A 922,746-nucleotide genomic window follows, 5' to 3' on the forward strand; every position below is an offset into this window, starting at 1 on the left:
CGCGACATGAGACGCCGCAGCGTCGTGACGGCGGCCGGAGAGGATCAGGCCGCGAGTTTACCGGTTTTGGAACCGAGACCGATGCCGTGGGGACCGGCAACGGCCGGGCGTTAGCTTGCGGATTGATGGCCACGTCATGGTTGCTGGAAACTGCCTGCTATCGGCCGCTGCCTGCCGCTGGCCACTGCCAACTGCCTGCCACTGACCAGTGCCGCTACTGTCCAGTGCCGCTACTGGCGACTTCCGCTACTGGCCACTTCCGCTACTGGCCACTTCCGCTACTGGCCACTGCCTGCGGCTAGCCACTGGCCTGCCGCTGCCACCTGCCTGGTAGCAACCGCACCGTCGTCCTACTTGCGATCCTTGTCCACCGGCGGCACCGTAAACGGAAAGGCCGTGAACATCGACTTGGTCTGGTTCTGCATCTGATCCTGCATCTGCACGAACAGATTCTTGCTCTGATCGATGTAGTTGCTCATCATGCTTTTGATCATCGGCGTCTGGACATTCATGAACTGCGCCCAGGCTTCGGGACCGAACTGGTTGCCGTACAGGCCCTTGGACTGCTCGCTGACCTTGTTCTGGATTTCCATGAAAGCTTGGATATTCTGTTCCAGGTACGAGCCCATGATGCCCTGCATCGCGTGGCCATAGAAGCGGATGATCTGCGACAGCATGGTCGCCGTGAACATCGGCGCGCCGGCCGTCTCTTCTTCAAGAATGATCTGCAGCAGGATGCTGCGGGTCAGGTCGTCGTTCGACTTGGCGTCGATCACCTGGAATTCGGCGTTCTCGAGCACCAGTTGCTTCACATCGGCCAGCGTGATGTAGGTACTGGTCTGCGTGTCGTACAGTCGGCGATTCGGATACTTCTTGATCATCCGCAACGCCTTGCCAGTTCCTGCTTGCTGGTTCGCCATCTTGTCCCCACGCTCGTGCTGTTATGAAGGCCGGTGCGGCGTGCTGCGCCGCACCGTCAACCCGGAGTGTAGTGCACCACCGATACTCACCGGCGGTGCATGCCTTGGGGCTTACCCCATGTGCAGGCCGCCATTGAGCGAGAAGTCCGCGCCGGTGGCGAAACCGGCGTCTTCGGACGCGAGCCAGGCGATGATGGAGCCGATCTCATCGGCCGTGCCCAGGCGCTTGACCGGGATCGTCTCGACGATCTTTTCCAATACCTCGGGCCGGATCGCCCGGACCATGTCGGTCCCGATATAGCCCGGCGATACGGTGTTCACCGTGACGCCCTTGGACGCGACTTCTTGCGCAAGCGCCATGGTGAAACCGTGGATGCCCGCCTTGGCCGTCGAGTAGTTGGTCTGCCCGAACTGCCCCTTCTGGCCATTGACGGAACTGATGTTGATGATGCGCCCGAACTTGCGTTCGACCATGTCTTCGATGACCTGTTTGGTCACGTTGAACAGGCTGTTCAGGTTGGTGTCGATGACCGCGCGCCAGTCGTCCAGCGACATTTTGCGGAACAGCCCGTCACGCGTGATGCCCGCGTTATTGACCAGCACATCGATGGGCCCGATCTCTTGTTTGACCTTGGCGAAGGCTTCTCGCGTCGAATCCCAGTCCGCGACGTTGCCGACGGACGCGTGGAAGGTGTAGCCAAGCGCAGCCTGTTCGTCGATCCACTGCTGAAAATTCCGGCTGGGGCCGCAACCCGCCACCACAGTGAAGCCCGACTTGGCAAGGCGCTGGCAGATCACCGTACCGATTCCGCCCATGCCGCCAGTGACATATGCCACTCTGTTTTCCATACGGTGCTCCTCTCGATTGGCAAGGGGGCCATCCCCCTGCGCTTTTAGGTATGCGTCATCCACTTACATTGCACGGGCCAGCACGTAGCGGCCTGGCGCGGCTTCGATCACCGGATGCTGCTTGTTGCCCAGCGCGGTCTTTGCCTTCACCTCCGCGCCGGAATGCGATTTGAGCCAGGCTGCCCAGTCGGGCCACCAGCTGCCGGCCACCGACCGCGCCGTATCGATCCACACCTGGGGATCGGCGCCCGTGGCAGGCGCGACGCCGTTGGCAACGACGTCGTTGACCCAGTAATTGCGTCGATTCTTGACCGGCGAGTTGATGACGCCGGCAATGTGGCCCGACGCGCCGAGCACGAAGCGGGTCGGCCCCTGCAGCAGGTGGGTCGATGCGAACGCCGACGTCCATGGCACGATGTGATCGTCGCGCGAACCGTACAGGTAGGTGGGCACCGACAGCGTCGTCAGGTCGAGCGGCTGACCACACACCGTGGTCTTGCCAGGAATCTTCAGGTTGTTTTCAAGATAGGTATTGCGCAGATACCAGGCGTAGAACGGACCGGGCAGATTGGTGCCGTCGGCGTTCCAGAACAGCAGGTCGAAGGCTGAAGGCGCCTCGCCCTTCAGGTAGTTGTTGACGACGTTGTTCCATACCAGGTCGTTCGGGCGCAGGAACGCAAAGGTGTTGCCGAGTTCGCGCGCGGCCAGCAGCCCGCCCTGGGCGAACTGGACTTCACGCAGCTTGGCCTGCGCTTCGTTCACGAAGACCTTCAGCACGCCGGTGTCGTGGAAGTCGAGCAGCGTGGTCAGCAAGGTCATGGATGCCGCGGGAGATTCACCGCGCGCTTCCAGCACGGCCAGCGCGGTCGCAAGCAGGGTGCCGCCCACACAGAAGCCCAGGGTGTTGACCTGATCCTGGCCAGACACTTCCTGCGCCACCGTCAGCGCCTTGATGACGCCGTGGTCGATGTAGTCGTCCCACGTCGCTTGCTGGATGCCATCGGTATCCGTGGTCAGCGGATTGCGCCACGACACCAGGAACACGCTGATGCCCTGCTCCAGCGCATATCGCACGAACGAGTTGTTGGCCTGCAGATCCAGGATATAGAACTTGTTGATGCACGGCGGCACGATCACCAGCGGGCGCGCATGGACCCGGGGCGTGCGCGGGGTGTACTGGATCAATTGGAACAAGGCGTTTTCGAACACCACGGCGCCTTCGGTCGTGGCGATCGACTTGCCGATCTCGAACGAGGTTTCGTCGGTGTTGGAAATGCGGCCCTTCTGCAGGTCATTCAACAGATTGACGATGCCCTGCTGCAGGCTTTCGCCGCCTGACGAAATGAACTTTTGCTGTGCATCGGGATTGAGAGCAAGGAAGTTGGACGGCGCCATGGCGTCGATCCACTGCATCATCGCAAACCGGATCTGCTCGCGCGCCGCGTCAGGCACGTCGACGTTGTCGGCCATTTGCAGCAGCGTGCGGGCGGACAGCAGGTAGGCATGCGCCATGAACGCATGCGCCGGACTGTTGGCCCAGGCCTGGCCGGCAAAACGGGGGTCCGCCACCGGGGCCAGCGCGCCGCGCGTGGCTTCACCACACAGCGCGGCCCACTGCTGCGAGAACTGGTTCTGGATCTCAAGCATTTTTTCAGGCGCAACGGCAACGCCCGCGGGCGGAGCAAAGCCGGGAATGCCTGCCGGGCCGGCGGCTTGCGCGGGTGACGCCTGGGCGGTGGACGACTGCGGGGCAGAGGCCTGTGGAGTCAGGGCCTGCTGCCAGGCTTGAAGCCAAGCCAGGGGATTCATGACATCTATCGGGGGCTGGCTCAAAACGTACACCTTGTTGTATCGATCGCGTCTACGACTGCATAGTGCATAGCGTACCGGAGCGTGTCAAATAGGAGTTGCCTCCTCGTCCTGAACGGGATGAGGGTATGTACTCAGTGAATGCGCCCTGCCGAAACTCGCGTAGATTAGCGGTCCGTGCAACGAGGGTTACCGTCATGTATTTTGCTGGCCTGGTCGCCATCGGCTGGATGTATGTCACGCTGATGATGGCCATCACGCAACCCACCGTCATGGCCGGGATTGCCACCTTCTTTTTCTATGGGCTGTTGCCCGTGACGATCATCGTCTACGTGATGCTCGCGCCCGAGCGCGGACGCCGCCGCAAGGCACGCGAGGCGGCGGAACGCGAGGCGATGCTGGCCGCCGACATGGCGCGGAAGAACGGGGATAAGGCGCAAGATGCGCCACGACATCGCTAGCGTGTCAGCGATCGCGCGGCCGCAGCGGCAGCCGTGCGTCAGTGGGTCCGTTCAGCCAGGCCAGCGTCGCAAAACGGCCGGTCTGGCCGTCGCGGCGATAGGAAAAGAAATGTTCGCTATCCGTGACCGTGCAGTGGCCGCTCAGGGTGACATCCTGAACGCCCGCGCGGCGCAGTCTGCGGCGGGCCAGCCCGGGCAGATCGGCCATCCATTTGTGCACTGCGGCACCGGGCTGGAAGCAGCTTGCCGCGCCCGGGTCGTCCGCCAGAAACGCCGTTCGTACTTCGCTTCCGACTTCGAATGCGGTCGGACCGATGGCAGGGCCGATCCAGGCGCGTAAGGGCATACGTTTCCCGTGACTGCCCATGGCCTCGACGGTGCGTTCCAGCACCCCTGCGGCCAGGCCACGCCAGCCGGCATGGGCCATGGCAAGCACGCTGCCATCGCAGGCTGCGAGCACCACGGGCAGGCAGTCGGCCGTCATGATCGCCAGGACCTTGCCGGGCGTGCGGGTCATGGCCGCATCACCGCAGGGCGCTTGCCCAGCAGCAGCGTCCAGGCCAGTATCGGCGACATTGGCGTTCACATCGGCATCTGCACCTGCATCGGCGTCGACCACGTCCGTGCCATGCACCTGCTGCAGCCACAGCGGCGCAGCGGGCAGCAAGACAGCAAGACGCTGCCTGTTCTCGGCCACACGGGCCGGATCATCACCAACGTGATCCCCCAGATTCCAGGACGTAAAAGGAGCGCTGCTGACGCCGCCCAGCCGGGTAGTCACGAAGATGCTGACACCGGGCCAGGCGGGACCAGGCAAGGTGAACGGCAATGACGCGGATGCCGCTGTGACGCCCTGGGATGCGTGATTTTCGGAAGCGAAACGGGACATGACGGAGTTCCTTCTTGACATCGACGGCCGGATGATGGTGTGGATATGCTGCGGTGCGATCCGGCCGCCTGGCTGCATGACACGCGGGTCACAAGGCCGTGTCCCTACCCGGATACCGAAGCAATATTCCTGGGCCTGACAGTGGCCGTTACAGGCGCGGCAGTTCCGGCCGCGTCGGAACCGGATTCCAGTCGATCGCATCTATGACCGCCTGCATGTCGCTTGCGATGGGCGAACTGAACTGGACGGGCTTGCCGCTGACCGGGTCTTCAAATTGCAGTTCGCGGGCATGCAGCATCTGGCGCGCGGCGGGCGGCACCACTTTTCCGCCGTACAGCGCGTCAGCCAGCAGGGGCAGGCCCAGGCTGGCCATATGCACCCGGATCTGATGCGTGCGGCCCGTCTCCAGCTTGCAGATCACCTGCGACACCACCGTTTTGTCGCCCAGCAGCCCCTGGCGCATGGCCTGGTAATGGGTAATGGCGGGCTTGGGGGCGATAGGCCGGTCCACGCTCATGCGCACGGGCACGCGCACGTCGCGGCCGATCGGTTTATCGACCGTCCCGCCCGCTGGTGCGGCGCCGACTGCCAGCGCGACATAACGCCGTCCGACAGTGCGCGCCTGGAGCTGGCGCACCAATGCCGTCTGCGCCGTTTCATTGCGGGCCACCACCATCAGGCCGGACGTGTCCTTGTCCAGCCGGTGTACGATGCCCGCACGGGGCACCCGCGCCAATTCAGGGTAGCGGTGGAGCAAGCCGTTGAGCAGGGTCCCTTGCCAATTGCCGGCGCCGGGATGCACCACCAGGCCTACCGGTTTATCGACTACGATCCAGTCCGGGCTTTCGGCGATCACCGGAAATTCGATGGGTTCCGGGCTGAACGCACGGGCTTCAGGCGCGGCTTCTTCCCAGACGGTCAGTTCATCCCCGGGACCGACCAGTTGCCGCACAGTTGCGGCCTTGCCGTTGACCAGCACGCCACCGCGTTCGATCCAGCCCTGCAAACGGCTGCGCGAATGTTGCGGGATCAGCTGGGCAAGAACCTTGTCGAGCCGGTCGGCTCTAATCGAGGCCGGCACGTCAAGCTGCCGCGGTTCCGCTTCCTGGACTTCGGTCTGCGCATCCGGAACGGGTGAGTCGCGGTCGGGTTGTGACAAAGAATGTGGCATCTGGGCGCGGCCTGGATGCCAGGCCGAATATAATCAGGAATAGTCAATCTGAGGAACACCTCCATGCAGTTGAACACAATCGCGGCAGACGCCGGCATGTCCGTCGGCGTGAACCGCAACGCCCCCAGCTGGAAGCAGCTGGCCTCGCGTCTGGGGAGCATGCTGGCGTGCGTCCTGATGATCATGACGATCGCCGGGTGTTCCGGTCTGGGCAAGGAAATCGACCCGACCGTCGGCTGGACGGCGGAAAGATTGTACAAGGAGGCCAAGGAAGAGATCAGCGTCGGGAACTGGACGCAGGCCAGCAAGCTGCTCGAAAAGCTCGAGTCGCGCTACCCCTTTGGCGTGTACGCGCAGCAGGCCCAGGTCGACATCGCGTATGTGTACTGGAAAGACGGCAACAATGCGCAGGCCCTGGCCGCCATCGACCGCTTCCAGCGCCTGCACCCGAACCACCCCAGCCTGGACTACATGCTCTATCTGAAGGGCCTGATCAATTTCTATCAGGAAAGCGCCCTGCTTTCGAGCCTGACCAAACAGGACCCAAGCGAGCGTGACCCGAAAGGCGCGCGTGAATCGTTCGACGCGTTCAAGGACCTGCTGACACGGTTCCCGAACAGCAGCTACGCGCCCGACGCGCAACTGCGCCTGAACTACCTGATCAACTCGATCGCCCTGAACGAAGTGCACGTTGCGCGCCTGTACTACCAGCGCGGCGCCTACGTGGCAGCCGTCAACCGCGCGCAAACGGCGGTACGCGACTTCCAGGGCGCGCCGGCGGTCGAAGAAGCGCTGTATATCATGGTGCTGTCGTATGAAAAGCTGGGCATGACCGATCTTCGTGCCGATACGGCCCGGGTGTTGGCGGCCAACTACCCCGACAGCCAGTTCGTCCGCAACGGCTTCGTGGAAAATCGCGGCCCGTGGTGGAAGATCTGGTAAGACCGGAAGTCTGGAGCCCTGCAACGGGCTCCACCCAAGGCGCCAGAAACAACCGCATCCCAGGGGATGCGGTTTTTTTCGTCAGCCTACCGTCGCGGCATTCGCAGGCGCATTGGCCCCGTCGGCGTCATCCTTCGTGCTGTCCGCCGCACCGTCTTTTGCCAACGCGCGTTCGTCAAAGAACGCGACGACGTCGTCCAGGCTTCGTGTGCGGGTAAACGGCGGCAGCCCCCGCCACAGCCGCTTGCCATACGGCTTTTCGACCAGGCGGCGATCGCCCACCATCAACACCCCCAGTCGGATTCCGTACGGATCAGCCGCCCCGCCCCCTGTTTGAGCGCAATCGCCGCTTCGGGCAACTGGTACTCGAAGAAGGCGTTGCCGCCGCGTTCCTTGCAGGCTTTGATGCGGGCATCGAGCACCGGATCATCGGGCGGCGCAAAGGGGAGTTTGTCGATGGCGACTAGGGTCAGCGCATCGCCCGGCACGTCGATGCCTTCCCAGAAGCTGGCGCTGCCTACGAGCACCGCATGCTTGCTGACGCGGAAGCGGTCCAGCAATTCACGCCGCGACCGGTCGCCCTGCTTGAACAGAGGCCAGTCCCAGCCGCGGGCGCGGAATTCCTTGTCCAGCATCTCGGCGACCTTGTCCACCGCGCGCAGCGTCGTGCACAGCACGAGCGCCGAGCCCTTGCTGGCGGCCAGGACGGGGATCAGTGCTTCGACAAAGCCCTCGGTATATCTGGGATCCTGGGGCGCCGGGATGCCGTGCGGCACGAACAGCCGGCCGTGGTTCGCGTAGTCGAACGGGGATTCCCACAGGCCAGTGGTGACGTTGCGCAGGCCCAGCTGGCGGATGAAATGCGAAAAATCGCCATGTACCGACAGCGTCGCCGACGTCAGGATCCAGGTCTGGCCACCGGGGCGATACTGCGAAAAGGCCTCCGCTACCGACAGCGGCGCGGTGTGCAGACGAATATGGTTGTTGTTGGTTTCGATCCACCGGACCCAGCCGTCGCCCTTGCGCGCCTCGGCGGCCTTGGCCGCTTCGTCGGCGGCCGGTTCTTCCCATGCCGATGCCGGACCGTCGGACAGCCTGACCTGCCGGTCGTCCACCGGCGCGGCAGGTGCCTGCCCTTCGCGCCACCGGCCCAGCAGCGAAATCAGTTCGGGCCCGCGCTTGCCAGCCATGTCCAGATCGGGATGGCGCACCCCCACCGCCATCAGACATTGGCCGAGCTGGTGCACGGCATCGATCACTTCCTTGAGCGCGGCGTTGAACGCATCGATCGACGGCAGCGCGTCGAACGTGCTGCGCTGCCCGGGCATCTTTTCGATGGCCGCGCACGACAGGCGCAGCTCGCGCGTGGCCTGTTCGACGGCGGACGCCATCATGGGCCAGTCGGCGCTTTCGCGCGCGTGCGACAGGCCGGCCACCGTGGCGTCCCGGGCAAAGTCCAGCAACTGATGCGATGACACCGACTCGCCCAGGAACCGCGTGGCCGCGGCCGGCAATTGGTGCGCTTCGTCGAACACCACGGTGTCGGCGGCGGGCAGCAGGTCGGTAATGCCTTCGTCTTTCAGCGCCAGGTCAGCCAGGAACAAGGCATGGTTGACCACCACGATGTCTGCTTCGGCCGCGGTCTTGCGGGCCTGCATGACGAAGCAGTCGCGATAGGACGGGCACTCGGATCCCAGGCAGTTGTCGCGGGTGGACGTGACCTTGTTCCAGATCTCGGCGTTTTCGGGCACGTCGGCCAGTTCGGCCTTGTCGCCTGACCGCGTCTGCTTGGCGAAGACTTCGATCTTGCGCAACTGCGCGACTTCGAAGCGCGAGGCCAGCCGGCCGTCGTGCACCGTGCGTTCCAGATGGTAATGGCACAGATAATTGGATCGGCCCTTGAGCAGGGCCGCGGTCACTGGCAAGGCCAGCGCCGTGCGCACCGCCGGGAGGTCACGGGCGAACAGCTGATCCTGCAATGTCTTGGTGCCGGTCGAGATCAGCACCTTGCCGCCATGCACGAGCACCGGCACGAGGTAGGCAAAGGTCTTGCCCGTGCCGGTGCCAGCTTCGGCGATCAGGGTCCCCTGGTCGGCGATGGTCTGGGCAATGGTGTTGGCCAGCTCGGTCTGTTGCGTGCGGGGCCGGTAGCCCTTCAGCTTCTTGGCGAGCGGACCGTCGGCAGCGAACAGGGCGCTGACGTCATGGGTGTCAGTCAAGCTGGAATATCCGGTACGAGTTGCATCTGCAGGGCCACGATGTGGTCCTTGATGTGCAGCTTGCGTTTCTTCAGGCGGCGCAACAGGATCTCGTCGATCGACAGGTCGGCCGCCAGCCGTTCGATGGCGGCGTCGAGGTCACGATGTTCCGTCTGCAGCTCGATAATGCGGCTGGCGACGGCTTGAGCGTCGAGATTCATTACTTGCCCTGGGTGGGAGGGGTTGCCGGAGTCGCGGCAGGTGTATTGAATTTTGCCGCATCGGCTTCGCGGGCGGCACGGCGGCGCTCGCGTTTGTCCTCGTTCTCTTTGCGTTCCTCGGCGCGTTTTTCGGCATAGGCCTTGGCCTCGGCCTGTTTCTTTTCAAACGCGGCGCGATTGTCGGCCTGTTCGGCCGGGCTGATCGACGCGCCGCCTGGCGCGGCGCGGGACGCCGGGCCGGTGGAGGCGGCGGCCGGCGCGCGGGCAGGCCCGCTGGCCGCCGGTGCGTTAAACGGGGATGCCGATGCCGCGGGGGACCTGCCGCCTGCGGAAGGCGCCATCGCGCCTGCCGGCGGCGCGGCGCCCGCGTCCGCGCCAGGCCGCCGCTGGGACGCCGCCGCCGGACCCACGTTCCCTGGAGCCGGCCGCTGGGCGGCTTCCGCCTGCCGCGCCGCCGCCGCCTCGGCATCGCGGGCATCGCGGCGGGCGTTTTCCGCCGCCAGCGATTCGCGGTGCACACGCGCCTTTTCCTGGCGCACGAACAGCTCGGCCTGCTGCCGCGTCACGTCGGCACGCTCGGTAATCGTGTTGCGCTCCTCGCGCGCCTTGTCGGCGCAGCGGGTGGCAAAGAAGGTGTGCATGCAGTCGCGCACCCGCGCCGTGTAGGCATCGACGGCGGCAGCGCGTTCGGCCTTCGCGGCGTCGGCAATGGCCTGGGCGGCTTCGGCCGACGCATAGGTAGGAGCCGGCGCTGCCACCTTGGCTTCGACCGGCGGCGGGGCCATGACGGAGTCCACCGCGGCGCAGCCCGGCAGCCCTATGAATACGACCGTGGCCAGCAGCGCAGCGGCCCAGCCGCCTTGCCGGCCCGGACGCGGGCGTGCCAGGCCTGCGGGAAAGGACGCATGGGCCTGGACGGAAATGTCACATGGCGCAAAGGCAGAGCGGGGGAGATTCGGGGCATAGGGATAGGTTGTGGCAAAATCCGCGGCTTCATTGTTGCAAGGTAGGACAGACTCGATGTCGATGGTCACCGACCGGGGCGGCGTGCTCGATGCGCAAGCCCAATCCCGCATTATCGCCCAGCTGACGGAAGAACTTGGCGCGCGCGCCACACAAATCAGCGCGGCGATCGAACTGATGGACAGCGGCGCGACCGTTCCTTTCATCGCGCGGTACCGCAAAGAGGTCACCGGCGGCCTGGACGATACCGTCCTGCGCAACCTGGAGATCCGGCTGGAATACCTGCGCGACATGGAAACCCGCCGCGCGGCCATCCTGTCGTCCATTGATTCCCAGGGCAAGCTGACCCCCGAACTGCAGCAGGCGATTTCGACCGCCGACACCAAGCAACGCCTGGAAGACCTGTACGCGCCCTACAAGCCCAAACGCCGCACCCGGGCCCAGATCGCCCGTGAAGCCGGCCTGGAGCCGCTAGCGGACGCCCTGCTGGCCGATGCGTCGGCCGACCCGGCCACCCTGGCGGTCGGCTATGTCACCGCCGAGGTTGCAGACGTCAAGGCTGCGCTGGACGGCGCGCGCGACATCCTGACCGAACGGTTCGCCGAAGACGCCGACCTGCTCGAGAACCTGCGGACCTTCTTGTGGAACACCGGCCTGGTCTACTCCAAGGTCGCCGATGGCAAGGAAACCGAAGGCGCCAACTTCCGCGACTGGTTCGACTTCAACGAACCGCTGCGCACCCTGCCCTCGCACCGCGTGCTTGCCCTGATGCGCGGCCGCCAGCAAGGCGTGCTTGAACTGCGCCTGGGTCTGGACCCGGAATTGGATACGCAAGTTCCCCACCCTTGCGTGGCCCGCATCGCCGCCCTGCTCAAGCTGAAGGGCCTCTTCGGGCTGGATGCCAGCCCGCGCGACAAGTGGCTGGGCGAAGTGTGCCGCTGGACGTGGCGCGTCAAGCTGTTGCCGGGCTTCGAGACGGAATTGTTTTCGCGCCTGCGCGACGAAGCCGAAGCCGAGGCGATCCGCGTGTTCGCCATGAACCTGAAAGATCTGCTGCTGGCCGCGCCCGCCGGCCCGAAGTCGGTGCTGGGCCTGGATCCCGGCATCCGCACGGGCGTCAAGGTGGCGGCGATCGACCGGACCGGCAAGCTGCTGGACACGTCGACCGTCTACCCGCATGAACCCCGCCGCGACTGGGAGGGCTCGCTGGAAACACTGGCGCGCATCGTGCGCAAGCACCAGATCGAACTGATCGCCATCGGCAACGGCACGGCATCGCGCGAGACCGAAAAGCTGGCGGCCGACCTCATGAAGCGGTATCCGGAATTCAAGCTGACCAAGATCGTGGTGTCGGAAGCCGGCGCGTCGGTGTATTCCGCATCGGAACTGGCCGCCAATGAATTCCCTGACCTGGACGTAAGCCTGCGCGGCGCGGTGTCGATCGCCCGCCGCCTGCAGGACCCGCTGGCCGAACTGGTCAAGATCGACCCGAAATCCATCGGCGTCGGCCAGTACCAGCACGACCTGAATCAGCGCGAACTGGCCAAGATGCTGGACAGCATCGTCGAAGACTGCGTGAACGCGGTCGGCGTGGACGTGAACACGGCGTCGGCGCCCTTGCTGGCACGGGTGTCCGGCCTGAACGCCACGCTCGCCAAGAACATCGTCACCTGGCGCGATGTGAACGGCGCATTCCGCTCCCGCGCCAAGCTCAAGGACGTGCCCCGCTTTGGCGACAAGGCGTTCGAGCAGGCCGCGGGCTTTTTGCGCGTGGCCAATGGCGATAACCCGCTCGATTGTTCGTCAGTGCACCCGGAAGCCTATCCCGTGGTGGAACGCATTCTGGCGCGCATCCAGGCCGACATCCAGTCGGTCATCGGCAACAAGGACGCGCTCAAGGGCGTGTCCCCCACGCAGTTCACCGATGATCGCTTCGGCCTGCCAACCGTCAAGGATATCTTCAGCGAACTGGAAAAGCCCGGCCGCGATCCCCGCCCCGAGTTCAAGACCGCCACCTTCATGGACGGCGTGGAAACCCTGAAGGATCTAACCGTGGGCATGGTGCTGGAAGGGGTCGTGACCAACGTGGCGAACTTTGGCGCGTTCGTGGATATCGGTGTCCACCAGGACGGGCTGGTGCACATTTCGGCCCTGGCCGAAAAGTTCGTCAAGGACCCGCGCGACGTGGTTCGCGTCGGCCAGACGGTGACCGTCAAGGTTCAGGAAGTCGACCTGCAGCGTCAGCGCGTGGCGCTGACCATGCGGCTGAACGACGATGCGCCGGTCGCCCGGCGCAGTGGCGACGACGCGGGCGCAAGCCGCTCGGGCGGTGGTGGCGGCCGCGGACGCGATCGCAACGCGGGTGGCGGATCATCGCCTGCGCCCGCCGGCGGCGCAATGGCGGCCGCATTCGCCAAGCTGAAGCGGTAAACGGAACCGGCAGCCACGGGCTGCGCCAGGCAGCGGGCAGCAACTGGCGCGCCGGCAGTCGGCAAATCAGTCGGGAATGAGAAATCAGCAGCCCGCCAAGGCGGCACTTCGGTGCCGCCATTTTTTTGCCTGCCATGTGCCGTTTCGCATATCGGAATTGCTCCGCGGCGCATTCACGCGGTGGGATGGCGGCCTGTATTCTGAGTCGACGCCGCCTTGCCCGCACCAGGCAAGGACGAGCGTGACCACGACAATAACGGAGACACGCATGGCCCCCCTTCCCGCATCCCGGCGCCTGCTCGCCCTTGCCTTTGCCACGATCTGCGCGGCGCCCGTTGCACCAGCCATGGCGCAAGGCGCGGCGGATGGCTACCCGAACCATCCGATCACGCTGGTCAATCCCTACGCAGCGGGCGGCCCGGCCGACATCCTGGCGCGCGCACTGGCGCGGCAGCTCGAGACCCGCCTGAAGCAGACCGTCGTGGTCGAAAACAAGCCGGGCGGGGGCCACGGTGGGCGGTAGCGTCGTGGCGCGCGCCAAGCCCGATGGCTACACGCTGCTGTTGGGTACGTCCGCCACCCACGTGGTGACACCGCTGATGGAAAAAATCGCGTACGACGGCATTGCCGACTTCACCTTCGTCAGCGTAGTCGCGAACCAGCCCATCATCATGGTCGCCAGCCCGGCACTGCCCGCAAACACCCTGAAAGAAGTCATCGCCGCGGCCAAGGCCTCGCCAGGCAAGCTGAACTTCGGATCGGCCGGCGCGGGCGGCGCGACCCACCTTGCCGGCGAACTGCTCAAGCAGCGCGCGGGTATCAACATGACCCATATCCCCTACCCCGGCGCCGTCCCGGCATTGAAGGACGTGATCGGCGGGCAGGTGCAACTGGCCATGCTGAATCTGTCGGCGACCCAGGCCTTCCTCAAGGAAGGCCGGATCAAGGCGATTGCCTACGCCGCCGCGCAGCGTTCCCCGCTGTTTCCGGACGTGCCGACCTTTGCCGAAGCTGGCGTGACGGGGGCCGAATCGTCCACCTGGTACACCCTGGCCGCGCCAAAAGGCACGCCGCCCGCGATCATCGACACCCTGAACAAAGCGGTGGCGGCAGTGAACGCGGACCCTGAATACCAAAAATTCATGGCGACGCAGGGAGTTGAACTGATGACCAAGACGCCTGCCGAGACGCTGACCTTTGTGCAGCATGATCTGGACACCATGAAGCCACTGCTGAAATCCCTGAATCTGACGGCACCGTGAACCCCGCATGACTGCACACAACGACGATCGCTCGAAACCCGACGCACTCGGGGGCGCAGCAGGTGGCGCGGACCCATCGCGGACCGGCTCGCCGGCGGATGATTTCATCTTGGTCGACGGCGAAGGCCTCGACACCGCCCAGGCCTACCGGCTGCTGATCGGGTGCACCGCGCCGCGGCCGATCGCCTGGATCACCTCGCTCGGGCCCGACGGCCGCGTCAATGCGGCCCCGTTCAGCTCGTACAACTACGTCGCGACCAGCCCGCCCATGCTGGCGATCAACATCGCCGCGCGCGAAGGCGAGATCAAGGACACCGCCCGCAACATTCGCGAGACCGGCGAATTCGTGGTGAACGTGGCCACCGAAAGCACGATGGAGACGATGCATGCCAGCGCGGCAAACTACCCGCCCGAGGTCAGCGAATGCGAAGCCTTGGGGATTGCCTTGCTTCCCAGTCGCCGCATCAAGGTGCCGCGCATCGCCATGACGCCGGTGCAAATGGAATGCAAGCTGGATCAGGTCATCGTGCTGGGTCGAGGCGTGAACACGCTGTTCATCGGCGAAGTGGTGGCCTTTCATCTTTCGCCCGACATCTACGACGGCAGCCGGGTCGACAGTGTGAAGATGCGGCCGATCGCGCGCCTGGGCGGGCCGTACTATGCGGGCCTTGGAGAAATCTTCCATCGGCCGATGTTGCAGCGGCCGCCGGGCGGCGAAGGATGGGTGGGAGACGAGCCCGCGTCGTAGCAGCCAGGCCGGCTGCGGCGCCCCCGGGCGTCACTCGCCGTGCACCACTTCCTGCATGGCGCGCTGGGCAGCGTTGACCTGCTCGCTGTCGGCAGTCAATTGCTCGAGCAAGGCGCCCAATTCCTTCTTGGTCGCCGGATCCGCCACTCGCAACGTCGTGCCGTCCACGTCGATCAGATTGCGGTGCGTCTGCACGTAATCCGACACCTTCAGGGAACTGCCGAACATCTTGTCGATGGCGGGAAACACGGCACGGTAGGCCTCGGCCGGGACCGTCACAAGCTTGGCGTACGCCGCGTCGAACACCGGTTTCACATCCTCGGGATGCTTCAGCTTTTCATGCACCGCGTCGGCCTTGCGTTGCTCGGCGTCCAGGGCGGCGCTCAATTTGGCCATCTGCGCCTTGGCATCGGCAATCTGCTTGCGTTGCTCAACGATCTCGCCCACAGTACGCAGCGCCGAAATCTTGGCAAGCTCGTTGTTCGGCCGGGTCACGTTGGCGTTCATCCCGGCATGGAACTGCGTGATGATCGCGTAATCATTGGCGTAAGGCCCGAACCTGGCCTTCTCTTCGGGCGTCAGTTCAGGCACACGGGTGCCGGTCACGTCCAGTACGCGCGTTTGCAGGAAGGCGATAAAGGCCTGCCGCTGCGAGGGCTCCTTGCCGCCACACGCGGCCACCACCAGCAATACGATTGCCGAGGCCAATGCCGCTCGCACCCATACCTGGAACAATGCCGTGTCTTCCTTTATCAAAATTCACTTCAGGGGCCACAGACTACTTGCTATCCATGATTCAAGGATTGGGAAGTCTGTGCCATCCGGCAAATTCAGTAAGCACCCGTGGCAGACCGGGGGACAAAGTCAGACGCCTGCAACCGCTATAGCGCGACCGTAGCGCGGCGTTCGGATTCCAGGTATTCCCGCGACTGCATTTCCAGCAGGCGAGACACCGTACGGTGGAATTCATTGGCCAGGGCGCCTTCGGTGTACAGCGCTTCAGGCTCGCAGGCGGCTGAGATGATCAGCTTGACCTTGTGGTCGTACAGCACGTCGATCAGCCAGGTGAACCGGCGTGCTTCCGACGACTGGCGCGGCCCCATTTGCGGCACGCCCGACAGGATAACGGTGTGGAACTGGCTGGCCAATTCCAGGTAATCGTTCTGCGACCTGGGTCCGCCGCACAACGTGGCGAAGTCGAACCACACGACACCCCCGCGCGCATCTTGGCGTGCACCTCGCGGTGTTCGATCCGCAGCACCGGCGTGTCCAGCGACGTTTCGGCAATGTCGGAAAACGCCTTCCGCAAGGCGGCGTCCGCGGCAGCGTCCAGCGGCGTGTGATACAGACTGACCTGTTCAAGAATGCGGCGACGGTAGTCAGTACCCGAATCGACATTCAAGACGTCCATCTTTTCCTGGATCAATTTGATCGCCGGAAAAATGCGGTCGCGGTGCAGGCCGTCGGGATACAGGGTGCTGGGCTCGTAGTTCGACGTCATGACGAACGACGTGCCATTGGCAAACAGCCCCACCAGGAGCCGATACAGGATCATGGCGTCCGCCACGTCCGACACGTGGAACTCGTCGAAACAGATCAGGCGATAGCGACGCGAAATCCGCTTGGCCACTTCATCCAGAGGATCGGACATGCCCTTCACGTCGTCGAGCTGCCGATGCACGCTGCGCATGAATTCGTGGAAGTGCACGCGCGTTTTACGTTTGACGGGCACCGTGGCATAGAACGCGTCCATCAGGAAGCTCTTGCCGCGACCCACGCCGCCCCACATATAGACACCACGCGGAACACCAGGGCGTTTCAGCAGCCGTTTCAGGGCGGTCGACCGCAGCGCCTTGAAACTGACCCAATCATCGTAATACCGCTGCAAACGCTCAATGGCTTTGCGCTGGGCCGGGTCTTCGGCAAAACCGCGCTCGGCAAGCGCGTGCTCATAATATTCGCGGACATTCATGCTGTGATTGTACCCGGCCAGGCGCTGCGCGCCTCCCCCAGGGGCGGTAGGTGTAGCCCCCTTGGCGCTTTGCGCCTCCCCCAGGGGCAACACCAGCGGACCGGAGACTAGGCCCCCCTTGGCGCTTTGCGCATCCCCCAAGGGGCAACACCAGCGGACCGGAGACTAGGCCCCCCCTTGGCGCTTTGCGCCTCCCCAAGGGGCAACACCAGCGGACCGGCGAAGCCGGATCCGCGGTGTCCTGGATCTGGCGGCTCTGAAGTGTCAGCACCGCAAGGCACCATCCGCCGGTCGGTTGCCACAGCCCATGTGGGGCACAGCGGATCCGGCTTTGCCGGTCCGCCAGTGCCGCCCCTGGGGGTGGCGCGAAGCGCCAAGGGGGGCCTTATCCCGCCGGTCCGCCAGTGCCGCCCCGGGGGTGGCGCGCAGCGCCAAGGGGGGCTCCCTACAGGGCTTATTTCCTATAGACCTCTTCTTCGCCGTGGGCGTGCAGCAGGCCCAGCAGCATTTTGCGCATCAGCAGGCCGGGCTTGTCGGACTCCATGTGCTGTTCGACGCGGCGGCTGGTGTCGACGCAGGCGTCGTAGTCGGTGGCTTCCAGGATGTCGCGGTCTTCGTCGACGATGGCTTGATCCCAGGCGATCAGTTCCTGCGTGGAGCAATCCTCTTCGGAGTCATTCCGGTACAGCCACTGCACCAGCACCATCGTGCCGTCATCGATCGGCGTGGCGCAGTTGTAGATGATGTGATGGCGGCCGGTCTGGGCGTAGATGCAGCCAAAGCGCCGCACCGACGGCATGTGCCATCGGTTGTACAGGTGGCGCTCCGTAAAAGGCTCGCTGCTGCCCGTCACACGAAAGCCGTTTTCCGGATTGCGGATCGGCACGATGGTGTGCGCTTCAAAGCCCCACTCCGATTCCTTGATCTCGAATACCTGCGGCTTGGGCTGCTCGTAGATGCCGAAGTTGGCGCGATGCACGTAGCTGAAGTGCGCCGCGTCAAAAGAATTTTCCATGAAGCGCAGCGGACTGGATTTCCAGGTCTCGTAGAACTGGAAGATGCGGCGATAGGCCGGGTCCGCATCTTCCGGAAAGTCGGGAATGGGCTGCAGCGGATCGTCCAGCGCAACCCACACGTAGCCGTATTTTCCTTGGCAGCGGAAAGACTTCACCTGGCAGCTTTTGGGGATCGGCCGATCGGCGACTTGCGGGATGCGCACACAGGCGCCGGCTTCGTTGAAGGTCCAGCCGTGATAGCCGCACACGATCCTGCCTTCTTCGACAAATCCCTTGGACAGCTTGGCGGTGCGATGGCAGCAGCGGTCTTCCAGCGCGACGGGATCGCCTTCAGCGTTCTTCCACAAGACGAGGGGCTGGCCCAGCAGGGTGAACGGCTTCGGACCGTCATCCAGATCGGTCAGCGGGACCAGGGCATACCAGAAACGGCGCAATACGGGTTGTTGGGTAACGAGCATGGGATTCCATCCAAATGAAAGCTGGGCGCTGAACGCTGATCAACGCTACGCGGCACCGGCATGTCGGCCCGCGAGCGCTCCCCGCTGGCGGATGGATGGATAGCGGGAAGGTGGATGCGGCAGGAATCGGGGACGCGGTCTGCTGACCGGGAGACATCACGAAGCCCTGTTGCACACGATCGCTATCGCACACAACCGCCATGGCGGCGCACGGCGCGCGTTGGGGGTCCAACCTGTGCCGTGAGAGCAATGTCCCGGACAAGCCGTAGGCGGGGCGGTGCCCGTGGTGGCTCGTGCTAACTGCTTCTACTCTGGTGAAACGCTAAGCAAACCCTATGCCACGCGCGCTGGCCGTAGGGGACGACCGTTGTCATACCAGTGGCCACCCATTCGTTCAGTAAACGCCGCACCGGATCGGGGCCGGGAGAGCACCAAAGCCGTGCGGCGCGCCGGTCAGTTCGCCGCTTGAAGTTGCGTCAGTACGACCTGGCCGTTGTCGTTCGCGGCCATGAACCGCACCTTGTCGCCGACCTTAAGGCTGTCGAGCGCAACGCCCTCCTGGACACGAAACACCATCGTCATGCCGGGCATGTCGAGGTTGCGGATCTCGCCGTGGCGCAGCGTGAGCTTGCGCGCGTCGGCGTCAATGCGGCGGACTTCGCCTTCGACCCAGCTGGGCGCTTCGGCCGGAACATGGTTCATCGCCAGTTGTTCGGGCGTCATGCGCGGTTGCTGCGCAAAGGTGGATGCGGCGGCGGTGGCAAGCACGGCCCCAAGCACGCACTGCACGAGACGTCGTTGTTGGAACATGGTGGTCTTCATCCTTCAAAAGCCAAAAATAGTGGGTAGTTCGGAAACACGTCAGTACACGCCGCGTACGCATGCGGCACAGCGCGCTTGTTATTGGTGAGCAAAACCTGTCATTGGTGGGGCAAAGCCATATCGCGCTCAATGTCGATGCGAGGGCTTGCCTTCCTGCGCGGCGGCCGGGGAGATACGCGTGCCTTTCGCAGCGGCATTGCCCGCTACCGCTACCTGCCCTGCCATCCCGGCATCGAAATGCCCAGGTTGAAGGCACGCGAAGTCTACCGTTCCTGCCTCGGTAAATTTCCACACAATCTCACCGATTTGCCCTGGCGCAACACTCACCATCGACAGGAGTAAAGATCGACATCGCCAAAGCCAATCTGGCGGCGACATGTGAAAAGTGGGACATGGAAGGGTTTCCTTGGTCAGTGGCCATGATGGCCTTGAGGTTTGCGTATCGAGATGTCGATGCTCGCAGCGCCGTCCGCGCCGCCAGAGAGGCCAGTGCTGGCACCCGCAACACCGGCATGGGCGCGCCCAGTCGATGGCGCAGCACCCGGCGGCGTACCGGACCCCGCGCGAGTCGGCTCGGGAACCACACCCGTATATTCGTAAGCCACCGTGCCGGCAGGATGCTTGAACCAGCCCGGATCCCCATAGTCATTGCGCGGCTGATCGCGCCGGACCTTCAGCACGCTGAACATACCGCCCATCTCGAGTGACCCGAACGGCCCCACGCCCGACATCATCGGCAAGGTGTTGTCGGGCAGCGGCATTTCCATTTCCGCCATGTCCGCCATGCCGCGTTCGCCCATCACCATGTAGTCGGGGATCAGGCTTGTGATCTGCCGCGCCACGTCGCGATGGTCGACCCCGATCATCGTGGGCACGTCATGCCCCATTGCGTTCATGGTGTGATGGCTCTTGTGGCAATGCAGCGCCCAGTCGCCCTCCTCGTCGGCGACGAATTCCATTTGCCGCATCTGGCCCACGGCAATGTCGACGCTGACCTCCGGCCAGCGGCCTGCCCGCGGCGTCGGTCCGCCATCGGTTCCCGTCACCACGAATTCATGGCCATGCACATGAATCGGGTGATCCGTCATGGTCAGGTTGCCCACCCGAATCCGCACCTTGTCGTGCTGCCGCACGTTCAATGAATCGATGCCGGGAAACACACGGCTGTTCCAGGTCCACAGATTGAAATCCAGCATGGTCATGATCCTGGGGGTGTAGGAACCGGGATCGATGTCGTAGGCATTGAGCAGAAAGACGAAGTCGCGATCCACGTCGTCGATCAGCGGATGGGTTACCTTGGGATGCGTGATCCACGTCCCCATCATGCCCATCGCCATCTGCACCATTTCGTCCGCATGGGGGTGGTACATGAAGGTGCCGGGCCGGCGGGCGACGAACTCGTACACAAAGGTCTTGCCCGATGGAATGCTGGGCTGCGTCAGCCCCGACACGCCGTCCATGCCGTTGGGCAGCCGTTGACCATGCCAGTGCACGCTGGTGTGTTCGGGCAGACGATTGGTCACGAAGATACGGACACGGTCGCCTTCGACCACCTCGATCGTCGGTCCCGGCGATTGGCCGTTGTAGCCCCACAGGTGCGCTTTCATGCCGGGCGCCATCTCGCGCACCACGGGTTCCGCGACCAGATGGAATTCCTTGACGCCGCCATTCATCCGCCACGGCAGGCTCCACCCATTCAGGGTCACCACCGGACGGTAAGGCCGGCCGGTGTCTGGCACCAACGGCGCGGCGGTCGCGGCGGACGTCTGCGTGACCAGCTCGGGCAGGCCTGCGAGCGCCACCCGGTTCACACCACCCGCCGCGACCGCGCCGCCCGCCAGGCCTGCGGATTTCAAAAAGCTCTGCGGGTGGTCATGACGCCGCCCTCCTGGATAGATTGATGGAAAACGGTGCCGTGCCTGGGTGATCAATGTCCGGCATCGCCGCCTCCTTGTGCCGCCAACATGGCGCCGCCTGCCGAGGAGGCCGGGTTCGCCGCCACCGGCGCCCCCACAATGGCCGCCTGTAGCGCCGCATCGGCCAGCCAATAGTTGCGTTCCGCATCGATCGCGGCGATCACACTGTTGACCTGCGCGCGGGTGTCCGCCAGCAGTTCGAACACGCTGATGAACATGCCGTTGTAGCGAAGCACGTTTTCCTCGGCGATCAATTTGCGCAGCGGCACGACCTCGTCGCGATAGTGGCGCGAGATGTCGTAGGCCGTTCGGTAAGCGCCATACGACTCGCGCAGCTGACTGCCCGCCGCGCGCAGCGTGGCTTCGAGCTGATGCGTCAGCGCCAGCGTTTGCGCACCGATCGCATCACGGCGCAGGCTGCCATCGTCGAACAGCGGCAGCCGCACGCTGACCTCATAGCCGTTGCGGCGGGTCGACCCGCCCTCCCCGCGGTCGAACATCGTGTCGTGCCGCACACCCAGTTCGATGTCGGTCAGGCTAGTGATGCGCGTCAGCCCCTGTGCGCGGGCCGCGGCTTCATACGAGGCCTGAGCCAGCCGCACGTCCAGCCGCGCCGCACTGGCCGTGCGGGCGGCGCGATCGGGCGGTGTTGGCGACGCCGGCAGATCCGGCAGCCGCGCCGGCAGTTGCAGCCTGCCGGCTTGCGCCTCGGTCAGGCCCAGCAATCGTTCCAGCTGCGCGCGCGTGGCCGTGGCCGCCTGCCGGGCCGACGCCCACTGCGTGGCGGCATCCGCATAGAAGGCCTGCTGCCGCGCCCGCTCCAGCCGGCTGAAGTTGCCCGCCGCCTGCATCCGGCGCGCCAGTTCGGCGCTGGCTTGCGCGGCGTCATTGACCTGCCTGGCATAGGCCACCGACTGTTCCGCCGCGACCGCCCGAACCCAGGCCTGGCGCACCTGCGTCACGTGCGCCACCACGTCGCGCGTCAGTCTGAGGTTGACCTGTGCCGTCCGCCGCTGGGCAGTGCCAACGCGCTGCGGCAAGGTGATCAGGTCGAGCAAACCAAAGGCCAGCAGCCGGCCAAACTCCAGCTCGTCTACCGTTCGCATGCGCTCGAAGTCCAAGACCGGGTTGGGCAGCCGGCCGATCTGCGCCCCATTGGCCGCATCTGCCCATGCCTGAGCCAGCATGGCCTGCAGCTGCGGACTGTTCTGCAGGGCCAGCTGGACGGCAGCGTTCTGGCTCAGCGGCTGGTCCAGCAAGGCATCGGCCGCGGACTCGCGATCGCGCTGCTGTTCGGACGTCCGAGCCAGTTGCAGATTGCCTTGTGTGAAGCCGGCGGCGTCTTCATTGGTGGTGGTGACGGCGCGGTCGATGTCGACCGACGCGCATCCCGCCATCGCCGCAGCCAGGGCAAGCACCAGCGCGGTTTGCGGGAACCGGCGTACCGGGTTGGCAAAGCGTGTCTGTGTCGTCATGGCCGGTCACCTGCGACAGCCCGGGGGCGGCTGCTGGTTTGGGTCGAGGCGTCATGCCCCGAGTGGCCGGATGGCGCAGCCGGCTCCCGCTTTTCGGTGTGATCCACGTGGCCAGTGTGGCCCGTGTTGCTCGCGTGGCCCGTGTGGCCTGTGTGGCCTGTGTGGCCGGCATGACCAGCCTGACCAGCACCCGAAGGTGCACGGGCCGCCTTGGCATAGGCTCGCCAGCCTCCATAGTCGGCGGCATCGCGATTAGCGGACGCCCACCCGCCTATGGGTACATCAATGAAGCCGCGATAGTCCTGGAACGTCGACGCGTAGCCAGGTGCGGCAGGCACCTGGCCTTGGGCTCCCGCCGGACTTGCCGCGACGGAAGCAAAGGCAAGGGCAAGGGCAAGCGCCATCGACGACGCGCGCGCCGATGGAAAGATGGAATGAAACATGAAGTCCTCACGGAACGTCGTGGGAACCCGTCAGTGACATCGACGGGAACGAACGTAACGAACGCGGAAAGACCGACAATCCGTGCACGGAACGCGAGGCGTCGCGTGCCGCGGGAAAGCTGTCAGTCCGCTACGCGAGGAAGGCTTGGGGAGGACGCTCGGGGTGCGCCAGATCGGGCGACGCGGGCGCAACAAGAAGTGGGGGGACGACCCGGACGGAAACGAGAGTCGTCACGGCAGGATCGATGCACGTCAGCGTGGCGGCTGGACTGCACGGTGTGCAGCTGGTGCAGACGGCGCCATGGGCAGTGTGCCCACCGTTCTTGGCTATACCCTGGGTGTCGTGTCCCTGGGTGTCGTGTCCCTGCATGCTGCTATGCCCGCCGGTGTCGTGGTGAGCAGCGTCATGTTGCAGACCGTCATGGGACAACACATCGCGCACCATCGCCCGCACTCCATCTTCGGCCAACGCACCCGCCAGCGCGGCATCGCACGACGCCATGCGCGCGGCCGCGTACCCTTGCATCGGCAGGGTCAGCAGCAACGACAGGATAAGAAGAAAACGCCAGAGTGAACGGTGCATGGTCACGGCTAGTTTATCTCAATAGCGGCATGCGAATACCAGGGCGCACGCTCGCCGCAATTCATCCAGTTTCCGGTTGCGGCTGAGAAGTGGGGGTCGGTGCGATGACGCCAACGTCAGGCCTGCATCACTGCAGGAACAGCTCGGCCACCACCTTACGCAGCCACTGATTGGCGGGATCGTGGTGGCTGCGTTCATGCCAGAACTGCTTGACCTCGAATCGCGGGACATCGATTGGCAGCGGCAGGGTTTTCAGCCCGGGCATGGGCTTCATGTAGGCCATGACATAACTCGGCACGATGGCGAGCAGGTCGGTCTGCTGGACGATGCTGGGCACCACCATGAAGTGCGGCACGCGCAAGGCGATGCGGCGCTTCATGTTCTTGCTGGCCAGGTAGCGTTCGATGAGCGACGTCGTGGAATGCTGCGCGCTGGCGTGGCTGTAGCGCGACCCGGCGGGCTCGATCAGGACGTGGGATTCGGCGGCGAACTGCTTGAGGCTCAGCCGCTTGCCTACGCGCGGGTGATCGCTGCGCGCAAGGCACACATATGAATCATCGAACAGCCGCTGCTGGTAGAAGCCTGCTTGAAGGCTGGGCAGAAAGCCCATTGCAAGATCGGCGTTACCGGCGATGAAGGCGTCTCGGTAGGACTCGCGCGGCAGTTGCAGCACACGCAGGTTGGCGCCCGGCGCGATCTGCGACAGGCGCACGATCAGCTGCGGCAGGTACACCAGTTCGCCGATGTCACTGAGCAGCAACTGGAAAGTGCGATCGGTGGTGGCGGGTTCGAAGTGCGTGACGCGGTTCAGGCCGGCCTGCATCAGCGCAAGCCCTTCGCGTATCGGCGTGTCGATCTGCAGCGCATAGGCGGTGGGTTCCATGCCGCCGGGCAGCCGCACGAACAGGGGGTCGCCGGTCAGTTTGCGCAGCCGGGTCAAGGCATGGCTCATGGAGGACTGCGACAGCCCAAGCCGCAGGCCCGCACGGGTCACGTTCCGGTCCTGCATCAGGGCCTGGAAGGCGGTGAGCAGGTTCAGATCCATATCGGTCACATCGATTTTGGTCATAGTGTGTATGAAGCGCTTCGATTGTTGAGCGTGCTCAGCGAATGGTACCTTGCGGAAAAATAAAGCAGGGCCACCGAGGAGACATGATGCAACGAGGCGCCCCCCCATGCGTTCGGCCATGGGCCGCAGCACGGCAACCACGATTACGGTGCAGGGCCTGGACCTGTGTGACGACGTGCTGGGCACGCTGAACCTGGGCGATTTCGCGTTCCTGGAAATCACGGGCAAACGTCCCGACGCGCACCAGTCTGTCGTGTTCAATGCCATGCTGGCAACGCTGGTGGAGCACGGGATGACGCCGATGGTGATGGCGGCGCGGCTGACCTACCTGGGGGCGCCGGAATCACTGCAGGCGGCCGTGGCGGCCGGGCTGTGCGGCATCGGGAGCACGTTTGCCGGGACGGCGGAAGGCGCGGCGAAACTGCTGCAGGCGGCATATGGAACTGCGGGTGACGCCACCCACGTCCTGGCCGCGCGCATCGTGGCCGAACATCGCGCCGCGCGCCGCCCCATTCCCGGCCTGGGCCACAACCTGCACAAGCCGGTCGATCCGCGCACGACGCGCCTGTTCGAACTCGCCGGGGAACACGGTCTGCACGGGCGGTATGTCGCGTTGATGAACGCGATTTCCGTGGAAGCCGAACGTGCCGCCAACAAACCAGGCCAGTTGCCCGTCAACGCCACCGGCGCGCTGGGCGCCTTGTGCTGCGAACTGGCCATCCCGTGGCAGCTGTGCCGAGGGCTGGCGGTGATCGGGCGGTCGGTCGGCATCGTCGGCCATCTGGCCGAGGAGCTGCGCAATCCCATTGCGCGGACACTGTGGGAACGCACCGAGGCCGAGACCTCGGGCGTCGATGAGGCACCCGGAGGAGACCAACCATGAATCCCCTGTTCACCCAGCGGCGGTGCGCGTTGCGCGCGGCCGCGATCGGACCTTTGTGGAGGCTGGCGGCGGTGGTGTCCACCCTGTCGGCAGCGCTGTCGTCGCCGGCGTCGGCGGCTGACGCATCAGCGGGCAGTTCCGCCAGCACGGCGGCCGCAGGTGCGTCCAGGAACGCCGCCGATCAAGCGGGTGGCGCCCCAGCCGACAAGGCGACCTCGCGGATCGCGGCTTGGCCTGTGCGGCCCGTGCGCGTGATCGTGCCGTTCGCCCCGGCAGGCACGGTGGACATGCTGGCCCGTTACGTCGGCAACCAGATGCAGAAGCAGACGGGTCAGGCCTTCGTGATCGAGAATCGCCCGGGCGCGGGCGGCAATGTGGGGACCGAGCAGGCCGTGCAGGCGCCCGCCGACGGCTACACCTTGCTGGTAAGCGGGCTGCCGACGCACATCTTCAACCCCTTCCTATATGCGAAGCTGCCGTTCGACCCGATGCGCGACCTGACGCATATCGCGATGCTGGCGTCAGCGCCCAATCTGCTGATCGTCAACCCCGGCCTGGACATCAAGACCGTGAGCGAGCTGGTGGAGCGGGCCCGCTCGCAACCCGGCAGGATCAGCTTTTCGTCCGCCGGCAACGGGACCAGCGGGCATCTGGCTGGCGAACTGCTGCGCGGGCAAACCGGCGTGGCTGTCCAGCACGTGCCCTACAAAGGGCAATCGGATGCGATCTCGGCGGTGGTGCGGGGTGACGTGGCCTTTGCCTTCGTCACGATTCCCGGCACGCTGGCCCTGGTCAATGACGGGAGGCTGCGCGCCATTGCGGTCACCAGCAAGGCACGAAGCAAGCTGGTGCCCGACGTGCCCACGGTCGCGCAGGCGGGCTACCCGGATTTCGAAGTACTGGCCTGGTATTCGATGGCCGCGCCTGCCCGCACGCCATTGGATGTCGTCGACACCCTGGCCGCGTCATTGACCCGCAATCTGGGCACCGCCGAATCGCGCGACTGGCTGGCCGCGCAGGGTCTGGAGCCCAACGTGCTGACCAAGGACGCCTTTCTGACGTACATGCATGCCGAAACCGCCAAGTGGGGGCCGATCATCCGCGCGTCGGGCGCGGTCGCGAACTGAGGGGTAGCCATGCGTATCGTCGGCCACACGCTCTACCGCTATCGCCTGCCGTATGCGCGCGCCGTCGCGTGGTCGGACACCATCGAGGACGGCGCGGATTTTCTGTTGTTGCGGCTCACCGCGGATACGGGGCAAGAAGGCATCGCCGAAACCGTGCTCAAACCGACCTGGAACGGGGCGAGCGCCCGCACCATCGCGGCCGCCCTGGAAGACGTGCGGCTGCCGTGGCTGGACGGCCAGGACGTGTCGGACCCGGCAACCGTTGCGGCCCGGTGCGCCATGATCCCGGGTCAGCAGGCCGCTTGCACGCTGTTGGATAACGCGCTGTGGGACCTGCGTGCGGCGGCGGCCGGCAAACCGTTATGGCAACTCTGGGGCGGGCGGGACGCGGTGGACCTGTCCTGGGTGCTGACACGCCAGGCGCCCAGGTTGATGGTGCGGGAAGCGGTCGATGTGATCGCCCGTTACGGCTTTCGCGCGCTGAAGATCAAGGGTGGCCAGGGACTGGACATTGACGTGCAGGCCGTTGGCGAAATCCGTGCGGCGGTAGGAAGCGATATCGCTTTGTTTGTTGACGCCAATGGCGCCTATCCGCGGGACGCCGCCAAAGCCTACGTCGAGGCCATGACCAGTGCCGGCGCAGCCTTGGTCGAAGACCCGAGCCCGCTTGCCCCGGATGCGGCGTTCCAGGTCTTGCAGGAATCGCTGGCCTCTCCGGTGCTGGTCGACTTCGGCAACACCTGCGTACGCGACGCGGCGCTGTTTCTTGCACAAGGCGCGCGGGCGCTCAGCCTCAAACCCGGGCGCTTCGGATTGACGGCGACCCGCCAGATGGCGGAACTGGCCGCTGCGCACCATGCCCAGACCGTGGTCGGCATGTTTGGCGAAAGCGCGCTGGGCACCCTGACGGCACTGGCGCAAGCCGCCTGTCTGCCCGCGACGGCACTTCCGGCCGAGACAACCTGGTACCTGGCGATGACAGCCCAGATCACCGACCTTCCCGCGATCCGTGACGGGCGGCTGCGCCTGCCCGCGACGGCCGGGTTGGCGCAGCAGGTGGACTGGGACCGCGTGACGTCTTTCACACGATCTTGAGGATATTTGCACATGCAGCAGTTCGGGCTCAATGAGGACCAACGTCTGATCAGCGACGCTGTACGCACGCTGGCCAGAGAACAATTTGCGCAAGGTGCGGCGCACGCCGACCGCCAGTACCGGCCGCCGGTGGAGAACGTGCGGGTGCTGGCCGAGCATGGCTACACCGGCCTGTTCCTGCCGGAAGCCTACGGCGGCGCCGGTTTGGGATTGATGGAAACGGTGCTGGTGATCGAACAGCTGGCGCGTTCTTGCGCCAATACCGCCATCCTGTTCTCGTGCACCGACGGCGCGACGCCGCGCGCCCTGCTCCATCTGGGTAGCGAAGCGCAAAAGGAAAAATATTTGCATCGCATCGCCAAGGGCGAGCTGCTGACCGCCTGGAGCATGTCGGAGGCCAACGCGGGATCGGACGTTGGCAATGTACAGACCAGGGCGGTGCCCGACGGCGACCATCTGGTCTTGAACGGCAGCAAGCTGTGGTGCACGGCCGCGCAGGTGGCGGACCTGTTCCTGGTGCTGGTCAGGCTGAGCTCCGCCCCCGGACTGGCCGGCGTCGGCGCGGTGCTGATCGACAGGGACACTCAAGGATTTACGGTAAGCAAGCATCTGGACCTGCTGGGCCTGCGCGGCACGGGCATGGCCGAACTGGTGTTCCAGGACTGCCGCATTCCGGCGAGCAACCTGCTGCTGCCCGCCGGGGGCATGCGCCAGCTGTTCCAGGTCCTGGATGCCGACCGCATCGCCGGCAATCCGCCCATCTGCCTGGGCGTGGCCGAGGCCGCGCTTGAGCACATCACGGCCCACCTGCAGGAGCGCACGCAGTTCGGCAAGCCGTTGGCCGAGCAGCAAGGCTTGCAGTGGAAGCTGGCCGACATGGCGATCGATGTCGAAGCGGCGCGCGCCCTGCTCTACCGCGCCGCTGCCCGGGTCGATGCCGGGGAACCCAGCATCGTCGACACGTCCATCACCAAGACCTATGTCAATCAGATGGCGGTGCGGGTCACGAACGAGGCGATGCAACTGGCCGGCGCCTACGGTTTGTCCGAGGAGTACCCGTACGAACGGCATTTCCGTGACGTGCGTGGCATGTCCATCGGCTACGGCACGACCGAAATCCACCGCAGTTCGATCGCCCGCGAACTGCTCAAAGGCAATTACGCATTCTGAGGATGCCCATGACTTCGCAATCCATGACTGCCGCATCGACGCCCGCTGAATCGACGCCCGCTGAATCGACGCCCGCTGCATCGACGTCTGCTGCATCGACGCCCGCCGCATCGATGCCCGCCGCATCGACGTCTGCTGCCTCCGGCACCGGCGCTGTGTCCACGGTAACCCTGTCCGCCGGCGACGAACATTCGTTCCAGGCCTACGTCAGCCGCCCGGCCCGTCCGAATGGCCGCGCCATCGTCATCCTTCAGGAAATCTTTGGTGTGACTCACGCCATCCGGGACGTGGCCGACCGCTATGCGGCCGAGGGTTATCTGGCCCTGGCGCCGGACCTGTTCTGGCGCATTCGCCCGGGCATCGAGCTGTCGCATTCGAAAGAAGACATTGCCCTGGCCTTCGAGGCCCTGAAGCAGTTCGATGAATCCCTGGCCGTCCAGGATATCGCGCGCGTGGTGGATTACGCGCACCAGGAAGTGGGGCCCGACGCGCCGGTCGCCGTACTGGGCATGTGCCTGGGCGGCAAGCTGGCCTACCTGTGTGCGACACGCATCGACGTCGATGCGGCCGTGTCGTTCTACGGCGTGGGCATTGAAAAGAACCTGGACGAGGCGGATCGGGTGGCATGCCCGCTGCTTTTGCATATCGGTGCGAGAGACACCTATATCGACGCCACGGCGCGCGAGCAGATTGCACACACGCTGGCCACGCGGCCCGATGTTACCTTGCACGTGTACGAAGAGGCAGGCCACGGCTTTTACACGCGCGAGACATCGACCTCGCGCGAGACGGCGCACACACGCACTACCGCCTTTCTGGACGCCAGCCTGGGCGGCGCGCCATGACCGGTATGCACACCTTCGACACCCTGGAAGTCGGCATGACCTGGCGGGGCCCGGCCCGCACGCTGACCGAAGCCGAGCTGGCATGGTCATGCATGACCAGCGGCGACTGGCATCCCATCCATGCCGATGCATCGTTCGCGGCCACGACCGCGGCGGGCCAACGCATGTTCCAGGGCAGCTACGGCATCCACCTGGCCCTCGGCATGGCGACGCACTTGCCCGAACTGGGCGACGCGGTCATCGCGGCGCTGGGACTGAACGAATGGAACTTTCGTGCGCCCCTGTTCGTGAATGACACGGTCCATGCCGAGGTCGAACTGACAGGAAAGCGCGAGACACGCGACGGTGCACGCGCCGTGATCGAGCGCCGCGTACGCCTGGTCAAGTCGGGCGGCGGCATCGCGCATGAAGGACAGATCTCCACGCTTATCCACCGACGGAGCACCGCGACATGAATATGGGAGACGTGTTCATCCGGAACGCGCAGTGTTTCGGCGATCATCCGGCCGTGCGGTTCGAGGGGCGAACCGTCACGCACCGCCAGTTGTTCGCCCGCATTCGCCACTTATTGAGCGCGCTCGAAAAGCGGGGTGTGAAGCGGCAGGACCGTATCGCCATCCTGTCGCGCAACTGCGTCGAGTATCTTGAAATCTACGGGGCCGCTGCCGTGGGCGGGCTGATCGGTGTCGGTGTCAACTATCGGCTGTCCTTGCCTGAACAGACCGTGATCCTGCAGGACGCCGATCCGGCGGTGGTGTTTTTCGAAGACTGCTACACCGACCGAGTGGAAGGCTTGCGTGCCAGCCTGAATCCGTCGGTGATGTATGTCTGCATCAACGGATTGGCGGCTTCCGTAGCCGAGAACACGGCGGTCGACAGCGCGGGGGTTCAGGACGGCGCCGCAAGCGCAGCAGGCGGCGGCGTCGAAGCCGCAGCAGGTGACGGCGCCGAAGCCGCGGCAGTTGACGGCGCCGCAAGCGCGGCCATGCCGGTTCCTTCGTGGGCCATGTCGTACGAAGCGCTGTTGGCCACCGGCGCAGCGGCTTCGCCCACCCTGCGTGCGCAGGACGACGATACCTTTCTGTTGATCTACACCAGTGGCACCACGGGCTTGCCCAAGGGCGTCATGCTGGGTAGCGCCGGGCAACTGGAGCAGACACGATCACAGGCCATTTCGCACCTGGCCAGCCAGACCGATCGCATGCTGATCGTGATGCCGTTCTATCACATAGGCGGGCCGACCGAACTCTTCACCTACCTGATCGCGGGCGGCACCATCGTGCTGCACCGGACCTTCGATGCCGTGCGGGTCCTGGACAGCATCGCCGCTGAACGTGTGACCGTCGCGCATCTGGCGCCCACCATGATCCAGATGCTGCTGGAGGCGTTGGCGCAGCATGCGTGCGATCTGTCATCGCTGCATACCATCGTCTACGCATCGGCCCCGATGTCCGTCGCGCTGTCGCGGCGCGCACGCGCGGCCTTCGGCCCGATCTTCATGCAGATCTATGGCATGACCGAAGTGGGCCTGGGCAGTGTGCTTCAGAAACACCAGCACGTGCTGGAAGGACCCGCCGACCAGGTCAAGCGGCTGGCATCGGCAGGGCAACCCTACTTCGACACCGACATGCGCATCATGCGCGATGACTTCACGGAATGCGGCGTGGGCGAAGTCGGGGACATCTGGGTCCGCTCACCCGCTTTGATGCAGGGCTACTGGCGACGCCCCGATGCCACCGCGGCCGCCTTCCACGACGGCTACCTGAAAACCGGCGACATGGGCTACTGGGACAACGACCACTTTCTGTTCATCGTGGACCGGCGCAAGGACATGATCGTATCGGGCGGCGAGAACATCTATTCGAGGGAAGTGGAAGAAGCCCTGCTGGCGCACCCGGCGGTGGCCGAGGCCGCCGTGATTGGCGTGCCCGATCCGCAGTGGGGGAATCCGTCATGGCCGTGGTGGTTCTGCGGCCAGGGGCCGAGCTGTCGCTGGACGACGCCGTCACGCACTGCCGGGCACTGATCGCCAGCTACAAGAAACCCAAGATCCTGCAGATCGTGGACACCATGCCACGCGTTGTCAGCACCAACAAGATCGACAAGAAAGCCCTGCGAGAGCCGTATTGGCGCGACCAGAACCGACAGATCGCCTGAAGGCGACGACTTCCAAGGAGACATTGATGCGTACCCTGCTTCGCAGCCTGGCAGCTGCGGTGGTGTTCCCCGCCTGCCTAACGCAGCCTGCCCAGGCCCAGAGCCAGGTCCCGGCACAGGCCGAGATCCAGGGCCGGACCCGGACCCAGGCTCAGACCCAAGCCCAGACCATGCCGCCGACCCAGGCCGCGCCCTCGTCCACGGCTGCCTGGCCGACCCGGCCCGTCCGGGTGATCGTGCCCTTCACCGCCGGCGGGCTGACCGATGTGCTGATGCGCGGCATTGGTCAGGAACTTGGCCAGCAATGGGGCCAGGCCGTGATCGTGGAAAACCGGCCGGGCGCCAATACCATCATCGGAGCGGAAGCGGCAGCCAAGGCTGCGCCGGATGGCTACACCTTCTTGATGGCCAACGACCCGACGCTATCGGCCAACCAGCAGTTGTACAAGAAGCTGCCGTATGACCCCGTCAACGACTTCGTCCCGGTCATCAATCTGGTGGCGACGGAAGGTCTGCTGGTGGTGCGCGAGGACTTTCCGGGCAAGACCGCGCAAGACCTGATCGAACAGGCCAAGGCGCGCCCTGGCCAGGTGACGTACGGCACTTTCGGCCTGGGCAGCAAAGCGCATCTGGACGCCGAGGCCCTGGCCCGCGCTGCCGGCGTCAAGTTCAACCACATTCCGTACAAGGGCGTGACCGAGGTGATGGCGGCGCTGTCAGGCGGACAGATCGACTTCACGATTGCAGGCCCGCCATCCGCCATCCCGCTGGTCAAGGGCGGCAAGATCCGCGCGTTGGCCGTGGCCGCCGCGCAAAGACACCCGCTGTTTCCCGACGTGCCGACCTTTGCGGAGTCAGGTGTGGCCGGCATGGCGTCCAGTTCGTGGTTCGGACTGGTGGCGCCCCGGGGCACGCCCGCACCCATCGTCAGCCGCGTGGCAGCGGACGTCTCCCGCATCATTAGGCGGCCCGAGTTCCAGCAACGGTATATCACCGGTGTCGGGCTGACCGTGCTCGACATGGACCCGGCGGCGTATGCGACGTTTCTGGATGGGGATCGGCGCAGGTACGCCGAGCAGATCAAGGCTGCAGGTGTATCGCTGGATTGAACTGGCCAGCACCGAGACGATGACCCTCAATGAAAAAGGCCTGCCAGGTTTCCCCGGCAGGCCTTTTTTATTGCTGCCTTCATTTACCGCAAGGCATCGTCTTCTTCATCAATCCTGGCGGACGCAGCGCGCCCACCAAGCCGACTTAGAAGTTCAGCGCGCGCTTGTCCACCGCCAGAGCGGCTTCCTTGACGGCTTCGGACAGCGACGGATGCGCATGGCAGATCCGGGCGATGTCTTCGGACGCGGCACGGAATTCCATCGCGACCACGCACTCCGAGATCAGCTCGGACGCTTGCGGGCCGACGATGTGCACGCCGAGGATTTCGTCGGTCGTGGCATCGGCCAGGATCTTGACCAGACCGGTCGTGTCACCCAATGCACGTGCGCGGCCGTTGGCCAGGAACGGGAAGGTACCGGCCTTGTAGGCGCGGCCTTCGTTCTTGAGCGACTGTTCGGTCTGACCCACCCACGAAATTTCGGGGTTGGTGTAGATGACCCAAGGCACGGTGTTGAAGTTGACGTGCCCATGCTGGCCAGCGATACGCTCGGCCACGGCAACGCCTTCTTCTTCGGCCTTGTGCGCCAGCATCGGGCCACGAACCACGTCGCCGATGGCCCAGACATTGGGCAGGCCGGTCTTGCAGTCGCCGTCGACTTCGATGAAACCCCGCTCGTCCAGCTTCAGGCCCACGCCTTCGGCATTCAGACCCGTGGTGTGCGGCGCGCGGCCGATCGACACGATCAGCTTGTCGACCACCAGCGTTTGGGCGGCGCCAGCGGCGTCGGTGTAGTTGACCGTGATGGTGTCGCCCGACTGGATTTCGCCAATCTTCACGCCCATCGTGATCTTCAGACCCTGCTTGGTCAGCGCCTTGAAGGCTTCCTTGGCAACCTGTTCGTCGGCGGCGCCGAGGAAGGTTGGCATGGCTTCAAGAATCGTGACCTCGGCACCCAGGCGGCGCCACACGCTGCCCATTTCCAGACCGATCACGCCCGCGCCGATCACGCCCAGACGCTGGGGCACTTCGGGGATCGTCAGTGCGCCTTCGTTGGACAGGATCTGCTTTTCGTCGAACGGCATGCCCGGGAAGGCGCGCGGGCTGGAGCCCGTTGCGACGACCACGTGCTTGCCGACCAGGTCTTCGGACGCATTGCCGGTGACCTTGATGGCCCAGCCGCCTTCGACCTGACCGGCAAAGGCTGCCGTGCCATGGAAGAAGGTGACCTTGTTCTTCTTGAACAGGTACAGGATGCCGTCGTTGTTCTGCTTGACGACGTTATCCTTGCGGCCCAGCAGCTTGGCCAGGTCGAGACCCAGACCTTCCACCTTGATGCCGTGATCGGCAAAGTGGTGGCCGGCCTGTTCGAAATGCTCGGACGATTGCAGCAGCGCCTTGGACGGAATGCAGCCCACGTTGGTGCAGGTCCCGCCTGGAGCAGGGCCGCCCTTGGCGTTGGACCATGCGTCGATGCACGCGACCGACATGCCCAGCTGGGCTGCGCGGATCGCGGCGATGTAGCCGCCAGGGCCCGCGCCGATGACGACGACGTCGAATTGTTTAGCCATTGTTCAGTGACTCCTTAGATGTCCAGCAGCAGACGCTGCGGATCTTCCAGGGCGTCCTTGATGGCGACCAGGGCCAGGACGGCTTCACGGCCGTCAATGATGCGGTGGTCATACGACAGCGCGAAGTAGTTCATCGGACGGATGACGATCTGGCCCTTTTCGACCACGGCGCGTTCCTTGGTGGCGTGCACGCCCAGGATGGCCGATTGCGGCGGGTTGATGATCGGGGTCGACAGCATCGAACCGAACGTACCGCCGTTCGAGATCGAGAACGTGCCGCCGGTCAGGTCGTCCATGCCCAGCTTGCCGTCCTTGGCCTTCTGGCCGAATTCGGCGATCTTCTTTTCGATCTCGGCCAGGCTCAGCTGGTCGGCATTGCGCAGGATCGGCACGACCAGGCCGCGCGGGCTGCCCACGGCGATACCGATGTCGAAGTAACCGTGGTAGACGATGTCCTTGCCGTCCACCGACGCGTTGACGACCGGATAGCGCTTCAGTGCGGCAACCACGGCCTTCACGAAGAAGGACATGAAGCCCAGCTTGACGCCGTGGTCCTTCTCGAACTTCTCTTTGTACTTGTTGCGCAAGTCGATCACGGCTTGCATGTTGATTTCGTTGAACGTGGTCAGAATCGCGTTTTCGGCTTGCGATTGCAGCAGACGTTCGGCAACACGGGCACGCAGGCGGCTCATGGGCACCCGCTGTTCCGGACGGCCGTTGACCAGCGTCGTGGCGTCGGCAACCGGGGCCTTCGGCGCGGCAGGCGCGGCCTGGCCAGCGGCAGGCGCGGAGGCGTTCAGGGCATCGCCCTTGGTGATGCGGCCACCGCGGCCCGAACCGTCGACCGATTCAGGGGCAATGCCCTTTTCGGCCAGCAGCTTGGCGGCGGCAGGCGACGGGATCGCTGCGGCAGGCGCAGATGCGGCGGCGGGTGCGGCGGCCGGAGCAGCGGCGGCAGGCGCCGCGGCCGGGGCGGCAGCAGGAGCCGGTGCGGCAGCGGCCGGGGCGGCGCCCGCGGCGGCAGCCGTGTCGATCTTGGCAAGCAGTTCGCCCGAAGCGACGGTGCTGCCGTCGGCCTTCAGGATTTCGGTCAGCACGCCAGCCGACGGAGCCGGCACTTCGAGCACGACCTTGTCGGTTTCGATTTCGATCAGGATCTCGTCGACGGCGACGGCTTCACCTGGCTTCTTCTTCCAGTTGAGCAGCGTGCCTTCGGACACGGATTCGGAGAATTGGGGGACTACAACGTCATGAACAGCCATTTCAGTATCTTCCGCAAAAAGTATTCTGGTTTGCAATCAAGGCGGGGGTGCCTGCGGGACCCACGTTCGGGCGAGTCCCGGTATTTCCTTACTTGGTGAGGAACACCCCTTTCATCTTGCCGAACGCCTGGTCCAGCAAAGCCTTGAGCTGCTCCTGGTGCTTGGCGTAGTAACCCACTGCCGGCGATGCCGACGCGGCACGCCCAGCGTAACCGAGCTTCTGACCGGTGGTCATGTTCTCGTACAGATGGTGCTGCACGTAGAACCAGGGACCCTGGTTTTGCGGCTCGTCCTGGCACCAGATGACTTCGGTCAGGCCGGGATACTTCTTCATTTCGGCAGCGACCATCTTGTGCGGGAACGGATACAGCTGTTCGACACGCGCGATCGCCACGTCGGTGGCGGCGCGTTCGGTGCGCGAGGCAACCAGGTCGTAGTAGACCTTGCCCGAGCACAGCACGAGGCGCTTGACCTTCGAGGCGTCGAGCGTCTCGTCGGTTTCACCGATCAGGGTCTGGAAGCCACCCGAGGTCAGGTCGGACAACGGCGACGAGGCAGCCTTGTTACGCAGCAGCGCCTTCGGCGTCATGATGATCAGCGGCTTGCGGAACGGGCGGATCATCTGGCGACGCAGCACATGGAAGATCTGCGATGCCGTGGTCGGCTGCACGACTTGCATGTTGTTGTCGGCACACAGCTGCAGGAAGCGTTCGATGCGGCCCGACGAGTGTTCAGGACCCTGGCCTTCGTAGCCGTGCGGCAGCATCAGCACGAGACCCGACTGACGGCCCCACTTGGCTTCGCCGGAGCTGATGAACTGGTCGATCACGACCTGGGCGCCGTTGGCGAAGTCGCCGAACTGGCCTTCCCAGCACACGAGCGTGTTCGGCTCGGCGGCGGAATAACCGTATTCGAAGCCCATCACGGCTTCTTCGGACAGCAGCGAGTCGATCACGCGGAACGGCGCCTGGGCTTCGGACACGTTCTGCAGCGGCACGTAGACGCCTGCGTCCCAGCGCTCGCGCTTCTGGTCGTGCAGGACGGCGTGACGGTGCGTAAAGGTGCCGCGGCCCGAATCCTGACCGGTCAGGCGCACCGGGTAGCCCGACGACACCAGGCTGGCAAACGCCAGGTGCTCGCCCATGCCCCAGTCCAGGTTCAGTTCGCCGCGCGCCATGGCGCGACGGTCGTTCAGGACCTTTTCGACGATCGGGTGGACCTTGAAGTCGTCCGGCACGGTCGTGATGCGTTCGCCCAGGCGCTTGAGTTCCGCCAGCGGCATCGCGGTGTCACCCACGTCGGTCCACTTCTTGTTCAGGAACGGCGACCAGTCGACGGCGTACTTGTTCTTGTAGTTCGTCAGGACGGGGTCGACCGTATGACGGCCTTCGTCCATGGCGGCGCGGAAGTTCTTGACGAATTCGTCCCCCTCGCCTTCGGCCAGCACGCCTTGCGTGGCCAGCTTGTCGGCGTACAGCTTGCGTGTACCAGGATGCTGGCCGATGCGCTTGTACATCAGCGGCTGCGTCAGGGCAGGCGTGTCCTGCTCGTTGTGGCCCAGCTTGCGGAAGCAGATGATGTCGACCACGACGTCCTTGCCGAATTCGGCGCGGAAGTCCATGGCCATCTGCGTGGCGAACACCACGGCTTCAGGATCGTCGCCGTTCACGTGGAACACGGGGGCTTCGATCATCTTGACGACGTCGGTGCAATACAGGGTCGAACGGGTGTCGCGGGGGTCGGACGTGGTGAAACCGATCTGGTTGTTGATGACCAGGTGAACCGTGCCGCCCGTGCCGTAGCCGCGGGTCTGTGCCAGGTTCAGGGTTTCCATCACGACGCCCTGGCCGATGAAGGCCGCGTCGCCGTGCACCAGCACGGGCAGCACTTCCTTGCCGCCTTCCATGCCGCGGCGTTCCTGGCGCGCGCGGGCGCTGCCTTCCACGACAGGGTTGACGATTTCCAGGTGGGACGGGTTGAACGCAAGCGACAGGTGGACCGGGCCACCGCGCGTGGTGACGTCGCTCGAGAAGCCCTTGTGGTACTTCACGTCGCCGGCCGCCAGGCTGTCGTCGTTGTGCTTGCCTTCGAATTCGGCGAACAGGTCCTTGGGCATCTTGCCCAGCGTGTTGACCAGGACGTTCAGACGCCCGCGGTGCGCCATGCCGATCACGATTTCCTGGATGCCGCGCGTGCCGGCATGCTGGATCAGTTCGTCCATCGACGCGATGAAGCTTTCGCCCCCTTCAAGGGAGAAACGCTTCTGGCCGACGTACTTGGTGTGGAGATAGCGCTCCAGGCCTTCGGCAGCGGTCAGGCGTTCCAGGATGTGCTTTTTCTGGTCGACCGTGAACGACGGCGTGGCCTGCGTGCTTTCCAGGCGTTGCTGGATCCAGCGCTTGATGACCGGATCGGTGATGTGCATGAATTCGACACCGATGCTGCGGCAATACGTGTCGCGCAGCGCCTTCACGATCTGGCGAAGCGTCATGTGCTCGGCGGTCGTGAAGTAGGTGTTGGTGGCCGAATAGACCTTGTCCATGTCCGCTTCGGTCAGGCCGTAGAAGCTGGGCTCCAGTTCGGGAATGGCCGGACGTTCGGTGCGCTGCAGCGGGTCGAGATCGGCCCAGCGCGCGCCCAGGAAACGGTACGCGGCGATGATCGACTGGACATGCACCTGCTTGGACGCGACGGCAAGGTCGGTATCGGCAGCGCGCGGCAGGAAGCCATTGCTTCGAGCGCGTTGGGCGAACGATTCGACGACAGGGGCGTGAGCCTGGTCGCGCGTGGATTCGTTGCCGTCGACCGCTGGCATGTGCTGCAGCTGGTCGAAATACGTACGCCAGTTATCGGGGACCGATCCTGGGTTGTCGAGGTAGGCCTCGTAGAGCTCTTCTACGTAAGGCGCATTACCCCCAAACAGATACGAGGTACTGGATTCTTGTAGGCTGGACATGATGTGCGCTTCACCTTGCCGGGTGTTTCACCCGTTCGATGCAGGACGTACCTTCCGCGACACGGCTTTGCCGTTCAGCGGATAGCGAGTGCGGGCAGAAGGTGGTGGATGGGAAACCGTGGCCGTTCGCAACCAGACTGTGTCGCTAACATGACGATTCTTTGTGGTCTTCGTAAACCGATCAAGAATAGCATTTCGTATTTGAAACCGCACCTGCATACGCATCAAAAAACACCACTCTTGATAGAAAAAAGGGTTGCCGAAGCAACCCTTTCAACTTACACCAAACTTACCGTGCGTTCAAATCGGCGACGTCACGAGCCGTTTCACCGGTGTACAACTGGCGAGGACGGCCGATCTTGTAGTCGGGATCCGAGATCATTTCGTTCCACTGGGCCACCCAGCCGACGGTGCGGGCCAGCGCGAAGATCGCGGTGAACAGCGAGGTCGGGATGCCGATGGCGCGCTGAACGATACCCGAGTAGAAGTCGACGTTCGGGTACAGCTTACGCGACACGAAGTATTCGTCTTCCAGGGCGACCTTTTCCAGGGCCATGGCGAGCTTGAACAGCGGATCGTCCTGCAGACCGAGCGATTCCAGCACTTCGCGGCAGGTCTCTTGCATGAGCTTGGCGCGCGGATCGTAGTTCTTGTAGACGCGGTGACCGAAGCCCATCAGCTTGACGCCCGACGACTTGTCCTTCACCTTCGCCACGAATTCCGGCAGCTTGTCGACACCGCCCTGCGCCAGCAGGTCTTCCAGCATCTGCAGCGCGGCTTCGTTGGCGCCACCGTGCGCGGGGCCCCACAGGCACGCCACGCCGGCTGCGATGGCAGCGAACGGGTTGGTGCCCGACGAACCGCACAGACGGACGGTCGACGTCGATGCATTCTGCTCGTGTTCCGCGTGCAGGATGAAGATGCGATCCAGCGCGCGCTCGACGACTTCGTTCACCACATACTCTTCGCACGGATTGCCGAACATCATGCGCAGGAAGTTGGCCGTGTACGACAGGTCATTCTTCGGGTAGATGAACGGCTGGCCGACGGAGTACTTGTAGGCCATCGCGATCAGCGTCGGCATCTTGGCGATCAGACGGATCGCGGAGATGTCGCGGTGTTCCTTCTTGGTGATGTCGAGCGAGTCGTGATAGAACGCCGACAGCGCGCCGACCAGACCCGTCAGCACGGCCATCGGGTGGGCATCACGGCGGAAACCGCGCATGAACTGCTGCAGCTGCTCGTTCACCATCGTGTGATGGGTCACGAGGTAGTCGAAGTCAGCCTTTTCCTTCTCGTTGGGCAGTTCGCCCTTCATGACCAGGTGGCAGACTTCCAGGAAGTCGCACTTGACGGCCAATTGTTCGATCGGGTAGCCGCGATACAGCAGCTCGCCCTTGTCGCCGTCGATATACGTAATGCTGGACGAGCACGAGGCGGTCGACATAAAACCGGGGTCAAACGTAAACATCCCGGTTTGTGCATACAACTTGCGAATGTCGACGACGTCCGGACCCACCGTACCTTGATAAACCGGAAATTCGGCGCCCTGGCTCCCATCGGAGAAGGTCAGGGTCGCTTTTTTATCGGAGAGTTTCATCGGTAGTTCCTCGTCTTTGTCAGTGTTCAATTGTTCGGAAAGCTGCGGCTCAGACCTCGCGCAACCGCTTGATCAAGTCCAGCATGGCCGGTGTGGCCAGATCGCCTTCGGGCTCTTTTCGGCCCAGGAGGTAGTCCATCAACTCGTTATCGGTAGCCTCGAGCAACTCGGTCAGCAGCGCGACGTCGACGTCGGTCAGCGTGTCTTCGTGGGCATCGAGGAACCGGGTAAGAATCAAATCATTTTCCAGCAGGCCGCGCCGGGCCCGCCAGCGCAGCCTTGCCCTGTCATGCGGAGACAGTTGAATGGCCACGTCGTTACACCGCGCGCCGAACCAGCAGGTCCTTGATCTTGCCGATCGCCCGGGTCGGGTTCAGGCCCTTGGGACAGACGTCGACGCAGTTCATGATGGTGTGGCAGCGGAACAGACGATATGGATCTTCCAGATTGTCCAAACGTTCCCCGGTCGCTTCGTCGCGCGTGTCGGCCAGGAAGCGGTAGGCCTGGAGCAGACCCGCCGGACCCACGAACTTGTCGGGGTTCCACCAGAACGACGGGCAGGACGTCGAGCAGCACGCGCACAGAATGCACTCGTAGAGGCCGTCCAGCTCTTCACGCGCTTCAGGCGACTGCAGGCGTTCCTTTTCAGGGGCCGGCGACGTGTTGATCAGGTACGGCTTGACCGAGTGGTACTGGTTGAAGAAGTGCGTCATGTCCACGATCAGGTCGCGGATCACCGGCAGACCTGGCAGCGGCTTCAGCACGATAGGCTGCTTGAGCTCGCGCAGGTTGGTCGTGCAGGCCAGGCCGTTTTTGCCGTTGATGTTCATGGCGTCGGAACCGCACACGCCTTCGCGGCATGAACGGCGGAACGACAGGCTGTCATCGCCGTCGTTCTTGATGCGCACCAGCGCATCCAGCAACATCTTGTCGGTCGGCTCGAGTTCGACTTCGAGCTTTTGCATGTAAGGACGCTCGTCCTTGTCCGGATCGTACCGGTAGATTTCAAACTTGACGATTCGCTTGGCACTCATGTGATGCTCCTGCTTGCTGCAGACCGGCGCCGGCCGTTGAGCCGGCCGCCGGGGGTGATACTGTCTGGTGAAGGCGGACCGGCCGCCCTCGTCGCTTTAGAACGTCCGGGCCTTGGGCGGGAAGCTTTCCACCGTCATGGGCTTCAGGTTGACTGGCTTGTAGTCCAGGCGGTTGCCTTCGGAATAGAACATCGTATGGCGCAGCCAATCCTGGTCGTTGCGCTCCGGGAAGTCGCTGTGCGCATGGGCGCCGCGGCTTTCGTTGCGCGCAGCGGCCGACACGATGGTCGCCTTGGCCACTTCGATCAGGTTGTCCAGTTCCAGGGCTTCGACACGCGCCGTGTTGAACACCTTCGAACGATCCTGAAGCGCGACCGACTTGACGCGTTCGGCGATCTGATTGATCTGCGAGACACCTTCGTCCAGCAACGTTTGCGTGCGGAACACGCCGCAATGACGCTGCATGGTGTTGCGGATGTCGTTGGCCACGTGCTGCACGCGCTCGCCCGATTGGCGGCTTTCGATGGCCGACACGCGCGACATCGTGAAGTCCGTACCGTCGGCCGGCAGCGGCTTGTGGCTGCGGCTCTTCAGGTTCTGCGAGACGATGTGGTTGCCCGACGCGCGGCCGAACACCACCAGGTCAAGCAGCGAATTCGTGCCCAGGCGGTTCGCGCCGTGCACCGACACGCAGGCGCATTCGCCGATCGCGTACAGACCGTTGACGATGGTGTTCGGATTGCCGTCCTTCGGCACGACGACCTGGCCGAACACGTTCGTCGGGATACCGCCCATCTGGTAGTGGATGGTCGGGACCACGGGAATCGGTTCCTTGGTCGGGTCGACGTTCGCGAACTTGAGCGCGATTTCGGCGATCGATGGCAGGCGCTTGTGGATCACGTCGGCGCCCAGGTGGTCGAGCTTGAGCAGCACGTAGCTGCCGTCCGGACCGGCGCCGCGGCCTTCCTTGATTTCCTGGTCCATCGAACGCGACACGAAGTCGCGCGGCGCCAGGTCTTTCAGCGTCGGTGCATAGCGTTCCATGAAACGCTCACCGTCCTTGTTCAGCAGGATACCGCCCTCGCCCCGCACGCCTTCGGTGATCAGCACGCCCGCGCCGGCCACGCCGGTGGGGTGGAATTGCCAGAATTCCATGTCTTCGAGCGGCAGGCCCGCACGGGCAGCCATGCCCAGGCCGTCGCCGGTGTTGATGAACGCGTTGGTCGAAGCGGCCCAGATCCGGCCCGCGCCGCCCGTGGCGAACACGGTCGTCTTGGCTTCGAATACGTAGATTTCGCCCGTTTCCATTTCAAGCGCGGTAATGCCCACCACGTCGCCTTCGGAATCGCGGATCAGGTCCAGCGCCATCCATTCGACGAAGAACTGGGTGCGCGCGGCAACGTTGCGCTGATACAGCGTGTGGAGCAGCGCATGGCCGGTACGGTCGGCCGCGGCACAGGCACGCTGCACCGGCTTTTCGCCGAAGTTGGCGGTGTGGCCGCCAAACGGGCGCTGATAGATCGTGCCGTCGGCGTTGCGGTCGAACGGCATGCCGAAGTGCTCGAGTTCGTACACGGCATTCGGGGCTTCGCGGCACATGAACTCGATCGCGTCCTGGTCGCCGAGCCAGTCGGAGCCCTTGACGGTGTCGAACATGTGCCAGAACCAGTTGTCTTCGCTCATGTTGCCGAGCGAGGCGCCGATACCGCCCTGGGCCGCTACCGTGTGGGAGCGAGTCGGGAATACTTTGGAGAACACGGCCACGCTAAGGCCAGCCTGCGCCAGTTGCAGGGAGCAACGCATGCCGGACCCACCGGCTCCGACGACCACCACATCGAACTGGCGGCGCGGAAGGGTTGAATTGACAGCGACCACGACTCAGATTCTCCAGAGAATTTGTGCTGCGTAGACGGCAGAGCCGACCAGCCACAGTACGGTAAATGCCTGCAAGGTCAGACGCAGGCCGGCGTGACGCACATAGTCCATCCAGATGTCCCGCATGCCGATCCAGACATGGTAGAACAGCGACAGGAAGGTCAGCATGGCGAGCACTTTGCCCAGCGGGAAATGCAAGACTTCGAAATTGAACAGGTGCACCCAGTTTTCGTAGGTGAACTCCGGCATGATCAGGGTGCCGATTCCCAGCACGAGCGTATAGATGACCAGCACACAGGCGGTGACGCGCTGGATGATCCAGTCCTTCACGCCATAGTGCGCGCCGACGACAAGGCGTTTGCGACCGATATTTTCCGAGGCAGCCATCAGAACACTCCGAACAATTTGAGACCGAACACAGCGGTCAGCACCAGGCTGACGGCGAAAACGATGGCGGCGCTACGCGCGGCGGATGCCTTCTCCAGACCGACGTGCACGTCGAGCAGCAGGTACCGGATGCCGGCACAGAAGTGATGCAGGTAGGCCCAGATCAGGACCAGCAGCACGACCTTGACGATCGGGTTCGTCGCGAATTCGGCAAAGTCGGCAAAACCGATTTCGGAGATCAGGCTGCGTTCAAAGAACGGCAGCAGGATCAGCGGCAGCGCCAGAAACAGGAGAAAGCCCGTAATGCGGTGCAGGATGGACAGCTTGCCTGCCAGGGGCAGACGATAGGAGGCCAGCTGGCCGAACGTTAGATTGCGGAACTGCGGGCGGGGTTTTGCTGCAGAGTCGGACATCACGACCTCGGGGAAAGTAACCAAACCATGGAAAGAAACCTGTCTTCTTGAACGCGGGCCGGTCGGCAAGCCACTGCTGGCTTGATCCGCCCTGCCCCGCGGATATTCTTTTGTGCGCTCTTCGTGCTCCTTCTTTCTCCCGACTGTACCTTTGCGAGCAAGCTCGTTCAGTCCTAGAACAAACGTTCGGCCTTAGAACAGACCCAGCGATGTCCATACCGGATGAAATCCGAGAAACACGCTATTTTCCCACTTTCCGGGGGTCGTATCAAATCACGTCGATAAGGCGTTCAACTCAGGCTGTTTCTGTAGTGATAATGCGTAGTTAAATACAGGCCGCGACGCATCTCGACCGGCCGGTCTTCATAGGTAAACGACACCCGTTCGATCTGCAGCAGCGGCGCGCCGGCCGCCACTTTCAGAAGCGCGGCGTCGCTGTCCGCGGCAGCCACCGCGCGGATCTTTTCGTCGGCGCGAATCATGCGCACACCGAATTCGGTTTCGAACAGCCCATACATGGGGCCGGTGTACTCGGCCAGGCGTTCGGCGGTCAGCCCGCGAAACTGCGCGCCCGGCAGGAAAATTTCTTCGATCACGGCCGGGACGCCGTCGAACGACAGGACGCGCCGGATCTGGATCACGCTGTCGCCGCCGCGCAAGTCGAGCGTGCGCGCCACCTCGGACGGCGCGCGCATACGGCGGCATTCCAGGAAGCGGCTGTCGGACTGGACGGGTTCGCCGTCATCGGGAGTCATCCGCAAAAAGCGGAAGCGCACGCGGTCTTCGTGATGGGTGGCGACGAAGGTGCCCTTGCCTTGCCGGCGCAGCAGCAGGTTTTCGGCGGCGAGCTCGTCGATGGCCTTGCGCACCGTGCCCTGGCTGACCTTGAAGCGCGAGGCAAGATCGAGTTCGCTCGGGATGGCTTCGCCCGGCTTCCATTCGCCGCGATCCAGGCTTTGTACGATGAGTCCCTTGATCTGCCGGTAAAGCGGGCTGAACGCCGCGCTGACGACGGACGCGCCGGCGGCGGATGCCACGGCGGGCGCGGCGGGCGGCGCCGCGGACGCTGGCTCGGGGGCCGGACGCGAAGCGGGCGTGGCAGGGGTTATCGACATAGGCCGAATTGTGTCATGTCGCCGGGTGGAGTGTCCAACCGGAATACGGATTTACATCTTATGTCTTATATAAAACATAAGATATTTTATTGCTGGCATGTTTTCGAGTCCGTAAACTCGATGTCCATGTCCGATTCTGATGCCCTGCTCCCGGTACGAACGCCGCCAGCACCGCCTTTGCTACGGTTGGTATCGACGCGGGCGTCCCGGCACCCCCGATGCGGAGTTACACTTCGCGTCGCGTCATTCCCACTTATCTTCCGCTTCGGAGACATACATGACTAAGCCCGCAATGCGCGTTGCCGTGACCGGCGCCGCCGGACAAATCGGCTACGCCCTCCTGTTCCGCATCGCTTCCGGCGAAATGCTCGGCAAGGACCAGCCCGTTATCCTGCAATTGCTCGAGATCCCTGACGAAAAAGCACAGAAGGCGCTGAAGGGCGTCATCATGGAACTCGAAGACTGCGCGTTCCCGCTGCTCGAAGGCGTGACGGCGCACAGCGACCCGATGACCGCGTTCAAGGACGCCGACGTCGCACTGCTGGTGGGCGCTCGCCCACGTGGCCCGGGAATGGAACGCAAGGATCTGCTGACCGTGAACGCACAGATCTTCACGGCGCAAGGCAAGGCACTGAACGCTGTCGCCAGCCGCAACGTCAAGGTGCTGGTCGTGGGCAACCCCGCGAACACCAACGCCTACATCGCCATGAAGTCCGCGCCGGATCTGCCCGCGCGCAACTTCACCGCCATGCTGCGCCTGGACCACAACCGCGCCCTGTCGCAACTGGCTGCCCGCACCAACGTGGCCGTTGGCGATATCGAAAAGCTGATCGTCTGGGGCAACCACTCGCCCACGATGTACCCCGACTACCGTTTCGCCACCCTGGCCGGCAAGCCCGCCCTGTCGGTGCTGAACGACGACGCCTGGAACCGCGACACCTTCATCCCGACCGTCGGCAAGCGCGGCGCGGCGATCATCGACGCGCGCGGCCTGTCGTCGGCAGCGTCGGCCGCCAACGCCGCCATCGACCACGTGCGTGACTGGGTGCTCGGCAGCAACGGCAAGTGGGTCACGATGGGCGTGCCGTCGGACGGTTCGTATGGCGTGCCCGAAGGCGTGATCTTCGGCGTGCCGGTCATCACCAAAAACGGCGAATACTCGGTCGTGAAAGACCTGGAAATCGACGCCTTCTCGCGCGAACGCATCGAGTTCACGCTGAAGGAACTGATGGAAGAGCGCGACGGCGTCAAGCACCTGCTCGGTTAATCAGGACTACAGCCCCATGACGCATCCCTCACAGGTGCTGCATGAATCCGGCCGGCAGCCTGTCGTGCTGCCGGTCTGCGATCACTATGCAGGCTCCGAAAAACTGATGACCAAAAGCCTCGCGCTGCAAGCCGAGGCCGGACCGGTCTTCGATGTCACCCTCGACTGTGAGGATGGGGCTGCCGTCGGGCGGGAAGCCGAGCATGCCGAGATGGCTGCCCGGCTTGCCGCCAGCGACGCGAACCGGCACGGCCGTGTCGGCGCCCGCGTGCACGACGTGCATCACAAGGCATTCATCAACGATCTCGAGACCTTGATCGGGATCGCCGGCCACAAGCTGGCCTACATCACAGTCCCTAAGCTCAATTCCGCCCACGACGCCGCCAACGCCGTCGAGGCCATCGAACGCATCTCGAACGAAGCGGGCCTGACCCGGCCGCTGTCGGTCCATGTGCTGATCGAAACGCATGGCGCGCTGCGCGAAGTGTTCCGCATCGCGGCGCATCCGCGTATCGAATGCGTGTCGTTCGGGCTGATGGATTTCGTGTCGTCGCATCGCGGCGCGATCCCGGCCGACGCACTGACGGCGCAAGGCCAGTTCGACCACCCGCTGATCGCGCGGGCCAAGCTGGAAATCAGCGCGGCATGTCATGCGTATGGCAAGGTGCCGTCGCACAATGTCGTGACCGAACTCGATTCGCCCGATGTGCTGTCGCGCGCCGCGACCCGGGCCAGCCGCGAATTCGCCTACACGCGCATGTGGAGCATCCACCCTGCGCAGATCGATCCGATCGTGGCTGCGCTGTCCCCAAGCGCGGAGGACATCCGGAATGCCGAACGCATCCTGATGGCCGCGCAGGACGCCGACTGGGGTCCGATCCGCGACGACGACGGATCGGGCAAGGGCCGGCTGCACGACCGCGCCAGCTATCGCTATTACTGGGACGTGCTTCGGCGCGCCCACGCCACCGGGGCGAGTCTGTCGCCCGCGGCGACGCAACGGTTCTTTTCCTGAGTCCCGGCGCGCGCTGAACGGCGCGCCGCGCCAGGCTTTCGGGTCTGGCAGGAGCAAGACATGCGAACACGATTATCCGGTGCGCCAACGCGCCGATCGAACCCTCGCAGCGCGATCCTCGCGCCGCTCATCCACACCACGCTACCGGAAGAAACACCGGTGATCGAGTATGTCGATCACCGCGCGTAGTCACGCCCGCAGCGAATTTTGCGCACGGGCCATGTTCCAATAGCCGCAAGCAACAGGTTCTTTTCCAACTGGGGTTACGGTCTTTCCATGGAGGCATTCATGCCGCACAACACATTCGATACGCTCAAAGACTTCAAGATCGGCAAGAAAACCGGTCAGTACTATTCGCTGCCTGCTCTGGGCCAGGCGCTCGGTATTGCCGTCGAACGCCTGCCGGTGTCGATCCGGATCGTGCTTGAAGCCGTGCTGCGCAATTGTGATGGCAAGAAAGTCACGGAGGACCACATCCGTGAACTGGCCGCCTGGAAGCCGAACGCCCCGCGCGAGGAAGAGATCCCGTTCGTGGTCGCCCGCGTCGTGCTGCAGGACTTTACCGGCGTGCCGCTTCTGGCCGATCTGGCTGCGATGCGCACCGTTGCCGCCAAGCAGGGCAAGAACGCCAAGTCCATCGAACCGCTGGTGCCGGTGGATCTGGTGGTCGACCACTCGGTCATGATCGACGAGTTCGGCAAGCCCAAGGCGCTGGACCTGAACATGAAGATCGAATTCACCCGCAACCAGGAACGCTACAAGTTCCTGAAGTGGGGCATGCAGGCCTTCGATACCTTTGGCGTCGTGCCTCCGGGCTTCGGCATCGTCCACCAGGTGAATCTGGAATACCTGGCGCGCGGCGTGTTCCAGCGCGACAAGGTGTACTACCCCGACTCGCTGGTCGGGACCGACAGCCACACCACCATGATCAACGGCATCGGCGTCGTTGGCTGGGGCGTGGGCGGTATCGAGGCCGAAGCCGGCATGCTGGGCCAGCCTGTGTACATCCTGACCCCCGACGTGGTGGGCGTGGAGCTGAAGGGCCAGTTGCGCGAGGGCGTGACCGCGACCGACCTGGTGCTCACCATTACCGAACTGCTGCGCAAGGAAAAAGTGGTCGGCAAGTTCGTTGAATTCTGTGGCGAAGGCACGACCAGCCTGAGCGTGACCGACCGCGCCACCATCGGCAACATGGCGCCCGAATATGGCGCAACCATGGGCTTCTTCCCGGTCGACGATCGCACCATCGAATTCTTCGAAGGCACCGGTCGCACCAAGGAGGAAGTCGAGGCCCTGGAAGCCTATTTCCGCGCGCAGAACATGTACGGCGTGCCTGCCGCCGCCGACATCGATTTCACCAAGCTGATCACGCTGGACCTGTCGACCGTGACCCCGTCGCTCGCCGGCCCGAAGCGCCCGCAGGACCGTATCGAGCTGGGCAACGTCAAGAATACGTTTGCGGATCTGTTCAGCAAACCGGCGGCGGAAAACGGTTTTTCGCAGCCGCCGGAAAAGCTCGATCAGGTCTTCAAGGCCGACAACGGCGTCGAATTGCAGAACGGCGACATCTTGATTGCGGCCATTACCTCGTGCACCAACACGTCCAACCCCAGCGTGATGCTGGCGGCCGGCCTGCTTGCGAAGAAGGCGGTGGAACGGGGCATGACGGTGCGCAAGCACATCAAGACGTCGCTGGCGCCCGGATCGCGCGTGGTGACCGAATACCTGCAAAGGGCCGGGCTGCTGCCCTACCTGGAAAAACTGGGCTTCAGCGTGGCGGCGTATGGCTGCACGACGTGTATCGGCAATGCCGGCGACATTGCCCAGGAATTCAACGAACTGATCTATCTGAACAACCTGGTGTGCGCGGCCGTGCTGTCGGGCAACCGGAACTTTGAAGCGCGGATCCATCCGAACATCAAGGCCAACTTCCTGGCGTCGCCACCCCTGGTGCTGGCATATGCCCTGGCCGGCACGATGAAGCGCGATCTGATGACCGAACCCGTGGGCAAGGGCACGAACGGCGATGTGTGGCTGGGCGATATCTGGCCGTCGTCGGACGAGGTCAACGCGGTCATGAAGTACGCCATGGACCCGGACGTCTTCCGCGCCAACTACGCGCAGGTCAAGGAGAACCCGGGCAAGCTGTGGGAGAAGATCAAAGGCGGCGAAGGCGACGTCTACGCATGGCCGGATTCGACCTATATCGCCGAGCCGCCCTTCTTCGACAACTTCGAGATGGAACCGGCCCCGATGCCGGCCGTGAAGAACGCCCGTGCGCTGGGCGTGTTCGGCGACTCCATCACGACCGACCACATCTCGCCGGCCGGATCGATCAAGGACACGTCGCCCGCGGGCAAGTACCTGATCGCCAACGGCGTGCTCAAGCCTGACTTCAACAGCTACGGCGCCCGCCGCGGCAACCACGAAGTCATGATGCGCGGCACGTTTGCGAACGTGCGGATCAAGAACCTGATGATCCCGCCAAACGACGACGGCAGCCGGGTCGAAGGCGGCATTACGCGCTTCCAGCCGGGCGGCGAAGAAATGTCGATCTACGACGCCGCGATGAAATACATTTCGGAAGGCACGCAAACCGTGATCTTCGGCGGCGAAGAGTACGGCACGGGGTCGTCGCGCGACTGGGCGGCCAAGGGTACGCAATTGCTGGGCGTCAAGGCCGTGATCGTGCGCAGCTTCGAACGCATCCACCGCAGCAACCTGGTCGGCATGGGCGTGCTGCCGCTGCAGTTCAAGGGCGAGGACTCGGTGCAGTCGCTGGGCATCACCGGCGAGGAAACGTACGACATCTCGGGGCTGGAGAACGGCATCCGTCCGCAGATGGACGTCACGCTGACCGTCCGCTGGGCCGATGGCCGGACGCGCGACGTGCCGCTGCTGTTGCGCATCGACACGCCCATCGAGGTCGACTACTACAATCACGGCGGCATTCTGCCGTTCGTGCTGCGTCAGTTGATGGCTGCCTGATGCCGATGACCGCGTAGCGTGCGTTGAATGAATGTTTCGCGCTTCGATCTCGTCACGCTGGCCTTGTTCGTGGCGGTGGCCCGCCACGGCAGCATCTCGGCGGGCGCGCGCCAGGTGCATCTGGCAGTCGGCGCGGCCAGCCGGCGTATTGCCGACCTGGAAGCCGCCGTCAACGCGCCGCTGCTGTATCGCCGTGCGTCGGGCATCGAACTGACCGAACCCGGGCAGGCTTGCCTGACGCATGCGCTGCGCATCCTGAAGGATGTGGAGCAGATGGCCGGCGTGATGTCGGATTATTCGTCGGGCGCGCGCGGCACGGTGCGGATCTGGGCGAACACGTCATCGATCACGCAGTTCCTGCCCGATGACCTGTCATCCTTCATGGTGGCGCACCCCGCCATCCGCATCGAACTGGAAGAGCAGAACAGCAGCACCATTGTCGAGGCGGTGCTTGAGAACCGGGCCGACATTGGCATCTTTGCCGACCGGACGCAGGCGCAGGGCCTGGTGACCCTCCCTACCGGGATGATGAACTGGTGCTGATCGTGCCGCGCGGCCATGCGCTGGCCCGCAAGGCGTCGGTGCGGTTCGTCGAAACGCTGGACAGCGATTTTGTCAGTCTGCCCGAAGCAACATCGTTGGCCAATCGCTTGCTGGAGGAAAGCAGCCGGATCGAAAAACCGCTGCGCCTGCGCATCCAGGTGCGCAGCTTCGACGCGGTGTGCCGGATGGTGGCCGCGGGCATGGGCGTGGGGATTTTGCCGCGGCTGGCGGTCGAACCCCACGTGCGATCCATGCGGTTGAAGCTGGTGCCGCTGGAAGATGCCTGGGCGCATCGCAGCCTGCTGTTGGGGGTTCGGGATCCAGACGCGTTGACGGTATCGGCGCGGCTGCTGCTGGGGCATCTGGAAGCGGCGTGATGGCGTCTTGGGGCCAGCTCAGGCAACGGTGGCAAGGGACCTCCATCATTGCTTCAAATAAGTCCGATACACTCACTGCAGATGTGGCGCGGCTGTCCAGTGGGACCTTCCCGCAGCCGGCCGTGCTTCTTAGGAAACCGTATTCATGCGTTGGACGCCTTGCTTTTTCACCGGCTTGTCGATGGTGCTGATTGGCAGCGTGCTGGCGGGTTGCGCCGCCCGGAAAACCGCGACGTACGACAACGAGGGCTTCAATGAGTCGTCAACGTACAGTCGGTCCTATTCGGCCACGGCCGTCGACGCATGCGAGTCGGCGCGCCGCGCCCTGCTGAGCCAGGGCTACGTCATCACGAAGGTGCAGCCCGATGTCGTGGACGGCCGCAAGAAATTCCAGCAGGCATCCGAAGCGCATGCGGAAATCGAATTCCATATCGTCTGCGCGCCCGACAGCACCGATGGCACGTCGTCCACGGTGTTCGTCAATGCCGTGCAGGACCGCTATACCCTGAAAAAAACGGCCAGTTCGGCCAGCCTGGGCGTGAGTCTGTTGGGATCGGTGTCGATGCCCTTCGGCGCCAGCGACGATTCGATGGTGAAGGTGGGCAGCGAGACGATCGCGGCTCCGCGGTTCTACAGCGGGTTCTTTGGCTTGCTCGAGCAATATCTGGCGCCACTGCAGGCCCGGGCAGCCGCGGCAGCGGCACAGGCCGCCCAGGCGCAAGCTGCCCAAGCGCAAGCTGCGGCTCAGGCGCAAGCCGCGGCGCTTGCCCAGGCCGCCCAGGCGCAGGCGATCGCGTCCGAACAAGCCGCCAAGGCGCAAGCTCTGGCGGCAGCCCACGCACAGGCTGCCGCGGCGGCTCAGGCCCAGGCTGCGGCGACGGCACAGGCACAGGCACAGGCGGCGGCTGCCGCCCAAGCACAAGTGCAGGCTGCCGCAGCTTCGCAGGCGCAGGACGCGGCAGGCGGGGCGATCGGTGCGAAGCCGGCCGATATCAAACCCGCCGACCCCGCAGTGGCTGACGCCAAGGCTGCGGAATTCAGGGTGGCCGAGTCCAAGGCGGCAAGCTCCGTGCCGTCAAAGTCCAGGACGGCGGATCCGGCCGACGCCCCTGCGTCCAGTACCCCTGCTTCCAGTACGCCTGCGTCCAGTACTCCTGCATCCGACGTCCCTGCCGGCAATGGCCTCCCCGCCAACTGACGCCGGGGCGGCCCAGGCTGCCCACGCCGCCAACATGGTCCGCATCGAGCCGATGGACTGGACCTTCGAGGCACTGCCCACCGAGTCGCTGTTCGAGGCCGCGCGGCGGGCGGGGATACGCCTGCCGACCTCGTGCCGCAATGGGACCTGCCGCGCGTGTATCAGTGTGCTGGTGGAAGGGTCGATCCGGTATCGCGTGGAATGGCCTGGGCTGAGTTCCAGCGAGAAAGAGGAAGGCTACCTGCTGCCCTGCGTGGCCGTCGCCCAGTCACCATTGGTGATCGACGTACCCGAAGCGGAACGGATCGAGCTGAGCTGATCGGGCGCGGGCGGCTGCCCGGTTGACGGTCGGCCTGCGTTAGCGGTATGCCATGGCGCTGCGATGGGTCAGCCATCCTTGCATCGCAGATGGCCGGCGTGCTACCGGCCCCAAGGCGCCTCTCAATGCTGCGCGGCAAAGGCTGTCGGCAGGCCGTACGCAAACGCGGGCAGCGCCACGGTTGCCGTGGACTTCGCCCGGGAACATCCGAAAGCGGCTGCCGACACGGTCGGGAGCGACGGCATTGAGCCGCGCCGACAGATCCCGGTCGCTGTCCACCGACCGGCGACGGGCCGCACGCGCGGCGCGTTCGGCCGCATCGGGCGCGCGCAATTGCTCGGGGGACAGCGCCTGTTCATATTCCCCTACCGTCACCACCGTAGCAATCCGATGGGTTCCGCCCTGGACCCGGGCGTTGAAGCCAGGTTCTTCGGTCAGCACATACCGCCCATTCCACCCCAGCGACGGGCTGGACAGCAGATAGGTCTGGAACATGTCGGGCCGGGTGAACAGCGCATGCACCGCCAGCAGGCCGCCATACGAATGGCCGTACAAGGATTGGCGCTGCGGATCGATCGGGTAGGCCGCCTGGATCAGCGGCTTCAGTTCCTGGTCCAGAAAGTCCAGGAAGCCGTCCGCGCCACCGTAGACGTCGTCGATGATCGGGCGGCCGTCGGGGCGCCGCTCGATATCGGCCGAAATCGGCGAAGCAGGCAGGTAGTCGTAGGATCGGCGCGAATCGCCGGGATAGCCCACGCCCACGATGACGCCGGGCGTCATCGACCCGTTTGAAGTCCGGACCAGGTGGTCGGCCAGCTTGACGCCCGGATCGAAGTAATCGTCGCCGTCCAGCACGTAGACCACCGGATAGCCGTCGGCAGGCGGCGGGGTGGTCGGCACGGCGACGCGGATCCGATAGTCGCCCATGGCGCGCGATTTGACGACGCGGTCGCTGGTCGGCGCCGCGGTGTAAATGGCCTGGCGGGACGGTGCCGGTTTGGCAATGGCCGCGGCGGCGCTGGCTGACGTAAAGACGGCAAATCTGTCAGCCGGACGTTGATCGGACGGCGCTGCGCTTGCGGCGGATGAGGGGACGGCCATCGTGGTGGACGACGCCGATGCGGGTGTGGCACCCGACGCGGCCACCGGACTTGCAACCGGCGGCGTCACGCGCTGCGCCGATTCGGCCGCCGAGGCGGCGGTGGGCATACTGGCCAACAGCACGGCGCCGCACGCAGCCAGGGCCAGCGCCGCAGCGGGCCGGGCGGACAGGAAAACGGACATCATGGGAAAGTCTCCAACAGGCGGGGCGGCAGGCCGGCGCGCGCCGTCGCCTGCGGATCAGCCGACAGCCTAGCCGGGATCCGCGCAAACGACTAGTCCGGCCGTGCGAGCAGATGTCAGGCGGGCGTATCCCCGTCTTCGCGAATCGGGAAAGCCCGTTTGCCGAATCGGCGCTTCCGCCAGGCGCGGGCGGTCAGGCACACTGCGGACTCTGATAACAACAACGCCGCGGCACGCCCCCGGAACGACAACGGCACGACGCCGGCCGCCCGGCCTTGCCGACCGGCGTCTTGACCGGCCCGCCCGAAAACGGAAGACACCATGACCCGCCAAATCCTCGATGGCATCAAGATCATCGAACTCGGCCAGCTGATTGCCGGACCCTTCGCCGCCAAGACCCTTGCCGACTTCGGCGCGCAGGTCATCAAGATCGAACCGCCCGGCCAGGGCGACCCCTTGCGCAAGTGGCGTCTGCTGCATGAAGGCACGTCGGTCTGGTGGGAAGCGCAGTCGCGCAGCAAGCAGTCGGTATGTATTGACCTGCGCCAGGAAGATGGCCAGGAATTGGTGCGCACATTGGCCGCCAGCGCCGACATCCTGATCGAGAACTTCCGGCCGGGCACCATGGAAAAATGGGGCATGTCGTGGGAAGCCCTGCATGCCATCAACCCGCGCCTGATCATGCTGCGGGTGTCGGGTTATGGCCAGACCGGGCCCAAGCGCGATGAACCCGGCTTTGCGGCGATCGGCGAAGCCATGGCGGGCCTGCGATATCTGACAGGGGAACCCGGCCGTCCGCCGGTGCGGGCCGGGCTGTCGCTGGGGGACACGATCGCTGGCTTGCACGGTGCGCTGGGCCTGCTGCTGGCCCTGTACGAACGCGACGCGCGCGGTGGTGAAGGACAGGTGATCGACGCCGCCTTGTACGAAGGCCTGTTCAACCTGAGCGAAAGCCTGTTGCCCGAGTATTCGGTGTTTGGCGCGGTGCGTCAGCCGGCGGGCGGCGCCCTGCCCGGCATTGCGCCGTCCAACGCGTACCGCTGCGGCGACGGCGAGTACATCCTGATCGCCGCCAACGGCGACGGAATCTTCACCCGCCTGATGCGCAAGATGGACCGCCCCGATCTGGCCGACGATCCCGACCTGGCCCGGAACGACGGCCGCGCGCTGCGCTCGGTGGAACTGGACACCGCGATCGAAGCCTGGACCTCGCGTCACGACAGCGGCACCATCCTGGAGGCGCTGCGCGACGCCCAGGTGCCGTCGGGGCGCATCTATACCGCACGCGATATTGCCGAAGATCCGCACTACCGGGCGCGCGACATGATCGCCAAGATCACCGCAGCCAGCGGCATCGAGTTGGAAATGCCCGGCATCGTGCCGCGGCTGTCGGCCCATCCGGGCGCCATCCGCCACCGCGCCCCCACCTTGGGGGAACACACCGACCAGATCCTGCACGACGCAGGCCTGACGAACGACCAGATCGCGCTGCTGCGCAGCAAGGGAGTGATTGCATGAACCAAGGACCGACCCGCATCGAAATGAACGAAGTGGCGCCGCGCGACGGGCTGCAGATCGAAAAACGCCAGGTGCCGACCGACGAAAAGATCGCGTTCATTGACGCCCTGTCGGCCTGCGGTTTCAAACGCATCGAAGTGACCAGCTTCACGTCGGCCAAGGCCATTCCGGCGCTGGCCGATGCCGAAGCCGTCATGCAACGCATCACGCGCCGCCCGGGCACCATCTACACCTGCCTGGTGCCAAACCTGCGGGGGCTGGAACGGGCGCTGTCCAGCCAGGCCGACGAACTGAACCTGGTGATGTCGGTCAGCGAAACACATAACCGCGCCAACTTGCGCATGACACGGGAACAGTCGACCGCGCAACTGCTGGCGATGCTGGGCGAAGCGGGCAAGGCAGGCGTGGCCTGCACGGTGTCTCTCTCGTGCACGTTCGGCTGCCCGTTCGAAGGCGACGTCGACCCCGCCGAAGTGCTGCGTCTGGCCCGGATCTTTGCCGACGCGGGCGCAACCGGCATTTCGCTGTGCGACACCACCGGCATGGCTTTCCCGACCCAGGTGGCGGCGATCTGCGACCAGGTGTCGCGCGCCCTGCCCCATCTGGCGATCACCGCCCATTTGCACAACACGCGCGGCATGGCCCTGGCCAATGCGCTGGCAGCCTGGCAGGTCGGCGTCATGCGTTTCGACGCGGCGGCCGGCGGCCTGGGCGGCTGTCCTTATGCGCCCGGCGCAAGCGGCAACGTGAACACCGAAGAACTGGTGCATATGTTCGAGACCATGGGCGTCGACACGGGCGTCACGCTCACGCCCCTGCTCGACGTGGTGGCCGGCCTGCCGCAGCTGGTGGAACGGCCGCTGTCCAACCAGTTGCTGTCGGCCGGACCCCGCTTGCGCACGCACCCCGCGCCGGCCTGGCTGCAGGAGCACTTCGGCGCGGCGTGAGACCGCCAAGCGGCCGCATCCTGCATCGCATGGCGCTTGAAGCATGGCGCTCGATGCATGGCGCTCGATGCATGGCGCTCGAAGCATCCCGCATCCCGCATCACACATCAACCTTCCCGCATCACCCATAACAATATCGGAGACTCTCCATGCTACGCACCCTGACCCCGCTCGCCCTTGCCGTTTCCTTTGCCCTGGCTCCCGCGATCCTGGCCCCCATGGCCCACGCGGCCGATGCCGCCTTCCCGCAGCGGCCGATTACCCTGATCGCGTCGGCCGCCGCCGGGGGCACCACTGACCTGGCGGCGCGGCTGATCGCGGAACCGCTGTCCAAGGCGCTGGGCCAGCCCGTCGTGGTCGAAAACCGCCCGGGCGCATCGGGGGGCATCGCCGCCCAGGCCGTGGCGCGCGCCAAACCGGACGGCTACACCATGCTGCTGCAGTATTCCGGCTACCAGGTAATCACGCCGGCCGTGGTCAAGAACCTGAACTGGGATCCGATCAAGGACTTCGCCCCCGTCGCCAACGTGCTGTCCGCGCCGCAGGTGATCGTGGTCAACGCCAACCTCCCGATCAAGAGCCTGAAAGACCTGGTCAGCTATGCCAAGGCCAACCCGAACAAGCTCAACTATGCGTCGTCGGGCAATGGCTCGCTGCAACAGGTGGCCACCGAACTGCTCAAGATGCAGGCAGGCGTGGACATCACCCACGTTCCCTACAAGGGCACCGGCCCAGCGCTGACCGACCTGTTGAGCGGCGCAGTCGACCTGACCATTACCACCCCGCCGCCGTTGATGGGGCACATCCAGTCGGGCAAGTTGCGCGCGCTGGCCGTCACCGACACCAAACGCATCGACAGCCTGAAGGACGTGCCGTCGGCGCCCGAAGCCGGTTTTCCCGACCTGGAAGTCTCGTCGTGGTTCGCCATGTACGCGCCGACCGGCACCCCGCAACCGGTGATCGACAAGGTGGCCGGCGAGATCGGCAAGATCATGGCGACCGACGCGTTCCGCAAGAAAGCCGCCGAACTGGGCGCCGAAGCCCGCTTCATGGGCCCCAAGGAACTGGGCGCCTACACGCAAAGCGAGCTGACCCGTTGGGCGGCCGTGGTCAAAGCGGCGAACATCCAGGAATAGTCCAGTCATTCGGACGAGCCGCGGGGAACGGGTCCGGGACGGAGATACACTAGCGGGTTGTTATCCCCGCAAGCGATTCAGATCCTCCATGGCCCGACCCCGCAACAAGACCAACGCCCGCTACACCCGTGACGCCGAACGGCTCGTCGCACTGTCGTTAGCCCTCAATGGCTCCGGCAGCCGTGTGGAAGACCGTTACTGGGAACGCGAGATCGAAACCCTGTTGGGCAAGCTGCTGCATGCCGGGCAGGACGGCGCGGTCGAAGCGGCGCTGGACGCGTTGCTGGAAACCGATGCGGGCGGCTATGAAATCCTGGTGGAGCAGGCCGAAACGCTGTCCGAGTCCACCTTCATGGAAAAGGACGGCGAGCCTTACGACGTGCTGCTGGTGGTTGCGCCCGTGGTAGCCTGGACGCGGTTCACCATCCCGTCCGGCCGCATTCGCCAGGACTCGCTGGACGCCCTCAGCGCGCACCTGCATGGCCATATCCTGGCCGCCGACGTCCGCCTGGCGCTGGCGTCCGAACTCTACAGCGTGGATCAGATGCCCCGGTCGTTCAGCGCCACGCTGCAATGGCTGACGCGCCTGGGCGCGCGCGCCCTGGAACTGCCAGTGCCGCGTTCGACCCTGGCCGCGTCCGACGTGCCGAATCTGCTGGCCGACACCCGTTATGTGGTGGGTGCCGTTGCCGTGCCGCGCGGCAGGCCCGTGTTCCGCTGGCAGGAAGGCGTGGGCGCCACCGGCGCGAACGCCGCCGTGACGGGCCGAGATGAATGCCTGGACGCCTGGGTGGCCCAGGCCACGCCGGTCTTTGCCGACCTGCTGCCTGGCTGCGGCTTTGAATGCCTGTTGCCCGACGCCTATTACGTCAATAATCGCGAAGCCGACCGGCGGGTGCGCCCGTTGTCGATGCAGGCTGCGGTCAGCTGGATCGAGACGGCGCTGAACATGCCGCCGGCGCAACTGCGCGCGGTCATTGCCGGCTGTGGCGAGACCGACATCGAGGAATACCGCGTCGGTTTCACGGCCCGCAACCGCAACGACGTCATCTATGGCGCGACCTGGCCGGTGTTCGGCCGGGACGACGATACCGAAGAGTCGCCCACCATCGAACAGATCGCCAGCATCCTGAAAGAGCTGGGCGTGGATGACATCCGCCGCCTGCCGGGCCTGATGCCGCTGGAGTTCTGCGAAGATTGCGGCGCGCCCTATTTCCCGAATCCGCTTGGCGAGATGGTTCACGCCGAGCCGCCCGAAGAAGCCGACACGTCGCCAACGCACTTCCACTGATCGACCGGTACCCAACCCAAGGTGGAAAAAGTCCGCATCGGCTTGCGCCGTGCGGACTTTTTCGTTGCCGGTCAGGCAGACGGCGTGAGTCAGGCGGCCGGCTTGGCCTTGGGGGCCTCGACCTCCAGAGGCGTTTCCACGCGCGACGCATAGCGGCGCGCCAGCACCGCGCACACCATCAGCTGCATCTGGTGGAACAGCATCATGGGCAGCACGATGGCGCCCACGGCGCCGCTCGAAAACAGCACCTTGGCCATCGGAATGCCCGAGGCCAGGCTCTTTTCGATCCGCAGAACACGATGGTGATCTCGTCTTCTTTCGAAAAACCCAGCGCGCGGCTGATGAACGTCGTGAACAGCAAGGCGATGAACAGGATGACGGCGCATACGGCCAGCAGACCTGCCAGCACCGTACCCGACACCTGGCTCCACAGCCCGCCCACGACGGCTTCACTGAAAGCGGTGTACACGACTAGCAGGATGGACCCCTGGTCCACATACTTGAGCATGGCGCGGTGCTTGGTCACCCAGCCGCCAATCCAGCGGCGGGCGATCTGGCCCAGCACGAAAGGCAGCAGCAGTTGCAGCAGGATCTTGCCGACCGCGTCGAACGACAAGGCATGCGTGCCGCTGGTCGTCAGGATCACGCTGACCAGCAGCGGCGTCAGGAAGATGCCCAGCAGACTGGATGCCGATGCGCTGCAGATCGCGGCGGGAATGTTGCCCCGCGCGATGGACGTCAGCGCAATGGCCGACTGGACGGTAGCCGGCAAGGCGCACAGGAACAGGATGCCGGTGTACAGCTCGGACGTGATCATGGGCGAGAGCAGCGGCTTGAGCGCCACCCCCAGCACCGGGAACATGGCGAAGGTGCACAGGAAAATCAGGATGTGCAGACGCCAGTGCGTAATGCCCGCCACGATGGCCTCGCGCGACAACTTGGCGCCATGGAGGAAGAACAGCAGGCCGATCGCGATATCGGTGATCCACTCGAACACGACCGCGGTCTGGCCGGAACAGGGAAGAAAACTGGCGATGAGCACGGTCGCCAGCAGACTGAGGGTGAAGTTGTCGGGAAGAAAGCGGGGACGGGTCATGGGAAGGTTCGGGAACGGGACAAGCGCGCGCGGCGAAGAGCCCGCTATTATCCCCCGATCGCGCCTATACCGGAAACGTGGTTACCAAGAAAGCCCGGTGAACCCCGGGGTTATTGGTGCAAAACCGCAAACGATTCCCTGATAATCGGCGTTTGACATCCTGCGCAGTCTCTTAGCGCACGCCTCTCGACGGAGTAGTGAATGACGACACCCCGCGCCCAGCCGGCCCAGCAGCAACCCATCGAGGTCCATACCTGGGCGACGCCCAATGGCCACAAAGTGCACATCATGCTCGAAGAGTGCAAGCTGCCTTACACGGTCACGGCGGTCAACATTGGCGCAGGGGATCAGTTCAAGGAAGAATTCCTGGCGATCAGTCCGAACAACAAGATCCCGGCGATCATCGATCCTGAAGGGCCGGACGGCAAGCCGATCTCCCTGTTCGAGTCGGGCGCGATCCTACTCTATCTGGCGGGCAAGACGGGCAAATTCCTGGGCAAGACCGACCGCGAACGCTACAACACGCTGCAGTGGCTGATGTTCCAGATGGGCGGATTGGGTCCGATGCTGGGGCAAGCGCACCACTTCCGGATGTACTCACCCGAAAAGATCGACTATGCCATCAACCGCTACACCAATGAGTCGCGCCGCCTGTACGGGGTGATGGACAAGCAGTTGTCGCAGCACGCCTTCCTGGCGGGCCGCAACTACACGATCGCCGACATGGCCTGCTGGCCCTGGACCCGGTCGCACGCCAACCAAGGCGTGGACCTGGCGGACTTTCCGAATGTGAAGCGCTGGTACGACGACATCCAGGGCCGCCCGGCCGTCCAGCGCGGCGTGGCCGTCCTGGCCGACCAGCGCAAGCCGCATGACGCGACGTCGTTCGAAAACATGTTCGGCAGCAAGCAGTACGAAAAGCGCTGAAGACCGGCGGAACCCCAGCTGGCGGCCCGGCCCGATGGCTGCATGTCGCCATGGGCGGCATCCGGCGCGCGACAGCCCGGATTGCCGCCAGCCCTTATTTGCCCGCGATGGCCGCGGGCGCCGCATACGCCTTGGCGGCATCGCGCGCGAAGGACTGCACGGCCTGCACATAGGCCGGGCCGCTGCGGCTGGCGTTGGAATGCGACGCGCCTTCCACCTTGAGCAAACGGCGCAGGTCGGGCGGTGCCGCCGTGGCCGCCGCCAGCAGCTGGTCGCTCATGGTGTGCGGTATCACTGAGTCGTTGGTACCGTGGATGATCAGCACGGGCGTCTTCACCCGCGACATCTTCTTTCTGGAATTGAAGTCCTGCGTCACCAGGATGGGCAGGCCGGGAATCCAGCCGTACTTGGTCGTCTGCACCATTTCGCCAATGCTGGTAAAGCTCGATTCGACGATCAGCCCCGCGAACGGTGCAGCAGGCGTGCCCTGCGACGCCAGCTCGACCGCCACCGCGCCCCCAGGCTATGGCCGTACACAAACCGTCTGGATGGATCCGGCTGACGCCTGGCCAGTTCAAGCAAGGCGGCGGTAGCGTCTTCGTACGCCGTGGATTCGGAAGGCAGGATTTCGGTGGACTTGCCAAAGCCCCGATAGTCGATCGCCAGAACCGAAAAGCCCATGTCCGCCCAGCGTTCGATACGGAAGGCGCTGCCGTTCAAGTTCCAGCGCGATCCATGCAGGTACAGCACAGCGGGCGCTTTCGGGTCGGGGTTCTGCCAATACCAGGCGTGGACCTTGTCGCCGCCGGACAGCGTCAGGTCGAACTGGTCGGTGCCTTCAAGGGGTTCGCGATACCAGCTGCCGTCGGTACGGGCCGGCGCAAAGATCTTCTCGCGTTGCCACGTGTCCCAGCTGGAGCAGCCGGTCACGGCCGCGACAAGGCTGCCAAGCGCGGCCAGGCTGCGCCAGAGAGGAAAGGATCGAGTCATGGACCGTCAGACCTGCGAACGCGGCCCGGGGTTCCGGGCCTATACGAACAAACGCGACAACAGCGGCAACAAAGCGACCATCAGCAGTCCGCTGAAGATCATGAGCAGGCTGGCCATCACGCCGGTCTGCTCGGAATGTTCACGCGCCTTGACCGTGCCGAGCGCATGCGCCGTGGCGCCGTAACTGGCCCCGCGCGACAGCGATGACTTCCGTGGCAGTAGGGCCAGGATCAGTTCGCCGGTGATGATGCCGGCCAGGCCCGTAAACACCACGAACATGGCCGTCATGTCGGCGCGGCCACCCATCTGCGTGGCCATCTCGAGCGCGAACGGCGTGGACACGGACCGCAACAGCAGGCTGTGCGCCACGTCGGGCGGCAATGCGAACACCTGGCCCAGACCCCACGACGTCGACACCGCCACGGTCACGCCAATGACCGTGCCGGCCGCCAGCGCCATCCAATGATCGCGGATCAAGGTGCGGTGCTGATAGATCGGCACCGCGAACGCCACCGTGGCGGGGCCTAGAAACCACAGCAGCCAGTGGGTGTCGGTCAGGTAGGTGTCGAACGGAATGCCGATCACCACCAGCGCCGCCACGATAAGCGCAGGCGTCAGGATCACCGGGCTGAACAGCAGCCGTGGAAACCGCCGGTACAACTGCTTGTTGGCGAAGTACAGCGCCACCGTCAGCAGCACACAGAAGGCCGCGAGCATCATGCCGGCTGCTCCCGCGCGGCGACGGGCAGGCCACGATCCGGACCGCCGCGCCGCACGATGGCCTCGACCGCAAAGGCCGTCAGGAACATCACGCAGGCATTGCCAATCACGATCAACGCCATCAACTTGACGCCGCTTTGCACCAGCAGGTCCTGATACCGCACGATGGCGACGACGGCCGGAATGAAAAACAGAATCATCTCGGTCAGCAGCAACTGGGCGCCCACCTTGACGCGGTCCACCCGCAGCACCCCCGAGAACAACAGCGCCAGCACGACGCCCAATCCCAGCACACCGCCTGACAGCGGCAGACGCAGCAGGTGCACGACGGCGTCGCACGCCCACCAGATGGCGATCAGCAGGCCTACCTGAACGATCATGTGCGCAAAACGGGTAAAAACGGAACGGTTCATGCTGTGGCTCAGGCGATGCGGTCTAGGGTTTTCCCTCAATACCGTCATTCTAGACAGTGGTGATGCATTATCAAAATGAATAATATGCATGCAAAACATTCTTTGGCGGCATGAATGGATCTGCGCGAGCTGAGGTACTTCCTTGAGGTGGTCAACCGGCAGAGCTACACGGCGGCGGCCGAAGCCCTGTTTGTGACCCAGCCCAATGTCAGCAAATTGATCAAGCAAATGGAAGCCGATCTGGGCGCCCCGCTGCTTGTCAAGGAAGGCCGTCGGATTTCACTGACCGATGCGGGCCGCGTCATCTACCGGCGCGGGCAGGAACTGCTGGCCATGCATGCGCAGATGCTGGCCGAGGTGGCCGACCTGGATCAATTGACCCACGGCGAGCTGGTCATGGGCATCCCGCCCCTGTCCAACGGCCTGCTGGCTCCCTTGATCGCCAGCTTTCACCGCCAATACCCGGGCATTGAACTCAAGCTGTTCGAAAAGGGGTCGCGCACCGTGGAAGACGAATTGCGCGCGGGCACGCTGGAAATCGGCGCCATGCTGCTGCCCGTGGACGACGAATTCGATACGCTCCCAATCTGCCGCTATCCCTTGCAGTTGATCGCTCCGGCCGATTCGCCCTGGGCGGGCCGGACGTCGGTGCGGCTGGCCGACCTGGCGCAGGAACCCTTCATTTTTTATGGCGAAGGCTTCGTGCTGAACGAAGTCGTGCATGCGGCTTGCGTGCGAGCCGGCTTTACACCCAGGATTGCCGGGCGCAGCAGCCAGTGGGACTTCGTTGCGTCTATGGTCGAAGCCGGGGTCGGGATCGCACTGCTGCCCGAGCTGTTCGGCATGCAACTGAACCGCTCGCGCTTCGTGGTGCTGCCGATCGACGCGCCGCAGATCTGGTGGAACATGGTGCTGGCCTGGCGCAAGAACAAATACCTGTCGTTCGCCGCGCGGGCCTGGCTGGAACTGGCGCGGGAAGCACTCGTCTGACAAGCCAAGGAGAAAACCAATTGCGCGTGGATGTGTTCTGTCGAGTCGTCGACAATTTCGGGGATATCGGCGTCTGCTGGCGGCTGGCGCGGCAATTGACCGCCCAGGAGTGGCCAGTGCGGCTGTGGGTGGATGACCTGGCGTCGTTCGCCCGGCTGGAGCGCCGCGTGTCGGTCCGGCTGCCGATACAGTCGATCGACGGCGTGGAGATCCTGCACTGGACCTTGCCCGCCCTTGACGCGGTGCCACACGAAATCGTGATCGAAGCCTTTGCCTGCGATCCGCCGCCCGCCTTTGTCGACCGGATGCAGGACCTGGTGCAGCGGCCGATCTGGATCAACCTGGAATACCTGTCGGCCGAATCGTGGATCGACAGCTGCCACGGCCTGCCGTCGCCGCAGTCCAACGGCATCGTCAAGACCTTCTTTTTCCGGGCTTTACCGAGACCAGCGGCGGCTTGCTCCGGGAACCCGGCCTGCTGGAAGCACGCGATGCCCTGCAGGCCGACCCGCGGGCCCAGAAGGACTTTCTGACACGCATCGGCCTGCCCGCCCGTCTGCCAGGCGAACGCCTGGTCACGCTGTTCTGCTACCCGGACGCGCCGGCGTCCGTGCTGGCGCGGGAACTGGCCGACGGCGACCAGCCCAGCCTGCTAGTGATTCCCGAGGGCGTGGCCCCCTACCTTGGCGAGGGGCAGCGCGGGGCCCTGCGCATCGTCCGCCTACCTTTCCTGGCCCCGGCGGACTACGACTGCCTGCTGTGGTGCGCCGACCTGAACTTTGTGCGCGGCGAAGATTCCTTTATCCGGGCGCACTGGGCCGGCCGGCCCATGGTCTGGCACATCTACCCGCAGGACGACGCCGCGCATGTCGACAAACTGGCGGCCTGGCTGGACCGCTGCGCCCTGCCCTCGCATGCCCACGACATCCACCTGGGCTGGAACGGAGAAACCACCCTGGAAGGATTTGCCGAGCAACTGCGCTATGCCCTGCAACCGGAACCATGGACGGCCTGGACGCGCCGCGCCCGGGAGTGGAGCGACGCCCTGGCAGGCCAGCAGGATCTGGTGGCGCGGCTGCGACGCCTGTGCGCGTCCCGTCGCCGGTGAAGCTGGCGGCCACCCGGCACTCCGGGCTATACTTGTTGGCTTTTCGTGATTCCAAGCCGCTCCTTGACTGACTACCTTGCGACGCTGGCTTGATACCAAATTCGACTTGGTCGACGGCTCCCCCGCAGTCACTTTGCCCGGTCCTTGCGCACCGTGCTACGTACCCGGTACGTGGCGCGATGCAACCCAGCGCGCACGTTGTTGCTGGCCGAGGCCGGAGAGCCCCGGGGCAGATCGTCAGAACCAGTCTCTCGCTAAGGTTGATCCAAGTATGAAAACCGCTCAGGAACTGCGCGTCGGCAACGTGATCATGGTCGGCCAGGAACCCCTGGTCGTGCAAAAGGCCGAATACAGCCGCTCGGGCCGCAACGGCGCGGTCGTCAAGTTCAAGCTCAAGAACCTGCTGTCCGCATCGGCGTCGGAAACCGTCTTCAAGGCCGACGAAAAATTCGACGTCCTGGTGCTCGAGCGCAAGGAATGCACGTACTCGTATTTCGGTGATCCCATGTACGTCTTCATGGACGCCGAATACAACCAGTACGAAATCGAAGCCGACAGCATGGGCGACGCCCTGAACTACCTCGAAGAAGGCATGCCTGCCGAAGTGGTGTTCTACGAAGGCCGCGCCATTACCGTCGACCTGCCGAACATGCTCGTTCGTGAAATCATCTATACCGAACCGGCTGTCCGTGGCGACACGTCGGGCAAGGTCATGAAGCCCGCCAAGCTTGCAACCGGCTTCGAACTGCCCGTGCCGCTGTTCTGCGCCATCGGCGACAAGATCGAAATCGACACCCGCACCGCCGAATACCGCAGCCGTGTGAAGTGATCGTTGGCGGGGGTCATCCCGCCATCAAGAAAGGCCAGTGCGATCTGTTCGCCCTGGCTTTTTTCGTCTGCATTCCAGGCGGCGGGACACGCGCCGCGGTTCATCCCACTTCGCGTTGCAGATACGCGCGCAGCGCGTCGGGCGGCATCGGCCGCGAAAACAGATAGCCCTGTCCCTTGTCACAGCCGCCCTGCGCCAGGCGCTCGGCCTGCCATTCGGATTCGACGCCTTCGGCCAGCACCTCGCGGTCAGCCGCATGGCACAGCTCGATGATGGCGTTGAGCACCTGCCACATCCGTTCGTCGCCGTCTTTGGGCAGCAGACTCTGGTCGATCTTGATCTTGTCCACTTCCAGCCGGGTCAGGTAGCTGAGCGATGAATAGCCGGTGCCAAAATCATCGATCGCGGTGCGCACGCCAATGTTGCGCATGTTGCGGATCGCTTCGATCGCCAGGGTCAGCTCGCTCATGGCGGCTGTCTCGGTAATTTCCAATTCCAGCCGTGAAGGCTTGAGCTTGGACGCATGCAGGGCGGCGTCGATGGCATCCAGCAGGCTTGGATCACGGAACTGCACGGTGGATACGTTGACGCTCATGCGCATGCACGCGGGCAGGTGCTCGGCCGCGAAACGTGTGGTCTCGGCGATCACCCAGGCGCCGATCGGCACGATCAGGCCGTTCTGCTCGGCCATCGGAATGAACAGGTCAGGCGGCACGGGCGGGCGGCCCGACGGATGCCATCGCAGCAAGGCTTCGACCCCCGACGGCCGGCGCGACGGCAGCAGCACCTTGGGCTGGTAGACCAGCGAAAACTCGTTGCGCTCCAGCGCACCCATCAGCGCCGTTTCGATTACCAGCAGGTCTTGCGCGCGCCGCGCCATGTCAGGGTTGTAGACCCCGACCCAGCTTTCGCCGCCCGACGCGCGGCGGGCCTGGCGCAGCGCCAGGTCGGCGGCGTGCATCAGCCCTTCGGCTTCGCGGATCTCGCCAGCGGCCCAGGCCACGCCTGCCATGGCGCGCGGCAGGATACGGCGATCGCCCAATACCACTTCCTTGCCCGTGATGGCCCACAACAGTGCTTCGGCCTGGCTCATGGCGTGCCGCGCCGACCGCACCCCGGTGAGCGCCACCGCAAACCGCGCGCCGCCGATCCGGGCGATCTGCGTCGACTCGCCTGCGGCTGCCCGCAAGCGCCCTGCGATTTCATGCAGCACCAGGTCGCCAAACGCATGTCCCAACGCTTCGTTGATGGTGGCGAAGTCAGCCAGGTTGATGACCACCAGCGCCAGTTCGGCGTCTTCGCCGCGCGAGATCAGGCCATCCAGATAGGAAAAGAAAAAGCGGTCGGTGGACAGCCCCGTCAGTTCGTCGCGGGCGGCCTGTTCCTCCAGCAATTGCATGGCATTGGCCAATTGCGACATATTGGTGACGACCACCACGAAGCCGCGAAAATCGCTGGCATCGACCCGGCTGATGTTGGCGAGCACCGAAAACTCGATGCCATTGGGCCGTTTGGCGCGAAGGGAGTGCGTGCGTCCACTGACCGCGGGTTCGAGCGCGGCGACATCCTGGCGCGCGTGACTTGCCGCACGGCGCAACGCGCCCGGCAATACGTCGTTCAGACACAGCGCCACCAGGCTGTCCTTGTTCCGCCCGAACAAGGCGCACGCGGCGGGATTCACGGCACAGATGCGGCCCGCATCATTGACGGCAAGAAGGCCTTCGCCAATGGCGTCCAGAAACGTGACTGCGATCTTTTCCAGCATCGTATCTGGGCGTCCGTGGGTGTCGGAACATCCCTGGCGGAGCGAAGGGCTGGAGCGAGTCAAGATGTGAGGTTCACGGCAGAAACGATGGGCGGCAAGCCATCGGCCGCGCCCGGCGCCGCCAGGCGGCGTCGCCGAGGTTCCTTACCCTAACGGCACATGCCCAGCAGACTTGAGGGCGGCGCCATCACTCAGAGAGCATTATGTGAGATTTAGGCGGCGGACCGTGCGGCCAGCATGCACCACGACTCCATGGTCATGGCCATCTCGCCGTGCTGGTTCACGGCCGTCACCCTGGTCAGGATCGACCCCTGACCCGGCTTGCTGCGCGACGGCCGCGTTTCCAGGATCTCGACCTGCACCGTCAGCGTATCGCCCGCGCGCACCGGTTTCTTCCAGCGAATGTCTTCCACGCCAGGCGAACCGATGCTGGCGCTGTCCAGCAGGTAGGCATCGCACATCAGGCGCATGATGACCGCGCAGGTATGCCAGCCGCTGGCGATCAGGCCCCCGAACGGAGACGACGCCGCGGCCTTTTCGTCCACGTGGAAAGACTGCGGGTCATAACGGGTCGCGAATTCGATGATGGCGGCGCTGTCCAGGGTTACCTGGCCGAGCGGCAGGATCTGGCCGACGGAAAAGTCTTCGAAGTAGAAACGGGGCATAGGTCGCTTATTGGAGGCGGTCGTCATCGAACATCGCCGGGATGGGAGCCACGGCAATCCCCTCGTCGGTCAGGGACTGGCGTTCGTCGGGGGTCGCGACGCCGCGTATCGGGCGTTCCGGCGCATCACCATGATGGATGCGGCGGGCTTCGTCGGCAAACTGGGTGCCGACGTTTTCGGTATTGCGGATCACCTGCCGCAGATGCTGCAGCATCTGGGTCTGCATGGCGGCGGACGGCGGCGCGCCCCTGCCGACGCCGATGCGCTTGCGTCGGCAGGCACCTGCGACGGCGAGGCCATCGGCGGCTTGCCTTCCCGCAGGCCCGACACGTTCAGGCGCGGCGCCGACAACTTCTTTTCGATCACGCCGTTGCCGCACAGCGGGCAGGTGATCAGGCCCCGCGAATGCTGCGAGTCGAAATCTGCATGCGAGCCAAACCAGCCCTCGAACACGTGGCCTTGCGCGCACTGCAAATCGAAAACCTTGAGAGACATGAGAACTGTTGCGGGAAGTGTTGCGGCGAAAGCGCCATGGTAACGCAAGGCCGGCGCGGCGTTCTGCGGCATGCGCAACGCCGCCAGGGAAGCCGCCAAGGTCCATTCGCGTCCAATCAGAACGCGGCCGTCTCGGGAAGTGCCTGCCCTTCAAAGTGACAGCTGCGGTTGCGGCCCGCATGCTTGGCGGCATACAGGGCGGCGTCCGCGCGCTTGACCAGATCGGCAGCGGACTGCCCATCGGCCGGCGACATGCTGTACACGCCAATGCTGACGGTCATGACGCCTTCGGTTCCCTTCACGTGGGGGATGCGCGCCTCGTACACGGCGTGGCGGATCTTTTCGGCGATGATCAACGCGCCATCGGTCGACGTCCGGGGCAGCAGCACGGCAAATTCTTCGCCGCCGTATCGGGCCGCCATGTCGCCCGGCCGCCGGATGCATTCCTGGATGATGCCCGCGATCGATTTCAGGTACACGTCGCCCTGCAGGTGCCCGTAATAGTCGTTCAACGCCTTGAAGTGATCCGCGTCGATCAGCAGCAAGGCCAGCTCGGTGACGTCACGGATCGACCGCCGCCACTCGCGGTCCAGCGTTTCGTCAAAGCGCCGGCGGTTGGCCAGGTTGGTCAACGCGTCGGTGGCCGCCATGGCCTGCAGCCGGGCGTTGGCGGCTTCCAGCGCCTGCTCGGCCTTCTTGCGTCCCGACACGTCACGCACGTTCGAAATGTAGCTTGCGCCGTCGATGTCACCCGACAGCCGGCGCACGCGCGCTTCCAGCCATATCCATTCGCCATCGCGGTGCCGCGCCGGAAAGGTCAGCGTGGCGGGCGCGCTGTCGTCCGTGTCCTGATCGTCCAGCACCATCAGGTGGTCCTTGTGCACGAACTCGCTGATGCGCTTGCCTTCGATGTCGGCAGGCGTCCACCCCAGCACGTCCACGATGGCGGGCGAAATGTAGCTGACCCGCCCGTCCGCCCCGCTCATCACGATGGTATCGACCGAATTCTCGGCCAGCAGCCGATAGCGACGTTCGTTGCGGCTGGCCGCCCGCTCGGCCGCCATGCGCCGCTGCAGCTCGCTTCGAAGCAACCACACCAATACTACGGTGGCGATCAGGGACGCGGCCATGATCAGGCCGATGATCAAGGCCTTGACGTGCCACGCGGCGTAGATGTCCGACTGCGCCAGCCCGACCACGACCACCAGCGGCAAGGCGCCGACCGCGTGATAGGCATACAGGCGCGGCACGCCCGTCAGCCGACCGGGGCCGTCGAAGTGGCCAGTGGACCTGGCCGGATACTGATTGAACAACGCAACGTTCTGCAGCCGCACACCGAGCTGACTGCTCGCTTCGGGAAAGCGGGCCATGATCGTTCCGTCCGAGCGCAGCAGCTTGAGCGATCCCGCGCTGCCGAGTTCCAGCTGCGCGAACAGCCGTTCCATGTGCGCGACTTGCATGGACCCGACCACCAGGCCGCCAAAGCTGCCGTCTTCCTGGGTGATGCGGCGCGCCACCGGAATCACCCACAGCCCTGTCAGTTCGGATCGGATAGGCGGCGCAATGTAGAGTGCGTGCGATGGCGCATTGCGCAGCGCCTGGAAGTAGTCGCGCTGCGCCAGGTTCAACGCGGGGCCCCGCGGCGTGGAGGAGTTGTGGAGGATGTTTCCCTTGGCATCCAGCACCAGCACCGCCCCGAGCCCGCGGGTGTAATCGATGCGGTCGAACAGCACCAGGTGACGCAGTTCGTCACTCAAGCCCTGGATGTCGGGCCGACGCAGATTGTCGATCACGGCCTGCAGCGAGATGTCGATGCGTTCCACATCCCGCTCGATGTTGGTGGCGACCATCAGGGACAGATTGGCCGACGCGTCGCGCGCAGCCTGCCCTGCATCCTGGCGCGTGCCATACAGCGCCGACGCGCAGATCGCCGCGAAACACACGGCCAAGACCGTGCCCCACAGTGCTAACCAGCGCATGGACTGACGGTGCTGCTGCTTGGAGTGCAAGGGGGCAACGTCCTTAGCGGGTGCGATACCCTTGGGTGAGGCGGGAAGATCGGCCCGGAGACGGGCCTGGACGGATCAGACGGTTTCGAGCGACGCGGGCGTTTCGACGGTTTCGGACACGCCGCGGATGGGCCGCAGGAAGCGGTCCAGCAAACCGCAGATATGCGGAGGGTCGTCGAACGACGAAGTCACCCAGCTTGGCGCCAGCCGTCCGCTGCGGTCCACCATCTTGAGCGGCCGGCTGGCCCGCTCGAACGCCCACCGGCCGGTCTCGGCGCCCAAAGGCTCGACGACGGTCACGAATGTGCCGATATTGCATTCCGAGCCAGGATGGCTGGAGACGATGACGGCCAGATCGCCAGGCTTGCAGTTCACCGGTACACCTTTCGCTGAAGCGGTTGAATTAGGGGATTTGGTAACCAGATAATTTTATCTCATCCCGATGGATTAGGCTTCCTCCAACGCGAACAATGGCGTTTCAGGGGGAAAGCGCGTGTATCGACGCCACAAAAGGATGAGTTCGAAAGGCTGATCGTTGCTAGCGGACAACGGTGCATGGGCTACGACTGGTCACAACCCTGTCAGCTTAGGTGGTCGCCGCGCAAGATGGACTCGGCAAGGCCGCCCGGTGTGTCCCGCCACACAGCCATCGCTGGGATGTAGAAACGCCACGGGATAGCGCATGCAGGCACATGCGCGCACCGACGGCTGCGCTGGATGACGTGCGGCCATGGGTGGGGCCAGCTAATGGAAAGCAAGTGGGGTGTTGGCCGGCGCTGGACCGCAAAAGGCGGATGGCCGGGGCGCGCGGGCACGGGCTGAATGCGCCTTGCCGCTGAAGAAGAGGTGGTGCGCCTGACCGGAGTCGAACCGGTACGCCTTGCGGCGGCGGATTTTCTTACCTGCTACAGCTCGCGCTGCCGGCGCCGCGCAATTCGCGCAAACGCCGTTTGGGGTCTGGACTTTGTCTTGACCATCGCCTGGCGCATCCGATGGAACTCGGTCACGCGCGACATTAGGTCCTCGCCGTCAAGTCTCTACACACGCCCAGCCATTCAAGAACGGCCTGCTTGGCTCGGCGTTCCCGTGCCAGGGGTTCACCGAATTTGACGAGTTCTACTCCCGGCCTTTCGCCCGGGGCACTCCGCATTGCTGGAAGTCCGCTACGTCTACCTGTTTCGTCACAGGCGCACGGCGCGTATTGTCGCACAGCCGCGCGCTGCGTCCAGCATGACGCCGGCATGCCGGATCAAAGTCCGTAGGTGTCGCGCAGGACGTTCTTCTGCACCTTGCCCATGGTGTTGCGGGGCAGCTCTTTGACGACGTGCAGGCGTTTGGGCACCTTGAAGTTGGCAATGCGGGTCTTCAGGACCGCCAGCATGTCGGCCTCGATCAGGTCCGCGCCCGGCTTGGGCACCACCACAGCCACCACCGCCTCGCCAAAGTCCTTGTGCGGCACGCCGATGACCGCGCTTTCCAGCACGCCAGGCATGTCGTCGATGAGCGTCTCGATTTCTTTCGGGTAGACATTGAAGCCGCCTGAAATGATCAGGTCCTTGCTGCGGCCGACGATGGCCAGATAGGTGTCAGGCACCGCCGCCCCTGCCCCATCGCCACCCCACCGGCCCACGTCGCCCGTCTTGAACCAGCCGTCCGCCGTGAATTCCTGAGCCGTTTTTTCCGGCATGCGCCAATAGCCCTTGAACACGTTCGGACCCTTGACCTGGATGTTGCCGATCTCGCCCGGCGCGCATTCCTGATCGGCATCGTTCACGACGCGGACCGATACACCGGGCAGTGGCATGCCGACCGTGCCGCCGATACGGTCCCCCAATGACGCATCGTACGGATTCGAAACCAGCATGGCCGTTTCGCTCATGCCGTAGCGTTCCAGGATTGTGTGGCCGCTGCGCTCGCGAAAATCGTTGAATGTCTCCATCAACAAGGGAGCCGACCCCGACACGAACAGCCGCATGTTGCGGCATACCTCGCGAGTAAAGCCGGGCTCGTCCAGCAGGCGCACGTAGTAGGTGGGCACGCCCATCATGACCGTGCAGCGCGGCAGTTCGCGCAGCGTGCGCGCGACATCCAGTTTGGGTAGCCAGATCATCTTGGCGCCCGCCAGCAATGCGCCATGCGCCGCCACGAACAGGCCATGTACGTGAAAGATCGGCAGCATGTGCAGCAGCACGTCATCGCTGCGCCAGCCCCAGTATTCATGCAGCACCTTGGCGTTGGACGCCAGGTTGTCGTGCGTCAGCATCGCGCCCTTGCTGCGGCCGGTCGTGCCCGACGTGTACAGGATGGCGGCAAGGTCGTCATCGGTCACCGCAACGGTGTCGAAGCTGTCGGCATGCGATCGGGCGGCGTCGAGCAGCGACCCGGTATGGTCGTCATCCAGCGTGAAGACGTGGCCCGTCCCGGCCTTGGCGGCCGACGCGCCGACCCATGGCAGGTTCTTGCTGCTGCACACGACCACCGACGGCTCGGCATCGCCCAGGAAGTAGTCGACTTCGCTGGACTGATAGGCGGTATTCAACGGCAGGTACGTGTAGCCGGCACGAAGCGTCGCCAAATAGAGCATCAGCGCTTCGGGGGATTTTTCGACCTGGGCAGCCACGCGCGCGCCCCTGGGCAGGTCAAGCGCGGCAAGCAGGTTCGCGATGCGCCCGGTCATGGCATCGACATCCTGCCAGGTGAAGTTCACTCCGTCGTGGGCTTCGATGCACAGGCTGAGCCGGTCGGCGGGAAAGCCCGAGGACAGCAGGGTATAAAGGTTGCCGTTCATGGAAACGTCGCTTTGAAAAGAGTCGGTAAAAGGATCATCAGGTAACTGGAAGCCGCGACTGCCGATGCGCCGGATGGCCATGCATCGGACGCGGCTTTCGGACATGCGGATGCGAATGGGGATGAACAATCGGTTGATACAGATCGGTGCCCACGATCATTGCCCCGTGAACACCGGCTTGCGCCCGGCCAGGAACGCGGACACGCCCTCAAGGTGGTCGGATGAATTCCAGTAAGCAAAACATGCGCGCCGTTCGGCGTCGGTCAGTGGCGCGACTTCCGGGCTCAGGCGCCGCACCATGTCCTTGTTGATGCGCGCGGCCAAAGGGGCGCCGGCGGTGATGCGATCCACGCAGCGCTGGACCTCGGCCAACCACGCATGGTCATCGACCACGCGTGTCAACAGCCCTTTCGCATACGCTTCGTCGGCACCCAGCAGCCGCCCTTCGAGCAGCAGTTCCAGCGTGACCGCGCGGCCCGCCAACGCGAGCACGCCCTGCATCTCGCCAGGCGCCATGGGAAAGCCCAGGCGATGGATCGGCACGCCCAGCTTCGATGAGTGTGCAGCGATGCGCAGGTCGCAGTGCGCTGCGATTTCAAGGCCACCGCCGACGCACACGCCCTGGATCGCGGCCACGGTCGGATGTTTGCACTGAGCCACGGCCTGCAGAGCCGGGGCCAGAATGGCGTCGTGGTAGTGCAGCAGGCTGTCCAGATCGCCGCGCTGCTCAGGAAATTCCGAGATGTCGGCTCCCGCGGCAAAGTTACCGTCCGCGCCACGCAGCAGCACGCAGCGCAGCGTGTCGTCGTCCGACAGGTCGTCCAGCACGCGCCGCAAGGTCAGCCACATGGCAACATTGAGCGCGTTCAATTTTCCAGGGTGGGACAAGGTAATGGTGGCGACCACCCCGTCGCGCGACAGCAGCACATTGCCATGGGCGGGCGCGTCGGCCGCGGGCGCCTTGGCCGCAGTGTCAGCCCCCTGCCCTTGCCCACGCGAGGACGTCGTCGTCATGCGTCAATCCGCCTTGACGCCAGCGTCTTGCGACACCTTGCGCCAGCGCTGCACTTCGCTCTGCAGATAGCTGGCGAACTCGGCCTGGGTATAACGCGGCGTGTCGGACCCGTTGGCCAGCCAGGTCTTCTTCAGTTCCGGGGTATCGAGCGCCTTGCGCAGTTCGGCGCCCATGCGGTCAACGGCTTCTTTCGGCGTGCCCTTGGGCGCGAAGATGCCGTACCAGGTCGACACCTCGTAACCTGGCAAGCCAGCTTCGGTCGCCGTAGGAATGTCCGGGAAAGCGGTCGAGCGCTGGGGCGCGGCGACGGCAATCGCCTTGATCTTGCCGCTGCGGATGTGCTGCGCGCTGGAACCCAGACCGTCAAACGCGACATTGACCTGATCGCCCATCAGCGCAAGCAGCATCGGGCCGGCGCCGGTGTACGGCACATGGGCCATGTCGGTCCTGGATTGCAGCTTGAACAATTCGCCCGCCAGATGGTGGGTCGTGCCATTGCCGGCCGACCCGAAGTTCAGCTTGCCCGGATTGCTGCGCGCATAGGCCACCATGCCGTTCAGATCCTTGAATGACGAGGCGGGACTGGCCACGATCACCTGCGGAGGCTGCGCCACGACCGTGACCGGAATGAAGTCCCTTTCGATGTCATAGCTCAGTCCTTTGTAGAACGACGGCGCGATCGCGTGATGCGCGCTGCCCATGAAAAACGTGTAGCCGTCGGGCGCCGCGCGCGCAGCGATCGCCGCGCCCACCGTACCCCCTGCCCCCCACGGTTGTCGACCACGACGGTGTGGCCCAGCTGCGTGGACAACTGCTGCGCCAGCGGCCGCGCAAAGGTGTCGGTGCCGCCACCGGCTGGAAAAGGAACGATCAACACCACCGGCTTGGAAGGCCAGGCGTCGGCAGCAAAAGCCGGCCCCGCGCAGGCCAGACCGGCCAGTACCGCAACTACCGTAAAGCGTCGTGCCATGAGTGTCTCCTCGATGTCATCGGGTGGATGTCGGGCTGGCTTTACCGCCAGTTTCCCGGTTGTCGTGCTGCGTGCGTGAAGCGTAGGCCGCGGCAGGATCTCTGTGTCTCCTTGCCGCGGAAGGTGTGCAGCCGCGTCTGCGTTTACAGCAGGCGGGCGATCGCCCGGCTTATTTCCGGTTTACCGTAACCGAGTTTGCTGAGGTTTGCATCCAGTTCGTCCAGGTCGTACAGGTAGTTGACCATCATGGAGCAGGACTGGGCCTTGCCCTTCTTGGACAGATCGGCGCCCCATACCAGCCGTTCGATGCGGGCGCCGTTGCCGAGGTGGAACCGCGCGACCGGATCGACCGGCTGGCCGCCCGGATTGCCATGCACCAGGTAGTGCGCGGCAAGCTTCAGGGCAAGACCTTGCGTGTCGGCATCGTCGTTCTGTTGCAGCCGGGCCAGCACCTGCGGTCCGGTCAGCGCGCCAAGCTCTTCTTCGACGTCGGACGACTTGCGGCGCTTTTCGGCCAGTTCGACCAGGCGGGGCGTGGGCAGCTTCTTGAGCCAGTCCGCAAAGCCGGGAATGGGCGACAGCGTCGCAAATTTCTTGACCTTGGGCAGGTCACGGTTTAACTCGTCAATCACCCGCTTGAGCAGGAAATTGCCGAAGCTGACCCCGCGCAAGCCTGCCTGCGTATTGGAAATCGAATAGAAGATCGCCCAACGCGCCTTGTCCAGATCCTCCAGCGGCGCGGACTCGTCCAGGATGCTTTGGACGCTGTCGGCCATCTCGGCGCAGAACGCCACTTCAACAAAAATCAGGGGTTCATTGGGGATCTGCGGATGGAAGAAGGCGTAGCAGCGGCGATCGGAATCGAGCCGATTACGCAGGTCGGTCCACGACGAAATCTCGTGCACCGCTTCGTAGATCATCAGCTTTTCGAGCAGAGACGCGGGTGAATCCCACGTCATGCGCTGCAGTTCAAGCAGGCCCACATCGAACCAGTGCGACAGCAGTTCCTGCAGGTCGGCATCCAGCGGGGCGATGCCGGGCAAGGCCTTGCGCCAATGCAGCAGGTCCGCCCGCAGGCCCAGCAGGAAACGCAGGCCGTCAGGCAAGGCATTGAGCCGCTTGAAAAAGCGGGTGCGGCCTTCGCTCAACAGTTTGTCCAGCGCCGCGCCTTCGGGCGCCGGGCCCGGCGCGGCGGGCGGCGTATTGGCAACCTCCGTCAGCACCTCGATCATGGCGCGCCGATGCACGGCGTCGGCAGCCTGATATTGCTCCTGCCATGCCAAGGCCGAACGGTTGGCCGCAACATCCGTCAGGCGCGCCTGGAAACATGGACGCAGCAGATTGCGCCACCGCGTCAGGTGACGCGCGGCCACCGTGGGTGGAGCGGCAACGTCCGCCTTCGCGGCGCCGTCGGTCTTTGCGCTGTCTTTCTTGCCCCACCATTTGCCCCAGCGCGCCAGGATGGATTGCGGCGAGGGATCCGGCCCCGGCAGGTTGGCCGAAGGACGGCTGTCGGTGTCGCCGGCGGCGTCACGCACGGCATCGCGAACGTTCTCGCTGTCGCGGGACATGTCCAGGGATTCGTTGGCACTCATGTCAGGCTTCCTTGGATGAGAGTTGAAAGGAGCGAGGGGGCGTCGTCATGCGCTGCGTGGCAGCGAAGCCATCAGGTCGGCAAAGCGCTGGCCCTGGACAACGACATGCGCGCGGGCCCGCTCCGCGCTGGTCTCGGCATCGCCGGCCAGCAGTGCCTCGACCAGTCCGCCGTGTTCGTCATACGACGTTGCGATTCGGTCGCGCACCCGCAGTTGCAGGCGGCGATACGGGGCCAGCCGACGGTGCAGCTTGATGGCCTCTTCCGCCAGGAAATCGTTGTGGCTGCCCAGATAGACAGCGCGATGAAAGGCTTCGTTGAGGTAGTAGTAGGCGTCGGTATCGCCCGCGTCGCGCGACGCCTTGCAGGCTTCGTGCGCGGACCGCAGCGCTGCCTGTTCCGGTGCGCTCATGCGGCGCGCCGCCAGCCGGGCGCACATCGCTTCCATTTCCGCCATGACTTCGAACATTTCGACCAGGCGATGCGGCCCGATCTGCGCCACCAGGGCGCTGCGCCGCGGCCGCATATCGACCAGGCCCGCCGACGCCAGCTGGATCAGCGCTTCGCGGATAGGCGTGCGCGATACGCCGAAGCGCTGCGCCAGGACAGTCTCGTCCAGCGCGTCGCCCGGCGACAGTTCGCCGACGGCAATCAGTTCTTCGATCGTCTCGCGCAGACTTGCCGCGCGATTCTTTTCGATCAGCATGGGGCACCACGGCGTCTATCCATGCCCCAGATATTTTCACAAAGCGATCGTGTATACAAGAACTTTCTTGTCGTACACACAATCACGCGCAGGGCAGCGCTGCAGGAATGACCCGGCAGTGACCAAGCGCTGCAACGGACATCCGAAGTGACGCCTGGTCTGCCGCAACGGATGCAGCACTCCCAGACCAATCAGGCCGGTTGATTCCGCTGCAGCGTCTGCAGCAGCACGCGCGTCTCGGTCGGGATGGCGGTGGGCGTCTGCGTGGCGCGTTCGACGTACACATGGACGTAATGGCCCTGGGCTGATGCCTGCACGTCGTCGTTCCGGAACACGCCCAGTTCGTACCGCACGCTGCTGTTGCCCAGATGCGCCACGCGCAAGCCGATGGTGACGCGGTCCGGATAGCTGATGGACCGGTAATACTGGCATTGGGTCTCGACCACCAGGCCAACGACCGGTGATGTGGCGATATCGAGCACGCCCGCGTCGACCATGTGCCGATTCACCGCGGTATCAAAAAACGCGTAGTAGACGACGTTGTTCACATGGCCATAACCATCGTTGTCGCTCCAGCGCGTTTCCATCTCGAGGAAATGCACATAGTCGTCGCGTTGGGTGGGCGTGGCTTTCATGGGGCACCTTGAAGGCGGCACGGCGAGCATCGCCGCGCCGGGTTGGACACCCCGTCACTCTATCGGGCCGCGCGCCGCTGCGTCCAGAGCGTGACCGTAAGCATCAGCGACGTCGTCACCAGGACGGTCACCACGCTCATGGCCATGCCCTGCCCCACCGACCCTTGCTCGAACTGGCGCCAGATGAACAAGGAGACCGTCTGCACGCCAGTGGGCGCAAGCAGCAGGGACGCCACGAGTTCACGCGACGCGACCGCGAACACCAGCAACATGGCCGCGAGCAACGACGGCGCCAGCAAGGGCAACAGGATGCGGACCAGCGCCGTTACCGTGCCCGCGCCATGGACCCGTGCGGCGGCTTCCAGGCTGTCGCCGATCTGTTGCAAGGCAGCCTGCGCGTACCGGACCGGATAGGGCAACAGCAGGCAGCCATAGGCCAGCAACAGAATGCCCCACGTGTTGTATGGCGTAACGGGCCACCAAGTCTGGTTCCATGCCAGGATCAGGCCGACCGCGACCACGATGCCCGGCAGGGTGTTGGGCAGCATGGCCAGTGCGTCCAGCACCACGCGTCCGCATGTGCGGGTCTTGACGACGCAATAGGCCACCAGCAGTCCCAGCAGCCCGGTCAGCAACGCCGCGCCCAGCCCTAGCGCCAGGCTGGTGCCGAGCGCCTGCATGGCATCGCTGCCCGTCTGCGCGATGGCGCGGAAATGCACCCACGACAGATTCGACACCGCCAGGCCGCCTGACAAGGTGCGGCTGAAAGCGGTGGCAACGATGGCGCACAGCGGCGCGACGGTGGCGACCAGGGCAACGAGGGCGAACAGCGCCGCGACGGGCAGACGCCAAGCCCCTAAAGGGCGCAACTCGACGTCGATGGGCTTGCCGGTGGCGGTTTCAAAGGCGCGCCCACGCATCAGGCGGCGCTGGAACAGGAAGGCCATCATCGCCAGCGCGACCAGGATCAAGGACAGCGTCGATGCACCCGGCAGGTCGATGGGCCATTCGGAAAAGCGCCGTTCGATACCCGTGACCAGCACGAAAAAACCCGCGTTGGCCGCCAGCGCGGCGGGCGTGCCGTACTCTTCGATCGCCATGGCGAACACCAGCAGCAGGCTGGCCGCGATACCCGGCGTGGCCAGCGGCAGGCTGATGCGCCAGAAGCAGCGCCAGGGGCCGCCGCCGCACACCCGGCCCACGTCCGCCAGTCGCGAGCCCGATGCCGCCATGCCCCGCGACACCGCGAAATACACCACCGGCAGCACGTTCAGCGTCATGACGAAGACCACGCCGCCAAACGAAAACAGCAGCGGACCCGCATGTACGCCCGCCAGCTGCTGTACATAGCCGCGTGGCTGCAGCAGCATGATCCAGCCGAGCGCCGCGATGTAGGGCGGGATCATGAAGGGGACCAGCAGCACCACGTCCCACACGCGTGCAAACGGCACGTTGAACAGACCGCGCAAGGTGCCGAGCGGAATGCCGATCAATGCAGCCAACGCCACGACACACGCGCCAAGTTTGAGCGTGTTCAATGTCAGTTCGAGCAAGGCCGGATCGCCAAGCGTGCGGCCAAGATGGCCGAAGGGCTCGTTCAAGCGCCCCTGCGCCAGCACAGGAAAGATGGCCTGCAGGAAAACGAAGGCAAGCGGCAAGGCCACCAGCACCGCCAGCGCGGCGGTGGTCGCGCCCGTCAGGGCGATGCTTGCGCGGGTGGCGGTGGTCCGGGTGGCGGTGGTCCGGGTGGCGGTGGTCATTACTTGCGTTGATAGAGCGTCGAGAAACGTTCGAGCAGCGCCTGGCGGCCCGCGCGATCAGTCTCGTTTTCCGCCGGCAGCGCCTTGATGTCCTTGACGCCCGCGCGACGCGACGGCACGTCGGTGCGCGCCGGAATCAGGAAGGTGGCGGCCACGCGCGCCTGGCCTTCGTTCGACAGCACGAAATCGATGAAGCGCTTGGCGTCGGCCGCCGATTGACTGGACTTCAGGATCATCATCGGCCGGGCGGCGATCACCGTGCCGCTGCTTGGGAAGATGACCTCGATGGCCTCACCCGATGCCTGGCTGCCCAGCGCCACGTAGTCCACCGCGCCGAACACGGCAGCCTTGGCGCCCTGCAGCACCGGGTTCATCGCCTGCGCGTTCGGGCCGGCGATCGCCATGCCGTTGGCTTTCAGTGCACTGAAGAGTTTCCAGGCGGTGTCGTTTTGCGCGGCCTGCAGGCCCGACAGCAATTCGAGCGCAGTGCCCGATTGCGCCGGATCGGGCATGTTGACCTTGTCCTTGAACGCGGGCAGTGTCAGGTCGCTCCAGTCTTTCGGACGCGGCGTGCCGCTTTGCGTGTTCCAGACAATGGCCAGCGCCGACAGGCCCTGCGCGACATAGCTCGGTCCCTTGTACGCCGCGGGCACGGTCGCCGCGTTCGGGCTCACGTAGGGCAGCAGCCAGCCGCGCTTGTCCAGGTCCAGCGCACTGTCCCACGACGCCGAGATCACGATGTCCGCGCGCGGGTTGCCGGCTTCGGCTTCCAGCCGCGCCATGACCTTGCCGGTGTCGGCCTGGAACACGTCCACGGTAATGCCGGTGGACTTCTTGAAGTCGTCCGCCAATTGCTTGGCCAGTCCGGCCGGACCGGCGGTGTAAACGGTCAGCGCGCTTGCGGCGGGGCTGAGGAAGACGGCGCCCAGGGTCAGGCACAGGCCGAGCATGGAGTTGCGGGGTGTCATGGATTTTACACATGAAAGGAACAAAGGAACAGAACTGTCGGGCTCGTTCAGGCCGCCAGCGGGAACCACCGCAGGCGCGTCCAGTCGAGTTCGAGCCCGATCGGCGTGTGCAGCGGCAAGCGGGCGTGCGTCAGCATGGCGAGTTCGATGCCGCCGGTCTCGGGGCCGACACGTACGGTGGTGGCGTAGTGACCGCTGCGGTAACGCTGCGAGATCACGGTGCCCCGCAACGGCGCCGCATCGGCGGGCCGCAGAGCGGAATGGGGTATGAAGAGATGGCCTGGACCGGGGGCGTGGACGTGGGAAGGCACTGCCGCGTGCGGGAGAGCAGAGCCGGCCGCGGCTGCCGCCGCGTGTTCGCGCCAGCCTGTGCCCGGCGGCGACGTCAGCGCAATGCCCGGGCCCAGGCGCCATCCGTCGTGGGTGCGTTCGCCCGCCGCGACGGCGCCAAGCTTGAGGAACTCGGCCACGGCCAGCGATGCCGGGTCATTCATCAAGGCGTCGGGCGACGCCATCTGCTGAATGCGCCCACCGCGCATCACCGCCACGGTATCGGCCAGGGTAAAGGCCTCCTCGTGGTCATGCGTGACGTAAACGGCGGTGGTACCCAGCTCGCGCAACAACGCGCCGATCTCGCCGCACAAGGACTCGCGCAGATCGCGATCCAGATTGGAGAGCGGTTCGTCGAACAGCAGCAATTGCGGACGCGCGACGATGGCACGGGCCAGGGCCACACGCTGCTGCTGACCGCCCGACAGGCTGCCGGGTTGCCGCGCGTCATAACCCCCAGGCCAACCAGGTCCAGCGCCTGGGCCACACGGGTAGCGGCTTCGCGGCGGCGGACGCCGCGCATCTCCAGCGGGAACGCCACGTTTCGCCCCACGGTCAGGTGCGGCCACAAAGCGTAATCCTGGAACACCATGCCCAGGCCCCGCTTTTCCGGTGGCAGGAAATGGTTGTCATCGACCACGGTTCGGCCAGCGATGGCGATGCGGCCTTCGGTAGGCCGCATCAGTCCCGCCAGCAGTTTCAACAGGGTCGTCTTGCCGCATCCCGACGGCCCAAGCAAAGCGAGCACGTGCCCTGCCGGCACATCGAGGTCGACCCGATCAAGAACCGTATGGGTGGCGAAACGCTGCACCAGGCCGGCGATCGACACGGCGGCGCCAGTGGAAGTGGGAACGGACATTGGGGCAGCGGTCAGTCGATCGGTCACGGGGCGAAGTCATCGGCAAAGGGAAGCCCCCGGGCGCGTGTGCATCGCGGCAGTCGTTGATAATGACAACGACGCCACGCGGCGGCCTGATGAGCAGGCGCAGAGTCTAAGACAACGAGATGACGGTTCGATGACGGTCGGCGATGATGCCGACTGTCGACACAGCAGCGCGTGCGGCCCGTGTGGCGCGTGCGGCCCGTGCGCCGCGTGCGGCCCGTGCGGCCCGTGCGGCAAACGGTGTTGGACCGGCAGTGCTATTGGGCTGTTGGGCTGTCGGGCTGTCGGGTTGCCGGACCCGTCATGCCGAGACGTTCAGCCCCGGGCCTGTCAGCGCTTCAATTTCGAATCGGCATCCCGAAACGCGTCCCGCACGCCTTCTTCGATCACCGGGTGATAGACCGGCATCTGCAGAATGGTTGCTACCGTCAACTTCTGCTGCACGGCCCAAGCCAGCAGATGCGCAACGTGTTCGGCTGCGGGGCACAATCCCTCGGCGCCCAGAAAGCGCCCTGTCTTGCGGTCCGCGTACACGCGCAGCAGGCCTTCATTTTTGAGCATGATGCGGCTGCGGCCCTGGTCCTTGAACGAGATCTCGCCAATCACGACGGCGTCCTGGTCCAGATCCGACAAGCGCTCACCGACCATCAACAGCGCCGGGTCGCTGAACACGATGGCCAGCGGCGCCCGGCGCAAGCCCGGCTTGACGGCGGGAAAGCGCGCGGCATTGACGCCAGCGATACGGCCTTCGTCGATCGCCTCGTGCAACACCGGCGGATCCGAATCGTTGTCACCCGCAACGAATAGGGGAAGCTTGCCGACCTGCATCGTGCGGCGGTTATAGGACGGAATGCCTTTGTCATCCAGCTTGGCCGACGTCATTTCCAGGCCGAGCTGCCTGACGTTCTGCGACCGCCCGATAGCGACCAGCACGAAGTCGAAATTTTCGGTCGCCTTTCTGCCGCTCGGCTTTCTGAACGTGATGTCCACCGAATCCCCTTGCGGGTCTTGTCCAGCACCTTGGCATCGGCATCCAGCGCAAACGACTGACCGAATATCGAACATGCTTCGGCAGTGACGGCATCGTCCGTCAGCGGCCCGATCTTTCCGCCTTCCCCGAACATACGCACGCGCACGCCCAGCCGATGCAAGGCCTGGCCCAGCTCCAGGCCGATCACCCCCGTGCCGAAGACAGCCACGCTGCCCGGCAGATCCGTCCAGTCGAACACATCATCATTCGTCACTGCCCGATCGCCCAGTGCCTTGAAGTCGTCAGGAATGATCGAGGACGACCCGGTCGCCAGCACGACAGCCCGAGCCTGGATCTCGGTATGACCATCGATGCTCAACGTGTCGTGGGACACGAAGCGGGCATGGCCGTGGACCTTGCGCGATGCCGGGATCTTGTCGACCTCTTCCACCGCCAGCGCCACGAACCGATCACGTTCCTTGCGCACCCGATTCATCACCGCGACGCCATCGACCTTGACCTTTCCTGTCCGGACGCCAAACGCATCCGCACGATGCGCGGCATCCGCAGCGTCGGCCGCGGCGATCAACAGTTTGGAAGGCATGCAGCCCACACGCGCGCACGTCGTGCCGTAAGGCCCGCTTTCGACCAGGATGACATTGGCGCCCTCTTCCCGGGCGGCCCGGAACGCAGACATGCCAGCCGTTCCCGCACCGACCACCACCACATCCGCTTTCCTTCGTTTCATGCCTGGCCTTGAATTCGTTGTCATTGATCGCAGTGTCCGGGAGACCCGCCACTGCGTCCAACGCAAGGTGCAAGCAATTTTCTCTAAGCGTGAGAGTGCTCGCAGGGGATAGTGAGTGTTGGCAAATCATCGTCATGCGTTTGACACGCATATTTTCGATTTGCTATAGTCTTGTTCTCGCAACGACGCGCACAAAACCGCAGCGCAAGCAGCAGTGAATGGAAGCGGTTGTTGAAGCAGTGTGTGTATTGAAAATGCGGTGAAGTTTGCGGTATTGCGTTACGCAAGTTTGCAGTAACCCAAGCGTGTAGTACCCAAGCGGGAGTAGCTCAGTTGGTAGAGCGCAACCTTGCCAAGGTTGAGGTCGCGAGTTCGAGCCTCGTCTCCCGCTCCATCATTTCAGTCGCAGTTGGACTGCTTGAAGTCAGCAGCACCGTAGTAAGCATCAGGTCAGTAGTCAATCAAAGGCGTGGCAGCCCTTGTTGATCTGCATGCAGGCAGTATGATCGTCTTGAACGCTAGTTCAGCGATACGCGGGAGTAGCTCAGTTGGTAGAGCGCAACCTTGCCAAGGTTGAGGTCGCGAGTTCGAGCCTCGTCTCCCGCTCCACATTCAGTAAGAAAAGGGAAGCTGTCCGCAGCTTCCCTTTTTTCGTCCATGCCAACCGCGCGCCGCGCCGCCAGACAGGGCCGCCACATAAAGTCCATGCCGTTGAACGTGTCGGGTGCCAGCGCAGGCTGGATTAGCGCAGAGTCAGCCTTACCGTGCAAATCTGCAATAAACGTCCGGCGCCATCTCCTTCACCGGCTGGGCCATTCTCACGCATGAGCCGGTAAGCCGCGACGGGGCTGCGCCGTGCCAATGAGCGGCGCCGCCGCATCGACCCGGCGCAGATATTGCTCACGTTGTCCGCACTAGCCAACGACGGACGATAATGACCCCTTCCCCACGATGCATTGTCATCGGCGCGTCTGCCGGCGGCGTGGATGCCTTTCTGAAAATCGCTTCGCAGCTGGCGCCGGATTTCCCGATGCCGATTTTGTGTGTCCAACACATCGGCGCCCACCGCAGCCGCCTGGCGCAACTGATCGACGCCAAGGGCCAGAACCGTGCGGTACCGGCGGTCGACGGCATGGTGCCGCTTCCTGGCACGATTTACGTCGCGCCACCCGACCGGCACCTGATCCTGGATCAAGAAGGCATCATCCGATTGTCCGCAGCAGCAAAGGAACATCATGCTCGCCCCGCGATCGACCCCCTCTTCCGTTCCGCCGCCCTGGTCTATGGTCCGCGCGTGATTGGGGTGGTGCTTACCGGCCTGCTCGACGACGCGACCTCAGGCCTGCGCGCGATCAAGCAACTCGGCGGCACGGCCGTGGTCCAGGATCCGTACGACGCCTACGCGCCCAGCATGCCTGAAAGCGCGATCGCCAATGTCGACGTCGACCATATCGTTCCTCTCGACGCCATGGCCGACCTGTTGCACCGGCTTGCCCGGCAGCCGGTACCCGATGTCGCACCTGAGACCTTCAGGGAGGCGCGGCGGCGAATCGAGTATGAGCATTCGATAGGTATGGAGCCGCCGACCTTGGAAAAACTCAAAGCCATAGGCTCTCCATCCACGTTTACCTGCCCGGACTGTGGCGGCGTCCTGTTCGAGCTGCATGACAAGCAGCCCGTCCGCTATCGCTGTCACACCGGCCATGCCTTCAGCCTGCGATCGCTGGCCTATACGCAGGAAGAGGTCACCGATCAGGCGCTGTGGACCGGCCTGCGTGCGCTCCAGGAAAAGGAATCGATCCTGCGGCGCCTGGCCGAGGCGGAGGACGTCCCGGGAAGCAAGACGGCGCAAGATGCGTTGCGGGAAGCGGACGAACTGGCGGTAGCAGCGTCTACCCTGCGCCGTCTCGTGCAGGCCACCCCCGGCCGCAAAGTTTTGACGAGCTCACCGGGCAGGCCGTGGCAGGGGCGGACGACGCGGATCACGATGCCGAAGCAAGCAGCAAGGACTGACGGGGCAGGCTATCCCTCGAAGGCACCCGAGGCTTGCCAGGTAGCGGCGGCTGAAAAAACAATGGGTTAGCCATACACCACTCGGCCCAGAGCACTAGGGATCACGGTCGCGCCGGAATAGTTGAACTCAGGCAAGGTGCTATCTGGGACTAGCACGTTCAAAGCACGTCGCCATTCACTAATTCCAGGCCAGCAACATCCGAGAGTGTGGAAAAAAGCACTTCCATGAACACATGTACGGCCGGGGCAAGTTCCTTATGTCTTGGCCATGTGGCAACAACACTGCGGCGTATAAGTGGTTGAATAAGTTGCACGCTCTTGAGTCGATTTCCAAAAGACTCAGGCAAGACCGTTGTTGAAGGGACAATGGACAACCAGCCAGGGCGAAGTGCCAACTGCAACAGGCTTTGCAGCGAGTCGATTTCCATGCAAGGTTGTAGAGTAAGGCCGTGAAGGCCAAACTGCGAGTCTATGAGATTTCTAAGTGATTTGTGACGTGATGGCAAAATCAGCTTGAATGCTGAAAGCTCGTTACCCTTCAGCACATCACGCGCCCCAAGTGTCTCGCAATGACCTACCACGACTAGATCCTCACGCGAAACCATCCTTGTATGCATGTTTAGCAGATCCTGCGTCGTGCTTAATAATGCAAAATCCAATTCTCCTTGAATTAGCCATTCAATGAGATCACTGCGATATCCATCGCGGGCGAGTATCGCAACGTCGGGGCATAGCTGGTGAAAGGTAGCGAGCGTCTGCCCCATCACGTACTGATTGAACGATGCCTGGCTGCCCACAACCAATTTTCCGCCAAGATGACTCGATCCCTGACTGAGGACTGCCCTTGCCTGCTCCAATTCAGTGAGCACACCGATGCAATGATGATAAAACCGATGTGCCAGTGCGTTAGGGGTTACACCATGCGGATCCCGCTCGAACAACTGGACATCCGCATTGGCCTCCAGGCGTTTGATCTGCTGGCTGATCGCAGGCTGCACGACATGCATACGCTTAGCAGCTTTTGTGATACTGCCCTCTTCGTACAGGGCCACAAAATATTGGATCTGACGTATGTCCACGGCAGCACCTTGTCAAAGATTGCGTATGACCGATGCTACGCTGATCATCAGGCGCCCGGAACCACGCCAGGAGGAAGCGCGGTGACATGCTCCGCAATTGCCTGAGGTGTCGTCAACCAAATTCGATCGCGCTGCTGGCTGATGTGTTCCAGGATTCGGCGCAGCTGGCGAATACGATGAGGCTGACCTGTCAAGAAAGTATGCAAGGACAGGCAATAAACTTGCGGGTAATTTTCGGACTCGGCCAATTGTTCGTCGAAAGCATCAATCGCCATACGAGTAAACTCTTCGTCACTAGCCCCTCGATTGACATACGCAGGCAGGTCATTCAGTTCCATTGAAGGATAAGGCACCGCTAGAATTGGACCGTTGTCTGTTCTGAACCACATAGGCTGGTCGTCAAACCACCAATCCAACATGTATTTAAAGCCCTGTGCTTTCAACAATTCGGGCGTGCGTGAACTTTGCGAAATGAACGGTCCGAGCCATCCAGCCGGCGGCTTTCCTTCATATTTTTGAATCAATGCGCAAACGTCCTGAAGCATTGATCGTTCGGACTCCTCGCTCATATCCGCCTGCTTTTCGGAATTAGTCCTCCCATGACCAACGATTTCGTCTCCACGCTTTCGAAACGCGTCAAGCACCTCGGGGCATACGTCATAGACTGAGCCATTAGCAAGCACTGCCAATGGCATTCCAAATTGTTCGAACAGAGCATGAATGCGCCACACGCCAACGCGGTTGCCATAGTCCCGGTAAGCGTACCCGCGATGGTAAGGCGCCGACGGCATAGAAGTGAAGTCGTTACCCGGATTCCGCCCGAATTCAAAACCTTCGATATTTAGTGCGAAGTAGACGGCCAAACGTTTGCCATCTGGCCAATCGTACACCGGACGCGTAGTGATCGCGCTGTAGTCGTACCGATCATTGCCATTCTCGAATTTTTTCATCGTAGCTCCAAATCATCGATCGGCGAGCTGCGCCAGCGCGCACAGCGTTGCTTCGGTCGTCATGACGTCTGCATATTTTTCGGACATGTCGTACAGGTTCACAACATGTGACGCATGATTTCGGTCGTAAACCGCATCCTCGGGCACTGTGACCCGATAGTTATAAGAGAACGCGTCGACCACACTCCCGCGTACGCAGCCCGACGTGGCGCATCCAGTGACGATCAGCGTGTCAGCTCCGCTGTTAATCAGATAGCTCGCCAACGCCGTGCCAAAAAAAGCGCTTGGGTGCTTTTTGGGTATCAATACATCGCCTGCCCGAGGTGCGATTGATTCGACGAACTCGTAGCCTGCGGGCGCTATGTCCATCAACGTTGGCACTTTTTCAGTCAATCTGCCAGTGTCGAATGCAAACTTTTGCGCCACATGCGGATATAGCACCGGCCAGCCTTGTTGGCGAAAGACCGTCAAGAGTTTCTCGATGTTGCCGATCGCATCCCAGGCAACTTGGCCACATGCAGTAGGAAACTCCTTCATTGCTTCTACTAGCGGCAAAGGCTTCGTCCCTGCTGTGCGGTATTGAACATCAATGATCAGTAGTGCTGGCCTGCTTCCCATCCCTGAAGAGCGGCCAAAACCTGCGCGATGGGAAGCAATGCGGTCTGCTTCAGGAACCAGCTCATCCCAGATTCTTGGACTCATCTCGTTTCCTCCTTATGAAGATCCGCTCCGCGGACGATGTCTAGAATGCGCCCTGCGTCAGTAATGTCGGCACCGCGCCAAGCCACATGGCCGTCCGGTCTGACAAGCACCATTGGTGAACCGTACAGCTCAGCAACTTCAGGTTTGTCGATTTGAGTAACCGCCAACGGGACTTCCCGATCCTGAGCAGCAGACAATAGGCAGTCAATTGCCTTATTACGTCGATGGTCAAAAACCAGCAGTGCAAAGCCGTGGCCGAACAGGTCGAGCGTGGATAGGCCATCAGCAAGCCAAGCATGAGGTGCACGCGATCCCGGCCTTGCTGTCGGGACGTAAGTCGAATAATCATCTGGTGTCGGAGGCGTTCCATCGGAAACGCAAATTGAACTGCCTTCGTACCGATAACCCACTTGCAGACCCCAAGATTGCCATTCAGCTTGGGTCGCTTTCTTTAAATCCATTCCGACGGTGCGCCTTGCTTCAATCGCGCGATCGGAATCTTCAAGCAAGAAATCGCACGGAGCTGGGGAAGTCCATGTCTTGAAATTGTGCGTTGAATAGGCGGCGTTGCGTATTGCTATGGGCTTGCGCTCTTCTTCGTATGACGCAATCAGACGATTTCCACCCCACCCCTTAATGACTGCCTCCAACTTCCATGCGAGGTCTGTCGCGTCACACAATCCCGTGTTCATGCCCATGCCGCCCGTCGGGGACATTGTGTGTGCGGCATCGCCAGCTAACAGAATGCGATCGGTGCCGTAGCTTGAGGCGATCAGCTCAGTTCGTTTCCAAGGCAATACTGATAGCACAGTGAAATCGATCTGCTCAGTACCAAGTGCGCGGCGTATCCATTCTTCGGCGTTGAAATTTTCCATGTCGAACTTCGTGGCACTGCCATACACGGTCAGGCGCCACACAGCACGGCCGTCAATTACCGTCAAGTTGCCCCAGGTACCCTCTGGACCAATAAATAGAAAACGCTCTGCAGTCGCTTTCCCGCAGCGCTCCAGCAGGTTAGGACTCTCAAACAAAATACCCATCGAATAATTAAGATGGGCATTTCCCTCCATGGAAATACCCAGCAGTGTGCGTACAGTACTGGTACCACCATCGCAACCGACCACATACTTTGCGTGCACAGTAAGTGGAGCGCCTGTTTCGGTGTTAACCGCCAACACGGTGACACCGTCAGCCGACTCTTCTAGGCCATGTACAGACGCATTCAGCTCTAGGCTTGCCTCAGGAAACTCGGCCAGCCTGCGTTTTAGGATTGGGTCGAGCCAATGCTGAGGACACCGTTGCTTTTTTCTGGCGTCCACGTAGGTGTTTCCATATCCCGAATGCTTGGATAATCGTCGCGTTCCAGGAGGTGGCCCGTCATGCTCGTGCAGAATTCGATGGAAAGGTCAAAATCGTCCGGAAATCCGCAGTGGCGGACGTCGGAGGTCAATCCCCAGCGCCGGAAGAACTCCATTGTCCGCACGGCAATCAGTCCAAGTCGTGGATGGTCGACTTTGCCATCGCTTTTTTCGAGCAGCACGACGTCGACACCACGCCATGCAAGATCAATGGCAAGACTCAAGCCTATCGGGCCGGCACCGACAATAGCAACCGAGGTGTTGATGGTGGTGGACATGTAGTGTCTCCTGCTTTTGTTTATTCGACGTGGACTTTGGCTTGGGTTACGACCTCGCGCCATTTGGCACCCTCGGTACGAATAGCCTGAGAGAACTCTTCTGGTGACTCATCGACCGCAAGATATCCCAGCTTTGCAATGCTTTGCCGTAGCTCAGGACGCTTGCTAGCGTGGCGGAATGCGAGGTTCAACTTGTTCAAGGCTTCAGGAGGAATACCTGTGGGAGCAACCAATCCAAACCACTCCATGGACTCAAAACCGGGAAAGGCTTCTGCTACTGTCGGCAGATCGGGCACGAGTGGATTACGCTCGACGCTGGTGATCGCAATGGGTCGTATCGCACCGTCTTGCATATGGGGCAGCATGTGCCCAAGAGCGACGAAGGCCAGTTGCAAAGTTCCGCCAGAAAGGTCGGTCATAACTTGACCGTTCCCTTTGTAAGGAACGTGAACGATGTCGATTTCCGCCTTGAAGCGAAGCATCTCGCCTGTCAAATGAATAATGGATCCGACCCCTGCCGAACCGTAGTTGAGTTTGCCTGGGTTTTCACGAGCGACTTTTACGAGATCGGCCATCGTGTTTATGGGAAGCTTCGCATTAACCACTAATACGAGTGGGCCGCGAACTGCTCGACTTACGGGCTGGAACGATTTCAATGGGTCATAAGGAAGCTTCGCAAACAGGGAAGGAGCGACGGCTAAGGTGCTTGTCCCACCCCAAAGCAGGGTGTGTCCATCCCGTGTTGCTCTGGCCGCTGCACCGCCGCCTGTCATGCCGCCCGCACCTGGTCGGTTATCTACTATGACCGGTTGATCCAATTCGGTTGAGATTTCCTTGGCAAATAGCCGGGCTGTGGTGTCAGTTGGGCCACCTGCGGCAAACGGTACGATCAAGGTAATTGGTTTAACCGGATAGTCGGCCGCGTTGCTGCACATCGGGGCGATCAGTGCCGCCAAGACAAGCGTCACAGTGAAATGGACGTGACGGGGCAACGCGAACTTTTTGAGTGCGTTCATGCTGAGCTCCAGGAAAGGCTAATCAGTGCCGCTTAAGGCGGCGTCAAACGGGGATGCGGGTCGACCAACCACCGAACAGTGGCTCCCCTGGACCAGGAGGGGTTAAGTAATCTTCCCCACCGCAGGCCTTAACCAATGCCCATGCCAAACAAAGATTAGATGACAAAACCGGTTTTCCGGTCAGCTCGCTGACCTCGGCGATAGCTCGCAGCGTTGGCATGCCAGTACCAGTAAACACGATTGCGTCGGCGTCTTGCCAACGGAGCGCTTGGAACGACTGCAATGCCATTGCGGTAGTTATTGAATAAATATCGCGTGTGTCAGTGGTGTCAAACGCGATCGACGCGCACGATGTGATGTCCATGCCGCGCTCCACCCAATATGTTTTGCTAAGCTCGACCATCCAAGGCGGGTATGGAGCAAATACCGCGATGCGGCGCGCACTTAGGTGTTCAAGTGCGGCCAGGATCGCCTGCGCCGAGGAAATGATTGGATAGCCGAATTTCTCGGCCGCGTCGGAAAGCGCGCGATTTTCCGCTTCCGCGCCGACGACATAAGAGCTACCAGTGCAGGCGTATCCCACAGCGTCTGGCTTTGCAGTGTCATATGCATCCAAACTCATTGGGAGATTGGTCAGATAATCGACCATGCGTTGCCGGGAATCCGTGCGACTACCGCTAAGTCTCGTTACCATCATAGAAAACCCTGCAGGTAGCAACGCTGCAAATTCGGGTTCAACAACAGGATTGGCCTGAGGAACGGCAATTCCGAGGATTGCACCGTTCCCATATTCACGCGTCGCATGAGACTCGTGGAATTGACCAATTCCTTTCCCGTGATAGTCGTTTTTCACCTTGGGCCTCAGCGGTTAATGGCAGAGGCTTGATTATTATCAGGGTGCACCAATCCATCAATTAACTAAATTTGATAGGGGGTATCACAGCGAGGTAGACGGATTCAGTCGGCGCGGCTTGGTAATGGCAGGGCGGCAGTTTGGTGGATAAAGAGGCGTTGCGCCGAATGCGTACTGCGTTTGGTCACGCCGGCTGACGTCGAGCCCGGAACAGGCGTCACGGGCAGCAGCTTGTCGCGTGCCGTGACTTTGAAGCGCTTTCCGTTTGGCGTGGGGCGGATGGTCGGCACCTGGGTTCCTCGGCAGGTCGACTACCGATACTGGAACTCACCTACACGGCAAACTGCGCAGTACACGCGTGACTGGATCACTCGTTCGAGTGATTTCCAGCGTGTTGGAGGGGTGTCTGAGGGGTGTCTCAACGGGTTTTCGATGTGTCGGGGATTCATTGCGAACCGCCAACCCGTTGATTTGTATGGAGACATTTGGAGACGCGAGCCGGAGTCGAACCGACCTACACGGATTTGCAATCCGGAAATCTACCTAAGAATCAATGTGTTACAATAAATTCGCACGCTCTGTAGCAGATCTTCGACCGATTACGTTGTCCAGAAGAAAAAACGGCATGTGCAAAAGCAACTATGAAAGCAGGTTGCAAGATCTCGACGGCGATCCGATGCCACTCCAGTCATCCCCAGGGGCACCAGCTTCGTTGATTTGTGCACAACGCCGACACCCATCCTTGCTTGGCTTATCTAAGACACGTAACCAGTATTGCCCTACACTGTAATTTTGTACAGTGAACGTCAGTAAAGCCTTTACTTTTGGCGAGACGCACCAACATGTGATGTTGAACCGTACACTCCATCAATACCTTCAAGCACACACAATTATGGCTTACACAGCGCTTGCGGTCGCGAACTCATTTATTACGCTTAGCTTAGATGGCGAGTGTGATCGGATCACGCCGATGAAGCTGCAAAAGTTGCTTTATTACGCGCACGGATGGTGTTTAGCACTTCAAAACGAGCCTTTACTCGTCGACAAGTTCGAAAAGTGGACTTATGGTCCAGTCGTCCCGAGCATCTATTATGAGTTCCGAGACTACGGCGCTAGGCCAATCAGCGCGATTGGCACTCGACCGGAAAACGGGACCTTGCCTGCTCGGCCCATTGTCAAACGCAGCGATGTTTGGACTTGGGATTTGATCCGGAAAATCTGTGAGGAATATGGCCGCCTTGACGGGATACAGCTATCCATCATGAGCCACAGCGAGAACGGCGCTTGGGCAAAAACTAAAGGCAACAATGCTGAGATCGATGACGATCTAATTAAGACGGAGATTGAGGAAAATCATCTTGTTTAACCCCGATCTTAGCCGTATCACAGCCCCTGCCAGCGTCAAGGATGAGGGCGCTTTAGCACCGAGCGAAGAGAAACTAAAAGCTGCGGAAGGGGAAAAAAATTTTTATGCGTCGCCTGTGCAGACACGTGCAGAAGATGAAGATATAGATAGGGTCGAGCGTCAACACATACTCGATTTGCGTTCAGCATACGCTGAACGGGCTTACAGATTCGTAGGGTGGTCCGTGGTTGGATTATTCGCCGTAATCTGTCTCGACCTCCTACTGCGGGCGAACTTACACCTAATTGGCTTATTATTTAGTACGTTTTCATCCAAAGCACTGGTGCCATTTCAAGGACTTGATAAAACAGTTGTAATTGCACTGATATCAGGCGTAACTGTCAATGTGGTTACTGTATTTCTAGTCGTTGTACGAAACCTCTTTCCCACCCATAAAAAGCAAGACAGTCTCGGTGAAGGAAAGAAAGCCTCGACGCCTTCCAAGCGGACTACTCGACCTCGCTCATCTACAACGCCCGAAAGTACGCCGGCGGCTGTCGCTAGTTCGGCCCCTGAGCCATCGAGCTAAGAGCCAAATATTGACATCGAGATATTTCGCAAGCTGTTAAGTTCGTTGTCTACGATGCTGCTCATTCTCGACAGAGCGATGTTCGACATCAACTAGGGACAGCGCTGGATTACATGCCGCTGAAGAAGACAGTAGACGAGCATTTCGCGATTTGTCTGGCCCCGGTTCAAAGCCCTGGGATTGCAGCGCTAGTCCCACAAGGAAGCTGGCTGGAGAAACCGCTTATGTATGTATTCGACGCTGACGGCACACTCCAGTGGAGACGCGATGTATATGCGAACCCAGACGTCATGAAAGGGTATCTTGAAGCAATCATTCGCGGTGAAAAAGTGTTGAGACACCGCACGGTGCCGTCGCTTCTTAGGACACAAAATCCTTAAAATCTGTAAACGTTCGCCTCCAAAAAGAATGCAAATGGCGAGAGGTCTGATCCAACTCGACGTGCCACAACGTCTTGCGGGATATGCATTTTAAAAATAGACCGCTCGGCAGCTCACCTCAAAGCATGATCGCTTAGCCGGAGGAAATTGCCCTAACGAATTGCAGTGCTCGCTTGCCTCCGAACTCGAGCATAACGTGTGAAGTTCGGGTATCCCGGATTTAAGTCTGCTTCGAATTTGATCCACCAGATCCGGGAATTTGCAGAACATGCAAATCATGCCGCTTTCTGCGTTTGGGGGCACAAGGGATCTCTATAAGCGGCGCCACGACAGATCCACCTTTTTCATTGACTTCAAGCCCTTCGTTGCTATCGACGCTAAACAGTTGATAATTATAATACTTGGCTCATCTGGATGACTTGCGCCTAGACTTGGATCACGGATAGACGCAACTGGGAACATCCAAGATGAATAATAAGACAATTTTCTCGGCCGTTTCTTTGAGCTTTATTGCCGGCTGCAGCACGCCCCGAACCCCTTATCAGCCGATTGGAGAAATCTGGGGCGAACGACTATTTCCGTCAACAAGTATGTCATCGCTTTATCCACCGCGCGGAGGTTTCTTTCCAGGTGACATTTACGCTTTATGTAGGGAAGACATGGTTGCTGGCTTGGTAGACTTGCCGAGAGAGCAAACGAATGAATTACTAGGCCAAGGACAAGATAACTCAACCGAGAGCGGTGCTATCTCTGCAAGACGTTTTAAGGGCCTTCTCCTCGACCGGTTCGAGTCGTTTTATCCACGCTTGCTAGATGACTCTAAATCTAGACCTCAATTCAGATTGAGGTCCGAGACCAACTCTGACAGGATGGTGGTCGAGCTTCCTAACGGCGGCTCGTTGCCCTTACCTGTCGTGGCGTTCCCAAGCTCCTCGTTCGTAGCGTCGTCTCGGAACGATGTCTCAATGTCAGGCTTGTTCGGTGTTGTGAAAGCTGCAGTCGGCGCAAGTCGGACGCACGAAGACTATTACAACCTCGCCATCCCACAAGCCGCTTACACGGCGATTCCCTATATCTCAGCGGTGGCTGCCATCGACGAAGGTCTTGCAGCGGGAAAGGAAGCCCCCTCCAAAATGCTCTGGCATCGCTGCGTGAGTTCGAAACACCGGACTGCACGATTGGGGTGTTTGTATCTTGGAAGGTTTATTACACCACCGAGATATCATATTCGTGGGGGGAAACTTTAGCTCAAGCTCTTACAGTACAAGCACAAGTATTAGGCAAGCCACAGATAGGTGAAGGATCTGATAAGGCAGTTGGAGGTGCCGCGAATGCTATCCCTGCAAGCCCTGCGGCAGCAGCTGTCTTAAACCAACCCACACCACCGTCTGGTGGTAACACTGTCGGAGCCTCAGTCGGCAAAGCAGCCGATTTGATTCCGTCCGAGGAAGCAGCCCGCGGTAAGCTAAAAAGCGCTGCAGACTCGAGCGTATCGACAGCAGCTATTGGTGCCAAGATGGCCGGTGAGGGGGCTTCTTTGGGCTCGTCAAACGGAATTGCGTCGGCTGTTGCCTTCAAATATAGGTATTCAGATCCTGTTGCGATATCAGTCGCGTTTCTTCAATTGGATATGAAAACGGATAAGCCTCGAAGAGTATTGCCGATTATGCCGGACCCAGTAGGTAGGTCAGTTCCGCTTCAAAAGAAAGGCCTGAAGTGGGATGTCAACATTAAGTAGTAAGAACGACGCGCGCGATTAACCAGATGACTATTAAGAGCGCGCTCGGTGCGGGCGCGGGTAACTGAACGCCAGGGCTCGCTCGGATTCATTCTAGGGCGGCTCGAGAGCAGCTGCTCTATGCTAGCACCTCTAATGCCAAGAGAAACCAACGAACGAGGCTATCTCCGCGACGTCGCTATCCAGGCTCGCCAATGGCCAGTCGTTGCTCAGATCGTCAAAGCGGTGTTTCGCAAGCCAGAAAACCAAAACACATATTGGCTTCGAAAAGAGTTCTAGGTCCTGACGTTCAGCGATCTTTGTCCTGTAGGCCATTGCCTCGAACATCCGAGTGACCTCAGCTAACGAAACGGTTCTTAGCAATTCTCTAAACCGCTCCAAGATAATTAACGTATGCTCGTCGAGGCTCGAGTAAAACCCTATGCCAGTGATTTCTTTAAATTTGGTGTCAAGACAAGCGTACCAAAACCTCTGACTGCGATTGACGTCGTCCAACTCTCTAGCAACAGAGCAGAACATTTCATCGGTGGCCTCCATGAGCGCCATACTGCGAGCCACCAACCGCTTCGTCGACTGAGGAACATACTGATCGGCTTTGTAGATATTGTCGTGGACAAGCTCCGCATAGGCGTGCTGCAATAGACTGCGGAGCTGAACCTCGCAGGTAGTGCCTTCAGGGATTATCGTCCCCCCATGAGTAAATTCTTGGAAGCAGATCGCCAGATAGTGAACAGACTGGTAATCAAACTCGCCCGGTTTCGCCGCAACCTCATCAGCATAATGCCGCTCTCGAGTCACGGTCCAGCCGGAAAATCCGATCAACGCTCTCTCGACGATTTCAATGTCAGAACTAACTAGGGTCACGAATCGACATCCAACGATATCGGTCATTTGCTTCGACGGATCCATATAATTCTTCTTATTTGGCGATATATCGATTAACCAGATTGATTCCGCTGGAATGGTAATCATCACGCCGCTATCAAAAACGACTTTCCGTCGACGGCGAAATTTGCTTTTCACGTACTCAACGTCCTTAGTAATCGCATGTGTAGGAAAATTTAGTCGCGTCATAAAAGCTATATAGTCTTTTTGATCCGCGTTCGGTAAGTGTCTTCGCGAAGGTTGCCACTGATACCGTCTGGGCATTACTTCTTAACTCAGTACGCAATGCTTCACCATGGGCAATGCGGTTCGCCGGGAAATAAGCTTTTTCGTCTAAAAATCGAAGGGTTTTCTCGAAAAAATCTTGAATTAACCGCTTGTCTGAAGCGGCGACATCAGCTCCCAAAAAACCGTTGTAGAAATAAAAAGCCGCGCTTCGGCTTTCTGTTCCAGTGCAGGCGCGGGCTGCACCGCGGCAGCGCCGGCCGACCATCGACCAACCGACGTGATCTGCTTGACGTTTGCGACGCCGATCTCGTTGTTGTGGCCAATCATGAATCTGATGATTGGCACGAGCCGCGCCGGCATCACCGTCTCGGGGAAATTCGCCAGCTTGTTTATCTCCTGCAGATCAATCATCTTGCTGAATGCTGCCACCACAAGGTTGACGTAGATCCCGATCCTGCTTGTCAGGAAGTAGCCCTCTTTCGGGTATGCCACCAGATCGGTTGGATAAGGTTTGGTCTTGCTTTGCCATAGCTGGTAAGCGCTGACGGCATTCGGGGCCAGCATCTGCAGATAGGTTCGGAGAAAGTGGAGCCCGCGCCCTTGCGCGTCAGCCGACTTCCATGCGGGTTATAGGTATCGAGTCGACGCTTCTTCCCGATGGTCCTTCAGCAGCGCAAGGCCGTCAGCGTTCACCGCTTTGCCGACAAGCTCGAAGGAGCCCAGATGCGCGGCACCCAAGACGTTCGCGTCAAAATCTTTGGCAGCTAGGTGCGATCGAAACAAGTCCAGGAATAGGCCTTTCAATGCCTCCTCCACCTCGTTCTCGACAAAGCTTCTTTCAAGCGGGCGAAGCCGAGGGAGCTCCGCACTAGAAAAGTCCAACGACATGACCGCTACCCGCCCCACGATGGAAGGGCCACCGCAGCTGATTCAACGTTGACCGTCAGAGTTTCAGGAGCCACGTAGCGCCATGTCTCGGGACGAACCTGATGAGCCTGCGGCTCGGAGATTTGAACCATCAGGTCGGCCTGCCCGGCGGACAGCGCGGGCACTTTTTCACGCAACAGGGCATATACCCGCTGGTAAAGCGGTCTGTTCCTGCCCCGCCGTGAACCAGCGGCTGTCTCGCCAAACTCATGCAAAAGTGCTTCGGTAATCTGGCTCCGAACGTCAGAAGCGACGTAGGATGTGGCCACCCTCGCATTTACGGTCATTAGGATCTCTCACCGAACAGGCGTAACAAAGCTGACGCGGTAGCTGTCGTCCGCCGATAGCAGCGTCGCCTGGATCGCCAGCTGGGTGCTCGATAAGGAATCCGCCGCCACTTTCAAGGGAGCAACCGGCGCTTCCGGAGACGCCTCGTCTAGGACTTGCTCCCCGCCCTCGGCAGAGAGACACGCAACAAATAGGGTGTTGATGTTGTCCAAGCTCGGGCCGCGCGCCCTCTCCTCCTCCGCCTCATTCGAGACTGACAGGAACCGCAAGGTTGGAAAGGTGCGGCGCACCAGTAAGTCGAACTCACCGAGAAACACCGCATTCCCGTCATATACCGACGGGTATCTTGCGAGATCTCTGAGGACTGACATGGACGGGGGAGCTTGGCCGGCCTGCACAATCGCGTGCATGACCAACTCCAAACTGGCTTTAAGCGGGGAGCTCAGGTATTCGAAAGAAAACGGATTGCCGAACTCCGGATGAATATCGCCGGCGGTGTAGGAAACGAGCAGTTTGATGACTGCTCCGTCCTTGGGCTGCACGCCGACAATGCCTTTAAAACCGAATCGCACATACACGCGCTGGCGGTCGTCAGCTTCGACGTAGAAAACGCGATCGTTCGGAAAGGTGTTTGTGTACCGATCGCTATAGGAGTACTCACCATCGCCATCGGATACCGCTACGCCGCAGAGTTACAAGTCGTCGTCAGGCGGCGGAACCTCGATCGCATAGAACGGCTCACTTCCGGTCACGGTATGAGGAACCAGAACCGATCGCAGCTGAGCCGCTTCGATCAACGCTTCCTTGCCTGCATCCACAGTGGCGGGCGTTTCAACGCGGTCCGACCGGCCGGACGAGTCCAGCAGAGTCCTCTCTGAGTCAATCGTGAACGCTGATGCACCTTTGTTGACGGCTCGAATGCGCACCTTGGCGGGCGTGGCCTTGCGGACGATGCCCCGCATCGCCGCATCGGCAAGAACAGTCGCGTCCCACGTCTTTTCGAACTGCTCGGACATGGCGGTCTCCAGCTGCGCCGAATACATAGCCAGCATCGTTGCCATTGCTTCGACGTGCTGCATCACGCGCGGATCTTCGACCTGGTACAACGGCGCGATGGCAGAATAGCTGGAGACAGAATCGCCTCTCTGGTGCTAAGTGGCCCAAAGATCGGTCCAGAGCGGCTCAAAGATTGACGACCGGCGGCGCCCTTGTCTCAGTCAATTGTCGTCATGCACAAACCGAACAATCGCGTCGATCTCGGCTACGGTGGTATCGAACCACTCCTTACCCGGAACATTCTCCCGCCATTTACCTCGCGACTTGAGCACATTGTGAATCGCCGACTCCATCGCGCGAACTTTGCGGGCAGGCCATTGACCGAGTAGAACGGGGTTGTCGAAGGAGGATGAGTAACGGCATTGATCATCGACTCGCTTTTGTGCATCCCCCGTTGCCATTCCAACCTTGATTGGGAATGCTCCCTCATGCTTGACTAGGATAGGGAAACTAAACGCGTAGACAGTGCCATCAAAATCGAAAACTTGACCGGTTTCGTCAGCTTCAAAGGCTGCCCCTTCAATCGTCGCTTCTTCTATTTCCTCTTCGCTGACGTCCTCAGGCGCGGGCAACCTGAATTGCCCTTTTCCCAGACTATGTAAATACCCAGCGTCTTTGGCGACGTAAGAAACGAAAAATCGGATGTCTGCCCCGACCGTCGTCGTCTTGTCGGACTTGGCCCGTTTTATGACAGTCTGCTGCTGCTCCAGCGTCAGATACTTATCAATTGTCTTACGAGCATATTCAATAAGCCGAAACTGCTCGCCGCTTGCGACCACAGGTTCCGTGAGGATCTCAGGAAGTGCTTTGTACCGGGCAAAGCGATAGCAGAATGAGGACGTTGGCTCAAAAGGAATGTCCACGATATCCCTGTCAAATGTTGTACGCGTTGGTATTGGATAGCGGCAGCCATCCATTGCGAATTCTCTCACGGCGACGAGTGCTTCGCTGCCTCCCATTATTTCGCTGGCGTGATTTGCCCGGTGAGCCCACTTCATAGATCGTGCGTGCTAGTTGGCCTCGCGCTAATCACCCGCAGCCGTTCAAAATCAGGTAACGGCGCCTTGGGCTGTTCGGGCATCGGTGTATTGTGGTTCGGCTATGGCTAAGCAACGTTGGCCCAAAGTCGCGCTGTCATGTCCTCGGCCCGGAACGATACGTATCGTTCCGCCATAGACGAACCAGGCACCCACCCCATTATTTTTGAGATCTCTTCCTGATAGAACATCCACGATCCGTCAGGCGATCTCAACTCAAACCACCAGCAAGTTGCTTCATGGCGCAGGTCGTGTTCGGCAAGGTCAACGCAGCATTCGTACTCCAAAAGCGTTTTAAAGCGCTTGGACAATCTGTTGGTGACGTCCGACAGCGTCGCCTCATCACCGTCCCAGAACGGAAATATGAGGTCGTTCGCACTCCAGAACGGACGACTGGACATGTGTTCGGTCAGCAGTTGATGAATCTCTCGGGTCATTGGCGCGTCCCGGAATTTGACGCGGCCCCGCCATTGCTTTGTCGACCGTACCCGATAGCGTCTGCTGGCCAAATCAATTTGGCTGGCTCGCGTTGTGTACGCTTCCCGAAGCCGTACGCCAGTTCCAATGATCAATTGGAACAGCGCCCGCAACATAGGAAGGTCATCCGAAACAAGCGGTCGCTCCCGATCAGGTCGCTTTTTCCCAGCAAGTGCTGCGAGGATTTGGCGCTCTTCGCCCACGGCAAGGCGCCGCTCGCGCTGGACGTCGACCCTAAGCTCCCTTCCGGCCGAGCGCGCGACTTCGGCATCGACCTCGTTGTAGGTCGAATAGCCCCTCGGAAGTGACGTCAGCGGATTTGGCAGTCCCAGGTTAGGTAATGTCCGAATTTCCCAGGCCAGCATCTCAGACAAAGCGCCAACTCGCTTGCGAATCGTGCCCGGCGCCAAGTTGCGAATGCGCTTCATGCCGCGCACCCACTCGTCCGCCCAGCGATAGCTCAGCTGGGAGCGTTCCAACTTTCCCAACTCATCGAAAAGTAGATCGAGGATGGCGACGTCTGACTTGGATGGCTCACCCGTGTTGATCCACGCCCGAATGGTTGGACCAACGAGCTTTCGGGCCTTCGTCGGCTCCGCAACCATAGCCGTGGGCACAATGCCGGCGGCCAGCCACTTTTCGCACGGTTCAGCGTACGCTTCTGCGCTTATCAGATCGTCGAATGTGTCGTCCAGCGGCTTGGGCAGCAGCTTGTCGCGTATCGTGACTTTGAAGCGCTTTCCGTTTGGCGTGAGGCGGATGGTTGGCACGTGGGTTCCTCGGCAGGTCGACTACCGATACTAGAACCTACCTACACGGCAAACTGCGCAGTACACGCGTGACAGGATCACTCGTTCGAGTGATTTCCAGCGTGTTTGAGGGGTGTTCGAGGGGTGTTTCAACGGGTTTTCGATGTGTCGGGGATTCATTGCGAACCGCCAACCCGTTGAGTTGCATGCAGAAATCTGGAGGCGCGAGCCGGAGTCGAACCGACCTACACGGATTTGCAATCCGGTGCATAACCGCTTTGCTATCGCGCCATTGCCGAAGCAGCCTGCGATTCTAGTATTTCCAGACGAAGAGTGCAACTCGTCTGCCAAGTTTTTTTGCCAAGTGGGCGGATGGCGTGATCCGGAGCGCTGGCGAGCGCTCGCTTCCCCGCACCCTGGCAGCCTATTGACCTGCCGTAGACGGGTCATCGTCCGTCTTGCGCGCCAGCGGGTCTAGCGGAGGCTTTACAAACACGCCTCGAGCACCGCAATGCGCTTGGCCATACCCTCATCATCACCCGATGCCATCCGGTACAGGCTGACTTCGGTGTTGACCGGGCCGGGCCGCAGTTCCAGGCGTTCGCGCTGGCCTTCAGACAGGATCTGTTGGCCGTTGTCGTTCGACGCCAATATGGCGGCGGCGGGGCTGTTCTCGGCCTGGTGGCGCCAGCCCCAGGCGATGCACTCCGCCAGTCCTTCCATGGGCTTGCGGGACACGAAAAAGGCGTCCGGCTTGGCCGTGGTCGCCGCAGGAACGATCCCCCCGTTGGCATCGACCATGCTCGACGGTTTCCACGCCCCCCAGGTCCATGGCCGCTGCATGCGGCAAGCGCCAACGCAGCCAATGCGGTCAGGCTTGCTGCGCCGAGATGTCCACCCACATACCGTCCCATACTTCCCCCCGGGAAAAATGCGTTGGTCGATCATAACCCGGGGTAATGGGGCAGGATCAACCGCAACAGGACGACGACGCCACGCGGTGTTGTATCACATGATATCCAGGGATTCCGGCCATTCACGTACTCGCTGGACCGACGTGCTGCCCATGACCAGATACACGGCCATCAGGCCGGCTTTGTTCCGGACGAGCACGTAGCGGTGGCCATCGGCCTCGCGGATTACCGAATCCTTGCCGGGTTGGTCGGGAGACCCGCTGCGCAGGTATGCCTTGATCGCGCGCTTGATCAGCGCGGCGTCACTTCCTTGTTCCATTGCACTCTCGGTGTGGGAAAAACTACATCTTGCACGGCATGGCGCGGCACGCTGGACGGCCATGGTTGACGAAAGAACCGCACTCGCTCCTGGGGATGACAGGCCGATGACCGTTCATCGGAGGGGTTTCGCTGCACGGCACAAAAATTGCTGAAAGCGGGTATCACGGAGATTGACATGTCCACCGCTCTACCCGCCTTCGACATCTACTATCGCGCCATGCTGCTTGCGGCAGAGATGGCTTTGCCTTATCACGGTGTGCCGGATCCCGACGAAACGGATTCGGAGCAACCTGTGGAGCCGGATTCACCGGAACCATCGCCAAACAGTCCCGTCCTAGGCTGAATGCGGGCCCGTCAGGCCACCAGAGCTTCCAGCGCCACGCTACAGGACTGCTGAACCTTCAGCGTCAACAAATCGTCGGCGCGGGTCTGCCCCAGGTTGACGGCACAAATCGGGATACCCAGCCGCGCTGCCATTTGCGCGTAGCGGTAGCCCGAGTGCACCATCAACGACGATCCTACCACCAGCATGCCATCCGCGCTTTCCAGCGCACTGATGGCTTGTTCGATCCGTTCGCGCGGAACCGTCTCGCCAAAGAACACCACATCCGGCTTCAGAATCCCGCCGCATGCTTCGCACCGCGGCTCACGGAACTGCGAAAAATCCTGATGATCCAGGTCTGCGTCGCCGTCCGGCGCGTCGCTGGCAGCCAGGTGCACCCACTCGGAATTGGCGCTTTCCAGCATGACCTGGACGTCTGGCCGGGGAATGACACGTTCGCAACTCATGCACCGGACCCGGTCCAGCCGCCCATGCAAGTCCAGCACACGGGTGCTGCCGGCGGCTTGATGCAGCCCGTCCACGTTCTGGGTGACCAGGAGGGCGATGTGCCCCTGTTGCTCCAGCCGCGCAAGCGCTGCGTGTGCGGCGTTGTAGCGGGCGCGGCCAAAGCTGCGCCAGCCGATCATGCTGCGCGCCCAGTAGCGAGCCCGGGCCACCGGGTCTCCCATGAAGACCTGATACGTCATGGGCGGGCTGCGTTTCCAGCCGCCCGTCGCATCGCGATAGTCGGGAATGCCTGAATCGGTGCTGCACCCTGCCCCGGTCAACACAAAGAGCCTGGGGTGGCGGGCGATGAAATCCTGGAGTGCGGTGTCGTTCACGGTCATGGGAGACCTTCACCTCGTGTTTGAGCTAGGGATTCTAGTGGCTTTTGCACAGCATTCCGGCCTTGCGTTTTGGACGACGTAAGCGAGTGTGCGCTACCATGGCCCGCGTCCCGGAGAGCCTAGTCATGAAGAAAATTTTCCAGTACACCCGTCGCGCTGCCCAACGCCGGTTGTATGCGTTCGAAATGTCCGCGCGTCATCACGCCGCGACCCTCCAGTCCGAGCTGGATCTGGGTGAGCCGTCTTTCGACAAGGCACCCAATCCGACACTGGTCGAGGGCCCGGTGCTGCGCCGAAAGATCACGGATACCGAATACGACGGTCATGTGGGCTGATGCCGGGCCAACGCCCTGACAGATTTGGTTACGCTCAGACCATTTTTGCTCCACATTGCAGGCCGAGAATGGTTTCATCCGCAAACACCGCGGACCTGGAGATCACTATGAAACGCGTCGCAACCGGACTTTTGCTCGTAGCCACCCTGACCATGGCAGGCCAGGCATCCGCCTGGGGCGGTGGCCGGGGGCATGGCGGCCACGGCGGCCATCGTGGCGGCGGCAATGTGGCAGGCGCCCTGATCGGTGGCGCCGTGATTGGTGCGCTGCTTGGCTCGGCCGCGACCCGGTATTACGAACCGCCCGTCGTGTATTCCGCGCCGCAGCCCGTGTACGTGCCGCCGCCCCAGGTGGTGTACGAGGCGCCGCCGCCGGTGGTCTATGCCCGCCCGCGTGAACGCTGCTTCGATACCTACCTGCAGGAATATGTGCCGTGTTACGCGCCACGGCCCCGTCATCGCGACTATCCGCCCGCGGACTATTACTACGGCCGGTAATTCAAAGGCCTTCCGCGGCAAAGCGTAGATGGCGCCGGATCAGGAAAAACAAAGGGACCGAAAGGTCCCTTTGTTGCATGCGCCAGGCCCGCCAGCCGTCCTCACACTAACTGATGTAGGGCGGACAACGGCTCACTTCTTCTTTTTCTTCTTTTTCTTTGCCCCGGTGCTGTCCGACGCGTCGTCGGACACATCGGTCGGCACTTCCATCGCCGGCTCGAATTCGATATCGATCTCGTCGTCCAGCGTCTGTTCGTAGACGGCGCCGCAGAATTCGCCCCACAGCGCCACGGCCGCCTTGCGCGCGGCGCTCAGGCTTTGACCCGAAATTTCTGGCGTGCCGAGCGGGTCCAGGACCTGATGGGTCGTCGTGCCGTCGATGACGATTTCGATGATTGCCGCCGCGCCGCTGTCATACCAGCCAACGATTCGCGCAATCGGCGCCGGGGTCGTACCGGTCCGCGATGTGTCCGCCATGTGCTGCTCCACCTAAGATGAGCCGTGACTGTAGCGCGTCCGGGTTGCAGCCACCACCTTGCACGCCATCTGGTTACGACGTCACGCCGGCGCTGCGGTCACGCGCCGTGGACGCGAAGTCGCCGTCGGCCAGCAGCACCATGCCGTTACTGGGGACTTTGACCGTGGCAGCCTGGTGGATTTGAGCCTGGTGCTTGACGTAGGCGTCCAGCAGATCGTCGGGTGCGTCGCTGCGGGCCTGAAATATGCGACGCAAGGTGCTGCAGGCGATTTCGACGACGACGGGTCCGCGGGTGTCATGGAACAGAGTGAAGCGCACGCCGGTTCCATCAACGACAGGGGTGTTGCCAGCGGCGGTCTGATTGGTCATGGGAGGTGTCCTTTGTCATGCATGGAAAGTCTGTCAGTGGTTGATGGCGCTGATGCCTATCCTGGCCGGCTTGGCGCACGTGGCATCGACGCATTTGCCGGTAAACCACACCTGCCCCGACCCGATCATGAGTCCGTTGCTGTTCGAAAACAGCGTCTCGTAAGTTTGCGCCGCGATGGCCGCCCTCACCTTGGGCGTCATGATGTCGTCATACCGGGCCAGGAACGCCTTGGGGGTTTTCAGCACCTTGCGGCGGGCCGCCAGCATCGTCGAAAAAGGATAGTGGACCAGGTTGGCGACGGCCGGTCTGTCGTCCGCCGCGACCGCTTTTTGCAAGGCAGCCAGGAAGTCAGCATAAGGCTGGTGGGCGCCGTAAAGGCGGTCCAGTCGGGCGTCGACGACGGCCTTGCTTGGCAGCGGGGCGGCCGTGGCGGCGCTTGTTTCCGCGACGCTTTGCGCGTTCGCTTGCCACGCCAGACATATCAAGGGCAGCGCCCACCATCGCACGTTCATGTGTCCCCGCATCAAGAGTCATCGCGCCCGCCGGCTCAGTGGGCGCGTCTGCGTAACGCTAGCACTGAAAGTTCATCCGGCTCCGGCCATCTCTTGCCAAGGACGTAACCTAATGAATCCCGACCACACCCCTCGGATCGACGGCAGTACTGACTCGGGCGCCCGCGCCGCGGCGCAGCAGGCACCCCTACCGCAGCACGGTCCCGCGCCGCAACAGCAGCCGGGGCCATTCAGCCCCAACCCCGTGATGGATCAAGGCGACCTGGTGCTCTACCACGCGCCCAATACCCGATCGGCGGGCGCTCGCATCCTGCTGGAAGAACTAGGTGTGCCCTATCGGCTGCATGTGCTCAACATGAAGGCCAATGAACAGCGATCTCCGGCTTTCCTTGCGGTAAATCCCATGGGCAAGGTGCCGGCGCTGGTCCATCAGGGTGTGCTGGTTACCGAACAGGCTGCCGTCTACCTCTACCTGGCCGATATGTTTCCTGAGGCGGGCCTTGCCCCCGCGGTCAATGACGTGATGCGTGGCGCCTATCTGCGCTGGATGGTGTTCTATGGATCGTGCTTCGAGCCGGCGCTGATCGACCGAGCCATGAACCGGGAGCCGGGCCCGCCGTCGGCCACACCGTATGGTGATGCCGAGACGACGATCGCCGCCATTTCGAACCATCTGGAAAAGGGTCCCTACATCTTGGGCGACCGCATGACGGCAGCGGATATCCTTTGGGGGACGTCGCTGCAGTGGGTCACACGCTTCAAGCTGATCACACCGACACCGGCTGTGCAGGCCTATATCGATCGAATGGCGGCGCGACCGTCATTCGCGAAGATCCGCGAGGAAGACGCGGCGTTGTCAGCACAGCATGCCTCGGAAGTGGACCCGCAGAACGGGGCGGCGCCCGCATCGAGCTGAGCGGTCATCGGCGCCGGCCACGCGCCGCGGGATCGGTCAAACAACAACGGCTGCCTCTCAGAGGCAGCCGTTGCATATCTTCCCGACGCAGCGCGGTTCACGCCCCGCGTCAAGCGTCCCTCAAACCAGCGTCGCGTCCAGCTGGCGCGAGAACAGACGCGTCGCCAACAGACCCGGCTCGGTGTGGTGCAAGGCGGGCGACATCCACGCGATAAGATGCGCACGCGCTTCGGCCGGGGTTCGTGCCGACGCCAACTGGTCTTCGAATTCGCGCAATTCTTCGGATGCGCCCTCGGCGCCCGGCTTGCCACCGAAACCTTTGCCACCATCCACCGACGCCTTGCCGACCGCTTCATCGTCATGCACGGCCAGCGTGTTGAACAAACGCTGGCGCGCGCGGAACGACAATTGGCGGGGCGGGAAGGTCGGCGCGGGCTGGCCTTCCACGCGCGGCGCCGGATGCGTCAGTGCTTCCCCCGCAATCCAGTCGTGAATGACCTGACGCTCGTAGCCGTCGAACACGCCGAACATCTCGGCGCGTTCCCCCTGCAGCAGCTTCCAGAACCGGCTGTTCTGGGGATCCTGATTGCGCTTGATCCAGCCGTGCTTTTCCATAGCGGCAAGAAAGCCAGGAATCTGATCCGGCTCGGCCAGCCAGTCGGTCACGCTTCGGCCACCTACCCGGCAGTAGTCGGAATGCACCAGCTTGCCCACGTCGGCCTTGCGCACCATGACGTCCAGCATCTCGGCGTCCAGGCTGTAGTTTTTGATGACGGACTCGGTGCTGGCGCCCAGGGAATTGAGCATGTAGCCGTTCACGACACGCTGGTAGTAGGCGTCGCGGTCGCCCATCTTGGGAGCGGCGGCCAGCATGCCCTGCACCGCGCGGTGCGCATGGCCGGTGCTGCCGTTGTCGATCGTCACGTGCAGGGTAAAGTAATAGGGATCGATGCCCAGTTCATTCAATTCGTACGATGTGATCAACAGATGCAAAGGCAGCTGCTCGTACCCCAGGTTGAACCCAATGATCTCGGGCAGAAATTCTTCCGCGTGACTGGCAAGGGCCAGCTGAATGGCGCCCTGGACAAAGTGATCGTCACTCAAGGTCTGCCAGGTGTTGCAGTCGTTCGAATCGAGCAAGGCGTTGTAGAGCACCACGTGATTCTTGCCCGGTACGCCGTCACCCAATTCTTCAAGGTAGGTTTTGACCAGCGGCGTGTAGCGCGCATCACCACTACGGTTGAGCAATCCATACAGCCAGGCGCCGTCCACCAGCTTGGTCGGCGCCACACCGCGAATGAAATGCAGTGCATGCGCACGCGTCGTGAAGTAGCGGCGTGGGGCGCCCGCCTTGCGCTCGGCCAGGTAGTCCCGGTACTGCATTCCCACCTTGTCCGCCTGGTCGGCCAGGGCGTCCGCCACGTCGTGCATGTCGGCTGGTAGCTCGGGGGCCAGATCGCGCGCCAACGCAAGTTGATCCTTCAGGTAATCCCGCGCCGCGTCGGCCTGACGCGCGGAAAAGCTGGCCTGCGACAGCGCATCGTAAATCCGCCGTGCAGGACCCGCCCGCAGGGGTCGTCGTGACGTAACAACTGGCAAACTTTCCTGAACGTCGTTAAGCATGATCCATTTCCTGTGCCGCATGCCTGCGTCGGGTGCCGACACGGCTGCTGTTTTGTCGATGAACAAGGCATCGCAAAGACCGTTCCCGCCCCGCCCTGCCCCTGCAAATCGCGACCATCCCCTACGGTTGAGCAGGTCGCCGTGTATGCTTTGCGTCCCCGACGGCACAGGCGCACACCATGGTTGACCACCCCACGATCCCGGAAGATGACGAACTGCGCATGGACGCGTTGATCGCCCTGACCTCCTATTTGAAGGACGGCGGCTATCGGTTCATCACGCCGAGTCCGGCAACCCATGCACGGGTGAACAACCGCCCGACCAATGCCCTGGCGAATCGACTGGAAGACGTATTCGGCTGGAGCCGCCCTTTCGAAGAAGGTCTGCTGCCCGACGTGGTGTTCGCCATGATGGATCATGCAGGCGTCGCGCTACGGGATGGTGACGATTGGCGCAGCGCGATCCGTGTGTCGACCGTGGACGGCCTGTGCTTGATGCATTCGGCCTACCCGACCACCGAAGCCGATTCCGTGTTTCTGGGGCCGGACACCTACCGGTTTGCCACGGCCTTGCGGCAGGTGATGGATGCGCGGCGCGCCCCCGTGCGCCGCGCGGTGGATATCGGCACCGGCAGTGGATGCGCGGCATTGATGATCGCGCGCCAATGGCCCGACGCCGAGGTCTGGGCGGCCGACATCAACGCCGCCGCGCTGGAAGCCACCCAGGTCAACGCGTCGGTCAACGGCACGGCCAACGTCATCCCATGCGACAGCAATCTATTGCAGGGCGTCGAGGGAGAGTTCGACCTGATCGTCGCCAATCCGCCGTATCTGGTGGATGCCAGTGAACGGGCCTATCGCCATGGCGGCGGTCCGCTGGGCGCGGGGCTGTCGCTGGCGATCGTGGAAGCAGCCGTCACGCGGCTGGCCCCCGGGGGCACGCTGGTGCTCTACACCGGCGTCGCCATCGTTCACGGTGAGGACCCATTCCTGGACGCCGCCACGCCGATGCTCAAGCGGGACGACATCACGTGGTCATACCGCGAAATGGATCCCGACATCTTTGGCGAAGAGCTGTTGTCGGCGTGTTACGCCGAAACGGACCGGATCGCGGCGGTGGTGCTGATCGCAACGCGGCGGGGGTCATAGGCCGCGTCGGTCACGCGCACCCTTCAGGGCAAAATTCAGGGCAAAAAAACCGGCGCACAGGATGCGCCGGTTTGTCATTGCACTTCGCCTATCGAGGCATGATCACTGCAAGGTGCGCGTGAAGACGAATCCGTCGTCGTGCCAATCGACGGGCACGACGTCGTTCGGACCGAACTTGCCCTCCAGGATCAGCTTGGCGACCGGGTTTTCGATCTCCTGCTGAATCGCACGCTTCAAGGGACGCGCGCCAAACACCGGATCGAAGCCCGACCGTGCGATCTGAGCCACGGCGTCGTCCGACACTTCCAGACGCATCTCCATCTTGGCCAGACGGTCGGCCAGCCGTTGCAATTGCACTCGGGCAATCGACTGGATGTGTTCGGCATCCAAAGCGTGGAACACGACGACTTCGTCAATCCGGTTCAGGAATTCAGGCCGGAAGTGGTTCTTGATCTCGTCCCACACCACGGCCTTGATCTCACCATACGGCTGACCCGCCATCGCCTGGATCTGATGCGACGCCAGGTTCGACGTCATCACGACCACCGTGTTCCGGAAGTCCACGGTGCGACCCTGCCCGTCCGTCAGCCGGCCGTCGTCGAGCACTTGCAGCAGGACGTTGAACACGTCCGGATGCGCCTTTTCGACTTCGTCGAGCAGGATCACGCTATAGGGTTTGCGCCGCACGGCTTCGGTGAGGTAACCGCCTTCTTCGTAGCCCACGTACCCCGGGGGCGCGCCGATCAGACGCGCCACCGAATGCTTTTCCATGAACTCGCTCATGTCGATCCGGATCAGGTGTTCTTCGGAATCGAACAGGAAACCCGCCAGTGCTTTCGTCAGCTCGGTCTTGCCCACGCCCGTCGGGCCGAGGAACAGGAACGATCCATACGGGCGCTGCGGATCGGACAACCCCGCACGCGAACGGCGGATGGCGTCGGACACCAGCCGCACGGCTTCGTCCTGGCCGATCACCCGCTGATGCAGCCGGTCCTCCATGGCAAGCAACTTGGCGCGTTCGCCCTGCATCATCTTCGACACCGGAATACCGGTGGCGCGCGACACGACTTCGGCGATTTCTTCGGCGCCCACTTGCGTGCGCAGCAGACGGGGCTTGTCGGAGGGCGCGGCGCCTTCTTCATTGCCCACTTCGGCCGACTTCAGACGCGCTTCGAGTTCCGGCAGCTTGCCGTATTGCAGCTCCGCCAGCTTGTCGAACTGGCCCTTGCGCTGCAATTCGGCCATGTCGGCGCGCACCTTCTCGATCTCTTCCTTGATCGATTGCGTTCCCTGCACCGCGGCCTTTTCCGACTTCCAGACCTCTTCGTAGTCGTTGTACTCGCGGCTGAGCTTGCCCAATTCTTCTTCGAGCAGCTGCAGACGGCGGCGCGACGAGTCGTCGGTTTCGCGCTTGATGGCTTCCCGCTCGATCTTGAGCTGGATCATCCGGCGTTCCAGGCGGTCCATCACTTCCGGCTTCGAGTCGATTTCCATGCGGATGCGGGCTGCCGCTTCGTCGATCAGGTCGATCGCCTTGTCGGGAAGGAAGCGGTCCGTGATGTAGCGGTTCGACAGTTCGGCCGCGGCGACGATGGCGGGGTCGGTAATGTCGACGCCATGGTGCAGTTCATACCGTTCCTGCAAGCCGCGCAGGATGGCAATGGTCGCTTCCACGGTCGGCTCGCCAACCAGCACCTTCTGGAAGCGGCGCTCCAGCGCGGCATCTTTCTCGATGTACTTGCGGTATTCGTCCAGCGTGGTCGCGCCGATGCAATGCAGTTCGCCGCGCGCCAGCGCAGGCTTGAGCATGTTCCCGGCATCCATCGCGCCTTCGGCCTTGCCGGCGCCGACCATGGTGTGCAGTTCGTCGATGAAGACGATGTTGCTGCCGGCGTCTTGCGACAATTCCTTCAGGACGGCCTTGAGGCGTTCTTCGAATTCCCCGCGGAACTTGGCGCCGGCCAGCAGGGCCGCCATGTCGAGCGACAGCACACGTTTGCCCTTCAGGGACTCGGGCACTTCGTCATTGACGATGCGCTGCGCCAGGCCTTCCACGATCGCGGTCTTGCCCACGCCAGGCTCGCCAATCAGCACCGGATTGTTCTTGGTGCGGCGTTGTAGGATCTGGATCGCGCGGCGGATTTCGTCGTCGCGGCCGATGACGGGGTCGAGCTTGCCCTGGCGCGCGCGCTCGGTCAGGTCCATCGTGTACTTCTTGAGGGACTCGCGGTTGCTTTCGCCTTCCTGAGAGTCGACGGACGCGCCGCCACGGACGGCGTCGATGGCGGCCTCGAGCGCCTTGCGCTGCAGGCCGGCGTCGCGCAGCAGACGGCCGATTTCGCCTTTGTCGTCGGCAGCGGCGAGCAGGAAGAGTTCGCTGGCGATGAAGTCGTCACCGCGCTTGTGCGCTTCCTTGTCGGTCTTGGTCAGCAGCGCCTGCAGTTCGCGGCTGGGCTGCAGGGTGCTGTCGCTGCCCTGCACTTGCGGCAGGCGCGAGACGGCGTTGGCCAGATCCGGCGTCAGCTTGCTGACCGCCACGCCGGCGCGCGCCAGCAGGCTGCCGGCACCGCTTTCCGTATCGGACAACAGCGCCGACAGCAGGTGGACGGGCTCGATATAAGGGTGATCGTTACGGGCAGCCAAGCTCTGGGCGTCGGCCAGAGCCTGCTGGAACTTGGTGGTCAGTCGATCGAATCGCATGATGGGTCACATTAGGTTGGTGAGGCCTATCGGCCTGATAGTCAGCACGTATGGGCATACGGAATGAATTCAAGCGCTTGTGATCCGCGTACGACGTTTGGCGGGTGCGACGGATGGACACGCCTGTCAGGCGCCTGGGCTGGGCCAGAACAGGAGCCCGGCCGGCCCGGACCTGGTCCTGCGCAGCTACACCCCGCGCAGCTTGTCCAGCGCGGCGTCCAGCCGGTCCACCGCCCAGATTTCCAAGCCTTCGATCGGCTGGCGCGGGGCGTTGGCCTTCGGGATGAGCGCGATGCTGAAGCCCAGCTTGGCGGCTTCGCGCAGGCGTTCCTGGCCGCGCGGCGCGGGACGGATCTCGCCCGCGAGCCCGACTTCGCCAAAGGTGATCAAGCCCTTGGGCAAGGCACGATTGCGCATGGACGACGTGATGGCCAGCAGCACCGGCAGGTCGGCAGCGGGTTCCGTGATCTTGACACCGCCCACCGCGTTCACGAACACGTCCTGATCGAACGCCGCCACGCCGGCATGCCGGTGCAGCACCGCCAGCAACATGGCCAGACGATTGCCTTCCAGACCCACCGACAGGCGGCGCGGATTGGGCACGTGCGCCGTGTCGACCAGGGCCTGGATCTCGACCAGCAAGGGCCGTGAGCCTTCCTGGGTCACCATCACGCACGAGCCTGGCACCTGCTGGTCGTGCTGCGACAGGAACAGCGCGGACGGGTTGGGCACGCCGCGCAAACCCCGGTCCGTCATGGCAAACACGCCTAGTTCGTTGACCGCGCCGAAGCGGTTCTTGAACGCCCGGATCAGGCGGAATGAGGAATGGGTGTCGCCTTCGAAATACAGCACGGTGTCGACGATATGTTCGAGCACGCGCGGGCCGGCCAGCGCGCCCTCTTTGGTCACATGACCGATCAGGACGATGGTGATGCCGCGCTGCTTGGCGAAACGCGTCAATTGCGCGGCGCACTCACGCACCTGGGCCACCGAACCGGGCGCGGAGGTCAGCTGTTCCGAATACACCGTCTGGATCGAGTCGATCACCGCGACTTCCGGCGCAACGTCGGTCAACGCAGCCTGAATGGCTTCCAGCCGGATTTCGGCCAGCAGGTCGACATTGCCGGTTTCGAGGCCGAGCCGGGTGGCGCGCAGAGCCACCTGGTCTCCGGACTCTTCGCCCGACACATACAGCACGCGGCGCGACGCCGACAAGGACGCCAGCGCCTGCAGCAGCAAGGTGGATTTGCCGATGCCCGGATCACCACCGATGAGGATCACCCCGCCAGCTACCATGCCGCCGCCCAGCACCCGATCGAATTCGTCGATGCCAGTGGGAAAGCGCGGCGTTTCGCGCGCTTCGATCTCGGACAGCTTGCGGACCGGCGACGACGCCGCCAGCGGCGCATAACGGTGAGCGGCGCCCGTGGGCGAAGCCGTAGGCGCCGTCGTTTCATCCAGGGTGTTCCAGGCGCCGCAATGCGGGCATTTACCGGCCCATTTGGGGCTGGTGCCGCCGCATTCGGAACACACGAACATCGATTTCAGTTTGGCCATGGGGTCTTGTGTTGCTTATGCCTCGGATCGGATCGCTACGCGCGGCGCAACCGCGCACAACAGTTCATAGCCGATGGTGCCGGCGGCCTGTGCCACCTCGTCCACCGACAGCCCATCGGCGCCCCAGAGCGTGACAGGCGTTCCCACCCGGGCGCCCGGCACCGGGGTCAGGTCAACGGCCAGCATGTCCATCGAAACGCGGCCCACCAGGCGGGTACGCACGCCCCCCACGACGACGGGCGTGCCCGTGCCCGCATGGCGCGGATAGCCGTCGGCATAGCCGCAGGCCACGACGCCAATGCGCATGGCCGTTGTCGCGCGGAAGGCGGCGCCGTAGCCGACCGACCCACCCGCGGGCACGTCTTGCGTGCCGATCAGCGTGGATCGCAGCGCCATGGCCGGCTTCAGTCCGTAGGATTCGGCGGAACGATCGTCGAAGGGCGTCGAACCATACAGCGCGATGCCCGGCCGCACCCAGTCGGCCGCCACTTCCGGGAACCGCAGGCTGGCGGCGGAATTGCACAGGCTGACCGGGCCGCGAAGGCCGGACGTCACGTCGCGAAACACCGCCAACTGGTTGGCGATGCCGGCCGGGCCATCGGCGGTAGAAAAATGCGTCATGTGACCGACCGTCCCGATCTTGCCGCGTTGGGCGAAATCCGACAGCCGCTGGAACGCGGCGCGATAGGCGGACGGCACGAAACCCAGGCGGTTCATGCCGCTGTTCAGCTTCAGGAAGACGTCGACCGGCCGGGCGAAACGCGCATGCTCGATCATGTCCAGATGTTCATCGGTGGTGACCGCGATGGTCAGATGGTAGCGGCCCACGATATCAAGGTCGGCTGGCTCGAACACCCCTTCCAGCAGCAGAATGGGGCCGACCCATCCGGCCTCGCGGCACCGTACGGCTTCGGCCAGGTCCAGCATGGCCAGGCCATCGGCGTTGGAAAAGCCGGCCATGGCGCGCTCAATCCCGTGGCCGTAGGCGTTGGCCTTGATGACGGCCCAGATACGAGGAGGCGCCAAGGTCGATGCCCCTGCACCTGTACTTGCACCTGCTGCTGCCCCTGCTGCTGCACCTGCTCCGCCGCCGGCCGCCCCCGCGGCAACCGCCGGCACCCTAGCCAGGTGCTGGCGGACGGTGGCGAGGTTATGCGCAAGGGCGGAACGGGAAACGGTGGCGTAAATGGGACGGGGCATATCGGTATGACTGTGGGGCTGAAGACATCGGATTCAAGCTTGAACGCAATCAAGCCTGGCGCGGCGCATCGGGGCGCCTGACCCGGAAGCAGGCCGCGTAAAGAGCCGGCAAGAATAGCAGGGTGAGAAACGTGGCGACGATCAGGCCGCCCATGATGGCGACGGCCATCGGCCCCCAGAACGTACTACGCGACAGCGGGATCATGGCCAGCACGGCGGCCGCGGCGGTAAGCATGATCGGCCGCGAGCGCCGCACCGCGGACTCGACGATGGCGGTCCACACCGCCTCCCCTTCTTTCACGTGCTGCTCGATCTGGTCGATCAGGATCACCGAATTGCGGATGATCATGCCCAGCAAGGCGATCACACCCAGTTGCGCGACGAACCCGAACGGCGCCTTGAACAGCAGCAGCGCCAGCGCCGCCCCGATGATGCCCAGCGGACCGGTCAGGTACACCAGGATCGCCCGCGACAGACTGTGCAGCTGCACCATGAGCAGCGTCATGACCAGCACCAGCATCAGCGGGACATTGGCCACGATCGAAGATTGCGCCGTACCGGATTCTTCGGTGGCGCCGGCCACGGCAATCTCATAGCCTGCCGGCAGATTGCGGCGAAGTTCGGCCAGCTTGGGGTCGATCTGCGCCGTGACCGTCGGGCCCTGGATGCCATTGCGCACGTCGGCGTTGACGGTGATCGCGTAGTCCCGGTTCTGGCGCCAGATCACGCCGGGCTCCCAGGTCAGATGCGGCGTCGCGATCTGCGACAAGGGTACGTAGCGGCCCGATGTCGTCGGTACGCTGGCCTCGGCCAGGCGGGTCATGGCCGCGCGTTCATCGGCAGGCTGGCGCACCACGATATCGATGAGCTTGTTTTCCTCTCGGAAGGTGCCGATAGGCGCGCCCGTCAGCAGCAGTTGCGCGGTGCGCTGCAGGTTCTGCGACGTCACGCCCAAGGCCCGGGCCTTGTCCTGGTCGATCTCCAGACGCAACACCTTGACGTTCTCGTTCCAGTTGTCATTCACGCCCACCGTATTGGGGTTGGCTCGTACGATTTCCTTGACCTGGTCGGCAATGCGCCGGACCACCGCGATATCGGTCCCCTGCACGCGGAACTGGACGTCGTACGGCACTGGCGGACCGCTGGACAGCAACTTCACGCGCCCACGCACGTTCGGAAAATCATTGTCGAACAGGGTCTGCAGCCGCGCACGCAGCGCATTGCGGTCCGCCAGGCCGCGCGACGTCACCACCACCTGCGCCAGGTTGACCTGGTTCAACTGCAGGTCCAGCGGCAGGTAGAAGCGGGGGCTGCCGACGCCGATGTAGGTTAGGTGGCTCGACACTTCGGGCTGGGCCGACAACCATTTTTCGAGCTTGAGCGCTTCGGCCTCGGTCGCCTGGAAGCTCGCGCCTTCGGGCAGCCACAGGTCCACGGTCAGTTCCGGGCGATTGGATTCCGGGAAGAACTGCTGCTCGATCACGCTGAAGCTTGCCGCGCCCAGCACCAGCATCGCCGCCGTGATGCCAATGACGATCCAGCGAAACCGCAGGCAGGCATCGACCAGACGCCGCAGGCCGCGATAGAACCGGGTGTCGAACACGTCGTGTTCGCTAGCCGGGCCGGGGTGCCCCGGATCGTCGGGATTGCCGTTGGCGGATTGATGCGGCTTGATCCGCAACAGCAGGAAACCGATGTACGGTGTGAAGATGACCGCCGCGATCCAGGACAGGATCAGCGCAATCGCCGTGACGGCAAAGATCGAGAACGTGTATTCGCCGGCCGACGACTTGGCCATCGCGATCGGCAGGAAACCCGCCACGGTGATCAGGGTGCCGGTCAGCATCGGAAACGCAGTGGACTGGTAGGCAAAGGTCGCGGCATCCAGCCGGTCCATGCCCTCTTCCATTTTGCGCACCATCATTTCGACGGCGATGATGGCGTCGTCCACCAGCAGGCCCAGCGCGATGATCAGCGCACCCAGCGAAATCTTGTGCAGGTTGATGTTGAAAATATGCATGCACAGGAAGGTCGCGGCCAGCACCAGGGGGATGGTCAGCGCCACGACCAGTCCCGGCCGCACGTCAAGCCGCAACGGCCGCGTGTGCAGCCCCAGCGCCAGGAAACTGACGGCCAGCACGATCACCACGGCTTCGATCAGCACGTGCACGAACTCGCCGACCGACTCCTTGACCGCGCTGGGCTGGTCGGCTGTCTTGACCATCTCGATGCCCACCGGCAGGCTTGCGTTGATCCGGCGTTCGACCTCGGTCAGGCGCTTGCCCAGCCCGACGATGTCGCCGCCCTTGACCATCGACACGCCCAGACTGATCACTTCCTGGCTGCCCGCCGCCGTGCCATGACGCATCTTGCTGGTAGGCGGATCCACATAGCCGCGTTCGACCGTGGCGATGTCCCCGAGGCGGACCGTCCCGCCCGCCGACACCCCCGCCGCGTTTTGCGCACTGGCCGCGACCCGGATGGGGAGATTGCGCAGCCCTTCCACGTCCTTGATCTGGCCCGTTACGCGCACCCACAGGCGTTCGTCGGGCAGCACCAGCACGCCGGACGGTTCAATGGCGTTCTGGCCAGTCAGCTGGCTCGACACGTTTTCCAGAGAAATTCCGTACTGCGCCAGCTTGCGCTGCGGGACCTCGATATAGACCTTTTCATCCTGAACGCCGAACAGCTCGACCTTGGCCACGTCCTGCACGCGCAACAGTTGCTGGCGCACGTCTTCGACGTACTTCTTGAGTTCAGCGTAGTTGAAGCCGTCGGCCGAGAACGAAAAGATGACGCCAAACGTGTCGCCGAATTCATCGTTGAAGAAGGGCCCGACCGTACCGGCGGGAAAGGTGCTTTGGATATCGGACACCTTCTTGCGCACCTGATACCAACTGTCCGCCACCGCCGATACCGGCGCACCCTCTTCCAGCTGCAAAATGGTGAGCGTCTCGCCAGGCTTGGCGTAACTGCGGATCTTGTCGGCATACGGCACCGTTTGCAGCGCGCGTTCGATGCGGTCCGTCACCTGCTCGATCGTCTGTTCCGCCGACGCGCCTGGCCAGTAAGCCCGCACCACCATGGCACGGAAGGTGAACGGCGGGTCTTCGTCCTGACCCAGCTGCATGTAGGAGAACACCCCGCCGAGCAGCAGCACGGCGATCAGGTATCGGACGATGGGCTGATGTTCCAGCGCCCAGCGGGACAGGTTGAAACGGTGCTGTTGGGACCCCGACATCAGCGTGGTGCTCCGCTGGCGGAAGCCGCATTGGCGCCACTGCCAGGCGCGGGGGCGCCACCCGGCATGACCGACGCCGCGCCGTTGGATGCCGCGGCCGTGGAGGACGCCGATGACGAGCGGGTGCCGGGCGCGGCTGCCGTCTCCAGCCGCTTCACCCGCTGGCCTTCGCGCAACAGGTGCACGCCGGCCGTGACGATCTCTGCCCGCGCGGGCAAGGTGCTTTCCAGCAGCGCTTCGGTATCGGTGACGGTGGCCAGGCGGACCGGCGTGCGGGTGACCACGCCCGTATCGGGCGTAAATACCCAGACCCAGGTCTGATCATCCTGCCGCAGCAAGGCGCTGAGCGGCACGCGCACCAGGGGTTGTTCACTGCGGCCGGCGAACCGCACCGTGGCCGTCATGCCGAACCGCACACTGGGCGGGGGATCGATCAGTCGCAGGCGCGCGGCAAAGCCCCGGGTCGACGGGTCCGCCGATGCACTGATCTCGCGGATGACACCCTTTATGGGCGGCCCACCGGACCACAGCGTCACGTCGGCCGTGTTCAAGCCACGGACCTGATCGACGCGGTTTTCGGGGATCTGGAAAGCGGCTTCCTTGTCGGCCGACCCGGCCACGTGCATGACGGACTGCCCTGCCGCCACCACCTGCCCGACCTCCGCGTCCACACTGGTGACGACACCGTCCGCGGGCGCCGTCAGCACGGCGTAATCGGCCTGGTTGGTCTGCACCGACAGGCCGGCGCGGGCCTGCTCGTACTGCGCCTGGGACGCCTCCGCCGCCGTGCGGCGCGCTTCGAACTCGGCGGCGCTGATGAAGCCCTTGCGGCGCAATTCGTCGTAGCGCGCCAGATCGGCCTGCTTCTGCTTGCGGTCCACGTCGGCCGCGGCCAGCTGCGCACGCGACGCGCTTTCGTTCAGGCGCAGGTCGGACGCGTCGATCCGCGCCAGCACCTGGCCCCGCCTGACTTCCTGGCCGGCCTGCACCCGCCGTTCCAGGATCTTGCCCGCCACCCGGAACCCCAGCGCCGAGTCGACCCGGGGGCGGATCTCGGCGGGAAATTCGCCCACCAGGTTGACGTCGCCCGCTTCAAGGACGAGCGTACGGACAGGCCGCAGCACCTCGGCTTCGGCCGGCGCCTTGTCCTTGCATGCCGTCAGCCCGGCCGTGGCAGCCAGACCCAGCAACAGGACCCCGGCCGTCCGCAGCATCCGCCTGGCCGACCCTGGAACAGGTCGCTGGCGGGGTGGGCGCGCGGTACGGGCATCGGACATGGCAACACTCAAGAGTCGTGGGTGCCTCATTATCGGCCACCTGAAGGCAAATCACTAACCGTCAACCTGGACAGGTTCATCCTGGTGAAAACCTCTGGTCCATCTGTCGGTATGATGCCTGCCTGCCCTTCCGAGCCCCCATGCCTGTCGATCACTACGAAAACTTTCCTGTCGCGTCCTTCCTGCTGCCGCCCGCCTTGCGCGGATCGGTCACCGATTTGTACCGTTTTGCCCGCAGCGCCGACGATATCGCCGACGAAGGCGATGCCACCGATGCCGAACGCCTTGCCGGATTGACGCGGTATCAGGTGATGCTGGACCGGATCGGCGTTGCACGAGGCGTTCAGGACGATCAGGATACGCACGGCAAACCATCTTTGGCGCATTCGGTGGCTGCCTCTACCTTCGACCCCGATCTTGCCTCGATCTTCGTGCCGCTGGCGTCGACCATCGACCGGCACAACCTGCCCCTTGCGCCCTTTCGTCGCCTGCTATCGGCCTTTGCCCAGGACGTGACGGTCAAGCGCTATGCGGACTATTCCTCATTGCTGGACTACTGCCAACGCTCCGCCGACCCGGTCGGGGAGCTGATGCTGCGGCTCTACGGCGCCGCGACGGCCCGGCACCTGGCCTGGTCCAACGCCATTTGCTCGGGATTGCAGCTGACCAACTTCTGGCAGGACGTGGGGGTCGATTGGGACAAGGGCCGGATCTATGTGCCGCTGGACGACCGCACCCGCTTCGGGGTGACCGAGGAGGCCATCGCCGCGCACCGCGCCGATGGGCCTTTCCGCGAACTCATGGCCTTCGAGGTCGATCGCGCACGGGCGCTGCTACACTTCGGGGCACCCTTGGCCCTGGCGCTTCCAGGCCGGATCGGATGGGAATTGCGCCTTGTCGTGCTGGGCGGACTGCGCATCCTTGAACGGATCGAGGCGGTCGGCTTCGACGTGTTCCGCCACCGGCCCGTGCTCGGCAAGTCCGACTGGCTCCTGCTGGCCTGGCGAGCGTGCCGCCTGCCGCACACCCTGCCCGCAACCTCCTCTTCACTATGACGCCTGATCAGTACTGCCAGGAAAAGACCGCGCAGAGCGGTTCCAGCTTCTACTACAGCTTCCTGTTCCTGCCCCCGGAGCGCCGACTGGCGATCACCGCGCTATATGCCCTGTGCCGGCAACTGGACGACGCGGTCGACGAAGCCAGCGACGCTTCCGTGGCCCGCATCAAGCTGGCCTGGTGGCGCACCGAAATCCAGAAGCTGTTCGACGGCAAACCCGATCATCCGGTCACCAAGGCGCTGCAACCTCACCTGGCAAGCTGTGGAATCACCCAGGCCCGGCTGGTGGCGATCGTGGACGGCATGGAAATGGACTTGGATCAGACGCGGTACCTGGACTACGCGGGACTGCGTAAGTACTGTTGGCATGTCGCGGGTGTGGTCGGTGAGCTGTCGGCCGGCATCTTCGGCTACAGCGACCCCGCCACCCTGGTCTATGCCGACAAGCTTGGCCTGGCCTTCCAACTGACCAATATCATCCGCGACGTGGGCGACGACGCGCGCAAGGGCCGCATCTATCTGCCGGTGAACGAACTGCAGCAATTCGACGTCAAGGCATCCGAAATCCTGAACGGCAAGTATTCGGACCGGTTCACCGCGCTGATGCAATTCCAATGCGACCGGGCCCGCGCCGCGTACCGCGACGCCCTGGCCGCGCTGCCGGAACAGGACCGCCGGCCCCAGCGCCCCGGGCTGATGATGGCCGCCATCTACTACGCCTTGCTCGACGAGATCGAAGCCTCGCAATTCCAGGTGCTTCATCAGCGCATCTCGCTCACGCCCGTGCGCAAGCTGTGGCTGGCGTGGCGCACGTACGTCAGTGGCGGCAGGTTCGTGCAGCGCCGCATCGGCGCCTGAGTTGGTGACGCCTAGACGGCCATGGGTCGCAGTGGTCGGCGCCGGCTGGGCCGGGCTGGCCGCGGCGGCGCGCCTGACGCAGCGCGGTTGCGATGTCACCGTGTTTGAAAGCGCTCACGAGCCCGGCGGGCGGGCGCGGCGTGTGCCGATGCGCTCGAAAGCGTTCACGGCCGAGCCGGACAGCGGACGGATTCGTGGAGCGATAGGGAGGCGTCACGGCGCGGAAGGTGCAGGTGATTGGGGTGCTGGAAGCGAGGGCCTTGCGAGGCACGGGGTCGCGAGCCAAGGTGCAGCAAGCCATGACGCCGCAGGCGGGGGCTTCGCTGCCAACCTGGACAATGGCCAGCACCTGCTGCTGGGCGCCTACACCGACACGCTGGCCCTGATGCGCAGCCTTGGAATGGAACCCGACGCGGCGCTGCAGCGATCGCCGCTGCGACTGGTCAGCGCCGATGGCCAGTTCGAGTTGAAAGCGCCAGCATGGCTGCCCGCTCCCCTGCATGTCGCCGTCGCGCTGCTGACCGCGCGGGGCCTGACATGGAGCGACAAACGCGCGGCCATCCGTCTGCTCAGTGCATTGAAAGCCTGCCGCTTCCAGCCGGCGCAGCCTACGGTCCGTGACCTGCTGACGGCCACCGGCCAAACGGATCGTGTCATCGAAACGCTGTGGCGGCCGCTGTGCCTGGCGGCCTTGAATACGCCTCTGGACCAGGCGTGCGCAAGGCTGTTCGCCGTGGTGCTGCGGGACAGCCTGGCCACGACGCGCGCCGACAGCGACCTGCTGATTCCGAGAGTGGACCTGTCCGCCCTGTGGCCGCAAGCCGCCGCCGCGCGGTGCACGATGCGGTATGGGCATGCGGTCCGCTCGATCGGGCTGGTCGCGGGGGTGGGACCGAGGCGGGTGCGGCTTCGGCGGGTGCCGGTGCGGGTGCGGGTGCGGGTGCGGGTGCGGGTGCGGGTGCGAGTGCGGGTGCGGGTGCGGGTGCGGGTGCGAGTGCGGGTGCGGGTGCGGCAGCAGCTCACGGTACAGGGACGAATTTCGGTGGGGGCGCGCGTGCGTACGATGACGTTGGCGGGGCCGCTGTCGAATTGGGCAGAGATTGTGTCTCGGTAGACGGCCTCCTGTTCGACCAGGTCGTACTTGCCGTCCCACCCGTCGTCGCTGCCCGGCTGCTCTCAGGGCTCGAGAACTCGGCCCCGCTATGCGACACACTGCGGGCGTTTACGTATCTGCCCATTGCCACGCTGACCGTGCGTCTGGCGGGTCCCTATCGACTGCCTTCCCCGATGATGATGCTATTCGATGACCCCGCCACCGGCCATGATGGCCAGTGGGTCTTCGACCGCGGCGCCTTGCTTGGACTGCCTTCCGAGCATGCGGAACTGACCGTGGTGATCAGCGAAGCCAGTGCCCTGGCAGACCGACCCCGCGATGCGGCCATCGCCCTGCTCGTCCAGCAATTGCGCGATCACCTGGCCGCCCATCCAGACCGCCTGCCGCCACTTCCTGCCGTGACGGACACGTCATTGATCATCGAAAAGCGCGCCACCTTTGCAGCCATACCCGGCCTGGTGCGCCCCGCCAATCGCACGCCATGGACGACGGTGACGCTGGCGGGCGACTATACGGACACCGGCTATCCGGCAACGCTGGAAGGCGCCGTGCGCAGCGGGCTGGCAGCCGCGGACCGGGTGTACAGGCAGATCGAACGGGTCAGGCAGGCAGCCGATAACGCGGCAAGGTGATGTTCCAGGGCCTCACAGGGAAGGCGGCCTGAGACGTGTGAGCTGTGGCCAATGAATTGGGACTTGTGACTAGGGACTTGTGACTTGTGACCTGGAACCTGTGACCTATGACCTGGGACCTATGACCTGGGACCTGGGACCTATGACCTGGGACCTGGGACTTGTGACCTGGGACTTGTGACCTGGGACTTGTGACCTGGGACTTGTGACCTGGGACCTGGGACTCGTGACCTGGGACTTGTGACTTGTGACCTGTGACCTGTGACTTATGACTCGAGATCCGAGACTTTGGACCAGTGAGCAGTGACCTAGGACTTGTGACCCAGACCCGGACCCGACCCGGTCATGTCAACGGAGACGCAGTTTGTCAGCTGGAGCCCGCGCGCAAATCCGCACACAGCTCCCCAATCAGCCTCTCAGCCCTGCTCCGGTAAGCCCCAGCGCCGAGCCGCATCGTGATCGCTGTCGCGCGCATCCACCCACCGCGCACCATCCGCCGTCACTTCCTTTTTCCAGAACGGCGCCTGCGTCTTCAGGTAATCCATGATGAATTCGCACGCCTGGAAGGCATCGCCCCGATGCCGGCAGGCGACGGCCACCAGCACGATCTGGTCAGTGGGCCGCAACTCCCCCACCCGGTGGATCACCCGGACGCCATTCAACGCCCACCGCGCGCGAGCCTGCTCGACGATCTCGGTCAGGGCCTTTTCCGTCATGCCGGGGTAATGCTCCAGCGTCATCGAGGCGACGCCCTCGCCCGCGTTGATGTCGCGCACCGTGCCGATGAAGCTGGCGATGGCACCCACGGAAGGGTCCTGCTGCAACGCCTTCAGTTCGGCGCCGGCGTCGAAGTCGTCATGCTGCACGCTCACGGACATGATCAGCCCCCGGTCACCGGTGGAAAAAACGCCACTTCGGCGCCGTCATGCAAAGGCGCGTCCGCTGTCACCATGGTCTGGTCAACCGCTGCGCGCACGGGGCGCGCACCGCCCAGCGCGGCCTCCCAGTCGTCTCCGCGCGCGACGAGCCAGGCGCGCAGATCGCCTACGGTCTGCACGTCGGGGGGCAGCGTCGCGCGTTCGCGATCCTTGCCCAGCGATTCGCGCAGCGATGCAAAAAGCGCAGTTCAATGTTCATGTCAGAAGATCCGCGAAGCTGATGAACTGGACCATATCGCCCTGGGCGATGGTCTGGCCAGGCGGGTTGTCGATCACGCCATCCCCCCAGACGGTGGACGTTAGCACGTTGGACAACTGGTTCGGAAACAGGTCGAGGCCGCCCTGAAGGTTGCGCCGCACCCGCAGGAATTCCCGGCGGCGGTCGCCCTTGGGCCACACGAAATCGGCGCGCATCGGCACGCGCACCGGCGTGACGTCGGCCACGCCTGCCAGGCGCAATAACAAAGGCCGCACGAAAAAGGCGAACGTCACAAGACTGGACACCGGATTGCCCGGCAGCCCGATGAAGGCGGCTTCGGACGCGTCGCCCCGACGCACGCCGCCAAAGGCCAGGGGCTTGCCAGGCTTGATCGCCAGGTTCCAGAGATCCAAATGGCCTTCGGCTTCCACCGCGGGCTTGACGTGGTCTTCTTCACCGACCGACACGCCCCCGGTGGTAATGACGAGGTCGTTGTCCGCCGCCGCGCGGCGCAGCGTATCGCGTGTCGCTTCCAGCGTGTCGGGAACGATGCCCAGATCGGTGTGTTCCACCGGCAAGGCCTGCAATAGGCCACGCAGCAGATAGCGGTTCGAGTTGTAGATCTTGCCCGGCGCCAGGGGTTCGCCCGGCATGGCAAGTTCGTCGCCGGTAAAAAAGGTAGCCACCCGCAGGCGCGGCCGCACGGCCAAGGTCGCCACACCGACCGAGGCGGCCAGCGCGACATCTTGCGGACGCAGGCGCATGCCCGCCGTCAGGATGCGGGAGCCTGCCTCGATATCACAGCCTATCGTGCGCACCCACTCGCCCGCTGCTGGAGCGACCGTGAAGCGCACACGATCGCCATCCACGACCGCCTGTTCCTGCATGATGATCGCGTCGGCGCCAGCGGGCACTTCCGCGCCGGTAAAGATCCGGGCGACGCTGTTGGGGGCCAGCGGGGTCGGCACCGATCCCGCGGGAATGCGTTGCGATACCGGCAGTCCGTCGGCCAGCGCGGCGCCGTCGGCGGTCCTGACGGCATACCCATCCATCGACGAATTGTCGACAGACGGCACGTTGATGGACGAGGTGATGTCGGTCGCCAGCACGCGACCCGTGGCATCCATCAGATCGACGTCCTGGGTCGCGCCGGTCGGCGGCGTTGCGCGTGCCAACAGGCGCTCCAGCGCCTCGTCCATGGTCAGCAAGGGGGGGCAACGGGTTTCACAACGTCTCCTTCGTGCCGCTAGCGCGCGGCAGGCAATCGGTTCAGGGTGTCGAGCAGCCACAGCGCAACGTGCGCCGGCTGGTCGAGGTCCAGCACATCCCGTTCCCCCGGGTCGGGGATCGTGTCTGGACGGTCGGTCGCAATGGCGACCACCGACGGGTCGTCGGGATACATGGGCGGCTTGCCCGTCTCGGCGCGCCATACTTCCAGCTTCGGCAATGGCCAGCGCTTGTACCCTTCCACCAGCACCACGTCGCAGGGCGAAAGTACCGCCAACTGCGCGTCCATGCCGGGCTCGGCTTCGTCACGGGACTCGTGCATCAGCACCCATCGATGCGCCGAGGTCAGCAGGACCTCGCTGGCGCCGGCTTCCCGATGCCGGTAGGAATCCTTGCCCGGCCGGTCGATGTCGAAGCGGTCATGCGCATGCTTGATCAACGATACCTTCAGCCCGTGCCGGACGAGGATGGGAATGACGCGTTCGATCAGCGTGGTCTTGCCCGCCCCACTGTGGCCGGCAATCCCGAAAACTTTCATTGGCCGATCAGGCAGCGCCATGCTTGACGATGTAATCCTTGATCGTCTGCACGTCGGCGTCGAGAATCTGGACACGCTGGGGCAGCGCTTCGATGCCCTCGAATGCGGCAGGACGCGGTGCAAGTTCGCCCAGGGCTTCCTCGATCGTTTCGCCAAACTTGATCGGCAAAGCGGTTTCCAGCACCAGCATGGGAATACCGGTTTCGACAAAAGGCCGCGCGACCTTGACGCCGTCCGCCGTGTGCGGATCGATGACCACACCCGTTTCGGCCTTGACCTGGCGGATGGTGGCCAGACGGTCGGCGTGGGTGCTCGCGCCGGACACGAAACCAAAGCGCGTTTCGAATTCGGGCTTGTACAACGACAGATCGAAGCTGCCTTCGGTGGCCAGTTGATCCCACAAGGCCTTGACCTTGGCGGCATCGCGATCCATCAGGTCGTACACGAATCGCTCGAAATTCGAGGCCTTGGAAATGTCCATGGATGGGCTGGACGTCTGGTGCGTTTCAGCCGACGCGCGCGGACGGTAGATGCCCGTGCGGAAGAATTCTTCGAGCACGTTGTTTTCGTTGGTGGCCAGCACCAGGCGGCGGATCGGCAGACCCATGCTGCGAGCGAAGTGCCCCGCAAGGATGTTGCCGAAGTTGCCCGAGGGCACGGCGAACGACACCTGCGGCAGCTCGCCACCGTTGGACGGCTGCGTGGCCATGCGCCAGCCATGGAAGTAGTACACCACCTGCGCGGCGATACGCGCCCAGTTGATCGAATTGACCGCGCCAATGCGATGTTCGATCTTGAAGGACAGGTCTCCACTGACCGCCTTGACGATATCCTGGCAGTCGTCGAACACCCCCTGCACCGCGATGTTGTGGATGTTCTCGTCCTGCAGCGAATACATCTGCGCGCGCTGGAACGCGCTCATGCGGCCTTGCGGCGACAGCATGAACACCGACACGCCTTTCTTGCCCCGCATGGCGTACTCGGCGGCCGAGCCGGTGTCGCCCGAGGTCGCGCCAAGGATATTGAGCGTGGAGTGGCGGCGGCTAAGCGTGTATTCGAACAGGTGGCCCAGCAACTGCATGGCCATGTCCTTGAACGCCAGCGTCGGGCCTTCGGACAGCCCGAGCAGCGACATGCCCCCTGCGAGAGGCTTGAGCGGTACGATCACGTCGCTGCCGAAGACCTCGGGCCGGTAGGCGGCGTGGGTCAACGCGCGCAGGTCGTCGGCCGGAATGTCGGTCAGGAAGTGCTGCAGGACTTCGAATGCCAGGTCGGCATACGACAGGTCGCGCCAGGACTCAAGCTGCTGCGCCGAGATCTGGGGGATGCTTTCGGGCACGGCCAGGCCACCATCGGGCGCGAGCCCTTCGAGCAGCACGTCGGTGAAGGGTTGCGGCGCCATGCCGCCACGGGTTGAAAGATATCGCATTCGGGTCTCAGGCCAGGTTTTCGAGTCGCAGGCGGGTCACCTTGGACTGGACGGTGGTCAACGCCTCGATGCGTGCAATGGCGGCATTCACATTGCGTTCGATGGCTTCGTGCGTAAGGAAGATGATGTCGGCCTGGGTCGACCCTTCACGCGGCTTCTGGATCATGGAACCGATCGAGATCGACGCGTCCGCAAGGATGCGGGTGATGTCGGCCAGCACGCCGGGCACGTCATTGACGGTCAGGCGCAGGTAATACGAGGTGGTGACCGCGTCGATCGGCAAGATGGGCTTGTCGGACATCGATTGCGGCTGGAACGCCAGGTGCGGCACGCGATGTTCCGGATCGGCCGTATGCAGGCGGGTAACGTCCACCAGGTCGGCGACGACGGCGGACGCGGTAGGCTCTTCGCCAGCGCCCTTGCCGTAATACAGGGTGGCGCCCACGGCGTCGCCCTGCACCAGCACCGCGTTCATGGCGCCTTCGACATTGGCCAGCAGACGCTTGGCCGGGATCAGAGTGGGATGCACGCGCAGTTCGATGCCATCGGGCCGCGCCTTGGTCACGCCCAGCAGCTTGATCCGGTAGCCCAGTTCTTCGGCATACGAAATGTCCGTTTGCGACAGCGACGAAATGCCTTCGACGTACGCCTTGTCGAACTGCACCGGCACGCCGAACGCGATGGCGGACAGCAAGGTCAGTTTGTGTGCGGCGTCGACGCCTTCGACGTCGAAGGTCGGATCGGCTTCGGCATAGCCGAGCTGTTGCGCTTCGGCCAGCACGTCTGCGAACGGCAGGCCCCTGGCGCGCATTTCGGACAGGATGAAGTTGGTCGTGCCGTTGATGATGCCGGCGACCCATTCGATCTGGTTGGCGGTCAGGCCTTCGCGAATGGCCTTGATGATCGGGATGCCGCCGGCGACGGCCGCTTCGAACATCACCATGACGCCCTTCTCGCTGGCCAGCGCGAAGATTTCATTGCCGTGCTTGGCGAGCAACGCTTTGTTGGCGGTGACCACATGCTTGCCGTGGGCGATGGCCTCGAGCACCAGTTCACGCGCCAGGCCGTCGCCACCAATCAGTTCCACGACGATGTCGATGGACGGATCGCGCACGATCTCGAACGGGTCGGCCACGACCTGCGCGGCGTCGCCGACACGGCTCTTGGCTTTGACGAGATCGCGTGCGGACACCTTCGTCACGACGATATGGCGCCCGGCACGGCGGGCGATTTCTTCGGCGTTGCGCGCCAGCACATTGAATGTGCCGCCGCCAACCACGCCTAGGCCCAGGAGGCCTACTCGGATGGGTTCCATGCTGCTTCCGGGGGAATTGCTGAAAAGAGATCGCGGGGTTTACGCGACAATGACGCCAGTTTAACGGACGCCGGGGCCTGCCCGGCGTCCATCAGGACAAATCAGGCCATCCGGATCATGCCGGACGCTGCACCAGCCCGTCCTTGCGGAACATGTCCTTGATCCCGCGCACGGCCTGGCGGGTGCGCTGTTCGTTCTCGATCAGCGCAAAACGGACGTGATCGTCGCCATACTCGCCAAAACCGATGCCTGGCGACACCGCCACATGCGCGTCCGCCAGCAGGCGCTTGGCAAATTCCAACGAGCCCAGATTTGCGTAAGGCTCGGGTATCTTGGCCCAGATGTACATCGAGGCCTTGGGGTTCTCGACCATCCAGCCGGCTTCGTGCAGCCCCTTGACTCAGCACGTCGCGGCGGCGGCGATACTGTTCGACCACCTCGGCAACGCATTCCTGCGGCCCTTCCAGCGCGGCGATCGACGCCACCTGGATGGGCGTGAACGTGCCATAGTCGTGGTAACTCTTGATCCTGGCCAGCGCGTTGACCAGTTCCTTGTTGCCCACCATGTAGCCGACACGCCAGCCGGCCATGTTGTAGCTCTTGCTCATGGTAAAGAATTCGACCGCCACGTCGCGCGCACCGGGCACCTGCATGATCGACGGCGCGACGTAGCCATCGAAGGTGATGTCGGCGTAAGCCAGGTCGTGCACGACCAGAATGTTGTGCTCGCGGGCCAGCGCCACGACACGCTCGAAGAACGACAGGTCCACGCACTGGGCCGTCGGGTTGCTTGGAAAGCCCAGAATGATCATCTTGGGCTTGGGAATGGATTCCTTGATCGCGCGTTCCAGCTCGACAAAAAGTCGGTGCCCGGCGTCATGCGGACCGACCGGATGTCGGCCCCGGCAATTACCGCGCCATAGATGTGGATCGGGTAGCTGGGATTGGGCACCAGCACGGTGTCGCCACGGTCCAGCGTGGCCAGCATCAGGTGCGCCAGGCCTTCTTTCGACCCGATGGTGACGATCGCTTCGGTTTCGGGATCGATGTCCACGCCGTATCGCCGGCCATACCAGTCGGCAATGGCCTTGCGCAGCCGGGGGATCCCCTTCGAGACCGAATAGCCATGCGTGCCCGGGCGCTTGGTGGCTTCGACCAGCTTGTCGACGATATGGGCGGGCGTGTCGCCATCAGGATTGCCCATCGACATGTCGATGATGTCTTCGCCTCGTCGGCGCGCCGCCATCTTCAGCTCCGCCGTGATGTTGAACACGTAGGGCGGCAAACGCTGAATGCGCGAAAACTCGCGCGATGGGGTCGACATGGTGATTCCTTAAAGGTGACAAGAAAGCGGTCAGAAAGCGGCAACGGGGTGGGCAAAACCGTCCGACCCGGGGCTGTATCGCACCGCGTAAACCTATAATCTAGCTAAACGGGCTGCCCCTAGCAAATCGCTGGCGGCCTCTTCCCTGGCGGCCGTCCGCATACCCGTGGGTCGTCGTGACCGGGCGCCACGTGGACCCTGCGGCCCGCCCCTCCATTTCCGGAGCAGAACGTGAAATTGCATTCCGACCCGAATACGTCCCTGAACACCGTTACCGGCTACGGCGACGGCTACATCGAAGTCAACAAGACCGAGTATGCCCATGCCGTCGTTTTTGGTCCGGAAGGCGACGTCGCGCGATGGTCCCCCGAATCGGTCGAGCAGATCGACGCTGCGGCAATGGCCCAGCTGGTCGACCTCGACTCCCGGCCCCTGCCCGAAGTGCTGCTGATCGGCACCGGCAACAAGCAACGTTTTCTTGCGCCCGCGCTGCTGCGGCCGTTGCTCAAGGCGGGGGTGGGCGTCGAAATGATGGATAGCCAGGCAGCTTCACGCACGTACAACATTCTGATGTCCGAAGACCGCCGTGTGGTGGTCGCGCTGCTGCCGGGCTGACCTGAAGGGCGCACCGGGCGCGCCCGGTCGCCCAGCGCTCCAGATCTGCCCTGCCGCGGCTCACGCTTTTCGCCGTACTGCTATCCGGGTGTCTTGCCCGTGACGTTCTTTCAAGGACCCTATGACCATTGCCATCGACAGCCCCGCACCAACCTTTACCGCCCCCAGCACCGACGGCGATTTTTCGCTTGAAGCCATGAAGGGCCAGATCGTGGTGTTGTATTTCTATCCGAAAGACAACACCCCAGGGTGCACGACGCAAGGGCAGAATTTCAGGGACCTGCATGCCGAATTCGAGGCCGCCGGCGCGCGGATCTTTGGCGTGTCGCGCGACACCCTGTCGTCGCACCTCAAGTTCCGCGACAAGCAGGAATTTCCGTTCGCGCTGATTGCCGACCCCAACGAGACCGTGTGCGAAATGTACGGTGTCATGAAGCTGAAAAACATGTACGGCAAGCAGGTGCGCGGCATCGAACGCAGCACGTTTCTGATTGACGCGGACGGCGTGCTGCGCAAGGAATGGCGCGGGTTGAAGGTGCCCGGTCACGTCGACGCCGTGCTTGCGGCCGTGCGCGAACTGGGCTGAGGCAGCGGGCCGCGGGCAAGCGGCGCGGACGGTCACATCTTTAATCCACTCGTCGGGACGATACGGCAACCGAAGTGCAGTATCGTTAGGATTCCCATACGAGGAGATACGCGCTCATGCCGCTTCCAAAGATGCCCACCCGGCCCGCAGCCATTTTGTCTTTTCCTACGGGTGAACCCGCGCGACCCGCCGCACGAACCAAGAAGTCGGATACCGCCGCGCCCCAGGCGTCTTCTTCCCTCCCGCTTGAAGTCCAACCCGAACTGTCCGGCATTCAGGCCGCGCCCGCCAAGACGTCGCGGACGCGCGCCGGCAAGTCGGCGTCGGTCAAGACAGCGGCGGCCGCGCCCGTTGGCGTGCTTCTGACGCCCGACGCACCGTCCGCGCCGCAGCCGGTTGCCGCGGCATCGGCGCCCGCGTCGCTGGCCGCGGTCCCGGCCGCCGAGCCGTCGGACGCGCCTCGCGCGCCGCAGGCACGCAGCACGCCCGCCCCGGCCGAGCCTGTCGGCAAGGCCACGGCGGCGGGCAGGAAAACGCCGGCCGCCAAGCAAGGCGGCGCCACTGCGCGCACCAAAGCCAAGGGCTCGCAAAAGACCAAGATGTTCGTGCTCGACACGAACGTGTTGCTGCACGACCCGAGTTCGCTCTTCCGGTTCGAGGAACACGACGTGTTCCTGCCGATGATGACGCTCGAAGAACTCGACAACCAGAAAAAGGGCATGTCGGAAGTGGCGCGCAATGCGCGTCAGGTCAGCCGTTCGCTGGACATGCTGGTCAGCGATGTCGACGACATCGAAAACGGCATTGCGCTGAACAAGCTGGGCAGCCGGGAAGCGCTTGGCCGCCTGCGATTGCAGACGACCCTGGTTGAAACCGTACTGCCGGCAAGCCTGCCTATCGGCAAGGCCGACAACCAGATCCTGGGCGTCGTCCGTTCCTTGCAAGACCAATACCCCGACCATGACGTGGTGCTGGTGTCCAAGGACATCAACATGCGCGTCAAGGCGCGCGCGCTCAGCCTGCAGGCCGAAGACTATTTCAACGATCAGGTGCTGGAAGATTCCGACCTGCTCTATACCGGCATCCTGCAATTGCCCAACGATTTCTGGGACAAGCACGGCAAGGGCATCGAATCCTGGCAACAGGGCGGCAGCACGTTCTACCGCATTACCGGACCGCTCTGCACCCAGTTCGCGATCAACCAGTTCGTGTACTTCGAAGGCAGCATGCCGCTGTACGCGCAGGTCAAGGAAGTCATCGGCAAGACGGCGGTACTGCAGACCTTGCGCGATCACACCCATTCGAAAAACAACGTGTGGGGCATTACGGCGCGCAACCGCGAGCAGAACTTCGCGCTGAACCTGTTGATGAATCCGGACTGCGATTTCGTGTCGCTGCTCGGCCAGGCAGGCACCGGCAAGACGCTGTTGGCGTTGGCGGCCGGCCTGACCCAGGTGCTTGAAACCAAGCGCTACACCGAGATCATCATGACGCGGGTCACGGTGCCGGTCGGCGAAGACATCGGTTTCCTGCCGGGCTCGGAAGAAGAAAAGATGCTGCCGTGGATGGGCGCGCTCGAAGACAACCTTGACGTGCTGAACATGGGCGAATCCGACTCGGGCAATCATGGTGGCGACTGGGGCCGCGCGGCCACGATGGACCTGATCCGATCGCGCGTAAAGGTCAAGTCGCTGAACTTCATGCGCGGCCGTACCTTCCTGAACAAGTTCCTCATCATCGACGAAGCGCAGAACCTGACGCCCAAGCAGATGAAGACGCTGGTCACGCGGGCAGGCCCCGGCACCAAGGTGATCTGCCTGGGCAACATCGCGCAGATCGATACGCCGTACCTAACCGAAGGCAGTTCGGGCCTGACGTACGTGGTCGACCGTTTCAAGGGATGGGCGCACTCGGGCCACGTCACCCTTCAACGCGGCGAGCGCTCGCGTCTGGCGGACCACGCGGCAGAAATCCTGTAGTCGTCTGGAGACCCCGCGAACCCGGCTACGTCATGTTGCGTAGCCGGGTTTTTTACGCCCGCTGCCAACAGGGACATGTCAGCGCCGCCACGGACGTTTCACTGCCCTGGCAAACGTTTCCCGCGCCCTTGCGCTAATCGAAGCGCCTGCCCTCCGACGCCAGCCGCACCAGCAGCGGCGAAGGCACCCAGTCGTGCGTTTCGATGGGAGACGACTCGCCGTGTTCCAGCAGACTCGCCACCATGCAATCCAAACCGCGTTCATGCGCATAGCAGAGCGGGCCGCCCGTGTGCGCCGGGAAGCCATAGCCTTTCAGGCAGACCAGGTCGATATCCGACGCGCGTTGCGCAATGCCTTCGTCCAGCAAATGCGAGGCCTCATTGACCAGGCCGCACATCAGATACTCCACAATCTTGGCGTCATCGATGCCGCTGGTATCGGGTGCGACGGCCTCGGGCGCCATGTCGGGCAACAACGGCGGCGGGTCGAAACCGAAGGCGCCCAGCGCGTGGATGATGCGCGCCAGCGGCACGCCGCGATCCTGCAGTGATTCGACATGGCGGCCATAGCGGCGGCGCATGCGTTCGCCTATCAGTCCGTTCAACCCCACACAGACGACAGCGGGCAGTTCCACGCGCTTTGCGAACGCCAGCGCGGTGGCGACCGTTCTGTCATCGGTATGTTTGCCACGGCCGACCTCGAGCACGCCAACCCCCAGCGACGACCGGCAGCCGTGCAAGGCCACGACCTTGTCGGGGCGCTGCGTAAAGGACGCCAGCGCATCGATGTCCGTGGTGGCCGCGTCGGCCGCCAGGATGGCATGGGGCTTCATCAGTTCGTCCAGGTCTTCGAACAAGGGCAGATCGGGGTCCATGCCGGGCTGCGAGGTCACGATCACGAGGTCGGCGTCGGCAAGTGCGGCAAGGTCCGCCACCTGCGTCAGGCTGTCCAGGGTGTCAGGCGCATCGTCGGCCGCCGTACCCGGAGCACCCGCGTTCGCCGAATCGGCTGCGGCAGCCGCCGCCGCGGCCACGGTCACCGCGCCGTCGGCCGTGTTGAACCACAACACGGTATACCCTGCGCGCGCGGCGACTTGCGCCAGGTCGAGGCCGTGTCCGGCCTCCCCCACGACGGCGATCACGTCCAGTGGCGCGGGGGTGACGTCGGCAGGCAGGCCGTCGACCTTGCCCGCCTCCCGTTCGCTCGTCAAACCATGCCGCAAGGCACGTGCTTGCGGCGATTCCAGCAGGGTCAGGAAGGACTCGCGCTCACGGCGCATGCCTTGTTCGAACGGGTCCGTCGTCGCCGCCTCGATGGCATCGATGCAGTGAGCGGGGGCAAGCAGTTGGGGGGACGTATGCGCAATTCCCGCCCGGGCCTGTTCAATGGCCAGGGCCACGCCGTCGGTCTCGACGCCCAGATCACGCAAGCGCGGCATGCGTCCTTCCGCCGCGGCCGGAATGGCCACCCGGCGCGCGAAGTCGCAGGCGCCGTCGACGAGATCCCCTTCGATCAGGGCCTGGATCAAGGCAGTATCGGCAAAATCGGCCGACGGAAAGGAATCGCCCGACAAGATCATGGCCAGCGCACGCGGCACGCCGATGGCGCGTGGCAACCGCTGCGTGCCGCCCGCGCCTGGCATCAGCCCAAGCCGCACTTCTGGCAGCGCCAGCCGAGCGTCGGGCGTGGCGACGCGGTAGTGGCAACCCATGGCCAACTCAAGCCCCACGCCCAAGGCCACGCCGTGGATCGCGGCGATCACGGGTTTGCTGGACGCTTCGACCTGATTGATCGTCGAGAGCACAATGGGTTCCTGCAAGGCTTTGGGGGTGTTGAACTCCTGGGTGTCCGTCCCGCCAGAAAACGCCTTGCCCGCCCCGGTCACGACAATGGCCCGGATGGCGTCGTCCTCACCGGCGCGCTGTACGCCTTCGACCAGGTCGCGGCGCGTGTCGAATCCCAGGCCGTTGACCGGCGGATTGTCGAGGGTAATGACGGCGATGTCCTCTCGGACCTCGTAGGCGGCAGCCATGCTTGTCCTTGTCGTGGTGTCTGCTACAGCTCGATCCAGTCGCGGCGCACCGCGCCATTCAGGCGCAGTGTGTCGGGCGTCCCTTCGAACACGATCTTGCCATGTCCAAGCACATACAGACGACTGGAAATTTGCAAGGCAATGTCCAGACGCTGTTCGATCAGCAACACGGATCGTCCACGGTCCCTGACGGCCTCAAGGCAGCGCGCGACCTGCTCCACCAGCATCGGCGCCAGGCCCTCGGTAGGCTCGTCAACGATGATGAGCGCAGGATCGCCCATCAGCGTGCGGCTCAGCGACAGCATCTGCTGCTCGCCGCCCGACAGGGCATGCGCCGGGGTGTGCGCGCGTCGCTCCAGCTGGGGAAAGCGCTTCCAGGTATCGGCCAGCGTCCACCCCGACGGCGCGCCGCCGCGCCGCACGCCCAGCGCCAGGTTTTGAAGCACGGTCAACGTGGGAAACACGTCGCGGCTTTCCGGCACGTAACCGATGCCGGCGCGCGCGATGTCAACGGTGCGGCGTCCCAGCCATTGCTCGCCCTGCCACAGCATGTGCCCGCGCGCCTGCACCATCCCCATCAACGCGCGCGCCGTGGTGGACCGGCCCGCGCCATTGCGGCCGAGCAGGGCCACGATCTCGCCAGGCTGCACGTTCAGGTCCACGCCCTGCAATACGTGACTTGCGCCATACCAGGCGTGCAGGCCCTGTACCTGCAACGGGGACACCCCGGGGTCAGGACGTCGCATGGTGCCGCCCGGTCATGATGCCTGCCCTTTTCCGTGCAAGGATGAGGCCGTCCCGTTTTCGTCGACCCGTGTCTGTCCCAGATACGCTGCGCGTACCGCCGGATCGTTGCGCACGGCATCGGGCGCGCCGGACGCAATCACCTCGCCCTGCACCAGCACCGACAGCCGATCGGCCAGCGCAAACACGACTTCCATATCGTGCTCGATGATCAACAGTGATCGCCCCGCCGCGGCGCCGCGCACCAGTTCGACCATGCGCGCGGCTTCGGCGCGGTTCATGCCCGCCGTGGGTTCGTCGAGCAACAGCACCCGCGCGTCGGTGGCAAGGGTCATGCCCAGTTCCAATGCGCGCTGCTGCGCATAAGCCAGTTCACCGGCCAGACGCCATCGGTCGGCGTGCAGGCCCAGACGGTCCGCCAGATGATCGGCACGCTCGTTGATCGGACGCTGCGCCGATGCGCGCCGCCAGAACGCATATCCGGCGCCAAGCGACCAGGACGCCGCGCACCGCAGATTGTCGATTACCGTCATCCGTGGAAATACATTCGTGACCTGGAAGCTGCGTGACAGCCCTCGCCGGTTGATGACGTGCGGCGCCAGCCCACCGATGTCGCGACCTTCCAGCTGGATGCGGCCGCTCGTAGGGGATGTCAGACCCGAGATCACATGAAAGAGGGTCGACTTGCCAGCGCCATTGGGACCGATGACGGCGTGGCGTTCACCCGCGGCGACCGACAGCGAGACCGATCGCAGCACGTCGACCTTGCCCCACCGCTTGGAAACATCGGTCAGCTGCAGGGCGGCGGTGCCGGACAGGGGGATGATGACGCACCGCTGACCATCGCAGTCTCGGCAGCCGCCGGCTGCGCGCGCGGTTTGATCGGCCTGGACATCAAGCCGCCCCTGTCCGGGGCCTGGCAGCGTCCTGGCCCAGGCCGCCCTCTGCCCGCGCCCGGCGCCGACGAGCCAGGATCAGCATGCCGATGCCTGACGCCACGGCCCCCACGGCCATCCACCAGGGCATGCCGCCTCCGATCTCCCACCATCCGGTAGAAACGCCTGCGGCGTCTTGCACCGGCGCCGCTTGCCCCAGACGCAAACGTTCGCGGTACAGCGGCTCGACCAGTTCGACCGTGCCGAACACACCTAGCAGCAGCCCCGACGCCGCCAGAACATATCGGGCCGAGATCATGCGCCAGCCGCGTTCCCGCCATTGCCGGCAATGGTCCGCTACAAACCCCGCGATGCCGCCCGGCGCGAACATCACGGTCGCGGCAAACGCAAGGCCGAGATATAGCTGCCATGCCGGGGTGTGGCGCGACAAGGCCATCGCCATCAGCGTGACCGAGATGGCGCCGAGCACGGGGCCGATGAAGTACGCCGATCCGCCAATCACCACCGCCAGCAACACCATGCCTGATCGCATCGAGCCCAGGCTTTCCGCGCTGACCACTTCCACGTTCAACGCCGTCAACGCGCCCGACATGCCGGCAAAGAACGCGGCAGCCACAAGCATCGTGCAGCGGACCCGCGTCGCGTCGTAGCCGACAAAGCCGACGCGTTCGGCGTTATCGCGCACTGCCGTGGCAATCCTGCCTAGCGGCGTACGGGTCAGCCCGTACATGGCCAGGGCAGCGGCCAAGGTCCATGCCGCCGTCAGGTAATAGATTTCGATGTCCGGGCCGAACGTAATCCCGAATACCGGATCGCCCACGACGCGATTGGTGGCAAGGCCCGCCTCGCCGCCGAACCAGGACGGGAACATCGCCGCCACCGCGTACATCAGCTCGCCAATACCCAGCGAGATCATCGCGAACGGCGTTCCGCCGCGGCGCGTGGTCAGCACCCCGAACAGCAGACCGAAGGCCGCGCCCCCAGTCCGCCGGCCAGCGGAACCAGCGACACCGGCAAGGGCAGTCCTTCGCCCGCCAGGTTCAGTACGCGCACCGCCACCCAGCCGCCCATGCCGGCGTAGACCGCGTGGCCGAAGGACAGCAGGCCTGTCTGACCCAGCAACAGGTTGTAGGACAGCGCAAACACCGTCATCGCGCACATGTGGGACAGCAGCGTCACGCCATAGGCATTGCCGGACACGCCGCCCATCACCCACGGCGCCAGCAACAGGACGAGCGCCACGACGAACCATGTCCGTGTCACGACTCGCGCCTTCCGAGCAAGCCGAACGGCCGCCAGATCAACACGCCTACCAGCACCAGATAAGGCAGGACCGGCGCGATCCGCGACAGGGGCAAGCCCAGCAAGGGCGCCAGAAAGGTGACGACGCCGTCCGCCGGGCCTGCCGCCACCCCGATCAGATCACCCACTGGCGTATCGAGGCCGACCGCGAACGTCTGCAGCACACCGATCAACAGACTGGCCACGAACGCCCCGGTCAGCGACCCCAGGCCGCCCACTACCGTCACGACGAACACGATCGGCCCCACCGCCAGCGCCATGCCCGGATCGGTCACGAACACGCTGCCTCCAACCGCGCCGGCCAGCCCCGCCAGCAGGCACCCGCTAGCGAATACCGCCATCAGCACCCGCGGCACGTCGTGACCCAGGGCTTCGACCATGGACGGATGCGTCATGGCGGCCTGGATGACCAGCCCGACCCGCGTGCGGTGCAGCAGGATCCACAGAGCCAGCAGCATCCCTCCGGCGACGGCCATCATCCCCGCTCGATAGGCCGGAAACTGCGTACCGTCGACCACGAACAGCGGCTGCTGCAACGATTCAGGCAGCCGGTACGGCACGGCGGAGCGTCCCCAGATCAGCTGAACGACCTCACCGATCACATAGGCCAGCGCAAAGGTAAACAGCAGTTCGGCCACGTGCCCCTGGCCGCGCACCCGCCGCAGGCCATATCGTTCCACCAGCGCACCCAGCACGCCGACGCTCAGCGGCGCCAGCACCAGCGCCGCCCAGAAGCCCGCCCCGGCCCACGCGGACGAGGCGTCGATATGGGTCGTAATGGCGTAGGCGGCATATGCCCCCAACATATAGAAACTGGCATGGGCGAAATTGATCACACCCATCATGCTGAAGATAAGCGTCAGCCCCGCCGACAGCATGAACAGCAACAGCCCATAGCTGATGCCATTGAGCAGCGCAACGATCCCGCCTTCCAACCCGCACTCTCCCGAACGCCCGCAAGGGACAAAAAAAGGCCCCGCCATCGGCTGCCGGAACGCTCGACATGCCCGGCAACACCTTGCGACGAACCCCGCCGTCGCAGTGGAACAAATAGGTTAACCTTCTTTTATCGAGTTCCCCGCACCCGCCCTGGCCATGACGACCCCTCTTGCTCCTACGCTCGACGCCCTGAAGGTCGTCAATTCGTTCGCCGACGCATCGCCCGACTTCTACACCCGCGTGACGGCGCAACCCCTGACCGACCCGTGGCTGGTGCATGCCAATGCCGACGCCGCAGCGCTGGTTGGCCTGTCGCCCGACGTTTTCACGACCCCTGCGTTCCTGCGCGTATTTTCCGGCGCCGAGCCCTTGCCGGGCGGAGTGTCGCTGGCGGCGGTCTACAGCGGGCATCAATTCGGCGTGTGGGCCGGTCAACTGGGTGACGGGCGGGCATTGCTGCTGGGCGAGGTCGATACGCCCGCCGGCCCGTGGGAACTGCAATTGAAGGGATCCGGGCGCACGCCGTATTCCCGGATGGGCGACGGCAAGGCAGTGCTGCGTTCATCGGTACGGGAATATCTGGCGTCCGAGGCGATGGCCGGCCTGGGGATCCCCACCACCCGTGCGCTGGCGCTGGTCGCGTCCGATGATCCGGTGCGCCGCGAAACCATGGAAACGGCCGCCGTCGTGACCCGCATGTCGCCGTCGTTCGTGCGCTTCGGATCTTTCGAACACTGGGCGAGCCGGCAGCAGATCGAACCGCTGCGCGTCCTGGCGGACTACGTGATCGATCACTTCTACCCCGCGTGCCGCACGGCGCCGGACGGCGCTGCCGATGTGGCGGGCGGTCCATACCTCCGGTTGCTGGCCGAAGTCACCCGGCGGACGGCGGCGCTGATGGCGCAGTGGCAAGTGGTTGGCTTCTGCCATGGCGTCATGAATACGGACAATATGTCGATCCTGGGCCTGACGCTGGACTACGGCCCCTACGGGTTCATGGATGCTTTCGATGCTCACCACATCTGCAACCACACCGACAGCGCGGGCCGCTATGCCTGGGACGCGCAACCCGCCGTGGGCCATTGGAATCTGTACAAGCTGGCTGGCGCGCTGTTCCCCCTGATCGAAGACGAAGACGCCATTCGCGCGTCGCTGGATGGTTACGAAGCCACGTTCCTGGACACTTTCCATGGCCTGATGGCCCGCAAGCTGGGGCTGGTCGCCTGGCGCGACACGGATGCCGACCTGGTCAACGCTCTGTGGGCGGTCATGCACCGGAACGGCGCTGACTTCACGCTCAGCTTCCGCCGCCTGGCCCAGGTCCACAAGGATGCGACCACGGAATCGGCGGCATCGGCCGGCCGGGAAACGTTCGTCGACCTGTTTGCCGATCGCCCGGCAGCGGAAGCCTGGCTCGATACCTACCGGGCTCGCCTGCGCCTGGACGATCTGGACGATGCAGCGCGGGCCGACGCGATGAATCGCATCAATCCGCTGTATGTGTTGCGTAATCATTTGGCCGAGACGGCGATCCGCGCCGCCGCGCAGCGCGACACATCGGAAATCCAGACCCTGGTGATGCTGCTGAAGGATCCGTATACCGAAAAACCGGGATTCGACGTGTACTGCCGTATCCCGCCGGACTGGGCGAGCCATCTGGAAGTCAGTTGTTCTTCGTGAGGACCCCCGCATGACAGCTCCAAAGAAAGTGAACAAATCCGACGCCGAATGGCGCACCCTGCTGACCCCGATGCAGTACGCGGTCGCCCGGGAAAAGGCGACAGAGCGCGCCTTTACCGGCGAATACTGGGACCACCACGAGCCGGGGATCTACCGCTGCGTCGCCTGCAACACGCCCCTGTTCGCCTCGGACACCAAATTCGACTCGTCCTGCGGCTGGCCCAGCTACTTCAAGGCGCTCGACCCTGACAACGTGCGTGAAGAGCAGGACACCACCCACGGCATGGTCCGTACGGAAGTGCTGTGCAACGTGTGCGACGCCCATCTCGGCCACGTCTTTCCCGATGGCCCGCCGCCCACTGGCGTGCGCTATTGCATCAACTCCGTGTCGCTGAAGTTCGAACCGTTCAGCCCGGCCGAAGCCGCACCGCGCTGAGGGTGACAGGGGTCGCGGTCTGCCGACAGGCCGCGACATCCGGATCCTCGGCACACGACACGCTGCATCGTCCCCCCGTTGGCCCCCCTGCGAAGCAGCCTACCGAAGCAGCCTGCCGAAGCAGCCCGCCGACGCACCTTGCCGACGAGCCCTGCCGACCCGCTCGGGCCCGATGCGCCCTGACCTGACGCGCAGGCGGCGCTGGCGCCGGGCGCTTCACTGGATTTTCGCCCCTCTCTCTCTCTATATATATAGAGCACCCCAAGATAGCGATAGCACCTAGATAAATAGCGTTTTACCAACAACAGCGTTCCTGGACACGCCGTATGAACCGGCCGCCGCCGTTTCCCTGCCCGCGCCGATCCGCGATAAGCTCCCTTCCCTTGCCGCCGTGCGCCGCGTACCGCCCGCCGTCGACAAGATCCGTTTCCTGACTATCGAGCCCAAATGAAACTTCTGTTCGATCTATTTCCCCTTCTGCTCTTTTTTGGCGCCTACAAATTTGCCGACCTGTACGTCGCGACCGGCGTCGCCATGGCGGCCAGCGTGCTGCAGATCCTGTGGCTGGTTGCCCGGCGCAAGAAAATCGAGCCCATGCACTGGATCAACCTGACCATCATCGTCGTCTTCGGCGGGGCGACGTTGTTCCTGCATAACGAATTGTTCATCAAGTGGAAGCCCACGGTGCTGTACTGGTTGTTCGCCGTTGTCCTGCTGGGCGGACAGCTCGTCGCCAAAAAGAACCTGATGCGCAGCATGCTCGGCGCCCAGATCCAGCTGCCCGACGCCATCTGGAATCGCCTGAATACCGCCTGGGCGCTTTTTTCGCCGCGGTCGGCTGCGTCAATCTGTACGTGGCCTACAACTGGCCCACCGAAACCTGGGTGACGTTCAAAGTGTTCGGAATTTTTGGCCTGCTGATTGCCTTCGTGATCCTTCAGTCGATCTACCTGGGGCGTCACATGAAGACACCGGCTAAAGAAGGCGCGGCTGAAGTGATCAAGGCGGAAACCGACGCCGGGGCGGAACGGTCATGACCGCCGCCCGCGTCGCCACCATTCGCAGCCTGCTTGGCGGACTCGACCCGCAGGCGCTTGACGTCACCGACGAATCCCACCTGCATGCCGGCCATGCCGGCGCGGCAGGCGGAGCGGGACACTTCCGGGTACGCATCGTTTCGGACCGTTTCACGGGCTTGTCAAGGGTGAGCCGACATCGCCTGGTGTATGATCGATTGAAGGATCTGATGCCTGACGAGGTGCATGCGCTTGCCATCACGGCGCTCACTTCCCAAGAAAATTCCGACAAGACCTAACAAATCAGGCTGGCTTCCGGCCGATCTATTCATAGTAAGGATTTCCCTGATGAAGCGTGTTTTGATGTTGACGGCTGCGCTGGCCGTGGCAGTTCCCGCCTTTGCCCAGAACGCAGCCGTCGTGAACGGCAAGGCCATTCCGTCTTCGCGCGTTGACCAGTTCGTCAACCTGCTGACCAAGCAAGGCCAGCCCGACTCGCCGCAACTGCGCGAGCAGATCCGCGAAGAACTCATCAACCGTGAAGTCTTCCTGCAAGAAGCCGACAAGCGCGGCATCGCCAAGCAGCCGGAAGTCCAGGCCGAAATCGACCTGACGCGCCAAAGTGTGCTGATTCGCGGCCTGTTCAACGACTACCTCGCCAAGAACGCGATCACGCCGCAACAGGTCCAGGCCGAATACGACCGCGTCAAGAGCGCCCAGGGCGACAAGGAATTCCGCGCCCGCCACATCCTGGTCGAAACCGAAGCCCAGGCCAAGGACATCATTGCCCAGCTGAACAAGGGTGCAAAGTTCGAAGAGCTGGCCAAGCAGTCGAAAGACCCTGGATCCGCCGCCAATGGTGGGGATCTGGATTGGGCGCCGGCAAGCACCTACGTCAAGCCGTTCTCCGATGCGCTGGCTGGCCTGTCCAAGGGTCAGACCACCGCCAACCCGGTGCAGACGCAGTTCGGCTGGCACGTCATCCGTCTTGAAGATGTGCGGGACAGCCAGTTCCCGCCGCTCGATCAGCTGCGTCCGCAGATCGAAGAGTCCTTGCGCCAGGCCAAATTGCGCGACTTCCAGGCCAGCCTGCGCCAGAAGGCAAAAATCAACTGATGGCAAACGTTGGTTTGAACCAACACTAAAACTAATCCTGGCAGCTTAATTTTCCGCTATCAGGGTTTGCCTTAGTTGTAGAAAACGCCCCACTGAGCATCGACGTCATGTTACTGCAACGTGGGGCGTTTTTACTGAAACGTGTTTGGGGGCATGGCGCAGTTTTCCATCCCTATTCCAAGCTTCGGTTGCAAGGATGTCACAGCGTTTAGGGCAAATCGCAACACATCATTGTTGCAGCGGAATTAAGAGTTGGCACGCCTTCGGCTTTTCTGGTGAAATTCATTCCAGATTTCTCGCAGCCAGCACCATCGCTCACTGAAATCGAGAGCAAGGCCGCCGCGGCACATAGACAAAGGTTCGGCCCTAGCCGAGCGCTTGTGTATGACGCTGTTGGCTTATCGTGTTATTCACTCCGTTGGAGACCTAATTAAATGAAGAAGACCCTTCTCGCCGCCGCTCTGTTGGCTGGCTTTGCCGGTGCAGCTAACGCCCAAAGCAACGTGACGTTGTACGGTATCGCTGACGTTGGTTTCTTGAATGACAAGACTGAAGGTTCGAAGGCCCGCAACGGCATCGACAGCGGCCTGGGCGCTCAATCGCGCTGGGGTATCCGTGGTTCGGAAGACATCGGCAACGGCCTGAAGGCAATTTTCCAACTGGAAAGCGGCTTCAACATCGATGACGGTACGTCGACCCAAGGTCGTCTGTTCGGCCGTTACGCATTCGTCGGTCTGGAAAGCGCCCGCGCTGGCCGCCTGACCCTGGGCCGTACGACCAACCTGGGCTTCATGTGGGCTGCTGGTATCGTCAACCCGTTCGGTCTGTCGTACTCGCGTTCGACCATCGGCACCACCTTCGGCTACAACCAAGGTGACTTCGGCGCCGGTTCGCGTGTCAACAACTCGGCTTACTACTACTCGCCCGTCATCGCCGGCTTCCAAGGCGCGATCGGCTACAGCTTCCAGTCGGGTACCGCTGGTGTTGAGCAAGAAGTCGTCGGCAACGGCAACAACAACCGCATGGTTGACGTTGGCCTGAAGTACGAAAACGGCCCTCTGAAGGCTGTTGCTACGTACGCCTACTCGAACCTGTCGGACGCCAACCAGGCTCTGAACGGCGGCGAAAAGCCCCAGAACCTGATCGTCGGCGCATCGTATGACTTCGGCGTGGTTGCTGCTTACGCTGGCTGGTCGCACATCAAGAACCCGCTGAACAACGTTGGCGGCGCACTGGTTTCGCCTACCGGCGCTAACTACGCGAACAACTTCGCTGCTCTGCACAGCAACGACAACGCCTACACCGTCGGCCTGAGCGCACCTCTGGGCGCCGGTAAGGTGATGGCTGCCTACCAAAAGACGACTGCCTCGGAAATCGACGGCTACGCTGTTGGTTACGTGTATGACCTGTCGAAGCGCACCAACGTGTACGCTTTCTTCAACGACTACGAACAGCGTCAGTTCCAGACCCGTTCGACTTACACGGACGTGAGCCGTCGCCAGCTGGCCTTCGGCCTGCAGCACAAGTTCTAAGCATCTGATTCAGGCGCAAGCCTGATTCTAGGAACGTCGCAAGGCGTTCCATGCTTACCGTGTTGAACAAAACCCCCGGGCTTGCCTGGGGGTTTTGTTTTGTGTGGGCCGCTTGTTGTATGGGCCGCTTGTTTGTGAGCCGCCTGTTTGTGGGCCGCCTGTTTTATGGCCCGCCTCGCTTCCCGGTCCAGCCAAAAAATGGCCTGGTCGTCTTCCCGACGAACAGGCCATTTTTTCAAGCAGCCCCGGCGACCAGGAACTGCCAAGCTGGTGCAGCGGGGTTTAGCCCACCCACACCCGCGCGTTACGGAACATACGCATCCACGGCGAGAATTCGCCGCCGCTGTCCTGCTCGCCCCAGGTCTTGGGCGCCCACGACATTTGCACGTTGCGGAAGACACGTTCAGCGTGCGGCATCAGGGCCGTGAAGCGGCCATCAGGAGTCGTCACGCCCGTCAGGCCACCCGCGCTGCCGTTCGGGTTGTACGGATAGGTTTCCGTGGCCTGACCGCGGTTGTCCACGTAGCGCAGCGCGCCCAGCACCCTGCCCGCATCGCCCTGCTGCGTGAAGTTGGCGTAGCCTTCACCATGCGACACGGCAATCGGCACCTGGGATCCGGCCATGCCTTGCAGGAAAATGGACGGCGAGTCCATGACTTCCACCATGGCGAAGCGCGCTTCGAACTTTTCGGACTGGTTGCGCGTGAACCGAGGCCAGTGCTCCGCACCCGGGATCATCGACGCCAGAGCCGCCAGCATCTGGCAGCCATTGCACACGCCCAGCGCGAACGTTTCCTGACGGCCGAAGTAGGCCGAGAACATATCCGCCAGCATGGCGTTGAACTGGATGGTCTTGGCCCAGCCTTCCCCCGCCCCCAGCACGTCGCCGTAGCTGAAGCCGCCCACAGCCACCAGCCCGTGGTATTCGTTCAGGTCGACCCGGCCCGCCAACAGGTCGGTCATGTGCACGTCGTGCGACGCAAAGCCTGCCTTGTCAAAGCCGTAGGCCATTTCGACGTGGCTGTTGCAGCCCTGCTCACGCAGGATGGCGACGCGCGGGCGCTTGCCGGTGGCGATCATCGGGGCCGCGACGTCGGCCTGAGGGTCGAACGTCACCCGAGGCGACAGTCCCGGGTTGTCCTTGTCTGCCCAGATGTCGAATTCGGCCTTGGCGCTGGCAGGGTTGTCGCGCAGGGCCATGATGCGGTGGCTCACTTCGCTCCAGGCCTGCGCCAATTCGACACGCGGCTTGGACCAGACCTTCTTGGCGTCGCGGTAGATGTCGATCGTGTCGGTCGTGTTCAGGCTGCCGATCACGTGCGAGTGCTTGGACAGCCCGGCGCCGCGCAGCACTTCCATGACTGCGTTGCGGCTGGCGGTCGGAACCTGGATCACGGCGCCTGCCTCTTCCGAGAACAAGGCCTTGAAGGTCAGTTCGGCGCGCTGCACGGCCACCTGATCGGCACGGATCTTGAAGTCGCCCCAGTCCGCGGCATGCGGGTCGAGCGTCAGCATGTCGATGTTCAGCGTGACACCCACGCGGCCGGCAAAGGCCATTTCGCACACCGTGGCAAACACGCCGCCATCGGAACGGTCGTGATAGGCGAGGATGACACCGCTTTCGGCCAAGGTGCGGACCGCGGCAAAGAAGGCGACGAGCTGGTCGGCCGACTCGATGTCGGGCACGCTGTCGCCCACCTGGTTGATCACCTGCGACAGGACCGAGCCGCCCAGGCGGTTCCGGCCTTGGCCCAGGTCGATCAGGATCAGCGACGTGTCGCCTTCGTCGGTACGCAGCTGCGGGGTCAGCGAAGGACGGACGTCTTCGATCGAGGCAAAGGCCGTCACCACCAGCGACACTGGCGAAACCACCTTGCGGTCTTCGCCATCCACCTGCCAGCCGGTGCGCATCGACAGCGAGTCCTTGCCAACGGGAATGGACAGGCCGACCTGCTGGCACAGCTGACTGACGGCGTGGACCGTGTCATACAGGGCGGCGTCCTGGCCTGGCTCGCCGCAGGCTGCCATCCAGTTTGCCGACAGCTTGATGTCTTCCAGGCGCGCCACCGGCGCCGCCACGATGTTGGTGATGGCTTCGGCCACCGCCATGCGTCCGGACGCCGCCGCGTCGATCACAGCCAGCGGGCTGCGTTCGCCCATGGCCATGGCCTCGCCGCGGAAGCCGCGATAATCGGCCAGCGTCACGGCGCAGTCGGCCACGGGCACTTGCCAGGGGCCCACCATCTGGTCGCGGGACGACATGCCGCCCACCGTCCGGTCACCAATGGTGATCAGGAAAGTCTTGTTGGCAACGGTTGGGTGACGCATCACGCGCAGCGCAATGTCGTCCAGTTCCATACCGACCACGTCGATCGGTTCACGCACGCCAGGCAGGCGCGCCACGTCGCGCACCATGCGGGGCGTCTTGCCCAGAATCACCTCGATCGGCACGTCGACCGGACGGGACGTGCGCGCCCAATCTTCCGCTGAGGTGTCGGCGGCATCGAAACCTTCGCCGTTCACCACGCGCAGCTGACGCTGCTCGGTCGCGACACCCACGACGCCATACGGGCACCGTTCACGGCGCGCCAGTGCGTCGAAGCGTTCCAGGTCCTTGGGCGTGATCGCCAGGACGTACCGTTCCTGCGATTCGTTGCACCAGATTTCGGCGGGCGACAGGCCGGACTCTTCCAGCGGCACTTGCGTCAGGTCGAACGTGGCGCCGCGATTGGCGCCGTCCACCACTTCAGGAAAGGCATTCGACAGGCCACCCGCCCCCACGTCGTGGATCGACAGGATGGGGTTATCGGCGCCCAATTGCCAGCAGCGATCGATCACTTCTTGCGCTCGCCGCTCGATTTCGGGGTTGCCCCGCTGCACCGAATCGAAGTCCAGGTCAGCCGTGTTGCTGCCGACGCCCATGCTCGACGCGGCGCCGCCCCCCATGCCAATACGCATGCCCGGGCCGCCCAGCTGGATCAGCAACGACCCCGGAGGCAGGTCCAGCTTGTGGGTATAGCCGTCGTCAATACTGCCCAGACCGCCGGCGATCATGATGGGCTTGTGATAGCCCCAACGCGTGCCGCCGGCTGTCTGTTCGTAGCTGCGGAAGTAGCCGACCAGGTTTGGACGGCCGAATTCGTTGTTGAACGCGGCGCCGCCAATCGGACCTTCCAGCATGATGGACAGCGGCGACGCAATGCGATCCGGCAGGCCGTGCGAGTCGGTTTCCCAGGGCTCGGGCGCGTTCGGAAAGCGCAGGTTGGACACGGTAAAGCCGGTCAGGCCTGCCTTGGGTTTGGACCCGCGGCCAGTCGCGCCTTCGTCGCGGATTTCGCCGCCCGCGCCGGTCGATGCGCCCGCAAAGGGCGAAATGGCCGTGGGGTGATTGTGCGTTTCCACTTTCATCAAGGTGTGGACGATAGCGTCGCGCTTGCCGTAGGCCAGGGTTGCGTCACCCGCCTGCACGTGGAAGCGTTCGGCCGGACCGCCCTGCATCACCGCCGCGTTGTCGGAATACGCAACCACGGTGCCCAGGGGCTGCGCCGCGTGGGTGGCGCGGATCATGCCGAACAGCGTATTGGGCTGATCGGCGCTGTCGATGCGCCACTGCGCGTTGAAGATCTTGTGACGGCAGTGTTCGCTGTTGGCCTGCGCGAACATCATCAGTTCGACGTCGGTCGGGTTGCGGCCCAGCGTCGTGAACGACTTGACCAGGTACTCGATTTCGTCATCGGACAGCGCCAGGCCCATGGTCAGGTTGGCGGTCGCCAGCGCGGCGATGCCCTGCTCCAGCACGGGCACGGTCTGCATGGGCTTGCCAGGCAACGTTGCAAACAGCGGCGCGCCATCGAATTCGCCGTCGACCACGGTTTCGGTCATCCGGTCGTGCAGCACCGAGGCCACGGCCGCCAGGTCTTCCGGACTCAGCGTCTTGGCGCCGGTGAACCCGCTCAGCAGGCCACGCTTGGGCGACAACGTGTACAGCACCCCGCGTTCGATCCGGCGCACGCCGTCCAGGCCGCAATTGCGCGCAATGTCGGTGGCCTTGCTGGCCCACGGCGACAGCGTGCCCAGGCGCGGAATGACGAGCAGCGACTGGCCCGCCGGCCCGGCCACGAAAGGCTCGCCATAGTGCAGGAGCTTGTCGAGGCGCTCGGCATCGGCATCCGACAGCGGTCCGTCGGTGTGCACGAAATGCACGTAGCGCGCCGTGACATCGGCAATCGCGCCGGGCAGCGACTGCAGGCGTTCGAGCAGGCGTTCGCGACGGAAAGAGGAAAGGGCGAGGGGTCCGGGCAGGCGCAAAATGGAGGCCACAATAGAAGACGACACTAGAATCGAGGGAGGGGAAACGCGGTTTCGCCCGTCATTTTACTTCGATGCGGGCAATCAAGGGAAAACGCGCAGAGCAAGGATGATTTCGCTCGCGTCGCCCTCGGGACACAGCCGGTTCGGGCCCACCTGGAACCGCGTACAATCCGGTGCCCGCCGGCGCCCGACCGTCCGATGCGTCCGGCTTGCGGGCAACCGAATTCATATACCTCCTCCCGGCCGCCGGGCCACCCCGCAACGTTCAAGAGTCAATCAGGTTTTTATGCATGTGATAGTGGTGGGTGCAGGGATCGTGGGGGTGTGCACCGCCTATTTCCTGAGCCAGGAAGGCATGCGGGTCACCGTCATCGACCGTCGCAGCGGCGTGGCGCAAGAGGCAAGCTTTGGCAATGCCGGCTTCGTCGCGCCAGGCTACACCTCGCCCTGGGCGGCGCCGGCGCTGCGCGCGGGTCTTCTCACCGGGCTGTTCAAGCCTGAAGCGCCCGTACTGCTGCGCCCCTCGCTGGACCCCGCCGTATGGCGATGGGTGCGTCAGTGGCTCGGCCAGTGCCGCGCCGACCGGTCCATGGCCAATCACGAGATCATGCAGCGGCTGGCGCGGTACAGCGGCGATCAGTTGCGCGGGCTGCGCACGGCCCATGCGCTGGAATATGAGCAGCGCACCGGCCTGCTGCAATTGCTGCGCAGCGATCACGATGTGGCCGCGTCACTGCATACGCGCCGTGTGCTCGAAGCCACTGGCGTCGTGCACACCGTGCTGTCGCGCGACGACACGGCACAGCTCGAGCCCAGCCTGGCGCGCGCGATCGAAATCGGTACGCCGCTGGCTGGCGCCATCCACTTCCCCAACGACGAGTCCGGCAACTGTCCGCTGTTTGCGCGGCAGCTTTCCAACCTGGCTGAAGCGGCCGGCGCGACCTTTCTTTTCAACGCTACCGTCCGCCAACTGACGGCGCAGGCCGGCGCCGTGCAAGGCGTGCGTCTGACCGATGGACGCACGCTGTCGGCCGACGCGGTCGTAATGTGCGCGGGGGCAGACTCGGCGCGGTTGATGCGGCCCATGGGCGTGCGCCTGCCGGTGCTGGGAGTCAAGACCTATTCGGCAAACGTCGCCTTGCGTCCGGACACCATCGGTCCGCGCCAGACAGTCATGGACGAAGCCTACAAGACGAGCATCACGCCCTTTGGACAGCGCCTGCGCATCGCCGGCACAGCCGAAATCGGGTCGCGCGACGCGACTTTGCGAAACAAGGCGTTGCGGACCCTGTCACGGGTCGGCATGGATTGGCTGCCCGGACGGCTCGACATGTCGCGCACGGCGTGGTGGTCTGGCGTGCGGCCCATGACTCCCGATGGCCCTCCCGTGCTAGGCCCCACGGGCATGCCACGGCTTTTCATCAACTCGGGGCATGGGTCTCATGGCTGGACATTCGCAGCCGGGGCCGGTCGGGTCGTGGCGGACCTGGTGGCGGGCAAGGCGCCGGCCATCGACCTGACTGGATTGGACATCGGGCGATACACGCGCAAGAATTAAACGCTCGACGACCTCTCCGGAGTCCTGCGTATGCCCGCTTCCCCTCTTCTGCTGACTTCGACGGCCTTGCGCCGCATTGAAACGGACGCGGCCGCCACCCTGCCTCCCGGTTCCCTTATGGACCGCGCCGCCCGCAGCGCCGCGGCGCGCATCGCGACCTCATGGCCCAGTGGCGCCGTGGTCGTTCTGTGCGGACCCGGCAACAACGGGGGCGATGGGCTGGTCCTGGCCCGGATGCTGCACGAGGCTGGCCGCCAGGTAAAGGTATGGGCCCTGCCCGCCGCCGAGGCTGGCCGGCCGGCCGATGCGCAGCGCGCGTGGGACGCCTTGCCCGCGGGGTTGCTGCAGACGGGGGAACCGGCGTGGCCGGTGGGAAGTGCGGCGGCGCATGCGGCGGATGCAGCGGACGGGTTGGAAGGTTCCGCGGTGGGCGATGACGGGCTTGGGGCAGAAGAACAGAGGGGTGGCCTGGCTGCGGCCACGGTCGATGCTGACGCAGGCGATGCGGTCGATGCCACGGCAGGTGACGTTACGCCGACTGAGGTCACGCCGGCTGATGTAACGGCCGAGGACGTGACGGGTGAAGCCGTGACGGCTCAAGACGTGACGCGAGAAGACGTGACGGCTGAGGACATCCCAGCTGAGAACGTGGCGGCGACCTACTTAACGGCTGAGGACCTGTCAGCCGAAGACGTGACGGGTGGAATCCTGTCGGCCGCCGACCTGTCGGATGACGACCTGTCGGAAGAACCGCTGTCTACGGGCGCCTTGTTCGATGCGCCACTGCTGGATCAAGGCCGCATCACCGACGGGCTTCTGCTGGACGGCGATGCGCCGCGGGGCGTGATCGTGGACGCCCTTTTGGCATCGGCCTGACGCGCCCCTTGGACGCCCAGGCGCAGGCATGGGTTGCGTGGGCCAACGCGCAGCCCGTGGCGCGTCTAGCCATGGATGTGCCGAGCGGCCTTGACGCCGACACGGGGGCTGCGCAAGACGTTTGTGTGCAGGCGACCCACACCCTGACCTTCATTGCCGACAAGCCCGGCCTGCACACCCGCACGGGCAGCGACGTCGCCGGCACGATCGAAGTGGACGATCTGCAGTTGTCGGTGTTCGTCGATGCCACCGCGGACGCCAGTGCGAATACCCGTGCCGCCCCGGGGCGTCTGATCCGGAAAGCCGACTGCGCGTCCCTGTTCCAGACACGCAAACACGACACGCACAAAGGCAGCTACGGCACGCTGGCCGTGTTGGCCGGCGCACCCGGCATGACCGGCGCGGCCCTGCTTGCCAGCCGCGCGGCATTGCTTACTGGCGCCGGCAAGGTCTTCGTGGCGCTGGCGGACAGGCCACCGCTCAGCCTGCCGTGCGACCCGGTGCATCCGGAACTGATGGTCCGCGACGCGACCGGGGTGCTCGATGCTGCCGATGCATTGGGCATTGGCACGTGGGTGGCAGGCTGCGGCCTGGCGACCGATGACGCTGCCAGGGGCTGGCTGACCCGCGTGCTTCGGGAACGTCCGGACGCCAACGTGGTGCTCGATGCCGACGCGTTGACCTTGCTGGCGGCCGACCCCGGCCTGCAGACGCTTTTCCGCCAGCGCCAGGGCGTCAAGGTGCTGACGCCGCATCCCCTGGAAGCCGCCCGGCTGCTTGGCGGCGACACGCACGCCGTGCAGGCAGATCGTATCGGCGCGGCATGCGCCATCGCATCCCGGTTCGGCGCCTGGGTGGTGTTGAAGGGCGCCGGCACGGTGGTCAGCAGTCCGGCAGGCGCCTGGCGTGTCAACACCAGCGGCAATCCGGGGCTCGCGACGGCGGGTACCGGCGATGTCCTGTCCGGGATGCTGGGCGCGCTAGTTGCGCAAGGCCTGCCACCCGAAGATGCCGTTGCCGGGGGCGTCTGGCTGCATGGCGCCGCCGCCGACCGCCTGGTGGAACAGGGAATCGGACCCATCGGACTGACCGCCAGTGACGTGGCAGATGCTGCGCGATGGATCCGCAATCACGGCTAAGTCAATGACAGCAGTCTGGGCGGATAACATGGCTGGCCAGTGTCCCTCAGACGGCTTCCACCGCTGAATCGCGCACCAGCCGCCCTCCGGCGATCACCAGCTGGCGGCCGCAGCGCTGGGCCAGTTTCAGGTCATGCGTGACCATCAGCAAGGTCGTGCCGTTTTCGCGATGCAGGTCGAACATCAGGTTGATGACGGCTTCACCGGTTGCAGAATCCAGGCTGCCCGTGGGTTCGTCCGCAAACAGCAGATCGGGCTGCACGACAAACGCCCGGGCCAGCGACACGCGTTGCTGTTCGCCGCCGCTCAGCGTCTTGGGATAATGGCGCAGGCGCTCGCCCAGCCCGACGCGTTCCAGCATTTCCCGCGCCGGATCATGCGCGGGCAGCCCGGCCAGTTCCAGCGGCAGCATGACGTTCTCCCACGCCGTCAGGTGGGGCAGCAACTGGAAGGACTGGAAGACGAAACCGACATGCCGCGCCCGCAGCCGGGCCCGATCGTCTTCGTTCAAGGCATACAGGTCATTGCCAGCCAGTTCGACCCGGCCTGCCGAAGGCACATCCAGGCCGGCCAACAATCCCAGCAGAGTGGACTTGCCCGATCCCGAACTCCCGGTGATCGCAACGGTCTCTCCCTTGGCCACCGTAAAATCGACGGCATCCAGGATGGCCAGCCGACCGGTCGTATCGGTCACATGTTTGGCCAAGCCCTGCACGGCGATGGCAGGCGTCGCGCCGACCGCGGCCGCGCCCGTTCTGCCGGCCCCGCCAGGCCCGACGACTCTCCCGGCCTGACCACCGTGGTCGTGCCGGGAAGCGTGCCGACGTGAGCCGGTGCGTGGTGCTGCAAAGCATCGTCACCCCGGGTGTCGTTACCCAGGGGCGCGCGGGTCTGTCCCGTCATAGTGGATCGCCCATTAAAAGGAAACTCATGATAAAGCCTTGTCCCCTGCCCTTTGCCGAAAGATCGGCCGGACCCACGCGATCCGCGCCGAGGCTGCATGGGCAGCCGATCGCTGCGGCGCGGTCCTCTGCTTCCGGGCAGTCGATGGCCCGCCTGCGGTTCACCACCTTGTTACGGCAAGGCCTGGGACGCGTGCTGACACTCTGCTGCCTGGCCTTGCCGGCGTCGATGCCGGCAACAAGCGCCTTTGCACAGACCGCTGGCGCCGCCGGGGTTCCGCACCGGTGCTGATGGTGCTGGGTGACAGCCTGTCGGCAGAATACGGCATTGTGCGTGGCACGGGCTGGGTGCCTTTGCTCGAACAGCGCCTGAAAGAACGCAAGATCGACTACCGGGTGGTCAATGCCAGCATCAGCGGCGATACGACCAGCGGCGGGCGCAGCCGTCTGCCTGCTTTGCTCAAACAGCATCAGCCCAGGCTGGTCATCGTTGAACTGGGCGCCAACGACGCCCTGCGCGGCCTCGCGTTGAACATGACCGAAGACAACCTGAACGAAATCGTTTCGTCATCGAAGCGCGCGGGCGCCCAGGTGGTCTTGGTGGGCATGCAGATTCCCCCAACTATGGCCGCGACTACACGCAACGCTTCAAGGATCTGTTCGGCAAGGTTGCCGACAGGCAGAAGGTGCCCCTGGTGCCCTTCCTGCTGGAAGGTGTGGCGCAGCAGCCCGAGATGTTCCAGGCGGACCGCCTGCATCCGCTGTCGGCTGCGCAGCCCAGGATTCTTGAGAACGTGTGGCCAACGATCGCGCCGCTTCTGACGAAGAAATAAGGCGGCTTGCTCAAAAAAGCGCCCCAACCCGGGGCGCTCTTTTTTACGATTGTCTTTGTGTGTCGAAATGCCGGGACGGCTGACTTGGCCCCCCGGCGCGCCACCAGCATCACGGCTGCGCGGTCGTCACCGTTGTCAGCGCGGTGCCGTCAGCCGTCAGCTTGACGCCGTACTTGTCGCGCAACGCCTGCAACACCGCCAGTTGTTCGGCTTGCGCATAACGACGGTCCAGCGTGGATTTTTCGTTCTCGACCACGTTCGCGGCGGGACGCGGTGCGGCTTCCACCTTCGATACGCGCGCGATCACGTAGGCGTCACCCGTCGACACACCCACGAAGGCCGGCAGCTTGTCGGTGGGCGCGCGCATGACGGCGCCCAGCACGGACGACGGCATGCCCTGTGGCGCATTGCGAGCCACCGTGACAGCCGGCGCAAAGCCCGTCTGCGAGTCGGCGGCCTGCAAGGCCTTCAGCCGCGTTTCACCCGCGGCGCGGGCCATGTCGGCCGCCTTCTGCTGCTTGAGCTGGTTGGTGATCTGGGTCGACACTTCGGCCAGCGGGCGCACCGTGGCGGCCTGGTACCTGGCGGCGCGCACTGCCACCAGGGTGTTGGGCGCCAGTTCGATCACGCCCGAGTTGCGCTTTTCCCGCAGCACTTCTTCGGAAAACAAGGCTTGCAGCACCTTGGGATTGCTGCGGATGTCGGCAGCGGCATTGGGCGCCTGCGGCGGCGCGGTGCGCGTGACGCCTTCGGCGGTCTGCAGCTTCAGGCCGAACTTGCTGGCGGCGGGTTCCAGCGTGTCGCTTTGTTCATAGACCAGATTGGTGAACTGTTCGGCTGCGGCCGCGAACTGACGCGCGGCCTGCTGCTGACGCACTTCGGTCTGGATCTGCGCCTTGACCTCGGCCAGCGGCTTGACCACCGCCGGGCGCACGCCCGTCAGCTTGATGATGTGGAAGCCATAATCCGTCGGCACCACACCCGAGATCTCGCCATTCTTGAGACCGAACGCCGCGTCTTCGAACGCCTTGACCATCTGGCCCTTGCCGAACCAGTCCAGATCACCGCCGTTGGCAGCGGATCCCGGGTCTTGCGAGTTGGCACGCGCCAGCTTGGCAAAGTCAGCGCCCGGCGCCTTGACCTGGGCGGCCAGATCGTCGGCCTTCTTGCGGGCGGCCTCGCGATCGGCGGCCGATGCGCCGCTGTCCACCGTAATCAGGATGTGGCTGGCGCGGCGCTGTTCTTCCTGACGGAAACGGGCCTGGTTCTGATCGTAGAAGCTTTGCACGTCGGCGTCTGATACCGAAATCTTGGACGTGACGGCATTCTGGTCCAGCACCACGTACTGCGCGTCCACCCGCTCGGGCAGTTCGAACGCACGGCGGTTGGCGTCGTAGAAGGTCTTGACGTCCGCATCCGTGATCTTGACCTGCGGCAGGTAGGTCGATGTGCTGAGGGACAGCGTCTGCACCTGGCGGCGTTCGGTCGCGATCGCGATCAGGCGGTCCAGCACGCTGGACGGCATGATGACCGATTCGGCGACCGGGGCAAGGACTTGCTGCAGCGACAGGTCGCGGCGCAGCTGGCTTTCGAACATGACCGGGGTCATGCCTTGGGCGGCCAGGGCTTCGCGGTAACGCGTATTGCTGAAACGCCCATCTTCCTGCACGGCGGGGATGGCCTGGATCGTGTCACGCAGGCGTTCGTCGGATGCCGAAAAATGCGCCTTGGACGCTTCGGTCGCGATCAGGCGCGTGTTGATCAGTTCGTCGAGCACGGCCTTGCGCATCACCGGCGTATCGAACGCGGCCGGATCGAATTGCGGACCCATCATCGAGCGCAACTGGTCCAGGCGGCTGCGCACGGCGGCGTCGTATTCCTGCTGCGAGACGGCTTCGCCGTCGACCTTGGCCAGCGACTTGTCGTTGTTCATGAAGCTGGAATAGCCCTGGACACCGACAAACACGAAAGAAGGCAGAATCAAGAGCAGCAGGACGAACTGCATCCAGCGGCGATGATTTCGGATAGTTTCAAACATTCACGCGTACTCCGATCGATTGCTGACAGCAAGGCGGGGCAACAAACAAAGTGCCCATAGGCAGCACGCCGATGGGCACTCTTGGACTGGCCAGATTCTAGCATGCGCCGCCCTGCGCGCCGGACCGCTGACATGTCGGCGCACCAAGGGAAAACGCCGGTGCGGCGGGGGCCGGCGGCGGCCTCAGGACCGATCCGCGAACACCATGCAGACCGGACTCCCGCACGCCACGGATTGCCCGGTGTCCGCCAGCCGCCCCGACGCGCCGTCCACCGCAAAGGTCACGATCCGGTCCGTGTCTTCATTCAGGACGTACATGTGCCGGCCGCCGGGCGCCAATGCAAAAAGCGCGGCGTGCGGCCACCCGAGGGCGTGGCTTCCAGGAAAGTCAGCCTGCCATTGACGGCGTCGATGCGAAACACGGCAATGCTGTCGTGCGCCCGGTTCGATGCGTACAGGGTGCGCCCGGCCGCATCGATCGCAATGCCCGATGCGCGGCTGTCTTGCGTCCACGTGTCCGGCAACGCGGACAGGACCTGGAAGGCTTCCAGCCTGCCGGTGCTGGCCGCATAGTGATACGCGGTCACCGTCGAATCCAGCTCATTGATCACGTACGCGTATGGCGCCGACGGGTGGAAAGCCAGGTGCCGGGGCCCGGCCGTCTCGCGCGTCTCTACCCAGGGCGTTGGTGCCGGGGTCAGCGTACCTTCGTCGAACCGGAATACGAAGACCCGGTTCACGCCCTTGTCAGGCACAAGCACATGGCGCCCCGGCGGATCGAAGGGATTGAAGTGCGGCTTGGCGAACGGCTGCTCCACCCGGTGCGGTCCGGGCGCACCCGGCAGGCTGACGATCTGGGCAGGCCCCGACAATTCACCTGTGGCCGCCACCGGCAACACCGCCAGGTTGCTGCTCAGATGATTGGACACGACCAGGAAGCGCTCGGACGGATCCAGGGCAAGATGCACCGGATTCCGGCCGCCGCATGGCACGGTGCCCAGCAAGGACAGATTGCCATCGGCAAGCACCGTGAAGGCGCTGGCTTCCTCGCTGTCGCCGTGGACGGCATACAGGCGATCGGCGGCGCGATTCAAGGCAAGATACGACGGATTCTTCAAGCCGCCCACGACATGCAGCAAGGTCAGCGCGCCTGTGCTTGCATCAACCCGGAACACGCTGATGCCCTCCCCGCGCGCATTGCGCTCGCGCGTCGTACGCGAACCCACATAGGCGAGTGTCATGCGGCCTCCGGCATGCCCAGGGTCTCGTGCAGGATCGCGGGAATCACGCCGCCTTCGCGCAGCAGGCGCACCTCCAGTTGCGTCTCCACGGCGGCTTGCGCGTGGAACACGTCGACGCCGCCCGCGGCCCGCAGCACGCGCACGGGCACCGCGATACGCGGCGCAAGGGTGTCGAACGGCGCGTCGATCTCGATACGGTCCTCTGGCAACAACGCCAGGGTCGCCGGATTCACGCCGTCAGGCATGCGCAACGGCAGAATGCCCATCCCGATCAGGTTGGACCGGTGGATACGTTCGAAGCTGACCGCCAGCACCGCGCGGATGCCCAGCAGCCGCTGACCCTTGGCCGCCCAATCGCGCGAGGATCCCGTGCCATACCGCGCCCCCGCGACCAGCACCACCGACTGCCCGGCGTCGCGGTACCGCTGCGCCACGTCCCAGATCGGCTGAACGGTGTTGCTGGGCACGTGCAAGGTGTGCGCGACAGGCATGCCGGGCTTGAGCAGATTGACCAGCGTCTTTGAATGAAAGGCGGCCCGCATCATCACTTCCCAATTGCCGCGCCGGGACGCAAACACATTCAGATCATTGCGATCGTCGCCGCGCGCCACCAGAAAGTCCGCCACCAGGCTATCGGGCGGAATCGCGCTGGCGGGCGAAATATGATCCGTCGTGATGTCATCGCCCACCACCATCAGCGGGTAGGCGACATAACGTCCCAGTTGACTGCCTTCCGTCGCCGACGCAAACGGCGGCCGGCGCAAGGCGGTGGATGCGGGGTCCCACGGATACAACGGCGTGTCCGGCGCAGCCAGGGCGTACCACAACGGATTCCGGCTGGCGATGTCGAAGTCGCGGCGGTAGTCCGCCGGATCCTGCGCATCCTGCAAGTGAGCGGCCACCTCTTCGCGGGTCGGCCACAGGTCGGACAGCATGACCGGGCGGCCATCGGCCGTGACCTGGACGGGGTCGGTGCGCAGATCCCGCTCCGCATCGCCCGCCAGGCCAAAGGCGATGACCAGCGGCGGCGACATGATGAAACCCAGCTCCAGGTCCGGATGCACGCGCCCCGGGAAGTTGCGGTTGCCCGACAGGGCCGCCACCGGCAGCGCGCTGCCCGCAGCGATCGCTTCGCGGATCGGCGGCGTCAGGGGCCCGGAATTGCCGATACAGGTCGTGCAGCCATAGCCCACGATGCCGAAACCCACGGCGTCCAGGTCATCGAGCAGGCCGGAACGCGCCAGGTAGGACGCCGCTGCCGGCGAGCCCGGCCCCAGCGACGTCTTGACCCACGGCGGCACGCGCAGGCCCAGCGCACGCGCCTTGCGGGCCAGCACGCCGGCCGCGATCAGCAGCGCGGGGTCGGTGGTGTTCGTGCAGCTGGTGATCGCGGCAATGGCCACCGGGTGGCGGGGCAGTGCAGCCACTTCTGCTTCCCTACCCGCCGGCACAAAACCGATGGCCGCCAGCACCTCTTTCGTCTGCCCCACTTCCAGCAGATCCTGCGGCCGCTTCGGCCCGGCCACGTGGCAACCAATGCTGTCCAGGTCGATATGGATGGCGCGGGTGTACCGGGGCTCGGCATCTGGATCGAACCAGATGCCCAGATGCCTGCTGAACGCCTCGACCCGCGCCACGTGTTCGGCGGTCCGCCCGGTTCCGCGCAGGTAGGCCAGCGTGGCCGCATCGATCGGGAAATAGCCGGTGGTCGCGCCGTACTCGGGTGCCATGTTGGCGACGACCGCGCGATCACCGGCCGTCAGGGTGCTCACCCCGGGACCATAGAACTCGATGAACTCCCCCGATACCGACAGGGCCCGCAGGCGCTGCGTGACCGTCAGCGCCAGGTCGGTCGCCAGCACGCCAGGCTGCAAGGCGCCGGTCAGCTTCACGCCAATCACATCGGGAATCCGCAACAAGGTCGGCATGCCGAACATCACAGTCTGGGCTTCCAGCCCGCCCACGCCCCACCCCAACACGCCAATGCCATTGATCATCGGCGTGTGACTGTCGGTGCCGATCATCATGTCGGGCACCAGCCAGGTCGCGCCGTTGCGTACTTCCGTCGTCACGACGGTGGCCAGCTGCTCGAGATTGATGGTGTGCATGATCCCCGTGCCGGGCGGATGGATGCGCACGCCGCGCATGGACTTGGACGCCCATCGCAGGAAGCGGTAGCGCTCGGCATTGCGGCGGATTTCATGCTGCAGATTGGTGGTCGCGGCGCCGGCTTCGGCAAAGGCTTCGACCGCCAGCGAATGGTCCACGGACACGTCAACCGGCAGCATCGGATTGAGCAGCGACGGATCAGCGCCCGCCTCGGCCAGCACATTGCGCATGGCGGCAATGTCGATCAGGGCGGGAGTACTCGTCGTGTCGTGCATCAGCACACGGCCTGGCTGGAAGGCCAGCTCGGCTTCGCTCGTGCCGGTGTCCAGCCACGCAAACACTGCCGCCACCGCGTCGCGGCGCTCGACGCCGCCCATGTTGCGCAAGGCGTTTTCCATCAGCAGCCGCAGGACGACCGGCAGGCGATCGAGGTTCGATCCGCACACGCCGCGCAGGTCCGTGCACGCGTAAGTCTGCCCGTCAAACGTGAAGGATGCGGGCGAAAAGTCGTCGGTGTTTTCCATAGGATGGATTTTGCATATTTAGTCAATAAAATGCAATTCCGTGCAAACCCTAGAACTGCTGTTCACCCCAGAATCCGCACTCGGAGACACCGTCATGCCGCTGCTCTACCCCTTTACCCGTGCTACCTGCGCCCTGGCAGGTGCTGTTGCCCTGGGCACGCTGGGCGCCCTCGCTAGCCTGCCTGCCCATGCCCAGGCGTCCTACCCTTCCCGCCCCATCACCATTGTCGTGCCCTTCTCGGCTGGCGGTGGCGTTGACGCCGTGGCGCGTCTGCTCGGCGACCGGATGCGGGCCGTGCTCAAGCAGTCCGTCGTCGTGGAAAACAAGGGCGGCGCCAGCGGCATGCTTGGCGCGGCCGCGGTATCGAAAGCGGCGCCTGACGGCTACACGCTGCTGATGGGGTCAGCTGGCGAAACGGCGATCAACCCGCTGATCTACAAGCAGATGCAATACGCGCCCGACAAAGACCTGGCGCCTATTTCGCTGGTCACGCGCGTGCCGAACGTCCTGCTCGCCAGCCCCACCCTTCCCGTCAAGAACGTGGAAGAACTGGTGACCTATGCCAAGGCCCATCCGGGAGTGACCTACGGAACCAGTGGAGTCGGCAATCCGCAGCACCTGAACGGCGAACTGCTGGCGTCTTTGGCCGGCGTCAAGCTGAGCCATGTACCGTACAAAGGGGCGTCGGCGCAGCTGGTCGACGTGGCATCCGGCAATGTCAACCTGACCTTCGTCAGCATGGCGGGCGCCCTCCCTTCATCAAAGGCGGCCGTGTCAAACCGCTGGCCGTCACGTCGGCCAAACGGGCCAGCTTCGCACCCGACATTCCGGCCATTGCCGAATACGCGCCGCTGTCTGCCTACACGCTGGAGAACTGGTTTGGCCTGTTCGCGCCAGCCGGTACCCCCGCGGACATCCAGGCCAAGCTCAACACGACGGTCAACCAGGTGCTGCGGGATCCGGAAGTGATCCGCCTGCTGCAGGAACAAGGTGGAGAAGCCACGCCCATGACGCAAGACGCCTTCCGCGACTTCATCAAGACCCAGACCGCGCAATACGCGCGTATCGTGAAAAGCGCCAATATCACGGCGGAGTGATCTCCGGGTCAGGGCGGAGTGCCCGGCAAGTCACGGCGAAGTGATCGCCGGGTCACGGCAGTGTGACCGCCGGGTATAGCCCGTGGCAAGGCGGGCTGTATGGCTTCAGCCCGACCCGTGATGCGACGGACCCCGGCGTTTCAGGAAGCGAGCAGCCCTGCGATCCGCTCCAGGTTGCGCAGGGTGCTGGACAGATGCGTGCGCAATGCGTCCGATGCCGCCTTGAGCTTGCCCGCCTCGATCAGAGCCAGGATTTCGAGGTGCTGGTGGCAATGCTCCACATACCGGTCCCTGTCCTTCATTGACCGGTACGACAGCAGGCGGCGCACGCGATTGACCCGCTTGATGGTGTCGATGAAAAAAGGGTTGCCTGACGCTTCCACCAGCGATTCATGGAAGCGCACGCCCCGCTCATGGATCTGGGCGGCCGAATCGGTCTCGATGCCTCCGTCCAGCAGATGTTCTTCGGCCGCCCGGCAGCGCGCAAGCACCGCCGGGTCCAGCCGGAAACCTGGCTCCAGCAAGGCGGCCGGCTCCAGCGCCAGGCGCAGGCGGTAAGACTGCAGCAGGCTGTCTGGCGTGCGCAGCATGGACGAAAAGGTCCAGCCATACCCGGGCTTGCGCGACACCCAACCTTCCTGGGCAATGCGGTTAAGCACCTGGGTCATTTGCGCGCCCGTCAGACCATACTTGGCCCGCAGCGTCGTCTCGGTCACGTCGACCGGCAAGCGGTCCTGCAGCACGTCTTCGGCGATCCGAAAATAGGTATCGTCCAGCGCGTTGCCGTCATCGAGCTGGAGGCTTTGGGCTTGGGCCGACCCCTCGTCCGCCAAGGCCCCCGCCACGAAATATCCCCGGTTGGGCACCCGCTGCACCACCCCGCGGTCATGCAGCAGCTGCAGCGCCTGGTTCACCGGCGAACGCGATACCCGCAAGCGGTCGGCAAGCATCTGGGCGGGCAGATGGCTTCCTTCGGCAAGATTCTCGTTTCGCACAAACTCGAAGATCTGCGCGGCAATGGCATGAGTGGAAGGCATAGGACGCGATTGTCGCATCGGCCGCGCGGCCCGATCAACCGCGGCCGGTGGCGCCCCGCCCGCCGCGCTCTGCTTGAGCAGACACGGCATGGCAGCGGTGTCATGCCCCGCGCCAGCATGCTAGGCTTTCGATCCAGGTTTCCATCCTTCAGGAGTCAGCATGTACCAGGATCTCGCGCTCTATATCGACGGCGAATTCATCAAAGGCGGCGACCGTCGCGAGCAGGACATCATCAATCCGGCCACGCAGGAGGTGCTCGGCAAACTGCCGCACGCCACGCCGGCCGATCTGGACCGCGCCCTGGCGGCCGCGCAGCGCGCCTTCGAGACCTGGAAGAAAACGTCGCCGCTCGAACGCTCGCGCATTCTGCGCAAGGTGGCCGAACTGACCCGCGAGCGTGCGCAGGAAATCGGCCGCAACATCACGCTGGACCAGGGCAAGCCACTGGCCGAAGCGGTGGCCGAAATCATGGTCTGCGCCGAACACGCCGAATGGCATGCGGAAGAGGCTCGCCGCATCTACGGCCGCGTGATTCCGCCCCGAAATGCCGACGTGCGCCAGATTGTCGTGCGCGAACCGGTCGGCGTCTGCGCCGCGTTCTCGCCCTGGAACTTCCCGTTCAACCAGGCCATTCGCAAAACCGCCGCGGCGCTTGGCGCCGGTTGCACGCTGATCCTGAAAGGCCCCGAAGATTCGCCCAGCGCCGTGGTCGCCATTGCCCAGCTGTTCCACGACGCCGGCCTGCCCCCGGGCGTGCTCAATATCGTATGGGGCGTGCCCAGCGAAGTGTCCACCCACCTGATCACGTCGCCCATTGTCCGCAAGATCTCGTTCACGGGCTCGGTGCCCGTTGGCAAACAACTGGCCGCCCTGGCTGGCCAGCACATGAAACGCATCACCATGGAACTGGGTGGCCATTCCCCCGTGCTGGTGTTCGACGACGCCGACATCGAACCCGCCGCCGAGATGCTGGCACGGTCCAAGATCCGCAACGCCGGCCAGGTCTGCGTGTCGCCTACCCGCTTCTATGTTCAAGAAAAGGCATACGACAAGTTCCTGGCCAAATTCACCGACGTGATTGCTTCGATCAAGGTCGGTGACGGGCTGGCTTCCGACACACAGATGGGACCGCTGGCCCACGAACGCCGCGTGCTGTCGATGGAATCCTTCCTGGACGACGCCAACCAGCGCGGCGGCACGGTCGTCACCGGCGGGTCGCGCCTGGGCGACAAAGGCTACTTCTTTTCGCCTGCGGTCATTACCGACCTGCCCGACGACGCCCGCCTCATGACCGAAGAACCCTTTGGTCCCGTCGCCCCGGTGGTCCGTTTCAAGACCACCGACGAAGTCCTGCGCCGCGCGAACAGCCTGCCTTTCGGCCTGGCATCGTATGTCTTCACGAATTCGCTGAAGACGGCGCATCAGGCATCGAATGGGCTTGAAGCAGGCATGGTCAACATCAACCACTTTGGCATGGCGCTGTCCGAAACGCCGTTTGGTGGCATCAAGGATTCCGGTATCGGCAGCGAAGGCGGTACCGAATCGTTCGACGGGTATCTCGTGACCAAATTCATCACGCAGATCTGAGCCGGGGTCAGCGCACGGGTGGGTCTTTTCGCAGGGCGTCGACCAGAATGTTGGCCGGCCCTTCGATATGGGATTTGGCCAGGGCCAGTGCCAGCTCAACGTTGCGCGCTAGGGCGGCGTCCATGACGGCGCGATGGTCATCGTCTGGATCGGCCACCAGCACGCGCCTTGCGTAATAGCGATACCGTTCGGCATGGACGAACAGCTGGTCGGCCAGCATGATCATGCGTTGCGATCCGCATGCACTGATCAATGCCGTGTGAAATGCCCGGTGCGGCTCGTCGTAGTCGAGGTTTCCGGTTGGCGGGTGCAGGCTTTCGTAGCGCGGCACCTTTTTCAGCCGGTGATAGCTCAATACGACACGTTCTTCCCAGGCATCGTCGCCCTGCTCAATCGATGCACGCAGCGCCGAATCCGACATCAGGACGCGCGCGCGGCAGATGTCCAGCGCGTCGCTGACGCTGACCATTGCCGCCGAAAACCCGCGCTGTTCGGAATAAGACACCAGTCCGTCGGACGCCAGCCGATTCAGCGCCTCCCGGATCGGTATGACGCCGCAGCCGTACCGCTCGCTCAGGTCCTGAATGCGAAGCCGTTCGCCTGGCGCAAGCAGCGCACGGACCAGGTCCGTGCGCAGGGCCTGGTACACCAGGCTCACGCTTGTCGTGCGTCCCTTCTTGGGAACGGAACGAACGTCATCTGCCGGCAACGCTGCGGCAAGTTCAGGCAGGTGATCCAAGACAGGCTCTTGTGCGGAGGGGAACGGAAGTATACGGCTCAGCCTGCCGGGATAACCGGCAGCAGCAGATATGAGGCCGACTCACCCCCACTGAAAAGCGAGGTCACCCCCGGAAATCGTCGTGCCCCCGATCATCGGGGTGGTTGTGCAGAAGTCTGCCCGGCTTGCCCTCGAACTCGAAATCCCTGCCTTGCAGCGTCAGCACCAATCGATAGCCCACGGGAATGACGATGGAGGTCGGCCAGATCTCGACCTCGAGCAGGTACCGTTTGCCCGGTTCCAGCTTTTGCACTTCGTCGTGTGAATGAAATACGCGATAGGGCAGCGTTCGTGTTTCGTCGATCTTCCGATGCGATGCTCGCAGCCACCCCCGGGTTACCGGCGTGGGCTCGTGCGCACCATCGAACACGACCTCTTTGCCATCGGCATCCATCAGCCGCAGGATGGCAAAAAGATCGAGGTCCGGCTTGGATGAGGCCACCCAGACCTTCAAGGTCACGAAGCCGGTCAGTTCCGTCTCGCGTTCGAATGGCGCCGTGGTGAAATCGACGGACTCGGTCATGGCGTCGAAGTCGAACTGGGAAGACGTTGCAGGCTGGCCTGCTGCCAGGGACCGGCTCGCGGCATCCAGGTAGAACGGCGTCCATACGGTGCGTGCCAACGGAAATTCGCGCTCGTTACGGTGGGTCGCGCCGTCTACCTGCCGGATCGCAAGCTTGACGGGTGCCTCGTCTTCCCACCCGTTGGCTTCGCCCTTCAGGTAGCAATCGAAAAAGCGCTTCTGCATCGCCACGTACTGGGGCAGGTAAAAACTTTCGTAGTGCGTGCCGATATGCATGGACAGCCACTTCCTGCTCGACCCCGCACGCAGATAGCCTTCAATGTTGCCGCGCAGATGATTGCCCGGGCCGCCCCAGTTCCCCGCCGATAGCACAGGCACCTCGATGCGCTCGAGTGCTGGCGACCGTTCCCGGTGCCAGGCATCACACAAAGGGTGACTTGCCATCTGTGCCGGGTAGTCGCTACGGTTGCCGTTCAGCATCGGAAGGTCAAGCGGTGCTCCGGTCGTTGGCAGGCCAGTATCACGATCGCGATACGGTGTTGAGCCACTGCCATGCTGGTTGGACAGCACTTGCTTGGGCCACCACGCTTGCAGGAAACCGTTGCTCATGATGCCGCCATGGAAGCCGTAGTCACGATAGTGATCGGACCGGCCTTCCCAGGGCACGATGGCGGCAAGATGCGGAGGGCGAAGCGCTGCGACCCGCCATTGTGTCGCGGCGTAATACGAGATCCCGATCAACCCGACCTTGCCGTTGCTCCATTCTTGCGTACCTGCCCACTCGATCGACTCAACGTAGTCCTCGATCTCCCGTGCCGACATGGGATCAAGGAATCCTGGGGACTTGCCGCTACCGCGCGAATCGACATGAATCACCACATACCCATCCGGCACCCAGCGCTCGGGATCCACCGTTTCCCACCGCAGATACTTGCCCGTCGACCCGTTGCTGCACAAGTCCGGATAGAGCTTCAACAACTTCTCCCACTGCGGTCTCCAGCCGTCGGCGAAGTGGACGTCCTTGCCATAGACGCCCTGCGCCATCACGACAGGAAATCTGCCGGGCGAGCCGGGACGAAACACATTCGCGCGCAGAATCGCGCCGTCGTTCATGGTGATGGGTACGTCTTTATCAAACAGCATGGAATGCGATCGCGCAGCGGCTTGGCTCATGGAAGGGCGTCCTCGTAAACGGCGGGAATCAGAGAGGGAAGGCGTAGCGAAACAGTCCAGGAGGACTATTCCTTCTGGATCTTTGCTGCTTCGGCGATCTGCGCGTAAATGGCAGTCTCCTTCTGCAAATGCACGGCCATGTCCTGTGGCGTGCCACCAGCGACATCCAGGCCCATCGACGCAAAGCGCTGGGTCATTTCGGGTGCCTTCAGGATGTCATCCAGGGTCCGGTTCAATTTACCGACGACATCGGACGGCGTCCCCGCCGGCGCAAAGAATCCTTGCCATCCGCCTTCGACCTCGAACCCGGCTACACCGGCTTCCTTTACGGTAGGCACGTCGGGCAACTGAGGGATGCGTGTGCTGCCGGTCACTGCCAGGGCTTTCAGTTTTCCAAGTTTGACCTGCTCGATGGCGGACACCGGATTCAGGAAGGCCAGTTGGACTTCTCCGGCGATCACCGCGTTCATGGCGGGCGCGGCCCCTTTGTACGGAATGTGGACCAGGTGCGTGCCCGCCTTGCTATTGAAGTACTCGGCGACCATGTGCATGGTATTGCCTACTCCTGCCGAACCATATGTGATGTTTGACTGCGCGGGCCGGGCCAAGGCGACAAGTTCCTTTACGTTCGCCGCAGCAAGACGCGGATTGGCCACGAGCACCTGTCCGCGCGTCACGCCTACCAGAGAAACCGGCAGGAAGTCCTTGGCGGTGTCGTAGGGCAATTTTTTATACAGCAGCGGGTTGATCACGTGGGACCCGGTGGTATAGAGCAAGGTGTACCCATCGGCAGATGCGTTGGCCACGGCTTCCGTCGCGATGATCCCGTTCGCGCCCGCACGGTTGTCGATGACCACCGTCTGCCCCAGTTTCTTGGTGAGTTCCTGAGCAAGGATCCGAGCGACCGTGTCGGGATTTCCTCCAGGCGAGAATGGCAGAAGTACCTTGATCGGGCGATCGGGATAGGTTTGAGCCTGGGCTTGAGCCGAGACCCCAGTGACCGTGCAGGTCGCAAGAAGGATGGCAGGTAGCCTGCCAAGAAGGTGGCGGAACATGTGTCGTCTCCATATGTATATCCAAGGCGGACTGACGCCGCCCTACTGTCGACAAGCAATAAAGCCGACAGGTCAAGTGGATAATATATGATCTGACAGATTCCGCTAGATCCTATATCAAAGGGTTTTCGCCTAAGTACGGGTGCCGGACAAAGATGCGGTGTGTCGACCGCGAAGAGATGTCCCTGCTGATGCGCACACGATCGCGGGCACTCGTGATTGGCCGCATGCAGCAGGCAACAAAAAAGCCCGACAGTTTCCTGACGGGCTTCTGGCAAGACGTTTCTTGCTGCGTTCTTATGCAACGGATACTGCACACCGAATCTGGAACACCACCAAAAACTTGGTGGGCGCTGAGGGGTTCGAACCCCCGACCTACGCCTTGTAAGGGCGCCGCTCTACCAGCTGAGCTAAGCGCCCGAGGGCGTTCGTTCAGTGCGAAAAAGATTATATCGGAACCGGAAAACTTTTGCAGGGCCGACGGGGCAAAACGCGCGCCGCCCGCACCGTTGCGGCGGATCAGTTGACGGCGTCTTTCAGTGCCTTGCCCGGACGGAACTTTGGCACCTTGGCCTTCTTGATCTTGATGGCTTCGCCGGTGCGCGGGTTGCGGCCCGTGCGAGCGGCGCGCGCGGTGACTGCAAACGTGCCGAAACCGACCAGCGTCACCGTGCCACCCTTCTTGAGGGTGGTTTTAACCGCTCCGACCAAGGCGTCCAAGGAACGGCCTGCTGCTGCCTTGGAAATATCGGCATGCTTGGCGATATGGTCGATAAGCTCGGTCTTGTTCATTAGGCCCCTCTCAAGGTCTGTCTATGGATAATGGAACGGACATCTCGACGCCGGTAAGGGGTCGAGTTCCAGGCGCATCGATACCGGCAAAACGTCGGTTTGCCGGGGATAGGCAAAGGACTATTTAAGCCTTGCGTGGAAATACGTGTCAAGGGAAAACCGGCCGTCTTCCCAGGGGAAATGGGTGTTTGAGACAGGGGTCGAAAAAAGGGAGTGCTTGCGCACTCCCTCTATTGACGAGCAGGCCAGAGCCTGATTAGACCGTCGGTTGAATCCCCGTATTAATGCTTCAATCCGGGATCCGCCACGCCGGCCGCGGCAGGCGCCGCTGTCACATGGCCTTCGACCTTTTCGCCTTCCTTCACCGCCGGTGTGGCCTCTTCCTCGGGCAACGCGTCGGGGAAACGTTCCAGCGCCAGCTCCAGCACACGATCGATCCAGCGAACCGGAATGATCTCGAGGTGGTTCTTGACCGAATCCGGAATGTCGGCCAAGTCCTTGGCGTTTTCTTCAGGAATCAGGACCATCCGGATGCCACCGCGGTGAGCCGCCAGCAGCTTCTCCTTCAGACCGCCGATAGGCAGCACTTCGCCACGCAGCGTGATTTCGCCGGTCATGGCCACGTCGGCTCGCACGGGAATACCTGTCAGGGCGGACACGATCGCAGTCGTGATGGCAGCGCCGGCAGACGGACCGTCTTTAGGCGTCGCGCCGTCCGGCACGTGCACGTGGATGTCGCGCTTTTCCAGGATCGACTGCTGGATGCCCAGGCGACGGGCACGCGCCCGCACCACGGACCGTGCCGCTTCGACCGATTCCTTCATGACGTCACCCAGCGAACCTGTACGCTGAACGGCCCCCTTGCCAGGCATGACCGCCACTTCGATCGCCAGCAGGTCGCCACCGACTTCGGTCCACGCCAGGCCGGTCACCTGCCCGATCTGGTTTTCCTTCTCGGCCACGCCGAACGAATACCGGCGAACGCCCAGATAGTCGTTCAGATTGTCGGACGCTACCGTCACACGTTCCTTGCCGCCCTTGAGCAGCAGGTGCTTGACGACCTTGCGGCAGATCTTGCTGACTTCGCGTTCCAGCGCCCGCACACCGGCTTCACGTGTGTAGTAGCGGACGATGTCGCGCAGCGCCGATTCTTCGATCAGCAGTTCTTCGGGCTTGAGGCCGTTGTTCTTCATCTGCTTCGGCAGCAAGTGCTGCGAGGCGATGTGCACCTTTTCGTCTTCCGTATAACCGGACAGGCGGATCACTTCCATCCGGTCGAGCAGCGCCGGCGGAATGTTGAGCGTGTTGCTGGTCGCCACGAACATCACGTCGGACAGGTCGAAGTCGACCTCGACATAATGGTCCTGGAAGGTGTGGTTCTGTTCAGGATCCAGCACTTCGAGCAACGCCGAGGCCGGATCGCCGCGGAAGTCCATGCCCATCTTGTCGACTTCGTCCAGCAGGAACAGCGGATTGCGCGTTCCGGTCTTGGACAGGTTCTGCAGGATCTTGCCAGGCATCGAACCGATATAGGTCCGGCGATGCCCGCGGATCTCGGACTCGTCACGCACGCCGCCGAGCGCCATCCGCACGAACTTGCGGTTGGTGGCCTTGGCGATGGACTGCCCGAGCGAAGTCTTGCCGACCCCTGGAGGTCCGACCAGGCACAGGATAGGCGCCTTGACCTTGTCCACGCGCTGCTGGACTGCCAGATATTCCAGGATGCGTTCCTTGACCTTGTCCAGACCGTAGTGGTCGTCGTCGAGCACGCTTTCGGCGTGCGACAGCGAGTTGTTGACCTTGCTCTTTTTCTTCCAGGGCAGGCCGATCAGGGTGTCGATGTAGTTGCGCACCACCGTGGCTTCGGCCGACATCGGTGACATCAGCTTGAGCTTCTTGAGTTCGCCGTCGGCCTTCTTCTTGGCTTCCTTGGGCATGTGCGCGGCGATGATCTTCTTTTCGAGTTCCTCGAAATCCGCGCCGTCTTCGCCTTCGCCCAGTTCCTTCTGGATGGCCTTGACCTGTTCGTTCAGGTAGTACTCGCGCTGGCTCTTTTCCATCTGCTTCTTGACGCGGCCACGAATGCGCTTTTCGACCTGAAGGATGTCGATTTCGGCTTCGAGCTGGGTCAGAAGCGATTCGAGGCGTTCGGACGTGGAAAAGACTTCCAGCATCTTCTGCTTCTGTTCGAGCTTGAGCGGCAGGTGCGCGGCGATGGTGTCGGCCAGGCGGCCGGGTTCATCAATACCGGCCAGCGAGGTCAGGATTTCGGGCGGGATCTTCTTGTTCAGCTTTACGTACTGATCGAACTGCGACACGATCGCGCGGCGCAGGGCTTCGGTTTCGGAGCCCTGGCCACGGTCGGGATCGATCGGCACCAGTTCGCATGCGAAGTGGGCGCCGACGTCGTCGATACGGGTGATGCGGGCGCGCTGCGCGCCTTCGACCAGCACCTTGACGGTACCGTCGGGCAGCTTGAGCATCTGGAGGATGCTGGCAACGCAACCGATTTCATAGATGTCATCAGCGGACGGTTCGTCCTTGGCCGCGGATTTTTGCGCGACTAGCATGATGCTCTTGCCGGCTTCCATGGCGGATTCCAGCGCTTTGATGGACTTAGGGCGTCCCACAAATAACGGGATGACCATATGCGGGAACACGACCACGTCGCGCAGCGGAAGCAGCGGCAACTCGATCGGTTCTGAAGGCAGTATCAGGCTCGCAGACATGGTTCGTCCTCGGATTCGAATGCTTACAGGATGAGGGCGGATCCGTGCAATTCAAGCCATCGAGGCGGATGTTTCGGTCTGCGAGGCAACGATGCGCAGAAAGTGCATCCCCAGGGCCAGGATTGCTGATTGCACGCCGTTAAAACCACTGTAGCACGACAGGAAGATCCTGCCGTGCTACAGCGTTACTGCATTGGAGCGAAGGTTCAACCGGGTGTTACACCGGCGCAGCTATCAGTGGCGTAAGCCTTAGTGCTTGGCGGCGGATGCCGCCTTAGCCGTGGCTTCGCCGTAAATCAACAGCGGCGGGCCTTCGCCATTGATGGCGTTCTCATCCAATACGACCTTGGTGACGTTGCCCTGGCTGGGCAGGTCGTACATCGTATCGAGCAAGGCGGCTTCAATGATGGACCGCAGACCCCGTGCGCCCGTCTTGCGCTTGAGTGCGCGCTTGGCGATCGCATGGAGCGCCTGCGGACGCACGTCGAGTTCGGCCCCTTCCATGGACAGAAGCTTCTGGAACTGCTTGATCAGCGCGTTCTTGGGCTCGACCAGGATCTGGATCAGCGCTTCTTCGTCCAGTTCGGCCAGCGTGGCGATCACCGGCAGACGACCGACCAGTTCGGGGATCAGCCCGAACTTGACCAAGTCTTCTGGCTCGGCATCACCGAACAGCTCGCTGGTCGACCGTTCGGATTGGGCCTTGACCGACGCACCGAAGCCGATGCCCGACTTTTCGGTACGGCCGCGAATGACCTTTTCCAGACCGTCGAATGCGCCACCGCAGATGAACAGGATGTTGGTCGTGTCGATCTGGACGAAATCCTGGTTGGGGTGCTTGCGCCCCCTTGCGGCGGCACGGAGGCGACCGTGCCTTCGATCAGCTTCAGCAAAGCCTGCTGCACGCCTTCACCCGACACGTCGCGGGTGATGGACGGGTTGTCGGCCTTGCGCGAGATCTTGTCGATTTCATCGATGTAGACGATGCCGCGCTGCGCCTTTTCGACGTCATAGTTGCAGTTCTGCAGCAGCTTCTGGATGATGTTCTCGACGTCCTCGCCCACGTAACCGGCTTCGGTCAGCGTGGTCGCGTCGGCGATCACGAAGGGAACGTTCAACAGCCGCGCCAGCGTCTGCGCCAGCAGCGTCTTGCCCGAACCCGTCGGTCCGATCAGCAGGATGTTGCTCTTGGACAGTTCGACCTCATCGGTCTTGCCGCCGGTCTGGCGAATGCGCTTGTAGTGGTTGTAGACCGCAACCGACAGGATGCGCTTGGCGCGCGTCTGGCCGATCACGTATTGGTCGAGGATCTCTTTGATCTCGGCCGGCGTGGGCAACTCCGACTTGGCGCCGGTTTTCACATCCGCGGCGACTTCGTCGCGGATGATGTCGTTGCACAGGTCGATGCATTCATCGCAGATGAACACCGAAGGACCGGCGATCAGCTTGCGAACTTCGTGCTGGCTCTTGCCGCAAAACGAGCAATAGAGCAGCTTTTCGTTCGACCCTTTTTTTCCGACATGCTCAACCCTGTTCAGTTCGGCTCGTGAACACTTTATCGATCAAACCATACCCGAGCGCGTCGGCTGCCGACATGAAGTTGTCGCGTTCGGTGTCGAGCGCGATGCGTTCAATCGGCTGGCCGGTTTGGTCCGCCAGGATACGGTTCAGGCGCTCGCGCAGATAAAGGATTTCCCGTGCGTGGATTTCGATATCGGTGGCTTGGCCCTGCGCACCGCCCGAAGGCTGGTGAATCATGATGCGCGAGTTCGGCAGCGAGAAACGCTTGCCCTTCTGGCCGGCGGCAAGCAGGAACGCGCCCATGCTGGCTGCCAGGCCCGTGCACAAGGTCGAGACCTCTGGTTTCACGAACTGCATCGTGTCGAAGATTGCCATGCCCGCGTAGATCGAACCCCCGGGGGAGTTGATGTACAGCGAGATGTCCTTGTCGGGGTTTTCCGATTCAAGGAACAGCAACTGGGCCACGATCAGGTTGGCCATCTGGTCTGCGACCGGGCCAACCAGGAAGATCACCCGCTCTTTCAGCAGACGCGAGTAGATATCGTACGATCGTTCCCCCGACCAGACTGCTCGACAACCATCGGAATATAGCCGAGAGCTTTCGGGCCGAGCGACTCGGACCCGTACATCGATGCGTAGAAATCTACAAAGCGCTGCATTATTGGGCGGTTCCCATCAAGTCGTCGAAGGATACTTGCTCTTCAGCCACCTTGGCCTTGGCAAGGACATGCTGGACTACGTTGTCTTCCAGAACGATGGATTCGACTTCGGCAATACGCGCCTTGTCGGAGATGTAGTAACGCACCACTTCTTCCGGACGCTCGTAGCTCTGGGCGAATTCTTCGATCTTTGCGCGGATCTGTTCCGGCTTGACCTTCAGGCCTTCGGCCTGGATCAGTTCGTTGATCAGCAGGCCCAGGCGCACGCGGCGCTCGGATTCGGCGGTGAACGCGTCTGCCGGGATCGGCATGGTGTCGGCGTTCGGCACACCGCGCTGCTTGAGGTCTTCCCGGGCGGCGGCAATGCGCTTTTCGGCGTCTTCGTTCACCAGCGCCTTGGGCACGTCGAACGACACGGCCTTGGCCAGGGCTTCCATCACGCTGGCCTTGGTGCGAGCCAGGGTACGGCTGCTGACTTCACGTTCCAGATTGCCGCGGATGTCGGCACGCAGCTTTTCCACGTCGCCTTCGGCCTGGCCGAGCTGCTTCGCGAATTCGCTGTCGAATTCCGGCAGCACGCCTTCTTCGACCTTCTTGATCGTGATCGTGAACTGCGCGGTCTTGCCGGCGACGTCGGCCGAGCCGTAGTCAGCCGGAAAGGCCAGCGGGAAGGTCTTGGTTTCGCCAGCCTTCAGGCCGCGAGCCGCTTCTTCGAATTCAGGAAGCATGCGGCCTTGGCCCAGCACGAACGCGAAGTCCTCGGCGGTGCCGCCGTCGAACGCGACGTCGTCGATCTTGCCGGCGAAGTCGAGCGTGACCTGATCGTTGTCTTCGGCGGCGCGGCCTTCACGCTCGACGAACGTGACACGCTGCTTGCGCAGGATGTCGATGGTGCGCTGGATTTCGGCGTCGCCCACATCGCTCTTGGCCTTCGACACTTCAAGCGTCGACAGGTCGGGCAGTTCGACGTCGGGATACACCTCGAACGTGGCGGTGAACGCGACGACGCTGTCATCGTTGCCTTCGGTCTTGGGCGCCACGTTGGGCGAGCCAGCCAGGCGCAGCTTGGATTCGCTCACGGTTTTTTCCAGTGCGTCGCCGATCTTGGCGTTCAGCACTTCCATGCGCAGCTCGGGGCCATACGACCGCGACAGCATGGACATAGGAACCTTGCCTGGACGGAATCCAGGCATTTTGGCGGTGCGAGCCATACGCTTGAGACGCGAATCGACTTCTTTTTCGATGTCGGCTACCGGCACGGAAAGATCCACGCGACGCTCAAGACCCGACAGGGTTTCAACCACAGGCTGCATGCAAAAACCTATATGAGTGTTATGTAGTAATCAATGGGACGGACCCCGGACAAGCCCGGGAAGGCGCTTGATGCGGGACAGGATTCGTCCGGGCATCCTTGAATTGTGCCACAGCGCGCGATGGAAGCCCTTGCGCGGCGCACCATGGCAGTGTGCGCTACCGGCCAAGCTGGGAAGATGAGGCTGACGCCGTCAATAACAAGTCACTACGCAAGCACGCGCGGCGCACAGGGTACGGCCCAGGTCGTGCGGCGCGTGCGGCACGGCGCGCGGGGTGGCGTGGCACCACCCCTGCCCAATCACCTGGTGCGACCGAGAGGAATCGAACCTCCACAGGATTTCTCCCGACAGGACCTAAACCTGTTGCGTCTACCAATTTCGCCACGGTCGCGTCAGCCGGCATTCTAACCTGAACTTGAAACGTTTCCAGGGCAGCCGGGACGCGAGCCCGGCGCGAATCGCACGGATGCGTGGCGCAACAGGCCACACCCGCCGCGACGCGGCGGCACAGCAAGGTTACAATGCCGCCCCATGAACCCACGCCTTGGCGCTCTGCAGCCCTATCCCTTCGAAAAACTCCGTGCGCTGCACGCCGGGGTCGTCCTTCCCGCCGATCGGCGGCCGATCAACCTGTCGATCGGCGAGCCCAAGCATCCCACGCCCGCGTTTATCGAAGACGCCGTCCGCAACAATCTGTCGGGCTTGTCGGGCTACCCGCTGACGCGCGGCACCGACGCCTTGCGGTCGGCCATTGCAAACTGGCTGATGCGCCGTTACGACCTGCCTTCGATCGACCCGGCCACCCAGGTGCTGCCGGTGCTGGGGTCGCGTGAAGCGTTGTTCGCCTTCGCCCAGACCGTGCTGGACCCCGATGCCAACGCCCGGGTGCTGTGTCCGAACCCCTTCTATCAGATCTACGAAGGCTCGGCCCTGCTCGCGGGCGCCCGTCCCACCTTCATCAATGCCGACGCCAGCCGCGACTTTGCCGCCGACTGGGACAGCGTGTCGGACGACGTCTGGTCCGAGACCCAGCTGATCTATGTGTGCTCGCCGGGAAATCCCGCCGGCAACGTCATGACACTGGACGAATGGCGCATGCTGTTCGACCGGGCCGATCGCCACGGTTTCGTGATCGCGGCCGACGAGTGCTATTCGGAAATCTATTTCGACGAAGCCCACGCCCCGCTGGGCGCGCTTGAAGCGGCGCACCGCCTGGGACGCACCGACTTCCATAACCTGATCTGTTTTTCGAGCCTGTCGAAGCGGTCGAACGTGCCCGGCATGCGTTCAGGCTTCGTGGCGGGCGACGCCAAGCTGATCAAGCAGTTCCTGCTGTACCGGACCTACCACGGCAGCGCGATGAGCGACGTGGTGGCCGCCGCCAGTGTCGCGGCCTGGAACGACGAAGCGCACGTAATCGACAACCGCCGCATGTACACGGAAAAGTTCGACGCCGTGCTGCCTATCCTCCAGCCAGTGCTGGACGTGACGCGGCCGCAGGCGGCCTTCTATCTGTGGCCGCGCACGCCGGGGTCGGACACCGACTTTGCGCGCGCGCTGCTGGAACAGGAAGCGGTCACCGTGCTGCCCGGCAGTTTCCTGGCCCGCGACGCCTCGGCCGATGGCCGCGGCGGCAATCCGGGAACGGGCCGTATCCGGATCGCGCTGGTCGCCCCGCTGGACGAATGCGTGGCGGCGGCTCACCGCATTGCGCGTTTCGCGAAGGCCTACGCGACGCGCTGAACCTGCATGCGCCCGGCCGATACGTGCCTGGCGCAAGGCCGGATCTCGCGATCCGGCCCCTGACTGTTTACCGCGCGGCGCCTGTTGCCGCCGCGCCGCTCACCTCATCGAACTACCGGAATCCAACATGACGCAAGCCTTGCAGAACACCATCGAACAAGCCTGGGAAGACCGTGCCTCGCTGTCGCCGACCGGCGCCCCGAAGGACGTCATCGACGCCGTCGAACACGTGATTGAATCGCTGGACAAGGGCCGCCTGCGCGTCGCCGAAAAGATCAACGGCGACTGGGCCGTGCATCAGTGGATCAAGAAGGCAGTGCTGCTGTCGTTCCGTCTGAATGACAATGGCGTGCAAAGCTCGGGCGGCCCGCTGCAGTTCTACGACAAGGTCGAAAGCAAGTTTGCCAGCTACACCGAAGAAGATTTCAAGCAAGGCGGGTTTCGGGTGGTGCCGCCGGCCGTGGCGCGCCGCGGTTCGTTCATTGCAAAGAACGTCGTGCTGATGCCGTCGTACACCAACATTGGCGCGTATGTCGATGAAGGCACGATGGTCGACACCTGGGCCACCGTCGGGTCCTGCGCCCAGATCGGCAAGAACGTGCACCTGTCGGGTGGCGTGGGCATCGGCGGCGTGCTGGAGCCTTTGCAGGCCAACCCGACCATCATCGAAGACAACTGTTTCATTGGCGCGCGTTCGGAAGTGGTCGAAGGCGTCGTGGTCGAAGAAAACTCGGTGCTGTCGATGGGCGTGTTCATCAGCCAGAGCACCAAGATCTACAACCGTGAAACCGGCGAAATCACGTTTGGCCGCGTGCCGTCGGGGTCGGTCGTGGTGCCGGGATCGCTGCCGTCGGCCGATGGCAAGTACAGCATGTATGCCGCGATCATCGTCAAGCGCGTCGACGCGCAGACGCGCGCCAAGACCAGCATCAACGATCTGCTGCGCGCCTGATGGCTCGCGGCGACTGAACGGACACCGGGCTGCCGACGCCGCCTCGTGTACGTGACCCGCCAGGCCGCCGACGGCCTGGCGCGGAATGACCCGGCAGGCCGCCCTCGCGATCCGCCAGCCGGTGCAAGACACTTTTGCGCTTCCCTGCCCTGCCCATGCGACCCTGCACTGGCAGGCGCCCGGGCCCGACACGATGGGCCGCCCGACCTTCCGATTTTCCTCGATAGTCGCAACCGATTCCTAGAACATGACCTCGCCTGCCTCGCCCGTGCTGTCCCTGGTGGAAGACCTGATCCGCCGTCCGTCCGTGACGCCTGAAGATGAAGGATGCCAGGCCGTCCTGGTCGCGCGGCTGTCGGCTGCCGGCTTCGTGTGCGAAACGATCGCGAGCGGCGGCGTCGTCAATCTGTGGGCACGCCGTGGCACGACCGCGCCCCTGGCCATTTTCGCGGGCCATACCGACGTCGTGCCGCCGGGACCGCGCGATCAGTGGCGCACCGACCCCTTCGTGCCGACGATCACCGACGGCAAGCTGTTTGGCCGCGGCGCCGCCGACATGAAAAGTTCGATCGCGGCGTTCGTGGTGGCGGCGGAAGAATTCGTGGCGGCGCATCCGGACCATACCGGGTCGATCGGCCTGCTGATCACGTCCGATGAAGAAGGCCCGGCCACCGACGGCACGGTCAAGGTGTGCGAACTGCTGGTGGCGCGTGATCAGAAGCCCGACTTCTGCATCGTAGGCGAGCCGACGTCGGCCGTGACGTTTGGCGACACCATCAAGAATGGCCGCCGCGGTTCGCTGTCGGGCAAGTTGACGGTCAAGGGCAAGCAAGGGCATGTGGCCTACCCGGAAAAGGCGCGCAACCCGATACACCTCGTGGCGCCGGCGCTGGCCGAGCTGGCAGCGACGGTCTGGGACACCGGCAACGAGTACTTCCCGCCCACGACCTTCCAGGTGTCGAATTTCCACAGCGGCACCGGCGCCACCAACGTCGTTCCCGGCGACGCCGTGATTGACTTCAACTTCCGGTTTTCAACCGAAAGCACGGCCGATGGCCTGAAGGCGCGCGTGCAGGACGTGCTGGATCGCCATGGCCTCGACACCCATATTGCGTGGAACCTGAGCGGCCTGCCCTTCCTGACGCCCAAGGGCACCCTGTGCGCCGCGCTGACCGACGCCATCGCTGCCGAAACCGGTGTGGCCGCGGAATTGTCGACCACCGGCGGCACGTCGGACGGCCGCTTCATTGCGCAGATCTGCCCCCAGGTGGTCGAATTCGGGCCCATCAACGCAACCATTCACCAGATCAACGAATGCATAGCGATCGCCGATCTGGATCCGCTCAAGAATATCTATCGCCGCACGTTGCAGACGCTGCTGGCCGCCCAACCCTGAACGGAACGACACGAACATGACCTTCCTGGCTCCTGTTGCCGAGACCGCCGCGCTGCGCACCGTGCGCGATCTGCTCCGTTACGCCGTATCGCGGATGAACGCGGGGGCGTGGTGTTCGGGCATGGCACGCTCGATGCATACGACGAAGCGGCCTACATCGTGCTGCATACCCTGCATCTGCCGATCGACCGGCTCGAACCGTTCCTGGACGCGGCGGTGCTGGACAGCGAACGCACGCAGGTGCTGAACCTGCTGCAGCGGCGCATTGACGAACGCCTGCCCGCGCCCTATCTGACCAACGAAGCCTGGCTGCATGGCCGCCGTTTCTATGTCGATCAACGCGTGATCGTGCCGCGTTCGTTCATCGCGGAATTGATGAACGACGCGCTGTCGCCGTGGGTGGAAGATCCCTATCAGGTCGAATGGGTCCTCGACATGTGCACCGGCTCGGGCTGCCTGGCGATCGTCGCGGCCGAGACCTTCCCGCATGCGCAGGTCGATGCGGTCGACCTGTCGCCGGATGCCCTGGCGGTTGCGCGCCGCAACGTCGATGACTATGGCCTGCAAGACCGCGTGATGCTGCATGAATCGAATCTGTTCGAAACCCTGCCGCCCGCGCGTTACGACGTGATCCTGTGCAATCCGCCTTATGTGAATGCGTCGTCCATGGCCGCGCTGCCCCCGGAATATCTGCACGAGCCCGACATGGCGCTTGCCGGCGGCACCGATGGCATGGACCTGATCCGCGTGCTGCTCGATCAGGCTGCGGCCTACCTGCAGCCGCACGGCATCCTGATCCTGGAGATCGGACATGAACGTGCGTTCTTCGAGCAGGCCTTCCCGGATCTGGAACCGGTGTGGCTCAGCACGTCGGCCGGCGACGACCAGGTGCTGATGCTGCGCCAGGATCAGTTGCTGTAAACAACCCCTTGCCATTCCATCAGGCATCTTTTGAAAGCAGTCCGTTGACGTGATACGAGCATCTGGCATTACCCTCAGGCGCGGCACCAAGGTGCTGCTGGAGAACGCGGAATTTGTCGTGCATCCAGGCGAGCGCGTCGGCATCGTTGGCGCCAACGGCGCCGGCAAGTCGACCTTGTTCGCCCTGCTCAACGGGCACCTGGACACGGATGCCGGACAGGTGGTGATTCCCGCCACCTGGCAGATCGCATCGATCGCGCAAGAGATCGACGACACCGATCGCCTGGCCATCGACTTCGTCATGGACGGCGACACGCGGCTGCGCCGCCTGCAGCACGAACGGGCCACGGTCGATGCCGAACACGATGGGCTGCGGCTGGCCGAACTGGAAGCGGAATTGTTCGATGCGGGTGCGTTTTCGGCGCAATCGCGGGCCGAACAGTTACTGGTCGGGCTGGGCTTTGCGCTTGACGAATTCACGCAGCCGGTCGCCAGCTTTTCGGGAGGCTGGCGGATGCGCCTGAACCTGGCGCGCGCCCTGATGGCCCCGTCCGACCTGTTGCTGCTGGACGAGCCGACCAACCACCTGGACCTTGACGCCATGCTGTGGCTCGAGCGCTGGCTGGCCAGTTATGCCGGCACGGTCATGGTGATCTCGCACGATACCGAGTTCCTGGACTCGGTCGCCAAAACCATTCTGCATTTCGACGATGGCAAGCTGATCCGCTACAAGGGCGGCTACGAAGACTTCCTGGAGCAACGCGCCGAACGGTTGCGCCAGACGCAGATCGCCTTCGACCGCCAGTCGCGCGAAGCCGCGCATCTGCAGAAGTTCATCGACCGCTTCAAGGCCAAGGCAAGCAAGGCCAAGCAGGCGCAAAGCCGCGTCAAAGCGCTGGCGCGGATGCAGTTGCTGGCGCCGGTGCGGGCCGCTTCGGGAATCCACATCACGATCCCGTCGCCCACGCAGATGCCGGACCCGCTGCTGTCCCTGGACACCGTCAGCGCGGGATACGGCGACGCGCCGATCTTTCGCGACGTGAAGCTGTCGGTGCGCGCCGGCGCCCGCGTCGGCATCCTGGGCGCCAACGGCGCGGGCAAGAGCACGCTGGTCAAGACGCTGGCCGGCGAACTCGCGCCCCTGAGCGGCCAGAGCAAGGAAGCACGCGGGCTGGAGGTCGGGTATTTCGCGCAGCATCAGCTCGACATTCTCGATCCGGACGCGACCCCCTTGCAGCATCTGGCGCGCATCGCATCCGACACGCGCGAACAGGAACTGCGCAACTACCTGGGCGGCTTCGGCTTTTCAGGCGACTTTGCAACGGCCAAGGTCAAGCCCATGTCAGGCGGCGAAAAAGCGCGCCTTGCCTTGGCGCTGGTGGTCTGGAAAAAGCCTAACCTGCTGCTGCTGGACGAGCCGAGCAACCACCTGGACGTCGACACCCGTGAAGCCCTGACCGAGGCGCTGGCCGAGTTCGAAGGCACGATGTTGCTGGTATCCCATGACCGCCACCTGCTGCGCACCACGGTCGACAGCTTCTGGATCGTTGCGGATGGCAACGTCCAGGAATTCGATGGCGACTTGGAAGACTATCGCGACTGGCTGGCCACGCGGCGGTCCGAAGCGCCCGCTCCTGCGAAGCCGACGGGCACGGGTGACGACGCGTCGCCAGAGTTGGATCGCAAGGCCCAGCGCCGCGCCGATGCCGAAAGCCGTCAACGCCTGTCGGTGCTGAAAAAGCCCCTGGAAGCCCGGCTGAAAAAGGTGGAGAGTTCCATGGCGACGTTCGAGGCCCGGAAAAAGAATTGGATACGCTGATCGCGGATCCTACGCTGTATGACGAGGCTCGCAAGGAAGAACGGCGCAAGGTGCTGCTGGAGCACGGCGAAGCCGGCAAGCAGCTGGAACAGCTGGAAGAAGAATGGCTGACCCTGCAGGGGGAACTGGAAGCGATCGACGGTTGAACTTCGGGCACGGGCTGAGCCGTCCTCGCTCCGCGCTTTACGCCTTGCCCGGCGCGGCAGTGGAGCCGCGCACGATCAGTTCCGGGCGCAGCACGATGCTGACGCCATCGGAAGCGGGTTCGGCGATGCGTTGCAGGATCAGGCGGCCGGCGTGGGCGCCCATCTCGCGCAGCGGGATCCGGATGGTGGTCAGCGCGGGGTACAGGGCGTCGACGAAGGGCATGTCGTTGTGGCCGACAACGGATATGTCTTCGGGACACCGCAGTCCTTTGTCGCGCAGCACGTCGTAGCATCCGAGCGCGACCAGGTCGTTGCTGGCCGCGATCGCGGTCAGCCCGGGCAATTTGTCGAGCAAGGCCGCGCAGGCCGCTTGCCCGGCCTCGCGGGTGTAGGCAGTGCTGGCGATGCTGACCCACTGCGCTCTTTTCAGTCCATTGGCCTTGACCGCGTCGGCAAACCCCTCCTTGCGCAGAAAGCCGGTGGACAAGGTGTGGGGGCCGCTGATCTGGCCGATCTTGCGATGGCCGAGGCCGACCAGGTGATCGACCGTGAGCCGCATGGCCAGGCGGTTGTCGCTGACCACGCAGGATACGCGGCCGATGTCTTCGCCTCGGTTGACAATCACAACCGGAATGCCTTCCTTGACGCAGTGATCGAGAATGGCGTCGTCGCGTTCGGCGGTGGCCAGGATGAGGCCGTCAACCTGGCGTCCGACCATCTGATCGATGATGAAGCGTTGGCGCCGGGTGTCGGCGCCGACGTTGACGACGATGGGCACGTAGCCCTGCTCGGCCAGTACCTGTTCCAGCCCCCACAGGATGGAAGGGAAGATGGGGTTGCCGATGTCGGGCAGGACCACGCCCACCAGGCGCGAGCGGCCCGTGCGCAGACCGGCGGCGATGCGATTGGGCCGAAAGCCCAGGTCATCGGCTGCCTGCATGACGCGCATGGCCACATCGGCCGCCACCATGTGCCGCGTGGCCGGATTCATGACGCGCGAAACGGTCGAGTAATGCACGCCCAGCTGGTGGGCCAGGTCCTTCAGGGTCAACCGCTTGCGTTGCATAGATACCGAGCGTCTCCCGCCGCTGTGCCGTTACGGGGATCGTCCCCGACCGACATTCTAATGCGGCGGGCGGGCCGGCATCCCGGCGGCGCGCGCGGGACCGTGGAAGGCAGGCCCGCTGCCGACGCGCCAACGGAACGCGGCGGCATGCCGGTCCGCAAGGCCCGGTGCCCCGTCGACTTCAGTTCGACGCCGACGCGCCCGACTGGCGCACCACGGGCGCGAGCTTGGCGACTTCCGCCGCGATGAAGGTGTCGAAGGCTTCGGGGTCGACGGCGTGGCCTCGGCGCCCAGGGTCAGCAGCTTTTCCTTGACGTCGGGCAACGCCAGGGCTTTGGCCACTTCGGTGTTGAGCCGCTTGATGACATCGCGCGGCGTGCCGGCGGGAGCGAGGATGCCGAACCACGAATCGAAGGCGTAGTTGGGCACGCCCGCCTCTGCCAGCGTCGGTACGTTGGGCAGCGCGGCGGCGCGCTTTTCGGTGGTGACGCCCAGGACGCGCAGGCGGCCCTGTTCCACGAACGGCACGGCTGACACGGTGGGCGCGAGCATCAGTTGCACGCGGCCGGCCATGACGTCGGTCAGCGCTTCGCCGGTGCCTTTGTACGGAACGTGGACGATGTCCACTTTCCCCAGGCTCTTGAGCAGTTCGCCGCTCAGGTGGGTGGAACTGCCGGTGCCGGCCGACGCGAAGTTGATGGTGCCGGGCTTGGCGTTGGCGGCGGCCAGCAGGTCTTTCACGCTTTTATAGGGACTGGCCGCATCGACCACCAGCACGTTCGGGATCGACGCGACCAGCGAGACGGCTGAAAAATCCTTGACCGTGTCATAGGGCAGCTTGGGATAGAGCGTCGCGTTGATGGCGTGGCCAGCCGATACGAGCGCCAGTGTGTAGCCATCGGCCGGCGCCTTGGCGAGCACGCCAGTGCCGATCGAGCCGCCCGCGCCCGGACGGTTTTCCACCACCAGCTGCACGCCGGCGTCGCCCATTTTCTGGCTGAGAATACGCGCAAGGATGTCAGTGGCGCTGCCCGTTCCGAAGGGAACGATCATGCGGATCGGGTGGTTGGGATAGGCATCGGCGGCGTGGACGGTGCCGGTGGCGGCAGCGCCCAGGGACGCCAGGACCACCAGGGCGGCGGCGCGTGTCGATGTGACGACGAAGGGCATACGGTAGGTCATTGTCTCTCTCCAGGCTAGGGGACGGCCGCATCTGCGCGCGGGCCTGCCCCCTTCATGATGGTCCGGCGGCGGGATCCGCCGGGGTGGACTACAAAGCCATCTGCAGATCTACAAACGTTTGCAAGTCAGCGCGACGAAGGCGTCAGCACGATGCGGTCGGGCGCACCGGCCAACACCGCGCGATAGGCGTCCGTGGCCTTGTCCAGACCGAACACGCCATGCGGGAACACTTCAAACGGACGCAGTGCGCCGCTGTCGAACAGGGGAGCCAGTTCGTCCAGGATCAAGGCGCCGGCGGCGCTGTCGAGCGCCAGCGTGTCGATGCCGACATAGGTGTGCTGGCCACGGTAGAACGAAAAGATGTCGAAGGGGACGGCGCGATCGAACGTCGAGATGAAGATCTGCCGCGCGCCGATACCCATGGCCCGATTGGCTTCGGCAAAATATGGGCTGCCCACGGTGTTGTAGACAATGTCCGCGCCCTTCCCGCCCGTGGCGTCGAGCACGGCATCGGCAATGCCGCCGCCGCTGGCGTCGAGCATCGTGACGTCGCCGCTGGCATGCCCACGATAGGGCTGCGCCGTGCGTTCGACGCCAAAGACGCGCGCGCCTCGCGCGGTGGCGATCTGCGCGGTGGCCTGACCGACCTTGCCGTTGCCGCCAAGGACCAGCACCACCTCGCCTTCCTTGGGCAGGCCGGCGCGGCGCAGGCCTTCGTAGGCGGTGATGAACGGCACGCCGATCGCGCCTGCTTCGAGCAGCGACACGTTGGCCGGCTTGACGCGCAGCGATCTGGCGTCGAGCACGAGGTAGCCTGCGTGCGTGCCGTCGCGGCGGATGCCGAGTTCGCCGCCGCTACCCCACACTTCCTTGCCGACCATGTCCGATGGGCCATCCACCACCACACCCGCGAAATCGCGGCCTGGCGTGCGGGGCCACACGGCATGGGGCATGGCGCCCAGGGTCGCTTTCACGTCGCTGGGATTGACGCCGGCGCTGTGCACTTCGATCAGGCATTGGCCCGCCGCCAGGACGGGACGCGGCGCATCCTGCGCAGGCAACTGCAGCGCGTCGATGTCCGCGGCTTTCTGGGTGACTCTCAAGGCTTTCATGAACGACTTCCTGTAATGGGTAGGGCCAGTTGATAAAGGTCAGGCGCTGCGCCGGGGCAACTGCAGCAGATCGCGCGCTTCGCCCGGCGTGGCCAGTTCTCCGCCCAGCGCTTCCAGAATGCCGCGCGCCTTGGCGACCAGCGACGCGTTGTCCGGAGCCAGCACGCCCTTGGACAAATAGATGTTGTCCTCCAGACCGACCCGCACGTGTCCGCCCGCGAGCCAGGCCTGCGCAACGATCGGGAATTCGGCGCGGCCAATGCCGAAGGCGGCCCATCGGGCGCCTGCCGGGAGAAGGTTGCGGGCGTACATCAGGGCCTCGGGCGTTGCGGCAAATCCGTACTTCACCCCCAGCACGAAGGTCCACAACCCCGGGCCTTCCAGCGTGCCGTCCTGGATCAGGTCGAGCGCCAGCGCGATGTCTCCGCTGTCGAAGATTTCGAGTTCGGGCATCACGCCCGCTTCGCGGATGACGTGGGCCATCTTGCGCACGTTCTTGGGGGTGTTGATGACGACGTCACCCCCGAGTTCATGGTGTTCAGGTCGAGAGAACAGATGTCCGGACGCAGTTCCGCAATGTGCTCGACGCGCAGTTCGGGCCGCAGCAAGGTCGAGCCCGGCGCCGCGACACGCGGATCATCATCGCTGGGAATGAAGCGGCCGCCCGGGCCAGTCGTCAGGTTGATGATGAGGTCGGGGTTGTCGGCGCGGATCAGCGTAATGACTTCGCGGTACAGCGCGACGTCCATCGACGGCTTGCCGGTGGCCGGATCGCGCACGTGGATGTGGGCGACCGCGGCGCCTTCCCGGGCGGCGCCCAGTGCGGCGTCGGCAATCTGGCGCGGCGTGACGGGCAGGCCCGGGTGCTGCGCGACGGTGGTCAGATTGCCGGTGACGGCGCAAGTCAATATGGTTTTGCGTGGATGCATGAAGGACCTCAACCGAGACGGCGGCCGCCGTCGACGACGAGCGTGGTGCCGGTGCTGAATCGCAGGGACACCGCGCAGGCCAGGACGGCGTCGGCGATGTCATCGGGTTGCCCGACGCGCTTGAGCGGCGTCGTGGCAGCGGTCTTGTCGTTGAAGGCCTGATCGCGGCCCGCGACGAAATCGGTCTGGACCACACCGGGCGAGACATTCAGGACACGGATGGCCGGCGCCAGCGCGCGGCCCAGGGACATGGCCATCACATCCAGGCCCGCCTTGGCGGCGCAGTAAGCGATATTGCTGCCCGTGCCGGTGGACCCGGCGATCGACGAGATGTTGACGACCAGGCCATCGTTGTTGGCGCGCAGCAGCGGCGCGAACGTGCGGATCGCCGCGAACTGGCCACGCCAGTTCACTTCGAACATGCGGTCGATGAAATCATCGGTCAGCGCGTCAAGATTGTTGTGCGCAATGGGCTGCGTGAACCCCGCCGTGTTGACCAGGATATCGGCACGGCCATACCTGGCTTCGACCGCCTTGGCCAACGCCACCAGCGATGCCGTGTCTTCGACCGCCGCCAGCATGCCGGCATGACCGGCGGCATTCGAGATGGCGGGCAATGCGGCGGCCAGCGACGTGGCCTCGTCCAGCTTGCCGCGGCTGGTCAGCACGACCGCGGCGCCATGTTCGGCCAGGCGGCGCGCGGTGGCCTGACCGATGCCGCCCGTGCCGCCAAGAATGACGGCAACCTTGCCGTCGAGTGAGAGAGGAATGCTCATGATGACCCTATGCGATGGGGGAGTGGGATAGGTTGGCGTGCCGGCGGCCAACGTGAAGTCGAAGTCGAGGGTGTAGTGCGGCCCGGCCCCGTCGCCCCAGGGGAAGGCGCCGTCTTCATGCCATTCGAAGTGGCCCACCAATCCGCGCTGCACGCCAAAGACCACATCGGTTTCCAGGTACTCGGAATCATCGGCAAAGACCTGGGCCACCAGCGTGTCATGATCCGCCGCCGACACGATGAAATGCACGTGCGCGGGACGGTAGGGATGGCGATGCTGCATCTTCAGCAGCGTGCCGATCGGACCATGCACCGGCACCGGATAGCCGGCCGGACGGACACTGCGGATCTGGTAGCGGCCAAGTGAATCGGTGCGAAACTGGCCGCGCAGGTTCTTGTCGGGCTGCGCCGGATCCTGGTTGTCATACAGGCCGACCGGGGACGCCTGCCATACGTCGAGCAGCGCGTTAGCCAGCGGCTTGCCGGTGGTATCCCGCACCACGCCCTGCATGAACAGCGGGACGCCGGGCGTGCCGTCGCGGGCAATGTCGGCGCCGCATTCGCATTCGGGCGCATTGCCGCGATAGAACGGGCCGAGCAAGGCACCCGGGGTGCGGTCGCCCTGCCCGGCCGTGTTCAACACCGTCACCAGGGTCGAGATGCCCAGCACGTCGGCGGCCAGCACGACTTCATTGTGCGATTCGGTGTTGGCCTGGCCGACGGCTGCAATGAACTGCAGGCCCTTCTCGAATTCCTGGTCGGTCAGCTTGACCTCGCGCAGGAAGGCATGCGCGTGTTCCACAAAGGCGTCGACGATCTGCTTGAGGCGGGGGTCGTCATTCAAGGCCATTGCCGCCTTGACGATAGGGGTGACCGACACTGCGTCGTCGATCAGCCGCAAGCCCTCCCCCGGTTTTCTGTGAGCGTGGTGTTCATAATGTGGCTACCGTCTCCTTTGCAAACGTTTGCATTATGCGAGCTTTTTGCTTAGAGTCAAGCATCGTTTTCACGATTCTTTCGGGCGCAGACGCCCATCCCTGTAGCCACATCAAGGAGCCATGCCATGCACGTGACCCGCTTTTCCCAAGCGCCCGCCTACCACCCTCCCCGCCATGACAACATGGCCTGCGTGCGCCTGCAGGGGCACGAGGCGGGACCGTCCGAATCCCTGTGGATGGGCGTATCGCACGTGTTGCCCGGCGGGCAGACGGACCTGGCCGCCTCGCCCGTGGAAAAGATGTATGTGGTGCTGGAGGGATCCGTGTCGATCGGCAACGGCAGTGAGGAAGTCGAACTGCATCTGTACGATTCGGTGCGCCTGGGGCCAGGCGAAGCGCGGCAGGTGATCAACCGCGGCGCGCGAACGGCCATGGTGCTATTGGTGATGCCGTATCCCAAGGCGTAATGCAGGCGAGCAGCGCGGACAGCGGATGAACGCGTCGTTGACTATGACAACGACCGTGCGGGCTGGGAGGGATCGTTGCCGTGTTCAACGAACGCAAGGGTTGCGCACGATCGTTGTGGCATTCAACGATCGTGCAAGGACCATCCCAGCAGCTGCGCGGCCACCGCCACCGCAATGACTTCGGGCCGCTTGCCCGGCAGGTCGGCAATGCCTATCGGGCACACCATGGAGGCGATGCGGTCGTCGGCAATGCCGCGCGCGGCCAGACGTCGTTCGAACGTGGTGCGTTTGGTAGCCGAACCGATCAGCCCGCAGTAGCCGGCGTCACCGCGCGCCAGCACGGCCTGCACGATGTCGAAGTCGATGGCATGGCTGTGCGTCATGACCAGGTGGCAGGCGCCGGCCGGCGCGTCCCTGGCTTCAGCGGCGGCGTCTTCGGTCGGATGCAGCACGACGTGCGGCGGAAAGGGGCCATCGGGCAGCATGTCATCGCGCGTTTCGACCCAGTGGATCTCGAAGGGCAGCGGCAGCAAGGCATAGACGATCGCACGGGCGACGTGCCCTGCGCCGTATAACCAGACCGACCGGCGTGGCGGCTCAAGGGCAGCCAGCGCGGTCAAGTCGTCGTCGGTCAAGGGCGAAAAGCGCAGTTCGACCGCGCCGCCGCAGCACTGGCCCAGCGACGGCCCCAAGGGATAACGGCGTTCGTCCACCGGAAAATCCGCCAGGCCGGCCAGCTTCGCTTGCGCCAGGCGGATGGCTTCAAGTTCCAGATGACCACCGCCTATCGTGCCGCCAAAGCCTCGCGCATCCACCACCAGCGACGCGTCGGTGGCGCGTGGCACGCTGCCATGCACGGCCGTGATCCGCACGACACAGGCCGGGCGTGAGGCCTTGCGGCAAGCCGTTGCATACGCGTGCGCGGAGACGGGCAACAGCGAATCGTCACGCATCGCTCGAGATAGCACGCAATACGGCTTCCGGCGTGGCCGGCGCGGACAGGGGCACCCGCGCATTGCGCGGTGTGGCGTTCGGTGGGGCGGCCGGTCCGGATGCGGTCCCGGCGCGCGCTGCCGCCACCGCGTCCCGGATCGCAAAGAACGCGGCAAAGCCCAGCATGAACGGTGGCTCGCCCACGGCCTTGGATCCGAACACGTTGTCTTCGCGATTGGCCTCATGCCACAGGGTCACGGCAAGCTGTTCGGGCACGTCGGCCGCCGTCGGGATCTTGTAGGTGGACGGTGCATGCGTGGCCAGCAGGCCGTCGGCCTTCCAGACCAGTTCTTCGGAGGTGAGCCAGCCCACGCCCTGCACGAATCCGCCTTCGATCTGACCGATATCGATGGCCGGATTGATGGAGCGGCCGACGTCATGCAGGATGTCGGCACGCAGCAGGCGAGTCTCGCCCGTCAGCGTGTCGATGGCGACTTCGCACGCCGCCGCGCCATAGGCGAAGTAATAGAAGGGGCGGCCGCGCATGGTCACGCGGTCGTAGTGGATCTTGGGGGTCGCATAAAAGCCATCCGACCACAGCGACACGCGTGCGGCATAGGCCTGCTGCACCACCTGCACGAAGGGCAAGGTCTTGCCAGGCAACAGGACGTCGTTCCCGCTCAGGCGGATGTCTTCCAACGCCACGCCATGCGCCTGGGCCACGTAACGACGCAGCCGTTCGCGGATTTCAATGGCGGCGAATTCAGCTGCGCGGCCGTTCAGATCCGTGCCGCTGGATGCGGCCGTGGCGGATGCGTTGGGCACGCGGCCGGTGTCGGTTGCGGTGATCCTGACCTTATCGAGGCTGACGCCCAACGTATCCGCCACGATCTGGCAGACCTTGGTGTGCAAGCCCTGCCCCATCTCCGTTCCGCCATGGTTGACGGTGACGGAACCGTCCGTATAGACGTTCACCAAGGCGCCGGCCTGGTTGAACATGGTGGCCGTGAACGAGATGCCGAACTTGACCGGCGTGATCGCAATGCCGCGCTTGATGACCGGGTGCGTGGCGTTCCAGGCCGCGATGGCGGCGCGGCGTTCCGCGTACCGACAATCGGCGGCCAGGCGCGGCAGCAGGTCGGGCAGGATATTGTCTTCGACCTCCATGCCGTAGTGCGTGCGGTTGCGCGGTGCATCGCCATACAGATTGGCGGTGCGCACCGCCAGCGGATCCAGATCCAGGTGCCGCGCAATGTCGTCCATGATGGCTTCGATCATCGCCACGCCCTGCGGCCCGCCAAAGCCACGGAACGCGGTGTTCGATTGCGTATGCGTCTTGCAGCGATAGCTGTGGATGGCGATCGCGGGCAGGAAATAGGCATTGTCGGTATGGAAGATCGCGCGGTCGGCGATCGGGCCCGACAGGTCGGCGGAAAAACCGCAACGCGCCGCCTGCAGCATGTCGATGCCGCGCACCTTGCCGTCGTCATCGAAGCCGACCGTCCAACGGCCGATGAAGTCATGCCGCTTGCCGGTGATCAGGAAGTCGTCGTCGCGATCCAGCCGCATCTTGCAAGGCGCCTGGGTCAGCCAGGCAGCCACCGCAGCCCAGACCGCGATCTGGCCGGCCTGCGTTTCCTTGCCGCCAAAGCCGCCGCCCATCCGCCGGCATTCGACCTGCACCGAATGCGTGGGCACGTGCAAGGCATGCGCGACCCAGTGCTGGACTTCGCCGGGGTGCTGGGTCGACGACAGCACTTTCATCGTGCGATCTTCGCCCGGCAAGGCCAGTGCGATCTGGCCTTCAAGGTAGAACTGTTCCTGGCCGCCAACGGCGAATTCGCCTTTCAACACGTAGGCCGACGCGGCCAGCGCCGACTGCACATCGCCTTCGACCAGGTGTACCGGCGGCAGCACGTAGGCTTCGGCTTCCAGGGCGGCATCGATGCTGAGGATGGGCACGAGCGGTTCGATATCGGCGACCACGGCGCGCGCCGCCACCCGCGCCGCCTTCGCACTGCGTGCGACCACCAGCGCGATGGGCTGGCCGACATACTCGACGATTTCGGCCGGCAGCACCGGTTCGTCTTGCGCCGACCCCAGCAGATTGGTGCCGGGCAGATCCGCCGCGACAATGATGCGCACCACGCCGGGCAAGGCCTGCGCGTCGGCGGTTGCCATGCCACGCAAGCGGCCATGCGCGACCTTGGACAGGACGGGCGCGACGAACAGCGTGCCTTGCGGCTCGGCCACATCGTCGACATACAGGGCACGGCCACTGACATGCAGGTGCGCCGCTTCATGGGCGGGCGACGTGCCGCAACTGCGTGCATCGACCGGCAAAGCAAGGACACCGGGGCGATCAGGTGCGTTCATGGCGTGATCTCCAGAATGGGCGACAGGTCGGCAAGGGTGTGGGTGGAACGCGGGGAGGAGGCGAGACTCGATGCGGTCGATGGCGAGGTGCCCGACGCAGCGGATGGCGCAGCGCCGGATGCGGCGGATGGCACAGCGTCAGACGCAGCGCCGGACGCAGCGGACGGCATGGCGCCGGACGCAGCCGGTGAACCACCGCTGGTTGCAGCGGATGGCGCAGCGCCGAACCCAGCCGATGGCACAGCGTCGGGCTCAGCCGATGGTGTCGCGTCCCACAGCGCAAGCCACGATCGAAGCAGCAGGTTGGCAGCCACCTGGCGACGGTAGGCCGCGCTGGCGCGCAGGTCATCGAGGGGTGAAAACTCGTTGCGCAGCGCCTCCAGCGCGGCGCGGAGCGGTTCCGGCAACTGCGACTGCGACTGCAACTGCGACGACGCTGCCGGGATCGCCTGACTCGCATCCAGCCCCAGCAGCGCCGCTTCGGTGTTTGGGGCGCGGCTAGGCACCGCCGCCATGCCACCCACGCCGATACGCACAGCCGCGACCTTGCCATCGGTCAGCCGAAACGCGGTGGCCACCGCGACGGCGCTGATGTCCTGTTCGAGCCGCTTCGAGACTTTCCAGGCATGAACAACCACGCCAGCCGGCAGCGGCACGCGGACCGCGCGAACGAATTCGCCGGCTTGCAGGCAGTTCTTCTGGTAACCCAGATAAAAGTCGTCGAGCGGCACGACGCGTTCCGAGCCCGCCCGATGCAGCACCAGGCTCGCACCAAGCGCCAACATGAGCGGCGGGCAATCGCCAATCGGCGAGCCGTTCGCCAGATTGCCGACCAGGGTGCCGGCATTGCGGATGGGGGTGGAGGCGAAGCGGTCGAAGTAGGTTGCGCAGTGGGGAAGATGCGGCAACAAGGCGTCAAGCGCATCCGTCAGGCTCACCGCCGCGCCGACTTCAAGCACGGGCGTGCCGTCGCCCCACACACCTGCTGCGATCGCGTCGCCTTCCTGCTGGTGCATGCCCCGCAGTTCCCGCACCGCGCCCAGCCACACCACGTCGCCAACGGCGCGGTGCTGTTTGGTGACCCACAGGCCGACATCGGTCGACCCGGCCACGATGCGCGCCCGCGGCCGTTCGGCCAGCGCCGCGTTCAATGCCGATACGGTGCGCGGCGCATAAAAGCGGCCGGCCGTGTGACCGGGCCACTGCGTGGCGACGTCGGCGCCGGACGTGAACACTGCGCTGGCGTCTGCTGTGGTTCCTTCGACCGCACGTCCGTCCCCCGCAACGGCGGCCAGACGTGTCTTCCACACCTCCCTGTCCGGCCCCTGCCAGGGCGCGGCGCACATGGCGCGGGTTGCGTCGACGATCGGGCGATAGCCGGTGCAGCGGCACAGATTTCCCGACAGGGCGCGCAAGGCGTCGTCGCGGGTGACGTCGGGGTTGGCGGCGGCGCGGCGGGTTTCGTACAAGGCGAACATCGACATCACGAAGCCCGGCGTACAGAAACCGCACTGTGAGCCATGGCAGTCCACCATGGCCTGCTGCACGGGGTGCAAGGCGTCGGCAGCCGCAATGTGCTGGGCGCTTTGCACGGCCTTGCCATCCAGCGTGCCCAGGAACTGGATGCAGGCGTTGACCGCGCGGACCTGCGGTTCGCCGTTGGCATCCAGGTCGGTGACGGCCACGGTGCATGCGCCGCAGTCCCCTTCCGCACAGCCTTCCTTGACCGACGCGCAGCCGCCGCGTTCGCGCATCCATTCAAGCAAGGTCAACGTGGGCGGCGCATGGTCGACGCTGACCTGGCGATCTCCCAGCCAGAAGCGGATGGGACGCTCGGACGCGGCGGCGCACGGCGACGACGACAGCGGCACGGCCGGAGACAGAGACGGCGACGCAGCGTTGGCGGAAGAATGGGACGAGGCAGCGTTCATGGCGGGCACCGGAGGTCCGCCAGGATCGGCGGCTAGCTGGAAGAAGGACGTGCAGTCCTACACCATACGCGGCCAACACGGCAGTATCATCCTTGTTTTACGATAATGCTCATCATTCTTCCATGATGAAACACCAGCGCGACATCGATCACTGCACCGGCCACCACATCGTCCACGACATCGACCACCCACCGTACCCGGAATCACCTCATCCATCGTTGGCACGTCGGGCAGATCGGGCAGCCGCTTTGCTTCGCTGACGGCCAGGATCCGCACCTTGCCCGATTTGGCCTGCGCCGCCGCTACATCGCCCACTACATCGCCCACCACACCTGCCACCACACCGCTTCCACCCCAGCCACCACACCGGCCACCACCCGAAGCACAGGCCACCACCGATAAATCACCGGCCCCCTCCCGATCTCGTAGACCCTAAGCCTATTCAAGCCCGCACCACCCACCACACCTCAGACCTGTCATGCCAACGCCCGCGACCTCACCCACCACCCCTCGCAGCGACCTGTCGCGGCTCAGCCTGGCCGACGTCCAGGCCTTCCTGACCTTGCTGGACACCTTGCACGTGTCGCGGGCGGCGATCCGGCTGGGGGTCGGGCAGCCCCAGCTGTCCGCGCGGCTGGCCCGGCTTCGGCAACTGACCGGCGATACCTTGTTCGTGCGTGCCGCTGGCGGGGTCGTGCCGACCGCGACCGCGCTCTCGCTCGAAGCGCCCGCCCGCGAACTGCTGCTGCAGGCCGACCACTTCCTGGCCCCGCCACCGCGCTTCGATCCGCAGCGGGCCGAAGGCGAGTTGCACCTGGCCGCGCCGGACTACCTGGACCCGATGCTGCTGCCACGCCTGGCGGGGCGCCTGCGCCAGCTCGCGCCCGATGTCCGATTGACCGTACATCCGCTGACGGACGACCAGGACTATGCGGAGAAGCTGGCGGACGGACGGCTGGATCTGGTGATCGCCAACTGGCCGGACCCGCCGGCGCAGTTGCACCGCCTGCCGATCATGGACGACGAACTGGTGGTCATGATGGGCAGCCATCATCCGCTGGCGGATCGGCCCCTGACCGCCGCCGCCTACTTCCAGGCGCGGCACGCCGCGCCGACCGCCATGCGGCCGGGCTTGTGCAGCACGGTGGACACCTTGCTGGCACGCGCGGGCCATACCCGGCGCATCGCCCTGGAATTTCCGGTCTTCAGCGTGATTCCGTATGTGCTGACGCAGACCGATCTGCTGCTGACGACAGGTCAGCGCTTCACGCAGTTCTTTGCGAGCTCGCTGCCGGTCAAGGTCCAGCACTTGCCCGTCGCCCTGCCCCCGCTGCAGTACTGCCTGCTGTGGCATGCGCGGGCGCGTCGGGAAGCGCCGGTGCGCTGGCTGCGCGAACAGATCGTGGCGTGCATGGGGCCCGCCATCACGTCAAACCGGGGACCGGCAGGCTGAACGCCAGGCGACCTGTCGACTGCAGGCGCCCCGTGGACTGGTGCAGGCGACCCGGCGGGACCCACCTGATTACCCGGACTTCAGCTTCCGCGATACGTGCTCCAGCTCCACGGGCTGACCAGCAGCGGCACGTGAAAGTGCTGCCCCGCATCCGCAATGCCGAAGTCGAGCGCCACGCGATCCACGAAGCGCGGTTCGGGCAGGTCGATGCCGCGCGCGGCGAAGTACGCGCCGGCCGCGAACACCAGTCGATATGCCGCCGGGACCAGGTCGGCGCCGTCCAGCAAGGGACCATCGACGCGGCCATCGGCGTTCGTCACGACCTGCTTCAGCAGCACGGCGGACGCTGGGTCCGCGACGTCAGTCAGGCGATACAGATCGATGGCCAGCCCGGCGGCGGGACAGCCGTGCGCGGTGTCGAGAACGTGGGTGGTCAATTTGCCCATGGGATTCCTGAGTAGATACAACGGAGTGAGTGCAACCACGCGAACGCAACCACGCGGATGCAATGAAGTCGGGGCCACGACGCCGAAGCCGGTTCGGCGCCAGGCAAAAAGTGTATATAGTTTCAGGTCGCTCAGCACCCCGCTTCGTCCATGACATCCTATCCCCGCGATCTCGTCGGCTACGGCCGCACTCCCCCGACGCCCGTTGGCCCGGCGGCGCCCGCGTCGCCGTGCAGTTCGTCCTGAACTATGAAGAAGGCGCCGAAAATTCGGTGCTGCATGGTGATCCGGCGTCGGAACAGTTCCTGTCCGAAATCGTCGGCGCCGCAGCCTATCCCGACCGCCACATGAGCATGGAGTCGATCTACGAATACGGCTCGCGGGTGGGCGTATGGCGCATCCTGAAAGAGTTCGAGAAGCGCGGCCTGCCATTGACCGTGTTCGGCGCGGCCATGGCGCTGGAACGCCACCCGGAAGTCACGCAGGCCTTCGTGGACCTGGGGCATGAGATCGCCTGCCACGGCTGGCGTTGGATCCACTACCAGGGCATGGACGAGGCCACCGAGCGCGAGCATATGCGTATCGGCACCGAGATCGTGCACCGGCTGACCCAAGGCCAGTGGCCGCTGGGTTGGTACACGGGCCGCGACAGTCCCAATACCCGCAAGCTGGTGGTGGAACACGGCGGCTATGTCTACGACAGCGATTACTACGGCGACGACCTGCCCTTCTGGACGCAGGTGGACGCGGCGCAGGGCGGCACGGTGCCGCATCTGGTGGTGCCCTACACGCTGGATACCAATGACATGCGGTTCGCCACGCCGCAGGGGTTTAACACGGGCGACCACTTTTTCGACTACCTGCGTGACAGCTTCGACGTGCTGTACGAAGAAGGCGCCGAGACACCGCGCATGCTGTCGATCGGCATGCACTGCCGCCTGCTCGGCCGCCCGGGACGTTTCCGCGGCCTGCAGCGATTCCTGGATCATCTGGAAAAGCACGCCGACGTGTGGGTGTGCCGCCGTATCGATATCGCCCGCCACTGGCAGCAGCACCACCCCTACGCTTCTACCGCCCTCTGATGACCACGCCTTCCGCTCCGACCCCATCGTCCATCGCTTCCGTCCCGGCCCCGCTCACCCTGGACGTCCTGAACGCGGCCAGTGTCGGCGACTTTACGCATCGCCTGGACGGCCTGTACGAACACAGCCCGTGGGTGATGGAACGCGCCGCCGCCCGGCGTCCCTTTGCGTCCGCCGCCGCGCTCAAGCTGGCGATGGCGACGGTGGTGCGCGAAGCCAGCCGTGATGAACAGCTTGCCCTGATTCGCGCGCACCCGGAACTGGCGGGCCGTGCCGCCATCGCGGGGGAACTGACGGCCGACTCGGCGGGTGAACAGGCGCGCGCCGGCTTGAACGCCTGCACGCCAGACGAATTCGCGACCCTGCAGACCCTGAACGCCGATTACCGTGCGCGGTTCGGTTTTCCTTTCATCATCGCGGTACGGGGGCCGACGGGCGCCGGCCTGACCCGCGCGCAGATCATTGCGGCCTGGCAGCGGCGGCTGCGGCATGCGCCCGATCAGGAATTCAACGAGGCGCTACGCCAGATCAACCGGATTGCCGAAATCCGCCTGGCCGATCGCCTGCCGCAACCGCGCGCCTTTGGCGAGCAGATCATGCAGTGGGCCGAGGCGCTCGCCAGCCATTCCGATTCGCCGGATGACCTGACCTGCACCTATCTGACGCCGGCGCACCGTGCGGCGGCGGCGCAGATCGCGGCATGGATGCAGGCCGCCGGCTTCGACAGCGTGCGCCACGACGCTATCGGCAATGTGGTGGGACGGTACCGCGCCGACCCGGCCCAACCCGCGCCCGCGCTGGTGGCGACGGGGAGCCATTACGACACGGTACGCAACGGCGGCAAGTATGACGGCCGGCTGGGTGTGCTTCTGCCTATCGTGCTGGTCGACCACCTGCACCGCGCGGGCCGCCGCCTGCCCTACGACCTGGACGTGGTGGCGTTTGCCGAAGAAGAAGGCGTGCGGTATGGCAGCACCTTCCTGGGATCCTCGGCCTATGCGGGCCGCTTCGACCCCGCCGTACTGGACGCGGTCGATGCGCAAGGCATTGCCATGCGCGACGCATTGCGGGCGGCGGGCCTGGACCCCGATGCGATCGACGCCGCCGCTGGAGACGTGGCGCGGCTCAAGCATTATTTCGAGGTCCACATCGAACAGGGGCCGGTCCTGTTCGAACGCAACCTGCCGGTCGGGGTGGTGACGTCGATTGCGGGTAGCGTGCGGCGCATGCTGACGCTGCGCGGCGTGGCCAGCCATGCCGGGACCACGCCCATGGACATGCGTCGGGACGCGGCATGCGCGGCCGCGGAAATCGTGCTGGCGGTCGAAAGGCGCTGCGGCAACACGCCGTCCCTGGTGGGCACGGTAGGCGTGCTGACGGTGCCCAACGGGTCGGTCAATGTGATTCCGGGGGCGTGTACCGTCTCGCTGGACATCCGCGCGGCCGACAACGCCGTCCGGGATGCGGCCGTTGCCGATCTGGAAACCGAGATCGCGGCGATCTGCGCGCGTCGTCAGATCACTGTGGTGACAGAAGAACTGATGCGGGCCGCCGCTGCACCGTGCGCGCCGCACGAGATGGCGTACTGGTCGGACGCCATTGCCGCGCGGGGCCTGCCTGCCCATGCCCTTCCGTCTGGCGCCGGCCACGACGCCATGAAACTGGCAGAGGTCGCGCCCATCACCATGCTGTTCACGCGCTGCGGCAACGGCGGCATCAGCCACAACCCGCTGGAGATCATGACGGCGGATGATGCGCAGCTGGCGGCGGAACTGACGCTGGATTTCCTGGAACGGCTGGCGTCGGATACGTGAGCGCACCATAACGATGCGTCCACCAGGCTAATGCATCAAGCTGGTGCGCCGTCCACGAATACCTTCAACTCGCCCGACGCGAACGGCAGCCAGGTTTCATTGGCCGTCAAAGGCTCCGTCACGATCACGGCCACCCGGTCGTTCGGCGTCGTGACGTCGGCAAAATTCACGGTGACTTCGTCGTCGGACAGGCTGGCCATGGCGAAGGGATGCTGGCGCACCAGGTAATGCAGGCGCGTGGAGCAATGGGCGTACAGCTCGGTGCCGTCCGACAACATCATATTGAACGTACCGTGCGTGGCGATCTCGGCGCATAGCCCACGCAGCGCATCGGCCAGCACGTCTCGCGACGGGCGTGACGCGAACCGGGCGCGCAAGGATTGCAGGATCCAGCAGAACGCCCGCTCGCTGTCGGTGGACCCGACAGGCTGGTAGGGACCATCCAGCGCGGGATCGTAGGCCTTCAGGTCGCCGTTGTGTGCAAAGACCCAATAACGGCCCCACATCTCGCGAATGAAGGGATGGCAATTCTCGAGGATGACCGGGCCAACCGTGGCTTTGCGGATGTGCGCGATGACATTGGTCGACTTGATCGGATAGCGCCGGATCAGGTCCGCAATCGGCGAGACCAGCGCGGCCTGGTGATCCACGAAATGGCGCACCGCACGTCCCTCAAAGAACGCGATGCCCCATCCATCGACGTGCTCACCGGTGCGTCCGGCCCGGTGCGCAAAGCCCGTGAAGCTGAAGACGATGTCGGTCGGGGTGTTGCAGTTCATGCCGAGAAGCTGGCACATGGTCGGTGATCCTGGAAGGCTGAGCCGCAACGATACCGCACCCGCCGCATGGGCGAAGCTGGTGCGCGCCGCGTGAATCACAGATGGGCACGGTTCCTGCTTTTAACACCTTGCAATACTCCCTGGCACCAGCCTGGTGACTGCGATGCACCAGGAAAGGGATCGCTCCTGGGGTGCCAGGGGGTCATCACCCATTCAGAAAATCTGACAGCCGGGGCAACGTCCATCCGGCATGACTCGAGGAACGACCATCATGAAGCAATTCTCCCGCACCCAGGGCCGTCGTGCCGTGCTCGCCAGCCTGGTCGTCGCGATGGCCGGCGCGTGGGCGGCGCCCGCCGCGGCGCAGGACACCAAGATCCGCTTCCAGCTCGACTGGCGTTTCGAAGGCCCCAGCGCCATCTTCCTGGTGGCCGCCAAGAAGGGCTACTTCAAGCAGGAGAAGCTGGACGTCACGATCGACGCGGGCAACGGCTCGGGCGGCGCGGTCAACCGCGTGGCGTCGGGCGCCTATGAAATGGGGTTTGCCGACCTGGCCGCGCTGATGGAGTTCCAGGGCAACAACCCGACCGCCCCGAACCAGCCGACGGGCGTGATGATGGTCTACAACAACACGCCCGCCGCGGTGTTCTCGCTCAAGAAAGCGGCAATCAAGACCCCCAAGGACCTGGAGGGCAAGAAGATCGGCGCGCCGTCGTTCGACGGCGGCCGCCGTTCCTTCCCGATCTTTGCGCAGGCCAACAAGATCGACGACAAGAAGGTCAACTGGGTAAGCATGGAACCGGCCTTGCGCGAAACGATGCTCGCGCGCGGCGATGTCGACGCCATTACCGGCTTCTACTTCACGTCGCTGCTGAACCTGAACGCCCGCGGCGTGAAGGACAGCGACATCGACATCCTGCTGTTCCCGGAATACGGCGTGAAGCTGTACGGCAACGCCATCATTGCCGACCGTGCGTTCGCCAAGAACAATCCGGAAGCGGTCAAGGGCTTCCTGCGCGCCATTACCAAGGCCACGCGTGACGTGATCGCCGACCCGGCGGCGTCGGTCAAGACCGTGAAGGAACGCGACGGCATCATCGACGAAGCCCTGGAGCTGAAGCGTCTGCGCCTGGCGATCCAGACGGCGATCGACACCCCGGATGCGCGCGCCGAGGGCTTTGGCGACATCAATCCGGGCCGCATGGCGCTCATGGCGTCGCAAGTGGCCAGCACCTATGCGACCAAGACGCCGGTCAACCCCGACCTGGCGTTCGACCGCTCCTTCCTGCCCGCCAAGGACCTGACCGCCAGCGTCCTGCGCGCCAAGAAGTAAGCGTTCCAACCCGTCGCCGCCCGCCCCGCCGTCATGGCGGGGCTCCTTTGCGTAGCTTTCCATGACTCCTTTTGTCGATTTCCAGCACGTTTCGCTGGCCTATACCGACGCGCTGGCGCGCGCCGGCGAATATGCCGTCGAGGACGTGACGCTGTCCATCAAACAGGGCGAATTCGTCGCCATTGTCGGCCCGTCGGGCTGTGGCAAGTCCACGTTCATGAAGCTGACGACCGGCCTGAAGATGGCCACGCGCGGCTCCGTCAAGGTCGAAGGCCAGCCCGTGACCGGCCCGCTCAAGATTGCCGGCATGGCGTTCCAGGCGCCCACGCTGCTGCCCTGGCGCACCACCATCGACAACATCCTGCTGCCGCTCGAGATCGTCGAGCCGCATCGCTCCACCTTCCGCGCCAAGCGCGACGAACACGTGGCGCGCGCCCGCAAACTGCTCGCAACCGTGGGATTGTCTGGCTATGAAGACAAATTTCCATGGGAACTGTCGGGCGGGATGCAGCAGCGTGCGTCGCTGTGCCGCGCGCTGATCCACGAACCGAAAATGCTGTTGCTGGACGAGCCCTTTGGTGCGCTGGATGCCTTCACGCGCGAAGAGTTGTGGTGCGTGCTGCGCGACCTGTGGACCGAGCAGCAGTTCAACGTGATCCTGGTCACGCACGATCTGCGCGAAGCCGTGTTCCTTGCCGACACCGTGTATGTCATGAGCAAGCGTCCCGGCCGCATCCTGTCGCGCCGCGAGATCGAGCTGCCGCGTCCGCGCGAACTCGAAACCACCTACACCGACGAATTCAACCGCATCGTGCTTGAACTGCGGACCCAGATCGGCCACGTCCGTTCGACCTGAGAGCCATTCCATGACCCGTTTCGCCGAACGTACCGCGCCTATCGCCCTGCTGGTGGCCGTGATCGCCTTGTGGGAGATCATCTGCCGCGTCTTCAATGTTTCCGAATTCATCTTTCCCAGTCCGTCGCAGATCCTGCAAGCCACGATCGACTATGCACCGGTGATTGCCGGCCACGCCTGGCGCACCTTCTGGGTGACCATGACGGGCTTTGGCATTTCGATCGTGGTCGGCGTGCTGCTGGGCTTCCTGATCGGCAGCTCGCGCATGGCCTATACCGCCGTGTACCCGCTGATGACCGCCTTCAATGCCTTGCCCAAGGCGGCCTTCGTGCCCGTGCTGGTGGTGTGGTTCGGCATCGGCATCGGTCCGGCCATGCTGACCGCCTTCCTGATTTCGTTCTTTCCGATCATGGTCAACATCGCCACGGGCCTGGCCACGCTGGAACCCGAGCTGGAAGACGTGCTGCGGGTGTTGGGCGCCAAACGGATGGACGTGCTGATGAAAGTCGGCCTGCCCCGTTCCATGCCCTACTTCTTTGCGTCGCTGAAGGTCGCCATCACCTTGGCCTTTGTGGGATCGACCGTATCCGAGATGAACGCGTCGAATGAAGGCATCGGCTATCTGCTGGTGTCGGCCGGATCGTCCATGAAAATGCCGCTGGCCTTTTCCGGACTGATGGTGATCGGTGTGATGGCCATGGCCATGTACGAGCTCTTCGCCGTCATTGAAAAGCGCACGACCGCCTGGGCCCATCGCGGCCAGCGTTGAGCTGGACACGCCCGCCTGTCAACAAACGAAGAACCTCACCAAATCCTTTCAAAGACGTAACAAGAGACACAATTTTTCGCGTCAAAACGTGTCGAAATCGCCAAGGCCGCTGGAGCGCATAAGGGATATTTCTTATCATTAGCGCCTCTCCAAGGCCTTGGCGAATTTCTTTGTGACCCAGACCCGTCGAACACTCAGTACGGTCGAACTGGACAACTGCGCAAACGAACCCATCCGGATCCCCGGCAGCGTGCAACCGCACGGTTTTCTGCTGGTGCTGGATCGTGTGTCGTTGGCGGTCGTCCAGACCAGCACGTCGATCGAGACCCATCTTGGCATGAAGGCCGAGGCGGTCATCGGCCGGTCGCTGGCCGAGCTGATGCAGCGCGATACCACGACGCTGGCCGTCGAACTCGAACAGCTGACGGCGGGCAGCCCGACGCCGCACCACCTGAGCACGTCGCTGCGCCACGCCGACGGCGCCCTGTACGAGTTCGACATGGTGGTCCATGCCATCGACCATTTGCTCATGGCCGAGTTCGAACCGGCGGCGGTGCGCACGCTGGGGGCCGCGGCCATGTACCCGTCGCTGATTGCCTTCGTGACCCAGTTGCAGCAGGCGCGCACGACCGACGCCGTCTGTGAGCTGGCCGTGGCCGAGGTCAAGCGTTTGACGGGCTTTGGCCGCGTCACGGCCTATGCCTTTGACGAAGAAGGCCACGGCCGGGTCAATGCCGAGCGCGTGGATCGCGGCTACGACGCCTTCCTTGGCCTGCAGTTTCCTGCGTCCGACATTCCGGCACAGGCGCGCGATCTGTATGTGTTGAACCGGATCCGCGTGATCCCCGACGCCATGTACACCCCGTCGCGCCTGGTGCCACCCGAGTGGCCCGCGGGCGGGCCGACCGACCTGAGCAACGTGGCACTGCGCAGCGTGTCGCCGGTGCACCTGGAATACATGCGCAACATGGGCACGATGGCGTCCATGTCCATTTCGATCGTCGTCGAGGGCCGCCTGTGGGGCATGATTTCCTGCCACAACACCGACCCGCTGACCGTGCCGGTGCAGACCCGCGTGGCCTGCGATCTGCTCGGCAAGATGGTGTCGCTGCAGGTGGAAGCCCGGGAAGCCCATGCCGATACCGAGCGCCGGCTGGAATTGCGGCAGCTGCTGGTCCGCATGCTGTCGTCGATGGCCGACCACGACAGCGTGGCGCGGGGGCTGTATCACATGCCCGAGACCTTTCTGAACTTTGCGCAAGCCAGCGGCGCCGCCATTGTGTCGGGCGACGAATGCCTGACGTTTGGCGAGACGCCCGATCGCATGACGATCAAGGCGCTTTGCACCTATATCGCGACACTGCCCGAACGCGACGTGTTCCACACCGACCGCATGAGCCAGCTCGATCCGGACTTCGAGCCGGTGATCGAACAGGCCAGCGGCGTGCTGGCCGTCTCGATTTCGGAATTGCACGCGAACTTCATCCTCTGGTTCCGGCCGCAGCAATTGCGCACCATCGAATGGGCCGGCGCGCCGACCAAGAAGGACGTCAAGGAAGAGAACGGCACGCTGCGACTGCATCCGCGCAAGAGCTTCCAGTCCTGGCAGCAGGAAGTGCGCGGCCAATCGCGCCGCTGGGATCGTGCCGTGGTGGATGCCGCGGCCGAGCTGCGCGCGGCGGTGCTGGGGATCGTGCTGCGCAAGGCCGAAGAGCTGGCCGACATGGCGAACGAGCTCGATCGGACGAACAAGGAACTTGAAGCGTTTTCGTACAGCGTGTCGCATGACCTGCGCGCGCCGCTGCGGCATATTGCCGGGTATGCCGAGTTGCTGGACGAATACGAAGGCGGCAAGCTGTCCGAAAAGGGCGTGCGCTTTCTGAGCAATATCGGCGATTCGGCCCGATTCGCCGGCAACCTGGTGGACTCGTTGCTGACGTTCTCGCAGATGGGCCGCAACGCCCTGCGGCCGTCCAACGTCGATCTGACGCCGGTGATCGACCAGATCGTCCGCGAATTCCAGCCCGACACCCAGCACCGCAACATCCAGTGGGTCATCCACCCGTTGCCGCGCACCTATGGCGACGCGGCCTACCTGCATCTGGCGCTGCGCAACCTGATTTCCAACGCCATCAAGTACACCCGCAAGCGCGATGAGGCGCGTGTCGAAATCGGCGCCATGCAGGGCGACGGCGAGACGGTGTTCTATGTCAAAGACAACGGCGTCGGGTTCGACATGAAATACACACCGAAACTTTTCGGGGTTTTCCAGCGTCTGCATCGTATGGAGGACTTTGAAGGGACTGGCATTGGTCTTGCGAACGTGCGCCGCATTGTCGAGCGTCACGGTGGACGTGTGTGGGCCGAAGCGGAAATAGACAAGGGTGCGACATTCTTCGTCGCACTGCCGGATCCGGGCGCGGCGCAGGCCGGCGCGCGGAACCAGAAACGAGGTTGAACATGCTCAAACCGATCCTGCTGGTCGAAGACAACCCGCATGACCTGGAACTGACGCTGATTGCGCTTGAAAAGAGCCAGTTGGCCAATGATGTCGTCATCACGCGCGATGGCGCCGACGCGCTCGACTACCTGCAACGCCGCGGCGACCATGCGGGACGCGACGAGGGCAATCCTGCCGTCGTCCTGCTCGATCTGAAGCTGCCCAAGGTCGATGGTCTGGAAGTGTTGAAGGCCATTCGCGGTGAGGCGTCGCTCAAGGCCACGCCGGTCGTGATGCTGACCTCGTCGAATGAAGAAAGCGATCTGGTGCGCGCGTACGATCTGGGCGTCAATGCCTACGTGGTCAAGCCGGTCATCTTCCAGGACTTCGTGCGTGCGATCGGCGATCTCGGCGTGTTCTGGGCCGTGCTGAATGAGCCGCCACCCGGCTCGCGCCGCCGTCCACGTGGCGCCGGGAACGAATAATCCGGTGATCTCGACTTTTGCCGATCTGAACCCTGACGTCGTCCGCATTCTGATGGTGGAGGACGACCCGCGTGATGCCGATCTTGCGCTGCAGCGGCTCGAACTGGCGGGACTGGATGTGCGTGTGACGGTCGTCGACACGGCGGACGCGTTCCTTGCCGAGCTGGATCGCAGCGAGTTCGACATCGTCCTGTCCGACTTCCAGTTGCCCACCTTCTCTGGCCCGGAAGCGCTGCGCCTGTCGCAGGCCCGCCCGCAGCCGCTCCCTTTCGTGTTCGTATCGGGCGTGCTGGGCGAAGAAAACGCGGTCGACATGCTCAGGGAAGGCGCGACCGATTACGTGCTGAAGCAGCGCCTGGAGCGTCTGCCCATCGTGGTGCGCCGGGCGCTGGCCGAGGCCACGGAAAAGCGGTCACGGCAGGACGCCGAGCGCAAGTTGCGCGAACGCGAAACCTATTTCGGTCAGTTGATCGATGCGTTGCGCGATTACTCGGTCATCGCCCTGTCGACCACGGGGGTAATCGAAAGCTGGAACCAGGCGTCGGAATGGATCTTTGGCTATGGCGCCGACGAAGTGCTGGGCAAGACCTACGACATGTTCTTCGTGCCCGACGACGCGTTGCGCGGTACGCCGCAGGCCATGGCGCAGGCGCTGACCCAGGAACTGGCGCTGATTGGCGCCATGCGCAGCATGTCGGAAGAACGCTGGCTGCGCCGAAAGAACGGCACATCGTTCTATGCGTCGGTCGTGACCACCGCGATTTTTGGAGATGACGGCGAGGTACGCGGATTTTCGCGCATCGTGCGGGACATGACCGATACCCGCGTGGCCGCCGACCTGCTGCAGGCCGCGAAGGAACAGGCCGAAAACGCCAACCGCGCGAAAGACCACTTTCTGGCGGTGCTTTCGCACGAGCTGCGCACGCCGCTGGGTCCCATTTACGCCGCGGCCCAGGCGCTGGACATGCAGACCGACCTGCCGCCCAAGGCGCGCCGCAGCGTCGAATTGATCAAGCGCAACGTCGAGATCGAAGCAAGGCTCATCGACGATCTGCTCGACATCTCCAAGATCGTCAACGACAAGCTGACGCTGCACTTCGAGCCGACCGACCTGGTGGCGTTGCTGGGGGGCATGGCGGACGTCTTCCGCGATGAAGCGGCTGCGCAGGGCATCGAATTGCTTTACACCCCGCTGGCGACGCCGGTGATCGTGCAGGCCGACCCGGCGCGTCTGCAACAGGTGTTGTGGAACCTGCTGAAGAACGCGATCAAGTTCACGCAGAAGGCCGGCACGATCCGCCTTGCCCTGCTGCCGCCCCGGCATGGCAAGGTCACGGTCGAAGTGTCCGATACGGGCATCGGCATTCAGCAGGAAGCGCTCAAGCGCATCTTCAATGCCTTCGACCAGGGTGACAACGAGCCCGGCGAAATGCGGGGTGGACTGGGCCTGGGGCTGGCGATCGCCAGTTCGCTGGCGCAGCGTCATGGCGGCACGCTGAATGTGCACAGCGATGGCGTGGGCCGGGGCGCGACCTTTACGCTGACCCTGAATTATGCAGGGGACGCCAGCGAGCGCGCATCCGGCGTGGTGACGCCTGTGCCTGCCGGCTCGCGGCGGGCGCCGGTCCGGCTCCTGCTGGTCGAAGACAACGCCGATACGGCCGAGGCCATGCAGTTCCTGTTAAGCGAACTGGGTTACATGGTCAAGGTGGCCGTGTCGGTGGCGGATGCCCGCAGCACGCTGGCCGCGCATACCTTCGATGCATTGGTCAGCGACATGGGACTGCCCGACGGCGACGGCATCGACGTGCTGCGCATGTTCGATCGCACCGGCGGCAAGCTGGCGATCGCCTTGACGGGTTACGGCATGGAAGCCGACGTGCAGCGTTGCCTGGCGGCCGGCTTCGACGAACACCTGACCAAGCCGCTGGACATCGACAGACTGACGGCGCTGCTCGGCGGCGAAGCGACCTAGTTACACTGGGCCGCATGGACCGCTTCAAACAGATCGAAACTTTCGTGGCCGCCGTGTTGCGCGGCAGCCTGTCGGCGGCCGCCCGGCTTGAAGGCGTGGCCCCCGCCGTCATCGGACGGCGCATCGACGCGCTGGAAGCCCGCCTGGGCGTCAAGCTGCTGCAGCGGACCACGCGCCGCATTTCACTGACCGCCGAAGGCGGCGCCTTCTTCGACGAATGCCAGCGCATCCTGGCCGCCATGGAAGGCGCTGAAAACGCCGTGTCGGCCGGCGGCGGCACGCCCAGCGGTCCGCTGCGCGTCACCGCGCCGGCGGGCTTCGGACGGCGGCACATCGCGCCGCTGCTGCCGCGTCTGATCGACGAGTACCCGGGCATTACCGTGACCCTGGATCTGAGCGACCGGCTGGTGGACCTGATCAGCGACAACTTCGACTGCGCGATCCGCATCGGCGATCTGGAAGATTCCAGCCTGGTCAGTGTGCGCCTGGCCGACAATCGACGGATGGTGGTGGCTGCACCCGCCTATCTTGCGCGGCACGGCACGCCGGAACACCCGGACGACCTGGCGCGGCACAACTGCCTGTCGTTCGGGACCGGAGGCAACCAGGCGCGAGGCTGGCTGTTCCGAATCGATGACAAAGTCGTGGCGCACCGCGTGTCGGGCAATATGGAATGCACCGATGGTGCGGTGCTGCACGCCTGGACGCTCGCGGGCCGCGGGCTGGCGTGGCGGTCGATGTGGGAAGTGGAAACCGATCTGGCGCGGGGCCGTCTGGTGACGGTGCTGGACGCCTACGCCGCCCCGCCCAACGGCATTCATGCGGTGTTCGCGCAGCGCAAGCACCTGCCGCAGCGCGTGCGGGTATTCATCGACCTGCTGCGCGCCACCCTCGGGGATCCTGATTACCGCTGGACGGGGTCCGCCGCGGACTGAAGCCGCGGAGCGACGGCGCCGGGTGACGGCGCACGCTGACGGCGCTGGGCAACGCTGCAAGCCGACGGCGCTGGGCAACGCCGCAAGCTGACAGCGCAGCGCCGCGCGCGTGCATCGTTTCGCGTACAAACTTGTACACAACTGGTACGCGCCTTGCTTGTCAGGGTTACCTTTGGAACGAGAACATCATGTCCGCCTGGATCCGCCATTTCGCCGCCCCGATACAAACCCTGACCACCGGTCCCCTTGCCAACCGCCGGGTTGCGATCAAGGACAACATCGACGTTGCCGGCATCCCGACGACTTGCGGGGCGCCGGAGTTTGCCTACACGCCCCACAAAAGCGCCGATGTGGTGCAGAAACTGCTCGATGCCGGTGCGGCCATCGTGGGCAAGACCAATCTGGATCAGTTCGCCTGCGGCCTGAACGGCACGCGGTCGCCGTTTGGCGCGGTGCCCAATGCGCTGCGGCCGGAATATGTCAGCGGCGGGTCGAGCAGCGGGTCGGCCTGGGCCGTCGCCACCGGCGCGGCAGACATTGCCCTGGGCACCGATACGGCCGGATCGGGCCGCGTGCCGGCGGGCTTCAACAACATTGTGGGCCTCAAGCCTTCGCTTGGCCTGCTTAGCAATGCCGGCGTCTATCCCGCATCGCGCAGTTTCGATACGGCAAGCATTTTTGCGCGTACCGTGGCCGACGCGGTCGATGCGCTCAACGTCATGGCGGCGGGCACCGCCCTGCCCTACGACCTGACGTCCATGCCCGCCAGCTTCCGGTTCGGCGTCCCGGCGGAGCCCGACTTTGACAGCGATGCGCTGTCGGAGTCCGCCTTTGCCGCCGCCTGCGCCAGACTGGTCGACCTGGGCGGTACGGCTGTCGCCATCGACGATGCCCCGCTGAACGAGGTGGCGCTGTGGCTGTACGAAAGCGCGCTGGTGGCGGAACGCTACCAGGCCATCCAGGCCTTTTTCGACGCGCAGCCCGACGCCGTGATCGAGCCGGTCCGCACGATCATTGGCGGCGGCACCCGCTATACCGCGGCCGACGTGCTGGAAATGCAGATCAAGCTCGAAGAAGCGCGCTTGCGCCTGGCCCCGATCTGGCAGGACATCGATGTGCTGGTGGTGCCGACCGCGCCGACCCATCCGACCATGGCCGAGATGCTAGCCGACCCTATCCAAGCCAACCGCCGCCTGGGCCGATACACGAACTTCGTCAATCTGCTGCAGTGGGCCGCGCTGGCCGTGCCCGCGTCGATGCGGCCCGACGGTCTGCCCTTCGGCATCACCCTCATCGGCAAGAGCGGTTCCGACTGGCGGCTGGCGCAATTGGGTCAGCGTTTCCACCATTCGACCGGCCTGACGGTCGGCGCGACGGGCGAACCGCTGCCTGAACCGCGTGCGATTGTTCCACCGATGCCGCTCAGCCTGCCGCTGACGGTCGTCGGTGCGCATCTGACGGGCATGCCGCTGAATTGGCAGCTGACTGACCTGGGTGCGCAGCTTGTCGAGGCAACGACGACCGCGCCGACCTATCGCCTCTACGCATTGCCGAATACGGTCCCGCCCAAGCCTGGCCTGGTCAGGGTGGCCGAAGGGGGCGTGGCGATTGCGGTGGAGGTCTGGCAACTGCCGTTGACGCAGGTGGGCGCCTTCTTGAAGCAGGTGCTGTCGCCGCTCGGCCTGGGAAGCTTGACCCTGGCGGATGGCAGCCAGACCCACGGCTTCATTTGCGAACCGTGGGCGATAGCTGGCGCAGAAGATGTGTCCTCGTTTGGCGGATGGCGCGCTTACGTGGCAAGTCTGAACAAGTAAGGCGCAGCCCTGCTTGGGCCAGGAATCGTGGCCGGCCTGGCGAGCGTTTTTGCTTGCCAGGCCGGCCTTGCACTTGGCGGCGGCATATCGGATGCCAATTCTCACCAACAAACAGTGCAGCAACGATGCAGGATGTCTGTAGGTTTAGTTCTTACGGATGATGTGACGCCATCTAACATTGTGTTGTGCTCATGATGAAATGTAAAAATTTCCCCGAGAAACCGCCCAAATCGCCGCGGCACTAAGAGCGACCGCGAAATGGCGCGACACAGCCAGTTACCCAATTGAAATTTTTTACCAAGGGTATTCCCTTACGTTCTGTATGTAACTTTAAGTACGAAGTCTCACGTATTCCCAAGCCTGTCGGATTAACCTTCGAACGCATCCTCACCTAACGCCCACGCGGCAGGAGCTGTTTTGAAGGTCCAGAAAATCGCCGGTTCGGCACTGCTTTGCATTTCCACGTCCGCCCTTGCTCAAGCGGTTCCCGATGCCGGTACGCTTTTGCGAGGCATCGAACAGCAGCAGCCACGGACCACGGCGCCAGCTCCGGATGCCGCCGTCGATCGCCCCACCCCATCCACCAGCCCCACGGGTACGTCCTTCCTGCTGCAGCGTGTCGTCCTGCAAGGCGTGACGTTGATGGATGAATCGGTCCTGATGAACACGCTGTCGGGCCTGATCGGCCAGCAGGTGACCCTGGTCGACCTGGAGAAAGCGACCCAGGCCATCATGGAAAGCTACCGCGCGTCCGGCTACCTGGCCCGCGCCTTCCTGCCACCGCAAAAGATCGCCGACGGCACGGTCATCATCCAGGTTGTCGAAGGCCGCTTTTCGTCGGTCCGTGTGGAAGCCGGCGACCCGCCCGCGCGCTTCGATAGCGATCGCGCCGCACGGTATCTGACGTCGCGCCAGCAGCCCGGCCAACCCTTCCGCAGCGATGCCGTCGAGCGCGCCATGCTGCTGCTCAACGACCTGCCGGGCGTGCAGGCCAGCGCCACCCTGGATGCGGGCAAGCAACTGGGCGACACCGACCTGATCCTGCGTCTGGCCGACGGCCCGCGCGTAGATGGCTTCGTGGATGCGGGCAACAACGGCGCGCGCAGCACCGGCGAATTCCAGGCATCGGCCGCCCTCAACCTGAACAATCCGCTGGGTTTCGGCGATCAGGCCAGCGTGCGCGTGCTGGCCAGCGAAGGGCTCAAGTACGGCCGCGTGGCCTACGTGGCGCCCGTGGGCGTGGAAGGCTTGAAGCTGGGAGTGAATGCATCGCGGCTCGACTATGAACTGAAGGGCGACTTTTCGCGCCTGAATGCGGAAGGCGATTCGACCACGGCAGGCTTGACCGCCAGCTACCCGCTGCTGCGCGGCCGCCTGCACAACCTGAACCTGGTTGGCGCGGTCGATCAGCGCGATTACGACAACGAGGCCCAGGGCCTGACTGTCAGCGACAAGCGCACCCGCAGCGCAAGCGGCGGCGTGACCGGCAGCCGTTACGACAGCTTCCAGGGCGGCGGGCTGACGGCCTACTCGGCCATCGTCACCGCCGGACGCCTGCGCCTGAATGACTTCGGCAGCTCGCAGGCCGACGCGATCGGTCCGCGCGCGGCAGGCAGCTACCAGAAGCTGTACTGGAACGTAACCCGCCAGCAGACCCTGACCCCGCGCCTTGCATTGACCGCGGCGCTGACCGGCCAGTTCGCCAGCGACAACTTGGACTCATCCGAAAAGTTCTACCTGGGCGGTCCTGCCGGCGTGCGCGCCTATCCGGTCAACGAAGCCGGAGGCGACGAAGGCTGGCTGTTGAATGTCGACCTCAACTATCGCGTGACGCCGGAGTTCCGTCTGACTGCCTTTGCCGATACCGGGTCGGTCCGCACCGCGCGCAACAGCTACGCCACCTTTACCGGCCCGCGCCGCGTCCAGCTGTCGGGCGCGGGCGTGGGCGCCGGCGCCAGCATGGGCGGCTGGAATGCCCGCCTGAGCATCGCCTGGCGCATCGGCGACAACGAACTGGCGAACGCGGCCACCGGCAAGGACACCGACGGCACCCGCCACGTGCCCCGCATCTGGCTGCAGGTCGCCAAGGCTTTCTGAGCCCGCGCCCCGTCCACCACCGACTTCCCACCAGACATCACGAATCAAACCGGCCTCCTGCAGCGAGGCCGTACCGCCCCCGGGCAGGACTGCGATCATGAGCAAGCAAGACACCCAAGCCAAACCCCGCGTCGTTCACATCCGCATTGGCGGCCGCAAGGCGACGCTGACCTGGCGCCCCCGCAAGCGGCTGTCCGGCCTGCTGCTGCGCATGATGTCGCGTGCTCGCGAGGCCCTGGTGGCCGCGATCCTGGCAGGCGCCACCGGTTCGGTGTTTGCCGCGCCGCCCGCCGTCAACGCGCTGCCGACCGGCGGCCAGGTGGTGGCGGGCCAGGCCACCATCACGCAGGCCGGCAACGGCATGACCGTGGTGCAAGGCACCGACAAGGCCATCCTGAACTGGGGGTCCTTCAACATTGGCAGCCAGGCATCGGTGGACTTCAAGCAGCCCGGCATGGGCTCGGTCGCGCTGAACCGCGTCGTCGGCAATGACGCCAGCCAGATCTTCGGCAGCCTGACCGCCAACGGCAGCGTGTTCCTGGTCAATCCGAACGGCGTCATGTTCGGCGCTGGCGCGCGCGTGGATGTGGGCGGCCTGGTTGCCAGCACACTGAACATCAAGGACGACGACTTCCTGAAGGGCAACTACCGCTTCGCGCGCGACGGCGCGACCGGCTCGGTCGTGAACCAGGGCGAGTTGCATGCGGCCGACGGCGGTTATGTCGCCCTGCTGGCGCCCGAAGTCCTGAACGAAGGCGTGGTGTCCGCCAAGCTGGGTACCGTCGCGATGGCGGCTGGCGAAACCATCACGCTCGACATGGCCGGTGACGGCCTGGTCGGCGTCAAGGTCGACCCGGCCACGGTACGCGCGCTGGTGGAAAACCGGCACCTGGTGCAAGCCGATGGCGGCCGCGTGATCATGGCCGCATCGGCCGCCAACGCCCTGCTGGGCGCGTCCGTCAACGTGCAAGGCACGGTCCAGGCGCAAGGCCTGGTCGAGCGCAATGGCGAGATCTATCTGGATGCCGGCATGAACGGCGACGCCGTGGTCGCGGGCAAGCTGGATGTGTCGAGCGCCACCGGCAAGGGCGGCGCAGTGCAGGTGACCGGCCAGCGTGTGGGACTGTTTGATGGTACGGACATTGATGCAAAGGGCGCGACCGGCGGCGGCACGGTGCTGGCCGGCGGCGACTGGCAAGGCAGCAACGCAGCGGTCGCGAACGCACAGAAGACGGTGGTGGGACACCACGTCTCGATCGACGCGTCGGCCACCGCGCAAGGCGATGGCGGCAAGGTCGTCGTGTGGGCCGATGGCGATACGGTGTTTGGCGGTGACATCACCGCGCGCGGGGCGCGCAAGGCGGCGACGGCGGCAAGGTCGAAGTGTCCGGCAAGGCCCAGCTGGCCTTCGCGGGCACGGTGGACGCGGGCGCGACGCAAGGCCAATCCGGCACGCTGCTGCTCGATCCGAAGAACCTGACCGTGGTCAGCGGCGGGACCGCGGTCCTGGCCGGCAATCCCGCGACGCTGGACTTCGGCAGCACGCCCAGCGCCGACGCCACGGTCGACACCGCGGCGATCACCAGCGTGACCAACACCGGCACGGCGGTCGTGCTGCAGGCCAATAACGACCTGACGGTCAACAGCATCATCACCACGTCGCCCAACGGCGGCGTGCCCAAAGGCGGCGCGCTGACCTTCCAGGCCGGCCGCTCGATCGTCGTGAATTCGGCCATCTACAGCGCCGACGGCGACGTGACGTTCAAGTTCAATGACACCGCTGCGCAATCGGCCAACCGCGATGCGGGCAGCGCTGTCTTCAACAACACCGGCAGCGTGGACGCCGGCAGCGGCAAGGTGACGATCACGAACGGCGGACTGGATGCGTCGTCGACCCTGTCCACGGGCAAGATCAGCTCGGCGCAGCTGGACGTGACGCATGTGGGTACCGCGACGGGCGGCGTGGATCTGGGCGAGCTGTTCGTAACGGGCGCCCTGAATGTCACGTCCAATGGCCGCGACATCACAGGCAACACCCGTTCGATCGTGAACCGCAACGTCGCCACCTTCAATGCGGGCAGCGGCAACATCACGCTGAACAATTCGAACTCCGACTACAGCGTCGTCAGTGCCATCGGCAACAACGTGTCCGTGCGCGATCAGAACGCGGTACAGCTGGGCGTGTCAACCGTGGCCGGCAACCTGTCGGTCGCGACCAGTGGCGCAGTGGGCTCGACCGGCATCGTTACCGTCGCCGGGACAACCACGATCAATGCGGCCAGCGGCGGGTTTGGCGCGGCCCCGTCCGACGTTACCCTCACGAACAACAACAACTTCCAGGGGACGCTGAACGTTGCCACGGACAACGGATCGGTGAACGTCCGTGACGTCAACGCCCTGGCCCTGGGTTCGATCACCGGTGCAAACGTCACACTCGCCGCGGGCGGCAACATCACGCAAAGCGGCGTATACACCGCCACCGGCTACAGCAACATCACGACGACCAACGGGGGCACAGTCGTGCTGGACAACGCCGGCAACGACTTCGGCAGCTACCTGCAGGTCAACACGGCAGGTTCCGCGACCTTCGTCGACAAGAACGACCTGATGTTCGGGACGGGTGCGAGCACGGTTGCCGGCAACCTGTCCGTCACGGCAGCAGGCAACATCAGCCAGTACAACAACGAGTACAACAGCGCCCCCTGACCGTGACCGGGGACGCCAGCTTCACCGTCACTGCCGCAAACAAGAACCTCTTCCTGGGTTCGTCCAACCTGCAGGACGGCGGCATCCCTGGCGCGTCGAACAGCATCGGCGGCACGGTCACACTTGCCACGGCAGGCGCAGGCTCATTCCAGGATATCCAGCTGCGCAACACGAACGCCAATGCCGCGGTCATCAACGGCCTGACCTCCGTCGGCCAGCTGCGCAACGTCAAGCTGCGCTACGACAACGCGCCCAGCGTCTCGCTGCCCGGCATGACGTTGACCGGCAACCTGCAGGTTTACGCCAACAACGGGGGCATCACGCAGTCCGGCGCAATCGTCGTCAACGGCACGGGGGCGAACGGATACTCGACCTTCCTCGCCGGTGGCGCGCGAGACATCGTCCTGACGGATACCGGCAACAACTTCAACCACATCACGATTGCAGGCGGCGGGACGGCGTCGATCTACGACAGCGGCGCCATCGACCTGTCGTCGACGAACGGCAACTTCAACGTCGGCACGCTGTCGGTCACGACCAACAATGGCGCGATCACGCAGAGCAGCAACTGGAACACGGTGGTGTCCACCGCGACCAACCTGAATGCCGGGACCGCCGATATCACGTTGAACACCTCATATGGCAACACATGGACGCGGCTTGCGATTGCCGCCGCCCGAAACGCCACGGTGCGCAATACGTCCGGCACACTGACCCTGGGCGATATTGCCCTGTCTGGCAATCTGAACCTGTCGTCGTTTGACAATGGCACGTTGAATCAGGCTGCAAACACGTCGGTCCAGGTAGGCAGCAGCACGACGACGACCTTCTCGTCCTTCACGAATATTGCGCTGAACAATGCGAGCAATGTGCTCGGCAACATCGCCATTTCCAATGGATCGACGATCTCCTTGCGCGAGAACGACGCCATTACGCAAAGCGGCGCCTGGTATGCGCCGGGTTCCGTATCGGTGACGACCACCAATGACCAGGCAATCATCCTGAACCAGACAGGCAATCAGTTTGGCGGTTTGACGGTGACCCAGGAAAACACAGGCGCCACGTCGGCCGGTGCGGTCACCATTGTCGAGGCGGACAATATTGGGCAGAACCAGGCCTGGACCACGCACGGCAACACCACCCTGAATGCACAGGGTAACAACGTGTCGCTGACCAACACCAACAACGTGCTGGGCGCCCTGCAAGTGCTGGGTGGCGGCACGACGACCATTGCCGCCAAGGACACGACCGGCAAGGACGCGATCACTGACTTTGCGGCCTGGAACACCGGCTTGACCACCCTCAACGCCTACAACAGCGCGGGCGTCGTCAACGGTGGCGGCAATATTTCGCTGACGCAGGCAGGCAACGTGATGGGCGACATCACGCTGCGTGGCAACACCGTGAGCATCACGGAAAACAGCAGCATTACGGACAACGGTCCGTGGGTGACGACGGGCACGACGACCCTGAAAGCGACCAACGGCGCCATTGCGCTCGACAATCTGTCGAACGTGCTGGGCAATATCGCCATCGAGGGCACGCCAACGTCCGTGCTCATCACGGAGAACGACGCGATCACGCAGGCTGCGGCCTGGAAAATCGGGACTGCCCCGGTGACGCTGAATGCACGCGCCAACGCTATCGACCTGTCCACGTCGGGTAACGTGCTTGGCGCGATCGACATCGTCACGACCTCGGGCGTGCCGACCTCGGTCAAGATCACCGAAGACGACGCGATCACGCAGGGCAGCGCCTGGGCACTGACCGGCCGGTCGGTCGATCTGATTGCGGAAAACAACAAGGCCATCGCGCTGACCAACGTCGCCAACCAGATGGGCAACCTGACGGTCACGGGCGGCGCGGTGGCGATCACCGAGAACGACGCCATCACGCAAGGCGGCGCGTGGACGACCACGGGCACGACGACGCTGACGACGACGGCGGCCAACGCCGGCGTCACGTTGACCAACGCAGCCAACGTGCTGGGCAACCTGGCGATCTCCGGCGCAGCGAGCGTGGCGATCACCGAGAACGACGATATCACCCAGGCCAGCGCATGGAACCTGGGCACGGCCGCGGTCGCATTGAATGCCGGCACGCATGATGTCGCCTTCACCCAAGCACTGAACAAGGTCGGCGACCTGGTGGTGACGGCCGCCAATGCAGCAGTCACTGAAAACGACGTCATCTCCGACGGCGGCGCATGGAACGTCAGCGGGCTGACCACGCTCACGGCGGGCACCAATGCCATCGTGCTCGACGCCAATCCGCGCAGCCAGTTCGGCACGGTCAAGATCGTGTCGGCCAGTTCGGCCGACATCCTTGCGCGCAATGCCATCGAGTTCGACACGTCGACCGTCACGGGCGGCCTGACCGTCAATGCCAGCGGCCCCATCACGCAGATCGGCGCCATCCGGGCGGACTCGCTGCTGCTGAGCGGGACAGGCCCGGCCACGCTGACCAACGCAGGCAACCACGTCAACAAGCTGGCCGCCGGCCTGACCGGCGCGCTGAGCTACGCCGACAACGGCACCTTCGACATCGCCAACATCAACAGCACCACGGGCATCAACGTGGGCGCCAATACCGTCACGCTCAGCGCCGCCGGTACGGTCACTGGTCTGACGAGCATCAACTCGGCCAGCAGCGGTCTGTCGGTCACCACGGGTGGCGCGCTCAGCCTGCCCGCGATGAATATTGCCGGTCCGCAGTCTTATTCGTCGGCCACGGGCATCACGCTCAATGCCAACATCAGCAGCACGGCGGCCGGCGCCATCAGCTTTACCGGTCCGACCACCCTGGCAAATGATCTGACGGTGCAGTCCGTCAATTCGGCCATCACCTTCAACAACGCGGTGGCCGGCGCCAACAAGCAGCTGATCATCAATGCAGGCACGGGCACCGTGGGCTTTGGCGGGGCGGTGTCGAACATCGGCAGCGCGGCCAGCGCCAGCACCGTGCTGCAAGTAACGGCCGGTTCCACGACCTTCGACAACACGCTGCAAACGAACAATGGCGTGTCGATCACCGGCCCGGTCACCTTCAAGAACGACGTGACGCTGGGTTCGCCCGCGAGCGCGACCGGCAGCCTGTTTACCGGCGATGTGACGCTGGCCAAGGCAACGGCGCAGACGCTGTCCGGCTTCAATGGGCTGACGTTCCGCAACGGCATGCTGTTGCAGAACGCCGCGGCCACCATCAATTCGAACAACAGCGCCCTTGCCTTCACCACCGCGGGCTCGATCCGCGGCAATCAGGGCCTGACGCTGAACGCTGGCATGGGCGCGCTGACCGGGCTGGACCGGATCGCCGCCGGACTGACCTCGCTCGACGTGACGGGCAGCGGCCTGACCCTGCCGAACGGCGCGATCAACGTTTCTGGCGCGCAGACCTATACGGCGACTGGCAGCACCGCCATCGCCCTGAATGGCACCGTCGTCAGCTCGGCACCGGGCGCCATTACCTTCAACGGCCCCGTCGCGCTGAACAACACCGCGATGGTCATCAGCACCGGCTCGGCCGTCACCTTCAATGGAACGGTCAACGGCGCCCGAAACATGGTGGTCTCGACCGGCACCGGCGCCAAGACGTTCAACGGCGCGGTCGGCAACACCACCGCGATCGGCGACGGCACCGGCATGGCGCTGACGCTGGCCGGCACGGGGGCCACGACGTTCACCGACACCGTGAATGCCGCCAGCGGCATGGTGGCCGATGGCGCCGTGACGTTCGCCAAGGCCGTGGCGCTTGCCAATGGCACGACGGGCTCCAGCTTCACTGGCGCCGTCACGCTGGGCGGCAGCTTCAGTGGCTACGACAACCTGAGCTTCAACGGCGGCCTGAACCTGACGGGCGCGACCACGATCACGTCCAACGGCAGCACGATCTCGATGGGCAACGCCGTAACCGGCGCGCAGAACCTGACGCTGAACGCGCTCAATGGCGGCTTTGGCAACATCATCGGCCTGGAGAACATCTCGCCGCTGCTGACCGGTCTGTCGGTCACGGCCCAGACATTGAACCTTCCGTCCGGCCTGGCCGTCGCGGGCGCAATGAACTTCACCGCGCCCGGGGCCATTGTCGTCAATGGCGCGCTCGGCAGTGCTGCGAATGGCGGCGCGATCACCTTCAACAACGGGGTCGTGCTCGGTAGCGACGCGACCATCGCGACGTCCAATGCCGCGGTAACGTTCGGCGCCGTCCTCGATGGCGGCGGCCGCAATCTGGTCGTGAACTCGGGCACGGGCACCAAGACCTTCAGTGGCGCCGTCAGCGGCCTCGGCACCGGCACGGGCGCGGCGCTGACACTGCAAGGTGCGGGCGCCAACGTGTTCAACAGCACGGTAGGCGCCAATTCGGGCCTGCTGGTACAGAACGGCTCGGCAACCACCTTCGCGAACAACGTGACCCTGGGCGACGGCTCGGTGGGCACCAACCTGGGTACCGGCAAGGTCACGATCGGCCGCAGCGGCGCGACCACGACGTTCACGGGGTATGACGGCATTACCGCGCAATCGGTGGAACTGGCCGGCGACACGTCGATCACCTCGAACGGCAGTGCGCTGACCGTCAACGGCACGGTCGATGGCGCGTCCAACCTGACCGTCAATGCCGGCACGGCCACCACGACGTTCAACGGCGTCATCGGCGGCACGACGCTGCTGGGCACCGGCACCGGCGCGGCGCTGACCCTGGCAGGCACGGGTTCCACCGTCTTCGGCAACGTCCTCAACACGCGCGGCAATCTGGTGTCGGCGGGCAATGTCACCTTCAACAATGCCGGCAACATCGGCGGTCCGGACGCAAGCACCATCGCAGGCGGCCTGACCTTTGGCGGCGCATCGAACCTGCTGGCCAATGGCGGCCTGACGGTCACCGGCGGCACGACACTGGGCACGGGCGCCGTCACGGTGCGTTCGACCAGTCGCAACATTTCCTTGAACGGCGGCATCGACGGCGCGCAGGCGCTGACGGTCAATGCCGGCACGGCTGCGGTGCAATTGAGCGCGGCGGGCGCGAACACGCCGTTGAGCGCGCTCAACGTCACTGGCGGCACGATCGCCGCGGGTGATGTGCGGACCACGGGCGCGCAAAGCTACACGGGCGCCACCACCGCCACCGGCACGCTGCAGGGCACCGGCATCACCGTCAATGGCGCATTGACGACGGGCGCAGCAACGGTGCTGAACGCCGGCACGGGCACGCTCGCCTTGAATGGCACGACCAGTGCGGGCGCGAATGCCCTGACCCTGATTGGCGATGAAATCGACCTGAATGGCGCCGTGTCCGGCACGGGCGCTTTGTCGATCAGCACCGCGACGAGCAACCGCGCCATGGTGCTCGGTGGCGGAGCCAACACCGCCGGCTCGCTCAGCCTGACCGCGACCGACCTGGCGCGCCTGCCGGCCAATCTGGCCAGCCTGGCGCTGGGCAACGTCGCGACGGGCAGCATCACGCTGGCCGGCAATGTCGCGCTCGGCACGACCGCGCTGTCGCTGACCAGCGCCGGCCCCATCATCCAGACCGGCGGTGGACTGACATCCGGTGCGCTCGCGCTTGGAACACCGGCCTTTGTCGCCCTCGGCAGCGCGACCAACGCCTTCGGCACCGTCACGCTGAATGCCGCCCCCGCTTCGCTGTCCCTGACCAACACGCGGGATATCGTGCAGGGCAATGCGTGGCTGCTCGGCACCGCCGACCTGACACTCAACGCCGGCACCAACGACATCCAGCTGGACCAGACGGGCAACACGTTCGGCAACGTGCGGTTGACCGGCCGCAACGCGGTCGTCAAGGAAAACGCCGCCCTTGCCCTGTACAACACGAGCCTAAGCGGCACGCTGGCCGCCACCTCGACCAGTGGCATCAGCCTCAATGCCGCCACGTCGGTCGGCGGCACGGCCTCCTTGACCGCCAACGGCGCGATCACCCAGGCCAATACGGCCAAGCTGACGGTCGGCGGTGATCTGTCGCTGACCACGACGCACAACGCGGGCGACGTGGCCATCGACAACCGCGGCGCGGCGGCCACCCTGCTGGGCGAGACGCTCATCGGCGGCAACTACGACCTCGTTGCTACAGGTCAGACCATCAATCAGGCTTCCGGCACGGCGGTCAAGGTCGCGGGCGCTTTCACGCCTTCCGGCGCGTCCGTCAACCTGGGCAATACGGGCAACCTGTTCGGCACGCTGTCGATTTCGGGTGCAACCGGCACCACGGTCCTGAAGCAGAACGGCGTCGTCACGCTTGCCGACCGTATCGAGACCGGCAACCTGACCGTCATCAGCGAAGCCAGCAGCGCCGCCTTCGGCAGCGCGCCCATCGCGGGCACTGCCGTGCAATTGACCGGCGCGCAGAACGCGATCGCCGGCCGCATTTCGGTCAATACCACCGCGCCTGCCATTGTCAGCGGTGGCGCGGACGTGCAGACGGGCATCGTGCAGGCTGCAGGCACCGTTGTGAAAGTGACGGGCGACGCCAGCTTCACGGCCACGGCGTCGACCGCCGGCACGCTGGGCATCGACCTGAGCAATGCCGGCAATGAGTTCGGCAGCCTGACCCTGAGCGGCGACACCATCAAGGTGGCCAGCAGCAATGCCTCCGTCATCAAGGGCGCAACCGCGCTCAATGGCGTGGACATCGCCAGTGCGGGCAACGTCACGGTCAACGGCGCCGTTGCCACGGCCGCGGGCGAAGCGCGCGTAACGTCGGGCGCGGATCTGACGATCGGCGCCGCCGGCAGTGTGAAGGCGCTGAACGGCAACGCCGTGCTCGCCACCGGCGCCACCGGCCACTTCATCAACAATGCGGGCGCGACCGCCGTATCGACCGACGCGGGCCATCGCTGGCTGATCTATGTCGGCGACAAGGCCGGCAACACCTTCGGCAACCTGGACAGCCAGAACACGGCCGTCTGGAACGCCACGCTGGCGGGCCTGGCTCCCGGCTCGGTCGCGCAGACCGGCAACCGCTATCTGTTCAACGCCACCCCCGTGCTGACGTTCGCCGGCAATGCGGTCAGCAAGACGTACGGTGATGCGCTGGACGTCTCGAACGCCTTTACCATGACCGGCCTGGAAGCCGGCGTGGCCAACGCCTATCGGGGCGACACGCTGAGCACCGTGCTGACGGGCTCGCCCGTCGTGACGTCCGACGGCGCGGCGGCCACCGCCAACGTGACGGCGACTCCCTACACGCTCAAGCTGGACGGCGCGTCGCTGGCCACGGCCAACGGCTATACGCTCGGCACTGTCACCGACGGCACCTTGACGGTCAACCAGCGCGACCTGACGGTGACCGCCACCGGCTCCAAGGTGTACGACGCGGGCCTGGGCCTGACCGGCGCAACCTTCACGCTGGGCAATACCGTCAACAGCGACGACGTTTCGGCGTCCGGCACCACGGCCTTCCTGACCAAGGATGCCGGCAGCAACAAGACGCTTGCGCTGTCGGGCATGCAACTGAGCGGCGCGGCCGCCGGCAACTACCGCATCGGCACGGCCTCGGGCACGGGCACGGTGACCCAGGCCACGCTGACCATCGGCGCGACCGGCATCGACCGCACCTATGACACGACCACCCAAGCCACCGTCACGCTGAACGACAACCGCCTGGGCAATGATGTGCTGACCTTGGGGTATGGCGGCGCGAGCTTTGCCGACAAGAACGCGGGCGAAAACAAGGCGGTCAGCGTGTCGGGCCTGACCCTGACGGGCACCGACGCCGGCAACTACACCTTCAACACGACCACCGCAACGACGGCGACTATCGCCAAGGCCGCGCTGACCGTCAGCGCAACTGGCGTGAACCGGACATACGACGCGTCGACGAACGCCACGGTGTCGCTGTCGGACAACCGCCTGGGCAACGACCAGGTGTCCCTGGCCTATCTTGGCGCAGCCTTCGGCGACAAGAACGCCGGCAACAACAAGACGGTCGCCGTATCGGGCATCGATGTCAGCGGCACCGACGCGGGCAACTACACGTTCAACACCAGCGCCACGACCACGGCCAATATTGCCAAGGCCAATCTGACCATCCAGGTCGACGGCGCCGACAAGACGTACGACGCGACCCGCAATGCCGCGGTCAGCTTTACCGACAGCCGCATCGCGAACGATCAGCTGACGATCACCGGCACCGCGACCTATGCCGACAAGAACGCCGGCAACGGCAAGGCGATCACCGTGACCGGCATCACGGTGGGCGGCGTGGATGCAGGCAACTACACGACCACCACCACCAGCGCGCTGACCAGCGGCAATGTCAACAAGGCCACGCTGGCCGTCGGCGCCACCGGTGTCAACAAGACCTACGACGCCACCACCAGCGCCACGGTCACCCTCAACGACAACCGCCTGGGCAGCGACGTGCTGACCCTGTCGTACGGCCAGGCCGCGCTGGCGGACAAGAACGTCGGCGACAACAAGGTCGTCAACGTGTCCGGCATCCAGGTCACGGGCGCCGACGCGCAGAACTACGTCGCCAACTCCACGGCCTCGACGACCACGAATGTGGCGCGGGCGAGCCTGAGCGTTGGCGCGACGGGCGTCGACAAAGTCTACGACGGCACGACGAATGCGGCCGTCAACTACACGGACACCCGCTTTGCAGGCGACCAGCTGACGCTGTCCGGCAACGCCGCCTTTGCCGACAAGAACGCCGGTGCGGGCAAGGCGATCGCCATCTCCGGCATCACCGCTGGCGGCACGGACATGGGCAACTATGTGCTGGCCAACACGACGGCGTCGGCGACCGCGTCGATCTCGAAAGCGCAACTGGTCGCGACCGCGACTGGCGCCGACAAGGTCTATGACGGCACGACCGTGGCCAACGCCACGCTGGCCGACAACCGCATGGGCAATGACCAGATCACGCTGGGCTATGCCTCGGCCAACTTCCTTGACAAGAATGTCGGCACCGGCAAGCTGATCAATGTGACGGGCGTCACGTTGACCGGCGCGGACGCTGGCAACTACACGGTCGGGTCGACCGCCATCGGGTCTGGCGCGATCAGCAAGGCGACGCTCGCGGTGGTCCTGACCGGCAATGACAAGGTGTACGACGCGACAACCAACGCAACCGTGGCCCTGACGGATAACCGCAAGGCCAACGATGCGCTGACCGTCAGCTACACGACGGCCGCCTTTGCCGACAAGAACGCCGGCCAGAACAAGGCGATCACCGTGACCGGGCTGCAGATCGCCGGCGTGGATGCCGACAACTACGCGATCGACACGTCTGGTGTGACCAACGCCACCGCCAACATCGCAAAGGCCAGCCTGATTGCCACCGCGACCGGTGTCGACAAGGTGTACGACGCGACCACGGCCGCGACCGCCACCCTGGCGGACAACCGCCTGGGCGCCGACCAGCTGACGCTGGGCTACACGTCGGCAGCCTTCGCGGACAAGAACGCGGGCACGGGCAAAGCCGTGACGGTGTCGGGCATCTCGCTGTCGGGCGCGGACGCCGGCAACTACACGGTCAACACCACGGCCGCGACCACGGCCAACATCGGCAAGGCCCAGCTGACGGTCAGCGCGACCGGCATCGACAAGGTGTACGACGCCACGACCGCCGCCACGGTCAACCTGACCGACAATCGCCTGGCCAACGACGCACTGACCGTGTCGTACGGCGGCGCCGCGTTTGCCGACAAGAACGCGGGCAATGGCAAGACGGTCACGGTTTCGGGCCTGACGATCGGCGGGGCCGATGCAGGCAACTATGTGATCGATACCTCCGCCGCAACGGCCACCACGGCCAACATCGGCAAGGCGCAACTGACGGTAGGCGCGGCCGCCACCGACAAGGTGTACGACGCCACGACCCGTGCCACCGTTACGCTGAACGACAACCGTCTGGGCACCGACCAGTTGACGCTGGGCTATGCCAACGCTGCCTTTGCCGACAAGAATGCCGGCAATGGCAAGACGGTGTCGGTGGACGGCATCACGCTCGCGGGAGCCGATGCGGGCAACTATGCCGTGAACACCGGCACGAGCACCACGGCCAACATCGCCAAGGCGCAGCTGACGGTGGGCGCGACCGGCATCGACAAGGTGTACGACACGACCACGGTCGCCACGGTGGCGCTGAACGACAACCGCCTGGGCGCCGACCAGCTCACGCTGGCCTATGGCAACGCCGCCTACGCCGACAAGAACGCCGGTAACGGCAAGACCGTGTCGGTCGGCGGGATCACCGTAACGGGCGCGGATGCGGGCAACTATGTCGCCAACACCACGGCCGCCACCACCGCCGATATCGCGAAGGCGCAACTGACGGTCGGCGCCACTGGCGTCGACAAGGTGTACGACACCACGACTGTTGCGACCGTCAACCTGAACGACAACCGCCTTGGCACCGATCAGCTTACGCTCGGCTACGCCAACGCCGCGTTTGCCGACAAGAATGCCGGCAGCGGCAAGACCGTCGCGGTGAACGGCATCACGATCGGCGGCGCCGATGCGGGCAACTATGTCGTCAACACTGGCGCCAGCACCACGGCCAACATCGCCAAGGCGCAACTGACGGTCGGCGCCACCGGTATCGACAAGGTGTATGACGCAACCACCGGCGCCACCGTGGCGCTGAACGACAACCGCCTGGGCACCGACCAGTTGACGCTGGGCTATGCCAACGCTGCCTTTGCCGACAAAAATGCCGGCAGCGGAAAGGCAGTCACGGTGGACGGCATCACGATCGCGGGCGCCGATGCGGGCAACTATGCCGTGAACACCGGCACGAGCACCACGGCCAACATCGGCAAGGCGCAGTTGACGGTAGGCGCGACCGGCATCGACAAGGTGTATGACACCACGACCGTTGCAACCGTCAACCTGAACGACAACCGCCTGGGCGCCGACCAGCTCACGCTGGCCTACGGCAACGCCGCCTTCGCCGACAAGAACGCGGGCAACGGCAAGGCCGTGTCGGTGGCGGGCATTACCGTGACGGGCGTGGATGCAGGCAACTATGTCGCCAACACCGCGACCGCTACGACCGCCAACATCGGCAAGGCGCAACTGACGGTGGGTGCCACCGGCATCGACAAGGTGTACGACACCACAACTGTTGCAAACGTCAACCTGAACGACAACCGTCTGGGCACCGACCAGCTGACGGTGGCTTACGCCAACGCTGCCTTCGCCGACAAGAACGCCGGCAACGGCAAGACGGTCACGGTCAATGGCATCACGATCGCTGGCGCCGATGCGGGCAACTACGCCGTCAACACGGGCGCCAGCACCACGGCCAGCATTGCCAAGGCGCAATTGACGGTCGGCGCGGCCGGCATGGACAAGGTGTACGACGCAACCACCGGCGCCGCCGTGGCGCTGAACGACAACCGTCTGGGCACCGACCAGCTTACGCTGGGCTATGCCAACGCCGCCTTTGCCGACAAGAATGCCGGCAACGGCAAGACCATCTCGGTCAACGGCATCACCCTTGGTGGCGCCGACGCAGGCAACTACGTCGCCAACACCTCGGCATCCACCACGGCCAACATTGCCAAGGCGCAACTGACGGTCGGCGCCACCGGCATCGGCAAGGTGTACGACACCACCACCGCCGCCAACGTCGCCCTGACCGACAACCGCCTGGGCAATGACAGCCTGACGCTGTCCTACGCCAATGCGGCCTATGCGGACAAGAACGCGGGTGCCAACAAGCTGGTCAATGTGGCGGGTATTACGGTTGCGGGCGCGGACGCGGCGAACTATGTCGCCAACACGACAGCCACCACCACCGCCAGCGTGGCCAAGGCCACGCTGACCGCCACGGCCACCGGCATCGACAAGACGTACGACGCGTCCACGGCGGTATCGGTGGCGCTTGCGGACAACCGTCTGGGCAACGACAGCCTGACGCTGTCCTACGCCAACGCGTCCGTCGCGAACAAGAACGCCGGCACGGACAAGCAGGTGCTGGTGTCCGGCATCAGCGTGTCGGGTGCGGATGCCGCCAACTACACCGTCAATGGCACGGCGTCGACCACGGTGGATATCGCCAAGGCCACGCTGAGCGTCACCGGCACGGGCCTGCCCAAGGTCTATGACGGGTCGACCGTGGGGGTCGTGCGGTTCAACGACAACCGCGTTGCCGGCGACGACGTGACGATCGTGAATCCGATCGCTGCCTTCCTGGATGCCGAAGTCGGCACCGGCAAGACGATGAACGTATCGGGCTTCTCGCTCGGAGGCGCGGATGCTGGCAACTACCTGCTGGCGTCCAACAGCTTCACGATCACCGGGGACATCATTGCCGCGTCGGCCCTGCCGCCGGTGCTGCCGCCAGCCGTTCCCGCGCCTGCCGTTGCTACGCAAACCCAGGCGGTGCTGACTCCGCCGCCAGCGGCTACCGAAACGTTGCCCGTCGTGACCGGCCTTGCCGCCACTTCCAGCGGCAGCAGCAACGGCATCGTGATCGCCGCCGCCACCGTGCCGGCAACGGCCACGACCGGTACGGCAGCGAACGTCGTGGGCGCCACGGCGGACGGCCGGGCCGTGACCGGTACACTGACGCTCGTGCCGCGTGGCGAAACATCCACGATGGACTTCGCGGTGCAGACCGGCAACAGCACGAGCTGGTCGTTCAAGGTGCCCGCCGAGGCCGTCAAGGCAGTGCTGCCAGCCAATGCGGTGGCGGTCGATGCCGTGCTCGACAACGGCCAGGCGTTGCCGGCCTGGCTGCAGTTCGATGCCAAGACGCTGACGTTCCAGGCGGTCGATGCACCGGCCGGCGCCCTGCCCCTCAAGGCCGCGGTACGCTTCAACTCTACGAGCCAGGTGATCGACGTCCTGGTCACCCCCTGATTCAAGCAAGGATTTCAATCATGACAACCGATAAGGTCGAAACCGCCGAAGCCGCCGCCGTGCAGCTGTTCCAGCAGGCGGCCCCGCTCGACCCCGCGCGCCATCAGGACCTGAAGCTCGACCGGTCGGTCGGCTTCGCCTTCGCGCGCAATCAGACCGCGGTCCCGATCGTGGCCACGGAATTTGCGATGGCCGCGCGTGACCTGCCCATCGTGTTCGCGGGCGAAGGCCGCCTGCCGATGGCCGTGCTGGGCATCCGCTCGGGTGAAAACCTGCTGGTGGGCGACGACGGCGCCTGGGTGGCCGGCCGCTATGTGCCCGCCCACCTGCGCCGCTACCCCTTCATCCTGCAGGAAGACGAGGCGCAGCAGCGCTTTGCGCTGTGCATCGACGAGGCCGCGCCGCACTTCCAGTCGCCGGACAAGGGCGAGCCCCTGTTCAACGACGCGGGCGCCACGCCCCTGGTGACCGAAATGCTGCAGTTCCTTGGCGAGATCCAGGGCGGCTTCGCGCAGACCCAGGCCTACGCGGCGGCGCTGGTGGCGGCGGACCTGCTGATCGAACGTTCGGCCGTGGTCGAACTCAAGAGCGGCGAACGCGTGACGCTGGAAGGCTTCTTCGTGGTGGACGAAGAGAAATTCTCGCGCCTGCCGGTGGAGACGCTGACCGAATGGGCGCAAAAGGGCTGGCTGCCCCTGACCTACTTCCATCTTCAGTCGCGGTTGAACTGGACCCACCTGGTGGATCTGGCGGTCTGACGGCGGGCAGGAACCGGATCGGTTCCGGCAATAGCAGTATCCGAACACGGCAAGCTGGCTTGCCGTGTTTTTTTATGGATCGTTCGATGGGATCGGACGAAGGAGAAAGTCGGCGGGAGCCAGGATCTCGATGCCATGAAACGGGTGAAGAACGAGCAGATCTTGATCGCCTGTCACAATCAGGCTTGCATCGCCACTGGCCGCCACATCCAGAAACTTGTCGTCTTTCGGGTCGCGGCAGGCACGGATAGTCTGCGTGACGGTCACGATGCGAACCACGCCGCCAAGCCGCTGCAGGAATCCCTGCCGGTCATCGCGCGAGACATAGCGGTCAAATTTTGGACGCGCCAGGACATCGGCAAGCTCAGCCAAGGTGGCTTCGCTCATCAGCGGGACGCCCCAGGCAAGCGCATGATCCACTGCGCGGGCCGCGGCGCCATTCGGCATAAGCAGACGGCTGACCCAAAGGTTGGTATCGACCACCAGCCTTTGGTCAGCCCTCATCGTTCAGCAGCTCTTGAAGCAGGTCTTCCGTCAGGCCGGCGTCTTTCGCCTTGGCCGCAACGCTATCACTGAAGCGCTGAAACTCCGCGACATTCAGATGAACAAGCCGTTGATATTCGTCCATGGACATAACCACGGCCACATCGCGCTTCTGGCGTTGGATGACCACGGGCTCCTTGCGCGCGGCTTCAAGAACATCGGCGAAGCCTTGGCGGGCCTTGCTTGCGGTAAGAGTCAGCATGGCCTACTCCGTTGTACGTTTTGTACAAATTATACGCTACACCGTGATCAGCTCCCTCACCCGGTTCTGCTGCATGTCCCTTCCCTTGCCATTCGCCACGATTTCCCCCCGGCTCATCACCCAATAGTTGTCGGCGATTTCCTCGGCAAAATCGTAGAACTGCTCGACCAGCAGCACGGTCATGCCCGACTCTTCCACCAGCCTGCGCAGGGTCCGGCCGATGTCCTTGATGATGGAGGGCTGGATCCCTTCTGTCGGCTCGTCCAGGATCAGCAGGGCCGGTTCGCTCATCAATGCGCGGCCAATCGCCAATTGCTGCTGCTGGCCCCCTGACAGGTCGCCGCCGCGCCGGTGTTTCATGGAGTGCAGTACCGGAAACAGTTCATAGATCCGATCGGGCACGCCTCGGGGCGCGGCCTTGCTGGCGGCGCCGACCAGCAGGTTTTCTTCCACGGTCAACCGCGAGAATATGTCGCGCCCCTGCGGCACGTAGCCGAACCCGCCGGCCACGCGCGCGGGGGTGGGCAGGCCGTCGAAAGCCTTGCCCTGCCAGGCGATGCGGCCCGAGCGCGCGCGTACGACGCCCATCAGGCATTTCAGCAGCGTGCTTTTGCCGACGCCGTTGCGGCCCAGCAGCACGGTCAGTTCGCCCGCTGGCGCCGTCATCGAGACGTCGCGCAGGATGTGGCTGCCGCCATAGTATTGGTTGAGCGTGTCGACCTCGAGCATGCGCTCATCTCCCCAGATAGGATTCGATCACGGTGTCGTTGGCGCGCACCGTGTCCAGTGTGCCTTCGGCCAATACACTGCCTTCGGCCATGACGGTCACCTTGCCGGTATCGCCCGCCAGCCCGCCCACGAAGTCCATGTCGTGCTCGACCACCATCATCGAGCAGGACCCGCGCAGGCCGTTCAGCAGCGCCGCCAGCTCCATGGTTTCTTCATCTGTAATACCCGCGGCGGGTTCATCCAGCAACAACAGGCGCGGCTGCTGGATCAGCAGCATGCCGATCTCCAGCCGCTGCTTCTGCCCGTGCGACAGGTCTCCGGCCAGCCGGAAGGCGTCCTGCTCAAGGTTGAGCAGGCTCAGGATTTCTTCGACGCGGGCCTGCGCGGGGCGGGTAAAACGCGAGCGCAAGGACGGCCACCAGCCCTTGTCGGTCTTCATGGCCAGTTCCAGGTTTTCCCAGACCGGATGGCTGGCGAACACCGTGGGCTTCTGGAACTTGCGGCCAATGCCGATGCGCGCGATCGACGGCTCGTCCATGCGCCGCAGGTCGATGGTCTGCCCCAGGAACACCTTGCCTGTCTGACACCGGGTCTTGCCGGTGATCACGTCCATCATCGTGGTCTTGCCCGCGCCGTTCGGTCCGATGATGCAGCGCAGTTCGCCTTCGTCGATCGACAGCGACAGCTTGTTCAATGCCTTGAAGCCATCGAAGCTGACCGTCACATCCTCCAGATACAGGATGGGTCCGTGCGAGACATCGATCTCGCCAGGCCGCAGGACGTGGCCCAGGCCCGTGGTGCTGCCGCTGGCGTTGGTGCCCTCGTCACTGTCCTTGTCGCGGGTCAGGTAGGGATTCATCGCGCGGCCCCCTTGCGGAACAGCCCCACGATGCCATGGGGCAGCAACAGAGGCACCAGCACAAAGATCGCACCCAGGAAGAACAGCCAGTATTCGGCAAAGAAGGTGGTGAAAAAGCTCTTGGCGCCATTGACCGCAAAGGCTCCGATGATCGGCCCGATCAACGTGCCGCGTCCGCCCACCGCCACCCAGATCGCCATTTCGATCGAGTTGACCGGCGACATTTCATTGGGGTTGATGATGCCCACCTGCGGCACATACAAGGCCCCCGCGATGCCGCACAGCACGGCCGATACGGTCCAGATGAAAAGCTTGTAGCCAAGCGGGCTGTAGCCCAGGAACATCAGCCGGGATTCGGCATCGCGCACGCCGGTCACGACCCGGCCCAGCTTGGACGTGACGATGGCGCGCGCCGCCAGGAAGGCCAGCACCAGCACCCCGAACGTGACCAGGAACAGCACCGTGCGGGTGCCCGGCTGGGTAATGCCATAACCCAGGATCCGCTTGAAGTCGGTAAAGCCGTTGTTGCCGCCAAAGCCTGTTTCGTTCCGGTAGAACAGCAGCATGGCCGCAAAGGTCATGGCCTGCGTGATGATGGACAGGTACACGCCCTTGACCCGCGACCGGAAGGTAAAGAAGCCGAATACCCAGGCCAATGCGGCCGGCACGAGCACCACCAGCAACAGGGCATACGCGAAGTGGTCGGTACCCTGCCAGAACCACGGCAGTTCCTTCCAGTCCAGGAAGACCATGAAGTCCGGCAGGTCGCTCTGGTAGGAGCCGTCGCGGCCGATCGCCCGCATCAGGTACATGCCGATGGCGTAGCCGCCCAGCGCGAAAAAAAGCCCATGCCCCAGGCTCAGGATGCCGCAATAGCCCCACACCAGATCCAGCGCGAGCGCGGCGATGGCATAGCACATGAGCTTGCCGGCCAGCGTCATGCCATAGGCCGACAGGTGCAGCGGATGGTCGGCGGGCAGCCACAGCGCGCACAGCGGCACCGCCACCCCCACCACCAGGATCAACACCAGCAAGGCGATCCACGCGGGCCGGCTGAGCAAGGCGGGGCGCGGTGGTAAAGCGAGCGCAAAGGGGACGGCCCCGTTCACGGTGGTCGTCATATCAAGCCTCCGCGCTGCGGCCCTTGAGGGCGAACATGCCCTGGGGACGCTTTTGAATGAACAGGACGATCAGCACCAGCACCGCAATCTTCGCGAGCACGGCGCCCCAGAACGGTTCGATGAGCTTGCTCAATATTCCCAGGCCCATTGCCCCGACCACGGTACCCGCCAGTTGCCCCACCCCGCCCAGCACCACCACCATGAACGAATCAATGATGTAGCTCTGGCCCAGGTCGGGGCCGACATTGCCGATCTGCGACAGCGCGCAGCCGCCCAGTCCGGCAATGCCCGCACCGAAGGCGAAGGCATAGCTGTCGACTTTGTGCGTCTGCACGCCCACGCAGGCCGCCATGGTCCGGTTCTGGGTAACGGCCCGCACGAACAGGCCAAGCCGCGTGCGATTGAGCACCGACCAGGCGATCGCCAGCACCACGAACGAGAACACCAGGATCACGACCCGGTTGTACGGCAGCACCAGATTGGGCAGGACCGAGAACCCGCCGCTCATCCAGCCCGGGTTGGTCACCTGCACGTTCTGCGCGCCAAACAGCATGCGTGTCGCCTGGATCAGCAGCAGGCTGATCCCGAAGGTGGTCAGCAGCGTTTCCAGCGGCCGCCCATACAGATGCCGCAGCACCAGGCGTTCAAGAATGAAGCCCGCCAGCGCAGCCGCGGCAAACGCGACCGGCACGGCCGCAAGGGGATACCAGTCGAAGCCGCCCGGCAGGTAGGCGCGGAACAGGTTCTGCACCGAGAACGTCGCGTACGCGCCTATCATCAGGAATTCGCCGTGCGCCATGTTGATGACGCCGATCAGGCCATAGGTGATCGCCAGTCCCAGCGCAGCCAGCAACAACACGCTGCCCAGGCTCAGTCCCGCGAACGCCGTGCCGGCCAGGTCGCCCCAGCGCTGCCGGCTGTCCAAGGTGTCGATCCCCGCCTGCGCGGCCTTGCGCACCTGTTCGTCGGGCTCGGCATAGGTGCCGTCGGCATTGCGCCCCACCAGCGGCAGCAGCAGTTCGCGCATTTGCAGATCGTTGCGGGCGGCAACCAGTCGCACGGCTTCATACCTCAGGGCCGCATCGGGATCCTGCAAGGAGGCCATCGCCCACAAGGTGTCCAGGCGTTCTTTGATCGACGCATCTTTTTCACGATCGCGCGCCGCGTCGATCTGCTTCTTGAAGGCGGGGTCCGGACTTTGCAGCAACGAGTCGACCGCGGCCTGCCGGACCGCCAGGTCGGGCGACGCAAGCCGGGCCGCCGCCAGCCCGCCAGACACCAGTCCGCGCAGCCGGTTGTTCAGACTGACAGGATCCGCTTCTGAACCCACCGAGTCGGGCACCTGCCGGCCCGTGACGGCATCGGTGAACCGGTCGCCCGATTGCAGCAGGATCTGGCCCGACGACGTCGCCACCACGGTGTCGTCATCAAGCCCCTGCAGCACGGCCAGCGCGGGCGCATCGCCGGCATCGACCAGCCGCTGGATCGCCGCTTCCTTGTCGGCGTAATCGTCCTGCGCAAGCGGAGCCACATCGGCGGCGGTCATCGCGACCGCCCCGACATGCCACACCAGCGCCAGACTTGCCGCGAACGCAAGCCAGCGCGTCGTCATCAGGCCGTCCGGCGCAGCGACGACTCGAGTTCCTGCAGGCGCGCCGCGGCAACGGTGTCCGGCTTGCCCTTGTTGCCTTCGATGAACGGGCTCCACGGCTGCGCGCGGATCGGCCCCTTGGTCTGCCACACCACGTTGAACTGGCCATTGGCGCGTACCTCGCCGATCATGACCGGCTTGTGCAGATGGTGATTGCCATCCATCTCCAGCGTGAAGCCAGACGGTGCTGCGACCTTCTGGCCAACCACGGCCGGGCGCACCTTGTCGACGTCCGTGCTCTTGGCCTTTTCCACCGCCTGCTTCCACATCTTGATGCCGACGTAGGTAGCTTCCATCGGGTCATTGGTGACCGACTTGTCGGCGCCCGGCAGCTTCTGCGCCTTGGCCCACGCCGCCCACTGTTTCTTGAACGCGTCATTGGTCGGGTTCTTGACCGACATGAAGTAGTTCCACGCGGCCAGGTGGCCCACCAGCGGCTTGGTGTCGATGCCGCGCAGTTCTTCTTCGCCCACCGAAAACGCCACGACCGGCACGTCCTTGGCCTTCAGGCCCTGGTTGCCCAGTTCCTTGTAGAACGGCACGTTCGAATCGCCGTTGATGGTCGACACGACCGCGGTCTTGCCGCCCTGCGAAAAACGCTTGATGTTCGCAACGATCGTCTGATAGTCGCTGTGGCCGAATGGCGTGTATACCTCTTCGATGTCGCTGTCCTTGATACCCTTGGTCAGCAGGAAGGCGCGCAGGATCTTGTTGGTGGTGCGCGGGTACACATAGTCGGTGCCCAGCAGGAAGATGCGTTTGGCCGCGCCGCCCTCTTTGCTCAGCAGATATTCGACAGCAGGAATCGCTTGCTGATTCGGCGCCGCGCCGGTGTAGAACACGTTGCGCGACATTTCCTCGCCTTCATACTGCACCGGGTAGAACAGCAGGCCGTTCAGTTCTTCGAACACCGGCAGTACCGATTTGCGCGATACCGACGTCCAGCATCCGAACACCGCGGCAACCTTGTCCTGCGTCAACAGCGCGCGGGCCCGTTCCGCGAACAGCGGCCAGTTCGACGCCGGGTCGACCACCACCGGCTGGATCTGGCGGCCCATGACGCCGCCGCTTTTGTTGATTTCGTCAATCGTCATCAGGGCCACGTCTTTCAACGACGTTTCCGAGATGGCCATCGTCCCCGACAGGGAATGAAGAATCCCCACCTTGATCGGCGACTTGTCCTGCGCCCACAGCACCGACGGCGCACCAGCCATCGACAGGGCGCCGGCGATCGAACCCATTTTCAGCAACTCGCGTCTGTTCATCTTCATTCCTTGGGGTGTGGGTGGGGAAACGGTGGGTCAGGCCGCCGCGTCGAGCGAGATCAGCGGGTCGCCCGCGCTGACGAGCATGCCGGGCTGGCAGTAAATCGATCGCACCACGCCGTCATGCGGCGCGACGATCTGGAACTCCATCTTCATGGCCTCGAGAATCAATAGCGGCTCACCCGCCTTGACGCTTGCGCCGGCCTGGGCGATCAGCTTCCACACATTGCCGCTGATGTCGGCGGTGATGGCGTCGCTGTCCACGGCGCCCGGATCGGCCACCGGCGCGCGCGACGCCGCTTCGACCTGCGCGTTTTCGTCCTCGGTCTTCCAGTGCGCGACTTCCGTGTCGAAGGCGGCCTTCTGCCGGGTACGGAAGGTTTGCAGTTCGGGCTCGATCGACGTCAGGAATGCGTTGTAGGCCGCAAGGTCAAAGATTTCCTCGGTAATGGTGATGCTCTGGCGGCCGGCGCGGAAGTCGGCGCGCAGGGTATCCAGTTCGGCTTCCGTGACCGGGTAGAAACGCACCTGGTCGAAGAACTTGAGCAGCCAGGGCTGCTGGTTCACGAATACCGGATTCTTCAGGAACTTGTTCCAGATCGGCAGCGTGCGGCCCACCAGCTGATAGCCGCCTGGAGAATCCATGCCATAGATGCACATGTAGACGCCGCCGATGCCCACCGTGCCTTCGGCCGTGTAGGTGCGCGCGGGGTTGTACTTGGACGTGAGCAAACGATGGCGCGGATCGATCGGCACGGCGCACGGCGCGCCCAGATAGACGTCGCCCAGGCCAAGCACCATGTAGCTGGCGTCGTACAGGATCTGGCGGACCTGCTCGACCGAATCCAGTCCGTTGATGCGCCGCATGAACTCGGTATTGCTTGGCAGCCACGGCGCCTTGTCGCGCACCGACTGCCGGTATCTGGCCACGGCGTCCAGCGTCGCTGAATCTTCGAATGCCAGCGGCAGATGCACGACGCGGCTCGGCACCTTCATGTTCTCGACGGGTGGCAACGTGGCTTCGAGCGCCAGCAACCCTTCAAGCAACGCACGTTGCGACACGATTCGGCTGTCATACCGGATCTGCAATGACCGCACACCCGGCGACATTTCCTGCACGCCATCGATCGGCGTGGCCCGCAGGGCTTCCATCAGCGCATGCACGCGAAAGCGCAGGTTCAGATCCAGGACGTTGTCGCCGTACTCGATCAGCACGTACTTGTCGCCCGCCTGCCGGTACACGGCCTTGGGGACGCTGCCGGCCGCCTCGGTCTCCGCAAGGATCGTGGGCGAGACCGGCCGGCCCACGACCGGCACGGGGGCCTGCAGGGTGGCGGTCAATACGGGCAATGCCTCGTCGGCCAGCGTGTCGGCGATCCGGTCCTGCGCCAGTTCGAGCGCCAGGGCCTGCTCGAAGGTGATGGGCACGAAACGGATGGTGTCACCCGGCTTGACCTGCCCCACCTTCCACAACTCGGCCTTGGCAATGGTGGCCGCGCAGACAAAGCCCCCAGGCTGGGACCATCCCGCGTCAGGATCACCGGCATATCGCCCGTGAAGTTGATGCTGCCGATGGCGTATTCGCAGTCGTGCACATTGGACGGATGCAGGCCTGCTTCGCCGCCATCGGTCCGGGTCCAGGAGGGCTTGGGCCCGCTCAGCCGGATGCCGAGCCGGTTCGAGTTGTAGTGCACCTCCCACGGCGACGCAAAGAAGGTGGCGATCGATTCGTCCGTGAAAAAATCGGGCGCGCCATGCGGCCCGTAAAGCGCGCCGATTTCCCAGGTGGTGCCGTAGGTCGGGATCAGCGATGAAGGCAGCGCGGCGGGCGCCGCCACCGGCGCGGGCGTGCCGCTGCCGATCAGATCGGGATTGTTGATGGTCAGCATGTCCGACGGGCGCAGCGGCCGGCCGGCATGGCCGCCGAACTGGCCCAGCGCGAACGTGGACTTGCTGCCCAGGTAGTCCGGCACGTCGATGCCGTTGCGGATCGCGACATAGCTGCGGCAGCCGCTGGCGACTCGGCCCACGGTCAACAGCTGGCCGGCCTTGACCATGACGGGCGCCCAGAACGGAACAGGCTCGGCATCCAGCGTGGCGGCGGTGGGGGCGCCGGTCAGCGCGATCACGCAGTCGGAATGAAAACGCAGCGTCGGCCCGATCACCGTGCATTCCAGACCGGCCGCGCTGGCGTGGTTGCCGACGATACGGTTGGCCAGCCGGAAGGCCCAATCATCCATCGGGCCCGACGGCGGCACGCCGATGTCCCAGTACCCCACCCGGCCGGGATAATCCTGCACCGTGGTGTAGGTGCCGGCCTCGACCACTTCCACCGTGGGCGCAACAAAATGAAAGGTGTCCAGGAAGCGGGTCGACAATCCGGCCTGATGAAAGGCGGGGCTGGCCACGATCTGCCGCAGGTATTCCAGATTGGTGGAGATGCCCGCCAGACGCGTGGCCGACAGCGCCGCCTGCAGCTTGGCGATCGCGTCACCACGGTCCGCGCCATGCACGATCAGCTTGGCCAGCATCGGATCGTAATAGGGCGACACTTCAGTGCCCTGCTCCACCCACCCGTCGATCCGGGCATCGTCCGGAAACACCACTTCCGTCAGTACGCCGGGCGACGGCTGGAAGGCCTTGAGCGGATCTTCGGCATACAGACGGACTTCGATCGACGCGCCGTGGGGCACGGGCGCCGCGTCCAGCGCGGGCGCATCGCCCGCGGCCGTGCGGATCATCCATTCCACCAGGTCAACGCCGCTTACGGCCTCGGTGATGGCGTGTTCGACCTGCAGGCGGGTGTTGACCTCAAGGAAATAGAACGCGTCTTTCGCGCCGTCGTAGATGAATTCGACCGTGCCCGCGGAACGGTAGGACACCGTCTCGCCCAGACGCCGCGCCGCGTCCAGCAACGCGGTGCGCGTGGCCGCCGGCAGGCCTGGCGCCGGAGTTTCTTCCACCACTTTCTGATTGCGGCGCTGGATCGAGCAGTCGCGTTCGCCCAGGGCCAGGACTTTGCCCTGGCCATCGCCAAAGATCTGCACTTCGACATGGCGCGCATGGTCCACGAAGCGTTCGACAAAGACGCCGCCATCGCTGAAGAAGCTTGTGCCCAGACGCTGCACCGACTCGAAGGCCGCCGCCAGCGCGGGTTCGTCATTGCAGCGGGTCAGGCCGATGCCGCCCCCGCCCGCCGTACTTTTGAGCATGACCGGATAGCCGATGCGGTCCGCCCACTCGCGCGCATCATCCAGGTCCTTGAGCAGGCCGGATCCGGGCGTCAGCGGCACGCCGGCCTTCTCGGCCAGTTCACGCGCGGCATGCTTCAGGCCGAAGTCACGCATCTGCTGCGCCGTCGGTCCGACGAACGCAATGCCCGCGTCTTCGCAGGCCTGCGCGAACGCCGCGTTTTCAGACAGGAAACCGTAGCCGGGAATGATGGCCTGCGCGCCGGTATCGCGCGCGGCCTGAATGATCGCGTCGCCACGCAGATAGCTTTCGGCGGGCGCCGCCTTCCCGATGGCCACCGCCACGTCGGCCTGGCGCACGTGCGCGGCATCGCGGTCGGCATCCGAATACACCGCGACGCTCTTGATACCCATGCGCCGAAGCGTGCGAATAATGCGGACCGCGATTTCGCCGCGATTGGCGATCAGAACTGTATGGAACATAAATCCTTCCGGCTTCGTGAGAAGACTGCCCGGGAGCCAGGCGCATGGAAGGATTTAGCAATAGCTGTGCCATGATGGCAGGCCGATTCGGCACCACCTTAGCGCCGTTTGCGGGGCCCCGGCACCAAGGTGGCGCACCAGTCCATGCACTTGATGGTGCACCGACTGGTATACAAGTTGGGGGTTCAGTGCCCCCCGGCGTCGGCCGTGGCGGCGTCCAGCAAGGCGCGCGCGCGGCGCACTTCGGGCAGCTCTTCGCCACCCCGCATGTCGGCCAGCGCGTTCTCGAGCAGGGCCAGCGCATCGGGCGTGCCGCCGTCCGCCGAATACCGGATCAGGCTCAACACGGCCCGCAGCATCAAGGGCGGCGACCCGCAGGCCTGCGCCGTGGTCACCGCGCGGCGCAGCCACGGCAACACGACCGATGCCGGCTGTCCTTGGGCGAACAGGAACTTGCCCTTGTAGCGCTGGAACTCGGACAGGTAGTGGACGTCCTTGCTGTCGGTGGCCGCGCCCAAACCGCGTGCCGCGACCTGCATGCCGGTCTGAACGTCGCCCACCAGATCGCAGGCTTCCACCCAGCGGGTGATGGCGAAAGGCACAAGCCCGCGCGCGATGGTGCTGACCTTGTGCACGCCCAGCGCCAGTTCGGCCACGGCCGACACGTCGCCCCGCGCCGCGTTGGCCCAGGCTTCGCTGCCGGTCAGGATCTCGGACCACAGCGGCGCCGGCATGTCCTGCGCCAGCGCCAGCCCTTCACTGGTCAGGCGGGTGACGGCGTCCGGATCGCCGCACAGCCGCTGCAGTTCCGACGCGATGGCCAGGGTCTGCAACAACGAATACCGGTGATTGAGCTTGCGGGCCCGCACGATACTGGCCTCGCTTGCCCTCTGCGCGGAATCGTACTGGCCCAGGTACCAGAGCGAGATCGACATGGCCGCATGCGCGACCGACGTCAGGTCTTCGCCCAACGTCAGGTCGGGCTTGGACGGATCGCAGGCGGCGATTGCCTTGCGGTACTGGTCGACCGCGGCGTCATGATCGCCAAAGAAGAAATACGAGTAGCCGCGCGCATACATGGCGTGCGCTATCAGATTGCCGTCGCCCGATGCCTGCGCCAGCCGCAGCAGGGTTTCGGACAGTTCGTAGGTCATGTCGAAATCCGACCACGAACTGGCGCTTTGCCAAAGCCCCCAATACACCGGGAACAGCCGTGGGTTGTCGCCCAAAGGCTTGGCCAGGCGCAAGGCGGTCTGGAAGCACTCCACGACCTCGGGCGCGCCCGGGCCATGCAGCATGCCAAGCTGGATGCCGAGTTCCATCAGGATCTCGAGCTGCAACATGTCGGCATCGCCAGGGTCGCCGACTTCCGTCACCTTGCCCACGTTGCCGACGAGTTCCAGCGCCGTGCGGTAGTGTCCGACGGCTTCATTCGACGCGGCCTTGGCGGCAGCCTTGCGCGCCGCGATCAGGGCATACCGCAGCGCCAGGCGGTCGTCACCGGCGCGGCTATAGTGCCAGGCCAGCGCTTCGGGTGACCTCAGCGTGGTGGTGGTGTCGGCCGCCAGCACGTCGGCCAGGCGCCGATGCGCGTCGACCCGAGCGGCACGTGCCTGCGATTGATAGGCAGCCTCGCGCAACAAGGCGTGGCGAAAGGCAAAGCGCCCATCGTCCAGCTTCACGATCAGGTTCTGCCGCAGCAGCGTCGCGATCGCTTCCATCAGATTCGACTTGGGTTCCTGCATGGCGGCGGCCAGCAGTTCCAGCGTGAATTCACTGCCCGCCGCCGCCGCGAACTGCGCGATCGGCTTGATGCGCCCCACGCTGTCGATGCGCGACATCAGCAGATCGTGCAAGGTGCGAGGCACGCGTTCGGACAGGTTGTGCGCATCGCTGTCCCCTGCTTCCAGGACGGCCGCGTTGCGGTCGCTGACCAGTTCGCGGGTCAGTTCTTCGGCATAGAGCGGCACGCCTTCGGACAGCGACAGGATCTGGCGCATGAGCGGCTGCGGCAGATTCACCTGCCCCGCCACCGAATGCACGAGTTCGGTCATGGCCGTCGAATCGAGCGGCGTCAGTTCCAGCGTTTCGACCGACGTGGTATTGCGCCACGGCGCCAGGAATTCATTGCGCGCCGTGAACACCTGCAGGCGCTGCGCCAGCGGCTTTTCGGCAAGCAGCGCGATCAGGTCGCGGGTGGATGGATCGGCCCACTGCACGTCGTCGAAGTGCACGATGCCGCCCCGCGGCACGTACATGCCGATCAGCCGGCACAGCCGTCGCGGCAGCAGTTCCTTGGCTGACGGCAGTCCCAGGCGTTCGGCGCTGGATTTGCCCGGCGATGCGTGCAGCAGGTCGGTTACCGACCTGATCAGTTCCATCCGTTCGACATCGACGGACGCTTGCGGCTCACCTGTCAGCGCCGCCTCGGCGCGCAGGCCTTCCACCCAGCGAACCAACGGATGAAACGGCATCTGGCGCAATTCGGACGAGCATTTGAAGGTTACCCCGGGGATGGCGTTCACCGCACGGAAACGGTCCACCAGAAAGGATTTGCCGATGCCGGCTTCGCCAAGCATCAGGACCGTGCGTTCCGGGTCGGTTTCCCACAGATGCGTCAGGTGTTGCAGTTCGCCTTCGCGGCCACAGAAGGTGTTTTCCAGGCGGTGCGGAGACGGCGCGGGTGCGCGGCTGTTGTCGACGACGCGGAAGGTGTCGATCTGGCGGATCTGCGACCGGTCGTACATCCGCCCCGCGAATTCAATGGCGAACGCGCCACCCAGCAATCGGCGCGATTCGTCGCTGATGATGACTTCGCCCGTTACGCCCTGGCCACCCAGCTGGGCGGCCAGGCGCGACACCACGCCGCCCGCATCGGGCACGCCGTCGCGCACGGAACTGATCACGACGCCGGTATGGACGCCCAGGCAGACTTCCACATACAACCGGTCGTCGGTGGCGGCGCTCCCGTCGCGCGCCTGGCCGATGCGGCTGCACGACAGCGCCGCGCTGATCGCGCGCTTGAGCGAGCCTTCCTGCGCGGCGGGGTACCCGAAATACGCCAGCAGGCCGCCGCTGGGGGTACGCACGGTATGGCCCGACGCTTCGCGCAGCAGTGCTTCGCATTGGGCGACCGGGCCGCGCATCGCTTCCACCACTTCTTCCGGTTCGCCCAGCACCACGAATTCACAGGACACCACGGTCAGCTGCCGGCGGTCCGGATGGCCGGCGGCCGGCTCGGGCAGATCGGGCACCGCGGCCGTTGGCGCGTTGACCAGGGCGGTCAGGGCGGGCGACGGTTCCGTGCCCAGCTCCATTTCCAGGATGCCGCGATATCGTTCCAATTCCTGGTGCGCCAGTTCGCGCTGGCCCGAACGCACCAGCAGGCGCAGCAGGTTGTGCCAGGCCGCGTCATCCAGCGGCGCCGCCTGGGTCCATTGCCGAACGCGCTCGATGGCGCCATGCACATCGCCGTCGCGCTCATAGCCTTCGGCCAGCAGACGCACGGCCTGCAGGTAGCGCAACCGGCACTGTTCGCGCCGCACGTCCACCCAGTTCGCAAAGTCCGGTGCGTCGTCGAGCTCAAGGCCTTGCAGGAATTCGCCGCGGTACAGGGCGATGGCGTGCGAGAGGCGGTCCAGGTCGGCGGATGCGCCCACCGAGAACGTGCGCTGCGCCACATCGACCGCGGCATTGAAGTTGGCGAAATCGGTCCACAGGCCTGCTTCGGCCCGCAGCCGGATCACATCACGGTTGCCTTCGAGCAGGCCCGCACCCAGGGCTTCTTTCAGCTCGAAAAGCATGCGCTTGAGCTTTTCGCGGCCTTGCTGCAGCGTGGCCTCGGGCCATAGCAGGAAGGCCAGCGACTCGCGAGTATGGAAACCGCTTTCGAGCGCCAGATAGGCGAGCAGCGCTCGCGCCTTGTTATATCGGAGGGACAGGGTCTTCGCGCACGTTTCGATTGCGAGGGGACCCAGCAGGTACAAGGATAGTGAGGGTGCCATAGAACCAGGGACGCTCCGACTGATGCGTGGGATCGCAGCGCCCAAACAGATATTGCTGAGGTGATTCTCTCAAAAATATCACTTGAGCATCGGCATTCCCATCGACAAAAGCGAAAACTGGCAATTCAGGTGCGATTTACCAGTGGGCTGTCTCATCTCGTATACGTAAAGGACATAGCAGCTATCCTACTATTGACATAAACCCGTTCGGCTACGCATTTACCCTAGTTCTTGTAAGCGTATGCGAGGATTAATCCCATCGCACAAAATACCCTCGGAATTTTCATGCTTTTGATGTAGGTAAAAACCCGTCATGCACGGCGGCGAGCATGGCGCGCGATCCATGCGGCCAATCCGGCTGCAACCAAAAAGGCCAGCAACGCGCCGAAGTACGGGGCCTGACGCAGCCCCGCATCGAACAACGCACCGAAGGCAAGCGGCGCCAGCGCCGATCCAGTGTCCATGCCGGAGTACACCAACCCGTAAACCGAACCCGTCGCCCCCTTGGGCGCCACCTTGCGCACCAGCATGTCCCGGGACGGGCCCGCGACCCCGGCGCACGCGCCCGCCAGGACCACCAGCGGGACGGCATAGGCAGCCGGGACAATCTGCATCGCAATCAGCGCCAGAAGACCACCCGCGGCCAAGAAGGACGCCGCAACGATCTTTTCGCTGTGCGGCCCGGCGGATACCAGGAAGCCCCCGGCAATCATGCCGACCGCTCCGCCCACCATATAGCCCGACAGCGCGGTACTGGCGGCTACCGTCGTGATCCCGTACAGACTGCCCAGCAGCGGCACCGTGTAGTTCTGCACGGCGGACAGCGCGGCGGACGTACACAGGAAAAGAAGAACGCGCCCCACAGCACGGGGCTGCTGATCAAGGCTTTGAGGGAACCGCCGCCAGTGGGCAAGGGCGCGGCGGGCCTGGGGCTGGCCGTGCTGGCGGGGGCGTGGCTGTCACTGACGCTCGCCGCCGCTGCAATGGCCGAATCGTTGGTCACTACCGGCCGGACCACGTCCACGGTCAGCAGCCGCCGGCCAATGACGGTCATGGCCAGCACCGCCGCGAGCAGCAAGGCCGCGCCAAACGCCGCCACCCGCCAGTTGAAGAAATAGGTCAGCGTGGCGATGAACACCGGGGTGGCCGCCCACCCCAGATTGCCGGTGATCCCGTGCGCACTGAACGCGTGTCCAAGCCGCGGCGCACTCACCCGCCGGTTCAGGATCGAAAAATCAACCGGATGGAATACGGCATTGCCCAATCCCGCGATGGCCGCCGCGGCCAGCAGCCACGCATAGCCTTGCGCAGCGCCCAGCACGGCGCCCGCCAGCACGAAGTTGCCAAGGCCGAACCACAGCATCGGCTTGGCGCCATACCGGTCCACGGCAAAGCCCGAGGCGGCCTGCCCCAGTCCCGACAGCGCATAGAACACGGCCACGACCGCGCCCAGTTCGGCAAAGCTCAAGCCGAACTCGAGCGACAACGGCACATAGAGCGAAGGAATGACGAGCTGGAAGAAGTGCGACGAGGCGTGGGCGATACCCACGAGGGTGATGACTTTCCAATCGAAATGACGACGGGCATACCGGTGGCCGGGTGCCCTCAGGACTTGCTGCACGATGTCTCCATGGCGGCACGCCAATAGGCGTGTGGGGGCGCGCCGCGCTTTTTATCGGCTGGGTGGGATCAGGCCGACTTCTTGATGATGGGCCAGGCGCGGCGCAGGTAATACATCATCGACCAGACCGTCAGCACCGCCGCGACCTCGATCAGGCGCGAGCCCCACCAGTGCGTATCGATCACGCCGAACAGGCGGCGGTCGTACAGCAGGCAGGGAATCGCGACCATTTGCGCGATCGTCTTGAACTTGCCCAGGCGGTGCACCGCCACGCTGGCGCGCGCGCCAATCTGCGCCATCCATTCCCGCAAGGCCGAGATCGTGATCTCGCGGCCGATGATCACCAGCGCGATCATGGCATCGACCCGGCCCAGGTTCAGCAGCACCAGCAAGGCCGCGCTGACCATCAGCTTGTCGGCCACCGGGTCCAGGAACGCGCCGAACGACGAGGTCTGGTTCCAGAGCCGCGCCAGCCAGCCGTCGAGCCAGTCGGTCAACGCCGCGAACACGAAAATCGCCGTGGCCAGGATATCGCGCAGGTGCAGGCCCAGCAGGCTTTCCGGCACATAATAAAGACCCACTACCAGCGGGATCATGACGATCCGCACCCAGGTCAGGACAATCGGCAGATTAAGAGGCATGGTGAATGCTAACAGGCGGGTCGCCAGGTAAAGAGTGGGTCATGCTCAATGCAACTGACGGTAGATACGTTCGGCCAGATCGAGCGAGATGCCATCGATCGTCGCCAGGTCTTCGACGCTCGCCGCCAACACCCCGCGCAGCCCTCCAAATCGCGCCAGCAGGCGCTGCCGGCGCTTGGCGCCGATCCCCTCAACTTCTTCCAGCCGTGACACGTTCCGGGTCTTGGCGCGCCGCGCGCGCATGCCGGTGATCGCGAACCGGTGGGCCTCATCCCGGATCTGCGCGACCAGCATCAGCGCCGCCGATTCACCGCCCAGCACCAGCGGCGGCCGGCCGTCCGGAAAGACCAGCGTTTCCAGTCCGACCTTGCGGCCTTCCCCCTTGGCGACGCCCACCAGCAGTCCGATGTCCAGGCCCAGTTCTTCGAAGACCTGGCGCGCCGAACTGATCTGCCCCTTCCCGCCGTCGATCAGGACTATATCCGGCATGACCCCTTCGCCGTGAGAGTTTTTTTCGTAACGGCGCGTCAGGACCTGGCGCATCGCCGCGTAGTCGTCACCGCCCACGATGTCGTCAATGTTGTAGCGCCGATATTCCTTCGGCTGCGTGGCGTGGTGATGGTAAACGACGCAGGATGCCTGCGTGGCCTCTCCCGCCGTATGGCTGATGTCAAAGCATTCGATGCGCAGGTTTTCCAGCGCGGCTTCATCCGTATCCATCCCCAGCACCTGCGCGAGGGCCAGCGTGCGCGCCTGCTGCGAACCGGCTTCGGCCAGCACCCGCGCCAGCGCCAGCTCGGCGTTCTTGCGCGCCTGTTCCAGCCAGCTTTTGCGCACGCCTTGCGGCTGCTTGAGCACGGTCAACTTCGTGCCCGCCTGCTCGGCCAGCATGTCGGCCACTTCGGGATCGGGCAACGCGTGCGAAACCACGACTACGGGCGGTAGCGCCCGTTCGATGTAGTGCTGAGACATGAACGCTTCCAGCACGTCGCCGGGCGAATCCCCATCCGTATGGGTGGGAAAGAAAGGCTTGTCGCCAAGATGGCGTCCACCGCGCACCATGGCCAGGTTCACACAGGCCCGCCCGCCTTGCAGGGCGATGGCGATGATGTCCGCGTCCTGGTCGCCGATGCCTTCCATGGTCTGCTGGCGCAGCACGCTGGAAAGCGCCGACATCTGATTGCGCAACACGGCCGCTTCTTCGAAGCGCATGTCGGTCGACGCCTGGAACATGCGGGTCTCGATGTCGGTCAGCACCGCCTGCGTGTGTCCGCGCAGGAACTGCGTCGCGCGGTGCACGTCGGCGGCATAGTCCTCGGGCGTGATCAGGTCCACGCATGGGCCTGAGCAGCGCTGGATCTGATGCAGCAGGCAGGGTCGGGACCGGTTCGAAAAGACGGTGTCTTCACAGGTGCGCAGCCGAAAGACCTTCTGCAATACCTGGATGCTTTCGCGCACGGCCCAGGCGCTGGGGAACGGGCCGAAATACTGGTTGCGCCGGTCGGTCGACCCCCGGTAGTAGGCGATGCGCGGGAATTCGTGGCCCGTCACCTTCAGATAGGGGTAGGACTTGTCGTCGCGGAACAGGATGTTGTAGCGCGGCGAAAGCGATTTGATGAGGTTGTTTTCGAGCAGCAGCGCTTCCGCTTCGGATCGCGTGACGGTCACGTCCACCTTGGTGACGCGCGCAACCATGTGGGCGATGCGGGGGCTGGACGGCTGCTTCTGGAAGTAGGACGACACGCGCTTTTTCAGGTCGCGCGCCTTGCCGACGTACATGACCTCGCCTTCGGCATTGATGTGGCGGTAGACGCCCGGCAAGGTGCGGCAGCTGGGCCATCAGGCGCTTGGCGTCGAAGGGTTCGGCGGCGCGGGGGTGGGCGCGGCACGGGTGCCTGGCGTCAGAGGGGCATCGGCATCGGCAGCGGCATCGGCATCGGCATCGGCGGCGGCAGCGGCGGCGGCAGCGGCGGCGGCATCCATATCGGCGGCAGCACCGCTATCGTCCAGCTCGTCCGCGACCTCGGCCACCTTGCCATCCACCCGATGCTCCGGAAGCGGCGGCTGGGTGCCGGCGGGCAGATCGTTGCCCTCCTCCACCAAGTCAGGCGCACGTGGCGCGGCGTCGGCGTGCGACGCGGTGGAGTCCGCGGTCAAGGGCGAGGCGACAGGGTCGGCGCCAGGTACGGGCGTGGGCGCCTCGGGCGTCGAAGAAGTCGGGTCCGGCTCGGTACCGGCGCCGGGTAGAGGTTTGCTCCGGCTCATGGTCGGGTCTCGGGTTGCGCGAATGAAGGAAGCGCCGCCGCGCGATGACATCCAGTGGCGACATCACCGCATCGGGCGGCGGCCGATCGGCGGGCGCGCCGCCGGCGGTGTGCCGATCGACGCCGATCGAGGCGAATCAGGCTGGATTGTACCGAGGCAAGGCCAGGATACGGTCGCGCGCCCGGGTATAGACCGAATCGGTTACCAACCCATCCCAGTCGGGCGCGTCAAAGCGGGGCATCAGCCGGGCCACCCGGGCCGCGGATTCGGGGCTCATCCGGCCGGGCAGGCTGCCGACGCGGGCATGCTCGGCGGCCGCACCGGTGCCTGCGACCGCGTCCGCCGGGTTGCCCTCGCCTGCGTCCAGCCGCGCCAGCAGGTCATCCGCCAGATCCGGCCGATTGCACACCAGCACCATGTCGCACCCTGCGCCCAGGGCCGCCGTCGCCCGGCCCAGGATGTCACCCGCAACCGTCGCGCCTTCCATCGTCAGGTCATCCGAGAACACCACGCCCTGGTAGCCCAATCGTCCACGCAGAATGTCCTCTACCCACACCCGCGAAAAGCCCGCCGGGTGGGCGTCCACCTTGGGGTAGATCACATGCGCCGGCATGACGGCCTGCAGCACGCTGTCGCCCAGCCATGCATACGGCATGGCGTCTTCACCGAGCACGGCATCCAGGTCGCGGTCATCCACGGGGATGTCGATGTGCGAATCGGCCTGAACGAAGCCGTGCCCCGGAAAGTGCTTGCCGCAATTGCTCATGCCCCGTTGCGCCAGGCCTTGCACCAGGGCGCGCGCCAGCAGCGTGACTGCCTTGGGATCGCGGTGAAAAGACCGGTCGCGGATCACGCGGCTGTCGCCATAATCCAGGTCCAGCACAGGGGTAAAGCTCAGGTCCACGCCCGACGCGCGCAGTTCCGCGGCCAGCACCACACCGACGTCGGTGGCCAGGCGCATCGCCTTCATCGGGTCGTCGTTCCAGGCTTCCCCAAGCGCGCGCATGGCCGGCAGATGCGTAAAGCCGTCGGTGCGAAACCGCTGCACCCGCCCGCCCTCATGGTCCACCGAGATCATCAGCGGGCCGCTGCGCGCCGCGTGGATGCTGGCTGTCAGCGCACACAGCTGTGCACGACTGTGAAAGTTCCGCGCGAACAGGATCACGCCGCCGACAAGCGGATGCTGCAGGCGAGCCATTTCCGCGGCGGTAAGTTCAAACCCGGCCACGTCGACGATGACCGGACCGGGGGCAGCGCGCCGCGCTCGATAGGGAAAGACACGCTCATGGCATCAGAAGAAAGTCAGTTGATTCGAAAAAGGAGGCGGGCCGCGACGTGACCGGCCGCCAGGCTGGCTGTCACAGCGACCGAGGAATGACGGCGCCCGCCCCATCGCCCGCTGCCGTGTTGCTGGCCGGCTCGGCCGGCAACATCTCGACCACGACGTACGCCGCCGCCATGTCGGATTCGTCGGTGATCGAGACATGCGCCGCGCCAAAGCGCGCGTCATACCAGCTGCGCAGGGGCTCGGCCAGCACCACCATGGGCTTGCCACTGGGTGCGTTCAACGTCTGCATGCGGGTCCACACCATGGGCATGCGCATGCCCAGGCCGATCGCTTTGGAGAAGGCTTCCTTGGCGGCAAAGCGCGTGGCCAGGAAACGGATGCCGCGTTGCGGATCGCGGGCGCGGCGCGCGGCGAACTTGGCAAGTTCCTGCGGACCAAGAATCTTGCTGGCGAAGCGGTCGCCCCGTCGCGCCAATGCCCGTTCGATCCGGTCGATACGCAGCAGGTCGATGCCGACGCCGGCGATCGCGGCCGGACGCGCCTGCGGCGGGCCGTCCGAGGCCCCGCGGGGCTTGCCCGGGTCGCCAGCCGGCAGGCCAGCAGCAACGTCAGTCACCGCGCCCTTCAATGCGCGGGCCGCAGCAGCACGCCGCGCTGGGCATGCTGGCGCGCGGTCACCATCAGCGCCTTCATATCGCGCACGGCCGCCGTCCAGCCGCTGAACACGGCCTGGGCCACGATGGCATGCCCGATGTTCAGCTCGGCGATGCCCTCCAGTTCGGCCACGGCCTGCACGTTTTCATAGTGCAGCCCATGCCCGGCATTAACGCGAAGGCCATGGCGCACGCCCGCGGCAATGCCTTCGCGGATGCGGGCCAGCTCGGCGGCCGCCGCCGCGCCTTCCTGCTCGGCGTAGGCGCCGGTATGCAGTTCGATCACGGTAGCGCCCGCCCGCTGCGAGGCTTCGATCTGCGCCGCATCGGGATCGATGAACAGCGACACGCGTATGCCGGCGTCCTGCAATTGCGCCACCGCGGCGCGCACGGTGTCGAAGTGGCCCAGGACATCCAGCCCGCCTTCGGTCGTCAGTTCCTGGCGCTTTTCGGGCACCAGGCAGACGTCGTGCGGCTTCACGCGGCAGGCAATCGCCAGCATTTCCGGCGTGATCGCGCATTCCAGGTTCATGCGGGTGCGCAACTGGCCACGAATGGCGTCCACATCGGCATCCTGGATGTGCCGCCGGTCTTCGCGCAGATGCAGGGTGATCAGGTCGGCGCCCGCATCTTCCGCCATCAGCGCCGCGCGCACCGGGTCGGGATAGGAGACGTGGCGCTGCTGGCGCAGCGTCGCAACGTGGTCGATGTTCACACCCAGATCTATCATGTCTATCACTGCTCTGTGGTCTATCCGGCGCGTCGGTCCGGACGCGTCAGGGAAGGTAATCCTGCAAATCGCGCAGCACCTGCCGTGTGGTCAGGGGGCGCCCGCTCATATGATAGTCGAGCCGTTCCCGCAGCAGACGCCGCAGCTCAGGTTCCACCAGTGCATCATCGAAGCGGTGCTCGGTCAACGCCTGTAACACCCGGCCACTGACCGCCATGGCGGACCGCGACGCCCAGTTCTCGTCCATGGCGTCGTCGATGCGCGACGGCCCCGCTTCCAGGGGCAGGCGGTAGCGCTGCTCGGGGTCGATGGGCTCGCCCGCATCGGTCATGGACGGATCGAAGGCATAGCCGATCTCGCGCAGCAGCACCCATTCGAATTCCCGCAGCCCGGCGGACAGCCGCGGCTGCTCGGCCAGCCGCGTAATGGCGTCCACATAGGCGTCGTACAGGGCTTCGTGCGGATCGTCGCGCGTCAACAGGCGCAGCAGCAGCTCGTTCAGATACCAGGCCGACATGGCGGACGACCCCTGCAGCCGCAGCGGCGCACCCGACCATTCGGCACGGATCAGCGTCTTGATGTCCCCTGCCCCGCTCCACGACAGATTGAGCCGTTGGAAGGACACGAGCACCGACCGCAGGGCCGAGTGGGGCCGCTTGGCGCCCTTGGCCACCAACGCGACCCGCCCGTGCGACCGCGTGAACACGTCCAGGATCAGCGACGTTTCGCGGTAGGGGTAGCTGTGCAGCAGGAAGGCGGGCCGGTCTTCGACCCGGTTGGTCACGCGCGGCGCGCGCCGGGCCGTTTTCCTGGGCGAGCCGACGGCGTCGGCGCCGTCGGCCGGCGCCAGCCCTACCGGAGAGGCGTCGAACGGAACCGAAAAGATCGGCTCATCATTCATAACCCAGATCGCGCAATTGGCTTTCGCGGTCCGCCCAGCCCTTTCTGACCTTGATGTAGATCTCGAGGTGGACCGACGAGTCGATCAGCTTGGCAATGTCCTGCCGCGCTTCGGTGGCGATCCGCTTCATGCGCTCGCCGTTGGTGCCCAGCAGGATGGGCTTGTGGCTGTCACGTTCCACGATCACGCACGCGGCAATGCGCGTCAGCTTGGGCGTTTCTTCCCACTGTTCGATCACCACGGTCGACCCGTAGGGCAGTTCATCGCCCACCAGACGGAAGATCTTTTCGCGGATCAGTTCGCCGGCAATGAACCGCACCGGACGGTCGGTCAGGGTATCGGCCTCGAACATGGGCTCGTTCTCGGGCAGGCCAGCGGCGATTTCATTCAGCAGGTCGTCCAGCTGGCGCGACTTCGCGGCGCTGACCGGCACGACCGCATCGTACGCATGCTTGGCCATGACCTTGCTCACGAACGGGAACATCGCTTCGCGGTCCTTGAGCAGGTCGGTCTTGTTGATCGCAAGCACCGTGCGCGCCTGGGACTTCATCAGCGGCAGCAGATTGGCATCGCCATCCGACCACTTGCCCGCTTCGATCACGTGCACCACCACGTCCACGTCGGACAAAGTCTGCGTGACGACGCGGTTCATCATCTTGTTCATGGTGCCGCCGTGGCGCGTCTGGAAGCCGGGCGTGTCGACGAACACGAACTGATCGTGGTCACGGGTCAGGACGCCGTGGATGCGGTGACGCGTTGTCTGCGCCTTGCGCGACACGATGCTGACCTTGGCGCCGATCAGCGCGTTCAGCAACGTGGACTTGCCCACGTTGGGCCGCCCGACGATAGCCACGAAACCACAACGAAAGGCGGGGGAGGAATCTTCGGACATGCTCATTTCTTGGTCAGCGTAAGGGAAGCCTGGCGGTCATCGGCCGGGCCATCGTCGCGGGGGCCGTCGGCCTGGCGGTCGCCGGTGTGCGCCAACGTTGCCGCCTGCGGGTCCGCCATCGAAGCCCCGGGTGTATCGTCGGACGCGGCCTGGGCCACGGCCACCGGCAGCGACAGCTGCGCCGTCTTGCGGGCGCGCGGTGTGCGTTTCGCGGGCGCTGGGGCGGCCGTCAAGGCCACTTCCAGCGCCTGCTTGGCAGCCGACTGTTCGGCCGCGCGGCGGCTTCCGCCGATGCCGACCACCTGCACGTCCAGCTTGGGGATCGCACATTCGACTTCGAATTCCTGGCTGTGGGCCGCGCCGTGCGTGGCCACCACCGTGTACACCGGCAAGGCGATCTTGCGCCCCTGCAGGTATTCCTGCAGCAGCGTTTTGGCGTCCTTGCCCAGGGTCTTGGGATCCACGGTTTCCAGCACCGGCTTGTACAGCCGGGCGATCGCCTTGCTGGCGACGTCGAACCCCGCGTCCATGTAGATGGCGCCAAAAATGGCTTCGAGCGTGTCGGCCAGGATGGAAGGGCGGCGGAAACCGCCGCTTTTCAGCTCCCCTTCCCCTAACCGCAGGAAACGGGACAATTCGAGCCGCTGGGCAATGTCGGCCAGCGAGGCTTGCTTGACGAGATTGGCCCGCAGCCGCGACAGGTCACCCTCGTCGATGCGGCTGAAACGGTCGTACAGCAAGGAAGCGATGGCGCAATTGAGCACGCTGTCGCCCAGGAATTCCAGCCGTTCGTTATGTTTGCTGCTGTGGCTGCGGTGCGTCAAAGCCTGCTCAAGCAGGCTTTTGTTCCTGAAGCTGTAGTCGATACATTTTTCGAGCGTACTCAAGCTCATTCATGGGCCTTAGCGCCCGCCGCCGGCACGGAACCGGCGGGGGTGGTGATGAAGGAGATCAATGGAAGCGGCCTATCCGTTTGAGGTCGCCGAAATTCATCCAGACGAAGAACGCCTTGCCGACGATATTGCCCTCGGGCACGAACCCCCAGTAGCGGCTGTCGGCACTGTTGTCCCGATTATCGCCCATCATGAAGTAGCTGCCCGCCGGCACCTTGCAGCGTACCCCTTCCCGCGAGTAGGTGCACTGGTCCTTGTTCGGAAAGCTGGGAAACGGTTCGATCTCGGCCGGGCGCCGTTCCTCAATCAGGATCTCGTGCGGCACGCCGCCCAGGGTCTCGCCGAACAGGCCGGCGTACGACACGCGGTCGGGGTCGAAATACTCGCCCTTGGACACGGTCGGAACCGCCTGGCCGTTGATCGTCAGCCGCTTGTTCAGGTAGGCCACCTCGTCGCCCGGCACGCCCACGACGCGCTTGATGTAGTCGACCTGGGGGTCGGCCGGATAGCGAAACACCATGACGTCGCCGCGCTGGGGATCCGATACCGGAATGATCTTCTTGTCGATGATGGGCAGGCGGATGCCGTACGAAAACTTGTTCACCAGGATCAGGTCGCCGATCTGCAGGGTGGGCATCATGGAACCCGACGGAATGCGGAAGGGTTCGACCACGAAGGACCGCAGCGCGAACACGAACAGGATCACCGGAAAGAAGCTGACGGAATATTCCACCCACCACGGCATCTTGGCGGCGCGGTCCACCACTTCCTGGCGCCGGCGCGCGGCTTCGGCCTGGCCGCTGGATGCGCGGATGGCGTCGCCGTGCTGCCGGTCGAAATCGGCGGCGGCGGCGTTCATGCGGGCCTGGCGGGCAGGCCGCAAGGACCAGCGGTCCAGCGACCAGACGATGCCGGTCACGATCAACAGCACGAACAGGATCAACGCAAAATTCAGGCTCATGCCGCCGCTCCGGCCAAACTTGAGACAAAGCCGGCGCCAGCAACCCTGACGCCAATGCCAATGAAGGTCACACCACGCATCACTTGTCCTCGACCTGCAGAATGGCCAGAAAGGCTTCCTGGGGGATCTCGACGCTGCCGACCTGCTTCATGCGCTTCTTGCCGGCCTTTTGTTTCTCGAGCAGCTTCTTCTTGCGCGAAATGTCGCCGCCGTAGCACTTGGCCAGCACGTTCTTGCGCAGCGCCTTGACGTTTTCACGCGCGATCACTTCGGCGCCGATCGCCGCCTGGATCGCCACGTCATACATCTGGCGCGGAATCAGTTCGCGCATGCGCGCCGTGACATCGCGGCCACGGTAACGGGCATTGGCCCGGTGCACGATCAAGGACAGCGCATCGACCCGGTCGCCGTTGATCAGCAGGTCCACGCGCACCACGTCGGCGCTGCGGTATTCCTTGAACTCGTAGTCCATGGACGCGTAGCCACGCGACACGGATTTGAGCTTGTCGAAGAAATCGAGGACGATTTCGGCCAGCGGGATTTCGTACGTCAGGTGAACCTGGCGGCCGTGATAGGCCATGTTCAGTTGCGTGCCGCGCTTGGCGGTGCACAGCGTCATGACCGGGCCCACGTATTCCTGCGGCATGAACAGGACCACCGTCACGATAGGCTCGCGAATGTCGTCCAGCTTGCCGACCTCGGGCATCTTGGACGGACTGTCGACCATCACGATGCTGCCGTCGCGCTGCACGACTTCGTACACCACCGACGGCGCGGTGGTGATCAGGTCCATATTGAATTCGCGTTCCAGGCGTTCCTGCACGATTTCCATGTGCAGCAGCCCCAGGAAGCCGCAGCGGAAACCAAAGCCCAGGGCCTGCGACACCTCGGGTTCATACATCAAGGCCGCGTCGTTCAGCTTCAGCTTTTCGAGCGAATCGCGCAGCTGATCGTATTCGCTGGACTCCACCGGGTACAGCCCGGCGAACACCTGCGGTTTGACTTCCTTGAAGCCCGGCAGCATGGCGTCCGCCGGCTTGCCCGCATGGGTGACCGTATCGCCCACCTTGGCGTTCTTCAATTCCTTGATGCCGGCGATGATGAAGCCCACTTCCCCGCCGACAGCTGCTGGCGCGGCTGCGACTTGGGCGTGAACACGCCCAGGTGTTCGCACAGGTGGGTCGCGCCCGACGCCATCAGCTGGATCTTTTCCTTGGGCTTGAGGACGCCGTTGATCACGCGCACCAGCATCACGACGCCCACGTAGTTGTCGAACCACGAGTCGACAATGAGCGCCTGCAACTTGCCGTCGGGATCGCCCTTGGGCGCCGGGATGCGTTCGATCACCGCTTCCAGGATGTCATCGATGCCCATGCCGGTCTTGGCGCTGGCGGGGATCGCGTCTTCGGCGTTGATGCCGATCACTTCTTCGATTTCGCGCTTGGCGCCATCGGGATCGGCCTGCGGCAGGTCCATCTTGTTCAGGACCGGCACCACTTCGACGCCCAGCTCGATGGCGGTGTAGCAATTGGCCACGGTCTGCGCTTCGACGCCCTGCGAGGCGTCGACCACCAGCAGCGCGCCTTCGCAGGCTGACAGCGACCGGCTGACTTCGTACGAAAAGTCGACGTGCCCCGGGGTGTCGATCAGGTTGAGGTTATAGACCTTGCCGTCGCGCGCCTTGTAGCTCAGCGACGCGGTCTGCGCCTTGATCGTGATGCCCCGCTCACGCTCGATATCCATCGAATCGAGCACCTGGGCTTCCATCTCGCGGTCGGACAATCCGCCACAGCGCTGGATCAGGCGGTCGGCGAGCGTCGACTTGCCGTGGTCAATGTGGGCGATGATGGAGAAATTGCGAATGTGCTGCATGCGATCCGTTATGAATGAGGTAGCGGGCGGCGAAAAAGGGGCGCTACGCGCCCCGCCTGCGTGGTGTCGACCGGAAAGCCGGTGGACACCCGCCATTTTCCTGCCGCGACACGGCATTTTAGCCTTGCGCGGCCATGTGTGCCGGTTTTGCCGGCCCCGGCGCCCTTGCCCCTAGCGCGCCGGGCGCAGTGGCACCCACTGCGTCAGCTCGTCGCGGCGTACCAGCACGCCGTGCACCTTGCCCTTTTCGAGCTTGGAGACGATGCCGTTGAACTGCGACACGCCCGTGATTTCCGTATTGTCGAGCGCCAGCAGTATATCGCCTGCCTTGATCCCGGCACGGGCGGCCGCCCCGTCCACGGCGTCAACCTGCACGCCGCCGCGTATCCGCAGTTCCTTCTTGCGGGCGGCCGGCACTTCGGATACCACCACGCCCAGGGCGTTGGTCTTCTGCGCCGGCGCCGGCTCCTTGTCGTCGCCACGACCCGCGGCCGATGCGGTCTTGTCTTCCAGTTCCGCCACGGTAATGGTCAGGTCCTTGGTCGCGCCACGGCGCCACACCTGGATGGTCGCCTTCGATCCGGGCTTGGTTTCACCCACGGCACGCGGCAGGTCCGACGAACGGTCGATCGTCTTGTTGTTGAATTTCAGGACCACGTCGCCCGGTTCGATACCCGCCTTTTCGGCCGGGCTGCCCGGTTCGACCATGCCAACCGATGCGCCAGCCGTGCGGCCCAGGCCGATCGCATCCGCGACTTCCTTGGTGACTTCGCTGATCTGCACACCGATACGGCCGCGCGTGACGCGGCCCGTGGCGCGCAACTGCTCAACCACACGCATGGCGTCATCGATAGGGATCGACAGCGAAATGCCCATGAAGCCGCCGCTGCGCGAAATGATCTGCGAGTTGATGCCGACCACTTCCCCGCGCATGTTGAGCAACGGGCCACCGGAGTTGCCAGGGTTGACGGCCACGTCGGTCTGGATGAACGGCAGGTAATCGCCGGTATCCCGGCCCTTGGCGCTGACGATGCCGGCAGTCACGGTGGAATCCAGGCCGAACGGCGATCCGATGGCCACGACCCATTCGCCCTTGCGCAGCACGCTGGGGTCGCCGATCTTGAGCGGCGTCAGCCCGGTCGCGTCGATCTTGATCAGCGCCACGTCGGTACGTTCGTCGGACCCGATGACCTTGGCCTTGAATTCGCGGCGGTCGGTCAAGGTCACATAGATGTCGTCGGCGTCTTTGACCACGTGGTGATTCGTCAGCGCATAGCCATCGGCCGAGATGAAGAAACCCGATCCCACGCCACGCGGGACTTCCTGGCCTTCGCCGCTGTCGGGAACCTGGCCGCGCGGCGTGCGCGGGCCCTGGCCGCCGCCTCCTGGCGGATTGAAGTCGGGGCCGAAGAACCAGCGAAAGAGTTCATACGGGTCCTGCCCGCCCGGCGCGCCGGGAACGCCCGACGGGCCGCGCGCCACGGCCTTGGACGTGGTGCGGATGTTCACGACCGCCGGATCGGCCCGGTCCACCAGATCGGTAAAGTCGGGCAGCCCGCGCGCCTGCGCGTGCACCGTGGGGGCGACACCGACGAACAGGGTCAATGACGTTACGACGGCCAACAATGCCTTGCGCATATCGAGACGCGCCATCGGCAAGGACAACTCGAGCATGAAACACTCCGGCGAAGAAGAGAAAGCGAATACGGGTCAGCTGGACAGCAGGCGCACTGCGCCCGCCGGTTCAGGGGCGACGCGAAACAGGGTGATAGTCGACGGACGCGGCAACGCGCTGAATGGTTCCCAGCGGTGCCTCGCCGAGCACCGTGATCCAGTAATCGCCCAGCCTGCGGCCCACCACGTGGATGGCGCCTCGGGAACTCGACCCGACCTGTTGCGGATGCGCGTTGCTGAAGGGCTCGATGAAGATGGAGATGGCGGCGAGCCCGTCGGACAGCATGATCTGCTTGACGTTCTGCTTGCCGCCCATCGAGCGCTGCAACTGCGTGACGGTATGAAAACCGGCGGTTTCCGCCACCGACCAGCCATTGGCGGCCAGATCGGTCGGCGTCAACTGCGCACGGATGACTTTCCAGTCCTTGGTCGACCACTTGGGCTTGAGCTGGGCGGCGTCCACGTCGGCCCCCACCTGCAGCGTCATGAAAGCCACCTGCTCGACGACACCGACATCGCTCGACAGCGTTTGCGCACGAAGCAGCAGGCCGGAGCGGGTGTCCGCACAGAGGCGGTAGCCGTAGCGGTCGTTATCCTTGGGATGGACGTTGATGACCTGACAATCCCGGTCGGCAACGCGTTCGGACTGCGGGTCCACCGTGACGTGGTAGTTGGCGGCCAGTTGATCGGCCTTGCCCAGCATCAGCCCCGGAAAGCGATCGCGTGTGGTGCGCTTTTCGACCAGAATCGCCTTCTTGGCGGGAATCAGGCACTGGATGTCGTCGTTTTCACGCAGGAATTCGAGCGGCTGCCCATCGAGGATCTCGAGGCGCTCATGCTCGCCCTTGCCATCGGCAATGTGCGTCACGCGCGACGACTGCATCGACGCGCCCTGCTGATAGGTGAAGACACCCGTGTAATTCAGCTGTTGCGCCGAATTCTGGATGCGTTGAAGCAGCGACACGTTGGCCGCCGCGGCGGCATCGCCCTGCCCCTGCCCTGCGATCCCCTGTGCATGGACCGCCACCGCCAGCGCGCAGGTCAGCACCGCCACGAAGGGGCGTGCCGACAGCAGCACCGGCTGAACCCTGCCAATCCGGCTCGCCGCACTCGATATCAACGCTGTCCTGCCTCGGTATCGTAAGAGGTGGTGGAAACTTCGCGGATCGCGCTTTTGCCCGAGACTTGACGGTGCGCGTCGAGGTACTCGGCCAGCGATAGATCCGCGCCGGTCGACGCGTCGGCAGGCAGGATGCCGCCGTTCGGGGCCGCAGCGGGCGCGACCGGCGCCGACACTTGCGACACCATGCCCTGGCCAGGGATGAACGACGATGCGGTAAATTCGGCGGTGCCCGGCGCGGTGGGCTGCGAGCCAAAGTACGGCTGCGCCATCCAGGTAACGGACGCCACGGCGGCAGCCGCCGCCAGGCCCGGCAGACCGTAGCGCGTCATGAAGCGGCGCTGGGGCGCGCGGCGCGGCGCCGCGATGATCGGGGCTTCCTGGTCGAGCGCTTCAAGGAAACGGGCGTGGAAAGCGGCGGACACGGGCTGGGCCAGGTCGGGCGTGCGAAGAACGTCGCCGATCAGGTGGTAGGCGTCCCAGCGGGCCAGGCCGTCAGGCGTCGACAACGATGCCGGCAATTGGTCGCCGTCGAGGTCGGCTTCGGCGTCGAGGTACGCGGACAGCCATTCTGCCGACGACGAGGGATCTGACGAAGACAAATACGGCGCTGCCGTTGCGCCTTCAGCGTGGGTCGGACGTTGTTCCCGACGCGGTGTTACCTGCATTTGTTTACCCTCCGCCACCGGCGCCAACCGATGTGCTTGTTGCCAGTACGACTTGCCTGCACCCTCGTGACCTCAGCCGGCCTACCACCGCTTGTCGTCCTTGGTGCCCAATAATGGCCTGAGCCGGGTTGCTATCGCTTCACGCGCCCGGAAGATCCGGGACCGCACGGTGCCGATGGGGCAGCCCATCGACTGAGCGATATCTTCATAGCTCATGCCCTCGATTTCACGCAGGACGATCGCGGTTCTCAATTCCTCGGGCAAAGCCTCGATGGCAGAGTTGACGGTTTCCGCGATTTCCCGCGAGGCCATCATCGATTCCGGCGTGTTGATATCACTTAGGTTGTCGGTTTCGTCGAAAGTTTCACCGTCTTCGTTTTCATATTCAGATGGCGAGCTTGGACGACGCCCTGACGCCACGAGATGGTTCTTCGCGGTGTTGATGGCGATACGGTACAACCAGGTGTAGAACGCGCTTTCGCCGCGAAATTGCGGCAGGGCGCGATAGGCTTTGATGAATGCTTCCTGGGCCACGTCTTCGACCTCGCCCGGATCCCGGACGAAACGTGACAGCAGGCGCAGGATCTTGCGCTGATACTTCAGCATCAGCAGTTCGAACGCTTTTTGTCCCCGCGCTGGACGCGGGCGACCAGTTCGGCGTCGATTTCGCGTTCCGTCATGACGTTCCCAGCAGGCGGGGGTCGACGGCGGACGCAGGCACCACAAGGCCGTCGGGGCGCTGGGCCAGCCAGCCCGCCGCGACGCGCAGACGGCGCCACACCGGCGCGGGCACACTGTCTGACCAGATCGCCAGGCGAACGCGTTCCTGCCGGACGTCGCCGTCGAGGGACATCCAGCCCAAGGGCGAGACGGAAATGGAATGGGGGACGAAATGCAACCAGCCGCCGGCGGACTGTAGATGCCAATGGCCTCCGGCGTCGATGGCCAGCGCGGAAAAGCGCATCGGCAACGCACGGGAAGACCCGCTGGCCGCCACCATGCTGGCGGCGGCCGCGGCCAGGGCCACGATCCAGGCAATGGCCTGGCCGGAGCCCGCGGCCAGCAGCACCCAATACAGGCTGACCGCCCCCGCCGCCGATGCCGCGACGGTGGCGAGCCGGCCCAACGTCTCTGCACGCAGAGACGGTACTAACGACGTATGAACCTGCAAGCCGGCAAACGCCGCGGAATCGTTCAAATCAGACCTTGCGCACGATCATGGTGCCGTTGGTGCCACCGAAACCGAACGAATTCGAGATCGCCACGTCGATGTTCAACTTCCGGGCTTCGTTCGCGCAGTAGTCGAGATCGCACTCGGGGTCCTGGTTGAAGATGTTGATCGTCGGGGGCGAGATCTGATGATGCACGGCCAGCGCCGTGAACACCGCTTCGATGCCGCCCGCGGCGCCCAGCAAATGGCCCGTCATCGACTTGGTGGAGTTGATCACGAGTTTCTTGGCATGGTCGCCAAACGCCAGCTTGATCGCTTCGGTTTCGTTACGGTCGCCCAACGGCGTCGACGTGCCGTGCGCGTTCACATACTGCACTTCGTCGGCATTGAAGCCGCCGTTACGCAGCGCGTTCTGGATGCCGCGGCGTGGGCCGTCGCGATCGGGCGAGGTGATGTGATAGGCGTCGGCGCTCATGCCGTAGCCTGCCAGCTCGCCGTAGATCTTGGCGCCACGCGCCTTGGCGTGTTCGTATTCTTCGAGCACCAGCACGCCGGCGCCTTCGCCCAGCACGAAGCCGTCACGATCCTTGTCCCAGGGACGCGACGCCGTGGTGGGATCGTCGTTGCGGGTCGACAGCGCGCGGGCAGAGGCGAAACCGCCGATACCCAACGGCGACACGGTCGATTCCGCGCCACCCGCCAGCATGATGTCGGCGTCGCCGTATTCGATCAGGCGGCCGGCATCACCGATGCAATGCAGGCCGGTCGTGCAGGCGGACACGATCGAATAGTTCGGACCCTTCATCCCGTAGCGGATGGAGATCTGCCCCGAGATCATGTTGATGATCGACGCGGGCACGAAAAACGGAGAAATCTTGCGAGGACCACGATCCACGAATTCCTGGTGGGTCTCTTCGATACGGGGCAAGCCGCCGATGCCGGAGCCGACGACCACACCGATACGATCGGCGTTTTCTTCGGTGACGGTCAGGCCGCTGTCTTCCCATGCCTGCACGCCCGCCGCCACGCCGTAGTGGATGAACGTATCCATCTGACGGGCTTCTTTGGTGGACAGGTACTTGGTCAGGTCGAAATTCTTCACTTCACCCGCGATATGGCAGTTGAAGTCGGTGCTGTCGAAACGGGTGATACGGTCGATGCCGGACCGGCCGTTGACGATGTTGTCCCATGCAGTAGCGATGTCGTTGCCCACTGGGGAAACGATACCGAGGCCGGTGATGACGACGCGTCGCTTCACTGAAGACTCCTCAAGTGCGCGGAGAAAAAAGCGCGTTCGGCAACAGCCCAAACCGCCAGAGACGGGTATGAGGCCGCGCGCGGCCGAGCCGCAATAAAAAGATGAAGGCGGCCAACGGGCCGCCCCCTGTCATGTGAATGACGGATGCTTACTTCTTGATGTTCGAGCTGACGTAGTCGATCGCCTGTTGAACAGTCGTGATCTTCTCGGCTTCTTCGTCTGGAATCTCGGTTTCGAATTCGTCTTCGAGGGCCATCACGAGCTCAACCATATCGAGCGAATCGGCACCGAGGTCGTCGACAAAAGAAGATTCGTTCTTGATCTCGGCTTCGTTGACGCCGAGCTGCTCAGCGACGATCTTCTTGACGCGCTGTTCGATGCTATCCATGGAGATCCTCCAAAAGGGTCTATTTATCTGACTGATTATAGCCAAGCTCGCTTGGGATCAAGCGGACCGGCCGGGACAAATACATATCGCGGATGCAATATGCGGTAACTTAGTTCATGTACATGCCGCCGTTCACATGCAGCTCGGTGCCGGTCACATACCCCGCCGCCGGAGACGCCAGATAGGCGACGGCGTGGGCGATATCTTCGGGACGGCCAAGGCGGCCGAGCGGAATCTGGCCCAGCAACGCGCTGGTCTGGGTGTCGCCCAGCGACTTGGTCATGTCGGTGTCGATAAAGCCGGGCGCCACGCAGTTTACGGTAATGTTCCGGCTGCCGAGTTCGCGCGCCAGCGCGCGTGTCAGTCCCGCCACACCCGCCTTGGCCGCCGCGTAGTTTGCCTGTCCGGCGTTGCCGCTGGCCCCGACCACCGACGTGACGTTGACGATGCGGCCCCATTTGGCTTTCATCATCCCCCGCATGACCGCACGGGACAAGCGGAAAACGGCGCTCAGGTTGGTATCGATCACGGCCGTCCAGTCGTCGTCCTTCATCCGCATCGCAAGCGTGTCGCGAGTAATGCCGGCATTGTTGACGAGGATGTGCGGACCACCCGACTCCTTGCCCAGCGCGTCGATCAGTGCATCGACGGCGGCAGCGTCATTGACTTCCAGCACCACACCGCGGCTGCCGTTCTGGCCAGCCAGCGCTTCGGTGATGCCCTGCGCGCCAGCTTCGCTGGTGGCCGTGCCGATCACGCACGCGCCGCGCGCGGCCAGTTCCGCCGCGATTGCCTTGCCGATTCCCCGCGACGCGCCGGTGACCAGCGCAACCTTACCCTGCAAATCCATGTTCTTTTCCTTGTAATCGCGTTCAGGCGGCCGCGTCGGGCGTGTTCACCGCGGCCAGCGCCGCAGCCAGTGAGGCTTCGTCGGTGATCGCCAGGCCGACCATGCTGCTGTCGATACGCTTGACCAGGCCCGCAAGCACCTTGCCCGGACCGCATTCGACGATATGGGTCACGCCAGCTTCCTTCATGGCCTGGATCGTCTCGACCCAGCGCACCGGATGCCAGGCCTGGCGCGTCAGCGCATCGACGATCGCGGCCGGTTCGTCAGGCGTGGCCACGTCGACATTGTTCAGGACCGGGATCATCGGGCGCTTGACCTCGATGCCGGCCAGGGCCTTGGCCAGGACGTCGGCCGCGGGCTGCATCAGACTCGAATGGAACGGCGCCGACACCGGCAGCGGCAAGGCGCGCTTGGCGCCGGCCGCCTTGGCGGCTTCGCAGGCACGTTCCACGGCGGCCTTGTGGCCGGCAATCACGACCTGGGCCGGGGCATTGAAGTTGACCGCTTCGACGATCTCGTCGTCGGCAGCCGCGCTGCAGGCCAGACGCACGGTGTCGTCATCCAGGCCAAGAATGGCGGCCATGCCGCCCGTGCCCACCGGCACGGCCGACTGCATGGCATCGGCGCGCACGCGCACCAGGCGCACGGCATCTTCCAGGGTCAGACTGCCGGCAGCGACCAGCGCGGCGTACTCCCCCAGGCTGTGGCCAGCCACCAGGGCAGGCACCGGGCCGCCCGCGGCGCGCCAGGCGGCATAGAACGCCACACCGGCCGTCAGCATGACAGGCTGGGTAAAGGTGGTCAGGTTGAGCTGATCGGCCGGGCCTTCGGCCATCAGCTTGCCCAGATCGTCGCCCAGCGCGGCGCTGGCGCGGGTCACGACATCCTGGACGGCCTCATTGCCGGCAAATCCGTTGAGCATGCCGACGGCTTGCGAGCCCTGTCCGGGAAATACAAAAGCGATTTTCATGAAATGACGATTCCGTGTCGTTCTGGTTCTACATGCGGGCCAGGACGGCGCCCCAGGTGAAGCCGCCGCCCACGCCTTGCAGCATGACGAGCTGGCCCGGCTGGATGCGCCCATCGCGGCGCGCGACATCCAGCGCCAGCGGGACGCTGGCGGCCGACGTGTTGGCGTGGCTGTCGACGGTCACGACCACGCGTTCGGCCGGGATACCCAGCTTGCGCGCGGTGGAATTCAGGATGCGGACGTTGGCCTGGTGGGGGATCAGCCAGTCGACGCTGTCCAGGCTGACATTGGCTTCGTCGCAGACTTCGCGCGCCACTTTGTCCAGGACCGTAACGGCCTGCTTGAACACGGCCTGCCCTTCCATCCGCAGGAAAGGGTCGCCCGTGACTTCGCCATAGGCGACATTGCCGGCGGCGCACAGGATCTTCATCTGGCTGCCGTCGGAATGCAGCTTGGCCGACAGCACGCCCGGTTCGTTCGAGGCGCGCAGGACGACAGCGCCGGCGCCGTCGCCAAACAGCACACAGGTGCCGCGATCGTTCCAGTCAAGGATGCGCGAGAAGACTTCGGTTCCGATCACCAGCGCGCACTTGGCGCGGCCCGCCTGGATGAAGCTGTCGGCGGTGGCAAGCGCGTACACGAAACCACTGCACACCGCCTGGACGTCGAAGGCCGCGGCGTTCGATGCGCCAAGCTTTGCCTGGATCAGGCACGCGGTGCTGGGGAAGACGAAATCGGGGGTGGAGGTCGCGACGATGATGAGGTCGACCTCGGCTGCGTCGACGCCCGCGTCGGACAGCGCGCGCACGCACGCCTCGAAACCCAGCTGACTGGACGTGACGCCCTTGTCGGCCAGGTGCCGCTGGCGAATGCCGGTTCGTTCAACGATCCACTGGTCGGACGTCTCGACGCCACGTTCGGCAAGTTCCTGGCCAGCTCGTCGTTCGACACGACGCGCTCGGGCAGGAAGCTGCCGGTGCCAACGATCTTCGACCAACGCGCAGGCGCGGCGGCCCGGGCAAAGTCGGACGCGGGTGCACTCATGCATTATCTCCGTGCGTGGAAGTCTCCAGCGTTGCCGCCGGGGTCGCTGCTGAGGGGCCGATACCGGGGCCGCCGACGATACGGGCGGCGATGCGGCGGCGGTCGCGGACGTTACAGGCGCCGCAGCGGCCGGGACATCCGTCAGGCGGGTCAACTGCTGCACGGCCTGCGTCGTCTTGGCCAGCAGGCCGGTCGACACCGCGTCGTACGCATCGCGCAGCGCCCACTCGAACGAATGGGCGTCGGCCGAACCGTGGCTTTTGATGACCACGCCCCGCAGGCCCAGCAGCGACGCGCCGTTGTAGCGGCGAGGGTCGACCCGGGCGCGGAAGCGATTGAGCACCGGACGGACCACCGAGGCCATCAGGAGCGAGAAGAAGGAACGCGTGAATTCTTCTTTCAGGAAGCCGCCCAGCAGCCGGGCCATTCCTTCGGAAGCCTTGAGCACGACGTTGCCGACGAAGCCGTCGCAGACGACCACGTCGACCGTGCCCTTGTAGATGTCATTGCCTTCGACATTGCCGTGGAAATTCAGGGAACTGGCGCGCAGCAGTTCGGATGCCTGCTTGACGACTTCGTTGCCCTTGATGACTTCTTCGCCAATATTGAGCAGGCCCACGCTCGGCCGGTCGATGTGCCCGACGGCGGACATCATGGCGGACCCGAGAATGGCGAACTGCAGCAGATGTTCGGCGGTGCAATCGACGTTGGCGCCCAGATCGAGCACCACCGTCTTGCGGCCTGCCTGGTTCGGGATCGCCTTGGCGATGGCCGGGCGATCGATGCCGTCCAACGTCTTGAGGACGAATCGCGAGATGGCCATCCAGGCGCCGGTGTTGCCTGCGGAAACGCACGCGTCGGCCAGGCCATCACGCACCTGGGCCGCGGCCACCCGCATGGATGAATCCTTCTTGCGACGCAGGGCCACTTCGACCTTGTCGTCCATCGTCACCACTTCGGACGCGGGAACGACCGTCAGCCGCTCGCGTTGCGCCGCGGTTGCGCCGCATTCCGCCAGCCGTGCTTCGATTTGGTCGGGGAGACCGGTCAGGAGCAAGCGCACGTCGGGTTGACGGTCGCAAAACGCCAGCGCGGCCGGAATTGTCACGGGGAGGCCGAAATCGCCCCCCATGCAATCGATCGCGATTCGGATCATAGCCATAGACACAGAAAAGCCTGCCTCCGGCCACTATAGCCGACCGAGCAGACAAACCCTGAAAAAAGGATTCGCAAGTGCCCAGGGGTGAAATGCCGATGCATGTGTCTTGCGACGATCCGCAATCCACCCCTGAGTAACGGCCCTGTCGGGACTAGTCTCATAACAAGGACTTGCCCCCTGGGGCCGTCAATCATCACTCGTCGTTCTTGGTCTTGAAGATCTTGCGACCACGGTAGAAACCGTTAGGGCTGATGTGATGACGCAGGTGCGTCTCGCCCGTCGTCGCTTCGGTAGCGGTCGGCGGGTTGGTCAGGAAATCGTGTGCACGGTGCATGCCACGCTTGGAAGGCGACTTCTTGTTTTGCTGAACGGCCATGTTAGATGACTCCTTGGAACGGCGCGCGCATTGTAAGCCATATCGGCTCAGGTCATGCCGTCGCGAGTTCTGATACCTGCTTTCAATGAAGATAACGGTGGCCTGCGCAGGCTTGCCCGACACACCGTTCTTTGGACCCAACGTCAACTACATACTGCAACTGCACTGCATCGACCCGCACCGCCATGCATCGCAGGTGTGTCACCTGCGGCGCCGCGCCACGGACAAATTCTGGACTTCGGCCAGGGGATGGTGCCCCCGATCCGCCAGGGGATCGTGCCCCGTTCCGCCGGGGATCTGCCCCGGCGTGGCAAGCTGCCTGGCTCAACTGGCCAGGTCGGGCTTGCCTTTCAATTTCGCCAACGCCGCAAAGGGCGATGGTTCACGTTCCTCGTCGCTGTCGGCGTCGCTCGCGCCCAGGCCAGGAGGCAATGCGCCTTCCGGACACACGTCATGCTTGGGCACGTACGGCACGCACAGGATCAGTTCGTCTTCGACCTGTTCGAACAGGTCGAACTTATGGGTGCCAAGCACCTTGTCGAACGCTTCGCCCGCCTCGAAGGCGTCAAGTTCCGACACATCGAAACTATCGGGATCGTCAAGCTCCGCTTCGGTTTCGACCAGTTGCAGCGGCACTTCGGATGACAGATGCACCGGCATCGGCCCCAGGCAGCGCTCGCATTGTACGGTCAGAACGGTATCGACCCCAAGCACGATCAACGGCTCGCCCAGCGGGCCTTGTCGGCGTGGGCCGACCACGACACCATCGCACCCGGTTCCTGCTCGGGCATATCTTCCACCAGCCGGTCGAACCAGGTAATGGGAACGCTGCCCTGGGCAGACTTGCCAAGCCGGACAAATTCGAAGGCGTCGATATAGCGGCCGGGCGCCGCGGCAGCCGCCAACTGTTCTGGCGTGGGCGCGTTGCCGGAATCGCTGTGGTTGTCTTGCTTGCTCATGGCTGCTTGTTACGTCGCATCAACGTCGGTCGCGTAGGGCGGTGGCAATGTGGCCTGCCCGCAGTTCGCGCGCTGCAATCGATCGATGCGTAGTATGAAAATCTCGTAGTGTGGATCGGTGACGGGGCCGGCGGCCCAGGGACCAAGCCGCGACACCGGCCGGGATCAGGCGCTGCATCGAGACAGCGTCGCAGCGCCAATCGTTGTCAGCCCTGCGTTGTCAGCCATACCCTTCGTCAGCCCTGGCCATTGCGGACCGCCAGGCATCACGAATGTTTCCGGGCGCAAAAGCCTGCCGGGAAAACGTTGGATAATAGCGTGGAAAATCCAAGCGAGTCAAACACTTACCTGGGCAAAACCCTGATTCATGGCCACTCCAGCTTCCCTGCCCCGCCCGCTCATCCTGGCATCCACGTCCATCTACCGGCGTGAACTGCTCGAGCGCCTGCGGCTGCCCTTCTCCGTCGTCTCGCCAGGCGTGGACGAAACACCACACCCGGGCGAACCGCCCGTCGACCTGTCGCTGCGCCTGGCCTGTGCCAAGGCGCGCGCCGTGGCCGTCCAGCACCCCGGCAGCGTGGTCATCGGGTCCGACCAGGTGGCGACCATCGATGGCAGCCCCATCGGCAAACCCGGCAACTTCGACGCCGCCCTGGCCCAACTGCAGGCCATGCAAGGCAAGGACGTCACCTTCCACACGGCGCTGGCCATCGACGACGGCGTGACCGTCAGGACCGCCGTGGTGGATACCCGTTGCCGTCTGCGTACCCTGACCGCGCGGGCGCTGACCGCCTACCTGCATGCCGAAACACCCTACGACACCGCCGGCAGCGCCAAGGCCGAAGCCCTGGGCATTGCCCTGATGGACCGGATAGATAGCGACGACCCGACGGCGCTGATCGGCCTGCCGTTGATCGCCACGACCCGGCTGCTTGCGCAGTTCGGCCTGGATCCCCTGGACCACCTTATTTCTGGAGACGCCCTGTGAGCGGCATCCTGCACCTGATTCCGGTATCGCTGGGCAACGCGCCCCCGAACGCTGGCTGCCGTCCGAGGTTCGCAGCCTGGCTGGCCGGCTGGATACCTATATTGCCGAGAATGCCAAGACGGCGCGGGCATTCCTGAAAGCCATCGGCACGATGCGCCCGCTGCAGGAAATCACGATCCACACGCTGGACCAGAAAGCACGGGCTGACGACATCCGCGCGTGGCTGGCGCCCATCGCCAAGGGCGGCGAGATCGGGCTGGTGTCCGAAGCGGGCTGCCCGGCGGTGGCCGACCCGGGCGCGACAGTAGCGCGCGCGGCGCATGCCATGGGCATCCAGGTGCGGCCGTGGGTGGGGCCGTCGTCCATCCTGCTGGGCCTGATGGCGAGCGGACTGGACGGGCAGCGCTTTGCCTTTCACGGCTACGCACCGGTCGACGCGGCCGAGCGCCTGAAGCAGCTCAAGGAATGGGAAACGCTGTCGGCGCGCCACGACCAGACACAAATGCTGATCGAAACGCCCTATCGCAACGGCGCCATGTTCCAGACGCTGATCGGCGGGCTGCGCGGCGACACGCTGTTGTGCGTGGCGCGTTCGCTGACCACGGACGAGGAATGGGTGCAAACGCACCCGGTGTCGGCATGGAAGAGCCGGCCGGCACCGTCATTAGACAAGCAGCCGACCCTGTTCCTGTATCTGGCGCAGGGCAAGGGGAAGTAGGCAGCTGTCTGCCTGCGGTGCCGCATCGGTCAGAGGCCGCACCACCCTAAGCCGCATTGCGGCGCCCCACGCGCACCGTGCCGACACCGCTGCTTCTTACCGCCAGCTGTACCCGCGCTGCGTTGCACCCAGGCTGGCGTTGACCGCGCCGGCGCCAAACGACATGCCAACGCGCTTGGCCACCCGTTCAGCCAGGTTCTCCTTGACCGTGTAATCGACCACCGTCTCGGCCTTGACGACGTCGCGCGCCACGCTTTCCACGGTGCCCAGACCGTCCGTCAGGCCCAGTTCCACGCTCTTGGCGCCGGTCCAGATCAGTCCGGTGAACATGTCGGGCGTCTCCTTCAATCGATCGCCCCGGCCGGTTTTTACTGCGGTCACGAACTGCTGATAGATCTCGCCCACCAGTTGCGACGCGTATTGCTGCTGCGCCGGATTCGGCGGCGAAAACGGATCGAGCAGCGCCTTGTTCTCGCCGGAGACGACCAGGCGGCGATCCACGCCGACCTTGTCCATCAGGCCGGTAAAGCCGAAGCCTTCCATGATCACGCCGATGGAGCCGACGATACTGGCCCGGTTGACGTAAATCCTGTCGGCAGCCGCCGCGACGTAATACCCGCCCGACGCGCAGATTTCTTCGACCACCACGTACAGCGGCTTGTCGGCATGCAGCTCGCGCAGCCGGCGGATCTCGTCGTAGATGATGCCGGATTGCACCGGACTGCCGCCCGGGCTGTTGATGCGCAGGATCACGCCCCGCGTACCCGCGTCTTCATAGGCCGCCTGCAGCGCGCCCACCACCTTCTCGGCGCTGGCTTCGCCTTCGGCATCGATGACGCCGTCCAGCGTCACCAGGGCCGTATGGGCTTCCGGAACGCTGGCCGAGGAACCGCGGCTGAACAGGTCGGTCATGGAAAACAGGATGAACAGCACGATCGCAATGAACAACAGGCGAAAGAAGATCGTCCAGCGGCGCTTGGCGCGCTGTTCCTTCAGGGACGCGAAAACGAGCTTTTCAAGCACTTCCCGCTCCCAGGGCTCGGCCAGGACCGGCCGCGCGGCGTCCGGATAGGCCGCGGCGGACGACGATGAGGGCGGATAGACATCCTGGGACATGAACAATGCTCGCTATGACGGGACAGACACAAAGGACATTAGGATAGGCGATTCCACCTGACGGCAATACCATGCGGCCGATGGAGATGCGTGACCTGTGGCATAAAGGCCATGAAGGCCGGCGGCTGCCGGGCGGGCGGTGCAATCCCCTGCCCTGCCCGGCAGCGCCATGAGATCACGCTGCGCCGGCCGGCGTACCGGTGATTGGACCACCGATGACATGTCCGACCAGCCAGGCATGCAGTTCAGGCACGGAATGAACGACTGCTTCGGGCCGGCAGGGCAGCAATTCGCTGATGGGATGCGCACCGTAGGCCACGCCCAACCCGGCCACGCCCGCATTGCACGCCATGTTCAAGTCATGCGACGTATCGCCGATCATGATGACTTCTTCGGGAATCACGCCTGTTTCTTCCATCAATTCCAGCAGCATGCCTGGATGCGGCTTGGAAAAGGTTTCGTCGGCACAGCGCGTTGCCGTGAAATAAGGCCTCAGTCCGGTGGTTTCCAGCATGCGTTCAAGCCCCAGCCGGCTTTTGCCGGTGGCCACGGCCATCCTGACGCCCAGGGTGCGCAATTGGTCCAGCAGTTCCTGAATCCCCGGGAACAGGCGCAGTTCCGGATCCTTGGTCAGGTAATGGAAGCGGTAGCGTTCGAGCAGCTTGGGAACCTGATCCGGCTGCAGCGTGGGGATGGCCGTTGCCAGCGCTTCGGTCAAGCCCAGGCCGATCACCCAGCTTGCCGCGGCGTCGGGCGGCACGGGCAGGCCCAGGTCGCGGCAGGACGCCTGGATTGCGTTGACGATGGTGGGCGTCGAGTCCATCAGGGTGCCGTCCCAGTCGAACACAACCAGGGAATAGGTAGGGCGGGCGGCGGAAACCGGTGCCGGATGGAGCGCGTTCATGGCTTGGCAAGTTCCTCGAGGAAGGCAACACAGTCGGCGGGCAGCGGCGCCTGCAGGTCGAGCCGCTCTCCGGTCAGGGGGTGCAGCAGGCTCAGCGTGTGGGCATGCAGGAACATGCGCTTGAAGCCGCTGCTGGCCACGCGGGCGTTCACATCTTCATCGCCATATTTGTCATCCCCGACGATGGGAAAACCGCTGCTGGCAAGGTGGACCCGGATCTGGTGGGTCCGCCCGGTCTTGAGTTCGGCGTCGAGCAGGCTGAAGGCGCCGTAGCGTTGCCGAAGCGAAAAGATGGTGTGAGCAACCTGGCCGTCGGCGTCCACGCGCACGCGCCGTTCACCCGACCTGGTGGTCCATTTGGTCAGCGGCAGCCGGACATGCTGGCGGTCGTTGACCCAGTCGCCCGACACGACCGTCAGGTAGTGCTTGCTCCAGCCGCCGTCACGCAAGGACTGATGCAAACCCACCAGCGCGCTGCGTTTCTTGCCGATCATGAGCAGGCCGGACGTATCGCGGTCCAGCCGATGGACGAGTTCCAGGAACTTGGCCTGCGGCCGCGACTTGCGCAGTTGTTCGATCACCCCGAAGTCGACGCCGCTGCCGCCATGGACCGCCACGCCGGCGGGCTTGTCGATGACGAGCATGGCGTCGTCTTCGAACACTACGGGAAACTCCCCGGGTGGCACGAAATGGACTTTCTGTTCGGGCAGGCGCAGGGGCGGCACACGCACGACGTCGCCCACCGCCAGCCGATGGTCGACGCCGACCCGGCCCTTGTTGACCCGCACTTCGCCACCCCGGATCGCCTTATAGATATGGCTTTTGGGTACGCCCTTGCACAGGCGCATCAGGAAGTTGTCGAGCCGCTGGCCGTCGTGGTCGTCGTCCACCTCGACCTGCCGCACGACCAGAGGGGCCGGCGCGGGGGCGTCGGCCGGGCTGGCGCAGGCTTGCGGGCCGGGGTTGGAGCGGAGGATTTTGCTTTGCGCAATAGGGGTACCGACATATAATCCAAAAGCCTGATCGAGTCAGGTGGGTTGCAGCACCGGGGTGCAGCACGTATGCGTCGAGACGCGCTTTTTCGCGGCGTCTCCGCCTTGTGTGCCACAGGTGTTTGCGAAGTGTGCCGGAATTGTACCCGCCCCTCCCACTTGATTCTTCCGGGCCGTCACGGTCGCCTGTCGGCCGCGCCGCCAGCATCCGCACCTAACGGGTCTTGCCGCGCTGTCCACAGAAGTACGCTTCCGCAGACGCCTGTAGAGGAAACCGTCGTATACGCAATAACGGCGCGCTTAGACAAGCGCGCTGGTCTGGCTCGCAAAATCCGTGAACACAAACTATTCGATCCCACGCCATTTCACGTCTCCCACCGCCGACTGCGGTGCCGGGGCGTCGGCTGCGGCATTCACGGTGCAAGCGCTCTTCCTTGACCCTGCGCATTCCACGCCCGGCTGGCCACATTGACCTGACCCGTGGGGTGCGCCCTGTCGCGCACCGGCTTTCTTTCTGCTCGCCCTGCGTGATGCATTCTTCCTGATGGCCCGAGGCTGCGCGCCGATTCCGGCGCGATATGACCACGGAGAACTTCATACATGAAGCGCATGCTGTTTAACGCAACGCACCAGGAAGAACTGCGCGTTGCCATTGTCGATGGGCAAAAGCTCATCGACCTCGACATCGAAACCGCCGGCCGCGAACAGCGCAAAGGCAATATCTACAAAGGCATCGTCACCCGGGTCGAACCCAGTCTGGAAGCGTGTTTCGTCAACTACGGCGAAGAACGCCACGGTTTCCTGCCTTTCAAGGAAATCGCCCGCGCCTACTTCAAGGAAGGCGTCGACGTCCGCACCGCCCGCATCCAGGACGTGCTGCGTGAAGGCCAGGAACTCATCGTCCAGGTCGAAAAGGAAGAGCGCGGCAACAAGGGCGCCGCCCTCACCACCTTCATTTCGCTGGCCGGCCGCTATCTGGTCCTGATGCCCAACAATCCTCGCGGCGGTGGCGTATCGCGCCGCGTGGAAGGCGAAGACCGCCAGGAACTGCGTGAAACCATGGAGCAACTGTCGGTCCCGACCGGCATGAGCATCATCGCCAGAACCGCCGGTATCGGCCGCAATGTGGAAGAACTGCAGTGGGACCTGTCCTATCTGCTGCAACTGTGGACCGCGATCGACGGCGCCGCCCGTGACAACACCGGCCCGATCCTGATCTACCTCGAATCCAGTCTGGTGATCCGCGCGATCCGTGACTACTTTTCGCCTGATATCGGCGAAATCCTGATCGACACCGACGACATCGCCGACCAGGCCTGCGCCTTCATGAGCGTGGTCATGCCCGACAACGTCAGCCGCGTGAAGCGCTACCAGGACGACGTCCCCCTCTTTTCGCGCTTCCAGATCGAACACCAGATCGAAACCGCCTATGCGCGGACCGTGCCGCTGCCTTCGGGCGGGGCAGTGGTGATCGACCATACCGAAGCCCTGGTGGCCGTGGACGTGAACTCCGCGCGTTCGACCAAGGGCAGCGACATCGAGGAAACCGCGCTGCGGACCAACCTCGAAGCCGCCGACGAAGTCGCCCGCCAACTGCGCCTGCGCGACCTGGGCGGTCTGATCGTGATCGACTTCATCGACATGGAAGACAGCAAGAACCAGCGCGCGGTGGAACAGCGCCTGCGCGAGGCCCTGCACTTCGACCGCGCCCGCGTCCAGATGGGCAAGATTTCGCGTTTCGGCCTGATGGAACTGTCGCGTCAGCGCCTGCGTCCGGCCCTGAACGAAGGGTCGCACATCACCTGCCCGCGCTGTAACGGCACGGGCGTGATCCGGGATACGGAATCGAGCGCCCTGCAGGTGCTGCGCCTGATCGAAGAAGAGTCCATGAAGGAGAACACGGCGGCCGTGCACGCCCAGGTTCCCGTCGAAGTCGCGACTTTCCTGCTGAACGAAAAGCGCACCGACATCGCCAAGATGGAAGCCCGGCTCAAGGTCAACCTGATCCTGATCCCGAACAAGCATCTGGACACCCCGCATCACACGCTCGAGCGTCTGCGTCACGACGACCCGCGCCTCGAGAACGCGAAAGCCAGCTTCGAACTGGCCGAAGCGCCCGAAACCAACCTGGCCTATTCGCTGCAGGAATCCGAAGTCAAGGCCAAGCCCGAAGCGCTGGTCAAGGGCATCACCCCGTCGCAACCGGCGCCAGTGTCGTCGACGCCGTCGACCGTGGACGAGGCCGGCAACGTCACGCCGCTGCGTCCGCGCCGTGGCGCCGCGGCGGCCGCGCCCGCTCCGACGCCTGCGCCCGCGCCGGTGGTCGAGCCGGCGGCCGGCCTGTTGTCGCGCGTGATGGGCTGGTTCCGCAGCACCTTCGCCGATCCGGCCCCGGCCGCACCGGCGCCGGTCGCGCGTCCCGTGGCCACGCCCGACACCGCCGCCCGCGATGCCAACCGCAATCGCAACCGCCGCACGGGCGGCAATGGCGGCGGCAACAACCGCGGCCGCAGCGAAGGCCGTGACAACCGCGAATCGCGTGGCGAAGCGCGTGCATCCGACGACGTGACCCGCATCGACGGCGACCTGGACGCCCGCAAGGACGGCCGTGGCCGCCGCGATGGCCGCCGTGACGAACGCGCTCCGCGTGCCGATACCGCGCGTCAGCGTCCGGAAGAGGTGCGCCATGCCGCCCTGTCGACCGCGCCCTATGCCGCCGATGACGCCGATACCCTCGATGCGCGCGGTCCGCGCAGCCGCCGCGGCCGCCGCGGTGGCCGCCGTGACGACGTGCAGATCGATGACGCCGCACTGACGACCGCTGCCGTCGTGACGCAGGTCGCGATCGCCGAGCCCGCACTTGCACCGGCGCCGGCTCCGAAACCGGTCATCGTGCCGCATCCCGACGATATGACGCGTCCGCTGGCCGATGCCATCAACGCGCCGCAGGAAATGGGTCAAGCCGTCGATGCAGGCACCCCGACGCTGGACGCCGAAGGACTGGCGCCGGGTGAAACCGAGGAAGGGGTCGAAGGCGAACCGGAGCGCAAGCGCCGCCGTCGTCGTGGCCGCCGCGGCCGCCGCACCAACGAGGCCGGCCAGCCCATGCAGGAAGATGGCATGAGCGACCTGGATGATGACGAAGCCAGCGCCGACGACCGGGACGTGACCTTGCTGTCGCCCGCGGTCACCGAAGCGGCAGTCGTCGAAAACGCCGTGTCGCCTGCAACGCCCGTTGCGCCGATCGCCGCCGAAGCCGTGACCGACGCCAAGGCGTCGTCGCCCGTGGATCTGGGTATGCCGGTACCGGTCGCCGCGCCAGTTGCACCGGCTGCCGCGCCCGCCGCGACGGCCGAGCCCGTGGCGCGCCAGGATCTGCCGCCTGCCGCCGATGTGCCGGTGACCCCGGCCACGTCGATTGCCGATCCGTTCCGCACCCCCAGCGCACCCAAGGCGCCGGTGGACCCGTTTGCAACGTCCGCCCCGGCTGACGCTGCGGCGCCTGAGCAACCGGTAGCGGCTGCGCCGTTCGTGGCGCCCGCTCCCGTGGCACCGGCGGCTCCGGCCGTGTCGCCTGCCTCGGCATCGGCACCCGCTGCCACGGCCGACGCCGTGAACGCCTCGCCGGCCCCGGCCGCCGCGCCTGCCGCACTGCCGGCCGAGACCGAAGACCGCCTGGTCAAGGTCGAAGTCGCGAAGAATGAGGCCGCCGGTGCAGCCGTGAAAAATGAGGCCGCGGGTGCAGCCGCGGACGACGCGCGGGAACCCAAGGCGCCGGCGCAGGCATCGGCCCAGACCGCTGCTCCGGCATCGGTCTCGGCCGCTACGCCGGCTCCGGTCGCTGAACCCGCGGCCGAGCCGGAACCTGTTGCCGTGTCGCCAGCGTTCATCGCCGACGTGCCGGTCACGGCCGTGGCTGAAGCCCCTGCCGCACCGGCCGAGGCGCCCGCCACGGTCACACCTGCCGCAGCGCCTGCGCCGGTGGCAGCCACTGCGCCTGCGGCGGCCCCGGCAGCCGCGCCCTCGACGTCGGCCACGCCCGCCAAGGCCGACCTGGTCCAGGTGGTCGAACAGGCCGGCATGCAGTGGGTCGAGACGGACCGCAGCAAGCTGGTGGCCGCGCAGGAAAAAATGGCGTCCACCCCGCCGGTCAAGCTCGGCCGTGAACCGAAGGTTCGCCCGGCCGTGGCCGACGAGCCGCTGGTGCAGGTCGAAACCCGCGGTTAAGGCGTAAGCCGATACCCCGGGCAAGGCGCCCGCCAGAGCCCTTGGCGTTCGCGCCAGGCCAGGTCAACCCCTGTCCTGGCGTTCGCGCCAGGCGGGGCCACCGATCCGGCAGGCCCGGCGCCTTGAAGACAATGCCGCACTTTCGAGTGCGGCATTGTCGTTTTAGGTCCTATGATCACACCACAACACATCACAACGACAAGACGACACGAGACCTTCCATGACAACCACTCCCCGCCATGATGCTTCCCTGCGCACCCTGACGGCCGGCCTGCTGCTGGCGTCAGCCACCTTCGCCTTGCCAGTAACCGCATCGGCCCAGGCCGCCTTTCCCAACAAACCCGTGCGCCTGATCGTCCCTACTGCTCCGGGCGGCGGCACGGACTTCATGGCACGCGTGCTGGCACAGAAACTGACGGACAAGCTGGGCGTAAGCGTCGTGGTCGAGAACAAAGGAGGCGCCGGCGGCACCATCGGGTCGGACTACGTCGCCAAGGCGCCCGCCGACGGCTACACCCTTCTGATGGGCTATATCGGGACCCATGGCACCAACCCGGCGCTGGAAAAGCTGCCGTACGACGCCGTCAAGGATTTCGCGCCGATCACGCAAGCCGCGGTGGCCCAGACCGGACTGCTGGTCAACCCGGGCGTCAAGGCACAGTCGGTCAAGGAACTGATTGCGCTCCTGAAAGCCGAACCCGGCAAGTTGAACTACGCCTCGTCGGGCAAGGGTTCGATGCCGCACATCGCCGGCGCGCTGTTCGCCCAGCTGACCGGCACGGAAATGACCCCGATCCACTATCGCGGCGCCGCACCGGCGTTGGCCGATACCGTGGCGGGCCGCACGCAACTCATGTTCGGCACGCTGGTCAGCGGGTCGGGCCAGATCAAGAATGGCACCGTGCGCGCGCTGGCCATCACGGGCAAGAAGCGTTCGCCGCTGTTCCCGGACGTCCCCACCTTTGCCGAAGCTGGCCTGGCCGACTTTGAAGTGCCGCAGTGGTATGGGGTGTTCGCGCCGGCCGGCACACCCAAGGATGTCGTCGCCAAGCTGTACCAGGCGTCGCTCGAAGCCTTGAAGGACCCGGAACTGCAGAAGCGGTTCGCCGAGCAAGGCGCCGATGTGGTGACCAGTTCGCCAGACGCATTTGCCGCGCTGGTGCAATCGGAAATTGCGAAGTGGACGAAAGTGATACGCGCTGCTCAGATTACCGCTGAGTAATCCATCGGACTACTGCAGACAGGCCCGCGCCGGGTTAAGGTAGCGCGGTCCTTTCCTCGCGCCCTCGTCCGGCGCCCGTCCGATTCATGAAACTCCACCAAACCTGGCTTGGCGACGTCTCGTTGCTGGTCAAAGTCTCGCTCGTCGTCGGCCTGCTCATCGGTCTGTTCGCCCTGTCATCCGTGGGCACGGCTCTGGTCGAACAAGAGCAAGAGGAGATCCAGCAGGCCACGCGCGACACCACCCAGTTGCTGCGCGAAGTGAATCGGGCGACACGCTTCCTGTTCGAGCGTCAGTACGAAATGCGGCAGATCCTGTTTTCGGGACTGACGCCCGACACCACCCTGTACGACGCGGCTGATCAGGGCTTCCACGACGTGCTGCACAGGGTCATCGAAGCGACGCGCGGCGACGCCCTGCAGGCCAGCCGGCTGGACCGGGTGGTGGAGGTGGACCGCCGCTGGATCGACACCGTGTCGACGCCCATCATCACGGCGGTCAAAGCCGCCTGGAAGCAGGACGGCAGCCTGTCGGTGAACGAGCGCGAGCGGATCTTCCAGACCGCGTCGGCCAATTCCACGACCCGCACGCCCGACATCGTCCAGCTGATGGACCAGGTGGCGCAGGTCGCGCGCGGCGGGCTCGAAGAACGTGAACGCCGGCTTGACGACACGGAAGCCCAGCGCCGGTGGCTGAGCTACGGATCGCTGGTGCTCGCCTTGCTCGCCGGGGCCGCGGCGCTGTGGCTGTCGGTGTCGTTGATCACGCGGCCGCTGCGCCAGCTGGCCGACCTGATGACCCGGCTGGCTCGCCACGACCATGACATCGACATTCCGGCAGTGGACCGCCGCGACGAAGTGGGCGTGATTGCCCGGGCGCTGGAAGCCTTCAAGGCCATGGCGATCGAAACCGCCGACCAGAACTGGATCAAGTCCGGCATTGCGTCGGTATCGACCCGGCTGCAACGCGTCGACACGCACCGCGACTATGCCAATACGCTGCTGGCGGAAATCGCGCCCCTGCTCAATGCCGGCGCCGGCCTGCTGTTCCTGTATGACACGACCGAAGAGCGCCTGCTGCGCACGGGCAGCTACGGCTATCGCGTGCAAGGCGACCGGCCCGATCAGTACGCCATCGGCGAAGGGCTGGTGGGGCAGTGCGCCGCCGAGCGCAAGCCGCTGGCCATCGCCGACGTGCCGCCTGGCTATCTGGACATCCATTCGGGCAGCGGGCAGGCATCGCCCCGCCACGTGTTGCTGCTGCCGGTGGTGTCGCGCGAGCGCCTGCTGGCGGTCATCGAGCTGGCCAGCTTCTCACATCCCACGTCGCGGCAGCAGCGGCTGCTGGACGCATTGGGTCCGCTGGTCGCGCTGTCGCTCGACAACATCACGCGCGCCGTTCGTACCCGCGAATTGCTCGAACAGACACAGGCCCAGGCGGGCGAGCTGCGTGCGTCCGAAGAAGAATTGCGCACCCAGCAGGAAGAGCTGCAGGCGTCCAATGAAGAACTGCGGCAGAAGTCCGACACGCTCAATCAGCAGAAAAGCATTCTGGAAGCCTTGCAGCAGGAAACGCAAAGCAAGGCCGAGGCGCTGACCCGCGCGAACCAATACAAGTCGGAATTTCTGGCGAATATGTCGCACGAGTTGCGCACGCCTTTGAACAGCCTGTTGATCCTGTCGAATGACCTGGCCGAAAACGGCGATGGCAATTTATCGGGCGATCAGGTGGAGTCGGCGCGCATCATTCATGAAAGCGGCTCGAACCTGCTGCGCCTGATCAACGATATTCTGGATCTGTCCAAGATCGAAGCCGGCAAGATGGACCTGCTGCTTGAACCAGTGGACCTGACGCGCTTCGCGTCCACCCTGAAGCGCAACTTCAACCGCATCGCCAAGGACAAGCAGGTCGACTTCACGGTGTTGGTCGATGACGGCATGCCGCCGTCGGTCGTGGCCGATGGCGGCAAGCTCGAACAGGTCGCCAGCAACCTGCTCAGCAACGCCTTCAAGTTCACCCGGCAAGGCACGGTGCACATGCGTATCGGCCGCCCCTTCCAGGACTATCCGGGCTTCGATAGCCGCAGCACCATCGCGATCGAAGTCACCGATACCGGCATCGGCATTCCCGACGACAAGCTGGGCCGCGTGTTCGGCGCGTTCGAACAGGTGGACGCCAGCACCAGCCGGCAGTACGGCGGCACCGGCCTGGGCCTGGCCATCTCACGGCAATTGATGAAGCTGCATCATGGCGACATCGTGCTGCACAGTGAACTTGGCCAGGGCAGCACCTTCACGATGCTGCTGCCCGACACGCAGCCCGCGACACCGCCGGTCAGCCCGCCCAGCCCCGCCGGCCAGGGCGGTCAGTCCGGCGATGCCGACAGGCCGCTTCGCGGCCATGCGCGTTCGGAAGGCGCGCGCTTTCGTCCGATGGCCGCCGCGCCGTTGCCGACGTCGTCCGCCACGCCGGTCACGGGCATCGTGGTCGAAGACGACCGGTTATCCGTCAGCCCGGGCGATAGCGTGATCCTGGTCATCGAGGATGACCCGGCGTTTGCCCGCATCCTGACCGATCTGATCCGCCGCAAGGGTCTGAAGCGCTGGCCGCGGGCGATGGCGAAGCGGGCCTGCATCTGGCGCGCACCTATCGTCCCACCGGCATCCTGCTCGATGTCATGCTCCCCAGCATGGACGGCTGGAGCGTGATCGAACACCTGAAGGCCGACCCGGCCGTGCGGCATATTCCCGTGCATTTCATTTCGGCCCTGGACGAGAGCGCGCGCGGCCGCGAACTGGGCGCGGTGGGCTTCCTGACCAAGCCGGTCACCTCGGAAGCGCTGACCGGCGCGTTCGAGCGCCTGCTGCATTTCAAGGCGGACAACACGCGCCGACTGCTGGTCGTGGACGATGATCCGATTTCGCGGGCAGCCGTGCGCAAACTGGTGGCCTCGCCCACCGTGGAAGTGGTCGAGTCCGCGTCGGCCGAAGACGCGTTGACCAAGCTGAACGTGTCGCCCTACGACTGCATCGTGCTCGACCTGGGGCTGCCGGGCATGTCGGGCTTCGACTTCCTGGAGCGGATGCGCAGCGAAGCCGGCCAGACGCCGGTGGTGGTGTATTCGGCGCGGGAACTGACCCGCGAAGAAAGCCTGCGGATTCGTGAGCACACTGACAGTATCGTGATCAAGGGGGCGCGGTCGCCGGAACGCCTGATCGATGAAGTCAGCCTGTTCCTGCACAGCATCAACCAGCAAGGCGGCGCGGCGCGCGACGACACCGGCGAAGAGCTGGCGGGCCGCAAAGTGCTGGTGGTGGACGACGACATGCGCAACATCTTTGCGTTGTCGAAAGTGCTGCGCGCCAAGGGGCTGGAAGTCAGCCTGGCGCAGGATGGGCAAAAGGCGCTGAAGGTGCTGAACGAATCCCCCGACATCGAACTCGTATTGATGGACGTCATGATGCCGATCATGGATGGCTACGAGACCATCCAGGAGATCCGCAAGGATCCGCGCTTTGGAAAGCTGCCCATTATTTCGCTGACCGCGAAAGCCATGCGCGGCGATCGCGAAAAAGCCTGGCCGCCGGCGCCAACGACTACCTGTCCAAGCCGATCGACATTCCCAAGCTGCTGTCGATGATGCGGGTGTGGCTGCCATGACCGCGCCGCACAACGCCCGGCCGCCCGTCAGCCCCGACATCCAGGACCTGGAAGTCGACCTGTTCGTGCAGGCGCTGCAGCGCCGCCACGGGTACGATCTGACGGATTACGCCAGGGCGTCGCTCAAACGCCGCGTGGTCCATCTGGCCGACCAGCAGGGCGCGGCCAGCGTGAGCGACCTCATTCCGCGCGTGCTTCACGACCCGGATTTCCTGCCCTTGGCGATAGCGGGCCTGTCGGTGCCCGTGTCGGAACTGTTTCGGGACCCGCAGGTATTTGCCGCCTTGCGCGAGCACGTCTTTCCGCTGCTGGCGTCCTATCCGCAGATCAATATCTGGCAGGCTGGGTGCGCCTTTGGCGAAGAGACCTATTCGCTGGCCATCCTGCTCGAAGAAGCCGGCCTGTACGACCGCTGCCATATCTACGCCACCGACATTTCCGATGCCGCGCTGGCGCGTGCACGCGAAGGCATCTTTCCGGTACGCGACGCGCGCGCGGCAGCGGCGCGCTACCTGATGGCCGGCGGGTCACGGTCCTTGTCGGACTACTTCCACGCACGCTACGAACTGGTCAAATTCGATGCCGCCCTGCGCCGCAACGTCACCTTTGCCAACCACAACCTGGCGGGCGATGGCGTGTTCTGCGAGGCTCACCTGATCGTGTGCCGCAATGTGTTGATCTACTTCAACGACGCCTTGCAGAACCGCACGCTCGGCCTGTTCGCGGCCAGCCTCGTGCGGGGCGGCTTTCTGTGCCTGGGCACGAAAGAAAATATCTCGTTCGCGCCGGCGGCTGGGGACTTCGTCGGGGTCGATGTGCCCTCGCGTATCTTCCGGCTGGCGCGGCCGGCCTAGCGATCGGGGGAAAGCACCGCATGCCGCCTTTGCCCGGACTGATCGTGATCGGCTGCTCGGCCGGCGGACTGCATGCCATGCAGATCGTGCTGAGCGGCCTGGACCCGCGCTTGCCGGCGCCCGTCGTGATCGTCACGCACACCGCATCGAACGAAGTCGATCTGATCTGCGACCTGCTGCGCCGGCATACCGCCCTGCCCGTGACCGAGGCGACCGAGCGCTGCGTGCCTGCGGCGGGCGTCGTCCACATCGCGCCTTCGGGCTATCATCTGCTCATCAGTAACGACGGCCGCTTCGAATTGTCGGTGGATGCCAAGGTCTGCTTCGTGCGCCCCAGCATCGACGTGCTCTTTTCTTCCGCGGCATCTGCATCCAACGGGCAGCTCATCGGTGTAGTGATGACGGGCGCCAATCAGGATGGCGCCGACGGCCTGCTTGCGGTGCGTCGCGCCGGCGGCCTTGCCATCGTGCAGGACCCCGCCGAAGCGGAAGTGCCGGTCATGCCGCAGGCGTGCCTGGACCTTTCGGGCGCCGACCATTGCCTGCGCCTTGCCGACATTGCCCCGTTGATCAACCGGATATTTCACCTTTGAACGCGCCTGCCTTACGACCGAAGATCCTGGTCGTCGACGACACCCCCGCCAACCTGTTCGCCATGCGCCGGCTGCTTGCGCAGGTCGATGCCGACGTCATCGAGTGCGCGTCCGGCAACGAGGCATTGTCCTTGTGCCTGGACCACCAGTTCGCGCTGGTGCTGCTGGATGTCAACATGCCCGACATGGATGGCTTCGAAGTCGCCGACATCATGAGCGAGGAACTGCGCCTGGAAGAAACGCCGGTCATCTTCGTGACGGCTGCCTATGCCGACGACCTGAGCCGCCTGAAGGGCTACCGGTCGGGCGCGGTCGACTACATCGCCAAGCCGGTGAACGATGCGATCCTGTTATCCAAGGTCAAGGTATTCCTGGAACTGTATGGCAGCAAGGCGCGGTTGACCGAGGCGTTGGCGTCGCTGGAGCAACGCAACGAACAGCTGCGGCTCGAGATCGCCGAGCGCCGGCGGATCGAAGCGCAGATGCGCCACCAGGCCACCCATGACCTGCTGACCGGCCTGCCCAACCGGGCGCTGTTCATCGAGACGCTGGACCAGGCGCTGAGCCGCGCACAGCGCCACGACCAGAAGTTCGGCCTGCTGTACATCGACATCGACGGCTTCAAGGCCGTGAACGACAGCTTCGGTCATCAGGCGGGCGACATGCTGCTGGTCGAAATCGCGCAGCGCCTGCGCGCTGTCTTGCGGGCGGAAGACACCGTGGCGCGGCTGGGGGCGACGAGTTTGCGGTCGTGGTGGATCACGCCGGCGACCCCGATGCGCTGCTGCGCAAGTGTACGGAGATCTGCGCGACGCTGGGCCGACCCTACCGGCTGGCGGCCAATGGGGAAGCCTTTGAAGCGCGCGTGGGCGCCAGCATCGGCGCGGCCATCTACCCGCAGCACGGCGCCACGCGCGACAGCCTGATCCAGGCGGCGGACGACGCCATGTACGCGGCCAAGCGGGCAGGCAAGAACAGTGCGCAGCTGGCGGTCACGCAGCGGCGGTGACCCTGGCGCCGGCCGATGGCCACGTGCCTGGACGGCAGCGTAAGCCCTAGATCCTGGCCGTGCGCAGAAAGGCCGTCGCGTCGGCCAGCGGCATCGGCCGCGAACACAGGAAGCCCTGCCACGCATCGCAGCCCATGTCGCGCAGGATGTCGTACTGCGCCTGCGTCTCCACGCCTTCCGCGATGGTTGCAATGTTGACCTTGCGGCCAAAGTCGATCACCGCACGGATCATTTCCATGTCGTAGGGATCGGTCATCATGTTGGCCACGAACTGGCGTTCGATCTTGACCGCCTGGAACGGCGCGGCCTTCAGACGCACGAAACTGGAATAGCCGGTGCCGAAGTCGTCCAGGCTGAAACTGATGCCCATCTCCGCCAGTTGCCCCGTGATGGCCAGGGCTTCTTCGGGGTGCGCGATTTCGGTCGATTCGGTCAGCTCGATTTCCAGCTGGTTGGCCTGGGTCTGATATTCCGCGAGCATGTGCCAGACAATGTCGACCAGGTCGCCCTGCAACTGCGCGGCGCTCAGGTTCACCGCCACGCGCGGGCAATGCAGCCCCTCGGCCCGCCAGGCGGAAATCTGCTGGCAGGCCTTGCGCAGCACCCACGACCCCAGGGCGGCGCTCAAGCCGGCGGCTTCGATCGCGGGAATGAAGTCGCCGGGCGGCACGATGGTGTCGCCGCGCCGCCAGCGGATCAGCGCTTCCATGCCGCGCAGGCGGCCGCTGCCCATCTCGAGCTGCGGCTGGTAATACAGTTCGAATTCGTCGCGCTCCAGGCCCAGGATCACTTCGGTGGCCAGGGTGTCTTCCCGTGTCAGCACGACACTGTCGACGTCATCGGGGCCATTGCTCCAGCAGACCCAGCGGGCATGCGTGCGGCTGGCGTAGCGCGCGGCCTGTTCGGCCCGCTGCACCACGTGATCGGGCTGCGACAGGTCGCTGGGCAGCATGACGATCCCGAACGATACGAACGCGTCGTCGGCCGATACCCCGATCGACTGCAGCAGGGCGCAGCGCTGAAACAGCCGCTGCGCCGCGCCGATGGCGCTCGCCTTGTCACCCAGATCGCGCAGCACCACGATCAGATTGCCGTCTTCAAGCAGGCACATCAGATCATCCAGCCGGACGTACGGCCGGATGCGGCGGACGATGTCGTCCCGTGTCGGCGCGTCGGTCTGCTGGGGAATGTTGACGGCCAGGACGGCCGCGCGCCGCCGCTCATCAATGAGGACGGATAGCTCACGCAGCAAGGCCCGTCGTTCGGTGACGGCGCCAAGCTGCTGGGCAAAACTCGAGATGCTTGAGGGTTGAAGCATTGAGTCGAACATGGAAGGCGGCATCGGAAGGGATTCATCCGCGCGAGCGCAGAATTGTCACCCCCGACTTTGGACGAATGATCGCATATCCGGGCATGGAAGGACCCAGATGTGCCGTCAAATGTGCGAAATTCATCTTCAAAAGCGAATTCTGCGGGTCTAATTCGGTGCTAAGCCTAACAGATAGTGAGCATCCACCTTTAGCGTACATAAATACGACACTTTTGTCCTAATCACCATTGGAAGGTGATTAATTGTTTCTGGTACGCTTGGCGGTCAACTGATGGGCCCAACAAAGGATCTCCGGGTGGATCAAACGATCGTCGACTATCTGATCGACAGCCGCTGCTCGCGGCAGTGGAAAACCTTCCTTGGCGTCATGGCCGACGAATTTTCGTCCCAACTGCCCCCCGACGATTTGCGCGCACTCATGCAGCGCATCGGCGGGCGGTTTGCCGACGCCGTCCCGCTCGCCCCGTGCGCCACGCTGGACGACCTGCAATTGGCCATGGGCAAGGTGTGGGTCGGCATGGACTGGGGCTGGGTCACGATCGAAGAAGAACCCGGCGCCCTGGCGATCCGGCACAACTGTGCGCCGCTGAACGCCGCGTTCGGCCATCAGGCCAGCGGCTGGACCCCTGCCTTTCTCGAGGGCGTCTACCAGCGCTGGTTCGCCCAGGTCGGATCCGGCGGCGAACTGGTCGTGTCCCAGGCGTCGGACATCGACGCGCTGGGATGCATCGACTTTCGCCTCAGCCGATAGACGCCCGCGTCCGTAGAGAAGCCAAGCATGACTGATTCCGACGACATCGCGAACCTCTTCAAACATTTTGGCGGCCAGCCCGACCAGTACCGGGAAATCGCGCGCAGCAACGACGCAAAGATGTCCCGTGCGCGGTGGCCGCTGCTGACGGCGGTCGAGGCCACCCAGGCGTCGGATGCGCCACCGGTGCAGCCGCTGCGCGGCGCGGCCCAGCCCGACGTGGCGTCGGCCCCCCACCGGCGCCCGCCCAGGCCGCGTTGCCGGTGGCGCCCCAGGCGCCCGCGCGCCAGGAACCGGTATTGCGTAGCGTGGAACCGGCGGCAGCCTCCGGGCCCGGCGCGGAATTCATTCCGCCGCGCCCGCGCGCGCCGGCCCGTTTCGAACCCCGGCCGCCTGCCGACGTGGCCATGCCTTTCGGCCGCATGGTGCCCGAAGCGCCCGCGGCGGCGCCCCAGCCGGCCGCACCGGCGCCCGGCTTCCATGCGGCGGCTGCCGCGGCGTCAGCGCCAGCGGCTCCTGCCGCCACAACGGCGCCCGCTGCCCAGCCAGCCGCCCCATCGCCGCTTCCGGCCACGGCGCCGCCCGCCCCAGCCGGCCTGCCTGCGCAGTCGGCGCTGGCCGCCGCGCCCGCAACCGAACTGCAGACCGTGTTCGCCCGGCTGGCGCAGCCGCTGCCCGACACGCCGCCTCCCCCGACAAGAACGCCAGTCTTCTTCAACGTCTGCGCCGATTGTGAAAATAGTCGCTGTTGTGTCAGCCAAGGGGGCGTCGGGAAGACCACCGTCACCGCCAACCTGAGTACGGCGCTGAAGTACGGCGGCCACCGGGTGCTGACCGTCGACCTGGATCCTCAGAACGCGCTGCGCTTTCATCTGGGTCTCGATCCCAATGCCATCGCGGGCACGTCGCGCGCGACGCTGGCGGGGCAGCCCTGGTCCGACATCGTCACGGCAACGGCATCGGGCGTCTTCACCCTGCCCTACGGCATGGTCAATGAAGCCGACCGGCAGTCGTTCGAACAACACCTTGAAGCCCATCCGGATTGGCTCGTGCACAACCTGAGCAGCCTCGGACTGGCCGAGAACGACCTGGTGGTGCTCGATACGCCGCCGGGTCCCTCCATCTACATGCGCCAGGCGCTGTCCTCCGCCCATCTGGTGATCATTGTCACCCTGCCCGATGCGGCGTCGTACGCGACCATGCCCATGATGGAAAACCTGGTGCAGACCTACTGCGTGGGGCGCCCGGGGTTCATCGATTACACGTACGTCATCAATCAGCTGGACAGCGCCAAGCAGCTCGCCAAGGACGTAACGCAGGTCATGCGCGTCAACTTCAAGGAACGCATCGTGGGGCTGGTGCACCAGGACGAATCCGTCAGCGAAGCCCTGGCCTACGACAAGAGCGTGCTGGACTACGACAGCCAATGCCAGGCCACGCAGGACTTCGTGGCCTGTGCCCATGTGATCTCCGAACGACTCCAGGCAGGAAGCACGCCGTGACGCCCTCCCCGTCCCCCACCGGCCAGGCCCGGTCCGCCAGCGCATCCGGGCCGGCTGCGGCGAATGCCAGCGCATCGGAATCCACGGCGTCGGGCTCCACCGCATCCGGCCTGACCGGCCTGGCGTTGCGGGTGCTGGAATCGCCGCTGTGGGACCACGCCGTCGTCCGCATCCTGACCTTGCTGATGGCCACGGCCCTGGTGCTGCTGGTCATTACCGTGCCGCTGACGCTGACGCAGCAACTGCTGTTCGCAGTGGCGAGTTTTGCGGTTGCCATGCTTCTTAGCAAGACCGAAGGCCGGCTGCCCACGCTGATCATGATCGTGTTGTCGGTGTCGGCATCGATGCGCTACATGTACTGGCGGGTGACCGACACGCTGGGCTTCGAAACACTGGTCGATACCTTTTTCGGTTTCGGTCTGCTGGCCGCCGAACTGTACGCGCTGATCGTGCTGCTGCTGGGATACTTCCAGACCGCGTGGCCGCTGCAGCGCAAGCCGGTGCCCATGTCGACCCCGCCCGAAGAATGGCCCGAAGTCGACGTCTTCATCCCGACGTACAACGAACCGCTGGACGTCGTGAAGCAGACCGTGTTCACCGCGATGGGTCTGGACTGGCCGGCCGAAAAGCTCAAGGTCTATGTACTGGACGACGGGCGCCGGCCGGAATTTCGCGCCTTTTGCGAAGACGTGGGCATCGGCTACGTCACACGCGACAACAACCGTCACGCCAAGGCCGGCAACATCAATGAAGCGCTCAAGGTCACCCGCGCCGAATACGTCGCCATTTTCGATTGCGATCACGTGCCGACGCGGTCTTTCATGCAGATCTGCATGGGCTGGTTCCTGAAGGATCCCAAGCTGGCGATGCTGCAGACGCCGCACTTTTTCTTTTCGCCCGACCCCTTTGAAAAGAACCTGGACACCTTCCGCCACATCCCCAACGAAGGCGAGCTGTTCTACGGCCTGGTGCAGGACGGCAATGATCTCTGGAACGCCACCTTCTTTTGCGGATCCTGCGCACTGATCCGGCGCAAGCCACTTGAAGAAGTCGGTGGCATCGCGATCGAAACCGTAACCGAAGACGCGCATACCGCGCTCAAGCTGAACCGGCTCGGCTACAACACGGCCTACTTGGCGATTCCGCAGGCCGCGGGGCTGGCGACCGAAAGCCTGTCGGGCCACATTGGCCAGCGGATCCGCTGGGCGCGTGGCATGGCGCAGATCTGCCGCCTGGACAACCCCCTGTTCGGACCGGGCCTGAAGCTGGGCCAGCGCCTGTGCTACCTGAACGCCATGCTGCACTTCTTCTATGGACTGCCGCGGCTGATCTTCCTGACCGCGCCGCTGGCCTACCTGATCTTCGGCGCGCATGTGTTCGAGTCGTCGGCGCTGATGATTGCGGTATACGCCATGCCGCACCTGATGCACGCAAGCGTGACCAACTCCCGCATGCAAGGGCGCTTTCGCCATTCCTTCTGGAACGAGGTGTATGAGTCGGTGCTGGCCTGGTACATCTTGCGGCCGGTGCTGGTGGCGTTCATCAACCCCAAGCTGGGCAAGTTCAACGTGACGGCCAAGGGCGGCGTGATCGACGAAGCCTACTTCGACTGGACCATCGCCCGCCCCTACATCATCCTGATGCTCGCCAACCTGATCGGCTTCGTGGTCGGCATCGGCATGCTGATCTTCGGCACGAACGACGAAGCCATCACGGTCCTGATCAACCTGTTCTGGACTGTCTACAACGTCGGCATCACCAGCGCCGCGATCGCGGTCGCCAGCGAAACGCGCCAGGTGCGCGCCAGCCCCCGCGTGGCCGCCAACCTGCGCGCCGGCCTGCGCTTCACCAATGGCAAGACGCTGTCGTGCGAGACCGAAGACTTTTCGCAAACCGGCCTGGGCCTGCGCATTCCGGCCGATGTCGACGTGCCCATCGGCCAGCAGGTGCTGGTGTCCATCTTCCGCAATAACGACGAAGGCGTGTTTCCGGCGACCGTGGCGTTTCGCAATGGCGAGCACCTGGGTGTGCGCTTTCACGAACTGAATACGCAGCAGCAGGTGGAACTGGCGCAACTGACCTTCGCACGCGCCGACAACTGGGCCAGCGGCTGGGGCCAGGGCGATCGCGACACGCCGCTGACCGCGCTGCGGGGCGTGATGCGCGTGGGCGTGCGCGGCTTCGGCATGTTCTTCAAACACCTATACAGCATGGCCAAGACGCCGCGTTCGGCGCGCAAGGCGGCGCAACCCAAACTCGACACGGGGGATTGATGATTCAGCGGCCTGTACGACCTGGCGGCCCTTGGCCTGCCCGCCCACGGACCCTGCCCGGCCTGATCGGCGGCCTGTTGCTGCTGGCAGCGCCCGCCACCTTGCCGTCAGCCCTGGCGGCCACTGCCGGCCGCACCTTGCCACCCCTCCCCGCGCCCACGACCGGCTATACCGGGCCGACCTCCGGCGCGTCCGCATTCGGAGCGGCCACCCCCGGCGAATCGGCCGGCGGCACGGTGTCATCCACCACGGCGTCTTTGCCTGGCGGGTCGCGCACCTACAGCCTGTCGCTCAAGCAACTGGGCGCGCTCTACCCGCTGCAGTTGCGCGGCGTGGAAGGCAGCAGCGGCGTGCCTTTCAGCATCCGCGCCGACGAGATCGTGACGGGCGCCAAGCTGAAGCTGAACTACGCCTATTCGCCCGCGCTGATCAGCGAGCTGTCGCACATCAAGGTCCTGGTCAACGACGAAGTCGCCGCGACGATTCCAGTGCCCAAAGACCAGGGCGGCGCCGCGCAGATGCGCGAGATCGCCATCCCGCCGCGCCTGATCACCGAATTCAACCGGCTCAATCTGCAGCTGGTCGGCCACTACACGATGGAGTGCGAAGACCCTGCGCATTCCAGCCTGTGGGCCAATGTCAGCAACAACAGCACGCTGGAATTGACGGTCTCGCCGATCAGTCTGGAAAACGATCTGTCGCTGTTGCCGCAGCCCTTCTTTGACCGGCGCGACGTGCGCCGGCTGGACCTGCCATTTGTGTTTGCATCGGCGCCCGACACCGGCACGCTCGAAGCCGCCGGCATTCTGTCGTCGTGGTTCGGCGCGCTGGCGGGGTACCGCGGCGCCACCTTCCCGACCACGGTCGGCCAGATCCCGGCACGCGGCAATGCCGTGGTGGTGATGACCGGCGGCACGCGCCTGCCGGGCGTGGCGCTGCCGCAACCGGGCGGCCCGACGCTGTCCATCGTGCCGAATCCCAACGACCCGTCGGGCAAGCTGCTGCTGGTCAGCGGCCGCGACGTCAAGGAACTGAAGACGGCGGCCACCACGTTATCGGTGGGCGCGCCGACCCTGTCCGGCCCGACGGCCTTGATCAGCGAGCTGACCAACCTGAAGCCGCGCGAGCCGTACGATGCGCCCAACTGGCTGCCGAACCATCGCGCGGTCAGCTTTGGTGAACTGGCCGCGGCCCAGACCTTGAACGTGTCGGGCTACACCCCCGACCTGATCCGCATCAACTTTCGCATGCCGCCCGATCTGTTCGCGTGGCGCGAGAAAGACATCGCGGTCAAATTGAAATACCGCTACACGCCGCGCCCGACCATCGACAAGTCGACCTTGAACGTCAACGTGAACGAACAGTTCCTGACGTCGCTGCCCCTGCTCGCGGCGGATCGCAACGGTGGCAAGATCGATCAGTTGCTGACGCGCGTGCTGCCGGATGGCCAGGCCCCCGCCGAGGCCACGCTCAACATCCCCTTGTTCAAGCTGCCTTCGCAAACGCAGCTGCAATTCCATTACTACTACGACTACCAGAAGCAAGGCGCCTGCAAGGACGTCATTCTGGACAACGTAAAGGGGTCTATCGAGCCGGATTCGACCATCGATATCTCGGGCTTTTCGCATTTCATCGCCATGCCTGACCTGGCTGCATTCAGCAATGCCGGTTTCCCGTTCACGCGTATGGCCGACCTGTCGCAGACGGCCGTCGTGCTGCCTGACAATCCCGGTCCCGTCGACTATGGCCTGTACCTGGCGCTGCTGGGACGCATGGGCGATTCGACAGGCTATCCGGCCACGGGGGTTACGGTGACGCAGGCGCAGCAGGTCAACAGCGTGGCCGACAAGGACCTGCTGGTGCTGGGCGCGACCGGCAGCCAGCCGCTGGTTGCGCAATGGGCCGAAGACATGCCCGTGGCGCTGAACGGCGACACCAAGCGCTTCCAGGTGTCCGACCTGATGTCCAAGATGCTGACCTGGTGGGATTCCATGCAGGGCAATGCCAGCCGCCCCGCGCGCGGACAGGTCGGCTTCAGCAGTGCCGGGACCGACGCCATGATCACGGGCTTCGAATCCCCGCTGGCAGGCGGGCGCAGCGTGGTCGTGATTTCCAGCAATCGGCCGGCCGGCATGACCAACGCGCTGGATGCGCTGCAGGACCCGGATGCCGTCAAGAAGATCCAGGGCAGCCTGGCCGTGATCCGCGGCAAGCAGGTCGACAGCCTGGTGTCGGAACCCTCGTACTACGCCGGCCGCCTGAACCCGGTCACCTACGCGCAGTGGTTCCTGTCGCGCCATCCGCTTCTGCTGATGCTGTTGGGCGTGGGCAGCGCGTTGCTGTTTGCCATCGTGCTGTACCTGTCGCTGCGGGCCCGGGCGCGCCGCCGGTTGACGCTGTGATCATGCGGCACCTTCTGTCCCGTGCCGCGCTGGCGGCCACCGCGTTGGGCCTGTCATGGCACGCCCAGGTTGCTGGCGCGCCTGCGCCGGCGTCCGCCGCGCCGGGCGCGGGCAGTTCGCCAGCGGCGTCCTGCACGACGCCGTGGCCCATGTACCAGACCTTCCTGGACCGCTTCCTGCAGGCCGATGGCCGCGTGATCGACCCCAGCGTACCCCAGATGCACACCACGTCCGAAGGCCAGTCCTACGGCATGATGTTCGCGCTGGTGGCCAACGACCCGGCTACCTTCGATCGCCTGTGGCGCTGGAGCGTGGCCAACCTGGCTGGTGGAGACATCGCCAGCCGGCTGCCCGCGTGGCAGTGGGGGCTCAAGCCCGATGGGACATGGGGCGTGCTGGATCCGAATGCCGCATCGGACGCCGACCTTTGGTATGCCTATGCCTTGCTCGAAGCGGGCCGGGTCTGGAAACGTGACGATTACCTGCGTGATGCCCGGACGCTGATGACGCGTGTGGCGCGCGAAGAAGTGGCCGACCTGCCCGGTCTGGGGAAGATGTTGCTGCCCGGCCCGATGGGCTTCCAGCGGGGCGGACCGAGTGCAAGCGCCGTTGCTGGCAGTGCCCCCCATGGCGGAGCACCGAACGGCGCGGCAGCGAATGGTGGTGCGGCGAATGGTGCTGCGGCACATGGCGCTGGCCCGAACGGCAGCGGCACGGCCGGCGGGGCGGCGTTGACACCCATTCTATGGCGCCTGAATCCGAGCTACATGCCAGTCCCGGTGCTGCGTCGGCTTGCGGCCGAAGACCGTCAGGGTCCGTGGGCGGCGATTGCATCGGCGACCGCCAAACTGGTGATGCAGTCGTCCCCCAAAGGCTACGTGCCCGACTGGGTGGGCTATGCCGTCACCCCCGACACGCCTGTCGGCGCCGTCGTGGTCGATCCTGACAAGGGTGACATTGGCAGCTACGATGCCATCCGCACCTATCTCTGGGCAGGCATGACACCGCCTGCCGATCCCCTGGCTGGCCCCCTGCTGCGCGCCCTGGCGGGCATGACCGCCGGCACCCAGCCGTCGGGCGTTCCGCCGGAATCCGCCCGCGCGCTGACGGGCGCCGTGCAAGGCGCCGGCCCGGTCGGCTTTTCCGCCGCGCTGCTGCCCTACTTCACGGCCAACGGTCAGCCGCGGCTGCTGGCCGCGCAACGCGACCGCGTCCAGGCGCAATTCTTCAATCCCGCGCTGCCGCCCCAGGCGATGCCGCGCTACTACGACTATGTTCTGGGTCTGTTCGGAACGGGCTGGGCGGAACAACGCTACCGCTTCCTGACCACCGGGAAAATCCAATTACGCTGGGAGAACGCATGTCCACGCGCCATCACACGCTAGCGGTCGGACTGCTGGCCGCCCTGCTCCATCAGGCGGTCTGGGCTCAGGACGACCCCATCAAGGTATTGATCGAGCAAGGCCAGTACTGGCAGGCGCGCGGCAACGGCGTGCGAGCGCAGGAAGCCTGGCAAAAGCTGCTGCGCCTGAACCCGAATCAGCCCGACGCCCTGTCGGGCATGGCGCAGATCGAACTGGACGGCGGCCGCACCGACGCAGCGCGGCGCTATCTGGACCAGCTGAAACGCGTGGCGCCGGCCAGCCCGCTGGTGGCGCGCCTGGAACAAAGCATCAACCTGGGATCGAATGCCACGCAACTGCGCGATGCGCGCCAGCAGGCCCGGGCCGGTCAGTCCGCCGAAGCCGTCGCCAGCTACCAGGCCGCCCTGGGTGGCAAGACGCCCGAAGGCCCCCTGGCGCTCGAGTACTACCAGACGCTGGGCGGCACGCCGCAAGGCTGGGACGAGGCCCGCCGCGGCCTGGAACGCCTGGCGCGCGAGAACCCCGGCGACAGCCGCATCGCGCTGGCGCTGGCGCAGCACCTGACCTATCGCGAAGCCACGCGCCGCGACGGCATTACCCAGCTGGCGCGCCTGGCTGCGCAGCCCGCGACCCGGGCCGAAGCGACTGACAGCTGGCGGAAGGCGCTGGCCTGGATCGGCACCCGTCCGGCCGACGTGCCGTTGTACGAATCGTATCTGGCGGCCAATCCCGACGACAGCGCCATCAAGGGCCGTCTGGAAGACATCCGCAAGCAGCAACAGGAATCGCGGCAGGCGGCGGTCGTGACCACCGACCCGCTACGAGCGCGCAGCACGTCAGGCTTCAAGGCTCTGGAAGCCGGCGATCTGGCGGCGGCCGAGGCCGACTTCCAGGCCGTGCTGGCCTCGCGGCCCGGCGACGCCGATGCCCTGGGCGGCATGGGTGTCCTGCGGCTGCGGCAGGAAAACTTTGCCGACGCGCGATCGCTGCTGGAACGCGCGTCGCGTGGCGGATCGCCTGCCCGGTGGCGCAGCGCCCTGAACAGCGCGACCTACTGGACCCTGGTCGAACAGGCGGCCGCGGCGCGCAGCGCCGGCAATCGCGACGGTGCGCGCCAGTTGCTGGAACAGGCCGTCAAGCTGGACCCGAAAGAACCGACTGCGGAAAACGCCCTGGCCGAAGTGCTGGCCGAAAGCGGACAGTTCGACGCCGCCGAGGCCGCCTACCGCCGCGTGCTGGCCCTGCAGAACGACAATCCCGATGCGATCCGTGGGCTGGTCGGCGTCATGGCGCAGAACAACAAGCCGGATCAGGCCCTGCAGTTGATCGAGCGGCTCAGCCCGACGCAGCAGGCGCAGATCGGCGAACTGGGCCGCTTGCGTGCGGCGCAAGCGGTAGGCGTGTCCAAGTCGGCCATGCAGCGCGGCGATGACAACACGGCGCGCCTTGCGCTGGAAGACGCCTTGCTCAACGATCCGAACAGCCCGTGGATCCGGCTGGACCTGGCCCGGCTGTACATGAAGCTGGGCGCATTGAACGAAGCCCGCGGCGTCATGGACGGCTTGCTGATTTCCAATCCGAACATGCCGGAAGGGCTGTATGCCAGCGCGCTGCTGGCCTCGGAAATGAAGGACTGGCGCGGCGCGCTCGCCACCCTGGACAGCATCCCGCCGCAGAACCGCACGCGCGACATTGCCGCGCTGCAGAAGCGGGTATGGGTGCATGCGCAGGCGGGCATGGCCTCGGCGCTGGCGCAGCAAGGCCGCGCGCCGGAAGCCCTGGCCACCCTGGCCCAGGTCGAACCCTTTGCCGGCCAGGATCCGGAACTGCTGGGCGCGGTAGCGTCGGCCTATACCGATGCCGGCGATTCGACCCGCGCACTGGGGATGATCCGGCAGGTCATGGCGCGCACCACGCGGCCCGACACCGGCCTGCGCCTGCAATACGCCGCCATCCTGCTCAAGACACAGCAGGACATCGAACTGGCCGGCATCCTGCGGCAGTTGCAGCCCGCGCAAATGACTTCCTCGGATCGCGCGTCGTTCGAATCCCTGCGGCTTGCGTACATCGTGCGGCAGGCCGACAGCCTGCGCGAACGGGGCGATCTGGTCAGCGCCTACGACACGCTTGCGCCCGTGCTGGCCGAGCGCCCCGATGATCCGCAGGTCATCGGCTCGCTGGCGCGCATGTACGCCGCCGCGGGCGACCACGCCCAGGCGATGGGCCTGTACGACCGTCTGCTGCAGAAACGTCCGGACGACGTTGACACCCTCGTGGCCGCCGCGGCCACGGCCACGCAGGCCAAGGACTATGCGTACGCCGAGCGGGCGATCGACATCGCCGTTGCGCGGGCGCCCAACAATCCCGAAGTATTGGCCACCGCAGGACGCCTGTACCGGGCGCAAGGCAAGACCACCAAGGCGACGCAGTATCTGAGCGCCGCCGTCAGTGTGCAGAATCTGGCGGCCGCGCCGGTGGGCTATGGCCGTCAGGCCGCGCCGGCGGCGGCAACGGGCCGGCCGTCCAATGGCAATCCTTTTGCGGGCCGCAGCGGCCAGCGGGCGGCGCCAGGTCTGCCGCAGTCGACGGGATATGGCGCGGGATCCGCATCAGGGCAACCGGCCGGATACGGCCCCGCGCCGGGGTATGCGTCGCTACCCGGGTATGGGGCGCAACCTGTGAATGGGGCGCAACCCGTGTATGGTGCGCAACCCGTGTATGGTCCCCAACCCGGCTATGGCGGACAGTCGGCGTCCGCATCGCAGCCCGTGTATGGCGCGTCGCAGCCCACTTCGGCGGAGCCCTACGTTGGCGTGCAGCAGCAGGCCGGAGCACAGCAACAGGCCGGTTCTCGGCTCGCCTACGGCGCGCAGGCGTATCGTGCCATGGCGGTGCCCGGACAGGGCGCGCGCGCCATGCCGGTGCAGGCCGCCTATGGCGCGCCAGGCCAGGGCGGTCAGCCGGGATACCCGCAGTACTCGCCAGCCCAAGGCGGACAGGCTTACCCGCATCAGAACGCGCAGGGCTACGGCGCACCGCAAGGCGGCCAGCCCTACATCCCGCCGCCCGCCGGCGCCCCGTCAGGCTACCTGTCCTACGGCGGACAGCCGCAGGGTTACGGCGCACCGCAGGGCTATCCGCAGCAAGCGTATCCGCAACAAGCTTACCCGCAGCCGGGTTACCCCCAGCAAGGCTATCCCCAGCAAGGTTACCCGCAGCAGCCTCTACCCCCGCAAGGTTACGCACCGCCCGGCTACACGCCCTACGGCGCGCCGCAATACGCGCCGCCTAACCCCGCGGGCTATTACAACGACGCAAACACACCGCAGTCCACAGGGGGTGGCTACGATCCGTCTGGCACGGCGGCTCCGGCTCGCACACCCGCCACACGCCAGCCGGCCGCTCGAGGCACCACCTCGGCCGCCAACACCGGTAACGGACGGACTGCGGCGGGCAATGCGGCACCGCGCAGTGCGTCGTCCGGCGCGACCCGCTCCGCCAACGCCTCGGCGTCCAATACCACCCGTTCCGCCAACAACGCGGCGTCGCAAAACCCCGCGCCGGTATACGGCACCCCCGCCGCGCCCGCACCGATGTACGCGCAGCCTGGCCAAGGCGGCTATGGTGTTCCGCCGGGCGGCTATGGTGTTCCGCCGGGCGGCTACGGCGCCCCGCCGGCCTACGTCCCGCCGCCTGCGGCTGCGCCGGGTCAGAACTATGCGCAGGCGGGTGGCTACCCGCAGGTCGCATCCCCCAACGCGCCCTACCCGAACGCCTATGGTTCGGCCCCTGGCGGCGCGCCGCAGTACGGCGCCAATCCGGCCGCCTACGCCGCCGCGGTGTCCCTGCCCTGGAATGCGAGTGACGGCGCCTTGGGCGCGGCAGACCGCCCACGCACCCTGCAAGACGAACTGAACGAGCTGCGCCAGGACCGCACGCCGACGGTCTCCGTAGGCGTCGTGGGCCGTTCGCGTCAGGGCGAAGCCGGCCTGAGCCAGCTGAGCGACGTGCAGGCGCCGATCGAATACCGGATGCCCGCCGGCGATGGCAAGATCGCGCTTCGCGTGACGCCTGTCACGCTGGATGCGGGCAACGTCTCGAGCAACTACAACACCAACAGCCGCTTTGGTGGTGGCCCGGCGGCGGCGCTGGCCACCGCCGCGGGCGGCTCGTCCAACATCGGCTCGCAGAACCAGTCCGGCCTGGGACTGGGCATTGCCTATGAAAGCGCCCGCCTGCAGGCGGATCTGGGCACGACACCGCTGGGCTTTCGCTACACCGACATCAACGGGGGCGTGAAGGTCAAGGGTCCGATCACCAATGAAGTGTCCTACACGGCCGACCTGTCGCGCCGCGCGGTGACCGACAGTGTGCTGTCGTTTGCCGGCGCCCGCGACGATCGCACCGGCCAGACCTGGGGTGGCGTGTCGGCCACCGGCGGCCGGCTCGAAGTCGGTTGGGACGACGGGGTGTATGGCGTCTACGGTTACGGATCCTTCCATGCCGTGACCGGCAACAACGTGGTCTCGAACAGCCGGCTGGAAGGCGGCGGCGGCCTGTACTGGCGCCTGGCCAAAACGGCGGGTTCCGACCTGACCACGGGGGTCAACATCACCGGCCTGGGCTACGACAAGAACCTGCGTTACTTCACCTATGGCCATGGCGGCTACTTCAGCCCGCAGGAATTCCTGTCGGTGAGCGTGCCGGTGTCATGGTCGCAGCGCACGGGCAAGCTGTCGTACCAGGTCAAGGGTTCGCTGGGCATCCAGTCATTCAAGGAAGACGCCGCCGATTACTACCCCGGCGACGCATCGTTGCAGTCGGCCGCGCAGCAGGCCGCCAACGACGCTGCCGCTTTCGGCCTGAGCAGCAACACCAGCGCTACCTATGCCGGCCAGACCAAGACCGGCCTGGGCTACAACGTGGCGGCCGCAATGGAGTATCAGCTGTCCCGGCAGCTGTTCCTGGGCGGCAACCTGGCTATGAACAATGCCAGTGACTACCGCCAGTTGATGGGCGGCCTGTACCTGCGCTACGCGTTGCAACCCATGACCGGACCGGTCGCCTACCCGGTCAGTCCGTACCAGTCGCCGTTCATGTACTGACACCGACACCCGTACCGTCCGTCAGCCCACGAAAACCAAAGGCCGCATGAGGTGACTCATGCGGCCTTCGTACAAACTCAGACGGCGGGAAGGGCAGCGTCCGGAGCGGACTTCCTGGCCCCGGCGCTGCCCACCCAAAGGTTCAGGGCGTGGTTGTCACCGGGGCGGTCACCGGTGTCGTCGTGCCGGGTCCGCTGATGAACACGGTCGTGTAGCGCGCCTGGTTCGCCTCGCTATACCCGGCGGTCAGGATGCGCAGGCCGCCGTTCGCTTCGGCGATCGCGACGCCCCCTCACGCGGTCGATTGACGCCTGTGCAGGTCGCGCCGCCATAGATCAGGGTGACGGTGTAGAGATTGGCCGTTGAGGGCGTCGTGTACGGCGCGATCGTGCCGCCAACAGTGCAGTTGTCGCTGTTGCTGCCCGTGATCGTACCGGCCGCATCGATGGCGATTTCCATCGACCGTCCGCTGAAGTTGCCGTTCTGCCGGTACGTCTTGCCTGCCAGCGTGGCGACGTCGGCGGCGCGTGCATCGAACAGCGTCGAGTAGGTCGTGGTGATCTGCGCGGCCGCATTGCCAGCCGTGGGGTCGGCAAAGCTGCCGGACAAGGCGCCGCGGGTGCGTACGTCGCCGGTAAACACCACGCCGCCGGTGTACGTGCCCGTGGCGGACGCGTAATAGATGCCATTGCTGGACGAAAACACGCTGGACGCGGGGGCCACGCTCAAGGACCCATACAGCACGTCATAACTGCTGCCCTTGCTGCGGTAGAAAAAGTATTGATTGTCGGGCAGCACCACACCGTTGAAGCCATCGGACGTGGCGCCCGACGCCACCGTTCCGGTGAACAGACCGGTGGCCACCTGGGGCGTCGTGGCGGGCGGCGGGGTCAGCGGTTCGGGATCGGGCACCGCGTTGATCACGAAGGTGTTGCGGGTCGAGGTGGCCGGCGCCGTCGTGAAAATCCACAGTGCCTGCTTGGCGCCCGCTGCGTCATAGGCGATGACGGCAATGCCTGACTCGGTGCTGCCGGTACGCGGGCAATTGGCCGCGGTGCCGCCCAGGGTCAACGCCACGTTGTAGATGCCGCGCTGCGGGTTGGGCGTGCGCGCCGTGCCCGTGAAGGTGCAGCCGACGTTGGACCCGGTGACATTGCCTAGCGCATCCACCGTCACCACGGCCGCGTTTGATCCGAACGCGCCTCCGCTGCGATAGGTGCCTTTGAGCAAGGCCAGGCTGGACGGATGTTCGGTCAGGGCCGCGCTGTAGTTGAGCGTGAACGGAACGACCTGCGTGCTGGTGGCGGCCACGGTGCCCGCCGGATTGGCGTAGCTGCCCACGATGCGGGCGTTGGTCTTGGCGTCCGTTGCCGCGCCCGACACGGTGCCGGTCACCAGAATGGGCGACGTCGCGAACTTGCTGTCGAGCGTGGAAAAGTAGGTGGAATTGGGCGCGCGCAACGCAGTGCCGGTGACCGTCAGGCTGCCATATAGACCGTCGTAACCCTGGCCGCCCGAATCCTTCGCGAAGTAATACAGGCCGCCCGTGCCGGTCGTCCCGCCGTCGATATAGCCAATGAATTCGCGCTGGGCGGACAAGGGGCCCGCCAGGCCGGTGTAGACGCCCGCGGGATACTGCTGAACGGAAGACGGCGCGTTCCCGGCCCCACCGTCGTCACCGCCCCCGCCGCCGCAACCGGCTAGAACGGCGCACAGCGCCGCGGAAGATGCCATATAGGCGGTGGATTTGCGATGTTGACCAGATTGCACGTCGTCTTCCTCTCTAGCCCGTCCGGGCGATAGCGTCGTCACAGAAATCGGCGTAACGGCGCGGCCATTGTAGCGTGGGCCACCCCTTGTCCCGCGGCGTAAAACCCACATCTAAGCCGGTAGTGGGCGGACACTTGCATACCGTTCGGAACAGGTGCAACCGTGCCTGCTCCCCAGGTGCCCTGCGGTTTTCCGCTAGTATGGAAGCTTGGTGAACCCTGATCGAAGAAGCCGTCGTCGTGACCGATAACGTTGTGCCCCTGACCGATTTCCGCGTGCGCGATGCCGTGCCGCGAATGCCCGGCGTGCTGGTTGCGCCCACGGGCCGCCTGCTCGACGCCCGGTCGCGTCCGCTGCACGACCTGCGCATCTCGGTCACCGACCGCTGTAACTTCCGGTGCGTGTATTGCATGCCCAAAGAGGTTTTCACCAAGGACTACCCGTACCTGCCGCATGCGTCCTTGCTGTCCTTTGAGGAAATCTGCCGCCTGGCCGCCCTCTTCCTGGCCCATGGCACCGAAAAGATCCGGCTGACCGGCGGTGAACCGCTGTTGCGCAAGAACCTGGAATCGCTGGTGGCGCAACTGGCCGACCTGCGCACGCCGTCGGGCCGGGCCCCCGACCTGACCCTGACGACCAACGCGTCATTGCTCGCACGCAAGGCCAAAGCGCTGGCCGACGCCGGCCTGACGCGCGTCACGGTCAGTCTGGACGCCCTGGACGACGCGACCTTTCGCCGCATGAACGACGTCGACTTTCCCGTTTCCGACGTCCTGCGCGGCATCGACGCCGCCGCCGAAGCGGGCCTCGGTCCGGTCAAGGTGAACATGGTCGTGAAGCGAGGCGTCAACGACGATCAGGTCGTCCCGATGGCGCGGTACTTCCGCAACTCCGGCCACATCCTGCGTTTCATCGAATACATGGACGTCGGGGCATCCAATGGCTGGAAGATGGACGAAGTCGTTCCGTCGGCCGACGTGCTCGCACGTATCCATCGAGAATGGCCGCTGGAATCCCTTGAACCGCATTACAGCGGTGAAGTCGCGCAGCGCTGGCGCTATGCCGACGGGGGTGGCGAGGTGGGCGTCATTTCCAGTGTGACGCAGGCGTTTTGCGGCACCTGTAGCCGCGCGCGCCTGTCGACCGAAGGCAAACTGTATCTATGCCTGTTTGCGCAGCGAGGCCACGATCTGCGCGCGCTGCTGCGGGGTGGCGCGAGCGATGCGGAGCTGTCCACCGTCATTGGCCAGATCTGGGCGGGCCGCAATGACAACTACTCTGAAGTGCGCACGGCCGACACCCTACGCGAACAAAAAATCGAGATGAGCTATATCGGCGGCTGATCAAATTCCCGCCGCGCAAAACAAAACGCCGGAAGATCGTCAGACCTTCCGGCGTTTTGTTTGGCACACGGCGATGGGGCGCCGCCGGCAAGGGGCCCGCTGGCCCCGGCGCGACGATCAGAACGTCGTCGCGATATTGATGGCGACGTTGTTGATCCCCGGATTCGGGCGCTTGATGCTCAGGTTCGAGAAATGCGACACACGCAAACCGATACGGGTATTGCGCGTCAGCTGATAGCCGGCGCCGATATGGTCGCCGAATTGGAAGGACGTGCTGATGTTCTTGTCATGGAAGCGCGTATCGCTGAAGAAAGTCGCGCCCACGCCAGCTTCCACGTAGATCTGCTGCGTTGGCCAATAGCGGAACATCGGGATCGCGTTGGCTTGCCACACGCTTTTCTTCGCGCCTGGGTCCACGTCCTGCGTGGTCCACCAGTACGACAGACCCAGTTCGCCCACCAACTCGATACGGCTTGAACTGAAATTGTGCGTCCACAGGGGGCCGTTTCGCGGTTGATGGTCAGGCGCTGGTTGCCCTCTCCCGTTCCGAACTGGACGCTCCAGGCGCCGCCATCAAACGGGTTGCCTGAGTCGCCCGGACCCGCCGCCATCACCTGGCCGCACACCAGCAGGGCAGCCACCGCACCAAGGATCTTTTTCATGTTCGCGCTCGTCGTGAATCGTTGATATGCAGAGGCCATCGATTGCCCCGCAAAAGTAGCGACTCACTATAAATGCATCACGGCCGGAAATCCGGCCGTGAGAGAACGCAAGAGACAACCGAAATGGATCCTTACAACATTAACACCTTGTCATTCAACGTGCTGTCAGCGGACAACACGATGCATAGATAAAGCCCCGGATTTCACCCGGATATCAGGTAGTCACCACCACATCGGCGGATTGATTCGTCAACAGCGCCAACAGTTGCGCCACTTCTTCGCGCAGTTTGCGGCGGTCAACGATCATGTCGATCGCGCCCTTTTCCAGCAGGAACTCAGCGCGCTGGAACCCTTCGGGCAGCTTTTCACGCACGGTCTGCTCGATCACGCGCGGACCGGCAAAACCCACCAGCGCCTTGGGTTCGACGATGACAACGTCTCCCATGAACGCAAAGCTGGCCGACACGCCGCCCATGGTGGGGTCCGACAAGATGCTGATGAACGGCAGGCCCTTGGCCGACAGCTGCGTCAGTCCAGCCGTGGTCTTGGCCATTTGCATCAAAGACAGCAGACCTTCCTGCATCCGCGCGCCGCCCGAGGCCGCCACGCAAATAAAGGGCACTTTCTGTTCGATGGCGGCGAGCACGCCGCGAGCAAAACGCTCGCCCACCACCGAACCCATCGACCCACCCATGAATTCGAATTCAAACGCGGCCAGCACCACCGGCACGGTATGGATCGCGCCACCCATCACCACCAATGCATCGGTTTCGCCGGTCTGCGTCATCGCATCCTGCAGGCGGTCGGTGTACTTCTTGGAGTCCTTGAACTTCAGGCTATCCACCGGCAACGTGCCGATACCGATTTCGTAACGGCCTTCGGCATCGAGCAGCGAGTCGATGCGCTGGCGCGCACCGATCCGCATGTGATGGTCGCACTTCGGGCAGACATTCAGGTTCTTGTCGAGGTCGTCCCGATACAGCACCGCTTCGCACGATGGACACTTGACCCACAGCCCTTCCGGGACGCGACGCGACGCGCCATCGGTGGTTTTGATGCGGGGTGGGAGCAGCTTTTCGATCCAGCTCATGCGGATATCCTTGTTTCAGTAATCACGGCTCGCGGGGGCAATTCGTCGAGCGCGTGCCGGATTGTACGCAACCAGTCGCCTGCTGCGCGAGCGGCAACGTCCGCCAGCTGTTCGGCCTGCACCCCGGCCACCGCCGCTTCGATTTCCTGGATCAGCTTGCTGCCGATCACGACGGCATCGGCCACCGCGCCCAACGCCGCCGCACTGGCCGCATCGCGGATGCCGAAGCCCACGCCCACCGGCACCAGCACATGCTTGCGGATGGTCGTGATGCGCTCGGACACTTCCTGCACGTCGATATTGCCCGCGCCCGTCACGCCCTTGAGCGACACGTAATAGACATAGCCCTTCGCGATCGACGCGATGGCCTGGATGCGTTCGGTCGTGGACGTCGGCGCCAGCAGAAAGATCGGGTCGATGTGATGCTGCGCGAGCAGCGCCGCGAATTCGACGGTTTCTTCGGGCGGATAGTCCACCACCAGCACGCCGTCCACACCCACTTCCTGCGCGGCGGCAGCAAACGTGGCCTGGCCCATGCGCTCGATGGGATTGGCGTAGCCCATCAACACGACAGGCGTCGTGGTGTCGGTCTGACGGAATTCGCGGACCATGGCCAGCACATGGCGCAGGCCGACGCCTAGCGCAAGTGCGCGTTCGCTCGCGCGCTGGATGACCGGGCCGTCGGCCATCGGATCGGAAAACGGCACGCCGAGCTCAAGGATGTCGGCGCCCGCGGCCACCAGCGCATGCATGACTGGCACCGTCACGGTAGGCGACGGATCGCCCGCCGTGACATAGGGAATCAATGCCGGCCGGCCCTTGGGCAAGTGCGCACGGCGTGCAAAGGCGGCAGCGATACGGGACGTGGACGTCGATGCGATCGCGGGGGTCGAGGGCGAGTCGGGGGTCTGGATGGCAGTCATGGCGGGCTCAGAACGTGATGCCGGAACGGTCGGCTACGGTATGCATGTCCTTGTCGCCACGGCCCGACAGGTTGACCAGCAGGATCTTGTCCTTTGGCAGCGTCGGCGCCAGGCGCACCGCGTGGGCGATGGCATGGGCGGATTCGAGGGCCGGGATGATGCCTTCCAGGCGGCAGCACTGGTGAAAGGCGGACAGCGCTTCCTCGTCCGTGATGCCGACATAGGTCGCGCGCTTGGAATCCATCAGCCACGCGTGTTCCGGTCCCACGCCGGGATAGTCCAGCCCGGCCGACACCGAGTGCGTCTCGGTGACCTGACCGTTTTCGTCTTGCAGCACGTAGGTGCGATTGCCATGCAGCACACCCGGCATGCCGGCAGCCAGCGACGCCGAATGACGGCCGGTGTCCATGCCGTCGCCCGCCGCTTCGACGCCCACCAGGGCGACGTCCTCATAAGGCAGATAAGGATGGAAGATGCCCATGGCGTTCGATCCGCCACCGACCGCGGCAATCACCACGTCGGGCTGGCGTCCGGCCATTTCGGGCATCTGCACCAGACATTCATTGCCGATCACGCGCTGGAAGTCGCGCACCATCATCGGGTAAGGATGCGGGCCCGCCACGGTACCGATGATGTAGAACGTGGAGTCGATGTTGGCGACCCAGTCGCGCATCGCTTCGTTCAAGGCGTCTTTCAGGGTCTTGGAACCCGATTCGACCGGAATGACCGTCGCGCCCAGCAGCTTCATGCGGTACACGTTGGCCGCCTGGCGGCGCACGTCTTCACTTCCCATGTAGACGATGCATTCCATGCCATAACGCGCCGCCACGGTCGCGGTGGCCACGCCATGCTGGCCAGCGCCTGTCTCGGCGATCACACGCTTCTTGCCCATGCGCCGGGCCAGCAAGGCCTGCCCGATGCAGTTGTTCACCTTGTGGGCGCCGGTGTGATTCAGGTCTTCGCGCTTCAGGTAGATCTGCGCGCCGCCCAGTTCGTCGGACCAGCGCTTGGCGTGATAGATCGGGCTGGGACGGCCAACGAAGTGCTTGAGTTCGTAGTGGTATTCGGCGACGAACTCCGGGTCGTCCTGGTATTTTGCGTAGGCGTCGCGCAATTCGTCGAGCGCGTGCATGAGCGTCTCGGCAACGAACACGCCGCCATAGGGGCCGAAATGCCCGCGGGCATCTGGAAATTCGTAGGTTTTCACTGGATGGTCTCGATCTGCTTGCGGGGCCGGAAGCCGGCCCGGCGTGGGATGCTGAAGGCGCGGGGCCGGAGGATCAGCCCGCGTCGGCCTGTCGTACCGCGGCAATGAATCGGGTGATCTTTTCCGCCGATTTGATGCCGGGCGCCTGTTCTACGCCGCTGCTGACGTCAACGGCAAACGGACGCAGGGTCGCCACGGCGGCTGCCACATTTTCGGCATGCAACCCACCAGACAAAACGACCGGACGCGCGTTTGCGCTTTGCACCAGAGACCAATCGAACGTTCTCCCGCTGCCGCCGTATCCATCAGAGTGACTATCGAAGAGCCACCCGGCGGCAGAACTGTATTCGAGACACGATTTTAGCAAACCTTCGGGCGTATCCAAGCCTGGGGCGCCGACCCGCAGCGCGCGCAGGTAGCGGCGGCCATGGCGTTCGCAGTCGGCCGGCGTCTCATCGCCGTGGAATTGCAGCAGCTCGGGCTGCACCGCATCGACCACGTTACGGACCTCTTGCGGCGTCGCGTTGACGAACAAGGCGACCACATCCACGAAGGGCGGCACGCGGGCGCGAAGTTCGGCGGCGCGCTCGGGCGTCAAGGCACGGGCGCTGCGCGCATAGAACACCAGGCCGATGGCGTCGGCGCCCGCCGCAACAGCAGCGTCGACGTCTTCTTCGCGGGTCAGGCCGCAGATCTTGATACGGGTACGAGGCATCCCGCCATGATAGCCCGGAGTGACGGGGCGATGCTGCGGCCGGGGGCGCTGGTTGCGGGTACGGGCCGGTTGCGAGTGCAAGCGGGTTGCGGTACCCGGGCCGGACGGCCATCCCGGGCGGGATAGTGCGCGCCCACGACGTGGCGGCCGTGTGCTAAAGGGGACTGTCTACCGCGCCAGCTGGACCTCGTCGCTGCTATCCGTGCACGGCAGTTCCGGCACGTCCGGATAGCCGACCGCCGTCAGGTACAAACCGTCGGGCGAGAACGTGGGCGCGGCCTTGCGGCGGTCCCGTTCCACGAGCAATTGCGCGATCCACTCTGGCGGGTGCCGCCCCTGCCCCACGTACACCAGCGCACCAATGATATTGCGCACCATGTGATGCAGAAACGCGTTGGCGCGCAAGGTGAACACAAAGAAGCGGCCGCGCCGCGTGATCTCGAGCGAAGTCATCGTTCGCACCGGCGATGCGGCCTGGCATTGCGACGACCGGAAGCTGCTGTAATCGTGTTCGCCAACCAGATGCCTGGCGCCTTCACGCATTGCGTCCAGGTCCAGCGGCCGAAAGGTCCAGCCCGCCTTGCCGACCCAGGCGGGTGGACACACGGCGTCTTCGATCAGCAAATACACGTAGGCGCGCGAACGCGCGGAAAACCGGGCGTGGAACGTGGACGGAACCTGCGCCGACCACCGCACGGCAATGCTGGACGGCAGGTGCGCGTTCACGCCGCGTATCCAGGCCTGCAGCGACCGTTCGACCGGCGGGTCGAGGTGCACGACCTGCTGCACCGCGTGCACGCCGGTATCGGTGCGCCCGGCGCACACGGTGGGTACCGGCTGGCCGACGAACGTGGCCAGCGCCTGTTCCAGCGTGTCCTGCACCGTGCGGCGATGCGGCTGGGTCTGCCAGCCTTGCCATGGCGCGCCGTCGTAGGACAGCCCCAGCGCAATCCGGGACGGTGCGCTCACAGCGTGGCCAGCATGTCGCGCGCGCGGTGCTTCTGGCTCGTGTCACCTGTCTTGACGATTTCGTTCAGCAACTGCCGCGCCGCCGTGCGGTCGCCCAGGTCGATGTAGGCCTTGGCCAGATCGAACTTGGACGTGGTGCTCGCCGACTGGGGGTCGGTGTCGAACGACAGCACGGTCTTGGGCGGCGTCGGCACGGGCTTGTCGGGCGCGGGGGCCGGCGCGGCAGGTGCAGCAAGTGCAGCAGGCGCAGTGGCTGGCGCCACAGGCGCAGGTGCAGGCGCCGCAGGTGCAGGAGCTGGCGCCATAGGTGCAGGTGCAGGCGCGGCGGCGGGTCTTGCCGGTTCCGGCGCGGGCGGCGGCTCGGGCAGCAAGCCCGGTGTTGCAGGCGGCGTCACGACCGGCATCACCGGCGTGCCTGGCGCGGCCTTGTCCGGCGTGATCGGGGGCTGCAGCGGCGCATCGCCGTCTGGAATGACCGGAGACACCGCCGGGGTCGTGACGGACGACGGTGCTGCGGCCAGCTTCGTCGGAGCTGAAGTTCCAGCAGGCGTCGTGGCGCCCGGAATCACAGCGGCAGTCGCGGCATCCGCGGCAGGCGTGCGTGGCAGTGCCGATGCAGGTGCCGGCGCAGCCGTCGTTGCCGTTGCTGCCGTTGCCGGTGCCGCCGTCGCCGTTGCGGATGCTGGTGCAGCCGTCGTTGCCGTTGCTTCCGTTGCAGGTGCCGCCGTCGCCGCGGCATTCGCCGCGAGCGCAGCTTGCAACGCGGCGGCCGACTTTGCGACTGGCGCATCCGGGGCGGTGGACGCTGCCCGTGTATGCGGCTTTGGCGCCGTGCTGGACGCACTGCCGCCTGCATCGCGCGGCGACGCATCGGACCCGGACGACGGAGCCGTCGATGCAAGCGCAGCGCGATCGGCGGACGGTGCCGACGCCAGTGGCGCGGCGGAAGGCTCGGGCGACCCGGCCGCCTTGTCGTAGATGTCGGACGTGCTGGAAGAAGCCGTGCCGGCCGACCCGGCGCCCTGCACCACACCCGGCTTCGCGGCTTCCAGTTCAGACGCAAAGGCCGATGCGGCCGCGGCATCCCCTTGACCGGACGCCCCAACGGCCTTGACGGGTGCTGCCACGGGCGTGGCCGCCGCGGCACCGGCGGCCGCCGCGGCGCCTGCCAAGGGCACCGCCGCCGCAACTGCAAAGCCTTCGGCAAGCGCTTCCCGCGTCGAGCCCTCTGGAACCGGCGCCGTCGCCGCGGCCTGGCTGACATGGGGATCGAAAGCACCCTGCCCCACGCTGCCCGCCCCGCCCAGGTCGGCGCTCAGCGGCGTGACGTGAAAACCGGCAGCGTCGTTCGATGGCGTGGGGCCAGTTGCGTAGACCATGTCGGTCAAGGGCAGAACGGCCAGCGGCTCGGCGGGCATGCCGCTGTCGACCGGCTTGTCCAGGTCCAGATCGAACCCGAAATCGATGGGCGGGATCGGTGCCACGTGCGCCGGTGTCGGACCGTCGTCTTCCAGCGGACCATACTCATCGTCGTCGCTGGTCGATGCCACATAGGCAGCCGCCGCGGCGGCGGCAGCGGCGGCGCCTGCCCCTGCCGCGCCCACCGTGGGTCCACCCACGGCGCCCCCGCAGCGGCTGCGGCGGGCGACGAGGCTGGCAGGGCCGAGTCGGCGGGCAATACGGGCAGCCCCGCCATATTGGGCTCACGCGCCGAGTCCGTCAGGTCGAATCGCGTGCTGGGCCGAGCGCGACGGCGCAGCGTGATCACGGCCAGCCCAACGGCCAGCACCGCAAGCAGCCCGCCAAACAGCGCGATCACTTTTTCATTGGCCCAGGTCGGCGTTGGCGTGTCTTCACCCAGCGGCGTCGCGGCCGCGGCCGGGTCTGGCGAGGCCTCCGCGGCAGCAGGGGTATCGCCCGCCGGCGCATCCGACGCGGCAGGATCCGCTGCCGGGTCCGCAGATGCCGCTGCCGGGTCCGCAGATGCCGCGGCCGGGTCTCCGGATGCCGCGGCAGGGTCGGCCGCCGCGGGATCCACCGCCGCGGCATCCGCCCCTGGCGCAGCAGCGCCCGGCGTCGCCGAGGCAGCCGCATCCGCCGCGGAGTCCGCATTCGCGCGCTGCTCCATCCCCGCCAATGCCGAGTTCTGCGATTCCAGCAGGCCGCGCATGGCGTTGATGTTGGCCGTCAATTCCCTCACGCGCGATTCGGACTCGTCGATGGCGCGCTGCGTTGCCGCGCGTTCTTCTTCCAGCCGATCACGCACGGCCTGCGGGTTGGTGGCGTCTGTCGCTGCGGTGCCCTGCGCGGACAGCTTGAGTGCATCGCCCTGGCTGTCGGCCGGGGCCGGTTCCGAAGGCGCCGGCGCAATCGCGCCCGCACTCGAATTGGCGGGGGCGTGGCCTCGATCGGCGTGGCGACCGCGGCGGCCTGCGCCACGCGTTCGCGATATAGCGCAAACGATTCGTTCTGCGTGCGCAGGGTCTGCCTTGCCTGACTATCGCTTTCGGCCAGCACCTGCGACGCGGGTGGCACCTGCAGCGTCGTTCCGGCGCGCAACAGATTCATGTTGCCGTCGATGAACGACTGGGGGTTGGCATGGAACAGCGCCAGCAAAGTCTGGAACACCGTGGCGCCTTCGGGCCGCAAGCGCGTCGCCAGGTCAAACAACGTGTCCCCCGGCTGTACGAGCGTTGGCGGCACGGCGGCCGACGACACGACAGGCGCGCGCGACTCGGCGGGCGGCGACTTCAGTACGAAAGAATATTGGCGAATGTAGCGGCCCTGATGCCACGTGACTTCGACGAGCAGGTCCAGCACGTGAGCATCGACCGGACCCGCCGAGACGACCTCGACCACCTTGCGGCCATTGGGCCGGTCGGCCACCTTGAGCGTCAGGCTCGACAACCCTTCGGGATAGGCCACCTTGGCTTCGCGATAGATGTCCGCCGATGCGAGATTGACCTGCAGCGTGGTCGCCTCTTCTGGCGTGAAGGCGCTGATTTCGATCTCGGCGCGTAGCGGATCGCCCGATGCGGACAGCACGCGCAGCGGGCCCAGATCGGCAGCGCCGCTGGCGCTGGTAAAGACTAGGGACAGACTCAGCAACCACGCCGGTCGAAGCACGGGCCGAAGCACCGGGTGGAGCGCCGGTCCAAGCATGGGTCTAAGCAAGAAAGGCAGCGACGCGCGCAGACGCATCCGCTGGGGCCCCGCGGTCGAGCGGTCGATTCCGGAAACTGCAGGCGACGGCGCGCGATGGTGGTTGGGCAACAAGCTACTCTATCCCCGATTTTTTGAGCGTTGACCATACCATCTGACACGGGACGCGGCAAGCTACGTGCCTGGCGGACACGTGGGCAAAAAGGGCCACTCTATGCCCTGCCAACGCCCCGGCACGACATGAGCGGCCCAAAGCAAAGGGGCGAACGCCCTGCAGCGTCCGCCCCTTCCATTGCGTACGACCGCGTCCCGGGCAGGACGCCGTCAGGCAGCCTCTTACAGTTCGCCCAGCACGATCCGAAGCATGCGGCGCAGCGGTTCGGCGGCGCCCCACAACAGCTGGTCGCCGACCGTGAACGCGCTCAGGTAGTCCGGCCCCATTGCCAGCTTGCGCATGCGGCCCACCGGGATCGTCAACGTGCCCGTCACAGCCACTGGCGTAAGCGAGCGCATCGAATCTTCACGCGTGTTCGGCACGACACTGGCCCACGGATTGGCCGAGCGCAGGATGTCGTCGATCTCGTCCAGCGGCACGTCTTTCTTGAGCTTGATCGTCAATGCCTGGCTGTGGCAGCGCATGGCGCCGATCCGCACGCACAGACCGTCGATCGGCACTTCCTTGCTACCGCCAAAACCCGCGCCCAGGCCCAGGATCTTGTTGGTCTCGGCGCCGCCCTTCCATTCTTCCTTGGACATGCCGTTGCCCAGATCCTTGTCGATCCAAGGGATCAGGTTGCCGGCCAGGGGCACGCCAAACTGCGCCTGCGGCAGCGATGGATCTTTCTGCAGCGCCAGCACATTACGGTCGATGTCCAGGATGGCCGATGCCGGGTCATCCAGCAGGCCCTTGACCTGGCCGTTCAGCAGCCCGAATTGCGTCAGCAGTTCGCGCATGTGCTGCGCGCCGCCGCCCGAAGCCGCCTGATAGGTCATGCTGGTCATCCACTCGACCAGGTCATGCTTGAACAGTCCGCCCAGGCCGATCAGCATGCAGCTGACCGTGCAATTGCCGCCGATGAAGTCGCGCACGCCCTTGGCCAGCGCGGCGTCGATCACGTGACGGTTGACCGGGTCCAGCACGATGATCGCGTCGTCTTTCATGCGCAGCGTGCTGGCCGCATCGATCCACGTGCCGGTCCAGCCCGCCGCGCGCAGCTTCGGGTAGACCTCGGACGTGTAGTCGCCGCCCTGCGCGGTCACGATGATCGGCAGCTTTTTCAGCGCGTCGATGTCGTACGCGTTCTGCAAGGGGCCCGCGCCCTCCGCCCATGCTGGCGCCTTGCCACCCTGATTGCTGGTGGAAAAGAACACCGGTTCGATCAACGCAAAGTCGTTTTCGTCGCGCATGCGCTGCATCAGTACGGAACCGACCATACCGCGCCAGCCGACCAGACCCACTGCTTTCATTGTTCACTCCCGTTCTGGGTTGGTTACCCGGGCGTATCACACCCGGGGGCGCGACACGCGTTGCGTTTACTTCAGTGCTTTGATGACGGCGTTGCCCATCTCGGTGGTACCCACCTTGGTGGTGCCGGCTTCGAAAATGTCGGCCGTGCGCAGACCTTGGCCCAGCACGGTCTTGACGGCGGCTTCGATACGGTCGGCCTGGGCCGCCTTGTCGAGCGAATAGCGCAGCATCATGGCTGCCGACAGGATGGTCGCCAAGGGGTTGGCGATGTCCTGGTTGGCGATGTCCGGCGCCGAACCGTGGCTGGGCTCGTACAGGCCCTTGCCCGACTCGTTCAGCGAGGCCGACGGCAGCATGCCGATCGAACCCGTCAGCATCGATGCCTGGTCAGACAGAATGTCGCCGAACAGGTTTCCGGTCACGATCACGTCGAACTGCTTGGGCGCGCGCACCAGTTGCATGGCCGCGTTGTCGACATACATGTGGCTCAGTTCGACGTCGGGGTATTCCTTGCCGACTTCCGTCACGATGTCGCGCCAGAACTGGAAGGTTTCCAGCACATTGGACTTGTCGACGCTGCACAGCTTGCGGTTGCGCTTTTGCGCGGTCTTGAAGCCGACGTGGGCGATGCGGCGGATCTCGGACTCGGCATACCGCATCGTGTCGAAGCCTTCGCGCTCGCCCGCGAACTGGCCGTCGGGCGCCGTGCGCATGCCGCGCGGCGAACCGAAGTAGATGTCGCCCGTCAGTTCACGGATGATGATGATGTCGAGACCCGCCACCACTTCCGGCTTGAGCGACGACGCATTGGCCAGTTCCGGATACAGGATGGCGGGACGCAGGTTGGCGAACAGACCCAACTGCTTGCGCAGGCCCAGAATGGCCTGCTCGGGGCGCAGCGAACGCTCGAGCGAATCGTACTTCCAGTCGCCGACCGACCCGAACAGCACCGCATCGGCGCGCTTGGCCAGGTCCAGCGTGGCGGGCGGCAAGGGATGGCCCGACGCGGCATAGGCCGCACCGCCCACCGGCTGTTCTTCGATACGGAAGTCTTCGCCCAGCGACGTCAATACGCGCACGGCCTGTTCGATGATTTCCGGTCCGATGCCGTCGCCCGGCAGCACTGCAATGTGTTGGGTCATGTCGTTCTGTTCTGGTTAGTGGGAGGCGCGCAGCGCCGGCGATTCGAGCCAGGGCTGTTTGGCCAGTCGGTCCGCTTCGTACGCACGAATCTTGTCGGCATTGCGCAGCGTCAGGCCGATTTCGTCCAGGCCATTGAGCATGCAGTACTTGCGGAATTCGTCGATCTTGAAGGGCATTTCTTCGCCCGACGGCGTCACCACGACCTGGCGTTCCAGGTCGATGCGCAGGCGGTAGCCTTCGGTCGCTTCCGTCTCGTCGAACAAGCGCGCCACCTGGTCTTCGGGCAGCACGATCGGCAAAAAGCCGTTCTTGAAGCTGTTGTTGAAGAAGATGTCGGCAAACGACGGCGCGATCACGCAGCGAAAGCCATACTGGTCCAGCGCCCAGGGCGCGTGTTCCCGGCTCGAACCGCAGCCGAAGTTCTTGCGGGCCAGCAGCACCGACGCGCCCTGGTAGCGCGGCTGGTTCAGCACGAAGTCGGGGTTCAGCGGCCGCTTGGAATTGTCCATGCCGGGCTGGCCTTCATCCAGGTAACGCCAGGCGTCGAACAAATGCGGGCCAAAGCCCGAACGCGTGATGGCCTTCAGGAATTGCTTGGGGATGATCTGGTCGGTATCGACATTGGCGCGGTCCATCGGCGCCACCAGCCCTTCATGTACGGTAAATGCTTGCATGATGTTTTCCTGACTCTTTACGCGTTGCGCACGTCGACGAAATGCCCTGCCACCGCAGCCGCTGCCGCCATCGCGGGGCTGACCAGGTGGGTACGGCCGCCCTGGCCCTGACGGCCTTCGAAGTTGCGGTTGGAGGTGGACGCGCAACGTTCGCCAGGCCCCAGCTTGTCGTCGTTCATGGCCAGGCACATCGAGCAGCCCGGGTCACGCCATTCGAAGCCGGCGTCCAGGAACACCTTGTCCAGGCCTTCCTTTTCGGCCTGTGACTTGACCAGGCCCGAACCCGGCACGGCCAGCGCGAGCTGAATGTTGGAAGCGATCCGCTTGCCGCGCAGCACGTCGGCCGCGGCGCGCAGGTCTTCGATACGCGAATTGGTGCACGAACCGATGAAGACCTTGTCGATCCTGATGTCGGTGATCGGCATGTTGGCGGTCAGGCCCATGTACGCCAGTGCGCGTTCGATGCCTTCGCGGCGGACCTCATCGCCTTCCTTGGCGGGATCGGGAACGATGGCGTTGACCGGCAGCACCATTTCAGGCGACGTGCCCCAGGTGACCTGCGGCTGGATATCGGCGGCGTTGATCTCGACCACGCGGTCGAAATGCGCGCCCTCGTCGGAGTGCAGCGTCTTCCAGTATTCGACGGCGGCGTCCCACTGGTCTTCCTTGGGGGCGTACGTGCGGCCCTTGAAGTAGTCGATGGTTTTCTGGTCCACGGCCACCAGGCCCGACCGCGCACCGGCTTCGATCGCCATGTTGCACATCGTCATGCGGCCTTCGACCGACAGGTCGCGCACGGTGCTGCCCGCGAATTCGATCGCGTGCCCCGTGCCGCCGGCCGTGCCGATCACACCGATCACATGCAGGATCACGTCCTTGGCCGTGCACCCGGCAGGCAGCGCGCCTTCGATGCGGACCAGCATGTTCTTGTTCTTTTTCATGTTCAGCGTCTGCGTCGCCATGGTGTGCTCGACTTCGGACGTGCCGATGCCGAACGCCAGGGCCGCAACCGCGCCGTGCGTGCTGGTGTGCGAGTCGCCGCAGACGACCGTCATGCCGGGCAGGGTCGCGCCCTGTTCCGGGCCGATGACGTGCACGATGCCCTGGCGATGGTCGTTCATGCTGAATTCGACGATGCCGTGTTCTTCGCAGTTGGCGTCGAGCGTGTCGACCTGCAGCCTGGAGACGGGATCGGCGATGCCGCTTGCGCGGTTGTGCGTGGGAACGTTGTGGTCAGCCACCGCAAGATTGGAACTGATGCGCCAGATGGGGCGATTCGCGATCTTGAGCCCTTCGAACGCCTGGGGGCTCGTCACTTCGTGCACGAGGTGGCGATCGATGTAGATCAGACAGGTTCCGTCTTCATCCTGGTGGACGACGTGTGCGTCCCACAACTTGTCATAAAGCGTACGAGCCATATTCGCCATGATTCCGGTCAAAAATTGAACGGGCTCAATTTAGCTGGCGGCACAGTTGGCGCGGGACACGCGCCTGGTCGTCACTAAGGACCCGCTCGGGTGAAGGTAGCGTTAGATTATGCCACAGGCCGCGCCCTGGCTTGCTGCGCGGCCTGCTCCGACCCTGCGGGTGTTCGCTGGATTGACCGACGCAGGACTTACTTGCGCGCCTGGTACAGCGGCAGCACCTTTTCGGACGCAACCTTCAGGTCGGCAATGCGGGATTCGGCCGACGGGTGGGTCGACAGCAGTTCCGGCTGGGCGGACCCGCCGCTGAGCGCGCCCATCTTGGTCCACAGCGTGACGGCGGCGCGCGGATCGTAGCCGGCGCGGGCAGCCAGTTCGACGCCCATGCGGTCGGCTTCGGTTTCGTGCAGACGGCTGTTGGGCAGGCCGAACATGACGTTGGCCAGGGTGCCGCCCAGGTCCGACGTGGCCTGATTGCCCGTCACCACCGACAGCACGCTTAGGCCGACGCTGGTCGCCATCTGCTGCGACGCGCGTTCACGGGCATGTTCACGCAAGGCATGCGCGATTTCGTGGCCGATCACGGCGGCCAGTTCGTCGTCGGTCGGCTTCACGGAATTGATCAGGCCGGTGTAGACGGCGATCTTGCCACCGGGCATGCACCAGGCGTTCACTTCCTTGCTGTCGATGACGTTGACTTCCCACTTCCACGACGTGGCGTCGGGGCGGAAGGTGCCGACCTGCGCGATCAGCCGCTGCGAGATCGTGCGGACCCGCTGGGCCTGCGCGGCGTTCGAATTGAGTTGCCCCTTGGCCTTGGCGTCGTTCAGGGTCTGCGCATACAGCTTGACGGCTTCCTGATCCAGTTGCGCTTCGGGCACCAGGCTGGACATGCGCTGCTGGCGGTCGATGCCGATCGCACCGCCCTGCGTGGTGTTGACGCTCTGGCAACCGGCCATGGCCGTGAACGCCAGAATGGCGGCGGTACGCATCACGGTGCGCTTGAATGTCGGCGTGATCAAAGTGCTCATGTGGCTCCCCCGGTTAGTGAACTGCCGTGATTCTGCCCGAATAGAACGTAACTGTGCGTTAGGGAAGCACGACAGGCCAAGAGCCTTACCGATGGGCTGGAATCGCTGGCGTTTCCACATGCACGTCGGCGTTCTGCGCGCGATGGCGCAGCGCCTGGTCCATCAGCACGATCGCCAGCAGCCCTTCGGCCACCGGCGTGGCGCGGATGCCCACGCACGGGTCGTGGCGGCCATGCGTTTCGACGACCGTGGGTGCGCCGGCCTTGTCGATCGACTGGCGCGGCGTGCGGATGCTGGACGTCGGCTTGATCGCGATGGACACGCGGATGTGCTGCCCGGTGGTGATGCCGCCCAGCACGCCACCCGCATGATTGGTCCCGAAGCCGGCCGGGTCGAGTTCATCGCCATGCTCGCTGCCGCGCTGCGCCACGCTGGCGAAACCCGCGCCGATTTCCACGCCCTTGACAGCGTTCAACCCCATCATGGCGTGTGCGATATCGGCATCCAGGCGGCCATAGATCGGTTCCCCCAGCCCACGGGCACGCCTTCGGCCACCACATCGATACGTGCGCCCACCGAATCGCCATCCTTGCGCAGCTGGTCCATGTAGGCCTCCAGCTCGTCGATCTGCGTCGCGTTCGCGGCAAAGAAAGGATTGGCGTGGACATGGTCCCACGACTGGAATTCGATCGGGATCGGACCCAGCTGGCTCATGAAACCACGGACCCGGATATTGAATCGCTGCTTGAGCCACAGCTTGGCCACGGCGCCCGCTGCCACGGTCGGCGCGGTCAGCCGGGCCGACGACCGCCCGCCGCCCCGTGGATCGCGCACCCCGAACTTGTGCCAGTAGGTGTAGTCGGCGTGGCCCGGGCGAAAGGTCTCGGCAATGTTCGAATAGTCTTTGCTGCGCGCGTCCTGATTGCGGATCAGCAGCGCGATCGGCGTCCCGCTGGTCACCCCCTGGTAGACCCCGGACAGGATTTCGACCTGATCGGGTTCCTGTCGTTGCGTCACGTGGCGCGAGGTGCCCGGGCGGCGGCGATCCAGTTCCAGCTGGATGTCGGCCTCCGTCAGCGCCAGTCCCGGCGGACAGCCGTCGATCACGCAGCCGATTGCAGGACCGTGGGATTCACCAAAGTTGGTGACGCGAAACAGTTCTCCGAGCGTATTGCCAGCCATAGGATCGTGCCCGGGGACGCCGGGTGTAGTGAGCGGAAAGCGCGATTATCGCACTGGCGGGCGATCGGGGTAAGCCGGACGCCAGCGCCCGGCTTGCGTGGCCCGCCTGGCCAGCCTGGCCAGCCCGACCTGCGTCAGGCCATGCCTTCTTCGGCTTCGCGCTGCTCGCCCGGCCAGTCGCGGATGTAGGCCTTGAGCATGCGGTTTTCGAAACCTTGCGCTTCGAGCACAGCCTTGGCCACGTCGTAGAACGAGATCACGCCCAGCAGCATGCGGCCGTCCATGACCGGAATGTACCGTGCGTGCTTGTCGAGCATCAGGCGCCGCACTTCGTTGACTTCGGTGTTGGGGGACACCGTGACCGGCGCATCGTCCATGATCGAACGGATGGTGGACGTGCCCAACGATCCGGCATTCTTTTGCAGATGGCGGATGATTTCGCGGAAGGTCAGCATGCCGACGAGTTCGCCGAATTCCATGACCACCAGCGAACCGATGTCGTGAACCGACATGGTGTCGACCACTTGAGTGACCGGCGTATCCGGGCTGACGGTATAGAGCGCATCGCCCTTCACACGCAAAATTTCGCTGACTTTGATCATGGTTGTCTCCTCGGACTTGGCTCCATCCTAGCGCGCAACGCTACGCGCTTCAACTGCAATGCCTCGGGCAGCGACGATCTCGCGGGCTTCCAGCCGCAGCACATCCATCAGCCGGACCATGGCGGGCGACGGCGCATCGCCCCACAACATGCCCACGTCCTGCGGCACATCGTCCAGCCATAGCGGCAGCCGGCACAGCAGCCCTTCCCGCTCGAAACTGGCGATCGCATCTTCCGAGGCCACGAACAGACAATCCGCGCGCTGCGCGACGGCGCGATTGGTCAGCAACGCGGCGGACTCCATCATGGCCTGCGGCAGCGGCAACCCGGCGCGCGAGAACGCCAGGTCCAGGCTGATGCGCATGGGGGTGTTCCACGGCGGGACGATCCAGGGGAAGGACGCCACGTCCTTCCAGGTCACGCGCCGCCGGGCGGCCAATGGATGCCCTGCCCTGCCCGCCACGCACACGGGCTCTTTGTACAGCACCTCGCTTTGCAGGCCGAGGTTGAGCGCATCGCCTTCCAGGCGGCCGATCACCAGATCCAGTTCGCGCCGTTGCAGCAGGGGCAGCAGGCGGTCGAGCGTGCCTTCGTGCACCTGCACCTGCGCTTCGACGCGCGGCCGGTGCAAGCGGGCCAGGGCGCCCGGCAGCAGGATAGGCGCGGCCGCCGGCAAGGCGCCCACCACGATCCGGCCGGCCGTTCCGAGCTGGGCGGCGTCGATCTCGCTGCGCGTGCGTTCCATGTCGCCCAGCACCCGTTCCGCATGCCGCAGCACGATGCGCCCGTACTCCGTCAGCACCACGCGCCGCGTGGTGCGTTCGAACAGCGACACGCCCAGCGACGTTTCCAGCCCCTTGAGCCATTTGGACAGCGCGGGCTGCGACAGCGCCATCAGGTCGGCCGTGCGGCTCATGCTGCCGGTGCGGCCGATCGACACCAGGATTTCCAGGTGACGCAGCTTGAGGCGATGTATCCAGTCTTGGGTGGAGCGAACCATGGGGCCTCCTTGCCGACGCTGCGTTATTCATGACCTTTACAGCATAGATCATCGCGGATTATTCATTTGAAATGAATGGCTGCGTCCCCTATGCTTTGCGTCGGATCACCCCGCGCCCGGGACTGCCCGGCGCGATGCGCCTCCTGCGCACCACGGGACACCGGCGGGGCCTCCGCCATCACAGGAAATCAAGACATGAGCAAAATCTGGGAGACACCCCCCACCATCGAATTCGACCGGGCCGCGCCGGGCTACACCAGTACCGTGCTGCGGGCGCCCCGTCAGCCGCTGCTGCGCGTGCCCGAAGGTCCGCTCGAGCTTGCCGCGCCGCGGTTCGACAAGTCGGTCCTGTTCTCCAACCACGATGACCTGACGCGTCAGTGCGCCGGCGAAGCGATTGGCGAACGCATCATCGTCGAAGGCTGTCTGCGCGACCGCGAAGGCGAGCCCGTCCGCAACGCCTTCATCGAAATCTGGCAGTGCAACGCCACCGGCCGCTACGCCCACGACCGCGACCAGCACGACGCGCCGCTCGACCCGAACTTCACCGGCAACGGCCGCGTGTTCACCGACGACAACGGCGACTACAAGTTCACGACGATCAAGCCGGGCGCCTACCCCTGGCGCAACCACGAAAACGCCTGGCGGCCGGCGCACATCCACTTCTCGGTGTTCGGCAACAACGTGCTGCAGCGCCTGGTCACGCAGATGTATTTCCCGAACGACCCGCTGCTGGGCTACGACACCATTTTCGGCGCCCTGCCGTCCGACAAGGTGCGCGACCGCCTCGTGTCGAGCTTCGACCTTTCCCTGACCCAGCCCGAGTGGGCCCTGGGCTACCGCTTCGACATCGTGCTCGACGGTCCCGACGCCACGCCCGCCCAACCTGACTGAGCGAACCATGTCCAATCTGATCCCCACCCCTTCGCAAACCGTCGGCCCCTTTTTCAAGCACGGCCTGAAATGGGATTCCGCCGGCCAGGTATTGAGCCAGGTCCAGAGCGGCCGCGTGCGTGTCACCGGCATCGTCACCGACGGCGCCGACGAACCGATTCCGGATTGCTTCCTGGAAGTCTGGCAAGCCGACGCCAGCGGCAAGATGTCGCAGTCGCCGGTGCATGAAGACGGCACCGCCGCCTTCGCCCGTGCATCCACCGACGCCGAAGGCCGCTTCGTGATCGACACCGTCATGCCCGGCCGCATCGCGATGGCCGACGGCAGCCTGCAGGCGCCCTACCTGCACATCACCATCTTTGCCCGCGGCCTGCTGCGCCACCTGTTCACGCGCTGCTACTTCGAAGGCAGCAACGGCATCGACCAGGACCCGGTCCTGTCGTCGCTGGGCGCCCGCGCCAAAACGCTCGTGGCCCGCAAAACGGGCGATTCGACCTACGAGTGGGACGTCGCCATGCAAGGCAGCGAAAGTGTCGAAACGGTGTTCTTCGACATCTGATGGTCTGAAAGCCATGCCGCGGTCCTGAATGCCGCGGTCATGCAAAAGCGCTCCGCGGTGGTTGACGCGGGGCGCTTTTTTTGGCCGGCGAGCGCACAAGCGTGATGGCGCCGGGTGCTGGAACGGGTCGCGGGACTACTCCGCTTTCTGTTCCGCTGGCAACACCTTGGGATCCACCGTGGTCAGCGGATCGTGCAGCAGGGCGTGTTCGTCGGGCAGGTCGTCCACCTGCTCCAGGGCCTGGGTCAGCGTGACCTTCGGGTTCGCCCAGGCCGCATTGGCCGCGGTCAGCAAGGGAGCGGCGCCTTCCTTGATGAACTGGTGGCGGTCCAGCAGCAGACGGTCGAACACCGGTTCGAGCGTAGCCGTGTCCGGGTCGCACACCAGCGCCCAGCGTTCGCGCGACGTGCCGGCGTCGCCCACGCGCACGATGTAGCCGACGTCGGACAGGGTGTCCAGCACGGTCATCAGCTCTTCGTGATGCAACTGCAGCCGGTTGCGCAGGCTGCGGGTGCTCAGGCCCACTTTCTTGGCGGCGCGAGCCGCGATCAGGGCGCGCAGGATAGCCATGGCGTCGATGAACGGGGCACCGGAGTGGCGTTCGTCGGCCCACCGTCCCATCCGGATCAGCGGCAGGCTGGCGGCCAGAATGGCGCCGAACAGCGTCACCAGCCAGGACAGATACACCCACAACAGGAAGATGGGCAGCGTCGCGAACGCGCCGTAAATCATGGTGTACGACGGGAAGCGCGTCAGGTAATAGGCAAAGCAGGCCTTCATGATTTCCAGCACGACCGCCGCCGCAAAGCCGCCGGTCAGGGCATCGCGCGCTTCGACCTGGCGATTGGGCACGACGATGAACAGCGCGGCGAAGGCCAGGCCGGTCAGTACCATGGGGAGGAAGGACAGCAGCACTTCCAGCGGGGCAAGCGTATTGCCGACCAGGCCCATGGATTCGCGGGCAAGAAAGGACGTGGCCCACAGGCTGGCGCCCATCAGCACGGGGCCCAGCGTCAGCGTGGCCCAGTAGATCAGCACCCGCTGCGGCAAGGCGCGCGCCTTGCGCACGTGCCAGATCTCATTCAATGCATGGTCGATCGTCAGCATCAGGGACAGCGCGGTGAACACCAGGAAGACACCGCCGATCGCGGTCAGGCGCGACGCCTTCTGCGCGAAGTCGTTCAGGTAGCCCATGATGTTCTGGGCGACCGACGGCGGCATCAGGTTGGTGACCAGATATTCCTCCAGGGCGCCCTGGAACTGGTTAAACAGCGGGAAAGCCGTAAACAGGGCCAGGGCCACGGCCAGCAAGGGCACCATCGACAGCACCGACGTAAACGTCAGGCTGGATGCGACCTGGGTGATGCGCTCTTCGTCGGCGCGCTTGGCGGCGAACCGCAAAACGCGTCCAATACGGCTCATCATCGATTCCTTGGCCGTCCACCGGGCGCGCAGCGCGGCGCGGCGGGCGGCGATGCCCCTGGGCGTTTCCGATGGCGTGACAGGCGGGGCGGCGGAATTTCCGGCGGCGGGGCTCTCGGTGGGTATGCGCTCAGTCATGACGAGAGATAATACAGGCCTATGAATATTCTCATCTTGTACTACAGCCGTCAGGGCGCCACGCGCCAGCTGGCCGAACAGATCGCGTTGGGGGTCGAACGGGTGCCGGGCGTCACGGCTCGCCTGCGGACCGTGCCCCCGTGTCAGCCGTTTGCGAAGCCACGGCGCCGGCCATCCCCGACGACGGTCCGCCCTATGTCGAGCAGAACGACCTGGACGACTGCATCGGCCTGGCGCTGGGCTCGCCCACGCGATACGGCAACATGGCGGCGCCGCTGAAACACTTCATCGACAGCACCACTTCGGCCTGGCTGAGTGGCGCGCTGGCGGGCAAGCCCGGGGCGGTGTTCACGTCCACCGGGTCCATGCATGGCGGTCAGGAAGCCACCTTGCTGTCGATGATGATCCCGCTGCTGCACCATGGCATGGTCATGGTAGGCCTGCCCTATTCCGAACCGGCGCTGATGGGCACGCGTACAGGCGGCACGCCGTACGGCGCGTCGCACGTGGCGGGCGTGGATAACACCCTGCCCATCAGCGCCGACGAAAAACACCTGGCGCAGGTGCTCGGAACACGCCTGGCGCAAACCGCACGGGCGCTGCACCTCGGCCGGCAACGCGGCGACGCATGAACGACGATCGCGTGAATGACGAACCCATGGGCCATGAACGCGTGAACGAACCACGCGTGACCACCGGGATGCCAGCCGGCGCCCCGGAAGGGCTGCCGCCCCGTTCGCCCGCCCGGTTGAATCCTGGCCTGCGGCTGGGCGCCTCGGTGTCGCTGATCGCATTGATCGTGCTGTGCGTGCTGTGGGAAACCGTGCTGGCGCCGGTGCGCCCGGGCGGCACGTTGCTGGCGCTCAAGGCGCTGCCCCTGCTGCTGCCCCTGCGGGGCGTGCTGCGCGGCAACCTGTATACCTACCAATGGGCGTCGATGCTGATGCTGCTGTACTTCATGGAAGGCATCGTGCGCGCCACCAGCGATCCGGGTTTTTCGGCCAATGTGGCGTGGATCGAGGTGCTGCTGTCCACCGTGTTCTTCTGGTGCGCGGTGCTGTATGTCCGCCCGGCCAAACGCGCGCACAAGCAGGCGAAAAACGTGGCGGAACGCGCTGCGAAGGCGGCTGCCGCTGCGTCAACGCCCGGGTCGGTACCGCCCCCTGCCCCGGCCCCGGCTGCACCCGCATCGGCGTCGCCGCGTGTTCCGGCATCCCGGGCCGAATCGGACTGACCCGCCGATGACCATGCGATCCCCCGCCTGCCCCGCCGAGCCACCCTTCATTCGGGCTACCTTGTCATGACCTTTTCGACCTCTTTGCTGCAGGCCCTGGCCGACCGCATCGGCGCGGATCACGTGTTGACTGGCGACGCCGCCGCGCCTTACCTGACCGACTGGCGCAAGCGCTATACAGGCGCCGCGCAGGCCGTCTTGCGGCCGGGTTCGACCCAGGAAGTCGCTGCCGTGATGACGTACTGCGCCCACCACGGCGTGCCGGTGGTCCCGCAAGGGGGCAATACCGGTCTTGCCGGCGCGGCCACGCCCGATGCCTCGGGCCGCGCGGTGGTCATCTCGTTGCAGCGCCTGCAGCAGATCCGCGCCATCGATACCGACAACGACACCATCACCGTCGAAGCCGGCTGCATCCTGCAGAACGTGCAGCAGGCCGCGCGCGACGCCGGCCGCCTCTTTCCGCTCAGCCTGGCCTCCGAAGGCAGCTGTACGGTCGGCGGCAACCTGGCGACCAACGCCGGTGGCACGCAGGTGCTGCGGTATGGCAACACACGTGAACTGGCACTGGGCCTGGAAGTCGTCACGCCCGACGGCGAAATCTGGGATGGCCTGCGCGGACTGCGCAAAGACAACACTGGCTACGACCTGCGCGACCTGTACATCGGCAGCGAAGGCACGCTGGGCATCATCACCGCGGCCACGCTGCGCCTCTATCCGTTGCCGGTCGCGGTCTGCACCGCGCTCGTCGCCTTGCGGTCCATGGACGACGCCGTGGCATTGCTGGCGCGGTCGCGCGCGGGGTTTGGCGCGTCGCTGACCGGCTTCGAGGTCATGTCGGGCGTGAGCCTGGATCTGGTCGTCCGCATGTTCCCGCAGCAGTCGCTGCCTCTGCCTGCGTCACCCTGGTTTGCGTTGCTCGAAGTGTCCGACAGCGAAAGCGAAGCCCACGGCCGCGAGCGGTTCGAAACCGTCCTTGAAGCCGCGCTGGAAGCGGACCTCGTCCAGGACGTGGTCGTGGCCGCCAATATCGCTCAGGGCCGCGCGCTATGGCATCTGCGCGAGAGCATCTCGCTTGCGCAATCGGCCGAAGGCAAGAACATCAAGCATGACATTTCGGTGCCGATCTCCAGGATCGCGGCCTATGTCCGCACCACCGATGCCTTGCTGCAGAACCTGATTCCCGGGGCCCGCAACATCACCTTCGGCCACTTGGGCGATGGGAACCTGCACTACAACCTGACGCGCCCCGACACGATGACCGAGCCCGACTTCCTGGCCCGGCAGTACGACGTCTACCGCGTGGTGCATGACAGCGTGCACGCGCACCAGGGATCGATTAGCGCCGAACATGGCATCGGGCAACTCAAGCGCGACGAACTGCTGCGCTACAAAAGTCCGCTGGAAATGGCCCTGATGCGGCGGATCAAGGACGCACTGGATCCCAAGGGCCTGATGAACCCGGGCAAGGTGCTGGTCGGGACGGGGGATGGGGACAGCGCGGTAACGGGCGACTGACCGCCGGGATCACGCGCTGCGGCGCGCCGCCGATAGCGCCGGATCGGCCGCAAGCTGTGTGGCCTTGGACGACGCGGACTTGGCCTTGGCCGTCGCAGGCGCCGCGCCGGCCACCGCGCCTCCCACCGGCACCGAGTCATCCGGCAGGCTTTCGAAATCCACCCCCAGCAACTCGAACACCTGCATGGCCAGGATCCGACAGGCGCTGTTCAAGGCTGCCGGCAACCGCGTCGGCACCTCGTCCTGCAGCAGCAGCTTGGTCGAAGACAGCGCCGGAATCGGATCCAGGATCCGGTTCTGGTAGTGTCCCATGAACATCTCGACCGACTTGTTGGCCGCATCGCGCGACCAGGCATTGGTGGGCCATTGGAACGGCAGCGCCCAGGCCCGCGGCAGCCATTCCAGGTCGCGCAGCACCGTGCGGATATCCTCGTGCGAATCCCGGAACGGCAGAATGACCAGATCCGCCAGGGACGCCAGGTGGCTGTCCATGTCAGACCGGTTACCCCCGCCGTCGATCACGCCGAACCACTCATCGACATGATTCAACGTGGTAATGACTTCCCCCAGCACTTCCGGTTCGCGCGCGTCGAAAGGCAAGTATTTGCGGCCTTCTTTCGACAGGCGTTCGCGTTCGATGTCGGTCAGCACGCAAACGACACGTTTGCCCAGCAGCCCCATGCCATGCGCGATCATGTGCGACAGCGTCGTCTTGCCGGTGCCCCCCTTGTTGCCGAGCACGCAAACGATCTGAGCCATGAAGTGTCCTTGTACGGGGAAGTAGCCGGCCTGATGGCCGATGAGTCCGGCAGTATCGCCGACCTGCCCCGGTCTTCAAGTCCGAAAAAGCCGGGACATTACGTACGACTTTTTCCGATCACACGACAGGACACCGCCCCAGCGTCAACCGCCCGACGACGTTGCTGCGGACTGGGTGGCGGCCAGCAGATACTCCCGCTTTTCCGCCGCCCTATCGCGACCTGCCGCCACCACCGTATCAAAGGCCTGCCGAATCAGCCGGGCGTCATTGCGGTTCAGCAGCCGGTTATCCGACAGCATCTGCCGCCAGCGCCGGGCGCCGTCCTGTCCATTCACCAGGTTCAGGATATGCCGCGTCACGCACCGCAGCGGTTCCCCCGCCGCAATACGGGCCGCCGTGTAAGCCGTCATCGCATCCACGACCTCTTCATCGGACGGTAACGGCACATCAGGCCACAGGCGCGCCGACATCTCCGACAAGGACCGCGGACGCTGATAGGCCTCGCGCCCGATCATCACGCCATCCAGCGTCACGCCTTCATGCGGCGCCAGTTCTTCCACGATCTGATCGGCCGTACGCAAGCCGCCGTTCAACACGAACACCGCATCCGGAAAATCCCGCTTCAGGCGGCGCGCGACGTCATACCGCAGCGGCGGGATCTCGCGATTTTCCTTGGGCGACAGGCCTTTCAGGATGGCATTGCGCGCATGCACGATAAACACCCGGCAGCCGGCGTCGAACGACGCACCCACGAAATCCCGCACGAACTCGTAGGACTCGTTCTTATCCAGTCCGATCCGGTGCTTGAGCGTGACCGGGATATCCACCGCATCGCGCATCGCCTTGTAGCAGTCCGCCACCAGCATCGGGTCCGCCATCAGGCAGGCGCCGAACGATCCCTTCAAGACCCGTTCCGACGGGCAGCCGCAGTTCAGGTTGATCTCGTCATACCCCCACCGCTCCCCATCCTGGCGGACGTTGCCAGCGCATCCAGTTCGCTGCCGCCCAGTTGCAGGGCGACCGGATGTTCGGATGCGTCGAAGTCGAGGTGACGTTCCGGATCGCTGTACGCCAGCGCGCCGGTGGTGATCATTTCGGTGTACAGGCGTGCGCGGGGCGCAAGCAGTCGATGGAAGAAGCGGCAATGCCGGTCAGTCCAGTCGATCATGGGTGCGACGCACAGGCGCCAATCCCGCCCGTCGAGCGGAGGGTGTGAAAGTGTCAAAGCATTCTGCCAGGTCAAGCGCGGACAACCCGCAAGTTTACCGTGCGCGTGGGCACTCCCATAAGCGCTGTTGCGCCACGCCCCTCAACGCACCTTGCACGCCCCCTTGCGCGCGTCCCCTGGCGGGCAGAAGTTGCTGTCGCGATCGGGCGCGCAGCTGCCGCTGGATTGGCCAAACGGGCATGCCGGAGCGGGGGTGGGCGAGCCGCCGGCGGGCACGGAAATGCAGCCCGCGCACCCCACCAACACCGCCATCAATACGCAGATTGTCTTGATCATCGAGCGATCCCGGTTCTATGTGCCAAGCCGCATTGTGCTACAGGGCCTCGACCCGATCGCGCCCCAGGGTCTTGGCGCAGTACATCGCCTTGTCCGCCTGGCGCAACGCGTCGGCAACGGGCGTGCCGCTGGTCCATACCGTCACCCCCGCGCTGACCGTGACGCGGCCAGCCACCGGATGGGCCGACGCAAAGATCACGGCGCGTATGCGTTCGGCCAGTTCCACAGTGCCGTCATAGTCCACACCCACCGACACCACCAGCAATTCTTCTCCGCCCCACCGGCCCAGCACGTCGGTGGCGCTCAGTTGATCGCTGATATGGCGAACGATATAGATCAACAGCTCGTCGCCGACCAGATGCCCATAGATATCATTGACGCGTTTGAAATGGTCCACGTCGACCAGGATCAGGCCGACCGTCACACCAGGTTTTTTCGACAGCCCCGTGAACACCTGGTCCAGGCCACGGCGGTTGGCCACCCCGGTCAATCCATCCGTCAGGGCCGCCGTTTCCATGCTGCGCGCCAGCAGGGCCGCGCGTTCGTATTCACGGTCCAGCACCGCGACCAGCGACAGCGCAATCAGGATCAGGACGTGGGCCGTGTAGGCGTTGATCAGCAGGCCGGCCACCGTCATGTCCCAGTAGGCCGGACCGTACAGGCCCAGGATGATCACGCTGGGCAGCATCGCAAGCACGAATATGCTGACCGACATGAGGATGGCGACGCGATGGCGGAACAGCACGAACGCCGCCACGTACATGATGGGCATCCATTGCAGTGTGTTGGCGACCGTGTAGATGCGATTGTCGGCCTGGATGACCGTGAACGAAAACAGCGCGCCAATGAAGTACATGGACGCGCCCGTATAGACGATGACTTCGGCAAGGCCGCGATAGCGCGGCGCTGCGACGATGGTGACCATGCCCCCCACGAACAGGGCGAGCAGGAAAGGATAGCCGTACCGATCGAAGGGCGAGATCAGTCCCGCACTCGTTTCGAACATCCACAGCAATCCTACGACCACCCCGGCACATGCACACATCGCGCTGATGATCCGGCGACGGCGGCGGCCCAACAATCCGTTCATTAACCGGTTTCTCGACGACGCGCAGCCGACATACTAGCCGCTAATACGTAGGTCTTGAAAGACAGCACAAGCGATAAATCCGCATATAGCTGTCAGTTCGGTTCGAGGGTGAGAATCGCGTTAATTTCTTACGTCATGCGTCGCAATATCGCCGGCACGCAGGCCTGGAATCCGGCACGATCGCGATCGCGTTCCGCATACAGCTCGCGCAGCGTAAAAGGCAGGCCGACCGACGCGGCGATTTCGAGCAGGCGGCCGGGCGCATCGGCCGCGTCAGGAATATCGTGCACCCGCTCGGCCAGATGCGGGTCGTCGTGAAGCAGCCGGAAAAAATCCTGGACGTGTTGCTGTGACATGGTCGCGCTCCGGGGCATGAATGCCGGATTGTAGGAGCGCAACCCCACTGGCGTCAGCACCGCGCGTAAACGGTGTCCATAAACGGCGAGCCGTCCGGAAAATTCACGGTCATGCGGATGGCGCCGCCCGCATCGATGAAGGGCCGCGATGCTGGTGCGCACGCACTTTGGCGTCCTGCCTGGATCATGTCTTCGCGGGCCTGATCCAGCGTCTTGCCCGACGACGCAAAGCCCTGGGCCATGGCAACGGGGTCCGACGCAAGCTGGCCGACCAGCACCACCTGGTTGCTTTGCGCATAGACGCGTGTGTACCGCATGGCTTGCGTGGCGCCCGGCGGTGTGGCGGGGGGCGTTGCAGGCGTCAGCTGCGCCGCCGTCTTGCTCGCGACATCCCGCGCAACGTCGCAAATGCTGATGCCGTTCAGCGTTTTCTGGCAGACCTGATCGACGGGTTGTGCGTAGGCCGGAGCGCCTGCAACGACAGCGACGGCGGCAGCAAGGCCGGTCACCATTTGGCGTGCGCATGGAATGACACGAGAGACTTGAGACATGGGACACCCTTAAGGGAACACTCCAGTCTGCATTCTATGGGGGCCATCGTTTCTGCATGGCAAGCGCTTGTGTGGGACTGCAACTTGCTCAGACAAACTCAAGGTCTAGGTCGGCCGATACCTCTCTTTGATCCGCGCAACGGGAGCGCAATGAGAGTATCTGTGAGAATAATAACCGCCGGTTATGCACCAACGCGGGGAAGGCTTGGTGTAAGCCCTTAATCCTGTGGTGGCAGTTTGCCGTCACCCTGTAACAACTACAGGGAAGTCCCGAGCATCATCCAAGGGCGCACAGGTCTATATTGGAATCGCACCATCACAAAAAATATGAGGAGCGAGACATGCATGCATCAACATTCTTGGTCATAGCGCTCATTGCAGTTTCTTTTCCAGCAATGGCACTTCTCTTGGCCCTGGGCCTCTGTAAAGCGGCAAAGACCGCGGACATTCAAGAACGCAACGCATCGGATGCGCTGATGCGGATGCCCCTGGGTAGCTGATCGCCCTTTTGACGGGCCGGGACCTTCCCGGCGGCATCCACCGCGCGGAACTTGGCAAGGAATGTCAGCGGGTGGATGTCAGCGCCGCCATGTCATTGACGATTACCTTGTCGCGCAGCTGCAGGAAGATGATCGTTTGCGTGTCCAGCCGCGCGATACAGCGGGCGGACTGCGGTGCACGGGTGTTGTCGCCCTGCAGGAAGTAGAAGCTGCCATCCGGCCATTCAAAGGTGATGCGCCCTTCGCTGCGCGCACCTACCGCGGGACCCGGCCGGTCCGAATCGCCGAAGCGCGCCAGACTGCGGATCGCGTTTTGGCATTGGCGCAAGATTGCAGCGTCGACCCGCCCGGCGTGTTTTTCGGGCGTGTCCGCCAGCAGCACACTGGCAATCCAGCCGACCACCGCCAGCCCGCCAACCGCCACGATCCCCTTGATCACCCGCCCCATATGCCTCCATTCTGCAACCTGCTGATGCGGTTTTCTGCTCATCCGTGACCCGTGCCGACAGTGGCTGTGCCGCGTGTCAGCGAGAGATCGGCCCGCAAAACAAAACGGCCCTGATGCGTAAGCACCAAGGCCGTTCTGACGATCTGGTTGCGGGGACAGGATTTGAACCTGTGACCTTCGGGTTATGAGCCCGACGAGCTGCCAGACTGCTCCACCCCGCGTCTGAGAAATGAATATTACACTAGTTTTGCATCGGCTGCTTGGACAGGGCGACCGCCCTGCCCATGGCCCATACAAAAACGATCAGGTTGCCATGGCCGCCTGCATCAGTTCTTCCTTGCGGGCCTTCATCTGTTCGCCAAGTTCTTTCAGGTCTACTTTCTTGCTGACCACCTTGGTAAACATCTCTTCCTCTTCTTCTTCGACGTGGTGATTCACGTATTCGCCCAGAACGGTCACCTTGGCGTCGTACAGGTCGTCGCCGGGATGCATGCCTTCGACCTGGGCAATCAGGTCCTTGGCGCTGGCGTGCTCCACTTCAGCTTCGTCCAGCATGTCGGCAAACACGTCATCGGCCTTGCGCAGCGCAGGATAGAAGAGTTCCTCTTCCAGCTGCGTGTGCACGGTCAGCTCCATACAGACTTCGCGTGCAATGCTTTCCTTTTCGGAGTCGTCCTTGGCGTCCTCGAACGCCTTGAACAGCTTCTTGGCCTTGCGGTGATCGTCAAGCAACAAGCTGAGGGCGACCTTCTGACCTGCGGGGATGGAAGACTTGTTCATGGAATGCTCCTGAGTAGGTTTCGACACGGATGAACTAGCAATCGGCGTGCCCGCCCCCTGCCTCGCAGCGTTCGCAACATTGCGACATCGGCTCAAATTTTCTTTTTCTTTTCAATGCCTTAGTCCTATGATGGGAGACCGGCTCGTAGCAGCCCGGCCATCTTCTCCTTCCCCGCCATCACAAGGTACTGAATGACGACGATTCGCCGTATTGCCCTGACGTGCACGCTTTCCGCCGTGTTCGGACTTGCCGGATTTCCTCTTGCCCATGCCCAGACCGTTGTCGCGGTCAATGCACCGCCCGCCAGCCGGCCCGCGGTCGATACCCGCTGGGACGCCAGCTTTGCGGCCTTTGCCGCTGAAGACAGACTGCATGCGCCCAAGCCGGGCGGTGTGCTGTTCGTCGGAAGCTCGTCCATCCGTATGTGGAACGACCTGGAAACCGACTTCAAGTCGCTGCCCGTGGTCCTCAAGCGGGGCTTTGGCGGCTCGCGCATGCTGGACTGTGCAACCCACCTGCAGAAGCTGGTCACGCCGTACAAACCCAAGGTCGTGCTGGTCTATGCGGGTGACAACGATCTGGCCGAAGGCCTGACTCCGCAGGACGTGCTGAAAAGCTTTTCGAATTTCGTCGAAGGCGTGCGGGATTCGCTTCCCGACACACGCATTGTGTATATCTCGATCAAGCCCAGCCCGTCGCGTACGCAGCTGCTGCCGCAGATTCGCGAAACCAACGCCATGATCCAGTCGTATACGCAGTCGGTCGCAAACGCCGACTACATCGATATCTTCACGCCGATGATGAACGCATCAGGGCAGCCGCGCGGCGAACTCTTCCGCGAAGACGACCTGCATTTGAATGCGTCAGGCTATGCCCTGTGGCGCAACATCATCTCGGCGCATCTGGATTCGCCGGTGGCGCCGGCGGCGCAGCAGGCGGCACGCTAGCCCGCGGGGCGGCGCCGGCTTCCACGGCCTGCCCCCGCCCGTCCGCGCCTCCTGCAACAGCCGGCTCCAAGCCGGCTTTTTTCGGGGCGCGCGGGACTCGAATGCCAGAACGACACGGGCCACGCCGTACAGCAGGATAATGCAAACCACGAACATGACCGGGTCGATCCACAGCGGCCGGTCGGGGTTTGTCTCGCCCAACAGCGCCAGTGCCAGCAACACCAGCACCAGGTGCGCGCAGAACACCGGCAAGGACGCGGCGCCCATGGTCTCCAGCCATTTCAGCCTGGGCGCATGGGATTTCAGCCACGATTCGAAGTGGATCACCAGGATCATCAGCGCGAAGAAGTCGATCAGCCGCATCGGGCCCAGGTGCCACTTGTCGAAGACGAAGTTGATTGGATGGCCCATCGGAAACGGTTCCTGGCCGGTCAGGTGACGCCAGATGAAGAACACCACGGCGACCACGATGGACGCATTGACCAGCCAGCGCGGAAATTCGCCGCGCGCCTCGGCAGGCGTCTGTGCGTGCCGGGCCCCCATCCACAGGCCAAAAATCCACAGGGCCTGCCACGCGAAGGTCTCGAACGACCCCGTTTCGCGAAACGGCACTGACAGACCCGTCAGGGCGACCAGCCAGTCATACAGCACCCTGGACAGCCCGAACTGCGTCGCCACCCACAAGGCGCCGCTCAATGCCGCAATGGCCCGCCAGCCGTGCTGCAGGCCATAGGCCAGCACCCACGGGCTCAGCAGCATGAACATCACGTAGATCGGGAGGATATCGAGCAGCGGCGGGTTGTAGATGAGCAGCAAGGAGGCCCACAGCCCGGTGCCCGGATGGGCCAGGTAGAACGAAATCAGGTTGCGCGCGGCCGCCTGATCGAAGGTCATGCCCAGCCAGGCGATCACGGTAAACAGGAACAGCAACGACGCCGCCTGGCACAGGTAGACGACCATGGCGCGGCGCAGGAAGGCCTTGCGCATCGCGGGGATGCCTTCCTTCATGGATCGTTGCGTGTAGACCAGTCCGGCCATATAGGCCGACAGCATCACGAAACCTTCCGCCGCGGACACGAATCCGAAGGGCTGGCCCAGGGGCAAGGCAAAGAAGGTCGGCAGGTGCGTCGACAGCATCAGCACCAGCATCAGCCCCCGCAGCGCATCGAGTTCCCAGCGGCGTGACCGCCCCGCCGTGGGCGGCACGGCCATGCCGACCGACGCAACGGCAGAAGAATGGGAGGGGGTTGCGGAAATCGGCATGGTCACGGGCAAAGGTCTTTTCGGTCAAATCGCAGGCGGCAGGCATCAGCCCGCCTGCTTCATCTTCTTGGCGCGGGCTTCGGTTATCCCGTAGGCCACCGTTCCGATCACCAGAGGAATGAGATAGTAAATCGCCCGGTAGGCCAGCAAGGCGGCCAACAGGGCAGAGGCCGGCATCCGGTCGCCCAGCATGGCGATAAACACCGCTTCGAGCACGCCCAGGCCCGCGGGCACGTGGGTCAGCACGCCGGCCACCGCGCTCATGAGCAGCACCGTCAGCACGGCGGTGAATTCGATCTTCTGCTGCAACAGCAAGTAGATGATGCTGGCCATCACGGACCAGTTCACCACCGAAATCACGCACTGCGTTGCCGCCAGCCGGAAGCTGGGCAGCGTCAGCTCCTGCTTGCGGATCGTATAGGTGCGCTTCTTGGCAAACGCACACAGACAAAAATACACCATGGCGATCGCCAGCAGCGCGGCGCCCAAGACCTGCAGTGCCGTCGACCCGACCTTCCATCCGTCGGGGACATCGATCGGCGCGAACAGGAACGCGGCGCCGCCCAGTACGAAGTAGCCCAGCCAATTGGTGATCACGCTCAGCGCATACACCCGCGTGATGACGCCCTTGTCCAGGCCCAGCCGCGTGTACAGGCGATACCTGAAGCCCACGCCGCCCACCAGCGCACCCAGGTTCAAGGTGAACACATAGCTGATGGACGCAACCAGCAGCACTTTGAGCTTGCTCAATCCATGTCGGGTATAGAGGCGGCCCAGCAGGTCGAAGGAACTGAACAGCAAGTGGCTGGCCGCGGCCAGCAGCACCGCGAGCGCCAGCGTTGACGTCTTGTACGCCGTGATGGATTCGCGCACCTCTCCCCATTCCACGGACCTGGCCTGCGTCACCAGCAACCAGATCACCAGGATGAAGAAGACCCCTGTCAGTAGCCGTTTGGCCCAGGGCCACCAGGGGTTTTTGGCGCCCTGCCCGGCTTGCGGATGCACCGCTTCGGTCATGGCTGACGCCCTGCGATCACGATTCGCATGTGGCCCCCCGCTCGGTATCGGCCTTTTCGGCCAGCGCCTGCGGAGGCGGCGTCACGCGCGCCAGACGTGGCGTGTGGGCCGGCAACCAGCCTATCCACGCCGGGAAACGGCGCAGCACGTGGAACACCAGGAACCCCAGCGTCAGGCGCCAGATGGAACGGCGGCGGCCGGGTTCCGGCTCGATCTTCTTGCAGTGGTGGGCCACCAGATACTGCAACCGTTCGCGCAGCACGGCGTTGAACGGCTTGTCACGAATGATCAGATTGGCCTCAAGGTTCAACGAGAGGCTGAGCGGGTCCAGATTGCTCGATCCCACCGTCGACCATTCATCGTCCGCGTAAGCCACCTTGCCGTGCAGGGGCCGTTCGCAATATTCGTAGATGGTCACGCCCGCCGACAGCAGGTAGTCGTGCAGCAGGTGCGCGGCTACCTTCACGATCGGCATGTCGGGCTCCCCCTGCAGGATCAGGGTGACCTTCACCCCCGCCTGGCCGCCTTGGCCAGGTCCCGCAGCAGCCGGTATCCGGGAAAGAAATACGCATTGGCAATCGTGATCTCCTGCCGCGCGGCGCGGATCGCGATGCGGTAATGCTGTTCGATGTCGGTGCGATGGCGATCGTTGTCGCGCGTCACGAACAGCGTCTGGGCGTCGCCCGCCGTCTCGCGGTTCTGCGCGACCGGCGGGGTATCGGCACGGCCCCGCCAGCGCCGGCGGCGGTCGGGTTGCGTCAGCACCGCACGCGCAAACCGGTGGATGGTGTCAACGATCGGGCCTTCGACTTCGACCGCATAGTCCTGCTTGGCCTGCGGGCCGAAATCGCCCAGGTGCTCGGCGGAATAGTTGATGCCGCCAATGAACGCGATCTCGCCATCGACCACGACGATCTTGCGATGCATGCGCCGGAACACGTTGGTCCGCATCCCCAGCACCTTGGGGCGGGGGTCGAACTGATGGAAGCGCACGCCTGCCGTCGTCAATGACGCCAGGTACTCGGGCGTCAGTTCACTGGATCCATAGCCGTCTACCGTCACCAGTACTTCGACACCGCGGCGGGCCGCTGCGATAAGCACATCGCGCAGTTCGTACCCCACCTTGTCTTCAAACAGAATGAAGGTCTCGAGCAGCACTTCCTTCTTGGCGTTCGCAATCGTTTCGAACACACGTGGAAAGAATGCCTCGCCGTTTTCCAGCAGGCGGATCCGGTTGCCCGGCACCCATTCCCATTTCATAGCGTCAACTCCGCGGCCAGCGGCGCATGGTCCGACAAATGGGACCACGGGCGCATGCTCAGCGCCACCGGCTGGTGAATGCGCACGTTGCGCACATAGATGCGATCGAGCGCGAGCAAGGGAAAGCGCGCCGGAAAGGTCTTGCGCTCGCGCCCATGGGCTTCGACAAACACCTCTTCCAGGCCGGCACCTTGCTTCAGGATCTGCCCGGCGCGCATGCGCCAATCGTTGAAGTCGCCGGCGATGATCAGCGGCGCGTTGTCTGGCACTTCGGCGCGGATCAGTTCGCACAGCATCTCCAGCTGCTGCCGGCGGTGCCCTTCCTGCAGTCCCAGGTGAACGCAGATGGCGTGGATCTCGATATCGTTCGGCCCTTTCAGCACACAGTGCAACAGGCCGCGGCGCTCCGGTCCGCTGATCGATGCATCGCGGTTCTCGTAACGCAGGATAGGAAACTTCGACAGCAAGGCATTACCGTGATGGCCCGCCGGATAGACGGCATTGCGGCCATAGGCGAAATCCGTCCAGATGGTGTCGGCCAGGAATTCGTACTGCGAGACCTCGGGCCAGTTGGTGTAGCGGTTCGAGTGTTTGTCATGCGTGCCGAGCACTTCCTGCAAGAACACCACGTCGGCTGACACATTGCGCACGGCATCGCGCAGCTCATGCAAAATGAACCGCCGATTGAAAAAAGTGAACCCCTTGTGCGTGTTGACCGTCAGGATGCGGATGGTCAAGGGCTGGGTAGTCTCCGACATAAGCCTCGCTCGGTAAAAGTGGCACGACGGGGCTGCGCAAAAAACATTCCTGCTCAGCAATAAGGGAGTGTCCAGCCAAGGCTCAGGACGCGCGGCGATCACCCTGCAGGCCGCCGGCCAGGATTTGCGCCTTGATCAGTTCCATCGTGCCCTGCGCAAGCCGAGTCAGGGGCCGCTGCGCCGACGAAGCGATCACCAGACGGCTGACGAGATTCGGCGCGACGATATGCGCGGCGCGAAGGTTGGGTCGCTGCGCACGGCCAAAGATGGCATTACGGGACAGGATCGCGTAGCCCATGCCCCGGTCGACCAGGTCCAGCAGGGACTCAATGGAATCGACTTCGAGCGTGATGTTCAGTCTGACGCCCAGCCGCGCGCATTCCACTTCGGCCAGATTCCGCAGCGCGTTTGGCTGGCTTGGGACGATGACGGGCCACGCGGGCAGGTCGGCCATGGGCACTTGAGCGGGCATGGGACGATGGGGCACGTCGGCGCCGATCAGATACAGGTCTTCATCCCACACGTGTTCGGTGATGACCTGCTGGCTGATCGGCGGGTTGTACAACAGCGCAAAGTCTAGGCGGCCAAGCAGCAGCCATTCATGCATCGACACCGTCAGCGCCTCGATCACGCCCAACGACGCCTTGGGGTAATGCTCGCGAAACTGCGTCACCAGATTCACGGTCATGGCCTTGCCCACACTGGGCGGCATGCCCACCACCACTTTGCCGCTGGGCGACGCGCGCCGCTCTTCGACTTCCTGTTTGGCCAGCTCGACCTGGTGCAGGATGCCCCTGCCGCGTTCCAGCAGGCGCTTGCCCGCATCGGTAGGCGCAACCCCCGGCCATTGCGCGACAACAGATGTTCCTTCAGTTCGACTTCGAGCTGCCTGACGTGGCGGCTGACCACGGGTTGCGACAGATTCAGGGTGATGGCTGCCCGGGTGACGCTGCCCAGTTCGACGACGCGGACAAAGCATTCCAGCTGCCGCAGATCCATGGTGTGCTCCAATGATGACCCTTCGAGAGAGGATCATTCGTTTTAAACATAACAGATAGTAGAGGATTGTCTATTATGAAGGATGATATGGGTCCACAATCGAGGTATTGACGACACCTTTGTCGACGACAATTCAATTCGAGAAGGTCGGCAGGACCGTGCTCCGCACCAGATCCGCGCCGGCGTCCATCAAAAGAGGAAGACATGAAACGCTCTATGCTCGCCCGCCTGTGCGCAGGCCTTGCCCTGGGAATGATCGCTACGACTGGCGCCATTGCCCAGGACTACCCCACCAAACCCCTGCGCATCGTCGTGCCTTTCGGCCCGGGCGGCGTGGCGGATGTGACCGCGCGCGTGGTGGCGCAAGGCCTGGCGGAAAAGCTGGGCAAGGCCGTCGTGGTTGAGAACTATCCCGGCGCGGGCGGCATCAGCGGCGCGCAGAACCTGCTGCGCGGCGACGCCGATGGCTACAGCCTGTTCCTGGTCAGCAACCAGAGCGCCGTCAGCCCGTCGATGTTCCGTTCGCTGCCGTACGACCCCGTCAAGCAATTCCAGATGGTGTCGCTGATCGGTTCGTTCGACATCGTGGCTGCAGTGGATGGCAAGAGCCCGGTCAAGACCATTGCCGACGCCATGGCCAGCGCCCGCAAGAACCCCGATGGCTTCAACATCGGCACGATCGGTGTCGGCAGTACGCAACAACTGTCGGCTGAACTGTTCCGCACCACGTCGGGCCTGAGCGTGCCGGTTGTCCCCTTCAAGTCCAGCGGCGAAGTGCTGTCTGCGGTTCGCGGCAACAACGTCCAGGTCATGTTCGAAACGGTGCCGGCCATCATCGGCAACATCAAGAGCGGCGACCTGCGTGTGATCGGCATTGGTTCGGCCAAGCGCAACCCCATGTTCCCGGACGTTCCGACCATCGCCGAATCGGGCGTGCCCAATTACGTCGCGACCTCGTGGAACGGCATTGCCGTCAAGACGGGCACGCCGCCCGCCATCGTCGCGACCCTGAACAAGGCCGTGCGTGAAGTGGTGGCCGATCCCGCTACCAACAAAAAGCTGACCGAACTGGGCCTGACGCCGCAAACGACCACGCCGGAAGAGTTCTCGAAGTACCTCGTCACCGAAATCGACAAGTGGCGCAAGGTGATCGACACGGCCAAGATCGAAAAGCTCATGTAATGCGTGATGCCTCGCGTCCGGGCAGACCGGGCGCGGGCATCGTGTTTCCCGTATTGGTTTACCCGCCCGCGGGGTGATGCCGCGCTTTCCCTCGCGCCCTGTCCCCGGGTGGTGCAGTCCGCTTTGCCCCCATTCAATTCGCCGCCGGCACCTCTCCGGCGCGCGCCATTCCACCATTCTCAGTGACCTCGGAGTTGCCATGATCGGAGTCGCAGTCAAGAACAAACCCGCCCTGCCCGAAGGCGCCGCCGCCAAGCTGGCCAAGCTGGGCTCGGCAACGGTGCACGAAGCCATGGGCCGCGTCGGCCTGCTCAAGCCCTACATGCGGCCGATCTACCCGGGCGCATCGATCGCTGGCGGCGCTGTGACGGTACTTGCCCAGCCGGGCGACAACTGGATGCTGCACGTGGCGGTCGAGCTGTGCTCGCCGGGCGACGTGCTCGTCGTGGCCTGCACCACCGACAACAGCGACGGCATGTTCGGCGACCTGCTGGCAACGTCCCTGCAGTCGCGGGGCGTGGTTGGCCTGATCATCGATGCGGGCGTGCGCGACATCGCGACCCTGCAGGACATGAACTTCCCGGTCTGGTCCAAGGCCGTCAACCCGCGCGGCACGGTCAAGGCCACGCTGGGTTCGGTCAACATTCCCGTCGTCTGCGCCGGCGGCCTCGTCACCCCGGGTGATGCGGTCGTTGCGGATGACGACGGCGTGGTGATCGTGCCGAACAGCCAGATCGCCGCCGTGCTGGCCAAGGCCGAAAAGCGCGCCTCCGAAGAGGAAGGCAAGCGTGCGCGCCTGGCGTCCGGCGAGCTTGGCCTGGACATCTACAAGATGCGCCCCAAGCTGGAAGAAGCCGGGCTCAAGTACTACGACTCGCTGGACGACCTGCCCAAGTAATCGCCCGGTGGACGGCAGGCGCCAGCCGCCTGCAGCCTGCCCTGTCGGCGGTCACGGTCGTCCGGTTCGTTCTCAGGACGGCTAGCAGCACGCCGCGGAGCAGACCGCCTGGTCCACATGCCTTGTGTCGCCCGCCGTGTCGCTTCAAGGCTGGCTTGATCCGCCTGCCTTCGCTCCTCCATCCCCTTCCGTCATTTCAGTCATTTCAGGACCTCGTCATGAAAACCTGCGCTGCTCCCGATCCCAATCCCGTCAAGCCACGCGAAGCCCTGCCCGCGGGCGCCTGCGACGCCCACTGCCACGTGTTCGGCCCGGCCGCCGTGTTCCCGTACGCCGACGACCGCAGCTATACGCCGCCGGACGCTCCGTTCGAACAATTGATGGCCCTGCATGACCACCTGGGTCTGTCGCGCGCCGTGATCGTGCAGGCCAGCTGCCACGGCACCGACAACACCGCCATGCTCGACGCCATTGCGCGCAGCGGCGGCCGCTATCGCGGCGTGGCCATCGTCGATGGCGACACCACCGACGAAGAACTGCAAGCCCTGCATGACGGCGGCGTGCGCGCCGTGCGCTTCAACTTCGTGCAGCACCTGGGCGGCGCCCCGGACCTGGACGTCTTCGACAAGATCGTCGGCAAGCTCAAGCCCCTGGGCTGGCACGTCGTGCTGCACCTGGACGCGCAGGACATCCTGACCTACAGCGACCGCATCAATCAGATCAACGTGCCCTTCGTGATCGACCACATGGGCCGCGTGCAGGCCGCCAAGGGCCTGGACCAGGCGCCGTTCAAGAGCCTGCTCGAGCTGATGAAGAATCCGCTGGCGTGGGTCAAGGTGTGTGGCGGCGAACGCGTGTCGGTGGGCAAGCGCCCGTTTGCCGATGCCGCGCCGTTTGCGCGCGCACTGATCGAAGCCGCGCCCGACCGCGTGCTGTGGGGCACCGATTGGCCGCATCCAAACATCTCGAAAGACATGCCGAATGATGGTGAACTGGTCGACCTGATGCTGGACTTCTGCGACACGCCGGAACTGCGTCAAAAGCTGCTGGTGGACAATCCGCAGCGCCTGTACGGATTCGACCCGCTGTAAGGCTCTGGGGTGGCGCGCCCCGGTGCGCTGCCTGACGTGCCGACCGTGCTGCCTGTCTTGCGCAGTTGGCAGCACCTGCTTTTCCAGACGCCCGCCCGGTGTAATGCCGCGGTGGGCGTCGTCGTTTCAGATGTCGTTGGTTGCGATGGCGTTGGTTGCGATGTCGTCGTTCGAGGTGGGGTACTCGAGATGTCTTTGCCTAGGGTCTGATTGTTCCAGGCGTCGTCGGTAACGGGCCCGCCTAGCGCATGACCAGTCCGCCATCCACGAACAACACCTGCCCCGTCATGAACCGGCTCCAGTCCGACGCCAGGAACAGCACGGGTCCGGTCACGTCTTCGGGCGTGGCGATGCGCCGCAAGGGCGTCTGGCTTGCGATCTGTTCGCGGATCGATTCGCGCGTGCCGGCGCTGGCATCCGTGGGCCATACCAGGCCAGGCGCCACACAATTGACCCGGATGTTCGACGGCCCCAAGTCCGCGGCCAAGTGCCGGCTGAAGCCCGTCAACGCGGCCTTGGCCGTGGCGTAGTCGTGATAAGGCACGACCGGTTGTTCGATCAGATCACTGGCAATATTGATGATGCTGCCGTTTGCCCGCTCGCGCATGTGCGGCAACACGGCCAGGCACACATTGCATGCACCCTGCACCGCGCCATCGAACTGTTCGCGATAGGCGGTCCAGTCCAGCTCCGCAAAGCGGCGGCGCGTGTCCGGATCGAAGCGATAGGGGCGGAACGCATTGTTGACGACGACATCTATCTTGCCGGCTTCGAGCACCACCTCGTCCACCATCGTCTGCACAGCCTTGGCATCAGTCACATCGGCTTTGACGGCCCACGCGTCACCGCCCGCGGCAATGCACCGGTCCACCGTCGCACCCGCCGCCGCGTCGTTCTGCAGATAGTTGACGGCAACAACGGCCCCTTCTCTCGCAAAGGCCGTGGCGATGGCCGCGCCAATGCCGCGGCTTGCGCCGGTCACCAGTACGACCTTGTTCTTGAAGTCCATCAGCTGGCCTTTGTGTGGAAAGAATCGAGGTTGTGTTCAGTACTTCAGAATGGCTGCCTGCAATGGCGGCGAGTGCCAGGCCGCGCGTGGCTGGTCATTGATGCATGCGTTTTGCTCGCGCTTGGCACGGGCCGCCGCGTAGGGTGTTCACGGCTTCGCGTACGTTCACCTTGGCGACAACAGGTCCGTGCCGATCACATCCCGAATGCGAATGTCGCGCTCGATCAGCCCCAGCTTGCGATACGCGTCGGCGGCAGCTTGCAAACTCTTCTCGTCCAGGGTGCCCAGCCCGCGTTCCTTCGTCAGCGTCGACACGGCCGATCGGTTGCGGATATCAATTATCTCGCGATTCAACGCGGGATCCTGCCCGTCAATGGCCCGCTTCACGGCCAGTTGCGCGGCTTCGGCCGGCTGATCGATCATCCACTGCGCACTGCGGCGAAAGCCCGCCAGAAAACGGCGCAGCATATCCTTGTTCTGCTGGTACGTCGACTCGCGCACCACGAGAATGTCGCTGGAATAGTTCAGGTAGTCACCCACTTCGATCACCTGCGGGTCACGCACGCCGCGGCGGCGCGCCAGGGCCAGGCCCGTATCGGTCGCGGCGGTGGCGTCCACCTGCCCCTGAATCAGCGGCGCAAAGTTCAACAGCCCGGTCACCACCACGGTCACGTCGTCCTTCTTCAAACCCGCCTGCTGCAGCAGAATCTGCAGGTTCTGCAGCGTGCCGCTCGACAGGCTGTAGACCCCGACTCGTTTGCCCTTCAGGTCGCCGGGCTTGCGGATATTGCTGGCAGGTAGCGACACGACGTTGAACACGTTTTGCGGGTAGATGTCGTACACCGCCCGCAGCTTCTCGCCCTTGTCCAACGCCGCGAAAAACGAACCCGGATCGGTAAACGCGATGTCTGCCTGACGACTGAGCAGATTGCGCAGGGCATCGCCACCGCCCGCGCCGGGAAGGTAGTTCAGCGCCAGCCCTTCGCTACGGAAAAAGCCTTTCTCTTCTTCGACGAGCAGGTGCGTGATTTCGGTGATTGGCTTGCTCCACCCGGCCAGCGTGAAGGGTCGCAGTGCGGTGGGCTTGGCCGGCGCGGCCGGCGCAGCCTGCGCGTGCGCGGCTGTCGTCGGCATCAGCGCCAGCGTCAGCGCGTTCATCGACGTCAATGCGGCAGCTGCCGCCAACGCGCCGGTGCGGCGCAGGAATGTTCTTCTCATCGTTCAAAGTCCTTAGGTTCAGCTTCCTGGCGTCAACGGGCCGACATAGCGGCGCAGCAGGAACTGCTGCAGCCCGACCACGGCGTGATACAGCAGCAATCCTTGCACGGTGATCAGTGCCAGTACGGCAAACATCAACGGCGTATCCATTGATCCCTGCGCGGCAATGATCAGGGCGCCCAGGCCCACGCTGCCGCCAATGAACTCACCCACCACCGCACCCACCAGCGCCAGCACCACCGCCATGCGCAGCCCCGCCAGAATGCCGGGCAGCCCCGTCGGCACCTTCAGCCGCCACAACGTTTTCCAGCGCGAGGCGCCCAGCATGCGGAACAGTTCCAGCCGCGCCGGGTCCGCCTGGCCGATCCCCGTCAGCGTGCTTTCCAGCAACGGAAAAAAGCACACCAGCGCCGTAATCACGACCATGGGCAAGGTGCCAAAGCCCAGCCACACCGTCAGCAGCGGCGCGAGCGCCAGCTTGGGCATGACCTGACTCGCAACGACATAGGGCATGACCACGCGGCGCACGAACGCCGACTCGCCCAAGGCAAGTCCGCAGGCGAAACCAATCGCCCCGCCCAGCGCCAGGCCCAGCAACACTTCCATCGTGGTCTGCCAGATATGCGGCAAGAAGTAGCCTGTAGAAAAACCGCGGTACAGCGACGCGGCCACGACACCCGGGGATGGCAGGACAAGCTGCGACCAATCGAACACCGTGACTGCCCCCTGCCACAGCAAAAGGGCAGCAAGCAGGAGCCCAATCGACCACAGGCCGGGGAGCGGAAGACCGCATGCGCGCCCGATGTTGCGTCGCGCTTCGATTGTCCGGTCATCCGACCATCCTTACGATCGCAGCGCGCTCACCCGCTTCCATCACCTCGCGCAGTTGCATGCAGACCGCATTAAAATCGGCGCGATGCCGCACACCAGACATTCGCGGCCGGCCCACCGTGACAGGAACATCGCATTGCAGCCTGCCCTGCTCCACCACCATGACACGATCACCGAGATACACCGCCTCGGCAATGTCATGCGTCACGAACAGCACCGTCACGCCCTGCGTGGCGCATACCGCCAGCAAGGCATCCTGCAAGGCCTCGCGCGTCAACGCGTCGAGCGCAGCGAACGGCTCGTCCATCAACAGCAGGCGCGGCCTGCGCAGCAGGGCCCGGGCAATAGCGACGCGACTCTGTTGCCCGCCGGATAGTTGATGAGGAAAACGATGCAGCAGCTCTGCCAGGCCCAGTTGCGCGAGCAAGGCCCTGGCATCGGCAATGTCGGCGTCGGCGGGCTTGCGATGCAAGGACACGGGCAACAGCACGTTGTCGAGCACATCCAGCCAGGCAAGCAAGGTGGGCGACTGAAACACAAAACCCGTGGCCAGATCGGGCTCGCCTACGGTGTTGCCGTCGACGGTGACCGACCCGGCGTCCGGATGCAGCAATCCGGCGGCAAGCTTGAGCAAGGTCGACTTCCCGCAACCACTGCGGCCCAGCAGGCAGTGGATCGCGCCGGTAGGCACGTGCATGTCGATGTGGTCGACGACCGGGTGCAACGACCCCGCGTACGCGAAGCGGACGTCGTTCATGCGCAGGAACGCGTCGGCACTATCATGCGCTGCGTCGGCCTGGGTAAGCGGCGCGTCATCGCGTTTCATGTCGCCCGTCATCGCTTCAATCACGATACGAGGCATGTGCCTCGGCCAGCGTCTCGGCCGACGCTTCGATGTCGACCATCCGCACCAGATCCAACAGACTGAACCGCCCATCGTGATGCCAGCCCACCTCGGGCGTGGCCATCGATCCCAGGCCGCAGATCCGGGTTGCACCCGCCGCCGCCAGTTGCGGCGCGAGCTGGAACAGACGTTCCGGGCTGGCCGCGACGCCCACGGTCTGCAGATGCGCGCGATGATGCGCGAGCAGCGCCGCCACGTCATCCAGGCGATCGACCGCGACCACGCACGCGCTGCGGTTCAGCGCACTGGGTGGCGGGGGCTGCGGCAGGTCCAGGAAAGCCAGGCTCCACGGCGCGTCCGCCGGGCCGATGATCGACACACGATCATCCTGCATGGCCTGGAAATCGAGCCGCTGACGCCACGCCGCCATGCTGGCCGTCTCTTCCAACGAGAGCGCCCGGCGGCCAAACCGATAGTGCTGCGCCGCCAGCTCGCCCGCCACCAGGTGCGCGAACGCACGCGGCGTCACTTGCGCGCCGCGCTCGACATAGAACACCTGCGGTGAATAGCAACCCTGCTGATCCCACCGCACCATATCGAGCGCCGCCAGCCGCGCGGTGGTCTGCGACTGCCGCGCATCCAGCGCCGATACGGCAACCAGGCCTGCGCTGATCTTGTGCCCATGTGGCAGGAAACGCACGCCGGGCGGCACATGCTGCTGCCACGCGGCCAAAGCCGGATTGCCCCCGTACACCATCAGCACATCGACTTTGCCGCACAGCGCCTGCGCCATTGCCGTATCGCTGCCCGGCCACCATAGCACCGCCAGCGCGTCGGCCAGGCCCGGCTCGACCTCGGCCAGCACACGCGCGAACACGCCGGCAAACAGGGGTTCGTCACTCGACACCTTGCCGATGTTCCCACCCTTGACGAGCAGACCTGCAACCATGCTCCATAAGGGCAAGGCCGGCACATTGCCTGCCCAGACATGGCCCAGCAGACGCGGGCCGTACGCTTTGGTCCAGCCGCCCTTCACGCGTGGGCGAAAGTCATCGAGCAGACCGGGATCGCCAAAGTCTTCGACCAGGAAGCGCAACAATTGCGGCCGGCGGAATGACTTCAATGCGGCGTTCAGGCCAGACCGGACCATTTCGCGATCGAAGCCGGTGATGATGGGCAGCAGTCGTTCCAGCAGTTGGCGGTCGGGGTTATCCACGTCGAGCAGGCGTGCAACGGCACGGTCGATGGCATCCACAACATCCATCACCGGCAGGGTGGCGATCACGTCCTGTGACGACGCGGCCACACGGTCCGCCACGTCAGCGAGTTGCTCGGGTGTCAGCCGTGGCACGGAGAGCTCGACCCGCTCGCCATGTGCTTCGAAGGACAAGATCTCCCACCCCATGGCGTTCGCGGCAAGACCGGGGACGTGGCACGCAACAGCGGTCAAGGGTGGACGCAGCGTGGACGAAGCCGATTTGGATCGGCGACCAAAACGTGCGAGTCCGCCACTTGCACCGTCCACCCTGCCGGCAACCGCATTGTTGCGCTGCTCAACCATCGACACCGAAGGCGCGCCCGCATCCTGCGACACGTTGGCCCCCGCGTTGCCGGCCTTGCTCATGCCCGCGCCGCCTGCAGAAACGCATCTACCGCCATCGAGCATCCCTTGGCCTGCGCGCCTTCCGCCCGGCCCAGCAGCAGAAACCCGCCATCCACCGTGATGCCCACGTCTTCCGTCAGGATCGAGGTAACCGAATTGAAGTTGGCCAGATCGCAATGCGTCAACACACCCCGCTCGCCCTTCGGCACATCCAGCCCCGTCAATGGGTCCACCGTACGCGACCGTATCCAGTGCGGCCCGGACTTCACCGCCGGCAACGTGGCATTGCCATCGTCATAGAACTGCGTGCTCAGTTCCGTCATGCCGTACATATTGATGCACCACTCGGCCGGCACCCCGAACATCTCGGTCAACTGATTGTAGAAATCATCCATCGCCAATTCGCGCGACTGGCCCTTGAACCCGCCCGTATCGAACAACCGGCTGCCCGGCGGCAGCTTGACCTTGACGCCCTGCTCCCGCAGCGCATCCATGGCATGCACCAGGCTGTAGCTGGCGCCCAGCAACGCATAAGGCTCGCCCTTCTGCGCGACGTCCAGCAAGGTCTCGCGCAACGCGTCGGCATCCAGCCCATCCGGCCCCACAAAGTAGGCGCTGTCCTCCGTCCCGAAATGCGTCCTGGCCAGCTCAAGATAGTGAGCCAGCGACGAATTCGGCATCATCGCTTCAGTCGGAAACACGATACCCATCCGCATGCGAGGCGCGCCGCGCATCACGCGCTCGGCAAAGTGCCGTCGCATCGACAGGTCGTACACCCGCAGGTGGGGATGGTAATGACGGCCCTTCACATCGCCGCGCGTGGTGCCGCTGGTCATGAACACGCGCTCGCACTGATCAGGCGGCACGCAGCTCAGCGTCAGGTCTTTGAAGGCGTTGATCGGCACGGCGGGAATGTCGCGCCAGTGGCGCACCGTGCGCGCCGTCTTGCCCTGCTGCTGGCAGTAGCGGCGAAAGGCGGCGTTGTGCTGGAACTGATGGCCGAACAGGCGCAGCGCCAGCGCGTTGAAGGCAGCGTCGGCGGCGGCGTCGGCCGCATCGTCGACCTTGGCGTCAGCCGCCTGCGGTGTATCGATGAATGCGAGGAGATCCACGAGCAGGTCGGGCGATATGCCCGGTGCGGCGGGGTCGGCGTGTGTCACAGGGTGCCTCGTTGGAGCCTTGGCGTTCTTGGCCGGTCGAAACCGGAACCTTGCTCCGAAAGCGTGGCAGACACTCGCCATTCGCTGCCGATCCTGCCTGTGGCCTTTCCCTTTCGAAAGCGATCAGGAAAGTCGTGCAGGGTGCAGCCCTAGGGCCGCGGTTCGGCAGACAGCTCTTCTTACGTCGGTATGAACCGAGTCAAGTTCGCGGGTTCGGTAGGTCATCTCAGCGTCCGCTCAACATCGCGCGGACACACCCCGGAGCAGCAGGCAGTATACCCCTGCCCCGCCAACGCCGTCTTTTCAGGCGGAAAGGTGGGCGGCCCGGACGGATTTTGAACTGACGGGCCGAAGGTCAACGCGCCATTCCGTAGGCCCGCCGCGCCGACTTGACCCGCCCCGCGCTTTACACCTGCACGACGTTCGGAATCTGCACGTCCGGATTCACGTCGGCGTTGTAATCCACGCCGTCGATCTCGAAACCAAACAGACGCAAGAAATCCTTTTTGTAGCCCGCAAAATCCGTCTGGGTATAGATGGTCTCGGTCGTGACCTCGTCCCACAGCTTCTGCACTTCTTCCTGCACCGCCGGATCCAGTTCCTTGTAATCCGCACGCAAACGGCCTTCGTCGTCCAGATGCGGCGCGTTGCCGTACAGGCTGTCCTTGTACAGACCATACACCTGCTCGATGCAACCTTCGTGCGTGCCCTTGGCCTTCATCACCTTGAACAGCAACGACAGATACAGCGGCATGACCGGGATGGCCGAACTGGCCTGCGTCACCACCGCCTTCAGCACCGACACCCGCGCGTCGCCGCCTGTGGCAGCCAGCTTCTCGCGGATGCTCAACACCTTCTGGTCCAGATCCTTCTTGGCTGCGCCAATCGAACCGTTCCAGTAAATGTCATGCGTGACCTTCTCGCCCAGGTAGGTGAAGGCCGTCGTTTTCGCGCCGTCAGCCAGCACACCGGCTTCCTGCAACGCATCGATCCACATCTGCCAGTCCTCGCCGCCCATCACGGCCACCGTGTCGGCGATCTCCTTGTCGTTTGCGGGCTCCAGCGTCACGTCCTTGACCACTTCCTTGTCGGTATCGATACCGCGCACCGTGATGGCCTTGCCCACGGGCTTCAAGGTCGAATTGAAGACCTCACCCGTCTTGGGATGCGTGCGGCGCGGCGACGCCAGGCTATACACCACCAGGTCCACCTGGCCCAGGTCTTCCTTGATCACGTCTATCGTGCGCTGCTTCACGGCGTCCGAAAACGCGTCGCCATTGATGCCGCGTGCATACAAGCCCTTGGCCGTCGCAAACTTTTCGAACGCCGCCGTGTTGTACCAACCCGCCGTGGCCGGCTTCGATTCCGTGCCGGCGCGTTCAAAGAACACGCTCAACGTGGCTGCGTCCGACCCGAAAGCCGCCGAAATCCGCGCCGCCAGGCCATACCCCGTCGACCCGCCAATCACCAGCACGCGCTTCGGCCCATTGGCGATCGGACCCTGAGCAGTCACGTAATCGATCTGTTCCTTGACGTTGGCTTCGCAGCCAACCGGATGGGTAGTCACGCAGATGAATCCACGCACGCGCGGTTTGATGATCATGGGAAGGCCCTTTTTATCTGGAATGCCGGGCTCGCCGTGGTGGCGAGACATGCGGGGCATTGTAAATGACGAGGGCGGCTCGTAAGCCGCCCTTGATTTGCGCCGGGAAGGGCGCGATGGATGGGTGTGCCTCAGGGGCACAGAGCGAGCCGACTGAATCCGACGACCGCCGACCTGCGCACGCTAACCGCGCTGTTTAACCCCCGTGCTTACTTCGGCGCCGGCGCCCCAGCCAGGAACCACCGGCCCAACAAGGCACGCTCCTCATCCGTCATGCCGGTCGCATTCGCCATCGGCATCGTCTTCTGCACCACCGCCTGCTGATACACCGCCTGCGCATGCGACGTCAGCGTAGCCGGCGTATCCAGCTGGATACCCTTGTTCTGCACCACCGCGTTATGACACATCGCGCAGCGCTGACCGATAATCTGCTGCACCTGGGCCGTATCCGCTTCCGTGAATGCCGTCTTGGCCGGCGCAGGCGCTGTGACGGAAGCCGGCGCAATCCACACCGCAATCGCAATAATCAGCGCCACGCCCGCAATCGGGTATCCAACCTGATTCACACCCTTGTGCCGCAGCACAAAATACTGCCGAATCAGCGCGCCTGACAGCATCAACACGACAAGCACGAGCCAGTTATGCTTGGCCGAATACACCATGCTGTAGTGGTTCGACAGCATCGCGAAAATGACCGGCAGCGTGAAATACGTGTTGTGAACGCTTCGCTGCTTGCCCAGCTTGCCGTAGATCGGATTGACCGGCTGCCCCGCCCGCATCGCCGCCACCACCTTGCGCTGCCCCGGAATGATCACCATCAACACGTTTGCGCTCATGATCGTCGCGATCATCGCGCCCGTCAGCAGAAACGCCGCCCGGCCCGAAAACAACTGACAGGCCACCCACGACGCCAGCACGATAAACAAGCTGACCGCGATCCCCACCTTCAAATCGGACCCTTCTTCGGTCCCGGCGATCGTACAGATGACGTGATAGACCACCCAGCCCACCACCAGCATCGCCAACGCCGCACTGACCGCCGCGACGGGGCTCCAGTCGAACACGTTCTTGTCGATCAGGTAGGTCTGCGCATTGAACAGGTACAGGGCAATGAAGAGCGCAAAGCCCGACATCCACGTGAAGTAGCTTTCCCAATAGAACCAGTGCAGGTGCTCGGGTAGCTGCTTGGGCGCGATCATGTACTTCTGGGGATTGTAGAAACCCCCGCCGTGGACGGCCCACAGCTCACCCGACACGCCCTTGTTGAGCAGCGCCGGGTCCTGCGGCTTGAGGAGGCTGTTGTCCAGCCAGACGAAGTAGAAGGAAGAGCCTATCCAGGCGATGGCCACAATGATGTGGAGCCAGCGCAGCAGAAGATTGGCCCAGTCAAGAACATAGGCTTCCATGCCGATCCTGTCTGAGAGTCAATCGCTCACCACTGCGGGCGCTGTGAGCTGGATAGGTCGCGCCGAAGGTTGAAGCGCCGCGGCGACCGGGTACACGCAACTGCAATCAATGATCACTTGCGCTTCATTCGAGGTCGGCTCAGATCATGACGTGAGGTTGTGCCGGTGTCAATGTCGCGCCGGGCTAAGGCCATATTACTGTGGGACGCCGTCGACATAGGCTTGAAGCACGAACACTCAACAGATGAACCCTTAACAATAAAGGTCAAGGGGGCGATAGGTCGGGGCGCTCTCTACAACTCTTGAACTGCATTGCTACAGAGGCCCTTTCCGAGCCCAAGCGGCTCGATGAAGCTGCAAAGATCTATAAACCGCCAATCTACGCTTTTGCAATGCCGCTCAAAATGAAAGTGACATGGGGCTGGCGCTTGATCTAATCACAAAGATCCACCCACGCCTGTCATTGCAGCGGCGGTTGGCGGCAAATATCTAAGCCCAGTCCATCTGTACGTCTCACAAATGTATTGTGTGCGATTCCTTAATCAGCCTGAACGAAAACCTGTCACTGAACTGGTAATTTCAGCCCAAGCTTCTCTGCGGTCAAAGGGCCGACGATTCCGTCAGACACCAAGTCTACTGAAGCTTGGAAAGCGCCAACTGCAGCTAACGTCATTAACCCAAACTCGCCGTCAACTAGGCCAGGATCAAAGCCTTTAGATTTGAGGGCGCGTTGAAGCTGCAGCACCAGATCACCCTTCGTCGTCGGTGACTGAAAACTAAGCATAAAAGGCAATTGAACGAACGGAGCTTCGAAGCCAGTCGATTCATAAGAAAGCTCAGGTATTTTAACCACGTAATGCCATAGTCTTCCGCGGACAGTACCCTGCCGCACATTCAAACCTTTGCCTGCTGCCTCGATGGTCTTGCCGAAACCATCCGAAACGGCCACGTGCCCCATCTTTCCCAAGGTCGGAGGCCTCCGGACCAGAACAATGCCTGCGGTATGAGAGGCCTCATCTTCCGTACTAACTTTTAGAAGACCCCTGTCAATATCTCGCACCCAAGCTCCCGAGTATGCCTCGGCAATGGAAGGGTTAGCTTTATTATCGACACAACCGTAAATCTTTCCGACTGTCTGATATGCCAACCAAGATGCAAACTCAGCGCAGTCCCACGGCCCGTGCCATCCAGAGTTATCCTTAGGCACCAGAATATTTAGGTACTGCTCACCGATCCTGGTCTTAGCAAGGGCAGCAAGCTGCGCTCCAGTAGGCATTTCGCTCTCCTAAATCTCTAATTTGGTTGATCATTGGATGATGAACGCAATTCTTTGGAGCGTGTGGACTTAGGAATAGATTTATTGCACAAACTGAAACGTTCAATGAACTTTATGACAATGAGGTGAGATTGTCACCTCATCCATCTGGCGTAACTTCTTTCACGAACGCGCCAAGCTACAGCAAGATGCATGTCGCAAGCTCACCACAGACATCCATCCCATTCTCGAATCGGTGCATTGCACTAACAAACGGCGCGGGATACGGCTTGGGGAGAGTCGATCCCGGCCCATGCGTTGTCCAACCAAAGACCGTACTGCCATCAATCAAAGTAATTATCATCCATCCGTTTGATAGGCAGCACTCCAAAGTTCTGAGAATGTGCGCCAAATAACTCGGTCTCAACTCGGAGTCAAAATGGACATTCACCACGACCACGTAGTCCACTCCAGAAATGGTGTACTAGGCGACGGTGTAACCAGTCTGATCGACGCCGAGAGAATAGCTGAGCAGGCCTATCGCACAACTTTAGCTGGCGGAATTGTTTGGCACACGCACGGTGGTTTAGTGGATCGACAGACTGCTACCGCTATCGCGACTAGGCTTAGCGACACATATGAAAGTGCGGGGACATATCCAATCTTTTCGGTATGGGAAAGCGGCTTCTACGAAACGATTAGAAATAATCTCCAAGATGTACTACAGGATAAGGTTTTCCGTGAATTATTCAAAAAGGTCAGTGAGTGGGTGTTGAAGAAAGGCTCTAGCTCCATTGCTACAAAGGGGTTTGGGGGAAGTGTTGCAGAGCGTCAATTAAGGAGCGACCTCGACGATTGGTTCGATGGCAAGTCTTCTATAAACCCGTTTATTAACGAATCGCCCCCTGCAGACACAGTCCCCAGAGATTTAGGCTTCGACCAAATAGAATTGTCGTCAGCTATAGCTTCCGAACTAGAAATGGACGATTCCTTCCAAGCAACAATAGCAGGGTTGGCCATTACTACTAATCGCGTGACTTTAGACAAGGCGCGCAGTCTGGGTGTAGAGCCTGTAGCTGTAAATTGCAAGATCGATAAGCAAGCTCTTGACGACTTGCTCGCCGAAAATCCCCAATCAACGAGAGGTGGAATCTCCTGGCTTTCTGTGGCAACGTTTATCGCGAAAGTAGTCATAGCTGTTCTAAGACGGTACCAACAAGATAAAGATCACGGAGCGTACACGACTATAGTTGAGGAAGTTCTAAGAGCAGCTTACCTAGACCGCGCAGGGATCTTTATCTGGAACCAAATGAAACGCGACGCATCTATCGACTCGTTTAATAATCCAGGAGGCGCTGGGGAGCATATTCTACAGACGTGGAGAAAACTAGCAGATTCGGGCGAAATTCCGCCGAAGATTACGCTAGTTGCGCATAGCACCGGGGCAATCTTTGTCAACGCATTGATTGCGCGTTCAGCGGAGCTCCTGCCACATTTAACCTACGACGTCATTATGCTTGCGCCTGCGTGTACAAGTTTCGACTTTGCTACGATGTACACCGCACACTCTAGCAAAATAAATCGCTTTCGAATTTTCGGTATGAGCGATGAACTTGAGCGGAAGGATCAATTAATTCCTATTATATATCCACGCTCACTATTATATTTTGTCTGTGGTGTTGTCGAGTCGGAAGTAGATATTCCTCTATTGGGAATGCAACGTCACTTGAGTATTTCACTAAACGACAACGCGCCGTATCTAACCAACATCCGGGAGATACTATCTGATCAGGGAAATGCTGTTTGGTCCGTGAGCGAGACCAACGATGGTCACAGAAGTGGCTCAGTTTCTCACGGAGATTTCGACAATGACGCAACTACGCTCGCAAGTGTCGTCCATATAATTTCGTCGGGATTTTAATTATGGATGAAGACTACGCAATTCTTGTTGGCATTAGCTGGTACCCCGCCGGAAACTTTGCTGAGTTAAGCGGTCCACTTAACGACGTCGCCCTGGTCGAGAAATGGCTTGGCGAATCCGGATTGCTTCCATGTAACATAATAAAAATTACTACTCCGCGTGAAATTCCAGCAGATTTCGACAAATATGCAGCGCCACCGATCGCTGATGATTTTGACCATGTTTTTAGGGCTATGCTGGATCGACGCATGGCTATGCCTGATCGCGTTAAGGGTCGGTTGTATCTCTATTTCTCGGGACACGGATTTAGCAGCAAAACTCAAGATCGAGACGCAGAAGGCGCGCTTTATTGCGCCAATGCCACACGTATTGCATACGAACACATTTTCGGTACGCATTACGCGAGAATCGCAAAGGCTTGGGCTCTTTTCGCCCAAGTCGTTCTCATAATGGACTGTTGCCGCGACTCCGAATTTATAAGAACTCCAACGCCTAGACCTTACAGGGACACGCCTGACGACGCGTTATCCGCCGACGTTCCTCTGCTATCAATCTATGCAGCCCCTAAGAGCGGGAAAGCTCAAGAGCGACCAATTGAAGAAAGAGGCAATAAAGTGCACGGTTTGTTAACACATGCACTGTTCAAGTTACTTGAGGAACTCCCTGCTTCAAGTCAACGGGGTATAGACGCGACAGAGTTGAAGGCCAGGTTACTTGAAAGCTGGACCGAGATTTCAGGCAGTAATGCAGCACCGCGTCCAGAGATCTATTTGCCTGCAAACGGAACAATCTATTTTTCGACAAAGAATAAAGGAAGCGCGGTGACATTTGTGTGGGCGGAAAACGCGGCACCAAGCAACCTTCAATTAATCGATAGTGGAGCGAAAATTATTGGAGTATTTGCACTTGACGACTCTGGGACTTTCTCGACGACTCAGAACGGCCCTGTGCTTAGTTACACTCGAGAAGCCAATGCATGGACTCTCAGACTGACGCCAGGCTTATACGAATACAAACATTCCGATAAAGAAGCGATCTCTTTCCGCGTCGCTGGAGGGAACCGCCGTGTCGAACTATGAAAGGGAAATTGTTGTTCAAACGAACAATCCTCAGGCAGAACTTCTAATTCTCGATAGCAACTTCAGAATAGTTGGAAGAGGTATTTCACCCCTAGGTCTCACTTTGCCCCTAGGGTTGTACGCGGCGAAGTCTAAGGTAGGAGTTGACGAGTCCGAAACGCTTGTACGAGTTGGCCAGGGAGCGGGCCCATATACGATAGATGTCCCCTCGCCGTTGTTCGACAGCCCAGTTCCGCTGTCTGCGACGTCGACAGCACACGACAATCATGTAGAGGCTGTGAACAACCTACTCAAGCATGAAAATGCAACTCTGAGACTAGGCACTGGGAGTGAAATCGCAATTTGCCTTCGGGATCCACAACGTCGTAACTTCGAACGCAATTGCGACGATTTCGAATATGCTTCGTACAGATCAAGCTTCGAAGGCTTTCAAATTTTTAACTCGCATGGCGACATGATTGCAGATCTCAGCCGTGATGGAACCTTTGATATTTTACAGGGCTTGCTTACATTAACGCTTTTCGTCGATGAAGGCGCATATGTGCTACGTCATACTCGACAGGGCCATTCACTGTGTTTGTCGATACCTGCTTCGAGGGGCTGGACCCTACAGTGTTATATCAATTTAATTGTTGACCCGGCTGAAATGAAGCTAGTGCCTGACTTAACTGACGTGTCGATTTCATACGGAATGATGGGTAATGGATTTGACCCTAATGCCAGTGCCCCTGCACACCTGGAAACACTTCGGAAAGAAATGCTTGAGGGTCGCCCTCAAATATCGACATTTCATACAGAGCACATTTTCAGCAGTGAATTTGAAAACCCGATGTTTGGTTTGTATGTATTACAACTTCTGTTTGCCCAGTCGAGTTCGGATCGACGGCTAATAACACGGGTTCTAGAGAAGATTGCACGCCTGCTGGGTCCAATGCATCCCGACGTGGTTGCAATGTCACTCCACTATATGATTATTTATGGATCGTCGTACAACCCAGAGAGATCGACAAGCTTACATGAAGAGTTAGGTTTATTACGCGGCCCCCCTATCCTGATGGCTAGTTGGGACATCCTATTGCGCGCTGCCGCGCTCAATCCTGAGGCCTTAGATTCAGATTCAATATTTGCCTCCCCTAAAGAAATAATCTCCTCGGGTTTGTTTTTAAAGTGGGTAATTTTTCATGACGACTCAAGTTGGAACCATATTGTTCGCGAAAGCCTCGATCTCCTGCTGGAGTCATTTGATTCAGATATTTCGGATAACGCGGCCGTCAAAGACGTTAGGCGAACCTTTAAGCGACTTTTTATTCTCGCTACAGATACGGCTGCATCAGCTGTCGAAGTCGTTAGGTATGCTCGGAGCAAAGATCCGTCACTCGACTCGAACGGCAACCTCATAGCGCCGATTGCCACAGATAGGATATATAACGCCTCGGACATGGCGTTTGCGCTTCGCTGTGTTGCTGGGCTATACGAATGGGCCGAAATCGTTCCGACATTCCGGGGACGTGCAGGTTGGTTGCGGCGATACAGTGGCTTAGAAGGAGACTTACTTTTCCTCTTTAGAGACCTTGCTGCTGAAGCTAGTGCAATCGAATTACTGGATAGTCGTTACGTCGATAGATTGCTCGCAGCGCGTCGGGTGCCAATGCTGGTCTTGGCTGCAGCGATCTCCAATCTTGATCTATGCGGATGGCTTGCGAGCAAGATTATGAAACGACTGAGGCAAACGCCGGTTTAACGCTATCAGGTCAAGCGGTATCGTTGTGAATGCGAGTATAAATCTAGGTAAGAAAGTTATAATTCTGCATTAGTGGCGTGAAACACCGTATGCCAATGTGATTGGCACTTGGACCCGCAGTAGATCTAAGGAAGTTGATTCTTTTTCAGCACCTTAGCCCGCCGCTTCTTCGCCCAAATCACAATCCCCGTCACCGACAGCATCGCGACGATCAACCCCATCAGCGACATCATGATCCGCCCAGGCATCCCAAGTATCCGCCCGGAATGCAGCGGAAACTGCAACTGCACGAACACATCGGCCACCGTTCCCTTCCACGGCTGGTTCTCGCTCAGCACCGCGCCGCTGTTCGCATCCAGATAAAGATTCGACAGGCCCATCCCGCCTTGGTCATGATCGCCACCGGGATGAAAGAACGACACGTTATAGAACCCATACCGCCCCTCGTAATACACCCCGCCCGGCGGCGTGGCGAAGCCGCGTTCCTTGGCGGCCACTGCGGCCATGGGTACCACCTGCGCGAAACTCAGCTTGGGTTCGATAAACGTCCCTAGCGGCGCCATCGTGCGTGTCTCATACGGCCCAGGGGTAGTTTTCGAAACCAGCGACAGGACCGGATAGAACACCTCCCGGTACAGATTCAGCGAGAACGAAGTAAAGGCCACCACGATGATGATCCCCCACACCCAGAGCCCGCCTGCCCGGTGCAGGTCGAAGTTCAGCTTGTAGCCCCCTGCCCGCCACCGCACCATCCACGCCGGTTTCCAGCGTTGCCACCACGTCGCGGCATCACGCCGATGGGGAATTGACGGCAACCGCAGTTTGCGGGGCGTGGTCAGGTAGAAGCCGACGAAACTGTCGATCAGCCAGATCAGCGCCACCGTCCCCATAATCCAGTAGCCAATGCGGTCGGTGCCCCACATCGTGGGGATGTGAAGGCTGTAGTGCACGGTCCGCAGGAACGGCATGAGGTTTTCGCGGGACAGGGACACGGCGGTGGTGTCGCGCTGGCCGGCGATTTTGCCGGTGACGGGATCGACGAAAACGGCGTTGTAGCCGAGGGTGTAGGGGGCGCCGGTGGCGGGGTCGACGCGCGGTTCGACGAAATAGCCGGCGGTGTGGCCTTCTTCGAAATTGAGGGCCACGTAGGTGACGCGGGCGCGGGGGTCGGCGGTTTCGATGGCGGCGGCGAGTTCAAGGGGGTCCTTGAATTCGCCGCGGCTTTCGGTTTTATAGAGGTCCTCGTTCAACCATTCGTCGAGTTCGTGGTCCCAGGAAGTAATGGCACCGGTCAGCCCGGCGACGATGAGGAATAGCGCAACCGTCAGGCCCGCCCATCGATGAATAAGGGTCAAGGCCCTGCGCATGCGTCAAATTTCCTTTAGAAGTCGATCGTGCCGGTCAGCATGAAGGTACGCGGAGCGCCCAGCACGAGATATCCAGAGCCAGGATACCCGCCAACCGAGGCCCAGTAATTCTTGTCGAACAGGTTGTCGACGCGGGCGCGCATGGTCAAGGTGCGGTTGTTGCCGATATCAATCAAATACCGCGCGCCCAGATCAAAGCGGGTCCAGGATGGGACGCTTTGGGTGTTGGCGGCGTCGGCATATTGTTTGGACGTGTATACCATGCGCGCGTTGACGGCCAGGTTGTTCACGCCGGGAATGTCCCATTCCGCGCCCAGGTTGAACTGGCGTTTGGCGACGCCGATGGCGTCTTTGCCATTGGTGATGCCGTCTTGCGTCTTGGTTTGTTCGGCGTCGAGCAGGGTCAGGCCGCCCAGCACACGGACGCCGCGCACGGGCTGGCCGAATACGGAGAGTTCCAGGCCGCGGTTGCGCTGTTCTCCATAGGGTCCATAGACGGCAAAGGCGCCGGTGCGTTCGAATGCGGTGATGGGTTTGTCAGTCTGGAAGAACGCCAGGTTGCCGCCTATACGGCCGCCATCGTATTTGACGCCGATTTCTTTTTGCTTCGACTTGTAGGGCGAGAAGATCTGCCCGCCGTTGGTGACGGCCAGGCCGCCCGGCGTGGTGGTCGGTGCGACGTCGCCGCGGACCAGGCCTTCGATGTAGTTGCCGTACAAGGACGTGGCCGGTGTGAGCTTGAAGACGATGCCGGCGATGGGCGACGTCTTGGATTTGTCGTAGCTGCTTTCCTGGAAGCCCGTGTTGACGTTGTAGGCGTTCTGCTCGATCGTCTGGCGGCGGGCGCCGACGGTCAGCAGGGCGCGGTCATCGAAGAACGACAGCGTGTCGGCGATGGCCACGCTGCGGGTTTCGACCTTGTTGGTCTGGACCGGATCGCTCAGCAATCCGCCCACAAGCGCGTTGGCGACCGGTGCGGCTACATTGATCGGCGAGTACAGGTTGCTGGCGAAGCCGCCAAAGTCGGAGAACGCATACGCATTGCGTTCACGGCCGTTGTAGGTGGCGACCGATGCAACCAGTGTGTGGCCGACGCTGCCGGTGCGCAGTTTGGCGCGCAGGCCGATTTCGCCGGTGCTGATGCGGTCTTCGCGGTGGTTGTCGAAGCGGTAGGCCGTGGTGTCGCCTGCCGCGCTGGTGACGGTGGGGTTGGCAAGCGAGTTGGTTTCGCTGCCACGACGCACGCCGCCCGCGGCCCAGGCCGTGACGGTGTCGGTAATGTCGTACTCGCCCCGCACGGTGGCGAACAGGTTGCGTTCCTTGGAATAGGTCCAGGGTTGCGCGAAGTTGGACGATGCATCCGGCGCGCGCGGAATCGGCAAGTTTGCGCCCGGCGTGACGCTGGGGCGGCCGTTACGCAGATCGTTGTTCTGGTAGCCCACGTCGGCCGACAGACGCGCCCGGCTGCTGCGCCAATCCAGACCGACGCCCATGGCGGACAGTTCGCGGTCTTCGCCGCGCACGCCGGTGCCGCCGTCGCGGCGTGTGCCGTACAGCCGGATGCCCATGCTGTCGTCAGGACCAAAACGCCGCGCAAAGTCGAACTGCACCGATTTCTGGCCCCCGGTCTGGATGCCGAAGCCGACCCGGTTCAAAGGTTCGTTGGGCGCACGTTTGGGCAGCAGATTGATCGCGCCGCCAATGCCGGACCCTCCCGGGGCCGCGCCGTTCAGGAAGGTGTTCGCGCCGCGGAACACTTCCACACGTTCGAAGAATTCGGACGAGATGTACTGGCGCGGCAACATGCCGTACAGGCCGTTGTAGGCCACGTCGTCGGAATAGACCGGGAAGCCGCGCACCACATACAGTTCCTGGAAGTTGCCGAATCCCCTTGCGGTGCGCACCGACGGATCATTGAGCAGGACATCGGCGACGCTTTGCGCCTGCTGGTCCTGGATCAGTTCGCTGGTGTAGTTGGTGCTGGAGAACGGCGTGCCCATGTAGTCCTGGTTGCCCAGGATGCCGACACGGCCGCCGCGCGCGACCTGGCCGCCGGCGTAGGCTTCGGGCAAGCCTTCGGCCGACGCATCGGCGCTGGCATTGACGTTGACGGTGGAGAGTGTCGTGGCGGAAGCCGCCGGGTCGGCCGGGGAGCCGCCAGCGGTCTGGGCGTACGCGCCCATGGATTGCAGTGCGAGCAGAGTGGCCAGCACGTGCGGGCGGTAGGCAAAGCGGCGTTGAGGCATGACACGGTCCACAGGGAACGAAAATGAGAACCGTTATTGTTGCTGAAAACCCGCCCGCAAGTAAGTAGTGTCGCGTAGGTGAAACGTGTAGATCGAAAGGCTTACGAGTGGCGCAAGTCAGGCCTGCAGCGCCCGCGACCAACTGGCCGCGGTTGACTCGGCATGTCTGGCTCGGCATGTCTGGCTCGGCATGTCCTGGCTCGGCATTTCTGACTCGGCATGTCTGGCTCGGTGCGACTGGCCGGCAGCTGGTGCTGAAAGCTGGTGACAGAGCGTCTGCAAGACAAGACGCTCCCGCAGCCCAATCAGAAATCGATCGTGCCCGTCACATAAAACGTACGCGGCGCGCCAAGCACCAGATAATTCGACCCCGGCGAGCCACCCGCCGAGGCCCAGTAGTTGCGGTCGAACAGGTTGTCGATCCGGGCGCGAAGGGTCAGCGTACGGTTGTTGCCGATGTCGATCAGGTAACGCGCGCCCAGGTCGAAGCGGGTCCATGACGGTACGGTTTGCGTGTTGGCGGCGTTGGCGAACTGCTTGGACGTGTAGACCGCGCGGGCGTTGACGGCCAGGTTGCGCACGCCGGGGATATCCCATTCCGCGCCGATGTTCAGCTGGCGTTCCGGGACGCCGATCGCGTCCTTGCCGTCGGTAGCGCCGTTTTGCGTCTTGGACTGTTCCGCGTCGAGCAGGGTCAGGCCGCCCAGCACGCGCACGCCGCGCACGGGTTCGCCATAGACCGAGAATTCCAGCCCGCGATTGCGCTGCTCGCCGTACGGACCGAAGTTGACGGCCGTGCTGCCGGCGATACGTTCGTACCCCGAGATCGGCTGCGTCGTTTCGAACACCGCAACACTGCCGCCAACTCGGCCGGCGTCAAACTTCAGGCCAGCTTCTTTCTGCTTTGCGACATAGGGCGACAGGATGGCGCCCACGTTCGCGACGGCCAGGCCGCCCGTGGTGGCCGGGGCAATGGGACCGCGGACCAGGCCTTCGATGTAGTTGCCGTAGACCGACATCCAGTCCGTGGCCTTGAACACGATGCCGGCAACGGGCGTCGTCTTGGTCTTGTCCGAACTCGGCGCGGCCGCCTGCGTGTTGTAGGCGTAGCTGGTCTGCTCCAGGGTCTGACGCCGCAGGCCCAGGGTCAGCAGCACGCGGTCGTCGTAGAACGACAGCGTGTCGGCCAACGCAACGCTGCTGGTTTCGACCTTGTTGGTCAACGACGGGTTCGTCATGTCGTTGGACGGCGTGCCCAGCGCGGTCGCGACCCGGTCAATCGGCGAATAGATGTTGCTGAGCGTGGCGGCGGTGCCGCGAACGAACGCATTGGCGGACCGCGAGTTGTAGGTCGTTGCGGATGCAACGATCGTGTGCCCGACGCTGCCGGTGCGCACCTTGGCGCGCAAGCCGATCTCGCCGGTGCTGATGCGGTCCTCCCGCGCGTTGTCGAAGCGCGTGGCTGTCGTATCGCCAGCCGCATTGGTGATCGTGGGATTGGCCAGCGAATTGAACTCGCTGCCGCGCCGCACCCCGCCCGCCGCCCATGCCGTCACCTGGTCGGTAATGTCGTACTCCCCACGCAAGGTGGCGAAGGTGTCGCGTTCCTTGGCGACCGTCCACGACTGCGCGAAGTTGACCGACGCGTCCGGCGCGCGGGGGATAGGCGCGCCGGCCAGGGGTGTCACGCTGGGCCGGCCCGCATTCAATGTGCTGTTCTGGTAGCCCACGTCGGCCGACAGGCGCGCCCGCGAGCCACGCCAGTCCAGGCCAATGCCCAGGGCCGAGACTTCGCGTTCTTCGCGATCCACGCCGGTGCCGCCGTCGCGGCGGGCGCCGATCAGGCGCAGGCCGACGCTGTCGTCCGGACCAAAGCGCCGGGCAAAGTCGAAGTTGACGGACTTCTGCCCGCCGGTCTGCAGGCCAAAGCCGACGCGGTTCAGAGGTTCATTGGGCGCGCGTTTGGGCAGCAGGTTGATGGCGCCGCCGATACCACTGCCCGCCGGGGCCGCGCCGTTCAGGAAGGTGTTGGCGCCGCGCAGCACTTCCACGCGTTCAAAGAATTCGGAGGCGATGTATTGGCGGGGCAGCATGCCGTATAGGCCGTTGTACGAGATGTCGTCGGAATACACCGGAAAGCCGCGCACCACATACAGTTCCTGGAAATTGCCGAAACCCCGTGCGCTGCGGACTGACGGATCGTTGAGCAGCACGTCGGCAACGCTCTGCGCCTGCTGGTCCTGGATCAGTTCGTTGGTGTAGCTGGTGCTGGTAAACGGCGTGCTCATGGTGTCGAGGTTACCGAGGATGCCGACACGGCCGCCGCGAGCCACCTGCCCGCCGGCGTAGGCTTCGGGCACACCTTCGGCCGACGCGTCGGCGCTGGCGTTCACGTTGACGGTCGACAGCGTGGTGGCTTCGGCTGCCGGCGGTGCGGTGGACGGCGCGGGCGACTGCGCCTGGGCGCCAAGCGTTTGAATGGCGAGCAGGATCGCGATCACAGAGGGGCGAAGGATAAAGCGGCAAGCGAGCATGAACGCGGTCCGGTTGAATGGCAATGAGAACCGTTATTGTTCACGAATTCGCCGTCCTGCGCGCGCCAAATTCTCACTAGTCACTGTGCTCATCCCAGGTGCGTTGCCATCAAGCAACGACGCGCGTCAGCTAGAATCGGAGCCCTTCGCTCACTCGAACCCGATCATGTCCGCCCTTCCCGCCCAGCACGTCCGCGCCGCCACCCCCTCCGATGTGGGTCCGATCACTGACCTGATGCGCGGCCTGGCCGAGTACGAAAAGCTGACGCACCTGTTCATTGCCACCGACGAACTGCTGCATGACGCGCTGTTTGGCCCGCATCCGGCAGCCGAATGTCTGGCGGCCGAGGTGGACGGCGCCGTCATCGGCTACGCCCTGTTCTTCCACAATTACTCAACTTTCCTGGGCCGCAAGGGCCTGTATCTGGAAGATCTGTATGTGCACCCCGACCATCGCGGCAAGGGACTGGGCAAGGCGATGTTGACGCGGCTCGCGGCACTGGCGGTGGAACGCGGCTGCGCCCGTTTCGAATGGAGCGTGCTGGACTGGAATCAGCCCGCCATTGATTTCTATGAGGCGATGGGGGCCGTGGTGATGCCGGAATGGCGCATCGTGCGCATGACGGGCGATGCGCTGGAATCGCTGGCAAAGAAGGACTGAAGGACGGTCATTCGCAAGATTGGCCGCCCGGCCTGCGCTGCAAGATCCACCGTAACCAACACCGGCCACGCAGCTCCGGACGCATCGCCAAGACAAAAAAGCCGACTCCCTGGAGTCGGCTTTTTCGTCATCCGTTCAACGCCATCACACCTTGAATGTGCCCACCAGACGATCCAGGCGTTCCGCCATGTCGCGCATTTCCTGCGCCGACCGGGCGGTTTCGCCCATCGCAGCGGTCGTCTCTTCCACCATCTGCGCAATGCTTTCCACTTGCTGCGCGATCGATGTGCTGGCGGCCGATTGTTCCTTGGTGGCGTTGGCCACTTCGCGCACACGTTCCAGCGACGCGTCCGCGCTCAATCGGATTTCGCGCAGCGGCACAGCCACCTGATCGGCCAGTTGCGTGCCTTCCGTCACCATTGGCAGGATGTGCTCCATGGTCTCGGTCGATTCCGAGGTTTCGCGCTGCACGGCGCTGACCATCTCTTCGATCTCGACCGTGGCGGACGACGTCCGCTCGGCCAGCTTGCGCACTTCGTCGGCCACGACGCTGAAGCCACGGCCCTGCTCACCGGCACGCGCCGCTTCGATCGCGGCGTTCAGCGCCAGCAGATTGGTCTGCCCGGCGATCTCTTTGATCGATGCGGCAATCGAATTGATCTGCAGCGCGCGCGCTTCCAGACCCCGGATCTTTTCAGAGGCTTCACCCACGGCCGTTGCGATGCGCTTCATGCCATCGGCGGCGCCGGTCACCTGCACTTCGCCGTCGCGGCACTTCTGGGCCACGCCTTCCGAATTGCGCTGCGTTTCGATCGCGGCGTCGGAAATGTGGGCCACCGACACCGTCAGCTCTTCTACCGCCGCCGCCATCGACGACGTGGCGTCGCTTTGCGCCGACGAGGCCGCTGTCACTTGCGCCACGGATTCGGCGATGCGCTGCGAGTCCCGCTTCATTTCGACGGCTTCGTCGCGAACCTTGGAGATCAGGCCGCGAACCGCACCCGACATGGTCGAGAAGCCGTGCAGCACACTGCCCGCCTTGGCATCAGGCAGGGGACGCGACAGGTCGCCCTGCGCCGCGTGATTCATCACTGCAATGACACTGCTCGGCTCGCCACCGATCTGCGACAGCACCTTGCGCGAGATCACCCAGCCACCGGCCAGCAGGATCAGCGTCAGGATCACGGCCAGGATGGCGCCGTGGATGATGCGTTCACGCACCATTTCCTGCAGATCGTCCATGAAGACACCGGTGCCGATGGCCCAGCCCCAGGGCTCGTGCAGCTTGTAGATGTTCAGCTTGGGTGACGGCTCGGTGCCGCCGGGGCGCACGAACTGAATGGGGATGTAGCTTTGGCCGCCTCCGGCACGCATGGCGGCGATACGTTCCGCCATGACGGCGGTGGGGTCGCGCTTGTCGCCGCTGCGGGTGATCGCGTTCGAACCCGCAAAGGAAGGATTGCCACCGTTCATGACGATGATGCCGTTCGACGCCGTCACGAAAATGTATTCGGACTTGCCGTCAACGCCACCGTAACGCATGCCCATCATCGCCTGGATGGCCGCGGCCTGAGCGGACTCCTGCGACAGCTTGCCCGCCTGCTGCTGCAGGTAGAAGTAATTGGCGATGCCCCAGGCCGTCTGCGCGACCGATGTGATTTCGGTGCGCTTGGTTTCCATCATCAACTGGCGTTCGCTGTAGATCGACCATGCCTGGACACCCACCAGCAGCAGAACCGCCAGGGCGACCATCGAAAACAGCTTGGTGCGCAAGGTGGATCCACCCATGCGTGGCGCCTTGGCCGCGCGCGGCTCCGCGGCCATGGAAATTCCCGAATCGTGCAGTACTGCGCTCATGCCATCCCCTGTTGCCTGCCCGGACACCTCCACCAGGGCGGTGGAGAATGTTCGTGCTATTACGTATTCATGTACGGGTTTAACGGCAGCAGGCCTTGGATCTGTAGCGGGAATCGTGATTAATGTGAGGAATCCGTGAGCGGGCCCCTGCTTGCGCAAGGTCCCGCTCAACCGTGGGCCAGGTATTCCGTTACGCGACCTTGACCTGTTCCCCGATCGCGGCGCCGCCCATGGCCGGGTCGGACACCGAATCCTTGCCGGTTTCCAGGCGACCCGCAAAGCGGCGGCTGTAGCCGGCCACCCCTGGCATCGTGACCGTGAAGTCGTACCAGCCGCCGCTGTCGGCCAGCGTCCAGCTCTGGACGCCCTCGCCTTGCGGCGCGACTGACAGCGTCCACGGGCCGTCGGTGCGATAGGCGTTGGCCTTGATCGATACCGTGGCTGCCGCGGTCCCGGTGTTGTGCACCTTGACCCACACCTGGTTGTCGGCCGGCGCGTAGCAGACCTGCACCTCCGGATTGGCGCCCGACGCCGCCACGGTGCCCGTGAAGTGGCGATGGAAACCATTGGGCCCAAGCACCCACAGATCGTACGCCCCCTTGTCGGCGGCGACCTCCCACGACCCCGTCAGCTGCTTGCCGGCTTCCACCGTATACCGGCGCGGCACGGCATCCAGATGTTTGCGGTCGTACACATGGAAAACCGCCGCGACCGCGCCGCTGTTGGCAAAGATCAGATCGACCTTGCCCGCGCCCGGGGCCGCCACGCTGCTGGTGTGCAGTTCATACGGCAAGGCGCGCGACTTGCGGGTCCCCGTGGCCTGCACCGGAAGCACGACCTGGGCCGAAGGAGCCGGTGTCGTGGTCTTGCCCAATGCGCGGCTGGCGGCATCGCGGGTCGCGGTTTCCGGGAAGGTCTTGACCACGTCGTCGTCATTCGGGTTGACGAAGTTGAAGCAGGACGTCAGGTCTCCGACGACCGCACGGCGCCAGGGGCTGATGTTGGGTTCCTTCACACCAAAACGGGCTTCGACGAAGCGGATGGTCGATGTCTGGTCGAATACCTGCGAGTTGACCCAGCCGCCCTTGCTCCAGGGCGAGATCACGTATAGCGGGACGCGCGGGCCAAGACCATAGGGACGATGCTTGTAGTTCTCAACGGCTTTGATGCCGCCGGTGTCTTCACCCAGGTATTCGTCGGCCGCGTCCACCGTGGTGGCGCCGGCCATTTTTGCCACGGCGGGACTGGCGTCGTACTGCAGATACGACGGCGGCGCGGGCGGCGGCATGTGATCGAACAGGCCGTCGTTTTCGTCGAAGTTCAGGATCAGGACGGTCTTGCTCCAGACGTCGGGATTGGCGGTCAGCGCGTCCAGCACTTGCGCGGTGTAGGCCGCGCCTTGAGCGGGACTCGACGCACTGGGATGTTCCGAACCCGATGACGTGGCGCAGACCCAGCTGACCTTGGGCAGCTTGCCGGCGATCACGTCGGCCTTGAGCAGGTCCAGGTCACGCGTCTTGATGCCTTTCTCGTACAGGGCCTGCTGGCGCGGCGTGCGGGCCGGCGACACGGCCGGCGTGCTGGCCGCGTTGGCGTCGCGAAAGGTCTTGAAGCCGAACAGCGAGTTCAAGGCATAGAACTCTTTCTCGTTGTTCTGGTAGACCTGCCAGCTCACGCCCGCGTCTTCCAGGCGTTCGGCATAGGTCATCCAGGTGTAGCCGGCGCTGATCGTGCCGTTCTTGAGCGTGTTGTACGAGTTGTCCACGGCCGGGCCGTTGTAGACGCCGGGTTTGGTCGGATCGTCCTTGCCGTGGTTGGTGCCGGTGTACAGAAAGCAGCGGTTCGGGTTGGTGCCGCCACTGAAGGACGAGTGGTTCGCGTCCCCCACGGTAAAGGCATTGGCCAGCGCGAACTGGAAGGGAATGTCCGCTTCCTTGTAGTACACCATCGACGCCGGGCGCTTGTAGTCGGGCCAGTTCGTCATCTTGCCGTCGTCCCAGGCGTCTTGCGCGTCGGGGAACAGATGCGGCGTGCCGGCCGTGCGGATCAACGCAAAGTTCTGCGTGGTGTCGTTGTGCTGCGGCGCCAGCACGCGCGGGGCGCCGGTTGCGGCGGTTTCATAACGCTGGTACCAGACGGTCTTGTTGCTGAAGTCGGGCGAGTCGGCCACCGGAATCGGGAAGCGATCCGCAAAGCCGCGCACGCCTTGCATCGTGCCGAAGTAGTGGTCGAACGACCGGTTTTCCTGCATGAAGATAACGATATGCTCGACGTCCTGGATGGTGCCGGTGCGGTTGTTCGCCGCAACGGCCAAGGCCTTGCGGATGGATGGCGGGAACATCGAAAACGCCATGGTGGCGCCTGCGGCGGTGGCGGTGTTGCGCAGGAAGCGGCGGCGTGAAAGCGAGTCGGTCATGGTGTCGTGGGATCAGGGCAGCGCCCCAGGGGGCGCGGGTATCAGGAACGGGCAGTCGAAAGTCGACGGGTGACGTCAGCAGTTGCGATGCGGCAGGCACGGGTTGCCGCGCTTGCCGTTGCGCTCAGCGTTAGCGGGCGGGCATTGGCGCCGGTCCACGGCGCCGGTCCATTACGGCGCGCACTTCATCTGCGGCGCCGGACCGGTTGCGGGCGTGCCGCCATTCGATCCTGCATCATCGTCCCCTCCACAGGCAGACAGCGTAAGGCAAAGTGGCAGCACACACGCCAACAGAACGCGTTTGAAGGCGTCGGCGCGCGGAAGCGGCTGGGTGGAATCAAGGGGGCAAGGCGTGGACATGACGTACGGTCTCCGGGACGGGTCGTGTTGTGTGAACAACAAGGCTCGCAGCGTAGACATCCACTGTTGCACAAAAATGAACATGCTCATTAATGAGCGATGACGATTCACTGACGCCGCGCTGAATACTACCCCAGCGCTGAGCCGCAAAGCGCCGTGCATCGCCACGGGCGCATGACGGCCGCCTGGCCCTGCGACTGACATAGGCGTATCCAGCAGACGAAAAAAGAGGCCGAAGCCTCTTTTTTCACTACCGAATGCCAGGATCAGTTCGCTTCGCGGCTGGCGCGCTTGCGATCGTGTTCCTTCAGATGACGCTTGCGCAGACGGATGTTCTTTGGCGTGATCTCCACCAGCTCGTCGTCGGCAATGAATTCCACCGCGTATTCGAGCGACATCTGGATCGTCGGCACCAGGCGCACGGCTTCGTCGGTGCCCGACGCGCGCACGTTGGTCAGCTGCTTGCCCTTGATCGGGTTCACGACCAGGTCGTTGTCGCGGCTGTGGATACCGATGATCATGCCTTCGTACAGCGCGTCGCCCGGCTTGACGAACATGCGGCCGCGATCCTGCAGCTTCCACAGTGCGTAGGCCACGGCATCGCCGTCGTCCTGGCTGATCAGCACGCCGTTGTGACGATCGCCCACGCCGCCTTCACGGACCGGTGCGTATTCGTCGAACACGTGGCTGGCCAGGCCAGTACCGCGCGTCAGCGTCATGAACTCGCCCTGGAAGCCGATCAGGCCCCGTGCCGGCACGCGGTATTCCAGACGCGTGCGGCCCTTGCCGTCGGACGCCATGTCGAGCAGTTCGCCCTTGCGGCGGCCCAGCTCTTCCATCACGCCGCCCTGGTGGGCGTCTTCCAGATCGATGGTCAGCAGTTCGAACGGCTCGTGCTTCACGCCGTCGATTTCCTTGAACACCACGCGAGGACGCGACACGGCCAGCTCGTACCCTTCGCGGCGCATGTTTTCCAGCAGGATGGTCAGGTGCAGTTCGCCGCGGCCCGACACTTCAAAGATCGTATCGTCGCCGGTGTCACGCACGCGCAGGGCCACGTTGGCCTTGAGCTCGCGGTCCAGACGTTCACGCAACTGGCGGCTGGTAACGAACTTGCCTTCACGGCCGGCAAGCGGCGACGTGTTCACGCAGAAGTTCATCGTCAGGGTCGGCTCGTCGACCTTCAGCATCGGCAGCGCGTCTTGCGCTTCCGGCGCGCACACCGTGCAGCCGATGCCCAGTTCTTCGATACCGTTGATCAGCACGATGTCGCCCGCTTGCGCTTCGTCGACGATCTCGCGTTCCAGACCACGGAACTTCAGCACCTGGTTGACGCGGCCCTTGATGGGCGCGCTGTCGGGACCGAACTTCACCACGACGTCCTGCAGGGCCTTGACCTTGCCGCGCGAAATGCGGCCCACGCCGATCTTGCCGACGTAGCTCGAGTATTCCAGCGAAATGATCTGGAGCTGCAGCGGACCGTCCAAATCGTCGTCACGCACCGGCACCTTGTCGAGAATGGTCTCGAACAGCGGCTTCATGTCGCCCGAGCGCACGTCTTCGGTCAGGCCGGCAAAGCCGTTCAGACCCGATGCATAGATGATCGGGAAGTCGAGTTGTTCTTCGGTGGCGCCCAGCTTGTCGAACAGGTCGAAGGTCTGGTTGATCACCCAATCCGGACGCGCGCCCGGACGGTCGATCTTGTTCACGACGACGATGGGCTTGAGGCCCAGGGCCAGCGCCTTGCGCGTCACGAAACGCGTCTGGGGCATCGGGCCTTCCACGGCATCGACCAGCAGCAGCACGCCGTCGACCATCGACATCACGCGCTCGACTTCACCGCCAAAGTCCGCGTGTCCCGGAGTGTCGACGATGTTGATGTGCGTGCCTTCGTATTCCACGGCACAGTTCTTGGCCAGAATCGTGATCCCGCGCTCTTTTTCGAGATCGTTCGAGTCCATGATCCGCTCGCCCATCTGCTGGTTCTCGCGGAAGGTGCCGGATTGGCGAAGCAGCTGGTCCACCAGCGTGGTCTTGCCGTGGTCGACGTGAGCGATGATCGCTACGTTGCGCAGTGCGCGTGTCATGTCGTTTCCTTGAAAGAAATCAATCTGTCGGGCTGCAGCCAACCGCCTATGCAGCGTGCCGTTCCCAGAAATTTGCTGTCAGGGCCGTGTACACGCGCCCTTGTCAAAATCGTTTCCGCATCCGGTTGGGTGATCGCGTTGGCGTCGCCTGCCGTCTGCCCTTCTGTCTCGATCTGTAGTTTTTGACCCTGCATGAACTTCGCTGCCCTGGCCTGATCGATGGTGACCACCGGCAGGGGCGCGAGCAGGGCTTCGATGGGCATCAGCGCCGTCGCCGCCACCGGCAAAGCTTCCAGATCTTCCAGCGTCACTGCCTGGCCGATATCGAAGCCCGCCGTGCGGGTTCTGCGCAGCGCGCCAAGATGCGCGCCGCATCCCAGCGTGCGACCGATATCCTGCGCCAACGTGCGGATATAGGTGCCCTTGCTGCAACTGACTTCCATCGAAAAACCGGATTCGGTGCAAGACAGCAATTCAATCGAAAAAATGGTGACGCGCCGCGTTTCGCGTTCCAGCTCGATGCCCTGCCGCGCGTATTCGTACAGCGGCTTGCCATCGCGCTTGAGCGCCGAGTACATCGGCGGCAACTGGTCGATGCTACCGACGAAGCGTGACAGGACGGCGCGGATCGTTGCCTCGTCCACCGGGGCGTCGACTGCCTGACCGTCGTAGGTCACCGGCAGACCGGTACGGTCGCCCGTATCGGTTTCTTCCCGCAGCACCACGTCGGCCACATACGTCTTGTCGGCATGGAACATGTCGGCGGAAAACTTGGTGGCCTCGCCAAAACACAGGACCATCAGCCCGGTGGCAAACGGATCCAGGGTTCCGGTATGCCCCGCCTTGCGCGCATCCAGGATGCGCCTTGCCCGTTGCAATGCGTGGTTGCTCGACAGGCCTTCTGGCTTGTCCAGCAACAACACACCGTCGAGCGCACACCCGCGTCGGGAAGCCATCGGAATCGTCGAGAAAAATGGACGCAGCGACGGCTTAGCCGCGCTGGTCGTCAGGGACGTGAGGTTCCGCCGGAGAAATCTCCAGACGCGCATCGTCGGCGGTCGAATCCATCGGGCTGGCAGGCTGGATCTCGTCAGCCAGCACGCCGGGCGTGTTGGCCTGATTGATGAGATGCGCCATGACCATGCCGCGCGACCGTTGTTCGTCGTAATGGAAATGCAGGGTCGGCACCGTGTGGATGTGCAGACGCTTGAACAGCAGCGAATGCAGGTAACCGGCCTTTTCGTTCAGTGCCGCCACAGCGACGTCGGGTCCGGCGCCCATTACCGTGAAGTACACCTGGGCGTGGGCATAGTCGGCCGACAGCTCGACTTCGCTGAGCGTGATCAGTCCTGCACGCGAGATCGGGATCTCGCGCTGAATCATTTCGGCCAGATCCTTCTGAATCTGGTCGGCAAGCCGCAACAGGCGGCCGCCGGGGATCTTCTTCTGTTGCTTGTGACGACTCATCTTGATGGACGGAACGCTTCTTACAGCGTACGCGCCACTTCCTTGACTTCAAACACTTCGAGCTGGTCACCCACCGCGATGTCGTTGTTGTTACGCAGCGTGATACCGCAATCGAAGCCGGACTTGACCTCGCGCACGTCATCCTTGAAGCGACGGAGCGATTCGATTTCGCCAGTCCACTGCACCACGTTGTTGCGCAGCAGGCGAACCTGCGAGCTGCGGCGCACGAGGCCATCGAGGACCATACAACCCGCGACGTTGCCGATACGGGACACCGCATACACTTCGCGGATCTCGACCAGGCCGATGATCTCTTCGCGCTTTTCCGGCGCCAGCATGCCCGACATGGCGGTCTTCACTTCGTCGACCGCGTCGTAGATGATGCTGTAGTAACGCAGGTCGACGCCGTTGTTCTCGGCCAGCTTCTTCGAGCCGGCGTCGGCACGCACGTTGAAGCCGATCACCACGGCCTTCGAAGCGATGGCCAGGTTGACGTCGCTTTCCGAGATGCCGCCCACGGCCGCATGCACGACCTGCACGCGGACTTCGTCGGTCGACAGCTTGGTCAGTGCCTGCACCAGTGCTTCCTGCGAACCCTGAACGTCGGTCTTCACGATCAACGCCAGCGTCTGCACGCCTTCGCCGATGTTGTCGAACAGCGTTTCCAGCTTGGCAGCCTGCTGGCGAGCCAGCTTGACGTCGCGGAACTTGCCCTGACGGAACATGGCGATTTCACGCGCCTTGCGCTCGTCGCTCAGCACGATCAGTTCGTCGCCCGCGGCTGGTACGTCGGTCAGGCCCTGGATCTCCACAGGGATCGATGGGCCCGCTTCGGTAATCGGCTTGCCGATTTCGTCCAGCATGGCGCGGACACGGCCGAAGCTTGCGCCGGCCAGCACCACGTCGCCGCGCTTGAGCGTACCGCTCTGCACCAGGATCGTGGCGACCGGGCCGCGGCCCTTGTCCAGCTTGGCTTCGATGACCAGGCCCTTGGCGGCGGTTTCGACCGGCGCTTTCAGTTCCAGCACTTCGGCTTGCAGCAGCAGCTGTTCGAGCAGATCGTCGATACCGGCGCCGGTCTTGGCCGACACGCCCACGAAGGGCGCATCGCCACCGTACTCTTCCGGCACCACTTCTTCGGCAACCAGTTCCTGCTTGACGCGTTCGAGGTTGGCGTCGGGCTTGTCGATCTTGTTGATCGCCACCACGATCGGCACCCCTGCGGCCTTGGCGTGGTGGATGGCTTCCTTCGTTTGCGGCATCACGCCGTCGTCGGCCGCCACGACCAGGATCACGATGTCCGTCGCCTTGGCGCCGCGAGCACGCATGGCCGTGAAGGCCTCGTGACCCGGGGTGTCCAGGAACGTGACCATGCCGCGTTCGGTCTGCACGTGGTACGCGCCGATGTGCTGCGTGATCCCGCCGGCTTCGCCCGACGCGACCTTGGCGCGGCGGATGTAGTCCAGCAGCGAGGTCTTGCCGTGGTCGACGTGGCCCATGACGGTGACGACCGGCGCACGGGGCAGTTCGACCACTTCCGACGACGCGGGCGTTTCGTCCAGGAATGCTTCAGGATCGTCCAGCTTCGCGGCGATGGCGGTGTGGCCGAGTTCTTCGACCACGATCATGCCGGTTTCCTGATCGAGCACCTGGTTGATGGTGACCATCTGGCCCATTTTCATCAGAACCTTGATCACCTCGGCGGCCTTCACGGCCATCTTGTGAGCCAGATCCGAGACGGAAATGGTTTCCGGCACGTGCACTTCGCGCACGATGCTTTCGGCAACCGGCGCCGAACGGGTGTCCTGCTGATGACGGCTCTTGCCGCGGCCACCCCCACGCCAGCCGTCACGGCTGGTGCCCGAGGATGCGTCGCCGCGTGTCTTGAGCGCCTTCTTGCGCGCGGCGTCTTCCGACCAGGTCGAGGCCACGGCGCCGGTCTTGATGACCTTCTTGCCAGGCGCTGCGGGCTTGTCGTCTTTCTTGACGGCTTCCTTGGTTTCCTGGCCCGGCTTGCCGGCAGGTTTGTGCAAGGTGCCGGCGATCGGCGCGGCAGGCGCGGCGGGCGCAGCCGGCGGCGTCGGCGCAGGGGCGTGCAGCACCTTGTTGCGTGGACGGCTCAGCATCTGGCGCAACGCGGCGGCTTCGGCTTCCGCGGCCTGGCGGGCGTTGGCGCGCACTTCCTGCGCCTTGGCGTCCGCCTTGCGGATTTCGTCGGCGTTCTTGCGGGCCTCGTCGGCCTTGATCCGCGCGGCTTCCGCACTGGAAACCGCCTTGTTCACTACGACATCGCTCACTGCGGCCCCTCCCTCGGGCGTGGCAGGCTGGGTGGAATTGACCGGGGCCACCGGGGCGGCCTGGGCCTGTTCGCGGGCGGCAGCGGCCGCAGCGGCGGCTTCGGCTTCCTTGGCGGCGCGTTCGGCGGCTTCGGCTGCGACACGGGCCTGTTCTTCCGCTTCGCGCAGCCGGGCTTCGGCTTCTTGCCGTTCCCTGGCTTCGGCTTCGGCGCGCGCCTTGGCTTCGGCTTCTTCCTTGGCCTGGCGTTCCGCCTCGCGCGCCAGCAGCGCGCTATCGTCTTCTTCCGGCGCGGCGGCAACGTCGTCGTCGCGCAAGGCGGCGGCGTCCAGTTCCGTACCGTCAGGATTGTCGCGCTTGATGAACACGCGCTTCTTGCGAACTTCCACCTGGATCGTGCGCGCCTTGCCCGTGGCGTCCGACTGCTTGATCTCGGACGTTTGCTTGCGAGTCACCGTGATCTTCTTGCCTTCGGTGGCGCCGTGGGCACGGCGCAACGATTCGAGCAGTTGTGCCTTGTCGCTTTCGGTGACGGTATCGTCGACCGACTTGATGCTTACACCAGCGGCGCGCAATTGATCCAACAGCACGTTTGCAGGCAGTTTCAGCTCGGTGGCGAACTGGGCGACAGTGTTACTCGACATTCGTTTCTCTTCCCCGGTGTGGCTGATCGACGCTATAGACAAATTCAAGCCTGTTCGAACCAGTGCGCGCGCGCACGAACGATCAATTGCTTGGCTTCTTCTGCATCGATGCCGGTCAATTCGGTCAGCTCATCGACGGACAGATCCGCCAGGTCGTCTCGGGTGAACACCTGACCCGCAGCCAGACTGGCCGCCAGTTCGGGAGTCACACCTTCGAGCGTGAGCAAATCCTGCGCCGTCTCGACCCGCTCTTCCTGAGCAATGGCTTCAGTGAGCAGTGCATTGCGAGCGCGATTGCGCAATTCGTTGATGGTGTCCTCATCGAAGGCCTCGATTTCGAGGAGCTCCTGGATGGGCACATAAGCAATTTCTTCCAGACCCGTGAAACCTTCGGAGATCAGGATGTCGGCGACTTCTTCGTCGACGTCCAGCTTGCTCATGAAAGTATCGCGCAGCGCGGTCTGTTCCTGCTGCTGCTTGGCCTGGCTTTCGTCTGGCGTCATGATGTTGATCTGCCAGCCGGTCAGCTCGGACGCCAGGCGCACGTTCTGGCCGCTGCGGCCGATCGCGATCGCAAGGTTGTCCTCGTCCACCACGACGTCCATCGCATGGCGGTCTTCGTCGACCACGATCGATTGCACGTTGGCGGGCGCAAGCGCACCGATCACGAACTGGGCCGGATCTTCCGACCACAGCACGATATCGACCTGCTCGCCGCCCAACTCGTTCCGCACGGCCTGCACACGCGAACCGCGCATGCCGACACACGTGCCGATCGGATCGATGCGCCGGTCATGGGCCACCACGGCGATCTTGGCGCGCACGCCCGGATCCCGCGCGGCGCCCTTCAGTTCCAGCAGACCCTGTTCGATTTCCGGCACTTCGTTTTCGAACAGCTGACGGATGAAGTCAGGCGCCGAACGCGACAGGATCACTTGCTGGCCACGGGCCTGGCGGTCGATGCGGGCCAGGTAGGCGCGCACGCGGTCGCCGATTCGCAGGTTTTCCTTGGGGATCATTTCGGAACGCGGCAGGCGGGCTTCCACCTTGCCGATTTCGATGATGGCGTCGCCCTTGTCCATACGCTTGATCGAACCCGAGACGATGGACTCGCCACGCTCAAGGAAGTCGTTCAGGAGCTGTTCACGTTCCGCGTCACGAATCCGCTGCAGGATGACCTGCTTGGCGGCCTGCGCGCCGATCCGGCCGAATTCGATGGGCTCGAGCGCTTCTTCGATGAATTCCTCGAGTTCGATCTCGGGCTCGACGTCCCGGGCTTCCGACAGCAGGATCTGCTGGTCGGGCAGTTGCAGACCGGCCTCGTCGGGCACGACCTGCCAGCGACGGAACGCTTCGTGGTCACCCGAGTCGCGATCGATCGCCACGCGGATGTCCACTTCTTCTTTGTAGAGCTTCTTCATGGCGGAAGCCAGCGCGCTTTCCAGCGCGCCGAACACCACGTCACGCGTGACGTTCTTTTCGCGCGCCAGCGCGTCCACCAACAACAGAATCTCGCGGCTCATTGTTTTTTGCCCCTGAAATTCAGAACCGGATCCAGTTTTGCACGCTCGAGTTCATCGATCGTGAAATTCAACACCTGGATGTCGCCTTCCTTTGCTTCGAATTCGATGCCGAATACCTCGGCTCCTTGTACTTCTTTATTCGGTTCGGCCGCATCGGCCGTGTCGCCGGTGGCCGGCTCCGGCGCGACGAGCGTGCCGGTGAATACCTTGCGTCCGTTGAACGGGAGGCGCAGCTTGATTTCCGCGCGCTCTCCGGCGAACCGGATGAAATCCTTGGCGCGGCGCAGCGGCCGGTCGGTACCGGGCGAGCCGACTTCCAGGCGCGAGTAGTCGATGTTTTCCACCTCGAACACGCGCGACAGCTGCCTGGAGACTGCTTCGCAGTCTTCAATGCGAACCCCTTCGTCGCGGTCGATCGTCACGCGCAGCAGACCACCGCCGGCGCGTTCCACGTCGACCAGTTCGACCCCCAGTCCTGCCAGGGATTGTTCGGTAAGCTCGAAAATATCTGCCATGCCTTATCGTGCGATCTAGTGGTGCGACTTGCATCGCAAACCTGAAAACCAAAAAAATGGGCTGTACTGTCCAGCCCATTTTGCGACCTTGCCTAAGCTCGATACGCCGCAATCGGCAGCCCGACTTCCGGACCCCGTTGCGCGTGTGACCCGCCCACCCCTGACAGGCTGCCAGCACGTCGCCATACCCTGGCCGCACGTCTGTCAGCAACCCGGGTCGATGCACGTCGCGGTCATTCACGCGCCGCACGATCCGGATACTGTCGCAAGGTTCTGTCCGTATTCTGGGGAATATCGGGGCAGCTCCACCACTCCGCAACTGTGTTTATTTACAACACTGGAGTCAGCGCGAAGCGGGAACTGCCAGAACGCCGGGCCAACGGAGATGGCCGCGAGGGCAGATGCTGCTGCCCGGACCTTCTCCAGATCGGTGCACCGGAAAGCTTGATCGCTCGATGCCAACCGGGCAGAGCGACTTTCCTGAACCACGACCCAGCCCGTGACGCTTGAGTCCGGAAAGAGATCCAAAGAAGGCATTCCTTGCAGGAAACGCATTCTTCCAGATCCAAACCCCGGAAGTGCCGACGGCTTCGCCAGCCCCTTTTCTTCCTTGTCCTGCCTTACCCTGCCTTGACCGACTGATTGCCAGATCAACGTGGGTGTTTAGGAAGCGGGTGCTTAGCTTGTAGATCATAAGCCATTTGGGGCTGTTTTTCAAGTTGCGCGTGCGGTCGATCCAGAGGTTCGCCAGGGCATGACAGCATTCACCGCCCTGCCATTCCGGGCCATACGACGCCGGTCAGCCGCGGCCCCGCCGAGCACGCGGCGCACCGGCAAACGCCAGTTGCGACTCGTGCGCCGCGGCGCCGCGGGGCTGGGCCTCGTCACCGCCTGAACGCCCGCCCCCTCCGCGTGGACCGCGACCGGCGCTTTTGCCTGGCGCACGGTTGCCGCGCGGCGCGCCAGCCGCCGAACGCGGCGCCGACGGGCCGTTGCCGCCCGCACCGGCAGTCCGGCCGCGCGGTGCCCGGCCTTCGCCTGGCGCGGCATTGCCACCGTCGGCGCGTGGTTTGGCCGCACGTTTGCGTGCCCCCTTGACCGGTTCGGCATAGGGATGGTTTGCCGGCACGGCGGCGCCCTGCCCCCGCCCGACATGAGCGCCCGGCCCGCGCTTGGGTCCGCGGCGGGCGGGCGCACCCGGTGCGTCACGGCCCGAACGCGCATTGCCGACATGCGGATGGCCATTGGCCAGACCGCCAGCAAAGCTCACCCCGGTACCGTAAGGATCCGACGGGAACACCTGACCTGCCAGCGGACTGATCGCCGAGCGCGCGCCGCCCCGCGCACCGCCCTGCACCTGGCCACGCCGGCCCACACGCGCGCCATGCATGCCATTCTGTTCCAACGTGCCAAAGCCCGGCGGCAAGGCGCCTTCGTGCGACAGCGGTTGCGCGCTGCGGCCGTTGCGGCGGCCGCCCGCTTCGTCGTCGTCACCGCGGATCAGGCCCAGCTGGACCTGCATGGCGGTGACCATGGTGGCGTCCAGCTCTTCCCAGCGGCCACGGCGCAGCGCGCGAGGCAGCGTCACGTCGCCAAAGCGGGTGCGCAGCAGACGGCTGACGATTACGCCCAGCGATTCGAACATGCGGCGCACTTCGCGGTTGCGGCCTTCCTGCAGGGTGACGCGATACCACCGGTTGCTGCCTTCGCCGCCCAGGTAGTCCAGGGCGCCGAATGCGGCCATGCCGTCTTCGAGCTGGATGCCGGTCAGCAGCGATTCACGCTGTTCTTCGGTCATTTCGCCCAGCACCCGGACCGCGTATTCGCGTTCCATGCCATAGCGGGGATGCAACATGCGGTTGGCCAGGTCACCCGACGTGGTGAAGATCAACAGCCCTTCGGTGTTCAGGTCGAGGCGGCCCACCGAAATCCACTTGCCGCTCTTGATCTTGGGCAGGCGCGAAAACACCGTGGCGCGGCCTTCGGGATCGTCCTGGGTGACGATTTCGCCCGCCGGCTTGTGATACAGCACCACGCGCGGCGGACGCGCCAGATTGCGGCGCACCACCAGCTTGCCGTTCACACGCACGTTGTCGCTTGGGGAAACGCGCTGACCGATGTGGGCCGGCTCGCCGTTGACGGACACCCGGCCCGCCACGATCAACTCTTCCATTTCGCGGCGCGAACCGATGCCGGCATCGGCCAGCACCTTGTGAAGCTTGGGCACCACGGCGTCGCTGGACAGGTACTTGCCCAGGCGCCGTTTCAGGTCGGGCGCCTTGTCGAGGAAGGACAGAGCCTGTTCGGCTTCCTTCTCGGCGGCGCGCAATTCGTCGGGCGACAGATCCGGACCCGCCACATCCAGGTCTTCGCCACCGGTCACGGGCACCCCGGCCGGCGCGGCGCGGCCCCGGGTCTTGGCGGGTGCGCGGCGGCCGTTGCGGGCCGGGGCTGCGGCGTCTTTCTGTTCCTTGTGTTCCTTCTGCGCGGCAGCGGCACGGGGGCCACGCGGCTTGCGGCGGTTCTGCGCCGGTGCGGGGGCGGCGTCGCCCGTCGCGGCCGGTGCGGCAGCGGCCGGCTCGGCGCCTTCCGCGGCAGCGCCGGCAGCAGCTTCGTCGGCGGGCCGGCGGCGGCGGAACGGCGTGCGCAGATTGCGCCGGCCGCGAGCCTTTTCAGGCGCGCCGGCGTTCCGGCCCTCGCCAGTGGCGTCGGGCGCGCTCGTGGCGTCGCTCTTGTGACCTTCAGGGGTGTCGTTCATGTGTCAGGACTTATCGTTCTTGCCAGTCTGGCGTAAAGAGGGATCGTCGTCCCCGGTCTCGGGCGCCACAGCGGGCGCCTCGGCACGAGGCTCGACGACATCGGACTCCGGCCCGTCCTGCGGGGCGCCTGCTGGTTCGGGCGACTTGGTCGCATCCATGGCAGGGGCCTCGTCAGGCATCGTAGGTCCGGAGACCGAAGTGACAGGTATGGCGTCACCGGCAGCATCGCCAGTGACGTCCGGGGATTCAAAGTCGGCGCCCGGGGCGTCGACCGTCATGGGTTCAGTCGTGCGTGTCGCAACGTCGGCGTCCGCGCCAACGTCTTCATCCAGGCCCGCGTCCCGGAGTGACTCGGGCGCCGGGTTTTCCAGCGCCAGGCCTTCGACCTGATTCGCTTCGGCATCCATCCCGGCATCGGCAGGGGCGTTCCCATCGCCACCGGCATCCATGTCGGCAGGGGCCTCGACAGTGCCGGCTATCGCTGCGGCAGCGTCTGCTGCCACCGTGTCCGCGTCGTCGGCGGCTGGCCCGAAGGCAAGCCCTTCCGGCTCGCCCAGCCCGCTCAGCGCGGCCACGGCTTCGGTCGTTTCAAGCGGCGGCAATTCGTCCAGCGCCTTCAGGCCCAGGTCATCCAGGAAGTGCCGGGTCGTGCCGAACAGGGCAGGCCGGCCCGGCGCGTCGCGGTGACCGATCACTTCGATCCAGTCGCGGTCTTCCAGCGCCTTGATCACCTGCGTCGACACCGTCACGCCGCGGATCTCTTCGATATCGCCCCGCGTGACCGGCTGGCGATATGCCACGATGGCCAGCGTTTCCATGACCGCACGCGAATACCGCGGCGGCTTTTCCGGACTCAGGCGCTCCAGGTAAGGCCGCATCGACAGGCGGCTCTGGAAGCGCCACCCGCTCGACAGCGCGACCAGTTCGATCCCGCGGTCCTGCCAGGCGATGCGAATATCGTCGAGCAGGCCACGCAAGGTGTCGTTGCCCACCTCGTCGGCGAAGAGCTTGCGCAATTCGTACAGCTGGAGCGGTTCCTGCGCGCATAACAGCGCGGTTTCCAGAACGAGACGTGCCTCGCTGGTGTTCATGTGCGTTTGATCAAACGAGCGTCATCCGTACAGGGTGAAATACGGTTCGAATAGCATTCAGCCATTGATGCGCCGGGGCCTTGCGTTCCCTGACGCCCAGCCTGCGAGCAAGCCGCGGGTGCAGGCCTGTCTCGCATGGCGAGTCGCATGCTGAACAAGATGTCGTTGGGTGCGTGTGCCGTAGCAGCCGCTGGATACCGGACTGAGCCTGGACGTCGGGCTGAGTCAAAACTTTCTGGGGACCACCTGGGGATCACGTTCGGGAGCGCGATCAGGCGAGGTGCCTGGGCCGGGCCAGTGTAGATTGCCCCGGTGCCGGTAGAAGCCTTGCCCGGGCGATCCGGATCGGACCCGGCCACAGGAAAGGCGCAACACCTCGTACAGCGAATCCTAGTGTAGCCTCAGCGACGCAATGTCACAAGCATTGTCCCGCCATTCGTTGCGTTCATCCGTTGCGCCCAACAGGAGTCCCATGCTTGCGCTGACCACTACCACCGCCCTTTTCGCGCTGACGGCGCTTGCCGAGATCGTTGGCTGCTACCTGCCATGGCTGGTGCTGAAACAGGGCAGATCCCTGTGGCTGCTGCTGCCCGCTGCCGCATCGCTGGCCCTGTTTGCCTGGCTGCTGACCTTGCACCCGACGGCCGCCGGACGCACGTATGCCGCCTATGGCGGCGTATACATCGTGGTGGCGCTGCTATGGTTATGGCGGGTGGACGGCATGGCGCCGACTCGATGGGACGTCACAGGCGGCGTGGTTGCCCTGGCCGGAATGGCCATCATCATGCTGCAACCCGACGCCCGCTGACCGATGGCGACGGCTATTCGGTGAAATCGCCCGTGCCGAGGGGCACGATGCCTGTGGTGGGCGTACTGCTGGCCTCACCGGCGGCCTTCAGGATTTCTTCGCGGCCGTGACGGAACGCTGCAAGCAGGTCGTCATCGCCGCGGCTGGCCGCGCCAAAGTGTTCTTCGAGCACGTCGCCCGAAATCTCGAATTCCTGGCTCTTGCGGCCTTCGAATCTTGCGGTGAATCGCACGGCCCCATCCACCACGGTGGGCTGAACCTCTTTTGCCAGTTCTGTCGTCATTGTTGTCACTCCATTAAGACGGGGCCTCGCGATGCCCCGTGGCCTGCAGAATCTCCACTCTAGGCTCCAGGCCGGTGACAGTCCATGCGCTTGCTGTAAAGCCCCGTGTCAGGTGCAACCGGTAAATACCCGCCCAGGCCTGCCTGCGGGACTACACCAAGGCTTGCGCCCGGCACAAGCCCACGTGCCGATTCCCCTGCTGCAGCGTCTTATTTGCGCCATGAGCCAGGCGAGTGTTTGCTAGGGCAACCAGCCCCCTGCACAATTGCCGAGGGTGTAAGCAGGTATCAAGAAAAGGAATGAGATGGCCATGTTGGGTCTGCGCGGCAAATCGCTGGTCGCGCTGTTGTTGAGTTGTGCACTAGCCCTGATTCCAGCGGCGTTCATCGCCTGGCAGGGGGTCGAAACGGTACGGAACCACTTTGGCCTGGCCTACGCCCGCAATCACACCCTTCTCCATCGCGAACAGATCTTCGCCCCCGTGTCGCGCGAACTGGCGCTGGCCACCCGCCTGGCCAATTCGGTGGTCACCCGCCGCTGGCTGTCCAATCTGGACGATGCCGCCGCGCGGGACGTCTTCTTTGAAGAAGCCGAAGGCTACCGCAGCGACCTGCGCGACCATTCCTACTTCGTGGCCGACAGCCAGGGCCACTACTACTACAACGACAGCAAGGCGCCGGTGTCCACCACGCCGCGTTACACGACGGCGCCCGACAAGGTCAGCGACAACTGGTACTACGCCTCGATGCGCAGTCCCGACCTCTACAACATCAACGTCGAACTCAGCCCCCAGCTCAAGATCACCAATGTGTGGTTCAACGTGGCCGTTCAGGACGGGCAGCGCCGCCTGGGCATCGTCGGCACCGGCTTGAACCTCAGCAATTTCCTGAACGATTTCCTGTCCACCAAGGAAAGCGGCGTCACCCCGATCATCATCAACCGGGACGGCGCGATCCAGGCCCATCCGGACACCGGCCGCATCGCCTATGGATCGGTATCCGAAAAGCCTAGCGAACGGCAGACCGCCTTCGGCCTGCTTGCGTCGGATGCCGAACGCGCGTCCTTGCGCAAGGCTATGGCTGCCGCCGAAGCCCAGCCGGCCCAGCCGGTCGACCTGTGGGCGACGGTGGACGGCAAACGCCAATTGCTGGTGCTGGCCTACATTCCCGACCTGCGCTGGCACGTGCTGTCAGTGGTGGACCTGCGCGCCGCCCAGGTGATCGACCCCGGCTGGGCCACCCAGGCGCTGATCGCCTTCGTCCTGCTGCTGGCCGCCTTGCTGATCGTCTTTGGTTATGCGGTCGAGCGCCTGGTGCTCAAGCCGCTGCGCCGCCTGCAGCAATCCGCCCAGGCCATCAGCGCCGGACGCTACGACACCGCCCTGCCCGACGACACCGACGACGAGATCGGCGAATTGAGCCGCGCTTTTGGCGCCATGGCCGCCAAGGTGCAGACGCACACGGCCGAGCTGGAAGAGCGCGTGCGGGAACGAACCAAGGAACTGCAAGCCGCCAATTCGAGCATGGCGGCCGCTCACAAGCAGATCGACGATTCGATCGACTACGCCAGCCTGATCCAGCGCGCCATCCTGCCCGACCGGCAAATGGTGCAGTCGCTGGGCGCCCACCACTTCGTGATGTGGCACCCGCGGGACGTGGTGGGTGGCGACTTCTATGTGTTCCTGCCCGATGGCGACAACTGCCTGCTGGGTGTCGTGGACTGCGCGGGGCACGGCGTGGCGGGTGCGCTCATGACCATGCTGGCCCGCGCCGCCATCGACCACGCGATCAAGGAAGTGGGCGCGCGCGACCCGGCCGCCATCCTTGCCCGGACCGACGCCGCCATGCGCGCCATGCTGCGGGACACCGAAATGCCGCGTTCGCTGGCCACCAACATGGACGCGGGCCTGGTGTATGTGGACCGGGCGTCAGGCTTGGCCCACTTTGCCGGCGCCAAGATGTCGCTGTATGCCAGCGATGGCGTCACCACTCAGGAATTCCCGGGCGGACGCCGCGCGCTGGGCGAGCGCCGCGTGGGCGAGTACACCAACACCGTTACCGAATTGTCGGGCCGCACGTTCTACCTGATCACCGACGGCGTGCTGGACCAGGCCGGGGGCGAGCATGGCTATGGCTTCGGCAACCGGCGTTTTGCCGAACTGCTGCAATCAATCGCCGGCGAGTCGCTGCAGCACCAGGCTGCTGCGGTTGAGCAGGCCTTGGTAAACTACCGGGGAGATCTCCCGCAGCGCGACGACATCACCATTCTGTCCTTCCGATTTGAATGAGCCCTTTTTTCCAAACAGACCGGAGCTTTCATGGATTCGACTGACCTGTTCGCCATGCGCGAGATGTTCAATCGCCAGCACATCATGTTGTGCTTCAACGGCCCGATCTCGCGCAGCCTGATCGAAGAGATCGGCAACGCCCTCAAGAACTATCTGCAGGCGGAACACGCGCAACCGTCGGCCGCCATGGACGTCTTTGGCACCTACATCGAAATGACGCAGAACATCCGTCATTACGCCACCCAGAACGGCTACCAGGAGCACGAAGCGGCCGCCACGGTCGTGGTCGCCCGCGATGATGGCGACCACTACGTGGTGTCAGCGGGCAACCTGGTGGAACGGGAAGACGGGCGCGCCCTGCTCCAGCGCGTCGAATCCCTGGCGGGACTCGACAAGGTCCAGCTCAAGGCCAGCTACAAGGAACAGTTGCGCAAGCCGCGCGATGCGGGCGCCAGCAGCGGCGCCGGGCTTGGCCTGATCGACATGGCGCGCAAGTCCAGCGCGCCCCTGACGGCAAGCCTGCGTGACACCCCCGACGGCCGCGCGTTTTTCAGCCTGCGCGCGATCATCTGACCCCTTCAAAAGCGAACAGCATGAGTAACCTGACCATTCCTGGCAGCCAGTCGACACCGGAAATCACGGCCGACTGGGACGCGGGCCAGCTAAGCATGCAAGGCGATTCCTATCCAGAAAATTCGTTCGACCTGTTCGGACCGATCATCGACTGGGTGGAACGTTTCCTTGCCGATACCGACAAGCCGCTGCGGCTCGAACTGCGCCTGCTGTACCTGAACACCAGCAGCATCCGCGCCGTCATGGATATCTTCGACACGCTGGAAGAAGCCCATCAACGCGGACGCGACGTGGCGGTGAACTGGCATTACGATCACCGTAACGAACGGGTGGCCGAACTCGCCGAAGAGTTCAAGGAAGACTGCAGCTTCCCGTTTTCCATCGTTTCCTACTCTTAAGGTCAGCCTGGTCCGCCATGCCCCGCGACAACTCGGCTTTTGACGAACGCATCGAGCAATTGCTGGCGGACCCTGCCCACAGCGGCCACCCCCTGCGCAGCGCGCTGGGCGAGCTATGGCAAGTGCACCTTGAAGAGCGTTATCGGCTGGAGCGCGTCACTCACCTGTCCGACGCCTACCAGCAGCTGGCGCGGCAGCGCGAAACCCACCTGGGCGAACGGTTCAACAAGCAGCTGCGCCAACTCGAAAAGCTGGCGCGGATTTCCGACCGCTATCAGCAGATGATGCGCGACCTCAACCTTGCGCTCAACGAAGCCTCCAACCGCGACGTGCTGACTGGCCTGGGGAATCGCCGGCTGCTGATGGACCGGTTGAAAGAAGAGTCCGAACGGGTCACCCGGCGCGGCCAGGGTTATACGCTCGCCATGCTGGACGTGGACCAGTTCAAGCAGGTCAATGACACGCATGGTCATGAAACGGGCGATCGCGTGCTTATCGCCATCGCCACCACCCTGCAGGCCGGACTGCGCGAATACGACGTGTGCGGACGCTGGGGGGTGAAGAATTCCTGGTGGTGCTTCCTGATACCACGGCGGCCGAAGGCTTGATCGTGATGGAAAGGGTGCGCCAGAACATCGCGGAACTGGCGGTGCGTACCGATCACGACGCGATCCAGGTCACGGCCAGCATCGGACTCAGCGCGCACGTTCCAGGCGAAACGTTTTCCATGACGATCAAGCGGGCTGACGCCGCCTTGCTCGACGCCAAACGGGCTGGCCGCAACCGCGCCGTCGTCGCTGCGGTGTCGGACTGATGACCGGCGCTCCGACCGGCGCCGCGCACCCAGACGCTCGCGACGCTGAGGCGGTCGACAGCGAGACGCGGTTCCAGAACATGGCGGATTTCGCGCCTGTCATGCTGTGGGTGACCGACGCCGACGGCGCGTGCACCTACTTGAACCAGCGATGGTATGAATTCACGGGTCAGACGCCGACCGACGCCGGCGGCCTGGGCTGGTTGGCCGCCACGCATCCGGACGACCGCCCGCGGACCGCGCGGATCTTCATGAAAGCCAACGCCGCCCGCACGCCATTCCGCCTGGAATATCGGCTGCGGCATGCCGACGGGTCCTATCATTGGGCGATCGATGCGGCCCTGCCGCGGTTTGGCGCCGATGGCACCTTCCTTGGGTACATCGGCTCGGTCATCGACATCCAGGACCGGCGCCACGCCGAAGAGCAGTTGCAGGCCAGCGAAGCGCGGTACCGCACGCTTTTCGAGTCCATCGAATCGGGCTTCTGCGTGGTCGAAGTGGACCTGTCCGGGAAACAGGTGGATTACCGGGTGATCGAGGCCAACCCGGCGTTCTTCCAGCAGACCGGATTTCCGCAGGCCATCGTCGATCAATGGCTGCGCAAGGCGCTTCCCGATCTGGAAGAGCATTGGTACGACGTGTATGGACGCGTCGCCCGCAGTGGCCAAGCCATGCGGTTCGAACAGGGCTCGGCCGCGCTGGGGCGCTGGTTCGACGTGTTTGCGTTCCGGACCGGCACCCCGAGCGAAGGCCGTGTCGCCATCCTGTTCAATGACATCTCGGCACGCCGCAAGGCCGAGGAAGCCCTGCAGCAGTTGAACGAAACCCTGGAACAGCAGGTGGCCGAACGAACAGCCGAGCGGGACCGGATGTGGGTCACGTCCCCGGACCTGATGCTGGTCATCGATTTCAGCGGCGTGTTACGTCAGGTCAATCCCGCCTGGACCACGATGCTGGGATATGACGCTGCCGAACTGGTGGGCCGTCACGTCAACGAATTCGTCGTGCCCGACGACCATGAAGGCACGACAGGCGCCTACCTGGCTGCGGCGGCCGGGCAACGCCCTGCCATCGTCAACCGTTATTACCACAAGGACGGGTCCACCCGTTGGATTTCCTGGGTAGCCGCCCCCGCGGGCGACGTGACGTACGCCACCGGCCGCGACATTACCGCGGAACGTGAACAGGCGCTGGCGCTGGCGCAGACCGAAGAACAACTGCGGCAAGCCCAGAAGATGGAAGCCGTGGGTCAGCTGACCGGTGGCATCGCGCACGACTTCAACAATCTGCTGACGGGCGTCATCGGGTCGCTGGACCTGCTGCAGCGCCAGTTGGCGCGCGGCCAGACGGACAAGCTTGCGCGGTACGCCACCGCCGCCACCACCTCGGCCAATCGCGCGGCCGCGCTCACCCATCGCCTGCTTGCATTTTCCCGGCGGCAGCCGCTGGACCCGAAGGCGGTCAACGCCAACCGCCTGGTCAGCGGAATGGAAGATCTGCTCCGGCGTACGATAGGCGAAAACATCGCGCTGGAAATCGTCACGGCTGGCGGCCTGTGGCAGTGCTTGTGCGATCCGCACCAGCTCGAAAGCGCCGTGCTGAATCTGGTGATCAACGGGCGCGACGCAATGCCCGACGGCGGCACACTGACGATCGAAACGTGCAATGCGCACATTGATCTTGCCTACGCGACGCGTCTGGGCAATGTCCGCCCGGGCCAGTACGTGTGCGTATGCGTGACCGATACCGGCACGGGCATGACCAAGGACACCATTGCCCGCGCCTTCGAACCGTTCTTCACGACCAAACCCATCGGCCAGGGGACGGGGCTCGGACTATCGATGATTTACGGGTTTGCGCGTCAGTCCGAAGGGTATGCAAAGATCTATTCGGAAGTCGGGCAAGGCACGACCGTCAAGCTCTATCTGCCCCGCTTCTATGGCGAGTCGGACGGCAATGGAGACGAGCAGCACGGCCTGGGCAGCGCGGACCGGGCCGGATCGGGCGAAGTCGTGCTGGTGATCGAAGACGAGACCGTGGTGCGCGACCTGGTCGTTGAAGTCCTGCAGGACCTGGGATACCAGACGATCGAGGCCGCCGACGGCCCGTCCGGGCTGAAGCTTCTGCAGTCCGCGGCGCGCATCGACCTGCTGATTACCGATATCGGCTTGCCCGGCCTGAACGGCCGGCAGGTCGTGGACGCTGCCCGCGCGCAGCGGCCCGCGCTCAAGGTGCTGTTCATGACCGGCTACGCCGAGAACGCCACCATTGCGAACGGCTTCCTGGAACCCGGCATGCAGATGATCACCAAGCCGTTCGCCATCGATGCGCTGACGTCGCGCATCAGGGACATGATCACGGAGTGATATCCGTGGCGCGTATGCTCTCCCCGGGTCGGGACATGACCACTGAGACATGACCATGGAATGACCCATGAAAAAAGCCGTCCCAAGGCTGAGCACCTTGAGACGGCTTTTTGTCGAGCATTTGGTTGCGGGGACAGGATTTGAACCTGTGACCTTCGGGTTATGAGCCCGACGAGCTGCCAGACTGCTCCACCCCGCGTCTGAGAAAAGAAGTATATACCAACCGGCCGCCCGGGACAAGCCGCCGGGCAGACTGCCGACGACGGGCTGCTGGCAAGACCCAATGTACCTGACTCCGGCGCCGGGCATCCCACCGCAATGGGAAGCCTGCCTTATATAATGCCGCCGGGCCGTCGCCACGCCGTGGTTCCGCCTTCACAGGAGTCCTGCGCATGACGACCGCCATCTTTGCCACGGTGGCTTTTCTGGTGCTCGCCACATCTTTCATGTCCGGTATTTTCGGCATGGCGGGCGGCATGGTGTTGATGGGCGCCCTGTTGCTGATGCTGCCCGTGGCGTCGGCCATGGTGCTGCAAAGCGCCATGCAGCTGACGTCCAACGGGTGGCGCGCCATTTTGTGGCGCGGGCATACCGAATGGCGCATCGTCGGCAGGTTCGCGATCGGCGCCACCTTGGCCTTTTGCGCCTTTCTGGCCGTGCAGCTGGTGCCGAGCCGGGGCGTCGTGCTGTTGATCCTGGGCATCAGCCCGTTCGTCGCACTGTTCGTGCCGCCGCGCTTTGCGCCGCAAGCCGAAGCGAAGTGGGGCGCCGAGATCTGCGGGTTCGTCTGCCAGACACTGCAGTTCCTGAGCGGCGTGACCGGCCCGATCCTGGACATCTTTTTTGTGCGGTCGACCACCATGGACCGGCGCAAGGTGGTCGCGACCAAGGCCACCTGCCAGGTGCTGGGACATGGATCGCGGCTGATTTACTTCGGCGGCATCATGAACCAGCAGACCGTCACGCTGCACTGGCTGCAATGGGCGATACTGTTGGGATGCGCGGTGGGCGGCACCAGCCTGAGCCGGATCGTGCTCGAGCGCATGAGCGACCAGCAGTTCCGCAAATGGACGCGCGGCATTGTCCTGGGCGTGGCGTCGGTTTATCTTGTGCAAGGCATCGCCAGCTTTTTTGAACACCCGTTGGCCGGATACCGCGGTTGCCTTACCCGCGGCCATCGGCCAACGCTCACAGGGAACTTGCCATCCGGGCAACCGCCCGCTTGGATATGACATGACTGCTCCCCTTCGTACGGTCACCTACTTTCCCGCGCCGCGGGCCCAGCGCTTCTGCTCGCAGTGCGGCAGCGTGCTTGCGCGCCGCATTCCCGACGACGACAACCGCGTTCGCGACCTGTGCGACAACTGCGGCGCGATCCACTACCAGAACCCTCGCATGGTGCTGGGCACCGTGCCGGTCTGGGGTGATCAGATCCTGCTGTGCCGCCGCGCGATCGAACCGCGCCACGGCTACTGGACCCTTCCGGCCGGCTTCATGGAACTGGGCGAAACGACCGAAGAAGGCGCCGCGCGGGAGACCCGCGAAGAAGCAGGGGCAACCTTCACCATGGGCGCCCTGTTCAGCATGATCGACATTCCGCATGTCGACCAGGTGCATATCTTCTACCTGGCCAACCTGACGCACGATCGTTTCGATCCGGGTCCGGAAAGCCTGGAGGCCAGGCTGTTTACCGAAGCCGAGATTCCTTGGGATGACCTGGCCTTCCGGTCGATTTCGACGACGTTGCGGCTGTTCTTTGCCGATCGGGCCGCCGGCCGCTTCGGCGTGCACAGCCAGGCGCTAAGCCACGGCATGATCCCGACGCCCGAAGAACCTGCATGAGCGCATCGTGAGTCAGGCTACCCTGCGCCAACGGATGCCCGCGCTGCTCGGGCCCGATACGCCGTTTCCGCCGCTGAATCGGGCATTGGCGTCACCGGCCGGCCTCCTGGCGGTGGGCGCCGACTTGTCCGTGGCGCGGCTGCGCGATGCCTATTCGCACGGCATCTTTCCATGGTTCCTGGAAGGCGAGCCCATCCTGTGGTGGAGCCCGGATCCCCGCATGGTGCTGTTTACCGATCGCTTCGCGCCGTCGCATTCGCTGCGCAAGAAATTGCGGCAGGTGGATCGGGACGCTCGCTATGAAATCCGGGTCGACACCGCCTGCGCCGAGGTCATGCGCGCCTGTGCCGCCCCGCGCGATGGCATGCAGCCCGCCACGTGGATCTCTCCTGCCATGCAGGCGGCCTACCTGGCCTGGCACCAGGACGGCGGCGTGCATTCCATCGAAACCTGGATCGACGGGGAACTGGCCGGCGGGCTGTATGGCGTCAGCATCGGCCAGGCTTTCTTTGGCGAGTCGATGTTCACCCGCGTTCCCGATGCGTCCAAGATCGCACTGGCCTATCTGGTGCGCTTTCTGTCCCTGCATGGCGTGCGCATGATCGACTGCCAGCAGGACACCCGGCACCTGACATCGCTGGGCGGCGGCACAATTTCCCGCAGCGAATTCGAGTCCAAGCTTGTAGAATCGATAGGGATGCCGGGCGTGCCCTGGCATCCGGGCAGGATACTCGCCGATGGCCGGCTGATACCCCTGTCTTGCGCGGCGCCGGCCCAGGCCGGAAATGCCGCAGCGAATGCAGCCGCTCCCGCCGCGGCTTCCTACGGGGTTGACCAGTGACCTACCTCCGAGACCTGCCCTTCTCCGCTTTGCAGTTTTATGCGACGGCGCCGTATCCGTGCAGCTATCTCAGCGACCGCCTGGCGCGCTCGCAGGTCGCCACTCCCAGCCATCTGATCAACGCCGACGTGTATGCCGAACTGGTGCGCGTGGGGTTTCGCCGCAGCGGGGTGTTCACCTACCGCCCGCATTGCGATGGATGCCGTGCCTGTGTCCCCGTACGCATACCGGTGCACACCTTCACGCCGCGCCGCACGCAGCGCCGCACCTGGCGCAAGCACGCCGACCTGCAGGTATTCGTGGCCGAACTGGCCTATTCGGCCGAACATTACGCGCTGTACCTGCGGTATCAGTCCACCCGCCACAAAGGCGGCGGCATGGACCAGGACAGCCGCGACCAATACGCGCAGTTCCTGCTGCAAAGCCGCGTCAACACCCGCCTGGTCGAATTTCGCGACGCCAACGGCAAGCTGCTGATGGTGTCGATCATGGACGTGCTGGCCGATGGCCTGTCGTCCGTCTACACCTTTACGATCCCGACCTGCATGGCAGCCTGGGAACGTGGAATATCCTTTGGCAGATCGAGCAATGCAAGCTGCTCGATCTGCCCTATCTGTACCTGGGCTACTGGATCGCCGAAAGTCCAAAGATGGCGTACAAAACGGCCTTCCAGCCCATTCAGGTGCTGGTCAATGGCGAATGGCAGACCTACGAGCCCGACTTCGCCCCACCCCCGCCCACGCCCGCGTCACCTTCCGTGGTGACCATTCCCGTCTCGCACGTCGTCCATCCGCCTCGTGGCGGTCCGGGCGACGACGGCAACCTTTCCTGATCGAACCCTTTCCTGATGTCCTTGCTTTTCCAAGCCTATCCGCTGGTCCGTCCCGCGCTGTTCTCTCTCGAGCCTGAAACCGCGCATCGCGTCACCATGACGTCGCTGCACACGGCGCACGATCTGGGTCTGACCCGCCTGTTCGGCGGCGCGCCCCACCAGCCCCGCCAATTGATGGGCCTGACCCTGAAGAACCCGGTCGGCCTGGCCGCCGGCCTCGACAAGAACGGCGACCACATCGACGCGCTGGGCAGCCTGGGCTTCGGCTTCATGGAGATCGGCACGGTCACCCCGCGCTCGCAGCCCGGCAATCCCCTGCCCCGCATGTTCCGCCTGCCTGCCGCGCACGCGGTCATCAATCGCATGGGGTTCAACAATGACGGGCTCGACACCTTTCTGGCCAACGTGCAGCGCAGCCGCTATCGCGCGCAGGGTGGCATCCTGGGCCTGAATATCGGCAAGAATCTGACGACCCCGATCGAAAATGCGGTGGACGATTACCTGACCTGCCTGGCCGGCTGCTATGACCATGCCGACTATGTGTCGATCAACGTGTCGTCGCCCAATACCAAGAACCTGCGCGCGCTGCAGGGCGCCGACGAACTCTCTTCCTTGCTCCAGCGCGTGCATGAAGCGCGCGAACGCCTGGCCGACCAGCATGGCCGCCGGGTGCCGCTGGTCGTCAAGATCGCCCCCGATCTGGACGACGGCCAGATCGACGCCATTGCCGATCTGCTGCCGCGTTATGGCATCGATGGCGTGGTGTCCACGAACACGACCCTGGGCCGCGATGCGGTCAAGGGCCTGGAACACGCGGCCGAAGCCGGCGGCCTGTCGGGCGCGCCGGTGCGCGACCTGTCGCTGCGGGTGATCTCCCGGCTGCGGGCGCAGGCCGGCAAGGGCCTGGCCATCATTGGCGTGGGCGGCATTTTGACCGGCAGCGATGCGGCGGACAAGATCGCCGCCGGCGCCGATGCCGTCCAGATCTACACCGGCCTGATCTATCGCGGCCCGGCGCTGGTGCGCGAGAGCGCCAACGCGATCGCGCTGCTTTCGGCCGACCACTGACCACCCGCAATCCGAGGGACATCATGCAGACCACCCGGCTTGGCACTACCGACATCACCGTTTCGCGCATCTGTCTGGGCACCATGACCTTTGGCCAGCAGAACACCGAGGCCGACGCCCACGCGCAACTGGACTACGCCGTGGCCCAAGGCGTGAACTTCATCGACACGGCCGAGATGTATCCGGTGCGCCCCAGTGCCGAGACCTACACGCTGACCGAGCAGTACATCGGCCGGTGGATCGCACGGCAGCCGCGCGACAGTGTGGTGCTGGCCAGCAAGGTGGCGGGTCCGTCGCGCGGCATGCCCTGGGTGCGCAATGGCAAGCTCGACGCCGACAATATCCGTCAGGCCATCGACGCCAGCCTGAAACGCCTCCAGACCGATTACCTGGACCTCTATCAGATCCATTGGCCCGCCCGCAACGTGCCGAACTTCGGCCAGACGTCTTTCAACCCCGACAATGAACGAGAAGCCGAAAGCATCGAAACGCAATTGCGGGTGATGGACGAACTCGTGCGGGCGGGCAAGATTCGGCACTTTGGCGTCTCGAACGAAAGTGCCTATGGCGTGATGGAGTTCCTGCATCTGGCCGACAAGCATGGTCTGCCCGTGGTCGCCACCATTCAGAACCCCTACAGCCTCGTCAATCGCAGCTTTGAAGAAGCCCTGGACGAGGTGTGCTTTCGCACCGGCGTCGGCCTGCTGGCCTACAGCCCCCTGGGGTTCGGCCAGCTGACCGGCAAGTACATCGATGACGACAACGCGCACGGCCGCCTGAACGTGTTCGGCAAGGACTGGAGCCCGCGCTACCTGCGCGAGAAAACCCTGGCCGCCACGCGCCGCTACATCGACATCGCGCGCCGCCATGGGCTGACGCCCACGCAACTGGCGCTGGGATGGTGCTATTCACGGTGGTTCGTGAACAGCACCATCATTGGCGCAACCACGCTGGCCCAATTGAAGGAAAACATCGACGCGCAGAACGTGGTGCTGAGCGATGACATCATTGCCGAGGTCAACGCCGTCCACGAACAGATCCGGAATCCGGCGCAGTAGGCTGGCGGTTCCGGCCGCAAGCCGGGCGTTCGGATGGCGCCTGGCTGGCTTGTCCTTCGCGCGGCTGGCCACGGCGCCGCGCCACCCGAAGCCTTATCCTGTTTCACGATATGGGATAGAATTTGCGATTATTCGTGCAAAGACTTAGAGACACATGGCTGGACACTCTCCTATGACATCGGAAGGTCCTGCCGCGCCCGCGGCGGAGACCCGACCTCCGATCACCATCCAGGTCCTGGAGCGCACCATGCTGCTGCTGGATGCCCTGGCCGATCAGCCTGATCCGGTCAGCCTGAAGGAACTGGCGCTGACCACGGGCCTGCATCCTTCCACCGCCCACCGTATCCTGAACGATCTGGTGGCTGGCCGTTATGTCGACCGCGTGGACAGCGGCATGTACTGTCTGGGCATGCGGCTGCTGGAACTGGGCCACCTGGTCAAGGGCCGCCTGAACATCCGTGACGCCGCCCTGGCGCCCATGCGCACCCTGCACCGCCTGACTGGCCAGACAGTCAACCTGTCGGTCCGGCAGGGCGACGAAATCGTCTACATCGACCGCGCCTACAGCGAACGATCCGGCATGCAGGTGGTGCGTGCCATTGGCGGCCGCGCGCCGCTGCACCTCACGTCGACCGGCAAGCTGTTCCTGTCGGCGGACGACACTCGGTCCATCCAGGCCTATGCGTCCCGTACCGGGCTGGTCGCGCATACCGACAACAGCGTCAAAGACCTGGGCATGCTTGAAGAAGAACTGGGACAGGTCCGCGACCACGGCTACGCGCGCGACAACGAAGAACTGGAGCTGGGCGTGCGCTGCATCGCCGCGGGCATCCACGACGACTCGGGCAAGCTGATTGCGGGCCTGTCGATCTCGGCCCCTGCCGATCGCCTGCAGGACGCGTGGATCGACGCCTTGGTGGAAACGGCCAACCGGATTTCGGACGCGCTGGGCTACGAGCCGTCCACGCACGGCTGATCCTGCTTCCCGCCCCAATGGCAAAAAGCCCCGCCGGTGTGATGCCGCGGGGCTTTTTGCTGGTCGATCGGATCGTGACGATCAGAGCGTGTTGTGCGCCACTTCGCGCTGCAGCCACTGACGCACACGGACGGCGTCGGCGGTGCGGGTGAAGGAGCCTGCGGAATCCAGCAGCACGATGGCCAGCTGACGGCCTTCGATGTTGGCCAGCATGACCAGGCAACGGCCTGCTTCGTTGATGAAGCCGGTCTTGGAAACGGTAATACCCCAGTCGGGTTTGCTGACCAGCTGGTTGGTGTTGCGGAAGGTTTGCGTGCGGCCGCGCACGTCGACCGAATAGCTGGTGCTGGTGGTGTATTCGTGGATCAGCGGACGCAGCGCGGCGGTCTGCATCAGGCGGACCAGGTCACGCGCGCTGGACACATTGCTGCTGGACAGGCCCGTGGGTTCGACATAACGCGTGTCATGCATGCCCAGCAGGCTGGCCTTGGCGTTCATGGCCTGCACGAACGCAGGCAGACCGCCCGGATAGTTGCGGCCCAGGGCGCTGGCAGCGCGGTTTTCGGAGGACATCAGCGCCAGGTGGAGCATGTCGGTACGCGACAGGCGCGTGCCGATGGCCAGGCGCGAGCCGGTGTTCTTGTACGTGTCGATGTCTTCGGTCGTGATCTCGAGCATTTCTTCAAGGTCGAGATTGGCATCGACAACCACCAGCGCCGTCATCAGCTTGGTAATCGAAGCGATCGGCACGATGGCGGCGTCGTTCTTGGCGAACAGGACGTCGGAGGAGTTCAGGTCTTGAACGAAGGCGGTGCTGGAACGCAGCGACAGCTGGCCGCTGGAAACCGATTCATCATGGTCCAGCGAGGACATCGGGCCGAAGGATGCGCGGCGAACCGAAGCCACCACCGCCGCCTGACTGGCGCCCTTGGCGGACGCCACGGCGCGGGACGACTTCTTGACCACAACGGCCGTCTTGCTGGCCGCCTTGGGCGCGGTTTTCTTGGCGACGACCTTGGCCTTGCTGGACGCAGGCGCTGCGGTGGCCTTGGCCTTGGACTTCTTTGCCGTTGCCTGGGAAGACGACGTGGCAGCGGTGGACACGGCCGGCAAGCCGGCCGCAATACTCGACGCGCAAAGCAATGCGATTGCGAAAGCCCGATTCAAACTGCGCGCCATGTGTCCTCCGGTAACGATTCTGTCCAGGCGACGCAGCTTATCAGATTTCGAACCGGAATTGTCTGTGAAATGAACGACTTACAACGCTATTTTTATAACTTGCTTGATCCGGCGCGCGCCCAAAAAATGGCGGAACCGGTCAAAACCGGTCCGCCATCCTTCAAACCTCAATCAAATCAACAGGATCAGTCGGCGTAGACGCCGGCTTTCTTGATGATCGCGCCCCACTTGGCCGTCTCGCTCTTGACGTGCTTGTCGAGCGCCGCCGGGCTGGCCTGGTCGGCCAGAACGATCGCGCCGAGTTCGGTCATGCGGTTCTTGAAGGCCGGGTCGGCCAGGCCTGCCTTGAGCGCGGCCTGGACCTTGTCGACGACGGGTTGCGGCGTGCCCTTGGGCGCCCACAGGCCGTGCCAGATACCCACTTCAAATCCCTTCAGACCGGATTCATCCATGGTCGGCAGATCAGGCAGGCTGGGCACGCGGGCCTTGCTGGTCACGGCGTAGGCCTTGACCTTGTTGGCCTTGATCTGGCCCGTGGTGTTGGTCGTCTGGTCGCACATGAAGTCCACCTGCTTGCCCAGGATGTCGTTCATGGCAGGCGCCGTGCCCTTGTACGGGATGGTCTGGAGATCCACGCCAACCGTGCTGGTGAAGATCAGGCCGCACAGGTGCGAGGCCGAGCCGATACCGGCGTTGGCCATCGACAGCTTGGCGTTATTGGCCTTCACGTAGGCCAGGAACTCGGCAAAGTTGTTGGCAGGGAAATTGTCGCGCGCGATCATCGTCATCGGCACGTCGACCGTCAGGCCGACCGGCGCGAAGTCGTTCGCGGCGTCGTAGCTCAGCTTGCGATACAGCGCCGGCGCCGTCGAGAAACCAATGTGCATCAACAACAGGGTGTAGCCGTCGTTCTGGGCCTTGGCGACGCGCGCCGTGCCGATCGTGCCGCCCGCGCCGGCGACGTTTTCGACCACAATGGTCTGGCCCAGGGTCTTGCGCATGGATTCGGCCAGCGAACGCGCCACGACGTCGGTCGGACCGCCTGCGGCAAATGGCACGATCATCGTGACCGGCTTGGACGGATAGTTCTGGGCCATTGCCAGTCCTGGCGCCAATGCCGCCACACCCGCCGCCATGACCGAAGCAACCGCTACGGACATCATCTTTCTACGCAATGTCATCCCACTTCTCCGCTTATCGAATTTATTGACTGGAGCACGTAGTGCCTACAGCCTTGCGTGGGAGTTTACGGGAAGCGGGCGCGGTTGACGGCGAGCTGAACCCTATCGTTTCCCCTGAGCCCACGCCACCCCGACGGCCGACACCACCAGCCCTAGGATCATCACGAGGGTCAATGCCTCTCGAAACAGCAGCCAGGCCATGACCGCCGTCACGCCAGGAGTCAGATACATCAGGCTGGCGACACGTGTGGCGGCGCCGCGACGAATCAGCAAAAAGAGCAGCGACACGCTGCCGATGGACAGCGCCAGCACCGACCAGGCCAGCGCGCCGATGAATTGTGGCGTCCACATGACGTCGCGGGTTTCGAACAGGAAGGCAAACGGCAGGGTCACGACCAGGGCCGCGCCGAACTGAAGCGCACTGCCCACCCGCAGGTCGATCGCCGGGCAGAAGCGGCGCTGGTAGAGGGTGCCGGCCGTAATCGACAGCAGTCCCAGGATCGCCCATGACAGGCTGGCCGGCGTCAGTTCGTTGCCCAACCGGTTGCCGACCACCATCCCGACGCCGACCAGGCCCAACGCCAGGCCGGCCCACTGACGAACATTGGGGCGATCGCCCAGCCACTGCCCCAACACCGCGGTCAGCACCGGCTGCATGCCGACGATCAACGCGGCCAGCCCCGCGCCCATGCCAAGCTTGATGGCGGCCCACACACCGCCCAGGTAGCCTGCCTGCAGCAGGATGCCGGCCACCGCCATGTGCAACCCCTGGCGACGCGACGGCCACGCGCCGCGCGCCAGCAGCGCCAGCGGCGCCATGACGATCAGCACGCCGATGAAGCGCAGGGCCAGGAACGTGGCGGGTTCGGCATAAGGCAGGCCGAATCGCGCCACGACGAAGCCGGTGCTCCAGGTCAGCACAAAAAAGGGAGAAACCAGGCGGGACAGCAGCGTATCGGCCACGGCGGACCTCAGGCGAGAGGAAGCCGGAAGTGTAACGGGGCGCGCGGCGGGCTGCTCGGCCAGGCTGAACAGCAGCTGAACAGGGCGAGTTCTCGCGTCGCAACATAAAATCCGTGTGCTGTGAAAAATTTTTTTGCACTTCGGATTTTCTTTCCGGGCCAGGTCTTCCCAGGGACAGCGCGCCGACCGGGCGTCGCCAACCTTGTAGCTATTGCCGGGAGCGTTGAAAGCTGCCCTTGACATGGTGGATCGCATCCCTAAAATAGGCATTGTGCATTGCAACATCACAGGTCTTGACCAGGGTGAAGCAGGCAACGCGGTCACCGAGAGCGTGACCATCAATAGGTAGATCGGGGATTTTCGGGACGACCGGATGCTCTCATGACCGATCTCTGAAATCCACGACCGACTCAGGAGTCAACATGTCCGCAACCCCAGAACGCGCCCTCGCCAACCAGAAAGCCCTTTTCGACGCTTTCCTGGTCGCCAACAACACCGCCTTTGCCGGCTTCGAAAAGCTGGTTGACCTGCACGTGAAGGTTGCCAAGGCAACGCTCGACGAACTGTCGATCAAGGCACAGGAAGCGTTCGAACTGAAGGATGGCCAGGAAGCCATGGCCTTCACCGCCTCGCTGGCCCAGCCGAACGCCGAAAAGGCCCTGGCCTACAGCAAGCATGTCTATGACATCATGGCTGGCGTGCAAAGCGAATTCGCCAAGCTGAGCGAAGCTCAGGTGGCCGCCCAGCAACAACAGATGATCGACGTCGTCGACCAGATGTCCAAGTCGGCCCCGGCCGGTTCGGAAAGCGCCATCGCCATGATCAAGTCGTCGCTGGCGACCGCCACGTCGGCCTACGATTCGGTCAGCAAGGCCGCCAAACAGGCCGCCGAAGTCGCCGAGTCGAACATGACTGCCGCGACCAACGCCACGTTCAAGGCTGCCAGCGATACCGCTGCCCGCACGTCGCGTGTCCGCAAGGCCGCTACCGCCGCAGCGTAATTGCCACGGCAGGGTCCGTGCACCGTGGATGGTTGACACCGGTGCACCGACCCATCAAAAAATCCCGCTTCGGCGGGATTTTTTCGTTTGCGTGGGGATTGTTGATGCAACGATCAAGCCGCCCCGAACGTCCCGCCCAGCCGTTTGGCTTCGTCCTTCAGGAACGTCAGCGCCACGGCGGCCTGTTCGGGCTCGCCCTTCACGCCCAGCTCGATGTGGTTGCGCCCGGCGCCGCCCATGCTGGGCAGGCTGAACGCTTTGATGGCGGGCCAGCGCGTTTCCAGCGCTTCCATGACGGGCGTGATGGTGGATTCCGCCAGGTCGTACACCAGGAACGAATGTTCGACGTGCGGCACCTTGTGGTGCAGGTCTGCGTAGCGGTTGTCCAGCGTCCACTCGATCATCGGCCAGGCCATGACCGGAAAGCCCGGCACGAAAGTATGGTCGTGAATGAAGAAGCCTGGAATCTTGTTGTACGGGTTTGGCACAATCTCGGCGCCTTGGGGAAATTCGCCCATGCGCAGCCGCTGACGGTTTTCCGGCGTCGTCATGTCGGCGCTGCCCTTGCCCTGCGCGGCCGACTCGGCCATCCGCTGGCCGATCAGGTCGGCAGCTTCGGGATGCAGCACGGTCTCGACCCCCAAGGCAGCGGCGACTGCCTGTCGCGTGTGGTCGTCGGGGGTGGCGCCAATGCCACCGCACGAAAAGACGATATCGTCGCTCGCCAGACTGCGGCGATAGGCGTCGATCAGCTTCTCGCGATCGTCGCCGATGAACTGCGCCCATGACAGCTGCAGCCCGCGGGCACTCAAAAGTTCGACGACCTTGGCGAAGTGCCGGTCCTGGCGACGACCCGACAGGATTTCGTCACCGATGATGAAGAGCCCGATCTGACGCTGAACAGGCGTGGATGTGTGTGTCATGGTTGTGTTTCGCTGCGCAGACGACGCAGCGCCTCGAGGCCAAAGTGCGAAAACATGAGTGCCGACAGGACCGGCAGCAGGAACCACGCGGGCGGGAGCAGGTTGATCAGCGCGCAAATCGTGCCGAGCGCCCAGAACCCCTTGTTATGTCGCGCCTGCAGAATCTTACGCTCTTGCGGCGATGCATGATCGGCCAGCGCATCGAGCCGCAGCATGCGGGTAAAAGCAAAGGCCCACCAGAAGATCGGCAGCACCACGGCCAGCGGCGGCAACAGCCACAGCGGCAGCGTGAAGAACCAGCCCAGCACGAACACCACCGTCACCCACAGGGCGTTCCAGACGCCGGCCACGAGCGCATTGCCGCCCTCGCGGCGCACGTCCGGGTAGTCGCGCTCGCTCAGGTGGCGCAGCACCAGCGGCATGATGAATACCGCCGCCGTCACCAGGCCCAGGATGCCTGACAGCGGAAGCAGGATCAGCGTAGCCGCGACCGGTATCAGCCACAGCTTGAGCGACGCGATCCCCAGGGCCATCAACGCGGTGTCCATCTGGTTCACGACCGACCATTGGAACAGCGTGATCTGCAGCCATTCGCTGAGCGGCGTCCAGAACAGCCAGATCAGCACGATCGCGCCGATCAACGCCACCGCGAACGGCAGCAGCAAGGCCATCAACATGGGGCCGCGAAATTGGGAGACCACGGCACGGCCAAGGGCGCGCCCGACGCCGTCGAAGCCGGCCGACCTTGTGACCACGGGCAACGCGTTGGGGGAGTGCTCATAGGGCGACGATCCGTACGGGTCAAGGGAACGCCAGTATGCCGCACTGCACAGGCATAATAGGTGCAGAAACGTAGCCTTCCGTTACCTTGCCGATGCCTGCTTCCGCGCCTGTTTACCTGCCCGATACCGATGCCGATCTGATTGCCGACGCCCTGGCTGGCGAAGCGTCTCTGCTCGTTGCGTGCCTGTGCGCGGAATGGTGCGGAACCTGCCGGGAATACCTGCCGCGGTTTACGGATCTGGCGGCGTCGCTGCCGCACCATGTGTTCGTGTGGGTGGATGTCGAGACCCATCCCGAGTTGCTGGATGACGAGGACATCGAAGATTTCCCGACGCTGTTGATCCAGGACGCGACCCGCACACGGTTCTACGGGCCCATGCTGCCGCACATCGGCCATCTTGAGCGGATGATCCAGGCGATCGTGGCGGACCCAGAAGGTGGGGACGTAGCTTTGGCTGCGCCAAAGCTACGTGAGCATTTAAGCCCCCCTAGGCGAAGGTGTTGCCCCCCTAGGCGCTTTGCGCCTCCCCCAGGGGCGGCACTGGCGGACTGGCGGGTGTTGCCCCCCTAGGCGCAGCGCGCCTCCCCAGGGGCGGCACCAGGAGACTGGCGGAGCCAGATCCCCGGTGCCCTGGATAGGGCGCCGAGGCTTGTTGGAGACGGCCTTTGAAGCCAGAGCAGCTGTGCTCTCGCCCTGGGTGCGCTGCACTTCGCAACTATCGCTGGATCGCTTCCCAGGCCTTCTGCAGGCGTTTGACCGAGACGGGCATGGGGGTGCGTAGTTCCTGGGCGAACAGGGCCACGCGCAGTTCTTCGATCATCCAGCGGAACTCGTCCAGGCGCGCGTCGTCGACGCCTTTGCGCGCGGCCTTGGCGCGTTGGTAGGGGGTCAGCAGTTGGCCCAGCTCGCTTAGCAGCTTTGCATCGCGGGCCGGGTCGGCGCGCAGTTTGTCGACGCGCGCCTGCGCGGCCTTCATGTAGCGCGGGTAGTGCACCAGTTGCGCGTACGGCGTTTCGCGCACGAACCACTTGGGCATCAGCGCGCGCATCTGCTGTTCGATATCGGCATGCGACGCCGCGTGCCCGCGGGCTTGCGGCAGCTTGCGCAGGACGGCCGCCCATTCGGTCAGGATCGTCGACACCAGCCGCGCGATTTCCTGCGCAAGCAGGCCCAGCCGGCCCTTGCCTTCGTTGCGGCGAGCCGTGAAGGACGCAGCATCGACCGGCCACGGGTCGCCCAGGCAGGCCTGCGCCAGCGCCGTGTCGATGATCTGGTCGCGCAGTTCTTCCTGGGTGCCGAGCGGCAGGTACAGCATGCTCATTTGCGTGAGCCCGTTCAGGTTCTTTTCCAGGAACTTGACCTGTTCTTTCAGCTGCAGCCGGAACAGGCGCAGCAAACCCGCGCGGTGATGGCGCAGCGCTTCGGCCGGATCGTCGAAGACATCCAGGTCGCACGATGTGCCCTTGTCCACCAATGCCGGATAGCCGATCACTGACAGGCCGCCGCGCTTGATCTCCAGCAGTTCCGGCAAGGGGCCGAAGGTCCAGTCGGTCAGGCCTTCGTGAGCCAGGGCCTGCGCCACCTGTTTGTCGCGCGACGCCACCTGCTGGAAGGTGGCCTGCGCCTCGCGTCCCAGTTCGCCTTTCAGCTGCGCCAGGTTCCGGCTCATGGACAGCATGCGGCCGTTCTCGTCCAGCACGCGGAAATTCATGAACAAGTGGGCCGGCAGGGTTTCCAGCTTGAAGTCCGGCGGCGCGAGCTGGATCGTTTTCTGCTCGCGCACGTCGGCAATCAGGGTCTCGATCAGGCCGCGGTCCGGCTTGACGGCGACATCGAACCAGCGGTCGAAGAAGCCTGCCGCGTATTCGGGCAAGGGCACGCAATGGCGGCGCAGTTTCTGCGGCAGGGATTTCAGGAGCAGATGCACCTTTTCCTTCACCATGCCCGGCACCAGCCATTCGCACCGGGTCGCGTCCAATTGATTGAGCGCGAACAGCGGCACCGACAGGGTCACGCCATCGCGCGGCGACCCAGGCTCGAAGTGATAGTCGAGCGCCATGTCGATGCCATGCAGAGACAGCATCTTGGGAAACACGTCCGTTGTAACGCCCGCGGCTTCATGGCGCATCAGCTCGTCGCGCGACAGGAACAGCAGACGGGACTTGTCCCGCTCGGGCGTCGCGGTCTGGTCGCGATACCATTTTTCGAGCGTCGCCAACTGATGCACATCGGCCGGAATCTGCCGGTCATAAAACGCGTAGATCAGTTCGTCGTCGACCAGGATGTCGGGACGGCGCGACTTATGCTCCAGCTTTTCGATTTCGGCGAACAGTTTGCGGTTGTGCGCAATGAAGGGCAGCCTGGTGTCGATGTCGCCGGTGACCAGCGCCTGACGAATGAACAGTTCGCGCGCATGCGACGGATTGATGCGCCCATAGTTCACACGGCGGCCGGAGTAAATGGTCAGGCCATACAGCGTCGCCCGTTCGTTTGCGACGACCTGGCCTTCTTTCTTTTCCCACCGCGGATCGGACCAATTCTTGTGCAGCAGGTGCTTGCCGGCCCGTTCGATCCATACCGGGTCGATCTTGGCAATGGTGCGCGCAAACAGGCGAGACGTCTCGACCAGTTCGCCTGCGACCACCCAGCGGCCTGCCTTGCGCGCCAGCCGCGAACCTGGATGGATGTAGAAGCGGATGCCGCGCGCGCCCAGGTATTGCGCGTCTTCTTCGGCCTTGTAGCCCAGGTTGCCCAGCAGTCCGGCCAGCAAGGCCTGATGGACCTGTTCCAGCGTGGCGGGGGCCTCGTTCAGGCGCCAGCCCTGCTCGCCGACCACCGACGCCAACTGCGCATGGATGTCATGCCATTCGCGCATGCGCACCGGCGACAGGAAACTTTGACGCAAGGTGTCCACCAGCTTGCGCTGCGACTGCTTGTGCGCGACGGCCTCGTTGTACCAATGCCATAACTTCAGGAAGGCCATGAACTCGGAACGTTCGTCGGCAAACTTGGCATGCGCCTGGTCGGCGGCTTCCTGCGCCTCTTGCGGCCGATCGCGCGGATCCTGCACCGACAGGGCCGACGCGATGATCAGCATCTCGGCCAGGCAGGCGTTGTCCCGCGCGGCCAGGATCATACGGCCGATGCGCGGGTCCACCGGCAGGCGCGCCAGTTCGCGGCCTACCGGCGTCAGCGTGTTGCTGTCATCAATGGCGCCCAGTTCCTGCAGCAGGTGATAGCCGTCGGCAATCGCCCGGCCCGGCGGCGCTTCAACGAATGGAAAGTCCTCGATGTCATCGAGCTTGAGCGCCTTCATCCGCAGAATGACGCTGGCCAGCGAGGCGCGCAGGATTTCGGGGTCCGTGAACGGCGCCCGCAGGGCAAAGTCGTCCTCTTCATACAGCCGGATACAGACGCCCGGACCAAGACGGCCGCATCGGCCGGCCCGCTGATTGGCGGAGGCCTGACTGACCGGCTCGATATGCAGTTGTTCGACCTTGTTGCGCCACGAATAGCGCTTCATGCGCACCAGGCCCGTGTCCACCACGAAGCGGATGCCCGGCACTGTCAGCGACGTTTCGGCTACGTTGGTCGCGAGCACCACGCGCCGGCCGCTGCCCTTCGGATGGAACACCTTTTCCTGGTCGGCCTGCGACAGGCGCGCGAACAGTTGCAGCACTTCGGTGCCGGGGGATGGTGCTTGCGCAGCGCCTCGGCCGCTTCGCGGATTTCACGTTCGCCCGGCAGAAAGACCAGGACGTCGCCCGGGCCGTGACGCGCGCACTCATCCACGGCATCGACGATTGCGTCGATCATGTCCTTTTCTTCGTCGCGCGACAGGTTTTCCTTCTCGCGTTTCTCCTTGCGGGGCGCGGTGTCGGGATTGCCGGCGGCGTTCGGGTCCTGCCCACGCGGCGTGTCGATGCCGCGATAGCGAACCTCGACTGGATACAGGCGGCCCGACACTTCGATCACCGGCGCGCGGTCGTGCCCTGGCGACGCAAAGTGGGTTGCGAAGCGGTCCGCATCGATCGTGGCCGACGTGATGATCAGCTTGAGGTCCGGGCGGCGCGGCAGCAACTGCTTCAGGTAGCCGAGCAGGAAGTCGATGTTCAGGCTGCGTTCATGCGCCTCATCGATAATGATCGTGTCGTAGGCCCGCAGCCAGGGATCGCGTTGCGACTCCGCCAGCAAGATGCCGTCCGTCATCAGTTTGATGGACGCACCGGCTTCCGTGCGGTCGTTGAAGCGCACCTGATAGCCCACCACCTGCCCGAGCGGGGTGTTCAGTTCCTGCGCGATACGGCGGGCGACCGACGTCGCCGCCAGCCGGCGCGGCTGGGTGTGGCCGATCATGCCGGCGCTGCCCCGGCCCAGCTCCAGGCAGATCTTGGGCAGCTGGGTGGTCTTGCCCGACCCCGTCTCGCCCGACACGATGATGACCTGATGCGCCGCCAGCGCCTTCGCGATGTCTTCACGGCGGGCGCTGACCGGCAGCTCTTCGGGATAGGTGATCGTCGGGACGGGATTGCGGGTGCGCGGTGCGCGCGGGGCGTTACGATCGCCGCGGTCGCGGCGGGCTTCACGCGGCGCGTTCGGGTCGCGTGGCGGGCGGGCTTCACGCGGCGCGTTCGGGTCGCGCGGCGGGCGGGCTTCGCGCGGCGCGTTCGGGTCGCGCGCAGACCGGAGCTGGCCCTCGGGCCGGCCGGCCCGTGCCGGGCGCCCGGGGCGCTCCGCGCCGGGCGAGACGACGCCGCCTGCGGCTGCCGTGCCTGCCGTGGCGGAAGCATTGCCCGCTGTGGTGGCGGGCGCCGTGCGCGCTGTGCCGGCCGCGCCCCGATTGCGTGAAGATGTGTCCTGCTTGCCTGAGTGTTCTGCCATAACCGCTACTTTTGATAACCCCCCATTATAAATTCCCCGGGCGCCCCGTCTCACCGACATGCCGGTGCCCCGCATCATATAATTCCGCGATGACCGCCCCTGCCCTGACTCCGCCCCTGATTCCCGCCGACCCCGACGTGCACGCCCAGTTCGTGCAATGGTTCCGAGAGGTCGCGCCCTATGTGCACGCCTTTCGCGGCAAGACCTTCGTGGTGGCGTTCGGCGGGGAACTGGTCCAGGCCGGCGCGCTCAGCGTACTGATCCAGGACCTGTCGCTGCTCAGCGCCCTGGGCGTCCGCCTGGTGCTGGTGCACGGCTCGCGTCCCCAGGTCAACGAACAGCTGCGGCTCAAGGGCATCGACTTCCAGTTCGACCGGGGCTTGCACATCACCGACGCCGCGGCGCTCGAATGCGCCAAGGAAGCCGCCGGCGAAATCCGTCTCGACATCGAAGCGGCGTTCAGCCAGGGCCTGCCCAACACCCCCATGTCGCACGCGCACATCCGTGTCGTGTCGGGCAACTTCATTACCGCGCGGCCGGTCGGCGTGATCGACGGCATCGACTATCGCCATACCGGCCTGGTTCGCAAGGTCGACGCCGAAGCCCTGCAATTCGTCATCAATCACGGGTCCATCGCCCTGCTGTCGCCGCTGGGCTTTTCGCCCACCGGCGAAGCCTTCAACCTGGCGATGGAAGAACTGGCCACCAGCGTCGCCGTCGCCCTGCGCGCCGAAAAGCTGATCTTCCTGACCGACGCGCCGTCCATCCTGGATCCCGAAGGCAATGTCGACACCGAACTGGCGCGCGACGATGCCGATGCCCTTGTCGCCAAAGGCGATATCGATGCCGGCACCACCGTCGTGCTGCGCCATGCGTCGCGTGCGGTCAAACTCGGCGTCGCGCGCGCGCACCTGATCCCGTTCGACATGGACGGCGGGGTGCTGCTCGAAATCTTTACCCATGACGGTGTGGGCACCATGGTGGTCGAAGACCTGCTCGACGACCTGCGCCCCGCCACCATCGACGACGTCGGCGCCATCGTGCAGCTGATCGAACCGCTGGAAACCGACGGCACCCTGGTTCGCCGGGGCCGCGGCAGCATCGAACGCGACGTCGAAAAGTTCTCGGTCGCCGAGCACGACGGCGTGATCTTCGGCTGTGTGGCGCTGTACCCCTACCCGGCCGAAAAGATGGCCGAGATGGCCTGCCTGACCGTCAACTCGCAATGGCAAGGCACCGGCGAAGGCGACAAGCTGCTGCGCCACGTCGAATCCCGCGCCCGCGCGGTGGGCATTACCCGGCTGTTCGTCCTTACCACTCGTACCGCGCACTGGTTCATCAAGCGCGGCTTCGTTCCTGCAAGTGTGTCCGATCTGCCAAAAGACAAGCAGTCGCACTACGATCGCAACCGTAACAGCCAGGTATTCATCAAACGGCTGAGTTGAACCGGCCCCGGCCGGTGGTCTTGCGCTTGCCTCGCGCCAGCCGGTGCGGCTTGACGAAATCGCAGGTCTGGCGCACCGCGCCGAACAGTGCCCGGGCCACGCCGCTGGTTTCGTCGGGCCGATGCACCAGGTAGTAGTCGAGCCAGGGCACCTTGCGCGTCGTGCGCAACTGGCACAGATCGCCGCGATCCCGTAGCGGCGAAAAGTGCGCGACGGGCAGAAAGCCGATGCCCAGGCCCGCGACGACCATATCGGCAATGGCCGCCAGGCTGTTGCTGGCCAGCGTGCGATGGATCGACAGGCCGTTGCTATGCGACCAGGCATCGAAGATCGGCGTCAGCCCCGAGCCCGCGCTTTGCACCAGGACGGGATGGGTCGCCAGCAAGGCAGGCGTAAGCAACGCACGTTCCCCCACCAGTTCGGGTGCGGCCATCCACGCGAATTCCACTTTGCTGAGCGGCTCGCTGACCAGGCTGCGGTCGGGCGACCGCATGGGCATGACCGCAAAGTCGATGGCGCCTGCAAGCAGTTTTTCGTGCAGGCCCATCGACACGTCCACGTCGGGTTCGAGCACGACCCCCGGATGCTGCTGGCGCAGCGACGCGACCAGTTCGGGCAGCCAGGTCATGGCAACCAGCTCGGTAATGCCGAACCGGCAGTCCCCCACCAGTTCCGCCTGCGCGCCATCCATTTCCCGGATCTCGGTCTGCAACGCCAGCATGCGGCGCGCCTTGTCCAGCAGGCTGCGCCCTTGCGCGGTGACCTGTGGCCGGTAACCGTCACGGTCGAACAGCCGCATGCCCAGCACGCTTTCCAGTTCGGCCACGCGTTTGGACAAGGCCGATTGCGTCATGTGCAGCTTGATCGCCGCAGCGGAAAAGTTGCCCAGCACGGCCGACCAGTAGAAGGCTTCAAGTTGCCTGAGCGTCATGAAAGTCTTCCTTTTTTCTTAGTGTAGTCCGACTTTTAATCGCTTTTTTTATTGGCGCGGGCTGACCTATAGTGGCCGGCATTCTTATAAACCTTGCATGGAGACACCGTGTCCAACGGCTTTCGCGTCCTCCCCCGCGTCCCTGGCGACCCTGCCCTGGTTGAACTCTTTCGGGACCTGCCCGTCGCCAACATCAGCGACAGCCTGCATCGCATGTCGGGCGCCGTGGGCCTTGAGCCGCGGCACCGCGGCGGCTACCTGCTTGGCACGGCGCTGACGGTCAAGGTCCGCCCTGGCGACAACCTGATGATCCACCGCGCGCTGCAGTTGGGTCAGCCTGGCGACGTGCTGGTGGTCGATGGCGGCGGCGTGATCGAGCGCGCGCTGATCGGCGAGATCATGAAGCGCGTCGCGCAGGCCCGAGGCTTTGCGGGAATCATCATCGACGGCGCCATCCGCGACGCGCAGGCTTTTGCCGATGACGACTTCCCCTGCTATGCGCGCGGCATCACCCATCGCGGCCCCTACAAGGATGGCCCGGGTGAAATCAATGTGCCGGTCAGCATTGGCGGTGCGGTGGCGCATCCCGGCGACATCGTCGCGGGCGATCGTGACGGCATCGTGTTCATTTCGCCGGCCGATGCGCGCGAGGTGGCCGCGGCCACCCGCAAGAAGGGCAGCGACGAGGTCGCGACCATGGCCAGCATTGCCGACGGCACGTATGACGATGCCTGGGTGCAGGAATTCCTGGCGGCCAAAGGGCTGCGCTGATCTGCCCCACGAACAATAATTGACGGAGACCCCATGACATTGCGTTGCGCCCCCTGCTTTCCCCGACCCTGCGGCTGAACCTGACACGCGCCGCCCTGGCGCTGGCCCTGCCACTGGCAGCCGCGCTGCCTTCCGTGTCGCATGCCCAGACCTACCCGAACCAGCCGATCCGCCTGGTCGTGCCATGGCCCCCGGGCGGCGCGACCGACGCCATCGCCCGCTTCATTGCGCAGCCCTTGTCGCAGCGCCTGGGCCAGACCGTTGTCGTCGACAACAAACCGGGCGCGGGCGGGAACATCGGCACCGAACAATTCGTCCGCTCACGCAACGATGGCTACACGTTGCTGATGGCAACCAGTTCGACCAATGCGGCCAACCCGAGCCTGTACTCGCGCCTGGGCTTCGATCCGGTTGCGGACTTTGCGCCTATCGTTTACGTGGCAACCGTGCCCAATATCCTGGAAGTGCCGGAAGTTTCGCCGCACAAGACGGCCAAGGACCTGATCGCCTACGCCAAAAAGCACCCGGGCGAATTGACCTATGCGTCGGGCGGCGTGGGTTCGTCGCAGCATCTGGCCGGTTCCATGCTCAAGAACGCAGCCAAGATCGACATCCTTCACGTGCCCTACAAAGGCAGCGCCCCGGCCGTGGCCGACCTGATGGGCGGACAGACATCGATGATGCTGGACACTGGTTCACTCGGACAGGTGCGTGCCGGCAAGCTCAGGGCGCTGGCGGTCGCGTCCAAGACGCGCCTGCCCATGCTGCCCGACGTTCCCACCTTCGACGAAATCGGCGTTCCGGGCATGATTGCCGGCGCCTGGTATGGCTTCATGGCGCCGGCGGGCACCCCCGCGCCGATCATTGAGCGGCTCAACACCGAAATCAATGCGATCCTGAAGACGCCCGACACCCGCAAGCAGTTGCTGGAACTGGGCGCCGAAATCGGCGGTGGCACGGCGCAGGAATTCGGTGCGTTCTCGAAGGCCGAGATCAAGCGCTACGCCGACATCGTGAAGCAGTCGGGCGCCAAGCTGGAATGACAGGTCGGCCGCAAGCCGGCCGGTGCGCTTGCGGCGACCGGTGGCCTGCCCGGTAACTCGACGTCGCCGCCGACCTCACCCTTGCCACGCCGTCCCGGGGCTCAGACCCCGGGCCGCAGTGTCTTGGCAATGTCCTGGATGGCCGTTCGAAACCAGATGTGCCCGGGATCGCGGTGACTCAGTTCGTGCCAGTACATGCTGATGTCCGGGTTGGCCAGTTTGAGGGGTGGCCTGACGATGCGGATGGCCAGCGAACTGGCGGCTTCATTGGCAATGCGCAGGGGCAGGGTTGCGATCATGTCGGTGGCGGCCACCACGGCCGGCACGATCAGGATGTTGGGCACACGCATGGTGCTGGGCAGGTGATGGTGCCCGGTCGCCAATGCCTGATTCACCGACCCTTCCATGGACCGGTACGACACCGTGTCAGCGCCCCAGAGCACATGGGGGTACTTCAGGAATTGCTTGATCGTCATGCGCGCGCGAATTTCCGGATGCGTCGCGCTGACGATGCAACATGCGCGCTGCGGATAGACCAGGGTTTTGCGCAGGTCGGGCGGCGCATGAAGGATGTTGCTGATGGTCACGTCGCATTCCTGATCGCGCAACGCTTCGACCGTGTGACGCATGTCGGCCGGCTGCACCAGCAACCGCACGCCCGGCGCGTGCTTGCGCAGGAAGGCGGCAATGGGCGGCGTGAATAGCAGCGCCAGGCCCTCGGTCGCCAGGATGCGGAACTGGCGCGTGGACGTGGCGGGGTCGAAGTCCTGGCTGCGCAGGCGATTCGGTTCAAGCAACTCAAGCGCCTGATGCGCGCGTTTGGCCAGCTCCAGCGCCTTGGGCGTGGGCACCATTCCCTTTGCCGTGCGCACCAGCAAGGGATCATCGAACAGGATGCGCAATCGGGCCAGCGCGGCGCTCATGGTGGACTGCCCCACCCCCATGCGTTCCGCCGCGCGGCTGACATGGCGTTCCTGCACCAGAGCTTCGAACTGCGCCAGCAACTGCAGGTTGATGGGGGTGACTGCGGACGATCGAACCATGGCCACGCTCCAGACAAGGAATCGCGTTATCGATTGGCGTCGATATTACTATTGACGCGGCCCTATCGATTCGGGAGCCCGCGCTTGCTTAAATCCGGTCCATGGCCCCTCGGGGCCCCAATTACCGGAAAGCTGCCGTGGCCCGTATCCCCTACGTCGATGAAACGACCCATCCCGAACTGGCGCCCGCCATCGGGCGGATCCGCGCCGAACGCCGCGGCAAACTGATTCCTGTGTACGGACTGCTGCTGCACAGCCCGGCGATCGCCGAAGAATGGCTGGCCTTCATCAATGCGGTGCGCTGGAAGACGCAACTGGGCGCCCGCTTGCGCGAAATCGTGATCCTGCGGGTCGCCGTGCTCAATCATGCCGGCTATGTGGTCGACGTGCACCGCCAGCACTTTACCGGCCAGGATGGACTGGACGACGCCGCCTGCGACGCGCTGCTTGCCGACACGGTCGTCAGCGACGCATTCAGCCCGACCGAACTCGCCGTCATTGCCTATGTCGATGCGCTGACGCGCGAGGCGCAGGTGCCCGACGCCGTGTTTGCCCGGCTGCGTCCCAAGTTCGAAGTGCGCCAGATCGTTGAACTGTCGGTCCTGATCGGCGCCTACAACATGCACACGCGCGTGCTCAATGCCCTGCAGATCGATCCGGAATGACCCGGCGTCCAACCCTAGCTGAACTGGAATGACCTTGACCTCACGCCCGCATCTCGTTGTCGAGCAGGACGTCTTCACCCGCGTGATCGATGTGGTTCTCAACGATCAGTGCACGGCGGATCGCCGCGCCGCCTTTGCCGATTTCTTTGCGCACGACGTGCCGGATTTCGAGGGTTGGCGGCAGGCCTTGCGGGATCGCGTCCCCCGCGTCGCGCCATCACGCGTCACGTTTGTCGAGACGGCCGAAGAACTGCATCGGGCCTTGCCGGACGCCGACGCGGTCGTGGTGGAATCGCTGGCTATCGGCGCCGACGAACTGGCGCTGGCGCCCCGTTTGCGCGCGGTGCAGAAGTTCGGCTTCATTACCCGCAACATCGACCTGCAGGCCTGCGAAGCGCGTGGCGTACCCGTCCTGACGCTGCGCCGCCGCGCCAATGTGGCCTGCGCGGAACAGGCCTTGATGATGATGCTGGCCCTGGCCAAGCGCCTGCCGGAAGTCAACGGCAAGACCAGCGTGGCGCTGCTGAAGGCCGCGGGTTTTGCCCCCGCGCCCTTCGATCGGCGGCACACGCCCAGTTCGAATTGGGCGCGCATTCCGGATATCGCCATGCTGCAGGGCGCAACGTTGGGCATCATCGGGTTTGGCGAGATCGGCCGCGAAGTCGCGCTGCGCGCGCACGCCTTCGGCATGAAGATCGTCTACACGCAGCGCACGCAACTGGACGCGGACACCGAGCGGACCTGGCACGCGGAGTACCGTGACATGGACACGCTGCTCGGCATGTCGGACTGGTTGCTGGCGCAACTGCCTGCGACGCCGTCCACCGAAAACCTGCTGGATGCCGCGGCGTTCAAGAAGATGAAGCGCGGCGTGCGCCTGGTCAACGTGTCGCGCGCGCAGGTAATGTCGCGCGACGCCGTCCTGGACGCTCTGCGCGATGGCACACTGGGCGGCATGGGCCTGGACACCCTGTGGACGGAACCTGGCGACGATGACGACGAACTGCTGCAATATCCGCAGGTGGTGCTGACGCCGCATCTGGCGGGCAGCCCGCGGTTGAACGCGACCGGCGATTTCGAAGAACTGATTACCGGACTGGACCAGGCGCTGCGGTCCTGAGCGGCGGCACGCGGCGTCTGACTGCAGCGTCTGCATGCGGCGTCACGATCCGAGGCGGGGTGCCTTTGGCCACGACGACACCGACAACGACAACGACAACACAGCCGCGGTCGATCGCGGCAGGGAGATTTTCATGCACGCCTTGACTGCCCACCTTCCCCGGCTTGCCTGCGCGGGCCTGATCGGCCTCGTGCCGGCCCTGGCGCCGCACGCGTCCTTCGCCCAGGACGCCTATCCCAATCGTTCCATCCGGCTGATCGTGCCCTTCCAGGCCGGCAGCGCAACCGATGCGGCCGCGCGGGTGGTCGGGCAGAAAATGTCGGCCAGCCTGGGCCAGACGGTCATCATCGACAACCGTGTGGGCGCCAGCGGATTCATTGGCGCCGAAGCCGTGGTGCGCGCGGCGCCCGATGGCTACACGATCCTGTTGGGCACCGTCAGCACCCAGGCCATCGGCCCCAGCCTGAACAGCAATCTGTCATTCGATCCGGAAAAGGACCTGACGCCGATCGGACTGATCGGCTCGTCGCCCTATGTGCTGGTGACCGCGTCCAAGATGCCCTACGCGGACCTGCCCGCTTTCATCGCCCAGGCCAAGGCCCAGCCCGGCAAATTGACGTACGCATCGGCCGGCAGCACCAGCATGGCGAATCTGTCCGCGCAATTGCTGTCGACGCTCGCCAAGATCCAGTTGACGCATGTGCCTTACAAAAGCTCGGCGCAGTCGGTCACGGACACGCTGAACGGCACCATCGACATTCAGTTCGGATCGGTCATGCCGGTGCTGCCGCACGTAAAAACCGGCGCGCTGAAGGCGTTGGCGGTCACGGGTGCGCAGCGCATGCCGCTGTTGCCCGACGTACCGACCGTGGCCGAAACGGGCCTGAAGGGCTATGAAACCGGGCTGTGGATGGGATTGTTCGCACCCAGGAACACGCCCGCCCCGGCGCTCGATCGGCTGTCGGCGTCGCTGACGGCCGCACTGGCGGATCCGGAAGTCGACAAGGCCCTGCTCGGTCAGGGCATCCAGGCCATGCGCGTCAACCGCGGCGAACTGGCGGGCTTCGTGCGTAGCGAAACAGAAAAATGGAGCAAGGTGGTCAAGGCGGCCGGGATCACGGCCGAATGATCGACCGCAAGCGCCGGCCTGCACCGAAGCGCGGCAGCGATCAATCCGGCGCCGTGTCCGTGACCAGGCCGGCCCGCACTTCGCGCACCCGTTCGTCCACGTAATACCCGCCGTATTCGGTGTAGCGCAGGAACAGGCGGCTGCAGGTCAGGCAGCGCCACACATCGCACCGGTTGTACGGGAACCAGCCGGGGGCGATGGGGGCGTCGGCCGACCAGCCGTGGGTGCCGTCAGGGTGGTATTCCCCGACCGTGGGTGTGTCGTCCTGGGATGGCCGCAAGGTCGCTACCGGTTCCAGCCGGTTCTGGTCGAAGTACACCGGCAGCGATTCCCAGCCCGGGCAGACCAGGGTCTGACAGGAAGGGCAAGGTGGCGTGGCGTGCGCGGCCTGCCGAAGCTCGGCGGCGGTCCAGCGTGGAAGAGATGCAGAGTCCATGCGGCATTGTAGGCGGTCGACTTCGCTACAATCGACAGATCGCAACCCTCTATTGCAGGTGCCACATGGCTCGAATGATTCAATGCGTCAAACTCAAGCGCGAAGCCGAAGGGCTGGACTACGCCCCCTACCCTGGTGAACTGGGCGCGCGCATCTACCAGAACGTGTCCAAGGAAGCGTGGGCCGACTGGGTCCAGAACCAGACGCGCTTGGTCAACGAAAACCGCCTGAACCTGGCCGACAGCCGCGCCCGCAAGTACCTGGCGCAGCAGATGGAAAAGTTTTTGTTCGAAGACGGCACGGTCGACGTGCAAGGGTACGTGCCCCCGACGGCCTGACCGCGGTTGACACGGCTGGCAGGGCAGGCCAGGAGCCCAGGCGCCGGCCTGCTCCACGAAAAAACCGATGCGCGAAGGCAGCATCGGTTTTTTTGGGCCTCGGCATCCGGCACCTGTGCGGCACGTCCGCCCATCACCCCCGCGCTCTGCGCGTCAAACAACCGCTCAGTTGGCGGCGGCTTCGCGTTCCACGTTGTCGACGCCCGTGTGGCGCACGTCACGGCCCTTGACCATGTAGACCACCAGTTCGCACATGTTCTTGGCGTGGTCGCCAATCCGCTCCAGCGCCTTGGCGATGAACAGCAATTCGATCGAACGTGAAATGGTGCGCGGATCTTCGATCATGTAAGTAACCAGCTGGCGAATCACGCCCTGCCATTCGGCGTCGACCACCTTGTCCTGGCGCACGACCTGGGCGGCGGCTTGCGCGTCCAGCCGGGCAAAGGCGTCCAGCGCCTTGCGCAGCATGGTCACGACGCTATTGGCCATGTGCCAGAGTTCGACGGCGGGCATGTTCATGCGGCCTGCTTCATGGATCAGCTTGGCCATGCGCGCGATCTTTTCGGCTTCGTCGCCGGCGCGTTCCATGTCGGTAATCATTTTGATGACCGTGATGATCATGCGCAGATCGCCGGCGGTGGGCTGACGGCGCGCCAGGATGTGGCTGCACGCTTCATCCAGCTCGACTTCGAAACGGTTGACCTCGGCGTCGCGCTGCACGACCGCGTCCAACGCCACCAGGTCGCCGTTGGCCAGGCCATCGATTGCGCCGGTAATCTGGGACTCGACCAGGCCGCCCATCTGCAGGAAGCGCGAACGCACCTCTTCAAGTTCAGCGTCGTATTGTTTATTGGTATGTTCAGTCATGCCGGCTCCTTACGAGACAGTGGCAGAGTAGCGGGGGCGAAATCCAGCTCGCAGTTTATGAACATCATGTGACCGGAATATGTCGCCACGCAAGGCGTCGCTTCCGGACCACAGGCGCCGCAGCGCCCGTGGCGGGCCGATGATGATCAGGCGTGACGGGGCTTGTCGAGCCGGCGCACGCCGGATTGCGTCGCCAGCAGCGCCACGTCGGCGCCCCGCAGCGCGAACAGGCCGTTGGTCACGACACCAGGGATGTCGTTGAGCACCTTTTCGAGCCCCTGGGGTTCGGTGATGCGCATGCCCTTGACGTCAAGGATGACGTTGCCATTGTCGGTCGTGAATCCGGCACGCAGGTCGGGGGTGCCGCCCAGCAGCCGCACGATGCGCGCCACCGCTTCGCGCGCCATCGGAATGACTTCGATCGGCAGCGGGAACGTACCCATGTGCTCGACCAGCTTGGATTCGTCGGCAATGCAGATGAATTTTTCGGCAACCGATGCCACGATTTTTTCGCGGGTCAACGCGCCGCCGCCCCCTTGATCATGTGCAGATGGTCGTCGATCTCGTCGGCGCCATCGACATAGATAGGCATCCATGCCACGTCGTTCAGGTCGAACACCTCGATGCCGTGCGAAGCCAGCCGCGCCGCGCTGCGTTCGGAGCTGGCCACCGCGCCGCGGATGCGGCCCTGGTAGGCGGCAAGACCATCGATGAACAGGTCGGCGGTCGAACCGGTGCCGACCCCGATCACGACGTCGGGTGCGGCAACCTCGTCGACGAATTGCAGGGCCGCATCGGCCGCCTGCTGCTTGAGTTCCTGTTGAGAAAGCATGGCATCTGACTAGAAAGTGCGGGCGCGGGGCGCCCGGATTGGACTGGACCGGACACTTTAGCAGAGGTGCCTGTGGCCTTAGAGCAAAGCTGCGCCAATCGAGTCGGACACCAGATGAGGTCGGGGTATTCCGCCCGATCGTCAGGCCGGATATCCAGGGCCGCGATTCAGCCGGCAAATTCAGCGGCTCGGCTGGGCCGCACATACCAGCCGAACCCTCAGGCGGGATCCTCGGTTGTGCGTGGTTCGGGGGCGGCAGCAGCTGCTGCCGCAGGTGGCCATGCGCGCGCCAGAATGGGATCGACCAGCGCTTCGGGTACCGCCCCATCCCCCGCCAGCCAGCTCGACCCGCCCAGCCGAGCGGCAATGAAGGCCTGCGATACGGCCAACGGCGCATGCCGCATCAGGATCGCGCTCTGCAGCAACAGCGCCAGCAGACTTGCCACGCGGCGAGCCTGATAGGGCGACGCTTCGGCACACAGCACGAGGCATTCGTCCAGCGCCCGGTCATAAGCCGAATGAATGCCGACGCCATTACGCAGTTCGGCCACCAGCACCGCGAAGGACTCCGGCTCGCGGGCGATCGCGCGTTGTACGTCCAGGCACATGACGTTGCCCGACCCTTCCCAGATGGCATTGACCGGCGCTTCGCGGAACAGTCGCGGCATCGGTCCCGTTTCGACATAGCCATTGCCGCCCCAGGTCTCCAGGCATTCGCCGATCGCGGCCACCGCCCGCTTGGTCACCCAATATTTGGCGGCGGGCGTGACGATGCGGCGGATGGCGCGTTCCAGCGGATCGTCGGGCCGATCGAACGCGCCGGCCAGCCGCAGGGCCAACGCAGTGGCCGCTTCGCTTTCGAGCGCCAGGTCGGCCAGCACATGCCGCATCAGCGGCTGGTCCAGCAGCCGTGCGCCAAATGCCTGGCGTCCGGCGGTGTGGTGCATGGCTTGCACGACCGCCTGCCGCAGCAGTGCGGCGCTGCCGGCGACACAGTCGAGCCGCGTCAGCGTGGCCATCTTCATAAGCAAGGGCAATCCCCGGCCGGGCTCGCCGACCATCACGCCCCAGGCATCGCAAAACTCCACCTCGGCACTGGGATTGCTGCGGTTGCCGAGCTTGTCTTTCAGCCGCTGGATATGCACTGCATTACGCGTGCCATCGGGTCGCCAACGCGGGACGAAGAAGCAGCTCAGACCACTGTCGGCCTGCGCCAGCACCAGGTGCGCGTCGGACTGCGGCACCGAATAAAACCACTTGTGGCCGACCAGCCGATAGGCCTGGCCGCGGCCCTGCGTATTGGATGCACCCGACAGGTTCAGTGGCGCCGCCCGGGTGCGGGTGTCGCGCAAGTCGGACCCGCCCTGCTTTTCGGTCAACCCCATGCCGATCAGCGCCGATCGTTTATGCGTGATGGGTTGGTCGGACGGATCGAAGTCGGTCGATCGCATCAGGGGCAACCAGTCGCGCGCAAGGTCGATCTCGCCGGCGGGTTCGTCCTCGAGTACGGCGCGAGCCGCGAACGTCATGGTTGTCGGGCACAAGGTGCCCGCTTCGACCTGGCCCTGCATCAGATAGCCAGCGATCCGCGCCACGTGCGATCCGGCCGTGGACGCGCCGTGCATGTGTTGCCCGGCTGTTGCGAGGGAGCCGCTCGGGCCGGTATGCAGACCTTGCGCCCAGATGCCTGAAAGCAGCGTGGTCCATGCCGGATGGCACTCGATGCGATCGACCCGTCTCCCCACCTCATCGAACGCAATCAGTTCGGGCGGATATCGATTGGCCAACCGGCCGGCGTTGCGGGTCGAGGCCAGGCCCAGCCAGGCGCCATGCGCTTCCAGGGCCGGCACCGACGCCGCGGCGCCTTCGCGAAGCACGCCTTCGCGCAAGGCGTCATCAGTCGTGAACAAGGAATAATCAGGAAGGGGATCGACCTGATTGTCGATCTCGTGGGTGCTGAAGCGATCCATGCTGCCTCCTTGCCGTCATGCACGGCATGTACGGATAAGGCAGCGATGCGATCATCGCAACGATGACGTCAACCCGGGCTGGCCGCAGCGTCGTCCGCGTCTTCGCTTGCCATATCTTCGGGCCGCGTGCCGAGCAGACGCTGTGCTTCGGTCTCCGGCAGGGCCTCCACGCTTTTCAAGTTGCGAAGCATGGCACGAGTCCGGGTTTCCGTCTGGCCGATCTTGTTGCTGGCGGTTTCGAGCGTTTTCTTCACGCTGGCCAGCGCTTCGCCAAACTTTCCGAACTCGGACTTGACCGCGCCCAGCACATTCCAGACTTCGGACGATCGCTGCTCGATGGCCAGCGTGCGGAATCCCATCTGCAGGCTGTTGAGCAGGGCCGACAGGTTGCTCGGGCCGGCCACGTTGATGCGCAGGGCCTGCAGTCGGTCCATCAAGGCCGTGCGCCGAAGCACCTCGGCATACAGGCCTTCCGTCGGAAGAAACATGATGGCAAAGTCGGTGGTGTGCGGCGGCGCGACATACTTGGTGCCGATGCGCCGGGCTTCGAGCTCCACCCCTTTTTCAAACGCGGTTCCGGCGGATCGCACTGCGTCCACATCGGCGCGGTCCTGCGCATCGACCAGGCGTTCATATTCTTCTTTCGGAAACTTGGCATCGATCGGCAACCATACGGGCACGCCGCCATCGCCCCGCCCGGGCAGGCGGATCGCGAACTCCACCAGCTCGTCGCTGCCCGGCACGGGCTTGACGTTGCGGCCATATTGGGCCGGCGTCATGGTCTGTTCGATCAGCATGCCCAGCTGCACTTCGCCCCAGGTGCCGCGCGATTTCACATTCGTCAGGACCCGCTTGAGATCGCCGACGCCCGCTGCCAGCGTCTGCATCTCGCCCAGCCCCTTGTGCACGGATTCCAGCCGGTCCGACACCAGCTTGAAGGATTCACCCAGCCGCTGTTCGAGCGTGGCGTGCAGTTTTTCGTCGACGGTGCGGCGCATTTCTTCCAGCTTGACGCCGTTGTCGGTCTGCATGTCCTTCAGGCGTGTTTCGACCACGTTGCGCACATCGGTCATGCGGCGCTCGTTCGCTTCCGTCAACACACGCAGCTGTTGCTCGAAACGATCGGCAAAGCCCTGCAAGGATGCGGCGCCCTCTTCCCGCGCCGCCACGGCATCACGTGCCAGCGACGTGCGCAGGTGATCGAACCGTTCCTGCAAATGCGCGGTGAGCGTGCTCAAATTTTGCGAGAACGCGTCGAGTTGTTGATGCAGAAGTTGCGCCTGCCGCGCCTGCTGGCCGCCCAGCGCCTGCTGGTTCTGCGACAGACTATGCGTCAGTTCCGTGCGCAGGCCGCGCATGGATTCCGCGATTTCGGTGCGCAGGGCACGTTGCGTGTCCTGCAAGTCGGCGCGCAGCTGGCGTTCCAGATTGTCCTGCCGATCCAGCATCGCTTCGACGGCGTCGGCCTCCGTGCCTTGCGGCCGCCGCAGCACCGCCACCCAGGCGCCAAGCGCTGCCAGCACGGCGGCAGCTGCCGTCACCCACCCTACGATTTCGGTCAAACCAGGCCCCTTCCAAAGACGGCATTCTAAAGGAAGCGGCAGGCTCCATCGCGGCCGCGCCGGCCGTCAGGCGTTGCGATTGCGCATCCAGTCGGCCGTGTTGAAGAACGAGGCCAGCAGCCGTTCCGCCAGCCCCGCTTCGACACCCACGTCCTGCATCGCGCGCCCCATGCACAGCACCCACTGGTCGCGTTCCTTGCTGCCGATGGCAAACGGCATGTGGCGCATGCGCAAGCGCGGATGCCCGAACTGGCTGACGTAATAGTCAGGGCCGCCCATCCAGCCGCACAGAAACCAGAACAGGCGATTGCGGGCGTTCTCCAGAGACGGGCCGTGCGCGGCACGTAGTTCTTTCAGATCGTTGTCGAGGTCCATCAAATCGTAGAACCTGTCCACCAACTCCTTGACGCGCGCCTCGCCGCCGATCAGCTCATACACCGTGCGGGTGTGGTCCACCGGGGTCATCGGGTCCGTGGCCGGAATGGTGCTTGTCGTGTCGTTCATATCCTCTAGTCCGTACAGGGTCTTCAAGCGTCACGCAGGGTGGCGAGCGGAGGTTGACGCAGCACACCGCGCAGTCCCATCCAGCCGCCGATCACCGCGCAGCCGATGCCGATGCCCAGCCCGGCAAAGCCGACCCACACATTGGGCGACAGCGCGAAGTTGAACACAAAACGCGCCAGCGCCCAGGCCACCGCGGTCGCGCCCACCGACGCCAGCAATCCGGCCAGCGCACCAATGGCCGACAGTTCAAGCCACTGCGCCATCGACAACTGCCGCCGGGTGGCGCCGAGCGCCCGGAGCAGGCCGGCTTCGCGGACGCGTTCATCCCGCGTCGAGGCCAGTGCCGCATACAGCACCAGGCAACCCGCCGCCAGCGTGAACAGGAACAGGAACTGCACGGCGGCAATGACCTGGTCCAGTACGGACTGCACCTGACGCAGGATCGCGCCGGTATCGAAAATGGTCAGATTGGGGAATTCCTTGATCAGCGCGTTGGTAAAACCCGCCTTGGATTCGGGAAGGTGGATCGACGTGATCCAGCTTTGCGGCATGGGCTCGAGCACCTGCGGCGACATGATCGCAAAGAAATTGACCTTCATGGAATCCCAGTCGAGCGCGCGCAGGCTGGTCACTTTGACGTCCACGATATTGCCCGCAATGTCGTACTTGAGCCGATCGCCCAGCTTCAGGTTCAGGGTCTTGGCGATCCCGGTTTCCATCGACACTTCGGCCTGCCCGGGCGCCAGCCACTGGCCGGCCTCGACCCGGTTGTGGCCCGGCAGGTCCCGCATGTACGAAAGATTGAATTCGCGGTCCACCAGGCGCTTGGCCCGTTCGTCTTCGAATTGGTCGGGGCCGATGGGCGTGCCGTTCACCTCGATCAGGCGGCCGCGCACCATGGGGTACAGATCGACTTGCGGCAGGCCGGCTTCCTTCAGACGTTGTGCAATAAGGTCCCGCTGTTCCGGCTGAATGTTGATCACGAAACGGTTCGGTGCGTCGGCGGGCGCCGACCGCCGCCATCCTTCCACCAGGTCGGTGCGGGTAATGGACAACAGCAACAAAGCCATGAGGCCGATCGCCAAGGCGCACACCTGCGCCACCGTGGCGCCGCGGCGCCGCACGACGCCGGCCAGCGCAAAGCGCAGCGCCACCGATCCGTGCCGCCAGTGCCGCACGGGTTCCAGCAGCCGCACGCCAAACCACGCCACGCCCGCGAACACGGCAAAGCCGCCCAGGAAGCCGCCGGCAATCATGAGTCCCAGGCGCAGGTCGCGCGCGAACCAGACCAGCAGCAGACAAAAGCCCAGCGCGCCCAACGCGTAGCCCAGGGCCGTGCGAGCTTGCGGGACCCCGGTGTCCCGCCGCAGCACCCGCACAGGCGGGACATGACGCAACTGCGCCAGCGGCGGCAGCGCGAAACCGAGCAACAGCCAGACGCCCGCCAGGAAGCCCTGGAAGGCGGGCAGCGGCGATGCCGGCGGAAGGTCGGCCGTGATCAGGCCGCCCAACGCAAGGATCAACCCTTCATGCGCGGCATAACCGATCACGCTGCCGACTGCCGCGGCGACGACCGCGACGATAAAGAACTCGACAGCGAACAGCCGCGTCAGGTGCGACTGGGTCGCGCCCAGGCAACGCATGACCGCCACGCTTTCGATATGCCGCAGCGTGAATCGGCGTGCCGACAGGGCCACCGCGACCGCGGCCAGCAAGGCCGCCAGCAGCGCCACCAGGGACAGGAACTGCTGCGCGCGATCGATCGTCTGCCGCATTTCCGGGCGGCCCGATTCAATCGAATCGACCCGCTGGCCGCGGCTCAAATGGTCATTCAGCCAGCTGGAAAAACCGCGAACGTCGCCAGGCTGACCGGCGATCAGGGTGCGATAGGTCACGCGGCTACCAAACGCAATCAAACCGGTCGCGGCAACGTCATCGGTGCGGATCATGACGCGAGGCGCGACATTGATGAAGTTCATGCCCTTGTCGGGTTCGATCACGATCACACGATCGATCTGGAAGGACTTGTCGCCCAGGACGATGGAATCTCCCATCTTGACGTCGAGCAGCGCCAGCAACTGGCCGTCGACCCAGACCTTGCCGGGCGGGGGCACGTCACGGGTGACCTGATCCGCGCCGTCGGGCGCCTGCGCGACACGCAGGTTGCCGCGTAGCGGATAGCCCGGGGCCACGGCCTTCAGCGACGCAAGCTGCGAGCGCTGCGCATCGCCCTGCCCCGCGCTGGCCATGGACGGAAATTGCAGCGTGTCGGCGACGGTCAGGCCGGCGGCCCGCGCCCGTTCCCGCAGTTCCTGCGACACCGGCGCATCGGCGTTGATCACCAGATCGGCGCCCAGCAATTGACCGGCATCCCGTTCCAGCGCGAGCCGGATCCGGTCCGCGAGAAAGCCCACACTGGTGACCGATGCCACGGCGATCACCAACGCAAGGCCCAGCAATTTGAGTTCACCAGCGCGCCAGTCGCGGGTGGTCATGCGCCACGCCTGCAAGAAGACGGCAAAGCGGGAACGGCGCGCGCGAGAGGCAGTGTTCATGGACAGGTGAGACCCGGGAGGAAATGCAGACTGGGATGGAGGGCGATGCAACCCTCATCGTATCGGACCATGCACCGTGTACAGGGTTCATCGCGGCCCGAGACTGTAACTCCCGTTACTGTCGCGCTGTAGCCGCATGCTATGCGGGAATCAGCGGCGATAATGACTACCTATCGACATCATCGGAACTATTCATTTTACGGTCGCACGCGGCATCGATATCGTTGAGCCCTGACAGCACACCGTATCCATGGAGAACCCGAGAATGACCAAGCTCACTACCGCCACCGGCGCCCCTGTCGCCGACAATCAGAATTCCCGCACTGCCGGCGCCCGCGGTCCTGTGCTGCTCGAAGATTTCCACCTGCTTGAAAAGCTGCAGCACTTCAACCGTGAACGCATTCCCGAGCGCGTCGTGCATGCCAAGGGCTCGGGTGCCTATGGCGTGTTCGAAGTGACCAAGGACATAAGCCAGTACACCTGTGCCGATGTCTTGTCGGGCATTGGCAAGAAAACCGACGTCCTGTTCCGTTTTTCGACCGTGGGCGGCGAGAAAGGGTCGGCCGACACCGATCGCGACCCGCGCGGCTTTGCAATGAAGTTCTATACGAACGAGGGCAACTGGGACCTGGTCGGCAACAACACCCCGGTATTCTTTATTCGCGATGGCATCAAGTTTCCTGACTTCATCCACACGCAAAAGCGCGATCCGCTGACCAACCTGAAAAGCCCGACCATGAAGTGGGACTTCTGGTCCTTGTCGCCTGAATCGCTGCACCAGGTGACCATCCTGTTTTCGGACCGCGGCACGCCGGACGGATATCGCCACATGCATGGCTTCGGCAGCCACACGTTCAGCCTGATCAATGCCGAGGGCCAGCGCGTGTGGTGCAAATTCCACTTCCTGACGCTGCAAGGCATCAAGAATCTGGACCCGGCCGAAGCCACGCGACTGGCCGGCACGGACCCCGACTATGCGCAGCGCGACCTGTTCGAGTCGATCGAAGCCGGCAACTTCCCGCGGTGGAGCGTCAATATCCAGGTGATGACCGAAGCGCAGGCCATGAGCACGCCCTTCGACCCGTTCGACCTGACCAAGGTGTGGCCGCACGCCGACTTCCCGCTGATCGAAGTGGGCATCGTCACGCTGAACCGCAACCCTGAAAACTATTTTGCCGAGATCGAACAAGCCGCGTTTTCGCCGTCGGCTGTCGTGCGCGGGATTGGCTTCAGCCCCGACAAGATGCTGCAGGCGCGCCTGTTCGCCTATCACGATGCGCACTTGTATCGCGTCGGCACCAACTACCAGGCCTTGCCAGCCAACCGCTCGAAGGTTGAGGTCCGCAACTATCAGCGCGATGGCGCCATGCGCTTCGACGGCAACAGCGGCCGCGCCCCGAACTACGAGCCGAACAGCCACGCCGATGCGCCCAAGGAAGATCCGACCTATCGTGAAACGCCGCTGGCGCTGGATGGCCCGGCCGACCGGTACAACCACCGGGTGGGTAACGACGACTACACGCAGGCCGGCGATCTGTATCGCCTGATGAGCCCGGAGCAGAAGGCGCAGCTGATTTCGAACATCGTCGGTGACATGATGACCGTGCCACGCGACATCCAGATCCGCCAGATCGCCCACTTCACGAAGGCGGACCCCGCCTACGGCGCAGGGGTTGCGCAGGGGCTTGGCATCGACCGTTGAGCTTGGCAACGATCCGGCGGTTCACGGTATAAGGTGGGCCGCCACGCAGGGAAGCCTCTCCGGCATGCGCCGGAGAGGCTTTTTCATGCTGCGAATCTCCTTGCACCTGCCACGCAGCCCACGGCGCACAAGGTCACGACCAGCATCATTCCACTGACGGCTTCGTGCAACAGCAAGGCGGCAAGCGTCAGGCCGAAGAAGGGCTGCAACAGCTGCAATTGCCCAATGCCTGCAATGCCACCCAGCGCCAACCCGCGATACCAGAAGATGAAACCGATCAGCATGCTGAAGACTGACACATAACCAAGGCACCACCAGGCCGGCGCGGTGACGTGATCGAAGGAAGGCGGCAAGGTCCACAGGGCCACCAGCACCATGACCGGCAAGGACAGCACCAGGGCCCAACTGATCACCTGCCAGCCCCCCAACCGCCGTGACAACCGCGCGCCTTCGGCATAACCCATGCCGCACACGACGATGGCGGCCAGCATCAGCAGGCCACCCCATACCGCGTTGCCATTGCCCGTGGCCGGCAGGGTGCCTGACACGGCAAAGCCGACAACGCAGGCACTGCCAGCCAGCGAAAACGCCCAGAACGGCGCGCGAGGCCGCTCGCCGCCGCGCAGCACAGCGAACAAGGCAGTGCAGATCGGCAGCAGGCCAATAAAAACGATGGAGTGCGCCGACGACACGTGCTGCAGGGCGAGCGCCGTCAGCAGCGGAAACCCGAGCACGCAGCCCAGCGCGACGACGGCAAGCGGCGCCAGGTCCTTGAGTGCCGGCCGTCGCTGACGCAGCACGATCAGCAGCAATCCGCCAAGCGCGGCGGCGATCATCGCGCGAGCGCTGGTCAGAAACAGTGGATCGAACGCGGTGACCGCCACGCGGGTCGCTGGCAAGGACCCTGCAAAAATGACCACGCCGATCAAGCCGTTCACCCATGCGCCGGTGGTTCTGTCCATCGTCTGCTCCCTGTTGTCGATGCACGCAGTAGAGCATCGGACCAGGGCCGTTTCCAGATACACTCCAGTACAATCGGCAGGAACTGTTATGGTCTACGGTCCCGCACAGCTGCATCGAATCCCACGCCAGCTCTGGCACGCGCCGCAACCGTCCGCCGTTGCCGCCTGCCCTTGCGCCCGCCGCTCCCCATTCTCCATTCCCGGCCATCGTCCCCCAGCCCATGCCTCACCCACCCCTCGCCGCCACCCGCATTGACACCGTCATGGCGGCCGTCCGCGCCCGCATTGCTTCGCGCGCCTGCCTGCCCGGCACCCGGCTGCCGTCGGTGAGGGCGCAGGCCAAGGCCATGGGCGTGTCCGTTTCGACAGTCGTCGAAGCGTATGACCGCCTGGTCGCCGAAGGCAGCATTGCGTCCCGCCCGGGATCCGGCTTCTTCGTGGCCGGGCCAGTCGCTCCCCTAGCGCTGGCGCAACTTGGCCCGCCCCGCGAGCGCGACGTCGATCCCCTGTGGGTGTCCCGGCAGTCGCTCGAAGCCGACCCGGCAGTGCTCAGGCCGGGCTGCGGATGGTTGCCGGCATCCTGGATGTACGAGGCCGGCATGCGCAAGGCACTGCGGGCGGCTGCCCGTGCCGATGTCGCCACGCTGGCCGATTACGCGACGCCACTGGGCCATCCGGCGTTACGGCAGTTGCTGGCCCGGCGCCTGGCGCAGCAAGGCATCGAGGCGCCAGCCGGCCAGATCATGCTGGCCGAGTCCGGCACGCAAGCCGTTGATCTGATCTGCCGGTTCCTGCTGCAGCCGGGCGATACGGTGCTGGTGGACGACCCGTGCTATTTCAACTTTCACGCGCTGCTGAAGGCTCACCGCGTGACGGCGGTGGGCGTGCCCTATACCCCGACCGGCCCGGACCTGGAGGCGTTCGCTGCCGCGCTGCAGACCCATGCGCCGCGGCTGTATATCACCAACGCCGGCATCCACAACCCGACCGGCGCGACCCTGTCGCCCGTCACGGCGCATCGGCTGCTGAAGCTGGCCGAGGCGTCCGACCTGGTGATCGTGGAAGACGACATTTTTGCGGACTTCGAAGACACCGCCGCACCCCGGTTGGCGGCGTACGACGGCCTGGCGCGCGTTATCCAGATCGGCAGCTTCTCCAAGACCATTTCAGCGTCCTTGCGCTGCGGCTACATCGCGGCCCGGGGCGACTGGATCGACGGCCTGGCCGATCTGAAGCTGGCCACCAGCTTTGGCGGCGGGCGCCTGGCCGCCGACATCCTGTATACGGCGCTGACCGACAGCGGCTATCGCAAGCACATGGAATCGGTGCGCCGCCGCCTGGCCCAGGCGCGCGGCGCCACCCTGTCGCGGCTCGAAGCGATCGGCATCACGCCCTGGCTGGTGCCGCAGGCCGGCATGTTCCTGTGGTGCGCCCTGCCCGAGGGTAACGACGCGGCGACCCTGGCCCGAGCGTGCCTGGCGGCCGGCGTGGTGCTGGCGCCGGGCAACGCCTTCAGCCTGTCGTTGCGGGCGGGCGGCTTCCTGCGCTTCAACGCGGCGCAGGCGGGCGATCCGCGCGTGACCGAGGTGCTGGCGCAAGCGATGCGGGCGTGACCGCGGCGCTGGCGAGGGCGATGCCAGAGCGATGCGGGCGTGATGCAGGGGTCATGCGCTTGTGCCGCGCGATGCGCCACCGAGGCGTCACTGCCGCCTACTTTGCTGCTACGAGTTATGTCCCGCAGCGCGCGCCGCCCGGCCCATGGTCTACAGTAGTCGTCAGCCCAGACCGGACAGGTTCCGACGAGACGCCTCATGCACATTCCCCTCTTCCCCCTAGGCAATCCCTTGTTCCCCGACGGGATCATGCATCTGCAGATCTTCGAGGTGCGCTACCTCGACATGGTCAAGAAGAGCATTGCCAACGAGACGCCGTTTGGCGTCGTGCCGCTGCTGAGCGGCCGTGAAGTCCGCACGCCCGAAAGCGGCGAGGTGCTGGCGTCGGCTGGCACGCTGGCGCGCATCGACGAATGGGCGGCGCCCATGGCGGGACTGATGCAGCTGCGGTGTTCCGGCACCCAGCGCTTCCGGCTGACGTCCACCGAGCAGGGCAAGTTCGGACTTTGGATGGGCGAAGCCGAACTGATTGAGCCCGAGGAAATCGTCGCCACCCTCCCCGGTTCGCTGATGCCGACGGTCAATGCCCTGGGCAAGCTGATCGCCGACATGCAGCAGCGCGGCGTGCCGGTCAGCCAGATGCCCATCGGCACGCCCTACCGGCTTGATGAAGCCGGCTGGGTCGCCAACCGCTGGTGCGAACTGCTGCCCCTGCCCGTGCCGGAAAGCCAGGCGCTGCTGCTGGAACCGGACCCCCTGGTCCGCCTGCAGAAGGTGCAGGATTTCATGAACGAGCGCGGTCTGCTGTCATGAGCGGCACGGCCGTGGTGGTCATGGGCGTGTCGGGCTGCGGCAAGTCCACCGTGGGGAAGGCCTGCGCCGAGGCACTGGGCTGGGACTTCGTCGACGGCGATGACTTTCATTCCGAGGCCAGCATTGCCAAGATGCGCGCCGGTGAACCCCTGACCGACAGCGACCGCGCGGAATGGCTGCGCCGCCTGTCCGAATTGCTGGCAGACGCGCATGCGAATGACCGGCGCCTGTTCCTGCCCTGCTCCGCCCTGCGCCTCGCGTATCGCGAGCAATTGCGCAGCGCCCATCCCGGCCTGCGGTTTGTCTTCCTGTCCTTGACCCAGGACGATGCGCTGGCCCGCGTCAGCCAGCGTCACGGCCACTTTTTTGCGCCCGCCCTGGTCGCCAGCCAGTTCGCCACGCTCGAATCTCCGGTCAATGAAGATGGCGTCCTGACCGTTGACGCCATGGTTCCCGTGCAGACGTTGGTCGATCAAGTGAGCACCTGGCTCATTAACGCGTAAGACGTGCACTGACCGCGCGTCCACGCCCGACAACGGTGCGGCACAACGTTCGTGTAGCGTTCCCCGAACCAAGGCACACTGACGAACCGCTGAAAAAAAGTGTGAATTTGAGACATAGGGCACACATTTTGAGACGTCGGGCAAAGTGCCTGCCGGGGTGATCTTCTAAGCTGTAAGACCGCCTGATCACCGGGATGACGGATCGCGTCTTCAGACAGACGCGTCGCCGTTGCTTGCGCGCCGTCCATGTGGGCCGCAAGGTGTGATCCGTGTGACCGAGAGGAGCCATGACCAAACTCGTTGATGAACTTGCGCTGTTGAGCCGCAACCGCAAGGCGCCCGCACGTCCTCCCTGGTACCGCGGTCGAGAACAAGGTCTGGAACGCCTGCGCAACTGCCTGCGCATGCGCGCCCACGCATCGCTGTGCAACGCCACGTTCGGATTCGTTGCGGGCGCGGATCAGGCCGACTTTGCCTGCGCCATGCTGGGCGCCGAGGGCCTGCGCTGCCGCCTGGTCGAAGAAGGCACCACCGCGCTGCTGGTGGTCGAATGGCTGGATGCCCCGCCGCCCGCGCTACCCTTGAAGGCGCAATACGTGGTGGACGTGTTCTGGAACGTGACGGTGGTGCGCAATGACGACATGCCATCGGTGTCCGCCCTGGGATAACTTCAACGGGGTCACGCTGGCAGGACGAAAAAAGCGGGGACAGCATCATGCAGTCCCCGCTTCTTTTGCCACGCCCGACGGATCAGACGCTGCCGGGCCACCGTGGTGACCCGGCCTGCCCCGGCTTACTGCTGGGGCGCGGGCTCGGCGGCTTCGGCCGCCACGGCGATCGCCTTGATCGACAGGCGCAGACGGCCCTTGTCGTCGGCTTCGATGACCTTCACGCGGACCTGCTGGCCCACCTTCAGGACGTCGTTGATGTTGGCGATGCGATGGTTCGCGATTTCCGAGATGTGCAGCAGACCGTCACGGCCTGGCAGCACCTGGACGATCGCGCCGAAGTCCAGCAGACGCAGCACGCTGCCGTCGTAGACCTGGCCCACTTCCACGTCGGCCGTCAGGTCGGCGATGCGGCGCTGGGCTTCCTTGGCGCGGTCCAGATCCACGCTCGAGATGACGATGGTGCCGTCATCCGAAATGTCGATCTGCGTGCCGGTTTCTTCGGTCAGCGCGCGAATGGTGGCGCCGCCCTTGCCGATCACGTCGCGGATCTTTTCCGGATTGATCTTCATGGACAGCATGCGCGGCGCGAAGGCTGACAGTTCGCCACGCGACGAATCGATGGCTTCGCGCATCTTTTCGAGGATGTGCAGACGGCCTTCGCGGGCCTGCGCCAGCGCGACCTGCATGATTTCCTTGGTGATGCCCTGGATCTTGATGTCCATCTGCAGCGCGGTCACGCCATTGACGGTACCAGCCACCTTGAAGTCCATGTCGCCCAAGTGATCTTCGTCACCCAGGATGTCGGTCAGCACGGCAAATTTGCCGCCGTCCTTGATCAGACCCATGGCCACGCCGGCCACGTGATCCTTGACCGGCACGCCCGCGTCCATCATGGCGAGCGAACCGCCGCAGACCGATGCCATCGACGACGAACCGTTGGATTCAGTGATTTCCGACACGACGCGGATGGTGTACTGGAAGTCTTGCGGTGCGGGCAGCAGCGGCGTCAGCGCGCGCTTGGCCAGCTTGCCGTGACCGACTTCACGACGCTTCGGCACGCCGATGCGACCGGTTTCGCCGGTGGCGAACGGAGGCATGTTGTAGTGGAGCATGAAGCGGTCGCGGTACTCGCCCATCAGGGCGTCGATGATCTGCTCGTCTTGCTTGGTGCCCAGCGTGGCGATCACCAGCGCCTGGGTTTCACCGCGGGTGAACAACGCACTGCCGTGGGCGCGAGGCAGCACACCCAGGCGGACGCTGATCGGACGGACGGTGCGCGTGTCGCGGCCGTCGATACGCGGCTCGCCGCTCAGGATCTGGCTGCGGACGATCTGCGATTCGAATTCGAACAGGATGTTGTCGACGTCCACCGAGCTGTACTCGGCGATCGCGCCCGACGCAGCCTGTTCGGCCAAGGCCGTCTTGACCTGGGCCGACACGTCGCGCAGCTTGGTGGTGCGGGCCTGCTTGTCGCGGGTCTGGTAGGCGGCTTCCAGCGCGGCGTAGCCGGCGTTGCGCACAGCGGCGATCAACGGCTCGTTGCGAGCCGGCGGCTGCCAGTCCCACTCGGGCTTGCCGGCTTCGCGGACCAGTTCGTCGATCGTGTTGATCACGACCTGCATCTGTTCGTGGCCGAACACCACGCCGCCGAGCATGACTTCTTCGGACAGCTGCTGGGCTTCGGATTCGACCATCAGCACGGCGTCGCGCGTGCCGGCGACCACCAGGTCGAGGGCCGAGGTCTTGAGCTGGCTGGCGGTAGGATTCAACACGTATTGGTCGTTGATCCAGCCCACGCGCGCACCACCGATCGGGCCGGCGAACGGCAGACCGGAGATGGCCATGGCGGCCGATGCGCCGATCATCGCAGCGATGTCGGGATCGATCTCGGGATTGACCGACAGCGTGTGGATCACCACATGCACGTCGTTGTAGAAGCCTTCAGGGAACAGCGGGCGCAGCGGACGATCGATCAGACGCGAGGTCAGCGTTTCCTTTTCGGATGGCTTGCCTTCGCGCTTGAAGAACCCACCCGGAATACGGCCGGCAGCGTAGGTCTTTTCGATGTAGTCGACGGTCAGCGGGAAGAAGTCCTGGCCCGGCTTGATGCGCTTGGAGCCGACGACCGTCGCGAGCACCACCGTGTCTTCGATGGACACGACGACGGCACCCGACGCCTGGCGAGCGAGTTCGCCGGTTTCGAGGGTGACGGTATGCTGGCCATACTGGAATGTTTTTGTGACTTTATTGAACATGACAGGCATCCTTTACGGTTGCCCCTCCGGAAACGAAAATGCCTGTGACAGGTGTTCCTGACACAGGCACTCTCCAATTCAGGAGGGAGTAGTTTTGGTGCCAGTCCCGCGCGCCGCGCAGGACTGGAAACTCACGGAAAAGCCGGCCAACGCCGGGCGGGAAACCACCGCAGCGCGGGACAACCTTCCGTGCCCCCCGACAATCACTTGCGCAGACCGAGTTTCTCGATCAGACCGCGGTATGCATCGGCGTTGCGGCTCTTCAGGTAGTCGAGCAGCTTGCGGCGACGGCTCACCATGCGCAGCAGGCCGCGGCGCGAGTGATGGTCTTTGGTGTGGGCTTTGAAGTGACCGGTAAGTTCGTTGATACGAGCGGTCAAGAGCGCAACTTGCACTTCGGGCGAACCGGTGTCGCCTTGAGCACGTTGGAATTCGGTAACGATGGTGGCTTTATTGATGTCAGCGACGGACATGATTTCCTCTCCAGACAGGCGGCGAAACCGAGGCGCTTCGCCGTGAATGTTTGATTGCGATGGTATGAGTGCTTGGGTTCGACCACTGAATGTTCAGGACCCGGTAACGAGGACTGATGGCTTCAGTGCTGCTCCAAATAAACTCGGGGCAGCCCAAGAGTATACCCCAATCAGGGCAGTTTCGGCATGACGCAGCGCGTCGGCAACGCCAGGTCCTGCGCGCCGACCTTCAGGGCGGTTTCGAATCCGTAGCCGCTGCCTTCCACGTCCAGCCGCGCCGTGCCAACGCCCTGCTTCTGCATGGTGAACACGTACAGCGGCTTGATCGCCTGGTGATCGGCCGGACGCATCCACAACTCGGCGCCTTCCTGGGTCCAGCGCATGCCCGACAGCTGCCGCGCGACGGTCACCGCATCCGCCGAACCGCCCTTCTCCAGCGCCGCGGCCAGCATGTCCACCATGTGCAGCATGCGAGCGTTCAGGTAGTCGTCGGCCGGCCGCGGGAACTGCTTGCGATAGGCAGCGTAGGCCGCATCCATGCCGGGCTCGCCCGCGTTGTAGTGCCACTCCGCGACGGCGCGGACCTTGCCCACCCCGGCATCGCCGATCGCCGCCGGCGCCCCCAGCGCATTGGCATAGAACGTATAGAAATTGGCGTTGACGCCGGCTTCGCGCGCGGCCTTGATCAGCAGCGTCAGGTCATTGCCCCAGTTGCCGGTAATGACGGTATCGGCCCCGCTGGCCACGATCTTGGCGGCATAAGGCGCAAAATCCTTGACCTTGCCGATGGCATGGAACTCGTCCGCCACGATCTGCACATCGGGCCGCTTGCTGGCCAGCGCGCTGCGCGCCGCCTGCGACACCTGCTGGCCAAAGCTGTAGTCCTGGTTGATCAGATAGACCTTGCGCACGCTTTGATCGCGCTTCATCACTTCAGTCAGCGCGGCCATGCGCATGTCGGAATTGGCGTCGAACCGGAAATGCCACGGGCTGCACTTCTCGTTGGTCAATGCGGGGTCGACCGCTGAATAGTTCAGGAACACCATGCGTTTGGTGGGGTTGCGCTGGTTGTGCCGGTTGATGCCCTCCAGCAATCCGGCGGCCACCGCCGAACTGTTGCCTTGCAGGATCAGGGTCATGCCCTGGTCGCTCGCCGCGCGCAGCAGCAACAGCGCTTCGTCCACCTGATTCTTGCTGTCGAAGCTGACCAGCTCCAGCGGATGCCTGCCATCCGCCAGCGTCACGCCGCCCCTGGCGTTGACGCGGTCCACCGCGAACCGCAGATTGCGCATGATCGCGTCCCCCGTGTTGGCGAACGGGCCGGACATGGCTTCGATCACGGCCAGCCTGACCGGCGGCAACATCGGGGCCGACACCTGGGCCGTCACTGGCGCGGCGGCCGAGGGGGCCATGGCCAGTCCGCCAGACGGCGCCACAGCGGCCGCCACGGCCAACGCACTTACAATCGGGGATAGGAACCCGAAGCTGCGACGAGCGGTCACATGCTTCTCCACCAAATGAAAAGAGGGGATTGTATGGGTATCAGTCAAGGTATGCGCCGCGGCCTGCCCCACGCGCTGGCCGCCGCCGCGCTGGCGGCGCTGCTGGGCGCCTGTGCAAGTCCGGCCACCATCCAGCCCGGCGAGACCCAGGCCGCCACCATGGCGCGCCTGGGCAAGCCAGCGGTCGAACGGCCGTTGCCGAACGGCGGCACGCGGCTCATCTACACGTCGCAGCCCATGGGCCAGTACACATGGATCACCGACTACGACGCCAACCACGTGGCCGTGTCCACCGTGCAGGCGCTGACCAGCAACCGCTTCCAGATGATCAATGACGGGCTGGAAGAAGGTAAGTGGAACCGGGACCGCATGATTTTCGAGTTCGGCCCGCCCGCCGAGATCCGCCGCGTGGCCTACCCTGCCGACCAGGCGGTATGGGGTTACCGCTTCCGCCAGGATGGCGTCTGGAATTCGCTAATGTACGTGTATGTGCGCGACAGCGACGGCGTGGTGACACGTTTCCACCCGGGTCCTGACCCGCTGGCGGATCCACGCGAAGGGTTTGGAAGGTAAGCGGCGACGCCCATCGTCATTCCTGCCGGGTAGGCGCAGGCATGAATAAGCGGGGGCTGCGCCGTTGACGCCCTGACAGGCAGACAAGGCCGTGCCGAAAGGCGCGGCCTTGTCGTTTGCGGAGCCGGCGCGGCGCTTGGCGGCGGCGCGCCAGCGTCCAGCCGGCCAGTCGCAATGCCGGTACGCGGGACCCACCATTGGGCCATGGGCCGGATTGCCATAGAATGATACGCATTCTCATGGAGAGGACCATGCCTGGCGCGCGCGCCCTCGGACCCGATCAGATCACTACGCTCTACCGACACCATCACGCCTGGCTGTGCGGATGGCTGCACGCCCGCCTGCGCTCGCGCCAGGATGCTGACGAGATTGCGCAGGACACCTTCGTGCGCATCATTGAAAAACGGGATGCGCTGTATGTGGACGAGGCCAGGGCCCTGCTCACCACGATCGCCAAAGGGCTGCTGATCGACCACTTCCGGCGTGCCGCGCTGGCCCGCGCGTACCTGGCGGCATTGGAAGCGCTGCCGCCCGCGCATGCGCCGTCGCCGGAAGCCCAGGCGCTGGTGCTGGAAACGCTGGTGGCAGTGGACCGGCTGCTGCGGCGCCTGCCTGTCAAGGTCCGGCAGGTGTTCCTGATGGCACAGCTGGATGGGCTGGCCTATGCCGATATTGCCGCGCAGATGGGAATATCGGCACGGACCGTACAGCACTACATGACGACGGCGTGGCGGCTTTGCTACGACGCGGCATGAGTGACAGTCTTCGCGACACCGCGATCGCCTGGAAAGTGCGCCTGCAATCCGGCGCCGCCTCTGCCGCCGAATTCAAAGCCTTCGCACGCTGGCGCGACGCCGATCCGGCGCACGCCCGGGCATGGGACCGGTTGCAGCACATCGGCAATCTGCTCACCGTGATGCCGCCTTGCACCTTGCGCAGCACCTTGGCGCGCGCCGACGCCGACCGTGCGCGCAGCGGGCGGCGGGCCGTGCTGAAGTCTTTGTGGGTAGTGGGCGGCACTGCAATCGGCGCAGGTGCAAGCTGGTCCGGCTACCGGTGGCTGCCCTGGCAGGATCTGGTCGCCGATTACCACACCGCCGTGGGCGAGCAGGCCGAGGTGACGCTGGACGATGCCAGCCGCGTCACGCTCAACACCAACACCGCCATCTCGGTGCACATGGACGCTGGACAGCGCGGCATTGAGCTGCTGCGCGGCGAAATCCTGCTGCGGGTGGGCGGCCATGGCCGGCGGCAGATGCTGGACGTGCGCGATCCGGCCGGCGGCGTCAGCGCCACGGAGGGCCGGTTTGCCGTCAGGCGAACACCGGTCGGCACACGGGTCGCGGTCTATGACGGCCAGGTCCGGATCGCCTGCGCGCAAGGCGCCAGTGCCGTGTTGCAGGCAGGCAGTGTGGCTTGTTTCACGTCCAGCGGGGTCGGTCCGCCAGCGCCCCTGAGCGACGGCGACGGTGCCTGGACAGACGGCGTCATCGTGGCGCAGGGCATGCGGCTGGGTGATCTCGTCGCAGAGCTGTCGCGGTACCGCGTCGGTCTCGTGCACTGCACGGACGACGTTGCCGGCCAACGCATTTCGGGCGTCTATCCCGTCGGGAACACCGATCATGCGCTGGACGCCATCACCCGCGTGCTGCCGGTGGCCGTGCACCGGCGCACCCGGTATTGGATCACGGTGACGGCGGCGTGACGGCATGGCGGCGGGTCAGTCATGGCGCAGTCGCGGCCAGTCCTGGATCCGTGACAGTCCCGCAGTGCCTGGGCGGCCGGCGCACGCTGCCGTTACACTTTCGTTTGCGTGTTTGGCGGTCTCGTTCGGTATCCAGGCATCCGCATGACAACCCCAAGGACGCCCATGATTTGCCCCACCGCACGCTACCTCGCGGCCGCCGCCGCACCGGTCGCACTCGCCGTTCTGGCATCCCTTGCCGCCCCTGCAGCCTGCGCGCAAGACGCAACTTACCAGCTGGACATCCCCGCCGGCGATCTTGGCGCGACGCTGAACCGCTACGCGCGCAGCACCGGCGTGCTGCTGTCCTTCGACCCAAACATGGTCGCAGGCAAGACCGCGCCTGCGCTGCGGGGTACCTATACCGTCGGCCAGGGCTTCGCCCTATTGCTTACCAATGCGGGCCTGGCTGCGGTGCCCGACGGCCGCGGCGGCTATGCCTTGACCACGCGGACCGGCGCACCGGCAGCGCCTGCCGGCAACGGCGCGGCTGCGACGACGCTCGGTACGATCGCCGTATCGGCCCCTGCCCTGGGCAGTGACATTGCGCCCCGCGGCTTCGTGGCCAGACAGGCCGAATCCGCCACCAAGACAGGCACGCCGATCAATGAGACACCGCGTTCGATCGCCGTGATCACGCGCGACGAACTCGATGTGCGTAGCGCGCAAAGCCTGCCCGAGGCGGTGCGCTACACCGCAGGCGTCGTCACCGGCGCCTACGGCTACGACCCGCGCTTCGACCAGATCAGCATCCGAGGCTTTCCGGTCAATACCTACGGCGACTATCGTGACGGCTTGCGCCAGGGCCAAGGGTCCTACGCCTACTTCAAGTCCGAGCCCTATGGCCTGGAACGTATCGACGTGGTCAAGGGACCGGCATCGGTCCTGTATGGTCAAAGCACCCCGGGCGGCCTGATCGACCGCATCAGCAAGCAGCCCACCGCCACGCCACTGCGCGAACTGGAGGTGCAGGCGGGCAACCATGACCGCAAGCAGATGGGGGGCGATTTTGGCGGCGCGCTCGATGCCGATGGCAAGGTGCTGTGGCGCGTGACCGGCATTGCCCGCGATGCCGATACGGACGCCAAGGCCGCCAACAACCGCTATTACCTGGCCCCGTCGCTGACCTGGAAGGCGGGCGACAAGACCAAGGTCACTGTCCTGGCCCACGCGCTGAAAGACGAGACCGACAGCAGTGTCGGCGTCTATCAGGAAAACGGCCGCGCTTCCCGGAACCGGGTCAGCGACTACGGCTATGACCAGCAGAAGCAGGAGCAATTCCAGTTGGGCTATCGCCTGGACCACGCCTTCAACGACAACCTGTCCTTCACGCAAAAGGCCCGGTATGGCGTCATCAACGTCCACGCGCGGTACCTGAGCGGCGCCGGACTGGTGCCCGGCACGCGGCTGCTCCGGCGCACCGCCTACGCCATTGAAAACAAGGCAGACACGTTCGTGATCGACAACCAGGTCCATGCCAGGACAAGCACCGGGCCGGTGGATCACCGGCTGCTGTTCGGAATCGACTACCAAAAGGTGGCATCCACCTTCGGCCTTGGCGTCGGCAACGCCGCAGACTACCCGGTGTTGAATCTGGACAACCCGGTCTACGGCAATGTGATTGCCCCGACGCCCGCGCTGGCGCCGCGCACAGGCACCTTCGTCGACCAGTTGGGTGTGTACGCCGCCGACCAGATGTCGTGGAACCGCTGGCGCTTCAATGTGGGCGTGCGGCGCGACGGGGTCGAGCATGAAGCGCGCAACCTGGGCACGGCCGCCGTCACCACCCACAAACGCAGCCACGCCATCACTACGCAGGCCGGGGTGCTCTATGCCTTCGACAATGGCATGTCGCCTTACGCGAGCTACGCCACGTCGTTTCAGCCGAACACCTCGCTGTCGCTGAGCGGATCGCCGCTCGATCCAACCAAAGCGCGCCAGTTCGAAGTGGGCGTGAAGTTTCAGCCCAAGAATGAAGACGCTTTCCTGACCGCGTCGCTGTTCGACCTGACCGAGCAGAACGCCGTGCGCAGCATTCCGGGCACGGCCTTTTCCGAGCTGACCGGCCAGGTCGGCTCGCGCGGGCTCGAACTGCAGGGCAAAGCCAGTCTGGCCCGCGACGTGAATCTGACCGCGTCATACACCTACAACCAGACCGAGGTGACGCGGTCCACCGACCCGGCGGAGATCGGCAAGGAATTGCCGGTCACGCCGCGGCACACCGCATCGTTGTGGGCGGATGCGATCTTGCGCACCACACCGCTGGCCGGGCTGGGCCTGGGCGCGGGCATGCGCTTCGTCGGCGCCAACAAGACCGACAAGATCAACGCATCCACCAATCCCAGCGCGACCCTGGTGGACCTGGCCGTCTATTACGACCTGGCTCGCCTCGACGCCAGCATGAAAGGCTGGCGCGGCGCGGTAAACGTGCAGAACCTGTTGGACAAGGAGATGGAGGTATGCAACTCCGGCTTCTGCTATCGCGGCCAACGGCGCACGGTCGTTGCGTCCCTCCGCTATCGCTGGTGAACGAATGAGCAATCGAGACCTTATGTTGACATCGGCCGTGTACGCCCGGACCCTACCGTGGAAGCGTGATGGCGCTGCGCGGCACAGTGGCGACGCGTTGCAGCACAGGCCCTTGCGGCGCCACGCCTTCGCGGGCAGCTTTATGGCATCGGCGCGAAGGCTCACGCTCCTGGCCGCGCTGATCGCATCCGGCACCGCCATGGGCGCCGCGCCCGCACCGACGACGTCCGGTACGCCCGCGGCGCGCGCATTGCCCGCATCGCCGCCCGATGCCGCGGATCCCGCACTCGGCATGGCTCCGCCAGTCGCGCTGCCTGGCACCCGCCATCTGGCCATGCAAAGCACCAAGGGCCGCGACTACCGCATCATGATCACCGAAGCCAAGGACCCGGCACCGGCCAATGGCTACCAGGTGCTGTATGTGCTGGACGGCAATTCCGTGTTCGGCGCCTTCAGCGACACCTTGCGTCTGCAGCGCGCCAAGTTCGACAAGGCCATGGTGGTCGCCATCGGCTACCCGACCGAGCAGCCCTATGACTTCCACGGCCGGTCCTTCGATTATTCGCCGCCGGCGCCGCCTGGCCGCGAACGGCAACCTAACATGCCGGCGCTGGGGGCCAGGACGACATGCTGGACTTCATCGAACACCAGCTGCAACCCGAACTGGCCCGCCGATACAAGCTGGACCGCACCCAACAGAGTCTGTTCGGCCATTCATTCGGCGGGATGTTCACGCTGCATGCGTTCTACACGCGGCCCTGGCTGTTCAATCACTACATCGCGGCCAGCCCGTCGATCTGGTGGCAGGACCGCTACCTGTTGCCGGAAGAACGCGCCTTTACGCAGCGGGCGCATGCCGGGCAGCTGAACCTGACGCAGACCTCGCTGACGCTGTTCGCCGGCGGCCGCGAATCACCAATGATGCTGCGTGACGCACAAGCCTTGCACGCGCGCATGCAGGCCTTGTCAGGTCTCGGCCTGACGACATCGTACGAAACCCTCGCAGACGAAAGCCACGCCACGGTGCCCATCGCGGCAGTGACACGCGTGATGCGGCATGTGTTCACGGCTCGCACGCGATGATGCGTTGCGCCTCAGGCCCGGCACAGGGAATCGGACCCAAGACCCACCGACGGTCCGTATGACAAACGGCCCGCCATCGCGGGCCGTTCGTCATTCCCCGATCGGAACGATCAGTACTTGCCCGAAAGCAGCGAACCGCAGTTCGGCACGCGCGTTTCCAGGTTCAGCACCTTGAGCATCCGATATACGGTCGCCACCGCGGCCGAGATCACCGGCTTGCCCAGACGGTCTTCCACCATCTGGATCGAATCGAGCGACGGCATCTGCACGCAGGCCGACAGCACAACCACGTCGACGCCGCTGGTGTCCAGGCGCTTGACGTGCTCGGCCGGGGCCAGCGAGGGCTGACGGCCGACTTCGAGGTTGTCCGAGATTTCCAGCGACACGCTGTCCTGCACTTCGAAGCCTTCGTGCTCGATGTAGTCGACGACCATGCCCGTCAGCGGCTTCATGTACGGCGTCAGCACCGACACCTTCTTGGCGCCCATGGCCTGCAGGCCTTCGATCAGGGCGCCTGCGCTCGACACCACGGGCGCGGCGGCGTTGTTGCCCACCGTGACCTGGTGCAGGCGTTCCTGCGATTCACGGTGGTAGCCGCGGCCCATGCTCATGATGGCGACCAGGCAGGCGTAGCCCAGCACGTCCACGCGGGCGTCCGACAATTCCAGCGCGCAGCGGTCCGATTCCTTGTCCATCAGCACCAGTTCTTCCTTGGTCACCTTCTTCATGCGCATGCGGCTCGAATGGAAGGTGAAGCGCTCGGGCAGGATGGTCTGGCGGCGCAGCAGCATGGCCGGGATTTCCGTTTCCATCGTGGTGTTCGAGCTGGGGACGATCTGACCGATACGGTAGACGCGCGATTCGTTGCTTTCCATGAACTTCTCCAGGTGGGACACGGTCGCGGGCAACACCCGGCGGATCCGCGCAAATCGTTAATCATCAGTGCACTGACAGTTATGGCCCGACGTATCGGGAAATGCTGACCTGCCCCGCCGGGTGACCATCGGCCGCCCGGCTGTCCGGCGCTTACTCGGGCGTAATGCCTGCGGCCTTGACCGTCTTGGCCCAGTACGCCAGGTCGGTGCGCACGCGCTGCGCCAGCGCTTCCGGACCTTCAAACTTCACTTCGATCCCGGCGCCTTCGGCCCGCTTCACGCTTTCTGGCGTCGCCAGCGCTTTCTGCACGTTGGCGGCCAGCGTCGCGATGACCGGCTTGGGCGTGCCGGCCGGGGCAAACAGCGCCACCCAGGACTCCAGCTGGAAGGCCGGCAGGCCGGCTTCGGCGCTGGTCGGCACGTTCGGCAGCATCGGATGACGCTTCTGGCTGGTCACGGCCAGGGCCTTCAGTTTGCCGGTCTGCACGTGTCCCATCACCGAAGGGGGCGTGGTGATGAAGAGCTGCACGTTGCCGGCCAGCACGTCCTGAATGGCCGGACCCGACCCGCGATACGGCACGTGCGTGATTTGCGTGCCGGTCTGCTGCTTGAAGATCTCGGTGCCGATGTGCGACATCGATCCGATCCCCTGCGACGCATAGTTGTACTTGCCCGGCGCCTGCTTGAAGTACGCCGACAGTTCCTGCAGGTTGTTGGCCGGCACGCTTGGCGGCACCGTCACGACATTGGTTGCCACCGTCAACAAGGCGACCGGTTCGAAGTCCTTGAGCGGGTCCCACGGCAGCTTGGCGGTAATCGCCGGATTGCCCACGTGATAGGCCGAGTACGAAATCAGCAGCGTGTAGCCGTCGGGCTTGGCGCGCGCCACATACTGGTACGCAATGTTGCCGCTGCCGCCGTCCTTGTTTTCGACCACGGCCGTCTTGCCGATCACCCGGCTCAGCGGTTCGCTCAACACCCGCGCCGACGTGTCGACCAGGCCACCTGGCGGGTTGGGCACGATCAGCGTGATCGGCCGGGTAGGGAAGTCGTCCGCCGCCAGGGCCATCAGGGGGTTGCCAGCAAAGCCGCGGCCGCAGCCGCTTTCAATCGGGTCATGAAAAGTCTCAAGGTTTGTCGTTATGTGAAGCGTATTCTTCACGGTATATTCGATATACGCCAATATCGTTTTCGTCTAGATCGATATGGCGCGCGTATGGATGATACCTGGACCCGTACGCTGGGGCGCCCTGCCGCGCGCCGTCCGCTGCCCGTCCTCTTTCCGGAGCCTTGCCGTGGAACTTCGCCAACTCCGCTATTTTTCCGTTCTGGCCGAAGAGCTCAATTTCACGCGCGCCGCTGCCCGCCTCCACATCTCGCAACCGCCGCTCAGCATGCAAATTGCCCAGCTGGAAACGGAACTGGGCGCCGCGCTGTTTCGTCGCACCAGCCGACGGGTCGAACTGACCGAAGCCGGGGTCTGCTTCCTGCACGACGTGCGCGCCGTGCTGGCCCGGCTGAAGGATGCCGGCGTGCGGGTACGGGCAGTCGACCAGGGCCTGGCGGGCCGGGTCGAGGTGGGCCTGTCGGGTTCGCACTTTCTGGGCCCCCTGCCCGACCTGATCGCGCGGTACGCCACCACGCACCCGGACGTGTCGGTGATCCTGAACGAGATGAAACCCAGCGACCAGATCGATGCGCTGCGCGAACACCGGATCGACGTCAGCTTCACGCGCGCGTGCATCAACGACCCGCTGCTGGACTGCGTGCCGCTCTGGTCCGATCCCGTGCTGGCCGTCCTGCCCGCCGGGCACCCCTGGCCGCCAAACGTCAACTCCGCCTGGCGGAACTGGCCGACGAACACTTCGTGGTTTTGCGCCGCGATACGTCCGCGTTCGCGCAGCACATTTTTGACTGCTGCGCCAAGGCGGGCTTTACACCGCACGCGTCACAGGCCGTGTCCGAAGTGCCGGCGCAGCTGAATCTGGTCGAAGCCGGCCTGGGCGTGGCCCTGGTGCCCGCGTCGACCTGCCAGCGCCTCAAGCCCGGCGTGGTCACCTGCACCCTGACCGACCCGACGCCGCAAGCCAATGTGTTCGCCATCGTGCGCAAGGACAGCCCGACCAAGGCGCGCGAGACCTTCCTTGAGTCGATCGCCGCGCCGCTGGAAGGGTAAATCAATCCATGCCGTTGCGCCGGCGCCGCTGCTGCAGCTTGCGCGCCTTCTGCCAGCGCCACGCCCACATGACGTAGCCCGACAGCCCGTAGATCACGAACAGGCCGAACAACACGATGGGCGGATCGCTCGAAATGAACACGAACGCCGCGACCACCACAAGGATCATCCAGAACGGCACGCTGCGACCCAGCGCGAACGACTTGCCGCTGAAGAACAACGCGTTCGACACCATGCTGACGCCCGCATAGATCGTCAGGCCGAATGCGACCCACGGCATCCACAATTCGCGGATCGGCAGCTTGTTGTCGATCGCCAGCCAGACGAAGCCCGCCACCAGCGCGGCCGATGCCGGGCTGGGCAGCCCCTGGAAGAAGCGCTTGTCGACCACGCCGATATTGGTGTTGAAGCGCGCCAGCCGCAGCGCCGCGCCGGCCACATAGACGAAGGCCGCCAGCCAGCCCCACCGGCCGAGCGGACTCAGGATCCACTCATACATCACCAGCGCCGGCGCCACGCCGAACGAACACATATCCGACAGCGAGTCGTACTGCTCTCCAAATGCCGATTGGGTATTGGTCAGGCGTGCCACCCGGCCGTCCATGCCGTCGAGCACCATGGCCACGAAAATCGCAATGGCCGCCATCTCGAACTGGTCGTTCATGGCCTGCACGATGGCATAAAAACCGGCGAACAGCGCCGCCGTGGTGAATGCATTGGGCAGCAGGTAGATGCCGCGGTGACGAGGTTCTTGTGTGTTCATGATCGAAGGTTAACCGATGAACACGAGGCCGCCAATCGAGGGGGAATCGGCGATACCGTCCAGCTCGCCATTACCACCGGTAGCGCAGATTCGCGACAGCGGTGCGTTCCGTACCCCAGTAGCAGGCCGACGCGGCCAGGCAATTGACCACGTATTTCCTGTCGAACAGATTCGAAAAGTTCACGCTCAGATCCGCGCCCTTCAGCGTCTCGTCCAACCGGCCCAGGTCGTAGCGCAAGGCCGCGTCCACCAGAGTCACCCCGCCGACTTCCTGGGCGTTCGCCAGATCGCCAAAGACGCTGCCTCGATACCGCACACCGGCGCCCATGCCCAGGCCGGCCAGCGGGCCCGTCTGCACCGTGTAGTCCGCCCACACCGAAGCCTGGTGACGCGGAACGAAATTGAGGCGATTGCCGGCACGTCCTGCCGATGCCGCCGTGGAACTTGCCCGCGTGATTTCGGTGTCCATGTAGGTGTAGGCCAGCGTCAGATTCAACGCTTTCGTCACGCTGCCCTTCGCTTCGAGTTCAATGCCGCGCGACGTAACCTGCCCCACCTGGATGCTGTAGTTGCTGTTGGCGGGATCGGTCGCGCTGACATCAGCCTGCCTGATGTCGAACACTGCCGCGGTCAACAGCGCATTGCGGCTGGCGGGCTGGAACTTGACGCCCGCCTCGGTCTGCTTGCCGGTCGACGGCTTCAGATTCGTGCCGTCGGACCGGATGCCGGCCAGCGGCTGGAACGACGTCGAATAACTCACGTAAGGCGTCACGCCGTTGTCCAAGGCATAGGCCAGCGCGGCGCGGCCGGTGAAACGATTCGCATCGATGTCGGTGCGGCGGAACGCGGCAGCGCCGGACGCCGCGATGTTCGTCGTATTGGTATCCGTGTTGGTCCAGTCCTGGCGGCCCGCCAATGTCAGGCGCCACTTGTCGAACGACACCTGGTCCTGCAGGTAGACCCCAAGCTGCTCGCGCGTCTGATGGATGCGCAGGGCATCCGGCGGCACGGCTACGGCACGATTACCGTACACGGGATTGTAGAGATCGAACAATTCCGGTGTCGTCGTGCCCGGCCGGTAGAAAATGCCCAGCTGACTTTCGGTGTAGTCGGCACGGTCGCGTAGATAGTCGACGCCCGCCGTGATCCGGTGCCGTGTCGCCCCCAATCCAGTTCCGCGCTCAACTGGTTGTCGATCTGGATCGTCGTTGCCTTTTCGGGAAAGGACCACGCATACCGCGCCGCCTGCGTGTCGCCGAACACCGCGCCGACCTGCACGCGCCGCGAGTTCGTATCGACCTGGGTCACACGCGCCGTCTGCTTGAAACCCAGCCGGTCGTTCACCTGATGTTCCAGCGTATAGCCCAGCATCTTCTGTTCGTTGGTGAACAGGTCGTAGTTGGGGTCGCCCACAAATCTGCCGCGATCGATCGTGCCCAGCGCGCTTGGCACCACGGTGCCCACCCGCGGCAGCACTGGCGCCCCACCGCCGCCCGGCGACCGGATCTTCTGGTATTGCGCCATGAGGTTCAGTCGTGTCGCGTCGGACAGGTTGAACGTCAACCCGCCTTGCAGGTAGACCTTGTTGTCCTTCACATAGTCGTACTGGGTCCCGCTGTCCTTGACCAGCCCCGTCAGCCGATACAGCACGGCGCGGTTCTCGTCGATCGGCCCACCCAGGTCGAAGGCGGCCTGTTTGCGGTCGAAGCTGCCGTATTGCAGGTCGACTTCGCGCAGCCGTTCTTCAGTCGGCTTCTTGCTGACCATGTTGACCAGGCCGCCCGGAGCGGTCTGCCCAAACAGCCCCGACGACGGCCCTTTCAGCACCTCGACACGCTCCAGCCCGAACACTTCCACCCGCGGCTGCGCGTAGCCCCGCACCCCAAAAGGCAGCACCAGGCCGTCCAGATAGCGCGCCGGCGTAAATCCGCGTACCGTCAACCAGTCATAACGCACGTCGTTATCGCCGTACTGTCCCACCACCCCCGGCGTGTACCGCAACGCCTGCGCCACCGACACCGACCCCTGCTGTTCCATCTCCGTGCGCGTCACCACGTTCACGGCCTGCGGCGTTTCCAGCAGCGACGTGTTCGACTTCATCGCGGAGCGCACGCGGGTGGCGGCGTAGCCGGTGTCCATCGGATCGGCCAGCGGCGACCCGGCCGCCTCCACCTGAATGGCGGGCAGCCGGGCCGGCTCACCCGCAGAGTCGGACTGCGCAATACCGGTCAGCGGGAAAGCCACCGCCAACGAGGCGGCGACAGCGGTAAATCGATGGTGGAACATGCATACCCTCCAGGCGCCAAAGCCTGTAAAATCGAACGAGAACGATTATCAATTGTGAAACAGAGCGAGTATCGCGGGATTCGGCCATCGTCGTTGACGGTTTTTCGGCGCGGATTGACGGACTTGCGGCTGCGCCACACTTCCCCGTATCCAAACGCATGTTGGACGCCGCCCACCCTGCCCTGATGCAAGATCGCGCCCGGCTCCCGCACGAATGGTGGCGCGAGACCCTGCCCACCGTGCCGGCGACGCCGGACTGGGAAAAACGATCGCGTTCGTGACGCGGGTGGATGAAGGCATCAGCCTGGCCGTGCTGCGCGGCCGGCCAGACGCCGAACTCACCGTGCCGGCCCCGGGCACGCAGGTGTTCGCCATTCAGGTGCTGCTGACCGGCACGCCGCGATTCGAATCGGATCGTGGCACTGTGTGCCGGCCCCGCGCCGGTTCGCTGGTGCTGTCGCAATATTCCGACGTGCTGGGCGCCCAGGTGCACCTGCCGGCCCGGCGCGACGTGCACATCGTCGACCTGCGGCTGTCTGCCGACGCGTTGCGCCGGCTCACCTCCTTTCCCGTGACGGATCGCCTCATGGCACGGTTTGGCTCCGATGCGCCATCGCACCCGCATGCCGCTCTTGTCGTGTCCTGCCAGGCCAGTCATGCGATGCTGCAACTGGCCTATTCCCTGTCGTCCACCCCGCTTGCCGACCCCGATGCGCTGGCCTTGTGGCGGCGCGCCCGCGCGTACGAACTGCTGGCGCACGTGATCGATCTGCTGGCCACGCCGGTGTTTTCCCCGGCGCTTACCGCAATCGAGAACGAGCGTCTGCTGCGCGCATTTGCCGTGTTGGAAGAACGCTTCAACGAAGCCTGGCCCGCCCTGCGGCTGGCCAGGGCCGTGGGCCTGCCCGAAAAGAAATTGCAGTCGGGCTTTCGGGCCCGCGTCGGCACGTCCGTGCACGCGCACCTGCGGGCCCTGCGCCTGCGTCACGCCGCGCAGCGGCTGGCCAGTGGCGCCAGCGTGACCGACGTGGCGTTCGACGTGGGTTATGACAACCTCAGCCACTTCGGCAAGGCGTTTCGCGCGCATTTCGGCGTGTTGCCCAGCGACTACCGCAGCCAGCGCGGTGCTCCGCACTGACCATCGCCCACCCGGCGGCGCCCGCACAGCCTGAAAAACAAAAGCCCCGCCGCGCGTTGCCGCGGGCGGGGCTTTTGATCCATCGGCCAGATCCGGTCATCAACGCTCCCCGACCGGGAAGCGTCAACGCCATCAGCACGGCATGATCAGTTCTTGGACTGGTCGACCATCTTGTTCTTGCTGATCCAGGGCATCATGGCGCGCAGCTTGCCACCCACTTCCTCGATCTGGTGTTCGGCCGTCAGGCGGCGGCGCGAGATCAGGGTCGGGGCGCCGGCCTGGTTTTCCACCAGGAAGCTCTTGGCGTATTCGCCGGTCTGGATGTCCTTCAGGACCTGCTTCATGGCCTTCTTGGTCTCGTCGGTCACGATGCGCGGGCCCGTGACGTACTCGCCGTATTCGGCGTTGTTCGAGATCGAGTAGTTCATGTTGGCGATGCCGCCTTCATAGATCAGGTCGACGATCAGCTTCAGTTCGTGCAGGCATTCGAAGTACGCCATTTCAGGGGCGTAGCCGGCTTCCACCAGCGTTTCGAAACCGGCCTTGATCAGTTCGACGGTACCACCGCACAGCACGGCCTGTTCGCCGAACAGATCGGTTTCGGTCTCTTCACGGAAGTTGGTTTCGATGATGCCGGCACGGCCGCCGCCGTTGGCCATCGCGTACGACAGCGCAACGTCGCGCGCCGAACCCGACTTGTCCTGGTACACCGCGACCAGGTGGGGCACGCCGCCGCCCTGGGTGTAGGTCGCGCGCACGGTGTGGCCCGGTGCCTTCGGCGCGATCATGATGACGTCGATGTCTTCGCGCGGAACGACTGCGCCGTAGTGCACGTTGAAGCCGTGCGCGAAAGCCAGCACGCCGCCCTTCTTCAGGTTAGGCGCCACGTTTTCCTTGTAGACCTTGGCGATGTTTTCGTCAGGCAGCAGGATCATGACCACGTCGGCGCCCTTCACGGCGTCGTTGACTTCGGCAACCTTCAGGCCGGCGTTCTTGGCCTTGTCCCACGACGGACCGTCCTTGCGGACGCCGACCGTCACGTTGACGCCCGACTCGTTCAGGTTCTGGGCATGGGCATGGCCTTGCGAACCGTAGCCGATGATCGCAACGTTCTTGCCCTTGATGAGGGACAGGTCGCAGTCTTTGTCGTAGAAAACTTTCATGGGTAGCTCCGAATCTTATCTATGTAGGCAATGTTCAAATCTTGAGTACGCGCTCGCCACGGCCAATGCCGCAGCTGCCCGTACGCACGGTTTCCAGAATGGCGGTGCGATCCAGCGCGTCGATGAAGGCATCGAGCTTGCTTTTGTCGCCGGTCAGTTCGACCGTGTAGCTCTTGTCCGAGACGTCGACGATGTGGCCGCGGAAGATGTCGGCCATCCGCTTCATCTCTTCGCGCTCCTTGCCGACCGCACGCACCTTGATCAGCATGAGCTCGCGCTCGATGTGCGGGGCTTCGGTCAGGTCGACCACCTTGACCACTTCCACCAGGCGGTTCAGGTGCTTGGTGATCTGTTCGATCACGTCATCGGACCCCGACGTGACGATCGTCATCCGCGACAGCGTGGCGTCTTCGGTTGGCGCAACCGTCAGGGTTTCGATGTTGTAGCCGCGGGCGGAAAACAGTCCCACCACGCGCGACAGCGCGCCGGCTTCGTTCTCGAGAAGCACAGATATGGCGTGTCTCATGCGTGCTCCTTAGAGATCTTCCGAACCGAGCAACATCTCGGTCAGGCCTTTGCCCGCCTTCACCATCGGCCAGACGTTCTCGGTCTGATCGGTAATGAAGTCCATGAACACCAGGCGGTCCTTCAGCTTGAAGGATTCGCGCAGCGCGCCCTCGACGTCGCCTGGCTTTTCGATCCGCATGCCGACGTGGCCATAGGCCTCGACCAGCTTCACGAAATCCGGCAGCGAGTCCATATAGGACTCGGCATAGCGGCCGCCGTAGTCGATCTGCTGCCACTGCCGGACCATGCCCAGGTAGCGGTTGTTCAGGCAGAGCACCTTGGGAGACAGGTGGTACTGCTTGCAGGTCGACAGTTCCTGGATGTTCATCTGGATCGAGCCTTCGCCCGTGATCACCGCGACATCGGCGCCAGGGTTGGCCATCTGCACGCCCATGGCATACGGCAGGCCCACGCCCATGGTGCCCAGGCCACCGGAATTGACCCAGCGGCGCGGCTTGTTGAAGCGGTAATACTGGGCGGCCCACATCTGGTGCTGGCCCACGTCGGACGTCACGAAGGCTTCGCCGCCCGTGACTTCACACAGCTTTTCGACCACGAATTGCGGCTTGATCAGCGTGTCGGACGTGCCGTACTTCAGGCAGTCCTTGGCGCGCCAGGCGTCCACCTGCTTCCACCACGGCTTGATCCGCTCGGGATCGGGCCGGTGTTCGCGGATGGCATGTTCGTACTGGGCGATCAGGTCGTGCAGCACGTCCTTCACGTCACCCACGATCGGCACGTCGACCTTCACCCGCTTCGAAATCGACGACGGGTCGATATCGATATGGATGATCTTGCGTGCGTTCTGCGCAAAGTGCTTGGGGTTGCCGATCACACGGTCATCGAAGCGCGCACCCACCGCCAGCAGCACGTCGCAGTGCTGCATGGCCATGTTGGCTTCATACGTGCCGTGCATGCCCAGCCAGCCCACGTAGCGCGGGTCGGTCGCGGGCAGTCCGCCCAGACCCATCAGCGTCAGCGTGGCCGGGGCGTCGACCATCTGCACCAGCTTGGTCAGTTCCTCGTTGGCGTCGGACAGGATCACGCCGCCACCCGCATAGATCATGGGGCGTTCGGCCTGCAGCAGCAGTTGCACGGCTTTCTTGATCTGTCCCTGGTGGCCCTTGACGACGGGCGAATAGGAACGCATCTTGATTTCGCCGGGCGGCTGGTACTTGCAGCGCGCGACCGTGATGTCTTTGGGAATGTCGACCAGCACCGGACCCGGACGGCCCGTGCGCGCGATGTAGAACGCCTTGTGCATCACATCGGCCAGGTCTTTCACGTCCTTGACCAGGAAGTTGTGCTTCACGCAAGGGCGCGTGATACCGACGGTGTCGGCTTCCTGGAAGGCGTCCTGCCCGATCGCGGTCGTCGGCACCTGGCCGGAGATCACCACCATCGGGATCGAATCCATGTAGGCCGTCGCGATCCCGGTCACGGCGTTGGTCACACCCGGACCGCTGGTGACCAGCGCCACACCTACCTTGTTCGACGAGCGCGAATAGGCGTCTGCCGCGTGAACGGCCGCTTGTTCGTGCCGCACGAGGACGTGCTTGAATTTGTCTTGATTGAAGATCGCGTCGTAGATGTACAGCACCGAGCCACCGGGGTAGCCGAACACATGTTCGACACCTTCGTCAGCAAGGGCGCGCACGACGATCTCTGCGCCACTGAGTTCCATTGGATTTTCGTCCATTCAAAGTCCGCGCGTTCATCCCGGGTGGTGCTGCCCATGAATCCAAAGGCAGGAAAACCTGATGTGCACCGGTATCGGCAACATGCGGCGACGCTTTGCGGTTCACGGAACCGTTCCGCTCGGGCACCCTGACGACCTCGGTACGCGTTCACCGGAACGTGCACTGAAGGTTGAAACGGAAGGCCAAGACCGGACTGATCCCGCGGTTGACGGGCCAGGCACTGCGCTTGTGGCGCGGACTTGGGCTAGGTTGTTGTCGTGTCACGGTGCACCAAGGTAGGGTGCGGCCCGCAAAGACGGTTACCCATCCACATTTGTATCGTTTTTGGGTAGCCCGCAAGGCTAGCGCGTTGCTGCAGCGCGGTCAAGTCGCCGCAGCCCGTCAACGGTGGCGGGCAAGGGTTCCTGTGGTTCCATGCGCACCCTGCTCTCGGGTATCGTACGGCCCATGTCTGAAGCCCCCCGCTCCAAAGCCACTGGCAAGGCACCGCCCGCCACGACCCGATCCGCCGCCAGCGAATCCGCCGCCCACGCGCCCGGCGCCGTGGCGATGTCTCCCGCCACGCGCCAGGCCGCCTATGCTGCGGCGCCCACGCCCGGCAAATGGACCCGTTTTGCCTGCATGATGTATGAAGCCATCCTGCTGTTCGGCGTGGTCTTCGTGGCGGACTATCTGTTCGACACCCTGACGCAGAGCAAGCACGCGCTGGCCTTGCGTCACGAACGTCAGGCCTGGCTTTTCGTGGCGATCGGCGCCTACTTCATTTTGTGCTGGCGCATGGGAGGTCAGACGCTGCCCATGAAGACGTGGGATATCCGGCTGGTGGATGGCAACGGCGGCCGCATCCCGCTATGGAAGGCAGTGGTCCGGTACGTCCTGTCGTGGCCGGTCACATTCAGCGGGATCGGGTACGTATGGGCCTGCTTCGACAAAGACCGCCAGTTTCTGCATGACCGGCTGGTCGGCACCCGGTTGATCGTGAGCAAGGCGGTCAAGCGCCCACGCAGTAAAGGTTGAGGCCCTGGCAAAAGCGACAGCGTATTTCGCCGGCGACGGAAAGTCGCCTGGAATGACAACGGCACCTGCAGGGTGCCGTTGTCATTTGCGCAGGCGCATGGACTTCCTCCTGGAACGCGGTGCTCATCGCCTGCCAACCCGCGTGTTGCAGAAACGCCAAATCCAGATACGTTCAGCATGACGTCAGTATGTACGTACTAGGCTTCGTGCACGAATAAGAATCGTTCTTCATCTCGTTGCGAATACGCGCAAGAAATCCTGGCCGAGTCGCCTCTGGCCGGATCAGCTTTCCGACCCTGGATGAAGACGACGCGCCCGCACGTCCGTGCACCACAGCAAACAGGAGAAGTACGGTGAATCATCCGGATCCGGCCCGGCCCAAGTCCTTGACCGTCCCTTTGGCCGTTCCCCTTGCCGCCGCCCTTGGCAGCGTGCTGGCCGTCGGCGGCGTGGCCCGCGCCCAGACCACACCGGAAGCGCCCCGCCAACCGGCGCAACTGACCCCGATCGCGGTCGAAGGCCAGGCTGACGCGCCGTACAAGGTCGAGCAATCGTCCAACAGCAAATTCACCGCCCCATTGGTCGACACCCCCAAGTCGGTCACCATCATTCCGCAGGAACTGATCAACAGCACCGCGTCCAGCACGCTGGTCGACGCGCTGCGCACGACGCCAGGCATTACCTTCGGCGCCGGTGAAGGGGGCAACCCGCTGGGCGACCGCCCATTCATTCGCGGCTACGACGCCCAGGCCAGTACCTTCATCGACGGCCTGCGCGACATTGGCGCGACGTCGCGGGAAGTGTTCAACCTGGAACAGATCGAAGTCACCAAGGGGCCGGACGGCGCGTATGGCGGCCGGGGCGGCGCGGGGGGCAGCCTCAACCTGATCAGCAAGACAGCCAAGGCCGAAAACTTCGTCTCGGGCAGCCTGGGACTGGGCACCGACAACTACAAGCGCGGAACGGTGGATGGCAACTGGCGCCTGGGCGATAACGCCGCCTTTCGCCTGAATGCCATGGCCCACGACGCCGATGTGCCGGGCCGCGACGCCGTGGACGTGTCGCGCTGGGGCATCGCCCCGACACTGACGCTGGGCCTGAACTCGCCCACCCGCGTGATCCTGAGCTATTACCACATGCAGACGGACGACCTGCCCGATTCGGGCATCCCGTTCCGCTACGGCACCGCGGCCAGCATCCCCGCGGGCGTGACCGAGATCAGCCCGGTCAGCGTCAACCGCCACAACTTCTACGGCCTGGCCAACAGCGACTTTCGCAAGACGCGGTCCGACATCGCCACCGCCCGCATCGAACACGACTTCGACAACGGCCTGCACATCCGCAACACCACGCGCTATACCGACGCCACCCAGCGTTATGTCTACACCCAGCCGGACGACAGCCAGGGCAACGTCAACCGTGGCCTGGTCTGGCGCCGCGCCAACACCCGGAACAGCGATACCGACAGCATCGCCAACCAGACCGAGATCTACGGCAAGAAGGAACTGTTCGGCGTCGAACACAGCTTCACCACCGGCGTGGAGTTCTCGCGTGAAGAAAGCCACGTCGGCAGCTACATCATCAACACCCGCGGCGCAGGCAGCGGCGCGGCCAATGCATGTGCGGTGGGATCGGGCGCGGTGTCGGGCTACAACTGCGCCAGCCTGTACAACCCGAATCCCAACGATCCCTGGACCGGCACGATCACCCCTGGGGACAAGACCGTGACGGCGCGGGTGACCTCCGCGTCGATCTACGGCTTCGACACCATCAAGTGGTCGGACCAGTGGTTGACCAACATCGGTCTGCGCGTTGACGACTACCGTACCCGCTACAACAACACGGCAGGCACGACACCGCAGGGCACCAACGCCCGCCGGGACGATACCCTGTTCAATTACCAGCTGGGCCTGATCTACAAGCCCGCGCCCAATGGCAGCGTATACGCCTCGTACGCGACGTCGTCCACGCCGGTCGGGTCCAACCTGACCGAAGGCGCTGGCGACAACGGCATCACGCCGGGCCGAGGCAACGTGGGCCTGAACGCGGCCGACCTGGCGCCGGAAAAGAACAAGTCGCTGGAATTCGGCACCAAGTGGAATCTGCTGAACAACAACCTGGCCGTCAACGCCGCGGTGTTCCGCATAGAGACCACCAACGCCCGGGTCACCAACCCCGACAACACGTATTCCATGAGCGGCGGCCGATCCATCAACGGCTTCGAACTGGGGGCGTCGGGCAACATCACCAACAAGTGGCAGGTGTTCGGCGGCTATACCTTCCTGAAAAGCAAGATCACCGACAACGGTCCTGTGCTTGCCAACCAGGGGGCGGTCGGCCAGGAATTCCCGAATACGCCGGAACACAGCTTCAGCCTGTGGTCGACCTATAACGTCCTGCCCGATCTGTCGATCGGCGGCGGCGCGTTCTACACCGGCAAACAATACGGCTCGGCGGCCGCCGTGCGCCGCTACATTCCAGGCGCCCTGCGCTTCGATGCCGTGGCCACCTACCGCATCAACCGCAACCTGACCGCGCAGTTGAACGTGCTGAACCTGACCAACAAGTTCTACTACACGTCTACCTACAGCACGCATTACGCGTCGGTAGGCAACGGCCGAGCTGCGATTGCCAGCTTGAATTTCAGGTATTGACTGCGGGGGCGGTGCCGGCAATCGGCGCCGCCCTTGGTCAACTTCAGGTATTGATGGCACAGGGGGCGGTCGCTGGGGGTTGGCGCCGCCCTTGGGGGTGGCGCTTCGATGCCGCGCTTTGATGCCGCGCTTTGATGCCGCGCTTCGATGCTGCGCTTCAATGCTGCCCTTCGAGGAAGGGGCGGACCGGGCGGCCTTGGCACGGGCACGCAGCACGGGAACTTCGGCACTCCGGTACTTCGGCACTGCGGTACTGTCCGCTTGCGTGTCACCGCAAGAAGTCGTCACGTGGTTTATCCTGTACCGGCGACGAGCCGGTTTTTTCCGCCAGGTTTTTGTTCGCCGGATCCTTTTTCTTCGGATCTTTTCCGCCATACATTCCGACATTTTCAGCCATACACTGCATGCCCCCGGTCACCCCCAAAGACATCAACGCCGTCACCCCCGAAGAATTGGCCGCCATTCTGGCCGGCCCGCCCGAACCGCGCCGCCGCCTGGCTCCATGCTGCCGCGGAAGGCGGGATCGCGCAGGCCCAGGTCGTGTACGGCCAGATGCTGCTGGACGGCCGGGGCGTGGAACGGGACCCGGAACAAGCCGTTTTCTGGTTCAAGCGCGCCGCCCGCAAGGATGACCCCATGGCCATGAATCTGCTGGGCCAGTGCTACCAGCACGGCCGGGGCGTCGCGCCCAATGACGTCATGGCCGCCTACTGGCACCGCCTGGCGGCCCAGGCTGGCCTGGACTGGGGCATGTACAACTATGCAACTGCCCTGGCCCTGGGCGCCGGTGTGGATGCGGATCGCAAGGAAGCGTTTGAGTGGCTCGGCAAAGCCGCGGCGCTTGGCCATGCCAAGTCGATGAACATCGTGGGCGGTTTCTACGAAGACGGCTGGGAAGTCGAGGTCGACATCGACATCGCACTCGACTATTACCTGCGCGCGGCCGACGGCGGCGACTTCCGCGGCCAGTTCAACGCCGCCCGCCTGCTTGCCGACCGCGGCCGCATGGACGAGGCCGTCCGTTGGTTGCGCCGCGTGCCCGACACGGCCACCGTTGCCTTCCTGGAAAAGACCCGCGACTTCCTGCAGCAATCGCCACATCCTGAATTCCAGGCCCTGAGCAGCTGGTTTGAATCGCGCATGCTGCGGGCGGCGGCCATGTCTGGCGCGGGAGATGCAGATTCCTCCGCAGGGTCGTCCGCGGTCGCTGCCAAGTCTTCCGCATCTTCCTCCGCCAGTAACGCCGGCACGCGGACCCCGGCCGCGCCCGACGCCTGAAGCTGCTTAGACCCGCCATGCTGCTGCATCTTCCGCAGGTCTTGACTTCCAACCAGGTTGCCACGTATCGGCAGGCCATCGACGCCGCCGAATGGATAGACGGCAACGCCACGTCCGGCGTCCAGTCCGCGCAGGCCAAACGCAATGAACAGCTGCCCGAAGGGTCGCCCGTTGCCCGACAGGTCGGCGACGCCATCCTGGACGCCCTGGGCGCCAACCCCCTCTTCATCGCCGCCGCCCTGCCGCTCAAAGTCTTCCCGCCGCTCTTCAACCGTTATGCCGGCGGCCACGAATTCCGCAATCACATCGACAACGGCGTGCGCACCCTGCGCGGCAGCAACTTCCGCATCCGCAGCGACCTGTCGGCAACACTTTTCCTGTCAGCGCCAGAAGACTACGACGGCGGCGAACTGACTATCGAAGACACTTTCGGCAGCCAGCGCGTCAAACTCGCGGCCGGCGACATGGTGCTTTATCCCGCCAGCAGCCTGCACCACGTCACCCCCGTCACGCGCGGCGTGCGGGTCAGTTCCTTTTTCTGGATCCAGAGCATGATCCGGTCCGACGCCGACCGCGGCACGCTCTTTCAGCTCGACCAGACCATCCAGCAACTCGCCACCGAAAAAGGCCAGAGCGACCCGGCGGTCATCCAGTTGACCGGCATCTATCACAACCTGCTGCGGCGATGGGCCGAGCTGTGATGAGCCGGCCCTGCACGCTGCATCGCTCAGCGGCTGTTGCACACCGGCCGGGCGTCGTGTTGCTTGACGGGTCCAGTGTGCCCCCGGGCAACCGGTCTGCATCCGCGGTTCAAGATGGTGCCGGCATGACGATGGCAAGCGGCCTGCATCCGCGTCTCATGACGGTGCCAGCATGACGATGGCAATCGGCCAGCATCCGCTGTTCATGACGGTGCCAGCATGACGATGGCAATCGGTCTGCATCCGCGTCTCATGACGGTGCCAGCATGACGATGGCAATCGGCCAGCATCCGCTGTTCATGACGGTGCCAGCATGACGATGGCAATCGGTCTGCATCCGCGTCTCATGACGGTGCCAGCATGACGATGGCCACCGGACTGCGCTATTTTCTGATCGGCGTGCTCGTGCTGGGCGCATTGGTCGCGACGGCATTGATGGAAGGCCTCGGCCTGTCCCTCCTTGCAGCCATCGTTGCCAGCGTACTGATAGCAGTCCTCATACACGCCGTCATCGTCGGTGCGGGATTTCTATTGGCTTGGCGCCTCAGCCATCGGCAAGGCGGCGCCGTGCCCCGTGGCTTTTTGCGCGCGTGGCCTGGCGAAGTCGTGATCTCCCTGCGCAACATGTACCTCGACATTCCGTGGCGCGGCGGTTGGCGCGCGGTGGTACCCGCTCGATCGCGCGGCGCGATTCTTCTGGTTCACGGCTACGGCTGCAATCGCGGTGTGTGGCGGGGCTTTTTCGGGTGGCTGGGTTCGTTGGGCTATACCGTCGACGCCATCGACCTGTCGCCCCCACAAGCCAGCATCGACGACTTCGGCAAGCAGGTCCTGGCCGGCGCCCGCGACCTGTGTCATCGCGCCTCGGTCGATGACGTCATCATCATCGCGCACAGCATGGGCGGCCTGGCCGCCAGAGCCGCCCTGCGCCACGATCCGCACGCGCCCATCAGACACGTCATCACGATCGCGACCCCGCATCGAGGCACCTACCACGCCCGCATGGGCCGCGGCATTTGCGCGACCGAAATGGTGCCCGACGGCCCGTGGCTGACGCAGTTGAACGCCGCCCTGCCGGTTCACCATCCCGGCCTGTTTTCCTGTGTCGCATCCCGCCACGACAACATCGTGTCGCCCCTCGACCAGGCGCTGCTTCCAGGCGCGCACACCTTCGTCTGCGAACGGGTCGGACACATGCGGCTGATGTACCATCCGGCCGCCCGCAGCTACATCGCGGCGCGGCTTGACGCCCTTGCCCCCGCCTCGGGCGGCACGGCTTCGGCGGGCTAGCGCTCCGGCTGTCACGGTACGGACATCCTCTGGTCACAATGCGGTCACCGCGTCGTGGTCCCATGCTAGTCATGGAAAGGGGGACTGTCAGGTGACTCATACGATGCCGACCCACTGGCGGGCAATCTGGATCTCGGATCTGCATCTGGGCACGGCCGGCTGCAATGCCGCGCACCTGCTCGACTTCCTCAAGCACAACGACGCTGACACCATTTATCTGGTCGGCGACATCATCGACGGCTGGCAACTGCGCAAGAACTGGGTTTGGCCGCGCACGCACAACGACGTGGTGCAAAAGATCCTTCGCAAGGCCCGCAAAGGCTCCCGCGTCGTCTTCATCCCAGGCAACCACGACGAATTCGCCCGGCAGTTCGTGGGCTACGCTTTCGGCGACATCGAAGTCCAGGAAGACGCCGTCCACGTCACCGCGGACGGCCGACGGCTTTGGGTCACGCATGGCGATCAGTTCGATGGCGTCATCCAACACAGCAAATGGCTCGCGCATCTGGGCGACACGCTGTATACCTTCACGCTCTGGCTGAACCTGCACTTCAACCGCGTGCGCCGCCGCATGGGCCTCCACTACTGGTCGCTGTCGCAGTACCTGAAGCACCGCGTCAAGAATGCAGTGTCGTTCATCACTGACTTCGAAGAGGTGCTAGTCAGTGAAGCGCGCCGCCAGGGCTATGACGGCGTAGTGTGCGGCCACATCCACAAAGCCGAGATGCGCGAGATCGACGGCCTGTTGTACTGCAATGACGGGGATTGGGTAGAGAGCTTGTCCGCCCTGGTGGAAGACCAGGATGGCAAGCTGCAGTTGCTGTTCTGGACCGATGCCCTGCAGCAGGAGGCGGCGCCAGCAAAATCCCGCCGGCAGCGCGCCTTGGAACTGCCCGCCTTACCTTCCGCGGTTCATGCCTGCGGCGCAAGCCAGGGTGACGAGGATGACGCGGATCACCTCAACCCGGCGCTTCCCGCTGTTTCAGCACACCCGGTCCAGCCAGCCAAATCGGTCCTGCCCGCACACCCAGCATCGCCCGTAAACCCGGTGCTGCCTGTTAGCGCGGTCCTGCCTTTAGACCCGGTCCTGCCTGTTAGCGCGGTCCTGCCTTTAGACCCGGTCCTTTCCGCACACTGCAGCCGCGAAACGGCGGACGCCTGATCTACCGGTATCGCCCGCCTCCAACGCGTCAGCACGTTTCCGGCGCACGTCCCAGCGCTTCGGCATAGCGCCCGTTCAGGTAATGCAGCACTTGCGTGGCACGGCTCAGCGGCCAGTGGCACAGCGTGTCCCAAGAGTCTGACACCGACATGCCGAAGTCCCGCTTGAACGCCGACAACGTGGCGGCGTACGCATCTTGTCCCAGCCAACCTTCGCGCTGCGCGACCACCCGGCTGAAGGCCGCCTCGATCGCCGCCAACACATCAGGCGCATCCCCAATGCGACGCGCAACGACCCGGTCGCGCTGAGCTTGCCTGGCCAGGGTGGCGGCTGCATCGATAGTGCAGGGGTTGAAGAGACGGGTCGAAGGCGAAGTGTGGATCTGGGTTCTCATGGACAGCTCCTGGTGTGCAGGCAAGGCGCCGGGTCGGGCGGCTTGGAAGCGCAACAACGGGTGATCGGATGAGACGCAGAATATCAACGTGCTGACAATACTCGCTGACCTGGGATGTCAGCGTTCTATCAGCGAAAGGGGGAAGACGTCGACCACGGGACGTCCGCAATGAGGCGTCTGCGATGAGTTGTCTGCAATGGACGTCTGCAATGAGACGTCCGCTATGAGACGTCCGCTATGAGACGTCCGCTATGAGACGTCCGCTATGAGGCGCCTGCGATGAGATGTCTGCGATGAGGCGCCTGCGATGAGACATCAGCATCGAAACCTCGGCATCGAAACGCCCGTCGGAAGGCATTCGTCGCGATCCGTCCGCCAAAAGCAAAACCCCCGCAGCATTCGCTACGAGGGGTTCTGGGTATAACTAGCCTGACAATGACCTACTTTCACAGACGTCCGTCCACTATCATCGGCGCAAAAGCGTTTCACTGTCCTGTTCGAGATGGGAAGGAGTGGTACCACTTTGCTATGGTCGTCAGGCATTAACTTGTTGGCTCGCTGGCAAGCGGGTCACGGTGCGGTCGCACGGTGAGGCTTGAGGCCAGGTCGCCCAATTTGGAAAGAAGCACAACAGATTCGAGTGTGTGGGTCCTCAGACGCGCTTGGGAGCGTCTGAGGTGCACGACGCGCTGGCGTCGTGACTTTGTGATTGCGTGCACTGAACACTACAACCGCCAGGGTTATAGGATCAAGCCGCACGGGCAATTAGTATCAGTTAGCTTAACGCATTACTGCGCTTCCACACCTGACCTATCAACGTCCTGGTCTCGAACGGCCCTTCAGGGGTCAAGCCCCCGGGAAATCTTATCTTTAGACGAGTTTCCCGCTTAGATGCCTTCAGCGGTTATCTCTTCCGTACATAGCTACCCGGCAATGCCATTGGCATGACAACCGGTACACCAGAGGTACGTCCATTCCGGTCCTCTCGTACTAGGAACAGGCTCCATCAAATTTCCAGCGCCCACGGCAGATAGGGACCAAACTGTCTCACGACGTTTTAAACCCAGCTCACGTACCTCTTTAAATGGCGAACAGCCATACCCTTGGGACCGGCTACAGCCCCAGGATGAGATGAGCCGACATCGAGGTGCCAAACACCGCCGTCGATATGAACTCTTGGGCGGTATCAGCCTGTTATCCCCAGAGTACCTTTTATCCGTTGAGCGATGGCCCTTCCATTCAGAACCACCGGATCACTATGTCCTGCTTTCGCACCTGTTCGACTTGTCAGTCTCACAGTTAAGCACGCTTATGCCATTGCACTATCAGCACGATTTCCGACCGTACCTAGCGTACCTTCGAACTCCTCCGTTACCCTTTAGGAGGAGACCGCCCCAGTCAAACTGCCCACCATGCACTGTCCCCGATCCGGATAACGGACCAAGGTTAGAACCGCAAATAAATCAGGGTGGTATTTCAAGGTTGGCTCCACGAGATCTGGCGACCTCGCTTCAGCGCCTCCCACCTATCCTACACAGACCGATTCACAATCCAATGCAAAGCTACAGTAAAGGTTCATGGGGTCTTTCCGTCTAGCCGCGGGTAGATTGCATCATCACAAACATTTCAACTTCGCTGAGTCTCAGGAGGAGACAGTGTGGCCATCGTTACGCCATTCGTGCAGGTCGGAACTTACCCGACAAGGAATTTCGCTACCTTAGGACCGTTATAGTTACGGCCGCCGTTTACCGGGGCTTCGATCAAGAGCTTGCACCCCATCACTTAACCTTCCGGCACCGGGCAGGCGTCACACCCTATACGTCCACTTTCGTGTTTGCAGAGTGCTGTGTTTTTATTAAACAGTCGCAGCCACCGATTATCTGCGACCCTTTCACGCTTTGCGCGCAGGCGCATCACGCTACCAGGGCATACCTTCTCCCGAAGTTACGGTATCAATTTGCCGAGTTCCTTCTCCTGAGTTCTCTCAAGCGCCTTAGAATACTCATCCCGTCCACCTGTGTCGGTTTGCGGTACGGTCTTGTTTAACTGAAGCTTAGAGGCTTTTCTTGGAACCACTTCCGATCACTTCGCGAACAAGTTCGCTCGTTCCACACCCTTGAATTACGCGCCCGGATTTGCCTAAGCGCCTTCTATGATGCAGCAACAGGGACTTCCAACACCCTGATGACCTTCCGCGATCCGTCCCCCCATCGCATTAAACAATGGTGCAGGAATATTAACCTGCTTCCCATCAGCTACGCATCTCTGCCTCGCCTTAGGGGCCGACTCACCCTACGCCGATGAACGTTGCGTAGGAAACCTTGGACTTACGGCGAGAGGGCCTTTCACCCTCTTTATCGCTACTCATGTCAGCATTCGCACTTCTGATACCTCCAGCATCCTTTACAAGACACCTTCGCAGGCTTACAGAACGCTCCCCTACCACGCATGGATATGATCCACGCATCCGCAGCTTCGGTATATTGCTTAGCCCCGTTACATCTTCCGCGCAGGACGACTCGATCAGTGAGCTATTACGCTTTCTTTAAAGGATGGCTGCTTCTAAGCCAACTTCCTGACTGTCTATGCCTTCCCACTTCGTTTCCCACTTAGCAATATTTGGGGACCTTAGCTGGCGGTCTGGGTTGTTTCCCTCTTGAGTCCGGACGTTAGCACCCGGTGCTCTGTCTCCCAAGCTGTACTTCCAGGTATTCGGAGTTTGCAATGGTTTGGTAAGTCGCCATGACCCCCTAGCCATAACAGTGCTCTACCCCCTGGAGTAATACTTGAGGCACTACCTAAATAGTTTTCGGGGAGAACCAGCTATTTCCAGACTTGTTTAGCCTTTCACCCCTATCCACAGCTCATCCCCTAATTTTTCAACATTAGTGGGTTCGGTCCTCCAGCACGTGTTACCGTGCCTTCAACCTGGCCATGGATAGATCGTCTGGTTTCGGGTCTACACCCAGCGACTAGTCGCCCTATTCGGACTCGCTTTCGCTACGCCTTCCCTATTCGGTTAAGCTTGCCACTGAATGTAAGTCGCTGACCCATTATACAAAAGGTACGCAGTCACGGAACAAGTCCGCTCCTACTGTTTGTATGCATGCGGTTTCAGGATCTATTTCACTCCCCTTCCGGGGTTCTTTTCGCCTTTCCCTCACGGTACTGGTTCACTATCGGTCGATTACGAGTATTTAGCCTTGGAGGATGGTCCCCCCATATTCAGACAGGATTACACGTGTCCCGCCCTACTTGTCTTGCGCCTAGTTCCACATCAGAAATTTCGGGTACAGGACTATCACCTGCTATGGCCAGACTTTCCAGACTGTTCCCCTATCACTGAAGCTAAATCGCAAAGGCTGATCCAATTTCGCTCGCCGCTACTTTCGGAATCTCGGTTGATTTCTTTTCCTCGAGCTACTGAGATGTTTCAGTTCACCCGGTTCGCCTCGCATACCTATGTATTCAGTATGCGATACAGCCGAAGCTGTGGGTTTCCCCATTCGGAAATCTACGGATCAAAGCTTGTTTGCCAGCTCCCCGTAGCTTATCGCAGGCTACTACGTCCTTCATCGCCTGTAATCGCCAAGGCATCCACCACATGCACTTAGTCGCTTGATCCTATAACCGTAGCGGCTATAGTCTCTAGTAATTCTAGCGTTTGTGCGTTTTAAAGCATGAGAACTCTTTAAAACTTAATAATGCAATCACAACCCGTTTGCTCAGCAAATACTCCACAGGCTCTTAACCTGCGTGCTGAGCACACTTTATTGTTGTGCTTCTTCCAAATTGTTAAAGAACAAAACAGCCAAATTCGGTACATCAAACTACTGAGCCAAAGCTCAGCTTTAAGCATCGACTCGCGACACTTAAAATTGAGTTTTGAGATAAGTCGCTTTCTTTGGCATCCCGCGAAAGGATGTTGGTGGAGACGCACGGGATCGAACCGTGGACCCCCTGCTTGCAAAGCAGGTGCTCTCCCAGCTGAGCTACGCCCCCAGGGACTTGCGCTAACCGTAAAACTGTTTTGTATGCCTACAGTGCCGTTCTGGTCTTGCCAGAAGATCTGGTGGGTCTGGTTGGACTCGAACCAACGACCCCCGCCTTATCAAGACGGTGCTCTAACCAGCTGAGCTACAGACCCAACACTGCAACAACCGATAAGCGTGGACACTTTGAAGACCAGAGCGCTATTCGCTCTGAAAGGAGGTGATCCAGCCGCACCTTCCGATACGGCTACCTTGTTACGACTTCACCCCAGTCATGAACCCTACCGTGGTAATCGCCCTCCTTGCGGTTAGGCTAACTACTTCTGGTAGAACCCACTCCCATGGTGTGACGGGCGGTGTGTACAAGACCCGGGAACGTATTCACCGCGGCATGCTGATCCGCGATTACTAGCGATTCCGACTTCATGCAGTCGAGTTGCAGACTGCAATCCGGACTACGATCGGGTTTCTGGGATTGGCTCCCCCTCGCGGGTTGGCTGCCCTCTGTCCCGACCATTGTATGACGTGTGAAGCCCTACCCATAAGGGCCATGAGGACCTGACGTCATCCCCACCTTCCTCCGGTTTGTCACCGGCAGTCTCATTAGAGTGCCCTTTCGTAGCAACTAATGACAAGGGTTGCGCTCGTTGCGGGACTTAACCCAACATCTCACGACACGAGCTGACGACGGCCATGCAGCACCTGTGTTCCGGTTCTCTTTCGAGCACTCCCAAATCTCTTCGGGATTCCAGACATGTCAAGGGTAGGTAAGGTTTTTCGCGTTGCATCGAATTAATCCACATCATCCACCGCTTGTGCGGGTCCCCGTCAATTCCTTTGAGTTTTAATCTTGCGACCGTACTCCCCAGGCGGTCAACTTCACGCGTTAGCTGCGCTACCAAAGTCCGAAGACCCCGACAGCTAGTTGACATCGTTTAGGGCGTGGACTACCAGGGTATCTAATCCTGTTTGCTCCCCACGCTTTCGTGCATGAGCGTCAGTATTATCCCAGGGGGCTGCCTTCGCCATCGGTGTTCCTCCACATATCTACGCATTTCACTGCTACACGTGGAATTCCACCCCCTCTGACATACTCTAGTTCGGGAGTTAAAAATGCAGTTCCAAGGTTGAGCCCTGGGATTTCACATCTTTCTTTCCGAACCGCCTGCGCACGCTTTACGCCCAGTAATTCCGATTAACGCTTGCACCCTACGTATTACCGCGGCTGCTGGCACGTAGTTAGCCGGTGCTTATTCTGCGGGTACCGTCAGTAGCGCCAGGTATTATCCGGCACCGTTTCGTTCCCGCCAAAAGTGCTTTACAACCCGAAGGCCTTCTTCGCACACGCGGCATTGCTGGATCAGGGTTGCCCCCATTGTCCAAAATTCCCCACTGCTGCCTCCCGTAGGAGTCTGGGCCGTGTCTCAGTCCCAGTGTGGCTGGTCGTCCTCTCAAACCAGCTACGGATCGAAGCCTTGGTGAGCCTTTACCTCACCAACTAGCTAATCCGATATCGGCCGCTCCAATAGTGAGAGGTCTTGCGATCCCCCCTTTCCCCCGTAGGGCGTATGCGGTATTAGCTACGCTTTCGCGTAGTTATCCCCCGCTACTGGGCACGTTCCGATACATTACTCACCCGTTCGCCACTCGCCACCAGGTTGCCCCGTGCTGCCGTTCGACTTGCATGTGTAAGGCATGCCGCTAGCGTTCAATCTGAGCCAGGATCAAACTCTTCAGTTTAATCTCTAACTATTTGTGTACTACGACTTCAGATCCGAAGACCCTACGTCGCGGCACGTTCGCTGCGTACTCTCAAAGAACTTGAAGGTTGGATATGATCCTTCCTACAAATTTACTTCTATGAGCACTTGATTTCATTGGGCTAGTCGCTTGCACAATCCGAAGATCGCGCCGCGTGACACGCGCACTGGCTTCAAGTGCCCACACTTATCGGCTGTTTAATTTTTAAAGAACGGGTACTGCCAATTACGGTACTGCTAAATTCTGTACTGCTGAACCGCTAACTTTGCTGCGTCGCTGACTTAACTTTCGTTTCGTCGTTTGCTGCAGCAAGCCTGCTATTCTAAACCATCTTTTCGCGTCGTGCAAGTCGCCTTGCTTTACTGCTTTTGTCGCGTGCGCTGCGTGTTTCGCTGCGCCTGGTCGTTTACTGCTACTGCTTTCTTGCCGACAACTTCATCAGCACAGAAGCGAGATTATGAAGGAGTTTTTTACGCTTGTCAAACCGCTGAAACATCTAGCTGCTGACTTCTTCGTACTGCATTCTTCATACCGCCACTGCTCTTCAGAACCCGCTGCACCGCTACTGCCTGGGCAGATCGCGTTGCGTTTTGCGTTTGTTCCGTCGAGCCTTGAACTATAGCACGGGTATTTTCCGGCTTGCAAGTCGGCGCTGGCGTTTTTTAATCGCCGACCGTCGCTCGCAGCACTTTGCCATCAAAGCGCGCCTCCAGTTGCAGTCCGCCGGCGGCAATATCGAACGGCATGGCGCACGCCCCTGTCGTGATTATCTGCCCTGCCCTCAAGGTATACCCTCGCTCACTGGCGTGACGAACCAATGCCCGGAATGATTCCCAGGGCAAGGTCACATCATCGCCCTTTGCAACACGAGCGCGTTCGACGCCATTTGCCAGTACCACCATACTCTGAGCGATCTCATCGATTCCATGCGTATCGACTTCAGGACCGACGACCAAGGCGCCAAAGCCCACCCCGTCAGCCGCGAAGCTGGGCCAGCCGACCGCTCGCCGGTTCTGGAAACGCGACAGCACCAGCTCGAACGTCACGCGGGTGGCAGCCACGGTGTCGGAAAGGCGCCCTGGTTCCTTTCCTGGTTCGATATCCTGCCCCAGCACGAATGCGATCTCGCATTCCACGGTGAGCGGGCGGCCGGTCGGCAGTGACACCACACTATCGGAGGCGTACACCAACTTCTCATACACCCGGCCGACCAACGGTCTGGTCAGACCGCCTTGCTTCAGAGCGCCGATGCTGCCGACGCCCAATTTCCACCCCGCCACCGCGTCTTTTCGCAACGCCGCCACGGCATCCTGGACGTCATAACCTTCGTCCAATGTGCGGGGTCGGATGGCCTCGGGCAAGGCCTGCAACGCACCGTGATCACGCCATGTGCTCAACAACAGCGCTGCGGCTGGTGTCGGGTCGAAGGCGCCGGTCGTCGGCGGCGTCGTGCTCGTCATCATGCTGGATATCCCTCATGGAATTTTGCTGGCGCGCCCGCGCTCGCAGGCGTGATCGACAGATACGATAGGCGCGTGATGCATCGACACGTGCTGGTGCTCACTATATAGAGGGGGTGTGATGCGATTACAAGTTCTGGCGCCCGCCATGCCAGCACGGGTCGCTGCTGGCCCCAGTGCGTGGCCCGTGCCGCGCGCATCTGGGCTCGCGCCGCCGTCGCGGCAAGTCCCCGCCCTCCCCTGTTGCCACCCGATCAGGAGCACACGTTCATGAGCCGTCACTCCAGCCTGCCTGTCATAGAACTCATAGGTGCGCCGACCGATGTCGGCGCGGGCGTCCGAGGGACTTCGATGGGGCCGGCGGCGCTACGCGTCGCCGATCTTGATACGGCGCTACGACTGTTGGGATTTCACGTCGTCGATTGCGGCGATCTTGTCGGGCCATTGAATCCCCGGCAGCCCGCCGCCAATGGCTATCGGCACCTTGGCGAAGTCCACGCGTGGAACACAAGCGTGTTCAACGCCGTGCTAGGCAGCCTGTCCCGGGACGCACTTCCTATCGTTCTGGGCGGCGACCACTCGCTTGCCATTGGATCGATCAGTGCGGTGGGCCAGGATTGCCGGCGCCGTGGCAAGCGGCTGCGGGTGCTCTGGCTCGACGCCCACACCGACTTCAATACCTCGGCTATGACGCCAAGCGGCAACATCCACGGCATGCCAGTCGCGTGCCTGTGCGGACACGGCCCGATGGAATTGATTTCGCTGTCGGATCGGCAGCCCGCCATTCGAGCGACCGACGTGCGGCAGGTGGGCATCCGTAGCGTTGACGAAGGCGAGAAACAGTTCGTCAAGCAGACTGGCCTGACCGTGTACGACATGCGGTACATCGACGAAGTCGGCATGCGTGCGACCGTGGAACGCGCATTGCAAGGACTGGATGACGACACACACCTGCACGTCAGCTTCGATGTCGATTTTCTGGACCCCGACATTGCGCCAGGCGTAGGCACACCCGTGCTTGGCGGCGTAACGTATCGCGAGGCTCAGCTATGCATGGAAATGATTGCCGATTGCGGCCGGCTGGGATCGGTCGATGTGGTCGAGATCAATCCCGCACGGGACATGCAGAACCGCACGGCCATGCTGGCGGTCGATCTGTTGAGCAGCTTGTTTGGTAAATCGACGCTTGTACGCCCTACGCTTTAAGGTTCCGGATGGCGCGGATGCCATGGGGTCCGCTTGGACAGCAGCAACGGAATTCGGTAGGGTGAAGGCGTCCCCCACCTCTGACAGGAACCACCATGACTGATCTGACGACACGATTCAACGACGCGGTTGCCGCAAGCAAGACCTTGTCGGAGCGGCCCGACAACATGACACTGCTGAAGATGTACTCGCTCTATAAGCAGGGCAGTCAGGGCGATGTGACGGGCGAACGCCCCGGCATGACGGATTTCGTTGCTCGCGCCAAATGGGATGCCTGGCAGACGCAAGCTGGCAAGAGCCGCGAGCAGGCGATGGAGGAATACGTCGCCTTGTATGACTCGTTGAAGGATTGACGAAGCAAGACGTTGGGGCGCGGTGACGAGCCGGTCTGTAGAACCCCGGTCTGCCGAACCCTATTCCGTACGGCCTGCCCCACCGCTGGGCAAGCCGTACGAGACCACCTGGTCAAACCGGCAGCACCTCCTTGTTCACCAGCGTGCGGGGCGGTTTGCCGTCCAGCCAGTCGGTCACATTGGCCACCGCCAGATCGCACATGGCGCGGCGCGTGCGGAATGTGGCGCTGCCGATATGCGGCGTGAGCACCGCATTGGGCGCGGCCAGCAGGTCGGGGTGAATGCGGGGTTCGTTTTCGAACACGTCGAGGCCGGCCGATGCAATCTGGCCGGATGTCAGCGCCTGGGCCAGGGCCACGTCGTCGACAAGGCCGCCCCGCCCGATGTTGACCAATACGGCAGTGCGTTTCATGGCGGCCAGTTCGGCCGCGCCGATGATGTGATGCGTTTCAGCCGAATACGGAACGACCAGGATGACATGGTCGGCCGTTGACAGCAGTTCGGCCTTGTCGACCCAGCGCGCGCCTTCGTCCTCGCCGGCGGGCAAGGCACGGCGGTTGTGATAGATCACCGTCATACCGAAACCCTTGGCGCGGCGGGCAATGGCCCGGCCGATGCGACCCATGCCGACAATGCCGAGCGTGGTGCCATGCAGGTCCGCGCCCAGCCAGAGGTCGATGGCCCAGCGGTTCCATTGGCCGTCGCGCAACCAGCGTTCCGAATCGCCGATGCGGCGGCCGGCCGCCAGCAGCAGCGCCCAGGCCATGTCAGCCGTGGATTCGGTCAGCACGTCCGGCGTGTTGGTCACCATGATGCCGCGGCGGGTGGCGGCGGCCACGTCGATATTGTTGTACCCCACCCCCACATTCGCGATCAGGCGCAGTTCCGGCAACTGGTCGATCACCGATGCGTTGAACGGGCAGCCCGTGGTGGCGACGGCTGCGCCGCAGCCGGCAACGTGGCGCACGATCCCGGCGGCATCGAGCGCCTCGTCGGCGGGGCTGAGCCGCAGCTCTGCACGATCGGCCAGCGGCTCGGCGGTGTCGGGAAAGTACTGACGGGTAAAAGCGACCACGGGACGCGACATCGGAACTCCTTGTATGCGACTGTAGGAAGGCAGACGAATGATGCATGATCCCGCCGCGCCTTGCACGAATGGCCCGCGGCAAGCTTACCGAAGCGTCCTGGCCACCCTTGCCGACGTGACTGAAATCCCGCTGCGACGCCATTCCAGGCGATCCGTTTGCCTGTCACGCCCCGAACGCCGAAAACTTTTATAATTAACAATCATTTTCATTAAAGGAACAGGTGCGCCCATGACCATTCGTCTCTCCGACCTGCCGTACGGCCAACAGGCGGCCGTGACCACGGTGGAGGACGCGGGGCTGCCGGATCCCATCGCCACACGCTTGCGCGACCTTGGATTTGTCGCCGGCGAGCCCGTGCGCATCGTTGCCCGAGGCCCGATTGGCGCTGACCCGCTGTTGATCCAGGTCGGGTTCACACGTTTTGCCTTGCGCCGCGCCGAAGCGGCGCGCGTTCTGGTCGAACCTCTTGCTGCAGGCTGATTTCCACCCATGACGACTCAAGTCCTGTCCGCCCAGCGTATCGCGCTGGTCGGCAATCCCAACTGCGGCAAGACCGCCCTTTTCAACCTGCTGACGGGTAGCCGCCAGAAGGTCGCCAACTACGCCGGCGTCACGGTCGAACGCAAGGAAGGCCGCCTCACGACGCCGTCGGGCCACACATTAAGCATCCTGGACCTGCCAGGCGCCTACAGCCTTCATGCGGTCAGCCCGGATGAGGCGGTCACACGCGACATCTGTATGGGTCTGCGCGCGGGCGAAGCCCGTCCGGACATGCTGGTGGCGGTGGTGGACGCGACCAACCTGCGCCTGCATTTGCGCTTCGTGCTGGAACTGCAGCGGCTGGGCCTGCCGATGGTCATGGCGCTGAACATGAGTGATGCCGCCGCCCGCCGCGGCATCGTGATCGACCGCGCCAAGCTGCAGGAACAGCTGGGCATGCCGATCGTGGAAACGATCGCGGTGAAGCATGATGGCGCCGCAGACCTGCTGTCGCGCATCGACCAAGGCCTGCCGGCCATTCCACCCGCGCTGCCCGAAGGCGCCGACCTGCATGCCGAGGTCAATCGCCTCCTGAAGGCGGCCGTGACCGTGCCCCGCCGCACGGCCGCCATCGACGATGCCGTGGACCGATGGGTGCTGCATCCGGTGCTGGGCCTGGTGATCCTGGCTGCCGTCATGTTCCTGATGTTCCAGGCCGTGTTTTCGTGGGCCGAACCCATCATGGGCGGGATCGAATCCGGCATAGGCTGGCTGGGTGAGCAGGTCGGCAACCTGATGCCCGAAGGGCTGCTGCACAGTCTGATCGTGGACGGACTGATCGCCGGGGTGGGAAGCGTGCTGGTTTTCCTGCCGCAGATCCTGATCCTTTTCTTCTTTATCCTGATCCTTGAAGAGTCGGGCTACCTGCCGCGGGCAGCCTTCCTGCTCGACCGCATGATGATCGGCGCCGGGTTGACGGGCCGGTCGTTCATCCCGCTGCTGTCCAGTTTTGCATGCGCCATTCCGGGCATCATGGCCACACGCAGCATTCAGGACACCCGCGAACGCCTGGCCACCATCATGGTGGCGCCACTGATGACGTGTTCGGCCCGCCTGCCGGTCTACGCACTGCTCATCGGCGCCTTCGTGCCGGCGGATACGGTGCTCGGCATCTTCAACCTGCAGGGCGTGACCCTGTTCGTTCTGTATGTGGCCGGGATCGTCAGCGCATTGGTGGTGGCGTGGGTCATGAAGCTGTTCCGCCGAGATACGCGTGAGCACTCGCTGTTGCTGGAGCTGCCGTCGTACCGGGTGCCGCATGCCCGTGACCTGTTCGTGGGCCTGATGGAACGCGCTCGTATCTTCCTGACCCGCGTCGGAGGCGTGATCCTGACGCTGACCGTGCTGATCTGGTTCCTGTCGACCTTCCCGTCGCCGCCAGAAGGCGCCGTGGGCCCGGCAATCGAATACAGCTTTGCCGGCCGCATCGGCAATGCGCTGCAGACGATCTTCGAGCCGATCGGCTTCAACTGGCAGATTTCGATTGCCCTGGTGCCCGGTCTGGCGGCGCGCGAAGTGGCGGTGGGCGCACTGGCCACCGTGTACGCCTTGTCGGGCGCGGCCGAAGATGCCGCCACCACCTTGACGCCGCTGATCGCCGCCCAATGGGAACTTGCAACGGCGTTCTCGCTGCTCGCCTGGTTCATCTTCGCGCCGCAGTGCCTGTCGACGCTGGCGGTGATCCGCCGCGAAACGGCGTCATGGAAGTGGGTCGGCATTGCGACGGTGTACCTGTTCGCACTGGCCTACATCGCTTCCTTCATTACCTATCACGTCACAAGGATGCTGACATGACTGCGTATTCGGCCTTCGAAAGCCTGGTGGTCGGCCTGGTCGTGCTGGCATGCGCCCTGGGCGCATTCCGGCGGATGATGCCCAAGACCCATGCGCGGCTGAAATTGAGCGCAGGCAACTGGCTGACGAAGCGCGGACATCCCGCGTGGATGCAGTCACTTGGCCAGAAATGGTCGGCACGGAAGGTCGACGCAGGCGGCTGCGGCAGCGGGTGCGGGACATGTGACAGCTGCGGAACGCCTTCGTCAGAGGTCTCGCCGCCAAAGGCTGATGACGGCGCGCCGGTGCGGCCCGTCAAGCTGGTGAAACGCGAATCCATATAAGGTCCGGGCAACGGACCGCCACACCAGTAAAAAAGCCAGGCGTCCATTTCGGACGGCCTGGCTTTTCTTATTCCGCCGGGATCTCGAAGACCTGCCGCAAATAGGCCAGATAGGCCTTATCGTCGCACATGGTTTTTTCGGGTGTGTCGGACACCTTGGCTACCGGCTGACCGTTGCACCGGACCATCTTCATGACGACCTGCAGCGGCTGATAGCTCAGGTCATTGGTCAGATTGGTCCCGATCCCGAATGCCGTGATGCAGCGTCCGGCAAAACGTTTCGCCAGTTCGATCGCCAGCGGAAACGTCAGACCGTCGGAGAACACCAGGGTCTTGGTACGCGGGTCGACACGGTTCTGCCGATAGTGGGCGATCAGGCGTTCGCCCCATTGGAAAGGGTCTCCCGAATCGTGCCGCGCGCCGTCGAACAGCTTGCAGAAATACATATCGAAGTCGCGCAGGAAGGCGCTCATGCCGTACACGTCGGACAGGGCGATGCCAAGGTCGCCTCGATATTCACGCGCCCAGACTTCGAAGCCATAGGTTTGCGAGTCACGCAGCCGCGGCCCGAGCGCCTGGCAGGCCTGCAGGTATTCATGCGCCATGGTGCCCAGCGGCGTCAGGTTGTGCTTCATGGCGAAGTACACATTGCTGGTGCCGGCAAAGTTTTCCTTGAGCGTGTCCCGCAACGTGACCATGACTTCTTCGTGCCAGCGCTTGGAAAAGCGGCGGCGGGTGCCGTAATCGGCCACCCGGAATTCCTTCAGGTCGGGATCGTTGCGGACCAGCTGCACCTTGCTTTGCAGGCGGGCACGCCCTTCTTCATAGGCCGGGGCAAGCTGGGTATTACGGAAGTACACCTCATTGACGATGGACAGGACCGGGATCTCGAACAGGATGGTGTGCAGCCACGGGCCTTCGACCATGATGTCGAGCTCGCCGGGACTTGCCGATTTTTCGATCGAGATGCAGCGTTCGGGCAGGTGGAAAAGCCGCAGGAAGTCGACGAAATCGCTCTTGATGAAGCGCATGCTGCCGAGGTAATCGAGTTCTTCGTCGGTGAAGCGCAGCGCGCAGAGCTGGCGGACTTCGTCCCGAATCTCGTCCACGTAAGGCTGCAGGTCGACGCCCTGGGTGCGGCACTTGTACTTGTACTGGACTTGCGCGGCGGGAAAGTGATGCAGCACGACCTGCATCATCGTGAACTTGTAGAGATCGGTATCGAGCAGGGACGTGATGATCATGGTGCCGCTCCAGGCGTTGACGCTTCGGACGTGGCGGCGCTGCCATACAAGCCGGCGACGGACCCGGAAGCCGAGCCATAGACGTGCTCGGCACCAGGAAAGACACCACTTTCGACTTCCTGCGCGTAGCGCCGAGCCGCCTGCAACACGGCGTCGCCCCCTCCGGAGACGTCGACCATGTAGTTCTTGACGAACTTGGCGGGGCTGCGAGTCAGGCCCAGCATGTCGTGCAGCACCAGCACCTGACCATCGCACGCGGCGCTGGCCCCTATGCCGATGGTGATCAGCGCGGTGTCGTTGCACACCCGGCGCGCAACGGCGTCGGGCACGGCTTCGATGACCAGCATGGCGGCGCCTGCCGCTTCCACGGCCTGCGCGTCGGCCACGATGCGATCGGCGTCGGCCGTTTCCTTGCCTTGCACCCGGAAGCCACCCAGCGCATGGACGTGGGACGGCATCAGGCCGATGTGCCCGCATACCGGGATGCCGCTGCGCGTGAGCAATTCGATGGTGGGAGCGATCTCGGCGCCGCCTTCGAGCTTGACCATCTGTGCGCCGGCCTGCATCAGGATGACGGCATTGTGCAAAGCCTGGGCGGGGCTTTCCTGGTAGCTGCCAAACGGCATGTCGGCCAGCACGAACGCATTGGCCGCGCCGCGCACGACGCAGGCCGTGTGATACGCGATGTCCTGGACCGTGACGGGCAACGTGGAATCGCGGCCTTGGACGACCATGCCCAGGGAATCTCCGATCAACAGGGTGTCAATGCCGGCTTCGTCGAAGACCCGGGCAAAACCCGCGTCGTAACACGTCAACATTGAAAGTTTGCGGCCATTGGCGAGCTTCTTGCGCAGCGCGCTCAAAGAGGTTCGCATCGTGCAGTCTCCGGATAATCAAGCTGAGGATGTCAGCCGGTCTACTTGGTAATGCATGTCAGCCGGTGAACATAGCACAGCACGCGCCGCGTTTCCCGCCCGTACGGACAGTTCCGACCGGCCAGTCGCCCTAAGGAAGCACACGATTACGGCTGAATCGCCTGTTTACCGGTCCGGCTGGTCGATCCGGCGTGGCGTGATGTGCACGCCTAGACCGGACGCACCAAGGGGTTATGCAGGCGAAACCGCTCGAGTCCGGTAAAATCACCGGCTAACCCAATTTTTTCAACGGCACGCCGCGTGCCGCGGAGCTTCGAATGACCCACGTCGTCACTGAAAACTGCATCAAGTGCAAATACACCGATTGCGTGGATGTGTGCCCTGTCGATTGCTTTCGCGAGGGTCCCAACTTTCTGATCATCGATCCGGACGAGTGCATCGATTGCGCTGTCTGTATCCCGGAATGCCCGGCCAACGCCATTCTTGCCGAAGAAGACCTGCCGCAAGACCAATTGCACTTCATCGAGATCAATGCCGAGCTGTCCAAGAGCTGGCCCAGCATCACCCGCACCAAGAAGCCGCTGGATGATGCGGATGAATGGAAGGACAAGCCGAACAAGCTGCCGCTGCTGGAGCGCTAAGCCGTCTGCATGAGCGCCGACAAGTACACTTCCGAGACCGTCACCTGGGTCAAGACCTGGGTGCCCGGAAAACTGTTTTCGTTTCGAACCACGCGCGACCAGGGCTTTCGTTTCGTGCCTGGCCAGTTTGCGCGGCTGGGCGTGGCCAAGCCGGATCCCACGGCGGCCGACGGATCTGGCGCCCGGATCGTCTGGCGTGCCTACTCCATCGTGTCGGCGCCTTACGACGAGCACCTCGAGTTCTTTTCGATCGTGGTGGACGGTGGCGAATTTACCAGTGAGCTGGAAAAGCTGGGTGAAGGCGACACGATCTATGTGGACAAGACTGCCTTCGGCTTCCTGACGACGGCAGCCTTCCCAACCGGCAGGGATCTGTGGATGCTGAGCTCGGGCACAGGGCTTGCGCCATTCCTGTCGGTTCTGATGGATTTGCAGGTTTGGGACGACTACGAGCATCTGATCGTGGTGCACAGTGTGCGTACTGCCGAAGAGCTTGCGTATCGCGACACCATTGAAGGATTGGCAGCCCACCCTTACTTTGGTGAGATCGTGGCCGCCAACCCCGGCAAGCTCATTTACCTGCCTTCCATCACTCGCGAGATCGTGCCGGGCGCACTGAATGGGCGCATTACGGCCCTGATCGAAACGGGAGAACTGGAACGCCGCGCCGGCGTGCGTTTGGACCCGGAGCGCGGCCGGGTAATGTTGTGCGGAAATCCCGACATGGTGTCCGGTTTACGTCACTTGCTGGCCTTCCGGGGGTTTGCCGCCTCGCGCCGGGGAAAGCCCGGCAACCTGGCCGTCGAGAACTATTGGTAGTTGCCCCGCTGTCGCGCGTTGTGCATTGCACGATCCCTATGGCAGAGCAATAATCGTCAGTCACATTGCAGTCCCGGAGCACTCATGCTGTATCAACTCCACGAAATGCAGCGCGCGCTGTTGACCCCGTTTGCAAGCTTTGCCGACGCCAGCGCACAACTTTTTTCCAATCCGTTCAGCCCGCTCGCCTACACCCCGGTGTCGCGCCGCATTGCTGCCGGGTATGAGCTGCTGTATCGGCTCGGCAAGGATTACGAAAAGCCGGCCTGGGACTTGCCCACTACCGTAATCGATGGCGTCGAGGTCCCGGTGACCGAGTCGAACGCCATGCAGAAGCCGTTCTGTAACCTGGTCCATTTTGAGCGTGGCGTGGTGCATCGCAGCGTGGGCAAGGGCGCCGGCGCCGCACGCAAGGACCCGAAGGTCCTGCTGGTTGCGCCCCTGTCGGGCCACCACGCCACCTTGCTGCGCGACACCGTTCGCGCGCTGCTGCCCGCGCACGACGTCTATGTTACGGACTGGGTCGACGCGCGGATGGTGCCGGTCTCCGCCGGCCCGTTCCACCTGGACGATTATGTTTTGTACGTGCGCGATTTCATTCGCGAACTGGGCCCCGACGTCCACGTCATTTCGGTGTGCCAGCCGACCGTGCCCGTGCTGGCGGCCATTTCGCTGATGTCGACGGACAACGATCCCGCCCTGCCCCGCACCATGATCATGATGGGCGGCCCGATCGATCCCCGAAAGTCGCCGACCCAGGTCAATACCCTGGCCACGACCAAGCCGTATTCGTGGTTCGAAAACCAGCTGATCCACCGCGTGCCGCCGCGCTTCCCGGGCGCTGGCCGCAAGGTGTACCCCGGCTTTCTGCAGCACGCCGGGTTCGTGGCCATGAATACCGATCGGCATGCCAAGTCGCACTATGACTTCTACCTGGATCTGATCAAGGGCGACGACGAGGACGCGGAATTGCATCGCAAATTCTACGACGAATACAACGCCGTGCTGGACATGCCGGCCGAATACTACTTGGACACGATCAAGACGGTGTTCCAGGAAGCTCGCCTGCCCCAGGGCACGTGGGACGTGGCTGGACAGCGTGTCACCCCAGGGGACATCACTTCGGTGGCACTGCTGACCATCGAAGGCGAGCTGGACGACATTTCCGGTTCGGGCCAGACGGAGGCTGCTCAGGATCTGTGCTCGGGCATTCCCGCGGCGAACAAGGAACATTTCACCGCCAAGGATTGTGGCCACTACGGCATTTTTCGGGCCGCCGCTGGCGCACCATCATCGAACCGAAGATTGCCGCGTTCATTCGCCAGCACGAACGCGCTTCGGCCTGACGCTTTTTTCCGTGCAAGACCTCGCTGACCGCATCGACGCCCGCCTCCCCCAGACCCAATGCACAAAATGCGGGTTCAACGGTTGCAGGCCGTATGCGGAAGCGATCGCGGCGGGCGTAGCGGACATTGACCGCTGCCCGCCGGGCGGCGCAACGGGCGTTGCCACGTTGGCAGCGCTGCTGAACCGCCCTGTCATTCCGCTGGATCTGTCTCGGGGACTGCCGGGGCCCTTGCGGGTGGCCCGGATCGATGAGCAGCATTGCATAGGCTGTACCTTGTGCATCCAGGCCTGTCCGGTGGATGCGATTGTCGGCGCCAACAAACGGATGCATACGATCTTGCCGTCGGCCTGTACGGGCTGCGATCTGTGCGTCGCGCCTTGTCCGGTGGACTGCATCCATATGGAGCCGGTCGTGCCCGCTCGTGCATGGACAGAATCCGACGCGGCCGACGCGCGGCGGCGGTATATGCAGCGGCAGGACCGTTTGAATCGGGCACCCGAACACGGACGCGGCGCGGCGCACTTGGCATCGGCCCCGCCGCCTGCGAGCGACGGGTATCCGGACACCACTGCGGCACCCGGGCGTGGCGACACAACCGCCGACTTACCGTCCCACATTCCTGCCGTGCCGCCGCCCAATACCACGGCTGGAGCGTTCCTAGCCAGCGGCCAAGCGCACGCATCGTCCCCCGGCGCTTCCATGCCATCGTCGTCTTCCAGCATTGCTACGGCGTCATCCGCCGAGAGTGCCGCGGAGCGCAAGCAGGCCATTTTGGCTGCGGCGTTGGCGCGCGCCCGCGCACGCCGCGCCGGGTGATCGACACGGGCCGGCCTGCGCCCGGACCGCATGCCGCCCCGCTGCTTCTCGCGCCCCCTATCTTCCATTCCTTATGCCATGAACAACGCCAAGCGCCTAGAGATCTTCCGCCGCCTGAGCGCGGCCAATCCCACGCCGCAGACGGAACTTGAATACACCACGCCCTTCCAGTTACTGATCGCAGTGATCCTGTCCGCACAGGCGACCGATAAGTCGGTGGACATCGCCACGCGCCGCTTCTTTCCAGAGCATGGCACCCCCCAGGGCATTCTTGCACTGGGCGAAGACACGCTTGGCGAGTACGTACGCACTATCAACCTGTGGAAGACCAAGACGAAGAATGTGCTTGCGACCTGTCAGCAGTTGATCGATCGTCATGGCGGCGAGGTGCCGGCGGATCGGACGTCATTGGAGGCCCTGCCTGGGGTGGGCCGCAAGACCGCCAACGTCGTGCTCAATACGGCATTCCGGCAGGTGGCGATGGCCGTCGATACCCACATTTTCCGGGTCAGCAATCGGACCGGGCTGGCGCCGGGCAAAAACGTCGTGGAAGTCGAGGCCAAGCTGCTGAAGTTCGTTCCCCGCGAGTACCTGATGGATGCGCACCATTGGCTGATCCTGCATGGGCGGTACGTCTGTGTCGCAAGGACGCCCAAGTGCCCGGAGTGCGGCATTGTTGACCTGTGCGACTACCGCAGCAAGACCAAGCCTGCCTGAACAGGCGCGAAGGACTCGACGGATTCGGCGCTTTATACACAACAGGCATAACCATTCGCTTTTTTACATCGGATGCTCACACGCTTTACAACACAGGCGGGCAAACGGCGCTGTATCAAGGCCTGGCAACATGGCACGGCCCTTGCAAGCATAGGAGTACACCGGAAGTGATCGTTGTCACCCGATGTACCCGTCTATTCAAGCTAGGAGAGCCTTATGAAAATCATAAAAAACACCCTGTCCATCGCCCTGCTGTCCTGCGCTGCTTTCTCCGTTGGCGCCCACGCGGCTGACGACGCATACAAGATGCGCGACAAGCAGATCGAAGCCGAGTACAAGTCCGCGATGGAACTGTGCAAGCCCATGAAGGGCAACAACCAGGACGTGTGCGAGAAGGAAGCCAAGGCCAAGCGCACGAAGGCTGAAGCCGACAACAAGGCTGCTTCCAAGACTGGCGAGGCCCGTGCCGATGCCAACAAGGAAAAACGCGAAGCCGATTACAAGGTCGCCAAGGAAAAATGCGATGCCATGTCGGGCGATGCCAAGGACATGTGCCAGAAGCAGGCCAAGACGACCTACAACATGTAATTGCTTGAACGTCTGATTCCGAAAGGGATCAGACCATAACGACAAGAACGATCGCATTCCATCCGGGCCGCTCATAGCGGCCTTTTTTCTCAGGAGTCGAACATGGCGAACAGCACCCTACTGAACGATGGCGAAGAAGCAATGGGTTTCCCGCCGGGCCACACCAACGCCGACCTGGGACCGAGCGACAGCTCGGATACCGGCAGCGATCGCGCCGGCCTGCCTCAAGGCGACAGCGACTCCGACTCGGGCGGCGCAGGCGACCGTCCATCGGTGGATATCTCGATCGAAGAAGAAGGCGATGACCTGCTGCCGGACTCGATCGAACCGATTCCGGGCGAAGGCGTGGACGAACAGGAAATCAGTCAAGGCAACGTAGGCGATCGGATCGGCGACGCGATTCCGGACGATGACGAAAACGATAACGTCTGACGTGAAAAAGGCGCCTTGAACAAGGCGCCTTTTTTAACATCCGGACCATGTGGAAAACGAAGCCACCTGGACCGGTGGACGGAACCTTCACCAACGAAGGTGCTTGCTTCTGAATGGTTATTCGGTCGCCCGGGCCGGCACCTTGTCGCTGAGTACCGGCGTGTTCGCCGCATCGAAGTCGACCCAGTCACCGTTCTTCCACTGCCCTCCGGCACGTTCGATATCCTTGCCGCCGGCCTGCAGAAGAATCTGCGATGCCAACGCTTCGGTATCCGGCACCACGCGTACCGAGGTCAGCACCCCTGCGCGGCGCATGCCAATGTCCTGGCCGGGCCGAGCGGGACGCTTGCTATTTTGCTTGGTTGCGACCATGGCCCCGCCCAGCGACCCGATGTAGGCCCCTACCGCCACGAAGATGATCAGCGCCCACAGCGGGATACCCGACACCATCCAGACCGCCGCGCCCAATACCGCGCCCAGCACGGCAATGGTGGCCGCGCCAATCATCGCCCCCTTGTGCGCATCCTTGGCGCCCTCGCTGGCGGCGTGGTCGCCCCCTACGGCGTGACGGGCATGTTGGCCGGCAGGGTTCACGAAGAAGATCGAGACATCGTCTTCCTTGAAGCCTTTCTGGAACAGCAGGCGGCCTGCGGCTTCGGCCTCGGGGAAGGAGTCGAATCGAGCGGCGACGATCAGGGACATGGTGTTTTCCTTATTAGCGTTGTGGCCGCTGTCCAGCACGAAACGTGCCGTTCAGCGGGCGCTGGTCAGGAAGGAAGGACGTTACGCCTCAACCCTGCGGCGGAATGGGCGCGGGAGGAATTTGCGGGGGTTCCGCTGGCTCGGGATTGTTCGGTGGCGGATCGCCTACCGGGCCACCTGGAGGATCGCCGATCGGATCGACCGGGGGATCATTGACGGGGGAATCGGGGGGTGGTGTGCATGTGCAGATCCTGCATGTTGGCTCCTTATCGTTGTCGGCCGCCTGCCCCCCACACGCCTATTCGTCGAGCGCGTCGGAAGCTGAATATTCTTCGAGGCGGTTGTACAGCGTCTTCAGGCTGATGCCCAAGACCTCAGCCGCATGCTTCTTGACGCCGGAACACTGTTCCAGCGTCGCGAAGATCAGCTGACGATCTGCTTCCGCAAGAGACATTCCCACGGGAATGGTGATGATGGTCTCTGCCGGCGCCTTGGACGTCGCCAGTTGCATGGGCGCGGCGAACGGACTGATCAGCCCTTCGTCGGCCATGATGAAAGCCCGCTGCACATAGTTCTTCAGTTCGCGGACATTGCCCGGCCACGAATGCGCCGACAGGTTCGCAAGCATTTCGGGCGCAAACGTCTTGTTCGTGCCGTGCTGGGTATTCAGGTCGTCCAGGAAGCTTTGTGCAAGCAGTTCCGAGTCCTTGCCGCGTTCGCGCAGCGGCGGAAGCTGCAGTGGAAACACGTTGAGCCGGTGGTACAAGTCCTCGCGCAGCTTGCCTTCGGCGACGGCTTCCATCGGGTTGCGGTTGGTCGCCGCAACGATGCGCACGTCGCTTTCAATTTCCTGGTTCGTACCGACACGCATGAACAGGCCGGTTTCCAGCACGCGCAGCAGTTTGACCTGCAGCTCGATCGGCATTTCGGTGATTTCGTCCAGGAACAGCGTGCCGCCGTTCGACCGCTCGAAGTAACCCTTGTGCTGACGTTCGGCGCCCGTAAAACTGCCGCGTTCATGGCCGAACATTTCGCTTTCGATCAGGTTGGGCGAAATGGCGCCGCAGTTGACCGCCAGGAACGGGCGCTTGCGGCGCAGGCTCAGTTCATGCACCGTTTGCGCGGCCAGTTCCTTGCCGGTGCCGCTTTCCCCGATCAGCAGCACGGTGGCCTCGGTAGGCGCCACCTTGTTGATCTGGTCGTAGAACTGCTGCATGGCGGCCGAGTTGCCGAGCATGCGGCCGAAGCGGCCGAAGCGGCGCAGCTCGCCGCGCAGTGATCCGATTTCGGCCTTGAGATCGCCCGAGCGGGGAATGCGATCCAGGATCGCCTTCAGGCGCTGCATGTTGATCGGCTTGACCAGGTAGTCGGCTGCGCCCAGACGCAATGCGTCCACGGCGCTTTCCACGCTGGCATGACCCGTGATCAGGATCACTTCCACCGGAATGCCCGGCTCCAGTTCCTTGAACAGGTCCATGCCGGTGCCGTCGGGCAGCTTCAAGTCCGTCAGCACCACATCTGGGGCTTGCCGCACGATCTGGATCCGGGCTTCGCGCAGATCGCCGGCGACGGCGGTGGTGAATCCCTCGTCAGCGATGATTTCGGCGAGCGCGGCCCGCGTGTTCGGTTCATCATCAACGATCAATACGTGCGGCATGCGAGCAAACTCCGATAACCTGTAAAAACGCGCGCTGGGGACCCTGGCTACCCTTATAACAGGGTCCGATCCGCCATGCGCGCGTACCACCTACTTCCCATTCGTGCACTAGAAACGATAGCAAGAAATCGGGTCTCCAACGGTTCCCGGGCCGCACCCGCCACTCGGCCCGGCATCTTGCCGAACCGAGCAGACCGGCGACGGCCCGCTTGATGCACGGACTGCATGCGACGCATGCAGATCCGTATTATGCCCAGTGCGGCTTATCGACGCAGCGCCACCAGGCTGACCAGAACGCCGACCGCGGCGGCGATGCCGACAGCGCGCCAGGGATTTTCACGCACGTAGGCGTCGGTCGTTTCCGACACTTCCTTGTATGAGTCGATTGCCGACGCTTCCAGGTCGCTGTACAGGCCCTTGGCGCGGCTCAGTTGCGCGTTGAGCTTGCTGCGGGCGCTGTCGACTTCGGTACCGGTCGCCGCTGCGGTGGAGCGCAGCAGGTCTTCGGCGCCTTCAACCAGGCCGCGAAAGTTGCTGGCGATCTTTTCTTTCTTGGAAGACACATCAATTGCATTGGCACCCATGACTTTCTCCTTGTGTACGACGGAGGCTCGACTTGAACCGGACAGTCCGGGAAGTCGTGCGACTACCACCGTTAATGACAATAAAATCCCCGCCGCCAATGCCTTGTGAGGCTTGCCGGAAGCTATTCCGGCTTGACCGCGCAAGGCCCCGCGAGCACCGGCTCGGTGCTGCAGTTACCTCGGTTATGCATCTTCCGTGCCAATGGCCAACGCGGCGGGCCACCGACGCTACTGCCCGGCAGAAACTGCGGGTCCACCCGGCGCCGCCACGCTGACTCCCAGGCGCCTAACGTAAAATTTACACGCTTTCGTATAATTTCTCCCTAGCGAGCAAGGCTTGCACGGATTGGTTACCAACACGGGCGGACCGTAACCGGGAGCGCGTTTGAGGCATTGGGCAAACGGGGTACGATCAATCCATAAAACCATATTCACCAAGCAGGGACCCGATGCAATCAGGCGATGTTTCCAACCCAACCGTGAATCTTCCGGCTGATGCTGCGCCAGCGTCGGTTAAGCCGCGAAGTGGGACAGCGCGCGCAGCGCAGGCAGGGGCCAATGCCATTCCTCAGCCCTACGGGTTGCTGTACGGCAATTCGCCGGTCATGCAGAACCTGTACCGGCAGATCGACAAGGTCGCCAAGACCGCCCTGTCGGTGCTGATCGTCGGGGACAGCGGCACCGGCAAGGAACTGATCGCCAAGACCGTCCACGACAAGAGCCAGCGCAACGCCAAGGCCTTCATTCCCGTCAATTGCGGCGCCATCCCGGCGTCCCTGATCGAAGGCGAATTGTTTGGCCACGAAAAGGGCAGCTTTACCGGCGCGGTTCACCAGCACATCGGCTACTTCGAACATGCCAGCGGCGGCACGATCTTCCTGGACGAGATCACCGAGATGGCGCCCGACATGCAGATCAAGCTGCTTCGGGTGCTCGAGACCGGAACGTTTCATCGCGTTGGCGGCACCGAACAGATCGAAGTCGACGTGCGGGTGATCGCGGCGACCAACCGGGACCCGCAGGTGGCCGTCAAGGACGGGCGCTTCCGTGAAGACTTGCTTTACCGTCTGGCCGTATTCCCGATCCGTGTCCCGCCCTTGCGTGAACGCCAAGGCGACATCGAGCTGCTGGCGCAACGCTTCCTGGACCAGTTCAATACCGCCGAAAAAACCAGCAAGGTGTTTTCCAAACGCGCACTGGAAGCCCTGGGGCAGCACTCCTGGAACGGGAACGTTCGCGAACTGAAGAACACCGTGCACCGCGCATTTATCATGGCGGACAAGGTGGTGGAACTGCCGGGCCCGACGCAGCCGCCGCGTAACAAGCGGGCCGTGCGCCGCGAAGGCTTCCTGGACGTATGGATCGGTACGCCGCTGCTCGATGCCCAGCGCGAGATCATCCTGGCCACGCTCGCGCATTTTGACGGGGACAAGCGCCAGGCTGCCAGCACGCTGGGCATCAGCCTGAAGACGCTGTATAACCGCCTGGAAAGCTACAAGCCCGACGGATCGGGCGGCGGATCGGCCGACTGAGCCTCGATCCCGTTAGCAGCAGCCAAAACGAAGCCCGCCATCGAAGCGGGCTTTTGTTTATCTGGGCAGCACCGCCCCATGGCGCGTTAGAGCCAGCGTTCGCCGAAGCGCGAGATAAACTCCATGAAGCGGTATTTGACCGGCCGCTTGTGCCACTGCGACAGCGTGACTTCCTTGGACAGCGCCACGTCATTGTCGAACAGCGCATCCATCTGGGCGCCGAAATCCGCCCCAAGGACGACGGCATTGATCTCATGGTTCAACGTAAAGCTTCGCCAGTCGAAGTTGCTCGAGCCAGCCGTCGACCAGACGCCGTCCACCACCGCGGTCTTGGCGTGCAATAAGGCGTCATCCCGTTCGTACACACGCACGCCCGCCTGGAGCATGTCTTCGTAGTGGGACCGGCCGGCATGGAACACGATGGACGAGTCGCTGAAGCCGGGCAGGATCAACGCCACGTCCACGCCGCGGCGCGCGGCGTCGCAAAGCGCCGTCAGGAAGGCTGGATCTGGCACGAAGTAGGCCATCGTGATGTGGATGGACTTTTGCGCGCTGTTGATCGCGGACAGCAGGGTCAGGTAGATCGCGTGATTGTCTTCGGCGCCAGGTTTGTTGACGACGATACGGACGATCTGCGGCCCTTCGTTGCGGGGCGGCGGGAAGAATTCGCGTGCCTCCAGCGGCGGTGCTTTCTGACTGTTCCACCCATCGATGAACACCCGTTCGATCTCGGCGACGGCGGGACCGCGGATTTCCAAATGCGTGTCGCGCCAGGGCGCAGTGGACGCCGTGGGCTTGCCGGTACGCCGGGCTTCCTCATCGCGGGCTTTCTGCTCGGACGATTTGCCGCTGCCGAACCGCGGGAAAGAGCCGGAGGCCGACCCCGAACCCGACCCGCTCGGGCTGGACGAGTACACGCTGCTGACGTTGATTCCGCCGACGAAGCCGACCCGGCCATCCACGACCAGCACTTTGCGGTGGCTGCGTTCGTTGATGGTAAAGGGCTTGGCGCTTTCCAGCGGATTGACCGGGTTAAAGACGGCAACCTGCACACCGCCCGCCCGCATGCGGTCGAACAGCGTCTTGGGGACGTTCATGGTGCCGACGTCATCGACCATCACCGCAGCCGCCACGCCCTGGCTGACCTTCTCGATCAGCAGATCGGCCAACCGGTTGCCGATGTCATCGTCTTCAAAGATGTAGCTTTCCATGTGCACGTACTGGGTCGCAGCCTTGATGGCCTCGCCCATGGCCTTGTACGTGCTGGGTCCGTCGGAAAACAGCGTGATGTGATTGCCGGTGGACAGCGGCGCATCGGCAACCGCTTCTTCGACCTGGATGTGCCGTGCGAGGAAGTCGGTACTGCCGCCACGCGCGGCTACCTTCTTGATCAGTTTCTGGCTGGCCTCATAGGTGAGCCAACCAGCTTTGGACGAAATGCGGACTGCTTGCGTGCGCTGCGTCGCGGCCTCTGGGTCAGGCAAGGTCGCGCAATGCGACAAGCCGAACACACAGGCAGCGGCAATCACGACTCGGCCTATCAGTGTCATTGTTATGGCGGACGAACCGGCGGATATGGATGAGCATGCAGCATGCAAACGTCATGCCAAGGTCTCTTGCGACTGCGATCCGCAAAGCGACGCCGTCAGCAGGCGGCCGCCCGGCAGCAAGCCCCGTTCCTCATTACATTCCGCGTAAAACTTACCGGCGAATTTCCTGGCGAATGCGGACCGGTTGGGCCGGAGAGCGCCTGTTCATGCGGATCCGCAAAGTGGCACGAAGCTTGCAAACAAGAAGCCAGTAGTCTGCTATCGCCCGTTTGGGCATCGTTATTCTGGGAGATCCACGTGGTACAAGCCACTTACGATATGCGTGCGCGACAACAGCTGTCGCTTACGCCGCGGCTGCAGCAATCGGTCAAGCTTTTGCAGATGTCCGCGCTCGAATTCACACAGGAACTACAACAGGCATTGGCCTCGAATCCGTTCTTGGAGGAAGACGACGAAGTCGCCCTCGAGACCGATTCGGAAGGCATGCCGGTATCGCAGGACCACAGCCTGACCGAGGTGCCCGCGTCGAGCGCACCCGAGGCTGACGAGGCCCCCTACTCCGCCACCAATGATACGTCGATCGAATCCGACCTGGGCAGCTACGGATCGGAATATGCCGGCGAACGGGGGTCGAGCAACGATGACGAAGCGCATGACATTGGCGAATGGACGAATGCCACGCTGGACCTGCGCGATCACCTGCGCCGCGAACTGTGCGGCTATCGCCTGAACGATCGCGATCGCGCGCTGGCCGAGATCGTGATTGAAGCGTTGGATGACGACGGCTATCTGCGCCAGGAGTTTTCCGAGCTATCGGACGTGATGGACTTTGATCCGGAGCCCACTGAAGAAGAATGGATGGTGGCGCTGACGCTGGTCCAGCAACTGGATGGCCCTGGCATTGGCGCGCGCAATCTGGGCGAGTGCCTGAAGCTGCAGATCGATGCGCTGGATGATGAGACCCCGGGGCGCGATCTGGCCCGCCGCATTGTCACGCAGCACCTCGATCTGCTGGCCCGCCGCGAGACGGCGGAAATGAAGCGCCGCCTGGGCTGCGACGAAACGGAATTGACGGCGGCCACCAAGCTGATCCGCAGCCTGGACCCCAAGCCCGGCACGCGCTATTCGCGCCAGACCACCGATCATGTCATTCCGGATGTGATCGTGCGCAAGGTCAAGGGCCGCTGGGTCATCGCAACCAACCCGGCGGTGATGCCCCGTGCCCGCCTGCATCACGCTTATGCCAACCTGTTCCGCCGCGCCCGCTGCGGAGACCGCGCGCCCATGGCGCAGGAACTGCAGGAAGCGCGCTGGCTGATGAAGAACGTCGAACAGCGATTCACGACCATCCAGCGCGTGGCCGAAGCCATCGTGGCGCACCAGAAGACGTTTTTCGACTACGGTGAGATCGCCATGCGTCCGCTGGTGCTGCGCAAGGTGGCCGAAGAACTGAATCTGCACGAGTCGACCGTGTCCCGCGCCACCGGCAACAAGTACATGGCAACGCCCCGCGGTGTGTTCGAATTCAAGCACTTCTTTTCGCGCGAGTTGGCAACGGATACCGGCGGAAAATGTTCCGCGGCGGCGGTCAGAGCGTTGTTAAAAGACATGATTGCGAGCGAGAACCGCGAAGATCCGCTTTCCGACGTTTCTTTGACTAAAATGCTGGCGGACCAGGGAGTGGTGGTCGCCCGCCGCACGGTTACCAAATACCGTGGCCTCATGAAAGTGCCTCCCGCGGAGCTACGCAAGCAGCTCTGAGCTTCATCAACGCGGAAGCCCCGCAACGGACGGCAATGGATGTGGGTTAAAAAAGCAGTTGCGACAGTCGTCGCCGTTCCCGTGGTCATTGTCGGCATTGCGATGGCCATCGATTGGCGGTTTCTGCGGTATCCGATCGAACGTTACGCGAGCGAGCAACTGGGAAGGCCGGTCACCCTGACCGGCTTTCACATGGCCTTGCGCCCCTTCACTACCCGGCTTCAGTTCGAAGGCCTGCGGATCGGCAACGTGCCCGATTCCCGTCAGCCGCAAATGGTCGCGCTCGATATAGCCGAAGTGCATCTTTCGACGTGGCGCGCTTTGCACAAACAGATCCTGATCGAACAACTTGCGCTGCGCGGCGGTGAAGTCTATCTGGCGCGCGCCCGAAATGGCGCCAACAACTGGACGCTGCCAGGACGCGAGCGCAACGACATGGATGTCGAAGCGCTGGTGCTCGATAACGCGCTGATCGACTACGACGACCGCCAGCTTGACCTGACGGCGGACATCCGGACGACCACGCTGCGCAAGCCGGATGCCAAGGGGCACACGGTGCAAGCCGAATTCAACGGCTACTACGGCACCGCCCGCTACCAAGGCAAGTTTGCCACCGGCCCGGTGATTTCCTTGCGGAACGCCGAAACTCCCTTCCCTTTCCGCATCGATGGCCGCGTGGGCGCGACCCGGCTCAAGGCCGAAGGCACGATGCAGAACATGCTGGGCGATATCGGCCTGGATGCCACGGTCGATCTGTCCGGGCCAACTCTGGCCAACCTGGCGCCTTTCGTCGGCATTGCGTTCCCTAACACCCCGCCGTTTGCCTACCGCGGCCGGCTGGCCCGGACCAATGGCAAATGGGACGCCACGCAGTTCGCAGCGTCGCTGGGCCGCAGCGACCTGACGGGTGACCTGGCGTGGGACCCGCGCGGCGGCGATCGCCCCAAGTTGACGGGCGACATCCACAGCCGCGTGTTCGACATCCAGGATATCGCACCGTTGTTCGGATGGATCCCCGATGCGCCGCCGGTGATGGATCGGCCTCGTACGACAGCGTCCCGGAATGCGGCGTCTGGCACCACTTCCGCTTCCCGCGCGGCCTCTTCGCGAGCGGCGTCGTCCAGCAGCGCTTCGGGCGGCGGCGCCTCGGGTGCGGCGGCCAGGGGCGGCCCGGCCCGCAGCGCAAGCCTGCCCCGTGGCAAACCGGAACCCAAGCGCCGTGTGCTGCCCGACTGGCAATTCGATGTCACGCGACTGCGTGCCAATGACGCGGACCTGAAGGTGGACATGGCCGTACTGCGGTCCGGCACGGCATGGTCATTCGAAAGCGTGGCCGGACGCGCCCTGCTGGATCAGGGACAACTTACCCTGTCGCCCTTTACCGTAGGCTACGCGGGCGGCCAGTTCTCCGCGAAAGTGACCTTCGATGCCCGAAGCACACCGGGCCAGGCCGCCCTGACGGGAACCCTGCAGAAAGCCCGTTATGGCCGCATGTTCGTGGACGCGAGCAGCCTGCGGCGCAGTGAAGGCATGCTGGGCGCCGACATCCGCCTGACCGGGTCGGGCGACACGTTCCGGGACGTGCTGGGCAGCGCCAGCGGTGCGTTTGGCGTGATCCTGGCAGGCGGCAATCTGTCCACCCTGGTGATGGACGGGCTGGCGGTGGATACAGGCCCGGCCCTGTCGCACCTGATCGGCCCCGACAAGCGCACCGTGTTGCGGTGTGCGGTGGCGGCGTTCGATGTGCAAAAGGGCGTCGCCCGGACCCAGACGCTGTTGCTCGATACGCCCGACGCGCGGTTGGCTGGCCAGGGGACGGTCGCTTTTGCCGACGAACGCCTGGACCTGCGGTTGGTGCCGGTCGTGAAAGACGCGCAGAAAGAGCCGGTACGTGAAGGCGGCAAGGAACCGGTCAAGGAAATTGCCGCTGCCGTGGCGCGCTCCCCCATTGCGATCACGGGCACCTTGGCCTTTCCGGATGTCCGGGCCGACCGCGCTGGCGGTGTCGGGGTGACAAGTGCGGGCATGGCGCCACCTGCCGGTGCTACCCCTGGGTCGTCAGGGGTATCGATGGCCACGGCCCTGGTGCCGCTGGTTGACACCGGCTATGGCCGCGACGCCAACTGCGGCGTGGTGTTGGGACAGGACGGGGAGTCAACGACGGGCCGGCGCGCCCGCTCGCGTTAGCCGATGACCGCCTGACCCCACATTTCATCTTGGCATCAGTCCTTGCTCGCTTCGTTGGGCGGGACCGTGTCGCGGCGCTGACCGCGCGAACCGTGCAGGTCGGTGTCTTCCTGTCCTGACTGCACATCGTCGTAGGCCTGTTTCATGATCCCGCGCGGATCGCTGTGCTGGCTGTGATCCGATTCGTCGTGCTCATGCGGCAACTTTGGGCGGGCGTCGCCCTTGTAGTCTTGCGTGACGGTATTGCCGGGCTGCGCTTTCGTGTTGGGTTTGTCGTCAGTCATGTGATTCGCCTCGCGGTGTTGAACGGAAAACCTGGCTGCACGCCATGCGTGCAACAGTCGGTACCCACACTGCGTTGCAAGCTCCGTACCAGCTCAGCCCGCCGCGGGGGCGTTGCGCGCATCCCGATGCCGGGCCGCCTCGGCAATCACCGCTTTGAGCTGGTCGGGTCCGACCGGCTTGACCAGGTGCCGCGCATAGCCGCATTGCGCCGTGCGTTCCCGTTCGGCGTCGCCGCTGAACCCGGACAACGCGGCCATGTAGGGCAACGGAAAGTCCGGGTGGGCCGCCACGTGCGCCTGCACGCGCTTGCCGGCCTCATACCCATCGACCACCGGCAAGGACAGGTCCATCAATACCAGATCGGGTTCCCAGGCGACGATGGTTTCCATCGCTTGCTGTCCATCGAAACTGGTCTTGACGTCGTGTCCGAAGACTTCGAGCAAAATACCCAGCGCCTCGGCCGCGTCCATATGGTCGTCGACCACCAGGACCCGCAGACCGGTTGCGGAATCAGTAGAGGCAGGCGTAAGGGACATCAGTCAGCATTCCAAAAAATCAGGGGGATAAACGGGGCGGTTCGCCAGCGCACGCGTGCGCGGAACCGCTCGGCATCAACGCGCCAGACGCAGTCCGGAGAACTGCCAGCGCGCGCCGGTAGGAAAGAAATTGCGGTAGGTGTCGCGAATGTGGGTACGCGGCGTTGCGCACGAACCACCCCGCAGAACCATCTGGTTGATCATGAACTTGCCGTTGTACTCGCCAACGGCGCCGTCGGCAATCCGGAAGCCCGGATACGGGAGATACGCGCTTTGCGTCCATTCCCACACGCCGCCAAACAGCCCCTGAAAGCCCGTGGAGGGATCGGCGTCGGCCGCGGACAGTGCGGTCGGGTGGAAATGATTATCTTCGGCAAAGTCACCCTTGGCGGTTGCCGGGTCCACCCGTGCCGCGGCAGCTTCCCATTCCTGCTCGGTTGGCAGCCGCGCCCTGCCCAGCGGGCGTAGGCGTCCGCCTCGAAATAGCTCAGGTGGCACACCGGCGCATTGCCGTCGATCGCCAACAGACCCTGCGCGGTGAATGCCAGCCACTCGCCATGCTGTTCGACCCAATACAGGGGCGCTTCCCAGCGTTCGCGTTGGCACACATCCCAGCCTTCGGACAACCAGAATTCCGGTGCACGGTAGCCGCCAGCCTGAATGAAAGCCAGGTAGTCGGCGTTGCTGACTGGCCGATCCGCCAGGGCGTAGGGCTGCAGCCAGTAGGGATGACGTGGCCGCTCGTTATCGAAGGTAAATCCGCCGCCATGATGGCCGATAGCCACCAACCCACCGGGCTGGTCGATGAAGCGTAGGGGGCGGAAGGGGCGCTGGCGATGCCAATCACAGCGTGCCGCGCACTGCCCTGCACAGGCCGGTAGGCGGGATAGGCGGGATTGCGCGAAAAATGATGCTTCAGGTCCGTCACCATCAGCTCCTGATGCTGCTGCTGATGATGCATCCCAAGTTCGATCAGATCCAGCGCCTCAGTGGAAAGCTCGGTCGTTTCCATCCAGTCGAACAATTCCTGGTGCACGGCATGCTGGTACGCCAGCACCCGGTCCAGCGGTGGCCGGGACAGCATGCCGCGTTCCGCACGCGGATGCCGGGCGCCCACGCCCACATAGTAGGAATTGAACAGTTCCCGAAAGGCCGGATCGAAAGGAACGAATTCGGCGCGGCCGGTTTCGAGCAGGAAGGTTTCGAAGAACCAGGTGACGTGACCCACATGCCACTTGAGCGGACTGGCGTCCTGCATGGACTGCAGCATGCAATCTTCCGGACTCAGTCCGTCCAGCAAACGCAGCGTGGCCGCGCTGACCTCGCGCACCCGCGCCAGCAGGCTTGCCTGGCGTTCACCCATCCGCAGTGGCTGGGGCAATGCGCTCATGCGCTCGCCAGGAAAACGCCGAACCACGATTGGGGATCGGTCCACATCTTGTGGCGGGTAAAACCCGCGCGCTGCAAGACGGTCACGAACTGCTCGGGGGTGTACTTGTACGAATGTTCGGTCACGATGGGCTCGCCTTCTTCGAACGTCCGGATCTCGCCCCCCATGCGTACGAACTGCTTGCTGTTGGCCACCAGGCGCATCTCGATGCAGCCGCGCACTTCGTCAAAGCGGGCCTGATGCGAAAAGTTTTCGGTCCGGAAATCGCTGCCCAACACCTTGTTGGCGACGCGCAGCACGTTCTTGTTGAACGCGGCCGTCACCCCCAGGCCGTCGGCGTACGCCCGTTTCATGATCGCCGGGTCTTTGCGCAGATCGACGCAGACCAGCAGGCCGCCCCGGCTGCCCAGATGATTTCGCACCGATTCGAGCATCGTGACGGCCGAGTCGGGCGCAAAGTTGCCGATGGACGATCCCGGGTAGAAGAACAGCGGTGGCCGGCTTTCGACGTCGCCCAGCAAGGCGTGCATGTCAAAGCCTCGCGTGAAGTCGGCGCCCTGCGCCAGGCATTCGATATCAGGAAAGCGTTGGCCTACCGCGGCTACGGCTTGCTCGATCCATTCGGCGGCAATGTCCACCCCAATGAATCGGCTGGCGTCCACGTGTTCGAGCCAGGTACGCGATTTACCGCAGTCGCCGCAGCCCAGATCGATCCACTGCGCCGCCTTGGGCACGTGCGACGCGATGTCGGACCGGTACGTCTCGAAAATGGCGCGTTCGGTCCGTGTCGGGTAGTACTCGTCCAGCTCGCAGATGGCGTTGAACAGCACGCAGCCTTGGGTGTCGTAAAGGAACTTGGGGTCAATCGTTGCCGACCGTTTGAGCAGCCCGGCCCGCAGCTCCGCGGCGCGCATGGCGTCGGCGGACATTTCGGGCAGAGCTGGCGACACCTGAGGCGCCGTCGTCCGGTCCGCCACCCGGGTCCGCGACAGGGACACCGCCGGTCCCGTATCACCGCCCGCAGCAGAGCGCGCCGACGCTTCTAGCGTTGTAAACATGTAGGTATTCCTTGGACACAGCCCACGGCCGTTTCATGCTTTAGCAAAACCAATGCCTGCGTAGCGCATGACGGGCACCTATCTTGCGTTGATGAGCTTCCCCTCAATCGGAAAAGGCAGGATTCCCTATGAAAATGATCATTCTGTGGTTGCTTGGCGTGCCGTTCGGATTGTTGATCCTGCTCAAGATCTTCGGGATCCTGTAAGGCGGCAACAACGCGGCATGCATAAGAATATACATGCGTGCATGTAATTTTTACGCATGCCCGTAGCCTGGTGCGTGATAGCTAATGCTCGGCCTGCGGCAGACCGGCTACCTATGGGCCAGTGCCTGACGAAAGTCATACGGCGCGTTTACAGCCTGTTACCGACGAAAGTCCAGCCACTGCGGAGCTAATTGGCTGCATCGACCGTCCAAGCCCTATCCCTTGATGCGAGGTAGGGTCATGAAATCCGTCCTGTCGCTGGCCTTGGCTGGCGTTGCGCTGGCGACCGCCCTGTCGGGCTGTGTGGTGGCGCCTTACGAACCACGCGCCGTGTATGTGCGCCCCGCGCCGGTCATTGTCGCGCCCGCACCGCCGGTCTACTACTACGGCTATGGCCGTGGTTATCACCGCGGGTATTACCGCTGACGGGTGCCCGCTGATGCTGGAGTGCTGAGGTGCCCGCGAGCCCTGGCGGGCCTACATCCGCTCGATCATCGACGCGCCGAATCCTGAGCACGAGACCTGGGTCGCGCCTTCCATCTGGCGCGCGAAGTCGTAGGTGACCCGTTTGTCCAGGATGCAGCGTTCCATGGACCGGATGATCAGGTCGGCGGCTTCAGACCATCCAAGATGACGCAGCATCATTTCGGCCGACAGGATTTCCGATCCGGGGTTGACGTAGTCCTTGCCCGCGTACTTTGCCGATGTTCCGTGCGTCGCCTCGAACACCGCCACGGAATCGCTCATATTCGCGCCCGGTGCGATGTTGGCGCCTCCTACTTGCGCCGCCAGCGCGGACGACAGGTAGTCACCGTTCAGGTTGAGTGTGGCAATGACATCGAATTCAACCGGCCGCGTGACCATCAGCTGCGAAAAGCTGTCCATCAGGCAATCCTTGACGATCAGGTCGCGGCCCGTTCGAGGATTGCGGATACGGCAGAACGGACCGCTGTCGATCACCTCGGCGCCGAATTCCGCCTTGGCCAGGGCATAGCCCCAGTCCCGGAACGCACCTTCGGTAAAACGCATGATGTTGCCCTTGTGCACCAGCGTGACCGACCGGCGGTCGTGGTCCAGTGCGTACTGGATGGCACGGCGTACCAGGCGTTCGGTGCCCTGGCGCGACACGGGTTTGATGCCGACGCCCGACGTTTCCGGGAAACGGATGTTGCTGGCGCCCAGCCGGGTCTGCAGGTATTCGATCAGCGCCTGGGCGTCGGGCGTGTCGGCGGCGTATTCGATACCTGCATAGGTGTCTTCGGAGTTTTCGCGGAAGATGACCATATTGGTCTTTTCCGGACGGGTAAGCGGCGACGGCACACCCCGCAGATAGCGGACGGGCCGCAGGCATACGTACAGGTCCAGCTTCTGGCGCAGCGCCACGTTCAGCGACCGGTAAGCGCCGGTAGGCGGCGTGCCGAGCGGGCCCTTGATGGCGACGGCAACGTCACGCAATGCGTCGACGGTTTCGTCGGGAAGCCAGACACCTTCGCCGTACAGCGCGGTTGCCTTGCGGCCGGCATAGATTTCCATCCAGTGGATGCTGCGAGCACCCCCATAGGCTTTGGCCACCGCAGCGTCCACCACCTTGATCATGACCGGCGTGATGTCGACGCCCGTGCCATCGCCTTCGATGTACGCGATGATGGGCTGGTCCGGCACGGTCAGGGTGCGGTCCGCATTGACGGTGATTTTCTGGCCTTCGGCCGGGACGTGGATGTGCTGATAGGACATGCGTTTGTCTTTCCGAGCGGACATTTGAAGCACTGTCGGCGAAGGCCGGCGGCGCGCAGGCCAGGATTATCGCGTATTCATGGCGCCAGCGCCACGTTGGCCCCGTGCTTGCGAGGGAGCCAGCCCGCCGCGCACGCCTTGTGAACCCTGCAACCAGTACAATATATCGATCATGTTCAATCCCTCTCGCGATCAGGTTCGGCAGTTTTTCGTGGACGCGTGGCGCAAGCAACGCGCCAATGAAATCCTCACGCCGCTAGAAGCCCAGGCGCTCGACTGGATCCTCGAGCACCCTGAGTATCACGGTGACCTCGACAATGTCGACGCGCTGACCGCCGACTACAGTGTCGACGCCGGCCGAACCAACCCTTTCCTGCACTTGTCCATGCATCTGGCGATTGCCGAGCAATTGTCGATCGACCATCCTCCCGGAATTCGTGCCGCCTATCAGTCGCTGGCGCAACGCACCGACGCCCACCAGGCTGCCCATCAAATCATGGAATGCCTGGGCCAGGTGGTGTGGGAATCCCAGCGGCTGGGCACGCCGCTCGACACCGAAGCCTATATCGATCTCATCAAGCAACGCGCCAGCCGCTGACCGCCGTGCGCACCAGGACACCCGCCCCCATGCTTCCGACGATCCGACGTTTCCTGCTGCTGGCCTGTGGCTCGATGCTGGCGCTGCAGGTGCACGCCGCCCCCGCCGACGACGTGCCTTATACGGTGCCGCGTTCGATGGTCGAGACGGTCGTGACCAAGTCCTCGCAGCACTACAAGATCATGGTGTCGTGGCCCGAAGGCCGAGCGCCGGCATCGGGCTGGCCTGTCATGTACGTGCTGGACGGCAGCCATTACTTTGCGATGGCGACCGACATGCTGCGCAACCAGGTGTGTGCCTATCCCTGCCCGCTTGAAGCAGGCGTGGTGGTGGCGATTGGCTACCCGGACCGCAGCCGCCGTGAATATGACTTCACGCCCAAGGCCCCGCCGGGCCCGCCCGAAATGCGTCTGGATGGCACGCCCTACCCGGTCGTGGAATACGGCGGCGCGGACGCGTTCCTGGACTTTATTGAATCGGACCTGAAACCGCGTATCGAAAGCCGCTTCCGGATCGACCGGACCCGGCAGACCCTGTTCGGCCATTCCTATGGTGGCCTGTTCGTGCTGCACACGCTGTACACACGTCCGCAGGCGTTTTCGACCTATGTCGCGTCCAGCCCGTCGATCTGGTGGAACAACCGTTATATCGAGAAGGAAGAGCAGGCCTTTACCCGCAAGGTGAATGCGACCGCCCTTCCCCGCGAGACCCGCCTGCTGATCGGCGTCGGGGAAGGCGAGCAGACCCTGTTGCAACGCGAATTGCGCGGGTCACCCACCGAAACCGGCAATCTGGAATGGCGCCGTGGCCGCCGTCGTATGGTCGACAGCACCCGGGAACTGGCTGAACGGCTCGAAGACCTTTCGTCGCGCAATCTGGTGGCCATGCATCGCACATTCGACAATGAGAGCCATGTATCCGTGCCGTCCGTGGCGCTGGCCACGGCGGTGTCGATGGCATTCGGCATCCGTCCGGCCGACGTTAAATAGGGTCGGGTTCCAGCGCTTTGATGCGAAAAAGTCCCCGCCAGGCTGATGCTGGCGGGGACTTTTTCATGGGACTGCAAGGACGGCTACGGCCGCCTTATTCGTCCATCGAGCTGCGATTGCCGCGGTTGATGTCCTTGAAGGGCGAACCGGCATGTGGCAGGGTCGCGTCTTCTTCGATGTTCGGGTCGCCTGGCTCGGCGCTGGCATGTGTCCTGGGGTGATTTTGCGCGCCCGTTACTGGCGTGGTGCCCACAGGCGTCGTGCCAGTGACTGGCGTGGTGGACACGGTCGTACCCGCGGTCTGGCCTTTCAGGTCGCGATTGGCGATTGCGGATTCTTCCGGGGTCAGGGCAGTGGTTTTCTGGGTCATGGTGTTCTCCTGTTTTACGGTCCTGCCTACCGGGCCGCAAGGACCATTCCCGGCTCGACCGTGACGGCACCTGCGCCGCAGCGGGCCGTCACGTCAGGCACCTCGCTCGCCGGCCAAAAAAGGAGCCCGAAAGCTCCTTTTTACCGATACCGCGCAAGGCTTCCTGACCGGGTCGTGCTACTTGCGCACCGCCAGGTTGCCCGGGAGGCTGGCCAGGTAGGCCGATACGTCTTCGATATCCTTGTCCGACAACTGGACCGCAAACGCGCCCATGATGGCGTTCTTGCGGACGTTGGCGCTGGGCGCCGCATTGCTCTGGCCGCGCTGGTAGGCCTTCAGCGCGTGCTTGAGGTAGTCGGGATGCTGGCCGGCCAGCTGCGGATAGCTGGGGTCGATCGACGTCTTGGCGTCGGCGCCATGGCAGGACGCACAGTTCACGCGTTCGAACACGGCCTTGCCAGCCGCCACGCTGCCCGCGGCCTGCGCACCCGTCGACAGGATGGCCAGGGCGGCGCCCGCCGCGCCCAGGGACAGCGACTTGATGAAGGGGGCCTTGATGAACGAAGTCAGGAAAGTCATGATGCCGGGTCTCATTTCAGGGTCGAGTAATAGGCCGCCACGTCGGCGATGTCCTGATCGGACAGGCTTTTGGCAATGCCCACCATCGACGGATGCGTGCGCGCGCCCGACGCGTATTCCTTCAGGGCGGCTTCGATGTACTTGGCGTTCTGCCCGGCAATCATCGGAACGCTGTAGACCTCGGGAAAGCTGGCGCGATAGCCCTTGATGCCGTGGCAGCCAATGCACATCGACACCTTTTGGCGGGCGGCGTCGGCATTGCCGGTCACGGGCGCGGCAGGCGCCTGCGCCGCGGCCGGACCCACCATCGCACAGGCAGCCATCGCCAGCACGACAGGCATTGCCCGTCGCGCCACGGCGGACCATCCGCGCCCACATTGCAGCGGCGACCGCCCTGCTCCCAACACGCTCGTTATGCTGAACTTCATTCGACGGCTCTATCAGAATCGATGTAAATCCCGCTAACGGCCTTGGCTGGACAACGCTGACGGCTACGGGGCGCTGGGATGTCGGCAATGCCTGTGGCCGGGAGCGGCAGGCTGAAAATCCTGCAAGCCGGCGCCGGGCCTTGACCCGGCCGACACGCTGGTGTCGTTGCCGGCTGTCTCGTTCTATGGCGGCGCCCAGGTATCCCCCCAAGGTGCCCGCGGCATCCGACCATGCCGCTGTCGCGTCGTGGCTCGGAAGCTGCTTATGCCTTTCTACTTTATAACGCCGGATGATACATCACTCCACTGCTTTATCCGCCACCTTGCCCGGCCCGGAGCGCCCCGGCGCGCCGATCCGCTATGCTCATGTCTGCTCCGCACGGCACGCCGTGCCCTGCCATCCCCTCGCCCACGGACGGATTCCATGCCTGACCAGACGCCGCAGACCGCCGACACCCCCTCTTCCCGTTTTGCCGGTACCGACAGTTATGTCGCCACGCAGGATCTCACCCTGGCGGTCAATGCGGCGCTGACACTGCAGCGGCCGCTGCTGATCAAGGGCGAGCCCGGCACCGGCAAGACCATGCTGGCCGAGGAAGTGGCGCGTGCGCTGGACCGGCCGCTGTTGCAGTGGCACATCAAGTCGACCACCAAGGCGCACCAGGGCCTGTACGAATACGACGCCGTGTCGCGGCTGCGCGACTCGCAGCTGGGTGACGAGCGGGTTCGCGTGATCGACAACTACATCGTGCGCGGCGTGCTGTGGCAGGCATTCACGGCCGACCAACCCGTTGTGCTGCTGATCGACGAGATCGACAAGGCCGACATCGAATTCCCGAACGATCTGCTGCGTGAATTGGACCGCATGGAATTCTTTGTGTACGAGACGCAGCAAATGGTGCGCGCCGTGCATCGCCCGCTCGTGATCATTACCTCGAACAATGAAAAAGACCTGCCCGACGCCTTTCTGCGGCGCTGCTTCTTCCACTACATCCGGTTTCCTGACGAAGCCACGATGCAGGCCATCGTCGACGTGCACTTCCCGGTTCTGAAAAAGTCGCTGCTCGAGGCCGCGCTCGCCACGTTCTACCAATTGCGCGACGTGCCCGGCCTGAAGAAAAAGCCGTCCACGTCCGAACTGCTGGACTGGCTGAAGTTGCTGTTGGCCGAGGACATCCCTCCCGAGGCGCTGCGTAGCCAGGACCGCGACGCGATCGTCCCGCCGCTGCATGGCGCGCTGCTGAAGAACGAGCAGGACGTGCATCTGTTCGAACGGCTGGTTGCGATGGCGCGATCGGGCCGGCGCGGCTGACCCTGCACACGCCGGCTTCGGAGGGATGACATGCTGATCGACTTTTTCTACCACCTGCGCAAGCACCAGTTGCCGGTGTCGATACGTGAATTCCTTGGCCTGCTGGAAGCGCTCAAAGCCCAGGTGATTCCGCCGTCGCTCGACGAGTTCTACCTGCTTGCGCGCATCGTGCTTGTGAAGGACGAAAGCCTGTTCGACCGGTACGACCTGGCCTTTGCCAGCTATACCCGCGCGATCGACGCCGCCTTCCCGCCGGGCAAGGACATTCCACTCGAATGGATGCTGCGCAATCTGGCGCGCGACCTGTCGCCCGAAGACAAGGCCGCGATCGAAAAGCTCGGCTGGGACAAGCTAATGGAAGAATTCCAGAAGCGCCTGCAGGAACAGAAGGAACGCCACGAAGGCGGCAGCAAGTGGATAGGCACCGGTGGCACGTCGCCTTTTGGCAGCGGCGGTTATCACCCCGAGGGCATTCGCATTGGCGACGCGTCGTCGGGCAATCGCACGGCCGTCAAGGCGTGGGATCAACGCAGCTACAAGGACTACGACGATACGGTCGAGATCGGCACGCGCAACATCAAGGTGGCGCTGCGCCGGCTGCGGCGCTTCGCGCGCCAGGGCGCCGACCTGGAACTGGATCTGGACGACACCATCCGCCAGACTGCCCGCAATGCCGGCTACCTGGATATCCGCATGGTGCCCGAGCGGCACAACGCGGTGAAGGTGCTGATGCTGCTGGACGTGGGTGGCACCATGGACGGCCACATTGCGCGGATCGAAGAATTGTTTTCCGCGGCGCGCAGCGAATTCAAGCACCTTGAGGTCTACTACTTCCACAACTGCCTGTACGACTTCGTCTGGCGCGACAATCGGCGGCGCCATGCCGAACGCATTCCGACCTGGGACCTGCTGCGTACCTATAACGCCGACTGGCGGGTGATCTTCGTGGGCGACGCCACCATGAGTCCCTACGAAATCCTGCAGCCGGGCGGCTCGGTCGAATTCAACAATCCCGAGGCGGGCGCCGTGTGGCTGCAGCGGGTGGCGTCGGCGTTTCCAAAAAGCATCTGGCTCAATCCGGAACCGGAAAGCCTGTGGCCCTACCGGCAATCGATCGACATCATCCGCAAGCTGATGCAGAACCGCATGTTCGGCATGACGCTGGGCGGGCTTGAGCAGGCCATGCGGCTGCTGTCGAAATGATCGGCCCGAACCAATCCGGCCTCCCCCACTCCAACCTTTCTTTTCACTTCTCTATCGGGCATCCATGAGTGCATCGTCATCGCGTCATCTTGCTTCCCGCCACCTGGCCTCTTTGACACTGCTTCGGCTTGCCGCCGCGGCCGTGGTCGTGCCCGCCGCCGCGTTCACCGCGCCCAGCGTGCTGGCCGCCCAGTCCGGGCCGGCGCTGCCCAAGGGCATGACGCGCGTGACGTCGGTCGAAGGCATTACCGAATACCGCTTGCCGAATGGCCTGCGGGTGCTGCTGGCCCCCGATGCGTCCAAGCCCACCACCACGGTCAACATGACCTATCTGGTGGGCTCGCGCCACGAAAACTATGGCGAGACCGGCATGGCGCACCTGCTGGAGCACATGCTGTTCAAGGGCACGCCCACACTGCGCAACGCGCTGGGCGAGTTTTCGCGCCGCGGCCTGCGCGCCAATGGCAGCACCTGGACCGACCGCACTAACTACTTCGCCAGCTTTGCCGCCAATGAAGACAATCTGGAGTGGTATCTCGGTTGGCAGGCCGACGCCATGGTCAACTCGTTGATCGCGCGCAAGGACCTGGACACCGAAATGACGGTGGTGCGCAACGAGATGGAAAGCGGCGAGAACAATCCTTTCCGCATTCTCATGAGCAAGATGAGCGCCGTGGCCTATCAGTGGCACAACTACGGCAAGTCCACTATCGGGGCCCGGTCGGACGTCGAAAACGTCGACATCAGCCGCCTGCAGGCCTTCTACCGCACCTATTACCAGCCTGACAACGCCGTGCTGATCGTATCGGGCGCCTTCGATCCGGCCAAGACGCTGACGTCCATTTCGCGCACCTTCGGCAAGCTGCCCAAGCCCAAGCGCGCCCTGCCGCCGCTGTACACGGTCGAACCGGTGCAGGACGGGGAACGCAGCATTACCTTGCGGCGCACGGGCGGCACGCCGCTGGTGGCTGCGCTGTACCACGTGCCGCAAGGCAGCCATCCGGACGCCACGGCCGTCGACCTGTTGTCCGGCATCCTGGGCGACAACCCGTCGGGCCGCTTGTACAAGAACCTGGTGGAATCGCGCCTGGCCGCCGCCACCTTCGGCTTTACCTTCGACTCGCATGATCCGGGCGCCGTCATGTTCGGCGCGCAGCTGGCCAGTCCCGCGCAGCAGGATGCCGCGCGCGAGGCGATGCTCAAGACACTGGAATCGATCAAGGCCGAACCGATCACCCAAGAAGAACTGGAACGCGCCCGCACCAAGTGGCTGAAAGACTGGGACGCGGCGTACAGCGATCCGCAGAAGGTGGGCGTGTCGCTTTCGGAGTCGATCGCAATCGGCGATTGGCGCACCTTCTTCCTGGCGCGCGACCGCGTCCGCGCGATCAAGCTGGCCGACGTCCAGCGCGTGGCCGAAAGCTATCTGCTGCAATCGAACCGTACGCTGGGCGCCTACGTGCCCACCGACGCGCCGCAACGCGCGCCGGCGTCCCAGGCCTTCGACCTGGAAAAGGAACTGAACGGCTACACGGGCGACAAGGACTACGCGCAGGCCGAAGCCTTTGATCCGACGCCGGCCAACCTGGATGCACGTACCCAGCGCAGGACGCTGGACCTGCCGAACGGCCCGGTCCAGATGGCCTTGCTGGAAAAGTCCACGCGCGGCAGGGTCGTCAACGCCAGGCTGTCGCTCCAGTTCGGCGACGCCGACAGCCTGAAGGGCAAGATGGATGTGTCGCGCGCCGTGTCGGCACTGGTCTATCGCGGCACGCCGACGCTGACGCGCCAGCAGATCGACGACAAGTTCGACGCCTTGCGCACCGACGTCAGCTTCAGCGGCAGTGGTACGGACCTGAGCGTGAACATCACCACCACCCGCGACAATCTGGCGCCCGCCGTGGCGCTGGTCATGGAAATCTTGCGCAACGCCAGCTTTCCGGAAGCGCAACTGGACGAATATCAGCGAGGCGAACTTGCTTCGATCGAAGACGATCGCCAGGAACCCGACGAAGTCGCGCGCCGCACGCTGGCCCGTCATGGCAATCCGTGGCCGGCGGGGGATGTGCGCTACGTGCAGACCTTCGAAGAAAAAGCGGCGGCCATCAATGGGCTGAAACGGGACGATCTCGTTGCCTTCTACAACCAGTTTTACGGCGCCGGCACGGTGCGCTTCGTTGCGGTGGGTGACTTCGATGGCAAGGCGGTCGAACAGTCGCTGACCAAGGGCCTGGAAGGCTGGAAGACCGCACCGCGCTATGCTCGCGTGTCGGACCCGTTCCATCCCGTCGAACCCAAGCAGTTCGACCTGCCGCTGCCCGACAAGGCCAATGCGTTCTACGCCGCCACGATGCCCATGCCGGTGCAGGACACCGACGCCGACTACCCGGCGCTGTATGTCGCGAACTATCTGCTGGGCACGTCCGAAACGTCGCGGCTCTGGACCCGCGTGCGTGAAAAAGAAGGTCTGTCGTACAACGTTCGCAGCGCCTTGAACGTTTCCTTGTATGAACCGACCGCCGATTGGACGGTGTACGCCATTTACGCGCCCAGCAATCGCGCCAGGCTTGAAACCGCGATCAAGGAAGAACTGGCGCGCGCCGCCAAGGACGGCTTTACCGATGCGGAAGTCAAGGACGGGATCGCGTCGATCCTGAGCCTGCGCAAGCTCACCCGCGCACAGGACCGCGCCGTGGTTCGCACGTGGGCCGAGTATCTGGAACTGGGCCGCACGTTTGCGTTTTCGGGTGAACTCGATCGGAAGATGCAGGCGCTCACCACCGACCAGGTCAATACCGTCCTGCGGAAATACCTCAAGCCCGAAGCCTTCAGTTCGGCCGCGGCGGGTGACTTCCGGACCAAGTAACGGTGTAGCGGCTGCTTCATGAAGGCGGCCTGACAGGGCGGGCGCGCAGCGGGAAATCCCCACTGCGCGCCTTGTTTTTCGGCAGTCGGCAGAACCTATACTTTCGGTTTGACACGTCGCCAGCGCAGGGCCCTTGCATGCACAGTCCGACCGGGAAAGACGTCCGGCTTCCGCCGCTTGCCGGCATCCAGGCCTTCGAGGCGGCGGCCCGCCTGGGATCGTTCGAACGGGCCAGCGAAGCCTTGTGCATCACCGCCAGCGCCGTCGGCAAACGGGTCGTCGCACTGGAAGCGCAACTGGGCGTCAGCCTGTTCGTGCGGCGGGGCCGAGGCCTGGATCTGAGCCTGGCCGGCAAGGAATATCTGGAGCAGGTCCGCAGCGCCCTGGAACTGCTGTCGAACGCGTCGCTGCATCAACGCGCCGTGCGCCGGCGCGAGCCGCTGCGCATCGTCTCGACGCCAACCTTCGCGCGGCAAATCCTGGTGCCCCATCTGGCCGGTTTTACCGAACGGCATCCCGACGTCGAAATCGAATTGCTGCTGTCCATTCCCTATCTGGAGATGGGGCCACCGTATGCGGACCTGCAAATCCGCTTCGGCACGGGCAGCTTTACCGGCCTGATCTCGCAACGCCTGACGCACGACCCGGTGTTCGCGGTGTGTTCGCCCGCCTATCTGGCCGCGCACCCCGGGCTGCGTACGCCAGGCGACATCCGGCAGGCCACCCTGCTCCGCTGCCCGCTGGAACCGTGGCGGCCCTGGCTGCTTGCGGCGGGGGTGAGCGACAGCACCGAACCGGAAGGCGGCGTGCGCATGTTCGATCTGGGCATGATGCTGGAAGCGGCACGCGCCGGAATGGGCGTCGGCCTGGCGCGCGATTGCCTGGTGCGGCAATGGCTGGATGAAGGCAAGCTGGTCCGGCTGTTCGACATTACGGTGCCGTCGGCATCGGACTACTACCTGTGCCGCGATGCCTCGCAACCGGTCGATGACGTCGTCGACCTGTTCTCGACCTGGCTGATCGCGTTAACCCGTAACGGGCAAACCAGCACGTACTAACCCCGAGGCGGAAACATTTTCCAGGCTGATGCGGAATGATATTCTGCGCAACACATGCTCTACCTCGATAGCATGGCTCTCTCATAACAAAAATAGAGGGGACGGAGATGCAGGCAATCACGCATGTCGGGGATTTGCGAGCGATGGCAAAGCGCCGCGTGGCGCGCGCCATCTTCGACTACGTCGACAGCGGTTCGTACGACGAAGTCACGCTGCACGCCAACAGCAACGACCTGGCGGCGCTGCGTCTGCGCCAGCGCGTCATGGTCGACGTTTCCTCGCGCAATCTTGCCAGCACCATGCTCGGCCAACGTGTCAGCATGCCCGTCGGTCTTGCGCCCACCGGCCTGACCGGCATCATGCATGGCGACGGCGAAATCCTGGCAGCTCGCGCGGCCGAACGCGCCGGTGTGCCCTTCTGCCTCAGCACCATGTCGATCTGCTCGATCGAAGACGTGCGCGACGCCGTCACCCAGCCCTTCTGGTTCCAGCTGTACGTGATGCGCGACCGCGCCTTTTCGCAGTCGCTGATCGAACGCGCGATCGCGGCCAATTGTTCCGCCCTCGTGCTCACGCTCGACCTGCAAATCCAGGGCCAGCGGCACCGTGACATCAAGAACGGGCTGGCCGTGCCGCCCCGCCTTACCTTGGCCAACGCGCTCGATATCGCGACCAAACCGTCGTGGGCGTGGGGCGTGATGATGGGCAAACGCAAAAGCTTCGGCAACCTCGAAACGCAGCTTGCCAAGGCCGGCAATCTCAAGACCCTGTCCGAATGGATCGCGGGCCAGTTCGATCCTTCGTTGAACTGGAATGACGTCGCCTGGGTACGGCGCCTGTGGCCGGGCAAGCTCATTCTGAAAGGCGTGCTCAATGTCGACGACGCGCGCCACGCGGCCGACAGCGGCGCCGATGCCATCGTGGTGTCCAACCATGGCGGGCGTCAGCTCGATGGCGCGCCCTCTTCCATCGCCGCCTTGCCGTCCATCGCCGCCGCGGTGGGCGATTGTGTCGAGATCATGTTCGACGGCGGGATCCGCTCGGGCCAGGATGTGCTGCGCGCGCTGGCGCTGGGCGCCAAGTCCTGCCTGATCGGACGCGCCTTCTTGTACGGCCTGGGCGCGCTTGGCGAAGCCGGCGTGACGGCCACGCTCGACATCATCCGCAAGGAACTGGACGTCGCCATGGCGCTGACCGGCACGCGCGACGTGCGCGACGTGACGGGCGACGTGCTCTGGAACGACACCCGCACGGCGGCCTGAAGCCATCCTGCCCCGCCTGGCGGGTAGGCGCTGGTTTGCCTTGCTCCGGCTTTTCGCTTGACCCGTTGTTGCTTGACCAGGTTCGTACTGCCTCAGTCCGCTACTTCCGCCGCACCTCAGGAGACACCATGACTTTCCCATTACAAAAACTCGCTGGCATCCTTACTCTGTCCTTGACCGCCACGTTCGCCCACGCCGCCGACCCGATCAAGATCGGCGTGTCGGGGCCATTCACGGGGGCTCGTCGTCCATGGGCGTCAGCATGCGTGACGGCGTCCGGCTGGCAACGACCGAGATCAACAAGGCCGGTGGCGTCCTGGGGCGGCAGCTGCAATTGGTCGAACGCGACGACGAAGCCAAAAACGAACGGGGCGTGCAGATTGCACAGGAAATGATCAACAAGGAGCAGGTCGTGGCCATGCTGGGCTACATCAACACCGGTGTGGCGCTGGCCTCGCAACGTTTCTTCCAGGACGCCAAGATTCCGGTCATCAACAACGTCGCGACCGGCAGTGTGATCACGCACCAGTTCAAGAAGCCCGAGCACCCCGACAACTATGTGTTCCGGAATGCCGCGCATGACACCATCCAGGCGCCCATGATCGTCGAAGAAGCCGTCACCAAGCGCGGCTTCAAGAAGGTTGCGATCCTGGCCGACTCCACCAATTACGGCCAGCTGGGCCGCGAAGACCTGGAAAAGGCCCTGACCGCCAAAGGCATGAAGCCGGTCGCCGTCGAAAAATTCAACATCAAGGACGTCGACATGACCGCGCAACTGCTCAAGGCCAAGTCGGCCGGAGCCGAAGCGGTGCTGACCTACGGCATTGGCCCCGAACTGGCGCAGATTGCCAACGGCATGACCAAGCTGGGCTGGAAAGTGCCGCTGATCGGCAGCTGGACACTGTCCATGGCCAATTACATCGACAACTCGGGCGCCAATGGCGAAGGCGCGCGCATGCCGCAAACGTTCATCCAGGAACCCAACACCCCGAAGCGCAAGGCCTTCATCGACAATTATCTGAAGACCTTCAAGCCCAAGAACAACCGCATCGATTCGCCGGTATCGGCCGCGCAAGGCTATGACTCGGTGTACCTGCTGGCCGCCGCCATCAACCAGGCCAAGAGCACCGATGGCGTGAAGCTGCGGGAAGCGCTCGAAAATCTGCAGACCCCGGTCGAAGGCGTCGTGATGACCTACGACAAGCCGTTCTCGCACGACGACCATGACGCCATCACCGCCAACCTGACCGTGATCGGCGAGGTGAAAGGCGGGCGCGTCGTCTATGCCTACGATGCGGACATGAAGTCGGGCGCCACCGCGCGCAAGAAAGAAAGCACCGCCCAGGCCAAATAAGGCGGGCCTATGCCATCGGGCGCCGCCCCGGCGCCTGACCTGGACTCGGCGCCCTGCGGCGCCGGCTGTCTCCACGGCTTTCCCGGCAGGCGCCAGGAAAGCCGGTTTTCTGCTCGGGATCCCAGATGGAAATCTTCATACAGCTGATCTACAGCGGCGTGGCGCTTGGCATGATCTACGCCGTGATCGCGTTCGGTTACCAGGTCACCTTCGCGACGTCCGGCACCCTCAATTTCGGTCAGGGCGAAGCCTTGATGCTGGGCGCGCTCGTCGGCCTGACACTGGTCGGATTGGGGGTCAACTACTGGCTCATGGTCCCGCTGGTATGTCTGTTCGGCCTGGCGCAAGGCGCGCTGGTCGAACGTGTGGGTGTGCGGCCGGCGATCAAGACCCGGTCCGAATTCGGCTGGATCATGGCCACCATCGCGCTGGGCATCATCTTCAAGAACGTGGCCGAAAACGTGTGGGGCCGCGATGACCTCCGCTTCCCGTCGCCCCTGCCTGAAGCGCCGATCAAGGTCCTTGGCGCCAACGTGCTGCCCATGGAACTGCTGGTCGTCGTGGGCGCCCTGGCGTTGATGCTAGCGGTCGAGCTCTTCAACCGCAAATCGATCTACGGCAAGGCCGTGGTCGCAACGTCCGACGATCGCGCGGCCGCGGGACTGATGGGCATCGACACCAGCCGCGTCATTACGTTTTCGTATGCCCTGTCGTCCATGACCGCCGCATTTGCCGGTGTGCTGATCGCCCCGCTGACCCTGACCGGCGCCACCATGGGCGCGGTGCTCGGGCTCAAGGCCTTCGCAGTCGCGATCATCGGCGGCCTGTCCAGCGGCATGGGCGTGATCGTCGGCGGACTGGTGCTGGGGATCGCCGAAACGACTACCGGCTTCTACATGTCGACGGGCTACAAGGACGTGCCCGGCCTCGTGCTGTTGCTGCTGGTGCTCGCGCTCAAGCCAGCCGGCCTGTTCGGCAAGACTGCCATCAAGAAGGTATGACGATGAAACCTTTGCATATCGCACTCTCGGTGCTGGGCATCGTCTGCCTGGCGCTGTTCCCGCTGGCGGTGACCAATCCGTACTACCAGCACCTGGTCGAAACCATCATGATCTATGCGATCCTGCTGTTCGGGCTCGACATCGTGGTGGGCTACACCGGGCAGGTGTCCCTGGGTCATGCCGGGCTGTTCGGCATCGGGTCCTACACCGCCGGCGTGCTGGTGTTCCATCTGGGCATGCCGATATGGATCACGGTGCCCGCGGCGATTGCCGTCACGGCCGTATTCGGCGCGGTGCTGGCGCTGCCCGCGCTGCGGGTGACCGGGCCCTATCTGGCGATGGTGACCCTGGCGTTCGGCACGATCATCCAGATCCTGATCAACGAGATGACCTTCCTGACCGAAGGTCCGCTGGGCATCAAACTGTCCAAGCCCATGTTCGGCACCCACCTCGTCAACAAAACCGAGTACTTCTGGATCGTGGCCGTGCTGATGGTGCTTGCGCTGCTGGCCGTGCACCGTATCCTCAAGTCGCATCTGGGCCGGTCGTTCGAAGCCCTGCGTGACAGCCCGATCGCATCCGATTGCATGGGCGTGTCGGTGTATCGCTACAAGGTCTACGCGTTCGTGATCAGTGCGGGATTCGCGGGCCTGGCGGGGTCGTTGTACTCGTATTCCGAACAGTACATCTCCCCCAACACCTACAACTTCGAACTGACCATCCTGTTCCTGCTGGCCGTGATCATGGGCGGGCGCAAGACCCGCATCGGGCCGCTGCTGGGCGCCACCATCATCGTGCTGTTGCCCAAGATGCTCGACGATATCGGAACGTTCCGGATGGTCGCGGTCGCCGTGGCGCTGCTGGTGGTGCTGGGCGCGGGGTATCTGCTTGCGCAGAGGCGCACCACGCCGCAACGCGTGCTGCTGCCGGTCATCGGCACGGTGGCGCTGGCCGCCTTCGCGTTCTGGCTCGATGCGGTCACCGACTGGCGGCTGACCATCTTTGGCGTCATGATCCTGTTCGTCGTGTACTACCTTCCCGATGGCATCGTGGGCTTCGTGCGCAACACTTTCTTTGCGCACAAGCGTGCGGAACGCGCCGCGGCAACGCCCCTGCCCGAAGCGGAAGCCCGCCTGGCGATCGCGCGCGCGCCAGCAGCGCAAGGCGACGCCGCCGCTGCCAATGCCGGCCTGCTCGACGCCAATCAGGTGCTGATGCAATTCGGCGGCCTCAAAGCGCTGAATCACGTCGATCTGACCATCCGCCGCGGCACCATCCACGGGCTGATCGGACCGAACGGATCGGGCAAGAGCACGATGATGAACGTGCTGACCGGCATCTACACGCCTACGTCGGGCAGCGTCACGTTCGCGGGCCGTTCGCTGGCCGGCCGCACGCCGTCCGATATCGCCTTGTCGGGCATTGCGCGCACCTTCCAGAACGTGCAGCTGTTTGGCGAAATGACGGCGCTGGACAATGTGCTGGTGGGCCTGCACCACACCTTCGGCACTGCCTTGCCGGGCATCATGCTGCGCACAGGATCGTGGCAGCGTGAAGAGGCCGCGGCCCGCCAGCGCGGCATGGCGTTGCTGGCGTTCGTGGGCCTGGCCGACTTTGCGCTGGAAGAAGCCCGCAACCTGCCCTACGGCAAACAACGCTTGCTGGAAATCGCGCGCGCGCTGGCGCTCGATCCGCAGTTGCTGTTGCTGGACGAGCCCGCTGCCGGCTTGACCGCGCCCGACATCGTCGAACTGCTTGCCATCATCCGCAAGATCCGGGACCACGGCATCACGCTCATCCTGATCGAGCATCACATGGACGTCGTGATGGGCGTATGTGACGTGGTGTCGGTGCTGGACTTCGGGCAGAAGATTGCCGAAGGCCTGCCGCGTCAGGTCCAGTCGGATCCGAAGGTGATCGAAGCCTACCTGGGGGTGCCCCCACCGCGGCAGCGGCCTGACAAAAGGTCATCGCACTTGCGTCCTCGGGCATGCCGCCCGAGGCGTCCAGCATTCAGCACCAAGGAGACACCATGTTGTCCATCAGGAATCTCGAAGCGGGATACGGCAAGGTCAAGGTGCTGCACGGCATCGACATCGACGTGCCAAAGGCGAAGGTCGTCACGCTGATCGGTTCGAACGGCGCAGGCAAGACCACTACCATGCGCGCCATCAGCGGCATGATCCAGCCGACCAGCGGCAGCATTGCATTGAACGGGACGCGGGTCGACGGCATGGCCTCGCATCACATCGCGCGGCTGGGCCTGGCCCATTCGCCCGAAGGCCGGCGCGTGTTCCCTCGCAGTTCGGTCAACGACAACCTGCTGCTCGGCGCCTTTCCCCGGCTGACCGGGGGCGGCCCAAGGGCGACGTCAAAGCGGATCTTGAACGGGCGATGGATCTGTTTCCCCGCCTGAAAGAACGGCGCACGCAGTTGGCCGGCACGCTGTCGGGCGGCGAACAGCAGATGCTGGCGATGGCCCGCGCCATCATGCTCAACCCCGACGTGGTTCTGCTGGATGAACCGTCGATGGGCCTGGCGCCTATCCTGGTTGAGGAGGTGTTCCGCATCATCGCGCGGCTGAAAAGCGAGGGCGTGACGATGCTGCTGGTGGAGCAGTTCGCCGCCGCCGCATTGCAGGTGGCGGACTACGGCTACGTGCTGGAAAACGGCCGCATTTCCGTTCACGGTTCGGCGGAAAGGCTGCGGCACGATCCCGCGGTAGTGGCCGCCTACCTGGGCGGCGGGCACTGAGCCCCCTACCCCATCGGGTCGAATAAAAAAACGCCCACCGGTTTGCGCCGGTGGGCTTTTTTCGTGGTCGTTGACGTGTGCTGCCGTGGAAGGCGCGGCGGCACCGGAAGCGGATCAGCAAGCCCGCCATTCAAGCCCGATCAGCTGAAGAATTCCTTGACCCGATCGGTCCACGACTTGCTTTGCGGCGAGTGCTTTTCGCCACCCTCTGTCAATGACGATTCGAAATCGCGCAGCAGCTGGCGCTGTTTGTCGGTCAGCCGCACGGGCGTTTCCAGAACGACGTGGCAATACAGGTCGCCTGGGTAGCTCGCGCGCACGCCGCGAATACCCTTGCCGCGCAGGCGGAAGACCTTGCCCGACTGCGTGCCTTCGGGGATCGTGATCTCGGCCCGGCCGCCCAAGGTCGGAACTTCCAGCTCGCCCCCCAATGCCGCGGTCGTGAACGGGATCGTCAGTTCGCAGTGCAGGTCGTCGCCATCGCGCTGGAAGATCGCGTGCTGCTTGATGTGGATTTCGACATACAGGTCGCCCGACGGGCCGCCGTTGACACCCGGTTCGCCATTGCCCGACGACCGGATGCGCATGCCGTCATCGATACCGGCCGGCACCTTGACCTGCAGCGTCTTGTTGCGGCGAACCTTGCCCGCGCCGTCGCACGCCGTGCAGGGATCGGGAATCACCTTGCCGGTGCCATGGCAGGTCGGGCAGCTTTGCTGCACGCTGAAAAAGCCCTGCTGCATCCGCACCGCGCCCGCGCCGCCGCATGTGTGGCAGGTCTTGGGTTCAGTGCCAGGCTTGGCGCCCGAGCCGTGGCAGACTTCGCAGTTTTCCCAGCTGGGTACCCGGATTTCGGTGTCAAAGCCGTTGGCAGCCTGTTCCAGCGTGATTTCCAGCCCGTACTTCAGGTCGGCGCCGCGGTACATCTGCGATCCGCCACCACCGCCGCGCTGACGGCCGCCACCGAAGATTTCGCCAAAGATGTCGCCGAAAGCGTCGGCAAAACCGCCCGCGCCGCCGCCCATGCCGCCGGCTGCCGCCGCGTCGACGCCCGCATGACCATAACGGTCATACGCGTCCCGCTTTTCGGCATCGGACAGCACTTCGTAGGCGTGCTTGGCCTCTTTGAACTTCTCTTCGGCCTCTTTGTTATCCGGATTGCGGTCCGGATGGTATTTCATGGCCAGTTTGCGGTAGGACTTCTTGATCTCTTCGTCGGACGCATTGCGTGCCAGACCGAGGACGTCGTAAAAATCGCGTTTTGCCATGGTGCGTTGGAGCCTGTGGTAACCAATATGTCAACAACCAGATCCCGCCGCGGCGGAATCCTTGAATGGGGAATGTTCTCGATAGCACCGGCCTTCAACCACGATCCAGGCGCTATGGGGAGCATTCCACGCGGGCACTCCCTAGCCTTTTCGTTCCGGAAACGACAAAACGGGAGGCGCCGGCAAGCCGGCCCTCCCGTTCAAGACGCGATTACTTGTCGCGCTTCACTTCCTTGAAGTCCGCATCGACGACATTGTCGTCGGCGGGCTTGCCCGAAGCGCCCTGGACGTCACCGCCCTCGGCGCCACCGGCCGCGCCGGCCTGGGCCTGCATGTCGGCATACATCTTCTCGCCCAGCTTCTGCGAGACCGTCGACAGCGTTTCCACCTTGGCGTCAATGGCAGCCTTGTCGCCGTCTTTCAAGGTCTCTTCCAGGTCCTTGATCGCGGCTTCGATCGCATCCTTCTCGGACGCTTCGATCTTGTCACCGTACTCGGTCAGGGACTTGCGCGTGGCGTGCACCAGCGCATCGGCCTGGTTGCGCGACTGGGCAAGCTCGGCCACCTTCTTGTCTTCCGCGGCGTTGGCCTCGGCGTCCTGCACCATGCGCTGAACTTCTTCCTCGGTCAGGCCGGAGTTGGCCTTGATCGTGATCTTGTTCTCCTTGCCGGTGCCCTTGTCCTTGGCCGACACGTGCAGAATGCCGTTGGCGTCGATGTCGAACGTGACTTCGATCTGCGGCGTGCCACGCGCTGCCGGCGGAATGCCTTCCAGGTTGAACTCGCCGAGGCCCTTGTTGCCGGCCGCGATTTCGCGTTCACCCTGGAACACCTTGATGGTCACGGCCGGCTGATTGTCGTCAGCGGTCGAGAACACTTGCGAGAACTTGGTAGGAATCGTGGTGTTCTTCTTGATCATCTTGGTCATCACGCCGCCCAGGGTTTCGATACCTAGCGACAGCGGCGTCACGTCCAGCAGCAGCACGTCCTTGCGGTCACCCGACAGCACGGAACCCTGGATCGCAGCGCCCGCGGCCACGGCTTCGTCGGGGTTCACATCCTTGCGCGGTTCCTTGCCGAAGAATTCCTTGACCTTCTCTTGCACCTTGGGCATGCGGGTCATGCCGCCGACCAGGATCACGTCATCGATCTCGGACACTTTGACACCCGCGTCCTTGATGGCGATACGGCAAGGCTCGATCGTACGAGCGATCAGTTCTTCGACCAGCGATTCCAGCTTGGCGCGGCTGATCTTCAGGTTCAGGTGCTTCGGACCCGACGCGTCTGCCGTGATGTAAGGCAGGTTCACTTCGGTCTGCGCAGCCGACGACAGTTCGATCTTTGCCTTCTCCGCGCCTTCCTTCAGGCGTTGCAGGGCCAGCACGTCTTTCGACAGATCGACGCCCTGCTCTTTCTTGAACTCGGCAATGATGTAGTTGATGATGACCTGGTCGAAGTCTTCACCACCCAGGAAGGTGTCGCCGTTGGTCGACAGCACTTCGAATTGCTTTTCGCCATCCACGTCGGCGATTTCGATGATCGACACGTCGAACGTGCCGCCACCCAGGTCATACACGGCGATCTTGCGGTCGCCCTTGTCCGACTTGTCCAGGCCGAAAGCCAATGCAGCGGCGGTCGGCTCGTTGATGATGCGCTTGACGTCCAGACCCGCGATGCGGCCGGCGTCTTTCGTGGCCTGACGCTGGCTGTCGTTGAAGTACGCCGGCACGGTAATGACCGCTTCCGTCACTTCTTCGCCCAGGTAGTCTTCGGCGGTCTTCTTCATCTTGCGCAGCACTTCGGCCGACACTTGAGGCGGCGCGAGCTTGCGGTCGCGAACCTGCACCCAGGCGTCGTTGTTGTCTGCCTTGATGATCTTGTAAGGCATCAGTTCGATGTCTTTCTGAACCGCCTTTTCGTCGTACTTGCGGCCGATCAGGCGCTTGACGGCGTAAAGGGTGTTTTGCGGATTCGTGACCGCCTGACGCTTGGCAGGGGCGCCAACCAGCGTTTCACCGTCTTCCATATAGGCGACGATGGACGGGGTGGTGCGGGTGCCTTCGGCGTTTTCGATAATTTTGACTTGGTTGCCATCGTAAACAGCAACGCAGCTGTTGGTGGTTCCAAGGTCGATACCAATGATTTTGCCCATGATCCTGTTCCTGAAATATCAGAAAAACTTTGCTTGAACACTAAATAGGTGGGACGGAGGAAATTTCAATGGCCTCCATCGATTTGTTTTATCGGGCCGGGTCCGATGTGCAGAACGCCACAATGCCTGCCGGCGACGTTGCCTCCACCGGCCGCACGCCCTGACGTCCGCTTACTTGGAAGCGGCGACCGTGACCAACGCGGGGCGCAGCACACGGTCCGCGATCAGGTAGCCCTTCTGGAGCACCTGCAGGATCGTATTGGCCGGCTGATCCGACGGCACCGACGCAATGGCCTGGTGCTGATGGGGGTCGAACCTGGCGCCGGTTTCCGGCTGGATGACCATCAGCTTGTTGCGCTCGAACGCGGCGATCAGCTGCTTGAGCGTGATGTCCACGCCTTCGCGCAGCGATTCCACGGTCTGGCCTTGCTGGGCCAGGGCCGCTTCAAGGCTGTCCCGCACCGGCACCATGCTTTCGGCAAATGATTCGATGCTGAACTTGTGGGCCTTGGCCACATCGTCCTGGGCGCGGCGGCGCGCGTTTTCCGCGTCGGCACGTGCGCGCAGCAGGGCATCGTAATGTTCCTGGGCCTGGGCCTGGGCGGCAGCAAGCTGCGCCTGAAGGTCGGCTACCGGATCAGTCTCGACCGCGGGCTGTTCTTGCGGGGTCCCGGCATTGCCCTCGGGCATGGAAAAAGCGTCTTCCTGCGGGGCGCGCTGGGTAGGTTGGTCGCCAGGCGACTGCTCTGCAGACATCGAAGTCCTCCAATGAAAAAGTCGAGAAAAATCAGACACTTGCTTTCGCGATATGCCACAGATGGGGGTAAGGACCGGCATTTCAAGCCTGCCGCGACGCGGCAAGCGCAAGAAAGTTCATTCGTCGCCGTGACGGAAGCGATCCAGGCGGCGGCGGTCCGCCTTGGTGGGCCGGCCCCGGAGTTCGACGGAAGGATCGCGGGCCTGACGATTCAGTTCGATGGCGGTCAGCCGTTTTTTCATGCCGTCAGGCGTTTCGTCGTACAGGGTGCGCGCAAAGACCGCCGGGCCACGCATGGCGGCAATGCCGCGGACAAGGACTTCCCAGTCCTGCTGCCCGACCCGGATCTGCAGGATGTCGCCCGGCCGCACCGACCGGGACGGCTTGACACGATCGCCAGCCACCTTCACCTGCCCATTCTCCACGGCGGCCTGGGCAAGCGTGCGCGTCTTGAAGAAACGCGCCGCCCAAAGCCATTTATCGATCCGCAGTTCTTCCATACGTATGTGTGTTCCAGACTGGAAATGCCAGCATGCCCGGACACATATTCAGTCGGTTGCGCCAAGTTCAAGGGCATGTTCGCGCTGGACCTGCAATTCGCGCGCTTCGGCGGCCGCCATGTCAGGGGACCGGGCCGCCTTGGTCGGCCAGCCCTGCAGGTGACGTTCGACCAGCGACGTCAGGGCGTCGATCCACGGCGCAGAATCGTTGATGGCCGGGATGTAGCGGTATTGCGTGCCCCCGGCGGCCAGGAAGGCGTCGCGCGCTTCCTGCGCCATTTCTTCCAGGGTTTCGATGCAGTCGCCGACGAATCCCGGACAGAACACGTCAACGGATGTGACGCCGTTCCTGGCCAATTCCTTCAGCGTCGGCTCGGTGTAGGGCTGCAGCCACTCGGCGGCGCCGAAGCGGCTCTGGAAAGTGATTTCGACCTGGTCGGGCGTCAGCCCCAGGGCCGCGATCAGCAGACGGCCGGTTTTCTGGCATTCGCAAAAATACGGATCGCCCAGGTCGAGCGATCGGCGCGGCAGTCCGTGAAAGCTCAGCACCAGTTTCTGGCCCCGGCCGTTATGTTCCCAAAACGTATTGACCCGCGCCGCCAGTGACGCGATGTAGCCTGGGTCGTCATGGAAGTGCTTGACGAACCGAAGTTCGGGCGTGTTTCGGGTGCGGGCCATCACTGCGTTGATCGCGTCGGACACGGTGGCCGTGGTGCTGGCGGAATACTGCGGGTACAGCGGCATGACCAGGATCCGGTCGCAGCCGCGCTCACGCAGGGTCTGCATGGCGCTGGCCAGCGACGGATTGCCGTAACGCATCCCCAGCACCACGTCGACCGCATGGCCGCGCGCCGTCAGCGCGGCATCGAGCGCCGCCGTCTGGCGGCGGCTCCAGACCATCAACGGCGATCCTTCGGCCATCCACACCGACGCATAGCGCGCCGCGGCGTCTTTTGGACGCACGTTCAGGATGATGCCGTTCAGGATCACCCACCAGATGGGCCGGGGAATTTCGATGACGCGGGGATCGGACAGGAATTCGGCCAGGAAGCGGCGGACGGCCTTGGGATTCGGCGCGTCGGGCGTGCCGAGATTGACCAGCAGCACGCCGGTCCTGGCGGCCGCGCCGTGGACGACCGCGCCATGACGATGGGGCGGTTCGGGAAGAAAACGCATGCGTGTCCTAGTGTTGGCTGAGCGCGTTGGAGAGCAGGCGCGCCGTAATGTCGACGATCGGGATGACGCGATCGTACGACATGCGCGTCGGGCCGATGACGCCCAGGGTGCCCACGATCTTGCCGTCGACCCCGTAAGGCGCGGTGATCACGCTCAATTCTTCGACCGGCACCAGCTGCGAATCGCCGCCGATATAGATCTGGACGCCCTGCGCGCGGCTGGAAATGTCCAGCAGCTGCATCAGATCGGTCTTCTTTTCGAACAGGCCGAACATTTTGCGCAGCTTGTCCAGGTCGGCGCCCAGGTCGGACACGCCCAGCAGATTCAGTTCGCCCGAGATGACCACGGAATCCGAATTGTCGGCCGCCACCTCGGTGCCGGCGTCCACCGCCTGCTGCATGAGACGGGAGATGTCTTCGCGCAGCTTGCCCAGGTCGCGCTGCAGCGTCAGCCGCACGTCTTCGAAGGACTTGCCGCCAAAATGCTGGTTGAAGAAATTGGCCGCCTCGGTCAGTTCGGTGGACGAATAGTCGCGCTGCGCGAACAGAATGCGGTTCTGCACGTCGCCTTCCGGCGTCACGATGATCAGCAGCACCCGTTTGTCGGACAGCCGGATGAATTCGATCTGCCGGAACATTTGCGTGCGTTTGGGCGCCATCACCACCCCCGCGAACTGCGACAGGTTGGAAAGCAGCGAGGCGGCTGATGCAATGACGCGCTGCGGGTCGGCCGCGGGCAGCAGCGTCTGTATCCGGTTTTCTTCGGATACTTCGTACGGGCGAACCGTCAGCAGGGAATCGACGAATACCCGGTAGCCCCGAGGCGTGGGAACCCGCCCGGCCGAGGTGTGCGGACTGTGAATCAGCCCGTGGTCTTCCAGGTCGGCCATGACGTTACGGATCGTGGCCGGCGACAGATCGAAGACTTTCGACAAGGTGCGCGAACCGACGGGCTGGCCGTCAGTGATGTAACGCTCTATGAGCGCCTTGAGAAGCGTGCGTGCGCGATCGTCCATATCCGCTATTGTAATGACGGTCAGGCCGGGCAGGACGGTTTTTCCCGCTTGCCGCCCACCTTCACCCATATAATCCCAAGCATGCATTTTCCCATCGTCGCCCTCGTTGGCAAATACCATGACACCGGCATCGCCGGGCCGCTGCAGGCCCTGGCGCGCATGCTTCAGGCCAGCGGCCGCGAAGTGTTGTTCGAAGCCGAAACTGCCGTCAACATCGGCCTGACCGACTACCCGTCCGCCACGGTCGACGAGATCGGGCAGCGGGCTTCGCTCGCGATCGTCATGGGCGGCGACGGCACCATGCTGGGCCTGGCCCGGCAACTGGCGCCCTGGAACGTGCCGCTGGTCGGCATCAACCATGGCCGGCTGGGCTTCATTACCGACATTCCGCTTGAATCGGCCGAAGAAGCCATCGCCGGCATGATGGAAGGCAATTTCGAGTCCGAAGAGCGGATCCTCCTCGACTCCAGCGTCATCCGCGGCGAAACCACCATGATCTCGGCGCTGGCGTTGAACGACGTGGTGCTGAGCCGCGCTGGCCTGGGCGGCATGATCGAAGTCACGGTGCAGGTGGATGGGCTGTACATGTCCAAACAGCGCGCCGATGGCCTGATCATTGCCACGCCCACCGGGTCGACCGCGTACGCGCTGTCGGCCAATGGCCCCATCCTGCACCCGTCGCTGCGCGGCCTGGTGCTGGTGCCAGTGGCGCCGCAGGCCTTGTCCAACCGGCCGATCACGATTCCCGACCACTGTACGATCGAAATCACGCTTACCCGCGCGCAGGGTGGCCGTGACGAGAATGCCAGCGTTCACTTCGACATGCAGAGCTGGTCGTCCCTGAAGGTGGGCGACCGCATCGTGGTGAGACGTGCAGAACATACCATCCGCTTCCTTCATCCGGCCGGATACAGTTACTTTTCCACTTTGCGACGAAAGTTGCACTGGAACCAGATTTCCGGCGCAGCAGTCGACTGACCCTGATCTTTACTGGCCTTCTCCCGTATGCTGCGCGCGCTGCACATCAATGACTTTGTGATTGTCGACCATACCGAGGTCGAGTTCGGCCCCGGATTTACCGTGTTCTCTGGCGAGACCGGCGCGGGCAAGTCGATCCTGATCGACGCACTGGCCCTGGCGCTGGGCGAACGCGCCGACGCATCGGTCCTGCGCGAAGGGGCGACCCGCGCCGAGATCAGCGCCGTCTTCGACGTTCCCGACACCCTGACCGGCTGGCTGGCCGACCACGAACTGGACAGCGACAGCCTGGTGCTGCGCCGCCTGATCGACAGCCAGGGCCGCAGCCGCAGCTTCATCAACGGCATGCCGGCCACGCTCACGCAACTGCGTGAACTGGGGGAACAGCTGGTCGACATCCATGGCCAGCATGCCCACCAGAGCCTGCTCAAGGCCGATTCCCAGCGCGACCTGCTCGATGGTCATGGCGATCACGCGGCCCTGCGCCGCGCCATTGCCGATGCGTGGAAGGCCTGGCGCGACGTGGCTCGCCGGCTGGAAACCGTGGAACGCGACGCCGAAAGCCTCCAGCAGGAGCGCGAACGCCTGCAATGGCAGGCCGACGAGCTGGACCGTCTGGCGCTGGGCGCCGACGAATGGGAAGAATTGCAGGCCGAACACACCCGGCTGGCACATGCCCAATCCCTGATCGACGGTGCAAGCCAGACCATTGCCGCGCTGGAAGAAGACGACGATGCGGCGCACACCCGACTGGCCGCGGCGTCGCAACGGATCGCCCAGCTGGCCAATCACGACTCGGCGTTGACCCCGGTATCCGAAGCGCTGGAATCGGCGCGGATCGCCCTGCAGGAAGCCGTGTCCGACCTGAATAGCTATCTGGGACGGCTGGAAGTCGACCCGCAGCGCTTGTCGATTGTCGAAGCCCGGCTGCAAGCCGTTTTCGAGACTGCCCGCAAATTCCGCCTGACGCCCGACGAACTGCCCGAACGGCACCAGACCTTGCTGGCCCAGCTCGATACCTTGAAGGAATCGGAAGATGTGCAGGCATTGCGCGCGCGCTCGGAAGCCGCCCGCGCGGCCTATGATGCGCTGGCCAAGGACCTGAGCGCCGCGCGTCACAAGGCGGCGGAGTCCTTGTCCCGGCAGGTGACGCAGGCGATGCAGACCCTGGCCATGAGCGGCGGCAAATTCCAGGCGGTGGTCCAGCCGGGAGAACCCGGTGTGGCCGGCGCCGATGTCGTCGAATTTCGAGTCGCGGGCCACGCCGGCACTACGCCGCGTGCCCTGGCCAAAGTGGCGTCAGGCGGCGAACTGGCACGGATTTCGTTGGCGCTGTCGGTGATCGCGAGCCGCGCCGCGCGCGTACCGACCCTGATCTTTGACGAGGTCGATACCGGGGTGGGCGGCGCCGTGGCCGAGGTCGTGGGCCGCCTGCTGCGCGAACTGGGCAACTTCCACCAGGTGCTGTGCGTAACCCATCTGCCGCAGGTAGCGGCCCGCGGCAACGTGCATTACGAAGTGGAAAAGCGCCAGTCGGGCAGCAGCACCGTGTCAGGCGTGCATCTGCTGAACCGTACCGGACGGATCGATGAGATTGCCCGGATGCTGGGTGGTATCGAAATCACGGCAACCACCCGTAAACACGCGCGCGAGATGTTGGGCAACAACTAGCCGGCGGTGTTGGGCGGAATGCGGTGGGATCAGCGGGCCTTGGTGCAGCGCTGGCAGATGCCGTACAGCGACAGGGCGTGGCCGGTCAGCGTGAAGTTGTGATCCTTGGCGATCTTTTGCTGGCGCTTTTCGATTTCCGAGTCGAAAAACTCTTCTACGCGGCCGCAGTTGGTGCAGATCAGGTGATCGTGGTGTTCGCCTTCGTTCAGTTCGAACACGGCCTTGCCACTGTCGAACTGACTGCGGCTGAGCAGGCCGGCCTGTTCGAATTGGGTCAGCACGCGATACACGGTGGCCAGTCCGATTTCGACGTTTTCGCCTATCAAGGCACGGTAAACGTCCTCTGCGCTCATGTGGCGCGTTTCAGCCTTGCGGAACACATCCAGGATCTTCAGTCGAGGAAACGTCGCCTTCAGGCCGATGCTTTTGAGTTCGTTCTGGTCAGTCATGGTGTTCCTTTAGCAGCCTGTTACTTCGTTCAGCCTTTATGATAACGGTTTCCCCAGTCAAGACGAGTTGCGCATCTGTGCCAAACGCTCTGATTTACCTCTTTCGCTTGCCCGCCCGCGCCACGCTGCCGGCCGCCCCTGATTCCCGCCGCGCGGCCCCCGTGCGCTGGAAGCTTGCCAGCATGGCTGCCGTCATGGCCCTGGCCGGATGCAGCAGTGTGAACAATTACGTGCCGGGCTTCATCAAGCCCTACAAGGCCGACATTCAGCAGGGCAACTGGCTCACGCAGTCGCAGGTCGACATGCTGCGCCAGGGCATGACGCGCGAACAGGTGCGTTTCGCCCTCGGCACGCCCACGCTGACCAGCATTTTCCGCGCCGAACGCTGGGACTACCCTTACCTGTTCATTCCAGGTAATGGCCTGACCGAAGAGCGTGTCTTCACCGTCTACTTCGTGAACGACAAGCTGGATCGCTGGAATGGCGACAAGCAGCCTGCGCGCCAGCCGTTCCAGAAGACCGATACCCGCCGTGAGGCAGCCACCCCCGTGTTCCGGTCGAACACGGCCGCCAACCCAGGTCCGGAAACCGTGCCGCAGGGCGAAACGCTGGACGGCACGCCGCCGCCCACCAGCCTTGATCCCAGCTCGGTGCCCATGCCGACCCCGGCAAGGAACTGATGATGCGGATTGCCATTGCAGGCGCCAGCGGGCGCATGGGCCGCATGCTGATCGAAGCCGTGACGGCCGCTCCGGATATGACACTGACGGTCGCCCTGGGCCATGCCGGCAGCAAGAGCATCGGCACCGACGCCACCGCCTTCCTGGGTCGCGACAGCGGGGTTATCGTGACGTCCGACCTCGACGCCCTGGCGAACGCCGACTGCCTGATCGACTTCACCCGGCCCCAGGCCACACTGGACCATCTGGACGCCTGCGCACGCCACGGCGTGAAGCTGGTGATCGGCACCACCGGCTTCGACGATGCCGGCAAGGCCGCCATCGGCAAAGCAGCCGAACAGGTCGGCGTGGTGTTCGCGCCCAACATGAGCATCGGTGTCAACGTCACGCTCAAGCTGTTGGACATTGCCGCGCGCATCCTGAAAGACGACTACGACGTTGAAGTGTTCGACCTGCATCACAAGCACAAGGTCGATGCGCCATCGGGCACCGCGCTCAAGATGGGCGAAACGGTGGCCGACGCCTGGGGCAAGCCCTTGGCCGATGTCGCAACCTGGGCGCGTCATGGCGACACCGGCGCGCGTCAGGCGGGCACGATCGGCTTTTCGGCTGCGCGCGGTGGCGACGTCGTGGGCGATCACACCGTGTTCTTCTGCGGCCCGGGTGAACGCATCGAAGTCACGCACCGCTCCAGCAGCCGCGCCACCTATGCCGAAGGCAGCGTGCGCGCCGCGCGTTTCCTGGCGAATCAGGCCACCGGCCTGTTCGACATGCAAGACGTGCTGGGGCTGAAGTAAGGCGGCTGGAAGGAATTCAGGCCGCTGGAAGGGGTCCGGTTCGCTATACCGCTGGCTGGACGGTCCTTCCGGTCAGGCGGCGGGTGGCGTCGCGGAAGGCACCAGCGCCCGCTGCCTGGCCTCCACTGCCACCAGAATGCGCTGCGCGATCTGCGGCAGCGCCACGACCTCGTGCACCGCGCCCAGCGCGATGGCTTCGCGTGGCATGCCGAACACTACGCTGGTGGCCTGGTCCTGGGCCAGGTTGTAGCCACCGGCGTCACGCAGGGTCAGCATGGCCCGCGCGCCGTCCTTGCCCATGCCGGTCAGCATGATGGACACGGCGGCCGGCCCGGCCATCTTCGCGACCGACAAAAACAGGACTTCGACCGATGGACGATGCCGGTTCACCGGTTCGTCTTCCGACAGCACCGCGCTATAGCCGAACAGCGCATGCCGCACCGCCAGGTGGGCATGTCCGGGGGCGACATAGGCCCAGCCCGCCAGCAGGCGTTCTTCATGTTCGGCCTCCTTGACGTGGACGGCTGAATACTTGTTCAGCCGATCGGCAAAACTGCGCGTGAAGCCGGGGGGCATGTGCTGCGTGATCACGATGGGCGGCAGGCCGGCGGGCAGGTGCATCAGCACGTCGCGGATGGCTTCGGTGCCGCCGGTCGACGCGCCGATCGCAATGAGCAGGCGGCGGTCGTACCGGCCGGCATGCACGGCGGCCAGGGTGGCGCACGTAGGCGCAAGGGGCTCGGTCATGGCCAGCTCCGACGATCAGGCGGCTGCGCCCGGTACACGCGCCCGGGCGTAGACCGTCTTGCCTTGCAGGACGAACGCCTGCTGGCCGTGCGAAAAGTTTTCCGAATGGCCCACAAACAGCAAGGCATCGGGCGGCATGAGCGGCGCCATCCGCGACACCACCTTGAGCTGGGTGGCGCGGTCGAAGTAGATCAGCACATTACGACAGAAGATGGCGTCGAAAGGGCCCCGCACCGACCACACCGGGTCCAGCAGATTCAGTTGCCGGAAAGTCACGAGCGCCCGCAACTCCGGCCGCACCGTGTATGTGCCGGGCGGCCCCTGCACAAAGTACCGGCGCACCTGCGCTTCGGGCACCTTGGCGATCTGGTCTTCGCGGTAGACGCCCTTGCGCGCCTGATCCAGCACGTGCGTATCCAGGTCGGTGGCGATGATCTGGATGGGCGGCGTCAGCGTGCCGAAGGACTCGGCCGCTGTCAGGGCAATGGTCCAGACCTCTTCCCCGGTCGATGCCGCGGCACACCAGATCTGCTGCGTGTGTCCTGGCCGGGCGCGCTGCTTGAAGTGGTCGGCTAGCATCTGGAAGTGATGGCTTTCGCGATAGAAGTACGTCAGGTTGGTCGTCAACGCGTTGACGAACTGTTCCCATTCCGGCGTTCCGCTGCGCAGCGCATCGAGGTAGGCGCGGAAGGTCGACGCCCCGGTGGCCCGCAGACGGCGGGCCAGACGGCTGTACACCATGCTGCGTTTGGCCTCCGACAGTGCAATGCCGGTGTGCTGCTTGAGCAACACTCGCACTTTGTCGAAATCCGCGGTATCGAATGCGAATTCGGTGGCCCCGGCGGACTCGCCAAGCGCGGCCAGGCCCTGTACGAGTGTGGAAGTGGGGCTTCTCGGGATCACGGTGGTCCTTAAAAAGGGAGGCGACGCCCGCGCGGCCGCGCCGCGTGATATCGTCGCACGCTATCATTGCAGAGCTTATCGGCAGTAGGCCCACGCTTATTGAGAGCAGCCCGTCAAATTGCTGCAAATCCGATGACACGCCTGACTGCCGGTGCGGCGTGGGCACCCAAACCCAGGTTTTTTCACACCATGATGGCTACGCCACCCACCCTGCCCGGTCCGGACGACGCTGATGGCCGCGATGCCACGCCGTTGTGCGTGCTGTTCGTCGAGGATTCCCCCTCCGACTTTTCGCTTATGCGCGCGGTGCTGGCCAATGCCGGCCTGACCATTTCCGCCCGCCGCGTCGAAACCGAGCAGGACATGCGCGAAGCCCTCGGCACGGCGCAGTGGCATGCCATCGTCAGTGATCATTCCCTGCCCACTTTCAGCGGCAAACGCGCGCTCGCAGTGGCCAAGGAAATCGGCTTTTCGGGTCCCTTTCTGATCGTATCGGGCGCGATCGGCGAAGAAGCGGCCGTGGACGCAATGCGTTCGGGCGCCGACGATTACGTCATGAAAAACAACCTGCGCCGGCTGCCGCCCGCCCTGGAACGCAGCCTGCGCGAAGTGCGCAGTCGCGATCAGCGCATGCGCGCCGAAACCGCGCTGGAATCCGCGCACGATCAGCTGAACGCCATCTTTTCGGCCACGCCCGTTGCGCTGTTCGCGGTCGCGCGCAACTTGCAGGTCACGATGTGGAGTCCGGCGATCGAAGAATTGACCGGCATGTCGCACACCGAAGTCCTGACCAAACAATTTACGTTGCCCGACCCCGGCGACACCGAACGGCTGCTGACACTGATCATGCCGGCGCTGGGCGGCTTTCCGCTGACCGGCCTGCCCTTCGGCATGCAGGCGCGTGGCGAACGCCGCGAGTTGCTGGTATCCGCCAGCCCGCTGAGCGGCCGGCCCCCGGCAGGCTGTGTGGTTTCGCTGTCGGACGTGACGCACCTGGCCCGCGCGCAGGCGGAGTTGAGCCGGTCCGAGCAGCAGTTGCGTGAATTGTCGCGTCACACCGAACTCGTTCGCGAAAACGAACGCGCGGAGCTCGCCCGCGAGATCCACGATGACCTGGGTGCCTTGGTCACGCGCATCCGGGCCGATTTGGCGCTGGCCCGCCGCCGTTCAAGCGAACCTGCCACCGCGCAATTGCTGGAAGAAGCCGAGCAGATGGTCGCATCGCTGGGTGTGGCGATTTCGCGCATTGCACGCGCCATGCGCCCACCGGTGCTGGATTTTGGTATCGTCGCTGCGATCGAATGGCAGGCCCGCGATTTTTCGCAGCACTCCGGCATCGAAGTGAAGGTCAACACCAACCAGGAAGACCTGTCGCTTGGCCTGGAACAATCCACTGCCGTATTCCGCATCTTCCAGGAAGCGCTGACCAACATTTTCAAGCACGCGCAGGCCACCCGCGTGAACATAGAGTTGTTTGCAGACGACACCAGCATGACGCTGGAAGTGCGCGATAACGGGGTCGGCCTGGCCCCCGATGCCCTGCGAAAACAGACGTCTTTCGGGCTTCGCGGCATGATGGAACGCATACACAGTTTAGGTGGCTGGATGGATATAAGTGGAACACCCATAGCGGATAGTGGCAGCGCAGCCTCATCCAAAGGAACTACACTAATGATATCTATACCGCTACACAGTCAGGATCCCTCCATGGCCGCACATTCCAAAGATCCCAAGCCGAACGCAGGCGCCGAATGATCCGCCTGGTTATCGTTGACGACCACGCCATCGTTCGCTCGGGCCTGCGTCAAATCGCTCAGACCGAAGGCGGCATCAGTGTTGTCGGAGAAGCCGGCGAATGCGGCGAGTTGCTCGACATGCTGCGCAAGACCGAAGCCGACGTGGTGCTGATGGACATTTCCATGCCGGGCAAGAGCGGCCTGGACGCCCTCAAGCAGGTGCGCGAGCGCTGGCCCAAGACGGCCGTGCTGATGCTAAGCATGTATCCCGAAGACCAGTACGCCGTGCGCAGCGTCAAGGCGGGCGCGGCAGGCTATCTGCACAAGAATTCGCCGCCCGAAACGGTCATCGAAGCGATCCGCACCGTTGCGCGCGGCAAGAAGTACATCACGCCCGAACTTGCCGAACAGCTGGCGACGCATTTGAGCCAGGGCGACGAACGCCCGGTGCACGAAACGCTGTCCGACCGTGAATACCAGACCATGGCCATGATCGCATCGGGCCGCACGCTCACGCAGATCGCCGAAGCCATGTCGCTGTCGCCCAAGACGGTGTCCGTCTATCGTGCGCGCCTGCTTGAAAAGATGAAGCTGAAAAACAACTCCGAGCTGACGCATTACGCGCTGAAGCACCGGCTCGTCGACTGACGCTCGGCGCATCGCTGTAGGGTTGGAACAAGAAAGGCATCGCCAGGTTGGCGATGCCTTTTGTTTTGCCAGGATGCCGGACCCGCGCCATCTTCGCGTCCACGGCGCGGCACCCGGGCAGCGTTATTCGCCCATCCGGCTCGTGTAGTACTTGCCGCCACCCGCCTGGTCCAACGCCGCCCCGGTCGTGTCGGAGTGCAACACGGTACACACCGCCTCCCGACCATCCCGCAGATACGACAGATTGTCGAAGGCCAACATGTTTGCCATGGCAATGCCGCGCCCGTGTGAATCGAAGGCGCGATCCGGCGACATTTCCAGGAAGGACGGCCAGTCGAACCCCGGGCCCTCATCCAGAATGTGAAAGACGAGCCGATCGGGCAAGCGCCGGAACGTCGCCTGCGCGATGCGGTGCGCATATTTGGGCATGGCCAGGCGCCGCTCGATTTCCTGCGCCCAACCGCCTTCGACGCTTAGCCGGCCCTTCTCGGCATAGCCCAGTTCAAGGTTGCCGTGTTCGATCGCGTTGATCATCAGCTCGGCCAGGCCCACCACGACCGCTTCGGGATTGGGGCACAGCTTGGCCAGGAAGGACGCCAGTTGGCGCGCTTCCGACAGGGTCGAAAACGTGAACTGCGCACGCTGAACGTTGGAAAAGATTTCCTGCGCGTCGGTCAATTGCCGCTTGAGCTGCTTCTGCCGCGCGCGAACATCGATCGCGGCCGACACCACGGCCACCAGGATCGCGTGTTCGTAGGGTTTGGTCAGGTAGTAGTGGGCCCCTTTCGTAAAGCCCTCCAGGACCTCATGCTGCCGCGACGCCGCCGTCTGCATGATCACGGGGATGTCGGCAAACCGGGGGTCGGACTTCATCCGCTCCAGCAACTCGATGCCATTGATACCCGGCATCATGCGGTCGAGTACGACGATGTCGAACGGCACGCCGCCATGCTGCAACATGTCCCAGGCCTGGATGCCGTCACTGGCGGCCTTCAATCGGTAACGGGGATCCGACAGGTGTTCGGAAATGATGGCCAGATTGAGCGGCTCGTCATCCACGACCAAGATATTGAACAGGTCCTGCTGCATGGTGTCTCTGAGTATGCACCTTCGGTCCACGCCGGAGGGCGATGCTCACACCGGCGGCTGGGATCAGAGGTAGTTGAAGATGCTTAGTTTTGCAATCGTAGTGTAAGTCAGCTGGGCGCGCTCGACGCTCAGTTTGCCCTGGATGAAATTGCTGGCCAGTTCGGCCTGCGTGGCCTCGTCGGCGCCCACCACGCGGACCAGTTCACTCGACAGTGCAACGCTACGCGCGCTGTCGGCGTCCTGCGCGGCGTTGACTTCGACCATGCGGCTGCCTAGCGACGTGATGGCTTCCAGAATCCGGTCCATGCCGCCCTCGATGTTTGCGGAAAGCGCAAACAATGCGTTGCCCCGCCGTGCGGACTCTTGTGACGACTCGGGCATGCTCAAGGCAGCCAGTGCCTGGTCCATGGTGTCGAAGATGCTTTGGCTGCCCGCAGCCGACACGCTCAGGGTGTCGCCCGCCTTGGGGGCGCCGCTGAACGACAGCCGCACACCCGCAATGTCCAAAGATGCCGCGCCCGCTGCCAATGTGCCGTCCGCATAGGGTTGGCCGTCGGCATCGGTGACCGAGTAGGCGCCGTCGGCGCCAAATGACACGCTGAATGGCCCGAGTGCCTTATCGTTGCCCCAGGCCGTCCGATCGAACACCGTGCTGGCGGTCAATAGCAGCCCGCCCGTGTTGGACTCACCTGCCGTCGCGACGACGCCCGATTTGCCGGTAATGGCCGAACCGAACAGATAGGCGCCGGAGAAATTCGCATCGATGAATCGATTCGGACCGACCTGGCTTTGGCGCACGCCGCTGTCCCCCCGTACACCACGCCCGCGGCGGTACGCGTGAACGGCTGAGAGTCCTGTTTGTAGCCGGCAAACACGAAATTGCCGCTTTCGTCCTGGGTATTGGCCAACGCCAACATCTGCTCTCGCAGCGCCTTCATGTCCGCTACGACGGTGGCCCGGTCGGACTCGCTCAGCACGCCGCTGCCCGCCTTGACGATCGACGACTTGAACGCCGACAGCACGTCGGTTGCCTGGTCCAGATAATTTTGCGTCTGCTGCAGCTGTCCTTCAAGGTCGGCCTGGTTCTTCTGCATCTGCTGGGACGCGCGCAGGCTGACATCCAGGCCCACTTCCCGGCTCGACGCCACAGGATCGTCCGCCGGGCTCAACACCCTGCGCTGAGCCGCCACCTGTTCGGCCACCTTGGACAGCGACGCCTGCTGGGAAGTCATGGCGCGAACGCTGGCGTCGTGCAACTGTGCGGAGCTGATTCTCATGGAAGGTCTCTGACGTAGGGGCTACGGATGGGATGAAAAGTGGGAAGCGAAGGCGGAGCCGTAAGCAAAGATCGGCGAAGGGCAAGTCACGGGCGGCAGGCGGACAGTCCGGCTATGGCTTGCCTTCATCAACGCAGCGATGTGATCAACTCGTCGAAGAGCTGCGAAGACATTGCCAGGATCTTGCCGGCAGCCGCATAGGCCTGCTGGTAACGGATCAAGGACGCGCCTTCCTCGTCGGTGTTCACGCCGGCATTTGCCTGCTCTTCATTGATCGATTGTGAGAACGCCGCCTGCTGTGCGGTCTTGCTGACGTTGATGCCACTGGCACGCGTGCCGACCTGGGCCACCAACGAGGCGTACTTGTCGGTCAGGGTGTTGCCTTCAAGCAGCTTGGTGGTGCCCAGCGATGCCATCGCCAGCGCATTGCGGTTGTCGCCGGACGGATCGCCCCGTGACGCCGCGACGGTGAACGTGTCGCCGGCCGATGGGGTGCCCGTCATGTCGAAAGACCAGCCGTTCAGGGCAATCTGGGATTTGGGCGGCGTCAACGAACCCGCGCCGAGCACGGTGCCTGCGCTGTCGCGCAGCTCGTACTTGCTGCTGTCGGTAAAGACGACATTCACGGACTTGCCATAGTCGACCGTGTCCGATTGCACTGAATGCAAATGCCCGACGACGCCGGTGCCCTTGTTCGTGCTTCCGGTCTGCAATTCCATGGGCGCGGCGGTGGCAAGCTTGCTGGGGTCGTTGATCAACACTTGCAAGCCACTGGCCGCTTCGCGTGCGACGCTGATCGTGAACGAGTCGCCGTCGGCCATGCTGCCTGACAGAAGACCCATCCGCAGCCCCTCGATTTCCTGGGGCAGCGAATCATAGGTGCCGACGACCGCACCGTTGCTACCGCGAGTGACTACATAGTCGCTGCCATTGCGGGTGAGCTGGTAGTCTTCGCCGGTCAGCGAGCGGATGTCGGTCACGTTGATCGCCACCAGGCTGTCGCCCGTATTGTTGCGGCCCGGCGCCACCATCGGCGCGCCGATGGTGAACAGGGGTGTCCCTGCCGCCCCCTTGGCATCGATCCCGAACTGTTGCTGCTGGTTGTATCCCGCCGCCAATGCAATGGCGATCTTGCCAAGCTCGGTCTGCGCGTTGTTCAGTTCCCGGTCACGGAACTGCACGAGCGCACCCAACGACCCGCCTTCCAGATCCGCTTCGCGCAGCGGGGTTTCCTTGCCCGAACGCATCAGGGTCAGCGTGCCGCCTGACAGCGAACTGGCGTCGGCCTGGAAGACGAACTGCGACGCCACGGCTCCCACGACAAGGGGCTGCCCGCTGCTCAAGTTCACGTTGATCGAGTTTTCCTGCGTGCTGAAGCTGATCGACGTCAGCTTGCCCAGCTCGCGCAACACCTGGTCGCGCTGGTCCAGCAGTTCGTTGGGCGTGTGACCATTGCCCGTGGACCCCATGGCCACGTTGATCTTGTCGTTGTAGGTGGCAAGCGATTGGACCAGCTCGTTGATCGTGACGGTGGTCGACGAAATCTGCTGGTTGGTGCCGTTGCGCAGGCTGCTGAGGTCGTCGCTGATATTGCGAAAGCGCGCTGCCGCCGATTGGGCGGATGTCAGTGCAGCCTGGCGCGAGGCGGTGTCGCTTGGACGCTGGCTGAGATTGCTCATGGCGTCATACATGCCGTTGAGCGAGTTCGAGACACCCGTTTCGACCGTGCCCATCCGGTTCATCAACCCGGTCATCTGGTCCGAATAGGTGTTGAGGTAACTGAGCGACGAGGCGGCCTGCGTGGTTTGCGCAGTCAGGAACGCGTTGTAGGCACGCGTGACCGTCACGACGTCCACGCCCTGCCCGAAGTATCCCGATCCGGAAAAGTTGGAGAAGGAGGCGTTCTGCACCAGCGTCTGGCGTGAATACCCGACGGTGTCCGAATTGGTGATGTTGTTCGCGGTGACGGACATGCCGGCCTGCGCGGCCTTGAGCCCGGTGAGCGCGATGTTCAGGATACTGGTTGCCATATCAGCAAGTGCCTATGCGAAGTGCCTGGAGCGGTTTCGCCCGTTCCTTCATTTAACGGTTGTCGTGGCGGAATCTTGAGTCGGCCCGACCACGGTCAGACCACGACCTTCATCGCGCGGCGAATCGTGCTGGACAGCTTTTCGGCGTAGCGGGGATCGGTGGCATACCCCGCGCGCTGCAGGCCCTGTGCGAATTGCTCCGCACTGCGGCTGCCCTTCAGCGCGTTGGCATAACGGGGATTCGTCGACAGCATGCGCGCATAATCCTCGAACGCGTCTTCGTAGGAGTTGTACGCCCGGAACTTGGCAGAGACACGCTCCGCCTTGCCGCCGGTGTATTCGGTGGTACGCGTTTCGGCCACCCGGCCCGACCAGCCCGTGGCCTTGACGCCGAACAGATTGTGGCTGCGCTGACCGTCCGCGCTGCGGATCTCGTGTTTGCCCCAGCCGGACTCGAGCGCCGCCTGGCCAAGGATGTACACCGCCGGAATGCCGGTCGCTTCTTCCGCCCTGCGTGCCGCCGGCATATATTTCGCCAGGAACGCGGAACGCACGTCTTCGGGCGAGCCGGCGACCGTGGCTGCCGCCGGGGCCGCACCAGTCTCACCAGCCGCACCTGCGCTACCTGCACCACCGATTCGGTTCTGCGTCTGTCCGGTGTAGCGACGAATGGTGTCGGCCATGGCAGCGCCCGCGGTGGTTCCGGCCTCAGTGCCGCCCCCGACCCCATTGCTGCCGGCGGCGCTGGAAAAGCTGCCGTTCTGGATGCGGCGAGCGCCGTTGAGGTTCAGCGCCGCGCCGGGGTCGACCTGTTGCCCCGGCCCTTGCAGACTGGCGCGGGACCGCGCCATGCTGAGCGTCGACATCGACAGCGGAAGATTGGCGCGAGCGACCGAATCGGCCGATACCGTGCTTCGCGTCATCTGCTTTTCGATCACGTCGGCCAGTCCGAGGCCGCTGTGTTCGGGCGCTGCCGAAACGGAACCGTCGGGACGCTTGGTCGGCACGCCAGACAGTGTCTGGGCCATTTGCTGGTCCAGCATGCCCCGCCAGTTCTGGGTTGCCGGGCTGTTGAAGGCCTCGGCGATGCCGCCTTCCCCCGCAAAGGAGGTCTGGCGCATCTGGCTCAGCAGCGTCTGCGCAAAGTGGGCTTCGAACTGACGCGCGGCGGTTCGTGCGGACGCCTTGGGGTCCGTGCGCGATTGCACCTTGAGTGCGTCGAGCGACCGCGCGTCGATGGCCATTCCGGCCGATGTGCCCGCATCCAGCTTTGCCATCAGATGATCTCCAAGTCCGCCGTCAGTGCACCTGCCGTTTTCAGTGCCTGCAGGATGGAAATGAGGTCTTGGGGCGTCGCGCCGAGCATGTTCAAGGCTTTGACCACCTCGGACAACTGGGCTCCGCCATCGAGATGCATGATCGGCCCGCCGCCCTGTCGGATTTCGATGTCGGCACGTTCGGTCACCACGGTCTGCCCGGCGCTGAAGGGCGCGGGCTGGCTGACCTGGGGCGTCGTCGACACCGTAACGCTCAGGTTGCCGTGCGCCACCGCAACCGGGCTGAGGCGCACGCTCTGGTTCATGACCACGGACCCGGTACGCGCGTTGATGACGACGCGTGCCGGTGCGCGGCTGCCGTTGACTTCGATGTCCTCGATCTGCGACATGAACGTCACCCGCGAATTGGGCGTGCCGGGCGAGGCCAGTTCGATCACACGACCGTCCAGCGCACGGGCCACCGAACTGCCGAAAAATTTGTTGATCGCTTCAACGACCGCGCGTGCCGTCGAAAAGTCTGCGGTGGTAAGTTCCAACCGGAGCATGCTGTCGTCGGCAAAGGGGGTGGCGACTTCGCGCTCGACCGTTGCGCCGCCGGGAATGCGTCCGGCGCTCAGGTGATTGATCTGGGCACGGCTGCCCGCTGCGGAAGCGCCCGCACCGCCGACCGACAGGCTGCCCTGCCCCATCGCATACACCTGGCCATCCAGGCCTTTGAGCGGCGTCAGAAGCAGCGTGCCGCCACGCAGCGACTTGGCGTTGCCCATGGAACTGACCGTGATGTCGAGTTGCTGGCCCGGCTGTGCGAACGCAGGCAACGACGCCGTGACCATCACGGCGGCCACGTTCTTGAGCTGCAGCCGCGTCCCAGGCGGCACGTTGATGCCCAGGTTGGACAGCATGGACATCAGGGATTGCGTAGTGAAGGGCGTCTGCGTGGTCTGGTCGCCGGTGCCATCCAGGCCGACCACAAGACCGTAGCCCACCAGTTGGTTGCTGCGGACGCCTTGCAGCGTTGCCAGATCCTTGATGCGTGCGGCCTGCACCGGCGCAGCGGCAAGCACCATCGACAGCACGCCCAGCGACACCAAGCCGACAACGCGAGCCATGCCAGCACGCGCGGCATCAAGACGTACCATGCCTGGCCGCGCCGCCGGCAATATGGGCCGCGCACGCAGCATCGAGATAAAGGAGGAAGACATCAGAACGGCAACACAGAGAAGAAGAAACGCGACAGCCAGCCGACGGTCTGGGCGTCGTCGATGGCGCCCTGCCCGCGGTATTCGATCCGTGCGTCGGCCACCTGCGTGGAACTGACGGTATTGCCGCCCACGATATTGGTCGGATTCACGACGCCCGAAAACCGCACGCGTTCGGTCTCGCGATTGGTACCGATCTGCTTTTCGCCGGCAACGACCAGATTGCCATTGGGCAGGACTTCGGTCACGGTCACGGCCACGGTACCCGACAGGATATTGGACGCGCCTGTGGCGCCCTTGGCGTTGAACTTGTTGTCGCTATCGGCTTCGATCCCCAGACCGCGCAGCAGTCCTCCACCCGGCAGCTTGGCCAGCGACGGGATGCCGGCACGGGCTGACGCGGTGCGTTGGGTGGAAGTGTTGTTGCTTTGGGTGGAGTTGATGCGCTCTTCAAGCTTGACCACGAGGGTGTCGCCCACGTCGCGCGCCCGCACGTCTTCGAATAGCGGGCGATAGCCAGGCGCGGACGCATAGATGCCGCCAGTCGGCCGACGAGCCGCGCTCATGGCGATCGGATCGACCGGCCGCGCAGTCGTGGGACCTGCGATATCGATCTTGGGCACGGCGCAACCGCCCAATGCGGCAAGCAGCGAGCCCATCGCAGCCATGGCCAACAGGCGCGAGCGCAGCAGCGCGCGGCAGACAACAACCTTCGTCATACGAACCTCATCGTTGCGCTTACAGCTGCGCAATGCGCGACAGCATCTGGTCGGCAGTGGAGATGGCGCGCGAATTGATTTCATACGCGCGCTGAGTCTGGATCATGCCGACGAGTTCTTCGACAACGTTCACGTTGGACGCTTCGGCATAGCCCTGATTGAGCATGCCGGCGCCGTTTTCGCCGGGCACGTTCACAGTGGGCACGCCCGAGGCGGCTGTCTCGCCAAACAGATTCTGCCCGAGCGGCGACAGACCGACAGGGTTGATGAAGGTCGCCACCTGGATCTGTCCCAATTGCACGGGTTGGACCTGCCCCGCTACCACCGCGCTGACCGTGCCATCCTGCCCGATGGCCAGTTCCTTCGCGCCCTGCGGCAGCACGATGCCAGGGTCCACGACGAACCCGTTGCTGGTCACGAGCTGACCCTGACCATCGACCTGGAAACTGCCGTCACGGGTGTAGGCCAGCGTGCCGTCGGGCATCTGCACCTGGAAGAAGCCCTGGCCGTTGATCGCCACGTCGGTGCTGCTCGAGGTCTGCTGGAGCGCGCCTTGCGTAAAGTTGCGCACGGTAGCGATCGGCCGCGAGCCCGTACCCACCGTCAATCCTGCGGGCACCTGATTCAGTTGCGTGGCCTGGGTGCCGGCCGGACGGATCGTCTGGTACAGCAAGTCTTCGAACACCGCGCGCGAACGCTTGAAGCCGTTGGTGCTGACGTTGGCCAGGTTGTTGGAGATGACGTCCAGTTGGGTCTGCTGCGAATCGAGACCGGTCTTGGCAATCCAGAGGGCACGCATCATGATGACTTTCCTTGAGGGCGGCCCGCGCCACCCATGTTCTTACTTTGCCGCCACCTGACTGGGCAGCGGATATTCGTTACGGCCTTGCCTGCGACGATGTCGTCTCGGCCACCTGGACCAGAAGCGGTCTTGTGCCTAGGCGCCGTCCGCGCCAACGCACGGTCAGCTCAGCGACAGAATCTGCGTGGCGGCCTGCTGGTTCTGATCGGTCTTTTGCATCATCTGCACCTGCATGTCGAAGTGGCGCGCTGCGGAGATCATGGTGACCATGGTTTCGACCGAATTGACGTTGCTGCCTTCCAGCATGCCACCCGCAACGCGTACGCCATCAACGTTCGGCGCGACACCGCCTGCCGTCAGCCGGAACAGCCCGTCCCCACCTCGCGTTACGCTGGCCGCCGGCGGATTGACCAGCTTCAGGTCGCCCACGATCGCAGCCTGAATCCGGTCGTCGTTCGGGATCGACGAAATCGAACCGTCTTCATTGATTTCGACACGGCTATTGATTGGCAGGATTACCGGTTGGTTGTTCGACCCGATCACCGGACGGCCCGCGTTGTCGACCAGGGCGCCATCCGCAGACTGCTGGAAACTTCCCGAACGTGTGAACGCTTCGGTACCGTCGTTCGACCGCACCACGAACCAGCCTTCGCCCTGCACCGCAACGTCCAATGTGCGGCCAGTGGCAATCATGGCGCCAGGCGCCAGATTGGCGCCCGGCGTCGATTCGACGGCATACGCGCGGGTTGGCAAGCCGGCGCCACCGATCACCGGCGCGGTGCGCTGGGCAGCCACTTCGGCGCGGAAGCCGGGCGTCATCGCATTGGACAGATTGTTCGTCTGCACGTCCTGGCGGCGCATGAGTTCGCGCGCACCGGTGGCAGCAATAAAAAGGGCGCGGTCCATGAAAAGGCGTTTCCTGGCTCGCGTTAACGCAGGTTCACGATGGTCTGCATGATCGAGTCTTGCGTCTTGATCGTTTGCGCGTTGGCTTGGTAACCACGCTGTGCAGTGATCATGTTCACCAGTTCGGCGGTCAGGTCGATGTTGGCTTCCTCCAGCGCGCCGGAACGCACCGTGCCGAAATCGCTGCTGCCGGGCGAACCCAGGCGCGGCGTGCCCGATGCGGCGGTTTCGGCAAAGTTGTTGCCGCCGATGGAAGCAAGACCCGTTGGATTGTTGAACATACCCAGGGCGATCTGCCCTTGCACGCGCGATTGCTGGTTGGAGTAGCTGGCGAGCAGCGAACCGGTTTCGTCGATGCTGAAGCCGGTCAGACGGCCGGACGTGTAGCCGTCCTGCGTTTGTGTGTTCGTGCTGAAGGCCTGGCCGGTCTGCGTCGTCTTCGACATGTCGTAGGTGAACGTCAGGTCGGCGGCGCCCGTCGTCATGTCGGCGGCGGGAATGGTGATGGTGGGTTGCAACTTGTCGGCATTGCCATCGATCGACATCAGCTGACCGCTGGTGTTGAACTGCATGCTGGACATCTTTTGAGCGGCGCCACCGTCGAACGAGTAATAGGTGTCCCATTCGCCCGCGCCGGTCTTGCGGTAGTACACCGACAGCAGGTGCGAATTGCCAAGCGAGTCGTACAGACTCATGGAGTTGGCGTCGGTAAAGGTGTCGGAATTGTTCTTGTCGAACGCGACCGTGTCGGCGATCGCCGGCTTGCGCGAGTCAAGGATCACGCTTTGCGTGACCTTGCCGGTTGCCTTGGCTTCGATCGAGTTCACGACGAGCTGCAGCGGCTGCGGCTGTGCGGTCACGACCTGACCATTGGCGTTGACCGAGTATCCCGTCAGCTTCAGGCCTTCCGCGTTGACCAGGTAGCCCGCGTCATCGCGATGGAACTGGCCGTTGCGAGTGAACACCGTCGCACCGTCGCTGTCCATGCGGAAGAAGCCGTTGCCCGAAATGGCGACGTCATACGGGTTGCTGGTGGTAGTGATGCTGCCCTGAGTGAACTGCTGCGTGACAGCGCTTACTTTGGTCCCGATACCGGATTGCGACGCCGTCGTCTGGACCACGCTGGCCGCGTAGACGTCGGCGAATTCGGCACGGCCGCCCTTGAAGCCGATCGTGTTCGCGTTCGCAACGTTGTTGCCGATCACGTCGAGGTTCTTTGCGGCGGCGTTCAGTCCGCTCAATGCTTGTTGAAAGCTCATGATGTGCCTTGCGAGAGTAAGGGGTGCCGGTCGCCGTTTGCGGTGAACCCGGGCATGATCGGTGTGAAAAGTTGGATTACCAGACCTGGTAGACGTCAGCCAGGTTGATCGAGGCGCCCTTGGAATCGAGCACGACCGTACCGTTGGACGACGGACGCACCGCGGCCACTTCCTTGACGTCCAGCGTCGCGGCCTTGGCCGACTTGTCCGCCTGGGTCAGCACAACGTCGAACGTGTACGCGCCATCGGGCACCGTCTTGCCATCGGCAGTCTTGCCGTCCCACTCGAAGGTGTGCGTGCCGACCGTCTTGCCCTCAAGCGGAAGGGTCGCCACGACGTTTTTGTTCGCGTCATAGACCTGCAGCCTGGCGCTGTCCGCGTCAGCAGCCACCGTGTAGCCAAGGGTGCCCTTTCCTTCGTCAAGCGTGACCGTGTTGCCGGTGGCCAGCACCTGGCGGCCGATCAGCGACGTCGCCTGCGTTGCCTGGAGCGACCCCATGCTGTAGCCAAGCCATTGCATGGTCGTGTTGAGCTGACTGATGCCGGTGACGGTACTGATCTGCGCCATTTGCGAGGTCAGCTGCGCGTTGTCCAGCGGATTCAGCGGATCCTGGTTGCGCATCTGTGCGGTCAACATTGTCAGGAAACGATCGGACAATTCCTTGGCGCTTGAGGCGGCAAGGCTGGACGTTGACTGATTATCGGTACTGTTGACGTTGGAAACGTTCGAAACGGCCATGGTGGATCCTTAGCTGCCTAGCGACAGCGTTTTTTGCATCAATGTCTTGGCGGTGTTCATGACTTCCACGTTCGTCTGGTAAGCCCGCGACGCAGCGATCATGTCCACCATTTCGTCGACGATCTCGACGTTGGGCATGCTGATATAGCCTTCGCCATCGGCCATGGGATGCTGTGGGTCGTACAGCCGCTTGGCCGGCGCCGGATCTGTCATCACTTCACGGACTCGTACACCCTGCCCGCCTGTGGCGGCGCCTGGCACGAGATAGGACTCGAACACCACCTTTCGGGCGCGATAAACGTCGCCGTCGGGGCCGCTGACGCTTTCGGCGTTGGCCATGTTGCTGGCTACGGTGTTCAGGCGCTGGCTGTTTGCGGTCAGCGCCGAGCCGGCGATTTCGAACGCCTTGTTGAGAGACATCGTCGGTTTCCTTAGTTGCCCTGGATGGCGCGTTGCAGGGTCTGAATCTGGCCGTTCAGCATGCGCAACGACGCGTCGTACCGCATCGCGTTATCGGTGAACTGAGTGCGCTCCAGGTCGGGATCGACCGTGTTGCCGTCGATGGCGGCCTGCGTGGGCGTTCGGTACTGCAGCGCCACCGGAATGCCGGCGCTGGCTTCACCGCTCAAGTGGCGGGAATTCGTCGTGGCCATTTGCACCGGCGCGGCGGACGGCCCATTGCCGGCGCCCGTGGCCGATTGCAATGCGTCGCTGAAATTGAAGTCCTGTGCCTTGAAGTTAGGTGTTTCGGCATTCGCCAAGTTGGCGGACAACACTTCCTGGCGCTGCGCGCGCAACGCGAGCGACTGCGCGTTGAAGCGCAATTCATCACTTAGACGGCTGATCACGAGGGCTCCAGGATCGGTGGGACAGAGCGGAAACTTTTCCAGACGTAACCATTATTCGGTGTAGGGATGAGGACTAAACCCGGAGTAAGCCTCGTTTTTCAGTGCTGTTTTCGTCTTGGCGAATTGGCCTGGACGGTAGAGTGCTTCATCCTCGATGAACCGGAACGCCCGATGACCCGCACCCTACTCTTTCTGGTCGCCCTCGCCTTGGCGTGGGGCACGGGGGTGAATGCCGCGCCCGGCCAAAGCGGTATCGCCGCGCAGGCCGAGCAGATGCTGCGCGAGCGGGTCGAAGCGCAGGCTCAGGCGCTGGGCGCCCGGATCGAGATCACGCTGGGATCGGTACTGGACGATCGGTTGTCTCGCGCCCCGTGCCAACCCGATGTTTTTCTACCGCCGGGAACCCGCGTGTGGGGAAAAACGTACATCGGCCTGCGATGCACCACACCCAACTGGCAAGTCCGGGTGCCGGTGGACGTGGCGTTGATGGTTTCGGTTCCCATGTTCGTCCGGCCCATGGCCCCCGGTTCGGTCGTGCAACAGGGCGACTGGACGTATAACGACGTGAACATGGCCGCCTGGCCCCGCGGCGTCGTCACCGACGACAAGGCGTTGGCCGGCTCGCGTATCGTCCGCCAGGCACGCGCGGGTGAGCCTATCCCCCCGACGCCTTGCAGTCCGGCGCCCGCATGGCATCGGGCGACCCGGTGCAAGTGGTCCTGGTTGGGCCTGGCTTTACCATCAAGGCTGCCGGCAAGCTTCTGCAGCAGGCCACCCCCGGCCAGTCCACTCGGGTGCAGCTGGAATCCGGGCGCACCGTGGCCGGCACCATGCGTGACGGCCGTGAGATCGAGGTCAACCTGTAACTCCGTTTTCGGCCGGTGCTAAAGTTTGGGCAGGAAAGGCCGATAAGGCTAGATATCGTCCGCAGCTGGACATACAGTCCTCTTGCCGGACACGCCTGGACGGAGTCACATCGTGAAAATCACACAAAAGGGTTCGCCGCCAGTCAACCTGACACGCAACGAGCCGACCGAAGCCCGGATGCAAGCTGCGTCCTCGCCATCGACGGCAACAAGTGAATCGGTGCATCTCTCGAAGCTGTCGAGCCGCCTTGCCGGCACCAGCGCCGGAGAAGCTCCGGTCAATCTGGAACATGTCGAACGCATCAAGACGGCGATCAAGAACGGCGAGTTCCAGGTGAACGCCGAAGCGGTTGCCGACAAAATGCTGGAAATCGAACGAGACACGCTGGGACGTCAATGACGCTGGACGCTTTTTCCGTGCTCCTTGACCGCTTCGCCGCGGCAAGTGCAACGCTTACCGGACTGGTTCATACGCGCGACGCGGAAAGCATCCAGCTCGCCAGCCGCAAGCTGGCCGATGCCACGCTGGCGCTGCAGCAGGCCATGCCCAAGGCGATCGTTCAACTGCAACACTGCTCCCGCGAAATCCGTGAAGCTTTTACGGTGCGTCTTGAAGCTGCCGCGCTGGATTCCAAGGTCGGCGCAGAACTGGCGGATCTTCAGGCCGTATCGGCCACCCGCCGTCTGGCCTTCCTCGCGCAAGCCAGCGGCGCAGACCTGTCCTACGCCAACAACGGTCAGCTTGGATTGGGCGCCCGGTATCGATAGCTGCCGGCCCGGGTTGCCACGCCGGGGCCACGCCAGGCCATGCCTGACCGAGCACCATGAAAAAAGCGCCTGATACACAAGGCGCTTTTTTTCCTGCCTGCCGCGATCTTTCTATCGACCCCAGTCCTTGAGCTTGGTGCGCAGGCGCGCCACCGCCTGGGAATGCAACTGACAGATGCGCGACTCGGTCACGCCCAGCACCACGGCGATCTCCTTGAAGTTCATTTCCTGTTCGTAATACAGGCCCATCACCAGCTTTTCTCGCTCGGGCAAGCGCTCAATGCCTGTGACGATGGCTTCACGGAACCGGCGATCGGACAGGTGTTGATGCGGATCCGCCGTCCGGTCGACGACGTGGCGGTCCAGGTAGTTGTCGCTGTCCTCGCCGCTGTCCATGTCTTCGTAATAGAACAATTGCGCGCCGCGAGCGTCGGCCAGCATTTCCTGGTACTGCGTGAGCGGCACTTCCATTTCGGCGGCCATTTCAGCATCGGATGCGCCGCGGCCCAATTTGTGCTCGGCTCGCTGCATGGCGCCTTCGATCTTGCGCTGCGTTTGACGCACGCTGCGGGGCAGCCAGTCGCCACGGCGCAATTCGTCCAGCATCGACCCCTTGATCCGCTGAGTGGCGTAGGTTTCGAACTGGGCGCCCAAGCCTTCTTCGAACCGGCCCAGGGCATCCAGCAGCCCCATCATGCCGGCCTGCATCAGATCTTCGATCTGCACACTGGCAGGCAAGCGCGCGACCAGATGATGGGCCATGCGGCGGACCATTGGAATGTATTGCTCGATATTGTCCTGCCGATCGAGCACGCCTTCACGGGTATACATACGTGTCACCAGATAGAATCGGGCCGGGGCCGACGTCACACATCCCGGGCATCAAACACTCGCGGCGTGCAGGCTTGCACCCGCCGCCGAGGGCATGCACGCCCAGTCAAGCTCATTGGCATTCAGTGCGAACACCGGCGAATGACGCGGACGCAGCGCACGATGCACCAGTACCGGCGCGTTGGGCACGTGCAGGTCATCGGGAACGCGTTGTCCGTTGGTCACGAATTGCAGTTGCACGCGATGGCGGATGGCCGCATCAAGCCCCCCCCACACGAACCGCCTCGTCCAGCTTGGACATGATCAGCCCGGCAAGGCCGCCTGCACTGTAGGCCTGGACGATGTCTTCGGCCTGCTCGGCATGGGTGCCGCCTGGCATGACCAGGATCCGCTTTACGCCAGACACATTCAGCGCGCGCAGGTGATCGGTCATGCTGTCGTCGCGTTGGCTCATGCCGGCAGTGTCGACCAGCACGAGACGACGGTCCCCCATGCCGGCCAGGATTGCTTCCAGATCGGACGCTCCCCGCGCGGCATAGACTTCCACTCCGAGGATCTGGCCGAACGTGTGCAATTGGTCGACTGCCCCAATACGGTGCTGGTCGGTCGTGATCAGGCCGAGCGCCGCCGCGCCGTACTTGACGACGCAATGCGCCGCGATCTTGGCGGTGGTGGTGGTCTTGCCCACGCCGGTCGGGCCGACGATGGCAAACCGGCCGCCCCGCTCCACCATCGTGTCAATCGGGTCGACTGTCGCCAGGTTACGCGTGAGCACATTCGCCAGCCAATCGTCCGCACGGTCTTCGGTCAAACCTTCGGGCAGGTGGGTCACCACCGTGCGCGCCAGCTCAGGCGTGAAGCCGCCATCGACCATCTTGCGCCACAACGTGCGGCGCGACGGATCGCGCTGGGTCGAATCGCGCCATGCCAGAGCATCCATCTGATGCTCGAGCCAGCCGCGCATCGACCGCATTTCACTCATGATCGGTTCCGACACTTCGGAAGCCAGGGCGGCGCGATCGCCGTCATCCAGGCGCGTCGTGGCCGATGCCTGGGCACGCGCACTGGCTTCGGCGGTATGAAGGTCCGCTGCGCGTGGCAGGCCCATGCTTTCGCGCATCTTGCGTTCGGATTCCGACGGCGTGGCCGCCGACGGCGGGACCGGACGGTGCGCGGGCATTCCCCGTGGCTCTTCGACGGCTGGCGCCGGTTGCGCATGACTGGCATATTCGTTGCGCGCCGAGCGGACGACATGCGGGATCTGGCGCTCGGACAATTGAGGCCACCGGGCCAGCGGCAAGTCGGCCGGCTCGGGCGGGTACCCTTCCGGCCGGTCGTGTTCGGCCAGCACGCGCGCCGCCGGCGACAGGCGGACGGGTTCGTCTTCCATGGCGTCCCACAAGTTCGTCGCGGCCAGCGGCGAGGGCTCATACTGCGGCGCGCGGGTCTGCAGCGGGGCCTGCGGCACGCGCGGGTGCGCCGGGGCCTGCGGCATGCGTGTCTGCGCCGGTGCCACGGGTGCGGGCGCTTCCGGCATCGGCTCGCCCCGCGTACCGATCACTTCCACCCCGCCCGCCGTGCGGCGCGTGGACACGATCATCGCATCGGGACCCAGCGCGTCGCGCATCAGGCGCAGGCAGTCGCGGGTCGAGGCAGCAACGAATTTACGGAAGGTCATGAGTCAGTTTCCAGCGACAGCGGTGATGGAGCGAACGCGGCGGGTCATGGTCAGCGCCCACCCAGCGTCATGGCCACGCGAATCAGACGCGACTCCGGGATTTCGGAATGCGCAAGAATCTTCAGGCGAGGCACGGTACGGCGAAACAGTCGGGCAAGGCCGAGGCGAAGGCGATCGGGAACCAGGAGCGCGGCGGGCTTGCCCAGCGCGTCCATCTTGTCCACGGCGGCCGACGCTTCGTGCAACAGGCGTTCAGCAAGCATGGGTTCGATTGCGCCAAGCTCGCCCGGACGCACACTGGTGTTCTGCAGGATGCGTTCGAGTTCAGGATCCAGCGCCAGTACTTCGGCATCGCCGGTCGAACCGAAGATGCCCTGCGTAATGGCGCGGCCCAGGGCGACGCGCACGGCGCCGGTCAGCTCGGCCGGGTCCTGCGTGCGGACAGCGTGCTCGGACAGAGTTTCGACAATGCTGCGGAAGTCGCGGATGTGCACACCTTCGTCGAGCAGGGATTGCAACACCCGCTGCAAGCTGGCCATCGACATCAGCTTGGGAACGAGGTCTTCCAGTATCTTGGGGTTGGCGCGCGTGAAGTGATCGACCAGCGCCTGCAGTTCGCCGCGGCCCAGCAATTCGGCCGCATGGGCGTGCAGCAAGTGCGACAGGTGCGTGGCGACCACGGTACTGACATCGACCACCGTGTAGCCGGCCGCCTGGGCCTGTTCGCGGATTGTGGCGTCGATCCACAAAGCGGGCAGACCGAACGCCGGGTCGCGGGTGGGTGTGCCCTGCACTTCCCGTGTCACTCGGCCAGGGTTGATGGCCAAAGAACAGTTGGTCTGCACTTCACCTTCGCCTATCGTCACGCCTTTCAATGTGATGCGATAGCCGCCCGGCCGCAGTTCCAGGTTGTCGCGAATGTGGACGGCCGCGGGCAGGAAACCGACGTCTTGCGCAAACTTCTTGCGCAATGCCTTGATGCGCTTGAGCAGGTCGCCATCGCCTGTCTTGTCGACCAGCGGTATAAGGCGATACCCCACTTCGAAGCCCACGGTATCCACGTGACTGACGTCATCCCAGCTGGCTTCCTGCGCCTCGGCCGGCTCGTTCGGCACAGCAGGCGCGACGGCGGCAGCCTTGGCGTCAGCACGCGCGCGCGCCAGCTTCCAGGCCAGTGCCCCCATGCATCCGGCGAGCAGAAGGAAGGCGAGATTGGGCATGCCTGGAATCAGCCCAAGCATGCCGATGATCCCGGCGGACAGCGCCAAGGCCTGCGGCGTGCCCAGCAACTGCCGGCCCACTTCGGTGCCGATGTCCTCGCCTTCACCCACTCGCGAAACGATCAGGCCGGCGGCAATCGATACCAGCAGCGCCGGGACCTGGGCGACCAGGCCGTCACCAATGGACAGCAGCACGTAGTTGCGGCCCGCCTCCGAGAAGCTCAGGTCATGCTGTGTCACGCCGATCAGCAGGCCGCCGATGATGTTGACGAACAGGATCATGATCCCGGCGATGGCATCGCCGCGCACGAACTTGGACGCACCATCCATGGCGCCATAGAAGTCGGCTTCCCGCGATACGTCGGACCGGCGCTGGCGCGCTGTAGCTTCGTTGATCAGCCCGGCGTTCAGATCGGCATCGATGGCCATCTGTTTGCCCGGCATGGCATCCAGCGTGAATCGGGCCGACACTTCGGCGATCCGGCCCGCTCCCTTGGTCACCACCACGAAGTTGATGATCACCAGAACCAGGAATACAACGACGCCAACGGCAAAATTGCCGCCGACCAAGAAGGTGGCGAAAGCCTCGATCACCTTACCGGCGGCGTCGGGTCCGGTGTGCCCGTGCAACAGTACGACACGGGTCGAGGCCACGTTGAGCGACAGGCGCAGCAGGGTCGTCACCAGAATGACGGTCGGGAACACCGCGAAGTCGAGCGGGCGCTTGGTGTATGTCGACACCAGCAGCACCAACAGCGAAATGGCGATATTGAAGGTGAACAGCAAGTCCAGCATCCAGGGCGGAAGCGGAAGCAGCATCATCCCGAGCACCAGCAGGATGAACGCTGGCATGCCCATTTCGCGCAGCTGGGCGGTGCTGAATACCAGGCCGCCTACCTTGATCGAGCGCGCGTTCATCGACGGCTCCGCAGGTCAACCGGCGTGTGACCGTCCAGCGGATCCCAGCCTTCAGGCACTTCGACGGGCTGCAGTTCGGGCATCGGACCGCGCACGTGGTCACGGACCTGGTACACGTAAGCCAGCACCTGCGCGACGGCGCGGTACAGTGCGGTGGGCACTTCCTGCTCGATGTCGGCGTATTTGTGCAGGGCCCGGGCCAGCTGAGGGCTTTCAACACGAAGCACCCGGTGCTGGGCGGCGATCTCGCGGATGCGTGCGGCCACTTCGTCGGTTCCCTTGGCAACGACGCGCGGGGCGCCCATGCGGCGATCGTCGTACTTGAGCGCGACCGCGTAATGGGTCGGGTTGGTCACCACGACATCGGCAGTCGGCACGGCTTGCATCATGCGTGCGCGCGCACGTTCCCGCTGGAGCTGGCGTATCTTGCCCTTGACCTGCGGATCACCTTCCGATTCCTTGTTTTCCTGCTTGGCTTCTTCCAGCGTCATGCGCAGCTGCTTGTGATGTTTCCACCATTGCAGCGGCACGTCGGCGGCCGCAATGATGAACAGCGCGCCGGCCATGGCCAGCGAATGGCCGGACAACAGATTTCCGAGCGTGAACAGCGCTTCGGGCTGCGACGGCAGCATCAGAACAAGCCATTCCTGTACGCCCTGCCACACCAGCGCGCCAGCAATACCGCCAAGCACGACGACCTTGAGGATGGACTTGCCGAGTTCGCCCAGCCCGGCCATGGAAAAGATGCGTGCAAGCCCTTTGAGGGGCGACAAGCGGGAAAAGTCGGGCGTGAGCGCCTTGCCAGACAGCAGAAAGCCGCCCAGCGCCACGGACCCGACAACGCCGGCAAGCATGCCCGCGGCCATGACGGGGGCCGTCGCCAGCAGTCCCGCGCCGATCAGGTCATACACGGCATTGACGAGGACGGCATCATCGCGCGTCGTGGACGCCATGCTGGCCGCGGTGATGAATGACGATTTCATCCAGCCCATGGCCTGCTCGGAGATGTGGCCGCCTGCAATGGCGACCGCGCAGACACAAGCGAACGTGGACAGCGCGCCGGACAGATCGCGTGAACGAACGACCTGGCCGTTTTTACGTGCCTGATCCAGCCGCCGTTGGGAGGGGGCTAGGGGCTTTTCGTTGTCGCTTTCGTTGCTGTCTGACACGGTGTTCCGGAATGCCTGATAACGGCATGAAGGAAGCCGCGACACGAGAAACGCGGGATTAATCCTTCAATACGTAACCCATTATTTCCGTTACGCGTAACAGGCAAAACGATGAACAGACAGCGGAAACCGGGGCTTATCCAATGAGCCGAATGGATAAGGCCCCCGGGAAGAACGGCGACCGGCCCCGCGCCCTTGCAGAGCGCGGTCCGGCGCAGGGTGATGTCAGAACAGTCCGTCCAGAAGTTGCTTCATTTCGAGCACGAGCACGAGCGTGCCGTCGCCAGAAAGCGTTGCGCCGGCGACACCCTTGGGATGAATGCCTTCCAAAGGTTTGATCATGACCTCGTCCTGCCCGATGAAGCCATCGACGCCAAGAACCAGTTGCCGATCGCCATAGGCCAGCACGACAGCCAATGTAGGCGGCGCCTTGCGGGCACGGCCCAGCAGCACCGCAAGGTCGATCACGGGCAGCACTTCGCCACGGATCGTCATCGCCTGCGCATTTCCGACGTTGTGCATCTCTTCCTGCCGCAGCGGGATGATTTCCCGCACGGCGGACAGCGGGATGGCATACGGCTGATCAACCAGCTTGAGCATCAGGACCGGCAGGATGGCCAGGGTGAGCGGCAGCGACACAACGATATGCGAGCCCATGCCAGGCGACGACTGAAGATCGATCTGGCCTTTGAGCTTTTCAATGTTGGTCTTGACGACGTCCATCCCGACGCCGCGGCCCGACAGATCGCTGACCTCGGCGCGGGTGGAAAACCCCGGCAGGAAGATCAGCTTCAGGCACTGCGAGTGATCGAGCAGCGCCGCTTCCTCGGCGCTGATGACGCCCTTTTCGACCGCTTTGCGACGGATGTGTTCCGGGTCCATCCCGCGCCCGTCGTCCGACACTTCGATCACGATCGAGTCGCCGGTCTGCCGGGCGGACAGGTGCAACTTGCCGCGTGGCGACTTTCCGACCGAGCGACGTTCCACCATCGTTTCGATGCCATGGTCGACGGCATTGCGGATCAGGTGAACCAGCGGATCGTTCAGTTCATCGAGGATGGTCTTGTCGACCTCGGTCTCACCACCGGTGATGACCAGTTCCACGTCTTTTTCGAGTTGCCGCGCCAGGTCGCGAGCCAGGCGTGAATACTTCTGGAAGACGCGCCCGACCGGTTGCATCCGGGCCATCATGACCGCCGACTGCAGATCGGAAACCAGCGTATCCAGCTGGCTGAAGACGACGTCCAGCGTTTCGGTGATGTCGTCGTCGGCGCGATTGGCCACAAGGGCGTCACGCAGACAGCTCAACCGGTTCTTGGTCAGGCCGATTTCGCCCGACAGATTCAAAATCTGGTCGAAACGCGCAGTATCGACACGAATGGTCGAATCCTTTGCAACGGCCGTTGCCGCCGGCGGCGCAAGCATGTCGGCGCGGTAAGGCTTGGCCGGTTGCTTGGCGGTGGCGACGCCGGCCGGCAAACCTGGTACGGCCTGTACACCCGCCTGCGCCGGCGCGGAGCCCGATGCGGTATCAGGCCCTGGTCCGTCCTTCTGCCCTGCCACCCCTGGAGGTTCGCCAAAGGCGACCCGGTAGTAGCCAAGCCAGTCTGGCTCGTCGTTATCCAGTGCCATGACCGGCGCCATGTGCGGCTCGATGCTTTCAGCCACGATGCCCCGCAGCGCGGTGGTGTCGACCGTCTCGCCGCGCGCAGCCGCTTCAAGTGCCAGCAACAGGGCTTGCGGCGCCGGTTCGGGCATGGTGCCCCGTTCCATCTCGCTGAACATGCGGCGGACTTCGCCCGTGGCTGCCAGAATCAGATCCATGATCTCGGGTGTGATCACAAGCACGTGGCTACGCAGCAGGTCGAGCAGGTTTTCACCGCGATGACACAGTTCAACCAGCGGCGTCGCGTCAAGGAAGCCGGCGCCACCCTTGACGGTATGGAATCCGCGGAAGACCTGGTTCAGCAACCCCGTGTCATGGGGGCGCTGCTCGAGGTCGAGCAGACCGATATCGACGTCATCGAGCAGATCGGACGCTTCCGTCAGGAAATCTGACAGCAAATCCTGCATTTCGGCAAAGGCGGACACTATCTTCTCGCTCAAAAACCCAGGCTTTCCAACAGGTCGTCGACCTGGGCCTGATCCGTGACGATATCGTCACGGCCTGATGTGTCGACCACGGGACCGTTCATCCATTCGCTATGGGCGACCGGACGCTTGTCCGCGGGGGTGCTTTCGATCAGCAGCTTGACCAGCTCTTCTTCGAAGTCCTGAGCCAGCTTGAGCACTTTCTGAATGACCTGACCCGTCAGGTCATGAAAATCCTGCGCCATCATGATGTCGGTCAGCAAGGCTTGCGTGGCCTGCGAATCCTGAGCCGAGCGGCGCAGATACGCATGCGTATCACCCGCTACCTGCTTGAATTCGTCGACCGACAACGTACGGGCATACAGCTTGTTCCACTGCGCATCGAGCGCAGATGCATCAGCTTCGACGCGCGACTGGATGTCCTGGCCCTTCTCGACATTGGACAGGGCGCGTTCGGCGGCCTGCCCGGTCAGGCGGGCGATGTAATCCAGGCGTTGACGGGTGTCAGGCAACGAATTGACCGCCTGCTCGACCTTCTGGTGATACCCCAACTCGCGCAGCGCGTCATGCAACTGACGCGTCAGCGCGCCCACGCGTTGATAGAACTCGGCCTGCTCGGCTTCGCCCGGTTCCCCGGCTGCGGCGCCGTGCGCGCTGACTGGGGCATTGCTGGCAACGTTCCTGGCAGCCGGCGCTGCGTCGGCAACCGGCGCTGCAGGCACTGTGGCCACTGCGGACGGGGCGCTCTCGTCGTTGATACGTGCAAGGGTCTCGGACGAGATCTGATCGAACAACGCTTCGAGGTCTTCATTGTCGCGGGCGTTGGCCATCACGCGCTCCCGTTCATTTTCTGGACGATTTTTGTCAGTTTGTCTTCGAGCGTTGCCTTGGTGAACGGCTTCACGATGTAGCCGTTCGCGCCAATTTGCGCTGCGAGGACGATGTCTTCTTTCTTGGCCTCTGCCGTCACCAACAGGACAGGCAATTTCTTGAGGTTGTCATCGGCGCGGATCTCCCGAAGCAGCTCGAAGCCGTTCATGTTGGGCATGTTGATATCGCTGACCACGAAATTGAAAATTCCGGTGCGCAGCTTACCCAACGCGATCTGGCCGTCTTCGGCCTCGTCGGCGTTGTTGTATCCCAACTCTTTCAGGAGGTTGCGGACAATTCGCCGCATCGTCGAGAAGTCGTCGACGATGAGGAACTTGAGATCGTCAGGCTTCATTTGCTCCCTTTCTAGCCTTTACGTGGGTGAGTTGAGCGGCGATCATAGTGGAGAGCTCGGTCGGGTGGAACTTGGCCACGTAGGCATCGACGCCAACTTGTTGACCCAGTTTCTTGTTCGCAACAGACGACAGCGACGAGTGCATGACGACGGGAATGCCGGCAAAGCGCGAATCGGACTTGATGTGCCGCGTCAGGACATAACCGTCCATTTCAGGCATTTCGGCGTCAACGAGGATCATGCCCAGCGACAGGTCCAGCGGAATCTTTTCGGCGTCGCAGCGAGCGGCGATACCCTTGAGCTTGTCCCATGCTTCGGCGCCGTTGATGGCATGCTGGTGCGGTAGCCCCATCCGGTCGAGCACTTCGGTGATCTTCTTGCGTGCCAGCACGGAATCGTCGGCAAAGAACACATTCGACTTGATGTCCGCGTCCACTGGCAGGATTTCGGTCGGGATCTTGTCTTCGCCGATCACCGACGCAAGGATCTGTTCCACATCCAGGATCGACACCAGCTTGCCGTCGGCCAGTTCGGTCAGCGCCGTCATGAACGTCATGTTGCTGGTGGGCATCGACTGGGGCGATTTGACCTTTTCCCAGTCCACCCGAACGATGCGGTCCACGTCCGCCACCAGGAACGCCTGCGTGTGGCTGGAGAATTCCGTGATCAACAGCTTGGTGCGTGGGGCATCGATCTGCATGTTGATGGCGGTTGCCAGATCGATCACCGGCAGGATCGCGCCGCGCAGCGAGATGATGCCTTCCACACCACGTGGGACGTTCGGCGTCTTGGTGATGGCAATGGTTTCGCACACTTCGCGAACCTTGAACACGTTGATGCCGAATACTTCATTGCCGCCCAACGAAAACAGCAGCAGTTCCATTTTGTTGGAACCTGCCAGCCGCGCCTTTTCGTCGACCATATCCATCAACCGATTGTCACCGGCACCCATGATCTTCCTCCAAACCGACCGGGTTGCCCCGGCCTAACTATGATTAACGTGCGTCCGTGGTCGCGGAGACGCGCCAGGGTGCCCCTTCGACTTCCAGTGTTTCGGGGATGGCTGGAACATCGGCCGTAACCCCGCCTTTCTTGAGGAATTCTTCACTGCGTTTGTTCAGCACAACGATACTGATGCGCCGATTCTGCGGCGCACGTGGATCCACCTCGGTGAATGGCACGGAATCGGAAAGGCCGACTACGCGCAATGCCTTGCTCGGATCCATGCCAGCCGACAGCATGGTGCGACGCGCCGCGTTGGCGCGGTCCGCTGACAGTTCCCAATTGCTGTAGCCTGCGTCGCCGCCGGCATACGCCGTGGCATCGGTATGACCGGAAATGGACAGCTTGTTGGGGACGGCATTCAGCGCGCGCGCCAGTTCCGACAGAATGATCTTGCTGTAGTCCTTGAGCACCGTTTTGCCGGTGTCGAACATGGGACGGTTCTTTTCGTCGACGATCTGGATCCGCAATCCTTCGTCGGTGATGTCCATCAGGATCTGGTCCTTGAACTGCTTCAAGGTGGCCTGCCCTGCCACCAGGCTTTCAAGCTGGGTCTTGAACGATTCAAGCTGGCGCCGTTCCCGCCGTTCGAGGTCGGCGTCGGCAGTCCGGTTGTGACCGACCGGACGTGTCAGGTCCCGACCGCCGGCATTCATGATCGTGGCGGGGTCACCCGCCACCTTGCCCGACGACACCGTCAGCTTGATCGGCGTCTGGAAGTACGTGGCAATGCCTTTCAGGTCGGCTTCCGCGCTGGTCGTAAGCAGCCACATGAGTAGGAAGAAGGCCATCATTGCCGTCACGAAGTCGGCGTACGCGATCTTCCACATGCCGCCGTGATGGGCGGCATGCGGGCGCTTCCGAGCGCGTCGAATGATGATGGGCGCAACGCCTTCTTTCGCTGCCATCGCGATCTCTCCTTGATCCGTCGGCAGCCGTCAGGCGGCCGACTTACCTCGGACGGTGTCTTCCAGTTCGGCGAAAGTGGGGCGCTCGGTGGAAAACAGGACCTTGCGTCCGAATTCGACGGCAAGGGCGGGAGCATAGCCATTCAGGCTGGCCAGCAAGGCCACCTTGATGCATTCGAATTGTTTGCCGCTTTCGCTGGCTTTCTGTTCGATGACCGAGGCCAGCGGCCCCACGACACCGTATGCCAGCAGAATGCCGACAAAAGTGCCGACCAGGGCTGCGCCGATCTTTCCGCCCAGGATGGCAGGTGGTTCGCCGACCGACCCCATCACGTTCACCACGCCCATGACCGCGGCCACGATCCCGAATGCCGGCAGGCCGTCTGCGATGCGCTGGATGGCGCCTGCAGGAATCAACGCTTCGTGGTGATGCGTGTCGATTTCCTGGTCCATCAGGGCTTCGAGTTCCAGCGGGTTCAGATTGCCGCTGACCATCAGGCGCAGGTAGTCGGTCACGAATTCGATGAGGTGGTGATCGGCCAGCAGGGTCGGATATTTCTGGAACAGGGGGCTGTTGGCGGGCTCTTCCACGTCGGCTTCGATCGACATGAGGCCTTCGCGGCGCACACGGTTCAGGATTTCATACAGCAGGGCCAGCAGGTCGAGGTAGCGCTGCTTGCTGAACTTCGAGCCGTGGAGCGTGGTAGGGAGGGACGCCAGCGTGGCCTTGACCACCTTGCCCGAGTTGCCGCACACGAACGCGCCAAGGGCCGCACCCGCGATGATCAGAAGTTCGAAGGGCTGGAACAGCGCGCCCAATGAGCCGCCGTGCAGCGCGAAGCCGCCCAGTACCGACACCGCAACGATGATGTAGCCAATGATGACGAGCATGCGCTCGCACTCCTAAAAATCCCTCGCCACAAGCTGCGCGAAGTCCTAGTCCCGTTTTCGGCAGGCTGGCAGGAATCTTGAGTGCGTTACACGCAAATTCGCGTAAAGGTCGCTTTACGCTTCGACAGACATGTCCGCGTCGGACAGCGTGCCTGACTGGCGCGTCTTGCCGGCCCGGGAAGGCATGTGGCAAAGGCCACACACGTATTGGTGCGCGAGTTCGAAACTGTGGGTGACGAATTCGCCGCTGCAACTCGTGCAGCGGGTCATGCCTAGCATTCCGGCATCAAAGAAGCGAGTGAGGCGCCACGCTCGGGTGATCGACAACACTTCGGGCATGCCAAGCTGGACCACCTGCTCGCGATACAGCCGATACGCACGGATCAACGATTCCACCGGCGTGAGGTCGGGCAATCCGCATTGATGCCTGTAGATGTTCATGAACAACGAGGCGTGGATATTCGGCTGCCACGTCATGAACCAGTCAGTAGAAAAAGGCAGCATGCCTTTTGGCGGCGATTTGCCTTTGATCTCGCGATACAGGCGAAGAAGACGCTCTCGCGACAGCGTCACTTCGGATTCCAGCACCTGAAGACGCGCGTCGAGCTGGATGAGCTCGCACGCGATCTCGATCTGGCGAGCTTCGGACAAGACGCTTTTAGCCCGTGTCATGGCAGATCCTGACTTACAAGAAGAGAGATGGCGCGTTGACATGCGCCATGACAGGCGACGCGAATCAGGCCGCAGCGGCCGTACGGCTCGCCATCAGGATGGCGGCATGCATGCGCGAAGGCGCATCATCGCGTTTTGGCGTGGCAAGGAGGTTCCACACCAAGGAGTCGTCAAAACGGAATCGGGCGAGCAACATGGTGGTTGACGCGATCTTGATCAGTTGGGCGGTTGTCAGCGATTCGACGAGGTCGCCAACTTCGGAAGAAAGGCCCAAACGGAACAGCGCTTCCGCGCGGTCAATGCGCAGCATTTGTTGTGCAAGCAACAGATACGTCAGATTGGCATCACGAATTTCGGCATTCAATCGCGACATCGCGGAAGACTCCGGCGCAGCGCTGGCGTTGAGGCTGACGGCATCGGCGATTTCAAAACTGGCGTTCATCGTGTTCCCTTGATGGAAATGTCCATCACAACTAGTACTGCGGCTTACGCCACTGCGCTACCATCCAAACTGGAGCGGTGGACATAGAGCAAATTATCAGCTCGAACAACAATCCCATGAAGTGGAAGAGGGATACTCCTTACGTCTACCTAATTAGGCTGGTGGTGTAGGAATTAATCCGACACAATCAGTTTCACTTGTTTCATTTTAATACGAATTCAATGCGGGAACTCGCCCGGCCGCTTGCGGCTGAATCCTCTGCCCCACTGGAAATGAAGCAAGGCATGCTTGAAGCCCTCTTCAAATCGATGCCTGCAGCCACCTGGATCGTTGATCCGTCAGGTCGCTACAGCTACGTCACGGATACGTACGCCAGACTCGTGGGACGCACTGCGGACGAGTGTATTGGGCGGTCCGTCGACGAGGTGATGCCTCCTGCCCTCGCCCGACTTTATGCATTGCGACATAAGCAGTTGCTTGAAAATCGCGCGCCGAAACGATTTGAACAGATATGGCCAGTGCGAGGCGAGCCACGGTGGTTTGAAATCCACATGAATTGCCTGCTTGACGAGACGGGCGAACCCATGGGAGTTGCCGGGTACGCACAGGACGTGACTCAGCATATGGAGCAGCAGGAATCCGCGCGCCGCGTCCAGGAAGGTCTGGAAAAGCGGGTTGCGCAGCGCACCCAGCAGTTGAGCGTGACCAATGAAGAATTGGAGGCGTTTTCTTATTCGGTGTCCCATGACCTGCGGGCGCCCCTCAGCAATATCGGTGGGTTTCTCAGCCTGCTGCAAGAAAACTTCGCTGACCAGCTCGGCCCGACCGGCAGTGAATATGTGCAGCAGATTGCGTCCAACGCTGAACGGATGAATGGTCTGATTGGGGACCTGCTGCAGTTGGCCCGGGTCAACCAGGGAGGCCTGCTTCGAGCGCAGGTGGACCTGACCCAGATGGTCGAAGAAATACTGAAGGGCCTGGCCGAGCAGGAGCCCGCCCGCCAGGTAAAAATTGTTTTGCCAAACCCCACTTACGCGGATTGCGATCCCGGCCTGATGCGCGCGGCGCTCGTCAACCTATTGAGCAATGCCTGGAAATTCACGGGTCGCGTCGAACATCCCAGAATTCAGTTCGGATGTTTCGTTCGGGGCACCTTTCCGGTGTATTTCGTCCGGGACAACGGCGCCGGCTTCGACATGAAGCACGCCGACCGGATGTTTGGCGCATTCCAGCGCTTCCATCGCGAAGCGGAATTCCCGGGCACCGGAATTGGCCTGGCAACCGTCAAACGAGTGATAGGACGCCACGGCGGCCAGGTTTGGGCAGAAAGCGCGCCGGGCCTGGGCGCCACGTTTTATTTCACGCTCGACACGCCCGACTGACCGGCGACGTTTTCTCTGATTGACGCGCTGCCGCCACGCAATGTGGCGCGCCTGACGACACGTTCGTCTTTTTTGCGTGCGTATTCATCGCCTTGAAACCCGCGCCCAGCCGGCGTCTGCACGATTTCGAAAAACTTTAGGCCTTTTTTCAAAGTTTAAATACGCTCGCTGCCTAAAGTTTCAAATCGTCCCCCCGTTAATAGCATCATCCAGGCCGCGCCACATCGCAGTTCCGCAGGCCACAAGGGCAAATCGTTAAGTGGGTGCTTCCACGCAACGGATGCATAAAGTGGGCACACACGCCCGAAACTGAAATATGACTAACCTCCAGGGAGATACGTCATGGCACAAGTCATCAATACCAACATCGCTTCGCTCAACGCTCAGCGCAATCTGAACTCGTCGCAATCGGCCACCACGACGTCGCTGCAGCGCCTGTCGACCGGCCTGCGCATCAACAGCGCGAAAGACGACGCAGCCGGCCTGGCCATCTCCGAGCGTATGTCCACGCAGATCAAGGGTCTGAACCAAGCCGTCCGCAACTCCAACGACGGCATCTCGCTGGCCCAGACCGCCGAAGGCGCGCTGCAGCAGATCGGCACCAACCTGCAACGCATTCGCGAACTGTCGGTTCAGTCCGCCAACGCGACCAACTCGGCCGATGACCGCGCCGCGCTGCAGAAGGAAGTCGCCCAGCTCTCCTCCGAAATCGGCCGTGTGGCAAAGGACACCTCGTTCAACGGCACCAGCCTGATCGATGGCAGCTTCACCAGCAAGGCCTTCCAGGTCGGCGCCAACCAGGGCCAGACCATCAGCATCAACGGTATCGCCAACGCCAACGTGAACGCGCTGGGTTCGTGGACCAGCAAGGACACGAGCGCAGCCGTTGGTGGTATCGCCCCCGTAGGTACGCCTAGCGCAGCCGTGAGCGGTAGCGTTACTCTCGGAGCCGGCGCCCTTACTGCACCTTCGGCTACGCCAGACTTCGATTACGCAGCTAGCAAAATCACTGTGAATGGCACCGAGATTGCTCTGGATGCCGTAACTTCGGGCACAACTGCCGCGACAGCACGGGCAGACATGCTTGCCGAGATCAGCGCCAAAGTAAACGCCGCCGGCATACCAGGACTGACTGCAGCTGTTGACACGACAACTGCTGGATCTGAGGTGCTCACGTTTTCCAATTCAGGTAAAGGCGAGTTTTCGATCACTGGTGATAATTTTGCAGGTACGCTGACCGCCAAAGCAGCAACGCCAGCATCGACGACCTTTGCAGCAATTGCAGGTGGAGGTATTACGATTAACGGCACCAACATTGGTCCAATAGGCGCTACCACGAACGCGGCATCGCGCTTGACTACGCTCGCTAGCGCGATCAATAACGTGTCGGGCGATACGAATGTCACTGCGACCGTTGATGCGGGTCGTCTCAAATTGACTTCAGCTAAAGGCGACATCGTCGTGGGCGGGGCTGCTGCGACGATAGAAACCGGCCTAACCGCTGGTACAACCGCTGGCGCCGCGCTTGCTGGTTCGACCGCTTTCGCCAAGGGCACAGCGCAGACTGGCTTCGCAAACCTCGACATCTCGACTGTCGACGGCGCCGACAACGCCATCCTGGCCATGGATGCCGCACTCAAGAGCGTCAACGAAGCTCGCGCCGACCTGGGCGCAATCCAGAATCGCTTCAGCTCGGTGGTGTCGAGCCTTGAGACGACGTCCGAAAACCTGTCCGCCTCGCGCAGCCGGATCCAGGACACCGACTTTGCTGCAGAAACCGCGTCGCTGACCCGCGCGCAGATCCTGTCGCAAGCCGGTACGGCAATGCTGGCTCAAGCCAACTCGCTGCCGAACAACGTGCTGACGCTGCTGCGCGGATAAGGCACACAGCGTTCCTGGAACGGGGTACTTGACCGTTCGTGAAAACCACAACGGTCCGCATGGAAACATGCGGGCCGTTGTCGTTTTCAGGCCAAAGCACGAATCGGAGGTTCGTCTGACGAATTTTCCGCCAACTGCGTAGCGTGCATTCGCTTTCTTGAAAATCCGCGCCAAACGCTGATCTCCGCGACTCCGCGTAAAAACTTCAAAGACTGGCCTCGCTCTGCGTCCAAGTTTTCAAAATGCCACCCGTTAATTCCTTCATCCAGGCCGCGCCGCGACATGCAGCGACGAGTCCTGGTGAACGAAACGGGCATATCGGTCCCGCAACTGAAATGTGACACACCCTTAGGGAGATACGTCATGGCACAAGTCATCAACACCAACATCGCTTCCCTCAACGCTCAGCGCAATCTGAACTCGTCGCAATCGGCCACCACGACATCGCTGCAGCGCCTGTCGACCGGCCTGCGCATCAACAGCGCGAAAGACGACGCAGCCGGCCTGGCCATCTCCGAGCGTATGTCCACGCAGATCAAGGGTCTGAACCAAGCCGTCCGCAACTCGAACGACGGCATCTCGCTGGCCCAGACGGCCGAAGGCGCGCTGCAACAGATCGGCACCAACCTGCAACGCATCCGCGAACTGTCGGTTCAGTCCGCCAACGCAACGAACTCGGCCGATGACCGCGCCGCGCTGCAGAAGGAAGTTGCCCAGTTGTCCGCCGAAATCGGCCGCGTGGCCAAGGACACGTCGTTCAACGGCACGAACCTGATCGACGGCAGCTTCACCAGCAAGGCCTTCCAGGTCGGCGCCAACCAGGGCCAGACCATCAGCATCAACGGTATCGCCAACGCCAATGTGAACGCGCTGGGTTCATGGACCAGCAAGGACACGAGCGCTGTCATGGCCGGCACAGGAGCAGCCGGCGAAGCGGTTGCTGCGGTCAGCGGCAAATCGTTGATCTCGTTGGGTGACATCACTGCGCCCACGGCAGGAACGGCGACTACCCTGGACTACGCTGCCAGCACCGTTACTGTCAACGGCATGCAATTGGACGTCGCGGCTGTCAGCACAGCAAAGGCAGCGGCCACTCCTACCGCAACCGAAATTCAGTTGGCCAAGGGCACGCTGCTCACCAACATCGCCAAGGCGGTCAACGATGCCGGCATCCCGGGTCTGACCGTCCAAGCGCTGAAGGCCGACGGCACCGCGGCTACCGCCCCTGCGGACATCGCAAGCCTGAGTTTCGCCAACACCGGCAAGACGGAATTTGTGACGAAGGGGTCGACCTTCGCTGGCACCATCGTCACCAAGCCGGCCACGCCAGCCTCGAAGAACTTCGCGGCTCTGGCCGCCGACACCTTTAAGGTCAACGGCGTCTCGATCGAAGCCATCGGCGCGACGACCAGCGAATCAACCCGTTTGGCCGCCTTGGCAAACGCCATCAACAACAGGACCGCCGAAACCACTGTCACTGCAACGGTTGACAATGGTCGCCTGAAGCTGACTTCGGACAAGAAGGACGTTGAAATTACATTAGGCGCCGCCGCGCTGCCAAAATTGCGCGACGGCACGACGAGCTCGACCCTGGCTAACGAGACGGGCCTCACGGTCGGCACCAGCAAGACCCTGGCCGGCGCCACCGCTTTTGCCAAGGGTGCGCAGCAAACCGGCTTCGCCAACCTCGACATTTCGACCGTAGACGGCGCGGACAACGCCATCAAGGCCATGGACGCCGCGCTCAAGAGTGTGAACGAAGCCCGCGCTGACCTGGGCGCGATCCAGAACCGCTTCAGTTCGGTGGTGTCGAGCCTGGAAACGACGTCCGAGAACTTGTCTGCGTCGCGCAGCCGGATCCAGGACACCGACTTTGCTGCAGAAACCGCGTCGCTGACCCGCGCGCAGATCCTGTCGCAAGCCGGTACCGCGATGCTGACCCAAGCCAACTCGCTGCCGAACAACGTGCTGACGCTCCTGCGCGGTTGATTCGGAAGCGACCTGACCGGACCGCGCACGCAACGGTCCCGGTCAGTGCTGACATGACGGCCTACCTGGCAACATGTGGGCCGTGCTGGTTGGGCCAAGGTCCTGACTGCGCCCCTGGTCCACCCGGCCGTGAAGGACACGCAAGGGCCAGCAGCGCTTACGCCGCATTGGCCGCCTGCCGGCATGCGGAGTAGTGCGTGCCCTGCTCAAGATTCCTGCCGGCAAGCCGTTAAACAAGCTAGAACGACGATGGGGCTATCTCACACAGGCCCGACGCGACAACGCCGCACCGGAGCAATTATGAGCATCAATCCTGTTGGATACCCTCTCGATCACCGTGTTGGCGCCGCCGCCAAGCCCGCCGCAGTCGACCTTGTCGTGCCCCAGGCAGATCACGCCGCACGTGATCTCGCGCTGCCGGTGACGTCTCAGGTGCCCGCTGTGGGCAAGCTGCAGGATGCGGTTGACACGTTCAATCGGTACATTCCAATGGCGGAGAACAACCTATTGTTTTCGATCGACGAAGACAATGGCACCGTCGTCGTGAAAATCGTCGACACGACCACGCAAGACGTGATTCGTCAGATCCCGTCTGTTGAAGCACTGGAGCTAAGCCGCTCGCTCGACAAGCTCAAGGGGCTGTTGCTCCAGGGCAAGGCATAGGTCAGCGGTCGGTTTTGGATTCGCAAAGGAGGACAGCATGGCAACCGCAGGCACCCAACTTGGGCTGGGCTCAGGCCTTCCCTTGGAGTCGCTCGTCACACAGCTGATGGCGACCGAGGTCAAGCCACTCACCAAGCTGCAGGCCAAGGAGGCTGAGACAACCTCGAAAGTGTCGGCGTTGGGGCAACTCAGCGGCAGCCTGACCTCAGTACGAGAAGCCCTGCTCAAGCTGACCGACACCAACCTCAATACAGGCAAGGTCGCACTGTCCGAAAAGGACTTTGCAACGGTGACGGCCTCCAGCAAGGCGGCCAAGGGCACGATGTCGCTGGAAGTCGTTCAACTGGCTCAGCAAGAAAAAGCGCTGAGCGCATCGCTCGCGTCCGGCGATTCCAAGATTGGCACCGGCCAGGTTTCGTTCACGTTCGGCAGTGTCAAAGACGGCGCGTTCGCCGCTGATGCGGATCTGCCTACCCAAAGCGTCACGATCACGTCGGAAAACAACACCTTGTCGGGCTTGCGTGATGCGGTCAACAAGGCGGGCATCGGCGTTACCGCAAGTCTGGTCAATGACGGCAATGGATCCCGGCTTGTCTTCAGCAGCAGCCGCACGGGTGTCGAAAAGGCTTTCAAGATGGAAGGCGTGTCCACCGGCAGCGCGCCAGGTGAAGCGTCCTTGTCCATGTTCAATTACGACCCGAGCACCGCCCCGGCCCATTCGCCGGATAGCACGGCCCCGGGTATGGTCAGGTTGCAGGCAGCCAAGGACGCAAAAATCCTTGTTGACGGACTGGCCGTCACCAAGCCCGACAACCTTATCACCGATGCCATGGACGGCCTGACGATCACCCTGACAAAAGTCGGGAAGACCCAGGTTACCGTGTCCCAGGACCCGGACAGCACCAAGTCTGCACTGCAAAGCCTGGTGACGGCATACAACTCGTTCCTTACGACTTCCAAGCAGCTTTCCCGCAACACGCCCAGCGCCACGGCGGGTACCGCGTCGACCTCGAATGGGCCCCTGGCCGGGGACAGTATCGTTCGCGACGTCACTGCCAAGATGCGGGACCAGATCTTTTCGCCCCTTGCTGGCGCAAAGGGCTCGACAACGTCATTCGCCTCGCTGGGCATTTCCTTCCAGAAAGATGGCACGCTGAAGTTCGACACTGCCGTCTTCGACAAGGCCAACACCGCCGATCCCACAGGCATTGCGAACCTGTTCGCCGATGAACCCAATGGCGCGGGTTCCGTGGGCCTGTCCAAGCGTTTCGTGGACGCAATCAACGCAATGGTCGATACGAATGGGTCCATCCAGACACGCGTCGACGGCCTGGGTGCAACGACAAAGCTGTTGCAGAAACAACAAGTGGATTTGGCGGCAAGACTGCAAGTCATCGAAACCGGGTATCGAACGGAATTCAGCCGTCTTGATACGCTGGTCACCAAAATGATGGAAATGCAAACGCGCCTGACGAAAGACCTGGAAAGTCTCTCCAACCTGCGAAGCTCCTGATCAAGGGCACAAAACGCGGAAGCGACAGGATTAATCCCCTCATTTCAGCCTTTAGGATATTTGTGTCCAGCCGTTAATACCCTTGTAACGCGATGTGGTGCAAGGGTCGGCTCATCCAATCTCGACAGGCATCCGCGCGCAGGAGAACACTTTGTCTGGATTCGCAAATTTTGGCGCGCGGGCCTATGCCAGCGTCGGGGTCGAAACCGGGGTATCGGTATCCACGCCGCACGAATTGATTCTGATGCTGTACGACGGGGCGCTGGAGTCGCTGCGGCGGGCCATAGGCTGCATTACGGCCCAGGACTCTATCGGTCGCGCCAAAGCCGTATCGCGCGCGGCACGCATCATCGATGAAGGCCTGCGCGCCAGCCTGGACCACAAGGCCGGCGGCGATCTCGCCCTTCAACTGGATCGCCTGTACGACTACATGTGTCGACGCATCCTGCAGGGCAGCACCGACAACGACGTGGTTCCTCTGGAAGAAATTGCAGACATGATCGACGGTTTGCGCAGCAGCTGGGTGGCGATTGAACCCGGCGCTCACGCCGGATCGTAAGTCCCCGATTCGCTGTCGCGCGGAAGTCGTTCTCGCGTCGCTCCTTACGCGGAAATACGTAGCTTGTTTTCGTTCAGGACGATTCCAAACAGTCGCTCACTGACTGGCGACAAACGTCGATTCCAGTGATCTGCCAGCACCATTCCAGAACTTTCGGTTTCTTGCCCTTTGTCCCGGCTCGCGCTCTGCCAATTTGGCGCTCGCTCGCCTCTCATGGTCCTTTTCCAGGTCCTCTATGTCGCCCAACCTCGCAGTGCACGCCGCAGCGCCCCAAGCCCCATCAAGGGGCGCCGAGACTACCCTCCAGTCCGTCTACGAAAAATTTGCCGAAATCAGCTCAGCCATGCTGGACGCAGCCGAACGGGGCGACTGGGACGCCGTGACGGCAGGCGAGCAATCCTGCGGGCAACTCATCGACTTTCTCAAGCATGCGAATCTTGTGCCGATCGATGAAGCCGAGCGGCTTGAATGCATGCGGCTGGTGCGCAAAGTGCTGGCGGACGACGCAGCCATTCGCGGATTGGCACAACCGCGCCTGGCAGAACTCGATAGAATCCTCAGACCTGCGCACGGACGGATGCGCACGCATTCCTTTCGTTGATCCGTTTTCCCTTTCCTGACAGGCTGCCAATGGCGCGACGTTTCGCGAACAGACCGTGGTAACTGACGCGCGCAATGCGCGGCCGGTCACTCCCGTTGCGTCGGTCCAGTCATGGGAACGGTATCGCGAGGACGCGCGAGAGGCGATCCTGGCGAAGCTTGCCAGCGGTCCAGGCGGGAAAGGCAGCCCCGTGGACGTCTCGTCGGGCCGCACGCCGCCGCCTTCGCAACCGGCAGGCCTGGTGCGGGCCACGGTGCTACAGACCCATAGCGAGTCTGAGGCACTGGTGGACATCGGCGGCAAGTCCTATCTGATCAATACGCGGCAGGCATTGGCCGAAGGCGCGAACGTCATCCTGCGGGTGCTGGATTCTCGCGAGTTTGCTCAGGGCGGACCTGCCACCGTGCGCGCGCGCCAGGGCCCACCGGCCGCTGACGCTGCCGCGCCGGGCTCCGCCGCTGGCGCCGCTGGCGAACCGGACGTCGACCCGGTCACTGGTATCCGCAGGGTGGGTATTGCGCCAGTGCCACTGCCGGCGTTGGCCGAGTTGAAGACATCGTCGAGCGAGGTAAACGTGCAGCTGAGCGGGTCGGCGCGCTTGCTCTCGGCTCTGGCGTCTTCACCTGACAGCCCCCAGCGGCTCGTCCCGCTTGCACCTCTGTCGCTTGATCGGCAGACCGATACCACGGCGTCGGCACAGAAGATCCAGCATGCGGTCGAACATTCCGGTCTGTTCTACGAATCGCATTTGCAGGAATGGCAGGAAGGCAGGCGCTCGCTGGATGCCTTGCGGGCAGAACCCCAGGCGGCGCTGTCGCCAGGCGTCCCGGCCAAGCCGGATGCTGCGGGAAAGCCCGCTGACATCCCCCTGTCCCCTCGACGCCAGAGCAAAGCGCGGCCAAGGGTCTGCAGGCCGCGTTGGGTGCGATCCCGGCCGATGTGCGGCCGATCGTTCAAGATCAGATTGCCCTGCTCGAAACCGGGCGCATGGGCCTGCTGGGATCGTGGGAAGGCCGGCCGTTTTCCCTCGAAATCGAGCCTGACGACAATGGCCCCCGCTCCGATGACATCCCTTTGTCCTGGCGGGTCAAGATCCAGATCGATGCCCCGAACCTGGGCAAGCTCGAGCTGGATGTCGCGCTGGCGGGCACTCAAGCCAGCGTGGCGGTGCGCCCCGACGCAAAAACGACCAAAGGCCAGGCCTTGCGAGACGTGCAGGCGGCGCTGGCGTCGACGTCGGGTGAACTCCAGTCGTCGCTCGATGCCCGCGGGCTTCAGATGACCGGCCTGAGTGTGGCGCCGGCAACCCGGCCGACGGCGGACCGGTCATGAGCGTGCCCCACGAGACATCGCATGGCCTGGGTAATGGTCCCCCGCTCGAGGGCGACAACGTGGCCGATCCCAAGCGTCATCTGGCCGTCGCGTTGCGCTATGAACGTGAACGCAAGACACCTGTGGTCGTGGCCAAGGGAAGTGGACTGGTTGCCGACGCCATCCTGAAGCAGGCGCGGGACGCCGGGGTCTTCGTGCACAGTTCACGGGAACTGATCGACTTGCTGATGAAAGTCGATCTCGACGCGCGGATACCGCCGTCACTGTATGTGGCGGTGGCCGAGGTTCTGGCCTGGGTGTATCGGCAGGACGAACGCGCGGCTGCGCGGGTGGGTGGCGACTTGCCGGTTGGCGGTAGTGTCAACGAGCCGGCCAGTGTGGGCAAGGCGCCTGGCGCAGCGGCGCCCAGCACACCGGCGCCGGGCAAACGCCGCTGATCAGTCGTGTTCTGAGCGATCCATTGGCACGGATGGAAGCAGTGCCCCGATCCGCCGTAGGCATTCAAAGACGGCGAAAAACGCGTCCACGGCCATGCCCCTTGAAGCCTTGCGTGGTGACAGCGCAACAGCCATTGGTGCCAGACACGTCCTTCCGGCGGACATCCACCGTCAAATCAGCGCAAACACATGGTTGGCACCAGCCGCAGTCCACCCTTGCGCCGCGATCACCTTTTACACCGGCATGTTCATGACATCGGTGTAGGCCTGAACAACCTTGTTGCGCGCCTGGGTCAGCATCTGGAAAGACAGGCTGGCCTTGTTCATGGCGATCATGGTCTGTTCGAGGCCGACTTCCGGGTCGCCCATCTGGTAGCCCCGTTGCAACACTTTGGATTCGTTCTGGGCGGCGTGGACCGACTGGATCGCGCTGGAAAGGATGTTGGAAAAACTGGGCGCGGGACCTTCTGGTGCACCGCCACCGATCAGCGCTTCCGGGCGACCGAGCATCTGCGCGGCGCGCGCCATGCCGGTAGACGCGCCTTCCGATGCGGCCAGGGTGGAAGACAAGACGTTCTGGATGCGGTCCATGAAGATGCCCGGCGATAAAAGATGGGGCAATGATATAGGCCAGCCCAAACGCAGAGCAGGAGAAGTGGGGGGTAATCCTGCGTCTATTCGACACTTGCTTGTGACAATTTGCATCATGTAATGCATGTATTCAGGAATGGGTTCGTGCCCGTGCCTGCGCGCCATCCGGCACCGGCATTCCACGCATCAGCACCCGTACCCAGGCATTTCCGCAACAGTCATGGCAGACGCTCTCGATTCCCCTCTCACTGCTTCTTCGCTGGAGCGGAAGAATCCATTTCAGGAGGCCCTGGGCCGCCTGTCGAATCGTAATCGGCTGGCGCTGCTGATCGGAATCCCGTTGCTGATCGCCATCGTGGCCGCCACTTTGCTGTGGACACGTGAACCTGCCTACCGTGTGCTGTTCAGTGGTCTGTCCGACCAGGACGGCGGCGCGATTCTGACCGCACTTCAGGCTCAGAAAATCCCGTACAAGATGACCGACAACGGCAGCGCCATCATGGTGCCGCCCGAGCGCGTGCACGAAATTCGTCTTGGCCTGGCGTCGCAGGGGCTGCCGCGTGCCGGCAACGTGGGTTTCGAACTGATGGACAACAGCCGCATGGGGCTGACGCAGTTCCAGGAACAGGTGAACTACCAGCGCGCGCTGGAAGGTGAGCTGTCGCGGTCGATCCAAAGCCTGGGATCGGTCAAGTCGGCACGCGTCCACTTGGCCATCCCGAAGCCGAGCATCTTCATCCGCGAACAGAACCGCCCCACGGCTTCCGTGCTGGTGCAGATGTATCCAGGCCGCCTGCTCGAACGCGCCCAAGTGGCCGGTATCGTGCATCTGGTGGCCTCGTCGGTGCCGGAAATGGCGACCAGCGCGGTCAGCGTAGTTGACCAGACAGGCGCCCTGCTCTCGTCGGGCGAAATGACCGGCTCGGGGCTCGATTCGAGCCAGATGGAATACCTGCGTGCGATGGAGCAGCAGTACACCCGCCGCATCGCCGATTTGCTGACGCCCATCGTCGGCGCGCAGAACGTGCGCGCCCAGGTCGCCATCGACCTCGACTTCAGCCGTGCCGAACAGACCGACGAAATCTACAAGCCGAATACCGATCCGACCCAGGCAGCGATCCGCAGCCGGCAATCTTCTGAATCGCATGACCCAGTTCCGGTCGCGAACGGCGGCGTGCCGGGCTCGCTGTCGAATACGCCGCCAGGCGTTGCCACGGCGCCGATCACGGGCAACGCGGCCACCAACCCCGCGGCGACACCCGCGCGTCCCAATGCGCCACTGCCGGAAAGCGTCAAGCGCGCCGATACGACCAACTACGAGGTCGACAAAACCGTGCGCTACGTGCGGGAACCCGTCGGCCGTATCCGTCGTATCTCGACTGCCGTGGTGGTCAACCATCGAAGCAGCACGGTCAACGGCGCGGTGCTGAACACGGCCCTGACCCCCGAAGAACTTGCCCAGATCAAGGCGTTGGTCAACGATGCGGTCGGCTTCAGTCCCGACCGGCGCGATTCGGTATCGGTCATCAACATTCCGTTCAACGAGAATGCACTCGAAAAGACCGAGGAAGTGGCGTTCTGGCAGCAGTCTGAAGTCATCGGTCTGGCGCGCGAGATCGCCATTGGCCTGATCGTGGCGATCGCCGTGCTGTACCTGATCCTGGGCGTGATCCGGCCTGCCGTTCGCCAGATGACCGCCCCGCCTCCGCCCCCGAACCTGCCGTTCCCAGTTACGGGCTCAATCTGCCGACTGAACCCGGCGCGGCGGGCGAAGCCGAGCCAGCCGAAGATCCGCTTGAACGCGTGCGGCGCTTTGCCCGCGACAACCCGCAAGTGGTCGCCAACGTCATTCGCCAGTGGGTGAACGACCCGCAGTCGGCACCTTGACTTCAGGCGCTTCCATGACACCCGCCCTCTCCATCACGCCGGCCCGACTGATTCCGCAACGTCCCACGCGAGTTCCCTCATTGCCATGCTGACCCCATCCTCCAGTGTCGATCAAGGTGTGACCGACGGCGCCATTCTGCTGCTCTCGCTGGGCGAAGAAGAAGCGGCGGCCGTGCTGAAGTACCTTGCGCCGCGCGAGGTGCAGAAGCTCGGCACGGCCATGGCCGGCATGCAGGGCATCGCGCGCGAAGACATGGATTCGGTGCTGGCCCGGTTCGAAGACGACATCAGCGACCATACGGGCATCGGTACGGATTCCGATGCCTATCTGCGCAATGTCCTGACGCGTGCGCTGGGCACCGACAAGGCCGGATTCCTGCTCGACCGCATTCTGCACACTGGCGATACGTCGGGCATCGAAAGCCTGAAGTGGATGGATCCCACGGGCGTGGCCGAACTGATCCGCCATGAACATCCACAGATCATCGCGTCGATCCTGGTGCACCTGGAGCCCGACCAGTCGGCTGCGGTGCTGAACAACCTGACCGAACGGGTGCGGTCGGACGTACTGCTTCGGATCGCCACGCTCGACGGCATCCAGCCCGCCGCGCTGCGCGAACTCAACGACGTGCTGCTCAAGATGCTGTCGGGCAACGAACAGATCAAGCGACGCAAGCTTGGGGGCATCAAGACGGCGGCCGACATCCTGAACTACGTCGGCACGACGAACGAGAACCAGATCATTGCGACGGTGCGATCGGTGGATACCGAGCTGGCCCAACGCATCATCGACGAGATGTTCACCTTCGACAATCTGCTCGAAGCCGATGATCGCGGCATGCAGATGCTGCTGCGGGAAGTCACGCCCGACTCGCTGGTCATGGCGCTCAAGGGCGCCAGCAACGAGCTGCGGGACAAGATCTTCCGTTGCATGCCCACGCGCGCGGCGCAGCAGTTGCGCGACGATCTGGAAACGCGCGGCCCCGCCCGCATTTCGGAAGTCGAAGCGCAGCAGAAGGAAATCCTCAAGGTGGCGCGCCGCCTGGCGGAGTCCGGCGACCTGGTCATCGATGGCGTCGGCGAGGAACAGTATGTCTGACCGGCTGCTGCATCGCGGCCGCATTCTGTCGGCCGAAGAAGGCGAGGATCTGCCCGTCTGGACATTGAAGGCCTTCCCGCCGGGTTCGGAAGGCCAGTACCGCCGCCGTCCGCAAACACTGGCCGAGAAGATCGCCGCCGAACAGCTGGCCTCCAATTCGTTGGCCGCGCGGTCGCGCCCGGTCCAGCCCTTGCGGCCGGCCGCAGCGGCCCCCGTTCCCGACGCCAAGGCCAAGCCGGCGGTCGATCCCGCCGAGGTGGAACGCATCCGCAAGGAAGCCTTCGACGAAGGGTATGCCGCCGGCTACGACAGCGGCGCGTCGGCCGCGCACGACGAGACCGAGCGGTTGCGCATCCTGGCCGACAGCGCCGGCGCGGTGTTCGAGACGTTCGAGCACACGCTGGCCCCCGCCCTGCTGGACCTGACCATGGCGGTGGCGCGGCAGGTCGTCCGCCGCGAACTGAGCACCGACAGCAACGTGGTGCTGTCGGTGGTGCGCGACGCCTTTGCGCAACTGACCGGCGGCGAAACCGGCAAGCAATTGCTGCTCAATCCCACCGATATCCAGTTGGTCCGCGCCCACCTGGGCGAAGAGCTGACGCTGGGCCAATGGAAGCTGGTTGAAGACGGCCGGATCGATCCGGGCGGTTGCCGCATTTCGACCCAGCAGTCGGCGGTCGATGGAACGGTCGAGACGCGCTGGAAGCGCGTTGTTGCCACGCTGGGGTCCCGCGCGCGCTGGGTGACCGACGCTGACGGAAACGATGACGACGAGGATGCCGGCGATGCCTGACGCCGCCATTCGCCTGAGCCGTTTCCTGTCCGCCTGCCAGACGCGGGTGGAACGCGCGAGTCCGCTTGCCGTCCATGGACGGCTGACGCGCGTGGCCGGCCTGGTCATGGAGGCTGTCGGTCTGAAGCTGGCAGTGGGCAGTACCTGCCTGATCTATCAGAACGACGTGCTGGCGGCCGAGGCCGAAGTGGTGGGATTCAACGGCGAGCGGGTGTTCCTGATGCCGTCGACCGAGGTGCATGGCCTGACCGCCGGCGCCCTGGTGATGCCGCTGGAAGTGGCGCGACACGCCCCCGTGTATGCGGGAGAAGGCGAGCCCTTCCCCAACGACGGCGACATGCCGGAAGAACGGACCAAGCACTTGCCCGTGGGAGAAGCGCTGCTGGGCCGGGTGGTGGATGGCGCCGGCCGTCCGCTGGACCGGCTGGGTCCGATCCAGTCGTCGCACCGCGCGCCGCTGGCGGCCCGGTCGGTCAACCCCATCGAACGCCAGCCCATCGAGCGGCCGCTGGATGTTGGCGTGCGCGCCATCAACGCGATGCTGACGGTGGGGCGCGGCCAGCGCATGGGATTGTTCGCCGGATCGGGTGTCGGCAAGAGCGTGTTGCTGGGCATGATGGCGCGGTTCACCGAAGCCGATGTGACGGTCGTGGGGCTGATCGGCGAACGGGGCCGCGAGGTAAAGGAATTCATCGACCACATCCTTGGCGCGGAAGGCCTGGAGCGGTCGGTCGTGGTGGCGGCGCCGGCCGATGCCGCGCCGCTGATGCGCCTGCAGGGCGCCGCCTACGCCACGGTGCTGGCCGAGCATTTTCGTGACGAGGGCAAGAACGTCCTTCTGATCATGGATTCGCTGACGCGCTATGCCATGGCGCAGCGCGAGATCGCGCTGGCCATTGGCGAGCCGCCGGCCACCAAGGGCTATCCGCCATCGGTGTTTGCCAAACTGCCCGCGCTGGTGGAACGCGCCGGCAACGGCACGCACGGCAAAGGATCGATCACGGCGTTCTACACGGTGCTGACTGAAGGCGACGACCAGCAGGATCCCATCGCCGATTCGGCGCGGGCGATTCTGGACGGCCACATCGTGCTGGACCGCGCATTGGCGGATACCGGTCACTACCCCGCGATCGACATCGAGCAATCGATCTCGCGCGCCATGCACAACATTGTCGACGCGCGCCAGCAGCAGGGCGCACGCACCATCAAGAAATTGTTTTCGCGGTACCAGCGGTCGCGCGACCTGATCCAGGTGGGCGCCTATATTCCGGGCAGCGACCCGGAGCTGGACCGTGCGATTGCCGCGCACGGCACCATCAGTCAATTTTTGCAGCAAGGGATCCAGGCGCAAGCGCCCTACCCCGAAAGCTGCGCGGAACTCGCCCTGATCGCCGACCAGTTCGGCGGCCAGGCCTGAGCCAGCTCACGCAAGAAAGGAACGCATTATGGCTTCCAGCGCCACCCTGCACACGTTGATCGAACTTGCCGTCGAGCGCAAGAACAAGGCCGCCCAGGAATTCGCCCAAAGCGCCGCCGCCCACCGGCACGCGTGCGAACGGCAGGTCCTGATCGAAAGCTACCGCGCCGACTACGAACTGCGGATGCGCACGCAGGCGGGAACGGGCATCGATGGCACGCGCGTCGGCAACTACTCGCGCTTCATCCAGCAGCTGTCGGAAGCGGTGGAACAGCAGCGGCTGGAAGTCGACCGGTGCGCCCGTTTGCTGCAGCAGACGCGCAACGCCTTCTTTGAGGAAGAGCGCAAAGTGAAATCGTTCGAAATCCTGGCCAAGCGCGAAACGGATCGCAAGACGTCGTCGGAAGCCAAGAAGATCCAGAAGCAGATCGACGAGTTTGCCAGCCGCAAGGCGTACAGCACCGCTGGCGGGTTCTCGCTGTGAGCGCCGCGTCCAACGCATCGGCGCCGGTGTCGGCCGCCAACGCGCTGTTCGCCGCGCCGCAACCCCGGCACGCGCAACCCGCCAAGGACGACAGCTTCAACGCGGCCATGGATCGCGCAGCCGAATCGCAGGCTGCCGCATCGCGTGCCGCGGCGCGTGCGAAAGAGAGCGCCCCAAAGGACCGCAGCGCGTCCGCCGCGGCAGATGCCCCACCCGCCGATCCAGCCAACGCGCCAACCGGCCCGGGCGATGCCCAATGGCTTGCGCAATTCGCGGCCATGATGGGGCATGCGCACCCGGGCTTTCCGGGAACCCTTCCCGCACAGGCGGGTACCGGCGCCGGATCCGCGGCCGGTGGAAGCGGGGGCGCCAATATGGCCTTGTCCGGCCAGCCGGGCTTTGCCGCCAGCGGCGCTGGCACGGCCACGGCAGGCCTGGACGGCACGCTGGCGGATGCATCCGCTACGGCGGCCGACGGGGTGCTGTCGCTGGCTGGGGTGAACGGCCAGGCGCCTACGGACACGGAATTCCTGGATCGCCTGGCATCGATGGTGTCCGGAGGACAAGGGCGGCGTGCCGACGGCGTGACCGCATCGTCCACCGACGGCTGGGGTGGCGCTGCCGATGAGGCGACGGGCGCAGCCTCGGGCTTCGTCAAGGGCGCGGCGGGCGCGCTGCTGCGTGGCGCAGATATGGTGCCGGGATTCGCTGCGGTCGCAGCAGCCGCCACAGCGGCGGCCAGCGCGGCCAATGCGGCCGCCTCGGCGGTGTCCGCCGCCAGCGCCGCATTGGGGAGCGACGCTGCGCCGGGCGAAAGCGCTACGGTGCCTGGAGGTGCTGCCCCCACGGACGCCAGCGCGGCGGCAACGGCTGGCGCGGTCGATGGCGCCGCAACTCCCATCCCCGCGCATGGCGTTGGCGCGCATGCGGCGACGGCGAGCGGACGGGCCGATGTCCCAACCGTACCAGGCGCGCCGGCCTCGCTTCCTGGTCAGGCGCTGCAAGGCCGTCTGGACGAGGCCCTGCGCTGGATGACCGGCAACGGTCTGCAGAACGCCGAACTGCGCGTGACGCCGGATGCGCTGGGTCCGATCACCATCCATGTCCGTATGGACGGTGACACCGCATCGGTGATGTTTGGCAGCGGGCACGAGCAGACCCGTCAAGCCCTTGAAGCGTCGCTGGGCGGCTTGCGCGATGCGCTGGCCGCAGGGGGATGACCTTGGGTGACACGTCTGTCGGCAGCGAACAACAACAGCGGCAGATGCTGGCGGATTTCAGCAACGGTGACCGTCGCCGTAGCCCCGCCGACGCCGCGCCGGCTGACGCGGCGCCATCGGCCGGAACCGGCGCTGCAGCAGGCGTTTCTGGCGGCACGACGCCGCCGGCCACGTCTCGCCGGGGCAACGGGCTGCTGAACGTCTACGCCTGATCGGCCGTTCCACGAGATAACCCCGGGTTTCGTTCCCTGTTCCACGGATTGCCCCACCGGGGCCATCCCATAATCCAAGCTCGCACCTGCTTTCGGTGCGTCATTCTTACCCAGCGAGACGTTCCATGGCCGAGGCCACTGTTCCCCCAAAACGCCGCAAAACCCTGCTCCTCGTCATTGGCCTGGTTCTGCTTCTGGTCGCCATCGCGGCCGCCGCGGCATTCTTTCTGATCCGGAACAAGCAGCTCGAAGCCTACAGCTTTGGCGACGACACCGACGCGCAAACACAAGCTGCACAAGCCAAGAAGGCACCTGAAAAATCCGACGCGTCCAAGCATGTGTTCGCAGCGCTCGAGATGTTCACGGCCAATCTGGCAGACCGGGATCGCGAGCGATTTGCACAGATTGCCGTGATGATCGAGGTCAAGGACGCCAAGGCCGAAACCGCGCTGAAAGCGGTCGTCCCACCTATCCGCAGCGACATCCTGTTGATGCTGACCGCCAAGAACGCCGAAGACCTGTTGACGCTGGAAGGCAAGCGCAAGCTTGCGCAACAGATCCTGGACATCGCGCGGGCCCGCATCGCCTCGGACTACCGGGGCGACGTGTTCGCGGTGCACTTCTCCAGTTTCGTGATCCAGTAACGCTGGCGGCTTGCGTGCACCCTTCGACTCATTCCTTGCGTTCGGCATCGCGGAGCCCCAGCCATGGCGGGTGAATTTCTTTCACAAGACGAAGTCGATGCGCTATTGCGCGGCGTTACCGGCGAAAAAGAAGACAAGGCGACCGACGAAGTTCCCGAAGACGGGATACGTCCGTACAACCTCGCCAAGCAGGAAAGGATCGTCCGCGGGCGCATGCCCTCGCTCGAGATCATTCACGACCGTTTCGGCCGCCTGCTGCGTACGGGCCTGTTCAACTTCATGCGGCGCAATCCCGAGGTGTCGGTGGGGCCGGTCAAGCTCGTCAAGTACAGTGAATTCCTGCGCAACATCGTGGTGCCAACCAACCTGAACATCGTCTCGCTCAAGCCCTTGCGCGGCAATGCCCTGTTCGTGTTCGAACCGCGCCTGGTGTTCTCGGTGATCGACAACCTCTTCGGGGGGATGGCCGCTACCACACGCGGGTCGAAGGCCGGGATTTCACGTTGACCGAGCAACGCATCATCCAGCGGATGCTGGGCGTGGTGCTCGACGAGTATGCCAAGGCCTGGGCCGCGGTGCATCCAATGCAGTTCGAATACCAGCGTGCCGAAATGCACACGCAGTTCGCCAACATCGCCACGCCGTCGGAGATCGTCGTCTGCGCCACCTTTTCGATCGAGTTCGGCTCGTCAGGCGGCGACCTGCACGTCTGCTTCCCGTATGCGTCGGTCGAGCCGATCCGCGATGCGCTGTACAGCCCGGTGCAGGGCGACCAGATGGAACCCGACAAGCGCTGGCTGCGCATGCTGTCCAAGCAGATCCAGTTGGCCGATGTCGAAATGGTCGTGAACCTGACCGAGACCGACCTGCTGCTGCGCGATCTGCTGACCATGAAAGTTGGCGATGTCATTCCCGTTGACATCGCTCCCACCATTCCCGCCTACGTCGACGGCGTCCCCATTTTCGACTGCAAAGTCGGCGTGAGCAATGGGCAGTACGCGGTGCGTATCGGCAAGGTCCTAGCGACCCTGCAAGCGGACAACACCATTGGAGATGATCATGGCAACTGAAGAACCGGGCGGTGAATCGCCCGATATCGAGTCGTCCGCGGACCTTGACTGGGCGGCTGCGATGGCCGAACAGTCGCAGGCGGCCGCCGCCGCCGAGCCGGCACGCCTGGCCGACGAATTGTTCGAAGAGTTCGCCTCGACGGCGCCGGCCAGTTCGCCGCAGCCCAACGACATCGAAATCATCATGGACATCCCGGTCACGCTGACCGTGGAACTGGGCCGCACGCGCATACCGATCAAGCAGATTCTTCAACTGGCCCAGGGGTCCGTCGTGGAACTGGATGGGCTGGCCGGCGAGCCCATGGACGTGATGGTCAATGGCTGCCTGATCGCTCAGGGTGAAGTGGTGGTGGTGAACGACAAGTTCGGCATTCGCCTGACCGACATCGTGACGCCGTCCGAGCGCCTGCGCCGCCTGAACCGGTAATCATGTTGCCCGGTCCTTCTTCCGTGCTGCAAACCGTGTTGGCGCTGGCCCTGGTGCTGGCGTTGATCCTGGCGTGCGCCTGGTGTTTCCGCCGCCTGCAGCGGCCCATGGGCGCATTCCAGGCGCCGATGCAGTTGCGTGGCCAGTTGATGGTCGGCCCGCGCGAACGTGTGGTGCTGATCGAGGTGGGCGACCAGTGGATCGTGGCGGGCGTGGCCGCGGGCAGCGTGCAGCCGCTGGCGGTCATGCCGCGCGGCGAAATCGCTACGCCGCTCGCCGCCAGCTCCGGCGTCGGCGGCAGCGGCGGCGTCAAGGGTGCCGGCGCCGCCGTGCCGAGTTTTGCCGCGCTTCTCGATCGCATGCGCAAGAAGTCATGATGAATGTTGAGAGTCGTGTGGCGCAGGCGGGATTTGCCGGTCTGCGTCGTTTACGCCGCGGGCATGGAGATGGGCATGGACATGGGCGTGGGGCGGGATCCAGATCCGGGTCAGGTGCCCGGGTCATCCTGGCGCTTGCACTGGCACTGCTGCCGACTGCCGCCGCACTGGCCCAGCAGGCGGGCATTCCTGCGTTGACGAGCAGCGCGGCGCCGGGTGGCGGCACGCAATGGTCATTGTCGCTGCAGACGCTGCTGGTGCTGTCCGCGCTGACCTTCCTTCCGGCCGTGCTGCTGATGATGACGGGTTTCACCCGCATCATCATCGTGCTGTCGCTGTTGCGCAGTGCGCTGGGCCTGCAGGGGTCGCCGCCCAACCAGGTACTGATCGGCCTGGCGCTGTTCATGACCTTCTTCATCATGACGCCCACGCTCGACAAGGTGTATGTCGACGCCTATCAGCCGTTCGAACGCGGCGAGCTGGGATTTCCGGAAGCGTTGGACAAGGCGCAGGGTCCGCTCAAGGACTTCATGTTGAAGCAGACGCGGGAATCCGATCTGGCGCTGTTCATCCGCTTGTCCAAGACTGAACCGGTGTCCGAGGCAGCGCAGTTGCCGCTGCGCGTCGTGGTGCCGGCGTTCGTGACCAGCGAGTTGAAGACGGCGTTCCAGATTGGCTTCATGGTGTTCCTGCCTTTTCTGGTGATCGATCTGGTGGTGTCGAGCGTATTGATGTCGATGGGCATGATGATGCTGTCGCCCGTGCTGATTTCCTTGCCCTTCAAACTGATGCTGTTCGTGCTGGCCGATGGCTGGAACCTGCTGATCGGCAGCCTGGTGGCCAGCTTTGCAACGTGACGACTGCCCGCCCGCCCCGATGTCACCAAGCCTTATTGCCTTCCTTCCCCATCCACCACGCGCTGAAGTTACCCCGTCATGAACAACTCCGCCGGCGTCCTGACCCTTGCTCAAGACGCGATCATGGTCGCCCTGTACCTGTCCGCGCCCTTGCTGCTGGCGGCGCTGGCTGTCGGTCTGGTGATCAGCGTGCTGCAGGCGGCAACGCAGATCAATGAAATGACGCTGGCCTTCGTGCCTAAGCTGATCGCCATCTTCCTGACGGCATTGATTGCCGGGCCGTGGATGATCACGATGATGACCGACTACATCAAGCGCCTGTTCGGCAACATTCCGTTCATGCTGGGCTAGGCGGCGCGACGTGATCAGCTTTACCGATGCTCAGGTGCAGGCAGCGATCGCGTCGCTGCTGTGGCCCTTCATCCGTATTCTTGCGCTGATCCAGACGGCGCCGATTTTCGGTCACCGCGCCGTGCCACAACGGGCCAAGATCGGCCTGGCAGTGCTGATCACGATCCTGGTGGCGCCGCTGACCCAGGCGCCCGTGGTGGACGCGTTTTCGGCGACGGGCCTGTTGCTGCTGTTCCAGCAGATCATCGTGGGCGTGTCGATGGGGTTCGGACTGCGCGCGATTTTTGGCGCGTTCGAGATGGCCGGCGACCTGATCGGCCTGCAGATGGGTCTGGGTTTTGCGTCGTTCCTGGATCCCCAGCGCAATGCGCCGTCCCCGCTGCTGTCGACCTTTCTGATGATGTGCGCAATGCTGGTGTTTCTGTCGACCGACGGTCACCTGACCTTGTTGATGACGCTTGCCGACAGCTTTACCGTGCTGCCCATTGCGCCTTCGCCTTTGTCGGGACTGGACTGGATCAAGCTGGCGGGACTTGGGGCCATCGTGTTTGCGGCGGGGCTGCAGATTGCGTTGCCCGTGCTGGCGGCCGTGCTGGCCTTGAATATTGCGCTGGGCTTCGTGTCGCGCAGCGCGCCGCAGCTGAACATTTTTGCCCTGGGCTTTGCCATCACGCTGCTGGCCGGCATGCTGCTGCTGTGGCTGGCGCTGGGATTGATGGCCGGACCGATCGAACGCATCGTGGGTCTTCCGATCCCCTACTTCAAAACGGCGATCCGGCCATAAGAATCCGGCCTCTAGAATCCGGCCTCAAGAATCCGGCCTCAAGAATCCGGCCTTGAGAAATCAGGGAGCCCCGTTCCTGGCCATCCGCGTGAGGTGTGTTCCGATCCGTGGGCCGGGAAACACAAGGCTGACGCGCGTTCCTTCGAATTCCGGACGGCTGCGCAGATCCCAGTGCGCACCATGGGACTGGGCGATTTCTTTTACGATCGCCAGCCCCAAGCCCGATCCGCCTGCCACCGAACCCTGTCCACGAAAGAAAGGATCGAACACCCGTTCGCGTTCGCTGGCGCCGATGCCCGGGCCATCGTCTTCCACGATGAGGCTGGGCGGAGCATCCTGTACCCGCAGCACGATGTTGCCAGGCCCCTGCCGATAGCGGATGGCGTTGTCGATGAGGTTGCCCAGCAACTGATCGAGCAGCACCGCATCGCCGTCGATCCAGATCGGTTCGTCGGGCGCGGCCAATGCCAGCTCGACCTGGGCCTGGCGGGCGGCCGGAATCCAGCGGGCGCCGCATTCCTGCGCCAATTCGACAAGGTCGATGCGGTTGAAGCTGTCTTGCGGGCGCACGTTGGCGTCGATACGCGCCAGCACCAACAGTTGTTCGCCCACGCGGATCATCCGGTCGGCCACGCCTTTGATGCGTTCGGCCCGCTGGCGAATGTCGTCGGGCAGGGTGCGCGACAGCATCAATTCCGATTCCAGCTTCAGCCCCGCCAACGGCGTGCGCAGCTGGTGCGCCGCGTGTCCAATGAAGCGGCGCTGGGACGCGACGGCTTCATCCAGCCGGGCCAGCAGCGAATTGGTCTTGGCGATCAGCGGTGTGATCTCGGTCGGTACGTCGTCGACGGCGATAGGCTGCAAGTCATCGATGCTGCGCGTTTCGATCTCGTCCGACAGCCGGCTGACGGAATCGAGTCCGGACCGAACGCCGGTCACGATCACGAACCCGAGCAAGGCCACCAGCAGCAGTTGCCCCGCCACCAGCACCGACAGCACTTCTTCGATGAAGCGGCTGCGCGTGTTCAGCGTTTCGGCCATGACCACGTCGATCGGCACGCCGTCGAGCTGGAAGCGCAGGGTGGCTGCGCGCACCGGCAGACCGTCGATGGTCGTGTCATAGACCGTCGGCCGCGCATTGTTGATCATTTCGACCGCGGATGCGACCGGCTCGTTGACGGCGATCTCTTCTTCCTGGTGCAAGGCCGCACTGTCGGGCGGCGAGGCCAGCTCCGGCCGCCCGCCCAGCACCACGCCATTGGCCAGCACCTTGAAGTACAGGCGTTCGTCGGGGTCGACATCCAGGAAGCGGGTCGAATTCCAGGTGATATCCAGCTGCGGACCCTGCGGCGTCATCGTGACCTGCCGGGCAAGCGCGCGCGCGGTGTCCACCAGCGCGCGGTCGTAGGACTGCGAACTGAGCTTGCGGGTGATGACATAGGTGGCCACCGTGTCCATCATCGCGAGCAGCAGCACGGCCGGCAGCAGACGCGCCAGCAGGTGCCAGGCAAGCGAGCGGCGGTGCAAGCCGGCAGCGCGCGGGGCGCCGGCCGACTTAGGCAGCAGGGGCATCGAGTTCCAGCAGATAGCCGAAGCCACGCACCGTCTGGATGTTCACGCCGGCGCCTTCCAGGCGCTTGCGAAGGCGGTACACATAGACTTCGACCGCGTTTTCGCTGAAATCGGCGTCCCAGGCGGACAGGGAATTCACGATCTGGCGCTTGGTGACGACACGGCCAAGGCGTGTCATCAGCATTTCAAGCACCGACAGTTCACGCACGGACAGCGCCACCCGTTCGCCATTGACGCGCAGTTCACGGCCCACCGTGTCGAAGCTGAGCGAGCCGGCTTCCATGACAGGGCTGACCTGACCGGCGCGGCGGCGGATCAGCGCGCGTACACGGGCGGCAAGCTCGGGCAGTTCGAAGGGTTTGGTGACGTAGTCGTCGGCGCCGGCATCCAGGCCAGCCACGCGGTCTTCCAGGGCGTCGCGCGCCGTCAGGATCAGCACCGGCACGGAATTTTCGTTGGCGCGCAGGCGCCGCAGGACGGTCAGGCCGTCTTCGCCGGGCAGGTTCAGGTCGAGCAGCACCAGATCGTAGGTCTGGCTGCTGAGCGCGCCGGACGCCCGTTCGCCACTGGTGAGCAAGTCCACGGCATAGCCCTGGTCGCTCAGGAATTCGCTCAGTGCCCCGCCCAGGGTCACGTCGTCTTCAATTACCAATACACGCATGTTGGTAGACGCCGGGAGGCCGCGCGTCCCATGGAGGAAAGACGCAAAGGGTAAACCCATGCGACGACGAATGCCAGCGCCCGACCGGCTGTATTACGAAATGGCAATGATCAGAAGCAAAACGGGATCGTCAGGCGTTTGCCCGACGATCCCGTTCATGGACGGCGAATGCAAGGGCTGCCGCCCTTGCCTGCTCGGCCGCTACTTGGTCGGCTTGGGTTCGGGGGTACTGACGAACCCGATCCGCTTCATGCCTGCGCGCGAGGCGTCGGCCATGACCTGCGCCAGCACTTCGTAGCGCGTGGCCTTGTCGGCGCGCAGTTGCAGTTCAGGCTGCGGTTCCTGCTTCGCGGCCACTTCGAAACGTTCCGACAGCACGCCCATGTCGATCTTGCCATCGTTCCAGAACAATTCGCCGTCGGCGTTGATGGCCAGGTCGATCGTAATCGGATCGGCTTGGGACGGCGCGGACGTGGCCTGCGGCACGTCGATGCGGACCGCGTGCGACAGCAGGGGTGCGGTGATGATGAAGATCACCAGCAGCACCAGCATCACGTCGATCAACGGCACCATGTTGATTTCGGACATCGGCGCGCCGTTGTTGCCGCCGCCGTTGAAGCTGCCAAAGGCCATGGATATCTCCGTTTAGTTCTGGACCGGCGGCTTCGGGGTCTTCAACGAACGGATGTTGCCGTCGTTGACGACCTGCTGGCCGGTGGTCAGGAAGGCGAACAGATCATGTGCGAAGGCGTCGAGGCGAGCCAGCAGCACGCGGTTGCTGCGCACGAAGTAGTTGTAGGCCAGCACGGCGGGAATCGCGACGGCCAGGCCCAGGCCCGTCATGATCAGCGCTTCGCCCACCGGGCCGGCAATGCGGTCGATGGTGGCGCCGCCGCCCTGCCCGATCGCGACCAGTGCGTGATACACGCCCCAGACCGTGCCGAACAGCCCGACGAAAGGAGCGGTCGAACCGACCGACGCAAGGATGGACAGGCCGTTTTCCAGCTTGGCGGTTTCTTCGTCGATCACCTTGCGCATGGTGCGCGTGACGAAGTCGCTCTGGCTGCCCGCTTCTTCAAGCTTGGACACGCCGTATTGCGCGTGGTGACGGCGGGCGTAGATGGCGTGGCTGGTCAGGTGCGAGAACGGATCGTTGACGCCATGGGTGGTGATTTCGCGATCGACCGCTTCGAGCGACGTGGCGTTCCAGAAGTGCTGGACGAAGGTGTCGCTGGCGCGGCGGGTGCGTATGCCGGCGATCGCCTTGACGACGATCAGGTACCAGGTCGCCAGGGACATCAGCACCAGGATGATGAACAGGGCCTTCCCCAGACCATCGGTCTGGGAAATGAAGTGCGCAAAGCCCAGGCTAGGGGTGTCGTTCATGTCAGTCCTTGACTTTGAAGTTGAACGGGATGTCGGCCAGCGCCGCGAACGCGACGCCGTTTTCGGTATACGGACGGAAGGCGGCCTGGCGGGCGGCATCGACAGCCGCTTCGTCCAGCCGTGAAAAACCGGAAGACTTCTGCACGGTGGCGCGGTCGACCCGGCCGCGCGGATTGATCAGCACCCGCACGACGACGATGCCCTCTTCGCGCATCCGCTGCGAAACGCGGGGATAGACCGGCGTGGGCGGCGCGCCCGCGTAGTCGATCTGGCCGATCAGGCGCGGTTCGTTGGACACCGGCGCGGAGGGCGACGCGGCACGTTCGGCGGCGTCGGGACGCCCGCTGGGCGCAGCCTGCGGCGTGGGCGCCGGTGCGGGCGGCGCGGCTTCGACCGGCGGCGCGGGTGGCGTGGAAATGGCGCTTTCCGACACGGGTGGCGGTTCAGGACGCGGTTCGGGCTTGGGCACCGGCTTGGGCGTCGGTTTGGGAACCGGTTTGGGCTTGGGCGGTTCGGGCTTGGGTTTGGGCGGCTCGGGCTTGACCTCCGGCACGGGGGCCGGCGGGGTGGGCGCGGGCGGCGCCTTGACGGCCTGCACGACCGGCGCCAGTTCGACAAAACGCACTTCGACCGTCTGGGTAGGCTTGACGGGAAGCGGATCGGGACTGGCCATGGTCAGCGCCCCGATGACAGCGGCGTGCAGCGCAAGCACGGTCAGGCCAGCGCCGGCACGCAGCCCCCCAGGGGCGGGCGAATTCCAGGTCAGTGTGGCGCTCATTCGTGGGGTCGGCTCATTCTTGGATCGGCTTATCCGTGGTTCGGCACGTGGCTTGCCCGGGTGTAGCCCAGGGTTGCTCCGGATTGCCTGCGCAGCGCAAACCGGCGCGCAGGCCTCGCCAGGGAGACCAAAAGAATATCACAAATGCGAACGATTCGCAGTTGCTATCCACGTGAGGGAAAGTGCGCAGCCCGTCGCGGCAGCGCCAGGCCTGGGCATCCAGCGGCCAGGCAAAAAAACGGCCGTTGCCGGCCGTCTTGTCGCACTCGCGAGCGCACCCTCCAGGGGCTTACTCCGGCGTCAGGCCCGAGTCCTTCACCACCTTGGCCATTAGCGTGCGGTCGGCCAGGAACAGCTTGTTGAAGGCGTCGGGGCTCATCGGATCCGGCGTCACGCCCTGGCTGGCCAGGCGTTGCTTGATCACATCGGATGCCAGGACCTTGGCGGTGGCGGCGTTGATCTGGTCGACGATGGCCTTGGGGGTGCCGGCGGGCGCCAGCAGGCCGAACCACGATTCGAACGCGTAGGACGGCAAGCCGCCTTCCGCCACGGTCGGCACGTCGGGCAGCAAGGCCGACCGCTGCTTGGACGTGACGCCGATGATGCGCAGGCGGGCATCCTGCACGTAGGCGCCGATGCCGGCGTTCGGCACGATCACGGCCTGGGTGCGGCCCGCGGCGACTTCGTTGGCGGCCTCCTGCGTCGACTTGTAAGGCACGTGCAGCATGTCGGCGCCGGCCACGTTCAGGAAGTAGGCCATGGCCAGGTGGGTCGAGCTGCCGATGCCGGCCGACCCATAGTTGAGTTTGCCCGGATTCTTTTTGGCATAGGCCACGAACTCGGCGACGTTCTTGGCCGGCACGCCGGCGCCGATCATCAGCACATAGTTCTGCGTACCGATATTGGCCACGGGCACGAAGTCCTTGACCGGGTCATAAGACGGTTTGGCCGCCAGCGACGCCGTCACGAAGTGGCTGGACGCCGCCATCAGCAAGGTCCTGCCATCGGGCTCCGCCCGGGCGACGTTGGTGGTGCCGATCGCACCGCCCGCGCCAGGCCGGCTTTCGATGATCATGGTGCGGCCCAGCGCCTCACCCAGTTCGGTGTAGAAGGTGCGCGCAAGCAGTTCGCGCGCGCCGCCAGCCGCGAAGGGCACGACGATGCGCGACACCTGGCCGCCGATCTGGGCGGTGGCGGGCAGCACCATCAAGGTCGCGGCAAGCGCGAGCGCGGTACGAATGATACGTTTCATGAAGTCTCCTGGTTTTGAATGAGGGTACGGCGTGTCGCCGCGAAGCACGACAGCCCGTCGCCGCGAAGCACGGCAGCCCGTCGTCGCGAAGCACGACAGCCCGTCGCCGCGGGCTAGGCGCCTAACCTGCGGGTGGTGTCGTCGAACAGTTCGTCCACGGACAGGCGGCGGGGAATCAGGCGCTGCTGGAAGCTGTACTCGAGCAGCACGTCCAAGGATTTGCGGTTGGCCTCCAGCCCGAAAGGCGTCAGGTCCGGACCGCCCCCTTCTTGTCGTCGGCCAGGCGCTTGCTTTCGCGCAGCAGGCGATAGACCTCGCGCACCACATCGGGCCGGCGCGTGGCCAGATCGGCATCGATGGCGACCATGTGATTGATCGGGATCGCGCCGGTGCGCTCGCTCCAGGCCTGGGCTTCGCCGTAGGGGTCGGGGATCACGGGCTGCAGCCGCGCGTCGTCGGGCATGCCCGATCCGATGATGGCCGCGTCCAGTTCGCCCGCGAACAGCATGTCCACCAGCGCCTTGCCGTCGGCCGCGCGTTCCAGTTCCGGGGGATCGTCGAATTCCGCCACGTGGGCGCCTTCAAAGGTGACCCACTGGATGGCATCCAGGTCCACGCCGTAGTCGTTCTGCAGAAAACCGCGGATCCATGCCACGGTGGTCTGGGAATGCGCACGGATGCCAATGCGCTTGCCAGCCAGGTTATCCAGCGTGACCGGCCCCCGCTCGGCGTTGTAGACCAGGCATTGATGCTGCGTGCGGCCGGCGCCGATCACCGCGGGCATCAGCACCAGCGGACGGCCATAGGCGCGGGCCTGGAAGAATGTGACCAGCGCCAATTCGGCAACCTGGAATTCGCGGGTGCGCACGACGCGCGGAAAGGCGCGGTTCGACACCTTCACGTCGGCAATCTGCAGGTCGATCAGGTCGGACGTGACGGCGCCGCTGCGTACGCCCTGGGTGCCGGCATAGTTGCCAAGCAGCGTCGGCAAGGAAAGCTTGTTGATGGACGCGGCGTTCATGGACGTGCTGCTTGTGGACGTGGTGTTCATGCTTCGGCGCCTCCAGCAGACTTGCTTCCTGCCGCGCCCAGTTCCGGATACAGGCGAATCGCGGTGCCCGAGAAAATCGCGGTCTGTTCTTCAGCGGTCAGGTCACTGGCCGCGGCCTTGGCTTCAGCCACCAGGTCCGCCAGACTGCCCGCGGAAGCCGGGAAGTTCGAGCCCCAGGCGATCCGTGACGCGCCAAAGGCATCGACCGCCTTGCGCAGGAAAGCCTGCGGCGTCGATGCGCCTTCGGCCGACTCGCGCACGTTGTGCGTCGTGTACTTCATATACAGATTGGGGAAACGCGCCAGAGCGAACAGCGACTGGGCAGCGGCGTACGGAGCACCGTCGCTCAGCGTCGGCCGGGCAAAGTGGTCGAGCACGATGCGCACGTTTGGAAAGCGCGTAAGCAAGGTTTCGAGCTGCGGCAGGCCAGGCGCGCGCAACTGCACCGCCACGGGAATGTCATGCTGTTCCGCATAGGCCCAGGCGTCGAAGCCGCGCGGATCGTCCAGGCGGACGGATGCGGCGGTAGTGTGGCCGGCGATGAACACGCGCATGCCGCTCAGGCCCTGCTCGCGCCAGTGCTTGATCGCCGCGACACCCTCCGCCGCCATCAGATCGATCGAAAACACGCCGGCAAACCGGTCGGGGTGCGCAGCCACGGCGGCGGCTACATAACGGTTGTCATGCCCGTAGCAGGTAGAGGCTTGGACCAGCGCCGATTTGCTGACGCCGGCCTCGTCCATGCAGGTCAGCATGCGCTCAAAGGTCACCGGCCGTTCGCGCGACCAGGCGGATTGTTCGCCGGTCAGCGGGGCAAGCGGATAGCGCGCCGCGTCGTCGCTGATGACGTGGGGATGAATGTCGATAAGGGTTGGGAAAGACGATGACGCCATGACAAACCTGCCTGGAAAGGATGCGCACACACGCGATGGCCGCATAGTGCGCCGCTGTCCATAAGCAGACAATTGAGTATTTGCACGCGCGCCATAAGCAATCGCTAATATGTCGGCATCAGCCCCTACGCCTCACGTGATCCATGGCCCAACTCGACTGGTATATCCGCGCCAACTTGAAGCCGCGCCACCTGCAATTGCTGGTGGCGCTGGACGACCTGCGCAACCTCGGCAAGGTGGCGGCCAGCCTCAACATCAGCCAGCCGGCAGTGTCGCTGTCCTTGGGCGAACTGGAAAAAGGCCTGGGCATCCGCTTGTTCGACCGAACAGCGCGCGGCGTCAATCCGAACATCTATGGCGAGTGCCTGATCCGTCAGGCGCGCGTGGTGCTGGGCAGCCTGGCGCAGGCGCGCGACGAACTGCGTGCCCTGCTGTCGGGTGCGTCGGGCAAGACGACGCTGGGCGCCCTGCCCGCCATGGCGCCGGCGGTGGTGCCGAAGGCGCTGGCGCTGCTCAAGCAGCGGACGCCGGGCACGACCGTGCTGGTGCATGAAGGCGCAATGGAAACGCTGCTGCCGGAGCTGCGTCGCGGCGCGATCGATCTGATCGTCGGGCGGCTGCTGAGCCATCGGCAAAGTTCGGACGACCTGAGCGAGAGGCCCCTGTTTGAAGGGTCGAGCACGGTGGTGGTGGGCGCCGCGCATCCGCTGGCGCGCCGCAAGCGCCTGCGGTGGAGCGACCTGTCGGCCTTTCCCTGGGTGCTGCCCCCCGTGGGGTCCTTGCCGCGCGAGCCGCTCGAAAGCGCCTTGCAGCAGCATGGCGTGGCCATCCCGAGCAACACGATCGAGACCTTGTCGACGCACGTGATCCTGACCTACCTGCAGTCCAGCGATGCGCTGGGGATCCTGTCCAAGGTCGTGGCGGACCACTATCGCGATCTGGGCCTGCTGGCGGTGCTGCCCTGGAATTGCCGGATGTCTTGCGGCCGATCGGCCTGACCTGGCGGAGGGACGCGGCGCTGTCGCCAGCCACGATGCAGATGATGGCGGCGATCGAGGCGGTCAGCGCGGCCGCGCCGGGCGCGTTGCCCGGGCTGCGGGCCTAGGAGGGTTTACGCCGCCGCCCGCGCCGCCGCGGCAATGTCGAACGCATGCAGGCGCTTGGCATGGTCGTACATGTCGCAGGTAAAGATCATTTCGTCAGCCTGTGTCTTTTCCAGGATGGCGCCGAGCCGGCTGCGCACGGTGTCCGGGCCGCCCACCACGGCCATCTCGAAGAAGTTCTTCACCGCCTGCTGTTCCTGCGGCTGCCACAGGCCCGCCATGTTGGCGACCGGCGGCTTCATCCGCAGGCTTTCGCCGCGCATCAACGACAACACGCGCTGGTAGGCCGTGGTCGCCAGGAAGGTGGCTTCGGCATCGGTGTCGGCGGCCACCAGCGGCACGCCAATGGCCACATAGGGCTTGTCCAGCACGGCGGACGGGCGGAAGTTGTCGCGATACAGCCGGATGGCATCGTGCAGGAAGCGCGGCGCAAAATGCGACGCAAAGGCGTACGGCAGTCCTTCGCGCGCCGCCAGCTGCGCACTGAACAGGCTGGACCCGAGCAGCCAGATCGGCACATTGGTCCCGGAGCCCGGCATGGCAAGCAGCCGCTGCCCAGGATGACGCGGACCCAGCAATTCCTGCAATTCAGCCACCTGTTCGGGAAAATCCTCGCCATTGCTGCCGCTGTCGCGGCGCAGCGCGCGCATCGTGTACTGGTCCGCGCCGGGCGCGCGGCCCAGGCCCAGGTCGATCCGGCCCGGATAGAGCGTGGCCAGCGTCCCGAAGTTTTCGGCCACCACCAGCGGAGGATGATTGGGCAGCATGACACCACCCGAGCCCACCCGGATGCGGGTCGTCCCACCGGCGACGTAGCCGATCACGACCGACGTCGCGGCGCTGGCGATGCCATCCATATTGTGATGCTCGGCCAGCCAGAAGCGGGTGAAGTCCAGCGCTTCGACGTGACGGGCCAGGCTCAGCGAATGATGCAGCGCGTCGGCAGGCGTGCCGTCGTCGCGGATCGGCGCTAGGTCAAGCACCGAAAAAGCGGTTTCTGCAAGGGTCTTCATCTTGGCTCCTGGTAACGGGCGGCGGCTGGGAAGGTATTTATACCATACGTTATAGAAATGAGCCGCAGGAAGCCGATAGCTTCCTTCGATCGGTCGTCCAAGGTAGTTGGAACTATCGGTGCGGGGTCAGTTCCCGGCCAGGCAGTCCCACGCCGTCATGGCGCCGTCCACGATGGCCAGCAGGCGTTCGCGGCTGGCGCCGTCGCGTGCCTGGATCGACAGGCCTTGCAGCACGGTCGTATAGAACGCGGCAATGGCGACCGGATCGGCGCGGGTACCGAGTTCGCCATCATCCCGCGCGCGGCACAGGCGGGCTTCGATGGTGCACGCCACGTGGACGCGCAGGTCGCGCAAGGTGGTTTCAATCGCCTTGTTGGCGGGCGAAAAATTGAGCGTGCTCAGGTCGACCAGGCAGCCGGGCGGCTTGCCGGGGGTCGAATAGCGCAAGGCGGCGGTGCGCAGCAGGCCGCCGATGGCGTCGCGCACGGGCGACGTCTCGAGCCCCTGCCACAAGGCTTCCGATTCCTGCGCGTGATACAGCGCGAGCGCCGAGCGGAACAGGGCTTCCTTGGAGCCATAGGCCGCATACACGCTGGGCGCGCAGATGCCGCCCATGGCGTCCTTGAGCGCGCTCATGGTTGCGCCTTCGTAGCCCATGTCCCAGAACACGTCGAGCGCGCGGCGCAGGGCGTCGTCGCGATCGAAACTGCAGGGGCGGCCTCGCTTAGCCATTCGGTAACCTCATTGACTTGCAGCGGGCATTGTAGCCAGCAGCCCCGGCGCGCGCCGGTACGTGCCGCGAGTTCAATAGCCCAGCTTGCGGGCGTTGCGCTCCAGCGCGGCGGACGCGGCCTGGGCCAGCGTCTTCAGTTCGGCCGCGTCGGGCGCCTGGCCATCCAGCCACACGAAGTCGTACAGACGCTCGCCGGCTTCCAGTTCGATATTGAACTGCTTGCTCACCTTGGCATCGTCATCCACGTCGACCTTGCACGCGAATCGCGGCTGGCCCAGGTGCACCAGGTATTCGAACTGGCTGTCGGTCCCTTCCCCGATGATCCAGCGGTCGGCGCGAACGTCGCCGGATTCGATCACGGCATCGGGAATCGGGGTGGTCGGAAAGTGCGGCAGTTTGGGCATACGTGAGTCTCCGGATGGCGGGCGATGAGGTTAACCGATGTCGGCCGGCTTGCGTCCGGAAACCACGACGGTCGTCAGGTCCCGCACCAGCCGTCCGGCCGCGCCCAACCGCGCCGACACGTAATCGCTCAGGTCGTTTTCAATGGTGCGATACAGCGCCGGCGGGACGTCTTCCCACAGGCGCAGCGACCGGGCGTGCGCAACAGCCTGCGGCGCGGACAAGGATTCGGTCGACACCACCGCATGGGACGACACGTCGATGAACCGGTGCGCCTCCATGAGGGCGGCCGGATCGTAGCCGGTCTTGGGGCTGGCCACCGCCAGCGGCACATGACGCGCCACGATCCGCACGATGTCATCGGCAAACGATCCGGCGTCGCGCTTGTTGACGACGACCAGATGGCCGCCCGGCCGCAGCACCCGCCGCAACTCGGCAATGGACGCGACGTTGGCAAACCAGTGGAACGCGCCGAATGCGGTCACGGCATCGAAACTGCCATCGTCAAAGGCCAGGCTGTCGGCACGCATCAACAGGAATTCCGGCGGCTGGCCGTCGGCCACCAGGCGGGCCTGCCGGATCATATCGGTGTCGCTGTCGGCGCCGATCACGTTCACGCCGCGCTCGGCCAGTTGCCGGGTGGCAATGCCGGTGCCGCAACCGATGTCCAGCACCCGGGCACCCGGTTCCTGCCCGACGATCTGCACGACCCGCGCGATAACGGACACCGCGTAGGCCTGACGCGTGTCATTGAACAGGGACGCGGACTGACCGAAGGTCATGCAGCCATTCCCGAAAAGCCGGGGGAGTGATCAGGAGCAACCAGCTTACAGGGTGACGTCCGTAGCGTCAGTCGTTTTTGCACACGCCCGGCGGACGCCAGGCGGCGTGTGGTGTACATTCCCGCGCTAGTCCGCACTGACAGGAGCCGCCCATGCGAAACACCCTGAACGCGCGCCGGGCGCGGCTGCGACGGGCCTTGCGCCGCCATGCCAACGGCGTGCTCGTCGTGCTGACCGCCGCCGGCTGCGCGCCGCTGCCCCCGCCCTCGACCCTGCCGGCCGCCGACGCCGAACCGGCCGCCGCCCCCATGGTGGTGACGGCCCTCGCGCCGGCGCCGCCGCCTCCCCCTTATGCCGACGTCGTGCAGTGCGATGCGCGCGTCGATGCCGACCTGCTGTTCGGGCGCGGCCACGAACTGTTTCAGGAACGCATGCCGGCCAGCCTTACCAAGGCATCGCGCTGCCTGACCCTGGCCGCAAGCAAGGGCGACGACCAGGCGCTGTGCTACCTGGCGGCGCTGCACAGCGATCCGCGCGGCATCGACCCGGATCCGGTCAAGGCCGTGCGCTATCTGCGCCAAGGCTCGCTGACCGGCAATCCCTGCACCGAATTCGGCCTGGCCAATGCCTACATCACCGGCGCCGGGGTGTCGCGCAATACCCGTCAGGCGCAGACCTGGATGTTGCGTTCGGCCCAGCATGGCTATGCGGCCGCGCAGTACATGCTGGGCACCCAGGCCGAGGCGCGGCGCGATCCGATCACCGCCTGGGCCTGGCTGGCGATTGCCACCGAATACGGCCACCCGCAGGCCGGGGTGCGCCAGCAGGCCGTGGACGGCGCCCTGACCGCGCGCCAGCGCACGCAGGCCCAGGCCCGCGCCACGCAATTGCGGGCCACGCTGATGCCGGTCCCCGAGGCACGCGCGGCACGTACGCGGCGCGAGGTGCTGGAATTCGTCGGGTATGTCGATCGCTTCTTTCCGGAACTGTATGCGGGCATGGGCGAGCGCCAGCGGTACGCCCGCACGGCGTCGTGGATCGCGCGCGCAGGCAACCAGGGCATCGTGGCCGAGGCGGACGTGGCGGCGTATCTCACCATAATCGGGTTCCTGGATGAAGATGCCGTGCGCGGCAACGGCCGGTATCCCGAGATCGACCGGATCCTGGGCAATGTCGGCATGCCCATGAGCGACCGGCTCAAGCTGGCCGCGGAGCGGGCGCAGGCGCTGCAGGAAACCGCGCGGTAAACCGCCCCGGCAAGCCGGGCGGCCATGCGGCCGGCCGGGTACCGGCGCGACCCGCCCTGCAATGGTGCCGTCATGCAAGGCAGTCGCGCGACGTCAGGCGGCAGCGGGCGCGCTGGCGCCGCGGGGATTGACTTCCACCGTGATGTGCACGAGTTCTTCATGGATACCGATGGCGCGCCGGACGACGTCTGGCGCCAGCGGCTGATCGGTCACCACGCCAACGATGCACGCGAACTTGCCCTTGCCGACCTGCCACACGTGCAGGTCCGTGATCGCGGCGGGCACCGGCAACGCAGCCACGGCGTCACGGATTTCGTCGGCCACCGGCGCGTCGCCATTGGCATCGAGCAGCACGCTGCCCGACTGCCGCAGCAGCCCCCACGCCCACACCGCCACAAGCACCGCACCGGCCACGCCCATGAGCGGATCCAGCCATACCGCGCCCCACCATTTGCCACCGAACAGGGCGACGATGGCCAGGACCGACGTGGCCGCGTCGGCCAAGACGTGCAGATAGGCCGCGCGCAGGTTGAGGTCGGCGTGGTCATGGCCGTGGCCGTGGTCGTGGTCGTGGTCGTGGCCGTGGCCGTGGCCGTGGCCGTGGTCGTGGCCGTGGTCGTGGTCGTGGCCATGATGATGCCCGTGGTGATGCCCGTGCCCATGATCATGTCCGTGCGCATCCTTCAGCAGCCAGGCGCACACCAGATTCACCACCAGGCCCACCGCGCCCACGGCAATCGCGCGGTCGTAGTCGATGTCCACGGGAGACAGCAGACGCTCCACCGACTGCCAGGCCATGTAGACCGCCACGCCCATCAACAGCACGGCGCTGGTATAGCCGCCCAGCACTTCCACCTTCCACGTGCCGAAGGTGAAGCGGCGGTCCTGCGCGTGCTTTCGGGCATAGGCGTAGACCGCCACCGACAGGCCCAGCGCCAGGGCATGCGAGCTCATGTGCCAGCCGTCGGCCAGCAGCGCCATCGATTGGTAGACCCAGCCGGCGGTGATCTCGACCACCATCATGACGGCCGTGATGCCGGCGGCCCAGGCGGTGCGCGATTCCGCCAGCGGATTGCCTTCGTCGAAGACATGGCCATGGCTGTACTGGGTGGAAGCAGCGCCCCCTTCCGGCGCGACCGAAACGGGGTGGGCAGCGCGAGGGTCTGAAGATGTCGGGTGGGTCATGGCAGGGTCCGGTCAACGCTCAACGAGTCACAGAAACGGTATGCAATATACTCTACCCCAGTATAGTTCCCGCCATGGATCAGCGGCCGGTTCGAGGTATCGTTGAGCATGGTGTCGCCGCTCAGCTTGAGTGACGATGCCCTGCTTGCCGCCTGCTTCATTGCGCCCCGCCCCTGACGAGCCCGCCATGCCCCACACCATTCACGACAAAAAGAAACTGCTTGCCCGCGTACGCCGCATCAAGGGGCAGGTGCAGTCGCTCGAAGCCGCGCTGGAAGACGAGAAGGAATGTAGCGCCGTGCTGCAGCAGATCGCGGCGGTGCGGGGCGCGGTCAGTGGACTGATGGCCGAGGTGCTGGAGGGGCATTTGCGGGAACATCTCGGCGCCGACAATGTGTCACCGGCGCAGCGGCAGGCCGACCTGGACGAGGTCGTCAGCGCACTGCGTTCCTATCTGAAGTGACGGCCTGAAGTCACCGCCGCGCCTATTTTGGCAGCGCCTGGATCGGGGCCCGCCTCTGAATCAAAGCCAGCGCCTGGATGAAAGCCAGCGCGCGCGTCCTGCCGCGTACCCGTCATCACCCCAGAAAGGCAATGACCACCACACAGGTGCCGATCAGCAGGTTGATGCCGACCCACTTGCGGATCGAGGCCATGGCCGCCCCGCCGGCCTTCCAGTCCGACGCAGCCACGGCGCGGCGCAGGCGGCCGAACAGGGCGAAGCGGATATGCCCGAAAATCAGGGCCATGATGATGCCAAAGGTGCCCATCAGATTCCAGGCCAGCGGCATGCGAAAGCGCCCGCCGGTCTCGGCCACTTGCGCGGCCGCCATGCCCACCATGCCCAGCCCCGACGCCACGGCAAGCAGCACCGCGATGCCGGCCAGCAGGAAGAACCGTCGCAATACGTCGTGCATCAGGCGCAGACGCACAGGCGGCTCCAGCGTGGCCACGGCCGGACGCAAGGCCAGATGCGCGAAGGCCATGCCGCCCACCCACACGATGATGGACGCGACGTGGATCAGGGTGAGCAGGTCATAGAGCATGGGGGCACCGGTCTGCGGCCCGCGCCTGCCGGCAGCCAGGCGCGGTGCGCGGCCATCCGGGCGCCCCGGACGCCGGCAGGCCGGGCGGGGAGACGCTTCGTCAGAAGTGGGCACACTCTAGCATGGGACTTGCCGTGGCCGCGGGGGCACTGGCGACCCGCAAGCCGCACGGTTCGAGCCACCGGCCGGACGCCGGCGCGGCATCGCAAAACGCCACCATCTGCCCGGGTCTACAATTCCCGCTTCCTTCCTGATCGCGCCTGCCCGGCGCCGCGCTGTCCGCATGCCTGAAGTCACCTTGGGAAAATTCCACGCGCGCCGCCTGCGCGAGATGTACCGCTCGGCGGGCTGGCCCTGCCAGGACATCGTCGAAATCGAATTGCTGGCCGCCGGTCTGCTCGAACGGGTCGTGAGCCGCGACGCGGCCGAAACGGTGCGCGTGACCGATGCCGGCATTGCCATGATCGCCGCGCAGGCGGTGCGCAACCGCAGCGCCATGTCGTCCCACGAGGCCCTGGTCGAACTGATCGCGCGCGACATGTTGCGCGCGGGTCGTATCGCCTGGCGCGGCATCAGTCTACGCGCGCAGGTGCCGGGGGCGACGCCCGACGCGCCGCCGGTCTGGTGCATTGCCAAGCCGGATGTGTTTTCGATCCGCAACACGACGGTCGAAACCTATGTCGAACCGGTGGTGCACGAGATCAAGGTGCGCCGGGCCGACCTGCTGGGCGACCTGAAAATCCCGGCCAAGCGGGGCGCGTATTGCGATCTGGGCGAGTGCTGGTATGTGCTGGGCAACGACGCCAAAGGTCGGCCGATCGGCGACCCGTCGGAAGTGCCGCCCGAATGCGGCGTGATCCTGATGCAGGGTGATCAACCCATCGTGGCCCGGCGCGCGCCCAAGCCCAAACGTACCGCCCTGCCCTTTGGTGTGTGGATGTCGCTGGCCAAGGCCACGCCCGTGCGCGGGCTGGACGAAGGCGTGCAGGGGCTGCTGGCGCCGCTGGACGAGACGGTGGACCCGCAGCCGGTGGCTCAGCCTTCCGATGCCACGCCCGCCCACCCCGACCTGCCGGGCCCCGGCAAGCCTTGCGCGGGCGAAGGCAGCCCCTTGTCCGACCCGAACCCGCCGTGCCCCCGTGCGCGGCGCTGTGACGCGCTCATCCATTTGAAACGCTTTGAGAAAGCGGTAGAGGGAATCGGTCTTTCGGTCTATCGTCGGCGGCGGAACGGGTGGGCCGCCGACGCCAGCTGCGCGTGGTAAACCGGTCACCCGATGACGTCAACCGCAGGCACCCTGCCTTTTCAGGAACGCACCATGGAACTCAAGACAGCCAAGGATTTCGACCAGGAACTGCTCATCCTGTTTGATGCCTATGTGCACGGCGCCATCGACCGCCGCGGATTTCTCAGCAAGGCGCAGAAGTTTGCGGTGGGCGGCATGACGGCCGGCATGCTGCTGACGGCACTGAGCCCCAAGTTTGCCGAGGCCCAGCAGATCCGTCCGGACGACACGCGCATCCGCACCCAGAAAGTGGACTACCCGTCGCCCAACGGCACGGGCACCGTCAAGGCCTACGTGGCCTGGCCGGCGCAAGTCAGCGGCCCCCTGCCCGCGGTGCTGGTGATCCATGAAAACCGCGGCCTGAATCCCCATATCGAAGACATCGCGCGCCGCCTGGCGCTGGACGGCTACCTGGCGTTCGCGCCCGATGCGCTGACCATCCTGGGCGGCTATCCGGGCGACGAGGACAAGGCGCGTGAACTCTTCGCCAAGCTCGACCAGACCAAGGCGACCGAAGACTTCGTGGCCGCCGCCAATTTCCTGCGCAGCTACCAGAACACCAACGGCAAGGTCGGCGCCGTCGGCTTCTGCTACGGCGGTGGCATGGTGCAGACCCTTGCGACGCGCCTGCCGGACCTGAACGCCGCGGTGCCGTTCTACGGCAACGTGCCGGCCGCCGAAGGCGCCGCCAAGGTCAAGGCGCCGCTGCTGATGCATTTTGCCGCGGTCGACGAACGGATCAACGCCTCGTGGCCTACCTATGCCGCGGCGCTGGATGCGGCCGGCGTGAAGTACACCGCGTTCCAGTACCCCGGCACGCAGCACGGCTTCAACAATGACACGACGCCGCGTTACGACGCCGAGGCCGCCAAGCTGGCCTGGTCGCGCACGATCGCGTTCTTCGACGCCAATCTGAAAGGGTGATCGTGGCTGCAGCAGTTCGGTCTGCTGCTCAGCTTGCCAGTGCCTTCATCTCGGCATACAGGTCTGCCTTGCCTTCGAACCCGATCCCGGGCAGTTCGGGCAGGGTCACGTAGCTGTCCACCACCTTCACGCCATCGGGAAAACCGCCGTAGGGCTGGAACAGGTCCGGATAGGACTCGTTGCCGCCCAGGCCCAGGCCCGCCGCAATCGCCAGCGACATCTGGTGCCCGCCGTGCGGCACGCATCGCGACGGCGACCAGCCATGTTCCTTCAGCATATCCAGGGTGCGCAGGTATTCGACCAGGCCATAGCTCAGCGCGCAATCGAACTGCAAGTAGTCGCGGTCGGGGCGCATGCCGCCGTAGCGGATCAGGTTGCGGGCGTCCTGCATCGAAAACAGGTTCTCGCCCGTCGCCATCGGTCCGGCGTAGTGCGGCGCCAGCTCGGCCTGCAGCGCATAGTCCAGGGGATCGCCCGCTTCTTCGTACCAGAACAGGTCATAGTCGGACAGCGCCTTGGCGTATTCGATGGCGGTCTTCAGGTCGAAGCGGCCATTGGCGTCCACCGCCAGCTTCTGGCCGGGGCCCAGCAGGCGCAGCACGGCTTCGATGCGCTTGCGGTCTTCGGACAGCGACGCGCCGCCGATCTTCTTCTTGACCACCGAATAGCCGCGGTCCAAATAGCTGCGCATTTCGCGCTCCAGGCCTTCGATGCCCTGCCCGGGCCAGTAGTAGCCGCCGGCGGCGTACACAAAGACCTTGCGATTGGCTTCGCCGTTGCCATAACGTTCGGCCAGCAGCTGGTACAGCGGCTTGCCATCGATCTTGGCGACCGCATCCCACACCGCCATGTCGATCGTGCCCACCGCGACCGAGCGCTCGCCATGGCCGCCCGGCTTTTCGTCGGTCATCATGGTGGCCCAGATCTTGTGCGGGTCCAGATTGTCGCGTTCGTCGTCGAGCAGGCTGGCCGGGTCCGCTTCCAGGATGCGCGGCAGAAAACGCTCGCGCATCAGGGATCCCTGACCATAGCGGCCGTTGGAGTTGAAGCCATAGCCGATCACGGGCTTGCCATCGCGGATCACATCGGTGACCACGGCGACAAGGCTCAGGGTCATCTTCGAGAAGTTGATGTAGGCGTTCCGGATGTCCGATTTGATCGGCTTGGTGGCTTCGCGGATATCGACGATTTTCATGCTGGCGTCCTGCTGGAAAGAGCGCGCCGACGGCGGATCGCGCGGCGGCGCTCGGTGTATAAGTACTGCGCCGGGTCGCATCGACACCGTCAAAGGCAGTGGACGCATCTTCGCGCGCCCCGCGCCAGGCGTCCAATGCCCGTTTTCTCTGCCTTTATGCCGTCAAAGCATCGATGATGAATTTCACGTGGTTGAACGATTTCCTGACGCTGGCGGCCAGCGGCAATTTTCGCGGGCCGCCCGCGACTGCCACATGACGCAGCCTGCCTTCAGCCGCCGCATTCGGGCCCTGGAAACCTGGCTGGGCGTCGACCTGTTCGACCGCAGCACGCACCCGGTCACCCTGACCGATGCCGGCGAGTGGTTCCGTGGTGTGGCCGAAGAGATCACCTCGCGGGTCGCGCGGGTGCCCGACGAAGCGCGCGCGGTGGCCGACGCCAGTTCGTCCACCTTGCGCTTCGTCGCCACCCACGCGCTGTCCCTGACCTTCCTGCCCACCTGGCTGCGCGGGCTGGAATCGCAGGCGCCGATCGGCCCCATCCAGCTCGTATCCGATGTGATGCCGCAGTGCGAGTCGCTCATGCTGCAGGGCCGCGCCCAGTTCATGCTGTGTCACGCCCACCCGCACCTGCCGGTGCGCCTGCCGGAGTCCGACTTCACCAGTACCGAGGTGGGCACCGACGTGCTGATACCGGTGGTGGCCGCGACGCCCCAGGGCAAGCCCCGCCACACCCTGTCCCGCCGCGGCCGCGCGCGGGTGCCCCTGCTGGCCTACACACCAGAATCCGGCCTGGGCCGCATCGTGCGGGACCAGCGGCAGGTGGCGCTCGACGCCGCCGGCGCCGAACCCGTGTTCACTGCCCACCTGGCCACCGTGCTCAAGTCGATGGCGCTGGACGGACGCGGCATCGCCTGGCTGCCGCGCAGCCTGATGCAGGACGAATTGGCGGCAGGACGGCTGGTCGATGCCGGCGGTGAAGACTGGCACCTGCCCCTGGCGATTCGGCTGTTTCGCCATCGGGCCGCCGGCGCCGCGTCGGCCGAGGCCTTCTGGCGAGCGGTGATCGCAAGGCGGGCGTCCCGATAGCCGTTTACCGCGCTGAACCCACCGAATGGCGCTGTCAAACCGCCCGGCTGTAGACGAACGTGACATAACGCAACACGGCGTGTATCTGTCTATGACAGCCAGGGCGCTCTGGCACAATGCCTGCTGGAGAGCGGCCGCTTTCCCTTGCCCTTGACGCCCGTCACGTATGCCCACGACATTTTCGTTTCACAGCACGTATCCGCAGCCGGCCTCCACGCCGCGAATCTCCACCGGCATGCCCGGCCTGGATGCCGTGTTGCGGGGCGGCCTGACACCCAATCGGCTGTACCTGCTGGAAGGCAACCCCGGTACCGGAAAGACCACGGTGGCGCTGCAGTTCCTGCGGGCCGGCGTCGCGCGGGGTGAACGCTGTCTGTATATCACCTTGTCGGAAACGCAGCAGGAACTGGTCGCCGCGGCCGCCACGCACGATTGGGCGCTGGATGGCATCGACGTCTATGAACTGGTGAACGAAGCGGGGCTGGACCTGGAATCGAGTCAGTCCATCCTGCACCCGGCCGACATGGAGTTGAACGAGACGACGCGCAACGTCATGGCCAGGGTGGAAGACCTCAAGCCGGCGCTGGTCGTCTTCGACAGCCTGTCGGAAATGCGTCTGCTCGCCCAAAGCCCGCTGCGCTACCGCCGTCAGATCCTGGCGCTCAAGCATTTCTTTGCAAACCGCGAGTGCACGGTGCTGTTGCTGGACGACAAGACGTCGGAACCTGGCGATCTGCAGTTGCACAGCATTGCGCACGGGGTGATGAGCCTGGATCAGTACGTGCAGGAATTCGGCCCGGAACGACGGCGCGTGCGGGTGGTCAAGATGCGCGGCATCCAGTTCGATGGCGGCTATCACGACGTCAGGCTCGAACGGGGCGGCATGATCGTCTTTCCAAGGCTGGTGGCCGCGGATCATCACGAGCCGTTCACGTCCGCCCCCCAGTCGACCGGCGTGCAAGCGCTGGACGATTTGATCGGCGGCGGCCTCGTTCCCGGAACCAATACACTGCTGAGCGGACCGTCGGGCGCCGGCAAGACCACCACCGCAATGCGGTGTGTACTGACCGCCCTGGAACGGGGCCAGCGCGCGGTGTATTACCTGTTCGACGAAGGCGTCGGCACGCTGCTCATCCGCTCCCGAGCGTTGGGAATGAACCTGCAGCCGCACGTCGACAGCGGTATGCTGGAACTGCGCCAGGTCGATCCGGCCGAACTGTCACCGGGGGAATTCTCGTCGGCGGTGCGCCGCGCGGTGGAGTCGGACGGCGCCCAGATGCTGGTCATCGACAGCCTGAACGCGTACATCCAGGCCATGCCTGGCGAACGATTCCTGATGCTGCACATGCATGAACTGCTGGCCTATCTGAACCAGCGCGGGGTCACTACCCTGTTGATCCTGGGCCAGCATGGCTTCATTGGTGAAGTCCGCTCGGACGTGGACCTGAGCTACCTGAGCGATTCGGTCCTGCTGTTTCGCTTCTTCGAAGCCCAGGGTGAGATCCTGACCGCAGTGTCGGCGCTCAAGAGCCGCACCAGCAGTCATGGCCGGATGATCCGCGAGTTTCGTGTCACGCCGGGCGCGGGTATCCGTATCGGCGAGGCCCTGACCGACTTCGAAGGCGTGCTGTCCGGCCTGCCCACGTACCGTGGCAAGATCGCCATGCTCGCTCCAGACATCTCCGACAACAACTGATGGCGCAAGAAGAGCTCGCGCTGATCCTGGCGCCGCGGGGCCGCGATGCGGCCGTGGTGGCGCAGGTCGTGGCCAAGGTCCAGGTGGGCACCCGTATCTGCGTCGACCTGGCCGAACTGATGCGCGAGTTGTCGGCCGGCGCGGGCTGCGCGCTGATCGCCGAAGAAGCCTTGACGCCCGAGGGCATCAAGGTCGTATCCGGGTGGCTGTCACAGCAACCGGCATGGTCGGACTTTCCGTTCATTATCCTGTCGTCCGCCGACACGGCGCGTGCCCGACGCAACACCGCTGGCGCACTTGATCCACTTGGCAACCTGCTGATCCTGGAACGGCCGCTGCATGCCGAAACGTTGTGTCATGCGGTCCTGTCCAGCCTGCGCGGCCGGCGCCGTCAATACCTGGCGCGTGCACAGTTGGTTGAACGGCTGGAAGCGGAACGCAACCTGCGGCTGGCGCTCAAGGCGGGCCGTCTTGGCGCCTGGCGCATCCGGCTATCCGACATGACGCTGTTTGCATCCGATGATTGCAAGGCCGACTTCGGCCGCCAGCCGCACGAACCCTTTCTGTACGATGAATTGATCGGCGCAGTGCACGCACAGGCCCGTGCGTCGCTCGAGGCCGCGGTAGAACAGGCCCGTGGCGAAAGCGCCGACTTCGATTGCGCCTGCCTGATTTCCTGGCCCGACGGTTCCGCGCACTGGATCGAAATGCGCGGCCGCGCCGTGCTCGACGAACAGGGCCGGGTCGAAAGCATTGCCGGTGTGACGCAGGACGTGACCGAACGACGGCTGGCCGAACAGGCGCTGCAGACCAGCCAGGGTGAACTGCATGACCTGAACGAGTCCCTGGAGCGCCGCATTCTGGAACGCACCCAGGAACTGGCACGCGCCAACGATCGCCTGACCATGGAAGTGGCCGAACGCGAGCGCAGCCAGTCCACGCTGGTCCAGTTGCAGAAGATGGAAGCCGTTGGCCAGTTGACCGGCGGCATCGCGCACGATTTCAACAACCTGCTCAATTCCATCGTCGGCAACGTGGATCTGATCCGCATCAAGGCCAAGGACGAGCAGGTGCTGCGTTATGCCGAGAATGCCAAGCGGGCGGTGGCGCGTGGCGCCAAACTGACCGCGCAGTTGCTGGCCTTTGCGCGCGGTCAGAACCTGGACCTGCGGCCAACGGATGTCCCGGCGTTGATCGAGGGCATGAGTGACCTGATGACGACCGCCCTGGGGTCGCGCATCCCGATGCGGACGCAGTTCGACCCGGATCTGCCGCTGGCCAAGGCCGACCAGAACCAGCTTGAACTGGCCATCCTGAACCTGGTGATCAACGCGCGGGACGCCATGCCGCAAGGCGGCTCGCTCGAACTGCGCGCCGAAGCCCGGCACGCCGAAAGCGGCGATCTGGCGCCAGGCCGCTATGTCGTCATCACGGTGCGCGATTCCGGCACGGGCATTCCCCCCGAACTGATCACCAAGGTGTTCGACCCCTTCTTTACGACCAAGCCGGTGGGCAAGGGCACGGGCCTGGGCCTGAGCCAGGTCTACGGCATTGCCCGCCAGTCTGGAGGCATCGCCCGGATCCTGAGCGAGCGCAACAAGGGCACATCGGTCGAGATCTGGCTGCCCGACGCGGCCGCTGACGTCGCGACGACAGTCGCCACTCGGGCCGCGACCGCCGGCTCGGCGCCCGCCGCCAAGGTGCTGGTGATCGATGACGACGCCGACGTGCGCGCGCTGATCGTGGAATCGCTGCAGGTGCTGGGCTATGACGTCCTGCAGGCGGACTGCGGCCGGATCGGCCTGGACATGCTGCGGGCCGAAGCGCCCGACCTGCTGATGGTGGACTTTGCCATGCCGGGCATGAACGGCGCCGATGTGATCGTGGAAGCCCGCAAGGACTACCCTGCCCTGCCCGTGGTGATGGCGACCGGCTATGCCGAACTGCCCATGCCGTCGGGGGCGATCGGCGCCCATCGGGTGCTGCAGAAGCCTTTCAGCCTGCAGCAACTGGGCGCCATCGTGGCGGACAGCCTGATGGCGCCGCCGGCGGCCTGAATAGGCGCCTGGACAGGCGGTCTTACTGCCCCGGCTTGCGGTAGTCGTTCGCGATCCAGGCCGTGGCGCTGGTCATGTTCAGCTTGAAGGTCGGAGACGTGCGGACGCTGGCCAGCGTTTCGCCATATTCATCCACGGCGGCCAGGGTGGCATAGGGGTCGTATTCGTCGGGCACGATGTCCAGCATCACGGTCACGCGGCCGGTGTCGGTGTTGACGGTGATCTGCTTGTGCATTTGCGCGTGCAGCTGCTGTTCGTGGCGGCGCAGCACTTCGGCCGCGGTCTTGACCAGGGTGTTGAAGGCCGACGTGTCCAGCGGCTTGGGATTCTTCTTGTCGCGGCCCATGGTCCAGGGGCCGACCAGGGCGGGTTCGGCTTCGCCCGACTTGGTCATCTCGACCGCCCAGCCATCATCGTCTTCATTCTTGATGACGCGCGCCGTCCAGCCCACGTCGCGCCACAGGCGCGCTTCGTGGATCGGCGCTTCGCCTTCGGCGCCGTCGTCTTCGTCCAGATCGGGCGACTCGGGAATATCGGTCATGAACTGCTCACTTCGTCGTTGATTCTCGCAGCCCGCATTGTAAGTGCGCCCGCCGGTCGGGGCGGGCGCAGGCAGGACAGCATTGTCTTGGGGATCAGGAGGCGCTTGAGGGCGCGGCGGGCGTGACAGCCGGGGCGGCGGGCGCGGCGGGCGTCACGGTTGCCGCCGGTGCGCCGGGCGCCGCCGGTGCGGCCGGTGCGGTGGCCGGCGTTGACGGCACGGCGGTGGCCGGCGTTGACGGCACGACGGTACCCGTCGTCCCGCGCGCCGCCGGCGTCACCACCACCGGCACGGGCTCGGGCGCGCCTTGGTGCCGCATCGACGCCGGCAGCACGCCATTCAGGAAATCCAGCCGCCACGCCAGCGCCAGCGCCACGATCAGCAGCACCACCCCCGCGATCGTGTACGCCTTGCCATGCCGGTCGGCAAACGGATCATTGAACCGATGCGCAGCGTTGCGCGGCACATGCGCCGTCTGCGACAGCGAGCCGCCGAGCTTCACGTTGATCCGCATGCGCCCGTTGATGGCCCAGCCGCTGGCATCCAGGATCGGGCCCAGGCTGCGCTGCCGCAGCTTGAGCCATGCAATCAATACGCTGGGGCCCGAGATCGCCACCAGAATGCCGATCACCGCCACGGGAATCCATCCGCCCAGATCGACGAATTTTCCGAAGATGCCCACGGCCACCGCGCTGATGCTGCCCAAGGCCACCCCCAGGGCGGCCACGGTGCCCACGTCCACCTTGGCGCCCAGGCCCAGCGGCGCGGGCGGGGTAGCGGGTGTGGCCGCGGGCTTGGCCTTGTCGACCGTGGCGACATCGGCAGCCAGGGCGCCCAGATGCTTCTGCGCTGCGGCGTCGCTGGCCGCCGCGCGCTTGGCCACCTGCTCTTCGATCATGCGCAGGAACTTCTTGTATGGCGAAAAAACGGCTTGGCCGATACTGGTCGGGTTCTCGATCAGCTTGGTGATCGTGGCGTCCCAGTCCTTGCCATCGCGGTCGTAGAAAATGCCGTTGCGTCCCACGAACAGAAAGTCCACATCCCCTGCCGTAAAAGCCGCCACGATGGTCTTCTTCTGACCCTGCCGGGTGCAGGTGCAGTAGGCCAGGCAAGCCTTGGCCAGCCCCGCCAATTGCGCATGTTTGGCGGCGTCCGCGACGTCCACCGTCAACTCGCAGCTGCGCGCATCCAGGTACAGGGTCCCTGCCTGGAAGATCGCACCCTGACGGCGGTAGAACTCGCTAAAGGACACGAAGTTGTTCAGCAAGTGCAGCAGATCGCGTTTGAATCGCAGCAGCTTTTCCAGATCGGCGATGCGCGCGTTGTGGGGCCCCATACGCGCGTCTTCGTCGATCAATGACAGCACGGCAGCCTGCGCATCCGCGTCGATGCGCGTGATGTCGGCCAGGCTCAACGCATCCAGGCGCGTCTCGGGGCGGGTCGCCGTCCAGGTCACATAGGGTTCGAGCCGCTCGACCAGCGTGCGCCAGGCGGTTTCGGTCAAGGCATCGACCGACTCGCCCAGACTCGGGCCGACGGCCTTGGACTTGAGCGCGCTCAATTTTGACGACCAGGCAGGATTGATCTCGCCCGACAGCGGCAGCGGACGGCCCGGGTGCACCGGCGCCAGCGGCAGGTCGGCCACTTCCTGCGACGTCAGGGACAGGGCCTGCGCGCCCAGATGCTGATAGGTTTCGATCGACGGATTCAGCGCCTGCACCGCGCGGGCGTCGTACGTCGCCAGGCGGCATCGGGTGAAGTAATCATCGATCTTGGCGCGCATCGCCGCAACGGCGTCGGCCGCGGCCTTGGTATCGTCGCCCAGCGGCATGATGGTCCCATCGCCACTGACCGTGCCGTGCCAGGCCCGCAGCTTGTCGACCTGGGCAAAGAAGGCATCGGCCATGGCCTTGTCGACGCCGATCACGTCGCTGTAATCCTTGACCCCGCCCTGCGTGTCCAGGATCTGCTGGATGGTCTTCTGCACGTCCGGATCGTCCGACGTCTTGACCGTGACGACGCCATCGCCATTGAACCGCATGGCAGCCAGCAGCTTGCTGCGGTCGGTTACGTCGCCCAGCGTGATGCGTTCGCCTTCGGCGCGGCCCAGCAGGTCGGCAATGCGGCGCGCTTCTTCCGCCAGTTGCGGACCGTCGGTGCCATCGTTGGCCAGCGCGTCGATCGGCAGGCTGTCGCCGCCTTCGGCCAGGATATCGGGGTCCTTGACCTGCGCAATGGCCCACTTGCACGCCGCCAGGATCTCCGGCGGGCGGATGCGTCCGTCTTTGTCGGTATCGATCAGGTCCAGCGTGCGCGTATCGAACTCGATGCCGCGCGTGGGGCAGGCCAGCGCCACCCACAGCTTCTGGTCGAGTTCTTCAAGATGCGCGATATCGGCGCCCGACCGGATCAACACCTGATCCACGCCGCCCGCCCGGAAAAATTGCCACGTATGTTTCATGCGTTCTGGGTTTCCTCCACCAAAGAAAAAGGGCTGCGTGGTGTGCGCAACCCTTGATCCTGCATCGTGATCGCCGCGGTGTCCCGCGTGCTTCCACTGTAAACCGAAACCACCCGGGAAGACGTTGCCGAGTGCGTCAATGACGCCCCCTGCCCTTCCGATCGACACCTTCCTATGCCGTGGCGGTCCGCTTGAGCCGCCACGCCACGCCCATGCCCGCAAGCAGCAGCACGACGATCATGGCGACGACACCCAACCAGCCGCTGGACGTCCAGAACACCCCCCAGCGATCCCACCACGCTGGATCCCAGGTAGTAGGTGAACAGGTACAAGGACGCAGCCTGCGCCCGGCCGATCGGCGCCTGCGCGCTGACCCAGGCACTGGCCACCGCATGGGTACCAAAGAAGCCGATCGTGATCAGCGCAATGCCCGGCACCACGACCCACACCGATCCGGCGCACGTGAGCAGGGCGCCGACCAGCATGACGCTGAACGTGATGGGAAGCATGCGCGGACGGCCGATCCGCTGCGACAGCGAGCCCATGCAGGCGGAGCTGACGACGCCGCACAGATAGACGCTGAACACCAGGCCGATCTGGGTATGGGTCAACGAGAACGGCGGCGCCGCCAACTGATAGCCCACGTAGTTGTACAGGGTCACGAAGCTCCCCATCAGCAGGAAGCTGATGACGAACAGCCAGCGCAAGGTGGGGCTGCGCAGATGCCCCGCATAGGTCTGGAACAGCGGCATGAAGCACAGGGGCCGCGCCACGAAATGCTGCGACGCCGGCAGGCAGCGCCACAGGATCCCGGCGCACACCAGTCCCATGGCACCCATGCTGACCAAGGCCATGCGCCAGTCGGACAGATCGGTAATGACGCCGACCAGCAACCGGCCCGCCATGCCCCCCAGGCCCGATCCCGCCACATACAGCCCCATGGCCAGGCCCAGCGAACGGGGGTGCATTTCTTCGGCCACGTAGGCCATGGCGACTGCCGGCAGCCCGCTCAGGGCGATGCCCATCAGCGCGCGGGTCACCAGAAAGGATTCCCAATGATGCAGGGACGCGCTGACCAGGGTCAGCATGGACGACAGCAACAGCGAGCCCACCATCATGGGTTTGCGGCCCCAGGTTTCGGACAGTGCGCCCGCGACCAGGATCGCGACGGCCAGTAAAGCGGTTGTCAGTGACAACGACAAGCTGGCGCCGGTCGCGCCCACATGGAACGTGTCGGACAGGACGGGCATGAGCGGCTGCACGCAATACAGCAAGGCGAACGTGGCCAGGCCCGATGCAAAGATGGCGCAGTTGGTGCGCACGAATGCCGCGGTCCCGTGCTGGATCCTGGGCGCCGGCGATACGCCCGCCACCCGGGCATCCGCAAAGGCGGCGCCAGCCGTTGCGGGTTCCGCTGCCCCCGCGCCGGGACCGGCCGCGCCCGCCGGCCCGTCCACCCATGCTGCCCCTGCTCCCACCTGTTGCGCGTTCATGCTGACCTGTCCGGTTCGACCGGCATACGTTATCGACACCGATATCGTGCGCTGGCCTGCCATCTACGTCTAATATCGTTTCATTCAAGATTGATACACGATGGGTATGATGGATCTGCGCCGCATCCGCTATTTCGTGGTCCTGGCCGAGACCTTGCATTTCGGCCGCGCCGCCGTCCGCCTGAACATGTCGCAGCCGCCGCTCAGCCACCAGATCCGTGTGCTGGAAGACGAATTGGGCGCGCGGCTGTTCGAACGCAGCAACCGCCATGTGGACCTGACGCCCGCCGGTCAGGCCTTGCTGCCCGAAGCCCGCACGCTGCTGGCCCAGGCCGATCGCGCGGCCAGCATCGTGGCCCGCGTGCAACGCGGCGACATCGGCGAATTGCGTGTGGGCTTCACCAGCGGCGCCGCGCTGACGCAGATCATTCCGCAGTTGATCCTGGCCTATCGGCAGAAGCTGCCCGGCGTCCACTTGCGGATCGACGAACTGACCACGCAGGAACAACTGACCGCCATGCTGGAACGCCGGCTGGACATCGCGTTCGTCCGCGGCACGGAAGCGCCCGACCTGCCCGACTTTCTATTGGCGACGCGGCTGTTCCAGGACGCCTTGGTGGCCGCCCTGCCCCCGCAGCATCCGCGCGCCGACAGCCTGCGTCCGTTTTCCGTCAGTGCGCTGAGCGATGAAGCCTTTGTGATGTATCCCAGCGACGGCGGCACCGGCGTCTATCTGCAGATCATGGGCCTGTGCCAGCGGGCGGGCTTTGCGCCGCGTGTGGTGCAGGAAGCGCGCACGGCCGCGACCATCGTCGGGCTGGTCGCCTCGGGGCTGGGCATCGCGCTCGTGCCCGAATCGTTTCGCAGCATCGAAGCCAGCGGGGTGACCTTCCGCCCGCTGCGCGAGCCGGAAGCCAAGTCGGCCATGTGGCTGATCTCGCGCACCGGCAAGGACGTGTCGATGCAGGAAAAAGCCTTTCATGAGATTGCCGGCGTGGGACGGCGCGGGAAGTGATCGGGCCGGCGGCCGGATGCAAAGCTGGCGGCCCGCTCGACGCACCATCGGCGCCAGGGTGACCGGACGCCAGCCACGCCGAACTCAGAACGCGTGGCGATACATCCCGCCATCGACGGGAATCACCGTGCCGTTCACATAGCTGGCCAGGGGCGACCCCAGGAAGATCGCCAGATTCGCCAGTTCTTCGGGCTCGCCAAAACGCCCGGCGGGGATTTCTTCGTGCGCGAACGCCAGTTCGTCTTCCAGGGTCGGGTAGCGCTTCTTGATCTGCTCGCTGCGGATCCGGCCCGGCTGGATGCAATTGACCGTGACGCCATCCGCCGCCACCAGCCGCGACAGGCCCTTGGCCCAGATGTGCACGGCGGCCTTGGCGCTGAACGCCGCATTCAGGCCACGCGGCTCCGACGTGCCCGTGATGTTGATGATGCGGCCGTACTTGCGCTCGCGCATCTCGGGCACCACGGCATGCGTCAGTTCCCGCAGCCGGAAGAAGTTCAGCGTCATGCCTTCCATCCACTGCTCGCGGGTGGCGTCGAAGTCGATCGGCCGGCTGCCGCCTCCGGCATTCATCAGGATGTCGATCGGACCGAGCGCGGCGCGCGCGTCCGCGTGAATGCGGTTGGCTGCGTCCTCGGCATACAGGTCCGCTTCGATGATGTGCGGCGCCGTGCCGCCCGACGCCACGATGGCCGCTGCCACCTCATCGAGCAATGGCCGGCGGCGCGCCACCAGCGCCACGTGCGCGCCCTGTGCGCCCAGACCCAATGCAATCGCGCGCCCGATGCCCTGGCTTGCGCCCGTCACCAGCGCCGTCTTTCCGGCCATGCCTACGTCCATGTCTTCTCCTTGGAGGAATGATCGTGCGTCTGCACCTGCCACCACGCTGGCAGCAGGTCGCGCACTTCGGGCCGGGCAAACCGATCGTCGATCAGATAGACCACGCCGGTGTCGGTCTGGGTGCGAATCACCCGGCCCGCCGCCTGCACGACTTTCTGCATGCCCGGGTACAGGTAAATGGTGTCATAGCCCGATTTGCCCAACGCGTCCACCCGCGCCCGCATCTGCTGGTTCACGTCGTTGATCTGCGGCAGGCCCAGCGTGGCGATGAAGGCGCCGATCAGCCGGCTGCCCGGCAGGTCCACACCCTCTGAAAACGAGCCGCCCAGCACGGCAAACCCGATACCACGCGAATCGGGTGCAAACCGCGCCAGAAAGCCGCCCTGCGCCGCTTCGTCCATGCCGCGCGATTGCGACCACACGTCGATATCAGGGTGACGCGTCTGGAACAGCGCCAGCACCTTCTGCAGATAGTCGAAGCTGCTGAAGAAGGCCAGATAGTTGCCGGGGCGTTCGCGATACTGCCGCGCCATCAACGCCACGATGGGATCGAGCGACCTGTCCCGATGCTGATAGCGGGTCGAGATGGTGCCGACCACCTGCACCGACAACTGTTCGGCCACGAAGGGCGACGCCACGTCTATCCATGGCGTGGCCTTGGGCAGGCCCAGCGTTTCCTGGTAGAAGTGGTGCGGGCTGAGGGTTGCGGAAAACAAGGCGGTCGATCGGGCCGCCGCGAACCGCGGCGCAAGAAAGCTGGCCGGCACCACGTTGCGCAGGTTCATGACCGATGTGGGCGCCTTGGGCCGGGCCGACGCCGGGTCGATCAGCGTGATGTCAAACAGCGAATGCGCGCCGAAACTGTCGGCGATCCGCTGGAAGCGCAACGCGTCGAAATAGAACTGCTGCAGGGCTTCATCCACCCCCGCCGGCCGCTCGGTCAGCTCTTCGCCCACCGCGGTCACCGCCTGCTGCAGGGCAATCAACCACTTGCCGGGCACGGCGTCGTACGCCGTATAGGTTTCGGTCTGCTCGCGGTTGACCTCGTTCCAGATCCGGTTCAGCTTTTCCAGCGGCTTCTTGAGTGTGGGCGGCGCATACAGACGGATGTCCTTCAAACCCGCTTGCGACAGCTCCGCTGAATACATCTTGCGGCCGCGGTCCACCAGGTTGTGCGCTTCATCGACCAGCACACTGACTTTCCATTGATTGGCCAGGGTCAGGCCGAACAGCATGGCGTTGCTGTCGTAGTAGTAGTTGTAATCGCCAATGATCACGTCGGCCCACCGCGCCAGATCCTGGCTCAGGTAATAAGGGCAGACCTCGTGCTGCAAGGCAATGTCGCGCAGGGATTCCCGATCCAGCCGCGCGATCGACACGGCGTCGGCGCGGGCGTCGGCCACGCGGTCGTAGAAGCCCTTGGCCAGGGGACAGGCTTCGCCATGGCAGGCCTTGTCCGGATGCTCGCAGGCCTTTTTGCGCGCGACCAGTTCCAGCACGCGCAAGGGCGGCGCATCGTCGCTGCGCGCGATCAGGTCCAGTGCGTCCAGCGCCATGCTGCGGCCGGACGTCTTGGCCGTCAGGAAGAACACCTTGTCGATGCCTTGCGACGGGCAGGCCTTCAGCAGCGGAAACAGCGTGCCGACGGTTTTGCCGATGCCGGTGGGCGCCTGCGCCATGACCGCGCAGCCCTGGCTGGCCGACCGATACACCGCCTCGGCCAGTTGCCGCTGACCCGGCCGGAAATCGCCGTACGGAAAGCGCAGCGCGCCGCAGGCGGCATCGCGTGCTTCCCGGTGCAGGGACTCCTGTTCCGACCAGCCGATGAACCGTTCGCACTGCAACTCGAAAAATGCCTTCAGGTCTTCGGCGCGGTGCGTTTCGACCAGGACTGTCTCTTCTTGCGTGCCAATGTCGAAATACACCAGCGCCACGTCGATCGAATCCAGTCCGCGGTCCTGGCACAGCAGCCAGCCATACACCTTGGCCTGCGCCCAGTGCAGCGCGCGATGGTTGGCCGGCATGCGGTCCAGATGGCCACGGAAGGTCTTCACCTCATCCAGCTGATTTGTGTCGGGATCGTAGCCGTCGGCGCGGCCGCGCACCCGCAGGTGCTGATAGCTGCCGGTCAGCGTGATCTCGGATTCATAGTGGTCCGGCCGCCGGGACGCAACCAGGGTGTGCCCAGCCACGCCTTCCTGTGCGGACGGTGAAGGCGTGAAGCGCACGTCCAGATCCCCCGCCTTGGCGGTGAATTCGCACAGTGCGCGCACGGCAACGACATAATCCAAAGACTATCCTCGATACATAGGCGCGCGCGGCAACAGCGCCGCACGGCAGCCGCGATTGTACTGGATGGATGAACAGGTATCCGCAACGCCGGATGCGGCGGCGCACATCGGCAATGGGCCTTCACGGCCGATGGGGCAGCGCGATGCCGCGGCCGGACCCGGCGCGGCTTGACGATCAGTCCTCTTCGGACTCTTTCCAGCGCTTGACGCGGTGGGTCTCGATACCGAACAGATCCAGCGCGCGGCCGACCGTCTGCGTGACCATGTCGTCCAGCGTCCTGGGCCGGTGATAGAAGGCCGGAACCGGCGGCATGATGATGGCGCCGCTGCGCGTCGCCTGGTCCATCAGCGCAATGTGGCCCGCGTGCAGCGGCGTTTCCCGCAGCATCAGCACGACGCGCCGACGCTCTTTCAGACAGACGTCCGCCGCGCGCACGATCAGTTCGTCCGCATAGCAGTTCGCGATGCCGCTGAGCGTCTTGATCGAGCACGGCGCGACCAGCATGCCTTCGGTCTTGAATGAACCGCTGGCGACCGACGCGCCGATGTCCTTGAAGCTGTGGACCTCATGCGCCAGGCTGCGCACGTATTCGGCCGTGTAATCGGTTTCTTCGACGATGGTGCGGGCGGCCGACGGCGACATGATCAGGTGGGACTCGACCGTGCCCAGTGACTGGAGCATTTCGAGTGTGCGGATACCGTAAATCACGCCAGAGGCGCCGGTAATACCCACGATAAGGCGATTCATCCAAAGCTCCGGGCAGGCGGTCAGGTCAATCCCGGAGTTGACCACAATGTGGCGCATCACGCGATGCTTCGTTCGGCTCATCGGGCTCGCTTCTTGCTAAACCATGAACACTTTGCGCGCCAGGGGGTCGCCCTGCGCACGCGTTCCCCTCACGATCCTTTCGGGATCGCCCCTCTTCAAGGACTCCCCATGACCCTCGACCATCGTTCGGATGACGCTGCGTCCCTTGCCAACGATCTTTCTGGCGACGCATCGGCAGGCGCGCCGTTCCATGACGGCACGAACCCGCGTGACGGCCAGCCTTCCGTCTCGACGCTGCCAGTATCGTTCACGGTCAATGGCAAGGATTGCGACCTGAACCTGGACTCGCGCACGACGCTGCTGGAAGCCCTGCGCGACCATCTGTTCCTGACCGGGACCAAGAAGGGTTGCGACCATGGCCAGTGCGGCGCCTGTACGGTGCATGTCAACGGCCGCCGCATCAACAGCTGCCTGAGCCTGGCCGGCGTGCATGACGGCGACACCATCACCACCATCGAAGGGCTGGGCACGCCCGACGCCCTGCATCCCATGCAGCAGGCGTTCGTCGACCACGACGGCTACCAGTGCGGCTACTGCACGTCGGGCCAGATCATGTCCGGCGTGGCGCTGATGAAAGAGCCCTGCGGCGCGGCCGATGCCGACGTCAAGGAAGCCATGAGCGGCAACATCTGCCGCTGCGGCGCCTACACCAACATCGTGGCGGCCATCCAGCACGTCCGCAAAGCCTGAGGAGCCATCATGCATCCCTTCCAACTCAGCCGTGCAAGCTCCGTCGACGAGGCCATCGCATCCGGTGCGCGCTACCTCGCCGGCGGCACCACCCTGGTCGATCTGATGAAGCTCGACGTGGAAACGCCGTCGCAACTGATAGACATCAACCGGTTGCCACTAGCAACTATCGTCGACACCGCGGATGGCGGCGTGCAGATAGGCGCCACCGTGCGCAACAGCGACCTGGCCCACGGCGAACGCATCAAGCGTGACTACGCCGTGCTGTCGGAGGCGCTGCTTGCCGGGGCATCGGCGCAACTGCGCAACAAGGCGACGACCGCGGGCAACCTGCTGCAGCGCACCCGCTGCGTGTACTTCCGCGATCCTGTCATGGCGTGCAACAAGCGCGAGCCGGGATCGGGCTGTTCGGCGATCGACGGCTACAACCGCAACCTGGCGATCCTGGGCACCAGCAGCCATTGCATCGCGTCCAATCCATCGGACATGAACGTCGCCCTGATGGCGCTCGACGCCGTGGTCCACATCCAGGGCCAGGGCGGCGAACGCGACGTGCCGGTCGATGACTTTTTCGTGCTGCCGGGCGACACGCCGCACATCGAACATGTCCTGCAGCCGGGCGAACTGATCACGCACGTCACCCTGCCCAAGCCCGTGGCCGGGGCGCGGTCCATGTATCTGAAGCTGCGCGACCGGGCGTCGTACGAATTTGCGCTGGCTTCGACCGCCATCGTGGTCGGCACCGACCAGGGCGCGATCAAGGACATTCGCATCGCGATGGGCGGCGTGGGCGCCATTCCGTGGCGCCTGCCCGAGGTCGAAGACTTTCTGACCGGCAAACCCGCCAACCTGGCCAGCTTCACGCAGGCCGCCGCGCTGGCCATGGAAGACGCGCGCCCGCAAAGCGAAAACGGCTTCAAGGTCGAACTGGGCAAACGCTGCCTGATCAATGCACTCATTACCGCGACGCAGCCTGCCTGAACGGCGCGAGCAAGGACACTTCCATGACCACTGATACACCCACCCGCACTGCCCTGATCGGCACCGCGACGAGCCGCGTCGAAGGCCCGCTGAAAGTGAGCGGCGCCGCACAGTACACGTCCGACCATCATTTCGACGGCATGCTCGTTGGCGTGCCCGTCACGGCCACGATCGCCTCTGGCCGCGTCCGCCAGATCGACAGCCGTATCGCCCAGGCCATGCCCGGTGTGCACACCATCTTTACCACCGAGAACATCGGTCCGCTGTATCGGGTCTCGCCCTCCAGCGGCGCGTCCATCGATGAATACCGGCCGCCGCTCAGCGATGACAAGGTCACCTATTACGGCCAGTACGTGGCCCTGGTCGTGGCCGACACCTTCGACAACGCCACGGCCGCGGCGCGCGCCGTCAAGGTGAGCTACGACGCGGAGCAACCCGATGTCAGCCTGGAGCTCACGCCCGACGACGAACCCAGCGTGGACACCGAACGCGGCGATCCCGACGCGGCATTTGCAAAGGGCGAAGTGACGCTGGATGCGGTCTACACCACGCCGCCAGAGACGCACAATCCGATCGAACTGCATTCGTCGGTCGCCGTGTTCGACGGCACCCGCTACACGCTCTATGAGACCTCCCAAGCCATCATGAACCACCAGGCGGTCATGGTGCAGATGCTGGGGGTCAAGCCCGAGAACGTGCGCGTCGTAACGGAATATCTGGGTTCGGGCTTCGGCGGCAAGCTGTGGCCCTGGACCCATTCGGTGCTCGCCGCCGCTGCCGCGCGCCAGTTGCGCCGCCCGATCAAGATCGAGATCACGCGCAAGATGATGTTTCAGACCGTGGGCCATCGGACCAACACGCAGCAACGCATGCGCCTGTCGGCCACGAAGGACGGCAAGCTGACGTCGCTGCAACAGGATTATGTGTTCCATGTCTCGCGCCTGGACAAGAGCAAGGAAAACTGCGGCGAGGCAACCGGCTATTTTTACAGCGTGCCCAACCTGCGCGCGACCGCCGCCTTCGCCCGTCGCGACATTGCGCCGAACACGTCTATGCGCGGCCCTGGCGCCGTGCCCGGCCTGTACGCGCTGGAATCGGCCATGGACGAAATGGCGATCAAGCTCAATCTTGATCCCGTTCAATTTCGGCTGTTGAACGAACCCGAGATCGACGAAAGCCTGGGCGTGCCGTTCTCGACCCGTCACTACACGGACTGCCTGACCCACGGCGCCAAGACCTTTGGCTGGCACGAACGCACGCCCGAAGTCGGTTCCATGCGGCGCGACGGCATGATCGTCGGCTGGGGGATGGCGGGCGCATCGTGGATGGCCAAGCGGCTCGCGGCCGAAAGCACGGTGACCTTCCTGGACGATGGCCGCGTGCGCATCGCCTGCGGCACGCAGGACATCGGCACCGGTACCTATACCGTGCTGGCGCAGATGGTGGCCGACATGACGGGCATGGACATCGGCGCGATTCACGTACAGATCGGTGACAGCGCCCTGCCTGCCGGACCGATGTCGGGCGGATCCATGGCCACGGGTTCGCTCGTGCCGTCGGTGTCGAAAAGCGCCAAGGCCGCCATCGACAACCTTCTGGGCCTGGCCAGCCAGGGCGAACATTCGCCCCTGTCCGGCGTCGACAAAGACGACCTCGCATTTACCGGCGGATGGGTGCACCGCAAGGACCAGGCAGCGGACCAGGGCCTGCGCTTCAAAGACCTGCTGGCCAAGGAAAACGTGGCCTTCGTGTCGGGGGACGGCAGCTCGGAACCCAGCAGCAAGGACGAGGACGATGACAAGCGGTCCATGCATTCGTATGGCGCGCATTTTGTCGAGGTGACCTGGCAGCCCGAGATCGCGCGTTTGCGGGTGAACCGCGTGCTGACCGTGATCGACGCCGGCAAGATCATCAATCCGCGCACGGGCCGCAACCAGATCGAAGGCGCGGTGATCATGGGCGTGGGGATGGCGCTGTTCGAACAGACCCATTACGACCGCCGCAATGGCGCCCCCATCAACAGCAACCTGGCCGATTACGTGATGACGACGCACGCCGATGCGCCAACGGTCGACGTGGAATTCCTGGACTTCCCGGACCTGGCCTTGAACGAGATCGGCGCGCGAGGCATAGGCGAAATCGGCCTGGCGGGCTTTGCGGCGGCGGTCACCGCGGCGGTGTACCACGCGACCGGGGTGCGGGTGCGCGATCTGCCAGTCAAGATCGAAGACCTGCTGGCGTCGACGATCACGACCTGATGTGGAGCGGGGTCGCTGGATCGGGCAGTGCCGGGTCGCTGCCGGGGTGTGCCCCCGGGCGGCCCTGCCTCAGCAGTCGCTGCGTTTGGCCTTGGTGCAGAGCCCCCGCCCGCTGTCCGGCATGCAGTCGCGCTTGTCCTGATGGCCCATGGGGCATCGCGGCGCGGGCGTAACCGATACGCGGTCGTCGATCGCGACACACCCTCCGATCCCAGCCACGCTACCCAGCATGACACCCAGGCCGATAGTTGCTCTGGTCAACCATTCCCTCATCCCGCACCCCCTACAATCGATCCGGCAATCTAGCACGCGACTGAAGCCTCACCTTACCTGCAAGAGCAAACCATGCCCCTGGACTACCAAGCGATCCTTGACGAAATCAACGACGCCCTGCGCCCCGAACTTGGAAAGGAAGGCAAGGTGGCGGACTACATTCCCGCCCTCGCCCGGGTGCCGGCGGAGCGTTTCGGGATTGCGCTGCGCACCTGCGATGGATTCGAAGCCGCCAGCGGCGACAGCGGCGAGGCCTTCTCCATCCAGAGTATTTCCAAGCTGTTTTCGTTGACGCTGGCGCTGCAACGGGTCGGCGACCAGGTCTGGGACCGCATCGGACGGGAACCTTCAGGCAACCCTTTCAATTCTCTGGTACAGCTGGAACGCGAAGAAGGCGTGCCCCGCAATCCGTTCATCAACGCGGGGGCCATCGCGGTGGCAGACCGTCTGGTGTCGGCCACCAAGTCGCACGCAAAGACCGACATCGTCGAACTGATTTCCAGCCTGTGCGGCGACAAGGTGGTGATCGACCAGGAAGTGGCGCAGTCCGAAGCCGCCAACGGTTATCGCAACGTGGCGGTCGCCAATTTCATGAAAAGCTTCGACAAGTTCGACAACAATGTGGCGCAGGTCCTGGACGTGTATTTCAACCAATGCGCCATCCAGATGTCCTGCGTGCAGCTGGCGCGGGCAGCCGGCTTCCTGTGCCGCGATGGCGGCCATCCCTATCGGGGCAAGTCGGTGGTCAGCGAGCGGCAGGCAAGGCGTCTGAATGCCTTGATGCTGACCTGCGGCACCTACGACTCGGCGGGCGAATTTGCGTTTCTGGTGGGCCTGCCGTGCAAGAGCGGCGTGGGCGGCGGCATCGTGGCCGTGGTACCCGAAACGCTCAGCCTGTGCGTGTGGTCGCCGGCCATCGACGAAAGCGGCAATTCGCATCTTGGGCGCAAGGCGCTGGAAATGTTCGTGGCGCGTACCCGCCTGTCCATCTTCTAGACATCGAGGGCTCGTCGCCATCGCCGGATCGAATGCCTACCGGCGATGCGACGTTCCCGATCCCGCCATCAGGCGTGACGGCGCAGATGCACCACGGCGGCCTTTTCTTCCACCGGGCGTGTCGGCACGGGTGCCAGCTTGGGCGCGGTCTGACGCTTGGGGGTACGTTTCGTGGTGCTGCTGCTGACGAGCTTGGGCACCTCGACGGGCTTGGACGCGGCCAGCACGTTCATGAATGTGTCGAACGCCGTCGTGCCACGCGCCGAGAAAATATTGCACTCGGCGTCGGTGCATTCGGTTGCCTTCAGCTTGGCCGCCAGCTCTTCGGCATCGCGGATGGCGTCGGACCAGGTCGCCCGTACCAGCGAGCAGTAGCGCAGACGGCTGTCGATGCCGCGTGCCGAGCGGGCGCCGACATCGACCATGCCACGATAGCGTGCCTCGGGCAGCTCATGGACACGGGCTTTCAGGTAGTACTGCTCGATCTTCTGGACGGAGGTTTCGATGGTGTCTTGCATGGCAGTTCTCTCCAGAGGGTGGCTCATGGGTGGACCCTCGCCATCACACCTCAGCAAGTAGCGTGCCGCGGGTGCCCACCCAGGGAGTCATCCTTGCGACTTGCCAGCCGCCGAGCGCGCTGTATCGCCCTCCGCCGGCGTTGAACCTTGCGCGTCGGATTCGACTTCCTGCGTTTGTTTGGTCGTGTCTTCGCCGGAAAAGCCGCCATAGCTGCTTTGCCCAGGGTCGGCGCTGCGGCTCACGATCTGTTCACCCTCTTTGGGTGCGTGCACGCCCTGGCCTTGCGAGCCCGAGCGGGCCAGCGTGTCGTCAGCGGTGTCCTTGACGTCGTTTTGAGGGCGTGTGCCTTGCGATGCATGATCGGTCATGGTGTCTCCTTGGACGGGTTCGATGCCGACGGAGTCGGCGCAGGGAATCAGCTTGGTTTGGTTGCGGAGGGCGGGCTGACCGTGCCGGATGTGGGTGTCAGCCCGGGCAGCTGCGCTTCGTCTGGCGCGGTGGCGGCGCCTGTGGTCTCGGAAGGATCCAGCGCGCGATCCTTGGCCTGTTCCTGACGCGGACGCAGGTATTCGTCACCTTGCGTCACGACGTCGCGCACGCCGTCGTCGTCATTGCCGGGTTGGGCGGTTGCTGCAGGGGACATGGACATGCTCCGGGACGGGATGGAAGAGCACGTTGCAAAGACTGTTCCCGGGCGCACGTATACGGGTCATCGATGCGTGGCGACGCCCCCGACGGCCAACCCGCTGCCTGCTTTACGTCCGTTGCAGAACCGTGAACGTCGGCCGTGGGCCATCCGCCTTGCCGCTGATCGGCGGGCGGGGCAACTTCGCCACCCCGGGTTCGACCACGAAGGTCTGCTTGAGCGAATACCAGGGTCCGGTCACATCCGGTGCCGGCGCGCTCCCGGCACCATGCCTTTCGTAGTGTCCGACCAGGGCTTCCGTCACCCCGAATTGCACATCGGTGTCCAGATGGGGATCGTCGCTGGAATAGACCTGCGAGAACTGCGTCTTGTACCCTTCCTTGAAAATCAGGAAATGAATGTGGGCCGGCCGCATGTTGTGGCGGCCTTGCGCGCGCAGCAGGTCTCCTACCGGCCCGGTGACCGGGATCGGATATCCCGCCGGCTTGACGCTGCGAAAGGCGATGCGGCCGTCGGCGTCGGTCACGAACTTGCCGCGCAGGTTCATATCGGCCTGCGCCGGATCCTGATTTTCATAGAAGCCTTCGTTCGAGCTGTGCCAGACGTCCACTTCGGCCCCGGCTACCGGCTGGCCCGCCGGATCCTTGACCCAGGCCTCGACAAAGATCGGGTCCCCCGGTGTGGGGGACCGCACGATGGATGCACCCGGTTCGGTCGCGGGCGACCCCATGCGCCAGAAGGGGCCAAGCAGGTTGGCGGTGGTGCCGCGCGCAACTGGATGCGCCTGGCCGTGGGCATGTACCCCATCTTCCGGCGCCCCATGTCCCGGCATGTCCTGTTCCGGCATTTCCGTCACCGCCTGCCCGCCATTGTTGAGCAGGCATATCAGCGACGACACACCCAGCGATCCCGCCGCCAGCACCACTTCGTTGTGTGACGCCGTGGTCGCCTGCCCCACCCGTGCGATCACCGCGCAGGCCTGCTGGAACTCGGCTTCGGTCAATCGGGCCTCGCGGACAAACGCATGCAAATGCCGGACCGCGCTCTGCATGATCTCTTTGAAGCGGGGGTCGGTGGCGCGATCGAGTTCGGCCAGCACGGCCTGCGTGATGTCCTGCTCATTCCTGATGATCATGTAGCGGTCTCCGTTGGAAGGCGCCTGTAACGGCGTGACCGGTATCGTAGGCGCGTTGATCCGCCCGCCTCAATCGTTATGATCCCTAGCGGCCTTGCCACCGCGCCCTTCCCACGCCACCCGGTTTCCGCCTTCCTGCTTGGCCCGGTACAGCTGGACGTCGGCCAAGGCATATACCTCGTCGGCCGTCCGGTCGGGCGCGAACGGCGCCAGGCCCACGCTCACGGTCACCTGGAAGTTCATGCCGCCCTCCTGGAACGGCTCGTTGGCGACGGCAGCGCAGAAGGCATCGGCACTGGCGCGGACTTCGTCCAGCGTGCCGGTCAGCAACATGGCCGAAAATTCCTCGCCGCCAATTCGCGCCAGCGGCGCATCGGCGTGGAAGTGCGCCTTCATCAGGCGGCTGACGCCCTGGATCACCGCGTCGCCCGCGGGATGGCCGAAACGGTCATTGACCGTCTTGAATCGGTCGATGTCCACCAGCACCAGCATATGCGGCTGCCGACTCTCGGCCACGGCGCGGGCGCGATCGAAAAACGCGCGACGGTTGAGCAGGCCGGTCAGCGGATCCGTCGTGCTCAGCAGCGCCAGATAGGTTTTCATTTCGTACAGGCGCAAGTTGGCTCGGGCATGGGTATAGATGACATAGCCCCCCAACGTTCCCGCAATCAGTGTGGTCTGAATGGCCGACCGGACGATCTGCCAGGGCGCAAAGATCAGATTGGCGATCAGGTCGACCAGATCGGCAATCGCGACCACGCCCAGGGTGCCCACCAGCGTGCGCAGCCGCACCTGGCGCAGCGTTCGCACTTCTCCACGAACCCGCCATCGTTCCTGATTGTCCCGCCCTTCTACCGCATGCACCATCCAGAATTCCTGTAAGACAACGGGTGCTGGTACCCGCGACATCGCGCCGTGCGACGGCACCCTGCCCTACCCGCGACTTATCCCCAAGGAATGTGGACAAGCCATGGGATAGGCGACGGATAAGCCTTCCAGACCCGCATGGCGACTGGGGTTCCGGGCTGCTGCTTCAAATCGGGCAAAGCAGGCTGACAGGGCGGAAACGCCGGCTTTTCCACATCGTTGACGTTGATCCGACCACCTGCCGGTACTTTCCAGACCGAGAACCCGGGTTATCCCCGAATCATGTGGACAAGCTTGGGGACAGCGGTCGAGCAAGTCATCCCGACCCGCATGGTTGCTTGGGTAGGACAGGTTGCCCAGGTTTCGGGCACCTTGCCCCGCCCGCCCTATTGTCAACGTTGCACGAAGGATAACGGCCCAAACCGGCCGGAACTTGAGCGTTCCGCCGGTCGCGGCCCAAGTTATCCAGTGCCAATGTGGACAAGCGTGGGGAAAGTGGCAGGACAACCTCCCGAAACCCGCGTCAGTGCTAGGGTTTCGGGGCGTTGATCAAGAAACGGGCACCCGCCGGCGGCCGGACACCATCAGTGCGACGGCGGCGGCGCATGCCGCCGCGCCCACAAGGAAGCTGGACTGATAGCCATACAGGCCAATCACCAGCCCGACCACCGGCCCGGTCAAGCCGGCGGACACGTCGACAAACGCCAGAAAGCTGCCGACCGCCACGCCTCGCGCGTGCGCGGGCACCCGGGCCATGGCTTCGACCCCCATCGACGGAAAGACCAGTGAAAACCCGATGCCGGTCAGGACCGTGCCCAGGAATGCCAGGGTGGCGCTGTCAGCCTGCCACAGCAGCAGCTGGCCGGCCATCTCGATCACCACCGACACCGCGCCCACGGTCATCCCGCCCATCTTGTCGGGCAGGTGCGCAAGGAACAGGCGCACGGCCACATACCCCGCCGCAAAGCCGGCAATGGCAAAACCCGCGCCCGCCCAGTTGCGTGTGCTGTACATCAGCACCAGAAAGCTGGTGATGATGGCAAAGGGCATCGCGGCAAAGGCCAGCGCCAGCCCATACCGCCAGATCAGCCCGATCACGCTGAAGAACGACAGACGGACTGCGCTGGCCGCGCGCGCGGCCAGCGGCACCATGCGCGTGGCAATCACCCATCCCACCAGCGGCAACACGAACGTCATCGCCGCGATGCCGGCAAAGCCCCAGTGCTGCTGGACCGCCACACCGATGGGCGCGCCCACCCCCAGGGCGGCGAACATGGCAATGCCCTGCCACGCCATGACCATGCCCGTGCGCTGCGGGCCGACCCGGCCAATGCCCCACGTCATGGTGCCGGTCAGATACAGACTTTCGGCGGGGCCCATGATGAGGCGGCCCACGATCAGCACCACCAGGCTGGCCAGCGGCGTCGGCATGAACGGGGACGCCAGATAGAACAGCGCCGCCAGCGACGCCAGCGGCAGCCCCAGCCGCACCGACTTGCGCGGCCCGTGACGGTCGCAATATGCCCCGGCAACCTGGCGGGTCAGGATGGTGGCAAAGGCCTGGATGCCGACCACCCAGCCCACCGTAACGGCGTTGAAGCCCAGCGTGCCGTTCACGTAGAGCGCCAGGGCCGGAAGGGGAATGCCGATCGACAGGAAGCCAGCCAGGACGATGAGGACGAGCGGCGTCAGTTCGGCCGCGGGGGAACGAGGGGGTGGAGTCACCAGGGGAATCGCCCCACCATCAGCGCGACGCCGCAGGCTGCATCACCTTGGCCATGGAGTCGGCCACCAGTTCGAGGTTGCCGTGGCTCAGCCCCGCCACGCACATGCGGCCCGACTTGATCAGGTACACACCATATTCATCGCGCAGGGTGTCCACCTGCGACTGGCCCAGGCCCGTGTAGCTGAACATGCCGCGCTGGGTCACGAAGTAATCGACGTCCAGGCCGGGCAGCCGGGCTTTCAGGCCGCTGCGCAGCGCCGCACGCATCTCGTGAATGCGCTTGCGCATCTGCGTGACTTCGGCGGCCCACATGGCGCGCAGTTCGGGATCGCCCAACACGCCGCTGACCACTCGGCTGCCGAACAGCGGCGGGCTTGAATAGTTCTTCCGGACCGTGGCTTGCAGCTGACCGAGCACCTGGCCGGCTTCGGCCGACGTACCGCACACCACCGACAGGCCGCCGACGCGCTCGCCGTACAGCGACATGTTCTTGGAGAACGAATTGCCCACCAGCATGGCCGCGCCTTGCGCCGCCATGTGCCGCACGACCCAGGCGTCTTCGTCCAGGCCGTCGCCAAAGCCCTGATAGGCCATGTCGAAGAACGGGATCACGTTGCGGCGAAGCAGCACGTCGGCAATGGCCGTCCACTGTTCGCGTGTGGGATCGATGCCGGTCGGGTTGTGGCAGCACGGCTGCAGCAACACGATGGCGCGAGCCGGCAGTGTTTCCAGCGTCGCCATCATCTCGTCGAAACGGATGCCATTGGTGGCCGGGTCGTAGTACGGGAAGGTATGCATGACCAGACCCGCGCCACCCAGGATGTTGTAATGATTTTCCCAGGTCGGATCGCTGATCCACAGCTCGCTATCCGGAAAGTAGGTCTTCAGGAAATCCGCGCCCACCTTCAACGCACCCGATCCACCCAGCGTATGAATCGTGGCGACGCGCTGTTCCTTGACGACCGCGTGGTCGGCGCCAAACACCGTTTCAGCGATCAGGCGGCGATACGCGTGGTCCCCTTCCATGGGCAGATACACGTGCGGCACCGATTCATCGATGCGCTGCTGCGCCAGCTCGACGCTCTTCAACACGGGAATCTTGCCTGCTTCGTCGTAGTACAGCCCGATGCTGAGGTTGGCCTTGTGCGGGCGATCGTCCTTCATGAACGTGTGCATCAAGGACAGGATGGGGTCTCCCGGGTAGGAGGGGATATGCTTGAACACGGTAATTTCCTTGGCGGTTTGCCGGGTAGTCTAAGTCAATATGGCCGAGTCGGAACACGGTCTTGTCAGTATGGAACTACAGCGCGGTCCGTACGTGCCACAGCTCGGGAAACAGCACGACGTCCAGCATCTTGCGCAGGTAGCTTACGCCGGCGGTGCCACCCGTGCCGCGCTTGAAACCGATCACCCGTTCCACGGTGGTGACGTGGCGGAATCGCCACTGGCGGAACGCATCTTCCAGGTCGATCAGCTTTTCGCCCAATGCGTACACGTCCCACCAGCCATGCGTGTCGCGGTACACCGTCAACCAGGCCAATTCCACCGACACATCGGACGTGGTCGGCTGCGTCCAGTCGCGTTCCAGCCGGCCAGCGTCGATGGCCAGACCCCGGCGCGCCATCAGCGCGATGATCTCGTCGTAGATCGACGGCGCATGCAGCGCCGCCACCACCAGCGCATTGCGCTCGGCATGGTGTTCATGAGGCTGCGTCATGGCCGGGTTCTTGTTGCCCAGAATGAATTCGATCTGACGGTACTGGTAGGACTGAAACCCCGACGATGCGCCCAGCACGTCGCGGAATTCGGAGTATTCCGAAGGTGTGAGGGTGGACAGGACCGTCCAGGCCTGCACCAGTTGTTCCATGATCCGCGACACCCGCGCCAGCACCTTGAGCGCCGGCTCGACCCGGTCGGTCCGGATGTAGTCCCGGGCCGCCATCAATTCATGCAGGGCCAGCTTCATCCAAAGTTCACTGGTCTGGTGCTGCACGATAAACAGCATTTCGTCATGGTGGGTCGAAATCGGATGCTGCGCGCTGAGCAGCGCGTCCAGCGACAGGTAGTCGCCGTAGCTCATCGATTTGTCGAACTTCATCTGGGCATCGTGCCAGGCAGGCGGATTGGCGGCCGGCGCTTGGTAGGGACAGGACATGGCGGTCTCGGTGTCAGAGGTGACGGGGGCCACTGCAATGCAGCAACATGCGTCCATCTTATAGAAGGGCGCCTCGAATGTGCTGGCGTTGATGCACCGTTTATCGTCCAATAACCGCAGGATATTTCGTATGGCGCATCCGAAGGAGCAATTCATGCGACTAAATCTGGACAAGATCGATCTGCGCATACTTGAGTGCCTGCAGGCGGAAGGCCGCATCAGCAACCAGGACCTCGCGGCGCGCATCGCCCTGTCGCCCTCCGCCTGCCTTCGGCGCGTCAAGCTGCTGGAAGATGCCGGTGTCATCAGCGGGTACAAATGCATGCTGGATCCGGTCAGGCTTGGGCTGGAAGTCGAAGCCGTCGTGCACGTCTCCATGCGCCATGAAGTCCCGAACTGGCATGAAACCTTCGTGACGGCACTGCAGGACTGGCCTGAAGTCGTGTCCGCCCGCATCGTGACAGGCGGCGCCAATTACATGCTGGTGGTACGCACGCGCGACGTAAGCCATTACTCCGATTTCATCGTGAACCGGCTGTACCGCGCGCCTGGTGTACGGGACATCCAGTCGAACATCGTGCTCGGATCCATCAAGCAGCACACCTCTGTTCTGGATGTGCTGTCGGTGAAAAGCGGCAACTGATGGCATTCGTTTGATGGACCCTTAGATGGGACGCTCCGTCGGCTTCCTGTCGCGCATCCGGGTTAACCCGGACTAAACTCCATCATGCGGTGACCGACACCAGCCTGGAACACGTACTGCAACTGGACTAGGGCGCCTTGTGCTACTCCTTTGGACCCTTTCGCCGATGGGCGGTGCAGCAACATTTGGCGACACTATGTCAACTGCCTTGGAGGAGTTGCCATGTCGGCCCTGGATCCGATGATTTTCCACCCTTCTATCCTGAATCCCCTGATGCTGATGGGATTCGCCATCCTTGCCTACCTTGCGGGCGTGGCCACGGCTGCGTGGTGGTTTCGGCACGGACGCCCGGCCGCGATCGAACAGGACTACCAGCCAGAGCAGAACTAGCCATTGGGCGGCTGGGCACCCTGCTTGCGCAGGCTCAGCCATCGAAGCCGTCCAAGAGCCGATGCGTGGCCTATCCTTCAGACCAAGCCCTAACCCCCGACAGACCGTTCGGCAAGTTCCTGATCCCGCTACTGCTGGCGATCCACGTTTTTTGGCTGGTGCTGATGGGCCGCAGCGCAATCTGCCCCTGTGGCGTCGTGTCGCTCTGGCAAACGGGTTCCGACGCCGCCCAGAACTCCCAGCAGGTTGCCGATCCGTACTCGTTTTTGCACATGATTTTCGGGATGGCCCTGTCGCGCGGCTTCCGGCGCCTGCGCCCGACCTGGCGCGTGGCCGACCTGGCTTTGCTGGCCGTCTTCAGCAGCACGGTATGGGAAGTGGTGGAAAACACACCCTGGGTGATCCAGTTGATGGACAACGCCGCCAATGCAGCGCCCGATTATGACGGCGACAGCATTCTGAATTCCCTGGCCGACACCGGCTTCGTCATGCTCGGCTTCTGGGCGGCGCGCCTGCTGCCGTTGGCGGCGTCGATCCTGCTGGCGGTCGCGCTGGAGGTGCTGGTGTCGTGGATGATCCACGATGGCCTGGTGCTGGCCACCGTGCGGATCGTGTACAACCTGCTGCAGTGAGTGCGGGGCAAGAAAAAGCCCCGCGGTCATGACCTGGTTCATGACCAGGATCTGACTGCGGGGCTTCAAGAAATCCGCAGATCGGGCTTGCTGCATGGAGTTCACCCCATGGGACCCGCCCAACCTTCGTCTTTCAAATTGGTGCCGATGATCGGAATCGAACTGACGACCTTCGCATTACGAATGCGCTGCTCTACCAACTGAGCTACATCGGCTTGTACCACCCGCTGGCAGAGGCATGGCATTGCATGCATCGGTTTTGCCGATCCAGCTTTGCTGCTCTGTAGCGTAGCCCGCAATTCTAGCAAAGAATTTGGCAGAAATTCAAGGGGCGGGCATTTTCTTTATCAGACGCCAACAGAATGGGCCAACCCGCGCCGCCTACGCCGCGTCCACCTTGCGCGACAATCCCTTGGGCAACGGAAAGGACACGCCCTCTTCCGCGCCGTCCATGGTGCGGACCGAGACGGCGCCCAATTCCTTTAGGCGAGCGATCACTTGCTGCACCAGCAGTTCAGGTGCCGAGGCACCCGCCGTAACGCCGACGCGGCTGCGGTTGGTCAGCCAGGAAGGATCGATGTCTTGCGGACCGTCGATCAGGAAAGACATGGCGCCCTTGCGCTCTGCCACTTCCCGCAGGCGGTTCGAATTGGAGCTGTTGACACTGCCGACAACCAGTACCAGATCGCATTCGGGCGCCATGATCTTGACGGCGTCCTGGCGGTTCTGGGTGGCATAACAGATGTCGCTACGCTTGGGTTCGACGATGCCCGGAAAGCGCGCCTTCAAGGCGTTGGCGACTTCGGCGGCATCGTCCACCGACAGCGTGGTCTGCGTGACATAGGCCAGGCGTGCGGGATCCGTCACCTGCAGCGCAAGCACGTCGTCCACCGTTTCGACCAGGTACATGCCGCCTTCCGACTGGCCCAGCGTGCCTTCCACTTCCGGGTGGCCCTTGTGCCCGATCATGACGATCTCGTTGCCGGCGGCGCGCATCTTGGCGACTTCGACATGCACCTTGGTCACCAGGGGGCAAGTGGCGTCGAACACTTTCAGTTCACGGCCGTCGGCTTCGCGGCGCACTGCCTTGGGTACGCCGTGCGCCGAAAACACCACGGTCGAACCCGGCGGCGCATCTTCAAGGTCGTCGATGAACACCGCGCCCTTGGTGCGCAGGTCTTCCACGACGTAACGGTTGTGGACGATTTCGTGGCGAACATAGATCGGGGCCCCGAACAGCTCCAGCGCGCGCTCGACGATATCGATGGCCCGGTCCACGCCCGCGCAGAACCCGCGAGGCTGGGCAAGGACTACGTCGACCGGCACGGCGCGACGGGTTTCGCGCGCCACCAGGCCGTCGGCGCTGGCCGGGGCGTCGGCCGCGGTCGTCTCGGCAACAGTCATCTACATCACTCCCAGGATGGCCACGTCGATCTGCAGGGCATGGCCGGCAAGCGGGTGGTTGAAATCGAATACCGCCGTCGTCGCGTCCTTCTCCTTGAAAATGCCGGAGTATTTCGCGCCGTTCGGGGCCTGGAATTCGACCAGGTCGCCCGGGTCGAAGTTCTCGTCCCCGGCGTGTTCGCGCAGCATGGCGAGCGTCACGCGCTGGATCAGTTCAGGATTGCGGTCGCCATAGGCGTGCACCGGCGCCAGGGTGTAGCTGAAGCGCTCGCCTTCGGCGTGGCCGACCAGCGGCCCTTCCATGCCTGGCGCCCACTGGCCGGCACCCAATTGCAGCGTGGCCGGGCGGCCCGTGAACGTGTCGGCAAACACTTCCCCTTCGCCCGCGCCGGACGCCAGCGAAATGCGGTAGTGCAGGGTTACGTAGGAGTCCTCACGGATAAGCAAGGACGAATCGGCAGAGGCAGAACTCAAGGTATGTCACCGTATCGATACGAGTGCGCCGCGCAGGAACACCGCGGCAAAACGCCGATTTTACCTTGGTTTGCGCGGGTACCGGCGTCGTGTGGGCGCCTCGACTTTCGTGTTCCTTTTTCCGTCTTCCCTCCCTATCGCTACCGGCAGGACCCTCATGGCTTCGACCACCTCGCTGCAACACAGCGTCCCTCTCGATGAACGTCCGCGCGAACGTCTGCAGCGCCACGGCCCCTCGGTCCTGACCGATGCCGAACTGCTGGCCGTGCTGCTGCGCACCGGCACGGCCGGATGCAACGCCATTGAACTGGGGCGTCTGCTGCTCACCCGCTTCAACGGCCTGCGCGGACTGTTTGCCGCCTCGCGCGACGATCTTCGCCTGATCGACGGGCTGGGCGAAGTCAAGGTGGGCCAGTTGCAGGCCATCCTGGAACTGGCGCGACGTGAAGTGGCCGAAACGCTGCACCGCGAAGACGTGCTGACCCATCCGTCGGCCGTCAAGCAATATTGTTCGATGGCGCTCGCGCACCGGCAGATCGAATGCTGCCTGGCGCTCTATCTGGATATGCGCAACCGCCTGATCCAGGTCACGACCTTGTCAGAAGGAACGCTGGGGCAGACCACGGTCTATCCGCGTGAGATTGTCCGCGAGGCATTGCGCGTCCACGCCGCATCGGTCATCCTGACGCACAACCATCCGTCGGGCAATCCGGAACCGAGTCCGGCGGACGAACGTCTGACCCAGCACGTCAAGAATGCACTCGCGCTGGTGGATATCCGGTTGCTCGATCACATCATCGTTGCCGGAACGGTTACCACCTCGCTGGCGGAACGTGGCGCCATGTAAACCGTGGCGTTCTCCTTGATGCATCGGCACAAGCGCTTGATTGCATTGATTTTTCCATGCTATGCTCGTGAGCTTTACGGCGTGTTGAGTGCAGCCAACGGCAAGTCAGCCGTGTAAGCCCGGCATGCTAATCCGCTCGGTGCAGTTAGTACGCGAGCGGGTGCTTACCCGCCGGGCATCCCGGATGCCCCGTTAGGCGCAACCCTGTCCGTATCACGAATTCCACGAAATAGAAGAGGTGTCGCCATGGCACGAGTATGTCAAGTTACCGGTAAGCGTCCGATGTCGGGCAATAACGTTTCGCACGCGAACAACAAGACCAAGCGTCGCTTTTTGCCTAACCTGCAATCGCGTCGTTTCTGGGTCGAAAGCGAAAACCGCTTTGTCCGCCTGCGCGTGAGCACCAGCGCACTGCGCACGATCGACAAGAACGGCATCGAATCCGTTCTGGTTGAACTGCGCGCTTGCGGCGAAGCCGCTTAATCCCGCCAATACATTTCACGCCCATAGGAAGAGATCATGGCCAAAGGCGCACGCGAAAAGATCAAGCTCGAATCCACCGCTGGAACCGGGCATTTCTACACCACGACCAAGAACAAGCGCACGACGCCCGAAAAGATGCTGATCAAGAAGTTTGATCCGGTCGCTCGTAAGCACGTGGACTACAAAGAAACCAAGCTGAAGTAAGCAAGGCGACCTGACCTCGCGACCTTTGCAGTACGCGCAGGCTGTCAGCGCTTCTACTTTGCGGTTTCCGGTCAAGGCAGCAATGCCGCAGCCAAAAAAATGCCCCTCGGGGCATTTTTTTCGTCTTGACGCCGAATAGAGCGGCTGCCCGAATAATGCGCGCTATCTATCCCAGACAGCAGGGGCTACGCGGGCGATCAGCGCCATCGACACCTACCAGCGGCAGTCACCTGGGCGATCTTCACCACCCAAGCGGACCCACTACGCAATTACTTGGCGTCGCGGGTCACTTTTTCCTGACCTTTGCGGGTATCCAGCTGCGTGGTGCCGCGCTGACCAGTCGCGCCCTGGCCCACGCCCGCAACGTTACCGCTGGGGGTAGCTGTACTGCGGTTGGTATTGGCTGCCGCCGGGTCACGCGTGCCGCCCGTCTCTGCCTGCTGAGGCGACACGACAGGTGGCGTGCGGCCCTTGGCGTCCGCGCCAGCCGGCGGATTGCTCTGCGCGAACGCGCCGCCTGCCGTCAGGCTGGCTGCCATGGCCGTTGTTACGCAAATCAGTTTGAGTGTCTTGGTCATCGTTATTCTCCTGGTGATGCGGCGCCTACCGTACAGCGCATCCATATCGCTGTAGAGCAGCGCCCGAATACGGCTGCGCCTGCACGTTGCCGCGCTCTTGCGTCATGGCCGCCTAGTGTGCGATACCACGCCGGGACCATCGGCCCCTTTCGCATGGATCGCCGTCTTGCCCTTACTCGATCGTTTCGAAGAGCTCGCTCAGCACGAAGGCCAGCAGTTCCTCCTTTTCAGATTCCGGAGCGCCCTTCATGGACTCCAGCAATCCGGCCGCCAACGTGTGGGCGGTCATGTCATGTTTTTCTGGACCCTGGCTGCGCCAGTGCACATACGCATCGATAGCCATCTGCCGCGTTGCGACAAATTGCTCGCTGAAGTCCTTGACGGGAATCGGCACGACATTGGATCTCATGGTCAACCTCTTGCATGTTTAACGGCATTGGGATGAATGCGATTACCGCTATTGGTGAACAACTAGCAAGGGGCGTACCCGACCTGGCCAAAAGGCCCTGGCGGGTTGATGCAGCGCCCTATTCGCGCGTTACGGCGGGCGTCCAACCTGCGGTCTCAAGCTGACCTGCGTGGACGACACAGCTGGAAGGCATAAGCCCGTACGCAGGGTGATATGCCTAGCGTCAGGCGCAAAAAGGGAGCCTGACGGCTCCCCTTAATGCGCTAAGACTACTTATGAAAAACCGTCCTGGTCAGGCTGCGTAACTCCGAAGCCGGGCCGAGAACTCTTCAAGCCGCGCGATACCACTTTGCTGCGCGCGATTGCACCAATCCTGCAGGTCTTTCAACAATTGCTCGCTGGATGCCGTCGAGCGCTCCCAGATCGACGACAGCTCGCGACGCATCTGGACCAGTGTGGCTAGCGAATGATGATCCGCCAGCACCGAGGCCACTTCCGTACGATGCGCCGGCGGCAGCGATTCGTCATCAGCCAGATGGAGGAAGCTGCGCGTCCGTTTGAGAGGATGCCATGCCGCCGTTGCCGCCTTGGACGACTTCAGGCGCTGGATTTCGTCATGCGCGGCATGCTTGAGCAATTCGGCATAGCGGGCCATGATTTCATAGCGGTGCGTGATGACAGCCTGCAGCGTTTCCTGGTCGATGGCCGGCTTGGCCTCGTTCAGGCGCAGCTTGGGAGCCACCTTTTTGACCTTGGCAAGACCCAGGACCTCGAACGCGCGGATCCAGCCCCAGCCCACGTCGATTTCGTACCACTTGCTGGAAAATTTTGCCGACGACGCATACGCGTGATGGTTGTTATGCAGCTCTTCACCACCAATGATGAAACCCCACGGGAACACGTTGCGGCTGGCATCCGGGCTGGCGTAGTTGCGATACCCCCAGAAATGGCCGATACCGTTCACGACGCCCGCTGCCCAGAAAGGAATCCAGATCATTTGGACCGCCCAGACCGTCAGGCCGATCGCGCCAAACAGCAGGACATCGATGATCATCATCAGACCGGCGCCTTGCCACTGAAAACGCGAGTACAGATTGCGCTCGACCCAGTCATTGGGCGTGCCATGGCCAAACTTGGCCATCGTTTCGTCGATCTTGGACTCGGCGCGATACAGTTCGGCGCCTTCGAAAAACACCTTGCCGATGCCGAACACCATGGGCGAATGGGGATCGCCGTCGCGCTCGCAGCGCGCATGGTGCTTGCGGTGGATGGCAACCCATTCCTTGGTGACCATGCCCGTGGTCAGCCAGAGCCAGAAGCGGAAGAAGTGAGCAATCGCGGGATGCAGGTCGAGCCCCCGGTGAGCCTGGCAACGATGCAGGTAAATCGTCACGCTCAGGATCGTCACATGGGTGACGGCAAGCGCAAACAACAGAATCTGCCACCACGCGGCGTCAAGCAAGCCGTTGGACAGAAACGAAAGCAACCAATCCATAAAACCTCACAGGCCAGGCGGAAAGCATCACCGTCGGCACAAGGGGCAAGGTATGCCCCGCCAGCCGGGCATCGGATAGACGCCTTCGCTGAACAACAAGCCTCACTCGCACTTCCAACGCTCCGGGCTCGTAGCGGAACGCTCAATCAATGTAGCTGACCCCAACGTGGATCAGTCAGGGGAAAAGCCATCCGATTGGACGGGATTTTCCCTTAAAGGGTTCCCCTGGAGGCGCCCATTTCTGACACAGCCCTGAAATACACCGGCAGGCCGCGGCGTCAAAGATACCGTGACTTCGCCACTGCCACACGCCCTTTTTCAGGGTCCAAGCGCAGCGGTCATGGCATCGAGGCCAATGCGACCTTGCTGACGCCCGGACGGCCTGCCAGCGTCCTAGGCAGGCTGCTCTTCCGTACCATCGAGCGCTACCTGTGGCGGCAATGCATCATCGGCTGGATCGACCGCCAGTTCTTCCGTCGTTTCAGGCAAGGCCGCCGCTTCGGCATCGGCCTTGGGGGCGTCGCCGCCGCCTTGCGCTGGAACACGGCGGCAAAGAAGCCGTCGGTGCCATGGATATCGGTGCGCAGCTTCAGGTAGGGACCGGTCAGATCCAGGCCCGTGACCCGGTCGCCCAGGACCTCGGACGCCGCCAGCACTTCAAAGTCGGGATGCGCCGCCAGGAACGCGTCGACCTGGTCTTCGTTCTCGACCCGCAGGATGCTGCAAGTGGCATAAACCAGGCGGCCGCCCGGTGCAACGCAACGCGATGCCGCCGACAAGATGCTGCGCTGCATGACGCACAGTTCGGACACCGACTCGGGTGTCTGACGCCACTTGAGGTCGGGATTGCGGCGCAGCGTGCCGGTGCCGCTGCAGGGCGCGTCGACCAGCACCCGGTGCGCCTTGCGAGCCAGGCGCTTGACGCGGGCGTCGTTTTCATTGGCGATGACGATAGGAACCACGTTCGACAGACCACTGCGGGCCATGCGCGGCTTGAAGCGCGTCAGGCGGGTCTGCGACACGTCCAGCGCATACAGGCGGCCGGTCGAGCGCATCAGGGCGCCCAGCAACAGGGTCTTGCCGCCAGCGCCCGCGCAGAAGTCGATGACCATTTCGCCGCGGCGAGGCGCGACCAGCAAGCCCAGCAACTGGCTGCCTTCGTCCTGCACTTCGATGCTGCCGTCTTCGAAACGCGACCAACGGTTGAGCGCCGGGCGGCCCTGCAGCCGGATGCCGAACGGCGAATACGGCGTTGGCTCGACCTCGGCATCTTCCACCCCGGCACGCAATTCGGCCAGAATGGTGTCGCGATCGATCTTCATGGGATTGATCCGGATGTCGAGCGGCGCCGCGCGGTTGAGCGCCATCAGCAAACGCTCGCTGTCAGGTTCGATTTCCAGCGCTTCGGACAGCCAGTCAGGCACGCTCAGGCGCACTTCACGCGGCAGGGATGCCGGCGAGATGCGCAGCACGCGGCCCAGCCAGTCGGATTCTTCTTCGCCAAGGACGGGACGTACCTGTTCCGGACCGAGCACCGACGCCAGGCCCAGGATCGCCAGACGCCGCGTGGCGGCGCCCCGCCCCCTTCGGCCACCTGGCGATAGCGGCGCAGATGGCGCAGCACGTCGTAGATGGCTTCGGCTACGGTGCCACGGTCGCGCATGCCCAGCTTGGGGTTGTTGCGGAAGTAGCGCGACAGCGTCAGGTCGGCCGGGCCGGACCACTGCAGGATTTCCCCCAGCGCATCCCGGACCTGCTCGATACGCACGGCGATGGGATGCGACGGCGTGCGCGGGCGCGCCGTGCCTTCGGCACCGGCCACACGGTCGCGCGGCGTCCGGGCACCGTCGGCACGGGGGGCGCGGTCGCCTTCCGGGCGTGGGGCGCGGCCACCATCGCGGCTTGGGTCACGGTCGCCGCGTTCACCGTCGCCGCGCGGCGCGGGCGGCCATGCGTCACGATCACCTTGATTCGCGCCGGGCGCGCCCGGACGGTCCAGGCGCGGGCCGCGTGTGTCGGCCGAAGGCGTGCCCCGGTTCGTATCGCGCCGCTCGGAACGCCGATCAATACCGCGGCCGCCTGGCGCGGCGCCTTCGTGACGCGGAGCGTCAGCGTCCCCGCGGCCATGCGGCGCGCCGGCTGTGGGCCGGCGCAGCGGCGAGGCCGGGCGCGATTTGGACGGGGGACGGGGGGCGGAGGGCCGCGCTGGCTTCATACTGTTTCTCGCAAGGTTGCCGAACGGGCAACCGGTAATTGGGGAATGTCGGCAGAACCGGGAGCCACTTGGGCGGAGAACGCCCCAGACGCGACGGCCGACGCAGCGGCTGCGGCCGGGCGAGCCGGCGCCGACAAGGTCGCAGCGGACGCCGGAGCTGCAGCAACGGATGCCTGGGGTGCAGCTGACGTAGCCGCCACAGCCGCCGGCGTTGCTGCTTCCAACGCCACACCGAATTCACATAGCCGCCGGGTCACGCCTGCCACGCTGACGCGATCGCCAACTATCTGGACACGGCCTTCGGCCAGCCACTGCGCCACCGCCGGGTAGACCTGATGTTCAACCTGCAACACCCGGGCCGACAGGCTGTCCGGGGTATCGCCGGCTTCGACCGGCACGACGCCCTGGGCGATGATCGGACCATGATCGAGCTGCGGCGTGACCACGTGGACCGTGCAGCCATGCACCTGCACACCCGCATCCAGCGCCTGCTGGTGCGTGGCCAGGCCGGGGAACAAAGGCAGCAGCGACGGGTGGATGTTGATCAACCGGCCAGCGTAATGGTTGACGAAACCGTCGGTCAGGATCCGCATGAAACCCGCCAGCAGCACGTAGTCGGGCGACAGGGCATCGATTTCCTGCGCCAGCGCCGCGTCGAACGAGGCACGGTCGGTGTGACCCAGGTGCGACACGACACGGGTGGGGATCCCCCGGGAGGCGGCCCATTCCAGGCCGGACGCCGAGGCACGGTTGGCGATCACGCCAACCACCTGGGCGTGAAGTCCGCGGGTGCGGCAGGCGTCGGCAATGGCTTGCATATTGCTGCCACGCCCGGAAATCAGGATCACGAACCGGCACGGCCGTGACGAAGAAAATAAGGGTGCTTGCATCGGCGGATTATAGCATCGGGCCCCCGGCTCCCAGGCAAAAAACTCCTATAATTCAACGTTCTAGGACGTTTTCGTCCACTCTGGATCGACGCGCCCGCGCCACGTTTGCATGGAGTCGCGGCGCTGGCCGTCGTAGAATCCAGTTCTTGCCCAGCCCATTCGTTGTCCAGCTCATTCGTGAATCCGGTTTGAACCCTGTCCCGACCGCCGCCGCCCCGTCCACCGCCGGGCCCGCGGCCACCCAGCCCACCCTGCGCATCTTCCGGGGCCTGCCGCCGCCGTCGCTGCGGCAGCCGTGCGCGCTTACGATCGGGAACTTCGACGGCGTCCATCGGGGCCACCAGGCCATGCTGGCCAGGGTCAAGGCCGCGGCCGACGCGCAGGGGCTGATCCCCACCGTCATGACGTTCGAGCCGCATCCCCGCGAATACTTCGCCAACTACCATCGCCGTCCCGAACTGGCGCCCACCCGCATCGCGGGGCTGCGCGATCAGCTGTGCGCGCTGGGCCGCGCCGGCATGCAACGCGTGGTGGTGCAGCGGTTCAATGCCCATCTGGCGTCGATGCCGGCGCAGACCTTCATCGACCATCTGCTGCTCGATGGCCTGCACGTGAAATGGCTGTTGATCGGAGACGACTTCCGTTTTGGCGCGCATCGCAGCGGCGACCTGGCCTTGCTGCAACAGAACGCGGCGCGGCACGGATTTCACGTCGAATCGATCGGGTCCGTTCTGGAAGCCGGCCAGCGCATCTCGAGCTCGGCCATCCGCACGGCGCTGGCCGTAGGCGATCTGGATCGCGCGACCACGCTGCTGGGCCACCCGTACAGCGTCAGCGGCCATGTGATCCACGGCCAGAAGCTGGGCCGCACGCTTGGCTTTCCCACGCTGAACCTGCGCATTTCGCACAACTGTCCGGCGCTCTCGGGCATCTTCGTCGTGCAGGTGCACGGACTGGGTCCGTCACCGCTGCCCGCCGTCGCCAGCCTGGGCGTGCGCCCTACCGTCGATGATAGCGGACGCGTGCTGCTTGAAGTCCATGTCTTCGATTTCAGTGGAAACGCTTACGGTAAACTCGTCCAGGTGGAATTCCTGAAAAAACTGCGCGATGAAGAGAAGTACATCGATCTGCCGACGCTGACGGCAGCGATCGAGAACGATGCGCGCCTGGCCCGTGCGTTCTTCGGCGCAGACTTCCCTGGCCAGATCCCTCCGGCGAACGCCGCCACCGATCGAATTCGAACCGGTGGCGCGGCGTAACACTGCCGCGTTCATCTTCCCGCCCAGTCGTTAGTGCCCGCCCCGCGTACGGGGCCGATGTGCGATTTTGTGTGTTTCCATGGACTACAAGAAAAGCCTCAACCTTCCCGATACCCCCTTCCCGATGCGCGGCGACCTGGCGAAACGCGAGCCGCAGTGGGTCAAGGCCTGGGAGGAAAAACGTGTGTACCAGGCCATCCGCGCAGCCTGCGCCGGACGCCCCCGTTTCGTGCTGCATGACGGCCCCCCGTATGCGAACGGCGACATCCACATCGGACATGCCGTCAACAAGATCCTGAAAGACATCATCGTCAAGAGCCGCACGTTGGCGGGCTTCGACGCGCCCTATGTGCCCGGCTGGGACTGCCACGGCATGCCGATCGAGATCCAGATCGAAAAGCAGTTCGGCAAGGGCCTGCCCGTGGCCGAGGTGCAGGCCAAGGCCCGCGCCTACGCGACCGAACAGATCGCCCGCCAGAAGGAAGATTTCAAGCGCCTGGGCGTACTGGGCGATTGGGACAACCCCTATCTGACCATGAACCACCGGAACGAGGCCGACGAGCTGCGCGCGCTGGGCACGATCCTCGACAAGGGGTTCGTGTTCCGCGGCCTCAAGCCCGTGAACTGGTGTTTCGACTGCGGTTCGGCCCTGGCCGAAGCCGAAGTGGAATACGCGGACAAGGTCGACCCGGCCGTGGACGTGGCCTTTCCGTTCGCCGACAAGGCGGGGCTGGCCAAGGCCTTTGGCCTGGGCGGCGCCAATGACATCGAAGACGGCGCCATCGTCATCTGGACGACAACGCCATGGACCCTGCCGTCCAACCAGGCCCTGAACCTGCATCCGGAATTCAGCTACGCGCTGGTCCGTACCCGCCTGGCCGGCCCCTACGGCACCATGCTGATCCTGGCCGAAGAACGGGTCGAAGCCTGCCTGAAGGCCTGGGACATCGAAGGCGATGTGGTCGCGACCTGCAAGGGCGCCGCGCTGGACCACATGACCTTCCATCATCCGCTGGCCAAGGCGGCCAAGGGCTACGAGCGCGTGTCGACCGTCTACCTGGCCGACTACGTCACGCTCGACACCGGCACGGGCATCGTGCATGCCGCGCCGGCCTATGGCGTGGATGACTTCATCATCTGCAAGGCCAACGGCGTCAAGGACAGCGACATCATCAGCCCGGTGCTGGCCGATGGCGTGTATGCGGCCTCCCTGCCCCTGTTCGGCGGCCAGAAGATCTGGGACGCCAACCCGCGCATCGTCCAGGCGCTGGAAACGGCCGGCACGCTGATGAAGGTCGAAAAGTACAAGCACAGCTACATGCACTGCTGGCGGCATAAAACGCCGATCATCTTCCGGGCGACCAGCCAGTGGTTCGCCGGCATGGATGTGCAGCCGCACGAATCGGGCGCCGAGGCCGTTGCGGGCGGGCAGGCCGACACGGCCGCCGACACGCTCGACGCGCCGTCGGCCCTGTCGACGCGCGGCACGCTGCGTGAACGCGCGCTGGCCGGCATCGAGCACACCCAGTTCTTCCCGGCCTGGGGCAAGGCGCGCCTGCACGCGATGATCGCGAACCGGCCCGACTGGACCCTGTCGCGGCAGCGCCAGTGGGGCGTGCCGATGGCCTTTTTCGTGCACAAGGAAACCGGCGCGCTGCACCCTCGCACGCCCGAACTGATCGAAGCCGTGGCCAAGCTGATCGACGCGGGCGGCATCGAGGCCTGGCAGTCGCTGGACATCCGCGACCTGCTGGGCGACGACGCCGACAGCTACGAAAAGAATCGCGACACGCTGGACGTATGGTTCGACTCGGGCACGACGCACCAGACCGTGCTGCGCGGCTCGCACGCCGACCAGCTTGCCTTCCCGGCCGACCTGTACCTGGAAGGATCCGACCAGCATCGCGGCTGGTTCCATTCGTCCTTGCTGACCAGCTGCATGCTCAATGGCACGCCCCCTACAAGGCCCTGCTCACGCACGGCTTCGTGGTCGATGGCCAGGGCCGCAAAATGAGCAAGTCGATCGGCAATACCGTCGTGCCGCAAAAGGTGTCGGGCTCGCTGGGCGCCGAAATCCTGCGCCTGTGGGTGGCCACCACCGACTATTCGGGTGAACTGTCCATCTCGGACGAGATCCTGAAGCGTGTGGTGGAAAGCTATCGCCGCATCCGCAACACGCTGCGGTTCCTGCTGGCCAACGTCAGCGACTTCGACGTGACCACCCAGGCCGTGGCCGACGCCGACCTGTTCGAGATCGACCGTTACGCCCTGGCGCTGACGGCGTCGATGCAAAGTGAAGTCGACGCCCTGTATGCGCGGTACGAATTCCACCCGGCGACCGCGCGGCTGCTGGCGTTCTGCTCGGAAGACCTGGGCTCGTTCTACCTGGATATCTTGAAGGACCGCCTGTACACCACCGGCGTGGACAGCGTGGCGCGGCGATCGGCGCAGACGGCGCTGTGGCACATCACCCAGACCCTGTTGAAGCTGATGGCGCCTATCCTGTCGTTCACGGCGGAGGAAGCCTGGGCGCTGGTCAAACCGGAAGCGGTCACCATCTTTACCGAGACCTACCACGTCGTGCCGGCGCAGACCGACAGCGACGCGCTGACGGCAAAGTGGCAGCGCATCCGCCAGTTGCGTGCGGACGTGACCCGCAAGCTGGAAGAAGTGCGCACCGCGGGCGGCATCGGATCGTCATTGCAGGCCGAGATCGACCTGTACGCCAATCCTGCGGACCACGCGATCCTGAGCAGCCTGGGAGACGACCTGCGCTTCGTGCTGATCGTCTCGCGAGCCACCGTGCATGCGGACACCGCAGGCAATGCCAGCAGCGACCTGCGCGTGGACGTCACCCCGTCGTCCGCCACCAAGTGCGAACGGTGCTGGCACTGGCGTGAAGACGTCGGGTCGGATCCGCAGTTGCCCGAGATCTGCGGCCGCTGCGTGTCCAACCTGGAAGGCCCGGGCGAGCCGCGGGTGGCTGCGTAATGGCAACCGTCAAGACGGTAAAGGCCCCGTCGGGCAAATCGGGCGCCCCGGCCAGCGCGCGCAAGGCAGGCGCCGCGGCGCGCAACAACCCGACCATCTGGCTGTTGATCGCCGGACTGATCATCGTGATCGACCAGCTGACCAAGACCCTGATCAACCGGTCCTTTACCTACGGTGAACGCCTGCCGGTCGTGCCCATGTTCGACCTGACCCTGCTGTACAACAAGGGGGCGGCATTCAGTTTCCTGGCGGGCGCGGCGGGCTGGCAGCGGTGGTTCTTTACCGTGCTGGGCCTGGTGGTCGCGTGCGTGATCGTCTTCATGCTGGTGCGGCACGGCCACCAGAAGATGTTTGCCTGGGCGCTGGCGCTGATTCTGGGCGGCGCGCTCGGCAACGTGATCGACCGCATGATCCATGGGCACGTGATCGACTTCTTCCTGGTCTACTGGAATCAAAGCTTCTTTCCTGCCTTCAACGTGGCCGATGCGGCAATCACCGTCGGCGCCGTGTTGCTGGTGCTCGACGAGTTGTTGCGCGTGCGCAAGGCGCGCTAGGGAATCGTGATGGCAGACCTGACCGGCAAACGCATTGTGGTGGGCATGACCGGCGGCGTCGCGGCCTACAAGACGGCGGAACTGGTTCGCCGCATGATGGATGAGGGCGCGACGGTCGATGTCGTCATGACCGAGGCCGCCACCCGGTTCATTACGCCGGTCACGATGCAGGCGCTGTCCGGCAGGCCGGTGTTCGTCGATCCGTGGGACGCACGCGTGCCGAACAACATGGCGCACATCGACCTGAGCCGCGGCGCCGACGCCATCCTGGTGGTGCCGGCCAGCACGAACTTCATGGCGCGCGTGGCGCACGGGTTTGCCGATGATCTGCTGGCGACCCTGTGCGTGGCGCGAGCCTGCCCCCTGCTGATGGTGCCGGCCATGAATCGCGAGATGTGGGGCAATCCGGCCACGCAGCGCAATGCGGCGCAATTGCGTGCCGATGGCATCGTGCTGCTGGGTCCGGTCGACGGCGACCAGGCCTGCGGCGAAGTGGGATCTGGCCGGATGATGGAACCGCACGACGTCCTGCAGGAACTGATCGCGTTCTTCCAGCCCAAGCCGCTGCGGGGCGTGCGAGTGCTGATCACCGCGGGACCCACGGCCGAACCAATCGACCCGGTGCGTGTGTTGACCAATGTGTCGTCGGGCAAGATGGGGTATGCCATCGCCCGCGCGGCGCGCGAAGCGGGCGCGGACGTCACCCTGGTGTCGGGCCCGACCGCGCTGACCGCTCCGCGCGGCGTGCTGCGGATCGATGCGCACAGTGCGCGCGACATGATGGCAGCCGTCATGGCCGAAACGCCGCGCGCCGACGTGTTCATCGCGGTGGCCGCCGTGGCCGACTGGCGGGTGGCCGAGGCCAGCGCGCAAAAGATCAAGAAAACGGCGGGCGAGCCCCCCACCCTGAGCTTCGTGCAGAATCCCGACATTCTGGCCACCGTCGCCGCCCTGCCCAATGGCCCGTACTGCGTGGGATTTGCGGCCGAAACCGAACACCTGGACCAGCACGCGACCGAGAAGCGGCAGCGCAAGGGCATTCCACTGCTTGTCGGCAACCTGGCGCAGGACGCCTTGGGCGCCGACGATACGACTTTGATACTCTATGACGACCAGGGCCGCCATCCGCTGCCCCGGCAGTCCAAGCTCGCCGCGGCGCGGGAACTGGTCGCCCAGGTGGCGCGACGGCTGCCGGCGGGGCGGACGTCCACGCTGTCGGCCCAGTCGGCCCTGGTGTCGCCGGCGGCTTTGCCTTCCGCGCCGCCCTCGCCCCTGTCCCTGCCTTAACGCACCGGAGAACGACCATGCCTTTCGACGGCGAACCGCCCAACGGCGACTACGCAGGCTACATCGACCGCGTGATCAACCGTGGCACCGGCACGCCCGGCGAACAACGACTGCTCAAGAGCGGCAGCGGCGGCGTCCGCGCCCGCATGGGCATCCCTGGCCTGCAGAAAGGCACATTAAGCCCAGGCGAACAGCATTCCACCGGGACCGGCATGCCGTCGGCCCTGGTGGCGCCAGTCCCGACGTCCGACACCCTGCCCGCCGGCATCAGCGAACCCGCATCGACCACGACCCCGGCTGCGCAGCGCACGAATGTGGGCCAGGGCTTGGTGCAGACCGTGGTGGGCGGCGTGTTTGGCCTTTGGGCGGCAATCAGTCTCATCACGTCGATGTTCAGCGACCAGGGCGTGCAGCCTTATCACGTCGTGCAGATCCTGGTGCCAGCGCTCATTGCGCGTTTCCTGATCAAACGCGGCGTGGAACGGATGCGAACGAGCGGCCAATTGCCGCTGCAGACCTTCCCGCCGCTGGCGGTGAGCCGTGACGCCAAAGACAGCGGCGGACACCTGCCGACGCCGCCCGGATCGCGCCGCACGCGGGCATGAGCGCGGCGGCGGCGTCAGCCCGTCCTTTTTTCTTCCCTCCCCTTTTTCCTCACGCTGCCAGCGTGACGTCTCGTTCATGAAAAAAATTGCCGTCAAGATCCTTGACCCCCGCATGCGGGACTGCCTTCCTGCCCACGCGACCCCCGGGTCGGCGGGCGTGGACCTGCGCGCCAGCATCGATGCGCCGTTGACGATCGCCCCTGGCCAGACCGTGCTGGTGCCCACTGGCCTGGCTATCCACATTCAGGATCCGGGCTACGCCGCCATGATCCTGCCGCGCTCGGGCCTGGGGCACAAGCATGGCATCGTGCTGGGCAATCTGGTCGGCCTGATCGATTCCGACTACCAGGGCCCGCTGATGGTGTCGGCCTGGAACCGCAGCGACATGCCCTTCACGCTGGAACCCTTGGACCGGCTTGCGCAGATGGTCATCGTCCCGGTACTGCACGTGCAATTCGAAGAGGTCGATGCATTCGAAGCCACGGATCGAGGCATGGGCGGCTTCGGCAGCACGGGCAAGGGTTAAGCCATCACGGGCCTGCAGACAGGCCCGTTTTCGCCTACACTTGACAGACATCGTACATCTATCGGTTATCCTTTCTCGGACCGCTCTCCCATGACACCCTCCCTTCTGCAGATCGGTCGCCTTGCACCAGAACTCGAGGCCGAACTGGCCGCCGCGTTCCCGGTCCACCTGCTGGCCAAGGAAGCGGACGTGCCGGCTTTTCTCGAACGGCACGGCAGCACCTTCAACGGCGCCGTCACCTCGGCGCGGGTGGGCATGGATGCGACGCTGATTGACGCTTTACCCAACCTGAAGGTCGTGTCCAGCTTTGGCGTGGGCTACGAGTTGCTGGATGTCGAGGCCCTGAAGCGTCGGGGCATCGTGGCGAGCAATACGCCTGACGTCCTGAACGATTGCGTTGCCGACGTCGCCTTCGGCCTTGTGATCGACGCCGCGCGCGGCATGTCGGCGGCCGACCGCTATGTGCGGCGGGGCGACTGGCTCAAGGGCGCATTTCCGCTGCAGACGCAGGTGGCGCGCAAGCGCCTGGGCATCCTCGGCCTGGGCCGCATCGGGCAGGCGATTGCCCGGCGGTCGTCGGGCTTCGAGATGGACGTGCGCTACCATAGCCGCAATCCGGTCGAGGGGGTGGCGTGGCAGCATGAGCCATCGCTGACGGCGCTGGCCGAATGGTGCGACTTCCTGGTGGTGGCGGTGGCCGGTGGGCCATCCACCCGCCACCTGGTGTCCGCCGACGTGCTCGCGGCGTTGGGTCCCAAGGGCTTCCTGATCAACATTGCCCGAGGCACCGTGGTGGATGAAGCCGCCCTGGTTGCCGCGCTGGCCGACAAGCGCCTGGGCGGCGCCGGACTCGACGTGTTCGAATTCGAACCCCGCGTGCCGCAAGCCCTGATGACCCTCGACAACGTGGTGCTGCTGCCGCATATCGCCAGCGGCACGTTCGAGACCCGCAAGGCAATGGGCGACCTGGTGATCAGCAACCTGAAGCAGTACTTTGCCGATGGCCAGCTGCAGACGCCGATTGCCTGACCCGCCCGCTTTCGTATTGCGTTCACCTGACTTGCCTTCATCTGGATCGTCTTGCGCCCCAAGCCTCGCGCCGAACCGCGCGATCCAGATCCGCTTCCCTTTCCGACTCCAGGAGACCCCATGACCACCATTACCGGCGACATGCTCATTGGCCGCACCACTGTTCGTGGATCGGCCGCCACTCTGCGCGCCATCCAGGCCGCGACCGGCGAAGAGATCGATCCCCCTTCGGCGGAGGCGGCGAAGCCGAAGTCCAGCAGGCCTGCGATCTGGCGGCCCAGGCTTTCGATACCTATCGCGACACCACACCCGAGGCGCGCGCGGCTTTCCTGGAAGCCATTGCCACCGAAATCGAAGCAATTGGCGACACCCTGATCGAACGCGCCGCGCTCGAATCGGGCCTGCCGACCGCCCGCCTGCAAGGCGAACGCGGCCGCACCACCGGCCAGTTGCGTCTGTTCGCGAAGCTGGTGCGCGACGGCCGCTGGGTCAACGCCACCCTGGACACCGCCCTGCCCGACCGCGCGCCTCCACGGCCCGACATGCGCATGCGCAAGATCGCGCTGGGTCCGGTGGCCGTATTCGGCGCCAGCAACTTCCCGCTGGCCTTCTCGGTTGCCGGCGGCGACACGGCATCGGCACTGGCTGCCGGCTGCCCCGTCGTGGCCAAGGCCCACCCGGCCCACCTCGGCACGTCCGAACTGGTCGGCCGCGCCATTCAGAAGGCGGCCATTGCCTGCGACATGCCTGAAGGCGTGTTCTCGCTGGTGGTCGGCGCGGGCATCGAGATCGGCCAGGCGCTGGTCAACCACCCGGCCATCAAGGCCGTGGGCTTTACCGGATCGCGAGGCGGTGGCCTGGCGCTGTGCCGCACGGCGGCGGCTCGTCCGGAACCGATTCCGGTGTATGCCGAAATGAGCAGCATCAATCCGATGTTCCTGATGCCTGCCGCCCTGACGGCGCGCGGGGGCGACATCGCGCGCGGCTTCATCGACTCGTTGACGATGGGCGTGGGCCAGTTCTGCACCAACCCGGGCCTGGTGATTGCCGTGGATAGCCCCACGCTCGCCCAGTTCAAGACGGCCGTGACCGAGGCCGTGACCGCCAAGGCCGCCGGCACCATGCTGACCCCGGGCATCCACCAAGCCTACCGTCACGGCGTAAACGAACTGGCCGCGGCCAGTGGCGTGTCGCAGATCGGCCTGGGCGTGGCGGCAAGCGGCCCGCACGACGCGCAAGCCGCCGTGTTCGAGACCACCGCCGCCACCTTCCTGAAGAGCCCGCAGCTGCAAGAAGAAGTGTTCGGTCCGGCCTCGTTGCTGGTGGTGTGCGCCGACGACGCCGAGATGCGCGCCGTGGCCGAACACGTGTCGGGTCAGCTGACCGCCACCCTGCAGATCGACCCGGCCGACTACGCAGCGGCCGGCGCCCTGCTGCGCGTGCTGGAACGCAAGGCAGGCCGTGTGCTGGTCAATGGCTTTCCGACCGGCGTGGAAGTGTCGTATGCCATGGTGCACGGCGGCCCCTTCCCGGCCACGTCGGACAGCCGCACCACGTCGGTAGGTGCAACCGCCATCGAACGCTTCCTGCGTCCGGTGTGCTATCAGAACCTGCCGCAGGAACTGCTGGATGCGTCGTTGAAGGACGGCAATCCGCTGGGCCTGTGGCGTCTGGTGGACGGCGAGCTGGGTCGCGTATAACGGCTGGGCCGCGCATAAAAAGCCTCGCGGCACACCACCGCGAGGCTTTTTTCCTGGCCGCCAGCCACTGCTCACCAGCGGCCGCCGTGCTCAAACAGTAGTTACTCCAGATCCGCGCCAAGCTCACCGGACGCGACCCGCACATCGACTTCCGCCTGCAGGGCGGCCTCGATCAGATCCAGGTAGGTGTTCTTTTTCTCTGCGATCGCCTGGATCGCATCCACCAGTTCCAGAATCCCGCCCCGGCCCAGGGTGTAGGAATCCTGCGCCATCTGCCGCAAGCGCGGCGTCATCGCCAGGCCTTCCTTCTCGAACCGTTCCGTCAGTTGCTGGCGGCGGTTGAGCTGGTCGGTGGCGCGGCGCAATTCGCCTTCGGCCGCCAGGATCACTGCGCGGGCGCGCAACTGCTGGCCTTGGGCTTCGGCCACGGCGCGCGCGATCGGCCCCTGGTTGCGGTCGAACAGCGGGATCCCGATCGACACGCCAAAGGTGTTGCTGTTGCCATCTTGCCGGTTGTTGACCCGGCCCACCGACAGCGTCGGCACCGGATAGGCTTCGCGGCGTTCGGATTCCAGGATCTTTTCGGCAAAGGTCTGCTGCGCCAGGGCTGCCCGCACCGACGGCAGGCGGGTCTGGGCCTGCGGCCACATCGCGTCGAAGTTCATGGACGCCCAGCGCGGCACGATGGCGCCGGCCGCGCGCGGGCGCCAGGCCGGCTCGCCCACGTCGGCCGCCACGCGCGCCGAGGCCTCATAGGTCTGCCCCTGCGCCTGCGCCAGTTGCGCATCCAGCTGGGCGCGTTCGATGTCCAGGCGGGTCAGGTCGTACTGGCTGCGGGAACCGGCTTCCACCTGCCCGGACACGATCCGCGCCGCCGCTTCCAGATCCTGGCGCGCGTCGATCCACCGCTTTTCGCGCTCTTGCGCCACGAGCAGCGACATGAAGTCGCGCGCCGCGTCCTGCAACGCATTGGCGTACACCAGCCGCAGGTTGGCACGGGCGGCTTCGATGCCGCTTTGCGCCGCTTCGATCCGCTTGCCGCGCTGGCCGAAGATCGGCACATCCTGGAACAGCGTGGTTTCCTGCTCGCCCCGCTTGGTCGTGAAGCTGACGCCCGGATTGGTGTAGGTCTGGGCCGCCATCAGGTCCGCCTCGGCCATGGCGACCGTGCTGCGCTCGGCCGCCAGCGACGGGCTGAAGGTCTTGACCAGATCCAGCAACTGCTGAAGCGTGACTTCCGCCGTCAACGGCGCCGACCGGGCCGACGGGCCCACGTACCCCAGTGCCGTCGTGCCATACGACGGCTGCGACATGGTAGGCGGCGGCGCGTACTGCGGCGCCGGCACATTGGGCATGGAAGGCGACGGTGATCCGGTCACGCCGGGCGACAGGGCGCCAGGCATGGCAGGCGGCAGAGCGGACGGCGTCGCCCCCGATGCACCCGGCGTTGCCGCGCCGGGCACCACGGGCGCTGCGGAAGGCGGCAACCCGGGCGACATCGTCGGCGCGGCCGGCGAGGCCGAGTTGGGCGACGACGGCACCGACGACGAAGGCATGGATGACGACGGCATGGATGGCGACGTTGCCGCGCGAGGCGTGGACAAGGTCTGGGCGATCGCCGCGGGCAGCGACAGCGGCAGTGCCAACGCCATCATCAGCGCGGGCAGGGACTTATGCATGACGGGGTTCCTCATTCTCGTCGAGCTCGTCCTGCTGCTCGGCGGTCAACATACGTTTGGGTCCGAACCAGGCATACAGCACCGGCAGGACGAACAGCGAGATCAGCGGCAGCACGGCCATGCCGCCGACCACCACCGACGCGAACGGGCGCTGCGTTTCGCTTCCGACCCCGGTGGAAAGCGCCATAGGCAGCAGGCCCAGCAGACCCAGGCAGGTCACCATCAGGATCGACCGCATGCGTTCGGCCGTGCCTTCGATCAGCGCCGGAATCATCGCCACGCCGTCACGCCGCAGGTCTTCCACCGCGCTCAGCACCAGCAGGCCGGCCAGGGCCACCTGCCCCAGCAACGCGATGAACCCGATGGCCGCACTGATCGACAGGTCGATGCCGGTCAGGTGCAGCGCGATGACGCCCCCGATCATCGCGAACGGCGCGGTCAACAGGATCAGCACCGCACTGCGGGCACTGCCCAGCGCGCTGAACAGCAGCACGAACACCACCAGCAAGGACAGCGGGATCACGACCTTCAGACGCGCCGCGGCGCGCTGCTGGTTCTCCCATTGGCCGCCCCACTGCGCCAGGTAGCCTTCCGGCAGCTTGATGTCGCGATCGAAGGCTTCGAAGGTGTCTTTCACCACCGACCCGATGTCACGGCCTTCGACGTTGAACTTGAGCGCCATGTAGCGCGAGTTGCCTTCGCGGAAGATGGATGCATTGCCCACCTTGAAGCCGACCGTGGCAATGGCGCCCAAGGGCACGTAGTTGCCATCGGGTGTGGCCACCTGGATTTCGCGGATCCTTGCTTCGTCCATGCGATTCGGGAACGGCAGGCGCACGCGTACCGGCACGCTGCGCTCGCCTTCCCACACCGCGGTCACGACCTTGCCGGCCAGCGCGGTTTCGACTGCCGTATCGGCAACCGTCATGGCGATGCCATAGCGTGCCAGGGCCTCGCGGTTGAACTCGATGTGCAGTTGCGGCGCCGGGGCATCGCGATACAGGTCAAGGTCCACCACACCCGGAATCTTGGCCACCGACGCCTTGGTTTGCTGCAGGATGCCACGCATGGTGTCGATGTCCTGGCCGAACAGCTTGAGCACCACCTGGCCGCGCGCGCCCGAGGTCGATTCTTCGACGCTGTCGCGAATCGGCTGGGCGAAGTTGAACTGCACACCCGGCAGGTCGGACAGCGACTCGCGCATTTCGCCGACCAGGGTTTCCTTGTCCAGCCCCTTGCGCCACTGGTCGCGCGGCTTCAGGCGCACCAGCACCTTGGCGACGTTGATGGTTTCGTTGTCGGTGCCGTCTTCGGGGCGGCCCTGCTCGCTGGTCACGGCAATCACTTCCGGCGGCGCCTTCAGCCGCATGCGGATCGTGCGCAGCAGTTCCTGCCCCTTCTGCAGGGAGATCGACGGCGGCATCTGCACCAGCACGTAGGCGTCGCCCTCGTCCAGTTCAGGCAGGAATTCGGTGCCCAGATGGACGGCCGAATAGCCCGCGACCAGCAGCATGATGACGGCAATGCCCATCACTTTCTGCTTGGCGCTGCGGCTGCCCAGAATGCGCGACATCCACCCCGAAAAGCCGTGATGCATGCGCAGGAACACCTTGGGCTCGGGCGCCGCCACGTCTTTGGGACGCAGGAAGATCGCGCACAGGGCCGGCACCAGCGTCAGCGCAAAGACCAGCGCGCCGATCAGGGCGAAGGTGTAGGTCAGCGCCAGCGGACGGAAGATCCGGCCCTCAATGCTTTCGAGCGAGAACACCGGAATCAGTGCCGCGATCACGATGGCCATGGCGAACAGCGTGGGCCGCGCTACCGACACGGCGGCGTCGATGATGAGCGCATACATGTCGCGCTGGGTCGTCGGCTTGCGCAGGCGCGCCTTGTGGATGATGGCCTCGGTCAGCACCACCGCGCCGTCCACGATGATCCCGAAGTCGATCGCCCCCATCGAAATCAGGTTGGCCGGCAGCTTCATCAGGTAGAGCCCGATGAAGGCGACCAGCAGCGACAGCGGAATCACCACGGCCACGATCAACGATCCCCGCAGGCTGCGCAGGAACAGCCACAGCACGCCGATGATCAGCGTCGCGCCAAAAAACAGGTTGTGATAGACGGTGTTGAGCGTATGACCGACCAGGTTGGAACGGTCATAGCTGGGCTGGATCACCATGCCGGCGGGCAGCATGGACTTGTTGATCTGTTCCACCTTGAGGTGGACCTGGTCCAGCACCTTGGTCGGATTCTCGTCGCGCTTGAGCAGCACGATGCCCTGGACGATGTCGTCTTCTTCGTCCATGCCCACGGAACCCTGGCGGGGGTGTAGGACTGCACCACGCGGGCCACGTCGGCCACGCGCACGGGCGTGCCGTTGTGGTTGGCCAGCACGACGGCTTCGATGTCGCGCGGTGTCTTGAGCAGGCCGATGCCCCGGATGATCAGGGATTGTTCACCCCGGCGCAGCAGGCCGCCCCCCACGTTCTGGTTGGACTTGCTGATGGCGTCCACGACTTCGTCGAGCGTCAGGCCGTGCGCGATCGCCTTGGCCGGATCCACTTCCACGTGGAATTCCTTGACAAAGCCCCCACGCTCACCACGTCGGCCACGCCCTGGATCTGCTTGAGCACCCGCGCCACCGTCCATTCCTGTTCGGAGCGCAACTGCGCCAGCGTATGGCGATCGCTATTCAGGCGGTAGTAGTAGATCTTGCCCAGCGGGGTGTTGTCGGGCGACATTTCGGGCGTGACGCCATCCGGCAGGTTCGCGGACGGCAGGCGCTGTGTGACCTGTACCCGCGCATCGAAGCTGCGCGTGGTGTCGTTGAACACCATGGTGATCATCGACAGGCCGAAGTAACTTTCGGACCGCAATGAGATCAGCCCCGGCGTGCCGTTCAGCTCCCGTTCCAGCGGAAAGGTGACCTGGCGTTCGACTTCCTCGGGCGCCAGGCCCGGCGCCAGCGAGATGACGCCCACCTGGACGTTGGTTACGTCGGGGTAGGCTTCAATGGCGGTGTTCAGGTAGGCGAAGACGCCATAGGCGGCAAGCACCAGAGTGGCGGCCACCGCGGCAAGACGGCGGTGCACCACCAACGCAATGAGAGAACGCATGAAAAGATCCCGTTACAGCAATTGATTGGCCGAGCCGTCGAGCAGCAGACCGCCCTTCACGACCACTTTTTCACCGGGATTGAGTCCGCTCAGGACCGGGATGAACCCATTGGACGGCTGTCCAAGCACCACCGTGCGAGCCTCGAATGTCGTCTCGGCCACCTGGACGAAGACCACCGACCGCTGGCCGTCCTTGATCAGCACGGCATTGATCGGTACCGACAGCCCGGCAGGCGCCGTCGTGTTGATGCCCACGCGTGCAAGCATGCCCGCGCGCAGCGCGGGGTTGGGCTGGTCGAGCGACACGAACACCGTGCCACGGCGCGTCTGCGCATTCAGCGCCGAACCGACACGTTGCACCTTGCCCGTTACGGCCTGGTCCAGCGACGGCATTTCGATGCGCACGGTAGCGCCTTCCCGCACGCCGCGCAGGTCGTTTTCGAAGACATCGGCCGTGATCCACAGCGCGGTCGGATCTCCGACGGTGAACAGCGAGCCCGTATCCGACGTGACCGATGCGCCCGGGATGGCCGTGCGGGCAATGACGACACCCGCGCGCGGCGAGCGCAGCTGGATGACGTCGCTGCCGCCGTTGCCGAGATAGGCCGAGGCGCGCGAGGCGATGTCGACGGCGTGACGGGCTTCCTGCAACTTGGCCTGCGCCACGAACAGTTCCGACGCAATGCCGATGCCTTTGTCGGTCATAAGCTGCTGGCGTCGGGCCTCCGCCTCGGCAACGCGCAATTCGACCACGGCGGTCTGGTAGTCCCCGCGGATGCGCGAGGCTTCGGGGCTGGAAATCGACGCCAGAGGGGTGCCGACCTTGACCGTGTCACCCACCTTGGCCGACACGTCGACCAGACGGCCCGCCACGGGCGACGTCACTTCCGACACCATTTCGTCGCGAAAGACGACGCGCGCGGGCGCATACACGACCCGCGCGGCGCCTGCCTGCGACAGGTCCTGGATTTCCATGTATTTGAGCGATGCTGCCTTGACCCGCACCTGACCGGGCTGCAGAGGGGGCTGCGCGGGCTCGGCCTGGGCCGCCGGTGGGGGCGCCGGCTTCTCGGAACAGCCTGTCATCAACCCGGACAAGGCGGCCGCAAGAACGATCGCTGGAACGAAAATTGGCGCCGACATGAAAACCCTCTTGCGGATAACGATTATCGATTCGATGCGGGCATACGCCACGCGCTCGGACGCCACTCTGCATGGCAAACGCGATGTTATCCACGGGCAAGGGGAAAGACTATTACCGTTTGGTCATGTTGTTGCGTCGCGCTTGAAGGTCAGGGTTGCTACCAATCCCGGACCGGCATCGTCCAGCTTAAAGGTCGCGTGATGCAGGTGGGCAATGGCCATGACACTGGCCAATCCCAGGCCATAACCGGGCACGGCGGCATTGAGCCGGAAGAACCGTGTGCCGATCTTGGCGCGTTCGGCGGCGGCAATGCCGGGCCCGTTGTCCTGCACCACCACGCAGACCGAGTCGGGCGTCTGCAAGGTGCGCACCGATACCTCGGCCGGGCTGCCGGCGTACTTGATGGCGTTGTCGATCAGATTGGCGATCGCGCTGGCCAGAAGGTCCCGGTCGCCATCGGCGACGGCGCCGTCCGCCAGCTCGGTCGTAAAGCGTACATCCTTCTCTTCGGCGACCGGCTCATACAGTTCGACCACGTCGCCCACGATGTCGCTCAAGGACACCGGCTGGAAAATCTGCCGCCGCGCGCCGGACTCGGCCTCGGCAATCTGCAGCAGCTTGTCGAACACCACCGTCAATTCTTCGATTTCGCGGATGGCAAACGTGGCTGCATTCTGCACCTGGTCCACCGTGGCGCCCGGCCGGTTGGCCACGTCCAGCTTGGAACGGATCCGGGACAGCGGCGTGCGCAGGTTGTGCGCGATGGTATTGGACACATGCCGCACGCCTTCCATCAGGATCTCGATACGATCCAGCATCAGGTTGATGTCGTTCCCGAGCCGCGCGAATTCGTCTTCCTTGCCCGACAGCGGAATACGGCGCGTCAGGTCCCCTGCTTCGATCTGCGCCGCCGTGCGCCGGATGGCGCCCACCCGCGATTCCAGCTGCTCGCGAAACACGATCGCGCCGACGATCGCCAGCAGCACGGCCACCAGGCTTGCCCCCAGCAAGGCGTTGCTCACCAGTTGTTCCAGGTCCTTCTGGTCCTGCATGTCGCGCCCCACCACCAGCCGCCCGCCGTCGGGCAAGGGGACGGACAGCACCCGCCCGTAAGCCGCGCGCCCATCCCGCACGAACACCTTGTCCATCACGCCGCTGGTGGGCTTGAGCAGGTCGGGCGACGCTGCAATGTTGCCCGCGATCCGCCGGCCCCGCGCATCGGTCAGCAGGAAGGCTTCGGTATCGGTGTTCTGTCCGTCGGTCAGCGCATCGGCAATCTCGGCCAGGACCTTTTCGCGTCCATCCGCTTCGAAATGCGTGATCAGCCTTGTGGAGGCGGACCGCAATTGGCGATCGATCCGGTTCTGCAGCACCCCGATCGTCTGCACGTACAACACCGACAGGATCACCAGCATGAACAGCATGACCGACACGCCGTAGCCCAGCGCCAGGCGAAACGCGACCGACGCCCACAATTGCCGCAGCCATGTCAGCGGTCCGGGGGAGTCGCCCGCAACTTGGAAGGCGTGAGGTTCACCGGTCGGCCGAAATCGTGTAACCCACGCCGCGCACGGTATGGATCAGCGGCGTCGTGAAGCCGTTGTCGATCTTGTTGCGCAGCCGGCTGATCTGCACGTCGATCACGTTGGTTTGCGGATCGAAACGGTAATCCCACACGGCTTCAAGCAGCATGGTTCGCGTCACCACCTCGCCCTGATTCAACAGCAGGTAGACCAGCAGCCGGAATTCCCGCGGCTGCAGCGCGATGGGCTTGCCGTCGCGCTCCACCGTGCGCCGGGTCAGGTCCACCTTGAGGTCGGCGATCTTGAGTTCGCGGATGTCATCGCGCGACCGCGACCGGCGATACAGGGCTTCAAGCCGCGCGGCCAGTTCCGAAAAGGCAAATGGTTTGGTGAGGTAGTCGTCGCAGCCGCCCCGCAGGCCGCGCACGCGGTCGTCCAGCCCCGCCAGCGCGCTGAGGATGAGCACGGGCGTCGTATTGCCGATGCCGCGCAACGTGGTGAGGATCGACAGGCCATCGACGTCGTCGGGCAGCATCCGGTCCAGGACGATCACATCCCAGGTTTCGTGCAGGGCCTTCTGCAGGCCGTCGGCGCCATCCCGGCACGCAACGGCGGTATGGCCGCTTTCATGCAGGCCATTGCAGATATACCGCGAGGTATCGACTTCGTCTTCGATGACCAGACAACGCATGGGGCAAAGGACTCCTTGAAGGCAACGTGGGACTCCATAGTCTACCCTCCCGCCGTTCGCGGGCACCTGAACGCGGCCGGACAAAAAAATCCCCCACCGCGAACGGTGGAGGATGTTGGGTCCGCGCTCACGCGTCCGAAGACGCGTGGTCTGGATTCCTTACGCAGCCCTGCGGCGCGAGTCGAAGCGGCGGGGTGCGGCAGCACCGTCCGTGCGGAACTCGCGGCGCTCGCCTTCCGGACGCGGCGAACGCGGACGGTCGGTCTGGCCAGCGGATACCGGACGATCGGCCCAGGTGCGGGCAGGACGGTCCGAGAACGAACGCTCGCCTTGCGGACGGGGCGGTTCGTTGCGGAAACCGGCGCCAGCCGATGCACCACGGTCACGCGAGAAACCTGGCTTCCAGCCCGGCTTGCCGCCAGGACCGCTGCGACGCGGGCCCGAAGGACGGTCGCTGCCCGGACGCGGGGCGCGTTGCGGCTCGAGACCGGCAATCGTGCTCACAGGCACCGATTGCTCGGTGTAGCGTTCGATCGTGCGGACCTTGTGGCGCTCAGCGTGGGTGGCCAGGGTAAAGGCGACGCCATCGCGGCCCGCGCGGCCGGTGCGGCCAATGCGGTGAACGTAATCTTCAGCCTGCATCGGCAGGTCGAAGTTGATGACGTGGCTGATGCCTTGCACGTCGATACCACGGGCAGCGACGTCAGTCGCCACCAGCACCTGCACCTGACCGCGCTGCATCATGCCAAGCGTACGGGTACGCTGACGCTGATTCATGTCGCCGTGAAGCGCGGCAGCCGAGAAACCCTGGTCGGCCAGATCGTTCGCCAGATCATCGGCGGCACGTTTGGTCGACGTGAACACGATGGCCTGTTGCAGGCTGGTGTCGCGCAGCAGGTGATCCAGCAGACGCGTCTTGTGGCCCATGTCATCCGCATACAGCAGCGTTTGCGTGATGTTGGCGTGCTTTTCCTTCTGACCGGCGACTTCGATACGCTGCGGGTCACGCATCATGCGCGAGGCCAGCTTGGCGATCGTGCCGTCCAGCGTTGCCGAGAACAGCAGCGTCTGGCGGGTAGCCGGGGTCTTGGCCACGATGGCTTCGATGTCGTCGATGAAGCCCATGTCCAGCATGCGGTCGGCTTCGTCCAGCACCAGCGTTTCCACTTCGGCCAGGTTCACACGGCCCGATTGCACGTGGTCGAGCAGACGGCCAGGCGTGGCCACCAGCACGTCGACACGACGCGACAGGGCCTTCAACTGCGCGCCATAGGGCATGCCGCCAACGACGGTCGTCGTCTTGAGCCAGCCCAGGGCCTTGCCGAACACGCGGGTGGCGTCCGACACTTGCTGTGCCAGTTCGCGGGTAGGCGTCAACACCAGGATACGGACACCGGCGGCGCGCAGCGGCGAGCCAGCCAGTTGGCGATGCAGGGCTGGCAGCATGAAGGCCGCGGTCTTGCCGCTACCCGTTTGCGACGACACCATCAGATCGTGACCGGCCAGTGCCAGGGGAATTGCCTGGGCCTGCACGGTCGTGGGCTCGGTAAAGCCTGCCTCGGTGCACGCGGTGACCAGAGCAGGAGCCAAACCCAATGATTCAAAAGACATTCAATTTCCTTTCGTTGCGATAAACGCTGCGCAACTCGACACACAAGCCGGTCCGGATGTGCCGTGCAAAACGCACACACATATGCGCTTCAGCCGTTGTGCTGAAGCGTTCGAACGAGCAAGCCTGGAAAGCTGGCGCTACGCTGCCGAAGGCGGATATCAGTGACCGCTTCGGACGGATCATCGGCGCCGACCGATATCACCGTGCGCGCTAAGCGAAGGGAAAGACGGGGTCAGAGACGATGCAGTTTTCGGGTGGCGGGTGTCGCCCCCGATCGGCTGCATGGAGGTCACGTCGGTGCCCGTATTGGTGAACAGGGCGGTGACGCAATTGATGCAGTGCAACGATAGTAACCTATTTTCGGGCGAAAGTCCCGGCATCTGTTGCTCTGGTCGCACAGAATGAGATCGCCAGTACGGAAAAAGGGGTGACCGACCAATGTCGGGCACCCCTTTTCATCACTGTGTCACACCGTGATCAGTCGGTCAGTTCGACCGCCGGTTGCGGCTTGGCCTTGGGCGATTCCTCGCCAAATGTCAGTTGCACCGTTTCCTTGTCGTCCACGTCCACGGTCACCTTGCCGCCATTGACGAGTCGGCCGAACAGCAGCTCGTCGGCCAGCGCGCGGCGGATCGCGTCCTGGATCAGGCGCTGCATGGGCCGCGCGCCCATCAGGGGATCGAAGCCCTTCTTGCCAAGGTGCGCACGCAGGGCATCGGTAAAGACGACCTCGACACGCTTCTCGTGCAATTGCTCTTCGAGCTCCATCAGGAACTTGTCGACCACGCGCAGGATGATGTCCTGGTTCAGCGCCGTGAACGAGATCGTGGCGTCCAGACGGTTGCGGAATTCCGGCGTGAACATACGCTTGATGTCCGCCATTTCGTCGCCGAGCTGACGCGAATTCGTAAAGCCGATCACGTTCTTCTGCAGCGCTTCGGCGCCCGCGTTCGTCGTCATGATGATGATCACGTTGCGGAAGTCCGCCTTGCGGCCGTTGTTGTCGGTCAGCGTCCCGTGGTCCATCACCTGCAGCAAGATGTTGAACACCTCGGGGTGCGCCTTCTCGATTTCGTCCAGCAGCAGCACGCAGTGCGGCTTCTTGGCGACGGCCTCGGTCAGCAGACCGCCCTGGTCGAACCCGACATACCCCGGCGGCGCACCGATCAGACGCGACACCGCATGACGTTCCATGTATTCCGACATGTCGAAACGCAGGAGTTCGATACCCAGGATAAACGCCAGTTGACGCGCGACCTCGGTTTTGCCAACCCCAGTCGGCCCCGAGAACAGGAAGGAACCAATCGGCTTTTCCGGCTTGCCCAGGCCCGAACGCGCCATCTTGATCGATGCCGACAGCGCATCGATGGCCGCATCCTGGCCGAACACCACGGCCTTCAGGTCGCGTTCGAGGGTCGCCAGCTTGCTGCGATCGTCGCTCGACACCGATTGCGGCGGAATCCGGGCGATCTTGGACACGATGTCCTCGATCTCGGTCTTGCCGATCACCTTCTTCTGACGCGACTTGGGCAGGATGCGCTGCGCAGCGCCCGCTTCGTCGATCACGTCGATGGCCTTGTCAGGCAGATGACGGTCGTTGATGAACTTGGACGACAGTTCCGCCGCAGCCGACAGCGCGGCCGCCGAGTACTTGACGCCGTGATGGTCTTCGAACTTCTGCTTCAGGCCGCGCAGGATCTGCACGGTCTGCTCGACCGACGGCTCGTTCACGTCCACCTTCTGGAAACGACGCGACAGCGCGTGGTCTTTTTCGAAGATGCCGCGGTATTCGGTATACGTGGTCGCGCCCAGGCACTTGAGCTGGCCCGATGACAGGGCCGGCTTGAGCAGGTTGGAGGCGTCCAGCGTGCCGCCCGAGGCTGCGCCCGCACCGATGAGCGTATGGATCTCATCGATGAACAGGATGGACCGGGGGCTTTCCTTGAGCTGCTTCAGCACCGCCTTCAGGCGTTGTTCGAAGTCGCCGCGATACTTGGTGCCCGCGAGCAAGGCGCCCATGTCGAGCGAGTACACGCATGCGTCGGCCAGCACTTCGGGCACGGTGCCTTCGGTAATGCGCCATGCCAGGCCTTCGGCGATCGCGGTCTTGCCGACCCCGGCTTCGCCCACCAGCAGCGGGTTGTTCTTGCGCCGGCGGCACAGCACCTGGATCACACGTTCAAGCTCGTTATCGCGCCCGATGAGCGGATCGATCTTGCCGGCCTTGGCGGCCACGTTCAGATTCTGGGTGTACTGGTCAAGCGGCGACTGTTTTGCTTCGGCTTCCGCTTCAGCTTCCGGCTCCTTGGGCGTATTGGCCGCTTCGAGCTGGGGCTGCTTGGTAATGCCGTGGGACATGAAATTGACCACGTCCAGGCGCGTGATTCCCTGCTGATGCAGGTAATACACAGCGTGCGAGTCCTTTTCGCCAAAGATCGCGACCAGCACGTTCGAGCCGGATACTTCCTTCTTGCCATTGCCCGTGCTCTGGACATGCATGATGGCGCGCTGGATCACGCGCTGGAAGCCAAGCGTCGGCTGGGTGTCGGCGTCTTCGGTGCCCGGAATGACGGGCGTGTTGTCGTTGACGAAATTGCGCAGATTGCGCCTGAGGTCATCGACGTTGGCGGCGCAGGCCCGCAACACTTCCGCTGCCGACGGATTGTCGAGCAGGGAAAGCAACAGATGCTCCACCGTGATGAACTCGTGCCGAGCCTGACGGGCCTCGACAAATGCCATGTGAAGACTAACTTCCAATTCTTGAGAAATCACGCTTCCTCCATGATGCACTGAAGCGGATGCTGGTTCTGCCGCGCAAACCTGCTCACCTGATCGATTTTGGTCTTGGCGATATCGCGCGCGTAGACTCCGCACACGCCCCGGCCCTCGAGGTGTACCTTGAGCATGATTTGCGTGGCTTGCTCGCGCCCTTTGCTAAAAAACTTCTCCAGTACCAGCACAACGAACTCCATCGGCGTGAAATCGTCGTTCAACAGTACCACCGTAAACATTGGAGGTGGTTTTGTCTTGGAAGTTTCCCGCTCGAGCAGCGTTGTCTGATTCGGATGAGAATCGAACCCGGTGCTCATGCGCCTATTCTATCCACTCGAAAGTACCCTGCCAGTCACCCTGCCGCCCCATTCCGGGCTAGTGCAAACGGTTCGAGGCCGCGGTGCCAGCTTGAAAGTCATGTGGTGTTGATCAATGCCATATCAACCCCTCACGCTATTAATAACGGATTACCGCCCCCGCCATCCAGCGTTCTTACATCCTGCCGGACCCTGGGTGCAGCATCTGTCCCGGCACGCAAACGACGCCAGAAGGCCGCACGTTTCGGCAGGGAGTTTCATTCATATTACTCCCGTCGCACGCATGTGGCGGTGTCGCGTGATGCCACGCAGCATTTTTTGGCCCCGCCTGCAACAAGGTTATTACGGTGCCGCGCCGGCATGGACGGCACCACTCATCGCGTCATGGGGTGAAGGCAGACAGGTGGCCGTCAGGCTTCCAGGCGATACGCCATGCTACGCTGCGCTTGCCACGCGTCCGGGCCCGATACCGTCGGTAAGCCGCCCCATCCGCCCTACGTAGCCAAATCGTATCCTACCCTTTAGTCATGCCGATCATGCCATCGACCGCTACTTGCCCTCCCCCGCCTTTTCCGTTGCGTTTCGCCGGTTCGCCACCCGCCTGGGCGCCGCGGCGAGCCTGGCCGTTGCCGGCGTGCTGCTGCCGGCGCTGACCTGGGCGCAGGCCATGCCGGTCCAGCAGCTGCGCGCGGGCATGCACCTGATCCAGGCGGAAGTGGCCGCCGCCCCGGCTACCCGTGAACGCGGCCTGATGTTCCGTGAACAGCTGGCGCCCAACGCCGGCATGCTGTTCATCTTCGATGCGCCCGCCACGCAGTGCATGTGGATGCGCAATACGCTGATTCCGCTGTCGGTCGCCTTCATTGCCGCGGACGGGACGGTGGCCAACATCGAAGACATGGCGCCCAAGACCGAAGACAGCCACTGTGCGGTCAAGCCGGTGCTCTACGCGCTGGAGATGGACAAGGGCTGGTTTGCGCGCCGCGGCATCAAAGCCGGCAGCAAGATCGAGGGCATCCCCGGCGTGCGCTAAGGTGGGCCACGCGCGCCGGCCTTCCAGCGGGCGCAAAAGTCTTTTCCGCTTTACCGGTTTCCCCGCTCTGCCCGCGCGTCTACAGTAGGCCACGCCACAGACGACGGAGACCGACTTGCGCAACCTGAACGAAGACACCATTACCCAGGCGGTGCTGGCGCGCCACGTGGACGCCCCCAGCCCCCGCCTGAAAGAGATCATGACCAGCCTCGTGCAGCACCTGCACAGCTTTGCGCGCGAGGTGAAGCTGACCGAGGCGGAATGGGTGCAAGGCATCGAATTCCTGACGCAGGTCGGGCACATTACGGACGACAAACGCCAGGAATTCATCCTGCTGTCCGACACGCTGGGCCTGTCGACGCTGGTGACGGCGATGAACCATCGTAAGCCGCCATCGTGCACCGAAGCCACGGTATTCGGGCCATTCTTCGTCGAAGGGTCGCCCGATTACGACAATGGCGACGACATCGCCAACGGCGCGCACGGTGAACCCTGTTTCGTGCGCGGCACGGTCAAGGGCACCAAAGGCGAGCCCATTCCGCATGCCAAGCTGGAAGTGTGGCAGGCCGATGCCGACGGCAATTACGACGTCCAGTACAAAGGCGATCATGGTCACCGTGCGCGCGGTACGCTGTACACCCAGGACGACGGCGGCTTTCATTTCACGTCCATCCTGGCCGAGGCCTATCCCATTCCGCACGACGGCCCGGTCGGCCGGATGTTGAGCGCGCTCAACCGCCACCCCTGGCGTCCGGCCCATCTGCACTTCATGATTCAGGCGGACGGCTATGAAACGCTGGTCACGCATGTGTTTCGCGATGGCGACCAGTATCTCGATTCGGATGCCGTGTTCGGGGTACGGTCGTCGCTGATCGCGCAGTGGGTGCGCCACGAGCCTGGCGAGACGCCCGCCGGCACCGACAGCGCAACGCCGTTCTATACCTTGGACTTCGATTTCATACTGAATCCGAAAAACTAGCTTTTCCCTGCCCCACCTCACAACAAGGAGACACGATGTACGACGAGGAAAAACTCGCGATACGCGAATTGATCGAAAACTGGGCGCTGTGGCGTGATGCCGGCGACTGGGAACGTTTTGCGACCGTCTGGCACGACGACGGGCGCATGAACGCCACGTGGTGCCAGGCGTCGGCTACCGAATTCATCCGGCAGAGCCGCGAAGGCATGGACCGCGGCGTCAACATCCTGCACTTTCTGGGAGGATCGACCATCGACCGCGCCGGCGACCGCGCCGTGGTGCAGACCAAGATGACGATTTCGCAGCGGGCCAAGGTGCATGACGTGCTGGTCGACGTGGTGTGCACGGGCCGCTTCTACGATTTCGTGGAAAAACGCGCCGCCAAGTGGGGCGTGGTCGAGCGCCAGCCCATCTATGAAAAGGATCGCATGGACGCGGTGGACCCGTCCGCTACGCTCAAGCTGGATCCGGACCTGCTGTCCCGATTTGCCGAGGGGTATCGTCATCTGGCCTACCTGCAGGTCGGCATCGGCATGGATGTGAAGACGACCATGCCGGGCCTGAAGGGGCCGGAAGTCGAAGCGCTTTATCAGCGCGGCAAGGCCTGGCTGGCAGGGTCGGCGCGGCCGTGAATGCGCAGGACTCCGTATCCGCAGGACCCGGGCAAGGTGGGGCAGACTCCTTGAAACGGTGAACAGGTGGCGGCGCCAAGCCGCCCCTTTTTGCCGAAATAGTCAGGCTGTCTTACTGGTTACCCCGATGGGACATTCCCTTAGGGCCGCCCCCGGAGCAAAACCGTTTTCCCCTTGTGCACTTCCCAAACAAGCCCCGCGCAGACCGGGGCGACGGAGACCATCATGCACCCCACTTCCCGGCGCCCCGGCGGCGCGTTGCGTTACGCGCTTGCACTGGCGCTTCCCGCTTTTGTTTCCCTTGCCCCCGCGGCGCATGCCCAGGAATGGCCGACGCGGCCGATCCGCATGCTGGTCGGCTTCGGGCCAGGCGGCGGCACCGACATCATCGCCCGGATGGTGGCGCAGCCGTTGGCCGAGCAACTCGGGCAGGCCGTCGTCATCGAAAACAAGCCCGGGGCGGGCGGCACGCTGGCGGCCAATACCGTGGCGCGGGCGGCGCCCGACGGGCATACCGTATTCGTGATGAACAACGGTCATGCGGTGTCGGCCGCCATGTACAAGCAGCTGCCCTTCGACGCGGTCAAGGATTTCGCGCCGGTGTCGACGCTGTGCGCGCAACCGCTGGTGGTGGCCGTTGGCAAGAAGAACACGGCCAAGGATCTGCCCGCATTCCTGTCGATGGCCAAGACATCGCCAGGCAAGCTGAACTATGCCAGCGTGGGTGTCGGCAGCACGCAGCATTTCGCGGCCGAATTGTTGCGGCAGATCAGTGGCGCCGACATCCAGCACATCCCATACAAGGGCACGCCCAACGCCGTGGCGGCGGTGCTGGGGGGCGAGGTGGACATGCTGGTGGAAGTGGCATCGCCGCTCTTGGGGCACATTCGCAGTGGCGAGCTGAAGGCTCTGGCCGTCACGTCGCCATCGCGTTTTGGCGGCCTGCCGACCACTCCGACAGCGGTCGAGTCGGGCGTGCAGGGCTTTGACGTGACGACCTGGTATGCCCTGGCCTTCCCGGCTGGCACGCCACAACCGATCGTGGACAAGATGAACCGCGCGCTGACCACCGTGCTGTCGTCGGACGCCGTGAAGCAGCAGATGCTGTCATCGGCGTGCCTGGCGCAGGCGTCGACACCGCAGGCGCTGAATCAGCACCTGGTTGCGGAAATCAACCGGTGGGACGACGTGCGGAGCAAGGCCGGGATCGCGAAGGAATAGCGCAGCGTTTACAACAGCGTCGACACTTCTTCGAACGCCAGGCGGGGCTGGCGTTCGAACAGTTTGCTTTCGTCGCCAAAACCCAGCGCGCAGATGAAGTTGGCCTGGTAGCGGCCATCGGCAAAGTATTCGGCGTTAACCTTGGCCATGTCGAAGCCGCTCATGGGACCGCAATCCAGACCGACAGCGCGTGCGGCAATCATGAAGTAGGCGGCCTGCAGCGTGGCGTTGCGCGTGGCGGTGCCGGCAGCCATGGCCGGATTGCCTTCGAACATTTCCTTGGCGCCTTCGCGAAACCAGATCCTGGGCATGTGTTCGTAGAACTTGCTGTCGTTCGCGAAGATCACGATCACGGGCGCCTGGCGCACCTTGTCGACGTTGCCCGGGCTGACCAGGGTGGACAGCCGCTCGCGCGCTTCGGGCGACCGCACGAACACCAGGCGCATGGGCTGGGTGTTCATCGACGTCGCTCCCATTTTTGCGATGTCGTAGACTTCCTTCAGTTTGTCGTCGGACACCGGCGTATCGAGCCAGCCGTTGTGGGTGCGGGCCGACATGAACAGCTGGTCGAGAGCATCTTGCGAAATGCGTGGAGCGTTGGCGGGCATGGCGAATTCCTGGTTGGACAGACGATGACGTCGTAGCCGAAAATTATAAGCCGCCCTGACGAATTCGCGGCGTCACCCTGAACAATAAAAGGCAGCAGACCGGGCATGGATCGTTGGCGGGAAATGGAGTTGTTCGTGCAGATTGCGGAGCAAGGCAGCCTGACGCGCGCGGCCGAGGCAGTGGGTCTGTCGAACGCCGCCGCCAGCCGCCACCTGAGCACGCTGGAACAGCGCGTGGCCGCCCGGCTGGTCGAACGCAACACCCGCCGCCTGTACCTGACCGAGGTGGGCGCTGCCTTCTATCAGCGCTGTAAAAGCATTCTGGCCGACATGCAGGATGCGGAGTCCATGGCGAACGCCACGGCCGCAAATCCGACCGGCGATCTGCGCATCACGGCGTCGGTATCGTTTGCGATGCGGCACATAGCGCCGGTCCTGCCGGCGTTCACGCAGCGTTATCCGCAGGTCAATGTGCACCTGATGACATCGAACCGGTATTACGACCTGATCGAGAACGGGATAGACCTGGCGATACGGACGCGCGAAGTGGAGTCGGATTCGACACTGACGATACGCCGGCTGGCCGAAACCCGGCGCGTGCTGGCCGCGTCGCCTCGCTACCTGGATCAGTATGGCGCGCCGCAGACGGTGCAGGACCTGGCCCGCCACCGATTGCTGCTGTACACCTACGCCAATCGGTATGACGAATTGCGCTTTACGCGGCGCGGGAATGCGCTGGCCGCAATCGCATCGAAGGTCAGCGCAGCGGGGACTGCGCCGATCACTCCATCGACCACGCTATCGACCCCCGAGGCGATCACCGAATCCATCACCGTCAAAGGCCTGCTCGAATCTAACGAGGGCCAGGTGCTGGTTGCGGCGGCGCTGGACGGCCTGGGCATCCTCGTACAACCCAAGTACATCATCTACGACGAGATCGTGGCCGGCCGTCTGGTGCCGGTGCTGGACGACTGGGACTTGCCGCGATTAAGCATCAACCTGGCCTACCCCAACCGTCAGTACCTGCCCGCCAAGACGCGATGTTTCATCGACTTCCTGGCCGGGCATTTCGATGCGATGGAATTCGGGCGCAAGTGGTCGACTTAGGGGCTGCCGCCCCCTCGCCTGACACACCGGGTCGCTCGCCGACCAAAAAATGCCCGGGCCGACCGCGCCCGGGCATCATCTGAGCAGGGCAGTTGCCCCGCCCGAATTACACGCGTTCGAGGATGACCGCGATCCCCTGGCCAACGCCGATGCACATCGTGCACAGCGCATACCGGCCACCGCTGCGGTGCAACTGGTTGACCGCGGTGGTCGCCAGGCGCGCGCCGCTGGCGCCGAGCGGATGACCCAGGGCGATCGCGCCGCCATTCGGGTTCACGCGCGCGTCGTCATCGGCCAGGCCCAGCATGCGCAGCACGGCCAGCCCTTGCGAGGCGAACGCTTCGTTCAGTTCGATCACGTCCATCTGGTCCAGCGTCAGGCCGGTCAGCGCCAGCACTTTTTGCGTGGCCGGCGCCGGGCCGATACCCATCACGCGCGGCGGCACGCCGGCCGTGGCCATGCCCACGACACGGGCCTTGGGAGTCAGGTTCTGACGCGCCGCTTCGGCCTCGGAGGCCAGCAGCAAGGCGCACGCGCCGTCGTTCACACCCGACGCATTGCCTGCCGTGACGGTGCCATCGGGACGCACGACGCCCTTGAGCTTGGCCAGCGCTTCCATGCTGGTTTCGCGAGGATGCTCGTCTTTCGACACGACGATCGGATCACCCTTCTTCTGCTTGATGGTCACGGGCGTGATTTCGGCATCGAAGAAGCCGGCGCGCTGCGCGGCCGCAGCCTTGCTCTGGCTGGCAAAGGCCATGCGATCCTGGGCTTCGCGCTCGATCTTGTAGTCGGTGGCGACGTTCTCGCCCGTTTCGGGCATGGCGTCGACGCCGTACATCTCTTTCATCAGCTTGTTGACGAAACGCCAGCCGATGGTGGTGTCGTAGATGGCGGCGCTGCGCGAGAAGGCGGTCTCGGCCTTGCCCATCACGAAGGGCGCGCGGCTCATGCTTTCCACGCCGCCGGCGATCATCAGGCCGGCTTCGCCCGCACGGATGGCGCGGGCGGCGGTGCCCAGCGCGTCCAGGCCCGAGCCGCACAGGCGGTTCACGGTGGATCCGGGCACTTCGATCGGCAGGCCGGCCAGCAGCGCCGACATGCGCGCCACGTTGCGGTTGTCTTCGCCTGCCTGGTTCGCGCAGCCGTAGATCACATCGGTGATGGCGGCCCAGTCCAGGCCAGGATTGCGTTCCATCAGCGCCTTGATCGGGATCGCACCGAGGTCGTCGGCGCGGACCGACGACAGCGCGCCGCCGTAACGACCGAAGGGGGTACGGATGGCATCGCAAATGAAAGCGTGTGAACTCATGATGTGTCCCTGATGTTTTTGACTAGTGGCAATTTTCAACTAGGAAGGCGATCGTCGCGTGCATATCAGCTTAGCCTTTGGGGCGCTTGCCTTCCCACGCGTCCTGCAATAACTGGCGAAGCGCGGCCCGTTCGATGGGCCGGGGGTTCCAATACGGGTTGCCGACGGCGATGTCGGCGGCGCGGTCCAGATCGGCTTCTTGCATGCCGATGTCGCGCAGGGCCACGGGGGCGCCTTGCGACTGCGCCAGGTCGAACAATCCTCCGGCAGCGTCATCGGGTGAACCGATGGCCCGGCCGATCCGCGCCATGACGTCCGGCACGGAGCGGGTGTTGTAGGCCATGGCGTGCGGCAGCACTACCGTGTGCACCTCGGCATGCGGCAGGTTGAAACTGCCGCCCAAGGTGTGGCACAGCTTGTGGTGCAGGGCCATGCCGACGTTGCCCAGCACGGTGCCGCACAGCCACGCGCCATACAGCGCGTCGCTGCGTGCCGACATGTCGGCGGGGTCGGCCTTGAGCGCCGGCAGGGCACGGGCCATGGCGCGCAGCCCTTCTTCGGCCAGAAGCCCCATGATGGGATTGGTATCTTGCGCGTACAGCCCTTCGGCCGCATGCGCCATGGCGTTCAGGCCGCTCGTGATCGACAGGCCGATGGGCAGGCCTGTCGTCAATTCCGGATCGTAAATCACGGTGCGCGGCAGCACGCGCAGGTCTTTGCCGGTCTTTTTCAGACCCGCTTCGGTAATGCCGTAGATCGGCGTCATTTCCGACCCGGCGTAGGTGGTCGGGATCGCCAGGATGGGCAGGCCCGAATCCAGTGCGATCGCCTTGCCCAGGCCCGTGGTGGACCCGCCGCCGATCGCGATGGCGCAGTCGGCGCCCAGCCGCTGCGCTTCGGCGCGCGCTTCCCGCGCCGATTCGATCGGCACGTGCATCACGGCCTTGTCGAAAATGCCTGCCGCGCGATCGCCGATGATCGTGGCGACGCGCTCCGCCTGATCGCGCTGTCCGGGGGTGCACAGGACCAGCGCCCGGCGGGCGCCCAGCAGCTCGATCTCGCGTTCGAGGTGCTGCAGGGACCCCGCGCCGAACACGACGCGGGATGCCATGCCGGTGTAGACGAAGGCGTCCACGATCAGTCCTTCAGAAGCGGCACATTGCAGAGCCGCTGCAGTTCGTCGAACGACAGGCCGTCCACCCGATCGATTACCCGCACGCCGTCCGAGGTGATGTCGAACACCGCCAGATCGGAATACACGCGGCTGACGCAGGCCACGCCGGTCAGCGGATAGGTGCAGGCCGCGACCAGTTTGCTTTCGCCGGTCTTGGTCAGCAGGTCCATCATGACGAACACGTCCTTGGCGCCAATGGCCAGGTCCATGGCGCCACCGACGGCGGGAATCGCGTCGGGTGCGCCGGTGTGCCAGTTGGCCAGGTCGCCCTTGACCGACACCTGGAAGGCGCCCAGGACGCAGATGTCCAGGTGGCCGCCGCGCATCATCCCGAACGAATCGGCGTGATGGAAGAAGGCCGCGCCGGGCAGCGTGGTGACGGGCTGCTTGCCGGCGTTGATCAGGTCCCAGTCCTCTTCGCCCTTGGCCGGCGCGGGGCCCATGCCCAGCAGGCCGTTTTCGGTGTGCAGCAGCACTTCGCGGTCGGCAGGCAGGTGGTTGGCCACCAGGGTCGGCAGGCCGATGCCCAGGTTCACGTAGGCGCCTTCCGGGATGTCGCGGGCAACCCGCGCGGCCATCTGGTCTCGATTCATCTTGTTCATGGCGGCTACCTTATGCGGCGACGGGTTGAGGGGCTTGCGCGGCGACCTGCACCACACGTTTGACGAAGATGCCGGGCGTGACCACGGCTTCGGGATCCAGCTCGCCCAGTTCAACGACTTCGCGCACCTGCGCGATGGCCAGCTTGGACGCCGTCGCCATGATCGGGCCGAAATTGCGGGCCGTCTTGTTGTAGGTCAGGTTGCCCCAGCGATCGCCGCGATCCGCCGAGATGAGGGCGACATCGCCGAAGATCGGGCTTTCCAGCACGTATTCACGGCCGTTGATGACGCGTGTTTCCTTGCCTTCGGCCAGCAGCGTGCCGGCGCCGGTGGGCGTGAAGAAGCCGCCAATGCCGGCGCCCGCCGCGCGGATGCGCTCGGCCAGGTTGCCCTGGGGCACCAGTTCCAGTTCCAGCTTGCCGGCGCGGTACAGCTCGTCGAACACCCACGAGTCGGACTGGCGCGGGAAGGAGCAGATGACCTTGCGGACGCGTTCGGTCTTGAGCAGCGCGGCCAGGCCGGTATAGCCGTTGCCGGCGTTGTTGTTCACGACGACGAGGTCTTTGGCGCCCTGCTCGATCAGCCCGTCGATCAGGGCATTGGGCAGGCCAGCCGTGCCGAAGCCGCCGATCAGGATGGTGGAGCCGTCTTTGACGTCTGCCAAGGCTTCGGCGACCGAAGCAACGATTTTGTTGATCATGAATGTCTCCGCGCGGAGCCGGAACCGGAAAAACGGTCTGGCGTACGCGCCTGGTTTGCGTCAGAAGTCGATGCGGACCGAACAGGAAAGTTCGCACGCGGACCTTGGTTAGCCCGCGAAAAGGTCTTACGCGGACCTTGATCGATTCGCACAAGGTCTCATGCCAGCCGACAGGGTCTGCGAAAAGTTCTATACACGAACTTTTGTTCGGATAATAAACATTATCCTGCTTATCTGGCAGCGCCACAAGTCAGCGCTTGCCCGAACCCATTCGGCTACTTGCGGGTAGCCGCGCTTCCCGCCAGGCCGCGCACCGTAAACGACACGCTATCGTAGCGCCCCGCTTCGTCCATCGCGGTCACGGCGTGCTTGCCGTTTTCCCTGAGTTTGAGCGTTACGGCTGCAGCGCCGGGCGCCTGCTGCTGTGGCTGCCCATCCAGCAGCCACCACACGGCGCCGCTGCCCCCAGCGCCCGCACCCCCACGGTAATCTCGCGGCCGCCCGGCACAGGCAGCAACTGCGCGCCGGTGTCCACGCCTTCGATCCGCAGCCCGGCGCGGGCATCGGCGGCACGGCAGGCCGGGTCCCAGGGTGGCGGAGCGTAGGCAGCCAGCAGGCCGGATTCCAGCCAGGGCTGCAGATAGGTCGGCCACCGCGCTACTTGCACGGGCTCGCCGGGCACGCTGCAAGTCGGGCGGGTGCGGTGACCGGTCACGGGCGACACCCACAGCGTTTCGATCGGTCCGGCCGGCGCCACGCGGTCCGGCAGCGTCGGGGGCACCGCCCCGTCCAGCGCCCAGGCCTGACGGCGGAGCTGACATAAGGCGGGCGGCGTGACCGTCGCGGCCAATCCCAGCGGCCAGCAGATGGACACTTGGGTGACCTCGGGCGGCGGCCTTCGCGGCGCGGGCGGCGGCGCGGGCAAGGCTGCCACGATGTCCTGCAGCAGCGGCGCGGCCACGTTTGCGCCAAAAACCCCGGGTTGGGCGTGCCATCGGGCCGGCCGACCCACACGCCGATCGTGAAGCCGTCGGTCACGCCCACCGCCCAGGCGTCGCGAAAACCGAAGCTGGTGCCGGTCTTCCAGGCAAGTCCGCGAGGCCCGTCATAGAACGGACGTTCAGGATGACCGCCGTTCTCCAGGATTTCGCGCACGATGAAGGCCGCGCCCGGACTCATGATGCGCGCCTCGACACGCGGCGCATCGGGTTCCAGGCGGGGCTGCCCGGCCATGCCGCCACGCGCCAGCGCCCGGTAGGCGGCAACCAGTTCTTCCAGGGTCGTGCCCCCGCCGCCCAGGATCAGGCTCAGATTGGGCGGGATGCCTGCGCCCATGCGCAGCCGCAGTCCGGCGGCACGCAGATTGGACGCGAACCGTGCCGGGCCGACGCGATCCAGCAGATCGACGGCGGGCACGTTCAGGGATCGCTGCAGGGCATCCGACACACTGACGGGGCCTGAAAACGCCGCCTGGAAATTGCCGGGCCGGTAGCCGCCAAAGGACTGCGGCGCATCCACCAGCAGGCTTTCGGAATGGATCAAGCCGTCGTCCAGCGCCATGGCATACAGAAAGGGCTTGAGGGTGGACCCCGGCGAACGCACGCCGCGCACCATGTCGACGTGGGCAGCGCGGCGGCGGTCCGAAAAGTCGGCGGATCCGGCGTACACCTTGGTGGCCAGGGTGTCGTTCTCCATGACCAGCACGGCCATGGACACCTTGGGTGGCAAGGCATCGACCCGGTCCAGCAGCATGGTTTCGACGGCGGACTGCAGTTCGATGTCCAGGGTGGACCGCACAACGGTGCGGGCGATGACGGCGGCCGGGGCGGTGAGCGCGGCCGGAGCGGTCGGCGCGGTGGCCGCGGTCGGGGCGATGCGGGCGGCCGGTGCCACGACCCGCGTGCTTTGGCGCAGGCGTTCCGCGGCCAGTGGCGCAAGCCACCGCGCGCGCAGCGGCTGCACGATCACCTGTTCGATACGCGCGTCGGCCACGGTGGCAGCGTCCCAGGTGCCCAAGTCCCGCAGGCGGTCCAGCACCTTGTCGCGCGCGGCCTGCGCGGCGGCAGGGGCGCGGTCGGGCCGAAGGCGGGATGGCGCCTGGGGCAGCGCGGTCAGCAGCGCGGCTTCGGCATGACTCAGTCGGGAAGACGGTTTGCCGAGGTAGGCGCGGCTGGCCATCTCCACCCCTTCAACGATGCCGCCCATGGGCGCATGGTTCAGGTACAAGGCCAGGATCTGCGCCTTGGACAGATGCCATTCCAGCTGCAGTGCGCGCAGCACCTGCCGCAGCTTGCCACGCAGGCTTCGGTCACCATAATGCAGACGCGGATCGACCATCCGAGCCACCTGCATCGTCAAGGTCGACCCGCCCGACACCACCCGCCCGCTGCGCGCCCACTGCCATGCCGCACGGGCCATGGCGACCGGATTCACGCCCGGGTGCCAGTAGAACCAGCGGTCTTCAAACGTGAGCAAGGCGTCGTAATACAGCGGCGAGACCTGGTCCGCCGCCACCGGATAGCGCCACACCCCGTCCGCGCTCGGGTACGTACGCAGCGGCGTGCTGTCTTCCGCCGTGACGACCAACCCGCCGTCGGGCCGCGCCAGCGCCGCGCGGGGCAGCGGAAAGGCCAGGTCCAGGCCCAGCAGTCCGATCAGCGATACCAGCCCGGTGGCCAGCAGAACGCGGGCCGGGCGCCTCAAAGCAACGCGCCGCCTGGCCCGAGACGACCCCTTGCCGGAGGCGCTGCCCTGTGCGCTGCGCTCACCGGCGGCCTCGCTCCTGGCAGCCTCCTCCCCGGCAGCGCCCGCCTCCGGCGCCGCGTCCGCCGCGGCCGGACCCCGTGCGTTCCGACGGCGCATCCCCTTAGCCTTAGCGCGCGCCACCCGCCGCGGCGCGCGGGTCCTGGATGACCAGGCCGGCGCTTTGCGTGCCCACGCCGCGCACGTCAGGCCGGTACATGTCTTCGACCACGGGCGCCGGCACCACGAAGCGGCCCGGCGTCACCACACGCACCTTGTAGAACACGGTCACGGTGCCCTGGATACGCACGGCAGCCACATAGCGGTCGTCGCGGAATTCCCGATGCTTGATGGCCGGATCGTTCAGGGCTTCGGCCACGTCCTTGCCGCCGACCGACCAATTCTCCAGCCCGGCGCCCTGCGTCAGGTTCAGGTTTTCGACTTCGAAGCCGGCCGGCACCCGATCGACGATCAGGCCGTCTTCGATACGGCGATCCGCCGTGGCATCCAGCTTGACGATCAGCGTGTCGCCGGTCTTCAGGCTGCGACCCGTCCACGCCTTGCCATCGGCCTCGTACCAGGTGCGCGCGATACGCACGCCATTGGACTTGGGCTCGGCAGGCGCAACCGGGTAGCCCTGGATGTCGGCTTCGACAAACAGCACGTCGGTGCCCTGGTTGATCACCTCGACACCTTGCTGCAACTGACTGCCCGCCACGGTGCGCGATTCGCTGGTGCGCGACGTCAGGGTTTCGTCCCGCGCGCCATTGCGCAGCACCGCGGTCCACGGCGCGTCGTTCTGGCCACCGGCCGCGCGAGCCGCCAGGAACAAGGCCAGCTGTTCCTGCGTGGACAGGTAGGGACGTCCCGCCAGACGGCCGGCAAGGTCGTTCAACATCACTTCGCGGCGCGGGTGGGTCAGGTTGTTCTGCGCCATTAGCGCATAGCTCATGGCCATGTCTCGCACGGGCGAACCGTAGTCGCCCAGCCATTCGCCATAACCGCCGCCCCGCCCGGCATCGATACCGTAAGGCCGCGCCATGGCGTCATCCAGGGCCACCTTGGACCGGGCTTCGTCGCCCATCAGCTTCAGCGCCACGGCCAGGTGAACCAGGGGAAGCGGCGACCGCGCGCGGTTGCGGAAGCTGTCGTGCAGCACCCGCAGGGTCGAGAGCGGCGCCTTCTGGTCGCGGGCCAGCACATACGCCGCGTTGGCCAGTTCCGCGAAACGGCGATGCCCGTTGCGCAGCGAGTCGTAGTCCGTATCCCGCAAACGCGTGCCTGCCGCCAGATCCTTTTGCAGATTGGCAGGCAAGGCAGGAATGTTGGCCACCCCTTGTTGCAGTTGCGCCAGCAACCATTCCTGGCCGCGCCGCGCCAGGGTGTCGGGCACGTTGAAGCCGTTGGTGCGCGCATCTTGCAGGAAGCCGGTCACATAGGCGCTCAGCCAGATTTCCTGCGCGCCATCGCCCCACAAGGTGAACCCGCCCGATGCCTTTTGCTGCCCGGCAATCCGGCTGATCGCGCCTTCCAGCATGCGTTCCCGTTCGGCGCGGGTGCGCGGCGTCAGGCCATAGGCCTTGGCCTGCACTTCGTCAATGAACACGTGCGGGTAGGCGGCGCTGGCGGTCTGCTCGAGGCACCCATACGGGTAGTCGAGCAGGCCCTGCACCAGCCGGCCAATGTTGAACGGCGGCCGGTTCGATACCGACATGCCCACGGTGACGGACTCGTTGTAGAAACGCGATGTCCAGGTCGGCTCAAGACGGAAACTGCCGCCCGGTTCGACACGGGCGCGTTTGACTTCCCGTTCGGCCGGCACCGCAGGCTGCACCTGCAGCAGCGATTCACGCACGATGTGCAGCGGCTCGGCCGACCCCGCGGCCGGCGCCCCATCCACGACCAGGCGCAGGCGTCCAAGGCCGTAGGCTCCCGTGGCTTCGGCGCCAAAACGCAGCGTGGTGCGTTGCTTGTCGGCCAGGCTGACCGTGCGCGACCCGTCGCGAATGCGCACCGGGTCCAGCCCTTCGAACCGGATCGACAGGTTCTGGGGCACGCCGCTCAGATTGGTCACATCCAGCGCCAGGCTCACCTCGTCGCCCGGGCTGATGAAGCGTGGGGTGGACAGCTCGGCCACCACCGGCGCGGCGACCACCATCTCGGCCTGCGCGCTGCCGTAACGATCTTGCGTAAATGCCGTGGCCATGATGCGCAGGGTGCCGTTGAAGTCCGGCAGGTCGAGCGGCACGGTGGCTTCTCCATTGGCGTCCAGCTTGACCGGGCCGCTGAACAGATCGACCAGCCGCACCTTGGTCGGCAGGCTGCGCGTATCGCGCGAGGCCGCGTCGCCGCCCCACTTCAGCTTGCCCTGCGTGCCGTCCATCTTCTCGATCAGCTTGCCGTACAGATCCAGCAATTCCGGCGCGTAGCGGTGCTTGCCAAAGAAGAAATCGAAAGGATCCGGTGACGCATACCGCGTGATGTTGAGGATGCCCAGGTCGACCGCGGACACCGTGACATGGGCCGACTGATCGGCCGCTTCGGACGAACGTTTGTCCAGGTTGCCCACCTTGACCTTCACGGTGGTGCGTTTTTCGGGCAGCACCTTGGCCGGGGCCGTCAGCGCGACCGACAGCTTGCGATCGTCCCGTGCCAGCGGCAGGTGGATCAGGCCCAGCGCCCGTGCCGGCGTCACGCGATCGCCTTCGCTGCCGGGCCGGAATACGGCCACCGACACATACAGGTCGTGCCGCTTCCAGTCCTTGCCGACCGGAATGCTGACGGTGCTGCCCGACGCCTTGACCGACGTGCGCTGCGACCACAATACCTTGTCGCCTTCGACGGCGATCAGGGCCTCGCCATCATGCGGCGGCGTGATCGTCAGGGTCACGTCGTCGCCTTCGCGCACCGGCGCCTTGTCCAGCTTCAGCTGCACGCGATCAGGACGATTGCCCATGTCTTCGGCGTCTTGCGCGCCCCAGCCGGCATAGAAGCGATACCGCATCGTCTCGCCGGTGTCGGGGTCGCTGATCTCCAGGCGGTAGCGGCCGTATTTGACCGGCAGGCCCAGCTTGACGCGTTCGCGCAGCGCGATCGTGCGGGAATCGATCAGGTCTTCGTTTTCGGTAAAGCCACTGTTCCAGCCACGCTGGTCATCGAAGCGCCAGTAGTACTGGCGTTCCTCGCGATACAGGCGCAGCTGCGCGCTTTCCAGCGGCACGAACTTGCCGGTGGCATCGACGCGAACGGCCTCGAATTCGGCCAGGGCGCCTTCGCGCGCCACATCGCGGTCAAACATCGGCCGCACGGCAATCAGCGCCTTGGCAGGCCACACCGCGCGATCGATCGACCGCACCACGGGCCGCCCGCCCGATTCCAGCAGGCTCACACTCGTCTTCACCTTCATGGGCGAATGCGTGCCGTCCACGTCCAGGGGCACGGTCAAGGTCACGGCGCCGCGTTCGTCCAGCTCGGTTTCTTCCAGATCCTTGCGCTGCTTGCGGGTGTCGTCGGCAAAGTCGCCAAAGATGAAGCCAGGCAACTGGGTGGGCAAGGCAAGGCGGTCACGCTGCACCGACACGACGCCCAGCACGCGATTGCCAGCGGCCGGCGACCCGTACAGGTAGTCGCCCCGCACCTGCACCTTCAATTCGTCGCCCGGCGACAGGATCTGCTGACGCGACTGCAGGTCCAGTTTCATGCGTTCCGGCAGGAATTCTTCGACCTGGAATTTCCAGGATGCATCGGCACTGCGGGCAGCCGGGTCCAGCCGCACTTCCAGCAGCCAGCTGCCGGTCTGCGCGTCGGCGGGCAGCACGATGGGCTGCTGCGCATACCCCGGCAGATTCGCCTGCGGACGCCACACGGCCGTCTGCATCACGCGGCCATCGGGACGCTTCAGGGTGGCGGTCAGCGGCATGGCGGCGACCGGCGCGCCATCGGGATTGCGCGCAAGCACCGACACGTCGAAGCGTTCGCCAGGCCGGTACAGATCACGGCCGGCATACACGAACAGCTTGTTATTGCGCGACGGGTAGCCACCCACATCGAATTCCGACAGGTCCAGCGCCGGTTCCTGCAATGCCACGACCGACATCTCGTTGCCACGCCGGCCAAGCAGCACACGCGCGGCATCGACGTCGCCCGTGAACACGGCATGCCCCTGGCCATCGGCCTTGGCCTTGCCCAGCGACTTGGCCTTGTCATCGAGCAGCTCGAATTCCACATCGCCGACCGCCTTGCCGCTTTTCAGCGAGGTGGCGAAGGCGTCCAGCTGGTTGGGATAACGGCGTGCATGCAGACCGACATCGGTCACATAGAAGTACGTGACCTGGTATTCGTCGCGAAACCGCCCGGGCTGCGTCATGACCGCCACATAGATGCCGGGCTCTTTCAGTTCCTTGATGGTTTCGACCGGCAGGAACGTGACATGCCGCCGGTTGGGCGTGGCGTCGGCCAGGAAGCGGCCCTGGTACACGCTGCGCGACATGGACTGGAGGCGATCGAGATCCCACAGGCTGACCGTGCCTTTCAAACCGGTGTTGCCGCCGTAGTCATTCTCGTAATCGGAGCCGGGATCGGCGTCAGCGTCGGCATCGGCGTCGGCGGCCTTGGCCGGTCCCCGCACGCCCAGCGCGTTTTCATAGAAGGTCGGCAGATTGGCCGCATCGACCCGCAGGAACTGCACGTCCACTTCGGGCGTATTGACGGTCACGACCGGCAGGCCGCCGTTCTGGCCGGCGGGCAGCACCACGCCCTTGCTGGCGAAATAGAAGGACGGGGGCATGGCCTCGCTGGCGACTTCGCAGGTGCTCAGGCTGTCCAGGGTCTGGCCCGAGGCATTCTTCAGGCCGCTGCTGATGCCGATCTTGTATTTGCGTTGCGGCTGGATCGCCGGGAAATACACGACACGGGGGTTATCGCCCACCACCCAGCTGCCCTTGGCGACATTGCCGGCGGCGACTTCGTCGGCGGCAACCGGCTTGCCGGACACGGCGGAAGCATCGGCATTGGCCGCATTGAACGCGCCCAGGTCGGACACCTGCAGGAAGTTGTCAAAGCGCTGGCGGCGGTCGACCGGCTGCGAAAAGGTCACGGCCAGCGCGGGCGACTCGTCGAACAGGCGTGCCTTGCAATCCAGGGCAACGAAGGTATCGCTGCCGGACGCGCCATCGACCACGGTAACGGCCGCGCCATCGTCGCCCGATCGCGACCCATTCCACCACCACGCGGCCCCCGCCGCGGCCACGACCACTCCGCATACGACGGCCACGGCCGCCGTCCTGCCTGCTTTCCAGCCCATACGTCTCCCCGGTCGGCACGGACGTGCCTGATTTCCCCAGGCGTATTAGGGCGCAAAGCCGGCCGTTTGAAAAGTCCGGCAAGCAATAACTTACAGTTATGGGCCTGGCGCGCGCGTTGCGTCGGCAAGGGCTTCCTTGCGAAAACGCAGCGCCACCGCATGGTAGAAGGGCCGGGGGCAGAACTGGCGCGAGACCAGTGACGCGAGCAGCGTGGCGACCAGCAGATGGAACATCAGGTCCTGGCTGCGCGTCATTTCCATCACGATCACGCTGGCGGTGATGGGCGCCTGCGTGGCGGCCGCCAGGAAGGCCGCCATCGAGAGCAACGCCAGGGTGCGGGGATCCGCCACCGGCCCGGCCAGTTGCACCAGGTGCTCGCCGACGCCCGCGCCGATCGCCAGCGCCGGCGTGAAAATGCCACCCGGGATTCCGGCAAAGTACGAGGCCACCGTGGCCACCCACTTGGCGATGCCAAAGCCCGACGATTCGATGGGATGGCCGTTCAGCAACGCTGCCGACGCCTCATAACCCGTGCCATAGGTTTCGCCGTGCGTCAGCAGGCCCAGCACGGCCACCACGATGCCGCACACGAACGCCAGGCGCACCGGATGGCCGACGACCCAGGCGCGCCACGCCACCGGGACCACGCCTGCCGCGCCCCGGATCAGGGTCGCCGCGAAGATGCCCCCCAGCACGCCATTCACCACCGCGCAGGCCAGTGTCCAGCCCCAGGCCGCGCCTGCCCACTGCATGGGGTCGCTGATATGGAAATAGGGGTTGTTGCCGGCAATGGCCAGCGCAATGAAGCCGGCGCACAGCACGCCTGACAGCGCCAGCCGGTCCCACCGCACCCCTGCGCCACGGCCCAGTTCCTCGATCGCGAACACGACGCCCGCCAGCGGCGTATTGAACGCCGCGGCCAGTCCGCCGGCCGCGCCCGCCGCCACCAGTTCGTGCGCGCGAAAGCGCAGTCGCACGCCAATGCGGGACTGCCAATAGCGCCCCCAGGCCAGCATGGCCGCCGCGCCCACCTGTACCGACGGCCCTTCACGGCCCACCGACGCCCCGGCCAGCAGCGCGGCGGCGGTCAGGGGAATCTTCCACAAGGCCTGGCGCAGCGAGACCAGGCCGCCCTGCCCCATTTCCACCGGCAAGGTGGTGGACGCGATCACCTGCGGAATGCCGCTGCCGCGCGCATAGGGCGCAAGCCGCAAGGTCAGCCAGCGAATCGCCGCCAGCGCGCAAGGCAGGATGATCAACGCCGCCCATGGCGCAGCGGAGGTCCACCGCGCATTCCAGGCCAGCGCGATTTCGGCCATCCACGCAAAGGCAAGCGACAGCAGCGCCACCAGCGCGGCGCCGCACAGCACCAGCGCGTACCGGAAGGTTTTGTGGGAGGCGCGCCGCATCTGCCGATGCTTGCGGCGAAGGGTGCCGCGCGCGCGGATGCGCAGTGGATCGAATCGGCGTGGGGTCACGGCAAGGTCCTGCCTGCTACGAAAACATACGATGCGGGTACAAAAAAACGCGGTGCAGGGACGCTGCCAGGGGCAAGGTCCGTGCACCGCGCGTCGCGTGATGCGCCGGACGGAAAGCATTCCGGTCCGGCCCAGGTCATGCGGCTATCCTGGATCAGCCCAGGTTCTTGGCAGCGAAGTCCCAGTTCACCAGCGCCCAGAAGTTTTCCAGGTACTTGGGACGGGCATTGCGGTAGTCGATGTAGTAGGCGTGTTCCCACACATCACAGGTCAGCAGCGGCACGTCGGACGTGGTCAGCGGCGTTGCGGCGTTGCTGGTGTTGACGATGTCGAGCGAACCGTCGGCCTTCTTCACCAGCCAGGTCCAGCCCGAACCGAAGTTGCCGGCGGCGGACTTGTTGAACGCTTCCTTGAAGGCGGCCAGGTCGCCCCACTTCGCCTTGATGGCGTCGGCCAGCGCGCCCGATGCGTCACCGCCGCCGTTGGGCGACAGGCTGTTCCAGTAGAAGGTGTGGTTCCAGACCTGGGCGGCGTTGTTGAACACGCCACCCGACGACTTCTTGATGATCTCTTCGAGCGACGCGTTTTCGAACTCGGTGCCCTTGATCAGGTTGTTCAGGTTGGTGACGTAGGTCTGGTGGTGCTTGCCGTAGTGGAACTCCAGGGTTTCCTTGGAGATGTGCGGCGCCAGAGCATCCATGGGATATGGCAACGGCGGAAGGGTATGTTCCATCTGAGAGCTCCTGTGTGGTGTTTGGGGTACTGCAAAAAAAGGCAATGCGTTTCGACCAAGCGCCGCATTTTATCGGCAACTGTCGCGTAAAGGGGTCATGTCCCCGCGTGACGAATGGTTAAGGCTGGGCAAAAAGGGCTCAGGCGAGCGGCAGGTCGGGCGCGATCTGCGCCACCGTCGCCTTGGCCGTGCCTTCGGAAAAATGCAGGTCGACCGTCTCGCCCACCCGCAAGGCCGCGGCTTCCCGCACGATACGGCCCCGGCCGTCGCGAGCGATCGCGTAACCTCGCGCCAACGTCTGCTGCGGCCCCAGCGCGCGCAACTGGTCCAGCCGGCCGTCCACCCGCGCCGCCAGCCTCGCCAGATAAGCCGCTTCGGCCTGTCGCAGGCGCCGTCCCAGTTCGCGCACCTGCACCTGGCACGCGCCGGGGTCCGGCAATTCGGTCGTCAGGCGCTGGCGCAGCAAGGCTACGTGACTTGCGCGGTCCCGCTGCAGATGGCGCCAGGCGCCCGACAGGTCGCGCGACAGCGTGGCCAGACGTTCCCGCTGGCGCTCCAGCCGCTGGCGGGGCGACACCAGCTGGCCGGCCAGCCGGTCCACGCGCTGCGCCATGCGTTCCAGCCGGCGTTGCTGCAGGCGGGTCAGCGTCGACGCGGCCTGCGCCACCCGGGCCAGCCACTGCGACTGGGGCAGGCAGGCCAGTTCCGCCGCCGCCGTGGGCGTGGGCGCGCGCAGATCCGCCACGAAATCGGCAATCGTAAAGTCGGTTTCGTGGCCCACGCCGCAAATGACCGTGATGGCGCTGTCGTGAATCGCCCGCGCCAGCGCTTCGTTGTTGAAACTCCACAGGTCTTCGATGCTGCCGCCGCCCCGCACCAGCAGCAGGGTGTCGACCTCCTTGCGGCGGTTGGCGGCCGCTATGGCCTGCACCAGCCGGCCGGCGGCCTCTTCGCCCTGCACCGGCGCCGGATACACGATCACCGGCACGTGCGGCGCGCGGCGGGCCAGCGCCGTCAGCACGTCGCGCAGCGCAGCGGCCTGCAGGGACGTGATCACCCCGATCGCCTTGGGCAGCGCCACTGGCACGCGTTTGCGGTCCGCGTCGAACAGCCCTTCAGCCGACAATTTTTCCTTCAGGCGCATGAACGCTTCGAACAGGTCGCCCTGCCCGGCCCGCCGCATCGCTTCCACCTGCAGCTGGTAATCGCCCCGAGGCTCGTACAGCGACACCTTGCAGCGGACCTCGATCTGGTCGCCATTGCGAGGGGTGAAGCCGACCAGGCTGGCCCGGCCCCGGAACATGACGCCCCGGGCGGCGGCCCCGCCGTCTTTCAGCGTGAAATACCAGTGGCCCGACGCCGCCGCCGTGAAATTGCTGACCTCTCCGCGCACCCAGGTCAACGGGATGCTGCGCTCCAGCAAGCTCGCCACGGCGCGGTTGAGCTGGGAAACTGTGAGAATTTCCCGCGACATTCCGTCATGTGCGCCCGCAAACCTAGCGCTCATGGGGCTTTCCGGGCGAGAACCTGTCCACAGGCGCGCCAGTCGTGGTTGTCAAGTAATTTCTCTGTCATACGCCCTGTTCTTACTGAATAAGCTTTTGATTTCATTGAAAATTTATGCATGGCACCGGTTGACCACAACGCAGGCACCCTAGCTGGAGCCGCATGTATTCAGGCCGGAGGCCGACTTGTGCACACTATTATCCACAGAATCTGTGGATACTTTCAGACGGTGGTCAGCTTGCCCTGGGCCCCGCTGCACCGTACATTCTCGCCTTCACTGCACAAGGAGAGCATCTTTGCTCGCCATCATCCGCGACGCGGGCTGGCCCATCTGGCCGCTCATCGCCACGTCTTTCCTCGCCTTGACCCTGATCGTCGAACGTCTGCTTGCGCTACGGCGCACGCGGGTCTTTCCGCCTGCCGTCCTCGATGACGTGCTGGGCCTGGTCCAGAAAAAGCGCATCACGCCCGACATCATCGACAAGCTGGACGCCAGTTCGCCCCTGGGCCGCGTCCTGGCGACCGGCCTGCGCCATCGTCACCGTTCGCGGTCGGCCACGCAGGAAGCACTGGAAGCCACCGGCCATTCGGTCGCCCACGATCTGGGCCGCCATGTCGGCGCCATCGGCACCATTGCCGCCGTGGCCCCGTTGATGGGGCTGTTCGGCACCGTGGTCGGCATGATCGAGATCTTTGGTGCGTACTCGCCGGTAGGCAATGATCCGTCGACGCTGGCCAAGGGTATCTCGGTGGCACTGTACAACACGGGCTTTGGCATCTTCATCGCCATTCCGGCCATGATTTTCTACCGCTACCTGCGCACCCGTATCGAAGACTATCTGCACGACCTGGAACAGGCGGCGATCCGCCTGGTGGACACCTTGCATGACGAGTAAGCGGCTTCCTGGCATCCCGGCGCAAGGCGGCGCGGCATGAATTTTCGCAGAAGACGCCATATCGAAGATCCGGAGATCAACCTGATCCCGTTGATCGACGTGCTGCTGGTGATCATGATCTTTCTGGCCGCCTCGACCTCGTTTTCCAAGTTCAGCCAGCTGTCGATCACGCTGCCCACGGCCAGCAACGAGACGCGCGCCGCGCCTCCGCAAGTGACCGTCACTGTGGCCGCCGATGGACGCTACGCCCTGAACGGCCGCGCGCTGCAGTATCGCGACGCCGAGACCCTGTCGCAGGCCTTGCGGGCCGCGGTGCAGGGCCGTACCGAGCCATCGCTGGTGATCGATGCGGATGCGGGCGCCACCCACCAGTCGGTCGTCAACGCCATGGAAGCCGCCCGCCTGGCCGGTATCGCCCGGGTCGGCTTCACGACGCGCACCAGCGCGGGCGCGAAGCGCTGATGGGGTCGGCGGCCGGCCACGCGCGATGAAGGACCTGCTGCAGCGGCAGTGGCAGACCGGCGGGTGGCTGTCTGTGCTGCTGACACCGCTGTCCTGGCTGACGGGCGCGGTGGTCGCGGGCAAACGCACCGCCTACCGGCACGGCTGGAAGCAGCCTACGCGGATCGACGTGCCGGTGATCGTGATCGGCAACCTGTATGTGGGCGGAACCGGCAAGACCCCTTTTCTGCTGGCGACCCTGGAAGGCTTGCGCGCCCGCGGCTGGACGCCGGGAGTGGTCAGCCGCGGCTATGGCGCCCAGCCTTTCGACAAGGAGTCGCCCAACGTACCGCGCACCGGCCAGGGTGCGCTGGATGCCGCCCTGTTCGGCGACGAACCCGCCCTGATTGCGGGCGAAGCCGGCGTACCCGTGGCCGTGCACCCACGCCGGGCGCTGGCGGCGCAGGCGCTGCGGCGCGACTTTCCTGCCGTGGATGTGATCGTTGCGGATGACGGTTTGCAGCATCTGGCCCTGGCGCGGGATGTCGAAGTCATCGTGCAGGACGCCCGGGGCGTGGGCAACGGCCGGTTGCTGCCCGCCGGTCCGCTGCGCGAACCTGCTGCGCGGCGCGATACGGTGGACGTCGTCGTAACGAATCTGACCGGGACCGGCGACGCAGCCGACGTGCCGGACCCGCAGGACGCCGCGCCTGACGCCCGCCACCCGCGACACCTCACCATGCGCCTGGTCGCCCGGCACCTGCGCCGCGTGAACGATGGCCAGATCCGTCCGTTGAGCTGGCTGATGGCGGACGCTTCCTTGCGCATCGGCGCCGCCGCCGGCATCGGCCACCCCGACCGCTTCTTCACCACCCTGCGCCAGGCCGGCATCCACCCCGTCGTCACGCGGGCGCTGCCTGACCATTTCGACTACGCGACGTCGCCTTTTTCGGATATGGCGGCCGACGTGCTGCTCGTCACCGACAAGGACGCCGTAAAATGCGGGCATCTGAACGATCCGCGCATCTGGGCGGTTGCCGTATCGGCGCACCTGTCCGATCCCACATTCTTCGACTGGCTGGATACCCGACTCCATGGACACACGCCTGCTTGACATCCTCGTCTGCCCGCTCAGCAAAGGGCCGCTGCACTACGACCGTACCCGCCAGGAACTGGTGAGCAAGGCCCAGCGCCTGGCTTTCCCTATCCGTGACGGCATTCCGGTCATGCTTGAATCCGAAGCCCGCGTGCTGAACGACGCCGACGTCGCCGCGCTGCCCTGAGCCATGAATTTTCTCGCAGTGATTCCGGCCCGCGCCCGGTCCACGCGGCTGCCCGGCAAAATGCTTGCGGACATCGGCGGCAAGCCCATGGTCGTCTGGGTGGCTGAAAAGGCGCGCGCCAGTGGCGCCTCCGACGTGGTCGTCGCGACAGACGATGCCGACATTGCCAAGGCCGTCGCATCGCACGGTTTCCGCGCCCTCATGACGCGCGATGACCACCCTACGGGCACGGACCGCCTGGCTGAAGTCTGCGTGCAACTGGGACTGTCCGATGACCACATCGTCGTCAATATCCAGGGCGACGAACCGTTGATTTCGCCCACCCTGGTTGCCGACGTCGCCCAGGCGCTCGACCGCCACCCGTCTGCGGCCATCGCCACCGCCGCCCATCCCTTGCAGACAGCGGCCGAGCTGTTCAATCCGAACATGGTCAAGGTGGTCTGCGACACCCATGGCCGCGCCCTGTACTTTTCGCGCGCGCCGATCCCTTGGGCCCGCGACGCCCTGGCGAACGGCGAGCAGGTGCTGGCTCCCGGCCTGCCCGCGCTGCGCCACATCGGCCTGTATGCGTACCGCGCCGGGTTCCTGCGCCGCTTTCCAGCGCTGTCGCAAGGCTCGCTCGAACGCTGGGAATCGCTGGAACAGCTGCGCGCCATGGAACACGGCTTCACGATCCAGGTGCACCTGACAGCGCACGCCCCCGCGCCGGGCGTCGACACCCAGGCCGACCTGGACCAGGTGCGCAATCTCGTGGGACAGCACGGCCTGGCCTGACGAGCCGCCAGGAATACCGCGCCGCCGCTATGCGGGTCTGTCCGTAGTCCAGGGATTTGACCGGCCCGGCGGCGTAAGGTAAGTTTTGGACAGGATTTTTGGGCACGAGAGCGTCCAGGGCTGGGGGGCGATCGACATGCATCGATTGCAGCTTTTGACCATCACTTCTCTGCACCATTCGCACAACGCTGTTTCACTGCGTGCATTCGAACTAAAATGACGAGCATTGCCCTTGTCACATCAAGGGCCATGCCCGATCGCAGTGATCCGGTCAGCCATTATTCAAACACCACCAGGAAGCATCAATGCGTCTAATCTTGCTCGGAGCGCCCGGCGCCGGCAAAGGCACTCAGGCCGCGTTTCTCAAGGAACGATTCGGCATTCCCCAGATCTCTACCGGCGACATGCTGCGGGCCGCCGTCAAGGCAGGCACGCCTTTGGGAATCGAGGCCAAGAAAGTCATGGACGCGGGTGGCCTGGTGTCGGACGACATCATCATCGGCCTCGTCAAAGACCGTCTGCTCGAGGCCGACTGCGCCAAGGGCTATCTTTTCGACGGTTTCCCACGCACGATCCCGCAGGCCGACGCCATGAAGCAGGCCGGCGTGGCGATCGACTACGTGGTCGAAGTCGACGTGCCCGAAGAAGAAATCATCGAACGCATGAGCGGCCGCCGCGTGCACCTGTCCAGCGGCCGGACCTATCACACCCGTTTCAATCCGCCCAAGGTCGACAACGTCGATGACGTGACCGGCGAGCCGCTCGTCCAGCGCGACGACGACAAGGAAGACACCGTACGCAAGCGCCTGGCGGTCTACCGCGACCAGACCCGGCCCCTGATCGACTACTACTCGCAATGGGCCGACTCCGGCGAGCCCGGCGCACCGCAGTATCGCAAGATTGCTGGCGTGGGAAGCGTGGACGACATCAAGAGCAAACTGTTCGAGGCGGTGAAATAAGCCGGAACCTCACGCAGTGACTTCAGGGCAGCGCGAAAGCGCTGCCCTTCTTGATTCAGGCGGGCGCGCCGCGCGCCGGCCCCACGCTGGCCCTCGATGATGTTGGTTTGTAGTGCTCCGCGGTCTTCCGCGGATAGGCAGTGACAACAACAAGGAGGAGTCATATGGCCTGGGGTCTCGCGTTTCCGCTGCTTTGCGGCATTCTTGCCGTCCTGTACGGCGCCTATTCCATCCGCTGGATTCTCAGGCAAGACCCCGGCAACCCGCGGATGCAGGACATCGCCGCCGCCATCCAGCAGGGCGCGCAGGCCTACCTCAACCGCCAGTACACCACCATCGCCATCGTCGGCATCGTCCTGTTCCTGATCATCGGCCTGGTGCCGGGACTGGGCTGGGCATGTGCGGTCGGCTTTCTGGTCGGGGCCGTGCTGTCGGGCGCGGCCGGCTTCATCGGCATGAACATTTCGGTGCGCACCAACGTGCGGACGGCGCAGGCCGCCACCGGCGGGCTCGACCCTGCCCTGGCGATCGCCTTTCGCGGCGGGGCGGTCACCGGCATGCTGGTCGTGGGCCTGGGCATCATCGGCATCGCGGCCAGTCTGTGGTGGCTGCTGACGCGCCCCGTCTCGCCCGAGATCACCAGCCTGCATGACGCCTTGCGGCCACTGATCGGCCTGGCTTTCGGCGCATCGCTGATCTCGATCTTTGCGCGCCTGGGCGGCGGCATTTTTACCAAAGGAGCCGACGTGGGCGCCGACCTGGTGGGCAAGGTCGAAGCCGGCATTCCGGAAGACGATCCGCGCAATCCTGCCGTCATTGCCGACAATGTGGGTGACAACGTCGGCGATTGCGCTGGCATGGCGGCCGATCTGTTCGAAACCTACGCCGTGACGCTGATCGCGACCATGCTGCTGGGGTCGCTGGTGATCGCGGATGCGCCGCTGGAAGCCGTACTGTATCCGCTGGCGCTGGGCGGGTTCTCGATCATCGCGTCGATTGTCGGCTGCGCGGCGGTCAAGATGCGGCCGGGCAAACGCATCATGTCGGCGCTATATCGCGGGCTGATCGTGGCGGGGGTGCTGGCGCTGGTGGCCTTCTACCCGATTACGGCCCTGGTCTTCAAGGGCAGCGCGCTGGGCGACACCGAAAGCCTGCTGCGCCTGTTCGGCAGCACGGTGGTCGGCCTGGTGCTGACCGGCCTGCTGGTCTGGGTGACCGAGTACTACACCGGCACCGAATACGGCCCCGTGCGCGCCGTGGCGCAGGCGTCCACCACCGGCCATGGCACCAATGTGATCGCCGGACTCGCCGTATCGATGAAATCCACCGCCGCGCCTGTCATCCTGGTATGCCTGGCGATCATTGCCTCGTACGCGCTGGCGGGGCTGTACGGCATCGCGATCGCAGCCACGTCCATGCTGTCGATGGCCGGCATCATCGTCGCACTGGACGCCTATGGACCGATCACCGACAACGCCGGCGGCATTGCCGAAATGGCCCAGTTGCCCGAGTCGGTGCGCGCCGTGACGGATCCCCTGGATGCGGTCGGCAACACCACCAAGGCCGTCACCAAGGGCTATGCGATCGGATCCGCCGGCCTGGCCGCGCTGGTGCTGTTCGCCGACTTCACGCATGGCCTGGAAGCGGCGGGGAAGGCCGTGGAGTTTTCACTGGCCGAACCCGCCGTGATCATCGGCCTGCTGATCGGCGGCCTGCTGCCTTTCCTGTTCGCGGCGATGGCGATGGAAGCCGTCGGCCGATCCGCCGGCGCCGTGGTGGTCGAAGTGCGGCGCCAGTTCCACGAGATCCCCGGCATCATGGCCGGGACCGCCAAGCCCGAGTACGGCCGCGCGGTCGACATGCTGACCAAGGCGGCGATCAAGGAGATGATGATCCCGTCGGCGCTGCCGATCTTTGCGCCGATCCTGCTGGCAATCGTGATCCGGGTGCTGATGGGCCCCGAAGCCGCGCGCATGGCGGTGGGCGGGATGCTGATGGGCGCCATCGTGACCGGCTTCTTCCTGGCCGTCTCGATGTGCACCGGCGGCGGCGCGTGGGACAACGCCAAGAAATTCATCGAGGAAGGCCACCACGGCGGCAAAGGGTCCGAAGCGCACAAAGCCGCGGTCACGGGGGACACGGTCGGCGATCCCTACAAGGACACCGCTGGCCCAGCGATCAACCCGCTGATCAAGATCATCAATATCGTCGCATTGCTGCTGGTGGGCATATTGTGAGCCCCCTTGGCGCTCCGCGCCTCCCCAGGGGCGACACTGGCGGACTGGCGGAGCCAGCTCCGCTGTGCCCTGGTCGGGGCCGGTTTGCTCGCTTGGACCGTGGTCAGACCAACGGCGCTCCGCCCTTTTTAAACTGATTTGGGCGGAAGCCCAAGGCAAAAAGCACGCCGAAGTAGACGGCGCCCGCCCCTGCCACCATTGCCAGCAGCAAACCGACGCGTAGCCATGCGTGCTGTTGCAGGGCAAGCCAGTCGATGAACATGTTCGCGCCGGCCAGGGCGGCGCCCATGATGGCCAGGGCAACGAGCAGCTTGATGAAAAAGATGCCCCAGCCCCTGGACGGCACATAGACGCCGCGGCGGCGCAGGCCGGTCAGCAGGGCCAGGGCGTTGATGCAGGCGCCCAGCCCGATCGACAGGGCCAGCCCGGCGTGGTGCAGGTAGGGCACGAAAATCAGGTTCAAGCACTGGGTCGCGACCAGCACCGCCAGCGCGATCTTGACCGGCGTGCGGATGTCCTGCCGCGCGTAGAAGCCCGGCGCCAGGATCTTGACCGCCAGCAGGCCCAGCAATCCCACGGCATACGCAATGACCGCCAGGCGTGTCTGCGCCACGTCGGCGGCGTTGAACGCGCCGTAGTGGAACAGCGTGCTCACCAGTCCTTCCGACATCAACGCGAGCCCCAGGCCGGCCGGCAGCCCCAGCAGCAGCGTCAGCCGCAATCCCCAGTCCAGCAGCGCGCTGTAGTCGTCCTTGTGGCCGGCGGCGTGGGCCTGCGACAGGCTGGGCAGCAGCACGGTGCTCAGCGCCGCGCCCAGCAGCGCGGTCGGAAATTCCATCAAGCGGTCCGCAAACGACAGCCAGGTCACGCTGCCCGGCGCGAGCCACGTGGCGATATTGGTATTGATCAACAACGACAATTGCGCCACCGATACGCCGACCGTTGCCGGCAACATCTGACGCATGATGCGCTTGACGGTAGGATCCGCCCACGCCGTCTTGAGGCGGATCGACATGCGCGGCCTCAAGCCCAGCCTGGCCAGGGCCGCGAACTGGACCGCCAGCTGGGCGACCCCGCCGATCACGACACCGATGGCCAGGGCGTAGATCGGCGTCTCGAGCCGGGGCGCCAGGAAGATGCTGGCTGCGATCATCGACAGGTTCAGCAGCACCGGCGTGATGGCCGGCACGGCAAAATGCCGCCAGGTGTTGAGCACGCCAGACGCAAAGGCCACCAGCGACATGCAGGTGATATACGGGAACATGACCCGTGTCATCCACACCGCCGCGTCGAAGTCCGACGCGCGATCCGCGCCCCGCAGGCCGCTGCCCATGGCGCTGACCACCAGCGGCGCCGCAATGATGCCGACCAGGGTCACGCCGATCAGCACGAAGGTCAGCAGGGACGCCACACGGTCGAGCAGCACCCGTGCCTCTTCGGGGGACCGGGTCGACTTGGTTTCGCCAAGAATGGGTACGAAGGCCTGCGCAAAAGCGCCTTCGGCGAACAGCCGGCGCAGCAGGTTGGGGATCCGGAAGGCCACCCAGAAAGCATCGGTAATACTTCCGGCGCCGAAGGCCCGGGCAATCAATACGTCGCGGATCAAGCCGGTCACGCGGGACAACAAGGTATAACTACTGACGGTCGCCGCCGCGCGTAGCAGATTCATAAATGCCTTTCGATCCGCGAGCAGGCGCGGCAGTTGTGGTGGAGATGCGTCGGCTTGATTTTACGGGCATTTGCCGCTATAGTCTTTGGCTTCGCGAAGCTCCTGTCGGGTGCCTTGCTGTCGGTGCCGTCGTGTCGGCTACTTCGGCTTGCCAGGCGTTTGCTGCAATACGGTTGCTGCAAGACATGTCTTCGCCTTACTCGATACGGAATTTTCATGGCAAATACCGCCCAAGCACGCAAGCGCGCACGTCAAGCTGTCGTTCGCAACAAGCACAACTCCAGCCTGCGCTCGATGCTGCGCACGTCGATCAAACGCGTTCGCCAGGCCATCGAAGCCGGTGACAAGGCTGCGGCCACGGAAGTCTTCCAAAAGACGACCAGCGTGATCGACCGCATTGCGGACAAGCAAATCATTCACAAGAACAAGGCATCGCGCCACAAGAGCCGCCTGGCGTCCGCCGTCAAGGCAATGGCCTGAGGCGGTTTGCCGACTTGACTCGTTCAGTCGGCAACGCGTGATCTTGCAGTGATCTTGCAGTAAGGCCCTACCCGGCCTTATCAGCGCCGAACGGGCAACCAGCAGTCATGCGGTTGCCCGTTCGGCGTTTGTGCGTTGGGCGTTTGTGCGTTGGGCGTTTGTGCGTTGGGCGTTGTGCGTTGTGCGTTTGGGCGTTCGGCGTTTGTGCGTTTGGCGTTCGGCGCTTGGGCGTTCGGCGTCCGTGCGTGCGTGACTCGCTGCTTCCAAGCTGCTCGCCCTCCCCCAGTCCCGCTGCGGGGCAAGAAATTACGCCGCTGCGGGGCCAAAAAAGCTACGCCGCTGCGTAGCTTGTTCATGCGTGCCGGTTTTCCCCGCTGGAATCGGCCTCCGCCTCGGACCCCCGCATTCAGCCGCCGCATTCCGCCGCCGCATCCGCCCAGCCAGGCGCTCCCACCTTACTTGACCGGCGGTTTTTCCACGCAGGCTTCGACTGTCGTCAGGTCGTTGTCCCGCGCGAAGTCGATCACGAACTGCCAGGCAAGCGGTTCCAGATCACGCAGGCGCGGGTCGACCACCACGCACTTCACGCCTTCGATGTGCGTGGGCACGACGTATGGCGAATAGGTCAGGTGATTCGCGACGCTGCCAGGCGGACGGAATGCCGACATGACCCCCGCCAGACGCTCGGCCCAATCGCTTGGGCGGAACGTGCTGCCGCTGGAAGTCTTGCCTTGGATAATGAAACGCCTAACGCTGTCAGCCATTGATCAACAGGGGGAATGAGGGGACGGCCTCGAACGAGGCAGTCAGGGATTGTACCGTATCGCCAGCCCGAAACCCGCCTGCGGCTTTGCCGAAGGGGCGTTGCCGCGCCAAACGTGGACGAAAACACCCACCCCCATCATGGGTTTGCCATGGACTGTCGGGTATCATGTCGGCTTCCCGTGAAAACGAAGCCGATGAGTCGATAGCCCGCGCGGCACACCTGTGCCCTTGCCCGCTGATTCGGCAGTTCCGTCGGAGGCGTCGCATGACCGCACCTATTCAGCAGTCCAGTTCCACAGCATCTGCAGCATCCCCCGCACCCGCCAACATCGGCCTGACCGCCCAGGGCAAGAACACCGCGCCCATCCGTCACTTTCTTGAATTCACCGATTTCGATCGCAGCGATATCGAATACCTGTTCGCCCGCGCCGCGCTCATCAAGCGCAAGTTCAAGAACTACGAACCGCACCTGACCCTGCACGACCGCACCCTGGCCATGGTGTTCGAAAAGGCCAGCACGCGCACCCGGGTCTCGTTCGAAGCCGGCATGTACCAGCTAGGCGGATCGGTCATCCACCTGACCACCGGCGACTCGCAGCTTGGCCGCGCCGAACCGGTCGAAGACTCGGCGCAGGTCATCTCGCGCATGGTCGACATCGTCATGATCCGCACGTACGAGCAGACCAAGATCGAACGTTTCGCGCAGTTTTCGCGTGTTCCGGTCATCAACGGCCTGACTAACGAATTCCACCCGTGCCAGATCCTGGCCGACATCTTCACCTACATCGAGCATTCGGGCCCGATCCAGGGCAAGACGGTCGCGTGGATCGGCGACTCGAACAATATGTGCAATACGTGGCTGCAGGCCGCCGAATTGCTGGACTTCAACCTGCATGTGTCCACGCCGCCGGGCTACGAAGTCGAACCTGAACGCGCCGGCCTGATCACCACCGAACGGCTCAAGCAGTTCGCCGATCCCATGGACGCCTGCAAGGGAGCGCACCTGGTCACGACCGACGTCTGGACCAGCATGGGGTTCGAAGCCGAAAACGAAGAGCGGCGCGAAGCCTTTGCCGATTGGTGCGTGGACACCGACATGATGAACGTGGCCGATCCCGACGCCATCTTCATGCATTGCCTGCCGGCCCATCGGGGCGAAGAAGTCACCGCCGACGTCATCGACGGCCCGCAAAGCGTGGTCTGGGACGAAGCCGAAAACCGCCTTCACGTCCAGAAGGCGCTCATGGAATTCCTGCTGCTCGGCAAGCTGGACTGACGGGTCGGACCGGGGCGCAACGCCGGCCCGGCCCGCCCTGACCCACCAGAGCCGATCACCCAGCAGCAGCCACCCCCGGGCAAGCCCGGATTGTTGTTCATTGCACAATTAAGACTGCGATCCGGCCCCGCACCCCGATCGCTTGAGTACAATCAACGATCGCCCTGTTTACGCCGGGGGGCGATTGTTCGATCCCGGGCGTATGTCAGGCTGACAGCAGCCGCATGCACCTCGGTGACCTCGACCGGCCGCTTAGCCGCACCGCGCCCTCCCCTGCGCGGCGCTCACGTCCATGTCTGGGAATATCAATGAGCGAAGTAAATAAGGTCGTCCTCGCCTACTCTGGCGGCCTCGACACCTCTGTCATCCTCAAGTGGCTGCAGGATACCTACAACTGCGAAATCGTCACCTTCACCGCCGATATCGGTCAGGGCGAAGAAGTCGAGCCTGCACGCGCCAAAGCCATCAAATTCGGCATCAAGCCCGAGAACATCTTCATCGACGACCTGCGTGAAGAGTTCGTGCGCGACTTCGTGTATCCCATGTTCCGCGCCAATACCGTCTACGAAGGCGAGTATCTGCTGGGTACCTCGATCGCTCGGCCGCTGATCGCAAAGCGCCAGATCGACATCGCCCGCCAGGTGGGCGCCGACACGGTATCGCATGGCGCGACGGGCAAGGGCAACGACCAGGTCCGTTTCGAACTCGGCTACTACGCGCTCGAACCGGGCATCAAGGTGATCGCCCCCTGGCGTGAATGGGACCTGCTGTCGCGCGAAAAGCTGCTGGCCTACGCCGAAGCCGCCGGCATCGCCATCGACATGAAGCACAAGCAAGGCGGCGCGCCCTACTCCATGGACGCGAACCTGCTGCACATCAGCTACGAAGGCCGCCATCTGGAAGACCCCAAGGCCGAGGCCGAGGCGGGCATGTGGCGCTGGACGGTGTCGCCTGAAGAAGCGCCCGACGAAGCCGAGTACCTGGATATCGAATTCGAAGGCGGCGACATCGTCGGCCTGAACGGCAAGCGCATGACGCCTGCCGAGGTGCTGACCGCGCTGAACGAGATCGGTGGCAAGCACGGCATCGGCCGTCTGGACCTGGTCGAAAACCGCTACGTCGGCATGAAGTCGCGCGGCTGCTACGAAACCCCAGGGGGCACGATCATGCTCCGCGCCCACCGTGCCATCGAATCGATCACGCTGGACCGCGAAGTCGCTCACCTGAAAGACGACCTGATGCCCCGCTACGCCAGCCTGATCTATAACGGCTACTGGTGGAGCCCCGAGCGCAAGGCGCTGCAGGTGCTGATCGACCACACCCAGGCGGCCGTCAATGGCTGGGTGCGGGTCAAGCTGTACAAGGGCAATGTGTACACGGTGGCACGCGACTCGAAAAACACGCTGTTCGATCAGACCATCGCCACGTTCGACGATGACGGCGGCGCCTACAACCAGGCCGACGCCGGCGGCTTCATCAAGTTGAACGCGCTGCGCATGCGCATCGCCGAAAACGCCCGCCGCCAGCGGGGCTGATAGCCCGCCACTATCGCACTACCGCGTTACCGCCCCGCCCAGGGCATTGCCAATCGGCGGCCCTGCGGGGCCGCCGATTGTGTATGGGGCGTGGGATGGCATAGGGGTGCAGTTTGGTACGGGTCCCGCTGTATGGGCCCAACGGTATATGGCGTTGCATATGTGGCGCTATGAAGACAGCGCCTTCGGTTCCGCTTTCGCAGTCACGAATCTTCAGGTTTGATGGGATATGGACACCGAATTGTCCGTAATTACCCGATATTCCATGTGCCAACAGGTGGTCGAGATGTCCCAGGCAGCACGCCTTCCCGTCGTCATCATCCAGACCGGGCTTCCGCCCGACGCCATTCACACACGCCACGGCAACTTCAGCCGCATGATCCAGGACGCGGCAGGCCTGGCCGACGACGAAATCCGGGTCGTGGCCGTCCATGAAGGCGAAACCCTGGACGCTCCGGGCCAGTACCGGGCGGCGTTGATCACCGGGTCCCCAGCCATGGTGACCGACGGCGCCGAATGGAGCGAACGCACTGCCGCCTGGATCCGCGACGCGGTCGCCGACGGCCTGCCCATGCTGGGTATCTGCTACGGCCACCAGTTGATCGCCCACGCATTGGGCGGCAAGGTCGGCTACCACCCGCAAGGCCGCGAAGTAGGCACCCAGGCGGTCGAACTGCTGGAAGACGCCCGGCGCGACCCGCTGATTGGCGACCTGCCTAGCCGCTTCTACGCCCACCTCCTCCACCAGCAAAGCGTGCTGCAGTTGCCCCCGGGCGCGCGGGTGCTGGCCCGCTCGTCGCACGATCCGCATCAGATCGTGCGCTACGCCGAGCACGTGCTGTCCACGCAATATCACCCGGAATTCTGCACGAACGTGATGACCACGTATCTGAACCACTTCGAACCCTATCTCGGCGCCGAAGGCTTCGACGTGCCAACGCTGCGGGCCGCACTGCAGCCCACGCCGCACGCACATCAGATGCTGCAGGGATTCGTGCAACGGTACGCCATGGCCGCGTAGTGGGGCGCGCCGCGCAGCCGGACCACGGGCTCGCGGCGCGTCCGTTCTCATCACCACATCGGCCTGATCGGCCAGGCGACCGCGGCAGGGTGTGCTGCCTAGTGTCCGCCCACCATCACCGGCTCGGCTTCAAGCCGCACGCCATATCGAAGCGCCACATCGTTTCTGATCGCGTCCGCCAGCGACAGGATGTCGGCCGCGTCGGCCCCGCCCCGATTGACAAGCACCAAGGCCTGACGGGCATGCACGCCGGCGCGGCCCAGGTCGCGGCCTTTCCAGCCGCATTGGTCGATCAGCCAACCGGCGGCTAGCTTCCACCGCCCATCGGGCTGGGGATAGGCGACCAGGCCAGGGAACAGCGCCTTGAGCTCGTCGTAGTGGCGAGATGGCACGACCGGGTTCTTGAAGAAGCTGCCCGCGTTGCCGATCACGGCGGGATCGGGCAATTTGTTGCGCCGGATCTCGCAGACAGCGTCGAAGATGGCGCGGGCCGTGGGCGTCGTGGCGGCCAGACGGGGTGGCGCTGCAGGTCGGGGTAGTCGATGACCGGCCGCCACGCAAGCGGCAGGCGAAAGCGCACGGCGGCAACGATCCAGCGGCCGGGCTCGGTTTTGAAGCGGCTGTCGCGATAGGCGAAGCGGCAGGCGGCGGCGTCCATCTCGACCCACTGGCGCCCCTGCACATCGTAGGCGGTCAGGCTATCGAAACGATCCATCAGTTCGACCCCGTAGGCGCCGATGTTCTGGACCGGCGATGCCCCCACGGTGCCTGGGATCAGGGCCAGGTTTTCCAGGCCGTCCCAACCCTGTCCGACGCAAAAGGCGACGAAGTCGTGCCAGTTTTCGCCCGCCGCGGCTTCGATGATGCGGCCGCCGTCCTTGTCCTGCAGGCGGCGGATCCCGCGCGTGGCCAGGTGCGCGACCAGTCCCGTGACCCGGGAAGGCAACACGACGTTGCTGCCGCCGCCCAGCACGAACAGCGACGGGTAGGTGGCGGCCAGCGAAGCCAATGTCGGCAGTTGCGCCGCATCGTCGATCCGGACGAACGCGTCGGCCGAACTGGCCAGGCCAAAGGTGTTGAAGGCAGACAGGTTCTGCGGCGCGGGCGCGGGGAAGGATGAAGTCACGGGGCCGAAGTATGGAAACGACTCAGCAAAGAGTCGGAAAGGGATAGGAAGCGGTCCATGTTACTTGACTACAATTGCGGGTATCGCGGCGAATGCCGATTCGCGCCACGCCGCCACAAAAACGCCAAGGGAGCCAACAAATGCCTACATTCGATGTCGTCTGCAAACCCAACCAGGTCGAACTGAAAAACGCGGTCGACCAGAGCATGAAGGAAATCGGCACGCGCTTCGATTTCAAGGGGTCGGCCGCCAAGGTCGAACATGCCGACAAGGAAGTCACGCTGACCGCCGACAGCGACTTCCAGCTGGGCCAGGTGCTGGACGTACTGCTGGGCAAGATGACCAAACGCAATGTGGACGTGCGTTTCCTGGATCACGGCAAGGTCGAGAAGATCGGCGGTGACAAGGTCAAGCAGGTGCTGACGATCCGCGACGGCGTGCCGCAAGACGCCGCCAAGAAGATCGTGGCCCAGATCAAGGCCAGCAAGATCAAGGTCCAGGCCAGCATCCAGGGTGACACGGTGCGGGTGCAGGGCGCCAAGCGCGACGATCTGCAGACCGCGATCGCCTTGCTGAAAAAGGAAGTGACCGATCTGCCGCTGGGCTACGAAAACTTCCGCGATTGAGCGTCGGCGGCGCGTTGGAAGTCTGCTGCGTTAGCCGGCGGCCGCTGTCGCAGACGGTCGGCGAGCAAAGCAGCTGTAACACGCGCCACTAGCACGGCCACGACAGGACGCTGCAGCAAAACGGCCCGGTATCCACGTGGTACCGGGCCGTGCTATTTGGCGCTTGCCCAAAAACCCGCAGCGGTCAGGCGGCCGCCACCTTGGCTTGCGGAGCTGTCGCAGTCGCCTGCCCGCCCAGCACCTTGGCAAAGCGCCCACGGACCGACGCTTCGATCCCCTTGGCGTCGAGCCCCAGCCCGGCCAGCAGGGTGGCCTGGTCGCCATGGTCGATGAACTGATCCGGCAACCCCAACTGCAGCACTGGCAGGGTCACGCCGGCCGCGTTCAGCGCCTCGGTCACGGCGCTGCCCGCGCCGCCCATCAGGCAGCCTTCTTCGATCGTCACGATGGCGGCATGCCGCGCGGCCACTTCCAGCACCAGCGCCTGGTCCAGCGGCTTGACGAAACGCATGTCGACCACCGTTGCGTCGAGCGACTCGGCAGCCGCCATGGCCGGGACCAGCATCGTGCCAAAGGCCAGGATCGCCACGCCGCGATCCGCGGTGGCCGATGACGACTCGCGCCGCACCACGCCCTTGCCGACCGGCACGGTGTCCAGCGTCTTGGCAGGAACCGCGCCCCGGCCCGCACCGCGCGGGTAGCGTACCGACGACGGGCCCACGTGCTCATAACAGGTGGACAGCAGCAGGCGGCATTCGGCTTCGTCCGACGGCGTCGCGATCACCATGTTCGGAATGCAGCGCAAGAAGGCGATGTCGTAATTTCCAGCATGCGTTGCCCCATCGGCCCCCACCAGGCCGGCGCGGTCCAGGGCAAACGTGACATCCAGGTTTTGCAGGGCCACGTCGTGCACGAGCTGGTCATAGCCGCGCTGCAGGAATGTCGAATAGATCGCGACCACGGGCTTCTGCCCTTCGCAGGCAATACCCGCCGCAAATGTGACGGCGTGCTGTTCCGCAATGCCGACGTCGAAATACCGGTTCGGAAAGCGCTGTTCGAATTCAACCATGCCGCTGCCTTCGCGCATGGCGGGCGTGATGCCGACCAGGCGGGTATCCGCGGCCGCGGTGTCGCACAGCCAGTCGCCAAAGACCTGCGTGAAGGTCTGCTTGGGCGGCGTGCCCGGCTTGCGGATGCCGACGGCGGGATCGAACTTGCCCGGGCCGTGGTACAGCACCGGATCGGCCTCGGCCAGCTTGTAGCCCTGCCCCTTGCGCGTGACCACATGCAGAAAGCGCGGGCCGGTCAGCTTGCGCATGTTCTGCAGCGTGGGCACCAGCGATTCCAGATCGTGACCGTCGATCGGGCCCACGTAGTTGAAGCCCAGTTCTTCGAACAGCGTCGCCGGCGTGACCATGCCCTTGGCATGCTCTTCAAGCCGGCGGGCCAGTTCAAGCACGGGCGGCACGTGCGCCAGCACGGCCTTGCTCACGTTCTTGGCGGCGGCGTAGAAGCGACCCGACATCAGGCGCGCCAGATAGCGGTTCAGCGCGCCGACCGGGGTGAGATCGACATGTCGTTGTCGTTCAGGATCACCAGCAGATTGATGTCTGACGTGACGCCGCCATTGTTCAAGGCTTCAAAAGCCATGCCGGCCGACATCGATCCGTCGCCGATCACGGCAATGTGCTGCCGATCCATGCCCGCGTTGCGCGACGCGACCGCCATGCCCAGCGCCGCCGAGATCGAGGTCGATGAATGGGCCGTGCCGAAGGCGTCGTACTCGGATTCGGTCCGCTTTGGAAACCCCGAGATGCCGCCCGCCTGCCGCAGCGTGGCCATGCCGTCACGGCGGCCCGTCAGGATCTTGTGCGGATAGGTCTGGTGGCCGACGTCCCACACGATGCGGTCATGAGGCGTGTCGAACACATAATGCAGGGCAATCGTCAGTTCGACCGTTCCCAGGTTGGACGACAGGTGACCGCCCGTACGGGACACCGATTCGAGCACGAAAGCACGCAGCTCTTCAGCCACCTGGTTCAGGTCACGGCGGTCGAGCGCGCGAAGATCGGCGGGCGACTGGATGCGGTTCAGCAGATCTGTGGACATGATTGACGATGTCTCCGTTATCGGTCGCGCAGCACGATGAAGTCAGCCAGCTCCGCGAGGCGCTGCGCCGCTCCATTGAAGGGTGCCAGGGCGGCGTGCGCCTGCTGCCTGAGGCTTTCGGCCAGGCTGCGGGCCTCGTCCAGCCCAAGGTGCGACACGTAGGTAGGCTTGTCGGCGGCGGCGTCCTTGCCGGCCGTCTTGCCAAGCTGGCCTGAATCGGCGGTCACATCCAGGATGTCATCCACCACCTGGAAAGCCAGGCCGACGGCATGCGTATAGGCGTCAAGCGCCCGGCGCTGTTCGGACGTGGCGGCAGTAACGATGCCACCCAACGCGGCGCTTGCGCGCAGCAGTGCACCGGTTTTCAGCCGGTGCATGCCTTCGAGTTCGGCCAGCGACAGCCGCTGGCCGACGTTCATGAGGTCGATCGCCTGGCCGCCCGCCATGCCCGCGCTGCCCGAAGCCTGCGACAGGACCTGCATGGCCTGCACGGTCAAGGCCGGAGCCAGGGGCAATTGCGACAGCACGTCGAACGCCAGCGTCTGCAGGGCATCGCCCACCAGCAGCGCGCAGGCCTCGTCGTACTGGACGTGCACGGTTGGCCGGCCACGCCGCAGCGCGTCATCGTCCATGCAAGGCATGTCGTCGTGGACCAACGAATACACGTGGATGCATTCGACCGCCGCGGCGGCGCCGTCAAGCGCCATGTCGGCCGCGGCCGTCGCGCCGCAGGCTTCGCCGGCCGCATACACCAGCATCGGGCGCACGCGCTTGCCGCCGCCCAGGGCGGCATAACGCATCGCTTCGTGCAAACGGGTCGGGGCCAGTTCGGCCGGGGGCAGCAGGCGCGCCAGGGCCGCCTCGATCCGGTCGCCACATGCACCCATCCACGTCTGGAAATCCGCCTTCATCGTGCTCAATCCTCGCTGTCTTCGATCGGACGAAGCAGTTCGCCTTCCAGGATCTTGACCTGGTTTTCGGCGCGCGCCAGGCGTTCCTGACACACACGCACCAGGTCCACGCCGCGTTTGTACGACAACAGCGAGGCTTCGAGCGGCAGCGAGCCGTCTTCCATTCGCGCGACCAGCCCTTCAAGCTCGGCCAGCGCGGTTTCGAAATCCTGAGGCAGCGCGGGCGCGGCACCGGCGGACTTGCGAGCGGCGGCCTTGCGCGGCGCGGCGGCCTCGGCCACCGGCGCTGCATTCGGGTCCGCGGGCGCTGCATGCTGCTGCGCGGGCGTCGGTTCCATCGGCACGGCGTCCCCGGCAAGGGGGTCCAAACTTTCGGCCATTAAGCCTCCTGCAAACTCATGGAGAGTCGAACCCGCAATTGTAATTGATCGGGTCCGCCAAGGCGTGTGAGCAGATGCGTCCACATTCGCCTCTTGAAAAAGCCTGCCGCCGGACTTATAGACAAGGACTGGGTACAATACCAAGCTTGATCGGCCAGATCATTTTCTTCGCGCCGGTACAACACACATGGGAATACGACCACGCCTCCCCAGGTTGCGTAAGGGGGGATCCCATGTTGAGGCCGGCTCTACCACTCACGCGGAGGGAAGTCATGACCGATATCGGTCGCGTGGAACACGTGGCAGCGAGCCGAGCGCAGCTCCCTGTCAGTGCCTATTTCGATGACGCGCGCTTCAAGCGCGAAATGCAGTCCATTTTCAGCCGGTCGCCCAATTACGTCGGGCACCGGAACAATCTCCCGGAAGTCGGCGATTACCGGACCCTCGCTCAGGAAAACGATGGCCGTGTGCTGGTGCGCAACCAGGACGGTATCGAACTTGTGTCCAACGTCTGCCGTCATCGGCAGGCCGTCATGCTGGGCAAGGGATCCGTGGGAAGCGACGGAGCGCGGCGTTATGCCGACGCGCCGACGACCGGCAACCTGGGCGTCACCGGCAACATCGTCTGCCCACTGCACCGCTGGACCTATAACGGCCAGGGCAAGCTGATCGGCGCGCCGCTGTTCGGCGAAAATCCTTGCCTGGACCTGGATCGATTCCCGCTGCAGGACTGGAACGGTTCGTTGTTCGAAGCGCCGCGCCTGGGGGAACGTCACGCGGGGCGCGAACTGTCCGCGCTGCTTGGCCGTCCTGAATTCGACCTGTCCGACTACGTGCTCGATCGGGTCGAAACGCACGTGTGCCACTACAACTGGAAGACCTTCATCGAGGTCTACCTCGAGGATTATCACGTGGGTCCGTTCCATCCGGGGCTGGGCCGCTTCGTGACGTGCGACGATCTCAGCTGGGAATTCAACGATTTCTACAGCCTGCAGAAGGTAGGCGTACACCAGGACCTCGAACATCCCGGCTCATCGGTGTACCAGCGCTGGCACGACAAGGTGCTGGAATACCGCAATGGCGAACCGCCCGATTTTGGCGCCATCTGGGTGACGCATTTCCCGACCCACATGATCGAGCTCTATCCGCACACGCTCGTGCTGTCGACCCTGTACCCGAAGGGTCCGCAGGAAACCGTGAACATGGTCGAGTTCTACTATCCGGAAGACATCGTGCACTTCGAGCGGGAATTCGTCGAAGCCCAGCAGGCAGCCTATATGGAAACCGCGGTCGAAGACGACGAGATCGCGGAACGGATGGATGCAGGCCGCCGCATTCTGCTGGAGCGTGGAGTCAACGAGGTCGGACCCTACCAGTCACCCATGGAAGATGGCATGCAGCACTTCCACGAGTGGTATCGCTCTGCCATGAATGAGCCAGAAAATCGTTAGCGGATCAGTAACTTTCCTGACCGTCCGTCGCAAAGGCGTCCGAAACAACGGACGCCTTTTTTCTTGGTTTACACGAGCATTTCAAAGCGGTGTCAGGTCGTAACGTCGCCCGGGCGCGGCTTTTGCGACGATTTAAACGTTATCGGCTCTCCGGCCATTACAAATCCACACACAGCCGCCTTGCCAAACGCCGGGCGCCAGCGTAACTTTTACACATCGCTTCAGAGTTTGATAATTTTTCAAAAGCCGCGTGGCTGCTGAGGATTGCGAGTCTTGAAGCGGGTCGTTCTGTACGAAAACCTTGGCGCAGCCATGTAGGTGAAGGAGTATCGGAATCAGGCACCTTTATTATCCGCCTAGTCCGGTATGAGTAAGGTGGGAGGGAACATGCTGCATTATGCTGTCGTATTTTTCATTATCGCGATAATCGCGGCAGTACTCGGCTTTGGCGGTATTGCTGCGGGTGCCGCCTCCATCGCCAAGATTCTGTTCTTTATATTCATTGTCCTCGCAGTATTGTCGCTGCTCGGCGGCGTATTTCGAAAATAAGCATTACCAAGGAGAATCAACCATGAACTTCCGTACCCTTTTGATCGCTGGCATTATCGGTACTTCGACGGTTATGGCCGGTTGCGCCCAGACGCGCACGCAGCAATCCGCTGGCGAATACTCGGCTGACGCCGCCATCACCGCAAAAGTGAAGGCCAAGCTGCTGGAAACGAAGGACATCCGCTCCGTTGACATCAACGTCGAGACGTTCCGCAAGACGGTCCAGCTGTCGGGCTTCGTCGACTCCAGCGAGCAAATCGCTCGTGCCGTGGCGGTGACCCGCACGGTGGAAGGCGTGGAAAGCGTCAAGAACGACCTGCGCGTCAAGGGCCGTTGATCGGCATCTGACTCGGGCGGTGGCATCCTGAGCCACCGCCGGCGCGTAGCAATATAAAAACGGCCCCGTCGATCTTCGATGGGGCCGTTTTCTGTTTACCGGAAAAGAATCCGATCCTGCCAATGCTTGCCGCACGCTCGCAACGGCAGATCAGTTTGTGGCATTTTCTGGTGACGGTTTCAATATACGATCGAACAAAGCCGTCAACGTCTGCCACCCGCGATGTGCCGACCCTGCGTCGTACACGGGGAAATCCGGCACCATCCAGCCGTGCGCCGCGCCAGCATATTCCTCGGCGACGTATTTCACACCAGCCTTATCCAAAGCCGATTCAAATCGCGCGGCCATGTCGGGGGATAGAAGTCGTCCTGATCCGCGCTGGCAATATACACCTCGCCCCGAATCGTGCTGACGCGCCGATGCGGACTGGCCATGTCATCCGACGCCAGATGGCCGCCATGGAAGCTTGCCACCGCGGCGATCCGGTCCGGCCAGGCGGCCGCGGCCGACAGGGCCATCCCGCCACCCATGCAGAAGCCAACCGCGCCGACCTTGCCCTTGCGGACGTCAGGGCGCGCATCGAGCCAGGCCAGGAAGGCCTCGGTATCGCGCGCTGCCTTGTCGTTGCCGGTCGTGCTCATCAACGGGCCCAGAATACCGCCGACATCCCCCGCAAACACTTCCTTGGGCACCAGCGGCGTGTAAGGCCCGACGCGGTAGTAGACGTCAGGCACGAGCACCAGGTAGCCCGCTGCAGCAACGGTTTCGGCCATCTCGACCATGGCCGGCCGCAGACCGCCGGCGTCCCCATACAGAATCACGGCAGGCCACGGGCCGCCCACGGAATCCAGCGCCGCAGCTGGCGTGGCATCCGCCGCGGCCATCGCCGGAGTGACCACATATGCCGGGCACTCGCCGTCCGGCGCATTCACTACGATACGTTCGGCGGGCATGGCGGTTTCCTCAGACCAGGGCGTCGGCTTTCAACAGGGTTTCCAGGCACTGCGCCTTGATGCCGTAGAAGCGCTTGATCTCATCGATCTGCGCCAGTACCGGCGCGGCCGCCTTGGGCATGGCACGCTTCACAGCCAGGATCATCTTGTTCTTGTTGGTGTGTTCCAGCGAAATGAACTCGAACACCTGGGTATCGTAGCCAGCCGCATCCAGCAGCAAGGCGCGGATGCCGTCCGTCAGCATTTCGGCTTCCTGGCCCAGATGCACCCCATGCTGCAGGATAGGCCGTAGCGGATGGGGGCTCAGCAGTTGCGGCCGTACCTCCTTGTGGCAGCATGGCGAACACATGATGACCGACGCGCCGGCGCGGATGCCCATGTGAATCGCATAATCCGTCGCGATGTCACAGGCATGCAGTGCAATCATCACGTCGAGCGGCTGCGGCGCATAGCTGCGCACATCGCCCGCGTCGAAGGTCAACCCTTCCAGTCCAAGCCGTTCAATCGCGCCATTGCACAGGTCGACCAGTTCCTGCCGCAATTCGACGCCGGTGACCCGGGTCGGCCTGCCCAGCACACCCCGCAGGTAATCGTGGATGGCAAAGGTCAGGTAGCCTTTGCCCGACCCGAAGTCCGCAACCCGGATCGGGTCGGAGCCGTCCTTGCCGGTACCCAGCGGCGACGCCGCCAGGGCCGACGCGAACACCTCGATGAATTTGTTGATCTGCTTCCACTTGCGTGACATTGCCGGCACCAGCTTGTGGTCACGATCGGTCACGCCCAGCTCGACCAGGAAGGGCCGGTCCAGGTCCAGGTATCGATGCTTGTCGCGATTGTGGCCGCTGGAGACCGGCCGCGCGCCCTGGCCGCTTGCCAAGGGTTCGCCTGCCGGCTGCTGCGCCTTGCCCACCCGCACCGTGGCCTTGCCTTTCTTGCTGAACGCCAGCTGGATGTCTTGCGTCTGCGTGGTCAGCTGCGCGTTGCGAAAGTCGCTGCCCAACAGGGTCTTCAATGTTTGCAGGCCTTCGTCCACCGAAAAATTCTTGGTGATGTCCTTGGTCGCATGCCGGTACAGCAGCGACAGCATGGGCATGCCTTTCAGGACGACCGCACGCGCCTGGACCCGCTTCAGATCGCCTTCCCCGCGATACCCCGCCAGCACCAGCATCGTGACCGTGCCGTCGGCAAAGGCCTGACGGGCCCGGGACAGAAAGTCGTCCACGGGTTGTCGATCCGGGTCCATGCTGGCGTCTGCGCCAGAGCGCAGTAGAGAAGTTGCGGTCATGCGGGTGATCAGCGGCGCTGGCCGGCCGCCATGAGAGCGCGGATGCGATCCTCGATCGGCGGATGCGATGCGAATATCGCCGAAATCGCGCCACCGCTGGAAATGCCCGACGCCTGGAAATTCTTGGGCAGTTCGCCAGGCGCCATGTTGCCGAGGCGGGCCAGGGCCCGGATCATCGGTTCGCGCGACCCCAGCAAGTGGGCCGAGCCGGCATCGGCACGGAATTCACGCTGGCGCGAGAACCACGCAACGATGATCGAAGCGACGATCCCGAATGCCAGTTCACAGACGATGACGGTCGCAAAGTAGCCGATGCCGCCCCCGCGTTCGTTCTTGAGCAGCACGCGGTCCACGAAGTAACCGACGACACGCGCCAGGAAGACCACGAAGGTGTTCACGACGCCCTGGATCAGGGTCAGCGTGACCATGTCTCCATTGGCGATATGCGCCACTTCATGGGCCAGCACGGCCGACACTTCTTCTTCGGTCATGCCGCGCAGCAGGCCGGTCGACACGGCCACCAGGGCGTCGTTCTTGAAGGCGCCAGTCGCAAAGGCGTTGGGTTCGCCATCGTAGATGGCGACCGTCGGCCGGCCGATCCCCGCGCGGTCCGCCAGCTGGTTGACGGTGTCGAGCAACCAGATTTCTTCACGATTGGCCGGCGCGTTGGGATCCAGCACGCGGGCGCCCGTGCTCCACAGCGCCATCCGCTTGCTCATCAGCAGCGAAATGATGGCGCCGGCAAAACCGACCACGAGCGAGAAGATGGCCAGCGACTGGATATTCAGGCCGTTGGCGTCCATGAAGCGGCCGACACCGAGAATACTCAGGGTCGCCGTCAGCACGAGCATGACGGCAACGTTGGTCATGATGAAAAGCACAATGCGTTTCATGAGGGGTAAATTCTCCGAGAACCTTCGATCAATCGAGCCGACGCCCCGCAGCGCCCGCCCGTCACAGACGTATATGGTAACGGTCGCGCAGGCTTCAAGAGCCGCGCCCTGGACAGACGCATCCTGGGGTTCCCCCGTAGATACCCTTGTACGGGGCTACAATCGTCCGATCTTTCCGCTCCACGACTTTTTCCGCCCACGCCAATGCAAGCACTCTGGATGTTGTTCGCCTCCCTGATGTTCGCGATCATGTCCATGTTCGTCAAACTGGTGTCGACCGAAGTTCCGCTGTCCCAGATCATTCTTTTCCGCGGCGTTCCCACAGCCATCGGCATCCTGGGCTGGGCGCTGTGGGCAGGCAAACCCATCATCCCGGCCACCTGGCGGTCCCACGTCATGCGCAACATCGCGGGCGTGGCCTCGATCTGCCTGTCGTTCTACGCCATGTCGCGGCTGCCCCTGGCCACCGCCATCACCCTCAACTACACGTCTCCGCTATTCATTGCGGCCTGGATGATGTTCCAGGGCAGCCTGCGCGAAGACCGCCTGCGCCTGTTCGCCGTGGTGTTGGGGTTCGTGGGCGTCATCGCGATCCTGCGGCCCGATGTCGACAACGCGCAGTGGCTGGCGTCGTTGCTGGGCCTGCTGGCTGGCGGCGCCACTGCGCTGGCCGTGATGCAGGTGCGCAGCCTGGGCCGCGCGGGGGAAGCCGAATGGCGCATCGTGCTGTTCTTTTCGCTGAGCACGGTGCTGACCGGCGGCGCGGCAACGGCAGCCACCGGCTGGGTGGCGCCGTCCTGGAGCGGCTGGGCGCTGCTGCTGGGCGTGGGCCTGAGCGGCCTCCTAGGCCAGTTCGCGATGACACGCGCGTTCAGCCAGGGATCGGCCGCCCTGTCGGCGGTGCTGCAATACGCGACCATCCCGTTTTCGGTGTTGCTGGGTTTCCTGTTCTGGAACGACTCGCCCGACGGCTTTGCGTGGTTCGGCATTGTCCTGATCGCTGCCGCCGGACTGGTGTCGACCTGGCGTACGATGGCGGTGCCGGCTGCGTCCAGATAAGTCCCTATCTTCAGATCCGCATTTGTCGACGCGCCTGGCGCCCATCTCCTCCCGCCAAGGAAGCGTCATGTTCACCACCCTGATTTCCGCCAAGGAACTGGCCGCCCATCTGGGCCAGCCCAACTGGCTCGTCATCGACAGCCGTCACGATCTCATGAACCCGGCCCACGGGCGTGACGCGCATGCCCGCTCGCGGATCCCCGGCGCGCGCTTCGTCGACCTGGATACCCAGTTGGCCGGCCGCCATACCGGCCAGAACGGGCGGCACCCCCTTCCCGATCCCGATGTCTTCCGCAAGCTGGTGGCGCAACTGGGCATCGGCCCCGATACCCAGGTCATCGTGCACGATGACCACACGGGCCAATCCGCGGGCCGCTTCTGGTGGATGCTGCGCTGGCTGGGGCACGCAGGCGTGGCGGTGCTCGATGGCGGATTCAAGGCATGGGAAGCCGGCGGCTTTCCGGTCGATGACGGCCCGGGAGAAAGCCATGCGATCGCCCAGGCGGACCTGGCGCAGGGCCAGCAAGATCAGGCGGCGAGCAGCGAAACGCTGCCGGGCAGCGCCGATGCCCCCGTTGCACAGGCCGGCGCGCAGTCCCTCATGTCGTCGGGCGCTGCACGTCCGCGCCTGGCGCCTACCGTCAACACGCAAGACATGCTGGCGAACCTGCGCACACGCGCCGCGACGGTCATTGACGCGCGTGCGGGCGCTCGCTATCGCGGCGAAACCGAACCGTTGGACCCGGTGGCGGGACACATTCCCGGCGCGCTGAATCGCCCCTTTCAGGAGAACCTGCAGGCCGACGGCACCTTCAAGCCGGCCGCCGCCCTGAAACAGGAATTCGCCGCCCTGCTCGGCCAGGTGTCGGCGGACAAGGTGATCCACCAATGCGGGTCGGGGGTATCCGCCTGCCACAACATCCTGGCCATGGAACACGCCGGTTTGAACGGCTCGGCGCTCTACCCGGGGTCATGGAGCGAATGGTGCGCCGACCCAGGCCGGCCGGTGGCGATCGGCGCAACGCCCTGACACGGCTCTCGGGTTGCGGGAAAACCACAGCGGGTTCACACTCTCTGCATCCCTGTCGAATGGCTCTGCCCCATGTCGCTCAAGCTTTCCGTACTCGATCTGTGCCCGGTGCCCTCGGGCTTCACGCCGTCCGATGCCATCGCCAACAGCATTGCCCTGGCCCAGGCGGTCGAAACTTTCGGCTATCACCGCTACTGGTTCGCCGAGCATCACAACACGGCGATGCTGGCCTGCTCGGCCCCTGAATTGCTGATCGCCCGCGCGGCCGCCGCGACGTCGACGCTGCGGGTGGGTTCGGGCGGGATCATGCTGCCCAATCACAGTTCGCTCAAGGTCGCGGAACTGTTCCGCATGCTTGAAGCCATGTTTCCGACCCGGATCGACCTGGGCCTGGGCCGCGCGCCGGGCACGGACCCGATCACCGCCAGCGCATTGCGGCGCAATGCCGACGACAGCGACAACTTTCCGCAGCAACTGGCCGATCTGGTCGGCTACCTGAAAGACGTCATGCCCGAGGGCCATCCGCATGCCCGCGTGCGCGCCGCGCCGATGGGGGTAGCCTGCCCGCCGCTCTGGATCCTGGGATCGAGCACCTACGGCGCCCAGGTGGCCGCGGCCAATGGCCTGGGCTTCGTCTACGCCCATCACATCGTGGCGGAGCACGCGCGCGAAGCCATGCACCTGTACCGCGACCGCTTCCGTGCCTCGGCCCTGGGGCAGTATCCGAAAGCCATGCTGGGCGTGTCGGTCATCTGCGCCGAGACGGCCGAAGAAGCCATGCGACTGGCCGCCACGGCCGACCTGACCATGATGCGCACGCGCAGCGGCCGCCGTGGCGAACCGGTGCCCAGCGTCGAAGAGGCCCTGGCCTACCGCTACAGCCCGCAGGAAGAAAGCCTGCGTCAGTACAACCGCAGCCGCATCCACATCGGCAGCCCCGACCAGTTGCGTGAATCGCTGGGCGCGCTTGCGGCGGCCACCCAGGCCGAAGAACTGGTCATTACGTCCACCATTCACGACCACGCGGCCAGGGTGCGCAGCTACGCACTCGTTGCCGAGGCGCTGGCCGACTGACCGCCCCGGCGGCGCAGCACTCCATTCCATTCTTCAACCAAGGAACACCACCATGCAGCTTCAGGGAAAAGTCGCCATTGTGACTGGCGGCGCCAGCGGTATCGGCAAGGACATCGCGATTGGCCTGAGCAAGGCTGGCGCGGCGGTCGCCATTGCCGACATCAATCTCGCCGCGGCGCAGGCCGTGGCGGCCGAACTGGAAGCCGCCGGCGGCAAAGCGATGGGAGTCGCGATTGACGTCACCGATGAAGCGGTCGTGGAAGCAGGCACGCAGCAAGTCGTGGATGCGTATGGCAGCATCGACATCCTGATCTCGAACGCGGGGATCCAGGTGGTGGCGCCCATCCACGAGTTTGCCTATGCGGACTGGAAAAAGGTCATGGCGATCCACGTGGATGGCGCGTTCCTGACGACCAAGGCGGCTCTCAAGCACATGTACAAAGACGATCGCGGCGGCATCGTGATCTACACCGGCTCGGTCCATTCGCACCTGGCTTCCCCGCTCAAGTCCGCCTACGTGACCGCCAAGCATGGCCTGCTCGGCCTGAACCGCGTGCTGGCGAAAGAAGGCGCTCCGCACAACGTGCGGTCCCATGTGGTGTGCCCGGGCTTCGTGCGCACGCCGCTGGTGGACAAGCAGATTCCCGAACAGGCCGCCAGCCTGGGCATCAGCGAAGCCGAGGTGATTAGCAAGGTCATGCTGGGCAATACGGTCGACGGCGAATTCACGACGCTGCAGGACGTGACGGACACCGTGCTGTTCCTGGCCACCTTCCCGTCGGCCGCGTTCACCGGACAATCGTTCGTCGTCAGCCACGGCTGGTATATGCACTGAGGCACAGGCCCGGCCTGTTGCAACGATTTTCAAGGAGTGATGACGGCGCGCGCCGATTGACGGTTCAATGACTATTCTGATCACCTTGCTTGACCTGGCCGGCTATGTGGCGCTGCTGCTGTGGGGCGTCCACATGGTGCAGACCGGCATCCAGCGCGCCTTCGGGCCACGCCTGCGCACGGCGCTCGGCATTGCGCTGGCCAATCGTTTCTACGGATTTCTAGCGGGCATGGGCGTGACGGCCATCCTGCAAAGCAGTACGGCCACGGGCCTGATGGTGGCGGGCTTCGCGGCCAGCGGCCTGGTCGGCTTGGTGCCCGCGCTGGGCGCCATGCTCGGCGCCAATGTGGGCACGACGCTGATCGTGCAACTGCTGTCCTTCGACATTTCTCCGATCGCGCCCGTCCTGGTGTTGATCGGCGTCGTCATGTTCCGCCGCAGCCATGCCAGCATGACGCGCGACCTTGGCCGCGTGATGATCGGGCTGGGTCTGCTGCTTTTGTCGTTGCACCTGCTGGTTGGCCTGCTCGAACCCTACCGTGACCTGCCCGCCTTGCGCACCGGCCTGCGCGCGCTGTCGTCGCAGACCGGGCTGGCCATGGCGATCGCCGCCATCCTGGCCTGGGCCGCGCATTCGAGCGTGGCGGTGGTGGTGCTGGTCATGTCTCTGGCGACGCAGGGCATCGTGCCGCCCGATACGGCATTCGCGCTTGTTCTGGGCGCCAACCTCGGCACCGCCATCAATCCGCTGCTGGAAGGCGCGGCAAAAGACGACCCGGTCGCTCGACGGCTTCCGCTTGGTAATTTTGTCGTGCGCGGCGTCGGCGCGGTGATCGTTCTGTCGCTGCTGGGCGTGATCCAGCCCTGGGTCAGCGCGCTGGGCGGCAGTCATGCGCGGGCGGTCGCCAACTTCCACACCTTGTTCAATGTCGGCCTGGCCGTGCTGTGCCTGCCGTTGCTGACGCCCTATGCCCGGCTGCTGCGGCGCTGGCTGCCGGCGAACGAAGACATGTCGGACCCTGGCCGCCCTCGGTATCTGGACAGCGCGGCTCGCGAAATGCCCATCGTAGCATTGGGCCATGCAGCCCGCGAAGCCCTGCGGATGGCGGACACCCTGCAAAGCATGCTGACTTTCACCCGCGATGCCTTCACCAAAGGGGATCGCAACCGTATCGCTGAAGGCAAGCGCCAGGATGACGTGCTGGATCGGCTCAATACCGCCATCAAGACCTACGTGTCGGCCCTGGATCCGGACGAGATGACGGCCGATGACCGGCGGCGCGCGGGCGAGATCATCGCCTTCATCACCAACATGGAGCACGCCGGCGATGTGATCGAGAAGAATCTGCTGGCGCAGGCCACCAAGCGGCTCAAGCGCGGCCTGCGGTTTTCACCCGAGGGGCAGGCGGAGATGACGGCCATGCTGGACAGGCTGTCGACCAATCTGCAGCTGGCGGCGTCCCTGTTCATGACCGATGACGCCCGGGCCGCGCGCATGCTGGCGGCCGAAAAAGACGTGTTTCGCCAGTTGGAAACCGAGGCCACCCGCGCCCACTTCGTCCGGCTGCGCGCCGGCCGCATCGACAGTTCCGAAACCAGTGGCATGCATCTGGATGTCCTGCGTGACCTGCGACGGGTCAATACGCACCTGGTGGCCGCCGCGGCCTATCCGGTGCTGGAACATCACGGTGAATTGCTGACGACGCGCGTGCGGCCGGAAGAAGAGGCGCCGGCGGCTTGAGGGAGGTGCTGGCGCCTGAGGGAGGTGCTGGCGCTTGAGGGAGGTGCTGGCGCCTGAGCGAAGCGCCGGCGGCTTGAGCTCGCGCAAGACCATCAGCGCTGCCCGCCCTGCGTACGATCAATGCGCGTGGAATACCACCGTTAGCGTGTACACGATGCCGACGCCCGCCCCCACCAGCACGAACTGCGGCAGGCTGTCGCGCAGGCTGGTTCGCTTCTGCATCTGCGGCATCAGATCTGCCACGGCAATGTAAATGAAGCTGCTTGCCGCCACCACCAGCACATACGGCAGCAGGGCTTGCGAGCCTTCCAGCAGGAAATAGCCGAGCACGCCGCCCAGGATCGCCATCATGCTGGACAGCACATTGAACAGCAGCGCGCGTTTGCGGGCCAGCCCGGCGTTGACCAGAATGATGAAGTCACCCAGCTCCTGCGGCACCTCGTGCGCGGCGATCGACAGCGCGGTCAGCACGCCCAGCTTCGGATCGGCCAGGAAGGCAGCGGCGATCAGGATGCCGTCGCAGAAATTGTGCAGGCCGTCCCCTACGAGCACGGCCATCCCGCCGCGACCGGCTTCGTGGGCGTCGTGCCCGGCCGGGTGGTGGTGCCCGTCATGCTCGTGATGGTGGTTGTGCCGCAGCACCGCCACCTTTTCCAGCATGAAGAAGATCAGCAGCCCACCCAACAGCAAGGCGAACAGGGTCCGTGTGTCGGCGTCGGACTCGAAGGCTTCGGGCAAGGTATGCAGCAGCGCCACGGACAGCAGGACGCCGACCGAAAAGCTGACCATTTCATGCAGGTAGCGCGAGAAGTAGCGAAAGCCCAGCCAGCCGGCCACCAGGGCCGACACCACGCCACTGACCAGGGTCGCCAGCACGATATAGACGAGCGTCATGCCGCCACTCCTTCCATCGCGGCCAGCAGTCGGCCGCAGCGGAACAGCCGTTCCCGTTTGAGGGTCTGGGCGATCGGCTCGTCGCGCCCCCGCGCCAGCGCGTGCGTCCGCACGGTCAACAGCAGTGGCAGCATGCGGTCGGGCGACTGCTCGAGCCAGGCCGACAACTGACGGTCCGGATCCCATGCCGTCAGCCCCTGACGCTTCAATTCGCCCTTGTTGAAGTCCTTCAGGTTCCAGGTCAGCACCCGTACCTCGGGTGTCATCTGGCTGGCGCTGCGCGCGCGGCTGGCCAGCCCGGCGGCGATCACGTGCCAGTCCTTTTCATCGCTGTAGCGCAAGCCCGCTTCGTAGGCGCTCAGGTCGCCCGGGTCGGCATCCGGAAACCGCGCGGTCATGTCCGCCCACTGTGCTTCAAGCTGCTCGGGCGCGACGGCCCAGATGCGCGCCGCGTTGCGCCGCCATTCCTGGCCAATCCGCGCGCTCCAGATCGGGCTGAAAAAACCGGCGTCGGCCACATCCAGCAGCAAAGGCCGCAAGATGGACGACATGAGCACGCACGCGTCGAGCACCAGGCATTGCGGTGCACGACGCGCCGCCGCGAGCGCGGCCGGGACCGGCGCCCCGGTCGATGAGGAATCTGATACCACGGTGACCCTGTAGAGATTGGTGCGGCAAGAGGACGCGGCAGCGCCCTGCTCCCCCGCTGGAAGCCGACCCGAAGGATACACCGGCAGCGGCCGTCGGGCCGCGCCACGGCTAGGAAGGGAAGGACTCGACCAGGTTGCGGCCACGTTCCTTGGCCCGCGCCAAGGCAATGGCGGCGTTGCCAAGCGCCGTATCCAGATCGGTGCCGGTGGGCGTGATGCCGATCGACACGGTGATCTGCGTGGCGATGTGCCCGCGCAGCGCGAACTGCCGGCCGGCAATGTGATTGCGCAGCCGGTCGCATGCCGCCACCGCTTCATTCAGGGTGACGTCGGACAACAGCGCCGCGAAGCGGTCGCCCGACACGCGCACCAGCGTTTCAATACCTGGCAACACCTGCCGGATCAGGTCGGCGAGCTGGCGCAAGATGGCATCGCCGGCATTGCGGCCCAATGCCTGGTTGAAACGATCGAAGTGATCGATGTCCATCAGCATCAGGTGCAGCAGCTGCCCCCTGCTGGGACTGCGCGATCTCGGACTGGAACGCGTCCGACATCCAGCGCCGGTTGTGCAGGCCGGTGACGGCATCGTGGGTCGCCATGAAATCCATGGACTCGGTCTGTTCGTCGGGTTCCAGCCGAAGGTTCATGGCCCGCAGTCGTTCGCTCAACATGTCGAGCACATTGATGGCGACGCGGGGCACGGCATCGATCACGGTCCGCAGCGCAGCCGCGTTCAGCACGATCAGCCGCGACGGCCACTGCGCCGCCACATAGACCGTGCCGCCATCCTGCCCGATCAGGGCATGTTCCCCCACGGCGTCGCCTGGAACGAAACGCGCCAGCATGCGCTGGGTGGCCGCGTCGCGGTAGGCGCCCAACTGCCCTTCGACCAGCACGTAGATGTTGGTGTTGGCTTCGCCAGGCTGCAGCAGGAAGGCCCCATGAGCCAGGTGCCGGGTACACGCGAAGGGTTCGACCAGCAGCCGTTGTTCGGCGGTGGTGCCGGCAAACAGCCCGGAACGCGCAAGCGCGTCCCAGTCTTCAAGAGTCAGGCTGCCTGGCGCGCCGTCGGCGGGCAGGTGAGGAGGGATATGACGGTGCATCACTCACTTATCGGCAAGGGTTGGCACAAGTTTAGAGAAGGCGGCCCTACAGTTCCATGCTATCGCGTCCGATATAGCCCCTATGACGACATCGATATCCGCCCTAGCCATGTCCCAGACTTCCATCCTGCGTTCGATCGCACGCCCGCTGCGCCAGTCCGCCGCGCGGCTGGCCGTCCTGACCGCCCTGGGCTGCCTTGCGGGTTGCGACTATGTCGGCCTGCAGCCGGTGTCCAAACTCGAAGCCCGCAAGGAAGCGGAAGGCAAGGCCATCGGTGGCGCCTGCCGTCAGGCCGGCCGCGCACTTGAAGATTGTTATACGTTCAATCCCAACATGCCCAAGGCCGCAATCTTTCTGGGCTGGCGCGAAATGAACGACTACATGATGCAAAACAACCTGACCGTCATCCGGCCCGAAGTCGCCCCGGTGCTCCCCAGTGGCCGGGCCCGGTTGGACGCCCCTGCCCCGGCTGCCGCGCCGCCGGCCAACAAGCTGCCGGCCAAGGCGGCGGCGCTGTAGGTCGGCGCCCCCGGCCAGTCACCGCCCGACCGGCGCCGCGCGTGAACCGTGGCCGTTGGGTGCAAGCCTTCAAGCGCGCCTACAGGCTTGCGGCGCCGCCCGGGCTTTCAGGGCATCCCATCCCGTCTATCCGCGCTTATTCCGCGCTGGCGATCAGCGTCAGCAACCTGTCCACATCCACCGGTTTGGTCAGATAACTGTCGAATCCGTGCGCCAGGGCTTCTTCCCTGTCGAAGGCGGCATCACGCCCGGTCACGGCGATCAGCATGATGGGATCCAGGTGGGACGTCTCGCGGATCATGGTCGCCACGTCCAGGCCGTTCGGGGCCGGCATGTCGATATCCAGGACCATCACGCGGGGACGCCACGACAGCGCCATTTCCATCGCGGCCGAACCGCCGCCGACGAAACGCACATCATGATGATCGCTGCACGCTTCCGCGAGCGCTTCCGCGGCGCTGACATAATTGTCGACGATCAGCACACGGCGGGGTAAAGCCTGATTCAAATCCCATCTCCTCGAATGACACGCCGCGGCGGGCGCGCGCAAGGAAAATGCAAGATCCATACCTGTCGCACCGCGTTGGAACGCTGCAGTGCAGCGCATTCGCGCCCCCGAAACCGGAATGGAATCGTCAGCGCGAGGCGCCAACGGAAGTCCCCGTCAACGCAGGCGCCATCTTAACCACTTCGATCATTGCGTGCAGGCGCGCCATCGCCATTTTGCAGTTGCGGCAACCATCGGACACAACCGCAACGTGCGCGCGTCGCACGGCCTTGCACCCGGTATCAAGCAGGGATATCGCCGCGGCGGTAATTACCTTCGCCTGAAATTATGACGCGCGCGACACGCGCAGCGTGAAGGCATCTGCGGCAAGCGCCACGACGAAGCAGGAGAAAAACAAGGGGAAGGAAGGGGTGGGGTGACTGATGGGGCTCGAACCCACGACAACCGGAATCACAATCCGGGACTCTACCGACTGAGCTACAGTCACCACCGAAAAAACAGACTACCAAGTTGAACCTGCCGGTTCAGCCTGACTTCACGTGCTTCCCGAATGGGCTGCAGCAGCGAAGAACGACATTCTAGCCAACTTTCATGCGCTTGGCAAAGCGGACGTGAAATTCGGCGCGGCAAGGGCAAAATCAGGCAGCCGCGATCACGATACCCGCCCTGCTTGCTCCCGTCACGCCAGCGACCACTGACGTCCACAATGACAAAAAGCCCCCGAAGGAGCTTTTTGGACCGACGACTGGTAGAGCAACCGGACCTTGCGGACCAGCGCCGACAGCGCAGGGCTGACGACTACAAGCTTACAGCGGGCGGATCTTGGAGGCTTGCGGGCCCTTGGGACCTTGGGTGGCCTCGAAGCTCACCTTTTGGTTTTCCAGCAGCGTCTTGCGACCTTCTGCTTGGATTTCCGAAAAGTGGGCGAAAAGGTCTTTGCCGCCGTCATCGGGCATGATGAACCCGAAACCTTTGTCGTCGTTGAACCATTTAACGATGCCTGTGGCCATGCTGTACTTCCTTGAAGTTTAGGTGAGCAAATGCTCGGAACCGCAAGAAGAAATCAAGGAAGGGCAATAGGCCAACTGAAGTACCGTTAAAGGCAACCACACTGAACAAAACCGCGTCACTTGAAAATCTTGCCAATCGACTATGGGGCTAGGAGGCCTTGCCGTCAACAGGTTTGCGTTTGCGTACCGCTACTGTACAACAATGTCCAAGAAAAACATCAAGCGCTTTTCGCTTTTTTTAAGTAGTCGCCACAAGTGGTATTTGAGACGAATCCAAGTGCTTGATTTTGCAGGACTTATCCCAAGGATGGCACCAAAACGTTCGTGTTTTCCCTAGCCATGGGCAATTAAACGCACAGAATTTACGCAAGGCTGCCGCAATTTACCGATTGGCTGTCTGGGCAGATGCGCGACGCTGAAGATAATGCACTGGGTGAGCAGTCCCGGCACATCATTTGCTGCAAGGAAAACCGTGGCAAACGCCACGTCCCTTCGGGCTTTCCAAACCATACCCTAGGGAAAATCCTAGCATTTGGAGACGATAAATGAAGCAGACCTCTGACCAGCAACGCAACCAAGGCCAAAACGCCCAGAGCGCGGCCAATCCATCGAACCAGCAACAGCCGCAACAGCAAGCCAACACGGGTTCCCAGCACGGCCAGCAGTCCGGCGCAGCGCGCCAGGGCGAGCAAGGCAGACAGGGCAACCAGGCCAATCAGGACGCATCGCGTCGCAATGACCAGCAGGACCAGCAGAATCAGCGGTCCCAGCAGGCCGGCAACAACCAGCAGGGTGGCGCACGCCAACCTAACGAACGATAGTCCGTTCGTTTGACTGAAGGTATAAGGGCGGGCCGATGCATATCGGCCCGCCCTTTTGCTATCTGCCGACCCTGACGGCAGGAGCAGCGATTCTTGTCAAAGCCGCGCGTTCAGGCGCGCTCTGTCTCGTGCTTCAGGCCATCGATGAATTTGCGTGCGGCACGTTCCGCGTGGCGATGCGCCTCGAATTCGGTGCCAAAGACCTGGTCTTCGCCAATGTGCGATTCCGGCAGGATGTCTTCGTAGGCGGCATCCGGGTCTTGCGACACGCTGGCCGAGCCTTCGAACAGCACCGAGACCGAACTGTGCGGGTTGACTGGCCGGGCTACGGTCTTGATGAAATATCCTTTATAGGTTTCGCCTGCGCCATGCGACATGATTCACTCCTTTCAAACGCGGCATGCGATTGGCGGACCGGAGTGGAGCGCCAGAATCGCAGGCCGTGGGCGGTGATCGGTCACCGCCTGGGGGACGACACCCCCGGATGATGGGAACGGCCCGATCGTGCCACGCAGATCGTGCACCGCCCATCAAGACAAATCCTTACGCCTTTGGTCCGGTCGTGGCGGCGACGGGCCATGGTGTCCGTTGGTCACCGCAGCGCACCATTTGCCGTGGGATGGCAGACAATGGAGGTCACGCCGCCCTGGCGCCGATCTACGGAATCTTCCATGGCCAGAAAAAGCCGCTCACTGACACGACTGATGCTCGACGCCGCCACGGGCATCGCGCGGCTGCAACGTCGTGCCTTGAAGCTTGCTACGACCACGGCGACACAGACAGCAGCCGCCCATGCCAAAACGCTGAAAACCGCCACGTCCAAGTCCACCGCCGCCAAGGCCGGTACCGGGGCCGTACCCGCCTCTCCACGCAAACGCCGCGTGGGTGGCCCGGTAGCTGGCGCTACGAAGGCGGGCAGTGCTGCGCTCACTCAGGGCGCGCTGTCGGCCTCGCCCCTGCAGCGCAGCGTGCGGCGGGGAGTGCCTGCCGTCGCCTCGGCCGCAACAGGTAGCTGGGTGGCGGGCGCATTCTCCACGCCGCCCATGCAGGGCGAACTGATCGGGCGTCTGGACTATTTCGTCTACCTGCCATCCAGCCGTCCCGCAGCGGGCCTTCCGCTCATCGTCATGCTCCACGGCTGCAGCCAGAGCGCAAGCGATCTTGCGGCAGGAACCCGCATGAACCGGCTTGCCGAGCGCGAGGGCTTTGCCGTGCTCTATCCCCAGCAATCGCGCGGGGCCCAATCCCATCGGTGCTGGCGCTGGTTCCAGCCTGAAGCCGGTGTGGGTGCGGCGGAAGCGGACGCCATTGCCAACCTTGCAGACAGCGTAACTCAGCAATACCGACTGGATCCTGAACGGCGCTACGTGGCGGGCATGTCGGCGGGGGCCGGGATGGCGGCCCTGGTCGCCTTGCGCCATGCGCATCGATTTGCCGCGGTGGCCATGCATTCGGGCGCGGTCATTGGCGCGGCAAGCAGCACGTCGGCGGGGTTGAGCACCATGCGGCGCGGAACATTGCGCGACCCGTTGACCCTGCTGGCCGGGGTGCTGGGGGCGAATACCCGTCGGGGACGCCTGCAAGACGACGCTGCCCTGCCGGCGCTGATCCTGCAAGGCATGCGGGATCCCGTCGTGGCGCCACGCAATGCGGAACAGCTGACGAAACAGTTCCTGCACGTGAACGGGATGGACAACGAGACGCCGCTGACGACCGAGCTTGCCGTAGCGACGCCCGATGCGTATCGGCGCCTGGACTACCGGCGGGGCAGCAAGACGGTGGTGCGGGTGTGCGAAATCGCGCAGCTGGATCACGCGTGGGCCGGTGGAGACCCTGCGCATCGCTTTCATGCAAAGCGGGGGCCGGATGCGTCGGCGCTGCTGTGGCGGTTTTTCAGATCGCACCGCCGCGAAGGCGCGACGGCGGAACGAAGCGGTGGCCTGCCCTGAGGGAATCGAACCCCCGACCCACAGCTTAGAAGGCTGTTGCTCTATCCAACTGAGCTAAGGGCAGATCTGCGGAAGGCCGGAATTGTATCGTATCCCCCGGGCAGGCAACCGATCAGGTGGGCATGCCTGCTGCCGGAATCTGCGCCTGACTGGCGCCCAGCGCTTCGATCAGCTTGGCATTGAAGGCCGGCAGATCGTCCGGTTTGCGGCTGCTGATGAGGTTGCCATCGAGCACGACTTCTTCGTCCATCCAGTCGCCACCCGCATTGCGGATGTCGTCCTGCAACGATGGCCAGCTGGTCATGTTCTTTCCGTCCACCAGCCCAGCCGACACCAGCAGCCAGGCGCCGTGGCAGATCACGGCGATCGGCTTGCCTTGTTCATGGATGTCCTGCACGAAGCGCTGCGCGCCGGCTTCGCTGCGGATCGTGTCCGAATTGAACACGCCGCCGGGCAGCACCACGGCGGCGAATTGATCGGGGTCCGCGTCGTCGAAGGTCATGTCGACCGGGAAACTATCGGCCTTCACATCGTGATTCATGCCGGTCACCTGACCGGCTTCCTTGGATATGACGACCACCTTGGCGCCGGCGGCTTCCAGCGCCTGGCGTGGGCTGGTCATCTCGACCTGTTCGAAGTTGTCCATGACCAGAACGGCGACGCTAATACCTTCCAGGGACGATCCCATATGGTTCTCCTTGCCGTTGGCAATGCTATTGATGAGTGACGCAGCTCAACAATCGCAACTTCCATGCCCAACGGCTCCGTCAGCTTTCCGCGCTGCTACTTTCCAGGAAATGCAAAAGCCGCCGCTCATCCATGCTCAGGCCCCGAGGACTGGCAAGCTTGGGCGGCGCAGGCAGATCGCCTCGCAAATAGGCATCGATAATGGCCGGATGGATGTAGCAGGACCGGCACACCGCCGGGGTATTGCCCAGGCGCTTGGCGACGTCCTTGATGACGGCCACGACCACCTTGCGGGCATCGTCGGCGCTGGTGAAGGGAATGCGCTGCAAGGCTGCCAGTGCGATGACCGAGCCGCCCCAGGTCCGGAAGTGCTTGGCCGTGAACTCCCCCTTGCCGACTTCACGCAGGTAGGCGTTGACGGTTCCGGAGTCGATGTGGCGGATGGCGCCGTCGTTATCCCGGTAGTGGAACAGGTCGTGACCTGGGATCTCCATGCACCGTTTGACGATATTGGCGATTCGGCGGTCGGTGAGGGTGACGTCGTGCTCCACACCGCTCTTGCCGCGAAATTTGAAGCGGATGCGTCCGCCCTGCACCGACGCATGCTGCCTGCGCATGGTGGTCAGTCCGTACGAACGATTCACCTTGGCATAGCGGCTGGTGCCGATGCGGATCAGGGTCGTCTCGAGCAGGCGCACCACGACGGCCATGACCTTTTCCTGCGACAGGCCGCTGGCCGCCAGATTGGCATCGACGTGCTTGCGGATACGCGGCAGGGCGTGCCCGAATTCCGACAGCTGTTCGTACTTGTTGGCGTCTCGCACCTCGTGCCAGCGCGGATGATAGCGATACTGTTTGCGGCCGCGCGCGTCCCGCCCGGTTGCCTGGATATGGCCATCGGGGTCCGGGCAAATCCATACGTTCGTATAGGCCGGCGGAATCACCAGCGCGTTGATCCGTTTGACCTCGGCCTGGTCGGTAATGCGACGGCCACTGGGATCGAAATACTGGAAGTGCTTGCGGACGATCTTGCGCGAGATGCCCGGCAGCCGGTCATCGACGTACGTCAACCCGCCAACCTGGCAGTGCAGGGCCGCGTCGGCGGGGATCTCAGCAATCTCGTGCTGACTCGGGATCGGGTGCAGGTCATCCATGCCAACCCCCTATGCACGCTTCATGCCAAGGGGCACTGCCTGATGGGCCACCCGCCGCACGGCGCCATGGACGTGAAAAAACTGCGCGGCTCCGGCAAAAACTGCGCAAGGCGCCGCTCAGTGCACGGGCGCCTGGCCGTCGTGCGTCAGGCCAGGTGTCGCAGCCCGCCCAAGACGCGCAGATCGTCTTCCTGGAGCCTGACCGGAATGCCGGACCGGATCAGCGCCGCGAAATCCTCGTCGGGCACCATGACCGTCAGGCAATACAGCTTGCCCGCGCCCACGTTTTCGATGGCGTGGGCGGTACCTGGCTTGATCATCAAGGCGTCGCCCTTGGCGATGCGGGTGCATTCGCCGTTGGCATAGGCGTCGCCCTCCCCTTCCAGCACGAAAAACATTTCGTGGGCACGCAGGTGGCCGTTGGGCGGCGTGCGGCCACCGGGTTCGAAGATTTCGACCACGGCGACCAGGTCGCAGTCTTCTCCCTCCCGGTCGAACACCAGGGCAAAGTAGTTGGTGTCCCCGCTCGAGATGCGGAAGGCCGGGCAGGCCCCCATGGACTTCTTGATGGCTGCTGGCACGTTCATGCTGACATCCCTTGCAGCAAGGCGGTGGACTCGGCGACGAAGCCGAAACATTGATTGACGTTGTAGCGCGTGGCTTCGGCACAGAAGGCGGGCGACGTCGTGGCCGAGCAGTCGTCGAGCAACACGCAGTCGTAGCCTAGAAAGTTGGCGTCCTGCAGCGTGCACAGCACGCACTGGTCGACATTGACGCCCGCGAACAGCAAGGTCGTCACGCCCAGGTTGCGCAGGATCGAATCGAGCGGCGTATCCCAGAAGCCGCTCATGCGGTACTTGGCGACCTCGATATCGCCGGACTGGGGCGTCATCTCATCCACCACGGCCGCGGCCCACGACCCCGCCTCCAGCACCGGCGCCCCGTTGGACGGCAAGGGATCACCCAGACCGACGCCCTCGCCTGCCGGCTTGTAGACGTGCAGCAGCGACGGGCTCAGGTTCAGCTTGTCAGGACGGTTACCCCAATTGACCCACACCACGGGCACGTCGGCCTGGCGCAAGGCAGGCAACAGCCTGGCCAGCGGCGCGATCGGCGCGCGTGCCGGCGCGACATCCACGCCGATCGACGCAAGCCAACCGTCCGGATGGCAGAAGTCGTTCTGCATGTCGATGACCACGATCGCCGTGCGGCGCAGGTCAATGGTCAGCGCTTGCGGCGTGGCGGCGAAGGCGACCGGTTGCGGCGCGGCGGGCGTCCGCACCAGATTGGCCGACTCACGCGAGACCTGCCACTGATTGCGCGGCGATGAACCCAACGGAAAAGACTTAGCCGGCATGCGAAAGATCCGAAGCAAGCGTCGATGCGGGCGCGGCGCCATGCATGGCCAGGTCCAGCATGTCGGACACCGCGCGGCAATGCGCGATGTATTCAGGCGTGAGCCGGAAGTCATTGGTGCGCGGGTACGGCGTGTCCACGGCCAATTCGCCGATCATGCGGCCCGGCCGGGCGGCCAGCACCACGATGCGATTGGACAGGTAGACGCTTTCGTAGATGCTGTGCGTGACGAAGACCACGGTACATTGCGCGCGCTGCCAGATGTCGAGCAGATCGTTGTTGAGCTTCGACCGCGTGATCTCATCCAGTGCCGCAAAGGGTTCGTCCATCAACAGCAGCTTGGGCTGGGTGACGAGCGCGCGGGCGATCGACACACGCATCTTCATGCCACCCGACAGCTCGCGCGGATGCGAATTGGCAAAGGCGAGCAAGCCCACCATGTCGAGCGTGTCGTTGACACGATCCACGACTTCGGCGCGTGGAATGTCTTTGAGCATCAGCGGCAGATAGACGTTGTCGAACACCGTGGCCCAGGGCATCAGGGTCGGTTCCTGGAACACGAAGCCGATCTCGCGGATGGGCTTGCCGCGCGCGTCGTAACGGGCGGTGGGCCAGTCGATTTCGCCGCGGCTGTGTTCGCCCAGGCCGGCAATCATCCGCAGCGCCGTGGATTTGCCGCAGCCCGACGGGCCCAGCAGGCTGATGAATTCGTTGGCCCGGATGTCCAGATTCAGGTTCTGCACGGCCAGCGTGCCGTTGGCGTAGACCTTGTCGACGCCGCGCAGACGCACCAGCGGCTTGGTCGATACGGGAACATGCGGGGCATGCGGGGCCGCGGTAGTCACGGCGGCCAGGGTCGGGACGACGGAAATCATGCGCGGGACCTCATGCGATCCAGGGGATAACGATGGACTTCCTGCAGCAGCGTCGCGAAACCGCGCGCCGCGTGATCCAGGCTCTGATTGCCGCGCTCGGGATCGGCGTCGAGCGCGTTGCCGCAGGCGCCGGCCGGATGCAGGTCCTGCGTCTGCCAGCCGAAGCCTACGCGGCCTTCGGCATTCAGGTACCGATATTCCTGCGCCAGCTCGATGCCGAGCGGCTTGAAGTTCTGCGCCTTGTCCAGGCGCACCAGGTCGGGACGCAGCGCCAGCATCATGGACGTCTCGCTGGACCCGCCATGAATGCCATAGGTCTTTTCGTCGGGCGGATACTGATCGGGCACCGAACCGAAGCTCCAGGTCGCCGCCGTCACCACGAACATGTCCAGCCGCACGCGCAGATCGCGCGCCACGATGTCCATGACCTGCGGCTGGCCGCCATGCGAGTTGAACAGCACCAGCTTGCGGATGCCGGCGCGATACACGCTTTCGGCAATGTCGGTCCAGAGCTGGATCAGGGTCTCGGCACGCAAGGTCAGCGTGCCGGGAAAGGCCTGGTGTTCATTCGACTTGCCGATGGTCTGGGCCGGCAGGAACGTGACGGGCAGATCGTCGGGCAGGAGCTTGAGCGTGCGTTCGACCACGCCGGCATTGATGCAGGCGTCCACGAATACCGGCAGATGCGGGCCGTGCTGCTCGATCGCGGCCACGGGCAGCACCGCGACGGTGTCGGGGGTCAGCGCCGCGAATTCCTCGGTCGTCATGTCAACCCACTGGCGGCGGGGAAAACCGGACTTGATGACAGCGGACATGCTCAATTCTCCTGTTTGGTTTCGCTTTCATGCCAGCGATGCAGCAGCACCCACTGGATGAAGGCCGTCGCATACCAGATGCCGATGCCGAACACCGACAGCATCAACAAGGCGGCGAACATACGCGGGATATTCAGCAGATTCCCGCTTTCGACGATCGTCCACGCCAGGCCGGTGGCCGTGCCGCTGCCTGCCATGAACTCGGCCACGACCGCGCCGATCACCGACAGCCCGGCCGAGATGCGCACGCCCGCCAGGATGTAGGGCAAAGCCGACGGCAGCTGCAAATAGCGGAAACGCTTCCAGCGCGACGCGCCATACAGCTCGAACACATTGCGCAGGCCGTGGTCGACCGACTTCAGGCCGATGGCCGTATTCGACAGGATCGGGAAGAAGGCAACGATCCACGCCAGCAGCAGCAACGCAAGCCACAGGCGGTCCAGCCCCACCCAGATGATGATGAGCGGCGCGATGGCGATCGACGGCGTGACCTGCAGCACCACCGCGTAGGGCCAGAACGCAAGTTCCAGCGAACGGCTCTGCGTCAGCAGCACCCCCACGGCCAGGCCGCTGACAAGGGCCAGGAAAAAGGCGCTGAGCGTGATCGCGGCCGTGAAGCGCAGCGCGCGCAGCAGCGTCACGTGATCGGCGATCAAGGTCTGCAGGATCAGCGACGGCGATGGCAGCACGAACTTGGGAATGTTGTTGATCGTGACGAGCCATTCCCACAGCAGCAGGAAGGCAACGCCCGTGATCAGCGGCAGCAGGATGTTGGGCGCGCGGGTGCGCCATTTGGACGGGGCCTTGATGACCGCGCCGCCAGGCGCGGCGGGCAAGGCCGTGGCGGGCGATGCCGCCGCAGCGGCGCCGGCGGCTACCGACGCGGGCGGTGCGACGCCACGCACGGCGGCGCCGGGCAGGCTGTTGGCAGGTGTGCTCATGCAAAGGCTCGCTGTTCGGTTTCCCCATGCTCGCGCAGCAGTTGCGACAGCATGCGGCGCATGATCAGACCGGGACGGTCCGAGGGCATGTGCAGTTCTTCGCCGTCCTGGGTGGACAGCGGCACATCGGCTTCGCAGCTTTCAAGGATCAGTTGGTCTTCCAGCGTGACGGCGCGGTCGAAGGCGACGACGTCGGCCGATGCCACATCCGCTTCGGTGTCATTGCGATAGACCCACTGCACCACCATGGTGTTGCCATCGTCCATTGGCGTCGCACAGGTGATCAGCACGTGCTGCAGGCCGTGCGGGTAGCGAATGGCGGTGCGGCGCGCGAAGGGCATGTACCAGGTCGAATGGGTGTGGCGCACCGTGCGGCCATCGGCGGTCACGACCGCCTTCTGCGCCGTGTCGCCGCGCACCACGACGGGCGAGTCGTAGGCCGAATCGAATCCGAAGTCGCTGACGTCGACCTCGCGCGCGCCCACCTCGGGCTGGGCCACATCGCCAAAGGTTTCGCGGTGCACGTAGGCCACATGCGCCGAATCGAAGGAGTTTTCCATCAGCCGCAGCGCGCCGATCTTCCAGGGTTCGTAGAACTCGGGCACCTGCCGAAAGCCCGGCAGCGCGGCTTCGGGAATCTCGGGAATGCCGGTCAGCGGGTCATCGAGCGCGACCCACACATAGCCGTACTTTTCTTCGGCCCGGAACGCCTTCACGCAATGTTTCGCCGAGATGGGTTCATCGGGCCGCTGGGGAATGCGGACGCAGGCGCCTGCCGTGTCGAACGTCCAGCCGTGATAGCCGCAAACGATGTTGTCGTTTTCAACGAAACCCAAGGACAGCTTGGCGGTGCGGTGGCAACACCGGTCCTGCAGGCAGGCGATCTTGCCCTCGGCGGTTTTCCACAGCACGATCTTTTCGCCCAGCAGCGTGAATCCCTGTTGCCCTTCATCGAGCAAGGACATGGGCATCACCGCGTACCAGAAACGGCGCAGCACGGCTTGTTTCGTCACGATCATGGCAGGCTCCGTCTTACTTGGCGTTCACGAACTGCAGGGTGTACGCGCTCTTGTAGTCCAGCGTCTTCGAGATCAGGCCTGCGGACGCCAGCATGTCGAAGTGCGATTTCCAGCGCGCGTCGGTCATGGTGCCGATGCCGCCCTTGGCCGTATCGGCGGTCTCGACAATGCCGGCCGACTTCATCGTGCGGATGGAATAGGCGATCAGTTCGTCCGAGTTCTCGGGGTTGTTCTGCTTGATCAGCGCGACGGCCGGCTTGGGATCGACAAAGAACTCTTCCCAGCCCTTGCGCGTGGACGACACGAAGCACTGCACCAGCTGCGGCTTTTCGTCGATCAGCTTCTTGCTGGCGATCACGACCGAGCTGTAGGCCTCGTAGCCATAGTCGGCCAGCAGGAAGGGCTTGGGCGTCTTGCCGGATTCAGCCTGGACGCGGAATGGCTCGTTGGTCAGCAGGCCCTGCTGAATGCCGGTGGGATCGAGCAGCCATGGGGCGAGCTGGCCGGTATAGGCGCGCAACTGGGCATCGGTAAAACCGAACTTGTTGCGCAGGAAGGGCCAGAAACTGGTGCGCGACGAGGCCGACAACATGACGGGTTTGCCGCGCATGTCTTCCATCTTTTCGATGCCATTGCCGGCATGCGTCATCAGGATCTGGGGGCTTTTCTGGAACGAGGACATCACAGCCTTGGCCGCGAAGCCGGCTTCATTCACCTGGAAGGCGGTGTCGCTGAACGAGGCCATCATCATGTCGACCGCGCCGGCCACGAACAGCTGCTTGCCGTCGATGGCAGGACCGCCCTGGCGGATGTTCAGGTCAATGCCACAGGCTTGGTAGTAGCCCTTGGCCAGCGCTTGATAGTAGCCACCGTGTTCGGCCTGGGCTTTCCAGCTGGTCAGGAAGGTGAGCTTTTCTGCGGCGTGTGCGTTTGCTGCAGTCAACAGCGTGGCAATCGCCACGGGCCACCAACGACGTATAGACATTGCCTTTCCCCAAAGTGGTGCACACCGACATGGTGCGCTTCCCGATGTCAAACCGGCTCGATAGGCCGATGAAGCAGTCTATTCGGCATCCGGGGAAGGCGGCAGCCTCGCGGCCACCATACAGTACATAACGCAAGTGGTATGAGTCAGGCCTCGGCAGCAACGGCCGGGGTGAGCATGCCGCGATCGCCATGCGCAGGATCCACCACCAGTTCGCGCACGGCGTCGCTGACCTGCTGGCGCAGCCAGCGGTTCGAATCGCTGGCGTGATTGCGTTCGTGCCAAAGCTGGTAGAAGCGCATGGGAGGGAATTCACGGGGCGCCGGCACGATGGTGACCGGCAGGAGCTTGGCGTAATGCTCGGCAAACACACGACCGGTGGTGAACACCAGGTCGGTGGACAGCAGCACATAGGGCGCCAGATTGAATTCGGGCACGGTGGCCGAGATCACGCGGCGGTAGCCGACCTTGGCCAGTTCGCCGTCCACTGGCCCCATCTCGCGCAGCGAACTGGGCTGCGGCGCCAGATGCTGCATGTTCAGGTAGCGCGCCAGCGACAGGCGCGATTCGCCCGCCAGCGGGTGACCGGAGCGCATCATGCATACCACCTCGTCGGTGTACAGGCGGCCGATGCGCAGATCTTCGCGCGGATTGGGACTGTTGTTGATCACCAGGTCCAGTTCGCCCTCTTCCAGTGCGCGCGCGACGTCAAACGCGGGATCGATCAGGCGCAGCTTGGCGCGAATCCGGCGCCCCGCACTGGTCAACCGCGCAATGATCTGCGGCAGCAGCAAGGTCGGGATGCAGTCGGCGCAGGCAATCCGGAATTCCTTGTCGGACAGGTCTGGGGCGAAATTGGTGCCGACCTCGATCCGCGCAACCTGCGCCAGGATCTCCTGCAGCGGTTCGCGCATGGCTACCGCGCGTTCGGTCAGCACCATGCGGATGCCGCTGCGCACCAGCAGCGGATCCCCCGTGACTTTGCGCAGGCGGACCAGCATCCGGCTGATGGCGGGCTGCGCCTGCCCCGTTTTTCGGCCACTTTGGTCACGCTGCAATGCTGCAGGAGAAGACTCAGCACCGTCAGGTGATGGATGTCCAGTGACTGTAGATCGGCGCGCATGGCTGCCCCTAGATGAGCGTGGCGGTGACATGGCATTGTATCGGCAGTGCGCCGCCGCCTCCCTTTTGCCATTTGCGCAAAGATGAGCACTGTTCGGTGAGATTTGTGTGCTGGCAAATCGCGCGCAACTTGACTACAACCTCATACATGGCGATCGCCGAACAGCGGGGAGCAGGGCATGACGGATATCAAGGGCGGTTCAGTCCAGGTGGACGGCGGCATTCTGTTGCTGGCCGCAAGCCCTGAAGCGCGCGCCGCGGCCGAACACGACGTGATGGACTGGCTGCGGGTGCACGGGCTGGAAGAGGTGGCCGACCTGCGGGCGGAGCCGGACGGCGAACGGCCGGGTGTGCGCCTGACATTGCGGCCGGACCTGTTCGAGGCCTGGACACCCGACCACGACACCACGCGTTTGCACGACGAACTGGGACTCGACACCGCAACCCGTCCGCAGGACCTGGAAACCGAGGTGGTCGTGGCCATGCTGGCGTCGCCCGTCCCCTTCGTGTTTCCGCACGTGCCCGAACTGCTGTCGTCGATCCGCATTCGCCGTTACATCGTCGAGGCCGCGCGGCAGGCGGTGCTGGCGTTCGACACCGTCGACGCCGAACGGCCCATGGACTGGTGGGATTACAGCGACGAGCGAGGCTTTACGGTCAAACCGGGCAAGCCGCTGCGTGAAGCCCTGCAGAAGGCCACGCAGCCGGACCATGGCGAACGCAAGTGGTCATTTTCCTGTTATCGCGCGACCGAATACGTCACCCTGATGGGGCTGGCGCGCGAACTGGCCGTCTGCAACCCGGCCTTGGCGGACGACCTGCAACGGCAATGGGAAACCCGTGCGATCGTGTCCGGCGAATTCCACGAGGTCTTCCTGCGCGAATACGGCAGCATGGACGCCCCGCTACCCTTGAAATTCTATGTGCCCGGCGACCGGCTCTGGTTCCGCAATCCGGATCCGCATTCCTCCGACGTGGAAGGCTATGAAGGATCCTGGATCTTTTATCTCGGCAACGGCCTGTTCAACAATTTCTGGACGCCGACCAAAGTGTTCTCCTTGCAGCGAAAGTGCCTGGAAATCTATCACTGGCGGGATGCGACCTACCGCAAGCCGGATGGGTCCCTGGCGGTGAACGATGACATCGTGGACGCACGTGTGCGCGAGACAATGGCCGATCCGCAGGCCGTCGAGCGCATCTATTCGATGATGCTGAAACTGCGTGAGCCGCAGGGGGTGTACAAGGAAGGCGGCTGCATCGACGCGACACGGGAATGCCTGCGGTGGGTGCATCCGGGGGTGAGCGAGGTGACCTTGCCCGGCCGGTAGGCGGCGTGCCGGGTACGCCGCCACGCTACCAGCCCAGCCTCCACGCGGCCAGCCCCACGGCAAAGAACAGGCCGACCACGCCGCCCTGCCCCCACGCGCTGAAACGCCGCCCTTCGACCAGCCTGAAGAACACGGCGCCCGCCGCAATGCTGCAGAAGAACGCCAGCACCAGGCCCACCGCGTTGACGACGGGCGTGGCAGGAAGAAAGCGCGCAACCGCCGCATTGATCACCAGGCACACCGGAAAGTGCACCAGGAAGATCGAAAACGAAATGCGGCCCAGCCAGGACACGATGTCAGGCATCTGCCAACGCGTCAGCCCACCCGACAGCCGCGCCCAGCCCAGCAGGCCGGCCACGACCGCCGCCACGACGATCCGCGATCGGAAATCCACCAGCAGTGCCGCCATGACGCACGCCAGCATCAGCGCCAACCACACCAGCGGCCGTTTGACACCCGGTTCCGTCGCCCAGAACACCAGCGCACCCAGGCCGTAATAAGCCAGGTAATACAGGCCGGTTTCGTCCCACAGATCGTCGCGGTTGAACGCGATCAACGACGCCCACGTCAACCCGGCGATCGCCACGATTCCCATGCCTGGGATGCCGGTTCGCGCGGTGATCGCCAGCATCAACGCCATCATGGTGAACAACTGGAAGTCCACGGCCAGATACCAGACCCCCGCCGACAAAGCCTCCTGGTCGACCAGGTCCTGCAGGAAAAATACGTGGGCGAACAACTGCCATGGATTGGGCACCGCCGAAATGGAGTCGTGCGACATCCAGCGCCGCGCGATGGCATTGCAGACAATCGCCAGGGTCAGGGCGGCCGCGAGCGGGACGACCAGACGCAGATAGCGCTTGCCTATGGCGCGCCAAGGCGCGGGCGCCCCCAACCGTGGCCCCAGCTGCATCGCGCACAAAAACCCTGCCACCACCAGAAAAGCCTGCACCGCCATCCGTCCGTAGGCATAGAGCCAGTCGAACAAGGGATGCGACAGCGGATAGGCCACGTCGGACATCGGCCCATAAAAAGCCAGGTGGTGCGCCACGATCGCCAGGCAGCCGGCCGCCTTGATGGCGTCCATCAGGGGCAGGCGGTGTAGGGACGTCGCAGGGCGCGTCATGGCAGGCTGGGTCAGCAGAAGGCTTTGCAACGCATGGGCGGGATATCGCCGAGATAGTACTCAGCCGTGCTACCGCTGTCGTGTAGATTCTGTGTGGCAGAAGCACGCCGTTGCGCCGCGGGCACCCCGTCTTGGCCACCCTGTCAGAAGCACCAAGGTCTGCCATTCACACAGACATGCCGTCCAGACGAACAAAAGCCCGTCGACCTTGCGGAAGACGGGCTTTCAAATTGGTCGGAGTACAAGGATTCGAACCTTGGACCCTCTGCTCCCAAAGCAGATGCGCTACCGGGCTGCGCTACACTCCGAAGTACTTTGCGTTTGCCGTATTGAGTTCGGCGGGACGCTTTTGCACTGCCCTTTCAGGCAGAACGAAACTATAGCACCGCTGCAGCTTCAAAAGCAAGTCGCAGGCGGACGGAAGCACACCCAGGCAAGCGACGAGTTGCTGCGCAGCCTTGCCGTCGCTTCCCGCCGCACACCACGCTTAGCCGAACCGGCCCGTAATGTAGTCTTCGGTCGCCTTCTTGGTCGGCTTGATGAACACCTGGTCGGTCACGCCGAATTCGATCAGTTCGCCCAGGTACATATAGGCGGTGTAGTCCGAGCAACGGGCCGCCTGCTGCATGTTGTGCGTCACGATGACGACGGTATAGTCGTCCTTCAGTTCGGCGATCAGTTCTTCGATCTTGGCGGTCGAGATGGGGTCCAGCGCCGAACACGGCTCGTCCAGCAGCAACACCTGCGGCTTGATGGCGATGCCGCGGGCGATGCACAGACGTTGCTGCTGGCCGCCCGACAGGCTGTGGCCGCTCTGGTTCAGCTTGTTCTTGGCCTCTTCCCACAGCGCGGCCTTGGTCAGGGCCCATTCGACGCGCTCGTCCATCTCGCCCTTGCTCAGGTTTTCGAACAGGCGCACACCAAAGGCAATGTTTTCGTAGATGCTCATCGGGAACGGCGTGGGCTTCTGGAACACCATGCCAACCTTGGCGCGGATCAACGAGATGTCCATCTTGGACGTCAGCAGGTTTTCGCCGTCCATATTGATCTCGCCCTCGGCCCGCTGTTCGGGATACAGCTCGAACATACGGTTGAACGTGCGCAGCAGCGTCGATTTGCCGCAGCCCGACGGTCCGATGAATGCCGTGACCTTCTTTTCCGGAATGGTCATGTTCACGTTGCGCAGGGCGTGGAACTTGCCATAGTAGAAGTTCAGGTTCTTGACTTCGAGCTTGGCAGGCGAGGCGTGGATATCCATGGCGGGTCCGTTACGAGGGGTCTGGATCGAAGATGTCGAGTGAATGGCGGGCATGGGCGATCAGGCGGCCTGTTTGCGGAACATGACGCGGGCCGCGATGTTGATCGCCAGCACCAGGAGCGTGATCAGCGTTGCACCGGCCCAGGCCAGGCGTTGCCAGTCGGCGAACGGGCTCATCGCGAACTGGAAGATCGTGACGGGCAGGTTCGACATGGGGCCATTCATGTTCATCGACATGAACTGGTTGTTCAGCGCGGTGAACAGCAGCGGCGCCGTCTCACCGGAAATGCGGGCCACGGCCAGCAGGATGCCGGTCACGATGCCCGAGCGGGCGGCGCGGTAGCAGACCATGGTGATCATCTTCCACTGCGGGCAGCCCAGCGCCGCGCAGGCTTCGCGCAGGCTGTTCGGCACCAGCTTGAGCATGTCGTCGGTGGTGCGCACCACGACCGGGATCACGATCACGGCCAGGGCCAGCGAGCCCGCCCAACCCGAAAAGTGGCGGACCTGGGCGACATACACGGTGTAGATGAACAGCCCGATCACGATCGACGGCGCCGACAGCAGCACGTCGTTGATGAAGCGCGTCGCGGGCGCCAGCCAGCCGCGCTGCCCGAATTCGGCCAGGTAGGTGCCGGCCAGGATGCCGATCGGCGTGCCGATCAGGGTGCCCACGCCGGCCATCATGACGCTGCCGACGATGGCGTTCATCAGGCCGCCGTTCTGTCCGGGCGGCGGGGTGATTTCGGTGAACAGCGTAAAGGCCATCGCGCTGGCGCCCTTGGTGAGCAGCGTCAGGATGATCCAGAACAGCCAGAACAGGCCGAACATCAGGGCCGCTGCCGAGAGCGCCAGCATGACCTTGTTGGTAACGCTCCGGCGACGGTACACCGGGTTTTGCATGTTGATGATGGTCGGGATCATGGTCGCTTAGCTCTTGATGCCTTCGCTCTTCGACAGGCGCAGCAGCATGAGCCTGGAGAAGGTCAGCACGATGGTCGTGATGAGGAACAAAATCAAACCGAGTTCGATCAAGGCGGACAGGTGCACGTCGTCGGACGCTTCGGCGAACTCGTTGGCGAGCGACGAGGCGATCGAGTTGCCCGGTGCGAACACCGAGGTCGACAGCCGGTATGCGTTGCCGATCACGAAGGTGACGGCCATGGTTTCGCCCAGGGCGCGTCCCAGGCCGAGCATGATGCCACCGACCACGCCTACTTTCGTGAAGGGCAGGACCACCCGCGACACCACTTCCCAGGTCGTGGCGCCCAGGCCGTACGCCGATTCTTTCAGCAGCGCCGGAACCAGTTCGAACACGTCGCGCATCACGGCGGTAATGAAAGGGATGATCATGACAGCCAGGATGATGCCGGCGGTGAACACGCCGATACCGAAGGCCGGACCCTGGAACAGGATGCCCGCTCCGGGGATGTTGCCCAGCGTGTTGATCAAGGTCGGCTGTACATACGTCTGGAATAGCGGGGCAAAGATGAACAGGCCCCACATGCCGTAGATGATGGAAGGGATCGCGGCGAGCATTTCGATCGCGGTGCCCAGGGGCGGCGCAACCAGGTCGGCGACAGTTCCGTCAGGAACATGGCGATGCCGAAGGACACCGGCACGGCGATGATCAGCGCGATGAACGAGGTCAGCAGCGTGCCGATGATGGGCACCAGGGCCCCGTACTCGTTGTTGACCGGGTCCCACTCGGACGAGGTCAGGAAGTTCAGGCCGTATTTGGACAGCGTGATCTGGCTGCCGAACACAAGGGATACGAGGATGGCGGCCAAGAGGCTCAGGACCAGAAAGGCCGCGAGCCGGGTGACGTTCTTGAACAGCGCATCCATCAACGCGTTGTTGCTTTTCTTCATCGGGGGCGTGTTCCCGGTAGTTACTGGGACCGAGTTTCCTCGGCGTACGCCGGGCATGTTATCAAGGACCGCGCTCATCGGTGCTTCCCGTCAAGGGTATGAGATGCCGGAACGGCCGCCCAAAGGAGATGAATAGGGACGAATTCTGGGTACTGCGGGGGTGAAACGACGTACAGGCGGGACACATGACTCGGGAGCACGCCCCTGGCGCAGGACAGTGCTCCCGATCATGACGACATCCAGGATTTAGTAGACGGCCTTGCCGCTCGCGTCCTTGATGTCCGACTTCCACAGACCGCGGATCTGGGTGGTCACCGCGTCAGGCAGCGCCACGTAATCCATGTCCGACGCCGACTTCTTGCCGTTCTTGAACGCCCAGTCGAAGAACTTCAGGACTTCGGCCGCCTGCGCGGGCTTGTCCTGGGTCTTGTGGACCAGGATGAAGGTTGCGCTGGTGATCGGCCAGGCCTTGGCGCCGGGTTCGTTGTTCAGGATCACGCCCATGCCTGGCGCGCTCTTCCAGTCGGCGCCGGCGGCAGCGGCGGCAAACGCCTCTTCTTCCGGCTGGACGAACTTGCCGTCCTTGTTCTGCACCTGGCCATGCGACAGCTTGTTCTGCTTGGCGTAGGCGTATTCGACGTAGCCGATCGAACCGGCGAATTGCTTCACGTAGTTGGCGACGCCTTCGTTGCCCTTGCCGCCCTGGCCAGCAGGCCACTTCACGGCCTTGCCTTCACCCACGGTCGACTTCCAGTCGGCGGACACTTTCGACAGATAGTTGGTCCAGCCGAAGGTCGTGCCCGAGCCGTCCGAACGGTAGACGACGATGATGTCGGTCGACGGCAGCGTCACGCCGGGGTTCAGCTGGGCAATGGCCGGATCATTCCACTTCTTGACCTTGCCCAGGTAGATGTTCGCCAGCAGGTCGCCGGTGAACTTGAGCTGGCCCGGGGTGATGCCTTGCAGGTTGACCACGGGCACGATGCCGCCGATCACTGCGGGAAATTGCAGCAGGCCGTTCTTGTCGAGGTCCGCACCGCTCATCGGATCATCCGACGCGCCGAAGTCGACCGTCTTGGCGATGATCTGCTTCTGGCCGCCGCCCGAACCGATCGACTGATAGTTAACCGTGTTGCCCGTGGCAGCCTTGTAGTCGGACGCCCACTTGGCGTAGATGGGGTACGGGAACGATGCGCCAGCTCCGGTGATGTCGGCTGCATGGACGGCAACAGAGGCCAGACCGAAAGCGACAGCGACCGAAACTTGCTTGAAAACGTGCTTGAACATTGCAGGACCCTCTGCGTTGGGTGGGGGAAAGACAGCGTACTCATGCAGAATACCCAGGCAATATGACATGACCGTGACAGTCATGAACGGCGTAGGCGAAAACCCGGCATCGCCCCGCGCCTGTTGCCTTATTCGGACGTGGAGACGTCGCCGCCAAGCTGGGCCATCAGATGGGTATGCAGGTTCAAGGGCTTGCGGCGGCTCTTGATCCGGGCGTAGTTGCCGTCCGGCTGCTGGATCCATGCCAGTTGAGTATCCCGCAATGCGAAATTGAACGCCTCGTCCACCACGCGTTTCTTCAGCGCGGGATCGAATACCGGAAACGCCACTTCCACCCGCCGGAAGAAGTTGCGATCCATCCAGTCCGCTGACGCAAGGTACACCGCTTCCTGCCCGTCGTTCAGGAAATAGAAGACCCGGGAATGTTCCAGGAACCGGCCCACCAGCGAACGGACCGTAATGTTGTCGGACAAACCTCGCACCCCGGCCCGCAGGGTGCACACGCCCCGCACCACCAGATCGACCTGCACACCGGCCTGGCTGGCCTTGTACAGTTCTTCGATGATCGTGGGTTCGAGCAGCGAATTCATTTTGGCCATTACCCTGGCCTTCTTGCCGGCCTTGGCATGCCGCACCTCGCGCCGGATCATCGACACCATGGTTTCATGGAGCGAGAACGGCGCCTGCAGCAGCGCCTTCAGCTTGCGCTGTTCGCCCAGGCCGGTCAGCTGCGCAAAGATCTGGTCCATGTCCTCGCAAATGCGGGGATCCGCCGTGAACATGCCAAAGTCGGTGTAAAGACGCGCCGTGCGCGGGTGGTAGTTGCCGGTGCCCAGGTGGCCATAACGGCGGATGCGGCCTTTTTCGTGCCGCAGCACCAGCGCCATCTTGGCGTGGGTCTTGTGGCCCACCACGCCGTACACCACATGCGCGCCGACCTCTTCCAGGCGCGACGCCCAGTTGATATTGGTCTGTTCGTCGAAACGAGCCATCAGCTCCACCACTACGGTGACTTCCTTGCCGGACTTGGCCGCGGCCAGCAGCAGGCGCATCAGCTCGGAATCCTCGCCCGTGCGGTAGATGGTCTGTTTGATGGCTACCACCGCCGGGTCGGCGGCGGCCGCTGTCAGGAAGTCGATGACGGGCTGGAAGGATTCGTAAGGGTGATGCAGCAGGCGATCCTTCTCGGCGATCGCGCGGAACATGGCGTCGGGCGTCAACGACCCTTCATCGAACGGAGGCGGCAAGGCAGCGCGGAATTCGGCGAACTTCAGGTCGGGGCGGTCCACCAGGTCGACCAGTTGCATCAGCCGCGACAGATTGACCGGGCCGTCCACGCGGTAGGCATCGCGCGGCTGCAAGGAGAATTCTTTCAGCAGGAACTGCTGCAGATCGGGCGGCGTGGAATCCGCCAGTTCCAGGCGCACGCCGTTGCCAAAATGGCGCTGCGTCAGTTCGCCTTGCAGGGCATGCCGCAAATTGGTGATTTCTTCGTCGTCGACGAACAGGTCGCTGTTGCGGGTCACGCGCCACTGGTAGCAGCCATTGACCTTCATGCCGGGGAACAGATCGCCCACGAAAGCCTGCATAAAGGACGTGAGCATGACGTAGCCATGCGGATGGCCGGACAGCTCGGGCGGCATCTGCGTCAGGCGCGGCAGCGCGCGCGGCGCCTGCACGATCGCGATCGCGGCATTGCGGCCAAAGGCATCGCGCCCGGTCAACTGCACCGCAAAGTTCAGGCTTTTGTTGAACACGCGGGGGAACGGATGAGCAGGGTCCAGTCCTATGGGTGTGAGCAGAGGCATCACGTCCATCTGGAAGACTTCGTGCGCCCACTCCCGCTGGGCCTCGGTCCAGGTGTGCGCCATGTGCAGCATGACGCCCTCGCCCTGCAGGCGAGGCAGGACCACCTGGTTCAGCAGCGCGTATTGCCGGTCGATCAGCGCGTGCGCGCTGGCCGACACCGTCTGAAACACTTCTTCGGGAGTGCGGCCATCCAGCCCCTTTACCCTTGGGTTCTGGCTAAGCTGCTCATTAAGCGCCGCCACCCGGATCTCAAAGAATTCGTCCAGGTTGGAACTGACGATACAGACGAAACGCAGGCGCTCGAGCAACGGCGTGCGTTCGTCTTCGGCCAGCGCCAGCACCCGCTCATTGAATTTGAGCAGGGCCAATTCACGGTTCAGGAAGAGTTCGTTGACGGGCAAACGTGATGCCATAGACGGTCCGAAGAAAGGCTGGCTGCGGGCACACCCCGAAGCAGCGGTCCATTTTGCGTCAAAATGATGACTAGCCTGTGACAAAGACATGATCCTGTCACAGCAAACCCTTAATCTTGCGCTCCCGCCCCTATCCCCCGGGAACGTCATCTTGCCGGTTACCCACCCTATGAATTCCATGCTCGCCGCCGTCGACCTCGGCTCCAACAGCTTCAGGCTCCTGATCGGACGTATCGCGCGCGAGGGCGACACCGCGCAGGTCTATCAGGTCGACCGGCTCAAAGAAACCGTGCGGCTGGCAGCGGGCCTGGGCCCCGACAAGACGCTAGGGCCCGAAGCGATCGACCGGGCGATCTCGGTATTGGAACGGTTTGGCGAGCGGCTGCGCAGCTTCCATCCGGACCGCGTGCGCGCGGTGGCGACCAACACGTTCCGGGTGGCCCGCAACGTGGCGGACTTCCTGCCCCGTGCCGAAGCCGCCCTGGGCTTTCCGATCGAAGTCATTGCCGGCCGGGAAGAAGCCCGTCTGATCTTTTCGGGCGTGGCGCATTCGCTGCCCCCGTCCGCCGACAAACGGCTGGTGGTGGACATTGGCGGCGGATCGACCGAATTCATCATCGGCAACGGCTTCGAGCCCGAGCTGATGGAATCGCTGTACATGGGCTGCGTCAGCTATAGCCGCGCCTACTTTCCCGACGGCGTCATCGACGCCCACGGCATGAAGCAGGCCGAACTGGCCGCTCGCCGCGAACTGGAAGTCATCGCCAAGCAGTACCGGCGCACGGGCTGGAAAGAGGCCTTTGGATCGTCGGGCACCGGCAAGGCGCTGGGCACCATCCTGGTCGAATCCGGTCTTTCGGACCAGGGCATTACGCGGCGCGGCCTGGACAAACTGAAGGAACGCCTGATCAAGGCGGGCACGGTGGAACGGGCGCAATTGCTGGGCGCCAAGGTGGACCGCTATTCGGTGCTGCCGGGCGGTCTCGCCATCATGAGCGCGGTGTTCGACGAATTGGGCATCGATTCGATGAATACCGCCGACGGCGCGCTGCGCCTGGGCGTGCTGTACGACTTGCTGGGCCGCGACGCCGAAACCGACAAGCGCGACGACACCGTGCGCCAGTTCGTGTTGCGCTACGAGATTGACGTGGCACAGGCCACGCGGGTCAAGACAGCGGCGCTGAACATGTTTGCCGGCCTCGTTCCGGCCAAGACGCCTGGCTTCGAAGAGCTGGAGCGGGCCCTGGGCTGGGCGGCGGACCTGCATGAACTGGGCCTGTCGATCGCCCACAACACGTATCACAAGCACACCGCCTATGTGCTTGAGAACGCCGATATGCCGGGCTTCTCGCGCCAGGACCAGCGCCAGCTGGCGCTGCTGACGCTGGGCCATCTGGGCAAGTTGGGCAAGCTGCAAGCCCTGGTCAGGACCGATGCGCAGTGGGTGGCGATCCTGTGCCTGCGGCTGGCCGCGGTGCTGTTCCGCCGCCGCGAAGACCTGGACAGCCTGCCGGTAACGGTGTCCTTGCGGGACCGGTCGATCACGGTCAAGGTCGATGCCGGCTGGCTCAAGGATCACCCCTTGACCGACTTTACCTTGCGGGCCGAAGAATCAGAATGGAGCAAGGTAGGCTTTACGTTCCAGCTGCTTGAGCTCTGAACGCAGGCTGCCGGTGGTGCGCCGCATGAAACGCAACCCCGCGCGGCGCCACTGGCGGCGCAGCTGACGGCGTAACGCCGCGCGCCGGCCGAACGGCGCCCTGGCCTGGGGCAAGACCCGCCGCCAGGTCGTCATGCAGGCACCCGGCCTGGGGGCGAAGTGGCAGTCGGCGGCGATGCCGCCGGGCCCAGATTGAAGTGACGACGGTAGCGATCGTCCATCGTATCCACCGACAGCAGCATCGGAAAATCCGCGGTGTTGAAGTCCGGATCCCAGGCCGGTTCGCCGCAGACCCTGGCGCCCAGTTTCAGGTAACCCTTGATCAGCGGCGGCACCCGTGTCGGCAGGTCGGCGTCCAGCCGTTCCATGGGCAGCCGATGCAGGGGCGCGACCTGCAGGGGTCCCGGCATGGCCAGCTGGCCGGCTACCGCCCGATACACCCCCGCCGCCGTGGCGCCGTCATCCCGCAGGCTGACGCTGGCGCAGCCCAGCACATACCGGTAATTGGCGCGGCGCAGGAATTCGGCCAGGCCCGACCACAACAGCATGATGACGGCGCCGCTGCGGTAATCGCGGTGGGTACACGACCGTCCGAATTCGACCAGCTCGGACCGGATGGACGACAGGCCCGTCAGGTCGAATTCCGATTCGGAGTAGTAGCTGCCCGCCTGGCGCGCCTGCTTGGGACCCAGGATGCGGTACGTGCCAACGACGCGGCCGGTCGTCAGTTCGCGCACGATCAGGTGTTCGCACCACGCGTCGTAGCGGTCTTCATCGACGCCATTCACGGCGTTCGGGAAGATGGCGCCCATGTCTTCGGTAAAGACCTCATAACGCAGGCGCTGCGCGGCCTCGACCTCGCTCCACGACCGCGCCAGGCCCACGGCAAGACCGGTGGCCTGGGCAGGTTCCGCAAAACACTGATGGGCGACATCCGGAATCGGACGGCGGGCTTCGATGCGGCTGAACTCGAGCATGTACGCACTCCCCTTGGGCTAGTTGAGCTAGTGTCGGGGGTTTGCGTTGCAGTTCCTTGACCGGGATGTGACGTGGCCATGAAAACGCCACGGCCCGTCATGGCCCGCCCGTGGCGAGGCGTTTACAGCAGTTCGGGATTCACCACGGCGCGCACGACCACCTGGAAGTCTTCGTCGCGCTGACGGCGGGCCAGCCACCAGATGCCGCCCTTCTTGAGGGTCCAGGGCAGGTCTTCGCCCGCCAGCAGCGTGCTGGCCACGCGGCCCAGCGTGGGTTGGTGTCCGACGACCAGGACCGACGTCGAGGCGAACGGCCAGCCCGACGCCGCCAGCACGTTGGCGGGCTCGGCATCGGGGGCCAGGTCCGGCACGACGGTGTAGTCGAGCTTGAGCGCGTCCGCCGTCTGCCGGGTGCGCACTGCCGGGCTGACCAGCACCTGGAGGTCGGCGGGTGCGTGCTGGCGCAGCCACGCTGCTCCCAGCTCCGCCTGCTTGCGGCCGCGTTTGGTCAAAGCGCGCTGCATGTCGTCGTGGCCATCCTCGGCCTCGGCATGGCGCCACAGGAGCAAGTTCATGGAATCCGTTTCGATCAAGGACAAAGGGTCCCTATTCTGCGACGGTTGAATGACCGGACTTTGACAGTCGGGACCGCCCGAAGGGATGACCTGCTTGCCGTCGGTAGAGGGTACGCCTTCCTTCCGGCTCACTTGAGGCTGCCCTCGAGCAGCGCCAGGCAGTCGTCGACCAGCGTCTCGTCTTCGGCCTCGACCATCAGGCGAAGCTTGGGCTCGGTGCCCGATGCGCGGATCAGCACCCTGCCCCGGCCGGCCACCCGGGCCTCGGCTTCGCGAGTCGCCGCGGTCAGGCCGGCGTGCGATGCCCAATCCACTCCCTCGGCCAATGGCACATTCACCAGCTTTTGCGGGAACAGGCGCAGCGGCTCCAGCAGCTGGGACAGCGACTTGCCGGCGCGCTGCATGGCGGCCAGCACCTGCAGCGCGGCGACGATGCCGTCGCCCGTGGTGTGGCGGTCCAGGCAGATGACATGGCCCGACGCTTCGCCGCCATACAGCCAGCCGCGTTCCTGCATCAGTTCCATGACGTAGCGGTCGCCCACGGCGGCGCGGGCAAAGCCCACATTCAGCGCCGCCATCTGCTTTTCGAAGGCGTAGTTGGTCATGAGCGTGCCGACGACCCCGGCCACCGGACCGGCCGACAGCCGCTCGCGCACGATCACGTACAGCAGTTCGTCGCCATTGAAGGAACGCCCTTCGGCATCGACCATCTGCAGCCGGTCCGCATCGCCATCCAGCGCAATGCCCAGGTCGGCTTTGTGGGCCTTGACCTCGCGCACCAGGGCCTCGACGTGGGTCGCGCCCACGCCCGCATTGATATTCATGCCATCGGGCTTGCATCCCACCGCAATCACGGTGGCGCCCAGTTCTTCGAACACGCTGGGCGCGATCTGGTAGGCCGCCCCATGCGCGCCGTCCACCACGATCCGCAGCCCGTTCAGGCTCAGGTCGGACGGAAAGCTGCCCTTGCAGAATTCGATGTAGCGGCCGTTGGCGTCCGACAGACGGCGGGCCTTGCCCAGGGTTTCGGAAGGCTCGCAGCCCACCGGCTGCTCCAGCGCTTCTTCGATCCGCAGTTCCACGTCATCGGCCAGCTTCATGCCGCGGTCCGAAAAGAACTTGATGCCGTTGTCGTAATACGGATTGTGCGAGGCACTGATGACGATGCCCGCCGACAGGCGCAGTGCGCGCGTCAGGTAGGCGACCGCGGGCGTGGGCATCGGCCCCGCCAGCATGACATCGACGCCCGCCGCCGACAGGCCGGCTTCCAGCGCCGATTCCAGCATGTACCCCGAGATGCGGGTGTCCTTGCCGATCAGGACTTCGGGCCGTTTGCCGTTGACCCCGCGCTGGGCCAGTACCCGGCCGGCGGCGTAACCCAGCCGAAGTGCGAACTCGGCGTTGATGACCGGACCGCCGACTTCCCCGCGGATGCCGTCGGTACCAAAATATTTGCGACTCGTCGCCATGTGCTGTCCTTATTCTTTGCAGCGTCTGCAACGTCTGTTCTGCGCGCGTTGCGGTCAGAACTCAGGGTGTGGCGACAGTTTCCACCGTATCCCAGATTTTTAGCGCATCCACCGTCGCGGCAACATCGTGCACACGTACGATTCGCGCCCCCCGCTGCACGGCTGACAGGGCCGCGGCCACGCTACCGGCCATTCGGTCCCCCACCGCCTTGCCGGTCACCGCGCCAATCATGCTTTTGCGTGAGACGCCAATCAACACGGGGTAGCCCAGCGCGGCGATGCGGTCCAGCTCGCGCAGCAGCCGATAGTTTTGCGGCACGGTCTTGCCGAAGCCGAACCCAGGATCCAGGCTGATCCGGCCCGGGGCGACCCCGGCGGCCTCCAGCCGCGCGACCTGGACTTGCAGGAAACGCAGCACGTCCTCGACCACGTCATCGTACTCGGGCGCGGTCTGCATCGTGCGCGGCTCGCCCTGCATGTGCATGGCGCACAGGCCGCAGTTGCTGCCGGCCACGGCTTCCAGCGCGCCGGGCTGCCGGAAGCCCCAGATGTCATTGATCATGTCGGCGCCCGCATCCAGGGCCGCCCGCATCACGGCCGGCTTAGCGGTGTCGATGGACAGCGGCACGCCGCAATCCCGCAGCGCGTGAATCACCGGAAGCACGCGGGCCAGTTCGTCGGCTTCGGATACTTCCGCCGCGCCGGGGCGTGTGGATTCGCCCCCGAGGTCCAGCAGGTCTGCCCCTTCCGCCAGCAGCTGCCGCGCGTGGGCCACGCCCGCGTCAACGGTATGGTGCTTGCCGCCGTCCGAAAACGAGTCGGGCGTCAGGTTGACGATACCCATCACGCGCGGGCGCGACAGGTCCAGAAGGTAGCGCCCACAGCGCAAGGCAGTGGATCGGGCGGAAAGGTCGGTCATTCAGTCAATCGGAGAAGGCGGGACAGAGAACGGGTTGAGGACGACGCCATGCCCTGAAATGACTGCGGCCTATTGCAGAAGATCCGCAATAGGCCGCAGTAGGACATGCTGGTTGCCCCGGCATCGGTCCGAGGCGTCCCTAGCGGGTTGTATCGGATCGATGCGCGGAGCGGAACACCATCAGGCCGGCGCGTGCGCGTTGGGAGTGACCCCGGGCGTGGTGGGCGGCGTGGGGGTGTTGTTCGACTCGGGCACCTTCGGCGGACGCGGGGACGGCCGTCGATGATGTCATTGATCTGGTCGATGTCGATGGTTTCCCACTCGAGCAGCGCCTTGGTCATGACTTCCACCTTGTCGCGGTTGTCTTCCAGGATCTTGCGTGCGACGGCGTACTGTTCGTCGATGATCCGGCGGATCTCGTTGTCGACCTTCTGCATGGTCGATTCCGACATCTGCGTCGTCTTGGTGATGCTGCGACCCAGGAACACTTCACCTTCGTTTTCGGCGTACACCATGGTGCCGAGCGTGTCGGTCATGCCGTAGCGCGTCACCATGTCACGGGCGATCGCCGTGGCGCGTTCGAAGTCGTTGGATGCGCCCGTGGTCATCTGGTGCATGAAGACTTCTTCGGCGATCCGGCCGCCGAACAACACCGAAATGGTGTTCAGCATGCGTTCCTTGTCCATGCTGTACCGGTCGATCTCCGGCAACTGCATCGTCACGCCCAGGGCACGGCCACGTGGAATGATCGTGACCTTGTGCACGGGGTCGGTCTTGGGCAGCATGCGGGCAACGATGGCATGGCCCGACTCGTGATAGGCCGTATTGCGGCGTTCTTCTTCGGGCATGACCAGCGAGCGGCGTTCCGCGCCCATGATGATCTTGTCTTTCGCCTTTTCGAAGTCCGACATTTCGACCGTGCGGCCGTTGCGGCGGGCGGCGAACAGCGCCGCTTCGTTCACCAGGTTGGCCAGGTCGGCGCCCGAAAAACCCGGGGTGCCGCGCGCCAGGACCGATGCGTCGACGTCGGTATTGACCGGCACCTTGCGCATATGGACCTTCAGGATCTGGTCGCGGCCACGGATATCGGGCAGCGGCACCACGACCTGACGATCGAAACGGCCCGGACGCAGCAACGCGGGGTCCAGCACGTCGGGACGGTTGGTCGCGGCGATCACGATGATGCCGGTGCTTGTCTCGAACCCGTCCATCTCGACCAGCATCTGGTTCAGGGTCTGTTCGCGTTCGTCGTTGCCGCCACCCAGGCCGGCGCCGCGCTGGCGGCCGACCGCATCGATTTCGTCGATGAAGATGATGCAAGGCGACTGTTTCTTGGCGTTTTCGAACATGTCGCGGACACGGGCCGCGCCGACACCCACGAACATTTCAACGAAGTCCGAACCGGAAATGCTGAAGAACGGGACCTTGGCTTCGCCGGCAATGGCGCGCGCCAGCAGCGTCTTGCCGGTACCCGGCGAGCCCACCATCAGCACGCCACGGGGAATGCGGCCACCCAGCTTCTGGAACTTGGTCGGGTCGCGCAGGAAGTCGACCAGTTCCTGCACGTCTTCCTTGGCTTCGTCACAGCCAGCCACGTCAGCGAACGTGACGGTATTGGTGTTCTCGTCCAGCATCCGCGCGCGCGACTTGCCGAAGTTGAACGCGCCGCCCCGGCCCCCGCCCTGCATCTGCCGCATGAAGAATATCCACACGCCGATCAGCAGCAGCATCGGGAACCAGGATACGAACAGGCTCATCAGCAGAGACGGTTCTTCCTTGGGCTTGCCGGACACCTGCACGCCATATTTCATCAGGTCGCCGACCAGCCACAGGTCGCCAGGCGACGTGATGGAGTACGGACGGCCGTCAGCCGGCGTGACATTCAGGATATCGCCCTGGACGTCCACCTTCTGGATACGGCCTGCCTTCGCCTCTTCCATGAACTGGGAGTACGACACCGTATCCTGCGGGCGAGCACGGCCTTCAAATTGCTTGAAGACCGTGAACAAAACAAACGCGATCACCATCCAGACCGCGACTTTGGAGAACATATTGTTCAAGGTCGATCTCCTACTCGTATTGCCGACCGGCCAACCGCCCGGAACATACCGGACGGCCGAAACTGATTGCCTGATTCTACTCTGCCCGCATCCGGTTGACCTTCAAGCCACGGCCAACCAGAAACGTTTCGGAGGAGTTCGACCGCGAAGCTTTCGGCTTGCGTTCGACCACCCGATGAAAAGTATCCTTGAAGCTCTTCACGATCTGGGAAAACCCGCTGCCGTGAAAGGCCTTTACCACCAACGCGCCGTCGGGTTTCAGATGGGCAATCGCGAACTCGCGGGCAAGATCGCACACATGTTCCATCCGGGCGGCATCCGCCACGCCTACTCCCGAGAGGTTGGGGGCCATATCTGAAATTACAAGGTCCACCACCTGATTACCCAGCAACATTTCGAGTTGTTGCATAACGGCATCTTCGCGGAAGTCCCCCTGCAGAAATTCCACATCGGCGATAGGCTCCATAGGCAGGATGTCCAGCGCCAGGATGCGTCCACGCAACACGCCCTGCGGTCCCACCAGCCGTTCGCGCGCGACCTGCGACCAGCTGCCGGGCGCCGCGCCCAGGTCGACCACGACGTCGCCGGGCCGCATCAGCTTTTCGGTATCCAGGATTTCGGTCAGCTTGAAGGCCGCCCGCGCGCGGTATCCCTTCTGCTGGGCCTGTTTCACATAGGGATCATTGATGTGCTGGTGCAGCCAGGCGGTTGAAAACTTGTTCTTTTTTGCCATCTTTCTTTATACCGGCGCGACGCCTTGCTGGCGCCTGCCGTGCTCTAAGCCACTGATTTGGCGAAATCGCCCACCCGCAAGCATACTGCGGACAAAGAATCCTGCGGTCTGACGCGCCGTCCCGTACAATCGCGGCATGCCCGTCCTTGACATTACTTCCCAAACACGCAGCGCCCTGCGCGCCGCCGCCCATCCCCTCAAACCCGTCGTCCTGCTGGGCGACAAGGGTCTGTCGGCATCGGTATTGCAGGAAATCGACCGCAACCTGTCGGCCCATGGCCTGATCAAGGTGCGCGCCGGCGGTGAAGATCGCGCCGCCCGCGAAGACATCCTGCACCAGATCTGCGACCAGCTCGCCTGCGCCCCGGTGCATCACCTCGGCAAGATCCTGATTCTGTATCGCCCGACCGAATCCGATCCGGAAGGCAAGGCCTTCCTGGACAAGAAAAGCGGGTTCGACGTGTCGACCCTGGGTCTGAACACGCACCGCAAGGCCAGCGAGCCCCACGTGCCGAAGCGGCAGGCGCAGGTCGGCAAGCCCGCGCCCGAGCGCAAACGCACCGACAAGGTCGAACGCACGACCGGTCCGATCACCGCCCGCGAACGCTACCTGGGCGCGACCGAGAAAAAGACCCGCCCAACGTTGCACGACGAAGCCGGTTCGGCCCGTGGCGCCGCGCGCAAAAGCGCAGCACGCCGCACCACCGGCGGTCTGACCTCCACGCTGGGCGCCGCCCGCAAGAAGGCCACGTCGTTCACCAAGCCCGGTTCGGCCCGCAGCGCGCTGTCACTTCGCGCCGGCGCCCGCAGCGGCGCACCCCGCAAGACCCGCGGCGACAAGTAAGCGCGCCGCGACCGCCCTCCCCCACACGGCATCCCGTGGCGCGGGGCGGGGCGGACTTCCATCCCTGATCCGGTCTTTGTTGCGACCCTTGCCCCGCCAGGGCAGGCCGGCGTTCGCGCCCGCCCGCGATCCCTGGGGCAAACGCGTCAGATGTAGCGGACGTTCAGGATCTCGTATTCGCGGATGCCCGACGGCGCCTGCACTTCGGCCACGTCGCCTTCCGACTTGCCGATCAGCGCACGGGCGATCGGGCTGGAAATGGAGATCAGGTTGACGCGGATGTCGGCCTCGTCGTCGCCCACCACCTGGTAGGTCACCTTTTCGTTCGACTCGAGGTCTTCCAGGTCGACCGTCGCGCCAAACACGATGCGGCCTTCGGCATCGACTTCGGTCGGGTCGATCAGTTGTGCATTCGACAGCTTGCTTTCCAGTTCCTGGATGCGCCCTTCGATAAAGCCCTGCTTTTCTTTCGCGGCATCGTACTCGGCGTTTTCGGACAGATCGCCCTGGGCGCGCGCTTCGGCGATGGCGTTGATCACCGCGGGACGCTCCACCGTCTTCAGACGATGCAGTTCCTGCTTCAGGCGCTCGGCACCGCGCACGGTCAGCGGAATGGCAGCCATGTTCTACTTCCTTCACATTCTGGTGGATGTCCGCCGGCTGGGCGGGATCACGGGTCGGCAGGTAACTGCCTGACCCGTTCATCCCCGCCGGACCACGCACGGGCGGCCGGGCGGCGGACGGAAAAACAAAACCCCGGCTCGATCAGAACCGGGGCGATCAACAGCGATTGTCCTGAAACTTGGCGGATGACGCAAGCGTTCCGGGCAAGATTCCGGATTGTTCCGGATCCCCGGCGGGACCACAGGACACATCCCGCTCAGCCGTAGCGGCGGGATTCCTACCGGGGCGGGCGCCAAAGGCCGTCGGCGTGCGACACTTGCGGCCTGTCAATGCAAATGAGAATCATGCGCGCTATGTTGAAAGTGAGTGGGTTGAAAGTGGTTGGGGCCATTGCGGCCGTCATGCTGACCCTGGCCGCCTTGCCGGCGCTTCAAGCCCAGCCGCGGCCTGACCGGCCGATGGCAAGCCAGCCAGCGGACATTGCGGTGGCCATCGACGCGCATCGGGTCGACCGGTTCGTGTTGCCTTCCCCGTGGCGTGCCACGGGCTTTCGCATCCAGGTGTGGCAGCCACTGGCGCCCCCGCCGCCGGGGGCTATCCGGTGCTGTACCTGCTGGATGGCAATGCCGCGTTCGACAGTCTGCGGCAGGCGCGTGCACAGGTGGGCGCGGCGCGCGCGGCGCCGGTGGTTCTGGTCGGCGTGGGTTATGACGTCGATGACCGCTATGACGTACAGGCGCGGTCCATGGATTACACGCCGCCGTCGCCGGGCGCCGACACGCCTCGTGGAGTGCCGGGCAGCCCCACGGCGCCGGGGCGCGCGCAACCCGGCGGGGGCGCCGACCGGATGCTGGCCTGGATGGACGGTACGCTGCGGCCGCTGATCGCACAGCGGTATCCGGTGGCCAAGGACCGGCAAGGCATCTACGGCCATTCCTTTGGCGCGCTGCTGGTGCTGCATGCGCTGTTCACCGATCCGGGCAGGTACCAGACGTATGTGGCGGCCAGTCCGTCGACGTGGTGGAACGATCGCGCGATCGTGAAGGAGGCGCGTGCGTTCGCGGAGGGAGCGTCGGCGTCCGGCCGCCCTGCCCGCCTGTTCGTGCTGGCGGGCGGGAAGGAATTGGACGGTGTCATGGCGGAAGACAGTCCCGAGGCGATTGCACGGAGGGTGAATGCGTCTGGCAGCACTCGCGTCGACAAGCTGACTGCCGGAGTACAAGCGAGCTACGCGCACCAGCCCGGGAAAAGCCATGGCGAGATGCTGCCCATTGGCCTGGCGTATGCGATCCGGTGGATGGCGCTGGAATAGCGGGCGCGTCCCGGCAGCACGCTTGCTCGGTTGTCCGGTCGTGAGCATCAGCGTGGCGGAAAATGTCCTGGCGTCGGTTGACCGCGGTGCGTGCGATGCAAGAGACTTTCTGATCCTGAAAGGCGTGTCCACGTCACGCACAGGTCGTTGCCTGAAGTCTGCGCAAGCTGATGACAGGTTCCTTCATTACCCGACGCAGATCGCTGAAAGCTGATCACTTTGTTCTGGTGAAAGAGCATGAGTCTGACTGCGATCCGAAACGCCGACGGCACTAAGGTGGAAGCCCGGAATGTGCGGAAGGCAGGCGGACCGTACCATTGCCAGGGCTGCGGCGAGGTGCTGACGCTCAAGAAGGGGCGTGTGGTCGTCCACCACTTTGCGCATCGGCCGCCGGTCACTTGCGGCTGGGGCCTGGGCGAATCCGCCGAGCACTATGACGCCAAGATGGCCATTTTCGACGCGCTGTGCACCGACCCGGCGGTAAGCGACGTCCGGCTCGAAGCGCCGGTCGGGGACATTGCCGTGGCCGATGTGCTTGCCCTGATCCGCAGCCAATGGGTGGCGATTGAAGTGCAGAGAAGCGAGTTGACGGCGGCGCAGATCGCGCGGCGGACGGCGAACTACCATGCAATGGGCGTCAGTGTGCTGTGGGTAGCGCTGCCCTGTCCCGGATTGGCCCATGAACGCTACAGCCCCAGCGTGTGGGAAAAGTGGGTGCATTACGCCTATTTCGGCCGCATCTATTACTGGACCCACGGGCAGGTCGTCACGCCCTACCATATGGATGAGCATGCCTTGTATATGGAACCGCGCCGATGGTTCGACGTTGGGAACCTGAGATACGGTGGCGGGTATGAACGGCGTTCCAGGCGCTGGCGGACGCCGCTCAAAGGGGCGCCAGTCGTGATCGGTTCCCACTTTCAGGCGCGTCGATGTGCCGGCCGCAACACGAAAACGATGGCGGTGCCGGCGTGCACGCTCTACATCGATCGGCAGCCTGCCTGGTGGACGGCGGCGTAACCTCACCTACCCCCGAAACGTCTCTGCTCCCTCATCCTTTCTCCCCCAAAAACAAAGGCGCCTTGCGGCGCCTTTGTCGTTTTCCCCACAGACCTGCGGAAACTTCCCGCAGGCCGTCCTGCTTACGGCTTACAGCACCAACGTTTCGTCCCAGTACTCGAACTGGTCGCTGCCGACGGAACCGACACCGGCCGCGGTCGGCTGGCTGGAGAGCGAACCGAGCAGATAGGCCTGCTCCAGTTGCTCGGCGGCCACCGGACCCAGCAGGCCCAGTTCGTCTTCGGCGTCCATGTCGGCCAGATCCACCTGCACCGTCGAGCCGTACAGCTGGCTCAGGTAGGCGCGGGTCGCTTCGCTGGTCGGCAACAGCGCCGACAGGCTGGGCGAGGAGAAGGCCGCGAAACTGCGGGCCGACACCGCGGACGACAGGCCGTCGGCCGCGATGCTGGCGGTGACGCCGTTCAGACCGCCCAGGTCGGGTTGCAGCGGCGAAGTCACGCGTTCCGGCGTGCCCAGGGCCACCAGCTGACGGTGCACCTGCGCGCCCTGGTACAGGTTGAACACCGTTTCGCCATTGGAGCCGCTGTCGCGCAGGACCAGTCCGCCCGGGGCATCGACGTCGATGCGGCTGGCTGCCACTTCGATCGCCGCCACCGCCGACTGACCGTTCTGCCACACCGGACCGTAGCCCCGCATCACCAGCGTGCCGGTGGTGACGTTGGGTGCGGTGCCGTTGCCGACGTCGCTGATGATGCCGCTGTTGCTGACCAGGATGACCGTTCCCGAGGCGCCGGTGTTCAGGCTGCCTAGGGTCAGGTTGTCCTGTGCGTGCATCGTGATCGACGCGCCGTTGGTCGTGAGCGACGTCGTGCCGCCCATGCTCAACACACCGGCCGAGTCGATGCTGATGCCGCCGGTCACCCCCGTCAGCTGGCCGACGCCTTGCAGCGCGACCTGGCTGCCGTGGACGTTGACCTGGCCGGCAGACAGCTTGGCCAGCGCGGACAGATCGACCGTGGCGGAACCGGAGGCCGGGGTGGCCTGGCCATTGACCGCGCTGCCGATGTCCACTGTCGAGAAGCCCTGCAGGTGCGACAGGGTATCGCCGGTGATCACCAGCGAGCCCGCCGCGCCGCTGCCGCCGATCACGATGTTGCCGTTCGGCGTGGCTGCGAACAGGGTCAGGTTGGCATCGCCCGAACTGGTCACGTTGCCCAGCAGGCTCAGCATGTTGGCCGAGATGACCAGATCGCCGCCGTTGCCCAGCTGGACCGTGCCCAGCATGACGGACGACGCGCCAACGATGCGCAGCGTGCCGCCATCGAGCGTCAGCAGGTCGTTGAACTGCACCGTGCCGGTGGCCTGGATCACGACGTCGCCGGTGACGTGCACCGACTTGTCGAAGACGACGTTGACCGCATCGGACACCTGCAGCGCGTTCAGTGCCGTACCGGCGCCGACCGTGCCGCCGAAGGTGACCGACCCGCCCTGGCCCGACAGCACCAGGGAGTCGGCTGCACCACCGGCCACGGCATCGACCGCGCCGCGGAAGGTGATGTCGCCGGCCTTGCCGCCCAGGCCGGCCGCGACCTGCACGGAACCATCGACCAGGAAGCGATCGTTGACGTCGACCGCGCCCTGCACCTGCAAGGTGGCGGCCGAGGCCGTCGTGCCGGTGCCGGAACCGAGGACCGTCAGGGCGCCGGCCGAGACCGTGCCTTGCAGGACCACCTGGCTGCCCGCGCCCGTGGCGTTGAGCACCAGCGGATCGGCGACCTGGACCGGATTGGTCACGCCGCTGACGCGGATGATTTCGTCCGCCGCGCCGCTGCCGATAACGATGGCCTGGAAGCCCGGCACCAGCGCGCCCAGTGCGGCGTTGCCGACATACAGCGCATCCGGATACGTGGCGGCCAGCGAAGCGTCGCCGACCACGATGTCGCGCGCCGGATCGGCCGGGCGGATCGTGAGCGTGCCGCCGGCGCTGGCAACCGGTGCGCCGATGTCGATGACGTTGCCCACCAGTTCGACGTCCTTGCCTTGTGCGTCGACCGGCTGGGTGATGAAGGCCGTGCCGAACTGCGAGGACACATTGGCCTGGCCTTGCGTGCTCAGCTTGCCGGCCAGCACGTCGCCCGCGCCGTTCAGCACGATGTTGCCCGTGCCCGACGCGATGTCGGCGCCGGCGGCCGCGGTGATCTTGCCGGTGCCGGTCGTTTCGATGCGGACACCGCCACTGCCGTTGGCCGAGATGGCGCCGTCGGCCGCGCCCGCGCCCGCGGTCAGCAGCACGTCGCCGCCGGCCTTGAGCACGATGCCGCCATTGCCTGCCGTGGTGCGCAGATCGCCCATGGCCGGCTCGGTCGTCACCGACGATGCACCTGCCTTCTGCACCGTCACTGCCACGTCGCCGACCGTCACACCGTCGAACTCGTTCAGGAAGATGCCGCCCGAGGTCGCGCGTGCCGAGACGGTGTCGACACGCGTGTCGAACAGGTCGGACGCGCTGCCGACGCCCACGCCCGCCACCAGGCGCAGGCCCGATGCCGTGACATTCACGTAGGTGTCGCCGCCGTCGATGATCGATCCGGCCGTGGCAGTCAGGCCGACGTTGCCGGCGGTGGTGATGCCACCCACGGTCACGTTGCCCGCCGCGACGACGCGGATGTCGCTGGCCGCGCTGAACAGGCTGCTTGCGGCCTGCGTCACGTCGCCCGTCGATGCTTCGACGTCGACCGTGCCCGCGCCTGCCGTGGTGATGCCAGCGTTGGCGTTGAACAGGACCGAACCGCCGCCGAGCACCGACACGTTGCCGGAGCCCGAGGTGATGCCGGCATTGGCGACCACGTTGCCCGCCAGGGCCTGCACCAGGATGCTGCCGCTGCCGTTGGCGTCGATCGCCAGCCCATCCGCAGGCGCCGTACCGTCGTTCAGCACGAGGTCGCCCGTGGTCGTGCCCAGCACGATGCTGCCGTTGGCCGAGGTACGGACGTCGGACATCGCGCCGTCGGTCACCAGGCGGGTTGCGCCCGCCTCGGTCACGCGGTTGACCGCGGTGACAACGGTGCCGATCGTCAGGCCATCGCTGTCCTGGACGAAGACGCCGCCCGCGCCCGCGCGGGCGCTGAGCGTGCCCACGGTGGTATCCAGCGTGTCGAGCGCGTTGCCCACCGCATTGCCGGCGGCCAGGCGCAGACCCGCTGCCACGACGTTGGTGTAGCGATCGCCACCGTCGAGGATCGAACCGCCTGCCGTGACCGACACGCTGCCGGTCGTGGCCACGCCACCGATCGTGATGTTGCCCGCCGCCGCCAGCTGGATGTCGCCGGTGGCGGACACCAGGCTGCCTGCCGACTGGACAATGCTGCCCGTGGCGGCATTCAGGTCGACGGTGCCGGCGCCCGTGGTGCGGACGTCGGCAGTGCCTGCCAGGGTGATGGCGTTGGCGGCCAGCACCGAGATGTTGCCCGTGCCTGCCACGATGTCGGCGTTGGCAATGACGCTGCCAGTCTTGGCCGACAGCAGGACGTTGCCTGCGCCGTTCGCGCCGATGGCGCCGTCGTTCACGGTGGTGACCCCGTCCTGCAGCACGAGGTCGCCTGCGTTCGTGGTCAGCACGATGTTGCCGTTGCCGGACGTCGTGATGAGGTCCGATTGCAGGGCCCCCGCGACCGTGGTGGTGGCGGCATTAGTGCCGACACGTTGCACCGTCGCGGCGACGTCGCCAACGGTCAGGCCGTCGGTTTCGGTCAGGTAGATACCATTGCTGGCCCGTGCGCTCAGCACGTTGACCGTGGTTTCGAGATGGTTGACGGTGTCACCGATGCCGGCGCCAGCGTTCAAACGCAGCCCGTTTGCCGTGATGTCGACAAGCGCGTCGTTCACGCCGTTGGCCAGCGCATCGGCATCGACGATCGCGCCGCCGGTGGCCGTGATCGACACGTTGCCCGCGGTGGCGATCGTGCCCACCGTGACGGACTGCGCGGCCGACAGGCGGATGTCGCCGGTCGACACGAACTGGCTGCCCGTCGACTGCACGATGCTGCCGGAAGCGGCTTCGACGTCGATCGTGCCCGCGCTGCGCAGGTCGGCCGTGCCATTGAAGGCCACCGTGTTCGCGGCCAGCACCGTCAGGTGACCGGTGGCGGACGCGATGTCGGCGTTGGCGATGACGTCACCGCCCAGCGCCAGGACCAGGACGTTGCCCGATCCGTTGGCCGAGAGCGCCGTGTCATCCGCCGTGGCCGCGCCGTCGGTCAGCACGATGGTGCCGCCGGTCGTGATCACGATGTTGCCGTTGCCGGCGGTCGTGCGCACATCCGACTGCGCCGCGTCGGTCGTGGCCGTGGTGGCGGCATTGCTGCCGACACGCTGCACGGTCACGCCCACGTCGCCGATAACGAGGTTGTCGCTTTCCTTCAGGTAGATGCCGCCGGCGTTCGCACGTGCCGTTAGCGTATTGACCGTGAGGTCCAGATGGTTGACGGCGTCACCAATGCCGTTACCGGCATTCAGGCGCAAGCCGTTGGCGGTGATGTCGATGTTGGTGTCGTTGACCGTGCTGGCCAGGCCATCGGCATCGACGATCGAGCCGGTGATGGCCGTGATCGACACGTTGCCCGACGTGGCGATGTTGCCCACGGTGACGTTCGTCGCGGCCAGCAGACGGATGTCGCTGACCGACGTGAAGAGGCTGGTGGCCGATTGCACGATGGCATTGGCTTCGACGTCGATACTGCCCGTAGTACGCACATCCGCCGTACCCGTCAAGACGACAGCGCCAGCTGCCTGCACCGTAACGGCGCCCGCGCCCGACACGATGTCGGCGTTGGCAACCGCATCGCCGCCCAGCGCCAGGACCAGGACGTTGCCCGAGCCGTTTGCCGCCACCGAGATGTCATCCGCCGTGGCCGTGCCGTCGGTCAGCACGATGCTGCCACCCGCGGTCAGCACGATGTTGCCGTTGCCGGCGATCGTGCGGACATCGGACTGCAGGGCATCGATGGTCGTCGTGGTGCCGGCGTTCGTGCCGACACGTTGGACCGTGACGCCCACGTCGCCGATCATCAGGTCGTCGGTTTCCGACAGGTACACGCCGCCCGCCGTGGCACGCGCGGTCAGGGTACCGACCGTCGTGTCCAGATGGTTGACGCTGTCACCGATACCCATGCCGGCCACCAGGCGCAGCCCTGCCGCCGTGATGTCGATGTTGCGGTCGTTCGCGCCACCCGCCAGGCCGTCGGCATCCAGGATGGACCCGGCGATCGCGGTCAGGGACACGTTGGCGCTGCTGACGATGTTGCCCACCGTTACGTTCTGCGCAGCCAGCAGACGAATGTCGCTGTTCGTGCTGAACACGCTGGTGGTGGACTGCGTGATGTTGCCCGTCGCGGCCTCGACGTTGATCGTGCCCGCGCCGGAACTGCGGAGGTCCGCGGTGCCCGCGAAGGTGACCGACCCGCCGGCCAGCAAAGTGACATGACCCGAGAGCGAGGCCACGTCGGCGTTGGCGGCAATGTCGCCGCCCAGCGACAGGATCAGGACGTTGCCCGACCCGTTGGCCGCGACCGCCAGGTCGTCCGCTGCTGCCGTACCGTCGGTCAGCACGATGCTGCCGCCCGCCTGCAGAACGATGTTGCCGTTGCCGGCGGTCGTCAGCAGGTCGGATTGCACGGCGTCGATCACCGCGCTTACGCTGGCATCGCTGCCCACGCGCTGCACGATGGCGCCGACGTCACCGACGACCAGGCCGTCGGATTCGGACAGGTACATGCCACCCGCCCCGGCACGTGCACTGAGCGTGCCCGCGGTCGTTTCCAGATGGTTGACTGCGTCGGCGATGCCCGTGCCGGCATTCAGGCGCAGGCCCGATGCCGTAATGTTCACGACCGTATCGTTGACACCGCCAACGATCGCGTCGGCATCGAGGATGGAGCCGGACGTTGCCGTGATCGACACGTTGCCACCGGTCGCGATGCGGCCGACCGTGACGTTGGCCGCAGCCAGCAGGCGGATGTCGCCCATGCCCGAGGTGAAGAGGCTGCTGGTGGACTGCGCGATGCCGCCCGTTGCCGCCTGCAGGTCGATCGTGCCCAACGTGCGGATGTCCGCGGTGCCCGCAAAGGCGACCGAGTTCGCGCCCAGCACGGTGATGTGACCCGTGCCGGACACGAGGTCGGCATTGGCCAGCACATTGCCCGCCAGCGTCAGGACCAGGATATTGCCCGAGCCATTGGCCGACACGGCAATGTCGTCGGCCGTGGCCGTGCCGTCGTTCAGCACGATGTCGCCCGTGGCGCTGGCCAGGACGATGTGGCCGTTGCCCGCCGTTGTGCGGATGTCTGACTGGATGGCATCGACCGTCGTGGTCACGCCGGCATCGCTGCCCACGCGCTGCACGGTCACGCCCACGTCGCCCACCGCCAGACCGTCGGTTTCCTTCAGGTAGATACCACCCGCCGTGGCACGCGCGGTCAGGGTTGCGACCGTCGTGTCAAGGTGATTCACCGCGCCGCCGATGCCCGAGCCCGCCACCATGCGCAGGCCAGCCGCCACGATGTCGGCGCTGCCGTCGTTCACGCCGTTCACCAACGCGTCGGCATCCAGGATGGAGCCGGCGGTGGCGACGATCGATACGTTGGCCGTGCTGCTGACCAGGCCGAGCGTGATGTCTTGCGCGGCCAGCAGGCGGATGTCGCCGTTGGCGCTGAAGACGCCGGTGGCGGCCTGGGTGATGCTGCCCGTGCCCGCTTCGATGTCCAGCGTGCCCGCACCCGAGGTACGGATGTCGGCGGTGCCGGTGAAGATGACCGCGTTGGCGGCCAGCACGGTGATGTGGCCGGTGTCCGAGGCGATATCGGCCTGGCCGATCACGTCCGTACCGGCGCCCGCTGCCTGGATCAGGATGTTGCCCGAACCATTCGCGGCGATCGCGACGTCGTCGGCCGTTGCTGTGCCGTCGGTCAGGACGAGGTTGCCGGCCGCCGACCGCAGCACGATGTTGCCGTTGCCGGCGGTCGTGCGGATGTCGGATTGGGTGGCGTCGGTCGTTGCGGCAAGCGACGCATCGCGGCCGACACGCTGGATGGTCACGCTCACGTCGCCGACGGTCAGACCGTCGGTTTCATTCACGTAGATGCCGCCCGAGGTGGCGCGTGCGGTCAGCGTCGCTACCGTGGTGTCCAGGTGGTTGACGCTGGCGCCGATACCCGTGCCGGCGTTCAGACGCAGGCCAGCCGCAATCACGTCGACGTCGCCGTCGTTGGCGCCATCGACCAGGCTGTCCGCATCGAGGATCGAACCCGCGGTGGCAGTGATCGACACGTTGCCGATCGTCGATGCCAGGCCGATCGTCACGTCCTGTGCGGCAAGCAGGCGGATATCGCCTGCCGCGCCAATGACGCTGGCGGTGGACTGCACGATGCTGCCCGTGCCCGCTTCGATGGCTATCGTGCCCGCGCCCGAGGTGCGCACGTCGGCCGTGTTGGCCAGCACGACCGATCCCGCGCCCAGGATCGTGATGTGGCCGCTGCCCGACAGGATGTCGGCATTGGCCGTGACGCCCGAATTCGCGCCCAGGGTCAGGATCAGCACATTGCCCGAACCGTTGGCAGACACGGCGGTGTCGTCGGCCGTGGCGGCGCCGTCGTTCAGCACGATGTTGCCCGCGCCCGTCGACAGCACGATGTTGCCGTTGCCCGCGGTGGTCACGATGTCGGACTGGACCGCATCCGACACGGCGGCCGTGCCGCCCGCGCTGTTCACACGCTGAACGGTCACGGTCACGTCGCCCACGATCAGGTCGTCGCTTTCCGAGACGTAGATGCCGCCCGCCGTGGCCCGCGCGGTCAAGGTGCCGACCGCGGTGTCCAGGTGGTTGACGCTGGCGCCGATCCCCGCGCCGGCATTCACGCGCAGCCCTGCCGCGACGACGTCGACACGGGTGTCGTCCGCGCCGTTCAGCGCCGGGTCGGCGTCGATGACCGAGCCGGCCGTGGCGGTGATGGCCACATTGGCCAACGTTGCGATCGTGCCAACCGTGACGTCGATCGCGGCCTGCAGGCGGATATCGCCCGTGGCGGTCGTGAACTGGCTTTCCGTGGACTGGGTGATGCTGCCCGTGCCCGCCAGCACGTCGATGCTGCCCGCACCCGCGGTGCGCAGGTCGGCCGTGCCGGTGAAGGTGACCGAGGCCGCGGCCAGTACGCTCAGGCTGCCGGTACCGGACACCAGGTCGGCGCCAGCAATCACGCTGGTGCCCGCGCCCAGGGCCTGGACCAGGACATTGCCCGAACCATGGGCCGCGATTGCGATGTCGTCGGCGACCGCCGTGCCGTCGGTCAGCACGATGCTGCCGTTGGCGGTGGTCAGCACGATAGTGCCGTTGCCTGCCGTGGTGATGACGTCGGACTGGACGGTGTCGATGACCGCGGTCAGGCCGGCGTCGCTGCCGACGCGCTGGACGGTCGTGCCCACGTCGCCGATGGTCAGGCCATCGGTTTCGGACACATACACGCCGCCCGAGGTGGCGCGCGCGGTCAAGGTGCCGACCGTCGTGTCCAGATGGTTGACGCTGTCACCGATACCCAGGCCGGCCACCAGACGCAGGCCCGCCGCAACGATGTCGACATTGACGTCGTTCGCGCCGCCCGCCAGGGCGTCGGCATCCAGGATGGAGCCGCCGCTTGCCGTGATCGATACGTTGGCGGTCGTCGTGACCAGACCCACGGTTACATTCTGGGCCGCCGCAAGACGGATGTCGCTGGCCGCCAGGAAGATGCTGGCGGTGGACTGGGTGATGCTGCCCGCGCCGGCTTCGACGTCGAGCGTGCCGGCCCCCGCGGTGCGCAGGTCGGCCGTGCCGGTGAAGGTGACCGAACCGGCCGCCAGCACCGTGATGTGGCCGGTGCCAGACACGATGTCGGCATTCGCCGTCACGTTGGCGCCCGTGCCGCCCGCCAGGACCTGCACATTGCCCGCGCCATCGGCCGAGATGGCGATGCCGTCGGCCAGCGCGGCGCCGTCGTTCAGCACGATGCTGCCCGCGCGAGTCGTCAGCACGATGTTGCCGTTGCCGGCGACGGTGCGCACATCCGATTGCGCGGCGTCGGTGGTGGCGGTGAACGTGCCATCGGTGGCCACGCGCTGGATGGTGACCGCGACGTCGCCGACGATGAGGTCGTCGGACTCGGTCACGTACACGCCGCCAGCACCGGCACGCGCGGTCAGCGTGCCGACCGTGGTATCCAGATGGTTGACGTTGGCACCGATACCCGTGCCGGCGTTCAGGCGCAGGCCGGCGGCGATCACATCGGCGTCGGCGTCGTTGACGCCGGCAACCGATGCATCCGCATCCAGAATGGAACCGGCCGTGGCCGTGATCGACACGTTGGCCAGCGTCGTCACGCGACCGACGGTCACGTCCTGCGCAGCCAGCAGGCGGATGTCGCTGGCCGCGCTGAACACGCTGCCGGCCGACTGGCCGATGCTGCCCGTGCCGGCTTCCACGTCGATCGTGCCCGCGCCCGAGGTGCGCAGATCGGCCGTGCCGGTAAAGGCAACCGATGCCGCGCCGAGCACCGTGAGGTGACCGGTGCCGGACACGATATCCGCGTTGGCGATGAGGCCCGTATTGGCGCCCAGCGTCAGGATCAGGACGCTGCCCGAACCATTGGCTGCCACCGCGATGTCGTCCGCCGCGGCCGTGCCGTCGTTCAGCACGATATTGCCCGCCTGCGTGACTAGGGCGATGTTGCCGTTGCCCGCCGTAGTGACGACATCCGACTGGACGGCGTCAATGGTCGCCGTCAGGCCGGCGTCGCGGCCGACGCGCTGGATGGTGACCCCCACGTCCCCGACGGTCAGGCCGTCGGTTTCGCGCAGATGGATGCCGCCCGAGGTCGCCCGTGCCGACACCGTGCCGACCGTGGTCTCCAGGAAGTTGACCGCGGCGCCCACACCCGCGCCTGCGTTCAGGCGCAGGCCAAGTGCGGCAATGTCGAGACTGGAATCGTTGGCGCCGCCCACCAGCGCGTCGGCGTCGAGAATCGAACCGGCGGTTGCCGTGATCGAGACATTGGCCGCCGAACTGATGAGCCCCACCACCACGTCTTGCGCGGCGAGCAGGCGGATGTCGCCCGCGGCACTGAACACACTGCCCACGGCCTGGGTAATGCTGCCCAGACCGGCTTCGACGTCGATCGTGCCCGCGCCCGCGGTCCGCAGGTCGGCCGTGCCGGTGAAGACGGCGGCATTGGCCGCGAGGATGGTGAGGTGGCCAGTGCCGGAGACGATGTCGGCATTGGCCGTCACATCGCCGCCGGCGCCCAAAGCCAGGATCAGGATGCGGCCCGATCCATGGGCCGCGACCGAGACGTCGTCGGCCGAGGCCGAGCCGTCATTCAGCACGATGCCGCCGGCACCGCTCACCAGCACGATGTTGCCGTTGCCCGCGGTGGTGACGATGTCCGATTGCAGGGCGTCGAGCGTGGCCGTGACGGCGCCGCTCATGCCCACGCGCTGGACGGTCACGCTGACGTCCCCGACGGTCAGGCCGTCGGTTTCGGTCACGTACACGCCACCCGCGGCGGCGCGTGCCGTTAAGGTACCGACAGTCGTTTCCAGATGGTTGAGCGCGTCACCGATGCCCACGCCTGCCTGCATGCGCAGACCGGACGCAACGATGTCGAGGTTGCCGTCATCGGCGCCCGCCACCAGCGGATCGGCGTCAAGGATGGCGCCGGCCGTGGCGGTGACCGACACATTGGCGGACGTCGTGATGCGGCCCACCGTGACGTTCAGGGCGGCCAGCAGACGGATGTCGCTGGCGCTGCTGAACACGCTGGTCGTCGATTGCGTGATGCTGCCCGCGGCCGCTTCGACGTTGATGCTGCCGCTGGTGGTGATGTCGGCCGTCAGGTTGAAGGCGACCGAACCGCCTGCCAGCACGGACACGTTGCCGCCTGCCGACGTGACGTCGGCGTTGGCGATGATCGTGCCCGTGGCCGACAGCGTCTGCAGCAGGACGTTGCCGCCCGCCGACGCCACGGCCGTGTCGTCGGCCGTGGCGGTGCCGTCGTTCAGCACCAGATTGCCGGTGGCCGTGCGCAGCACGATGTGGCCGGTGGCTCCGCCCGAGCGGATATCGGACTGGGCGGCATCGGTGACCGCAGCGATCGCGCCCGAGCTCAGGACACGGTTGACGGTCACTGTCACGTCGCCAACGGTCAGGCCGTCGGTTTCGAGCAGGTACACGCCACCGGCCGAGGCGCGTGCGCTGAGCGTGCCGACCGTGGTTTCCAGATGGTTGACGCTGTCACCGATGGCCACCGCTGCATTCAGGCGCAGGCCCGATGCCACGATGTCGGCGCCCGCATCGTTCAGACCGCCGACCAGCGCGTCGGCATCCAGAATGGACGCCGTGGACGACGTGATGGAGACGTTGCCGCCGGTGATGACGTCACCGACCGTGACGTTGCCGCTGCCCAGCAGACGGATGTCGCCCGTGCCGGTCGTGAAGACCGAGGTGGCGCTCATGGCCACCACGCCGTTGGCCGCGACCACGTCGATCGTGCCGGCGCCGCCGGTGCGCAGATCCGCGCCCGCCGAGGCCGTCAGGCTGACGCCGGCCAGGACCGTCATGTTGCCGCTTGCCGACAGGATGTCGGCATTGAGCAGGACCCCGCCTGCCGTGGACAGCAAGACGTTGCCGCTGCCGTGCGCGTCGATGCCGACGCCATTGGTGTCGCCATCGTTGATCGTGACCGTGCCCGGCGCGGCGCCATTGACGCCAGCCGTGATCGCGATGTTGCCGTTGCCGGCCGTGGTGCGGATGTCGAACAGACCGCTGTCCGTCACGGTGGTCAAGCCACCCGCCGTGCCGACCCGCCCCACGCTGACCGACGGGCCGCCACTGCTCAGGCCGTCCCATTCGGTCAGGTAGATGCCGCCCGACGTAGCGCGTGCGGCAAGGCTGGCGATTTGCGTTTCGATCTGGTTGACGCTGTCACCGATACCGACACCGGCCACCAGGCGTGCGCCGGAAGCCTGGATATCGATGGCGCTGTCGTTCGGCCCGCCCACTGGCGCATCGGCGTCGATGATCGAGCCCGCCGTGGCGGTGACCGACACGTTGCCGGACGCGATCAGCGAGCCGATCGTGACGTCCTGGGCAGCGAGCAGGCGCACTGCGCTGCCCGATGCGATGCTGGTCGACGACTGCGTGATGCTGCCGGTCGTGGCTTCCAGATCCACGGTGCTCGAGGTGGTCACATCGGCATTGGCAGCGAAGCGCAGCGCGCCCGCGGCAACCATGCTGATGCGGCCCGTGGCCGCGGCGATGTCCGCATTGGCCAGCGCATCGATGCTGCTGCCTGCGCCCGTGGCCTGCAGCAGGATGTTGCCAGTGCCGGCTGCCTGGACGGCCATGCCGTCGGCGTCCGAGCCTTGCGTCAGCGTGATGCTGCCCCCGGCGACCAGCACGATGTGCGCCGCGCCGGTCAGCGTGCGCAGATCGGACAACACGCTGTCGTTGACGGCGCCGGCGCTGGCGCCTGCCGTCACGCGCTGGACCGCCACCGTCACGTCGCCAATGGTGATGCCATCGGCTTCCTGCAGGAAGAGGCCGCCCGTTGCGCGCGCGCCCAGGGTCGCCACCTGCAGGTCGAGTGCATTGGCCGTACTGCCTATCGTGGCGCCCGACACCATGCGCAGGCCGCTTGCGATCACGTCCACGCTGCTGTCGTTCACGCCGCCGACCAGGGCATCGGCATCAAGGATGCTGCCCGTGGTGGCGATCAGGCTGACGTTGCCGCCCGTCGATGCCAGGCCGAGGGTGATGCTGCCTTCCGCCTGCATGCGGATGTCGCCAGTGGCCGCCGTGGCGCGCGCCGAGGCGGCCTGGACGATGTTGCCCGTGACGGCCAACACTTCCAGCGTACCCGTGCCGCCCGTGCTGACATTGGCGTCGGCGTTCTGGGTCACGGTGCCCGCGGCGGTCAGGCTGATGTTGCCGCTGCCGCTCTGGACCGACGCATTCAAGGTCACGCTGCCGGCACTGGCCTGCAGCAGTACATTGCCCGCGCCATTGGCGTCCAGACCTGGCGTGCCGGCCGTGCCGGCCTGGATCACGAGGTTGCCCGTATTGCTCAGCAGCACGATGCTGCCGTTGGCGGTCGTGGCCAGGTCTTCCTGCGCGCCGGGCGCCGTTGCCGTGGCGACTGCCGCGGTATCGATGTGATTGACGCTGACCGAGACACGGTCCACCGTCAGTCCATCCGTTTCATTCAAGAAGATGCCGCCCGCACCGGCGCGTGCCGACAGGGTCGTCACGGTCGTTTCGAGCAGGTTGCCCGCGGCGCCGATACCCGTTGCCGCCGACAGCTTCAGGCCAGCTGCGGTCACGTCCACTTCGGTGTCGCCCGCCGCATCGCCATCGGTGATGGAACCCGCGGTGGCAACCAGGCTGACGCTGCCCGTGCCGGCAGTGATCGTCTCGATGACGATGTTATTGCCGGCCGTGAAGGCAATGTTGCCGCCATTGGTGGTGGTACCGAAGCCTTGCGCCTGCGTGATGTCGCGGCCCGCGATCTGTTCGATCGTGGCGGCGGCGGCCGAAGCCACCACATTGCCGCCCTGCACGATGTCGCGGCCGGCCAGCAGCGTGATGCTGCCGGTGGTGGCCAGGATGCGGGCTTCGATGAGGATGTCCGAAGCCGCGCCGCCGGCCTGCAGCAGCAGGTTGCCCGCCGAGCTTGCGCCCAGCGTGCCGGCATCGACGTCGCCCTCACGCACCGTGATGGAACCGGCCGTGGTGGTCAGGACCGCCGCACCGCCCGAGATCAGGTCGGATTGGATGGCGTCGGTGGCCGGCGTTCCGGACAGCGCGCCCGACGTCAGCACCCGGTTGACGGCGATCGCCGCCGTCTCGCCGATGGCGATGGCAGTCGATTCCGTCAGGAACATGGCCGCCGTACCCGAGTTCGCGCTGATCAGCGCGACTTCGGTTTCCAGGGCGTTGTTGCCGGCGGCGATACCCGCCGTGGCGTTCAGACGCAGCGAGCTGGCGTACACGTCCACGGCATTGGCCGTGGCTTCGGTCGCGTTGTCGACGATGCTGGCGCCGGAGAGGCTGACCGCGCCCCACCCTGCCTGGCCCGTCAACGCGTTGCCCGCGCGATCGGCGGCCGTCCGTGCATCCAGCACGCCGACCGTGACCACGCCCGCACCCGACACGCGGATATTGCCGCCTGCCGTCTGCATGAGCGCGCCGTCGGCCATCACGATGTTGCCGCCCGACTGGACGTCGAGCGTGCCCGTGCCCGCGGTAACGAGGTTGGCGCCGGCCGCTTGCAGAATGGCCCCGCCAGCGATCACGCTGAGGTTGCCCGTGCCGGATTGCGCCGTGGCATTCAGCGTCAGGGACCCGGCGGTGGCTTGCAGCAGCAGGTTGCCCGTGCCATCGACGTCCACGCCCAGGGACCCTGCCGTACCGGCCTGGACCACCAGGTTGCCCGTGTTCGTGACAAGCACGACGTTGCCGTTGCCGGCCGTCGCCAGGTCTTCCTGCGCGCTGGCGGCGGTTGCCGTGGCGATGCCGGCGGCGTCTACCCGGTTGACGACGACCGACACGCTGTCGACCGTTACGCCATCCGTTTCATTCAAGAAGATGCCGCCCGCACCGGCGCGTGCCGACAGGGTCGTCACGGTCGTTTCGAGCAGGTTGCCCGCGGCGCCGATACCCGTTGCCGCCGACAGCTTCAGGCCAGCTGCGGTCACGTCCACTTCGGTGTCGCCCGCCGCATCGCCATCGGTGATGGAACCCGCGGTGGCAACCAGGCTGACGCTGCCCGTGCCGGCAGTGATCGTCTCGATGACGATGTTATTGCCGGCCGTGAAGGCAATGTTGCCGCCATTGGTGGTGGTACCGAAGCCTTGCGCCTGCGTGATGTCGCGGCCCGCGATCTGTTCGATCGTGGCGGCGGCGGCCGAAGCCACCACATTGCCGCCCTGCACGATGTCGCGGCCGGCCAGCAGCGTGATGCTGCCGGTGGTGGCCAGGATGCGGGCTTCGATGAGGATGTCCGAAGCCGCGCCGCCGGCCTGCAGCAGCAGGTTGCCCGCCGAGCTTGCGCCCAGCGTGCCGGCATCGACGTCGCCCTCACGCACCGTGATGGAACCGGCCGTGGTGGTCAGGACCGCCGCACCGCCCGAGATCAGGTCGGATTGCGTGGCGTCGGTCGAACCGGTCGTACTCGTCGCGCCGGTGGTCACCACGCGATTGACGGCGATCGCCGCCGTCTCGCCGATGGCGACGTCCGTCGATTCGGTCAGGAACAGCGCGCCGGTCCCCGAATTCGCGCTCAGCAGCAAGACCTCGGTTTCAAGGGCGTTGTTGCTGGCGGCGATACCCGCCGTGGCGTTCAGACGCAGCGAGCTGGCATACACGTCCACGGCATTGGCCGTGGCTTCGGTCGCGTTGTCGACGATGCTGGCGCCCGAGAGGCTGACCGCGCCCCAGGTAGCCTGACCCGTCAGTGCATTGCCCGCGCGATCGGCAGCCGTCCGTGCATCCAGCACGCCAACCGTGACCACGCCCGCACCCGACACGCGAATGTTGCCGCCTGCCGTCTGCATGACCGTGGCATCGGCCATGGTGATGGCGCCGCCCGATTGCACGTCGATGGTGCCCGCACCCGCGGTCACCAGGTTCGCACCCGCGTTCTGCGCAATGGCGCCCTGCGCGACCAGGCTCAGGGAACCCGTATCGCTGCGCACGCCAGCGTTCAGCGTGATCGTGCCCGGCACCGCGACCCAATTCGCGCCCAGCAGCACATTGCCGCTGCCGTTGGCCGAGATGGCCTGGCTCACGAGCAGATTGCCCGCGTGGGTGTTGCCGTTCGTGATGACGATGTTGCCGTTGCCGCCCGTGGTCGTCACGCCGGCCAGCGCGGTGTCGCCACCGGCAAAGACAGCGGACGCACCTGTGGCGTCGACGCGGTTGATCGATACCGCAGCGTTGCTGCCGATCTCCAGTCCGTTGGCTTCCGCAACATAGATGCCGCCGTTGGCGGCCGTGGCGCTCAGCACGCCAATGGACGTTTCGATAATGTTGGCTGCCGTCCCGAAGGACACGCCGGCCTGCACGCGCAGGCTGCCCGCCGTCACGTTCACGGTCTGCGCGGCGCCATCGGCGTCGGCATCGGTGATCGCACCGGCGGCCTTGAGGCTGACCGCGCCGCTGCTGACGCTGCCGGTGGTGACCGAACCCAGCACGATGCCGCCGCCCGCTGCATCCAGACGGATGTTGCCGACGTTGCTCAGGATGCGCGATGCGGCATCGAGCGTGATGCCGTCATCGGCCGCCAGTTCGATCGTCATGCCCGCGGCCTGGGTCTGGACCCGGCCGCCACTGCCCACGACAATGCCGTCGGCCGATGACAAGGAGATGTTGCCCGCGGTCGACGTGACGTCGGCGCGCAGGTCCAGCGTCGCAACCGTGCCTTCGACGGTTTCGCCGCTGCGCAGGCGGATATTGCCTGCGGTCCCCGTGCTGCGGACCGGACCTTCGACCACGAGCGCGCCGTTCAGCGTCTCGATCGAAATGGCCCTGCCCGTGCCGGCGGCTTCGATGGACTGTGTGCCGGACGTGGTCAGCCGCAGGCCGGTGGCCTCGCGAATGAATACACCGCCGGTGGCAAGGTTGCTGCCGTTGGTGATGTTGCTGGCGCTCAATTGCGCGACGCGGGTCTGCAGCGCCAGTGCGCTCGTGCCCACGCCTGTCACCGCCGACAGACGCAGCACTGCCGTGTCGCCGTCGATGTTGGGCGTATCGCCCGTCAGGTTGTCGGTGATGCCGCCCGTCGTGGCGGTCAGGCTGATCGAGCCGCCCGCCTGGATCTGGCTGAGCGCGATCGACGTGCCACTCATGACGACGGCGCCGCTGTTGCCCGCGTTGAGCGAGCTGATCAGACGGCCATCAACCATGGTGATGGCGCCGCCCGCGCTGACCGTGACGACACCGCCAGCCGTGACCACGTCACTGCCGAGGGTGACCGCGCCGTTGGCCGTGAGGGTGACCGCACCGCCAGTGGTCGTGATCGGGCTGCTGCTGCCAACCGTGATTGCGGCGCTGCTCGTGAGCGTGATGGCGCCGGTCGTGGTGCTTAGCGCCTTGTTGTCCACGATGGCGCCGCCCACGGCTGCGAGCGTCAGGCTGCCCGAGCCCACGATGCTGATGCCCGTGCCGGCCGCATCGACCGAGATCGTGCCGTTCAGCGTGCTGACCGTGATGTTGCCCGAGTTGTCGGCGTTCGTCTGCGACAGCGACAGGATGTTGAGGTTGCCCCCGACCGCCGTCTCGCCGATCAGGATGTCGCCCATCGCGCCGGTGTTGGTCGCCGATACCGAGACGACCTCGGTGGCGCCCAGGGTGATGCCAGTGACCGCGTGGACCGTCAGCACCGCGCCACGGATGGGCTCGTTGTCCACGAAGTCGACGTTCGGCGGGCTGGTCTGCGTGACCGACCCGTTGGCCGAGTACAGCGTGATGTTCTGCGCCGTGCCCGAGTTCAGGCGGGCTTCGACCTGGTTATTGATCTTGATGTCGTTGACCGCGTCGAGCAGGATCGAACCCTGCACCAGGAAGTTCGCGTTGGGCGAGGTCAGGTCTTCGATGGTGATGGATCCACCGAAAATCCGGACGTCGTCACGCAGCGTGGGATCGGGCGAGAGCGTGCCGCCGATGCGCACGGACCCGGCATTGGCGACCGCATGCGTGCCATCGGAGTGGCCGATGACGATGCGGGTGAAGCCATCCGCCAGCGCGCGCAGATCGGTGTTGTCGAGGTTGAGCGTGTTGGTCGAAATCGAATTGCCCGGTGAGCCGAGTTCGATGTTCAGGTTGGTAGAACTCGGACGCAGGATCAGTTCGCCGGTGCCACGAATCGTTTCAGTGCCGCCCAGGAAGTCGATTTCGTTGGCGTCGATCTGGATCACGCCGCCGCCGGACACCAGCAGGCCGTTCTTGAAGATGACCTGGCTTGCGCCGGTGATGATCAGGCTGCCGCTGGTCAGTTCAACGTAGTCGTTGAACGTGACGACGCCGCTTGCCGTGATGGACATGCTGCCGTTCAGGACCACGGACCCGTTGAAGGTCACGTTGTTCGGCAGGTTGACCGAGCCGGCAACGGTCACGCCGCCGATGGTCAGCCCTTCGAGCGGATCCACCCCGCCGACCGGGCCCGAGATGATGATGTTGTCGGGTGCCAGCAGCGTGAGGGTATCCGGCGTGCCGTCACCGTTGCCGGTAACGAAGTGTGCCGTGTTGCCGCCCAGCTGGATCGAGCCGCTGCCGTCGCTGCCCGCGGTGATCGTGCGATTGCCCGCGAAGGTGGTCGAGTCCAGGATGGACACGTCGGCGTCCGACGTCACGTTGGCCGCGTAATCGGTGGTGTGGCCAGAACCTTCGATGACGAACGACGAATTGCCGGTCAGCACAACGTCCTGGTTGATGTACACATGGCCGCCGATCACCGGGGTCTTGATGACCAGGGTGTCCTGCAGGTTGATGCTGCCACCCACACCGGACTCGCCCAGGTACACCTTGTTGCTGCTGGTGTCGCTGCCGATCACGATCTGCGAGAAGCCGTCCTGCAGATGCGACAGCGACGTGTTGCTCAGATGGAAGCCGTTCGCGTCGAGCTGCGAGCCGGTGCTTTTCACGTCGCCCAGAACGATGGCGGCGGACGGGCTGGTCGGCATGAAGGTCAGCGTGGCGCCCGCACTGCGGACGTCCGCGGCGATCGACACCTGGTTGGAGCGGATCGTGATGTCCTTGCCGCTCGCATCCATGGCGTTGACGATCTGCTGTTCGCCATTCAGCGACGACACGTCGGTCTGGCCGCCGCGCGAGCCGCTGGCTGCCGCATCCGAGAACACCTGCACCGAGCCGGTCGCCAGCACCACCACGTCTTCGCGGTTGCTGCTGGACACGGTCAGCGTTTCCGCATCGACGATGATGGACAGGGGGCTGAACGTGAAACCGCTCACGTTCTGGCCGACCTCGTCGCGCACCGCGATGGTCAGATTGCCGCCGGTGGTCTGGAGCATGGGGCCGCCGGCTGCGCGCAGGGTGACGCCGTTGGCCAGATGGCCAGGGACTTCATGCGCGGCAATGCCGGACGTGATGATCTGCCCGGTAAGCTCGTTCATCGTGAACTTGCCCTGGCTCAGCACCCAGCCGATTTCCGGATCGAAGCCGCCGTTGCGGGTCAGCCAGCCCACCTTGCTGACGTCATTGACCAGGGCGCCCTTCAGGGCACGCACGGTAATGTCGCCATTGCCGATCACGTGGACGCCCGCGCCCAGCGTGATGTCGCCGTCTTCGGCAGTCAGGATCACGCTGCCGCCAGTGGTGTTGACCGACGCGTCGAGCGTCAGCGCGTCGCCGGCATACAGCGAGACCAGCGCGCGGGTGGCCTGCACACCGTTGTCGGTGACAACGATGCTGCCGCCGCGCGCGATGATCGAGACCTGCTCCGCGGCCTGCTGGTCGACACGGGTCAGGATGAGGTCGTCGACGTCTTCGATGAAGACCGCGCCGAAGCCCTTGTTGATGAAGTCCAGCACCCGGACCTGCGTTTCGATCGGGTTGCCGTCTTCGCCGATGCCGCCCTCGGCACGGATCATCAGCGTCGCGTTCGACGCAATGATGTCGGTCGTGCCTTCGGCCACGTCCAGCACGCCGCCGCTGGTGATGCTGAGGATGCCTTCGTTCGAGGTCCTCAGTTTGCCCAGCAGGATGGCGCCGCCGGCGTTCATCGTAATGGTGCCGGTGCCGGCGTTCACCACGGTTTCGCCGGTCATGTCCAGACCGCCCGCACCCGCGTCCAGCAAGACGTTGCCGGCGTTGGTGGTGACGTCGCCCTGGGCCGACATGGTCAGGCCCGCCGCACCGCGCAGCGTGACGCTGCCGGTATCGGTGACGATGCCCTGGTTGACCACCAGCGCGCCGCCGGTGGTGACCAGGTTGATGGCCGCATTACCGACGACGCTGATCGCGCCATCGAGGGTCATCGTGCCGCCCGATTGCAGGCGGACCGCGGCATTCGTGCTGCTGAGCGCCTGGGTGACGACGACGCCATCGGATTCGAACACGGAGATCGCCGCGCCCGCGGTGATCGTCAAGGTGTCCGCTTCAATGGTGCTGACCACGCTGCCGTTGACCAGCTTGCCGGCCGAGATGGCGCCGGTCGCGGTCAACGTGACGGCGCCCGCGCTCGTCATGCTGTCGATCGTGATGTTGCCGTTGGTGCTGGTGATGCTGACGGCGCCGGCCGTGCCGGTGATGGCGCCGATGCTGATGTTGCCCGAACCGAGAATGGTGATGTCGCCACCCTGCATCTCGATGCCGGTGATCGACAGGTCGCCGGTCTGGATGACCGTCAGGTTGCCCGCGCCGGTCAGCGTGACCTGCAGGGTGCCCACGTCGGACGTGATGGTCAGGTCGTCTCCGGCACGCACGGTCAGCGAACCCGCCGTGACCTTGCCTCCGAGCGTCAGCGCGAAGGTGGCGCTGAGGTTGACGCTGCCGGCGTCGCCGACGTTGATGTCGGACACCACGACGAGATCCTTGCCCGCGCCCAGCGTGATGGACTCGCCGGCGTGCGTGGGCATGTTGACCACGGTCAGGTTGCCGGTCACGGTCATGCTGGCGTCGCCCACGCCGCGGTCCGGCACGATCACGATGTAATCGCCGATCTTGGTCAGCGCCTGCACGGCGCCCGCGTCGCGGCTGGTGGCGCGCAGATCGAAGGCCGTGTTGGCCTGCAGCGCCGTGAGCGTCAGCTCGTGGCTTGCGGCGGCCACGTCGACCCGCACTTCGCCGCCCTGTTCGATCTTGTATTCAAGCGCGGACAGCACCGACGCCCAGGTGGCGGCAACGGTCGTGCCGTGCACCACGTCGCCCACCTTGACGGTGTAGACGTTGGACCCGAGCTGCACGGTGTAATCCACACCGGTCTTGACCACGCCCGCAAAGGTCAGCTTGCTGACTTGCGAGGCATTGGTGCCCGCGGCCTGGATCGTCGTGCCGGCGTCGATGACGCCATTGGCCACATCGGCCTGGTAGTGCTGTACCACCGAGGCGTTTTCAACCGTGAAGCCGTCGTTCGCCACCAGTGCGGTCAGCACCAGCGTGCGCGTGGCGGCATCGGGTGTCACGCTCATCGTGGCGCTGCCTTCGCCCTGCACGATCTTGGCGGCAAGGCTGCTCAGCACCGACGTCCAGCTGGCGGTCACGCCGCCCGTGCCGATGGTCACGGCATACGTGTTGCCATTGACCACGACCGAGAACTCATAGCCATTCTGCAGGCTGTAGCCCGCGGTGGACGGATTGGCGAAGCTCAGCGACGACACTTGTGCCGCCAGTTCTCCCGCGTCGCGATCGGTCGTGATGACCGGTGCGACGGCGCCCGTGCCGGCCGGGGCCGTTGCGGTGAAGGCGACGTTATTCGTCTCGGCTTCCAGACCGATGACGGTTTTCGCCTGGGCCGTCACGCCGAAGCTGGACGTGGCGCCGGTGATGGCGCTCGTGCTGAGCACGGTCAGGACGCCGCCCGTACCCGCGGCCGCGCCCTGGGTGTAGGTTTCGATGATCTTGAAACCGCCGTCTTCGACCGCCGACGACAGCAGGGACGTGACGACCTGGGCCGTATCGCCCGCGACCGCCGTGTAGCTGTACGCGGTGCCGTTGACCGTGACCGTGTACGTCGTTCCGGCCGCGACCGTCAGGCCGGACAGATCGAAGGTGCGGCCATCATAGGCCGTGCCGTCGATGGCTTCGCCCGCTTCCACGACCGAGACCAGCGCGCTGCGCAGGCTTGCCCAGTCGCTGACCGTGTAGTGGCTGGCGGTTGCCGAGTAGGTGGCATGCGCATCCACCTGCGCGGCCATGCCGGCGACGACCTGGGTCAGGGTGTTGCCCGCGGCGGCCGTGTAGGCGAATTCGGTAGCGCCCACCTTCACGATGTACTTGTAACCCGCCGTGACCTGGAGGGACGACAGGTCGACATGGGTGCCGGCCTGGGCGGTTGCCGTCTGCGTCACCGATGCCTGGCCCGCCGCCACCGTCTGCAGCGTGCGCGCCACCATGCTCATGTCGGCATAGACGCCGCCATCCTGCACGGTGATGGTGCTGCCGTTCACGCTCGCCTTGAGCGTGGCGTCGGCATTGATGAGCGTGGTCAGCGCGCTGGCGATGTCCACCGCGCCCTGCCCTGCCGTCGCCACGGTATCGAAGGTCTTGCCGTTGGCGACGGTGACCGTGTAGTGCGTACCGGCCGAGATGGTCATGCCCGACAGATTGATCGTCGGACCCAGCTTGGCGCTGACGGGCGCCGAGAAGCTGTCGGTGATCGTCGCGGTGCCTGCGCCGCTGCTGATGGTCAGCACATCGGTCGTGGCGTTGTAGGTCGCGGCGTAGTTGCTGTTGGCATCGATCGCGGCGGCCAGGGCGGCGCCGACGCTGTCGCGATCGGACGTACCGGTGGCCGTGGTCGAGAACACCGTGCCTGCGATCGTCACGGACAGCACCGTCCCGGACGAGGGCGAGGCAAGCGATCCGAAGCTGATCGTGCGGGCGCCGTCGGTCACGTTGGTGAGCGTGCCGGTGCCGTACGCGCTATCGGTCTGCAGCGCCTTGACGATGACCGAGATGCCGCTTGCGCCCGTTCCCGCGATATCGAGGAACTGATTCTCGCCCAGGTGCACCGCGTACTCGTGGCCATTGAGCGTGACGCCATAGGCCTTGCCCGATTGCAGCGCCGCGGCGCTGTCGAACATGACGTTGGTATGTTGCGCCTGGTCGAAGCCGGCGAACACGTCGCCTGCCGTGGTGTCGATGGTGGCTCCGTCCTTGCTCACGCCGCCGGTGACCAGCGAGGTGGCCGGCGTCGTCAGCGCGGCAGCGTCGATCGTGAATGGCGTATTGCCCGTCTCGGCAACGAACTGCAGCTTGAGCGTGGCGGCGTCCACGGACACGGTGATGTCCGATTCGCCCGTCTCGATCAGGGTCTTCAACGATCCGAGCAGCGTGGCGGCCGTGTCGCTTGCGCCAGCCGTGACGCTGTACTGATGCGTGTTGATGGTGACCGAGTACGTCTCGCCCACCGCCGGGACGGCGCCGAAGATGACGGCGCTGATCTGCGGCACGACGCGGCCCGCCGCGGTCACCGTGACCGGATCGACGTTGACGATGGCGCCGCCGGCCTCGAGCAGCGAGCGCTCGGTGACCGTGCTGACCAGGTTGTGCGTGAAGCCGTTGGCGGCGATCACGCGCACTTCGACATCGTTGCCGTTGCCGTGCTTGGTCGGATCCGACAGCAGCGTGGTCGTCGACGTGCCGTTGATGGTGACGCGATACCCATACAGGTCCGCCGTCTGGTCATCGTAGGCATTGAGCACGACGGTCTCGCGGCCCTGCGCATCCAGGGTCGTGACCGACGCGGCCTGCCATTCACGGATGCCGCCCAGGGCGTCGGCCGTGATGTTGCCCGACGTCTTCTGCGCGCCCATCGAGGACGCGGTTTCGACCAGATCGACGTACATGGTGCCGCCAGCGCGCAGCGAGATGTCGCTGCCGCCCGCGAAGTTGCGCACCTCGCGCAGGAACAGATCGCCGCCCGCGGCGATGTCGATGGCGCCGCTGCGCGCGCTTGCCAGTTCGACCGTCAGCCCGGTGGCTTCGTTGATGCTGATCGCACCGCTCTGGGTCGACCGCACGGACACCGTCTCGACCAGCGTGTTGAGCTGGATCGCGTTGGTGGCCAGCACATCGAGCCGGTCCGAGATGTAGACGGACGCGCCGTCGGTCGTCACGTTGGTCGCGATCAGGTTGAGCTTGCCGCCGCTGGTCGCCGCCGCCACGATGCCGCTCTGCACCGCCAGGGTGCCGGCGACGTCGATCGACACATTGCGGGCCGAATCGAAGCCCGTCAACCCACCGACGAAGCCGCTCAGCACAAGGCTGCTTTCCACGTCGACGAAGATGTCATTCTTGGCGCGGAGTTCGAAACGCGACGCCGGCAGCTGATTGATCTGCAGGTTGATGAAACCCGTGTCGCTGGCCACGGTGCTGGCGTTGGACTGGGCGTTGCTCTGGTTGACGTCGACCACCTGCCGGGCCTGACTGGTGCCCAGCGCCTTGATGATCACTTCTTCGATCGCCGACCCCGCCGACGTACCGTCGTAGTGCGTTGCCTTGACGTTGATCGTGCCCTTGACCACCACGTCCTGGCCCGCGATCAGTTCCAGATGGCGGTTGACGTTGATCGTGCTGCCAATCAGGCTGAGGCCTTCGCCGGTCTCGAGGATCAGCGTATCGGTCGTCAGTGTCGTGGGCAGCAGCTTGGTCACTGGCGCGCCACCCGATTGCGGCGTGCCGAAGATGAAGTAGTCGCCCGCGCGGTATTCCATGTGCTCGGGCGCATTGAAGAAGGTGTACAGCTCGATCGTCTTGCCGGCATCGAACACGATGCCGCGCGAGTACGACAGCGAGTCGCCGCTGGTCGGCGTGCGCACCACGATGCTGCCCAGCGAGCTGACCAGCTTGAGCGTGTCGCCCGCGACGCGGCCGGCGGCGTCCACCAGCAGGCTGCCTTGCGTGGCAAGGCTGACCAGGGTGTTGCCCGTGGTGGGCGTGACGCTGCTCTTGGCCTGGATGACCTTCAGGCCCGCGAACTGTTCGTGGTTGCCATCGACGTCCACCAGCTCGATGTTGCCTGCCGACGTGACCGCGTCGATCTCGTTGACCGCGATTTCCAGTCCGGTGATGCCGGTGGCCGCACGCATCGTCAGCCGGTTGGCCACCACGTCCACGGCGGTGTCGCTATACCCCTCGGTAATGGCGCCCGTCGTCGACACGAGCGTGATGTTGCCCGCCGAACTGACCGACGTGACCTGCGTGCCACCGATGGTCGGCAGGGCCTCGTTCGCGCCCAGGTGGATGCCCGCGGAGGCATGGCGCACCAGCAGGTCCTTCTCGGCCGTGATCGTGATGTCGTTGCCGGTCTTGTTGGTCTTGAGCGTGACATCGACTACATCGATGACGCCCTTGCCGGTAGCGGCGAAGCTGCCGTCGGCCACCGACACCTGCTGCAGCAGCAGCTTGCGAACGTCTTGCGCCAAGACCACGTCGGCCGCGGAACGCACATCGATCGTCAGGCTGTTCACATTGGTCGCGACATCGATCGCGCCCATGCTCGTGATGGACAGCTCGTCGGCCACCACCATCGTGCCGGCTTCATGCGTGACCGTGCCTTGCGCCTTGACCGTGACGTCGCCGCGCGCCACGTTGCGCACGTCGCCGAGCACCATGCCCGCAACGCCGCCCGTGCCGGTCGCGACCGCCGTCAGGCTGATGTCGTTGCGGTCGCTGCTGCCTTCCGTGACCACGCTGTGCGCGGCCAGGTTGCCCGTGTTCAGCACGGTGATGCCGCCGTTGGCCGCCTTGGCCGTCAACGACATCGCACCGGTGTTGGTCAGATCGATATTGCCGGCGCCCACCAGTGTCAGGTCGGCTTGCGCCACGCGCGAGGTCAGCATCAGGCCGGTTTCGGCCACGGCTTCAAGACGGTGCGCAACCAGGTTGCCCGCCGCGACCCACACACGGTCTTCGGGCGCGGTGGTGCCGGACGGCTGGACGAGTTCGCGCACTTGTTCCACGAAGCCTGCCGAGGCGTCCAGACGCACCGTGCCCGTGGCGGACGCGCTGGCGTCCAGGGTCACGTGCGACAGCACGATGTTGCCGCCGAAGTGACCGGCCTTCAGGCTGACGTTGCCCGACGTGGCGGTCAGCACGGTGTCCGCATCGGCGGTGATACCGCCGTCGCGGATCGTGTTGGCGCTGGCCGAACCCGACTCCAGGTCGATGCTGCCCGCGGTCACGATGCCGCTCAGGTACAGGTCCCGGCCCGCATCGACCGTGACGGTCAACAGCGTGTTGGCCGCCGCGCCGCCCGTCGTGGTCTCGGCACGGACTTCGCCGCCCAGGGTCACGTCGAGCTTGGCCGTCAGCTGGACCGCGCCGGCCGCGCCGGTGGTCGCGAGCACGGCCGAATCATCGATCTGCAGATTGCTGCCCGCCGACAGGTCGAGCGTGTCCGCCACCAGCTTGGTGCCAACGGCCTTGCCGTCGACGATATTGCCCTTGATCTGCAGCAGCGAGCCGCTGTCGATCTCGATATGGTCGGAGGCCGCCACCACCCCGCTCAGGCGCACCGAGCCGCCCGCGTCGATCTTGATGGTGCCGCCATTGAGCGACGCCGACTCGTTGAAGGAACCGTACGTGCTGTTGATGGTGGTCGTGTGCGCCTCAGTCGTGATCTGCGTCACTTGCTGGATGATCGGCACGGTCTTCCAGACCGTGACGTTTTCCAGCGTCGTGACCATCACGTCCTTGGTACTGGTCTGGTAGACCGGCCGGTAGTCGAAGTCATCCTTGGCAATGGTCGCCAGGTCGTACTTCAGCTGCACGCGCTGGTCGAAGATGTTGGAGGTCGTGGACGTCCACGCGTAGGTGTAGTCCTTGAACTGCTCGTAGCGCTTGCCCCACACCAGGGCCGAGCTCGACTCATCGTTCACGCCGCCAAGATTGGCCGTGGTGCCGCGATAGTCGGCGTTCCAGCCGCCGTAGTTGATGTGCTGGTACAGGCGCACGGCATAGGTGGCGTCCGAGAAGCGGACCGCCTGCGCATCGTCGTTCCAGTCGTCGCTGCGGCTGCTGTTGTAGTGGCTGCCGAGCCAGCTGTCGTTGCCGCGCAGCTCGAGCGAGGCGCCGACGAAGTTGGCCCACCACCACAGGGTCGGGCCGCTGTAGCCTGCCTGGATGCCAGGGGCCACGCCGACTTCGCGCACGCCATCCAGCGACGTGCCGACGTTGACGAGCGAGGCCGTGCCGCTGTTGAGCGTCGACTGGTACGCCGCGATCGCCTTGATGTTGGCGGTGGCGGGCGCCGTGCCCGAGATGCCGTAGGTCTGAACGAACTCGGCCTTGTTGGCGTCGCTCAGGTCGTACCACGACCATTGCGGCGCGTACGACAGCGTGCCGTTGTGGCCATCGGCCATCGTGCCGAACGAGCGCGTGCCGGTGCCATTGAGGTACGACACCTGCCACGTGCCGGCCTTGTTGTCGTAGTCCCAGGCGTTCTGCGACCAGTTGAAGTTGGTCTGGTAGGTGTTGCTGGTGTAGACCGAATTGATCTGGTCGTAGAACACCTTGGCGCGGTCGGTGTAGGTGCCGACCAGTTCGCCCTGGGGATTCTGGTTGGCGGAAACCCAGGTGCCATTGCCAACGCCGTCGGCCGTCGTGTCGCCGGTCAGATACGCCGGCGCGCCGTCGCTGACCAGCCGCAGGATGTCTTCCTGCGCGCCGACCTGCATCAGCACATACTTGTCGCGCCATCCGGCAACGTTGATGTAGAAGACCTGCTTGGCGTTGTTGCGCCATTCGGGCGCCCAGGCCGAAGTGGTCGTTGCGCCGTTGAGCGTCTTGACCGTGGACGCGGTGGCCGCGTCATAGCCGAAGTCGTACAGCGGCATGAAGCCGGTCGCGTTCAGCACGGCCCAGCGCTGCGCGTCATTCAGTTGCGAGAACGTGCGGTATTCGGTGCTCTTGTAGTCGCCGCTGGGCGCCGTGGCCGTGCGCGTCGGGTTCTGCTCGTCGCCGGCATTGGCCCAGTTCACGACCGGCACGGTGCTGCCCGCGGGCCGCTGGCTGGCGTCGTTGTAGTAGTCGATGCCTTCGATCAGGTACTCGCGATATTGCGAGCCCACCGGCGCCTTCGGGTTGTAGTAGCCGGTCTGTGACAGGGTGACGTCCAGCGTGTGGTACGTGCTGCCGACCTTGACGAGTTCGGTCCCGATCTGCTCGGTGATGGTCGTGGTGACGTAGCTGACCTTGGGGACTTCGATCTGGCCGTCGGCAACCTGCGTGTAGCCGGTCACGACGTCGACCTTCTCTTCCTTGGTCTGGTAGCTCGTCACTTCGACCGGACGCGCCGCCGCCACCTGTTGCGCGGCGTCGAGCACGACGTTGCCGCCAGCCTGCACCGTCAGCGTGCCCGCGGCCTGGATCAGGCCCTGGTTCTGCACGGTGATGTTGCCGCCCGACAGCTGCATGCGCAGGATGGGCTGCTCCATGCGGCCCTGGGTCCAGTTCATGTCCACGCCGGCGTTCAGCGTGATGTTGTGAGCCGAGCCAAGGAAGCCGCCGATGGTCAGCGTGCTGCCTGCGTTGACGAGCAGCAGGCCGTCGGTGGTGTCCTTGTCGACCTGCACGTTGCCGTTGATGACGACCGTCGGCGCGGCCAGGTGCACCAGCGACCCCGCCATGACGATAGGCGAATCATTGGCGCCCGTGCTGGCGCTGGACAGGGTCAGCTTGACGCGGGCCTGCATGTGGATCGAGGCATCGGCGCCGAACGCGAAGATATGGCTGCCGGCCGTCAGGTTGATGTTGCCGCCGATCAGCGAGACCGACTCCTGCACTTCGATATTGCGCAGCAGGTTCACATCGCCCGAGGTCGACTCGATCGTGACGTGGTGGACCGTGGCGCGCGTCGGCGTGGCCTGCGCCACCTGCTGGCCGATGATGGCCGCGATGGTGATGCCATCGGCCGCGCGGATCGTGACCGACCCGCCTTCGTGCGTGTCGAGGATACCGCCCGACACGTAAGCCCCGTTGCCGTCGAGCACAAGCGTGTCGATCAGCACGCCGATGCGCGTGGCGGCATCGGTGCCGCCGGTGACCCGCACCTGGTCGTCGGCGAGCACTCGGCCCGACACCACGACCTGCGACCGTGCCTGCAGGTCGACGTCGGCGCCCACGCCCGTCGCGCTGATGGCGGTATTGCGTTGCATGACGAGATCGCCGTCGGCGAGCATCGTGACCTGCCCTGCCGCACCGGTCACGGTCACGCCGCTGCCGGTGGTCATGAGAATGCTGTTGCCTTCGGCATCCGATCCCGCGATGAGCTGGACCTTGGCGCCGGCCGCAAGCTGCGAGCCGATGACGATGTCCTGCGCGCTGCGCAGGGTGATGGCGGTATCGGCACCCGAGGTCGTCCAGCCGCTGGTGACGCGGTCGTAGTCGGCACCCGCCCGGACACTGCCTTGCAGGTCGATGCGGCCGCCGTCAAGACGGATCTGGCTGCCGTCGGCCATGCTGTAGAGCTGGCTGTCGGACGCCATGCGCAGCACGCCGCCGGCCTTGATGTCCAGAAGGCGATGGGCTTCGAGCACCGCGCCGCCGGCATGGCTGCCGAACGAACCGATGTAGATGTCGCCCGCGGCCGAGAGCACCAGGCTCTGACCGGCCTGGTCGGCGCTGATGGGCGAGCCATAGACGGCAAGGTTGCCACCGGCAACGACGCGCATCGAGCCGGCCAGGGACACGTCGGCATGCAGCAGCACGTCGCGGGTCGCCGTGACGTCGACTTCGAAGTCATACGTCGCGGGCGTGGCGCCGTTGCTGCGGATCACGCCGGCCAGGTCGACCGTCTTGCCCGACAGCACGATCTGCGATCCGGTTTCGATCCAGCCCGCATTGTGTTCGAGGGTCAGCGTGCCGCTGGTGGATGCCAGCTTGACCATGCCGAGCGTCGGATTCGCGCGGCCAAGGGCGCTGTCGATCGACACGTCGTTCAGGCCGGTCATGATGATGCGGCCGCCGGCGTCGATCGTGTTGAAGTTGGCCGATGCGGTGGTCTTCAGGCTGACTTCGCCCGCGTGCACCGCCGTACCTGCCGTAATGATGATGTCGCGCTGCGCGGTCAGGTCGCCGCGCAATTCCAGCGTCTGCTTCGCGTCGATCACGATGTCGGCATTGGTCCCGCGCGCCACCAGGTCGCCCTTGATGATCGCGTTGCCGGCCGGGCTCAGGTGCATGCCGCCGCTGAGCGTTTCCATCAGACCGGTTTCGGTCAGTTCGACGTTCTGGTTGCCCAGCGCGTTGGTACCCGCATACAGGTTGATCGCCGAGTAGGCGCGGATCGAACCCGAAATGGTGATGTCGCCACTGGGCGCATTCGCGCGGCCCAGGCTGACCACCGAGCCGCGCTGGCTGGCGTCGAGCGCCCAGCCACGGTCGGATGCGGCGGTCGCGCCGACGATCTGCGTAAAGCCCAGCAGGGCCGCCTGGCTATCGGCCGCCGACACGAGCGAGAACGCGTAATCGCCGGTGATCATCAGATGGCCGTCGTTCAGACGGACCTTGAGCCCGTAAGGCGTCAGCGCCGGCACGGCGTCGATCGCCGCCTGCAGATCGGCGGCCAGCGAAGCCAGTCCGGTGTTGCCGGCGGTGGCGGCCGCGGCCAGCGTCACGACGCCGCTGCGCACGAAGCTGCCGTCCTTGACCTGGATGGTAAAGGTCACGTCCTGCGTCAGATGGCCGTCGGCATACTGGGCAAAGCCCGATGCCGTCAGTTCCTGGGTCCACGCCGGCGTCAGCACCGACACGTCGCCCGATGCAGACAGGCTCAGCGTGCTGTCTTCCTGCCAGGTCTTGAGGTGGACGTTGCCGCCCACCACGATGCCCTGGTCGGCCCACGGATTTTCAGCCGTCGGCACGCCGCGGCCGATGCCGCCGCGCACGTCGATGGTCTTGCCTGCCATCAGGTCGCGTCCCAGACGGATCTGCTGGTCGGCGGTGATGGTGATGACCGAATCGCCACCGAAGGTATGCGTGCTGCTGCCGAGCGATTTGCCGGCCGGATCGTAATGGTCGATGACTTCGCCACCGGCAACCACGAGTCCATTGATCTCGGCATCCTGCGAGGCCGAGATGGTGATGACGCCATCGGCATTGTGCGTGGCGACGCGCGCGCCGCCCGGCATCTTCACGCCGATGCCGTCGGCGCTGTAGCCGCCGGCCAGGTCGATACGCTGGCTGGCGCGCAGCGTGGCGCCGACTTCGATGCTGCCGCCCGACTGGGTCGGCGCCTGGCCGCCCAGGTACAGCTGGCCGGCCGATGTCACATTGATGGTGGACGCTTCGGGCGACCACTCGATGGTTTCGGACTGCAGTGCGCCCTGCGCATCGAACACCTGGCGGATGGTGCCGCCCGACACGATGCTTCCTGCGATGGTCACGCCGCCGTAGGCATTGATGGCGACCGAGCCACCCGACTGGTCGGACGTGATGCCCGCCGCGTTCAGGCCGCCGGCGCTGCCGATGACCACGCCCCAACCGTTGTCGTCGGCACCGGTCAGCCCGGTGGTGACGATGGTGACCGACTTGGCCGCCTGCAGGCCGGTATCGACCGACACCTGCTGGCCCGCCACGATACGGATGCTCGAATCGGCGCCCGACCAGGTCACGCCCGTGGCGCCCAGGGTCCCGCCGGCGACGATCGCGCCGTGCAGTTCCACGTCCTGGCTGCCCGCGATGGTGATCTGGCTGCCGGCGCGCGTGGTGTTGAGCACCGATGATGCGTTGATGTAGACGCTCGTGCCGTCGGCATTCGCGCCACCGCGGTCCGTACCGTCGATCTCGACGCCACCCAGCAGGGTGATGTTGCCGTTGACGTTGGCCTGCCCTTCCCAGTACAGCCAGCTGTCGGATTGCAGCACCAGGTCGGAGCCCTGGCCCAGCAGGTTGATGTTGCCGCGCACGATGACGTCATCGGCCGTCGACACGATGAAATCGGCGTTGTCCTGCAGGGTATAGATGGTGCCAGTCAGCAGGAAGCCGAAGCCGCGCTGGCCGGTCAGAGGATGCGGTTCCAGCACGCGGATGCTGTCCACCACGCCGTCGTTCTGCGCGTCGTAGGCCTCGACCACATATTCGTGGATGCCGTCGCTGACGAGCCAGCGGTTGGTGTCGCCCGCCGCATCGACGCCGTTGGTGTAGTCGATGCCTTGCGTGAACGTCGTCATCAACTGCTTGCCGTCGGCGGCGTCGGCGTTGAAGTAGACGGTCTGGCCGTACTTGGTGAAGCCGCTCTGGTCGTAGATGCGGAACTGCTGGTCGAGCGTCATCGCGTCGAACGCGGTGCCCTCGGCCGGGCGGCCCACATCGCTCCAGCGCAGGCTGTCGACACGGTAATCGCTGCCCGCGGCGAACGTGATCTTGTACTGCGCGCCGCTTGCGGCCAGCGCGTTGTAGTACACCGCGCCGTCCCAGCGCTGGTAACCCAGCTGCTTGAGCACGGCGTCCTGCTGGGCGGTGCCCAGGTTGTCGAAGCTGGTGCCGTCGGCCGGGCGGGTCAGCGTGCCCCAGTCAATGGACGCATTGCTGTAGTCGCGGCCCGCGCCTTCGACCAGCGTGCCCAAGGCCTGGCCGGTCGTTGCGTTGTAGAACACCTGGCGATCGACTTCGGCGTAGCCCAGCGATTCCAGCACCACCGCGCGCTGCGAGGGGTTCAGGTCTTCGAAGGTAGCGCCGGCGGCCGGCGCTTGCACGCCGCCCCAATTGATCGCATCCAGGTTGTAGTCGCCTGCCTTGCCTTCGGCAAAGCCGTCCACCACGCGCAGGGCGCGGCGGCATCGACCTTGATGAAGTTGACGCCTTCCAGCACTTCGTAGCCAAGGCTGCGCGCCACGACCTTCTGCTGCGCGGCCGTCAGGTCGGCAAACGACGCATTGGCGGCAGGCGCGCCCGCCGAGCCCCAGTAGATGTCGGCATTACGGTAGTCCGACGACGGGCCCTGCGTGAAGTCGGCGACCGACTTCTTGCCTGGCGCGGCGTTGTAGTTGAAGAAGTTCTTGTAGCCCTCGCCGTGATCGATGAATTCCGCAACGATCGCGCGCTGCTCGGCCGTGAGCTGGCTCCATGCGGCATCGGCGCCCGGAATGGTGGCGACCGGGGTGGCATCCACCCCCGTGCCGAACCACAGGTCGCCTGGCATCGAGTAGTAATCGAAGGTGTAGCCCAGCGCCTCGGCCACCAACATTTTCTGCGCACCGGACAGCGCGGCGAACGCCGTGCCCGCGGCGGGCACCGCGACGCCGGCGGCCGCCCAGCCTATGGCCGCGTTGTCGTAATCGTAGGACGGACCTTGGGTGAAGGCGGTCGCCACGGTCATGGTGCCGCTGGCCGTCGTGTGCGTGAACACCAGGCCGTCGAACATCGTGTAACCCAGCGTCGTCGCGACGACCTGCTGCTGGACCTTGGTCAGCTGATCGAAGCTGGCGTTGGCTGCCGGCGTACCGGCCGCGCCCCAGACGATGTCCGCATTGCGGTAGGCGATCAGTTCGCCTTCGGTCAGCGTGGTGCCGAAGGTGTTGGTGGCGGCGTTGTAGTAACCGCCGTGCTCATGCGTCGTGTAGTGGAGGGACGCAACCAGGGTGGCCTTGGCCGCATCGCTCAGCGATTCGAACGGCGTGTAGTTGGCCAGCGACGTGACCGACGTGACGTTGGCGAGCGGCGTGTTGTCGGCGCCGAACAGTGCGCGCAGATCCACGTGGATCTGGTTCTGATTCAAGGCCGAGATGATGGCTGCGAAGCTTGCGGCCTGCGTCGTCGACGCCAGCTGTTTGCCTGGCAGGTTGTCGAAGTAGTCGGCATGCGGATCGCTCACGGCGCCCGCATCGATGCGCATGGCGCCGCCCGCGGTCAGCGAGCCGGCCAGCATCAGTTCGCCGGTGGTCTGGATCACGACGCCCGCGCCCGTGCCCGTCAGCACCGGGGTCTGCTGGCCGGTCACGAAGCGCGCGCCCGACAGGACCGCGCTGCCCGACAGCAGGCCGATCGAGCCCGTCGATGCCAGCGTGATCAGCGAGCGATCGCCTTCGGCCGATACCATGCCGCCTTCCAGCAGCTTGAGCGACGTGCCCGCGCCGATGGAGATCTGCGCATCCGCGCCTTCGGCGTAGACCCCCGCCGCCAGGATCACCGACTTCGAGCCGGTCATCATGACGTGACCGCCCGCCTTCACGGTCTCGATGGCGGCGCCCTTGTCGCCGGTAATACTGTTGGGTTCGGCGCCATAGCCGACAAGCGCCCCAACGCCGGTCGTGCCCGTTACCGCGACGTCGACCAGATCGTCGCCACGCAGCCAGCCGGTCACCACGAGCTGTTCCGTCAGGCGCAGCACGGTCTGGCGAGCGTGGATGCCGGAATCGGGCGCGCCCATGGGCGTGCGCACGTTCTGGCGCTGGATCTCCATGAGACGGCCCTGGAAGGTCAGGACTTCGGACGACTGCACGTCGCCGACTACCGTGATGTGGTCCGCCAGCAGCGTCGCGTTGTCGCGCAGCAGGGCCGAGTACATCGTCTCGCCGACCTGTGCGTCTTCCACGTCGCCCACATACATCCGGACGCCGGCCGCGGTATGGCCGAGCCGGATGGCGCTGAAGCCGTCCTTGAGCGCCGACAGATCGCTCATGCTGAATTCAAAGAAGCCCGAGTCCAGGCCTGGCGAATAGTCGCCGCCATAGATGCCCTGGGCTGCCCCGCCCACCCGGTAGCTCTGGTCGAGCGACCAGGCGCGCAGGGTCAGCTGACCCGTGCCGCTGACCTTGTCGTAACCCGAACGGAAGTCGACGTCGTCGGCCACGATGCTGATGTTGCCACCGCCCAGGCCAGTCGTGATTGCGCCCTGGTCGAGCGAGAGGATGGCCTCGCGCGTCGCCAGTTGCACATCGATCAGTCCGTTCGGCGTGGTCAGCCCGCCGGCTGCGTAGCCGTCGGTGATGACGGACAGGCTGTCCGCCTCGCGCACCACGATATTGCTGTAGGCCGCGCCCGCCGTGCCGCGGTTGACGACGTTCAGCTGCGCCACCTGCGTGGTCAGCGTGCCGTCGATGCCGGCGGCGTTGATGCTGAGCAGCGCGTCGGGCGCTTTCAGCAGCGTGGCCTGCGTGACGTCGACGATGCCGGCGCTGTACAGGCTGAAATCGGTATGGCCCCAGCTGGCGCCCGAACCCATCTTCAGGACGGTGCGCGTCGCGTTGGTGTCGGTCACTTCGAGACGGTCAAGCGTATCGTCGAAATTGATGATGCGCTCGGCGCCGTTGATCGTCGTGCGCAACTGGTGATCGCCCATCAGCAGCGGCGACGTGCTTGCGAAAGCGCCAAGCACCAGACGGTCGTTGCCGAAGCCGCCCTTCAGGTTCAGGGTGCCCGAACCCGTCACGTAGATCAGGTCGTCACCGTTGCCGGATTCGACCGTGTTGGTGCCGGCGCCGATATAGATGACGTCGTTGCCACCACCGCTCTTGATGGTGTTGACGCCCTCGCCCATGTCGATGATGTCGGCGCCATCGCCGCCCACGAACCGGTCGTCACCCGCGCCGCCTTCGAAGCGGATGCCGCTGGTGTCGCCGCTCAGGAATTCGTCCTTGCCCGCGCCACCGCGCACCACGCTGCCCGCGCCGCCGCCCAGGATGACGAAGCTGTCGTTGCCTTCGCCGCCATCGAGGTCGAGCTGGGCCGTGACATAGCGGCCGACATAGACCGAATCATTGCCCGAGCCGCCGCGGCCGACGATGTGCTTGACGCCAGTGAAACTGGCGGTCTCGCCCAGCGAGCTGACCGTGACGACGTTGCTGTCCTTCTCCTGTTCGATGGAGTAGGACTCGTGAACGATGTCGTTGTAGACCGAGTCACCGTAGCGGCCCGCGTTGTCCCCCATGTTGAGGTACAGCGTATCGCCCAGCTGGTAGGCGATCTGTGGGGGATCGGCCCACGACCACTTGAAGCTGCCCGATACCGTGATGCCCATGACGGTGACGCGGGCGGCCATATACGCACTGCCCGCGTTGATGTCGATCTCGGCGCGGAAGCCCGCCAGCGTGAAGTCGATGGAGAACAGGCCAAGGTCGATCTCGAAGTCGAGCGAGCCCCAGGCCGCTGCCGCGAAGCGCGGCTGGCTGCTCAGCGTCAGCGACATGCCCGCGTTCAGGTGCAGCGGTCCAAGGCGGATGTCGATCTCGGCCTTGCCGCGGATCTCGAAATTGCCTTCCGAGTCCGCATATCCGCCGACGTCCACCGTCAGCGCGTTGAAGAAGTTCAGGTGTCCGTTGAATTCCAGTTTGAAGACGTCGTCGACGATGCTGATGCCGCCGTCGAACTGCACCTTGAACGACAGCAACTGGATGGTGCCATCCAGCTGCATGTTGAACATCGTGTCGCCCTTGATCACGTCGCCGTGCAGGGTCGTATAGTCCCTGGAACCGGTGTTGATCTCGATCACCGCGTCGGCGCCGATGCCCAGCACGCCGGCGCTCAGGCCGACGTGGGTGGCCACGCGCATCGCGAAGATCGGGCCTTCATTGGCGTCCATCAGGAAGGCCGCCGCGCCGCCCACCTGCACTTCGCCGAAGCCACCCAGATCCAGCGACAGGTCCATCGCGGCCTGCACGCCTTGCTTGTCGATCAGCAGATCGACGGCGCCCTTCAATTCCACCGGGCCGACCGAGATGGTCGCGTTGCCCGACAGGCGCAGCAGATGCGCATCGAGCAGGACGGTGCCCACTGGCTGACCGGCGGCATCGAGCGCGAGCGTGCGCACTTCCTGCTTGGCCGACGTGGTGTTGAGCTGCAACAGGAAGCTGCCGGCCACGTTGAACACGCCGCCGTCGATCAGCTTGGAGTCCGGACCCGACCCGCCCACTTCGAAGGCGCCGTAGACGCCGCTGGCGCTGCCATCGGCGACGATGCCCAGTGTGCCGGTAACCGACAGAGGCTCGAACAGCGGCAGGTCGAGGACGGCGGTCGCGCCGAGCTCGGCGCGCACCGCACCGTTGGAGTAGGACACGATGACGCTGAAGTCGCCCTTCAGGTTGAGGGCGCCATCGAGCAGCGACAGGTTGCCGTTGCCGGTCACCGCCGCGTAGGGGCCGACCCAGCCGGGCTTGCCCGGAGGCGCTGCGCCGATGGTGAATTCGGTGAAGTCGACCTTGTCCAGGAATTGTTCCGGCACGACATACACGATGTCTTTGCCGAAGGTGTTCAGGCTCAGGTCCAGATCGGCCTGCAGCTGCACGACCGACCCGATCGACAGATTCGAGTCCATGGCCAGGCGCATGGCCACGCCCGGTTCCGCGCCGCCGCGGATCACCAGCAGACCGGTCGCGTGGCGGCTCAGGTTCAGCGCATCCGGACCGATGCGCACGTTCACGTCGGCAAATGCCGTCAGTCCTTCGCTTTCGCTGACGCGGAAGTCCAGCACGCCCGTCATCGACACCAGGCCGAACAGCTTGACCTGGGCTTCGCCGAAGACACGCAGCAATTGTTCGTTGTAGGTCAGCACCACCGGTTCATCGGGGTTGCCGGTTTCGATCGCATAGCCCGACACCACGGCGCCCGACGGGGTCGTGTGGGTGGACTGGCTGAAGTCGATCGTGGTCAGCGCGAACGTGACGTTCACACCGCTGGCGATCGATACCGCGCCAGTCTCGGCGTCATGCGTCGTCTGGCCGGCATGCAGCGTGACGCGCGCGCCGGTGTTGATTTCGATCTTCAGGTTCTGCGCATCGACTTCGGCGCCGTCGACACCGACCAGGCCGATCTTGTCGATGCTGGCCATGCCGGCCACGTACACGCCGATGTCGACGCCCGTGGTGCCGATGACCAGTTCCTTGGCGAGCACCAGGCCCAGGTCCAGGTTCTGGACGGCCAGGCCTACCGCGCTCGAATTGGGCGTGTCGCCTTCGTCGATGCGGTCGTTGTTGTTCGTGTCGCGCCAGTAGCCGCCCACGCCGACGAAGCCATAGGCGTCATTGATGCCGACGGCCAGCGAGGTGACGGTCGTTTCCTGGCCATTGCTCAGCGTGACGCGCTCGGCGCCGCGCTTGGTGAATGCCATCGAGGCCGACAGCTGCACGAAGCCGCCGATATTGATCTCGGCATAGCCCACCTTGGCCTGCACGATCTCTTCGGCGAAGTCGATGATGACCGCATTGTTGCCGCCCGCGGGCAGGGCATAGCCCTTGGTGGCGAGCACGCCGTTCAGGTCGCGGTCCTCACCCGCATCCAGCACCTTGTTGCCGTTGAGGTCTTCCGGCGAATTCGGGAAGCTGCTGGCCCAATCGATGGACGGCGGGCCGAACAGTTGCAGCGCCGCGTTCAGCGCGCCGCCCGACGGCAGGTAGAACGTGTTGATGTTGACGTCGATATTGCGCGCGGTGACCGACATGATGTCGTCGTCCACGCCGACCAGGCCGGCCTGGCCCACGTGCGCCTTGACCGCCAGGAACTTGGGCGCCACGGCTGCAAGCTGGGGAATCGCCAGCAGGCCCGGCGTTGCAATGGCCATGCCGAAATCGACATCGTCGATCACCAGGCCAATGGCGCCTTCGTTGATCAGGTCGCCCAGGCCGTCGCCGTTTGCGTCGGCGCCATAGCGGTACGGGCCGCCCACGCCGGCAAAGCCGGTCAGGTTCGAGCCGCCCAGCGTCAGCATCTCGACTTCGAGATTCAGGCGCGAGCCCACGCCCGCGGTCTGGTCCAGCAGCGTCTGCAGCCCGCCCAGGTTCACGTCGACGTTGGCGCGGTCACCCTTGCGGAAAGCCAGCGAGCCGCTCAGATACAGGAACTCCGACACCTGGATCTCGGCGTGACCGATGTCCAGGCCCATCAGGCTGTTGCCCTTCATGTTCAGGTAGACCGGCGTGCCGCCCGTCTTCACCTCGAAGCCCGCCGGGCGGCCGTTGGCCGGATCGGCCTTGAAGCTTTCCGAGAAATCGGCGGTCGAACGCATCAGGCCGCCGAAGAGTTCACCCCCGGTGTTGAGTTCGATCGTGACGTCGGTGGCCTGGATCTTGAGCACGTCGCCCATGCCGTAGGTCCGGACCGTATCGGCGTGCGCGTAGAACGAGAAGAAGTCCTTGGCCTGGAAGAAGTCGGGCAGTTGCGCCTTGAACATCGACAGGCCGACGTCCACGCCTTCCACGCCGAAGCCGAACAGGTCATCCGCGTTCGTGATCTGCAGCTTGCCGGGCTGACCCGCCACCGCCACATAGTCGGGCGTGCCGACACCCACGAAGGCGTAGACGTCCTTGGCGCCGAAGCTCAGGCCCTTGAAGCTGACATTGCTCAGGTGCGAGTAGTCGGACGACAGGCCGCCGACCGAGGTGAGCATGTTCAGGATGGTCTGCGTCCGGTCGCCAAGCAGCGAGGTCAGCAGCGAGATTTCCTTGGGCAGGCCGGTGTACATCGACCCGGTAAAGCTTTCGCCGATATTGAGCTGGAAGTCGCCGCGCAGGTGCACGAAGTCACCCAGGTTCAGCGACAGGTCGGGCAGATCCAGCGAGCCGAACAGCGTCAGGCCCAGGTTGGGGTCGAAGCCGATCGACAGGTCCAGGTTCTTGACGAAGTCGAGTGCGCCTTGCAGGAACGAGAAGTCCGGCGACAGCGTGGGCAGCATGTCGCCGATGCCCGACAGGTTGATCGACGGGAACAGGCCGCCGGTCGACGGCAGCTCGAACGAGAAGTCGAAGCCTGCATCGATCTCGATCAGATCGAAGATGCCCAGATGCGCGTCCATGCCGATGCGCAGCGAATTCGAGTTGAAGTCGATGCGCATGGCATCGCCCGCGCTGCCGATCGGGATGTCCAGGCCGCCGCCTTGCAGCTGGCTGAAGTCCACGTACGCGCCCGGAACGGGCACGTTGCCCAGGATCGCGCCGTTGAAGTCGAACTTCAGGTCGGTGGCGTTCAGGGTCAGGAAGGGGTCGGTGCCAACCAGGCCGGCCATGGCGGCCGAGGCGGTCAGGCCAAAGAACTTGCCAGGCAGCGTCGTTCCGGGAGCGACCGATGGCGCCATCATGGCCAGTGCGAAGTCGAGATCGTCGATGGCCAGGCCGATCGCGTCGTCGTTCGCGGTATCGCTGGCGTCGATCTTGCCGTCGCCGTTGGTGTCCTCGCGGTACGGACCGTTGATGCCCGCGAAGGCGTAGATGTCCTTGCCGGCAACGATCAGCGCCTCTGCCGACGTCTTGAGCGACGTGCCAGGCAACGCGAACGTCACGTTGTCGATCGTGCGTTTCTGGAAGGTGAAGCCGCCCTGCAAAGACAGGATGTTGGCGATGGATGCGGTGGCCTTGGCCACCGACGCTTCCATGACCGCGTTATCGAAGCCCAGGACGATCGGGTCACCGCCCGTGGCGATGGTGTAGCCGGCGGTCGTGCCGCCGTTGGTGAAGTCGGCGATCAGGCCGGCGCGGCTGCTGGAGTTGACGCCGACATTGACGTCCTGCAGCGAGAACTGGATGAAGTCCGTGCCAAAGCCGACAAAGCCCACCTGCTCGCCATGGCCCTTCAGGCCGACGAACTTGGTGTTGGCGGGGATCAGCGGATTCAGGGCGTCGAACTGCGTCGTCAGGATGGTCATCCCGAGGTCGAAGTCGTCGATCACCAGACCCATGGCTTCATCATTGATCGGGTCGAGCGCGTCGATGCGGCCGTCACCGTTCGTGTCGACGCGGTACGGGCCGTTGATGCCCACAAACGCCTGGACGTTGTTGGCGCCGAATTCAATGGCGTTGGCACGCACGCCGGTAAAGCTGGTGCCCAGCGGGCCCTTGACCGTCAGGTTGGTCTCGGTGCCCATGCGGAAGGCGAAGTCACCCGAAAAGTGCACGAACTCCGACACAGACAGGAGCGCGTCATGCACTTCGGCCTGCACGAAGGCGCCCGGACCGAAGTCGAGCGCCGTGGTCGTGCCACCGGTGGTGACCTGCAGGCCACCCGGCATGCTGCTTGCAAAATCGACAGACGCGTGCAGCTTCGGCGCGCCCTTCCAGCCGGCGCTCCAGTTCATCTGCACGTCGATGGCGCCGCTCGACAGTTCAAAGATGTCAGCGCCGCCCGCCACCAGGAATTCCGATGCGGACCCCTTCATGGCCATGAATTTGGGCAGGACCTTGGCGAGCGAGCCGGTCGGCGTCATGATCGCCAGCGCCAGATCGATATCGCTGACCGCCAGGCCGAACACGCCTTCCTGGTCGCGGATCGGCGTGGTCGAAGCGAAGTTGGGGGTGCCGTAGCCGACGAACACGTCCACGTCGTTCATGCCGATGGTCATCAGCTCGAGTTCGACGTCGTCCATGCGCGTGCCGTCCGACGACAGCTTGCCGGTCGCGGCCAGCTGCAACAGCGTCGGCGCCATTTCCAGGTTGCCGATCGACAGGCCGGTGTCGATGTCGAATTTTTCGCGGCGGCCCTTCTCGAAGCTGAAAGCGCCCTGGATGTGGACAAATTTTTCGATGGAGATCGTGGCGCGCGCCACGTCGACGCCGATGTAGCTGGCGGTATAGGCCAGGGCGACCGGATCGTTGCCGGTCGCCACCGACAGGCCGCCGGCGCCGAACGTCGACACGAAGTCCACGTACGGACGCACGGTGGTGCCGGCCCATACCGTGCCCTGGTTGGCCTGCACCTTGGCGCCAAGCGCTTCCAGCGTCAGGAAATCCAGACCGGTGAACGCGATCTGGTCGGCCGTCGCGGCCAGCGCCCACATGCGCCCGATCTTGGCGGTCGGGTCGGTAAACATCGCCAGACCCAGGTCGAGATTTTCGACCACCAGGCCCACGGCATCGGGGTTGCGCTGCGCATCGATCACGCCATCGTTGTTGGCGTCAACGAAATACGGACCGGCGCCCACGAACAGCTTCACGTCGGACAGGCCGAGCGTGATCATGCTCATGGCATAGTTGTCGATCGTGCTGTACGTGCCCGGCAGCTTGCCGAATTTCGACAGCGCCGCGGCCGCCTGCAGGTCGTTGTCGCCAAAGCCGGTCTTGATGTCGACCGCGACATTGGTGCCCTTGGCGATCGAGAAGCCGCCCTCGACGTAGAAGAAATCGCCGATGCTGATGAGCGCATGGCCCACTTCCACGCCGAAGGTGGAGTGCTCATACGTCAGCGAGATCGGCGTGCCGCCCGTCGCCACCTGCAGCCCGTCGGCGCCGAAGCTCGACTTGAAGTCGACGGTCGGCGCCACGGTCAGGCCACGCCACTGCGAGCCCTTGTTCAGTTGCAGCTCAAGGTCCTGCACCTGGAGCTTCATGAAGCCCCAGTCCAGGTCGAGCGGCGCGGGCCAGTAGGCCTTCATGGCGTACATCAACGGAATGACGCCGTTGGTGTCGATGGTCTTGCTGGCGCGCATCATCGCGAACGCGACGTCGATGTCGCGGATCGCGAACAGCGGCGACGACGGATCGCCCACCGTGATGGTGACGTCGCTCGCCCCGATGGTAATGGTATCGACCTTCAGGTCGTTGAAATGCGCGTTGTCGTTGCTCAGCACGCCCAATTGCTTGAATCGCGCGAGATCGGTCGCGAGCGCGGCCGCGCCCAGCGGCAACGTGCCGCTCAATCCGGTGTCCACGTCCACCTGCAAGGTGGTGCGTTCGAAGGCGAAACTGCCTTCGATCTGGAAGAAGTCGCCGATGTTGAGCAGGGCGTGGTCGAGGCTGACCGCGATCTTGGAGCGGTCGTAGTCCAGCACGATGCTGCTGCCGTTGCCGGTCGGGACCGCATAGCCGCCCGCAAAGCTGCTTGCGAAATCGACAAAGGGCGCGCCGTTGGCCGCCACGCCGCCCCAGTTGCTGCCTTGGTTGACGTCGATGGTCAGGCCCGTCACGTCAAACTTGAAGACACCGCCCAGGTCGATATCGACCGGGTGCGCCCACTTGACCTGCAGGGCAAAGAATTTCGGGATGATGGACAGAGGATCGGCGGCCAGCGTCGAATCGAACATGACCAGACCGAGGTCGATGTTCTCGAGCAGCACGCCAAACGCATCGGCGTTCCTGGCTTCGCCGATATCGCGAATGCCGTTGCCGTTGCTGTCGATAAAGTACGGGCCGAGACCGGCGAACACTTCCACATCGGTGGCGCTCAGCACCAGGGCCGAGACCGCCAGATCTTCGATGCGGCTGTTGTCGGCGCTTACGCCGTTCACCCGCGCCAGGCCAGCGCGGACCGACGGCGACAGCAGCGCGTCATTGCTGGGCAGGCCGGTCACGACATCCACCAGCACGCTTGCCGTCTGCTCGAAATAGAAGCCGCCGCTGACATACACGTAATCGGAAATCGCCAGCGTGGCGCGGCCGATCTTGACGGCGGTGGTCTGGCCACGCGCGCCGTCGATATCGAACGTCACCTTCTCGCCGTTCGTTCCCACCACCACATCCAGATGGGATGCGGCAAAGTCCACCACGGCCTGGGCCGGCAGGCTTGCGCGGTTCATGACCACGTCGATGTCGGTGGCCGCCATCGTGATGGCGCTGATGCCGACGAATTCGACGCTTGCGGCGTCGGCCTTCACCGACGTCCACTTCTGCGTGGCGTCGGCCTGGTTGGTCATCAATGCGATCGCGAAGTTGACGCCATTCAGCTCCAGACCCAGCGGGTCGGACGTGTTGCCGCCCAGCCCGGCAAAGGCATGCACGTTGCTCGCGCCCAGAGTCAGCAGATCGACGGAGACCGGATTGGCGGCTTCGTTGACATCGGGCGTCGAGGCCAGATCGGCCAGGATCACGTCGGCCGTGCGCGTCTGGATGGCAAAGTCGCCTTCCACGGCGACGAAACCGTAGAGATCCACAACGATATGCGCCGCGGCCTGCAACTGCTCGCCGGCCGCGCCCTTCATGTCGAGCGTGATCGTGTCGGTAATGCCGGTCGCGATCTCCAGGTCGGTGGCGTTGGCCGCATAGTCGACCACCGCGCCATTCAGCGTGCTGGCCTGGTTGATCGCCACCGAAATGTTCGAGGCCTGGATGACCAGGTCTCCCGCGCCAACGATGGCGGCGCTGCCCGCGGTCGCCTGCAGGCTGGTCCAGCTGCGGGCCGTTGCCGTGCTGTTCAGCGGCAGTTGCTCGCTCATCAGCGCCAGGCCGAACTCCACGTCGCCCAGCGCCAGCCCCATCCGGTTGGCCGTGCCGCCGTTCAGGCCGGCGAACGCATTGACGTGGCTCGCGCCGATGGTCAGCAGATCGACGTCCACCGTGCTGCGGTCGGACAACGTGACCTGCTTGGTGCTGGCCTCGATGGCGAACTCGCCGCCCACCTGGAAGAATCCGAACACATCCAGATTCAGGTTGCCCGTTGCCTGGACCAGCTCCCCCTTCGCGCCATTCGCAGCGAGGGCGATGGTCGAGGTCGGGCCCGTGGCCACTTCCAGCGACGTTGCGCCGGCCGCGTAATCCACCACCTGGTCACCCGCCTTGCCCGCCTGGTTGACCACCACCGACATCGTGTCCGCGCTCAGCGTCAGGTCATCACCCAGACCCACGAAACGCACGTCGGCAGCCGTGGCTTGCAGCGTCGTCCAGCTGCGGCCCGTCGGCGTTGCGGTCGCCGACTTCTGCGTCATCATCGCCAGGCCAAAGTCCACATCCGTCAATTGCAGACCAATGGCGCCCGTCGTGCCACCGTTCAGGCCTGCAAAGGCATTCACATGGCTCGCGCCGATGGTCAACAGGTTGACATCGACCACGCTCTTGTCGGCCAACGTGACCGACGAACTGCTCTTTTCAATCGCAAAGTTGCCGTCGACCTGGAAGAAGCCATACACGTCCAGGGTCAAGTGGCCAGCCGCCTGGATCATCTCGCCCTTGGCGCCGTCGATGGACAGCGCCAGGGTGTTGGACGGACCGGTGGCGACGATCAGGTCGGTCTTGCCGGCGGCGTAGTCGACGACCGCGTCGTTGACCTTGCTGGCCTGGTTCACCGATACGGTCAGCGTGTCGGCCGCCAGCTCGATGTCGCCCATGCCCACCACGGTGACGCTGGCCGCTTCGGCCTGCAGGGTGGTCCACGAACGGGCAGGCGTGGTGGCGCCCGACGCCATTTTCTGGCTCATCAGCGCCAGGCCGAATTCGACGCCGGTCAGTTGCAGCCCCATCGCGTCCGACGTGCCGCCATTCAGGCCGGCGAAGGCGGAGACGTTGCTGGCGCCGATGGTCAGGAGGTTGACGTCTACCGTCGAGTTATCCGACAGCGTGACCGTTTTGCTGCTCTTTTCGATGGCGAAAGCGCCGTCGACCTTGAAGAAGCCGAAGACGTCGATGTGCAGGTTGCCTGCGGCCTGGATCAGTTCGCCTTTGGCACCGTTCATCGACAGCGCAAGCGTGTCGGACGGACCGGTGGCGACAACAAGGTCGGTCTTGCCGGTCGAGTAGTCGACGACGGCGTCGTTGAGCTTGCTGGCTTGGTTGACGTTGACGTCGATTGAATCGGCGGTGAGCGTCAGGCCGTCCACGCCGATGAAGCTGGCGTTGTCGGCGTGGGCCTGGAGGCTGGTCCAGGTGCGGGCCGGGGTGGTTGCACCGGTAGCCATCTTTTGGCTCATCAGAGCCAGGCCGAATTCGACGCCGGTGAGTTGCAGGCCGAGCGCGCTGGTCGTGCCGCCGTTTAGGCCGGCGAAAGCGGAGACGTTGCTAGCGCCAATGGTCAGCAGGTTGACGTCAACCGTCGAGTCATCCGACAGCGTGACGGTTTTACTGCTCTTCTCAATGGCAAAACCGCCATCGACCTTGAAGAAACCAAATACATCAATGTGCAGGTTGCCTGCAGCTTGGATCAGTTCACCCTTGCTGCCTTCCATGGACAGCGCAAGCGTGTTCGACGGACCCGTGGCGACAACGAGGTCAGTCTTGCCGGTCGAGTAATCAACCACGGCGTCGTTCAGTTGGCTGGCTTGGTTGACGTTGACATCGATCGAGTCGGCAGTCAGGGTCAAACCATCCACGCCGACGAAGCTGGCGCTGTCGGCGTGGGCTTGCAGGCTGGTCCAGGTGCGGGCCGGGGTGGTTGAGCCCGTGGCCATCTTCTGGCTCATCAGCGCCAGACCGAACTCGACGCCAGTCAGCTCAAGGCCGAGCTTGCTGGTCGTATTGCCGTTCAGGCCGGCAAATGCCGAGACACCGCTAGCGCCAATGGTGAGCAGGTTGACGTCAACGGAGCTGTTGTCGCTCAACGTGACCGTCTTGCTGCTCTTCTCGATGGCAAATGCGCCGTCGACTTTGAAGAATCCAAATACATCAATATGCAGGTTGCCTGCAGCCTGGATTAGCTCACCCTTGCTGCCTTCCATCGACAATGCCAGGGTGTTCGACGGACCGGTCGCGACAACCAGTTCAGTCTTGCCAGCCGAGTAATCAACGACGGCGTCGTTCAGTTGGCTGGCTTGGTTGACATTGACATCGATCGAGTCGGCGGTCAGCGTCAGTCCATCAACGCCGACGAAGCTGGCGCTGTCGGCGTGGGCTTGCAGGCTGGTCCAGGTGCGGGCCGGGGTGGTTGCACCGGTAGCCATCTTTTGGCTCATCAGAGCCAGGCCGAAATCGACGCCGGTGAGTTGCAGGCCGAGCGCGCTGGTCGTGCCGCCGTTCAGGCCGGCGAAGGCGGAGACGTTGCTCGCGCCGATGGTCAGGAGGTTGACGTCGACAGTCGTGTTATCCGACAGTGTGACGGTCTTGCTGCTCTTTTCGATGGCGAATGCGCCGTCGACCTTGAAGAAGCCGAATACATCAATATGCAGGTTGCCTGCGGCCTGGATCAGCTCGCCCTTGCTGCCTTCCATCGACAACGCGAGGGTGTCGGACGGACCAGTGGCGACAACGAGGTCGGTCTTACCGGTCGAGTAGTCGACGACGGCGTCATTGAGCTTGCTGGCTTGGTTGACGTTGACGTCGATTGAATCAGCGGTGAGCGTCAGGCCGTCCACGCCGATGAAGCTGGCGTTGTCGGCGTGGGCTTGCAGCGAAGTCCACGTACGGGCAGGAGTCGTGGCACCGTTGGCCATCTTCTGGCTCATCAGAGCCAAACCAAATTCGACACCCGCCAGCTCGAGGCCAAGCTTGCTGGTCGTATTGCCATTCAGGCCAGCGAACGCGGAAACACCGTTGGCACCGATAGTAAGCAGATTGACTTCAACGGAGCTGTTGTCGCTCAACGTAATCGTCTTGCTGCTCTTCTCGATGGCGAAGGCGCCATCGACTTTGAAGAAGCCGAATACATCAATGTGCAGGTTGCCTGCCGCTTGAATCAGTTCGCCCTTGCTGCCTTCCATCGACAACGCAAGGGTGTTCGACGGACCGGTCGCGACAACCAGTTCAGTCTTGCCAGCCGAGTAATCAACGACGGCGTCGTTCAGTTGGCTAGCTTGGTTGACGTTGACATCGATCGAGTCGGCGGTCAGTGTCAGGCCGTCTACGCCGATGAAGCTGGCGCTGTCGGCGTGAGCCTGGAGGCTGGTCCAGGTGCGGGCTGGCGTCGTGGCACCCGTGGCCATCTTCTGGCTCATGAGAGCCAGACCAAATTTAACACCCGTCAGCTCGAGGCCAAGCTTGCTAGTGGTATTGCCGTTCAGACCTGCAAATGCCGAGACACCGCTAGCGCCGATGGTGAGCAGATTGACGTCGACGGAGCTGTTGTCGCTCAACGTGACCGTCTTGCTGCTCTTTTCGATAGCGAACGCGCCATCGACTTTGAAGAATCCAAATACATCAATATGCAGGTTGCCTGCGGCCTGGATCAGCTCACCCTTGCTGCCTTCCATCGACAACGCAAGGGTGTTCGACGGACCGGTTGCGATGACGAGGTCGGTCTTGCCGGCCGAGTAGTCGACGACCGCGTCGTTCAGTTGGCTGGCTTGGTTGACGTTGACATCAATTGAGTCGGCCGTCAGCGTCAGGCCGTCCACGCCGATGAAGCTGGCGCTGTCGGCGTGGGCTTGCAGCGAAGTCCACGTACGGGCGGGCGTGGTCGCGCCCGAGGCCATCTTCTGGCTCATGAGAGCCAAGCCGAATTCGACACCAGTCAGCTCGAGGCCAAGCTTGCTGGTGGTGTTGCCATTGAGGCCTGCGAACGCGGAGACACCGCTGGCACCGATGGTCAGCAGATTGACGTTTACGGAGCTGTTGTCGCTCAACGTGACTGTCTTACTGCTCTTCTCGATGGCGAACGCACCATCCACCTTGAAAAAGCCGAATACATCGATGTGCAGGTTGCCTGCGGCCTGGATCAGCTCACCCTTGCTGCCTTCCATCGACAATGCCAGGGTGTTCGACGGACCGGTCGCGACGACGAGGTCCGTCTTGCCGGTCGAGTAATCAACGACGGCGTCGTTCAGTTGGCTAGCTTGGTTGACATTGACATCGATCGAGTCGGCAGTCAGCGTCAGTCCATCAACGCCGACGAAGCTCGCGCTGTCGGCGTGGGCTTGCAGCGAGGTCCAAGTGCGCGCTGGCGTCGTGGCACCCGTGGCCATCTTCTGGCTCATAAGAGCCAAGCCAAATTCCACACCCGTCAGCTCAAGGCCGAGCTTGCTGGTGGTGTTGCCGTTCAAGCCGGCAAATGCCGAAACACCGCTCGCCCCGATCGTCAGCAGATTGACGTCGACGGAGCTGTTGTCGCTCAACGTGACTGTCTTACTGCTCTTCTCGATGGCGAACGCACCATCCACCTTGAAGAAGCCGAAGACGTCGATGTGCAGGTTGCCTGCGGCCTGGATCAGCTCACCCTTGCTACCTTCCATCGACAGCGCAAGGGTGTTCGACGGACCGGTTGCGACAACAAGGTCGGTCTTGCCGGTCGAGTAATCGACAACAGCGTCGTTCAGCAGGCTGGCTTGGTTGACATTGACATCGATCGAGTCAGCCGTCAGCGTCAAACCATCCACGCCAACAAAGCTGGCGCTGTCAGCGTGGGCTTGCAGCGACGTCCACGTACGGGCGGGCGTGGTCGCGCCCGAGGCCATTTTCTGGCTCATGAGAGCCAAGCCGAATTCGACGCCCGTCAGCTCAAGGCCGAGCTTGCTGCTCGTCGTATTGCCATTCAGGCCGGCAAATGCCGAGACACCGCTCGCCCCAATCGTCAGCAGATTGACGTCGACGGAGCTGTTGTCGCTCAACGTGACTGTCTTACTGCTCTTCTCGATGGCGAACGCACCATCCACCTTGAAGAAGCCGAAGACGTCGATGTGCAGGTTGCCTGCGGCCTGGATCAGCTCACCCTTGCTACCTTCCATCGACAGCGCAAGGGTGTTCGACGGACCGGTTGCGACAACAAGGTCGGTCTTGCCGGTCGAGTAATCGACAACAGCATCGTTCAGTTGGCTGGCTTGGTTGACGTTGACGTCGATCAAGTCAGCCGTCAGCGTCAGGCCGTCTACGCCGACGAAGCTCGCGCTGTCGGCGTGGGCTTGCAGCGAGGTCCAGCTACGCGCTGGCGTCGTAGCGCCAGTGGCCATCTTTTGGCTCATCAGCGCCAGGCCGAACTCGACGCCGGTCAGCTCAAGACCCAGCTTGCTGGTGGTATTGCCGTTCAGACCTGCGAAGGCGGAGACACCGCTAGCACCAATGGTAAGCAGGTTGACGTCGACGGAGCTGTTGTCGCTCAACGTGACCGTCTTGCTGCTTTTCTCGATGGCAAACGCGCCGTCGACCTTGAAGAAGCCAAATACATCGATATGCAGGTTGCCTGCAGCTTGGATCAATTCACCCTTGCTGCCTTCCATCGACAATGCCAGGGTGTTCGACGGACCTGTCGCGACAACCAGTTCAGTCTTGCCGGTCGAGTAATCAACGACGGCGTCGTTCAGTTGGCTAGCTTGGTTGACATTGACATCGATCGAGTCGGCAGTCAGCGTCATTCCATCAACGCCAATGAAGCTGGCGCTGTCGGCGTGGGCTTGCAGCGACGTCCACGTACGGGCGGGCGTGGTCGCGCCCGAGGCCATTTTCTGGCTCATGAGAGCCAAGCCGAATTCGACACCTGTCAGCTCGAGGCCAAGCTTGCTGGTGGTGTTGCCATTGAGGCCTGCGAAGGCGGAAACACCGCTAGCGCCGATGGTGAGCAGGTTGACGTCGACGGAGCTGTTGTCGCTCAACGTGATCGTCTTGCTGCTTTTCTCGATGGCAAACGCGCCATCGACTTTGAAGAAACCGAATACATCGATGTGCAGGTTGCCGGCGGCCTGGATCAGTTCGCCCTTGCTGCCTTCCATCGACAGCGCGAGGGTGTCGGACGGACCGGTGGCGACGACGAGGTCGGTCTTGCCGGTCGAGTAGTCGACGACCGCGTCGTTCAGTTGGCTGGCTTGGTTGACGTTGACATCAATTGAGTCGGCCGTCAGCGTCAGACCATCCACGCCAACAAAGCTGGCGCTGTCAGCGTGGGCCTGCAGCGACGTCCAGGTACGCGCTGGAGTCGTGGCACCAGTGGCCATCTTTTGGCTCATAAGAGCCAAGCCAAATTCCACACCCGTCAGCTCAAGGCCGAGCTTGCTGGTGGTGTTGCCGTTCAAGCCGGCAAATGCCGAAACACCGCTTGCACCGATGGTCAGCAGGTTGACGTCAACGGAGCTGTTGTCGCTCAACGTGATCGTCTTGCTGCTCTTTTCGATGGCGAACGCGCCATCGACCTTGAAGAAGCCAAATACATCGATATGCAGGTTGCCTGCAGCTTGAATCAGCTCGCCCCTGCTGCCTTCCATCGACAGCGCCAACGTGTTCGACGGACCGGTCGCGACAACCAGTTCAGTCTTGCCGGTCGAGTAATCAACCACGGCGTCGTTCGCTGCGCTCGCTTGGTTGACGTTGACGTCGATCGAGTCAGCGGTCAGCGTCAAACCATCCACGCCGACAAAGCTGGCGCTGTCAGCATGCGCCTGCAGCGACGTCCAGGTACGCGCTGGAGTCGTGCCACCAGTGGCCATCTTTTGGCTCATCAGCGCCAGGCCGAACTCGACGCCGGTCAGCTCAAGACCCAGCTTGCTGGTGGTATTGCCGTTCAGACCTGCGAAGGCGGAGACACCGCTAGCACCAATGGTGAGCAGGTTGACGTCAACGGAGCTGTTGTCGCTCAACGTAATCGTCTTGCTGCTCTTCTCGATAGCAAAGCCGCCATCGACCTTGAAGAAGCCGAAAACATCGATATGCAGGTTGCCTGCAGCTTGGATCAGTTCACCCTTGCTGCCTTCCATCGACAATGCCAGGGTGTTCGACGGACCGGTCGCGACAACCAGTTCAGTCTTGCCGGTCGAGTAATCAACCACGGCGTCGTTCGCGGCGCTCGCTTGGTTGACGTTGACGTCGATCGAGTCAGCCGTCAGCGTCAAACCATCCATGCCAACAAAGCTGGCGCTGTCGGCGTGGGCTTGCAGCGACGTCCAAGTACGCGCTGGAGTCGTGGCACCGGTGGCCATCTTTTGGCTCATAAGAGCCAAGCCAAATTCCACACCCGTCAGCTCAAGGCCGAGCTTGCTGGTGGTGTTGCCATTCAAACCTGCGAAGGCGGAGACACCGCTAGCACCAATGGTGAGCAGGTTGACGTCAACGGAGCTGTTGTCGCTCAACGTAATCGTCTTGCTGCTCTTCTCGATAGCAAAGCCGCCATCGACCTTGAAGAAGCCAAATACATCGATATGCAGGTTGCCTGCAGCTTGGATCAGCTTACCCTTGCTGCCTTCCATCGACAGCGCAAGGGTGTTGGACGGACCGGTCGCGACGACCAGTTCAGTCTTGCCGGTCGAGTAATCAACGACAGCGTCGTTCGCAGCGCTCGCTTGGTTGACGTTGACATCGATCGAGTCGGCCGTCAGGGTCAACCCGTCTACGCCGACGAAGCTGGCGCTGTCAGCATGCGCCTGCAGCGACGTCCAGGTACGCGCTGGAGTCGTGGCACCCGTGGCCATTTTCTGGCTCATCAACGCCAGACCAAACTCGACACCCGTCAGCTCAAGACCCAGCTTGCTGGTGGTGCCACCATTCAAGCCCGCGAACGCGGAAACACCGCTCGCCCCGATCGTCAGCAGATTGACGTCGACGGAGTTGTTATCGCTCAACGTGACCGTCTTGCTGCTCTTCTCAATGGCAAAACCGCCATCGACCTTGAAGAATCCAAATACGTCCAGGCTCAGGTTACCGCTGGCTTGCAGCAGGTCGCCCTTGGCGCCGTCCAGCGACAGGTCCAGCGTGCGGCCGGTGCCGGTCACCACCGACAGCGCCGTCTTGCCGGCCGCGTAGTCGATGACGTCGTCGTTGGCGGCGCTGGCCTGGTTGATCGCGACATTGATCGATCCGGCGCTGAGCGTCAGGCCGTCGACGCCCACGAAAGCGGCGCTTTGCGCGGAGGCTTGCAGGGTGGTCCAGGTACGGGCTGGCGTGGTGCTGCCCGCGGCCATGTGCTGGCTGGCAAGCGCCAGTCCGAATTCGACGCCGGTCAGGTTCAGGCCGGTGGCGCCCGGCGCGCCGCCGTTGACGCCGGCAAAGGCGTTGACGTTGCTGGCGCCGAGGGTGAGCAGGTCGACCGTGACGGTGCTGTTGTCGGCCAGCGTGACGGACTGCGAACTCTTCTGGATGGCAAAGGCGCCATCGACCTGGAAGAAACCGAAAGCGTCGACATGCAGTGCGCCGCTGGCCTGCAGCAGTTCGCCCTTGGCGCCGGCCATGTCGAACTGGATGACCGACGTGCCGGTGTCGATCGCCAGGCCTTGGGCCAGGTAGTCGACGACCGCGTCGCCGGCCTTGTTGGCCTGGTTGATGGCGACATCGAGTTCGCTGGCGGCCAGGGTCAGGCCGGTGATGCCTGCAAACGTGACGCCGTGCGCCTTGGCCTGGACGCTGGTCCAGGTCCGGCTGGCATCGGCCTGGTCGGCAAGCAGCGCCAGACCGAAGTCGACGCCCGTGAGCGAGACGCCCACCGCGCCGGTTTTGCCGCCGTTGACGCCCGCGAACGCCGAGGCCTGCGTTGCGCCGAAGGTCAGCACGTCCACCGTGACCGCGCCGGCATTGCCCGCCAGGGTGACGGTGTCGGTACGCTTGTCGATGGCGAACGAGCCGGTGGCCTGCACGAAGCCGAACAGGTCCAGGTTCAGGGTGCCCTGCGCGTGGACGAGGTCGCCCTGGCTGCCGGCCATGTCGAGGTCGACGTGGGTGGTGGCGCCGGTGGCGACTTCAACCGGGGCGCGGGCCAGGTCGACGACGGTGTCGCCTGCCTTGTTGGCGCGGTTGATGGTGACGCCGAACTGGCTGCCAGTCGCGGTAACGTTGTCGACGCCGCTCAGCGCGACGCTGCCGGCGGATGCCTGCAGACTGGTCCAGCTGCGGGTGGCGTCGTTGCGCGCGCTCATGAGCGCCAGCGCGAATTCGACGCCGCTCAGTTGCAGGCCGAGGGCGGTGCCCGCCAGCCCGGCGGTGGCGCTGACGTCGCGCGCGCCCAGGGTCAGCAGGTCGACCGAGATGGCATTGGCCGATTCGTCGGCCTGGGTCGCGGCATTGTCCGCCAGAAAGACGGATCCGACGCTTTTGTGGAGGGCGAAGTCGCCCGTGGCGCTGAAGAAACCGGCGACTTCGAGCAGGCCGCCGGTAACGGCGACTTCCTGCAGGCCGGCGGTCAGGCCGGCGCCGAAGGTGTGGGTGGCGCCGGCCACATCGATCGCCTGGCCGCTGGCGTTGTCCAGGGTGCTGTTCCAGCGCACGCTGGCGACGGTGCCGGCCAGTTCCACCTGGCCGCCCAGATTGACGTTGATGCCGCCGCTGGCTTCCAGGATGGTCCCGGCGTGCGGACCGGTGTCCTGCACCAGCAGGCCGACGGATGCATTGCTGACGCCGACGTCGAAGCTGCCCGAACGCAAGGCCACGTAGGCATGCGACGCGACGATCTGCATGGCGCCGGTAACGGCGTCGCGGCCGAACGCGAAGTCGCCGCTGACGACGAAGCTGTTCGACACGACGGCGTTCAGGCCTTGCACGTTGACCGTGGCGGAGGCCGAGGCGGGCATGTCGCCAAAGGTGTAGTCGAAGCTGCCGAAGGACAGCACCGTGCCGGTGAAGGCCGAGGTGGACTGGTTGAAGCGCAGCAGCGCCGATTGCGCGCTGACGCTGCCGAAGTCGCCGCCGACCAGATGGGCCGAGCCTTGCGCTTCGAGCGTGATCAGGCCGGTCGCGCCGATCACGAGGCCGAAGGAGCCTTGCGCGATACCGACGGAAATGCCGCCCGCGTCCAGATGCGCGCTGACGTTCTGGCCCGCTGCGTACAGCAGCGTGTCCGACGCCGACAGGCCGATGTCGCCGGCGATCGTGATGTCGTTCATGATGACCAGGGTGGCCGTGCCGCTCAGGGCGACATGGTCCTTGGTCGTGGCGGCGTCATCAAAGGTGAAAAGCGCCGTGCCGTTCGTGTCGGTCACCGCCAGGGGGTGCGCCGACAGGTCGAAGCCGCCGTCGTTGGCCGAGCCATCCGCATGGGTGCCCAGGCCGACCGCGAAATCGAGGGTGAGCTGCTGCGCGCTCAAGGTCATGCCGGGCATGCCGTTCAGCGAAAAACCGCTGGCCTGACCCGTGGCGAGCACCCAGCCCAGGTCGCTGCCGTCGGTGGCGCTGATGAACAGCGCGCCGATGTCGGCATCGCTGAAGCGCAGTCCCGGAGACGAGATGTTCGTGGCGTCCAGCCCGAGGTAGCCCTGGCCGTCGACCAGACCCAGGCGCCAGACGTCGTACAGACCCGATACCCCGTCATGGTCAAGCGCGACGTTGGCTGTGTAGCCCAGCGAGAAATTGCCCGACAGGTTCAGTCCGTTGCCCAGGTCGATGTCGCCGGCGAACGAGACGGTCTGGTTGTTGCCGAAATAATCGTAGTTGAGCCATTCGCCCATCCGGTCGCCCAGGCCGCCGGCGACGGTCGATCCTAGGGTGTCGACCATGAAGGCGGTGGTTTCGTCCAGATGATGCGCGACGAGCTGCAGGGTGTTCGCGTTCTGCTTCAGTTCGAAATACAGGCCTTCGTCGGCCGCCAGCAGACCCGTGCCGCTGGCAAAGCTGCCGCTGATGGCGCCAAAGGTCAGGAAGGTGAAGACTTCGCCATCGGCGGGCTTGAAGCCATCGATCAGCTTGACCGACAACAAGCCGTCCAGCGACGCGGTGTTGGCGACATTGAGCTGGTCGTAGTGGCCGGTGCCCGTGCCCGCCGTGTTGCCGCCCAGTTCGATTTCGAGCGTGGCGCCCGCGCCCTGCGTGTAGCTGGCAACGTTCTGGACGCCAGGCGAATACCCGGGGCTGACGACGCCCGCGTTCAGCAGCGACACGTTCAGCGCGCCGCTGCCGTGCAGTTCTTCGTTGGCCGCCACCGTCAACGTGCTGTCGTAATAACCCTGGCGGGAAATCACGCCCAGGTCGAACACGTCCCGATCCACCGAGAACGTGACCGGGGCCACCAGCCGAGGCTGCTCGACAAGCGCGTAATGCGCCTGCGCGCGCGTCAGCAGCGGCTCGGGGGTACCCGGATGGTCGAAGTCGTAGGCGGCATGGATCTGCTGGTCGTGATCGCGGTCATCGACCACCACGGCCTGGACGACGGCGCCCACCACCGGATCCGCAGAGAGCAGCACGCGCGGCTCGAGGGCCTCCACCCGCCATGCGTCGCGAACCAGATTGGCAACCTTTTTGTTCTGCGCTCTCATCGTCTTCGAACCTTTTTTCCGGTGTAGGTGTTTCTGTACGTCCGCACGCACTGGCGTCATTGCCGGGCGCTTACTGCTCAAACGCGAAATAGCGCCCGGTGGCGGGCGCTATTCGTCAAGGGATTTTGGTGAGTGTTAGGGATTAATTCCCAGCCCTAACCATACGTATTAATCTCGATCCCGAAGTATCCCCCGGCGCTGCGTCGCCGTCGACAAAATTCAGCTGCCACGCGGTTTTGGGGATGATTTGCGACGGTGAACTGGTCCAGTAACTTGCCAACCCCGTTCGGGGAAGTAAGCGCTGTTCACCGACGGCGAACGGCAGGCGCGATCGACGATCGAACCCAGTTCGTTCCGATTCGGAAGACGCCAGTCGGAATACCCCTTACCCAGCCCCGCGGCATCGGCATTGACCGAGGCGGCGGCGCCCAGCGCGGCGCTCCAGGAGGCCGCGGTCGGCGCACCCGTTGCGCAGGCGGCGCCGGACTGGCCCAGGCTGCATTGCATCCACATCAGCTGGGTCGTTTTGTCGGTAATGGTGCCGTCGCCGTTGTCCAAATAGCGGTCGGTTGCCGGGTTGATCGCGCCGCCCACCGTGCACGGTGCCGCCGAAGACACGGACTGTGCCGCGCCACTGACCAGCCGCAACGCCAGGGCGTTGCCGCTGCCGCTCGCCGTGTTCTTGACGCCGATCGCGCCAATGGAAAAATCGACGACCCAGGCGGTCTGGGTATCTGCGGGGAAGGTCGTGGCGCTCCAGTACAGGGATGCCGCCTGGTTGCCCAGGCCCGCCGTGTCCGCGAACCAGGCGGAATCCATGGCGACACCGGTCGTCTTGCCGCTGTTCACCAGCGACGACAGTTCGGCGACCTCGGGCACGCGCCACGTGGCGACGCCGCACAGGCGCGCCGCATTGGCGGCATCGACCCGGGCCTGCACGCTGGCGTATGGCAGCGCCGACGGCACGGCAACGGACGGTTCGACCTGCCAGAGCAGCCCGGTGACCGCATCGCGCACGCACGACCAGGCGGTCGCGCTGGCGGCCAGGGACTCGCCCGCCGCGCCGACCTTGGCATACGAGAAGCCGGCCAGCCCATCGGCAGGCGATTGCGTGACGGCAAGGGCATCCCGTCCGGTCTGGGCGTCCTGTCCGGGCAGGCCTGCGGCCGGGCACGCCGCGGCGGCGCCGTTGGCGTCCACGCAGGTGGCGATGCCGGTGTCGTTCAGGCCACCGACCTCGTCGTTGACGATAGTGGCCGCCGCGACGACGGGACTGGCCCCGCCATTGACGGTCAGGGTGAACTTCTTGTTGGCCTGGAAGGTGGCGTCATTGCAGGTCACGACCGTGATCGACCCGGTGGAGGCGCCCGCGGCGATGGGCAACGCCACGTTGGTGGCGCTGACGTAGTCGATGCCGGTCCCGCACGCGGCGCCGCCCCGCGCATAGCCCGGGATGGCCTTGGCCGCGAGCGTGGGGCTCAGGTCCGACGTCGAGTACGACAGCGTCACGCCCTTGGGCGACGGCTCGTTCAACGCAACGGCGAACACGATGCGGCCATCGGCCTCGAGCGTCGGGGCCGACGACACCGTCACGACCGGTGGCGGCGGGGTCGAATCGCCACCGCCGCCACCGCACGCGGCCAGCACGGCCGCCGCCAGCACGCTGGCGGGCAGGGCCAGGGCCGGACGGCCGAAACAACGCGGCAGCGTCGACAGATCAGGGCTTGAAAGTCGCATGGGATTCACCTGTAGGAGACGGCGTGGGCGCGGGGTTGCCGGACGGACGGGCCGTGGCAAACGCCAGCTGCAAACGCAGTTGTTGTTCGTGAAGAAACAGTTGGTGGCGCTGGAAACGCGCGCCCTTGGCGGCGCGGCGTCGGGATTGGAAGACGGCGCGGCGCAGCAGCAGCCGCATGCCCAGCGATGAGGCGGCCAGCGGCGCGACGCGGGCCTGGCGGCCCATGATGCGGTGCGCGCGCTGCAACCATCCGGGCACATCGCGATGCGCCAGATCGATCAGGCGCAGCCCCACGCGCGTGGTGCCCAGCCGGGCGCCTCGCGCCCAGAAGGCTCGCTCGGCACGCGCAGATTCGAGCTGCTCCGGCAGCATCAGCGCGAGCGGCGTGCGGGGCCGGTTCAGACGCACATCGGCGCCCGCAAGCAGGGGCTCGGGCACGATCAGCACTTCGCACGGCGAGATCACGAAGTCGGCGCTGACCGGCGGCGCGGCCCCCAGGACACGCGGCTCGATGCCGCGCCGGCGCAGGGCTTCGACCATAGGCCGGAACGAATCGACTTTCTGCAATCCGATCAGCACGGCATGGTCGGACGACACCCAGGCGACGACGGCGTCGACCGCAATGTCGACCCGGGCGGCCGCGTCGGTCACGACCCGGTGCTGCACCACGGCCTGCGCCGTGCCCGCGTCGCGCAGGCGTTGCGAAACCAGGCCATAGATGCGCCACAGTTCGTCTTCCAGGCCGCCCAGGCTGGACGCGCAACCGGCGATCCGGTGGTAGCGGGCGAAAAAGGCCTGGTAACTGAGCCGGTCGGCCGTGCGGGGCGGGTGGGTAAGCGGCAGGCCCTCGCGGGCCTCGATGGCTTGCGTGAGGCCCACGTGCATGGTGCGCTCGGGCAGCAGGTCGGCCACCGCCACGTCGCCGAAGGCCACGCGCGCGCCCTGCCCCTGCGGATCCTTCTGGACGACGTAATGCTGATCCCGCACCAGGCGATCCCGCACCAGAATGGCCTGCATCATCAGTTCGTCGCGCCGCCGCGGCGCCTGCCACAATGCGGGCAATTCGTTGGCAATGACATCGAGCATCGCCAGGCCGGCGCGGGTGAAGCGGATGCGCCGGCCTTCGAACCGGTAGTGCGTTGCCGGATCGAACCGGTCGCACAGCCTGCGCGCCAGCGAGATGGCGGTCAACAGGACGGGGTTGTCGCCCGGCTCGGACAGCATGAAGGGGGTGCTGGCTTCGTCGATCAGGACGCGGTCGGCGTCGTCGACCAGCGCCAACTGCAGACCGTCGTGATCCATCGGAACCGTGCCGCCGCGGCGGGCCGGACCGGGCGCGCCAGGCAGCCGCCGCTCGCGGATGCTGTCGAGCAGCATGCGGCGCGACGTGGTGTACAGCACGTCCGCGCGGTAGGCCGCCCCTGCCGCCTCGGGCGGCGTGGCCGACGTCAGCGCCGTGACTTCGACGCCGCAACGCGCGAACAGCGGCGTCATGTCGGCCGCATGGCGTGCAGCCAGCAGCTCGCTGGCCGCCAGCACGTGGCAGACGCGGCCCGCCCAGGCGCCCAGCACCGCCGCCAGCGCGATCGCCAAGGTCTTGCCACCGCACGCGGCCAGCTCGACGACCTGCCCGTCGGCCATGGCCAGCGCAGCCACCAATTGATTCGGCTCGGCGCGCAGGCCAAGTTGACGAAAGGCGGTCTCGGCCAGCAACGCCAGGGCTTGCGGACGGAAGCCGACGGCGCCCTGCATGCCGCTGCGCGCGACTGCCGACCGCAGCGCCCGGCGTGTCTCGATCAGCAGCGCGTCCAGCTGGCCATCGGTCAGCGCGGCGAGCCGGTCGCCCGACCCAAGGACAAAGGCAAGTTCACGCTGCAGCCGGCGGCGGCGCGGCACCGCCAGCACGCGCCACCATCCGCGCAGCTTGTTGCGGTTGCCCCAGGGGCTTTTGACTTCGACCGGCCCCTGCGTGCGCGTGCCGGCATCGGGATTGGGAAAGATCATAGGGCGTACCTGCGTTGCAGCAGTTGCAGGAAGGACTTGCGCGCACGGGCGTACAGGGGCTGGTCGTCCAGCGTCAGGCGCAGCACGCCCGACATGCCCTGATAGGCGGTGACCGTCGCAAGCGCGGGCGTCGGAACCCCGGCGCGGACTTCGAAGAAGGATTCGGTCGCGAGCGTGCCGCTGTTGTCGTCGGGCCGCACGGCCACGTCGCCGCCGCCCAGGAACCCCAGCGCCGGGGACGCCAGGCGCTCGCGTTGATAGGGAATCAGGTCGAACCGGGCGATGGGAATGCCTGCGCCGGCCTGCCCCACGAGACGCAGCTGTCCGCTTCCGTCCGCCGCTGGAAACAGCTCTGCCGCTTCGGCCTGGGCCAGCACCGCCGAAAACCGGAAGCTCGACAGATCCACAACTTCGCCCAGCGGCTGGCCGCGCTCGATCCAGCCATTCATGCGTTCGTGCAGGGTGGGCGCCACCCATTCGCCATCTTGCGGCGCGCGCACCACCAGCCGCGATTTCATGGCCTCGAACTCCGCGAGCCGCTCGGCCAGCGCCTGGGCGCGGCGCTCAAGCGGCGCCACGTCGGCCGGCGTACGCTGCAGCGCCTGGCGCAGCAAGGTGTCGTATTCCGCGATCTGAAGCCGCGTCAGTTGCAGGTTCAGCTCGAGGTCGTCGTTGCGCAGCACGGCAATCACGTCGCCCTTGCGCAAGGTCTGGCCATGGCGCACCGGCAATTGCGTGAGCGCCCCCGCCGTATCCACATACATCACTGCGCGCTGGCGTGCCTCGAGCACCCCCGGCAAGCGCACCGCGTGCGGCAGCGGAACCCAGACCACGAAGGCGTACACGGCGAACACCATGGCCGCGAGCGCGCCGACCGCGCGGCCGCGGCGCTGCGCCAGCGCAGGGCTCATCAGGTAGGCGATCAGCTTGCGGCCGGGCATCACGATCAGGGTGATCAGGGTCGTGGCCATCAAGGCAATGCCGATCGCGAACCATTGGTCCAGCACGGTCATCAGGATCGTCACGCTCAACAGCAGCCGGTAGACCAGGCTGGCCCAACCGTAGGACGTGAACCAGACGCGCTCGGTGTGATCGGTCGCCGGCGACACGCCCGCCTTGTTGCCGAGCAGATACTTGTCGCACTGGTGCACGACCTGCGCCTGTCCCTTCTGGTACAGGTTCGGAATCTCGATCAGGTCGGCAAGGACGTAATAGGCATCGAAGCGCAACAGCGGGTTGCCGTTGAACAGCAGCGCGGACACCGACCCGATGAACATCACGTTGAAGGCCAGGCTGTTGATCACCCCTTCCGACGTGTGGGCCCAGACAAAGGCACCGATCGCCGCAAAGAACAGTTCCGTGACGACCCCGGCCAGCCCGACATAGGCGCGCCGCCACTTGTTGCCGAACCCCCAGGCCGAGGTTGCGTCCACATAGGGCAACGGCGTGAAGATCAGGAACATCACCCCGAAGGTGTGGACCTGCCCGCCATACCGCTTGCAGACAAACGCGTGCGCCGTTTCGTGGAAGACCTTGAGCAGCGTCATGCCGGCATACAGCCACGGCAGGTTCGCAAGCGACAGCAGGCCTTGCGTATGCTGATGGAGTTCGTCGGCGTGTTCGATCACGTTGACCGCGCCCGTGATCACCACGGCCAGCCAGACCGCGAGCGCCGTGCGGCCCGTGCACCACATGATCAGCGGACGAATGCGGTCCAGCAGGCGATTCGGGTCGAACAGGCGCACCCGCACATACAGGAAGGACAGCAGCTTGCCGTACAGTTCACGCTGCTTTTGCGTGCGCGTGCGCTCGAAAATTGCGTCGCTGTGCGCCCGGCCGCTGAAGAACAGCATGTTGGACATGTGCAGCTGCGACAGCAGCCGCACGACCTCGTCCTGGCCCGGCGCGGCCGCGCCGTGGGTCTGCGTGTAGGCCGTCCACACCTCGTCGACCGTGCGTTCGCTGTCGAGCGCGCGGACGAAATCGTAGGCTTCGGGGGTAATGCGGAAGAACTTCTGGGAATACGGATCTTCAAGCACGAACCAGAGGCGTCCGCGATAGCGGTGGGACTGCACCTTGACCGCCGGCAGCAGCGCCACGCGCGCGTCGGCGATCCGGTACCACGCATCACTGAAGGTTGCGCCTGGCATCGCGTGCTCCTACCACCACAACCACAGGCGCAGTTTGTCGATCAGGCGGTGGGTCAGGATCCACGCCACGTTCCGTTCGCCTGCATCGATGCGCACCGCGCCGCTCATGCCGGGCCGCCACCAGGCTTCGGGCGCCTGCTGCAATTCCGCCCGGATCATGAATTGGTTGCCATCCTGGCCCTTGGTCTGCGCCACCGGAATCACCGCGGTCACCTTGAGCGGTATCTTGACGTCCGGACGGCTCACGAGCACCAGCTCGCCCGTGGCGTCGGGCGCGACCAGCGGCATGTCGCGCTCGGGCACCGTGACCACCACATACAGGCCCTCGATCCGCGCAAGCTTGAACATCTTGTCGCCCTTGCGCACCGGCGCACCCAGCAGATCCTTGCGTTCGCCCTCCACCACCACCCCGTCGAACGGCGCGCGGCTGATCGACTGCTCGATCATGTCCATGACGCGCGCCAGGCGCGCTTCGGATTGCTGCTGGCGGGCGGTCGCGATTTCGACTTCGGCCCAGGCGGCGCCGGCGCGCGCCTTGTCCGCTTCGGCGGCATAGCGCCGGGTCTCGGCACGGGCATCGGATTCCTGCTGCCGCAACTCGCGCGTATCCAGCACGCTCAGGATGTCGCCCGCCTTGACCAGATCGCCGGATGTCACGTCGGCGCGATCGACGCGGCCCTCGAAACTTGCGCTGACGAGACGGGTGCTGTCGGTCGTCAACTGGCCGCCGCCGTTGACGCGGTACTCCCAGGTCGCAAAGGTGGCGTACAGCGCGAACAGGCCGAAGGCCACCCCGATCAGCTTGAGCCAGACATGTTGCGGGCCGAACAGCGCGGCCAGGCGAACCGCGGTCCAGTCGCGCAGACGTTTGCCCCACCACTTTTCGCGCTCGCGCAGGTCGAGCAGCCATGGCAGCGTCAGGTCGAACATCATGCGGATATTGGCCAGGGTGCCGTCGTCCACGTTGCGATTGTCCGCATGGGCAATGAGCACGGCGGCGGGCGCGGGCTCCAGGCCACGGCGCAACGCCATCGCGCACACGTGCCGAAAGCCCTGCTCGTCGCGCAACCGTTCCTGCGCGGGGTACACCGGTTCGCCCGGCGGAACGGGGCTGCGCACCGTATCTTCGTATTCCAGGCTTTCGTCGAGTGCGGCTTCGCTGTATTCCACCAGTTCCGCGTGCGATTCGAAGCGGTCCAGGTGGCTGATGGTCGACATCTTGACGTGGCCACGGTGCGCCCATCCGAAGGCCACCTGTGCGGCGCCGGTCGCCGCGGCCAGCCCGTTGACCAGCGTCAACAGCGCCGAACCCAGGTGCGGCTGGCGCATGGCCTGCGTGGCAAGATCGAGCAATTCCGACAGCGGCACCTGCGGCGCTACGACGGGCATCGCGGGCGCGGCATCCGCCGCACTGCCGGCCAGCGCCGGCACGGTTGGCGGAACGACGCCACCGCCTTGGGACACGGCGGGAACATTCGCCGCAGGACCGGTAGTGGCCGGAACACTTGCCGATGGACCGCCGGCCGGGGCCGCCGGCACGGGCACCGCAGCCGCGGGCATCGGCCCGGCGGCCGGCACGGCGTTGCCCTGTCCTGGCAGCGGCGGAACCGGCGACAGGTCGCCCGGCAGGTCCGCCACCAGTTGCGCGCGCAGCACCAGTTCGTTCAGATTGGCGCGCTCGCGCTGCGGAATTTCCAGCAGCGCGAAGGACCGCGCCGTGTGCTCCATCCGCACCACGACCCGGAACACCGACAGCCCCGCGGCCGTGACGCCGGGGCTTGCCGCATAGCCCTTGCCCTCGGCCCGCGGCACCAGCGTTGCCAGTTCCTGCAGCCAGAGCGTGTCGAAGACGATCGCCGCGCTGTCGGCGGATTCGCCCAGCAGCAGCCAATCGCCCACGAGCCGGCCCGCCGCGCCATCGGTCCCTGCCTGGCGCACGACCCAGACCGCCGTCGCCCGGCACAGGAAACGCAGGCTGCCAGCCACCTGCTCCCAGTAGCCCGCCTGCGACGGCGAGCCGCGCCGCAAGGCCTGCAGGGCCTTGATCACCGACACGGCGTCGGGCGCGAACTGCGGCGGCGTACCGGGGGCGTTCATCTGGCGGTCTTGGCAGCCGACAGTTGCACGATGCCCTTGATCCCGGGCGGCACCTGATTCTTCGGATTCGGGAAGCTCACCCGGACCTCGACCAGCCCGCTCGCGGCATCGATGACCGGCGCAAGGTAGCTGACGTTGCCTTTGGTTGGCGCCACGTTGGCCGAGGCCTCGAAGCGCACCGGCAGTTCGGCGCCCACCTTGAGCCCCTGCACCGCGGCGACCGGCACATTCAGGCGCAGATAGCAGACCGAGGCATCGACGATCTGGATCAGCGCGTCGCCGGGCCGGGCCCATTCCCCGATGTCGGTGTCGACACGCGTGATGACACCCGCCACCGGCGCGACCAGCCGGCGCGTGTCACGTTCCTGCTCGGCCGCCGTCAATTCGACGCGCTCGCGCTGCTTCTGGGCCAGCAATTGCGCCTGGCGCGCCTTGGCCGTCAGCAGTTCCAGTTCCAGCCGGGCCACTTCGTCGCGGCTCACCGCGCCCCGCGCGCCAAGCAGCTTGCGGGTGTCCTCGAACAGCGGCGCAAGGATACGCAGCCGCTCTTCGATCGAACGCAGTTCCGACATGTCGTCGAGCAAAATCTTGCGGCGCGTGACCTCCGTCGCCTGGATGCGATCGTCCAGGATCAACAGCGGCGCCCGCGCGTCGACCTGCTGGCCGACCACGGCCGGCACGCGCGACACGACGCCCGGCACGCTGACGCTCAGCAGCAGGTCATGGCGCGCATGCACCAGCCCCGTATAGTCCTGGGCCAGCACAGCGGGGGCCCACGCGGCGGCCGCAACGGCCACGGCCGCCGCCACGCCGGCGCGCAGGCGATTGAAAGACCACGTCATATCAGGGGAAAACCTCGATTCCATAGTCGGTGAGCAGGGAGCCCTCCGAGATCGACAGCAGCGTGCGCGCGGTATGCAGGCGCGCCTCGCCCTCCAGCAGGCGCAGCCGGCTTTCCAGCACATCCGCTTCGCGGCGCAAGAGGCGCGCGCGGGGCGCCAGGTTGTCGCGGAAGGCGTTGCGGTCGGCGGTCAGCAGTTCAGTGCGCGAGCCCAGGTCGGCATTCAATTGATCCACGTCCTGCAGCGTGAGGCGGTAGGCTTCGGCGCGGCTGAACAGATCGTTCATAAGCGAGTTGCGGACGTTCTGCGATTCCAGTTCGGCCTGCCGCAGCTTGAGCGCCTGGCCTTCGTACTGCGCGCTGGCGCGCGTGACCGAACCGATCGGCACTTCGAAACCGATGCCCACATACCAATCCGGATACCGGTCGCGGGAAGCGATGCTGATGGCATCACGCTGCCCGTAGGCCAGGCCGTTGGTGCCGTAGCTGGCCTGCACATCGAGCTGTGGAAGGGTCTGATTCTTGGCGAAGCGCATGCGGTATTCGCCCTGTTCCACGCGCAGGCGGGCCACGCGGTAGGCGGGCCAGGCATCCAGTGCGCTCGCCAGCCGCGCATCGGGCGATGTCCGGGTGTCGATCCCGCGCACGACCGACCAGTCATCGAAGAGCGCCCATTTGCCATCGGTCGGCGGCAGATCGAGCAGCACGCGAACGCGCGCTTCGGCTTCGGCTATGGTCTGCAGGCTTTTGAACACGTCGCTTTCGCGAGCCGACACGACGACCATCGTCTCGGATTCCGCGGTGGGCGGCACCCGGCCCGACGCTTCGCGCTCGCGCACGTCACGCAGCGCATCGCGCGCGTTGTCGAGCAGCTTGAGGCGGATGGGGTGCGCCAGATAGGCCCGCTGCAGCTGCCAGTAAGCGCCCAGCGCATCGCCGCCCATCTTCATGAGCTGCTGCCGGTACTGCCAGCGCCCGATATCGAATTCCAGTTCGGCAATGCGCAGATCGGTTTCCACCGCATCGCGGCCGGCGCCCTTGAGCAGGGGCTGGCGCAGGGTCAGCACCATGGACGCGTTGCTTTCCAGCGTGCGGCCATTGGTGGTGGCGATCAGGTTGTTCCGGCGATCCACGTGCCGCACGGACAGGCTCATGTCCGCGCCGCTGGGCGTGCGCCACTTGACGCCGCTTTCCAGCGTATTGACGTTCTCGTCCAGGACATTGACCCGGGCGAGCAGCGTTGACAATTGTTCCTCGACGGTACGCTGCCGCTCACGTTGCTCGTGGCGGATGCCTCCGTAAGAGGTGATCTGGTAGACAGTCGATTCGGCATCGAGCCCGCGAGCTGCGATGTCGGCCTGCAACTGGGCGTAGGCGATCTCGGCGTTGCGAGCGACGACCAGCTGCAGAAAACGGCGGGGGTCGAGCACGCTCTCCCCCGCCTGCATGGGACGTACCGCGCCGGGCATCGGCGCGGTGGCGAACATGTCGTTCGCCTGGGTGGGCGCGGCCCGCGACGCGGCTGGCAGTGCCATGACTCCGAGTGCTGCCATCAGCATCACCCCGTTCCTCCACAAAACTGCCACGCGCCAAACTCCTCGACCCACCCAGTCACATGCTTTTGACGAAACGCCCCGGAATTACTTGGCGGCGCGCTTGTCGTTGAGCGCAACCAGGCGCTCGATTTGCGCCAGCGAGATCAGCTGGGCATAGATGGCGGGCAGGAAACGCTTGGCGCGGATGTCCAGGAAGCGTTCGTCCGACAGGTTGTTCAGGCGTTCTTCGTTGATCACGTAGCAGCCGGCGATGTTCTTGACACGGTCGCTTTCACGCACACGCATGTTGAGCGGGGTCAACATGTTGTTCTCGGCCAGGAACTTGGCGAAGTCGCGCGTCAGCACGTCCATTTGCTGCAGTTCGGACAGGTAGCGCTTGACGTTTTCGATGACCTGGGTCGGCTCGCCGTTTTCGAACAGCGGGCTGCCTTCGGTTTCGCTCACGAGTTCGCTGGCTTCGTCGATGCAGATCGTGAACTGGCCTTCGGTCGAGGTACCGGCCAGGGCGAACGGGTAGCGGCGGATGATCGCGGGCACGTAGGACGCATCCCACTTGCCGTCTTCACCGACGAACAGGTTGCTGCCGGCGTCGAGACCCAGCAGAGCGACCGGGCGGAATTCGTCCTTCTCTTTGTCTTCGAGGAAAACGATCGGGTAGATCGCCGCGGCGCGGGCGAACTCGTGCATCGTCACGTAGGCGATGTGGAAGCTCGAGGCGAACGAAAAGCCCGTGATCTCTTTGATCCGCTTGGTGGCATGACGCTCTTTATTGACGGGTACGACTTTTTCGAACACGTAAATCTCCAGGGTAAGAAATGACCCGCGCCACACCGGCCAAGGTCATCTTGGGGATCGCGCATCGGCGTGATCCAGGAAGCTCATTCGGTATTGCGGTTGCAGTCGTCCGCATCTTGCGAACCATCGATACGTTGCGTAACAGATATGACGAAGAAGGTGCGGACTGCATCGAAGCACTACTTCTTTATATCTAGATACTTGGATGTAGTACTTATGAGCGGAGCCATTCTGACTGGGTGCGCCCCTGTCGAGCAACGCTTTTCGCAGCGCGGTTTTTGCGGGATGTTGCTCAATAATCAAGACTCAACCTTTTGATTAGGTTGCTTTCGAAATGTGACTACATGCCGCTTCCACGTTTTGAAGCGAACTAACATTTATATCGGAAGTCGTTGGAGTCTTTTAGACCCGTCCCAGCCAGTGGATGACGGATGGCAAGTAGATGCAACGCATCGTTAAATCGGCGCTTTTCCCAATTAAATCAATTGCTTAAAATATTTATTGAACTTGCTGGGATTAATCCGGTAGCCATTCTTCCTTAGATTTCCTGGGTAGCGTCCCCTTACGTATTCGTGATTCAGCAGTCCCATTTGTCACTTATGTAACCAAATATGTATTAAAGCCAGAAATGTAAGCAGGACGCGGAAAAAGAAAAAAGCACCCGAAGGTGCTTGGCTTTGTATTGCGGAGGTCTGGACGCCAACAATGACAAAGGCCCCTTGCGGGGCCTTTGTCGCGACGGAAGCGTGAGACTTACTGGATATCCAGTCCGACGTGCAGTTCCTGTAGTGAATACACCTGCAGGCCGCCGCCTTCGCGCATGTACTGCATCCCTTCCACGGCGGCCCAAGCCCCCGCAATAGTGGTGTAGTACGTCACGCGCGACGCCAGCGCAGCCACGCGGATGGCCCGCGAGTCGGCAATCGCGTTGCGGCGTTCTTCAACGGTGTTGATCACCAGCGAGATGTCGCCGTTCTTGACCATGTCGACGATGTTGGGACGGCCTTCGGTCACTTTGTTGACGATGCGCACGGGCACACCGGCCGCCTCGATCGCCGCCGCCGTGCCGCGCGTCGCCACCAAGGAGAACCCCAGCTTGTGGAGACCCTGCGCCACGTGCACGGCCTTGACCTTGTCTTCATTCTTGACGCTGATGAACGCCGTGCCGCTTTCAGGCAGGCGGACGCTGGCCGCCAATTGAGACTTGACGAAGGCTTCGCCGAACGTCGTGCCCACGCCCATGACTTCGCCGGTGGACTTCATTTCGGGGCCGAGAATGGTGTCGACGCCCGGGAATTTCACGAACGGGAACACCGCTTCCTTGACCGAGAAATACGGCGGCACCACTTCGGCGCCGATGCCCTGCTCGTCCAGGCTCTGGCCGGCCATGGTCAGCGCGCCGATCTTTGCCAGCTGCAGGGACGTTGCCTTCGAGACGAACGGCACCGTACGCGACGCCCGCGGGTTCACTTCCAGCACATAGACGGTGCCGCCCTGGACCGCAAACTGCACGTTCATCAGGCCGACCACGTTCAGCGCGCGGGCCATCACGGCGGTCTGGCGCTTGATCTCTTCGATCAGGTCGTTGGACAGCGAATACGGCGGCAGGGAGCAGGCCGAGTCACCCGAATGGACACCCGCCTGTTCGATGTGCTGCATCACGCCGCCAATAAAGACGCGCTTGCCGTCCGACAGGCAGTCCACGTCCACTTCGATGGCGTCGTTCAGGAAGCGGTCGAGCAGCACCGGCGAATCGTTGCTGACCTTGACCGCTTCGCGCATGTAGCGCTCCAGGTCCTTCTGTTCGTGCACGATTTCCATGGCGCGGCCGCCCAGCACGTAGCTTGGGCGCACCACCAGCGGATAGCCGATGTCCTGGGCATGCGCCAGGGCTTCGGATTCGGTGCGGGCGGTACGGTTCGGCGGCTGCAGCAGCGCCAGCTTGTTCAACAGCTTCTGGAAGCGCTCGCGGTCTTCGGCGATGTCGATCGATTCCGGGCTGGTGCCAATGATGGGCACGCCATTGGCTTCGAGCGCCTTGGCCAGCTTGAGCGGGGTCTGGCCGCCATACTGGACGATCATGCCGACCGGCTTTTCCTTGTCGACGATTTCCAGCACGTCTTCCAGCGTAAGCGGCTCGAAATACAGACGGTCGGACGTGTCGTAGTCGGTCGACACGGTTTCGGGATTGCAGTTGACCATGATGGTTTCATAGCCCGCATCGCGCAGGGCCATGGCCGCATGGACGCAGCAATAGTCGAATTCGATACCCTGGCCGATCCGGTTCGGACCGCCGCCCAGCACGACGATCTTCTTCTTGTCGGTCGGGTCGGCTTCGCACTCTTCCTCATAGGTCGAGTACATATAGGCCGTGTTGGTCGCGAATTCAGCGGCGCAGGTGTCCACGCGCTTGTACACCGGGCGGACATCGTACTGGTGACGCAGCTTGCGGACCTCGGTTTCGGTCGTGTCCAGCAGATAGGCCAGGCGGCGGTCCGAAAAACCCTTGCGCTTCAGTTGCCAGATGGTGTTGCGGTCAAGGTCGGCCAGCGTCTTCTTTTCAAGCGCCAGTTCGATGTCGACGATTTCCTTGATCTGCGACAGGAACCAGTTGTCGATGTGCGTCAGCGTCTGCACTTCTTCCAACGAGAAACCCTGGGCAAAGGCGTCGCCCACGAACCAGATGCGTTCCGGACCGGGCTCGCCCAGTTCGACTTCGATGCGCTCGCGGTCGGTCGTTTTCTGGTTCAGGCCGTCCACGCCCACTTCCAGCCCGCGCATGGCTTTCTGGAACGATTCCTGGAAGGTCCGGCCGATGGCCATCACTTCGCCCACCGACTTCATCTGCGTGGTCAGGTGCGAATCGCTTTGCGGGAATTTTTCGAACGCAAAACGCGGCACCTTGGTGACGACGTAGTCGATGGTCGGTTCGAACGAGGCCGGGGTCGCGCCGCCGGTGATCTCGTTGCGCAGTTCGTCCAGCGTGTAGCCCACGGCCAGCTTGGCGGCGATCTTGGCGATCGGGAAGCCGGTGGCCTTGGACGCCAGTGCCGACGACCGCGACACACGCGGGTTCATTTCGATCACGATCATGCGGCCATTGGCCGGGTTGACCGCGAACTGCACGTTGGACCCGCCGGTATCGACGCCGATCTCGCGCAGCACCGCGATCGAGGCGTTGCGCATCAGTTGGTATTCTTTGTCGGTCAGGGTCTGCGCTGGCGCCACCGTGATCGAGTCACCCGTGTGGATGCCCATGGGATCCAGGTTTTCGATCGAGCAGACGATGATGCAGTTGTCGGCGCTGTCGCGCACGACTTCCATCTCGAATTCCTTCCAGCCCACCAGCGACTCTTCGATCAGCAGTTCGCTGGTTGGCGACGCTTCCAGGCCGCCACGGCAGATGCGCTCGAACTCTTCGGCGTTGTAGGCGATGCCGCCGCCGGTGCCGCCCAGCGTGAAGCTGGGGCGGATCACGACCGGGAAGCCGAGCGTCTTGCCCTCTTCCGCGATCTTGCGCTGCATGGCCCAGGCTTCTTCCATGGAATGCGCCACGCCCGAGCGTGCCGATTCCAGGCCGATGCTGGTCATCGCTTCCTTGAACTTCTGGCGGTCTTCGGCCTTTTCGATCGCGTGCGCATTGGCGCCGATCAGTTCAACCTTGTATTTGGCCAGCACGCCATGCTTGTCGAGGTCCAGCGCGCAGTTGAGCGCGGTCTGGCCGCCCATCGTGGGCAGCACCGCGTCGGGACGTTCCTTCTCGATGATCTTTTCGACGACTTGCCACGTGATCGGCTCGATGTAGGTGACGTCGGCCGTTTCCGGGTCCGTCATGATCGTGGCCGGGTTGCTGTTGACCAGGATGACCTTGTAGCCCTCGGCCTTCAGTGCCTTGCAGGCCTGGGCCCCGGAGTAGTCGAACTCGCAGGCCTGACCGATGACGATCGGGCCGGCGCCGATGATGAGAATACTTTTTATGTCTGTCCGCTTGGGCATAACTCGCCTTAACCTTGTTGCTTGCTGTGTTGCATCATTTGGGCAAAGCGCTCGAACAGCATGACGATGTCATGCGGCCCGGGGCTGGCTTCCGGATGGCCCTGGAAGCAGAACGCTGGCCGGTCGGTCAGCTCGAAGCCCTGCAGCGATCCGTCGAACAGCGACTTGTGCGTGACGCGCACGTTGGCAGGCAGAGTGTCCGGATCGACCGCGAAACCGTGGTTCTGGCTGGTGATGAACACGCGGCCCGAAATGACGTCGTGCACCGGATGGTTCGCCCCGTGATGACCGAACTTCATCTTGAGCGTGTTCGCGCCCACGGCCAGGCCCAGGATCTGGTGGCCCAGGCAGATGCCGAAAACCGGCTTCTGGCGTTCAAGGAATTCCTTGGTGACCGCCACGGCGTAGTCGCAGGGTTCCGGATCGCCCGGGCCGTTCGCCAGGAACAGGCCATCGGGGTTCAGCGCCAGCACGTCTTCGGCCGGCGTCTGGGCCGGCACCACCGTCACGCGGCAGCCGTTTTCCACCAGCAGGCGCAAGATATTGCGCTTCACGCCAAAGTCCATGGCCACCACGTGGAACTTGCCTGGTTCGGGCGTGCCGTGGCCTTCGCCCAGCTTCCAGACGCTGTCCGACCAGGTATAGCTGTCCTTGACCGTGACGACCTTGGCGAGGTCCATGCCCGCCATGCCGGGAAATTCGCGGGCCAGCCGCAGCGCTTCATCGGCGTCGTCGCCGACCAGAATGCAGCCTGACTGGGCGCCCTTCTCGCGCAGGATACGGGTCAGCTTGCGGGTGTCGATCCCGGCGATGCCGACCACGTTCTGGTCCTTCAGGTATTCGCCCAGCGAACGTTCCGAACGGAAATTCGAAACCATCAATGAATAGTCGCGCACCACCAGTCCAGCCGCATGTATTCTGCTGGCTTCATCGTCTTCCGACGTCACGCCGGTATTGCCGATGTGGGGATAGGTGAGCGTCACGATCTGCCGGCTGTAGCTTGGATCGGTCACAATCTCCTGGTAGCCGGTAATCGCAGTATTGAAGACGACTTCGCCCACGGTATGTCCAGGCGCGCCAATGGAGATGCCACGAAAGATCGTGCCATCGGCAAGCGCCAGAATTGCAGGGGTAGTCTCGGGAAAGAGAGACGGCAACAAGAGAAGATCTCCGAGTCGAATCCTCCCCCATGGGGTCCTCCACCAGGAGGGGCCAAGTTGATCTGCAGCGTATCGGTGCGCGCTAAGGGGGAGGCGTGAAATAAAAACGTTAAACCTTACAAGTATACCCCATCGGGCCCCTATCCTTGAAATACGGGCCATCAGAAAGCACTAAAACGGAGTAACTGCGGTGAATCAGCTCGAATCTTTACGTCAACACACCGTCGTCGTGGCCGACACCGGCGACTTCGAAGCCATGCGCGCCTTTCGCCCGACCGACGCCACGACCAATCCGTCGCTGATCCTGAAGGCCGTGCAGAAAGAGGCCTATCGCCCCCTGCTCGACCGCGCCGTGCGCGACTATCGCAATGAATCGCTGACGCACGTCATGGATCGCCTGCTTGTTTCGTTCGGCACCGAGATCCTGAAGATCGTCCCGGGCCGCGTGTCGACCGAAGTGGACGCGCGCCTGTCGTTCGATACCCGTGGCACCGTCGAACGCGGCCGCACCATCATTTCCTGGTACGAAGCCGCCGGCATCCCGCGCGATCGCGTCCTGATCAAGATCGCGTCCACCTGGGAAGGCATCCAGGCCGCGCGCGTGCTGCAGGCCGAAGGCATCCGCTGCAACATGACGCTGCTGTTTTCGCTGGTGCAGGCCGTGGCATGCGCCGATGCCGGCGCGCAACTGATCTCGCCCTTCGTGGGCCGGATCTACGACTGGTACAAGAAAAGCGCCGGCAAGGATTGGGATGAAGCCGCCAATGCGGGCATCGACGATCCCGGCGTCAAGTCCGTCAGCCGGATCTACGAGTACTACAAGACCCACGGCATTTCGACCGAAATCATGGGCGCAAGTTTCCGCAACGTGGGGCAGATCACGGCGCTGGCCGGGTCCGACCTGCTGACCATCAGCCCCGAACTGCTGGCCGAGCTGGAACAGGCCGAGGGCGACGTGCCCCTGCGCCTGAGCCCGGAACGCGCCGCCCAGGCCAAGCCGGAACGCATCACCGCGGACGAGATCACTTTCCACACGCTGTTGAACGAAGATGCCATGGCGACCGAAAAGCTGTCGGAAGGCATACGCGCATTCGCGGCCGATGCTCGGAAGCTGGATGTGTTGCTGGGGGCGGCGGCGACCGCCTGAGTTGTTAGGGCGGCGGCTGCCGCCCGAGGTGCCAGGGGCGGCGCGCCTGAAGTGTCAGCGCGGTGCGCCCGCTGCCTGCCAAAAAAGCGGGATGACGTTGGACACGTCATCCCGCTTTTGTTTTGCGACAGCCGGACGTTCCGTACCCGCGTCCAGTCAGGTCCGGCCGGCAAACAGAATGGCAATGCTCAGCCCGACGCCCAGCGCCCACACGATCGAACGCAACGTCGACTTGTCGCGGATGTAGAACCACACATACGCCAGCCGCGCCAGCAGCCAGGCGATCATCAGCATGTGCAGCTTTTCCAGCGGGGCGTTGGTGTACACGGCCAACGCCACCGCGATGAAAAAGAACGGCAGCGCTTCAAAGGTATTGGACTGCGCGGCGTTGGCGCGAGCGCGCCAGCCTTCCAGCCGCGTCATCCACTCACGTGGATTGTGGTTGTCGAATTCCTTGCTGCCGTACTTGGCCAGCCCCGCGCACATCACGGGCAGCATCGCTGCGATCAACACAAGCCAGAGCACCATCGTCATCGAAGTCATCCTTGGCCAGTGGCCGGGTAAGTAACACCATCGGGCGACCCCGCAGGCGCCTTGATCCATGCAGGCATCGGGACGGTCACGGCAACCCTGTCACGCGCGTCGGTGGGCGCCCGCGATCAGGACGCGCGCCGGTCCATCAGGGCCCACGCGATCGTGCCGGCGTCCACGTATTCCAGTTCGCTGCCAGCCGGCACGCCCCGCGCCAGGCGCGTCACGTTCACGCCCCGCGCCCGCAGCAGTTCGGCCAGGTAATGCGCCGTGGTCTCGCCTTCGGTCGTGAAATTGGTCGCCAGGATGACCTCTTTCACGACGCCATCGGCGGCGCGTTCCAGCAGCCGGTCGAAGCTGATTTCCTTCGGTCCAACGCCTTCCAGCGGCGACAGGCGGCCCATCAACACGAAGTACAGCCCCTGGTAACTGTGGCTGGCTTCGATCATGTTCTGGTCGGCCGGTGTCTCGACGATGCAGAGTAGCGTCGGGTCGCGCCGGGGGCTCTGACAGGTCTCGCAGATTTCCGACTCGGTAAACGTATTGCAGCGCGCGCAATGGCGCAGGCGCTGCACCGCGTCGGTCAACGCCTGGCCCAGTTGACGCGCGCCGTGCGGGTCGTGCTGCAGCAGGTGGTAGGCCATGCGCTGGGCCGACTTCACGCCCACCCCCGGCAGGCGCTTGAGTGCGTCCACCAGCATGGCCAGCGGGGCCGGGCCCGAAGTTCTGTCAGTAGCCATCAATGGCGTCCGGCAATCAGAAGGGCAGCTTCATGCCCGGCGGCAGCGGCATGCCCTGCGTGACCGACGCCATCTTTTCCTGGCTGGTGGCCTCGGCCTTGCGCAGCGCATCGTTGAACGCGGCGGCGATCAGGTCTTCCAGCATTTCCTTGTCTTCGGACAGCAGGCTGGGGTCAATGTTGACGCGCTTGACGTCGTTGCGGCAGGTCACGACGACCTTGACCAGGCCACCGCCCGCGGCGCCTTCGACCTGGATGTCGGCCAGTGCTTCCTGGGCCTTCTTCATGTTCTCCTGCATCTGCTGCGCTTGACGCATCAGGCCGGCGAGTTGTCCTTTCATCATGATGGAGTTCCTTGTTGAGTGTCGGGGGTCACCGGACGAATCGAGTCCGGGACGATTTTTCCACCGAATTGGTCGAGCAGATCCCGTACGAAGGGGTCCGCCATAATGGTCTGTTCCGCCGCTTCCTGCCGTGCCTGTCGCTCGGACACCGCGGCGGCATAGGCCGTATTGTCGCCGGTTTTGCCGATCTCGAACCGCAACCTGACGGTCGTGCCGAAATGCGCCTCGAGCACGACCCGCAGGCGTTCCACGCCCGCCCCTTCCGACAGCGTGCGCGTGGCGACGCGCAGCACGATCGTCGCGCCGTCCACGCCCACCCATTCGCTCTGCTGCGCCAGTTGCGCGGCCAGGCCGCGCAGCGGCAGGCGAGCGGCGAGCGTGGCCCACGACTCGGTCAGGGTGATCGTGCCGGCCGGCGCGTCGGCGTCATCGCCAGTGGCTTGCGGGGAGTCGAAGACAGCACTGCGGTCCACGGCTGGAGCCGCCGCAGGGGCTGCGGGGGCCGCGCCACGCGCGGGGGTTCCGCGCGCGCCAGCCGGACGCGTTGCCGTGGTCTTGCCCGAGGTTTTGCCCGAGGTTTTGCCCGCGGTCTTGCCCGCGGTGTTGCCCGTTGTCGGGTAATCGTCGTAGCCGTCATCCGGCGGCGCGCCCGTATAGCCGTCGAAATCGTCGTCGGGACCTTGCGAGGCATAGGCCTCGAAAGCGTCCATGTCCGAAATCTGGCGAGCCGGCGGGAGCGTGGGGTCGGCGAACGTGGGCTGGGCGGGCTTGGGGTCGGCTTGCCTCGGGTCGGCTTGCTTGGGGTGGGCTTGCCTGGGTTCGGCTTGCCTAGGTTCGGCTTGCCTGGGTGCGGCTAGCCTGGAGTCGGCTTGCCTGGAGTCGGCTGACACGGCTGGCTCAGCTGCGCTTTCAGGCGCGTCGGCAGGAACCGGCCTAACGGCCGCGGCGGGTGCCTTTAAGACAGCATCAACGTCCAGCGGCTTGGCCACAGGCGCTGGCTCGACGGCCGTCGCCATGGCAGCGGGCGCAGAGCGGACCGCCGTCGCGGTTTCAGCCGGAGCCGACTCGGCGGCCGTTGCATTCACCTGTGTCGCCGTAGCGACCGGCGCAGCGCCCCGTTCAGCTGGCTTGGCGGCCGCGGCGCCAGCGCGCGACGACGCGCCGCGCGCGCTGCCTGGACCCGCTGAACGCTGCAACGCAGCGTTGGCTGCCTGCAGTGCCATCGCGCTGGGCGATAGCTTGGCTGGGGCGGCAGCAGGCGCAGGCGCGGCAGTTTCAGGCACGGGCGCCGCAGCGGCGGACGCAGCGCCTGAAGACGCATCGCCTGCCGATTCCGCGACGGCAGGCGAGGCCGGCATCGTCCCCGCAGCTAGCGGAGCGGACGCGGCCCCCGCCACTGACGCCGCCGGCGTCGTGCCCGCAACTGACGCCGTAGCTGGCGCCGCCGCGGCAGTGCCCGCGGCCGGCGCGCCTGCCGCCCCGCTGCGCGGCGTGACCGGCGCGCTCGTTGCCGCCACCGGCGACGGCGAGCGCAGCGGCGCTGCGCGGGTCGCGGCCGGCTTGGACGGCGTTGCCATCGGCGGCGGCGTGTCTCCCGGCTCGGCGGTAAACGCCAGCATCCGCAGGCACGCCATCACGAAGCCCGCATATTCATCCGGGGCCAAGGGCAGCTCGGCCCGGCTGTGCACCGCCACCGAATAGAACAGCTGCACGTGATCCGGCGACAGCGTCGTCGCCAGGCGTCCGATGTCCGCCGCCAGCGGATCCTCGTCGGGTACCGTGCCCGCCACGCGCTGGGCCAGCGCCACGCGGGACAGCAGCACGGCCAGATCGGCCAGCGCGCCTGCGTACGACAGGCTGCGCAGCGACAGTTCGTCCGCCACCGCCACCACCCCCGGGCCATCGGCCGACGCCACGGCGTCGAGCAGGCGCACCAGGTGCCGCTGATCGATCGTGCCCAGCATGCCGCGCACGGCCTCTTCCGACAGGTTGCCGGCGCTATAGGCAATGGCCTGGTCCGTCAGGGACAGCGCGTCGCGCATCGACCCGCGCGCCGCCTGGCCGATCAGCCGCAACGCGCCCGTCTCAAACGGCATCTGTTCTTGCTGCAGCACGTGATCCAGATGGCCGACGATGGCTTCCGGCGGCATCTGCTTCAGGTTGAACTGCAGGCAACGGCTCAGCACCGTCACGGGGATCTTTTGCGGATCGGTCGTCGCCAGAATGAACTTGACGTGCGGCGGCGGCTCTTCCAGCGTCTTGAGCATGGCGTTGAACGCATGCCCGGTCAGCATGTGGACTTCGTCGATCATGTAGACCTTGAAGCGGCCCGAGGTCGGCGAATACACCGCCTGTTCCAGCAGCTGGGTCATCTCGTCGACGCCGCGGTTGGACGCCGCATCGAGCTCCAGATAGTCGACGAAGCGGCCGGCATCGATCTCGGTGCAGGCCCGGCACACGCCGCACGGCGTCGGGGTGATGCCCGTTTCGCAATTGAGCGACTTGGCCAGGATCCGCGACAGCGTCGTCTTGCCCACGCCCCGCGTGCCCGTGAACAGCCAGGCATGATGCAGCCGCTGGGTGGTGAGCGCGTGCGAAAGCGCACGCACTACGTGTTCTTGTCCGACCAGCGTTTCAAACGAACGCGGCCGCCATTTGCGAGCCAACACCAGATAAGTCATGCAGGGATTGTAGCCGCGGCGAAGGGAGTGAGGGGAGCAGGCGGACCGGTGCAACCCTGGGCATCGCCCAGACCGGCGTATTGCGTGAAGATAAGGGCAAAGGGCCGGAACGCAACCGTCTTGAGGGGGACGAATCCTGCAATGCGGATCCGGCAAGGCAGCACCGATCACGCTGCCTGGGCCGTCCAGGCTCGAAAGGGAGCCCTGGCAAGGGAGCCCCGGAACCCAGGCCCGAGCATACCGGTCCGATTCCGACGTGTGAAATGAAAACGGACCGCTGCGACAACGCAGCGATCCGTGGAATGGGGTGGCGAGCCTGACTTCGGCACTGACGGGATACAGCTGTGGCTGCTTCGTTCCCGACCTGACCAGGTTCACCGCTCCGCCATGCGAAGGGGCCCGCCGGGGTGAATTGTAGCAGGTCGGCAGGCCCGCGATTTTGCCCCGCCCCGTGGCGGATTCCCAACGCCCGGCCCGCGCATTTTGCCCACCCTTGCCTGCCAAAGGCGACAATTTGTCGGGCGTTGCCGCAGTCACTTTGAAAATCCGCTTTTTTACGGTTACCATTGACGCATCTCGGGGTCTTCGCCGCGACCGATTCCGGCGCCCACCTGCCCCTTCCCCAGTCTTGCACCTGCAGTCACCGCGTGCTCCCGGGGTTATCCCGTCAGGCCCGCGTTCGTTCGCACCCGCAATGACCTGGAACCCGAGTTCAGGCAGCCAGAGCCGAAGTCAAAGCCGCGGCAACCTGAGTTCACGACACAAGAAACCCTCTCCATCCATTCTTACCGCGTGACAGCAACGACCCCGGCGCACCACGCATACCCCCAGAAGGAAAACCATGAGCGACGCGATCAAGCACGTGAGCGACTCCAGCTTCGATGCCGACGTAATCCAGGCATCGGGTCCGGTCCTTGTAGACTACTGGGCCGAGTGGTGTGGTCCCTGCAAGATGATTGCCCCGATTCTTGAAGAAGCCGCGGGCACCTATCAGGGCAAGATCACCATTGCCAAGCTCAACGTCGACGACAACAACGCCACGGCCGCCAAGTACGGCATCCGCGGCATCCCGACGCTGATGCTGTTCAAAGACGGCCAGGTCGTCGCGACCAAGGTCGGCGCCCTGTCCAAGTCCCAACTGACGGCCTTCATCGACAGCGCCATCTGAAGCAACGGACTTGAGCGCCCTACCCGGGCGCGGCCCTTAAGCCCTTAAGTAGTACGACCCCAGGAAGCTCCGCGGCTGTTGCGCCCGGAGCCTCCCGCCGGGGGATCACCCCCGGCAGACGATCCAGTCCCAGAAAACATCCGCACCCGCCCACGGGCTGCCGGGGAACGGCGACACGCCGATCCGGTCACCGTGGCGCAGGCGACGCGCTATGCCCTCCCAGGGCGAACCATTACCAGAACTCCTCCCGGAGCTTTACCCGAGATGCATCTCAACGAACTCAAGGCGCAGCACGTTTCGCAGCTGCTTGAACTGGCCGCCACCCTCGAAATCGAGAACGCGAGCCGTCTGCGCAAGCAAGAACTGATGTTCGCCATCATGAAGCGCCGGGCGAAGCAAGGTGAGCCGATTTTCGGCGACGGCGTACTCGAAGTGCTGCCCGACGGCTTCGGCTTCCTGCGGTCGCCCGACACTTCCTACCTTGCCAGTACCGACGACATCTATATCTCGCCGTCGCAGATCCGCCGTTTCAATCTGCACACCGGCGACTCGATCGAAGGCGAAGTCCGCACGCCCAAGGATGGCGAACGCTACTTTGCCCTGGTCAAGGTCGACAAGGTGAACGGCCAGGCCCCCGAGAGCATGAAGCACCGCATCATGTTCGAAAACCTGACGCCGCTGCACCCGAACAAGCCGCTGCGCCTGGAACGCGACATCAAGAGCGAAGAAAACCTGACCGGCCGGATCATGGACATCTTCTCGCCAATCGGCAAAGGCCAGCGCGGCCTGCTCGTCGCAAGCCCCAAGTCCGGCAAGACGGTGATGATGCAGCACATTGCGCATGCCATCACGTCCAACCACCCCGACATCACCATGATCGTGCTGATGATCGACGAGCGTCCTGAAGAAGTGACCGAAATGCAGCGCTCGGTGCGCGGCGAAGTGGTCGCCTCGACGTTCGACGAACCCGCCACGCGCCACGTGCAGGTCGCCGAAATGGTCATTGAAAAGGCCAAGCGCCTGGTCGAGCTCAAGAAAGACGTCGTGATCCTGCTGGACTCGATCACCCGCCTGGCCCGCGCGTACAACACGGTCGTGCCGGCATCGGGCAAGGTCCTGACCGGCGGTGTCGACGCCAACGCCCTTCAGCGCCCCAAGCGCTTCTTCGGCGCGGCGCGCAACATCGAAGAAGGCGGCTCGCTGACCATCATCGGCACCGCGCTGATCGAAACCGGCAGCCGCATGGACGACGTGATCTACGAAGAATTCAAGGGCACGGGCAACTCCGAAGTGCACCTGGAACGCCGCCTGGCCGAGAAGCGCGTCTACCCGGCCATGAACCTGAACAAGTCGGGCACCCGCCGCGAAGAATTGCTGATCAAGCCAGACGTGCTGGCCAAGGTCTGGGTGCTGCGCAAGTTCATCTTCGACATGGACGAAGTGCAGTCGATGGAATTCATCCTCGACAAGATGCGCTCGACCAAGAACAACTCCGAGTTCTTCGATCTGATGAAGCAAGGCAAATAATTGCCGGACATGAAAAAACGCCCTTCGGGGCGTTTTTTCATGGGTGATGCTGTCTATCAGGAGCGCTCTATCGCGCAGCCTTCAGGAGCGTTCGAGCAACCGTGTCAAAAGAAGCAAAGGCTTCGCCAAACGAAGGTTTGACCTTGCCATACACCAGTGGAAGCAGGTTTCGTTCATATTCGGCGCGGGTCTGCATGTCTTTGCCCACTTGATCGAGAGCGCGAGTCAGCACGGCCACAGGATCACTGGCGAATTCCGGATGCTGCCTTCCAAATTCTAAGACGTCGCCCTGAATCAACGCGGCGAAGACCAGCGCGCTTGCGTCGACCAACTTCGCATCGTGCGTGAAGATGCAATGCACATCATAGATGTGGCGGACCAGAGTGCTGTCCCAACCCTGGACCATGTGACCTGCCCGGTGCTGCGCGTAGCGGCGCAGGAATGACAACACCTTTTCTGACTGAGTTTCAGCAACTGACAGCACGGGCACCATGTAGGGGATCCTGTGCGTCCCGTTAAGCGATCAGCCAAACTACGTAGCGTTGCGCTTACTGCGGGAAGCACAGGTCGGCGCAGCGTCAGCTCGAGCTGCAAATTCGGACGCAGCCCCACCGCAGCCGGGTAGCCTCGTGCATACATCCACTGGCTATGCAGGTAACGGTGCTCGTTGAATGTCACGGCCTTATCAACTTCCTCGATTAGGCCTATCCCCGCCACTGCCTGCCGCACACGCCCCCGCACCTCGTCGCCGAGGTAACGCCGAAGCTTGGTGCGACTCAGATGACGGCCCGCTTCCGTCAGCACAATCTTGATATCGGCATCTTCCGACATACGCTCGATCAGCCCATGGGCCTTGGACAAGCTCGTTCCGCCACAGAAGACGAGTTCCACGCAATCGAACTTCAGCGTAAACACTTCACGCAACGCATCAGTCAAGTGCTCGTCTTTTTCCAGCAGACCGGTTGTGATGCCACCGAGATCGACTTCTGCGCTCAACGCTTCGATAAGGTCTGCGCGATCTCTGGAAAGGACTCTCATGCGCGTTCATATTCAACGAGCTTGCCGTTGAACCCAAGCTTGCGCCGGATCCGATGTTTACCGACGCCAAGCACCACACCAGTCGGAACTTGTGTGCTGCTTCCGGAGTTGTATTCCCGCATCTGACGGGATTCTTGAACTTCGACACCCAGCTTTTTAAGCACTTCGGGAGCCAGAACCTCAAGGGGTTTGATCGGGATAGGATTGCCTGACAGCACGCTAGTTTTGGCCTTTGCATAAACACCGACGCCGAGCCGCACCAGTGCTCCATCCCGCTGAAGTGCGGCAAGCGCACGGCCCACTTGGGCTTCGCTGCCGAACGCTGCGAAGTCAGCGCGCACGAAGACATCGGCGTTCCGATTGGCGACTGAACGTCTAATACGGCTGACAATGTTCATGCTTGCAACTCCTGCTCATTAACCTGACTTTAACATATGCCTTAATCTATTGAAAATAAAGGATTTTCTTACGCAAATACCGATCATTTACCTTACGCCGAAGACTTGATATCGGCCGGCCCTACCCCGCCGTCGACTCGCGCTCAACAATCCGGAAGCCCACATCAATGATCGACTCAGCGATCGGCGCCCCGCGGCATTGGTCGATGATCAGGCGGGCAGCAAGGCGGCCGATGTCGGGGCCGTCGACGTGGACGGTGGTGATGGAAGGGACCATGTGCGCGCTGAAGTCGGCGTTGCCGAAGCCGCAGATGGCAAGGTCTTGCGGGATGCGCAGGCCGCGCGCCTGCGCTTCCACCATCACGCCGTGGGCAAGCTGATCGGAGCTGCAGCAGACGGCGTCGAGGCGGGGTTCGAGGGCGAGCAGGTCGGCCAGCGCGCGGCGGCCGCGCTCCAGATTGCTGGGGGTTCGACAAATGCGGTGGGGACATCGCGGCCGAGCGCTTCGATGAAGCCGTCGCGGCGCATGCGGGCGCGGTGGTCGCTGCCGCTGGCGATGCCGATGTGGGTCCAGCCCTTGTTCAGGAAATACTCGCCCAGCGCCTGGCCCACCTTCTGGTGCGAGAAGCCGACCAGTTTGTCGATGGGTTGGTCGGACAAATCCCAGGTTTCGACGACAGGAATGCGGGAACGGCGCAGTCTGTCGCGGGCGGCGTCTGACTGGACCAGGCCCGTGATGACAATGCCGTCAGGCTGGCGGCCGATCATGGTGTTCAGCACAGACGCCTCGACGTCGGCGTCGTAGTTGGTCTGCCCGAGCAGCAGCTGGTAGCCCGCTGCGCTCAGCTCGTTGGTCAGGGCTTGCACCGTGGGCAGGAATTGCGAAACGGCCAAGGCGGGCACGACGCCGGCCACCATCAGGCTGCGTTTGGACTTCAGACCGCCCGCCAGCAGGTTCGGAATATAGCCGGTGGCTTCGACAGCGGCCTGCACTTTGGCGATGGTCTTTTTGGACACTACCCCGGGATTGCCCAGCGCGCGCGACGCAGTAATCAGGGATACCCCGGCTTCTCGGGCGACGTCGTGCAAGGTGGCGGCTTTGGGCGGGGTCACAAAGGTCTTCAAGGATCAGGGGGAAAACAACAGGGCTGGGACGCAGCCGGAAACCTTACCAGATGTCTTGGGCAACCCGGTTCCGACCGTCGGCAGGCGCGCTGGCGGGAACCGGCAAAACATGCCAAGGCGGGGCGGATACATGGCAAAAACTGGGGGGCACGGGCAAGGGCTGGCAGGCACTGGCAGTCGGAAGACAGACACGCGCGAGCCCCACGAAAACCCCTAGACCCGGATCATTGACCCAACAAAATGACAACGATATCATTCACCAAATGACAACGTTGTCATACCCACGCTTTTGCTTCACGTTCCCCCCATATAAGACCAAGCGAACGACGCCTGCGGCGTCATCCCGGAGACACGTTATGAAATTTCTGATGAGCGCCCTGGCCGTGGGCCTGACCGCTTTGGCGGCCCAGGCGCCGGCACACGCGCAGTCCAGCGCCGCGTCAACCGCCAGCACCTGGCCCACCACCCCGGTGACACTGGTCGTGCCCTTCCCGCCCGGAGGGTCGACAGACCAAGTGGCACGCGCGATCAGCCCTATCCTGACAGACAAGCTCAAGCAGACCTTTGTCGTTGACAATAAGGCGGGCGCGACCGGCACGATTGGCGCGGCGATCGTGAAGCGTGCGGCGCCGGACGGTCATACCTTTCTGGTGACGTCGCTCGGGCCGCTGGTGATCACGCCGCATCTGATCAAGGGTATGCAGTACGACCCCATGAAGGATTTCGACCTGATCACGGTGGCCGTGCAGTCGCCGAACATCCTGGTCGTGCCGACCCAGTCACCGCACAAAAGCGTGGCGGACATCATTGCGTTCGAAAAGGCCAACCCGGGCAAGATGACCTTTGCGTCGGCCGGCAATGGCACCAGCGATCACCTGACCACCGAATTGTTCTGGCAGCAGACCGGCACCTCGGGCTCGCACATTCCGTACAAGGGGGCGCGCCTGCGCACTTGGCCTTGATGGGTGGCCAGGTTGATGCGTCGTTCCAGAATATCAATTCAGTGGTGGGCTACATCAAGGGCGGCAAGATGCGGGCACTGGCCATTGCCAGTCCGACGCGGTCGGCCGTGTTGCCCGACGTGCCGACCCTGTCGGAAGCCGGCATTCAGAACGTGGACGTGACGTCGTGGCAAGCCATTGTCGCGCCCAAGGGTCTGTCGCCAGCGGTGCGGGACAAGGCGCATGCGGCGTTCGTGGAAGCGCTGAACGATCCAAAGGTAAAGGATCAGTTCACGTCGATCGGCTTCGAGATGGTTGGCAACACGCCGGCACAGTTTGCCGAGTTCCAGCGCAAGGAATATACGCGGTGGAAGCAGGTGATCGAGACCGGAAAAATCTCGATCGAATAAACCGGAATGCTTGCCGGGCGGACCTGCCGGTTGCTCGAGCAAGCAGATCCCGAGACGTGTGCTCCAGGAAGTGAACGGCACGACGTCAAGCAACCCAGACCCGCGCCAGACTCGCACCGCCCTCATGAATCCCTGTTCTTTTTCGCCCAGCCCGTTGATGGAAGACCCTGCATGACATCGCCACTGCCCACTGATACGCCCGCCTACGATGACCGCATTGCCTGGGTACGGGTGTCGTCGTGTTACCTGCCGCTGGCCAATCCGATCAGCGACGCCAAAGTGCTGACCGGCCGCCAGAAGCCGATGACCGAGATCGCAATGTTGTTTGCCGAAATCGAAACGCGGGATGGCCATCGTGGGCTGGGTTTCAGTTATGCCAAGCGGGCGGGTGGGCCGGGGCAATTCGCGCATGCCAAGGAGATCGCGCCGGCGCTGATCGGCGAAGATCCGAGCGACATTGCCCGGCTCTGGACCAAGCTGTGCTGGGCGGGCGCGTCGGTGGGCCGCAGCGGCATGGGGGTGCAGGCCATCGGTGCGTTCGACGTGGCCCTGTATGACCTGAAGGCGCGTCGGTCCGGCTTGCCCCTGTCGAAATTGCTGGGGTCGCAGCGCGGTTCGGTGCAGTGCTACAACACGTCGGGCGGCTTTCTGCACACGCCGATCGACCAGCTGGTGGTGAACGCGCAGGCTTCGATCGAACGCGGCATTGGCGGCATCAAACTCAAGGTCGGGCAGCCGGATCTGGCGGCCGACATCAGGCGGGTGGAGACGGTGCGCAAGCATCTGGGCGACCACGTGCCGCTGATGGTCGACGCCAACCAGCAATGGGACCGGCCCACGGCGCAGCGCATGTGCCGCATTTTTGAGCAGTTCAATCTGATCTGGATCGAAGAGCCGCTGGATGCGTATGACTTTGAAGGCCATGCGGCGCTGGCGGCAGCGTTCGACACACCGATCGCGACGGGCGAAATGCTGACCAGCGCGGCCGAACATGGCGAACTGATCCGCCATCGCGCTGCCGATTACCTCATGCCCGACGCGCCTCGGGTAGGTGGCATCACCCCTTTCCTGAAAGTGGCGGCGCAGGCCGAACAGGCCGGACTGAGTCTGGGACCGCACTTTGCAATGGAATTGCACGTGCACCTGGGCGCGGTGTATCCGACCGAACCGTGGGTGGAACATTTCGACTGGCTGGAGCCGCTGTTCAATGAACGGCTGGAGATCCAGGGCGGCCGTATGCTCGTACCGACCCGGCCGGGTCTGGGCTTGAGCCTGAGCGAACAGGCGCAGCACTGGACCCGCGAAGTGGCGGAAACGGGCATGCGCCCTTGAGCCAGGCGCGCCGGCGGAGGGGCTGATTGGGCAGGCGCCTTGGTGGTCAAACAGCCGGAGTTCTCATTGCCGGGGTCGAGACATCAAGCCGGACCGGATCGGGATCGACCCACGGCATGCTCACAAAGCCATCTCAATCACCCTCGTTTTCTCGCTTTTTTCTGACGCTTTCGGACATCGCATCATGACTGACCTTTCCACCCAAGCGACCCTTGGCACCGCGCCCCTCTGCATCACCATGGACCCGCGCGACAACGTGGCCATCGTGGTGAACGATGGCGGACTGCCGCCGGGCACGGTCTTTCCGTCGGGGCTGACGCTGGTCGACAAGGTGCCGCAGGCGCACAAGGTCGCGTTGGTCGATATTCCGGAAGGCGGCGAGGTGCGCCGCTACAACGTGGTGATCGGCTATGCGCTCAAGGACCTGAAGGCGGGCATGTGGGTGCACGAACGGCTGCTGGCAATGCCCGCCGCCCGCGAATTGACCGGGCTGCCCATCGCCACGGTCAGGCCGGAACCGGCGCCCCCGCTGGAAGGCTATACATTCGAAGGCTATCGCAACGCGGACGGGTCGGTCGGCACGCGCAACATTCTGGCGATCACGCAGACCGTGCAGTGCGTGGCCGGCGTGACGGACTTCGCGGTCCAGCGCATCAAGGCCGAACTGTTGCCGCGCTTTCCCAACGTGGACGACGTGGTCGCGCTGGAACATGGCTACGGCTGCGGCGTGGCGATCGATGCGCCCGACGCCATCATTCCGATCCGGACGCTGCGCAATATCAGCCTGAATCCGAATTTCGGGGGCGAAGTGATGGTGGTCAGCCTGGGCTGTGAAAAGCTGCAGCCCGAACGCCTGCTGCCGCCCGGGTCGATCGCGGTGGTGGAACGCTCGCGGCTGGATGCAGGCAAGACGGCGGGCGAAACGTCGGCAGGCGGAACGTCGTCAGACAAAGGCCCGGCCGACCCGTCATCGCCCCCGGACGTGGTCTGCCTGCAGGACGACGCCCACGTGGGCTTCATGGCCATGGTCGATTCGATCATGAAGCAGGCCGAGGTGCACCTGACCCGCCTGAACGCCCGCCGCCGCGTCACGGTGCCGGCCAGCGAACTGGTGGTCGGCGTGCAGTGCGGCGGCAGCGACGCGTTTTCGGGCGTGACGGCCAATCCCGCCGTGGGCTACTGCACCGACCTGCTGGTGCGGGCAGGCGCCACCGTCATGTTTTCCGAAGTGACGGAGGTACGCGATGGCATCGATCAACTGACGTCGCGCGCCAGTACGCCTGAGGTGGCTGACGCCATGATCCGCGAAATGGCGTGGTACGACGCATACTTGAGCCAGGGCCGCGTGGACCGCAGCGCCAACACCACGCCAGGCAACAAGAAAGGCGGCTTGTCGAACATTGTCGAAAAGGCGATGGGATCCATCGTCAAGAGCGGTACATCCCCGATTTCGGGCGTGATCGGTCCTGGCGAGAAGCTTACGCAAAAGGGCCTGATCTACGCCGCCACGCCCGCCAGCGACTTCATCTGCGGCACGCTGCAGCTGGCTGCGGGCATGAATCTGCATGTGTTCACGACGGGCCGCGGCACGCCTTACGGTCTTGCGCAGGTGCCGGTGATCAAAGTGGCGACGCGCGCCGATCTGGCCAGGCGCTGGCATGACCTGATGGACATCAATGCCGGGACGATTGCGACGGGTGAGAAGACCATCGCCGACGTGGGCTGGGAAATGTTCCAGTTCATGCTGGATGTGGCGAGCGGCCGCAAGAAGACGTGGGCCGAACACTGGAAATTACATAACGCATTGGTGCTGTTCAACCCGGCGCCGGTGACCTGATTCGGCCGATGGCCAGCAGCCCTTGAGGTGACAACGGCGCTTTCACGCGCCGTTTTTCTGCCTTGCCGGACCACGCGCAAGGCCAGCGCGGTTTGGTCGCGCGCCTGTCAGCGAGCCCTACCGTCAGCCTTCTCTTCCGGTCAATTCCCGGAGCAGATTGGTGCCGGTACGCTGCAGATGCTGCCGCAGGATCTCGGTCGCGCCGGCGGCGTCGCGAGCGAGCGCGGCCTGGTAGATCGCCGCATGTTCGCCTGGCACGTCGCGATCCGGCGCCTTGCGGGCGAGGAACAGGCGGCGGTAGCGGTCGCTCAGGTCATGCAGCGTATTGCAGAAACGCAGCAGCACCGGCATGCCACAGGCCGAAAACAGGGTGATGTGATAGGCGCGATGCGCCTTCTCCCATGCGATCAGGCGGTCCCCGGTCCGGTCGCCGCCTTCCAGCCGCGTCAATCGATGGTGGGTGGCGACCAGCGCATCTTCCCACTGGTCGTCGCCTTTGCGGATCGACTCGCCCAGCGCCCACACTTCCAGATTGACACGCAAGGCAGTCACTTCTTCCAGGTCGGCCGCGGACACGGGCGCGACCCGATAGCCCTTCTTGTCCGTCGGCACCACCAGTCCTTCGGCGCCCAGCCGCGCCAGCGCTTCCCGCAGCGGGCTCAGGCTGACGGCATATTGCTCACGCAGGTCGTCCAGGCGCAGCTTGGTGTCCGGGAGCAGCACGCCCTCGAGAATCGACGCGCGCAGGGCCTCGGCCAGCGTGGTGCTGAGCGTGGCGGACGACGCGGCCGGGGCCGCGGCGGGCGGTACAGAGGAAGAAGGGGTCATGGAATCAGACGGGACGACTCAGGCGATACAACTCAGGCGATACAACTCAGGCGATACGACTCGGGCGATACGACTCGGGCGATACGACTCTTGGCCGATCAGCGAGGCCGATACGACTCAGCCAGCACCCTCGGGCTGTCCGGCAGCACATCGCCGCGTCGGCAGCCGCCATTCTAGCGTTTCCCCGCAGCGCGGCACTATTTTTCGATGAAATCGAAAATAATCGATTAAACTGGTTCCATCGATAGAACCACCGTCACGCGGACCGTGTCTGGCTGTTCGCGCACGCCGCCCACCCCCTTTCCCGCGCCGCGCCCCGCGCGCCGCTTTCCGGAGCTTCCATGGCCGCTGCCCGTCTCGACCCCACCCCCATCATCGACGCTGTCGGCCCGTATGCCGACACCACCGCCACCCTGGAAGACCGCGCCGCGGGCTATCGGGACATGATCGGCTTCCTGCCGCCGCGGGTGGAAGCCCGCCTGCACCTGACCGGCGCGCTCGACCCCACCATCCTGGACATGCAGGAAAAAGTGCGCGCGCATGCCATCGAAAACTCCGCGTTCGATCCCAAGCAGACGCAGTTGATGCTGTTCGGCATGCTGGTGGTCGAACTGAGCGATGCCGCCTTCATGCATGGCGTCGCCGCGCGCAAAGCGGGCGCAACGTGGGCCGAACTGCAGTCCGTCGTGAACCTGGCTTACGTGTTCCGCGGGGTGTCCGCCGCCAATCGGGGCGCCGAATTCATCGCCAAGATCATCGACCGTGAACGCGCGGCCGCCGCCACGCCCACCCCCAACTGAGGATCGCCATGGCCCTTGAAAACGACATCGTCGACGAACTTGCCCTGCGGCTCGACACCGCCGAACTCAATGCCGCCCCGATCGCCAAGATCACCGACGACTACCCGGAGATGGACTGGCACGACGCCTATGCCATCCAGGACGCATTGCGGGCCCGCAAGGAAGCGGCCGGCGTCACGGTCGCCGGGCTGAAAATGGGTCTGACGTCGTACGCCAAGATGAAGCAGATGGGCGTGGAAGATCCCGTCTACGGCTTCCTGACGGACTATGGCCGGGTGCAGGACGGCGGCGATATTTCGTGCGCGCGCCTGATCCACCCCAAGGTCGAAGCCGAAATCGCATTCGTGCTCAAGCAGGACCTGATCGGACCCGGCGTGCGCAGGGAAGACGTGCTGGCCGCGACGGACCACGTGTTGCCGGCGGTCGAAATCATCGACTCGCGGTACGAGAATTTCCGCTTCGATCTGAAAAGCGTCGTGGCCGACAACACGTCGGCGGCGCGCTTCGTGGCCGGCACAACGACACTGCCCGTCGCGGGCCTGGACCTGGCGGCCGTCAAGGTGGACATCGTCAAGAACGGCGACGTGGTCGCCTCGGGCACCGGCGATGCCGTGCTGGGCCATTCAGCCGAAAGCGTCGCCATGCTGGCCAACCTGCTGGGCGTGCGCGGCATTCCCCTCAAGGCAGGCACCTTCATCCTGGCCGGCGCGATTACCGAAGCGATTGCGGTGGCGCCCGGCGACCGTATCGAGGCGCGCTACAGCGATCTGGGCGCCGTCACCATGCGCTTTACCGACTGAGGGCACGTGATGAAACCCTGCCAGGGACCTGACCGGGCCACCCGCAAGCCCACCTTTGTCATGCCGCGGCTTGCCGTGGACACCCATGCTCACGTGTTCGGGCCGGCCGCGCGCTTCCCGTTTTCACCCGAGCGCAGCTATACCCCCGAAGACTGCACGCTGGAACAGTACGTCACGTTGCTGGATACCCTGGGCATCGATCGCGGCGTGATCGTCCATGGCGGCGCGCATGGGACCGACAACGCGGCCACCTTGGACGCCCTGGACCGGCTGGACGGCCGGATCCGCGCGATTCTGGTGACGCCGCCGGGCATGCCGCTGGCGGAACGCCAGGCTTTGCATGACCGTGGCGTACGCGGTTACCGCATGTCGACCGTGGTGTCGGGCGGCGTCGGGTTCGATGCACTGGAAGCCCTGGCCGGCGAAGCCAGGGAACTGGGCTGGCACCTGCTGCTGCACTTTCATGCGTCGTCCGAACTGGTCGACGTGGCCGACCGCCTGCGCGCCCTGCCCTGCGATTACGTGCTGGACCATCTGGCGCGCATCCGGGCCGATGAAGGCGTGGACTCGCCCGCCTTCAAAACCGTGCTGGATCTGCTTGAGACCGGCCGCTGCTGGGTCAAGCTGGCCAGCCTGTATCGCCTGTCCAGCGAACCCTATCCCCACCGCGACATGCTGCCGCTGATTCACGCGGTCATCGCGGCGCGGCCCGACCGGATGATCTGGGGCACCAACTGGCCGCACCCTATCCATGTCGGCCCCATGCCGAACGACGGCGACATTGTCGACCTGATCCCGCTGTGGGCGCCCGACCCGGCCATGCAGCATCGCATGCTGGTCGACAACCCGTCGCGGCTGTACGGGTTCGAGACCTGACGCCGCGACCGGCTGCCCCGCCGCCTGCTGTTCCGATAACGACAAAAAACCCTACCAGGAGACCTCCTTGACCTTGACCCACCGCCTTGGCGCCCTTGCCGCCGGACTCGCGCTCGCCAGCATGCTGCACACCGCCCATGCCGCGTTCCCCGACAAACCCGTGACCATGATCGTTCCGTTCCCCGCGGGCGGCACCACTGACCTGATCGCACGGCAGCTGGCCGCGCGCATGGGCACCGAGCTGAAGCAGACCATCGTGGTCGAAAATCGTCCGGGCGCGGGCGGCAATATCGGTGCGCAGGCCGTGTCCCGGGCACAGCCCGATGGCTACACCCTGCTGCTGTCGACCGCCGGGCCGCTTAGCATCAACCAGCATCTGTACAAGGACCCGGGCTACAACCCCGTGACTGGCTTTACGCCGATCGCACTGGTATGCGCCGTGCCCATCATGCTGGTGGCCAATCCGTCAGCGCCCTTCAAGACCGTGGCGGAACTGATTGCCTATACCAAGGCCAATCCGGGCAAAGTGTCGTATGGATCGCAGGGCAACGGCACCACCAGCCACCTGACGATGGAACTGCTCAAGACCAAGGCAGGCGTCAATCTGATGCACATCCCGTATCGGGGCAGCGCGCCCGCCGCGACGGACCTGATGGGCGGCACGATCCTGGTCATGTTCGACAACTCGCCCAGTACCCTGCCTTACGTCAAGTCCGACCGCATGCGGGCCCTGGGCGTGGCGTCAGCCAAGCGGGTGAAGGGGCTGAATGACATTCCGGCGATCGCCGAAACCGTGCCCGGGTTCTCGTCGACGGCATGGTTCGGCCTGGTGGCGCCCCCGGCCTGCCGGCTGACGTGTCCGCCAAGCTGAACAAGACGCTGAACGACGTGCTGGCCACTCCGGCCTTCCGGGAAGAACTGGCGGCATCGGGCGGCGAACCCCTGGGCGGCACGGCGGCGGAATTCGCCACGTTCCGCGATGCCGAAACGGCCAAGTGGGGCGAGATCGTCAAGGCGTCGGGCATCAAGCTGGACTGACCGGAAGGGTCGGCGCGGTCAGCACCCTGGGGCCAATGCGCGGCGGCTTCCGGGCCGGGTTCGGGCATCGAAGTAGCCGGCCGGCCTATTCCGCTACGATGGTGGGCTTGCTTCACCCATTGCAGATCGCCCCATGACAGTGCCCGACCCTTCCCACGACGATGCCGATCGTCCCAACTCTCCCCTGGCCCGCCTGGCCATAGCCTTGGCGGCGTTCGCCGTCGTGGCCGGCATGCTGGGCGGCGGCTGGATAGGCTGGCAGACCTGGCGCAGCTCCCCGGGCTATACCCAAAACTACGTCGCGGATCGTGGCCAGATGGTCACGATCACGCTGCCTGACGCGGATACCGACGCCGATAAGACCGTCCTGCAGCTGGACAGCGCCACCAGTGTGAATGCGCGCCTGTACAGCAACCGGCGCGTCATGCTGGTGGAAGAAGGCCGCGCATCGTTCGACATCAAGCCGCCCCGGGACCAGCCTTTCTATGTGCTGGCGGGTGCCGCGCAAGTCGAGGGGACGGGCGCGATCTATTCGGTCGGCCAGGCCAAGACCGGCATGGAGGCCGGCAGGACAGTGATTTCGGTCGAAGCCGGTACCGTCACGGTCACCAGCACGGCGTCACCTGAAATGATGGCATCCAGTTCCCAGGACGCCGGCCAGGACTATGCGCCGCGCGAACTGAGCGCCGGGCAACGGTTGACGGCCGATGACAAGGGCCGGCTGGGGACCACCGTCACCCTGCCTGCTGGCGAGATCACCGCATGGCGCCAGGGGCGGATCGTCTTCAAAAACACGCCGCTGGCACGGGCGGTGGCCGAATTCGAGCGCTACGAGCGTACCGGACTGGTGGTGCGCCAGCCGGCAGTTGGCGCGCTGACCGTGGACGGCACCTTCGGGGTCAAGCAGTCCAGGGAATTCGCCGCAGCGCTTCCTGGCATGCTGCCCGTGCGGCTGCAGCGTCAGGGCGACGTCACGGAAATCATGGCGCGCTGAGTCGTGCGCCCGCGCGTTCCGGTCGCGCTGGGCGCTTTGGGGGTGGAACCGGGCCGTGATGCCAGACCGCACTGCAGGACAGTGGTGCAGGACTGTGATGCAAGGCCCCGCCAGTCAGCCGCCTTTCGGCTTCACCCGCGTCGACAGCCCGCCATCCCCGTGCTACAACGCTCTGCCCCGCTCCAGTTGCAGCCGCCGCGTTTTCCCGCGATAATCTAAGGCTTACTTATCGAAACTGGGCACGTTGTTGGAACGTTTGCCGGGTGGGCACAGCAAGGATCGCCACCGATCCCGCGCAATGCCCGTCCAAGTGGAATCCCTGCAAGTCCTTTTGCAGGCGGCCCGCGGCAATATCCTTCCGGCTGGCGACCCGAACAACTCAAGGAAAATGCCATGAAAGCAGGCGTTCACCCCGAATACCGCGAAGTCCTGTTCCAGGACCTGCAAACCGGTGCCAAGTTCATCACCCGTTCGACCCTGAACTCGCGCGAGTCGATCGAATTCGAAGGCAAGACCTACCCGCTCTTCAAGTGCGACGTGACGTCTGAATCGCATCCGTTCTACACCGGCGCGCAAACGCGTATCGTTGAAACGGGTCGCGTTGAAAAGTTCCGCGCACGTTTCGCCACGACGTCGGCTGTCAAGCCGGCTGCAGTCGCGGCCGAGACCAAGCCCGCCGCCGAATAAGACTGCGGGACGGCGACGAAACGGCAGCCCCGCGCTGCGTTTCAACGAAAAGGCAGCCTCGCGGCTGCCTTTTTGCTCCGCCCTGCCGGTCGATCGCGGTACCGATGTCACGCTGTAGCTCTGCTCCCAAACCGGCGGCTATCCCCGCCACCCGCTAGCGCGCACCTGAGCAAGACCGCGCGCGCTGGCCGGACAATCGGCGTGCGTCGCACGTCGACATGCTTTATCGGTCAGGTTTTATGTCCACTTCCCCAGCGCGCTACGCCGATCCTCATCAGCCCAATCCCGCCCGGCTCACGGCCACGGCGACGACCAAGCTGCCGCGCTGGGGACTGCTGGGCCTGTGCCTGATCTACATCCTGGCCGGTTTGATCACCCGCGAACCGTGGAAATCCGAAGACGTCATCGGCTACGCGCAGATGTGGTCCGCCGTGAATGGCGACTGGCGCCAGTGGCTCACCCCTGAAGTGGCCGGCATCGCCGTCACGCAGGAAGGCCCCTTGCCCACCTGGCTGGGGGCACTGTCGATGATGCTGCTGCAGCCGCTGGTCGGCGCCATCGTCGCCAGCCGCATTCCCAATCTGATCTGGTTTGCCATCACGTCGTCCAGCCTCTGGTATGGCGCCTACCTGCTCGGCCGCCGCGCCGAGGCACAGCCGTTGGCGCTGCCGTTTGGCGGCCAGCCCGGCGCGCGCGACTACGGCCGCATGCTGGCCGACGCGTCCTTGTTGCTGCTGGTCGGCACCCTGGGCGTGTTGTGGCGCAGCCATGAAACGTCGGCCGAACCGGCGGCGCTCGCGTTCGGGGCGCTGGCCTTCTATTCGTTGACCCGCATGCTGGACCACCCGCGGTGGGGCGCCGTGACGCTGGGGATCGCGCTGGGCGGCGCCTTCCTGTCGCGCGGGTTTCCGGCGCTGGCCCCGCTGCTGATCGGCGTCGTGCTGGCCGGGTGGCGCTGCGCCGCCCTGCGGCCGTCGGCCAAGTGGATGGCGACGATCAGCCTGCCGATCGCCCTTGCAATATCCCTGGCGTGGTGGATCCCGGCGGCGGAACGCAATCCGTACTGGATGCGCGGCTGGTGGAGCTGGAACGCCAGCGTGCTGGGTGTGCTGACCGGGCCGGGCGCCAGTGCGGCGTTCCGGAACGTGTTGTGGTTCCTGTGGCCGACCTGGCCCCTGGTGCTGCTGACCATCTGGCGCTGGCGCGGCTTTGTCGGCGCGCCGCACATCCAGATCCCGCTGGCCATGCTGATCGGCGCCGCGCTGATGCTGCTGGCGACCCGCACGCCGGTCGACGCCGAATTCCTGGCATTCGTCATTCCCAGCGCCATGCTGGCGGCCCTGGCGCTGCCCACCTTGCGGCGCGGGTTGATCAACGCGCTGGACTGGTTTGCCGTCATGGTGTTTTCGTTCGCTTTGGCCGTGATCTGGCTGGGCTGGATCGCCATCATGACCGGGGTGCCGCCCAAGATCGCCCGCAATATCGCGCGCCAGACGCCCGGGTATGAGGCTGAACTGTCGCTGTTCGCCCTGGCGATCGCCGTCGTCAGCACCCTGGCGTGGATCGCGCTGGTGGTGTGGCGCCTGCGCGAGCGGCCCACCGGGTTGTGGCGTGGCACGGTGCTGGCCGCGGGCGGCGTGGTGGTGAACTGGCTGCTGCTGATGACCCTGTGGCTGCCGTCGATCAACTACAGCAAGAGCTACCGCGAGGTATCGGGCAGCCTGGCCGCGGCGCTGGCCGAAGTGCCGGCCGGCACGGCGGGTCGAGCAGGCGCAACGGGTCCAGCCGGGACGACGCGCGCGACTGCCTCCCGGGGCGGCGAGTGTGTCCGCAGCGCGGGCCTGGGCCTGCCGCAACGGGCGTCATTTGCGGTGTTCGACGGCCTGGTGTTCGAGCGGTCGGCGGACTGCCCGCTGGTGCTCTTGCAGGGCAACGCCAGCACGCTATGGCACGCCGTCGGCCAGGGCGATTACGCGGGCGCCCAGGTGATCTGGGAAGGCGGCCGCGCGTCCGATTCGCGCCGCAATGCCACGGAACGTGAATACTTCATGCTGCTCCGCCTGGCCCCCGGCACGGGCGGACGCAAATGAACGCCTCCACCACGCCGCCGGCCGGGTCCGGCGCGCAGGGCGTCAGCCTGGCGGGCAAGGTCCCCGCCGGCGCGCCGGCCGAAGCCGCCGCGGCATCGGCCGCCACCCCGGCCCCGACCCCGGCGGGCCCGACGGCCCCCGGCGTGACCGGCCCGGCCACCTTCCGCCGCACGGCGCGCCTGATCCTGCAGCAGGGCTGGCCGGTGCTGGTCGGCCAGTGGGCGGGGATGGCATTCGGCGTGCTCGACACGGCCATGACGGGGCACGCCTCGCCCACCGCCCTGGCCGCGATGGCGCTGGCCGTTTCGATCTACATCACCGTCTTCGTGGGCCTGATGGGCGTGCTGCACGCGCTCATTCCGATCATCGCGCAGCATTTCGGCGCCGGCCGGCTCGACCGCATCGGCCACACCTGGGGCCAGGGCGTGTGGCTCGCACTGGGGCTGTCGGCCCTGGGCGCCACGGCCATGATGTTCCCGGAAGTCTGGCTGTCCATGTCGGGCGACGTGTCTCCGGAAGTCAGGGAACAGGTTGCCGGCTACCTGATGATGCTGGCGATTGCCCTGCCTGCAGGCCTGGTATTTCGGACCGTCTACGCCCTGAACACGGCCGTTTCGCGGCCCAAGGTGGTCATGATGATCAACCTGCTTGGCGTCGGCCTGAAATTCGTCTTCAACTGGATCTTCATCTACGGCAACCTGGGCGCGCCGGACATGGGCGCGGTCGGCGCGGGGCTGTCGACGGCTCTGGTCTACTGGATCAGCCTGGGCATTAGCGCCGTGATCCTGCTGCGCGACCCGTTCTACCGCCGGTTTTCGATGCGTATCGGCCGCCCAGACTGGAAGGTGCTGGGCGAACTGTTGCACCTGGGCGTGCCGATGGGCGCGTCCTATCTGATCGAAGTCACGTCCTTTACCTTCATGGCCCTGCTGGTAGCGCGTGAAGGGGTGTTTGCCACGGGCGGGCATCAGATCATGTCCAACCTGGCCGCGGTCTGCTTCATGATGCCGATGGCGCTGGGGGTGGCCACGGGCGCGCTGACTGCCCAGGCGATCGGCGCGGGCGACTACCCGCGCGCTAAGCGAATCGGCGCGACCGGTCTGCGGCTGGCCATGACCGGCGCGGTGTTGACTGTTTTGGTCATGCTGGTCGGGCGGCAGTGGATCGTTGGCGCCTACACCAACGATCCGAAAGTTGCGGTGGTCGCATTGGGCCTTCTGAACCTGCTGACCTTGTTCCATCTGGCCGACGCCCTGCAATGCATGACGGCCTACCTGCTGCGTGCGTACAAGGTCGCCGTGATTCCGATGTGCATCCAGGCAGGTGCGCTGTGGGGGATCGGCCTGACCGGCGGCTGGTATCTGGCCTTCGGTCCAGGCGCCGGGGCGCTGGCCGGCATCGTGAACCGGTTCATGCCAGGCGCTACGCCGGGCGCTGGCAGCATGTGGCTGATGGCGGTTTTCAGCATGCTGATTTCGGGCTCGTTGCTCCAGCTCTGGTACCGGCGCATCGTGCGCAAGCTGGCGCTGCAGGCGGCGCCATAGCCGCCCCTGCCCTTAGCCCGCCCGCAGCCCCAGCCACAGTCCGATCGGCACGAACAGCACGGCCATCGCATTGCCGATCATGACCATGGACGCGACCTTGTCCGGCTCGGCGTTGTACTGTTCCGCGAACAGATAGTTGATCACCGCCGGCGGCAGGGCTGCATACAGGAACAGCAAGGTGCGCTGTACGCCGTCCAGCGGCAGCAGCCACATCAGCGGAAACGCCAGCGCGATACCGATCGCGGGCCGCAGCACCGCGCTGGCCATACCGATCCGCCAGCCGCGCATCGTCATATGCGTCAGCCGCACCCCCAGCGAAAACAGCAGCATCGGAATCGCCGCGTCCCCAAGCATCTTGAACCCGGTCATCAGCCATGGCGACACCGGAATGCGCAGAAAGGCAAACACCAGTCCCAGGGCGGTGGCGATCATCAGGGGCGATAGCAACAGCACCCGCACCGACGCTTCCCGGCTCAGGATCTTGACCCCCAGCGAAAAGTGCAGCGTGTTGGTGACGATGAAGAAGGCCACGGCGGGCGCCATGCCTGTCGGGCCGAGCGCCAGCAAGGCCAGCGGCAGGCCCATGTTCCCGGAATTGATGAACATCATGGGCGGCAGCAGGGCTTGCGGCTTGACGCCCAGTGCACGCGCGAACGGCCAGGACAGGAGCCCCGACCCCGCCACCATCCCGACCGCGGCCAGCATCAGCGGCCACTGGCCCCGAATGTCGAAGTCCCTGGCCGCCAGCGCCGAGAACACCAGCGCAGGCGTCAACACTTCCAGGCAGATCCGGTTGAAGGTCGCCATGTCCGGATGGCGCGCCCGTCCGTACCACCATCCGGCCAGGACGATCAGGAACACCGGCGTGATGATGCCGGCGATCCGCAGAAAGAGATCCACCCGGCGTCAGGCCTTCAGGAAGTGCTCGCGGTAGTACTTCAGCTCGTCAATCGACTCGTAGATGTCGGCCAGCGCCTCGTGCTTGCTCTTTTTCTGAAAGCCCTTGTAGATCTCCGGCTTCCAGCGGCGGCACAGTTCCTTCAGCGTGCTGACATCTAGGTTCCGATAGTGGAAGAAGGCCTCGAAGCGCGGCATGTAGCTGAACATGAAGCGGCGGTCCTGGCTGATCGTGTTGCCGCACAGCGGCGATTTGCCCGGCGGCACGTACTGCGACAGGAAGTCGAGCAGCTGCGTTTCGGCATCGGCTTCGGTCACCGTGGACGCCTTGACGCGATCGATCAGTCCGCTGCGGCCATGCGTGCCCTTGTTCCAGGCGTCCATCGCGTCGAGCAGTTCATCGGTTTGATGGATCGCGAGCACCGGACCTTCGGCCACGACCTCGAGCTGCGCGTCGGTCACGACCACGGCCACCTCGATGATGCGTTCTTTTGCCGGGTCCAGGCCGGTCATTTCCATGTCCAGCCAGACCAGGTGGTTTTCGTTCAAGGCCATATAATCGGTACTCCGGGCGATAGGTTGACGGCGCGGCGTCGATGGCGGGATGTCGAAGCATTCCGTCTAAGGCATCTTGCGGCCAGGCGGTTGCCGGCGGCGCAGTACGCCACGCAATCCGCGATTTTCTCACACGCCGCCGCCAACGCCTGCAGCAAATGCGCGATGCCCCTGGCTTTTCGCGCCCTGTGCCCCGACATATCGTCTGTCCGCGCCCCTGCCTGGCCGCGCGTGCCCAACTTTCGAGCGAGCAAAGCCTGTGTTCACCCTGTTGTTCGTCTTCCTGCTTCTGCTGGGTGTTGCGTTGCGGCTCTGGCTGTCCACGCGGCAGACCCGGCATGTGGTGCGTCATCGCGGCCAAGTGCCCGCGGAATTCGCCGGCCGCATCGGCCTGCACAGCCATACCCGCGCCGCCGACTACACGGTGGCACGGGTGCGGTTCGACATGTTCGCCATCGTGTTCGATGCCGTGGTGCTGCTTGCGCTGACCCTGCTGGGCGGCCTGCAGGCCCTGGACGTGCTGGCGTCCCGCATGGTCGATGGCGACTTTGCCCGCCAGCTGGTGCTGATCGCGTTGGTGACCGGCGTGTTGGGAGTGCTTGGCTTGCCCTTTACCTTGTGGCGGCAATTCCGGATCGAAGCGCGCTTTGGCTTCAACCGCATGACCTGGCGGCTGTTCGTGGCCGATGCCGTCAAGGGGCTGGTGCTGTCGGCGGTGCTGGGGCTGCCTTTGGTGGCCGCGATCCTGTGGCTGATGGACAGCGCCGGGCCGCTCTGGTGGTTGTGGGCCTGGGGCGTGTGGATGGTCTTCAACGTGACGCTGTTGCTGCTGTACCCGACCGTGATCGCGCCCCTGTTCAATTCGTTCACGCCGCTGGCCGACGAAACCCTGGTGGACCGGATCGACCGGCTGGCCACGCGCTGCGGCTTCTCGCTCAATGGCCTGTTCGTCATGGACGGGTCCAAACGATCGGCACATGGCAATGCCTACTTCACGGGCTTTGGCAAAGGCAAACGCATCGTGTTCTTCGACACCCTGCTCGCGCGCCTGTTGCCCCAGGAAATCGAAGCCGTGCTGGCGCATGAGCTGGGCCATTTCACCCATCGGCACATTCTCAAGCGCCTGATCTTCAGCTTCGCGCTGACCCTGGCCGGCTTTGCGCTGCTGGGCTGGCTGTCGGGCAAGGTCTGGTTCTTTACCGGCCTTGGGGTCGAACCTTCGCTGACCGGCAGCAACAGCGCCCTGGCGCTCATCCTGTTCTTTCTGGTGGCGCCAGTGTTCAGCTTCCCGTTCACGCCGCTGGGCAGCTGGTATTCGCGCAAGCACGAATTCGAAGCCGACCGCTACGCCACGGAACACGCCAATGCCGACGATCTGGTGTCGGCGCTGGTCAAACTGTATGACGACAATGCCGCCACCCTGACCCCCGATCCGGTGCATTCGGCTTTCTACGACAGCCACCCGCCCGCCAGCGTGCGCATCCGTCGCCTGATCGATCAAGGGGCGACATCGCCCACGGCGCACGGCGCCATTCCCCTTCCGGAGTCCGCATGACAGGTCTGCCCTTGGCCGCACTTTCCGCAGCCGGCCCACGCTGCGCCACGAGCCCTGCCCGGTGAGCCGGCCCAAAGCCGCCGCCTCGGTCAGGCCCACCGACGCCGTCATCGTCCGCGGCCGCGTGGTCGAAGCCTTCGGCCGGCACTACACGGTTGAATTTCCGGATGGGTCCCGCCGGCAGTGCTATCCGCGCGGCAAGCGGGGGCGGCCGCCGTAGGCGACGTGGTCGATATCGCCATCGAAGGCAAGGCCGAAGGCGCCATCAACACGATCGTGCCGCGCCGCAACCTGCTGTACCGGTCCGACGATTTCCGCACCAAGCAATTTGCCGCCAATGTCGATCAGTTGCTGATCGTGGTGGCGACCGAACCCGACTTTGCGGACGACCTGGTCGGCCGCGCCCTGGTCGGCGCCTGGAGCGCCAACATCGCGCCCTGCGTGATCCTGAACAAGGTCGACAAGGTGGCCCGGCTGCCAGCGGCCCGCGAGCGCCTGGCCCGCATCGCCGCGCTGGGTGTGCCCGTGATCGAACTGAGCGCCCACGATATCGACGCCACGCGGGCCACCCTGGCGCCGCGGCTGGCCGGCGTCACGACGCTGCTGTTGGGTCAAAGCGGCATGGGCAAATCGACGTTGCTGAACGCCCTGATTCCCGAAGCGGCCGCGCCGACACAGGAACATTCCATCGCCCTGGGCGCCGGCCGCCACACGACGACCAGCACGCGCCTCTACCATCTGCCTGATGATCTTGCCCCCGGCGGTGACCTGATCGATTCCCCAGGCTTCCAGGCCTTTGGCCTGCAGCACCTTTCGCCCGAAGACATCGTGAACGGTTTTCCGGAGTTCAAGCGATTTACCGATCAGTGCCGCTTCTATAACTGCACGCACCGGCACGAGCCCGGGTGTGGCGTACTGGACGCGCTGAAGCGCGGCGAGATCAGCGAGTACCGCCATGCGCTGTACATGCGGGTGCTGGCCGAAAATGAGAGCGCTGTCCGGTACTGACGGTCTGGACGGGGCAGTTATAAGCCTGACGGGGCGGTTATAACCTTGGACCAAAACAATCGTTCGCCGCGCTGCCTGTCTCGCGTAGCCTGTCGGCCTTGACCACTGGCCGGCCCCTGGCGCACGAACCGATTGATGACACGACCCTCCCCCATACCCTGATCAACGCCCTGCGGGCGTACCCGGATCTGCGTAAGGCGCTCCGGGTGATGGCGGACGGAACGGCCGTGGGCCGGTTCTACGAATTCGACCTGGCCAGCGGATTCCAGCGCATTGTGCGCCTGGGCGCGCCGGCCGCCGTGGACCCGCATGTCGCACCTACTGTGGTGGCCTACGATGCCTACGCCCGGTCCAGCGGACAGGCCGGCGACACCATCAGCCCCTGGGGATTGTTTTCGCGCGCGGCCGAAGACGCCACCGTGGTCTGGCTGGACCGCCTGTGCCGCGTGGTGCATACCATTAACTACGTCGCGCAAGAAGGAAGTGAGGTTTCGTTGCACTTGCGTGTGCATGGACGCCTGTTGGCGGCCATCGCGCAGGACCACGGCCACACGTTCCGGGACATGCTGGACGCAATGGGTGTGTCCCATGACATCGTGCTGCAGCTGCCTGAGACGGCAACCTATGACGCGGACCTGGCTGCCCAATTGATCGGCAGCTACAGGCGCCATGGTTTCAGGATCGCGCTGCAGGCGTCGGGTGCCGCATTGGCCATCGCAAGGATCAAGCTGTACGAACCCGACGTGATGAAGGTCGACGTCCGCACGCTGAGCCAACCCGAGCAGCAGGTGCCCGAGTTATTGCGTGCCGCAGAAGGCGGCACAACGCAGCTCGTCTTTACCCGGATCGATCAGCCCAGGATCGCGCAGACCCTGGCAGCCCAGGGAGCCGAATATGGCCAGGGCTACTTTTTCGATCTGCCAGCCGCCCGCTTGGCAGGCGCCGCTGTCAACGCCTGATCTTTGGGGGGATGGCCCGCCCGGCGGGCTGCCCTTCCCAGGTGCTTAGTTCAGTTCCAGCAGGTCCGACATGTCGTCGGCGTGCTCTTCTTCCACGGCCAGGATCTGTTCCAGCATACGACGGGTGGTCGGATCATCGCCGCCGATGTAGTCGACCATGGCCTTGTAGCTGTCGATGGCGATACGCTCGGCTACCAGGTCTTCGCGAATCATGTCCTGCAACGAGTTGCCAGGTACATATTGCGCATGGCTGCGATCCAGCAGCGTCGCGGGGTTGAAGTCAGGTTCGCCGCCCAGTTGGACGATACGCTCGGCGATCGAATCGGCGTGCTCTTGTTCCTGGCCAGCGTGCTCGGCAAATTCCGCGGCAACGGCTTCCGAGTGGATACCCTTGGCCATGAAGTAATGGCGCTTGTAGCGCAGCACACAGACCAGCTCGGTCGCCAGCGCTTCGTTCAGCATCTTGATGATTTCTTCACGGTTGCCGGAATAGGCTTGCGTGACCGCACCCGATTCGAGGTTCTGACGCGCCTTGGCGCGGACCGCTTCGAGGTCGAATTGGAACTTCTCCTGCGAACCATTCTGTTGGGACGCGTCGTTCTTGACTGGCATATCCATGAGGTGCTCCAAGGAATGAGGAATTGACCTGATCAAGGATAGTCCTGCGTCTGACGGGGCGATGTAACGAACTCTTCCGGTTCGCCCTCGGCGTCTTGCAAATCACACGCATTCAGGCGAAGCGCGGCGCAAGGCCTTACACGGTGCGGGTTTTGGCGGACCGTGCTGTAGAGAAGCCCGACGCTGGTGGAACGGTCGCGCGGTTACGTTTCGCTACGTTGCGCTACCGATCCGCCTCGCTGGTTCGGCAGAAATTACGACGCGGGTGTCTTATCGCGGTGGATTACATCTGGAGACCTGACGCGCATTCCGTAGCGTAACGGTCCGAAACGATCAATCATGACTCTCATTTACCCAGCGACGAGCGGCAGAAGGTAGGAAAATGGGCAGGTCGGCAGCACAGCAGCCTGATCGGGTCGGGCTGCCTGGTGCCGGCCAAGCGCTCAGGTCGCCCACCCTGCCAGCGAAAGCAGCAGCAACAGGAACATCCACAAGACCACCGATCGCCACAGCAGGCCTACCGCTGCATGCAGTGCCGGCGGGTCCGGCAGGCGCCGTTCTGCATCATCGGGGGGATCGATTCCGTCATCCGTGTCGCTGGATGCCGCGGCCGACGCCATTTCCGGCGTCACGCCGTCAAGGGGTGGCAGGGTGCCGGGCGGCAAGCTGCCAGGGGGAAGCGGGCTTGCAGCCGATGCTTGCAGAGGTGCCACCGGCGAAGCCGCGGTTGCGGCAGCGGTCGCCGTGAGCAACAGCGGTTTGGGTGGCAAGGGCGTCAGCCGCACGCCAAGCGCGCCTGCCGCGCTTTCCACCACGATGCCGCGTTGCGGATCGGGCCACAGCGCCGCGCGCTGACGCCAGCCATACAGCGCCTCTTCAAAGTTGCCCACAATGGCAAAGCCGATGGCGGTCATGCGCGCGGGGAGCCAGTCCAGCACGGCAAACGCGCGCCGTGCAATGTTGCCGAACGCGTCAGGCCGGGCCGCCCATTCATGCCGGGCCATCCCCGCCAGCCGGTACAACGCGGCACCCGCCGGGCCAGGCAGCACGGCGTACCAGAACAGCACGCCATACACATTGCGGTGCGAGGCCACGACACCTTCTTCGATGGCCGTGCGGCAGATTTCAGGCAGCGTCAGCGTGTCGCTGGTCCAGGTCTCATCGGTGCTGCGCATCCAGTCATGCAGATGCCGCCGGGCCAGCATCAGGTCGCCCCGGGCCAGTGCCAGCTGCAGTTCCGTGAAGTAATGACTGAACTGCCGGAAGCCCAGCGTGAACCACAGCACCAGGACATGGAACAGCAAGGAAAAGATCGGGTGGATCGCCCACATCAGCGAGCCCAGCGCCCACACGAACAAGGTGGGCACCACCACCGCCAGGGTCCAGGCAAACGCGGCATAACTGGCGCTGCCGGCGTCCAGGGCGTGACCTGCCCAGCGGATCAGACTTCGAGCGGCCTCGTGCACGGCGTTGTTACGCGGCAAGGGGCGGATCTGCTCGGCAAGAAAGGCGAGTAAAAGGGCAAAGAAGCTCATAGGCGGATTCTAGCGGGCATCGGCTCGATCGGGGAGATGGCCTGCGCGGCACGCGCGTCGGCCACCTTGCGCACAGCGCTCAGGCGTCGAGGAAACGATAGAGATTGTGCAACATGCCGGCCGTCGCGCCCCACACAAAGTACTTCCCATAAGGCATGGAAAAATACGTATGGCTGCCGTTGTGCGGCAACGCCACCCGGTGCACCCGGTGATGGGCGGGGTCCATCAGGAAAGTCAGCGGGACTTCGAACACCTCGGCCACCTCGAACGGATTGGGCACCGGGTCGAAGTCCGGTTGCACCAGGCCCACCAAAGGCACGATGTTGTACCCGGTGCTGGTCACGTAATCCGGCAACTGCCCGATGATTTCCACCTTGTCGGGCGGCAGGCCGGTTTCTTCCTGCGTCTCGCGCAACGCGGCGGCGATCACCGATGCATCCGTCTTCTCGACCCGTCCCCCCGGAAAGCTGATCTGCCCTGCATGGTCATGCAGATGCGCCGTGCGCTGGGTGAGCATGACCTGCACGCCCGACGCGCGCATCACCAGGGGCACCAACACTGACGCCAGCCGCAGCCCGGTCTCGGGGCCGGGGAATCGGGTGGACCAGGTTTCGGCGGACTCGGGCGTCCACGCGGGAGGCCGGGCAAACCGGGCACGCAGGGCCATGACCGTCAGACGATCGGGCGGCACGGGCCGCAAACCACTGGGATTGGCCTCCCAGGGCTGGGAAGCGGGATCAAACCCCGGCCCCAGCGGCTTGCGCCGAGCCGGCAACACGACCGTACGATCAGCCGCCGGCGCCGCGCCGGCATCACCGCCTGGCGGCGGGAACAGGGAAGAGTCGGAAGCGTCGGAACGGGACATGGCAGAAGGATACGGCAGTCTCATCGCAAAACGACTGCAATGCGAGCAAGCGCGTAAGTAAATATGACGGCAAACGGTTCGCCAAGACCCCTTGGCTCGAACAACAGCATCCTAGCCCCCCTTCGCCCAAGCACGGCCACCCTAGGCGGACCGCGAATTAGCTCCTCCAGTCAGCAGTGCTACCGCGCAAGGGGAGCGCGGCCCGTACCCAGGGCACCGCGGATCTGGCTTCGCCAGTCCGCTGGTGCCGCCCCTGGGGGAGGCGCGAAGCGCAAGGGGGCAATCACCCCCCGTCCACTGGTACAACCTCTCGAGAAGGCGCCGCCTTTATCCAGGGCACCGCGGATCTGGCTTTGCCAGTCCGCTGGTGCCGCCCCCGAGGGAGGCGCGAAGCGCCAAGGGGGGCAATCTCTTCCAGTCCGCTGGTGCCGCCCCTGGGGGAGGCGCGAAGCGCCAAGGGGGCAATCACCACCCGTCCACCGGTACAACCTCTCGAGAAGGCGCCGCCTTTATCCAGGGCACCGCGGATCTGGCTTCGCCAGTCCGCTGGCGCCGCCCCCGGGGAGGCGCGAAGCGCCAAGGGGGGCCAAACACAAACGGCCTCCGAAACCGGAGGCCGTTTTTTCACCACTGCATCCAAGGATGCGTCGGAATTACTGCGCCGACGCCTTGGCTGCGGCAGCTGCAGCAGCTTGCGCCGCCGAGCTGTTGCGAACCAGCTTTTCCTTGATCCGTGCCGACTTGCCCGAGCGGAAACGCAGGTAGTACAGCTTGGCACGACGCACATCGCCACGACGCTTGACTTCGATCGAGGCAATGGTGGGTGCATACAACTGGAACGTACGCTCGACGCCTTCGCCAGACGAAATCTTGCGAACGATGAACGACGAATTCAGGCCACGGTTACGGCGGGCGATCACCACGCCTTCGTAAGCCTGAACGCGCTTGCGCGTACCTTCAACCACGTTGACGTTGACCACAACCGTATCGCCAGGAGCGAATGCGGGGATGGTCTTGTTTTCCATCAAGCGGGCGACTTCTTCTTGTTCCAGGATCTGGATCAGATTCATCTTTACTACTCCGTCAACCATCATTCAAAGCGGCCAAGTGTTATGGCGATGCCACCGCTTCCAGAGGATGGGGTTAAACCCCGCCAGGCCGATGCCCGGCAGATCTGCGTCCGGCTGCTGCCCGCCGAAGCGGACACCAGCCATCTTATTTCCCGTCGCGCCCGGTAAGGCTAGACAGAAACTTTTCATCGTCGCGGCTCAACCAGCCTCGCTCGCGCGCCGCCACGATCAGGTCGGGCCGCTTGCGCGCCGTGGCTTCCAGCGACTGGCGCCGGCGCCATGCAACGATATTGGCGTGATGGCCCGACATGAGCACGTCGGGTACCGGCACGCCATCGAACACTTCCGGCCGCGTGTAATGCGGACAATCCAGGAGGCCGGACAGGTGATCGTTGAACGAATCCTGTACTGCCGATTCGCCGTCGTTCAGCACACCCGGCAACAAGCGGACGGTGGCATCCACGACCGCCAATGCGGCGATTTCCCCGCCCGACAACACGAAGTCGCCCAGCGAAATTTCCTCGGTCACCCACCGGTCGATGAATCGCTGGTCGATGCCTTCATACCGCCCGCACACCAGGATTGCGCCTGGGCTGTCGGCCAGTGCCTGGGCACGGGCCTGATCGAAACGTCGGCCTTGCGGCGACATCAGGATCACGGGTGCTGCGCAAGCGCGATCCGCCTGGATCGCCGCCACCGCCTTTTCCAGCGGGTCGACCCGCATCACCATGCCCGGACCGCCCCCGTAAGGGCGATCGTCCACGGTGCGATGCACGTCGGTCGTGAAATCACGAGGATTCCACACATTCAACTGCCAGCGGGCCTGCACGTGCGCCCTGCCGGTCACACCTTGCTCGGTCACCGCCGAGAACATCGAACCAAACAGCGTGACGACGTCGAACCGCAACGCAGCGGACGCGGACCCGATACGGTCTGGCGTTCCATGCCCGGCGACGTCTGGCGTTTCGTCGGCGGCGACACCTGCATTCGCGTCGCGGGTCACACCGTCGTTCACGTCAGAAATCTGCCGGCCAGTCGCTGTCGATCACACGGCCAGACAGATCGACGTTGCGGATGAACGCGTCGACAAACGGGACCAGGATTTCCTGAACCTTGCCTTTGGCATCGAGCAGCGGCTGCGCGGCGTCATCGGGCGACACACGCTCGACCCGAAGGATAGCGTGGGCGCCGTTATCGGTGACATCCACGACGTTGCCCAGCACGATCTTGGGCGCTTCACCGGTTTTCGGGTCGTCTTCGCCTAGGCCGAGCAACTGACAGCCGATCAGATCGACCCAGTAGAACTCGCCCTCGGAAGGCGCCGGAAACTGGCTGCGCGGCACCAGGACCGACCAGCCGCGCCAGGCTTGCGCCTGATCGCGATCATTCACACCTGACCACGTTGCCGACACGGTCGCACCGTGCCGCTTCGCGTTCAGTACCGAAACCTTCAGAACCTGCGCGCCAGGCGCCGGCTGGGCGCCCTTGGGCGTCTTGCGCAGCCACCACACCTTTGCGGCAAGCAGGGTGTCGGGTTGCGACGAGTACGGTTGGACCTTCAGCCCACCTCGCACCCCCAGCGCTTCCGCAACATGACCGACCTCGATGAGGTCGGTGGGTGCGGTGGCGTCTGGCGTCGGTGCGCCGGCGTCGCGATCATCGGACATGGCGTACCTTGAGCGGGAAATGGATCACGGATCGAACACAACCCCGGGCGGATGACGCGGCACAGCGGACACACACGCTGGCGACGGCGATCAACCGGCCCGGAAGATCACACGGCAAAAGCAGTCAGGCGGTCAATGGCCTTCAGGTACGAATCAAAGCTTACCTGCACAAGGCTTACCTGCAAGCTACCTGGAGGCGGCTGAACAGACCTGCCTTCGCGGGCGTGCCATTGAAGGCCTGCGCGCCCGAGTGCTTGCACTCAAGATCAGGCTGCCGAAGCAACCTTCTCGCCGTAACCCTTGACCAGACGAGCCACGACCGGCGACAGTTGGGCGCCGTTCTGCTTCCAGTATTCGACGCGGTCCAGCGCGATACGCAGGCTTTCTTCGCCTTCCGAAGCGACCGGGTTGTAGAAACCCACGCGTTCGATGAAACGGCCGTCACGGCGGTTGCGCGAATCCGTAGCGACCAGATTGTAAAATGGGCGCTTCTTGGAACCGCCGCGCGACATACGAATCACCACCATGGTAGGTAATCCTAAAAAGAGGGTTGACTTGCAAATAGCCAAAAAGTATAGCGTGCTCTGACCCCACCTGCAAGCCGGCGTCAGGTAAAGTCCTTGTAAATCAAGGTGTTCTTCGATGGATTCCCGCCACACCATGCCCGGCAACACACCGACTTCGACCCGCGCTCGTACCACAGAGGACGCCTACGTCATCGGCGCAGGCGACGCGACCGTCAGCACCGACGACAACGCGGCCGTCACCACTGCGAGCGGACCAGGCGCTCGCCCTTTCCGCCACAAGGCAGTGGCCGGTCTGCTGGCTGCCGCGTTGGGGTGCACCGGCGCCCAGCTGTGGTACCTGGGGCTGCCGCGCGCCTGGCTGGTGCTGACGTTCTCGCTCCTGACCGTGGGCACCGCGCTGCGCGCCGATCCCTGGTATTTCTCGCCCGCGTTCTTCCTGTTCCTGATACCGGTCGTGGGCGGCTTCATCCACGCTCTGGTGTTGTGCCTGACGCCCGACGAAAAATTCGACGCGCGCTACAACGCCGGACAGACGCGCCGCAGCCGTACCGGCTGGCTACCGGTGCTGGTCGCCATCGCCACCCTGGCCGTCGGCAGCAGTATTTTGATGACCGGACTGGCGCTGTTCTTCCAGGCGGTATTCGAAGGGCGGTGGTTCTGACGGCGTCGAGCCCGAGAAGGTCAGCCGCAACCGGCCGCCCCGCCATCAGGCGAGTGGAATCACCAGGCGCCCGCGGACATCATGCAAGCGAAGACTTCAAGCGAATAAAGACAATTGCGGAGCTGCGCTGACCGACGCCGCCACCCCCCATCCCCCACCCTACCCACATCACCTGCAGCGCGACTTACCCCCGCCTGCCCCGACCCGCCTGACCCACGAGCCCCTCGCGCGGCGCCTGTCCTGACAGGCGCGACGAACGCCGTTCGATCCAGTTCCACCCGTTCCCGCACCATGCCGGCCTTGCGCAGCCCGGCTGCAAAACGCTGCGCATACAGTTCCGCCCAGATGCCTTCGCCTCGCATGCGGGTACCGAAGCGGGGATCGTTCTGCTTGCCGCCTCTCAGGTCTTCGATCCGGTGCAGCACCCGTGCCGCCCGGTCGGGGAAGTGCGCGTCCAGCCAGTCGCTGAATATCGTCTTGACCTCCCATGGCAGCCGCAGCATTGTGTAGAACGCCGTACGCGCGCCGGCGTCCTGCGCGGCGGCCAGCACGTGTTCCATCTGGTCATCGGTAATGAAGGGAATGACCGGCGCCAGGGACACGCCAACCGGTACACCCACCGAGCTCAATGTGCGCACGGATTCGATCCGCCGATGCGGGGCAGCCGCGCGCGGCTCCAGCTTGCGCGCCACGTCGGGGTCCAAGGTGGGCACCGAAACATATACCGCCACCAGATTGCGCTCAGCCAGCGCGGCCAGCAGGTCGACGTCACGTGTCAACAGCGCGCCTTTGGTCACGATGGTGACCGGATGCCGCGTTTCCAGCAGCAATTCCAGCAAGCCCCGGGTCAGCTTCCACTGCCGTTCGATCGGCTGGTACGCGTCGGTGGCCGCACCGATATTGATCGGCTCGACCCGATAGCCGGGGCGGGACAGCTCGCGCCGCAGCGCCTCCACGGCGTTTTCCTTGGCGATGAGCCGGGTTTCGAAGTCCAGCCCGGGCGACCAGCCCAGGTACGCATGCGTAGGACGCGCAAAGCAGTAGACGCAGCCGTGTTCGCACCCCCGGTAGGGATTGATGGCGCGATCGAACGGAATGTCGGGCGAATCGTTGCGCGACAGGATCTGCCGGGCCCGTTCGACCGTAACGGTCGTGCGCAGCGGGGGCAATGCGGCGTCGCAGTCGCAAGGTGGCGCGACAGGCGGATCGAATGCGTGAGAAAAATCGGTGAGGACTGAACCGTCAGGCGCCACGGCCGCGGACCGCGCCCACGCCCTATCAGAACCAGGGGCCATCCCTACGATAGTGGCGGCGGTCGCCGGACCGTCTTCCGTCCCTATCCGCCCCTGCCGTGCAGGCGCCTGTTCCGCACGACTGTTCCCCGCGCAAGCGCCCCCTGCCCCATCGTTCCCCACCCGGGCGTCCCCTGCCGCCTTGTTCCCGGCACGAGCCTTCCCTGCCCCGTCGGCACGCCCCGTGTGTTCGCCGCCAGGCCCGGCCCACCCGTTGTTCCAGCCGTCATCGGCAGCCTGCCGTGCGTCGTTTTCAAAGCGATGGGCCACGTTCCGGACCGCGCCGCGTCCCTTGAAGGGAAGCGGGCGCAGCGGCTGCCAAGCGGGTTCCGCCTCGGCATCGGGCGGAAAAGCGTCGGAAGAAGGAAAACGGTTACGGTCCATGGAAGAACTGTATATCCATACAGTATCCGCCGCAAGTACTGGTCAGGCCAAAAACGTCTCACGCCGCAGCAACCACGGCACAGAATTGCCCTGCTCCTGCTCCTGCTCCTGCTCCTGCTCCTGCTCCTGCTCCTGCTCCTGCTCCTGCTCCTGCTCCTGCTCCTGCTCCTGCCCTAACCCCAACCCGCTCCCGCCCTTCCCACGCCCCGTCAGACCACCTTGCCCGGATTCAGCAGCCCTTGCGGATCCAGGAAATCCTTCAATTGCCGCATCAGCGCCAGTTCTTCGTCGGTCCTCGACACGCCCAGCCACGACCGCTTGTCCAGGCCAATACCATGTTCAGCCGACACCGCCCCGCGGAACGCCGCCAGCGGGCCGTACACGATCTCGTCGATCCGGTGCTTGGTCTCGTCCGACCCATCGCCCACCGAAAACGACACATGCAGATTGCCGTCGCCCATATGGCCGAAAATCCAGCAGCGGCCTTGCGGCCAGTTGCGCGCGGCGGCGGCCGACACGCCGTCGGCGTAGGCCCGCATTTCGGACACGGGCAAGGACACGTCGTAGTTGAAAGACTTGCCGAACTTGAACATTTCTTCGACGCTGTCGCGCATGCGCCAGAGCGCATCGCGCTGGTCCAGCGACTGGGCCACCGTGGCGTCCACGATCAATTCGTCAGCCATGGCCTCTTCCAGCGCCTGCATGAAGCGCACGCTGTCAGCGTCCTGGTCGGCGCCCAGCGATTCAAGCAGCACATAGTACGGATACCGTTCGGCAAAGGGCGAGCGGCCCTGCGCCGGGGGCGTCGACACCAGGTCGAAGTACGCCTGCCACATCAATTCGAAGGCGGCCAGTTGCCCGCCCAGCTTGCGGTCCATGTGTTTGAGCAGGCGCACCACGGCGTCGAAGTCCGTGGCCGCGACCAGCGCCGTGCACTGGCTGGCGGGCATTTCATGCAGGCGGATCACCGCGCGCGTCACGACACCCAAGGTGCCTTCGCTGCCGATGAACAGCTGCTTCAGGTCATAGCCCGAATTGTTCTTCATCATGGTGTTCATGGACGAGATGACGCGGCCGTCGGCCAGCACGGCTTCCAGGCCCAGCACCGACGCGCGCGTCATGCCGAACCGGATCACGCGGTTGCCACCGGCATTGGTGGCGATGCCACCGCCAATGGTCGCCGTTCCGCGGGCGCCGTAGTCCACGCCGTAATACAGGTCCACCGCGGCTGCCGCTTCCTGGATCTGCTGCAGCGTGACGCCGGCTTCGACCGTCATGGTGCGGCCGGCCACGTCAATGCCTTCGATCCGAGTCATGCGTTCCATCGACAGGATCAATTCGTCGGGCGAAGCGTCGGCGCCGCGCACCAGTCCGGTCAGGCCGCCGTGCGTGACCACCGGCTGGCCCATGGCCGCACACCGCTTCATGACCTCGGCCACCTCGACGGTCGTCCTGGGGCGCACCAGCGCATAGGCAGTCAGTGCGTCCGGGCGGAAAGCCCCGCGCTGCGGCCGGTCACCGCGTCTCCGGTCAGGACGGCCTCGTCGCCCAGCAGGGCGCGCAGGTCTTGTATCAGCTGTTCTTTCATGGCAAATCCGTCAGACAAAATGGAAAGAGCCGCCCGGGGACGGCTCTGGGCAGCGCACACGATTCCGCAGCGCCGTCAGCGGGGGCACGCAGCCAGGCAAGGCAGGCATCCCCCAGCAGGGTGCCGGGCGTGGTCAGGTCGGTGATGACGTCGAAATGATTGCGCGCGGGCATCTCGAAGCAGTCCGTCAACGCACCGGCAGCCGCCAGCACGTCAGCATACGCCTGGCTTTGACGCTTGAATTCGCCGGTTTCGATCTCGCCCCAGCACACGATCGACGGCGGCGCGCCAAGGGCAGGCCAATGCAGCGGGCTAATTGCCGTCACGTTGGCGGAGGTGAGCGACAGCGCGTCGTTGATCGACGTGCCGATCAGGGGCGACAGGTCGTAGATGCCCGACACCAGCACCGACGCCGCAGGCAGGCCGACCGGCAGCTCGGCATCATCGGCCCAGGACCGCAGGCCGGCCATGGCCGCCAGGTGCGCGCCGGCCGAACTGCCCGCGACAACGATGCAGGACGCGTCGTATCCGAACTCGTCGGCATGGGCATGCAGCCACCGCAAGGCGGTGCGGCATTCCATCACCATGTCGTGGACGGTGGCGTGAGGCGCCAGGGTGTAGTCCAGCGCGGCAAACGCCGCACCTTCCGCAAGCGCCCCCGGCGCGCCGAACAGGGACAGGTCTTTCGACAGTTCCTGCCAGTACCCGCCGTGGATGAACACCAGCAAGGCCGGTAAGGCCGAGCCTGCCTCGGCGCTGTTACCTGTCGTGGCGCCCTTGCAGGCCGCCGGCAGGAAGAGGTCCAGCTTCTGCGCCGGCTGAGCCCCATACGCCAGGTCCCGCCTTGCCGCATGCCGGGCCAGCGCCTGGGCGCTAAGGTCGGCATAGGCTTTTATGAACGGGGCGTAGTTGCCGCCGATACACGAGCTGGGTGAATACTCGCGCTCGCGATCGGCGTCGTTCAGATGCGCAACGGGCGACACACCGCATGCCGTGCGCAGGGCCATGATGGGCAATCCCGTCACATCGGCTTGTAGTTGGCGTTCTTGACCATGGTGGTCCAGGCGCGGTTGGTCTTGGCGACGCGGTCACCCAGTTCGGCAGGCGTGCTGGCCTGGGCCGAAATGCCAAGGGCGCTCAGTTTCTCGATGAAGTCGGGCGACTTCACGATCTTGCTGATGGCCGCGTTATAGGTCTGGACCATATCGGCCGGCGTGCCGGCCGGCGCGAACATGGCCGTGAAGATGACTTCTTCGTAGCCCGCGACGCCCTGTTCGGCATACGTCGGAACGTCGGGCAGCAGAGCCAGGCGCTGCGTGCCGTTCACGGCGGCGATGTGCACCTTGCCGGCCTTGGCGAACTGCAGCATGGCGCCGACCGAGCCGATGCCGGCCGCGATCTGGCCGGCGACCAGATCTTGCGCCACCGGGCCGTCGCCGCGATACGGCACCGACTTCAGGTCAGTGCCCAGCGCGTTCGAAATGACGCCAACGGCAAAGTCGGGCGCGCTGGCCGGCGCCGGCACGCCCACATTGCCCTTGCCCGGGTTGGCCTTGGCCCAGTTTGCAAAGTCGCGCAGACCGGCGGTGGGCGTACCCACCACGGCCGGATTGATGGCGAACACGTCGGGGTTGACCGCGACCAGGCCGACCGGCGTGAAGTCCTTGATCTCGAAACCCGGGTTGAGCAGGGTCAGCGGGATCATCGACACCGTGTGGCTGTTCGACAGGAACAGGGTCAGCCCATCGGGCCGCGAACCTTTCAGCGCCTGCGCGGCGATCTGACCGCCCGCGCCTGCCCGGTTTTCAACGACCACGGTGCGATTCAATTCATGCTGCATGCCAATGGCAAGGTGACGCGCGATCACGTCGGTGCTGCCCCCTGGCGGGAAGCCGACCAGGATCCGGATGGGCGCCGACTGCGCCAAGGCGGCGGACGCCGCTGTCAGCAGCGCCAGCGCCGCTGCGCCACAGGTCAATGTCTTGACAGCATTCTTCAACTTCATGGTGACCTCGTCGTTCCTGGAAAGGGGGCGGCGCCAGGAGAAACGGCAGGCGGCAGGCCTGGCCGGGCGTCGCCGGATCGTAGCATGACCCATCCGTACTATTCAATGAACCCGCCTATTTTGCGCTGACTGACCCGCAAGCTAAACTTCATTGAATAATCTATTCAAACTACACGCGGGCACGGAGATGACTATGCGAGTACCCACTGACAACGTCGACCGCCAGTTGCTGGTCGCCCTGCAGCAGAATGCGCGGCTGACCACGGGCGAACTTGCGCAGATGACCGGCCTGTCGCAGTCGCCGTGCTGGCGGCGCATCCGCCAGATGGAAACGTCTGGCCTGATCGCTGGCTACCACGCGCGGCTGAATCGGCGGGCGCTGGGCTACGGCGTGGTGGCCTTCGTCAGCATCAGCATCGACTTCCAGAACGAGGCCTGTTCGGCCCAATTCGTGGAAGCAGTCCAGGCGATTCCGGAAGTCGTGATGTTCCATGGGGTATCGGGCCCGTCCGATTTCCTGCTGATGGTCGTGGCCAAAGACCTGGATGCCTATTCTGAATTGCTGCAACAGAAACTGCACGGATTGCCCAGCGTCAAGCAGGTCCAGACGTCGTTTTCGCTACAGGAATTCAAGCATTTCAACGACCTGCCGATGCCCGACTAGTGCCTGCGCCACCGGGCCGCCCGCGCCGGGGCTGAATTACACTTCCGCCCATGGCTTCTCTTTTGCTGACACCTGAACAACGCCAGATCATCGGCCACCCCGGACGCGCCCTGCTGATCGGCGCCGTGGCGGGATCAGGCAAGACCACTACCCTTGCCCACTGCGTGGCCCATCGCGAACGCCAGGGCATGCCGGCGCGCGACATTCTGGTGCTGGTGTTCACGCCCGCGGCCGAGCAGGTGTTCCGTCAGCGTCTCAGCCAGGCCAGTGCATCGCGGCACGTCCGTGTCGCCACCTACCCCGCGTACGCCAAAAGCCTGCTGGATCATTGGCAGGAAGCGGGCGCCATCGACGGGGCCACGGTCTACCTTGAATCGGCCGAAGCCCTTCGCCCCTATCTGTTCGAAGCGATCGAACTGGCATCGGAAGCGCCGGATGCCGACCCCGATTACCGTTATGACTTGACGAACCTGCATGCCGAAATCCTTCTGAACCAGATGTCGCGGCTGAAGGGCACGCTGGCCATGCGGCGGTTCGACGACGAGTCCGACGACGACATTGCCGAGAGCCTGGACCTGCCGCGCGGCCTGGTGGCGATCTGCCGGCAATACGAGCGCATGCGCTGCCTGGACTGGGGCAGCCTTGCCTTCCAGAGCGAACAGGACCTGGTCTATGACGCGCTGGGCATCCTGTCGGTCGAAGCCGGAGCGCCGGAGCTTCCGCGCCACGCCCTGATCGTCGCTGACGAATGGCATGATGCCAATGCCGGGCACGTCGACCTGCTGGCGCACCTGACCACCCAGGGCACTCGTGTCATTGCCGCGGGCGATCGCGAGCAGGTGATCCATACCTGGAACGGCGCCGACCCCCGCTACATGGGCGAGGCCTTCCTGGCGCGGTTTCCGGGCACCGAGCGGCTGCCGCTGACGGCATCCTTTCGCTGCGGCGCGACGCTGAGCGCGGGGGCGGCCGCCCTGACCGGCCAGCCCTTCACGTCGTCCCGCGCCACCGATACCGACATCCAGGTCACGACCTACACGGTACAGGGCGACGATGGCAGCAGTCACGCCACGGGCGACTGTGCCCTCGAGGTGCTGGATACGCTGATGCAACTGAATCAGGCATCGGCCGATGCGCGCTGGAATGACTGCGCGGTGCTGCTGCGCGATCATCACCAAAGCATCGAACTGGAAAACATGCTGATCGAGCATGGCGTGCCGTATCAGACGGAAGGCTTTTCCAGCTATTTCGACCGCGTCGAAGTACGGATGCTGCGCGGCATCCTGCACATCGTGCAGGGCACCATCGCGCCCGTGACCGCGCTGGCTGACGTGCGTGGCGTGCTGCGGGCGCTGGGCATGTTTGCCGGGCTGCGCTATTCGGAAGCCGAGTGGGTCGACGCCGAACGCACCATTGCCCGCCAGCCCGATACCCTGCGCGACTTCCATCGTGGTCAGCTCACGCGCAGTGACGATGGCGAGCATGCGCCCGATGCCGTGACGCGGCGATGGCGCGAACGCTTCGCCACGGTGTGCGATGCGTTGATTGCGGAGCGTGCCAACTGGAACGCGGGCCGCCTGCTGGCGCATGCCGCGGCCCACCTGAACATTGCCGACACCACGCGCCGGCTGTTTGTCCATCAACACCAGGCGGACGCTGTCAGCCGGTCCATTGCCGGTTTCATTACCTATGCCGCACGCACGGGACTGGACGCCGGCCAGTTCCTGGCGTCGCTGGACAAGGCGCAGGCTCGATCCAGCGCGTTGAAGAAGCACGCACAGCGACTGACCTTGTCCACCGTGCGCGATGCCAAGGGCAAGGAATGGAAACACGTGCTGCTGCCCTGGCTGGCGCGCGGCGAGTTTCCCGATGCCCGCGCCGAATCGGGCGAAGAACGGCGGCTGTTCTATGTGGCGATCACCCGCGCCAGCGACACCCTGACGTTGTTCACACTGGCTGGCGAAACGCATCCGTACGTGCACGCGATGCGTCTGGCGGCGCGGCCCGCGTCTGCCGTGCGTACGGGGCAAGCGGCATCGGTACGGACACCGCTGCGCACAAGGCCACTGCCGCCCTCATCCCCTGCTGCGGCCACGCCCCATCCGCCCACGGTGTCACCGCAGCTTGCCGGGCGTGTCTACCTGGACGTTCCCTACGAAGAAAAAGACGCCGCCAAACAGCTGGGTGCGCAGTGGGACAACATCCAGCGAAAATGGTGGATCACACCTGCCATGCCGACGCGGCTGTTCCAGAAATGGTTGCGCACGGAGACCGGGCGCGATGCCTGACGCCGCTTCCATCCCGGTCCGGAAGGCACACCCCACATGACGCACCCGAATGCCGTTGTGCGTTTCATACTGCTGCTTGGCGCACTGCTGTGCCTGGCGCTGGGAGTGATCGGCATCTTCGTGCCGGGCCTGCCTACCACGGTGTTCATTCTGATGGCGGCGGCGCTGGCGTCGCGCGGATCGCCCAGGCTGGCGGCGTGGCTCGAAGGCCATCGCCTGTTCGGCCCGATGATCCAGGACTGGAGAACCCATCGCTCCGTCAGCCGCCGCGCGAAGTGGAGTGCGACGGTAATGATGACGCTGTGTGCCGTGCTGCTGTTCATGACGGCCAGTCATTGGGAATATGCGGCACTGGGGTCGGCCATCATGGCCATCGTGGCCACGTGGTTGTGGCTGCGGCCCGAGCCGCCTACGTCCCCATCGACCCGTTTACCCACCACGCCGCCACGCTGACGCCCAACGCGATCAGCGCGGCCGCAAGCGCCCAGTTGGCGCGCCGCGTGCGCTGGTCCTGCACGGCCAGCGCCTGGGTCACGCTCTGCATCTGTTCCGTCAACTGAAGGATCAGCTCGGCCTGCTTTTCCTGCACGGCTTCGAGTTGGTGCAACTGCTCGACCAGGCTGTGGACCTGATCCTTGGGATCGGCATCCGGATCAGGCGCGGCGATGCGCTTGCGATTCTTGTAGCTTTTCATCAAACGGCCCGACACATCGACGAGCACATTGGCAAGACTCAGGATTTCTCCCACGGGCAACGCCACGATAGAACGCTCCATACACAAAGACAAAGGGCCAGCGCGTCAACCTGCAGCAGGTTCGACACGCCAGCCCTTTTACCATGCAGCCCTGGCGGGGCCGGCAGCGGGCGTGACCGGTGCGGCGCGGCCACGCCCACGTTCAACAGACACGCCGCCGCCGGGCTGCCCGCCAGAACGGCGTTTAGTCGGCCAACGCCTTGCGTACCATGCCCGCCGCCGCCGTCTGATGCGTCGCCTCGTCGATCAGGATGAAGGCGCCGGTCGTGGCGATCTCGTCATACAGATCCACCACCAGCGGATCGCGCGTGGCGATCACGACGCGGCCAATGTCGTTCATCGCCAGTTGGACCGTGCCATCCTGCACGTCGAGCAATTCATGGATGTCACGGCGCGACACCACGGACTTGATCTTGGCCGACGTCAGCCGCGTTCCCTGCTTGAGCAGATACTTGCGCGCCGGATTCAGCGCCTGCGTATCGAGCCAGCAGATCTCGGCATCGAACTGCCGCGTGACGGTGCCGGCGGTCTCGACATGCGACAGCACATCGCCCCGAGACGCGTCCACGTCTTCATTCAAGACGACGGTAACGGCGTCGCCAGCGATCGCCACATCCACCGATCCGTCGAAGGTGACGAGATCCTTGACGGTGGCTTGCGTTCCAGCCGGCTGCACGACGATCCGGTCGCCACGGCGCAAGGTGCCACTGGCCACCTGCCCCATGTAGCCGCGGAAGTCGTCGGCCCGGTCGCCGCCATGACGCGCCACCATCTGGATGGGAAAACGCAGCGCGTGGTGATCGTTGCCTTCACGCACTTCCAGCGATTCAAGCAACGCCAGCAAAGGTTCGCCGTCGAACCACGGCGTGTGTGGCGAACGCGTGACGACGTTGTCGCCCGTCAACGCCGACAGCGGCAGCACATGAAAATGGGCAATGCCCAGCCTGGCGGCCAATGCCGAATACGCTTCGCGGATGCGATCGAACACGGCGGCGTCCCAGCCGACCAGGTCCATCTTGTTGACGGCCACCACCACATGCTGCAGGCCCAGCAGCTTGACCAGCATGCTGTGGCGGCGCGTCTGCGCCAGCAACTGGCCATCGACCACGCGGGTCGCATCGATCAGGATGATGGCCACGTCGGACGTCGATGCGCCGGTTACCATGTTGCGCGTGTATTGCTCGTGCCCCGGCGCATCCGCAATGATGAACTTGCGTTTGGGCGTCGAAAAATAGCGGTAGGCCACATCGATGGTGATGCCCTGCTCGCGCTCGGCTTCCAGTCCGTCGGTCAGCAGCGACAGGTCGATCGTGTCGCCCACGGTGCGCTTGTACTTGGCGCGCGAAATGGCGTCGAGCTGATCGGCAAAGATGCCCTTGCTGTCGTACAACAGGCGGCCGATCAGGGTCGACTTGCCATCGTCCACGGAACCCGCCGTGATCAGGCGCAGCACGCCGGTATCTTCGGTGGAAAAGAATGCGGGATCGGTCATCGCGTTCATCAGAAATAGCCTTCTTTTTGCGGCGCTCCATCGAGGCCTCGGAGGTCTGGTCGTCCATGCGGGTGGCGCCGCGTTCAGTGATGTCGGTCACGGCCGTCTCGGCAATGATCGCGTACGGATCGGCGGCATCGGATGCGACCGGACACGTGCACGAAATGTCGCCCACGGTGCGAAAGCGCACGGTCACGTTCTCGATGGTTTCGCCGTCAGCGGGCGGGGTGATGGGCGTAACCGGCACCAGCAGGCCCTTGCGGCGGATCACGTCGCGTTGGTGCGCGTAATAGATCGACGGCAGCGCCAGGTTCTCGCGCGCAATGTATTGCCATACGTCCAGCTCGGTCCAGTTCGAGATCGGAAACACTCGCATGTTCTCGCCCTTGTGGACGCGCGTGTTGTACAGGTTCCAGAGCTCGGGACGCTGGGCCTTGGGATTCCATTGACCGAACTCGTCGCGGAACGAAAAGATGCGCTCCTTGGCGCGCGCCTTTTCTTCATCGCGGCGCGCACCGCCGATACACGCGTCGAAACCGAATTCTTCGATCGCTTCGAGCAGCGTCACCGCCTGCGCCGCGTTGCGCGAATCGGTTTCCTTGCGCAGCACGACCGACCCGCGCTTCATGGAATCTTCCACGCTGCGCACGATCAGGGTCTCGTTCAGTTCGGCGGCGCGGGCGTCACGAAAGGCAATCACTTCGTCGAAGTTGTGGCCCGTGTCGATGTGCATCATCGGGAACGGAAACGCACCCGGGCGGAAAGCCTTTTCGGCCAGGCGCAGCAGCACGCAGGAATCCTTGCCGCCCGAAAACAGCAGCACGGGTTTGGCGCATTCGGCCGCGACTTCGCGCATGATGAAGATGGCCTGCGCTTCCAGCCAGTCGAGATGGCTGCGCGTGGGGGTCAGAGTAGTGGACATGATTCAGCCTGAACGCTTCGAAAATTCAACAACGGAGACGGGTATGGCCGACACATTGCCGGCATGCAGCCCGCACTCTTTGGAGTCGGATGACTCCCACCACCAGCGGCCAGCGCGCAGGTCTTCGCCGGGGCGGATGGCGCGGGTACAGGGTTCGCACCCGATGGATGGGTAGCCCCGGTCATGCAGGGGATTGGTCGGGACACCCAGCTGGCGCAGCGTCTGCCATACGTCGTCCTGCGTCCACAGCGCCAGGGGGTTGTACTTTTCAAGGCCGAACACGGGGTCGTGTTCCCGCTCGGGCAGTTCGCCCCGCGTGACCGCCTGCTCGCGCCGCTGCCCGGTAATCCACGCGCTGCGTCCCGCCAGCGCGCCGCGCAGCGGCACGACCTTGCGGATGTCGCAGCAGGCCTTGCGCAGCGGCACGCTTTCGTAGAAGGCGTTGGCGCCGTGTTCGTTCACATACCGGTCGACCGCGATCGGGTCGGGGCGGACCACGCGGACGGTCTTGCCATAATGCGCGGTGATCGTGTCGATCATGCCCAGCGTTTCGGGGTTGAGCCGGCCGGTGTCGAGCGTGAAGATGTCGATCGCAATGTCGTTCGCGAAAATCGCGTGGGTCAGCACCATGTCTTCGGCGGCCAGCGAGGAAGCCAGGACGACGTCGGGGTGCTCGTCGGCAATGTCGCGCAAGGTGGAAACCAGGGCGTCGTAGCGGGCTTCGGCAGCGGCCGGCGATCGGGGCGCATCGGCGGCGGCCGACGTTGCAAACGCATCGGCGGTGGCCGATGCCGGGAACGCATCGCCAAGCGGCGTGCCCGGCGCGCCGTCAAGGGCCGCCGCGCTGTCATGCAATGTCGTGCTCATGTCAGGAATACCTGGGCGTTGCGCGGCCGGATGACCAGCGTTTCGCCATTCTGCGGGTTCAGTTGCTGGAACTCGGAAACCGGGATTTCCACTTCAATGGGGTTCTCGCGGCCTTCGCGCACCAGCTCCAGATAGGCGCTGGGACCCGATAGATACGCACGGGAAAACGTGGTGACGATGCCTTCATCGCCCAATGCGCCGCGCCGCACGTCGAATTCGTGCGGCCGCACATAAGCCGTTGCCTTGGCGTCCTGCGCCGACGCATGTTCGGGTGTCTGGAGCGCGTAGCCTTCCACATCGACCACCCCGCCGTGCGCGCGGCCCTGGAACTGATTCACATCGCCCAGAAAGCCGTACACGAACGGGGTCGCGGGGCGCTCCCATACTTCGCGCGGCGTACCCACCTGTTCGATCTTGCCCTGGTTCATCAGCACCACGCGGTCGGCCACTTCAAGCGCCTCTTCCTGGTCATGCGTCACGAAGACGCTGGCCACGTGCAATTCATCATGCAGGCGGCGCAACCAGCGGCGCAGTTCCTTGCGCACCTTGGCATCCAGCGCGCCGAAGGGCTCGTCCAGCAGCAGCACGCGCGGCTCCACGGCCAGCGCGCGTGCCAACGCAATGCGTTGACGCTGTCCACCCGACAGTTGCGACGGATAGCGGTCCGACAGCCAATCCAGCTGGACCAGGTTCAACAGGCGGTGGACCTTCTCGCGGATCTCGGCATCGCTCGGGCGGATGGCGCGCGGCTTGACGCGCAGGCCAAACGCCACGTTTTCGAACACGGTCATGTGACGGAACAGCGCATAGTGCTGGAACACGAAACCGACCTGGCGTTCACGCACGTGCACGTCGGTCGCGTCTTCGCCCGAGAACAGCACACTGCCCTGATCCGCCGTTTCCAGTCCCGCGATGATGCGCAGCAGCGTGGTCTTGCCACAGCCCGACGGCCCCAGCAGCGCGACCAGCTCGCCGGATTCGATATGCAGCGAAATATCGTTCAACGCCTTGAAGGATCCAAAGGCTTTGGACAGATTGCGGACTTCAATACTCATGGAGCATCCTTGTGCCGATCATGCGGCAAGGGTCTGTGGTCGAACCGAGGGCCGGCCAGGGCCTGTCCCGGGGCCGGTCACCGCGCTGGCGCCCGGGCCGGGATACTCGGCAGGCAGGCCGGCTTCGGCGCCCTGCCGGGACGATCGCCACTCGACCAATGATTTCAATACCAGTGTCACCAGCGCCAGTACCGCCAGCATGGAGGCCACCGCAAACGACGCCTGGTAGGCATATTCGTTGTACAGAATTTCAACGTGCAACGGGATGGTGTTGGTCTCGCCCCGGATCCGTCCAGAGACGACCGACACCGCCCCGAATTCTCCCATGGCGCGCGCATTGCACAGAATCACGCCGTACAGCAGGCCCCACTTGATGTTGGGCAGCGTGACGCGGCGAAAGATCTGCCAGCCCGACGCGCCCAAGGTCAAGGCCGCCTGCTCTTCTTCGCTGCCCTGCGCCTGCATGAGCGGGATCAATTCGCGCGCCACGAACGGGAAGGTGACGAACGTGGTGGCCAGCACCACCCCCGGCACCGCGTAGACGATTTTCAGATCGTGCGCCTGCAGCCATTCGCCGAACCAGCCCCGGCTGCCGAACAGCAGCACGTACACCAGGCCCGCCACCACGGGCGATACCGAGAACGGCAGGTCGATCAGGGTGATCAGCGCCTGCTTGCCGCGGAACTGGAACTTGGTGATGGACCACGCGGCCGAAATGCCCAGCAGCACATTCAGCGGCACGGCGATCAAGGCAACGAGCAAGGTCAGTTTGATGGCCGACCACGCATCAGGTTCCACCAACGCTTCAAGATACAGCTGCCAGCCTTTCTTGAAGGCTTCGAGGAAGACAGCCGCCAGCGGCAGCACCAGAAACAAAGCAAGAAAAGCAAAGGCGATTCCCAGCAGCAGAATTCGTACGGCCACGGGCTCGGTCAGATGATCGGGACGCGATGCGGACATCAGAGGGCCCTCCCGATGCCGCGGCGGGCCTGCCACCATTGCAGCGCATTGATGACCAGCAGGAGCACGAACGAGAACACCAGCATGACGGTCGCGATCGCAGCGGCGCCCGCGTAGTCGTATTGCTCGAGCTTGCTGATGATCAGCAGCGGCGTGATTTCGGAGACCATGGGCATGTTTCCGGAAATGAAGACGACAGACCCATACTCCCCTACCGCGCGCGCGAACGACAGCGCGAAGCCGGTCAGCAGCGCGGGCAGCAAGGTCGGCAGCAGCACCCGCAGGAAGGTCTGGACGCGGCCCGCGCCCAGACTGGCCGCGGCTTCTTCCAGTTCGCGTTCGGCGTCTTCGAGCACGGGTTGCACGGTACGGACCACGAACGGCAAGCCGATGAAGATCAGCGCCACCACCACCCCCAATGGCGAATAGGCCACTTTGATGCCTAGCGGTTCCAGATAGCGGCCCAGCCAGCCGTTCTGCGCGTACAGCGCGGTCAGGGCGATGCCGGCCACGGCCGTTGGCAGCGCGAAGGGCAGGTCGACCAGGGCATCGACGATCTTCTTGCCGGGAAAGGTGTAGCGCACCAGGCACCAGGCGACGATGGACCCGAACACCAGATTGACCAGCGCGGCAATGAATGACGCGCCGAAGGTCAGCTGATAGGAAGCGACCACCCGCGGCGCGGTGACCGTGGCCCAGAAGGTGGCCCAATCCACCGTCGCGCTTTTGAAGAAGAGCGTGGACAGCGGGATCAGCACGATCAGGCTGGTGTAGAGGACGGTGAACCCCATGCTCAGGCCAAAGCCCGGCAGGACGCCAACACGCCGCACGCGAGAAGGCCGCGCGGCAGGGGGCGGGGACGAAAGGGGCGGCAGCGATGCCGGTGCGTGGGCGCTCATGCCACCCACCTTCCGGAATGCAAACGGCGCGCCCGTGGCGCGCTTCGTTTACCGCAGCATGAAGCTACGCCAAGAATCATTTTTTGCCTGGTTGATAGAGCTGATCGAACGTCCCGCCATCCGCGAAATGCGTCTTTTGCGCTTTCTGCCATCCACCGAACACATCGTCGATGGTGATCAGCTTGACCTTGGGATAGGCCGACGCATACTTGGCCGCCACCGCCGGATCACGCGGACGGTAATAGTTCTTGGCAATGATTTCCTGCGCTTCGGGCGTGTACAGGAACTTCAGATAGGCCTCGGCCGTGGCGCGGGTGCCCTTCTTGTCGACGTTCTTGTCGACCACGGCCACCGGCGGTTCCGTCAGGATGCTGAGCGACGGCGCCACGATTTCGAACTTGTCCGGACCCAGGTCCTTCAAGGACAGCAGCGCCTCGTTTTCCCAGGCAAGAAGCACGTCGCCCAGGCCGCGTTCCACGAACGATGTGGTGGCGCCTCGGGCGCCGCTGTCCAGCACCGGAACGTGCTTGAACAGTTCGCCGATATAGGCGCGGGCGCTGGCCTCGTTGCCGCCCGGCTGCGCCAGGGCATAGGCCCAGGCGGCCAGGTAGTTCCAGCGGGCGCCGCCCGAGGTCTTGGGATTTGGCGTGATGACCGATACGCCCGGCTTGATCAGATCGCCCCAATCCTTGATGCCCTTGGGATTGCCCTTGCGCACCAGGAACACGATGGTGGACGTATATGGGGAGCTGTTCTGCGGCAGACGCTTCTGCGAGTCGGCAGGCAGAGCCTTGGCATTTTCGGCGATGGCGTCGATGTCGTAAGCGAGCGCCAGCGTGACCACGTCGGCGTCCAGTCCGTCGATGACTGACCGAGCCTGCGTGCCGGAGCCGCCATGCGACTGGCGCACGGTCACGGCAATGTTGGCGTCCTTCAGGTACTTCGCGGCGAAAGCCTTGTCGATATCCTTGTACAGCTCACGGGTCGGGTCATACGACACATTCAGCAGGGTCTGCTTGGTTTGCGCATGGACGGCAGGCGCCGCGGCGATCATCGCTGCCAGTGCAACCGCCACACCCAAAGTCTTCCAACGTGTCATGCCCGCTTCCCCTGCTTTATTGTCGAGCCGCCATATTCCGGGACACGACGCGCTAAGGGAACGAAGTCTTTGCTTATTGTTTATTCCATAAAACCATATGGAACCGGTGCGTTAGAACATTCCTGTCTTTATGCGCCGAACAGATGAGGTCATGCAAACACGGTCGTTGGTTCCAACTTACCTACAAGGCACCATGTGCGGTTTCCGGGAGATCGCGTCCCGCCCAAGGAGCAACAGCGTGAATTTCCAGCAACTGCGTTCGGTACGGGAGGCCCTGCGCCGTGACTTCAATCTGACCGAAGTGGCCAACACCTTGTTCACGTCCCAGCCCGGCGTCAGCCGGCAGATCCGCGAGCTGGAGGACGAACTGGGCATCACCCTGTTCGACCGCGCCGGCAAACGCCTGACCGGGCTGACGGAACCTGGCAAGGAAGTGATCAAGATCATCGAACGGCTGCTGATCGAACAGGAAAACCTGAAGCGCGCCGCCCAGGAATTCTCGTCGCGCGACCTGGGGCGGCTGACGCTGGCCACGACCCACACGCAGGCACGGTATGCCTTGCCGGTCGTGGTGCAGGCGTTTCGACAGCGCTTTCCGCATGTGCGGCTGAACCTGCAGCAAGGGTCGCCCACGCACATTGCCGAATGGGTGGCAGCGGGCGAAGCCGACATCGGCATTGCAACCGAAAGCCTGGCCACCGATACGCGCCTGCGCTCGTTCGCGGGCTACCGGTGGAGCCACGTCGTCGTGGTGCCGCACGGCCACCCGCTGGCGAACGTGGCGCGCCTGACGCTGGATGAACTGACCGACCACCCGTTGATTACCTATGACACCGGCCTGACCGGCCGGTCGCGTATCGACGAAGCGTTTGCGCATGCTGATCTGACCCCCGACATCGTGCTGACCGCGATGGACGCCGACGTGATCAAGACCTATGTGGCGGCAGGCCTGGGCGTCGGCATCATTGCGTCGGTGGCCTACGATCCGGAAGAAGACCGCAAGCTGGTCGCGGTGTCGGCTGAACACCTGTTTGCGTCCAACATGACGCGCGTCGCCATACGCAAGGGGGCGTATCTGCGCAATTTCGCGCTGTCATTCATCGAGATGTTCGCCCCGCACCTGAGCCGGCAGTCGCTGCTGGGCAATGCCGGCGGCGAGCCGCTGGACGCGCTGGATGCGGCGGTGCCCATCGAGCCTTCGCTGGCGGGCGCCGCACGGCAGCCCACGCACGGGCTGCGGCAGGCCGACGCGGCGTAATGAGCGTCGCGAGGGGCGGCCAGAGCCGCCCCCGTGGGCGTCAGTTGTACTTGCCCGTCTTGCCGCCGATGCTGTAGCGCCCTGCACCCAGGAAGGCAATGGCCAGGCCCGTGAACAGGAAGAACGCCTGGAGTTCCAGGGCCCAGCCACCGGTCTTGGTGATCGTGCCCAACTGGCCCATGTGCGCCAGGAAAACCGCGAACAGCATGTTGATGACGACCAGCACGCCACCGACGCGGGCGTAGATGCCCAGGATCAGAAGGATAGGCGCGAGCACTTCGCCCACGTACGCGCCATACGCCACGAAAGCCGGCAGGCCATGCGACGCCAGCATGCCTTCGGCGCCGCCGACGCCGTTGAATACCTTGTTGATGCCGTGCAGCAGAATCAGGATGCCCAGCGTCAGGCGCAAAATCAGTTTGCCGAGGTCGTCGGTGTTGTTCATCAGCAGATCCCTAGTGATCGAAGAGTGGACGAGATCGTGACCCTAGCAGGACATTGGACAGCCGTCGAGAGGGCTCAACAGTTAAACGCACATCGACCGCCCGCCAACCCTGACATTAAGGCTGAACGGGCGGTCGATCGCACGTGTTGCGGGCGGGAACCCGCCCTGATGATTTACTTGTTGGGTTGCGGCGTCGTGCGCAGGTAAGGCTTGACGACCGTATGGCCCTTGGGGAACTTGGACTTGATGACTTCCGGGTCCTGGATGGACGGCAGGATGATCACGTCTTCACCATCTTTCCAGTTGACCGGCGTGGCCACGCTGTACTGGTCGGTCAGTTGCAGCGAATCGATCACCCGCAGGATTTCGTCGAAGTTGCGGCCCGTGCTGGCCGGGTAGGTAATGGTCAGGCGGACCTTCTTGGCCGGATCGATCACGAACACCGACCGCACGGTGGCGGTGGCGCTGGCGTTGGGGTGGATCATGTCGTACAGCGTAGAGACCTTGCGATCGGCGTCGGCCAGGATCGGGAAGTCCACGGTCGTGTTCTGGGTTTCGTTGATGTCGCCGATCCACTTCTGGTGCGACGCGGCTTCGTCCACCGACAGGGCCAGCACCTTCACGTTGCGCTTGGCGAACTCTTGCGCCAGCTTTGAGGTGTAGCCCAGTTCGGTCGTGCATACGGGGGTGAAGTCGGCCGGGTGCGAAAACAGCACGCCCCAGCTGTCGCCAAGGTACTCATGGAACTTGATGCGGCCCTTGGACGAGTCCTGCTCGAAATCGGGGGCGGTGTCGCCGAGGCGTAATGTCGACATAATGTTCTCCACGTAATGGTTTTGTGTCGGTAAGACCGTCGCAACGGGGCAGTCGCAGCCAGCAATTCTGTAGGCTGGACGCGCGCCGGCGAACCAATACTTGCACATATCGATATGCCAGGCAAAGGGCGAAGGGCGCGGCAGGGCGGCCCGGCACGCGCTTCGGCTCATAGAACTTATAGTAATTAACAAAACATTAAATCTTCGTTCCAAGTAATGAAGACAGCAGGGATGATGCATCCCATGCGTCTACAACCCCTTATCGTCCCTGGCTGGCGCAATTCCGGCCCCGAGCACTGGCAAAGCGCCTGGGAAGGCTGCTTGCCGCGCGCCAGCCGCGTCATGCAGGCCGACTGGGAGACGCCGCGGCTGGCCGACTGGGTGGCCGAACTGTCCGCGACGATCGACGCATCCAACCGTCCGCCGCTGTTGATCGCCCACAGCCTGGGTTGCGTGACGGTGGCGCATCTGCCGCTGGGCATCCGCGACAAGGTGGCCGGCGCGCTGCTGGTTGCGCCAGCGGATGTGGAACGCCCTGGTGCGCCTGACACGCTGCACAGCTTCCGTCCGGTGCCCATGCATACCCTGCCCTACCCCAGCGTGGTGGTGGCCAGCACCAACGATCCCTATTGCTCCCTGGACCGCGCGCGCCGTTTTGCCGATGCGTGGGGCAGCCGGCTCGAAGTGCTGGAAGACGCCGGGCACATCAACGTGGCATCGGGGTATGGCAACTGGCCCCAGGGCCTGAAACTGCTGGCTGCCCTGCGCCGGCGCGCGCGCTGGCGCGTGCCGGTGGCCGTCTGTCGGACGCCGCCGCTGGCCGGCCACGTGCCGCCTTTGGGCTCGCACTGAACCGTCCCCTCTTTTTCTTCTTTTTTCGCTGTCCATCAAGCGCTGTTCATCAAGGAATCCGAGTTCATGTTCAAGAAATTTTTTATGTTGAGCGCCGTTACCGTGGCTGCCCTTGCCGGCGGCGCGGCGCATGCCCAGGAAAAGACCCTGCTCAACAGTTCCTATGATGTGTCGCGTGAATTGTTCGAAGCCGTCAATCCCAAGTTCATCGCCGCCTACAAGGCCGAGTCGGGCGAAACGCTGGTCATCAACCAATCCCATGGCGGCTCGTCGCGTCAGGCCCAGGCCATCGTGCAGGGGCTGAAAGCCGATGTAGTCACCTTCAACCAGGTCACCGACGTCGACTTCCTGGCCGACCGCAATCGGCTGGCCAAGGATTGGCAGAAAAAATTCGCCAACAACAGCTCGCCTTTCTACAGCACCATTGCCTTCCTGGTGCGCAAGGGCAATCCCAAGAACATCAAGTCGTGGGACGACCTGGTGCGCGACGACGTGAAGCTCGTCTTCCCGAACCCCAAGACGTCGGGCAATGCGCGCTACACCTATCTGGCGGCCTGGCTGTATGCCAACCAGCAGACCAAGGGTGACGACGCCAAGACCAAGGCCTTCGTCGGCAAGCTGCTCAAGAACGTTGCCGTGTTCGATACGGGTGGCCGCGGCGCCACGGTCAGCTTTGCCGAACGCGCGCAAGGCGACGTGCTGCTCAGCTTCGAATCGGAAGTGAACAACATCAAGAACGAATTCAAGAGCGCGGGTTACGAAGTGGTTGTGCCGCCAGTCAGCATCCTGGCGGAATTTCCGGTGGCCGTGGTCGACAAGGTGGTCGACGCCAAGGGCACCCGCAAGGAAGCGACGGCCTATCTGAACTATCTTTACACCAAGGAAGCCCAAACGCAGCTCACGACGTTTTATTATCGTGTCCACAACCCTGAGGTCGTGAAGGCAACGGCAAGCCAGTTCCCCGCCGTCAAGCTGCTTCGCGCGGAAGAGCTGTTCGGTTCGTGGGACAACATCACCAAGACCCACTTTGGTTCGAACGGCATTCTCGACCAGTTGCTCGCTCAGGGACGATAACCTCGGGACGTTGACGCCCGACGAGGAATAGGACACCTGGTGCCCCGATCAACCCTGTTTTTCACCCGGCATCCCACGCTGCCGGGATTCACGCTCAGCTTCGGTCTGAGCGTGTTGTTTTTAAGCCTGGTCATTTTGCTGCCGCTGTCGGCGCTGTTCATCTATACGAGCGGCATGTCGTGGCAGGAATTCTGGGCAGCGATATCGGACCCTCGCGTGGTCGCCAGCTACAAGGTGACCGCGCTGGGCGCCCTGTACTCCACGATCATCGTGACCGGGGTCGGGCTGCTGCTGGCCTGGATCATCACCCGCTATGACTTTCCGGGACGCAAGCTGGTCGACACGCTGGTCGACCTGCCCTTTGCGTTGCCGACCGCCGTGGCCGGGCTCACCCTGGCCGCGCTGTTCGCCGCCAACGGGTGGATTGGCCAATATTTTGCAATGGCCGACATCAAGATCGCGTATGCCTTTCCGGGCATCGTGATTGCCATGATCTTTACCAGCCTGCCCTTCGTGGTGCGAGCGGTGCAGCCCGTGCTGCAGGACGTCGGCCCCGAATACGAAGAAGCCGCGCATACGCTGGGCGCGACCCGCGCGCAGACCTTCTGGCGCGTGATCCTGCCGTCGCTGGTGCCGGCGCTGGTAACGGGCGCGTCGCAGGCCTTCATCCGCAGCCTCGGAGAGTTCGGCGCCGTGATCCTGATCGCCGGCAACATGCCGTTCGAAACCGAAATCACGTCATTGATGATCTTCGTGCGCCTGGCCGAATTCAATTACCCGTCGGCGGCCGCGATCGCGTCGGTGGTGCTGCTGGCCTCGCTGGTGCTGCTGTTCACGCTGCAGCTGCTGCAGGGCCGTTTCCTTTCCTGGCAACGCAGGGGCTAGCCATGCAGAAACCTCGTGGTTGGCAACAATGGTCGTTGGTAGCGGCAGGCCTGGTCTGCGTCGTGGTGCTGCTGATCCTTCCGCTTGTCATCATCTTTGCCAAAGCCTTCAGCGCCGGGTGGGCGGCGGTGGCGACGAACCTGGCGGACCCCGACATGGTCCACGCGATCCAGCTCACGCTATTCACCGCGGCCATTACCGTCCCGGTCAATCTGGTGTTCGGCATCCTGCTGGCCTGGTGCGTGACGCACTACGAATTCCGCGGACGCAAGCTGCTGGTCACGCTGATCGACATCCCGTACGCCACGTCGCCCGTGGTGGCGGGCCTGTGCTATCTGGTGATCTACGGTAGCGAAAGCGCGCTGGGCGCATGGTTCTCTGCCCGCGACATCCAGTTGATGTTTGCGTGGCCCGGCATTGTGATGGTCACGATCTTCGTGACGTCCCCGTTCGTTGCCCGCATTCTGATTCCGTTGATGCAGGCGCAGGGCAGCGACGAAGAACAGGCCGCGCTGACACTGGGAGCGGGCGGCTGGCAGATCTTCCGGCGCGTGACGCTGCCCAACATCAAATGGGCGCTGCTGTATGGCGTGGTCATCACCAATGCACGCGCCGTGGGGGAATTCGGCGCGGTGTCGGTGGTGTCGGGAGCGATCCGCGGGCAGACGGTCAACCTGCCGCTGCTGGTGGAGCAACTGAACGACGACTACAAGACGGTGGGCGCGTTTACGGCGGCGGGTCTGCTGGCCTGCATGGCGCTCCTGACCCTGGTGCTGAAGACCATCATGGAATGGTCGCAAAGCCGGCGGGAGCAGGGGCAAGGCGCTGCGGCGAGGTTGGGCGTGCGGCATTGATCGGCGGATCGATGATCGATTGATCAATGCGCGATCTGGTTTCCTGACTAGCGCGTCGAAACGGCCTGGGCAACGTGACGTTGTCCGGGCCGTTTCGTTTCCGGGGCGCCGCCGCCTTCTCATCGCGAGCCCCAGCTTTTCCAGGCATGGTCTCAGAGCTGGCGTCCAGCCAGTGCCGTTACACCGCCAAGAGCCTGCGGTTTGCCGCGCCTGGCAAGGCGCGCAGGCTCTTGTTCAAAGACGCCTGGTAGGTCTTGGCTTGCACCGTATCGACCACGTACCAATCGGATCGCGCTTCGGTGGCGGTCACGGTCAGGACCAGATAGCCACGTCTGGCGGTTTCGGCATACTTGAGCGACCCTGCCAGTCGCGCGCCGGCGCCCAGGGTGTTGAGGTTCGCCAGCGACGTCAGCGCAAAGGCCAGCTGGTCCGCCGGAAAGCCCGCGCCCAGGTATTCCTCGAAACCTGGCGACGTGACGGATGAGGTCGCGAATTCCACGCCCACCGCCGCGCCCGCAAAGGCGCCCGCGCCCACGCGCAGGTCGCTGGACCACGCGTTGTGCGTATCGCCTGCAAGCACCACCAGGTTCTTGTCGAGTGCGCGCGCAATCTCGTACACCGTCTCGCGCGCGGCCCAGTAGCCGTCCCACGAATCCAGGTTGTAGGGAATCGACGGCAAGGACAGCAGGGCCCGTTGCGCGGCGGTCAGGGTCGGATCGCCAGCCGCCTGGCGGCCCAGCAGGGTCAGGTAGGCGGCCGGGTCCAGCTTGATGGCCGACGGAATCTGCACAGTGCCCAGTTGCCCGGCGCCTTCCAGCAGGCCCAGCAGCACCGGCAGCGGGATCTGCACCGCGCCCATCAGCACCTGCTGCCCAAGCACCTGCCAGGTGGCGGTGGACGCGGTCATGCGTTGCTGCAGCCAGGCCGTCTGCTCCGCGCCCAGCAATTGGCGGTCGGACTTGGACACGTCACCGGCAAACTGCGCCAGGAAGGCCTGCACCCCCGCCACTGGATCCGGATTGCCGAGTAGCGCCGGGAAGTAGGCGCTGTAGTCCAGTTGCCTGTTCCGGGCGATCACACGCGAATCCAGCATGTGCAGCGACATGACGTCGCCAAAATCAAAGCTGCGATAGATCTTGTTGAGCGGGCTTTGCTCCCGGGTGGGCAGCCACTCGTGGTAGGCCCGGATGGCCGCCGCCTTGCGCAACGCAAAGTCTCCTTCGGTGGCGGGCTGGTGGTTTTCGGCGCCGTCGGTCCAGGCGTCGTTGGCGATCTCGTGATCATCCCATACGGTAATGAACGCCATGGCGGCGTGCGCGTTCTGCAGGTCAGGGTCGCTGCGATATTGCGCATACCGGCGGCGGTAGTCGGCCAGCAGAACGATCTCGTTCGCCGGGTCCGACACGCGTCCCAGCGCGGCCGCCTTGTCGGACGCATAACCGGTGCTGGCGTATTCGTAGATGTAGTCGCCCAGGTGAATGGCCGAATCCAGATCGGTGCGTTTGGCGACTTCGGCATACACATGAAAGTAGCCGGCCGGGTAGTTGGAGCACGACAGCACGGCCAGGCGGACGGCGTCGACCTTGCCGACAGGCAGCGTCTTGCCCTTGCCGGCAGGGGACGTGCGATCGCCCTTGCGGAAGCGGTAACGATAGACCGTGGCAGGCGACAGTCCGTCCACGTCGACCTTGACCGTAAAGTCGCGCGACGCATTCGTGGTGGCCGACCCAGACCGAACCACGTTGGCGAACGCATCGTCGGTGGCGACCTGCCAGTCGACCGTCACGTCGCCGTCGCCATTGCCTTCCGGCACGGCGCGGGTCCAGATCACCAGGCGGTTGGACAGCGGGTCGCCGCTGGCCACCCCGTGCGTGAAGCCGACGGCGGGATCGGCATCGTCACCGCCCCCACACGCAGCCAGACCCATCGTGGCCGACACCGAGGCGGTGCCGGCAGCCACACGCCGGAAGAAACGACGGCGCGGCAAAGCAGTGGAGTCGACCATGACCATTCCCGATAGTGAAGTCCCGGGAGTGTGGGCGCGCTGCGTGACAGTGGCGTGACCCCCTCACGGCGAGCGCAAGCTGGCCGATCGTAGTTCTTCGAATGGCTCGAACTCGACCTATGCCATGGCCAACCCCTGCACCAACGCCGATGCTGGCGCTTGAAGCGATGGCATTCATGGTGGGTCGGCCGATACACGTCATCACCCCGCCGCAGCGTGCGGTCACGCTTGAAATTAACCCTTCGGAGGAATAGTATTCATGCAGTGGGTGGTCGAATATACCGATGAATTCGGCATCTGGTGGGAAGAGCTCGATAACGCGGAGCAAGTCGACGTTGCGGCATATGTGACCAAGCTTGAACAGCGTGGCCCAAACCTTCCGTTTCCCTACTCAAGCGGTATTCAGGGGGCACGTATTGCCCACTTGCGCGAGCTTCGCGTGCAGCGTCGTGGCACGCCCATACGGGTGTTTTATGCCTTCGACCCGCGCCGGTCCGCCATATTGCTGATCGGCGGAATCAAATCGGGCGACAAACAGTTTTACGAGCGGATGATCCCGCTGGCAGATGCGCTTTACCAGACACACCTGCAAGAACTGAACAAGGAGATTGACAATGGCGGGTAGGCATTCTTTCGCCCAGCTACGTGCCCGCATGACGCCGGAAGCGCGGCACGCGGCGGATGACGTGGCAAACAGGCTTGAACACGAGATGGAACTCGCTGATCTGCGGCGGGCGCTCAGGCTGTCGCAGGCCGAGGTGGGTGATGCCTTGCAGATCAGGCAGGGGTCGGTCGCCAAAATCGAAAGGCGTACCGACATGCATGTCAGCACGCTGCGCCGATTCATCGAGGCGATGGGGGGCGAACTGGAACTGGTGGCAAGGTTCCCCGACCAGTCGATCACGATCCGCAACATTGCCGAACTGCCCGACCCAGGGCAAGCCTGATGCCAATCAGGTGCGCCCTTTCAGGGGCTACCTCGTCGCCTGCAATGTGAGGGTCAAGCTTCGGTATTGACCGGCGTCTCTTCGGGCGGGGGCAGGATCTCGCGCACCAGGTCGGACGGGCGGCAGAGGCGCACGCCCAGCTTGGTGGAGACGATCGGGCGGTTGATCAGGATCGGATTGTCCACCATCGCATCCAGCAGCTGTTCATCGGTCACGGCCGGATCGTTCAAGCCCATCTCGACATACAGCGACTCTTTCTGGCGGACCAGGTCACGCACTTCCACGCCAGCCTGGCGGGCCAGGCCGGCCAGGGTGTCGCGCGACGGCGGCGTCTTCAGGTATTCGATGATGGTCGGCTCGTAGCCCAGCGACTCCAGGAGCGCCAGCGTGGCCCGCGACGTGCCGCAGGCCGGATTGTGGTAGATGGTGGGTTGCATGATCAGAATTGGTCCGGATCGAGGGCGAGCACATCGGCGCTGCCTTCAAGAATCGCCGTGCGAAGGGCACTGGCGCGAGGCAGGATGTTAGAGCAATAGAAGCGGGCCGTCGCCAGCTTGCCGGTAAGGAAGGGTTCCAGATCGCCGGCCGCCATACGATCCCGGCACACCACGGCGGCGCGCGCCATTTGCCAGCCCCCGTGCACATAGCCGGACAGCATCAGGTAGGGCACGCTGCCGGCATGCACTTCCCGCGGCCGGGCCTTGCCCTGCTCCACCATGTAGTCGACGCAGGCTTCCAGATCGGCGATGCCCACGGCCAGGAATTCGGCGATGTCGCTCAGGTCGGCCAGGTTGGCACCCGCGACCGAGGTGGCGGGCGTCGACAGCAAGGCGGCATGCGTTTCGCGCATGGCGGCGATCACGCCGCGTGCCACCGTGCCCTGATCCCGGATGGTCTTGCGTCCGACCAGGTCATTGGCCTGGATGGCGGTAGTGCCTTCATAGATGGCCAGGATGCGGGCGTCACGGTAGTGCTGCGCAGCGCCCGTCTCTTCGATGAAGCCCATGCCGCCATGCACCTGCACACCTGCCGAGGTGACTTCGATGGCCATCTCGGTGGCAAAGCCCTTCACGATAGGCACCATGTACTCGTAAAAGGCCTGGTTCTTCTGGCGCACGTCGGCCTCCGGGTGCCGATGCGCGAAGTCGAATGCCCCGGCGGCCACGTACGCAATGGCGCGGGAGGCTTGCGTCAAGGCCCGCATCGTCATCAGGTTGCGGCGGACGTCGGGGTGATGCACGATCGCGACCGGACCGGCGGAGCCTTCCACCGCGCGGCTTTGCACCCGATCGCGCGCGTAGGCCACGGCCTGCTGCATGGCGCGCTCGGAAATCGCCACGCCCTGCACGCCCACCGCGAAACGCGCCGCGTTCATCATGATGAACATGGTTTCCAGGCCGCGATGTTCCGTCCCGATCAGGGTGCCGATGGCGCCGGCGCCCACGTCGCCCTGGTTGTCGCCAAAGAGCAGCACGGCCGTCGGGCTGGCCTTGATGCCCAGTTTGTGTTCGAGCGACGCGCACCAGACGTCGTTGCGCGGCCCCAGCGACCCATCGTCGTTGACCAGGAACTTGGGCACCATGAACAGCGAGATCCCCTTCACGCCGTCGGGTGCGTCGGGCAAGCGCGCCAGCACCATGTGCACGATGTTCTCGGCCAGGTCATGCTCGCCATACGTGATGTAGATTTTTTGCCCGTACAGGCGATAGGTGCCGTCACCCTGGGGCACGGCGCGCGTGCGCACCTGCGACAGATCCGACCCGGCCTGCGGCTCGGTCAGGTTCATGGTGCCGGTCCACGTGCCATCCACCAGCCTGGGCACATACCGCGCGCGCTGCGCGGGCGTGCCGGCCGTCAACAGGACTTCGATCGCGCCATCGGTCAGCAGCGGGCACAGGCCGAACGACAGGCTGGCTGCGTTCAGATTTTCCACGCACGGTGTCGCCACCAGCTTGGGCAGCCCCTGACCGCCAAATTCCGCGGGATGGGACAGCCCTTGCCAGCCGCCCTTTGCGAATTCGCGAAAGGCGGCCTTGAACCCTGGGGAGGTAGTCACCCTGCCGTCGGCCAGCGTGGCTGGCTGGCGATCCGCCGGGTGGTTCAGCGGCGCGACGGCGTCCTGCAGCAGCCGCGCGTTTTCTTCGAGGACGGCATCGACGATCTCGGGCGCGGCATCGTCGCCACCCGGGAGTTGCCGTACCTTGTCGAGCCCCGCGAGCTCGTCAAGAACAAAGCGGATGTCTCGTAAGGGTGCGACAAATGCCATGGGTATCCTCCGCCCGGCGGGTGGTGAAACAGCGCGCTGAAAACAAACACGCCGGCCCCTGGGAGGACCGGCGGTGGGAACTGCGGGGTGCTGTTGGCGCGGGTCGTGTCAGGTGACGCGCCCCGCGCCGGCAATCGGTTGCCTGGATTGCCCTGCGGCGACTTACAGCGCCTGGACCAGTTCCGGAACCGCCGTGAACAGGTCGGCCACCAGACCGTAGTCGGCCACGCCAAAAATGGGGGCTTCGGCATCCTTGTTGATCGCAACGATCACCTTGGAATCCTTCATGCCGGCCAGGTGCTGGATGGCCCCCGAAATGCCGATGGCCACATACAGCTGCGGCGCAACGATCTTGCCGGTCTGGCCGACCTGCCAGTCATTCGGCGCATAGCCTGCGTCCACTGCCGCGCGCGATGCGCCCATGGCCGCCCCCAATTTGTCGGCCAGCGGCTCGAGCAGCTTGAAGTTGTCGGCGTTGCCCATGCCGCGGCCGCCAGATACCACGGCCTTGGCAGCGGTCAGTTCCGGACGGTCGCTTTTGGCGACTTCGCGGCCGATGAAGGCGGCCTTGCCCGCATCGCCTACCGCCGACAGCGTTTCGACCGATGCCGACCCGCCCGTGGCGGCGGCGCCGTCGAAGGCGGTGGTGCGGACGGTGATGACCTTGACTGCGTCGGCCGATTGCACCGTGGCAATCGCGTTGCCCGCGTAGATCGGACGCTGGAAGGTATCGGGCGATTCGACGGCAATGATGTCGGACACCTGGGCCACGTCCAGCTTGGCCGCCACGCGCGGGGCAATGTTCTTGCCGTAGGCGGTCGCGGTGAACAGCAGGTGGCTGTACTGATTGCCACCGGCCACGGCCAGCACCTGCTCGGCCACGTTCTCGGCCAGGCCTTCGGCAAACGCGGGGGCGTCGGCCAGCAGCACCTTGCTGACACCGGCCACCTGAGCAGCGGCGTCGGCGGCGGCTTGCGCGCCTGAACCGGCGATCAGCACATGGATGTCGCCGCCGATCTTGACGGCCGCCGTGACGGCGTTCAGCGTGGCAGGCTTGAGGCTGGCGTTATCGTGTTCTGCAATGACGAGCGTTGTCATGATTGTCATACCACCTTGGCTTCGTTCTTGAGCTTGTCGACCAACGTCGCGACGTCGGCCACCTTGACACCGGCCTGGCGCGCAGGCGGCTCGGACACCTTGAGTGTCTTGAGGCGCGGCGCCACGTCCACGCCCAGGTCTTCCGGCTTGACCGTCTCGAGCGGCTTCTTCTTGGCCTTCATGATGTTGGGCAGCGTGACATAACGCGGCTCATTCAGGCGAAGGTCGGTCGTGACCACGGCCGGCAGCGTCAGCGACAGGGTTTCCAAGCCGCCGTCCACTTCGCGGGTGACCGTGGCCTTGCCGTCGGCAACGTCGACCTTGCTGGCGAACGTGGCCTGCGGCCAGCCCAGCAGCGCCGCAAGCATCTGGCCGGTCTGGTTGGAGTCGTCGTCAATCGCCTGCTTGCCAAGGATCACCAGCTGCGGCTGTTCCTTGTCGACCAGCGCTTTCAGCAGCTTGGCCACGGCCAGCGGTTGCAGGTCGGCAGTGGATTCGACCAGGATCGCGCGGTCGGCCCCGATGGCCATGGCGGTACGCAGCGTTTCCTGGCTTTGCGTCACGCCGCAAGACACGGCCACGACGTCGGTCGCCACGCCTTTTTCCTTGAGGCGCGTGGCCTCTTCGACGGCGATCTCGTCGAACGGATTCATCGACATCTTGACGTTCGCGATGTCCACGCCCGATTGATCAGACTTGACGCGTACCTTGACGTTGTAGTCAACCACACGCTTGACTGGCACAAGCACCTTCATGAAGCGGCCTCTCGAGTTGGGCCCCGGCTGCAAGCGCCCGGGGGATTACCAAAGGAATCTGTATCAGCCCTTTATTATGCCGCCATTTGCCAGGACGATCCTGAAGGGGGATACGGCCCGGCAGAAGGGTCGGAATCCTGGCCGCGCCGTGCGGCATGGACGTCCATGGTGCGGCATGGGCCGGATGGAACGCGGCATCCGGGCCGACGGGTGGCCCGGGTCAGATACCTGCCAACGCCCGGATATGCGCGGTCACGCTGCGGCCCAGCGCCGACAGGTTGTAGCCGCCTTCCAGGCTGCTGACGACGCGGCCCCGCGCGTGCGCCTGCGCCACGGCCATGATCTGCGTCGTGATCCAGGCAAAGTCCGCTTCCACCAGGCCCAGCTGGCCCAGGTCGTCTTCGCGATGGGCGTCGAAGCCGGCCGAAATCAGGATCAGTTGGGGCTTGAATTCGTGCAGGCGGGGCAGCCAGACGGTTTCCACCAGGTCGCGGATCGCACCCCCGGTCGTATAGGCGGGCACCGGCTGGTTCAACATGTTCGGCGCAGGATGGTCAGCGCCGCTATGCGGATAGAGGGGGTGCTGGAAGAAACCGCACATCAGGACGCGGGGATCGTTGCTCAATGCGGCTTCGGTGCCGTTGCCGTGGTGAACGTCGAAATCGATCACGGCCACCCGCTCCAGGCCGTGATGGTCCAGGGCGTGACGGGCGGCAATCGCGATGTTGCTCAAGAAACAGAAGCCCATCGCCCGATCGGGACAGGCATGGTGACCCGGCGGGCGGACCGAGCAGAAGGCGGTGTCCGACTCCCCGGCCAGAACGGCGTCGACCGCGGCAATGCTGGCGCCGGCCGCGTGCAATGCCGCGGCGTGCGTGTGCGGGTTGAGCGAGGTATCCGGATCGATCTCGGCGTAGCCCTTGGCCGGCGCGCGGCGGGCCAGCTCGGCCAGGTAAGCAGGTGTATGGACGCGCAACAACGCGTCGGGCGTGGCCGCGGGCGCTTCGCGCTCGTCCAGATGGGGCAGCACGCCCGAGGCAAGCAGCTGATCCGTGATGGCGTCAAGGCGTAGCGGCGTTTCGGGGTGCCATTCGCCCATTTCGTGCAAGCGGCATTCGGGGTGGGTAAAAAACAGCGTGGCCATGCGTGAAAAGGGTCTCCGACTTGCAACCGTGGCTGACACCGTGCAGCATCCTCGTTTTCCTTGCTTCAGCCAACCGGGTAATTACGCGTGCCTTTCTCCGATCGACTTTCCCGCCCCGCCTCCCTTCCGTCCCGAACCGCCTGGGTCCTTTGCCTGACCGCCGGCGTGCTGGCGGGCTGCGCATCCACCGGGCCGGCCGCGGGCGACATGATGTCGACCCCTGCGGCCGGAGGCACGACCGCCACTGCAACCGGTGCGACCCCGGGCGCTGCGCCCGGGACGGCGGAGGGCGGTGGTCGCTTCGGGGACGCTGGATCAGCAGCATCCGGCACGGCCGCAACCGGCAGTGCGGCATCGGGGGCGGCATTGGGGGCGACACCCGGGTCGGCTGCCGTCAGCCCGGCGGCGTCTGATTCTGCCACCGCCGGACCCGCCAGCGCTGGCGGAGCCACTTCCCTGCCGGTCGCGGTCACCCCCTCGCCAGCGCCTTCCATCGAGGTCGCGCCCTCGCCCAACGAGGGCAATGCGAAGGCCGCATTCGCCGCCGAAATGGCCCAGCGCGGACTCGACCCCGCCGACGTCGCGGCGATCCTGAAGCAGGCCCGGTTCTCGGCCACCGTGGCCAAGCTGGTGCTGCCCGCCGCCACGCCGTCGGTGCGCAGCTGGCCGCGCTACCGCGCCCGCTTTGTCGAACCGCGCCGCATCAAGGAAGGCGTGGACTTCTGGGCCAAGCACGGTCCCATGCTGGCGCGCACCGAAGCCAAGTACGGCGTACCCGCATCGATCATCGTATCGATCATCGGCGTCGAAACCTTTTACGGACGCGTCACCGGCAACTTCCGCGTGCTGGACGCGCTGTCCACCCTCGCCTTCGACTACCCGCCGCAAGCGCCCAATGACCGCAGCGCCTTCTTCCGTGAACAACTGGCGCAATTCCTGGTGCTGTGCAAGGAATCGGGGCTCGATCCGCTTTCGGTGCAGGGGTCCTACGCCGGCGCCATCGGCCTTCCGCAGTTCATGCCGGGCAGCCAGCGCCGTTATGCGGTTGACGGCGATGGCGACGGCAAGATCAACCTGCTGACCAGCCCCGATGACGCGATCGCTTCGGTCGCCAACTTCCTGATCGAGCATGGATGGAAGCCTGGCCAGCCCGTTTTCCTGCCGGTCCGCCTTCCCGCCGACCCGAAACCGCTCGTGGACGGCGGTCTGACGCCCACCTTGACCTGGCCCCAGCTCAACGCAGCCGGCGCCCGGATCATTAATGCCGACGGCACGTGGAGCGGCGCCTGGACGGACTGGAAGATGGGCGTGATCGACCTGTACGACGGCCCGACCGACACCACCGAATACCGCGTGGCCGCGCCCAACTTTTTTGCCATCACCCAGTACAACCGCAGCTATTTCTACGCGACGTCGGTGGCCGATCTGGCGGCGGAGCTGGACAAGAAGAAGCCCTGATCGCGTCAGGGATCGCTGCTCAGTTGAAGACGCCGGTGGACAGGTAGCGGTCGCCGCGATCACAGACGATGAACACGATGGTCGCGTTGCTGGCCTCTTCGGCCACACGCAGCGCCGTGACCAGCGCACCCGCCGCCGAAATGCCGGCAAAGATGCCTTCTTCGGATGCCAGCCGGCGCGCCATCTGCTCGGCATCGGCCTGCGTCACGTATTCCACACGGTCCACGCGGCTGCCGTCATAGATTGACGGCAGATAGGCTTCGGGCCACTTGCGGATGCCTGGAATCGACGAGCCTTCGGTCGGCTGGGCACCCACGATCTGGATACTGGAATTGCGCGATTTCAGATAGGTGGACACGCCCATGATCGTGCCGGTCGTGCCCATGGCGCTGACGAAGTGCGTCACGGCGCCGTCTGTGTCGTCCCAGATTTCCGGGCCGGTCGTCTCGACATGGGCCAGCGGATTGTCGGGGTTGGCAAACTGGTCGAGCACCTTGCCTTTGCCTTCGGATTGCATCGACAGGGCCAGATCGCGGGCGTATTCCATGCCGCCGCCTGCGGCTGGGGTCAGGATCAGTTCCGCACCGTAGGCGGTCATGGCCGCGCGGCGCTCGATCGACAGGTTGTCCGGCATGATCAGGACCATCTTGTACCCGCGGATGGCCGCCACCAGCGCCAGCGCGATGCCGGTGTTGCCGCTGGTAGCTTCGATTAGGGTGTCGCCAGGCCGGATCTCGCCCCGCTCTTCCGCGCGTTTGATCATGGAAAGCGCCGGCCTGTCTTTCACGGAGCCGGCGGGGTTGTTGCCCTCGAGCTTGCCAAGAATGACGTTGCCGCGCGCCGCGTTGCCCGCACCGGGAATCCGCTGCAGGCGCACCAGTGGCGTCTTGCCAATGGTGTCTTCAATGGTGGGATAGGATTTCATAGGTCGATGATAACTCCGCGCGAGCCGGTTCAATGGCCCTTGCCCTTACTGGCATCAGGCGTATTCACGATCAGCGCCGGCGGCATCCGCGAGGGATCCGGGGCCGGCGGAAACGCCGAGGTGCGGGCCGGAGGAACCGGCGTCATGTTGCGCTGATGCGTCTTGGCGGGCGATCCCGCCGGCAGGACGCGAGCCGCCGTACCCACGGTCAACCCCTGCGCCGCCAGCCGTTCGGCCCGCTTGGGTCCGATGCCGCGCACCCGACCCGCGAACTCCTCGAACGACGAGAACTGTCCGCGCTGCTGGCGTTCCTTCACGATCAATGCCGCCGTCTTGGGTCCGATGCCGCGGATGCCTTCCAGCTGCGGCTCGGTGGCGGTGTTGACGTCAAGCCCGTAAGCGGCGCCCGGTGTTCCAAGCGACATCCCGCCCGCGGTCAGCGCGGCCAGGAAAACAAAATGATGCGTGCGGCGCCGGACGGCGCGTGCGCGCCTTGTCGGGACGGCCACCGTCGCCATGGCCTCTTGCGCCGGCCTCACTTCGGGCAATTCCGGGCTGGGGGCAGACCACTGGCCCACGGCCAGTTCCTCGGCCGACAGCCCGCACAATGCCGTTTCAGCAGCGCCCGCGCCAGCCGATGGCGGCGCGGTACCTGGATCGGCCGAGGGCCGGGCGCAGGCGGATTCAAGGAAGGGATTCATGGGTCGGCTCCAGACACGTTGCTGCCCGCGTTCCGGCCGGCTGGCACGGATACGCAAAGGCAGGTCAGGTCGCCATCGTGCGCCGACCGGCCGCCCAACGGGGCCGCGGCGCGCCGCAATGTCCTAGCGCAACGCTACGTAGGGAACCCGGTGCCGCTCATTGCTTGGCGCGCAGCGCCCGCACGTACTCCGACACGCCCGTCTGCACATCCCGCATCGGCGCCGTGTAGCCGGCTTCGCGCAGTTGTGTCGTGTCGGCCTGGGTGTAGCTCTGATAGCGGCCCTTCAGGTCATCCGGGAACGGGACATACCGGATCAGCCCCTTCGAAACCAGTTCGTCCAGTGGCAGCGCCGCCTCGCCCTGCTCTTCCCGCAATGTGTTCACCACCGCCATCGCCACATCATTGAAGGGCTGGGCGCGGCCGGTGCCGCAGTTGTAAACGCCCGGCTGATCGTGGTTTTCCAGGAAGTGAAGGTTCACTGCAACAGCGTCGTGCACCGAAATGAAGTCGCGTTGCTGACCGCCATCGGGATAGCCGTCCCAGCCACCGAACAGCCGCACGTGCCCTTCGGACAGGAACTGGTTCATGTTGTGGAAGGCGACCGATGCCATGCGCCCCTTATGCTGTTCGCGCGGGCCGTACACATTGAAATAACGCAGGCCGATCACGGGGGCGGTCAGCTTGCCCAGGTACCGCCGCAGCACCTGGTCGAACAGGAACTTCGAATAGCCATACACGTTCAGCGGCTTTTCGTACTTGAGGTCTTCCACGTAGTCCGGGCCGGCGCCATACACCGCCGCCGACGACGCATAGATAAGCGGAATACGCTGCTGCTGCGAGTAGTCGAACAGCTCATGCGTGACGCGGTAATTGTTGTCCATCATGTAGGCGCCATTGCGCTCGGTCGTGTCCGAGCACGCACCCTGATGCAGGATGGCGTCGATGGGAGGCAGGCTGCGGTCCATGACACGCTTGCGGAATTCTGCCTTGTCCATGTAATCGGCGATCTGGCCATCGACCAGGTTGACGAACTTGTCCCCCTCCAGCAGATCGTCCACCGCCAGGATGTCGCGATGCCCCTTGGCATTCAGCCCCTGGACGATGTTGCTGCCGATGAATCCCGCGGCGCCGGTGACGATGATCATGATGTGGTTCCTGTTTCGTGGCGAACGACGCGCGGCCCACTCACGCACGCGGTCCACCGGTTGAAATTCGTACGGGGCCGGTGGCCCCCGTGGTGGGGTCAGCCTGCTTGCGCCGCGCTCAGTTCGGCCGGCGTGACAATGGACGTCCCCAGCTTTCCGACCACGATACCGCCGGCAAGGTTCGCCCAGCGCATGGCGTCGTGCAGGTCCAGCCCGGCCGCCTGCATCACCGCCAGCGTGGCAATGACGGTATCGCCCGCGCCCGATACGTCGAATACCTCACGCGCCTGCGCGCCGATATGGTCCCGGCCGTCGGCCGTGTACAAGGTCATCCCAAGCTCGGACCGGGTCACCAGCAGCGCCTGCAAGTCCAGCGCTTCGCGCAGCCGCTGGGCCCGTTCAGCCAGTTCGTCGTCGTCGCGCCAGCGGCCCACCGCATCGCGCATTTCGGACTGGTTGGGCGTGACCAGGGTCGCGCCGCGATAACGGCTGTAGTCATCCCCCTTGGGGTCGACCAGAATGATGCAATCGTGGCGCCGGGCCAGAGCGATCAGCGGCTCGACATGTTCCAGCACGCCCTTCGCATAGTCCGACAGGACCACGACATCGTGATCGCTCATCAGGGTCGCCACCCGTTCCGCCAACGCCACCAGGGTGTCGGGGCCGGGGCTCTGCTCGAAATCCACTCGCAGCAACTGCTGCTGCCGGCCCAGCACGCGCATTTTCATGGTGGTCGGGATCCGGGCATCGGTGACCAGTTCGGCCGTCACGCCCGCTTCGGCGCACAGGCGCGAAATGGCCGCGCCCGAATCGTCGTTGCCGACGATCCCGACCAGGGTCACTCGCGCACCCAGCACCGCCACATTGCGCGCCACGTTGGCCGCGCCCCCAGGCGGTCTTCGCTGCGCGACACCCGTACCACGGGCACCGGCGCTTCCGGCGAGATCCGGTCGACTTCGCCGAACCAATACCGGTCCAGCATGACGTCGCCAATGACAAGGACTCGCGCCGACTGGCGCACGGCGTCCGAAGGAAAGGGCTGGCCTGGAGCGGCCTTGGTGTCAGACATCCAGTTCTTCCAAACGTTTGGGCGAGTAGGTCTCCCAGGCGTTGCAGCCCGGGCACTGCCAATGAAAGCGCTTTGCCTTGAAGCCGCAGGCGCGGCACGCGTACCGGTCCAGCCGCTGCGTGTGTTTGTGGATCAGGCTGCGCATCAGCGCCACGTCTTCCACCGACAGCGCGGTGCAGCTGCCCGGCACGGTCTCGATCGCGGGAGGCGTCTCGGCGCCGCGCGCCAGTTGCGCTTCGAGCATGCGGTCCAGGCCCAGCAGCGACGGATTGCGTTGCAGGGCAGCCCGCGCAAACGCCCACGCGTCCGCCGCGCCATGCAGACGGCCGCGCGCCAGGAAAATGGTATTGAACAGGTCCAGCGACGGATGCCGCGCGTAATGGGCTTCCAGCTGTTCCAGCCCGTCGTTTTCCCGCTGCGTGGCCCGATAGTTGGTCAGGAAGGCTTCGGCAATCAGGCCGACATAATCCGGATGCGAGGCCAGGATGGACTTGAGCTGCAGGCGCTGCGCGCGCAGGTCGCCTTCGCGCAGCGCCAGGTCGGCCCGCATGATGGCGATCCGCACGTGCGGCGGCGCCTCGGCGCTGCGCTGCGCCAGTTCCGAGGCATGCGTGGCGGCGTCCAACGCGTGGGTCGCGGCGTCGATATCGGGCACCGGCAACGCCAGGGCGGCAGCCGCCTCTTCGCAATGGAAATGCACCGCCTGCGGGACCGGTTCGTCGACCAGGCCCTGCAGCGCGTGCACCGCCTGGATCGCAGCCGGCCAGTCCCGCTCGGTTTCGTGAATGCGGATCAGGGCGCGCAAGGCATCGGGCGCGAATCGGGTCGGCTTCAATTGATCGAAGGCGGCTTCGGCCCGGTCCAGCATGCCGGCGCGCAGGTAGTCCTGCGCCAGTTCGTTCATGGCCTGCTCGCGCTGGCTGACTGGAAGATCCGGCCGCTGCAGCAGGCTCTGGTGCACGCGGATCGCGCGTTCGATCTCGCCCCGGCGCCGGAACAGGCTGCCGAGCGCGAAGTGAAGATCGGTGGTTTCGGGATCGAGCTTGGCGACTTCGACAAAAGCGTCGATCGCCCGGTCGTGCTGCTCGTTCAGCAGGAAGTTCAGCCCGCGAAAATAAGAGTCGGGCAGGTTGCGGTTCTCGGACAGCATCTGCCGCACGTCGACCCGCGCCGCAATCCAGCCGAGTCCGAACAGCAAGGGAACGGCGATCAACCACCAGGGTTCGAAATCCACGGGCGCGCCTTACAACGGAGACAGCGGAACGTAGACGTCGGGCGATGGCGGCCCTTCCGGCTGGATCGCGGTCGCGGGCACGAGCGCGCGAGTGCGTTCCAGTTCGCGGCGCAGCGTGGCCATTTCACGGCGGCGGCGCAAGACGGCCGGCACGGTCAGCAGCAGCCCGAACACGGTCCCCGCAACGAAGCAACCCAGCATCACCACGATGAGCGGCACCTCGCTGATCAGGCGATCGGCAAAGAAATACACCGTGACGCGATCCGTGTTTTTCAACGCGAAGAGCAGCACCACGACAAAGATCAGCAAGCGCAACGCCCAGACGAGATATCGCATTGTCGATGCTCCAGGAAAGAAGTAGGGAGCGATTGTAAGCCGGGCAGCGTTGCGCCGGTTACCGGGACGACGCCTTGCGTAGGGACACGCCGAGGCTGCCCGCCAGGCGCTCGGCCAGATGCTGGGTTTCGAACGCCTCGGTCACCCATTCGATGAAGACCCGTGTCTTGGCGGGCAGCAGGGCTCGCGATGCGTAGTACAGCGAGATCGCGCCGGCATCGGCGTACCAGTGAGGCGCCAGCCGCACAAGGCGGCCCGCTTCCAGCTCCGGCAGCACGTCGGGCACCGCAAGCATTGCGGCGCCCAAGCCCAGCAGCGCCGCGTCCCGCATGGCCGCGGGTTCGTTCAGGACCAAGGTCTCGCGTAGCGGCGCGGCCATTTCGTTGCCGGCCACGTCGCGCATCGTCCACTGGCGCCCCCTGCCGGTCCGCGGTGTACGCATCACGATTCCGTCGAGATCCGCCAGACCGCCTGGATCCGCCGGTAGCGGACGTCCTGCCAGGTAGCCGGGCGACGCGACCGCAACGATGTGCGCGGGCGCCAGCGTGCGGGCAATGATCCCGGGCGTGAGGTCGAAGCCGCCGCCGATGGCCGCATCGTAACCTTCGGCAATCAGGTCGACCGGACGCGTTTCGAAATGCCAGTCGGGGCGGATGCGGGGGTAGCGAGCCAGAAATGCCGGCAGCAGCGGCAGGATATGGGTGGTGCCCAGCAGCGGGGGCAGGCTGACCTTGAGTACACCGGCGGGCTCGCCGCCATCGGTGGCGACCGAGGCAATGGCGGCCTGCAGGCCCAGCAGATGGTCGGTGACGGCCAGGCGAAAGGCTTCGCCAGCTTCCGTCAGCGCAAGGCTGCGGGTGGACCGGTGGAACAGCCGCACGCCCAGATTCCGTTCAAGCATGGCGACATTCCGGCTGACCGCCGCCGGGGTCAGCGACAGACGCCGTGCGGCTTCCGAAAAGCTGCCCGATTCGGCGCTGCGAACGAACGATTCCAGGTTGGCCAGCGTTTCCATGGGCTGATTGTAAAGCGATCGTTGAAGATCAAACCAGCGATTAATGGCTTATCAGGGCGGAGTGACGCCTCCACAATGCCTCATCGACCTTTCACATGGAGCACCCATCATGACCACTTCCACCCCCACCTCGCCTGCCGCCGCAGCCGCGCGCGACCTCAGCATCGGCATCATCGGCGCTGGCAACATCGGCCGCGCCATTGCTATCGCGCTGGCCCGCGCCGGCATCTCGGCCACGCTGTCGAACAGCCGTGGTCCCGAGAGCCTGGCCGAGACGGTTGCTGCGATCGGACCCACGATCCAAGCCGGCACGCGAGACGAGGCGGCCGCCAAGGACATCGTCTTTGTCGCCGTGAACTGGTCCAAGCTGCCTGCCGCGCTGGCGGGACTGCCGGATTTCGGCCAACGCATCGTGATCGACGCCAACAATCCGATCGAAGCGCCGCTGTTCAAGCCCGCCGATTTGCAGGGACGCAGCTCGTCCGAGGTGGTGGCCGATCTGGTGCCCGGCGCGCGTCTGGTCAAAGGCTTCAACCACCTGCTGGCGGACCTCGTTTCTGGCGACCCTCGACGCGAAGGCGGACGACGCGTACTGTTCTATTCCGGGGATGACGCGCAGGCAAAGGCCGACGTGGCCGCTTTGATCGACCGTCTGGGCTTCTTCGGCATCGACCTGGGTGCCCTCGCGATCGGGTCCCGCCTTGCGCAGTTTCCTGGCGGCCCGCTGCCTGCTCTCAATCTTGTCAAATTCGGCTGACACGCTGTCACCCTTGCAATCGCCTGTCCGTTGCGCACGCCTTCCGGCGCTGCGCGGCGTCGTCCACACCGCAAGCCCACGTTCGTTGCGCCACCCCGTGTCGCACGTTTTTGACCCTACCGGAGCTTCGCCATGCCTTTCATCACCACCTCTGACAACGTCAACATCTTCTACAAGGACTGGGGCCCGAAGACCGCCCAGCCCATCATGTTCCATCACGGCTGGCCGCTGTCGTCCGACGACTGGGACGCGCAGATGCTGTTCTTCGTGCAGCACGGCTTTCGGGTCGTCGCGCATGACCGCCGGGGCCATGGCCGGTCCGACCAGGTGTCGGAAGGCCATGACATGGACCACTACGCCGCCGATGCCTTTGCGGTTGCCGAGGCGCTGGACCTGAAGAACGCCGTCCACATCGGTCATTCGACCGGCGGCGGCGAAGTTGCGCGGTACGTGGCGAAACACGGGCAAGCTGCGGGGCGGGTGGCCAAGGCGATCCTGGTGTCGGCCGTGCCGCCGCTGATGGTCAAGACGGACTCGAACCCCGACGGCTTGCCGATGGACGTATTCGACGGTCTGCGCAGTGCGCTTGCAGCCAACCGCGCGCAATTCTTTACCGATCTGCCGACCGGCCCGTTCTACGGCTTCAACCGCGAAGGCGCCACCGTGCACCCTGGCGTGATCCAGAACTGGTGGCGCCAGGGCATGATGGGCAGCGCCAAAGCCCATTACGAAGGCATCAAGGCGTTTTCGGAAACCGATCAAACCGACGATTTGACGTCGATCACCGTACCGACCCTGCTGCTGCATGGCGAAGACGACCAGATCGTGCCGATCGGCGCCGCCGCGCTCAAGGGCATCAAGCTGCTGCCCAACGCCACCCTCAAGACCTATCCGGGCTACTCGCACGGCATGCTGACGGTCAATGCGGATGTCCTGAACGCCGACCTGCTTGCGTTCATTCAGGCCTGAAGACGGAAGCGCCGCAATGCGGCGCGTTCGTTCCAGGCAATAAAAAACCCCGGCAACCTTGCAGCTGTCGGGGTTTTCGTTTTGCCGGCGCGCCGCCCGTTCTACACGGGAGGCGGTTCGGCCGCGGCAACGTCGACACGTTCCCGCAGTTCCTTGCCGGCCTTGAAGTGCGGCACCCGTTTTTCAGGTACCAGCACCCGTTCGCCGGACTTGGGATTACGGCCTATGCGCGGTGGGCGCTTCGACAGCGAAAAGCTGCCGAAACCCCGGATCTCGATACGATGGCCTTCCGATAAGGACTGGGCCATCGCGTCGAGGATCGTTTTTACCGCGTAATCGGCATCCTTGGCGACCAGCTGGGGATAGCGGGCCGCCAAACGCGCGATCAACTCGGATTTCGTCATGGAGTCCATGCCTGGGCGAGCCGAAAGCATCGTCTGTCAGGAAGCCATCAGCCGTTTTCGCGTTCGTTGAGCTTGGCCTTGAGCAGTGCGCCCAGGTTGGTCGTGCCCGACGATGCGCTGGCATCCGACATACGCTGGATGGCGTCAGCCGTCTCTGCGCTGTCCTTGGCCTTGATCGACAGCTGGATCGAACGCGTCTTGCGGTCGATGTTCAGGATCATGGCGTCGATGTTGTCGCCCACCTTGACGATGGTCGATGCATCTTCCACGCGGCCCGACGACATCTCGGAAGCGCGCAGGTAGCCTTCGACGTCCACCGACAGGGTAACGACTGCACCCTTGGGTTCGACCGACTTGACGGTGCCAGGAACCACGGCGCCCTTGTCGTACGTGCCGACGAAGTTGGTGAACGGATCGCCCTCCAGCTGCTTGATGCCCAGCGAGATACGTTCCTTGTCGGTGTCGATGCCCAGAACCACGGCTTCGACTTCGTCGCCCTTCTTGAAGTTGCGCACGGCTTCTTCGCCGGTTTCGCTCCAGGACAGGTCGGACAGGTGCACCAGGCCGTCGATGCCGCCAGGCAGACCAACGAACACGCCGAAGTCGGTGATCGACTTGATGGCGCCGCGGACCTTGTCGCCACGCTTGTGGTTGATCGAGAATTCTTCCCACGGATTCGCGCGGCACTGCTTCATGCCCAGCGAGATACGGCGGCGGTCTTCGTCGATTTCCAGAACCATGACTTCGACTTCATCGCCCAGGGTGACAACCTTCTTGGGATCGACGTTCTTGTTGGTCCAATCCATTTCGGACACGTGGACCAGGCCTTCGATGCCGGCTTCGACTTCGACGAATGCGCCGTAGTCCGTGAGGTTCGTGACCTTGCCGAACAGACGCGTGCCTTGCGGGTAGCGGCGTGCGAGGCCCACCCAGGGATCTTCGCCCAGCTGCTTGACGCCCAGCGAGACGCGGTTCTTTTCCTGGTCGAACTTGAGGACCTTGGCCTGGATTTCCTGACCGACGGTAAGCACTTCCGACGGGTGACGCACACGACGCCATGCCAGGTCGGTGATGTGCAGCAGGCCGTCGATGCCGCCCAGGTCCACGAATGCGCCGTAGTCGGTGATGTTCTTGACCACGCCGTTGACGATCGCGCCTTCGTGCAGCGTTTCGAGCAGCTTCTGACGCTCTTCGCCCATGTTGGCTTCGAGCACGGCACGGCGCGACAGCACGACGTTGTTGCGCTTGCGGTCGAGCTTGATGACGCGGAATTCGAGGGTCTTGCCTTCGTACGGCGTGGTGTCCTTGACAGGACGCAGGTCGACCAGCGAACCCGGCAGGAAGGCGCGGATTGCGTTGGTCATGACGGTCAGGCCGCCCTTGACCTTGCCAGTGATGGTGCCGGTGACCAGGTCGCCGGATTCCAGCGCCTGCTCGAGTTGCAGCCAGGCAGCCAGGCGCTTGGCGCGGTCACGCGACAGAACCGTGTCGCCGTAGCCGTTTTCCAGCGCGTCGATCGCGACGGAGACGAAGTCGCCTTCCGACACTTCGAGTTCGCCCTTGTCATTCAGGAATTCTTCGAGCGGGATCAGAGCCTCGGACTTCAGGCCAGCGTTGACCACCACGAAGTTATGGTCGATGCGCACCACTTCAGCAGTGATGACCTCGCCAGACTTCATCTCTTGTTTCTTGATGCTTTCTTCAAACAGTGCGGCGAAACTTTCTTCGCCTGCTGGAATTTCGGAAACCGAAGACATTGTTGTGTTGTACCGGGGTTACACACCTTCATTGGGGGCAGACGAGGATTCGTCCTGGAACCGTACCAATCGGTGGAGTCAAACAACCTCATTGCTGAGGGCCAATCAGCGCACTCGAACCAAAGCCTGTGCGCTGTCCTGCGAAAAAGTCTGTGGAGCTTCGCCGCCATGCCTGACGGGATCGGGGTGGCTTCCCTCTACTACCCTCTGGGTAGTTTCCCTCTACTACCCTCTGGGTAGTTTCCCTCTACTACCCTCTGGGTAGCTTCCCCTTATACCAGGCCATTACCTGGGCGACTGTCTGGTCGATCGACAGATCGGACGAATCGAGCACCAGGGCATCGTCCGCCGGGAAAAGCGGGGCATTGACCCGCTGCATATCGCGCGCATCGCGCGCTTCCAAATCATGCAAAAGGGTTAAGAGGTTAGCCGAAAAACCCTTTTCGATCAACTGGTTATACCGCCGTTCGGCCCGCGCCTGGGCGCTGGCTACCAGGAACACCTTCAGGATGGCATCGGGGAACACCACCGTGCCCATGTCCCGGCCGTCGGCCACCAGTCCCTGCGGCTGGCGGAACGCGCGCTGGCGCTCCAGCAAAGCGGCCCGCACCGGGCCCAACGCCGCGACCTGCGACGCCCCATTGCCGACGGCTTCCTGGCGGATCGCTTCGCCCACATCCTGGCCGTCCAGGTACACCCCCAGTTCATGGAACCGGACATCCAGCTGTCCCGCGATCTCCGCCACCTGATCCACCGCATCCAGCGGAATACCGCGCTTCATGCACGCCAGCGCCGTCAGCCGATACAAGGCGCCGCTATCCAGCACATGCCAGCCGAGCTGCTGCGCCACGCGGTGGGCGATAGTGCCCTTGCCCGAGGCAGTCGGTCCGTCGATAGCGATAACCTGCACGTGCGCGCCGTTCATTTGTCTTTTCCTATCAATGCAATGAAATCTATTGTCTTGAAGCTCAACGCCGAAAACCCAATAATGAGATCAATTCTCAATTGGCAATTACGCTTACGGAGTATCCATGGCCAAGACCCTTGCCTTCGGCGGCGTGCACGTCGTGACCGCGTTCAGCGTGACCTACTTGATCACTGGCAGTGTGGCGATGAGCGGCGCCGTGACCTTTATCGAGCCCATCGTCAACACGGTGGTCCATTATTTCTTTGACCGCGCCTGGGAAAAGCGGGAGCGCGCCAAAGCGTTGCGCACCCAGGCTCGCTCGGCGGGCGCATACGGTCAAGCGCCAGGACAGCTTGCGGGCCAATCCGCCGGTCAACCCGCGACCAGCCCGGCGTAAACGTCGAAATAGGTCGGGAAGGTCTTGCTGACGCAATTCGGGTCCAGGATGCGAACTGGCTGATTGCCGAACGCGGCCAGCGAAAAGCACATGGCCATGCGGTGGTCATCCCAGGTGCCGATCTCGGCAGGCGTCCAGCGTGCCGGTGGCGTCACGGTCAGGCTGTCGTGCGTGGCCGTGACCGTCGCGCCCAGCTTGCGCAGCTCGGTTTCCATGGCGTGGATGCGGTCGGTTTCCTTCACGCGCCAGCTGGCGATATTGCGCAATGTGCACGGACCGTCCGCATACAAGGCCAGGACCGCCGCCGTCATGGCCGCATCGGGAATCAGGTTGAAGTCGCTGTCGAACGCGCGCAAGCGCTCGCCGTCGGCCACACGCACCCCGGTCGTCTCTATCCAGTCCGGTCCGGTGCGGACCGTGGCGCCCATCGCGGCCAGGGTGTCCGCAAAGGCCACATCGCCCTGGATGCTGCCCTCGCCCACGCCCGTCACGCGGACGGGGCCGCCGCCAATGGCGCCCAGCGCCAGGAAATACGACGCCGACGACGCATCGCCCTCCACCAGGATCTGTCCGGGCGACGCGTAGCGAGCGTTTGCCGGCACGGTAAAACGCGTCCAGCCGTCGCGTTGCGCCGTCACGCCAAAGCGCGCCATCAGGTTCAGGGTGATCTCGACATACGGTTTCGAAATCAACTCGCCTTCCACCTCGATGACGAAATCGCGACCCGTTGCCGCCGTGGCCAGGGGCGCCGCCAGCAGCAATGCGGTCAGGAACTGGCTCGATACCGATCCGTTCACCCGCACCGGGCCCTTCAGCGTCAGATCGCCCACCCCGATCGATAGCGGCGGGTAGCCTTCCTTGCCTTGATACGCCACGCGCGCGCCAAGCATGCGCAACGCGTCGACCAGGTCGCCGATCGGGCGTTCATGCATGCGTGGCACGCCACTCAGCAGATAATGCCCGCCCATCATGGCCAGCGCCGCGGTCAGCGGACGGATTGCCGTGCCGGCATTGCCCATGAAGAGCGTGGCGTGCGAGCCGGGAAAACGGGGCGCGCCCGTGACGGACACTTCACTGGTGTCAGCACCCTGCACCACCGGCACCCCCAGCGCACGCAAGGCGGCCAGCATGACGCGGGTATCGTCCGAATCCAGCAGCCCCGTGACGCGGGTCGTGCCTTCGGCCAGGGCCGCCAGCAACAGCACGCGGTTCGAAATGCTTTTGGAGCCCGGCAGCGCCACGGTGCCCCGGGCGGTGCGCACCGGCGGCAGGTCGAGATGGGGCAGATGCGGGGCGTCGGACATGGCGGAGCTCAGGGTAAAGGTCAGGCTGGAAAGTCAGGGCGGAGAATCAGGGCAGAAATCAGGGCATCGGGGCTGACATCGGGACAGAGAATCAGGGCTGATAGTCGGGGCAAGATCGCCGCAGCTCACTGCGAGCGGTGAACCCGGCTACAAGCAATCAATCCGGCTGCAAGCGATCAACCCGGCTACAGCGATCAACCCGGCTTATCAAAGCGACGGGTCAGACGTCGATCGACGGCGCAGCTTGCGTATCGCCACACTGCGGCACGTTGCCGGCCGGCGGCTCGGCGGCATGCGCCTCGCCCCAATTACGGCGGACCGATGAAATCGCCTGCAGCAGCATCGTCAGTTGTTCGGTGTCGCCATGGCGGATCGCCCGTTCGAACATGTCGAGCATACCGCGCACCTGCGCGACCTCGTCCAGCAGCATGTCGGAATTGGCCAGGAAGATATCGCGCCACATGTCGGGCGATCCGCCCGCGATCCGCGTGAAATCCCGGAACCCACTGCCGGCCAGGTCCAGCCGCAACGCTGTGTCGGGCGCACCGATCACCTGCCCCATGTAGGCAAAGGCCAGCAGATGCGGCACATGGCTGACCGAAGCCAGCGCGCGGTCGTGCAACTCCGGAGTCATCAGGCGGACGTCCGCGCCGCACAGCTCCCAGGCCAGTTGAACGAATTCGACGTCGGCCCGGGTGTTCTGTTGCAGCGGCGTCAGGATCACGTCGCGGCCCTGATACAGCCCGGCCTGCGCCGCGTCGGGGCCGCTCTGCTCGCTTCCTGCGATCGGGTGGCCCGGCACGAACTGGTTGATGCGGTCGCCCATCGCGGCTTGCGCGGCGGCGATCACATCCCGTTTGGTGCTCCCGACATCGGTCACGACAGCATGTTCGGGAAGATGCGGCAGCAGCGCAGCCAGGGTGGCTTCGGTTGCACCCACTGGCACCGACAGCAGCACCAGATCGGCCTGGGCCACCGCGTGTTCAAGCGGCAGGAATTCGTCGATCAGGCCGAGGTCCCGTGCGCGTTCCAGACTGGCGGCCTGGCGGCCCACGCCAATGACCTTGCCGACCTGGCCCACCTGCCGCAACGCAGCGGCGAACGACCCACCGATCAGGCCGACACCCACCACGACCAGCACGGGAACAAGCGGCGCGCCGGGCGCGGTCGGAGGAGTAGGAAGGGTCATGCAGCTACAGGAAAGAAGGGGCCAGAGACGGAGGGCTCAAAAACAGAGGACTCGAAGAAGCAGGCCAGGCGGACCAGGGCTGAAATGGCCGCCCGCCGCTGCGATCAGGGCGCTACCGGGTACGACCCCAGCACCTTGAAAAAGGCCGCGCGCGATTTGAGCACGGCCAGCGCGGCCGCGACTTGCGGGTCCGCCTGATGGCCTTCGATGTCGACGTAGAAATAGTATTCCCACTGACCGGTGCGGGCCGGGCGCGATTCGAATCGCGTCATGGACACACCGTTGTCGGCCAGCGGCTTCAACATCTCGTACACGGCGCCTGCTTCGTTCGGCACGGCCAGGATCAGACTGGTCTTGTCCTTGCCTGACGGCGCCGGTTCGATATGGCCGATTGCCAGGAAACGCGTGCGGTTGTGCGGATCGTCCTGGATATGGGGCGCAACGATGCGCAGATCCCACAGGCCCGCCGCCTGCTCGCTGGCAATCGCGGCCACCGTGGGATCTTCGGCCGCCATGCGGGCGGCTTCGGCATTGCTGGACGCCGATTCGCGGATCAGGTCGGGACGGTGTTCGGACAGCCACGCCTGGCACTGCGCCAGCGCCTGGGGGTGCGCGCGAACACGCAGCACGCCGTCCAGCGTGCCGCTGCGGGTCATCAGGCAATGGTGGACCGGCACCGACCGTTCGCCCAGCACCTTGGCCGACGTGGTCAGCAGCAGGTCGAGCACCCGGTTGACCGCGCCTTCATTGGAATTTTCGAGCGCTACCATGCCGAAATCGGCCCGGCCCGCTTCGACTGCGCGGAACACTTCGTCGAAGTTGATGCACGGCACGGTGTCGACCGCATGGCCAAAATGCGCCAGTGCAGCCACTTCGGTATACGTCCCCTGCGGCCCCAGAAACGCGACCTTGGCAGGCTCTTCCAACGCGCGGCAGGCCGACATGATCTCGCCCCAGATCGCGGCGATGGCCGCCGCCGGCAAGGGCCCGGCGTTCATGTCCTGCAACCGGCGGATCACCTGCGCTTCCCGCTCGGGGCGCAGGACCGGGCCACTGACATGCTGCTTGACCTCGCCCACGGCCAGGGCCGTGCGGGCGCGTTCGGTCAGCAGCGCAAAGACTTCGGCGTCGATGGCATCGATCCGCGCGCGCAGGGGCGCGAGCTTTTGCGCAAGCACGTCATCCATGGCTTTGCTCGAACGATTTCATGAACGCGATCAGGGCCTGGATCCCTTCCATCGGCATGGCGTTGTAGATCGACGCACGCATGCCGCCCACGCTTTTGTGCCCCTTCAACTGCAGCAGCCCAGCCGCGTCCGCTTCCTTCAGGAATGCGGCGTTCAATGCGTCGTCGTGCAGGATGAACGGCACGTTCATGCGCGAACGCACCGACGGCGCCACCGGGTTGCGATAGAAGGACGACGAGTCGATGTATTCGTACAGCGCGCGGGCCTTGGCGGTATTAAGTGCTTCCATGCCCGCCAGGCCGCCCTGCTCTTTCAGCCACTTGAACACCAGCCCCGCAATATAGATCGCATAGGTCGGCGGCGTGTTGTAGCGCGAGTCGTTCTCGGCCACGATGGCGTAATCGAAAGCGGACGGGCAGATCGGCAGCGCCTTGCCCAGCAGGTCTTTACGGACGATGACGATCGTCAGGCCGGCCGGACCGATGTTCTTTTGCGCGCCGGCAAACACCACGCCCGCGCGGGTCACGTCCATGGGGCGCGACAGGATGTGCGACGACGCGTCGATGCTCAGCACCGTATCGGGGGCGCCCAGGCTGGCCAGGTCGGGCCAATCCGGGAATTCGACGCCGCCAATCGTCTCGTTGCTGCAGATATGCAGATAGCTGGATTCCGGCCGTACCTTCCAGGTGGACGGGTCGGGCATATAGGTCCACGGCGCCTGCTGCACGCCGTCGATCTCGATAGCCTGTTCAGCCGTTGCCGCCACCGCCACATTGCCATAGCGGCGCGCTTCCTTGTACGACTTGACCGCCCACGATCCGCTCAGCACGAAGTCCGCCGCCTGCGCTTCCCGCAGCCCGATCAGGTTCATCGGAACGATGGCGTTTTCGGCCAGGCCGCCGCCCTGCATGAACAGGGCCGCGTAGTCGTCGGGAATCGACAGCAGTTCGCGCAGGTCGGCTTCCGCCTCATCGCAGATCTGGCTGAAGTGTTTGCCGCGATGACTCATTTCCATGACCGACATGCCGCTGCCCTGCCAATCGAGCATTTCGGCAGCGGCGCGCTGCAACACGGTTTCCGGCAATGCGGCCGGACCGGCAGAGAAGTTGTAAGGACGTTTCATCACGGTCTGCACTGGCTGTTGATCGGCGGAAGCGGCCGGGTGGATCGGTTCAAGGAAAGCGCGACATGACAGCGCGGTAGATCGGGAACCGGCACGGATCGTCAAACAGCATCCGGCCGATTTCCCGGCTTACGCGTCGGGCGCGGCGGCGTCGGCGTCGCTGTCGGATGCGTCATCGGACCCATCTCCCGCAGCGCCCTCGTCGCTCGCACCGGCACCTGTCGCCACGTCGTCGCCGGACGACAATTCGCCAGCCAACGATGCGCCCGACACCGAGCCGTCTTCTGCAATGATCGCCTCGGCATCTTCGTGATCGGTCTCGACCACACGCTGCACGCCCGACAGATGCGTGCCTTCATCGACGTTGATCAGGGTCACGCCTTGCGTGGCGCGGCCCATCTCGCGGATCTCGCTGACCCGGGTGCGCACCAGCACGCCGCCCGTGGTGATCAACATGATCTCGTCGGTCGGCGTGACCAGCACCGCGCCCACGACCTTGCCGTTGCGCTCGGATGTCTGGATCGCGATCATGCCCTTCGTGCCACGGCCGTGGCGCGTGTACTCGGCGATCGGCGTGCGTTTGCCGTAACCGTTCTCGGTCGCGGTCAGCACGCTTTGCGTTTCGTTTTCGGCCACCAGCAGCGCGATCACGTTGTGCGCTTCGTCCAGCATCATGCCGCGCACACCGCGCGCGGTACGACCCATCGGGCGCACGTCGTTTTCGTCGAAACGGACAGCCTTGCCGGCGTCGGAGAACAGCATGACGTCGTGCTTGCCGTCGGTGACCGAAGCGCCGATCAGGTAATCGCCTTCATCCAGATCCACGGCGATGATCCCGGCCTTGCGCGGGTTCGAGAAATCGGACAGCGGCGTCTTCTTGACCGTGCCCTTGGCCGTGGCCATGAACACGAAGTGGTCTTCGTCGAACGCCTTGATCGGCAGCACGACCGTGACCTTCTCGCCGTCGGACAGCGGGAACATGTTCACGATAGGCTTGCCGCGCGACGTGCGCGTGCCCTGCGGCACTTCCCAGACCTTGAGCCAGTACACCCGGCCGCGATCGCTGAAGCACAGGATGTAGTCGTGCGTGTTCGCAATGAACAACTGGTCGATCCAGTCGTCTTCCTTCATTGCCGTGGCCGACTTGCCGCGCCCGCCGCGCTTTTGCGCACGGTATTCGGACAAGGGCTGGCTCTTGATATAGCCGCTGTGCGACAGGGTCACGACCATGTCGGTGGGCGTGATCAGGTCTTCGGTGTCGAGTTCGGTCGCGTTCAGCTCGATGTGCGAGCGGCGGCCGTCCTTGGCGTCGGTACCGAATTCCGCCTTGATCGCCGACAGTTCGTCGGTGATGATCGCCGTGACGCGCGGCGGCTTGGCCAGGATGTCGAGCAGGTCGGCGATGGTGGCCATCACTTCCTTGTACTCGGCAACGATCTTGTCCTGCTCCAGGCCGGTCAGGCGCTGAAGCCGCATGTTCAGGATTTCCTGGGCCTGCGTATCGCTCAGCCGGTACAGGCCGTCTTCCTGCATGCCGAAGCCGGCCGGCAGGCTTTCCGGACGATAGGCCTGCAGGCCGCCGTCGGTCTCGTTCTCGGCGCGAGCCAGCATCTCGCGCACCAGCGACGAATCCCACGACCGGGCCATCAGGTCCTGGCGCGCCACCGGAGGGGTCGGCGCGGCCTTGATGATCGCGATGAAATCGTCGATGTTCGCCAGCGCCACCGCCAGGCCTTCCAGCACGTGGCCGCGTTCGCGGGCCTTGCGCAGCTGGAACACGGTGCGGCGCGTGACCACTTCCCGGCGGTGCGCCAGGAAGTATTCGATCATCTGCTTCAGGTTCAGCAGGCGCGGCTGGCCGTCGACCAGCGACACCAGGTTCATGCCGAAGGTGTCCTGCAGCTGCGTGTTCTTATACAGATTGTTCAGGACGACTTCGGGCACTTCGCCGCGCTTGAGCTCGATCACGACACGCATGCCGTCCTTGTCGGACTCATCGCGGATGTCGGAAATGCCTTCGACCTTCTTTTCGGTGACCAGCTCGGCGATCCGCTCGAGCAGCGTGCGCTTGTTCACCTGGTAGGGAATTTCGTCGACGATGATGGCCTGGCGTCCACCGGCGCGATCCACGTCTTCGAAATGGGTTTTCGCGCGCATGACCACGCGGCCGCGGCCGGTGCGGTAGCCTTCGCGCACGCCGGACATGCCGTAGATCGTCGCCCCGGTCGGGAAGTCGGGCGCCGGAATCACTTCGATCAGTTCGTCTACCGTGCATTCCGGATTGCGCAGGCAGAACAGACAGCCGTCGACCACTTCCGACAGGTTGTGCGGCGGAATGTTGGTGGCCATGCCGACCGCGATGCCCGAACTGCCGTTGACCAGCAGGTTGGGCAGGCGCGATGGCAGCAGCAGCGGTTCTTTTTCGCTGCCGTCGTAGTTCGGCCCGAAATCGACGGTTTCCTGGTCGATGTCGGCCAGCAGTTCGTGGGCGATCTTGGACAGGCGGATTTCGGTGTACCGCATGGCGGCGGCGCTGTCGCCGTCAACCGAGCCGAAGTTGCCCTGGCCGTCCACCAGCATGTAGCGCAGCGAAAACGGCTGGGCCATGCGAACGATCGTGTCGTACACCGACTGATCGCCGTGGGGATGGTACTTACCGATCACGTCCCCGACGATACGCGCCGACTTCTTATAGGCACGGTTCCAGTCGTTGTTCAGCTCGTGCATGGCGAACAGGACCCGTCGGTGCACCGGCTTCAGGCCGTCGCGCACGTCGGGCAGGGCGCGCCCCACGATCACGCTCATGGCGTAATCGAGATAACTGCGACGCATCTCTTCTTCAAGAGAGATCGGTATTGTTTCCTTGGCGAAGGAATCCATGGGCAAGCTGCATAAAGTGAGTGATCGCGCCCCCGGACATCAGGCAGGGCGAAGCTTCGGAGTTTACCATCCGGCACCCCGCCGCGCCCATGATGTAATAGCCGCCATCCTTCCCCGCGGTGCGTGCCATGGCCTTGACCACCCTCCTCCTCCCCGACTGGATCATTCCGGTCGAACCCGCCGGCACGGTGCTGACGGGCCACGGCGTTGCGATACGGGACGGCCGCATCCTGGCCATCGCGTCGCACGGCGACCTGCGCCAGCGCCATCCGGAAGCCGACGTCAGGCATTTGCCTGGCCGGGTGCTGCTGCCGGGTTTCGTCAACCTGCACACCCACGCCGCCATGAGCCTTCTGCGCGGCGCGGGCGACGACCTGCCCCTGATGACCTGGTTGCACGACCGCATCTGGCCTCTCGAAAGCCGGCTCGTGTCGCACGATTTCGTCCATGACGGCAGCGTGCTGGCGTTTGCCGAGATGCTGGCAGGCGGCACGACCAGTTGCGCCGACATGTATTTCCATCCGGACGCCGTCGCGCGCGCGGCGCTGGCCGTCGGCCTGCGCTGCGTGGTCGGCATGACTGTCATCGACTTTCCGACGCCCTATGCCGCCAACGCCGATGCCTATCTTCAGCAGGGCCTGGCCGCGCAGTCCGAGTTCCGGGGCGAAGCGTCGCTCGGGTTCATGTTCGCGCCGCATGCTCCTTATACAGTGGGCGACGACACCTTGCGCCGGATCGACATGCTGGCCGAAGAACTGGACGTCCCGATTGCCATCCACCTGCAGGAAACCGCGCAGGAAGTCAGCGACGCCCTGGCCCGGACCGGCCTGCGGCCCACCGCCAGGCTGGCCCGCCTGGGCCTGCTGTCGCCGCGACTGATTGCCGTCCATGGCGTCCACCTGGACGCCGGTGACATCGCGATGCTTGTTGCGCGGGGCGCACACGTGGCTCACTGCCCGGCTTCCAACCTGAAACTGGCAAGCGGCATTGCGCCGGTGTCCCAATTGTTACGAGATGGATTGAACTTTGGCATCGGAACCGATGGCGCGGCCAGCAATAACCGGCTCGATATGCTGTCCGAACTGCGGCTGGCGGCGCTACTGGCGAAAGGCGCCAGCGGCGACGCGTCATCCCTGTCGGCGCATCAGGCGCTGCATGCGGCCACGCTTGGCGGCGCATGCGCCCTTGGATGGCAGGACAGGATCGGATCGCTGGTTCCCGGCAAGCAGGCCGACATGGTGGCGATACGGCTGGAGGCCGCGCATCAGATCCCCGTTTTCGACCCCGCATCCCACGTTGTGTACACGGCTGGACGGGAGGACGTGGACGAGGTTTGGGTCGCCGGCGAGTCAGTTGCTAAAAAACTACAACTCACCAAGATATCGGCACGGATGGAACTCGAAAGGATATTGTCCAGAATCCCGCAGTGGCACACGCTCGCAGTGGGTGTCCTTTCTGGCACAAAACCTTACGTGTCCAAGGAGTGACATCTATGAGAAAACAGTCCGAATGCTATACTTACCTCGTAATTCATGTTGCGGCGGGGGTTCGCTGCGAGTTTTATTTCAAGCTAAGAGGAGAAACATGAACAAACGCTCCAAAGTTGGAATCTCTCTGGCGCTCGCCTTCGCTGCCGTAACGGCCTCAGGCGTGGCCACAGCTCAGACCACGACAACAAACGATAACTGGCAAACCGCTGGTGGCCCGCTTCTGAAGAGCAACGATGGCCTCTGCTGGCGCAACGGGTTCTGGACCCCTGCGACTGCTGATCCCTCCTGCGATGGCGCGCTGAAGCCGCCAGCTCCAGCTGTGGTTCCTGTTCAGCAACCTCGTCCCGCACCTCCGCCAGCCGTCGTGCCGGCACCGGTGCCTGTCAGCGAGAAGGTCACCTACTCGTCCGACGCCCTGTTCGACTTCGACAAGTCTGTCGTGAAGCCAGAAGCTCGCGCCAAGCTTGACGAACTGGTCGCACAAGTTCGCAACATCAACCTGGAAGTCGTCATCGCCGTGGGTCACACCGACTCCGTCGGTACCGATGCGTACAACCAGCGCCTGTCCGTTCGTCGTGCCGAAGCTGTCAAGGCCTACCTGGTCAGCAAGGGCATCGAAGCCAACCGTGTTTACACGGAAGGCAAGGGCGAAAAGCAGCCTATCGCTGACAACAAGACTGCCGCCGGTCGCGCCAAGAACCGTCGCGTTGAAGTTGAAGTGGTTGGCACGCGTAACCGCTAAGGCGATTGCGCCAGCCAGGCTGGTAAATTCGGTTGCTGTTTGACTGAATCCTGACGGCAGCCGGTTCGGTGCCGTTAGAATTAAAACCCCGCAGATCATTGACTGCGGGGTTTTTTATTTTGGAGTGGATCCCATGAATGCCGCTGTTTCTGCCCCCAATACCCCGCACGTCAATGCGGATGCCGCTGAACTCGCAAAATTCAGTGCATTGGCTTCGCGCTGGTGGGATCCGGAAAGTGAATTCAAGCCGCTGCATGCCATTAATCCGCTGCGCCTGGACTGGATCAGCCAGAATGCGCGCGGCTTAGGCAATAAAAAGGTGCTGGACGTGGGATGCGGCGGCGGAATTCTTGCCGAAAGCATGGCCGCGCGCGGCGCGATCGTGACCGGAATCGACCTGGCTGAAAAATCACTGAAAGTCGCCCGGCTGCATAGCCTTGAAACGGGTCTCAAGGTCGAATATCGTAATATCTCGGCCGAACAGATCGCGGCCGACGAACCCGGCCAGTACGACGTCGTCACATGCATGGAAATGCTGGAACATGTGCCGGATCCCGGCTCGATCATCCGCGCCTGCGCCGCATTGGTGAAGCCCGGCGGACACGTCATGTTTTCGACGATCAACCGTAACCTCAAAGCCTTTGGCTACATGATCCTGGGCGCCGAATACCTGCTGCGCCTGGTGCCACAGGGCACGCACAGCTATGAAAGCTTCATCCGCCCGAGCGAGCTGATCGGCGATGCTCGCCGCGCCGGGCTGGAAGCGACCGAGATCCGCGGCCTGCAATACCAGCCGATTGGCAAACGTTATTCCCTGACGTCCGACACCAGCGTGAATTACATGGTTGCGATGGTGCGCACATGAAGCCGCTTGTCCTGTTCGACTTTGACGGCACGTTGGCCGATACCGCGCCCGATCTGGCGGCGGCGGCCAATGCCCGGCGTACGGCCAAGGGGCTCCCTCCTCTGCCGTTGAGCGATCTGCGGCACATGGCGTCGCACGGCGCCCGCGGTTTGCTGGGCGTGGCGCTGGGGCTCAAGCCCGACGATGCGGACTATGAAGCGGCCAAGCAAGCCTTTCTGGCCGACTACGAACGCAACATTGCCGTACATACCGTGCTGTTTCCGGGGGTCGAAGCTCTGCTGGCCGAGTTGCACCGCCGGGGTACGCCGTGGGGCATCGTCACCAACAAGGTGACCCGGCTGGCGCTGCCGCTGGTCAGGCACCTGGATCTGCACGAGGCCAGCGTGGTGACGGTGTGCGGTGACACCACCGCGTATTACAAGCCGCACCCCGAACCCCTGCTGCATGCCGCGCGCGAGGCAGGACATGCACCGGAAGACTGCATCTACGTGGGCGACGACCTGCGCGACATCGTGGCGGGCAAGGCCGCAGGCATGAAGACGATCGCGGTCGGCTACGGCTACAACGGCGACAGCGACCCGGTTACGGCCTGGGGAGCGGACGAGGTGGCGCACACACCCGAAGATTTGTTGCCCGCGATCGACCGTCTGCACTTGAAATGACGGGATCGCGTACAATATAAGACTCCTGGGGCCGATCCGGATTCGACGTGGGTCGCGACGCAGAGTAGGGCATGTCGAGCACCAGTACGCTTCGTAAAACCACTGGAACGCAAATAAACGCCAACGACGAGCGTTTCGCTCTCGCCGCTTAAGCGGTGAGCCGCTGCACTGATCTGTCCTTGGGTCAGGCGGAGGGAGGGTAAAACCTTCCTAAAGGATGATCTGGAGGGCTAACCCCCAAAGGGTCATTTTTGAACCGCAGCAGTGACATTCACAAGGAATCGGTCTGTACTGGGGTCACACGGTCCAGATTTAAACTACGTGAATCGCCTCACTCCGGCCTGTCGGTTGGCTAAGTGTGAGGTTAAACAAAAATTAATCGACTACACATGTAGAACTGCCTGTTGAGGGCTTGCGGACGGGGGTTCAATTCCCCCCGGCTCCACCAGTCTCCGAATCCCAGCCTTGTGCTGGGATTTTTTTGGCTGTGTTTCGTTCAGTCAGGGTCCAATGCCGGCGGAGGTGGTCTCACTCGCCAACGCCGTGTTTGACGGCCGATTCGCCTCTATATACCATTGCTATATACATCCATGGAGCGAGAGATGGCGATCGGAACCGTTTTCATCAACAATCGGACACAGGCGGTGCGGCTTCCGCTGGATGTCCGCCTGCCCGACGGCGTGCAGAAGGTGGAAGTCCGGGTCAAGGGTAGTGAGCGCATTCTTACCCCGGTGGGACACACTTGGGACAGCTTTTTTCAAGGCGGCCCGATGGTCAGCGATGATTTCCTGACCGAGCGCGCCAGCCAGCAGACATCGGAGCGGGAGACGCTCTGATGCTGCGGTACCTGCTGGACACGAACATTGTGATCTATGTGCTGAAGCGTCGGCCCATCGAGGTACGGGATACTTTCAACGCCAACGCAAGCCGCATGGCAATATCGTCCATCACCCTGGCAGAACTGCTTCATGGTGCCGAAAAGAGCACTCGTGTCAGCGAGAACCTGTTGGCGGTCGAGGACTTCTGCTCCCGGCTTCAAGTATTGCCGTACGGCCCCAAGGCCGCCCAGCATTACGGCGCCATACGCGCAGCCCTGGAGAGGTCGGGCCGGCCTATCGGGGTGAACGATCTACATATTGCCGCGCATGCCCGCAGCGAAGGCCTGGTACTCGTAACGAACAACGTGTCCGAGTTTGCGCGCGTTCCAGCAATTGAAGTGGAAAACTGGGTCGGCCCCTGATCGGCCACGGATCGTGATTGATCGTCGGTGGCCGGCCATCAGGGAACGGTCTTCAAGGGGCGGCCTTCAGGGAGCGGGCTTCAGGGAGCGGGCTTCAGGGCTCGACCGTCACTCGGAATCCGTCGATGACCCTTAGTGGTAGTCACTCATGCTGGTCGTCATCTCCCCTCCCCGCTCCCGTTCCTGGAAGAACCGCAGCAGGCGGTAGTCCGTGACGAAACTCAGGCAGGATTCGGCGTCCAGCAACGCGGCAGGCGATTGCGGTTCGGCCACGATGAAGCCTTGCACGTAGTCGACGCCCATCTCGGCCAGGGCTTCGACAGTCTCGAAATCTTCGGCCCATTCCGCGATGCTGCGCATCCCCAGGTTATGGGCAAGTTCGACAATGGCTTCCACAATGGCCAGATTGGCCGGATGGCGGTGCATGCCGCGCACGAACGAGCCGTCGATCTTCAGGGCGTCCGCCGACAGATCCTTCAGGTACGAGAAGGACGTGTAGCCGGCGCCGAAGTCGTCCAGCGCAATCCGTACGCCCCACTGCCGCAGCCTTTCAATGAAGCGGCGCGAATTCTCCAGGTCGTGCAGCGCCACGCTTTCGGTGATTTCGATGCACAGCATGGGCGCCACGTCCTGATATCGCTCCAGCAGGGCAAAGACGTCTTCAATGAAGGCTTCGTCGTTCAATGACGCGCCACTGACGTTCACGCACACGAATTTGGTGCGGGGCAGCCGTGTGACGTTGGTGCGCAGCCATTGCAGCGTGCTGCTCAGCACCCACTTGTCCAGTTCCGCGATGTTGCCATTGGCCTCGGCCGCCGCCACGATCTTGGTCGGCGGCAGGCGCTCGCCGTGGGAGTCGAGCATGCGCAGCAGCACTTCGAAGTTCAGCGAGTTGCCCGGGTCCTTGAGCGCCATGATGGGCTGCATTTCCAGGAAGAAACCGACCGGCGAGAAGGTGCTGCCGAGTTCTTCGATCAGGCGCAGTTCTTCGGCGCGGTCCAGGAATTCACGGGCGTATTTCTTGTAGACCACCACGTGACCGTGCGCGCCGCGTTTGGCTTCGCGGCAGGCGCGGTCGGCGGCCGAGATCAGGTCCTTGGCGTCCATGCCTGCGGTGGCTTCGACCAGGCCGATCGAAATCTTGACCTGGAAAGCGCGATTGCGCAGCTGATAGGGCCGCGTGCAGATGTCCTTGACGATGCGCAGGCACAGTTCGTTGGCGCGCGCGGTGTCGGTGTCATGGAAGATCACGATGAATTCGTCGCCGCCCACCCGGCCCAGGAAGTGGCCAGGCTCCAGCACGTTGTCGACCCGGGCACAGACCTGCTTCAGGACTTCATCGCCCGCCTGGTGCCCGTACAGGTCATTGATCAGCTTGAACCGGTCCAGGTCCAGGTAGCCGATGGACAGGGGATGGTCATCGGAAAAGTTGATGATGGCGCTGTCCAGGATCTCTTCGACCCCCCGCCGGTTCAGGACGCCGGTCAGGGAGTCGTTGTTGGCAAGATACTGAAGGCGCTCGGTGTATTTCACGCGTTCCGTAATGTCCTGCAATGACCCTTCGATCCGGTTGCCGGCATGGGCGGCACGCACCAGGTACCAGCGCGAGTCGCCTCCCGCCCCGCTTCGGTCCGCTTCGTCGGCCGGCCCCACGCCGGAGACTTCCAGCTCGCCGCCCAGCGGGTGCGCGGCCAGGCCCTGAAGGGCCTCCCAGGCGCCGGGCGCGAAATAGTCCGCCCATCGCTTTGCAGGCAACGCATCCTTTTCCAGCCCCAGCTGTTGCCGCAGCGCCGGGTTCACACGCACGAACGACCCGTCGGGGTCCAGCGTGAACAGGCCGACCGGGGTAACCTGATAGGTCCGATCGAGCTCGGCCTGGGCCTGCATCCGCTCGTGCTTTTCTTCGCGCATCTGTTCCGCGAACGCAAAGCCGGCCATCAGGCTGGCGCCCAGTGCGGCGGTGACGCTGTTGAAGGATTCGAGCAGGGCCTTGAAATCGAATGCGGCGGCGATCACTTCCGAGAAGGTCGCGAACAGGGTGAAGACCAGGGTGGCGCTATACCACCAGGCGATCCGCGACCGCGTGATGACCAGAATGCGAACCAGGAAGAAGACCAGCGACGCCGCGCCGAACCCGGTCACCGCCCACAGGGCGGGCAGGAACATCGGGTACGGCAAGGTCACGGCCAGGATCAGCAGCACGATGCCCAACATCTGCACGACGCGCATCAGCCAGCGGTAGCCGATCACCCGAAGTTCGCGTTCAAAGAACTGGGTAAACAGCGTGTAGGTGACGACGTAATAGAACGCCATCGTCAGCATCCGGATGACGGGCATCCAGTCGTTGTCGATCACGCGGCTGAGCCACTGGGTGTCCCATCCCATCGATAGCGCGCCGAGGCGCAGGTTGCCGACCAGCCAGACGGCGAACAGGACATAACGCGACTCGCGGTTGATCAGCGCGGTCACGATCGTGAAAATGGCCAGGGTCAGCAGACCGCCTTCGAGCAGGCCGATCCCGTGCGCAAAGGCGCGAGAGGCGTTGGCCAGCTGATCACGCGGCCAGATCGAAAACGACAGACGCGCCGGACCGGAACTGACGACGCGGCACAGCATTTCGCGCACGTCGGGAATGCGGTCGATCGAAAACGCATAGCCGGCCCGGACCGGCTGGATCAGGCCACTGAACGACGCCCGGTCGGTCTGCCCCAGGGGCGCCAGGGTGTCGGCATTCCAGCAGGACATGGCCTGGGTATGGCGCGACGGGAAATCCAGAAAGGTGTCTTTGGACCGGGATGCCGGGGGCAACTGCACGGCAAGCCAGAACGGGTATTCGGAGAGTCGGGTGGTGGCCGCAAGCACGTCGGGCTGGCCTCGCAACGCGTCGCGCGCGCTGGCGGGCGTGAAGTCCGTGGACGTGGCTTCGATGACCCGGAAAGGCAGGGACGTCTCTCCACGGGTGTCGTAGATGCTGGGCAGAAAGAACAGGAAATACACCGAGAACAGGGCAATCGCAACGGGCAGCAGGTAGTACGAGAAGTTGCGAAACAACTTGTCGACGCTCCGGCAAGCCTGCCTGATCCATTCCATACCACTCGCCCCCCATGGGTTGACCCGACGCTAGGTCTACGTGTTAATGCCAACGCATGATACGACGGGCAGAAGGTGCAGGGCGACAAAAGCCATCGGCCCGTGTTCCGCACGGGTCGATGGTTACAACTTGATCGGAAGGCGTGGTGAGAAACGCGGCAATTACGCCGCGATATGCACGACACGCTCTTCCTGTGCCAACACGTCCTGATCGGCGCGATCCTGCTCATGGCCGCGGATGTCGATATCGGGGTGATGCGTGCGGATCATGTAGTCGAACAGACGGTGGCCGCTTTGTTCCCAACGCGTCCGCGCAGCGGCCACGTCGAACGCCATGACACGGTGCGCGATGTTGCCAATGTGCTGCATGGGGATGAAGCCCTGGCCCGGGAAGACGTCCTGGAACATCAGCGCTTCATAGCCGCGATCCAGTGGCGAACGGGCGGCCGTGATCATCCAGTCGACATTGGTCTCGACGCAATACTGATAGTAGGCCTTGAACAGGGCAATCTTGGCGACATGGCCGATCTTGCGTTCGGACACGCCCAGACGCGTGGCTTCGGCAAGTCGTTGCTGTTGCAACCAGTCGGGCAGGAGCACGGAACGTTCGACACCCAGTCGGGCGCGAAGGTTGGTCTGGATGCGCATGGTGCCGACGGCTTCGCCATCCATTTTCGATTCGGCCAGCAGGATGACCGCACCCGGCTCGCGATCGTAGGATTCGGGCTCGCCCAGCGTCTTGGCAAGTTCGGGTACGTGACGGCCATAGGCGGCCTGGCGGATGCGGACGGCCTTGGCCAATGCGCCTTCGTCCTGGACCACACGAATAGTGAACGGGAGTCGTTCTTCGGTTTGCGGCAGGAAAGCGGCGGCGTCGTTGCGGGCGGTGGTAGCGGCGGTAAAAGTGGTCGTCATGATGGAATTCCTTGATTTGAAGTAATGGAGGTAATGGATTGCGATCGGGGTATGGCGAGGCCTGGGGGCATTACGCGGCGATGTGCTCGGGGCGGGCTTCGCGGGTCTTGACCTGGTCGTCGACGAGACGGCCGCCGTGATCACGGATGTCGATGTCGGGGTGATGCGTGCGGACCATGAAGTCGAACAGGCGATGGCCGCCCTGCTCCCAACGCTTGCGGGCCGACGCGACGTCGAAGGCCATGACGCGATGGGGAATGTTGCCGATATGAAGCATGGGGATGAAGCCCTGGCCCGGGAACACGTCCTGGAACATCAGCGCTTCGTACTGGCGGTCCAGCGGCGAGCGCGCGGCGGTGATCATCCACTCCACGCCCGTCTCAAGGCAGTACTGGTAATAGGCTTTGAACAAGGCGATTTTCGCAACGTGGCCGACACGTCCTTCTGACACGCCAAGGCGCGTTGCTTCCGACAATCGTTGCTGCTGCAACCAGTCAGGCAGCAGCACCGAACGTTCGACACCCAGCCGGCTCATGGCATTGGTCTGGATACGCATCGTGCCGATCGCTTCGCCGTCCATCTTGGATTCGGCAAGCAGGATCACCGCGCCGGGTTCGGCGTCATAGCTTTCGGGCGCGCCCAGCGTCCGGGCAAGCTCGGGTACGTGGCGGCCATAGGCGGCCTGGCGGATGCGGACCGCCTTGGCCAGAGCGCCTTCATCCTTGACGACGCGAATAGTGAATGGGAGTCGTTCTTCGGTCTGCGGCAGGAAAGCGTCGCTGTCGTTGCGGGCGGTCTGGGAGAAAGTGAAGGCGCGGTTCATGGTGTGAACTCCTGAGATGAGATGAGATGAAATGCGATGCCGTTGCCGCGTTTGACAACGGATACGGCAGAGTCGCATAAGTACGTAGAAGATTCACCGTCCCTTTCCTGCGCAAAGTGTCGCGACGCGCAATGCATCACTCGCGGTTATGGAAGTTCAGTGCACTCACACAAACGAGCGGTTGGGTGTAATCCCTCGCATGGCTTCCATGCGGCCTTCGACTTCATGCACTTGCATGCTTCGACAAAGTGCATCGCGCGCGAACCATCGTTGCCCGCAGATGACGGCATCACGTGCTTCCCGAGCAGAGAGGATTCGAGACGACACGCGCGCGATGACATGGAGCGCGATGCGTCGGATCGCTGCAAGGTGTGTGCATGCGAACGACGAGGAGGAGGGAGGGTGTACGTGGGATGAGGCGAGGGATGGATGCGACGTCCATACGGGCGATCATCCAACTGGACGACCGTGAATGTCGCGTTTTGATCAGCCGTTTGTGGTGTTTGCGCCTACAAGAAAGCGCATGCCGTCCACCCATGCAAACGGCTTCATAGGTGGGTGCGATGGAGGATGAGGATCGCTCCTGACGTCAGTCCACATCTCCGTAGCGACGGACAGGGCGAACGATGGCGCGGTCTACTCGTGCGATGTCGGTGCAGCCGCAGAAGGCCATGGTCAGGTCGAGTTCGCGCTGGATGATACGCAGCGCCTGCGTGACGCCGCTCTCCCCCATCGCCCCCAGACCGTAAAGCATGCTCCGACCTATGTAGGTGCCTTTCGCACCTAATGCCACTGCTTTTAGTACGTCCTGACCAGAACGAATTCCCCCGTCCATGTGCACTTCGATGTAGGAAGCTACCGCGTCGACAATCTCCGGCAAGGCGGCAATGGAGGACGGTGCGCCATCGAGTTGGCGGCCCCCGTGATTCGACACGATCAGCGCATCCGCACCACTGTCGACGGCAAGCCTGGCGTCCTCCACTTCCTGGATGCCTTTCAAAATCAGCTTGCCACCCCACTTGCGGCGGATCCATGCAACGTCGTCCCAGTTCAAGGTCGGGTCGAATTGTTCGGCCGTCCAGGCCGCCAGCGAATGCATGGTATCGACCCCTTTGGCGTGACCCATGACGTTGCCGAAGTTGCGGCGCGACGTGCGCAACATGCCGGCGCACCAGCGCGGGCGCGTCATCATGTTGGCAAGGTTGCGCAGGGTCAGGCGGGGCGGCGCGCTCAGTCCATTCTTCAAGTCCTTGTGGCGTTGACCGATGATCTGCAAGTCCAGCGTCAGCACCAGAACCGGGCAGCCGGCCTGCGCCGCCCGCTCCATTAATCGCTCGATAAACGTTCGATCCCGCATCACGTAAAGCTGGAACCAGAACGGATGGTTATGGGTGGCCGCGGCGACATCTTCGATCGAGCAGATGCTCATGGTCGACAGCGTGAACGGGATGCCGAACGCCCGCGCCGCACGGGCCGCAAGGATCTCGCCATCGGCATGCTGCATGCCGGCCAGGCCGGTCGGCGCGATGGCGACGGGCATGGCCACGTCCTGTCCCACCATTCGGGTGCGCGTACTGCGATGTTCCAGATTGACCGCCACGCGCTGGCGCAGCAACAGTCGGTGGAAGTCGTCTTCGTTCGCGCGATAGGTGCTCTCGCTCCAGGAACCCGAGTCGGCATAGTCGTAGAACATGCGCGGCACGCGCTTTCGGGCAAGCTGCCGCAGGTCTTCGATACTTGTTATGACAGGCATGACGCGCCTTACTCTGCCGAGATCTTGCGATCGCGAATGACCTTGCCCCACATGGCCGACTCGCGTGGAATCTCGCTCACCATGGCGGACGCCGGCAGGTAGGCAGGCACCGCGCCCTGCACGGCGGCGGCTTGAGCCAGCTCGGGCGCGGCCATGACGGTGCGGGTCGCCTCGCTCAGGCGGTCCACGATCGCAGCGGGCGTCCCGGCGGGGGCGATCAGGAACAACCGCGGCGCGGCGTCGAAGCCTGGAAGCGCATCGGCCACCGGAGCGATGTCAGCGCCCGCGATGGCAACCGGGCTCATGATCGCCACGGCGCGCAGGCTGCCCGCCTTGGCCTGGCTGATGGCGGCGGCGACACTCACCACACCGATCGGCACCTGACCGCTGATGACATCGGGCACGATCTGCGCCGCGCCGCGATACGGGATGTGCATGACCTCGGTGTCGGTCAGGCCCTTCAGCATCTCGAAGCCCAGATGGTGCACGGTGCCGACACCCGACGTGGCGAATGAATATTTGCCAGGCGCCGCTTTGAGCGCGCTCACGAACTCGGCGGGTGTCTTGGCCGGGAAGCGATTGCCCGTGACGATGACCAGCGGCAGCGTGAAGACGGACGCGATCGGCGTAAAGCTTTTTACCGGGTCGAAGGTCAGGTGCGGCTGCAGGTATTGCGCGATCAGCAGAGAGCTGTCGCCGAGCATGATGGTGTATCCGTCGGGGGTGGCGCGTGCCGTCGCATCGCCGGCGATCACCCCGGCGGCGCCCGCCCGGTTCTCGACCACGACCTGCTGGCCGAGCTGGGTCGACAACCTTGGCGCCAACAGCCGTGCCATCGCATCCAGCCCTCCGCCCGCGGAATAGCCGACCAGCAGACGGATGGGACGCTCGGGATACGCCGTCGCGGCGCTGGGGGATTTGCCCGCCGCGGCAGGGGTCGCCTGGGGCTGCGCGATGGCCGAGGCAGCGGACAGCGCGGCGCAACAGGCGGCGAACGCAAGCGCGCCACGGCGCGAGATACGCGTCTTGAAACTCATGGGGTGTCTCCTGGTCTGGTCTTGTTATCGTGTTCTTCCGGCCTTCCTGGCGGCTGGCGGCCGCCTGTCATGACATGACATGACATGACATGTCATCGCGCGATATGCGGGAGCGTTGCCGGCATGAACCGCCCAACGCAGCAACGCCCGCGGACGATCAGGCTTTTCCTACGCCACGCGAACCCGGACGGCGCGCCAGTTCCTTCACCCGCTCGCGGTTCGGGTTGAAGCCGAGCCCGGGCGTCTCGGGCAGGGTCAGCATGCCGGCACTGGGCTCGGGCAGGTCATCGAATACCTGCTTGCAGCACTCCACCGCGACCGAGTGATATTCGACCAGCGACCCGTTCGCGAGTCCTGCATGCAAATGCATGTTGTGATGCGGCCAGGCGCCGCCATTCGCAAACCGCGTGTTGAAGGCGGCCGCCATGCCCGCGATGCGCAGGCACTGGGTGTAACCGCCACTGATGCAGGCATTGGGCTGCACCACGTCCACGGCCTGCGCCACCAGCAGATCCCGAAAGCGGCTGGCCAGCCCTTCGTTCTGGCCGCCCGCCAGCGGAATGGATGTGGCCTGCCGCAGCTTGACCAGGTTCGGGATGTCGTTCTGCGTCACGGGCTCTTCAAAAAAGTGATGCCGTACGGCTCGACACGTTTGGCCAGCGCATGCGCATGGAAGTAGTCCAGGCTGCAATTGGCGTCGATATATAGCTGCACGTCAGGCCCGACGGCCTCGCGCACCGCGCGGATGCGGGCCACGTCTTCGGTGATCAGCGTGTCGAGGGGCCGCGGTTCATCGCGGCGCTGCAGGCCATGATGGCCCACCGTCATCTTCAGCCGCGTAAAGCCGCGGTCCACCCAACCGCGCGCCGCCGAGGCAAGCTCGTCGCGATCGAAGAAAGCGAAACCAAAAGTGGCGTATACGGGCACCTCGGCACGGGCGCCGCCCATGAGGCGCCAGCAGGGCTGGTTCAATGCCTTGCCTTTCAGGTCCCACAGGGCCAGGTCGATGGCGGCGATGGCATGGCTGGCATAGCCCGACTGGCCACGCGGCGTCAGCAGCCAGTACAGGCGTTCCCAAAGCTGTTCATGCCGCAGCGGGTCGGCGCCGATGAGTGCATGCGCGGCAATGTCATTGACGATGGATCCGATCACCTCTTCTTCGGTGATGGCGGTCATGCCGGTTCCGACCAGGCCCGTGTCGGTCTCGATGTCGACCAGACACACGGACAGGGATGTGGTTTTGGTACGGCCGGAAATGGTGACCGATACGGGCAGGTTCAACGGCGTGGCGCTGACGCGGGAAATCTTCATGCTGTCTCCGAAGGTGCCTCTGGCGGGCATCGATGGAAGCAGTGTAGGAAGCCGCGCGCCGAGGCGGCAAGCACGTGGGGAGAATGCGGCTTTCGCGAAAGGCGAAAGCAGTAGGAATGACCGGCACGCTGGCGCAGGGCCGGCTTCAGCGCTGCGTCGCCAAGCCGGCCGCCACGGAGCCGAATGCGGCTTGCCGGCGCATTACGGCGCCATCAGTGTCGTGATCACGGTCCGGGCGGCGGGGGACGGCGGCGGCGCGCTGCGGGTGATCAGCCGATGGGTGCGGATGGCCCAGGGGTCGGACAAGGGCACGGCGGTGATGGGTAAACAGGCCAGTTGCGGCCCAACCGCTTCCAGCGGCAGCACACCGACGCCCAGCCCAGCGGCCACCATCCGGCACACGGCGTCGAAGCCGCGCATCTGCATGCGAATCCGGACGGTGCGGCCGGCCTGCCGGGCGGCCAGCATGACCCGGTTGGACAAGGCCGTGCCATCCGTCAGCGCAATGAAATCCTGGTCCATGGCGTCGATCAGGGCAATACGGTCGCGGTGGGCCAGCGGGTGGGCGGTCGGCACCACCAGCACCAGCGTGTCGGTGAACAGGTCCTGCAAGACCAGACCTTGGGGCGGGTTGGAAATGTCGACAATCCCCAGATCGGCGCGGCCATCCAGCACTGCCATGGGAATGTCGGGGCTGCTGCGTTCTTCGACATCCACCCGGATCAGCGGGTGGCTGCGCATGACGTGCTCGAGCTTGCCCGGCAGCGCCTCAAGAATGGCCGACGAGTTGGCCAGGATCCGCACATACCCCTGAAAGCCCTGGCTGTAGTCGCGCAGGTCGAGCGCCAGCCGGTCGGCATCGGCCAGCAGTTCCCGGCTGCGCTGCACCAGCAGGTGGCCGCCCGGCGTCAGTTGCACACCGCGCGACGATCGTTCGAACACCCGGAAGCCAAGGTGGTCTTCCAGCGCCGAAATGCGCACGCTGGCGGCCGCCACGGCCAGGTTCAGACGGTCGCTGGCCGCGCTGATCGACCCCAGGTCGGCCGCGGCGGCGATCACACGCAAGGTTGTCAGGTCGATCGAGTCGGTCATGGCGTCCACCGCAAAGCGTTTTGGCTGACTGTAGCAGGGGACCATGGGGCGCAGCAGGCCCATGTCGCCTGCACGGTGGCTGGGGTTTGCCCGAAGCGCGGGGGTGGGTAGACTGGCGACGCCTCTACTTCGCCGGAAACCCCAGGTGCCACAGTCCGTCTTTGCCCACGCCCTTGTCCTTCTCCGCAAATGGCATCTGCCGCCATGGTGCGAGCAAGGGCCGACCCCGGCTGCGTTCCTTGGCATCGTGCGTACCAAGGCCCTGCGTGCCACATCTACCGCGTGCCTTGCCCTTGCGGCCGCGCTGGCCCTGGGATTCGCGACTGCCGCCATGGCGGCGCCCTGCCCGCCCGCGCCCCTGACGGCGGCCGAGGTGGCGGCTGCGGCGGCGCGGTCCGACGGCAAGGATCGCGGCTTGCTGTGGAAGCTGTCGCGCGATGGCACGACGTCGTGGCTCTATGGCACCGTGCATGCCGGCCGGCCCGCGTGGGCTGCGCCGGGGCCGATCGTGGCGCGCGCCCTGAAGGACAGCGGCGTGCTGGCCCTGGAAATGGACCCGCTGGCACCCGATTTGCAGGCGCGCATTGCCGCGTTGATGGCCGCGCCGCGCGGCGTCACCTTGCCGTCGGCCGTGACGAACCGGCTGACAAGGCAGTTGCAGGAAAGCTGCCTGCCCCCGGCGCTGATCCAGGCCTTGCACCCGCTTGCCGTGACCACCCTGGCGCAACTGACCGTGGCGCGGCGCGCGGGTCTTTATGCGGAATACGGCGTGGACATGATGCTCGCCCGGCAGGCGCGGGCAGCGGGCACGCCCGTCGTGTCGCTGGAGACCCCGGAGCTGCAGATCCGCGCCTTGTTCGGGCCACCCGGCACCGTCGACCTGCAGGAAGTGACGGCCACGCTGGACAGCCTGGAAAACGGCAAGGACACCGCCACGCTCGAACGGCTGATCGCCGCCTGGGACCGAGGGGACCATGCCGAGTTGTCGAGCTACGCGCGCTGGTGCGACTGCCTGACGACCCCCGAAGAACGCGCGATGATGCGGCGCGTGCTGGACGATCGGAACCCAGCCCTGGCTCGCGGCATTGCCGGCCTGCATGGCCCGGCGCGCAGCGTGTTCGCCGCCGTGGGTGCGTTGCACATGACCGGCGACCTGAGTCTGCTGCGGCTGCTGGCCGAACAGGGTTTCGAGGTGGAACGGGTGCCGCTGCGGCCGGCGCCATGACGCTACGGAACAGCCGGGCCTCCTATACTGCTGACGACGCTGCCCTTTCCTGCCCCCTATGTCCCGACTTCGCACTTTCCTGACGACCTGCCTGCTGGCGCTTGCGTCGGTCACCACTTTTTGTCGGCTGCCTGGGGCGCGATGGCGCTCTGGTACCAAGTGCCCTTCCCGCCCGCGGTCAAGGCGGCGCTGGTGGCGGCCTGGGTGCTCGTGGCATTGACCGCATTGGGGCTGGCATGGCGCGAACGGAGTTGGCTTGGCTTTGGCGCCTATGCCGTCGCCTTCGCGCTGCTATCGATCTGGTGGAACACGCTGACGCCGTCGAACAACCGGCAGTGGGCGGACGACGTGGCGTCCATGACGTCGGGCACCATCAATGGCAACCTGGTCACCTTGCAGAACGTGCGCAACTTCGACTGGCGCAGCGAAACCGACTATACCCCCGCTGGGAACGGCGGGACTACGACCTGGACCGGCTGGCGTCGGTGGACATGATCCTGTCGTCGTGGGGGCTGCCCGGTATTGCGCACACGCTGGTGTCGTTCGGGTTCGACGACGGCCGCTTCCTGACCTTTTCGGTCGAAATCCGCAAGGAAAAGAACGAAAGCTTTTCGGCCATCGGCGGCTTCTTCAAAGAATTCGAGATGAGCGTGGTGGCCGCGGACGAGCGCGACATCATCCGGGTGCGGACCAACGTCAGGCAGGAAGACGATCACCTGTTCCGGGTGCAGCTGTCCAAGGACACGATGCGATCGCTGTTCCTGGCGTACGTGGCAGAGGCCAATTCCCTGGTGCATACGCCGCGCTTCTATCACACGGTCACGGCCAACTGCACCACCATCGTCTATCACATGATGGCGCGCATCGTGGGAGGACTGCCCATGGATTACCGGCTGCTGCTGTCCAGCCTGCTGGATGGCTATGTGTATGACGCGGGTGGGCTGACGCAGGGGTATTCGCTCGAGACGCTACGGGAACGCGGACGCATTACCGACCGGGCGCGCGCGGCCGATGCGGACCCGGATTTTTCGATTGCGATCCGCAAGGGGATTCCGGGCGCGGATCCGGCGGTGGAGCCTCGGAACTGAGGTTCGCGCCGCCCATGCGTCATCAGGCCGCGGCGCGGTAACTTGCCGTGGCCACCGCATCGTGCGGATGCAGGCTTTCCAGGTGGCGCACCGACACGTGGGCGCTGACCACGTCGGGATCGGCCCGGCACGCGGCGTCGACTGCCCGGGCCGCATCTTCCACGTACATCAGGTGACTGCCGTTCAGGCGCGCAAAAGCCTGCTCGTCGGCGCGTTTGACGGCCGTCTGCACGGGGGTGCCCAGTGCGGCTTCGATGCGGTCCAGCCAGTCGCCAAGGGCCAGACCTGACTGCCCCGCCCCATCGGTTCGCCGCAAGACCGTCACGTCGGCGACGCTGCGCTGACTGTGCGGCGTGGCGAGCGTGGCATGCGCCGACAGCCATTGCGCGGCGGCGTCCAGCGTCAGGGGCGCTGCCGAAGTGCTGCACGAACGCCTCGCGCACGGCCTGGCGCGCCAGCGCAGCCGAGCAGGGGCAGGTCGACGAATACACGACTTCGGTCCGCAGGCTGAGCGTGGTGACGCCGTCACGACGCTCGGCGATCAGGGTCAGGGGATAGTCCTGCCAGCCGCTGAGGCCAGGTGTGACCAACGCCGGCCGGGCGCGCAGTACCCGGCACCGGAGCGTGACCCGCGCCGCGGTCGATCCGCAATCCTGGTGACTGTCGACCATGTCGGCCAGCAGCGTCGTCAGCACAGTGGACGTGAGTGGGCCCGCTTCGCACGCGGCGGTGACCAGCCGGTGCAGGCGCGACATGTGGATGCCCTTGACGCGGGGGTCGGGCAGATCCACGGCGGCATCGGCGTGGCCGATCAGCGCCGCTGGAAACGCCGGATCGTCGATGCGCATGGGAACGGCGATGCCTTCCATGCCGACCCAGGAAAGCGGGGTCAGCCGTGTCGGGAGATCGTTACGGGCGACGTCGGGGAGCGGATCGGAATAGGCGTCGGACAGCGGATCGGAATGTGTGCCGGGGATGGCGTAACGGGACCGCAGTTCGGGCATCGGGCTGCTAATGGCGGAGTCGGGCATGGCTGGCTTCCTGGGAGCGCACGGCCAACGGGCTTCACCGGCACGCACGCTAATGCAATAGTGTTGCATTATACCGGTAAGGACGAGCGCCGCGTCGGCGTATTTCGCGCACCCACCGTCCAAAAAAGGCGGGCCGCAGCCCGCATCTCGCTCCAGTACCGGGCCCTGAAATACCTGGCCCTGAAGCCCACCGCTTACGCCAGGGCCGGCTCCATCCCCATCAGGCGCGAAAAATCACCCACGCCCAGCGGCCGCGCCAGCAGGAAGCCCTGGGCCTGGTCGCACTTCATTTCCGCCAGCAGGGCCAGCTGGCTGGCGGTCTCGACCCCTTCGGCCACGACTTCCATGTCCAGCGCGTGCGCCAGCCCGATGATGGCCGACACGATCGACCGGCTCTTGGAACCCTTGACGTCCAGTTCATTCACGAACAGGCGATCCACCTTCAGTTGGCGCACGGCAAACTGCTGCAGGTAGCTCAGGCTGGAATAGCCAGTGCCGAAGTCGTCGATCGCCATTTCGAAGCCGGCCAATTGCAGCCGTTGCACGGCTTTCATGGTGTCTTCCGCATTCTGCATCGCCACCGATTCGGTGATCTCGAACATGAGGCGGGACGGCGTCACGCCATGTTCCCGGGTCAGCTCGATCACGTCGCGGATCAGGCTGGACGAGCGCAGCTGGATCGGAGACAGATTGATCGCGATCTTGACCGGGGCAAGACCGGCGTTGTCCCATGACTGGATCTGCTGGCACACCGCTTTGATCACCCACTGCCCGATGCGCGTGATGTTGCCGGAACGCTCGGCAATCGGTATGAACTCGCTGGGTTCGATGGGCCCCAGTTCGGGATGGGTCCAGCGCAGCAGCGCTTCGGCGCCAAGCAGCTTGCCGCTGGCGCAGTCGAACTTGGGCTGGTAATGGATATGCAGCTGATTGCCGGCCACGGCGCCCCGCAGGCTGCGCTGCAGATTCATGGCGCGCTGGGTGCTGGTGTTCATGGCCGCTTCAAAGAAGCGGTAGCCATTGCGGCCGGCGTTCTTGACCTCGTACATGGCGGCGTCGGCGTTCTTGAGCAGCGCCGCGCTGGTCAGGCCGTCTTCCGGAAACACGCTGATGCCGATGCTGGGCGACACGGTCATGTGCGTGTCGATCAGGTCGAACTCTTCCTGAAAGCAGTCCAGCAGCTTTTCGGCAAGGTCGCCGGCGATGGCCGCGGTGGACAGGTTTTCCACCACGACCACGAACTCGTCGCCGCCAAAGCGCGCCACCACGTCTTCACGCCGCAGTTTGAGGCGCAAGCGGGCAGCCAGCTCGCGCAGCACCGCGTCGCCCACGTTGTGCCCGAGCGAATCGTTGATGGCCTTGAAGCCGTCGATGTCGATGAAGTACACCGCGAAGCGCTTGTCGTTGCTGCGGGCGAACAGGATGGCCTGTTCCAGCCGTTCGGCCAGGAAACCGCGATTGGGCAGGCCGGTCAGTTCGTCATGCGTGGCCTGATACAGCAGCAGTTCGTTCGCACTGCGCAAGGTGTCGTTGAAACGCAGGGTGCGATCCTGAAGGCGGGAATCGAGCACCGACAACACCAGCGCCACGCCCAGCACGCCCAGGGTCCCGGCAAGAATGGTCGCGGCCAGCCAGTGGATGTCGATCTCGCCCGCGGCCAGGCACACCACGCCGACTGGAAACTCGGCGGCCCACATGCCGGTGTAGTGCATGCTGCAGATCGCCGCGCCCATGACCATGGCGGCGGCCACCCGCTGACGCAGGCGCCGCCGCGCGTCGGCTGCGCGCAGCACGAAGGCCAGGCGCAGCGCCACGAAGGACGCAGCGATCGCCACCGCGACCGACAACAACACGCGCGGCAGGCTGTACTCAATACCGGGCGACATCTGCATCGCCGCCATTCCCATATAGTGCATGCCCGAAATGCCCATCCCGACGACCACCGCGCCCGCGGCGAGCCGGGTGGGCGTCAGCGTGCGCTGGGTGACCTGGTGCAAGGCCAGGTAGGACACGCCGATGACGACGGCCAGGCTGTACAGGGTGGTGCTCAGGTCGTAGCCGAGCGGGATCGGCAGCGAGAACGCCAGCATGCCAATGAAGTGCATCGACCAGATGCCCAGCCCCAGGGCGACCGCGCCCCCGCCAGCCAGAACGTCCGGTTGGACGCGCGCGGCAGGCTGGCGATGCGTCCGGTCAGGTCCAGGGAGGTAAAAGCTGCCACGGTCGCTATCAGAAACGACAACAGCACCAGCGGGTAGCTATAGGTAGATTCGAGCATCGTTGTCGTTGGGGGGCGTTCGCGAGATGCCGTGCCGGGTCGGCGAGTGGCAGCACTATAGCGGCAATCGGCGCTGCTGCGCGCTTTGGCGTTGTTTTTGCCGCGATAAGGAAGAGCCGGGAACGCCCCTTGCTGTAGCGCTGTTGCGGACTCTCCCGCGATAAAGGAAAAGCCATGAACAAAGACCAAATCAAGGGTACGGCCAAGGATCTCGGCGGCAAGGTGCAGGAAGCCGTGGGCAAAGCTACCAACAGCCCCAGCACGCAGGCCAAGGGCCTGGCCAATCAGGCCGAAGGCAAGGTTCAAAAGAATGTGGGCGACGTGAAAGAAGCCGTCAAGGACAGCAAGATCTGAAGTCCTGCTTGCCCACGGTCTGCGGTTGCCGCCAGTCGGCAATACGCAACCGGCAAGGTGCAAGCCCAAGTCCGGCGCGGCGGCACTCAAGCCCGCGCGACGACCCGATCGATATGACGGGATGGCCTGTCGCTCCGGACGCGCTGATTCGTGGACCTCAGGGTCCACACCTCATTCCCGCCAGCCCGCCGGGGCTGGTATTGACAACGGAAGCCTGACGGCAACGACGATGCCGGGATTGCGCTATCACGCAAGTCCGCGGTGCCGTGCGCCTGCCGCAAGCCTCCACGCCGACCTGAAGGCCGATCTTGCTGGGCTCCGTCCGATCCACTGCGCCATCCGCTTCCCTGCCACAGCCTGCTGGCGGCCAGGCGTTGGCGGTTGCGCAGGCATCGCGCGACCGCGACGTCCGGGCGCTCGGCGCAGCCGGGCGGCAGCAGCCGCCGGAGCCGCATGATGGCCTGCCAGCAAGGCTGCAGGACGTCCTGTCCGCCGCCGCCCCGGCCAGTGCCATCGAGCCGGGCGACCTGTTACGTGACCTGGTGTCGGCCGGCCTAAACCTGCTGTCACTGCCCGCAAGCGGCAACACCCTGGCGCGGTGGCGACTGTTCGCCGCCGTTGCCGGCGTCGATCTGTCGGCCATCAAACTGGTCGAAGGTCATACGGACGCCCTTGCCATCCTGGCCGAGCTGGATGGCCCGCCCCCGCCGGCAGGCAGCCTGTGGGCCACGTGGGCGGCCGAGCCACCCTCCGCCCGCGTGGAAGCGCGGTCCGGTCCCGATGACGGCGTCCTGCTGACCGGCACCAAAGCCTGGTGCTCGGGCGCGGCCGCCGTGACGCACGCGGTGGTCAGCGCCTGGAATGCCGAGGGCGAGCCGGTCCTGGCAGCCGTGGCCCTGGATCAACCTGGCGTGACCGTGACCCATCGCGGCTGGCATGCCGTCGGCATGGAAGCCACGTCCAGTGTCGACGTGGACTTCGCGCAAGCCCGGGCGCGATGGGTCGGCACGCCTGGCCAGTATGTCGGGCGGCCTGGCTTCTGGCACGGAGGCGCCGGTATCGCCGCGTGCTGGTACGGCGGCGCGTGTGCCCTTGCCGACGCCGTGCGACAGGCCTGCGGCAACGCGGTCCAACGTCACCGGGGCAGCACATCTGCAGCCGTCTCTCCGGCCCTGTCGTTCCGCCTGGCTCATCTGGGCGCAATCGACGTCGCGCTGGGCCAGACAGCCGCGTTGCTGCGCGAAGCCGCGAACTGGATCGATGCGCATCCGAGCCAGGACGCCATGGCCGTTGCCTTGCGGGTGCGGGCCAGTGCCGAAGCCGCCGCGACCCGGGTGCTCGATCACGCCGGCCGCGCCCTGGGCGCCACGCCCTATTGCCGCGATCCGC

692 protein-coding genes, 13 tRNA genes, 3 rRNA genes, 2 other RNA genes, 79 pseudogenes and 1 riboswitch (1 of these 790 running past the window's edge) are annotated in these 922,746 nt (G+C 64.4%); of the genes and pseudogenes, 316 read left to right on the forward strand and 473 right to left on the reverse strand.

Annotated elements, in window-relative coordinates; translation table 11 throughout:
• Window positions 1-350: 350 nt before the first annotated feature.
• The 3 genes from phaR to phaC form a co-directional block, all read right to left on the reverse strand.
• The gene (phaR, locus tag ACNANG_RS01380) at window positions 351-920 is read right to left on the reverse strand and encodes a polyhydroxyalkanoate synthesis repressor PhaR (protein WP_420225681.1); all 570 of its coding nucleotides are present in this window, start codon (window positions 918-920) and stop codon (window positions 351-353) included.
• 111 nt (window positions 921-1,031) lie between these two features.
• Window positions 1,032-1,769: an acetoacetyl-CoA reductase gene (gene phbB / locus ACNANG_RS01385; RefSeq protein WP_420225682.1), complete on the reverse strand. Its 738-nt coding sequence runs from the start codon at window positions 1,767-1,769 to the stop codon at window positions 1,032-1,034.
• Window positions 1,770-1,832: 63 nt separating this feature from the next.
• Window positions 1,833-3,416 carry a class I poly(R)-hydroxyalkanoic acid synthase gene (gene phaC / locus ACNANG_RS01390; protein WP_420227676.1) on the reverse strand — a complete coding sequence of 528 codons (1,584 nt, stop codon included), beginning with the start codon at window positions 3,414-3,416 and terminating at the stop codon, window positions 1,833-1,835.
• A 359-nt stretch (window positions 3,417-3,775) separates the two neighbouring features.
• On the opposite strand from phaC, the gene ACNANG_RS01395 reads away from it, so the two are divergent.
• Window positions 3,776-4,039 carry a hypothetical protein gene (locus tag ACNANG_RS01395; protein WP_420225683.1) on the forward strand — a complete coding sequence of 88 codons (264 nt, stop codon included), beginning with the start codon at window positions 3,776-3,778 and terminating at the stop codon, window positions 4,037-4,039.
• A gap of 4 nt (window positions 4,040-4,043) precedes the next feature.
• Here the strand turns inward: ACNANG_RS01395 and pgeF are convergent, their stop codons facing one another.
• Together pgeF and ACNANG_RS01405 are read right to left on the reverse strand one after the other, a co-directional pair.
• Window positions 4,044-4,928 (reverse strand): peptidoglycan editing factor PgeF, encoded by an 885-nt coding sequence (gene pgeF, locus ACNANG_RS01400; RefSeq protein ID WP_420225684.1) that lies wholly within the window; start codon window positions 4,926-4,928, stop codon window positions 4,044-4,046.
• Between the two features lie 148 nt (window positions 4,929-5,076).
• Window positions 5,077-6,099: an RluA family pseudouridine synthase gene (locus ACNANG_RS01405; RefSeq protein WP_420225685.1), complete on the reverse strand. Its 1,023-nt coding sequence runs from the start codon at window positions 6,097-6,099 to the stop codon at window positions 5,077-5,079.
• A gap of 138 nt (window positions 6,100-6,237) precedes the next feature.
• Here ACNANG_RS01405 and ACNANG_RS01410 point away from each other — a divergent pair, with 138 nt between their 5' ends.
• Window positions 6,238-7,041, forward strand: a complete 804-nt coding sequence (locus ACNANG_RS01410; RefSeq protein ID WP_420227677.1) for an outer membrane protein assembly factor BamD — start codon at window positions 6,238-6,240, stop codon at window positions 7,039-7,041.
• A gap of 81 nt (window positions 7,042-7,122) precedes the next feature.
• Here the strand turns inward: ACNANG_RS01410 and ACNANG_RS01415 are convergent.
• From ACNANG_RS01415 to ACNANG_RS01425, 3 genes and pseudogenes are all read right to left on the reverse strand, one after another.
• Window positions 7,123-9,260, reverse strand: a pseudogene (locus ACNANG_RS01415) (ATP-dependent DNA helicase).
• On the reverse strand, window positions 9,257-9,460 hold the full coding sequence (locus ACNANG_RS01420; protein WP_420225686.1) for a YdcH family protein: 204 nt from the start codon (window positions 9,458-9,460) through the stop codon (window positions 9,257-9,259). The pseudogene ACNANG_RS01415 and the gene ACNANG_RS01420 overlap by 4 nt, the downstream one beginning before the upstream one ends.
• Window positions 9,460-10,245: a hypothetical protein gene (locus tag ACNANG_RS01425; RefSeq protein ID WP_420225687.1), complete on the reverse strand. Its 786-nt coding sequence runs from the start codon at window positions 10,243-10,245 to the stop codon at window positions 9,460-9,462. The genes ACNANG_RS01420 and ACNANG_RS01425 overlap by 1 nt, the downstream gene beginning before the upstream one ends.
• A gap of 235 nt (window positions 10,246-10,480) precedes the next feature.
• Here ACNANG_RS01425 and ACNANG_RS01430 point away from each other — a divergent pair, with 235 nt between their 5' ends.
• The 4 genes from ACNANG_RS01430 (at window position 10,481) to ACNANG_RS01445 (ending at window position 14,863) form a co-directional block, all read left to right on the forward strand.
• Window positions 10,481-12,853, forward strand: coding sequence for a Tex family protein (locus ACNANG_RS01430; protein WP_420225688.1), 2,373 nt, complete (start codon window positions 10,481-10,483; stop codon window positions 12,851-12,853).
• A gap of 268 nt (window positions 12,854-13,121) precedes the next feature.
• Window positions 13,122-13,376: a hypothetical protein gene (locus tag ACNANG_RS01435; RefSeq protein WP_420225689.1), complete on the forward strand. Its 255-nt coding sequence runs from the start codon at window positions 13,122-13,124 to the stop codon at window positions 13,374-13,376.
• A complete protein-coding gene (locus ACNANG_RS01440) occupies window positions 13,366-14,115 on the forward strand; it encodes a Bug family tripartite tricarboxylate transporter substrate binding protein (RefSeq protein ID WP_420225690.1) in 750 nt (249 codons plus the stop codon). The genes ACNANG_RS01435 and ACNANG_RS01440 overlap by 11 nt, the downstream gene beginning before the upstream one ends.
• Before the next feature lie 7 nt (window positions 14,116-14,122).
• On the forward strand, window positions 14,123-14,863 hold the full coding sequence (locus ACNANG_RS01445) for a flavin reductase family protein (protein WP_420225691.1): 741 nt from the start codon (window positions 14,123-14,125) through the stop codon (window positions 14,861-14,863).
• Window positions 14,864-14,893: 30 nt separating this feature from the next.
• Here ACNANG_RS01445 and ACNANG_RS01450 read toward each other — a convergent pair whose 3' ends face one another.
• The 9 genes and pseudogenes from ACNANG_RS01450 to ACNANG_RS01490 form a co-directional block, all read right to left on the reverse strand.
• Window positions 14,894-15,619: a DUF3053 family protein gene (locus tag ACNANG_RS01450; RefSeq protein ID WP_420225692.1), complete on the reverse strand. Its 726-nt coding sequence runs from the start codon at window positions 15,617-15,619 to the stop codon at window positions 14,894-14,896.
• Window positions 15,620-15,744: 125 nt separating this feature from the next.
• A pseudogene (gene zapE, locus ACNANG_RS01455) lies at window positions 15,745-16,835 on the reverse strand (cell division protein ZapE).
• Between the two features lie 454 nt (window positions 16,836-17,289).
• On the reverse strand, window positions 17,290-18,309 hold the full coding sequence (locus tag ACNANG_RS01460) for a Rieske 2Fe-2S domain-containing protein (RefSeq protein ID WP_420225693.1): 1,020 nt from the start codon (window positions 18,307-18,309) through the stop codon (window positions 17,290-17,292).
• A gap of 453 nt (window positions 18,310-18,762) precedes the next feature.
• Window positions 18,763-19,032: a copper-binding protein gene (locus ACNANG_RS01465; protein WP_420225694.1), complete on the reverse strand. Its 270-nt coding sequence runs from the start codon at window positions 19,030-19,032 to the stop codon at window positions 18,763-18,765.
• A gap of 225 nt (window positions 19,033-19,257) precedes the next feature.
• Window positions 19,258-19,464 (reverse strand): annotated as a pseudogene (locus ACNANG_RS01470) (plastocyanin/azurin family copper-binding protein); the annotation flags it as partial.
• 77 nt (window positions 19,465-19,541) lie between these two features.
• Window positions 19,542-20,987 (reverse strand): multicopper oxidase family protein, encoded by a 1,446-nt coding sequence (locus ACNANG_RS01475; protein ID WP_420225695.1) that lies wholly within the window; start codon window positions 20,985-20,987, stop codon window positions 19,542-19,544.
• A 71-nt stretch (window positions 20,988-21,058) separates the two neighbouring features.
• Complete coding sequence (locus tag ACNANG_RS01480; protein WP_420225696.1) at window positions 21,059-22,522, reverse strand: TolC family protein; 1,464 nt, start codon at window positions 22,520-22,522, stop codon at window positions 21,059-21,061.
• Between the two features lie 573 nt (window positions 22,523-23,095).
• Window positions 23,096-23,548, reverse strand: coding sequence for a hypothetical protein (locus ACNANG_RS01485; RefSeq protein ID WP_420225697.1), 453 nt, complete (start codon window positions 23,546-23,548; stop codon window positions 23,096-23,098).
• 127 nt (window positions 23,549-23,675) lie between these two features.
• On the reverse strand, window positions 23,676-24,617 hold the full coding sequence (locus ACNANG_RS01490) for a LysR family transcriptional regulator (protein ID WP_420225698.1): 942 nt from the start codon (window positions 24,615-24,617) through the stop codon (window positions 23,676-23,678).
• A 106-nt stretch (window positions 24,618-24,723) separates the two neighbouring features.
• On the opposite strand from ACNANG_RS01490, the gene ACNANG_RS01495 reads away from it, so the two are divergent.
• The 8 genes and pseudogenes from ACNANG_RS01495 (at window position 24,724) to ACNANG_RS01530 (ending at window position 33,003) form a co-directional block, all read left to right on the forward strand.
• On the forward strand, window positions 24,724-25,500 hold the full coding sequence (locus ACNANG_RS01495; RefSeq protein WP_420225699.1) for a citryl-CoA lyase: 777 nt from the start codon (window positions 24,724-24,726) through the stop codon (window positions 25,498-25,500).
• Window positions 25,497-26,627, forward strand: coding sequence for a Bug family tripartite tricarboxylate transporter substrate binding protein (locus ACNANG_RS01500; protein WP_420225700.1), 1,131 nt, complete (start codon window positions 25,497-25,499; stop codon window positions 26,625-26,627). Before ACNANG_RS01495 ends, ACNANG_RS01500 begins: the two co-directional genes overlap by 4 nt.
• A 9-nt stretch (window positions 26,628-26,636) precedes the next feature.
• Entirely contained in the window at window positions 26,637-27,722 is a 1,086-nt protein-coding gene (locus ACNANG_RS01505) for a mandelate racemase/muconate lactonizing enzyme family protein (protein ID WP_420225701.1), read from the forward strand.
• Window positions 27,723-27,734: 12 nt separating this feature from the next.
• Entirely contained in the window at window positions 27,735-28,892 is a 1,158-nt protein-coding gene (locus tag ACNANG_RS01510) for an acyl-CoA dehydrogenase family protein (protein ID WP_420225702.1), read from the forward strand.
• Between the two features lie 8 nt (window positions 28,893-28,900).
• The gene (locus tag ACNANG_RS01515; protein WP_420225703.1) at window positions 28,901-29,737 is read left to right on the forward strand and encodes a dienelactone hydrolase family protein; all 837 of its coding nucleotides are present in this window, start codon (window positions 28,901-28,903) and stop codon (window positions 29,735-29,737) included.
• Window positions 29,734-30,192 carry a MaoC/PaaZ C-terminal domain-containing protein gene (locus ACNANG_RS01520; RefSeq protein ID WP_420225704.1) on the forward strand — a complete coding sequence of 153 codons (459 nt, stop codon included), beginning with the start codon at window positions 29,734-29,736 and terminating at the stop codon, window positions 30,190-30,192. Before ACNANG_RS01515 ends, ACNANG_RS01520 begins: the two co-directional genes overlap by 4 nt.
• Window positions 30,193-30,194: 2 nt before the next feature.
• A pseudogene (locus ACNANG_RS01525) lies at window positions 30,195-31,894 on the forward strand (class I adenylate-forming enzyme family protein).
• 26 nt (window positions 31,895-31,920) lie between these two features.
• The gene (locus tag ACNANG_RS01530) at window positions 31,921-33,003 is read left to right on the forward strand and encodes a Bug family tripartite tricarboxylate transporter substrate binding protein (protein ID WP_420225705.1); all 1,083 of its coding nucleotides are present in this window, start codon (window positions 31,921-31,923) and stop codon (window positions 33,001-33,003) included.
• Window positions 33,004-33,148: 145 nt separating this feature from the next.
• Here the strand turns inward: ACNANG_RS01530 and lpdA are convergent, their stop codons facing one another.
• The 10 genes from lpdA to ACNANG_RS01580 form a co-directional block, all read right to left on the reverse strand.
• On the reverse strand, window positions 33,149-34,573 hold the full coding sequence (lpdA, locus tag ACNANG_RS01535; RefSeq protein ID WP_420225706.1) for a dihydrolipoyl dehydrogenase: 1,425 nt from the start codon (window positions 34,571-34,573) through the stop codon (window positions 33,149-33,151).
• Window positions 34,574-34,587: 14 nt separating this feature from the next.
• Window positions 34,588-35,835 carry a 2-oxoglutarate dehydrogenase complex dihydrolipoyllysine-residue succinyltransferase gene (gene odhB, locus ACNANG_RS01540; RefSeq protein WP_420225707.1) on the reverse strand — a complete coding sequence of 416 codons (1,248 nt, stop codon included), beginning with the start codon at window positions 35,833-35,835 and terminating at the stop codon, window positions 34,588-34,590.
• Between the two features lie 88 nt (window positions 35,836-35,923).
• On the reverse strand, window positions 35,924-38,791 hold the full coding sequence (locus ACNANG_RS01545; RefSeq protein ID WP_420225708.1) for a 2-oxoglutarate dehydrogenase E1 component: 2,868 nt from the start codon (window positions 38,789-38,791) through the stop codon (window positions 35,924-35,926).
• A gap of 289 nt (window positions 38,792-39,080) precedes the next feature.
• A complete protein-coding gene (locus ACNANG_RS01550) occupies window positions 39,081-40,391 on the reverse strand; it encodes a citrate synthase (protein WP_420225709.1) in 1,311 nt (436 codons plus the stop codon).
• A gap of 49 nt (window positions 40,392-40,440) precedes the next feature.
• Window positions 40,441-40,704 (reverse strand): succinate dehydrogenase assembly factor 2, encoded by a 264-nt coding sequence (locus tag ACNANG_RS01555; protein ID WP_420225710.1) that lies wholly within the window; start codon window positions 40,702-40,704, stop codon window positions 40,441-40,443.
• 4 nt (window positions 40,705-40,708) lie between these two features.
• Window positions 40,709-41,425: a succinate dehydrogenase iron-sulfur subunit gene (locus ACNANG_RS01560; RefSeq protein WP_420225711.1), complete on the reverse strand. Its 717-nt coding sequence runs from the start codon at window positions 41,423-41,425 to the stop codon at window positions 40,709-40,711.
• A 96-nt stretch (window positions 41,426-41,521) separates the two neighbouring features.
• The gene (gene sdhA / locus ACNANG_RS01565) at window positions 41,522-43,300 is read right to left on the reverse strand and encodes a succinate dehydrogenase flavoprotein subunit (RefSeq protein WP_420225712.1); all 1,779 of its coding nucleotides are present in this window, start codon (window positions 43,298-43,300) and stop codon (window positions 41,522-41,524) included.
• Window positions 43,301-43,303: 3 nt separating this feature from the next.
• Window positions 43,304-43,687, reverse strand: coding sequence for a succinate dehydrogenase, hydrophobic membrane anchor protein (gene sdhD, locus ACNANG_RS01570; RefSeq protein WP_420225713.1), 384 nt, complete (start codon window positions 43,685-43,687; stop codon window positions 43,304-43,306).
• A complete protein-coding gene (gene sdhC, locus ACNANG_RS01575; RefSeq protein WP_420227678.1) occupies window positions 43,687-44,100 on the reverse strand; it encodes a succinate dehydrogenase, cytochrome b556 subunit in 414 nt (137 codons plus the stop codon). The genes sdhD and sdhC overlap by 1 nt, the downstream gene beginning before the upstream one ends.
• A gap of 290 nt (window positions 44,101-44,390) precedes the next feature.
• A complete protein-coding gene (locus tag ACNANG_RS01580; protein WP_420225714.1) occupies window positions 44,391-45,215 on the reverse strand; it encodes a GntR family transcriptional regulator in 825 nt (274 codons plus the stop codon).
• Window positions 45,216-45,492: 277 nt separating this feature from the next.
• Here ACNANG_RS01580 and ACNANG_RS01585 point away from each other — a divergent pair, with 277 nt between their 5' ends.
• The 6 genes and pseudogenes from ACNANG_RS01585 to ACNANG_RS01610 all read left to right on the forward strand — a co-directional run bounded on the left by ACNANG_RS01585 (window position 45,493) and on the right by ACNANG_RS01610 (window position 52,922).
• Window positions 45,493-46,482 carry a malate dehydrogenase gene (locus ACNANG_RS01585; RefSeq protein ID WP_179588105.1) on the forward strand — a complete coding sequence of 330 codons (990 nt, stop codon included), beginning with the start codon at window positions 45,493-45,495 and terminating at the stop codon, window positions 46,480-46,482.
• 16 nt (window positions 46,483-46,498) lie between these two features.
• Complete coding sequence (locus tag ACNANG_RS01590; RefSeq protein WP_420225715.1) at window positions 46,499-47,497, forward strand: HpcH/HpaI aldolase/citrate lyase family protein; 999 nt, start codon at window positions 46,499-46,501, stop codon at window positions 47,495-47,497.
• A 288-nt stretch (window positions 47,498-47,785) separates the two neighbouring features.
• Window positions 47,786-50,485, forward strand: a complete 2,700-nt coding sequence (acnA, locus tag ACNANG_RS01595; RefSeq protein WP_420225716.1) for an aconitate hydratase AcnA — start codon at window positions 47,786-47,788, stop codon at window positions 50,483-50,485.
• 27 nt (window positions 50,486-50,512) lie between these two features.
• Window positions 50,513-51,405: pseudogene (locus tag ACNANG_RS01600) on the forward strand (LysR substrate-binding domain-containing protein).
• Between the two features lie 145 nt (window positions 51,406-51,550).
• Window positions 51,551-52,603, forward strand: a complete 1,053-nt coding sequence (locus tag ACNANG_RS01605; RefSeq protein WP_420225717.1) for a DUF2242 domain-containing protein — start codon at window positions 51,551-51,553, stop codon at window positions 52,601-52,603.
• On the forward strand, window positions 52,584-52,922 hold the full coding sequence (locus tag ACNANG_RS01610) for a 2Fe-2S iron-sulfur cluster-binding protein (RefSeq protein ID WP_420225718.1): 339 nt from the start codon (window positions 52,584-52,586) through the stop codon (window positions 52,920-52,922). The genes ACNANG_RS01605 and ACNANG_RS01610 overlap by 20 nt, the downstream gene beginning before the upstream one ends.
• Before the next feature lie 39 nt (window positions 52,923-52,961).
• Here ACNANG_RS01610 and ACNANG_RS01615 read toward each other — a convergent pair whose 3' ends face one another.
• On the reverse strand, window positions 52,962-54,209 hold the full coding sequence (locus ACNANG_RS01615) for an alpha/beta hydrolase (protein WP_420225719.1): 1,248 nt from the start codon (window positions 54,207-54,209) through the stop codon (window positions 52,962-52,964).
• A gap of 318 nt (window positions 54,210-54,527) precedes the next feature.
• Between ACNANG_RS01615 and ACNANG_RS01620 the strand changes: the two genes are divergently transcribed.
• From ACNANG_RS01620 to ACNANG_RS01635, 4 genes are all read left to right on the forward strand, one after another.
• A complete protein-coding gene (locus ACNANG_RS01620) occupies window positions 54,528-55,724 on the forward strand; it encodes a CaiB/BaiF CoA transferase family protein (protein ID WP_420225720.1) in 1,197 nt (398 codons plus the stop codon).
• Window positions 55,721-56,671 carry a hydroxymethylglutaryl-CoA lyase gene (locus tag ACNANG_RS01625; protein ID WP_420225721.1) on the forward strand — a complete coding sequence of 317 codons (951 nt, stop codon included), beginning with the start codon at window positions 55,721-55,723 and terminating at the stop codon, window positions 56,669-56,671. Before ACNANG_RS01620 ends, ACNANG_RS01625 begins: the two co-directional genes overlap by 4 nt.
• Window positions 56,672-56,820: 149 nt before the next feature.
• Window positions 56,821-57,807: a Bug family tripartite tricarboxylate transporter substrate binding protein gene (locus ACNANG_RS01630; protein WP_420225722.1), complete on the forward strand. Its 987-nt coding sequence runs from the start codon at window positions 56,821-56,823 to the stop codon at window positions 57,805-57,807.
• Window positions 57,808-57,895: 88 nt separating this feature from the next.
• A complete protein-coding gene (locus ACNANG_RS01635) occupies window positions 57,896-59,098 on the forward strand; it encodes a DUF2863 family protein (RefSeq protein ID WP_420225723.1) in 1,203 nt (400 codons plus the stop codon).
• Window positions 59,099-59,187: 89 nt separating this feature from the next.
• On the opposite strand, the pseudogene ACNANG_RS01640 reads toward ACNANG_RS01635, so the two are convergent.
• Window positions 59,188-60,194: pseudogene (locus ACNANG_RS01640) on the reverse strand (bile acid:sodium symporter family protein).
• Between the two features lie 201 nt (window positions 60,195-60,395).
• Here ACNANG_RS01640 and ACNANG_RS01645 point away from each other — a divergent pair.
• Window positions 60,396-61,121, forward strand: coding sequence for a glutathione binding-like protein (locus ACNANG_RS01645; protein WP_420225724.1), 726 nt, complete (start codon window positions 60,396-60,398; stop codon window positions 61,119-61,121).
• A 94-nt stretch (window positions 61,122-61,215) separates the two neighbouring features.
• Here the strand turns inward: ACNANG_RS01645 and ACNANG_RS01650 are convergent.
• From ACNANG_RS01650 to ACNANG_RS01660, 3 genes and pseudogenes are all read right to left on the reverse strand, one after another.
• Window positions 61,216-62,111: pseudogene (locus ACNANG_RS01650) on the reverse strand (alpha/beta hydrolase).
• Window positions 62,112-62,150: 39 nt separating this feature from the next.
• Complete coding sequence (locus tag ACNANG_RS01655; protein WP_420225725.1) at window positions 62,151-62,831, reverse strand: LrgB family protein; 681 nt, start codon at window positions 62,829-62,831, stop codon at window positions 62,151-62,153.
• Window positions 62,828-63,244: a CidA/LrgA family protein gene (locus ACNANG_RS01660; RefSeq protein ID WP_420225726.1), complete on the reverse strand. Its 417-nt coding sequence runs from the start codon at window positions 63,242-63,244 to the stop codon at window positions 62,828-62,830. Before ACNANG_RS01660 ends, ACNANG_RS01655 begins: the two co-directional genes overlap by 4 nt.
• A 114-nt stretch (window positions 63,245-63,358) precedes the next feature.
• Here ACNANG_RS01660 and ACNANG_RS01665 point away from each other — a divergent pair, with 114 nt between their 5' ends.
• From ACNANG_RS01665 to efp, 3 genes and pseudogenes are all read left to right on the forward strand, one after another.
• Window positions 63,359-64,234, forward strand: coding sequence for a LysR family transcriptional regulator (locus ACNANG_RS01665; protein WP_420225727.1), 876 nt, complete (start codon window positions 63,359-63,361; stop codon window positions 64,232-64,234).
• 32 nt (window positions 64,235-64,266) lie between these two features.
• Window positions 64,267-65,342, forward strand: a pseudogene (gene earP / locus ACNANG_RS01670) (elongation factor P maturation arginine rhamnosyltransferase EarP).
• A 271-nt stretch (window positions 65,343-65,613) separates the two neighbouring features.
• Entirely contained in the window at window positions 65,614-66,171 is a 558-nt protein-coding gene (gene efp, locus ACNANG_RS01675) for an elongation factor P (RefSeq protein WP_420225728.1), read from the forward strand.
• A 100-nt stretch (window positions 66,172-66,271) separates the two neighbouring features.
• Here efp and ACNANG_RS01680 read toward each other — a convergent pair whose 3' ends face one another.
• From ACNANG_RS01680 to ACNANG_RS01755, 16 genes and pseudogenes are all read right to left on the reverse strand, one after another.
• Entirely contained in the window at window positions 66,272-67,936 is a 1,665-nt protein-coding gene (locus tag ACNANG_RS01680; protein ID WP_420225729.1) for a putative bifunctional diguanylate cyclase/phosphodiesterase, read from the reverse strand.
• Window positions 67,937-68,148: 212 nt separating this feature from the next.
• A complete protein-coding gene (locus ACNANG_RS01685) occupies window positions 68,149-68,601 on the reverse strand; it encodes a MaoC family dehydratase (protein WP_420225730.1) in 453 nt (150 codons plus the stop codon).
• A gap of 7 nt (window positions 68,602-68,608) precedes the next feature.
• Window positions 68,609-69,168, reverse strand: a pseudogene (locus ACNANG_RS01690) (DUF1178 family protein).
• 44 nt (window positions 69,169-69,212) lie between these two features.
• Window positions 69,213-71,075 carry a diguanylate cyclase domain-containing protein gene (locus ACNANG_RS01695; protein WP_420225731.1) on the reverse strand — a complete coding sequence of 621 codons (1,863 nt, stop codon included), beginning with the start codon at window positions 71,073-71,075 and terminating at the stop codon, window positions 69,213-69,215.
• A 105-nt stretch (window positions 71,076-71,180) separates the two neighbouring features.
• The gene (locus tag ACNANG_RS01700) at window positions 71,181-71,480 is read right to left on the reverse strand and encodes a hypothetical protein (RefSeq protein ID WP_420225732.1); all 300 of its coding nucleotides are present in this window, start codon (window positions 71,478-71,480) and stop codon (window positions 71,181-71,183) included.
• 874 nt (window positions 71,481-72,354) lie between these two features.
• Complete coding sequence (locus ACNANG_RS01705) at window positions 72,355-73,893, reverse strand: malonate--CoA ligase (RefSeq protein ID WP_420225733.1); 1,539 nt, start codon at window positions 73,891-73,893, stop codon at window positions 72,355-72,357.
• A gap of 156 nt (window positions 73,894-74,049) precedes the next feature.
• Window positions 74,050-74,907, reverse strand: a complete 858-nt coding sequence (locus ACNANG_RS01710) for an enoyl-CoA hydratase/isomerase family protein (RefSeq protein ID WP_420225734.1) — start codon at window positions 74,905-74,907, stop codon at window positions 74,050-74,052.
• A gap of 3 nt (window positions 74,908-74,910) precedes the next feature.
• Window positions 74,911-75,878, reverse strand: a pseudogene (locus tag ACNANG_RS01715) (Bug family tripartite tricarboxylate transporter substrate binding protein).
• Between the two features lie 143 nt (window positions 75,879-76,021).
• Window positions 76,022-77,473 (reverse strand): malonyl-CoA decarboxylase domain-containing protein, encoded by a 1,452-nt coding sequence (locus ACNANG_RS01720; protein WP_420225735.1) that lies wholly within the window; start codon window positions 77,471-77,473, stop codon window positions 76,022-76,024.
• A gap of 45 nt (window positions 77,474-77,518) precedes the next feature.
• Entirely contained in the window at window positions 77,519-78,178 is a 660-nt protein-coding gene (locus tag ACNANG_RS01725) for a GntR family transcriptional regulator (protein ID WP_420225736.1), read from the reverse strand.
• 191 nt (window positions 78,179-78,369) lie between these two features.
• The gene (locus tag ACNANG_RS01730; RefSeq protein WP_420225737.1) at window positions 78,370-78,813 is read right to left on the reverse strand and encodes an acyl-CoA thioesterase; all 444 of its coding nucleotides are present in this window, start codon (window positions 78,811-78,813) and stop codon (window positions 78,370-78,372) included.
• A 59-nt stretch (window positions 78,814-78,872) separates the two neighbouring features.
• Entirely contained in the window at window positions 78,873-80,573 is a 1,701-nt protein-coding gene (locus ACNANG_RS01735) for an ABC transporter permease (RefSeq protein WP_420225738.1), read from the reverse strand.
• Complete coding sequence (locus ACNANG_RS01740; protein ID WP_420225739.1) at window positions 80,573-81,541, reverse strand: ABC transporter substrate-binding protein; 969 nt, start codon at window positions 81,539-81,541, stop codon at window positions 80,573-80,575. Before ACNANG_RS01740 ends, ACNANG_RS01735 begins: the two co-directional genes overlap by 1 nt.
• 47 nt (window positions 81,542-81,588) lie before the next feature.
• Window positions 81,589-82,275 (reverse strand): hypothetical protein, encoded by a 687-nt coding sequence (locus tag ACNANG_RS01745; RefSeq protein ID WP_420225740.1) that lies wholly within the window; start codon window positions 82,273-82,275, stop codon window positions 81,589-81,591.
• A gap of 107 nt (window positions 82,276-82,382) precedes the next feature.
• Window positions 82,383-82,730, reverse strand: a pseudogene (locus tag ACNANG_RS01750) (ATP-binding cassette domain-containing protein); the annotation flags it as partial.
• Window positions 82,731-83,084: 354 nt separating this feature from the next.
• Window positions 83,085-84,472, reverse strand: a pseudogene (locus ACNANG_RS01755) (dihydrolipoyl dehydrogenase).
• 318 nt (window positions 84,473-84,790) lie between these two features.
• Here ACNANG_RS01755 and ACNANG_RS01760 point away from each other — a divergent pair.
• The 3 genes from ACNANG_RS01760 to ACNANG_RS01770 all read left to right on the forward strand — a co-directional run bounded on the left by ACNANG_RS01760 (window position 84,791) and on the right by ACNANG_RS01770 (window position 86,555).
• Window positions 84,791-84,866: transfer RNA gene (locus ACNANG_RS01760), tRNA-Gly, on the forward strand.
• Between the two features lie 139 nt (window positions 84,867-85,005).
• Window positions 85,006-85,081 (forward strand) — tRNA-Gly (locus ACNANG_RS01765).
• Between the two features lie 325 nt (window positions 85,082-85,406).
• Window positions 85,407-86,555, forward strand: a complete 1,149-nt coding sequence (locus ACNANG_RS01770; protein ID WP_420225741.1) for a chemotaxis protein CheB — start codon at window positions 85,407-85,409, stop codon at window positions 86,553-86,555.
• 88 nt (window positions 86,556-86,643) lie between these two features.
• On the opposite strand, the gene ACNANG_RS01775 is transcribed toward ACNANG_RS01770, so the two are convergent.
• The 8 genes from ACNANG_RS01775 to ACNANG_RS01810 form a co-directional block, all read right to left on the reverse strand.
• Window positions 86,644-87,564: a LysR family transcriptional regulator gene (locus tag ACNANG_RS01775; RefSeq protein WP_420225742.1), complete on the reverse strand. Its 921-nt coding sequence runs from the start codon at window positions 87,562-87,564 to the stop codon at window positions 86,644-86,646.
• 47 nt (window positions 87,565-87,611) lie between these two features.
• Window positions 87,612-88,514 carry a polysaccharide deacetylase family protein gene (locus ACNANG_RS01780; protein ID WP_420225743.1) on the reverse strand — a complete coding sequence of 301 codons (903 nt, stop codon included), beginning with the start codon at window positions 88,512-88,514 and terminating at the stop codon, window positions 87,612-87,614.
• Between the two features lie 12 nt (window positions 88,515-88,526).
• On the reverse strand, window positions 88,527-89,216 hold the full coding sequence (locus ACNANG_RS01785; RefSeq protein WP_420225744.1) for an isochorismatase family protein: 690 nt from the start codon (window positions 89,214-89,216) through the stop codon (window positions 88,527-88,529).
• A complete protein-coding gene (locus ACNANG_RS01790; RefSeq protein WP_420225745.1) occupies window positions 89,213-90,535 on the reverse strand; it encodes an FAD-dependent monooxygenase in 1,323 nt (440 codons plus the stop codon). The genes ACNANG_RS01785 and ACNANG_RS01790 overlap by 4 nt, the downstream gene beginning before the upstream one ends.
• Window positions 90,481-90,852, reverse strand: a complete 372-nt coding sequence (locus ACNANG_RS01795) for an FAD-dependent oxidoreductase (RefSeq protein WP_420225746.1) — start codon at window positions 90,850-90,852, stop codon at window positions 90,481-90,483. Before ACNANG_RS01795 ends, ACNANG_RS01790 begins: the two co-directional genes overlap by 55 nt.
• Window positions 90,853-90,872: 20 nt before the next feature.
• Window positions 90,873-91,868, reverse strand: a complete 996-nt coding sequence (locus ACNANG_RS01800) for a Bug family tripartite tricarboxylate transporter substrate binding protein (RefSeq protein ID WP_420225747.1) — start codon at window positions 91,866-91,868, stop codon at window positions 90,873-90,875.
• Between the two features lie 43 nt (window positions 91,869-91,911).
• Window positions 91,912-92,721, reverse strand: a complete 810-nt coding sequence (locus ACNANG_RS01805) for a maleate cis-trans isomerase family protein (protein WP_420225748.1) — start codon at window positions 92,719-92,721, stop codon at window positions 91,912-91,914.
• A 104-nt stretch (window positions 92,722-92,825) separates the two neighbouring features.
• Entirely contained in the window at window positions 92,826-93,011 is a 186-nt protein-coding gene (locus ACNANG_RS01810; protein WP_420225749.1) for a hypothetical protein, read from the reverse strand.
• A gap of 680 nt (window positions 93,012-93,691) precedes the next feature.
• Here ACNANG_RS01810 and ACNANG_RS01815 point away from each other — a divergent pair.
• Both ACNANG_RS01815 and ACNANG_RS01820 read left to right on the forward strand, forming a co-directional pair.
• Complete coding sequence (locus ACNANG_RS01815) at window positions 93,692-94,087, forward strand: Panacea domain-containing protein (protein ID WP_420225750.1); 396 nt, start codon at window positions 93,692-93,694, stop codon at window positions 94,085-94,087.
• Entirely contained in the window at window positions 94,080-94,655 is a 576-nt protein-coding gene (locus tag ACNANG_RS01820; protein WP_420225751.1) for a hypothetical protein, read from the forward strand. The genes ACNANG_RS01815 and ACNANG_RS01820 overlap by 8 nt, the downstream gene beginning before the upstream one ends.
• A gap of 2,250 nt (window positions 94,656-96,905) precedes the next feature.
• Here the strand turns inward: ACNANG_RS01820 and ACNANG_RS01825 are convergent.
• The 9 genes from ACNANG_RS01825 to ACNANG_RS01865 form a co-directional block, all read right to left on the reverse strand.
• On the reverse strand, window positions 96,906-97,796 hold the full coding sequence (locus ACNANG_RS01825) for a GTP pyrophosphokinase (RefSeq protein WP_420225752.1): 891 nt from the start codon (window positions 97,794-97,796) through the stop codon (window positions 96,906-96,908).
• Window positions 97,797-98,027: 231 nt separating this feature from the next.
• The gene (locus tag ACNANG_RS01830) at window positions 98,028-98,450 is read right to left on the reverse strand and encodes a hypothetical protein (protein WP_420225753.1); all 423 of its coding nucleotides are present in this window, start codon (window positions 98,448-98,450) and stop codon (window positions 98,028-98,030) included.
• 659 nt (window positions 98,451-99,109) lie between these two features.
• Complete coding sequence (locus ACNANG_RS01835) at window positions 99,110-99,679, reverse strand: hypothetical protein (protein ID WP_420225754.1); 570 nt, start codon at window positions 99,677-99,679, stop codon at window positions 99,110-99,112.
• 114 nt (window positions 99,680-99,793) lie between these two features.
• The gene (locus tag ACNANG_RS01840; protein WP_420225755.1) at window positions 99,794-100,183 is read right to left on the reverse strand and encodes a hypothetical protein; all 390 of its coding nucleotides are present in this window, start codon (window positions 100,181-100,183) and stop codon (window positions 99,794-99,796) included.
• A 135-nt stretch (window positions 100,184-100,318) separates the two neighbouring features.
• Entirely contained in the window at window positions 100,319-101,155 is an 837-nt protein-coding gene (locus ACNANG_RS01845; RefSeq protein ID WP_420225756.1) for a GIY-YIG nuclease family protein, read from the reverse strand.
• A gap of 107 nt (window positions 101,156-101,262) precedes the next feature.
• On the reverse strand, window positions 101,263-102,441 hold the full coding sequence (locus tag ACNANG_RS01850) for a tyrosine-type recombinase/integrase (RefSeq protein WP_420225757.1): 1,179 nt from the start codon (window positions 102,439-102,441) through the stop codon (window positions 101,263-101,265).
• A 196-nt stretch (window positions 102,442-102,637) separates the two neighbouring features.
• Window positions 102,638-102,711, reverse strand: a tRNA-Cys gene (locus ACNANG_RS01855).
• 195 nt (window positions 102,712-102,906) lie between these two features.
• Entirely contained in the window at window positions 102,907-103,221 is a 315-nt protein-coding gene (locus ACNANG_RS01860) for a hypothetical protein (RefSeq protein WP_420225758.1), read from the reverse strand.
• A gap of 207 nt (window positions 103,222-103,428) precedes the next feature.
• Entirely contained in the window at window positions 103,429-103,653 is a 225-nt protein-coding gene (locus ACNANG_RS01865; protein ID WP_420225759.1) for a hypothetical protein, read from the reverse strand.
• 177 nt (window positions 103,654-103,830) lie between these two features.
• Between ACNANG_RS01865 and ACNANG_RS01870 the strand changes: the two genes are divergently transcribed.
• On the forward strand, window positions 103,831-103,998 hold the full coding sequence (locus ACNANG_RS01870) for a hypothetical protein (protein WP_420225760.1): 168 nt from the start codon (window positions 103,831-103,833) through the stop codon (window positions 103,996-103,998).
• 11 nt (window positions 103,999-104,009) lie between these two features.
• On the opposite strand, the gene ACNANG_RS01875 is transcribed toward ACNANG_RS01870, so the two are convergent.
• Window positions 104,010-104,825: an NAD-dependent protein deacetylase gene (locus ACNANG_RS01875; protein WP_420225761.1), complete on the reverse strand. Its 816-nt coding sequence runs from the start codon at window positions 104,823-104,825 to the stop codon at window positions 104,010-104,012.
• Between the two features lie 125 nt (window positions 104,826-104,950).
• Between ACNANG_RS01875 and ACNANG_RS01880 the strand changes: the two genes are divergently transcribed.
• Together ACNANG_RS01880 and ACNANG_RS01885 are read left to right on the forward strand one after the other, a co-directional pair.
• Entirely contained in the window at window positions 104,951-105,160 is a 210-nt protein-coding gene (locus ACNANG_RS01880) for a hypothetical protein (RefSeq protein ID WP_189609151.1), read from the forward strand.
• Window positions 105,161-105,267: 107 nt separating this feature from the next.
• Entirely contained in the window at window positions 105,268-105,657 is a 390-nt protein-coding gene (locus ACNANG_RS01885) for a hypothetical protein (protein ID WP_420225762.1), read from the forward strand.
• Between the two features lie 132 nt (window positions 105,658-105,789).
• Here the strand turns inward: ACNANG_RS01885 and ACNANG_RS01890 are convergent, their stop codons facing one another.
• From ACNANG_RS01890 to ACNANG_RS01900, 3 genes are all read right to left on the reverse strand, one after another.
• On the reverse strand, window positions 105,790-106,134 hold the full coding sequence (locus ACNANG_RS01890) for a hypothetical protein (protein WP_420225763.1): 345 nt from the start codon (window positions 106,132-106,134) through the stop codon (window positions 105,790-105,792).
• A 73-nt stretch (window positions 106,135-106,207) separates the two neighbouring features.
• Window positions 106,208-106,504, reverse strand: a complete 297-nt coding sequence (locus tag ACNANG_RS01895; RefSeq protein WP_420225764.1) for a hypothetical protein — start codon at window positions 106,502-106,504, stop codon at window positions 106,208-106,210.
• Window positions 106,505-106,537: 33 nt separating this feature from the next.
• On the reverse strand, window positions 106,538-107,017 hold the full coding sequence (locus ACNANG_RS01900; protein ID WP_420225765.1) for a hypothetical protein: 480 nt from the start codon (window positions 107,015-107,017) through the stop codon (window positions 106,538-106,540).
• 247 nt (window positions 107,018-107,264) lie between these two features.
• On the opposite strand from ACNANG_RS01900, the gene ACNANG_RS01905 reads away from it, so the two are divergent.
• Entirely contained in the window at window positions 107,265-107,933 is a 669-nt protein-coding gene (locus ACNANG_RS01905; protein ID WP_420227679.1) for a glutathione S-transferase family protein, read from the forward strand.
• Between the two features lie 120 nt (window positions 107,934-108,053).
• Here ACNANG_RS01905 and ACNANG_RS01910 read toward each other — a convergent pair whose 3' ends face one another.
• On the reverse strand, window positions 108,054-109,556 hold the full coding sequence (locus ACNANG_RS01910) for an iron-containing redox enzyme family protein (protein WP_420225766.1): 1,503 nt from the start codon (window positions 109,554-109,556) through the stop codon (window positions 108,054-108,056).
• 179 nt (window positions 109,557-109,735) lie between these two features.
• On the opposite strand from ACNANG_RS01910, the gene ACNANG_RS01915 reads away from it, so the two are divergent.
• Complete coding sequence (locus ACNANG_RS01915) at window positions 109,736-110,704, forward strand: methyltransferase (RefSeq protein ID WP_420225767.1); 969 nt, start codon at window positions 109,736-109,738, stop codon at window positions 110,702-110,704.
• 102 nt (window positions 110,705-110,806) lie between these two features.
• Here the strand turns inward: ACNANG_RS01915 and clpB are convergent, their stop codons facing one another.
• The 5 genes from clpB to ACNANG_RS01940 all read right to left on the reverse strand — a co-directional run bounded on the left by clpB (window position 110,807) and on the right by ACNANG_RS01940 (window position 120,679).
• A complete protein-coding gene (gene clpB / locus ACNANG_RS01920; RefSeq protein ID WP_420225768.1) occupies window positions 110,807-113,404 on the reverse strand; it encodes an ATP-dependent chaperone ClpB in 2,598 nt (865 codons plus the stop codon).
• A 186-nt stretch (window positions 113,405-113,590) separates the two neighbouring features.
• Window positions 113,591-114,961, reverse strand: a complete 1,371-nt coding sequence (gene radA, locus ACNANG_RS01925) for a DNA repair protein RadA (protein WP_179588178.1) — start codon at window positions 114,959-114,961, stop codon at window positions 113,591-113,593.
• A gap of 15 nt (window positions 114,962-114,976) precedes the next feature.
• The gene (gene alr / locus ACNANG_RS01930) at window positions 114,977-116,161 is read right to left on the reverse strand and encodes an alanine racemase (RefSeq protein ID WP_420225769.1); all 1,185 of its coding nucleotides are present in this window, start codon (window positions 116,159-116,161) and stop codon (window positions 114,977-114,979) included.
• A 49-nt stretch (window positions 116,162-116,210) separates the two neighbouring features.
• Window positions 116,211-119,402: an efflux RND transporter permease subunit gene (locus ACNANG_RS01935; RefSeq protein WP_420225770.1), complete on the reverse strand. Its 3,192-nt coding sequence runs from the start codon at window positions 119,400-119,402 to the stop codon at window positions 116,211-116,213.
• Window positions 119,402-120,679, reverse strand: a complete 1,278-nt coding sequence (locus ACNANG_RS01940) for an efflux RND transporter periplasmic adaptor subunit (protein WP_420225771.1) — start codon at window positions 120,677-120,679, stop codon at window positions 119,402-119,404. Before ACNANG_RS01940 ends, ACNANG_RS01935 begins: the two co-directional genes overlap by 1 nt.
• A gap of 140 nt (window positions 120,680-120,819) precedes the next feature.
• Here ACNANG_RS01940 and hpnC point away from each other — a divergent pair, with 140 nt between their 5' ends.
• From hpnC to ACNANG_RS01960, 4 genes are read left to right on the forward strand one after another with little or no spacing between them, the layout of a single operon-like run.
• Window positions 120,820-121,734 (forward strand): squalene synthase HpnC, encoded by a 915-nt coding sequence (gene hpnC / locus ACNANG_RS01945; protein ID WP_420225772.1) that lies wholly within the window; start codon window positions 120,820-120,822, stop codon window positions 121,732-121,734.
• Window positions 121,731-122,594 carry a presqualene diphosphate synthase HpnD gene (hpnD, locus tag ACNANG_RS01950; RefSeq protein WP_420225773.1) on the forward strand — a complete coding sequence of 288 codons (864 nt, stop codon included), beginning with the start codon at window positions 121,731-121,733 and terminating at the stop codon, window positions 122,592-122,594. Before hpnC ends, hpnD begins: the two co-directional genes overlap by 4 nt.
• A gap of 1 nt (window position 122,595) precedes the next feature.
• Complete coding sequence (locus ACNANG_RS01955) at window positions 122,596-123,708, forward strand: NAD(P)-binding protein (RefSeq protein WP_420225774.1); 1,113 nt, start codon at window positions 122,596-122,598, stop codon at window positions 123,706-123,708.
• Window positions 123,684-124,340 carry an FAD-dependent oxidoreductase gene (locus ACNANG_RS01960; protein ID WP_420225775.1) on the forward strand — a complete coding sequence of 219 codons (657 nt, stop codon included), beginning with the start codon at window positions 123,684-123,686 and terminating at the stop codon, window positions 124,338-124,340. Before ACNANG_RS01955 ends, ACNANG_RS01960 begins: the two co-directional genes overlap by 25 nt.
• A gap of 416 nt (window positions 124,341-124,756) precedes the next feature.
• Here ACNANG_RS01960 and moaE read toward each other — a convergent pair whose 3' ends face one another.
• From moaE to alaC, 7 genes and pseudogenes are all read right to left on the reverse strand, one after another.
• Window positions 124,757-125,218 carry a molybdopterin synthase catalytic subunit MoaE gene (gene moaE / locus ACNANG_RS01965; protein WP_420225776.1) on the reverse strand — a complete coding sequence of 154 codons (462 nt, stop codon included), beginning with the start codon at window positions 125,216-125,218 and terminating at the stop codon, window positions 124,757-124,759.
• Between the two features lie 2 nt (window positions 125,219-125,220).
• Window positions 125,221-125,477: pseudogene (gene moaD / locus ACNANG_RS01970) on the reverse strand (molybdopterin converting factor subunit 1).
• Entirely contained in the window at window positions 125,474-126,685 is a 1,212-nt protein-coding gene (glp, locus tag ACNANG_RS01975) for a gephyrin-like molybdotransferase Glp (RefSeq protein ID WP_420225777.1), read from the reverse strand. The pseudogene moaD and the gene glp overlap by 4 nt, the downstream one beginning before the upstream one ends.
• Window positions 126,686-126,723: 38 nt before the next feature.
• On the reverse strand, window positions 126,724-127,242 hold the full coding sequence (mobB, locus tag ACNANG_RS01980; RefSeq protein WP_420225778.1) for a molybdopterin-guanine dinucleotide biosynthesis protein B: 519 nt from the start codon (window positions 127,240-127,242) through the stop codon (window positions 126,724-126,726).
• A gap of 7 nt (window positions 127,243-127,249) precedes the next feature.
• Window positions 127,250-128,671 carry a threonine synthase gene (thrC, locus tag ACNANG_RS01985; RefSeq protein ID WP_420225779.1) on the reverse strand — a complete coding sequence of 474 codons (1,422 nt, stop codon included), beginning with the start codon at window positions 128,669-128,671 and terminating at the stop codon, window positions 127,250-127,252.
• Window positions 128,672-128,678: 7 nt separating this feature from the next.
• A complete protein-coding gene (locus ACNANG_RS01990) occupies window positions 128,679-129,986 on the reverse strand; it encodes a homoserine dehydrogenase (protein WP_420225780.1) in 1,308 nt (435 codons plus the stop codon).
• A gap of 115 nt (window positions 129,987-130,101) precedes the next feature.
• Window positions 130,102-131,310: pseudogene (alaC, locus tag ACNANG_RS01995) on the reverse strand (alanine transaminase).
• Window positions 131,311-131,541: 231 nt separating this feature from the next.
• On the opposite strand from alaC, the gene ACNANG_RS02000 reads away from it, so the two are divergent.
• The 3 genes from ACNANG_RS02000 to ACNANG_RS02010 all read left to right on the forward strand — a co-directional run bounded on the left by ACNANG_RS02000 (window position 131,542) and on the right by ACNANG_RS02010 (window position 134,490).
• Complete coding sequence (locus ACNANG_RS02000) at window positions 131,542-131,925, forward strand: Mth938-like domain-containing protein (protein ID WP_420225781.1); 384 nt, start codon at window positions 131,542-131,544, stop codon at window positions 131,923-131,925.
• Window positions 131,926-132,046: 121 nt separating this feature from the next.
• A complete protein-coding gene (locus ACNANG_RS02005) occupies window positions 132,047-132,511 on the forward strand; it encodes a peroxiredoxin (protein ID WP_420225782.1) in 465 nt (154 codons plus the stop codon).
• 116 nt (window positions 132,512-132,627) lie between these two features.
• Entirely contained in the window at window positions 132,628-134,490 is a 1,863-nt protein-coding gene (locus ACNANG_RS02010; RefSeq protein WP_420225783.1) for a PhoH family protein, read from the forward strand.
• Window positions 134,491-134,623: 133 nt separating this feature from the next.
• On the opposite strand, the gene ACNANG_RS02015 is transcribed toward ACNANG_RS02010, so the two are convergent.
• From ACNANG_RS02015 to ACNANG_RS02040, 6 genes are all read right to left on the reverse strand, one after another.
• Complete coding sequence (locus tag ACNANG_RS02015) at window positions 134,624-136,522, reverse strand: enoyl-CoA hydratase-related protein (RefSeq protein ID WP_420225784.1); 1,899 nt, start codon at window positions 136,520-136,522, stop codon at window positions 134,624-134,626.
• Between the two features lie 23 nt (window positions 136,523-136,545).
• A complete protein-coding gene (locus tag ACNANG_RS02020) occupies window positions 136,546-137,268 on the reverse strand; it encodes an ABC transporter ATP-binding protein (protein ID WP_420225785.1) in 723 nt (240 codons plus the stop codon).
• Between the two features lie 12 nt (window positions 137,269-137,280).
• Window positions 137,281-138,024 carry an ABC transporter ATP-binding protein gene (locus ACNANG_RS02025; protein WP_420225786.1) on the reverse strand — a complete coding sequence of 248 codons (744 nt, stop codon included), beginning with the start codon at window positions 138,022-138,024 and terminating at the stop codon, window positions 137,281-137,283.
• Between the two features lie 136 nt (window positions 138,025-138,160).
• A complete protein-coding gene (locus ACNANG_RS02030; RefSeq protein WP_420225787.1) occupies window positions 138,161-139,114 on the reverse strand; it encodes a branched-chain amino acid ABC transporter permease in 954 nt (317 codons plus the stop codon).
• Window positions 139,108-139,425 (reverse strand): hypothetical protein, encoded by a 318-nt coding sequence (locus ACNANG_RS02035; RefSeq protein ID WP_420225788.1) that lies wholly within the window; start codon window positions 139,423-139,425, stop codon window positions 139,108-139,110. The genes ACNANG_RS02030 and ACNANG_RS02035 overlap by 7 nt, the downstream gene beginning before the upstream one ends.
• Window positions 139,422-140,447, reverse strand: a complete 1,026-nt coding sequence (locus ACNANG_RS02040) for a branched-chain amino acid ABC transporter permease (RefSeq protein WP_420225789.1) — start codon at window positions 140,445-140,447, stop codon at window positions 139,422-139,424. Before ACNANG_RS02040 ends, ACNANG_RS02035 begins: the two co-directional genes overlap by 4 nt.
• 112 nt (window positions 140,448-140,559) lie before the next feature.
• Between ACNANG_RS02040 and ACNANG_RS02045 the strand changes: the two genes are divergently transcribed.
• The 6 genes and pseudogenes from ACNANG_RS02045 to ACNANG_RS02070 all read left to right on the forward strand — a co-directional run bounded on the left by ACNANG_RS02045 (window position 140,560) and on the right by ACNANG_RS02070 (window position 146,183).
• Window positions 140,560-142,083, forward strand: coding sequence for a protein adenylyltransferase SelO (locus ACNANG_RS02045; RefSeq protein ID WP_420225790.1), 1,524 nt, complete (start codon window positions 140,560-140,562; stop codon window positions 142,081-142,083).
• A gap of 10 nt (window positions 142,084-142,093) precedes the next feature.
• Window positions 142,094-142,519: a peptide-methionine (R)-S-oxide reductase MsrB gene (msrB, locus tag ACNANG_RS02050; protein WP_420225791.1), complete on the forward strand. Its 426-nt coding sequence runs from the start codon at window positions 142,094-142,096 to the stop codon at window positions 142,517-142,519.
• Window positions 142,520-142,966: 447 nt separating this feature from the next.
• Window positions 142,967-143,556 (forward strand): annotated as a pseudogene (locus ACNANG_RS02055) (septation protein A).
• Window positions 143,553-143,834 (forward strand): BolA family protein, encoded by a 282-nt coding sequence (locus ACNANG_RS02060; protein WP_420225792.1) that lies wholly within the window; start codon window positions 143,553-143,555, stop codon window positions 143,832-143,834. The pseudogene ACNANG_RS02055 and the gene ACNANG_RS02060 overlap by 4 nt, the downstream one beginning before the upstream one ends.
• Window positions 143,835-143,883: 49 nt before the next feature.
• Window positions 143,884-144,651, forward strand: a complete 768-nt coding sequence (locus tag ACNANG_RS02065; protein ID WP_420225793.1) for a foldase protein PrsA — start codon at window positions 143,884-143,886, stop codon at window positions 144,649-144,651.
• Window positions 144,652-145,085: 434 nt separating this feature from the next.
• Window positions 145,086-146,183 carry a porin gene (locus ACNANG_RS02070; protein WP_420225794.1) on the forward strand — a complete coding sequence of 366 codons (1,098 nt, stop codon included), beginning with the start codon at window positions 145,086-145,088 and terminating at the stop codon, window positions 146,181-146,183.
• A gap of 282 nt (window positions 146,184-146,465) precedes the next feature.
• Here the strand turns inward: ACNANG_RS02070 and purL are convergent, their stop codons facing one another.
• Window positions 146,466-150,518: a phosphoribosylformylglycinamidine synthase gene (gene purL / locus ACNANG_RS02075; protein ID WP_420225795.1), complete on the reverse strand. Its 4,053-nt coding sequence runs from the start codon at window positions 150,516-150,518 to the stop codon at window positions 146,466-146,468.
• Window positions 150,519-150,780: 262 nt separating this feature from the next.
• On the opposite strand from purL, the gene ACNANG_RS02080 reads away from it, so the two are divergent.
• From ACNANG_RS02080 to ACNANG_RS02090, 3 genes are read left to right on the forward strand one after another with little or no spacing between them, the layout of a single operon-like run.
• On the forward strand, window positions 150,781-152,052 hold the full coding sequence (locus ACNANG_RS02080) for a D-amino acid dehydrogenase (protein ID WP_420225796.1): 1,272 nt from the start codon (window positions 150,781-150,783) through the stop codon (window positions 152,050-152,052).
• 30 nt (window positions 152,053-152,082) lie between these two features.
• Window positions 152,083-152,928 (forward strand): NAD(P)H-hydrate epimerase, encoded by an 846-nt coding sequence (locus ACNANG_RS02085; protein ID WP_420225797.1) that lies wholly within the window; start codon window positions 152,083-152,085, stop codon window positions 152,926-152,928.
• Between the two features lie 8 nt (window positions 152,929-152,936).
• A complete protein-coding gene (locus ACNANG_RS02090; RefSeq protein WP_420225798.1) occupies window positions 152,937-154,067 on the forward strand; it encodes an NAD(P)H-hydrate dehydratase in 1,131 nt (376 codons plus the stop codon).
• A 46-nt stretch (window positions 154,068-154,113) separates the two neighbouring features.
• Here ACNANG_RS02090 and ACNANG_RS02095 read toward each other — a convergent pair whose 3' ends face one another.
• The gene (locus ACNANG_RS02095; protein ID WP_420225799.1) at window positions 154,114-154,761 is read right to left on the reverse strand and encodes an ABC transporter ATP-binding protein; all 648 of its coding nucleotides are present in this window, start codon (window positions 154,759-154,761) and stop codon (window positions 154,114-154,116) included.
• A gap of 437 nt (window positions 154,762-155,198) precedes the next feature.
• On the opposite strand from ACNANG_RS02095, the pseudogene ACNANG_RS02100 reads away from it, so the two are divergent.
• Window positions 155,199-155,802 (forward strand): annotated as a pseudogene (locus ACNANG_RS02100) (arylesterase).
• Between the two features lie 109 nt (window positions 155,803-155,911).
• Here the strand turns inward: ACNANG_RS02100 and ACNANG_RS02105 are convergent.
• The 3 genes and pseudogenes from ACNANG_RS02105 to acnA (ACNANG_RS02115) form a co-directional block, all read right to left on the reverse strand.
• The gene (locus tag ACNANG_RS02105) at window positions 155,912-157,840 is read right to left on the reverse strand and encodes a SurA N-terminal domain-containing protein (RefSeq protein WP_420225800.1); all 1,929 of its coding nucleotides are present in this window, start codon (window positions 157,838-157,840) and stop codon (window positions 155,912-155,914) included.
• 183 nt (window positions 157,841-158,023) lie between these two features.
• Window positions 158,024-159,081: pseudogene (locus ACNANG_RS02110) on the reverse strand (lactonase family protein).
• Entirely contained in the window at window positions 159,078-161,714 is a 2,637-nt protein-coding gene (acnA, locus tag ACNANG_RS02115; protein ID WP_420225801.1) for an aconitate hydratase AcnA, read from the reverse strand. Before acnA (ACNANG_RS02115) ends, ACNANG_RS02110 begins: the two are co-directional and overlap by 4 nt.
• A 94-nt stretch (window positions 161,715-161,808) precedes the next feature.
• Between acnA (ACNANG_RS02115) and ACNANG_RS02120 the strand changes: the two are divergent.
• Window positions 161,809-162,812: pseudogene (locus tag ACNANG_RS02120) on the forward strand (Bug family tripartite tricarboxylate transporter substrate binding protein).
• Window positions 162,813-162,952: 140 nt separating this feature from the next.
• On the opposite strand, the gene ACNANG_RS02125 reads toward ACNANG_RS02120, so the two are convergent.
• A complete protein-coding gene (locus ACNANG_RS02125) occupies window positions 162,953-163,849 on the reverse strand; it encodes a GntR family transcriptional regulator (RefSeq protein ID WP_420225802.1) in 897 nt (298 codons plus the stop codon).
• Window positions 163,850-164,009: 160 nt separating this feature from the next.
• Between ACNANG_RS02125 and ACNANG_RS02130 the strand changes: the two genes are divergently transcribed.
• Window positions 164,010-165,437, forward strand: a complete 1,428-nt coding sequence (locus ACNANG_RS02130; protein ID WP_420225803.1) for an NAD-dependent succinate-semialdehyde dehydrogenase — start codon at window positions 164,010-164,012, stop codon at window positions 165,435-165,437.
• A 7-nt stretch (window positions 165,438-165,444) separates the two neighbouring features.
• Here ACNANG_RS02130 and ACNANG_RS02135 read toward each other — a convergent pair whose 3' ends face one another.
• The 10 genes and pseudogenes from ACNANG_RS02135 to ACNANG_RS02180 form a co-directional block, all read right to left on the reverse strand.
• Complete coding sequence (locus ACNANG_RS02135; protein WP_420225804.1) at window positions 165,445-166,176, reverse strand: GntR family transcriptional regulator; 732 nt, start codon at window positions 166,174-166,176, stop codon at window positions 165,445-165,447.
• Between the two features lie 103 nt (window positions 166,177-166,279).
• Window positions 166,280-167,911, reverse strand: a complete 1,632-nt coding sequence (locus ACNANG_RS02140) for a CocE/NonD family hydrolase (protein ID WP_420225805.1) — start codon at window positions 167,909-167,911, stop codon at window positions 166,280-166,282.
• Between the two features lie 65 nt (window positions 167,912-167,976).
• Window positions 167,977-168,966, reverse strand: a complete 990-nt coding sequence (locus ACNANG_RS02145) for a Bug family tripartite tricarboxylate transporter substrate binding protein (protein ID WP_420225806.1) — start codon at window positions 168,964-168,966, stop codon at window positions 167,977-167,979.
• Window positions 168,967-169,310: 344 nt separating this feature from the next.
• Window positions 169,311-169,386: transfer RNA gene (locus tag ACNANG_RS02150), tRNA-Val, on the reverse strand.
• A 99-nt stretch (window positions 169,387-169,485) separates the two neighbouring features.
• On the reverse strand, window positions 169,486-169,758 hold the full coding sequence (locus tag ACNANG_RS02155) for an HU family DNA-binding protein (RefSeq protein WP_179588214.1): 273 nt from the start codon (window positions 169,756-169,758) through the stop codon (window positions 169,486-169,488).
• Between the two features lie 281 nt (window positions 169,759-170,039).
• The gene (gene lon / locus ACNANG_RS02160; RefSeq protein ID WP_420225807.1) at window positions 170,040-172,487 is read right to left on the reverse strand and encodes an endopeptidase La; all 2,448 of its coding nucleotides are present in this window, start codon (window positions 172,485-172,487) and stop codon (window positions 170,040-170,042) included.
• Window positions 172,488-172,736: 249 nt separating this feature from the next.
• Window positions 172,737-174,025, reverse strand: a pseudogene (gene clpX, locus ACNANG_RS02165) (ATP-dependent Clp protease ATP-binding subunit ClpX).
• A pseudogene (gene clpP / locus ACNANG_RS02170) lies at window positions 174,012-174,637 on the reverse strand (ATP-dependent Clp endopeptidase proteolytic subunit ClpP). Before clpP ends, clpX begins: the two co-directional pseudogenes overlap by 14 nt.
• A gap of 29 nt (window positions 174,638-174,666) precedes the next feature.
• Complete coding sequence (tig, locus tag ACNANG_RS02175) at window positions 174,667-175,980, reverse strand: trigger factor (protein WP_420225808.1); 1,314 nt, start codon at window positions 175,978-175,980, stop codon at window positions 174,667-174,669.
• A 304-nt stretch (window positions 175,981-176,284) separates the two neighbouring features.
• Window positions 176,285-176,371 (reverse strand) — tRNA-Leu (locus ACNANG_RS02180).
• A 140-nt stretch (window positions 176,372-176,511) separates the two neighbouring features.
• On the opposite strand from ACNANG_RS02180, the gene dapC reads away from it, so the two are divergent.
• From dapC to ACNANG_RS02205, 5 genes and pseudogenes are all read left to right on the forward strand, one after another.
• Window positions 176,512-177,723, forward strand: a complete 1,212-nt coding sequence (gene dapC / locus ACNANG_RS02185) for a succinyldiaminopimelate transaminase (RefSeq protein WP_420225809.1) — start codon at window positions 176,512-176,514, stop codon at window positions 177,721-177,723.
• 127 nt (window positions 177,724-177,850) lie between these two features.
• Window positions 177,851-178,675: a 2,3,4,5-tetrahydropyridine-2,6-dicarboxylate N-succinyltransferase gene (dapD, locus tag ACNANG_RS02190; RefSeq protein WP_420225810.1), complete on the forward strand. Its 825-nt coding sequence runs from the start codon at window positions 177,851-177,853 to the stop codon at window positions 178,673-178,675.
• A 247-nt stretch (window positions 178,676-178,922) separates the two neighbouring features.
• Entirely contained in the window at window positions 178,923-180,071 is a 1,149-nt protein-coding gene (gene dapE, locus ACNANG_RS02195) for a succinyl-diaminopimelate desuccinylase (protein ID WP_420225811.1), read from the forward strand.
• A 16-nt stretch (window positions 180,072-180,087) separates the two neighbouring features.
• Window positions 180,088-180,992: pseudogene (prmB, locus tag ACNANG_RS02200) on the forward strand (50S ribosomal protein L3 N(5)-glutamine methyltransferase).
• 49 nt (window positions 180,993-181,041) lie between these two features.
• Window positions 181,042-182,957 (forward strand): annotated as a pseudogene (locus ACNANG_RS02205) (ABC-F family ATP-binding cassette domain-containing protein).
• A 37-nt stretch (window positions 182,958-182,994) separates the two neighbouring features.
• Here the strand turns inward: ACNANG_RS02205 and ACNANG_RS02210 are convergent.
• The 6 genes and pseudogenes from ACNANG_RS02210 to ACNANG_RS02235 all read right to left on the reverse strand — a co-directional run.
• On the reverse strand, window positions 182,995-184,023 hold the full coding sequence (locus ACNANG_RS02210; RefSeq protein ID WP_420225812.1) for a LacI family DNA-binding transcriptional regulator: 1,029 nt from the start codon (window positions 184,021-184,023) through the stop codon (window positions 182,995-182,997).
• Window positions 184,024-184,080: 57 nt separating this feature from the next.
• The gene (locus tag ACNANG_RS02215; protein WP_420225813.1) at window positions 184,081-185,205 is read right to left on the reverse strand and encodes a tripartite tricarboxylate transporter substrate binding protein; all 1,125 of its coding nucleotides are present in this window, start codon (window positions 185,203-185,205) and stop codon (window positions 184,081-184,083) included.
• Between the two features lie 125 nt (window positions 185,206-185,330).
• The gene (locus ACNANG_RS02220) at window positions 185,331-186,317 is read right to left on the reverse strand and encodes a quinone oxidoreductase family protein (RefSeq protein WP_420225814.1); all 987 of its coding nucleotides are present in this window, start codon (window positions 186,315-186,317) and stop codon (window positions 185,331-185,333) included.
• A 39-nt stretch (window positions 186,318-186,356) separates the two neighbouring features.
• Window positions 186,357-187,246, reverse strand: a pseudogene (locus ACNANG_RS02225) (3-keto-5-aminohexanoate cleavage protein).
• A gap of 8 nt (window positions 187,247-187,254) precedes the next feature.
• Window positions 187,255-188,022, reverse strand: coding sequence for an SDR family NAD(P)-dependent oxidoreductase (locus ACNANG_RS02230; protein ID WP_420227680.1), 768 nt, complete (start codon window positions 188,020-188,022; stop codon window positions 187,255-187,257).
• A gap of 15 nt (window positions 188,023-188,037) precedes the next feature.
• A pseudogene (locus ACNANG_RS02235) lies at window positions 188,038-188,871 on the reverse strand (dioxygenase); the annotation flags it as partial.
• Between the two features lie 213 nt (window positions 188,872-189,084).
• On the opposite strand from ACNANG_RS02235, the gene ACNANG_RS02240 reads away from it, so the two are divergent.
• A complete protein-coding gene (locus ACNANG_RS02240; RefSeq protein ID WP_420225815.1) occupies window positions 189,085-189,426 on the forward strand; it encodes a cupin domain-containing protein in 342 nt (113 codons plus the stop codon).
• 122 nt (window positions 189,427-189,548) lie between these two features.
• Here ACNANG_RS02240 and xdhC read toward each other — a convergent pair whose 3' ends face one another.
• The 3 genes from xdhC to xdhA all read right to left on the reverse strand — a co-directional run bounded on the left by xdhC (window position 189,549) and on the right by xdhA (window position 194,666).
• Window positions 189,549-190,298 carry a xanthine dehydrogenase accessory protein XdhC gene (gene xdhC, locus ACNANG_RS02245; RefSeq protein ID WP_420225816.1) on the reverse strand — a complete coding sequence of 250 codons (750 nt, stop codon included), beginning with the start codon at window positions 190,296-190,298 and terminating at the stop codon, window positions 189,549-189,551.
• Between the two features lie 73 nt (window positions 190,299-190,371).
• Window positions 190,372-192,735: a xanthine dehydrogenase molybdopterin binding subunit gene (gene xdhB, locus ACNANG_RS02250; RefSeq protein WP_420225817.1), complete on the reverse strand. Its 2,364-nt coding sequence runs from the start codon at window positions 192,733-192,735 to the stop codon at window positions 190,372-190,374.
• On the reverse strand, window positions 192,732-194,666 hold the full coding sequence (gene xdhA, locus ACNANG_RS02255) for a xanthine dehydrogenase small subunit (protein ID WP_420225818.1): 1,935 nt from the start codon (window positions 194,664-194,666) through the stop codon (window positions 192,732-192,734). Before xdhA ends, xdhB begins: the two co-directional genes overlap by 4 nt.
• A gap of 478 nt (window positions 194,667-195,144) precedes the next feature.
• On the opposite strand from xdhA, the gene ACNANG_RS02260 reads away from it, so the two are divergent.
• Window positions 195,145-196,119, forward strand: a complete 975-nt coding sequence (locus ACNANG_RS02260; RefSeq protein WP_420225819.1) for a LysR family transcriptional regulator — start codon at window positions 195,145-195,147, stop codon at window positions 196,117-196,119.
• Between the two features lie 80 nt (window positions 196,120-196,199).
• Here the strand turns inward: ACNANG_RS02260 and uraH are convergent, their stop codons facing one another.
• Window positions 196,200-196,565, reverse strand: a complete 366-nt coding sequence (gene uraH, locus ACNANG_RS02265; RefSeq protein ID WP_420225820.1) for a hydroxyisourate hydrolase — start codon at window positions 196,563-196,565, stop codon at window positions 196,200-196,202.
• A gap of 150 nt (window positions 196,566-196,715) precedes the next feature.
• Between uraH and puuE the strand changes: the two are divergent.
• Together puuE and ACNANG_RS02275 are read left to right on the forward strand one after the other, a co-directional pair.
• Window positions 196,716-197,647: pseudogene (puuE, locus tag ACNANG_RS02270) on the forward strand (allantoinase PuuE).
• Complete coding sequence (locus ACNANG_RS02275; RefSeq protein ID WP_420225821.1) at window positions 197,647-199,461, forward strand: allantoate amidohydrolase; 1,815 nt, start codon at window positions 197,647-197,649, stop codon at window positions 199,459-199,461. The pseudogene puuE and the gene ACNANG_RS02275 overlap by 1 nt, the downstream one beginning before the upstream one ends.
• A gap of 35 nt (window positions 199,462-199,496) precedes the next feature.
• Here ACNANG_RS02275 and ACNANG_RS02280 read toward each other — a convergent pair whose 3' ends face one another.
• Window positions 199,497-200,258 (reverse strand): class II glutamine amidotransferase, encoded by a 762-nt coding sequence (locus tag ACNANG_RS02280; RefSeq protein ID WP_420225822.1) that lies wholly within the window; start codon window positions 200,256-200,258, stop codon window positions 199,497-199,499.
• A gap of 313 nt (window positions 200,259-200,571) precedes the next feature.
• On the opposite strand from ACNANG_RS02280, the gene ACNANG_RS02285 reads away from it, so the two are divergent.
• The 13 genes from ACNANG_RS02285 to ACNANG_RS02345 all read left to right on the forward strand — a co-directional run bounded on the left by ACNANG_RS02285 (window position 200,572) and on the right by ACNANG_RS02345 (window position 229,232).
• The gene (locus ACNANG_RS02285; protein ID WP_420227681.1) at window positions 200,572-201,573 is read left to right on the forward strand and encodes an ABC transporter substrate-binding protein; all 1,002 of its coding nucleotides are present in this window, start codon (window positions 200,572-200,574) and stop codon (window positions 201,571-201,573) included.
• Window positions 201,574-201,634: 61 nt separating this feature from the next.
• Window positions 201,635-202,429 (forward strand): ABC transporter ATP-binding protein, encoded by a 795-nt coding sequence (locus ACNANG_RS02290; RefSeq protein WP_420225823.1) that lies wholly within the window; start codon window positions 201,635-201,637, stop codon window positions 202,427-202,429.
• 10 nt (window positions 202,430-202,439) lie between these two features.
• Entirely contained in the window at window positions 202,440-203,198 is a 759-nt protein-coding gene (locus ACNANG_RS02295; RefSeq protein WP_420225824.1) for an ABC transporter permease, read from the forward strand.
• A gap of 172 nt (window positions 203,199-203,370) precedes the next feature.
• Window positions 203,371-205,656, forward strand: a complete 2,286-nt coding sequence (locus tag ACNANG_RS02300; protein WP_420225825.1) for an ATP-binding protein — start codon at window positions 203,371-203,373, stop codon at window positions 205,654-205,656.
• Window positions 205,657-205,658: 2 nt separating this feature from the next.
• Complete coding sequence (locus tag ACNANG_RS02305; protein ID WP_420225826.1) at window positions 205,659-206,123, forward strand: response regulator; 465 nt, start codon at window positions 205,659-205,661, stop codon at window positions 206,121-206,123.
• 4 nt (window positions 206,124-206,127) lie between these two features.
• A complete protein-coding gene (locus ACNANG_RS02310) occupies window positions 206,128-208,098 on the forward strand; it encodes a response regulator (RefSeq protein WP_420225827.1) in 1,971 nt (656 codons plus the stop codon).
• A 14-nt stretch (window positions 208,099-208,112) separates the two neighbouring features.
• Window positions 208,113-209,033, forward strand: coding sequence for a LysR family transcriptional regulator (locus tag ACNANG_RS02315; RefSeq protein ID WP_420225828.1), 921 nt, complete (start codon window positions 208,113-208,115; stop codon window positions 209,031-209,033).
• Between the two features lie 188 nt (window positions 209,034-209,221).
• Entirely contained in the window at window positions 209,222-210,847 is a 1,626-nt protein-coding gene (gene atzF, locus ACNANG_RS02320) for an allophanate hydrolase (RefSeq protein WP_420225829.1), read from the forward strand.
• A gap of 417 nt (window positions 210,848-211,264) precedes the next feature.
• Entirely contained in the window at window positions 211,265-212,944 is a 1,680-nt protein-coding gene (locus ACNANG_RS02325) for a ShlB/FhaC/HecB family hemolysin secretion/activation protein (RefSeq protein ID WP_420225830.1), read from the forward strand.
• A gap of 97 nt (window positions 212,945-213,041) precedes the next feature.
• On the forward strand, window positions 213,042-214,424 hold the full coding sequence (locus ACNANG_RS02330; protein WP_420225831.1) for a filamentous hemagglutinin N-terminal domain-containing protein: 1,383 nt from the start codon (window positions 213,042-213,044) through the stop codon (window positions 214,422-214,424).
• Entirely contained in the window at window positions 214,328-215,650 is a 1,323-nt protein-coding gene (locus tag ACNANG_RS02335) for a beta strand repeat-containing protein (protein WP_420225832.1), read from the forward strand. Before ACNANG_RS02330 ends, ACNANG_RS02335 begins: the two co-directional genes overlap by 97 nt.
• 2 nt (window positions 215,651-215,652) lie before the next feature.
• Complete coding sequence (locus ACNANG_RS02340; protein ID WP_420225833.1) at window positions 215,653-228,474, forward strand: YDG domain-containing protein; 12,822 nt, start codon at window positions 215,653-215,655, stop codon at window positions 228,472-228,474.
• A gap of 20 nt (window positions 228,475-228,494) precedes the next feature.
• Complete coding sequence (locus ACNANG_RS02345; RefSeq protein ID WP_420225834.1) at window positions 228,495-229,232, forward strand: SapC family protein; 738 nt, start codon at window positions 228,495-228,497, stop codon at window positions 229,230-229,232.
• Window positions 229,233-229,304: 72 nt separating this feature from the next.
• Here ACNANG_RS02345 and ACNANG_RS02350 read toward each other — a convergent pair whose 3' ends face one another.
• The 35 genes and pseudogenes from ACNANG_RS02350 to ACNANG_RS02520 form a co-directional block, all read right to left on the reverse strand.
• On the reverse strand, window positions 229,305-229,715 hold the full coding sequence (locus ACNANG_RS02350) for a putative toxin-antitoxin system toxin component, PIN family (RefSeq protein ID WP_420225835.1): 411 nt from the start codon (window positions 229,713-229,715) through the stop codon (window positions 229,305-229,307).
• 10 nt (window positions 229,716-229,725) lie between these two features.
• Entirely contained in the window at window positions 229,726-229,977 is a 252-nt protein-coding gene (locus tag ACNANG_RS02355; RefSeq protein WP_420225836.1) for a type II toxin-antitoxin system Phd/YefM family antitoxin, read from the reverse strand.
• Between the two features lie 36 nt (window positions 229,978-230,013).
• Entirely contained in the window at window positions 230,014-230,706 is a 693-nt protein-coding gene (urtE, locus tag ACNANG_RS02360) for an urea ABC transporter ATP-binding subunit UrtE (protein WP_420225837.1), read from the reverse strand.
• A gap of 4 nt (window positions 230,707-230,710) precedes the next feature.
• Window positions 230,711-231,565, reverse strand: a complete 855-nt coding sequence (gene urtD / locus ACNANG_RS02365; RefSeq protein WP_420225838.1) for an urea ABC transporter ATP-binding protein UrtD — start codon at window positions 231,563-231,565, stop codon at window positions 230,711-230,713.
• Window positions 231,562-232,686 (reverse strand): urea ABC transporter permease subunit UrtC, encoded by a 1,125-nt coding sequence (gene urtC, locus ACNANG_RS02370; RefSeq protein WP_420225839.1) that lies wholly within the window; start codon window positions 232,684-232,686, stop codon window positions 231,562-231,564. Before urtC ends, urtD begins: the two co-directional genes overlap by 4 nt.
• Window position 232,687: 1 nt before the next feature.
• Window positions 232,688-234,298 (reverse strand): urea ABC transporter permease subunit UrtB, encoded by a 1,611-nt coding sequence (gene urtB / locus ACNANG_RS02375; protein ID WP_420225840.1) that lies wholly within the window; start codon window positions 234,296-234,298, stop codon window positions 232,688-232,690.
• Window positions 234,298-235,602, reverse strand: coding sequence for an urea ABC transporter substrate-binding protein (gene urtA, locus ACNANG_RS02380; protein ID WP_420225841.1), 1,305 nt, complete (start codon window positions 235,600-235,602; stop codon window positions 234,298-234,300). Before urtA ends, urtB begins: the two co-directional genes overlap by 1 nt.
• Window positions 235,603-235,638: 36 nt before the next feature.
• Window positions 235,639-239,276 (reverse strand): annotated as a pseudogene (gene uca / locus ACNANG_RS02385) (urea carboxylase).
• Window positions 239,277-239,461: 185 nt separating this feature from the next.
• Window positions 239,462-243,280, reverse strand: coding sequence for a BTAD domain-containing putative transcriptional regulator (locus ACNANG_RS02390; protein ID WP_420225842.1), 3,819 nt, complete (start codon window positions 243,278-243,280; stop codon window positions 239,462-239,464).
• A gap of 311 nt (window positions 243,281-243,591) precedes the next feature.
• Window positions 243,592-244,901: pseudogene (locus tag ACNANG_RS02395) on the reverse strand (MFS transporter).
• 68 nt (window positions 244,902-244,969) lie between these two features.
• Window positions 244,970-245,542 (reverse strand): CDP-diacylglycerol--glycerol-3-phosphate 3-phosphatidyltransferase, encoded by a 573-nt coding sequence (pgsA, locus tag ACNANG_RS02400; RefSeq protein ID WP_420225843.1) that lies wholly within the window; start codon window positions 245,540-245,542, stop codon window positions 244,970-244,972.
• Between the two features lie 45 nt (window positions 245,543-245,587).
• Window positions 245,588-247,382 (reverse strand): annotated as a pseudogene (gene uvrC, locus ACNANG_RS02405) (excinuclease ABC subunit UvrC).
• Window positions 247,382-247,807 carry a hypothetical protein gene (locus ACNANG_RS02410; protein ID WP_420225844.1) on the reverse strand — a complete coding sequence of 142 codons (426 nt, stop codon included), beginning with the start codon at window positions 247,805-247,807 and terminating at the stop codon, window positions 247,382-247,384. The pseudogene uvrC and the gene ACNANG_RS02410 overlap by 1 nt, the downstream one beginning before the upstream one ends.
• Window positions 247,808-247,943: 136 nt before the next feature.
• On the reverse strand, window positions 247,944-249,044 hold the full coding sequence (gene nagZ, locus ACNANG_RS02415) for a beta-N-acetylhexosaminidase (RefSeq protein ID WP_420227682.1): 1,101 nt from the start codon (window positions 249,042-249,044) through the stop codon (window positions 247,944-247,946).
• A 121-nt stretch (window positions 249,045-249,165) separates the two neighbouring features.
• Window positions 249,166-249,690, reverse strand: coding sequence for a holo-ACP synthase (acpS, locus tag ACNANG_RS02420; protein WP_420227683.1), 525 nt, complete (start codon window positions 249,688-249,690; stop codon window positions 249,166-249,168).
• 29 nt (window positions 249,691-249,719) lie between these two features.
• The gene (locus ACNANG_RS02425) at window positions 249,720-250,478 is read right to left on the reverse strand and encodes a pyridoxine 5'-phosphate synthase (protein ID WP_420225845.1); all 759 of its coding nucleotides are present in this window, start codon (window positions 250,476-250,478) and stop codon (window positions 249,720-249,722) included.
• 46 nt (window positions 250,479-250,524) lie between these two features.
• Complete coding sequence (gene recO / locus ACNANG_RS02430) at window positions 250,525-251,379, reverse strand: DNA repair protein RecO (RefSeq protein WP_420225846.1); 855 nt, start codon at window positions 251,377-251,379, stop codon at window positions 250,525-250,527.
• Complete coding sequence (gene era / locus ACNANG_RS02435; protein WP_420225847.1) at window positions 251,372-252,271, reverse strand: GTPase Era; 900 nt, start codon at window positions 252,269-252,271, stop codon at window positions 251,372-251,374. Before era ends, recO begins: the two co-directional genes overlap by 8 nt.
• Window positions 252,272-252,420: 149 nt before the next feature.
• Window positions 252,421-253,164: pseudogene (rnc, locus tag ACNANG_RS02440) on the reverse strand (ribonuclease III); the annotation flags it as partial.
• Window positions 253,165-253,222: 58 nt separating this feature from the next.
• Entirely contained in the window at window positions 253,223-254,125 is a 903-nt protein-coding gene (gene lepB / locus ACNANG_RS02445; RefSeq protein WP_420225848.1) for a signal peptidase I, read from the reverse strand.
• A gap of 79 nt (window positions 254,126-254,204) precedes the next feature.
• A pseudogene (gene lepA / locus ACNANG_RS02450) lies at window positions 254,205-255,997 on the reverse strand (translation elongation factor 4).
• A gap of 171 nt (window positions 255,998-256,168) precedes the next feature.
• Window positions 256,169-257,671: a DegQ family serine endoprotease gene (locus tag ACNANG_RS02455; protein WP_420225849.1), complete on the reverse strand. Its 1,503-nt coding sequence runs from the start codon at window positions 257,669-257,671 to the stop codon at window positions 256,169-256,171.
• A 70-nt stretch (window positions 257,672-257,741) separates the two neighbouring features.
• Window positions 257,742-258,749 (reverse strand): MucB/RseB C-terminal domain-containing protein, encoded by a 1,008-nt coding sequence (locus tag ACNANG_RS02460; protein WP_420225850.1) that lies wholly within the window; start codon window positions 258,747-258,749, stop codon window positions 257,742-257,744.
• Window positions 258,750-258,787: 38 nt separating this feature from the next.
• The gene (locus ACNANG_RS02465; protein ID WP_420225851.1) at window positions 258,788-259,393 is read right to left on the reverse strand and encodes a sigma-E factor negative regulatory protein; all 606 of its coding nucleotides are present in this window, start codon (window positions 259,391-259,393) and stop codon (window positions 258,788-258,790) included.
• A 147-nt stretch (window positions 259,394-259,540) separates the two neighbouring features.
• Window positions 259,541-260,139: pseudogene (gene rpoE, locus ACNANG_RS02470) on the reverse strand (RNA polymerase sigma factor RpoE).
• Window positions 260,136-260,657, reverse strand: coding sequence for a hypothetical protein (locus tag ACNANG_RS02475; RefSeq protein ID WP_420225852.1), 522 nt, complete (start codon window positions 260,655-260,657; stop codon window positions 260,136-260,138). Before ACNANG_RS02475 ends, rpoE begins: the two are co-directional and overlap by 4 nt.
• 1 nt (window position 260,658) lies before the next feature.
• A complete protein-coding gene (gene fabF / locus ACNANG_RS02480; RefSeq protein WP_420225853.1) occupies window positions 260,659-261,888 on the reverse strand; it encodes a beta-ketoacyl-ACP synthase II in 1,230 nt (409 codons plus the stop codon).
• Between the two features lie 148 nt (window positions 261,889-262,036).
• Complete coding sequence (acpP, locus tag ACNANG_RS02485) at window positions 262,037-262,276, reverse strand: acyl carrier protein (RefSeq protein WP_179588275.1); 240 nt, start codon at window positions 262,274-262,276, stop codon at window positions 262,037-262,039.
• Window positions 262,277-262,385: 109 nt separating this feature from the next.
• A complete protein-coding gene (fabG, locus tag ACNANG_RS02490; RefSeq protein WP_420225854.1) occupies window positions 262,386-263,126 on the reverse strand; it encodes a 3-oxoacyl-ACP reductase FabG in 741 nt (246 codons plus the stop codon).
• 22 nt (window positions 263,127-263,148) lie between these two features.
• Window positions 263,149-264,096, reverse strand: coding sequence for an ACP S-malonyltransferase (fabD, locus tag ACNANG_RS02495; protein ID WP_179588277.1), 948 nt, complete (start codon window positions 264,094-264,096; stop codon window positions 263,149-263,151).
• Between the two features lie 28 nt (window positions 264,097-264,124).
• A pseudogene (locus tag ACNANG_RS02500) lies at window positions 264,125-265,140 on the reverse strand (beta-ketoacyl-ACP synthase III).
• 118 nt (window positions 265,141-265,258) lie between these two features.
• Window positions 265,259-266,296 (reverse strand): annotated as a pseudogene (gene plsX / locus ACNANG_RS02505) (phosphate acyltransferase PlsX); the annotation flags it as partial.
• A gap of 196 nt (window positions 266,297-266,492) precedes the next feature.
• Window positions 266,493-266,675, reverse strand: a complete 183-nt coding sequence (gene rpmF / locus ACNANG_RS02510) for a 50S ribosomal protein L32 (protein ID WP_179588279.1) — start codon at window positions 266,673-266,675, stop codon at window positions 266,493-266,495.
• Window positions 266,676-266,999: 324 nt separating this feature from the next.
• Window positions 267,000-267,329, reverse strand: a complete 330-nt coding sequence (locus ACNANG_RS02515; RefSeq protein WP_420225855.1) for a YceD family protein — start codon at window positions 267,327-267,329, stop codon at window positions 267,000-267,002.
• 62 nt (window positions 267,330-267,391) lie between these two features.
• Window positions 267,392-267,634 (reverse strand): hypothetical protein, encoded by a 243-nt coding sequence (locus tag ACNANG_RS02520; protein WP_420225856.1) that lies wholly within the window; start codon window positions 267,632-267,634, stop codon window positions 267,392-267,394.
• Between the two features lie 367 nt (window positions 267,635-268,001).
• Between ACNANG_RS02520 and ACNANG_RS02525 the strand changes: the two genes are divergently transcribed.
• Both ACNANG_RS02525 and ACNANG_RS02530 read left to right on the forward strand, forming a co-directional pair.
• Window positions 268,002-268,622: a Maf family nucleotide pyrophosphatase gene (locus tag ACNANG_RS02525; protein ID WP_420225857.1), complete on the forward strand. Its 621-nt coding sequence runs from the start codon at window positions 268,002-268,004 to the stop codon at window positions 268,620-268,622.
• Window positions 268,619-269,340 (forward strand): annotated as a pseudogene (locus ACNANG_RS02530) (SAM-dependent methyltransferase). The gene ACNANG_RS02525 and the pseudogene ACNANG_RS02530 overlap by 4 nt, the downstream one beginning before the upstream one ends.
• A 96-nt stretch (window positions 269,341-269,436) precedes the next feature.
• On the opposite strand, the gene ACNANG_RS02535 reads toward ACNANG_RS02530, so the two are convergent.
• From ACNANG_RS02535 to ACNANG_RS02545, 3 genes are all read right to left on the reverse strand, one after another.
• Complete coding sequence (locus ACNANG_RS02535) at window positions 269,437-270,456, reverse strand: S49 family peptidase (RefSeq protein WP_420225858.1); 1,020 nt, start codon at window positions 270,454-270,456, stop codon at window positions 269,437-269,439.
• Between the two features lie 175 nt (window positions 270,457-270,631).
• Complete coding sequence (locus ACNANG_RS02540; protein ID WP_420225859.1) at window positions 270,632-271,360, reverse strand: HAD-IA family hydrolase; 729 nt, start codon at window positions 271,358-271,360, stop codon at window positions 270,632-270,634.
• Window positions 271,357-272,208 (reverse strand): RluA family pseudouridine synthase, encoded by an 852-nt coding sequence (locus tag ACNANG_RS02545; RefSeq protein ID WP_420227684.1) that lies wholly within the window; start codon window positions 272,206-272,208, stop codon window positions 271,357-271,359. Before ACNANG_RS02545 ends, ACNANG_RS02540 begins: the two co-directional genes overlap by 4 nt.
• A 744-nt stretch (window positions 272,209-272,952) precedes the next feature.
• Between ACNANG_RS02545 and ACNANG_RS02550 the strand changes: the two are divergent.
• The 7 genes and pseudogenes from ACNANG_RS02550 to ACNANG_RS02580 all read left to right on the forward strand — a co-directional run.
• A pseudogene (locus ACNANG_RS02550) lies at window positions 272,953-275,043 on the forward strand (Rne/Rng family ribonuclease); the annotation flags it as partial.
• A 1,756-nt stretch (window positions 275,044-276,799) separates the two neighbouring features.
• Window positions 276,800-277,801: a Bug family tripartite tricarboxylate transporter substrate binding protein gene (locus tag ACNANG_RS02555; RefSeq protein ID WP_420225860.1), complete on the forward strand. Its 1,002-nt coding sequence runs from the start codon at window positions 276,800-276,802 to the stop codon at window positions 277,799-277,801.
• 86 nt (window positions 277,802-277,887) lie between these two features.
• Entirely contained in the window at window positions 277,888-280,509 is a 2,622-nt protein-coding gene (locus ACNANG_RS02560) for an ATP-binding protein (protein WP_420225861.1), read from the forward strand.
• Window positions 280,437-281,441 carry a response regulator gene (locus tag ACNANG_RS02565; protein ID WP_420227685.1) on the forward strand — a complete coding sequence of 335 codons (1,005 nt, stop codon included), beginning with the start codon at window positions 280,437-280,439 and terminating at the stop codon, window positions 281,439-281,441. The genes ACNANG_RS02560 and ACNANG_RS02565 overlap by 73 nt, the downstream gene beginning before the upstream one ends.
• A gap of 16 nt (window positions 281,442-281,457) precedes the next feature.
• Complete coding sequence (locus tag ACNANG_RS02570; RefSeq protein WP_420227686.1) at window positions 281,458-282,315, forward strand: CheR family methyltransferase; 858 nt, start codon at window positions 281,458-281,460, stop codon at window positions 282,313-282,315.
• Between the two features lie 20 nt (window positions 282,316-282,335).
• Window positions 282,336-282,908 carry a chemotaxis protein CheB gene (locus ACNANG_RS02575; RefSeq protein ID WP_420225862.1) on the forward strand — a complete coding sequence of 191 codons (573 nt, stop codon included), beginning with the start codon at window positions 282,336-282,338 and terminating at the stop codon, window positions 282,906-282,908.
• A gap of 62 nt (window positions 282,909-282,970) precedes the next feature.
• Window positions 282,971-283,917: pseudogene (locus ACNANG_RS02580) on the forward strand (diguanylate cyclase domain-containing protein).
• A gap of 46 nt (window positions 283,918-283,963) precedes the next feature.
• Here the strand turns inward: ACNANG_RS02580 and ACNANG_RS02585 are convergent.
• Window positions 283,964-285,235 (reverse strand): putative bifunctional diguanylate cyclase/phosphodiesterase, encoded by a 1,272-nt coding sequence (locus tag ACNANG_RS02585; protein WP_420225863.1) that lies wholly within the window; start codon window positions 285,233-285,235, stop codon window positions 283,964-283,966.
• A 307-nt stretch (window positions 285,236-285,542) separates the two neighbouring features.
• On the opposite strand from ACNANG_RS02585, the gene bcsD reads away from it, so the two are divergent.
• From bcsD to ACNANG_RS02620, 7 genes and pseudogenes are all read left to right on the forward strand, one after another.
• Window positions 285,543-285,998 carry a cellulose biosynthesis protein BcsD gene (gene bcsD / locus ACNANG_RS02590; protein WP_420225864.1) on the forward strand — a complete coding sequence of 152 codons (456 nt, stop codon included), beginning with the start codon at window positions 285,543-285,545 and terminating at the stop codon, window positions 285,996-285,998.
• A gap of 27 nt (window positions 285,999-286,025) precedes the next feature.
• Window positions 286,026-286,130: pseudogene (gene bcsP, locus ACNANG_RS02595) on the forward strand (cellulose biosynthesis protein BcsP); the annotation flags it as partial.
• 176 nt (window positions 286,131-286,306) lie between these two features.
• Window positions 286,307-287,500: a cellulose biosynthesis protein BcsQ gene (gene bcsQ, locus ACNANG_RS02600; protein WP_420227687.1), complete on the forward strand. Its 1,194-nt coding sequence runs from the start codon at window positions 286,307-286,309 to the stop codon at window positions 287,498-287,500.
• Window positions 287,425-289,773: a UDP-forming cellulose synthase catalytic subunit gene (gene bcsA, locus ACNANG_RS02605; RefSeq protein ID WP_420225865.1), complete on the forward strand. Its 2,349-nt coding sequence runs from the start codon at window positions 287,425-287,427 to the stop codon at window positions 289,771-289,773. Before bcsQ ends, bcsA begins: the two co-directional genes overlap by 76 nt.
• The gene (bcsB, locus tag ACNANG_RS02610; protein ID WP_420225866.1) at window positions 289,773-292,175 is read left to right on the forward strand and encodes a cellulose biosynthesis cyclic di-GMP-binding regulatory protein BcsB; all 2,403 of its coding nucleotides are present in this window, start codon (window positions 289,773-289,775) and stop codon (window positions 292,173-292,175) included. Before bcsA ends, bcsB begins: the two co-directional genes overlap by 1 nt.
• 2 nt (window positions 292,176-292,177) lie before the next feature.
• The gene (locus tag ACNANG_RS02615; RefSeq protein WP_420225867.1) at window positions 292,178-293,560 is read left to right on the forward strand and encodes an endoglucanase; all 1,383 of its coding nucleotides are present in this window, start codon (window positions 292,178-292,180) and stop codon (window positions 293,558-293,560) included.
• Window positions 293,536-298,644, forward strand: a complete 5,109-nt coding sequence (locus ACNANG_RS02620; protein WP_420225868.1) for a cellulose synthase subunit BcsC-related outer membrane protein — start codon at window positions 293,536-293,538, stop codon at window positions 298,642-298,644. Before ACNANG_RS02615 ends, ACNANG_RS02620 begins: the two co-directional genes overlap by 25 nt.
• Window positions 298,645-298,890: 246 nt before the next feature.
• On the opposite strand, the gene ACNANG_RS02625 is transcribed toward ACNANG_RS02620, so the two are convergent.
• Window positions 298,891-300,414, reverse strand: coding sequence for a hypothetical protein (locus tag ACNANG_RS02625; RefSeq protein ID WP_420225869.1), 1,524 nt, complete (start codon window positions 300,412-300,414; stop codon window positions 298,891-298,893).
• Between the two features lie 239 nt (window positions 300,415-300,653).
• Between ACNANG_RS02625 and moaA the strand changes: the two genes are divergently transcribed.
• Complete coding sequence (gene moaA / locus ACNANG_RS02630) at window positions 300,654-301,757, forward strand: GTP 3',8-cyclase MoaA (RefSeq protein ID WP_420225870.1); 1,104 nt, start codon at window positions 300,654-300,656, stop codon at window positions 301,755-301,757.
• 117 nt (window positions 301,758-301,874) lie between these two features.
• Here the strand turns inward: moaA and ACNANG_RS02635 are convergent, their stop codons facing one another.
• The 17 genes and pseudogenes from ACNANG_RS02635 to ACNANG_RS02715 all read right to left on the reverse strand — a co-directional run bounded on the left by ACNANG_RS02635 (window position 301,875) and on the right by ACNANG_RS02715 (window position 319,008).
• Entirely contained in the window at window positions 301,875-302,216 is a 342-nt protein-coding gene (locus tag ACNANG_RS02635) for an acyloxyacyl hydrolase (protein WP_420225871.1), read from the reverse strand.
• 417 nt (window positions 302,217-302,633) lie between these two features.
• On the reverse strand, window positions 302,634-303,509 hold the full coding sequence (gene accD / locus ACNANG_RS02640; RefSeq protein WP_420225872.1) for an acetyl-CoA carboxylase, carboxyltransferase subunit beta: 876 nt from the start codon (window positions 303,507-303,509) through the stop codon (window positions 302,634-302,636).
• Window positions 303,506-304,432, reverse strand: a complete 927-nt coding sequence (gene trpA, locus ACNANG_RS02645; RefSeq protein WP_420225873.1) for a tryptophan synthase subunit alpha — start codon at window positions 304,430-304,432, stop codon at window positions 303,506-303,508. Before trpA ends, accD begins: the two co-directional genes overlap by 4 nt.
• Before the next feature lie 7 nt (window positions 304,433-304,439).
• Window positions 304,440-305,639, reverse strand: coding sequence for a tryptophan synthase subunit beta (gene trpB / locus ACNANG_RS02650; RefSeq protein ID WP_420225874.1), 1,200 nt, complete (start codon window positions 305,637-305,639; stop codon window positions 304,440-304,442).
• Window positions 305,640-305,712: 73 nt separating this feature from the next.
• Complete coding sequence (locus ACNANG_RS02655; protein WP_420225875.1) at window positions 305,713-306,354, reverse strand: phosphoribosylanthranilate isomerase; 642 nt, start codon at window positions 306,352-306,354, stop codon at window positions 305,713-305,715.
• Between the two features lie 168 nt (window positions 306,355-306,522).
• Window positions 306,523-307,323, reverse strand: a complete 801-nt coding sequence (truA, locus tag ACNANG_RS02660) for a tRNA pseudouridine(38-40) synthase TruA (protein WP_420225876.1) — start codon at window positions 307,321-307,323, stop codon at window positions 306,523-306,525.
• Entirely contained in the window at window positions 307,320-308,807 is a 1,488-nt protein-coding gene (locus tag ACNANG_RS02665; protein WP_420225877.1) for a FimV/HubP family polar landmark protein, read from the reverse strand. The genes truA and ACNANG_RS02665 overlap by 4 nt, the downstream gene beginning before the upstream one ends.
• Window positions 308,708-309,589, reverse strand: coding sequence for a hypothetical protein (locus tag ACNANG_RS02670; RefSeq protein ID WP_420225878.1), 882 nt, complete (start codon window positions 309,587-309,589; stop codon window positions 308,708-308,710). The genes ACNANG_RS02665 and ACNANG_RS02670 overlap by 100 nt, the downstream gene beginning before the upstream one ends.
• Window positions 309,520-310,449 carry a FimV family protein gene (locus ACNANG_RS02675; RefSeq protein WP_420225879.1) on the reverse strand — a complete coding sequence of 310 codons (930 nt, stop codon included), beginning with the start codon at window positions 310,447-310,449 and terminating at the stop codon, window positions 309,520-309,522. Before ACNANG_RS02675 ends, ACNANG_RS02670 begins: the two co-directional genes overlap by 70 nt.
• Window positions 310,450-310,821: 372 nt before the next feature.
• On the reverse strand, window positions 310,822-311,952 hold the full coding sequence (gene asd / locus ACNANG_RS02680; protein ID WP_420225880.1) for an aspartate-semialdehyde dehydrogenase: 1,131 nt from the start codon (window positions 311,950-311,952) through the stop codon (window positions 310,822-310,824).
• 66 nt (window positions 311,953-312,018) lie between these two features.
• Window positions 312,019-313,095 (reverse strand): 3-isopropylmalate dehydrogenase, encoded by a 1,077-nt coding sequence (leuB, locus tag ACNANG_RS02685; protein ID WP_189608916.1) that lies wholly within the window; start codon window positions 313,093-313,095, stop codon window positions 312,019-312,021.
• A 15-nt stretch (window positions 313,096-313,110) separates the two neighbouring features.
• Complete coding sequence (gene leuD / locus ACNANG_RS02690) at window positions 313,111-313,770, reverse strand: 3-isopropylmalate dehydratase small subunit (protein ID WP_420225881.1); 660 nt, start codon at window positions 313,768-313,770, stop codon at window positions 313,111-313,113.
• A 17-nt stretch (window positions 313,771-313,787) separates the two neighbouring features.
• A complete protein-coding gene (gene leuC, locus ACNANG_RS02695; RefSeq protein WP_420225882.1) occupies window positions 313,788-315,188 on the reverse strand; it encodes a 3-isopropylmalate dehydratase large subunit in 1,401 nt (466 codons plus the stop codon).
• A 197-nt stretch (window positions 315,189-315,385) separates the two neighbouring features.
• On the reverse strand, window positions 315,386-316,225 hold the full coding sequence (locus ACNANG_RS02700) for a M48 family metallopeptidase (protein WP_420225883.1): 840 nt from the start codon (window positions 316,223-316,225) through the stop codon (window positions 315,386-315,388).
• A gap of 85 nt (window positions 316,226-316,310) precedes the next feature.
• Window positions 316,311-317,407: pseudogene (gene aroC, locus ACNANG_RS02705) on the reverse strand (chorismate synthase).
• 134 nt (window positions 317,408-317,541) lie between these two features.
• Window positions 317,542-318,006 (reverse strand): CBS domain-containing protein, encoded by a 465-nt coding sequence (locus ACNANG_RS02710; protein WP_373303031.1) that lies wholly within the window; start codon window positions 318,004-318,006, stop codon window positions 317,542-317,544.
• A gap of 30 nt (window positions 318,007-318,036) precedes the next feature.
• Window positions 318,037-319,008: a LysR substrate-binding domain-containing protein gene (locus tag ACNANG_RS02715; RefSeq protein ID WP_179588313.1), complete on the reverse strand. Its 972-nt coding sequence runs from the start codon at window positions 319,006-319,008 to the stop codon at window positions 318,037-318,039.
• Window positions 319,009-319,203: 195 nt separating this feature from the next.
• Here ACNANG_RS02715 and pcaH point away from each other — a divergent pair, with 195 nt between their 5' ends.
• A complete protein-coding gene (gene pcaH, locus ACNANG_RS02720) occupies window positions 319,204-319,902 on the forward strand; it encodes a protocatechuate 3,4-dioxygenase subunit beta (protein WP_420225884.1) in 699 nt (232 codons plus the stop codon).
• A gap of 7 nt (window positions 319,903-319,909) precedes the next feature.
• A complete protein-coding gene (pcaG, locus tag ACNANG_RS02725) occupies window positions 319,910-320,461 on the forward strand; it encodes a protocatechuate 3,4-dioxygenase subunit alpha (RefSeq protein WP_420225885.1) in 552 nt (183 codons plus the stop codon).
• Between the two features lie 135 nt (window positions 320,462-320,596).
• Here pcaG and ACNANG_RS02730 read toward each other — a convergent pair whose 3' ends face one another.
• Window positions 320,597-322,021, reverse strand: coding sequence for a YihY family inner membrane protein (locus ACNANG_RS02730; protein WP_420225886.1), 1,425 nt, complete (start codon window positions 322,019-322,021; stop codon window positions 320,597-320,599).
• A gap of 21 nt (window positions 322,022-322,042) precedes the next feature.
• On the opposite strand from ACNANG_RS02730, the pseudogene wrbA reads away from it, so the two are divergent.
• The 3 genes and pseudogenes from wrbA to ACNANG_RS02745 all read left to right on the forward strand — a co-directional run bounded on the left by wrbA (window position 322,043) and on the right by ACNANG_RS02745 (window position 324,770).
• A pseudogene (gene wrbA / locus ACNANG_RS02735) lies at window positions 322,043-322,653 on the forward strand (NAD(P)H:quinone oxidoreductase).
• A gap of 68 nt (window positions 322,654-322,721) precedes the next feature.
• Window positions 322,722-323,120: pseudogene (locus ACNANG_RS02740) on the forward strand (DUF2069 domain-containing protein); the annotation flags it as partial.
• Window positions 323,121-323,321: 201 nt separating this feature from the next.
• Window positions 323,322-324,770 (forward strand): FAD-binding oxidoreductase, encoded by a 1,449-nt coding sequence (locus ACNANG_RS02745; RefSeq protein WP_420225887.1) that lies wholly within the window; start codon window positions 323,322-323,324, stop codon window positions 324,768-324,770.
• Between the two features lie 9 nt (window positions 324,771-324,779).
• Here ACNANG_RS02745 and ACNANG_RS02750 read toward each other — a convergent pair whose 3' ends face one another.
• The 6 genes and pseudogenes from ACNANG_RS02750 to ACNANG_RS02775 all read right to left on the reverse strand — a co-directional run bounded on the left by ACNANG_RS02750 (window position 324,780) and on the right by ACNANG_RS02775 (window position 328,992).
• Window positions 324,780-325,529 (reverse strand): hypothetical protein, encoded by a 750-nt coding sequence (locus ACNANG_RS02750; RefSeq protein ID WP_420225888.1) that lies wholly within the window; start codon window positions 325,527-325,529, stop codon window positions 324,780-324,782.
• A gap of 144 nt (window positions 325,530-325,673) precedes the next feature.
• A pseudogene (dusA, locus tag ACNANG_RS02755) lies at window positions 325,674-326,698 on the reverse strand (tRNA dihydrouridine(20/20a) synthase DusA).
• A 141-nt stretch (window positions 326,699-326,839) separates the two neighbouring features.
• Entirely contained in the window at window positions 326,840-327,034 is a 195-nt protein-coding gene (locus tag ACNANG_RS02760; RefSeq protein WP_420225889.1) for a hypothetical protein, read from the reverse strand.
• A gap of 37 nt (window positions 327,035-327,071) precedes the next feature.
• Complete coding sequence (locus ACNANG_RS02765) at window positions 327,072-328,040, reverse strand: GGDEF domain-containing protein (RefSeq protein WP_420225891.1); 969 nt, start codon at window positions 328,038-328,040, stop codon at window positions 327,072-327,074.
• A gap of 212 nt (window positions 328,041-328,252) precedes the next feature.
• Window positions 328,253-328,480 (reverse strand): Nif11-like leader peptide family natural product precursor, encoded by a 228-nt coding sequence (locus ACNANG_RS02770; protein ID WP_420225892.1) that lies wholly within the window; start codon window positions 328,478-328,480, stop codon window positions 328,253-328,255.
• Between the two features lie 53 nt (window positions 328,481-328,533).
• The gene (locus tag ACNANG_RS02775; protein WP_420225893.1) at window positions 328,534-328,992 is read right to left on the reverse strand and encodes a hypothetical protein; all 459 of its coding nucleotides are present in this window, start codon (window positions 328,990-328,992) and stop codon (window positions 328,534-328,536) included.
• 380 nt (window positions 328,993-329,372) lie between these two features.
• Between ACNANG_RS02775 and ACNANG_RS02780 the strand changes: the two genes are divergently transcribed.
• Window positions 329,373-329,531, forward strand: coding sequence for a hypothetical protein (locus tag ACNANG_RS02780; protein ID WP_420225894.1), 159 nt, complete (start codon window positions 329,373-329,375; stop codon window positions 329,529-329,531).
• Between the two features lie 64 nt (window positions 329,532-329,595).
• On the opposite strand, the gene ACNANG_RS02785 is transcribed toward ACNANG_RS02780, so the two are convergent.
• The 3 genes from ACNANG_RS02785 to ACNANG_RS02795 all read right to left on the reverse strand — a co-directional run bounded on the left by ACNANG_RS02785 (window position 329,596) and on the right by ACNANG_RS02795 (window position 330,759).
• Window positions 329,596-329,979, reverse strand: a complete 384-nt coding sequence (locus ACNANG_RS02785; RefSeq protein ID WP_420225895.1) for a hypothetical protein — start codon at window positions 329,977-329,979, stop codon at window positions 329,596-329,598.
• 144 nt (window positions 329,980-330,123) lie between these two features.
• A tRNA-Met gene (locus ACNANG_RS02790) sits at window positions 330,124-330,200 on the reverse strand.
• A gap of 82 nt (window positions 330,201-330,282) precedes the next feature.
• Window positions 330,283-330,759 carry a hemerythrin domain-containing protein gene (locus ACNANG_RS02795; protein ID WP_420225896.1) on the reverse strand — a complete coding sequence of 159 codons (477 nt, stop codon included), beginning with the start codon at window positions 330,757-330,759 and terminating at the stop codon, window positions 330,283-330,285.
• A gap of 192 nt (window positions 330,760-330,951) precedes the next feature.
• Between ACNANG_RS02795 and ACNANG_RS02800 the strand changes: the two genes are divergently transcribed.
• Window positions 330,952-331,707 carry an SGNH/GDSL hydrolase family protein gene (locus ACNANG_RS02800; RefSeq protein WP_420225897.1) on the forward strand — a complete coding sequence of 252 codons (756 nt, stop codon included), beginning with the start codon at window positions 330,952-330,954 and terminating at the stop codon, window positions 331,705-331,707.
• On the opposite strand, the gene opgC is transcribed toward ACNANG_RS02800, so the two are convergent.
• The 6 genes and pseudogenes from opgC to ACNANG_RS02830 form a co-directional block, all read right to left on the reverse strand.
• A complete protein-coding gene (gene opgC / locus ACNANG_RS02805; RefSeq protein ID WP_420225898.1) occupies window positions 331,624-332,970 on the reverse strand; it encodes an OpgC domain-containing protein in 1,347 nt (448 codons plus the stop codon). The genes ACNANG_RS02800 and opgC overlap by 84 nt on opposite strands.
• A gap of 45 nt (window positions 332,971-333,015) precedes the next feature.
• The gene (locus ACNANG_RS02810) at window positions 333,016-333,987 is read right to left on the reverse strand and encodes a lysylphosphatidylglycerol synthase domain-containing protein (protein ID WP_420225899.1); all 972 of its coding nucleotides are present in this window, start codon (window positions 333,985-333,987) and stop codon (window positions 333,016-333,018) included.
• A 16-nt stretch (window positions 333,988-334,003) separates the two neighbouring features.
• Window positions 334,004-335,247, reverse strand: a pseudogene (clsB, locus tag ACNANG_RS02815) (cardiolipin synthase ClsB).
• Window positions 335,244-336,005 carry an endonuclease/exonuclease/phosphatase family protein gene (locus ACNANG_RS02820; RefSeq protein WP_420225900.1) on the reverse strand — a complete coding sequence of 254 codons (762 nt, stop codon included), beginning with the start codon at window positions 336,003-336,005 and terminating at the stop codon, window positions 335,244-335,246. Before ACNANG_RS02820 ends, clsB begins: the two are co-directional and overlap by 4 nt.
• Before the next feature lie 82 nt (window positions 336,006-336,087).
• The gene (locus ACNANG_RS02825) at window positions 336,088-336,717 is read right to left on the reverse strand and encodes a LysR substrate-binding domain-containing protein (protein WP_420225901.1); all 630 of its coding nucleotides are present in this window, start codon (window positions 336,715-336,717) and stop codon (window positions 336,088-336,090) included.
• Window positions 336,690-337,004, reverse strand: coding sequence for a LysR family transcriptional regulator (locus ACNANG_RS02830; RefSeq protein WP_420225902.1), 315 nt, complete (start codon window positions 337,002-337,004; stop codon window positions 336,690-336,692). Before ACNANG_RS02830 ends, ACNANG_RS02825 begins: the two co-directional genes overlap by 28 nt.
• 204 nt (window positions 337,005-337,208) lie before the next feature.
• On the opposite strand from ACNANG_RS02830, the gene ACNANG_RS02835 reads away from it, so the two are divergent.
• The 3 genes from ACNANG_RS02835 (at window position 337,209) to ACNANG_RS02845 (ending at window position 340,175) form a co-directional block, all read left to right on the forward strand.
• Window positions 337,209-338,186: a Bug family tripartite tricarboxylate transporter substrate binding protein gene (locus ACNANG_RS02835; protein WP_420225903.1), complete on the forward strand. Its 978-nt coding sequence runs from the start codon at window positions 337,209-337,211 to the stop codon at window positions 338,184-338,186.
• A 199-nt stretch (window positions 338,187-338,385) separates the two neighbouring features.
• Window positions 338,386-339,084, forward strand: a complete 699-nt coding sequence (locus ACNANG_RS02840; protein WP_420225904.1) for a 4-carboxy-4-hydroxy-2-oxoadipate aldolase/oxaloacetate decarboxylase — start codon at window positions 338,386-338,388, stop codon at window positions 339,082-339,084.
• A 218-nt stretch (window positions 339,085-339,302) separates the two neighbouring features.
• The gene (locus ACNANG_RS02845; RefSeq protein WP_420225905.1) at window positions 339,303-340,175 is read left to right on the forward strand and encodes an amidohydrolase family protein; all 873 of its coding nucleotides are present in this window, start codon (window positions 339,303-339,305) and stop codon (window positions 340,173-340,175) included.
• A 241-nt stretch (window positions 340,176-340,416) separates the two neighbouring features.
• Here the strand turns inward: ACNANG_RS02845 and ACNANG_RS02850 are convergent, their stop codons facing one another.
• From ACNANG_RS02850 to ACNANG_RS02890, 9 genes are all read right to left on the reverse strand, one after another.
• A complete protein-coding gene (locus ACNANG_RS02850) occupies window positions 340,417-341,184 on the reverse strand; it encodes a 3-oxoacyl-ACP reductase (protein ID WP_420225906.1) in 768 nt (255 codons plus the stop codon).
• 165 nt (window positions 341,185-341,349) lie between these two features.
• A complete protein-coding gene (locus ACNANG_RS02855) occupies window positions 341,350-342,402 on the reverse strand; it encodes an ABC transporter substrate-binding protein (RefSeq protein ID WP_420225907.1) in 1,053 nt (350 codons plus the stop codon).
• An 18-nt stretch (window positions 342,403-342,420) separates the two neighbouring features.
• Window positions 342,421-343,116: an ABC transporter permease gene (locus ACNANG_RS02860; RefSeq protein ID WP_420225908.1), complete on the reverse strand. Its 696-nt coding sequence runs from the start codon at window positions 343,114-343,116 to the stop codon at window positions 342,421-342,423.
• A gap of 115 nt (window positions 343,117-343,231) precedes the next feature.
• Complete coding sequence (locus tag ACNANG_RS02865) at window positions 343,232-344,095, reverse strand: ABC transporter ATP-binding protein (protein WP_420225909.1); 864 nt, start codon at window positions 344,093-344,095, stop codon at window positions 343,232-343,234.
• Window positions 344,076-345,701: an acyl-CoA reductase gene (locus tag ACNANG_RS02870; RefSeq protein ID WP_420225910.1), complete on the reverse strand. Its 1,626-nt coding sequence runs from the start codon at window positions 345,699-345,701 to the stop codon at window positions 344,076-344,078. Before ACNANG_RS02870 ends, ACNANG_RS02865 begins: the two co-directional genes overlap by 20 nt.
• A complete protein-coding gene (locus ACNANG_RS02875) occupies window positions 345,698-346,840 on the reverse strand; it encodes a long-chain fatty acid--CoA ligase (protein WP_420225911.1) in 1,143 nt (380 codons plus the stop codon). The genes ACNANG_RS02870 and ACNANG_RS02875 overlap by 4 nt, the downstream gene beginning before the upstream one ends.
• A 159-nt stretch (window positions 346,841-346,999) precedes the next feature.
• Window positions 347,000-347,111: riboswitch (TPP riboswitch) on the reverse strand.
• Window positions 347,112-347,246: 135 nt separating this feature from the next.
• Window positions 347,247-348,443 (reverse strand): enoyl-ACP reductase FabV, encoded by a 1,197-nt coding sequence (gene fabV / locus ACNANG_RS02880; protein WP_420225912.1) that lies wholly within the window; start codon window positions 348,441-348,443, stop codon window positions 347,247-347,249.
• Between the two features lie 209 nt (window positions 348,444-348,652).
• Window positions 348,653-349,849 (reverse strand): urate hydroxylase PuuD, encoded by a 1,197-nt coding sequence (locus ACNANG_RS02885; protein WP_420225913.1) that lies wholly within the window; start codon window positions 349,847-349,849, stop codon window positions 348,653-348,655.
• Window positions 349,850-350,411: 562 nt separating this feature from the next.
• The gene (locus ACNANG_RS02890) at window positions 350,412-351,125 is read right to left on the reverse strand and encodes a peptidoglycan-binding domain-containing protein (RefSeq protein WP_420225914.1); all 714 of its coding nucleotides are present in this window, start codon (window positions 351,123-351,125) and stop codon (window positions 350,412-350,414) included.
• Between the two features lie 418 nt (window positions 351,126-351,543).
• Between ACNANG_RS02890 and ACNANG_RS02895 the strand changes: the two genes are divergently transcribed.
• The 3 genes from ACNANG_RS02895 (at window position 351,544) to ACNANG_RS02905 (ending at window position 355,845) form a co-directional block, all read left to right on the forward strand.
• Window positions 351,544-353,025 carry a hypothetical protein gene (locus tag ACNANG_RS02895; RefSeq protein WP_420225915.1) on the forward strand — a complete coding sequence of 494 codons (1,482 nt, stop codon included), beginning with the start codon at window positions 351,544-351,546 and terminating at the stop codon, window positions 353,023-353,025.
• Between the two features lie 2 nt (window positions 353,026-353,027).
• Window positions 353,028-354,104, forward strand: a complete 1,077-nt coding sequence (locus ACNANG_RS02900) for a caspase family protein (RefSeq protein WP_420225916.1) — start codon at window positions 353,028-353,030, stop codon at window positions 354,102-354,104.
• 277 nt (window positions 354,105-354,381) lie between these two features.
• Entirely contained in the window at window positions 354,382-355,845 is a 1,464-nt protein-coding gene (locus ACNANG_RS02905; RefSeq protein ID WP_420225917.1) for a hypothetical protein, read from the forward strand.
• A 125-nt stretch (window positions 355,846-355,970) separates the two neighbouring features.
• Here ACNANG_RS02905 and ACNANG_RS02910 read toward each other — a convergent pair whose 3' ends face one another.
• The 3 genes from ACNANG_RS02910 to ACNANG_RS02920 form a co-directional block, all read right to left on the reverse strand.
• Window positions 355,971-357,212, reverse strand: a complete 1,242-nt coding sequence (locus tag ACNANG_RS02910) for a PepSY-associated TM helix domain-containing protein (protein WP_420225918.1) — start codon at window positions 357,210-357,212, stop codon at window positions 355,971-355,973.
• Window positions 357,213-357,226: 14 nt separating this feature from the next.
• Entirely contained in the window at window positions 357,227-359,458 is a 2,232-nt protein-coding gene (locus ACNANG_RS02915) for a TonB-dependent receptor (RefSeq protein ID WP_420225919.1), read from the reverse strand.
• 305 nt (window positions 359,459-359,763) lie between these two features.
• Window positions 359,764-361,992, reverse strand: coding sequence for a TonB-dependent receptor (locus ACNANG_RS02920; RefSeq protein WP_420225920.1), 2,229 nt, complete (start codon window positions 361,990-361,992; stop codon window positions 359,764-359,766).
• A 166-nt stretch (window positions 361,993-362,158) separates the two neighbouring features.
• Here ACNANG_RS02920 and ACNANG_RS02925 point away from each other — a divergent pair, with 166 nt between their 5' ends.
• Window positions 362,159-362,653, forward strand: a complete 495-nt coding sequence (locus ACNANG_RS02925; protein WP_420225921.1) for a GNAT family N-acetyltransferase — start codon at window positions 362,159-362,161, stop codon at window positions 362,651-362,653.
• Between the two features lie 144 nt (window positions 362,654-362,797).
• Here ACNANG_RS02925 and ACNANG_RS02930 read toward each other — a convergent pair whose 3' ends face one another.
• The 10 genes from ACNANG_RS02930 to scpB form a co-directional block, all read right to left on the reverse strand.
• On the reverse strand, window positions 362,798-364,510 hold the full coding sequence (locus ACNANG_RS02930) for a methyl-accepting chemotaxis protein (RefSeq protein WP_420225922.1): 1,713 nt from the start codon (window positions 364,508-364,510) through the stop codon (window positions 362,798-362,800).
• Window positions 364,511-364,700: 190 nt separating this feature from the next.
• Entirely contained in the window at window positions 364,701-366,926 is a 2,226-nt protein-coding gene (locus ACNANG_RS02935) for a phosphocholine-specific phospholipase C (protein WP_420225923.1), read from the reverse strand.
• A gap of 626 nt (window positions 366,927-367,552) precedes the next feature.
• Window positions 367,553-369,373, reverse strand: coding sequence for a translational GTPase TypA (typA, locus tag ACNANG_RS02940; protein WP_420225925.1), 1,821 nt, complete (start codon window positions 369,371-369,373; stop codon window positions 367,553-367,555).
• Window positions 369,370-370,329 (reverse strand): tRNA pseudouridine(55) synthase TruB, encoded by a 960-nt coding sequence (gene truB / locus ACNANG_RS02945; RefSeq protein WP_420225926.1) that lies wholly within the window; start codon window positions 370,327-370,329, stop codon window positions 369,370-369,372. Before truB ends, typA begins: the two co-directional genes overlap by 4 nt.
• A 34-nt stretch (window positions 370,330-370,363) precedes the next feature.
• Window positions 370,364-370,840 (reverse strand): 30S ribosome-binding factor RbfA, encoded by a 477-nt coding sequence (gene rbfA / locus ACNANG_RS02950; RefSeq protein WP_420225927.1) that lies wholly within the window; start codon window positions 370,838-370,840, stop codon window positions 370,364-370,366.
• Window positions 370,841-370,860: 20 nt separating this feature from the next.
• Entirely contained in the window at window positions 370,861-373,779 is a 2,919-nt protein-coding gene (gene infB / locus ACNANG_RS02955) for a translation initiation factor IF-2 (RefSeq protein ID WP_420225928.1), read from the reverse strand.
• Between the two features lie 44 nt (window positions 373,780-373,823).
• The gene (gene nusA / locus ACNANG_RS02960) at window positions 373,824-375,302 is read right to left on the reverse strand and encodes a transcription termination factor NusA (protein ID WP_179588360.1); all 1,479 of its coding nucleotides are present in this window, start codon (window positions 375,300-375,302) and stop codon (window positions 373,824-373,826) included.
• A complete protein-coding gene (gene rimP / locus ACNANG_RS02965) occupies window positions 375,299-375,817 on the reverse strand; it encodes a ribosome maturation factor RimP (RefSeq protein ID WP_420225929.1) in 519 nt (172 codons plus the stop codon). Before rimP ends, nusA begins: the two co-directional genes overlap by 4 nt.
• A 799-nt stretch (window positions 375,818-376,616) precedes the next feature.
• Window positions 376,617-378,575, reverse strand: a complete 1,959-nt coding sequence (gene rluB, locus ACNANG_RS02970; protein ID WP_420225930.1) for a 23S rRNA pseudouridine(2605) synthase RluB — start codon at window positions 378,573-378,575, stop codon at window positions 376,617-376,619.
• A 3-nt stretch (window positions 378,576-378,578) separates the two neighbouring features.
• Window positions 378,579-379,667, reverse strand: coding sequence for an SMC-Scp complex subunit ScpB (gene scpB / locus ACNANG_RS02975; RefSeq protein ID WP_420225931.1), 1,089 nt, complete (start codon window positions 379,665-379,667; stop codon window positions 378,579-378,581).
• Window positions 379,668-380,139: 472 nt separating this feature from the next.
• On the opposite strand from scpB, the gene ACNANG_RS02980 reads away from it, so the two are divergent.
• Entirely contained in the window at window positions 380,140-380,475 is a 336-nt protein-coding gene (locus ACNANG_RS02980) for a YnfA family protein (protein ID WP_420225932.1), read from the forward strand.
• Window positions 380,476-380,488: 13 nt separating this feature from the next.
• On the opposite strand, the gene ACNANG_RS02985 is transcribed toward ACNANG_RS02980, so the two are convergent.
• Window positions 380,489-380,758: a DUF1488 family protein gene (locus ACNANG_RS02985; protein ID WP_420225933.1), complete on the reverse strand. Its 270-nt coding sequence runs from the start codon at window positions 380,756-380,758 to the stop codon at window positions 380,489-380,491.
• Window positions 380,759-381,068: 310 nt separating this feature from the next.
• Here ACNANG_RS02985 and siaA point away from each other — a divergent pair, with 310 nt between their 5' ends.
• From siaA to ACNANG_RS03010, 5 genes and pseudogenes are all read left to right on the forward strand, one after another.
• Window positions 381,069-383,045, forward strand: coding sequence for a biofilm regulation protein phosphatase SiaA (siaA, locus tag ACNANG_RS02990; RefSeq protein WP_420225934.1), 1,977 nt, complete (start codon window positions 381,069-381,071; stop codon window positions 383,043-383,045).
• Between the two features lie 30 nt (window positions 383,046-383,075).
• A complete protein-coding gene (siaB, locus tag ACNANG_RS02995) occupies window positions 383,076-383,618 on the forward strand; it encodes a biofilm regulation protein kinase SiaB (RefSeq protein ID WP_420225935.1) in 543 nt (180 codons plus the stop codon).
• Between the two features lie 20 nt (window positions 383,619-383,638).
• Window positions 383,639-384,016 carry a biofilm regulation phosphoprotein SiaC gene (siaC, locus tag ACNANG_RS03000; protein ID WP_420225936.1) on the forward strand — a complete coding sequence of 126 codons (378 nt, stop codon included), beginning with the start codon at window positions 383,639-383,641 and terminating at the stop codon, window positions 384,014-384,016.
• Window positions 384,017-384,378: 362 nt separating this feature from the next.
• Window positions 384,379-384,830: pseudogene (locus ACNANG_RS03005) on the forward strand (diguanylate cyclase).
• Complete coding sequence (locus ACNANG_RS03010; protein WP_420225937.1) at window positions 384,830-387,196, forward strand: PAS domain S-box protein; 2,367 nt, start codon at window positions 384,830-384,832, stop codon at window positions 387,194-387,196. Before ACNANG_RS03005 ends, ACNANG_RS03010 begins: the two are co-directional and overlap by 1 nt.
• A 122-nt stretch (window positions 387,197-387,318) precedes the next feature.
• On the opposite strand, the gene ACNANG_RS03015 is transcribed toward ACNANG_RS03010, so the two are convergent.
• A tRNA-Met gene (locus ACNANG_RS03015) sits at window positions 387,319-387,395 on the reverse strand.
• Window positions 387,396-387,588: 193 nt separating this feature from the next.
• On the opposite strand from ACNANG_RS03015, the gene ACNANG_RS03020 reads away from it, so the two are divergent.
• The 7 genes and pseudogenes from ACNANG_RS03020 (at window position 387,589) to ACNANG_RS03050 (ending at window position 393,813) form a co-directional block, all read left to right on the forward strand.
• Window positions 387,589-388,428 (forward strand): sulfite exporter TauE/SafE family protein, encoded by an 840-nt coding sequence (locus tag ACNANG_RS03020; protein WP_420225938.1) that lies wholly within the window; start codon window positions 387,589-387,591, stop codon window positions 388,426-388,428.
• Window position 388,429: 1 nt separating this feature from the next.
• Window positions 388,430-389,038 (forward strand): NUDIX hydrolase, encoded by a 609-nt coding sequence (locus tag ACNANG_RS03025; protein WP_420225939.1) that lies wholly within the window; start codon window positions 388,430-388,432, stop codon window positions 389,036-389,038.
• A gap of 34 nt (window positions 389,039-389,072) precedes the next feature.
• Window positions 389,073-389,879, forward strand: coding sequence for a leucyl/phenylalanyl-tRNA--protein transferase (gene aat, locus ACNANG_RS03030; protein ID WP_420227432.1), 807 nt, complete (start codon window positions 389,073-389,075; stop codon window positions 389,877-389,879).
• A pseudogene (locus ACNANG_RS03035) lies at window positions 389,876-390,711 on the forward strand (arginyltransferase). Before aat ends, ACNANG_RS03035 begins: the two are co-directional and overlap by 4 nt.
• A 15-nt stretch (window positions 390,712-390,726) precedes the next feature.
• Window positions 390,727-391,779, forward strand: a complete 1,053-nt coding sequence (locus tag ACNANG_RS03040) for a quinone-dependent dihydroorotate dehydrogenase (protein WP_420225940.1) — start codon at window positions 390,727-390,729, stop codon at window positions 391,777-391,779.
• A gap of 23 nt (window positions 391,780-391,802) precedes the next feature.
• Window positions 391,803-392,837: an NADP(H)-dependent aldo-keto reductase gene (locus ACNANG_RS03045; RefSeq protein WP_420225941.1), complete on the forward strand. Its 1,035-nt coding sequence runs from the start codon at window positions 391,803-391,805 to the stop codon at window positions 392,835-392,837.
• Window positions 392,838-393,009: 172 nt separating this feature from the next.
• Window positions 393,010-393,813, forward strand: coding sequence for an IclR family transcriptional regulator (locus ACNANG_RS03050; protein WP_420225942.1), 804 nt, complete (start codon window positions 393,010-393,012; stop codon window positions 393,811-393,813).
• An 81-nt stretch (window positions 393,814-393,894) separates the two neighbouring features.
• On the opposite strand, the gene pbpG is transcribed toward ACNANG_RS03050, so the two are convergent.
• The 3 genes from pbpG to ACNANG_RS03065 form a co-directional block, all read right to left on the reverse strand.
• Window positions 393,895-394,992 carry a D-alanyl-D-alanine endopeptidase gene (pbpG, locus tag ACNANG_RS03055; RefSeq protein WP_420225943.1) on the reverse strand — a complete coding sequence of 366 codons (1,098 nt, stop codon included), beginning with the start codon at window positions 394,990-394,992 and terminating at the stop codon, window positions 393,895-393,897.
• A 185-nt stretch (window positions 394,993-395,177) separates the two neighbouring features.
• Entirely contained in the window at window positions 395,178-396,173 is a 996-nt protein-coding gene (locus ACNANG_RS03060) for a tripartite tricarboxylate transporter substrate binding protein BugD (protein WP_420225944.1), read from the reverse strand.
• A gap of 102 nt (window positions 396,174-396,275) precedes the next feature.
• Complete coding sequence (locus ACNANG_RS03065) at window positions 396,276-397,136, reverse strand: DMT family transporter (RefSeq protein WP_420225945.1); 861 nt, start codon at window positions 397,134-397,136, stop codon at window positions 396,276-396,278.
• Window positions 397,137-397,558: 422 nt separating this feature from the next.
• On the opposite strand from ACNANG_RS03065, the gene ACNANG_RS03070 reads away from it, so the two are divergent.
• A complete protein-coding gene (locus ACNANG_RS03070) occupies window positions 397,559-398,137 on the forward strand; it encodes a phasin family protein (protein ID WP_420225946.1) in 579 nt (192 codons plus the stop codon).
• Window positions 398,138-398,250: 113 nt separating this feature from the next.
• Here ACNANG_RS03070 and ACNANG_RS03075 read toward each other — a convergent pair whose 3' ends face one another.
• The gene (locus ACNANG_RS03075; RefSeq protein ID WP_420225947.1) at window positions 398,251-399,060 is read right to left on the reverse strand and encodes a competence/damage-inducible protein A; all 810 of its coding nucleotides are present in this window, start codon (window positions 399,058-399,060) and stop codon (window positions 398,251-398,253) included.
• Window positions 399,057-399,821 carry an EI24 domain-containing protein gene (locus ACNANG_RS03080; protein ID WP_420225948.1) on the reverse strand — a complete coding sequence of 255 codons (765 nt, stop codon included), beginning with the start codon at window positions 399,819-399,821 and terminating at the stop codon, window positions 399,057-399,059. Before ACNANG_RS03080 ends, ACNANG_RS03075 begins: the two co-directional genes overlap by 4 nt.
• A 113-nt stretch (window positions 399,822-399,934) precedes the next feature.
• Here ACNANG_RS03080 and ACNANG_RS03085 point away from each other — a divergent pair.
• Window positions 399,935-400,324, forward strand: a pseudogene (locus ACNANG_RS03085) (thioredoxin family protein); the annotation flags it as partial.
• Between the two features lie 235 nt (window positions 400,325-400,559).
• On the opposite strand, the pseudogene hrpA reads toward ACNANG_RS03085, so the two are convergent.
• Window positions 400,560-404,725, reverse strand: a pseudogene (gene hrpA / locus ACNANG_RS03090) (ATP-dependent RNA helicase HrpA).
• A gap of 89 nt (window positions 404,726-404,814) precedes the next feature.
• Here hrpA and argA point away from each other — a divergent pair.
• Complete coding sequence (argA, locus tag ACNANG_RS03095; RefSeq protein WP_420225949.1) at window positions 404,815-406,170, forward strand: amino-acid N-acetyltransferase; 1,356 nt, start codon at window positions 404,815-404,817, stop codon at window positions 406,168-406,170.
• On the opposite strand, the gene ACNANG_RS03100 is transcribed toward argA, so the two are convergent.
• Complete coding sequence (locus ACNANG_RS03100; protein ID WP_420225950.1) at window positions 406,154-407,101, reverse strand: LysR family transcriptional regulator; 948 nt, start codon at window positions 407,099-407,101, stop codon at window positions 406,154-406,156. The genes argA and ACNANG_RS03100 overlap by 17 nt on opposite strands.
• Before the next feature lie 108 nt (window positions 407,102-407,209).
• Here ACNANG_RS03100 and ACNANG_RS03105 point away from each other — a divergent pair, with 108 nt between their 5' ends.
• Both ACNANG_RS03105 and ACNANG_RS03110 read left to right on the forward strand, forming a co-directional pair.
• Complete coding sequence (locus tag ACNANG_RS03105; RefSeq protein ID WP_420225951.1) at window positions 407,210-407,872, forward strand: RraA family protein; 663 nt, start codon at window positions 407,210-407,212, stop codon at window positions 407,870-407,872.
• A 44-nt stretch (window positions 407,873-407,916) separates the two neighbouring features.
• Window positions 407,917-408,915, forward strand: coding sequence for a Bug family tripartite tricarboxylate transporter substrate binding protein (locus ACNANG_RS03110; RefSeq protein WP_420225952.1), 999 nt, complete (start codon window positions 407,917-407,919; stop codon window positions 408,913-408,915).
• A gap of 101 nt (window positions 408,916-409,016) precedes the next feature.
• Here ACNANG_RS03110 and ACNANG_RS03115 read toward each other — a convergent pair whose 3' ends face one another.
• Window positions 409,017-409,958, reverse strand: coding sequence for a LysR family transcriptional regulator (locus ACNANG_RS03115; protein WP_420225953.1), 942 nt, complete (start codon window positions 409,956-409,958; stop codon window positions 409,017-409,019).
• 137 nt (window positions 409,959-410,095) lie between these two features.
• Between ACNANG_RS03115 and ACNANG_RS03120 the strand changes: the two genes are divergently transcribed.
• The 3 genes from ACNANG_RS03120 to ACNANG_RS03130 are packed head-to-tail and all read left to right on the forward strand — an operon-like array spanning window position 410,096 to window position 412,872.
• Window positions 410,096-410,623 carry a carboxymuconolactone decarboxylase family protein gene (locus ACNANG_RS03120; protein ID WP_420225954.1) on the forward strand — a complete coding sequence of 176 codons (528 nt, stop codon included), beginning with the start codon at window positions 410,096-410,098 and terminating at the stop codon, window positions 410,621-410,623.
• A 34-nt stretch (window positions 410,624-410,657) separates the two neighbouring features.
• On the forward strand, window positions 410,658-411,743 hold the full coding sequence (locus tag ACNANG_RS03125; protein ID WP_420225955.1) for an NAD(P)-dependent oxidoreductase: 1,086 nt from the start codon (window positions 410,658-410,660) through the stop codon (window positions 411,741-411,743).
• Window positions 411,744-411,777: 34 nt separating this feature from the next.
• Window positions 411,778-412,872, forward strand: a complete 1,095-nt coding sequence (locus tag ACNANG_RS03130) for a Bug family tripartite tricarboxylate transporter substrate binding protein (RefSeq protein ID WP_420225956.1) — start codon at window positions 411,778-411,780, stop codon at window positions 412,870-412,872.
• 40 nt (window positions 412,873-412,912) lie between these two features.
• On the opposite strand, the gene ACNANG_RS03135 is transcribed toward ACNANG_RS03130, so the two are convergent.
• Window positions 412,913-413,308: a hypothetical protein gene (locus ACNANG_RS03135; protein WP_420225957.1), complete on the reverse strand. Its 396-nt coding sequence runs from the start codon at window positions 413,306-413,308 to the stop codon at window positions 412,913-412,915.
• Between the two features lie 65 nt (window positions 413,309-413,373).
• Between ACNANG_RS03135 and ACNANG_RS03140 the strand changes: the two genes are divergently transcribed.
• A complete protein-coding gene (locus ACNANG_RS03140; protein WP_420225958.1) occupies window positions 413,374-413,646 on the forward strand; it encodes an oxidative damage protection protein in 273 nt (90 codons plus the stop codon).
• Window positions 413,647-413,811: 165 nt separating this feature from the next.
• Here the strand turns inward: ACNANG_RS03140 and phoU are convergent, their stop codons facing one another.
• The 6 genes and pseudogenes from phoU to ACNANG_RS03170 form a co-directional block, all read right to left on the reverse strand.
• Window positions 413,812-414,513: a phosphate signaling complex protein PhoU gene (gene phoU / locus ACNANG_RS03145; protein ID WP_420225959.1), complete on the reverse strand. Its 702-nt coding sequence runs from the start codon at window positions 414,511-414,513 to the stop codon at window positions 413,812-413,814.
• Window positions 414,514-414,659: 146 nt separating this feature from the next.
• Window positions 414,660-415,345, reverse strand: a pseudogene (gene rpiA, locus ACNANG_RS03150) (ribose-5-phosphate isomerase RpiA).
• A 218-nt stretch (window positions 415,346-415,563) separates the two neighbouring features.
• Window positions 415,564-417,315, reverse strand: coding sequence for an acyl-CoA dehydrogenase family protein (locus tag ACNANG_RS03155; RefSeq protein WP_420225960.1), 1,752 nt, complete (start codon window positions 417,313-417,315; stop codon window positions 415,564-415,566).
• Window positions 417,316-417,383: 68 nt separating this feature from the next.
• The gene (gene rmuC, locus ACNANG_RS03160; RefSeq protein WP_420227433.1) at window positions 417,384-418,763 is read right to left on the reverse strand and encodes a DNA recombination protein RmuC; all 1,380 of its coding nucleotides are present in this window, start codon (window positions 418,761-418,763) and stop codon (window positions 417,384-417,386) included.
• 180 nt (window positions 418,764-418,943) lie between these two features.
• On the reverse strand, window positions 418,944-419,381 hold the full coding sequence (locus ACNANG_RS03165) for a group II truncated hemoglobin (protein WP_420225961.1): 438 nt from the start codon (window positions 419,379-419,381) through the stop codon (window positions 418,944-418,946).
• Between the two features lie 23 nt (window positions 419,382-419,404).
• Window positions 419,405-421,876 carry an ABC transporter permease gene (locus ACNANG_RS03170; protein WP_420225962.1) on the reverse strand — a complete coding sequence of 824 codons (2,472 nt, stop codon included), beginning with the start codon at window positions 421,874-421,876 and terminating at the stop codon, window positions 419,405-419,407.
• A 325-nt stretch (window positions 421,877-422,201) separates the two neighbouring features.
• Between ACNANG_RS03170 and ACNANG_RS03175 the strand changes: the two genes are divergently transcribed.
• Window positions 422,202-423,638, forward strand: coding sequence for a catalase (locus ACNANG_RS03175; RefSeq protein WP_420225963.1), 1,437 nt, complete (start codon window positions 422,202-422,204; stop codon window positions 423,636-423,638).
• Between the two features lie 83 nt (window positions 423,639-423,721).
• Here ACNANG_RS03175 and ACNANG_RS03180 read toward each other — a convergent pair whose 3' ends face one another.
• Window positions 423,722-424,600, reverse strand: a complete 879-nt coding sequence (locus ACNANG_RS03180; protein ID WP_420225964.1) for a DMT family transporter — start codon at window positions 424,598-424,600, stop codon at window positions 423,722-423,724.
• A 263-nt stretch (window positions 424,601-424,863) separates the two neighbouring features.
• Here ACNANG_RS03180 and ACNANG_RS03185 point away from each other — a divergent pair, with 263 nt between their 5' ends.
• The 4 genes from ACNANG_RS03185 (at window position 424,864) to ACNANG_RS03200 (ending at window position 428,197) form a co-directional block, all read left to right on the forward strand.
• On the forward strand, window positions 424,864-426,213 hold the full coding sequence (locus ACNANG_RS03185) for a PLP-dependent aminotransferase family protein (protein WP_420225965.1): 1,350 nt from the start codon (window positions 424,864-424,866) through the stop codon (window positions 426,211-426,213).
• Window positions 426,214-426,411: 198 nt separating this feature from the next.
• Window positions 426,412-427,026, forward strand: a complete 615-nt coding sequence (locus ACNANG_RS03190; RefSeq protein WP_420225966.1) for an LON peptidase substrate-binding domain-containing protein — start codon at window positions 426,412-426,414, stop codon at window positions 427,024-427,026.
• Entirely contained in the window at window positions 427,023-427,529 is a 507-nt protein-coding gene (locus ACNANG_RS03195) for a gluconokinase (RefSeq protein WP_420225967.1), read from the forward strand. The genes ACNANG_RS03190 and ACNANG_RS03195 overlap by 4 nt, the downstream gene beginning before the upstream one ends.
• Before the next feature lie 287 nt (window positions 427,530-427,816).
• Window positions 427,817-428,197: a hypothetical protein gene (locus tag ACNANG_RS03200; RefSeq protein WP_420225968.1), complete on the forward strand. Its 381-nt coding sequence runs from the start codon at window positions 427,817-427,819 to the stop codon at window positions 428,195-428,197.
• A 125-nt stretch (window positions 428,198-428,322) separates the two neighbouring features.
• Here ACNANG_RS03200 and pnp read toward each other — a convergent pair whose 3' ends face one another.
• The 3 genes from pnp to ACNANG_RS03215 all read right to left on the reverse strand — a co-directional run bounded on the left by pnp (window position 428,323) and on the right by ACNANG_RS03215 (window position 432,340).
• On the reverse strand, window positions 428,323-430,455 hold the full coding sequence (gene pnp / locus ACNANG_RS03205) for a polyribonucleotide nucleotidyltransferase (RefSeq protein WP_420225970.1): 2,133 nt from the start codon (window positions 430,453-430,455) through the stop codon (window positions 428,323-428,325).
• A 203-nt stretch (window positions 430,456-430,658) separates the two neighbouring features.
• Entirely contained in the window at window positions 430,659-430,928 is a 270-nt protein-coding gene (gene rpsO, locus ACNANG_RS03210) for a 30S ribosomal protein S15 (protein ID WP_179588404.1), read from the reverse strand.
• Window positions 430,929-431,098: 170 nt separating this feature from the next.
• A complete protein-coding gene (locus tag ACNANG_RS03215; protein WP_420225971.1) occupies window positions 431,099-432,340 on the reverse strand; it encodes a branched-chain amino acid ABC transporter substrate-binding protein in 1,242 nt (413 codons plus the stop codon).
• Window positions 432,341-432,463: 123 nt separating this feature from the next.
• On the opposite strand from ACNANG_RS03215, the gene ACNANG_RS03220 reads away from it, so the two are divergent.
• The 5 genes from ACNANG_RS03220 (at window position 432,464) to ACNANG_RS03240 (ending at window position 438,359) form a co-directional block, all read left to right on the forward strand.
• On the forward strand, window positions 432,464-433,003 hold the full coding sequence (locus ACNANG_RS03220; protein WP_420225972.1) for a hypothetical protein: 540 nt from the start codon (window positions 432,464-432,466) through the stop codon (window positions 433,001-433,003).
• A 251-nt stretch (window positions 433,004-433,254) separates the two neighbouring features.
• A complete protein-coding gene (locus ACNANG_RS03225) occupies window positions 433,255-433,758 on the forward strand; it encodes a sigma-70 family RNA polymerase sigma factor (RefSeq protein WP_420225973.1) in 504 nt (167 codons plus the stop codon).
• A complete protein-coding gene (locus tag ACNANG_RS03230) occupies window positions 433,755-434,708 on the forward strand; it encodes a FecR domain-containing protein (RefSeq protein WP_420225974.1) in 954 nt (317 codons plus the stop codon). The genes ACNANG_RS03225 and ACNANG_RS03230 overlap by 4 nt, the downstream gene beginning before the upstream one ends.
• A 165-nt stretch (window positions 434,709-434,873) precedes the next feature.
• Window positions 434,874-437,276, forward strand: coding sequence for a TonB-dependent siderophore receptor (locus ACNANG_RS03235; protein ID WP_420225975.1), 2,403 nt, complete (start codon window positions 434,874-434,876; stop codon window positions 437,274-437,276).
• Between the two features lie 627 nt (window positions 437,277-437,903).
• Entirely contained in the window at window positions 437,904-438,359 is a 456-nt protein-coding gene (locus tag ACNANG_RS03240) for an alpha/beta hydrolase (RefSeq protein ID WP_420225976.1), read from the forward strand.
• A gap of 110 nt (window positions 438,360-438,469) precedes the next feature.
• Here ACNANG_RS03240 and ACNANG_RS03245 read toward each other — a convergent pair whose 3' ends face one another.
• Together ACNANG_RS03245 and ACNANG_RS03250 are read right to left on the reverse strand one after the other, a co-directional pair.
• The gene (locus ACNANG_RS03245) at window positions 438,470-439,234 is read right to left on the reverse strand and encodes an Asp/Glu racemase (protein ID WP_308428189.1); all 765 of its coding nucleotides are present in this window, start codon (window positions 439,232-439,234) and stop codon (window positions 438,470-438,472) included.
• Window positions 439,235-439,385: 151 nt separating this feature from the next.
• On the reverse strand, window positions 439,386-440,303 hold the full coding sequence (locus tag ACNANG_RS03250; RefSeq protein WP_420225977.1) for a Bug family tripartite tricarboxylate transporter substrate binding protein: 918 nt from the start codon (window positions 440,301-440,303) through the stop codon (window positions 439,386-439,388).
• 151 nt (window positions 440,304-440,454) lie between these two features.
• On the opposite strand from ACNANG_RS03250, the pseudogene ACNANG_RS03255 reads away from it, so the two are divergent.
• Window positions 440,455-441,410, forward strand: a pseudogene (locus tag ACNANG_RS03255) (LysR substrate-binding domain-containing protein).
• A gap of 1 nt (window position 441,411) precedes the next feature.
• Here ACNANG_RS03255 and pssA read toward each other — a convergent pair.
• From pssA to ACNANG_RS03270, 3 genes and pseudogenes are all read right to left on the reverse strand, one after another.
• Entirely contained in the window at window positions 441,412-442,173 is a 762-nt protein-coding gene (pssA, locus tag ACNANG_RS03260; RefSeq protein ID WP_189608719.1) for a CDP-diacylglycerol--serine O-phosphatidyltransferase, read from the reverse strand.
• A gap of 70 nt (window positions 442,174-442,243) precedes the next feature.
• Window positions 442,244-443,404 (reverse strand): TonB-dependent siderophore receptor, encoded by a 1,161-nt coding sequence (locus ACNANG_RS03265; RefSeq protein ID WP_420225978.1) that lies wholly within the window; start codon window positions 443,402-443,404, stop codon window positions 442,244-442,246.
• A gap of 605 nt (window positions 443,405-444,009) precedes the next feature.
• Window positions 444,010-444,459 (reverse strand): annotated as a pseudogene (locus tag ACNANG_RS03270) (TonB-dependent receptor plug domain-containing protein); the annotation flags it as partial.
• 214 nt (window positions 444,460-444,673) lie between these two features.
• On the opposite strand from ACNANG_RS03270, the gene ACNANG_RS03275 reads away from it, so the two are divergent.
• Complete coding sequence (locus ACNANG_RS03275) at window positions 444,674-445,597, forward strand: helix-turn-helix domain-containing protein (protein WP_420225979.1); 924 nt, start codon at window positions 444,674-444,676, stop codon at window positions 445,595-445,597.
• A gap of 146 nt (window positions 445,598-445,743) precedes the next feature.
• Here the strand turns inward: ACNANG_RS03275 and ilvC are convergent, their stop codons facing one another.
• From ilvC to ACNANG_RS03290, 3 genes are read right to left on the reverse strand one after another with little or no spacing between them, the layout of a single operon-like run.
• Window positions 445,744-446,760 (reverse strand): ketol-acid reductoisomerase, encoded by a 1,017-nt coding sequence (gene ilvC / locus ACNANG_RS03280; RefSeq protein ID WP_420225980.1) that lies wholly within the window; start codon window positions 446,758-446,760, stop codon window positions 445,744-445,746.
• 34 nt (window positions 446,761-446,794) lie between these two features.
• Window positions 446,795-447,286 carry an acetolactate synthase small subunit gene (gene ilvN / locus ACNANG_RS03285; protein WP_420225981.1) on the reverse strand — a complete coding sequence of 164 codons (492 nt, stop codon included), beginning with the start codon at window positions 447,284-447,286 and terminating at the stop codon, window positions 446,795-446,797.
• 9 nt (window positions 447,287-447,295) lie between these two features.
• The gene (locus ACNANG_RS03290; RefSeq protein WP_420227434.1) at window positions 447,296-449,011 is read right to left on the reverse strand and encodes an acetolactate synthase 3 catalytic subunit; all 1,716 of its coding nucleotides are present in this window, start codon (window positions 449,009-449,011) and stop codon (window positions 447,296-447,298) included.
• A 565-nt stretch (window positions 449,012-449,576) separates the two neighbouring features.
• Here ACNANG_RS03290 and ACNANG_RS03295 point away from each other — a divergent pair.
• On the forward strand, window positions 449,577-450,044 hold the full coding sequence (locus tag ACNANG_RS03295; RefSeq protein WP_420227435.1) for an RDD family protein: 468 nt from the start codon (window positions 449,577-449,579) through the stop codon (window positions 450,042-450,044).
• A gap of 386 nt (window positions 450,045-450,430) precedes the next feature.
• A complete protein-coding gene (locus tag ACNANG_RS03300) occupies window positions 450,431-452,698 on the forward strand; it encodes a TonB-dependent receptor (RefSeq protein ID WP_420227436.1) in 2,268 nt (755 codons plus the stop codon).
• Window positions 452,699-452,966: 268 nt separating this feature from the next.
• Here ACNANG_RS03300 and ACNANG_RS03305 read toward each other — a convergent pair whose 3' ends face one another.
• A complete protein-coding gene (locus ACNANG_RS03305) occupies window positions 452,967-453,161 on the reverse strand; it encodes a hypothetical protein (protein ID WP_420227691.1) in 195 nt (64 codons plus the stop codon).
• Between ACNANG_RS03305 and ACNANG_RS03310 the strand changes: the two are divergent.
• The 4 genes and pseudogenes from ACNANG_RS03310 to ACNANG_RS03325 form a co-directional block, all read left to right on the forward strand.
• Window positions 453,103-453,976, forward strand: a pseudogene (locus tag ACNANG_RS03310) (tetratricopeptide repeat protein). The gene ACNANG_RS03305 and the pseudogene ACNANG_RS03310 overlap by 59 nt on opposite strands.
• A 17-nt stretch (window positions 453,977-453,993) precedes the next feature.
• A complete protein-coding gene (locus ACNANG_RS03315) occupies window positions 453,994-454,677 on the forward strand; it encodes a Fe2+-dependent dioxygenase (RefSeq protein WP_420225982.1) in 684 nt (227 codons plus the stop codon).
• 360 nt (window positions 454,678-455,037) lie between these two features.
• Window positions 455,038-455,967 (forward strand): esterase/lipase family protein, encoded by a 930-nt coding sequence (locus tag ACNANG_RS03320; protein WP_420225983.1) that lies wholly within the window; start codon window positions 455,038-455,040, stop codon window positions 455,965-455,967.
• Window positions 455,968-456,070: 103 nt separating this feature from the next.
• Window positions 456,071-456,892: pseudogene (locus ACNANG_RS03325) on the forward strand (UDP-2,3-diacylglucosamine diphosphatase); the annotation flags it as partial.
• A 265-nt stretch (window positions 456,893-457,157) separates the two neighbouring features.
• On the opposite strand, the gene ACNANG_RS03330 reads toward ACNANG_RS03325, so the two are convergent.
• From ACNANG_RS03330 to ACNANG_RS03360, 7 genes are all read right to left on the reverse strand, one after another.
• Window positions 457,158-457,523: a hypothetical protein gene (locus ACNANG_RS03330; protein ID WP_420225984.1), complete on the reverse strand. Its 366-nt coding sequence runs from the start codon at window positions 457,521-457,523 to the stop codon at window positions 457,158-457,160.
• 427 nt (window positions 457,524-457,950) lie between these two features.
• Window positions 457,951-458,063, reverse strand: a 5S ribosomal RNA gene (gene rrf / locus ACNANG_RS03335).
• Between the two features lie 204 nt (window positions 458,064-458,267).
• A 23S ribosomal RNA gene (locus tag ACNANG_RS03340) occupies window positions 458,268-461,147 on the reverse strand.
• 302 nt (window positions 461,148-461,449) lie between these two features.
• Window positions 461,450-461,525: transfer RNA gene (locus tag ACNANG_RS03345), tRNA-Ala, on the reverse strand.
• Between the two features lie 68 nt (window positions 461,526-461,593).
• Window positions 461,594-461,670 (reverse strand) — tRNA-Ile (locus ACNANG_RS03350).
• Between the two features lie 58 nt (window positions 461,671-461,728).
• A 16S ribosomal RNA gene (locus ACNANG_RS03355) occupies window positions 461,729-463,255 on the reverse strand.
• Together the 16S, 23S and 5S rRNA genes with 2 tRNA genes alongside form the textbook arrangement of a ribosomal RNA operon.
• 683 nt (window positions 463,256-463,938) lie before the next feature.
• Window positions 463,939-464,739: a 2-keto-4-pentenoate hydratase gene (locus ACNANG_RS03360; protein WP_420225985.1), complete on the reverse strand. Its 801-nt coding sequence runs from the start codon at window positions 464,737-464,739 to the stop codon at window positions 463,939-463,941.
• 267 nt (window positions 464,740-465,006) lie between these two features.
• Here ACNANG_RS03360 and rocF point away from each other — a divergent pair, with 267 nt between their 5' ends.
• Both rocF and ACNANG_RS03370 read left to right on the forward strand, forming a co-directional pair.
• Window positions 465,007-465,942 carry an arginase gene (gene rocF / locus ACNANG_RS03365; RefSeq protein ID WP_420225986.1) on the forward strand — a complete coding sequence of 312 codons (936 nt, stop codon included), beginning with the start codon at window positions 465,007-465,009 and terminating at the stop codon, window positions 465,940-465,942.
• Window positions 465,943-466,037: 95 nt separating this feature from the next.
• The gene (locus ACNANG_RS03370; protein WP_420225987.1) at window positions 466,038-466,295 is read left to right on the forward strand and encodes an acyl-CoA-binding protein; all 258 of its coding nucleotides are present in this window, start codon (window positions 466,038-466,040) and stop codon (window positions 466,293-466,295) included.
• Between the two features lie 112 nt (window positions 466,296-466,407).
• On the opposite strand, the gene ACNANG_RS03375 is transcribed toward ACNANG_RS03370, so the two are convergent.
• The gene (locus tag ACNANG_RS03375; protein WP_420225988.1) at window positions 466,408-467,382 is read right to left on the reverse strand and encodes a 2-hydroxyacid dehydrogenase; all 975 of its coding nucleotides are present in this window, start codon (window positions 467,380-467,382) and stop codon (window positions 466,408-466,410) included.
• Window positions 467,383-467,611: 229 nt separating this feature from the next.
• Here ACNANG_RS03375 and ACNANG_RS03380 point away from each other — a divergent pair, with 229 nt between their 5' ends.
• The 3 genes from ACNANG_RS03380 to ACNANG_RS03390 are packed head-to-tail and all read left to right on the forward strand — an operon-like array spanning window position 467,612 to window position 470,040.
• Window positions 467,612-467,863 (forward strand): FeoA family protein, encoded by a 252-nt coding sequence (locus ACNANG_RS03380; protein WP_420225989.1) that lies wholly within the window; start codon window positions 467,612-467,614, stop codon window positions 467,861-467,863.
• 9 nt (window positions 467,864-467,872) lie between these two features.
• Window positions 467,873-469,717: a ferrous iron transporter B gene (feoB, locus tag ACNANG_RS03385; RefSeq protein ID WP_420225990.1), complete on the forward strand. Its 1,845-nt coding sequence runs from the start codon at window positions 467,873-467,875 to the stop codon at window positions 469,715-469,717.
• The gene (locus ACNANG_RS03390) at window positions 469,714-470,040 is read left to right on the forward strand and encodes a DUF6587 family protein (RefSeq protein ID WP_420225991.1); all 327 of its coding nucleotides are present in this window, start codon (window positions 469,714-469,716) and stop codon (window positions 470,038-470,040) included. The genes feoB and ACNANG_RS03390 overlap by 4 nt, the downstream gene beginning before the upstream one ends.
• A 67-nt stretch (window positions 470,041-470,107) precedes the next feature.
• On the opposite strand, the gene pncB is transcribed toward ACNANG_RS03390, so the two are convergent.
• A complete protein-coding gene (gene pncB, locus ACNANG_RS03395) occupies window positions 470,108-471,283 on the reverse strand; it encodes a nicotinate phosphoribosyltransferase (protein ID WP_420225992.1) in 1,176 nt (391 codons plus the stop codon).
• Window positions 471,280-472,158 carry a 3-methyl-2-oxobutanoate hydroxymethyltransferase gene (gene panB / locus ACNANG_RS03400; protein WP_420225993.1) on the reverse strand — a complete coding sequence of 293 codons (879 nt, stop codon included), beginning with the start codon at window positions 472,156-472,158 and terminating at the stop codon, window positions 471,280-471,282. The genes pncB and panB overlap by 4 nt, the downstream gene beginning before the upstream one ends.
• 317 nt (window positions 472,159-472,475) lie before the next feature.
• Between panB and fdxA the strand changes: the two genes are divergently transcribed.
• From fdxA to ACNANG_RS03435, 7 genes and pseudogenes are all read left to right on the forward strand, one after another.
• Window positions 472,476-472,799: a ferredoxin FdxA gene (gene fdxA / locus ACNANG_RS03405; protein ID WP_179589916.1), complete on the forward strand. Its 324-nt coding sequence runs from the start codon at window positions 472,476-472,478 to the stop codon at window positions 472,797-472,799.
• 9 nt (window positions 472,800-472,808) lie between these two features.
• Complete coding sequence (locus ACNANG_RS03410) at window positions 472,809-473,618, forward strand: ferredoxin--NADP reductase (protein WP_420225994.1); 810 nt, start codon at window positions 472,809-472,811, stop codon at window positions 473,616-473,618.
• An 84-nt stretch (window positions 473,619-473,702) separates the two neighbouring features.
• Window positions 473,703-474,964 (forward strand): annotated as a pseudogene (locus ACNANG_RS03415) (polyhydroxyalkanoate depolymerase).
• A pseudogene (gene rsxB, locus ACNANG_RS03420) lies at window positions 474,961-475,515 on the forward strand (electron transport complex subunit RsxB); the annotation flags it as partial. The pseudogenes ACNANG_RS03415 and rsxB, both read left to right, overlap by 4 nt.
• Before the next feature lie 345 nt (window positions 475,516-475,860).
• Window positions 475,861-476,499: an endonuclease III gene (gene nth / locus ACNANG_RS03425; RefSeq protein WP_420225995.1), complete on the forward strand. Its 639-nt coding sequence runs from the start codon at window positions 475,861-475,863 to the stop codon at window positions 476,497-476,499.
• Between the two features lie 216 nt (window positions 476,500-476,715).
• Complete coding sequence (locus ACNANG_RS03430) at window positions 476,716-477,087, forward strand: hypothetical protein (RefSeq protein ID WP_420225996.1); 372 nt, start codon at window positions 476,716-476,718, stop codon at window positions 477,085-477,087.
• A 102-nt stretch (window positions 477,088-477,189) separates the two neighbouring features.
• A complete protein-coding gene (locus ACNANG_RS03435; protein ID WP_179589928.1) occupies window positions 477,190-477,519 on the forward strand; it encodes a hypothetical protein in 330 nt (109 codons plus the stop codon).
• A 117-nt stretch (window positions 477,520-477,636) separates the two neighbouring features.
• Here ACNANG_RS03435 and ACNANG_RS03440 read toward each other — a convergent pair whose 3' ends face one another.
• The 3 genes from ACNANG_RS03440 to ACNANG_RS03450 all read right to left on the reverse strand — a co-directional run bounded on the left by ACNANG_RS03440 (window position 477,637) and on the right by ACNANG_RS03450 (window position 480,462).
• Window positions 477,637-478,221 carry a hypothetical protein gene (locus ACNANG_RS03440; protein WP_420225997.1) on the reverse strand — a complete coding sequence of 195 codons (585 nt, stop codon included), beginning with the start codon at window positions 478,219-478,221 and terminating at the stop codon, window positions 477,637-477,639.
• A gap of 298 nt (window positions 478,222-478,519) precedes the next feature.
• On the reverse strand, window positions 478,520-479,878 hold the full coding sequence (locus tag ACNANG_RS03445; protein WP_420227437.1) for a sigma-54-dependent transcriptional regulator: 1,359 nt from the start codon (window positions 479,876-479,878) through the stop codon (window positions 478,520-478,522).
• Window positions 479,879-480,141: 263 nt separating this feature from the next.
• The gene (locus ACNANG_RS03450) at window positions 480,142-480,462 is read right to left on the reverse strand and encodes a DUF883 family protein (protein ID WP_420225998.1); all 321 of its coding nucleotides are present in this window, start codon (window positions 480,460-480,462) and stop codon (window positions 480,142-480,144) included.
• A gap of 449 nt (window positions 480,463-480,911) precedes the next feature.
• On the opposite strand from ACNANG_RS03450, the gene ACNANG_RS03455 reads away from it, so the two are divergent.
• Entirely contained in the window at window positions 480,912-481,994 is a 1,083-nt protein-coding gene (locus ACNANG_RS03455; protein ID WP_420225999.1) for a sigma-54 interaction domain-containing protein, read from the forward strand.
• An 86-nt stretch (window positions 481,995-482,080) separates the two neighbouring features.
• Here ACNANG_RS03455 and ACNANG_RS03460 read toward each other — a convergent pair whose 3' ends face one another.
• Window positions 482,081-483,544 carry a phospholipase D-like domain-containing protein gene (locus tag ACNANG_RS03460; RefSeq protein WP_420226000.1) on the reverse strand — a complete coding sequence of 488 codons (1,464 nt, stop codon included), beginning with the start codon at window positions 483,542-483,544 and terminating at the stop codon, window positions 482,081-482,083.
• Between the two features lie 318 nt (window positions 483,545-483,862).
• Here ACNANG_RS03460 and ACNANG_RS03465 point away from each other — a divergent pair, with 318 nt between their 5' ends.
• The gene (locus ACNANG_RS03465) at window positions 483,863-485,305 is read left to right on the forward strand and encodes an RNA polymerase factor sigma-54 (protein WP_420227438.1); all 1,443 of its coding nucleotides are present in this window, start codon (window positions 483,863-483,865) and stop codon (window positions 485,303-485,305) included.
• 102 nt (window positions 485,306-485,407) lie between these two features.
• Entirely contained in the window at window positions 485,408-487,492 is a 2,085-nt protein-coding gene (locus ACNANG_RS03470) for an AsmA family protein (RefSeq protein ID WP_420226001.1), read from the forward strand.
• Between the two features lie 35 nt (window positions 487,493-487,527).
• On the opposite strand, the gene ACNANG_RS03475 is transcribed toward ACNANG_RS03470, so the two are convergent.
• From ACNANG_RS03475 to egtD, 5 genes and pseudogenes are all read right to left on the reverse strand, one after another.
• On the reverse strand, window positions 487,528-487,776 hold the full coding sequence (locus ACNANG_RS03475) for a hypothetical protein (RefSeq protein ID WP_420226002.1): 249 nt from the start codon (window positions 487,774-487,776) through the stop codon (window positions 487,528-487,530).
• A 93-nt stretch (window positions 487,777-487,869) separates the two neighbouring features.
• Window positions 487,870-488,313, reverse strand: a complete 444-nt coding sequence (locus ACNANG_RS03480) for a response regulator (protein ID WP_420226003.1) — start codon at window positions 488,311-488,313, stop codon at window positions 487,870-487,872.
• Between the two features lie 75 nt (window positions 488,314-488,388).
• Window positions 488,389-489,098: pseudogene (locus tag ACNANG_RS03485) on the reverse strand (SUMF1/EgtB/PvdO family nonheme iron enzyme).
• 206 nt (window positions 489,099-489,304) lie between these two features.
• Window positions 489,305-489,703 (reverse strand): annotated as a pseudogene (locus ACNANG_RS03490) (DinB family protein); the annotation flags it as partial.
• Entirely contained in the window at window positions 489,700-490,761 is a 1,062-nt protein-coding gene (gene egtD / locus ACNANG_RS03495) for an L-histidine N(alpha)-methyltransferase (protein WP_420226004.1), read from the reverse strand. The gene egtD and the pseudogene ACNANG_RS03490, both read right to left, overlap by 4 nt.
• A 446-nt stretch (window positions 490,762-491,207) precedes the next feature.
• Here egtD and ACNANG_RS03500 point away from each other — a divergent pair, with 446 nt between their 5' ends.
• Entirely contained in the window at window positions 491,208-491,393 is a 186-nt protein-coding gene (locus tag ACNANG_RS03500) for a hypothetical protein (RefSeq protein WP_420226005.1), read from the forward strand.
• Between the two features lie 51 nt (window positions 491,394-491,444).
• On the opposite strand, the gene icd is transcribed toward ACNANG_RS03500, so the two are convergent.
• Window positions 491,445-492,701, reverse strand: a complete 1,257-nt coding sequence (gene icd, locus ACNANG_RS03505; protein ID WP_420226006.1) for an NADP-dependent isocitrate dehydrogenase — start codon at window positions 492,699-492,701, stop codon at window positions 491,445-491,447.
• Window positions 492,702-492,873: 172 nt separating this feature from the next.
• On the opposite strand from icd, the gene ACNANG_RS03510 reads away from it, so the two are divergent.
• Together ACNANG_RS03510 and ACNANG_RS03515 are read left to right on the forward strand one after the other, a co-directional pair.
• The gene (locus ACNANG_RS03510; protein ID WP_420226007.1) at window positions 492,874-493,299 is read left to right on the forward strand and encodes a DUF1841 family protein; all 426 of its coding nucleotides are present in this window, start codon (window positions 492,874-492,876) and stop codon (window positions 493,297-493,299) included.
• Window positions 493,300-493,328: 29 nt separating this feature from the next.
• On the forward strand, window positions 493,329-494,288 hold the full coding sequence (locus tag ACNANG_RS03515; protein ID WP_420226008.1) for an alpha/beta hydrolase: 960 nt from the start codon (window positions 493,329-493,331) through the stop codon (window positions 494,286-494,288).
• A 94-nt stretch (window positions 494,289-494,382) separates the two neighbouring features.
• Here the strand turns inward: ACNANG_RS03515 and ACNANG_RS03520 are convergent, their stop codons facing one another.
• From ACNANG_RS03520 to ACNANG_RS03530, 3 genes are all read right to left on the reverse strand, one after another.
• A complete protein-coding gene (locus ACNANG_RS03520) occupies window positions 494,383-494,658 on the reverse strand; it encodes a hypothetical protein (RefSeq protein ID WP_420226009.1) in 276 nt (91 codons plus the stop codon).
• A gap of 177 nt (window positions 494,659-494,835) precedes the next feature.
• Entirely contained in the window at window positions 494,836-495,201 is a 366-nt protein-coding gene (locus ACNANG_RS03525; RefSeq protein ID WP_420227439.1) for a c-type cytochrome, read from the reverse strand.
• Between the two features lie 47 nt (window positions 495,202-495,248).
• Window positions 495,249-495,578, reverse strand: a complete 330-nt coding sequence (locus ACNANG_RS03530) for a c-type cytochrome (RefSeq protein WP_420227440.1) — start codon at window positions 495,576-495,578, stop codon at window positions 495,249-495,251.
• A 511-nt stretch (window positions 495,579-496,089) separates the two neighbouring features.
• Here ACNANG_RS03530 and ACNANG_RS03535 point away from each other — a divergent pair.
• The 9 genes and pseudogenes from ACNANG_RS03535 (at window position 496,090) to ACNANG_RS03575 (ending at window position 508,475) form a co-directional block, all read left to right on the forward strand.
• Window positions 496,090-496,977 carry an AAA family ATPase gene (locus tag ACNANG_RS03535; RefSeq protein WP_420226010.1) on the forward strand — a complete coding sequence of 296 codons (888 nt, stop codon included), beginning with the start codon at window positions 496,090-496,092 and terminating at the stop codon, window positions 496,975-496,977.
• 30 nt (window positions 496,978-497,007) lie between these two features.
• Entirely contained in the window at window positions 497,008-498,180 is a 1,173-nt protein-coding gene (locus ACNANG_RS03540; protein WP_420226011.1) for a vWA domain-containing protein, read from the forward strand.
• 64 nt (window positions 498,181-498,244) lie between these two features.
• A complete protein-coding gene (locus ACNANG_RS03545; RefSeq protein WP_420226012.1) occupies window positions 498,245-501,046 on the forward strand; it encodes a M16 family metallopeptidase in 2,802 nt (933 codons plus the stop codon).
• Between the two features lie 137 nt (window positions 501,047-501,183).
• Complete coding sequence (locus ACNANG_RS03550) at window positions 501,184-502,104, forward strand: LysR substrate-binding domain-containing protein (protein ID WP_420226013.1); 921 nt, start codon at window positions 501,184-501,186, stop codon at window positions 502,102-502,104.
• Window positions 502,105-502,211: 107 nt separating this feature from the next.
• On the forward strand, window positions 502,212-503,366 hold the full coding sequence (locus ACNANG_RS03555) for an alpha-hydroxy acid oxidase (RefSeq protein ID WP_420226014.1): 1,155 nt from the start codon (window positions 502,212-502,214) through the stop codon (window positions 503,364-503,366).
• A gap of 128 nt (window positions 503,367-503,494) precedes the next feature.
• Window positions 503,495-504,720 (forward strand): annotated as a pseudogene (locus tag ACNANG_RS03560) (ABC transporter substrate-binding protein).
• Between the two features lie 125 nt (window positions 504,721-504,845).
• Window positions 504,846-505,721: a branched-chain amino acid ABC transporter permease gene (locus ACNANG_RS03565; protein WP_420226015.1), complete on the forward strand. Its 876-nt coding sequence runs from the start codon at window positions 504,846-504,848 to the stop codon at window positions 505,719-505,721.
• Window positions 505,722-505,723: 2 nt separating this feature from the next.
• Window positions 505,724-507,664: pseudogene (locus ACNANG_RS03570) on the forward strand (ABC transporter permease subunit); the annotation flags it as partial.
• A gap of 89 nt (window positions 507,665-507,753) precedes the next feature.
• Window positions 507,754-508,475, forward strand: a pseudogene (locus ACNANG_RS03575) (ABC transporter ATP-binding protein).
• Window positions 508,476-508,615: 140 nt separating this feature from the next.
• On the opposite strand, the gene dnaJ reads toward ACNANG_RS03575, so the two are convergent.
• From dnaJ to hrcA, 6 genes are all read right to left on the reverse strand, one after another.
• Window positions 508,616-509,743: a molecular chaperone DnaJ gene (dnaJ, locus tag ACNANG_RS03580; protein ID WP_420226016.1), complete on the reverse strand. Its 1,128-nt coding sequence runs from the start codon at window positions 509,741-509,743 to the stop codon at window positions 508,616-508,618.
• Between the two features lie 211 nt (window positions 509,744-509,954).
• A complete protein-coding gene (dnaK, locus tag ACNANG_RS03585; protein ID WP_420226017.1) occupies window positions 509,955-511,895 on the reverse strand; it encodes a molecular chaperone DnaK in 1,941 nt (646 codons plus the stop codon).
• A 171-nt stretch (window positions 511,896-512,066) separates the two neighbouring features.
• Entirely contained in the window at window positions 512,067-512,585 is a 519-nt protein-coding gene (grpE, locus tag ACNANG_RS03590; protein ID WP_420227441.1) for a nucleotide exchange factor GrpE, read from the reverse strand.
• 183 nt (window positions 512,586-512,768) lie between these two features.
• Window positions 512,769-513,152, reverse strand: coding sequence for an RNA-binding S4 domain-containing protein (locus ACNANG_RS03595; protein WP_420226018.1), 384 nt, complete (start codon window positions 513,150-513,152; stop codon window positions 512,769-512,771).
• Window positions 513,153-513,200: 48 nt separating this feature from the next.
• Window positions 513,201-514,328 (reverse strand): ferrochelatase, encoded by a 1,128-nt coding sequence (gene hemH, locus ACNANG_RS03600; protein ID WP_420226019.1) that lies wholly within the window; start codon window positions 514,326-514,328, stop codon window positions 513,201-513,203.
• Window positions 514,329-514,335: 7 nt separating this feature from the next.
• Window positions 514,336-515,343: a heat-inducible transcriptional repressor HrcA gene (gene hrcA, locus ACNANG_RS03605; RefSeq protein ID WP_420226020.1), complete on the reverse strand. Its 1,008-nt coding sequence runs from the start codon at window positions 515,341-515,343 to the stop codon at window positions 514,336-514,338.
• Window positions 515,344-515,424: 81 nt separating this feature from the next.
• Here hrcA and ACNANG_RS03610 point away from each other — a divergent pair, with 81 nt between their 5' ends.
• Together ACNANG_RS03610 and recN are read left to right on the forward strand one after the other, a co-directional pair.
• The gene (locus ACNANG_RS03610; RefSeq protein ID WP_420226021.1) at window positions 515,425-516,321 is read left to right on the forward strand and encodes an NAD kinase; all 897 of its coding nucleotides are present in this window, start codon (window positions 515,425-515,427) and stop codon (window positions 516,319-516,321) included.
• 27 nt (window positions 516,322-516,348) lie between these two features.
• Window positions 516,349-517,992, forward strand: coding sequence for a DNA repair protein RecN (gene recN / locus ACNANG_RS03615; RefSeq protein ID WP_420226022.1), 1,644 nt, complete (start codon window positions 516,349-516,351; stop codon window positions 517,990-517,992).
• Window positions 517,993-518,021: 29 nt separating this feature from the next.
• Here the strand turns inward: recN and fur are convergent, their stop codons facing one another.
• On the reverse strand, window positions 518,022-518,441 hold the full coding sequence (gene fur / locus ACNANG_RS03620; RefSeq protein WP_179589997.1) for a ferric iron uptake transcriptional regulator: 420 nt from the start codon (window positions 518,439-518,441) through the stop codon (window positions 518,022-518,024).
• A gap of 182 nt (window positions 518,442-518,623) precedes the next feature.
• On the opposite strand from fur, the gene ACNANG_RS03625 reads away from it, so the two are divergent.
• Window positions 518,624-519,121: an outer membrane protein assembly factor BamE gene (locus tag ACNANG_RS03625; RefSeq protein WP_420226023.1), complete on the forward strand. Its 498-nt coding sequence runs from the start codon at window positions 518,624-518,626 to the stop codon at window positions 519,119-519,121.
• Between the two features lie 2 nt (window positions 519,122-519,123).
• Window positions 519,124-519,918: a 4-hydroxy-tetrahydrodipicolinate reductase gene (dapB, locus tag ACNANG_RS03630; RefSeq protein ID WP_420227442.1), complete on the forward strand. Its 795-nt coding sequence runs from the start codon at window positions 519,124-519,126 to the stop codon at window positions 519,916-519,918.
• 72 nt (window positions 519,919-519,990) lie between these two features.
• Here dapB and ACNANG_RS03635 read toward each other — a convergent pair whose 3' ends face one another.
• A complete protein-coding gene (locus ACNANG_RS03635) occupies window positions 519,991-520,665 on the reverse strand; it encodes a CheB methylesterase domain-containing protein (RefSeq protein WP_420226024.1) in 675 nt (224 codons plus the stop codon).
• 15 nt (window positions 520,666-520,680) lie between these two features.
• A complete protein-coding gene (locus ACNANG_RS03640; protein WP_420227443.1) occupies window positions 520,681-521,565 on the reverse strand; it encodes a CheR family methyltransferase in 885 nt (294 codons plus the stop codon).
• A gap of 192 nt (window positions 521,566-521,757) precedes the next feature.
• Here ACNANG_RS03640 and ACNANG_RS03645 point away from each other — a divergent pair, with 192 nt between their 5' ends.
• Window positions 521,758-523,323 carry an ATP-binding protein gene (locus tag ACNANG_RS03645; RefSeq protein ID WP_420226025.1) on the forward strand — a complete coding sequence of 522 codons (1,566 nt, stop codon included), beginning with the start codon at window positions 521,758-521,760 and terminating at the stop codon, window positions 523,321-523,323.
• Window positions 523,320-523,952 carry a response regulator transcription factor gene (locus ACNANG_RS03650; RefSeq protein WP_179590006.1) on the forward strand — a complete coding sequence of 211 codons (633 nt, stop codon included), beginning with the start codon at window positions 523,320-523,322 and terminating at the stop codon, window positions 523,950-523,952. Before ACNANG_RS03645 ends, ACNANG_RS03650 begins: the two co-directional genes overlap by 4 nt.
• Before the next feature lie 123 nt (window positions 523,953-524,075).
• On the opposite strand, the gene ACNANG_RS03655 is transcribed toward ACNANG_RS03650, so the two are convergent.
• The 12 genes from ACNANG_RS03655 to flgB form a co-directional block, all read right to left on the reverse strand.
• Complete coding sequence (locus tag ACNANG_RS03655) at window positions 524,076-525,041, reverse strand: response regulator (RefSeq protein WP_420226026.1); 966 nt, start codon at window positions 525,039-525,041, stop codon at window positions 524,076-524,078.
• A 659-nt stretch (window positions 525,042-525,700) separates the two neighbouring features.
• Window positions 525,701-526,318, reverse strand: a complete 618-nt coding sequence (flgL, locus tag ACNANG_RS03660) for a flagellar hook-associated protein FlgL (RefSeq protein ID WP_420226027.1) — start codon at window positions 526,316-526,318, stop codon at window positions 525,701-525,703.
• A gap of 128 nt (window positions 526,319-526,446) precedes the next feature.
• Window positions 526,447-528,348: a flagellar hook-associated protein FlgK gene (gene flgK, locus ACNANG_RS03665; RefSeq protein WP_420226028.1), complete on the reverse strand. Its 1,902-nt coding sequence runs from the start codon at window positions 528,346-528,348 to the stop codon at window positions 526,447-526,449.
• Between the two features lie 95 nt (window positions 528,349-528,443).
• A complete protein-coding gene (flgJ, locus tag ACNANG_RS03670) occupies window positions 528,444-529,625 on the reverse strand; it encodes a flagellar assembly peptidoglycan hydrolase FlgJ (protein ID WP_420226029.1) in 1,182 nt (393 codons plus the stop codon).
• On the reverse strand, window positions 529,625-530,734 hold the full coding sequence (locus tag ACNANG_RS03675) for a flagellar basal body P-ring protein FlgI (protein ID WP_420227444.1): 1,110 nt from the start codon (window positions 530,732-530,734) through the stop codon (window positions 529,625-529,627). The genes flgJ and ACNANG_RS03675 overlap by 1 nt, the downstream gene beginning before the upstream one ends.
• 92 nt (window positions 530,735-530,826) lie before the next feature.
• A complete protein-coding gene (locus ACNANG_RS03680) occupies window positions 530,827-531,543 on the reverse strand; it encodes a flagellar basal body L-ring protein FlgH (protein ID WP_420226030.1) in 717 nt (238 codons plus the stop codon).
• A gap of 19 nt (window positions 531,544-531,562) precedes the next feature.
• Entirely contained in the window at window positions 531,563-532,345 is a 783-nt protein-coding gene (flgG, locus tag ACNANG_RS03685; protein ID WP_179590018.1) for a flagellar basal-body rod protein FlgG, read from the reverse strand.
• Between the two features lie 162 nt (window positions 532,346-532,507).
• A complete protein-coding gene (locus ACNANG_RS03690) occupies window positions 532,508-533,251 on the reverse strand; it encodes a flagellar basal body rod protein FlgF (protein WP_420226031.1) in 744 nt (247 codons plus the stop codon).
• A gap of 23 nt (window positions 533,252-533,274) precedes the next feature.
• Window positions 533,275-534,510, reverse strand: a complete 1,236-nt coding sequence (gene flgE, locus ACNANG_RS03695) for a flagellar hook protein FlgE (protein ID WP_420226032.1) — start codon at window positions 534,508-534,510, stop codon at window positions 533,275-533,277.
• A gap of 76 nt (window positions 534,511-534,586) precedes the next feature.
• A complete protein-coding gene (locus tag ACNANG_RS03700) occupies window positions 534,587-535,249 on the reverse strand; it encodes a flagellar hook assembly protein FlgD (protein WP_420226033.1) in 663 nt (220 codons plus the stop codon).
• A 9-nt stretch (window positions 535,250-535,258) separates the two neighbouring features.
• Window positions 535,259-535,669, reverse strand: coding sequence for a flagellar basal body rod protein FlgC (gene flgC / locus ACNANG_RS03705; RefSeq protein ID WP_420226034.1), 411 nt, complete (start codon window positions 535,667-535,669; stop codon window positions 535,259-535,261).
• A gap of 11 nt (window positions 535,670-535,680) precedes the next feature.
• The gene (gene flgB / locus ACNANG_RS03710; RefSeq protein WP_420226035.1) at window positions 535,681-536,097 is read right to left on the reverse strand and encodes a flagellar basal body rod protein FlgB; all 417 of its coding nucleotides are present in this window, start codon (window positions 536,095-536,097) and stop codon (window positions 535,681-535,683) included.
• Between the two features lie 273 nt (window positions 536,098-536,370).
• Between flgB and ACNANG_RS03715 the strand changes: the two are divergent.
• The 4 genes and pseudogenes from ACNANG_RS03715 to ACNANG_RS03730 all read left to right on the forward strand — a co-directional run.
• Window positions 536,371-536,517 (forward strand): annotated as a pseudogene (locus tag ACNANG_RS03715) (flagellar biosynthesis protein FlgA); the annotation flags it as partial.
• Between the two features lie 269 nt (window positions 536,518-536,786).
• Window positions 536,787-536,963 carry a flagella basal body P-ring formation protein FlgA gene (locus ACNANG_RS03720; protein WP_420226036.1) on the forward strand — a complete coding sequence of 59 codons (177 nt, stop codon included), beginning with the start codon at window positions 536,787-536,789 and terminating at the stop codon, window positions 536,961-536,963.
• A gap of 112 nt (window positions 536,964-537,075) precedes the next feature.
• Entirely contained in the window at window positions 537,076-537,363 is a 288-nt protein-coding gene (gene flgM, locus ACNANG_RS03725) for a flagellar biosynthesis anti-sigma factor FlgM (RefSeq protein WP_420226037.1), read from the forward strand.
• Complete coding sequence (locus ACNANG_RS03730) at window positions 537,360-537,731, forward strand: hypothetical protein (protein ID WP_420226038.1); 372 nt, start codon at window positions 537,360-537,362, stop codon at window positions 537,729-537,731. Before flgM ends, ACNANG_RS03730 begins: the two co-directional genes overlap by 4 nt.
• Before the next feature lie 111 nt (window positions 537,732-537,842).
• Here the strand turns inward: ACNANG_RS03730 and ACNANG_RS03735 are convergent, their stop codons facing one another.
• The 13 genes from ACNANG_RS03735 to flhD form a co-directional block, all read right to left on the reverse strand.
• Window positions 537,843-538,562 (reverse strand): RNA polymerase sigma factor FliA, encoded by a 720-nt coding sequence (locus ACNANG_RS03735; RefSeq protein WP_420226039.1) that lies wholly within the window; start codon window positions 538,560-538,562, stop codon window positions 537,843-537,845.
• Window positions 538,563-538,613: 51 nt separating this feature from the next.
• On the reverse strand, window positions 538,614-538,838 hold the full coding sequence (locus ACNANG_RS03740) for a hypothetical protein (RefSeq protein ID WP_420226040.1): 225 nt from the start codon (window positions 538,836-538,838) through the stop codon (window positions 538,614-538,616).
• Window positions 538,822-540,240 (reverse strand): flagellar biosynthesis protein FlhF, encoded by a 1,419-nt coding sequence (flhF, locus tag ACNANG_RS03745; protein ID WP_420226041.1) that lies wholly within the window; start codon window positions 540,238-540,240, stop codon window positions 538,822-538,824. Before flhF ends, ACNANG_RS03740 begins: the two co-directional genes overlap by 17 nt.
• 50 nt (window positions 540,241-540,290) lie before the next feature.
• Window positions 540,291-542,378 (reverse strand): flagellar biosynthesis protein FlhA, encoded by a 2,088-nt coding sequence (gene flhA / locus ACNANG_RS03750; protein WP_420226042.1) that lies wholly within the window; start codon window positions 542,376-542,378, stop codon window positions 540,291-540,293.
• The gene (flhB, locus tag ACNANG_RS03755) at window positions 542,375-543,547 is read right to left on the reverse strand and encodes a flagellar biosynthesis protein FlhB (protein ID WP_420226043.1); all 1,173 of its coding nucleotides are present in this window, start codon (window positions 543,545-543,547) and stop codon (window positions 542,375-542,377) included. Before flhB ends, flhA begins: the two co-directional genes overlap by 4 nt.
• Window positions 543,548-543,772: 225 nt before the next feature.
• Window positions 543,773-545,653 carry a chemotaxis protein CheA gene (locus ACNANG_RS03760; RefSeq protein WP_420226044.1) on the reverse strand — a complete coding sequence of 627 codons (1,881 nt, stop codon included), beginning with the start codon at window positions 545,651-545,653 and terminating at the stop codon, window positions 543,773-543,775.
• Entirely contained in the window at window positions 545,650-546,468 is an 819-nt protein-coding gene (cheZ, locus tag ACNANG_RS03765) for a protein phosphatase CheZ (protein WP_420226045.1), read from the reverse strand. Before cheZ ends, ACNANG_RS03760 begins: the two co-directional genes overlap by 4 nt.
• Entirely contained in the window at window positions 546,468-546,863 is a 396-nt protein-coding gene (cheY, locus tag ACNANG_RS03770) for a chemotaxis response regulator CheY (RefSeq protein ID WP_179590046.1), read from the reverse strand. The genes cheZ and cheY overlap by 1 nt, the downstream gene beginning before the upstream one ends.
• Window positions 546,853-547,815 (reverse strand): chemotaxis protein, encoded by a 963-nt coding sequence (locus tag ACNANG_RS03775; protein WP_179590048.1) that lies wholly within the window; start codon window positions 547,813-547,815, stop codon window positions 546,853-546,855. Before ACNANG_RS03775 ends, cheY begins: the two co-directional genes overlap by 11 nt.
• Before the next feature lie 43 nt (window positions 547,816-547,858).
• Window positions 547,859-548,773, reverse strand: a complete 915-nt coding sequence (motB, locus tag ACNANG_RS03780; protein WP_420226046.1) for a flagellar motor protein MotB — start codon at window positions 548,771-548,773, stop codon at window positions 547,859-547,861.
• Window positions 548,774-548,803: 30 nt separating this feature from the next.
• A complete protein-coding gene (gene motA / locus ACNANG_RS03785; protein ID WP_420226047.1) occupies window positions 548,804-549,664 on the reverse strand; it encodes a flagellar motor stator protein MotA in 861 nt (286 codons plus the stop codon).
• 114 nt (window positions 549,665-549,778) lie between these two features.
• The gene (flhC, locus tag ACNANG_RS03790) at window positions 549,779-550,336 is read right to left on the reverse strand and encodes a flagellar transcriptional regulator FlhC (RefSeq protein WP_420226048.1); all 558 of its coding nucleotides are present in this window, start codon (window positions 550,334-550,336) and stop codon (window positions 549,779-549,781) included.
• A 64-nt stretch (window positions 550,337-550,400) separates the two neighbouring features.
• Window positions 550,401-550,709 carry a flagellar transcriptional regulator FlhD gene (gene flhD / locus ACNANG_RS03795; RefSeq protein WP_179590768.1) on the reverse strand — a complete coding sequence of 103 codons (309 nt, stop codon included), beginning with the start codon at window positions 550,707-550,709 and terminating at the stop codon, window positions 550,401-550,403.
• Between the two features lie 290 nt (window positions 550,710-550,999).
• On the opposite strand from flhD, the gene ACNANG_RS03800 reads away from it, so the two are divergent.
• The 9 genes from ACNANG_RS03800 (at window position 551,000) to ACNANG_RS03840 (ending at window position 561,135) form a co-directional block, all read left to right on the forward strand.
• Window positions 551,000-552,160: a sensor histidine kinase gene (locus ACNANG_RS03800; RefSeq protein ID WP_420226049.1), complete on the forward strand. Its 1,161-nt coding sequence runs from the start codon at window positions 551,000-551,002 to the stop codon at window positions 552,158-552,160.
• A 342-nt stretch (window positions 552,161-552,502) separates the two neighbouring features.
• Complete coding sequence (locus ACNANG_RS03805; protein WP_420226050.1) at window positions 552,503-554,041, forward strand: flagellin; 1,539 nt, start codon at window positions 552,503-552,505, stop codon at window positions 554,039-554,041.
• Between the two features lie 363 nt (window positions 554,042-554,404).
• On the forward strand, window positions 554,405-556,030 hold the full coding sequence (locus ACNANG_RS03810; protein ID WP_420226051.1) for a flagellin: 1,626 nt from the start codon (window positions 554,405-554,407) through the stop codon (window positions 556,028-556,030).
• Window positions 556,031-556,330: 300 nt separating this feature from the next.
• Window positions 556,331-556,693, forward strand: a complete 363-nt coding sequence (locus tag ACNANG_RS03815; protein ID WP_420226052.1) for a flagellar protein FlaG — start codon at window positions 556,331-556,333, stop codon at window positions 556,691-556,693.
• Window positions 556,694-556,730: 37 nt separating this feature from the next.
• Window positions 556,731-558,206 carry a flagellar filament capping protein FliD gene (gene fliD / locus ACNANG_RS03820; protein WP_420226053.1) on the forward strand — a complete coding sequence of 492 codons (1,476 nt, stop codon included), beginning with the start codon at window positions 556,731-556,733 and terminating at the stop codon, window positions 558,204-558,206.
• A 151-nt stretch (window positions 558,207-558,357) separates the two neighbouring features.
• Window positions 558,358-558,765, forward strand: a complete 408-nt coding sequence (gene fliS / locus ACNANG_RS03825; RefSeq protein WP_420226054.1) for a flagellar export chaperone FliS — start codon at window positions 558,358-558,360, stop codon at window positions 558,763-558,765.
• A 343-nt stretch (window positions 558,766-559,108) separates the two neighbouring features.
• The gene (locus ACNANG_RS03830; protein ID WP_420226055.1) at window positions 559,109-559,366 is read left to right on the forward strand and encodes a flagellar protein FliT; all 258 of its coding nucleotides are present in this window, start codon (window positions 559,109-559,111) and stop codon (window positions 559,364-559,366) included.
• A 918-nt stretch (window positions 559,367-560,284) separates the two neighbouring features.
• The gene (locus ACNANG_RS03835) at window positions 560,285-560,698 is read left to right on the forward strand and encodes a flagellar hook-length control protein FliK (RefSeq protein ID WP_420226056.1); all 414 of its coding nucleotides are present in this window, start codon (window positions 560,285-560,287) and stop codon (window positions 560,696-560,698) included.
• On the forward strand, window positions 560,695-561,135 hold the full coding sequence (locus tag ACNANG_RS03840) for an EscU/YscU/HrcU family type III secretion system export apparatus switch protein (protein WP_420226057.1): 441 nt from the start codon (window positions 560,695-560,697) through the stop codon (window positions 561,133-561,135). The genes ACNANG_RS03835 and ACNANG_RS03840 overlap by 4 nt, the downstream gene beginning before the upstream one ends.
• A gap of 234 nt (window positions 561,136-561,369) precedes the next feature.
• On the opposite strand, the gene fliE is transcribed toward ACNANG_RS03840, so the two are convergent.
• Window positions 561,370-561,726 (reverse strand): flagellar hook-basal body complex protein FliE, encoded by a 357-nt coding sequence (fliE, locus tag ACNANG_RS03845; RefSeq protein ID WP_420226058.1) that lies wholly within the window; start codon window positions 561,724-561,726, stop codon window positions 561,370-561,372.
• 220 nt (window positions 561,727-561,946) lie between these two features.
• Between fliE and fliF the strand changes: the two genes are divergently transcribed.
• The 14 genes and pseudogenes from fliF (at window position 561,947) to fliR (ending at window position 573,348) form a co-directional block, all read left to right on the forward strand.
• Entirely contained in the window at window positions 561,947-563,590 is a 1,644-nt protein-coding gene (fliF, locus tag ACNANG_RS03850) for a flagellar basal-body MS-ring/collar protein FliF (RefSeq protein WP_420226059.1), read from the forward strand.
• 108 nt (window positions 563,591-563,698) lie between these two features.
• Window positions 563,699-564,712, forward strand: coding sequence for a flagellar motor switch protein FliG (gene fliG / locus ACNANG_RS03855; protein WP_420226060.1), 1,014 nt, complete (start codon window positions 563,699-563,701; stop codon window positions 564,710-564,712).
• Window positions 564,705-565,505 carry a flagellar assembly protein FliH gene (locus ACNANG_RS03860; protein WP_420226061.1) on the forward strand — a complete coding sequence of 267 codons (801 nt, stop codon included), beginning with the start codon at window positions 564,705-564,707 and terminating at the stop codon, window positions 565,503-565,505. The genes fliG and ACNANG_RS03860 overlap by 8 nt, the downstream gene beginning before the upstream one ends.
• Complete coding sequence (gene fliI / locus ACNANG_RS03865) at window positions 565,498-566,922, forward strand: flagellar protein export ATPase FliI (RefSeq protein WP_420226062.1); 1,425 nt, start codon at window positions 565,498-565,500, stop codon at window positions 566,920-566,922. The genes ACNANG_RS03860 and fliI overlap by 8 nt, the downstream gene beginning before the upstream one ends.
• Before the next feature lie 28 nt (window positions 566,923-566,950).
• Window positions 566,951-567,406: a flagellar export protein FliJ gene (gene fliJ / locus ACNANG_RS03870; protein ID WP_420226063.1), complete on the forward strand. Its 456-nt coding sequence runs from the start codon at window positions 566,951-566,953 to the stop codon at window positions 567,404-567,406.
• Entirely contained in the window at window positions 567,403-568,626 is a 1,224-nt protein-coding gene (locus tag ACNANG_RS03875; RefSeq protein WP_420226064.1) for a flagellar hook-length control protein FliK, read from the forward strand. Before fliJ ends, ACNANG_RS03875 begins: the two co-directional genes overlap by 4 nt.
• Before the next feature lie 2 nt (window positions 568,627-568,628).
• Window positions 568,629-568,838 (forward strand): hypothetical protein, encoded by a 210-nt coding sequence (locus ACNANG_RS03880; protein ID WP_420226065.1) that lies wholly within the window; start codon window positions 568,629-568,631, stop codon window positions 568,836-568,838.
• A 125-nt stretch (window positions 568,839-568,963) separates the two neighbouring features.
• Window positions 568,964-569,482 carry a flagellar basal body-associated FliL family protein gene (locus tag ACNANG_RS03885; RefSeq protein WP_420226066.1) on the forward strand — a complete coding sequence of 173 codons (519 nt, stop codon included), beginning with the start codon at window positions 568,964-568,966 and terminating at the stop codon, window positions 569,480-569,482.
• A 63-nt stretch (window positions 569,483-569,545) separates the two neighbouring features.
• Window positions 569,546-570,552: pseudogene (gene fliM, locus ACNANG_RS03890) on the forward strand (flagellar motor switch protein FliM).
• Window positions 570,542-570,979, forward strand: coding sequence for a flagellar motor switch protein FliN (gene fliN / locus ACNANG_RS03895; RefSeq protein ID WP_420226067.1), 438 nt, complete (start codon window positions 570,542-570,544; stop codon window positions 570,977-570,979). The pseudogene fliM and the gene fliN overlap by 11 nt, the downstream one beginning before the upstream one ends.
• 2 nt (window positions 570,980-570,981) lie before the next feature.
• Window positions 570,982-571,356, forward strand: coding sequence for a flagellar biosynthetic protein FliO (gene fliO, locus ACNANG_RS03900; protein WP_420226068.1), 375 nt, complete (start codon window positions 570,982-570,984; stop codon window positions 571,354-571,356).
• Window positions 571,356-572,213 carry a flagellar type III secretion system pore protein FliP gene (gene fliP / locus ACNANG_RS03905; protein ID WP_420226069.1) on the forward strand — a complete coding sequence of 286 codons (858 nt, stop codon included), beginning with the start codon at window positions 571,356-571,358 and terminating at the stop codon, window positions 572,211-572,213. The genes fliO and fliP overlap by 1 nt, the downstream gene beginning before the upstream one ends.
• Window positions 572,214-572,291: 78 nt before the next feature.
• Complete coding sequence (gene fliQ / locus ACNANG_RS03910; protein WP_420226070.1) at window positions 572,292-572,564, forward strand: flagellar biosynthesis protein FliQ; 273 nt, start codon at window positions 572,292-572,294, stop codon at window positions 572,562-572,564.
• Between the two features lie 10 nt (window positions 572,565-572,574).
• Window positions 572,575-573,348, forward strand: coding sequence for a flagellar biosynthetic protein FliR (gene fliR, locus ACNANG_RS03915; RefSeq protein WP_420226071.1), 774 nt, complete (start codon window positions 572,575-572,577; stop codon window positions 573,346-573,348).
• 60 nt (window positions 573,349-573,408) lie between these two features.
• Here the strand turns inward: fliR and ACNANG_RS03920 are convergent, their stop codons facing one another.
• The 9 genes and pseudogenes from ACNANG_RS03920 to ACNANG_RS03960 all read right to left on the reverse strand — a co-directional run bounded on the left by ACNANG_RS03920 (window position 573,409) and on the right by ACNANG_RS03960 (window position 580,941).
• Window positions 573,409-574,389: a sensor histidine kinase gene (locus tag ACNANG_RS03920; protein ID WP_420227445.1), complete on the reverse strand. Its 981-nt coding sequence runs from the start codon at window positions 574,387-574,389 to the stop codon at window positions 573,409-573,411.
• An 18-nt stretch (window positions 574,390-574,407) separates the two neighbouring features.
• Window positions 574,408-574,920, reverse strand: a pseudogene (locus ACNANG_RS03925) (sensor histidine kinase N-terminal domain-containing protein); the annotation flags it as partial.
• Window positions 574,904-575,581 (reverse strand): response regulator, encoded by a 678-nt coding sequence (locus ACNANG_RS03930; protein WP_420226072.1) that lies wholly within the window; start codon window positions 575,579-575,581, stop codon window positions 574,904-574,906. The pseudogene ACNANG_RS03925 and the gene ACNANG_RS03930, both read right to left, overlap by 17 nt.
• 201 nt (window positions 575,582-575,782) lie before the next feature.
• Complete coding sequence (locus ACNANG_RS03935; protein ID WP_420226073.1) at window positions 575,783-576,214, reverse strand: ExbD/TolR family protein; 432 nt, start codon at window positions 576,212-576,214, stop codon at window positions 575,783-575,785.
• A 12-nt stretch (window positions 576,215-576,226) separates the two neighbouring features.
• On the reverse strand, window positions 576,227-577,066 hold the full coding sequence (locus ACNANG_RS03940; RefSeq protein WP_420226074.1) for a MotA/TolQ/ExbB proton channel family protein: 840 nt from the start codon (window positions 577,064-577,066) through the stop codon (window positions 576,227-576,229).
• Window positions 576,969-577,745 carry an energy transducer TonB gene (locus ACNANG_RS03945; protein WP_420226075.1) on the reverse strand — a complete coding sequence of 259 codons (777 nt, stop codon included), beginning with the start codon at window positions 577,743-577,745 and terminating at the stop codon, window positions 576,969-576,971. The genes ACNANG_RS03940 and ACNANG_RS03945 overlap by 98 nt, the downstream gene beginning before the upstream one ends.
• Before the next feature lie 289 nt (window positions 577,746-578,034).
• On the reverse strand, window positions 578,035-578,997 hold the full coding sequence (locus ACNANG_RS03950; protein WP_420226076.1) for a Bug family tripartite tricarboxylate transporter substrate binding protein: 963 nt from the start codon (window positions 578,995-578,997) through the stop codon (window positions 578,035-578,037).
• 247 nt (window positions 578,998-579,244) lie between these two features.
• The gene (locus ACNANG_RS03955; protein ID WP_420226077.1) at window positions 579,245-580,048 is read right to left on the reverse strand and encodes a hypothetical protein; all 804 of its coding nucleotides are present in this window, start codon (window positions 580,046-580,048) and stop codon (window positions 579,245-579,247) included.
• Entirely contained in the window at window positions 580,045-580,941 is an 897-nt protein-coding gene (locus ACNANG_RS03960; protein WP_420226078.1) for an amidohydrolase family protein, read from the reverse strand. The genes ACNANG_RS03955 and ACNANG_RS03960 overlap by 4 nt, the downstream gene beginning before the upstream one ends.
• 143 nt (window positions 580,942-581,084) lie before the next feature.
• Here ACNANG_RS03960 and ACNANG_RS03965 point away from each other — a divergent pair, with 143 nt between their 5' ends.
• Window positions 581,085-581,939, forward strand: coding sequence for a LysR substrate-binding domain-containing protein (locus ACNANG_RS03965; RefSeq protein ID WP_420226079.1), 855 nt, complete (start codon window positions 581,085-581,087; stop codon window positions 581,937-581,939).
• Between the two features lie 113 nt (window positions 581,940-582,052).
• Here the strand turns inward: ACNANG_RS03965 and ACNANG_RS03970 are convergent, their stop codons facing one another.
• From ACNANG_RS03970 to ACNANG_RS03985, 4 genes are all read right to left on the reverse strand, one after another.
• A complete protein-coding gene (locus ACNANG_RS03970) occupies window positions 582,053-583,057 on the reverse strand; it encodes an LLM class flavin-dependent oxidoreductase (protein ID WP_420226080.1) in 1,005 nt (334 codons plus the stop codon).
• 126 nt (window positions 583,058-583,183) lie between these two features.
• Window positions 583,184-583,789 carry a TetR/AcrR family transcriptional regulator gene (locus ACNANG_RS03975; protein WP_420226081.1) on the reverse strand — a complete coding sequence of 202 codons (606 nt, stop codon included), beginning with the start codon at window positions 583,787-583,789 and terminating at the stop codon, window positions 583,184-583,186.
• Between the two features lie 72 nt (window positions 583,790-583,861).
• Window positions 583,862-584,194 (reverse strand): hypothetical protein, encoded by a 333-nt coding sequence (locus ACNANG_RS03980; RefSeq protein ID WP_420226082.1) that lies wholly within the window; start codon window positions 584,192-584,194, stop codon window positions 583,862-583,864.
• Between the two features lie 30 nt (window positions 584,195-584,224).
• Complete coding sequence (locus tag ACNANG_RS03985; protein WP_420226083.1) at window positions 584,225-584,974, reverse strand: class I SAM-dependent methyltransferase; 750 nt, start codon at window positions 584,972-584,974, stop codon at window positions 584,225-584,227.
• Between the two features lie 152 nt (window positions 584,975-585,126).
• On the opposite strand from ACNANG_RS03985, the gene ACNANG_RS03990 reads away from it, so the two are divergent.
• Complete coding sequence (locus ACNANG_RS03990; RefSeq protein ID WP_420226084.1) at window positions 585,127-586,221, forward strand: tetratricopeptide repeat protein; 1,095 nt, start codon at window positions 585,127-585,129, stop codon at window positions 586,219-586,221.
• 93 nt (window positions 586,222-586,314) lie between these two features.
• Here the strand turns inward: ACNANG_RS03990 and dmeF are convergent, their stop codons facing one another.
• On the reverse strand, window positions 586,315-587,406 hold the full coding sequence (gene dmeF, locus ACNANG_RS03995; RefSeq protein WP_420226085.1) for a CDF family Co(II)/Ni(II) efflux transporter DmeF: 1,092 nt from the start codon (window positions 587,404-587,406) through the stop codon (window positions 586,315-586,317).
• Window positions 587,407-587,593: 187 nt separating this feature from the next.
• Between dmeF and ACNANG_RS04000 the strand changes: the two genes are divergently transcribed.
• Entirely contained in the window at window positions 587,594-587,869 is a 276-nt protein-coding gene (locus ACNANG_RS04000) for a metal/formaldehyde-sensitive transcriptional repressor (protein ID WP_420226086.1), read from the forward strand.
• A 115-nt stretch (window positions 587,870-587,984) separates the two neighbouring features.
• Here the strand turns inward: ACNANG_RS04000 and ACNANG_RS04005 are convergent, their stop codons facing one another.
• Window positions 587,985-588,452 carry a CopD family protein gene (locus ACNANG_RS04005; protein WP_420226087.1) on the reverse strand — a complete coding sequence of 156 codons (468 nt, stop codon included), beginning with the start codon at window positions 588,450-588,452 and terminating at the stop codon, window positions 587,985-587,987.
• Between the two features lie 283 nt (window positions 588,453-588,735).
• On the opposite strand from ACNANG_RS04005, the gene ACNANG_RS04010 reads away from it, so the two are divergent.
• Window positions 588,736-589,716: a hypothetical protein gene (locus tag ACNANG_RS04010; protein ID WP_420226088.1), complete on the forward strand. Its 981-nt coding sequence runs from the start codon at window positions 588,736-588,738 to the stop codon at window positions 589,714-589,716.
• Window positions 589,717-589,770: 54 nt separating this feature from the next.
• Window positions 589,771-590,661 carry a dienelactone hydrolase family protein gene (locus ACNANG_RS04015; protein ID WP_420226089.1) on the forward strand — a complete coding sequence of 297 codons (891 nt, stop codon included), beginning with the start codon at window positions 589,771-589,773 and terminating at the stop codon, window positions 590,659-590,661.
• 28 nt (window positions 590,662-590,689) lie between these two features.
• Here ACNANG_RS04015 and ACNANG_RS04020 read toward each other — a convergent pair whose 3' ends face one another.
• Window positions 590,690-591,856: a mandelate racemase/muconate lactonizing enzyme family protein gene (locus tag ACNANG_RS04020; RefSeq protein WP_420226090.1), complete on the reverse strand. Its 1,167-nt coding sequence runs from the start codon at window positions 591,854-591,856 to the stop codon at window positions 590,690-590,692.
• Window positions 591,857-592,043: 187 nt separating this feature from the next.
• On the opposite strand from ACNANG_RS04020, the gene ACNANG_RS04025 reads away from it, so the two are divergent.
• The 3 genes from ACNANG_RS04025 to ACNANG_RS04035 all read left to right on the forward strand — a co-directional run bounded on the left by ACNANG_RS04025 (window position 592,044) and on the right by ACNANG_RS04035 (window position 596,696).
• Window positions 592,044-592,943 carry a LysR substrate-binding domain-containing protein gene (locus ACNANG_RS04025; protein WP_420226091.1) on the forward strand — a complete coding sequence of 300 codons (900 nt, stop codon included), beginning with the start codon at window positions 592,044-592,046 and terminating at the stop codon, window positions 592,941-592,943.
• A 166-nt stretch (window positions 592,944-593,109) separates the two neighbouring features.
• Window positions 593,110-594,639 (forward strand): ATPase domain-containing protein, encoded by a 1,530-nt coding sequence (locus ACNANG_RS04030; protein WP_420226092.1) that lies wholly within the window; start codon window positions 593,110-593,112, stop codon window positions 594,637-594,639.
• Window positions 594,639-596,696 (forward strand): ATP-binding protein, encoded by a 2,058-nt coding sequence (locus ACNANG_RS04035; protein ID WP_420226093.1) that lies wholly within the window; start codon window positions 594,639-594,641, stop codon window positions 596,694-596,696. The genes ACNANG_RS04030 and ACNANG_RS04035 overlap by 1 nt, the downstream gene beginning before the upstream one ends.
• A 22-nt stretch (window positions 596,697-596,718) precedes the next feature.
• On the opposite strand, the gene ACNANG_RS04040 is transcribed toward ACNANG_RS04035, so the two are convergent.
• From ACNANG_RS04040 to ACNANG_RS04050, 3 genes are all read right to left on the reverse strand, one after another.
• Window positions 596,719-597,237 carry a hypothetical protein gene (locus ACNANG_RS04040; protein ID WP_420226094.1) on the reverse strand — a complete coding sequence of 173 codons (519 nt, stop codon included), beginning with the start codon at window positions 597,235-597,237 and terminating at the stop codon, window positions 596,719-596,721.
• Between the two features lie 94 nt (window positions 597,238-597,331).
• The gene (locus tag ACNANG_RS04045) at window positions 597,332-599,698 is read right to left on the reverse strand and encodes a hypothetical protein (protein ID WP_420226095.1); all 2,367 of its coding nucleotides are present in this window, start codon (window positions 599,696-599,698) and stop codon (window positions 597,332-597,334) included.
• The gene (locus ACNANG_RS04050; protein ID WP_420226096.1) at window positions 599,695-601,191 is read right to left on the reverse strand and encodes an MFS transporter; all 1,497 of its coding nucleotides are present in this window, start codon (window positions 601,189-601,191) and stop codon (window positions 599,695-599,697) included. Before ACNANG_RS04050 ends, ACNANG_RS04045 begins: the two co-directional genes overlap by 4 nt.
• A gap of 100 nt (window positions 601,192-601,291) precedes the next feature.
• Between ACNANG_RS04050 and ACNANG_RS04055 the strand changes: the two genes are divergently transcribed.
• The gene (locus ACNANG_RS04055; RefSeq protein ID WP_420226097.1) at window positions 601,292-602,206 is read left to right on the forward strand and encodes a LysR substrate-binding domain-containing protein; all 915 of its coding nucleotides are present in this window, start codon (window positions 601,292-601,294) and stop codon (window positions 602,204-602,206) included.
• A gap of 84 nt (window positions 602,207-602,290) precedes the next feature.
• Here the strand turns inward: ACNANG_RS04055 and ACNANG_RS04060 are convergent, their stop codons facing one another.
• The 3 genes from ACNANG_RS04060 to ACNANG_RS04070 all read right to left on the reverse strand — a co-directional run bounded on the left by ACNANG_RS04060 (window position 602,291) and on the right by ACNANG_RS04070 (window position 606,085).
• The gene (locus tag ACNANG_RS04060) at window positions 602,291-603,046 is read right to left on the reverse strand and encodes an SDR family NAD(P)-dependent oxidoreductase (protein WP_420226098.1); all 756 of its coding nucleotides are present in this window, start codon (window positions 603,044-603,046) and stop codon (window positions 602,291-602,293) included.
• Window positions 603,037-605,337, reverse strand: a complete 2,301-nt coding sequence (locus tag ACNANG_RS04065; protein ID WP_420226099.1) for an ATP-dependent DNA helicase — start codon at window positions 605,335-605,337, stop codon at window positions 603,037-603,039. Before ACNANG_RS04065 ends, ACNANG_RS04060 begins: the two co-directional genes overlap by 10 nt.
• Window positions 605,338-605,512: 175 nt before the next feature.
• Window positions 605,513-606,085, reverse strand: coding sequence for a UbiX family flavin prenyltransferase (locus ACNANG_RS04070; RefSeq protein WP_420226100.1), 573 nt, complete (start codon window positions 606,083-606,085; stop codon window positions 605,513-605,515).
• 189 nt (window positions 606,086-606,274) lie between these two features.
• On the opposite strand from ACNANG_RS04070, the gene ACNANG_RS04075 reads away from it, so the two are divergent.
• The 4 genes from ACNANG_RS04075 to ACNANG_RS04090 all read left to right on the forward strand — a co-directional run bounded on the left by ACNANG_RS04075 (window position 606,275) and on the right by ACNANG_RS04090 (window position 611,364).
• Window positions 606,275-606,856, forward strand: coding sequence for a (2Fe-2S)-binding protein (locus tag ACNANG_RS04075; RefSeq protein ID WP_420226101.1), 582 nt, complete (start codon window positions 606,275-606,277; stop codon window positions 606,854-606,856).
• 9 nt (window positions 606,857-606,865) lie between these two features.
• On the forward strand, window positions 606,866-607,837 hold the full coding sequence (locus ACNANG_RS04080) for an FAD binding domain-containing protein (protein ID WP_420226102.1): 972 nt from the start codon (window positions 606,866-606,868) through the stop codon (window positions 607,835-607,837).
• 23 nt (window positions 607,838-607,860) lie between these two features.
• On the forward strand, window positions 607,861-610,095 hold the full coding sequence (locus tag ACNANG_RS04085) for a xanthine dehydrogenase family protein molybdopterin-binding subunit (RefSeq protein WP_420226103.1): 2,235 nt from the start codon (window positions 607,861-607,863) through the stop codon (window positions 610,093-610,095).
• Between the two features lie 351 nt (window positions 610,096-610,446).
• Window positions 610,447-611,364 carry a glutaminase gene (locus tag ACNANG_RS04090; protein ID WP_420227446.1) on the forward strand — a complete coding sequence of 306 codons (918 nt, stop codon included), beginning with the start codon at window positions 610,447-610,449 and terminating at the stop codon, window positions 611,362-611,364.
• Between the two features lie 68 nt (window positions 611,365-611,432).
• On the opposite strand, the gene ACNANG_RS04095 is transcribed toward ACNANG_RS04090, so the two are convergent.
• From ACNANG_RS04095 to kynA, 8 genes are all read right to left on the reverse strand, one after another.
• Complete coding sequence (locus ACNANG_RS04095; protein WP_420226104.1) at window positions 611,433-611,882, reverse strand: hypothetical protein; 450 nt, start codon at window positions 611,880-611,882, stop codon at window positions 611,433-611,435.
• Between the two features lie 87 nt (window positions 611,883-611,969).
• The gene (locus ACNANG_RS04100; protein WP_420226105.1) at window positions 611,970-612,251 is read right to left on the reverse strand and encodes a hypothetical protein; all 282 of its coding nucleotides are present in this window, start codon (window positions 612,249-612,251) and stop codon (window positions 611,970-611,972) included.
• 47 nt (window positions 612,252-612,298) lie between these two features.
• The gene (locus tag ACNANG_RS04105; RefSeq protein ID WP_420226106.1) at window positions 612,299-612,526 is read right to left on the reverse strand and encodes a hypothetical protein; all 228 of its coding nucleotides are present in this window, start codon (window positions 612,524-612,526) and stop codon (window positions 612,299-612,301) included.
• A gap of 112 nt (window positions 612,527-612,638) precedes the next feature.
• Entirely contained in the window at window positions 612,639-613,664 is a 1,026-nt protein-coding gene (locus ACNANG_RS04110) for a dioxygenase (RefSeq protein WP_420226107.1), read from the reverse strand.
• A gap of 69 nt (window positions 613,665-613,733) precedes the next feature.
• Window positions 613,734-614,531 (reverse strand): GGDEF domain-containing protein, encoded by a 798-nt coding sequence (locus ACNANG_RS04115; protein WP_420226108.1) that lies wholly within the window; start codon window positions 614,529-614,531, stop codon window positions 613,734-613,736.
• Window positions 614,532-615,080: 549 nt separating this feature from the next.
• Complete coding sequence (locus tag ACNANG_RS04120; RefSeq protein ID WP_420226109.1) at window positions 615,081-616,256, reverse strand: MFS transporter; 1,176 nt, start codon at window positions 616,254-616,256, stop codon at window positions 615,081-615,083.
• A gap of 19 nt (window positions 616,257-616,275) precedes the next feature.
• Window positions 616,276-617,481 carry an aromatic amino acid transaminase gene (locus tag ACNANG_RS04125; protein ID WP_420226110.1) on the reverse strand — a complete coding sequence of 402 codons (1,206 nt, stop codon included), beginning with the start codon at window positions 617,479-617,481 and terminating at the stop codon, window positions 616,276-616,278.
• A gap of 76 nt (window positions 617,482-617,557) precedes the next feature.
• Window positions 617,558-618,412: a tryptophan 2,3-dioxygenase gene (gene kynA / locus ACNANG_RS04130; protein WP_420226111.1), complete on the reverse strand. Its 855-nt coding sequence runs from the start codon at window positions 618,410-618,412 to the stop codon at window positions 617,558-617,560.
• A gap of 154 nt (window positions 618,413-618,566) precedes the next feature.
• Here kynA and ACNANG_RS04135 point away from each other — a divergent pair, with 154 nt between their 5' ends.
• The 3 genes from ACNANG_RS04135 (at window position 618,567) to ACNANG_RS04145 (ending at window position 620,077) form a co-directional block, all read left to right on the forward strand.
• Entirely contained in the window at window positions 618,567-619,055 is a 489-nt protein-coding gene (locus ACNANG_RS04135; RefSeq protein ID WP_420226112.1) for an Lrp/AsnC family transcriptional regulator, read from the forward strand.
• Between the two features lie 222 nt (window positions 619,056-619,277).
• Window positions 619,278-619,445: a hypothetical protein gene (locus tag ACNANG_RS04140; protein ID WP_420226113.1), complete on the forward strand. Its 168-nt coding sequence runs from the start codon at window positions 619,278-619,280 to the stop codon at window positions 619,443-619,445.
• Window positions 619,446-619,510: 65 nt separating this feature from the next.
• On the forward strand, window positions 619,511-620,077 hold the full coding sequence (locus tag ACNANG_RS04145) for a DUF2585 family protein (RefSeq protein WP_420226114.1): 567 nt from the start codon (window positions 619,511-619,513) through the stop codon (window positions 620,075-620,077).
• Between the two features lie 139 nt (window positions 620,078-620,216).
• On the opposite strand, the gene ACNANG_RS04150 is transcribed toward ACNANG_RS04145, so the two are convergent.
• The 3 genes from ACNANG_RS04150 to ACNANG_RS04160 form a co-directional block, all read right to left on the reverse strand.
• Window positions 620,217-620,292: transfer RNA gene (locus ACNANG_RS04150), tRNA-Thr, on the reverse strand.
• A 166-nt stretch (window positions 620,293-620,458) separates the two neighbouring features.
• A complete protein-coding gene (gene ispH / locus ACNANG_RS04155; RefSeq protein WP_420226115.1) occupies window positions 620,459-621,481 on the reverse strand; it encodes a 4-hydroxy-3-methylbut-2-enyl diphosphate reductase in 1,023 nt (340 codons plus the stop codon).
• Entirely contained in the window at window positions 621,482-621,955 is a 474-nt protein-coding gene (locus ACNANG_RS04160) for an FKBP-type peptidyl-prolyl cis-trans isomerase (RefSeq protein WP_420226116.1), read from the reverse strand.
• Window positions 621,956-622,112: 157 nt separating this feature from the next.
• Here ACNANG_RS04160 and radC point away from each other — a divergent pair, with 157 nt between their 5' ends.
• The 3 genes from radC to rpmG all read left to right on the forward strand — a co-directional run bounded on the left by radC (window position 622,113) and on the right by rpmG (window position 623,489).
• Window positions 622,113-622,802, forward strand: coding sequence for a RadC family protein (gene radC, locus ACNANG_RS04165; RefSeq protein WP_420226117.1), 690 nt, complete (start codon window positions 622,113-622,115; stop codon window positions 622,800-622,802).
• Between the two features lie 246 nt (window positions 622,803-623,048).
• Window positions 623,049-623,285 (forward strand): 50S ribosomal protein L28, encoded by a 237-nt coding sequence (gene rpmB, locus ACNANG_RS04170; protein WP_420226118.1) that lies wholly within the window; start codon window positions 623,049-623,051, stop codon window positions 623,283-623,285.
• A 36-nt stretch (window positions 623,286-623,321) separates the two neighbouring features.
• Window positions 623,322-623,489, forward strand: a complete 168-nt coding sequence (rpmG, locus tag ACNANG_RS04175) for a 50S ribosomal protein L33 (protein ID WP_179590194.1) — start codon at window positions 623,322-623,324, stop codon at window positions 623,487-623,489.
• A 269-nt stretch (window positions 623,490-623,758) separates the two neighbouring features.
• On the opposite strand, the gene ACNANG_RS04180 is transcribed toward rpmG, so the two are convergent.
• From ACNANG_RS04180 to purN, 5 genes and pseudogenes are all read right to left on the reverse strand, one after another.
• Window positions 623,759-624,067 carry a hypothetical protein gene (locus tag ACNANG_RS04180; RefSeq protein ID WP_420226119.1) on the reverse strand — a complete coding sequence of 103 codons (309 nt, stop codon included), beginning with the start codon at window positions 624,065-624,067 and terminating at the stop codon, window positions 623,759-623,761.
• Window positions 624,068-624,239: 172 nt separating this feature from the next.
• Entirely contained in the window at window positions 624,240-624,476 is a 237-nt protein-coding gene (locus tag ACNANG_RS04185) for a hypothetical protein (RefSeq protein ID WP_420226120.1), read from the reverse strand.
• 292 nt (window positions 624,477-624,768) lie between these two features.
• Window positions 624,769-625,971 (reverse strand): DesA family fatty acid desaturase, encoded by a 1,203-nt coding sequence (locus tag ACNANG_RS04190; RefSeq protein WP_420226121.1) that lies wholly within the window; start codon window positions 625,969-625,971, stop codon window positions 624,769-624,771.
• A gap of 425 nt (window positions 625,972-626,396) precedes the next feature.
• Window positions 626,397-627,739 (reverse strand): annotated as a pseudogene (locus tag ACNANG_RS04195) (RsmB/NOP family class I SAM-dependent RNA methyltransferase).
• Window positions 627,740-628,428: 689 nt separating this feature from the next.
• Window positions 628,429-629,076: pseudogene (purN, locus tag ACNANG_RS04200) on the reverse strand (phosphoribosylglycinamide formyltransferase); the annotation flags it as partial.
• Between the two features lie 251 nt (window positions 629,077-629,327).
• Here purN and ACNANG_RS04205 point away from each other — a divergent pair.
• The 8 genes and pseudogenes from ACNANG_RS04205 (at window position 629,328) to ACNANG_RS04240 (ending at window position 639,027) form a co-directional block, all read left to right on the forward strand.
• Window positions 629,328-630,335 carry a bifunctional riboflavin kinase/FAD synthetase gene (locus ACNANG_RS04205; RefSeq protein WP_420227447.1) on the forward strand — a complete coding sequence of 336 codons (1,008 nt, stop codon included), beginning with the start codon at window positions 629,328-629,330 and terminating at the stop codon, window positions 630,333-630,335.
• A 79-nt stretch (window positions 630,336-630,414) separates the two neighbouring features.
• Window positions 630,415-633,326, forward strand: a pseudogene (gene ileS, locus ACNANG_RS04210) (isoleucine--tRNA ligase).
• A complete protein-coding gene (lspA, locus tag ACNANG_RS04215; RefSeq protein WP_420226122.1) occupies window positions 633,326-633,880 on the forward strand; it encodes a signal peptidase II in 555 nt (184 codons plus the stop codon). Before ileS ends, lspA begins: the two are co-directional and overlap by 1 nt.
• Window positions 633,881-633,889: 9 nt before the next feature.
• The gene (coaBC, locus tag ACNANG_RS04220) at window positions 633,890-635,167 is read left to right on the forward strand and encodes a bifunctional phosphopantothenoylcysteine decarboxylase/phosphopantothenate--cysteine ligase CoaBC (RefSeq protein WP_420226123.1); all 1,278 of its coding nucleotides are present in this window, start codon (window positions 633,890-633,892) and stop codon (window positions 635,165-635,167) included.
• 17 nt (window positions 635,168-635,184) lie between these two features.
• Entirely contained in the window at window positions 635,185-635,772 is a 588-nt protein-coding gene (locus ACNANG_RS04225; protein WP_420226124.1) for a hypothetical protein, read from the forward strand.
• Window positions 635,773-635,848: 76 nt separating this feature from the next.
• The gene (gene dut / locus ACNANG_RS04230) at window positions 635,849-636,298 is read left to right on the forward strand and encodes a dUTP diphosphatase (protein ID WP_420226125.1); all 450 of its coding nucleotides are present in this window, start codon (window positions 635,849-635,851) and stop codon (window positions 636,296-636,298) included.
• Window positions 636,299-636,388: 90 nt separating this feature from the next.
• Window positions 636,389-637,327: a 2-hydroxyacid dehydrogenase gene (locus ACNANG_RS04235; protein WP_420226126.1), complete on the forward strand. Its 939-nt coding sequence runs from the start codon at window positions 636,389-636,391 to the stop codon at window positions 637,325-637,327.
• A gap of 120 nt (window positions 637,328-637,447) precedes the next feature.
• Window positions 637,448-639,027 (forward strand): annotated as a pseudogene (locus ACNANG_RS04240) (aldehyde dehydrogenase (NADP(+))).
• Window positions 639,028-639,128: 101 nt separating this feature from the next.
• On the opposite strand, the gene ACNANG_RS04245 reads toward ACNANG_RS04240, so the two are convergent.
• The 9 genes and pseudogenes from ACNANG_RS04245 to clpS all read right to left on the reverse strand — a co-directional run bounded on the left by ACNANG_RS04245 (window position 639,129) and on the right by clpS (window position 651,881).
• Window positions 639,129-640,706 (reverse strand): TolC family protein, encoded by a 1,578-nt coding sequence (locus ACNANG_RS04245; protein WP_420226127.1) that lies wholly within the window; start codon window positions 640,704-640,706, stop codon window positions 639,129-639,131.
• Window positions 640,699-643,011, reverse strand: coding sequence for an efflux RND transporter permease subunit (locus ACNANG_RS04250; protein ID WP_420226128.1), 2,313 nt, complete (start codon window positions 643,009-643,011; stop codon window positions 640,699-640,701). Before ACNANG_RS04250 ends, ACNANG_RS04245 begins: the two co-directional genes overlap by 8 nt.
• Before the next feature lie 83 nt (window positions 643,012-643,094).
• Window positions 643,095-643,822: pseudogene (locus tag ACNANG_RS04255) on the reverse strand (efflux RND transporter permease subunit); the annotation flags it as partial.
• A 12-nt stretch (window positions 643,823-643,834) separates the two neighbouring features.
• Window positions 643,835-644,965, reverse strand: coding sequence for an efflux RND transporter periplasmic adaptor subunit (locus ACNANG_RS04260; RefSeq protein WP_420226129.1), 1,131 nt, complete (start codon window positions 644,963-644,965; stop codon window positions 643,835-643,837).
• A 123-nt stretch (window positions 644,966-645,088) separates the two neighbouring features.
• Window positions 645,089-646,441 (reverse strand): ATP-binding protein, encoded by a 1,353-nt coding sequence (locus tag ACNANG_RS04265; protein ID WP_420226130.1) that lies wholly within the window; start codon window positions 646,439-646,441, stop codon window positions 645,089-645,091.
• A 58-nt stretch (window positions 646,442-646,499) separates the two neighbouring features.
• Window positions 646,500-647,180 (reverse strand): response regulator transcription factor, encoded by a 681-nt coding sequence (locus ACNANG_RS04270; protein WP_420226131.1) that lies wholly within the window; start codon window positions 647,178-647,180, stop codon window positions 646,500-646,502.
• A gap of 159 nt (window positions 647,181-647,339) precedes the next feature.
• Entirely contained in the window at window positions 647,340-648,791 is a 1,452-nt protein-coding gene (locus tag ACNANG_RS04275; protein WP_420226132.1) for a DEAD/DEAH box helicase, read from the reverse strand.
• A 478-nt stretch (window positions 648,792-649,269) separates the two neighbouring features.
• Window positions 649,270-651,564 (reverse strand): ATP-dependent Clp protease ATP-binding subunit ClpA, encoded by a 2,295-nt coding sequence (gene clpA, locus ACNANG_RS04280; protein WP_420226133.1) that lies wholly within the window; start codon window positions 651,562-651,564, stop codon window positions 649,270-649,272.
• On the reverse strand, window positions 651,561-651,881 hold the full coding sequence (clpS, locus tag ACNANG_RS04285) for an ATP-dependent Clp protease adapter ClpS (RefSeq protein ID WP_179590230.1): 321 nt from the start codon (window positions 651,879-651,881) through the stop codon (window positions 651,561-651,563). Before clpS ends, clpA begins: the two co-directional genes overlap by 4 nt.
• A gap of 553 nt (window positions 651,882-652,434) precedes the next feature.
• On the opposite strand from clpS, the gene ACNANG_RS04290 reads away from it, so the two are divergent.
• The 4 genes from ACNANG_RS04290 (at window position 652,435) to ACNANG_RS04305 (ending at window position 655,746) form a co-directional block, all read left to right on the forward strand.
• Complete coding sequence (locus tag ACNANG_RS04290; protein ID WP_420226134.1) at window positions 652,435-652,914, forward strand: DUF192 domain-containing protein; 480 nt, start codon at window positions 652,435-652,437, stop codon at window positions 652,912-652,914.
• A gap of 115 nt (window positions 652,915-653,029) precedes the next feature.
• Window positions 653,030-653,893, forward strand: a complete 864-nt coding sequence (locus ACNANG_RS04295) for an intradiol ring-cleavage dioxygenase (protein WP_420226135.1) — start codon at window positions 653,030-653,032, stop codon at window positions 653,891-653,893.
• Between the two features lie 35 nt (window positions 653,894-653,928).
• Window positions 653,929-654,525, forward strand: coding sequence for a nuclear transport factor 2 family protein (locus ACNANG_RS04300; protein WP_420226136.1), 597 nt, complete (start codon window positions 653,929-653,931; stop codon window positions 654,523-654,525).
• A gap of 225 nt (window positions 654,526-654,750) precedes the next feature.
• Window positions 654,751-655,746 (forward strand): Bug family tripartite tricarboxylate transporter substrate binding protein, encoded by a 996-nt coding sequence (locus tag ACNANG_RS04305; RefSeq protein WP_420226137.1) that lies wholly within the window; start codon window positions 654,751-654,753, stop codon window positions 655,744-655,746.
• An 8-nt stretch (window positions 655,747-655,754) separates the two neighbouring features.
• Here ACNANG_RS04305 and ACNANG_RS04310 read toward each other — a convergent pair whose 3' ends face one another.
• Window positions 655,755-656,354 carry a malonic semialdehyde reductase gene (locus ACNANG_RS04310; RefSeq protein ID WP_420226138.1) on the reverse strand — a complete coding sequence of 200 codons (600 nt, stop codon included), beginning with the start codon at window positions 656,352-656,354 and terminating at the stop codon, window positions 655,755-655,757.
• 105 nt (window positions 656,355-656,459) lie between these two features.
• Between ACNANG_RS04310 and ACNANG_RS04315 the strand changes: the two genes are divergently transcribed.
• On the forward strand, window positions 656,460-657,461 hold the full coding sequence (locus ACNANG_RS04315) for a LysR family transcriptional regulator (protein WP_420226139.1): 1,002 nt from the start codon (window positions 656,460-656,462) through the stop codon (window positions 657,459-657,461).
• Between the two features lie 106 nt (window positions 657,462-657,567).
• On the opposite strand, the gene pcaF is transcribed toward ACNANG_RS04315, so the two are convergent.
• From pcaF to xseA, 10 genes and pseudogenes are all read right to left on the reverse strand, one after another.
• The gene (gene pcaF / locus ACNANG_RS04320) at window positions 657,568-658,773 is read right to left on the reverse strand and encodes a 3-oxoadipyl-CoA thiolase (protein WP_420226140.1); all 1,206 of its coding nucleotides are present in this window, start codon (window positions 658,771-658,773) and stop codon (window positions 657,568-657,570) included.
• Window positions 658,774-658,843: 70 nt separating this feature from the next.
• On the reverse strand, window positions 658,844-659,908 hold the full coding sequence (locus ACNANG_RS04325) for a maleylacetate reductase (RefSeq protein WP_420226141.1): 1,065 nt from the start codon (window positions 659,906-659,908) through the stop codon (window positions 658,844-658,846).
• Window positions 659,909-659,910: 2 nt separating this feature from the next.
• Window positions 659,911-660,549: a 3-oxoacid CoA-transferase subunit B gene (locus ACNANG_RS04330; protein ID WP_420226142.1), complete on the reverse strand. Its 639-nt coding sequence runs from the start codon at window positions 660,547-660,549 to the stop codon at window positions 659,911-659,913.
• A 10-nt stretch (window positions 660,550-660,559) separates the two neighbouring features.
• Window positions 660,560-661,249 (reverse strand): 3-oxoacid CoA-transferase subunit A, encoded by a 690-nt coding sequence (locus tag ACNANG_RS04335; RefSeq protein WP_179590247.1) that lies wholly within the window; start codon window positions 661,247-661,249, stop codon window positions 660,560-660,562.
• 275 nt (window positions 661,250-661,524) lie between these two features.
• Window positions 661,525-662,070: a hypothetical protein gene (locus tag ACNANG_RS04340; protein WP_420227448.1), complete on the reverse strand. Its 546-nt coding sequence runs from the start codon at window positions 662,068-662,070 to the stop codon at window positions 661,525-661,527.
• A pseudogene (gene pbpC / locus ACNANG_RS04345) lies at window positions 662,019-663,952 on the reverse strand (penicillin-binding protein 1C); the annotation flags it as partial. The pseudogene pbpC and the gene ACNANG_RS04340, both read right to left, overlap by 52 nt.
• A gap of 169 nt (window positions 663,953-664,121) precedes the next feature.
• Window positions 664,122-669,263, reverse strand: a complete 5,142-nt coding sequence (locus ACNANG_RS04350) for an MG2 domain-containing protein (protein ID WP_420226143.1) — start codon at window positions 669,261-669,263, stop codon at window positions 664,122-664,124.
• Between the two features lie 126 nt (window positions 669,264-669,389).
• On the reverse strand, window positions 669,390-670,703 hold the full coding sequence (locus tag ACNANG_RS04355; protein ID WP_420227449.1) for a chloride channel protein: 1,314 nt from the start codon (window positions 670,701-670,703) through the stop codon (window positions 669,390-669,392).
• A 223-nt stretch (window positions 670,704-670,926) separates the two neighbouring features.
• Entirely contained in the window at window positions 670,927-671,505 is a 579-nt protein-coding gene (gene sodB, locus ACNANG_RS04360; RefSeq protein WP_420226144.1) for a superoxide dismutase [Fe], read from the reverse strand.
• A gap of 139 nt (window positions 671,506-671,644) precedes the next feature.
• On the reverse strand, window positions 671,645-673,012 hold the full coding sequence (gene xseA, locus ACNANG_RS04365; protein WP_420226145.1) for an exodeoxyribonuclease VII large subunit: 1,368 nt from the start codon (window positions 673,010-673,012) through the stop codon (window positions 671,645-671,647).
• 295 nt (window positions 673,013-673,307) lie between these two features.
• Between xseA and ACNANG_RS04370 the strand changes: the two genes are divergently transcribed.
• The 7 genes from ACNANG_RS04370 to ACNANG_RS04400 all read left to right on the forward strand — a co-directional run bounded on the left by ACNANG_RS04370 (window position 673,308) and on the right by ACNANG_RS04400 (window position 679,601).
• Window positions 673,308-673,907: a MotA/TolQ/ExbB proton channel family protein gene (locus ACNANG_RS04370; protein ID WP_420226146.1), complete on the forward strand. Its 600-nt coding sequence runs from the start codon at window positions 673,308-673,310 to the stop codon at window positions 673,905-673,907.
• Between the two features lie 36 nt (window positions 673,908-673,943).
• Window positions 673,944-674,369 (forward strand): ExbD/TolR family protein, encoded by a 426-nt coding sequence (locus tag ACNANG_RS04375; RefSeq protein WP_420226147.1) that lies wholly within the window; start codon window positions 673,944-673,946, stop codon window positions 674,367-674,369.
• A gap of 25 nt (window positions 674,370-674,394) precedes the next feature.
• Window positions 674,395-675,462, forward strand: coding sequence for a tetraacyldisaccharide 4'-kinase (gene lpxK / locus ACNANG_RS04380; RefSeq protein WP_420226148.1), 1,068 nt, complete (start codon window positions 674,395-674,397; stop codon window positions 675,460-675,462).
• Window positions 675,443-675,631, forward strand: a complete 189-nt coding sequence (locus ACNANG_RS04385) for a Trm112 family protein (RefSeq protein ID WP_420226149.1) — start codon at window positions 675,443-675,445, stop codon at window positions 675,629-675,631. Before lpxK ends, ACNANG_RS04385 begins: the two co-directional genes overlap by 20 nt.
• Before the next feature lie 3 nt (window positions 675,632-675,634).
• Entirely contained in the window at window positions 675,635-676,405 is a 771-nt protein-coding gene (kdsB, locus tag ACNANG_RS04390; RefSeq protein ID WP_420226150.1) for a 3-deoxy-manno-octulosonate cytidylyltransferase, read from the forward strand.
• 305 nt (window positions 676,406-676,710) lie between these two features.
• Window positions 676,711-677,364, forward strand: a complete 654-nt coding sequence (gene adk, locus ACNANG_RS04395) for an adenylate kinase (RefSeq protein ID WP_179590265.1) — start codon at window positions 676,711-676,713, stop codon at window positions 677,362-677,364.
• Window positions 677,365-677,528: 164 nt separating this feature from the next.
• Window positions 677,529-679,601: a sodium-translocating pyrophosphatase gene (locus ACNANG_RS04400; RefSeq protein ID WP_420226151.1), complete on the forward strand. Its 2,073-nt coding sequence runs from the start codon at window positions 677,529-677,531 to the stop codon at window positions 679,599-679,601.
• A gap of 103 nt (window positions 679,602-679,704) precedes the next feature.
• Here ACNANG_RS04400 and murJ read toward each other — a convergent pair whose 3' ends face one another.
• Window positions 679,705-681,270 carry a murein biosynthesis integral membrane protein MurJ gene (murJ, locus tag ACNANG_RS04405; protein WP_420226152.1) on the reverse strand — a complete coding sequence of 522 codons (1,566 nt, stop codon included), beginning with the start codon at window positions 681,268-681,270 and terminating at the stop codon, window positions 679,705-679,707.
• A gap of 216 nt (window positions 681,271-681,486) precedes the next feature.
• On the opposite strand from murJ, the gene rpsT reads away from it, so the two are divergent.
• On the forward strand, window positions 681,487-681,750 hold the full coding sequence (gene rpsT, locus ACNANG_RS04410; protein ID WP_179590271.1) for a 30S ribosomal protein S20: 264 nt from the start codon (window positions 681,487-681,489) through the stop codon (window positions 681,748-681,750).
• Between the two features lie 455 nt (window positions 681,751-682,205).
• On the opposite strand, the gene ACNANG_RS04415 is transcribed toward rpsT, so the two are convergent.
• Window positions 682,206-682,514 carry a DUF3579 domain-containing protein gene (locus ACNANG_RS04415; protein ID WP_420226153.1) on the reverse strand — a complete coding sequence of 103 codons (309 nt, stop codon included), beginning with the start codon at window positions 682,512-682,514 and terminating at the stop codon, window positions 682,206-682,208.
• Between the two features lie 266 nt (window positions 682,515-682,780).
• Between ACNANG_RS04415 and argF the strand changes: the two genes are divergently transcribed.
• The 3 genes from argF (at window position 682,781) to ACNANG_RS04430 (ending at window position 686,347) form a co-directional block, all read left to right on the forward strand.
• Window positions 682,781-683,791, forward strand: coding sequence for an ornithine carbamoyltransferase (gene argF / locus ACNANG_RS04420; protein ID WP_420226154.1), 1,011 nt, complete (start codon window positions 682,781-682,783; stop codon window positions 683,789-683,791).
• Between the two features lie 308 nt (window positions 683,792-684,099).
• Window positions 684,100-685,326, forward strand: coding sequence for an argininosuccinate synthase (locus ACNANG_RS04425; RefSeq protein ID WP_420226155.1), 1,227 nt, complete (start codon window positions 684,100-684,102; stop codon window positions 685,324-685,326).
• Window positions 685,327-685,591: 265 nt separating this feature from the next.
• Complete coding sequence (locus ACNANG_RS04430) at window positions 685,592-686,347, forward strand: glutamine amidotransferase (protein WP_420226156.1); 756 nt, start codon at window positions 685,592-685,594, stop codon at window positions 686,345-686,347.
• 98 nt (window positions 686,348-686,445) lie between these two features.
• Here the strand turns inward: ACNANG_RS04430 and murB are convergent.
• A pseudogene (gene murB, locus ACNANG_RS04435) lies at window positions 686,446-687,473 on the reverse strand (UDP-N-acetylmuramate dehydrogenase).
• Between the two features lie 140 nt (window positions 687,474-687,613).
• On the opposite strand from murB, the gene ACNANG_RS04440 reads away from it, so the two are divergent.
• Complete coding sequence (locus ACNANG_RS04440; protein ID WP_420226157.1) at window positions 687,614-688,099, forward strand: YajQ family cyclic di-GMP-binding protein; 486 nt, start codon at window positions 687,614-687,616, stop codon at window positions 688,097-688,099.
• Between the two features lie 184 nt (window positions 688,100-688,283).
• Here the strand turns inward: ACNANG_RS04440 and dxs are convergent.
• From dxs to ACNANG_RS04455, 3 genes and pseudogenes are all read right to left on the reverse strand, one after another.
• Window positions 688,284-690,208, reverse strand: a pseudogene (gene dxs, locus ACNANG_RS04445) (1-deoxy-D-xylulose-5-phosphate synthase).
• Between the two features lie 17 nt (window positions 690,209-690,225).
• Entirely contained in the window at window positions 690,226-691,119 is an 894-nt protein-coding gene (locus ACNANG_RS04450; RefSeq protein ID WP_420226158.1) for a polyprenyl synthetase family protein, read from the reverse strand.
• Window positions 691,120-691,124: 5 nt separating this feature from the next.
• Window positions 691,125-691,400: an exodeoxyribonuclease VII small subunit gene (locus ACNANG_RS04455; RefSeq protein WP_420227450.1), complete on the reverse strand. Its 276-nt coding sequence runs from the start codon at window positions 691,398-691,400 to the stop codon at window positions 691,125-691,127.
• Window positions 691,401-691,771: 371 nt separating this feature from the next.
• Between ACNANG_RS04455 and ACNANG_RS04460 the strand changes: the two genes are divergently transcribed.
• The 3 genes from ACNANG_RS04460 to ACNANG_RS04470 all read left to right on the forward strand — a co-directional run bounded on the left by ACNANG_RS04460 (window position 691,772) and on the right by ACNANG_RS04470 (window position 693,836).
• Window positions 691,772-692,950 carry an aromatic ring-hydroxylating oxygenase subunit alpha gene (locus ACNANG_RS04460; RefSeq protein ID WP_420226159.1) on the forward strand — a complete coding sequence of 393 codons (1,179 nt, stop codon included), beginning with the start codon at window positions 691,772-691,774 and terminating at the stop codon, window positions 692,948-692,950.
• Between the two features lie 387 nt (window positions 692,951-693,337).
• Entirely contained in the window at window positions 693,338-693,499 is a 162-nt protein-coding gene (locus tag ACNANG_RS04465; protein WP_179590317.1) for a DUF1328 domain-containing protein, read from the forward strand.
• 22 nt (window positions 693,500-693,521) lie between these two features.
• Window positions 693,522-693,836, forward strand: coding sequence for a BON domain-containing protein (locus tag ACNANG_RS04470; protein WP_420226160.1), 315 nt, complete (start codon window positions 693,522-693,524; stop codon window positions 693,834-693,836).
• 150 nt (window positions 693,837-693,986) lie between these two features.
• On the opposite strand, the gene ACNANG_RS04475 is transcribed toward ACNANG_RS04470, so the two are convergent.
• From ACNANG_RS04475 to htpX, 4 genes are read right to left on the reverse strand one after another with little or no spacing between them, the layout of a single operon-like run.
• Complete coding sequence (locus ACNANG_RS04475) at window positions 693,987-694,184, reverse strand: dienelactone hydrolase family protein (protein ID WP_420226161.1); 198 nt, start codon at window positions 694,182-694,184, stop codon at window positions 693,987-693,989.
• Window positions 694,142-694,789, reverse strand: coding sequence for a dienelactone hydrolase family protein (locus tag ACNANG_RS04480; RefSeq protein ID WP_420226162.1), 648 nt, complete (start codon window positions 694,787-694,789; stop codon window positions 694,142-694,144). The genes ACNANG_RS04475 and ACNANG_RS04480 overlap by 43 nt, the downstream gene beginning before the upstream one ends.
• Before the next feature lie 10 nt (window positions 694,790-694,799).
• Entirely contained in the window at window positions 694,800-696,032 is a 1,233-nt protein-coding gene (locus tag ACNANG_RS04485) for a class I SAM-dependent methyltransferase (protein WP_420226163.1), read from the reverse strand.
• A 50-nt stretch (window positions 696,033-696,082) separates the two neighbouring features.
• Window positions 696,083-696,967, reverse strand: a complete 885-nt coding sequence (htpX, locus tag ACNANG_RS04490; RefSeq protein ID WP_420226164.1) for a protease HtpX — start codon at window positions 696,965-696,967, stop codon at window positions 696,083-696,085.
• 219 nt (window positions 696,968-697,186) lie between these two features.
• Between htpX and ACNANG_RS04495 the strand changes: the two genes are divergently transcribed.
• The 5 genes from ACNANG_RS04495 to ACNANG_RS04515 all read left to right on the forward strand — a co-directional run bounded on the left by ACNANG_RS04495 (window position 697,187) and on the right by ACNANG_RS04515 (window position 702,706).
• Window positions 697,187-698,026 carry a DMT family transporter gene (locus tag ACNANG_RS04495; RefSeq protein WP_420226165.1) on the forward strand — a complete coding sequence of 280 codons (840 nt, stop codon included), beginning with the start codon at window positions 697,187-697,189 and terminating at the stop codon, window positions 698,024-698,026.
• A gap of 67 nt (window positions 698,027-698,093) precedes the next feature.
• Window positions 698,094-699,056, forward strand: a complete 963-nt coding sequence (locus tag ACNANG_RS04500; protein ID WP_420226166.1) for a sulfurtransferase — start codon at window positions 698,094-698,096, stop codon at window positions 699,054-699,056.
• A gap of 72 nt (window positions 699,057-699,128) precedes the next feature.
• Complete coding sequence (locus tag ACNANG_RS04505; RefSeq protein ID WP_420226167.1) at window positions 699,129-700,130, forward strand: LLM class flavin-dependent oxidoreductase; 1,002 nt, start codon at window positions 699,129-699,131, stop codon at window positions 700,128-700,130.
• Window positions 700,131-700,182: 52 nt separating this feature from the next.
• Window positions 700,183-700,965 carry a 3-hydroxybutyrate dehydrogenase gene (locus ACNANG_RS04510; RefSeq protein WP_420226168.1) on the forward strand — a complete coding sequence of 261 codons (783 nt, stop codon included), beginning with the start codon at window positions 700,183-700,185 and terminating at the stop codon, window positions 700,963-700,965.
• A gap of 67 nt (window positions 700,966-701,032) precedes the next feature.
• Window positions 701,033-702,706, forward strand: coding sequence for a Na/Pi cotransporter family protein (locus ACNANG_RS04515; RefSeq protein WP_420226169.1), 1,674 nt, complete (start codon window positions 701,033-701,035; stop codon window positions 702,704-702,706).
• A gap of 117 nt (window positions 702,707-702,823) precedes the next feature.
• Here the strand turns inward: ACNANG_RS04515 and ACNANG_RS04520 are convergent, their stop codons facing one another.
• The 4 genes from ACNANG_RS04520 to ACNANG_RS04535 all read right to left on the reverse strand — a co-directional run bounded on the left by ACNANG_RS04520 (window position 702,824) and on the right by ACNANG_RS04535 (window position 705,353).
• Window positions 702,824-703,600, reverse strand: coding sequence for a ZIP family metal transporter (locus ACNANG_RS04520; RefSeq protein WP_420226170.1), 777 nt, complete (start codon window positions 703,598-703,600; stop codon window positions 702,824-702,826).
• Window positions 703,597-704,151, reverse strand: a complete 555-nt coding sequence (locus ACNANG_RS04525; RefSeq protein ID WP_420227451.1) for a PIN domain-containing protein — start codon at window positions 704,149-704,151, stop codon at window positions 703,597-703,599. The genes ACNANG_RS04520 and ACNANG_RS04525 overlap by 4 nt, the downstream gene beginning before the upstream one ends.
• Window positions 704,152-704,359: 208 nt before the next feature.
• Window positions 704,360-704,743: a GGDEF domain-containing protein gene (locus ACNANG_RS04530; RefSeq protein WP_420226171.1), complete on the reverse strand. Its 384-nt coding sequence runs from the start codon at window positions 704,741-704,743 to the stop codon at window positions 704,360-704,362.
• Window positions 704,628-705,353, reverse strand: coding sequence for a Crp/Fnr family transcriptional regulator (locus ACNANG_RS04535; protein WP_420226172.1), 726 nt, complete (start codon window positions 705,351-705,353; stop codon window positions 704,628-704,630). The genes ACNANG_RS04530 and ACNANG_RS04535 overlap by 116 nt, the downstream gene beginning before the upstream one ends.
• Before the next feature lie 109 nt (window positions 705,354-705,462).
• Here ACNANG_RS04535 and ACNANG_RS04540 point away from each other — a divergent pair, with 109 nt between their 5' ends.
• The gene (locus ACNANG_RS04540; RefSeq protein WP_420226173.1) at window positions 705,463-705,873 is read left to right on the forward strand and encodes a hypothetical protein; all 411 of its coding nucleotides are present in this window, start codon (window positions 705,463-705,465) and stop codon (window positions 705,871-705,873) included.
• A 136-nt stretch (window positions 705,874-706,009) separates the two neighbouring features.
• Here the strand turns inward: ACNANG_RS04540 and ACNANG_RS04545 are convergent, their stop codons facing one another.
• The 3 genes from ACNANG_RS04545 to ACNANG_RS04555 form a co-directional block, all read right to left on the reverse strand.
• Window positions 706,010-706,381 (reverse strand): response regulator, encoded by a 372-nt coding sequence (locus ACNANG_RS04545; RefSeq protein ID WP_420226174.1) that lies wholly within the window; start codon window positions 706,379-706,381, stop codon window positions 706,010-706,012.
• Between the two features lie 411 nt (window positions 706,382-706,792).
• Window positions 706,793-706,868 (reverse strand) — tRNA-His (locus ACNANG_RS04550).
• Window positions 706,869-707,187: 319 nt separating this feature from the next.
• Window positions 707,188-707,391: a cold-shock protein gene (locus ACNANG_RS04555; RefSeq protein ID WP_179590344.1), complete on the reverse strand. Its 204-nt coding sequence runs from the start codon at window positions 707,389-707,391 to the stop codon at window positions 707,188-707,190.
• A gap of 545 nt (window positions 707,392-707,936) precedes the next feature.
• Between ACNANG_RS04555 and ACNANG_RS04560 the strand changes: the two genes are divergently transcribed.
• Entirely contained in the window at window positions 707,937-708,212 is a 276-nt protein-coding gene (locus ACNANG_RS04560; RefSeq protein ID WP_420226175.1) for a hypothetical protein, read from the forward strand.
• Window positions 708,213-708,322: 110 nt separating this feature from the next.
• On the opposite strand, the gene ACNANG_RS04565 is transcribed toward ACNANG_RS04560, so the two are convergent.
• Window positions 708,323-708,589, reverse strand: a complete 267-nt coding sequence (locus tag ACNANG_RS04565; RefSeq protein ID WP_420226176.1) for a hypothetical protein — start codon at window positions 708,587-708,589, stop codon at window positions 708,323-708,325.
• A gap of 294 nt (window positions 708,590-708,883) precedes the next feature.
• Here ACNANG_RS04565 and ACNANG_RS04570 point away from each other — a divergent pair, with 294 nt between their 5' ends.
• Window positions 708,884-710,161, forward strand: a complete 1,278-nt coding sequence (locus tag ACNANG_RS04570; protein ID WP_420226177.1) for an alpha/beta hydrolase family esterase — start codon at window positions 708,884-708,886, stop codon at window positions 710,159-710,161.
• Here the strand turns inward: ACNANG_RS04570 and ACNANG_RS04575 are convergent.
• The 11 genes from ACNANG_RS04575 to ACNANG_RS04625 all read right to left on the reverse strand — a co-directional run bounded on the left by ACNANG_RS04575 (window position 710,149) and on the right by ACNANG_RS04625 (window position 718,994).
• A tRNA-Arg gene (locus ACNANG_RS04575) sits at window positions 710,149-710,225 on the reverse strand. The genes ACNANG_RS04570 and ACNANG_RS04575 overlap by 13 nt on opposite strands.
• 48 nt (window positions 710,226-710,273) lie before the next feature.
• Window positions 710,274-710,849 (reverse strand): type 1 glutamine amidotransferase domain-containing protein, encoded by a 576-nt coding sequence (locus ACNANG_RS04580; protein ID WP_420226178.1) that lies wholly within the window; start codon window positions 710,847-710,849, stop codon window positions 710,274-710,276.
• 79 nt (window positions 710,850-710,928) lie between these two features.
• Window positions 710,929-712,002: a DNA topoisomerase IB gene (locus ACNANG_RS04585; protein WP_420226179.1), complete on the reverse strand. Its 1,074-nt coding sequence runs from the start codon at window positions 712,000-712,002 to the stop codon at window positions 710,929-710,931.
• A 146-nt stretch (window positions 712,003-712,148) separates the two neighbouring features.
• Window positions 712,149-712,589 carry a cupin domain-containing protein gene (locus ACNANG_RS04590; protein WP_420226180.1) on the reverse strand — a complete coding sequence of 147 codons (441 nt, stop codon included), beginning with the start codon at window positions 712,587-712,589 and terminating at the stop codon, window positions 712,149-712,151.
• Window positions 712,586-713,359 carry a cysteine hydrolase family protein gene (locus ACNANG_RS04595; RefSeq protein ID WP_420226181.1) on the reverse strand — a complete coding sequence of 258 codons (774 nt, stop codon included), beginning with the start codon at window positions 713,357-713,359 and terminating at the stop codon, window positions 712,586-712,588. Before ACNANG_RS04595 ends, ACNANG_RS04590 begins: the two co-directional genes overlap by 4 nt.
• Window positions 713,349-714,233 carry an ABC transporter ATP-binding protein gene (locus tag ACNANG_RS04600; protein ID WP_420226182.1) on the reverse strand — a complete coding sequence of 295 codons (885 nt, stop codon included), beginning with the start codon at window positions 714,231-714,233 and terminating at the stop codon, window positions 713,349-713,351. The genes ACNANG_RS04595 and ACNANG_RS04600 overlap by 11 nt, the downstream gene beginning before the upstream one ends.
• A complete protein-coding gene (locus tag ACNANG_RS04605; RefSeq protein WP_420226183.1) occupies window positions 714,230-715,048 on the reverse strand; it encodes a creatininase family protein in 819 nt (272 codons plus the stop codon). The genes ACNANG_RS04600 and ACNANG_RS04605 overlap by 4 nt, the downstream gene beginning before the upstream one ends.
• A gap of 2 nt (window positions 715,049-715,050) precedes the next feature.
• A complete protein-coding gene (locus ACNANG_RS04610) occupies window positions 715,051-715,989 on the reverse strand; it encodes an ABC transporter permease (protein WP_420226184.1) in 939 nt (312 codons plus the stop codon).
• Complete coding sequence (locus tag ACNANG_RS04615; RefSeq protein ID WP_420226185.1) at window positions 715,986-717,008, reverse strand: Rieske 2Fe-2S domain-containing protein; 1,023 nt, start codon at window positions 717,006-717,008, stop codon at window positions 715,986-715,988. The genes ACNANG_RS04610 and ACNANG_RS04615 overlap by 4 nt, the downstream gene beginning before the upstream one ends.
• 13 nt (window positions 717,009-717,021) lie before the next feature.
• Window positions 717,022-717,993 carry an ABC transporter substrate-binding protein gene (locus ACNANG_RS04620; RefSeq protein ID WP_420226186.1) on the reverse strand — a complete coding sequence of 324 codons (972 nt, stop codon included), beginning with the start codon at window positions 717,991-717,993 and terminating at the stop codon, window positions 717,022-717,024.
• A 146-nt stretch (window positions 717,994-718,139) separates the two neighbouring features.
• On the reverse strand, window positions 718,140-718,994 hold the full coding sequence (locus ACNANG_RS04625) for a LysR substrate-binding domain-containing protein (protein WP_420226187.1): 855 nt from the start codon (window positions 718,992-718,994) through the stop codon (window positions 718,140-718,142).
• Window positions 718,995-719,294: 300 nt separating this feature from the next.
• On the opposite strand from ACNANG_RS04625, the gene ACNANG_RS04630 reads away from it, so the two are divergent.
• Window positions 719,295-720,443: a hypothetical protein gene (locus tag ACNANG_RS04630; protein ID WP_420226188.1), complete on the forward strand. Its 1,149-nt coding sequence runs from the start codon at window positions 719,295-719,297 to the stop codon at window positions 720,441-720,443.
• Window positions 720,444-720,468: 25 nt separating this feature from the next.
• Here the strand turns inward: ACNANG_RS04630 and ACNANG_RS04635 are convergent, their stop codons facing one another.
• The 7 genes and pseudogenes from ACNANG_RS04635 to ppk1 form a co-directional block, all read right to left on the reverse strand.
• A complete protein-coding gene (locus ACNANG_RS04635) occupies window positions 720,469-721,569 on the reverse strand; it encodes an acyltransferase family protein (RefSeq protein ID WP_420226189.1) in 1,101 nt (366 codons plus the stop codon).
• 231 nt (window positions 721,570-721,800) lie between these two features.
• A tRNA-Pro gene (locus ACNANG_RS04640) sits at window positions 721,801-721,877 on the reverse strand.
• A gap of 179 nt (window positions 721,878-722,056) precedes the next feature.
• Window positions 722,057-722,827 (reverse strand): phosphate ABC transporter ATP-binding protein PstB, encoded by a 771-nt coding sequence (pstB, locus tag ACNANG_RS04645; protein WP_420226190.1) that lies wholly within the window; start codon window positions 722,825-722,827, stop codon window positions 722,057-722,059.
• A 60-nt stretch (window positions 722,828-722,887) separates the two neighbouring features.
• A complete protein-coding gene (pstA, locus tag ACNANG_RS04650) occupies window positions 722,888-723,751 on the reverse strand; it encodes a phosphate ABC transporter permease PstA (protein WP_420226191.1) in 864 nt (287 codons plus the stop codon).
• Window positions 723,752-723,757: 6 nt separating this feature from the next.
• Window positions 723,758-724,776 (reverse strand): annotated as a pseudogene (pstC, locus tag ACNANG_RS04655) (phosphate ABC transporter permease subunit PstC).
• Window positions 724,777-724,944: 168 nt separating this feature from the next.
• The gene (gene pstS, locus ACNANG_RS04660; protein WP_420226192.1) at window positions 724,945-725,985 is read right to left on the reverse strand and encodes a phosphate ABC transporter substrate-binding protein PstS; all 1,041 of its coding nucleotides are present in this window, start codon (window positions 725,983-725,985) and stop codon (window positions 724,945-724,947) included.
• 128 nt (window positions 725,986-726,113) lie between these two features.
• A complete protein-coding gene (ppk1, locus tag ACNANG_RS04665; RefSeq protein ID WP_420226193.1) occupies window positions 726,114-728,207 on the reverse strand; it encodes a polyphosphate kinase 1 in 2,094 nt (697 codons plus the stop codon).
• 169 nt (window positions 728,208-728,376) lie between these two features.
• Here ppk1 and ppx point away from each other — a divergent pair, with 169 nt between their 5' ends.
• Complete coding sequence (gene ppx, locus ACNANG_RS04670) at window positions 728,377-729,867, forward strand: exopolyphosphatase (protein WP_420226194.1); 1,491 nt, start codon at window positions 728,377-728,379, stop codon at window positions 729,865-729,867.
• Window positions 729,868-729,998: 131 nt separating this feature from the next.
• On the opposite strand, the gene ACNANG_RS04675 is transcribed toward ppx, so the two are convergent.
• The 6 genes and pseudogenes from ACNANG_RS04675 to ACNANG_RS04700 all read right to left on the reverse strand — a co-directional run bounded on the left by ACNANG_RS04675 (window position 729,999) and on the right by ACNANG_RS04700 (window position 736,600).
• Window positions 729,999-730,844: a GNAT family N-acetyltransferase gene (locus tag ACNANG_RS04675; protein WP_420226195.1), complete on the reverse strand. Its 846-nt coding sequence runs from the start codon at window positions 730,842-730,844 to the stop codon at window positions 729,999-730,001.
• A 122-nt stretch (window positions 730,845-730,966) separates the two neighbouring features.
• Entirely contained in the window at window positions 730,967-731,419 is a 453-nt protein-coding gene (locus tag ACNANG_RS04680) for a SixA phosphatase family protein (RefSeq protein ID WP_420226196.1), read from the reverse strand.
• Window positions 731,420-731,547: 128 nt separating this feature from the next.
• Window positions 731,548-732,888 carry a phosphoglucosamine mutase gene (gene glmM / locus ACNANG_RS04685; RefSeq protein ID WP_420226197.1) on the reverse strand — a complete coding sequence of 447 codons (1,341 nt, stop codon included), beginning with the start codon at window positions 732,886-732,888 and terminating at the stop codon, window positions 731,548-731,550.
• A gap of 61 nt (window positions 732,889-732,949) precedes the next feature.
• Window positions 732,950-733,807: a dihydropteroate synthase gene (gene folP, locus ACNANG_RS04690; protein WP_420226198.1), complete on the reverse strand. Its 858-nt coding sequence runs from the start codon at window positions 733,805-733,807 to the stop codon at window positions 732,950-732,952.
• A 180-nt stretch (window positions 733,808-733,987) separates the two neighbouring features.
• A pseudogene (gene ftsH, locus ACNANG_RS04695) lies at window positions 733,988-735,867 on the reverse strand (ATP-dependent zinc metalloprotease FtsH).
• A 76-nt stretch (window positions 735,868-735,943) separates the two neighbouring features.
• Window positions 735,944-736,600, reverse strand: a complete 657-nt coding sequence (locus ACNANG_RS04700) for an RlmE family RNA methyltransferase (RefSeq protein WP_179590409.1) — start codon at window positions 736,598-736,600, stop codon at window positions 735,944-735,946.
• A gap of 136 nt (window positions 736,601-736,736) precedes the next feature.
• On the opposite strand from ACNANG_RS04700, the gene ACNANG_RS04705 reads away from it, so the two are divergent.
• Window positions 736,737-737,444, forward strand: coding sequence for a YhbY family RNA-binding protein (locus tag ACNANG_RS04705; protein WP_420226199.1), 708 nt, complete (start codon window positions 736,737-736,739; stop codon window positions 737,442-737,444).
• Between the two features lie 146 nt (window positions 737,445-737,590).
• Here the strand turns inward: ACNANG_RS04705 and greA are convergent, their stop codons facing one another.
• Window positions 737,591-738,067, reverse strand: coding sequence for a transcription elongation factor GreA (gene greA / locus ACNANG_RS04710; RefSeq protein WP_420226200.1), 477 nt, complete (start codon window positions 738,065-738,067; stop codon window positions 737,591-737,593).
• 563 nt (window positions 738,068-738,630) lie between these two features.
• On the opposite strand from greA, the gene ACNANG_RS04715 reads away from it, so the two are divergent.
• Together ACNANG_RS04715 and ACNANG_RS04720 are read left to right on the forward strand one after the other, a co-directional pair.
• The gene (locus tag ACNANG_RS04715) at window positions 738,631-739,380 is read left to right on the forward strand and encodes an alpha/beta hydrolase (protein WP_420226201.1); all 750 of its coding nucleotides are present in this window, start codon (window positions 738,631-738,633) and stop codon (window positions 739,378-739,380) included.
• A 237-nt stretch (window positions 739,381-739,617) separates the two neighbouring features.
• The gene (locus tag ACNANG_RS04720; protein ID WP_420226202.1) at window positions 739,618-740,400 is read left to right on the forward strand and encodes a competence protein CoiA; all 783 of its coding nucleotides are present in this window, start codon (window positions 739,618-739,620) and stop codon (window positions 740,398-740,400) included.
• 129 nt (window positions 740,401-740,529) lie between these two features.
• On the opposite strand, the gene ACNANG_RS04725 is transcribed toward ACNANG_RS04720, so the two are convergent.
• The 9 genes from ACNANG_RS04725 to ACNANG_RS04765 form a co-directional block, all read right to left on the reverse strand.
• Complete coding sequence (locus tag ACNANG_RS04725; RefSeq protein ID WP_420226203.1) at window positions 740,530-772,920, reverse strand: beta strand repeat-containing protein; 32,391 nt, start codon at window positions 772,918-772,920, stop codon at window positions 740,530-740,532.
• Window positions 772,815-795,734 (reverse strand): hypothetical protein, encoded by a 22,920-nt coding sequence (locus ACNANG_RS04730; protein WP_420226204.1) that lies wholly within the window; start codon window positions 795,732-795,734, stop codon window positions 772,815-772,817. The genes ACNANG_RS04725 and ACNANG_RS04730 overlap by 106 nt, the downstream gene beginning before the upstream one ends.
• A 291-nt stretch (window positions 795,735-796,025) precedes the next feature.
• Window positions 796,026-797,543 carry a DUF1566 domain-containing protein gene (locus tag ACNANG_RS04735; protein ID WP_420226205.1) on the reverse strand — a complete coding sequence of 506 codons (1,518 nt, stop codon included), beginning with the start codon at window positions 797,541-797,543 and terminating at the stop codon, window positions 796,026-796,028.
• Window positions 797,524-799,548: a hypothetical protein gene (locus tag ACNANG_RS04740; protein WP_420226206.1), complete on the reverse strand. Its 2,025-nt coding sequence runs from the start codon at window positions 799,546-799,548 to the stop codon at window positions 797,524-797,526. Before ACNANG_RS04740 ends, ACNANG_RS04735 begins: the two co-directional genes overlap by 20 nt.
• The gene (locus ACNANG_RS04745) at window positions 799,545-801,698 is read right to left on the reverse strand and encodes a biotin/lipoyl-binding protein (RefSeq protein ID WP_420226207.1); all 2,154 of its coding nucleotides are present in this window, start codon (window positions 801,696-801,698) and stop codon (window positions 799,545-799,547) included. The genes ACNANG_RS04740 and ACNANG_RS04745 overlap by 4 nt, the downstream gene beginning before the upstream one ends.
• Window positions 801,699-801,707: 9 nt before the next feature.
• Window positions 801,708-803,795 (reverse strand): efflux RND transporter periplasmic adaptor subunit, encoded by a 2,088-nt coding sequence (locus ACNANG_RS04750; protein WP_420226208.1) that lies wholly within the window; start codon window positions 803,793-803,795, stop codon window positions 801,708-801,710.
• Window positions 803,792-804,637, reverse strand: a complete 846-nt coding sequence (locus tag ACNANG_RS04755) for an efflux RND transporter periplasmic adaptor subunit (protein ID WP_420226209.1) — start codon at window positions 804,635-804,637, stop codon at window positions 803,792-803,794. The genes ACNANG_RS04750 and ACNANG_RS04755 overlap by 4 nt, the downstream gene beginning before the upstream one ends.
• Before the next feature lies 1 nt (window position 804,638).
• Window positions 804,639-806,171, reverse strand: a complete 1,533-nt coding sequence (locus ACNANG_RS04760) for a TolC family protein (RefSeq protein ID WP_420226210.1) — start codon at window positions 806,169-806,171, stop codon at window positions 804,639-804,641.
• 105 nt (window positions 806,172-806,276) lie between these two features.
• Complete coding sequence (locus tag ACNANG_RS04765) at window positions 806,277-806,987, reverse strand: SapC family protein (protein ID WP_420226211.1); 711 nt, start codon at window positions 806,985-806,987, stop codon at window positions 806,277-806,279.
• 20 nt (window positions 806,988-807,007) lie between these two features.
• Between ACNANG_RS04765 and ACNANG_RS04770 the strand changes: the two genes are divergently transcribed.
• A complete protein-coding gene (locus ACNANG_RS04770; RefSeq protein ID WP_420226212.1) occupies window positions 807,008-807,184 on the forward strand; it encodes a hypothetical protein in 177 nt (58 codons plus the stop codon).
• 556 nt (window positions 807,185-807,740) lie between these two features.
• Here the strand turns inward: ACNANG_RS04770 and carB are convergent.
• Together carB and carA are read right to left on the reverse strand one after the other, a co-directional pair.
• Window positions 807,741-810,983: a carbamoyl-phosphate synthase large subunit gene (carB, locus tag ACNANG_RS04775; protein WP_420226213.1), complete on the reverse strand. Its 3,243-nt coding sequence runs from the start codon at window positions 810,981-810,983 to the stop codon at window positions 807,741-807,743.
• 8 nt (window positions 810,984-810,991) lie between these two features.
• A complete protein-coding gene (carA, locus tag ACNANG_RS04780; RefSeq protein WP_420226214.1) occupies window positions 810,992-812,143 on the reverse strand; it encodes a glutamine-hydrolyzing carbamoyl-phosphate synthase small subunit in 1,152 nt (383 codons plus the stop codon).
• Between the two features lie 190 nt (window positions 812,144-812,333).
• On the opposite strand from carA, the gene tal reads away from it, so the two are divergent.
• A complete protein-coding gene (gene tal, locus ACNANG_RS04785) occupies window positions 812,334-813,290 on the forward strand; it encodes a transaldolase (protein ID WP_420226215.1) in 957 nt (318 codons plus the stop codon).
• Between the two features lie 156 nt (window positions 813,291-813,446).
• On the opposite strand, the gene ACNANG_RS04790 is transcribed toward tal, so the two are convergent.
• The 5 genes from ACNANG_RS04790 to ffs all read right to left on the reverse strand — a co-directional run bounded on the left by ACNANG_RS04790 (window position 813,447) and on the right by ffs (window position 817,989).
• Window positions 813,447-813,824 carry an MAPEG family protein gene (locus ACNANG_RS04790; protein ID WP_420226216.1) on the reverse strand — a complete coding sequence of 126 codons (378 nt, stop codon included), beginning with the start codon at window positions 813,822-813,824 and terminating at the stop codon, window positions 813,447-813,449.
• A gap of 125 nt (window positions 813,825-813,949) precedes the next feature.
• Window positions 813,950-814,561: a recombination mediator RecR gene (gene recR, locus ACNANG_RS04795; protein ID WP_420226217.1), complete on the reverse strand. Its 612-nt coding sequence runs from the start codon at window positions 814,559-814,561 to the stop codon at window positions 813,950-813,952.
• Between the two features lie 16 nt (window positions 814,562-814,577).
• Window positions 814,578-814,904, reverse strand: a complete 327-nt coding sequence (locus tag ACNANG_RS04800) for a YbaB/EbfC family nucleoid-associated protein (protein ID WP_420226218.1) — start codon at window positions 814,902-814,904, stop codon at window positions 814,578-814,580.
• Window positions 814,901-817,585, reverse strand: a complete 2,685-nt coding sequence (gene dnaX / locus ACNANG_RS04805) for a DNA polymerase III subunit gamma/tau (RefSeq protein ID WP_420226219.1) — start codon at window positions 817,583-817,585, stop codon at window positions 814,901-814,903. Before dnaX ends, ACNANG_RS04800 begins: the two co-directional genes overlap by 4 nt.
• A gap of 306 nt (window positions 817,586-817,891) precedes the next feature.
• Window positions 817,892-817,989, reverse strand: an RNA gene (gene ffs / locus ACNANG_RS04810) — signal recognition particle sRNA small type.
• Between the two features lie 437 nt (window positions 817,990-818,426).
• Between ffs and trxA the strand changes: the two genes are divergently transcribed.
• Both trxA and rho read left to right on the forward strand, forming a co-directional pair.
• Window positions 818,427-818,753 carry a thioredoxin TrxA gene (gene trxA, locus ACNANG_RS04815; RefSeq protein WP_179590468.1) on the forward strand — a complete coding sequence of 109 codons (327 nt, stop codon included), beginning with the start codon at window positions 818,427-818,429 and terminating at the stop codon, window positions 818,751-818,753.
• 264 nt (window positions 818,754-819,017) lie between these two features.
• Complete coding sequence (rho, locus tag ACNANG_RS04820) at window positions 819,018-820,280, forward strand: transcription termination factor Rho (protein ID WP_179590470.1); 1,263 nt, start codon at window positions 819,018-819,020, stop codon at window positions 820,278-820,280.
• A gap of 67 nt (window positions 820,281-820,347) precedes the next feature.
• On the opposite strand, the gene ACNANG_RS04825 is transcribed toward rho, so the two are convergent.
• The 4 genes and pseudogenes from ACNANG_RS04825 to ACNANG_RS04840 form a co-directional block, all read right to left on the reverse strand.
• Entirely contained in the window at window positions 820,348-820,773 is a 426-nt protein-coding gene (locus ACNANG_RS04825; protein ID WP_420226220.1) for a nucleotidyl transferase AbiEii/AbiGii toxin family protein, read from the reverse strand.
• 83 nt (window positions 820,774-820,856) lie between these two features.
• A pseudogene (locus ACNANG_RS04830) lies at window positions 820,857-821,318 on the reverse strand (nucleotidyl transferase AbiEii/AbiGii toxin family protein); the annotation flags it as partial.
• Window positions 821,315-821,716 (reverse strand): DUF6088 family protein, encoded by a 402-nt coding sequence (locus ACNANG_RS04835; RefSeq protein WP_420226221.1) that lies wholly within the window; start codon window positions 821,714-821,716, stop codon window positions 821,315-821,317. The gene ACNANG_RS04835 and the pseudogene ACNANG_RS04830, both read right to left, overlap by 4 nt.
• 121 nt (window positions 821,717-821,837) lie before the next feature.
• Window positions 821,838-822,841 (reverse strand): annotated as a pseudogene (locus tag ACNANG_RS04840) (LacI family DNA-binding transcriptional regulator).
• A 356-nt stretch (window positions 822,842-823,197) separates the two neighbouring features.
• Between ACNANG_RS04840 and ACNANG_RS04845 the strand changes: the two are divergent.
• From ACNANG_RS04845 to garD, 3 genes and pseudogenes are all read left to right on the forward strand, one after another.
• A pseudogene (locus ACNANG_RS04845) lies at window positions 823,198-824,192 on the forward strand (Bug family tripartite tricarboxylate transporter substrate binding protein).
• A gap of 171 nt (window positions 824,193-824,363) precedes the next feature.
• The gene (locus ACNANG_RS04850; RefSeq protein WP_420226222.1) at window positions 824,364-825,524 is read left to right on the forward strand and encodes an L-talarate/galactarate dehydratase; all 1,161 of its coding nucleotides are present in this window, start codon (window positions 824,364-824,366) and stop codon (window positions 825,522-825,524) included.
• 184 nt (window positions 825,525-825,708) lie between these two features.
• Window positions 825,709-827,361: a galactarate dehydratase gene (garD, locus tag ACNANG_RS04855; RefSeq protein WP_420226223.1), complete on the forward strand. Its 1,653-nt coding sequence runs from the start codon at window positions 825,709-825,711 to the stop codon at window positions 827,359-827,361.
• Between the two features lie 123 nt (window positions 827,362-827,484).
• On the opposite strand, the gene ACNANG_RS04860 is transcribed toward garD, so the two are convergent.
• The gene (locus ACNANG_RS04860) at window positions 827,485-828,189 is read right to left on the reverse strand and encodes a GntR family transcriptional regulator (RefSeq protein ID WP_420226224.1); all 705 of its coding nucleotides are present in this window, start codon (window positions 828,187-828,189) and stop codon (window positions 827,485-827,487) included.
• A 341-nt stretch (window positions 828,190-828,530) separates the two neighbouring features.
• Here ACNANG_RS04860 and ACNANG_RS04865 point away from each other — a divergent pair, with 341 nt between their 5' ends.
• From ACNANG_RS04865 to ACNANG_RS04905, 9 genes are all read left to right on the forward strand, one after another.
• Window positions 828,531-828,989 (forward strand): carboxymuconolactone decarboxylase family protein, encoded by a 459-nt coding sequence (locus ACNANG_RS04865; RefSeq protein WP_420226225.1) that lies wholly within the window; start codon window positions 828,531-828,533, stop codon window positions 828,987-828,989.
• 8 nt (window positions 828,990-828,997) lie between these two features.
• Entirely contained in the window at window positions 828,998-829,789 is a 792-nt protein-coding gene (dmpH, locus tag ACNANG_RS04870) for a 2-oxo-3-hexenedioate decarboxylase (RefSeq protein ID WP_420226226.1), read from the forward strand.
• Between the two features lie 9 nt (window positions 829,790-829,798).
• Complete coding sequence (locus ACNANG_RS04875; protein WP_420226227.1) at window positions 829,799-830,665, forward strand: amidohydrolase family protein; 867 nt, start codon at window positions 829,799-829,801, stop codon at window positions 830,663-830,665.
• 67 nt (window positions 830,666-830,732) lie between these two features.
• On the forward strand, window positions 830,733-831,536 hold the full coding sequence (locus ACNANG_RS04880; protein ID WP_420226228.1) for a Bug family tripartite tricarboxylate transporter substrate binding protein: 804 nt from the start codon (window positions 830,733-830,735) through the stop codon (window positions 831,534-831,536).
• Window positions 831,521-831,703 carry a hypothetical protein gene (locus ACNANG_RS04885; protein ID WP_420226229.1) on the forward strand — a complete coding sequence of 61 codons (183 nt, stop codon included), beginning with the start codon at window positions 831,521-831,523 and terminating at the stop codon, window positions 831,701-831,703. The genes ACNANG_RS04880 and ACNANG_RS04885 overlap by 16 nt, the downstream gene beginning before the upstream one ends.
• 133 nt (window positions 831,704-831,836) lie before the next feature.
• Complete coding sequence (locus tag ACNANG_RS04890) at window positions 831,837-832,697, forward strand: FecR family protein (RefSeq protein ID WP_420226230.1); 861 nt, start codon at window positions 831,837-831,839, stop codon at window positions 832,695-832,697.
• Between the two features lie 393 nt (window positions 832,698-833,090).
• Window positions 833,091-833,384 carry a type B 50S ribosomal protein L31 gene (locus ACNANG_RS04895; RefSeq protein ID WP_420226231.1) on the forward strand — a complete coding sequence of 98 codons (294 nt, stop codon included), beginning with the start codon at window positions 833,091-833,093 and terminating at the stop codon, window positions 833,382-833,384.
• A gap of 239 nt (window positions 833,385-833,623) precedes the next feature.
• The gene (locus ACNANG_RS04900) at window positions 833,624-835,474 is read left to right on the forward strand and encodes an ArnT family glycosyltransferase (RefSeq protein WP_420226232.1); all 1,851 of its coding nucleotides are present in this window, start codon (window positions 833,624-833,626) and stop codon (window positions 835,472-835,474) included.
• Complete coding sequence (locus ACNANG_RS04905; protein WP_420226233.1) at window positions 835,471-837,018, forward strand: MATE family efflux transporter; 1,548 nt, start codon at window positions 835,471-835,473, stop codon at window positions 837,016-837,018. The genes ACNANG_RS04900 and ACNANG_RS04905 overlap by 4 nt, the downstream gene beginning before the upstream one ends.
• A 12-nt stretch (window positions 837,019-837,030) precedes the next feature.
• On the opposite strand, the gene ACNANG_RS04910 is transcribed toward ACNANG_RS04905, so the two are convergent.
• Both ACNANG_RS04910 and orn read right to left on the reverse strand, forming a co-directional pair.
• The gene (locus ACNANG_RS04910; protein ID WP_420226234.1) at window positions 837,031-837,918 is read right to left on the reverse strand and encodes an AEC family transporter; all 888 of its coding nucleotides are present in this window, start codon (window positions 837,916-837,918) and stop codon (window positions 837,031-837,033) included.
• Window positions 837,919-837,924: 6 nt separating this feature from the next.
• Window positions 837,925-838,470: an oligoribonuclease gene (gene orn, locus ACNANG_RS04915; protein WP_420226235.1), complete on the reverse strand. Its 546-nt coding sequence runs from the start codon at window positions 838,468-838,470 to the stop codon at window positions 837,925-837,927.
• 259 nt (window positions 838,471-838,729) lie between these two features.
• Between orn and ACNANG_RS04920 the strand changes: the two genes are divergently transcribed.
• From ACNANG_RS04920 to ACNANG_RS04930, 3 genes and pseudogenes are all read left to right on the forward strand, one after another.
• Entirely contained in the window at window positions 838,730-840,025 is a 1,296-nt protein-coding gene (locus tag ACNANG_RS04920; RefSeq protein WP_420226236.1) for a M48 family metallopeptidase, read from the forward strand.
• Window positions 840,026-840,134: 109 nt separating this feature from the next.
• Window positions 840,135-841,033 (forward strand): annotated as a pseudogene (gene rsgA / locus ACNANG_RS04925) (ribosome small subunit-dependent GTPase A).
• A gap of 209 nt (window positions 841,034-841,242) precedes the next feature.
• Window positions 841,243-841,992, forward strand: coding sequence for an EAL domain-containing protein (locus tag ACNANG_RS04930; RefSeq protein WP_420226237.1), 750 nt, complete (start codon window positions 841,243-841,245; stop codon window positions 841,990-841,992).
• 45 nt (window positions 841,993-842,037) lie between these two features.
• Here the strand turns inward: ACNANG_RS04930 and ACNANG_RS04935 are convergent, their stop codons facing one another.
• From ACNANG_RS04935 to rpsP, 7 genes are all read right to left on the reverse strand, one after another.
• Window positions 842,038-842,604: a ferritin-like domain-containing protein gene (locus ACNANG_RS04935; protein ID WP_420227452.1), complete on the reverse strand. Its 567-nt coding sequence runs from the start codon at window positions 842,602-842,604 to the stop codon at window positions 842,038-842,040.
• A 449-nt stretch (window positions 842,605-843,053) separates the two neighbouring features.
• Window positions 843,054-844,145, reverse strand: coding sequence for a CobD/CbiB family protein (locus ACNANG_RS04940; RefSeq protein WP_420226238.1), 1,092 nt, complete (start codon window positions 844,143-844,145; stop codon window positions 843,054-843,056).
• A 79-nt stretch (window positions 844,146-844,224) separates the two neighbouring features.
• The gene (locus ACNANG_RS04945) at window positions 844,225-844,899 is read right to left on the reverse strand and encodes a CoA pyrophosphatase (protein WP_420227453.1); all 675 of its coding nucleotides are present in this window, start codon (window positions 844,897-844,899) and stop codon (window positions 844,225-844,227) included.
• Between the two features lie 764 nt (window positions 844,900-845,663).
• Entirely contained in the window at window positions 845,664-846,080 is a 417-nt protein-coding gene (gene rplS / locus ACNANG_RS04950; RefSeq protein ID WP_179590509.1) for a 50S ribosomal protein L19, read from the reverse strand.
• A 145-nt stretch (window positions 846,081-846,225) separates the two neighbouring features.
• A complete protein-coding gene (trmD, locus tag ACNANG_RS04955; RefSeq protein ID WP_420227454.1) occupies window positions 846,226-846,987 on the reverse strand; it encodes a tRNA (guanosine(37)-N1)-methyltransferase TrmD in 762 nt (253 codons plus the stop codon).
• A gap of 109 nt (window positions 846,988-847,096) precedes the next feature.
• Complete coding sequence (gene rimM, locus ACNANG_RS04960) at window positions 847,097-847,747, reverse strand: ribosome maturation factor RimM (RefSeq protein WP_420226239.1); 651 nt, start codon at window positions 847,745-847,747, stop codon at window positions 847,097-847,099.
• A 266-nt stretch (window positions 847,748-848,013) separates the two neighbouring features.
• Window positions 848,014-848,274 (reverse strand): 30S ribosomal protein S16, encoded by a 261-nt coding sequence (rpsP, locus tag ACNANG_RS04965; RefSeq protein ID WP_420226240.1) that lies wholly within the window; start codon window positions 848,272-848,274, stop codon window positions 848,014-848,016.
• 115 nt (window positions 848,275-848,389) lie between these two features.
• On the opposite strand from rpsP, the gene ACNANG_RS04970 reads away from it, so the two are divergent.
• Window positions 848,390-848,935 carry a hypothetical protein gene (locus ACNANG_RS04970; RefSeq protein ID WP_420226241.1) on the forward strand — a complete coding sequence of 182 codons (546 nt, stop codon included), beginning with the start codon at window positions 848,390-848,392 and terminating at the stop codon, window positions 848,933-848,935.
• A gap of 59 nt (window positions 848,936-848,994) precedes the next feature.
• Here ACNANG_RS04970 and ACNANG_RS04975 read toward each other — a convergent pair whose 3' ends face one another.
• From ACNANG_RS04975 to ACNANG_RS04990, 4 genes are all read right to left on the reverse strand, one after another.
• Window positions 848,995-850,230, reverse strand: a complete 1,236-nt coding sequence (locus ACNANG_RS04975) for a PA0069 family radical SAM protein (protein ID WP_420226242.1) — start codon at window positions 850,228-850,230, stop codon at window positions 848,995-848,997.
• 590 nt (window positions 850,231-850,820) lie between these two features.
• Window positions 850,821-852,074: an FAD-binding oxidoreductase gene (locus ACNANG_RS04980; RefSeq protein ID WP_420226243.1), complete on the reverse strand. Its 1,254-nt coding sequence runs from the start codon at window positions 852,072-852,074 to the stop codon at window positions 850,821-850,823.
• Window positions 852,075-852,195: 121 nt separating this feature from the next.
• Complete coding sequence (locus ACNANG_RS04985) at window positions 852,196-853,206, reverse strand: alpha/beta hydrolase (protein ID WP_420226244.1); 1,011 nt, start codon at window positions 853,204-853,206, stop codon at window positions 852,196-852,198.
• Window positions 853,207-853,220: 14 nt separating this feature from the next.
• The gene (locus ACNANG_RS04990) at window positions 853,221-854,204 is read right to left on the reverse strand and encodes a Bug family tripartite tricarboxylate transporter substrate binding protein (protein ID WP_420226245.1); all 984 of its coding nucleotides are present in this window, start codon (window positions 854,202-854,204) and stop codon (window positions 853,221-853,223) included.
• Between the two features lie 193 nt (window positions 854,205-854,397).
• On the opposite strand from ACNANG_RS04990, the gene ACNANG_RS04995 reads away from it, so the two are divergent.
• Genes ACNANG_RS04995 through ACNANG_RS05005 form a run of 3 tightly spaced genes read left to right on the forward strand, consistent with a single transcriptional unit; the run spans window position 854,398 to window position 857,609 of the window.
• Window positions 854,398-854,868 (forward strand): Lrp/AsnC family transcriptional regulator, encoded by a 471-nt coding sequence (locus ACNANG_RS04995; RefSeq protein ID WP_420226246.1) that lies wholly within the window; start codon window positions 854,398-854,400, stop codon window positions 854,866-854,868.
• Window positions 854,869-854,918: 50 nt separating this feature from the next.
• Window positions 854,919-857,156: a 3'-5' exonuclease gene (locus ACNANG_RS05000; protein ID WP_420226247.1), complete on the forward strand. Its 2,238-nt coding sequence runs from the start codon at window positions 854,919-854,921 to the stop codon at window positions 857,154-857,156.
• A gap of 36 nt (window positions 857,157-857,192) precedes the next feature.
• Window positions 857,193-857,609, forward strand: coding sequence for a YbaN family protein (locus ACNANG_RS05005; protein ID WP_420226248.1), 417 nt, complete (start codon window positions 857,193-857,195; stop codon window positions 857,607-857,609).
• Here ACNANG_RS05005 and ACNANG_RS05010 read toward each other — a convergent pair.
• From ACNANG_RS05010 to ACNANG_RS05045, 8 genes and pseudogenes are all read right to left on the reverse strand, one after another.
• On the reverse strand, window positions 857,566-857,931 hold the full coding sequence (locus ACNANG_RS05010) for a hypothetical protein (protein ID WP_420226249.1): 366 nt from the start codon (window positions 857,929-857,931) through the stop codon (window positions 857,566-857,568). The genes ACNANG_RS05005 and ACNANG_RS05010 overlap by 44 nt on opposite strands.
• 163 nt (window positions 857,932-858,094) lie before the next feature.
• Window positions 858,095-859,411, reverse strand: coding sequence for a sulfate adenylyltransferase subunit 1 (locus ACNANG_RS05015; RefSeq protein WP_420226250.1), 1,317 nt, complete (start codon window positions 859,409-859,411; stop codon window positions 858,095-858,097).
• A pseudogene (cysD, locus tag ACNANG_RS05020) lies at window positions 859,411-860,324 on the reverse strand (sulfate adenylyltransferase subunit CysD). Before cysD ends, ACNANG_RS05015 begins: the two are co-directional and overlap by 1 nt.
• A gap of 3 nt (window positions 860,325-860,327) precedes the next feature.
• On the reverse strand, window positions 860,328-861,191 hold the full coding sequence (locus ACNANG_RS05025; RefSeq protein WP_420226251.1) for a phosphoadenylyl-sulfate reductase: 864 nt from the start codon (window positions 861,189-861,191) through the stop codon (window positions 860,328-860,330).
• Window positions 861,188-862,246, reverse strand: coding sequence for a sulfate/molybdate ABC transporter ATP-binding protein (locus tag ACNANG_RS05030; RefSeq protein ID WP_420226252.1), 1,059 nt, complete (start codon window positions 862,244-862,246; stop codon window positions 861,188-861,190). Before ACNANG_RS05030 ends, ACNANG_RS05025 begins: the two co-directional genes overlap by 4 nt.
• A gap of 18 nt (window positions 862,247-862,264) precedes the next feature.
• Window positions 862,265-863,206 (reverse strand): sulfate ABC transporter permease subunit CysW, encoded by a 942-nt coding sequence (gene cysW, locus ACNANG_RS05035; RefSeq protein ID WP_420226253.1) that lies wholly within the window; start codon window positions 863,204-863,206, stop codon window positions 862,265-862,267.
• A complete protein-coding gene (cysT, locus tag ACNANG_RS05040; protein ID WP_420227455.1) occupies window positions 863,206-863,997 on the reverse strand; it encodes a sulfate ABC transporter permease subunit CysT in 792 nt (263 codons plus the stop codon). The genes cysW (ACNANG_RS05035) and cysT (ACNANG_RS05040) overlap by 1 nt, the downstream gene beginning before the upstream one ends.
• Before the next feature lie 184 nt (window positions 863,998-864,181).
• The gene (locus ACNANG_RS05045) at window positions 864,182-865,159 is read right to left on the reverse strand and encodes a sulfate ABC transporter substrate-binding protein (protein WP_420227456.1); all 978 of its coding nucleotides are present in this window, start codon (window positions 865,157-865,159) and stop codon (window positions 864,182-864,184) included.
• 283 nt (window positions 865,160-865,442) lie between these two features.
• On the opposite strand from ACNANG_RS05045, the gene ACNANG_RS05050 reads away from it, so the two are divergent.
• The gene (locus ACNANG_RS05050; protein ID WP_420226254.1) at window positions 865,443-866,462 is read left to right on the forward strand and encodes a CysB family HTH-type transcriptional regulator; all 1,020 of its coding nucleotides are present in this window, start codon (window positions 865,443-865,445) and stop codon (window positions 866,460-866,462) included.
• A 40-nt stretch (window positions 866,463-866,502) separates the two neighbouring features.
• On the opposite strand, the gene ACNANG_RS05055 is transcribed toward ACNANG_RS05050, so the two are convergent.
• Window positions 866,503-866,907, reverse strand: coding sequence for a DoxX family protein (locus ACNANG_RS05055; protein WP_420226255.1), 405 nt, complete (start codon window positions 866,905-866,907; stop codon window positions 866,503-866,505).
• 173 nt (window positions 866,908-867,080) lie between these two features.
• The gene (locus ACNANG_RS05060; protein WP_420226256.1) at window positions 867,081-867,722 is read right to left on the reverse strand and encodes a peroxiredoxin; all 642 of its coding nucleotides are present in this window, start codon (window positions 867,720-867,722) and stop codon (window positions 867,081-867,083) included.
• 243 nt (window positions 867,723-867,965) lie between these two features.
• Between ACNANG_RS05060 and ACNANG_RS05065 the strand changes: the two genes are divergently transcribed.
• The 4 genes from ACNANG_RS05065 (at window position 867,966) to cysW (ACNANG_RS05080) (ending at window position 871,387) form a co-directional block, all read left to right on the forward strand.
• Window positions 867,966-868,574, forward strand: a complete 609-nt coding sequence (locus ACNANG_RS05065) for an RBBP9/YdeN family alpha/beta hydrolase (protein ID WP_420226257.1) — start codon at window positions 867,966-867,968, stop codon at window positions 868,572-868,574.
• Between the two features lie 66 nt (window positions 868,575-868,640).
• Window positions 868,641-869,648 (forward strand): thiosulfate ABC transporter substrate-binding protein CysP, encoded by a 1,008-nt coding sequence (cysP, locus tag ACNANG_RS05070; protein ID WP_420226258.1) that lies wholly within the window; start codon window positions 868,641-868,643, stop codon window positions 869,646-869,648.
• 39 nt (window positions 869,649-869,687) lie between these two features.
• The gene (gene cysT, locus ACNANG_RS05075) at window positions 869,688-870,533 is read left to right on the forward strand and encodes a sulfate ABC transporter permease subunit CysT (protein WP_420226259.1); all 846 of its coding nucleotides are present in this window, start codon (window positions 869,688-869,690) and stop codon (window positions 870,531-870,533) included.
• Between the two features lie 2 nt (window positions 870,534-870,535).
• On the forward strand, window positions 870,536-871,387 hold the full coding sequence (gene cysW / locus ACNANG_RS05080) for a sulfate ABC transporter permease subunit CysW (RefSeq protein ID WP_420226260.1): 852 nt from the start codon (window positions 870,536-870,538) through the stop codon (window positions 871,385-871,387).
• Window positions 871,388-871,565: 178 nt separating this feature from the next.
• Here cysW (ACNANG_RS05080) and ACNANG_RS05085 read toward each other — a convergent pair whose 3' ends face one another.
• Entirely contained in the window at window positions 871,566-873,392 is a 1,827-nt protein-coding gene (locus ACNANG_RS05085) for an alkaline phosphatase D family protein (RefSeq protein ID WP_420226261.1), read from the reverse strand.
• 259 nt (window positions 873,393-873,651) lie between these two features.
• Between ACNANG_RS05085 and ACNANG_RS05090 the strand changes: the two genes are divergently transcribed.
• Window positions 873,652-874,017 (forward strand): type II toxin-antitoxin system RelE/ParE family toxin, encoded by a 366-nt coding sequence (locus tag ACNANG_RS05090; RefSeq protein WP_420226262.1) that lies wholly within the window; start codon window positions 873,652-873,654, stop codon window positions 874,015-874,017.
• An 85-nt stretch (window positions 874,018-874,102) separates the two neighbouring features.
• Window positions 874,103-874,339 (forward strand): helix-turn-helix domain-containing protein, encoded by a 237-nt coding sequence (locus ACNANG_RS05095; RefSeq protein ID WP_420226263.1) that lies wholly within the window; start codon window positions 874,103-874,105, stop codon window positions 874,337-874,339.
• 53 nt (window positions 874,340-874,392) lie between these two features.
• Here ACNANG_RS05095 and arsC read toward each other — a convergent pair whose 3' ends face one another.
• From arsC to ACNANG_RS05120, 5 genes are all read right to left on the reverse strand, one after another.
• Window positions 874,393-874,776 carry an arsenate reductase (glutaredoxin) gene (gene arsC, locus ACNANG_RS05100; RefSeq protein WP_420226264.1) on the reverse strand — a complete coding sequence of 128 codons (384 nt, stop codon included), beginning with the start codon at window positions 874,774-874,776 and terminating at the stop codon, window positions 874,393-874,395.
• Window positions 874,777-874,778: 2 nt separating this feature from the next.
• Entirely contained in the window at window positions 874,779-876,605 is a 1,827-nt protein-coding gene (locus tag ACNANG_RS05105; protein ID WP_420226265.1) for an acyl-CoA dehydrogenase, read from the reverse strand.
• 162 nt (window positions 876,606-876,767) lie between these two features.
• Window positions 876,768-877,703, reverse strand: coding sequence for an electron transfer flavoprotein subunit alpha/FixB family protein (locus tag ACNANG_RS05110; RefSeq protein ID WP_420226266.1), 936 nt, complete (start codon window positions 877,701-877,703; stop codon window positions 876,768-876,770).
• A 5-nt stretch (window positions 877,704-877,708) separates the two neighbouring features.
• Window positions 877,709-878,458, reverse strand: a complete 750-nt coding sequence (locus ACNANG_RS05115; RefSeq protein WP_420226267.1) for an electron transfer flavoprotein subunit beta/FixA family protein — start codon at window positions 878,456-878,458, stop codon at window positions 877,709-877,711.
• A 220-nt stretch (window positions 878,459-878,678) separates the two neighbouring features.
• Window positions 878,679-879,602 carry a histone deacetylase family protein gene (locus tag ACNANG_RS05120; protein WP_420226268.1) on the reverse strand — a complete coding sequence of 308 codons (924 nt, stop codon included), beginning with the start codon at window positions 879,600-879,602 and terminating at the stop codon, window positions 878,679-878,681.
• A 207-nt stretch (window positions 879,603-879,809) separates the two neighbouring features.
• Between ACNANG_RS05120 and mltB the strand changes: the two genes are divergently transcribed.
• The gene (gene mltB, locus ACNANG_RS05125) at window positions 879,810-881,060 is read left to right on the forward strand and encodes a lytic murein transglycosylase B (RefSeq protein ID WP_420226269.1); all 1,251 of its coding nucleotides are present in this window, start codon (window positions 879,810-879,812) and stop codon (window positions 881,058-881,060) included.
• A 19-nt stretch (window positions 881,061-881,079) separates the two neighbouring features.
• On the opposite strand, the gene cysM is transcribed toward mltB, so the two are convergent.
• From cysM to ACNANG_RS05160, 7 genes and pseudogenes are all read right to left on the reverse strand, one after another.
• Window positions 881,080-881,985 carry a cysteine synthase CysM gene (cysM, locus tag ACNANG_RS05130; protein ID WP_420226270.1) on the reverse strand — a complete coding sequence of 302 codons (906 nt, stop codon included), beginning with the start codon at window positions 881,983-881,985 and terminating at the stop codon, window positions 881,080-881,082.
• Window positions 881,986-882,014: 29 nt separating this feature from the next.
• Window positions 882,015-882,686, reverse strand: a complete 672-nt coding sequence (locus ACNANG_RS05135) for a ComEA family DNA-binding protein (protein WP_420226271.1) — start codon at window positions 882,684-882,686, stop codon at window positions 882,015-882,017.
• A gap of 157 nt (window positions 882,687-882,843) precedes the next feature.
• Complete coding sequence (rfaD, locus tag ACNANG_RS05140) at window positions 882,844-883,833, reverse strand: ADP-glyceromanno-heptose 6-epimerase (RefSeq protein ID WP_420226272.1); 990 nt, start codon at window positions 883,831-883,833, stop codon at window positions 882,844-882,846.
• A gap of 98 nt (window positions 883,834-883,931) precedes the next feature.
• A pseudogene (rfaE1, locus tag ACNANG_RS05145) lies at window positions 883,932-884,902 on the reverse strand (D-glycero-beta-D-manno-heptose-7-phosphate kinase).
• Window positions 884,895-886,136: a lipopolysaccharide assembly protein LapB gene (lapB, locus tag ACNANG_RS05150; protein WP_420226273.1), complete on the reverse strand. Its 1,242-nt coding sequence runs from the start codon at window positions 886,134-886,136 to the stop codon at window positions 884,895-884,897. Before lapB ends, rfaE1 begins: the two are co-directional and overlap by 8 nt.
• A 9-nt stretch (window positions 886,137-886,145) precedes the next feature.
• Window positions 886,146-886,472 carry a LapA family protein gene (locus ACNANG_RS05155; RefSeq protein WP_420226274.1) on the reverse strand — a complete coding sequence of 109 codons (327 nt, stop codon included), beginning with the start codon at window positions 886,470-886,472 and terminating at the stop codon, window positions 886,146-886,148.
• A gap of 58 nt (window positions 886,473-886,530) precedes the next feature.
• Entirely contained in the window at window positions 886,531-887,487 is a 957-nt protein-coding gene (locus ACNANG_RS05160) for a LysR substrate-binding domain-containing protein (RefSeq protein ID WP_420226275.1), read from the reverse strand.
• A 109-nt stretch (window positions 887,488-887,596) separates the two neighbouring features.
• Here ACNANG_RS05160 and ACNANG_RS05165 point away from each other — a divergent pair, with 109 nt between their 5' ends.
• Together ACNANG_RS05165 and ACNANG_RS05170 are read left to right on the forward strand one after the other, a co-directional pair.
• Complete coding sequence (locus ACNANG_RS05165; RefSeq protein ID WP_420226276.1) at window positions 887,597-888,244, forward strand: NADPH-dependent F420 reductase; 648 nt, start codon at window positions 887,597-887,599, stop codon at window positions 888,242-888,244.
• A gap of 132 nt (window positions 888,245-888,376) precedes the next feature.
• Entirely contained in the window at window positions 888,377-889,213 is an 837-nt protein-coding gene (locus ACNANG_RS05170; RefSeq protein WP_420226277.1) for an alpha/beta fold hydrolase, read from the forward strand.
• Window positions 889,214-889,314: 101 nt separating this feature from the next.
• Here ACNANG_RS05170 and ACNANG_RS05175 read toward each other — a convergent pair whose 3' ends face one another.
• The 3 genes from ACNANG_RS05175 to cmk all read right to left on the reverse strand — a co-directional run bounded on the left by ACNANG_RS05175 (window position 889,315) and on the right by cmk (window position 892,299).
• A complete protein-coding gene (locus ACNANG_RS05175) occupies window positions 889,315-889,617 on the reverse strand; it encodes an integration host factor subunit beta (RefSeq protein ID WP_179590588.1) in 303 nt (100 codons plus the stop codon).
• A gap of 47 nt (window positions 889,618-889,664) precedes the next feature.
• On the reverse strand, window positions 889,665-891,374 hold the full coding sequence (gene rpsA, locus ACNANG_RS05180; protein WP_179590590.1) for a 30S ribosomal protein S1: 1,710 nt from the start codon (window positions 891,372-891,374) through the stop codon (window positions 889,665-889,667).
• 250 nt (window positions 891,375-891,624) lie between these two features.
• Window positions 891,625-892,299 (reverse strand): (d)CMP kinase, encoded by a 675-nt coding sequence (cmk, locus tag ACNANG_RS05185; protein WP_420226278.1) that lies wholly within the window; start codon window positions 892,297-892,299, stop codon window positions 891,625-891,627.
• A gap of 106 nt (window positions 892,300-892,405) precedes the next feature.
• On the opposite strand from cmk, the gene ACNANG_RS05190 reads away from it, so the two are divergent.
• Window positions 892,406-892,678: a DUF2061 domain-containing protein gene (locus ACNANG_RS05190; protein ID WP_420226279.1), complete on the forward strand. Its 273-nt coding sequence runs from the start codon at window positions 892,406-892,408 to the stop codon at window positions 892,676-892,678.
• Here the strand turns inward: ACNANG_RS05190 and aroA are convergent.
• The 5 genes from aroA to gyrA all read right to left on the reverse strand — a co-directional run bounded on the left by aroA (window position 892,654) and on the right by gyrA (window position 900,361).
• Complete coding sequence (aroA, locus tag ACNANG_RS05195; RefSeq protein ID WP_420226280.1) at window positions 892,654-893,982, reverse strand: 3-phosphoshikimate 1-carboxyvinyltransferase; 1,329 nt, start codon at window positions 893,980-893,982, stop codon at window positions 892,654-892,656. The genes ACNANG_RS05190 and aroA overlap by 25 nt on opposite strands.
• A 220-nt stretch (window positions 893,983-894,202) precedes the next feature.
• On the reverse strand, window positions 894,203-895,171 hold the full coding sequence (locus ACNANG_RS05200) for a prephenate dehydrogenase (RefSeq protein WP_420226281.1): 969 nt from the start codon (window positions 895,169-895,171) through the stop codon (window positions 894,203-894,205).
• A 104-nt stretch (window positions 895,172-895,275) separates the two neighbouring features.
• A complete protein-coding gene (pheA, locus tag ACNANG_RS05205) occupies window positions 895,276-896,358 on the reverse strand; it encodes a prephenate dehydratase (RefSeq protein WP_420226282.1) in 1,083 nt (360 codons plus the stop codon).
• Complete coding sequence (gene serC, locus ACNANG_RS05210; RefSeq protein ID WP_420226283.1) at window positions 896,351-897,484, reverse strand: 3-phosphoserine/phosphohydroxythreonine transaminase; 1,134 nt, start codon at window positions 897,482-897,484, stop codon at window positions 896,351-896,353. Before serC ends, pheA begins: the two co-directional genes overlap by 8 nt.
• A gap of 126 nt (window positions 897,485-897,610) precedes the next feature.
• Window positions 897,611-900,361 (reverse strand): DNA gyrase subunit A, encoded by a 2,751-nt coding sequence (gene gyrA / locus ACNANG_RS05215; RefSeq protein ID WP_420226284.1) that lies wholly within the window; start codon window positions 900,359-900,361, stop codon window positions 897,611-897,613.
• 128 nt (window positions 900,362-900,489) lie between these two features.
• Here gyrA and ACNANG_RS05220 point away from each other — a divergent pair, with 128 nt between their 5' ends.
• The 7 genes from ACNANG_RS05220 (at window position 900,490) to vapC (ending at window position 905,360) form a co-directional block, all read left to right on the forward strand.
• Entirely contained in the window at window positions 900,490-901,848 is a 1,359-nt protein-coding gene (locus tag ACNANG_RS05220; protein ID WP_420226285.1) for a TRZ/ATZ family hydrolase, read from the forward strand.
• A gap of 97 nt (window positions 901,849-901,945) precedes the next feature.
• Window positions 901,946-902,593, forward strand: coding sequence for an outer membrane protein OmpA (gene ompA, locus ACNANG_RS05225; protein WP_179590608.1), 648 nt, complete (start codon window positions 901,946-901,948; stop codon window positions 902,591-902,593).
• A gap of 133 nt (window positions 902,594-902,726) precedes the next feature.
• Complete coding sequence (gene ubiG, locus ACNANG_RS05230; protein WP_420226286.1) at window positions 902,727-903,458, forward strand: bifunctional 2-polyprenyl-6-hydroxyphenol methylase/3-demethylubiquinol 3-O-methyltransferase UbiG; 732 nt, start codon at window positions 902,727-902,729, stop codon at window positions 903,456-903,458.
• Window positions 903,455-904,120 carry an HAD-IA family hydrolase gene (locus ACNANG_RS05235; RefSeq protein ID WP_420226287.1) on the forward strand — a complete coding sequence of 222 codons (666 nt, stop codon included), beginning with the start codon at window positions 903,455-903,457 and terminating at the stop codon, window positions 904,118-904,120. Before ubiG ends, ACNANG_RS05235 begins: the two co-directional genes overlap by 4 nt.
• 27 nt (window positions 904,121-904,147) lie before the next feature.
• Window positions 904,148-904,568: a transfer-messenger RNA gene (gene ssrA / locus ACNANG_RS05240) on the forward strand.
• 154 nt (window positions 904,569-904,722) lie between these two features.
• The gene (gene vapB / locus ACNANG_RS05245) at window positions 904,723-904,956 is read left to right on the forward strand and encodes a type II toxin-antitoxin system VapB family antitoxin (protein WP_420226288.1); all 234 of its coding nucleotides are present in this window, start codon (window positions 904,723-904,725) and stop codon (window positions 904,954-904,956) included.
• Window positions 904,956-905,360, forward strand: coding sequence for a type II toxin-antitoxin system tRNA(fMet)-specific endonuclease VapC (gene vapC, locus ACNANG_RS05250; protein WP_420226289.1), 405 nt, complete (start codon window positions 904,956-904,958; stop codon window positions 905,358-905,360). Before vapB ends, vapC begins: the two co-directional genes overlap by 1 nt.
• 132 nt (window positions 905,361-905,492) lie before the next feature.
• Here vapC and ACNANG_RS05255 read toward each other — a convergent pair whose 3' ends face one another.
• From ACNANG_RS05255 to ACNANG_RS05285, 7 genes and pseudogenes are all read right to left on the reverse strand, one after another.
• Window positions 905,493-908,450 carry a putative bifunctional diguanylate cyclase/phosphodiesterase gene (locus tag ACNANG_RS05255; RefSeq protein ID WP_420226290.1) on the reverse strand — a complete coding sequence of 986 codons (2,958 nt, stop codon included), beginning with the start codon at window positions 908,448-908,450 and terminating at the stop codon, window positions 905,493-905,495.
• A gap of 162 nt (window positions 908,451-908,612) precedes the next feature.
• Window positions 908,613-909,365, reverse strand: coding sequence for an N-acyl amino acid synthase FeeM domain-containing protein (locus ACNANG_RS05260; protein WP_420226291.1), 753 nt, complete (start codon window positions 909,363-909,365; stop codon window positions 908,613-908,615).
• Between the two features lie 70 nt (window positions 909,366-909,435).
• Window positions 909,436-910,188 carry a hypothetical protein gene (locus ACNANG_RS05265; protein WP_420226292.1) on the reverse strand — a complete coding sequence of 251 codons (753 nt, stop codon included), beginning with the start codon at window positions 910,186-910,188 and terminating at the stop codon, window positions 909,436-909,438.
• 589 nt (window positions 910,189-910,777) lie between these two features.
• On the reverse strand, window positions 910,778-911,941 hold the full coding sequence (locus tag ACNANG_RS05270) for an alpha-hydroxy acid oxidase (RefSeq protein ID WP_420227457.1): 1,164 nt from the start codon (window positions 911,939-911,941) through the stop codon (window positions 910,778-910,780).
• An 8-nt stretch (window positions 911,942-911,949) separates the two neighbouring features.
• The gene (locus tag ACNANG_RS05275; protein ID WP_420226293.1) at window positions 911,950-912,978 is read right to left on the reverse strand and encodes a Bug family tripartite tricarboxylate transporter substrate binding protein; all 1,029 of its coding nucleotides are present in this window, start codon (window positions 912,976-912,978) and stop codon (window positions 911,950-911,952) included.
• A 157-nt stretch (window positions 912,979-913,135) separates the two neighbouring features.
• Window positions 913,136-914,289, reverse strand: a pseudogene (locus ACNANG_RS05280) (mandelate racemase/muconate lactonizing enzyme family protein).
• 201 nt (window positions 914,290-914,490) lie between these two features.
• Window positions 914,491-915,381 (reverse strand): LysR family transcriptional regulator, encoded by an 891-nt coding sequence (locus ACNANG_RS05285; protein ID WP_420226294.1) that lies wholly within the window; start codon window positions 915,379-915,381, stop codon window positions 914,491-914,493.
• A 145-nt stretch (window positions 915,382-915,526) separates the two neighbouring features.
• Between ACNANG_RS05285 and ACNANG_RS05290 the strand changes: the two genes are divergently transcribed.
• The 3 genes from ACNANG_RS05290 (at window position 915,527) to ACNANG_RS05300 (ending at window position 917,694) form a co-directional block, all read left to right on the forward strand.
• Window positions 915,527-916,606, forward strand: a complete 1,080-nt coding sequence (locus ACNANG_RS05290) for a TraB/GumN family protein (RefSeq protein ID WP_420226295.1) — start codon at window positions 915,527-915,529, stop codon at window positions 916,604-916,606.
• 141 nt (window positions 916,607-916,747) lie between these two features.
• The gene (locus tag ACNANG_RS05295; RefSeq protein ID WP_420226296.1) at window positions 916,748-917,101 is read left to right on the forward strand and encodes a hypothetical protein; all 354 of its coding nucleotides are present in this window, start codon (window positions 916,748-916,750) and stop codon (window positions 917,099-917,101) included.
• Complete coding sequence (locus ACNANG_RS05300) at window positions 917,098-917,694, forward strand: DUF4105 domain-containing protein (RefSeq protein ID WP_420226297.1); 597 nt, start codon at window positions 917,098-917,100, stop codon at window positions 917,692-917,694. The genes ACNANG_RS05295 and ACNANG_RS05300 overlap by 4 nt, the downstream gene beginning before the upstream one ends.
• Window positions 917,695-917,716: 22 nt before the next feature.
• On the opposite strand, the pseudogene folE2 reads toward ACNANG_RS05300, so the two are convergent.
• Together folE2 and ACNANG_RS05310 are read right to left on the reverse strand one after the other, a co-directional pair.
• Window positions 917,717-918,698: pseudogene (folE2, locus tag ACNANG_RS05305) on the reverse strand (GTP cyclohydrolase FolE2).
• A 221-nt stretch (window positions 918,699-918,919) separates the two neighbouring features.
• Complete coding sequence (locus ACNANG_RS05310) at window positions 918,920-920,830, reverse strand: putative bifunctional diguanylate cyclase/phosphodiesterase (RefSeq protein WP_420226298.1); 1,911 nt, start codon at window positions 920,828-920,830, stop codon at window positions 918,920-918,922.
• 347 nt (window positions 920,831-921,177) lie between these two features.
• Here ACNANG_RS05310 and ACNANG_RS05315 point away from each other — a divergent pair, with 347 nt between their 5' ends.
• The gene (locus ACNANG_RS05315) at window positions 921,178-921,357 is read left to right on the forward strand and encodes a CsbD family protein (protein WP_420226299.1); all 180 of its coding nucleotides are present in this window, start codon (window positions 921,178-921,180) and stop codon (window positions 921,355-921,357) included.
• A gap of 308 nt (window positions 921,358-921,665) precedes the next feature.
• A protein-coding gene (locus tag ACNANG_RS05320; protein WP_420226300.1) for an acyl-CoA dehydrogenase crosses the window boundary here: on the forward strand, window positions 921,666-922,746 show its 5' portion. The gene runs 119 nt beyond the window's last position; only the first 1,081 of its 1,200 coding nucleotides appear in the window; the start codon lies at window positions 921,666-921,668; the stop codon falls past the right edge of the window.

It is taken from the genome of Pigmentiphaga litoralis (assembly GCF_048632615.1).
Taxonomy (GTDB): Bacteria; Pseudomonadota; Gammaproteobacteria; order Burkholderiales; family Burkholderiaceae_B; genus Pigmentiphaga; species Pigmentiphaga litoralis_B.

Coding starts and splice junctions, on each gene's coding strand:
- phaR (WP_420225681.1), bottom strand. CDS start 920: ATGGCGAACCAGCAAGCAGGAACTGGCAAGGCGTTGCGGATGATCAAG.
- phbB (WP_420225682.1), bottom strand. CDS start 1,769: ATGGAAAACAGAGTGGCATATGTCACTGGCGGCATGGGCGGAATCGGT.
- phaC (WP_420227676.1), bottom strand. CDS start 3,416: ATGCTTGAGATCCAGAACCAGTTCTCGCAGCAGTGGGCCGCGCTGTGT.
- ACNANG_RS01395 (WP_420225683.1), top strand. CDS start 3,776: ATGTATTTTGCTGGCCTGGTCGCCATCGGCTGGATGTATGTCACGCTG.
- pgeF (WP_420225684.1), bottom strand. CDS start 4,928: ATGTCCCGTTTCGCTTCCGAAAATCACGCATCCCAGGGCGTCACAGCG.
- ACNANG_RS01405 (WP_420225685.1), bottom strand. CDS start 6,099: ATGCCACATTCTTTGTCACAACCCGACCGCGACTCACCCGTTCCGGAT.
- ACNANG_RS01420 (WP_420225686.1), bottom strand. CDS start 9,460: ATGAATCTCGACGCTCAAGCCGTCGCCAGCCGCATTATCGAGCTGCAG.
- ACNANG_RS01425 (WP_420225687.1), bottom strand. CDS start 10,245: ATGGCCCCGCCGCCGGTCGAAGCCAAGGTGGCAGCGCCGGCTCCTACC.
- ACNANG_RS01430 (WP_420225688.1), top strand. CDS start 10,481: ATGTCGATGGTCACCGACCGGGGCGGCGTGCTCGATGCGCAAGCCCAA.
- ACNANG_RS01435 (WP_420225689.1), top strand. CDS start 13,122: ATGGCCCCCCTTCCCGCATCCCGGCGCCTGCTCGCCCTTGCCTTTGCC.
- ACNANG_RS01445 (WP_420225691.1), top strand. CDS start 14,123: ATGACTGCACACAACGACGATCGCTCGAAACCCGACGCACTCGGGGGC.
- ACNANG_RS01460 (WP_420225693.1), bottom strand. CDS start 18,309: ATGCTCGTTACCCAACAACCCGTATTGCGCCGTTTCTGGTATGCCCTG.
- ACNANG_RS01465 (WP_420225694.1), bottom strand. CDS start 19,032: ATGACGCCCGAACAACTGGCGATGAACCATGTTCCGGCCGAAGCGCCC.
- ACNANG_RS01480 (WP_420225696.1), bottom strand. CDS start 22,522: ATGACGACACAGACACGCTTTGCCAACCCGGTACGCCGGTTCCCGCAA.
- ACNANG_RS01485 (WP_420225697.1), bottom strand. CDS start 23,548: ATGCACCGTTCACTCTGGCGTTTTCTTCTTATCCTGTCGTTGCTGCTG.
- ACNANG_RS01490 (WP_420225698.1), bottom strand. CDS start 24,617: ATGACCAAAATCGATGTGACCGATATGGATCTGAACCTGCTCACCGCC.
- ACNANG_RS01495 (WP_420225699.1), top strand. CDS start 24,724: ATGCGTTCGGCCATGGGCCGCAGCACGGCAACCACGATTACGGTGCAG.
- ACNANG_RS01500 (WP_420225700.1), top strand. CDS start 25,497: ATGAATCCCCTGTTCACCCAGCGGCGGTGCGCGTTGCGCGCGGCCGCG.
- ACNANG_RS01505 (WP_420225701.1), top strand. CDS start 26,637: ATGCGTATCGTCGGCCACACGCTCTACCGCTATCGCCTGCCGTATGCG.
- ACNANG_RS01510 (WP_420225702.1), top strand. CDS start 27,735: ATGCAGCAGTTCGGGCTCAATGAGGACCAACGTCTGATCAGCGACGCT.
- ACNANG_RS01515 (WP_420225703.1), top strand. CDS start 28,901: ATGACTTCGCAATCCATGACTGCCGCATCGACGCCCGCTGAATCGACG.
- ACNANG_RS01520 (WP_420225704.1), top strand. CDS start 29,734: ATGACCGGTATGCACACCTTCGACACCCTGGAAGTCGGCATGACCTGG.
- ACNANG_RS01530 (WP_420225705.1), top strand. CDS start 31,921: ATGCGTACCCTGCTTCGCAGCCTGGCAGCTGCGGTGGTGTTCCCCGCC.
- lpdA (WP_420225706.1), bottom strand. CDS start 34,573: ATGGCTAAACAATTCGACGTCGTCGTCATCGGCGCGGGCCCTGGCGGC.
- odhB (WP_420225707.1), bottom strand. CDS start 35,835: ATGGCTGTTCATGACGTTGTAGTCCCCCAATTCTCCGAATCCGTGTCC.
- ACNANG_RS01545 (WP_420225708.1), bottom strand. CDS start 38,791: ATGTCCAGCCTACAAGAATCCAGTACCTCGTATCTGTTTGGGGGTAAT.
- ACNANG_RS01550 (WP_420225709.1), bottom strand. CDS start 40,391: ATGAAACTCTCCGATAAAAAAGCGACCCTGACCTTCTCCGATGGGAGC.
- ACNANG_RS01560 (WP_420225711.1), bottom strand. CDS start 41,425: ATGAGTGCCAAGCGAATCGTCAAGTTTGAAATCTACCGGTACGATCCG.
- sdhD (WP_420225713.1), bottom strand. CDS start 43,687: ATGGCTGCCTCGGAAAATATCGGTCGCAAACGCCTTGTCGTCGGCGCG.
- sdhC (WP_420227678.1), bottom strand. CDS start 44,100: ATGTCCGACTCTGCAGCAAAACCCCGCCCGCAGTTCCGCAATCTAACG.
- ACNANG_RS01580 (WP_420225714.1), bottom strand. CDS start 45,215: ATGTCGATAACCCCTGCCACGCCCGCTTCGCGTCCGGCCCCCGAGCCA.
- ACNANG_RS01585 (WP_179588105.1), top strand. CDS start 45,493: ATGACTAAGCCCGCAATGCGCGTTGCCGTGACCGGCGCCGCCGGACAA.
- ACNANG_RS01590 (WP_420225715.1), top strand. CDS start 46,499: ATGACGCATCCCTCACAGGTGCTGCATGAATCCGGCCGGCAGCCTGTC.
- acnA (WP_420225716.1), top strand. CDS start 47,786: ATGCCGCACAACACATTCGATACGCTCAAAGACTTCAAGATCGGCAAG.
- ACNANG_RS01605 (WP_420225717.1), top strand. CDS start 51,551: ATGCGTTGGACGCCTTGCTTTTTCACCGGCTTGTCGATGGTGCTGATT.
- ACNANG_RS01610 (WP_420225718.1), top strand. CDS start 52,584: ATGGCCTCCCCGCCAACTGACGCCGGGGCGGCCCAGGCTGCCCACGCC.
- ACNANG_RS01615 (WP_420225719.1), bottom strand. CDS start 54,209: ATGATGTCCGTTTTCCTGTCCGCCCGGCCCGCTGCGGCGCTGGCCCTG.
- ACNANG_RS01620 (WP_420225720.1), top strand. CDS start 54,528: ATGACCCGCCAAATCCTCGATGGCATCAAGATCATCGAACTCGGCCAG.
- ACNANG_RS01625 (WP_420225721.1), top strand. CDS start 55,721: ATGAACCAAGGACCGACCCGCATCGAAATGAACGAAGTGGCGCCGCGC.
- ACNANG_RS01630 (WP_420225722.1), top strand. CDS start 56,821: ATGCTACGCACCCTGACCCCGCTCGCCCTTGCCGTTTCCTTTGCCCTG.
- ACNANG_RS01635 (WP_420225723.1), top strand. CDS start 57,896: ATGGCCCGACCCCGCAACAAGACCAACGCCCGCTACACCCGTGACGCC.
- ACNANG_RS01645 (WP_420225724.1), top strand. CDS start 60,396: ATGACGACACCCCGCGCCCAGCCGGCCCAGCAGCAACCCATCGAGGTC.
- ACNANG_RS01655 (WP_420225725.1), bottom strand. CDS start 62,831: ATGATGCTCGCGGCCTTCTGTGTGCTGCTGACGGTGGCGCTGTACTTC.
- ACNANG_RS01660 (WP_420225726.1), bottom strand. CDS start 63,244: ATGAACCGTTCCGTTTTTACCCGTTTTGCGCACATGATCGTTCAGGTA.
- ACNANG_RS01665 (WP_420225727.1), top strand. CDS start 63,359: ATGGATCTGCGCGAGCTGAGGTACTTCCTTGAGGTGGTCAACCGGCAG.
- efp (WP_420225728.1), top strand. CDS start 65,614: ATGAAAACCGCTCAGGAACTGCGCGTCGGCAACGTGATCATGGTCGGC.
- ACNANG_RS01680 (WP_420225729.1), bottom strand. CDS start 67,936: ATGCTGGAAAAGATCGCAGTCACGTTTCTGGACGCCATTGGCGAAGGC.
- ACNANG_RS01685 (WP_420225730.1), bottom strand. CDS start 68,601: ATGCCCCGTTTCTACTTCGAAGACTTTTCCGTCGGCCAGATCCTGCCG.
- ACNANG_RS01695 (WP_420225731.1), bottom strand. CDS start 71,075: ATGCGCTGGTTAGCACTGTGGGGCACGGTCTTGGCCGTGTGTTTCGCG.
- ACNANG_RS01705 (WP_420225733.1), bottom strand. CDS start 73,893: ATGAACGGCAACCTTTATACCCTGCTGTCCTCGGGCTTTCCCGCCGAC.
- ACNANG_RS01710 (WP_420225734.1), bottom strand. CDS start 74,907: ATGACGACGACGTCCTCGCGTGGGCAAGGGCAGGGGGCTGACACTGCG.
- ACNANG_RS01720 (WP_420225735.1), bottom strand. CDS start 77,473: ATGAGTGCCAACGAATCCCTGGACATGTCCCGCGACAGCGAGAACGTT.
- ACNANG_RS01725 (WP_420225736.1), bottom strand. CDS start 78,178: ATGCTGATCGAAAAGAATCGCGCGGCAAGTCTGCGCGAGACGATCGAA.
- ACNANG_RS01730 (WP_420225737.1), bottom strand. CDS start 78,813: ATGAAAGCCACGCCCACCCAACGCGACGACTATGTGCATTTCCTCGAG.
- ACNANG_RS01735 (WP_420225738.1), bottom strand. CDS start 80,573: ATGACCACCGCCACCCGGACCACCGCCACCCGGACCACCGCCACCCGC.
- ACNANG_RS01740 (WP_420225739.1), bottom strand. CDS start 81,541: ATGACACCCCGCAACTCCATGCTCGGCCTGTGCCTGACCCTGGGCGCC.
- ACNANG_RS01770 (WP_420225741.1), top strand. CDS start 85,407: ATGACCCCTTCCCCACGATGCATTGTCATCGGCGCGTCTGCCGGCGGC.
- ACNANG_RS01780 (WP_420225743.1), bottom strand. CDS start 88,514: ATGAAAAAATTCGAGAATGGCAATGATCGGTACGACTACAGCGCGATC.
- ACNANG_RS01785 (WP_420225744.1), bottom strand. CDS start 89,216: ATGAGTCCAAGAATCTGGGATGAGCTGGTTCCTGAAGCAGACCGCATT.
- ACNANG_RS01795 (WP_420225746.1), bottom strand. CDS start 90,852: ATGTCCACCACCATCAACACCTCGGTTGCTATTGTCGGTGCCGGCCCG.
- ACNANG_RS01800 (WP_420225747.1), bottom strand. CDS start 91,868: ATGAACGCACTCAAAAAGTTCGCGTTGCCCCGTCACGTCCATTTCACT.
- ACNANG_RS01815 (WP_420225750.1), top strand. CDS start 93,692: ATGAAGCTGCAAAAGTTGCTTTATTACGCGCACGGATGGTGTTTAGCA.
- ACNANG_RS01830 (WP_420225753.1), bottom strand. CDS start 98,450: ATGCTGGCCCCGAATGCCGTCAGCGCTTACCAGCTATGGCAAAGCAAG.
- ACNANG_RS01845 (WP_420225756.1), bottom strand. CDS start 101,155: ATGAAGTGGGCTCACCGGGCAAATCACGCCAGCGAAATAATGGGAGGC.
- ACNANG_RS01860 (WP_420225758.1), bottom strand. CDS start 103,221: ATGGTCGATGCCAACGGGGGGATCGTTCCTGCGGCGACCACGGCCAAG.
- ACNANG_RS01865 (WP_420225759.1), bottom strand. CDS start 103,653: ATGGAACAAGGAAGTGACGCCGCGCTGATCAAGCGCGCGATCAAGGCA.
- ACNANG_RS01870 (WP_420225760.1), top strand. CDS start 103,831: ATGTCCACCGCTCTACCCGCCTTCGACATCTACTATCGCGCCATGCTG.
- ACNANG_RS01875 (WP_420225761.1), bottom strand. CDS start 104,825: ATGACCGTGAACGACACCGCACTCCAGGATTTCATCGCCCGCCACCCC.
- ACNANG_RS01880 (WP_189609151.1), top strand. CDS start 104,951: ATGAAGAAAATTTTCCAGTACACCCGTCGCGCTGCCCAACGCCGGTTG.
- ACNANG_RS01885 (WP_420225762.1), top strand. CDS start 105,268: ATGAAACGCGTCGCAACCGGACTTTTGCTCGTAGCCACCCTGACCATG.
- ACNANG_RS01890 (WP_420225763.1), bottom strand. CDS start 106,134: ATGGCGGACACATCGCGGACCGGTACGACCCCGGCGCCGATTGCGCGA.
- ACNANG_RS01895 (WP_420225764.1), bottom strand. CDS start 106,504: ATGACCAATCAGACCGCCGCTGGCAACACCCCTGTCGTTGATGGAACC.
- ACNANG_RS01900 (WP_420225765.1), bottom strand. CDS start 107,017: ATGAACGTGCGATGGTGGGCGCTGCCCTTGATATGTCTGGCGTGGCAA.
- ACNANG_RS01905 (WP_420227679.1), top strand. CDS start 107,265: ATGGATCAAGGCGACCTGGTGCTCTACCACGCGCCCAATACCCGATCG.
- ACNANG_RS01910 (WP_420225766.1), bottom strand. CDS start 109,556: ATGCTTAACGACGTTCAGGAAAGTTTGCCAGTTGTTACGTCACGACGA.
- ACNANG_RS01915 (WP_420225767.1), top strand. CDS start 109,736: ATGGTTGACCACCCCACGATCCCGGAAGATGACGAACTGCGCATGGAC.
- clpB (WP_420225768.1), bottom strand. CDS start 113,404: ATGCGATTCGATCGACTGACCACCAAGTTCCAGCAGGCTCTGGCCGAC.
- radA (WP_179588178.1), bottom strand. CDS start 114,961: ATGGCCAAACTGAAATCGATGTTCGTGTGTTCCGAATGCGGCGGCACC.
- alr (WP_420225769.1), bottom strand. CDS start 116,161: ATGCCCCGTCCCATTTACGCCACCGTTTCCCGTTCCGCCCTTGCGCAT.
- ACNANG_RS01935 (WP_420225770.1), bottom strand. CDS start 119,402: ATGTCGGGGTCCCAACAGCACCGTTTCAACCTGTCCCGCTGGGCGCTG.
- ACNANG_RS01940 (WP_420225771.1), bottom strand. CDS start 120,679: ATGTCCGATGCCCGTACCGCGCGCCCACCCCGCCAGCGACCTGTTCCA.
- hpnC (WP_420225772.1), top strand. CDS start 120,820: ATGCCTGTCGATCACTACGAAAACTTTCCTGTCGCGTCCTTCCTGCTG.
- hpnD (WP_420225773.1), top strand. CDS start 121,731: ATGACGCCTGATCAGTACTGCCAGGAAAAGACCGCGCAGAGCGGTTCC.
- moaE (WP_420225776.1), bottom strand. CDS start 125,218: ATGTCCGTGAGCGTGCAGCATGACGACTTCGACGCCGGCGCCGAACTG.
- mobB (WP_420225778.1), bottom strand. CDS start 127,242: ATGAAAGTTTTCGGGATTGCCGGCCACAGTGGGGCGGGCAAGACCACG.
- thrC (WP_420225779.1), bottom strand. CDS start 128,671: ATGCGATATCTTTCAACCCGTGGCGGCATGGCGCCGCAACCCTTCACC.
- ACNANG_RS01990 (WP_420225780.1), bottom strand. CDS start 129,986: ATGGAACCCATCCGAGTAGGCCTCCTGGGCCTAGGCGTGGTTGGCGGC.
- ACNANG_RS02005 (WP_420225782.1), top strand. CDS start 132,047: ATGACCATTGCCATCGACAGCCCCGCACCAACCTTTACCGCCCCCAGC.
- ACNANG_RS02010 (WP_420225783.1), top strand. CDS start 132,628: ATGCCGCTTCCAAAGATGCCCACCCGGCCCGCAGCCATTTTGTCTTTT.
- ACNANG_RS02015 (WP_420225784.1), bottom strand. CDS start 136,522: ATGGCTGCCGCCTACGAGGTCCGAGAGGACATCGCCGTCATTACCCTC.
- ACNANG_RS02020 (WP_420225785.1), bottom strand. CDS start 137,268: ATGCGACGTCCTGACCCCGGGGTGTCCCCGTTGCAGGTACAGGGCCTG.
- ACNANG_RS02040 (WP_420225789.1), bottom strand. CDS start 140,447: ATGGCGGGGCCTTTTTTTGTCCCTTGCGGGCGTTCGGGAGAGTGCGGG.
- ACNANG_RS02045 (WP_420225790.1), top strand. CDS start 140,560: ATGACGACCCCTCTTGCTCCTACGCTCGACGCCCTGAAGGTCGTCAAT.
- msrB (WP_420225791.1), top strand. CDS start 142,094: ATGACAGCTCCAAAGAAAGTGAACAAATCCGACGCCGAATGGCGCACC.
- ACNANG_RS02060 (WP_420225792.1), top strand. CDS start 143,553: ATGACCGCCGCCCGCGTCGCCACCATTCGCAGCCTGCTTGGCGGACTC.
- ACNANG_RS02065 (WP_420225793.1), top strand. CDS start 143,884: ATGAAGCGTGTTTTGATGTTGACGGCTGCGCTGGCCGTGGCAGTTCCC.
- ACNANG_RS02070 (WP_420225794.1), top strand. CDS start 145,086: ATGAAGAAGACCCTTCTCGCCGCCGCTCTGTTGGCTGGCTTTGCCGGT.
- ACNANG_RS02080 (WP_420225796.1), top strand. CDS start 150,781: ATGCATGTGATAGTGGTGGGTGCAGGGATCGTGGGGGTGTGCACCGCC.
- ACNANG_RS02085 (WP_420225797.1), top strand. CDS start 152,083: ATGCCCGCTTCCCCTCTTCTGCTGACTTCGACGGCCTTGCGCCGCATT.
- ACNANG_RS02105 (WP_420225800.1), bottom strand. CDS start 157,840: ATGTTTGAAACTATCCGAAATCATCGCCGCTGGATGCAGTTCGTCCTG.
- acnA (WP_420225801.1), bottom strand. CDS start 161,714: ATGGAAAACACCGACGACTTTTCGCCCGCATCCTTCACGTTTGACGGG.
- ACNANG_RS02125 (WP_420225802.1), bottom strand. CDS start 163,849: ATGCCTTCCACTCATGCCATTGCCGCGCAGATCTTCGAGTTTGTGCGA.
- ACNANG_RS02130 (WP_420225803.1), top strand. CDS start 164,010: ATGTACCAGGATCTCGCGCTCTATATCGACGGCGAATTCATCAAAGGC.
- ACNANG_RS02140 (WP_420225805.1), bottom strand. CDS start 167,911: ATGAGCCAAGCCGCTGCGCGATCGCATTCCATGCTGTTTGATAAAGAC.
- ACNANG_RS02145 (WP_420225806.1), bottom strand. CDS start 168,966: ATGTTCCGCCACCTTCTTGGCAGGCTACCTGCCATCCTTCTTGCGACC.
- ACNANG_RS02155 (WP_179588214.1), bottom strand. CDS start 169,758: ATGAACAAGACCGAGCTTATCGACCATATCGCCAAGCATGCCGATATT.
- lon (WP_420225807.1), bottom strand. CDS start 172,487: ATGTCTGCGAGCCTGATACTGCCTTCAGAACCGATCGAGTTGCCGCTG.
- tig (WP_420225808.1), bottom strand. CDS start 175,980: ATGCAGCCTGTGGTTGAAACCCTGTCGGGTCTTGAGCGTCGCGTGGAT.
- dapC (WP_420225809.1), top strand. CDS start 176,512: ATGAACCCACGCCTTGGCGCTCTGCAGCCCTATCCCTTCGAAAAACTC.
- dapD (WP_420225810.1), top strand. CDS start 177,851: ATGACGCAAGCCTTGCAGAACACCATCGAACAAGCCTGGGAAGACCGT.
- dapE (WP_420225811.1), top strand. CDS start 178,923: ATGACCTCGCCTGCCTCGCCCGTGCTGTCCCTGGTGGAAGACCTGATC.
- ACNANG_RS02210 (WP_420225812.1), bottom strand. CDS start 184,023: ATGCAACGCAAGCGGTTGACCCTGAAGGACCTGGCCCACCAGCTGGGC.
- ACNANG_RS02215 (WP_420225813.1), bottom strand. CDS start 185,205: ATGACCTACCGTATGCCCTTCGTCGTCACATCGACACGCGCCGCCGCC.
- ACNANG_RS02220 (WP_420225814.1), bottom strand. CDS start 186,317: ATGAAAGCCTTGAGAGTCACCCAGAAAGCCGCGGACATCGACGCGCTG.
- ACNANG_RS02230 (WP_420227680.1), bottom strand. CDS start 188,022: ATGAGCATTCCTCTCTCACTCGACGGCAAGGTTGCCGTCATTCTTGGC.
- ACNANG_RS02240 (WP_420225815.1), top strand. CDS start 189,085: ATGCACGTGACCCGCTTTTCCCAAGCGCCCGCCTACCACCCTCCCCGC.
- xdhB (WP_420225817.1), bottom strand. CDS start 192,735: ATGAACGCACCTGATCGCCCCGGTGTCCTTGCTTTGCCGGTCGATGCA.
- xdhA (WP_420225818.1), bottom strand. CDS start 194,666: ATGAACGCTGCCTCGTCCCATTCTTCCGCCAACGCTGCGTCGCCGTCT.
- ACNANG_RS02260 (WP_420225819.1), top strand. CDS start 195,145: ATGCCAACGCCCGCGACCTCACCCACCACCCCTCGCAGCGACCTGTCG.
- uraH (WP_420225820.1), bottom strand. CDS start 196,565: ATGGGCAAATTGACCACCCACGTTCTCGACACCGCGCACGGCTGTCCC.
- ACNANG_RS02275 (WP_420225821.1), top strand. CDS start 197,647: ATGACCACGCCTTCCGCTCCGACCCCATCGTCCATCGCTTCCGTCCCG.
- ACNANG_RS02280 (WP_420225822.1), bottom strand. CDS start 200,258: ATGTGCCAGCTTCTCGGCATGAACTGCAACACCCCGACCGACATCGTC.
- ACNANG_RS02285 (WP_420227681.1), top strand. CDS start 200,572: ATGGCCGGCGCGTGGGCGGCGCCCGCCGCGGCGCAGGACACCAAGATC.
- ACNANG_RS02290 (WP_420225823.1), top strand. CDS start 201,635: ATGACTCCTTTTGTCGATTTCCAGCACGTTTCGCTGGCCTATACCGAC.
- ACNANG_RS02295 (WP_420225824.1), top strand. CDS start 202,440: ATGACCCGTTTCGCCGAACGTACCGCGCCTATCGCCCTGCTGGTGGCC.
- ACNANG_RS02305 (WP_420225826.1), top strand. CDS start 205,659: ATGCTCAAACCGATCCTGCTGGTCGAAGACAACCCGCATGACCTGGAA.
- ACNANG_RS02315 (WP_420225828.1), top strand. CDS start 208,113: ATGGACCGCTTCAAACAGATCGAAACTTTCGTGGCCGCCGTGTTGCGC.
- atzF (WP_420225829.1), top strand. CDS start 209,222: ATGTCCGCCTGGATCCGCCATTTCGCCGCCCCGATACAAACCCTGACC.
- ACNANG_RS02330 (WP_420225831.1), top strand. CDS start 213,042: ATGAGCAAGCAAGACACCCAAGCCAAACCCCGCGTCGTTCACATCCGC.
- ACNANG_RS02345 (WP_420225834.1), top strand. CDS start 228,495: ATGACAACCGATAAGGTCGAAACCGCCGAAGCCGCCGCCGTGCAGCTG.
- ACNANG_RS02355 (WP_420225836.1), bottom strand. CDS start 229,977: ATGCTGACTCTTACCGCAAGCAAGGCCCGCCAAGGCTTCGCCGATGTT.
- urtE (WP_420225837.1), bottom strand. CDS start 230,706: ATGCTCGAGGTCGACACGCTCAACCAATACTATGGCGGCAGCCACATC.
- urtD (WP_420225838.1), bottom strand. CDS start 231,565: ATGAATCCCTACCTGACCCGCGACAAGGACAGTGACGAGGGCACCAAC.
- urtC (WP_420225839.1), bottom strand. CDS start 232,686: ATGACGACCACCGTGAACGGGGCCGTCCCCTTTGCGCTCGCTTTACCA.
- urtB (WP_420225840.1), bottom strand. CDS start 234,298: ATGACGACGCGCTGGCTTGCGTTCGCGGCAAGTCTGGCGCTGGTGTGG.
- urtA (WP_420225841.1), bottom strand. CDS start 235,602: ATGAACAGACGCGAGTTGCTGAAAATGGGTTCGATCGCCGGCGCCCTG.
- ACNANG_RS02390 (WP_420225842.1), bottom strand. CDS start 243,280: ATGGCACCCTCACTATCCTTGTACCTGCTGGGTCCCCTCGCAATCGAA.
- pgsA (WP_420225843.1), bottom strand. CDS start 245,542: ATGCCTCTTAATCTGCCGATTGTCCTGACCTGGGTGCGGATCGTCATG.
- ACNANG_RS02410 (WP_420225844.1), bottom strand. CDS start 247,807: ATGAGCCGGAGCAAACCTCTACCCGGCGCCGGTACCGAGCCGGACCCG.
- ACNANG_RS02425 (WP_420225845.1), bottom strand. CDS start 250,478: ATGATAGATCTGGGTGTGAACATCGACCACGTTGCGACGCTGCGCCAG.
- recO (WP_420225846.1), bottom strand. CDS start 251,379: ATGAATGATGAGCCGATCTTTTCGGTTCCGTTCGACGCCTCTCCGGTA.
- era (WP_420225847.1), bottom strand. CDS start 252,271: ATGTCCGAAGATTCCTCCCCCGCCTTTCGTTGTGGTTTCGTGGCTATC.
- lepB (WP_420225848.1), bottom strand. CDS start 254,125: ATGAGCCTGAATTTTGCGTTGATCCTGTTCGTGCTGTTGATCGTGACC.
- ACNANG_RS02455 (WP_420225849.1), bottom strand. CDS start 257,671: ATGCTCGAGTTGTCCTTGCCGATGGCGCGTCTCGATATGCGCAAGGCA.
- acpP (WP_179588275.1), bottom strand. CDS start 262,276: ATGGATAGCATCGAACAGCGCGTCAAGAAGATCGTCGCTGAGCAGCTC.
- fabG (WP_420225854.1), bottom strand. CDS start 263,126: ATGGATTTGCAGGGTAAGGTTGCGCTGGTCACCGGCGCGTCGCGGGGA.
- fabD (WP_179588277.1), bottom strand. CDS start 264,096: ATGAAAATCGCTTTTGTATTTCCCGGACAGGGCTCGCAAGCCGTCGGC.
- rpmF (WP_179588279.1), bottom strand. CDS start 266,675: ATGGCCGTTCAGCAAAACAAGAAGTCGCCTTCCAAGCGTGGCATGCAC.
- ACNANG_RS02520 (WP_420225856.1), bottom strand. CDS start 267,634: ATGAGCAAGCAAGACAACCACAGCGATTCCGGCAACGCGCCCACGCCA.
- ACNANG_RS02525 (WP_420225857.1), top strand. CDS start 268,002: ATGGCCACTCCAGCTTCCCTGCCCCGCCCGCTCATCCTGGCATCCACG.
- ACNANG_RS02535 (WP_420225858.1), bottom strand. CDS start 270,456: ATGTCCCAGGATGTCTATCCGCCCTCATCGTCGTCCGCCGCGGCCTAT.
- ACNANG_RS02540 (WP_420225859.1), bottom strand. CDS start 271,360: ATGAACGCGCTCCATCCGGCACCGGTTTCCGCCGCCCGCCCTACCTAT.
- ACNANG_RS02545 (WP_420227684.1), bottom strand. CDS start 272,208: ATGCGCCTGTGCAAGGGCGTACCCAAAAGCCATATCTATAAGGCGATC.
- ACNANG_RS02555 (WP_420225860.1), top strand. CDS start 276,800: ATGACAACCACTCCCCGCCATGATGCTTCCCTGCGCACCCTGACGGCC.
- ACNANG_RS02560 (WP_420225861.1), top strand. CDS start 277,888: ATGAAACTCCACCAAACCTGGCTTGGCGACGTCTCGTTGCTGGTCAAA.
- ACNANG_RS02570 (WP_420227686.1), top strand. CDS start 281,458: ATGACCGCGCCGCACAACGCCCGGCCGCCCGTCAGCCCCGACATCCAG.
- ACNANG_RS02575 (WP_420225862.1), top strand. CDS start 282,336: ATGCCGCCTTTGCCCGGACTGATCGTGATCGGCTGCTCGGCCGGCGGA.
- ACNANG_RS02585 (WP_420225863.1), bottom strand. CDS start 285,235: ATGCTTCAACCCTCAAGCATCTCGAGTTTTGCCCAGCAGCTTGGCGCC.
- bcsA (WP_420225865.1), top strand. CDS start 287,425: ATGCCAGGCCACGCAGGACTTCGTGGCCTGTGCCCATGTGATCTCCGA.
- bcsB (WP_420225866.1), top strand. CDS start 289,773: ATGATTCAGCGGCCTGTACGACCTGGCGGCCCTTGGCCTGCCCGCCCA.
- ACNANG_RS02615 (WP_420225867.1), top strand. CDS start 292,178: ATGCGGCACCTTCTGTCCCGTGCCGCGCTGGCGGCCACCGCGTTGGGC.
- ACNANG_RS02620 (WP_420225868.1), top strand. CDS start 293,536: ATGTCCACGCGCCATCACACGCTAGCGGTCGGACTGCTGGCCGCCCTG.
- accD (WP_420225872.1), bottom strand. CDS start 303,509: ATGAGCTGGATCGAAAAGCTGCTCCCACCCCGCATCAAAACCACCGAT.
- trpA (WP_420225873.1), bottom strand. CDS start 304,432: ATGACTGCCATCCAGACCCCCGACTCGCCCTCGACCCCCGCGATCGCA.
- ACNANG_RS02655 (WP_420225875.1), bottom strand. CDS start 306,354: ATGCCTCGTACCCGTATCAAGATCTGCGGCCTGACCCGCGAAGAAGAC.
- asd (WP_420225880.1), bottom strand. CDS start 311,952: ATGAAAGCAGTGGGTCTGGTCGGCTGGCGCGGTATGGTCGGTTCCGTA.
- leuB (WP_189608916.1), bottom strand. CDS start 313,095: ATGACCCAACACATTGCAGTGCTGCCGGGCGACGGCATCGGACCGGAA.
- leuD (WP_420225881.1), bottom strand. CDS start 313,770: ATGCAAGCATTTACCGTACATGAAGGGCTGGTGGCGCCGATGGACCGC.
- leuC (WP_420225882.1), bottom strand. CDS start 315,188: ATGGCTCGTACGCTTTATGACAAGTTGTGGGACGCACACGTCGTCCAC.
- ACNANG_RS02700 (WP_420225883.1), bottom strand. CDS start 316,225: ATGAGCACTTTGATCACGCCGACATTCAAGCGCACCGTGATGCGTACC.
- ACNANG_RS02715 (WP_179588313.1), bottom strand. CDS start 319,008: ATGGTTCGCTCCACCCAAGACTGGATACATCGCCTCAAGCTGCGTCAC.
- pcaH (WP_420225884.1), top strand. CDS start 319,204: ATGAGCAAAATCTGGGAGACACCCCCCACCATCGAATTCGACCGGGCC.
- pcaG (WP_420225885.1), top strand. CDS start 319,910: ATGTCCAATCTGATCCCCACCCCTTCGCAAACCGTCGGCCCCTTTTTC.
- ACNANG_RS02730 (WP_420225886.1), bottom strand. CDS start 322,021: ATGACTGAGCGCATACCCACCGAGAGCCCCGCCGCCGGAAATTCCGCC.
- ACNANG_RS02745 (WP_420225887.1), top strand. CDS start 323,322: ATGACCTTTTCGACCTCTTTGCTGCAGGCCCTGGCCGACCGCATCGGC.
- ACNANG_RS02750 (WP_420225888.1), bottom strand. CDS start 325,529: ATGGCTCAGATCGTTTGCGTGCTCGGCAACAAGGGGGGCACCGGCAAG.
- ACNANG_RS02760 (WP_420225889.1), bottom strand. CDS start 327,034: ATGATCAAGACAATCTGCGTATTGATGGCGGTGTTGGTGGGGTGCGCG.
- ACNANG_RS02765 (WP_420225891.1), bottom strand. CDS start 328,040: ATGTTCGAAACGAGTGCGGGACTGATCTCGCCCTTCGATCGGTACGGC.
- ACNANG_RS02770 (WP_420225892.1), bottom strand. CDS start 328,480: ATGTCACAGCAACACGTCCAGGATTTTTTCCGGCTGCTTCACGACGAC.
- ACNANG_RS02775 (WP_420225893.1), bottom strand. CDS start 328,992: ATGGTGACCGGCCTTGCTGCCGCCGTCGCTGTCGTTGCAGGCGCTCCG.
- ACNANG_RS02780 (WP_420225894.1), top strand. CDS start 329,373: ATGCATGCATCAACATTCTTGGTCATAGCGCTCATTGCAGTTTCTTTT.
- ACNANG_RS02785 (WP_420225895.1), bottom strand. CDS start 329,979: ATGGGGCGGGTGATCAAGGGGATCGTGGCGGTTGGCGGGCTGGCGGTG.
- ACNANG_RS02795 (WP_420225896.1), bottom strand. CDS start 330,759: ATGAACAAGTCTTCCATCCCCGCAGGTCAGAAGGTCGCCCTCAGCTTG.
- ACNANG_RS02800 (WP_420225897.1), top strand. CDS start 330,952: ATGACGACGATTCGCCGTATTGCCCTGACGTGCACGCTTTCCGCCGTG.
- opgC (WP_420225898.1), bottom strand. CDS start 332,970: ATGCCGATTTCCGCAACCCCCTCCCATTCTTCTGCCGTTGCGTCGGTC.
- ACNANG_RS02810 (WP_420225899.1), bottom strand. CDS start 333,987: ATGACCGAAGCGGTGCATCCGCAAGCCGGGCAGGGCGCCAAAAACCCC.
- ACNANG_RS02820 (WP_420225900.1), bottom strand. CDS start 336,005: ATGTCGGAGACTACCCAGCCCTTGACCATCCGCATCCTGACGGTCAAC.
- ACNANG_RS02825 (WP_420225901.1), bottom strand. CDS start 336,717: ATGCCGCCCAGTGTGGGCAAGGCCATGACCGTGAATCTGGTGACGCAG.
- ACNANG_RS02830 (WP_420225902.1), bottom strand. CDS start 337,004: ATGGATCTGCGGCAGCTGGAATGCTTTGTCCGCGTCGTCGAACTGGGC.
- ACNANG_RS02835 (WP_420225903.1), top strand. CDS start 337,209: ATGAAACGCTCTATGCTCGCCCGCCTGTGCGCAGGCCTTGCCCTGGGA.
- ACNANG_RS02840 (WP_420225904.1), top strand. CDS start 338,386: ATGATCGGAGTCGCAGTCAAGAACAAACCCGCCCTGCCCGAAGGCGCC.
- ACNANG_RS02845 (WP_420225905.1), top strand. CDS start 339,303: ATGAAAACCTGCGCTGCTCCCGATCCCAATCCCGTCAAGCCACGCGAA.
- ACNANG_RS02850 (WP_420225906.1), bottom strand. CDS start 341,184: ATGGACTTCAAGAACAAGGTCGTACTGGTGACCGGCGCAAGCCGCGGC.
- ACNANG_RS02855 (WP_420225907.1), bottom strand. CDS start 342,402: ATGAGAAGAACATTCCTGCGCCGCACCGGCGCGTTGGCGGCAGCTGCC.
- ACNANG_RS02865 (WP_420225909.1), bottom strand. CDS start 344,095: ATGCCTCGTATCGTGATTGAAGCGATGACGGGCGACATGAAACGCGAT.
- ACNANG_RS02870 (WP_420225910.1), bottom strand. CDS start 345,701: ATGAGCAAGGCCGGCAACGCGGGGGCCAACGTGTCGCAGGATGCGGGC.
- fabV (WP_420225912.1), bottom strand. CDS start 348,443: ATGATCATCAAACCGCGCGTGCGTGGATTCATCTGCGTGACTACCCAT.
- ACNANG_RS02885 (WP_420225913.1), bottom strand. CDS start 349,849: ATGGAAGCCTATGTTCTTGACTGGGCCAATCTTCTGCTGCGCTGGCTC.
- ACNANG_RS02890 (WP_420225914.1), bottom strand. CDS start 351,125: ATGCCTACTGGAGCGCAGCTTGCTGCCCTTGCTAAGACCAGGATCGGT.
- ACNANG_RS02895 (WP_420225915.1), top strand. CDS start 351,544: ATGGACATTCACCACGACCACGTAGTCCACTCCAGAAATGGTGTACTA.
- ACNANG_RS02900 (WP_420225916.1), top strand. CDS start 353,028: ATGGATGAAGACTACGCAATTCTTGTTGGCATTAGCTGGTACCCCGCC.
- ACNANG_RS02910 (WP_420225918.1), bottom strand. CDS start 357,212: ATGCGCAGGGCCTTGACCCTTATTCATCGATGGGCGGGCCTGACGGTT.
- ACNANG_RS02915 (WP_420225919.1), bottom strand. CDS start 359,458: ATGCCTCAACGCCGCTTTGCCTACCGCCCGCACGTGCTGGCCACTCTG.
- ACNANG_RS02920 (WP_420225920.1), bottom strand. CDS start 361,992: ATGCTCGCTTGCCGCTTTATCCTTCGCCCCTCTGTGATCGCGATCCTG.
- ACNANG_RS02925 (WP_420225921.1), top strand. CDS start 362,159: ATGTCCGCCCTTCCCGCCCAGCACGTCCGCGCCGCCACCCCCTCCGAT.
- ACNANG_RS02930 (WP_420225922.1), bottom strand. CDS start 364,510: ATGAGCGCAGTACTGCACGATTCGGGAATTTCCATGGCCGCGGAGCCG.
- ACNANG_RS02935 (WP_420225923.1), bottom strand. CDS start 366,926: ATGACCGACTCGCTTTCACGCCGCCGCTTCCTGCGCAACACCGCCACC.
- typA (WP_420225925.1), bottom strand. CDS start 369,373: ATGACACGCGCACTGCGCAACGTAGCGATCATCGCTCACGTCGACCAC.
- truB (WP_420225926.1), bottom strand. CDS start 370,329: ATGGCTTCCCGACGCGGGTGTGCGCTCGACGGTGTGTTGTTGCTGGAC.
- rbfA (WP_420225927.1), bottom strand. CDS start 370,840: ATGAGTCGTCACAAGCAACAGAAGAAGATCCCCGGCGGCCGCCTGTTG.
- infB (WP_420225928.1), bottom strand. CDS start 373,779: ATGTCGAGTAACACTGTCGCCCAGTTCGCCACCGAGCTGAAACTGCCT.
- nusA (WP_179588360.1), bottom strand. CDS start 375,302: ATGAGCCGCGAGATTCTGTTGTTGGTGGACGCGCTGGCGCGCGAAAAG.
- rimP (WP_420225929.1), bottom strand. CDS start 375,817: ATGGCAGATATTTTCGAGCTTACCGAACAATCCCTGGCAGGACTGGGG.
- rluB (WP_420225930.1), bottom strand. CDS start 378,575: ATGAACGACACCCCTGAAGGTCACAAGAGCGACGCCACGAGCGCGCCC.
- scpB (WP_420225931.1), bottom strand. CDS start 379,667: ATGAACACCAGCGAGGCACGTCTCGTTCTGGAAACCGCGCTGTTATGC.
- ACNANG_RS02980 (WP_420225932.1), top strand. CDS start 380,140: ATGCTTGCGCTGACCACTACCACCGCCCTTTTCGCGCTGACGGCGCTT.
- ACNANG_RS02985 (WP_420225933.1), bottom strand. CDS start 380,758: ATGACGACAGAACTGGCAAAAGAGGTTCAGCCCACCGTGGTGGATGGG.
- siaA (WP_420225934.1), top strand. CDS start 381,069: ATGTTGGGTCTGCGCGGCAAATCGCTGGTCGCGCTGTTGTTGAGTTGT.
- siaB (WP_420225935.1), top strand. CDS start 383,076: ATGGATTCGACTGACCTGTTCGCCATGCGCGAGATGTTCAATCGCCAG.
- siaC (WP_420225936.1), top strand. CDS start 383,639: ATGAGTAACCTGACCATTCCTGGCAGCCAGTCGACACCGGAAATCACG.
- ACNANG_RS03010 (WP_420225937.1), top strand. CDS start 384,830: ATGACCGGCGCTCCGACCGGCGCCGCGCACCCAGACGCTCGCGACGCT.
- ACNANG_RS03020 (WP_420225938.1), top strand. CDS start 387,589: ATGACGACCGCCATCTTTGCCACGGTGGCTTTTCTGGTGCTCGCCACA.
- ACNANG_RS03025 (WP_420225939.1), top strand. CDS start 388,430: ATGACTGCTCCCCTTCGTACGGTCACCTACTTTCCCGCGCCGCGGGCC.
- aat (WP_420227432.1), top strand. CDS start 389,073: ATGCCCGCGCTGCTCGGGCCCGATACGCCGTTTCCGCCGCTGAATCGG.
- ACNANG_RS03040 (WP_420225940.1), top strand. CDS start 390,727: ATGTCCTTGCTTTTCCAAGCCTATCCGCTGGTCCGTCCCGCGCTGTTC.
- ACNANG_RS03045 (WP_420225941.1), top strand. CDS start 391,803: ATGCAGACCACCCGGCTTGGCACTACCGACATCACCGTTTCGCGCATC.
- ACNANG_RS03050 (WP_420225942.1), top strand. CDS start 393,010: ATGACATCGGAAGGTCCTGCCGCGCCCGCGGCGGAGACCCGACCTCCG.
- pbpG (WP_420225943.1), bottom strand. CDS start 394,992: ATGGCGCGCAGTTTGAATCGGGCTTTCGCAATCGCATTGCTTTGCGCG.
- ACNANG_RS03060 (WP_420225944.1), bottom strand. CDS start 396,173: ATGACATTGCGTAGAAAGATGATGTCCGTAGCGGTTGCTTCGGTCATG.
- ACNANG_RS03070 (WP_420225946.1), top strand. CDS start 397,559: ATGTCCGCAACCCCAGAACGCGCCCTCGCCAACCAGAAAGCCCTTTTC.
- ACNANG_RS03075 (WP_420225947.1), bottom strand. CDS start 399,060: ATGACACACACATCCACGCCTGTTCAGCGTCAGATCGGGCTCTTCATC.
- argA (WP_420225949.1), top strand. CDS start 404,815: ATGACCGCCCCTGCCCTGACTCCGCCCCTGATTCCCGCCGACCCCGAC.
- ACNANG_RS03100 (WP_420225950.1), bottom strand. CDS start 407,101: ATGACGCTCAGGCAACTTGAAGCCTTCTACTGGTCGGCCGTGCTGGGC.
- ACNANG_RS03115 (WP_420225953.1), bottom strand. CDS start 409,958: ATGGTTCGATCGTCCGCAGTCACCCCCATCAACCTGCAGTTGCTGGCG.
- ACNANG_RS03130 (WP_420225956.1), top strand. CDS start 411,778: ATGCGGCGTCACGATCCGAGGCGGGGTGCCTTTGGCCACGACGACACC.
- ACNANG_RS03135 (WP_420225957.1), bottom strand. CDS start 413,308: ATGGACTCTGCATCTCTTCCACGCTGGACCGCCGCCGAGCTTCGGCAG.
- ACNANG_RS03140 (WP_420225958.1), top strand. CDS start 413,374: ATGGCTCGAATGATTCAATGCGTCAAACTCAAGCGCGAAGCCGAAGGG.
- phoU (WP_420225959.1), bottom strand. CDS start 414,513: ATGACTGAACATACCAATAAACAATACGACGCTGAACTTGAAGAGGTG.
- ACNANG_RS03155 (WP_420225960.1), bottom strand. CDS start 417,315: ATGGATCGCTTCAGCACCCACGAGATCGACAATCAGGTCGATCCCCTT.
- rmuC (WP_420227433.1), bottom strand. CDS start 418,763: ATGCTGGATCGGCAGGACAATCTGGAACGCCAGCTGCGCGCCGACTTG.
- ACNANG_RS03165 (WP_420225961.1), bottom strand. CDS start 419,381: ATGAACGACACGACAAGCACCATTCCGGCCACGGACCCGATGACCCCG.
- ACNANG_RS03170 (WP_420225962.1), bottom strand. CDS start 421,876: ATGACCACCCGCGACTGGCGCGCTGGTGAACTCAAATTGCTGGGCCTT.
- ACNANG_RS03175 (WP_420225963.1), top strand. CDS start 422,202: ATGACCAAGCTCACTACCGCCACCGGCGCCCCTGTCGCCGACAATCAG.
- ACNANG_RS03180 (WP_420225964.1), bottom strand. CDS start 424,600: ATGGACAGAACCACCGGCGCATGGGTGAACGGCTTGATCGGCGTGGTC.
- ACNANG_RS03185 (WP_420225965.1), top strand. CDS start 424,864: ATGGCGGCCGTCCGCGCCCGCATTGCTTCGCGCGCCTGCCTGCCCGGC.
- ACNANG_RS03190 (WP_420225966.1), top strand. CDS start 426,412: ATGCACATTCCCCTCTTCCCCCTAGGCAATCCCTTGTTCCCCGACGGG.
- ACNANG_RS03195 (WP_420225967.1), top strand. CDS start 427,023: ATGAGCGGCACGGCCGTGGTGGTCATGGGCGTGTCGGGCTGCGGCAAG.
- ACNANG_RS03200 (WP_420225968.1), top strand. CDS start 427,817: ATGACCAAACTCGTTGATGAACTTGCGCTGTTGAGCCGCAACCGCAAG.
- pnp (WP_420225970.1), bottom strand. CDS start 430,455: ATGTTCAATAAAGTCACAAAAACATTCCAGTATGGCCAGCATACCGTC.
- rpsO (WP_179588404.1), bottom strand. CDS start 430,928: ATGTCCGTCGCTGACATCAATAAAGCCACCATCGTTACCGAATTCCAA.
- ACNANG_RS03215 (WP_420225971.1), bottom strand. CDS start 432,340: ATGGCCCCCTCGGCCGCCGCGCCAGTGACGGCCCAGGTGTCGGCCCCG.
- ACNANG_RS03220 (WP_420225972.1), top strand. CDS start 432,464: ATGGGTATCAGTCAAGGTATGCGCCGCGGCCTGCCCCACGCGCTGGCC.
- ACNANG_RS03225 (WP_420225973.1), top strand. CDS start 433,255: ATGCCTGGCGCGCGCGCCCTCGGACCCGATCAGATCACTACGCTCTAC.
- ACNANG_RS03230 (WP_420225974.1), top strand. CDS start 433,755: ATGAGTGACAGTCTTCGCGACACCGCGATCGCCTGGAAAGTGCGCCTG.
- ACNANG_RS03235 (WP_420225975.1), top strand. CDS start 434,874: ATGATTTGCCCCACCGCACGCTACCTCGCGGCCGCCGCCGCACCGGTC.
- ACNANG_RS03240 (WP_420225976.1), top strand. CDS start 437,904: ATGCTGGACTTCATCGAACACCAGCTGCAACCCGAACTGGCCCGCCGA.
- ACNANG_RS03245 (WP_308428189.1), bottom strand. CDS start 439,234: ATGGAAAGCAACGAATCGCGCGTCTACCGTATCGGTCAGATCGTCCCC.
- ACNANG_RS03250 (WP_420225977.1), bottom strand. CDS start 440,303: ATGGCCCTGGCGGCGGACGACTTCCCTACCCGGCCGATCACGCTGATC.
- pssA (WP_189608719.1), bottom strand. CDS start 442,173: ATGAACACACAAGAACCTCGTCACCGCGGCATCTACCTGCTGCCCAAT.
- ACNANG_RS03275 (WP_420225979.1), top strand. CDS start 444,674: ATGGTGGCGCGAGACCCTGCCCACCGTGCCGGCGACGCCGGACTGGGA.
- ilvC (WP_420225980.1), bottom strand. CDS start 446,760: ATGAAAGTTTTCTACGACAAAGACTGCGACCTGTCCCTCATCAAGGGC.
- ilvN (WP_420225981.1), bottom strand. CDS start 447,286: ATGAGACACGCCATATCTGTGCTTCTCGAGAACGAAGCCGGCGCGCTG.
- ACNANG_RS03290 (WP_420227434.1), bottom strand. CDS start 449,011: ATGGAACTCAGTGGCGCAGAGATCGTCGTGCGCGCCCTTGCTGACGAA.
- ACNANG_RS03295 (WP_420227435.1), top strand. CDS start 449,577: ATGTCTCCCGCCACGCGCCAGGCCGCCTATGCTGCGGCGCCCACGCCC.
- ACNANG_RS03305 (WP_420227691.1), bottom strand. CDS start 453,161: ATGGCGGCCAATTCTTCGGGGGTGACGGCGTTGATGTCTTTGGGGGTG.
- ACNANG_RS03315 (WP_420225982.1), top strand. CDS start 453,994: ATGCTGCTGCATCTTCCGCAGGTCTTGACTTCCAACCAGGTTGCCACG.
- ACNANG_RS03320 (WP_420225983.1), top strand. CDS start 455,038: ATGACGATGGCCACCGGACTGCGCTATTTTCTGATCGGCGTGCTCGTG.
- ACNANG_RS03330 (WP_420225984.1), bottom strand. CDS start 457,523: ATGAGAACCCAGATCCACACTTCGCCTTCGACCCGTCTCTTCAACCCC.
- ACNANG_RS03360 (WP_420225985.1), bottom strand. CDS start 464,739: ATGATGACGAGCACGACGCCGCCGACGACCGGCGCCTTCGACCCGACA.
- rocF (WP_420225986.1), top strand. CDS start 465,007: ATGAGCCGTCACTCCAGCCTGCCTGTCATAGAACTCATAGGTGCGCCG.
- ACNANG_RS03370 (WP_420225987.1), top strand. CDS start 466,038: ATGACTGATCTGACGACACGATTCAACGACGCGGTTGCCGCAAGCAAG.
- ACNANG_RS03375 (WP_420225988.1), bottom strand. CDS start 467,382: ATGTCGCGTCCCGTGGTCGCTTTTACCCGTCAGTACTTTCCCGACACC.
- ACNANG_RS03380 (WP_420225989.1), top strand. CDS start 467,612: ATGACCATTCGTCTCTCCGACCTGCCGTACGGCCAACAGGCGGCCGTG.
- feoB (WP_420225990.1), top strand. CDS start 467,873: ATGACGACTCAAGTCCTGTCCGCCCAGCGTATCGCGCTGGTCGGCAAT.
- ACNANG_RS03390 (WP_420225991.1), top strand. CDS start 469,714: ATGACTGCGTATTCGGCCTTCGAAAGCCTGGTGGTCGGCCTGGTCGTG.
- pncB (WP_420225992.1), bottom strand. CDS start 471,283: ATGATCATCACGTCCCTGCTCGATACCGATCTCTACAAGTTCACGATG.
- panB (WP_420225993.1), bottom strand. CDS start 472,158: ATGCGAACCTCTTTGAGCGCGCTGCGCAAGAAGCTCGCCAATGGCCGC.
- fdxA (WP_179589916.1), top strand. CDS start 472,476: ATGACCCACGTCGTCACTGAAAACTGCATCAAGTGCAAATACACCGAT.
- ACNANG_RS03410 (WP_420225994.1), top strand. CDS start 472,809: ATGAGCGCCGACAAGTACACTTCCGAGACCGTCACCTGGGTCAAGACC.
- nth (WP_420225995.1), top strand. CDS start 475,861: ATGAACAACGCCAAGCGCCTAGAGATCTTCCGCCGCCTGAGCGCGGCC.
- ACNANG_RS03430 (WP_420225996.1), top strand. CDS start 476,716: ATGAAAATCATAAAAAACACCCTGTCCATCGCCCTGCTGTCCTGCGCT.
- ACNANG_RS03435 (WP_179589928.1), top strand. CDS start 477,190: ATGGCGAACAGCACCCTACTGAACGATGGCGAAGAAGCAATGGGTTTC.
- ACNANG_RS03440 (WP_420225997.1), bottom strand. CDS start 478,221: ATGTCCCTGATCGTCGCCGCTCGATTCGACTCCTTCCCCGAGGCCGAA.
- ACNANG_RS03445 (WP_420227437.1), bottom strand. CDS start 479,878: ATGCCGCACGTATTGATCGTTGATGATGAACCGAACACGCGGGCCGCG.
- ACNANG_RS03450 (WP_420225998.1), bottom strand. CDS start 480,462: ATGGGTGCCAATGCAATTGATGTGTCTTCCAAGAAAGAAAAGATCGCC.
- ACNANG_RS03455 (WP_420225999.1), top strand. CDS start 480,912: ATGCAATCAGGCGATGTTTCCAACCCAACCGTGAATCTTCCGGCTGAT.
- ACNANG_RS03460 (WP_420226000.1), bottom strand. CDS start 483,544: ATGACACTGATAGGCCGAGTCGTGATTGCCGCTGCCTGTGTGTTCGGC.
- ACNANG_RS03465 (WP_420227438.1), top strand. CDS start 483,863: ATGCGTGCGCGACAACAGCTGTCGCTTACGCCGCGGCTGCAGCAATCG.
- ACNANG_RS03470 (WP_420226001.1), top strand. CDS start 485,408: ATGGCCATCGATTGGCGGTTTCTGCGGTATCCGATCGAACGTTACGCG.
- ACNANG_RS03475 (WP_420226002.1), bottom strand. CDS start 487,776: ATGACTGACGACAAACCCAACACGAAAGCGCAGCCCGGCAATACCGTC.
- ACNANG_RS03480 (WP_420226003.1), bottom strand. CDS start 488,313: ATGTCCCTTACGCCTGCCTCTACTGATTCCGCAACCGGTCTGCGGGTC.
- egtD (WP_420226004.1), bottom strand. CDS start 490,761: ATGTTTACAACGCTAGAAGCGTCGGCGCGCTCTGCTGCGGGCGGTGAT.
- ACNANG_RS03500 (WP_420226005.1), top strand. CDS start 491,208: ATGAAATCCGTCCTGTCGCTGGCCTTGGCTGGCGTTGCGCTGGCGACC.
- icd (WP_420226006.1), bottom strand. CDS start 492,701: ATGTCCTATCAGCACATCCACGTCCCGGCCGAAGGCCAGAAAATCACC.
- ACNANG_RS03510 (WP_420226007.1), top strand. CDS start 492,874: ATGTTCAATCCCTCTCGCGATCAGGTTCGGCAGTTTTTCGTGGACGCG.
- ACNANG_RS03515 (WP_420226008.1), top strand. CDS start 493,329: ATGCTTCCGACGATCCGACGTTTCCTGCTGCTGGCCTGTGGCTCGATG.
- ACNANG_RS03520 (WP_420226009.1), bottom strand. CDS start 494,658: ATGACCCAGAAAACCACTGCCCTGACCCCGGAAGAATCCGCAATCGCC.
- ACNANG_RS03530 (WP_420227440.1), bottom strand. CDS start 495,578: ATGCCTGTCGTGCTGGCGATGGCTGCCTGTGCGATGGTGGGTCCGGCC.
- ACNANG_RS03535 (WP_420226010.1), top strand. CDS start 496,090: ATGCCTGACCAGACGCCGCAGACCGCCGACACCCCCTCTTCCCGTTTT.
- ACNANG_RS03540 (WP_420226011.1), top strand. CDS start 497,008: ATGCTGATCGACTTTTTCTACCACCTGCGCAAGCACCAGTTGCCGGTG.
- ACNANG_RS03545 (WP_420226012.1), top strand. CDS start 498,245: ATGAGTGCATCGTCATCGCGTCATCTTGCTTCCCGCCACCTGGCCTCT.
- ACNANG_RS03550 (WP_420226013.1), top strand. CDS start 501,184: ATGCACAGTCCGACCGGGAAAGACGTCCGGCTTCCGCCGCTTGCCGGC.
- ACNANG_RS03555 (WP_420226014.1), top strand. CDS start 502,212: ATGCAGGCAATCACGCATGTCGGGGATTTGCGAGCGATGGCAAAGCGC.
- ACNANG_RS03565 (WP_420226015.1), top strand. CDS start 504,846: ATGGAAATCTTCATACAGCTGATCTACAGCGGCGTGGCGCTTGGCATG.
- dnaJ (WP_420226016.1), bottom strand. CDS start 509,743: ATGGCAAAACGCGATTTTTACGACGTCCTCGGTCTGGCACGCAATGCG.
- dnaK (WP_420226017.1), bottom strand. CDS start 511,895: ATGGGCAAAATCATTGGTATCGACCTTGGAACCACCAACAGCTGCGTT.
- grpE (WP_420227441.1), bottom strand. CDS start 512,585: ATGCCCGAGGGCAATGCCGGGACCCCGCAAGAACAGCCCGCGGTCGAG.
- ACNANG_RS03595 (WP_420226018.1), bottom strand. CDS start 513,152: ATGGAAGAACTGCGGATCGATAAATGGCTTTGGGCGGCGCGTTTCTTC.
- hemH (WP_420226019.1), bottom strand. CDS start 514,328: ATGCGTTTTCTTCCCGAACCGCCCCATCGTCATGGCGCGGTCGTCCAC.
- hrcA (WP_420226020.1), bottom strand. CDS start 515,343: ATGGACGATCGCGCACGCACGCTTCTCAAGGCGCTCATAGAGCGTTAC.
- ACNANG_RS03610 (WP_420226021.1), top strand. CDS start 515,425: ATGCATTTTCCCATCGTCGCCCTCGTTGGCAAATACCATGACACCGGC.
- recN (WP_420226022.1), top strand. CDS start 516,349: ATGCTGCGCGCGCTGCACATCAATGACTTTGTGATTGTCGACCATACC.
- fur (WP_179589997.1), bottom strand. CDS start 518,441: ATGACTGACCAGAACGAACTCAAAAGCATCGGCCTGAAGGCGACGTTT.
- ACNANG_RS03625 (WP_420226023.1), top strand. CDS start 518,624: ATGGCTGCCGTCATGGCCCTGGCCGGATGCAGCAGTGTGAACAATTAC.
- dapB (WP_420227442.1), top strand. CDS start 519,124: ATGCGGATTGCCATTGCAGGCGCCAGCGGGCGCATGGGCCGCATGCTG.
- ACNANG_RS03635 (WP_420226024.1), bottom strand. CDS start 520,665: ATGACCGAGCCCCTTGCGCCTACGTGCGCCACCCTGGCCGCCGTGCAT.
- ACNANG_RS03645 (WP_420226025.1), top strand. CDS start 521,758: ATGATGGCTACGCCACCCACCCTGCCCGGTCCGGACGACGCTGATGGC.
- ACNANG_RS03650 (WP_179590006.1), top strand. CDS start 523,320: ATGATCCGCCTGGTTATCGTTGACGACCACGCCATCGTTCGCTCGGGC.
- ACNANG_RS03655 (WP_420226026.1), bottom strand. CDS start 525,041: ATGCAGCAGGACCTGTTCAATATCTTGGTCGTGGATGACGAGCCGCTC.
- flgL (WP_420226027.1), bottom strand. CDS start 526,318: ATGAGAATCAGCTCCGCACAGTTGCACGACGCCAGCGTTCGCGCCATG.
- flgK (WP_420226028.1), bottom strand. CDS start 528,348: ATGGCAACCAGTATCCTGAACATCGCGCTCACCGGGCTCAAGGCCGCG.
- flgJ (WP_420226029.1), bottom strand. CDS start 529,625: ATGGCAAAGCTGGATGCGGGCACATCGGCCGGAATGGCCATCGACGCG.
- ACNANG_RS03675 (WP_420227444.1), bottom strand. CDS start 530,734: ATGGCTCGCGTTGTCGGCTTGGTGTCGCTGGGCGTGCTGTCGATGGTG.
- ACNANG_RS03680 (WP_420226030.1), bottom strand. CDS start 531,543: ATGACGAAGGTTGTTGTCTGCCGCGCGCTGCTGCGCTCGCGCCTGTTG.
- flgG (WP_179590018.1), bottom strand. CDS start 532,345: ATGATGCGTGCCCTCTGGATTGCCAAGACCGGTCTCGATTCGCAGCAG.
- ACNANG_RS03690 (WP_420226031.1), bottom strand. CDS start 533,251: ATGGACCGCGCCCTTTTTATTGCTGCCACCGGTGCGCGCGAACTCATG.
- flgE (WP_420226032.1), bottom strand. CDS start 534,510: ATGAGCTTTCAACAAGCATTGAGCGGACTGAACGCCGCCGCAAAGAAC.
- ACNANG_RS03700 (WP_420226033.1), bottom strand. CDS start 535,249: ATGGCCGTTTCGAACGTTTCCAACGTCAACAGTACCGATAATCAGTCA.
- flgC (WP_420226034.1), bottom strand. CDS start 535,669: ATGTCTCTCAACAAGGCGTTCGAAATCGCCGGCTCGGCGCTGACCGCA.
- ACNANG_RS03720 (WP_420226036.1), top strand. CDS start 536,787: ATGGCATCGGGCGACCCGGTGCAAGTGGTCCTGGTTGGGCCTGGCTTT.
- ACNANG_RS03730 (WP_420226038.1), top strand. CDS start 537,360: ATGACGCTGGACGCTTTTTCCGTGCTCCTTGACCGCTTCGCCGCGGCA.
- ACNANG_RS03735 (WP_420226039.1), bottom strand. CDS start 538,562: ATGTATACCCGTGAAGGCGTGCTCGATCGGCAGGACAATATCGAGCAA.
- flhF (WP_420226041.1), bottom strand. CDS start 540,240: ATGACCTTCCGTAAATTCGTTGCTGCCTCGACCCGCGACTGCCTGCGC.
- flhA (WP_420226042.1), bottom strand. CDS start 542,378: ATGAACGCGCGCTCGATCAAGGTAGGCGGCCTGGTATTCAGCACCGCC.
- cheZ (WP_420226045.1), bottom strand. CDS start 546,468: ATGGCCAACGCCCGCGACAATGAAGACCTCGAAGCGTTGTTCGATCAG.
- cheY (WP_179590046.1), bottom strand. CDS start 546,863: ATGAAGCCTGACGATCTCAAGTTCCTCATCGTCGACGACTTCTCGACG.
- ACNANG_RS03775 (WP_179590048.1), bottom strand. CDS start 547,815: ATGGGTGCCGGTGACAATCGGTTGATGGATATGGTCGACGAAAAGGCG.
- motB (WP_420226046.1), bottom strand. CDS start 548,773: ATGGCAGCGAAAGAAGGCGTTGCGCCCATCATCATTCGACGCGCTCGG.
- motA (WP_420226047.1), bottom strand. CDS start 549,664: ATGCTCGTCATCATTGGCTACATCATCGTTGCGGTGTCGGTACTGGGC.
- flhC (WP_420226048.1), bottom strand. CDS start 550,336: ATGACACGGGCTAAAAGCGTCTTGTCCGAAGCTCGCCAGATCGAGATC.
- flhD (WP_179590768.1), bottom strand. CDS start 550,709: ATGTCGCGATTGAATGCCGAAATTCGTGATGCCAATCTGACGTATCTG.
- ACNANG_RS03800 (WP_420226049.1), top strand. CDS start 551,000: ATGCGGGAACTCGCCCGGCCGCTTGCGGCTGAATCCTCTGCCCCACTG.
- ACNANG_RS03805 (WP_420226050.1), top strand. CDS start 552,503: ATGGCACAAGTCATCAATACCAACATCGCTTCGCTCAACGCTCAGCGC.
- ACNANG_RS03810 (WP_420226051.1), top strand. CDS start 554,405: ATGGCACAAGTCATCAACACCAACATCGCTTCCCTCAACGCTCAGCGC.
- ACNANG_RS03815 (WP_420226052.1), top strand. CDS start 556,331: ATGAGCATCAATCCTGTTGGATACCCTCTCGATCACCGTGTTGGCGCC.
- fliD (WP_420226053.1), top strand. CDS start 556,731: ATGGCAACCGCAGGCACCCAACTTGGGCTGGGCTCAGGCCTTCCCTTG.
- ACNANG_RS03830 (WP_420226055.1), top strand. CDS start 559,109: ATGCTGGACGCAGCCGAACGGGGCGACTGGGACGCCGTGACGGCAGGC.
- ACNANG_RS03840 (WP_420226057.1), top strand. CDS start 560,695: ATGAGCGTGCCCCACGAGACATCGCATGGCCTGGGTAATGGTCCCCCG.
- fliE (WP_420226058.1), bottom strand. CDS start 561,726: ATGGACCGCATCCAGAACGTCTTGTCTTCCACCCTGGCCGCATCGGAA.
- fliF (WP_420226059.1), top strand. CDS start 561,947: ATGGCAGACGCTCTCGATTCCCCTCTCACTGCTTCTTCGCTGGAGCGG.
- fliG (WP_420226060.1), top strand. CDS start 563,699: ATGCTGACCCCATCCTCCAGTGTCGATCAAGGTGTGACCGACGGCGCC.
- ACNANG_RS03860 (WP_420226061.1), top strand. CDS start 564,705: ATGTCTGACCGGCTGCTGCATCGCGGCCGCATTCTGTCGGCCGAAGAA.
- fliI (WP_420226062.1), top strand. CDS start 565,498: ATGCCTGACGCCGCCATTCGCCTGAGCCGTTTCCTGTCCGCCTGCCAG.
- fliJ (WP_420226063.1), top strand. CDS start 566,951: ATGGCTTCCAGCGCCACCCTGCACACGTTGATCGAACTTGCCGTCGAG.
- ACNANG_RS03885 (WP_420226066.1), top strand. CDS start 568,964: ATGGCCGAGGCCACTGTTCCCCCAAAACGCCGCAAAACCCTGCTCCTC.
- fliN (WP_420226067.1), top strand. CDS start 570,542: ATGGCAACTGAAGAACCGGGCGGTGAATCGCCCGATATCGAGTCGTCC.
- fliO (WP_420226068.1), top strand. CDS start 570,982: ATGTTGCCCGGTCCTTCTTCCGTGCTGCAAACCGTGTTGGCGCTGGCC.
- fliP (WP_420226069.1), top strand. CDS start 571,356: ATGAATGTTGAGAGTCGTGTGGCGCAGGCGGGATTTGCCGGTCTGCGT.
- fliQ (WP_420226070.1), top strand. CDS start 572,292: ATGAACAACTCCGCCGGCGTCCTGACCCTTGCTCAAGACGCGATCATG.
- ACNANG_RS03920 (WP_420227445.1), bottom strand. CDS start 574,389: ATGGCCGAAACGCTGAACACGCGCAGCCGCTTCATCGAAGAAGTGCTG.
- ACNANG_RS03930 (WP_420226072.1), bottom strand. CDS start 575,581: ATGCGTGTATTGGTAATTGAAGACGACGTGACCCTGGGCGGGGCACTG.
- ACNANG_RS03935 (WP_420226073.1), bottom strand. CDS start 576,214: ATGGCCTTTGGCAGCTTCAACGGCGGCGGCAACAACGGCGCGCCGATG.
- ACNANG_RS03940 (WP_420226074.1), bottom strand. CDS start 577,066: ATGCCGCCCGCCAGGCCGCCTTCCGTCCGTATACCGAAAACGGCGTCG.
- ACNANG_RS03945 (WP_420226075.1), bottom strand. CDS start 577,745: ATGAGCGCCACACTGACCTGGAATTCGCCCGCCCCTGGGGGGCTGCGT.
- ACNANG_RS03950 (WP_420226076.1), bottom strand. CDS start 578,997: ATGAAACGTATCATTCGTACCGCGCTCGCGCTTGCCGCGACCTTGATG.
- ACNANG_RS03955 (WP_420226077.1), bottom strand. CDS start 580,048: ATGAACACCACGTCCACAAGCAGCACGTCCATGAACGCCGCGTCCATC.
- ACNANG_RS03960 (WP_420226078.1), bottom strand. CDS start 580,941: ATGGCGTCATCGTCTTTCCCAACCCTTATCGACATTCATCCCCACGTC.
- ACNANG_RS03965 (WP_420226079.1), top strand. CDS start 581,085: ATGGCCCAACTCGACTGGTATATCCGCGCCAACTTGAAGCCGCGCCAC.
- ACNANG_RS03970 (WP_420226080.1), bottom strand. CDS start 583,057: ATGAAGACCCTTGCAGAAACCGCTTTTTCGGTGCTTGACCTAGCGCCG.
- ACNANG_RS03975 (WP_420226081.1), bottom strand. CDS start 583,789: ATGGCTAAGCGAGGCCGCCCCTGCAGTTTCGATCGCGACGACGCCCTG.
- ACNANG_RS03980 (WP_420226082.1), bottom strand. CDS start 584,194: ATGCCCAAACTGCCGCACTTTCCGACCACCCCGATTCCCGATGCCGTG.
- ACNANG_RS03985 (WP_420226083.1), bottom strand. CDS start 584,974: ATGACCTTCGGTCAGTCCGCGTCCCTGTTCAATGACACGCGTCAGGCC.
- ACNANG_RS03990 (WP_420226084.1), top strand. CDS start 585,127: ATGCGAAACACCCTGAACGCGCGCCGGGCGCGGCTGCGACGGGCCTTG.
- dmeF (WP_420226085.1), bottom strand. CDS start 587,406: ATGACCCACCCGACATCTTCAGACCCTCGCGCTGCCCACCCCGTTTCG.
- ACNANG_RS04000 (WP_420226086.1), top strand. CDS start 587,594: ATGCCCCACACCATTCACGACAAAAAGAAACTGCTTGCCCGCGTACGC.
- ACNANG_RS04005 (WP_420226087.1), bottom strand. CDS start 588,452: ATGCTCTATGACCTGCTCACCCTGATCCACGTCGCGTCCATCATCGTG.
- ACNANG_RS04010 (WP_420226088.1), top strand. CDS start 588,736: ATGCCTGAAGTCACCTTGGGAAAATTCCACGCGCGCCGCCTGCGCGAG.
- ACNANG_RS04015 (WP_420226089.1), top strand. CDS start 589,771: ATGGAACTCAAGACAGCCAAGGATTTCGACCAGGAACTGCTCATCCTG.
- ACNANG_RS04020 (WP_420226090.1), bottom strand. CDS start 591,856: ATGAAAATCGTCGATATCCGCGAAGCCACCAAGCCGATCAAATCGGAC.
- ACNANG_RS04030 (WP_420226092.1), top strand. CDS start 593,110: ATGCCCACGACATTTTCGTTTCACAGCACGTATCCGCAGCCGGCCTCC.
- ACNANG_RS04035 (WP_420226093.1), top strand. CDS start 594,639: ATGGCGCAAGAAGAGCTCGCGCTGATCCTGGCGCCGCGGGGCCGCGAT.
- ACNANG_RS04040 (WP_420226094.1), bottom strand. CDS start 597,237: ATGACCGATATTCCCGAGTCGCCCGATCTGGACGAAGACGACGGCGCC.
- ACNANG_RS04045 (WP_420226095.1), bottom strand. CDS start 599,698: ATGAAACATACGTGGCAATTTTTCCGGGCGGGCGGCGTGGATCAGGTG.
- ACNANG_RS04050 (WP_420226096.1), bottom strand. CDS start 601,191: ATGAACGCGCAACAGGTGGGAGCAGGGGCAGCATGGGTGGACGGGCCG.
- ACNANG_RS04055 (WP_420226097.1), top strand. CDS start 601,292: ATGGGTATGATGGATCTGCGCCGCATCCGCTATTTCGTGGTCCTGGCC.
- ACNANG_RS04060 (WP_420226098.1), bottom strand. CDS start 603,046: ATGGACGTAGGCATGGCCGGAAAGACGGCGCTGGTGACGGGCGCAAGC.
- ACNANG_RS04070 (WP_420226100.1), bottom strand. CDS start 606,085: ATGAATCGCCTTATCGTGGGTATTACCGGCGCCTCTGGCGTGATTTAC.
- ACNANG_RS04075 (WP_420226101.1), top strand. CDS start 606,275: ATGACCCTCGACCATCGTTCGGATGACGCTGCGTCCCTTGCCAACGAT.
- ACNANG_RS04080 (WP_420226102.1), top strand. CDS start 606,866: ATGCATCCCTTCCAACTCAGCCGTGCAAGCTCCGTCGACGAGGCCATC.
- ACNANG_RS04085 (WP_420226103.1), top strand. CDS start 607,861: ATGACCACTGATACACCCACCCGCACTGCCCTGATCGGCACCGCGACG.
- ACNANG_RS04095 (WP_420226104.1), bottom strand. CDS start 611,882: ATGCAAGACACCATCGAAACCTCCGTCCAGAAGATCGAGCAGTACTAC.
- ACNANG_RS04100 (WP_420226105.1), bottom strand. CDS start 612,251: ATGACCGATCATGCATCGCAAGGCACACGCCCTCAAAACGACGTCAAG.
- ACNANG_RS04105 (WP_420226106.1), bottom strand. CDS start 612,526: ATGTCCCCTGCAGCAACCGCCCAACCCGGCAATGACGACGACGGCGTG.
- ACNANG_RS04110 (WP_420226107.1), bottom strand. CDS start 613,664: ATGATCATCAGGAATGAGCAGGACATCACGCAGGCCGTGCTGGCCGAA.
- ACNANG_RS04115 (WP_420226108.1), bottom strand. CDS start 614,531: ATGGTGCATGCGGTAGAAGGGCGGGACAATCAGGAACGATGGCGGGTT.
- kynA (WP_420226111.1), bottom strand. CDS start 618,412: ATGTCCTGTCCCTACCAAGCGCCGGCCGCCAATCCGCCTGCCTGGCAC.
- ACNANG_RS04135 (WP_420226112.1), top strand. CDS start 618,567: ATGCGACTAAATCTGGACAAGATCGATCTGCGCATACTTGAGTGCCTG.
- ACNANG_RS04140 (WP_420226113.1), top strand. CDS start 619,278: ATGTCGGCCCTGGATCCGATGATTTTCCACCCTTCTATCCTGAATCCC.
- ispH (WP_420226115.1), bottom strand. CDS start 621,481: ATGACTGTTGCCGAGACGACCGCGGCCGACGCCCCGGCCAGCGCCGAC.
- radC (WP_420226117.1), top strand. CDS start 622,113: ATGGCTTCGACCACCTCGCTGCAACACAGCGTCCCTCTCGATGAACGT.
- rpmB (WP_420226118.1), top strand. CDS start 623,049: ATGGCACGAGTATGTCAAGTTACCGGTAAGCGTCCGATGTCGGGCAAT.
- rpmG (WP_179590194.1), top strand. CDS start 623,322: ATGGCCAAAGGCGCACGCGAAAAGATCAAGCTCGAATCCACCGCTGGA.
- ACNANG_RS04180 (WP_420226119.1), bottom strand. CDS start 624,067: ATGACCAAGACACTCAAACTGATTTGCGTAACAACGGCCATGGCAGCC.
- ACNANG_RS04185 (WP_420226120.1), bottom strand. CDS start 624,476: ATGAGATCCAATGTCGTGCCGATTCCCGTCAAGGACTTCAGCGAGCAA.
- ACNANG_RS04190 (WP_420226121.1), bottom strand. CDS start 625,971: ATGGATTGGTTGCTTTCGTTTCTGTCCAACGGCTTGCTTGACGCCGCG.
- lspA (WP_420226122.1), top strand. CDS start 633,326: ATGGCAACCGTCAAGACGGTAAAGGCCCCGTCGGGCAAATCGGGCGCC.
- coaBC (WP_420226123.1), top strand. CDS start 633,890: ATGGCAGACCTGACCGGCAAACGCATTGTGGTGGGCATGACCGGCGGC.
- ACNANG_RS04225 (WP_420226124.1), top strand. CDS start 635,185: ATGCCTTTCGACGGCGAACCGCCCAACGGCGACTACGCAGGCTACATC.
- dut (WP_420226125.1), top strand. CDS start 635,849: ATGAAAAAAATTGCCGTCAAGATCCTTGACCCCCGCATGCGGGACTGC.
- ACNANG_RS04235 (WP_420226126.1), top strand. CDS start 636,389: ATGACACCCTCCCTTCTGCAGATCGGTCGCCTTGCACCAGAACTCGAG.
- ACNANG_RS04245 (WP_420226127.1), bottom strand. CDS start 640,706: ATGCATAAGTCCCTGCCCGCGCTGATGATGGCGTTGGCACTGCCGCTG.
- ACNANG_RS04250 (WP_420226128.1), bottom strand. CDS start 643,011: ATGGACGAAGAAGACGACATCGTCCAGGGCATCGTGCTGCTCAAGCGC.
- ACNANG_RS04260 (WP_420226129.1), bottom strand. CDS start 644,965: ATGTCGGCGCCAATTTTCGTTCCAGCGATCGTTCTTGCGGCCGCCTTG.
- ACNANG_RS04270 (WP_420226131.1), bottom strand. CDS start 647,180: ATGCGTTGTCTGGTCATCGAAGACGAAGTCGATACCTCGCGGTATATC.
- ACNANG_RS04275 (WP_420226132.1), bottom strand. CDS start 648,791: ATGTCTTTTGAATCATTGGGTTTGGCTCCTGCTCTGGTCACCGCGTGC.
- clpS (WP_179590230.1), bottom strand. CDS start 651,881: ATGAGCACCGGGTTCGATTCTCATCCGAATCAGACAACGCTGCTCGAG.
- ACNANG_RS04300 (WP_420226136.1), top strand. CDS start 653,929: ATGTACGACGAGGAAAAACTCGCGATACGCGAATTGATCGAAAACTGG.
- ACNANG_RS04305 (WP_420226137.1), top strand. CDS start 654,751: ATGCACCCCACTTCCCGGCGCCCCGGCGGCGCGTTGCGTTACGCGCTT.
- ACNANG_RS04310 (WP_420226138.1), bottom strand. CDS start 656,354: ATGCCCGCCAACGCTCCACGCATTTCGCAAGATGCTCTCGACCAGCTG.
- ACNANG_RS04315 (WP_420226139.1), top strand. CDS start 656,460: ATGGATCGTTGGCGGGAAATGGAGTTGTTCGTGCAGATTGCGGAGCAA.
- pcaF (WP_420226140.1), bottom strand. CDS start 658,773: ATGAGTTCACACGCTTTCATTTGCGATGCCATCCGTACCCCCTTCGGT.
- ACNANG_RS04330 (WP_420226142.1), bottom strand. CDS start 660,549: ATGAACAAGATGAATCGAGACCAGATGGCCGCGCGGGTTGCCCGCGAC.
- ACNANG_RS04335 (WP_179590247.1), bottom strand. CDS start 661,249: ATGATCAACAAAATCGTTGCTTCGGTCGCCGAAGCCTTGGCAGACGTC.
- ACNANG_RS04340 (WP_420227448.1), bottom strand. CDS start 662,070: ATGTCAGCTCCGCCGTCAGGCCTGGGCGCTGGACGGGGCGGTGCCCCC.
- ACNANG_RS04355 (WP_420227449.1), bottom strand. CDS start 670,703: ATGCGGCGCGCCTCCCACAAAACCTTCCGGTACGCGCTGGTGCTGTGC.
- sodB (WP_420226144.1), bottom strand. CDS start 671,505: ATGGAACATACCCTTCCGCCGTTGCCATATCCCATGGATGCTCTGGCG.
- xseA (WP_420226145.1), bottom strand. CDS start 673,012: ATGAGCGCTAGGTTTGCGGGCGCACATGACGGAATGTCGCGGGAAATT.
- ACNANG_RS04375 (WP_420226147.1), top strand. CDS start 673,944: ATGAATTTTCGCAGAAGACGCCATATCGAAGATCCGGAGATCAACCTG.
- lpxK (WP_420226148.1), top strand. CDS start 674,395: ATGAAGGACCTGCTGCAGCGGCAGTGGCAGACCGGCGGGTGGCTGTCT.
- ACNANG_RS04385 (WP_420226149.1), top strand. CDS start 675,443: ATGGACACACGCCTGCTTGACATCCTCGTCTGCCCGCTCAGCAAAGGG.
- kdsB (WP_420226150.1), top strand. CDS start 675,635: ATGAATTTTCTCGCAGTGATTCCGGCCCGCGCCCGGTCCACGCGGCTG.
- adk (WP_179590265.1), top strand. CDS start 676,711: ATGCGTCTAATCTTGCTCGGAGCGCCCGGCGCCGGCAAAGGCACTCAG.
- ACNANG_RS04400 (WP_420226151.1), top strand. CDS start 677,529: ATGGCCTGGGGTCTCGCGTTTCCGCTGCTTTGCGGCATTCTTGCCGTC.
- murJ (WP_420226152.1), bottom strand. CDS start 681,270: ATGAATCTGCTACGCGCGGCGGCGACCGTCAGTAGTTATACCTTGTTG.
- rpsT (WP_179590271.1), top strand. CDS start 681,487: ATGGCAAATACCGCCCAAGCACGCAAGCGCGCACGTCAAGCTGTCGTT.
- ACNANG_RS04415 (WP_420226153.1), bottom strand. CDS start 682,514: ATGGCTGACAGCGTTAGGCGTTTCATTATCCAAGGCAAGACTTCCAGC.
- argF (WP_420226154.1), top strand. CDS start 682,781: ATGACCGCACCTATTCAGCAGTCCAGTTCCACAGCATCTGCAGCATCC.
- ACNANG_RS04425 (WP_420226155.1), top strand. CDS start 684,100: ATGAGCGAAGTAAATAAGGTCGTCCTCGCCTACTCTGGCGGCCTCGAC.
- ACNANG_RS04430 (WP_420226156.1), top strand. CDS start 685,592: ATGTGCCAACAGGTGGTCGAGATGTCCCAGGCAGCACGCCTTCCCGTC.
- ACNANG_RS04440 (WP_420226157.1), top strand. CDS start 687,614: ATGCCTACATTCGATGTCGTCTGCAAACCCAACCAGGTCGAACTGAAA.
- ACNANG_RS04450 (WP_420226158.1), bottom strand. CDS start 691,119: ATGAAGGCGGATTTCCAGACGTGGATGGGTGCATGTGGCGACCGGATC.
- ACNANG_RS04460 (WP_420226159.1), top strand. CDS start 691,772: ATGACCGATATCGGTCGCGTGGAACACGTGGCAGCGAGCCGAGCGCAG.
- ACNANG_RS04465 (WP_179590317.1), top strand. CDS start 693,338: ATGCTGCATTATGCTGTCGTATTTTTCATTATCGCGATAATCGCGGCA.
- ACNANG_RS04470 (WP_420226160.1), top strand. CDS start 693,522: ATGAACTTCCGTACCCTTTTGATCGCTGGCATTATCGGTACTTCGACG.
- ACNANG_RS04475 (WP_420226161.1), bottom strand. CDS start 694,184: ATGGCCGCGCGATTTGAATCGGCTTTGGATAAGGCTGGTGTGAAATAC.
- ACNANG_RS04480 (WP_420226162.1), bottom strand. CDS start 694,789: ATGCCCGCCGAACGTATCGTAGTGAATGCGCCGGACGGCGAGTGCCCG.
- ACNANG_RS04485 (WP_420226163.1), bottom strand. CDS start 696,032: ATGGACCCGGATCGACAACCCGTGGACGACTTTCTGTCCCGGGCCCGT.
- htpX (WP_420226164.1), bottom strand. CDS start 696,967: ATGAAACGCATTGTGCTTTTCATCATGACCAACGTTGCCGTCATGCTC.
- ACNANG_RS04495 (WP_420226165.1), top strand. CDS start 697,187: ATGTTGTTCGCCTCCCTGATGTTCGCGATCATGTCCATGTTCGTCAAA.
- ACNANG_RS04500 (WP_420226166.1), top strand. CDS start 698,094: ATGTTCACCACCCTGATTTCCGCCAAGGAACTGGCCGCCCATCTGGGC.
- ACNANG_RS04505 (WP_420226167.1), top strand. CDS start 699,129: ATGTCGCTCAAGCTTTCCGTACTCGATCTGTGCCCGGTGCCCTCGGGC.
- ACNANG_RS04510 (WP_420226168.1), top strand. CDS start 700,183: ATGCAGCTTCAGGGAAAAGTCGCCATTGTGACTGGCGGCGCCAGCGGT.
- ACNANG_RS04515 (WP_420226169.1), top strand. CDS start 701,033: ATGACTATTCTGATCACCTTGCTTGACCTGGCCGGCTATGTGGCGCTG.
- ACNANG_RS04520 (WP_420226170.1), bottom strand. CDS start 703,600: ATGACGCTCGTCTATATCGTGCTGGCGACCCTGGTCAGTGGCGTGGTG.
- ACNANG_RS04525 (WP_420227451.1), bottom strand. CDS start 704,151: ATGTCGTCCATCTTGCGGCCTTTGCTGCTGGATGTGGCCGACGCCGGT.
- ACNANG_RS04530 (WP_420226171.1), bottom strand. CDS start 704,743: ATGCTGATGGACATCGATCACTTCGATCGTTTCAACCAGGCATTGGGC.
- ACNANG_RS04535 (WP_420226172.1), bottom strand. CDS start 705,353: ATGCACCGTCATATCCCTCCTCACCTGCCCGCCGACGGCGCGCCAGGC.
- ACNANG_RS04540 (WP_420226173.1), top strand. CDS start 705,463: ATGTCCCAGACTTCCATCCTGCGTTCGATCGCACGCCCGCTGCGCCAG.
- ACNANG_RS04555 (WP_179590344.1), bottom strand. CDS start 707,391: ATGGCCACAGGCATCGTTAAATGGTTCAACGACGACAAAGGTTTCGGG.
- ACNANG_RS04560 (WP_420226175.1), top strand. CDS start 707,937: ATGAAGCAGACCTCTGACCAGCAACGCAACCAAGGCCAAAACGCCCAG.
- ACNANG_RS04565 (WP_420226176.1), bottom strand. CDS start 708,589: ATGTCGCATGGCGCAGGCGAAACCTATAAAGGATATTTCATCAAGACC.
- ACNANG_RS04570 (WP_420226177.1), top strand. CDS start 708,884: ATGGCCAGAAAAAGCCGCTCACTGACACGACTGATGCTCGACGCCGCC.
- ACNANG_RS04580 (WP_420226178.1), bottom strand. CDS start 710,849: ATGGGATCGTCCCTGGAAGGTATTAGCGTCGCCGTTCTGGTCATGGAC.
- ACNANG_RS04585 (WP_420226179.1), bottom strand. CDS start 712,002: ATGGATGACCTGCACCCGATCCCGAGTCAGCACGAGATTGCTGAGATC.
- ACNANG_RS04590 (WP_420226180.1), bottom strand. CDS start 712,589: ATGAACGTGCCAGCAGCCATCAAGAAGTCCATGGGGGCCTGCCCGGCC.
- ACNANG_RS04595 (WP_420226181.1), bottom strand. CDS start 713,359: ATGCCGGCTAAGTCTTTTCCGTTGGGTTCATCGCCGCGCAATCAGTGG.
- ACNANG_RS04600 (WP_420226182.1), bottom strand. CDS start 714,233: ATGATTTCCGTCGTCCCGACCCTGGCCGCCGTGACTACCGCGGCCCCG.
- ACNANG_RS04605 (WP_420226183.1), bottom strand. CDS start 715,048: ATGTCCGCTGTCATCAAGTCCGGTTTTCCCCGCCGCCAGTGGGTTGAC.
- ACNANG_RS04610 (WP_420226184.1), bottom strand. CDS start 715,989: ATGAGCACACCTGCCAACAGCCTGCCCGGCGCCGCCGTGCGTGGCGTC.
- ACNANG_RS04615 (WP_420226185.1), bottom strand. CDS start 717,008: ATGATCGTGACGAAACAAGCCGTGCTGCGCCGTTTCTGGTACGCGGTG.
- ACNANG_RS04620 (WP_420226186.1), bottom strand. CDS start 717,993: ATGTCTATACGTCGTTGGTGGCCCGTGGCGATTGCCACGCTGTTGACT.
- ACNANG_RS04625 (WP_420226187.1), bottom strand. CDS start 718,994: ATGCTGGTCCGCCTGCGCAAAGTCACGGGGGATCCGCTGCTGGTGCGC.
- ACNANG_RS04630 (WP_420226188.1), top strand. CDS start 719,295: ATGACGGATATCAAGGGCGGTTCAGTCCAGGTGGACGGCGGCATTCTG.
- ACNANG_RS04635 (WP_420226189.1), bottom strand. CDS start 721,569: ATGACGCGCCCTGCGACGTCCCTACACCGCCTGCCCCTGATGGACGCC.
- pstB (WP_420226190.1), bottom strand. CDS start 722,827: ATGGATATCCACGCCTCGCCTGCCAAGCTCGAAGTCAAGAACCTGAAC.
- pstA (WP_420226191.1), bottom strand. CDS start 723,751: ATGATCCCGACCATCATCAACATGCAAAACCCGGTGTACCGTCGCCGG.
- pstS (WP_420226192.1), bottom strand. CDS start 725,985: ATGTTCAAGCACGTTTTCAAGCAAGTTTCGGTCGCTGTCGCTTTCGGT.
- ppk1 (WP_420226193.1), bottom strand. CDS start 728,207: ATGGCATCACGTTTGCCCGTCAACGAACTCTTCCTGAACCGTGAATTG.
- ppx (WP_420226194.1), top strand. CDS start 728,377: ATGAATTCCATGCTCGCCGCCGTCGACCTCGGCTCCAACAGCTTCAGG.
- ACNANG_RS04675 (WP_420226195.1), bottom strand. CDS start 730,844: ATGCTCGAGTTCAGCCGCATCGAAGCCCGCCGTCCGATTCCGGATGTC.
- ACNANG_RS04680 (WP_420226196.1), bottom strand. CDS start 731,419: ATGAACTTGCTCCTGTGGCGCCATGCCGAGGCCGAGGATGGCCACGAC.
- glmM (WP_420226197.1), bottom strand. CDS start 732,888: ATGGCGACGAGTCGCAAATATTTTGGTACCGACGGCATCCGCGGGGAA.
- folP (WP_420226198.1), bottom strand. CDS start 733,807: ATGACCGACCTTTCCGCCCGATCCACTGCCTTGCGCTGTGGGCGCTAC.
- ACNANG_RS04700 (WP_179590409.1), bottom strand. CDS start 736,600: ATGGCAAAAAAGAACAAGTTTTCAACCGCCTGGCTGCACCAGCACATC.
- ACNANG_RS04705 (WP_420226199.1), top strand. CDS start 736,737: ATGCCCGTCCTTGACATTACTTCCCAAACACGCAGCGCCCTGCGCGCC.
- greA (WP_420226200.1), bottom strand. CDS start 738,067: ATGGCTGCCATTCCGCTGACCGTGCGCGGTGCCGAGCGCCTGAAGCAG.
- ACNANG_RS04720 (WP_420226202.1), top strand. CDS start 739,618: ATGAGTCTGACTGCGATCCGAAACGCCGACGGCACTAAGGTGGAAGCC.
- ACNANG_RS04735 (WP_420226205.1), bottom strand. CDS start 797,543: ATGCGACTTTCAAGCCCTGATCTGTCGACGCTGCCGCGTTGTTTCGGC.
- ACNANG_RS04740 (WP_420226206.1), bottom strand. CDS start 799,548: ATGATCTTTCCCAATCCCGATGCCGGCACGCGCACGCAGGGGCCGGTC.
- ACNANG_RS04745 (WP_420226207.1), bottom strand. CDS start 801,698: ATGCCAGGCGCAACCTTCAGTGATGCGTGGTACCGGATCGCCGACGCG.
- ACNANG_RS04750 (WP_420226208.1), bottom strand. CDS start 803,795: ATGAACGCCCCCGGTACGCCGCCGCAGTTCGCGCCCGACGCCGTGTCG.
- ACNANG_RS04755 (WP_420226209.1), bottom strand. CDS start 804,637: ATGACGTGGTCTTTCAATCGCCTGCGCGCCGGCGTGGCGGCGGCCGTG.
- ACNANG_RS04760 (WP_420226210.1), bottom strand. CDS start 806,171: ATGGCACTGCCAGCCGCGTCGCGGGCCGCGCCCACCCAGGCGAACGAC.
- ACNANG_RS04770 (WP_420226212.1), top strand. CDS start 807,008: ATGACCCGCGCCACACCGGCCAAGGTCATCTTGGGGATCGCGCATCGG.
- carB (WP_420226213.1), bottom strand. CDS start 810,983: ATGCCCAAGCGGACAGACATAAAAAGTATTCTCATCATCGGCGCCGGC.
- ACNANG_RS04790 (WP_420226216.1), bottom strand. CDS start 813,824: ATGACGATGGTGCTCTGGCTTGTGTTGATCGCAGCGATGCTGCCCGTG.
- recR (WP_420226217.1), bottom strand. CDS start 814,561: ATGGCTACTGACAGAACTTCGGGCCCGGCCCCGCTGGCCATGCTGGTG.
- ACNANG_RS04800 (WP_420226218.1), bottom strand. CDS start 814,904: ATGATGAAAGGACAACTCGCCGGCCTGATGCGTCAAGCGCAGCAGATG.
- dnaX (WP_420226219.1), bottom strand. CDS start 817,585: ATGACTTATCTGGTGTTGGCTCGCAAATGGCGGCCGCGTTCGTTTGAA.
- trxA (WP_179590468.1), top strand. CDS start 818,427: ATGAGCGACGCGATCAAGCACGTGAGCGACTCCAGCTTCGATGCCGAC.
- rho (WP_179590470.1), top strand. CDS start 819,018: ATGCATCTCAACGAACTCAAGGCGCAGCACGTTTCGCAGCTGCTTGAA.
- ACNANG_RS04825 (WP_420226220.1), bottom strand. CDS start 820,773: ATGGTGCCCGTGCTGTCAGTTGCTGAAACTCAGTCAGAAAAGGTGTTG.
- ACNANG_RS04835 (WP_420226221.1), bottom strand. CDS start 821,716: ATGAACATTGTCAGCCGTATTAGACGTTCAGTCGCCAATCGGAACGCC.
- ACNANG_RS04850 (WP_420226222.1), top strand. CDS start 824,364: ATGACATCGCCACTGCCCACTGATACGCCCGCCTACGATGACCGCATT.
- garD (WP_420226223.1), top strand. CDS start 825,709: ATGACTGACCTTTCCACCCAAGCGACCCTTGGCACCGCGCCCCTCTGC.
- ACNANG_RS04860 (WP_420226224.1), bottom strand. CDS start 828,189: ATGACCCCTTCTTCCTCTGTACCGCCCGCCGCGGCCCCGGCCGCGTCG.
- ACNANG_RS04865 (WP_420226225.1), top strand. CDS start 828,531: ATGGCCGCTGCCCGTCTCGACCCCACCCCCATCATCGACGCTGTCGGC.
- dmpH (WP_420226226.1), top strand. CDS start 828,998: ATGGCCCTTGAAAACGACATCGTCGACGAACTTGCCCTGCGGCTCGAC.
- ACNANG_RS04875 (WP_420226227.1), top strand. CDS start 829,799: ATGAAACCCTGCCAGGGACCTGACCGGGCCACCCGCAAGCCCACCTTT.
- ACNANG_RS04890 (WP_420226230.1), top strand. CDS start 831,837: ATGACAGTGCCCGACCCTTCCCACGACGATGCCGATCGTCCCAACTCT.
- ACNANG_RS04895 (WP_420226231.1), top strand. CDS start 833,091: ATGAAAGCAGGCGTTCACCCCGAATACCGCGAAGTCCTGTTCCAGGAC.
- ACNANG_RS04900 (WP_420226232.1), top strand. CDS start 833,624: ATGTCCACTTCCCCAGCGCGCTACGCCGATCCTCATCAGCCCAATCCC.
- ACNANG_RS04905 (WP_420226233.1), top strand. CDS start 835,471: ATGAACGCCTCCACCACGCCGCCGGCCGGGTCCGGCGCGCAGGGCGTC.
- orn (WP_420226235.1), bottom strand. CDS start 838,470: ATGGCCTTGAACGAAAACCACCTGGTCTGGCTGGACATGGAAATGACC.
- ACNANG_RS04930 (WP_420226237.1), top strand. CDS start 841,243: ATGGCGGACGGAACGGCCGTGGGCCGGTTCTACGAATTCGACCTGGCC.
- ACNANG_RS04935 (WP_420227452.1), bottom strand. CDS start 842,604: ATGCCAGTCAAGAACGACGCGTCCCAACAGAATGGTTCGCAGGAGAAG.
- ACNANG_RS04940 (WP_420226238.1), bottom strand. CDS start 844,145: ATGAGCTTCTTTGCCCTTTTACTCGCCTTTCTTGCCGAGCAGATCCGC.
- rplS (WP_179590509.1), bottom strand. CDS start 846,080: ATGAATCTGATCCAGATCCTGGAACAAGAAGAAGTCGCCCGCTTGATG.
- rimM (WP_420226239.1), bottom strand. CDS start 847,747: ATGTCCGATGATCGCGACGCCGGCGCACCGACGCCAGACGCCACCGCA.
- rpsP (WP_420226240.1), bottom strand. CDS start 848,274: ATGGTGGTGATTCGTATGTCGCGCGGCGGTTCCAAGAAGCGCCCATTT.
- ACNANG_RS04970 (WP_420226241.1), top strand. CDS start 848,390: ATGGATTCCCGCCACACCATGCCCGGCAACACACCGACTTCGACCCGC.
- ACNANG_RS04975 (WP_420226242.1), bottom strand. CDS start 850,230: ATGGCCCCTGGTTCTGATAGGGCGTGGGCGCGGTCCGCGGCCGTGGCG.
- ACNANG_RS04985 (WP_420226244.1), bottom strand. CDS start 853,206: ATGGCCCTGCGCACGGCATGCGGTGTGTCGCCCGTTGCGCATCTGAAC.
- ACNANG_RS04990 (WP_420226245.1), bottom strand. CDS start 854,204: ATGAAGTTGAAGAATGCTGTCAAGACATTGACCTGTGGCGCAGCGGCG.
- ACNANG_RS04995 (WP_420226246.1), top strand. CDS start 854,398: ATGCGAGTACCCACTGACAACGTCGACCGCCAGTTGCTGGTCGCCCTG.
- ACNANG_RS05000 (WP_420226247.1), top strand. CDS start 854,919: ATGGCTTCTCTTTTGCTGACACCTGAACAACGCCAGATCATCGGCCAC.
- ACNANG_RS05005 (WP_420226248.1), top strand. CDS start 857,193: ATGACGCACCCGAATGCCGTTGTGCGTTTCATACTGCTGCTTGGCGCA.
- ACNANG_RS05010 (WP_420226249.1), bottom strand. CDS start 857,931: ATGGAGCGTTCTATCGTGGCGTTGCCCGTGGGAGAAATCCTGAGTCTT.
- ACNANG_RS05015 (WP_420226250.1), bottom strand. CDS start 859,411: ATGAACGCGATGACCGATCCCGCATTCTTTTCCACCGAAGATACCGGC.
- ACNANG_RS05025 (WP_420226251.1), bottom strand. CDS start 861,191: ATGAGCACGACATTGCATGACAGCGCGGCGGCCCTTGACGGCGCGCCG.
- ACNANG_RS05030 (WP_420226252.1), bottom strand. CDS start 862,246: ATGAGTATTGAAGTCCGCAATCTGTCCAAAGCCTTTGGATCCTTCAAG.
- cysW (WP_420226253.1), bottom strand. CDS start 863,206: ATGTCCGCATCGCGTCCCGATCATCTGACCGAGCCCGTGGCCGTACGA.
- cysT (WP_420227455.1), bottom strand. CDS start 863,997: ATGGGGTTCACCGTCCTCTACACCAGCCTGATCGTGCTGATCCCGCTG.
- ACNANG_RS05045 (WP_420227456.1), bottom strand. CDS start 865,159: ATGATCGCCGCGGCGCCTGCCGTCCATGCGCAAACCAAGCAGACCCTG.
- ACNANG_RS05055 (WP_420226255.1), bottom strand. CDS start 866,907: ATGAACAACACCGACGACCTCGGCAAACTGATTTTGCGCCTGACGCTG.
- ACNANG_RS05060 (WP_420226256.1), bottom strand. CDS start 867,722: ATGTCGACATTACGCCTCGGCGACACCGCCCCCGATTTCGAGCAGGAC.
- ACNANG_RS05065 (WP_420226257.1), top strand. CDS start 867,966: ATGCGTCTACAACCCCTTATCGTCCCTGGCTGGCGCAATTCCGGCCCC.
- cysP (WP_420226258.1), top strand. CDS start 868,641: ATGTTCAAGAAATTTTTTATGTTGAGCGCCGTTACCGTGGCTGCCCTT.
- cysW (WP_420226260.1), top strand. CDS start 870,536: ATGCAGAAACCTCGTGGTTGGCAACAATGGTCGTTGGTAGCGGCAGGC.
- ACNANG_RS05085 (WP_420226261.1), bottom strand. CDS start 873,392: ATGGTCGACTCCACTGCTTTGCCGCGCCGTCGTTTCTTCCGGCGTGTG.
- ACNANG_RS05090 (WP_420226262.1), top strand. CDS start 873,652: ATGCAGTGGGTGGTCGAATATACCGATGAATTCGGCATCTGGTGGGAA.
- ACNANG_RS05095 (WP_420226263.1), top strand. CDS start 874,103: ATGGAACTCGCTGATCTGCGGCGGGCGCTCAGGCTGTCGCAGGCCGAG.
- arsC (WP_420226264.1), bottom strand. CDS start 874,776: ATGCAACCCACCATCTACCACAATCCGGCCTGCGGCACGTCGCGGGCC.
- ACNANG_RS05105 (WP_420226265.1), bottom strand. CDS start 876,605: ATGGCATTTGTCGCACCCTTACGAGACATCCGCTTTGTTCTTGACGAG.
- ACNANG_RS05110 (WP_420226266.1), bottom strand. CDS start 877,703: ATGACAACGCTCGTCATTGCAGAACACGATAACGCCAGCCTCAAGCCT.
- ACNANG_RS05115 (WP_420226267.1), bottom strand. CDS start 878,458: ATGAAGGTGCTTGTGCCAGTCAAGCGTGTGGTTGACTACAACGTCAAG.
- ACNANG_RS05120 (WP_420226268.1), bottom strand. CDS start 879,602: ATGGCCACGCTGTTTTTTACCCACCCCGAATGCCGCTTGCACGAAATG.
- mltB (WP_420226269.1), top strand. CDS start 879,810: ATGATGTCGACCCCTGCGGCCGGAGGCACGACCGCCACTGCAACCGGT.
- cysM (WP_420226270.1), bottom strand. CDS start 881,985: ATGAAATCCTATCCCACCATTGAAGACACCATTGGCAAGACGCCACTG.
- ACNANG_RS05135 (WP_420226271.1), bottom strand. CDS start 882,686: ATGAATCCCTTCCTTGAATCCGCCTGCGCCCGGCCCTCGGCCGATCCA.
- rfaD (WP_420226272.1), bottom strand. CDS start 883,833: ATGATCATCGTCACCGGCGCCGCGGGATTCATCGGCAGCAACATCGTC.
- ACNANG_RS05155 (WP_420226274.1), bottom strand. CDS start 886,472: ATGCGATATCTCGTCTGGGCGTTGCGCTTGCTGATCTTTGTCGTGGTG.
- ACNANG_RS05160 (WP_420226275.1), bottom strand. CDS start 887,487: ATGGAAACGCTGGCCAACCTGGAATCGTTCGTTCGCAGCGCCGAATCG.
- ACNANG_RS05165 (WP_420226276.1), top strand. CDS start 887,597: ATGACCACTTCCACCCCCACCTCGCCTGCCGCCGCAGCCGCGCGCGAC.
- ACNANG_RS05170 (WP_420226277.1), top strand. CDS start 888,377: ATGCCTTTCATCACCACCTCTGACAACGTCAACATCTTCTACAAGGAC.
- ACNANG_RS05175 (WP_179590588.1), bottom strand. CDS start 889,617: ATGACGAAATCCGAGTTGATCGCGCGTTTGGCGGCCCGCTATCCCCAG.
- rpsA (WP_179590590.1), bottom strand. CDS start 891,374: ATGTCTTCGGTTTCCGAAATTCCAGCAGGCGAAGAAAGTTTCGCCGCA.
- cmk (WP_420226278.1), bottom strand. CDS start 892,299: ATGAACGGCGCGCACGTGCAGGTTATCGCTATCGACGGACCGACTGCC.
- ACNANG_RS05190 (WP_420226279.1), top strand. CDS start 892,406: ATGGCCAAGACCCTTGCCTTCGGCGGCGTGCACGTCGTGACCGCGTTC.
- aroA (WP_420226280.1), bottom strand. CDS start 893,982: ATGTCCGACGCCCCGCATCTGCCCCATCTCGACCTGCCGCCGGTGCGC.
- ACNANG_RS05200 (WP_420226281.1), bottom strand. CDS start 895,171: ATGACCCTTCCTACTCCTCCGACCGCGCCCGGCGCGCCGCTTGTTCCC.
- pheA (WP_420226282.1), bottom strand. CDS start 896,358: ATGGATGACGTGCTTGCGCAAAAGCTCGCGCCCCTGCGCGCGCGGATC.
- gyrA (WP_420226284.1), bottom strand. CDS start 900,361: ATGGATTCCTTCGCCAAGGAAACAATACCGATCTCTCTTGAAGAAGAG.
- ACNANG_RS05220 (WP_420226285.1), top strand. CDS start 900,490: ATGGCCTTGACCACCCTCCTCCTCCCCGACTGGATCATTCCGGTCGAA.
- ompA (WP_179590608.1), top strand. CDS start 901,946: ATGAACAAACGCTCCAAAGTTGGAATCTCTCTGGCGCTCGCCTTCGCT.
- ubiG (WP_420226286.1), top strand. CDS start 902,727: ATGAATGCCGCTGTTTCTGCCCCCAATACCCCGCACGTCAATGCGGAT.
- ACNANG_RS05235 (WP_420226287.1), top strand. CDS start 903,455: ATGAAGCCGCTTGTCCTGTTCGACTTTGACGGCACGTTGGCCGATACC.
- vapB (WP_420226288.1), top strand. CDS start 904,723: ATGGCGATCGGAACCGTTTTCATCAACAATCGGACACAGGCGGTGCGG.
- vapC (WP_420226289.1), top strand. CDS start 904,956: ATGCTGCGGTACCTGCTGGACACGAACATTGTGATCTATGTGCTGAAG.
- ACNANG_RS05255 (WP_420226290.1), bottom strand. CDS start 908,450: ATGGAATGGATCAGGCAGGCTTGCCGGAGCGTCGACAAGTTGTTTCGC.
- ACNANG_RS05260 (WP_420226291.1), bottom strand. CDS start 909,365: ATGACGACCACTTTTACCGCCGCTACCACCGCCCGCAACGACGCCGCC.
- ACNANG_RS05265 (WP_420226292.1), bottom strand. CDS start 910,188: ATGAACCGCGCCTTCACTTTCTCCCAGACCGCCCGCAACGACAGCGAC.
- ACNANG_RS05270 (WP_420227457.1), bottom strand. CDS start 911,941: ATGCCTGTCATAACAAGTATCGAAGACCTGCGGCAGCTTGCCCGAAAG.
- ACNANG_RS05275 (WP_420226293.1), bottom strand. CDS start 912,978: ATGAGTTTCAAGACGCGTATCTCGCGCCGTGGCGCGCTTGCGTTCGCC.
- ACNANG_RS05285 (WP_420226294.1), bottom strand. CDS start 915,381: ATGACCGACTCGATCGACCTGACAACCTTGCGTGTGATCGCCGCCGCG.
- ACNANG_RS05295 (WP_420226296.1), top strand. CDS start 916,748: ATGGCGCTCTGGTACCAAGTGCCCTTCCCGCCCGCGGTCAAGGCGGCG.
- ACNANG_RS05300 (WP_420226297.1), top strand. CDS start 917,098: ATGATCCTGTCGTCGTGGGGGCTGCCCGGTATTGCGCACACGCTGGTG.
- ACNANG_RS05310 (WP_420226298.1), bottom strand. CDS start 920,830: ATGCACTTCATTGGCATGCTGGCGTTCTCGCTGCCGATCCCGCTCGGC.
- ACNANG_RS05315 (WP_420226299.1), top strand. CDS start 921,178: ATGAACAAAGACCAAATCAAGGGTACGGCCAAGGATCTCGGCGGCAAG.